Below are 909,624 nucleotides of genomic sequence, written 5' to 3' on the forward strand. Positions count from 1 at the left end.
GAGCGTGTCGACGCCCGCGTCGAGCAGCTGCTTGGCCTTGCCCGCCACATCGCCGTTGATGCCGACGGCGGCGGCGATGCGCAGCTTGCCGTTGGCGTCCACGGCCGGGGTGTAGAGCGTGGCGCGCAGGGCGCCCTTGCGGGTGAGGATGCCCGCGAGCTTGCCGTCGGCGTCGACCGCGGGGGCGTAGCGGCGGTTGTGGTGGTCGAGGGTGTTGAAGGCCTCGCGCGGGTCGAGGTCGGCGTCGATCAGCAGCAGATCGCGGGACATGACGACCTCGAGCTGTGTGAAGCGGTCCACGCCGCTCAGGTCGGCGTCGGTGACCACGCCGACCGGCTTGAAGTCGTCGTCGACGACCACACCGGCGTTGTGCGCCCGCTTGGGCAGCAGGGCGAGGGCGTCGGCGACCGTCTGGTGCGGGGCCAGCACGATGGGGGTGTCGAGGACCAGATGGCGGCCCTTGACCCAGGTGACGACCTCGGTGACGACGTCGATCGGGATGTCCTGCGGGATGACCACCAGGCCGCCACGCCGGGCCATCGTCTCCGCCATACGGCGGCCGGCGATGGCGGTCATGTTGGCGACGACGAGCGGGATCGTGGTGCCCGAGCCGTCCGGGGCGCTGAGGTCCACGCCCTGGCGGGAACCGACCGCGGAGCGGCTCGGCACCATGAAGACGTCGTCGTACGTCAGGTCGTACGGGGGCTGGATGTCATTGAGGAAACGCACGTGCTGCACATCCCAGTCGTTCAGAAGTGGCCCCCGGACAGGTCAGCCAGGGGGAAAGAGCACGTACTTCATTGTCCCATGTCGGCCGGAATGCCATACACGGTCAGTTCATCCAGGCTGGTCAGAGGCGCCTAGGAGGATCCTCCAAGGGCAAGGGCCACGGTGACGGCGGAGGCGCCCGAGAACACCTCGCGGGCGATCCCCCACTCGTCCGGCCGCACATCGGCGTACGGCTGCCAGTTCCGTACGACGATCACCGCGGTGTCCTCGGGCCACAGACCCGGATCCGAGAGAACGTCGGCCAGCGCGTCCCAGTTGCGGCCGAAGTAGTCCGGCAGTCCCAGATCCCGCAGGCACCGGTCCATCAGCCCCGCCTTGTCGGTGACCCCGGCGAGGTCCAACGTGGCCAGCACTTCCGTCATCTCAGAACCGCCAAGTCCGTAGTGAGCGCCGATGAACGAAGGGGGCGGCCACCGGGCCACCCCCTTCCTGACATACCGTCACTGTCCGTCCGGGTCGGCCCTGTTGAGCGCGGGCTTCGGGGTCGGTCCCGACGTCATCAGCACATCCGCCGCCGAGGTGTCCGTCACCAGGCTGGTGACAAGCCCCGACCGCAGCACCGCGTCGATCGCGGACGCCTTGCGCGACCCGCCCGCGATGGCGACGACCTCGGGGATACGGCGGAGCTGGTCGGCCTTGACGGTGATGCACCGCTCGCCCAGGTCCCGCCCGACCCGGCGGCCGTCGGCGTCGAAGAGGTGGGCCGACATCTCGGCGGCGACCCCGAGCGAGGCGTAGTGCGCCCGCTCCTGGTCGCTGAGCATGTCGTGCACCGTGGAGATGCCCGGCTCCCAGGAACCGATGGAGACACAGGCGACCGTGACCTTGTCGAAGTACTCGAAGGCCCGGGCGATCCCGGTCTGATTGCGCAGCGCCGCCGCGGTGGCCGCGTCCGGTAGCAGCATCGGCGCGTAGATGGGGTGCGCGTCGCCGCCCGAGACCTGGGCCGCCCGGCGCACCGCCTCCACCGAGCCGCGCTCGGCGGTCCCGGCGTCGTACACGCCGGTCAGCTGCACCACCGTGCACGGCGGCAGCCGGTCGAGCGCGGCCGCCATGTGGATGGTGGACCGGCCCCAGGCCAGGCCCAGCACATCACCCTCGTTCACCAGTTCGCCGAGCAGATCGGCTGCCACTTCTCCCAGGTTCTCCGGGTCGGGAGAGTCCTCGGCCTCCGCCGGCGACTCGACCACGACGGCGTGCCTGAGGCCGTAGCGGGCGCGCAGCGCGTCCGAGCGCTCGGCGTCCAGCTCGGCGGGGACGCGGATCTCGATACGCACGAGATCCCGTTCGAGGGCGGTCTCCAGGACCCGGGCCACCTTGAAGCGGCTGACGCCGAACTCCTCGGCGATCTGGATCTTGGACTTGCCCTCGAGGTAGAAGCGGCGGGCCATGGCCGCCGCCTGCACCAGCTCAGCGGGTCCCATCCGCATGGCTGACCGGCCCGCCGACATACCCGACACGGCGATCTCCTCACTACTGTTCACACTCTGGATTCGCCGTTCATCCTTGCAGATCCGACGCACTGGATCCGCCCTGATGGGCGCCGTTCACGTTCCCTTGGCTCAGTGGTCGCATGCCCACGCGGCGGACTTCGTCGCTCCTTCCGCCTGGGCGCGCAGCGCGCGGACCGCCTCGGCGGGGTCCGCCGCCCCGTACACCGCTGAACCGGCCACGAAGACGTCCGCGCCCGCCTCCGCACACCGCTCGATGGTGGCCGCCGAAACACCGCCGTCCACCTGAAGCCACAGCTCAAGACCGTGCTTGCTGATCAACTCGCGGGTGCGGCGAATCTTCGGGAGCATGATGTCGAGAAACGCCTGACCCCCGAAACCGGGCTCGACCGTCATGATCAGCAGCATGTCGAGCTCGGGGAGCAGGTCCTCGTACGGCTCGATCGGTGTCGCGGGCCTGAGCGCCATGGAGGCTCGCGCGCCCTTGGCCCGGATCTCGCGGGCCAGACGCACCGGAGCGGCGGCCGCCTCGACATGGAAGGTGACGGATCCGGCCCCCGCTTCTACGTACTGGGGCGCCCATCGATCGGGGGCCTCGATCATCAGATGGCAGTCCAGCGGAGTGTCCGTCGCACGGGCCAACGACTCTACGACCGGCACACCGAGCGTGAGGTTCGGGACGAAATGGTTGTCCATGACGTCGACGTGGAGCCAGTCGGCTCCTTCGACCGCCTTCGCCTCGTCCGCGAGGCGGGCGAAGTCGGCGGACAGGATGCTGGGGTTGATCTGCACGGCCATGACCCCAGACTGCCATGCCCTCCGAGGGTTTGGCGTAGCGGTCCCCTTCCTCACGCCCCTTACGGGGCGCCCGCGTGCATGGCATCCTTTCGGCCTCGGGGGTGGCCATGACTGAAAAGCGTGGGATCGCACATCTCGTCTGTGGCCGGCGGGCCAAGTGGGTCGTGCTGGTGCTGTGGCTCATCGTGCTGTTCCTTACGGCTCCGTTCGCCCAGAAACTCACCGACGCCCAGGACAACGACGCCGCCTCCTGGCTGCCCGGCTCCGCCGAGTCCACCCAAGTCCTGCAGACCTCCGAGGACTTCAGGCCCGAGCAGATCCCCGCCATCGTCATCTACGCCCGGGAGAGCGGGCTCACGGCCCAGGAGAGGGCCACGATCGACGAGGACGTGCGCGAGCTGAAGCAGCTCACCGCTCATGGCATCCGCGGTGACGAGACCCGTGGGCCCACCTTCGACCGGGAGACCGACCCGCGCGCGGCGCAGGTGTATGTGCCGATCACCATGGACGAGAAGGGCTGGGAGGAGATCGCGCCCGCGGTCGACGACATCCGGGACATCGTCGGGGAGGGCGGCGACGGGCTCGCCGTCCACATCACGGGTCCGGGCGGTACGTCGGCGGACTTCGCCGAGGCCTTCGAGGGCATCGACTCCACACTGCTGCTGTCGGCCATGGCGGTCGTCATCGTCATGCTGCTGATCACCTACCGCAGCCCGACCCTCCTGCTGGTCCCGCTGCTCGCCGTGATCGCCGCCCTGTTCACCGCGCAGGCCCTCATCTACTTCCTGGCGGAGCACGCGGGCTTGACCGTGAACGGCCAGAGCGCGGGCATTCTCACCGTGCTCGTCTTCGGTGCCGGGACGGACTATGCCCTGTTGCTCGTCGCCCGCTACCGCGAGGAGTTGCGCGGCCACGAGGACCGGCACGAGGCGATGGCACTGGCCCTGCACCGCGCGGGCCCGGCGGTGATCGCCTCCGGCGCGACCGTCGTACTGAGCATGCTGGTGCTGCTGGCCGCCGAGATGAACTCCACGCGCGGCCTCGGACCCGTTGCCGCGATCGGCGTCGCGGTCGCTCTGCTGGCCATGATGACGCTGTTCCCGGCGCTGCTGGTGATCTTCGGCCGCTGGATCTTCTGGCCGGTGATCCCGCACCTCGGCGCCCCGAACCCGCACGAGCGGGGCCTGTGGGCCCGTATGGGCCGTCGTATCGCCGCCCGGCCGCGCATGGTCTGGGCCGTCACGGCGGTGGTCCTCGCCATCTGTTCCCTCGGCCTGATCCAGCTGCGCGCCGAGGGCATCAGCAACGCGGACGCCTTCACCGGAACCCCGGACTCGATCACCGGCCAGGAGGTCTCCGAGCGCTACTTCCCGGCGGGCAGCGGCGATCCGCTCGTCATCATCAGCAACCAGGCGCAGGCCCAGGAGGTCGGCCGAGTCGTCGCGGACACCCCGGGCGTGGTCCCGGAGTCGCTGGGCCTGCCACCGGGCACGAAACCGTCCTTCGAGGGCAAGGTCCTGTTCGAGGCCACCATGTCCGACCCCGCCGACAGCGAGGCCGCCAAGGACACGGTGGAGCGCGTCCGCGACGCCGTGCACGCGGTGCCTGATGCCGACGCCCAGGTCGGCGGCGGTACGGCGGCCCTGCTGGACATGGACAAGGCGACCACGCACGACAACATAGTGATCATCCCGCTGGTGCTGGTCGTGGTGCTGCTGATCCTGTGCGCCCTGCTGCGCGCCCTGATCGCCCCGCTCCTGCTGATCGGCACGGTGATCCTGTCCTTCGCGGCGGCCCTGGGCATCAGCGCCTTCGCCTTCCGGTACCTCTTCGACTACGCGGGCGAGTCGACGGACTTCCCGCTGTTCGTCTTCGTCTTCCTGGTCGCCCTGGGCATCGACTACAACATCTTCCTGACCACCCGGATCCGCGAGGAGGCGGCCCGCCAGGGCACCCGTGCGGGCGTGGTGACCGGACTCGCCGCGACGGGCGCGGTGATCACCTCGGCCGGCCTGGTCCTGGCCGGCACCTTCGCCGCCCTCGGCACGCTCCCGATGGTCGCCTTCGCGGAGATCGGCTTCGCGGTCGCGCTGGGCGTCATCCTGGACACCTTCATCGTGCGCTCGATCCTGGTCCCGGCGCTGTTCCTGGACGTGGGCCCGAAGGTGTGGTGGCCGCACCGGCTGGCGAAGGAGGACGGCGCCGAGCCGGTGCCGGTCAGTCCTGCTGCGGCGGACACACACTCGGGTCGTCCAGCGGGACCGTGAGCCAGGCGATCATCTCCCGCAACCGGCCTCAGGCGGTCCGGCGGATCAGCGCCAGATACATCGCGTCGGTCCCGTGCAGATGCGGCCACAGCTGTACGTCGGGCCCGTCGCCCAGCTCCGGCATGCCGGGCAGCAGCGGGCGGGCATCGATCAGCTCGGCGCCCGGGTGCTGCTTAAGCACGTCGTCGACGACGGCGCGGGTCTCGGCGAGATGCGGGGAACAGGTGGCGTAACCGACGACCCCGCCGACCCGCACGGAGTCGAGCGCGGTGCGCAGCAGGCCCCGCTGGAGCGGCGCGAACCCGTCGAGGTCCTCGGGCCTGCGCCGCCACCGCGCCTCCGGCCGCCGCCGCAGGGCGCCGAGACCGGTGCACGGTACGTCCATCAGCACCCGGTCGAAGGAGCCGGGCCGCCACGGCGGCCGGGTCCCGTCGGCGGCGATGACCTGATACGGCCCGGGATTGCCGTCGAGCGCCTTGGCCACGAGCCCGGCCCGGTGCGGCTGCTTCTCGGAGGCGAGCAGCATGGCTCCGCGTCCGGCAGCGAGTGCGGCGAGAAGCGCGGCCTTGCCACCCGGCCCGGCACACCCGTCGAGCCACTTCTCGTCCGGCCCGTCGAGCGGAGCGTTGGCCAGCGCGAGAGCGACAAGCTGACTGCCCTCGTCCTGCACCCCGGCACGCCCCTCGCGTACGGCCTCGATGGCACCGGGCTCACCACCCTCGGCAAGCCTGACCGCGTACGGCGACCAGCGCCCCGGCACCGCGGCGTCCTCGTCGAGCAATTCCTCGGTGGTGGCCCGTCCAGGGCGGGCGACCAGCGTCACCTCGGGCCGTTCGTTGTCGGCCTCCAGTAGCCGCTCGATCCCGGCGCGTGTGCCGCCGAGCGAGTCCCACAGCGCGGAGACGACCCAGCGCGGATGCGAGTGCACGACGGCGAGGTGCTCCTCGGGATCGTCGTCGTAGGGCGGCGCGACCCGCTCGATCCACTCGTCGAGGTCGTGCTGGGAGACCTTCCGCAGTACGGCGTTGACGAACTTGGCCCGCCCGTCGCCGAGGACGACCCGGGCGAGCTCGACCGAGGCGGACACCGCGGCGTGCGTCGGAATGCGCGTCCCGAGCAACTGGTGCGCCCCGAGGCTCAGCACATCGAGCACCGGCGGGTCGACCTCCCGCAACGGCCGGTCGACACACGCGGCGATGACGGCGTCGTACGTCCCCTGCCGGCGCAGCGTCCCGTACACCAGCTCGGTGGCGAGAGCGGCGTCCCGCCCGTCGAAGTCACCCTGCTCCCGCGCCTTGCGCAACAGCGGCGGCAGCACGAGGTTGGCGTACGCGTCCCGCTCGTCCACGGCCCGCAGGGCCTCGAAGGCGAGAACGCGGACGGGGTCCTTCTTGGGCCGCCGGTAGGGCTTGCCGGGTTTGCGGGGCCGACGGGAGGTGTCGCTCACGAAAAGGTGCTCCGGATTGCTGGATGAAGAGTGCGTCATCGCTGGATGAAGGGTGCGCTCATCGCTGGACGGAGGATGCGCTCATCGCTGGATGATCGGTGTGTCATCGCTGGATACGTGTGCGTCCAGCGTACGTCGCACCGCGTGCCCGGTGCGCGGCCGGTCAGGCCCCGAGGCGCTCCCCGTCGGCGATCCGCGCGCCGCGTGCCCAGTCGGCCGCCCGCATCGGCTTCTTGCCCTGGGCCTGCACCCACAGCAGCTCCACGGCGTACGAACCGGTGCCGACGTGCACGCTGTTCTTGCCGACGGCGAGCGCGCCCGGGGCGAGCTCGTTGCGGTCCGGGACCGGCTGAACCTGGATGAGCTTGAGCCGCTCACCGCGGAAGACGGTCCAGGCGCCGGGCGCCGGCGTGCATCCGCGTACAACCCGGTCGACGCGCAGGGCAGGGGCGGTCCAGTCGATATGGGCGTCCTCGACATTGACCTTCGGGGCCAGGCTGATGCCCTCGCCCGGCTGCGGTACGGCCTTCAGGGAGCCGTCCTCGATGCCGTCCATGGTCGCCGCGAGCAGCCCGGCGCCGGCGAAGGCGAGCCGGGTGAGCAGGTCGCCGCTGGTGTCGGTGGGCCGGATGGTCTCGGTCACGGTGCCGTAGACGGGCCCGGAGTCGAGGCCTTCCTCGATGAGGAAGGTGGTGGCACCGGTGATCTCGTCCCCGGCCATGATGGAGTGCTGCACAGGGGCGGCACCGCGCCAGGCGGGCAGCAGGGAGAAGTGCAGGTTGACCCAGCCGTGGGCCGGGATGTCGAGGGCGACGCGCGGCAGCAGAGCCCCATAGGCAACGACAGGACAGCAATCCGGTGCGATTTCCCTGAGCCGCTCAAGGAACTCCGGATCCCGCGGCTTGACGGGCTTGAGCACCTCGATCCCGGCCTCTTCGGCCCGCTCGGCCACGGGAGAGGCAACCAGCCTCCTCCCCCGCCCGGCAGGAGCATCGGGCCGCGTGACAACGGCGGCCACCTCATGCCGCCCGGAGGCGAGAAGAGCGTCCAGAGCGGGAACGGCGACCTCGGGGGTACCGGCGAAGACAAGCTTCATGGGTGCGTGCGGGCCTCTCGGTCGGGAGTTGGACGGGCAGCACACCAGTCTATTGGGGCGAGGGGAAAGCCGCCGACGACGAGGAACCCCGCAGGAGGGTCCGGCCTCTTGACCAACCTCCACCCCGGCGCACGCATATGCCGGTACGCCCCCTCTGCGTGACCAGCGGAGCGTAAACGCGTTGGTCAAGAAAGAGTTGACCACAACGGGCCGCCGATCACGCGGCCCAATCCTTTTCAACGCCGGTTCGAGAGGCTTGTTCATGGCCGACCACGCAACCCACGACGCCCAGGCTCGGGCCAGCCTGCACTTGCTGGTGCGGGACATCGAGCGGGTCCGCCGGCAGGTGGACGCACTGCGCACGCTCACCGCCCAGTTGGGCAACGTCTACCGCCCGCGCCGCTCCGGCCCGTCCACGGGCTTCGTCGTCTACGGACGCGCTCCCGCCCCGACGGTACGTCTCGCCCAGGAACTGCGGGACAGTGTCGAGACCCTGGTGACGGCGGCCGTGGACTTCGACCGCTCACTCGGCTTCTCGTGGGACGCGGTCGGCTCCGCCCTTGGCGTGACCAAGCAGGCGGTCCACCGCCGCTACGGCTCCCGCCGCGCCGCGACCCAGGCGGCAGCCGAGGCAGAGCGCACGACCGAGCAGGCGAGCACGCGAACGGTAAGCGTCAACACGGGCCTCCCGTCAGTCCCCTCGGTCCCCGCAGCCCGCTCCATGCCCACCCAGCCCACAGCCACCACCCCCACCTTCCGAGAAGACCCCCGCCCCCCAGCCTTCCCAGCCCCCCGCAACGGCTGACACCCCAGCCCCGCGACCCCGGCCCTCCCGCGCCGACATCGGGAGGACCGGGGTCGCGGGGCGCATGCACCCGCCGCCACTGCGGGCAGTCGCGGTCGTGGGGTGCATGCACCCGCCGCCGCTGCGGGCACTCGCGCCGCTGGAGCGCTGCCCACCCGGCAGCCGCGCCGCCCAACCCGCACAGCCGCGGCCAGTCGCGCCGCTCGAGCACTGCCCACCCGGCAACCACGCCGCCCAACCCGCACAGCTACGGCCAGTCGCGCCGCTCGAGCACTGCCCACCCGGCAACCGCGCCGCCCAACCCGCACAGCTACGGCCAGTCGCGCCGCTCGAGCACTGCCCACCCGGCAACCACGCCGCCCAAACCCGCGCCGCTGCGGGCAGTCGTGCCGCTGGGGCGGCACGGGTGGGCGCAGCGGCACCCCGCAAGCGCGGGCGAGCGCACCCACACCCACGGCACCGCAACCCACGGCACCCCACCAGCGCCGAACAGACCCCCACCTCAGCCCCGCGTAGCCAAAGTCACCCAATATCCGGCGGATCAATCCGCACCCGAACCGCCGCCTCCCCACCCGCCCCACCTCGAGCCATCCGAGCAGCCTGCGCAGCCTTCAGCGCAGCGGCCAACGCCGCCCCCCTCCCCGGCGGCACCCGAATCAAGGCCCGCTCCCACCGCTCCCCCGGCGGCGGCCCCCCAACCCGCCGGGGTCGCCCGGGCGCCGTAACAGGCACAGCCACCGGCCCCAACACCTCCGCCTCCCCAGGCAGTTCCACGGCCCGCAGAAACTCCCCCACAGCCTCCGCCGTACCCGACACCTCCGCCATCCGAGACACCGGCGGAAACCCCAGCTCGGCCCGCTCCGCAAGCTCCCGCACCGCATGCCCCACGGGATCCCACCGCACGAGCGCCTGCACAGGCCGCAAGGTCGGCTCAGCCACGACCACCACGGTCCCCCCGACACCCTGCGGCCGCACCAGCGCACACGCCCCGATCCACCGCCGCAACGCATCCTCCCCGGCCCGCAGATCAGGCCGCCCCAGCATGGCCCAACCGTCCAGCAGCAGGGCCGCCGCGTAACCCCCCTCCGCCACCGGCTCAGCCCCCGGCGTACTCACCACCAGCGCAGGCGCCCCCGGCACGGTGTCCAGCACATGCTCCCGCCCGGACGTCCGCACCGGCACAGCAGGAAACGCCCGCCCCAACTCCTCCGCGGTCCGCCGAGCCCCCACCACCTGCGCCCGAAGCCGAAACCCCCCGCACTCCGCACAGTGCCAGGCGCCTTCCTCACGCCCACACCACCCACACCGCAACGCCCCGGCGTCCTGCGCCTCCAACGGCCCCGAACAGTGCCGACACCGAGCAGGCGCCCGACAGTTGGCACACGCCAACCGCGGCACATACCCCCGCCGAGGCACCTGCACCAACACCGGCCCGTGCCGCAACGCCTCCCTGACGACCTGCCAGGCGAGCGTGGGCAGCCGAGCGGCCCGCGCGGCCTCGTCCCGGGCAAGGTCAGCGTCCCCCACCGTCCGCACCAGCGGCGCCGCCCCCCGTACCTGCTCCCGCCCGGCGACCAGCGGCCGAGCCCACCCGCTCTCCACGAGCTGCGCGGCCTCGACGGTGCAGTTCCAACCCCCCAGCAGAAACGCACACTTGTCCTGCGCGGCCCGCAGCAACAACACATCGCGCGCATGCGGCTGAGGAGCATGCGGCTCACTGTGGCTGTCGTCCCCGTCGTCCCAGATGACCACCAGCCCAAGGTCCCGCACCGGTGCGAACATGGCGGCCCGAGTCCCCACGACGGCGCGCACGGACCCGCGCCGCACAGCAAGCCACTCCCGATACCGCTTCTCGGGCCCGGCATCGGCGGTGAGCACGGCATGCCGCCCGTCCCCCAACAGAGCGGTCAACGAGGCATCGACCCGCGCAACAGCCCGCCCGTCGGGCAGCACGACCAAAGCTCCACGCCCCGACGCCAGCGTCGCCGCGACAACCCGAGCGATCTCCTCGCTCCACTCAGGCCCGGGCAAGGCGCTCCACACGGCCCGAGGCGACCCACCCGAGGCCAGCGCCTGCAGAAACGCGTCCCCATGCTCGTACCGCCCCCAGGACCCCACCTCAGGCACCCCCGGCGCCGGCAACGGCTCGGGAGAGGGCCGCTGCTCGGCCCGGGCGCTGCGCGGCGGAACAGCGAGCTGAAGCACATCGGCCAGACTCCCCGCATACCGGTCCGCGACAGCCCGGGCCAACCCCAGCAGCTCCTCATCGAGCACCCGCTCCGGCGACACGACCTGAGCCAGCGCAGCCAACGGCCCCGAGTAGTCGGACTCGGCCAGCCGCTCGACAAGAAACCCGTCGATCAGCCCCCCACCCTCACGACGCCCCTCCCGCACCCGATGCCGCCCGGCCCCGAACCGCACCCGCACCCGCACCCCGGGCTGCGCATCGGCATCCAGCTCCTCCGGCACCGCATAGTCGAAGTACCGATCAAGATGCAGCACCCCCTTGTCCACCAAGACCCGGGCAACAGGCAACTCCGGAGCAAGCGCGGCCCCCCGCCAGGTCCGAGGCTTGGCCCGAGGCGTCTTGGCCTGACGCACACTCTCCCGAATAAACGCGAGCTGCTCCGGCGGCGCCCCCTCAGCCCCACCACGGACCTGCCCATCCTCGCTGCTCACACTTGCATTCTTACCAAATGCCACTGACACCCGACGCCGGAGCAGCCTGCACTCGGCCGTCCGACCCCGTCCCACGCGACCACGTACTCACTTGCCCACGCATGGCCAAAACCGCTTTCTCGACGCGACGCCCGATGTCGGCTTCCCTCCGCATGAGGAAACGGGAAACGCCACGCTGCGACGCATCGGGTACCGCAGCGTGCGTGATGCCCTGGTCGCCTGCTGGGTCGGCGTACTGCGGCCCGGTTCGGTTTCGCAGCCGACGATCCGGATGTCCATCTCTTCGCCGATCGGCTTCTCCAACTCGCTCAGGCCCACGGCAAGACCGGAGCCGCCGAGGAGATCAAACGCCGTTTCGGCCTCCACGGAGGTGACCGGTCCGAGGACGACGCCGCGGGAGACGAGGCGCCACCCGAATCCGGCGCACCACGCGAGTAACGAGCCGAGGCCCGGCACTCCCAAGGGAGTGCCGGGCCTCGTCAGCTGACAGCGGAGTCCTACAGCCCCGCCGCCGCGCGCAGCGCGTCCACACGGTCCGTGCGCTCCCAGGTGAACTCGGGGAGCTCGCGGCCGAAGTGGCCGTACGCGGCCGTCTGGGCGTAGATCGGGCGGAGCAGGTCGAGGTCGCGGATGATCGCGGCCGGGCGGAGGTCGAAGACCTCGTCGATCGCCTTCTCGATCTTCTCGGCGTCGATCTTGGCCGTGCCGAAGGTCTCGACGAACAGACCGACCGGCTCGGCCTTGCCGATGGCGTACGCCACCTGGACCTCGCAGCGGGAGGCGAGGCCCGCCGCGACGACGTTCTTGGCGACCCAGCGCATCGCGTAGGCGGCCGAGCGGTCCACCTTGGACGGGTCCTTGCCGGAGAAGGCGCCGCCGCCGTGGCGGGCCATGCCGCCGTAGGTGTCGATGATGATCTTGCGGCCGGTGAGGCCGGCGTCGCCCATCGGGCCGCCGATCTCGAAGCGGCCGGTCGGGTTGACCAGCAGGCGGTAGCCCTCGGTGTCCAGCTTGATGCCCTCGTCCAGGAGCGCCTTCAGCTCCGGCTCCACGACGAACTCGCGGATGTCGGGGGCGAGCAGCGACTCCAGGTCGATGTCGGAGGCGTGCTGCGAGGAGACGACGACCGTGTCGAGACGGACGGCCTTGTCGCCGTCGTACTCGATGGTGACCTGCGTCTTGCCGTCGGGCCGCAGGTAGGGGATGGTGCCGTTCTTGCGGACTTCGGACAGGCGCTTCGACAGACGGTGCGCCAGGAAGATCGGCAGCGGCATCAGCGTCGGCGTCTCGTCCGTCGCGTAGCCGAACATCAGGCCCTGGTCGCCCGCGCCCTGCTTGTCCAGCTCGTCCTCGTCGCCCTCGACGCGGCTCTCGTACGCCGTGTCGACGCCCTGCGCGATGTCGGGGGACTGCGCGCCGATCGACACCGAAACGCCACAGGAGGCGCCGTCGAAGCCCTTCTTCGAGGAGTCGTAGCCGATCTCGAGGATCTTGTTACGGACCAGCGTCGCGATGTCCGCGTACGTCTTGGTCGTGACCTCGCCGGCCACATGCACCAGGCCGGTGGTGATCAGCGTCTCGACGGCGACCCGGGAGGTCGGGTCCTCACGCAGAAGCGCGTCGAGAATGGTGTCGCTGATCTGGTCAGCGATCTTGTCGGGGTGACCCTCGGTCACAGACTCCGAGGTGAACAGGCGACGGGACACAACGCTCCCTGGGGTTGCAGCGGCTGCTGGCTGATCATTGGCGGACGGGCTCGGGGGCTGCGCCCGGCGACGTCCGAGAACAGTTTATCGGTCGCGCTCGGCCACAGGCCCACCTGTCTCGCCTCTCGGGAGCGCTGTGACCTGCGGCACGGGCATTCTGCCCAATCTTCCACGGCCTTGACCAGGGGCGCCACACCCCAATGTGCGGGGTTTCAGGAGGCCGTGAAGCGAATGCGGCATTCAGCTCAGGCGCCCGGCCACCAGATCCCACACGGTTTCGGCCAGGGCCTCCTTGGGACCGTACGGCACGGGCGTCTCGGTGCCGTCGGCGCCCAGCACCACGGCCTCGTTCTCCTCGGAGCCGAAGGTCTTGCGCTCCCCCACCTCGTTCACCACGAGCAGATCGCAGCCCTTGCGTGCCAGCTTGGCACGGCCGTTGGCCAACACATCGTCCGTCTCCGCGGCGAATCCGACGACCACCTGGCCGGGGCGGGCCCGGTCGGCGGAGATCTCCGCGAGGATGTCCGGATTCCGCACCAGGACGATCGGGTCCGGGTCCTGGCCGTCCTTCTTCTTGATCTTTCCGGCGGCGTACGTCTCAGGGCGGAAGTCCGCGACCGCCGCGGCCATGACGACCGCGTCGGCGTCGGCGGCCGCCTTCAGCACCGCCTCCCGCAGCTGTACGGCCGTTCCGACCTGGACGACGTCCACGCCCGCCGGGTCCGGCAGCCCGGTGTTCGCGGCGATCAGCGTGACGCGGGCACCCCGCGCGGCGGCGGTACGGGCAAGGGCGTAGCCCTGCTTGCCGGAGGAGCGGTTGCCGAGGAAGCGGACCGGGTCCAAGGGCTCGCGGGTGCCGCCGGCGCTCACGACGACGTGCCGCCCGTTGAGGTCGGGCTCGGTGACGCCCCTGGCCAGCACCCGGCGACAGACCTCGAAGATCTCCCCCGGGTCCGGCAGCCTGCCCTTGCCTGTGTCGACGCCGGTGAGGCGGCCGACGGCCGGTTCGATGACGACGGCGCCGCGGCGGCGCAGCGTCGCCACGTTCTCCTGGGTGGCCGGGTGCTCCCACATCTCCGTGTGCATGGCCGGGGCGAAGACGACCGGGCAGCGGGCGGTGAGCAGGGTGTTGGTCAGCAGGTCGTCGGCGAGGCCGTGGGCGGCCTTGGCGAGCATGTCCGCGGTGGCCGGGGCGACCACGACGAGGTCGGCGTGCTGGCCGATGCGGACGTGCGGCACCTCGTGGACGTCGTCCCACACCTCGGTCGAGACAGGGTTGCCGGACAGGGCGGACCAGGTGGCGGCGCCGACGAAGTGCAGCGCGGAGGCGGTGGGCACGACGCGGACGTCATGTCCCGACTCCGTCAGCCTTCGCAGCAGCTCACAGGCCTTGTACGCGGCGATACCGCCGCTCACACCCAGAACGACCCTCGGCTTGTCCACGGTCTCTCCCCGGCTCGGAAACGTACAACCCCCATCACACACCACAGGCCCGGCAGCATGACTGCCGGGCCTGTGGAAAAGACTGCTGCAAGCAGGAAATATTACTGCGCCGGGCCCTCAACGGCCTCGGACGTCAGCAGTCCCGCGTTGATCTCCCGCAGGGCGATCGAGAGCGGCTTCTCGTGGACGTGGGTGTCGACGAGCGGACCGACGTACTCGAGGAGGCCCTCGCCGAGCTGCGAGTAGTACGCGTTGATCTGGCGGGCCCGCTTGGCCGCGTAGATCACGAGGCTGTACTTCGAGTCGGTGGCCTCGAGGAGCTCGTCGATCGGCGGGTTGATGATGCCCTCGGGCGCGGAGATGGAAGAGGACACGCTCTACCTTCCGATGGATGGGAAAGATTAAGTCATGCGATCAGAGACGATCACACAACGTCCATCAAGGCTAGCAGCTCGCGCGCCACGTCCTCGACGGAGGTGTTGACCAAGGTCACGTCGAACTCCGGCTCGGCGGCCAGTTCGACCTTCGCCGCCGTCAGGCGACGCTCGATCACCTCGGGCGGCTCGGTGCCCCGGCCGGTGAGCCTGCGCACCAGCTCCTCCCAGGAGGGAGGAGCCAGGAACACCAGACGAGATTCCGCCATGGACTCGCGGACCTGCCGGGCACCCTGGAGGTCGATCTCCAGCAGGACGGGCTCACCCGCCTCCAGGCGCTCCAGCACGGCCGCGCGCGGCGTGCCGTAGCGGTTGCCGGCGAACTCGGCCCACTCCAGCAGCTCGCCGTTGGCGATCAGCTTGTCCATCTCCTCGTCGGTGACGAAGAAGTAGTGGACTCCATGCTTCTCGCCGGGGCGGGGCTTGCGGGTCGTCGCCGACACCGAGAGCCAGACCTCGGGGTGTTCCTTGCGCATATGGGCGACGACCGTGCTCTTACCGACCCCTGAGGGGCCGGAGAGCACGGTCAGCCGCGGACGTTCACTCATGCAGCGATTATTCCAGCAATCCCGGGGTGCCCGGGACTCCCTTCCCGGCAGTGCCCGGGATCAGGAGCCGGTGCTGCCGAACTCACGCTCCAGGGACGCGATCTGGTTGGAACCGAGGCCACGCACGCGGCGGCTCTCGGAGATGCCGAGTCGCTCCATGATCTGCTTGGCGCGGACCTTGCCCACGCCCGGCAGAGACTCAAGGAGGGCGGAGACCTTCATCTTGCCGATGACGTCGTTCTCCTGGCCCTGCTTGATGACCTCGTGAAGGGAGGCGCCGGAGTGCTTGAGTCGATTCTTGACCTCGGCCCGCTCCCGGCGAGCCGCGGCGGCCTTTTCGAGCGCGGCTGCGCGCTGTTCAGGGGTAAGGGGCGGAAGAGCCACGCCTACGTCACCTCGGATGTTGAACTGTCGGATACGGACCGGTGAGGAACCTAGTCGCCCCACACCTGGGGAGCCACGAGCAACACGCTTGCCCTTTGACTCTGCTCGGAGACTAGCGGCCAAGTCCGCCAGAGTCAGCGAGAACAGCGGAAAAGTCCTGGTCAGCCTCCGCCAGGACGGACATTTCAGACATACTGCCCCGGATTTGAGGATGTATTCAGACTCAAGTCGGCCCGCGGCCACTCATCGGAGGACTCGAACAAGCGTCTAAATAGTTACGGCTGCCCGGATCTCCTCCGCGAATCGCTCCGCCGCCGCACGCAGCGCCCCGACGTCGGGACCGTGCCGCAGCACCCCTCGGCTGACGTTCGGCACGACATTGCGCACCGCCGCCCCGAAGACCCGGGGAAGGTCCGCCGGGGTGGCCCCCTGGGCGCCGATGCCGGGCGCCAGGAGCGGACCGTTGATCCTCAGGTCGTAGGACGACAGATCGCCCAGCGTGGCGCCGACGACCGCTCCGAAGGAACCGAGCGGCTCCTCCCCCTCGTTCTCAGCGGCCAGGTGCGCCAGCATTGTCGCGCCGACGTCACGGCCGTCGCGTCGCACCGCGTGCTGGACCTCGCCGCCCTCCGGGTTGGAGGTCAGTGCCAGCACGAACAGCCCCGCGCCGCTCTCCCGCGCGAGCGCCACGGCCGGCGAGAGCGATCCGTAGCCGAGATACGGCGAGACGGTCAGCGCGTCCGAGAACAGCGGGGAGTCCTTGCGCAGGAAGGACTCGGCGTACGCGGCCATGGTCGAGCCGATGTCACCGCGCTTGGCGTCCATCACGACCAGCGCGCCGGCCGCCCGGGCCTCCTCGACCGCCTTCTCCAGGACGGCGACCCCGCGCGACCCGAAGCGCTCGTAGAACGCGCTCTGCGGCTTCAGTACGGCGACCCGGTCGGCCATCGCCTCGACGACCGTACGGCTGAACCGCTCCAGACCGGCGATGTCGTCGTTCAGGCCCCACTCCGAGAGCAGCGAGGCGTGCGGGTCGATGCCGACGCACAGCGGGCCCCGCTCGTCCATGGCACGGCGCAGCCGGGCGCCGAAGGGTTCCAGAGTCATGCGGCCTTCCTTACGTCGGCGCCGACCGCGTCGGCGAGGGTGGCGTACGGGCTGGTGCGCAGGCGGGCGGCGAGCCCCTTGTGGATCGCGCGGCCCCAGAAGGGCCCCTCGTAGATGAAGGCGCTGTACCCCTGGACCAGCGTGGCGCCGGCCAGGATGCGCTGCCAGGCGTCCTCGGCGTTCTCGATGCCGCCCACGCCCACCAGGGTGATGCGGTCGCCCACGCGCGCGTAGAGACGCCGCAGCACCTCCAGGGAGCGTGCCTTGAGCGGGGCGCCGGACAGGCCGCCGGTCTCCTGGACCAGGGCGGGTGCGGAGGTCAGACCGAGCCCCTCGCGCGCGATGGTGGTGTTGGTGGCGATGATCCCGTCCAGGCCGAGCTCGACGGCGAGGTCGGCCACGGCGTCGATGTCCTCGTCGGCGAGGTCCGGCGCGATCTTGACCAGCAGCGGGACGCGGCGCGTGGTGACGGTACGGTCGGCGGCCTCGCGCACGGCGCTCAGCAGCGGGCGCAGCGCCTCGGTGGCCTGGAGGTTGCGCAACCCGGGCGTGTTCGGCGAGGAGACGTTCACGACCAGGTAGTCGGCGTACGGCGCCAGCCGCTCGGTCGACTTCACATAGTCGCCGGTCGCCTCGGCCTCGGGCACGACCTTGGTCTTGCCGATGTTCACGCCCACGACGGTCTGGAAAACCGGTGTACGGGAGGCCAGGCGCGCGGCGACGGCCAGCGAGCCCTCGTTGTTGAAGCCCATGCGGTTGATCAGCGCGCGGTCCGGCACGAGCCGGAAGAGCCGCTTCTTGGGGTTGCCGGGCTGCGCCTCCCCGGTGACCGTGCCGATCTCGACGTGGTCGAAGCCGAGCATCGACATCCCGTCGATCGCGACGGCGTTCTTGTCGAAGCCGGCGGCGAGCCCGAACGGCCCGTGCATCCGCAGCCCGAAGGCCTCGGTGCGCAGCTCCTTGTGGCGGGGCGCGAGCGCGGCGGCGATGAAGGTGCGCAGCACCGGGATGCGTACGGCGAGCCGGATCCAGCGGAAGGCGAGGTGGTGCGCCTGCTCCGGGTCCATCCGCTTGAAGACGAGGTTGAAGAAGATCTTGTACATGGTCCTCACCAGAATTGGTGTCCTCACCAAGAGGGGGACACCGTTTCCGGTGTCCCCCTCAGGGCTGCTAGTCGCGGGCCGCGGTCAGGTGTTCCGCGTGTTCCTGGAGCGAACGGACGCCCACGTCGCCGTGGTTGAGGGCGTCGATGCCCTGCACCGCGGCGGCCAGTGCCTGCACGGTCGTCAGACACGGCACGGACCGCGCCACGGCCGCCGTACGGATCTCATAGCCGTCCAGGCGGCCACCGGTGCCGTACGGGGTGTTGACGATGAGGTTGACCTCGCCGTCGTGGATGAGCTGGACGATGGTCTTCTCGCCGTTCGGGCCGATGCCCTCGGACTGCTTGCGGACCACGGAGGCGGTGATGCCGTTCCGCTTGAGGACCTCGGCGGTGCCGGAGGTGGCCAGCAGTTCGAAGCCGTGCGCGACCAGCTCACGCGCGGGGAAGATCACCGACCGCTTGTCGCGGTTGGCCACCGAGATGAAGGCGCGGCCCTTGGTGGGCAGCGGGCCGTACGCGCCCGCCTGCGACTTGGCGTACGCCGTGCCGAAGACGGAGTCGATGCCCATGACCTCGCCGGTGGAGCGCATCTCCGGGCCGAGGACCGTGTCGACGCCGCGGCCGTGGATGTCGCGGAAGCGCGACCACGGCATGACGGCCTCCTTGACGGAGATCGGCGCGTCCAGCGGCAGCTCGCCGCCGTCCCCGGTGCGCGGCAGCAGACCTTCGGCCCGCAGCTCGGCGATGCTCGAGCCGAGCGAGATCCGGGCGGCGGCCTTGGCCAGCGGCACGGCGGTCGCCTTCGAGGTGAAGGGGACCGTACGGGACGCGCGCGGGTTGGCCTCCAGGACGTAGAGGATGTCACCCGCCATCGCGAACTGGATGTTGATCAGGCCGCGCACCCCGACGCCGCGGGCGATGGCCTCCGTGGAGGCCCTGAGCCGCTTGATGTCGAAGCCGCCCAGCGTGATCGGGGGCAGCGCGCACGCGGAGTCGCCGGAGTGGATACCGGCCTCCTCGATGTGCTCCATCACGCCGCCGAGGTAGAGCTCCTCGCCGTCGTAGAGCGCGTCCACGTCGATCTCGATCGCGTCGTCCAGGAAGCGGTCGACGAGCACCGGCCGGGAGGGGCTGATCTCGGTCGATTCGGCGATGTAGGACGACAGCCGGGTCTCGTCGTAGACGATCTCCATGCCGCGCCCGCCGAGGACGTACGACGGCCGGACGAGGACCGGGTAGCCGATCTCGTCGGCGATGGCCTTGGCCTCGGCGAAGGTGGTCGCGGTGCCGTGCTTGGGGGCCGGGAGGCCGGCCTCCTGCAGGACACGGCCGAAGGCACCGCGGTCCTCGGCGGCGTGGATCGCCTCCGGGGAGGTGCCGACGATCGGGACGCCGTTGTCCTTCAGGGCCTGCGCGAGGCCCAGCGGGGTCTGGCCGCCGAGCTGGACCACCACGCCCGCGACCGGCCCCGCCAGGGACTCCGCGTGGACGATCTCCAGCACGTCTTCCAGCGTCAGCGGCTCGAAGTACAGGCGGTCGGAGGTGTCGTAGTCCGTGGAGACGGTCTCCGGGTTGCAGTTGACCATCACGGTCTCGTACCCGGCGTCGCTCAGCGCGAAGGAGGCGTGGACACAGGAGTAGTCGAACTCGATGCCCTGGCCGATGCGGTTGGGGCCGGAGCCGAGGATGATCACCGCGGGCTTCTCGCGCGGGGCGACCTCGGTCTCCTCGTCGTAGGACGAGTAGAAGTACGGCGTCCTCGCGGCGAACTCGGCGGCGCAGGTGTCGACCGTCTTGTAGACCGGGCGGATGCCGAGGGCGTGCCGGACCTCGCGGACGACGTCCTCGCGCAGCCCGCGGATCTCGCCGATCTGCTGGTCGGAGAAGCCGTGCCGCTTGGCCTCGGAGAGCAGTTCGGGGGTCAGCTCACGGGCCTCGGCGAGCTCGTCGGCGGTCTCCTTGATGAGGAAGAGCTGGTCGACGAACCAGGGGTCGATCTTCGTGTACTCGAAGATCTCCTCGGGCGTGGCACCCGCGCGGATGGCCTGCATAACGGTGTTGATCCGGCCGTCGGTGGGACGGACGGACTCTGCGAGCAGGGAAGCCTTGTCGCCGGGCTCGCCCACGAACGTGAACTGGCTGCCCTTCTTCTCCAGCGAGCGCAGCGCCTTCTGGAACGCCTCGGTGAAGTTGCGGCCGATGGCCATCGCCTCGCCGACCGACTTCATGGTGGTCGTCAGCGTCGAGTCGGCGGACGGGAACTTCTCGAAGGCGAACCGGGGAGCCTTCACGACCACGTAGTCGAGCGTGGGCTCGAAGGAGGCCGGGGTCTCCTGGGTGATGTCGTTCGGGATCTCGTCGAGGGTGTAGCCGACGGCGAGCTTGGCCGCGATCTTGGCGATCGGGAAGCCGGTCGCCTTGGAGGCGAGCGCCGACGAACGCGACACGCGCGGGTTCATCTCGATGACGATGACCCGGCCGTCCTCGGGGTCCACCGCGAACTGGATGTTGCAGCCGCCGGTGTCGACGCCGACCTCGCGGATGACGGCGATGCCGATGTCGCGCAGGGTCTGGTACTCGCGGTCGGTCAGCGTCATCGCCGGGGCGACGGTGATGGAGTCACCGGTGTGCACGCCCATGGGGTCGAAGTTCTCGATGGAGCAGACGACCACGACGTTGTCGTGCTTGTCGCGCATCAGCTCCAGCTCGTACTCCTTCCAGCCGAGGATGGACTCCTCCAGGAGCACCTCGGTGGTCGGCGAGAGCGTGAGGCCCTGTCCGGCGATACGGCGCAGCTCCTCCTCGTCGTGCGCGAAGCCGGAGCCGGCGCCGCCCATGGTGAAGGAGGGGCGGACGACGACCGGGTAGCCGCCGAGGGTCTCGACGCCCTTGAGGACGTCGTCCATGGAGTGGCAGATGACCGAGCGGGCGGATTCGCCGTGCCCGATCTTCCGGCGGACCGCCTCGACGACCTCCTTGAAGAGGTCGCGGTCCTCGCCCTTGTTGATGGCCTCGACATTGGCGCCGATCAGCTCGACGCCGTACTTCTCCAGCGTGCCCGCCTCGTGCAGCGAGATCGCCGTGTTCAGGGCCGTCTGGCCGCCCAGGGTGGGCAGCAGGGTGTCCGGGCGCTCCTTGGCGATGATCTTCTCGACGAACTCCGGGGTGATCGGCTCGACATAGGTCGCGTCGGCGATCTCCGGGTCGGTCATGATCGTCGCCGGGTTGGAGTTGACCAGGATGACGCGCAGGCCCTCGGCCTTGAGCACCCGGCACGCCTGCGTGCCGGAGTAGTCGAACTCGGCGGCCTGGCCGATGACGATCGGGCCGGAGCCGATGACCAGGACGGACTGGATATCGGTGCGCTTAGGCACGCTGGCCCTCCATCAGGGAAACGAAGCGGTCGAACAGGTACGCGGCGTCGTGCGGGCCCGCTGCCGCTTCGGGGTGGTACTGGACGCTGAAGGCCGGGCGGTCGAGGAGCTGGAGCCCCTCCACCACGTTGTCGTTCAGGCAGACGTGGGAGACCTCGGCGCGGCCGTAGGGGGTCTCGGAGACCTTGTCGGTCGGGGCGTCGACGGCGAAGCCGTGATTGTGCGCGGTGACCTCGACCTTGCCGGTCGTACGGTCCTGCACCGGCTGGTTGATGCCGCGGTGGCCGTACTTCAGCTTGTAGGTTCCGAAGCCCAGCGCGCGGCCCAGGATCTGGTTGCCGAAGCAGATGCCGAACAGCGGGGTGCCGCGCTCCAGGACCGCCTGCATCACGGAGACGGGGTGGTCGGCGGTGGCCGGGTCACCGGGGCCGTTGGAGAAGAACACGCCGTCCGGGTTCACGGCGAAGACGTCCTCGGCGGTCGCCGTCGCGGGGAGCACGTGCACCTCGATGCCGCGCTCGGCCATCCGGTGCGGGGTCATGCCCTTGATGCCGAGGTCCACGGCGGCGACGGTGAACTTCTTCGCGCCGATCGCGGGGACGACGTACGCCTCCTTGGTCGCGACCTCGGCGGAGAGGTCGGCGCCCTTCATCTCGGGGGCCTGGCGCACCTCGGCGAGCATGGTGCCCTCGTCGGGCAGGGCGTTGCCGGAGAAGATGCCGACGCGCATGGCGCCGCGCTCCCGCAGATGGCGCGTCAACGCGCGCGTGTCGATGTTGGAGATACCGACGACACCCTGCTGGCGCAGCTCGTCGTCCAGCGAGCGCCGGGAGCGCCAGTTGGACGGCACGCGCGCGGGGTCGCGCACGACGTACCCGGCGACCCAGATCTGCTTCGACTCCGGGTCCTCGTCGTTGACGCCGGTGTTGCCGACGTGCGGGGCGGTCATCACGACGACCTGGCGGTGGTACGACGGGTCGGTGAGGGTCTCCTGGTAACCCGTCATGCCCGTGGAGAACACGGCCTCGCCGAAGGTCACCCCCACGGCCCCGTAGGCACGGCCGCGGAAGATCCGGCCGTCCTCCAGGACGAGGACGGCGGGAACCTTGGTGGCTCCCCTTGTGGAGGTCGTCATCGTGCGCCTTCCGTGTTGTTGATCATTTGGTTCAGGGTGTCGACCCACGCGGTGTGCTCGGCGGCCGTGTCCGAGCGGAAGCCGGAGTCGATCAGCCGGTCGCCGTGCGCCCAGGTCACCACGAGCAGTCCGCCCTCGGTCAGGACCTTGCCGGCGATGCCCTTGTCGAGCCGGGCCTCGCGCAGCTGTCCGGCCGGGACGAAGAAGTCGCTCGCCCCGGGGCGTACGACGTGCAGGCCCGCGTCCGTCAGCGTCAGCTCGACCCGACTGCGGGTGCCCAGGCCGTGCGCCACGATGCGGTCGAGCCACTGCCCGGCGGTGGTGGAGCCGTGGTAACGGCCGCTCATCGTCAGTGTGGCCTCGCCCGGCTCGGACGGCGCGCTGGGCAGCTCGGGCAGGTCGCCCTGGAGCGTGCCGCGCCATTTCCAGCCCTCGCGCATCAGCCAGTAGACGAGCGCGACGAAGAGGGCGAGGCCGACGAGCCACCCGATACGGGCTGCCCAGTCGGTCACCTCGGCCGACTTCTGTTCGGCGGCGATGGTCAGAAGTGGTGTCACGTGAGCTTCCCGTCGACGAGCGTGGCCTTGCCCCGGAGCCACGTGTGCGTCACACGGCCCGGCAGCTCACGCCCCTCGTACGGAGTGTTGCGGCTGCGCGAGGCGAAGCCCGCGGGGTCCACGGACCCACGGTATTCCGTGTCGACGAGCGTGAGGTTGGCGGGCTCACCAGCCGAGACGGGACGGCCGTGGCCCTTCGCCTGCCCGATCTCGGCGGGCTTGAAGGACATGCGCTCGGCGACCCCGGCCCAGGTGAGGAGCCCGGTGTCCACCATCGTCTCCTGGACCACTGACAACGCGGTCTCCAGACCGACCATGCCCATGGCGGCCGCGGCCCACTCGCAGTCCTTGTCCTCGTGCGGATGCGGGGCGTGGTCCGTGGCGACGATGTCGATCGTGCCGTCGGCGAGGGCCTCGCGCAGGGCGAGCACATCGCGCTCGGTGCGCAGCGGCGGGTTCACCTTGTAGACCGGGTTGTACGTCCGCACCAGCTCGTCGGTGAGGAGCAGGTGGTGCGGGGTGACCTCGGCGGTGACGTCGATGCCGCGGGACTTGGCCCAGCGCACGAGCTCCACGGACCCGGCGGTCGACAGGTGGCAGATGTGGACGCGGGAGCCGACGTGCTCGGCGAGCAGGACATCCCGGGCGATGATCGATTCTTCGGCCACCGCGGGCCAGCCCCCGAGACCCAGCTCGGCGGAGACGACGCCCTCGTTCATCTGGGCGCCCTCGGTCAGCCGCGGCTCCTGGGCGTGCTGGGCGACGACCCCGCCGAAGGCCTTCACGTACTCCAGCGCCCGCCGCATGATCACGGCGTCGTCGACGCACTTGCCGTCGTCGGAGAAGACGGTGACCCCGGCGGCCGACTCGTGCATGGCGCCCAGCTCGGCGAGCTTCTTGCCCTCCAGGCCGATGGTCACGGCACCGATGGGCTGCACATCGCAGTAGCCGTGCTGCTGGCCGAGCCGGTAGACCTGCTCGACCACACCGGCGGTGTCGGCGACGGGGAAGGTGTTGGCCATGGCGAACACCGCGGTGTAGCCACCGCTCGCCGCCGCGCGCGTGCCGGTCAGAACCGTCTCGGAGTCCTCGCGGCCGGGCTCGCGCAGATGGGTGTGCAGATCGACCAGGCCCGGCAGCAGCACCTTGCCTGCGGCCTCGACGACCTCGGCGCCCTCGTCGGAGAGCCCGGTGCCGACGGCCTCGATCAACGAACCGTTGATCAGCACGTCCTGCGGCTCGCCGCCGAGCACCTTCGCACCACGGATCAGGATCTTGCTCATGTGTCTTACTTCTCCTCGATACGGGTGTGGGTGACGGCGGGCTGGTTGCCGCCCAGCAGCAGATACAGAACGGCCATCCGGATGGAGACTCCGTTTGCGACCTGCTCGATGGCGGTGCAGCGCTCGGAGTCGGCGACCTCGGCGGTGATCTCCATGCCCCGGACCATCGGGCCCGGGTGCATCACGATGGCGTGCTCGGGCATCCGCGCCATGCGGTCGCCGTCGAGGCCGTAGCGCCGCGAGTACTCGCGCTCGGTGGGGAAGAACGCGGCGTTCATCCGCTCACGCTGGACCCGCAGCATCATCACCGCGTCGGACTTGGGCAGCGTGCTGTCGAGGTCGAACGAGACCTCGCAGGGCCAGGTCTCGACACCGACCGGCACCAGTGTCGGAGGGGCGACGAGGGTGACTTCGGCGCCGAGGGTGTGCAGCAGATCGACGTTGGAGCGGGCGACCCGGCTGTGCAGGACGTCGCCGACGAGCGTGATGCGCTTGCCCGCCAGGTCCTGACCGATCCCGGCGTCCCGGCCGACGAGCCGACGGCGCATGGTGAAGGCGTCCAGCAGGGCCTGGGTCGGGTGCTGGTGGGTGCCGTCACCGGCGTTGATGACGACCGCGTCGATCCAGCCGGAGTTGGCGAGCCGGTACGGCGCTCCCGAGGCGCCGTGCCGGATCACCACGGCGTCGACGCCCATGGCCTCCAGCGTCTGGGCGGTGTCCTTGAGGGACTCGCCCTTGGACACGCTGGAGCCCTTGGCGGAGAAGTTGATGACGTCCGCGGACAGCCGCTTCTCGGCGGCCTCGAAGGAGATACGCGTACGCGTGGAGTCCTCGAAGAAGAGGTTGACGATGGTGCGGCCGCGCAGGGTCGGCAGCTTCTTGATGGGGCGGTCGGCCACCCGGGCCATCTCCTCGGCGGTGTCGAGGATCTGGACGGCGTCGTCGCGGGTGAGGTCGGCGGCCGAGATGAGATGACGCTGCATCTGTCAGGCTCCGTAAGGCAGTTCAGATATCGGGAGATTCCGGGCAGACGAGCGCACACCGAAGAGGCGTACGCGATCCGTCTGCTACGAGGTCGGCTTCACACCGAGCAGCACGGTGTCGCGACCGTCCTCCTCGGTGAGCAGGACCTTGACCGTCTCCCGCAACGACGTGGGGAGGTTCTTGCCGACGTAGTCGGCGCGGATGGGCAGTTCGCGGTGGCCGCGGTCGACGAGCACGGCGAGCTGCACCGCGCGCGGGCGGCCGATGTCGTTCAGCGCGTCGAGGGCGGCGCGGATGGTGCGGCCGGAGAAGAGCACATCGTCGACGAGGACGACTAGGCGGCCGTCGAGCCCGTCACCGGGGATCTCGGTGCGGGCGAGCGCACGCGGCGGGTGCATGCGCAGGTCATCGCGGTACATGGTGATGTCGAGAGAGCCGACCGGGATCTTGCGCTCGGTGATCTCTTCGAGCTTTTCGGCCAGCCGCCGGGCGAGGAAGACGCCCCGGGTCGGAATGCCGAGGAGCACCACGTCGTCGGCGCCCTTGGCGCGCTCGACGATCTCGTGGGCGATACGGGTCAATACCCGCGCGATGTCGGGGCCTTCGAGAACGGGCCGCGCATCGGACGCTTGCGTGTCCATAGGAAAAGGACCTCCTTCTCCGCCTCACGGGACGGACCTTAAAGGACGTCGGGTTTGCGTCATCCACCGTAGCAGGCCGGGAAACGGACCCGGATCACCCCCTTGGCCCAATCGGTTGCCGCTGCCACGGAAGAGTCGGTGTGGACCATTCGGCTTGACGCAGAAGAGTCACGCTGCGTAACCTCACAGTGAGTTACCAGCCGCGCGGCAGGAAGACGGCCGGCCGCGTCGACACAGTGTCCGGGGAGCTATATGTCCAGCGAATACGCCAAACAGCTCGGGGCCAAGCTCCGGGCCATCCGCACCCAGCAGGGCCTTTCCCTCCACGGTGTCGAGGAGAAGTCCCAGGGACGCTGGAAGGCCGTGGTGGTCGGTTCGTACGAGCGCGGTGACCGCGCCGTGACCGTGCAGCGCCTTGCCGAGCTGGCGGATTTCTACGGCGTTCCGGTGCAGGAGCTGCTGCCCGGCACCACGCCGGGCGGGGCCGCCGAGCCGCCGCCGAAGCTGGTCCTTGACCTGGAGCGACTGGCCCATGTCCCGGCCGAGAAGGCGGGCCCCCTCCAGCGCTACGCCGCGACGATCCAGTCCCAGCGCGGTGACTACAACGGCAAGGTGCTCTCGATCCGCCAGGACGACCTGCGCACACTCGCCGTCATTTACGACCAGTCCCCCTCGGTCCTCACCGAGCAGCTGATCAGCTGGGGCGTGCTGGACGCCGACGCTCGCCGCGCGGTGACCCACGAGGAGAGCTGACCCTTCTGCCGACTGAGCAGAAACGTGCCTCCGGGGTGGCTGGAACTTAACGGTTCCGGCCACCCCGGCGGCTTTCTGCGGGCCTCAGGAGTCCCGTACACGCCGGAGGGCCCGCAGCAGTTGGCTGCGGGCCCTCCGGCGTTTGTCGTACCGGCTTACGCCTCGCGGCGCAGCGTCGGCTTGAGCTCCTTCAGGCGGCCGAGGAGGCCGTTGACGAACGAAGGCGACTCGTCCGTGGAGAACTCCTTGGCCAGCTGCACCATCTCGTCGAGCACGACGGCGTCCGGGGTCTCGTCCACCCAGATCAGCTCATAGGCGCCGAGCCGCAGGATGTTGCGGTCGACGACCGGCATCCGGTCGAGCGTCCAGCCGACCGAGTACTGCGCGATCAGCTCGTCGATGCGCCGCGCGTGCACCGCGTAGCCCTCGACCAGCTGCATCGTGTACTCGCTCACCGGCGGCTGCCGGGTGTCGGCCCGGGAGAGCCGTACCCAGTCCGCGAGGACCGTCAGGACATCGGCGCCGCGCTGGTCGCCCTCGAAGAGGATCTGGAAGGCGCGCTTGCGGGCCGTGTTGCGGGCAGCCACGGTTAGCTGTTCACCCGGCCGAGGTAGTCGCTGGTGCGGGTGTCGACCTTGATCTTCTCACCGGTGGTGATGAAGAGCGGGACGTTGATCTGGTGGCCGGTCTCCAGGATGGCGGGCTTGGTGCCACCGGTGGAGCGGTCGCCCTGGACGCCCGGCTCGGTCTCCTGGATGACGAGCTCGACGGCTGCCGGCAGCTCGACGAAGAGCACCTCGCCCTCGTGCTGCGCGACGGTGGCGGTGAAGCCCTCGATCAGGAAGTTGGCGGCGTCGCCGACGGCCTTGCGGTCGACCATCAGCTGGTCGTACGTCTCCATGTCCATGAAGACGAAGTATTCGCCGTCCATGTACGAGAACTGCATGTCGCGCTTGTCGACAGTGGCCGTCTCGACCTTGACACCGGCGTTGAACGTCTTGTCGACGACCTTGCCGGAGAGCACGTTCTTGAGCTTGGTGCGCACGAAGGCCGGGCCCTTGCCGGGCTTGACGTGCTGGAACTCGACGACGGACCAGAGCTGGCCGCCTTCGAGCTTGAGCACCATGCCGTTCTTGAGGTCGTTCGTGGAAGCCACGGTTGCGGAATCTCCTGGACTGACGTGGACGACCCCGGCGCACGCACTCCTACAGCGCGAGCAGCTCCTTGGTCGTGATGGTGAGTAGCTCGGGTCCGCCGTCCGCCTCGGGGCGGACGACGAGCGTGTCATCGATCCGGACGCCGCCCCGGCCCGGGAGGTGGACCCCCGGTTCGACGGTGACCGGCACGCAAGCGTCCAGTTTACCCATGGCCGCGGGAGCCAACTGCGGGTCCTCGTCGATTTCGAGTCCGACGCCATGGCCGGTGAGCGGTGGCAGGCCCTCCGCATGGCCCGCGGAGTCCAGCACCTGACGTGCCGCGCGGTCCACGTCGCGGTAGGCGGCGCCGGGTGCGAGGCTCTCCCGGCCGGCGCGCTGAGCGGCGAAGACGAGGTCGTACAGCTCGATCTGCCAGTCCGCCGGTGAGGTGCCGATGACGAAGGTTCGGCCGATCTCGCAGCGGTAGCCGCGGTAGGTGGCGCCCAGGCAGACGGAGAGGAAGTCGCCCTCCTCGACGCGTCGGTCGGTGGGCCGGTGGGCTCGTCTGCCGGAGTTCGGGCCGGTGGCGACGGACGTCGGGAACGCCGGGCCGTCGGCGCCGTGGTCGACCAGCCGGCGCTCCAGCTCCAGGGCGAGATGCCGTTCGGTGCGGCCGACGAGGATGGACTCCAGGAGCTCGCCGAGGGCCTGGTCGGCGATCTCGGCGCCGATCCGCAGACAGGAGATCTCCTCCTCGTCCTTGACCACCCTGAGCTGCTCGACGGCTCCACCCAGCTCCGCGAGGCGCAGCCGGGGCACAACGGAGCTGATGGCTCTGTACCGGGCGACGGTGAGGTGATGCTCCTCCACGGCCAGGGATTCGGCGCGTTGCGCTGCCGCGAGGTCGGCCGCGGCAACCGCCGGGTCGCCGTCGGCACCGGGGAGGTTGTGCACCCGCAGCGCCTCGTCCGGGCGGCCTTGCGTGGGGCGGTCGCCGGGCGGGCCGGTGCACACCAGCAGGTCCTCGGTACGGCCGATCAGCAGGGCTGCGCCCTTCGGGGCTGCGCCCGCCAGGTAGCGAACGTTCGCGGGGCGGGTGACCAGAGCGGATTGGCTGCCGCCGGCTTGGCAGTGGTCTCTGAGCCTTGCTCGACGAGTGGCGTACACCTCTGACATGACACGAGCGTAGGAGTCTTGTGGGTGCGGCGCCGGTTGGGAGGGCCGAGTGGGGGGTGGCTGCCGTTAGGTACGTGCCCCTAGGTCGGTTACCAGCTCGGTGGGCTTGCTATTGATCTTGCCAGTACGTCGTCCAAGACCTGTGCCGTCTGCTGCACATCCAGCTGTGAGTTGTCGATGATCGGCAGGCCCGAGCCGTACCAGCCCGCCATGCGGCCGTGGATGCGGGCCACCTCCTCGTCGGTGAGGCGGCGGTTGCCCGAGCGTTCCGCGTTGCGTTCCAGGACGATCTCCAGGCCCGGGAGGAGGACCACCGGCAACAGGCCGGGGCCCACGTGGCGCTTCCAGCCGCCGAGGCCGACCACCGGGCGGTCGGGGAAGACCGCGTCGTCGAGGATGCAGGAGATGCCGTTGGCCAGGAAGTTGCGGGCGGCGAAGCCGCAGGTGCGGCGGGCCAGGCGGTACTGGGCCTCGGAGTGGTCGTTCCAGCCGGTCTGGGGGTCGGCGAAGCCGGAGCGGACCCATTCGCGGACGTCGTCGAGGCTGATGTGGGCCGTGGGGACGCGGCGATGGTCGGCCCAGTACTTGGCGACGCTGGTCTTTCCGGCGCCCGCCGGGCCGATGAGCAGCACCGCGAGGGTCGTACCGGACGGATCGGGGGCGGCCGGGGCGGGCGGGGTGCTCGGCATGCCGACCGGGCCGCCGGGCGGCAGCGGCACATGGCCGGTGGTCTCCGGGGCCGGAGGCGGCGGAATGTGCTGGGGGGCCGGCGGAACCGAGCCGGGCGGCGGTCCGGTGAAGCCGGGTGCCGGCGGGGGCACGGGGGCGGCTCCCTGGTGGGGGCCCGGGTGCGGCGGACCCGGGTGATGTGCGGCCGGGGACCAGCCGACGGCCGGTCCGTGCCCCGGCTGGTGGGGCGGCGGCAGCGGAGAACCCACTGCGTGCTGCATCCGGTGCCACTCCATCTCGTACGGGCCATTGGCGCTGGCAGCGAGGGGCGAGCCCCGCTCCCTACCGAACGGTACCGCCCCCGGTCATCGTTTGGTGAACGGCCGGGGGCAGTCCGAAGTGCCCATGCGCACAAGGAAAATCGGGCGTACGGCGCCCCGGCGGACTTACTGGCCCACTTCTCCGTACGCGGCGAGAAGCACCGCCGGGTCCGGTCCCTCCAGGACGGTGGGCTTGGCCAGACCGTCCAGGACGATGAAGCGGAGCAGGTTGCCGCGGGACTTCTTGTCGACCTTCATGGTCTCCAGCAGCTTGGGCCACTGGTCGTAGCGGTAGTGCAGCGGAAGGCCGACCGCTTCCAGGATCGTGCGGTGCCGGTCGGCGGTCGCGTCGTCCAGGCGCCCTGCCAGACGGCCCAGCTCGGCGGCGAAGTGCATACCGACGGCCACTGCCGCGCCGTGGCGCCACTTGTAGCGCTCGTTCTTCTCGATGGCGTGGCCCAGTGTGTGGCCGTAATTGAGGATCTCGCGCAGGCCCGACTCCTTCAGGTCCGAGGAGACGACCTCGGCCTTCACCCGGATCGAGCGCTCGATCAGCTCGGCGGTGTTCGGTCCGGCCGGGGTGCGGGCGGCCTCGGGGTCGGACTCGATGAGGTCGAGGATCGCCGGGTCGGCGATGAAGCCGGCCTTGATGACCTCGGCGAGTCCGGAGACGTAGTCGTTGACGGGCAGCGAATCCAGTGCGGCCAGGTCGCACAGGACGCCCGCCGGCGGGTGGAAGGCGCCGACGAGGTTCTTGCCCTCGGCGGTGTTGATGCCGGTCTTGCCGCCGACGGCCGCGTCCACCATGGCCAGCACGGTGGTGGGGACCGCGATCCAGCGCACCCCGCGCAGCCAGGTCGCCGCCACGAACCCGGCGAGGTCGGTGGTGGCACCGCCGCCGACTCCGACGACGACATCGGTGCGGGTGAAGCCGGACTGGCCGAGCGCCTTCCAGCAGTAGGCGGCGACCTCGGCGGTCTTGGCCTCCTCCGCGTTCGGCACCTGGATGGCGACGGCGTCGAAGCCCTGCTCGACGAGGTCGCCGCGCAGCGCGTCGCCGGTCTCGGCGAGGGCCTCGGGGTGGATGACGGCGACCCGCTTGGCCTTGTCACCGATCAACCCGCCGAGTTCGCCCAGGAGCTGACGGCCCACCAGGACCTCGTACGGCTCACTGCCCGCCGTACCGCCGACCTGGATCCGCGTCACTGCCTCGCTCATGCTTCCTTCAACTCCAGTGCGTCCAGGGCGACTTGGGTGACTTCTTCGGGCGTACGGCCATCAGTGGCGACGACCGCCGTCGCGATGCCCTCGTACAAGTGCCGTCGCGCCTCCATCAGTTCGCGCCACTGCTTGCGCGGGTTGACCGCGAGCAGCGGGCGGGCGGCGTTCAGGCCGGTGCGCTTGACCGCCTCCTCGACGTCCATCGAGAGGTAGACGACCCGCTGGCCGGCCAGCAGCGCGCGGGTGTCCTCGTCGAGGATCGCGCCGCCGCCCAGGGCCAGGACACCGTCGTGCTCGGCGAGGGCCTTGTGCACCGCCCGCTTCTCGATCGCGCGGAAGGCGGGCTCGCCCTCGTCGACGAAGATCTCGGCGATGGTCCGGCCCTGCTCGACGACGATGTCGTCGTCGGTGTCCCGGTAGGAGACACCGAGCCGCTCGGCGAGCAGCTGTCCGACGGTGGACTTGCCCACGCCCATCGGGCCGACCAGGACGACGACCGGCGCAGGGCTCATCGGATGGCCAGGTTGTCGAGGTACGACTGAACATTGCGGCGGGTCTCGGGCACGCTGTCGCCGCCGAACTTCTCCGCCACCGCGTCCGCGAGGACGAGCGCCACCATGGCCTCGGCGACGATACCGGCGGCCGGGACCGCCGAGACGTCGGAGCGCTGGTGGTGCGCCTGGGTCGCCTCGCCGGTGGTCACGTCCACGGTCTGCAGCGCGCGCGGCACGGTCGCGATCGGCTTCATCGCGGCGCGGACGCGCAGCAGCTCGCCGGTGCTCAGACCGCCCTCGGTGCCGCCGGAGCGACCGGAGACCCGGCGGATGCCCTCGTCGGTCTTCACGATCTCGTCGTGCGCCTTCGAGCCCGGCACCCGCGCCAGCTCGAAGCCGTCGCCGAGCTCGACGCCCTTGATCGCCTGGATGCCCATGAGGGCACCGGCGAGCCGCGCGTCCAGCTTGCGGTCCCAGTGCACATGCGAGCCGAGGCCGACGGGAACGCCGTACGCCAGGATCTCGACCACGCCACCGAGGGTGTCGCCGTCCTTGTGGGCCTGGTCGACCTCCGCGACCATCGCCTTCGACGCGTCCGCGTCCAGGCAGCGCAGCGGGTCGGCGTCCAGCTTCTCGACGTCGGCCGGGGTCGGGTAGACGCCCTGCGGGGCCTTCACGGAGCACAGCTCCACGACGTGCGAGACGATCTCGATGCCCGCGGTCTCCTTCAGGTACGACCGCGCCACCGCCCCGAGCGCCACCCGGGCCGCCGTCTCACGCGCCGAGGCGCGCTCCAGGATCGGCCGGGCCTCGTCGAAGCCGTACTTCTGCATGCCCGCGAGGTCCGCGTGGCCGGGCCGGGGCCGGGTCAGCGGGGCGTTGCGGGCGAGTCCGGCGAGGATCTCCGGGTCGACCGGGTCGGCCGCCATGACCTGCTCCCACTTCGGCCACTCGGTGTTCCCGACCATGATGGCCACCGGGGAACCCAGGGTGAGGCCGTGCCGGACGCCGCCGAGGAAGGTGACCTCGTCGCGCTCGAACTTCATCCGCGCACCGCGGCCATAGCCGAGCCGGCGCCGGGCCAAGTGGTCCGCCACCATCTCCGTGGTGATCGGCACGCCGGCCGGAAGGCCCTCCAGCGTCGCCACGAGTGCGGGGCCGTGGGACTCCCCCGCGGTCAGCCAGCGCAACCTGCTCAACGATGCTCCTCAGTGCTCGCGCCCTGGTACTGCCCTTCGTACGCGCGTCCTCGCGTACGGCGACGGCAAGACCAGGTGCGCGGCCCCGGCCCGCCACTTCCGATCCTCCCACGTCCCGGGGCCGTCCCCGGCCGCCGGTCCATCAGTCGGACGCGAATGTGTCAGCCCGCGACGCGGCTGCGCCATCACGCGGAGCTGTCCTCCGGACGCCGCTGCGGGGCGTACGCGCCCAGGAAGTCGGCGCCGCTCGGCTGCGGCTGCGCCTGCTGAGGGGCGTAGGGGCCGAGGTAGTCGGCCCCGCTGCCCTGGTCGACCGTCGCCGGCACCGGAGCCGCCTGCGCCTGGCGCAGGGCACGGCGGTAGGCGATCTTGTTGCGCAGCTTGATGCCCCAGGTCGCCAGCACGGCCAGGATGATCAGTACGAGCACGGTGTTCTGCACCCAGTCGGGCAGGAACCACAGCAGGCTCTCGAAGATCTGGCTCTTGGCGGACGCCAGCGGCTGGCCTGTGGACATCGAACTGTTCCCCTCCCGGTCCCGCCCCCTGCGGAACCGGAAGGATCTTATCGGGCGTCGAGCGCGTGTTCGCCCGCTTTTCGCATGGCGTCCAGTGGGGCCGGGGCACGTCCCGTCATCTGCTCGACCTGGAGCACCGCCTGATGCACCAGCAGGTCGAGTCCGCTGACCACGGCCCCGCCGAACATGGACCAGCGGGCCGCGAGCGCGGTGGGCCACGGGTCGTACAGCACGTCGAACAGCGTGGTCGGCCGCTCCGGTACGGCGGCGGCGGCGAGCTCATCCGTCGTACCGGCCGGGGTGGTCGCGATGACCAGGGGCGCGCGGAGCGCGTCGGCGGCATCCGCCCAGTCCGCCGTACGCACCTCGACGTCGAGCCGCTCGCCCCACTGCCGCATCTCGGCGGCGCGCGCGGGGCTGCGGACGTATGCCACGACCTCGCCGGTGCAGACGCGGGCGAGGGCGGCCAGTGCGGAGGACGCGGTGGCGCCGGCGCCCAGGATCGCCGCCGAGTCGACCTGCTCGATGCCGCGTTCACGCAGGGCGGCGACCATGCCGGGGATATCGGTGTTGTCGCCGACGCGGCGGCCGTCCTCGGTGAACACGACGGTGTTGACCGCCTCGACCGAGCGAGCCGTCTCGCTGATCTCGTCGAGCAGCGGGATGACCGCCCGCTTCAGCGGCATGGTCAGCGACAGTCCGGCCCACTCCGGCCCGAGTTCGGCGAAGAACCCGGGCAGCGCGGCCTCGTCCACCTCGAACCGGTCGTACGTCCAGCCGGCCAGCCCCAGCTCCTCGTACGCGGCGCGGTGCAGCACCGGCGACAGGGAGTGGGCGATGGGCGAACCGAGCACGGCGGCCCGGCGGGCGTCGGTGCCCTGAACTGTCATTGTTCCTGTCCTTGAGCCGTCAGTCGTTGTTCCGCGACGCGTTGAACTGCTCGACCAGCTTCTCGTGTTCCGCGAGGGTCTTGGTGAACTTGCTGGTCTTGCCGTCCAGCGAGATGAAGTAGTACCAGCCGTCGTCCGTCGGGTTGAGCGCGCCCTTGAGCGCCTCTTCGCCGGGGTTGTCGATCGGGCCGGGCGGCAGTCCCTTGACGTAGTACGTGTTGTACGGGTTGTTGTACTGCCTGAGCTCGGCGATCGTCAGGTCGATCTTGCTCTGGTTCTTGATGTAGTTGTACGAGGAGTCGAACTCCAGACCGCCGTAGGTCTCGGGGTTGTCGGGCTTGAGGCGGTTGTAGACGACCTCGGCCATCTTGCGGAAGTCGTCGTGGCTGGTGCCCTCGGCCTGCGCCAGGCTCGCCACGGTGAGCAGCTCCCACGGTCCGTCCAGGCCCAGGTCTTCGGCCTTCTGCTCCAGACCGAGCTCCTCGTACTTCTCCGTGGCCCGGGCCACCATCTGCTTGAGGACGGCCTCGGGCTTCTGGCCCTTGGCGACCGGATAGCTGGACGGGTAGAGGAAGCCTTCCAGCGGGTCCTTGACGTTCTTGTGGTCGGTCGCCCACTCGGGGAGACCGAGGCTCTTCCACTTCTCGTCGGCGACCTTCGCCGTGGTGCCCTTGTCGAGGTCGAGACGTGTGTCGATCAGCTTGTAGACCGCGACGTTGCGGGTGCCCTCGGGGATGATCAGGTTGTTCTGGCTCTCCGGGCTGAGCATCATGTCGACCGCGCTGTCGGCCGACATCTCCTTCTCCAGCGTGTAGACGCCGGCCTGGATCGTGTTGCCCTTGGGGTTCTGCTGCTGAGCGGCGACGAAAGCGTCGACGCTCTTGACCACGCCCTGCGCCTTCAGCTCCTGGCCGATGGCATAGCCGCCGGCGCCCTTGGGGATCTCGACGGTGACCTGCTCGCCGTTGCCGCTGCCCGCGTAGTCCGGGGCGTCGCCGAAACGATCCTGGTAAAACTGGTACCCGAAATATCCGACTCCGGCGATGCCCCCGCCGAACACCAGCAGGACGACCAGACAGGCGCATCCGCTACGGCGTTTCTTGCCGCCTTTGCCGCCCCGGCCCCGCCGGTCGCCGCGACTGCGCCGGTCCCCCGGCTCGTCGTCCACGTCGTCGTCATCGCCGCCGCCCGCGAAGAAGGCGTGCTCGCCCTGGTCGGGGCCCGGGTCCCAGTCGGTACGCGGCTCCGGCTCGGCCTGGCGCCTGCTCGGCGGCTCCGGCGGCGGGTACGCCTCAGGCGTGCCGTAGTAGTCCGGCTGCTGCTCGCCATAGGCGGCGTTCTGCTGGCCGTAGGGGTCCGAGGGGTCGGTGTACTGGACATGCGTGTGCGTGCCGGTTCCCCAGCCGCCGTTGTCGTACCCCTGCTGACCCTGCCCCGGGTACTGCTGCTGGTCGTACTGCTGCTGCGGGTACTGCTGCTGCGGATGCTGCGGGTGCGGGTTCTGCGGGTGCGCCTGACCGTATCCGTCCTGCTGGCCGGTGCCCCAGTCGCCGTACTGCTGCTGTTGCTGCTGCGGCTGCTCCGGATAGTGCTGCGGCTGGCCGCCGTAGGGAGACTGCTGGCCCGGCTGGGCCTGCTGTCCCTCCCATCCACCGTCCCCGTAGTACGGGTCCTCGGGATGCCACGGTTCGGAGCCCTGGCCCCGGCCATACTCAGTCATCGATCCCCTAGAGCCGCGAGGCGGCGGTCGCGCGGCGTCCGGCCCGGCTTCCGTTCCGCCTCTCTTTGTGCGGCAGCTGTTCGAACACCGCCGCATCGCGCGGAACGTTACCGTATCGCGATCAGATGACCACTTCGACGCCCTCGCCGGGTGCTTTACCTGACACCCGTTCGGATTCCAGTGCCTGCTGGAGGATGATCACAGCGGCTGCCTGGTCAATGACCGATCTGCCCTTTTTCGACTTCACGCCCGAGGCGCGCAGTCCCTGACTGGCCGTCACCGTGGTCATCCGCTCGTCCACGAGCCGCACCGGAACCGGGGCGATGCCCTTCGCGAGCTCCTGGGCGAAGCCGCGGACCTTGACCGCGGCCGGGCCCTCGCCTCCCTTGAGGGAGCGTGGGAGCCCGACGACGACCTCGATCGGCTCGTACTCCTCGACCAGCTGCTTCAATCGGCGCTGAGCTGCGGGGACGTCCCGGCCGGGGACCGTCTCCACCGGGGTGGCGAGGATCCCGTCGGGGTCGCACGAGGCGACCCCGATACGGGCGTCCCCGACGTCGATGGCGAGCCGACGTCCTCTGCGCATTACTTGGCCGTCTCCCCGACCAGGCGCTCCACGGCGTCCACGGCGTCGCCGATGGCGGCCGGGTTCTGGCCGCCGCCCTGGGCGACGTCCGGCTTGCCGCCACCGCCGCCGCCGAGGGTCTTGGCGGCCGTACGGACCAGGTCGCCGGCCTTGAGACCGCGCTCGCGGGCGGCCTCGTTGGTGGCGATGACCGTCAGCGGCTTGCCGTTGAGCGTGGTGAAGAGGGCCACGACAGCGGCCCGGCCGCCCTGGATGCGGCCCCGCACATCAAGGACCAGCTTGCGCAGGTCGTCGGCGGTGGTGCCGTCGGGGACCTGGCCGGTCACCAGGGCGATACCGCGCACGTCCTTGGCGGACGAGGCGAGACCGGCGGCGGCCTGGAGGACCTTCTCCGCGCGGAACTTCTCGATCTCCTTCTCGGCGTCCTTCAGCTTGCCGAGCATGGCGGAGACCTTCTCCGGGAGCTCCTCCGGACGGCCCTTGATCAGCTCCTGGAGCTGGGCGACGACCGTGTGCTCACGGGCGAGGAAGTTGTAGGCGTCGACACCGACGAGGGCCTCGATACGGCGCACACCCGAGCCGATCGACGACTCGCCGAGCAGCTTGACCAGGCCGAGCTGGGCGGTGTTGTGGACGTGGGTGCCGCCGCACAGCTCCTTGGAGAAGTCGCCGATGGTCACGACGCGCACGCGCTCGCCGTACTTCTCGCCGAACTCGGCGATGGCGCCCTGCTTCTTGGCCTCGTCGATGCCCATGACGTCGGCGCGGACGTCGAGGTCGCGGGCGAGCACCTCGTTGATCTTCTGCTCGACGTCGGTCATCACGGCCGTAGGAACGGCGGACGGGGAGCCGAAGTCGAAGCGGAAGCGGCCGGGCTGGTTCTCGGAACCGGCCTGGGCGGCCGTCGGGCCGAGGGCGTCGCGCAGGGCCTGGTGGGTCAGGTGGGTGGCCGAGTGGGCTCGGGCGATGGCCTTGCGCCGGAGGTTGTCGATCAAGGCCTGGGCCTTGGCGCCGACGGTGACCTCGCCGACCTGGACGACGCCCTTGTGGACGTAGACACCAGGGACCGGCTTCTGGCAGTCGCGGACCTCGATGACGGCACCGGAGTCCACCTTGATCCGGCCGGTGTCGCCGATCTGGCCGCCGCCCTCGGCATAGAACGGGGTGCGGTCGAGGACGATCTCGACCTCGTCGCCCTCGGTGGCGGCCGGGGAGGAGACGCCGTCCACGAGGATGCCGACGATCGTCGACTCGCCCTCGGTGTCGGTGTAGCCGATGAACTCGGTCTCACCGGCGCGGTCGGCGATCTCGCGGTAGGCGCCCATGTCGGCGTGGCCGGTCTTCTTGGACTGGGCGTCGGCCTTGGCGCGCTCCCGCTGCTCCTTCATCAGGCGCCGGAAGCCGTCCTCGTCCACGGACAGCCCCTGCTCGGCGGCCATCTCCAGGGTGAGGTCGATCGGGAAGCCCCAGGTGTCGTGGAGCAGGAAGGCCTTGTCGCCGGCGAGGACGGTGCCGCCGGCCTGCTTGGTCTCGGTGACGGCGGTGTCGAGGATGTTGGTGCCGGCCTTCAGCGTCTTGAGGAAGGCGTTCTCCTCGGCGACGGCGACCTTCTCGATGCGCTCGCGGTCGGTGACCAGCTCGGGGTACTGCTGGCCCATCATCAAAATGACGGTGTCCACGAGCTCCTTGACGACCGGACCCGTGGCGCCGAGCAGCCGCATGTTGCGGATGGCGCGGCGCATGATGCGGCGCAGGACGTACCCACGGCCCTCGTTGCCCGGGGTGACGCCGTCGCCGATGAGCATCACGGCGGTGCGCATGTGGTCGGTGACCACGCGCAGGGAGACATCCGAGGAGTGGGCGTCGCCGTAGGCCACGCCGGTCAGCTCGGTGGCCTTCTTGATGACGGCCATGGAGGTGTCGATCTCGTACATGTTCTGCACGCCCTGCAGAATCATGGCGAGCCGCTCCAGGCCGAGCCCGGTGTCGATGTTCTGGCTCGGCAGGTCGCCGAGGATCTCGAAGTTGTCCTTGCCGATGCCCTCGCCCCGCTCGTACTGCATGAAGACGAGGTTCCAGATCTCCACGTACCGCTCGTCGTTGACGGCGGGGCCGCCCTCGACGCCGAACTCGGGGCCGCGGTCGTAATTGATCTCGGAGCAGGGGCCGCAGGGGCCGGGCACGCCCATGGACCAGTAGTTGTCCTTCATGCCGAGGCGCTGGATGCGCTCCTTCGGCACACCGACGACCTCGTGCCAGATGCGCTCGGCCTCGTCGTCGTCCTTGTAGACGGTGATCCAGAGCTTCTCCGGCTCCAGGCCGTAACCACCCTTGTCCTGGTGGCTGGTGAGCAGCTCCCAGGCGTACTTGATGGCGCCTTCCTTGAAGTAGTCGCCGAAGGAGAAGTTGCCGCACATCTGGAAGAACGTGCCGTGCCGGGTGGTCTTGCCGACCTCTTCGATGTCCGGCGTGCGCACGCACTTCTGCACGCTGGTGGCGCGGTCGAAGGGCGGCTTGACCTCACCCAGGAAGTAGGGCTTGAAGGGCACCATGCCGGCCGGGACGAGGAGCAGAGTCGGGTCGTCCGCGATGAGCGACGCCGAAGGCACGACGGTGTGCCCGCGCTCCTCGAAGAAGCTCAGCCAGCGGCGGCGGATCTCAGCCGACTCCATCAGTGGTCCTCATTCCGGTTGTACGAATTCGTCTTGTACGTGTACGACGTGTTGTCGATGACGTACGTCTTCGGCTCGGTGCGGTTCTCGATCGCGGCATGCCGCCGCGGCGCGGGGAGTTCGGGGTCCGCGTTGATGCCCAGCGCGTCCCCCAGCTCGGCCTCCCGCTGTGCCATGTTGTCGCGGACGTCGAGCGCGAAGCCCACCGCGCGGTCCTTGAGGCGGTTTCCTGCCTCGAGTGCCTTGTTGGCGGCCTGCGTGGCCAGGTGCTCGGGGGTCAGCTGCTTGATCTTGCGGTTGACCTTGGTGGTGGCCCACACACCGGCCGCGACACCTGTGGTGAACCAGAAGGTACGGCGGAACATCGCTGGATCAGCCCTTCTTCCGCTTGCTCCGCCGTGCCGCCGGAACCGTGCGGCCCACGATCACGGTACGTCGGGGTTCCTTGGCGGGCACGTCGTCCTTGCGGCCCGCGATCGCCCGGCGCACGCCGTAGCCGAAGGCCGCGACCTTGACCAGGGGGCCGCCGAAGGTGGAGGCCACCGTGGTCGACAGCGCGGAGGCGTTGGAGGTGACCTCCTGGACGTCGGAGGCGATGGCGTCGACCCGGTCGATCTGGGTCTGCGCCGAACGCACCGCCGAGGAGGCGTCCGCCAGGAGCGGGACGGCCTGATCGGTCACGTCCGCGACCAGCTTGGTGGTCGCCCGGAGCGTCTGGGCCAGCCTCACCAGTGCCACGGCGAGGAAGGAGACCAGGATCGCCCAGAACACGGCCACCAGGATCCCGGCCACCTCTCCACCGGACACTGTTTGCACCCGCTCCCTGAAACGTGCCTCAACATCGAAAAGTCGTGAGGTCGAGCCTATCGCGCCGGGCGCGGGGCTCCGTACCGGATTACGGCCCGCACGGCGCCCGAGTTGCGCGAAGCGATTGTACGGACTGAATACGGTTCAGTACGCTCCGTATCCCATGCGAGATGGACAGCGTGAGGACACCCCGGTGGCCGGCAATCTGCCCTTGGAGCTCGACGCGTTCGTCGGGCGTACGGCCGAACTCGCGGGGCTGGCCGAGGCGCTCGGCGGGACGCGTCTGGTGACGGTGACCGGCGTGGGCGGGGTGGGCAAGTCGCGGCTCGCGGCCCACGCGGCTGCCCGGTGCGCGCCGCCGGACGGGGTGTGGCGGGTGGAGCTGGCGCCGGTGCGCGATCCCGCGTTCGTCGAGCACGCGGTCGTGGCGGCGCTGGGACTGACCGACCACACCACGCGCCCGCCGCGCGAGACGCTCCTCGACCGGCTCGCCGAACGTCAACTCCTGCTGCTCCTGGACGGGTTCGAGCACCTGGTCGACGCCTGTGCCGAGCTGGTCACCGCGCTGCTGGGCCGGGCGCCGGGACTGAAGGTGCTCGCGGTGGGCCGCCGCCCGCTGTCGGTGCAGGGCGAGAAGCTGTTCCCGCTGGCACCGCTGTCCGAGGACGAGGCCGTCGAGCTGTTCGCCGACCGGGCCGCACTGCACGGGGTGGAGGTCGCGGGCGATGACGACGTACGGGAGCTGTGCCGTCGACTCGACGGGATCCCGCTGGCGGTGGAGCTGGCGGCCGGGCGGCTGCGGGCGCTGTCTCCCGGGCAGTTGCTGTCCCGGCTCGACGACCGGTTCCGACTGCTGACCAGGACGGGCGGGGATGCGCCGTGGCGCCATCGGACGCTGCGTACGGCGATCGGCTGGAGCCATGAACTGTGCACGCCCGAGGAGCGGTTGCTGTGGGCGCGTCTTTCGGTGTTCGCCGGACGGTTCGACCTGGAGGCCGTGGAGTACGTGTGCAGCGGGCACGGTCTGCACGCCGACGACGTCCTCGACGTGCTCTCCGAACTCCTCGCGCAGTCGGTGGTCGCCCGCGAGGAGACGGCCTCGGGCGTGCGCTACCGCATGCTGGACACGGTCCGGGCCTACGGCGCCGACTGGCTGGCGGCGACCGGTGACGCGGAGCGGCTGCGGCGCCGGCACCGCGACTGGTACCTGGGCCTTGCGACCTGGTGCGAGCTCGACTGGTTCTCACCGCGCCAGGCGGAGGTCGCCGCACGCGTGGAGGCGGAGCTGCCGAATCTGCGCAGCGCCCTGGAGCACTGTCTGTCCGAGCCCGACGAGGCACATCTGGGCCAGCTCCTCGCGGGCTCCCTGTGGTTCTACTGGGTCGGCTGCGGGCGCCTCTCGGAGGGCCGGCACTGGCTGGACCAGGCCGTCCGGCTGGACTCCGGCCATGAGCAGTCCCGGCTCAAGGCCCTGTGGGTGCTCGGCTATGTGGCGGTCCTCCAGGGCGACACCGTCGCCGCGCTGGCCGCCCTGCACGAATGCCGGGAGGAGGCCGAGCTGTCGGCGAACCCCATCGCGGCGGCCTACGCCGAGCACCGCACCGGTTGCCTTGCCCTGGTCAGCGACGACATGGCCCGTGCTGAAACGCTGCTGCGCTCGGCGCTGGCCCGCTACCAGGAGATCGGCGAGCTCAACAGCAACGTCCTCATGGGCCAGGTGGAGCTCGCGATGACCCGGGCCTTCCAGGGCGATCCGGAAGAGGCGGTGGGGCTGTGCGAGGACGTACGCCGGGTGTGCGAGGACCACGGTGAGCGCTGGGCCCGGTCGTACGCGCTGTATGTGCTGGCGTACGCGGCCTGGCGCGAGGGCGATCAGGCACACGCGCGTGAGCTGCTGACGGACTGCCTGGCCGCCGCCCACTCCTTCCACGACCTGCTCGGCTCGGTGCTCACGGTGGAGCTGCTGGCCCTGGTCACGGCGGCCGAGGGCGACCCGGCGGAGGCGGCGGTGCTGCAAGGGGCGGCCGGGCGGATGTGGCCGTCGGTGGGGCTGCCGCTGTTCGGCTCGGCGTACTACAACGCCCCGCACGAGCGGTGCGAGGCGTTGGCCCGGGAGCGGCTGGGCGACGAGCGGTACGAGGAGTGCGTACGGGCGGGTGCGCGGCTCGACCGGGAGGCGGCGGTGGCCCGGGCCCTGGGTCTTGGGCGGCCTGCGGCCAGGGCGCTGGAGGCGCTGCCCGCGCCGCGTGGGCCCGTGCGGCACACCAAAGTCGCCCTCGACATGCACGAACCCGCCGCCTCGCCCACCCGGAAGGGCGGGGAGACGGCGGGCTGAGGTGCTACGGCCTGCCGGTGATCAGCGGGCGTAGTACTCGACGACGAGCTGCTCGTCGCAGATCACCGGGATCTCCTTGCGGTTCGGCTCACGGTCCAGGCGGAACGCCAGGGCCTTGAGGTTCACCTGAAGGTAGCGCGGGGTCTCACCGTCGGGGGCGAAGCCGCCCTCGCGGGCGATGGAGAAGAGGGTCTTCTCGCGGCTGCGCTCGCGGACCATCACGACGTCGTCGGGACGGACGCGGAACGAGGGCTTGTCGACCTTCTGGCCGTTGACCTCGATGTGGCCGTGCACGACCATCTGACGGGCCTGGTAGATGGTGCGGGCGATGCCCGAACGCAGGACCAGGGCGTCGAGACGACGCTCGAGCTCGATGATCAGGGCCTCACCGGTCTTGCCCTGAACCTTCGAGGCACGCTCGTAGGCGCGGACGAGCTGGCGCTCGGACACGTCGTACTGCGCGCGCAGACGCTGCTTCTCGAGCAGACGGACCTTGTAGTCCGAGTTCTGCTTGCGGCCACGGCCGTGCTCACCCGGCGGGTAGGGACGGGCCTCGAAGTACTTGACGGCCTTCGGGGTCAGCGCGATGCCGAGGGCACGCGACTTCTTGACCTTGGGGCGGGACTGATTCGCCACTTGTTTCTCATTTCCTGGTTTTCGGCTTGTCAGGGTTGAGGGAGGTCGCATCCGCAGCCTGGGAGACCCCGCGGGTCCGGTCGGTCGGACCTGCTGGGCAGCCGCTCCCTGGTCTGGGCACATACGTGCAGCACGCGAGTGGCCCACCGACCGGTCCCGTCGTACGACGAGTGGTGGTGGGCTGCCCGCGACACCGTTCGACGGTGCGCGACGCTCCTGGAGCCGGTTCGTGAGAACCGGGTCTCCGGCTGACCGTCCCGTTCTGACTGCACGGGACACAGCACTTCAAGGGATTCTACAGGCTGCTCAGGACCGCTTGCGACCGAGGTGGATTCTGGTCCACTCCACCGCGTCCGCGTAGCGCGCCTCGGCGCCGTGCCGGGTCGGGGTGTAGTACTCGCGGTCCTTGAGGGCGTCCGGGGCGTACTGCTGCTCGGCGATGCCCTCGGACAGGTCGTGCGGATACACATACCCCTGCGCGTGCCCGAGTTTGGCGGCGCCCTTGTAGTGCCCGTCGCGCAGATGCGGAGGCACGGGCCCGGCCAGTCCCTTGCGTACGTCCTCCATGGCGGCGCCGATGGCGGTCGTGGCGGAGTTGGACTTCGGGGCCAGGGCGAGGGCGATGGTGGCGTGACTGAGGGTGAGGGCGGCCTCCGGGAAGCCGATCATGGCGACGGCCTGGGCGGCGGCGACCGCGATGGGCAGGGCGTTCGGATCGGCGAGGCCGATGTCCTCGCTGGCCGAGATCATCAGTCGGCGGGCGATGAAGCGGGGGTCCTCGCCGGCCTCGATCATCCGGGCCAGGTAGTGCAGAGCCGCGTCGACGTCGGAGCCGCGGATCGACTTGATCAGGGCGCTGGCCACGTCGTAGTGCTGGTCGCCGTCGCGGTCGTACTTCACCGCCGCCCGGTCGACGGTCTCCTCCAGGGTCTGGAGCCCGATCTCCGGCTCGCCCTTGTCGAGGGCGGCCCCGGCGGCGGCCTCCAGGGCGGTCAGGGCGCGGCGGGCGTCGCCGCCGGCGATGCGCAGGAGGTGGGCCTCGGTGTCCTCGGGGAGGGTGACGGCGTCCTTGAGGCCGCGCTCGTCGGACAGAGCCCGCCGCAGCAGACCTCTGACGTCGTCGTCGGTGAGGGGTTCGAGGGTCAGCAGCAGGGAGCGGGACAGGAGCGGGGAGATGATCGAGAAGTACGGGTTCTCGGTGGTCGCCGCGATCAAGGTCACCCAGCGGTTCTCGACCGCCGGGAGCAGGGAGTCCTGCTGGGCCTTGCTGAAGCGGTGGATCTCGTCGAGGAAGAGGACCGTCTCCTTGCCGAAGCCGCCGGTGGCGCGGCGGGCGCCCTCGATGACCGCGCGAACCTCCTTGACCCCCGCGGTGATCGCGGACAGCTCCACGAAACGCTTGTTGGTGGCCTTGGAGACGACATACGCCAGGGTCGTCTTGCCGGTGCCGGGCGGACCCCACAGGATCACCGAGGAGGGTCCGGCAGGGCCGCCGCCGGACTCGCCGACCAGTCTGCGCAGCGGTGAGCCCGGCTTGAGCAGGTGCTGCTGGCCCACCACCTCGTCGAGGGTGCGCGGGCGCATCCGGACGGCCAGGGGGCTGGCGGTCGGGTCCTTCTCCTGGCGTTCTTCGGCTGCGGCGGTGAACAGGTCGGGCTCCACGGTTGAAACCCTAATTCACGGCACTGACAATGCCCTCGGCGCTGTCAGCTGGTCCAGAAGTCCCACCAGCGGGTCATGATCAGGATGCCGATGACGCCGATGTGCAGCACCGGCAGGACCCAGGTGAACTCGCTGAAGAAGCCCTTCAGCCAGCGCGGTCCGGGCAGGAAGCCGTTGCGCACGTTGAACGAGGTCACGTACCAGAACATGATGATCGTCGCGACCCAGGCCAGGGAGCACCACAGGCACAGGGCGCCGATGCGGTACAGCGACTGGAACTGCAGCCAGGTGCAGAAGCCGATGCCGAAGAGGGTGCCGGCGTTGAAGGTGAGCCAGTACCAGCGCGGGAAGCGGGCGCGGGCGAGCAGGCTGATGCCGACGCAGATGACGACGCCGTAGGCGACGAGGCCGAGCATCGGGTTGGGGAAGCCGAAGGCCGAGGCCTGGTCGCTCTCCATGACGCTGCCGCAGGAGACGACGGGGTTCAGGCTGCAGCCGGGGACGAAGGTCTTCCCCTCGACCTTGGCCTCCAGCAGCTTGAACTTGTCGAGCGTGATGACCCACGAGGCGAGCAGTCCGGCGGCGCCGGTGATCACCAGCATCAGCGCGAACGCGCGACTGCCCCCCACCACCTGTGGCACGGCCTCCGCGCGCTCCGGCTCGGGTTCGGTGGAGACGTCCCTGACTGTCGTCTTGCTCATCACGCCGATTCCGTCACTTGAGAGTTGGACCTTCTCCGGACAGGGGTCATTGTGCCGCAAACGGACGCGTGCCCACCGTTCGCTGGAGATAAGGAACTCTTGCGGGGGACCCGGGGCGTTCGGTTCAGGACAACGGGGGCCGCGCGTTCCCGCGAAGCCCCCGTGACCCTGTGGCTCTCAGCCCAGGCGGGCTTCCAGCTCCGCCACGATCTCGTTCACGCCGATCGCCGACTGCTCGCCGGACTCCATGTCCTTGAGCTGGACGACGCCTTCGGCGAGGTCGCGTTCGCCGGCCACGATCGTGTAGCGGGCGCCGCTGCGATTGGCGTTCTTCATGGCGCCCTTGAGGCCCTTGGCGCCGTACGAGAAGTCCGCCGCGATGCCGAGCTTGCGCAACTCGGTGACCTTGGCGAACAGGATCCGGCGGGCCTCATCGCCCAGCGGGACCGCGAACACGCTGGTCATGGAGGGGAGTTCGAGCTCCACGCCCTCCGCCTCCAACGCGAGGACCGTGCGGTCGATGCCGAGGGCCCAGCCGACGGACGGCAGTGCGGGGCCGCCGATCATCTCGGACAGACCGTCGTAGCGACCGCCGCCGCCCACCGCGGACTGGGAGCCCAGACCGTCGTGGACGAACTCGAACGTCGTACGGGTGTAGTAGTCCAGCCCGCGGACCAGCTTCGGGTCGTCCTCGAAGGCGACGCCCGCCGCCGTGATCAGCTCGCGGACCTCCTCGTGGTACGCCTTGCAGGCGTCGCAGAGGTAGTCGCGCAGCAGCGGCGCGTCGCCCAGCTGCTTCTGGACCGACTCGCGCTTGTCGTCCAGGACGCGCAGCGGGTTGATCTCCGCGCGGCTCAGGGTGTCCTCGTCGAGGTCCAGGCCGCGCAGGAAGTCCTGGAGCGCGGCGCGGTAGACCGGACGGCACTCCTTGTCGCCCAGGCTGTTGAGCAGGATGCGGAAGTTGCTCAGGCCCAGCGAGCGGTACGCCTGGTCCGCCAGGATGATCAGCTCGGCGTCGAGGGCGGGGTCCTCGGCACCGATCGCCTCGGCACCGACCTGGGAGAAGTGGCGGTAACGGCCCTTCTGGGGGCGCTCGTAGCGGTAGTACGAGCCGGAGTACCAGAGCTTGACCGGGAGGTTGCCCGCCTTGTGCAGGTTGGCCTCCAGCGCGGCGCGCAGCACGGACGCCGTGCCCTCGGGGCGCAGGGCCAGCTTGTCGCCGCCCTTGGTCTCGAAGGCGTACATCTCCTTGGTCACGATGTCGGTGGACTCACCGACACCGCGCGCGAACAGCTCGACGTTCTCGAAGCCGGGCGTCTCGATGTAGCCGTAGCCGGAGTTCCGCAGCGGGGCGGCGATGGCCTCGCGGACGGCCAGGAACTTGGCGCTGTCCGGCGGGATCAGGTCGTAGGTGCCCTTGGGGGCCTTGAAGGTGCTCACGGAAGGTCTCGTCACATTCCTCGTCGGGGAGCGTCGACGCTCCCGAGGCCGGCGGCCACCTGCCGCAGATACGGGTTGGTGGCGCGCTCCTGGCCGATGGTCGTCTGGGGGCCGTGGCCGGACAGCACCACGGTCGAGTCGTCGAGCGGCAGGCACACGCGGGCCAGCGAGTCGAGGATCTCGGCCATGTCACCGCCGGGCAGGTCGGTGCGTCCGATGGAGCCGGCGAACAGCAGGTCGCCCGAGAACAGGATCGGCGGGATGTCCGCCGCCTCGGGCAGCCCGAAGGTCACCGACCCCTTGGTATGGCCCGGCGCATGGGCGACGGTGAGCTCCATCCCCGCCAGCTCCAGCTTCGCGCCGTCGGTCAGCTCCTTGACGTCGTCCGGCTCCCCGATGGTCAGCTCGCCCATCAGCGGCATCCCGATGGAACGGCCGAGCGCCTTCTCGGGGTCGCTCATCATGTACCGGTCCTCGGGGTGGATCCAGGCCGGTACGTCGTGCGCGCCGCACACGGGGACGACCGAGGCCACATGGTCGAGGTGGCCATGGGTGAGGACGACGGCAACGGGCTTGAGCCGATGCTTCTTCAGTGCTTCCTCGACTCCGGGGGCCGCCTGGTGGCCCGGGTCGATGATCACGCACTCCTCACCGGCGGCGGGGGCGACGAGATAGCAGTTCGTCCCCCAAGCCCCGGCAGGGAACCCGGCAATGAGCACGATCGTCCTTCGTTGTGTCGGTTTTGGTGACAAGTCGGTGGGCTGCGCCTGAGGTCAGAGCCTACCGGCGCTGCCGATTCCTCAGCGAACCCATATACGGTACGGGGCACATGCAGAGGGTCGGCCCACCGGACGCACTCGCACCGGTCGACGCATTCAGACGCTTGAGGAGACAACCCCGTGGTCAGCCAGGAACAGCGGCGGCGTCAGCTCGCCCGGGAGAAGTTCTTGCGGCAGCAGCAGCGGCGTACGGACGCGCGGCGCAAGTCACGCACGCGCAACGCGGTGATCGCGTCCGCGCTCGGCGTCGTCATCATCGGCAGCCTCGGGCTCTATACGGCCGGCGCCTTCGACGGGGACGACGGCAAGTCGAACGCGGGCGCCGAGGTCACCCCGAGCGCGACGCCGACCAGCAAGGCCCCGGACCCGTGCAAGAAGGCGGCCGCGGGCAAGGTCGAGACCATGAGCTGGAAGAAAGAGCCGGCCATGACCATCGACGAGTCCGCGGACTACACGATGAAGCTGGACACCACGTGCGGTGAGATCGACATAGCACTCAAGGCGTCCGCCGCCCCGCGCACCGTGAACTCGTTCAACTTCCTGCTGAACAAGGGCTACCTGGATCACACCAAGTGCCACCGGCTGACCGACAGCGGCATCTACGTGCTGCAGTGCGGCGACCCGACGGGCACCGGCACCGGCGGTCCCGGCTACACGATTCCGGACGAGAACCTCAAGGACAAGAGCGTCAAGGGCGACGTCTACCCGGCGGGCACGGTCGCGATGGCGAACCAGTTCAACGCCCAGACCGGTGAGGGCAAGGACTCCGGCGGCAGCCAGTTCTTCCTCGTCTACCAGGACAGCCCGCTGCCGGCCAACTACACACCGTTCGGCACGGTGACCGAGGCCGGAATGAAGGTCCTCACGAAGCTGGCGGCCGCCGGAGCGCAGGCCGCGGACCCCACGACGGGCAACACGGCGCCGAACGCGACCGTCGTGATCAACAAGGCAACTGTCACCAAATCCTGACCCCCCAACTGCGAAATTTCGGTCGCGCGGGATGCGGACAGGCAACCCGCCGGTCGCCTATGTTGGCCGTGACGAAACTGTGGACGATGCCCGGGGGCGCTGAGGCCCTACGCAGGCATCATGTGGAGGAGGCGCTGTGAGCAGCGACCCGTGGGGCCGCGTCGACGAGACGGGGACCGTGTACGTGCGTACGGCCGATGGCGAGCAGGTCGTCGGTTCCTGGCAGGCCGGCTCCCCCGAGGAAGCGTTGGCCTACTTCGAGCGCAAGTACGAGGGCCTGGTTGTCGAGATCGGCCTCCTCGAGAAGCGAGTCAAGACCACCGACCTGTCCGCGAAGGACGCGCAGGTCGCGATCGACCACATCCGCGAGCAGGTCGACGCGCATCACGCGGTCGGTGACCTGGACGCGCTGCGGAAGCGTCTGGACAAGCTCGTGGAGACCGTCGAGAAGCGGCGTGAGGAGCGCAAGCAGCAGCGCGCGAAGCAGTCCGACGAGGCGCGGCACGCCAAGGAGGCGCTGGTCGCGGAGGCGGAGGAGCTGGCGCAGTCCGACCAGTGGCGGGCGGCCGGTGAGCGGCTGCGGTCCCTGGTGGACACCTGGAAGGGGCTGCCGCGGCTCGACCGCAAGTCGGACGACGAGCTGTGGCACCGCTTCTCGCACGCGCGCTCGGCGTTCTCCAAGCGGCGCAAGGCGCACTTCGCGGCGCTGGACGCGCAGCGCGAGGAGGCCCGTAAGACCAAGGAGCGGCTGGTCGCCGAGGCCGAGTCGCTGTCCGGGTCGACGGACTGGGGTCCGACCGCGGCACGCTATCGCGAGCTGATGTCGGAGTGGAAGGCCGCGGGCCGTGCCCAGCGCGAGCACGAGGACGACCTGTGGAACCGCTTCCGCGGCGCCCAGGACGTGTTCTTCGCCGCGCGCAGCTCGGTCTTCGCCGAGCGCGACGCCGAGCAGTCCGAGAACCTCAAGCTCAAGGAGGAGCTGGCCCATGAGGCCGAGAAGATCCTCCCGGTGACGGATCTCAAGACCGCGCGTGCCGCGTTCCGCCAGATCAACGAGCGCTGGGAGGCCATCGGCCATGTGCCGCGGGACGCCCGGCCGAAGGTCGAGGGCCGGATGCACGCCGTCGAGCGGGCCATCCAGGAGGCCGAGGAGGCCGAGTGGCGCCGGACCAACCCGGAGGCACGCGCGCGTGCCGAGGGTCTGACCGGCCAGCTCCAGGCTGCGGTGGACAAGCTCCACAAGCAGATCGAGCAGGCGCGCGCCCAGGGCAACAACGCCAAGGCCGACAAGTTGGAGCGTGAGCTGGAGGGCCGCCAGGCGCTGCTGGACCAGGCTCTGAAGGGCTTGCAGGAGTTCGGCGGCTGACTCAGACAGCCGGCATGAGAAGGGGCTCCCCGAGGGGAGCCCCTTTTCGTTCTCCTACGGCGATTACGCCCGGCTGCGTGCCGAGGTCACCCGGTAGACGTCGTAGACGCCCTCCACGCCCCTGACCGCCTTCAGCACGTGCCCGAGGTGCTTGGGGTCGCCCATCTCGAAGGTGAAGCGGGAGGTGGCGACGCGGTCGCGGGAGGTCTGTACGGCCGCGGAGAGGATGTTGACGTGCTGGTCGGACAGGACGCGGGTGACGTCCGACAGCAGCCGGGAGCGGTCCAGGGCCTCGACCTGGATGGCGACCAGGAAGACCGAGGACTGGGTGGGCGCCCACTCGACCTCGAGGATGCGCTCCGGCTCACGGGACAGGGAATCCACGTTCACACAGTCGGTGCGGTGAACCGATACTCCACTGCCGCGGGTGACGAAGCCCATGATCGGGTCGCCGGGGACCGGCGTACAACATCGGGCGAGCTTGACCCACACGTCGTCGACGCCCTTGACCACGACACCCGGGTCCTGGCTGCTGCGCCGCTTGCGGCCGCGGCCGCGGGCCGACGGGACCGACTCGTCGATCTCCTCGGTGGCCGCCTCCTCGCCGCCGAGGGCCTGCACCAGCTTCTGTACGACGTTCTGCGCGGCCACATGGCCCTCGCCGATCGCCGCGTACAGCGAGGAGATGTCGGGGTAGCGCATCTCGTGCGCGAGGGTGACGAGGGAGTCGCCGGTGAGGATGCGCTGGATCGGCAGGTTCTGTTTGCGCATCGCGCGGGCGATGGCGTCCTTGCCCTGCTCGATCGCCTCGTCGCGGCGCTCCTTGGAGAACCAGGCCCGGATCTTGTTGCGGGCGCGCGGCGACTTCACGAAGCCGAGCCAGTCGCGGGAGGGGCCCGCGCCGGCCGCCTTGGAGGTGAAGACCTCCACCAAGTCGCCGTTGTCCAGGGTGGATTCGAGCGGGACGAGACGGCCGTTGACCCGTGCGCCTATGGTGCGATGGCCGACCTCGGTGTGGACGGCGTAGGCGAAGTCCACGGGAGTGGCACCCGCCGGGAGTGCTATGACGTCGCCCTTGGGGGTGAAGACGAAGACCTCGTTGCGGGACAGGTCGAAGCGCAGGGACTCCAGGAACTCGCCCGGGTCCTCGGTCTCCTTCTGCCAGTCCAGCAACTGGCGCAGCCACGCCATGTCGTTGAGGTGGTCGTCCTTGCCCTTGCCGGCCTTGGGCACGTCGGTGCGTACCTTCGAGGCGCCGGCGACGGCTTCCTGCTTGTACTTCCAGTGCGCGGCGATGCCGTACTCGGCGCGGCGGTGCATGTCGAAGGTGCGGATCTGCAGCTCGACCGGCTTGCCGTTGGGGCCGATGACCGTCGTGTGCAGCGACTGGTACATGTTGAACTTGGGCATCGCGATGTAGTCCTTGAACCGGCCGGGGACCGGGTTCCATCGCGCGTGCACGGTGCCGAGGGCGGCGTAGCAGTCGCGGACCGTGTCGACAAGTACACGAATACCCACCAGGTCGTAGATCTCCGCGAAGTCACGGCCGCGGACGATCATCTTCTGGTAGACGCTGTAGTAGTGCTTCGGGCGGCCGGTGACGGTGGCCTTGATGCGGGCCGCGCGCAGATCCTGCTGCACCTCGTCGGTCACTATGGCCAGATATTCGTCACGCTTGGGTGCCCTTTCGGCCACCAGCCGGACGATCTCGTCGTACATCTTGGGGTAGAGGATCGCGAAGGCGAGGTCCTCCAGCTCCCACTTGATGGTGTTCATGCCCAGGCGATGGGCGAGGGGCGCGTAGATCTCCAGGGTCTCGCGCGCCTTCTTCTCCTGCTTCTCGCGCTTGAGGTAGCGCATGGTGCGCATGTTGTGCAGACGGTCGGCGAGCTTGATGACCAGGACGCGGGGGTCCTTGGCCATCGCTACGACCATCTTGCGCACGGTCTCGGCCTGTGCGGCCTCGCCGAACTTGACCTTGTCCAGCTTGGTGACGCCGTCGACGAGCAGCGCCACGGAGTCGCCGAAGTCACGGCGGAGCTGGTCGAGGCCGTACTCGGTGTCCTCGACGGTGTCGTGCAGCAGGCCCGCCATGAGCGTGGCCGGATCCATACCCAGCTCGGCGAGGATCGTGGTGACGGCGAGCGGGTGGGTGATGTACGGGTCGCCGCTCTTGCGCTTCTGGCCGCGGTGCCAGCGCTCGGCGACCTGGTAGGCCTTCTCGATCTGCCGAAGCGTGGCGGTCTCGATCTTCGGGTCGTTGCTGCGCACTATCCGCAGCAGCGGCTCCAGCACCGGGTTGTACGGGTTGGAGCGCTGGACGCCGAGGCGGGCCAGGCGGGCGCGGACACGGTTGGAGGAGCCGGTGCGGGGCGGCTGGCCGGTGTTGGGGCGGACCGCGGGGGTGGAGGGGCGCTCGGGCGGGGCCGGCTTGGGGCGCGACTGATCGGCCGACTTGTCGACGGGCGCGGACTGGGCGTGCTCGACCGGCCCACGCGCGTCGTTCGTCGCGTTCGACGTCTTCGGCGCGGGCTTGTCCGCGGGGCCCGAGGCGGAGTCGGGCTTGGCGGCGGTCAGGTGCTGGGCCTCATCTGGCAAGAGGACTCCTCGTGCGCGATCCGGGTCCCCCGGTCAGGCTCCGGAGACCCCATGGTAGCGAGCCTGCGCCCCAGGATCGCCTTCAGGCCGATGTGAGGGCCTTATACGGAAGAAACACAAGGGGCGGATCAGGGATTCCTCGGCGGTGTCCTGCGGGTGTCCCACGGCTTTCGAGGGCCTCGCGTACGGGTGTCCCGTCGTGGTGCGCCCGGACATGCGCGCGGGGCGCACGCCTCCCTTCAGGGAAGTGTGCGCCCCGCGCGTCCATGGGTCTCGCTCAGATCTTGAGCAGGGCCTCCAGAGGGGCTCCGTCGAGGGCCGGTGCCAGCCGGGCGCGGCCGCCGAGGAAGCCGAGCTCCATCAGCACGGCAAGGCCCGCGACCTCGGCGCCCGCCCTGCGGATGAGCTGGATCGAGGCCTCGGCGGTGCCGCCGGTGGCGAGGACGTCGTCGACGACCAGCACGCGGTCCTCGGCGGTGAGGTCCTCGGCGTGCACCTCGATCTCCGCCGAGCCGTACTCCAGGTCGTAGGCCTGGCTGAGGGTGGCTCCGGGGAGCTTGCCCGCCTTGCGCACCGGGATGAAGCCGAGTCCGGCGCGGACGGCGACGGGGGCGCCGAGGATGAAGCCCCGGGCCTCCAGTCCGACGACCTTGGTGGCGCCGGCGCGCTCGGCGATCTGCGCGAGGGCGTCGGTGAGCGCCGTGAACGCGGCCGGGTCCGCGAGCAGCGGGGTGATGTCCTTGAACATCACGCCGGGCTCCGGGTAGTCGGCCACATCACGGATGCGGCTGAGCAGCAGCTCTTCGATGTCGGTCATCGGCGCTTCCCCGAGGGTCGGCCACGGCCCCGGGTGCGGGACGCGGGCTGGTTGCGGGGGCCGACGACGGCGGGCGCGGCATCGTCGTCCGGCTCGTCGTCGAGGGGCTCGTCGACGAGGTCGGCGTCCAGGGGCTCACCCTTGGCCGCGGCCTGGGCGCGCTTGGCGAGTACGCGCTTCTTCAGGGCCTTCATCTGCGGCTCGCGCTCCTTGAGGTCGGCGACGAGCGGAGTGGCGATGAAGATCGAGGAGTACGCACCGGCCGCGAGGCCGACGAACAGCGACAGCGAGATGTCGTTCAGCATGCCGGCACCGAGGAAGCCGCCACCGATGAACAGCAGGCCCGCCACCGGGAGCAGGGCGACCACCGTGGTGTTGATGGAGCGGACCAGGGTGCTGTTGATCGACCTGTTGGCGATGTCGCTGTAGGTCCAGCGGGTCTGTTTGGTGATGTCCTTGGTCTGCTCCTTGAGGCTGTCGAAGACGACGACCGTGTCGTAGAGCGAATAACCGAGGATCGTCAGCAGACCGATCACCGTACCCGGGGTGACCTCGAAGCCCACGAGGGCGTAGATGCCGACCGTGATGGTGATGTCGTGGATCAGGGCGACGAACGCGGCGACCGCCATGCGCCACTCGAAGGCGATCGCCAGATAGATCACCACAAGGACCAGGAAGATCCCGAGTCCCTGCCAGGCCTTGTTGGCGATCTGCTCACCCCAGCTGGGGCCGACCAGCTCGCCGGTGACGTCGTTCTCGTCGACCTTCAGGTCCTTGGCGAGCTCCGCGGAGACCTTGTCGGCCGCGGAGGTGTCGATGCCCGCGACCTGGATACGCAGCTTGCCGTCGCCGAGCTTCTGGACGATCGCGTCGTGGCCGGAGGCCTCTTCCGCGTACTCCTGCGCCTGGGAGACCGAGACGGAGGTCTTCGGGGTGGTGAAGACCGCTCCGCCCTGGAACTCGATGCCCATGTTCAGGCCGCGCACCGCGAGGCCCACGATCGCCGTGATGGTGATCAGGATGGACAGGCCGTACCAGAGCTTGCGGTTGCCGACGAAGTCGTAGCCGACCTCGCCACGGTGCAGTCGGGCGCCGAGGGTGCCGAGCTTCGACATCTCACGCCTCCTTCGGGTCGACGGGGCCGGCGGCGGGACGGCGGGTACGGCGCAGCGGTGGCTTGGCCCCCAGTCGCTTGGGGTCGAGGCCGGACCAGGGGTGGCCGCTCGCGAAGAACTTCCTGCGGGCCAGAAGGGTCAGCAGAGGCTTGGTGAACAGGAACACGACCACCACGTCGAGCACGGTGGTCAGGCCGAGCGTGAACGCGAAGCCCTGGACCTTGCCGACGGTGACGACGAACAGCACCGCGGCGGCCAGGAACGACACGAAGTCGGAGACCAGGATGGTGCGCCGGGCGCGCGGCCAGGCCCGCTCGACGGCGGGGCGCAGCGAGCGGCCCTCCCGGATCTCGTCCCGGACGCGTTCGAAGTACACGATGAACGAGTCCGCTGTGATGCCGATGGCGACGATGGCACCGCAGACGGCCGGCAGGTTCAGCGCGAAGCCGATGGCCGGGCCGAGCAGCGACATGATCACGTAGGTGAGCGCGGCGGAGACCAGCAGCGAGGCGATGGCGACGAGCGACAGGCCGCGGTAGTAGATCACCAGGTACAGGATGACCAGGGCGAGACCGATCGCGCCCGCGATCAGACCGGCCTTCAGCTGCTCGCCGCCGAGCGCGGCGGTCACGGTGGTGACGCTGTCCTCGCTGAAGGACAGCGGCAGTGCGCCGTACGACAGCATGTTGGCGAGGCTCTGGGCGGAATCCTGGTCGAAGTTGCCGGAGATCTCGGCGCTGCCGCCGGTCAGGGCCTGGCTGACGTACGGGTCGGAGACGACCTCGTTGTCCAGGACGATGGCGAACTGGTTCTGCGGGGACTGGTTCTGCGCGAGCTGGCCGGTGATCTCGGCGAACTTCTTGCTGCCCTCACCCGTGAACTTCATGGTCACGGTCCAGCCGGCGGCGGTCTGGGTTTGGAAGACCGCCTCGGCGCTTTTGACGTCGGTGCCGTCGACCGCGGCCGGGCCGAGGATGTACTTCTGCCACTGGCCCTGCGCGTTCTGACCGCAGGCGACGGTGGACTCCTCGGGCTTGGCGCCGTCGCCGGCCTTGGCGCGGGCCTTCTCGTCGGTGCAGTCGAGCGCGGCGTACTGCGCTTCGAGCTTGCTGGTGTCCGCGCTGCCGGAGGGGCTGGCGCTGGCGGACGGGGAGGCGCTGGAGCTGGGGCTCGCCGAACCGGTGGGGTCGGCCTTCAGGGCGTCGGAGGCCGCGCGGCCCTGGGTGGTGGAGGTCGCCGACGGCGTGCCGGTCGCCGAGGGGGACGAGGAGGAGGTCGCCTTGTCGGTCGCCTTGTCCGTGGCGCTGCCCGACGGGGTCGGGGACGGGCTGGTCGTCGCGGCGGCGCCGGTGACCTCGGTGGCGATGACCGGGCGGAAGTAGAGCTTGGCGGTGGTGCCGACCTGGTCCCGGGCTTCCTTGGAGTTCGTGCCCTTGGGGATGTTGACGATGATGTTCTTGTCGCCCTGGGTCTGGACCTCGGCCTCCGAGACACCAAGACCGTTGACACGCCGCTCCATGATCTCGACGGCGGTGTCCATGTTGGTCTTGTTGATCGCGGATTCCTGGCCGGGCTCGGCCTCCGCGCGGAGCGTGATGCTCGTACCGCCGGCCAGGTCGATGCCGAGACGCGGGGTGGTGTGCCCCGAGAGGAACATTCCCCCGGTGAGCGCCACGATGGCGATCAGAATGAGGACCAGCGAGCGCCCCGGCCTGCTCTGGGCGCTCGCGCTCCGGCCCTTCTTAGGTGCTGCCACCTTCTCGTACTCCCTCTCGGGCCGCCTCTCGCCGGGTCGGCGCCGGCGGCCATGACATGTAGTCGGGATCCCGTGCGAGAGCCGCGCGTGCCCGGGGCGCGCGGGTCACGCCCGCGCGCTCCGGGAAGCGGCTACTTCGCGTCGGACTCGCCGTCGGACTTCTTCGGCTCGCTGTCGGCCTTGGTCTCGGCGGCCGCGACGTCGTCGGAGGGCTCCTCGTCGGTGTCCGCGTCCTTCTTCCCGAGGTCGACGGACTTCTCGTCGGAGGCGGCGGCAGCGTCGTCGGACTCGGTGAGGGAGGAGGCGTCGTCCGGGACGACGTCGGTCTTCAGGTCGTGCTCGACGCCGTGGACGATGCGGTTGTACTCGTCGTCGGAGAGGACGGCACCGATGGAGTTCTTGGCGAAGAGCAGGTCCACACCCGGGCCGGCGTCAAGAAGGACGGTGTCCTCGTTGACCTCCTTGACCGTGGCATACATGCCCCCGATGGTGCGGACGCCGGAACCGGGCTGCATCTGGTTCCGCATGTCGGCGGCCGCCTGCTGCTTCTTCTTGGCCGACCGGGTCATCAGGAACATGGCCCCGATGAGCACGATGAACGGGAGGAGGGTCACGAGACTCACGGGTCGGAACTTCCTTCACACGACCGCGATGGTGAGCGGCCTGATGGTTGGGGGTATATGTGCCGCCGACAACGGCGGCATCGGCGGAGTCTAAGCGAGTCCGCGTGCAAGGAACAACGCTCAGCATGGCACCGAGGTTCCTGACCTTGCCAATGCCCGCGCCGAGCGGCCCCGCCGCAGGGCCCTCACGTCCCGAACAGGTCCCCTTGTCCGTTTCCGGCAGCCCCCGAGCGCGGCGGGGTGAGGCCGAGATGCGCCCATGCCGCGGGCGTGGCCACCCGGCCGCGGGGAGTGCGGGCCAGCAGACCCTCCCGCACCAGGAAGGGCTCGGCGACTTCCTCCACCGTCTCGCGCTCCTCCCCCACCGCGACCGCGAGGGTGGACAGGCCGACGGGGCCGCCGCCGAACAGCTTGAGCAGCGCTTCGAGTACGGCGCGGTCGAGACGGTCGAGGCCACGGGCGTCGACCTCGTAGACCTTCAGTGCCGCCGCCGCGATCTCGCGCGTGACGATGCCGTCGGCCTTGACCTGCGCATAGTCCCGTACTCGGCGCAGCAGACGGTTGGCGATGCGGGGCGTGCCGCGGGAGCGGCCGGCGATCTCGGCGGCGCCGGCCGGGTCGATCTCGACGTCGAGGAGATGCGCGGAGCGGTGGACGACGCGCTCCAGCTCGGTGGGCTCGTAGAACTCCATGTGCGCGGTGAAGCCGAAGCGGTCGCGCAGCGGGGGCGGCAGCAGTCCCGCGCGTGTGGTGGCGCCGACCAGGGTGAAGGGCGGCAGCTCAAGGGGGATGGCGGTGGCGCCGGGGCCCTTGCCGACGATCACGTCGACGCGGAAGTCCTCCATCGCCATGTAGAGCATCTCCTCGGCGGGCCGGGACATGCGGTGGATCTCGTCGAGGAAGAGGACCTCGCCCTCCTGGAGGGAGGAGAGGATCGCCGCGAGGTCGCCGGCGTGCTGGATGGCGGGCCCGGAGGTGATGCGGATCGGGGCGTCCATCTCGGCCGCGATGATCATCGACAGGGTGGTCTTGCCGAGGCCGGGGGCGCCGGAGAGCAGGACGTGGTCGGCGGTGGCGCCACGCGCGCGTGCGGCGCGCAGGACGAGGTCGAGCTGTTCGCGGACCTTCTCCTGGCCGATGAACTCGTCCAGGTCCTTGGGGCGCAGCGCCGCTTCGACGGCCTGGTCGTCACGGTCGGCGGACGCACCGACGAGCCGCTCTTCGGCGGGGGTGTCGGTCGTGTCGTCCCAGTTCACGGAAGTTCTCCTCGGTACGGGCTAGCGGGCGCGGTTCAGCGTCTGAAGGGCGGCCTTCAGCAGCTGCCCGACCTGAGGCGTGCCCTCGGCCGCCTCCGCCTGGGGCGCTACGGCAGACACGGCCTCGTCGGCCTCGCGGGTCGCGTATCCGAGGCCGATCAGCGCCGCGTGCAGCTGATCGCGCCAGCCCTGGGAGACCGGTGCGCCGACCGCGGGGGCGCCGATCGGGGCGCCGAGCCGGTCCTTGAGCTCCAGCAGAAGCTTCTGCGCGCCCTTCTTGCCGATGCCGGGGACGGCGGTGAGCGTCTTCTCGTCGCTGGTCGCGACGGCTCTGCGCAGAGCGTCGGGCGAGTGCACGGCGAGCATGGCCTGCGCGAGGCGCGGTCCGACGCCGCTCGCGGTCTGGAGCAGCTCGAAGGTCTGCCGCTCGTCGTCGTCCGCGAAGCCGTACAGCGTGAGCGAGTCCTCGCGGACCACCAGCGAGGTGTGCAGCTTGGCCGGCTGACCGAGGCGGAGGGTGGAAAGCGTGTTCGGCGTGCACTGTACGGCCATGCCGACACCGCCGACCTCGACGACGGCGGCGTCGGGGGCGAGTGCGGCGACTGTGCCGCTCACGAAGGCGATCATGCCGTACGGCCTTTCGATGCGGTTGTCTGTGCTGTGTGCAGGGCCACGGCCTGCTGGAGTCGGTTCTGGGCGGGGGCGCGCCAGATGTGGCAGATGGCGAGCGCGAGGGCGTCGGCGGCGTCCGCGGGCTTGGGCGGTGCGCTGAGCCGCAGCAGCCGGGTGACCATGGCGCCGACCTGTGCCTTGTCGGCGCGGCCGCTGCCGGTGACGGCCGCCTTGACCTCGCTGGGGGTGTGCAGGGCGACCGGGATGCCTCGGCGGGCGGCGCACAGCATGGCGACTGCGCTGGCCTGGGCGGTGCCCATCACGGTGCGGACGTTGTGCTGGCTGAACACCCGCTCCACGGCGACGAATTCAGGCCGATGTTCATCGAGCCACTGCTCGATGCCCTGCTCGACGGCGACGAGGCGCTGCCCCAACTCGGCGTCCGCGGGCGTCCGTACGACACCGACGCCGAGCATGGTGAGCGGCCGTCCGGCAACGCCCTCGACCACACCGACACCGCATCGCGTCAGCCCCGGGTCCACCCCCAGTACGCGCACCCCGCGCCCCTCCTTCGATCGCCTGTTTGTGCAGGCTATCGGGTGCCACTGACAAAGCGACGGGCCGACGGGTGTGTCCCGTCGGCCCGTTCGCAATCCGGAGCGTCGGCTCAGGCGTCGACCTTCTCCATGATCTCGTCGCTGACATCGAAGTTGGCGAAGACGTTCTGGACGTCGTCGCTGTCCTCGAGCGCGTCGATCAGCTTGAAGATCTTCTTGGCGCCCTCCTCGTCCAGCTCGACCTGCATGGTCGGGACGAAGTTGGCCTCCGCGGAGTCGTAGTCGATGCCGGCGTCCTGGAGGGCGGTGCGGACCGCGACCAGGTCGGTGGCCTCGCTGAGCACCTCGAAGGACTCACCGAGGTCGTTGACCTCCTCGGCACCCGCGTCCAGGACGGCGCCCAGGACGTCGTCCTCGGTCAGCTCGCCCTTGGGTACGATCACGACGCCCTTGCGGTTGAAGAGGTACGACACCGAGCCCGGGTCGGCCATGTTGCCGCCGTTGCGGGTCATCGCGACGCGGACGTCGGAGGCGGCGCGGTTGCGGTTGTCGGTGAGGCACTCGATGAGCACCGCGACACCGTTCGGGCCGTAACCCTCGTACATGATCGTCTCGTAGTCGGCACCGCCGGCCTCGAGACCGCCGCCGCGCTTGATCGCGGAGTCGATGTTCTTGTTCGGAACCGACGACTTCTTCGCCTTCTGCACGGCGTCGTACAGCGTCGGATTTCCCTCGAGGTCCACGCCGCCCATGCGCGCCGCGACCTCGATGTTCTTGATCAGCTTCGCGAAGAGCTTGCCGCGCTTGGCATCGATCACGGCCTTCTTGTGCTTCGTCGTGGCCCATTTAGAGTGGCCGGACATCTGCCTGTCTCCTTCGCGTAACCCGTCTATGAACGAACGCCAGAGATCCTACAAGGACTCGGCTGCCCGGTTGGCGCGCACCATGTCGACGAAGAGCCCGTGCACGCGGTGGTCGCCGGTCAGTTCCGGGTGGAACGACGTGGCGAGCGCGTTGCCCTGGCGGACCGCGACGATGTGGCCGTCGTGCTCGGCGAGCACCTCGGCCTCGGCGCCCACGGACTCCACCCAGGGGGCGCGGATGAAGACGCCCTCCACAGGATCGCCCGGGATGCCCTGCACGTCGAGTGAGGCCTCGAAGGACTCGTTCTGGCGGCCGAAGGCGTTGCGGCGCACGATCATGTCGATGCCGCCGATGGTCTCCTGGCCCGAACGCGGGTCGAGGATCTTGTCGGCCAGCATGATCATGCCTGCGCAGGTGCCGTAGACAGGCAGTCCGGCACGCACGCGTGCGCGCAGCGGCTCCATCACGCCGAACAGGACGGCGAGCTTGGAGATGGTGGTGGACTCGCCGCCGGGTATGACCAGGCCGTCGATGTCATCGAGCTCTTCGGGGCGCCGCACCGGCCTGGCCACGGCATCGGCCGCGGCCAGAGCGATGAGGTGCTCCCGTACGTCGCCCTGGAGTGCGAGCACTCCGACCACGGGAGCGGTCATTACCAGCCTCGGTTCGCGTAGCGCTCGGCCTCGGGAAGGGTGTCGCAGTTGATGCCGACCATGGCCTCGCCGAGGTTGCGGGACGCGTCCGCGATGATCTTCGGGTCGTCGTAGAAGGTGGTGGCCTTCACGATGGCGGCGGCGCGCTTGGCCGGGTCGCCGGACTTGAAGATGCCGGAGCCGACGAAGACGCCCTCGGCACCGAGCTGGCGCATCAGCGCGGCGTCGGCCGGGGTGGCGACGCCACCGGCGGAGAACAGTACGACCGGGAGCTTGCCGAGCTCGGAGACTTCCTTGACCAGCTCGTACGGGGCGCGCAGCTCCTTGGCTGCGGCGTACAGCTCGTTGTTGTCGTAGCCGCGCAGCTTGGCGATCTCGTTCTTGATCTGGCGCAGGTGGCGGACGGCCTCGACGACGTTGCCGGTGCCGGCCTCGCCCTTGGAGCGGATCATCGCGGCGCCCTCGGCGATACGGCGCAGGGCCTCGCCCAGGTTGGTGGCACCGCAGACGAAGGGGGTGGTGAACGCCCACTTGTCGGAGTGGTTGACCTCGTCGGCCGGGGTGAGGACCTCGGACTCGTCGATGTAGTCCACGCCGAGGGACTGCAGGACCTGGGCCTCGACGAAGTGGCCGATGCGGGACTTGGCCATCACCGGGATGGAGACCGCCTCGATGATGCCCTCGATCATGTCCGGGTCGGACATCCGGGCCACGCCGCCGTCCTTGCGGATGTCGGCCGGGACCCGCTCCAGGGCCATGACGGCGACGGCGCCCGCGTCCTCGGCGATCTTCGCCTGCTCCGGCGTGACGACGTCCATGATCACGCCGCCCTTGAGCTGCTCGGCCATGCCGCGCTTCACGCGGGCGGTGCCGGTTGCGGGAGCCTGGTTCTCGGTGATGGACACGGGTTGACCTCACATACGTGAAAAGAGGGTTTCTACCGCACCGAGGAAACGTGAATGGACCAGGCCACAGCAAGGGCCAATGGTGAGCCGGTGGATCCTTTTCGCGTACGGAGCCTGCTAGGTCGCCCGGTCCGTGAGTGCCGACGGCGGCTCGTCGTCCATCTCGAAGGCCAGCGGGAACGGCGCGTGTCCGGCCAGCCGGAACCAGCGCACCTTGCGGTGGCGACGCAGCGCCCGGGCGGCGCGCACGGCGTCGTTGTGGAAGCGCCGGGCCATCGGCACCCTGCGCACCGCCTCGGTCAGTTCACGGGCGGCGGCCTCTCCCCCGGGCGCCTGGCGCACCTCCTCGACCTGCTGGGTCACGGCGAACACGGCCCGCAGCGCCTGGCTGAGCTCGCTCTCGGCGACCTCCCGCTGGTCCTCCTCGGCCTGCCGGGCGGCGTGGGCGGCCTCGTAGAGGACGATCGAGGCGGCCGGGTCGAGCACCCCGGAGGTCGCGAGTTCCTGGGTCACCGAGGCCCGCCTGAGCAGTTGCGCGTCGAGCGCGGCACGGGTCGCGTCGATCCGGGCGTGCAGCCGGTCGAGCCGACCCGCGGTCCAGCTCAGGTACAGGCCGATCGCGACAAGGGCGACGAGGATCCAGATGAGGGTTGCGGTCACGGGCGGCAAGGTTACCGAGGTGCGGACCGGGCGCTACGAGCGCCCACGCGCGCGTGCGGGCTTGTACGGCCCCACGCGCGCGTGCGTCGTCGTCAGTCCCGCGCCAACCCCAACCGCGCCCGCAACCCCGGCGCCCGCTCTTCCGCCGCTGCCACCGCCGTCGTTCCGTCGGTCACCGTCTCGTACACCGACAGGATGTCCGCGCCGACCGTCGACCAGTCGAAGCGGCGGACATGGGTGCTGCCCCGCTCGCGCAGTTCGGCGAGGCGTGCCGGGTCCTCCAGCAGCCGTACCGCCGCCTCGGCGAGCGCGTCGGCGTCCTCGTTGGCGAAGAGCTCGCCCGCCGCTCCCTGGTCCAGTACCTGCGCGAAGGCGTCCAGGTCCGAGGCGAGCACCGCTGCCCCTGCCGACATCGCCTCGACCAGGATGATCCCGAAGCTCTCGCCGCCGGTGTTGGGGGCGACGTAGAGGTCGACACTGCGCAGGAAGCGGGCCTTGTCCTCGTCGCTGACCATGCCGAGGAACTCCACGCGCGAGCGCAGCTCCCGGGGCAGGTTCTCCACCGCCTCCTCCGCGTCGCCGCGCCCGGCGACCAGCAGCCTGGTCTGCGGCCGGGCGGCGAGGATCTTCGGCAGCGCCTTCATCAGCACCGGAAGGCCCTTGCGGGGCTCGTCGATACGGCCGATGAAGCCGATCGTGTCGCCCTGCCACTCCGGCTTGGGCTCGGCCTTGGCGAAGAAGTCGACGTCGACGCCGTTGGGGATGACGACCGCGTCGCCGCCCAGATGTTCCACCAGCGTGCGGCGCGCGTACTCGCTGACCGCGATCCGCGCGCTGATCTTCTCCAGGGCGGCCTGGAGGATCGAGTACGCGGCGATCATGGCCTTGGAGCGCGGGTTCGAGGTGTGGAAGGTGGCGACGAGCGGGCCCTGCGCGGCCCAGCAGGCCAGCAGGCCGAGGGAGGGCGAGGACGGCTCGTGGATGTGCACGACGTCGAACGCGCCGTCGTGCAGCCAGCGCCGCACCCGCGCCGCCGACAGGAACCCGAAGTTCAGCCGGGCCACCGAGCCGTTGTACGGCACCGGGACGGCGCGGCCTGCCGAGACGACGTACGGCGGCAGCGGGGTGTCGTCGTCGGCGGGGGCGAGCACGGACACTTCGTGGCCGAGGCGGATGAAGTACTCGGCGAGGTCGCGGATGTGGAACTGGACGCCGCCCGGCACGTCCCAGGAGTACGGGCAGACGATGCCGATCCTCACGACGAGCCCTTCTCGGGGTCGAGAGCTGGGTCGAGAGCTGGGTCGAGATCGGCCACCCACAAGCGCTGCAGCATGTGCCAGTCCTCCGGATGCTCGGCGATGCCCGTGGCGAAGGCGTCTGCCAGCGCCTGTGTCATGACAGACGTCTTCTCGGCCCGGGTACCTGTCTCGGGCACCTCGACCGGTGGATGCACCCGCCCCCGCATCACGGGCGAGTCGTCGTACCAGAGCGTCACCGGCAGCAGCAGCGCACCCGTCTGCTGGGCGAGCAGCGCCGGTCCGGCCGGCATACGGGCCGTCTCGCCGAAGAACTTGACCTCGACGCCGGAGGCGGACAGATCACGGTCGGCGACCAGGCAGACCAGGCCGCCGTCGCGCAGCCGCCGGGCCAGCGTGCCGAAGGCCGAGCCGCCGCTGTGCGGCAGGACCTCCATGCCGAGCCCCTCGCGGTAGGCGACGAACCGGTCGTACAGGGTCTCCGGCTTCAGCCGCTCGGCGACCGTCGTGAACGGCGTCTCCAGCTTGGTCGTCACCCAGGCACCGGCCAGATCCCAGTTGCCCAGGTGCGGCAGTGCCAGTACGACGCCCTTGCCGGACGCGAGTCCCTCGGTCAGGTAGTGCACGTCCTTGGGGTCGAACCCCGTCTTGACGCGTTCCGCGCTCCAGGCCGGGAGCCGGAAGGACTCCATCCAGTAGCGCAGATACGAGCGCATGCCCGCGCGGGAGAGCTCGGCGAGGCGCTGAGGGCTCGCGTCGGGCACCACGCGCGCGTAGTTGCTCTCCAGCCGCAGCACACCCTTGCCCCGCCGCTTCCAGGCGGCGTCCGCGATCGTCCGGCCGAGCCGTACCGCGACCGGCTCGGGAAGCTTCTTGACGGTGCCCCAGCCCAGGCCGTACAGCGCGTCCGTCAGCCGCTCCTGGGCGCTCATTTCGCCGCCTCGCTCCCCTGCGCGGCGTTCTCCCGCGCGGCCGCCTCGTCCGCCTCGGCGGCCTCCCGGCGCACCGTGACGACCCGCTGGATCAGCGTGACCAGGCTGCCCACGGCGACGATCCACAGCGCGACGGGCAGCAGGTACTGAATGCCGGGTACCCCGAAGTCGTGCAGGCCCGCGAGCCCGGCCGCGACCAGGGAGATCACCAGCCGCTCGGCCCGCTCGACCAGACCGTTCACGGCGACCGGAAGACCGATCGACTCACCCCGGGCCTTGGTGTACGACACCACCTGGCCGCTCGCCAGACAGAAGATCGAGACCGCGCACAGGACGAGGTCGTCGCCGCCACCGGCGTACCAGAGCGCGAAGCCGCCGAAGATCGCGCCGTCGGCGACGCGGTCGAGCGTGGAGTCCAGGAAGGCGCCCCAGCGGCTGGAGCGGCCCAGCTGGCGGGCCATGTTGCCGTCGACCAGGTCGGAGAACACGAAGAGCGTGATCACCACCGTGCCCCAGAAGAGCTCGCCCTGCGGGTAGAACACCAGCGCGCCCGCCATGACGCCGGCGGTGCCGATCAGCGTGACCGTGTCGGGGCTGACGCCCCGCCGGATCAAAAACGCGGCGAACGGTGTGAGGACACGCGTGAAGAATGCACGCGCGTACTTGTTCAGCATGGCCTTCCCGAGGTTCGGTGTGGCCGCGCGGCCCCTGCTGGCCACCGGCTGGCCCATCGTAGCCAGGCACGCGCGTGGGCGGTGGCCGGGCGCCCACTCACGCTACGCGCGGGAGCGGCGGGCGCGATCACGTCCGCCGTATGGACGCACCGTGACGGGAGTGGAAAGCTCGAAGAACCGCGGGCGTCACCGGAGCCGCCACCGCACGCGGATCCGCATGTCCGCGCCCACTGAAGACCTCACCGTGCACGGGAGGCAAGGCCATGGGCGACAAGGCGAACGCACACCCCGGAGCCGCCGGCAGGGCAACAGCGGCCGACCACCCCGCGTCCGTACGGAATGTGGTGCTGGTCGGCCACTCCGGATCGGGCAAGACGACATTGGTGGAAGCCCTCGCACTCACCGCGGGGGCAGTGAACCGGGCGGGCCGCGTGGAGGACGGCGGCACCGTCTCGGACTACGACGACATCGAGCACCGCCAGCAACGCTCGGTACAGCTCTCCCTGGTGCCCGTCGAATGGGACGGCATCAAGGTCAATGTTCTGGACACCCCCGGATACGCCGACTTCGTCGGGGAACTCAGGGCCGGTCTGCGAGCGGCGGACGCGGCCCTTTTCGTCGTCTCCGCCTCGGACGGCGTGGACGGCTCGACCCGCATGGTGTGGGAGGAGTGCGCGGCGGTCGGCATGCCGCGCGCCATCGTGGTCACGCACCTGGAGGCCGCGCGGGCGGACTACGAGGAGATGACGCGGATCTGCGCGGACGCCTTCGGCGCCGACGACCCCGACGCCGTACTCCCGCTCTATCTGCCGCTGCACGGCCCGCAGGCGCCGGACGGGCACGCGCCCGTGACCGGGCTGATCGGGCTGCTGTCGCAGAAGCTGTACGACTACTCCTCCGGGGAGCGCAAGGAGTCCGAGCCGGGCGAGGACCTGCTGCCGCAGATCGAGGAGGCGCGCAACCGGCTCATCGAGGGGATCATCGCCGAGAGCGAGGACGAGACCCTCATGGACCGCTATCTCGGCGGCGAGCAGATCGACGTCAAGACGCTCATCGAGGACCTGGAGCGCGCGGTCGCGCGCGGGGTCTTCTTCCCCGTCCTGGCCGCCGCCCCCGCGGCCGAGGGCGCCCGGCAGGGGCTCGGCACCATCGAGCTGCTGGAGCTCGTCACCGGCGGCTTCCCGACGCCGCTGGAGCGCGAGGCGCCGCGCGTCACCACGGTCGACGGCAAGCCGCGCGAGCTGAAGCTGTGCGATCCGGACGGGCCGCTGGTCGCGGAGGTCGTGAAGACGGCGTCCGACCCCTACGTCGGCCGGGTCTCGCTCGTGCGCGTCTTCTCCGGCACCCTGCGCCCCGACGCGACCGTCCATGTCTCCGGGCACGGGCTCGCCGACCGCGGGCACGAGGATCACGACGTCGACGAGCGGATCGGCGCGCTGTCCCGGCCGTTCGGCAAACAGCAGCGGGCCCTCACCCACTGCATCGCGGGCGACCTCGCGTGCGTGGCGAAGCTGAACCGCGCGGAGACCGGCGACACCCTCTCCGCCAAGGACGATCCGCTCCTGATGGAGCCCTGGGAGATGCCCGACCCGCTGCTGCCGCTGGCGATCCAGGCACACAGCAAGGCGGACGAGGACAAGCTCTCCCAGGGCCTGTCCCGGCTGGTCGCCGAGGACCCCACCATGCGCCTGGAACAGAACCAGGACACCCACCAGGTCGTCCTGTGGTGCCTCGGCGAAGCCCACGCCGACGTCGCCCTGGAACGGCTGCGCAGCCGCTACGGCGTCCAGGTCGACGTCGTACCGCACCGGGTCTCCCTTCGGGAGACGTTCGCGGACAAGTCGGCCGGGCGCGGGCGGCATGTGAAGCAGTCCGGCGGCCACGGGCAGTACGCCATCTGCGAGATCGAGGTGGAACCGCTGCCCGGCGGCTCGGGCATCGAGTTCGTGGACAAGGTCGTCGGCGGGGCGGTGCCGCGGCAGTTCATCCCGTCCGTCGAGAAGGGCGTACGCGCCCAGGCCGCCAAGGGAGTCGCGGCCGGTCATCCGCTCATCGACGTACGGATCACCCTGCTCGACGGCAAGGCGCACTCGGTGGACTCCTCCGACGCCGCCTTCCAGACGGCCGGCGCGCTGGCGCTGCGGGAGGCCGCGTCCGACGCGAAGATCCACCTCCTGGAGCCGGTCGCCGAGGTGACCGTGCTCGTCGGCGACGAGTACGTGGGCGCCGTGATGAGCGACCTGTCGGGGCGGCGCGGCCGGGTGCTCGGCACCGAACAGACCCCCGGCGGACGCACCCTGGTCCGCGCCGACGTGCCGGAGATCGAGATCGGCCGGTACGCCGTCGATCTGCGCTCCCTCTCGCACGGCACCGCCCGCTTCAACCGCTCCTACGCGCGGCACGAGCCGATGCCGCCGCAGATCGCCGAAAGGATCCGTGAAGAGACCCGGGATTCCGCGTAGTTGGCACCGGGCACAACCCAGGTGGGGTCGAACGGGCCCCACCCGAAAGGCCTTTGTGGAACGCTCCCCTCCGCGTCGGCGGACGGCTTCGGCCGTCCGCCGACGAACTGTCGGTGGCTGCGGATACGCTGATGACCTGATCAACAGGTGTGCCGGGCAAGGAAGTCGGGAAGGCCGCAGAACGACAGTGGGCGGCGATCGGGGGCGGGAATGACCGTTAACAGCGGTTACGGGGACATCTTCGGTCCCCAGGTGCCGCGCACGGGCGACGAGGGACAGACGGCGACGTTCGCGCTGGCCTCGGCGGCCTATCGCGACACCGGCGTCGAGAAGATCCTCGAAGCCAACAGCGAGTGGCACCAGTCGGCCGTCAAGGCGGGCAAGATCAAGCTGTTCAAGCCGAACCTCGGCGAGGCCTTCTCCCGCGCGGTCGTGGACCGCATGGTCGGTCCGGGGCGCAAGCCGCTCATCCAGTCCTTCGGCGCCGAACCCCAGGTCGTCGTCGAGCACTGCCTCGCCGCCAACAACATCCGCAAGGAGCGCGACAACCGCCTGACCGTCGTCATGGTCCTGTGCGGAGTGCTGTTCCTGCCCGGCCTGCTCATCTGGCTGCTCGTCTTCCAACTGCGCACCAGCATGGCCAAACGCGAGGACAAGCGGGCCGGCGCCCTCGCCACCGCCCTGCTCGTCGCGGTGGGCGCCCTCGCCGTGATCTTCCTGATCCGGATGCCGTTCACCGGCTTCTGGGCCTGGTACGCGCGCGCGGCGGTCGTCCTGCCCGTCATCGGCTGGTACCTGGCCAAGCAGATCTGCGAGCGCACCGCGAAGGACCTCCGCGAGCGCTGGGACAGCCTGCTGGCCGGCAGCAGCGTCGGCGCCAAGGTCCCCGAGGCCGTGCCCAGCAGCCCCGGCGAAACACCGGCCGAGCAACTGCGCCAGTCCCTGGCCAAGCTCAGCGCCGAGCAGCAGTCCAACTCCGTGTTCTACGCCGGGCCCAAGGGCATCCTCGGCATGGGCACCCGCTGGGGCAGCTGGCAGCTCGCCGAGGACCTGGTCCAGGCCGACCCGCACCGCGAGATCCACCCGTTCCGCAGCTGGGACGTCATACGCTCGATCCACGACCAGCTGAAGATGCTGGCCCGCGGCCCGCTGAACACCGGCGGCTTCCCGACCCCGTCCATACGGCACTGGATCGTCACGCCGATCGGCGAGAACGCCAAGGCGGTGGCCCGGCCCGGCGGCACCGACGTCGAGGCCTACCAGGTCAAGCAGCACGCCATACAGGACATCTGCAACAAGCAGCAGTTCGGCGCGGGCGACCGGCACTACCTGGGTGTGCAGTGGACGCTGTGGGACGGGCAGTTGGTGATCACCATGCTGATCACGGTCACCGTGCTGCACGAGACGCTGCGCATCGAGGTCACCGGGCATGCGCTCGGCCCGGTGCACTCCCTGTTCACGTCAAAGTCCGAGGCCCCCACGAAGGAAGTCCAGAAGTCCCTCAAGCCCTGGGAGACCCGGACGATCAAGCTGCCGCTGGTCAACGCCGACGAGGTCGTCCGGCTCGCGGCCCGGGCCCCGCTCGGCTGGTATCCCCCGCTGCTGAACTGGCTCGGCGGCACCCTGACCCTGCCCGAGCCCTTCGGCCTCCGGCACGCCTGGGCGGACAAGCCGTGGCGCCATCGCTTCATGGCCGACGACGCCCTGCGGGCGGCTACGCCGGTGCTGCGGGTGGTGCACGCGGCAGCGATAAGGGTGCTGGAGGAGAACGGCGTGAACACGGAGAAGTTCGGGTCGAGGTCCGCGTTCTTGAGTACGGCGGTGCAGGACCCGTCGCCTCGGAAGGCTGACGTGTACGACGCGTAGCCGTGTTACGCCCGCATCATGCCGTCGGCCACGACTCGGCCAGCATCTTCCTGGTGTCCGCCAACAACTGCGGCAGCACCTTCGTATGCCCCACCACCGGCATGAAGTTCGTGTCGCCTCCCCAGCGCGGGACGATGTGCTGGTGGAGGTGGGCCGCGATGCCGGCGCCGGCGACCGTGCCCTGGTTCATACCGATGTTGAAGCCGTGTGCCCCGGACGCGGTGCGCAGGGCCGTCATCGCCTGCTTGGTCAGGGCCGCCAGCTCGATGGTCTCGGGCTCGGTGAGATCGGTGTAGTCCGCGACATGCCGGTAGGGCACGACCATCAGATGGCCGCCGTTGTACGGGTACAGATTCAGCACCGCGTAGACCAGCTCGCCGCGCCGGACGATGAGCCCGTCCTCGTCGGACTTGGCCGGGATCGAGCAGAAGGGACAGCCGTCCTCGGCCCCCGGGCCGGTCGGCTTGTTCTCGCCCTGGATGTAGGCCATCCGATGGGGGGTCCACAGACGCTGGAACGCGTCCTGCGTCCCCACTCCCAACTGCTGCTCCGGCTCACTCGTCATGCCATGCAGCATATGGCGTCGCCCGTTCGAGCCGTGTCGCCGGGGTTCGCCGGAAAGCGGCTCGGGCGAAGCTGGGCCCGTGGACGAAGACGACCGTCAGGGCCGCTGGGAGCAGCGCACCGAGGTGCCGCTCGCGCTGGCGTCCTTCGCCTTCCTCACCGCGTACGCGGTCCGCGTCCTGGCCACTGGTCTCACCGGGTTCGGGCAGGATCTGACCCTGGCGGTGATGCTGGGCGCCTGGACGCTGTTCGCCGTGGATTACGCGGTCCGCTGGCACCTTGCCGGTCAGGGGCTGCGTTTCGTACGGACGCACTGGCTGGACACGCTGGTGGTGCTGCTGCCCTTGCTGCGTCCGCTGCGGATCGTCCGGCTGTACGAGGCGATCCAGCGCCGGCACGGACAGCCCCGGCTGTCGCTGTACGCGCGCGTGATCACCTACGCGGGGGTGTCGGCCGTGCTGCTCGGCTTCGCGGGCGCCCTGGCGGTGTACCAGCGGGAGCGTGGGGCGCCCGGCACGTCCATGCACACCTTCGGGGACGCCGTCTGGTGGACCTGCGCCACGCTCACCACCGTGGGCTACGGCGATGTCACCCCCGTCACCTTCTGGGGCCGGGTGATCGCCGTCGGCATGATGGCCGGCGGCCTGGCCCTGCTCGGCGCGGTCACCGGCTCGTTCTCGTCGTGGCTGATCCAGGTGTTCTCCCGGGAGGACGACGAGAGGCCCCCGGGAAGCTGAACTCCCCGAGGGCCTCACAGCGCCGGATCAGACCTGCGCCCGCTCCTCGACGACCTTCGCGATCTTCGCGATGGCCTCGTCGAAGGGGATGCCGTTCTCCTGCGAGCCGTCGCGGAAGCGGAAGGAGACGGCGTTGTTGGCCATGTCCTCGTCGCCCGCGATGACCATGAAGGGCACCTTCTGCTTCTGGGCGTTGCGGATCTTCTTCTGCATACGGTCGGAGGAGGAGTCCACCTCGACCCGCAGGCCCTTCTTCTTGGCGGCGGCGGCGAACTTCTCCAGGAAGTCCACGTGCGCGTCGCCGATCGGGATGCCGATCGCCTGGACGGGCGCGAGCCACGCCGGGAAGGCGCCCGCGTAGTGCTCGAGCAGCACCGCGAAGAACCGCTCGATGGAGCCGAACAGCGCGCGGTGGATCATGACCGGACGCTGCTTGGAGCCGTCGGCCGAGGTGTACTCCAGGTCGAAGCGCTCCGGCAGGTTGAAGTCGAGCTGGATCGTCGACATCTGCCAGGTGCGGCCGATGGCGTCCTTGGTCTGGACGGAGATCTTCGGGCCGTAGAAGGCGGCGCCGCCCGGGTCCGGGACCAGCGGCAGGCCCTGCTTCTCGGCGACCTGGCGCAGCGTCTCGGTCGCCTCCTCCCAGACCTCGTCGGAGCCGACGAACTTCTCCGGGTCCTTGGTGGACAGCTCCAGGTAGAAGTCGGTCAGACCGTAGTCCCGCAGCAGCCCGAGGACGAAGGTGAGCGTCTTGTCGAGCTCCTCCGACATCTGCTCGCGGGTGCAGTAGATGTGCGCGTCGTCCTGGGTGAAGCCACGCGCGCGGGTCAGGCCGTGCACGACGCCCGACTTCTCGTACCGGTACACGGTCCCGAACTCGAAGAGGCGCAGCGGCAGTTCACGGTACGAGCGCCCGCGCGCGTCGAAGATCAGGTTGTGCATCGGGCAGTTCATGGGCTTGAGGTAGTAGTCCACGCCCTCGTCGAGCTGCATGGGCGGGTACATGCCCTCGGCGTACCAGTCCAGGTGCCCGGACGTCTCGAAGAGCTTCCCCTTCGTGGCGTGCGGGGTGTAGACGAATTCGTAGCCCTCTTCCTCGTGGCGGCGCCGCGAGTAGTCCTCCATGACCCGGCGGATGATGCCGCCCTTGGGGTGGAAGACAGCGAGGCCGGAGCCGATCTGCTCCGGGATGGAGAACAGGTCGAGTTCGTTGCCCAGCTTGCGGTGGTCGCGCTTCTCGGCCTCGGCGAGGAAGTCCAGGTAGCCCTTGAGCTCGTCCTTGGACGGCCAGGCGGTGCCGTAGATGCGCTGCAGCATCGGGTTCTTCTCGCTGCCGCGCCAGTACGCGGCGGCGTTGCGCATCAGCTTGAACGCGGGGATCAGGCGGGTCGAGGGCAGGTGGGGACCGCGGCACAGGTCCTTCCAGCACAGCTCGCCGGTCTTGGCGTCCAGGTTGTCGTAGATCGTCAGCTCGCCGGCGCCGACCTCGACGTCCGCGCCGTCGTCGGAGGACGCGGAGCCCTTGAGGCCGATCAGCTCCAGCTTGTAGGGCTCGTTCGCGAGCTCCTCACGGGCGGCCTCGTCGGTGACCGCACGGCGGGCGAACTTCTGCCCCCGCTTCTGGATCTCCTGCATCTTCTTCTCGATGGCCTTGAGATCCTCGGGCGTGAACGGCTTCTCGACGTCGAAGTCGTAGTAGAAACCGTCCTTGACCGGCGGGCCGATGCCCAGCTTGGCCTCGGGGAACAGCTCCTGCACGGCCTGCGCCAGGACATGCGCGGTGGAGTGGCGCAGGATGTTCAGACCGTCCTCGGAGGAGATCTCGACGCCCTCGACCTCCTCGCCGTCGGCCAGGACGTACGACAGGTCCTTGAGCTCGCCGCCCACGCGCGCGGCGATGATCGAGCGCTCGCCTGCGAAGAGGTCGGCAGCCGTAGTGCCCGTCGTCACCACGCGCTCTTCCCGCTCGGAATCGCGTTGGATGATCACACGGACGTCTGACACCGGTCTCTCCTGACTGAAGGTGGATTGCGGCGCCATACCGGGAGCGCGCGCACTACGGGATCGTACCGACCCGCACCCACCCAGGGCGAAATCAGTCCCCTCCGCAGGCTTCCTCGAAGAAGTCGAGATTCTCCTGGAGCGACTTCAGCAGCCGGTCCCGCTCCGCCTCGTCGACCTGCACGGGTACGACGCCGGAGACCCCGGTGAGCTTGCGGAAGCCGCCCCGGCTCTCCAGCCGCCCGTGCACCCGCACGGGCAGTCCGACCAGGTGCGCGTGCCCGGCGATCCGGTAGGCCTCCTCGTCCAGCGTGAGCCGGACATGCGGGATCTCGGCCCCGGCCAGCACCCGCAGCCGTACGGTGCCCTCGCCGCGCGGGCCCGACCTGCGCATCCGGACCACGGCGCCGGTGATGCGCACGGACACGGACGGCTCCTCGCGCAGATAGCGGGCGCCGGCCTCGCGCAGCACCGGCAGGTCGCCCGGTGAGAACTCGACGGCCTCGGCGCCGGCCGCGCAGCCCTCGGGGACACCGGCACCAGGCGCCCATTCGACGGCGATGCGCGCGCCCTCGGTGCCCCGGACGAGGGCGATCAGGGCGTCGGTGAGCTCACGGCTGACGCCCGCCTCGACGGCGCCGTCGAAGGCGTCCATGCCGCCGGTGGCCCGCTGGTAGTCGATGGCCTCGCGGGCGGCGTACAGCGCCTGGTGCAGACGTACGGCGAGCGTGCGGCCGGTCCCGACGGGCACGAAGGCGGTCAGGCGGCGGCCTCCGGCCGGGGAGCCGACCAGGACGTTCTCCAGCATCGCTGCGGCGGGACGGCGGTGCCGGGCGCCGTAATAGCCCGCACGCGCGCGTGTGGCGAGGGCGGCGGCGAGCAGTGTCTGGCGCGCTGAGGCGCGCAGCTGCTCCTCCACGGTCCAGGGCGTCGTGCCCGCTGGCCCGGTGGGGACATCCCGCCACCAGCGGATCTCGTCGCTGGGCACGGCGAGGGAGACCAGTACCTCGCGGGCGGAGGGGGTGCCGCTGCGGGAGAGGGCGACGAGTGCCTCGCCGAGCAGGTCGTCGCTGTCTGGGAAGGCACGGTTCTCGGGCACGAGCAGGCTGGTCCCGCCGCCGCCCGGTCCTGGCGGGGTCCAGCGGCCGTAGCGTCCGGCCGCGCCGCCGCGGCGCTGCCAGCCGTGCCGGAGCAGCAGGGCGCTGAGGACGGCGGGGTCGACCTGGTCGGGCTCGGGGGGACGGTGCCAGCCGGCGGTGTCGACGGGGTGCGGCCTGACCGGCCGCAGGGGCTCCTCGATCGGGCGGTGCGTCATGGTCTGCCTCCCGTCCCGACCCGCGTCATGATCTCGCACAGCGCACGGTCGTCGAAGATGCGTGAGGTCGGGATCCGCACGGTGGTCCGGGTGCGGCCGGTGACGGCGTGACCGGCGAGGTTGACCCAGTAGCAGCAGTGCCTGAGGTCGAGCCGGTCGTGGCTGGCGCGCAGCCAGTCGTCCTGGGACCGCGGGACGAGCATCACGACGAGGATCTTGTGCACGGAGACCGGGGTGCGGGCGAGCTTGCGCAGGTGGTCGTTGTCCAGCGTGAAGGAGAAGGTGCGGCCCGGGGGGTTGGGCGGGATCTGGTAGGTGGCTTTGAGCTGCACCTTGATGGTGACCTCGTCGTCGGCCGTGTGCCCGGGTGAGCCGTGACTGACGTGCCAGTCGATGCCGTTGTCCGGAAATGGCTGCGACAGCGAGCACCCGGCCGCCGCCGCGACCGCGTGCAAGTAGCCCACCTGCAGTGTCTCCATGCAGGCGGTGGTGGCGAGTGAACCGCGATGGGGGCCCGTGCGTTCGGGCAGCAGCCCGCCCCGCTCGGGCTGCGCTATCGCCATGACCAACAGCCTTCCAAGCCAAGTGAATCCCCGTACCGGGCCGCTGAACTGCAAAGACCCGCACTCCTGTTGTGTCCTTCCGGCGTACGGCGCAAACAGCCCGGGTATCACCAAACGGGCAGAAGACGGTGCGTCAGCTGCCGTGGGTGAACGAGGGGTTGTGTAGGTATGGCGAGCTGGTATGAGGGCCCGCTGGCGGCATTCGACACGGAGACGACAGGCGTGGACGTCGAGACCGACCGGATCGTCTCGGCGGCCGTCGTGATTCAGGACGCCCCGGGAACCCGGCCACGGGTGACCCGGTGGCTGGTCAACCCGGGTGTGCCGGTGCCGGAGTCGGCGACGGCGGTGCACGGGCTGACGGAGGAGCATCTGCAGCGCAACGGCCGCTGGCCGGCGCCGGTGATGCATGAGATAGCCGAGGAACTGGCCGAACAGGCCGTCGCGGGCCGCCCGCTGGTGGTGATGAACGCGCCGTTCGATCTGACGATCCTCGATCGTGAGCTGCGCCGCCATCGGGCGTCGTCGCTCGACCACTGGTTCGAGACGAGCCCGCTGCTGGTGCTCGATCCAAGGGTCCTGGACAAGCATCTGGACCGCTATCGCAAGGGCCGGCGCACGCTCACCGACCTGTGCGCGCACTACGGGGTCACCCTGGACGGCGCGCATGACGCGGGCGCGGACGCACTGGCCGCGCTGGATGTCGTACGGGCGGTGGGGCGCCGTTTCGCGGCACGCCTTGAGCGGCTTTCACCGGCCGAACTGCACACGCTCCAGGCGGTGTGGCACGCGGCACAGGCACGCGGCCTGCAGGCGTGGTTCGCGCGCAGCGGCACGGAGGAGGCGGTGGACCCTGCGTGGCCGCTGCGTCCGGATCTTCCGGCGGCGGCATGAAGAAGGCCGGTCCGTACGGACCGGCCTTCTTTCCCGGTGGGCGATACTGGGTTCGAACCAGTGACCTCTTCGGTGTGAACGAAGCGCTCTCCCACTGAGCTAATCGCCCGGGAACGCACTGAACAATACAGGTCCCCGCGGGCTTCCTTCAAACCGCTTCCAAGTAAGCGGCGAGGCCACGCCGTCCGGCCCGCATCATCAGCCAGTGGTTGGCCCGGAAGACGGGCCGACCGGGCACGGCCAGCTTGCGCATCAGCGGCTTGCGCACCTCGACGACCTGGTCGTAGCGGGCCAGGCTGCCGGTGCCGTCCGGAGTGATGGTCCACCGCGCCCACCCCTCCAGATCGCCGGACATGGCGATCTCCAGCACCCCGGCCGCCGGATCGCGCCGCACCTCGCGCGCGGTGAAGGTCAGGTCGTACGGCAGGAGGGAGCGGATCCTGACCACGCCGCTGGAGTCGTCGAGCCGGTTCACCTCGCGCACCTGGGGCCACCAGCGGGGGTAGTCCTCGGCGCGCTCCAGGGCGTCGTAGACGGCGGCGGGCGGCGCGGGCAGGGTCCACCGGCTGCGGAATCGGTAATGGGACCAGTCCATGAGCAGAGTGTGACACCGCATCTGAGTACGTCCTGAGTATGCGCACTCATGCCGTACGGCGTGACGCGGACCACACTCCCATCCATGACGCACATCCCGTCCCCCGCCGAGGAGTTGCGGCTCCTCGACGCCGAGCTGCGACAACTGGACGCCCGCCGGTCCCAGTTGCTCGCCCGCCGTGGCTGGCTGGTCGCCGCCCTGGACGCGGCCCGGCCCGCGCCCGTCGTCGCGCCGCCGCGCCCCGAGGCCTCCCCGCCGCGCGTGCAGAACGTGCTGCTGATCCTGGGCGGCGCGCTGCTCACCATCGCCGCGATGGCCTTCACGCTGGTCGGCTGGGGGCACCTGGGCATCGTGGGGCGGTCCGTGGTGCTGGGCGCGGTCACGGTGGCGGCGCTCGCGACACCGGTGCCGCTGCTGGCGCGCGGCCTGCGCTCGACGGCGGAGGCGGTGGCGGGGCTCGGTCTGGCACTGACGGTGCTGGACGCCTACGCGTTGCACGAGGTCGCGCTGAGCGAGGTGGACGGCGTCGGCTATACGGCGGTCGCGGCGGCGGTGCTGGCGGCCGGGTGGACGGCGTACGGCCTGCTGCCGAGGACGGCCGGGCTGCGGCTGCCGCTGCCCGCCGCGCTGGTGTCGGCGCAACTCCCGCTGCTCCTGTGGGCGTTGGCGACCGACGCCGGCCTGTACTGGTTCGCCGCCGCGCTGCTGGTCACGGCCGGTTTCGACACCGCTGTGGCGCTCCGGGTGCCCACCCGTTCCGTACGGATCGCCGCCGCTGTCGGCGCGTACGGCATGGGCGCCGGGGGCGTACTGACGGCCGGGGGTCTGTCCTGGACGGCCACCGGTCCGAGCGCCGCCGCCCGTGCGGCGGCGCTCCTCCTCCTGGGCGCGGTGATCGCCCTGACGGCGGCCTGGCGCACGACCACGCTGACGGCGCCCATCGGCGGCCTGCTCCTGGTCGCGGCCCTGGGCGGCGTCCCGCGCGTGGTGCTGCCGGAGGTGTGGACGGTGCCGGTGTATCTGGCGTGCGGCGTAGCCCTGTTGGCGGCCCTGCGCGTCCAGCGCCTCCCCGACCCCGTACGAGACGGCCTGGTCCGAGCGTCGGCCGGCGTGCAGGCCCTCGCCCTGCTGTGGGCGCTGCCACTGATCGCCGTCACCCTGCTGGGCCCCCTCGCCTGGATCGACCGACCCTGGTCCGGCGCACCGTCGGACATCCGGGCCGCGGTGACGGCCGAGGTGCCGTGGCCTCCGCAGTCGGAGACGGCCCCGCTGGTGCTGGCCGCCATCGCCGCCGTACTGGCGCTCACAGCCCGCAAGGGGGCGTCGGTCCTGGCCTGGGCAACGGCACTCGCACTCCCAGCGGTGCTGGAACTGCCCTACGAGGCAGGCCTGTTGGTGGCACTGTCACTGACAGCCCTCGCCATGATCTCGGCAGCACCGACGGCCACGATCCTCGCCGTAGCGACGTCCGTCCACGCGGCCCTCCTCGCCCTGGCCACACAGTCCGCGACCCTGACCGTCCTCACCACACTGACGCTGCTCTTCGCAGCGGCCTCCTGGCGCCGCGCTCCCGTAGCCGCGCCGACAGCCCTCGCCTACGCCACCGCCCTGACCTGCGCGATCGGCGCCGCCGCGAACTGGGCACCGCAGCACACCGCGCTGCTGGTCCTGACGGTCCCGGTGGCCGCCGCCCTGCTGGCCGCACGCGACTCCGAGGCAGCCCTCCACGTAGAGGTGACAGGCGCCATCGCAGCGCTGCTGGCCATCGGCCTGGCGATCACCGACCCGCCGATGCTGGCCCTGGTACTCGCCCTGTGCGGGGTCATCACCGCAGCCACGGCGATCCGCCCCGACCGCCGCCCGGTCGCCTACGCCTCCGCCGCCCTCTTCGTCCTGGCCACCTGGGTCCGCCTGGCAGCCTGGGAGGTCGACACACCGGAGGCCTACACGCTCCCGGTGACCATCCCGGCCCTGCTGGTGGGCGCCCTGCGCAGGCGCAGCGACCCACAGACCTCGTCCTGGACGGCGTACGGCCCAGGCCTGGCCGCGACCCTGCTGCCGAGCCTGATCGCGGCCTGGGCGGACCCGCACTGGACGCGCCCCCTGCTGCTGGGCCTGGCGGCCTTGTCGCTCACCCTGCTGGGCGGCGGCCACCAGCTCCAGGCACCGCTGCTGCTCGGCGGCGCCGTGCTGGCCCTGGACGCCCTGCACGAACTCGCCCCGTACATCGTCCAGGTGACCGACGCCCTCCCCCGCTGGGCGCCTCCCGCACTCGCCGGCCTCCTGCTGCTCGCCCTGGGTGCGACGTACGAACAGCGTTTGAGGGAGGTCCGACGGGTGCGGGAGGTCCTGGGGAAGATGAACTAGCCGGTCACTACGGCATCTTGTTCCCCAGCAGTGCCAGGTTCTCGATGGCGGCGAGGCCGTACAGCGCGGTGTCGTTCGTGGACACCCAGGTGGCCTCGCTGCCGGGAACCAGCGTGACCGGCCCGCTCAGCTTCTCCGTCGTCCAGGGCGCCGACTCCTTGTACCCGTCGGAGTTGTAGAACTTCTGCCACGCGCGCGTGGCGAGCTTCTCGTCCCCGGTCTTGACGGCCGCGTACGCATCGAGCCGTGAGTGCCCCTGGAACAGCAGCAGCGTCCCGAAGTTGGAGCCGTACCGCGCCGCCTGCTCGGCCTTCGTGGCGTTGAAGTAGCGGCAGTAGTCGAAGTAGGCCTCGTTGAACTTCGGCATGTCCACCAGGTCGATGAGCTCGGCACACAGCTCGTTCAGACCGAACACGGCGGACAGATGCGAGACCCCCACCACCGGCTTCTCGGCGACGGCAAAGCGACCGGTGTCGAGGTCGTACAGCCCGGTGCCCTGCACAAAACCGTTCGGCTGCGCGGCGATTGTCTCCATCGTGGACAGCACCCGCGCCTTGGCCTTCTCCCACTTCGGCCCCTTGCGCTCCCACTCGGTCAGCCACGCGGACACCAGACCGCTCCAGTCCGTGCCGAAGCCGATCGACAGCGCGTGTCGGTCGGGAGTGTACGGCTCGGTGCGGATCTTGCGGATCGGGTCGAGGATGAGGAACGTCTCGTCGGAGTCGACGTTGGCGTGCATGAGGTCGCCGACGCGCTCGTCGCCGGTGAGGAAGTAGTAGTAGCGGCGATACGTGGTGTTGGCGATGCGCTGCTGCTTGGCACTGTCGGCATAGTGCTGGACGCCGTGCCGGGTGCCGAGGCCGGCCCATTTGCCCAGGTGGTAGACGTCGACCTCACCGGTGTGCCGGGTCATCGCCTCGGCGAAACGGAAGATGTCCGCGCGGCCGGAGCGCAGATACGCGAACCAGAGCCACAGGTCCGGCGACAGCTCGGAGTTGTCCCAGGCGTAGCCGCCGACGTCGTACCGCCACTGGTGCCGGACCGTGTCGTAGGTGTGCATGATGTCGCCGTAGTCCCAGAAGCCGTACCAACGGCGCATCTCCACCTGGTCCTTGTAATAGGTGAAGAGGAAGTCGAGGTGGTCCTCGATCTTGGCCTTGGCGGGGGTGGAGCGGTCGGGCTCGGAGTACAGGCCCGGGCCGAAAACGCCGGCCTTGATGAGCTGCTTGGGCGGCGCGGCGAGCTGCGGCAACACGCGGACGGCCTCGACCTGTTGGGCCATGGCGTCCGCCGACGGTGTCGACTCGTTGGCCCAGAAGAGGAGTTCGGAGGTACGGGCGATGCCGTACGGGGTGCCGAAGCCGGGCTCGTAGTCCTCGTAGGTGATGTTGAGGCCTTCGAGCTGCTCGGGGAAGGTGTCCTGGCCCATGCCGTCGTGGTAGAAGCGCAGGTCCATGGGCTGTGCCTCGGACGACCAGAGCCAGAGGGTGACCTCGGCCTCTTCGGTGTGGGCGTCGCGGATGTCGAGCTGGGCGGGGAACTTCTCCCAGAAGTCCCTGAGCCCGAAGGAGAATCCGCCGCTCACGCCGCCGACGTAGCCGAAGCCGTTCGCGCGGCCCCCGCCGCCCGCGCCGATCCAGCCGTGCCCCTTCTTGGTCCGCTTGCGGAGGGTGAACCCGTCGGCAGAGAGCTGGGAGAGGGTGTAGTCGCCCCACTCGGGGATGTACTGGAGGCGGGTGGTGACCCGCTGGTCCCAGGTCGCCGGGTCGGGCAGCTTCTTGCCCTCGAACTGGGCCGCCTGGACGGCCGCGCCCGGGTCGCGGCGCAGTCCGGTGATGCCCTTGACGGCCTCGCGGAGCAGGCCGGTGCCCTCGCCGCCGATGCGGATGTGGCGGTCGTAGGACTGGTCGCGCATGGGGACGGTGAACCGCACCCCGAGCCCGCGGATGAAGTCGCCGCTGGCCTTGCCCGGCTCCTGGGTGCCGTCGAAAGTGATCGTGTGCACCATACGGAAGGAGTCGGCGCCCGCGTAGAAGTAGAGCCGGATGGAGAACGGCAGCCAACTGCGGTCGCCCTTGCGGTGCTTGCCGTCGATCCGGACCACCGCGCGGACCGGGCCCTCCTGCTCGACCTCGACCTTCGCGATGGCGCCGTCGAAGCGCTCCGTCTTGACCGCGCCCTGATCCTCGTCCTCGATCTCGGGCTGGCGGATCAGGACCAGCTTGCCGTCCTTGGCGATCTCGGTGGAGCCGCGGGTGACGGACTTGATCAGCGTGGCGCCGGACTTGCCGATCTTCGCGGTGATGACGCCCGTCGATATGTCGATCGTGCCACCGCTCTTGTCGACGGTGACCTTCTTCTCGGGCGCGGCGGGCTCGCCGGCGGCGAGGGTCAGCTTGCCGGAGCCGCCCGAACTCACCGCGTGCGCGGTCCACTTGAGGGAGCCGTCGGGCCAGTAGGCGAGCGGCCAGGTCTGTACGGGCACGGCCTTGCCGTCCGCGTCCGTCAGCGCGAACGTCTGGTCCTCCTGGAAGGCACCCTTCGGCCAGGGCACGCCCAGAGTCGAGCCGGGCGCGGCGCCGAGGCCGCCGTCCTCCAGCCAGTCCAGGGTCACGGGGTCGCCGTCACCGGCCGCGGCTCTGGGCGCGGCCTGCGCGTCCTTGGCCCCTAGTGCCCAGCTGAACTGTGCGGCGGCGCCGGCGACGGCGGCCGCTTTGAGAAGGGACCTGCGAGGGATGGGGGACATGACCGTTCCTTCCGTGCGGGTGGGATGGGCAGGGGCATGACAGAGAGAGGTACGGCGCCCAGGTGGGCGCCGACCTGATACGAGGTCAGCGGCGCCGGTACCGCTCCTCCACGGCGACGGCCGCCGCCGCGACGGCCCCGACCACGGGGACCGCGAGCGGCGCGAGGAACGCGGCGGACAGGGCCACGACGGCAAGACCGGCGATGATCAGAAAGGATCCGGCGGGATCGAGCACGGTCCGCCGCCCGGCGTCCGCGAGCAGCGCCCGCCAGGAGCCGCCCGGCGTCCAGACGGCCGCCGCCCGCAGCAGGGCCACGGTGAGCCCGATCAGCGCGAACAGTCCGACGGCCCCGACGAGCGGCCCGCCGGGCAGCCCGGCCCGCGCGGCCTGGACGTCCACCCAGACCGCGGCGGCCGCGGCCCAGCCGGCGAGCCCGACCACCCACCCCCCGCGCAGGGCCGCCCGGAAGTCCGCGACGAACTCCCGCCAGCCACCTACCTCGTGGCCGGTACGCCGCCGCAGATGCCGGGCGCCGGCGGCGAAGGCCGCGGGGTAGGTGATGAACCCGAGGCAGGCCACGGCGATCCACACGCCGGTGAGCAGCGCCTCGGCGAAGACGGCGAAGCGCTCGCCGAACATGGACTCCTTGCGTGCTTTCATGCGCGCCTCGGCCATGGTCAGCCCTTCAGCCCGGAGGTCGCCATACCGTCGATCAGATAGCGCTGGAAGGCCATGAAGAAGGCGATGACCGGCACCAGCGCCACCAGCGACATCGCGATCATGCTGCCGTAGTTGGAGACGCCCTCCTGATCGCGGAACATCATCAGGCCGAGCGAGACCGTGTACTTCTCAGGGGTGTTGAGGTAGATCAACGGCCCCATGAAGTCGTTCCAGGCGTTGATGAAGGTGAAGATGGCGCTGGTGATGATCGCCGGGCGGCACAGCGGCAGCACGATGGACCAGTAGGTCCTCAAGTGCCCGCAGCCGTCGAGCTTGGCCGCCTCGTCCAGCTCGCGCGGCAGCCCGCGCATGAACTGCACCATCAGGAAGACGAAGAACGCCTCCACGGCCAGGAACTTGCCCGCGACGAGCGGCACCAGAGTGTCGACGAGCTCCAGCTTGCGGAACATCACGTATTGCGGAATGAGCAGCACGTGATACGGCAGCAGCAGGGTGCCGATCATCAGCGTGAACAGCAGGTTCCGGCCCGCGAACCCGATCTTGGCGAAGGCGTACGCAGTCAGCGAGCTGGACACCACGACACCGACCACGGCAAGACCCGCGTACATCAGCGAGTTCCAGAAGAAGCTGCCGATGGAGATGCCGGAGATACCGTCGGCGAGCCCGGAGAAGTTCGCCCAGACCGGCTCGGCGGGCAAGAGGTCGAGGCTGGCGATGATGTCCTTGCTCGGCTTGAACGAGGCGCCCACGACCCAGATCACGGGATACAGCACGACCGCGAGGACGAGCAGCGCGCCCACGTGCCAGGCGATCGATCCGGTGCGCTTGCGCTCGTTCGCGCTGCGCACGGCAGGGCTGGTGGCGGTGGTCACTTGGCGGCCTCCTCGTAGTGCACCCACTTCTTCTGCGACCAGAACAGGACCGCCGTGACCAGCGCCACCGCGACCACCAGCGTCCAGGCCATCGCGGAGGCGAAGCCCATCTGGGCCTCCTTGAAGCCCTTCTGGTAGAGGTAGCAGGTGTAGACGAGCGTGGCGTCGGCGGGCCCGCACCGGGTGTCGGAGACGACGTAGGCGGAGCCGAACACCTGGAACGCGTGGATGGACTCCAGCAGCACGTTGAAGAACAGCACCGGCGAGATCATCGGCAGCGTGATGTTCCAGAACCTGCGGAAGGGACCGGCCCCGTCCACCTCGGCGGCCTCGTACAGCTCCCGCGGGACCTGCTTGAGACCGGCCAGGAAGATGACCATCGGCGCGCCGAACTGCCAGATGCTCAGGGCCACCAGGGCGTAGAGGACATAGTCCGGGTTGCCGATCCAGCCGCCCACATCGAGACCGAAGATCTTCTGCCCACGGTCCACGATCGCGTCGTCGGAGAACAGCGCCCGCCATACGAAGCCCACGGAGACGCTGGCGCCGATGAGCGAGGGCATGTAGAACGCGGCCCGGTACAGGCCCTGTCCGCGCCGGCTCTGCGCGAGCAGCAGCGCGACGCCGAGCGCGAGCAGCAGCTTCAGCGGTGTGGCCACGACGACGTACTTCAGCGTGACCTCGACCGACTTCTGCCAGCGTGGGTCCTGGAACATCGTCGTGAAGTTGTCCAGGCCCACCCACTTCGGCGGCGTGAACAGGTTGTAGCTGGTGAACGCGTAATACAGCGACGCGATCATCGGCCCCGCCGTGAGCAGCAGGAACCCCGCGAGCCACGGCGACATGAAGAGATAGCCGGCGAGGTTCTCGCGGCGCCGCCCGCGCCGCCCGGCGGCAGGAGCGGTGGACCGCTTCTTCGCCGGGCGCACGGGCGCTTCCTTGACGAGCGTCATGGTGGTACGTCCCCTCAGCCCGCGAACGCGGCCTTGGCCTCGCTGAACAGCGCCTTGGCGGCATCGGCCGGCTTGGTCTTGCCCTGGGTGACCTCACCGCCGAGACGCAGGAACGCCGCCTCGATGATGTCGGCGCCGGAGGGGTGCGGGGTGATCTTCCCGAGCACGCCGGCCGCGGCGACCTCCTCCTCGTACGCCTTGACGCCCTTGTTGTTGTCGTCGGTGGGCGTGAACGCCTCGTACTGCTCGGTCGTGGCGAGGATGCCGCGGTCGTAGCCCATGATCTTGCCGACCTCGGGGTCATGGACCATGAAGTCGATGAACTGGGCGACTTCCTTGGGGTGCTTGGTCCCGGAGAAGGCGCTGAGCATCAGCGAACCGAGGTACTGGCCCGTCTGCTTGCCGTCCGTGGTGGGGATCGGCGCGAGCCCGTAGTCCGACTCGCCCTCGCCCTCGTAGCGGATGGAGAAGTTGTCCCAGGTGAACTCGGACGCGGCGAGCCCTGCCGAGAGCGCGGACAACGGCTTGACCTGCTCGACCTTCTTCGGGTCGGCGATGAGCCCGGACCGCACGCGCTTGTAGCCGTCCTCCCACCACTGCGTCAGATCGTCCTCGGTGAAGCCTAGATCGGAGTCGGTGAAGAAGGCCTTGCCGTTCTGACGGAGATACAGGTCGTAGAGGTACATGATGCTGCAGTAGCCGGTGTCACCGGCGATCTTCGCCTTGTCCTGGATCGTCTGGAGAGCGTCGAAGTACTCGTCCCAGGTCCAGCCCATCTTCGCCTCGACGCCCGCCTTCTTGAAGGCTTTGAGGTCGATGACGAGCGCCATGGTGTTGGCACCGACCGGGATACCGATCTGCTTGCCGTCGACCTGACCGTTCGCCAGAACGCCGTTGCGGAAGTTCTCCAGGCTCAGATTCCCGGCGTCCGCCTGCGTCTTGAGGTCCAGGAGAACCCCGCGCTTGTCGTACTTGCGAAGAAAGCCGACCGCATTCTGGAAAACGTCCGGCGGATTCCCGCCGGAGGCCTGGGTCTGGAACTTCTCCCAGAAGGCCTCGTAGTCGGTGAATTCCGGCTTGATCTTGATCTTCGGGTACTTCTTCTCGAAGAGCGCGATCGTCTTCTTGATGGCGATGGTGCGCGGCTCGCCACCCCACCACGCGTAACGGAGCGTCACAGTCCCGTCGCCGGAGCCGCTGTCGTCACCACCGCACCCCGTCGTCGCCGCCAGCCCCAGCGTGGCCGCCGAAGCACCGGCCACCTTCAGGATCGTTCGCCTCTCAACATTCCTGCTGGTTCCCATGGTTGGGCCACCTCCCCGCAGCGTCATTGCCGCCTGCATGAATCGTTTCAAGTAAGCGCTTGCTGGCACAAGTTACGGAGGGCCTCGGGGTGCGTCAATGATTCGGACAGGAATTTCTTGCGGAGGGGAGCGGCGTTCCGGGCGTCCACGGGGGCGACTAGCCACGACCGATGGGGAGTCGTCGCAGGTGGGGTGGGTGAGGTCGGTCGGCCGAACAGGATGTGGCGCGACGGACGCGGAGCCCGCTCGGCCGAAAGTCGTCTCGCCGGACGGGAGGCCGGGGCCCTCGCCGAACGACGACGGCCCGCCTGCTCTGAAGCAGACGGGCCGCTGTCCCGGGTGGGCGATACTGGGTTCGAACCAGTGACCTCTTCGGTGTGAACGAAGCGCTCTCCCACTGAGCTAATCGCCCGGGCGCAGGAAGAAGATTACCCCATGTCAGGGGGTGCCTGTGACCAGCGCGGACACCGACCGGCGGCCACCCGCACCCCCTCGACGGATCACTGGTCCTTGATCTTCCAGGGCATCACGAGCCCGAACTTCCAGAGGTAGATCCCACCCAGGACGGCCACGATCACGAGGCCGATCGAGGTCAGGATGATGTTGCGGCGGCGCACCTTGGGATCAAGGGCGCGCTGGGCGGCCTCGGTGACCTTGCGCTTGGTCCAGCGCAGCACCAGCTGGGCCCAGACGAACTCGGTCGCCCAGATCGCCATGCCGCCGAAGATCACCACCCAGCCGGGGCCGGGCAGCGGCAGCATCACGATGCCGAGTCCCACGACCGCCAGGCCGATGATGAAGACGCCCACCTGCCAGCTCAGGTGCAGCAGACGGCGCGCCTGGATGAATGCCGGCGCTCTCGAGCCGAGTCCCTGCTCGGCCTTGGCACCGTCCACTTCGGTCTCGTTCGACGCCATGGCCACCTCGCCAGGCTCGCTACTCCCCGTGTTCATACGGCCAAACCCTACCGGAGAGAAACCAGTCACCGGAATGGTCGTACCTCGCGAACGGGTCGTCGGCCGGAAGAGTTACGTAAAGACACGCAAAACACTCAGAGGGGTTTACAACGGCACCGTAGGTGGCATGTCGATTTCGCCGACGTGCGAATCCCCGAGCGCACACTGAGCGAAAGGCCCTGGCGCTTATGAACACCACGGTCAGCTGCGAGCTGCACCTGCGCCTCGTTGTGTCGAGCGAGTCCTCCCTGCCTGTCCCCGCAGGCCTGCGGTACGACACGGCCGACCCCTACGCCGTGCACGCCACCTTCCACACCGGAGCCGAGGAGACCGTCGAGTGGGTGTTCGCCCGCGACCTCCTGGCCGAGGGCCTGCACCGCCCCACCGGGACCGGCGACGTCCGAGTCTGGCCGTCGCGCAGTCATGGCCAGGGGGTCGTCTGCATCGCCCTCAGCTCCCCGGAGGGCGAGGCCCTTCTCGAGGCCCCGGCCCGGGCCCTGGAGTCCTTCCTGAAGCGAACAGACGCCGCCGTGCCCCCCGGCACGGAACACCGGCACTTCGATCTCGATCAGGAGCTCTCACACATCCTGGCGGAGAGCTGAGGCGGGGCACCACCAAGCCGCCCGGCGCCGTCGACTCGGGGAGACGGCTCGGGCACAGGTCAAACAATCGCATACGGTATGCGCCGATGCCGTCACCGTGAGTCACCTGCGGGGGCGGCATCGGCGTGCGTGGGTTCGCTCCGCCCGCGGCCTGATCCTCGCGGTCCGCGGCGCTTTTCGGTTGCCCCCGGCTACCACGCACCTGGCGCGGCCGTACCGCCGTCGGCGAAGCTACTACCATCGGCCAGCATCGGCGGGCGCCTGCGCCCGACCCTCAGGCCAGGGAGCGAAACGTGCTGATCACCCACGACACCCGGTGCGCCCTCGACGCCGTCGTGGATCTGGTGAACACCGCACCGGAGGACGACACGACGGCGGACGCGCTGCCGGATGTCGCGGCACTCGCCGATTTTGTGCGCAAGCACGAGATCAGCGATGTCGGCGTGCTCTCGGAGCTGGATCTGTCCGCGGTGCGCAAGGTCCGGGGGAAGTTCGCCCGCGTCTTCGCGGCACCGGACGCCCGGACCGCCTCCAGCCTGATCAACGAGTTGGTCGCCGCCGCCGGCACCACTCCGCGGCTCACCGATCACGACGGCTACGACTGGCATGTGCACTACTTCGCGCCCGGTGCCTCCGTCGCCGATCATCTGGCCGCCGACTGCGGCATGGCGCTGGCGTTCTTCGTGGTCGCCGGGGAGCAGGAGCGGCTACGGCGCTGCGAGGCCCCCGACTGCCGTCGCGCCTTCGTCGACCTCTCCCGCAATCGCTCCCGGCGCTACTGCGACAGCCGGACCTGCGGCAACAGGCTGCATGTGGCCGCGTACCGGGCGCGGCGCAAGGAAGCCGCGGGCTGAGCACCCCGGCCCGGGTCGGACATCGGCGTCGACGCGGGCCCCGGCGGGTGGCGCCGGGGGCCGCGGGTACGGCTCAGAGCAGCAGCAGATCGTGCAGCGCAGCCATGAGCAGCAGACACCCGATCACCGCAAGGAAGATCATCAGCGGTGGCTGGGAAAGGGCGAAGAGGCATCCGCGCGGCTCGTCCTGCGGCGGCGCGGTCTCGCTCTGTGTCGTGTCCAGCATCTCGCGGGCGATGATGGCGTAGTGAACCCTCCCGGCGCGATCAACACGCCCGGAAGTAGCGGGAGTTCGCCTTAATCCGCGATGTCCGGTCCGGGTCTTGATCGATTACGGACGGGCGGCGACCCACTGTGTCGTTTCAGCCGGCATGCGGTCGTCATATGCCGTGCTTCTAGATGCCGTGCTTCTTCAGGATGGCCTCGATGTCGCTGAAGTCCTCCTGGGGTCCCGCCGCGGGCTTGGCCGCCGGGCGGGAGCCGGAGCCCAGGGAGGGCGCCGAGGCCGCCGGGGCCACCGCGTCACGGCGAGCGGACCTGGCCTCCTTGGGCTTGCCGCCACCCCGGCGGCGCTCCACGGCGCGGGTGCTCGCGAACAGCATCCAGGAGGCACCGAGCACGCCGAAGCCTGCCCACGCGACCGGACTGAACGCGGTGTCCGCCAGCCACTCGACGACCCCGGTCATCACCAGGCCAAGGGGAACGAGCGAGTACGCGGCAAGCCGGGCGGCGGAGAGGAAACGCTTGCGGTACGCCGTGACCGCCGCGATGCCCAGGCCGGCCGCGGCGACGGCGGAACAGACGGTCTCGGCAATCATCCGGTCCTCCAGACAGGATTCGGTCAGGCGCGGGGCCTTCGTCCCTTCCATCCTGCACCTACGAGGCCCCGCCGGGCCATGCTCCCGCCGGACATCAGGGACATCTCCGGGTCGGCTCCTCCGAAGGTGCCGTTCCGGTCGTAGATCCCTGATTGGGCCGGGCGGGTTCCGGGCTGGGAGACTGGGCGCATGAGCGACTCCTCCCCCGTCCGTCCCGCCGCGCCCGTCCTCGACGTCTGGTGCGAACTCCAGTGCCCGGACTGCCGTACCGCCCTCGACGACCTGCGGGCCCTGCGCGCCCGCTACGGCGACCGGCTGGAGCTCCGGCTGCGGCACTTCCCGTTGGAGAAGCACAAGCACGCCTTCGCCGCCGCGCAGGCCGCCGAGGAGGCCCTGGAGCAGGGGCAGGGGTGGCCGTACGTGGAGGCTGTGCTGGGCCGGGTCGAGGAGCTGGACCGTAAGGGGGAACCCTTCCTGGTCGAGGTGGCCGGGGAACTCGGTCTGGACGCCGAGGAGTTCGACACCGCGCTGATCGACGGCCGGCACATCCTGATCGTGGACGCCGACCAGGCCGAGGGCAAGGCGATCGGCGTGACCGGCACCCCGACGTACGTCATCGGCGGCGAACGCCTGGACGGCGGCAAGAGCCAGGAGCGGCTGCGGGAGCGGATCGAGGAGATCGTGGACCGGCTGCTCGCCGGGGCCGGGCAGGCCTGATCTCGGCGCCGGGGCCTGTACCCAGCAGCTTCTTGTCCATCAGAGCAGGTTCTTGTACATCGAGTAGCCCACCGGCACATAGCCCAGCGACGTGTAGAGGCGCTCGGCCGGGGTGTTGTCCGCGAAGACATTGAGGCCGATGACCCGCTGCCCGGCGGCCACCGCCTGGGCCTCGGCCAGCAGCATCAGCGTGCGGCCGTGGCCCCGGCCGCGGAAGCGCGCGTCGGCCTCGACGTCGAAGACATACGCCTTGTCCCCCGCGACCGACAGCCACAGGGCGCCGACGGTCTCGCCCTCGTGCTCCAGGACGCTGATCAGCATGCCCTCGGTGTCCAGGCCCCGCGGCAGCAGCTTGGCGTGGTCGCTGACCGACTTGGCCCACGCCTGGTCCTCGGGTACCCCGCGCTCGATCCAGCTCCGCGCGTACTCCGCGTTGCCGTGCTCCACCCACGGCTCGTACTCGGCCGACGTCATGGGCCGGCCCCGGCTGCCCTCGGGCAGTTCGGGCGGGGTGGCGGCGAGCTGTTTCTCCATGCCGCGGTTGCGGTGGACGTAGCCCAGCGCGGTGGCGAGGCGGAGCGCGGGCTCGGATTCTCCCGGCACCCTGATCTCGACGCGGGTGCAGCCCCAGCCGCGGGCCACCTCCTCGGCGGCGAGCGCGGCCACGGTGCCCCGGCCGCGTCTGCGGTCCGGCTCCTCGATGCTCAGGTCGCTGATGCGCGCGACGGTCGGCCCGAACAGGGGGTCCGTCGCGAGGTGTATCGCGCCGACGGGACGGCTGTTCACGCACACCTGGAAGTGGCGCGACAGCACCCCGTCGGCGTCTCGCTGGAGCGGCTCGGTCGGCCGCAGGGTGGTGGTCATCAGAGGTGTTCTACCCCCGTCCACAGCCCATGTCAGCCCGTTGTTGCGGGCCTTTACGGATCTTGGTCGTGGCCGGACCGCTCGTCGAAGATCCGCATCGCCTTGGCGGTCACCGGGCCTGGGGCGCCCGGCAGTTCGCGCTCGTCGACGCGGTGCACGGCCTGTACGTCCCGCAGGGTCGACGTCAGGAAGATCTCGTCGGCCCGCTCGAGAACGTCCAGCGGCAGATCGGTCTCCTTGGCGCCCGTCCACTCCACGACCAACTCGCGGGTGATGCCCGCAAGACAGCCGGAGGCGACCGGCGGGGTGTGGATCTCGCCGTCCAGGACGACGAAGACGTTCGACCCGGTGCCCTCGCAGAGTTGGCCGACCGTGTTGGCGAACAGCGCCTCGGAGCCGCCGTGTTGGTGGGCGCGGGCCAGGGCGACGACGTTCTCGGCGTACGAGGTCGTCTTCAGGCCGGTGAGCGCGCCGCGTTCGTTGCGGGTCCAGGGGACCGTGATCACGGCGGTGGAGTCGGGGCGGCGGGTGGTCTCGCCGAGGGCGACGACGAGGGTCGGGCCGTGTTCGCCGCGGTCGGAGCCGAGGGGGCCGTGGCCGCCGGTGTAGGTGATGCGCAGCCGGCCGAGCGGCATCGGATTCGCTTCGAGTACGGCCGTACAGGCGCGGCGGACCTCGTCGTGGTCGGGGTCCGGCAGGCCGAGGCCGCGTGCGGAGCGGGTCAGCCGGTTCAGATGCCGGGTGAGCGCGAACGTCTTCCCGTCCGTCGCCTTCACCGTCTCGAAGATGCCGTCGCCCACGGTCAGTCCGTGGTCGAAGACGGAGACGCGGGCGGACTCGATGTCCTGCAGCCCGCCGTCGAGCCAGATCTTCACGTCAGTCCTCCACTTGCTTCGTACGCCCCCGACGCTACCGCGAGCAGCCGGGACGCCTTCAGTTCGGTCTCCTGCCACTCCCCCGCCGGGTCGGAGCCCCAGGTGATGCCGGCGCCGGTGCCGAAGCGCAGCGCGCCGTCCGCGCGGTCGATCCAGAAGGTGCGGATGCCGACCGCGAGCTCGCCGGTCCCCCGGTCCGCGTCGACCCAGCCGATGCCGCCGCAGTACGGGCCCCGGGGTGCCGTCTCCAGGGCGTCGATGATCCGCAGCGCGCTGGACTTGGGGGCGCCGGTGACCGAGCCGGGCGGGAAGGCGGCGGCGAGCAGCTCGGGCCAGCCGGCGTCGGGGCGCAGCTCGCCGCGCACGGTGGAGACGAGGTGGACCAGGCCGGGGTGCTTCTCCACGGCGCACAGGTCGGGGACGGTGACCGAGCCGGTGGCGCAGACGCGGCCCAGGTCGTTGCGGACCAGGTCGACGATCATCACGTTCTCGGCGTAGTCCTTCTCCAGCAGGTCCGCCTCGGTGCGCCCGGTGCCCTTGATCGGCCCGGACTCCACGATCCGGCCGTCCCGGCGCAGGAACAGCTCCGGGGAGGCGGTGGCGATCTCCACTCCGTGCCCCGGCAGCCGGATCGTTCCTGCATAGGGCGCCGGGTTGCCGCGGGCCAGCAGTGCGGTCAGGGCGTCCACGTCGGCGTCGGGGGCGACCGGTGCGGAGAGCACGCGGCAGAGGTTGGCCTGGTAGACCTCGCCGGCCGCGATGTGCTCGCGGATGCGGCGCACGCCCGCGGTGTACGCGGCGCGGTCGAGGGAGGAGGTCCAGTCGTCCGCCCCCGGACCGCGCCAGGCGCCCGGCACCGGGGCGGGCACGGCCGACTCCCGTACGTCCCGGAAGCGGGCGCAGGTCAGCCGGCCCTCGAAGTCCGCGGCGACGGCCCAGAAGCCGGTGGAGTCCAGGGCCGCGGGGTCGCTGGTGACGTCGAGGAGGCCGGTGGCGAGACGGTCGCCGAAGCGGGCCAGTGGAGGGAGGTCGAGCACGGTGTCGAGTCTATGGCGGGTGACTCCGGGGTGACCTGGGCATGTCCGCGCGGGGGCTCTGACCACGTCCGTCGGCAGGTCGGGCGGGGGTGAGGCGCAGCACGCTGCACAAACGCGTTTTTGTACTGGCCCAGGAATCCGCTAGAGTTCAACACGTCGCCGGGCCGCGCAAGCGAAACGGAAAGACAGGCGAACGTAGCTCAGTTGGTAGAGCGCAACCTTGCCAAGGTTGAGGTCGCGAGTTCGAACCTCGTCGTTCGCTCGGAAGAGCAAGGGGGATCATCCCGAACCCCCACACTCCTGGTGGAGTGGCCGAGAGGCGAGGCAACGGCCTGCAAAGCCGTCTACACGGGTTCAAATCCCGTCTCCACCTCCAAGGACGATTAGCTCAGCGGGAGAGCGCTTCCCTGACACGGAAGAGGTCACTGGTTCAATCCCAGTATCGTCCACTGGATCTTCATCGAGGATCCGAACCCGCGCGATTAGCTCAGCGGGAGAGCGCTTCCCTGACACGGAAGAGGTCACTGGTTCAATCCCAGTATCGCGCACGCAGCACTCGTGATCTTCGGGTCACGGTCCCGAGGACGATTAGCTCAGCGGGAGAGCGCTTCCCTGACACGGAAGAGGTCACTGGTTCAATCCCAGTATCGTCCACACACCGAAGCCCCCGGCCTTGTGGTCGGGGGCTTCTTCGTGCGCGCCGCGGGCCAGCCGGCTCAGCTGGAGAAGAGCATGTGGCCGAAGCTCTTCTGACGCTTGTGGCCGTAGTGCCCGTGGCCGCCGTGCTGCGGGGCGCCCCAGGCCGGGGCCGCGGGGGCGGGGGCCGCCGGGTAGGCCTGCGGGGCGGGCGGGGCCGGTGGGGCCGCCGGCTGGGACCACTGGGACTCCAGACGGGTCAGGGCCTCCAGCTCGCCGTAGTCCAGGAATATCCCGCGGCAGCCACTGCACTGCTCGATCTGGACGCCGTTGCGGTTGTACGTGTGCATCGGGGCACGACACTTCGGACACTGCATGGTCGGCTCAACTCCTCGCCGGTCGGTCCTGCTTCGCGTATCGCCAGGACAGACTCTGTCCGGCTGCGGTCGGTTGCACCCTACTTGGCTGATTCGTACGTCAACTCGGGCGGGGTGGACGCCATTCGGTCACAGGCGTCGATCAAGGACTGCTCGACCTCGTCGAGGGGGCGGCCGGCTGTCGCCGCCTTGGCTATGGCAGTGGCGGCGGTCTGTACGGTCAGGGCGCGGGCCGGGATGTCGAGGGTGGGCCAGGGGTCGCCGTGCGCGCTGATCGCGGGGCCGGCCGCGGCGCGGTAGGCGGTGAGGAAGCGGGTCCACTCCTCGGGGGCGAGCAGGCCGCAGGCGTACCAGGCGGCGGGGCGGGCGAGGTCCCAGGCGGGGACGCCGGTGCCGAGGTCGTCGACGTCTATGAGCCGCCAGGGGCCGTGTGGGGCGGGGTGGCGGACGAGCTGGCCGAGGTGGAAGTCGCCGTGGCAGAGGGTGCGGGTGCCGTCGTCCGGCATGGGGGTCTCGGCTCGGGCCCAGGCGGGGAGGGTGTGCCAGGCGCGGAGGACCGGCTTGGCGGCGGTGGTCGCGGCGGCCTTCAGTCGTCCTACGGCTTGGGCGGCCTTGGCGGGGCCACGCATGGTTGGCGTCCCCGCGAGGGGTGGGTGGCTGTGCAGACGGGCGAGGAGGGTGGCGGCGGCTTCCCAGGGGGCGGCGTCCGGGTCTTGCGGGTCTACGGGGGTGCCGTACGGCCAGCAGGTCACCAGGCGGCCGTGGAGGGGGGCGGGGGTGTTGGTGAGCGGGGGCAGCAGTACGTCGGGGACGGCTGCGGCGGTGGCGAGCCGGAGGGTGAGCTCGGTGAGGTCGGTGTTCGGGGGGTGGGCCTTGGCGACGGTGTCCGCGTGCCGGACGACGGTGCCGTCGGCGCGGTCGGCGAGGGTTTCGGGGGCCCCGCAGGGGCAGGCGGAACGGCGTGCGTGGGCGGTGACTGTGGCGGTACGGGTCAGGTCCGGCACGAGGGGGTGGGCTGTCACGGGGCTCCCTGCGAGGGTGGGTCTGTCGGTGAGGGTACGCAGGGGTGGGCCCGGGGTGTAGGTGGGCGCCGGCCCAGCAGCACGGTGTCCGGGGGCCGCAGGTCCCCAGGGGCGGCCCGGCAAGTTGGCGTGCCCGGGCAAAGGTAATGCCGGCGCAGCTCCCCAGCTGCGCCGGCATTTGTGCCGTCCGCCGCACCCCCGTCCCCACGGGGTTTCATGGGTGGATGTCCCCGCCCGGACCGCTCTTCCGGGCCTGGGGTCGCCGCTCAGCGCCCCAGCATCACTCCCACGGACGACGCTTGTGTGGCCACTGTCTCCCAGCCGTCGAAGACGAGGAGGATCAGGGCCGCCAGGGGAAGGGCCATCAGCGTCGCCACCAGCGGGTGGCGACGGCCCTGGCGGCGCGTCTGTGTGCGGAGCAGTGTCCGCGGTGCCGTCTGGGCCATGGTCCCTCTCCTGACCGTTCTGTTGTCCTTGGCAGCGGCGGGTGTCTGACCTCGGGGGACGAGTGCTGCACCCGCCGCTTGACCTCAAATCTACGGGCGCGGCCCCCGCCGTACGTCATGCCCTCGTACCGATTGCCTGGCCTCCCGGAGGATGAGCCATGAGCTGGGGAGTACTCCCCTGGGTGGAGACGGAGTCCTAGGTCTCGGGGTCTTCCCGGAGGGGCTGTCCGCTGCGTCCCGGTTTCTCCGAGGCGTCCTCACGCGGCACCGGCTGTTCCACCAGCGCCAGGACCCGGTTCGCCATGAAACGCGCCGTACGGACGACCGAGCCTCCCCCACTGCCTTAAGGGCGTGGGGGGACCCCCAGCGTGACTTCGCTCACTTCCACGACACCTCTGCGTACCGCCGTCTCCACCCGGCGGCCCGCCCTGCTCGCCACCACCTCGTAGGTGCGGGTCGTGTCCCCCGCGTCCACGACTATCTCCACGCGATCACCCTTCACGGGTTCAATCCCCCTTCTGTGACGGGTGGTTGGGATCACCGACCGGACGAAGTCGGCCTGTTCAGCCGGTCCCTGACCACCCCTCAAGTCTCCCACCCGGCACTGACAATCCGTCTGGACGAGAGGGCGCGGCCTCTGCGCGCAGGCGCCCGGGGAAACGTAAGCTGTGGCTCGTCACAGGACCGGGCAGCGGGGATGAACATGGCGATGATGCGCCTGAGGCGCGAGGACCCGCGCGTCGTCGGCTCGTTCAGGCTTCACAGGCGGCTCGGCGCGGGCGGGATGGGCGTCGTCTACCTGGGCTCCGACAAGAAGGGGCAGCGGGTCGCGCTGAAGGTGATCCGGCCCGATCTGGCGGAGGATCAGGAGTTCCGGTCGCGGTTCGCGCGCGAGGTCTCCGCCGCCCGTCGGATCCGCGGTGGGTGCACCGCGCGGCTCGTCGCGGCCGACCTCGAGGCCGACCGGCCCTGGTTCGCCACGCAGTACGTCCCCGGCCCCTCCCTGCACGACAAGGTCGCCGACGAGGGGTCGCTGGTCGCGGCCGAGGTCGCCTCGATCGGGGCCGCCCTCTCGGAGGGGCTGGTCGCGGTGCACGAGGCCGGGGTCGTCCACCGGGACCTCAAGCCGTCCAATATCCTGCTCTCCCCCAAGGGGCCGCGGATCATCGATTTCGGCATCGCCTGGGCCACGGGCGCCTCCACGCTCACCCACGTCGGTACGGCGGTGGGCTCGCCCGGTTTCCTCGCCCCGGAGCAGGTGCGCGGTGCCGCCGTCACGCCGGCCACGGACGTGTTCTCGCTCGGCGCGACTCTGGCGTACGCTTCGATGGGCGACTCGCCCTTCGGGCACGGCAGTTCCGAGGTGATGCTGTACCGCGTGGTGCACGAGGAGCCGCAGTTGCACGGTGTGCCCGACGCGCTGGCCCCGCTCGTGAGGGCCTGTCTCGCCAAGGCTCCCGAGGAGCGGCCGACCACGCTCCAGCTGTCGCTGCGGCTGAAGGAGATCGCGGCCCGCGAGGCGCAGGGCATCGCCGAGCTGCGTCCGCCCGCGCCGCGCAGCGGTGACGCGGACCGGCCGACGGGTCGGCTCGCGGATACGTACCCGGACCGTGTCCAGCGCCGCCCGCAAGGAACGCAGGGCATGCCGGGGGCACAGGGAGCGCAGGGAACGCCCCCGCCGCGTCCCACCGGCCCGTCCTTGCGCGGTCCCGCTCCCTCCCGAGGCGCCAGCGCCTCGCGCGGTGGTGCCGGCTCGGTGTCCGGCCGGTCCGGGTCGCGGCCCACGCCCGTCTCGCGGCACCCCGGGCGGACGGGAAGCGGCAACCGGCCCGCACCGCGCAGCGGCACCGGCCGTCCGACGGCACGGAACACGGGCACGGGCCGCCGGCCCGCCAACCCGCAGCTGCTGCGCCAGCGGCTGTTCGTGTTCGTCGTGGTGACCCTGCTGGTCGCACTCGGCATCGCCGCCGCCCAGGGCTGCCAGGGCCCGAGCAAGGGAATGGGCGAGGAGCGGGTCGTCGTACGGCAGGAGCGGTCGGCCGGGCCGGTGCCGGGTTATGAGCCGCTGAAGTCCCAGCGGTATGCGTACTAGCTACGCCCCGGGGCGGCCGGTCGCCACCGCGTAGAAGGCGACCGCGGCCGCCGCACCCACGTTGAGGGAGTCCACGCCGTGGGCCATGGGGATGCGGACCCATTCGTCCGCGGCGACCAGGGCCTGGCGGGACAGACCGTCGCCCTCGGCGCCGAGCATCAGGGCGACCCGGTCCATGCGGTGCGGGGCGGCCTCGTCGAGGGACTTGGCCTTCTCGTCCGGGGTGAGGGCGAGAAGCGTGAAGCCGGCCTCGCGGACCGAGTCCAGGCCCTTGGGCCAGGTGTCGAGACGGGCGTAGGGCACCGAGAAGACCGCGCCCATCGAGACCTTTACGCTCCGCCGGTACAGCGGGTCCGCGCAGTCGGGCGAGAGCAGGACCGCGTCCATACCGAGCGCCGCCGCCGAGCGGAAGATCGCGCCGATGTTGGTGTGGTCGTTGACCGACTCCATGATCACCACCCGGCGGGCGGTCTGGAGCAGTTCGGCCGCCGTCGGGAGGGGCTTGCGCTGCATGGAGGCGAGCGCGCCACGGTGCACGTGGTAGCCGGTGACCCGTTCGGCGAGTTCGGGGCTGACCGCGTAGACGGGGGCCGGGAGTTCGTCGATGACATCGCGCATGACGTCGACCCACTTCGCGGACAGCAGCATCGAGCGCATCTCGTAGCCGGCGTCCTTGGCCCTTCTGATGACCTTTTCGCCCTCGGCGATGAACAGGCCCTCGGCGGGTTCGCGCTTGCGGCGCAGTTCTACGTCGGTCAGGCCCGTGTAGTCGCGCAGGCGCGGGTCGTCGGGATCCTCGACGGTGATGAGATCGGCCACAGGGTGATACTGCCTTGTCGTGCGTGCGGTGCCAACGGCTCGGGAGAAGGTGAGTTACCTCGGGTTACGCCAAGGTCGCCGGGCCGACCTTCACGACCTCGCCGATGACGATCACGGCCGGCGGCTTGACCTCCTGCGCGGTGACGGCCTCGGCGGCCGTGGCGAGGGTCGCGTCGACGCGGCGCTGGGCGGCCGTGGTGCCCTCCTGGATCAGGGCGACGGGGGTGTCCGGGGACTTGCCGTGCGCGATGAGCGTCTCGGCGACCCTTCCGATGGTGCCGACGCCCATGAGGATCACCAGCGTGCCGGTCAGCTTGGCCAGGGACGGCCAGTCGACCAGGGAACGCTCGTCGTCCGGCGCGATGTGCCCGCTGACCACCGTGAACTCGTGCGCGACGCCTCGGTGGGTGACCGGAATGCCCGCGGCGCCCGGAACCGAGATCGAGCTGGAGATACCGGGCACGACCGTGCACGGGATGCCGGCCTCGGCCAGCGCCTGGACCTCCTCCATGCCCCGGCCGTAGACGAAGGGGTCGCCGCCCTTGAGGCGTACGACGGACTTGCCCTGCTTGGCGTGCTCGATCAGGGCGTTGTTGATGGCCTCCTGGGCCATGAAGCGGCCGTACGGCAGCTTCGCCGCGTCGATGACCTCGACGCTGGACGGCAGTTCCGCGAGGAGGTCGCGCGGGCCCAGGTGGTCGGTGATGACCACGTCCGCCTCGGCGAGCAGCCGACGGCCGCGGACGGTGATCAGGTCCGGGTCGCCGGGGCCGCCGCCGACGAGGGCGACGCCGGGGGTGCGGGTGCGGTGGTGGGGGGCGACGAGGGTGCCGTCGCGGAGGCCCTCGACGACCGCGTCCCGGATGGCGGCGGTGTGGCGCGGGTCGCGGGACCTGGTGTCGGTGGTGAGGATCGCGACGGTGACGCCCTCGCTGGTTCCCGTGGCCGGGGTCCAGGCGGTGGCGGCGTCGGCGTCGTCGGAGCGGACGCACCAGACGCGGTTGCGCTCCGCTTCGGTGGAGGCCGCTCGGTTGGCCTCGGGGTCGCTGGTGGCGATGAGGGCGTACCAGGCCTGCGCGAGGTCGCCTTCCTCGTACGGGCGCTTGTGCCAGGTGATCTCGGCCGCGTCTGCCATGGCCTCGACGGAGGGGGTTGCCGTGGGGGATACGAGGTGGATGTCCGCGCCCGCTGCGATCAGGGCCGGGAGGCGGCGCTGGGCGACTTGGCCGCCGCCGAGGACGACGACCCGGCGGCCGGTGAGGCGGAGGCCTACGGGGTAGGCGGGGTTTTCGGCCATGAGGGTGCGGCTCCCTTTCGCGGCGGCGGTGCGATGCCCTGACGTGCGGATTTTACGGGGCGGGTACGGAAGGCGGCGCAGGTGTCCGGTGGCTGAGAGCATCGCCGGGTGCGGGTGGGTGGGGCTGTGCCCACCCGTTCCTCCCCCAGTGCCCTGAAGGCCTGGGGGGGGGATCCCCAGCGGAACGACTGCCCACAGCCCACCGGCTGCCTGCGTTTCGCCACGCGCTACTTCTCGGTGACCCCGGCCGAGTCGAACGTCGCCACCTCGTGCATCGCTCTCGCCGTGCTCTGGACCAGGGGCAGGGCCAGGAGGGCGCCTGTGCCCTCGCCGAGGCGGAGGTCCAGGTCGACCAAGGGGCGCAGGCCCAGCTTGTTGAGGGCTGCCACGTGGCCCGGTTCCGCGCTGCGGTGGCCGGCGATGCAGGCTGCCAGGACCTCGGGGGCGATGGCTCGGGCCACCAGGGCCGCGGCGCCCGCGCTCACGCCGTCCAGGATCACCGGCGTACGCAGGGACGCGCCGCCCAGCAACAGGCCCACCATCGCCGCGTGTTCGAAGCCGCCGATCGCGGCGAGGACGCCGATGGGGTCGGCCGGGTCGGGCTGGTGGACTTCGAGGGCGCGGCGGACGACCTCGGTCTTGCGGGCGAGGGTCTCGTCGTTGATGCCGGTGCCGCGGCCGGTCACCTCGGCCGGGTCGACGCCGGTGAAGACCGAGATCAGGGCCGCCGAGGCGGTCGTATTGGCGATGCCCATCTCGCCCGTGAGCAGGGCCTTGTTGCCCGCCGCCACCAGGTCGCGGGCCGTCTCGATGCCCACCTCGATGGCCTGCTTGGCCTCTTCGCGGGTCATCGCGGGGCCGGTGGTCATGTCGGAGGTACCGGCCCTGACCTTGCGCGGGAGGAGGCCCGGCGTCGCGGGGAGGTCAGCCGCCACGCCTACGTCCACCACGCAGACCTCCGCGCCCACCTGGCCCGCGAACGCGTTGCAGACCGCGCCGCCGCCCAGGAAGTTGGCCACCATCTGGGCCGTCACCTCCTGGGGCCAGGGGGTGACGCCCTGGGCGTGCACACCGTGGTCGCCCGCGAAGATCGCGACCGCCGCGGGCTCCGGGATCGGCGGCGGGCACTGGCGGGACAGGCCGGACAGCTGGGCGGAGATGATCTCCAGCATGCCGAGCGCGCCGGCCGGCTTGGTCATGCGCTTCTGCCGCTCCCAGGCCTCGCCGAGCGCCTTGGCGTCCAGCGGACGGATCTGGGAGACGGTCTCCGCGAGCAGGTCGTGCGGGTCCTCGCCGGGCAGGGCGCGGCGGCCGTACGTCTCCTCGTGGACGACCCAGGACAGCGGGCGGCGCTTGGACCAGCCGGCCTGCATCAGCTCGGGCTCGTCCGGGAACTCGTCGACGTACCCGACGCACAGGTAGGCGACGACCTCCAGGTGGTCGGGCAGGCCGAGGGTGCGGACCATCTCGCGCTCGTCGAAGAAGCTGACCCAGCCGACGCCGAGGCCCTCGGCGCGGGCGGCGAGCCAGAGGTTCTCGACGGCGAGCGCGGAGGAGTACGGCGCCATCTGCGGCTGCGTGTGGCGGCCCAGGGTGTGCCTGCCGCCGCGGGTCGGGTCGGCCGTGACCACGATGTTCACCGGGGTGTCGAGGATCGCCTCGATCTTCAGTTCCTTGAACTGCTTCGCCCTGCCCTTGGGCAGCGACTTCGCGTACGCGTCGCGCTGCCGCATCGCCAGCTCGTGCATCGTGCGCCGGGTCTCGGCGGAACGGATGACGACGAAGTCCCAGGGCTGCGAGTGGCCGACGGACGGAGCCGTGTGGGCGGCCTCCAGGACGCGGAGCAGCACCTCGTGCGGGATGGGGTCGCCGCGGAAGCCGTTGCGGATGTCCCGGCGCTCGCGCATGACCTTCAGTACGGCCTCGCGCTCGGCGTCGTCGTAGGCGGGCGCGGCCGGGCCTGTGGACTGTCGTGCTTCTGCCACTGCGGCCGTGCTCTCTTCCTGCTCGGCGGCCCGGGTGTCCAGGTCCTCCGCGTGCTGTACCGGTTCGGGGTCGCCCGCACGCGGAGCGGGGACCGAGAGGGGCTCCTCGGCGGGGAGGACGATCGGCTGCGGCGGGGTCGGCGCGAGGTGCGGGGTGGTCGGCACCTGGCCCTCCACCGGCACGAACTGCCCCAGGGGCTGCTCCGGTTGGGATTCCATCAGCACACCGGCCTCCGGCGTCTGCATCTGGGGCCCGGCCGGGTCGGCGACGTACGGCTGGGGCGCGGGGGCCTCCGGCTCCTCGGGAGCCAAGGGCACGGGCTGCGCTTCGAGGCGCTCGGGCTGGAGGGCGGGCTCGGGGGTGATGGCAGGGGCCTCCGCGGCGGGTGCCTCCGCTACGACGGGGACGGCGGGCTCGGCCGGCGGCTCGGCGGGGGCGGCCACGAAGAGGGTGGGAGCCGCGAGGGCCTCCGGAGCGGGTTCCGGCGCGGGGGCCTCGGGCGCGAGGTCGGGTGCGGGAACCTCGGACGCGGGTACCGGTTCGACCTGCGGGGCCTCGGGCGCGGGCGGTTCCTCGACCGCGGCCGCGAGCGGCTCGGGCTCGGCGAGCACGGGGGCCTCGGCTACGACGGGGGCTGCGGGCTCGGGCTGCGGGGCGGGCTCGGGTACGGCGGCCTCGACAACCGCCGGAGCCTCCGGCGCCACAAGCTCAGTCACGGGCGGCTCCGGAACTGCGACGGGCTCCGGGTCGGGCACCACGGGGATCTGAACAGCGTCGGCGGCCTGGTCGGCCGTAGGCGCAGCCGCCTCGGCGTCCTGCGCAACCTCGGGCGCCGCCACCGGCTCGACCAACGGCACGGCTTCGGCGACCGGCTCCACGGCCTGGACGCCCTCGAAACCGGCGCCCGAGTCGCCCCCGGCCACCGGGAACTGCTCGGCGGGCACGGAAGCCTCTGCCACGATCGGAGTCACCGGAACCGGCCCGGCCTCGGCCTCCTCGGGCGCGGGAACCGGCGTCGGCTCGACCCCCTGCGGCTCCTGGGCGGAGTGACCGAGCTCCGGCCCCTCCATGGGCTGCGCGGCGTGACCGAACTCCGCCCCCTCCACGGGCTGCGCGACAGCGACGGTCTCCGTGGCGAGGCTGGCCATGGCCGCCTGGGCCGCGTCGGCAGGCTCGGGAGCCGGTGCGGGCGACGGAACAACCGTTTCGGCAGCCGACACCTCGGCGCTTTCCTGAGCGGGCGCCGGGACTCCCCAGGGCGCCGCCGGCTGGGGCCCCTGGATGTCGAGGTACTCCGGGCCTGCCGTGGGCGGCCCCGGCTGCCGTACCGGCGGTGCTCCCACCGCGCCGCGGTCGGCGAGTGAGCGGACCGGGCTGGCGGAGGCGTCGGGGGTCGGCGGGCCGAGATGCAGCGGGCGCCGCGGGGCCGTCGGCGGCACCGGCGCCGGACCGGGCATCCGGACCGCGCTGAGGTCGACCGCGCCGCTGTCCCGGCCGGACATCTCGTGCGCACCGGGTTCGTGCAGGGCCTCCACGACCGGTTCCGGCGCGGGCGGGGCGACCTCGTTGCCCCAGGCGCTCTGGGCGCCGGGCAGCAGCAACAGGTCTTCGTCCTCGGCGGTGGTCTCGGAGAGGTAGGTGTACGCACCGGGCGCGGGGACGCCCGGCTGATCCACCATGCCTGCGTTCTCCGGCAGTCCCTCGCCCGGAACCTGGCCGGTGTCGGTCATGCGTACCCCTCGCCCATCGGATTAGTGCTTCTACGACCTGCTCACCCGGAACGGCGCACCGACCGCCCCGTAGTGAAGAACGAGCGTGTGTGCCCAGCGGCACGAACGACCCGTCCACAAAGACGACAAAGCCATTTACTGGCATTGTCGCGGCCGTTCCCCCGTCACGACAGCTTCATCCGTGACGATCCCGCTGTGGACTGCGCCACGTTGCGCGTCCTCCGGTTCTGCCGTACCACACTCACCCCAAAACGGGCGTGTTTTCCGGACATTGACCGACGAAGCGTCGGGCGTCCGAGTGCGGTGCAACGATCGGCCAGCCTACCGCGCGCGGTACGACAACAGGATCACGGGGACGGGATCGGCGTCAGCCCGTACGGTCCGGCAGCAGGCCGCTGAGCAGGAACGCGACGCTCCGTTCGCGCTCCGTCCAGGCCCGCGTGTCGAGTTCGACGGACTGGAGCAGGGCGCACTCGACCCGGTAGCCGTGTTCGGTCAGGTCGCGGCCGATGAGTTCTGCCTCGTCGCGGGTGGCCGCGTGGGTGACGATGCGCTGCGGGCGGCGGTCCGCGACCGCGGAGACGACCGCCGCTCCCCCGCCGCCGACGCGTACGACGTCGGGTTCGGGCAGGTTCTCCAGAACGTGCGGGGCGGTGCCGTGTACGACCTGGAGCTGGACGCCGAGGGCGCGCGCGTTGGACTCGGTGCGCTCGCAGGCCCGTGGATCGCGGTCGACGGCGATGATGGCGGCCCCGGCCCGGGCGGCCTCGGCGGCGAAGGCACCGCTGCCGCAGCCGATGTCCCACACCAGATCCCCCACGCGCGGTCCCAGCCGGGCGAGTTGGGCCGCGCGCAACGGCTCCAGCTCGCCCTCGCCCATCAGACCGCCGTAGGTCTCGGCGGGCAGGGTCCAGCCGCGCGGGGTCGCCGACGGGTCGCGGCCCGCGATCCAGCCGCCGCCCTCCGCGACCCCGGCCGGGCCGCCGATGACGATGACGACGTTGGGGTCGCGCCAGGTGTGGTCGGCGGCCTTGTCGGAGGTGACGACGGTGACCTGTTCGCGTTCGGTGCCGAGTTCCTCGCAGATGACGAAGGTGCGGTGGACGCCCTCCAGGAGGAGTCCGAGTTCGGCGGGTCCCGCGCCCGGTGAGGTGAGGACGGCGACCTTGGTGTGGGCGCGGCACACATTCACCGCGCGTCGCAGTGTGCGGCGATGTGCGACGACTACTTGTGCGTCGTCCCAGGGCATGCCGGCGCGGGCGAAGGCGGCGGCGACCGAGGAGACGGCGGGCACGACCTCGACCTCCAGGCCGAACTCGGGCGCGCGCAGGGTCCGTACGACTCCGAAGAAGCCGGGGTCGCCGTCGGCGAGCACCACCGCGGTGCCGCGGTGGCCGGCGATCCGGCGGGCGGCGAGGGCGACACTGCCGAGGCGGATGCGCTCGGCGGCGGGGGGCACCTCGGGCAGCGCCAGGTGATGTGCGGCGCCGGCCACCAGCGTGGCGGCGCCGAGAGCGGCGCGTGCCGCGGAAGTCAGCGGCGAGCCGTCCCAGCCGATCACCGTGACCCGGTCGGCCATCGTCGTCGTCTCCAGGGGTTTACGCAGGTGGACGGGGCAGCCCGAGGGTATCCCGGCCGGGTGGGGTCAGTTCCAGTCGGAGTACGACGTGAAACCGCCGGAGTCGGCCAGCTGCTCCCCCGCGCCCTCCAGGTCCTCCGGCAGCAGGCTCCAGACGATGAAGTCGGTGCGCACATCGGTCCAGGTGCCGTCGTCGGTCCGTACGTGCGCTATGCAGGCGTTGCGCAGGACTCCCTCGCTGATGCAGCCGATCTTCTGGGCGACCTGCTGCGAGGCGGTGTTGCCGGCGGCTGTGCGCAGCTCGATGCGCTCGAACTTCTGGTCGCCGAAGAGCCATTGGGCGGTGGCGAGGGCGGCCTCGGAGGCGTAGCCCTCGCCGCGGGCCCAGGGGGCGACGATGTACGACAGCTCGGTGGAGCGGATGTGCCAGTTGGTCTTGCCGAGTTGGATGATGCCGACCAGGCGCTGAGTGAGGAACTCGGTTACGGCGAGGTCGAGACCGTGGCCCCCGGTGCGCTGGGTGGGGGCGTAGTCGGTGATCCAGGTGTGGGCGACGGCCTGGGTGAAGGGCTGCGGGACGTCGGTCCAGGCGGCGACCTGCTCGTCGTTCATCATCTCGGTCAGGGCGGGCACGTCGTCCTCGTCGAGGGGACGCAGCACCAACCGCTCCGTGCTGATGGAGATGTTGGGGAAGGTGCTCGTCATGCGCCGCTCCGTAACCTTCGAAACCGTCAGGCCTGCTGAACTGCCCAGCATGCAGCATGAAACCACCGCACCGCACCACAGGGGTCCTCCCTGTGCTGCGGTGCGGTGGTCACAAGGCTCGTGTCAGAACGAGGCGATGACGGAGCCGGCGTACTTGTCCTCGATGAACTTCTTGACCTCGGGGGAGGTCAGGAGCTTCGCGAGCTTCTTGACGCGCGGGTCGTCCTCGCTGCCTTCCTTCACGGCGAGGAAGTTGCCGTAGGGGTTGTCCGTCGCGGACTCCAGGACGAGGGCGTTCTCGGCGGGCTTCAGGTCGGCCTCGATGGCGTAGTTGCCGTTGATCACCGCGGCGTCCACGTCGTCCAGGGAGCGCGGGGTCTGGGCCGCCTCCAACTCCTTGAACTTGAGGTTCTTGGGGTTCTTGGTGATGTCGGCCGGGGTCGCTTCGTTGCCCACGCCGTCCTTGAGCGTGATGATCCCGTTGGCGTCAAGCAGCTTGAGGGCACGGGCCTCGTTGACGCTGTCGTTCGGGACGGCGATCGTGGCACCGCTCTTGAGGTCGTCGGCGCTCTTGACCTTGTTGGAGTAGAGGCCGAGCGGCTCCAGGTGGACCGTGACGACGGGCACGATGTGGGTGCCGTTCTTCTTGTTGAAGTCGTCGAGGTACGGCTGGTTCTGGAAGTAGTTGGCGCCGACCGATCCGTCCTCCGTCGCCGTGTTCGGCGTGACGTAGTCGGTGAACTCCTTGACCTCCAGGTCGAGGCCCGCGTCCTTGGCCAGGTTGTCCTTCACGTAGGTGAGGATCTCGGCGTGCGGGACGGGGCTCGCGGCGACGACCAGCGGGCCGCTGGTGTCGGCGGAGGCGGAGTCGCTGTCGGAGGAGCCGCAGGCGGTGAGCCCGAAGGTGAGGGCTCCGGCGGCGAGAACGGCGGTGGTGATCTTGGCGGTGTTACGCACGAAAAGTGCCTTTCCTGATGGGTGGAGCAACCCCGTGATGGGTGTACGGGGAGAACTAGACGGTCTTGCTGGTGGCGGTGGACGCCTTCAGCAGCCGAAGCCTGGGCGCGGGACCTGCGGTCCCGCTGCGGCGGTGCAGGGAGCGGGCCGCGTAGTCGCCGGCGAACTGGATGAGGGAGATGACCACGGCGAGGATCGCCACGGTGATCCACATCAACTCGGTCTCGAAGCGCTGGTAGCCGTAGCGGATGGCGATGTCGCCGAGGCCGCCGGCGCCGACCGTGCCGGCCATCGCGGAGTAGCCGATGAGGGCGACGATGGTGGTCGTGGTGGAGGCGATCAGCGAGGGCAGGGACTCCGGTACGAGGACCTTGCGGACGATCGTCCAGGTGTTGCCGCCCATCGACTGCACGGCCTCGACGAGCCCGCCGTCCACTTCGCGGACAGCCGTCTCGACAAGGCGCGCGAAGAAGGGGATCGCGCCGATGGCGAGCGGCACGATGGCGGCCTCACGGCCGATGGTCGTGCCGGTGATGGAGCGGGTGAACCCCATCAGCGCGACCATGAGGATGATGAACGGCATCGAGCGGGCGACGTTCACGACCTGCCCGATGACCTTGTTGGCGACGACGTTCTGGAGCAGTCCGCCCTTGTCCGTGAGGACCAGCAGGACGCCGAGCGGAAGGCCGCCGACGACGGCGATGAGCGTGGACCAGCCGACCATGTAGAGGGTGTCCCAACACGCCTGTTCCAGCAGCGGCTGCATCTCGGACCAGGTCATTACTTGGCACCTTCCGTGAGCAGAACGGGCTCCTGGCCCAGTACGTCGATCTGCAGGCCCTGTTCGCGCAGAAAGCCGATCGGCACGACGTTGTCCTCGTAGCGGCCGGGCAGTTCGATGCGCATCCGGCCGACCTGGAGGCCGCCGACGGTGTCGATGGCGGCGCCGAGGATCGAGATGTCGACGTTGTAGGTGCGGGCCAGCTGGGAGATGACGGGCTGGGTGGCGGCCTCGCCGTGGAAGGTGACGTCGACGACGGTGCGGTCGGCGTCGGTGGCGTCGCCGGTCACCGGGAACAGCGCGGAGGCCAGCTCGGAACCGGGGGTCGCGAGCAGCTCGCTGACGGTGCCGGACTCGACGATGCGGCCCTTCTCCATGAGCGCGGCCGAGTCGCAGATCGACTTCACCACGTCCATCTCATGCGTGATGAGCAGAACGGTCAGGCCCAGCTGCCGGTTCAGGTCGCGCAGCAGCTGGAGGATGGAGCGGGTGGTCTCGGGGTCGAGGGCGCTGGTGGCCTCGTCGGAGAGCAGCACCTTCGGGTCGCCGGCCAGCGCGCGGGCGATGCCGACGCGCTGCTTCTGACCGCCGGAGAGCTGGGCGGGATAGGCCCCGGCCTTGTCGGCGAGACCGACCAGGTCGAGCAGTTCGAGCGCCTTGCGGGAGCGCTCCTTGCCCGACTTGCCGAGGATCTCCAGCGGCAGCTCGACGTTGTCCTGCACGGTCCGCGAGGAGAGCAGGTTGAAGTGCTGGAAGACCATGCCGATACGGCTGCGCGCCTGCCGCAGTTCCCTGCCGGCGCGCGGTCCACGGCCGGCGAGCGCGGTGAGGTCCTGGCCGTCGACCGTCACGGTGCCGGCGGTGGGGCGCTCCAGGAGGTTGACGCAGCGGATGAGCGAGGACTTTCCGGCGCCGGACTGGCCGATGACGCCGTACACCTCGCCTTCGCGGACGTGCAGGTCGACGCCGTCGAGGGCGGTGACCTCTCGACCGCGGGTGCGGTAGACCTTGGTCAGGCCCGATGTGGTGATCACTGGGGGTTTCCATCACTGTCGAGTACGCGGGCGTGGGTGTGCCCTGGTACGGGAGGGAAGATGTGCGCGCGGCAGCCGGGTCACGTACGGCGGAAGGCGTACGGACATGCCGTGGCGGCTCGCTTCGGGGCGCGAGGCTCAGGAAGTGGTGCGGGGGCCCTCTAGAAGGCGCACATTCGACACATACAACGAGCACCGGGCGTCATGGTCGCCTCGGTCGCAAAGGTGCGGTTGCTCGTCGTGGTCATGCGATCAGTAAAGCAGACGGGGTACGCGGACCAAGAACCGCTGTCCGCAATGCGGACAGCGGTGGACGGTGGTCAGTCGCGGACGGAGATCTCGATGCCCCCGGCGGTGACCAGGGCGGACAGGGCCGAGAGGTCCTTCACCACCAGGTCGGCGTCGAGCTCGTGAGCCTGGTGGGTTGTGGCCAAGGCCACGGTGGTCATACCGGCGGCGCGGCCGGCCTGGAGACCGGCCGGGGCGTCCTCGAAGACGACGCAGCGGGCCGGGTCGACGCCCAGCTGACGGGCGGCGAGCAGATAGGGCTCGGGGTCGGGCTTGCCACGGGTGATGTCGTCGGCGCTGATCAGGGTCTTGGGGCGGATGCCGACGGCGTCGAGGCGGGCCTCGGCGAGCCGGCGGGTGGCGGAGGTGACGACGGCCCAGCGGTCGGCGGGCAGCGAGCCGAGGAAGGCCTGGGTGCCGGGCAGCAGCTCCACACCACCGTTGGGTACGTCCTCCACCTCCAGCGTCTCGATCCGTGCGACCGCCTCCGGCACGATGTCGGCGGGCAGCAGGTCGGCGGCTATCTCTACGGCCGGCCGCCCGTGCAGTTCGATACGTCCGAACTCTTCGGCGGTGATTCCGTACTCCTCTGCCCACTGCGTCCAGCAGCGGTCGACCGAGGCGAGCGAGGAGACGAGGGTGCCGTCGTTGTCGAACAGCAGGGCTTCGGCGTGGATGTGCATGCCCTCGACCCTACGGGGCCCGCAGGGGTCGGCCGCACCAGGCCTTTTGGCCCGTAATAGGGTCGCTGCATGCTTGATGCCCTGACGCTCGTGACCGGCGTCGCCGCGTTGCTGCTCGCCGCGTGGTGCGGCTTTGCCGCGTACCGCGATGAGCCGACGAAGGACTGGCACTTCATCGGGATGGCCGTGGTGACCCTGCTGGCGCTGGTCCAGCTGGTGGTCGGGATCGTGCAGTTGGCGCGCGGCGAGGACCCCGAGCAGGGGACGACGATCTTCGTCGCGTATCTGCTGGGCGCGTTCGCGTGTGTACCGGCGGCGGGGTTCATGTCGCTGGCCGAGCGGACCAAGTGGGGTTCGATCACGGTCGCGGCCGGCGCTGTGGTGCTCGCCGTGCTGGAAGTGCGGCTCTATGACATCTGGGGAGGCTGAGATGACGGCCGTGGAAGGCAAGCGGACCCGGCTCATCAGTGGGCCCGGGATGCTGCTGGTCTGGCTGTACGGCGTGATGGTCGTCGGCGCGGTGTCGCGCTCGGCGGTCCAGATCTCGACCGAGTTCGACCACGCCCCGCTCGCCTACTCGCTGTCGGCGGTGGCGGGGCTGGTCTACGGGTTCATCACGTACACGCTGGTGCGGGGCGGAGAGACGGCCCGCAAGGCGGCGCTGGTGTGCTGCGCCGCGGAGTTGTTGGGCGTGTTGGTGGTCGGCACCTGGACCCTGGCGGACCCCTCGGCGTTCCCCGACGCGACGGTCTGGTCCGACTACGGCATGGGGTACCTGTTCATCCCCGTACTGCTGCCGCTGTCGGCGATCTACTGGCTGCGCAAGGCCGGCACGGTCAAGCCGTAGCCGCGTACGTCCCCGCCGCCTTCTCCAGGACGATCATCGGCACGCCGTCCTTGCCCTCCGACGTGCCCACCGCCGTGTAGCCGACCTTGCGGTAGAGGCCGAGGCTGCTTTCGCTGCGGTGGCCGGTGTGGAGGCGGAAGCGGGTCGCGCCGCGCTCGGCGGCGAGGGCGGATTCGGCCGCTCGGAGGAGCCGGGCGCCGATGCCGTGGCCCTGGAGGCGGGGGTGGACGCAGAGCTTGCCGATGGCGGCGGCGCCGTCCTCGGTGACCGAACCGCGGACCGAGCCGACCACTTCGTCGCCGAGACGCGCCACGAAGACACAGTCCTTGGCGACTTCCTCCCGCACCGAGTCCAGCGTCTGGACGAGCGGGTCGATGCGGTAGTTGCCGTACAGGGCCGCCTCGCTCTGGAAGCAGAGGTACTGCAACTTGAAGATCTGCTCCGCGTCCTGCTCGGTCGCCGCAGAGATGGTCACGCTCATGCCCATGTGCGCACGCCTCCCGCTCACCTGATCACCTGTCGTCCCTCACTCCTATCCCCGCGCTCCGGTGGCCGCAACCTCCGGCGTCAGCAATCGCCGTAGACAACCCAGGCATCTGGAACGTTCCGGGCCAAGACTGCCCTGTGAGATACCCAACTCCCCCGCGATCTCCCGGTATGTCATGTCCCTCGGCGAGAGCAGCGCCTCGACCAGGCTGGGGCAGCGGCCGGGCAGCCGGCGGACGGCGTCGCGCAGGGCGCGGTGGCGTGCGGCCCTCAGGGCGAGGTGTTCGGGGTCGCGGTCGGACTCGTCCGCGGGTTCGGCGTCGTACGGCCGTTCGAGGCGGTTGGTGCGGCGGGCGCGGCGGACCTCGGAGCGGACGGCCGAGCGGAGCCAGCGCTCGGGGTCGGGCGGTGGGCCCTGGGCGTCGAGGAGCTCCAGGAGGCGCAGCCAGACCGCCTGTTCCAGGTCACCGGGCTCGGTTCCGGAGGCGTGCGCCTCGGCGGAGGCCTCGGCGGTGAGCAGCGGGCGCAGCGCGAGGACGTCGAGAACAAAGTCGTGTGTCATATGCAGCACGACGCGGCCGCCCGGGCGACGGGTTGCCCGGGCGGCCGCTTGTCACCCCAACCGGGGTGTGGGGCTCAGCCGTTGACGAAGTCCTCGCGGGCCAGCAGACCGGTGTCCGGCTGGTCCGTGAAGACGCCGTCGATGCCGGTGGCGAAGTACGTCTTGTACGCGCCGAAGACATCGCCGTAGGCGTCCGCGTCGGTGCCCTTGCGGAAGTCCGCGGGCAGGAACGGGTTCTCGTTGCGCAGCGTCCAGGGGTGCAGGACCAGGCCCACCTTGTGCGCGTCGGCGACCAGGGTGGTCGGCGTGGTGAGCTTGCCGCTCGCGTCCCTCGGGATGATCAGGTCGAGGGTCGGGCCGATGCCCTGGGCGTAGGAGGCGATCTCGCGCAGCCCGGCCGGCTTGACCAGATCGGCGACGGTACGCGGGTCACCGCTGTCCACGAAGTCGTACGGCCGTGTGCTCGGGCCGGACAGCAGTACCACCAGCGGGTTGTCGATGAGCTTGTGGAGGCGCTGGATGCTGGTCGGCTCGAACGACTGGACGATGACCGGCGAGTTCCACTTGTGCTTGCCGTACTTGCGCAGCACCTTGGCGATCCGCTCCTCCAGGCCGAGGCCCAGCTTGCGGAAGTAGGTGGGGTGCTTGAGTTCGGGGTAGATCCAGACCTGCTTGCCGCGCTTGCGGGTCTGCTCCTCCTGCCACCGCAGCACCTCTTCGAAGGTGGGGATCTCGAAGCGGCCGTTGTACAGGGTGTTGTGCGGGCGGTTGGCCGGGATGCGCTCGATCGCGCGGAGCGTCTTGAGCTCGGCGAGCGTGAAGTCCTCGGTGAACCAGCCGGTCACGGAGACGCCGTCGAGCAGCTTGGTGGTCTTGCGGCCGGCGAACTCGGGGTGGTCGGCGACATCGGTGGTGCCGCCGATCTCCGGCTCGTGGCGGCAGACGAGGTGGCCGTCCTTGGTGGGCACCAGGTCACCGGCCTCGACGATGTCGGCGCCCATGTCGAGGGCGAGCTGGTAGGCGGCGAGCGTGTGCTCGGGGCGGTAGCCGCTGGCACCGCGGTGCCCGATGATCGTGGGCTTGGGCAGGCTCTTCACACCACCCGCGTACCCCGCGCCGGCGGCTCTTGCCGTACCGGACAGTCCGAGCACCGCTCCGCCCGCACCCAGCACCGCCGCGCCGAGCAGTGCCCGCCGTCCGGTCCCGCGCGCCTGCTCGTCCGACTCCTGCGTTCCCATGAGCGGCCTCCTGCCCTCGGCTCTTCAGTGCGGGCCGATCGTAGGTGCCCGTCCATGACCGGCGGGAGTCCCCGGATCGAACACGCGGGTGACGCCGGATGTCGTGTGGGGACAGAGTTCTGACGGACCGTCGGCATCGGACGCATGGCGCGGGGTAGGCGTGGGGAGGACGTCCCGACGCGGGTCGGCGCGACGTCCGTCACACCGTTCCGCGCGGGTTTCCGGCAGGCGACGGCACAGCACCGCAGGTAAACCTGCGTCAACAGTGCGTAAGACCTCCGTGAACCCGATGTGCGCGACCCCGGGGACCGCGAGTATCGTCCTCACCTGCACAGACTTATATCGACCCCCTTGACACCGGAGGGCCCGTTGTCCCGCTTCGCGCTCATCAAGGCAGTGCTCGGACCGATCATGCGCCTGATGTTCCGCCCACAGGTGGAGGGCGCGGAGCACATCCCGGGCGACGGTCCGGTCATCCTGGCCGGCAACCACCTCACGTTCATCGACTCGATGATCCTTCCGCTCGTCTGCGACCGGCAGGTCTTCTTCATCGGCAAGGACGAGTACGTCACCGGCAAGGGGTTCAAGGGCCGGCTGATGGCCTGGTTCTTCACCGGCGTCGGCATGATCCCGGTGGACCGGGACGGCGGCAAGGGCGGGGTCGCGGCGCTGATGACCGGGCGCCGGATCCTGGAGGAGGGCAAGGTCTTCGGCATCTACCCCGAGGGCACGCGGTCGCCCGATGGGCGGCTGTACCGCGGGCGGACCGGTATCGCGCGGCTGACCCTGATGACAGGGGCGCCGGTGGTGCCGTTCGCGATGATCGGCACGGACAAGATTCAGCCGGGGGGTGCGGGGTTTCCCAGGCCTTCGAAGGTGACCGTTCGTTTTGGCGAGGCCATGGAGTTCTCGCGGTACGACGGGATGGGGCGGGATCGGTATGTGCTGCGGGCGGTGACCGATTCTGTGATGGCTGAGGTCATGCGGTTGTCCGGGCAGGAGTATGTGGACATGTATGCGACGAAGGCGAAGGAAGCCGCGTAAGCCCCTAACGGGGTGCTTTTCCTCCCGAGGCCGGGAAGCGCAGTACGAACGTCGAGCCCTCGCCGACTTTTGAGTGCAGGTCTATCTGGCCTCCGTGGGACTCCACGATCTGTCGGACTATCGCCAGGCCCAGGCCCGCGTGGCGGTCTCTGGTGTCGGTCAGTGTTTTTGCCCGCCAGAAGCGGTCGAAGACCCTTGCCTGGTCATCGGTCTCGATGCCGGGGCCTTCGTCCTGTACCGCTATCCACAGGCTGTCCTCCGTGCGGCCCGTGCTGACCGTGATGCGGGTGCCGGGCGGGGACAGGCGTACGGCGTTGGAGAGCAGGTTGCCGACGGCTCGGCGCAGGGCGTCGTGGTCGCCGATGACCGTGAGGCCCGGTGCCAGCCTGCGCTGAAGGGTCAGGCCGCGTTCCGCCGCCAGCGGGGCGAACTCCTCGCACGCCTCGGTGGCCGCCGTCGCGAGGTCGACATCCGCGTCGGCGAGGGCGGGCGCGCTGCGGCGGGCCGTGGCGAGCAGGTCCTCGACGAGACGCGTCATCCGGGTGGTCGCACGGTCGACGCTGCGGGCGGCGGTGCGAAGCTCCTCCTCGTCGGACTCCTCGGCGGTCAGAACGGCGTCCAGGTTGGCGCGGATGATGGCGAGCGGGCTGCGCAGTTCGTGGGAGGCGTCGTCGATGAGCTGGCGCTGGGCGCGGAACGCCTCGTCGAGGCGGTCGAGCATGGAGTCCACGGTGTCGGCGAGGTCGCGCAGCTCGTCCTTGGGGCCCTGCAGATGGATGCGCTGGGAGAGGTCCGTGGCCTGGATCTCCGCGGCGGTGCGGGAGATGGCGCGTACGGGACGTAGTACGCGGCCGGAGAGGATCCAGCCCAGGGCGAGGCTGGCGACGGCCAGGCCGCCGAGTACGGCGAAGGAGAAGCGGCGCAGGTTGGCGAGGGTCTCGTAGTTGACGGCGGCCTCGACGTCCTCGACCTTCACGCCCTCGATCTCACCGACGTACACGTCACCCACGTACTTCGACGCCGTGAACTGCTTGGTGACGGGGGCCGCCTCGCCGCTGCGTTCCACGGCGACGTAGGTGCCGGCGAGGACGAGCGCGGTGAGCAGGAAGAGGAGGCCGGAGTAGAGGACGGTGAGGCGGAAGCGGATGGTGTGGGTGAAGGCGGGCAGACGGGGCCGTTTCACGGGGACTCCTTGAGCCGGTAGCCCTGCCGTATCACCGTCTCGATGAGCGGTTCCTCGTCGCCGGTGATCTTGCGGCGGAGGGAGCCGACCGTGACGCGCACGGTGTTGGTGAACGGGTCGGCGTACTCGTCCCACACGTGTTCCAGGAGCTCCTCGGCCGGTACCACACGTCCGGGGCGGGTCATCAGGTAGTGCAGGACGGCGAACTCCTTGGGGGTGAGGGCGAGCCTGCGGTCTCCGCGGTGGGCCTCGAAGCGGGCGGTGTCGAGGCGGAGTTCGCCGACCTCGACGACCGCGGTGCCGCCGTCCTCGCGGCGCAGCAACGCCCTGATGCGGGCGAGGAGTTCGGGCAGGGCGAAGGGTTTGACGAGGTAGTCGTCGGCGCCCTCGTCCAGACCGCGGACCCGGTCGGCGAGGCGGTCCCGGGCGGTGAGCATCAGGATGCGCGGCCCGCCGGGGGTGGCGCGGACGGCTCTGCACACCGAGAATCCGTCGCGGTCGGGGAGGTTGAGGTCCAGCAGGACGAGGTCGTAGTCATTGACGGTGAGCTTCTCGGTCGCGGTGTCGGCGTCCGGGGCGACGTCGACGGCGTAACCGGCTCTCTTCAGGCCCACCTTGAGGGCGACGACCAGGTCTTCCTCGTCCTCGACCACAAGCAGTCGCATGTCCGTCAGCTCCTCAGCCTCCGTCGATGATGGTCCGGGCGGCGGCCTCGGCGTCGGTCACGGGGATGGCAAAGCCGATGCCGATGGAGCCGGCCCTCTGCTGGTCCAACGTCGCGATGGCTGTGTTGATGCCGATGACTCGTCCTTCGGCGTCGACGAGGGGGCCGCCGGAGTTGCCGGGGTTGATCGAGGCGTCGGTCTGGAGCGCGCGGCGCTGTCCGGCGCCGGTGCCCTCGCCCAGGGTGACCGAGCGGTCGAGGGCGCTGACTATGCCGGAGGTGACGGTGCCGGTGAGACCGAGGGGGGAGCCGATGGCGAGCACGGTGTCGCCCACGGCGGGGCGGGCGCCGGTCGCCAGGCGGGCCGCGCGCAGTCCGCGGGAGGTTTCCGGCTCCAGTACGGCGACGTCGTGCTCGGGGTCGTCGCCGACCACCTCGGCGCTGAGCCGACGGCCGTCCTGCAACTCGACGAAGACGCGTGAACTTCCGTCCACGACATGGGCGTTGGTGAGAATGCGGCCACGCTCGTCGAAGACGAACCCTGAGCCCTGTCCGGTCGCGGTCTCCACGGAGACGACGCTGGGGAGCACACGTGCGGCTACGGCTTCCAGGTCGCCGGGGGCAGAGGCCTGTGCCGGGGCGGCGGGGTCTTGGTCACCGAGCGCGCCGGCGGCATAACCGGCGGCTCCGCCCGCTAGGACGGTGGCGAGAAGTAGGGCGGTGAGGGGGCGGGGGGTGCGGGCGGTGTGCGCTGGGGGCAGGGGTTTGGGTGCGGTGTCGTGGGAGATTGCGGGGAGTGCGGGCGGTGTGGGGTCGGGCGGCGGGCCGGGCAGGAACGCGGGGCCGCGAGGGGTGCCGAGGCCTGGGGGTGTGCCCGGGGTGGGTGCGCTCGCCCGTGCTTGCGGGGTGCCGCCCTTGTGTGGGTCGGGAGCCTCCCCAGCGGCACGACTGCCCGCGGCTTGGGGCGGGAGCGCGGCTTGCGCGGAGGCGGTGCCGCCGCCCGCGCCGCCGCCTGGGGCGGGGGCGGCCCCGCCCGCGCCCGTGGCTTGGGGTGGCGTGCCCGCCGTTTGCGTTGTGGAGTCGTCGGAGTTGGTCATGTGCAGCGCTCCTTGGGGGCGTCAGGGCAGGCGGGAGAACCACAACAGGGACGTCGCCGCGGCGAGCAGGGCCGTGGCCAAGCCCGCTGCGATGAACCACTGCCACACCTCGCGTTCCTCCGTGCGGTGGCCGACGGAGCTGCCTATGTCCTCGTATACGGACTGGAGTTCCTCTCCCGACGCGGCCTCGTGGAAGTCGCCGCCGGTGCGGGTGGCCAGGTCTTCCAGGGCGGGGCCGTCGACGGGGACGCGGAGGATGTCGCCGGACGCCGTTTCGATGACGCCGTCCTCCGTGCCGTAGGCGATCGTGGAGACCGGGATGCGGTCCGCGGCCACCTGCTCGGCCGCCGACTCCACCGACCGTCCGACCGTGTTGGCACCGTCGGACAGGAGCACGACATGGGCGGGCGGTGGCTCTGTCTCAGCCTGTCGGTCCAGCGTGCGGATCGCGTCGCGCGCCGCCATGACCGCCTCGCCGATCGCCGTGCCCTGGCCCGGGGTGAGCTGGTCGACGGCCCGGCTGAACAGCGTCCGGTCGGTGGTCGGCGGCACCGCGACCGACGCGCTGCCGCTGAAGGGCACGAGCCCGACGTTGAACCGCTCCGGCAGCCGCTCCACGAAGGTCAGCGCGGCCCGCTTGGCCGCCTCGAACCGCGTCGGCCTGACATCCGTGGCCTCCATCGAGCCCGAGACGTCGAAGGCCACGATGATCGTGGCCCGTTCACGCGGCACCTGTACGTCCGCGGTGGGCCGGGCGAACCCCACGACCAGCAGCGCGAGCATGGCGCAGAAGGCTCCCGCGGGCACGTGCCGGCGCCAGCCCGGCCGCCTCGGCGCGACCTTGTCCAGCAGCTCCAGGTTGGTGAAGCGGACGGCGTACCGGCCGCGTCGGCGCTGCATCACGACGTAGACGGCGATCAGCGCCGCCAGCGGCACCAGAAGCAGCAGCCAGCCCGGTGAACGCACGCTCATCGCATCCCCCTCATGCGGCACCGCCTCCCGCCCGGCGCCGCTGGTCCTCGACGTAGCGCACGACGTCCCGCACCCAGTCCCGGTCGGTACGCAGCCTGAGATGCGCGGCGCCCGCGCGGCGGATCGTCTGTTTGATCAGCGCCCGCTGTTCCAGGGCGGCTTCGGCGTAGCGCTCCCGCAGTTTCCGCGCGTAGGTGGGGATTTCGCGCCGCCGTCCCGTCTCGGGGTCGACGACGGTCAGCAACCCGACCGGAGGCAGCTCCAGTTCGCGCGGATCGACGATCTCGACCGCGAGGACCTGGTGGCGCCGGGCCACTGTACGCAGGGGTTGTTCCCAGCCCGTCTCCAGGAAGTCGGAGACGACCGCCACCAGCCCGCGCGCGGGCAGCGCCCGCAGGGCGTGCAGCGCGTCGGCGAGGGTGGTCTCGGGTGCGCCCGGCTCCACGCGCGGGCGGTCCAGGGCGGCGCGCAGGATAGTGAGCAGATGTCCTCGGCCGGTGCGGGGCGGGATGCGCCGTACGCCGTGCGGCCCGGTGAGCTGTACGCCGAGCCGGTTCCCGGCCCGTTCCGTGAGGAAGGCGACGGCCGCCGCCGCGCCGACCGCGAGGTCCCGCTTCTCCATCCGCGCCGTGCCGAAGTCCATGCTGGCGGAGGCGTCGAGGACGATCCAGGTGGTGAGTTCGCGGTCGGCGAGGGTGAGGCGCACATGCGGGACGGTGGTGCGGGCGGTGGCGTTCCAGTCCATCCGGCGTACGTCGTCGCCGATGACGTAGGGACGGCTCTCCGCGACCTCGCTGCCGGGGCCCGGAAGCAGGGACGGGTGGTCGCCCTGGAGCTGCCCGTCGGGGCGGCGGGTGAAGAGCAACTCAAGGTGTTTCAGGGCCTGTTCGGGGGTGAGTTCGCGCAGCGACGTGCTCATGCGGCGGCCCCCTCCGTGGCCTGGCGTGGGCTGATCCGGGGCTGTGGGACCGCCGCGAGCACCTCGCCGACGATCTCGGCCGGTGCGACTCCGTCGGCGAGCGCGTCGAAGGAGAGGACCAACCGGTGGGCGACGACCTCGTGGGCCAGGTCGCCGATGTCCTCGGGGAGGACGTAGCCCCGTCCGCGCAGCAGCGCCAGCGCACGGCCGGCGGCGACCAGGCCGAGCGTGGCGCGCGGTCCGGCGCCGTGCGCCAACCGGCGCTCGGGGCCCGCGAGTTCGCGGGTCGCGCAGACCAGTCGTACGGCGTACTCGGCGAGCGCGTGGTGCACGAACACCTCGTCGGCGGCTCGCTGGAGGGCGACGACCCGTTCGGGGGTCAGGATGCGGCGCGGGCTGGGCGGGTCGACGCTCATCCGGTAGAGGATGGCGAGTTCCTCCAGCTCGCTGGGCGCGGGCACCTCCACCTTGAGCAGAAAGCGGTCGCGCTGGGCCTCGGGGAGCCGGTAGACGCCCTCGGACTCGATGGGGTTCTGGGTGGCGAGGACGAGGAACGGCTCCGGTACGGGGAGGGTCGTGCCGCCGATGGAGACCTGGTGCTCGCCCATCACTTCCAGCAGCGCGGACTGCACCTTGGCGGGGGCGCGGTTGATCTCGTCGGCGAGGACGACATTGGCGATCACGGGGCCCGGTTCGATGTCGAACGTCTCCTGCGAGGGCCGGTAGATCCGGGTGCCGGTGATGTCGGAGGGGACGAGGTCGGGGGTGAACTGAAGCCGGGCGAAGTCTCCGCCGACGACGTGCGCGAGCGTTTTGGCGGCGAGCGTCTTGGCCACGCCGGGCACGCCTTCGAGGAGGCAGTGGCCGCGGGCCAGGACCGCGGTGAACATGCGTTCCACCATGCGGTCCTGGCCGACGATCACCCGTTTCACCTCGAAGAGGGCGTCTTCCAGGAGCTTGGCGTCCGGGTGTGCGGCGGTCACAGTGCGGGGCCGCCGCTCTCGGGACACTCCGCCTTCTCCGTGACGACGAACCTGATCTGTTCGCGGGGTTCTTTCTCGCCGTCGGCGGCCAGCGCGGTGCTGCCTCCGGTGAGGGCTGTGGCGCAGAGGGCGGCGACGGTGACTATCAGCTTTCGTGTGCGTCGAGTCATGGCGCCCAGACCATCAGGTCGGGGCGAAAAGGGGCTTAAAGCTGTCCGCTTTCCAACCGTTGGTTCCGCAGCATGAACCATGCTGCCACCGACGCCAGCAGGAGGACCGTTGCTCCCACTCCCGCCGCCAGTGCCAGGCCGTCCACGAAGGACTGGCGGGCCGCGTCCAGCATGCTCTGCGCGGTTTCCGTCGGCATTCCCGCTGCCGCTTCCACCGCGCCACCCAGCGATTCGTGTGCGCCTTCCGGGGTGCCCGTCGGGCCCGTGAAGCCTCGGTAGACGCCCGTCACGATCGAACCCAGTACCGCGATTCCCAGGGCCGCGCCCAGTTCGTACGCCGTTTCCGATACGGCCGAGGCCGCGCCTGCCTGTTCCTTTGGTACGGAGCCCAGGATGACGTCCGCGGTCACTGTGAAGGAGAAGCCGGCGCCTATGCCGACCACCAGCAGGGCAACGCCCAGCAGGGGGTAGCCGGTCGACTGGTCCAGGACCGTCAGGGCGGCCAGGGACAGACCCACTGCCGCCAGGCCGCCGGAGACCACCGCGCGTACCGAGAAGCGGCGGGCGGCTCGGCCCGCGATCAGGCCTGCTGCCACCGCGCCGATGGCGGCGGGGAGTTCGGCGAGGCCCGCCTCGAAGGGACCGCGGCCCTGGACGAGTTGCAGGTACTGGGAGAGGAAGAACACCAGGCCGGACAGGCCGAGGATGGTCAGCAGGTCGGCCAGGACTGCGCCGCTGAAACCGCGGTTGCGGAACAGGCGCATGTCCAGCAGCGGGGCGGGAAGCGTCAGTTGGCGGCGTACGAAGCCGTACAGCGCGGCCGCTCCCAGCAGGCCCACGGCGAGCGACTCCCACGCCAGGCCGTGCGACGCGAGCTCCTTGATGGCGTAGACGACGCCGACCATGCCGACCAGCGACAGCAGCACGCTGGGCAGGTCCCAGGGGCCGGGGTTCGGGTTGCGGGACTCCGGGAGCATCTTGATGCCGACCACGACCAGGACCGCCATCACGGGCAGGTTGATGAGGAAGACCGAGCCCCACCAGAAGTGTTCGAGCAGGAAGCCGCCGACGATCGGGCCGACTGCCGTACCGGCGGACGCAGTCGCGCCCCAGATGCCCACGGCAAGGCTGCGTTCGCGCGGGTCGTGGAAGAGGTTGCGGATCAGGGCGAGCGTGGCCGGCATCAGGGTGGCACCGGCGACGCCGAGCAGCGCGCGGGCCAGGATCAACATGTCGGGAGTGGTCGCGTACGCGTTCAGCACGGATATCGCGCCGAACGCCGTCGCGCCCACGAGCAGGATCTTCTTACGGCCTATTCGGTCGCCGAGGCTGCCCATGGAGACGAGCAGACCGGCGATGACGAAGGAGTAGACGTCACCGATCCAGAGGAGCTGGGTGCCCGAGGGGTTCAGGTCCTCGCTGATGTAGGGGGTCGCGAGACCGAGGACGGTCGCGTCCACGGCCACCAGCAGCACGGCGAGCACCAGGACGGACAGCGCGAGCCAACGGCCCGGGCGCTTCACCGCCTCGGTCGGGTTCGCCGGCTGCAGGGTGCTGGTCATGATTCCTCTCTCCGTACGGCGCCGCCGAGCAGGAGCTCGGCGATCATGTGTGTGAAGTCGTTGGCCGCGACCCTGCCCTCCTGGACAGCCCAGGCGCCGGAGGCCATCAGGCCGTACAGCGCCTCGGTGAGCCAGGCCGGGGTGAGGTCGATCCGGAACTCGCCGGACTCCTGGCCGCGCCGGAACACCGCGGCGATCCGGACATCGAGCCGGGCCCAGCCCTCGTTCTGCCCCTCGCCCTCGAACAGCTGGTTCTCGGAGTAGAGGAACGCGAGGAGTCCGGCCGCGGGCTCTATCTCGCGGACGAGCCGGCGTACGGCCTCGCTCGCGCCGCCCTCGTCCAGCCGGGCCGCGTCCAGCGCGGCCTCGCACTCCGCGATACCGAGCGCCTCCAGCGCCCGGACGAGCGCGTCACGCCCCGCGAAGTGGCGGTGCAGCGTGGCCCGGCTGATCCCGGCGGCCTTGGCGACCTCGTCCATGGTGGACGTGGATTTCCGGGTGAGCAGGGCGGCTGCGCTGCGCAGCACGTGGTCACGATCGACAGCCATGAGACAACCATAGCCCATATGAGACATCTTTGTCTCACGGTGGGCACGTGTGTCTCATGACCGTCGTGCTTCGTGAGTGATCAGTGCCAGGGCAGCTGACCGCGCCGCTCCCAGTACGCCCCCGGCTCCTCCACCAGCTCCGCGAGCCGGGTCAGCTGGTTCTCGTCCAGGTCCACGACGGGTGCGTGGAGGTTGGAGGCGAGCTGGACGACGGTGGCGGCGCCGGAGAGGACTACGCCCGCCCAGGGCTGGCGCAGGACATGGGCGAGGGCCACGGCGTCGGTGCCGAGGGAGGTTTCCGCCGCTACGGCCTTCAGCGCGTCCGGGGCGAAGGGCTCCGCGAGCCTTCCGTTGGCCATGGCCTCCTTGACGATCACCGTGAGTCCGGCGTCATGGGCCTCGGCCAGGGCGGGGGCGGCGGAGGTGTCCAGGAGGTTGTAGGTCGACTGGACCGTACGGAAGAGGGGCTCGTCGTCGACCGTCACGGCGAGGGCGGCGCGGATCGCGTCCGCCTGGGCGGGGCCGCTGGTGGAGAAGCCGACGGTAAGGCCCTCGGCCGCGGCCTCGGCCAGCTTGGCGTGCAGGTCCTTGTCGGTGAGGGCGGGGCTGTCCGGGGTCACCGAGTGAATCTGGTAGAGATCGAGCCGGTCGCCGAGCAGGGCGTCGGTCTCGGCGCGCTGACGCTCGTACGCCTGGAGGCTGTGGTCCTTGACCTCGTGCGTCTCGGCGTCCGCCGACCAGCCGGCGGTGTAGGTGTAGCCCCACTTGCTGCCGATGACCACGTCGTCAATATCGGGGCGGGCGTTCAGCCAGTCGGCGAGGAACTCCTCGGAGCGGCCGTAGGAACGGGCGACGTCGAAGTAGCGGACGCCTTGGGCGTAGGCGGCGTCGAGGAGTTCGTGGGTGCGGGTGCGCAGCGTTTCGACGGTGCGGTTCTCTCCGAGGTCTTCGTCTCGGCCGAGGTTGATGTAGCCGGGGCGGCCTACGGCGGCGAGACCCAGTCCGATGTGGCAGGTGGGGGTTGTTGCTGTGGCCAGTCGGGCGAAGGGCATCGCGGGCTCCGTTCGGTCGGTTCCTTACGGCTCATGACCAACGTAACCCGCGACGACCACCGTCATACGACACTCAGCTCTCGTACGAGACCTGCTGCTTCTTGGCGTTCGCCCACTCGTGCTGCGCCGCCACGTCCGCCTTGACCTCCGCCAGCTGTACCGCCACCGCGCTCGGTGCCGTGCCCCCGCGGCCGTTGCGGGACGCCAGGGCGCCCGGGACGTTCAGGACCGTGCGGACCTCGGGGGTCAGATGCTCGGAGATCTTCGCGAACTGTTCGTCCGTCAGCTCGTCCAGTTCCTTGTCCTCCGCCTCGGCGGCCTTGACGCAGGCGCCGGCCACCTCGTGCGCCACCCGGAACGGGACACCCTGCTTGACCAGCCACTCGGCGACATCGGTGGCGAGGGAGAAGCCGGCCGGGGCCAGCTCCTCCATGCGCTCGCGGTGGACGGTGAGCGTGGCGATCATGCCGGTGAAGGCCGGGAGCAGGACGTCCAGCTGGTCGCAGGAGTCGAAGACCGGCTCCTTGTCCTCCTGGAGGTCGCGGTTGTACGCGAGCGGGAGCGCCTTGAGGGTTGCCAGCAGGCCCGTCAGGTTGCCGATCAGGCGGCCGCTCTTGCCGCGCGCCAGCTCCGCGATGTCGGGGTTCTTCTTCTGCGGCATGATCGACGAGCCCGTCGAGAACGCGTCGTGCAGGGTCACGAAGGAGAACTCCTTCGTGTTCCAGATGATGATCTCCTCGGCGATCCGGGAGAGGTTCACGCCGATCATCGCGGTGATGAAGGCGAACTCCGCGACGAAGTCACGGGAGGCCGTGCCGTCGATGGAGTTGGCGACCGACCCGTGCTCGAAGCCCAGGTCCTTCGCCACCGCCTCCGGGTCCAGGCCGAGCGAGGAGCCCGCCAGGGCACCCGAGCCGTACGGGGAGACCGCCGTACGCGCGTCCCACTGGCGCAGCCGCTCGGCATCCCGGGACAGGGACTGCACATGTGCGAGGACATGGTGGGCGAAGAGCACCGGCTGGGCGTGCTGGAGGTGAGTGCGGCCGGGCATCGCCACGTCCGGGTGGGCCTCCGCCAGGCCGATCAGGGCGTCCTGGAGGTCGGCGATGAGACCGGCGATGCCGCGCGCCTGGTCCCGCAGATACATCCGGAAGAGGGTCGCCACCTGGTCGTTCCTGGAGCGGCCCGCGCGGAGCTTGCCGCCGAGGTCGGGCCCGAGGCGCTCCAGCAGGCCCCGCTCCAGGGCGGTGTGCACGTCCTCGTCGGCGACGGTGCCGACGAAGGAGCCGTCGGCGACATCCGCGGCCAGTTGTTCGAGGCCCGCGATCATCCGCGTCAGCTCGTCGTCGGTGAGCAGGCCCGCCTTGTGCAGCACGCGCGCGTGGGCACGCGAGCCCGCGATGTCGTACGGCGCGAGCCGCCAGTCGAAGTGGACCGACGCGGACAGCCTGGCCAGGGCCTCGGCGGGTCCGTCCGCGAAACGTGCGCCCCAGAGCCGGACGTCTCCGCTGTTGCTGCTCACTTGGTGTGCTCCTCAGAGGATCTGGATGGTGCACCGCCTCCCCGTGGCGTGAACGGGGAGGCGGTTGTCAGGCGGGGGCGGGACCGGGGGCGGTCACGCCAGGTCGCGCTTGGCGGCGATCTTCGATGACAGACTGTAGATGTCGATGAAGCCCTTGGCGGCGGCTTGGTCGAAGGTGTCGCCGGTGTCGTAGGTGGCGAGGTTGAAGTCGTACAGCGACGACGGGGAGCGCCGGCCGGTCACCACCGCGCGTCCGCCGTGCAGTGTCATCCGGATGTCGCCGGTGACATGCTGGTTGGCTTCGTTGATGAAGCCGTCCAGGGCGCGCTTGAGCGGGGAGAACCACTGGCCGTCGTAGACGAGTTCGCCCCAGCGCTGTTCGACCTGGCGCTTGTAGCGGGCGAGTTCGCGTTCGACGGTGACGTTCTCCAGCTCCTGGTGGGCCGTGATCAGCGCGATCGCGCCCGGGGCCTCGTACACCTCGCGGGACTTGATGCCGACGAGTCGGTCCTCGACCATGTCGATCCGGCCGATGCCCTGGGCGCCGGCGCGCTCGTTGAGCTGCTGGATCGCCTGGAGGACCGTGACGGGCCGCCCGTCGATCGCGACCGGGACGCCCTCCTCGAAGGAGATGATCACCTCGTCGGCGTCGCGGGCGACCGCCGGGTTCTGGGTGTACTCGTAGATGTCCTCGATCGGCGCGTTCCAGATGTCCTCCAGGAAGCCCGTCTCGACCGCGCGTCCGAACGCGTTCTGGTCGATGGAGTACGGGGACTTCTTGGTGGTGGCGATCGGGAGGTTCTTCTCCTCGCAGAACGCGATGGCCTTGTCCCGCGTCATGGCGTAGTCGCGGACCGGGGCGATGCACTTGAGGTCGGGTGCGAGGGCGACGATGCCGGCCTCGAAGCGGACCTGGTCGTTGCCCTTGCCGGTGCAGCCGTGGGCGACGATGGTGGCGCCGTGCTTCTGCGCGGCGGCGACGAGGTGCTTGACGATCGTCGGCCGGGAGAGCGCGGAGACCAGCGGATAGCGGTCCATGTAGAGGGCGTTGGCCTTGATCGCCGGGAGGCAGTACTCCTCGGCGAACTCGTCCTTGGCGTCCGCGACCTCGGCCTCGACCGCGCCGCACGCGAGGGCGCGCTTGCGGATCACGTCCAGGTCCTCGCCGCCCTGACCGACGTCCACGGCTACGGCGATGACCTCGGCGCCGGTCTCCTCCGCGATCCAGCCGATGGCGACGGAGGTGTCCAGACCGCCCGAGTAGGCGAGTACGACGCGCTCGGTCATGGGTCTCTCCTTACATGCGCTCACCGACTGACATGCATGAGTATGCAGAACTCTGCATGATTCGTCAATCTGGCCGGGGTTTGAACGCGAGAAACCGCTTTCCCGTATCTCTCGCCGGACGCAGGCGCCGCGTTCGTACAGCGAGAACACAGCGAACACCCCCGACCCGAGTGAGGCTTCCGCATGTCCAGGGCTCTTCCGAAGTACAACAAGCGTCGTGTCGCACTGATCGGCGGCGCCGCCGCGCTGGCGCTGTCCGGAGCGGTGATCGTCAACTCCGCGCTCGCCGGGGAGACGCCCAAGAGCGACGCCCGCACACTGGCCGGCCCCGGCACCATCAGCTGTCCGGATGTCGCCTCGCAGCTCCCCGCCATCCCGGCCACCGCCCAGGCGGAGGTCGACCGCAACCTCGCGCTGCTCCAGACCCAGATCGACGAAGCGAACAAGCGGCTCGTCGACACCGTCGGCCAGGGCGGGCCCAACTTCGTCCAGAACGCCATCCTCGGCCCGCTGGCCAGCAAGCGGACGGCGACCATCGACCGCATCGCGATCTCCATCGGGCGCACCGCGGAGAAGCCTCAGGGGCTGAATGCTCTGGCCGCCTGCACGCTGAATGCGGAGGGGGCCGCCGACACCGGCGAGGAGACCGGCGCCGACGAGGAAGCCGAGGTCACCCCAAGCGCCACTGCCCCGGAGGAAGAGGGCAACACGGGCGTCGGCGCCATCAGCTGCCCCGACGTCGCCTCGCAGCTCCCCGCGATCCCGGCCACCGCCCAGGCGGAGGTCGACCGCAACCTCGCGCTGCTCCAGACCCAGATCGACGAGGCCAACAAGCGGCTCGTCGACACCGTCGGCCAGGGCGGGCCCAACTTCGTCCAGAACGCCATCCTCGGCCCGCTGGCCAGCAAGCGGACGGCGACCATCGACCGCATCGCGATCTCCATCGGGCGCACCGCGGAGAAGCCCCAGGGCCTGGGTGCCCTGGCCGCCTGCACGCTCAACGACTGACGTGACAGGCAGTCATGGCCGCCCCGTGGCACGCCGGCCGGGGCGGCCATGGCCGGGTGCGGAGCGAAGAATTCCTTAGACAAACGAAATACTTTCCCGCATAATCATGAAACATGGGAAAGACCTATGAGCGCATAGACGGCAGACTCCGCACCTTCATCGAGGCCCAGCCCCTCTTCTTCACGGCGACCGCGCCTCTCTCCGGGGACGGCACGGTCAACCTCTCCCCCAAGGGCCTCAAGGGCTCCTTCGCGGTCCTCGACGAACAGTCCGTGGCCTACCTGGACTTCGCCGGATCCAACGCGGAGACCATCGCGCATCTGCGGGAGAACGGCCGGATCACCCTGATGTGGTGCGCCTTCCAGGGCCCGCCCAGCATCGTCCGGGTGCACGGCCGGGGTGAGCCGGTCTTCCGTGACGACCCGCGCTTCCCCGAACTCCTCGCGCACTTCCCCGACATCGACCCGGGTCCGCACGGGCTGCGCGCGATCATCCTGGTGACCGCCGAACTCGTCCGGGACACCTGCGGCTACGCGGTGCCCTTCATGTCGTACGACGAGGAGCGCGATCTGCACCAGAAGCGGTTCGCGCGGGAGGACGACGAGTCGCTGAGCGCCTACTTCACCAAGAAGGAGCACATCGCCACCAGCCTGGATGGCCTACCCGGGCTGCCGTTGCCGCTGCCGCCGTCTACGGTCTGAGCCATGCGCCCCGGTGTCGTCGCCCTCGCCTCCGCCTCCCTCCTCGTGCTCGCTGCCGCGCCCGCCGGCGAACCGCCGCTGCCGGCGCGGATGGCGGACACGGGCGGCGGCACCCAGCTGATCACCGCCGTAGCCGCACGGACCGGCGCCACCACCGGCACGGTCACCTGGTGGGACCTGCGCGACGGCCGCTGGGTGAAGGCCGGTTCCGCTTCCGCCCGCTTCGGGGCGAACGGTCTGGTCGAAGGCTCCGCGCGCCGCCAGGGCACCAGCACCACACCCACCGGGCTGTACGACCTGCCGTACGCCTTCGGCATCAAGGCGGCGCCGGAGGGGACCGCGTACAAGTACCGCCCGGTGCACCGGGATTCATGGTGGTGCCAGGACAACGACTCGCGCTCCTACAACCGTTGGACCGAGCCCCGCCCGGCCGACTGCCGGGCCGCCGAGTCCGAGCAGCTGATCACCTACACCGCCCAGTACGCGCACGCGCTCGTCATCGGCTTCAACTACACGAAGCCGGTGCGCGGCCGGGGTGCCGGAATCTTCCTGCATGTCAACGGGCGTGGGGCGACCGCCGGTTGTGTGTCGGTGCCGGTCGAGGACATGCGGCGGATCCTGCGGTGGGCCGATCCCGCCCGAAAGCCGCACATCGCCATCGGAACGACAGGCGGACCGACTGCGGTCACGCGGTACTGAACACACCGGCCGCCCCGCACGTACCTCTGGGCCGAGGGACCATGCCACTCCCCTTGTCCGTTCCCGGAGGAACCGTGACCACCACGCTCGCAGGCGGCCGTGCCGCCCGCCGCCAGACGATGCGCCGCATCCGTCCGCGCCGCTCCCCGGCCGTCCCCTTGGTGATCGCCCTGTGGGCCGGCGCTGCGGCGGTGCTGTGGCTGTGGTGGGACAACACACCGTCCCTCGCGGACAACACCGCCAAGATCCTCGCCGCGGGCCGGATCACCGGTCTGCTCGCCGGCTATCTGATGGCGCTCGTCGTGCTCCAGATGGCCCGCGTGCCCGCCCTGGAGCGGCGGGTGGGCTCCGACCGGGTCGCCCGCTGGCACGCGATGAGCGGCCGGTACACGATCTGCCTGGTCATCGCGCACATCTTCCTCATCATGTGGGCGTACGCGCTCCAGGCGGGCAAGACGCTCGGCGACATCGTGCAGCAGACGATCGACTCGATCAACACACTGCCGGACATGGGCAAGGCGGCCATCGGCACCGGGCTGCTGTTCGTCATCGCCTTCCTGTCGATCGGGGGCGTGCGCCGCCGGGTCCCCTACGACACCTGGTACCACGTGCATCTGCTGACGTACGCGGCGGTGTACCTGACGTTCTGGCACCAGATCACCACCGGCAACGAGTTCGCCGTGGAGCCGTCCGCGAAGACCTTCTGGTACGGGCTGTACGGCATCGTGACCGCGCTGGTGGTCTGGTACCGGATCCTCACCCCGATCCGTCTCAACATGCGGCACCGGATGTACGTCGAGGCGGTCATCGAGGAGGCCCCGGGCGTCGTGTCGGTGCTGATCGGCGGGCGCAAGCTGCACCGGATGGGCGCGGAGGCGGGGCAGTTCTTCCGGTGGCGGTTCCTGTCGCCGGGCATGCGATTCAGTTCCCACCCCTACTCGCTGTCGGCGGCGCCCCGCCCCGACATGCTGCGGATCACCGTGAAGGCGATCGGCGACCACAGCGAACGGCTGCGTGAGCTGGAGCCCGGGACCAAGGTGTGGGCGGAGGGCCCGTACGGCGCGCTCACCGCCCAGCGGCGCAGCCGGGGCAAGGTACTGCTGGTGGCGGGCGGGGTCGGGATCACGCCGATGCGGGCGCTGTTCGAGACGCTGCCGGGTGCCTCCGGCGACATCACCCTCCTCTACCGGGCCAACAGCACCCAGGATCTGGCGCTGTGGGACGAGCTGGCCGCCATCGCCGAGGAGCGGGGCGCGCGGCTGATGTACGCGGTCAACAGCCCGGACGGCGAACGTCCGGACATCTCGGCCGAACGTCTGCAGCAGAAGCTGCCGGACATCGACAAGCACGACGTCTTCCTGTGCGGGCCGCCCGGCTTCGCGCAGTCCGTGTACGAAGCACTGCGCGGCGCGGGAGTGCCCGCCCGCCGCATCCATCACGAGTCGTTCGAGATGTGAGCGACGGGACTTCAGGAGCTGTAGGAGCGATGAGGAAGACTCACCCCATCCGGCGTGTCGTGCTGGCGGGCGCCGCCACCGTGTCCGGGATCGTGCTGCTGCTGTCGCTGAAGCCGGCGTCCGATCCGGCGTCCGCCTCGGCGGCGGGCGGCGCGGCACCGCAGCAGACCGCGGCGGCGCAGGAGTCGGCGCAGGGCGGCAGCGCCGCGCAGGCCGGGACCGTCACCGGTGACGCGGTGCAGACGCAGTACGGGCCCGTGCAGGTACGGCTGACCGTGAGCGCCGGCAAGGTCACCAAGGTGGAGGCCGTGCAGGCGCCCAGTGGTGGTCGCAGTACCGAGGTCACCAACACCGCGGTGCCCCGGCTGAACCAGGCGGCGCTCGCGACGCAGAGCGCGGAGATCGACGCGGTGTCGGGGGCGACGTATACGAGCAGTGGGTACAAGCAGTCGTTGCAGTCGGCGTTGGACAAGGTGGAGAAGGCCCCCGAGGCCCCCGAGGCTCCCGAGGGTTCCGGGGGCGGGGGCGAAGCTGCCGAGGCCGCCGCCCGTACGGTCACCGGGGAGACCGTGAAGACGCAGTACGGGCCCGTTCAGGTGCGGATCACCGTCGACGGCGGGAAGATCACGGCCGCGGAGGCCGTGCAGGCGCCGAGTGGTGGGCAGAGCACGCAGATCAACGGGAACGCCGTGCCGAAGCTCAACGCTGCCGCGGTCGCTGCCGGGAGTGCCGATATCGACGCCGTGTCCGGGGCGACGTACACCAGCAACGGCTACAAGCAGTCCTTGCAGTCGGCTCTGGACCAGGCCGGTGGCTGAGTCGGTGGCCGATCCCGCGCAGGCTCCCGCCGCGGTGCGTCATGTGGAGGAGGTCATGGGGACCGTCTTCTCCTTCGACGTCCGCGGCGGGGATCCGGAGGCGGTACGGGCGGCGCTGACGGAGGCGGTGGCGGGGTTGCACCGCGTCGACGAGGTGTTCAGCACGTACCGGGAGAACAGCGAGATCTCCCGCCTCGGGCGCGGGGAGCTGACGGTGCCGGAATGCGCTCCCGAGGTCGCCGAGGTACTGGCGCTGGGCGAAGAGGCCTCACGGCTCAGCGACGGATGGTTCAGCACGTCGTACGAGGGCCGCCTCGATCCCACCGGGATCGTGAAGGGCTGGGCGGTCGAGCAGGCGGCGCGTCGTCTGACTGCGGCGGGGGCGAGTGGCGTGAGCGTCAACGGCGGCGGCGATGTGCAGCTGCTGGGCGTACCCGGTCCGCAGCGCCCGTGGCGGGTGGGGGTCTCGGATCCGCTCCGGCCGGGTGGGCTTGCGGCGGTGATCTCGGCCGCGGGGACCTCGGAACTGGCGGTCGCGACATCGGGTACGGCGGAGCGGGGGGCGCACATCGTGGATCCGCGGACGGGCAAGTCGGCGGTCACGGACTTGCTGGCGGTGACGGTGGTGGCCCCGACGGTGACGTGGGCGGACTGCTGGGCGACGGCGGCGTTCGCGATGGGTTCGCGGGCGGGATTGCGGTGGCTGGAGTCGCTACCGGATGTGGAGGCGTTGCTGATCACGGCGGGCGATGAGGTGCGGTGCACGGGCGGACTGGCGGCACGCCTGGGCTGAGGCGGGGGGTGGGTCGCGAAGGCCGCGGCGACTGTTCCCACCCAGGGGCGCGGGGAACTGCGCGACCAGCCCCCACGCGCCCGCAGACGGCAGGCAACCGCCAGATGCCCCTTCAGTGGCCGTTCTGAGCCAACCGCAGCAAATGTTCCGCCAGCGCCTGACCCCCCGTCGGCTCCCGGCTGATCAACAGCAACGTGTCGTCACCCGCGATCGTCCCCAGGATGTCGTGCAGCTCCGCCTGGTCGATCGCCGACGCCAAGAACTGCGCCGCCCCCGGAGGGGTACGCAGGACCACCAGGTTCGCCGAGGCTTCCGCCGAGATCAGCAGCTCCTGGGACAGGCGCCGCATCCGTTCTTCCTTCGCCGACTCGCCCAAGGGCGCCCTGGGGGTCCGGAAACCCCCTTCACTGGGCACCGCGTAGATCAGGTCACCGTCGTTGTTGCGGATCTTCACCGCGTTCAGCTCGTCCAGGTCCCTGGACAGCGTCGCCTGCGTGACGGTCAACCCGTCGTCCGCCAGCAACTTCGCCAGTTGGCTCTGCGAACGCACCGGTTGCCGGTTGAGGATGTCCACGATCCGGCGATGACGTGCGGTCCGGGTCTGCGGCACGGCAGGCCCGGCGCCCCCCGCGTGCTCGTGATCCTGCGCCTGACTCATCGTCGTCTCATTCTCCGGCTCATCCATCCACCCCTTGGGCCTCGTCCAGAACACCGGGCAGCGCCCGGAGAAACGCGTCCACCTCGTCGTCGCCGAGATTCAGCGGCGGCATCAGCCGTACGACATCGGGGGCGGGCGCGTTCACCAGAAAGCCGGCGTCCTGAGCCGCCTGCTGCACCCGCGGTGCGAGCGGCTCGGTGAGCACGATACCCAGCAGAAGCCCCGCACCCCTGACATGGGAGACCAGCGAATGCCCGGCTGACTCGATTCCGTCCCGCAACCTCTCGCTCTGCCGCTTGACGTTCTCCAGCAATCCCTCGTTCGCGATGGTGTCCAGAACCGCGAGTCCGGCCGCGCACGCGACGGGGTTGCCGCCGAAGGTCGTCCCGTGATGGCCCGGCTGCAGCAGCTCCGCGGCGCGCCCGAAGGCGACCGTCGCACCGAGCGGCAGCCCACCGCCGAGGCCCTTGGCCAGGGTGACCACATCGGGCAGGACACCGTCGTGGGCCTGGTACTCGAACCAGTGCCCGGTCCGCCCGACGCCGGTCTGCACCTCGTCCAGGACGAGCAGCGAACCGGTCGCGGCGGTGATCGCCCGGGCGGCCTTGAGATAGCCGGCGGGCGGCACGACCACACCGTTCTCGCCCTGGATCGGCTCGATCACGACCATGGCAGTGTCCTCGGTGACCGCGGCCGCGAGCGCCTGCGCATCGCCGTAGGGGACGTGGGTGACATCGCCGGGCAGCGGCAGGAACGGTGTCTGCTTGGCGGGCTGGCCGGTCAGCGCCAGCGCGCCCATGGTCCGGCCGTGGAAGCCGCCGTGGGTGGCGACGATGTGCCCCCGCCCGGTCAGCCGCCCGATCTTGAAGGCACCCTCGTTGGCCTCGGCACCGGAGTTGCAGAAGTAGACCTTGCCGTCGCGGCCGAAGTGCTGCAGCAGCCGTTCGGCGAGCGCGACGGGCGGCTCGGCGATGAACAGGTTGGAGACATGGCCGAGGGAGGCGATCTGCCGGCTCACGGCCTCGACGATCGCGGGGTGGGCGTGGCCGAGCGCGTTGACCGCGATGCCGCCGACGAAGTCGAGGTACTGCTTGCCGTCGTCGTCCCACAGCTTGGTGCCCGCGCCGCGCTCGAGGGCCAGCTTGGGAGTGCCGTAGTTGTTCATGAGCGCGCCCTGCCAGCGGGCGGTCAGCTCCTGGTTGCTCAAGACTCCCCCTGATCGATTCCGTCGGGCACGACCATCGTGCCGATGCCCGAGTCCGTGAAGATCTCCAGCAGGATCGAGTGCTGGACCCGGCCGTCGATGACGCGGGCGGTGTGCACGCCGTTGCGGACGGCGTGCAGACAGCCCTCCATCTTCGGCACCATCCCGGAGCTCAACTCCGGCAGCAGCTTCTCCAGTTGGGAAGCGGTGAGGCGGCTGATCACCTCGTCGCTGTTGGGCCAGTCCTCGTAGAGGCCCTCGACGTCGGTGAGGACCATGAGGGTTTCGGCGCCCAGTGCCGCAGCGAGTGCCGCAGCCGCCGTATCAGCATTGACGTTGTAGACATGTCCGTCGTCCTGGCTGCGGGCGATCGACGAGACGACCGGGATCCGGCCGTCGGCGAGCAGGGCCTCGATCGCGCCCGTGTCGATCGCGGTGATCTCGCCCACCCGCCCGATATCGACCAACTCGCCGTCGATCTCGGGCTGATGCTTGGTGGCGGTGATGGTGTGCGCGTCCTCGCCGGTCAACCCGACGGCCAGCGGCCCGTGTTCGTTGAGCAGGTTCACCAGCTCGCGCTGCACGTGCCCGGCCAGCACCATCCGTACGACGTCCATGGCGTCCTCGGTGGTGACGCGGAGGCCGGCCTTGAACTCGCTGACGATGCCGTGCTTGTCGAGGGCGGCGCTGATCTGCGGGCCGCCGCCGTGCACGACGACGGGCTTGAGGCCGGCGTGGTGCAGGAACACCACGTCCTGCGCGAACGCGGCCTTCAGGTCCTCGTCGATCATGGCGTTGCCGCCGAACTTGATGACGACGGTCTTGCCGTTGTGCCGGACCAGCCAGGGCAGCGCCTCGATGAGGATCTGGGCCTTGGGCAGCGCGGTGTGCTTACGCGTCGTATTGCTCATGAGGAGTACGCGCTGTTCTCGTGGACGTAGTCGGCGGTGAGGTCGTTGGTCCAGATCGTGGCGGTCTCGGCCCCGGCCGCGAGGTCGGCGACGATGTGCACCTCGCGGTAGCGCATGTCGACCTTCTCGCGGTCCTCACCGACACCGCCGTTCTTGCAGACCCAGACGCCGTTGATGGCGACGTTGAGCCGGTCGGGCTCGAAGGCGGCCTTCGTCGTGCCGATCGCGGAGAGCACGCGGCCCCAGTTGGGGTCCTCGCCGTGGATGGCGCACTTGAGGAGGTTGTTGCGGGCGATGGAGCGGCCCACCTCGACGGCGTCGTCCTCGGTCGCGGCGTTGATCACCTCGACCTTGATGTCCTTGCTGGCGCCCTCGGCATCGCGGATGAGCTGCTGTCCGAGGTCGTCGCAGACCTGCCGTACGGCCTCGGCGAACTCGTCGTACGCGGGGGTGGCCCCCGAGGCGCCCGACGCGAGGAGCAGCACGGTGTCGTTGGTGGACATGCAGCCGTCGGAGTCGACACGGTCGAACGTCGTGCGCGTGGCCGCCCGGAGCGCCTTGTCCAGTACGTCGCTTTCGAGGTCGGCGTCGGTGGTGAGGACGACCAGCATGGTGGCGAGGCCGGGGGCGAGCATGCCGGCGCCCTTCGCCATGCCGCCCACGGTCCAGCCGTCCTTGGTCACGACGGACGTCTTGTGGACGGTGTCGGTGGTCTTGATGGCGATGGCGGCCTTCTCGCCGCCGTGCTCGGAGAGCTGGGCGGCGGCCGTCTCGATGCCCGGGAGCAGCTTGTCCATGGGGAGCAGCACACCAATGAGGCCGGTCGAGCAGACGGCGACCTCGATCGCACCCCGACCGAGCACCTCGGCCACCTTCTCGGCGGTCGCGTGCGTGTCCTGGAACCCCTTCGGCCCCGTACAGGCGTTGGCGCCACCGGAGTTGAGAACGACCGCGGAGACCTCGCCGCTCTTCAGGGTCTGCTCGGACCACAGCACCGGCGCGGCCTTCACACGGTTGGAGGTGAAGACGCCCGCGGCGGCGCGGCGCGGCCCGTTGTTGACCACGAGGGCCAGGTCGGGGTTGCCGTTCTCCTTGATCCCGGCGGCGATGCCCGCCGCCGTGAATCCCTTTGCTGCCGTCACGCTCACGGCGCAACTCCGATCGTGGTCAGCCCGGTGGTCTCGTCGAGTCCCAGGGCGATGTTCATGCTCTGGACGGCACCGCCGGCGGTGCCCTTGGTCAGGTTGTCGATGGCGCTGATCGCGATGATGCGTCCGGCGGCCTCGTCGAATGCGACCTGCACCTGAACGGCGTTGGAACCGTAGACGGACGCCGTGGCCGGCCACTGGCCCTCGGGGAGCAGATGGACGAAGGGCTCGTCGGCGAAGGCCTTCTCGTAGGCGGCGCGGACGGACTCGGCGGTGACGCCTTCCTTGGCGGCAGCGGTGCAGGTGGCGAGGATGCCGCGGGGCATCGGCGCGAGGGTCGGGGTGAAGGAGACGGAGACCCGCTCCCCCGCCGCCGCGCTGAGGTTCTGGCTCATCTCGGGCGTGTGCCGGTGGCCGCCGCCGACGCCGTACGGCGTCATGGAGCCCATGACCTCGCTGCCCAGCAGATGCGGCTTGGGGGCCTTGCCCGCACCGGAGGTGCCGGAGGCGGCGACGATCACGGCCTCGGGCTCGGCGAGTCCGGCGGCGTAGGCCGGGAAGAGGGCGAGGGAGACGGCGGTCGGGTAGCAACCGGGCACCGCGACGCGCTTGGACCCCTCCAGCGCGGCGCGGGCACCCGGAAGCTCGGGCAGACCGTACGGCCAGGTGCCGGCGTGCGGGGAGCCGTAGAACTTCTCCCAGTCGGCGGGGTCGGTGAGCCGGAAGTCGGCGCCCATGTCGACGACGAGCACATCCGGGCCGAGCTGCTCGGCGACGGCGGCGGACTGGCCGTGCGGCAGCGCGAGGAAGACGACGTCGTGCCCGGCGAGGGCCTCGGGGGTGGTCGGCTCCAGAACGCGGTCGGCCAGCGGCAGCAGGTGCGGCTGCAGCGCGCCGAGGCGCTGACCTGCGTTGGAGTTGCCGGTCAGGGCGCCGATCTCGACCTGCGGATGCGCGAGGAGCAGACGCAGGAGCTCTCCGCCCGCATATCCGCTCGCTCCGGCCACCGCCGCACGTACCGCCATGTCATCCTCCTCCTTGATGGCACGACTATACGTTTCAATGCATGTTTATGCAATCCACTGGCTTCACCGGAGGGGGCTCAGCGGTACTTGGGCGCCTCGATGAAGTAGGGGTTCGAGCCGGCCGGGCCGCCCGACGTGCCGGGGAGCACGCAGTACCCGCGGATCCGGTTGTCGACGATCCAGCTGGTGAGGAGCTCCGCCCGGCCGTCGGCGTTCAGGTCCGCGAGCCGCACGTCCGAAGCAAAGCGGTGAACGTCCGAACCCCCGGCCGGCAGATCGCAGGCGGCGCGGTCGATCGACTGGGCGCCCTTGCCGGTCAGTCGTCCGGACCCGTCTCCCATGAGCACGGCCACCCGGCCCTGGAGCTCCCGCTTGTTCACCGGGGACCAGGGAGATCCGATCGCCGCGTCGAGGTCACCGTCACCGTCGACGTCCCCGACGGCCAGGGCGGAGCCGAAGTCCCTGTCCCCGCTCCTGGCACGGACGACTGTCGCGTCGCCGCCGTCGGGGCCGGACGCGCTGCCGGGCACCACGCCCACATGGCCGTCGTCCGTGTCGTAGACGTCCCCGAACAGGACGTCGTCGATTCCGTCCCCGTCCAGGTCTCCCGTCGCGAGTGCCTGGCCGCCCCGCAGATCCTTGCCCTTGGCGTTCTCCACGGTCTTCGGCCTGGCGAGGCGGTCGGGCGTACCCCTGAGATAGAGCAGGAAGGGCGGGCCCACCAGATTGGCGTCGTAGTCCACCCATGCCGTGGCCAGGAGATCGGTGATGCCGTCGCCGTTCACGTCACCAGCCGCGAGGTCGAACGTCTCCCACTTGTCCAGTTCGTCGTCCGAGGAGTGCTCACCGGTGTCCAGAGCAAACTTGGCCGTACGCGCCGCCCCGTCCCGCCGGGTGACCGGTCCGTAGGCGACCATCCCCGCGGTTGCCAGATCCAGGTGTCCGTCCCCGTCGAAGTCGCCCGTGACCCCGGGTCCGCTGCCCACGTCGATCGCGGTACCGCCGGACAGGCCTCGCGGTCCGCCCCACAGCACCGTCCGATCGGGGCCGCGGAATTCGCCGAACGCGCTCACGACGAGGTCCGTGTAGCCGTCGCCGTCCAGGTCAGCGGTAGTCGGGTTCACGCCGAAGCTGTCGTTCTGCTCCGCCCGGTCCGGCACACCGGGCGAGTTCTGTGAGATCACCTGGGTGCGCGGCTTGTGGGCAGTCGCCGAGCCGTACACCACGCCGACGTACCCGGCGAACCGCTCGCCGTCCACAGTGCCGAACTCATTGGGGATCACGAAGTCCTCGTACCCGTCCCCGTCGAAGTCCGTCACGGGCCCCCGGGACGCGGCGGGCGAGCCCGCGGGGGCGGAAGGCCCCACCAGTGCCACCACGACCACCGTTACGGCACCCGCCACCGCCGCCCGCCGCACACGCTTCACTCGCCGACCCCCGCTCACCACGTTCCGGACACGGCGGGCGCCAGGTGAACGCCCGCCGTCCCCGGTACGACCCCCATGTGAATCATGAGGTTGTACGTGAGCGAGAACTACCTCTGCCTGATCCGCAGAAATGTGACCGAGTTCGCCGGGAAGGTGTACTCGAACTTCGCCGAGACCCCCGAGACGGTGGACGTCACCGGCGTGACCGGGGTGTTCGTCTCGGTGTTCACCGAGTCCGGGTCGCCCGCCAGGGTGGTCACCCGGGCCCTGGAGGCGACCTTCGCGCCGCCCAGGTCGATCGCGGTACGGGCCTCGGCGGCCTGGGCGTTCACGACCTTGACGATCAGGTCACCGGTCGCCGCGTCCTTGGTGACGACCTGGCGGAACGGCTCGGCCGGCTTGTCGTCGGTGAAGCTGCCCCACTCCTGGCCGTCCAGGTAGAGGGTCACCTGACGGCCCCGCACCTTGATGTCGATGTCGTAGGCGCGGCCCGTCTCGATCGAACCGGCCTTGGAGATCAGCGTGGACTTGCCGCCGTCCGAGGCCTGCTCGACGGCGGACTGGGTGTTGTTCCAGCCGCCCAGGTTCCACCAGTAGTAGTTGCCGGTGTCCTTGACGCCGAAGGCGACGAGGAAGCCCTCCTTGCCGGACTTCTTGGTGGCCTTCACATGCAGGTCGTAGTCGTGCCAGGCCGGGTCACCGGCGGTGACCAGGGTGTTCTCGGCGGCCTCGTCGGTCTGGACGTAGGCGCCGTCCTGGATGGTCCAGCTGCCCGTGCCGTTGTGCGTCCACTTCGAGGCGTCACCGGAGAAGTCGTCGCTCAGCAGCGAGGTTCCGTCCGCGGCCGTCACCTTCACATCGTCGTACGCCGCACTGGTCGCCCAGGTCGAGAGGCCGACGGCGCCGGTGATCGGGCCGCTGACGTTCGGGGTGCCGGTCGCGGTGGACGGGACGACCCGGTCGCCGACGTTGGTCATGAACAGCTTCTGGACCTCGTAGTTGGCGGAGTTCCAGGAGGCGTGGTTGTTGAACCAGATCAGGTCGGGCCGCCACTGGACGTAGTCCTCGTTGGCGAGCAGCGGGGCGTACGAGGCGAGCTTGACGATGTCGGCGTTGCGCTCGAGGCCGGTCATGAACGCGGCCTCGGAGAGGGCGTTCTTCATGGCGTTGCCCTGGGAGGCGTACTCGCCGAGGAAGACCTTGGGGCCGTTCCTGTCGTAGCTGTCGTAGCGGTCGTTGTTCTGGAGGAACCACTGCGGGCTGTTGTAGTAGTGCTCGTCGACCATGTCGACGTTCGCCTCGCGATTCATCTTCCAGAGGCTGTCGAAGGTCGAACCGGTGTCGTCGGGGCCGGAGTTGGAGACGACCGTGATGTCCGGGTACTTCGCCTCGATCGCGGTGCGGAACTTCTGGAAGCGGGCGAAGAACTCGTTCGGGAGGTTCTCCTCGTTGCCGACTCCGAGGTGGGTCAGGCCGAAGGGCCTCGGGTGGCCCATCTCGGCGCGCTTCTTGCCCCAGGTGCTGGTGACGGGGCCGTTGGCGAACTCGATGAGGTCGAGGGTGTCCTGGATGTGCCGCTGGAGCAGTGCCTCGTCGTCGGTGGCGCGGTTCTGGCCGCAGCCTGTCACGAGCGCGGGGACGACGGGCAGCGGCATGGCGCCGATGTCCTCGGAGAAGCGGAAGTACTCGTAGTAGCCGAGGCCGTAACTCTGGTTGTAGCCCCAGAAGTTGGCGTTGGTGGCGCGCTCCTCAACGGGACCGATGGTGTCCTTCCACTGGTAGGAGCGCTTGCGCTGCCAGCCGGAGGACTCGCTGTAGTCCTGCATGGAGCCGGTGTTGACCAGACAGCCGCCCGGGAAGCGGACGAACGACGGGTTCAGGGCCTCGATCTTCTCGGCGAGGTCCTTGCGCAGGCCGTTCGACTGGCCCTTGTAGGTGTCGCGCGGGAAGAGCGAGACCATGTCGAGCGCGGCGGCGCCGGAGGAGGCGACGGCGAGGCGGCCGTGGGAGCTGGTGCGGCTCGCGGTGAAGGTGGCGGTGTACTTCTTCCAGCCGCCGGAGACGGCCACCTGGCGGGCGGTCGCGAGGCTGCCCGCGCCGTCCTTCAGGGAGACGGTGAGGCTGCTGCCGCTCTCGGCCCGCGCCCACACCGAGAAGTCGTACCGCTTGCCCTGCTCGACGCGGATGCCGGTGTTGTATCCGGCGTTCGTGACGGACGAACCGGCGGCCAGGGAGAGGTAGTTGCGGTTGCGCTCGTTCAGGCGGCCGGTGTCGTTCTGGACCTGGGCCGTGCCGGAGACCGCCCAGGAGGTGAGCGGTGTGTACGAGCCGTTGTCGGCGGTGGAGTACTCGAAGGACCGGTTCTGCACGAGCTCGGCGTACAGACCGCCGTCGGCGGCCCGGTTGATGTCCTCGAAGAAGACGCCGTACATGGTGTCGTCGATCTTCGCGCCCTGGGCCGTCGGGTCGACGGTGATCGCGTAGTCGGTGACGTCCTCGGCGTGCGCGGGTGCCGGGACGAGTCCGGTGGTCGCCACCAGGAAGGCGGTGGCGCCGAGACCGAGTCTCCAGCGGGTGCGGGTGCGTGACATGGATACTCCGCGGCTCATTGTTCGACATAACGGAATGTTCGAAATATCAGACACTGATCAGCACTTCGAACGGCAAGATAGGGAGGGGGCAGGAACGCGTCAATGGGTCGCGCAGGAACGGATGGGACGGAGTCGGGGTCGCTATGGGCGAGTTCTGGCCAGTACCGGATGCGCTCGCGTATCTGACGGGCTCGTGGCAGGTGCGGCGGTCCGTGCGGGATCACGCGAGCGACGCGCGGGGCGAGTTCACCGGCACGACTGTTTTCAGCCCACTGGAGGGCGGCGGGCTACTGCACGAGGAGTCCGGCTCTTTTGTCTGGCAGGGCGTGGCACGGCCCGCCGAGCGGACCCTGCGCTTCCTGGCCGGGGACGCGCCCGGCACGGCGGACGTCCGCTTCGCCGACGGCCGCCCTTTCCACGACCTGGACCTGTCCACGGGCCATCACCTCGCGGACCATCCCTGCGCGGCCGACCTCTACCGGGGCGAGTTCACCGTCCTCGACGAGGACCGCTGGCGGACGGTGTGGCGGGTAGGCGGGCCCGCGAAGGACCTCGTCCTCACCACCGACTACACCCGGGCGCTATGCCCGTGAGGGCTCTGTCGGCGCCCCGTCGAAACGGAGGTTCCAGCGGCCCGCCCGGCCGGTGACCGTCGTTGTGGACAGGGGGCGGACGTCGAGGTTCCAGTAGGTCGCGGGCGGCGCTTTGAGGGCGTACACCAGGGCGGCGCGGATCACCGCGGGCTCGGCCACGGCGACGACCCGGCCGCCGTCGCCCACGGGACGGGTGTCGAGCCAGCCGCCGACCCGGGTGATGAAGGAGACCAGCGACTCACCGCCGTGCGGGGTGCCGCGCGGGTCCGCGAGCCAGGCGTCCACCGCCTCCGGCTCGCGAGCCATCGCCTCGCCCAGCGTCAGCCCGCGCCAACGGCCCATGTCGCAGTCCCGCAGCGCGAGTTGTACCAGCGGCGCATAGCCGAGGGCGTCGCCGGTGGCGCGGCTGCGCGGCGTGGGTGAGCAGTAGCGCAGCTCGGCCGCCGACAGCGACACCAGATCGTGGGCGACGCGCTGCACCTCGTCCCAGCCGGCCTGGTCCAGCGGACGGTCGTCCTCGAAGCGCTCCGCGAGCAGCGGGGAGCTGCGCGCGGCGGCGACGAACGTGACCCGAAGTGACATGCCGCGATGGTGATTCGGGAAAGTGCGCAGGTCAAGAGGCGTTACCTTTGAGTTACCCAGGGTGTGCGAGACCTTACTTCCAGGTCAGGATCAGCCGGACAACTCACTAGAAACCGAACGCCATCCACTGGTCGGGCCGCTCCAGCGGAGCGAACCCCAGCTTCTCGTAGACGCCGTGCGCGTCATGGGTGGCGAGCAGGATCCGCCGGATCCCGTACGGCCGCAGCTCCTCGCGGACGGTACCGACCAGCGCCGACCCGATGCCCTTGCCGCGGACCGACGGATCGACATACACATCGCAGAGCCAGGCGAAGGTGGCGCGATCCGTCACGACCCGGGCATACGCCACCTGCTCCCCCGAAACCACCTCGTACACCCCGAAGTTGAGCGACCCTTCGATCGCCCTGTCCTGCTTCTCGCGGGGCCGCTCGAGCGCCCAGTACGCGTCCGTGGACAGCCATCGGTGCACGCGCTCGACGTCGATACGGGCGGGGTCGGCGGAGATCTCGTAGCCCTCGGCGAGGCTCGGCATGTCGGTCATGCGGGGAGATTCGCAGGCCGCGGGAGCCTACGTCGAGCGGATTTCGCCGAGGCGTGACCCCCTACCCGACCTCCTCGCAGGCCGCCCGCAGCCGCCGTACTCCCTCCGTGATCTCCCCCGTCCCGGCCACCGCCGCGAAGCTCAACCGCAGGTGGGCGGCGGGGGGTTCGGCGCTGAAGTACGGGCGGCCGGGGGTGATCGCGACGCCCTTGCGCAGGGCGGCGGCGGTCAGGGCCGTCTCGTCGGTGCCGTCGGGGAGGCGGGGCCAGAGGTGGTAGCCGCCGGACGGGATGTGCGGCAGGGCGAGTTCCGGCAGCTCGCTCAGCAGCGCGGCCGTCATCGCGTCCCGGCGCAGTCGCAACTCCGAAGAGATCGCGCGCAGATGACGCGGCCAAGCGGGCGAACCGACCAATTCCAGGGCCGCCTCCTGGAGCGGCCTGGGCACGAAGAAGGTGTCCACGACCTGAATGGCGCGCAGCCGCTCCAGCACCGGGCCGCGGGCGGCCAGGGCACTCACGCGGAAGCTCGGGGAGGTCGCCTTGGTCAGGGAGCCGACGTGCACGACGACCCCGTCGGGGTCATCGGCGGCCAGCGGACGCGGCAACGGCCCCGCATCCTCGTGCACCAGCCGCCGTACGAAGTCGTCCTCGATCACGAAGGCACCGGCCTCGCGGGCGATACGCAGCACCTCGGCGCGGCGGTCGGGGGCGAGCACGGCGCCGGTCGGGTTCTGGAAGAGCGGCTGGCAGACGAAGACCCGGGCGCCGGTGGCCCGGAACGCGTCGGCGAGGAGGGCGGGGCGCACCCCGTCCGGGTCGACGGGGACCGGCACGGGGCGCAGGCCGGACGCCCGGGCGATGGCCAGCATGCCGGGGTAGGTGGGCGACTCCACCAGGACCGGCGCGCCGGGCGGGGCCAGCGCGCGCAGGGCCGTGGTCAGCGCCGACTGGCCGCCGGAGGTGATCAGGACCTCGGCCGCCGTGACCGCGCCGCCGATGCTCCGAGCGAACCATTCGCGCAGCTCCGGCAGCCCCTCCATGGGCGGCCTGCCCCAGGCGCCGGGCCGGCGTCCGGCCCGGGACAGCGCCGCCGCCATGGCCCGTTCCGGCTGGAGGGAGGGGTGCAGATAGCCGCCGTTGAACTCGATCACACCTGGCGGCGGAGCGGCGAGCGAGACCAGGACACCGGAGGCGTCCACCGAGCGCGGTACGAGTTCTGCGGCGCCGTCCGCGCTGAGGGAGACCTCCTGCCAGGAGGTGTCCCCGGCGGGCGCCGCCTCGGCGCGCGGCCCGGCGCGGAAGGCGCCGGCGCCGGGCCGGGTCACCACCAGACCCTCGGCCGCCAGCTGCGCCAGGGCACGCGAGACGGTCACGGGGCTCACCCGGAACCGCTCGACGAGCGCCCGGCTCGACGGGAGCTTTCCACCATGAGAGTAGCGGTCGAGCTCCCGTCGCAGCTGGTCTGCCAGTTCACCGACGCTGCTACGCTCTTGCATGAGAGCACAGAGTAGCGCTACTGCACCGGTCGCGATAGCGGTCGACACCGCCACCCCCCGGACGACCGGCACCATGCTCGCCGCCCTCGGCGTCACCGCCTTCTCCCTCACCTTCCCCGCGACCGCCTGGGGTCTGGAGGGCTTCGGCCCCTGGTCGCTGGTGGCCGTGCGCAGTGTCCTCGCCGCGCTGCTCGCCGGTGGCTGTCTGCTGGCGCTGCGGGTGCCGCTGCCGGACCGCAAGCACTGGGCAGGACTCGCCGTAGTGGCGGCCGGAGTCGTCGTCGGCTTCCCCCTGCTGACCACGCTCGCGCTCCAGACCTCCACCACCGCGCACGCGGCGGTCGTCGTCGGCCTGCTCCCGCTCACCACCGCGCTGCTCTCCGCCCTCCGCATGGGCACCCGCCCCTCGCGCACCTTCTGGACGGCGGCGCTGGCCGGGGCGGCCGCGGTGGTCGCCTTCACCGTGCAGCAGAGCGGCGGCGCCCTCAGCAGCGCCGATCTGTATCTGTTCGCGGCCCTGCTGGTGTGCGCGGCCGGCTACACCGAGGGCGGCCGGCTGGCCCGGGTGATGCCGGGCTGGCATGTCATCGGCTGGGCGCTGGTGCTGTGTCTGCCGGTGTCCCTGCCCGCCGCCGCGCTCGCCCTGACGCAGGAGCCCGTCCAGCTCACCGCGCACAGCGTGACCGGGGTGCTGTGGGTGGCGGCCGGCTCCCAGTTCCTCGGCCTTGTCGTCTGGTACCGGGGCATGGCGGTCATCGGCATCCCGAAGGCCAGCCAGTTGCAGTTGGCCCAGCCGCTGCTCACACTGGTGTGGTCGGTGCTGCTGCTGGGCGAGCATCTGACAGTGGCCGCCCCACTGACGGCCGCGGCGGTGCTCGTCTGCATCGCCGTCACCCAAAGGGCGCGCGGTTGAGTGGGCCGTACGACCCACTTCCCACCGCCGCCCCGGGCCGTAGACTCAAGGCCACGGACCGCTGCTCCCGCACTTGCTGAGGAGGCCTCCAGATGCGTGCAACCGTGGGCGACCAACTTGTCCAGCACGGCAGGGTGGTCGGACAGCACGACAAGGTCGGCGAGATCGTCGAAGTACTGGGCCAGGAGGGCAATCCGCCGTACCGCGTCCGCTTCGAGGACGGGCACGAGGGCCTGTGCTCCCCCGGCCCCGACACGGAGATCCGCCACAAGGACACCACCCTCGGATAGTTCAGCGCGGGGGCATCGCCGGCTGCTGGTAGTGGTCGGCGACCACCCGCGCCATGGCCCCGATCGGATCCGCCGCCACCTCCCGGGCGGCGAAGAAGACCTGCCCGCGCGCCTCCGCATGGTTGCGCGCCAGCGTGAGGTGCCGGGACAGCTCGTCCGGGTCCTGCCAGGCGGCGGACTGCGTCGGGTCGCCGGCCCGGTACAGCGCCTCGCCGACGTACAGCTTCGTCGCGGTGCCCCGGACCGCCCGCGCCCACCAGGGCAGCAGTACGGCGTAGTCGGCAGCGGTGTGGCCGATGTGCCAGTAAAGCTGCGGGCAGATGTAGTCGACCCAGTTCTTCCGGACCCATTTCCGGGTGTCCGCGTAGAGATCGTCGTACGCCTGGAGTGCCTGGGTGTCGCTGCCGAGCGGGTCGGTGCCGGCGTTGCGCCACACCCCGAAGGGGCTGATCCCGAACTGGGTGCCCGGCCGGACCTGCTTGATCCGGGCCGCCGTCTCCTCGATCAGCCGGTCGATGTTGTGGCGCCGCCAGGCGGCCCGGCCGGCGAAGCCTGCGCCGTGGCGGTCGTAGGCGACATCGTCGTCGAAGCTATGGCCCGCCAGCGGATACGGATAGAAGTAGTCGTCGAAGTGCACGCCGTCGACGGCGTACTTGCGCACCGCGTCCAGCATCGCGTCCTGCACGAAGGCGCGGACCTCGGGCAGCCCGGGGTTGTAGTAGAGCTGCCCGCCGTATCGCACGACCCAGTCGGGGTGCTTGCGGGCGGGGTGTGAGGCGACGAGCCTCGTCAGATTGGTGTGCTCGGCGATCCGGTACGGGTTGAACCAGGCGTGCAGCTCCAGCCCGCGGGCGTGCGCCTCGCGTACGGCCGTGCCGAGCGGGTCCCAGCCGGGGGCCTTGCCCTGGGTCCCGGTCAGCACGGCCGACCAGGGTTCGTGCGGCGAGGGCCACAGGGCGTCGGCCGTGGGCCGCACCTGGAAGATCACCGTGTTCAGCCGCCGCCGTACCGCCGCATCGAGGTGGGCGATCAGCTCGGCGCGCTGCGCCGCCGCGCTCAGGCCCGGCACGGAAGGCCAGTCCCGGTTGGCCACCGTCGCCAGCCACATACCCCGCATCTCGCCGGCCAGATGCCGCATGCTCGGCGCGGCCGACGCCCCCGATGCCGTCGAGAAGGTCGCCAGCGCGGCCAGTGCGAAGGCCCTGCGCGTGACTCGGCCCATCCTCTGCACCCCCAATTGCCCTGCGGATCCGCACCGTCACGGACCGTCTCCGCGCCTCAGGATGCCCGACCCCGACGATCGATCATCGATACTTGGGAGTAACGTGCACGAACGGAGCAGGCACCGGAGACAACGGCGGACCTGCCCCCAGCCGAAGATCTGCGAAAGGGACGATGTGACGGACATCGAGCGCGTCGGAGTGGTGGGCTGCGGCCAGATGGGAGCCGGCATCGCCGAGGTGTGCGCCCGGGCCGGCCTGGACGTGAAGGTCGCCGAGACCACCGGCGAGGCCCTGGAGATCGGCCGCACCCGGCTGTTCAACTCCCTGACCAAGGCCGCCGAACGCGGCAAGATCAGCGAGGACGAGCTGGCGGCGACACAGGCGCGACTCAGCTTCACCACCGACCTCGGCGAGTTCGCGGACCGCGATCTGGTGATCGAGGCCGTCGTGGAGAACGAGCAGGTCAAGACCGAGATCTTCCAGGTGCTCGACCAGGTCGTGACCCGGCCGGACGCCATCCTGGCCTCCAACACCTCCTCCATCCCGCTGGTGAAACTGGCGGTCGCCACCTCGCGGCCCGACCACGTCATCGGCATCCACTTCTTCAATCCCGCCCCGGTGCAGAAGCTGGTCGAGCTGATCCCGGCGCTCACCACCTCCGAGGGCACGCTCAGCCGCGCCCAGGGCTTCGCCGAGAAGCTGCTGGGCAAGCACGCCATCCGCGCCCAGGACCGCTCCGGCTTCGTGGTGAACGCGCTGCTGATCCCCTACCTCCTCTCCGCGATCCGGATGTTCGAGTCCGGAATCGCCAGCCGCGAGGACATCGACAACGGCATGGAGCTTGGCTGCGCCCACCCGATGGGCCCGCTGAAGCTGTCCGACCTCATCGGTCTGGACACGGTGGCGTCCGTGGCGTACTCGATGTACGAGGAGTACAAGGAGCCGCTGTACGCCGCTCCCCCGCTGCTCCAGCGCATGGTCGACGCCGGCCGCCTCGGCCGGAAGTCCGGCTCGGGCTTCTACACCTACGGCTGATTACGGACAGTGGCTTGAAAGGGCCCGGCACTCCTGCGAGTGCCGGGCCCGCGGCATTCACACACCGTGTGCACTGCGGGCCCGCATATGCCCTCCGCACACGCTCCCCACGTGTCCACCAGGGGAGTTGACTCCTGATGCGCATGCAAGGGATGTGAGACGACTACGGAAAGGAGCGGTTCGTGACCGCCGATCCCGAGCATTCCGTCGTCCAAGGAGAACTCGCAGAGTTACGACGCCGACTCGACGTGGCATACGCACGCGTCGAGGGCGGACTGGCACTGATCACCCATCGCACCGAGGAGACCGCCAAGGAACTGGACGAGTTGAACACGCGGATGGTCACTCTGGAGCACGCTCGATGGCCGCTGCCGTCGATCGCGGCCGTCACGGCCGTGGGCGCCCTGGTCGTGGCGATCTGGCAGGCGCTGGGGCGTTAGGCGTCCTGCCCGAGCCTGAGGTGGTGCAGCAGGAGTAACGCGGCCGCCATGTTGGCGGCCGGGACCTCCCCACGGGCGACCATGTCGGGGACGAGCTTGAGGGGGACCCATTCCCGGCGGTCCGATTCGAAGTCGTCCACGGGATGTCCGACGTACTCGCCCTCGTCCGCCCAGTAGATGTGGTGCCGGGCGTCGGTGAGTCCGTTGGACGGCTCCACGCTCATGAGGTGGTGCAGGGGCCCCGGCCGCCAGCCGGTCTCCTCCTCCAGCTCCCTGGCGGCGGCTACGGCGATGTCCTCGCCGTCCTCGACCACTCCGGCCGCGAGTTCCCACCCCCAGCTGTCGGTGATGAACCGGTGGCGCCACAGCAGAAGGACCTCGTTGGCCTCATTGACCACCGTGGCCACGGCGACCGGGCGCAGCCGTATCAGGAAGTGGTCCAGGTGCCGGCCGTCCGGCAGCTCGATATCCGCGAGATTGACGCTGAACCAGCGATTTGAGTACACAGTCCGTTCGTTCTGTTTCGTCCACTGCACGGTTCTGCCACCTTCCGTCGAGTAAGTGGCAATATCGCAGCAGGGACTATGTGCTGTCGGTGCTCGCGCAACGGTCTACAGCGGTACGCGCAGCGCTCCGTCGATGAGTTCGGCGGCCTCGGCGGTGCCCGCACAGCCGCTGCGCACCAGGTATTCGCGTACCGCCCGGAGTCTGTCGCGCAGTCGCTGGGACTCCATTCCCCGGGCCTGTTCGGCCATCTGCACAGCGGTGGCCACCGCCTTGTCGGCGTGGCCCTGCCGCAGTTCGATCGTACTGAGCATCGCCAGCCGGTGCACCCGGCCCCGGTCATGGGCGGGATTGTCGACGGCCGCGGCCGCGTGCTCCCCGGCCGCCGCCAGCTCGCCCAGGCTCAGCAGCGCCTCCGCCACCTGGACATTGACAAGTCCCGGCTGGACATAGCCCGTTTCATCGGGTTCGTATCCGCGCCGGATGCGCTCGGCGGCCTGCTCGGCACGCCGGATGCAGGACATGGCGCTCGTGCCGTCACCGAGGTGCGCGTACGCCTTCGCCTGCATCGCGTACAGGTCGGAGGCGAGCGCCGGGGTGATGTGCCGGCCCGCGGCGCGCAACGCGGCCTCCGCGAAGGCGACGGCCTGACGGAACTCCCGCATGTACAGGGCCTGGTTGACCAGCAGGGCGATCACATACGCGCCGAGCCCCCGGTCGCCGCTGGCCTTCGCGAGCCGCAGCGCCTGGTGGAAGTAGCGCTGGGCGAGGCCGTGCGCGTCGGAGTCGTAGGCGCAGATCCCCGCGATGGCCACCAACCCACCCGTGGCCCGGTGCAGTTGACGACCGGTGGCGTCGGTGTAGCTGCCGCGCAGCAGCGGGGCTGCCTCGGCGTTGAGGAAGCCGACGATCCGGGTGCGGGTCGCTATGCCGCCGGCCTTGCGGTACATCTGCTCGTAGTGGGTGCGGGCGGCGCGCAGCATCGTGAGGTCGGCGGGGGTGACCCGGTGTCGGCCGCCGCGCGAGACGTCCACGTCCTCGGGCGGGTTCTCCCACTCCCACACGGGCATCACGGCGGGGGTGCCGGTGACGGCGGGCGCGCCGAGGATGTGCGGGCGCTGTTGTTCGTCGGAGCGCCACAGGGCGGTGGCCCGCTCGACGAAGCCGGACAGCGAGGTGCCGTGCGGGGCGGAGGGTTCGCCGGGTACGCCGAGGCCGATGTCGTCGAGGGTGACGGGCCGTTGGAGCCGGCCTGCCAGCACCTCGCAGATCAGGTCGGGGACTTGACCGCGCGGCCGCTGCCCCTTCAACCACCGTGCCACGGCGGTGTGTTCGTATCTGAGCGCGAGCCCGCGCGCCCGTCCGGCCTGGTTCACGTGTGCCGCAAGACCCGCGTGCGAGATCCCCGCCTCGTCCAGGATCGCGTCGAGCAGAGTGTTGGGCTGCATATATGCCCCCCGGGTGGCTCGGTGCCGTCAGAGTAGTGGTTCCGCCTTCACACGGGGTGTGAACGGAGTGCTCGAATCCGGGCTGTGTGCACACTGTCGCGGAGAGTTGCCAACCGGTTGACTGAATTGCCTCGAAAGAGGCCGGCCGGGCCGCCGGCTCCCCCTCGTACAGTGCGGCGGCCCTGCCGGGACGCTGCGCCGGCTACGCCGGGTGACTGTTCGTCGTTGCGCTAAAGGTGCGTTGTCGGCTGCGGGTGCGTCGTGGCTGGTCGCGCAGTTCCTCGCGCCCCTAAGAGGTGGGTTCGATCGTTCCGCAGGATCAGCAGCGCGATGTCGTCGGCCGGTGTGCCTCCTGCATGGCGCATCAGCGCCCTGAAGACCGTGCGCAGGATCAGCTGAGGGGAGTTCGGCTGAGTGTGAACCGCGCCCACAAGCGCCGCCCGTAGGGAAAAGAATTGGCCACGCGCGTCGCGTGCGTCCTCGGCACCGTCCGTGTAGAGCACCAGCGCTTCGCCCGGCAGCACGCGACCCGCGACCGCGGCTGACAGCTCGTGCGGGAGCGGGAAGGGGCCGAGGGGCGGCAGCGGATCCGCGCGAGCCAGCAACTCGACCGTCGTACCGCTCACCAGATACGGCCATGGATGACCGCAGTTGAGAACCCGCACCTCGCCGTCCTTGCCGATCTCCAGCAGCAGGACCGTCGCGAACTCCTCCGCCGTGGGGTGTTCGTCACGGGAGCGCTCGCGCAGATGGCGGGCCAGGGCCCGGTCCAGGCGCCGCAGCACCCGGCCCAGGTCCGGTTCGTCGTGCACCGCCTCGCGGAAGCTGCCGAGGAGGGCCGCGGCCGTACCGACGGCAGTGATGCCGTGCCCGCGTACGTCGCCCATCACCACCCGTACGCCGTGCTCGGTGGCGATGACCTCGTACAGGTCCCCGCCGACACAGGCGCCGCGGTCGGCGGAGAGCTGGGCGGCGGCGATGTTCAGTCCGTCGATACGCGGCGGCAGCGGCCGCAGCAGCACGCTCTGCGCGACTCCGGCGACCCGGCGGATCTGCCGCAACTCCCGCAGCAGCGCCTGCCGTACATGGAGTATCAGCCCGGTGCCGACCGCGAAGAACACGGCACTGGTGACCACGCGCGCTCCGATGCCGTCCTGCTGGGCAAGAGGGCAGGTGAGCTTGTACGTGATCGCCATCGCGCCCCAGGCGGTGGGCAACCCCAGCGCGAGCAGCCGGCGGGGAAACACAGCCTTGATGCGGATCATGCCGATGGCCCCCCATGTAGGCCCTGTCAACACAGAATCGGACCGACCCCGAAAGGCCGGTCCGATTCTGTCGAGGCATGACCCAAGAGGGCTAGTTCACCCCAAGAAGTCACCCTATTGAGTGAGGTCAGTCCCCCACCCCTCAGGCGCACTAGCCCCGAAGCACCGCTCCCGTGCGCTCGCCCGCGAGGGCCACCGCAGCGTCCCTTGCCGCCGACGCCTCATCAACGGTCAGCGTCCGGTCGCCCGCGCGGAAGCGCAGCGCGTACGCCAGCGACTTCTTCCCATCACCCAGCTGCTCCGCGTTCTCGTACACGTCGAACAGCCGAATAGCCTCCAGCAAGGAACCCGCACCATCGCGCAGCGCAGCCTCCACGTCCGCGTGCGGCACGAACTTGTCGACCACGAGGGCGACATCCTGCGTGGCGACCGGGAACGAGGAGATGCTCGGCGCCTGCGGCACACCGTCGCCCACCTGCTCCAGCGCGTCCAGGTCCAGCTCCATCGCGCAGGTGCGCGCGGGCAGCCCCAGCGCCTTGAGCACGCGCGGGTGCAGCTCACCGGCGTGGCCGACGACCCGCTCGACACCATCGGCGGCGACGGCCAGTTCGGCGCACCGCCCCGGGTGCCACGGCCCGTACTGGCCGGACCGCACGATCAGCTCGGCGCCCGCCTCGGCGGCGATGGTCCGCGCGGCCTGCACCGCGTCGGCCCAGCCGGCCGGACGGCCCGCGCCCCACCAGCCGGCCTGCTCGCGGGCGCCCGCGAGGACGACGGCGACATGGCGCGGCTGCTCGGGCAGGACGGAGTTGAGCGCGGCGATCTCCTCGTCGGTGGGACGCCGGTCCACGGGCAGGTGGGCGGCGGTCCGCTGCTCCTCGCGCGGGAGGAAGACCAGGCCGGTCTCGAACAGGGCCAGGTCGTGCGAGCCCCGTCCGTCGTTGCGCCGCAGGGCACCCAGCAGGCCCGGCAGCAACGACGTACGGAGCGCGGGCTCCTCGTCGTTGAGCGGGTTGGTCAGCTTCACGACCCGGCGGGCCGGGTCGTCGGCGTCGAGGCCGAGCTGGTCGAAGACCTGCTCGTTGATGAACGGGTAGTTCGGCGCCTCGACGTACCCGGCACCGGCCAGGGCACGGCCGACGCGGCGGTGCAGACGCTGACGGTGGGTCAGGCCACGGCCGGACGGCGGCTTGGGCAGCGTGGAGGGCAGGTTCTCGTAGCCCTCGAGACGGATGACCTCCTCGGCGAGGTCGTTCTTCTCCAGCAGATCGGGCCGCCAGGACGGGACGGTGACGATCAGCTCGTCCTGCCCGTACACATCGCAGCCGACCTGCTGGAGGCGGCGTACGACGGTCTCCCGGCCGTAGTCGACGCCCGCGACCTTGTCGGGGTGGTTCGCCGGGACCGTGATGGTGTGCGGCGCGGACGGGGCGATGACCTCGGTGACGCCGGCCTCGGCGGTGCCGCCCGCGAGCAGCACCAGCAGGTCGACGGTGCGCTGGGCGGCCGCGGCGGCGGCCATGGGGTCGACACCGCGCTCGAAGCGGCGGGACGCCTCGGAGGACAGCTTGTGCCGGCGGGCCGTACGCGCGATCGACACGGCGTCGAAGTGCGCGGCCTCGATGACCACGTCGGTCGACGCGTTCTCGACGTCGTCGTGGTCGGCGATCTCGGTGTTGGCGCCGCCCATGACACCCGCGAGGCCGATGGGGCCGCGGTCGTCGGTGATCACCAGGTCCTCGGCGTGCAGCTTCCGCTCGGTGCCGTCGAGGGTGACGATCTTCTCGCCCTCGGCCGCGCGACGGACGCCGATGGTGCCCTGGACCAGGCCCCGGTCGTAGGCGTGCAGCGGCTGGCCGAGCTCCATCATCACGTAGTTGGTGACGTCGACGGCGAGCGAGATCGGCCGCATGCCGACCTTCTGCAGCCGGCGCTTCAGCCAGATCGGGGAGCGCGCCTCGGGGCTCAGACCGGTGACGGTACGAGCGGTGAAGCGGTCGCAGCCCATGGGCTCGGAGACCTGCACCGGGTAGCCGAAGGCGTTCGGGGCCGGGACGTCGAGCAGCGCCGGGTCGCGCAGCGGCAGACCGTAGGCGATGGCGGTCTCGCGGGCGACGCCGCGGATGGACAGACAGTCGCCGCGGTTGGCGGTGACGGCGATGTCCAGGACCTCGTCGACCAGTTCGAGGAGCTCGATGGCGTCCTTGCCGACCTCGGTCTCCGGGGGCAGCACGATGATGCCCTTGGTGCCGTCGTCGCCCATGCCCAGCTCGTCGCTGGAGCAGATCATGCCGTGGGACGTCTTGCCGTAGGTCTTGCGCGCGGCGATCGCGAAGCCGCCGGGCAGCTCGGCGCCGGGGAGCACGACCACGACCTTGTCGCCGACCTGGAAGTTCCGGGCGCCGCAGACGATCTCCTGGGGCTCACCGGTGCCTCCCCCAGAGCCGAAAGCCTGGGAGGTGCCCCCAGCGGTGCCGACGTCGACGGTGCAGAAGCGGATCGGCTTCTTGAACTCCGTCAGCTCCTCGATGGTCAGCACTTGGCCGACGACGAGCGGGCCCTTGAGGCCGTCGCCGAGCTGCTCGACCGTCTCGACCTCGAGGCCGGCCGAAATGAGCTTGGCCTGCACATCGCGGCCGGTCTCGGTGGCCGGCAGGTCGACGTACTCCCGCAGCCAAGAAAGCGGGACCCGCATCAGATCTCCATCCCGAACGGCCGGGTGAACCGGACGTCACCCTCGACCATGTCTCGCATGTCCTCGACGTTGTGGCGGAACATCAGCATCCGCTCGATGCCGAACCCGAAGGCGAAGCCGCTGTACTTCTCCGGGTCGACGCCGCAGGCGGTGAGCACCCGCGGGTTGACCATGCCGCAGCCGCCGAGCTCGATCCAGCCTTCGCTGGAGCAGGTACGGCAGGGCCGGTCGGGGTTGCCGACGGACTCGCCGCGGCAGACGTAGCACACCATGTCCATCTCGGCGGACGGCTCGGTGAAGGGGAAGAAGTTCGGCCGCAGCCGCGTCTTCATGCCCTCGCCGAACAGGGACTGGACCATGTGGTCCAGGGTGCCCTTGAGGTCCGCCATGGTGAGGCCCTCATCGACGGCGAGCAGCTCGACCTGGTGGAAGACCGGGGTGTGGGTGGCGTCCAGCTCGTCGGTGCGGTACACGCGGCCCGGGCAGATCACGTACACCGGCAGCTCGCGGTCGAGCAGCGAGCGGATCTGCACCGGCGAGGTGTGGGTGCGCAGTACGACACCGGACTCGGTGCCGCCCTGCGGGCCCTCGACGAAGAAGGTGTCCGCCTCGCCGCGGGCCGGGTGGTCCGGGCCGATGTTGAGGGCGTCGAAGTTGAACCACTCGGCCTCGACCTGGGGGCCCTCGGCGACCTCGTAGCCCATGGCCACGAAGATGTCCTCGATGCGCTCCGAGAGCGTGGTCAGCGGGTGGCGGGCGCCGGCCGGTACGCGGTCGTACGGCAGCGTGACATCCACCGCCTCCTCGACCAGCACCCGGGCGTCACGCTCGGCCTCCAGCTCGGCCTGGCGTGCCGCCAGCGCCTTGTTGACGGCGCCCCGGGCCTGGCCGACGAGCTTTCCGGCGGCGGCCTTGGCGTGCGGGGGCAGGGCGCCGATCTCGCGGTTGGCGAGGGCCAGCGGGGAGGTGCCGCCGGTGTGGGCGACCTTGGCCTCCTGGAGCGCGTCGAGGGAGTCCGCGGCGGCGAAGGCGGCGAGCGCCTCGTCCCGCATGCGCTCGATCTCTTCCGGTTTCAAGGCCTCGACCTCTACAGGGTCGTACGACTTATTCGGTGCCGACATCTCTTCCCGTGCTTCCGATTGGCTGGCGGATGGTCCCCGTCCCGACTCGGGGGACGCCTGGTCCCAAAAACGGGGACACAAAGGTGCCAAAGGCCGAGTCTAACGGGGTGGAGGTCTGCGAATGCGCCCGCGGCCGTCAGGCGAGATACGCCGGTGCGGCCACGGGCAACGTAAATCGGAACTCGGCGCCGCCGCCGGCCGCGCGGCCGACCGTGATGGTGCCGCCGTGGGCCTCGACGATGCCCTTGACGATGTAGAGCCCGAGCCCGGTGCCGCCGCGCTTGCTGCCCCGCCAGAAGCGGGTGAAGACGCGGTTCATGGACTCCTCCGGGATGCCGGACCCCTCGTCGCTCACCGTGACCGACGTGCCGGCGTCCTCGCCCTCTCGGGGGGACGCCGTGGGCGTGACGTCAATCGTGACGGTTCCCTCGCCGTGCCGCACCGCATTTTCCAGCAGGTTGCTGAGGACCTGGTCGATCTTGTCGGGGTCGGCCCACAGGTCGGGCAGCGGCTGTTCCAGGCGCAGCAGGAACCGGTCGGCGGGCTGCCCTGCGGCGACGTAGGCCTGGATGTGCCGTCCGACGGCGGCACCGATGTCGACGGGCTGGCGGCGCACCTCCAGCCTGCCGGAGTCGATCCGCGAAATGTCCAGCAGCTCGGCGATGAGCCGGGTGACCCGGTCGGCGTCGGCGTCGACGGTCTCCAGCATCAGCCGCTTCTGGTCGTCGGTGAACCGCTCCCACTTGGCCAGGAGTGTGGCCGTGAACCCCTTGACGGAGGTCAGGGGCGAGCGCAGTTCGTGGGCGACCGTGGCGATCAGCTCGGCGTGGCTGCGCTCGGTGCGGCGCCGGGCCTCGGTGTCACGGAGGGAGACGACGACGCGGCGGACCGGTCCGGTGGGTTCGGTGCGGACGTACCGCACGGAGACGAGGACTTCCCGGCCGCCCGGCAGCAGCAGATTCCGCTCGGGCTGCCGCACCCGGATGGCGAGACCGCCGTAGGGATCGGTCAGCTGCCACCAGCGCCGGCCCTCCAGATCCTCTAACGGCAGGGCCTTCTCCAGCCGTTGCCCGAGGGCTTCGGGGGCGGAGACGGCGGTGATGCGCTCGGCGGCGGCGTTGAAGCAGATGACGTGGCCGTGCTCGTCGGCGACGACCAGGCCGTCGGGGAGGTCGTCGGGGTCGATGCCGAGCTCGGCAAGATCGCCGGACCGGGGCGCGGGCGGGCGGCTCACGTCCCGTGCTCCCGGCGCGCTGCTCGTGCCGACACTCATCCCCGTACCCCACCTCTCACGACGGCTGAGGGGCCCCCGAGCTGGTCACCCTACTAGCTCTCGGTGACGGAGCGGCACCCTCCGGAGGCGCGCTGTGCACGGGCCGACGCATAGAGACATACGGCCGCGGCGGTGGCGAGGTTCAGGCTCTCGGCCTTCCCGTGGATCGGGACGCGCACGACGGCGTCCGCGAGCGCGCGGGTCTCCTCCGGGAGCCCCCAGGCCTCGTTCCCGAACACCCAGGCGGTCGGCCCGCCCATGGTCCCCTTGTCGAGCTCGTCGTCGAGATCGTCCTCACCGGCGCCGTCGGCGGCGAGGATCCGCACGCCGGCGTCCTTGAGCCCGGCCACTGCCCGCTCGACGGGCACTCCGACGGCGACAGGCAGATGGAACAGCGAGCCGACAGAGGCGCGTACGGCCTTGGGGTTGTAGAGATCGACGGACGCGTCGGTCAGTACGACGGCCTCGGCACCGGCGGCATCGGCGCACCGCAGCACGGTGCCGGCGTTCCCGGGGTCCCGCACATGGGCGAGCACGGCCACGAGCTTGGGCCGAGCGGCGAGGATCTCCTCGAAGGGGGTGTCGAGGAACCGGCAGACCCCGACTAGGCCCTGCGGGGTGACGGTCGTCGAGATCTCGGCGATGACGTCCTCGGAGGCGAGATGAACGCGTGCTCCGGCGGTACGGGCCTCACCGATGATGTCGGCGTAGCGCTCCGCTGCCTCGACCGTGGCGAACAGCTCGACCAGCGTGTCCGCATACCCGGCGGCCTCCCGCACGGCCTGCGGCCCCTCCGCGAGAAACAGTCGCTCCTTCCCCCGGAAGTTCCGCTTGGCCAGCCGCCGGGCGGCGGAGACGCGGGGGGAACGGGGGGAGATCAGCTCAGGGCTGGCGGAGGGCATGTGGCTCACTTTCGGAAACTACACAACAGGACCCGCAAGCCCAAAAGCCTGCGGGTCCCTCATGTCACGTCGGCTCAAAGCCAGCGCTTGCGTCACGCAGCCTTGGGCGCGTTGACGTCCGCCGGCAGGGCCTTCTGCGCAACCTCGACCAGCGCGGCGAACGCGGTGGCGTCGTTGACGGCCAGCTCGGCGAGGATCTTGCGGTCGACCTCGACGTTGGCGGCCTTCAGACCCTGGATGAAGCGGTTGTACGTGATGCCGTTGGCGCGGGCAGCAGCGTTGATGCGCTGGATCCACAGCTGACGGAAGTCACCCTTGCGCTTCTTGCGGTCGTTGTAGTTGTAGACCAGCGAGTGGGTGACCTGCTCCTTGGCCTTGCGGTACAGGCGCGAACGCTGACCGCGGTAGCCGGAGGCCGCCTCGAGGATCGCCCGGCGCTTCTTGTGGGCGTTGACTGCCCGCTTGACGCGTGCCACTTGTTAACTCCTTGTAGCGGGGCCGTGGGTGTCCTCACACGGCCCGAATTCGATTGGGTCCCGGTCCTGACGTACGGCGCGGACTGATCAAACGATCAAGCGCCGATGCGTCACTTGCCGAGAAGCTTCTTGATCTTCGCGGCGTCGCCCGGGGCCATCTCGGCGTTGCCCGTGAGGCGACGCGTCACGCGGGACGACTTGTGCTCGAGCAGGTGGCGCTTGCCGGCGCGCTCGCGGAGCACCTTGCCGGAGCCGGTGATCTTGAAGCGCTTGCTGGCACCGCTGTGCGACTTGTTCTTCGGCATAGCGCCGTTCTCTCCTCGTCGGTGGCGCTCCGGTGCCCGGTCGTTAAACCGGGCACGGTGGAGCGTCGTACTGGTTTCGGTTACATCCTGGGGACTGCGTCCCCCGGGATCACGCCTCGGCGGAAGCCTCGGCAGGGGCCTCGGCGTCCTCGGACTCCGCGGCGTTCTGCGACTTGCCGGGATTGGCCTTCGCTTCTGCCTTGCGGGCTTCCTGCGCCTGGCGGGCCTCGGCCATCGCCTCGGTCTTCTTCTTGTGCGGACCGAGAACCATGATCATGTTTCGGCCGTCCTGCTTCGGGTTCGATTCCACGAAACCGAGGTCCTGGACGTCCTCCGCGAGACGCTGCAGCAGTCGGTAGCCGAGTTCCGGCCTGGACTGCTCGCGACCACGGAACATGATCGTGATCTTGACCTTGTCGCCCTGCTTGAGGAACCGGACGACGTGACCCTTCTTGGTGTCATAGTCGTGCGGGTCGATCTTCGGCCGGAGCTTCATCTCCTTGATGACCGTGTGCGCCTGGTTCTTGCGCGCCTCACGGGCCTTCATGGCCGACTCGTACTTGAACTTCCCGTAGTCCATGAGCTTGCACACGGGCGGACGGGCGTTCGCCGCGACCTCGACCAGGTCCAGGTCGTACTCCTGCGCAAGCTCCAGTGCCTTCGCCAGCGGGACAATGCCCACCTGCTCGCCACTGGGACCGACAAGTCGCACCTCGGGAACGCGAATCCGGTCGTTGATGCGGGGCTCGGCGCTGATGGATCCTCCTCGGTAGCACCACACGGCGGTCTGGCGGACAGCCGCGTATGTCTCTGTTGACATAGGACCAACCATCGCGGCACATGAAAAATGCCCCGGACGGGACACAGGCGGGGCTCCTGAAATGCCGGAACACCGCCGCGGTCAACCGCGGGGCGCAATCTCGGGTGACTCCACCGTCCGTACGGAACGGTGGTGGCCACCTGACCGGTGACCCGCCGTCCCGGAGGACGGTCAGGTGGGAGTTCGGAGCCTCCACTTGTGGGCCGGACACATGTGTGTTCGGCCGGTCGTCACTAAAGGTTAGCAGCTCCCGTCGGTCAGGGCTAACCGAGGCACTGTCGGTCCCGGCCACCCCGTGCACATATCGTGGGCGTCATGAGTGACACCTCCCCCTCGGACAGCCCCGAGACGCCCGACTTCGACGAGATGACCCGCGATATCGCCGAGGTCCCCGCCGTCGAGGTGATCGTGACGGTCGCCGTGAACCTGATGAGCGCCGCCGCAGTGAAGCTCGGTCTGACCGAGGAGGGCGACAAGTACAAGGACCTCGACGAGGCCCGGAAGCTCGTGACCGCCCTCGCCGGACTGCTCGACGCGAGCACGACCGAGATCAGCTCGTTCCACGCGGCCCCGCTGAAGGACGGCCTCAAGTCGCTCCAGCTGGCGTTCCGCGAGGCCTCGCTGGTCCCGGACGAGCCGGGCCAGGGGCCGGGCGAGAAGTACACCGGACCGGTCTACGGCTAGTCCGTCACCTGACGTACAGGGGCTCGCCCGGTGGCGTCGCCTCGGCCGGCAGCAGTGCCAGGTCGAGGCCGCGTACCAGGCGGGCCCTCAGTGTTTCGTCGGCGGCGATGCGTTCGGCGACGGCGCGGGCCGCCTGGGCGGGGGCGACGGCCGGATCCAGTACGAGGGCCAGGGTGCCGTCGGCCTGACCGGGCCCGAGGTGGGCGCGGAGCACGGCCGGCTCGGCGGCAACCGCCGCGCGTACCGCCTCCACCACGGCCGGATCGGCGAGCGGATCGGCCGTCGTACGCCCCTCGGCGAGCGCGAGCAGCGCGGGGCCCGTCAGTTCGAACGGCACCGGTCCCGCCAGGTCCAGCACGACCGTGTCCGCCTTCTCGTGGGCGGCGGCCTCCAGGGCCTGGTGGAGGTGTACGGCGACGGGGCGGGCCGTCGCGTCCCAGCGGGCGAGGGAGTCGGTGGAGGTGAAGGCGGGCAGGGCCTTGCGGTCGCCGGCCCGGAGGGTCGGTACGGCCATGTCGCTGGTCTTCTCGTGGCGCAGCCCGTTCTCGTCCTCCTCGACCTCGCCGAGGACGGCCACGACGGGGACGAGCAGCCGGGCGTCCTTGAGCGCCCGGAGCACCGGTGCCACGGCGGTGCGGTCCTCGGCCCAGGCCGCGAGCGCCGCGCTCAGCCGGGGGTCGGCGGAGCCGTCGTCGTCGGGGAAGGGGGAGTCGGGAATGTTCTTGTTCGCCACGGTCACCGACCCTATAGGGGGGATGCTCCTGCGCTTGTGCGGGCCCGGAAACGCGCCCGTGACGCGGCTCACGGAGTTCTCAGATTTCCCTGACACAGATCTAACCTCCGTCTAACGGCAGCCACAGTCACCGGCCCGACCATCGCGGGCATGGAGTCCTCCAGAGCGCGCCGTGTGCCCCTGCTCTACGTCGCCCTCGCCACCGTGGCCGTCGTGGGCGGTACGGCCGCGGGGACGGTGTACGTGAAGGCGCAGGCGCACTCGACTCGGGGCGCGCAGAGCGCCGTATCGTCGTCGGCGACGCCCTCAGTGGTGGCGGCGAGCGGGGAGGCATCCGTGGAACCGGTGGCACAGCCGACGGTGGATCTGGACGGGCTGCTGGCGGACGCGATGGAGTCGGTCACCGGCGCGGACGACGCTCAGGTGTCGGTGGCGGTATTGGATCTGGACTCCGGTGAGAGCGCCTCGTACGGGGACGCCTCCTTCGATACGGCGAGCATCGTGAAGGTCGACATCCTGGCGGCGCTGCTGCTGCAGGCGCAGGACGAGGGGCGGGCGCTGACGTCGGCGGAGCGGACGTACGCCACCGCCATGATCGAGAACAGCGACAACGTCTCCGCGTCGGCACTGTGGGAGACGATCGGCAGGGCGGAGGGGCTGGGCGCCGCGAACGAGCGCTTCGGGCTGACCGACACCGAGGGCGGCGACGGGATGCTGTGGGGGCTGACGCAGACCACGGCGGCGGATCAACTCACCCTGCTTCAGCAGGTGTTCGGGGAGGATTCGGAGCTGAGTGAGGCGTCGCGGACGTATCTGCAAGGGCTGATGGGGCAGATAGCGGTGGATCAGCGGTGGGGTGTCTCGGCCGTGGCGGACGGTTCCGGGTGGGCGCTCAAGAACGGGTGGCTGCCGCGGAGCACGACCGGGCTGTGGGACATCAACAGCATCGGGCGGGTGACGGTGGACGGGCGTGACTATCTGGTGGCGGCGCTGTCCGACGGGAACGAGACGAAGGCCGACGGAGTGTCGCTGATCGAGGCGGCCGTCAAGGCGGCGGTGTCGGTGTTCGCGACGGCCTAGAAGCCGTCCTGGCGTTCGCGGCGGCCCCGCCACAGGACCACGGCCGCCACCAGCAGGACGCCTCCGGCGCTGCCGGCCAACGGGGCCGCCCAGGCTGTCGTGTCGTCGTCGGTCGTGGTGGTCTCGGGGCCCGAGCCGAAGTACTCGTTGCCGTAGGCCTTCGACCGCAGGCCCTTCGGCTTGAGGTCGGCGGCCTTCTCGATGGCGGCCGCGGGGTCCACGAAGCCGTAGCCGCGGGAGTCGTCACGGCCGTCGGCGGGGGCGTTGCGGGCCGTGTCCTCCAGGAGCTTCTTGATCTGGGCCGGGGTCAGGCCCGGGTGAGCGGCCTTGACCAGGGCCACCGCGCCGGAGACGAAGGCCGCGGCGGCGCTGGTGCCCCAGCCCTCGTAGTACTTGCGGTCGGGGTCGGCGATCACGACGTCGACGCCGGGGGCGCTGACCGTGGCGTACCAGCGGCGGGTGGAGAAGGAGGCGCGGGTGCCGAACTTGTCGACGGCGGTCACGGCGATCACGCCCGGGTAGGCGGCCGGGTAGGAGATGTGGTCGCCCTTCTCGCCGCCGTTGCCGGCCGAGGCGACGACGACGGCGCCCTTTCTCAGGGCGTACTGGACGGCCTCGTCCTCGGCGGGTTCGGGGTGGGCGGACTTGGAGTCGTCGCCCAGGGAGAGGTTGATGACGTCGGCGCCGTGGTCGGCGGCCCAGCGGATGCCGTCGGCGAGGGCGTTGCCCCGGGTGGTGCGGGCCTTGGCGCGGGCGGAGTCGCCGTCCTCGAGGATCACGCGGACGGGGAGGATCTTCGCCTCGGGGGCGATGCCCATGACGCCGTCGGAGTTGCCGTAGCCGTGGCCGTGGCCGGCGATGATGCCGGCCATCGCGGTGCCGTGGCGGGCCCAGGCGCGGTCGCCCCGCTCGGCACCGAAGCCGACCATGTCGTTGCCGGTGAGGACGTTCCCGGCGAGGTCGGGGTGTTCGTTGTCGACGCCGGTGTCGAGGACGGCGACGGTGATGCCCTTGCCCTTGGTGGTCTGCCAGGCCTCGTCGGTGTGCATGGCCTCCAGGGCCCACTGCTGGGCGCGGATGCTGTCGGCGTGCGCGGCGGTGGCCGGGACGAGGGCGAGGGAGGCGGCGAGGAGGACGCTGAGCAGGCCGGTGCGGCGGATGCGGGCGGCGGTCACGAGGCCGACTCCGTGGCGTACGGGCCGACGTGCTTGCGCAGGGCGCGTTCGACGCGGTCGGCGAGACCTTTCGCCTCGTGGCCGAGGCCGGCCTGGGCGGGGGCCGTGGTGGCGCCGGACTCCATGGCGTCCGCGGCGGGCTGCGGCTCGTCGACGCCGCGGCCGTCGGTCCAGCCGGAGACGGCGTAGACGACGACCGGGGCGTCGGTGAGGACGGAGACGGTCCAGGTGGCGCGCTGGTCGCTCGCGAAGCCCGGGCCGTACGGGCGGGGCATGAGGTCGGTACGGCGGTCCAGGCCCTCGTCGGTGAACCGCTTGGCGAGGGAGGCCATGGCGGTGGCGTCGGCCTTGGTGAAGAGCAGGCCGACGGTGGTGACGTAGGTCTGGGTGGCGTCGGTGTAGGTGGCGCGCAGGAGCCGCTGGCAGCCGACGGGGGCGAGGGCCTTGCGCAGGAGCGGGTCGAAGGCGTCCTTGCAGCCGCTGTCCGGGGCGACGGCGATTCGCGTCCAGGTGCGATCAGCACCGCCGGGCCCGGCGCCCTGACCCTTCACGCTGGGCGGAAACAGCTGATCGACGGGGATGCTGTGCCAAAGACTCCGAGCCGCGACGAAATCGTCCCGGGCCCCGGCGGCTTCGGAATCCCCGACAAGCCAACTACCGGTGACCGCACCCCCGACCAGCCCAAGCCCCAACACAAGACAGGCAGCAACAGCAACAATCCGCGCCCTGCCCCGCCTGCCGAGCATCCTCGCCCGACCGCCCCCGTCATACCCCTCAGGCTCCCCGAACGACACAACGGGCCGCCCGTCGGCGGGGGTCATGGGGGCGCTCCAGGAGAAGGCGGGGTCGGGGGTGGTGGGGGTGTCGCGGGGGGCGGGGTCGGGAGTCGCGGGGGCGTGGCGGGGGAGGCCGGGGGTCGCGGGGGCCTGGCGGGGGGCGAGGCCGGGAGTGGCGGAGGCCTCGCGGGAGGCGGGGGCGGGAGCCGCGGAGGCCTCGCGGGAGGCGAAGCCGGGAGTCGCGGAGGCCTCGCGGGAGGCGAGACCGGGAGCGGTGGAGGCTTCGCGGGAGGCGGCGGGGTCGGCGACGGGCTCGGCGGGGATGGGGCGCAGGCGCGTGGTCGTCTCCGACGGGGTCTCGGCGGGGGCGGTGGGGCGGCGCAGGTGTGGCAGCGGGCGGCGGACAGGGGCCGGGGCGGATGCGGTGAGGCGCGGGCTGGTGGGCGTGGCCGGGCTGGACGGGGTGGCGGACGGGAGCGAGGACGCGCTGCCGGAAGAGACCGAGCTGGACGGGCTCGCCGTGTGGCGGAACAGCGCGCCGCCGGACGGGTCCGGACCCGGCGGGGTGGCGGACTGGCTCGCCGCCGGGCCGGAGGACGCGCCGCTGGACGTGGCCGAGCCAGGCGGGGTGACTGGCGGAGTCCCCGCCGGACGGAACAGCGCGCCATCGGACGAGGCCGGGCCGGGCGGGCCGGAGGACGCGCCGCTGGACGTGGCCGAGCCAGGCGGGGTGACTGACGGAGTCCCCGCCGGACGGAATAGCGCGCCATCGGACGAGGCCGGGCCGGGCGGGCCGGAGAGCGCGCCGCCAGACGAGGCCGAACCAGGCGGGGTGACTGACGGAGTCGCGGCCGGACGGAACGGCGCGCCATCGGACGAGACCGGACCGGGCGGCGTCGCGGACGGGCTCGTCGCCGGGCGGGAGGGCGTGCCCGCGGCGGCCGCCGGGCGAGGCATCGCCGCGGCCGAAGCGCCCGGGCCCGGCGGGACTGCGGTCGAGGAGGCCGAGCGCGGCGCTGCACCACCGGCCGCAGTCGGGCTCGTTGCCAGGCGTGGAGGCGTGCCGTCAGGAGCAGTCGGGCTCGACATCGGACTCGGCGGCCTGCCGTCAGAGGCAGTCGGGGTCGTCGCCGGGCGCGGCGGTGTCCGACCAGACGCAGCCTGGCTCGACGTCAGGCGCGCAGACGTGGCGCCGGAAGCGGTCGGGCTCGTTGTCGGCCGTAGTGGCGTGCCGTTAGAAACAGCCGGGCTCGACGTCGCGCGCGTAGGCGTGGCACCGGAAGCGGTCGGGCTCGTTGCCGGACGCGGCGGCGTGCCGTCAGAGGCGCTCGGGCTCGTCGCCGGGCGGAGCGGTGCCCCACCAGACGCAGCCTGGCTCGACGTCGGGCGCGTAGGCGTGGCGCCGGAAGCGGTCGGGCTCGACATCGGACGTGGTGGCGTGCCGTCAGAGGCGCTCGGGGGCGTCGCCGGGCGGAGGGGTGTCCCATCAGGCGCAGCCGGGCGCGCAGGCGTGGTGGTGGGGGGCGTCGGGTGGGGGTGGGTGGTGGCCTCGCCGGGTGAGTCGGGGGACGGCGGTGGTGGGGTGTCCGGGAAGCGGGCGGATGCCTTGGGTGGGGGTGGGGTGGCCGGGGGTTCGGTGCTCGGTGTGGGGACGTGTGTCGCCGTTGGGCGTGTGCCGGCTCGGGACGTGGTCGCCGAGTCGGCCGCCGGCGGTGGGTCCTGTTGCGGCTTCGGGGGGTGCGGTGGGCGTGGGGGGATGGAGGCGCGTTGCGCTTCCGTGTTCATGCGCCCCCCGTTTCCTGTTGCCCGGGCCTGTCGTACGCGGGCCCCGTTTCGTTCGCCCGGGCCCGGTGCTTCCGGGCGACATCTACCCGCACGGGTGGACCGGCATCCCGGTCCCCACGTGCGTGCGCGTCACTCTACGGGTTGATCCCGGCGCCGCGGGAACCAGTCCACGAGCCCGGGGCTTTAGCCCGGAACGTCCCCCTACCCTGCGGTAATCCTGTCTGGCAGGCTTCGTTCATGACTGCGCGCGCCGCCGACCGGGCCCGTTACGACCGGGCCACCGCCCATCTCGACGCCCCCCTCGCGATCGTGGACCTGGAGGCCTTCGACGCCAACGCGGACGACCTCGTCCATCGCGCGGGCGGCAAGCCCATCCGCGTCGCCAGCAAGTCCGTCCGCTGCCGGGCCCTGCTCGAACGCGTCCTCGCCCGCGACGGCTTCGCGGGGATCATGTCCTTCACCCTCGCCGAGTCCCTGTGGCTGGCCCGCTCCGGCTTCGACGACATCCTGCTCGCTTACCCGTCCGCCGACCGGGCCGGATTCGCCGAGCTCACCAGCGACCCCAAGCTCGCCTCCGCCGTCACCGTGATGATCGACGACCCGGCACAGCTCCGGCTCATCGACGACGCCCGGGACGGAGGGCGTGAAGTCGTCCGGGTCTGCCTGGAGTTGGACACCTCGCTGAAGCTGCTCGGGGGCCGTGTGCGGGTCGGGGCCCGGCGTTCCCCGCTGCACTCCCCCGCCCAAGTCGCCGACATGGCCCAGATCGTCGCCCGTCGGCCGGGTTTCGAGGTCGTCGGGATCATGGCGTACGAGGGACACATCGCCGGCGTCGGTGACTCCATCGCCGGGCGCCCCCTGCGCTCGCGTGCCGTGCGGCTGATGCAGGCCACCGCGCGCCGGGAACTCGTCCAGCGGCGGGCCGAGGTGGTACGGGCGCTGCGGACCGTGGCGCCGGGGCTGAAGTTCGTCAACGGCGGCGGCACCGGCAGCGTCCAGTTCACCGCCGCCGAGGACTGCGTCACCGAGATCGGCGCCGGGTCGGGACTCTACGTACCGCGCCTGTTCGACAACTACACGTCCTTCAGCGGACGTCCGGCCGCCCTGTTCGCCCAGCCCGTCGTCCGGCGGCCCGGCGTCGGGGTCGTGACCGTCCTCGGCGGCGGCTACCCGGCCTCCGGTGTCGCAGGACCCGACCGGCTGCCGGTGCCGTACCTGCCGGAGGGGCTGCGCTACGACCCCCAGGAGGGCCCCGGCGAGGTCCAGACCCCGCTGCTCGGCTCCCCCGCCGACGATCTGCTGATCGGCGACAAGGTGTGGTTCCGTCACGCCAAGGCGGGTGAACTGTGCGAGCGCTTCGAGCAGTTGCACCTGATCGAGGGCGACACGGTGACGGCGACCGTACCGACGTACCGGGGAGAGGGCCACACCTTCCTCTAGCCCTCGCTCGGACCCACGCTGCTGCCCACTCCCCCGCCCCCGTCCGGGTCGTCGACGGACCGGATGCCCTTGGTGATGTGGTCCATGTCGGTCAGGGGCGGGCCGTCCGGGCCCGCGTCGAAGACGTAGCGGACGCAGATCGGTGACTCGGTGCCGACGCGGGACGGGAAGACCGTCGACTGGACGTAGCCGCCGGGGCCCTCGGCGGTGGTGACCCGCCAGCGCACGAAGTACCCGGCCCGGCCGGCCACCGCGACCGGGCCGGACTTGACGACCTTGTGGGACTCCATGCCGCCGTAGGGCCGTCGGCCGATCGTGTCGCGGTCGTACGCGGACTCGGCCGCCTCCTTGATGTCCTGCTCGGCCAGCGCCTCGGGGGACCGCTCGTCGTTCGAGGTGACCGTCATCGACATGACGAGGCCGTGGCGGCACAGGCCCTCGTCGCCGGGGCAGTCGTAGGTGCCGTCCGTGGTCATGACGACGTCGTCGTCCGCGACGTACTTCGGCCTGACCCAGCCGTCGGGCAACGGCAATGTGATGCCGTTGAGTTCGTCGGTCACGACGGCCGGGTCGTCGGCGGACGGCTCGCTCGGGGAAGGGGTAGGGGAAGGAGAAGGTGACTCCGGGGCCTGCGTGTAGTACGTGGGCGCCGTCTCGATCTCCGCACCGCTCTCGTCCTCCCCCTGCCCCAGCACCACCGCCCCCGTGACGATCGCCGCCACGAGCACGACCGCCGCCGTGGTGACGGCGACGGCCTTGGCCCGCCCGGAGGCCGCCACGACCGGCATCGGCGCCGTCACCTCGGGTGTGCGCCGGTGTTCGGTCCAGGCCGTGCCGTCCCACCAGCGCTCCAGATGCGGAGCTTTGGGATCGCGGTACCAGCCGGGTGGGGGCGTCATGCTCATGCGGGCACTGTAGGACGCCGCCTACAGGGGGGTGACATACGCCCCGGAAATTCCCCCGTCCACCAGGAAGTCGGTGGCGTTGACGAAGGAGGAGTCGTCGCTGGCCAGGAAGGCGACCGCGGCGGCGATCTCGTCGGCCTCGGCGAACCGGCCCAGCGGAATGTGGACGAGGCGGCGGGCGGCGCGCTCGGGGTCCTTGGCGAACAGTTCCTGCAGCAAGGGGGTGTTCACCGGGCCGGGGCAGAGGGCGTTGACGCGGATGCCCTCCCTCGCGAACTGCACACCCAGTTCGCGGGACATGGCGAGGACTCCGCCCTTGGACGCCGTGTACGAGATCTGGGACGTGGCCGCGCCCATCCGCGCCACGAACGACGCCGTGTTGATGATCGAGCCCTTGCCCTGGCGCCGCATGTACGGGATCGCGGCCTTGCAGCACAGGTAGACGGAGGTGAGGTTGACCTCCTGGACGCGCTTCCAGGCCTCAAGTCCCGTCTCCAGGATGGAGTCGTCGTCGGGCGGCGAGATCCCGGCGTTGTTGAAGGCGATGTCGACGCTGCCGTAGGTGTCGTAGGCCGTCTGGAACAGCGCCTCGACCTGCTCGGCGTCGGTGACGTCCACCTTGACGAAGGTGCCGCCGACCTCGTCCGCCGCCGCCTTTCCGCGCTGTTCGTCGACGTCGCCGCAGACCACATGGGCGCCCTCGGACGCGAGCCGGCGGGCGGTGGCGAGGCCGATGCCGCTGCCGGCTCCGGTGATGACGGCGGTACGGCCGACCAGTCGGCGGCAGACGATCTCTTCGGTTGCTGAGGTCACTGTGCGGGGCCCTCCGTGCTGATGAAGACGTTCTTGGTCTCGGTGAAGGCGGTCAGCGCGTCCGGGCCGAGCTCACGGCCGATACCGGACTGCTTGAAGCCGCCGAAGGGGGTCCAGTAGCGGACGCTGGAGTGGGAGTTGACGGACAGGTTGCCCGCGCGGACGGCCTGCGAGACGCGCAGGGCGCGGCCGACGTCCCGGGTCCAGATGGAGCCGGAGAGGCCGTAGTCGGTGGCGTTGGCGAGCGCCACGGCCTCCGCCTCGTCCTCGAAGGGGAGGACGACGGCGACTGGTCCGAAGACCTCCTCGACGGCCACGCGCGCGTGCGGGTCGACGCCGGTGAGGACGGTGGGCGGGAACCAGAAGCCGGGGCCCTCGGGGGCTTTGCCACGAATGCCCTCGAGATCGCCGGAGACGTACGAACGGACGCGTTCCAGTTGTGCCTTGGAGATCAGCGGGCCCATCTGTGTCTGCTCATCGGCGGGATCGCCCACGCGCACCGACTCGATACTCGGAGCCAGGAGGTCCAGGAACCGGTCGTAGACAGTCCGCTGGACGAGGATGCGCGTGCGGGCGCAGCAGTCCTGTCCTGAGTTGTCGAGGAAGGACATGGGCGCGGCCCGGGCGGCGGCCTCGATGTCCGCGTCGGCGAAGACGATGTTGGGGCTCTTGCCGCCGAGTTCGAGGGTGACCCGCTTGAGGAGCGCGGAGCCCTTCGCCAACACCTGTTTGCCCACGGCCGTTGACCCCGTGAAGACGACCTTCGCCACGCCCGGGTGCTCGACGAGGGCGTTGCCCGCGACGGGACCATGACCGGGTAGCACCTGGAACAGGCCCTCGGGCAGCCCGGCCTCCAGGGCGAGTTCGGCCAGGCGGAGTGCGGTCAGCGGGGTCGTCTCGGCCGGCTTCAGGATCACGGCGTTGCCCGCGGCCAGCGCCGGGGCCGTGCCCCAGGCCGCGATCGGCATCGGGAAGTTCCAGGGCGCGATGACGCCCACGACACCGAGCGGTTCGAGGATCGTGACGTCGAGGCCGCCGGGGACCGGGATCTGACGTCCGGTCAGCCGCTCCACGCCGCCCGCCGCGTAGTCGAGCAGATCACGGACGTTGCCCGCCTCCCAGCGGGCGTTGCCGACGGTGTGCCCGGCCTCGCGGACCTCCAACTGGGCGAGTTCTTCGAGGTGTTCGTCGACGGCGACGGCGAACCGGCGGAGCAGTCGGGCCCGGTCGGCGGGGGCCAGGGCCGCCCACTGGGCCTGGGCGCGGGCGGCCCGTACGACCGCCGCGTCCACGTCGGCCGCGGACGCCGCCGGGATGGTGGCGACGACCTCTTCGGTGGCCGGGTTCAGTACCTGGAGCTGGTCGGACAAGGCGGGCCTCACAGGCGTTCGAAGGAGCGGCGCAGCTCCCAGTCGGTGACCGCGGCGTCGTAGGCGTCGGTCTCGACGCGCGCCATGTTCCGGTAGTGCGCGACGACCTCGTCGCCGAAGGCGGCCTTGGCGATCGGGCTGTTCTCCCAGAGCTCGGCGGCCTCGCGCAGGGTGGTCGGGACGTGCTCGTACTCGGCGGTGTAGGCGTTGCCGGGGCAGGCCTCGGGCAGCTCCAGTTTCTGCTCGATGCCGTACAGGCCCGCGGCCACCATGCCCGCCACCGCCAGATGCGGGTTGACGTCGCCGCCGGGAAGGCGGTTCTCGAAGCGCAGGGAGCGGCCGTGGCCGACCACGCGCAGGGCGCAGGTGCGGTTGTCGTGGCCCCAGGCGACGGCGGTCGGCGCGAAGGAGCCGGGCTGGAACCGCTTGTAGGAGTTGATGTTGGGGGCGTAGAGGAGGGCGAAGTCCCGCAGAGCCGCCAGTTGTCCGGCGAGGAAGTACCGCATGACCTCGGACATTCCGTCGGGCCCGGCCATCGCGTTGTTGCCGGCCGCGTCCGCGAGCGAGAGGTGGATGTGGCAGGAGTTGCCCTCGCGCTCGTTGTACTTGGCCATGAAGGTCAGCGACATGCCCTCCTGCGCGGCGATCTCCTTGGCGCCGGTCTTGTAGACGGCGTGCTGGTCGCAGGTGACCAGGGCCTCGTCGTACCGGAAGGCGATCTCGTGCTGGCCGGGGTTGCACTCGCCCTTGGCGGACTCGACGGTGAGTCCGGCGCCGGCCATCTCGTTGCGGATGCGCCGCAGCAGGGGTTCGATCCGGCCGGTACCGAGGACGGAGTAGTCGATGTTGTACTGGTTGGCCGGGGTCAGGCCCCGGTAGTTCGCGTCCCAGGCCTGTTCGTAAGTGTCCTTGAAGACGATGAACTCCAGCTCGGTGCCGACCTGCGCGGTGAGCCCTAGTTCGGCGAGGCGCTCAAGTTGTCGGCGCAGGATCTGGCGGGGGGCGGCGACGACCGGGGAGCCGTCCTCCCAGGCGAGGTCGGCGATGACCATGGCCGTGCCGTCGTTCCAGGGGACGCGGCGCAGGGTGGACAGATCCGGGTGCATGGCGAAGTCGCCGTAGCCGCGGTCCCAGGAGGACATGGCATAGCCGTCGACGGTGTTCATCTCGGTGTCGACGGCGAGCAGGTAGTTGCAGCCCTCGGTGCCGTGGTGCAGTACCTCGTCGAGGAAGAAGCGCGCGGCGAACCGCTTGCCCTGGAGCCGTCCTTGCATGTCCGGGAAGGCCAGGACGACGGTGTCGATCTCACCGCCGGCGACGAGGGCGTGCAGCTCCTCGACGCCGAGCGGCGGTGTGCGGTCTGCCACGGGAAAGCCTCCTTAAGGCTTCTTCGGTCAGCTCCGGAGCCATAAGGTATTGCCGAGAACCTTTGCTTGGGAAGGGGGCACGGCCGGATGTCGGTGGACGCTGACCAAGGCCCGGACGCCGACCACCGCCCGGAGGACCGGCTCACCCCGGTACTGCGGCCGGTGCGGGCGGGCAACGGCTTCGAGGAGGCACTGCAGCAGATCCTCCAGGTGGTCCGGCTCGGTCTGGTGCCGGGCGGTGAGCGGCTGCCCGCGGAGCGGGAGCTGGCCGAGCGGCTCGGGATCAGCCGGGTAACTCTGCGCGAGGTGCTCAAGGTGCTCCAGGACCAGGGTCTGGTGGAGTCCCGGCGGGGGCGGTACGGCGGAACGTTCGTGCTGCCGCGCACGGACGCCGGCGGCGAGGACGAGCTGCGCCGCCGGATCGCCGAGGTGGACATCGAGGACGTGCTGCGCTTCCGTGAGGTACTGGAGGTGGGCGCGGTGGGGCTGTGCGCGGCGCACGGTCTGACGCGGGAGCAGCGGGAGCGGCTGCGGGAGGCGCTGGCCCGCACCCAGGACGCGCCGCTGGGCGACTACCGGCGCCGGGACACACTGCTGCACCTCACGCTCGCCGAGCTGTGCGGCTCGCCGACCCTGACCGCGCAGTACGCGGCGGTACGGGCGACGGTGAACGAACTGCTGGACTGCATCCCGATCCTGGTCCGGAATCTGGAGCATTCGCAGCGGCAGCACGCGGCGCTGGTGGAGGCGGTGCTGGACGCGGACGCGGACGCGGCGCGGGAGATCATGCGGGAGCACTGCGCGGGGACGGCGGCGCTGCTCAGGGGGTTCCTGGCGTGACACATAGACGGGTGCCGCAAAGGTATGAGGACGGTCCATTGAAGGGACACGGTATGCCGGGCAGGCCGTTGATCGGCGTCAGTACGTATCTGGAGGCCGGGGCGCGCTGGGGCGTGTGGGAGCTGGACGCGGCGCTGCTGCCGGCCGGGTATCCGCGGCTGGTGCAGCGGGCGGGCGGGCTCGCGGCGCTGCTGCCGCCGGACGCGCCGGAGCAGGCGGCGGCGACGGTGGCCCGCCTCGACGGGCTGGTCATCGCGGGCGGTCCGGACGTGGAGCCGGTCCGCTACGGCGCCGAGCGCCACCCGCGCACCGGGCCGCCGGCGCGGGAGCGGGACGCGTGGGAACTGGCCCTGATCGAGGCCGCGCTCACCGCCCGGCTCCCCCTGCTGGGGATCTGCCGGGGCATGCAGCTCCTCAACGTCGCCCTCGGCGGCACGCTCGTCCAGCATCTGGAGGGTCACGCCGAGGTGGTCGGCGTCTTCGGCGGCCACACCGTCAAACCGGTACCAGGCACGCTCTACGCCGGTATCGCCCCGGAGGAGACGAGTGTGCCGACGTATCACCACCAGTCCGTGGACCGCCTCGGCGAGGGGCTTGTGCCCTCGGCCCACGCGGAGGACGGCACGTTGGAGGCCGTAGAACTCCCCGGGGACCACTGGGTGTTGGGAGTGCAGTGGCATCCGGAGATGGGTGAGGACGTGCGGGTGATGAGGGCGCTGGTGGAGGCGAGCGTCGGCTAGCCGCCCCGCGTCAGATGCAGCAAGTCCCGCGCCGGTCCCACCGGCCGATGCCCCGTCGGCCACACCGCCCTCAGGTCGCGGGCCAGCGACACGTCCGCCATCGGGATGCTCACCAGCCGCCGCATCGACAGTTCCTCGCGGACCGCGAGTTCGCTCAGGACCGCCGGACCCGCGCCGCTCACGGCCGCCGCCTTCACCGCCGTGGTCGAGGAAAGTTCGATCAAGGGGCGGGCCAGACCGCCCAGGGCCGTGTCCAGGACCTGGCGGGTGCCCGAGCCCTTCTCCCGGAGGATCAGGGGGGTGACGGCCAACTCCTCGGCTGTGAGCGGGCGTCGGCGGCGGGCCCAAGGGTGGCCGGGGGCCGTCACGACGATCAGGCGGTCGTGGGCGATGACCACCGAGTCCAGGCCCGTGGGGACCGTCAGGCCCTCCACGAAGCCGAGGTCCGCCTCGTCGGAGAGGAGCCGTTCGGCCACCACCGTCGAGTTGCCCGCGAGCAGCGACACCGCCGTGTCCGGGCGGCCCGCGCGCAGCGCCAGCAGCCAGCCCGGCAGCAGATACTCGGCGATCGTCATGCTCGCCGCCACCCGCAGCCGCGAGTCCCGCCGGTCCCGCAGCGCCTGCGCGCCCACGTCGAAGGCCTCCGCCGCCTCCACGATCCGCCGCGCCCAGTCCGTCACCAGCGCACCGGCGTCCGTCAGCCGTGAGCCCCGCGGCGAGCGGTCCACCAGCGCCACCCCGAGCTGCCGTTCCATCGACCGGATCCGGCTGCTGGCCGCGGGCTGGGTGATGCCCAGCTCACGGGCGGCCCCGCCCAGGCTGCCGAGCCGCGCCACCGCCAGCAGCAGCTCCAGCCCGCCGAGGTCGGGGACTCGATGGGCCAGGGAACTCGTCACCGCACTACTCATAAAGCCAGCTTATGCCCTCATAGAGACATACTCCCTGGTGGTGGACGTCCGAGGGCGGGACCGTACGACCATGGTCACCGCCGCCCAGTCCCGCCCCCGTGCCATGGCCGTCCGTCACCTCGGACCGAACTGGTACGCCTCCGTCATGGGAACCGCCATCGTCGCCACCGCCGGCGCCGCGCTCCCCGTGCCCGTCCCCCGAGCCGTGTGCGCCGCCGTCTGGGCCCTGTCCCTGGCGCTGCTCCTCGCACTCCTCGCCGCCCGCGCCCTGCACTGGACCCACCACCGCGACCAGGCCCGCGCCCACCTCATGGACCCGGCGACGGCCCCCTTCTACGGCTGTCTCTCCATGGCCCTGCTGGCCGTCGGCGGCGGCGCTCTCACCGTCGGCCGGGACTGGATCGGCATCGAGGCGGCGGTCGCGCTCGACGTCGTGCTGTTCACCGTCGGTACGGTGATCGGACTCGCGGCCGCGGTCGCCGTCCCGTACCTGATGGCCGTACGGCACCGGGTGGAGCCGTCGCAGGCCACGCCCGTCTGGCTGCTGCCGCTCGTCGCGCCCATGGTGTCCGCCGCGCTCGGGCCGCTGCTGGTGCCGTATCTGCCCGCCGGGCAGGCCCAGGAGACGCTGCTGCTGGCCTGCTTCGCGATGTTCGGGCTGAGCCTGCTCGCGACCCTGCTGATGCTGCCGCTCGTCTTCGCCCGGCTGGTCACGGCCGGACCGCTGCCGCTCGCGCTGACGCCGACCCTGTTCCTGGTGCTGGGCCCGCTCGGCCAGTCGACCACCGCCGTAGGCAAGTTCGCGGAGTACGCGCCGGGCGTCGTCCCGGCCCCGTACAGCCAGGGCTTCGACGTGTTTGCCGTCCTGTACGGCGTGCCGGTCATGGGGTTCGCGCTGCTGTGGCTCGGGTTCGCCACCGCCCATGTCGTGCGCGCCCGGCGGCAGGGGATGCGGTTCGCGATGACCTGGTGGGCGTTCACCTTCCCGGTCGGCACCTGTGTCACCGGCGCCGAGGCACTGGCCCGGCACACCGGGCTCGTGGTCTACGAGTGGCTCGCGATCGGTCTGTACGCCGTGCTCGTCGCCGCCTGGCTCGTCGCCGCCGCGCACACCGCGCGCGGGGTGGTCAGCGGCGCGCTGCTCGCAGGGCCGCGCCCAGCACTTCCGGCGCCTCGGCCAGTGACGGTCCGTACCACGTCAGGTGCCGACCGCTGACCAGCGCGCAGGGCAGTCCGGGGAAGGCCTCCGGACCGTCGTCGGCCGTGAAGCGGTAGGGCTCGTCCGGGAGGACGACCACATCCGGGGCCGTGGCCCGCAGCTCCTCCAGGGGGATGCGCGGGTAGCGGTCCTCGTGCGTCGCGTACCGGTGGTCCACGCCGAGACGGGCCAGCACGTCACCGGCGAACGTGTCGCGGCCCAGCACCATCCAGGGCCGCCGCCAGATCGGCACCACGGCGGACGTACGGCGGTCAGGGGCCGGCAGCGCCGACCAGGTCCGCTCCGCCTCGTCCAGCCAGCGCGGCCGGGTCCCGGTCCCGCACGCGGTCAGCACCCGGTCCAGCTCCCGGAAGGCCTCCGGCACATCGCGGACCTCGGTGAGCAGCACCTCGATGCCCGCCGCCCGCAGGTCCGCGAGGTCGGGGGCGCGGTTCTCCTCCTCGTTGGCGATCACCAGGTCGGGGGCGAGGTCGACGATCCGCTCGGTCTTGGGATTCTTGGTGCCGCCGATCCGGGCCACGCCGAGGTCCGCCGGATGCGTGCACCAGTCCGTGACGCCGACCAGGACGCCGGGGGCCGAGAGAGCCACGGCCTCCGTCAGGGACGGCACCAGGGAGACGACGCGCATCAGCGCGGCCGGTCCTGGACGGCCTCGATGTGCTCGGCCACCGCGACGACCACCACCCGGGTCTCCGGCACCGTGGCCCGCCAGCGGTGGCGGACCCCGCCGGTGAGGTACAGGGTGTCGCCACGGCCGAGCCGGTAGGCGCGCCCCTCCGCCTCGATCTCGACGGCGCCGTCGGCGACGTACATCAACTGGTCGTTGCGGTACTGGAATTCACGGCCCGCGTCATGGTCCCCGGTGAACTCGGAGGCGTGCATCTGATGGTGGCCGCGCACCAGGGAACGCGTCCGCGGCTCGGGGGTCACCTCAGTGCACTCGGCGCGTACGACGTCCACGCTGCACGCGGGGTCGGCCGCTGCGAGGAGTTCGACGGCCGTGGTGCGCAGGGCGTCGGCGAGTTTCTCCAGGGAGCTTCTGCTGGGGCGGGCGCGGTCGTTCTCCACCTGGCTCAGGAAGGGCACCGACAGGCCGCTGCGCTCGGCCACGACGGCGAGGGTGAGCTCCAGCGCGCGACGCCGCCGCCGTACGGCCGCGCCCACCCGCAGGGGCTGTTCTTTGTGGTCGCCCATCGCTCCGGCTCCCTCCTTCGCTCGTCGTCCGGTGCCGAGTCTCGGCCGAGTCCTCTGATGAGTTCTCTGCACCCTACGCATGTTCGGCAAACCGTTTCATGCGCCCGTCACATCGACGACACACCGCGAGACCCACGACCTCACAGTTCGCGCCATCACCGGACCCGGCCGACGCGGGACTGCATGCCATTCCCGCCTGCGCGGGCGTGGCTCCCGTGGACGAATGGCCTGGTCGGGCCGGTGAACGACATCCCATCAGCCTAGTTGGCCGGATTTCGCACACAAAGTTCTCGCCCACAAAGAGAAGGCGGGCGTCCGGCACCGTCAGGTGTGCCGGACGCCCGCCGTATGCGGGGTTCAGGCCGCGGGGGTCATCCGGTCGACCATCTCCGGGTGCTCCTCGAGCCACGCGGCGACGGCCTCCTCCTCATGGCCCTGGCCGCGGTCCTTGATCTCCTGCTCAAGGGTGCCGAGCTCGTCCTCGCTCATCTTGAAGTTCTTGATCCACTCCGTGAGCTGCGGGTACTGCTCGGGGAAGTCCTTGTTGGAGATCGTCCGGATCGTGTTGCCCTCACCGAAGAACTTCTGCGGGTCCTTCAGCTTGGTCAGCTCGTACTCGCTGTACGCCCAGTGCGGCGACCACAGCACGACGGCGATGGGCTCCTTCTTGGCGTAGGCGCGCTTGAGCTCGGCGAGCATGGCCGGGGTGGATCCGTCGACGACCTCGTACTCGTCGTCCAGGCCGTATCCGGGCAGCACCTTGGTCTTGAGGAGGTTCATCTCGCCGGTGCCGGGCTCGATGCCGACGATCTTCCCGTCGAAGGTGTCGCCCTTGCCCTTGAGGTCCTCCAGGGAGTCGACGCCCTTCACATAGGACGGCACGGCGAGCTCCAGCGAGGTCGGTTCGTACCAGGTCCCCAGATCGTGGAGCTTGTCCTTGCTCTTGTCCCAGTAGTTCTTCTGGGCATACGGCAGCCAGGCGTCGAAGTTGAGATCGAGGTCGCCGGAGGCGAGGCCGGTGTAGACCGGGCCCACGTCCATCTGCTTGAGGTTCAGCTTGTAGCCGCGCCGCTCCAGGACGTTCTTCCACAGATAGGTGACGGCGATGTCCTCGTCCCAGGGGAACCAGGCCACGTCCAGCGGGCGCTTCGCCTCGGCCGGGGTCTCGGTGTTCTTGACCGGGGCGAGCTGGTCGACGAGACCCGGGTTGCCCTTCAGCCATGCGCGCACGGCGTCCTGCTGCCTGCCCTTGCCGGCCTTGTTGATCTCCGACTCCAGGCTGGTGAGCTGCTCCTCGGTGAGCTTGAAGTTCTTCAGCCACTCACCGACGACCGGGTTCTCCTCGGCGAAGCCCTTGCGGGACAGCGTGTGCACGCCGTCGCCCTCGCCCCAGGCGCCCTTCGGGTCCTTGAGCTTCTTCAGCTTGTAGTCGCTGTACGCCCAGTGCGGCGACCAGAGCGTGACGACGATCGGTTCCTGCTTGGCGTACGCCCGCTTGAGCTCGGCCAGCATGGCGGGCGTCGAGCTGTCGACGACCTTGAACTCCTTGTCCAGGCCGTACTCCCCCAGGACCTTGCTCTTGAGCAGGCTCATCATGCCGGCGCTGGACTCGATGCCGGTGATCTTGCCGTCGAACTGCCCGGCCTTGCCCTTGAGGTCCTCCAGAGAGTCGATGTCCTTCATGTAGGAGGGCACGCTCAGTTCGAGGGAGGTCGGGCCGTACCAGGAGCCGAGGTCGTCGAGCTGGGAGCCGTACTTCTTCCAGTACTGCTCGTGGGTGGTGGGCAGCCAGGAGTCGGTCTGGAAGTCGATGTCGCCCTGGGCGAGGGAGGTGTAGAGAGGGCCCGCGTCGAACTGCTTCGCCTCGACCTCGTAGCCGCGCTGCTCCAGGATCTCCTTCCAGAGGAAGGTGGAGGCGACGCCCTCGTCCCAGGGGATGTAGCCGATGCTGATCTTCTTGCCCTGGCCGACGTTGTCGCCGCCCGCGACCGGTTCGGTCTTGTCGGCGCCGCCGAAGACGCCCATACCGCCCGCGACGAGTGCGAGCACGACGACGCCGACCACGGCGACGGAGGCGCGGGGGCGGTACGCCCAGATCTTCAGGCCCTGGGCGGCGCGCAGCCGGGCGGCGGTGCGGCGGCCGAGCGGGGAGACCTGGGTGCCGAGCGCGCTGGTCATCCGGTCCAGGTAGATCGCGAGGATCACGATGGCGATGCCCGCCTCGGCGCCGAGGCCGATGTTGAGCTGGCCGATGGCCTCGTTGACGTCACCGCCGAGGCCGCCGGTGCCGACCATGCCGGCGATGGCAGCCATGGACAGGCCGAGCATGATGACCTGGTTGACGCCGGCCATCACGGTGGGCAGGGCCAGCGGGAGCTGGACGCGCAGCAGGGTGTCGCGCGGGGTGGTGCCGAACGCCTCGGCGGCCTCGACCAGTTCCTTGTCGACCTGGCGGATACCCAGCTCGGTCATGCGCACACCGGGGGCGAGCGCGAAGACGAGGGTGGCGACGATGCCCGCGGCGGCGCCGCTGCCGAAGAAGAGGATCGCCGGGATCAGATAGACCATCGCCGGCAGCGTCTGCATCAGGTCGAGTCCTGGCCGGACGATCGCGCTGACCCGGTTGGAGCGCGCCGCCCAGATGCCGAGCGGCACCGAGATCACCAGCGCGATGACCGTGGCGACGAGGACCAGCGACAGGGTCACCATCGCGTCCTCCCACAGGTCGAGGGAGATCACGAAGGCGAAGCCGACGAAGGTGAGAACGCCGGCGAGCGTGCCGCGCAGCCAGCACGCGATCACCGCGAAGATGCCGGTGAGCAGCAGGGGCTCGGGCGCCTGGAGGACGGCGTCGACACCTTCGTAGGCGCCGCGGAAGACCTGTTCCAGGAAGTCGAAGAGCCAGCCCATGTGGGTGGTGAGCCACTCGACCGCGTCGTTGACCCACGAACCGAACTCGATCCTAGGCACGGGCGGTCACCTTCTCTCCGCCCTTGTCGCGCGGGGAGGGGCACGGTTCCGGTTCGGCGGTCTCGTCACCGAGGAAGCCGACAAGCCGCTGCCGCGGGACGACACCGACCAGCTTCTTCTTGCCGTCCAGCACCGCGACCGGGTGGGAGAGGCGGGCGCTGAGGGCGCACAGGTCGTGGAAGGGGGTGTCGGGCGTCGCGGTCGCGCAGGCGCAGTCGGCCTCGTCGCCGCGGACGTCGCGGTTCATGACGGAGGAGGCGGTGAGCACGCGGGAGCGGTCGACGTCCTGGGTGAAGGAGGCGACGTAGTCGTCGGCGGGGCGCACCAGGATGTCCTCGGCGGTGCCGATCTGGACGATACGGCCGTCGCGCATGACGGCGATGCGGTCGCCCAGGCGCATGGCCTCGTTGAGGTCGTGGGTGATGAAGACGATGGTCTTCTTCAGCTTCGTCTGGAGCTCCAGCAGCTGGTCCTGCATATCGCGGCGGATCAGCGGGTCCAGGGCGCTGAAGGACTCGTCCATCAGCAGCAGATCGGCGTCGGTGGCGAGCGCGCGGGCGAGGCCGACGCGCTGCTGCATACCGCCGGACAGCTCGTCGGGCCAGGACTTCTCCCAGCCCTTGAGGCCGCACAGCTCCAGGGCCTCGGTGGCCCGCGCGAGGCGCTCGGCCTTGGGGACGCCCTGGACCTCCAGACCGTAGGCCGCGTTCTCGACGACGCTGCGGTGCGGGAAGAGCGCGAAGTGCTGGAAGACCATGCTGATCTTCCGGGCGCGGACCGCGCGCAGATCGCGGGGGCTGAGCGCGGTCAGGTCCTGGCCGTCGAAGCGGACCTGTCCGGCGGTCGGCTCCAGCAGACCGTTGAGCATGCGCAGCAGCGTGGACTTGCCGGAGCCGGACAAGCCCATGACGACGAAGATCTGGCCCGGTTCCACGGTGAAGGAGGCGTCGATGACGGCCGCGGTGGTGCCGTCGGCGCGCAGCTCCTCCCGGTCGGCTCCGCCGCGGAGCCGCTCCACTGCCTCGTCCTGTCGTCTGCCGAACACCTTGTAGAGATGTTCGGCTTCTAGCCTGGCTGACACGCGTACCTTCTCGTTCTCGACGGCGGTGGATCTCAATGACCGAGGAAGAACCTCAATAAAAGAGGGAGCGACGCGGCGCACGTGGCGGCATCGCTCCGAGGCGGCGCCTGCCCCCGTTCCCCGGACACAAACGCACAAGTGGCCTAGCCCACAGCGGACGCGCCTGACGCAACCTGTTGCGGCAAGGAGCCGCTGTCAGTGGCGTACGGCATGATGCGTGGCGTGACCGGACGACTGATGCTCCTCGACACCGCCTCGCTCTACTTCCGCGCCTACTTCGGCGTGCCGGACTCCGTGAAGGCCCCGGACGGCACTCCGGTGAACGCCGTGCGCGGGCTGCTGGACTTCATCGACCGCCTGGTGAAGGACCACCGCCCGGACGCCCTGGTGGCCTGCATGGACGCCGACTGGCGGCCGCAGTGGCGGGTGGATCTGATCCCCTCGTACAAGGCGCACCGGGTCGCGGAGGAGCATGAGGTCGGCCCCGACGAGGAGGTCGTGCCCGACACGCTCTCGCCGCAGGTGCCGGTCATCGAGGCGGTCCTGGACGCGCTCGGCATCGCGCGCGTGGGGGTCGAGGGGTACGAGGCGGACGATGTGATCGGCACGTTCACCGCGCGGGCGAAGGGCCCGGTGGACATCGTCACGGGGGACCGCGACCTGTACCAGCTGGTGGACGACGCGCGGGGGATCCGGGTGCTGTACCCGCTCAAGGGCGTGGGCACGCTCCAGCTCACCGACGAGGCGTGGCTGCGCGAGAAGTACGGCGTCGACGGCCGGGGATACGCGGATCTGGCGCTGCTGCGCGGCGACCCGAGCGACGGTCTGCCGGGCGTGCCCGGTATCGGCGAGAAGACGGCGGCCAAGCTGCTCACCGAGTTCGGGGACCTGGCCGGGATCATGGCGGCGGTGGACGACCCCAAGGCGAAGCTGACACCGACGCAGCGCAAGCGGCTGGACGAGTCGCGGCCGTATCTCGCGGTGGCGCCCACGGTCGTACGGGTCGCGGGCGACGTACCGCTGCCGGACGTGGACACCGCGCTGCCGCACATCCCGCACGATCAGGCTGCGCTCAAGGGGCTGGCGGAGCGGTGGGGGCTCGGGGGATCTTTGCAGCGGCTGCTGACGACGCTGGCCGTGTGAAGGGCGTTCCCCATCGAGTGAATGAGGTTCGTTGGGCAGGGAATTCGTCCCTTAAATTCTCCTTCACGCGCTTTGCCGCAGGGGCCATTCGGCGGACGAGGTGCTAACTTAGGTAAACCTAAGCTGATACGAGGGAGGCCGTCATGGCAGAACGCCCTGCCCGCAAGCCGCGGAAGCCCCACTCCGCGCAGGTCGTCCGCACCGAACGGCTGACCCCGCATATGCAGCGCGTGGTGCTCGGCGGGGAGGGCCTGGCCGACTTCTCGGCCGACACCTGCACGGACCACTATGTGAAGCTGCTCTTCGGTCCCGAGGGGGTCACCTACCCCGAGCCCTTCGACCTGGAGCGGATCCGGGAGGAGTTCCCGCGCGAGCAGTGGCCGGTGACCCGTACCTACACGGTGCGTGCCTGGGACCCCGAGCACCGCGAGCTGACGCTGGACTTCGTGATCCACGGCGACGAGGGCCTCGCGGGACCCTGGGCCCTGCGCGCCAGGCCCGGCGAGACCGTGCGGTTCATGGGCCCGGGCGGCGCCTACGCGCCCGACGCCACCGCCGACTGGCATCTCCTCGTCGGTGATGAGAGCGCCCTGCCGGCCATCGCCTGCTCCCTGGAGGCGCTGCCCGCCGGTGCCACGGCGTATGCCTTCGTGGAGATCGCGGGCCCGGAGGAGGAGCAGAAGATCGACTCCGATGTGGAGGTGATCTGGCTGCACCGCGGAGACCGCCCGGTCGGCGAGGCCGTGAGCGAGGCGGTCCGCGCGTTGTCCTTCCCCGAGGGCCGGCTGCACGCCTTCGTCCACGGCGAGGCGGCCTTCGTGAAGGACCTCCGCCGGCTGCTGCGCGTCGAGCGCCAGATCCCCCGCGAGGACCTCTCGATCTCCGGCTACTGGCGCCTCGGCCACAACGAGGACGGCTGGCAGGCCGCGAAGCGGGACTGGAACGCGCGTATCGAGGCGGAGCAGGAAGGCACCTCGGCGGCTTGAGAAGCGGGGCCCGAGCCGGGACCGGCACGGGCCCTTTCCGTCTAAGGGCACTTCTCGTCGACGGGAACGGCCTCGAACTCCACGTTCTCGTCGATGATCTCGCCGACCGCGGGGATGCTGCCGCAGACCCGCCAGTCGTTCTCGTTGTCGGTGTTACGGCCCTCCCCCGTGGCGTCCGTCGCGGTCACCTCACCGGTCAGGGCGGCCATCTGGTTCATGGCGTCCATGAGATTGCGCCCGACATAGCTGGGCATCTCATCGCCCGGCATGGCCAGGTAGCCCTCGGTGGTCGCGGGGCAGGACTCCCCCTCCTTGACGACCGAGAAGATCACCAAGGTCTCGGGGTCCAGCTCGCCGGCCTTCGGCTCCTGCGAGCACACCCGCCAGTTCCGGTCCCACACCTGCGCCCGCCCCTGCCCGGTCGCATCCTCGGAGCTCAGATTCCCGAACCCGGCGCTCTGCGCCCGGTCCTGCGCCGACTGAAGCTGCGCACCGGTGAGATCCGGCAGCTCCTTGCTCGACGAACACCCCGCGACGGCCGCGACGGCAAGCACCGCCATCACACCGCGCACCGCACGTCTGCGGGCACGCCGACTCCTGCTCATGGCCCCCCCATGATCGTTCTCTGCTGGAGAGCGTGATCTTAACCGCCCAGTGGCGGCACTCCGGCGCCGTACCCTTGATCGTGATGAGACGCAGGACCCCTCCCCCGCCTTCCCCGCTGCCGCAGCGCGACGGGGTCGATCCGGTGCGGGTGCGATTGCCGGGCGAGGGGGCCTGGGCCACCGTGCGGGAGCATCTCGTGGAGCGGCTCTCGGCGGGTGACGGCGTCGTCGACCGGATGTTTGAGGACGGCCTGTTCATCGGGGCCGACGGGCGGGCCGTCGCGGGCGACGCGGCCTATGTGCCGGGGATGTTCGTGTGGTTCCACCGGGAGCTGCCCGATGAGGTGCCCGTGCCGTTCCCGCTGGAGATCGTCCACCGCGACGAGCACATCGTCGTCGCCGACAAACCGCACTTCCTCGCCACCACCCCGCGGGGCAGCCATGTCAAGGAGACCGCGCTGGCACGGCTGCGGCGCGAGCTCGGGCTGCCGATGCTCGGGGCCGCGCACCGGCTGGACCGGCTCACCGCCGGGCTCGTGCTGTTCACCGTGCGGCCCGAGGAGCGGGGGGCGTATCAGACGCTGTTCCGCGACAAGCGGGTGCGCAAGGAGTACGAGGCTGTCGCGCCGTACGATCCCTCGCTCGGTCTACCTACGACCGTGCGCAGCCGGATCCTCAAGGAGCGCGGGGTGCTTGCCGCGCGGGAGGTGCAGGGTGAGGTCAACGCGGTGAGCCGGGTCGAGCTCGTCGAGCATCGGGGCGACGGGCTGGGACGGTACCGGCTGTTGCCCGCCACCGGGCAGACCCATCAGCTGCGGGTCCATATGAACGCGCTCGGTGTGCCGATCCTCGGCGATCCGCTCTATCCGAGGGTGGCCGACCCCGTGCCGGCCGGTGACTTCCGGCGCCCGCTGCAACTGCTCGCGCGGGCACTGGAGTTCACCGATCCGGTCACGGGGGCGGAGCACCGGTTCCGGAGCGGGCGGGTGCTCGGGGCCTGGGCGTCGTACGACACCTGGGCCGGTCGGTCGTAAGACTCCTGGGACGGTCAGTAGCCCCTCCACCAGCGGACGAAGCGGCGCCATGCGTTGGGCCTGCGCGGGGGTTCGGGGGTCGGCACGGGCTGTGGGGCCGGGGGTGCCGGCTGGGGCGTGGGCTGGAGGCGCGGGACGTTGGTGACCTGCCAGGCCGGGCGTGGTGGCGGTACCTGGTTGAGGCTCGGCTTCATCGTCACGTCCTGCTGCGGCTGCGGCTCGAAGCGGACCGGGAGGTCCACCAGGTGCCGGGAGGAGATCGACTGACGCCAGCTCAGATCCTCCTCGTCGCAGTCGAGTCGGACGTCCGGCAGCCGCATCAGCAGCGCGTCGACGCCGACGTCGGCGATGCCACGGGCGATGTCCTGGCCGGGGCACTCGTGCGGACCGCCGCCGAAGGCGAGGTGGGAGCGGTTGCCCTGCATATTGGCGGCGAGGTCGGGCCGGACCCGCGGGTCGACATTGCCCGGTGCGATACCGAAGAGCAGTCCGTCGCCCTGGCGGATGCGCTGGCCGCCCAACTCGGTGTCCTGCTTGGCGTAGTAGGCGAAGACCGTGCTGAACGGCGGCTCGTTCCACAGGGACTGCTCGACCGCCTCCGGCACCGTCATCTGGCCGCCCTTGAGCTGGGCGCGGAACCGCGGGTCGGTGAGGACCATGCGCAGCACGTTGGCGATGAGGTTGGCGGTGGCCTCGTAGGCCGCCATGAGGACGACCCAGAGGTGCTTGGTGACCTCGTCGTCGGTGAGCCGGGCCGGGTGGCTCATCAGCTGGCTGGCGAAGTCCGCGGCGGGCTCGGCGCGTCGGCGCTCGGTGAGCCGCTGCAGGGCGCCCACGACGTAGGCGTGGCTGGCGATGGCGGTCTCGGTGCCGCGCAGCATGTCGCGGGTGGCCTGCACCATCCGGTCGCTGTACTCGTCGGGCATGCCGAGGATCTCGCACATCACCGCCATCGGCAGATGCTCGGCGAACTGGCCGACCAGATCGGCCCTGCCCTGCTCGCAGAACTCGTTCACCAGGCGCTGTGTGGAGCGGTAGATGTACCGCCGGATGCCGCGGTGGTCGATGGTGGACATGGCGCCGGTGACCGCGCCGCGCAGCCTGAGGTGCTCGTCGCCCTCGGCGTAGGAGCAGATCGGCTCCCAGGCGATGTGCGGCATCAGCGGATGGTCGGGCTTGACCATGCCCTCCAGCAGCGGGTTCCAGATACGGCTGTCCCGGCAGAACTGCGAGGGGGTGCGGAGCATATGCAGGTTCTCGGCGTGGCCGAGGACCACCCACATCGGCACGTCGTCGTGCAGCAGCACCGGCGCCACCGGCCCGTGCTGGTCGCGCAGTTCCTCGTACAGCTCGTCCAGGTCCTCCGCGTCGGGACCGTAGAGCCGGCGCAGTCCCCCTGGCCCGAGGCCGTGGGCGGGGCAGCCGGGCGGCGGTCCGGACCGCGGGTCGTCCGTGCCGGTCAGGGAGTGGGATTCAGGCGTCACGTGGTCGCTCCGAAGTGGATCCGGTGTCAAGGGAGTTCGGGGTACGTCGGTCAGGTGAGCGCGCCCGTCATGGCGAGCGAGTGCAGGAAGCGCATCAGGGTCATGAGGGTGTCCCGGCTGGAGGCGCGGCGGCGGGCGTCGCACTCCACGATGGGGACATGCGGGCCGAGGTCGAGGGCCTGCCGCAGCTCCTCGATGGCGTAACGGGGAGCGTCCGGGAAGGAGTTGACGGCAACGACGAAGGGCACTCCGCGCTCCTCGAGTCGCCCCATGACATCGAAGCTGACCTCGAGGCGGCGGGTGTCGATCAGCACGACCGCGCCCAGCGCCCCCTCGAACAGGCCGTTCCACAGAAACCAGAAGCGTTCCTGGCCGGGGGTGCCGAAGAGGTAGAGGACCAGCTTCTCGGTGATGCTGATGCGGCCGAAGTCCATGGCGACGGTGGTGGCCGTCTTGGTGTCGGAGCCGAAGTTGTCGTCGACACCGATCCCGGCCTGCGTCATGGTCTCTTCGGTGGTCAGCGGTCTGATCTCGCTGACCGAGCCGACCATGGTCGTCTTGCCGACGCCGAAACCGCCGACGATGACGATCTTCACCGCGGCCTGGGCGGTCTGCGGCAGTCGGTCCTCGGTGCGTGGTCCCGGGATGGTGTCAGAGTCTTTGAAGTCCATGCATCACCGCTTCGAGGAGGGAACGGTCGGCGACCGACTGCCGCACCAGCGGCTTGTGCTGCTCGACCAGTTCGTCCGCCAGCATCTCGGTGAGCACGACGGTCACCACGCTGAACGGAAGGTGGAGATAGGCGGACAGCTCGGCCACCGAGAGCGGGGCCGTGCAGAGCCGGAGCAGCGCCGTCTGCTCGGGCGTCGCGGAAGGCGGTGGGTCGGCGCTCGCCACGATTAAGGTGACCAGGTCGAGATTGGCCCGCGCCTCACCGTCTCCGCCGACCACGAACATCCGCTCGGGGTTCTTGCGCTCACCCTCTTTGAGCGGCTGCTGCGGGGCGGGCGGTGGCTTGGGGTAGCGCCTCTGGCGTTGCGGAGGAGTCATACGGTCTGCCCGTTGCGCCGGGGCGGGCTGGTCAGGTGCGGCCCGATCCGGGCGACCAGGTCCCGCATGCGGTTGCTCATCAGGCCGGGCTCGGCGAACGTGTCGGAGAGGACCGCGAGATAGGCGTTGGGACCTGCGGCCATCAGATAGAAGTAGCCGCGGTTGATCTCGATGATGACCAGCTTCATCGTGCCGTCGCTGTTCGGGATCTCGTGCGCGACGGCACTCGCCAGGCTCTGCAGGCCCGCGCAGGCCGCGGCGACCCGGTCGGCGGCGTCGGGGTCACCGCCGTGCCGGGCGATGCGCAGGCCGTCGGCGGAGAGCACGACGATCATCTCGATGCCGGGTACACCGTCGGCAAGATCCTTGAGCATCCAGTCGAAGTTGGCTCGCTGCTGGATCACTTGAGGTCCCCCTCGTCATCGGCCGGGGCGTGGGCCGGTTCGTTGGTCGGCTGGCGGAATGCGTTGGGATCGGGGTCGCGCTTGAGGCCCTCCCAGAAGGCCTCCACCCACAGGCCGGGCGGGGTGTCGTCCTCGGGCTCCGGCTCGGGGTCGGGCTCGGACTTGATGACGTGGTTGCCCCACAGGGGCTTCTCGCCCCGCGCGATGCGCTCCCGCTCCTCGCGTTCGACCTTGGCCTGCTGGGCGATCTGCTCGTGGAGCGGCGTCTTGACCCGGCTGCGGCGCTGCGGCAGGCCGTTGGCGGTCCACTCGGTGACGACCGGGACGTCGTCCTCCAGGGAGAGCCCATCGGGGATGCGCGAGTTGGTGGGGCGGCGCGTCTTCGGCTTGCGCTTGGGGCCTTCGAGGGCGCCGGGTTCCGGCAGGGGCTTGGCGGCGGCGCCGATGCCGTGGGCATAGCCGGCCGCGGGTTCGGTGGTCATCATCTCGCGCGGCACGATGAGGACGGCGCGGACGCCGCCGTACGCCGAACTGCGCAGTGAGACCTGCATGTCGAAGGCGGTGCACAGGCGGCCCACGACGGCGAGGCCGAGGCGGGGCGTGTCGCCGAGTTCCTGGAGGTCGACGCCGGCCTTGGCGGCCTCCAGCATGCCCTCGACCTTGGCGCGGGCCTCCTCGCTGAGGCTGACGCCGGCGTCCTCGATCTCGATGGCTACGCCGGTCTGCACCTCGGTGGCGGTGACATGCACCTTGGTCTGCGGCGGCGAGTAGCGGGTGGCGTTGTCGAGGAGTTCGGCGGCCGCGTGGATGACCGGCTCGACGGAGATACCGCGGATGTTGACCTTGCAGATGTTGTCCAGCGAGATGCGCCGGTACTCCAGGATGCGGGACATCGCGCCGCGCAGCACGCTGTAGAGCGCGACGGGTTCGGGCCACTGACGGCCGGGGCGGCCGCCGCCGAGGACGGAGATGGAGTCGGCGAGACGGCCGATCAGCGCGGTGCCGTGGTCGATGCGCAGCAGGTCGTCGAAGACCTCGGGGTTGCGGCCGTGGTCCTCCTCCATTTCGAGGAGTTCCTTGTTCTGCTGGTGCACGATCGCCTGGACGCGGCGGGCGATGTTGACGAAGGAGCGCTGAGCGGAGTCCCGCAGGGCTTCCTCTTCGTCGATGATCTGCAGCACGATCTGGATCAACGCCAGCTGCGGCTCGGTGAGGTGCCGGTAGTCGGGGTTGAGCACCGGGAGGTGGCGAATCACCTCTGCGGGGGAATTGCCGCGATGCATGTAATCGATCGCGACGGGCACGATCTCCCCGGCGAGGCGCCGCATCTCGTAGTCGTGGTCGGCGATCTGGCGCTCCAGATACGCGGTGTTACGGGCGTGCTCCTCGCGCGCGCTGCGCAGGGCGCGGCCGCGGCGTACGACTTGGGCCGCGGTGGCGATCACCAGAACCGTGGCGACAGCGCCGCACCAGCCGACGGCGGCCCGGGCCGGCCCCGTCACCAGGGCGGCGGCGGCTCCGGTCGCCGCGGCCATCAGTATGGCGGGCGGCAACAGCACGCGCGCGTACGGGAGTTCACGGCGTCGGGGCTGGGAGGCGGGAGGGGGTTGAACACTCACCATGTGGGCCCTCTGAAAGGAATCGGCTGGGAGTCGGGGGACTTGCAGGGGGGTACGTCATGGAACGTTCTGAATCTTCGGGAGGTTTTGGAACAAGCGCACGAATACGCCTCAACTCGGTGCGCTGCGGGCGAGCTTAGTCCGACCGGATCATCGCCGTGTCATATTCAGCAAGCACCTGAAATCACCCCCGGGGCAGGAGTACTCTCGGCTCCATTTGCACGCTGGGGAATCATTCGCACACGGCGCGTCACGGCGTACGCCGGTGCGAAACCACTCACCGTGACGGGTGAAGATCGGCCTCCGCCGCCCGCGCGCCGCACCGCAACCGGCGCTTAAGCCCCCCTCGTCACCATCGGCTCCCCGTCAGCCGACTCGGAGGGGCAGGGTGCGATGACGAATTCGCGAGCGGACGACCGGGGCGGGGGGAGGTGGGGCCGGGCCGTCATGGCCCGGCCCCGTCTGCTGCTGCTCGTCGTCCTGGTGGTGACCGGCTGTGCGGCCGTGCTCGGCGGCGGCGCGGCGGACCGGATGAGCAGCGGCGGTTCCCAGATCCCGGGGGCGGAATCGACGTACGCCACCGGGGTGTTGGAGGAGCGCTGGCCGGCCTCGCAGCCGAACCTGCTGCTGATGGTGTCGGCGAAGGAGGGCGTGGACGATCCGGAAGTCGCGGCCGAGGCACGTGAGTTGGCCCGGCGGCTGGACGCCGAGAAGTCGGTCGGCGGAGTCGTGTCGTACTGGGACGGCAAGGAGCCGGCGCTCAGGGCGAAGGACGGCGGCGAGGCGCTGATCACCGCGCGCATCGCGGGCGACGAGGACGCGGTGGACGCCGTACTGGAGCGCATCGAGCCGTCGTACGCGGGGCGGCAGGGGCCCGTCGAGGTGGCGGTGGGCGGTCCGGCCGCCGTGCGGCATGCCTCGCAGGAGGTGATCGAGGAGGATCTGGTCCGGGCGGAGATGATCGCGCTGCCGGTCACCCTGGTCCTGTTGGTGATCGTCTTCGGCAGTGCGGTCGCCGCGCTGCTGCCGCTGCTGGTCGGCATCATGGCGATCCTGGGCACGGGGGCCGTGCTGCGCGTGCTCACCGAGTTCACCGAGGTCTCGGTGTACGCCCAGAACCTCACCACGGCCCTCGGTCTCGGACTCGCCATCGACTACGCCCTGTTCATCGTCCGGCGCTATCGCGAGGAGCTCGCCGCGGGCGCCGCGCCACCTGAGGCGGTGGCCACCTCACTGCGCACCGCCGGGCGCACGGTGCTGTTCTCGGCGCTGACCGTGGCCGTGTCGCTGGCGTCGATGTTCGCCTTCGAGCAGTACTTCCTGCGGTCGTTCGCCTACGCCGGTATCGCGGTGGTGCTGATCTCTGCGGCGGCCTCGCTGATCGCGCTGCCCGCGCTGCTGGTGCTGCTCGGGCGCCGGGTCGACGCGCTCGACGTACGCCGGCTGCTGCCGAAGCGCCGACCGGGTGGCGGGCGGGAGCCGGGGGCGGGCTGGGCGGTCCTGGCGCGACTGGTGATGCGGCGCGCCCCGGTGTTCCTCGTCGGTGTCACGGTCCTGCTCGTCGCGCTCGGACTGCCGTTCAAGGACGTGCGGTTCGGGACGGCCGACGACCGTCAGCTACCGTCGACGACGACCGCGCATGTCGTCCAGCAGCACATCCGCGATCAGTTCCCGGGCAGCCCCGGCAGCGCGCTCGCGGTCCTCGCGGAGGGCGACGGCGTCTCTCCGGACGCGCTCGGCGAGTTCAGCCGTACGGTCTCGGCGCTGCCCCATGTCGTACGGGTCTCCGGTCCCGGGGGGCTGTACGTCGACGGCGAGCGGGTGCGCCCGGCGACGCCGGTGGAGGGGGCCCAGGCAGGGAAAGGCGCAGGATACGTCACAGTTCTCCCCGATGGAGAGGCCACTTCCGCGAGTTCACTCGATCTGGTGACTGACATTCGGTCAATTCTTGTACCTTTCAAGGCTTCAGTAACCGGCCCCGCCGCCGTGCTCCACGACACCCAACAGGGAACGGCAGACCGGCTGCCCTGGGCGCTCGGCGCCATCGCGGTGACGACCCTGCTGCTGATCTTCCTGCTGACCGGCAGTCTGCTGCTGCCGCTGCTGGCGGTGGTGGTCAACGCGCTGTCCCTGACCGCCATGTTCGGGGCGGTCGTGTGGGTCTTCCAGGAGGGCCATCTGTCGGGCCCGCTCGGCTTCACCCCGACCGGGGACATCGAGACCGCGCTGCCGGTGCTGATGTTCTGCGTGGCCTTCGGACTCTCCATGGACTACGGCGTCTTCCTGGTCTCCCGGATCCAGGAGGAGTACGAGCGCTCCGGCGACCACCGCGCCGCCGTGGAGTTCGGCATCCGGCGCACCGGCGGTCTGATCACCGCCGCGGCCGTGATCCTCGGGTTCGTGATGGTGGCCATCGGGACCTCCCGGGTGACCAACATCAAGATGCTGGGCCTCGGGGTGGGGCTCGCCGTGCTGATGGACGCCATGGTCGTACGCGCACTGCTGGTCCCGGCGGTGCTACGGCTGACCGGCCGCGCCACCTGGTGGGCACCGGGACCGCTGCGCCGACTGCACGCCCGCGTGGGTCTCTCGGAGAGCCCCGCGCCGGTGCGCGGGAAGCCTGAGGCTCCGGAGCCCCGGGAAGCCGAGGAGTCGCTCATCGGTTCGCATCGCACCGAGCCCGCCTAGCGGCCGGTCTGGCTGCTTTACGGCGTCGACCTCCGGGCGACATCGAATCGGTCATATGGGGTGGATAGACTCCCGAGCTCGCGGAGGTGTGCTACTGGCGCCGGGCGGATCCTGGGGGGACGTTGATACGCATCCTGCTGGCCGAGGACGTGGGCATGGTCCGGGGCGCGCTGGTCGCGCTGCTCAATCTGGAACCCGATCTGGACGTCGTCGCGGAGGTCGCGGCGGGCGACGCCATCCTCGGCGCCGCCCTCGCGTCCCGGCCGGACGTCGCCGTGATCGACGTCCATCTGCCGCGGCTCGACGGCATCAGCGCGGCGGCCCAACTCCGGGAGGCCCTCCCCGAGTGCCGCACGGTGATCATCACCAGCCTCGGCAATCCCGGCACCCTGCGCCGGGCGCTGACCCAGAAGGTCACCGGGTTCGTCCTCAAGGACGCGCCGGCCGGACGGCTCGCCGAGGCGGTGCGTCAAGTGGCCGCCGGGCAGCGGGTGTTCGACAACGAGCTGGCGCTGGCCGCGCTGGACGACGGTGAGAGCCCGCTCACCGACCGGGAGACCGAGGTGCTGCGGCGCGCGGCGCGGGGGGCGGAGGCGTCGGAGATCGCGGACGGGCTGCATCTGTCGGTGGGGACCGTGCGGAACTATCTGACGTCGGCCGTGACGAAGCTGGGGGCACGGAATCGGCTGGACGCGGTGCGGATCGCGGAGGAGGCGGGGTGGCTGTTGTGAGGCTTGGACCGAGGGCGGGTCGGCTGCTGTGAGGTCCGGAGCCGCTACTCCGCAACCGGTGCCGAAGGGGCCTCCGCCACCACCCGGTGCCAGCCCCGCTCGTCGACGTCCACCGTAAGCCTGCCGCCCACCGCGGCCAGCCGCTCGGCGAGATTGCCGAGCCCGCCCCGGCCGCCGGGGCACGGCGCGGACTTGCCCGCACCCCCGCGCACCCCGTCGTTGGCGAGCGTGAACCGGATGAAGCCATTGCCCAAGTCCCGTACCTCGATGCAGACTTGGGTCGCCTTGCTGTGCCGGAGCACATTGGTGACGCCCTCGCGCAGCACGGTCGCCAGCACCGTGCTCACCGCGTCCGGCACCGCGCAGCGGATGTCGACGCCGGCCCGTATGTCGGCGGCGGCGAGCAGGGAGCGTGCCGACTCTGCCTCGACGGCGAAGGTCAGTTCACGCAGGCCCCGGGCCACGGAACGCACATCGGCGAGGGCCTGCTGGGCCACGTCCCGGGCGCTGTCGAGCTCGGCCAGGGCCCGGTCGGGAGCCTCGCGGACCAACCGGTGGGCGAGGTCGGTCTTCAGGGCGATCGCGGAGAGGCTGTAGCCGAGCAGATCGTGCAGGTCCCGGGCGAAGCGGCGGCGCTCCTGGGCCACGGCGCCCCAGGCGAGCCGCTCGCGCAACGCGTGGACGCGGAAGACGAGTTCGGCGAGCCGGGTGGCACCGTAGACGACGAGCCCGACGGCGGCCGTGGCAGCGCCGTCCAGCACCCATTCACGCCGTTCGAGCCCCACCAGGACCCCGGCCGCGCAGGTCGCGCCGACGACTCCGGCACCCAGCAACCGCCCGGCCGGCCCCTTGACGACAAGCGGCAGCGTGCCGGCGAGGAAGCCGAACATGCCGGGCCAGGTCAGGCCGAAGGCGGCGGCCGGAAGGACGGCGAGGCAGCCTTGGAGGGCGAGCGCCGCTAGGCCATGCCGCTCGCGCAGATGCCTCAACCCCGGTGCGGAGGAGGCGGCTTGGACGGCGAAGGCGACGAGGAGCGCCAGGATGCCCACCGACGCGGCGGCCCCGCTCCGGCTCCGGGACAGCACGGCCGCGGCCCCGAGGACCACCAGGCCGCCCATGGACAGCAGAAGCAGCCGCAGGGCACCGACTCGAACGTGTTCGACCTGGTCAGCCGCATCAGCCATCGGCCCACCCCCCGGACGGATGCTAGGCGCCACCAGGGCCGTGCGCGCTGTGTCTCCGAACAACCGCACACTGTGAGGGATTCATGAAGCAGTCGTGTCAGGAACACTTCTCTCCGTTCCGCCCTGCCTGGCATCGTCGGTGCAGCGAGGCATAAGCGGAACATAAGTGGCGCTCGACCGAGCCACGAGGAGACGGATGATGGAGATCGCCGTACTCGGCCCGCTGGCGGCACAACTGGGGGAGAAATCCGTGGTGCCGAGCGCGGCGAAGCCACGGCAGGTCCTCGCCCTGCTGGCGCTCGACTCCGGCCGGAAGGTGAGTGTCGCGGCACTGGCGGAGGAACTGTGGGGGGACCGGCCGCCGCGCAGCTCCGCGGCCACGCTGCACACCTACGTCAAGCAACTGCGCCACCTGATCGCGGCCGCGCTCGGCCCCGCTGCGGTGCCCGGACCCCGGGAGATCCTCAGCAGGCAGTACAACGGCTACGTACTGGACGCACCGCCGGACGGCACGGACGCCGTACGTTTTGAACGGCTGGCCCGGCAGGGACGGTCGGTGCTGGAGGGGGGAGACGCCGCCACGGCCTCGGACCTGCTGGAGCGGGCCCTGGGGCTGTGGCGGGGTCCCGCACTCGCCGACGTCACACCGGGACCCCTGCTGGAGGCGGAGGTACTGCGCCTGGAGGAGCTGCGACGCACCGCCCTGGAGGACCGCATCACAGCCGACCTCCGCCTCGGCCGGCACGACCTGCTCCTCGGCGAACTCACCGGCCTCACCGCCCGTTTCCCCCTCCACGAGCGCCTGCACGGCCAGCTGATGGTCGCCCTGTGCCGAAGCGGCCGCACCTGGCAGGCACTTGAGGTCTACGGCCGTCTGCGCACCGCCTGCGTCGAACGCCTCGGCCTGGAACCGTGCCCGGAACTGCGCCGCCTGCACCAGGCGGTACTCACCCAGGACCCGTCGCTGACCGAGTGGTCGGTGGCATGACCACCCCACTCCGGCTGCTCTGTTTCCCCTACGCCGGCGCGGGAGGATCGCTCTTCGCGCGCTGGCAGGGCGAACTGGCGGACCGGGGCTGCCCGGTGGAGGTGGTCCCGGTCCGACTGCCGGGCCGGGAGGGCCGGGCGAGGGAGCCTCGGTTCACGGAACTCGCGCCGTTGGTACGGGCGTTGGAAGCGGACCTGACCGAACTCCTCGACGAACCCCACCTGATGTACGGCCACAGTATGGGCGCCCTGGTCGGCTACGCCCTGACCCTGCGCCGACAGGCCGGCGGCGCGGTGCTCCCCCGGGCCCTGCTCCTGGCGGCCCACCGCGCACCGCACCTGCCCGCGCCGCACATAGCGCCGATCGACGCCCCTGACGCGGAACTCGCGGCGGCGCTCGCCCGACTGGGCGGCCTGCCGCCCCTCCTCCTGAACCACCCCGAGTGGCTGCGCGCCCTGCTCCCGATCATCCGCGACGACCTACGGGTCTGCGCGGACGCGGCCTCGCTGCACCCGCAGCCGGTACGCGTCCCCCTGCACCTGTTCGCGGGCGAGGAGGACATCCTGGTCCGCGTCCCGGAGGTACTGGCCTGGCGCCGCTACGCGGGCCTGGGCTGCGAGCTCCGCACAGTGCCGGGCGGCCACTTCTTCCCACGGACGCACGAGGGTGCGCTGCTGGATGAAGTGGCGTGTGTGGTGAAGCGAGAGGTCACGCCGCGAGGCGTGTACGGAGCAGCCTGAGGGTCGTGGCCCCGCTGAGCACACCGAGCGGGAGATTCATCCAGAACGCCTTCTCACCGAGCATGAGCCCCGCCGCGAGACCGACAAGCAGCACGCCACTCCACCCGAGCAGTGCCGCCTCCCGCCGGTCGGGCGACGGGAACGCCCGCGGCAGCAAGGTCAGCGCGACGGCGGTGAGCGCGGCGGCACCGGCGCCCTGCACCCCGCGCAGAACGAGGAAGGAGGCAGGGCTGGTGATCAGACCGAAGGCGATCACGGCAGAGGACTGGACGAACATCCACAGCCCGGCGAGCAGGACGAGGAACGGCCCGATGCGGGCACAGAGCCAACGCAGCGGCAACAGCAGCACACCGAGGGCAAGAACGTAGACGACGACGGCCCAGAGCAGTCCGGCAGCGGCGACGCACCCGCAGGCAGAGGCAACAAGAAACTGGCTGATGCTGAGAGCAACAGCAAGTGTGGCGCCCCGACAGGGGTGCGGGGCTGTGACATTTGCGGCTCCGCCGCGTGGGCGCGACAAGCCCCTCCCGGCCCGCAGATCGGTCACAACGCGGCCTGCACTTTTGCCACCCGCTCCCCCGGCCGCTGCACCTGAAAATACGCCCCGGCAAGCACACGCCGAGTAAGCCGAGGACTACTGCTCACCACCCGATAAAGCGTCCGGCGCCAAGCCGAACCCATCGCCCCGTCAAGCGTGAACAACCGCTCCTGACGAAGCTGAAGCGCACGCGAGCGCGCAACCGACCCCTCCCGAGACCGCTGAAACGCCTCCGCCGCGGCGAGCAGCGAGGCCGTGGAGCCGCCGTCGTCCGAGAAGGCGGCAGCCACCCGCGGTGCCAACGTCACGGCATCGATGATCGCGTGATTGACCCCCTGCCCAAGAATCGGGGTAAGGGTATGCGCCGCGTCACCGATCAGCGCGAGACCAGGAGCCGACCAACGCGGCACGACGGTCGTGAAAATGTCCAGCATCGAGGTGTCGGACCAACTGCGCACCTGCTCGCGCACGGTCGCCGACAGCTCTGGAGCCAGCAGATCCAGTCGTTCGTACAGCGCGGGCAGCCCCTGGCCCCGCATCTCCCGCAGCCCGCCCTTGGGGATGTTGAACCCGACGCGGACACTGTCGGGCCTGGTGGGGATGAACAGCCCGTGCTGGTCGCCGCGGATGCGCACCCGATACGTACGGTCGTCCCAGGCGTCGTACGGGAAGGGCAGCTTGAGCCAGATGACATCCCGTTCGAGGGGGACCTTGCGGTAGGCGAGGCCGGCCATGTCGCGGACCTTGCTGAAGCGTCCGTCGGCGGCCACCGTCAGGCTGGCGCGGATCTCGGTCTCGCCGTCGGGGGTGCGGGCCCGCACCCCGGCGACCGCGCCCTCGCCGTCGTACAGCAGGCCGGTCGCGGTGGCGCCCTGCAGGAGGCGGAAGCCGGGATGTCCGGCGCCGGTCTCGGCGAGCGCCGCGAGCAGGGTGGGCTGCGGCAGCTCGACAGGGAAGGGGTGCGGGTAGCGGAAATCGGCGAACTCGGCGCGGAAGACGGTGTGTCCGCTGTCGTCGATCTCCATGCGGTGCATCTGGACGTAGGACCCGTCGAGCCGGTCGAGCAGGCCGAGCCGGTCCAGCAGCCAGACGGAGTCCGGGGAGACCGACTCCCCGCGGAAGGAGCGGTTGAAGTGCCCGCTCGCTTCCAGGACGACGACGGGCACGGACCGCCGGGCCAGTTCCACGGCGAGGGTGAGCCCGGCGGGCCCGCCGCCCACCACGCACACGGACGTCTGCATCGACATGGCACTCCCCAGGCTGTAGGTGGGTGGTCCGGTCCCTCGCACTGACGCCCGATCCTCGGCACCCCCGCTTAAGCCGCCCTTGCACAAGACGCACTTAAGCCACCCTCCCCAGGCTCCCCGCCATGACCACCGACGCCCTCGACCGGCTGCGCTCGCTCCGCCGGTACGGCCCCGAAGTCCCCGCGCTGCTCGCGGAACTCGCCGCCGGACCCGACCCGTTCGGCGCGCTCCAGTCGGCCGGCCGGGCCCTCGCCCGTTTGGCACACCACCTGGAACCGGTGCAGGTCACCGTCACCGGCAGCGGCACCCTCGACGGCCTGGTCCCCTCCCTCACCGCCGAGTTCGCGCGCCACGGCCTCGGACTCGACCCGAGCATGGGCGACTTCGGGGCCTGGGAGCGCGAACTCCTGAGCACCTCAAGCCCGGCTGCCCTGCTGCTGTGCGTACTCGACGCCTCCACCGTCTTCGACGCGCTGCCCGTCCCCTGGACGGTCGCCGACGCCGCCCACGCCACGGCCGACCTGCTGGCCCGGCTCGACGCCCACGCCGCCCGGCACGCCGAGCACGCGAGCGGCCTGCTCGTCCTCAACACGCTCCCGCTGCCGTACACGGAGACCCACCAGCTCCTGGATCTGCGCGCCCGAGCCGAACTCGGCGCGCTCTGGCGGGAGTTCAACGCGGGCCTGCTGCGCCTCGCCCTGCGCCATCCGCGCGTCCAGGTCATCGACCTCGACCCCCTGCTGACCTCGGGCGGCCCCCTCCACGACCCCCGCCTCGCCGCCTACGCGAAGGCCCGCCTCGGCCCCGAGCTACTCGCCCGTTACGCCCGCGAGGTCGGCCATCTGGCCCGCGCCCTGCGCGGCCGGGCCCGGAAGGTGCTGGTGCTGGACGCGGATCAGACCCTGTGGGACGGGGTGCTCGGCGACGCCGGACCGGAGGGCATCGCGGCGGCGCACACGCTGCGCGGGGAGGCGTTCGGGCGGTTCCAGCGGGTTGCCAAACAGCTCGCTGCGCAAGGAGTGCTGCTCGCCGTGTGCTCCAAGAACGACCGCGAGCCCCTCCTCGCGGTACTGCGCGAGCACCCGGACATGCTGCTGCGGGAGCCGGACTTCGTTGCCGTGCACGCCGGTTGGGGGCCGAAGGACGTCGCCCTGCGGGAGATCGCCGAGGCGCTGAATCTCGGCGTCGACAGCCTCGTGTTCGCCGACGACTCGCCCTTCGAGCGCGGCCAGGTCGCGGGCGCCCTGCCCGCCGTACAGCTGATTGCGCTGGACGACGAACCGGCGCTGCATGTCGAACGGCTGCTGGCGGACGGGTGGTTCGACGTTCCGGAGCTGACCGATGCCGATCTGCGGCGGGCGGAGGGGTATCGCAGCGAGTCGGACCGGGCGCGGCTGCGGGAGAGCGCTCAGTCGTACGAGGAGTATCTGGCGCAGCTGGGAGTCGTCGTCGAGCTGTCGGCGCTCCGGCCGCACGAAGTGGCTCGAGTCGCCCAACTCACCCAGCGGACCAATCAGTTCAACCTTACGACGCGGCGGATGTCGGCCCCCGAGGTGCAGGCGTACTCGGATGGGCCGGGCGGGCTTGTCGTGACCGTCGGCGCGCGGGACAAGTTCGGGGACAACGGGCTCGTGGGGGCGGTCTTCGTGCGGCGCGAGCCCGAGGCCTGGCATGTGGACAACGCCCTGCTCAGCTGTCGGGTCTTCGGCCGGGGCATCGAACAGGCGGCGTTCGCCGCGCTGTTGACGGAGGCCGCCAAGACCGGCGTCGCGGCCGTGTACGGCAGCTACCGGCCCACGGCCAAGAACCACCGAGTGCGGGATCTGTACCCCTCGCTCGGCTTCGAGCCGGGAGCCGAGGGCGTCTTCCGCCATTCCCTCCGCCGGCTGCCCGAGGTACCGGCACACATAGCGCTCAGGGGGACGATTCAGTGAGCAGCACCTTCACCTCCGTGGTCCTGGAGAACACCGCCGCGCACGCGGCCAAGGACGCCCTGATCCACCTCCGCGACGACGCAGAGGAGCGCGTCAGCTACGCGGCCCTCGACAGCCGCGCCCGCCGGATCGCCGTGTGGCTGCGCGACCGGGGTGCGGTCGGCCGGCCCGTACTGCTGCTGTATCCCCCGGGCACCGGCTTCGTCGCGGCGTTCCTCGGCTGCCTGTACGCCGGAGCGGTCGCCGTGCCCGCGCCGCTGCCCACCGAGCAGGGCCGCCAACTGGCCCGTGTCTCCGGCATCCTGCGCGACGCGGAGGCGGCGGCCGTCCTGACCTCGCCCGAACTCGCCCGGACGCTGGAGGCCTGGCTGTCCGGCGAGGCGATGGCGGACGTACCGTGTCTGGGCACCGACGGCGACGGCGACTTCGCCGACCCGGCAGACTGGCGGGCGCCGGATCCCCGCCCCGACGACCTCGCGTTCCTCCAGTACACCTCGGGCTCGACCAGCGACCCCAAGGGCGTGATGGTCACCCATGCCAACCTGCTGGCCAACGAGGCGGCGATCCAGGCGTGGACCGGGACCGGACCGGACACGATCGGGGGCGGCTGGCTGCCGCACTATCACGACCTCGGGCTGATCGGGCACATCCTCCAGCCGCTGTACGCGGGCGGCACGGCGGTGCTGATGTCGCCGACGTCGTTCCTGAAGCGGCCGTACCGCTGGCTGCGGATGATCGACGACTACCGGCTGAGCGGGAGCGGCGGCCCCAACTTCGCCTTCGATCTGTGCGTGCGCCGGATCACCGACGAGCAGATGGCGAACCTGGACCTGTCCGGCTGGCGGGTCGCCCCGAACGGCGCCGAGCCGATCCGTGCGGACACCCTGCGCGCCTTCGCGGAGCGTTTCGCGCCCGCCGGTTTCCGGCCCGAGACCTTCTTCCCCTGCTACGGCATGGCGGAGACGACCCTGCTGGTGACGGGCGCCCGGCCGGAGTCGGCGCCGGTGGTGCGGACCGTGGACGCGGCGGCGCTGGAGCGGGGCGAGCTGGCGGAGCCCGTGGCGGGCGCGCGGGTGCGGACCCTGGCCGGCAGCGGGACCGTACGGGACGGCGAGATCCGTATCGCCGAGCCCGCCTCGGGGGCCGCCTGTCCGCCGGGCACGGTCGGTGAGATCTGGGTGCGGGGCCCGAGCGTGAGCCCAGGCTACTTCCGCGATCCGGCGGCCACCGCGCACAGCCGTACGCCCGACGGCTGGCTGCGCACCGGCGATCTCGGGGTCCTGGACGGCGAGGAGCTGTTCGTCACCGGCCGGTTGAAGGAGGTCATCATCCTCGCGGGCCGGAACCTGTATCCGCATGACGTGGAGCGTGCCGTGCAGTCCGCCGACCGTTCGCTCGCGGCCGGAGCGGGCGCCGCGTTCGCCGTGCAGAGCGACCAGGGGGAGCACCTGGTGGTGGTGCAGGAAGTGCGGGCGGCGGCGGTGCCGGACGGCGATCTGCGCGCGGTGGCCACGGCCGCGCAGTTGCTGATCGGCCGTCAGTTCGCGGTGGCGGCGGGCAATGTGGTGCTGGTCCGTCCGGGCACGGTCCGGCGCACCACGAGCGGGAAGGTCCAACGCACCCTGATGCGGCGGCTGTTCCTGGAGGGCGCCCTCGTCCCGCTGTACGAGGTGCTCCAGCCGCCGGTGCGGGAGCTGGTCGCCGACGCGGCGGACCGGGCGCTGGAGCGGGTGGGCCCGGCATGACCTTCGAGCACTCGCCTTACCGCCTCGCCGAAGAGCTGGAGCTGTACCTGGGCGACCCGAACGACCGGCGCGGGCCCTTCTCGTACGACACCTGCGCGCGGCTCGACGCCCGGGAGGAGTTCCCGGCGGAGATCTGCCGGCTGCTGGACGACTGGGGGCTGCCCGACTACTACGTGCCGACCTTGGCGGGCGGCCGGCTGCGCGACTACGAGCACGCGTTGCAGTTGATGCGGACGGTGGCCCGCCGGGATCTGACGGTGGCCGTGGCGCACGGCAAGACCTACCTCGGCGCCGTCTGTGTGTGGATCGCGGGCAGCGCCGAGCAGGCGGCCCGGCTGGGCGCGGACATCCGGGCCGGGGTGCCGGTGGCGCTCGGTCTGACCGAGCGGGCGCACGGCAGCGATCTGCTCGCCGGCGAGGTGGAGGCGGTGCCGGACGGCTCCGGGAACTGGCGGGTGAGCGGCGAGAAGTGGCTGATCAACAATGCCACCCGGGGCAGTGTGCTGACCCTGCTCGCCCGTACCGCCGAGGACGGCGGACCGCGTGGCTTCAGCGTGCTGCTGGCCGACAAACGCGAGCTGGAGTCGGGCAGTTACCGCCATCTCCCGAAGGTCCCCACGCACGGCATCCGCGGCGCCGACATTTCCGGTATCGCCCTCGACCGGGCCCGGCTGCCCCGCTCGACGGTCGTCGGCGGCGAGGGCGGCGGCATCGAGACGGTGCTCAAGGCGCTCCAACTGACCCGCACGATGTGCGCCTCGCTGTCCCTGGGCGCCGCCGACCACGGCCTCGCCCTGGCCCTCGACTTCGCGGAACAGCGGCGGCTGTACGGCAGGCCGCTCGCCCAACTCCCCCAGGCACGGCACGTGTTGTCCGCCGCGGCGGCCGATGTCCTCGTCCATGAGGCCCTCGCCCTGGTCGCCTCGCGGCTGGTGCATACGGCGACCGGTGAGCTGAGCGTGATGTCGGCGGTCACCAAGTACTTGGTGCCGACCGGCACGGAGGAGCTGCTGCGCGAGCTGGCCGCGCTGCTCGGCGCTCGGGCTTTCCTCACTGGTGTCGAGCGGTACGGCATGTTCGAGAAGATCGAGCGCGACCATCGCATCGTCTCCCTTTTCGACGGCAACACGCTGGTCAATCTCAACTCGCTGGTGAGTCAATTCCGTTCACTGGTACGCAACTGGCGTCGCCCGCGTCTCGACCCGGCCCCGGCCTGCGATCTGTCCGTACCGCTCCCCGACTTCGACCCGGCGGACCTGTCCCTGATGTCGCGGTACGGCAGCTCCCTGCTCAGCGCGCTCCCCGCGTGGACGGCGGCCTTGGAGGGCCACCCCGCCGCGGAAGCGGCCCGGCGGCTGCTGGCCGTCACCGAGGGCGTGATCGAGGAGATGGCGGCGCCTCGCGAGCTCGTCGGTGGAGTCCCGTACGAGGCCTTCGAGACGGCCCGCCGTCTCTGCCTGTGCTGCGCGGGCGCTGCCTGCATGGGCCTCTGGCTGCACAACCGGCTGGTCGCCACCGGAGGCGTCTGGCGCGACGGCGTCTGGCTGCGCGCGGGCCTGGACCGGCTGCTGGTACGGCTCGGCGAGCACCAGCGCGCCGCCGACCGGGAGGCGTACGACCGGCTGCTGGACGAGGCGTATGCGGCGCGGTCGGCGGGGCGGCTGTTCTCGCTGCTGCGGCTCGACCTGGCGAGGGAGACGGTATGAAACGGGCCCTGGAACTCGCCCGGCTGTTCGGCGATCCGGACGACCCCGCGAACCCGGTCGGCCGGGCGGCACTGCTCGCCGCCGACGAGCGGGGCGAACTCAGCGCCCCGGGTGAGGAGTTGCTGGACGGCTTCGGCTTCGGTGCCGAGTTCGTACCGCAGGAGCTGGGCGGGCGGTTGACCGGTCTGGACGAACTGGTGCGGGTGGCCCGGGAGGTGTTCCGGCACGATGTCGGGCTCGGCCTCGGCTACGGCGTGACCTCGTTCATGGCGGCCGTGAACGTCTGGACGGCGGGCTCCGCCGAACAGCGGGGGCAGCTGGCGGGGCTGCTCCTGGACGGCCGCAAGGTGTCGGTGGCGTACCACGAGCTGGCGCACGGCAACGACTTCCTGCGCAACGAGTTCAGCGCCCAACGAACGCCGGGCGGCTACACCCTCGACGGCGTCAAGCAGGTCATCAACAACGCCGACCGGGCGGCGGCCTGGGTGCTGTTCGCCCGCACCGACCCTGCCCCCGGCGCCCGCAGCCACTCGGTCCTGCTGACGGGGCCCGAGGACTGCACTCCGGCCTTCCTGCCCCGCTATCGCACCTCGGGTGTCCGGGGCTGCCGGATCACCGGCCTGGATTTCCGTGACTGCGAGGTCCCGGCCGGCGCCCGCGTCGGCACGGAGGGCCAGGGCGCCGAACTGGCCCTGCGTTCCTTCCAGATCACCCGCAGCGCGCTGCCCGGGATGGCGGTGGGCACGGTGGACACCTGTCTGCGCACGGTGCTGCGCTTCGCCCTCGGCCGCCGCCTGTACCGGCGCCGGGTGCTGGACCTGCCGCACGCGGCGACCGTACTGACCGACGCGTTCACCGACTTACTGCTGTGCGACGGCCTGGCGCTCGCGGCCTCGCGGGCCGTGCATCTGCTGCCCGGGCAGGCGGTCGTGACGAGCGCGGCGGTGAAGTACCTGGTCCCGAGGCTACTGACGCGCACCGCCAACGACCTGTCGGTGATCCTCGGCGCCCGCTTCTACGTCCGCGAGGGCGACCACGCGATCTTCGGCAAGCACCTGCGCGACCTGCCGGTCCTGAGCCTCGGCCACGCGGGCCCGACAGCCTGCCTGGCAACCCTGATCCCTCAACTCCCGCGCCTGGCCAGGAATCCGGGACCACCGGCACCGGATGCGCTGTTCATGCCGGACGCCCCGCTGCCGGTCCTGCCGTACGAGAGCCTTGGGCTGACGGCGGACGGGGATGCGCTGGGAGCCGTACTCACCGAGGCCACGCACCCGGACCCGTATGTACGGGCTGTGCTGGGCCAGTTGGCGGCGGAGCTGGCAGCCGTACGCCAGGCAGCGCGGAAGCTGCCGCCCCCGGAACGGACCCCGCTCGCCGGGCCCGCGGCCTTCCGACTGGCCGACCGTCACGCGCAGTTGCTGGGAGCGGCGGCGGCGCTGGGCGTGGCGCGATCGGCGCGGGACGGCTTCCTGGCCGAGCCCGAGTGGCTGGCGGCCACTCTGCACCGCACCGCCGTCCGCCTGGGCCTGCGCCCCGCCCCGCCGCCCCCGAGGACAACGGAACGGCTGCACGCCGAACTCCTGCGCCGCCACACCGAGAACCGGTCCTTCGACCTCTACGACCTTCCCCTGGACGGCTGACACCGATGGAGCGACCCATGACCGCGCCGAGCACCCATACCGAGCGGACGCTGACCGACTGGTTGGTCCACCGCGTCGCCGAGTACCTGCGCACCCCGCCGTCCGAGATCGACCCCGCCGTGCCGCTCGCGCAGTACGGCCTCGACTCGATCGCGGCGCTCAGCCTGTGCGGAGACGTCGAGGACGCCTTCGGGGTGCCCGTGGACCCGACGGCGGCCTGGGACTACCCGACCGTCCAGGCCCTCGCCGGACACCTGATGGACCGGCTGGGGATGACGCCATGACGGCGGGCGCCATCGCCGTCACGGGCATCGACTGCCGGTTTCCCGGGGCCGAAGGGCCGGGCGGCTACTGGGAGTTGCTGATGCGGGCCGGTGACGCGGTCGGCCCGGTGCCGCAGGAGCGCTGGTCGGCGAGGGACTACCCCGCCCAGGCGGGCTTCCTCTCCGACCCGGACGTCTTCGACCACGAGTTCTTCGCCCTCTCCCCGCGCGAGGCCGGCTCCATGGACCCGCAGCAACGGCTGATGCTGCACTGTGCCTGGCGGGCGTTCGAGGACGCGGGCATCGCCCCGCAGCGGCTGGCCGGGACGCCGACGGGGGTCTTCGTAGGGGTGATGGGCAGCGAGTGGGCCCAGCTGACCCTGACGGACCTGCCGGGCATCACCGCCCAGATCGGCTCCGGCAACGGCTACTGCATGATCGCCAACCGGGTCTCGTACCACCTGGACCTCAAGGGCCCGTCCCTGGCGGTGGACACGGCGTGCTCGTCCTCGCTGGTGGCGGTGCACCTGGCCGCGAACTCGCTCCTCTCGGGTGAGTGCGACTGGGCGCTGGCGGCCGGGGTGAACCTGGCGCTGACCCCGGCGCTCGGCCTGTTCTACTCCCGGGCGGGCCTCGCGGCCCCCGACGGCCGCTGCAAGCCGTTCAGCGCGGACGCGGACGGGATCGGGCGGGGCGAGGGCGTAGGGGCGGTGGTGCTGCGCCGGTACGAGGACGCGGTGGCCGACGGACAGCCCGTGTACGCACTGCTCCGCGGCACCGCCGTCAACCAGGACGGCCGCAGCAACGGCATCACCGCCCCGAGCCGCTGGTGCCAGGAGGCGGTGGTCGCGGCGGCGTACCGGCGGGCCGGGGTGGACCCGTCCGACGTGACCTTCACGGAGGGCCACGGCACGGGGACGGCGCTGGGCGACATGATCGAGACGAGGGCGCTGGGCGCACTGCACGCGGGGCGCACGAGCCCGATGTCATTGGGCTCGGTCAAGGGCAACCTGGGCCACACAGAGGGCGCCGCAGGCATCGCGGGCTTGATCAAGGTGGCACTGTCCCTCCACCACCGAACCGTCCCGGCCAGCCGCTACGCGGCCCGAGAAAACCCCGACCTGTCCCTCACGGACCAGGGCCTACGGCTCCTGAAGGCACCGTTGCGGCTGCCGCGGGCGCCGGTGGTGGCGGGCCTGAGCAGCTTCGGGTTGGGCGGGACGAATGCACATGCGGTACTGGAGTCGAGGCCGAGCCCGCGTGGCTGCGGGCAGTCGGGCCGCTGGGGCGGCTCCCGACCCACAGAAAGCGGCACCCCGCCGACGCGGGCGAGCGAAACCCACCCCGCGCCAGCCCCCACCGGCCTAGGCGCAGCAATCTTCACCCTGACCGCCCCCACAGAGGCATCCCTACGCCGCAATCTCCGGGCCCAGGCCGACACACTCACCCGCCGCCGATCACCCCTGGGACCGATCTGCTGGACCTCCCACCAGGTCAAGTCCGGCCACCCCCACCGCCACGCAATCGTCGCCACCGACCCCACCGACCTGGCCAACCGCCTACGCACCGCGGCCGAAGCCAACACGCTCCCACCACCCCCCACAGACCCCCCACAAACCGCCTGGCTCTTCACCGGCCAAGGCGCCCAATACCCCGGCATGGCAGCCCGCCTGCACCAGGAATCCCCCCTCTTCCGCCACCACCTCTCCGCAGTCGACGCCGCCCTGCTCCCCCACACAGGCACCTCCATAACCGAGTTGCTCCTCACCGCAGACCCGGCCATCCACCGCACCGCCCACGCCCAACCCGCCCTGTTCGCCATCGGCTACGCCCTGGGCGCCGCCCTCATCGAACTGGGCATCCACCCCCACCTCCTCCTCGGCCACAGCGTCGGCGAGTTCGCGGCAGCCGTACTGGCCAAGGCCCTCCCCCTGGAGGCCGCGGCCCAACTCATCGCCGCACGCGGGGTGTTGATGCAGAACCTCCCCGACGGCGGCGGCATGATCGCCGTACGTTCCCCGGCAGAACCCCTACGCACATACGTAGATGCAGAATCCTTGGTCGGCTACGCGGCCCTCAACGGCCCCCACTCCACGGTCCTCTCCGGAGACCTGACCGCCCTGCACCGCATAGCCGAGAAGGTCGAGCAACAAGGCACACGGGTACGCCAGTTGCAGGTCTCCCACGCCTTCCACTCCCCCCTCATGGAACCGGTGCTCGAGCCCTTCCGCCGCCTCGCGGAGCAGACAGGCGGCGGTGTCCCGACGACACCCCTGTACTCCACCCTCCGAGGCAAACTCCTCGACGCCGAACCCATGGACGCCGCCTACTGGACGGAACACATCACCGCCCCCGTCCTCTTCGCGGACGCGGCCGCCCAACTCCTGGACGAACGCCCCACTCACCTGCTGGAGCTGGGCCCGAAGCCCGTACTGACGACGCTGGCGGCGGAGTTGACGCGACACACCAGCACCCCCCTGCACCCCCTCCCGGGCAAGAACGCAGGCGCCCGAGAACTCGCCGAAACCCTCGCCGCACTCCACCGAGCAGGCCTGAACCCGAACTGGGAAGCCGTACACCCCCCACAGGACCGCACCCTGACCCGCCTCACCCCATACGCCTTCGCCACCGACCACCGCTTCCCGCGCCCCGGCCTGCCCACTTCGCCACAACCCCCAGAGCAAGCCCAGAAAGAACCGAAGCACCACACAACAACCGCCGCCACAGCCGTACGCGAAGCCGTCGCCGGCGTGGGCGGATACCGCGGCGACGACCTCTCCGAGGACGCCCGCCTCTACGAAGACCTGGGCCTGGACTCGGTCGCTGTCGTGGAGCTCAAGACCCGCATAGAGGAGCAGCTCCCCGCGCTCGGCGAACTCCCCGTACAGGAACTGCTGTTGCGCCTCACCACGCTCGGCGACCTCATCACCTACGTACAGGAGCGCACCCCATGACCACGACGCACCTCGCCGCCGTAGGAACCGCCCTCCCCGGCGATCCGGTCGACAACTCCGCCCTCGCCGCCACCTTCGGCGTGAACGCGGAATGGGTCGAGGCATTCATCGGCACCCGTACCCGCCACTTCGCCCGAGACCTGACCACCGGCGAGATACGCCACTCACTCGCCGACCTGTGTGCGGCGGCGGCCGGACAGGCGATGGAGCGCTGCGGGGCAGAACCCACAGACATCGAGTTCCTGATCCTCGGCACCGCGACCCCGGACCACCTGATGCCGACGACAGCCGCCCAGGTCGCCGACCTCGTCGGCCTCGACCAACTCCCCGCCTACCAACTCCAGTCGGGCTGCGCCGGCGCCGTACAAGCCCTGGACCTGGCCCGGCACCTGATCGGCAGCGGCGAGTACCGCACCGGCCTCGTCCTCGGAGGCGACGTCTGCACCAAACACCTGGACCTGCGCCGGGACATGACCGCAGCCGCCCCGAGCGACCTGGTGAACTGCGTCCTGTTCGGCGACGGCGCGGGCGCGGCCGTCGTGACGGCTGAGCCGTACGGAGAGGCGGTGGCCCTCCTGCGCACCCTCAGCCGCTGCACCGGCCTCGGTCGTGAACCCGGCCAGATCATCGACTGGTTCGGCCTTGCCGACCGCGACACCGAGCGGCAGGCGCTCACCGAGGACTACAAGGCGATCGAGGAATCCGTCCCGGTGCTCGCGGTCGAGATCCTCTGGGAGCTTCTGGACGACCTCGGCTGGCCGCCCGAGTCCCTGGACTTCCTGCTGCCACCGCAGCTCTCCGGCCGGATGACCCGCCTGATCAGCGACCGGCTCGCGGTCCCCGGCGCCCAGGAGATCTCCTGCGTCGACCGCACCGGCAACAACGGCAACGCCCTGCCGTTCCTCCAACTCGACGACCTCCTCCCGAAGATGGGCCGCGGACAGCGAGCGCTGGCCATCGCCGTCGAGTCGAGCAAGTGGATCAAGTCCGGGTTCGCCCTGGAAAAGGCCTGAGAGGAGAGCCCGCCATGACGTCCGTGGACTCCGCCGAGTTCCAGCGACTGGTCCGAGAGGACCTCCAACTGCCGCTCACAGCCGATGACTTCACGTCGGACTTCGACCAACTCCCCGACTGGGACTCCCTGCTCCTGCTCAAACTGGTCGTCCTGCTGGAGCGCGCCACCGGCCACCCGGTCCCCGTCTCCCGCCTCTTCGAGGCCCGCAGCCTCCAGGAGATCCACACCATGGTGGTGACCCCATGACCCAGATCGCCCACAGCACCCACCCGGTACGCGACCGCCGCCACACCCTCCACTTCCTGGAGTACGCCGCCACCCAGCGCCCGGTGCATCTCGACACCGACATCGACATGACCCGCGTACTGACCCATCGCGAGGGCGCCGAACGCCACTACTCGACGGTGACGTACGTCCTGCACGCGGCGGGCCGGACCATGGCCGCGCATCCGGAGGCCAACGCGATCATGTCCAGGCGCCGAGTCATCCGCTTCAAGGAGGTCACTGGCAAGCTCGCCCTGGACGCCAGGGTCCCCGGCGGCGACCGTATCGTCCTGTCGGCCCTCCTCCCCACTCTGGAGACGGCGACGCTGGACGACATCCAGGACCGCGTCGACCGCTACCGAAAGGCGCCGGACCCGACCTCGCTCCCCGAGTTCCGCGGCGCCCGCACCCTGGCCCGCCTCCCCGCCTGGCTCGGCCGCCTCGCCTTCACCGCCGCCCTGCGAGGCGCCCACCGCCGCCCGTCCGTCCTCGGCACGGTCTCGGTCAGCTCCCTGGGCCACCGCCCGGTCGACGGCTTCCACTCCACAGGCGGTACGGCGGTGACGCTGACCTGCGGCCGGACCGCGCCGCGCCCGGTCGTGCGGGACGGCGGCCGGATCGAACCGGCCCCGCTGATGCGGCTCGGACTGACCTTCGACCACCGGGTCCTGGACGGAGCGGCGGCCGCCGACGTACTGGCCGACCTCAAGGCCTCCCTGGAATCCGACTGGCACACCGCAGCCCGCCCCCGCCGTCTCCACGAGGCCATGACGCGGCAGGAGACCGACCCATGGACCGCCTGACCGAGCTGAAGGAGTACGCCCTCCTCCACGCCCGCAACCAGGGCATGACGGCGAAGCAGGCGGCCCGCGTCCTGGCCCGCATAGCCAATGACGACCCCGGCGACGAGTCCTCCTGGGCCCGCGTCTGGACCACCGAGGCCGACGCCCTGGCCGCCCGGGGCCGCCTCCTCGAAGCCTGCCGCGCCTACGCCCTGGCCCGCTTCCCGTACCCCGAGGACCCCCACCGCACCCGCGCCCAGCACGCCGGCGTGACGGCCTTCGACGACTGGCGCCGCGCCCGCCCCCGGGGCATCGACCGACTCGAACTCGACCACCCGCAAGGGCGATTGGCGTGCTGGACGGCCGGTCTGGCACCCCGCCGCCCCCTCCTGGTCATGATGGGCGGCATCGTCAGCGTCAAGGAGCAGTGGGCGCCCCTGCTGCCGAAGCTGACCCGCCTCGGCTACGCGGCGGTGGTCACGGAGATGCCCGGCGTCGGCGAGAACACCCTCCCCTACACGGCCGACTCCTGGCGTCTGCTGCCCTGGCTGATGGACGAACTGTCCGCCCGAGCGCGTACCGCCGAAACGACCCTGCTGTGCCTGAGCTTCAGCGGCCACATGGCGCTGCGCACCGCGACCGAGGACCACCGGGTCCGGCGCGTCCTGACCGTGGGCGCCCCGGTCGCGCACTTCTTCACCGACGAGGACTGGTGGGCCCGCGTCCCCTCCATCACCGTCACGACCCTGTGCCGACTGACGGGCGCCGCGGACGAGGCCGAACTGCGGTCACTGCTGAAGGAGTTCCCCCTGGAGGCGGACCGGCTCAGGACCGTACGAGCCGGGGTCCGCTACGTGGCAAGCTCCCGGGACGAGATCATCCCGCCCCGGGAACAGGCCCTGCTCCGGTCCGCCCTGCCCGACCTCCGCATCAAGACGTTCGACGATGTGCACGGCTCACCGGACCACGCCGGTGCGCTCCGGCGCTGGCTGGTACTGAACCTGCTGCGCTCAGCACGTGGTCGCGCAGCCGGTTGAGGGCCGGACCGGGCCCGATCCCGAGTTCGTCGTGCAGGGACCGGCGTACGGCCCGATAGGCGCGCAGGGCGTCGGACGGCCGCCCGGACCGATGGAGCGCGACGATGAGCTGACAGTGCAGCCGCTCCCGCAACGGATGTGCCACCGCCAACTCCATGAGCTCACCGGTGAGTTCCCGATGCCGCCCGAGCTTGAGGTCAGCGGCGATCCGCTGCTCCAGCACACAGAGCCGCTGCTCCTCCAGCCGAGTAGCGGCGGACCGCAGAATCACTCCCTGCGGAACCCCGGACAAGGCGGGCCCACTCCATAGCGCGAGGGCGTCCGCCAAGTCCCGTGAGGCGCCGGCGAAGTCCTCATCCCGCAACGCGCCCCGCCCCCGCTCGCTGAGCTCCTCGAACAGATGCAGATCCACATCGTCCCGCTCGACGTCCAGCACATACCCGGGCGCCCGACTGACCAACGGCCGCCCGACCCCACCCTCCGCGAGCGCCTTGCGCACATGGCAGATGTACACATGCAGAGTGCTGGAGGCGGTACGGGGCGGCCCATCGGCCCAGAGCTCATCGATGAGCGCCTCGCTGGACACCACCGAGCCCGCCCGCACCAACAGAGTGGCGAGAACGGCCCGAGGCTTGGCAGCGGCCGGAGTACGGGGACAGAAACGAACCGGACCCAGAACACGAAACCGCACGGGGCAGCTCCTCTCAAGGAAACTGCGCCAAGCCTCGCGACTCCGTCTGAAGAAGCACGGGAGACTCAAGGGAGCCTCGAAACGCCGACCGAACCCGTCACCCCACCGACGAGTAGGCCACAACCCCCCGCAGCAACTGATCAACCGCCTTGCGCGCAGCCTTCGCCACAGTCGACCCCTCCACAGGAGAAGCCGCTGAAATCTGCCCCAGCACATCGATCACCTGCTTGCACCACCGCACAAAGTCCCCCGCAGGCATCTCAGCCTCCCGAAGGACCTCATCCAGCCCCTTACCCGAGGCCCACATATACGCGGCCCAGGCAAACCCCAGATCAGGCTCCCGCTGCCCGACCCCCTCGGTCTGACTGATCCGGAAGTCCTCCTCAAGGGCATCGAGCCGCCCCCAGATCCGAACCATCTCCCCGAGCGCGGCCTTCGCCTTCCCGGAAGGCAGCTTCGGTGCCATCGCGTCGTCGCCGACGCGCGCCTCGTACACCAGGGCAGAGACACAGGCCGCCAGCTCAGCCGGAGCCAACCCCTCCCAGACCCCGGCCCGCAGACACTCACTGGCCAACAGATCCAGCTCGCCGTACAACCGCGCCAGCCGCTTACCGTGCTCGGTGACCTCGTCACCCCGCAGATAGTCCAGCTCGGTCAGCAGCGCCACGATCCGGTCGAAGGTCCGCGCGATGGTGTTGGTGCGCCCCTCGATCCGCCGCTCCAGCTGCGAGGTGTCCCGCAGCAGCCGGTGATACCGCTCGGCCCAACGGGCGTGGTCCTCACGGTCGTTGCACCCATGGCAGGGATGCGCGCGCAGAGCGCTGCGCAGCCGCGCGATCTCCCGGTCGTCCGCGGCCTGCGACCGCTTCTTGCGCGCCCGCTCCGGCGGAATGTGCCCCGCCTTGGTGCGCAGCGCGGAGGCGAGATCCCGACGGGACTGCGGGGAGCGCGGGTTGAAGGACTTCGGGATCCGCATTCGCTCCAGCGCCTCGACCGGCACCGGGAAGTCCATCGACGCCAGCCGCTTGACCTGCCGCTCGGCGGTGAGCACCAGCGGCCGCGGCCCGTCATGGTGCTCGAAGCCCCGGTGGCCGTTGGACCGCCCGGCGGGCAGCCCCGGATCCAGCACCAGCGCGAGCCCCGCGTACTTGCCGGTCGGGACATGGATGACATCGCCCGGCTTGAGCTTCTCCAGCGCGACGGCGGCCTCGGCGCGCCGCTGGGCCACGCCCTCCCGGGCCAGCTCGGTCTCCCGGTCCTTCAGCTCGCGACGGAGCTGCGCGTACTCCTCGAAGTCGCCGAGGTGGCAGGTCATGGAGTCCTTGTAGCCCTCGAGCCCCTCCTCGTTGCGCTGCACCTGCCGGGAGATCCCGACGACCGACTTGTCGGCCTGGAACTGCGCGAACGACGTCTCCAGCAGCTCGCGCGAGCGATGCCGCCCGAACTGCTCGACGAGGTTGACCGCCATGTTGTACGACGGCTTGAAGCTGGAGCGCAGCGGATACGTACGGGTGCCGGCGAGCCCCGCGAGATGTTCGGGGCTCATCCCCCGCTGCCACAGCACGACGGCGTGGCCCTCGACGTCGATACCGCGCCGTCCCGCACGACCGGTCAACTGCGTGTACTCACCCGGTGTGATGTCGGCGTGCTGCTCGCCGTTCCACTTGACGAGCTTCTCCAACACCACGGACCGCGCGGGCATGTTGATGCCGAGCGCGAGCGTCTCGGTGGCGAAGACGGCCTTCACCAGACCGCGGACGAACAGCTCCTCGACGACCTCCTTGAAGGTCGGCAGCATGCCCGCGTGATGGGCAGCGATCCCGCGCTCCAGGCCCTCCAGCCACTCGTAATAGCCGAGGACATGCAGATCCTCGGTCGGAATGGACGCCGTGCGCTCCTCGACCAGGGCGCGCACCTTCTCCCGCGCCTCCTCGTCGTTGAGCCGGAGTCCCGCGTACAGGCACTGCTGTACGGCGGCCTCGCAGGCGGCGCGGCTGAAGATGAAGGTGATGGCGGGCAGCAGCCCCTCGGCGTCGAGCCGTTCGATGACCTCGGGCCGGCCCGGCGTCCACACCCGCGAGCGCTGTCTGCGCTCCCGCTCCCGGTCGGCCTCGCGCATGGCGCGCCCGCGTCTGCGGTCCTGGAACGACGGCCGGGTGGCCTCCATGCGCGCCAGCCGCGTCAGATCGGGGTTGACGGCCTTCTTGTGGCCCTCGCCCTCCTCGAACAGGTCGTACATCCGGCGTCCGGCCAGCACATGCTGGAACAGCGGGACGGGACGGTGCTCGGAGACGATCACCTCCGTGTCGCCGCGGACGGTGTCCAGCCAGTCGCCGAACTCCTCGGCGTTGGACACGGTGGCCGAGAGGGACACCAGGGTCACCGACTCGGGGAGGTGGATGATCACCTCTTCCCATACGGCGCCCCGGAACCGGTCGGAGAGGTAGTGCACCTCGTCCATGACCACATAGCCCAGACCGATGAGGGTCTGCGAGCCCGCGTACAGCATGTTCCGCAGCACCTCGGTGGTCATCACGACCACCGGGGCACCGGAGTTGACGCTGTTGTCGCCGGTGAGCAGACCGACCTTGTCCGCGCCGTAACGGCGGCACAGGTCGGCGTACTTCTGGTTCGACAGCGCCTTGATGGGCGTCGTGTAGAAGCACTTCTTGCCCTGCTGCAGGGCGAGGTGGACGGCGAACTCGCCCACGATCGTCTTGCCGGAACCGGTGGGGGCGGCCACCAGCACGCCCTTTCCTTCTTCGAGTGCCTGGCAGGACTCGATCTGGAAGGGGTCGAGGCCGAAGTCGTACATCTCGCGGAAGGAGGCGAGCGCGGTGGCCTGCTCGGCAGCCCGCAGACGGGCAGCCGCATACCGCTCGGCCGGTGAGAGGTCCTCTGTCATCGTGCTTTCGAGCGTACCGGGCCCCACTGACAACAGGACGATCATTATCCGGATCCGGTTTCCGCAAACCCCGGATCCGCGCAGCTCACGGCCCTACGACCCGTACCGCGCCCGGTATACAGCGCGCGGTGAGCGGCAGCGGCCCGAGCGGCTCCCCGTCGGCGTACCCGGTGATGCCCTCGGCGGCGATCTTCACCCGCGCGGCTCGGACGACGGTGACCTTGGGATGGTCGACGTGGCCGCCCCGGTAGACGCTCGGGAACACCCTCAGCAGGGTGGCGCGGGAGCAGTCCCCGACGATCGTGATGTCGAACAGCCCGTCGGTGAGGTCGGCCCCGGGACAGATCCGCATGCCGCCGCCGTACGACGATCCGTTCCCGACCGCGACCAGCGTCGCCTCGATCTCCCGGACCTCGCCGCCGTCGAGCGTGATCCGGTACGGGAAGGGGCGGAAGGCGGCCAGCTCGGCGAGCATCGCGAGGTCGTACTTCAGGCGGCCGGTGGGCCAGCGCATGCGGTTGCCTCGGTCGTTGACCCGGGAGTCGAAGCCGGAGGCGAGGACGGTGCCGAACCAGCGGTCGTCGGCCTGTCCGAGGTCGATGTCGCGCAGCCGGGCGCCCTTGAGCGCCTCGGCGATCACCCGGCCCGCGGCGGCCGGGTCCAGCACGGGCAGGCCGAGGGCGCGGGCGAAGTCGTTGCCGGTGCCGACGGCGACCAGGCCGAGGGGTGTGCGGGTGCCGGCGACGGCCTGGAGCGCGAGGTTGGCCATGCCGTCCCCGCCGACCGCGACCAGTGCCCCGGTGCCGTCCGCGACGGCGGCACGCGCGCGTGCGAGGGCGTCCTCGGCATCCGCCCCGATGACCGTCCGTACGGTGAATCCGGCCGCGCGGAACGCGGAAGCGGCCGGCTGCGCCGCATGAGCGCCCCGGCCGCGTCCGGCGGTGGGATTGACGAAGAGAGTGATCTCGCTGCTCACGGGTCAGACCCTATGAGCTGCCCCGCGATCTTCAGGTCACGTCGTCATAACCGTTGACCCGCTCCGTGGTCGCCTGCTCGGGCAGCGCCCGGCTGGCGGAGACGGTCTCGACCTCGCCGATCTCCTCGGGGGTGAGGTCGAGGTCGGAGGCCTCGTCGTCCGCGGGGCCCAGCGCGTCACGGCGGCGCCTGCGACGGTCGTTGAGCAGCGAGACGAAGGTCGCGGCGAAGTACAGGATCCAGATGGGTCCGGCGAGCGCCAGCATGGTCAGCGGGTCGGTGCTCGGGGTCGCGAAGGCCGCGAACACGGTGATGCCCATGATCATGCCGCGCCACCAGCCGAGCATGCGCTTGCCGGTGATGGCACCGCTGAAGTTCAGCATGACCAGCAGTAGCGGCAGCTCGAAGGAGAGACCGAAGACGATCACCATGCGGGTGACGAGGTCGAGCAGATCGTCCAGGGGCAGGAGGTTGTCGACGCCGAACGGCGTGAACTCGATCAGCACCTTCGCGGTGGTGGGCAGCACCTTGTACGCGAAGAGGGCGCCCAGGAGGAAGAGCGGGAAGCCCGTGGCGACGAACCAGTACGCGTACTTCCGCTCGTGCCGGTGCAGGCCCGGGGCGACAAAGGCCCACAGCTGGTACAGCCAGATCGGCGAGGCCAGGACGACACCGGCCATCAGCGACACCTTCAGCGCCAGCGTGAAGGGGGTGAGCAGACCGTTGATGGTGATCTGCGCGCACGTCTCTTCGCTGGTGGTGTTGGCCAGCTCCTCGAAGCTCTTCGCGCAGCCGACCGACTCGAGGATCGGCTCCGTGAAGAAGCTGATGATGTCCATGTAGAAGAAGGCGGCGACGATCGTCACGGCGACGATGGCCAGCAGTGCCTTCGCGAGCCGGTTGCGGAGCTCACGAAGGTGTTCCGCGAGGGGCATCCGCCCCTCGGGATCCTTCTCCTTCTCCTTGTTGCGGGCAGGCTTCAGCAACCCACGTTCCCATCTCGTGCGGCGGGCCGGAGGTCACCGGCCCTGCGTCAGCGCTTGGTCGTGTCCGTCGGCTCGGTCACCGGGCGCGAGCTGGTCACGTCGCCGGGGGCCGCCTGGATGGTGCGCTGAGCCGGGGTCTGCTGGTCGTCGTTGGCCGGGGCCGACGGAGCGGACGCGTTGTCCTGGCCCTCGGACTTCATCGCCTTGGCCTCGCTCTTGAGGATGCGGGCGGACTTGCCGAGCGACCGAGCCATGTCCGGAAGCTTCTTCGCGCCGAACAGCAGGATGATGACGACGAGGATGAGAATGATCTCGGGAGCTCCGAGCCTTCCGAACATAAGTCTTTACCTTCTCACCGAGGCGGCTTGGGTGGGGTGCTGTCCGACCGGTCGGACAAGTGTCCGAGCGATCGTGTTGGCAGCGATCGTAACGCTCAGGGGTGAACGTGAGGCAATCCCCGTGCGTACTCCCGGTCCGCGGTCCGGGCCTCGTTCTCCGGGCCGCGACCAGCAGCGTACCTGGCACAGGCGTCCGGTTGACAGGGCGAAGTGGCCCAAAACGCATGCGGCGCAGGACTCACACCCGGTTCTCAGCCGGACTCACAGGGAGTCCACAGCCCTGGCCGTGCTCACGGCCGCCCGTTCCAGGTCCTCCGCCGCCCTGTTGATGCGCTGAGCGGAGTCCGAGACCTGCCTGCCGAGGCGCTGTGCCTCCAGGAAGACCCGCACCGCGAGCACACCGAGCACGGCGAGACCCAGGAAACCCACAGCAATCGCGAACATCGGCCAGAACATGACGCCGAGCCTAGAGGGTCGAGTGCAGCCGCAGGGTGCGGACCCCACCGCCGGTGAGCAGCTCGACGACGCGCTCCCCGGCCGGTTTGCGCACGGCCGCGCCGCACTCCGGGCAGGTGAAGGAGTAGAAGGTGGTACGGCTCGTGGCCCCGATGGCCAGCCGCAGGGCGCTCGCGGCGAGTTCGAACCGGCCCCGGCAGTCCGGACAGCCCGCCTTGAACACCACGGGGCTCACGCTTCTCATCCCGGCGAAAGCGGATGCGACGGACAGCACGGAATCACTCAAGCTCATCCACCCCTTTGATTTGGTCGATCGCCTACGGGCGCTCTGTGCCGGTGTCGAGAGACACCGGCGCGCCCTGCGGCTCACTCCCGGATGCCGTTTCCTTGCGCGCCCTGCGCCTCGATCCCGTCGTATGCCGCCAAGGCCTCTCGCGCAGCCTTGCGGGCGCTCTCCGCCAGCTCGGGGGGCGCGACGATATGGCCGTCGCGGCCGAGCCGGAGGGCGAGGCGCTTGAGCGACGCCGGGTCGGGCGTACGCAGAGAGATACGCAGCCCGCCGTCCGGCAGCTCATCCGCACTGTCGTGCGGGTAGTACTCGGCGACCCAGCGCCCGCCCGGGCCGACCTCGACGACGACTTCCGGGTCCTCGGCGGCGGGCTGCACCAGCCCCTCCGAGAGGTCCCGCAGCTCGACCTCGGGCGGCGCGGACGGCTCGTCGAGGATCTTGATCTCGGCGACCCGGTCGAGCCGGAAGGTGCGGCGCGCCTCGGAGCGGCGGCACCAGGCCTCGACGTAGGTGTGTCCGACGCTGACCAGGCGGATCGGGTCGATCTCGCGCTCGGTGAGCTCGTCCCGGGCGGGCGAGTAGTAACGGATCCACAGCCGGCGGCGCTCCGAAATCGCGCGGTCGACGTCCGCGAAGACCCCGCCCTCGGACTCGAAGGTCACCGAAAGACGGGAACTGGCGCCGGCCGTCTCGCCGGCCGCGGTCTCCACCTTCGCGGTGGCCCGCAGCAACGCCTGCCGGTCGCTCTCACGCAGACCGGGCAGCGTGGAGACGGCGCGCGCGGCGACCAGCAGCGCCGTCGCCTCGTCGGAGGCGAGCCGCAGCGGCTCGGCCACATCATCGGGGTTGTGCCACCAGATGCGCTCGCCGTCGGTGTCGATGTCGAGCAGATCGCCACCGCGGAAGCTGGTGCCGCACATGGGCAGCACATCGAGGTCCGAGACCAGCTCGTCCTCGGTGATGCCGAAGGCGCGCGCGACGTCCTCGACCCGGGCGCCGGGGCGCTCCCTGAGATAGGTCACCAGGGAGAGCATCCGCCGGGTCTGGTCGATGGCGTTCACGGGCCTGACCGGTTTGCCTGCCACTGTCCTCGTCCGCTCCCCCTCAGCCCTTGGCCACGGCACGCAGCCGGTCCATCACATCGGCCCGCAGCTCGGCGGGTTCCAGCACGACCACGTCCGGCCCGAACTCCACCAGCCAGGCGTCCAGGCCGTGCCCGTACGGAATCTCCAACTCGTCCCAGCCGTCCTCGAGTTCCCGCACCCAGGTGGCTTTCGCCCGCAAGGGGTACCCCGAGCCGGAGCGCAGCCGGATCAGCGCCGAGCGGTCGGCGGTCTCGCCCGCCCAACTGGCCACCGTCTCGCGCACGGTGACGACGTCCGGTACGGGGGCGGTGAACTTGCCGCCGCGCGAGCGCACTTTGCCGGTGATCCGGGAGAGCCGGAAGACCCGCTCGGCTCCCCGGTCGCGGTCCCAGCCCGCCAGATACCAGTGGCCGCGCCAGCACTCCAGCGCCCATGGCTCGACATGCCGGGGCTCGGGGCGGGCGGCAGTGGCCTTGCGGTAGTCGAAGGCGACCGGGCGGCGGTCGCGGCAGGCCAGCATGAGCGGCTCGAAGGCGGCCTCGTGCACGGGGATCCGCGGCTCCAGAGCGCCATGGGTCTCGTACATGTCGACGTCCTCGGGCATTCCCGCCGCGCGCAGCTTCTGCAGGGCGCCGCTGGCGGCTCCGGCGAGCCGGGCCTGCTGCCACACCTTGGCGGCAAGGCCCAGGGCGGCGGCCTCCTCGGCGTCGAGGGTGATGGGGGGCAGCCGGTTGCTGTCGCGGCGGGCCATGTAGCCGACCTCGCCGTCGAGGCTCTCCACGGTCTCGATGACCAGGCCGAGCTCGCGCAGATCGTCCTTGTCCCGCTCGAACATGCGGTTGAAGGAGTCGTCGCTCCCGGCTTCCAGATAGGCCTCGATGGACTCACGCAGCTCGCGCTTGCTCAGTGGCCGCCGCGTCCCGAGCAGACACAGCGCCAGATTCATGAGCCGCTCGGCCTTGGCAATGGCCATCGACGCCCTTCGCCTTCCCTATGGTCCTTAGACCGATGACCGTACCGCCCCCAGGTGGCGCGGCAAAAGCCGAGGGCCCATGCCCGGACAGGCATGGGCCCCAGGTGATCGGGTCCGGTCGTACGACGATCAGACCCCAAGTGATCAGACGCCGAGGAGGTCGACCACGAAGATCAGGGTCTCGCCCGGCTTGATGGCCGGCGTCGGGCTCTGGTTGCCGTAGGCGAGGTGCGCCGGGATGGTCAGCTGGCGGCGGCCGCCGACCTTCATGCCCTGCACGCCCTGGTCCCAGCCCTTGATGACGCGGCCGCCACCGAGCGGGAAGCGGAACGGCGTACCGCGGTTCCAGCTCGCGTCGAACTCCTCGCCGGTGCTGAAAGCGACGCCGACGTAGTGCACGGTGACGGTCTGGCCCGCCTCGGCCACCGCGCCGTCGCCCTCCCAGATGTCCTTGATCTCGAGGTCCGCCGGCGGCTCGCCACCCGGGAAGTCGATCTCCGGCTTGTCGATGCTCACGTGTTCAGCTCCATGCTTGTTGTGTAAAGCCAACGGTCACAGTCTTACATCCCCCGCGGGGTCACATCTTCGCCAGGATGTCGACCGAGAAGACCAGCGTGGAGTCCTTCTTGATGCCGCTGCCCTGCGGCGGGCTGTCGCCGTAACCCAGCTTCGGCGGGATGACGATGAGGACGCGGCTGCCGACCTTCTTGCCGGTCAGCCCCTGCGCCCAGCCCTTGACGACCTGCTGCAGCGAGAAGGAGACAAGCTGCTTGTTGGCGTAGCTGGAGTCGAACTCCTTGGCGCCGTCCCACAGCACGCCCTTGTACTGCACCAGCACGCTGTCCTCGGCGGCGACCTCCTCGCCGTCGCCCTCCAGGATGTAGCTCGCCACCAGCTCGGTCGGCGCGTCGGCGTCCGGGACCTCGATGGAGGGCGCCTTGCCGTCGGTGTTGGTGCCGACCTTCGGCAGGTCGATGTTGTCCTGGGCGACCTCGGTGCCCTTGGCGGAGCTCTTGGTGTTGAAGGTGCCCTGCACATCCACCACGAACACCAGTGTGTCGGTGCCCTTGATGCCCGCCTGGCTGTTGCCCTGCTCGCCGTAGCCCCAGGTCGGGGGGACGGCCATCTGGACTCGGCTGCCGACCTTCTTGCCGGCCAGGGCGTAGCGCCAGCCGTCGATGATGCTGCCCTGGGCGAGCTGGATGACCAGCGGGGTCTTGCGGTCGTAGGAGTTGTCGAAGACCTTCGCCGTGGCCCAGACCTGGCCGAGGTAGTGGGCCTGGACGTAGTCGTTCTCCGCGACGGTCGTGCCGCCCCCCGCGATCACCGTCTTCACGGCGAGGTCCTTCGACGGGTCGCCACTGCCCTTGGCGACGGTCGGCTTCTCGTCGAACTTGGTGCCCGCGGTGATCGCCGGCAGCGGGCCGTCCACGATCTTCGGCGACGGCGCGGCCGAGGTCTCGGGGGCCGAGGGCGACGGGGTGTCGCTCGCCTCGCTCGAGCCGGAATCCTCGTCCCCGCATGCGGCGAGCGTGGCGAGTCCTGCGGGTACGGCAATGAGAAGTGAGCGTCGGCGCACGGTGGGGGCCTCGTAATCGGTCGATCTTGTAGATGGAGTGCGCGCAACTCTACGGCGTGAGAAGGGCGCCGTACGGGAAACGTACGGCGCCCGTGTTGCGTTCCGGCGTTGTTGAGCCGAAACGCAGCGGTCACATACCGGCGATCAGTTTCTCCACCCGGTCGTCCACGGAACGGAACGGGTCCTTGCACAACACGGTGCGCTGGGCCTGGTCGTTGAGCTTGAGGTGGACCCAGTCGACGGTGAAGTCCCGGCGCTGTTCCTGGGCCCTGCGGATGAAGTCGCCGCGCAGCCGGGCCCGAGTGGTCTGCGGCGGAACGGACTTGCCTTCGAAGATCTTCAAGTCATTGCAGATCCGGGCTGCTTGACCCTTCTTCTCCAGCAAGTAGTACAAGCCACGACGGCGGTGGATGTCGTGGTAGGCGAGGTCTATCTGCGCGACCCGGGGGTGCGACATGGTCATGTTGTTCTTGGCGCGGTAGCGCTCGATGAGCTTGTACTTCATGACCCAGTCGATCTCGGTGCCGATGCGGTCGAGGTCCTCGGACTCGATCGAGTCCAGCGTGCGGCCCCACAGCTCCAGCACCTGCTCGACGGTGCCGGTGCGGATCCCGCGGCGCTCGCAGAAGTCCACGGCCTTCTCGTAGTACTCCCGCTGCACCTCCAGCGCGGAGGCCTCCCGGCCGCTGGCCAGACGCACCTTGCGCCGGCCGGTGATGTCATGGCTGACCTCGCGGATCGCCCGGATCGGGTTCTCCAGGGTCAGATCCCGCATCACCGTGCCCGCCTCGATCATGCGCAGCACCAGATCGGTGGCCCCGACCTTGAGCAGCATGGTCGTCTCGGACATGTTGGAGTCGCCCACGATGACATGCAGCCGGCGGTAGCGCTCGGCGTCCGCATGCGGTTCGTCGCGGGTGTTGATGATGGGCCGGGAGCGGGTCGTCGCCGAGGAGACGCCCTCCCAGATGTGCTCGGCGCGCTGGCTGACGCAGTACACGGCCCCGCGCGGGGTCTGCAGCACCTTGCCCGCACCGCACAGCAGCTGGCGCGTGACCAGGAACGGAATGAGGATGTCCGCGAGCCGGGAGAACTCCCCGTGCCGGGCCACCAGATAGTTCTCGTGGCAACCATATGAGTTGCCCGCCGAGTCGGTGTTGTTCTTGAAGAGGTAGACGTCGCCCGCGATTCCTTCCTCGTGCAGGCGTCGTTCGGCGTCTACCAGTAGCCCTTCCAGAATGCGTTCGCCGGCCTTGTCGTGGGTGACCAGTTCGATCACGTTGTCACATTCGGGTGTCGCGTATTCCGGATGTGAGCCCACGTCGAGATAGAGGCGGGCGCCGTTCCGCAGAAAGACATTGCTGCTGCGGCCCCATGACACGACACGGCGGAAGAGGTACCGCGCCACCTCGTCAGGCGACAGACGGCGCTGTCCCCTGAACGTGCACGTGACGCCGTACTCGTTCTCCAGCCCGAAAATGCGGCGGTCCATGACTGAACATTACGCCCGATCCCCTGTGCTGAAACGGGGTTCGACAGCACGGTTTGGATCATTTTCCGATGAAGCCGCAACGACCGCTGTCTGCGCGGACGCTGCGAGGACCCGCCCGGTGGCCAGCAGGACCAGCAGCGACACGCCTCCCGCGACACCCGGAACGGCGAAGCCCCACGCGGCTCCGCCGGCCTCGACGACCGGGCCGGTGAGCCCTGTTCCGACCGACGCGCCGACGGTGAACGTCGTCACAAGCCAGGAGAAAGCCTCGGTGACCGTCCCCCTCGGCGCGTGCCGGTCCACGAGCACAAACGCACAAGCGATACAGGGCGCCAGGAACACACCCGACAGCACAGCGAGCAACACCATGGCGAACGCGCCCGGCATCAGCATCAGCGGCAGGTAACACACCGCCAGAAGAGCCGTCAGAACCGTCAGTCGCCGCGCGGGCTCACCCGCCCACTGCCGCGCCCCGTACACAGTGCCGCCGATCAGGGCCCCGAGACCCAGCCCCGCCATGAGCCAGCCGTACACCGCGTCACCGCCGTGGTCGTCCGCATACGGCACCGAGGCGACCGTGATGGAGCCCAGCGCGATACCCACGAACAGGAACGCGCCCAGCAGCGCCAGCAGTCCCGGCGAGCGCAGCGCGCCCAGCCAGTGCGCCTCACGCGGCGCCGAACGCCACGCGCGCGAAGGCGGCGAGACCACTACGGAGAGAGCGCCGAGGACGCCTATGACATTCAGCACGAGCAGCGCCGCCTGCGCCGACCACAGCGCCGTGCACACCGTCACCAGCAACGGTCCGACGGTGAACATGACTTCCTGCGCCACGGCGTCCATGGCGTACGCCGTGTGCACCTGGTCCTCCCTGCGCAGCACCGACGGCCACAACGCCCGCAGACCGCCCTCCAGGGGCGGCGTGAACAGACCGGCGGCCGCGACGGCCGCGTAGGCGAGCGGCAGCGGCCCGATGCCCGCGAAGGCGAACACCGCCATCGCGAGGGCGGACACCACCGCGGAGGGCAACTGCACCCGCGGCTGCCCGCGCAGATCGACCAACCGGCCGAGCAACGGCTGTCCTACGGCATTGGCGACGCCGTAGACCGCCGCCAGCGCCCCGGCCAGGCTGTACGTGCCGCCCTCGGCGCGGACGAACAGCACGATCGCGATGGCGGCGGTGGCGTTCGGCAGCCGGCCCACCAGCGTGCCGACGAGCAGCCGCGTGGCGTGCCTCGCCCTGAGGATCTCCAGGTATCCCGCGGCCATGTTCGTTCCACTCCTCGCCGAGACGCATGAGGTTTTACGTATAACTTCCTCCGTCATACGTACCATGTGCGCTGTTCACGCGTCCAGACGAAAGCGCAGGCAGCACGGTGGCACGAGGCAGCACCCGCCCCACCAGCCGGGACGTCGCCCAGGCCGCGGGCGTCTCCCAGGCCGCCGTATCCCTCGTGCTCGGCGACAAATGGCGCGGCCGGGTCTCCGAGGCCACCGCCGAGCGCGTACGCCAGGCCGCCCGCGAACTCGGCTACCGGCCCAACCTCGCCGCCCGCAACCTCCGCCTCGGCCGCACCCGCACCGTCCTGCTGGTCGTCCCCGCCCTCACCACCGAGTTCTTCGCCGGCGTCTACACCGGCGCCGCCCGCGTCGCCGCCGCCCACGGCTTCGGCGTCGTGCTCTACCCCTCCCCCGAGGGCATCGGACCCGCCCGCGACCCCTTCGCCTCCGCCCAGGCCGCCCTGGACGGCGTCATCGCCTCCTCCATGGCCGCCGACGCCCTCACCACCATCCGCGGCGACCAGCTGCCCCTCGTGATGCTCGACAGCGACCCGGCCGGCAGCCTCGGCGCCGCCACCGTCAACCTGGACATCGCCGACGGCGTACGACAGATCGCCGACCATCTGCTCGGCCTCGGACACCGCCGCTTCCTGCACCTGGCCGCGGACGTGCCCTCCTGGACCTTCGAGGTCCGCGCCCGAGAACTGCACGCGCGCGTGGCCGCCGTTGCCGACACCACCCTGTCGACGGCACGCGCCCCGATCTCCATCGAGGGCGCCCAGCGCGCCGCCGAGACCGCGCTCTCCGCACCCGGCCCCCGCCCCACCGCCCTGATCTGCGACGACGACAAGCTCGCCGCGGGCGCCTACAAGGCCGCCCGGCGCCTGGGCCTCAGCATCCCCGAGGACCTCTCCGTCACCGGCCTGGACGACCTCGCCCTGGCCACCGCCATCGACCCGGAGCTGACGACCGTACGGCTGGACGCGGAGCTCTTCGGCGAACGCGGCATGCAGGCCCTGCTGGCCGTCCTGGAGGGCCGTACACCCGAAGCGGGCGATATCCCCGTCGAACTGGTCGTACGGGGCTCCACAGCGCCACCTGGCGCCTCCTGAAACGCCCTGCGCCCCGGCCGAGAGGTCGGCCGGGGCACAGCGGGGTGAGATGGGCGCGGTGAGATGGGCGCGGACTACTCCTCGTCGGAGCCCTCGGCGTCCTCGGCGCTCTCCGCCTCGGTCGCCGCGCCATCGGCGGCCTCCAGCAGCCGGGCGAGCTGACGGCCGACGATGCGCCTGAACTTGCGCTGCTGCGGACGCGTACGGTCCAGCACCGCGACCTCCAGACGCTCGGCGGGGATCTCCCGCTGCGTGCCGTTGGACTCACGGGACAGAGCCTGCACCGCCAGCTTCAGCGCCTCGGCGAGCGTCATGCCGTCCTGGTGACGCTGGTCCAGGTAATTGCTGATCAGCTCGGCGTTACCACCGACCGCGACCGAGCCGTGCTCGTCGACGATCGAGCCGTCGTGCGGCAGCCGGTAGATCTGGTCGCCCTCCGGCGTCTCACCGACCTCGGCGACGACCAGCTCCACCTCGTACGGCTTCTCGGCCGCGGAGGAGAAGATCGTGCCCAGCGTCTGGGCGTAGACGTTGGCCAGACCGCGGGCGGTCACATCGTCCCGGTCATAGGTGTAACCCCGCAGGTCGGCGTACCGGACGCCACCGATCCGCAGGTTCTCGTACTCGTTGTACTTACCGGCGGCCGCGAAGCCGATCCGGTCATAGATCTCGCTGAACTTGTGCAGCGCGCGGGACGGGTTCTCGCCGACGAAGACAATGCCGTCGGCGTACTGCAGCACGACCAGGCTGCGGCCGCGGGCGATGCCCTTGCGGGCGTACTCCGCCCGGTCGGCCATGGCCTGCTGGGGGGAGACATAGAACGGCGTCGACACCGGTTATCCGTCCCTTTCTGTGGAAGTCACTGCGATCACCGTGCAAGAACCAAGTCCGCCGACTACAGCAGCGCGGCCCGCGGGCCGTCGGGCTGCTCCAGACGTCGCTCCAGGATCGAACGGGCGATCTCGGAGGACTCGTCATCGGTGAGCCTGCGGAAGCCGTCATCGGTGATCACGGTGACGATGGGGTAGATCCGGCGGGCGACATCGGGACCACCGGTCGCCGAGTCGTCGTCTGCCGCGTCGTACAGGGCCTGCACCACCAGTGTCGTGGCCTCGGACTCAGTCAGGTCAGCACGGAAGAGCTTCTTCATGGCACCGCGCGCGAAGATCGAACCGGAGCCGGTGGCGGCGTAGCCCTGCTCCTCGGAACGGCCGCCGGTGACGTCGTAGGAGAAGATCCGCCCCTTCTCCCGGTCCACGTCGTACCCCGCGAAGAGCGGCACGACAGCCAGCCCCTGCATGGCCATGCCCAGATTGGACCGGATCATGGTCGACAGCCGGTTCGCCTTGCCCTCCAGCGACAGCTGAGCGCCTTCGACCTTCTCGAAGTGCTCGAGCTCCAACTGGAACAGCTTGACCATCTCGACCGCGAGCCCCGCGGTACCGGCGATACCGACGGCCGAGTACTCGTCCGCGGGGAAGACCTTCTCGATGTCCCGCTGAGCGATCACATTCCCCATGGTCGCCCGCCGGTCACCGGCCAGCACAACGCCCCCGGGGAAGGCCGCGGCCACGATGGTCGTCCCGTGCGGCGCCTCGATCACGCCCTTCGTGGGCGGGAGTTGACGGTTCCCGGGCAACATATCCGGCTGATGCTCGGACAGAAAGTCCATGAACGAGGCCGACCCAGGCGTCAGGAAGGCAGCTGGTAGACGCCCGGTGCTACGAGTGTTGGCTTCCACGCGATTCCTTCCACGTAAGCAGCAGCCCGCCTTATGACGTCGGGCCGATCCTTGAACTGCCCCAGTGCGGCATTGCAGCTGAAGCACAGTACGCCACGGACCCTACCCGTCTCATGGCAGTGATCCACATGCTCGGCGGGGGCGGCAAGGCATATACAGCAGATGCCTTGCTGCTCGGCGACCAGCGCGTCCAACTCCGCTGGTGTGAGGCCGTACTTGCGCTTGAAGTAGCTGATCCGGTTCCGTTCCGCCCGACATGCACGGCAGTAACTCGCCCAGCCGTCCGACGAGGACTTGTTGCGCTCCCACTCGGAGTGCGCCTTCACCTCTTCGCACTGCGGACACCGTTTATGCCCCGGCGGGACCGGCACCCTCTCCCGGACCTTCTTCCCTTTGGACTCCTGGCGCTGCCGGTAGTACTCGGCTGAGCACTCCCGGCAGTACGCCTGGAGGCCATCGGGCATGGCCTTGTTGCTTGCGAACGCCACACGCGGCAGGTGTTGCTGGCACCGCGAACAGCGTCTCGACGCTGACTGTTCGTCCACTCCGAACTTCCCCCGACTTCACCTTTGATTCAAAGGTGAAATCACTCGCCACCCTTCTGAACAAATGACCTCACGAAATCCTCGGCGTTCTCTTCGAGCACATCATCGATTTCGTCGAGGACGGAGTCCACGTCGTCGCTCAGCTTCTCCTGTCGCTCCTTGAGGTCCTCGGAAGCCTGCGCTTCTGCCGCCTGCTCCTCGACCTCCTCGGTGGAGCGTGTGGCCTTCTGCTGTCCGCCGCCGGTGTCCTTGGTTGCCATAACCCTCACCCCGCTCAGTTCGCCCGACATGGTCGCCAGGTCGACATTCCTGCCGATCGGTGATGATCAGACCCTACAAGCCCGGTCTGACATCGGCCCCGCACTTTCCTCAACGTGCGGGGGCCACCTCGATGATTCCCGGACGGTGGGTTTTCCACCCTGTCCGGCCCCCAGGACCCGGGTACCCCCTCACCCGCCGGACAGGACCCTGACCAGGTCTTCGGCGGTCCTACAGCGGTCCAGGAGCTCCTTGACGTGATTACGCGTTCCGCGAAGTGGTTCGAGGGTTGGGACGCGCTGGAGGGAGTCCCGGCCCGGCAGATCGAAGATCACCGAGTCCCAGGAGGCCGCCGCGACATCGTCGGCGTACTGCTCCAGGCACCGACCGCGGAAGTACGCGCGGGTGTCCTCCGGCGGCTTGGTGCGCGCCCGCTCGACCTCGGTCTCGTCCAGGAGGCGCTTGATGCGCCCGCGGGCCGCGAGACGGTTGTAGAGGCCCTTCTCGGCGCGTACGTCGGCGTACTGGAGGTCGACGAGGTGCAGCCGGGCTGCGTCCCAGTCGAGGTCGTCGCGGCGCCGGTAGCCCTCCATGAGCTCCCGCTTGGCGACCCAGTCCAGTTCGCCGGCGAGGCTCATGGGGTCGTTCTCCAGGCGGTTGAGGGTGTCCTCCCACCTGGTCAGGACGTCCTTGGTCTGGTCGTCGGCGTCGGCGCCGAAGCGCTCCTCGACGTACTTGCGGGACAGCTCGAAGTACTCCATCTGGAGCTGGACCGCGGTGAGTGTCCGACCGCTGCGGAGCGTGACCAGGCGCTTGAGTGTCGGGTCGTGGGAGACCTGGTGGAGGGTGCGGACGGGCTGGTCCACGGCCAGGTCCACGGCGATGAAGCCGTCCTCGATCATGGACAGCACCAGGGCTGTCGTGCCGAGCTTCAGGTACGTCGAGATCTCCGACAGGTTCGCGTCGCCGATGATCACGTGCAGTCGGCGGTATTTCTCCGCGTCCGCGTGCGGTTCGTCCCGTGTGTTGATGATCGGGCGCTTCAGCGTCGTCTCCAGGCCGACCTCGACCTCGAAGTAGTCCGCGCGCTGGCTGAGCTGGAAGCCGTGTTCGTGTCCGTCCTGGCCGATGCCGACGCGGCCCGCTCCGGCGAAGACCTGACGGGAGACGAAGAAGGGCGTGAGGTGGCGCACGATGTCCGAGAAGGGGGTCTCCCGCTTCATCAGGTAGTTCTCGTGCGTGCCGTAGGAGGCGCCCTTGTTGTCGGTGTTGTTCTTGTAGAGGTGGATCGGCTGGGCGCCGGGCAGCTGGGCGGCGCGTTCCGCGGCCTCGGCCATGATCCGCTCGCCTGCCTTGTCCCACAGGACGGCGTCCCGCGGGTTGGTGACCTCCGGGGCGCTGTACTCGGGGTGGGCGTGGTCGACGTAGAGGCGCGCGCCGTTGGTGAGGATGACGTTGGCCAGGCCGATGTCCTCGTCGGTGAGCTGGCTGGCGTCGGCGGCCTCGCGGGCGAGGTCGAAGCCTCGCGCGTCCCGCAGCGGGTTCTCCTCCTCGAAGTCCCAGCGGGCCCGGCGGGCCCGGTGCATCGCCGCCGCGTAGGCGTTGACGATCTGGGATGAGGTGAGCATGGCATTGGCGTTGGGGTGACCGGGGACGGAGATCCCGTACTCCGTCTCGATGCCCATTACTCGCCGTACGGTCATGCGGCCCTCCTTGCCCGGCGGCGCCCTCGGTCGGGGGCGCTGCTCAAGTACCGCTGGCGCTCCGGTGCGTGTGCGGTGCCCGTCCCCGCACTGCGCGACTCGGCGGTACGGAAGAGCCTAGAACGCCTTTGCGCTGGTGGGGAGATCATTTGCGTCATTGCCTTGCTCCGGTCGTCGCCGGAAAAACAGTCGGCTGCGGGTACCCGCTGAGGGCACCCGCAGCCGCCCTGTCTTTTACAGGTACTGACCGGTGTTCGCCACCGTGTCGATGGAGCGTCCGGTGTCCGCGCCCTGCTTTCCGGTGATCAGGGTACGGATGTACACGATCCGCTCGCCCTTCTTTCCGGAGATCCGGGCCCAGTCGTCGGGGTTGGTGGTGTTGGGCAGGTCCTCGTTCTCCTTGAACTCGTCCACGCAAGCCTGGAGGAGGTGGGAGACGCGCAGACCCTTCTGGTTGTGCTCGAGGAAGTCCTTGATCGCCATTTTCTTGGCGCGCCCGACGATGTTCTCGATCATGGCGCCGGAGTTGAAGTCCTTGAAATAGAGGACTTCCTTGTCTCCGTTGGCGTAGGTGACTTCCAGGAAGCGGTTTTCCTCGGATTCGGCGTACATTTGCTCGACGGCGGTCTGGATCATGCTCTGGACCGTCATCGACTTGTCGCCGCTGTGCTCACCGACGTCCTCGGGGTGCAGCGGGAGCCGCTCGGTGAGGTACTTCTGGAAGATGTCCTTGGCGGCCTCGGCGTCCGGACGCTCGATCTTGATCTTCACGTCGAGTCGGCCGGGGCGCAGGATGGCGGGGTCGATCATGTCCTCGCGGTTGGAGGCGCCGATCACGACCACGTTCTGCAGGCCTTCCACGCCGTCGATCTCGGCGAGCAGCTGCGGGACGATGGTGTTCTCCACGTCCGAGCTGACACCGGAGCCACGGGTGCGGAAGAGGGACTCCATCTCGTCGAAGAAGACGATGACGGGGGTGCCCTCGCTGGCCTTCTCGCGGGCACGCTGGAAGACGAGGCGGATCTGCCGCTCGGTCTCGCCGACGTACTTGTTGAGGAGTTCGGGGCCCTTGATGTTGAGGAAGAAGCTCTTGCCGGTGGCCTGGCCGGTGACCTCGGCGACCTTTTTGGCCAGCGAGTTGGCGACGGCCTTGGCGATGAGCGTCTTGCCGCATCCGGGCGGTCCGTAGAGCAGGACGCCCTTGGGCGGGCGCAGTTCGTGCTCCTTGAACAGGTCCGGGTAGAGGTAGGGGAGCTCGACCGCGTCGCGGATCATCTCGATCTGGTTGCCCAGACCGCCGATCTGCTCGTAGCCGATGTCCGGGACCTCTTCGAGGACGAGTTCCTCCACTTCGCTCTTGGGCACGATCTCGTAGACGTAGCCGGAGCGGGGTTCGAGCAGGAGGGCGTCGCCGGGGCGGATGGTGACGTCCAGCAGCGGCTCGGCGAGCCGTACCACCCGTTCCTCGTCGGTGTGCCCGAGCACCAGGGCGCGTTCGCCGTCCTCCAGGATCTCCTTGAGGGTGACGATGTCCCCGACGCGCTCGAACTCCATGGCCTCGACCACGTTGAGCGCTTCGTTGAGCATGACTTCCTGGCCGCGGCGCAGGTCGTCGAGTTCGACGCTTGGGCTGACGTTCACCCGGAGTTTGCGTCCTCCGGTGAAGATGTCGGCGGTGCCGTCCTCGATCGCCTGCAGGAAGACACCGAAGCCGGCCGGCGGCTGTGCGAGCCGGTCGACCTCTTCCTTGAGAGCCACAATCTGGTCGCGGGCCTCACGGAGCGTGTTGGCAAGTCGCTCGTTCTGGGCGGACACGCCGGCCAGGTTGGTCTGCAGCTCGACGATCCGCTCTTCGAGAATCCTCGTGTGTCGCGGAGAGTCGGCGAGCTTACGTCGCAGGACGGCGATCTCCTGCTCAAGGTAGGCAATCTGCCCGGCGGGGTCTTCGGACCCTCGTCCCGGGCGGATGCCGCGGTTCATGTCGTCGTCGTGGGCTGCCACGGTCCTCACCTCCTCCAAAGGGAGCTGGACGCTTCCAGACCCTACCTGGGTGGGTGTCGATTGAAACCCCTAGATCACAAAGACTGTCAAGGTGTGTCGTCAGCCACACCCTGAGCCGTTCTTACGCCGTGTGGATACCCACTCAACGTCTTTCGGAAGCGGCCTGTTCCAGGCCGGAGTGGTCAAACACCGTCATGTTTGGCCGGAGTTGCGGCCTTGAGGGCGCGCTGGAGCTGGTCCCGGACCGGTCGGTGCCGCATATGCCGGGGTCGAATCCGGTGGGTACGGGCGGTGACTCAGGGTGCCCGCGCGGGCGGGTTGGGTCACCGACGGGACCGAAGTCGCCGGGGGGTGCACCGGAGGTAGGGTCGAAGTCGGTCAACGGCCGTCGGTGCGGGCCGCCTCGTAGAGGGCGGGTCGGTTCGGCGCGGGAAACGGTAGGAGAGATGGACGTGGAGCTGGAGGCCGCCGTCGGCGAGGCGCTGGAGGTCTGGATCGATCAGGACCTCTGTACCGGCGACGGCATCTGCGCCCAGTACGCGCCCGAGGTGTTCGAGCTGGACATCGACGGGCTCGCCTACGTGAAGGGCGCGGAGGACGAGCTTCTGCAGGACAAGGGCGCCACGACCCCGGTACCGCTGCCGTTGCTCACGGATGTCGTGGACTCGGCCAAGGAGTGTCCCGGCGAGTGCATCCATGTGCGCCGGGTCGCGGACCGGGTCGAGGTGTACGGGCCCGACGCGCAGTGACGCGCCGGGCGCGGAGGGTCGTCAGACGCTCTGTGCTCCGGCGGGCGTGGAGCGGACGAACGCGCCGTTCTTCCACTGCCACTTCGCGTGGTCGGTGACATCGGGGCAGCAACTGGGCACGTCGGGCTTGGAGTAGCCGAGCAGGGTGGCGACGACCGCCCCGTCGCGTACGGCGAACTCGCTGACCGTTTGGCGGTCCTTCGGGTCGACGAGGGTCGCCACGACACGGGGTTGTTCGGTGTCGGCGCCCGTCGTGAGGACGTACACGCCGTCCGGCGGGGTCCCCATGGGCGCGTCGCAGTGGACGACGGCCACGGTCTCGGGGCGGCCGTCGCCGTCGAGGTCTCCCGACGCCTTCTTGACCACGATCGCCTTCACCGGGCCGCATTCGAGCGGGAAGTCGACGCCTTTGGGGTCGGGGGCCGCGACGGCGGTGGGAGCGGTCTTCGATTCCGGGCCCGGCGTCTGGGCCGCGTTGGCGGCATCCGGCTGCAGGACCGAGGAGAGCGCCACGACGCCGGCCAGGGCGGTGGCGGTCGCGAGCCAGTGGATCGGGCGGGTGTGCGTGTGTGCCAGTTCCGGGACGGCGGAGTGCTGCACTAGGAGTGTCTCCCGTGAGGGCTGTGCCGGTGGGGGTGCCAGGCATGGTGCCACACGTCACACCGCGGGGGAACGGCGGGGGTGTGCAGTTCCGGTGCCGAAGTGATGCGGCGGGTGGCGTGCCGTCAGCACAACGGCGCCGCGGTCGAGTTCCCGGTGCTTGAGGGGAACTCGACCGCGGCGCCGTTACGTTGTACGCGGCACGGGGCCGCCTCAGCGGCCGGCGCCGCCGTCGGCGTTGGGGCCGGAGTAGTCCTCGCCGTAGGCGCCCTTGGCGGGGCGGCGGCGGCGCATGGGCGGCTCGACTCCGTCCGCGAGGCGGCGGGCGGTGAGGAGGAAGCCGGTGTGGCCGATCATGCGGTGGTCGGGGCGGACGGCCAGGCCCTCGACGTGCCAGTTGCGGATCATCGTCTCCCAGGAGGTCGGCTCGTTGAAGGAGCCGATCTCGCGGATGGACTCGACGGTCCGCGCGAGCTGGGTGGTGGTGGCGACGTAGCAGCACAGGATGCCACCGGGGACGAGCGCCTTGGAGACGGCCTCCAGGCACTCCCAGGGGGCGAGCATGTCGAGGATGACGCGGTCGACGTCGGTGTCGGACAGATTGTCCTGGAGGTCGCCGACGGTGAGCTGCCAGGCGGGGTGCGGTCCGCCGAAGTAGCGCTCCACGTTCTGCTGGGCGATCTCCGCGAAGTCCTCGCGGCGCTCGTAGGAGTGCAGCATGCCCTGGTCGCCGATGGCGCGCAGCAGGAAGCTACTGAGCGAGCCGGAGCCGACGCCGGCCTCGACGACGCGGGCGCCGGGGAAGATGTCGGCGAAGGCGAGGATGTGCCCCGCGTCCTTCGGGTACACGACGGCTGCCCCGCGGGGCATGGACAGGACGTAGTCGGGGAGCAGGGGGCGCAGCGCGAGGTAGGCGACGTTCCCGGTGGTGCGGACAACGCTGCCCTCGGGAGCACCGATCAGTTCGTCGTGCGGGAAGGAACCCTTGTGGGTGTGGAAGTTCTTCCCGGCCTCGAGCGTGAACGTGTAGTGGCGGCCCTTGGGGTCGGTCAGCTGAACCTGGTCCCCGACCTTGAAGGGCCCGCGCCTGCGGGCGGCACCGGTCGGTTCGGACATGTGAACAGCCTACCGGGGTTTACGGGGGCCGCCGACCATCAGGAGGGCCTGGCCATGGCCTTTACGAAGGCCCGCTCGACGTCCGCGGCGGACAGGACGCCGTAGATCTCGCCGGTCTCCTCGACGACCAGGTACTCGGTGGCGGGGGTGGCGCGCAGGGCGTCCAGGAGGTCCTCGCCGGCCAGTTCCGCCGAGACGCGCATGCCGTCCGTCAGGTCCTGGGCGAGGCCGCTGACGGCGACCCAGGGGCGGCGGTGTTCGGGGACGCCGACGATGGCGGCCTCGCGGACGAGGGAGAGGGGGGTGCCGTCGGGGTCGACGACGACCAGGGCGCGGGCGCCGGCGGCGTTGGCGCGGCGCAGGGCCTCGGAGAGCGGGGTGTCCGTCTCCACGGGGACCGCGCGGCGGGTGAGGGTGCGGGCGCGCAGGTCCGGCAGGTGCTCGCGCAGGCGGGCCATGCGGAGGCTGTTTCCGGCGCCGGTCCAGATGATCGCGGCGAGGATCGCGGCCAGCAGGGCGTCCATGACGGTGTCCATGCCGACGTTGTCCTCGGCATTGGAACCGAGGGCTCCGGACTGGGTGAGCAGCGGGAGCCCGATGAGCACGGAGACGGCGAGCGCACGGCCGACCCAGGCGGCGGCGATGGTGCCGCTCATCGGCTTGCCGGTGATCTTCCAGATGACGGCGCGGAGCATACGGCCGCCGTCGAGGGGGAGGCCGGGCAGGAGGTTGAAGGCGGCCACGATGAGGTTGGAGATCATCAGGCCGGCCAGCAGGACGCCGGGGACGGTGCCGGGCTCGACGGCCTGCATGGCGCCGTAGAAGACGCCCGCGAGGACGAGGGAGAGCAGGGGGCCGACGAAGGCCAGGACGAACTCGCGGCCCGGGGTGTCGGACTCCTTCTCGATCTCGGAGACGCCGCCGAAGAACTGGAGCTGGATGCGGCGGACCGGGAGTTTGAAGCGGAGGGCGGCGACGGTGTGGGCGAGTTCGTGGACGAGTACGGAGGCGTAGAAGGCGACCGCGAAGAAGAGGGAGACGAGATAGCGGGCGGCGCCGAGTTCGGGCAGGACCCGGTCGAGTTGACCGCCGAACACCCAGGTGATCAGCGCGGCGACGAGGAACCAGCTGGGCGCGACGTACACGGGCACGCCGAAGGGGCGGCCCATCAGGAGTCCGCCGCGGGGCTCCGGGGGCTTGGGGGGTTTGCCGACTCCGGAGTGGGCGAGGGTGCGGTCGGCCGGGGTGGGGGCCTGGTCGCCGGTGGGCGGGGTGGCGGGGGGCTGCCGGGGGGCCTTGTCGTCTTTGTGCAGCGTCGGGGGCTCGGGGGCCGGGGCGTCCGAGGGCTCGCTCTCCGGCTTGCGGGGTGCCTCGTCCTCGGGGGGCGGGGGCGTGTCCGAGGACTCGGGGGGTGTGGGGTCTGCGGGCGGGGTCGTCGGTGTTGCGTGGTGGCTGGTCGGCTCCTCGGTGCCGGACCGCGGCTGCCCGCTCCCGCCGCTCTCGTCCACGGTGTCCCCTCGTTCGAAGCGTCTTCCGCGCCTGCCGGGCGGAAGGGTCTCGGGTCGATGGTATGCGTCCGTCGCGACGCGTTCCGCCCCGGCACCCCCTGTGTTTGCCCGACGTCGGCGGGGTGACTGTCAGTGGTGGGCCGTAAGGTCTGTGGGCATGGAGACGAGCACGGAGGACGTGGAGCCGTCGGTGGCGGGCGAGGCCACGACGACGGCGCAGGCACAGGGCGTGGCGGCGGTGGAGCGGGCCGTGCCCATCGCCATAGCGCCTGCCTCGCTGTCCCCCTCGCGTGCGGGTGACTTCATGCAGTGCCCGTTGCTGTACCGGTTCCGGGTGATCGACCGGCTGCCGGAGAAGCCCAGTGAGGCGGCGACCCGGGGCACCCTGGTGCACGCCGTGCTGGAGCGGCTCTTCGATGCCCCGGCCGCCGAGCGGACCGCGCCTCGCGCCAAGTCGCTGATCCCGGGCCAGTGGGACCGGCTGCGTGAGTCCCGGCCGGAGATCCAGGAGCTGTTCGCCGAGGATCCGGAGGGCGAGCGGCTCGCGCAGTGGCTCGGTGAGGCCGAGCAACTCGTCGAGCGGTGGTTCTCGCTGGAGGATCCGACCCGTCTCGAGCCCGCCGAGCGCGAGCTGTTCGTCGAGGCCGAGCTGGATTCGGGGCTGCGGCTGCGCGGGATCATCGACCGGGTCGACGTCGCGCCGACCGGCGAGGTGCGGATCGTCGACTACAAGACGGGCAAGGCGCCCCGCCCCGAGTACGCCGAGGGCGCGCTGTTCCAGATGAAGTTCTACGCCCTGGTGGTCTGGCGGCTGAAGAACGTCGTGCCGCGCCGGCTCCAGCTGGTCTACCTCGGCAGCGGCGACGTCCTGACGTACGACCCCGTGCTCGCCGATCTGGAGCGGGTCGAGCGCAAGTTGCTGGCGCTGTGGGAGGCGATCCGCACGGCGACCGAGACGGGCGACTGGCGGCCCAGGCCCACCAAGCTGTGCGGCTGGTGCGACCACCAGGAGCACTGCCCGGAATTCGGCGGCACTCCCCCGCCCTATCCGCTGCCGGTCAGGGCGCCGGAGTCGGTCGAGGGTGCGCAGGGCAGAATGGGGCCGGACTAGCGAAGGAGACACACGTGGCCATCCGCGTCCTACTGGTCGACGACCAGCCGCTGCTGCGTACCGGCTTCCGGATGATCCTGGAAGCGGAGCAGGACATTGCGGTCGTGGGCGAGGCCGGAGACGGCCTCCAGGCACTCGACCAGGTGCGGGCCCTGCAGCCCGATGTGGTTCTGATGGACATCCGCATGCCGCGGATGGACGGCGTGGAGGCGACCCGGCAGATCACCGGGCCGGGGCGGGACGGCCCGGCGAAGGTGCTCGTGCTGACCACCTTCGACCTCGACGAGTACGTGGTGGAGGCGCTGAAGGCGGGGGCCAGCGGCTTCCTGCTGAAGGACGCCCCCGCCAATGAGCTGGTTCAGGCCATTCGTGTGGTGGCCGCCGGTGAGGCGATGCTGGCGCCCAGCATCACGCGCCGGCTGCTCGACAAGTACGCCACGCATCTGCCGTCCGGCGACGAGCCCGTCCCGGACACCCTGCACACCCTCACCGACCGCGAGGTGGAGGTGCTGAAGCTGGTGGCGCGCGGACTGTCCAACGCCGAGATCGCCGCCGACCTGTTCGTCAGCGAGACCACCGTGAAGACGCATGTCGGGCACGTTCTCACCAAGTTGGGGCTGCGCGACCGTGTGCAGGCCGCGGTGTACGCCTACGAGAGCGGACTGGTGCGCCCCGGCGCGCAGTAAGGATCCAAGTGACAGGGCGCCCGCTTCCGGAGAAGGAAGCGGGCGCCCTGTCGCGTTGTGCGTCGGCTCAGCCCTTGCTGAGCTCCCAGAACCGGAACACCGTGGAGGCGTCGAGGCAGTACTCCAGGCCGTACACGCCGTCGTGGACGACCGCGTACTGCTTGGCCTGCCAGATGGGCAGGATGGGGAGCTCCTCGGCCACGATGTCCTGGAGCCGGCCGTAGTCGTCGTCCGTCGCGGTGCGGTCGCTCTGGGCGGCCGTGCGCGGGATCAGCGTGCCGGTGATGGAGTCGTTGCTGTAGTTGTTGTCCAGCACATTGCCCTCGCCGAAGAAGGGCGAGGTGAAGTTGTCGGCGTCCGGGTAGTCCGGGATCCAGCCCTTCACGTACACGCCGTACTTGCCGGCGGCGATGTCCTGCTCGTACTGGTCGTACTCGACGGACTTCACATCGGCGTCGAACAAGCCGCTGGCGTTGAGCTGCCCGGCGATCGCCTTCAGCTCCTGGTCGGTGGCCGGGCCGTAGCGTGACGGGGTCGACCAGAGCGTCAGCTTCACCTTGTCGGTGATGCCGTCGGCCTGCAGCGCCGCCTCGGCCTTGGCCTTGGAGGGGCGGGCACCGTAGGTGTCGAAGAAGGCGGTGTTGTGGCCGCCGATGCCCGCCGGGATGATCGAGTACAGCGGGGAGGCGGTGCCCTGGTAGACGTCCGCGATGAGGGCGTCGCGGTCGAGCAGATAGGCCATGGCCTTGCGGACCCCGAGCTTTCCGGCCACCGGGTCGTCCATGTTGAAGACGAGGTGCTGGACCTCGGCACCGGTGCCGTCGACGACCTCCGCGCCGGAGCTGGAGCTGTCGTCGGCCTTCTCGATCTCGGCGATGTCGGCGGCGCTGAGACCTCGGTAGGCGATGTCGATCTGCTCGTCGCGCAGCGCGGTCTTCAGGGCGGTGCGGTCGCCGTGGAAGAACTTCATGGTCACGCCGGAGTTCTTGACCTGGGCGGTGCCCTTGTAGTGCTCGTTGACGGAGAAGACGGCCTCGTCGTCGCTGAAGGAGTCCAGCTTGTAGGGGCCGGAGCCGACGGCCTCGCCGTCCTCGCGCAGTCCCTCCGCGTCGTACTGGCGGTGGTCGACGATGGAGCCGGCGCCGGAGGCGATCTTGCTCGGGAAGGTGGCGTCCGCGGTGTTCAGCCGGAAGACGACCGTCTTCTCGTCCGGGGCCTCGACCTTGTCGAGCATCGGGAACATGATCGCCGGACCGGCGTCGTCGTTGATCTTCAGCATGCGGTCGAAGGAGAACTTGACGTCCTCCGAGGTGAGCGAGTCACCGTTGCTGAACTTCAGTCCGTCCTTCAGGGTGCACTTGTACACCTTGGTGGAGGTGTCCGTGAACGCACAGGACTCGGCGGCGTCCGGCTCGGGGTCGGTGCCGCCCTTGGGGAAACTGAGCAGGGACTGGAAGACGTTGTTGAACAGCAGCCACGAGCCCGGGTCGTAGCCGGACGCCGGGTCGGTGGCGAGGACGTCGTCGGACATCCCCATCACCACGGAGGAGCTGTCGCTCGCGGAGTCGCCGGTCTCCGTGCCGCAGCCGGTCAGCAGGCCGGAGGCCAGCCCTGCCATCACGGGCAGGACCGGCCACTGGTTGCGCATGTTCACGTGCAGGTGCCTTGTCGTCGTGTCGGAAATCGCGGGGCCGCCGTCCCGGCGCCCCGGGCACGGGAGACGTCAGCCGCTCACGCCACGGCCGAGCTCCCACAACTGAAGGGTGGAGGACGAGTTGAGCGCGTACGCGGTACCCGTGACGTCGTCGCGCGCGGCGACGTACTGCTTGCCCTGCCACAGCGGGATCACGGGGACGTCCTCGGCCACGATGTCCTGGATGTCCGTCAGACTGCCGACCGCGGACTGCCGGTCGGCCTCCCGACGGGACTCCGGGATCAGGGAGTTGCGGATCTCGCTGTTCGCGTACGGCGAGCCGAGGAAGTTGTCCTTGTCGAGGAACGGCGCGATGTAGTTGTCGGCGTCCGGGAAGTCCGGGAACCAGCCCATGCCGTAGACCTCGTACTCGCCCTTCTGCTCGGCGGGACGGAAGGTCTCCCAGGGGGTGCCCTCGATCTTGACGTCGAACAGGCCGCTGGAGTTGAGCTGTTCCTTCAGCAGCTCGAACTCCTTCTCGGTGGCCGCGCCGTAGTGGTCGGTGGTGTAGTGCAGGGTCAGCGACACCGGGGTGCTGACGTTCGCCTTGGTCAGCAGCGCCTTGGCCTTGGCGGTGCTGGGCTCGCCGTACTTGTTGAAGAACGCGTTGGAGTGGCCGGTGAGGCTGGCCGGGACCAGCGAGTACAGCGGCTCGGCCTGGGTGCCGTACACCTTGCTGACCAGTTCGCCGCGGTTGATGACCTGGGCCATCGCCTGGCGGACGGCCTTGCTCTCGACGGCCGGGGCGTCGGTGTTGAAGGCGAGGTAGCGGATCTCCAGGCCGGACATCTCGACGAGGTCGACCTCGGTGTCGGAGGCCGTGGAGAGCCGCTGAATCTGCTCGGGCGACATGGTGCGGCTCATGAGGTGGATGTCGCCCTGCTCGATGGCGCTGCTCATGGCGTCGGCGTCGGCGAAGGAGCGCAGCTCGACCTGCTCGTTGTTCACCTCCAGAGCGCCCTGGTAGGAGGAGTTCTTGGTGAACACGGCCTTGACGAGCTTGCCGTCCTTCTCCTCGCCCTTGAAGGTGTACGGCCCCGAGCCGTCGACCTGGAAGCCGTCACGGAGCTTGCCGGCTTCGTAGTCGTCCGGGTTGACGATGCCCGCGACCGGCGTGGACAGCTTGTACGGGAAGGTGGCGTCGGCGGTGTTCAGATGGAAGATGACCTCGCGCTCGCCCTGGGTCTCGACGGTGTCGACGGTGGACAGCAGCGCGGAGACCCCGCTGTCCGCCTTGAGCTTGAGGGCGCGCTCGATGGAGTACTTCACATCGGCCGCGGTGACCGTGTCGCCGTTGGCGAACTTCAGGCCCTCGCGCAGGGTGCAGGCGTAGCGCTCGTTGCCGGTGTCGGTGAAGCCGCAGCGCTCGGCCGCGTCGGGCACCGGCTCGCCCTCGCCGCGCGGCTGGATCATCAGCGTCTGGACGGTCTGGCGGAGGATGTTCCAGGTGCCGACGTCGTAGGCGTACGCCGGGTCCAGCGGCGCGGGTGCCTCGCTCGTGGCGGTGAACTCGTCCGTGGTACCGACGACGATCGCGTCCCCGCCGTCGCTGCCGCTGTCCGATCCGCCGCAGGCGGCGAGGACCGGCGCGAGCAGACCGATGACGGCCGGCAGCACCAAAGTCTTGCGGTTCATGCTCGAGTTTCTCCAGAGCTGTTACGTCCGTGTACCCGGCATGCAGGGGTGTCGCGGCGGATCACGGGGGTTAGGGCGATGTTCTCGCGACGAGATTAGTCGGCGTCCCGAGGACGCCTCGCTGCCAGTGGAGTTGAGGCCCCATCACGCAGCGAAACCGGGTGTGGACGCACCGAAAAACCGACAGTGGAAGGATTAGTGCAGCATCCCCCCAATCGGGACACAAGGGCACGCCGATGCCGCCCGAAAGGGGGTGAACAGCACGCGATGTGCAGTCTGTCGAGACCGCACGGGGTGGCGAACGTCACACCCGCAAGATGGCACGACGGTAGTGGAATTCGGCCATCCGCCGGTGCGAATTCCCTGCTTCCGGCCCCGTTGGAATTTCCTTGTATCGCGGTTGCACGCTCGGTGAACGGCTAGCGCATTTCCGTCATCAGACCGCGCAGAAATGCCAGGTCCACCTCTTCGAGCGAGCCGACGACGGTACGCCGGTGGGCCGGGGAGATGGTGGCGACCGAGGGCACCACGACCACCTGGCAGCCGGCCGCCTCCGCCGCCGCGACACCGGTCGCGGTGTCCTCGACGACCGCGCATCTGGCCGGATCCACTCCGAGTCCGGCCGCGGCGGTCAGATACGGGTCGGGGTGCGGCTTGGTACGCGGCACCTCGTCACCGGCCACCGTCAGCGCGAAGTGCTGGGGGCCGAGCGAGGTGAGGACACGGTCGATGATGCGCCGGTGCGAGGCGGAAACCAGGGCCGTGGGGATCTCGTGCGCGGCCAGTTCGGCCAGCAGCCGGGCGGCGCCCGGCATCAGCGGCAGAGCGCGTGTGATGCGCTCTTCGAACCCCTGGTTGAGGAGCACGGTGAGTTCGGCGAGGGTGATGTCGGCGCCGGTGGCCTCGATCAGGAACCCCGCGCTGCGGCTCATGGGACCGCCGACCACGACATGGCGCCAGGAGTCGTCGAGGACATGGCCGAGGCCGGCGAAGATCTCGACCTCGACGTCCCACCAGAACCCCTCGGTGTCCACGAGGGTGCCGTCCATGTCGAGGAGTACGGCCTGCAGGGCTGAGCCTTCTGCCGTTCGGGTTACTGGCGCGGGGACCGTGCTGGTCATCCGGGCGCACCTCCTTGAGGGACGATCAGGCCGGTTCCCACGGGGGGAACCGGCCTGCGGTGGGCCGACAAGTGTACGTCGTGCGGCGATGCATTTCCTGGTTTAAACGACGTGGCCCGGGGCACACCGGAGTTCCGGTCGAGGGGCGGTGCGACCTGCGCTTCAGCGTGCGTTGAAGTACTTCGCCTCGGGGTGGTGGATCACGATGGCGTCCGTGGACTGCTCGGGGTGCAGCTGGAACTCCTCGGACAGGCGCACGCCGATGCGCTCCGGCTGGAGCAGTTCGGCGATCTTGGCGCGGTCCTCCAGGTCGGGGCAGGCGCCGTAGCCCAGCGAGAAGCGGGCGCCGCGGTACTTCAGGGCGAACATGTCCTCGATGTCGTTCGGGTCCTCGCCCGCGAAGCCCAGCTCGGAACGGACGCGCGCGTGCCAGTACTCGGCGAGGGCCTCGGCCAACTGCACGGACAGACCGTGCAGTTCGAGGTAGTCACGGTAGGAGTTGGACTCGAAGAGCTTCGCCGTCTCCTCGCCGATGCGGGAGCCGACGGTGACGACCTGGAGGCCGACGACGTCCGTCTCCCCCGATTCCTCCGGGCGGAAGAAGTCGGCCAGGCACAGCCGGCGGCCGCGGCGCTGGCGGGGGAAGGTGAAGCGGGTGCGCTCATTGCCCTGGTCGTCCAGGATGATCAGGTCGTCGTCCTTGGACACGCACGGGAAGTAGCCGTAGACGACGGCCGCTTCGAGGAGGTTCTCGGTCTGGAGCTTGTCCAGCAGGCCGCGCAGCCGCGGCTGGCCCTCGGTCTCGACGAGCTCCTCGTAGGTGGGCCCGTCACCGGTGCGGGCCTGCTTGAGGCCCCACTGCCCCTTGAACAGCGCGCCCTCGTCCAGCCAGGACGCGTACTCCTTGAGCTGGATGCCCTTGATGACCCGGGTGTCCCAGAAGGGCGGGGTGGGCACGGGGTTGTCGGTGGCGACGTCGGAGCGGACGTGCCCCTCTTCCGGGCGTTCCTCGACCGCCGTCTGGGCGGTGGCCCTGACCCGGCGCTGCTTGAGCTCGGGCAGCTTCGCGCCGGGCACGCCCCGCTTGACGCCGATGAGGGCGTCCATCAGGCGCAGTCCCTCGAACGCGTCGCGGGCGTAACGGACTTCGCCCTCGTACAGCTCGTGCAGATCCTGCTCGACGTACGCCCTGGTCAGCGCGGCGCCGCCGAGGATGACGGGGTAATCCGCCGCCATGCCACGGGAGTTGAGCTCCTCCAGGTTCTCCTTCATGATCACCGTGGACTTGACCAGGAGCCCGGACATGCCGATGACATCGGCCTTGTGCTCCTCGGCGGCTTCCAGGATCGCGGAGACCGGCTGCTTGATGCCGAGGTTGACGACGTTGTAGCCGTTGTTGGACAGGATGATGTCGACGAGGTTCTTGCCGATGTCGTGCACGTCGCCGCGGACGGTGGCCAGCACGATGGTGCCCTTGCCCTCGGCGTCGGACTTCTCCATGTGCGGTTCGAGATGGGCGACCGCGGCCTTCATGACCTCGGCGGACTGGAGCACGAAGGGCAGCTGCATCTGGCCGGAGCCGAAGAGCTCGCCGACGACCTTCATGCCGTCCAGCAGGGTCTCGTTGACGATGTCGAGGGCCTTGCGGGTCTGCAGGGCCTCGTCGAGGTCGGCCTCCAGGCCGTTCTTCTCGCCGTCGATGATGCGGCGCTTGAGGCGCTCCTCCAGCGGCAGCGCGGCCAGTTCCTCGGCCCGGCCCGCCTTGAGGGACTTGGTGGTGGCGCCCTCGAACAGGGCCATCAACTTCTGGAGCGGGTCGTAGCCCTCGGCGCGACGGTCGTAGATCAGGTCGAGGGCCGTCTGCACCTCCTCCTCGGTGAACCGGGCGATCGGCAGGATCTTCGACGCGTGCACGATCGCCGAGTCCAGGCCTGCCTTGACGCACTCGTCGAGGAAGACGGAGTTGAGCAGGACGCGGGCGGCCGGGTTCAGGCCGAAGGAGATGTTCGACAGACCCAGCGTGGTCTGTACGTCCGGGTGGCGACGCTTGAGCCGGCGGATCGCCTCGATGGTGGCGATGCCGTCTCCCCGGGACTCCTCCTGGCCGGTGCAGATGGTGAAGGTCAGGGTGTCGATGAGGATGTCGGACTCGTGGATGCCCCAGTTGCCGGTCAGGTCGTCGATCAGCCGCTCGGCGATCTCGACCTTCTTCTCGGGGGTGCGGGCCTGGCCCTCCTCGTCGATGGTCAGCGCGATCAGCGCGGCGCCGTGCTCGCGGGCGAGCTGGGTGACCTTGGCGAAGCGGGACTCGGGGCCGTCGCCGTCCTCGTAGTTGACGGAGTTGATGACCGCGCGGCCGCCGAGCTTCTCCAGGCCTGCCTGGATGACGTCGACCTCGGTGGAGTCCAGGACGATCGGCAGGGTGGAGGCGGTGGCGAAGCGTCCGGCCAGCTCCTCCATGTCGGCGACGCCGTCCCGGCCGACGTAGTCCACGCACAGGTCGAGCATGTGCGCGCCCTCGCGGATCTGCTCGCGGGCCATCTCCACGCAGTCGTCCCAGCGGGCGTCCAGCATGGCCTCGCGGAACTTCTTGGAGCCGTTGGCGTTCGTCCGCTCGCCGATCGCGAGGTAGGCGGTGTCCTGACGGAACGGGACCGTCTGGTAGAGCGAGGCGGCGCCCGGCTCGGGGCGCGGGTCGCGCTCGCCCGGGGTGAGGGTGCGGGCGCGCTCGACGACCTGGCGCAGATGCTCGGGCGTGGTGCCGCAGCAGCCGCCGATCAGGCTGAGGCCGTAGTCCAGGACGAAGTTCTCCTGGGCGTCCGCCAGGCCCTCGGGGCCGAGCGGGAAGTGGGCGCCGTCCTTGGTGAGGATCGGCAGGCCGGCGTTCGGCATGCACAGCAGCGGGATGCGGGAGTGCCGGGTGAGGTAGCGCAGGTGCTCGCTCATCTCGGCGGGGCCGGTGGAGCAGTTCAGGCCGATCATGTCGATGCCGAGCGGCTCCAGCGCGGTGAGCGCGGCGCCGATCTCGGAGCCGAGCAGCATGGTGCCGGTGGTCTCGAAGGCCATGGAGACCAGCAGGGGCACCTCGGCGCCGGTCGCCTCCATGGCGCGCCGGGCGCCCAGCACGGAGGCCTTGGTCTGGAGCAGGTCCTGGGTGGTCTCCACGATCAGGGCGTCGGCGCCGCCGGCCAGCAGGCCTTCGGCGTTCGCCTGGTAGCCGTCGCGGATCGTGCTGTAGCCGACGTGGCCGAGGGTCGGCAGCTTGGTGCCGGGGCCGACCGAGCCCAGCACCCAGCGGGTACGGCCGTCCCGGGCGGCGTACTCGTCGGCCACCTCGCGGGCGATACGGGCGCCCGCCTCGGACAGCTCGTGCACGCGCTCGGCGATCTCGTACTCCGCCGCCGCCGTGTGGTTGGCACCGAAGGTGTTGGTCTCGACGCAGTCGACGCCCACCGCGAAGTACGCGTCGTGGACGGAGCGGACGATGTCGGGCCGGGTCAGGTTCAGGATCTCGTTGCAGCCCTCGAGGTTCTCGAAGTCCTCAAGAGTGGGGTCCTGGGCCTGGAGCATGGTGCCCATGGCTCCGTCGGCTACCACCACTCGGGTGGCGAGTGCCTCGCGGAGCGCGGACACACGGGTCCGGCTGTCGGCGGAAGGGGTCTGTGGCAACGAGGCCATGAAAGGGCTCCCTGAGGTGCGACGGCTGTCGGCTTTGCGCCCTTGCGGTCGGTTCCGCGGTGGGCGCACGCCGCCAGCATAGGCGGGACCGGGACCTGATGGTCAGGGCGTCCACGGGACGGACGAGGACGACGGGCGGGTCGCGTACGCGATACGAGTGACGCAACAGATCGCTGCGGACCATTGGCGGTTGGTCGGCATGGACCGGTAGTGTTCGACATTGCCGAACAACGGCGGTTCTGCCGAACAGGGGCGGCTGCCAACAAACGGCAGCGACATCGTCGAGGTCGGCGGTCGAAGGGGACGGAGGGCAGGACGGCGATGGCACGGAACATCCAGTCGCTCGAACGGGCGGCCGCGATGCTGCGGCTGCTCGCGGGCGGCGAGCGTCGGCTCGGCCTGTCGGACATCGCCTCCTCGCTGGGGCTCGCCAAGGGCACCGCACACGGCATCCTGCGCACCCTCCAGCAGGAGGGGTTCGTCGAGCAGGACGAGGCCTCCGGGCGCTACCAGCTGGGCGCGGAGCTGCTGCGCCTGGGCACGACCTATCTGGACGTGCACGAGCTGCGGGCGCGCGCCCTGGTGTGGACCGACGATCTGGCCCGCTCCAGCGGCGAGAGCGTCTATCTGGGCGTTCTGCACCAGCAGGGCGTGCTGATCGTGCACCACGTCTTCCGGCCCGACGACAGCCGGCAGGTACTGGAGATCGGGGCCATGCAGCCGCTGCACTCCACGGCTCTGGGCAAGGTGCTGTCGGCGTACGACCCGGTCGCGCACAGCGAGGCGCTGGAGGCCGACCGCAAGGCCTTCACCGACCGCACCGTGTGCGATCTGGACGCGTTCGAGAACCTCCTCGACACCACACGCGCGCGTGGCTACGCCGCCGACGTCGAGGAGACCTGGGAGGGCGTCGCCTCCCTGGCCGCCCCCATCCACGACCGGCGGCGGATGCCGGTCGGCGCGGTCGGCATCACGGGCGCCGTGGAGCGGCTGTGCCAGGACGGCGAGGTACGCCCCGAAGTGATCGCCGCGGTACGGGACTGTGCCCGCGCGGTGTCGCGGGATCTGGGCGCCGGGCGCTTCTGACAACAGGCTGACGATCACCGGAGCGCCGTACGGCGTTCCGGACTTCGCCATATCCTGATACGGACAAATGGGGATGTTCGCGTCAACTTCCCGCCGCATATAGATAGCTCATTACGATCAATAACGATCGTGCTTTCGATAACAGAACCCTTGACTCGTGCGTAACGCCGGAGCAAGACTCCCGTCCATCGGTCGGCATTGTCGAACACCTACCGGCAATACACGCTAGAGTGTGACGACGCCAAGGGCCGGTACAGCTCTCACCCCCGAGGGCGCGAACCACCGGTGGGACCCGGGGTTCGGCTTCCCCTGGACGAAGGACAAAGGAGTCGCGGGTGTCCAGCTCCGACATCTTCATCGGCGAGACCATCGGTACCGCCATACTCATCCTGCTCGGTGGCGGCGTGGTCGCCGCCGTCGTACTGAAGGCCTCCAAGGCCCGTAACGCCGGCTGGCTCGCCATCACCTTCGGGTGGGGCTTCGCAGTGCTCACGGCGGTGTACACCTCCGCGCCGCTGTCCGGCGCCCACCTGAACCCGGCCGTGACCCTCGCGCTCGCGATCAAGGACGACGGCATCCCGTGGAGTGACGTCCCCACCTACATGGGCGGACAGCTCCTCGGCGCCATGATCGGCGCGGCTCTGGTCTGGGTCGCCTACTACGGCCAGTTCCACGCCCACCTGACCGACAAGGAGATCGTCGGCGGTCCGGGTGCCCAGGCCACCTCCGCCAAGGCGGTCGAGGCCCAGGAAGAGGGCGCGGGCCCGGTCCTCGGCGTCTTCTCCACCGGTCCGGAGATCCGGATCGCCTGGCAGAACGTGGCCACGGAGGTCATCGGCACGTTCGTGCTGGTACTCGCGGTCCTCACGCAGGGCCTGAACGCGGCCGGCGACGGCCTCGGCATCCTGGGCGGGCTCATCACCGCGCTCGTGGTGGTCGGCATCGGTCTGTCCCTCGGTGGTCCGACCGGTTACGCGATCAACCCGGCCCGTGACCTCGGCCCGAGAATCGTGCACGCCCTGCTGCCCCTGCCCAACAAGGGCGGTTCCGACTGGGGCTACGCCTGGGTCCCGGTGGTCGGCCCGCTGCTCGGCGCGGCGATCGCTGCAGGCATCTACAACGTTGCTTTCGTTTAGAGCTCGGGTAGACACGTCCCCTTAACTCTCGGAACCTTCAGGAGCACACAGTGACCGACGCCCACACCGCAGGCCCCTTCATCGCCGCGATCGACCAGGGCACCACCTCCTCCCGCTGCATCGTCTTCGACCGCGACGGCCGTATCGTCTCCGTCGACCAGAAGGAGCACGAGCAGATCTTCCCGAAGCCGGGCTGGGTCGAGCACAACGCCAACGAGATCTGGACCAACGTCCAGGAAGTCGTCGCCGGAGCCATCCAGAAGGCCGGCATCACGAGCGACGACATCAAGGCCATCGGCATCACCAACCAGCGCGAGACCACCGTGCTGTGGGACAAGAACACCGGTGAGCCCGTCCACAACGCCCTCGTCTGGCAGGACACCCGCACCGACTCGCTCTGCAAGGAGCTCGGCCGCAATGTCGGCCAGGACCGTTTCCGCCGTGAGACGGGCCTGCCGCTCGCGTCCTACTTCTCCGGTCCGAAGGCCCGCTGGCTGCTCGACAATGTCGAGGGCCTGCGGGAGCGCGCCGAGGCCGGCGACATCCTCTTCGGCACCATGGACAGCTGGGTCATCTGGAACCTGACCGGCGGTGTCAACGGCGGCAAGCACGTCACCGACGTCACCAACGCCTCCCGCACCATGCTGATGAACCTCCACACCATGGAGTGGGACGACAAGATCGCCGAGTCCATCGGCGTCCCGCTGGCGATCCTCCCGGAGATCCGCTCCTCCGCCGAGGTCTACGGCGAGGTCACCGGCGGCAAGCTGGGCGAGCTGCTCGGCGGGATCCCGGTCGCCTCCGCGCTCGGTGACCAGCAGGCGGCCCTGTTCGGCCAGACCTGCTTCTCCGAGGGCGAGACCAAGTCCACCTACGGCACCGGCACCTTCATGGTGATGAACACCGGCGACAAGATCATCAACTCCTACGCGGGCCTGCTGACCACCGTCGGCTACAAGATCGGCGACCAGCCGACGGTCTACGCGCTGGAGGGCTCGATCGCCGTCACCGGCTCCCTGGTGCAGTGGATGCGCGACCAGATGGGCCTGATCTCCACCGCGGCCGAGATCGAGACGCTCGCGCTCTCGGTCGAGGACAACGGCGGCGCCTACTTCGTGCCGGCCTTCTCCGGCCTGTTCGCCCCGCACTGGCGCTCCGACGCCCGCGGTGTGATCGCCGGTCTGACCCGGTACGTCACCAAGGCGCACCTCGCCCGTGCCGTCCTGGAGGCCACCGCCTGGCAGACGCGTGAGATCGCCGACGCCATGGTCAAGGACTCGGGCGACGAGCTCGTGACCCTCAAGGTCGACGGCGGTATGACCTCCAACAACCTGCTGATGCAGACGCTCTCGGACGTCCTGGACGCACCGGTGGTGCGCCCGATGGTCGCCGAGACCACCTGCCTCGGCGCCGCCTACGCCGCCGGCCTCGCCGTCGGCTTCTGGTCCAGCACCGACGAACTGCGCGCCAACTGGCGCCGGGCCGCCGAGTGGACCCCCCACATGGACGCGGAGACCCGCGACCGCGAGTACAAGAACTGGCTCAAGGCCGTCGACCGGACCATGGGCTGGATCGACGACGACGAAAGCTGAACCGGAGCCCGCGGGGAGCTCGGCAGCGGGCTCCCCGGCGAGCTCTGCCGCACGCTCTGATGAGGAGTAAGAACCAGAAATGACCAGTCAGTCCACCCTGCAGTCCGTGCCTGCCCTCGGGACGCGCCCGGCCTCCGGCTCGAACCCGAGCCGCGCCGAGACCCGGGAGCAGCTCTCCAAGGCGTCGTACGACCTTCTCGTGATCGGCGGCGGCATCCTGGGCATCTCCACCGCCTGGCACGCCGCGCAGTCCGGCCTCAGGGTGGCACTGGTCGACGCCGGCGACTTCGCCGGCGCCACCTCCTCCGCCTCCTCCAAGCTTCTCCACGGCGGTCTGCGCTATCTGCAGACCGGCGCGGTGAAGCTGGTGGCGGAGAACCACTTCGAGCGCCGTGCGGTCTCCCGCCAGGTGGCCCCCCACCTGGCGAACCCGCTCACCTTCTACCTCCCCGTGTACAAGGGCGGGCCGCACGGCGCGGCGAAGCTCGGCGCGGGCGTCTTCGCCTACTCCGCGCTCTCCGCGTTCGGTGACGGCGTCGGCCACCTCCTGTCCCCCGCCAAGGCGGCGCAGGACGTGCCCGAGCTGCGCACCGACAACCTCAAGGCCGTGGCCGTGTACGGCGACGACCAGATGAACGACGCCCGGATGGCGCTGATGACGGTCCGCGCGGCCGTCGAGTCGGGCGCGGTCGTCCTCAACCACGCCGAGGTCACCGGCCTGCGCTTCACCCAGGGCCGGGTGACGGGCGCGGATCTCAAGGACCGTACGACCGGCGACGAGTTCGGGGTGAACGCCCGTCTGGTGCTGAACGCCACCGGTCCCTGGGTGGACCACCTGCGCAAGATGGAGGACCCCAATGCCGCGCCGTCGATCCGCCTGTCGAAGGGCGCGCATCTGGTCCTGAAGCGGACCTCTCCCTGGAAGGCCGCGCTCGCCACCCCGATCGACAAGTACCGCATCACCTTCGCCCTGCCGTGGGAGGACATGCTCCTGCTCGGCACCACGGACGAGGAGTTCGAGGGCGACCCGGCGGATGTGTCCGTCACCGAGAAGGACATAGCCCAGATCCTGGACGAGGCCGCGTTCTCCATCCGCGACCAGCAGCTGTCCCGGGATCTGATCACATACTCCTTCGCGGGTCTGCGGGTGCTGCCGGGCGGTCCCGGTGACACCGCGAAGGCCAAGCGCGAGACCGTCGTCACCGAGGGCCGTGCCGGCATGCTGTCGGTCGCGGGCGGCAAGTGGACGACCTTCCGGCACATCGGCCGTACGATCATGAAGAAGCTGGAGGCGCTGCCGGGCCACCCGCTGGGCGACGACTTCGAGCCGATCAGCTCGCTGCCGAAGAAGCTCCCGCTGCCCGGAGTCGCCAACCCGCGCGCGGTGGCGCACCGCCTCCTGGTGGACCGTCCGGCGCCGGGCCCGCGCATGGGCGCCGACACCGCCAAGCACCTGGCCACGCACTACGGTTCGCTGGCCTTCGACATCGCGCGGCTGGCCAACGACAACCCCGAGCTCGCCGAGCGCGTCCACCCCGACGCCCCGGAGATCTGGGCCCAGGTCGTCTACGCCCGCGACACCGAGTGGGCCGAGACGACGGACGACGTCCTGCGCCGCCGTACAACGCTGACGATCCGGGGCCTGGCCACGGACGACGTGCGGGCGAAGGTGCAGGACCTGCTCGACAAGAAGTAAGCCGCACAAAGAGGGAGGGGGCGGCTCCCCGCCGACGGAGCCGCCCCCTCTCGCATGCCCGCATAATGTGCTGAGACATCGGATGTCTGAGCGCACTGGAGGCCGGTATGGCAGTCACCGACGAGGCGATCGAGAAGATCAAGGGCATGATCGTCTCCGGTGCGCTGCGCCCCGGCGACCGGCTCCCCAAGGAGAGCGAACTCGCCGCCGAGCTGGGCCTGTCCCGCAACTCCCTGCGCGAGGCGGTACGCGCCCTGTCGCTGATCCGGATCCTGGACGTACGGCAGGGCGACGGCACCTATGTGACCAGCCTCGATCCCCAACTGCTGCTGGAGGCCATGAGCTTCGTCGTCGACTTCCACCGCGACGACACCGTGCTGGAGTTCCTGGCCGTACGGCGCATCCTGGAGCCGGCGGCCACGGCGATGGCGGCGGCGCAGATCAGCGAGCGGCAACTGGACGAGCTGGCCGAACAGTTGGACAAGCTCGGCCCGTCACCCTCGGTGGAGGAACTCGTCGCCTGCGATCTGGAGTTCCATCGGGCGATCGTGCGGACCTCCGGCAACTCGGTGCTGTGCTCACTGCTGGACGGGCTGTCGGGACCCACCACCCGGGCCCGGATCTGGCGAGGGCTGACCCAGGAGGACGCGGTCAGCCGCACCCTGCACGAGCACCGCGCGATCCTCGGCGCCCTGCGCGACCGGGACGCGGAGGCGGCCCGCTCATGGGCGACGGTGCACATCGCAAGCGTGGAGCAGTGGCTGCGCTCCACGCTGTGAGGAGCACCGGACGGGGGGTGTTCCCGGGTGGCGATCGGGGCAGTGATCCGTTCACTCCCCCGTGCAAGGGGGCTGCGGGCGCCCCCGTCGCACGCCGTAAGGTTGGGTCGTCAGGCGAGGGCACGTCGGAAGGAGGCACTGGGTGATCGAGCTCGAGGGGGTTCCCGAGCTGATCGACCCGGTCATGGTGGCCGCGTTCGAGGGCTGGAACGATGCCGGCGACGCCGCCTCCACCGCGGTCGCGCATCTCGACAGGGAGTGGAAGGGCGAGGTCTTCGCGGCGCTGGACGCCGAGGACTACTACGACTTCCAGGTCAACCGCCCCACGGTATGGATGGACGCGGGCGTACGGAAGATCACCTGGCCCACGACAAGGTTGTCGGTGGTCCGGGTCGGCGGCGACAAGCCGCGTGATCTCGTGCTCGTCCGGGGTATCGAGCCGTCCATGCGCTGGCGCTCGTTCTGCAACGAGTTGCTGGGCTTCGCGCATGAATTGGGCGTGGAGCTGGTGGTCATCCTGGGCGCCCTGCTCGGCGACACCCCGCACACACGTCCGGTCCCGATCTCCGGGACCACGTCGGACCCGGATCTGGCCCGTCGTATGGATCTCGAGGAGACCAAGTACGAGGGCCCGACGGGCATCGTCGGTGTCCTTCAGGAGGCGTGCACGCACGCGGGCGTGCCGGCCGTCAGCCTCTGGGCGGCAGTACCGCACTATGTGTCGCAGCCGCCCAACCCGAAGGCGACGCTGGCCCTGCTGAACCGGCTTGAGGATCTGATCGACGTGCGCATCCCGCTGGGCGAGCTCCCCGAGGACGCGCGGGCCTGGCAGGTGGGCGTGGACCAGCTGGCCGCCGAGGACAGCGAGGTCGCCGAGTATGTGCAGTCGCTGGAGGAGGCCCGGGACACCGCGGAGCTTCCCGAGGCGTCGGGCGAGGCGATTGCCCGCGAGTTCGAGCGGTATCTGCGGCGCCGGGACGGCGGCCCGTCGGCCGGCGGACACGCGACCGAGAGCGGTGACGGCACCTATCTGCGGGACAACCCCAGCGGTCGCACCCGCCCGCCGAAGCCGCCCAAGACGGGTCCCGAGGACGACGAGTCGTCGGAGGACTGAGGCCGTGAGTGAGGGCGGTGCGCCGGTGCGCACCGCCCTCGGCCGTCACTTCGGCACGGAGATCACGGCGTACGTCGTCTCGGGCGTCGGCGTCGTGGTGAACCGCGCGTTGGGCAGGTAGAGCCGCCCCTTGTAGGCGGCCACCGTCGTCGGCACGTCGAAGGCGGGGTCGGTGATCCGGCGCCGGAAGACACCGCTGCGTCCGTCGGCGGCCAGCGTGAAGACGTCGATGGCGTTCTGCCGGTTCTGTACGACGTACAGCGTCCGCCCGATCAGCAGCAGCCCGTCGCCGTTGGTGAGCGGTGCCGCGTCGCCGAGGTCGACGAGTTCGGTGACGCCGGTGCGCGGGTTGACCCGGTGCAGGGCGCCGACCCCGGACTGCACCACGAGCAGCGCCGAGCCGTCCGGGGTGCGGGTGATGCCGTTGGCGTTGACGACCTCGCCGGGCACCTGGCTCCACGCGCCGCCGAGGGTGATCCGTACGACCTCGTCCGCGCCCGGCAGTTCACCGTGCCGGCCGAGCGGGAGGGCGTACAGGGCGGGCTGGTAGGAGTCGGTGAACCAGGCCGCGCGCGGGGTCAGGAACACGTCGTTGGCGAAGGTGGGGGTGGTGGTGGAAAGGACGTACGAGGCAAGGATCTCGCCGCTGCGGGCGTCCACGACGCGGGCGCCCTGGCCGCGTCCGGCGATGAACAGGCGTCCCCGGTCGTCGAGTTTGAGCCCGACCGAGGGCGTGCCGGGTCCGGCCGAGACGATGGAGCCCGATCCGGTGCGCAGATCGGCGCGGTAGATGGAGCCGTCGCCGAGGGAGCCGAGGTAGGCGTACGGTCCGCCGCCGATCGTGATGCCCTCCGGACGGAAGCCGTTCGGCAGGGGGATGACGGTGGGCCCGGCGGCGGCCCGGGCGGGCGCGCCGACGAGCGCGGCACCGGTCGCCACCGCGCCGACGGTCAGCAGTCTGCGGCGGGTGAGGTGATGTGCGAAGGAACCGTGAGTGGGAGCCACGGGGAGCCCTTCCGCGAGGGGGACCGGCAGTTGGCCGGTCCAGCGGTCAACTACCGCTCCACCCCATCACATGCGCCGCGTCCCCCACAGCGTCCGCCAGATGTTCGACAGCGTCTCGACAGCATCTGGCCGGATTACGGCGTGACACCTGTTTCAGGCCGGATTGCACAGGTTTCCCAATTCAACTTGTTTTCAAACCGAGTTGACGAAAATGCTCTGGACGTGCCGCCGTCGGAGTGCTTGGTTGTCCCACGAAGGCGACACCCGCGCGGACCGAAGGGAGCGGTACCCGATGACCGAGCAGGTACAGCCGGAACAGGGCCCGGGAACGTCCGGACCGGGACCCGACGGAGCGGGATTCACCTATCGAGGAGCGGAGCAGGAACTGATCGTCGTCGCCCGCCCGGAGGCCCGGCTGCGGGCTGCCCAGGCCGAGGGCGTACGGTCGGCGGCGGGCGCCGATGTGTCGGCGCTGAACATGTTCCTCGACGACGAACAGCTCGCCCTGGAACCGCTGTTCGGCAGCGAGGAGCGGCTCGCGGACGCCGAGAACGACCTCGCGCTGTTCTACCGGGTGCGCGGTGGCGAGAGCCGCGCGGCGGAGCTGCGGTCGCGGATCGCGGCGCTGCCGGGCGTGGACACGGCGTATGTGAAACCGGGCGCCGTGCCCGCGACCTTGCAGAGCGAGGAGAACCGGCGTCTGAAGGAGGGCGCGACCGTCACCCCCGATTTCAGCAGCCGCCAGGGCTACTTGCGGCCCGGGCCCGAGGGGATCGACGCCCACTGGGCCTGGCAGCGGCCCGGCGGGACGGGTCAGGGCGTGACGGTGATCGATGTGGAGGGCGCCTGGCAGCTGGGCCACGAGGACCTGGCCGCGAAGCTCGCCGGGGTGGTCGTCGGCACCCCGGTCGACGATCTCGCCTGGCGCAACCACGGCACCGCCGTGATCGGCGTGATCGGCGGCGACCAGGGCCAGTACGGCGTCCAGGGCGCCGTACCCGACACGGTGACCGCCGCCGCATCCTTCCAGGGGCTCGGCACCGCGGCCGCGATCCACGCGGCGGCGGAACGGCTCGGTCCCGGTGACATCGTGCTGGTCGAACTGCACCGTCCTGGACCGCGGTTCGAGTACGCCGAGCGCGACGACCAGCGCGGCTACATCCCGCTGGAATGGTGGCCGGACGACTTCGCGGCCGTCCGTCACGCCACCGCCAAGGGCGTGCTCGTGGTCGCCGCCGCCGGAAACGGCGCCGAGTCGCTCGACGACGCGGTCTACGAGCGCCGCCCGGACGAGTTCCCGCAGGGGTGGCGCAACCCGTTCAACCCGTCCAACCAGTCCTCCGGTGCCGTCCTGGTCGGCGCGGGCGCTCCGCCGCCCGGCACGCACGGCCGGGACCACGGCCCGGACCGGTCGAGGCTGGCGTTCTCCAACTACGGCTCACGCGTGGACGCGCAGGGCTGGGGGCGCGAGGTCACGACCACCGGCGGCTTCTGGGACCGGCCCGGCGATCTGCAGGGCGGGCCCGAGGAGATCGCCTGGTACACCGACACGTTCTCGGGGACCTCCGCCGCCTCGCCGGTGGTGGTCGGCGCGCTGGCCGCGCTGCAGGGCATGCTCAAGGCGGCCGGCCAGAGCCCGATGGCCCCCGAACGTGCCCGCGCGGTGCTGCGCGCGAGCGGTTCGCCGCAGCAGGACGCGCCGGGCCGGCCGGCCTCGCAGCGGATCGGCAGCCGGCCCGACATCAAGGCGGCGGCCACACATCTGCTGCCGCACGCGGTCGGCACCGGCCAGGCCGAACGGTACTGGGACGAACTGCTGCCGTATCCGCGTGAACTCCCGCCGAGGCTCCGGCTGTTCGTGGCCGGCGGCTGGCGGAACCTGAACCGTCCGTCCCCCGAGATCCGCCAGGCGGTGCACACCGCCTTCGCGGGGGGACGGCCCGACGTCCGGGTGTGGTTCTCGGACGACGAGATCGTCGGCCTGGTGATCACCGGCTGACGGAAAACCCATATGAGCAAACCCATACGAGCAAGGGAAGGTGACACCCGCATGAGCACCACCCCGCAGATGGGTCAACAGCAGTACCCGAGCACGTCTCCCTACCAGCAACAGCCGTACCAGCAGCAGAACTTCGGCCAGCAGCCGTTCGGCGGTACCGGCATGGGCGGCGGGACGCTGGAGCAGCTCCAGCAACTCGGCCAGCAGCAGCCGTACCAGCAGCTGCTGCAGCAGATGACGCCTCAGCAGGACCAGCAGGCCCAGCAGGCGCAACAGGCCGAGCAGCAGGTGCAGCAGCAGCTGCAGCAGGTCGCGCTGGCCGCCGTACAACAGCTGGTCCAGCACGTTCAGGCGCAGGCGCTCGCCTCCGGCGCGGCGAACGGCTTCATCGACTTCATCCACCCGCTCCAGGGGCAGCCGCACCAGATCTTCCTGCGCATCAACAACCAGTTCCGGGTCCTCAACAACCCGAACCCGCAGATCCACCAGCAGATCCAGCAGGCCTTCGCGTTCGGCCACCAGGTCGTCGGCATCTGGGACACCCAGTCGCCGAACGTGCTGCGCAGCGTCAGGATCCAGCGCCTTTGACGGGCGGCTGACGTGACCGAGGGCGCTTCCCCTGTACGGAGGAAGCGCCCTCTCCCGTGCTTACAGGGCCACGCCCAGCAGCGCGTCCACGGCACGCGATACGACGCCGGGGGCGCCCTCGTCCGTGCCGCCCCGCTCCTCCTGGAGCGCCGCCCAGCGGTCGACCGCGGCGAGCGCGGCCGGGGCGTCCAGGTCGTTCGCGAGGGCCTCGCGGATCTCCTCGACGAGCGCGTCGGCAGGGGGGCCGTCGGGCCGGGACACGGCCGCGCGCCAGCGGCCGAGGCGGGCGACGGCGTCCTCGAGCACCTGGTCGGTCCACTCCCAGTCGGCCCGGTAGTGGTGGGCGAGGAGCGCCAGCCGGATGGCGGCCGGGTCGACGCCGTCCCGGCGCAGCGTGGAGACGAAGACCAGGTTGCCCTTGGACTTGGACATCTTCTCGCCGTGCAGGGCGACCATTCCGGCGTGGACGTAGGCCTTGGCCATGGGGAACTCGCCGGTCAGCGCCTGGGCGTGCGAGGCGCCCATCTCGTGGTGCGGGAAGGCGAGGTCGGAGCCGCCGCCCTGGACGTCGAAGCCCATGCCGAGGTGGTCGAGGGCGATGGCCACGCACTCGATGTGCCAGCCGGGGCGGCCCCGGCCGAGCGAGGCGCCGTCCCAGCTCGGCTCGCCCTCGCGGGCGGCCATCCACAGCATCGGGTCGAGCGGGTTCTTCTTGCCCGGACGGTCCGGGTCGCCGCCGCGCTCGGCGGACAGCAGCCGCATCGCGGCCGCGTCGAGGCCCGAGACCTTGCCGAAGTTCGGGTCGGCCTCGACGGAGAAGTAGATGTCGCCCTCGAGTTCGTAGGCGGCGCCCGCGTCCCGCAGCCGCTCGACGAGCGGCACGATGCCGGGTATCGCCTCGACGGCGCCTATGTAGTGCCGCGGGGGCAGCATCCGCAGGGCGGTCATGTCCTCGCGGAAGAGGGCGGTCTCCTTCTCGGCGAGGGCCACCCAGTCGAGGCCGTCGCGCTCGGCCCGCTCCAGCAGCGGGTCGTCGACGTCGGTGACGTTCTGGACGTAGTGGACCTGCCGCTTGGTGTCGAGCCACACGCGCTGCACGAGGTCGAACGCGTTGTAGGTCGCCGCGTGTCCCAGGTGGGTCGCGTCGTACGGGGTGATGCCGCAGACGTAGATACGGGCGACGGGACCGGTCTCGAGGGTGACGAGTCCACCGGTCGCGGTGTCGTGGATCCGGAGGTCGCGGCCCTTGCCGGGCAGGGCGGGGACCTCAGAAGCGGGCCAGGCATACATGTCATGAGCGTAACCGGACCGTCGTTCCATATACGAACCGGACCGGGCCGGATGGCCGGTAAGGCGTTCTTGCGTGCCGCCACCGCTTGCTATACCGGCGGCCACGGGATCGTGGGCCACTCCCCGCTCGGCTCGGGGTGGATGCCCGCGGTGAGCATCGCCTCGACACGCGCGCGTGTGGCGTCGATCTCCGCCGCGGTGATCAGGGAGGCGAGCGTGGACCGCAGCGTCCCGTCCGGCTCCAGGGCCTCCCTCAGGCCCTTCAGCACCTCGACGGCCTCGCCGGTCAGGGCCTCGCCCGCCCAGCCCCACAGCAGGGTGCGCAGCTTGTTCTCGACGTTGAACGTGACGCCGTGGTCGATCCCGAAGAGCCTCTCCTCGGCGGCGGGCAGCAGATGGCCGCCCTTGCGGTCGGCGTTGTTGATCACGGCGTCCAGGACGGCGAGCCGCCGCAGCCGCTCGTCGTCGGCGTGCACCAGCAGGGCCGTCCGCCCCTCACCGACCTCGGCGAAGGCGATGGCCTTCCAGCCCGGCTCCGGCTCCTCCCGGTCCACCAGCGCGAGCAGCTCGGCGCCGGGCACGACGTCGATCCACAGCTGGCACATGCCCTCGCCGTAGGGCCCGTCGCGCAGCACGGTGGGCGGTACGAGCCCCCAGCCGGTCGCCTCGGAGACCGCGTACGCGGCGACCTCGCGCTCGGCGAGGGTGCCGTCGGGGAAGTCCCACAGCGGGCGCTCCCCGGCGATCGGCTTGTAGATGCAGGACGCCTCCTGGCCCGCGTACGCCACCGTGCAGAACAGGGCCGCGTTGGAGGCCTCACGGATGCGGCCGCGGACGGTCAGCTCACCCTCGGTGAGCAGATCCAGCGGGGTCACGCTCCGCGGCGGTATCCGTTCTGGCGCGGACATACGTGTCCCTCCGGGTCCAGGGGCAGGCTGCACAGCGGGCACGGCGGCCGCCCGGCGTTGACGACGTCCAGGGCGCGCTTGGCGAAGGCCCGGGCCTGCGCGCCGGTGAGCCGGACCCGCAGCATCGGGGGGCCGTTCTCCTCGTCCTGCAGCAGCCGCTCCTCGGCCTCGGCGAGGTCCTCCTCGGAGTCCGCCTCCAGCTCGACCAGCGCCTGCGCCTCGACGATCATGCGCTGCTCCTCGCCGTCCCAGGCGAGGGCCATGGTGCCGACCCGGAACTCCTCCTCGATCGGGGTGTCGAGGGGGGCGGTGTCGGCGACCTCGGTGGGCGCCATGGCGGGCACCGCGGCGCTGCCGCCGCTGCGCCGTACGACCTCGTCGAGCAGTTCGTCCATGCGCTCGGCGAGCGCTGCCACCTGTGTCTTCTCCAGGGCCACGCTGGTCACCCGGGAGCCGGCGGAGGCCTGGAGGAAGAACGTACGGCGTCCGGGCAGTCCGACCGTGCCGGCCACGAAACGCTCCGGCGGGTCGTAGAGGAACACCTGACGGGACACGTCCTGTCTCCATGGGAATCGTGATCGGACTCGTGATCGGCGCCGCTACCGCGACCGCTTCACCCTACTGCGCCCGACGATCACGGTGCGCCCGCACCGCCCCCGACAGGGGCGTCTGCGGCCGGCGGTTCCGCGCGCGGCGCCAGGGACGCGAAGTCACCGGTGTCACCGAGGCGGAGGAGAAACGGCCTGAGCCGGGTGTAACGGATCGCGGTGATGGAACACGGTTCGACAGCGATCCGCTGGAAGAGGTCGAGATGAAGTCCGAGTGCGTCCGCGACGAGGGACTTGATGATGTCGCCGTGCGAGCACATCAAATACACGGCGTCGGCGCCGTGATCGCGCTCCACGCGCGCGTTCCACTCGCGTACGGCCTCGGCGGCGCGCGTCTGCATCGACCGCATCGACTCACCGCCCGGGAAGGCTGCCGCCGACGGGTGTGCCTGGACGACCTCCATCAGCGGCTCGTCCTTGAGCTCGGCGAGCTTGCGGCCGGACCAGTCGCCGTAGTGGCACTCCCCGATCCGCTCGTCGGTGTGCGCGCGCAGTCCGGGCCGGGCGTCGAGGAGGGGCCGGATCGTCTCCTCGCAGCGCTGCAGCGGGCTGGTGACGACCTCGGAGATCGGCAGCTCGGCGAGGCGTGCGGGCAGGGCGGCGGCCTGCGCGGCGCCGCGTTCGTCGAGGGCGACGCCCGGCGTCCAGCCGGCGAGCAGCCCTTCGGTGTTGGCGGTGGAACGTCCGTGCCGGACCAGGATCAGCGTGGGCATGGGCCCCAGGGTAGGCGCACCGCGGGGTGCTTCCGGGGGCCGGTGGCGGGAGAATACGTTCCGTGATCGTCGACTGCGCCATCTACCGCGACGGACGCCGTACGGAGGGGCCCGCGGACTTCTCCGACGCCCTGGACGAGTGCCGTATGTCGGGGAACGCCTTCGTCTGGATCGGCCTCTACGAGCCCACCGAGAAGGAGTTCGACAAGGTCACGGAGGAGTTCGGGCTGCACCCCCTGGCCGTCGAGGACGCCCTCAACGCGCATCAGCGGCCCAAACTGGAGGTCTACGACGACTCGTTGTTCATGGTGCTCAAACCGGTGGGCTACGAACCGCACAGCGACACCGTCTCGGCCGGCGAGGTCATGATCTTCCTCGGGGACTCCTTCGTGGTGACCGTGCGGCACGGCGAGGAGTCGCCTCTGGCGGCCGTGCGGCACCGGCTGGAGGCGGAGCCGGACATGCTTCGGCACGGTCCCACGGCGGTGCTGTACTCGATCACCGACGCGGCGGTCGACCACTATCTGGAGGTGGCGGGCGAGCTGGGGACCGACCTGGAGGAGCTGGAGGCGGAGGTGTTCTCGCCGACCAGCGGGGGCTCGCGGCACACGGCGTCCCGGATCTACAACTTCAAGCGCCAGATCCTGGAGTTCCGCCGGGCCACGGGGCCGCTCGCCCAGCCCCTGACCCGGCTCGCGGGCGACGGCCTCTTCGGCGTCCGGGTGCCCTTCGTGCACGAGAAGGCGCAGCCCTTCTTCCGGGACGTCAATGACCACCTCACGCGGGTGAACGAGTCGGTGGAGGGCCTGGACCGGCTGGTGTCGGACATCCTGTCGGCGCATCTGGCGCAGATGAGCGTCCGGCAGAACGACGACATGCGGAAGATCTCCGCGTGGGCGGCCATGGCCGCGGTCCCCACGATGATCGCGGGGGTCTACGGCATGAACTTCGACCACATGCCCGAGCTGCACTGGGTGTGGTCGTATCCGGCGCTGATCGCGGGCATGGCCGCCTTGGAGGTCTTGCTGTTCCGGCTCTTCAAGAGCCGGGGTTGGTTGTAGTTACGCGAATTCGGGGGCCGAGGTCGCCGGGCCGCCCAGCGCGTCGCGCCGTTCCGGCATCTTCAGGGACACCATGCGCCGCCAGCCCGCGGCCCGCTCCCAGGCGTACACGCCGTGGATGCCGGCTGCGAGCACCGCCGACTTGGCGCGCGGCCAGCCGAGGATGCGGCCCATGTGGGCCATGACGGCAAGGCTGACGTCCCGGTAGATCCGGATCTCCGCCAGCGCGCACTCCCTGAGGGCCTGCTGGATCGCGCGGCCGTGACCGGCGTATGCGAAGCGCAGCAGCTCCTCGTGGCAGTAGGCGAGGTGGTTGTCCTCGTCGTTGGAGATCATCTTCACCGCGCGGCCGAGGTCGGGATGGTCGCCGAAGTGCTTGCGCAGCAGCTCCATCTCCTCCGAGGCGCGCTGCTCGGTGACCCTGCTGTGGGCGAGGTAGGTGACGATGTCCTGCACGGTGAGCCGCTCCTCGCCCTTGAGCTTCTCGTGGGCCAGGCCGATGCCGTGTCGCTCCAGGAGCATCGTGTAGTCGGTCTCGTGCGGGACGGGGACGGGTTCCAGGCCGCGCTTCTTCAGCAGGGCGTTGAAGATCCGCCCGTGCTTGTCCTCGTCGGCACCATGGCGGGTGATCTTGGGGGCCAGTTCGCGCTCGCCGTCCGGAACGAGCGCGGCGATGCGGGCGTTCTCCCAGCCGCCCTGGGACTCCCCGCTCGCGGCGATGGAGCAGAACAGGGCGAAGGACTCGTCGTTGTCGAGGATCTCCTGGAACAGACTCTTGGCCGAAAGCATCGTGAGCACCTCTCTGCATGCCTCCGCGGGACTCCGCAAAGAACGAGTCAAATGCGGCGCGAGGGGTGCTGCAACAGATGTGTCGGACAACTCCGCCAAAAGGAGGACCACACGCGTCACTACGGGGGCGTAACCACGCGGCCCCGGGCGCGTTGTTCTGCGTGACGGCCGTGGCGGGGAAGACCCCCGAGCCCCCACCACGGCCGCAGAAACTTCCCGCCGCTGTGACGACAGGGCCTAGGCCAGTCCGGCGCGCTCCAGGGCCTCGGTGCCGGCGCGCAGCGAGGCGAGGCGCTCGTCCAGGGTGAAGCCCGCGGGAGCGAGGGTGAGGGTCGTGACACCGGCCGCCGCGTAGGCCTTCATCCGGTCCGCGATCCGGTCGACCGAACCCAGCAGGGTGGTCTTGTCGATCAGGTCGTGCGGTACGGCGGCCGCGGCGCCCTGCTTGTCGCCGGACAGGTACTTGTCCTGGATCTCGGCGGCTTCCTTCTCGTACCCCATGCGCTGGGCGAGCTGGTTGTAGAAGTTCTGCTTGCGGCTGCCCATGCCGCCGACGTACAGAGCGGTGTAGGGGCGGAAGGTGTCGGCGAGCGCGGCGATGTTGTCGCCGAGGGCGAGCGGGAGGGTCGGGCAGACGTCGAAGCCGTCGAGCGTCTTGCCGGCCTTCTCACGGCCCGCGCGCAGGTACTTGATCGCGGTGTCCTCCAGATTCTCGGCGGAGGGGAAGATCAGCAGCGCGCCGTCGGCGATCTCACCGGTCTGCTCGAGGTTCTTCGGGCCGATGGCGGCGACGTACAGCGGGATGTGCTCGCGGGTGGGGTGCACGGTGAGCTTGATGGGCTTGCCCGGGCCGCCGGGCAGCGGCAGCGTCCAGTGCTCGCCCTCGTGGCTCAGCCGCTCGCGGCTCATGGCCTTGCGGACGATCTCCACGTACTCGCGGGTGCGGGAGAGCGGCTTGTCGAACTTGACGCCGTACCAGCCCTCGGAGACCTGCGGTCCGGAGACGCCGAGGCCGAGGCGGAAGCGGCCGCCGGAGAGCGAGTCGAGGGTGGCGGCAGTCATGGCGGTCATCGCCGGCTGCCGGGCCGGGATCTGGAAGATGGCCGAACCGACGTCGATGCGCTCGGTCTTGGCGGCGACCCAGCTGAGCACGGTGGCGGCGTCGGAGCCGTAGGCCTCGGCGGCCCAGCAGACGGCGTAGCCGAGGCGGTCGGCCTCCTGGGCGACGGCGAGGTTGTCCCCGTCCATTCCGGCACCCCAGTAGCCGAGGTTGATCCCGAGCTGCATGGCCGATTCCCCTTACTGATCAGTAACGTCCTTGTTGCCGAGACCTTAGCGCGGTGAAGGGCGTGGCGGGGAGGGTGGCGGGGTACGGCACACCCTCATGTCGTTGATGGGAAAACTGGTTATCCACAGGCCCCCACGCGACAGGTTATGGCCAGTAATCTCGGCGTCCATGGAGCAGAGGCATCTCGGCCGGACCGGCCTTCGTGTGTCCCGTATCGGACTCGGCACCCTCACCTGGGGCAGGGACACCGACGACCACGACGCCGCGGACCTCTTGAAGACGTTCTGGGAGGCCGGCGGCACGCTCGTCGACACGGCGGACGTGTACGGGGACGGAGAGGCCGAGTATCTGCTCGGACAGCTCATAGAAGGGCTGGTGCCGCGCCGGGACCTGGTCATCTCGACCAAGGCGGGCAGCGTGCCGGACCCGGACCGCCGGTTCGACGGCTCCCGCGGGCATCTGCTCTCGGCCCTGGACGCCTCGCTCGCCCGGCTCGGCACGGACTACGTCGACCTGTGGCACATCCACGCCTTCGATCCGGAGACCCCGCTGGAGGAGACCCTCCAGGCCCTGGACATCGCGGTCAGCAGCGGCCGTGCGCGGTACGCAGGCGTCTCCAACTTCTGCGGCTGGCAGCTCGCGAAGGCGGCGACCTGGCAGCTGGCGGCGCCGGGCACCCGGACCCGCCTTGCCAGTACGCAGATGGAGTACTCGCTGCTGCAGCGGGGCGTGGAGCGCGAGGTGCTGCCCGCCGCGCTGGACCTCGGCATCGGGCTGCTGCCCTCCTCGCCGCTCGGCCGCGGGGTGCTCACCGCCAAGTACCGGGACGCCACACCGCCCGACTCCCGGGGCGCCTCGGAGCACTTGGCGCCGTTCGTCGCGCCGTACCTCGACGACACGGCGAGCCGGATCGTGGACGCCGTGCAGACCGCGGCGGACGGGCTCGCGGTGACCCCGCTCCAGGTGGCGCTCGCCTGGGTCCGGGACCGGCCGGGCGTCGCCGCGCCCATCGTCGGCGCGCGCAACGCGCAGCAGCTCACGGCGGCATTGTCAGTGGAGGCCCTTAGTCTTCCTGACGAGATCTGCAGGGCGCTCGACGATGTGTCGGCGCCCGTGCACCGCTATCCCGATCACGACTGGAGCACGCTGTGAGCACGGAGCCCGAGACCACGGGGGACGCCGAACCGGGGACGCCGGGCGCGAAGGCGGCACAGGAGGACTCCGGGACCGACGAGGCCCAGGCCGCCCGGGCCGCCGCGCCGACCGAGAGGGCCGAGGGCGGCACAGGACCCGAGGACAGCGCAGGACCCGAGGACAGCGCAGGTACCGAAGGCGGCGCGGACGCGGCCAAGTTGTCCGAGGCCGAGGCCGAGTTGGCGGCGCAGCGGCTCGAGCGGGAGCGGATCGCGCGGCGCAAGGCCGAGAAGGCGGGGCCCATCGAGGCCGGGACCAAGCTCAGCGGGACGGCCGCGGATCTGTTGGCCGCCGTACGGGCCGTGGAGAGCGGTGCCAAGCCCCCGGCCACCGTGTTCGCCGAGCCCGAGCCCAGGCGGCCCGCCCCGGAGCCGGTGCGGCGGGCGCAGCCCGTGGCGGTCGAGACGCCGGTGGTGGCCGCGCCCGAGGCCGTGGAGGGCGTACGGCTGGTGCTCGCCGAGGCAGGCGCCCCGGCCACGCTCGCGGCGCAGGTCGCCGCCGTGCTCGGTGAGGGCGCTGACGACCAGTTGCGGGCGGATCCCTGGCAGTTGCTGCGGGTCGGCGGGGTGCGGCCCGAGCAGGCCGACGGGTTCGCGCGGGCGCTGCTGGGCGCCGAGTGCGGTCCGGACGACGAGCGGCGGGGGCGGGCGCTGACCGTCTGGCTGCTGGAGCAGGCGGCCCTTGCGGGGCATACGGCCCTGGAGCTGCCGACGCTCACCGCCGCGCTGGCCCGGCAGGGGGTGCCGGATCCCGATGCGGCCGTGCAGAGCAGCCTCGCGGAGGGCGATGCGCTGGCCTTCCAGGACGCCCTGGACGAGGAGCCGGTTGGTGTGGAGGAGGGCGAGGAGAGCGAGCGGCCCGTTCGCGTCCTCGTCGGGCTTGAGCGGTACGCCCTGGCCGAGGAGAGCCTCGCCGACGGTCTGGGCCGGTTGGTCAACTCCGTGCCCAAGCAGGACGGTTCGGCGCAGGCCTGGGACGAGGCCGCCGCCGCGGCCGGTGGCTCCGCGGGCGAGCTGATCCGGGCGGTCGCCGGGCATGCGCTGGTGCTGCACACCGGCGGTACGGCCTCGCTTGCCGAGCCCGCGGCACTGCTGCGCGCGGCGCGGGGCATGGGACTGCGCGCCTGGGCTGCCGCCCACAGTCCATTGGGCCAGGAACGGTTCACGGCACTGCTGGCGGAGGGGGCAGGCGACGCAGCGGCGTCCGGCGTCGTGACCGTTGCCGGGCTGCTGGCCGGGGGTGAAGGGCCCGGGCGGGACAGTGACGGGGCGTTGGATCTCGATCTGCTGGTCGTGCTGGACGCGCCTCAGCTGGACGTCGAGGTGGCCGCGCTGGTCGCCGAGTCGCTGCCGGACGGGGCTCGGCTGGTGCTGGCCGGTGATCCGGGGGTGCTGTGGTCCGTGGGGCCCGGGCGGGTGTTCGCGGATCTGCTGGGCGCTCGGGTCTGTCCGCAGGTCGCCTCCCGGCAGCCGGACCCCGGCCCGCTCGGCGAGCTGGTCTCGGGCATCGGCGTCGGCGAGTTGAACCAGGTCGAGGCGCCCGGCAAGGAGGTCGTGATCGTGCCGGTGCGGGACGCCGGCGAGGCCGTGCACCGGACCGTGCAGCTCGTCGCCGACTCGGTGCCGCGCGCGATCGGCGTCCCGCCCGAGGACACCCAGGTGATCACCCCGGGCCACGGCGGCGCGGCCGGCACCCGCACGCTCAACGCCGCGCTCAAGGAGCGCCTCAACCCCGGCCCCGGCCGCTTCGGTGGCTTCGACCCCGGTGACCGGATCGCCTACTCCCCCGCCCCCGGACGTACCCTGCCGGGCCGTGTGGTGACGGCCGACGCCGAGGGGCTGCATCTGTCCTGCGCGGGCGAGGACGTCGTCGTACCGAAGGAGCGGGTGGAGCAGTCCGTGCGGCACGGGTGGGCGCTCACCGCGCATCAGGCGGTGGGCGGCCGGTGGCCCGCGGTCGTGGTCGTACTGCCCGGGGACGCGGCGGGGGCGCTCAGCCGGCCGTGGGTGTACACGGCGTTCGGCAGGGCGGAACGGCATCTGTCCGTGGTGCACGGCGTGGAGCAGGCGCTGCCCCGGGCCGTGGCCGAGGTCCCGGCGAAGCCCCGGACGACCCGACTGCCGGTGCTCCTGGCGCCGCAGATCCCGACGGACAGCCAGTAGCGGCGTAGGCAGAGGGCGGCGGCCCCGCTCCGGGCCGCCGCCCTCCATGCCGTACTGCCGTACGGACCCGGCTCAGCGGTCCGCGTCGAGCGGCTCCAGCTCCTCGTCCCCTTCTTCCTCTTCTTCCTCTTCTTCCTCTTCGTCCTCTTCGTCCTCAAGCTCCGCCTCGTCGTCGGTGTCGTCCGCGTCGAGCTCGTCGTCGAACACCGCGCTGACGTCGAACCGGCAGACCACCCGCTGCGGATCGATCTGCTCGAACGGCGCCTCCAGCCACTCACCGGGATCGGCCGGCTCGTCGGCGGCGGTCACCCACAGCGTGGAGTCGCCCTCCTCCAGGCCGAACTCCTTGTGCCGGGAAGCGATCTCGTCCGGTTCGAACTCGCCGAACAGAAGGCCCAGCGCTCCATGGACGGTGCCGGAGGCCTCCCCGTCCGTGCCCTCGTCGTAGTCCGCCGCCTCGATCCGCTGTGCCTGGGCCAGCAGCCGCTGCGGCTCCACCACGGCGTAGTCGCGGCGGATCAGCACGCTCAGCGCGTTCGGCTCCTCGGGGCCCGTGTACGGAGGCATTTCCTCCGTGCCGGGGATCTCGAAGGGCGTGACCTCGTCGTAGCGGTCGTAGAGCAGCTCGTCGTACGCCTCTGCGGCCGTGGCCAGCTCGTTGAACGCCTCGTAGACGGCCGGGTCGTCCTCACCCGACCTGCGTTCGACCGCGGCGAGATGGCGGTCGAGCGCGGTCTTGACCGCCTCGGCGGCGGCGCGTACCTCGGCAGCGGTGGGCTGCGCAGCATCAGACATAGTGCAGACGCTATCCGTACCGAGCCCCAGCCCGCACAATAGATGCGATGCCGGAATACGAATTTGTCGACGTGTATGTACCGCGCGGGGTCTCCCGCAAGGACGCCACACGACTGCTGACGGACCATGCCGAGTACGGACACTGGGAGTTGGACCGCCTGAGCCTGCTGCGCGACGGAAGCCGCAGGGTGCGGCTGCGCCGGAGGATCATCCGCCAGGTGCGCGCCACGTGGTGAGAGCAGACGGAGACGGAGCGGGCCCCGCCAGGACGGCGGGGCCCGCTCCGTTGTGCGCGGCGCCTCAGGCCGAGGCCCGCGCCTTGCGATAGAGCACCGCGCCCGCCAGCAGTGCGCCCGCACCCATGGGGAGGGCGAGGCCCAGCGGCAGCTCACTGCCGGTGGCGGCGAGCGAGGCGAGGCCCTCGGGCTCGGTGACGGACCGGGCTCCCGGCAGGTCGGCCTGCGAGGTGCCGTCGGGTGTCACCGCACCCGGCTTGCCCGGGGCTCCGGAGCGGGACGGCCCCTCCGGATTATCGCGATCGCTCGGGTTACTCGGATTGCCCGGATGGTTTCCGGAGTCGCCGGGGTTCTCCGGACCTCCGGGATTCCCCGGGTTCTCCGGCCCGCCCGGATTTCCGGGCTGCTCCGGCGAACCCGGAGGGTTCTCGTGCCCACCCCCCGGCGGCTGGTGTCCCCCGCCCCCACCGGATCCGCCGCCGTTCGCGCAGTCGTTGTCGGTGGTGTAATTGCCGATCCCGACCACGTTCACGCTGTTGCCGCAGACATTGACCGGCGCATGCACCGGCACCTCGACATGGTTGCCGGATGCCACGCCGGGCGAATCGGAGGCGTGGCCGCCGGAGTGCGCGCCCCCGGAGCCGCCCGAGTCGCCGTAACCCCCGTGCGAGCCGCCCCCCTGATTGACGCAGGTGTTGCCGACCGCCGGGTTGAGCACCCCGACGACATTGACCGTGTTTCCGCAGGCATTGACCGGTGCGTGCACCGGCGCCTGGACCGTGTTGCCCGACAGCACTCCGGGCGAGTGCGAGGCGGAGCCGCTCGCGCCCGAGTCGGCCTGGGCGGTCCCTCCCGCGGCGGCGATCACACCGGTCGCCGCCGCCATGGTCATCAGGCCCTTGCGGGTGACCTGTCGCATTGCTGAATTCCCTGCCTTCCCCCACCTGACCAACGCGAAAAGACCGGTCGGTCCCGGAACGCATGGCAAGCGCTCCGGGACCGACGGTGTAGAACGAAACCTCAGAAAGGCAACGTCACTTGTTGACGCAGGTGTTGCCGAAGGCGGGGTTCAGCAGCCCGATCACGGAGATCGTGTTGCCGCACACGTTCACCGGGACGTGCACGGGAACCTGAACCACGTTGCCGGACAGGACACCCGGGGAGTGCACGGCGGCACCCTGGGCACCGGCGTCGGCGACGGCCAGACCCGCACCCGCGAGAACGAGACCGCCAGTGGCAGCCGCAGCGGCGACGACCTTCTTGATCATTATTCCTCCTTGTTGGCAATGCGATCCCAAGTAGCGGATCGCATCACCAGTAACGAGGAGGGGCTAATAGAGCTACGACCCTATGAGCGCATTCACTCTTCCCATTCACCCCCGTACGCGCGGGCGAATAGTGAAGTCTCGTTTCAGCGGGCGAAATCAGGACGCGTCAAGGAACCGGTCGAGCACCCGTACGCCGAACTTGAGCCCCTCCACGGGCACCCGCTCGTCCACCCCGTGGAACATGCCCGCGAAGTCCAGCTCCGGCGGCAGTTGGAGCGGCGCGAAGCCGAAGCAGCGGATGCCGAGGTCGTCGAAGGACTTGGCGTCGGTGCCGCCGGAGAGCATGTACGGCACGGCCCGCGCGATCGGGTCCTCGGCGCTCAGCGCGCGCTGCATGGCGTCGACGAGCTTGCCGTCGAAGTCGGTCTCCAGGGCCTTGTCGGCATGCACGTCCTCCCGCTTCACCCGCGGGCCGAGCAGCCGGTCGAGATCGGCGAGGAACTCCTCCTCGTAGCCCGGCAGAAAGCGTCCGTCGACGTGCGCCGTGGCCTGGCCGGGGATGACGTTGACCTTGTAGCCGGCGCCGAGCATGGTGGGCGCCGCAGAGTTCTTGAGGGTCGCGCCGACCATCTTGGCGATGCCGCCGAGCTTGGCGAGGGTCTCGTCCATGTTCTCGGGGTCGAGTTCGGTGCCGAGCGCGTCGGAGAGCTCGTCGAGGAAGGACCGTACGGTCTTCGTCACCCGCACCGGCCACTTGTGCCGCCCCAGCCGGCCCACGGCCTCGCACAGTTCGGTGATGGCGTTGTCGTCGTTGGTCATCGAGCCGTGGCCCGCCGTGCCGTCGACGGTGAGCCGCATCCAGTGCATGCCCTTCTGGGCGGTCTCCACCAGGTACAGCCGCAGGTTCTCGTTGACGGTGAAGGAGAACCCGCCGACCTCGCCGATCGCCTCGGTGACGCCCTCGAAGAGGTCCGGGTGCTTCTGGACCAGGTACTTGGCGCCGTAGGTGCCGCCCGCCTCCTCGTCGGCGAGGAACGCGAGGACGATGTCGCGCGGCGGCTTGCGGCCGCTGCGCAGCCGGTCGCGCACGACGGCCAGCGTCATGGCGTCCATGTCCTTCATGTCGACGGCACCGCGGCCCCACACACAGCCGTCCGCGATCTCGCCGGAGAAGGGGTGGTGGGTCCAGTCGGCGGCGTTGGCCGGTACGACGTCGGTGTGGCCATGGATGAGAAGCGCGGGCCGCGAGGGGTCCTCGCCCTCGATCCGGGCGACCGTGGAGGCGCGCCCCTTGTGCGACTCGATGATCCGCGGTTCGAGGCCCACCTCGGCGAGCTTCTCGGCCACGTACTCCGCGGCCTTGCGCTCGCCCGGGCCCGAGTGGTCGCCGTAGTTGCTGGTGTCGATCTGGATCAGCTCGCGGCAGAGGTCCACGACCTCGTCCTCGCCGGTGGCGCTCCTGGCCGTGTCCGTCCCGCTCACGCTGGTTCCTCCCACTGTCACTGCTGGTGGTCCCCCTCATCCTCCTCCCGCGACCGGTCCACGCCCAAGACCGCCCCCGGCCGTCACACACCGTTCACGGCAGACCAGGGGGGTGATCGGCCACTGTCCGGAGCCTGGTAATGTTTTCTCTGTCGCCGCGAGGGAAACCGCGCGGGACAAACACCTTGTCCGGGTGGCGGAATGGCAGACGCGCTAGCTTGAGGTGCTAGTGCCCTTTATCGGGCGTGGGGGTTCAAGTCCCCCCTCGGACACCAGTAGTTACAGCAGTCGAGTGCCGGCCGGGAGCGATCCCGACCGGCACTTCGCGTTTGCCTGGACGTGAACACGCACCGGAGCCGACCTGGCGCTCTCTGTGGGGCATCTCTCCCGGCCGCACAAAACGCCAGGTCACCGCCGTGGCCATGTCACCCCGCAGCCCCGAGAGGCCCGCCCCGAGTGGCAGTTGGAGGGGGCCGGACCTAGCGTCGTACTAAAATTTCCGGCTTGTTACGGAGCTGGAGACAACCCCAGGCAGACCTGCGGGCCCGCCAGCGCCCCGGAGGCTTCCGGGATCGAGACGCGAGGACCCGATGGCAGCCATACACGAGAGCAGTGCTCTCGGTCTGCTCGACGAAGAGATCCGCGAGCGGTTCGGTGATACGGCACGATTCTCCGGAGGCCCGGCGGCCTCTCCGCGCACGCTCGTCGACATTCTCGACGCGTCCGTCCGGTCGTACCCGGACGAGCTCGCCCTGGACGACGGTACGACCCGCCTGACCTACCGTGCGCTGGCCGCCGAGGTGGCGCGGGTGCGGCGGCTGCTCGCCGATGCCGGGGTCGGTCTCGGCGACCGGGTGGGTGTGCGGGTGCCGTCCGGTACCAATGACTTGTACGTGGCGATCCTGGCCGTCCTTGCCGCGGGCGCCGCATACGTTCCCGTGGACGCGGAGGACCCGGACGAGCGGGCCGAGTTGGTGTTCGGGGAGGCGGACGTACGGGCCGTCATCGGGGCCGGACACGAGATCACCGCCCACAGCAGGTCGGACATCCCCGCCGGGCGGCCCGGTGTGGAGCACGACGCCTGGATCATCTTCACCTCCGGTTCGACCGGCAAGCCCAAGGGCGTCGCCGTCACCCACGAGAGCGCCGCCGCGTTCGTGGACGCGGAGGCCGCGCTGTTCCTGACCGAGGACCCGATCGGCCCCGCTGACCGGGTCATGGCCGGACTGTCGGTCGCCTTCGACGCGTCCTGCGAGGAGATGTGGCTGGCCTGGCGATACGGGGCCTGTCTGGTGCCCGTGCCCCGGTCGCAGGTGCGCAGCGGCGCCGATCTCGGGCCGTGGCTGGTCGAGCAGGAGATCACCGTGGTCTCCACGGTGCCCACCCTGGCCGCGCTCTGGGAGCCGGACACCCTCAACGACGTACGCCTGCTGATCTTCGGCGGTGAGGCCTGCCCGCCCGAGCTGGCGCAGCGTCTGGTGACCGAGGGCCGCGAGGTCTGGAACACCTACGGGCCGACCGAGGCGACCGTGGTGGCCTGTGCCTCGCTGATGTCGGGCGAGGAGCCGATCAGGATCGGGCTGCCGCTGAACGGCTGGGAGCTGGCCGTCGTCGACGAGGCCGGGGAGCCGGTGCCGATGGGCGGCAGCGGTCAGCTGGTGATCGGCGGGGTCGGGCTCGCCCGGTACCTGGACGCCGAGAAGGACACGGAGAAGTACGCGCCGCTGGAGTCGCTGGGCTGGGAGCGGGCGTACCGCAGTGGTGACCTGGTCAAGGCGGAGCCGGAGGGGCTGATCTTCCTCGGGCGGGCCGACGAGCAGATCAAGCTCGGCGGGCGGCGGATCGAGCTGGGCGAGGTGGACGCGGCGCTCCAGGCGCTGCCCGGCGTCGCCGCCGCCGCCGCCGCGGTGCGCACCGCCCGCAGCGGCAACCAACTCCTCGTCGGATACGTCGTCACCCAGGACGGCTGGGACCACGCGGCCGCCGTCGAGAAGCTGCGCGCCGAGCTGCCGGCGGCGCTGGTGCCGCTGCTCGCGCCGGTCGAGGACCTGCCGACCCGCACCTCCGGAAAGGTCGACCGGAACGCGCTTCCCTGGCCGCTGGAGAATCTCGAAACCCCAGACGCCGCCGAGCAGCTCTACGGCACCGAGGCCTGGCTCGCCGAGCAGTGGACGGAAGTCCTCGGCATCCCGGTGACCAGCGCCCGCGACGACTTCTTCGCGATCGGCGGCAGCAGCCTGGCCGCCGCCCAGCTCACCACGAAGCTGCGCACCCGCTATCCGAGCGCGGCCGTCCTCGACATCTACCAGCAGCCGACGCTGCGAAAGCTGGCGCGGCACCTGGAGGAGTCCGCGCAGGACGACGGCTCCCAGCGGACGGTCACCCCGGTGCCGAAGCGCGCGCAGGCGGTCCAGCTCCTTGTACTGCTGCCCCTCTTCACGCTGCTCGGGCTGCGCTGGATGGTACCGCTCGCCGCGGCGGGCAATGTCCTGACCGCGTACTCCTGGCTGCCGACCGCCCCGTGGTGGCTGGTCGCGGCCGGTGCGCTGGTGTTCTTCAGCCCGCCCGGGCGGCTCGGGATCGCCGCGGGCGGGGCCCGGCTGCTGCTGCGGGGCGTGCAGCCCGGCCGGTACCGGCGCGGGGGCGGTGTCCATCTGCGGTTGTGGGCCGCCGAGCGGCTCGCGGAGTTCAGCGGGGCGACCTCGCTGACCGGGTCCTGGCTGGAGCGGTACGCCCGTGCGCTGGGCGCGAAGGTCGGGCAGGACGTCGATCTGCACTCGCTGCCGCCGGTCACCGGCATGCTCAAGCTGGGCCGGGGCGCGGCCGTCGAGTCCGAGGTGGACCTGTCCGGGTACTGGCTGGACGGCGACCGGCTGGAGATCGGCCCGGTCAAGGTGGGCGCCCATGCCGTCGTCGGCACGCGCAGCCTGCTCTTCCCGGGCGCCCGGGTCGGCAAGCGGGCCGAGGTGGCACCCGGCTCCGCGGTGACCGGGACGATTCCGACCGGTCAGCGCTGGGCGGGCGCGCCCGCGGTGAAGCTCGGCAAGGCCAAGCGGAACTGGCCGAAGGACCGGCCGCACAAGGGCACGTTCTGGCGGGGCATGTACGGCCTGAGCGGTCTCGCCCTGAGCGCGCTTCCGGTGCTGTCGGGGGCGGCGGCGCTGGCCGTGGCGTACCCCTTCGTCGACGCCGACGCGCCGCTGCGGGGTGCCCTGCTCGCGCTGGTTCCCGCGACCCTGGCCTTCGGGCTGACGTACGCGCTGCTGATCCTGATCGCCGTACGACTGCTGAGCCTGGGCCTGAGCGAGGGCACGTACGCCACGCACAGCCGGGGCGGCTGGCAGGCCTGGACGGTCACGCAGCTCATGGACCGCTCCCGGGAGACGCTGTTCCCGCTGTACGCCGGTCTGGCCACGCCGGTGTGGCTGCGGCTGCTCGGCATGCGGATCGGCAAGGGCGCCGAGGTGTCCACCGTGCTGGCGCTGCCCGGGCTCACCACGGTCGGCGAGGGCGCCTTCCTCGCCGACGACACGCTGACCGCGCCGTACGAGCTCGGCGGCGGCTGGGTGCGGATCGGGCGCGCGGAGATCGGGCGGCGGGCGTTCCTCGGCAACTCGGGGATGACGGCGCCGGGGCGGAGCGTGCCGGACGACGGTCTGGTCGGGGTGCTGTCCGCGACGCCGAAGAAGGCGAAGAAGGGCACGTCCTACCTGGGCCTGCCGCCGGTGAAGCTGCCGCGCAGTGCGAGCGACGGGGACCAGAGCCGGACGTACGACCCGCCGGCGCGGCTGCTGTGGGCGCGCGGTCTGGTGGAGCTGTGCCGGATCGTGCCGGTGTTCTGCTCGGCGGCCCTTGCCGTGCTGACGGTGGCGGCGCTGTGCGCGCTGGGTGGCTGGGCCTGGCTGCTGGGCGGGGTCGTGCTGCTCGCGGCGGGCGCCGTCGCGGGGCTGGTCTCGATCGTCGCCAAGTGGGCACTCGTCGGGCGGCACCGCAGCGGGGAGCATCCGCTGTGGAGCGGGTTCGTGTGGCGCAACGAGCTGGCCGACACCTTCGTCGAGGTGCTGGCCGTGCCGTGGCTGGCCGGTTCCGTGCCGGGTACGCCGCTGATGACGGCGTGGCTGCGCGGGATGGGCGCACGGATCGGCAAGGGCGTGTGGGTCGAGAGCTACTGGCTTCCGGAGACGGATCTGGTGACCCTGGAGGACGCGGCGACCGTGAACCGGGGCTGTGTGCTGCAGACGCACCTCTTCCACGACCGGATCTTGCGGACGGATACTGTGGTCCTCCGTGAGGGCGCGACGCTGGGTCCTGGCGGAATCGTCCTGCCCGGCAGCACGATCGGGGCCCGCACCACGCTGGGTCCCGCGTCGCTGGTGATGGCCGCGGAGTCCGTTCCCGACGACACGCGCTGGCTGGGCAACCCGATCGAGTCATGGCGGCGCTGACCGCTCGTGCGGCGTCGGGGGACGAGGCACGTCGTACGAGCACAGCGCAGGGAGCAGACGCAGCAGTGGCAGTTCAGCAGTCCGTGGGTGCGGACCCGTACTTCCCCGACAACGGTGATCCCCGTTACCGGGTGCATCGGTACGAACTCGCGCTGGACTACCGCCCGGGCCCCAACCGGCTCTCGGGGACGGCCCGGATCAACGCCATCGCGGGCCGGTCGCCGCTCGCCGAGTTCCAGCTGAACCTCGCCGACTTCCGGATCGGCCGGGTCCGGGTGGACGGGCGGCAGCCGCACTACACGCACCGCGGCGGGCGGCTGCGGGTGAAGCCGGCCAAAGCGATCCGGCCCGGTGCCGCCTTCACCGTCGAGGTCCACTGGTCCGGCAACCCCAAGCCGGTGAACAGCCCCTGGGGCGGGCTCGGCTGGGAAGAGCTGGAGGACGGGGCGCTGGTGGCGAGCCAGCCGATCGGGGCGCCGTCCTGGTACCCGTGCAACGACCGGCCCGCCGACAAGGCCTCGTACCAGATCTCGATCACCACGCCGTCCGCGTACGCGGTGGTGGCGGGCGGCCGGCTGCTCACGCGGACGACCAAGGCGTCGACGACGACCTGGGTGTACGAGCAGTCCGCACCGACCTCCAGCTATCTGGTCGGTCTGTCGATCGGCAAGTACCAGACGGTGCTGCTGGGCGACCCGGGCCCTGGCGGAGTGCCGCAGCACGGGCACATCCCGGCGCATCTACTGCCGCAGTTCTCCAGGGACTTCGCGCGCCAGCCGCAGATGATGGAGCTGTTCCAGGAGCTGTTCGGGCCGTACCCGTTCGACGAGTACGCGGTCGTGGTGACCGAGGAGGAGCTCGATGTGCCCGTCGAGGCACAGGGGTTGTCGCTGTTCGGCGCCAACCACGTGGACGGGGCGCGGGGTTCGGAGCGGCTGGTCGCGCATGAGCTGGCCCACCAGTGGTTCGGCAACAGTGTCTCGATCGCCGACTGGCGGCACATCTGGCTCAACGAGGGGTTCGCGAAGTACGCCGAGTGGCTGTGGTCGGAGCGGTCGGGCGGGCGTACGGCACAACAACTCGCCGCCGCCGCACACCGGTTGCTCGCCTCGCAGGCGCAGGATCTGAAGCTGGCCGACCCCGGCCGCAAGCTGATGTTCGACGACCGTCTCTACCAGCGCGGCGGCCTGACCGTGCACGCGCTGCGCTGCGAAATGGGCGACGACGCCTTCTTCCGTATGCTGCGCGGCTGGGCAGCGCTGCACCGGGGCGGTGCGGTGAGCACGACGACGTTCACGGCGCACGCGGCCCGGTACGCGAGCGAGCCGCTGGAGGAGCTCTTCGACGCCTGGCTGTACGGCACGGCGCTGCCGCCGCTGCCGAGCCCGGTGACGGCGTTGCCGGTGAAGCCGCCGTATCCGCCGAGCGCGGGGGCGTCGGCGTGAAGAAGTGTCCTTGCGGGCTGAGTCAGTCGTACGACGACTGCTGCGGCCGTTTCCACTCCGGTGCCACCGCCGCGCCTACGGCGGAGGCGTTGATGCGGTCCCGGTACAGCGCCTTCGTGAAGGGGAACGTCCCCTATCTGCTGCGAACTTGGCATCCTCGGACCAGGCCCGCGCAGCTCGACCTCGACCCGTCGATGAAGTGGACCGGCCTGGAGATCCTGTCGGCCACCGAGGGCTCGGCGTTCCACTCCACCGGAACCGTGACCTTCCGGGCATCCTTCCGGGGCGGTTCGCTGCATGAGCGGAGCCGGTTCGAGCGGGTGGACGGGGCTTGGGTGTACGTGGAAGGGGAGTTCCTCGACTAGGAGAACGGCTTCTCCCAGACCGACACATGCCGGGTGCTCTCGCTGGTGAAGGGCGCCCGGTTCCAGTCCTCCCAACGGTCGCGCAGCCGCAGTCCGGCGAGCCGCGCCATCAGGTCGAGCTCGGCCGGCCAGACGTACCGGAACGGCAGCGACCAGTGCTCGGCACGTCCGTCGACGATGGTGACGTAGTTGGAGCTCATGGCCTGGGTGGCGGTGTCGTAGGTGTCGAACGCCCACTGGGTCGGGGTGATGCGGAAGGGTACGGCGCTCTGACCGGGCGGGAGTCTGCGCAGCTCGGGTACGCCCACCTCGATGACGAAGCAGCCGCCGGGGGCCAGATGGGCGGCGGCGTTGCGGAAGCAGTCGACCTGGGCGTCCTGGGTCGTGAGGTTGTTGATGGTGTTGAACACGAGGTAGGCGACGGTGAATTGACCCTCCACCGTCGTCGTCGCGAAGTCGCCGATGGTCACGCCGATGCCGTCCCCGCCGGGCTTCTCCTTGAGTCGGGCGACCATGGCGCGGGACATGTCGATGCCGTGCACGGGCACACCGCGGGCGGCCAGGGGCAGGGCGATACGGCCGGTGCCGATGCCGAATTCGAGGGCCCGGCCGGTACCGGCCAGGTCGGTCAGGACGTCAACTACCGGCCCTACGACGTCCGTTCGGAACATCTCCGCCGAGTCGTCGTCGTAGCCGGACGCGATCTTCTCTCCGAAGTAGCCGTCTTCATCAAGCACGCGGGGACCGTACCGCTCTCGGTCGCGTGGGCGCCCGTGATTTTCAGGGTGCCAGGATGTCCAGTTCCTGGAGGGCGCCGACCGTGATCTCGCGAACCAGATGCTCGGCGCGGGCCGCGTCGCGGGACCGGACCGCCTCCGCGACCTGGACGTGCAGGGTGACCGCGGCGGGGTCGGGGTCCTCGAACATGACCTCGTGATGGGTGCGGCCGGCGAGGACCTCGGCGACGACGTCACCGAGACGGGCGAACATCTCGTTGCCGGAGGCGTTCAGGATGACCCGGTGGAAGGCGATGTCGTGGAAGAGGTAACCCTCCAGCTGGTGGCCGCGGGAGTTGGCGACCATGCCGAGGGCGCACTCGGTGAGTTCGGCGCACTGCTCGGCGGTGGCATGCCTCGCGGCGAGGCCCGCGGCGACCGGTTCGATCGCGGAGCGCAGGACGGTGAGGGAGCGCAGCTGGTGGGGCCGGTCGGCGCCGGCCAGGCGCCAGCGGATGACCTGGGGGTCGTAGACGTTCCACTCGGCCTTGGGGCGGACCGTCACACCCACCCGGCGGCGGGACTCGACCAGATACATGGACTCCAGCACACGCACCGCCTCGCGCATCACGGAGCGTGACACATCGAACTGCTGGGCGAGCTCATCCGTGCGCAGCACGCTGCCCGGCGGGTACTCGCCCGCGGTGATCGCGGGGCCGAGGGTTTCGAGTACATGTCCATGCAGCCCTCGGCCCGTTGTGCTCATGCACACAGCGTACGGGGGAGCTCACGGGAAGAAAAAGTCAGACTTATTTGTCACAGACTCTTGAATTCGTCGTACCTAATGAGTTTCAGTGTGGCCGACGTCAGAGGTCGACGTCGGATGTCGAGGAAGACAGCGAGGCAGTGATGCGTACCCCCCACGTGGTCGTCGTGATGGGCGTCGCCGGAACGGGCAAGACCACGATCGGTCCCCTGCTCGCGGCCCGGCTCGGCGTCCCGTACGCCGAGGGCGACGACTTCCACCCGCAGGCCAACATCGCCAAGATGTCGGCCGGCACCCCGCTCGACGACGAGGACAGGTGGCCCTGGCTCGATGCCATCGGCGCCTGGGCGGACGAGCGGACGGGTCTCGGTGGGGTGGTCAGCAGCTCCGCGCTGAAGCGGTCGTACCGCGACCGGCTCAGGGCCGCCGCTCCCGAGGTGGTCTTCGTGCATCTCGCGGGCGACCGCGAGCTGATCGAGAACCGGATGCGGCAGCGGCAGGGCCATTTCATGCCTACGGCCCTGCTGGACTCCCAGTTCGCCACGCTCCAGCCGCTCGAGGCGGACGAGACGGGCGTCGTGGTGGACGTCTCGGGCACGCCCGAGGAGATCACCGCACGCGCCACGGCCGCGCTGGACGCCCTCGACACACCGTCGGCCCCGACGCCGTAACCCCCCACGCCTCCCCCTCCCCACCCCCGTAACCGCAAGGGAAACCCCCGTGACCAGACTCAACGTTGAGCTGCTGGCAGCGGACACCGTCGAGCCCATCACCTCGGCCGGTCATGCTCAGCTGGGCATCGCCGTGCTGGCGGGCATCGCCGTCATCGTCCTGCTCATCACCAAGTTCAAGCTCCACGCCTTTCTGTCGCTCACCATCGGTTCGCTGGCGCTGGGCGCATTCGCCGGGGCGCCGCTGGACAAGGTCATCGCCAGCTTCACCACCGGGCTCGGCACCACCGTCGCCGGCGTGGGCGTGCTGATCGCCCTCGGCGCGATCCTCGGCAAGATGCTCGCCGACTCCGGCGGCGCGGACGAGATCGTCGACACGATCCTCGCCAAGGCGGGCGGCCGTTCGATGCCGTGGGCGATGGTGCTGATCGCCTCGGTGATCGGTCTGCCGCTGTTCTTCGAGGTCGGCGTGGTGCTGCTGATCCCGGTCGTGCTGATGGTCGCCAAGCGCGGCAACTACTCGCTGATGCGGATCGGCATCCCGGCGCTCGCCGGTCTGTCCGTGATGCACGGTCTGGTCCCGCCGCACCCCGGTCCGCTGATCGCGATCGACGCGGTGCAGGCCAACCTGGGTGTCACGCTGGCGCTCGGTGTCCTGGTCGCGATCCCGACGGTGATCATCGCCGGTCCGGTGTTCTCGCGCTTCGCCGCCCGCTGGGTGGATGTCCCGGCCCCCGAAAAGATGATCCCGCAGCGTGCCTCGGAGGAGCTGGAGAGGCGGCCGGGCTTCGGTGCGACTCTGACCACCATCCTGCTGCCGGTCGTCCTGATGCTCTCCAAGGCGCTCGTCGACATCATCATCGACGACCCCGAGAACGCCACGCAGCGTGTCTTCGACGTCATCGGCTCCCCGCTGATCGCGCTGCTCGCGTCCGTGCTGCTCGGCATCTTCACGCTGCTGCGCCCCGCCGGCTTCGCCAAGGAGCGGGTCTCCGGGCTGGTCGAGAAGGGCCTCGCGCCCATCGCCGGCATCCTGCTGATCGTCGGCGCGGGCGGCGGCTTCAAGCAGACGCTGATCGACTCCGGGGTCGGTCAGATGATCCTGGAGATCTCCGAGGACTGGTCGATCCCGGCGCTGCTGCTGGCCTGGCTGATCGCGGTGGCGATCCGGCTCGCGACCGGTTCGGCGACGGTCGCGACGGTCTCGGCGGCCGGACTGGTCGCCCCGCTCGCGGCGGGCATGTCCACCACGGAGACGGCCCTGCTGGTCCTCGCCATCGGCGCCGGCTCGCTCTTCTTCAGCCATGTCAACGACGCCGGTTTCTGGCTGGTGAAGGAGTACTTCGGCCTGAACGTCGGGCAGACCATCAAGACCTGGTCGGTGATGGAAACGATCATCTCGGTGGTCGCGGGCGGCATCGTGCTGCTGTTGTCCTTGGTGATATAGCGGCCGTACGACACTGCTGGGCCCGTCCTGTCCTCGACACCGAGGAGAGGGCGGGCCCAAGTGGGTTCCCCGGCAGGGGCCTTGGGCCCATCATGGGGAGACTTCCCGGGGGCCGGGCCCTCTTGGGAGCGATGACATCGGGGGAGTCATGGCGATCTCACTCAGGGTGCGTTTATCGGGGTTGCTCGTCGCGGGGGCGCTGGCTGTGGGGACGGCGGCGGCTTGCGGTGGGGGCGGCGGGGACGAGGAGCGGTCGGGGGGCTCCGGGGGCATGAGTGTCTCCGGGGGCACCTCGGGCGGCGGGACCGGCGGGCCGGAGGAGTCGGGCGGGGACATGCCGACCTGGCAGCCGGACGAGGACGGTGACGGCGGGTCCGGGAGTTCGACCAGCTCGGGTGGTTCCGGTGGTTCTGGTGGTTCCGGTGGTTCGGGCGGAAACGTTTCTGGAGGCTCCGGCGGCTCGAACGGGTCCGGCGGAAACGATTCTGGAGGCACGGGCCCGGGTCCCGTGGACCCAGTGGACCCACCCTCCTGGCTCCGGCCGGGACCGAAGTCGCCCAACCTGGAGAACTCGCCCGACCCGGAGAGCGTCTACGACGAGCTCGGGGAGAATCCCGGCAACTGCTCGAAGGTCTTGGGGACCATCGCCGCGGAGCCGGACAGCGGCAAACCCCAGTGGCAGGTACTCCGTGGCCTGGCCCACGCCTGCCTCGCCCTTCAGGGGCAGAGCGGCGGCAACTGGGACACCGCGGCCCAGGACTTCGCCGCGGCGGAAGGCCAACTCGGCACCTGCAAGGGCCTCGCAGCGCATAGGGTCCTGGGTGACGTCCTGCGCTTCCACGAGCAGCACCCGTCCGCCACAGTGCGGTTGAGGAGCTCGAAGGGCAGCGGCGGCGCGGACGTCTGCGCCTTCCGTATCGCCGAGGTGACCGCCGGCGGGCCCGGCGAGCGGATCACCATCTCGGTCAGCGGCGCCCACTTCAGCTCCGAGGACCTGCAGTCCACCCGTGTCTTCATCGACAAGAAGCAGTCGAACGGCGGACTCACCCTCGTCTCCGAGTCGGGCGACGGGTTCTCCTTCACCGCCGAGGTGCCGCCGCTGGACATCTACCCGAAGACCGTCGACGTCACCATCGATTACAGAGGCGAGACCACCAAAAAGGACGCCGTCACCATCGAGGATCCCAACCCCACCGGCTCCTCCCCCGAAGTCTCCCCGTCACCCGTCATCTCGCCCTCCCTGTGACCACGGCACCTGCGGACCCGGAGCCCCCGGAGCCGCCACCACCCGACCCCGAACCCCCCGAACCCCCAGAGCCCGAGCCCGCTCCCCCTCCCCCGCCCCCACCCCGCAACTGGTTCGAGCTCATCGGCACCGCCGGCTCCCTGCTCTCCCTCTTCACCGCCGTCCTCTTCTACTTCGGCTGGGCCAGTACCGACGCCGAGACCCGGGCACTCGGTCTGCGGGACACCCTGTTCCGGCTGTCCACCGCCGACTATCTGCTGCGCAGCGTGGACGCGCTGTACTTCCCCGTGCTCGCCCTCGCCGCCGCCGCGATGGTCGGGGCCGTCTTGCACCGCAAGGTCGAGAGTGATCCCGCCCGTGCGGAGCCGGTGCTGAAGGTGCTGCGGCATGCCTGGGTGCCCGCGCCGCTGCTCGTGCCGCTCTTCTATCTGTCGCCGGGACCCCTCTTCGATCTGCTCATCCCCCTCGCGGCGATCGTCGGCGTGCTGGTCAGCGCGTACGCCCGTACTGGTCCGCACCCGGACGGCACCGCACCCGAACCGCATCGGCCCGCACGGATCTGGGCCCCCGCCCTCCTCGTCGCCGTCGTCTCGCTGTTCTGGGCGGTGTACGCCTACGCGGGGATCATCGGCCGCGGCCGAGCGGCCGAGACGACCGCTACGGTGACCGACGAGTTCCCGGCCGTGGTCGTGTTCAGCGAGGAGGACCTGCTCATTCGCGGGGGCGGCAGCTGTGTCGCGGCCGTCGACACCGAGAACAGTCCCTATCGCTTCCGGTACGCCGGGCTGCGGCTCTTCCATGTCGCGGGTGATCGGCTCTATCTCGTACCCCGGTACTGGGCGCCTTGGGACGGAAAGCTCTACATACTCCACGAAGGAGATCCCGGGCTGCGCGTGGAATACGTCAGCGGTGCGGCCCACCGGGCGAGCGAGTGCCCGATGCCCCGCTGACCCTCACGGCCGCCACAGCGGATGCTCCCGCTCCGCCCACTCCCGGCTCACCGACCCCGTGCGCATCCCCCGCCGTGCCTCCGGGTCCGCCAGGGCCATGCCGATGTGGCCTGCCAGGACGATGCCGATCGTCAGGGCCAGCCAGTCGTGGACGAAGGTGGCGCTGGTGCGCCACATCAGGGGGGTGAGGTGGGTGAACCACATCATCAGGCCCGTGGCGAGCATGACCAGAGTCGCGCCGGCGATCCAGGACGCGTAGATCTTCTGGCCCGCGTTGAACTTCGCCGACGGCCGGGAGCCCGGGCGCCGGTCGCGGTGCAGGGCCGCGTGGAGCCAGCGGCGGTCGTGGGGGCCGAAGCGGTTCAGGTGGCCCAGGTCGGCTCGTAGGGCTCGGGAGGCCAGGCCCGCCAGGAGCGGGACCGGGAGGGCCAGGCCCGCCCACTCGTGGATACGGACCACCAGCTCGCGTCTGCCGACCAACTCCGCGAGCTGGGGGACGTACAGGCAGGCCGCCGTCACCACGCAGGTGAGCATCAGTGCGGCGGTCGTGCGGTGGACCCACCTGGTCGCCCGGCCGAAGCGGCCGAGGGTCGTGGCGGGCGGGGCCTCAGCTCGTAGGCTCATCGTCGCGTCCGTTCGAGCGGCCCACCCAGGCGTCGACGTCGTAGCCGCGCTCCTCCCAGTAGCCCGGGCGCACGTCCTCGGTGACGGTGATGCCCGAGAGCCACTTGGCGGATTTGTAGAAGTACATGGGGGCCACATAGAGGCGGACCGGGCCGCCGTGGCTGTGGCCGAGGTCCTTGTCCTGCATGCGCAGGGCGACCAGGACGTCGGAGCGGCGGGCCTGGTCGAGCGTGAGGCTCTCGGTGTAGACGCCGTCGAAGCAGGTGAAGCGCACCGCCCCGGCCGAGGGGCGCACTCCCGCAGCGTCCAGGAGCCGGGACAGGCGCACCCCTTCGAAGGGTGTGTCGGGAACCCGCCAGCCGGTGACGCACTGGACGTCGCGGACCATGCGGGTCTGCGGCAGCGCGCGCAGCTCGGCCAGGGTGTACGACATCGGGCGGTCGACCAGGCCGTCGATGGTGAGGCGGTAGTTCCCGGCGTTCTTGTGCGGCACGGAGGAGGCGACCGAGTAGTAGCGGAAGCCGCCGCCGTTCGGGAGCAGACCGGTCAGGCCCGTGGGGTCCTTTTCGGCGGCGCCGGCCAGGAAGGACTCCATGCCGCGTTGCAGGACGGGCGCGGTAACCACGCCCAGGGCGCCCAGGCCCAGGGTGCCGAGGAGGACGCGGCGGCCGATCGGCTTCCCGCGTTCCTCGGGCTGTACGGGGTCTTCGGGGTTCACATGTTCATTCGAGCACCCACGACCCACTGCCGACCAGGGGCCGCGGGTGCCCGTCAGAGTTCCGTAATCTCAGTGCGAGGTCTCCGCCGCCTTCTCCAGCTGGAACGCCTCGTTGCCCAGACCGATGCCGGCGTGCGCCTCGGGGTTGCGGGCGCGCAGGACGAGGCCCTGGGCCAGGCCGATGACCAGAGCGAGGGCGATGATGCCGGGCAGGATCCAGTTCAGGGACGAGCCCGGGCCCGAGCCGACGAGGACGTCGAAGTCCTTGACGGTGTAGACGACGATGAACAGCAGCGCGACCGTGGCGAGCCCGGCGGCGGTGAGCCGCCAGAACTGGCTGCCCGCGGCCCCGCGGCGGACGAAGAAGACCACGACGGACACCGAGGCGATCGCCATCAGGAGCGTCACGCCGAGCGCACCGACGTTGCCCATCCAGGTGAACAGGTGCAGCACCGGCGCGGTCGGGTCGCCGGTCGGCTTGTCGTCGGCGAGCGCGAAGGCGGCCACGACCACCAGGGCGATCACCGTCTGGAGCAGGGAACCGGTGCCGGGAGCGCCGCTCGCGCTGCTGGTGCGGCCGAAGGCGCTGGGCAGCAGGCCCTCGCGGCCCATGGCGAAGGCGTAGCGGGCGACGACGTTGTGGAAGCTGACCATCGCGGCGAACATGCCGGTCACGAAGAGCACGTGCAGGACGTCGGTGAAGGTCTCCCCGACCAGGCCCTCGGTGAGGAAGAACAGCATTCCGGCGCTCTGTTCCTGCGCGGTGCCGACGACGGCGTCGGGGCCGGTGGCGACGGTGATCGCCCAGCAGGTGAGGGTGTAGAAGACGGCGATGCCGCCGATGGCCAGGAACATCACACGCGGCACGAGGACATGCGGGCGGCTGGTCTCCTCGGCGTACACGGGGGCCTGCTCGAAGCCGAGGAAGGCCGCGACGCAGAAGCACAGGGCGGTGCCGATGCCGGCGCCGCTGAGCGTGTCCGGGTTGAAGGCGTGCAGCGAGAGGCCCTCGGGGCCGGGGTCGCCGAGGGCGGCCACGTCGAAGATCACGACGAGGGCCACCTCGATGAGGAGCAGAACGCCGAGCACGCGCGCGTTGAGGTCGATCTTCAGCCAGCCGAGCGCGCCGACGAAGAGCACGGCCAGCAGCGCCGGGATCCACCAGGCGAGCTCGATCTCGAGGTAGGTGGCGAACAGGCCGGAGACCTCGAAGCCGAAGATGCCGTAGATGCCGACCTGGAGGGCGTTGTAGGCGACGAGCGCGACCATGGCGGAGGCCGCGCCGGCGGTGCCGCCGAGGCCGCGGGAGATATAGGCGTAGAAGGCGCCGGCGTTGTGCACGTGCCGGCTCATCTCGGCGTACCCGACGCTGAAGAGGGCGAGCACCACGCCGAGGATCACGAAGAGGAGCGGCTGCCCGACGATGCCCATCACCCCGAAGGTCGTGGGCATGACACCCGCGACCACCATGAGGGGTGCCGTCGCGGCGAGCACGGACAGCAGCAGACCTGCCGTGCCGAGCCGATCGGCGCGCAGGGCCCGGTCCTGGCCCTTGAACGTACTGATGCCGCCGGGGGCGGGGGGACTGCTCGTTCTCGAACTGCCCGTGGTCATCGCGGAGTTGTCCTTTCGGGGGTGGCGGGGGTCGACGTGCTTCACACCGTGCCGAGCGCGTTGTCGCGGGCGGTACGGAAGGCGGGGTACGGATCGCGGTCCGGGTAGGACCAGGGCGCCGGGGTGGCGTGTTCGCCGATGCGGTGGAAGAGGGCGGCGGCCTCGGCGCCCCGGCCCTCGCAGTACTTGGCGTGGGCGAGGAAGTTCAGATCGACCAGGCGGCGCGGATGACCCTCGTGCTCCCACTCCAGCCACCAGTCGAAGGCGGCCTTCATCACCTGGCGGGCCCGGCGGCCGGCCCAGTGCCCGGAGGCGGCCGGATCGGCGGGCTCGTGCCCGGCGGCGGCCAGTACGCGGTAGCGCTCGGCGTGCGCGATGACCGGCAGGATCGCGAGCGGGGAGTCGGCGGGGGCGCGCTCGGCGGCGCCGTTGGCGAAGTCGTACACCTCGTGCAGCGGGTCCGGGCCTACGGCCGGGTGGCGCTCGGCGAGCCGGGCGACCATCAGATGGTGGGCGTGGTGGTGGTCCGCGTGCCGGCGGCGGACCTCCTCGAAGAGCTTCAGCGCCTCCTCCTCGGTGCCCGTGCCCCGGGTGAGCATGAGCAGGCCGAGCCATGGGGTGGGGTCGGCCGGGGCGTGCGCGGCCGCGGTATGGCAGGCCTCGCGGGCGCGGTCCGGCTTCTCCTTGCCGCGCAGGGCGCGCCGGACCTGGGCGAGGGCGAGCAGGACGCGGGCGTCGGCGGACTCGGGCTCGGCGAGCAGCCACTCCCGGGCCCAGGGGGCGCTGTAGGGCTCCTGGGCGAGGACACTGACGCGGTGGCCACGGCGGTCCCAGTCGTCGGCGGTGTGGGCGAGCAGCGTGCGTGCGGTCTGCCACCGGCCCTGCGCCAATGCCGCCCGCGCGGCGGCGAGCTCGAGGTCGTCGAGAGCGCCGTCCAGGGTCTGGGCCGCGCGTTTACGGCCGCGGCCGAGGGGTGGCGGGGGTGGAGACACCGCGGGAACATCCTCACGCGACGCGGGTCGTCGTCTGGTTTCGGTTTGCCATCGAGCGATCACGCACAGCCAACCCCCAGCCAAGGCTTCACGTCAAGAGTCGCCTGGGTGTTACACGCGTCAACTCGTGTGACTGATGGGGCACTTGTGAACATCTACGGCGTCCAGATACCGGGATTGGACCGTACCTGTGGCGTACGCCATGGCTTTTCCGGCCCCGAACACGGACCATGGCGGGAAGTCCATTCGCTCCCTGGGGCGCGCCGGGTCCCGGGACGCTACAGTCGGCCCTTACGCAGTACGCCCCCCGAGCCCCGGCCGAACGATCGAGGAACGTCGCGTGTCGCTTCAGGTACTGATTCTCGCCGTGAGCGCCGCCTGCTGCCTGGGCTTCGGATTCGTCCTGCAGCAGAACGCCGCCCAGAAGGCGCCCCTCAGCGACTTCCTCTCCCTCCGGATCCTGCTCGACCTGGTGAAGGTGCCGCGCTGGCTCGGCGGTATCGGGCTGATGGTGGTCGGCATGGCGCTCGGCGCCGTCGCCCTCGGCCAGGGCCAGCTGTCCCTGGTGGAGCCGCTGCTCGCGACCAACCTCCTCTTCGCGATGGCCCTGTCCCGACGCCAGACCAAGCAGTCCCTGGGCCGCCAGGGCTGGCTCGGTCTGCTGCTGCTCGCGGGCGGGGTGACCGCGTTCATCGTGGCCGGCGAACCGACCGGCGGCACCGCGCTGACGGACCCATTCCGGCAGTGGCTGATCATCGGCGTCATGGTCGGGACGGCCCTGCTGCTCACGGCGTACGCCAAGCGCTCACGGCTCAGCTCGGGCCCTGTTCTGCTCGCCACGGCCGCCGGTCTCCTCTACGGCGTCCAGGACGCCCTCACCCGGGTGACCGGCCAGCGCTACAGCGAGGGCGGCCTCGCCGAGGTGCTGACCAGCTGGCAGCCGTACGCCGTGCTGGCGCTCGGTGTCACCGGTCTGGTGCTGGTGCAGAGCGCCTTCGAGACCGCGTCGCTGCGCAAGTCGCTGCCCGCCCTGACCGCCGCCCAGCCGCTGGCCGGGATCGCCTGCGGGGTCGGCTTCCTCGGCGACCGGCTGCGCACCGACGTCGGCGCCCTGGCCTGGGAGTCCGCCGGGCTCGCCGCGATCGTCGTGGGTATCGTCCTGCTCGGACTGCACCCGGCGATGCCGTCCGGAGCGACGGTCCGGGAACCGGCGCGGAAGCTCCAGCCGGCCGGCTGACCTCTCGGCCCCTGCTTGGATGGGCCCCATGAGCGCAGCTGACGAGATCCTCGACGTCGTCGACGAGAACGACCACGTCATCGGTGAGGCCCCGCGCGGCCGGGTCTACGCCGAGGGCCTGCGACACCGATGTGTGTTCATCCAGGCCAGGGACGCCGACGGCCGCCTCTTCGTCCACCGCCGCACCTCGACGAAGCTGGTCTTCCCCTCCATGTACGACATGTTCGTCGGCGGAGTCGTCGGCGCGGGCGAGTCCTATGAGGATGCGGCCCTGCGGGAGGCCGAGGAGGAGCTGGGGGTGTCCGGGCTGCCGGAGCCGGAGTTCCTCTTCAAGTTCCTCTACGAGGACGGCGCCGGGCACAGCTGGTGGTCGGCCGTGTACGAGGTGCGCTGCGAGCTGCCGGTGAGCCCTCAGGTGGAGGAGGTGGCCTGGCACGCTTTCCTGCCGGAGTCGGAGGTGCAGGCGCGCCTCGCCGACTGGGAGTGGGTGCCGGACGGGCTCGCCGCGTACGAGCGGCTGCGGGCACACCGGGCGGCTCAGGGCTCCCGGTAGGGTCCGGGGCGTGATCGAATTCGTACGGAACGTCCGGCTGTGGTTCGCGCCCCAGGAGATCCGGCGGGAAGGCGCCACACCGGACTACCGGTTCTCGCTGGCCAACGAGCGCACCTTCCTGGCCTGGCTGCGCACCGCGCTGGCGCTGATCGGCGGCGGTTTCGCCGTGGACCAGTTCCTGCCGGACCTGCGCTGGGGCTGGCGGGTCGGACTCGCCCTCGCGCTGCTCGCGGCGGGCGTGCTGTGCTCCTTGCGCGCGGTCAATCACTGGGTGGCATGCGAGCGGGCGATGCGCCGGGGGGAGGATCTGCCGGTCTCGCGGTTCCCGGCGGTGCTGAGCACGGTGGTCGCGGTCGTGGCGCTCGCCATGGTCGTGGTGGTGCTCGTCGGGTGGGAGGGGTGACCTCGCCGTCCGCGCAGCCGACGCGGGACCCGGGGCTCCAGCCCGAGCGGACCCGGCTCGCCTGGCGCCGTACGACCTTGGCGGGCACCGTCGCCGCGGTGCTGGCCGGGAGGGCCGCACTGCACGGCGGGGTCTCGGCGCCGCGGATCCTCGGCTGCGCCCTGTGCTGCCTGCTGTGGCTGGGCTTCCTCATGGTCGCCAACCGCCGTATCCAGACCCTCGCCACGAGCCCGCGCCCGAGGCCCCTCGCACCCCGGCACGCCACCGTGGCGGCGCTGTGCACGGTGGGTCTTGCGGTGTGCGGGGCGGTGCTGATCCTCTAACCCGTCTCTTCCTTCTCCCAGTCCACCGTCACCACGATCTTGCCCCTGGTCCGCCCCTCCTCGTTGAGCCGGTAGGCGTCCGCCGCCCGCTCCAGCGGGAACGTCTCCGAGACGTGCACGGAGACCACGCCCTGTTCGGCCAGTTCGGTCAGCCGCAGGAGGTCCTCGGCGTCGGGCCGTACGAAGTAGTAGCGGCCGCCGTAGTCGAAGACCTCCGGGTCGGCGATGGACACCAGTCGCCCTTCCGGGCTCAGCACGTTCGCCGACGCCTTCAGCGCCTCGCCGCCGACGGTGTCGAGGACGGCGTCCACGCCCTCGGGGGCCAGGCCCCGTACCCGCTCGGCCAGACCCTCGCCGTACTCGACGGGCTCGCCGCCGAGGCCGCGTACGAAGTCGTGGTTGTGCGCGCTCGCCGTACCGATGACCCGGGCGCCCACATGACGGGCGAGCTGGACGGCGATGGAGCCGACCCCGCCGGCCGCCGCGTGCACCAGAACGGTCTCGCCGCGCTTCACCTGGAGCACCTTGATCAGCACCTGGTAGGCGGTGAGGCCGACGAGCGGCAGCCCGGCGGCCTCCTCGAAGGAGAGGTTGCGGGGCTTGCGGGCCAGGGTGCGCACCGGCGCGGCGGCGTACTCGGCGAAGGTGCCGCGGCACAGCAGGTCCTCGCGTACGTATCCGATGACCTCGTCGCCGACGGCGAACTCCGTGACGGAGACGCCCGGTTGGACGACGACACCCGAGACGTCCCAGCCCGGTACCACCGGGAACACGGCCTGCAGTGCGCCGTCGAGATAGCCCTCGCGGCACTTCCAGTCGACGGGATTCACGGCCGCCGCGCGCACCTTGACCAGCACCGAGTCGGGACCGACCTTGGGATCGGCCACCTCACCGTGGACGAGCACATCGGGGCCGCCGTAGCGTGAATAGCTGATGGCCTTCATGGCTCCGACCCTCCGGGGCACGCGGACGCCACGCAAGCCGAATGACCGGATATGGGCCGTTTGCGTGGCAGCCTGTCGGTCGTTCGTCATCCCCCGCACCTCCGAAGGTGAGCACCATGACCACCCTCCACCAGGAACACGCCGCCCACGCCCACGACCACGGACCCGGCTGCGGACACACCGAAGTGCCGCACGGCGACCATGTCGACTACGCGCACGGCGGGCATATGCACCGTCTGCACAGCGGACACTGGGACGAGTGCGAGCCGAGCGGGCACGCCACGCACGAGGGCCATGAGCACGAGCACGGAGAGGGTTGCGGGCACGAGAGCGTCCTGCACGGCGACCATGTCGACTACGTCCACAACGGCCACCGGCACGCGGCGCACGAGGGTCACTGGGACGACCACTGACCGAAAAAGGTCCGGCCGACGGCTCTCCGTCTCCTCCGGCGGGGAGCTGTCGGCCTATCGTGGCTCCGATCACGTTGGGCTCGCGCACTGGACGACATACCGACCGGTCGGCATCATTGGTCGGGTCTCGTTCACCTGCCCGTAGGAGCATCGATGAGCCCCGACCACCCGCCCGGACTGGATCTCGACCGGCTGCGCGCCCTGCTGGAGCGCGAGCGCCCCGGCCTGGTGCACGGTCCGCTGACCGGACGGCTGATCGAGGGTGGACGGTCGAACCTCACCTACGTCGTCTCGGACGGCACCGGCCGGTGGGTCGTACGCCGGCCTCCGCTCGGCCATGTCCTCGCCACCGCGCACGACATGAAGCGCGAGCACCGGGTGATCAGCGCGCTGCACCCGACTAACGTGCCGGTGCCGCGGCCCGTGCTGCTGTGCGAGGACGAGGAGGTCCTCGGGTCGCCGTTCTACGTCATGGAGTTCGTCGAGGGCACCCCGTACCGCACCGCCGACCAGCTGGTCCCGCTGGGTGCGGAGCGCACGCGTCAGGCGGTGCTCTCGCTCGTGGACACCCTGGTGGATCTGCACGCGGTGGACCCCGCCGAGGTGGGCCTCGCGGACTTCGGCCGCCCGGAGGGCTTCCTGGACCGCCAACTGCGCCGCTGGGGCAAGCAGTTGGTCGCCTCCCGCAACCGTGAGCTGGCCGGCATCGACGAGCTGCACGCCACCCTCGGAGGTCAACTGCCCGTCTCCCCCACGCCGACGGTGATCCACGGCGACTACCGGCTGGACAACGTCCTGATCGGGAGCGACGACGAGATCAAGGCCATCCTCGACTGGGAGATGTCCACGCTCGGCGATCCGCTCACGGACCTCGGCCTGCTGGTGATGTACAGCCTGCCGCTGGGCATGCCCGACTCCCCCGTCTCCACCACGGCCGAAGCGCCGGGACACCCGGATCCGGCCGAGCTGATCGAGCGGTACGCGGCGCGCTCGGGGCGCGACGTCTCCGCGGTCTCCTGGTACACGGCGTTCGCCTGGTTCAAGCTCGCCGTGATCCTGGAGGGCATCCACTACCGCTACACGCTGGGCCAGACGGTCGGACGCGGCTTCGACCGCATCGGCGATCTGGTCCCGGTCTTCATCGAGCACGGTCTGACCACTCTTCAGGAAGGCTGACGGGACATGGACTTCGCGTTCGACGCGCGCACGGAGGAACTGCGCGCCAAGCTGCTCGCCTTCATGGACGAGTACGTCTATCCGGCCGAGCCGGTGGCCGAGGAGCAGCGGGCCGCGCTGGCGTCGCCCTGGGACACCCCGGCCGTGGTCGAGGAGTTGAAGGCCGAGGCGCGCAGGCAGGGCCTGTGGAACCTCTTCCTTCCGGACACCGAGTACGGCGCGGGCCTCACCAACCTCCAGTACGCACCGCTGGCCGAAATCACCGGCCGCTCCCCCCACTTGGCGCCCACGGCGACGAACTGCGCGGCGCCGGACACCGGGAACATGGAGGTGCTGACCCAGTTCGGCGACGAGCAGCAGAAGAAGCAGTGGCTGGAGCCGCTGCTGGCGGGGGAGATCCGCTCGGCGTTCGCGATGACCGAGCCCGAGGTGGCCTCTTCCGACGCCACCAACATCACCACGCACATCGAGCGGGATGGCGACGAGTACGTCATCACCGGCCGCAAGTGGTACATCTCCGGGGCGATGAACCCGGACTGCAAGATCTTCATCGTGATGGGCAAGACCGACCCGGACGGCGAGGACATCCGCCGTCAGCAGTCGATGATCCTGGTCCCGCGCGACACCCCGGGCGTCACCGTCACGCGCGCGATGCAGGTCTTCGGGTACGAGGACCACTCCCACGGCGGCCATGCCGAGATGATCTTCGACCACGCGCGCGTGCCGGTCGCCAACCTGATCGGCGAGGAGGGCGGCGGCTTCGCCGTCGCGCAGGCCCGCCTCGGTCCGGGCCGTATCCACCACTGCATGCGGCTGATCGGCATGGCCGAGCGGGCGATCGAGCTGATGTGCCGCAGGGCTGTGTCCCGTCAGGCGTTCGGCAAGGCGCTGGCCCAGCAGGGCGTGGTGCACAACTGGATCGCGGACGCGCGGGTGACCGTGGAGCAGCTCCGGCTGCTGGTCCTCAAGACGGCCTGGCTGATGGACACCGTCGGCAACAAGGGCGCCCACACCGAGATCCAGGCCATCAAGATCGCCACCCCGCGCGCCGTGGTGGACATCCTCGACCGGGCGATCCAGCTGCACGGCGCGGGCGGGGTGAGCCAGGACTTCCCGCTGGCCGAGCTGTACGCGAGCGCCCGCACGCTGATGATCGCGGACGGCCCGGACGAGGTGCACCAGCGGTCGCTCGCGCGACGCGAGCTGAAGAAGTACCTGCCTTAGGGACGCAACGCCCTCAGGAGGAGGTCGGCCAGCTGGTCGGCGACCTCCTGGGGGCTCATCGGCCCGTCGGGCCGGTACCAGGTCGACAGGTGGTGGACGGAACCGAAGTGGTAGTCCACCACCAGGTCGGCCGGGGTCGCCTTGGAGAAGACCCCCGCCTCCTGGCCTTCCTCGATGAGCGCACGGAAGCGCTCGTGGTAGCGCCGGCGCTCGGCGCGCACCTGCTTGTTCTTCTCGGGGCTCAGATGGTGCATCGAGCGGAAGAAGATCGACGCGTCGTCGAGGTTCTCGATGGTGGTGACGACGACATCGGCCGCTGCGGCGCGCAGCCGCTTCTCCACCGGCTCGTCGGCGCCCGCGAAGGCGTCCAGGCGCTCCTGCTGGACGCGCAGCACGCGCGCGTACACCTCGTGCAGCAGGTCGTCCTTGGAGCCGAAGTAGTGGTACAGCGCCCCCTTGGTGACGCCGGCCGCCTCCACGATCTCCTGTACCGAGGTCCGGTCGTAGCCCTGCTCGGCGAAGAGCCGGGTGGCGGCGGCCAGCAGCCGCTGCGGGACGGGGGTGCCGTCTCCGTCCGTCGTCCTGGGCACTGTGCCGCCACCTGCCTTTCGAGTTCTTAATTGCTGTCGTGCGCGCGGGAACGGAGTTCCCGCCGGAGGATCTTCCCACTCGCCGTCTTCGGCAAGTCGGGCAGTATCTCCACCTGGCGCGGGTATTTGTAAGCGGCCAGTCTCTCCTTGCAGTACACCGCGAGTTCATCCGGGTCGGTTTCGACGCCCGGACGCAGGCTGATGTACGCCTTCACGGTCTCCCCGCGGTACCCGTCGGGCACCCCGACGACGGCCGCCTCACGCACCGCCGGATGGGTGTACAGCACGTCCTCGACCTCACGCGGCCACACCTTGAACCCGGACGCGTTGATCATGTCCTTCTTGCGGTCGACGACATACAGCCAGCCCTCGGGATCCATGAACCCGATGTCACCGGTACGCAGCTCACCGCCCGGGAAGGTCTGAGCGGTGGCGTCGGGCCGCCGCCAGTACCCGGGCACGACCTGCGGCCCGCTCACAACGATCTCGCCCTGCTCCCCGAAGGGCACCTCCGCGCCCTCCTCGTCGACGATCCGCACGACCGTGTCGGGACCGGGCACCCCCACGGCTAGCGTCCCGGAGGCCGCATCCACGGGCGCCTCCCGGCCCGGCGGTACGGCGGCGCAGGGCGCGGTGCACTCGGTGAGCCCGTAGCCGTTGCGGATGTACGGCCCGAAGCCGGCCCGGAACTTCTCCACCAGCGCGGGCGGCAGCGGGGCGCCGCCGGAGGAGATGATCCGGAAGGAGGCGAAGTGCTCGCGGGTCACGGACGAATGGGCGGCCAGCGCCATGAAGGCGGTCGACGGACCGACGGTGTAGTGCGGGTGGTGCTCGGCGAACGCGTCCAGCACGACACCGGCCTCGAAGCGGTACGCCAGCACCAGGGTGCCCGCACTGTTCAGACAGGCGCCGAACTGGCAGACCATGCCGGTGATGTGGAACAGCGGGGCCATGGCGAAGTACACCGGCGCCTCGGGCAGCGGCAGCCCGGTCCGCTGCCGCTCGGCGTTGTGCATGATGTTGCCGTGCGTGTTGGTGGCGCCCTTGGGGGTGCCGCTGGTGCCGGAGGTGTAGCTGATCAGCGCGACGTCGGAGGGCTGCGGGTCGCGTCCCTCGGGTGCCTGGTGACCGGCACGCGCCACAGCCGCCAGATCGTCGGCGTCGGCGGCCTGCGGCAGCCGCTCGAAGTTCAGCACACGCGCGTCGCCCCGAGTCTGGAAGTCCAACTCACAGCCCGTGAGCACGATCCGCACCGGCGAGTCGGCGGCGGTCTCGCGCAGATACGACTCCCAGGCGCGATCCGAGCAGATCAGCGCCGTCACGTCCCCGTCCCGCAGGACGTGCGCCATCTCCCCCGACTTGTACATCGGGTTGACCGGCACCACGGTCGCGCCCGCCTTCCAGGCGCCGAGCACGGCGACCACGAAGAGCGGGGAGTTCTGGAGCAGCACGGCCACCCGGTCACCGCGCTCAAGACCCCGCGCGGCCAGATGCCCGGCGACGGAGTCGCTCAGCTCGTCGACCTCGCGGTAGGAGAGACGGCCGTCGAAGTAGGCGAGGAAGGCACGGTCCGGGTGCTCGGCGGCGGCCCGGCGCAGGGCGTGCACCAGGGAGTCGGCGGGGTCGATCGGGGCGCGCTGGGCGTCGTCGAGGAGGGCGAGCCAGGGCTTGGCGGCATACCGGGAGTCGCTCACCGACCGGCCTCCCACTTCTGCTGGATGTGGTTCATGGTGCTCAGCCAGCGGTCCGGATCACCCGCCCGGGCCTGATAGAACCCGGCGACCTCGGGATGCGGAAGGATCAGGAACCGATCGTCTTCCATACCCTTGAACAGCGCGTCGGCCACGTCGTCCGGCTCGATGGCGGTCGGCTGAAGCACCAGGTCGCCCGCGGTCCCGGTGGCGGCGAGCATGTCGGTCCGCACCCCCTGCGGGCAGATGGCGTGCACCTTGATCCCCCGGTGCCGATAGGTCAGCGACAGCCACTCGGCGAAGGCGTACGCCCCGTGTTTGGTGACGCTGTAGGGCGCGGCCCCGATCATGGTGAGCAGCCCGGCGGCGGACACGGTGGAAACGAACCGCCCCTGCCCACGCTCCAGCCACCCCGGGATCAACTCCTGCGCGGCCCGCACGTGGGCCATGACGTTCACGTCCCAGGCGAGCGCCCAGACGTCCTCCCCCGCGGCCTCGGACCCACCGGAACCGACGCCGGCGTTGGCGCAGTAGACGTCGATGTCGCCACCGAGAGCGTCACGGGCGGCACCGACGACGGCAGAGGCGTCACCGGGCACGGCAATCCCCCCGATCTCACCGGCGACGGCTTCGGCCTTGGCAGCATCCAGATCGTTCACGACGACCCGGGCCCCGGCCCCGGCAAACCGCCGGGCGAGAGCGGCCCCGATCCCTCCACCGGCTCCGGTGACAACGACTCCGGCGTCCTCCAGGGCTTCCACCATCGTTCTCCTTCGACATGCGGCTCGATCGACACGGACAGACTAACCAGTCGGTATGTAACAAAGGAAGGGCGCGGGAGACATGCCCAGGGGCGCGGGGAACTGCGCGACAAGCCACAGACGACCGACAGCTTACGAACAACCGCACCACCCCTTACCGTGCCCTCCATGCGCTTTACGAGACGAACTCTCCTAGTCGCAACCCCAGCCCTCGCGGCCACCACAACCCCCGCAGCCGCCGCAGGCCGACGGCTGCAAACGGGCTTCGAACGCCTGGTCTCCGACGAATACTCTCCCCTCAACGGCCAGCGCGTCGGCATCGTCACCAACCCCACCGGCATCACTCGAGAAGCCCGCCACATCGTCGACGTCATGCACGAAGACGACAGGGTGGATCTCAGGGCCGTCTTCGGGCCAGAACACGGCTTCCGAGGCACCGCCCAGGCAGGCGGCTCCGAGGGCCGCTACGACGACCCCGCCACCGGCCTCCCCGTGTACGACACGTACCTCAAGAGCGGCCGGCCCCTCGCCGACATCTTCACCACGTCCGGCGTCGACACGATCGTCTTCGACATCCAGGACGTAGGCGCCCGCTTCTACACCTACATCTGGACGCTCTACGACTGCATGGAGGCAGCCCAGCTCGCAGGCAAGCGCTTCGTCGTGCTGGACCGCCCCAACCCGGTGACCGGCCGCGCAGCGAACGGCCCCATCCTGCACAAGGAGTTCGCCACCTTCGTAGGCAGGCAACCCATCTCGCAGGCGCACGGAATGACGGTCGCCGAGCTGGCCCTGCTGTTCAACGGGGAGTTCCTGACAACCCCCGTCCCCCTGGAAACCGTCACGATGACGGGCTGGCGGCGCTCTGAGTTCTACGACGCCTCGCATCTGCCCTGGGTCCCGCCGAGCCCGAACATGCCGACTCCGGACACGGCCCTGGTGTACTCGGGGACCTGTCTCTTCGAGGGCACGAACCTCTCCGAGGGCCGAGGCACCACCCGCCCCTTCGAACTCCTCGGCGCGGAGGGCATCGACGGCCGCTGGGCCGCCGAGGTCAATCGACTCGGCCTGCCGGGCGTGCACTTCAGGGAGGCGTACTTCACGCCCACCTTCTCCAAGTTCCAGGGCAAGACCGTCGGCGGCGTCCAGATCCACGTCCACGACCGGGCCGCCTACGACCCCGTCCGCACCGGAATCGCCCTCCTCGTCACCGCCAAGAAGACGTTCCCCGGCTTCACTTGGCGCTCCGACAACTGGATCGACAAGCTCACCGGCTCCACTCAGGTCCGCACGGCAATCGACGCGGGCGCGAGCACGGACGAGGTGGTGGACGGCTGGCAGGAGGAACTGGCCGCGTTCCGGAGGATTCGAAAGGAATACCTCCTCTACAGATGACCCGCGCCGTATGGCCAACTCTGCCCCGTGGCGGGACGATACGCCCACATCGCACCGCTACGGGGGACGGAGGGGCCCGTCATGGCACGACCGGCAATGAGCGTGTCTCCTTATTGGGAGCTCACCTTCGACGCGGACGGAGATCCCGACGCCCGGGCCCGGGACCGGCTGCTCGCCGGGGTGGCCCAGCACGGCGTGCATGATCTGCTCGTCTTCGCGCACGGCTGGAACAACGACCGATCCGGGGCGACACGGCTCTACGACAGCTTCTTCGCGCCGATCCCGGAGCTGGCGCCGAAGGCGAAGGTCGGGTACGTGGGCGTCGTATGGCCGTCGATGCGGTTCTCGGACGAGCCGATCCCCGACTTCCCGCGCGCCGTGGCGGCCGAGCTGCCGCCGCGGCCGGTGCTCGACAAGGACACCCGGCACGCACTGCTGGAGACGTTCCCCGGGCGGGCGACCGTGATCGACCAGCTCGCCCGGCTGCTGGAGCAGCAGTCGCGCGAGGAGGCCGAGCTGGAGGAGTTCGGGCGTCTTGTGCGGCTGTTGGTGGATCTGGTGCCGCCGGGCCCGCAGGCGCTGTTCGCGGCGGACACGCTCGCGGAGGGCGTGCCGCAGGACGAGCCGGCGATGTTCCACGGGACCGCGGCCGAGAGATGCGAGGAGTTCGCTCGGGCGCTCGCACAGCTGGAGTCGCCTGATGAGACGGCTCCGGACGCCTCCTTCGCGCTGCCGAACCCCTGGGAGGGGGCGCACGAACTGCTGCGGCAGGCGACGTACTACGCGATGAAGCGGCGTGCGGGCACGGTGGGTGAGCGGGGACTCGGGCGGGTGATCGGGCAGCTCGCGGCGCGGTCGCCCGGGGTGCGGGTGCATCTGGTCGGGCACAGTTTCGGCGGGCGGCTGGTGTCGTTCGCGCTGCGCGGGCTGCCCAAGGGGGTGCGTACGGTGAAGTCCGTGACGCTGCTCCAAGGGGCCTTCTCGCACTACGCGTTCTCGGCCCGGCTGCCGCACGACCCGCGCGCGGGAGGGGTGCTCCAGGGGCAGCACAACCGTATCGACGGACCGTTGGTGTGCTGTTTCTCGCGGCACGACGACGCCCTGGGCACGATGTACCCGCTGGCTTCCCGAATGGCGGGCCACGACCGGGAGTTCCACGGTTTCGACATCGGGCGGGCGCTGGGCGCCAAGTGGGGAGCGATGGGCTTCGACGGGGTGCAGTCGGTGCCCGGCACCAAGAATCTCAAGCTCGCCGACGCGCTGCGCGGGCCGTTGCCCGCGGCGGGGTGTGTGAACGTCGACGCGGCGGCGGTGGTCCGGCGCGGTGGTCCGCCGGTCGGGGCGCACAGCGACATCGTGCACCGGGAGCTGGCCCGGCTGGTGCTGGCGGCGGGCCGCGTGCGCTGACCCGCCGCCTGCTCCCGTGTCACCGGTGCGAGGTGAACTCCACGACCTGCTGGTAGGTCGGACGGTTCTGCCAGCTGATCCTGGCGTGGTTGATGCCGCCGAGCGGGCGCTGCACGATCGAGTCGGCACACCACTGGTCGCCCGCCGAGCAGCCGTCGTCGCCGGGATAGACCTGGGCGGCGGTCTTACCGGCCGCCGTCTTCAGGGTGCCGATGAGGCTGTCCCGGCAGGCGGTCAGGCTGCCGCCGCCGCAGTACTCACGGGCCAGCGGCCCCTCGACCGACTCACCGAGCACCGACCGCAGATCCTTGTCGACATAGCTCCACCAGCCGTACTGGAAGGAGCTGCCGGCATGGGCGCCGGTCGGGCCGTGGGCGGCCGAAGGGGCTTCGTCGACCGGCAGGTTGGCGGTGAAGGCGGTGAACAGCTCGCTGCCGAGGCCCGGTTCGAACTCGGCCTTCACCAGCAGCGGCCACCAGGCGTCCAGGACGCGGATCGCGTCGGCATGGGCGTACGTCTTCGAGCCCGCCGAGGTCTCCGTGCGCCGGGCGCCCGCCGTGACCCACGCGGACAGCTTGTCGACGGCCGCCTTCGCCGCCGTATCGGTCACCGGGGAGCTGTTCACGACCTTCAGCAGGTCCGGCAGAACGTCCTCGGCGCGCAGATCGGCGAGCCCTGCCTCGGCCATCGCCTTCACCAGCGCGGCTCGGGTGACCCCGCCCTGGGCGATCAGCTTCTTCACCCGGTCGTCGAGGAGGTTGCCGCGGTGGACCGAGCCGTCGCCCCAGGGGGCGGTGGTGTAGTCGGCGGCCTGCTTGTTGTTCCAGGAGATGTAGTAGTCCTGGTCGATGGAGTTGGGGTGGGCGGAGGGCGGGGTGTAGTCGGCGGTGTTGGTCGTCGGGTTCCAGTTGCGCCACTCGTACGACGGCTGCGCCCACACCGGGAACTCGGCGTCGACGCCGGTCGCCCGTACCGGGTTGTCGCCGCTGTTGTAGTAGGCGGTGTGCTCGGAGTCGGCGTAGAACCAGTTGAAGGTGAAGTTGATGTGCTGCACCGCCGTCTGGAAGGTCTCGGGGCTCTTGAGGTAGTCGGGGTCGTTCAGCATCTGGAAGCCGATGATCGAGTCGGCCTCGTGGAAGAAGGACGAGCGCAGGGTGGTGTAGGCGACGCGCTTGCCGTCGACGGTCGCGCGGTGCGAGACGGGTCCGTATTTCGTGCGCCAGACCCTGAGGGTGTACGAGCCCGCGGGGGTGTCGTCGGCGGTGGTCGGCTTCCAGGCGTTCTTCCGCTCGATCTTCTCCATCGCGGTGCAGGTGCCGCGGTAGAGGTAGTGGTAGTCGTCCTGGCACAGTTCGACGGCGTAGGTGTCGATGATGTCCTGGCCGGAAGTGGTCGCGCTCCATGAGTAGTCCTGGCCGCGGCCGAGTTCGACGTACATGCTCAGACCCGCGAAGGAGGCGCCGCGGGCGCTGATGCCCGGGCCCTGGATCTCCTGGAGGAGCAGGAGCTGGGGTGCGAAGTAGCCGGTCTGGGGGCCGAAGACGGCGACGGGGTGGCCGCTTGCGGTGTGCTCGCCGCTCACGACGAGGGCGTTGGACATACCGCGGCGGGCCGAGCTCATGGCCGTCTTCGTCGCCGTGGCCGAGGTGTCGGCGGCGGTGGCGGTGGCCGCGCTGCCCGTACGGTCGTACACCAGGGGCTCCGCGGTCACCGAACCGGCGGCCGGTAGCGCCGTGCCCTGCGGGTTCGCGGGCTTCTCGGCGTACGGGAAGCTCTTGTCGTGGACGGTGACGACCGCCTCGGGGTCGTTGCGCTCGCGGAAGGACTCCCAGACCTCGGTGCCCTCGGCGACGCCGTATCTCTCCTGGGCGGCCAGCAGGGACATCGCGTTGTTCACCTCGCCGCCGCCTCCGGAGCCGAACAGCGCGCCGATGACGGAGGCGAGGGCGACCAGGTCGGTGGCCTTGAAGTGCTCGATCGTGCCGGCGTTGGTGACGGAGTCCTTGTGGCCGGTCAGGACGTACTCGCCGGGGAAGTAGCGGCCGCTGTCGGAGGCGTCGATGTAGGCGTTGATGCCGGCGACATAGGCGTTGACGTCGGCGAGGGCCTGCTGTCCGCGTGCGCCGTTGTCGGCGACGGCGTTGTCGATCTGGGCCTGGAGGTCGGCCTCGGTGTAGGGCGCGTGGCGCCAGAACTCCTGCTCAAGGCCCTGGTTGGCGGGGTCGCCACCGGCGAAGGAGGTCAGCTGTCCTCGTCCGACGTGCCGGAAGACGTCCATGAGCCACAGCCGGTCCTCGGCCGCCGCATAGCCGGCGCCGAACTCCGTGCCGTATCTGGTGGTACCGGTGATGTGCGGCACACCGGTCTTCTTGTCGCGGACGATCGTCACATCACTGCGACCGGCCGGCCTGACGGTGGAGGCGACTTGATCGGCGGGGACCCCGAAGGAGGCGTCATTGAAGAAGTTGGTGATCGTGGAGTTGGTGAGGCCGGGGTAGCCGGTGGCGAGGTTGTTGTAGGGACCGAGCTGGTCGGAGGCGTGCGCGGGCATGGTGCCGAAGGCCTGGTTGAGCAGAATCTGGGCCAGGGTGGCATTGCCGTTCTCGCCGGGCGGCAGGATGTCGGAGCACTGGTTGCCGCAGTGGTCGGTCACCGCCGTTGCCCCCGCGTCCGCGTCCTCAGCGGCGACCGCCTGGGAAAGCGGGGACAAAAGACCGGCAATGAGCACGCATACGGATGCCGTCTTCAGGAACCCGGGGAATCTGCCGGGAGTTCTCTGTCTGTCGAGCGCGGTGCGGGGGATGCGCCGTGGCATGGCAGCTCCTACCGACGGGGGTGGGCCGGACGTTACCGCCGGTATCCCCGGGATTGAAGGTGAACATGCGTCACTTTCCGGTGCGTTGGGGGACGCGCGCGGCCCGGCTGATGGGGGCCATCGGAAATCGGATGGAGCCGAATCGCGTGTCGATACGTCTATTCGTCAACGTCGTACGAAGTCCGTACGACGCGACGCCGAAGTGACCGAAGTACAGGTGCAGGTGTGACGGAGGTGCAGGGCGATGGCCGGTTTCCGGAGTCTGGCGAGACAGGTACGAGACCCGCGCTGTGATCTGGCGCTGCGACGCTATTCGCTGCGCAAGTGCCTTGAGCGGTTCGCCCCTTACGGGCACAGGGCGACCTGGGACCACTTGTGCTCCCGGGCCGGGATCGGTCCGGAGGACCGGTCCCCCGATCCAGCGCGGCTCGTGGCCGCGTTGGACGAGTTGGAGGAAGCGCGTTCGGTGTGGCTCGCCTACGAGGTCGAGTTCGCCCACCGGCGCAAGAAGGAGAAGCACGACGGACTGCGCAGGCCGGGGAGTGTCGACGACTGGCACCGGCTGACCTGGGGCGGTTTCGGAGTTGCGTGGTGCGACGACCCGCGGGTCCACCCCCGTGAGCCGCTGGCCGAGGTGCTGCGCCGGCTGATCTCCGCCCTGGAGCGCGACCCGGGTGCCGAATGCCCGGTGTGCGGCGGGGAGCGGCTGACCTGGAAGTACGACCTGGCCCATGAACCCTCCTCGGGCCCGGTCTGCACCCACTGCGGGATCGTGGTCCCACGTCCCGTACTGACGCCGGAGGCCCTGGCGGCCGCACGGCGGGAGCGGCGGCTGCTGGTCTCTGCGTAAAGGCTCCGCTGGAAGCCCGGTGATGAATCCGCGGGCCGGTGGGGGCTGGTCGCGCCCACGCGGCGGTAGCCGCAGATTCAACACAGCCCCGCGCCCCTTGCGGGGCGCGACAGCGCGCCGGACTTCATCGGGGGCCGCTTGGTACGACCGGGGGTGCGCCGGGGATGCCGCACCCCCACATGCCGAGGGACCATCGGGGCATGGTGCAGGTCTGTTTGAACGGGCCCCGCGGGGCGGCCGACGGTGCGTCGGTGCCGCTCACGCCGGAGGCGATGGCCGAGTCCGCGGCCGGTGCGGTGGCAGCCGGTGCCACAGATGTGCATGTTCATCCCAAGACACCCTGCGGACAGGACAGCCTGTCCCCACGCGTCGTGGCGGCGACGCTGGAGACGATACGGGCGCGGGTGTCCGTGCCGGTCGGGGTGACGACGGGCGCGTGGGCCGAGCCGTCTCCCACGGCGCGAGTGGCTCGCATAAGGTCCTGGACGTCGCTCCCCGACCACGCCTCGGTCAACTGGCACGAGCCCGGGGCGGAGGAGGTGGCCGCCGCGCTGATCGACCTGGGAGTCGGGGTGGAGGCCGGGATCTGGTCAGGGACGGACGGGGCCGCGCGATTCGCTCGCTCACCCCTGGGGCCGCAGGTGCTGCGGGTGCTGGCGGAAGTGACGGACACATCGCCGGACACGGCCGAGGACAGTGCGCGGGGCCTGCTGGCCGAGCTGGGATCCGCCTTTGGCCGGCCCGTGCTGCTGCACGGCGAGGACGACGGGGCGTGGCCGGTACTGCGGCTGGCGGGACGGCTGGGGCTGGCGACGCGGGTTGGGCTCGAGGACATGCTGCTGCTGCCGACCGGCGAACGGGCGGCGTCCAACGCACAGTTGGTAACAGCGGGGCTGATCCAGTACGGAACGGCGGGCCGGGACGCTAGCAGGCCCTAATTGACTCGCTCCACCCCTTTCCCGTCCGGACAGTTGGAGGCGATGAAACACAGCTGACGAAAGAACCCAGGAGTCACCGATGTCGACGCTGCGCGTCACCGCCGAAGTGCTGACCGTCCATGAGCATCCCAACGCCGACTCCCTCGAACTGGCCCAGGTGGGCCTGTACCGGGCGGTCGTGGCGAAGGGCGCGTACCGCACGGGCGAGGTCGCCGTGTACATCCCCGAGCAGTCCGTCCTGCCGACCGCGCTGGTCGAGGAGCTGGGGCTGACCGGGCGGCTGGCGGGGAGCAACTCGGACCGGGTGAAGGCGGTTCGACTGCGCGGGGAGCTGTCGCAGGGGATCGTGTGCCGGCCGTCGGCGCTGGCGGGCGTGGACCTGGCGCAGGCGGCGTCGGACGGCACGGACTTCGCGGAGCGACTCGGGATCACCAAGTGGGTGCCGCCGATACCGCCGACGATGTCCGGGGACGTGGAGTCGGCGCCGGATCTGTTGCCGTGGGTGGACATCGAGAACATCCAGCGGTATCCGGGGATCTTCACGCCGGGCGAGCCGGTGGTCCTGACGGAGAAGCTGCACGGCTCGGCATGCCTGGTGACCTATGTGGCGGACGAGTCGCGGATGTACGTCTCCTCCAAGGGCTTCGGCGCGAAGTCGCTGGCGCTGAAGGAGGATCCACGGAATCTGTACTGGCGTGCCGTGCACGGGCATGGGGTCGCGGAGGTGGCAGCCCGCCTCGCGAAGCGGCTGGGGGCTCGGCGGGTCGGGATCTTCGGTGAGGTGTACGGGGCGGGGGTCCAGGACCTGACGTACGGAGCGGACGGGCGACGCGAGTCCTTGGGGTACGCGGTGTTCGACGTTTCGGCGGAGATCGACGGTTCGGTGCGGTGGCTGAACGCTGCTGAAGTGCTCGGCGATGCGCTGCCGTTGGTGCCTGAGCTGTATGCGGGCCCGTACGACAGTGAGCGGGTGCTGGAGATCGCGAGCGGACGGGAGACCGTGTCCGGGCGGGGGCTGCATCTGCGGGAGGGTGTGGTGATACGGCCGGTGGTGGAGCGGTACAGCGCGGTGACCGGGGGCCGAGCCATCGCGAAGGCGGTCAGCCCGGCGTATCTGACACGGAAGGGCGGAACGGAGTACGAGTGAGCGGTCCGCTGCCCGCGGCTACGCGGGTTTCTTCGTGGTCGTCCGCCCGCGTTCCACCATCAGCCTCGAACCCGCGCGGCGTTCGCCGAAGGCGTCGTCCGGGTTCGACAGAACGCATGTGTCCAGGGACAGGCAGCCGCAGCCGATGCAGTCCGTCAAGTGGTCCCGGAGGCGGTTCAGTTGGGTGATGCGTTCGTCCAGTTCCGCTCGCCAGGCCGCCGAGAGGCGGGCCCAGTCCTCATGGGTGGGGGTTCGCTCCTCGGGGAGTTCGGCCAGGGCCTCTCGGATGGTCGCCAGGGGGATGCCCACACGCTGCGCCGCCCTGATGAAGGCCACCCGGCGCAGCGTGTCCCTGCCGTAGCGGCGCTGGTTGCCCGCTGTGCGGCGGCTGGCGATCAGGCCCTTGGCCTCGTAGAAGTGCAGGGCGGAGACCGCGGCGCCGCTGCGCGCGGCGAGCTGGCCGACCGTGAGCTCGTGGATCTTCTCGGAAATCTTGGGCACCCCTCGAAGACTACCCATCCCGGCAGACGGCAGGTCCGTTGACAGGGAGCCTCCACCCGAGCATGCTAAGCAGTCGCTTAGACTTTTGGGAGGCCAGGGACATGGCAGAACCGAGGAGCTTCACCTCCGTCGACGACCTGAAGGCCGCGGTCGGCGAGCAGCTGGGGTACACCGACTGGCTGGAGATCGACCAGAAGCGGATCGATCTGTTCGCGGAGGCGACCGGGGATCATCAGTGGATCCACATCGATCCCGAGAAGGCCGCCACCGGCCCGTTCGGGACGACCATCGCCCACGGATACCTCACCCTGTCGCTGCTGCCCCTGTTCGGCCCGCAGCTGATCAAGGTCGAGGGCGTGAAGATGGGCGTCAACTACGGCACGAACAAGGTCCGTTTCCCGGCCCCCGTGCCGGTCGGTTCGCGCGTGCGCGCCACCGCGACGATCACCGGCGTCGACGACGTCACCGGCGGCGTCCAGGTGACGGTCGCGTTCTCCGTGGAGCGCGAGGGCGGTGACAAGCCGGTGTGCGTCGCCGAGTCCGTCTCGCGCTACTACCTGTAGGCCACGAAAGCGGGGCCTACTTCGCCCCCACCATCCGCAGCACGAGGTCGGCGTACAGCTCGCCGACCTCGTCGGGCGTCCGGGGTCCGTCCACGTTGAACCAGCGCGCCACGTCGATGCAGAGCGACAGCACGGCAAGGGTGGTGCCCTTGACGTCCGGCACCTCGAACTCGCCGGACGCGACCCCGTCCTCGATGATCCCGCGCACCTCGGCATCGACCTGCCGACGCAGCCCGAGGATCTCCGCCCGGGCCTCGGGGCCGAGCGAGTCCAGCTCGTACTGCACCACGCGGGCGGTGGTACGGCCGCCCGCGTGCCAGCGCACGAAGGAGCTCACCGCGTCGGCGAGCCGCTCGGTCGCGGTGCCCTCGCGCGAGGAAGCCGTACGCAGGATCTCCAGCGCCTTCTCGTGCCCGATCCGGCTGATCCGGTGGAGCAGCTCTTCCTTGGTCTTGTAGTGGATGTAGAGCGCCGCCGGGCTCATCCCGGCGCGGCCCGCGATGTCACGGGTCGTCGTGGCGTGATAGCCACGCTCGGCGAAGGCCTCCACCGCGGCGATCAGCAACCGCCGGGCCGCGTCGGGCGTGACCTCGCCCCACGCCGACCCCTCGCCGCCGGCCGTCTCCTCCGCCGTACTCATCGCTCGTTCGCCCCTCTCGATGACAGAGTCACCACCATACCGCCGACGGTGAGCGGGCGCTTAGTGCAGCCGCTCAGAGCTTTTCGAACGGGCCGTACGGCCGGCCCGTCGTCGCGTCCTGGCGGTCGCGGATGACCTTGGCGAGGGTGAAGGCGGAGGTGACCAGGTACAGGACGGCCACGCCGAGGAAGGCGCGGACCCAGGGGTCGGCCTCCAGCTGGTAGATGCCGATGGCGGTCGCCGCCATGGCGACGGCGAAGGAGGCGACGGACTGGCCGTAGAAGGCGGCCGTGTTCTGCTGCTTGACCGATGTGTCACTCATGGGACAAGCATCGGCGGACGTGGGCCGCGCCACATCCGCCGAAGTACTCAGGAGAGGTACTCAGAAGGCCGAGACGCCGGTCAGCGCGCGGCCTATCACCAGCTTCTGGATCTGGCTCGTGCCCTCGTAGAGGGTCATCACCCGGGCGTCCCGCAGCAGCTTGCCCGCCGGGTACTCGTCGATGTAGCCGTAGCCGCCGAAGACCTGCAGGGCGTTGTTGGCGGCGCGGACCGCGGCCTCCGAGGCGAACAGCTTGGCCTTGGAGGACTCGGTGGCGAAGGGCAGCCCGCGGTCGATGAGGTCGGCGACCCGCCAGGTCAGCAGCCGGGCGGCGTCGACGTCCACGGCGATGTCGCTGATCAGCTCCTGTACGAGCTGATGGTGGGCGATGGTCTTGCCGAACTGCTCCCGCTCCCCCGCGTACTTCACAGCCACGTCCAGGGCCGCCTGGGCGAGGCCCACACACCCCGCCGCCACCGACATCCGCCCCTTGGCCAGCGCCGACATGGCGACCGAGAAGCCCTTGCCCTCCTCGCCGAGCAGCGCGGAGGCGGGCACGCGCACGTCCTCCAGGACCAGTTCGGCGGTGGCCTGTCCGCGCAGGCCGAGCTTGCCGTGGATCGTACGGCGGGACAGGCCGGGGGTGTCCGTGGGGACCAGGAAGGCGGAGACGCCCTTGTGGCCGGGGGCGTCCGTGGAGCGGGCGAAGAGCAGCACCACATCGGCCCAGGTGCCGTTGGTGATGAACATCTTGGTGCCGTTGATGACGTAGTCGTCGCCGTCGCGGACCGCGCGGGTGGCGAGGTTGCCCGCGTCGGAGCCGGTGCCCGGCTCGGTGAGGCCGAAGCAGCCGACGTAGTCACCGGCGGTCAGGCCCGGCAGCCACCGCCGCTTCTGCTCCTCGCTCCCCCGGGACGCGATCGTCTTGGCGACGAGACCGAGGGAGACCGAGACGATGCCGCGCACCGAGGAGTCACCGCGGCCGAGCTCCTCCGTGACCAGGCAGTACGCGAGATGGTCACCGCCGGAACCGCCGTACTCCTCGTCGACCGTCAGCCCCAGGAAGCCGACCTCGCCGAGCTTCTTCACGATGCCCCGGTCGACCTCCTCGGCGCGGTCCCAGGCGACGACGTGCGGGGCGATCTCGCGGGCCACGAAGTCCCGGGCGAGCTGCCGTACGGCGGTCTGCTCCTCGCTGAGCTCCAGGTTCATACCGAGTCACCCCAATTGAATGCCGTACATTTAAATTAGCACTGCTAGTTTCCAGTTCGCAGCCCTACTATGTGCGCCATGGCCCGACCGCGCAAGCCCCTGCTCAGCACCGACCGGATCGTCGAGACGGCGCGGGTGCTCGTGGACACGGAGGGCCTCGCGGCCGTCTCCACTCGGCGGCTCGCCGCGGAGTTGGGGGTGAGCGGGCCGTCCCTCTACAACCACTTCCGCACCAAGGACCAGATCCTGGAGGCGGTCGCGGACTCGGTGAGCGCGCAGGTCGACCTGTCGATGTTCGAGGACGGACGGGACTGGCGGACGGCGTTGCACGACTGGGCGGTGTCCTATCGGGCGGCCCTGCGGGACCATCCGAACATCGTGCCTGTGCTCGCGCGCGGGCCGGGGCGACGGCCGGCCGCGCTGCGGCTCGCGGACGCGGTGTACGGGGCGATGGTGGAGGCGGGGTGGCCACCGGCGCAGGCCACGTCGATCGGGGCGCTGATGCGGTACTTCATCATGGGGTCCGCGTTGGGGTCGTTCGCGGGGGGATTTGTCGACGACGTCAGTGCGTATGACCCTGCGGACTATCCGCATTTGGGGCAGGCGCATCTTCTTGCCGAGCGGCAGGAGAAGATTGATGAGCGGGCCTTTGAGACGGGGCTTGCTGCGCTGCTCGATGGGTTGGAGCGGCAGTACGAAGGGGTTGCGCGGTCGTTGTGATCTGCGGGCCGGTGGGGGTTGGTCGCGCCCACGCGGCGGAGCCGCATATCGATACAGCCCCGCGCCCCTAGGGAAGATTTCGTTCACGACAGTTCGGCTGTCACCGAAGTATCCAGGCCCCATGCTGGATCCCATGACCGAACGCGACCCCCGCGCAGCCCACCTCGCTCAGCTCGCCTCCCTCCTCGCCGATGAGACCCGGGCCGCCTGCCTGCTCGCGCTTCTCGACGGGCGGGCCTGGACCGCTGGGGAGTTGGCTCGGCATGCGGGGGTTGCGGCGTCCACGGTCAGTGAGCATTTGGGCAAGCTTGTGGCCGGTGGGCTTCTGGTCGAGGAGCGGCAGGGGCGGCATCGATATGTGCGGTTCGCCGATGCCCGGGCCGCACAGCTCGTGGAGGATCTCGCCGCGCAGGTGGCGCCCCAGGCCGTCGTACGGCCCCGGAGTCTGCGTCAGTCCAGTGCCGGGTCGGCGATGGCGCGTGGGCGGACCTGTTACGACCATCTGGCCGGGCGGCTCGGGATCGCGGTGACCGATGCGTTCACCGCGCGGGGGCTGCTGCGGCAGGACACCGGGTTTGCGCTCACGGATGCGGGGGTGGCGTGGTTCGACTCCGCCGGGATCCGGCTGGATCGGGCGAGCCGACGGCCGTTGGCCCGGGCCTGCCTCGACTGGACCGAGCGGCGTCCGCATCTGGCGGGGGTCGCGGGGGCGGCGGTGTGCCGGCATGCGCTGGATGCGGGTTGGTGCGTGCGGATCGGGTCCGAGCGGGCGGTGAAGGTGACGGCGGCAGGTGAACAGGCGCTGGCCGAACTGCTGGGGATTGAAGTAACGACGTTGCACTAAGCGCCCCTTAAGGGGCGTGGGCGCGACCAGCCACTACGCACCCGCAGCTACAAGCCGTCCGAAACCCGCATGCTTTCAAACCGCCACTTTCCTAGCCTCAGGAGCATGATGAACGCCGCGTCCACCCGCCGTACGGAACTGCTCGCCACCGCCGCCGCCACAGTCACCGTCGTGCTCTGGGCCTCCGCCTTCGTCTCCATCCGCAGCGCAGGCTCCGCCTACTCGCCGGGCGCGCTCGCGCTGGGGCGGCTGCTGGCCGGGGCGCTGGTGCTCGGGACCATCTGTGTCGTACGAAGAGAAGGGTGGCCGCCGCGGTCGACGTGGCGTGGGATCGGGATATCCGGGCTGCTGTGGTTCGGGTTCTACATGGTCGCCCTGAACTGGGGCGAGCAGCAGGTGGACGCCGGTACGGCGGCACTCGTGGTGAACATCGGGCCGATCCTCGTCGCGCTGCTGGGCGCTCGGCTGCTCGGTGACGCCATGCCGCCGCGGCTGCTGGCGGGTATGGCGGTGTCGTTCGCGGGTGCGGTGACCGTGGGGCTTTCGATGTCCAGCGGGGGCGGGTCCTCGCTGCTCGGTGTGGTGCTGTGCATGCTGGCGGCGGTGGGGTACGCCGGAGGCGTCGTCGCGCAGAAGCCGGCGCTGGCACGGGCGAGTGCGTTGCAGGTGACGACGTTCGGGTGTCTGGTGGGCGCGGTGGCGTGTCTGCCGTTCGCCGGGCAGCTGGTTGCGGAGGCGGCCGAGGCGCCGGTGTCGGCCACGCTCAACATGGTCTACCTCGGCGTCTTTCCGACCGCGCTCGCCTTTACGACGTGGGCGTACGCGTTGGCCCGTACGACCGCCAGCCGGATGGGCGCGACGACGTACGCCGTGCCCGCGCTGGTCGTGCTGATGTCGTGGCTGGCGCTGGGTGAGGTGCCGGGGGTGCTGACGCTGGCGGGCGGGGCGCTGTGTCTGGCGGGGGTGGCCGTCTCGCGGTCCCGTTCGTCGGCCGGGGCGGGTGGTGCCGGGGACAGTGCCCCCAGCACCGCGATCGGGCCCGAACCGGCCTCGTCCTCCAACGCCGGACGGGTCGACTAGAACACCACCAGCGCCCGGCCACCCTTCCCCGCCAGCATGTTCTCGAAGGCCGCCGGAATCCCCTCAAGACCGATCCGTTCCGTCACCAGCATCCCCAGGTCCAGGCGGCCCTCGCGGACGTGTTCCGCCAGGATCGGGACGTCCCGGGACGGGTCCGTGTTGCCGTAGACGCAGCCGGAGAGCGTGCGGCCCCAGTGGAAGATCTCCAGGGCGTTGAAGGTGACCTCCTGGTCCTTGCCGCCGATGCCGACGACCGTCGTACGGCCGCCGCGGCGGGTGGAGTCCCAGGCGGTGCGGATGGTGGACGCGCGGCCCACGCACTCGATCGCCACGTCCACGCCCTGCTTGCCGGTGAGGGCGCGGATCTCGCGGGCCGTGTTCTCCGAGGCGATCACGAACTCCGTGGCGCCGGCCGCGCGGGCCAGTTCCTCCTTCGCCGGGGACACGTCCACCGCGACGATCTTCGAGGCTCCGGCGATACGGGCCGACTGGAGCGCGGCGAGGCCGACTCCGCCGACGCCGTACACGGCCACCGTCTCCCCGGAGCGCACGCGCGCCGAGTGGTGGACGGCGCCGTAGCCCGTGAGGACCGCGCAGCCCAGCAGGGCCGCCTCGGTGAGCCGGACGCCGTCGGGGGCGGGCAGGACGCAGGACGCCGAGACCACCGTCTCCTCGGCGAACGCGGCGACGTTCAGGCCGGGATGCAGGTCGGTGCCGTCGGAGGCGCGGTGGGCGTAGACATCGGCGGCGCCGTTCAGGGCGTTGGCGCACAGCCAGACCTCGCCCAGCGTGCAGGCATGGCAACTTCCGCAGGACGGGGCCCAGTTGAGGACGACCCCGGCACCCGGGGCCACGTGCGTGACGCCCTCGCCGACCGCGACCACCGTGCCCGCGCCCTCGTGGCCGAGGACGGCCGGGACCGGCACGCGCATCGTGCCGTTGGACAGGGACAGGTCGGAGTGGCAGACGCCCGCGGCGGCGAGCCGGACCCGGACCTGGCCGGGGCCCGGGTCCGGGAGGTCGATCTCGGCGATCTCCAGCGGAGCGCCCACGGCGGGCAGGACAGCGGCGCGAACCATGGGTGTGAACTCCTCTAGAACTGGAGGGACTTGGTCTGGACATACTCGGCGAGGCCATGCGTGCCGAGCTCCCGGCCGACGCCGGACTGCTTGTAACCGCCGAAGGGGGCAAGGGGGTTGAAGCGACCGCCGTTGATGTCGACCTGGCCGGTCTCCATCCGGCGCGCGAAGGCGACGGCCTCCGACTGCTCGCCCCACACCGCCCCCGCAAGGCCGTAGACCGTGCCGTTGGCGATGCGCAGGGCGTCGTCCTCGTCCTCGTACCGGAGGATCGACAGGACCGGGCCGAAGATCTCCTCCTGCGCGATGGTCATCTCGGGGGTGACGTCGGCGAAGACCGTCGGGCTGACGAAGTAGCCCTGTTCGCGCGGGGATTCGGTGCCGCCCGCGACCAGGCGGGCGCCCTCGGCGACGCCCTGGTCGATATAGCCGCGCACCCGCTCCCGCTGCCGTGCGTTCACCACCGGGCCGATGCGCTCGCCGTACTTCGCGGCGGCCGCGGTGGCGAGGGCGACGGCTTCGTCGTACTGCGAGGTGTGCACGAGCATCCGGGTCCAGGCGCTGCATGTCTGGCCGGAGTTGGACATGACGTTCGCGACGCCGACGTTCACCGCCTTGGCGAGGTCGGCGCTCGGCAGGATGACGTTGGCGGACTTGCCGCCGAGTTCGAGGGCGACCTTTTTGATCGCGGCGGCGGCCGTCGCGGCGATCTGCCTGCCTACGGCCGTGGAGCCGGTGAAGGAGACCAGGTCCACGCCCGGATGCTCGACGAGGGCCTGGCCCGCGACCGGACCGAGACCGGTGACCAGGTTGAAGACGCCCGCGGGGAGGCCGGCCTCATGGGCCGCCTCGGCGAAGAGCTGGGCGGTGAGGGGGGTGTCCTCGGCGGGCTTGAGGACGACGGTGCAGCCTGCGGCGAGGGCGGGGCCGACCTTGGCGACGATCTGGTGGAGCGGGTAGTTCCAGGGGGTGATCGCGCCGACCACGCCGATGGGCTCGTGGAACACGGTGGAGTTGCCGACCTTCTCTTCGAAGGCGTACGTGGCGGCCAGCTCGGCGTACGAGGTCGCTACCGCGATCGGTACGGAGGCGTGGACTGCCTGGGAGAAGGCGAGGGGGGAGCCGAGTTCTGCGGTTACTGTCTCGGCGATCTCGTCCTTGCGGGTGGTGAGGATGTCTCGGAGGGCGGTGAGGCGTTCTGCGCGTTCGGCGGGTGGGGTTGCGGACCAGTCCGCGAGTGCGGTGCGTGCGGCGCGTACGGCGGTGTCTACGTCCTCTGCGTTTCCCGCGGGGACCTGGCCGATGAGCTGCTCGTCGGCCGGGTTCACGACGTCGATCGTGTCCCGGCCGACTGCGGGGTGCCAGGCTCCGTCGATGTAGAAGCCGTCGTGTGCCTTCATCGGGTTCCTTCCGGGGTGCTTGCGGACCGCCCCTTAAACTAGCGCCGTTAGTTTTTTGGCACCAGGTACCGCCCGCATGGCACAGGTCACCCTGCCCGGAAGGGGCTCAGAAGTCGACCCTGGCCCGGTCGTCCACCCTCCCCACCGACTCCTGGGCGAACTCCTTCTCGTAGGCCCGGCGGATCTCCTCGATCTTCTGGTCGCTCGTCTTCGCCGCCGCGACCGGGTACAGCAGGATCAACTCGTACGACCGTTCCTTCTCGATCGTGCCGCTCGCGTCCCGCCACTGGCCGCGGCCGGTCTGGACGGTGAGGCCGTCGGGGAAGTCCGGGGTGACCTCCTCGTCGATGAAGTTCATGAACTGTTCGTCGGTGACAGCCGGTCCGCCGTCGGGGCGTTCGGTGCCGAAGAAGAGCTGGGTCTCGACATAGGGCTCGCCGCGCTGCGGGACGGTGGCGGCCTCGCCGTCGTCGAGGGTGGCGTATGCGGTGGGGGCGGCCACGGCGAGCAGGAGGCCTGCGGTCACCAGGACGGCGCGGCTGCGGGTCAGGCTCGGTGTCATGAGGTGGTTCATGCCCCATCCCTTACGGGGCCTATTCCTCCAGATCGGGCAGCCGCGCCGGGGCCGGGCAGATCCGTTCGCCGTGCTGGTCGAAGACGAACAGATGGGCGATGTCGACGAGCAGCGGCACCTGCATCCCGTGCCGGAGGTCGATGTCGGGGGTGGTCCGGACGATGAGGTCGCCGGGGAGCCGCCCCTCGGGCGGGCCGGGGTCGGTGTCCGGGGCGGGGTGGTCCTCCAGCACCACCACGGGCCCCGCCCGCAGCGCGCCCGCCCGCTCCCGGAGCCGGTCCAGGACCGTGCCGCCCTCCCGCCTGCGCCGCCGCACCCGGCGCAGCGGGCGCGGGGCCTCCAGTTCGGGTACGACGGCCGGGCGGGAGCCGGTGTTGAAGTGGACGAGCACCTCGTGACCCTGGAACTCGAGGTGCTCCACCAGACCGGTGATCAGCACCTCCCCGGGCCGGGCGGCGGCCGGCTTGGCGATCCGTACGGACTCCGAACGCAGGCCCACGATGACCTCGCGCCCCTGCTGGACCCGGAGCAACTGGTGGTCCTGGGAGAGGGGTTCGGGCAGCCGCAGATACTGCTTGCCGAGGCTGATGGTCATCGCTCCGTCGAGCGGGGCGCGGACGAGGCCGCGCAGCAGGTTGATGCGCGGGGTGCCGATGAAGGCGGCTACGAAGACATTGCGGGGCAGGGCGTAGACCTCGCGCGGGGTGCCGATCTGCTGGAGGACGCCGCCGCGCAGGACGGCGACCCGGTCGCCGAGCGACATCGCCTCGGCCTGGTCATGGGTGACGTAGACCGTGGTGACGCCCAACTCGCGGGTGAGCTTGGTGATTTCGGCGCGCAGGTGGTTGCGGAGCTTGGCGTCGAGGTTGGACAGGGGCTCGTCCATCAGGAAGGCGGAGGGATGGCGGGCGATGGCCCGGCCCATGGCGACGCGCTGGCGTTCGCCGCCGGAGAGCTGGGCGGGCAGCCGGTCGAGGAGGTCCTCGATGCCGAGCATGCGGGCGGTGGCGTCCACGCGGGGGCGGGGGTCCTCGCCGGGTGTCTCGATGCGCAGCGGGAAGCCGATGTTGTCGCGGCTGGTCATGCTCGGGTAGAGGGCGAAGTTCTGGAAGACCATCGCCATGTCCCGGCCGGACGGCGGCAGATCGTTGGCCCATTCGCCGTCGAGCCGCAGCTCGCCCTCGTCGATCTCCTCGAGTCCGGCGATCATTCTCAGCACCGTCGACTTGCCGCAGCCCGAGGGGCCGAGCAGGACGAGGAATTCGCCGGGCTCGATGTCCAACGTGAGCCGGTCCACCACGCGAACGCCCTTGGCGTAGCTCTTGCTCACGTCATGCAGAGAGATGGCGCGTGTCATGAGGGGTGCCCCCGGGGGCTACGTCGGCGGCCCTGGTGCTCCGCGGCTTGATACCCCGTCCGGGTCGTACGGGGCCTGTGGGTCACGGAAGTTAACGGAATGTGTGCGGCCGGGGGAAGGGAATGGGCGGGATCCGGGGCTGGCGTCCAGCAGGTGAGAAAGCGGACGGCCGAATTCAGCGCCGAGCGGGGGCGGTCGGGGCCTCACGGATCTTCACGAGATGGGCGAAGACCACGACATTGCCCGAATAGCCGGTCCTACGGTCGTAGTCACCGCCGCAGGTGATCAGCCGCAGTTCGGGGCGGCCCCGGGCGCCGTACACCTCGTCGTTGGGGAAGCGGTCCTTCTCGTACGACTTGACCGCGTCGACGGCGTATACCGCGGTCCGCCCGTCGGCGCGCCGGATCTCGACCAGCCGCCCGCGCCGCAGTTCCGTGAGCCCGGCGAAGACGGCGGGGCCGGAGTCTGTGTCGAGATGCCCCACGGCCACGGCGGTTCCCTGCTCCCCGGGCGACGGCCCGTCGGCGTACCAGCCGACCAGGTTCGGATCGTCGTCGGGGGGTGCGGGCAGCCGACGTTCGCGGTCGAGGCGGAGGTCCATGACCGGGGCGTCGAGGTCGAGGTAGCCGATGGAGAGACGGGTGGCACGGGAGCGCGGGAGGGGGGCGGTGGGCCTTCTGGTGGGTTTGGGGGGCGCGGCCTTTCCCGTGCGTTCGGAGCCGGGCCGCGCACTGGGCCTCCGGGTGCCGTTGGGGGTGGCCTTCGGCGGCGGTCGCTTCGGCGTGGCCCTCGGCCGGTCGACGGTCACGGGAAGTACCGGCCGGCCCCTGAGCCCGTGCGGATCCGTCCCACGGGGACCACCGGACGTCGCCCCGGCGGCCGCCGGGGCGTCCGGCAGGGCGGCCTCGACCACCCCGCCGGACTCCTCGTCCTGGCCCCACCAGAGACTGCCGCTCACCAGTGCCACGATCGCCAGCACGGTCCTGGTCAGCCGATAAGCTCGCGTCCGATACCACGGCCTGCGCCGACGCCGACCTGTCGAAGCCAACTGCGGTTCTCCAACTCCCTCAGGGGCGCAGGGCTGAGTCGATATGCGGCTCCGCCGCGGGGCGCGACCAGCCACAGCGTCGCCGCAGACGACCGACCACCCTGCTCGGCTCTGCAATAGGACCGCTTACACGCCATGCGGCCGCCGACGAACCCGGAACCACACCACCCCGGTCACGGCCGCGAGGCCCACCGCGGCGGCGCCGGCGACCGGGGCGAAGGCGTCATCGCGCGCGAGACCGCCACCACCGGCGGGCGGACCGCCGTTGGGTCCGGGCGGCGCCGTGGGCTTGGACACGGGGCAGTCGACCTTGAACGTCTTGTGCTTGCCCGCGCCGTGACCGAGGTTGGTACGCCAGGTGAGCCTGTACTGCCCGTCGGGCAGGCCGAGCGGGAGGGTGTGCGCCGTGCCGTCCGACTCGATGGTGACGGTGTTGTCGGGGTAGCTGGAGTTGGGCAGTTGGGGGCCGCCCGCGACCGGCGGATGGGTCTTGATGGTCCAGGTGACCCTCTCGCCGCGGTCGAAGTTGAAGGCGGCGAGGTAGAAGTCGCAGACCTTGGGCTCGTTGCTCTGGTCGTCGAAGGGCGTCCCCACCGCGTGGATCTTGACGTCCCCGTTGTCACCGGACGGCTGGGCGAGGGCGGCGGGCGCCCCGGCGGCCGTACCGGCGAGAGTCAGGGCCGCGAGGGCGGCGGTGCGCGCTCCGGCGCGGCGTGGCAGAGACGTGGTGGGCATGCGAGGCCTCCGAGTCAGATGATTGTCGTACAAATCGCACTGCATCTGACTCTTTGTCACATGTCCGTGGTGAAGCCCCGAAGCCGCGCCCTACGACCCGTCAGTCGTCGCTCTTACGGCTCACAGCGGCGCGGGACCGACGGGGTGCTGTGGCCTCGCGGTCGTCGCCCTTCGCCGGGCCCGGCGACCGCACGGCGACGCCCGCGGATGCCAGCAGCAGCGCCCCGAGCATCACGAACGGCGCCGCCACTCCCGCGACGCCCGCGACCAGTCCTGCCGTGGCGGGTGCGGCGACCTGGCCCAGGCGGTTGCCGGTCAGCCGCAGGGCGAGGGCGGTGGAACGGGCGCCGTCGGGAGCGCCCTGGACGACCGTCGTCATGGACAGCGGCTGGCCGACACCGAGGCAGAAGCCCAGCGCGGCAAGGATCAGGGCCAGCCCCCACACCGGCACCGGCAGCGCGACACCGGCACACAGCAGTGCCGCCAGCAGACAGGTGACCGTCAGCAGGGCGGAGCGGCTGAGCAGTCGCAGCAGCGGGGTCAGCACCAGGCGGCAGGCGATGGTGGCCGCCGCGCGCAGGCTGAGCAGCAGGCCGATCACCGAGGGCGCGATACCCCGGTGCTCACCGACCACCGGCAGATACGCGGTGAGGACGTCGGTGGCGGACAGCACGGAGAGGCTGATCAGGATGCCCGCGGGTACGCCCCGGGTGCGCAGGATGCGGTGGACGGGGACGCGGTCGCCCTGTCCGGTACGGGACTTGGGCGTCGTACGACGATCCTCAATGCGCCACAGCGAACTGAGCGCGACCGCCGCACCCGCCCCCGCGACCAGCAGGGCGAGCGCGCTGGTGCCCGCCATGTCGTGGCCGCCGATCAACGCGCCCGCCGCGATGGGGCCGATGAGCTGGCCGAGCGAGGCGCCGATGGTGAAGTGGCCGAAGTTGCGGTCCTGTTCGTGCGGGGCGGACTGGCGGGCGACCAGCGACTGGGCGCCGATGACGAAGGAGAGATGGCCGAGGCCCATCACGCCGCTCCACAGGGCCATCGCCCCCAGGGAGTTCGCAAGTCCGCTCAGCGCGCAGCCGCCGGAGATCAGGACCACGCCGACCGGCAGCAGGGGCGCGCAGCGGCCGTGGTCGGTACGGCGGCCGAGGGGCACGGCGGCGAACAGCGGGAGCAGCGCGTACACCCCGGCGATGACGCCGATCGCCCGTTCGTCGGCGCCCAGCGCGAGGGCCCGGTAGGAGACGGCGGGCCGGGCCATCGACACCGCCCCCTGCGCGAAGCTGAAGGCGATGACGAGGCGGAGCAGCCAGCCGCGGTTCCCACCGGGCGCCATGGTTCAAGTCCTCCTGGTTGTCGGTCAGATGATGCCGAAGAGGATGCCCGCCGCGAGGATGATGAGGCAGGTCGCCGCCGCCCACTTCACCACGAACTTGGTGTGGTCGCCGAACTCGACCTTGGCCATGCCGACCAGGACGTACACGGCCGGGACGAGCGGGCTCGACATGTGCAGCGGCTGGCCGACCAGCGAGGCGCGGGCCATCTCCAGCGGCGAGACCCCGTGGGCGGCACCGGCCTCGGCGAGGACCGGCAGGACGCCGAAGTAGAAGCCGTCGTTCGACATGAAGTAGGTGAGCGGGAGGCTCAGCAGTCCGGTGACCAGGGCCATGTGCGGGCCCATGCCCTCGGGGATGACGTCCACCATCCACTTGGCCATGCTGTCGACCATGCCGGTGCCCTGGAGGACGCCGGTGAAGACGGCGGCGGCGAAGACCATGCCGGAGACGTTGAGGACGTTGTCGGCGTGGGCCGCGAGCCGGGCCCGCTGGTCGGGGATGCGCGGGAAGTTGACGGTGAGGGCGAGCGCGGCGCCGAGCAGGAAGAGCACCGGGATCGGCAGCCACTCCATGATCATGGCGGTCAGCAGGGAGACCGTGAGCAGCGCGTTGAACCAGTAGAGCTTGGGGCGCAGGGTGGCCCGGTTGGGGTCGAGGCCCTGGAAATCGTCGTCGTCCTGGTCGTCCGCGTCGGTGCCGGCGCCGCCCGTGGCGGGCACGGGGGTCTTGCCGTTGCCGTCGCCCGTGCCGCCGGCGCCCACCAGGACCGTCTCTGCCTCCTGGGGCTCCAGCGCCTCGTCCAGCGTCAGCACGCCGAGCCGCTTGCGCTCGCGCAGACCGAGCACGTACGAGAGGACGAAGACGAAGAGCAGGCCGACCAGGAGCGCCGGGATCATCGGCACGAAGATGTCGCTGGCGTCGAGCTTCAGCGCGGTGGCGGCACGGGCGGTGGGGCCGCCCCAGGGCAGGGTGTTCATCACGCCGTTGGCCATGGCGGCGACACCGGTCATCACGACCAGGCTCATCTTCAGGCGCTTGTACAGGGGGTACATCGCCGAGACCGTGATCATGAAGGTGGTCGAGCCGTCGCCGTCGAGGGAGACGATCGCCGCGAGGACGGCCGTACCGACGACGATCCGCATCGGGTCGGCCTTCGCGAACTTCAGGATCCCGCGCACGATCGGGTCGAAGAGGCCGACATCGATCATCACACCGAAGTAGACGATCGCGAACATGAGCATCGCCGCCGTGGGGGCGAGGCTGGTGACGCCGTCGATGACGTAGTCACCGAGGTGGGCGCCCTTCCCGACGAAGACGCAGAACAGTGCCGGGATCAACACGAGCGCCGCGATCGGCGACATCTTCTTCATCATGATCAGGACCAGGAAGGTCGCGATCATGGCGAAGCCGAGGATGGTCAGCATGAGTGGATACCTAACGTTCGCCCTTGAACTCCCACCAGGGCCGGCGGTGCGATGACGTTAGGTCTCTTCAAGCCGCGTTAACAAGACGTTGACGTGCGAGCAATAAGCGCAAAACTCCAGGTCAGAGCTTTGCTCAGGTCAGCGATCCAGCGCACCTTCGGTGCGCGCCGGGGGCGTGGTAAATGCCGTTGCGTGCGCCGAGGTGCTTCTTGTGTGCCCTGACGTGGGCTGATGTCTGTCCGGGACGCTGGTGGGGTTCGTTCCGGCCGAAGCCGATTGCTCTGTGATGCCGGTGAGCTCGCAGGTCAGCGTGGCGCTGAGGGCCGTCCACGGGAACCGTGGAGTGTTGCTGTGAGCACGGGCGTCAGAATTCCTGTTCCACCCTGGCCCTCCCGGAACGGCGTACTGCTTGGCCATTCGGTGAGGGAGGGAGTGGGGCCGTGGACGTGCTGCACGAACGCTGCGCCGGTGTGGACATCAGCAAGAAGGACGCCAAGGCGTGCGTCCGCAGCCCAAGTACGAAACGGCGTGGCTCGTTCACCAACGAGACCACGACCTGGGGCTCGACCACGAACGCCGTGCTCGCCCTGCGGGATCACCTGCTCGCTGCCGAGGTCACACTCGTCGTGATCGAGGCGACCTCGGACTACTGGAAACCGTTCTACTACCTGCTTGCCGAGGACCTGAACGTGATCCTGGTCAACGCCCGGCAGGTCAAGAACCTGCCCGGCCGCAAGACCGACGTCTCCGACGCCGCCTGGCTGGCCCAGCTCGGCGCCCACGGCCTGGTCCGCCCCTCGTTCGTGCCACCCGCACCGGTGCGCGAACTGCGGGATCTGACCCGGGCCCGCACCCAGATGACCCGCGAGCGCGGGCAGATCGTGCAGCGACTGGAGAAGCTGCTGGAGGACACCGGGATCAAGCTGGCCGCGGTCGCCTCCGACATCATGGGCGTCTCGGGCCGGGCCATGCTGGAGGCCCTCATCGCCGGCGAACGCGACCCGCAGACGCTCGCGGACCTGGCCAAACGCAAGCTCCGCAACAAGATCCCCGAACTCACCGAGGCCCTGACCGGCCGCTTCCTCCACCACCACGCCTTCCTCACCCGGCTGCACCTGGACCACTACGACCAGCTCACCGACGCCATCGGACAGCTGGATACGCGGATCGAGGAGGCGATGGCCCCCTTTCGGCCCGCCCTGGACCTGCTCGACACCATCCCCGGCATCAACCAGGCCGTCGCCGAAGTGATCATCGCGGAGACCGGCGGCGACATGGCCCGGTTCACCACCGCCAAACACCTCGCGTCCTGGGCCGGGGTCTGCCCCGGCCACCAGGAGTCCGCCGGCCGCATCAAGAACACCAAGGTCCGCCCCGGCAACCCGTATCTCAAAGGAGCCCTCGGCCTCGCGGCGTTCGGAGCGGTGAGAACCAACAACACCTACCTGCAAGCCCGTTACAAGCGACTGACCGCCCGGCGCGGCCCGCTCAGGGCCCTGGTCGCCGTCGAGCACTCGATCATCACCGCGATCTGGCACATGCTCACCGACAACGTCCCCTACCACGAGCTCGGCGGCACCTACTTCGCCCGGCGCGACCCCGAACGAGCCACCCGCCGCGCGATCACCGCACTCAACCAGCTCGGCTACACCGTCACCCTCAACCCGATCGAGGGCGCAGCCTGACACCCAGAACCCGGACACCCGGCGACCATCACGGCCACCGGGCACCCACACCTGCCTACCCCCACCCTGACCTGCACCTATTTACGCGTCAGAGCGCTGAGCTTTTCGGCCACGGGGGCGACCTCGACGGGCACTCCGTTGAGGACCGCGTTGCCCGACAGGGGGTCCAGGAGGCTGCCGTCGAGGAGCTGGTTGACGTTGACTCCGGGGTTCTTCAGGGCGTGGCTCATCCGGGTGCCGGGCCGGTCGTGCCCCCAGCCGTGCGGCAGGCTGACGACGCCGGGACGCACGGCGTCGGTGACCTCCGCGAGCGCGGTGACCTCTCCCCCGGCCCCCTTCAGGCGTACGTCCGCCCCGTCCCGCACTCCGAGCCGCTCGGCGTCGTCGGGGTGGATGTGCAGGGTGCAGCGGTTGGTGCCGCCAGTGAGGGCGGGCACGTTGTGCATCCAGCTGTTGTTGGACCGCAGATGCCGGCGGCCGACGAGGACGAGCCCGTCCGGGCGGTGCCGCAGGGCCTCCCTGAGCCGCGGCAGATCGCCTGCGATCGGCTCGGGCAGCAGCTCGACCTTCCCGCTCCTGGTCTTGAGGGGCTGGGGCAGCCGGGGCTTGAGCGGCCCGAGATCGATGCCGTGCGGATGCGCGAGCAACTTGTCGAGGGTCAGCCCGTCGAGTCGTACGCCGAAACCGTCGCCGTAGGGGCCGAGGCGCAGCATCATGTCGAGCCGTCGCTCGGGGCCGGTGTCGCCGCCGAGCTGCGCCGCGAGTTCGCGCGGATCACGGCCATGGACCGGGGAGTGCGGCTCCTTCACCGCCTTGCCCAGGGTCTGGTCGACGACCATCTGATCGACCGCCGAGGGGTCCGCGCCGTGCATTCCGCTCGCGGCGAGGACGAGGCGGGCCATGATCTCCGTCTCCGCCATCCGCCCGGGCTCCAACGGGACGGCGGCGCGGGTGTAGCGGACCTGGTTGCGTACGGCGAGGGTGTTGAAGGCGAAGTCGTGGTGCGGGCTCTGGGAGGGCGGGGGCGGCGGCAGCACGACAGTGGCGTGGCGCGAGGTCTCGTTGAGATACGGGTCGACGCTGACCATGAAGTCCAGGGAGTCCAGCGCCTTGTCGAGCCGGTCGCCGTCGGGAGCGGAGAGCACGGGGTTGGCGCCGACCGCGATGAGCGCCCGGATCGGCTCCGCTCGGTCGGTGGCGGTGTCGATCTCCTCGGCGAGCGAGGAGAGGGGCAACTCCCCCTTGGCCTCCGGGTGCCCGCTCACCCGGGAGTGCCAGCGGCCGAGCTGGAAGCCGTGGCCGGGTCCGGCGGGCCGGGGCGTCTTGTCGGTGGCCGCCTGCGGGAAGAGGGCACCGCCGGGCCGGTCGAGATTGCCGGTGAGGATGTTGAGCACGTCCACGAGCCAACTGGCCAGGGTGCCATGGGCGACGGTACAGCTGCCGATACGGCCGTATACGGCGGCGGTGGGGGCGGCGGCGAGCTCGCGGGCGAGTTCTCGGATGACACCGGCGTCCACGTCACAGGCTTCCGCGGCTTCTTCCGGCGTGAAGTCCTTTACCGCGTCGCGGAGTTCATCGATCCCGAGGAGATGGGGAGCCAGCTCCCCGGTGTCCACGAGACCTTCCTCGAAAAGTACGGACGCCATGGCGGCGAGGAGCAGCGCGTCGGTGCCGGGCCGGATGGGGATGTGCCGGTCGGCGAGCTTGGCGGTGCGGGTGCGACGCGGGTCGATGACGGTGAGGGTGCCGCCGCGGGCCTTGAGGGCTTTGAGCCGGCCGGGGAAGTCGGGGGCGGTGCACAGACTCCCGTTGGACTCAAGGGGGTTGGCGCCGATGAGGAGCAGATGGTCGGTGCGGTCGAGATCGGGCACGGGGATGGCGTTGGCGTCGCCGTACAGCAGCCCGCTCGATACATGCTTGGGCATCTGGTCGACGGTGGACGCGGTGAAGAGGCTGTGGGTGCCGAGGGCGGCGATCAGGACGGGCGGATAGAGCGCACCGGCCATGGTGTGGACGTTGGGATTCCCGAGGACGATCCCGACGGCATGCGGCCCGTACCGCTCGACGACGGGCCGAATCCCTTCGGCAACGGCGTCGAAGGCCTCCGCCCAGGTGGCATCGCGGAGGACGCCGTCCTTACGGACGAGGGGGCCACGCAGCCGGTCCGGGTCACCGTCGACGGCACCGAAGGAGGCCCCCTTGGGACAGATGAACCCCTTGCTGAACACATCGTCGCGATCACCTCGGGCGCCGGTGACACGGGTGCCCTCGATGGTGAGCGTCAGCCCGCAGGTGGCCTCGCACAGGGGACAGATTCGCAGGGCGGTGCGGGACACGGGTCCTCCCGGGGGCGGCGACTTCGGTGACGCGCGGACGAGAGCGAGCATACCGACCGGTATGGATGGAGGGGAGGGGGTGGCGCGGCCAATCCACGGCCAATCCACTGCCAATCCTCGATGTCAGTCGAAGAGGATCGGGCCGTTGCGGGTGCCGACGATCAGTTCGCCGGCGGGGCCGGTGGTGAGGGCGGTGCAGAGGGAGGGGAGGTCGATGGTGCGGTGCATCGTGTCGTCGCGGGTGCCGAGGACGCAGAGCGTGGTGTCGCCCGCCGCCGCGTAGGTCTCGCCACCGGGGAGCAGAGCGGCGTACTCGACGCGCAGCGGCATACCGTGCTCGTGCGTGACCGGCGGTTCCGGGGCAGGACCCCGGCGCGGCAGCCATCGACGCTTGCGGAGCCGGTGGGCGGGCGGCCGTTCGCCGTCCTCGGTGAAACGCCTGCGCAAGGCGTTCCACGGCACGATCTTGGATTGCCGTACGCCGACCAGCAACAGCTCGTCGCCGCCCGGTGCGTCGAGGGCGAACACCCGGACCAGGCTGTCGTCGCGGAACCATACGGCGGCCCAGCGCCGACTGGTGGTGTCCAGGACGCGAATCACGTCGTCGGAGAGCTGGGTGAGGACCAGGAGACGACCGCCGCAGCGGACCGCGTGCAGCTCGGCCTTCTCGGTGCCCCCGTCGCCGGGCGCCGAGCACGGCTGGTCGGGCAGCGGCCCCCGGGCGATGTCGTGGATGCAGACCCGACCGTCTCCGTCCGGGTACAGGAACCGAGGGAGGTCCGAGTCCCACACCGCGACGGACAGCAGCGACTGCGCGCCGGTGTCGTCCGGCACGGCGGCCAGTTGGGCCCCGGGGTGATGGTGGGGCACGGGAGTGACCAGTGGCCGTCCCGCTGAGGCGACCGTGCCGTCGGTGCCGAAGTCCCAGTACTCCAGCAGGCCGTTCTCGCCGCGGGCGAAGAGCCGGGGCCGGACGTCCCGGCCGGGCGGGCGCCAGGCCACCGCAGCCAGCTGTCCCACCGCTCTGTCACCGACCGGGCGCAGCCGTCGGACCAGCTCGCCGCGCTCGCCGTCGCGCACCTGGAGCGATCCGTCGGCCGAGCCGACGACGACGGAGAGACCGCCGTCGTGCTCCACGGCCGCGACGGCGGACACGGGCCGCACCTCGTCCAACGCCTCCACCACGCGCCGGCCCTCGGGCGTGTCCCGCAGCCACCAGACCTGTCCGCCCTCGTCCCCGCAGAGCAGTCCGTCGTCGGTCGCGTGCAGGGAGGCCGCGGTCCTGGGCATGGGGCGCTCCCAGCCGTCGCGGTACGAGACCAGGCGGGCGTCGGCGCCGTAGCCGACGAGCCCTGTCGCGGTGTAGGCCAGCGCGCACACGTCACCCACGTGTGCGGGGCGGGGCGGGTTGCCCAGTGGTCTGCACGTCGGCAGCGTCCACTCGCGCACGGTCCCGTCGGATCCGCCGACAGCCAGCCGCCCCGAGCCGTCGGGGTGCAGGGCAAGGGCGGTGGTCCACCGCGGTGACTCGGGGAGCGGACCGTAGACGAACATCCGGCCCGCGCCGACGTCCCAGCAGACGATCCGGCCCGAGTCGGTGCCGACGACCAGCACGTCCCGGCCCCGGACGCGCCCGGTGGACAGTGCCGTGACGATGTCGGGGACGGTGAACTCCTGCTCGGCGACCGGCATTCCGCCGCGCAGGAGGAGGATCCTGACGCGTCCGCCGTGCTCGCCGGTGACAACGAAGTCCCGGCCGTCGGCCGTGCGTCCGGTGGTCGCGCAGCTGATCAGCGACACCTCCCAGGGGCCGGGGTCGAGCACCCTGCGCCGCCACAGCTCGTTGTGCCGCGTCAGGTCCCAGCAGCGGATCTGGCTGTCCTCGCCGACGCTGACGAGGACGGGGACGCCCCGCGGGCCGTGGATCTCGCCCAGGGCGAGGATGCGGCCCTCGTGCGCCGTGACCCGGACCGAGTCGGCGGCATGGGCGGTCGGCCAGAACCGCACGATCCCGTCCGAGCCGCCCACACAGACCGTGCCGCCCGCCCGGCACACGGCCGTTGCTGAATGCCGGAGCACCTGCCCGCCGAGGCGGTCCCCGGTCACCAGGTCGTACAGCTGGAGTCCGCGTGCGTTGCCCTGGACGGAGACGCAGGCGTTCGCACCCAGGTCGAAGACGGCCAGCCGGACCGAGGAGCCCGCGTCGACGCGCTGCGGCAGCCCGATCGGGCGCCCGCTGTCCAGGTCGATGCGGTGCAACTGTCCGTCGGCCGTAACCACGGCGACGATCCACTGCCGGCCGACTCGGCGCACGCCGAGCGAGGAGACGGAGAAGCCGCTGGTCAGGAGGGTGCGGACGGGAGCGCCCGTCGTGAAGGAGGACAGCCGGACGGTGTGGTCCGCGCCGGCGGTGACGAGTAGGTTGCCCTGCGGGTGGCCGGTCGCCAGGTCGATGTGGGTGACGGGGCCTTCGTGGCCTGTCACCACCGGATCCGGTAAGCCCCGGCCGAGGATCGAGAACGCCTCGACCCGGCCGTCGGCGTAGCCCATCAGCAGCGTCATGAGGGGCAGTCCAGCGGGACCGGCGCAAGCGGTGATGCGGTCTCCGGGGCCCTGTGGGGTGAGAGCGACCGGGTCCTCGGCCGTCAGTCTGTCGGCCCGCTCCTTCCACGCCTCGATCTCCCAGCTGTACAGCCGTCGGCGTTGCCGACGGCTGGGCGGAGGGTAATGGAAGGACCTGCCGAGCCGGTGGACGAGGACGTGTCCGCCGCGGAACCGCAAGGCCACCGCGCCGGGTTGGCCATCGGGGTCGGCGAGCACCACCAACTGGGCCGCCGGGTCCGGCATGCGCCGCTCGGGTTCGTAGTCCAGGGCGGAGCTCGGCGGCAGCACCCAGACCCAATTCCGGTCGGCATGCCAGACGTGGAGCAGGCGCGTGTAGTTCTTCGTCCGTATGCTGCCCCGCTCCAGGGCGACGTGCCCATCAGCCCACAAACCCGCCGCAAGGCCGGGAAGTTGGGGAGGTGCGGTCAGGGTCGAGCTGAACCAGTCGGTCGTCTTCTGCCGACGGGCGCGGCGGACGTCCCCGTCGTCCAGGTCGAACCAGGTCGCCCCTCGCGGCGAGATCAGATCGGCGTAGTGCGCACCGGTTCCGGCGGTGGGGACCACGATTCCCCCGCCGACCCCGATCGACATCCCCGGATACCGCCGCGCCCCCTCGTCCGGATTCCACGCCGCCCACCGCGCCCGCCAGGGCAACGGCTCCTCCCCCACATCACACGAGTCGGCCAGCCCCTGCGCCTTCCGGCACACCGCATGCAGCCGCAACTGGGCCCGCAGCTCGGGATTCTCTCCCCGCCCCTCCCACCACCGCAGCGACTCCTCCAGATCCCGCACCGCCTGCCCCGCCCGACGCCCCTCCGCGGTACGCAATCCGGGCAGCGCGGCGAAGAGTTGGCCGGGCTCGGCGGTCAGGACGAACCGCGCCTCCTGCACCAGCGGATCGAGTACCCCGCCCTCCCCCGCGTGCAGCGCCAAGTACCGCCGCACATAGGGATGTTCGACGTCCCGCAATACCTCCGTCACGGTCCGCTGGATGCGCTCCGCGTCCCGTCCCTCCCGCAGGTACTCGATCAGCGCCCGGTGATACACCCGGTACACCGAGCCCCCGTCCTCCACGCTCTCGACGACATACGAGCCCGCCGCCTGCCGCAACCACACGATGTCTTCGTCGCGGTAGGAGCGGCCGGTGATCGTCGAGGCCAGGCGGGGCCAGACACCCGCCCAGGGCAGGCCCGCGCCCTGGGCGTAGGCGAGCGGGAGGAGGAGGTCGTGGGCGCGGGCCGCCTCCGGTCCCAGGCGCTGGGTGAGGTCTCGTTCCATGGCCTCGCCCGGCAGCCGTGGGAGTTCGTCACGCCACTTCCGGTCGTGCGGATCGGGCGGGCACGGTTCGCGGGCGATCGTGCGGGCGGTGATGCGGGCCACCAGGAAGGAGCGGCCCGCGGCCTCGGCGACGGCTTCGGCGATGCCGTCCACCAGCCCGGGTGCGGCGGCGGAGAGGACGGAGTCCGGCGTGCACAGCAGCTTGCGGGCGTAGGCGCGGACGGCGTCGGGGTCGCCGTAGCACTCGGAGTCGAGGTCGATGCGCTGGGCGGTGGCGGGGAGCCGGTTCGCGATGTGCGGGCGGGCGCCCACCAACAGCCGTATGGGCAGGCGGCGTTCGGGGTCGGCAAGCGGGGTGAGGAGCTCGTCGACGGCCTCGTGCGGGGCGAGGGCCTCGTCCAGGGAGTCGATGAGGACGACGAGCGGGGCGGCCCGTGTCTGGAGGTGGGCGGTGAGCGCCCCGAGCGACTCGGCGGCGCAGCCCGCTGCCGCGGACAGAGCGTCGAGGAGCTGCCGGGTGGAGAGGTGACTGGCGTTGATCCGCTCGTCGACGGACCCGGGGGCGGGCAGCGCGGTCGGCAGTCCGGAGCGGGGCACGGACGCCGCGCGGGCCGGGTCGGTGAGGACCGCGAACAGCCCGAGCAGAGACGATTTCCCGGAGCCGGGGTCGCCGGTCACCACACACAGCCGCTCGTCCGCGCGCCCCGGCGACAGCCACTCCCTGACGTCCCCGATCGCCGCATGCCGCCCGGTGAAGTTCCACACGTCCTCGGTCGGTACGTCCGTCCCCCGCGCCCGGGGCAGGAAGAAGGCGCGCATGTCCTGTTCGCGGGCGCCGCGTTCGCGTGCTCCGAGTGCGACGATCCGGTCGATCTCCTCCAGTCGCAGTCCGTCCGCGTCGGGGATGTGGCGTGGGTTGGGGAGGAAGGCCGGGATGTCGCCGGTGGCGTGGGTCAGGGACCACACCGGGCGTTGGGCGCGCGGGACTTCGGGGTCGCTGCGGATGGCCGCCATGACGTGTTCGAGGCTGATGTGGGCGGGGGCATGGCCGGCGGTGGCCTGGCGGCGTACCGCGCGGTCGAAGGCTGCGGAGAGGGCGCCGGTGTACGCCTCCTCCTTGCGGCGGGAGGACGCGACGAGGACCAGTCCGGTGCTGCCGTGCTCGGTGACCGGCTCCCGGAAGCGGCGGGCCTCCAGCGCCCCGCGCAGGGCCGTGTCGGCGCCTTCCTCCGCGTAACAGGCGTCGATCAGCACCAGCAGCCGCTCGATCGCCGTGTCCTCCCACAGGTGGGCGACCAGATCCTCGGTGGGCAGGGCGGTGCCGCGCAGGTCGCGGGCGTCGCTGTCGTGCAGCAACAGGTAGTGGCTGCCGCTGTGTTCGGCCGTCACGCCGTGCGTGGCGAGGTACAGGACCACGTAGTCGTCCGGGTGGCGGTCGGGAGCTTTGGCGAACTGCCTCAGGGACTCCATGAGTTGGCTCCGTGTCGGGTCCAACCCCACCCGCGCGCCCCTGACGTAACCCAGCTCCCCGAGGAACAGCTCCTCCACCCGCTGTACGTCATCAGCCAGTTCGGGTCTCTCCGCCTCCGGATGCGCCGCTACGTCCGTGACGGCGGCGGCGATCAGGAAACGGCGCGCCTCAGTCGAGACCGCATCCATCGGTCACCGCCCGGCCGACCTGCGGGGTATTGAGGTAGCGGGTGGCATCGTGGGCCCGGCTGCCGTTGTGGACGAGGTGACAGTCGACCCGGTCACCGAAGAGCGGACGTAAGTCCTTCACCAGGGCCACGACATCGCCCTCGTCCGCGATGTTGGTCCAGGTGCCGACACCGCCGGGCCAGGCGCCCGGCTTGCGCAGCCGGTCGTAGACGAGGTTGCGGATGCCGAGCGGCGAGCCCAGCGTCAGCAGCCCGCGCACCGGCCACTCGGGGTGGGCGCACAGCGCCTCGTAGGCGACGACACTGCCGAGGGAGTGCCCGACCACGACCCGGGTGCGGTCGGTGACGGCGGCGGCGACCCTCTCCTGTACGGCCGTCTGCACAGCGGGATCGCAGAGGTACGCGCGGACTTGCTTGAGGTCGAGGACCAGGCCGCGCAGGGCGACGCCGGCGAAGAACCGGGAGCGGCTGAGGGCATTGAGCGCGCGCTGGACCGTCTGCGGGGTGCGGGCCAGGGTCCGGGCGTCGGGTGGCAGGACGGCCTCGTCGGTGCGAGCGGCCTCGGCCCAGATCGACAGGAGGAGTTCGGTCTCGAAGCCCTCGTCGACGTCAGAGGCGTCCAGGGGCGGGTCCTGGACGGCGAGGGTGCGGCCGGGCGGGCGGAACAGATCGCCGTAGAAGACACAGCGCACCTCGTCCGCGTCGAGGGCGGACACGGTCCCGGCGCGCAGCAGGCCGTCGGCGAGCGCGGGGTGCCAGGCGGTGTGCAACTGCCGTTCCCCGGCGTACTGCTGACCGATCCCGTGGATGCAGACCACCCGAGCCATGGCGTCCCCCCATAAGCGCCCCAAGGGTCTGATCACCTTAGCAACGGGAGGCCTCCTGGGCCCCGTTCAGTCCAGGACCCGTGCCAGATACGCCCGCAGCAGCTCCCGGGCCTCCGCGATGATGCGTTCGTCGCCCTCCGGGGAGACCCGGAAGGCGAGATGGACCAGGGTGTCGGCGGTTTCCACGGCGACGAGGAAGACGCGGCGCAGGTCCTCGTCGGGGGTTCGGTCGAGGTAGCCGGAGAGGAGGTCGGTGAGGCGGTCGGCCACGCGGTGGTTCGGCTCGGCCGGGCGGACGCCGACCGGTATCTGGTTGCCGAAGTCGACCAGGGAGAAGCCGGGGGCGGTCCGCTTCATCACCAGGTACTCGTCAAGTACGGCGTCCATGGCCGCCCGCCAGCCACCGCCACCGCCGACGCCCGCCAGGCGCTCGGTGACGCGCTCGGCGTAGCGGTCGAGGTTGCGCTGGGCCAGGGCGTCGGCCATCTGGCGTTTGTTGCCGAAGAAGCGGTAGACCGAGCCGATGGGGACGCCGGCGCGCTGGGCGACCGCGCGGGTGCTCAGGGCGTCGTAGCCGACCTCGTCGAGGAGGTCGGCGCAGGCGTCGAGGATCCTGGTCAGCCGTTCGGCACTGCGCCGCTGTACGGGCGCGCGGCGGAGCGAGGTCGCGTGGGGCACGGGCTTCATGATGCCTTTCCGGCGCGGTCCGGTGAACCTTGCCCTCCAGTACGGACTCCGGTGGCCCCTGCACTCACCGAGGCCGTCCGGCTCGGGCTCGCCCCCGGCGCCGCCGAACCCGCCTCCGACGCCGTGATGTCCGCCGTACTCTCGATCGGCTCCCCGTCCACCGCCCACACCGTGCCGTCGTCGGCGTACAGCCGGGCCGTGACGTGATGCGTGCCCCGGGGGACGAGCTCGGCCGGGAGCCGGTGCTCGGGGGCGCGCAGCCGGGCGATCAGGCGGCCGTCGAGATAGAGGTGCGCCAGGCCCTGTCCGGCCACCGGCATCTCCTTCGTACCGGCGGGCGAGAAGCGGAAGCCGCGGACGGTCAGGCGGACGTCCCAGCTGTCGTCGGAGTTGGGCTGCACCTCGATGCCGACCTCGGGCGCCTCGTCCTTGTCCACCTCGCGGTAGAGCCGGCCCTCCTCGTCGGCGTCGTCGAGCAGCTCACCGACCGGCGAGACCGACTCGCCGTTCCTCTGTTCCTGTGTGCCGCCCGAGCCGCAGCCCACGGATCCGGTCAGCAGCAGGACACAGACCGCGAGCGCGGCGAGCAGCGCCCGCGTCCACGACATGCCCGGGAGCGTAGAACACCGGTCCGACACTCGGATCCCCCTGAGGTCTGGTTCTGGTCGTCCGCAGTGAGGAGAAACCCGGTACGACGCGTGCACCTCTTGCGCCCATCGGGCCACAATCCTACGGTGATGCATAGGATTACGGATGGCGAGGGAGCGATCATGAGCGGGGACGCGCGGAAGACCGCGGAGGGCCTGTCGTATCTCCAGGGGTTCGGCAATGAGCACAGCTCCGAGGCGGTGCCCGGCGCCCTTCCCGAGGGCCGCAACTCACCGCAGCGCGCACCGCTCGGGCTGTACGCGGAGCAGCTCAGCGGTTCGGCGTTCACCGAGCCGCGGGCACACAACCGCCGCTCCTGGCTGTACCGGATCCGCCCCTCGGCGGCCCACCCGGCGTTCACGCGCGTGGACAACGGCCCGATCCGCACCGCGCCCTTCACGGAGTCGGTGCCCGACCCCAACCGGCTGCGTTGGAACCCGTTGCCCGAGCCCGCGCCCGGCACCGACTTCCTGGCCGGCCTGTGGACGCTCGGCGGCAACGGCGACGCGACCCAGCGCACCGGCATGGCCGTACACCTCTACAACGCCAACGCCGCCATGGACCGCGTCTTCAGCGACGCCGACGGCGAGCTGCTGATCGTCCCGGAGCGCGGCGGGCTGCTGCTGCGCACCGAGTTCGGGCTGCTGCACGCGGAGCCCGGGCATGTGGCGCTGATCCCGCGCGGGGTGCGCTTCCGGGTGGAGCTGCTGGACGCGACGGCCCGTGGTTACGTCTGCGAGAACTACGGCGCCCCCTTCCAGCTCCCCGACCTCGGCCCGATCGGCGCCAACGGCCTCGCCAACGCGCGGGACTTCAGGGCACCCGTCGCCGCCTACGAGGACATCGAGGGCCCGGTGGAGGTGGTCAACAAGTTCTGCGGCAACCTCTGGCGGGCGACGTACGACCACTCCCCGCTCGACGTGGTCGCCTGGCACGGCAACCATGTGCCGTACGTGTACGACCTGCGCCGCTTCAATGTCATCGGGACGATCTCGTACGACCACCCCGACCCGTCGATCTTCACGGTGCTGACCTCGCCGAGTGACACCCCCGGCCTCGCGGGCGTCGACTTCGTCGTGTTCGCGCCGCGCTGGCTGGTGGGCGAGGACACCTTCCGGCCGCCCTACTTCCACCGGAACGTGATGAGCGAGTACATGGGCCTGATCGAGGGCGCCTACGACGCCAAGGCGGAGGGCTTCGTGCCGGGCGGGGGCTCGCTGCACAACATGATGTCGGCGCACGGCCCGGACCGGGAGACCTTCGACCGTGCGAGCGCCGCGGAGCTGAAGCCGCAGAAGATCGACGACGGGCTGGCGTTCATGTTCGAGACACGGTGGCCGGTGACGCTGACGGGGCACGCGGCCGAGGCGGAGCAGCTGCAACAGCGTTACGACGATGTGTGGCAGGGCCTGGAGCGTCACTTCCGCCCCTTGCAGTAAAGATCCCCTACCGGTACGGATGGCCCCGTGACCTCCTTCGCCCCGGACTCCATCGTCCTCAACCGCAAGCTGCCGCTCTGGTACCAGGTGTCGCAGTCGCTGCGCGCCTCGATACTCGGCCGCCGGCCCCAGGACCCACTGCGCCTGCCCACGGAGGAGCAGTTGGCCGGGCACTACGGCGTGAGCGTGCTGACCATGCGGCAGGCACTGAAGGAGTTGGAGGACGAGGGGCTGATCACCCGGCACCGGCGGCGGGGCACGTTCATCGAGCCGCATGTGCAGCGGGGCGCGCCGGTGCGGCTGCTGGGCTCGGTGGACGCGATCGTGGCGCAGCAGTCGGGGATGACGACCCGGATGCTGGACCACGGGAAGGGTCCGGTCCCCGCCGAACTGGTCGAGTACTTCCCGGATCTGGGCGAGGTGGGGACGTATCACCGCCTGCGCAGCGACGAGAAGACGGGCGAGCCGACGAACCACGCCCGCAACTACGTCCGTCCCGAGCTCGCCACCCGGATCGATCTGGCGGACTTGGCGCGCTGGCCGATGACGAAGGTGCTGCGCGATGTCGTCGGCGCGGACATCAGCCGCATCACGGACACAGTGGAGGCGCGGCTGGCGGACCCGGAGACGGCTCGGCTGCTGGAAGTGCCGTTACTGAGCCCGATCTTGCACTACACGGGCATTACATACGATTCGGGCGGGCGTGTTCTGGATGTGGCGGTCATCAACTACAGGGGTGACCGTTTCTCCTTCACGGTGACCCTCGACGCGACGTAGACGGCCACGTCGTACCATGCCCACCGTGACGCACGACGACGCTCCGCTGCTGGCGGACCTCATGCCGTGGTCCGTCGCACCGCTTCGGCTGGGCCGGGGGTGGCCGACGGGCCCCGACGCGGCCTGTCTGAAGGCCCGCTGGGACGCCTTCGTCAAGGCGGAGGGCCCGGACCGGGAAGTGCTGCTGGAGCCGACGCGCTCACGCACCCTGCACTCGGCCGTGGGTCAACTACCGGGCCACCCGGGGGGTACGGAGAAGCTGGTCCGCGCCTCGGGCCCGTGCCCGGAACCGGTGCGCGTGCTGCACGCCCCCTTCGACGAGCAGTGGCTGATCCCCGACCACCGCCTGATCGACGCGGCCCGCCCGGAGCTGTGGCGGGTGGCGGACGAGCACCAGACGTTCCTGGTCGAGACCCCCGACCAGCTCCTCGCCACCTCCCTCCTCCCCCTCCTCCGCCCCGGCCGCATCCGCCCCCTCTTCCGCCGCCCGGGCGGCACGGAACCGAACCTGGCACCGGGCCTGTTGGAGCACCTGGCGACTCGACTGGGCCTGACCCCCGGTCCGGCGGACGTCCTTGCCTGGGCGCTGGCGACGGCCCGCCCCGACCTCACCGTCCCCCTCACCGCGGACCCCGAACTCTGGGCGAGGGGCGTGGAGTTGGGCCATCGCACCCTCTGGCTGATGCGCCGCGACGGCGACCGCCCCAAGCTCCCCGGCGGCCGCCGCCCGTACGTACGCGCACCGCTCCCCTCCCGCCCCCTGACCCTCCACTACGACCGCGAGGACGAGGCCCTGCATCTGGACGAGGGCCGAATCTCCCCGGTACCGCCTCAGGCCTGGGACTTCGAGGTGGGCGGCGTCCGGGTCCTGGAGCAGTGGTTCACGGCACGCACCGCGGATGCAGCGGAACCGGGCACGCTGGCGGCGATCCGCCCGACGACGTGGCCGCAGACGTGGACGTCGGAACTGCTGGAGCTGATCACCGTGCTCGCGCTGCTGGCGGAACTCCAGCCGTTCCAGGAGGAGTTGACGGCCCGGATCACGGCGAGCGAGCTGCGGAAGGCGGGCGTGTTCCCGGTGCCGGAGTCGGCGCGCCGGCCGGCCTCGGTACTCGACGGCCATGAAGAGGGCCCCGAGGGGCAACTCGCGCTTCTCTAGCGCAGATCGGGATCGAAGGCATCCAGGACACGTTCCAGCGCCCGGCTGAACACCGCCTCCAGATCGATCGGCCCGCTGTCCTCCATGAAGGCGGCGGCCAGTCGCGGATACGCGCCGGTGGCGACCTGGCTACCGAGGTAGGCGATGCGGACCGCGTTCTCCTCCTCCTCGGACCAAGGCATCGAGCGGGTCCGCTCGGCGGTGGCGATCTCGTTCGCGGTGTACGTCGTCACGACGCCGTTGAGCAGCGCGACGAGCTCCATCTTCACGCTGTACGGGACGTCGAGCGGTTCGAGACAGGCCAGGCAGTGCTCCAGGTAGCGCAGGGTGTGGGGACTGAAGCCGTACACCCCTGACATCAGCCGCGGCACCCAGGTGTGGCGGCGCATGATGGCGCGGGTCTCCTGCGCGTTGCGGATCATGTCGGCGCGCCAGTCGCCCGAGGGCTCCTGGATCTCGTGCTCGGCGCCCACCGCGTCGATCATCAGCTCGTGCAGGTCCTCCTTGCGGGGGACGTAGTTGTACAGCGACATGGTGCCGCAGCCCAGCTCGGCCGCCACGTGCCGCATGGACACGGCATCCAGCCCGCCGGCGTCGGCGATCCGCACTGCGGCTGCCGCGATGTCCGCACGCGTGAACGCGGGCCTGGGCCCTCGCCCGGTCCGCTCGGGTCGCGCCCAGATCACCCCGGGTTCGGCCGCCTTGCCCGCCATCGATCATCACCTCGGCCACCATCCTAGTTACGTACAGCGTACGTAGTGCGCTATGGTCCACCCATGACTTCTACGTACGCTGCACTTAGTGAAGGTCTGGAGAAGCGGTTCGGAGAGGTCCACGCGCTGCGCGGCCTTGATCTGGCCGTCGCGCAGGGGACCGTCTGCGGGCTTCTGGGGCCCAACGGGGCGGGCAAGACCACGGCGATACGGCTGCTCACCACGCTGCTGCGCCCGGACTCCGGCTCGGCCCGCGTCGCCGGGCACGACCTGCTGCGGGACCCGGGGGCGGTCCGGCGCAGCATCGGCGTCACCGGTCAGTACGCCTCGGTCGACGGCGACCTCACCGGCCGCCAGAACCTGCGTCTCTTCGCCCGGCTGCACCGGGTGCGCGGCCCGGCCGAGCGCGCCGCCGAACTCCTGGACCGGTTCGGGCTGACCGAGGCGGCAGACCGGCCGGCGGCCACGTACTCGGGCGGGATGCGCCGTCGTCTGGACCTCGCGGCGAGCCTCGTGCGCCGCCCCGAGGTGCTGTTCCTGGACGAGCCCACGACGGGCCTCGACCCCGCGAGCCGCAACCGCATCTGGGAGGCGGTACGGGAGCTGACCGAGGACGGCACGACCGTGTTGCTGACCACGCAGTACCTGGATGAGGCCGACCAACTCGCCGACGACATCGCCCTGGTGGACCGGGGGCGGGTCGCGCAATCGGGCTCGCCGGCCCAGTTCAAGGCGACCATCGGCGCACATGTCGAGGTCGTCGTCGCCGATCCGGACGTCATGGCGAAGGCGGCGGCCGTACTGGACCAACTGACCGGTACCGAGCCGTCGTTCGACCACGAGCGAGGCGCCGTCGGCGCGGTCGCCCGGGACGCCACGCTCACGCTCCCCCGCTTGGTGCGCGAACTCGACGCGGCAGGCGTGCCGTTGCTGGACGCGAGCCTCAAACCGCCGACTCTCGACGACGTGTTCCTGCGACTCACCCAGGAAGAGGAGCGTGCGGCATGAGCACTCTCGCCTACGACGGCGGCGCGATGCTGGGCCGCCAGCTGCGGCGGCTGCGCAACAACCCGGGGCTGCTGATCCTGACCCAGACCATGCCGATCACCATGCTGCTGTTCTTCGGCTACGTCTTCGGCAGCGCGCTCGCGATGCCGGGCGCGGAGTACCGGTCCTTCCTGGTGCCGGGGCTGCTGGTGGCGACCGCCGCGAACGGCATCATGACCGGGATGTTCCAGACCGCCCAGGACACCCACCGCGGCGTGATGGACCGCTTCCGTACGCTGCCGATGAGCCGGGCCGCCGTGCCGCTCGGGCAGGCGGGCGCTGATCTGGTCGTGACGGCGGTGGGCACGGTGCCGTTCCTGCTGGTCGGCCTCGCGGTGGGCTGGCGGATCGAGGGGTCCGCACTCGAAGCGGTGGGCGCCGTGGGGCTGTTGCTGCTGTTCCGGTTCGCTACGACGTGGGTCGGGATCTTCCTCGGGCTGCTCACCCGGAACGAGGAGGCCGCCGGTCAGCTGGGCGGGGCGACCTTCATCCTGCCGCTGCTGTCCAACGCGTACATTCCGACCGACGGTCTGCCGGGCTGGCTGCGCACCCTCGCCGAGTGGAACCCGATCAGCGCGGTCACCACGGCCCTGCGGGACCTCTTCGGCAACGCCCCCGTGCCGCACGACGCCGCCTGGCCGGTGGCCCACCCGATCGCCGGGTCACTGGCCTGGAGCGCGGTACTGATCGCCGTGGCCGCGCCGCTCGCCGTGCGCCGGTACACCCGTGGCGAAGGCTGACGCCCACAGGGCATGATCGCCCGCATGGAATCGCAGCCGCTGCCCCTGACCGGCATCACCGTCGTCGCGGTCGAACAGGCCGTCGCGGCCCCCTTCGCCACCCGGCAGCTCGCCGATCTCGGCGCCCGGGTGATCAAGGTCGAGCGGATCGACGGCGGCGACTTCGCGCGCGGTTACGACACCGCCGCGCGCGGACTCGCCTCGCACTTCGTGTGGTGCAACCGCGGCAAGGAGTCCATCGCCCTGGACCTGAAGGACCCGCGCGGCCTGGAGGTCGTACGGCGGCTCGTGCGCGACGCGGACGTCTTCGTGCAGAACCTCGCCCAGGGCGCCGCCGCCCGGCTCGGCCTCGACGCGGCCACGCTGTGCGCCGCGCACCCGCGGCTGATCGCCGTGGACATCTCGGGGTACGGCGCCGGTGGCCCGTACGCGGACAAGCGGGCGTACGACATGCTCGTGCAGTGCGAGGCGGGCCTGGTGTCCGTGACCGGGACGCCGGAGCAGCCGGTGAAGGCGGGGATCCCGGCGGCCGACATCGCGGCGGCCATGTACGCCTTCTCCGGGGTGCTGGCGGCGCTGGTGCGCCGGGGCACGACCGGGCGGGGCGGGCCGGTGGAGGTGTCGATGCTGGAGTCGCTGGCGGAGTGGATGGGGCATCCGCTGCACCATGCGATGCACGGCGGCACGGCACCGGCGCGCACGGGTCTTGCGCACGCCGTCATCGCGCCGTACGACGCCTATCCGACGGCGGACGGCGGGCGGGTGCTGCTGTCGGTGCAGAACGACCGGGAGTGGCGGCGGCTGGCCGAACAGGTGCTGGAGCGGCCGGAGTTGGGGACCGCACCGGCCTACGCGACGAACGCGGCGCGGGTGGTGAACCGGGAGCGCACGGACGAGTTGGTCGCGAAGGCGCTGGGCGCGCTCGGCACCGACGAGGCGCTGGCGCGGCTGGAGGGCGCGGGTCTGGCGTGCGCACGCCTGAGGGATCTGCACGAGGTGGCGGAGCATCCGCAGCTGGCGGCCCGGGAGCGGTGGCGGGAGGTGGGGTCGCCGGTGGGGCCGCTCAGGGCGCTGCTGCCGCCGATCACGCTGCCGGGAGCGGACGCGGCCCGTATGGGGGATGTGCCCGCGCTCGGGGAACACACCGAGGCGCTGCTGCGAGCCGTGGGGATGACGGACGGCGAGATCGCAGCGCTGCGCCGGGACGGCGTGGCCGCCTGAGCGCGGGCAAAGCGGCTCAGCGGCCGCCGAACAGCGAACGGCGCAGTCGGCGCAGGGGCGCGAAGAGCGAGACGCGACGGACTCGCGCACCCCGGTCGCTGTGCTGACGCACGGGCTCACGGGCGGTCAGCTCACGCATCAGTGAGGTCGCCTCGGCCGTCTTCTGCTGCGGCACGGCGGGACCCGCCAGCACCGAGAGATGGCGGTCGAGGCGCGAACTGGTCGCGCTGCTCCCGCAGGTGATCGCAGGGACCCTGGCCCTGCTGCGCACTGTTATCTGTTCCATGTCACTCCCCACCCGTACGAGTCCACCCGGCCCGGGCAGGGTAACCCTATCGCCCCCTTGGGGCACTCGTGTATTGCGGTCACAGGATTCACCTTCCCTGTAAGGGTGTTGACGATTCACCCTTGATTACTCTCCGAATCCAACCGATTTCAGGGCGAGTTGGACCACCGGCTGAGTAGTGGGCTGCGGCGAGCCACCGTCCGGCTCGACGGTCACAGCCAGTGACGTTGCGGAGGTGTCCAGGCCGGACGCGACCAAGGGCGTGTCGCCGTCGAAGAGCCCGAGGGAGCGCGGTTGCGCGTCGGGGCGCATGACCCACAGTTGGTGCACGCGGTCGCCCGGAAGGTCGTCGTATCTGCCGAGGGTGACGACCGCGCTCCCCTCCGATGCGGAAGCGATCACTCCGATACTCCGGCCCTCGGCGTCCTGCCCGGTGCTCGCGCGCGCGTCGGGAGCAGCGAGAACGTGGGCGATCTCACGCGCCTGCGCCCGCTCGGCATCCAGCTGCTCCTGCGTCTGATTCGCCTGCACGGCGAACAGCGAGGCAACCACGAGCGCAGCGGCGGCCGTGGCGGTCGCGAACGGCACGAACAGAGGCCGCCGCTCCCGCACCCGGGCCGGCGGCGCCTGCATCCCCCACACATGCGGCGGCAACTGCGGCTCCCGCGCCCGCACGGGCTCCTGAGCAGTCGTCCGTACGGCGGCCAGGACCCGTTCGCGCAGCGCGGCCGGCGGCGGGGCGGACGTGGACCAGGCCAGCCGTACCGCGTCCTCGGACAGGGTCCGTACCTCGGCGGCGCAGCGGTCGCACTTCTTCAGATGTTTCTCGAAGCGCACGCGCTCCCCCGGTTCCAGAGCGTCGAGGGCGTAGGGAGCGGCGAGGGAGTGGAGATCGCCGCGGCGGAAGAGGCTCATACGGCACCTCCCAGGCATTCGCGCAGCCGGGTCAGCCCGTCCCGCATCCGCGTCTTGACCGTGCCCAGCGGCAGGGAGAGCCGCTCGGCGACCTCACGGTAGGTGTAGCCGTCGTAGTAGGCGAGGGTGACGGACTGCCGTTGCAGGGCGGTGAGCCGGTCGAGACAGCGGCGCACCCACTCGCGCTCCAGGCCCGCCTCGACCTCCTCGGACACCTGGTCGAAGGCGGGGTGATGGGCCTTGCGTGCCTCGCGCTGCTCGCGTTCGCCGGCCGCGCGGGCGCTGCGCACCCGGTCCACGGCCCGGCGATGGGCGAGGGTGAGGATCCACGACAGGGCGCTGCCCCGGCCGGGGTCGAACCGCCCCGCTGACCGCCACATTTCCAGCAGCACCTCCTGCGCCACCTCCTCCGACTGGGCCGGGTCCCGCACGACCCGCCGCACAAGGCCGAACACCGGGCCCGACACGATCCCGTACAACTCCTCGAATGCCTTCTGGTCCCCACCCGCCACGAGCACCAGAAGCTCGTCCGCCTCCAACTCGTCTCCCCCTCCCGCGAGACCGCATCTGGGCCGTCCCGCCCCACGAGGTATTCGCAACGCACCCACCTCCGGATGGGGTTACGGATCAGAAGGTCGAAAACGCGGGTCGGCGGGCCGCCAAATCAGTTTCGGGTCGGACCAATCCGCCCCGCACCCCGCTCCGAATCCCGGTGCGTCAGGCAAGTTGAACCGAGGACGGACGGCATGACACCTATCTCCAGGAGCGGCGCGGGACGCACGAGTGTCGCGACCCTCATCTGTGGTGCGCTGGCCGCCGGGGGGCTCGCAGCCGCCGGCGTGACCGCGCTGGAACCGGGGGCGGCCTCCGCCTCCAGCCACCGGGAGGCCCCGCTGATCTCGGGGACTCCGCAGTACGACAACACGGACGTGTACGCGTTCGTCAGCCCCGACAAGCCGGACACGACGACGATCGTCGCGAACTGGATCCCCTTCGAGGAGCCGGCCGGCGGACCGAACTTCTTCACGTTCGCCGAGGACGCGCAGTACGACATCCACATCGACAACAACGGTGACGCGCAGGGTGAGCTGCTGTACCGGTTCACGTTCAAGACGCACACCAAGAACAAGAAGACGTTCCTGTACAACACCGGGCCCGTCGAGAGCCTCGACGATCCCGACCTCAACGTCACGCAGACCTACGACATCGATCTGCTGCGGCTGAAGAACCAGCACCTGGTGTCGAAGACGAAGGTCGCCAACGATGTGCCGGTGGCGCCGTCGAACGTCGGCAAGGCGTCGATGCCGGACTACGCGAAGCTCCGCTCGCAGGCTGTCCATCAACTGGCCGGTGGCGCCTCGTCGTTCGCCGGTCAGGCCGATGACCCGTTCTTCCTCGATCTGCGGGTCTTCGACCTGCTGTACGGGGGGAATCTGAGCGAGGTCGGAAACGACACGCTCAAGGGGTACAACGTCAACTCGATCGCCCTTCAGGTGCCTACGCACATGATCACGGAGTCGGCCGAGCAGCCGATCGTGGGGATCTGGTCGACCACCCAGCGGAAGAATGCGCAGGGGCACTTCGCTCAGGTCTCCCGGCTGGGGATGCCGCTCGTGAACGAGGTCGTCAATCCGATCAAGGACAAGGACAAGTTCAACGCGAGCGCGCCCTGGAACGACTCGCAGTTCCTGAAGAACGTGACCAATCCGGAGCTGCCGAAGCTCATCGAGGCGATCTACAAGATTCCGGCGCCTGCTGAGCCTCGGAACGACCTCGTCGATGTGTTCCTGAAGGGTGTGAAGGGGCTCAATCAGCCTCCGCATGTGCGGCCCGCGGAGGAGCTGCGGCTGAACACGTCCATCAAGCCGGCCGCCGAGCCGAAGCGGCTGGGTGTGCTGGACGGGGACAACTCCGGGTTTCCCAACGGGCGTCGGCTGACGGATGACGTGATCGATGCGTCGCTTCAGGTGGTCGAGGGTGAACTGGTCGGCGCCAAGAACGACTTGGGGGATGCCGTCGACAAGAACGACAAGGAGTTCGAGAAGGCGTTCCCGTATGTGGCGCTGCCGACGGAGGGGTCTCGGGGGCCGCTGGCGAAGGGGACGTCCGGGGGGAATGACGTACGGAATCAGCTCGGAGACGCGTTGTCGCCTGCCGGTTCCAGCAGTTCGTCCGACACCACGCTGATCGCGGCTTCCGCGGGTGCGGGGGCTATCGGGGTCGTTTTGATCGGGTCCGGGTTGCTCTGGTGGCGGCGGATGCGGGAGCGGGCGTACTAGGCGCCGTTGGGGTGCGGGGTTCTTCGCCCCGCGCCCCTGACCGGCACTGTCGGACCCTTTCTCGGCAAGTGATCTAGGAGTCGTCATGAACTCGCGCGTTCAACTTGGCCTGTGTGCTGGGCTGTTGGCCGTTGCGCTTACGGCAGGGGCCGTTGCTTTCGGAGGCGGGCGGGAGGTTTCGGGGCGGGGGGTCGGCGCTGTGTCGGCGGTGGCGCTGATGGCCGGTGACCTTGAGGCGCTTCAGGCCCATCTCCGGGAGCAGCCACGGGACTTCGGCGGGTGGGCCTCTCTTGGGCTCGCCTATGTCGAGCAGGCTCGTATCAACGGTGACCCCTCGCGGTATCCGCACGCCGCGCAGGCGCTGAAGCGGTCCCTCTCGCTGGAGCCCGGTAATGATCAGGCCCTTGCCGGGCAGGCCGCGCTGGCTGCCGCCCGGCATGACTTCCCGGATGCCCTCACGTACGCGGATCGGGCCCTGGACGCCAACCCCTACAACGAGCGCGCCCTGGCCACCCGTATCGACGCCCTCGTCGAGCTCGGCCGTTACGACGATGCCGCCGAGGCCGCCGACGTCGCCGATGCGCGGCGGCCGGGCGTCCCCGTCTTCACACGGTATGCGTACGTGCACGAGCTGCGCGGTGATGTGAAGACCGCGCGGCGGGTGCTGGAGCAGGCCCTGTCCTCCGCCACCTCTCCCTCGGACGTGGCGTTCGTGGCCACGCAGCTCGGTCAACTCGCCTGGAACCAGGGCGACTACGAGGAGGCGCTCGCGCAGTACGCGCGCGCTCTCGCCGCCGACGACACCTATCTGCCCGCTCTGGAGGGCCGTGCCCGTGCGCAGGCCGCCAGTGGGGAAGAGGGCGCGGCCGTGAAGGGCATGGAGGCCGTCGTCGCGCGGTCTCCGCTCCCCGGGCCGCTCGTCGTGCTCGGGGAGTTGTACGAGGCCGACGGGCAAGAGGACCGGGCCCGCGACCAGTACGCCCTCGTCGACGCCTGGACGGCGCTCGCCCGGGCCAACGGTGTCAACGCCGACCTCGACACCGCCCTGGCGGCGGCCGACCACGGCGACAAGGCCGCCGCCCTGCGCGCGGCCCGCGCCGAGTGGGACCGTCGCCGCACCGTGCACACCGCGGACGCCCTCGCCTGGGCGCTGCACGCGAGCGGGAGGGACGAGGAGGCGCTGCCCTATGCCCGCCGGGCCACGGCCACCGGCTACCGCAATGCCGCGTTCCTCTACCACCGGGGCATGATCGAGCGCGCCACGGGCGACGAGCGGGACGCCGAGAAGCACCTCACCAAAGCCCTACGCCTCAACCCCGGCTTCTCACCACTGGGCGCCCGCGAGGCCCGTGCCGCCCTCAAGGACCTGGAGGCGGGCGAGTGACCCTCCGTCGTCTGGTCGCCTCCGGCGCGGCCGTGCTCACGGCCGTCGGCGCGCTCGTGCTGGCCGCCTCCCCGCCCGCGAGCGCGCACCCGCTCGGCAACTTCACCGTCAACCGTTACGACGGTCTCGTCGCCGCGCCCGGCGCCCTGCGCGTGGACCATGTCGAGGACCTCGCCGAGATCCCGGCGACCCAGGCCGAGCCGGACATCCAGCGGCTGGGCCTCGACGAGTGGGCCGAGCGGCGGTGTTCAACCGCCGCCCGGGACAGCGCCCTCACCGTCGACGGCCGGAGCGTCACCCTCACCGTCGAGACCAGTCACGCGCGCGTGGGGCCCGGGCAGGCCGGGCTCGACACCCTGCGCGTGGAGTGTGCGCTCAGCGCTCCGTTGCCCGACGGCGACCGTCTGGCGCTCGACTTCCGTGCCGCCGGTGCGGAGTCCGGGCCCGGCTGGCGGGAGATCACCGCGCGCGGCGACCGGATGACGCTCAGCGCCTCCGACGTACCGAAGGAGTCGCTGTCCGGCGAGCTCACCGACTACCCGGAGGAGTTGCTCTCCTCCCCCGCCGACACCGCGACCGCCTCCCTGAGCGTGCGGCCCGGCGGCCCCGCGCTGGCCGATGAGGAGCGGGACGCGCCCGCCGCCTCCGTGCTGCCGCGTGGCGCCGACCGCTGGACGCGGGCCCTGGACTCGCTGGTGGCCCGCGAGGAGCTCACCGTCGGCTTCGCTGCCCTCGCCCTGTTCCTGTCGGTCGGCCTCGGCGCGCTGCACGCCATTGCCCCGGGCCACGGCAAGACGCTCATGGCGGCGGTGGCCACGGCCCGCGGCGGACAGGCCCGGATGAAGGACGTCCTGCCGCTCGCCGCCTCGGTGACGGTCACCCACACCCTGGGCGTGATCGCCCTGGGCCTGCTGGTCACGGCCGGCTCGGCCGCGGCGCCGTCCGTCATCGCCTGGCTGGGCATCGCCAGCGGCGCCCTGGTCACGGCGGCGGGCGCGACGCTCGTACGACGGGCCCGGCACCGAAGGAGCCACCAGCACTCCCACGAGCACGTACGCACGCCCGTCCTGGTCGGCGCGCACACGCATGAGCACGAGCACACCCACACGCATGAGCACACCCACACGCACACCCACGGCGGTCACACCCACACCCACTCCACCGCACCCACCGTGCGCGGCACGATCCTCCTCGGGTTCGCCGGAGGGCTCGTGCCCAGTCCCTCGGCCATCGTGGTCCTGGTCGGTGCCGCCGCGCTCGGGCACGCCTGGTTCGGGCTGCTGCTCGTCGTGGCGTACGGGGTCGGGCTGGCGCTCACCCTCACCGCGGCGGGGTTCGCCGTCGTACGGCTGGGGGCCGGGGCGAGCCGGGTGCTGGAGCGGCGTCCGCGCTGGGCCGCTCATCCACTGGCGGCTCTGGTCCGCCGTACCGCACCGCTGTTGTCCGCGTGGGTCGTCGTAGCTCTTGGGGCCGGATTGGTGCTCAAGGGGGCGGCATCCGCATTCGGTTGAGCTACTTTGTGAGGAAAAGGAGATTTCGCGCGCATGCGAATGGGGGCGCCCGTGTCCGACGCACCGGGCAGTGAACGAGTGATCGCGGGCCGCTACCGTCTCCTGTCCCCGCTCGGCGAGGGCGGCATGGGGACGGTCTGGCGCGCCCGGGACGAGGTGCTGCACCGCGAGGTCGCCGTGAAGGAGGTACGCGCCCCGCACGGTCTGCCGGCCGCCGAGGTGGAGCGGATGTACGCCCGTCTGGAGCGCGAGGCGTGGGCGGCGGCGCGGGTGGCGAACCGCAATGTGGTGACGGTGTACGACGTGGCCACGCAGGACGGCCGGCCGTGGATCGTGATGGAGCTGGTGCGCGGGATCTCGCTCGCCGAGCTCCTGGACGCCGAGGGTCCGTTGCCTCCGCAGCGCGCGGCGCACATCGGGGCCGAGGTGCTGGCGGCGCTGCGGGCCGCGCACGGGGCCGGGGTGCTGCACCGGGATGTGAAGCCGGCCAACGTCCTGCTGGCGAACGACGGCCGGGTGGTGCTGACCGACTTCGGGATCGCCATGGTGGAGGGCAGTTCCGCGCTGACGATGACCGGCGAGGTGATCGGCTCGCCCGAGTTCCTCGCCCCGGAGCGGGCGCTGGGACGCACGCCCGGTCCCGAGTCCGATCTGTGGTCGCTCGGTGTGCTGCTGTACGCGGCGGTCGAGGGGAACTCCCCCTTCCGTCAGGACACCCCGCTGAGCACCCTGCGCGCGATCGTCGACGAGGAGCTGCCGCCGCCGCACCGGGCCGGTCCGCTCGCCCCCGTCATCGAGGGACTGCTGCGCAAGGACCCCGCCGAGCGGCTGTCGGCCGAGCAGGCCGAGCAGGAGCTGCGGATCATCGGCGCGGGCGGCACACCCCGCGCGGGCACGGTCCGGGCGGCGCCCTACGCCCCGACGATCGCGGCACACCAGCAGCCGCCGACGCCGACCCCGCCGATGCCGTACGCCGGTGCGCCCACCACGCCCACCACGCCGACGACCCCCACCGGCCCCGAGCGCCCCGACCGCAACCGCCGTGCCGCCGTCGTCCTGGTCGCGGGCCTGGTCGCGCTGGCGCTCGCGCTGGCCGGTCTGACGTACGCGCTGCTGAACCGGGAGGACAACGGCGGTGAGGCCGGAGGCGGCACCACGAGCGAGCCCGAGACACGGACCACGCCGACGGAGACCGGCGAGAAGGACACCCCGACGCCGACTCCGAGCGAGAGTCCGACGAAGTCGACCCCGCCGCCGCAGTCCGTGCAGGTGTCGCTGGCCGGGGCGAACACGGAGTACGAGGGGGTCTGTCCGCCGCCGGAGGCCGAGGCTCCGGCCTTCACGGCCACGTTCACGGTGGGCCGGCTCCCCGCGGAGGTCAGCTATCGCTGGGTCTCGCGGGACGGCGATGTCATGGACCAGGGCTGGAAGACGCTGTCGTTCCCCGAGGGAGGCTCCCGCACCAAGCAGGACCGGGTGTTCGTGACGACGGGCGAGGAGAGCGGGAGCCTCGAGAACGAGATCAGCGTCGAGGTCCGGGACCCGGTCGAGTCGACGTCCAACTCGGTCCCGTTCTCGATCACTTGTGAGACGGAGACCCCGACGGACGGGGTCTCCCCTTCCCCTTCACCGAGCTACTGAAGGAACCGAGCTACTGAGAAGCGGAACCGATCAGGCCGCGCTGTTCAGGACCGGCAGATAGCCGCCGGACTGGCCGGGCGCGGTCGGGTGGTACGACTCGCCGATGTTGAGCCAGTTGACGCTGTGCAGCCAGGAGCTGCCGGAGCAGATCTCATGGCCGGTGAAGGTGGTGCGGACGTCGCCGAACGTGAAGGAGTACGCGGCGGCGCGACGGGCGACGGCGGCGTCCAGGTAGTCGGCCGCGTCGTTGATGGCCTTGCGCTTGGTCTCCGACAGGCCGAGGCACGACTGGCCGAGCTTGTAGAAGCGCGGGTAGCCGAGCACGACGACATGGGCGTTGGGCGCCTTGGCGCGGATCGCCGAGTAGACGTTGTTGAGCTGGCCGGGCAGCGTCGAGTCGACGTACGCCTTGGCGGTGTTGATGCGCGAGATGCAGGAGCTGTCGGACTGGAGCACACAGGTCGTCATGACGTCGGCGAACCCGGCGTCGTTGCCGCCGACGCTGATGGAGACCAGGGCGGTACTGGAGTTGAGCGGGCCCATCTGGTTGGCCAGAACATCACCCGTTCGGGCGCCCGAGCAGGCGGTGAAGGCGAACGACGAGGGTGAGTTGGCGGCCGCCCAGAGGTACGGGTGGGCCTTCGTGCTGCGCTTGCAGTCGCCGCTGGAGCTGATGTAGCTCCCGGCGCCGACGCCTGATGCGTAGGAGTCACCGAGCGCCACATAGGGGCCGGTGGCGGCCTGGGCCGAGCCGGCGCCGGTGAGCACGGCGCCGGCGGCGAGGAGGAGCGAGCTGACGTAAACGGCAATTCGGGAACGTCTCATGGAACCTCCCTTTAGCAGGATCTCTGCCACAACTGTGGTAGCAACTACGCGTGTTGACGGGAAGTGTTCATGCCAAAACTTTCCGGGTCGTTCCACCCTCCTTCCTGTGCGTTCACCATGCGTTCGATTACGTGCTCATGACAGATTTGTTGACAGCCCGTCAACTCCCTTGTTCTACGCCCGTAGAGCACCCACTCTTGATCCAGCCCGGAACGGGAACGCGACGCTCCGCGGCCGTGCGCGCGATCACGTGCGCACCCCCCACAGACGCGTGCCCACCCATGCGCGCGTCGCCAATGAGGAGGACTCCCTCGAATGGCACAACTGCGTAGCAAGAGAACCCGGTTCGCCGCCCTCACCGGTCTGGCGACCGCCGCCCTGCTGGGCGGGCTCACCGCACTCCCCGCCGAAGCGGCACCCGCACAGGGCAAGGTGCTCGCGGCAGGCTCCCCCACCGCGGTCAAGGGCAGCTACATCGTCACGCTGAAGGAGAGCGCCGGGCTCAAGGCGTCCTCGACGGCGGGCAAGGACCTGATCAAGGAGTACGGCGGCACCGTCAAGAAGACCTTCAGCACCGCACTGAACGGCTACACCGCGACCCTCTCCGCGACCGAGGCCGCCCGCCTCGCCGCCGACCCCGCGGTCGCCGTCGTGGAGCAGAACCAGCGGGTCCAGGCGACCGCCACGCAGTCCAGCGCCCCCTGGGGCCTCGACCGGATCGACCAGGCCGCGCTTCCGCTCTCCGGCACCTACACCTACCCGGACACCGCGGGCGCCGGTGTGAACGTGTACGTCATCGACACCGGCGTGCGCATCAGCCACACCCAGATCAGCGGCCGGGCCACCAACGGCTACGACGCCGTCGAGGGTGACACCGTGGCGCAGGACGGCAACGGCCACGGCACCCATGTGGCGACCACGATCGCGGGTTCCACCTACGGCGTCGCCAAGAAGGCGAACATCATCGCGGTGCGCGTGCTCAACAACTCCGGCTCCGGCACCACCGCGGGCGTCATAGCCGGCATCGACTGGGTCACGGCCAACCACACCGGTCCCTCGGTCGCCAACATGTCGCTGGGCGGCGGCGCCTCCACGACCCTGGACGCGGCCGTCTCCCGTTCCATCGCGAGCGGCGTGACCTACGCCATCGCGGCGGGCAACAGCAACGCCAACGCCTCCTCGTACTCCCCCGCCCGGGTCGCCGCCGCGATCACGGTCGGCGCCACCACCAGCACCGACGCCCGCGCCAGCTACTCCAACTACGGCTCGGTCGTGGACATCTTCGCCCCCGGCTCCTCCATCACGGCGGGCTGGTACACCAGCGACACCGCGACCAACACCATCTCCGGCACGTCCATGGCGACCCCGCATGTCGCGGGCGCCGCGGCGGTCTACCTCGCGGGCCACACCTCCTCCACCCCGGCGCAGGTCGCCTCGGCCCTGACCAGCGGCGCCACCACCGGCGTGGTCACCAGCCCGGGCACCGGCTCCCCGAACCGGCTCCTGCGGCTCGTCTCGTAACGCCTGAAGCCCGTCCGTAACCCCTGAACCACGGTTCCCCGGAGGTGCCCCACCGCCTCCGGGGAACAGTCGTCTGTGCGCCCTCGCCGTCTTGACGGCCACCTCGGGACTGCGCCACATTGAAGCCCGGCATCCGGCGCTTCGGGGGGCAAAGTCGCCAATGCAGACGTTAAGGCTGAAGACATCTTCAACGGACGGCACCCAGCGCGCGGGACCGGGGGACCTGGCGCCGCTGCTGGCGGGCGCCGCGACGGCCGTGGGGGCGGCCGGAGCGCTGCTCGCGCTCGCCGACAGCGACTCACCGCTGCGCGGCCCGCTCACGCTGTTCTTCCTGCTCGCGGCACCGGCCGCGGCCATCGCCGCCGCCCTGCGCGGCCTTGAACCCTTCGGCCGCACCCTCGCCTCGCTGGCGGGCGCGGTCGTCGTCAACATGCTGGTGGCCCAGGGGATGCTGGCCCTGCACAGCTGGTCGGCCACCGGCGGCATCGTGGCCGTGACCGCGCTCAGCTCCCTGATCTTCCTGCTGGTTCTGGTACGGCGGCTGCGCGGCCGTACGGAAAGAAGGCGGAATCCCTGACGTGGACATCAGCGTGTACCGTCCCGGCGAGCTGACCGCCGCCGACCGGACGGCGTGGACGGCGATGCAGTCCAAGGCCCATCTGCACGGGTCGCCCGAGCTGGCGAACCCGTTCCTGTCACCCGAGTTCACGCTCGCCGTCGGCCGCTGCCGCTCCGGCGTACGGATCGCGGTCGTACGGGAGGACGGCGAGCCCGCCGCTTACTTCCCCTACCAGAGAACGGCCACCGGTGTCGGCCGCGCGATCGGGCTCGGCGTCTCCGACGCCCAGGGCCTCGTGCACCGGCCGGGCTTCACCTGGGACGCCAGGGAGCTGCTGCGGGCCTGCGGGCTCGCGGTGTGGGAGTTCGACCACCTCGTCGAGGGCCAGCCGGCGTTCCGGTCCGGGGCCACCGGGTCCTACCCGTCCCCGGTCATGGACGTGGACCAGGGCTACGAGGTGTATCTCGGCCAACTCCGGGAGCGCTCCCCGAAGTTCACGAGGACCACGCTCGCCAAGGAGCGCAAGCTGGGCCGCGACCACCCCGGCATGCGGTATGTGCACGACGAACGGGACCCGGCCGCGCTGCGCACCCTGATGAACTGGAAGTCGGCGCAGTACCGCAGGACCGGGCGCAGCGACCGCTTCGCCCAGGAGTGGATCACCCGGCTCGTGGAGCAGCTGTTCCACACCCGCACCGAGTCGTTCGCCGGGGTCCTGTCGGTGCTCTACGCCGAGGACAAGCCGATCGCCGCGCACTTCGGGCTGCGTACCGAACGGGTGCTGGCCTGCTGGTTCCCGGCGTACGACCCGGAGTTCTCGAAGTACTCCCCCGGTCTGGTGCTGCATCTGCGGATGGCCGAGGCGGCCGCCGCCGACGGCATCGCCTATCTGGACCTCGGCCGGGGGCAGAAGGAATACAAGGACTCCCTGAAGTCACGCGAGCTCAGCGTGGCCGAGGGGTGGGTGACGCGCCGTCACCCGGTGGCGTTCGGACATCGGGCACGCCGTGCCCCGGTGCGGGCCCTGCGCAATGTCGTGGTGTCCCGGCCGGAGCTGTTCGAACCCGCCGACCGGCTGCTCAAAAGGGTGGGAAAGATCCGCTCAGGTCGGCGAGTAACGGAAAAACCATCAAAAACGTGAGGCCTCGTTCCAGGTCTTGCCATACAGGCTCAATCATCAATACCGTCGTACATCTCACCCGCATCGGACCATCATCAAGCGGACCAGGGGAGGGCTCAGGGCCGCGATGGAACCGGCGCGGGGCGCGGTAGGGGGGTGCCGCACTCGGTCGGCGTACTCAGGTACGTGGGTCCGAGGCGTGCCGCGCAATCGGCTGCCGTTTCGCGGGAGCCGATGAGTTATGCCAGTGATAACCCCCCTTTCGAACCGGACACACAGCCGGGCCGCCCCAGGGGCGGGCGGTCCACCGGACGAGAGGGACCAGACTCATGAGCTCAGTTCTGCGCCCGGCGGCCACGGGTGCCGTGCATTCCACGGCGGGCGCATATCGACCCGTCTCCTCGCATCTGGCCATCGCGCCGCCGGTGAGCGTGGTGATCCCGGCCATGAACGAGGCGGAGAATCTTCCGTACGTCTTCAAGACCCTGCCGGCCTGGATCCACGAAGTGGTGCTGGTCGACGGCAACTCCACCGACAACACCGTCGAAGTGGCCCGTTCGCTGTGGCCGGACGTGAAGGTCGTGGAGCAGCAGGGCAAGGGCAAGGGGGATGCCCTGATCACCGGGTTCGAGGCGTGCAGCGGCGACATCATCGTGATGGTCGACGCGGACGGCTCCGCCGACGGTCAGGAGATCGTCAGCTATGTCTCGGCGCTCGTCTCGGGCGCCGACTTCGCCAAGGGGTCCCGCTTCGCCAACGGCGGCGGCACCGACGACATGACCTTCATCCGCAAGCTCGGCAACTGGGCGCTGTGCACGATCGTCAACCGCAAGTTCGGCGCCCGCTACACCGACCTGTGCTACGGCTACAACGCCTTCTGGCGGCACTGCCTGGACAAGATCGACCTCGACTGCACCGGCTTCGAGGTGGAGACCTTGATGAACATCCGGGTGGTCAAGGCGGGCCTGAAGGTGCAGGAGATACCCAGTCACGAGTACCTCCGTATCCACGGCACCAGCAATCTGCGTGCGGTGCGGGACGGGTTCCGGGTGCTCAACGTGATCCTCAGGGAACGCTCCAACCGGCGGGCGCTGCGCCGCCGCGCCGAGCGCTCCCCGATGCTCGACTCGGTCCGGGGAGAGGTGTCTTGAGCGGTCCCGACATCTCCGTCGTGATCTGCGTCTACACCGAGGACCGCTGGGAGGACATCCTCGCGGCGGTCGCCTCGGTGCGGGCGCAGTCCCACCCGGCGCTGGAGACGCTGCTGGTCGTCGACCACAACGATCTCCTCAGGGAGCGCCTGGCCAAGGAGTACAAGGAGGCCACGGATGTCCGGGTGCTCGCGAATGCGGGCCCCCGCGGACTGTCCGCGGGCCGCAACACCGGTATCGCCGTTTCCTACGGCGAGGTGATCGCGTTCCTCGACGACGACGCCGTGGCCGAGCGGGACTGGCTGCGGCACTTCGCGGCGTCGTACGCCGACCCGCGGGTGATGGCGGTCGGCGGCCGTACGGAGCCGATCTGGGCCTCGGGCCGCCGTCCGGCGTGGTTCCCGGAGGAGTTCGACTGGGTGGTCGGCTGCACCTACCGCGGTCTGCCGCCCGGCCTGGTCCGGGTCCGCAACGTCCTCGGGGGCAACGCCTCCTTCCGGCGTACGGCGTTCGACGCGGCGGGCGGCTTCGCCACCGGCATCGGGCGCGACGGCGACAAGCGGCCACTGGGCGGCGAGGAGACGGAGCTGTGCATCCGGCTCACCCGGGCCAGACCCGACGCGGTCCTGCTGATCGACGACCGTGCGGTGATCCACCACCGGGTACCGGAGGCGCGCGAGCACTTCGGGTACTTTCGCACCCGCGCTTACGCCGAGGGTCTGTCGAAGGCTCTGGTGGCCCGAAGTGTCGGTGCGGACAAGGGACTTGAGTCCGAGCGCCGGTACGCCACCCGGGTGCTGCCGGCCGGGGTGGTCCGCGGGCTGCGGGACGCGGTGCTGGCCCGGCCGGGAGGTGCGGGCCGGGCGGGTGCGATCGTCGCCGGGGTGCTCACCGCGGCCGGCGGGTATGTCGTCGGGAGTGTCCGGGCGCGCCGGGGCGGTGTGACGTACTCGGTGGGGGCGATCGAGGGGGGCGGGGATGAGTGAGACGGGCGTGCCGGTGCTCATGTACCACGCGGTGTCGTCCGAGCCGAACGACGCCACCCGCACCCTGTCGGTGACACCGGAGGCGTTCGCCGAGCAGATGGCGGTCATCGCCGACCTGGGCCTCACCCCGGTCAACACCGCAGATCTGGCGGCGAGTTGGCGCTCGGGCCGTCCCTTGCCCGAGCGCCCGGTCCTGGTCACCTTCGACGACGGCTACGAGGGCGTGCACCGGCACGCCCTGCCCTTGCTCGCCAAGCACGGCTTCCCGGCCACGCTGTTCGTCTCCACCGGCTGGCTGCGCGGCCCGTACGACACCGGCGGCGCCCTGGACACCATGCTGGACTGGGACCAGGTCCGCGAACTCGCCGCCGCCGGAGTGGAGATAGGCGGCCACAGCCACACCCACCCCCAGCTCGACCAGCTCCCGGACGACAGGCTGCGCCGGGAGCTGATCCTGTGCAAGGAGATCGTCTCGGACCAACTCGGCACGGTCCCCGCCTCGTTCGCCTATCCGTACGGCTACTCCAGCCGCCGGGTGCGCGAGGCGGTACGCGAGACGGGGTACGCGCAGGCGCTGGCCGTCGGCAACGGCCTCGCCCGCCGCAAGCAGGGGCCGTACGCGCTGCGCCGGGTCACCGTCCGGCGCAGCACCGGCGCCGAGGAGTTCCAGCGGCTGGTCGAGGGCCGCGCGATCACCCGTACGTTCGCCCGGGACCTCGCCCTCACCAAGGGGTACGCCATGGTCCGCAGAGCCCGACAGGTACGCCGGAAGGCCATCCGAACCCGTGTCTGACACGACGACCACGACCGAGGCCGCGCAGCCGACCGCCGAGGCGCCCGAGCAGTCGGGGCGCGGCAGCCAGCTGTTTCGCAACGCCTACGCCCTGATGCTCAACACCGGTATCTCCGCGGTGCTCGGTCTCGGGTTCTGGCTGGCCGCGGCCCGCTACTACTCCGAGTCGGCCGTCGGCCAGGGTTCCGCCGCGATCGCCGCGATGAAGTTCCTCGCGGGCCTGACCGCGGTGACCCTGACCGGCGCGCTGGCCCGGTTCATACCGATCGCGGGCCGGGCCACCGGGCGGTTCATCTTCCGTACGTACGCGGGCAGTTCGGTGGTCGTGGCGCTGGCGGCGGGCGTCTTCCTGGTCACGCTGGACATGTGGGGGCCGTCCTACCGCTTCCTGGACGGGCCGGTCGCGGGGCTCGGGTTCGTCGTGGCCGTCGTGGCCTGGAATCTGTTGACCCTCCAGGACGGGGTGCTGACCGGGCTGCGCAGCGCGCTGTGGGTGCCGGTGGGCAACACCGCCTTCTCGGCGGTGAAGCTGGGGCTGCTGGTCGCCTTCGCGGCGGCGGTCCCGACGACCGGGGTGTTCGTCTCCTGGGTCGCGGCCATCGCCATTTCGGTACTGCCGCTGGGCTGGCTGGTGTTCCGGCGTCTGGTGCCACGGCATGAGAAGTCGACCGAGGAGCACGCGCAACCGCCCTCGCTGAGGGAGATCGGCAAGTTCCTGGCGGGCGACTACACCGGCTCGCTGTTCTCGCTCGCCGTGGTCTATCTCATCCCCGTGATCGTGGCCGCGCAGGTCAGCTCCGAGGACAACGCGTACTTCTACATCACCGCGACCATCGGCGGCACGGTCAATCTGCTCGCCATCAACATGGGCGCCTCGCTCACCGTCGAGGGCTCGCACGACCCGAGCCGGCTCGCCTCCAACACCCGGGCTGCGCTCAAGCGCATGGCGAAGATCATGATCCCGGTCGCGGCGATCCTGTTCTTCGGTGCGCCGTGGATCCTCGGTGTGTTCGGTACGGGCTACGCGGACGCGGCGACCCCGCTGCTGCGCTGGTTCGCCCTGGGCGGGCTGCTGCGGGTCGTGATGGAGACCTACTTCGCGGTGCTGCGGGCACAGAGCCGGACCGCCGGTCTTGCCTGGCTCCAGGGCCTGTTGTGCGCCCTGGTGCTCGGTCTCACCTTGCTGCTGCTCCCCCGGATGGGGCTGACGGGCGCGGGCGTCGCCGAGATCATCGCGCTGGCGGTGATCGTGGCCATCGCGGCGCCCAAGCTGTACCGGACGGTCCTGACCACACCGGCCGAGGTCCCCGAGGGCTCCGCACCCGACGGCGACCTCGCCGACCTGGGAGCGCGCGAGCCGGCCAGGCGCGGGCCCGCCTGGGCGCTGGACTCGGACACGCTCGCCCTCGGCATCCACGTCGACTTCGACCACCTGGACCGCCGGCCCGACGTCCGGCCGGGTCCGGGCACCCCGCCGGCCGGAATCCCCGCGCTGCGGAGGCCGACGTGGGCGGTGGGGCTGCCCGTCGAGAAGCGCGAGCCGGAGGTGGACGCCCCGTTCGAGGCGGAGGAGAAGGCCGTCGTACCGGAAGTGCCGGAGGCCGTACGGGAGGAACCGCGCGAAGAGCCCCCGACGCTGCTGCCCACCCGCATCGGTGTGGTCCTCGGCTGTCTGCTGACCGCCGCGCTGCTGCTCTACTGGGTGCCCGCGCTCCGGCTCGGCGAGGCCGATCTGGACGAGATGGGCGGGCTCGGGCTGGTCTCCGTGCTGCCCATGCCGACGCTGATCGGCGCCGGGCTGCTGGTCACAGCCTTTGCCTCGCTGCTCTGGCTGGGCCGCGAGCACCGGGCGCTGCTGCTGGTCACCCTGCTGGCGACCGTCGTCTCACTGCACGCCCTGCCCGCGCTGATCGAGACCGAGCCGCGCTTCGCCACGGCCTGGCAGCATCTCGGCTTCCTCGACTACATCGACCGCACCGGGTCCGCCGTACCGGACCTGGACGCGCGCTGGAGCTGGCCGGGCTTCTTCGCGGTGGCCGCTTTCGTGGCGCAGGCCTGCGGGGTCTCGGATCTCACCGAGGTCATCCGCTGGTGGCCGCTGACCATGCAACTGCTGTACCTGATCCCGATGTTCCTGCTGACCCGCTCGATGCGGGCGAGCTGGCGGGCCCGGTGGACCGGTATCTGGGTGTTCGTGCTCAGCGGCTGGGTCGGCCAGGACTACTTCTCGCCGCAGGGCTTCACCTATCTGCTGTATCTGGTGTTCGTGGCGATCCTGCTGGTGTGGTTCCGGGCGCCGCGGGTGATCTGGACGAAGGTGCGGCCGGGCGAGCTGGAGGTCGAGCCGACGGACCGGCGGCAGCGGGCGGTGCTGCTGCTGGTCGTCATGGGGCTGTTCGCGGCGAGCGTGCCGGCCCACCAGCTGACCCCGTTCGTGATGCTGGGCGTGCTGGCGGTGCTGGTGCTGGTGGGCCGCAGCGAACTGCGCGGACTGCCCGTCCTGTTCGGTGTCATGGCGGTGGCCTGGATCGGCTTCCTGGCCGAGCCGTACTGGTCGGGGCACTTCGACGAACTCTTCGGCGGCGTCGGCGGCGTCGGTTCCAATGTCTCCTCGTCGGTCTCCGGCCGGATCGAGGGCGGCAGTTCCACCCACAAGCTGGTGCTGTACACGCGCGTGCTGCTGGCCGGCGGTGTGATGGCCATGGCCTGCTGGGGCTGGTGGCGCCGCCGCGACCACAAGTACCGCGAGCGTTCCCTGCTGGTCCTCACCTTCGTCCCGTTCCTCGGCTTCGGCATGCAGAGTTACGGCGGCGAAATGGCGCTGCGTGTCTTCATGTTCGCGCTGCCCGGCGCGGCCCTGCTGATGGGCCTGGCCCTCTTCCCGCGTACCGGCGTCACCGCGAAGGAGCGCGACAAGGACCGGGTGAGCCTCGCCCCGCTCGCCGCGCTCATGGCGGGCCTGGTGCTCATGGGCGGCTTCCTGGTGGCCCGTTGGGGCAACGAGCCGTTCGAGCGGGTCAGGCCCGGCGAGGTCGCGGCCATGGAGTACGTGTACTCCCATGACGATCCGAGCGCGCGGCTGCTGTGGCTGAGCAACGACCCCGTCAACGTCGTGACGCCGTCGATGCCTTGGGGCGCGCGGGACATGGAGAAGGTCGAGTATCTGCCCACTCTGGCGCCGGTCGACCCGGTGCTGGTGTCGGGCCTGGTCAAGGCGCTGAAGGACGCGGGTCCGAACTCGTATCTGATGATCAACCGCAGTCAGGTCACCTATCTGCGGATGGACGTCGGCTACTCGAAGGCCTGGGAGTCTCGGCTCATCCAGAATCTGGACCGGCGCCAGGAGCTGAGGAAGGTCATCGTCAACGAGGACGTGACCATGTACGCGCTGCGCAAGCAGCCCGCGGGTGCGGTCCCGAAGGCCGATCCCGGTCCGATCGGACCGCAGGTGACCTGGACGCCCTGGTCGGTGGTCGGGGCGCTGGCGGCGCTCGCGCTGATCGTGCTGCTGGGTGCGCGCGAGGTGGTCCGGGTCGCGGTGCGGCCGAGCGTGCGCCAACTGCGCTGGCTGCAGAGCAGTTTCTGGTTCTCGCTGCCGCTGCTGGCGGTGCTGCTGGCCTCGCTGGTGCAGCGGTTCCTGACGATCAAGTAGCGGTCAGGTGGCTCGGCGGTCGAGCCACCTGACCTCGTAGGCCTGCAACTTGATGCGCTTGCCGTCGACGGTCGCCTCGGCGGACCGGTCCAGGGTGTTGACGACCAGGGCGGTCTTCTCGGTGGCCAGCACCTTGGCGTGCGGGGCGGTACTGAGGTCCTCGTACTCCGTGCCCGGCGGGAACTCGGCCGCGAACCGGGCCAGCAGGTCGTACAGGGGCAGCTTCTGCCCGCCGTCGGCGCCGCTGGTGGGCGTCCAGAGGCAGCCGGGGCACTCGGTGCCCTCCTCGGGCTCCGGGTTCCAGTAGAAGCCGGAGGTGGCGCCGCCCTTGGCCATGGCGATCAGTCCGGCGGCGTGGACGGCCGTGCGGCGGGTCTCGGACCAGCCGTGGCGGTTGTCGTCGCCGTCGGCGGGCTCGACGTAGTACTCGGCCCACCACAGCGGCAGCTCGTCACCGGTCTGTTCGCGTACCCACTCCCCGACGGCGGTGAATTTGTCGGTCGCCGCGAACTCGTCGGGCAGCAGCTCGTCGTCCCGGGTGTAGCTGGAGCCGTCCACGACGACGAAGTCCGCGCCCGCCTTGTGCTCGTTCCAATAGGAGAAGGCATCCAGGACCCGCCGGTCCATCGCGCCCCAACTGCCCTTGTAGGTCGGGGAGGCGTGCTCCTCGCGCGGATCGAGGCTGTCCATCACCAGATACGGCCCGCCGACCATGATCTCGGGGTTGACCTCCTTCAGCGCCTTGTAGATCAGGTTGTACAGCTGCGTGTAGCCCTCGTAGTCCCAGCGGGCCTCGGCGTCGTTCCAGAAGCCCTTGAACTCGTTCCAGACGACGAAGTGCCGTACGTCCGGATAGCGTTTGGCAACCGTCACCGCGAGCGCGGCGAAGTCGTCGAAGTGCTCGGGCTCGGGAGCGGTCTCCAGGGCGGCCTGGCTCCAGTCGGTGTTGTCGACGCCCGACTCGCCGCCCTTCATCCAGTCCGGGGCGCAGCACAGGGTGACGACCGGGGTGCCGCCCGAGGCACGGACGAAGTCGATCCGGCGGTCCATCGCCTCGAAGTCGTAACGCCCCTTCACCGGCTCGGGATTGTCGGCGCCCCAGCCCATGATGTGCTGGATCTGCGGCATCCCGTCGGGGAGCCGTTGCTCGACCCGCTCCACCGCGGCCGCGTCACCCTCGTCGGCGCTGAACTGGGTGTGCGTGAACCCCCAGCCCACCTCCGGCTTCGTGGCGTCCGGCGCCGGGGAGGCCGGGGTGCCGTGCACCTTGTCGCCCTCGCGCGAGGTGCCCTCGGTGCTCGCGCCGCCTCCGGGCAGTGTGTTGAACAGGGTCACCACCAGGGCCAGAGCGGCCACGCCCACGCCGAGCAGCGCGGTGAGCCGCCACCGCCGTGCCCCCGAATTCCACCCATGTCGTCCCATCGAGGGCAACGGTAACGGGGGTGACGGGCGCGAGGGCAGGTTTCGGCGGTGAACAGTCCCGCAGCAATTTCCGGGGGGCTACGTCCGGGGGAAATCCAGTGCACGAAGAGCGTTCGTGCCGGATCATGACGACATGTCTGCGAACCCACACGACGCTCTGCCGATCCGGCTCAACGTCGACGACAGCGACTCCCCGTCCGATGTCGTCGACGCGCTGTTCCTCGGCCGCTTCGCGACGGGCGAGCAGCCTTACTCGCACGCGGCGAACATCGACCGCGTACGGTCCGGCGCGACGCTGCTGCCGCCGGGCGCCCGGGTGCTGCGGGTGGCCCGCGACGACGACCGCAGCGCGACCCTCGCGGAGGGCGACGGCTGGACCCTGCTGGTCTCCCGCTGGAACCGCGGCGCCGATGTCACGGTCACCGCGACCACCGCCGACCTGGCCGAGAAGGTCCTCGACCAGGCCACCGACGGCGCGGCGGACGAGCCCGAACCCCAGCCGGAGAACGTGACCATGGGCTTCTGGTACGTCTCCCCCAGGCGCGGCCCGCACCGCACGACCCGCCAGATCTCCGCGGGCACCTGGGAAGAGGTCCGCGCCAACTACACGGCACCGGTGGCGGACGCGATGGACCGCCTGATGAAGACGACCCCGGAGGACATCGCGGGCCGGCTGCTCCTGCTGCACGGCCCGCCGGGCACCGGCAAGACGTCCGCGCTGCGTACGCTCGCCCGGTCCTGGCGGGACTGGTGCCAGGTGGACTGCGTGCTCGACCCGGAGCGGCTGTTCAGCGACGTCGGCTATCTGATGGACATCGCGATCGGCGAGGAGGACGGCACCGGCAAGGGGCGCTGGCGGCTGCTGCTCCTGGAGGACTGCGACGAGCTGATCCGCGGCGAGGCCAAGCACACGGCGGGCCAGGCGCTGTCCCGGCTGCTGAACCTCACGGACGGTCTGCTCGGCCAGGGCCGCAATGTCCTGGTCGGCGTCACCACCAACGAGGACCTGGAGCGCCTGCACCCGGCCGTGGTCCGCCCCGGCCGCTGTCTGGCCCGGATCGAGGTCGGCCCGCTGACCCGGTCGGAGGCGGTGGGCTGGCTGGGCGCCGAGGAGGGCGTGGGCCGCGAGGGCGCCACCCTCGCGGAGCTGTACGCACTGCGCCGGGGCACCTCCCCGACGTCGCTTCCGGAGCCACGGGGCCAGGCGGACGCGGGCCTGTATCTGTAGTGCTTTGATGGTCGTATGACCCTCTACGTCGGTACGTCGGGGTGGCAGTACCGGGACTGGCGGGACGTCCTGTACCCGTCCGGGTGCCCGATGCGGCTCTGGCTGGAGGAGTACACGGAACGCTTCGCGACGGTCGAGATCAACAACGCGTTCTACCGGCTGCCGTCGCGGGAGAACTTCGAGGCGTGGCGGGACCGGGTGCCCGGGGACTTCGTGGTGGCGGTGAAGGCGAGCCGCTATCTGACGCACATCAAGCGGCTGCGGGACCCGGAGGAGCCGGTGGAGCGCCTGATGACCCATGCTCAGGGCCTCGGCCCCCGCCTGGGCCCGGTGTTGCTCCAGCTCCCCCCGACCCTGCAAGCGGACCCCGCCCTCCTGGACGCCTGCCTGTCCTGCTTCCCGTCCGGCACGAGGGTGGCCGTGGAACCACGGCACGACTCGTGGTGGACACGGACGGTACGGGAGGTCCTTCAGTCGCGTGGCGCGGCCCTGTGCTGGGCGGACGTCGAATCCCGCCCGGTGACCCCCCTGTGGCGCACCACGGACTGGGGCTACGTCCGCTTCCACCAGGGCAGAGCCCAGCCCTGGCCCCGCTACGGCCGCCAGTCCCTGACGACGTGGGCGAGCCGCATCGCGGACACCTGGCCGGACAGCCGGGATGTGTACGCGTACTTCAACAACGACCCCGGAGGGGCGGCGGTGAGGGATGCGGTGGAGTTCGGGAGGACGGCGACTAAGGCGGGACTGACGGTGACACGGACACCGGACCGGGTACCCGCTGCCTAGTGGTCTTCTCCGTACGCGGCCCGCAGAGCATCTCGTACGGCCTCCAGGGCGTCCCCTTCGGCAAGCCCCAGCCGCCGGACACGCTCCGCGTACGCCTGAGCAGCCGCTGCGGCTTCCCGCTCCGCGGCCGAGCCGGCGGCAGCCACGAACGTGCCGTTGCGCCCCCGGGTCTCGATCACCCCGTCCGTCTCCAGCGCCCGGTACGCCTTGGCGACGGTGTTCGCCGCGAGCCCCAGCGACTCGGCGAGCCCCCGCACCGTCGGCAGCCGGTACCCCACCGGCAGCACCCCGGTCCGCGCCTGCTCGGAGATCTGCGCCCGCACCTGCTCGTACGGCGGCGCGCTGTCATCGATGTGGATCTTCAAGGTCACGGACCGATTGTCCCGTACCCGCAGGAAAATGAGAGGCACACGGGCCTGCCCCGCCCGTAACGTGCGGCCACATGACTGTCATTGTGCGCGAGATCAGGCCCGAAGTCCGAGCTGACCTGGAGGGTTTCGCCACTGTCCGGCACAGCGCCCTGCCCTTCTACCTCGTCAGCCCGGACGCCCTCGCCTACGACCTCGCCCACATCCATGCCGACGCCCGCTACCGGCCTCTCGTCGCCGAGGAGGACGGCGAGATCATCGGCACCGCTCAGGTCGGCCTGCTCCACGAGAACCCCGAGCCGCTGCAGGGTTTCGTCAACGTGTACGTGCATCCGGACCGCACCCGCAGCCGCGCCGGCACGCTCCTGGTCCGCGCCGCCGAGGAGTATCTGGCGGGCCTCGGCGCGACCCGGCTGCTCGCCTGGGTCCTGGACGAGCCCGGCAACCGCGCCTTCGCCGAGGCACACGGCTACCGCCCGGGCCGTTCCGCGCACTTCCTCCGGCTCGACCTCGCGAACGGCGCGCTTCCGCCGCTCCAGGACCCGCCGCCCGGCGTCGAACTGCGCCCCGCCTCCGACTTCGCCGACAATCCGCGCCCGGTGTTCGACCTGGACGCGGAGACGACGGCGGACGAACCCAGCGAGGCCGGCGCCGCCGAGCTCAGTGACTACGAGGCCTGGCTGGAGGAGACCTGGCGGCACCCGCTCACCGACCTCGAGCTGACCACGATCGCCCTGGTCGACGGCCGCCCCGCCGCCTTCAGCGCCGCCCGCACCGACGGCGGCACCCGGTACGGCACCGGCATGACCGGCACGGCCCGCGCCTTCCGCGGCCGGGGCCTGGCCAAGCTCGCCAAGAACGACTCCCTGCACCGGGCCCGCGCGGCCGGGTACACGGAGGCTTTCACGGGCAACGACACCGGCAACGAGCCGATGCTCGCGATCAACAAGTGGTTCGGGTACGAGATCTGTGCGACGGAGGTGCGGTATGTCCGTGAACTCGGCTGATCCGGGAACGATGGTGGACGTCGTTCTCGTCAAGAGCGGCCGTACGAAGATGCGTTACCCGGCGGAAGTCCTGGCCGACGACGGCATCCGGATCGTCGTCCGCGCACCCTTCGCGGGCGAGCAGGTCCGCGACTTCGGCTTTGTGCGCTTCGAGCCGGGTGACGTCTTCACCGAGTACTACTGGCGGGACCGCTGGTACGCCGTGATGGAGGTCCGCGATCCCTCGGGCACGCTGAAGGGCTGGTACTGCGACATCGCCCGCCCGGCCACCCTCTCCGGCACGGAGCTGGTCGTCGAGGACCTGGACCTGGACCTGTGGCGCTCGGCGGACGGCACGGACGTACGGCGGCTGGACGAGGACGAGTTCGAGGAGAGCAACCTGCTGGAGACGGACCCGGAGGCGGCGGCCGCGGCAGTGGCCGCCCTCGACACCTTGGAGAAGCTGGCCCTGGAGGGCGGCTTCGAGGCGCTGCTGGCCTAGACCCTCGCCACCACCACGTACCGCTCGTCGTCCACGGCCTTCCCCCACAGCAGCGGGTCGCCGGACAGCCGCTCCACGCGCACGTGCGAGGCGAGCGGGGCGAGGAGGCCGGTGAGCCGGTCGGCGGCTATGCCGACCGGGCTGACCGTCCCCCACACGCCCTCGACCAGGACAAGCCGCCCTTCCGGGCGCAGCAGCCCCACCCAATGCCGCAGCACGCGCGCGGGTACGGGCAGCGTCCACAGGACATGCCGTACGAGCACCACGTCGAACCGCTCCTCCCCCACCGGCGGCACCGCCGCGTCACCGACCAGGAACGCCGCGTCACGGCCCGCGAGCTTGGCGCGGGCGAGGCCGACCATGGCCGGGGAGCTGTCCACGCCGGTGACGCGGTGTCCCTGTTCGGCCGCGAGCAGCGACAGGCTGCCGGTGCCGCAGCCGAGGTCGAGCACATCGCTCGGCCGCCCGGGCAGCCAGTCGCGCAGCCGTCCGGACCAGGCCCGGCGCACGTCGGGGTCGCGCAGGCCATGGTCGGGCTCGTCGTCGAAGGAAGCCGCCGCCGCGTCCCAGTCGGTACGCGGTGCGGTCGCGTCGTCACTCTGTTTCCCCATACGCCCGAGAGTGACACGCGCCACTGACAGTCCGAATCGTGACAACGGCCACTGACAGAACCGCACCGATGAGGAAGGCTCACCGAACGGGTCTACCTCCGTGAGAACACGGAACACGGTAGGCACTGAAGGAGGCAGCCATGCGCCGCATCACCGTGCAGAAGCCCCTGAAGAAGACGGACTCGCGCCGGATGACCGGCGAGGAGGCCGAGGAACGTCCCGCGGGACGACCCGAGGTCCGCAAGGACATCGCACGAACATGGTGGCCGGACGGCTGACCGGCCCTTCAGTCCAGCCGCTTGCGGTAATGGAAACGGTCGTAGACGCCCTCGACGCGGCGTTCGACCACCTCGTAGCCGAACTTCGGATAGATCTTCTGGTTCTCCCACATCATCGCGTTGGTGTAGAGCCTGATCTCGGACAGCCCCCGCACACGCGCGTGCGCGTCCACGAACTCCAGCAACCGCCGTCCCACCCCCGTCCCCTGGGCGTCGGGGTGGACGGCGATGTTGTCGACGTACAGATGGTCCGCGTGCTCCTCGACCACCACGAGGCCGATCACCGGATCCCCCGTGACGAACACCTGCCCCGCGGCCACGTTCGCCGCGTGGTCCCTTTCCATGGGCTGCGGCACCAGGCCGATCCGCTCGATGTAGTGGTGATACGCGGCGTCGGTCACGCTCTTCACAGCCGCCACGTCAGCGGCGCTCGCGGGCCGGATCTCATCGTCTGTCATGGCCCGAACCGTACCTACCTGATCGCAGTCTGAGCACTCCCTTAAAGCGACCATAAGGATCTCCATCACCCGCCTCCAGCAGGCGATTTCGCGGTTCTCTCGGGCTAGCTTGCTGATCGCCCCCCACGGGTTCCAGCCAAGCAACCGACGACCGTTTCCCAGGAGTTCCCCATGCCCGCACGCCGCAGGGTCGCCACCGCAGCAACCGTCGCCGCCGTCGCGCCGCTCGCCCTGACCGCGCTGGCCGCCGCGCCCGCCTCCGCGCACGGTTCGATGGGGGACCCGGTCAGCCGGGTCTCGCAGTGTTACGCGGAGGGGCCCGAGAGCCCGAAGTCCGAGGCCTGCAAGGCGGCCGTCGCGGCCGGTGGCACCCAGGCGCTCTACGACTGGAACGGCATCCGGATAGGCGACGCCGGCGGACGCCACCAGGAGCTGATCGCCGACGGCAAGCTGTGCAGCGCGGGCGCCGACGAGTTCAAGGGCCTGGACCTGGCCCGCGCCGACTGGCCGGCCACCAGCGTGAACAGCGGGTCGTACACCTTCAAGTACCGCGTGACCGCCCCGCACAAGGGCACGTTCAACGTGTACATCACGAAGGAGGGTTACGACCCCGCCCAGCCGCTGGCCTGGGACGATCTGGATCTGCAGAACCCGGTGGCCACGGTCACCGACCCGGCAGCGTCCGGCGGCTTCTACACCTTCTCCGGCACCCTGCCGAAGCGTTCCGGCAAGCAGGTGCTCTACGCGGTGTGGCAGCGTTCGGACAGCCCGGAGGCGTTCTACTCCTGCTCGGACGTCGCCTTCGGGGGCGGTGGCAACACTGGTGAGAACTCCGCCGCGCCCTCCGCCTCCGCGCCCTCCGAGGAGCAGATCGAGGACGGCTCCGACGAGTCGACGGTCGAGCACCACGGTCACGGCGACCAGGACGCCGGTACATCGGCGGAGCCGGTCGCGGAGGCCACGGCAGAGCCCACGGAGGCCGCCGCCAACCAGCCCAAGGCGGCCGGTGCCACGGAGAACCTCGCCGAGACCGGTGGCGACAGCAGCACCTCGTACATCGCGATGGGCGGCGCGGCGGCGCTGGCGCTCGGCGCGGCGGCCCTGTTCATGTCGGTCCGGCGGCGCGCGGTGGGCGGTCGGCACAGCCGCTGACCTCAGGACTCCGGGGCCTGACCGGCGGCTCAGGCTGGTCAGGCCCCGGCGGAACTCAACTGAACACCGACGCACAGGTGGTGGGCGTGGCCCGCGCCGGATCGAGGGCGTTGGCCACCTCGTGGAAGGCGATCCGGTCGATCAGCCCGATCGCCACATGCTCGGACAGGTCCACCGGGCACAGGTCCTGGAGCAGGACATTGCGTACGTTCGCCCCGTCGAGGAACTGGCTGCGGTACGGCGTGACCACCTGGTCGTACTTGGTGGCGATGACCGTGTACCGGACCCCGGGGACGGTGTCCCCGCCCTCGTTCAGCTTGGTGAGGAACGCGGAACCGACGATCTGGTCGGCAAGGCCGGGCGTGGCGGCGGAGAGCAGGTCCTCGGCGCCCGGGAAGTACGGGAGCAGATTGGTCAGGCCGGACAGGTTCGTACCGTGGTTGTCCGGTGCGATGCCCACGAGGGCGTTCACCTCGGCCGCTCCACCGAGGAACTTCAGATAGTGGCGGGGCATCATGCCGCCCTGCGAGTGGCCGACGAGGTCGGTCTCGGCGGCGCCGGTCGCGGCGAGCACCTTGTCGACGAAGGCGTCCAGTTGCTCCGCCGACTTGTCGATCGGGCCGAGGCCGTAGAAGAACGGCACGCCCGGCAGTTGGCCGTAGTCGAGCGAGAAGACGCAGTAGCCGCGCTTGGTCAAATAAGGCGCGAGGCCCAGCCAGTTGTCGACGGAGTTGCCGAAGGTGCCGTGCACCAGGACGACGGGTCGGGGGTGGGCGGCGGACGGCTTGCAGGAGTAGTTGTTCCAGCCGCTGCTCGGCGCCTCGGCGGCATGAGCGCTGGTCGCGGCGGGGACAACGGCGACCACGGCGGTCAGCAGCAGCGCGGTCAGGGGTCTGAGCAGTCTCTTCCAGGGCAGCATCGGGTGATCTCCTTGCGGCTCAAGGGAGTTGCGATGGCTTTACGCCCTGTGATCCGGATCACGGGATGCTGTTCACTTGTCAAGTTACGGACGAGTAGTTCAAGGGGGAAGTTACGCGTCAGTAAAAACTTCCAGTGATAGTTGATGACTCGTCACCAGGTGGGGCGCACGGGTCCATTGGGCGCGATGCGCAGCAACTGACGCCCCAGCGCCCGCACTTCCGCCTCCCCCAGCACCGCACTCCACTCCCGCACGACGTCCGCCGCCGCCTCCTCCGCGGCCCGCGTATTGGCCCACCCGTGCTCGGTCAGCACAAGGAGCCGGGCGCGCGCGTCCCGCGGATGGGGCCGCCGCTCGACGTACCCCTTGCGCACGAGCTCGTCCACGAGCTGGCTCGCGGCCTGCTTGGTGACACCGAGATGCCCGGCGAGCTCGGTGACGGTGGCACCGCCCGCCGCGATTCGCGTGAACGCGAACCCATAGGCGGATCTCCCCTCGAAACCGCGCGCGACCACACCGTCGTTGATACGTCGCACCAGCTCACCCGCGGTGGCGAGGAGGGCGAAGGACAGGGAAAGGGCCTCGGAGTTCTGCACGGGGGCATTCAAAACACCCTTGACGATTCGGTCAAGCGGCTTGACTATAGGGGCGTACCGAATAGTCAAGCTGCTTGACCATCGCCAGGGGGAGAACCAACCCATGCCAGTGATCCGCTCGTCCGACGCCGTCACTCACGAGATCCACGGCGCCCGTTTCGTCTCGTACGCCACACCCCGCACCGGCAGCAAGGAGCTGTGCGCCTGGCGCGGCGAGGTCCCGCCGGGGACCAAGGCGCCGGCGCACACCGTCAACCGGGAGGAGATCCTCCACGTCCTCCTCGGCAATCTGCGCGTCACCCTGGACGGCCGCACCGACGACATCGGCGCGGGCGACACGCTGATCATCAACCCGGGCGCGACCCTCGCGGTCGAGAACCCGACGGATCAGACCGCGATCACCTGGGTGACCACGTCCATCGGTCTGACCGCGGACCTGGCCGACGGCACCCGTATCACTCCGCCGTGGGCCAACTGACCGACGCGAGCAGCAGTTCGGAGCGGACCAGCTCCAGCAGCCGCCCGACCCAGTTGCGTCCCCGGCCGTCGGTCCAGAAGGGCGACTCCGAGTAACCGGTGTAACTGATCCGGGCATCCCCGGTGGACAGCAGTACGTCGGCAAGCTCGGGATGCTGGCCGAACTTGGCCCGCAACAGCCCGCCCATGACACCGACCCGCAACTCGGCCCATCCGTCCCGCCGGACCGCCTTCCCGCCCAACTCCTGGGCGTCGTCGGCGGTTTCGGCGGCACGGATGCGGTCGCGGTCGGCGGGGTCGGCTGCGGACAGGGACCAGTAGCCGTGCAGGACGGAGGCGTAGGTCCGACCGCCGTAGTCGATCGACACGGGGTAGTTGTTGCGCAGCACGAAGAGGCCGGGCTCCTCGGGCCAGCCGCGGGGATAGACGACCTGGTGGGAGACGAGGGCCGACTGCCCGGGTCCGGCCGGGTCGTCGGCGTGCAGGACGGCCCGCTGTTCCTGCTCCCGCCGGACACCCTCGTCACCGCGGTCGAAGTAGGCCAGCGCGTCCCGATGCATCTCGGCGGTCGCCACCGGACCGTCCCCGTCGACGGGTTCACCGAGGTCGGTGACCAGGATCCGCAGCGGCCGGTCCTGGAGATCCATGTCCCCGAGGACGTAGATCCGCAGATGGGCCGGCACCGCCAGATAGGCCTCCCGAAGCAGAACCCGGCGAGCCTCCGAAGGCTCCCGCTGATAGCCCCGGATCGCCTCCTGAAGCCGGTCCCAGGCAGTCGGCCGACCGCTCAACTCCTCGATCTTGTCGGCAACTTCGAGGAGAAAACTCTCAGGCGTGCACGGCTCGGAATTACGGGAACGCCACTTGGGGGCATCGGCGGGACGGGCGGGAGCGTCGGGCTTCGTCGCGGAGACGCGCCCCGACCGGAGCAACTTCTCCAGCCCCTCCAGATCGGTCCGCTCCTCACAGTGCACGGCACCGTCGGCGAAGACGACCAAGTCCTCGACGAAGTACTCCTCGTTGTACGTACTCCGCCGCCAGACATGGCACCAGGTCCCGTCGATCTTCTCCCCGTCAACGACCCGGTAGGTCGGCCTGCGCCAGCTCATGAACGCACACTAACCGCTCACGCCGCCAACGCCCCAGCCGTGATCGCCCGCGGTCCGAACTTCGCCCGCACCCGATCCGCGACCTCCTCGATCCTCCGCGCCTTCTCGTCGACAGGATCGAAGCTGAGCTGATAGGAGGCCTGTTCAGCGGGATCGAGTCCCTCCGCGCGCAGCACCAACGCCCGCACCCGAGCCCGTTGCAGCCCCAGCCCCTCGTACATGCCGTACGCCACCCGGGTCAGCGCGGCCGAATGCGCGGTCGGCTCCTTCAGCGAACGACTGCGCGAAGTCGCCGACCGATCCGCATACCGCACGGTCAGCGTCAGCGTCCCGCACACCTTGTCCAGTGCCCGCAGCCGCGCCCCCAGCTCCTCCGCGGCCGAGAGCAGCGCGCGACGATGCCGGTCGGCATCCAACTCGTCGCGCTCGAAGGGCCGTTCCGTCACCAGCGACCGAGCGACCGCGTTCGGCACCACCCGCCCACGGTCCACCCCGTTCGCCTTCTCCTGCAGCTCACGCCCCGCCTTCGCCCCGACCAGCCGCTGAAGCGTGGACAGCGGCGCGGCGGCGACCCGGCCGAGGCTGTCGAGCCCGTACTCGCACAGAATGCGAGCCGTCGCCGACCCGACCCCCGGAAGCGCGGTGACAGGCTTGTCCGCGAGGAACTCCACTACGCCGTCCCGCTCTTCGGGCACGACACAGGTCACCCCCGGCCGGGCCTCCCGCAGCGCCATCCGCGCCAGCATCGTCCCCGGCCCGGCCCCGATCACACAGTCCACGCCGTACAGGGCGAGCGCCCGCACCCGGATCACGGAGGCCAGCTCCACCGCACTGCGCCCGAAGTACCGCTCGGCACCCCGCAGATCGACCAGCGCCCTGTCCGGCGGCAACGCCTCCACGACGGGCGTGAACTCCTCCAGCAACCCGAGCAGCCCGGGCAGCGCCGCCTCGTACATCGGCGGCAGTTGGAAACGTACGCAGAGAATGGTCATCCCGCACTCCCCGGACTCTGATGCCACAACTTCCGTATCTGTGAGGGCTCCTGACCCGCAGGACGCAGATCGGCCCACGGATGCATTTCGTATCCGGTCGGCATATGGATGCGCCGACCGCCGGTCGAGTCACCGCCCCCTTCGGGCACCGGCTCCGCAAGCCGCGCCGCGACCACGTCAAGGCCGCCCTCCGCACGCAGCTCGACCAGCTCGGCCAGGTTCCAGGCGGCGGAGCCCACCACGCTGAGGCTGCGCGGCCCGCGCCGCTGGACGACCCCGCGCACCAGCAGCAGCCAGGAGTGGAAGACGGTGTGCGCGCAGGCGTCGTGGGAGTCGTCGAAGAAGGCGAGGTCGACCAGGCCGGTGCCGTCGTCCAACGTAGAGAAGATGACCCTCTTGCCGGACCGGATCGGCGGTGTCTGGGTGGCCGCCTTGGCGCCCGCGACCAGCACCGTCTCACCGTGCCGCGCCTCACGCAGCCGACGCGCGCTGACCACGCCCAACTCCTCCAGGAACGCCCGGTGATCGTCCATCAGATTGCGCGAGGCATCCATGGACAGCACACCCAGCTCGGCACTGAGCTTCTCGGCGGAGGACAGGTCGGGCAGCCCGGCGGGCGCGGTCTTCCGCCCACCCGCCAGCGGGAGTTGACCACCGCCCGCACCCCGCGCTCCCCGGTGCAGCTCGGTCAAGTGCAGTTGCAGATCACGGCGGTTGGCACCGAAGGCGTCCAAGGCGCCTACCTGGGCGAGCCGTTGAGCCAGCGGCCTGCTCGGCCGTGCCCGCTCCCAGAAGTCCAGCAGCGAGGCGTACGGCTGCCCGTCCGCGACCCGCGCCGCCTCGGCCTCACTGATGCCGTGCACATCGGAGAGAGCCAGCCGCAGCCCCCACACCACAGGAGATTCAGACACCAGTTCGATACGGTGTGCGACCGCCGACCGGTTCACATCCAACGGCAGGATCGGCACCCCCCGCCGCCGCGCGTCCGCCAGCAGCAGCCGCTTCGGGTACATCCCGGGGTCGTGGGTGAGCAGCCCGGCGTAGAAGGCGGCCGGGTGGTGCGCCTTCAGCCAGGCCGACTGGTACGTCGGTACGGCGAAGGCGACCGCGTGCGCCTTGCAGAAGCCGTACGACCCGAAGGCCTCGACGATCTCCCAGGTCCGCCGGATCGTCTCCGCGTCATACCCCTTGGCCGCCGCGTGCTGCGCGAACCAGACCCGGATCCGCCCCTGCGACTCCGGGTCGGAGAGCCCGCGCCGCACCTGGTCCGCCTCGGCGCGTCCGCAGCCGGTCATGATGTCGACGATGTCGATGATCTGCTCGTGGAAGACCACGACTCCGTACGTCCCCTTCAGCGGCTCCTCCAGATCCGGGTGCGGATAGCGGACCGGCGCCCGCCCGTGCCGGGCCTCGATGAACGGCCGCACCATGTCGGCGGCGACCGGACCGGGCCTGAAGAGCGAGATGTCGACGACGAGATCATGGAAGCCGGCCGGCTGCAGCCGCCCGACCAGGTCCCGCTGCCCGGGCGACTCGATCTGGAAGCAGCCCAATGTCTCGGTGGAGCGGATGAGTTCGTACGTCGCCGGATCGCCCGGCGCCACCCCGTCCAGGTCGATCCGCTCCCCCGTCGCCCGCTCCACCTCCGCGACCGCGTGTGCCATCGCCGACTGCATCCGCACCCCGAGCACATCCAGCTTGAGCAGCCCGAGGTCCTCCACGTCGTCCTTGTCGAACTGCGACATGGGAAAGCCCTCGCCGCTGGTCGGCATGACCGGCGTACGGGCGAGCAGGGAGGCGTCGGAGAGGAGCACTCCGCAGGGGTGCATGGCGACTCCCCGCGGAAGGGCGTCCAGGGCTTCGGTCAGCTCCCAGAGCCGCCCGTATTTCTCCTTCTCCCCCGCCAGCGCGCGCAGTTCGGGCAGTTCCTCCAGCGCGGCCCGGGCGTCGCGGGCGCGGATGTGCGGGAAGGACTTGGCGATGCGGTCGATGTCGGCGGGGTCCATGGACAGGGCCGCGCCCACGTCCCGGATGGCGTGGCGGACGCGGTACGTCTCCGGCATCGCGACCGTCGCCACCCGCTCGGTGCCGAACCGGCCGATGATCGCGCGGTAGACCTCGAGCCGGCGTGCGGACTCCACATCGATGTCGATGTCGGGCAGGACCAGCCGGCGCTTGGACAGGAAGCGCTCCATCAGCAGCCCGTGCTCGACGGGGTCGGCGTGGGCGATGCCGAGAAGGTGATTGACGAGCGAGCCCGCACCGGAGCCGCGTGCGGCCACCCGGATTCCCATGTCCCGTACGTCGTCCACCACTTGAGCGACCGTCAGAAAGTAAGTGGCGAAGCCGTGGTGGGCGATGATGTCCAGCTCCCGGTGCATCCGCTCCCAGTAGGCGCGCTTGTCGGCGTACCCCTTCAGCACCATCCCCGCCGCAGCCCGGGAGGCGAGCACCCGCTGGGCGGTACGGCGGCCCGCGCCGACGAGATGCGGTTCGGGGAAGTGGACGCTGCCGATGCCGAGGTCGTCCTCGGGGTCGACCAGGCACTCGGCGGCCGTCGCCTGCGTCTGCTCCAGCAGCCGGTGGGCGGTATCGCGCCGGAAGCCCGCGGCCTCCACGATCCGCTCGGCGGCGTGCAGCATGGCGCCGGGGTCCTTGAGCCAGGCCTCTCCGGAGTCCAGTTCCTTGGTGGGGTCGATGGGGACGAGCCGGCGGGCGGCGTCCAGGACGTCGGCGACCGGGCCCTGGCCGGGGTCGGCGTAGCGGACGGCGTTGCTGAGCACCGGCCGGATCCGCTGTTCGGCGGCGAAACCGACGGTACGGGCGGCCAGCCGCAGGGAGCCGGGGCCGGTGCCTTTGCGGCCGTGCCAGACGGCTTCCAGGCGCAGCGCGTCGCCGTAGACCTCCCGCCAGGGGACCAGCAGCCGGGCCGCGCGGTCGGGGCGGCCGGCGGCGAGGGCGCGGCCGACGTCGGAGTCGGGGCCGAGCAGGACGGTCAGGCCGTCGCCGCGGTTGGCGGCCCAGGGCAGTAGCGGCGGGCCTTCGCCGGTGTGCGATGCCGTGACGATTCTGCAGAGGTCGGCCCAGCCGCGGGCGCCGTCCCGGGCGAGGAAGGCGACGCGGGGTGTCGACTCATCGATGAAGGCACCCCCGCGGACGGGAGCGCGGCGCTTTTCCTCTCGTACGGGCGCGAAGCGCTCCACCGCCAGTTCCGTGCCGAACACCGGGCGTACCCCCGCCTTCGCGCAGGCCTTGGCGAAGCGGACCGTGCCGGCGAGGGTGTCGCGGTCGGTGAGGGCGAGGGCGTCCATGCCCCGGTCGGCGGCGCGCTCGGCCAGCCGCTCCGGGTGCGAGGCGCCGTAGCGCAGGGAGAACCCGGAGACGGTGTGCAGATGCGTGAACCCAGGCATCCACACCTCCGATATCGAACATCAGTTCCCGACTGCCTCACCCCCACCATAGACCAAAACCCGAACACATGTACGACAACCGTTCGGCCCTCTCCCACCTGCGGAAACGTCCCTCGCCTCGGACTGTGAGGACATGACACGGAACAGCTTTCTCGGTGAGGTGAAGGACGCGGTCACCCCGCGTGCCACGCTGCTCGTCCTCGGCGTGGTCGCCCTCCAGCTGCTGTTCATTGCGTCCTATGTGGGGGCACTCCACAATCCGAAGCCGAAGGATGTGCCGTTCGGTGTGGTCGCGCCGCAGGCCGCGGTCGAGCAGGCGGTGGCCCGGCTGGACAGGCTGCCCGGCGAGCCGCTGGACCCGCGCGCGGTGGCCGACGAGGCGACGGCGCGGGAGCAGATCATGAACCGGGACATCGACGGCGCGCTGATCATCAACCCGGCCCGGACGACCGACACCCTCCTGGTCGCGAGCGGCGGCGGCACCGTCCTCGCCACCACCCTGGAGCAGTACCTCACCGCCCTGGAGACCTCCCAGCAGCGGACCCTCAGAACGGTGGACGTGGCCCCGGCCTCACCCGAGGACTTCGACGGCCTGTCGTCCTTCTACCTGGTCGTCGGCTGGTGCGTCGGCGGCTATCTGTGCGCCTCGATCCTGGCGATCAGCACCGGCGCCCGCCCCGCCAACCCGCGCCGCGCGGTGATCCGGCTGGTCGTGATGGCGCTGGTGGCGATCGTCGGCGGGCTCGGCGGCGCGGTGATCGTGGGTCCGATCCTGGACGCCCTGCCGGGCGGTGTGACGGCCCTGTGGGGGCTCGGCGCCCTGGTCACCTTCTCGGTGGGGGCAGCCACGCTCGCCCTCCAGGGTGTCTTCGGGATCGTCGGCATCGGCCTGGCGATCCTGCTCGTGGTGATCGCGGGCAACCCGAGCGCGGGCGGCGCCTTCCCGCTGCCGATGCTCCCGCCGTTCTGGCAGGCGATCGGCCCCGCACTGCCCCCGGGCGCCGGAACCTGGGTGGCCCGCTCGATCGCGTACTTCAAGGGCAACGACACGACCGGCGCCCTGCTGGTGCTGTCGGCATGGGCGGCGGCCGGAATCGTGATCACGCTGGCGGCGGCGGCCCTGCGTGAGAAGCGCGGGGGCGAGCCGCTGCCGACTGAGGCGCGGTAGCGCTCCAAAACAAGAAGTCCCGCCCCTCGCGCGCGGGGCGGGACTTCACGAAGCTACGAGAACCGTCAGCCGATCTCGGTACCCGTCGCCGACAGCGCCTCCGTCACCGGCTGGAAGAACGTCTCCCCGCCGGAGGTGCAGTCACCGCTGCCGCCGGACGTGAGGCCGATCGCCTTGTCGCCGGAGAACAGCGAGCCGCCGCTGTCGCCGGGCTCGGCGCAGACGTCGGTCTGGATCAGGCCGTTGACGATGTCGCCGTTGCCGTAGTTCACGGTGGCGTCGAGGCCGGTGACCGTACCGGAGTGCACCTGGGTGGTCGAACCGCTCCGCGTGACCTCCATACCGACCGTGGCGTCGGCCGCACCGGAGATCGCCTGCGAGGAACCGTCGTAGAGGTTCACCTCGCTCGGGTGCTCGACCTCGGCCGTGTACTTGACCAGGCCGTAGTCGTTGTCGGGGAAGCTGGACACCTCGTTGGTGCCGAGCTCGTTCCCGTTCGAGTCCTGCCAGTTGGTGATGCCCTCGGTGCAGTGACCCGCGGTCAGGAAGTACGGCTCGCCGCCCTTGACCACGTTGAAGCCGAGGGAGCACCGGCCGCTGCCGTCGGTGATGGCGTCACCGCCCGCGACGAAGGGCTTGAACTCCCCCTTGGTGCGCTGGAGTTCCGCCGTGGCCCCGAGCCCGTCGACGACCTTGCCGAGCGTGGCCCACTCGGCGTCCGAGACCGTACGGTCGGCCGTGACGACGATTCTGTTGGTCGTCGGGTCGGTCACCCAGGAGGTGCCCGGAATGGTGGCGTCCTGCTTGAGCGTGCCGCGCGCGCTCTTGAGCTCCGCAAGGGAGTTCGCCACGACCCGCGCCTTGGCGCCGGCCGCCTCGACGGTCTCGGCCGCGGTCTTGTCCAGCACGTTCACGATGAGGTTCTTGCTCTGCGCGTCGTAGTACGTGCCGGCCGCGTCGGTACCGAGGTCCTTGACGAGCGTCGAGGCGAGCTTTCCGGCCGCCGTGACCGACAGGGTCTCGGGCGTGGCGGTCGTCGAGGGCTCGCTGGCGTTCGCAGTCTGGAAGGTGACACCCGCGGCCACCAGTGCGGCGATGCCCGCACCTACCGCGGCGGCCCGCCGCTTGGGTATGCGTCGGTGCTTCAACTCACGTCCTCCTGTGGGGGGTCGGTCCGGAGGTTGTGGGGACCTCACAGACCGGAAGGCGTACGGAAACGGAGGCGGCGCACAACAAATGCCGCGTCCGTACCGGTTGATCGCCGCCCACTATTCCGAGGCTCACAGGGCGTACACAAGGTCGACTTCAGGACGTACACACGGTCACCACGACTCGTTCGCCCGGGCTTGGCCATGCACAGTCACCCCAGGTGCGTTCGCAGTGCAAACGCTACGCGTGAGTAACTCATATGCAGCGCGTAAGGTCTACTCCTGTCCTGAAACAGACCTTTCGGGGTCCGGATCCAAGACCGGCTCGGCGAGCGGGAGTTGCTCCGCCGTCACAGAACGCGCTTGCTGCGGAGCCGCGGGTGCGGGTTGCTGTACCGGCTGCTGTGCCCGCTCCAGGAACCTCAGCAGCTCCACCGGGAACGGCAGCACCAGCGTCGAGTTCTTCTCGGCCGCGACCGCCACCACCGTCTGCAGCAGCCGCAGTTGGAGCGCGGCAGGGGTGGCCTCCATCTGTTGCGCCGCCTCGGCGAGCTTCTTCGACGCCTGGAGTTCGGCGTCGGCGTTGATGACCCGGGCCCGCCGGTCCCGCGCGGCCTCGGCCTGCCGGGCCATCGACCGCTTCATCGTCTCGGGCAGGGAGACGTCCTTGATCTCGACCCGGTCGATCGAGACACCCCAGCCGATGGCCGGGCTGTCGAGCATCAACTCAAGACCTTGATTGAGCTTCTCACGGTTGGCGAGCAGATCGTCCAGATCGCTCTTGCCGATGATGGACCGCAGCGAGGTCTGCGCCATCTGCGAGACCGCGAACCGGTAGTCCTCGACCTGCACCAGGGCGTCGGACGCGTCCACCACCTTGAAGTACACGACCGCGTCCACCCGCACCGTGACGTTGTCCCGGGTGATGCCCTCCTGGGCCGGCACCGGCATCGTCACGATCTGCATGTTCACCTTGTGCAGCCGGTCCACGAACGGGACGACCAAGGTGAATCCGGGCCCGCGCACCTGGGACCGGAGCTTGCCGAGCCGGAAGACGACCCCGCGCTCGTACTGTTTGACGACCCGCGCCGCCGCCATCACATACACCGCTCCGACGGAGGCGAGCGCCGCTCCCGCCGCCACCAGCTCCTCGACCATCACGGCCCCCAGGGTCCGAAGTGGACGCATCAGGTTGTCAGGTGCCTACCTGGTGTCTCCTTCGACCGTAACTCCGGGCTCGGCACAAGGGCGAGCCCCCGCACGACAGTTGCGTACGGGGGCTCACTTGCTGCTGGCTGTGGAGCGGGTGTCTGTGGAACAGCCGTCTCTAGAAGACGCTCATCCCGTAGGCGTTCAGAGCCTCCACGACGGGCTGGAAGAAGGTCGTGCCGCCGGAGGAGCAGTTGCCGCTGCCGCCGGAGGTCAGACCGTACGCGGTGCCGTTGCTGCCGTAGAGCGGGCCACCGGAGTCGCCGGGCTCGGCACAGACGTTGGTCTGGATCATGCCGTAGACGATGTCGCCGCCGCCGTAGTTGACGGTCCGGTTGAGACCGGTGACGCTGCCGGTGTGGATACCGGTGGTGGAGCCGTCACGGATGACGCTGGTGCCCACGGTCGGGTTGGCCGCCCTGACGATGTCCGTGTTGCCGGCGGTGCCCGACTTGGTGATCGAGGTGTTGGTGTACCGGACGAGACCGTAGTCGTTCGTCGGGAAGCTGGAGCCGGCGGTCGGTCCGAGGACCGTCGTACGGCCGGAGTTGGAGTACCACGTGCCCGCGCCGTCGGTGCAGTGACCGGCGGTGAGGAAGTAGTAGGCTCCCGCGCTGTTGCGGACGTTGAAGCCGAGGGAACAGCGCCAGCTACTCGCATAGATGGCGTCGCCACCGGCGATGTACTTCTCGAACTTGCCCGGGGTCTTCTTGATCGTCAGCGCGTCGGCGTCGGCGCCGGCCTGCTGCTTGATCTTCGCTATCTCGGCCTTGGAGACCGTGCTGTCGACGGTGACGACGACACGGTTGGTCTTGCTGTCGACGCCCCAGGCAGTACCCGGCACGTCGGCCTTGAGCACAGAGCTGCTCGCGCTCTTCAGCTCGGCGGAGCTGAAGGTGGTGGGGGTGTCGGCAGCGTTCGCGCTGGGGATCGCGATGGCCGCCGCGGCCACGAGGCCGGTAGATACGGCGATCAGCCGGGTCCGTCTCGCTACGCCGCTGCGGGGGGTGGTGCGCTTGATCCTCACTTTTCGTTCCTCCACATGGGAAGTCGGGGGCCCTCGTGGGGTTTCGGGCCCGTGAGGCGCAGCCAGGAGCCGGTTCCATCCGGATTCCGAACACGCCGTGCCCCTGACAAGCGCTGGGGGGAGTATTCGGCGGCACGCTTGATCGACACAAGAGCGCCTTTCAGCCGTCAACTAAATGACAGGCCGGCGCAGCTGCGTGCGCTCATGACCTCCAGCGACCCCGCTCAGCAGCTGCATCCGCAATCACACCCATCGCACCCACAGCTGTCACAGCAGTTCCCGCAGCAATCGCAGCAGCTGCAGCAGTCCCCGCACCCACTGCAATCGCAATTCGCGCACAGCCCCTCCCGCCGCTGCCGCGACCAGGGGTCCTCGAATTCCCCGCAGCACATCTGGCAGGTACAGGCCAATCCCAGCCACACCGCACATCCCGCAAGCAGCCCGCGCCGATCCCGCCGGGGCGGCTCGGGAGGCAGCGGCGGGCTCCCGGGACCGCCGGGCGGAGCGTAAGGACCGGCCATGTGCGAGCACGACGCGCTGCCGAACGCCCGGTCCACCGACCGCCGCAGCTCATGCACCAACAACAGATGCACCAGCTTCGGATCGGTGAAGGACACCTCCCGCAGCGCCAGCCGTATCCCATGCACCGCGTCATCGGCGAGCCGACGGGCCTCCGTCAAGGACGTCCCCGTCGCGGTCAGCGGGTTCCACGCCCCCGACGCCGCGTCAGCTTCCTTGTCCTCCACGGCATCCAGCAGATGCGCCAGCCGCCCGAACAGCCGCCCCGCCTCGGCGAGCGGCTCGGCATTGAGCGGACGCCCCGCCAGCACCGCCGTATGCGCGAAGGCCGCCGCCGTCGCCGTCTCGGTCGGCTCGGTCACGACCAGCAGCGAGGTCCCGGGACCGGCCAGCGCCTCGATCCCGACCTGCCGCTCGACCGCATCGACCAGCAACCCGGTGTCGAACCCCACGGCGGAACCACTGCGCGCCCCCGCCGCACCCCAACTGGAAGCGACCCGGCGCGCGGCAAGCGCCACCGGCTTGCGCGCCAGCAGGCCGTCCCCGTCGGCGAGATGGTCCCGCACCTTCGCGGAGGCCAGCACCAGCGACACCGCCGCCGCCAGCCGCGCCCCCTCCCCCTGCGCCACGGACGCCGTCCGCATCCCGCGCAAGGGGCACGGCCCCGCCGTACGCCGCAGCCCCTCGTCCGCGACGGCCTGAGCCTCCGTCAGAACGGAGATCAGCAGCCCGTCGTAGTTCGTCACCACCCGCGCGAACTGGCCGTGGTCCCCGCGCAACGCCAGGCAGAGACCGCACAGATGAGCCATCCACTGACCGGCGAGCCGCTCCCCGAGCCGATGCCGACAGGGCCTGACTATTCCGAACACGACGTTCCCCCGTGGTTCGTACGACATTGAGTACGGCATTGAGTACGACATTGAGCCGCCGCATCGTATCGACCGCCCCTGTGGCCCCTTCCACGCCCTCCCGCTTCACCCGTACGCACCGCAGATCACCCATACGCCGCGAAGAATCATATTTCACTCACAGTCAGCAGCCATGTGGGGCAAGGCCCTTGGCACACCTGGGCTCTCGACGTATGCGCTGTGCACCAGTACCGTCACAAACCCCCCGCGCGGCGTCTATCCACTTGGCGCGCCGTCCGCATCATGGATGACCATAGGGATGCGGAAAGCAAGAAAGACCGCTGTGAGAGGAGGCGTCCATGGGATCGGTGCGCAAGGCGAGTGCCTGGCTGGGCCTCGTTGACGACAACGATGACGAGCGTTACTACGACGACGACTACTCCGAAGGGACCGAGTCCGGGGATGCCTGGGTCACCGACCCGCGGGTCAAGGTGGCGTCGGACGTGGCCGAGGAGAAGGGCCGCCGGATCGGCACGGTCACCCCGGACAGCTTCCGGGACGCCCGCGCCATCGGTGAGCTGTTCCGGGACGGTGTCCCGGTCATCATGAACCTCACGGCCATGGAGGCCGCCGACGCCAAGCGCGTCGTCGACTTCGCGGCAGGACTGATCTTCGGTCTTCGCGGCTCGATCGAGCGCGTGTCCACCCGGGTGTTCCTGCTGACCCCGGCCGACACGGAGATCATCAACGGCGAGCCGGCCGCGCACCGGACCGACGGTTTCTTCAACCAGAGCTGAGGCAGGGCCGCTGAAACGGCCCTGCTCCCTCGGGGTTCACCGGAAGGCGTCGAGCCCGGTGAGCGCCTTGCCCAGCACGAGCTGGTGCATCTCGACGGTGCCCTCATAGGTGAGCACCGATTCGAGGTTCGTCGCATGCCGCATGATCGGGTACTCCAGCGAGATCCCGTTGGCGCCGAGGATCGTCCGCGCCGTACGGCAGATGTCGATGGCCTCGCGGACGTTGTTGAGCTTGCCGAAGCTGACCTGCTCGGGACGCAGGCGGCCGGCGTCCATGCGCCGCCCCAGATGGTGGGCGAGCAGAATCCCCTTGTGCAGTTCGACCGCCATGTCGGCGAGCTTGGCCTGGGTGAGCTGGAAGCCACCGATCGGCCGCCCGAACTGCTCCCGCGACTTCGCGTAGTCGACCGCGGTCTCGAAGCAGGAGCGGGCCGCGCCCATGGAGCCCCAGACGATGCCGTAGCGCGCGTGCGAGAGACAACTGAGCGGTCCGCGCAGGCCGGTGACCTCGGGGAGGACGGCGTCGGCGGGCAGCCGTACCTCGTCGAGGACGAGTTCGCTGGTGACCGAGGCGCGCAGGGACAGCTTGTGCTTGATCTCGGGGGCGGAGAAGCCGGGGCTGTCGGTGGGTACGACGAAGCCGCGGATGCCGTCCTCGGTCTGCGCCCAGACGACGGCGACCCCGGCGACGGACCCGTTGGTGATCCACATCTTGCGGCCCGTCAGAACCCAGTCGCCGCCGTCGCGTTTGGCGTACGTCCGCATGTTGGCCGGGTCGGAGCCGTGGTCCGGCTCGGTGAGCCCGAAACAGCCGATGACCTCGCCGGAGGCCATGCGGGGCAGCCAGTTCTGCTTCTGCTCCTCGCTGCCGTAGCGGTGGATGGCGTACATGGCGAGGGAGCCCTGCACGGAGACCAGGGACCGGATGCCGGAGTCGGCGGCCTCCAGCTCCAGACAGGCGAGCCCGTACTGCACGGCGGAGGCCCCGGCGCAGCCGTACCCGCTCAGCGACATCCCAAGGGCGCCGATGGAGCCGAGCTCGCGGGCCAGTTCGCGGATGCCGGGCAGCTCGCCGGTCTCGTACCACTCGGCGACATACGGCAGGACGCGGTCGGCGGCCCACCGGCGGACGGTGTCGCGGACGGCGAGGTCCTCGGGCTCCAGCAGGTCGTCGATGCCGAGCGGATCGGCGGGATCGAACGGGGGCAACGGCATGGGAGACCCTCCGGCAGCTCAAAAACTAGCAGCGCTAGTCACGGGTTGAAGGCCGACGTTACGACGCAGTCTCCACCACGTCCAGGGTTCTCAGCCTCTCAGGCGGTGACCCGGGCCTGCGCGACCTCCCGCGGCGCCGGTACCTCCACCGGGGCCGTCGCCTCGCAGTTCATCGTCCGTGGCAGCCTGAGCGCCATCACCGCGCCGAGCAGCAGCAGTCCCGCGCTGACCAGCAGCGTCACATGCAGCCCGTGGACGAAGCAGTTCCGCGCCACATCGCGCAGGGTCTCCCCGGCGTCGCCGCCCAGCTGTCCGGCCACCTCGTAGGCCTCGCCCAGCGAATGCCCCGCCGCCGCGGACGCCGAGGCGGGCACGCCGGGGACGGAGGAGAGACCGGGCGTGTAGGCCGCGTTCATGACGGTGCCCAGCAGCGCGATACCGATGCCCGCGCCGAGCTGGTACGAGGTCTCACCGATCGCCGCCGCGCCGCCCGCCTGCTCCGGCGGTGCCTCGCTCAGCATCGACTCATACGCCCCGAACAGCGTGGTCTCCAGACCGAAGCCCAGCAGCACGAACCCGGACAGCATCAGCGCGGGATTGTCCGTCCCGCCCATCGCCGTCAGCAGGACCACCGCGAACGCCGTCAGACAGAACCCCGAGCACACCATCCGCCGCGGCCCGAACCGGCGCAGCATCCGCGCTCCGGCGAGCCCCGCGCCCATCGCCGCGAACGTCAGCGGCAGCAGCCGCAGCCCCGTCTCCAGCGGCGACAGACCGAGGACCAGTTGCAGATACTGCGCCGCGATCAGCTCCAGGCCGACCAGGGCGAGCATCGCCAGCACGATGCAGCCCACCGAGGTGCTGAACGCGGGGCGCGAGAACATCCGCAGGTCCACCAGGGGGTGCTCGCGGCGCCGCTGGCGTCGTACGAAAAGGACCAGCAGGGCCGCGCCCACCAGCAGGGGCAGTACGCCGGCCCCGTCGAACTCGCCGCCGCCGAGCCGCTTCACGCCCAGCACGACCCCGAACAGACCGGCCGCCGCCATCAGCGCGCCGACCACGTCCCAGGGACCGCGGCCGTCGCCCTTGGACTCGGGCAGCAGCAGCCGGCCCACCGGCAGGCTGATCAGCATCAGCGGGATGTTGACGAGGAAGACCGAGCCCCACCAGAAGTGCTCCAGCAGGAAGCCGCCGAGCAGCGGTCCGACCGCCGCGCCGACCGCTGCGACCGCGCTCCAGATGCCGATCGCGAGCGCCCGCTCACGCCGGTCGGGGAAGACCTGGCGGAGGATCGAGAGGGTGGCCGGCATGATCATCGCGCCGCCGACGCCGAGCAGTGCCCGGGCCACGATCAGCACCTGGGCGGTGTCGGCGAGGGCGGCCATCGCGGAGGCGACGCCGAACAGGCCGTATCCGAGAAGCAGGATCCGTCTGCGGCCGACCCGGTCGCCCAGCGTGCCGAAGAGGATCAGCAGCGAGGCGCAGACGAGCGGGTAGATGTCGACGATCCAGAGCAGTTCTATACCGCCGGGCCTGAGATCCTCGGTGACGGCGGGCACCGCCACATGCAGCACGGTGGCGTCGACGGCGACCAGCAGCAGGCTGGCGCACAGGACCACGAGGACGACCCAGCGGTTGGCACCGGCCCCGGCCGCCCTACGGCGCAGCAGAGCGGCCGTGGTCGTCCCGGACATGTACGTACCTCCCAGATGTTCCCTCGCGTTCGGCGGGCTCACGGGGTGGGGACTCCCCGTGACTCGGCCGGAGAGGAGCGGTGGTCTCCGGCCCGCGCAACGAAGCGAGTGACTCGTCAGAGTACGCGAGTCCGTGCCGGTGCCTAGTGGCGGACCTCTCAGACTCCGGACAGAACACGTGTGGCGTACGCCACTTTCCTCCCCTTGTCGAGCACGCCCCGGTGGGCCGCCCGGTTCCAGGGCGCACTGATAATCGAGCCCGTGACCGACCTTTCTACGCGCGTGCAACGAGCGGCACCTGCCCTCCTGGGGTACGCCGCCGTGCGCGCCCTGGGCCTGCTCGCCCTGGCCCTGTGGAGCGCGGCGCGCGACAAGAGTGCGTACACCCTGCTGACCGCCCGCTGGGACTCGCTCTGGTACACCAGGGTCGCCGAGCTGGGGTACGGCTACGAGGTGCGGCTGCCCAACGGCGACGTGCACTCGAACCTGGCCTTCTTTCCGCTGCTGCCCTGGCTGGAGCGGCTGTTCGCGGCCGTCACGCCGCTGTCGTACGCGGACGCCGGGTTCCTGGTCGCGGTGCTCGCCTCGTTCGCCGCGGCCTGGGGGATCTTCGCGGTCGCCGACCATGTGTACGGCCACCGCGTGGGGGTCTGCGCGGTGCTGCTGTGGGCGGTGCTGCCGGTCGGGATCGTGCAGTCGATGGCGTACAGCGAGTCACTGTTCACGGCGCTGGCGGCCTGGTCGCTGTACGCGATCCTGACGGGCCGCTGGGTGACCGCCGGAACGCTGGCCCTGCTGGCCGGTCTGACCCGCCCGGTCGGGCTCGCCGTCGTGGCGGCGGTATGGGCGGCCGGGATTGCCTCGTTCGTGCGGGACCGAAGCGCGGCGCCCGCCAACCGCGCGCACGACCCCGAGGGCGCCCCCTCTCCTGTGGGCGGCCCGACCCCGCCCGGCGCATCCGCCACCCGGCGCGCCCTGGGCATGCTGCTCGCGCCCCTGGGAGCCGCCGGTTACGTCCTGTGGGTCGGCCACCACACCGGCAAGGGCCCGCTCGGCTATCTCGACGTCCAGGCCGGCTGGCGCAACGGCTTCGACGGCGGCTACGCCTTCGCCCGTTTCGTCGCCGACAAGTTCACGTCGTTTCCCTCGGCGCTCGCCGGACTCGCACTGATCGTCGGCGTCGGCCTCGTGGTGTGGCTGTACGTCATCTGCGTCCGGCAGGGCCAGCCGCTCCCCCTGCTGGTGTACGCGAGTCTCGTCCTCGCGCTCGCCCTGTGCGCGTCGAGCTACTTCGGCTCGAAACCGCGCCTGCTGCTGCCCGCCTTCCCGCTGCTGCTGCCCCTCGCCCTGGCCCTGGCCCGGCTGCGAACGCGCAGGTCGGCCGAGGTGCTGGCGCTGATCGCGGTGGCGTCGGCGGTCTATGGGGCGTTCTGGCTGAACGGCTCCGGTCCGCCGTGACGGGTTCCGGTCCACCCGATGATCACCAAGAGAATTCAGGGCCAGCTTTCGGTGAACGAATTCATAAACCACATAAAACCGTGCGCTGGAATGATCAAAGGAATTGAAGGGCGCGAGCTCCTGTGATTGCGAAGTCGTAGGAAATAAGCCGCTCCCTGAGAGGAATCCCACATCACATCGTCATCACAAACCGGCGGAATCGACGGGGTTCTGAGCTCACTCGCTGTAACGTCGATTGGGTGCGTACCGAACGAAACCTCACCCGTCTGGACCGGGTGTTCGCGAGGCTGGACCGTGAGCCGGAACGGCCGGCCCACATCGATGTGCCGAAGATGAGCCGGCACAGGGTCGCGCTTTTCGCCGCGACCCTGGCCTTCTACGGGGCGATCGTGTGGGCCGTGGTCATCACTTCGTGGCTGGTCCGACTCGACTGGCAGGTCATGTTCTTCCGGCCGTACCAGCAGTGGTCGGAGATCCACGCATTCGTCGACTACTACGTGGTGCTCGGCCAGCGCGGCCCCACCGCGGTGATGATCGCGGCCTGGCTGGGCTGGCGTTCCTGGCGGCAGCACACGGTGCGCCCGCTGCTCGCGCTCGGCGTCTCGCTTCTGTTGCTGAACGTCACGGTCGGCGCCGCCAAGCTCAGCATGGGCCGCCTCGGACCGCACTACGCGACCACCGTCGGCTCCAACGAGATGTGGCTCGGCGGCGATATATTTCCCAGCGGCCACACCGCCAACGCCGTGGTGACCTGGGGAATCCTGGCCTATCTGGCCTCCACCCCGGCCGCCCGCCGCTGGCTGTCCGCGCTGTCGGCGGTGACCTCGCTGGGCGTCGGTCTGTCCACGGTCTATCTCGGTACGCACTGGCTGAGCGATGTGCTCCTCGGCTGGGCCGCGGGTCTGCTGATCCTGCTCGCGCTGCCCTGGTTCGAGCCGCTGATCGCCCGCGCCGAGTCCGGGATCTTCGATCTGCGCGACCGCTGGCGGGCCCGCCGCGCAGGTCAGGCCCCCGTACCGGCCGCTCCGGTCGAGGTCCCGGTGCTGCTCAAGCCGCGCGAGTCGGCACAGGACGTCTCCCCCACGGCCCGTTCGCCCCGGGCGCCGGTCTATCTGGCGCCCGGCCCGCACACGGCCCGCTCGGAGCGCACCCCGGTCACTCCGGTCGGCAGCCGCAGACCACCGCAGACCGACCGCGTCTCTCGCGGTACGACCTCGACGGCCCGGCCCCTGACGGGCGGCTAGCCGCCGCAGGCCGGCGGGGCTCGGTACGCACAGCCCATCCCCGCAGCGACGGCCCCGGTTCCCTTCGTGATTCCTCACGGGGAGCCGGGGCCGTCGTCGTACCGGCTCAGCCCTTCCAGGCCCGGGTCACCAGACCGTCGCGCACCTCGAAGTTCAGCCGTCCCACGCGGTACTCCATGGTGATGATCGCGCCCGGCGGCAGCGACCGTACGGTGGACCAGCCCCGTTCGCGGGCGAGCCGCTCGGCTCGGTCGGCGTCCAGACCGAGATAGCTGTCCGGCTGGTCCTGGGGTTCGGCGGGGGGTGTCGGAATCGGTGCCATGCCGCCACGCTAGGCCCTGTCGGGAGGCTTGGGCCAGAGGAGAACGGACACCCCGTCACTCATCCCCCTCCGGTCACACTTTTGTCACAGGATCACGACACGCGTTTCGCTCTAACTCCGTCACACGGACGAGCGGTTCCCTACGCCTTTCGCAGGTATTCGAACGTAATTCCCGCGTGTCGCGACGGCTCACCCAATAGCCCGACGGAAAGTGCCGGGAGAACTCCCCCCGGACTCCCTTCTTTCCCGATTCCGCGCGGCTCCGAGGGAACTGACGCCACACAGGAATTGCCTCGCCGCGGCACAGACCCCTGGTACGCCCCCTGTCGGAGCGCGCGGCGACGCGAGCATCATGGCGTGGGCTCGCGGGCACGCGCGGCGCGGGCTTCAGCGGGCCCGGGGCAGGCGAGCGAAGGGGCGAGCGAGCGATGGGCACTGAGACCGTGCAGGCGCCGGTACGACCCGTGCGGACCAAGCGGACGGGCCGGGTGATCGTCGACTGGCTGACCACCACGGACCACAAGAAGATCGGCCATCTGTATCTGATCACCTCGTTCCTGTTCTTCCTGCTCGGCGGGGTGATGGCGCTGCTGATGCGCGCCGAGCTGGCCAGGCCCGGGCTGCAGCTCATCGACAACCAGCAGTTCAACCAGCTCTTCACGCTGCACGGCACGATCATGCTGCTGCTCTTCGCGACCCCGGCGTTCGCGGGCTTCGCCAATGAGCTGATGCCGTTGCAGATCGGCTCCCCCGACGTCGCCTTCCCACGGCTGAACATGCTGTCGTACTGGTTCTATCTGTTCGGCGGCCTGATCGTGATCGGCTCGCTGCTGGTGCCGTCCGGGCCCGCCGACTTCGGCTGGTTCGCCTACGCGCCGCTCAACAGTCTGGAGCGCTCCCCGGGCATCGGGAGCGATCTGTGGATCATGGGTCTCGCGCTGGCCGGGTTCGGCACGATCCTCGGTGCGGTCAACTTCATCACCACCATCGTGGGGATGCGCGCGCCCGGCATGACGATGTTCCGGATGCCGATCTTCGTGTGGAACACGCTGTTCACGTCGATCATGATCCTGATGGCGTTCCCGGTGCTCGCGGCGGCGCTGCTGTGTCTGGAGGCGGACCGGCGCTTCGGCTCGCACATCTTCGACGCGGCCAACGGCGGGGCGCTGCTGTGGCAGCACTTGTTCTGGTTCTTCGGCCATCCCGAGGTGTACATCATCGCGCTGCCGTTCTTCGGCATCGTCAGCGAGATCATCCCGGTCTTCTCGCGCAAGCCCATGTTCGGCTATCTGACGCTGATCGCGGCGACGATGGCGATCACGGGTCTGTCGATGGTGGTGTGGGCGCACCACATGTTCGCCACCGGTGCGGTGTTGCTGCCGTTCTTCTCCTTCATGAGCTTCCTGATCGCGGTGCCGACGGGCGTGAAGTTCTTCAACTGGACCGGCACCATGCTCAAGGGCTCGCTGTCCTTCGAGACGCCGATGCTGTGGGCGGTGGGCTTCCTGGTGACGTTCCTGTTCGGCGGACTGACCGGGGTGATCCTGGCCTCGCCGCCGATGGACTTCCACGTCACCGACACCTACTTCGTCGTCGCGCACTTCCACTACGTCGTGTTCGGCACCGTGGTGTTCGCGATCTTCGCCGGGTTCTACTTCTGGTGGCCGAAGTTCACCGGGAAGATGCTCGACGAGCGGCTCGGGAAGATCCAGTTCTGGACGCTGTTCGTCGGCTTCCACACCACGTTCCTGGTGCAGCACTGGCTGGGCGCGGAGGGCATGCCCCGCCGGTACGCCGACTATCTGGCCGCCGACGGCTTCACGGCGCTCAACACGATCTCGACCATCGGCTCGTTCCTGCTCGGCATCTCGACGCTGCCGTTCCTGTACAACGTCTGGAAGACGGCGAAGTACGGCGAGAAGGTAGAGGTCGACGACCCCTGGGGCTACGGCCGTTCGCTGGAGTGGGCGACGTCCTGTCCGCCCCCGCGGCACAACTTCACCACTCTGCCCCGGATCCGCTCGGAGTCCCCGGCGTTCGATCTGCACCATCCCACGTTCGCGGAACTCGCTCCAGAGCCCGAGAAAGCCGGTCCCGAGCGGTCCTGATCGCGTCCGTCAGCTCGAGGGGCTCCAGCACCTCGAACTCGAAGCCCAGCAGCATCACATGGATCACCATCACATCGAGGCTGCCGGCCCCGGTGCGCAGCAGACAGCTGCGCGGGCCCTCGGGCTCCAGCACCCCGGCGGAGGGCGAGATGTGCTCGGCGGCCTCCCTCAGGGGCACCAGCAGCCGGATCAGGGCGTGGGTGGCGTACGCGCGCGTGGAGACGCCCTGGGACACGTAGGCCGCGAGGTCGTCGGCGGGCGGGCGGCGCGGGGTGAAGCGGGGGCCGTGCGGGGGCCTGGGCGTGATGCGGTCGACGCGGAAGGTGCGCCAGCCGTTCCGGTCGAGGTCCCAGGCGACCAGGTACCAGCGGCGCTCGGTGCACACCAGCCGGTGCGGCTCGGCTCTGCGGACGGTGAGGGTGCCGTCGTGGCCCCGGTACTCGAAGCGCAGCAGTTCGGCGTCCCGGCACAGGTGGGCCAGTTCGGTCAGGACACCGGGGTCCACGACCGAGGGCTGGTCGCGCAGCATCGGCACGGTGAACGCGTTGAGGGCGCTGACCCGGCGGCGCAGCCGGTTCGGCAGGACCTGTTCCAGCTTGGTGAGGGCCCGCACGGAGGTCTCCCCGATGCCCTCGATGCCCTGTCCGGCGGCCGTGCGCAGCCCTACGGCCACGGCGACCGCCTCGTCGTCGTCGAGGAGCAGCGGCGGCAACTCGGCGCCGGCGCCCAGCTGGTACCCGCCGCCGGTGCCGGGACTGGCGTTGACCGGGTAACCCAGCTCGCGCAGCCGCTCCACGTCCCGCCGGACCGTACGGGGGGTGACACCGAGACGCTCGGCGAGTTGAGCGCCGGACCAGTCCCGGTGGGCCTGGAGTAGCGAGAGCAGGCGCAGCAGTCGTGCCGAGGTCTCCAACATGGTGCCGAGTCTGCCAGCGCAACCGGACAGTAACGGTCCGCAATGCTCAAGTCATAGCTAGAAAGGGAAACTCCGTTGTCACGCCGGTCACATGCCCCACCACTCAGGGCGTGTAGGACAACTGCGGCACGTCGAAGCACGTGCTGCTCATATCGCCCTGGGACACCCAGCCCCGGCCGTCCTCCCAGCGAGCCACCGACAGACACGTCCGGCGGGTCTCGGGCGGCTCGGCCAGCCGCTCGAAGCGGACAGGGAGCAGCAGGCCACCTGCGGTGTAGCCCTGGCTGCGGCTCATCCAGCCGTCGACGCACGCGCGCGTGACGTCCGTGTCCGCGCAGGACCGCGCCGCCTCGGTGAACCACTGCGCGGCCGCCCACCCCTCCAACTGCCACTGCGCATGCGTCTTGAGGCCCTCCGTGGCGTCCCGGAATTCCCGTACGGCCTCGTGATCGGTGTCCTCGAAGTTACGGCTGGATCCGGTCGCCCACAGGGCGTTGCGGCAGCGCGGGGCGTCCTCGTAGTCGTCCGCGACGGTCGAGGTCCAGTTCTGTACGTTCGTCACCTTGGCGGTGAGCTCGACGCCGGCGTCGTCCATGGCCGCGCAGAGCCGGGCGTTGCCGTGGCTGTCGATGGCGTCGAAGACGAGGTCGGCGCCCTGGTCCTTCAGATCGGCCGCGACGGCACGGAAGTTGGGCAGCGCGAAGTCGACCTGCTCGGTGACCACCTTGTAGCCCTCGGCCTTCAGACCCCGCTCGACAAGCCGCGCGTAGGCGGCGGACGCGGCCTGGTTGTAGGAGACGACGGCGGCCGTACGGGCGCCGTGCTCACGCTTGAAGTAGCGGTAGACCTCGGTGCCGCCGTACAGCTTGCCGTCCCAGCCCACCGTGCCGTTACGGGGCGCGAGGCTGCCGTAGATGCCGTACAGGTGCGGCCAGGTGTCGTAGGCGGCGCCGATGGGCTGGCCGCCGATGTCGGGCACGCGCGCGCGTGAGACGCGGGAGGCGCCCGCGTAGTCGAGGGCCGTGGTGGCGACCAGGGCGACGACCCGGTCCTCGTCGATCAGCTGGTGCACACACTCGTTGTTGCCGACGCCGCTGCCGCCGTCGTCGCACAGCCGCACCTCGACCGGGCGGCCGTCGATGCCCCCGCGCGCGTTGAGCCGCTCGAAGTACGCCTTCGCCCCGTCGCGCGGGCCGGTGAAGGCGTTGCCGCCGACCGGGCTGGTGGCGCTGGTGATGATGCCGACCCGGATCGGCTCGGTCGCCCGGGAAGGCGTACCGCGGTCCTCGAAGTCGCTCTCCGGCAGGCGGCTGCCGCAGGCCGCGCTCAGGACGAGCAGCAGCACCGCGACCGCGGCCTCAGCAACCCGGGACCGGCGAGGCCGAACCATTGCCGCTCAGTTGCACCAGCGCGCACAGCGTCTTGGCGGACACCTTCCACGTGCCGTCCTGTTCGACGGCCGTCCCGGCGGCGTCGGGCAGGGCAGTCGCGCCGTTCAGGGTCAGTGTGTACGTCACGTCCGCCTCGGTCGGCGAGGTGAAGGCGACCTCACTCACCTCGGCCCCGACCTGTCCACCGCGCTCGTCGCCGCTGAACGCCTGGAGCACCGGGCCCATCTGCTCGCCGTTCTCCAGGACGGTCTGCTTCTCCTCCAGGGAGGTCTCCGGGTCGAAGAACTTCTGCCAGTTCTGCTTGATCTCCTGCTCGGCCGCCCCCACGTCGGCCGGCGCCGTCGCCGCGGGGGCGCTCGTCGTCTGCTCGACCGAAGGGCTGGGCGGGGTGGCGTCACCGCCGCCTCCTTCGTCGTCGCTGCAGGCCGCGAGGGCCGGGGCGAGGAACAGGAGCAGGGCGGCCGCCAGTGCCGTACCGCGTCCCGCGTTCCGCCGACTGAGGTCGCTCCCGAGAACCATCTGGCTCACCACCGGGTGTCGGACCGGGCCGGGTGCGCCCGGTGCTTTCAGGGTCAGCTGACAGAAGGCATAGTGCAAGCCATCGGCTGACATGGACAGACACATGACGTGTGAAGCCAGAGGAGCCAGACATGCGGACAGGCCGACTGCGGACCGTGCATCCCGTCCTGTGGGCCGGCTGGGCCGCGCTCGCCGCGGGTGCGGTCCTCTGCGTGCTCGGCTGGTACGGCGTCTCGGGCGAGCGGTTCGCCGAACGGCAGCTGCCCTACCTCGCCTCCTGCACGGTCCCCGGCGCCGCGCTGATTGTCGCCGCGGCGGTGCTGCTCACCCATGGCCGGAACGCGCTCGCCGCCGCGCGCGTGGAGGAGCTGTACGGCCTTCTCGTGGCCGCCGAACCGGCCGAGGACTCGGAGCGGACCGCGACCGCGCCGCTCGCGGTCAGCGGGGACCGGCTGATGGTGCCGGGCGGCACGCTGTTCCACCGCGCGGACTGTCCGCTGGTGGCCGGGAAGGCGGAAGCGGTGCCCGTGGACGCCAAGCTGGTGAGGAGCGGCGAACTGGGCCCGTGCCCGATCTGTGAGCCCGCCGAAGCGGACGACTGATGTCGTCCCTGACGTACGACCTCACCCTGGCCGGCCTCTCGGTCGGCAGCGCCGCCGCGCTCACCGGGATCGGTCTGGTCGTCACCTACCGCGCGACCGGCGTGCTCAACTTCGCGCACGGGTCCATCGCGATGGTGTGCGCGTATGTCCTGCGGCAGTGCGTGGTGGAGTGGGGCTGGCCGCTGTGGGCGGGGGCGACGGTGACCCTGCTGGTCCTGGCGCCCGCGATCGGGATGGCGCTGGAACGGTTCGTCTTCCGTCCGCTGTCCGTCCTCGGCGGTGATCCGGCGCAGACGCTGGTGGCGTCGATCGGGGTGTTCGTGCTGCTGGTGGGCGGGGCGGCGCTGCTGTGGGGGCAAGGGGCGCGGGACGACGCGCCGGAGCTGCTGGTGTCGGCCGACCCCTGGGGACAGCTGGCGGTGGCCCTGGTGCTGGCGGCCGCGGTCGGTTCGGTCGTGCGGTGGACGCGGTTCGGGCGGGAGCTGCGGGCCGTGGTGGACGACCGGCAGCTGTCCGTGCTCGGCGGGATCGACGCGGACCGGGTGGCCGCGGCGGGCTGGGCGTTCGGCTCGTTCACGGCGGGCCTGACGGGCGTCCTGCTGGCGCCGTACGTCCGCCTGGACCCGTACGGACTGCCGCTGCTGGTGATGGAGGTGGTGGCGGTAGCGGTGGCCGCACGTATGCGGAGCCTGCCGGTCGCGGTGGTGACGGCGCTCGGTATCGGTGTGGCGCAGAGCCAGTTGACGCGCCTGCACCCCTCGGGCTGGGGCGAACCGCTGCTCCAGGCGGTGGGCGCGAACCTCTTCGTGGTGGCCCTGCTGATCGCGGCGCTGGCCCTCCCCCGCATCGGCACCCGCGACGCGCTCCCGCGCACGGCCACCGCGCGCGTACCGACCCCTCCGGGCGCCTGGATCGTGGCGCTCGTGCTGTTCCTGCTGCCGCTGGGCTTCGCCGGTTCGGACCTGCACACGTCGGTCCAGGTACCGGCGCTGGCCGTAGTACTGCTGTCCCTGGTGGTGGTCACCGGCCGAGGCGGCCAGATCTCACTGGGCCAGGCGGCATACGCGGGCCTGGGCGCCCTCTTCACGGCCCTCCTCGCGGCAGGCCGCTTCCCGGGCCTGCCCCGCCTGCCGGAACTGGCGGCACTGGCACTGGCGGTGGTCCTGGTGGCCCCGCTGGGCCTGCTGACGGGTTGGCCGGCAATCAGCCGCAGGGGGCTGGCCCTCGCCCTGGCGACGTTCGCGGTGGGCGTCGGGGTGAGCCGCTTCGTCTTCGCCCAGCCGTACGCGACCTCGGGCCTCACCCTGGACCGCCCGGCGGGCTTCGAGGGCGACCGCGCGTACTACGTCCTGGAGCTGGCCCTCCTGGGAGCGGCCCTGCTGGCAACTCGCGCCCTCCGCACGGGCCGCACAGGCCGGGCCCTCGCGGCCATGCGCGACCACGAGGCAGGCGCGTCGGCCTCAGGTGTCCGAGTCCCCACCCTCAAGCTCCTGGCCTTCGTCTCAGGCGCAGCCCTGGCCGCCCTGGGCGGCGGCCTGCTCGGCATGGGCCTACGAGCCTTCGACCCCGCCGCCTACGACCCCGTCCGGGGCCTGCTCTGGTTCGCGGCGGTAGTGGTCCTGGGCGCGGACAGCACACTGGGCGCACTGGCAGCGGCGGCCCTGCTGGTGGGCCTGGACGCGGGGGCACGGGGCGGCGTGGCGGCGGCACTGATCGGGGTGCTGGCGGTGCTGGTGGGGCGATTCCCTGGCGGGCCGTACGAGGCGTTGCGGAGCGCGGCAATGCGCCTACGGCCGCGAGAGGGGACGCGCCTGACGGAGTTGGGGGTGACGGTACGCGGGAGACTGCGGCGGACGGAGCAGCGGGACGAAGCAGACGAACCGAGGGCTCCGAGACGGCCCGCCGCAGCCGCCGACGACGCCAAGCACCCACCAGGGCCACCCGCACCCGACCACGAAAGCCGCACAGGTGGTGCGGGTGGGAAACAAAACCCGGCCGAAGGCCGGGTGCTCACCACCCACAACCTCCAGGCCCACTACGGCGGATACAAAGCCCTCACCGACATCGACCTCGACGTACCCCCCGCCAGGATCACCGCCATCGTCGGCCCCAACGGCGCAGGCAAAAGCACCCTCTTCCACTGCCTCGCGGGCACCCTCCACCCCACCCGAGGCCAAGTCCTTTACGGCGACCGGGACATCACCGAACTCCCCGCCCACACCCGCACCCGCCTCGGCATCGCCCGCACCTTCCAGCAACTGGCCGTGTTCCCCTCCCTCACCGTGGCCGAGAACATCCGCGTAGGCGCGGAACAGGGCCACATCGACGACCCGACAGCCGTAGACCGAGCCCTCCGCCTGCTGGGCCTGGACAACGTACGAGACGCCCCCGCCGCCGACCTCCCCACCGGCACCCTCCGCAGAGTCGAACTCGCAAGAGCACTCGCCGGCAGCCCCCGCGTCCTGCTCCTGGACGAACCCGCGGCAGGCCTGGACACCGCCGAAGTCACCGCGCTGGCCCGCATCCTCAAGGCCCTGGCCGCCGACGGCACCGCCCTCCTCGTCGTGGAACACGACCTGGACCTGGTGGCCGACCTCGCTGACGTCGTGCACGTCATGACGGCGGGCCGCATCGTCGCCTCGGGCCCCCCGGCCCACGTCCTCGACACACTGGGCGCCCAGGAGACCGCCGTATGACGATCTCCCTGCGCCACGCGCGCGTGCGCTACGGCCCCCTGGAGGCCCTGCACGGCATCACCCTCGCCGCGCCCGCCCCGGGCCTCACCGTCCTCCTCGGCCGCAACGGATCAGGCCGTACGACCGCCCTGCGCGCCCTGGCCGGAACCGTCCCCCTGTCCGGCGGCGCGGTGGTGTGGGACGGCGTCGACGTGACCCGCGTACCGGCGTACGAACGGGCCCGCCGGGGCCTGTGCCTGATCCCGGAACGGCAGGCGGTCTTCGGCTCCCTGACCGTGCGCGAGAACCTGGAACTCACCGCCCCCGCCTACGATCCGGCCCTGGACGCCTACCCCAGCCTGGCGCAACTGCTCCCCCGCCGAGCCGGCACGCTCTCCGGCGGCGAGCAGCGCATGCTGGCCCTCTCCCGGGCCCTGCTGGCCCGCCCGCGCGTGGTGCTCGTGGACGAACCGGCGCAGGGTATGTCGCCGACGGTGGCGACCCGGACGTACGAACTCCTGGCCGAGCTGGACGCCTGCGTGGTCCTCGCCGAGCAGCGGCTGCCGCCCGTACTGCGCGAGCACCCGGTGCTGGTCTACGAACTGCGCCGCGGCGCGGTCGTGTTCAGCGGCGAGGCGACTGAGCTGCGGGCTTCGCCAGAGGCGGCCCGAAGAGCGCGGTGGACCGGGCCGCACCCTTCGGAATGACCAGCAGCATGCCCGGCACCACCCGGTCCGGAGAGCTGCCGACCGTCTTCTTGTTGGCCTTGTAGAGGGCCTGCCACCCACCCTTGATCCCGTACTTGCGGACGATCGACGAGAGCGTGTCACCGGATTTCACCGTGTGCATCCGCCCCTTGAGGCCGTACCGCTTCGAACACACGGGCCAGGCCCCCCACCCCTGCCAGGCCAGCACCTCCTGCGCGACCGCGATCTGCTGTGCGCGGGTGGCGAGATCCGCGCGCGGGGCGTACTTCAGACCGCCGAACTCCTCCCAGGTGGGCTGCCAGAACTGCAGTCCGCCGTAGAAGCCGTTGCCGGTGTTGATGTGCCAGCGGCCGCTGCTCTCGCAGTCGGCGATACAGCCCCAGGGCCACTGGTCCTTGGCGCAGTCGTAGGCCACGCGCGTGGCGGGCGGTCCGGGGGCCGGCGGTGGTGGTGCCGCGTGGGCGGCGCCGGGGGCGAGGGCGCAGAGCAGGGCGGCCGCGAGGGCGAGCGTGATCGGCGTGCGGAACATCGGCCCACGCTATGCAGCGCGGCGCGCGAGGCAGCCCCGGCGCGTCGGTGCGCCGAGGGGCCCCACCCGGTCGGCGCACCGACGGGCGGGGCCCCGTGCCCGGCGAGGGGGAGCGTCGCTCAGATCTCGAGGCGCTGGCCGGGCACGATCACATCGGGATCACCGCCGATGACGGCCTTGTTGGCGGCGTAGAGGCGCTGCCAGGCGGTCCCGTGCCGGGCGGCGATGCCGCTCAGGGTGTCGCCCTGGCGGACGACGTAGTCGCCGCGGGACGAGCCGCGGTCGGTGTGGCCCAAGGAGCGCTCCGGCGCCTTGGGCGGAGCCGCCTTCTGCGGGGCCGCCTTCGGCGTCACCGAGCCGGCGGCGGGCGCGCTGCCGTACGCCCCGGCGCGCGCCGAGCAGGTGGGCCAGGCGCCCCATCCCTGGGCGTTCTGCACCTTGGTGGCGACGGCGATCTGCTGGTCCTTGCTCGCCTGGTCGGCCGTCGCCGCGTAGGCCGTGCCGCCGTACGCGCGCCAGGTGCTCGCGGAGAACTGGAGTCCTCCGTAGTAGCCGTTGCCTGTGTTGATGTGCCAGTTGCCGCCGCTCTCGCACTGGGCGATGCGGTCCCACACTCCGCCGTCCGCCGCGGCGGCGTTGCCGGTCGCGGTCAGCAGTCCGAGCGGGGCGAGCAGGGCAGCCCCGGCGAGGACCGCCGTCGTACGCGTCTTACGGGCGTTGTCGCGAGTGGTATCGGCACATTCGGACATGAAGTTCCCTCCCGACTGACCCGGGGTCCCCCAAGCCGGGGCGCGTTCCGCGCACTGGGTCGCGGTGGCGCGCTCCGCCCCGTCCGCCGGTGGGGTCGTGCTGCGAGCTGGCTGTGGTGCGGCCGACGGACGTACCCGAGCGGTGCTCTGTGCACACGGCGGAGGAATCTAGGGAGGGTGGCTGCCCGGTATCAACCAACTCCTTGTCATTCCTGGCCAGTTCGCCGTTACCGCGGGTATCGGCAATTTTCGGCCACCCACTTCATTAGCCGATTTCCTGATTTGTCGACCAGCCTCCTCGGCGATCTGTGACTCACTTCACGGAACCAACTGCCTTGACTCACCATCGACTTGACCAGGAGTGCCCGATTCCGCACCCGCGGTGACCGTGCGCGACGGATGGTTCGATTCCGTTCGCCCTGGTGCGTGACTCCCGCCACAGATCACCCGTTGTCTCTTCATGAGCCCGGGACCCACCCGGTTCACGGGCCGGGAGCCACCCGGCCCCGCCACGTACCACTTCCCGAGGGAGCCACCCGTGCCGCGCATGCTCGACGTCAGCGACGAGGTACGCGCCGAGATCGGCGACGAAGAAGCCGACCGGCTGCTCGCCGGAGAGAACGCCCCCGGCAGTTACGACTGCACGTCCTGTCGCACCCAGGGCGACTCCGAACAGGAGCGCACCAGCACCGTCCTGTTCATCGGGGACGAGACCGCCGTCCTCGCCTTCGCCCACGCCACCTGCCTGCCCTCGCAGGTCGTCCAGGTCACCGAGGAACAGCTCAAGGGGGCCGTGCGCTCCATCACCGGTGACACCGTCGATCTGGAGCCGGAGAAGGTCGTACCCGAGCAGGCGGTGCTCGGCGTCACCAGCGGACTCGTCCTGATCGCGGGCGAGTTGCACCCGGCGCTCGTGGTGGAACCGACCGGTCCCATCGTCCGGCCCGGGTCCACCGCCCTCGGCGACGACTTCCTGCCGCTGCTCATCGAGCAGGGGTTCATGCCGGTGACGGCGATCGAATCGGTGCCGCCTGTGCTGCACGGGTGGTCGGTGCTGCTTGCCGTCGGCCAGCTGCATGCCGTACTGCAGCCCGGTGCCGACGGCGGTCAGCCGGTGGCCTGGTGGCAGGCGCATCAGCCGCTGCAGGTCACCGAGGGGTGGCGGGCCGCGGCCAACAAGCACCAGCAGGTGCTGATGTTCGCGGCGCCGGTGGGGACGATCGGGCGGCAGCCGCGGGAGGATCTGCTGCGGGATGCTTTGGACAAGGCCGCGGCCAATGGGAAGTTGGTTGCGTCCGCGCTGCCGCTCGCGGGGACGTGAGCGCCTCCGCGCGCCCCCAAAGGCCCGCCCGACGACCGCATCCCTTCATGTAGGCGGTCGTTTGGACATACGTGCACGCATACGATGTTTCTCCCTCGGCCACGCCGATCTACGACGCGCTCTACGCCGAGTACGTCAAGTCCTTCCGTACGCTGCCGGGTGACCGCAGCGGCGAGGAGGACCTGGGGTTCACCGCCTTCGGGAACATCCCGCACAGTACGGGCTCGTACGGCGGGCATCGGCCGGGGTCGTTCAGCAGCTCGTACAGCGCCTACAGCGCGGGCGCGCACAGCGCCCGGCAGTCGCAGTCGCAGTGGCAGCGCGTCGGACACATCGGGCCCCAGGGCACGGGACTGCAACCGGCCCTGCAGCCCGTCCCCCGCAGAGGCATCTGAGCTGTATTTTCACAAACATGAAGAGGGCGGCCCCGGTTGGGGGCCGCCCTCTTCATGTGCGTGCTTACTTCTTCTTGCCGCGCTTCTCGCGCACGCGCACCGAGATATGGATCGGCGTGCCGTCGAAGCCGAACTCCTCGCGCAGCCGGCGCTCGATGAAGCGCCGGTAGCCCGCCTCGATGAAGCCGGAGGCGAAGAGCACGAACCGCGGCGGCTTGGTGCCCGCCTGGGTGCCGAACAGGATGCGCGGCTGCTTGCCGCCCCGGATCGGGTGCGGGTGGGCGGCGACCAGCTCACCGAGGAAGGCGTTGAGACGTCCGGTCGGGACCCGGGTCTCCCAGCCCGCGAGGGCCGTCTCGATCGCCGGGACCAGCTTCTCCATGTGACGGCCGGTGCGCGCCGAGACATTGACCCGGGGCGCCCAGACGATCTGGCCGAGCTCGGTCTCGATCTCCCGCTCCAGGTAGTAGCGGCGCTCCTCGTCGAGGGTGTCCCACTTGTTGAAGGCGAGGACCATCGCGCGCCCGGCCTCGACGGCCATCGTCACGATGCGCTGGTCCTGCACGGAGATGTTCTCCGAGGCGTCGATCAGTACGACCGCCACCTCGGCCTTCTCGACGGCGGCGGCGGTGCGCAGCGAGGCGTAGTAGTCGGCGCCCTGCTGGAGGTGGACCCGCTTGCGGATACCCGCGGTGTCGACGAACTTCCAGGTGACACCGCCGAGTTCGATCAGCTCGTCGACCGGGTCACGGGTGGTGCCCGCGACCTCGTTGACGACGACGCGCTCCTCGCCCGCCACCTTGTTCAGCAGCGAGGACTTGCCGACATTCGGGCGCCCGATGAGGGCGATGCGCCGGGGGCCGCCGACGGCGGTGCCGAAGGACTGCTCGGGGGCGTCCGGCAGCACCTCCAGGACGGCGTCCAGCATGTCGCCGGTGCCGCGGCCGTGCAGGGCCGAGACCGGGTGCGGCTCACCGAGCCCGAGGGACCACAGATACGCGGCGTCCGCCTCGCCGCTCGGTCCGTCGACCTTGTTGGCGCACAGCACGACGGGCTTTCCGGCCTTGCGCAGCAGTCGCACGACCGCCTCGTCGGTGTCGGTGGCGCCGACCTTGGCGTCGACGACGAAGACCACGGCGTCGGCGGCCTCGATGGCGTACTCGGCCTGGGCGGCAACCGAGGCGTCGATGCCGAGGACGTCCTGCTCCCAGCCGCCGGTGTCGACGACCTTGAAACGACGGCCGGCCCACTCGGCCTCGTAGGTCACACGGTCACGGGTGACACCGGGCTTGTCCTCCACGACGGCCTCGCGGCGCCCGATGATGCGGTTGACGAGGGTCGACTTGCCGACATTCGGGCGGCCGACGACGGCGAGCACGGGCAGCGGACCGTGGCCCGCCTCCTCGATGGCGCCCTCGACGTCCTCCAGGTCGAAGCCCTCTACCGCGGCGAGCTCCATGAACTCCGCGTACTCGGCGTCGCCAAGTGCTCCGTGGTCGTGCGCCTCGCCCGAGCCCTCGGAGTGGATCTGGTCGTTCATGAAGTCCGTACCTCGTTCAGTGTGGTGATCGGTGGAACGCCCCGTTTCAGGTGATCCACTACTCAAGTGTCGCCTAGCGGCCGGTAAGCCGCCTGGCGTTTTCCAGGTGCTCGGTGAGCTGCTTCTGGATGCGTTCGGTCGCCTCGTCCAGCGCCGTGCGGGTGCGCCGTCCGGTGCCGTCGCCGGCCTCGAAGGGGTCGCCGAAGACGACGTCGACGCGGGAGCGCAGCGCGGGCAGCGCCTTTATCAACCGTCCGGGCCGCTCGGTGCTTCCCAGGACGGCGACCGGGACGATCGGGGCGCCGCTGCGCACCGCGAAGTACGCGAGCCCGGCCCGCAGCGCGGCGAAGTCGCCCTCGCCCCGGGTGCCCTCCGGGAAGATGCCGAGCACACCGCCGGACGCCAGCACGTCCAGCGCCTGGGTGATGGCCGTACGGTCGGCGATCGAGCGGTCCACCTTCAGCTGGCCGACAGCCCGCATGAAGGGGTCGAGCGGGCCGACGAACGCTTCCTTCTTGACCAGGAAGTGCGACGGCCGGGGCGCCACGCCGATGACCATCGGGCCGTCGATGATGTGCGAGTGGTTGACGGCGAGGATCACCGGGCCGGTCGCGGGGACCCTCCAGGCACCCAGGACACGCGGCTTCCACAGGCCGTACATCAGGCCGACGCCGATGCGCCGCCCGACCTCCGCTCCCCGCTCCGAAGGTGCCGTCACTTCCCGGCCCGCTTCTCCTCGACGAGGGTCACGACGCACTCGATGACCTGCGCGAGCGTGAGCTCGGTGGTGTCCACCTCGACCGCGTCGCCGGCCTTGGCCAGCGGCGAGGTCTTACGGCTGGAGTCGGCAGCGTCCCGCTTGATCAGGGCCTCGCGGGTGGAGTGCACGTCGGCGCCCTTCAGCTCACCGCTGCGGCGCGCGGCGCGCGCCTCCGGGGAGGCGGTGAGGAAGATCTTCAGATCGGCGTCGGGCAGCACGGTCGTACCGATGTCCCGGCCCTCGACGACGATGCCGGCCTCGGCGGAGGCCGCGATCGAACGCTGCAGCTCGGTGATCCGCGCCCGCACCTCGGGCACCGCGCTGACCGCGCTGACCTGGGAGGTGACCTCCTGGGTCCGGATCGGGGCGGCGACATCGATGCCGTCGACGGTGATCGTCGGCTTCTCCGGGTCGGTACCGGAGACGATGTCGGGCTTCCCGGCCACGGCGGCGATGGCGTGCGGATCGTCGACGTCGATGCCGTTGTTCACCATCCACCAGGTGATCGCCCGGTACTGCGCACCGGTGTCGAGGTAGCTCAGGCCGAGCTTCGCCGCGACGGCCTTGGACGTGCTCGACTTACCCGTGCCGGAGGGACCGTCGATGGCGACAATCACGGGCTGGGCGGCGCCGTTTTCCACGGGGGGACACCTTCCTGGTGCGGTGCGGTGGGATGCGGGGGCCGCGAATGTGCCCCGCACAAGGTTACTGGGTACGCATCACTCGTCCGGACGCCCGCCGCTCGGCGGCCCCGGGCACCGCCTACTGGCGGATCGCCCAGCCCCGCTCCCGCAGCGCCGCCGTCAGCACCGGCACCGCGTTCGGCTCCACCATCAGCTGCACCAGACCGGCCTGCTGCCCCGTCGCATGCTCGATGCGGACGTCCTCGATGTTGACCCCGGCCCGGCCCGCGTCGGCGAAGATCCGCGCCAGCTGTCCCGGCTGGTCGTCGATCAGGACCGCCACGACCTCGTAGACCCGCGGCGCGGAGCCGTGCTTGCCCGGAACCCGGACCTGCCCCGCGTTCCCCCGGCGCAACACGTCCTCGATGCCCGCCGTACCCTCACGGCGCTTGGCCTCGTCGGAGGACTGCAGTGCCCGCAGCGCCTGCACCGTCTCGTCCAGGTCCGCGGAGACGTCCGCGAGGAGATCGGCGACCGGCCCGGGGTTCGCGGAGAGGATGTCGATCCACATCCGGGGGTCGGAGGCCGCGATCCGCGTCACATCCCGGATGCCCTGCCCACACAGCCGTACGGCCGCCTCCTCGGCGTTCTCCAGACGCGCGGCGACCATGCTGGACACCAGGTGCGGCATGTGGGAGACCAGCGCCACCGCACGGTCGTGGGCGTCGGCGTCCATGACGACCGGCACGGCCCGGCAGTGCGAGACCAGCTCGAGGGCGAGGTTCAGGACCTCGGTGTCGGTGTCCCGGGTCGGGGTCAGCACCCAGGGCCTGCCCTCGAACAGATCGCCGGAAGCGGCCAGCGGGCCGGACTTCTCGCGGCCCGACATGGGGTGGGTGCCGATGTACTCCGACAGGTCCAGGCCCAGCGCCTGGAGCTCACGGCGCGGCCCGCCCTTGACGCTCGCCACGTCCAGGTAGCCGCGGGCCACCCCGCGCCGCATGGCGTCGGCGAGCACCCCGGCCACGTGCGCGGGCGGCGCGGCGACGATCGCGAGGTCAACGGGACCCTCGGGGGCCTCGTCCGTGCCGGCGCCGAGCGCGGCCGCCGTACGGGCCTGCTCGGGGTCGTGGTCGGCGAGGTGGACGACGACGCCGCGGCTCACGAGCGCGAGCGCGGCGGACGTACCGATGAGGCCGGTGCCGATGACGAGTGCGGTTCTCACTGGGCGATGTCCTTGCGCAGGGCGGCCGCGGCGCCGAGGTAGACATGGGCGATCTCGGCCCGGGGCAGGTCGGACTCGATGTGCGCGAGGACCCGGACCACGCGGGGCATGGCGCCCTCGATGTCCAGTTCCTGCGCGCAGATCAGGGGCACGTCGACGATGCCGAGCTTGCGGGCGGCGGCCGCGGGGAAGTCGCTGTGCAGATCGGGCGTGGCCGTGAACCAGATGCTGATCAGGTCGTCCGTGGTCAGGCCGTTGCGCTCCAGGACGGCGGTGAGCAGGGCTCCGACCTGCTCGTCCATGTGACCGGCCTCGTCCACGTCGAGTTGGACGGCGCCCCGGACCGCTCGTACCGCCACGGCTTGGCTCCCTTGCTGCTGTACGGATCGACCTGTACGGATCGACTCTGTGCCCATCCAGCCTAGTCAGCGCCTGCCGGACCGGTGCGCGACGCCCGCCCGCTGAGACGAGGGCCCCGGACGTACGCCGTGCACGTTTTGTACCATTCCCTCCCAGGTTGCTTCTTCTTCGGTGCTTTCAGTGCCAAGATGCTGTTGCTCATCTCGCTGCCCTCCGCCCCTTGCATCTTCCGCACACTCGGAGTGACGACATGACTTTCCGTCCGAAGCGGCGCACGATCCTTCTCGCCACTGGCTCGGCGGCGCTCCTCGCGGGCTGCGGCGACTCCGGCGGCGACAGTGGCGACGCCTCGACCGACCAGACCGCCGAGACCACGGAGACCGCCGGCGGCGAGGCGCTGACCACGACGGACGACATCCCGGTCGGCGGTGGCAAGATCTTCGAGGACGAGAAGGTCGTGGTGACCCAGCCTGAGGAGGGCGAGTTCAAGGCCTTCTCGGCCATCTGCACCCACCAGCAGTGCATCGTCGCGAACGTCGAGGGCGGCACCATCAACTGCACCTGCCACGGCAGCAAGTTCAGCATCGCGGACGGCGCGGTGGAGAACCCGCCGGCGACGCGGCCGCTGCCCGAGGAGGAGATCACGGTGGAGGGAAATTCCATCCGGCTGGCGTGAGGCGCCGCGTACGCTCCGGGGTCATGCACCCCGAGCACCTGGTACGCGACCACACGATCTACGCCTGCATCATGGGTTCGCGTGCCTTCGGTCTGGCGACGGACGGCAGCGACACCGACCGGCGGGGCGTGTTCCTCGCCCCCACTCCCCTGTTCTGGCGCTTCGACAAGCCGCCGACGCACATCGAGGGACCGGCCGAGGAGCAGTTCAGCTGGGAGCTGGAGCGCTTCTGCGAACTGGCGCTGCGCGCGAACCCCAACATCCTGGAGTGTCTGCACTCCCCGCTCGTGGAGCACGCCGACGACACCGGCCGTGAACTGCTCGACCTGCGCGGGGCGTTCCTGTCCCGCCAGGCCCACACCACGTTCGCGCGGTACGCCGTGGGCCAGCGCCAGAAGCTGGAGGCGGACGTCCGCAACCATGGCGCCCCGCGCTGGAAGCACGCGATGCACCTGCTGCGTCTGCTGATGAGCGCCCGCGATCTGCTGCGCACGGGCGCGCTCACCATCGACGTCGGCGACCGGCGCGAACCGCTCCTGGCGGTCAAGCGCGGCGAGCTCCCGTGGCCTGAGGTCGAGTCATGGATGACCCGGCTGGCCGAGGAGGCGGAGCAGGCCGCCGAGCACAGCCCGCTGCCCGCTGAGCCGGACCGGCGGCGCGTGGAGGACTTCCTGGTCCGCGCCCGCCGTACCTCAGCGCTCCAGCCGTATCCGGACGACGAAGTCGTGCAGGGCGTCGTAGACGGTCGCCGCGTCGGGCAGGGCTGACGCGGCCTGCGTCTCGTCCAGCAGGGCGTGCAGCCGCTCGACGTCGGCCTCCACACGCGTGTGGTCGACTTCGGCCGTGCCGTGCTCCTGCTCCGCCTTGGCCGCGATCAGCTCCGGCAGACAGTCGGGCGCCTCGGCCACTTCCCCGAGCAGCGTGGGCAGATGGGCCTGTACCTCGCCGGTGCGCATCAGGTGGATGCCGGTGAGCAGGACCCGGAAGGTGTAGAGCAGCGGCTTGAGTTCGTCGGTCTTCGTGAACAGCCGCCACTGGGTGTTGGCGAAGCCGCGGTAGTGGTGGGCGTGATGGCTCGTGACGACGCCGGGGGCGAGCGCGGCCAGCTCCCGGTGTGCGTCGGTGGTGTGCACGACGAGCGGGGACAGGAGCTGCTCCAGGACGTAGCCGTTGCGGCGGAGCATCAGCCGGACGAACTTGCGCAGGTCATGGGTGACCAGGTCCATCTCCACACCGTCCCGGTCCCACATCCGGGACCGGGTCTCGGCAGGCTCGCGCAGCCCGACGAGGTCGGCGGCGGACAGCAGGTGCACGCCCCGCAGGTCCACGTCCGAGTCACGGGACGGAAAGCCGTACAGATGGGCGCCGGAGACGGTCGCGAAGAGCACCGGGTCGGGCTGCTCGGCGACGACGGGTGCGAGGTCGAGGTCCAGGGCGTCGATCATCCGCTAAGCGTCCCAGAGCGCGCCGAGGGTGAGCAGATCGCCCCGGTACTCGATCCGGTCCGCCCACGCGCGGGGCCATGCATCGTCGCCGAGGTATGCCCCCGCGAAGGCGCCCGTCAGACAGGCGATGGAGTCCGAGTCGCCGGAGGAGCAGGCGGCCCGCCTCAGGGCCGTGACCGGCTCGTCGACGAAGAGCAGGAAGCACAGGAGCCCAGTCGCCAGCGCCTCCTCTGCGATCCAGCCCGCGCCGGTGGCCAGGCACGGGTCGGTCTCGACCGACCCCGCCCGCACGGCCTCCTGGAGCCGCTCCAGCACCCCCAGACACTCGTCCCACCCGCGCGCGATGAAGTGCTCCGGGGTCGGGTCCTGGCTGCGGGCCCACAGATCGCCGAGCCAGGTGTGGTGGTAGCGGGTGCGGTTCTCGTAGGCGTACGACCGCAGCAGGCCGACCAGTCCGGTCGGCTCGGCGCCCTGCGCGAGCAGCCGTACGGCGTGCGCGGTGAGGTCGGAGGCGGCGAGCGCCGTGGGGTGGCCGTGGGTGAGCGCGGACTGCAACTGGGCGGCGCCCGCGCGCTGTTCGTCACTCAGAGCCGGTACAAGGCCGATCGGTGCGACACGCATGTTGGCGCCGCAGCCCTTGGAGTGGATCTGGCTGGCATCCCGCCAACAGCTGACGCGCTCCAGCAACTCGCAAGCCCTGAGGCAGGTGTTGCCCGGGGCCCGGTTGTTCTCAGGGGAGCGGTTCCAGGCGATGTACTCCTGCCGTACCGGCTCCACCATCGCCTCGGGCCCGAGCACGCCGCGGTCCATGGCCGTCCGCAGCCCCTTGCCCAGCGCCAGCGTCATCTGGGTGTCGTCGGTGACGATCGCCGGCGTCGGCAGTTCCATCTCCCGCCACGGCCCGCACTTGGCGAGGATCGACGGCACGTCGTTGAACTCGGTGGGGAAGCCGAGCGCGTCCCCGAGGGCGAGGCCCAGCAGGGATCCAGTGGCGGCGCGCTTCTTCATGCGGAGGGTCCTTCCGGGGTCGGCCGGAGCAGCGGAGGGTGGAGTGCGGTGGCAGCGCCCGCGCGGTACAGCGCGGCCGGTTTGCCGCGGCCGCCGGTGAGGCGCGAGGCACCGGGGACCGGCTCGACGAAGCCCGGTGTGGCGAGCACCTTGCGCCGGAAGTTGGGCCGGTCCAGGGCGGTGCCCCACACGGCCTCGTAGACCTGCTGGAGCTCGCCGAGGGTGAACTCGGGCGGGCAGAACGCGGTGCCGAGGCAGGTGTACTCCAGCTTGGCGCCGACGCGTTCATGGGCGTCGGCCAGGATCCGGTCGTGGTCGAAGGCGAGGGTTCCGGCCTCGTCGTACGGCACCCAGCGGGCGTCCGCCGCGTCGCTGCCGCCGTGCGCCTCGGGCGCGTCGGGCAGCAGGGCGGCGAAGGCGACCGAGACGACCCGCATCCGGGGGTCGCGGTCGGGCTCGCTGTAGGTCCGCAGCTGTTCCAGATGGAGCCCGGAGACGTCCGACAGGCCGGTCTCCTCGGCGAGTTCACGCCGGGCCGCCGTCTCCGCGGACTCGTCCGGCTGCACAAAGCCACCGGGCAGCGCCCAGCATCCGGCGTACGGCTCCTGCCCGCGCTCGACGAGCAGCACATGCAGGGCGCCGGCCCGGAGCGTGAGGACGGCGAGGTCGACGGTGACGGCGAAGGGCTCGTAGGCGTGCTTGTCGTACTCCACATCCGCCTCCTTAATAGTCACTACGACTATAAAGAGGCGGACGTGAAGTGACAACCCCCGGCTAGGCGGCCCGCCGCGAGGGTGCGAACACCGACACCACCGCCCCTGCCGCAGCGACCCCCGCCGACACCCAGAGCGCGGGGCCGACCCCGTCCAGGAACTCGGCCGGTGAGCCGTAGCCGCCGTACGTCGTGAAGACCGCCGCGGCGACCGCGACGCCGAATACGCCGCCGAGTTCACGCAGGGCGTTGTTGACGCCGGCCGCGACGCCCGCCTCGGTCAGCGGCACCGAGGAGGTCACGGCGTTGGCGACGCTCGGGAAGACCATGGAGATGCCCACGCCCGCGATGATCAGCGGGACGACGAGGCTGCCGTAGCCGACGCCCGGTTCGACCTGCCGGGCCAGCAGGCCGAGGCCGAGGCCCTGGAGGGCGAGGCCGCCGAGCATGAACGGCCGGGTGCCGTACCGGTCCGCCAGCGCGCCCGCGATCGGCGCGACCAGGAGCGGCATCGCGTTCCACACAAGGATCCGCACGCCCGCCTCCAGGGGCGAGTAGCCGAGCCCGAACTGGAACAGCTGCGTGATCATGAAGAGTGCGCCCAGCAGGGAGCCGAAGAGCAGGAAGGCCGCCGCGTTCGCGGTGGAGAAACCGCGGTTGCGGAAGTGGCCGAGCGGCAGCATCGGATGCCGGGCGCCCCGCCGCTCCCAGCCCAGGAACGCGGCCGTGAACACGATCCCCGCGGCCAGCGCGATCAGCACCTCGGCACTCCCCCAGCCCGCCTCCGGCGCCCGCACCGGCGCCCAGGCGAGCCCGGTAAGACCGACGGCCGCCAACACCAGGCCGATGATGTCGAGTTGGGGCCGTGTCCCGTAGCTCTCGTGGAGCTTCTTCGCGGCGAAGGGCATCATCGCAAGGCCGATCGGTACGTTCAGCCAGAAGATCCACTGCCAGGACAGGCCCTCGGTCACGGCCCCGCCCAGCACCGGCCCGGCCGCCACACCGAGTCCGGTCACCCCGCCCCACACTCCGATCGCCACGCCCCGCTTCTCCGCCGGGAAGGCCTCGCTGATGAGGGTCAGCGTGAGCGGCAGCAGTACGGCGGCCCCGGCGCCCTGCACCAGACGCGCCCCGATGAGCTGGCCCGAGCTGCCCGCGAGGGCCGCGGCGGCGGAGGCGAGGGTGAACACCGCGAGCCCGACGACGTACATGCGCCGCCGTCCGAACCGGTCGCCGAGCGCGGCACCGGTCAGGGTGAGACAGGCGAAGGCCAGGTTGTAGGCGTTGATCGTCCATTCCAGCTCGGACAGGCTCGCCCCGAAGTCGGCGCGCAGCGCGGGCAGCGCGGTGGCGACGACCACGACGTCGAGGGAGCACAGCAGCGCCCCGAGCCCGGCGAGGATCACCGTCCACGCGCGCGGTGGTGACGTCTTGTCCGGGAGCGAGGTACTGAGGGGGGCCTTGAGGATCTCGGTCATCTCCGTGCCTTCCGTGAGTTCTTGAGGTCACTCACGGAAGGCAGACCGGGCTCACCCCGGAAAGGAATCGCGCCGCCCCAGGAAGGCCAGCAGCCGGATGTCGGGCCGCGCGCCCTCCGGCACGGCGAGCGGCGCGGCGAACCGCACCCCCCGGTCCTCCCCCACCACCACGCACCGGGCGACCGGCAGCAGCTCGGCCGCGAGGGCGGCCGGGACGGGCCGGGGCCGCCCGCTCGCCTGGGCCACGTCCCAGCCGTGCACGGCGATCTCGACGGCGCCCACGGCCGCCAGCACCCGCACGTCCATTGGCCGTTCGCCGACCCGCACCTGCCCCGGCGGCCCCGCCGCCCAGGCACCCAGCACGGCGCACGCGCGCGTACGGAAGCGGCACGCCCGGTCCTCCCGCGGTACCAGGCCGATCCGCCCACCGGTCAGCCCCTCGTACAGCGCGTCCATGGAGTCGTCGAGATGCCCGAGCAGCTCCGCCAGGTCCCACTCGGCGCACGGCGTGCCCCGCGCGAGGCTGTCCGCCCGCACCCCGGCGACGCTCCCCAGGGCATAGGCGAGCGACCGCTCCAACAGCTCCCCGGCGTTCATGCGAGCACCCCGGGCAGCCCGAACCGGCCGAACACCTCGGTGTCCAGGAACGCGGTGATACGGCCCACCGCGCCCTCCTCGACGGTGAGCACCTGCAAGGAGTGCGCCCGCAGGACGCCGTCGGTCCCGCGCACGTACATCGCGACCGCCGGCTGCCCGTTCGCGCGCGTGGGCAGCATCCGCAGGGTGCCCTTCTCGTGCGCGCGGGCCACCAGGAAGCGGTGCACCTCCTTGGCCCCGCGGAACCACTCCAGGTAGGGCGGCATCTCCAGTTCGACCCCGTCCCGCAACAGGGCGAGCAGGGCGTCCATGTCGGCGTTCTCGAACGCGGCCACGTACCGGTCGAGCACCTCGCGGTCGGCGGCGGCGGAGGGTTCCTCGACGAGGTCCTCCTCGGGCGCCAGCTCCTCCAAACGGGCACGCGCGCGTTGCAGGCTGCTCTTCACGGCCGCCGTCGAGGTTCCGAGCAGCGAGGCGACCTCCGGAGCCCGCCAGGCCAGCACGTCCCGCAGGATGAGCACGGCCCGCTGCCGAGCAGGCAGATGCTGGAGCGCGGCGACGAGTGCGAGCCGCAGACTGCCCCGGGCGGCCACGACCGATGCCGGGTCGACGAGTGTGTCGGGCAGTGGCTGGAGCCACGGAACGTCCGTCACAGGGGCTCTCAGCGGCTCCTCAGGCGCCTGGGAGGGCTCACCGAGCCCCGCGGGCAGCGGACGCCGCGCGCGGCCCTCCAGCGCCGTCAGGCACGTATTGGTGGCGATCCTGTGCAGCCAGGTCCGCAAGGACGCGCGGCCCTCGTAGCCGTCGTAGGACCGCCAGGCCCGCAGATATGTCTCCTGGACCAGGTCCTCGGCGTCATCGACCGAGCCCAGCATCCGGTAGCAGTGCGCGAGCAGCTCCCGCCGGTACGGGTCCGTCAGCCGTACGAACTCCTCGCGGTCCGTCGTCGTCGCAGCCATCCCGCTCCCTCCGTCACCGATACAGACCGGCGCGGGGGCGAAAACGAATCGGCCGGTCCCCGACGAATCCGGGACCGGCCGTAAGCGAGGGATCTTTAGAGATCGACTTCCTTCATCAGCATGCCGACCTCGGTGTTCGACAGGCGGCGCAGCCAGCCCGACTTCTGGTCGCCCAGGGTGATCGGACCGAAGGAGGTGCGCACGAGCTTCTCGACGGGGAAGCCGGCCTCGGCCAGCATCCGGCGCACGATGTGCTTGCGGCCCTCGTGCAGGGTGACCTCGACGAGGTAGTTCTTGCCGGTCTGCTCGACGACCCGGAAGTGGTCCGCACGCGCGTACCCGTCCTCCAGCTGGATGCCGCTCTTCAGCTGCTTGCCCAGGTCGCGCGGGATCGGGCCGACGATGGCCGCGAGGTAGGTCTTCTTCACGCCGTACTTGGGGTGGGTCAGCCGGTGTGCCAGCTCGCCGTGGTTGGTGAGCAGGATGACGCCCTCGGTCTCGGTGTCGAGCCGGCCGACGTGGAAGAGCCGCGTCTCACGGTTGGTGACGTAGTCACCGAGGCACTGGCGCCCGTCGGGGTCCTCCATGGTGGAGACGACACCGGCGGGCTTGTTGAGCGAGAAGAACTGGTACGACTGCGTCGCCACGGTCAGGCCGTCGACCTTGACCTCGTCGTTCTCCGGGTCGACCCGCTTGCCCTGCTCCAGGACGATCTCGCCGTTGACCTCGACCCGCGCCTGCTCGATCAGCTCCTCGCAGGCCCGGCGGGAGCCGTAGCCCGCGCGCGCGAGGACCTTCTGGAGCCGCTCGCCCTCCTGCTCGGCGCCGGGGAAGGTCTTGGGGAGCTTGACCTCCGGCTTGCCGGCGTACCGGTCGCGGTTGCGCTCCTCCGTGCGCGTCTCGTACTCGCGGGAGCGCGCCGGAGCCGTCCGGCCGCCGGAGCGCTGGCCCTGCTTGGGGCCGCCCTTGGCGCCCCCGCGGGCCGAGGGGCCGCGGCCCGACTTCGGGCCGTCCTGCGTGGCGCCGGGGCCGACGTCGTAGCGCCGCTCCTCCGGGCGCGGCTTCTTCGGACGGCCGCTGCCCGGCTTGTCGTCGCGGTTGTTGCCGGCACCGCGGAAGTTACCGCGGCCACCGCCACTCCCGCCGCGGCCGCCGCTGTTGCCACCACGGCTCCCGCCGTTGTTTCCGCTGCTGTTCCTGCCGCTGCTGCTTCGCATCAAAATTCCGTCTAGTCGTCTGCGTCGTCGGAACCCGGCGCATCGGGTGCGTCCGGATCGAACGACGGAACCCCTTCCAGCGTCTCGGCCTCGATCGCCTCCGCCTCGGGGAGGAAGGGCGCGAGCTCCGGGAGCTCGTCCAGGCCGCGCAGGCCCATCCGCTCCAGGAAGTAGTTCGTCGTCGTGTACAGGATCGCACCTGTTTCGGGTTCCGTGCCCGCCTCCTCGACCAGACCCCGCTGCAGAAGGGTGCGCATCACACCGTCACAGTTCACTCCGCGCACCGCCGAGACCCGGCTGCGGCTGACCGGCTGCCGGTACGCCACCACGGCGAGGGTCTCCAGCGCGGCCTGGGTCAGCCGGGCCTGCTGGCCGTCCAGGACGAAGCCCTCGACGGCGGCCGCGTACTCGGGCCGGGAGTAGAACCGCCAGCCGCCCGCGATCAGCCGGAGCTCGAAACCGCGGCCCTGGACGGTGTACTCGTCGGCCAGCTCGCGCAGCGCGTCGCCGATCTGCCGCCTTGGCCGCTGGAGGATCTTGGCGAGGTGCTCCTCGGTCGCGGGCTCGTCGACGACCATGAGGACGGCCTCCAGGGCCGGCTTGAGGTCGAGGTCCGCGACCGTGTGCAGCCCGCTGATCTCCTCGCTCACTTCTTCTCCTCCTTCGGCGGCTCGGGCGGCCGGTCGAACTCGTCGGTCACCATCGGCTGGGCCTCACCCTCCCCGCCGGTCCACCGCACGATCAGATCCCCGAGGGCGGTCTCCTGGTCGAGGGCCACGGCCTTCTCCCGGTACAGCTCCAGCAGCGCCAGGAACCGGGCCACGACGGTGAGGGTGTCGTCGGTGTCCTCGACGAGCGCGCGGAAGCTGGCCTCGCCGAGCTCCTTCAGCCGCGCCACCACGATCCCGGCCTGCTCCTGCACGCTGACCAGCGGCGCATGGATGTGATCGACGTACACCTGCGGCTTGGGCTTCGGCTGCATCGCCTTCACGGCGAGCTTCGCGAACCCCTCGGGGCCGATGCTGATGACCACCTCGGGCAGCAGCTCGGCGTGGTGCGGTTCGAGTCCGACGGTACGGGGGTAGCGCCGGGCCTCCTCGTCGAGGCGACGGTTGAAGATGTCGGCGATCTGTTTGTACGCGCGATACTGCAGCAGCCGCGCGAAGAGCAGGTCCCGCGCCTCGAGCAGGGCGAGATCGGCCTCGTCCTCGACCTCGGCGGCGGGCAGCAGCCGGGCCGCCTTGAGATCCAGCAGGGTCGCGGCGACCACCAGGAACTCGGTCGTCTCGTCCAGGTCCCAGTCCGGTCCCATGGCCCGGATGTACGCCATGAACTCGTCGGTCACCTTGGAGAGCGCGACCTCGGTGACGTCCAGCTTGTGCTTGGAGATCAGCTGGAGGAGCAGATCGAAGGGGCCCTCGAAGTTGGCGAGGCGGACCTTGAAGACGCCGTCCTCGGATTCCTGCGGTTCGCCGGGCTCGGGCTCTTGAGGAACGGCCTCGGGCTCAGGCTCAGGCTCTGGGGCGGGATCCGGTGCCGGTACCGGTTCGACCAGTGGGGCCCCCGGCCCCGTCCCCAGCGCACGCCTCCGCCCGCCGGAGACACCGGCACCGGGGACGGGAACGTCGTTCGAGGTCATAGCCCCCGCAGGCTACCGCTACCGCCCGCGAAGCCGTCGTACGAGGATGCTGGCGTCCCCACGGGATTCCAGATCCGCGAGCACCACGGCCACCGCCTCACGGACGATCCGCCCGCGGTCCACGGCAAGGCCGTGCTCGCCCCGGAGCACCAGACGGGCGTGCTCCAGATCCATCAGCTCCTCGGCCGAGACATACACGGTGATCTTCTCGTCGTGCCGCTCACGCCCGCTGGGCCGCCGCGAGGCGGCCCGTCCGCGCTTGCTGCGCGCTGCCGAGGCGTCGCCAGAACCTTCCTGCGCTCCTTGGCGCCGCCCGGACCGCTCCGCGGCGGCGCCCCGGCTCCGGGACTCCCCGGACTCCGCCGGGTCCGCGTCCGCCGCGACATGCTCCGCGCCCTCGCCGTCGCCGCCCTGGGCGGGCACCGACTGCGGCGCGTCCTCCGCGGCGGCGCTGTCGCTCTCCCCCGCGGGGGCGGGCACCCGTGCCTCGCCGTTGGCCCCCCGCCGGGGAGTGGACGACTGCAGCGCCATTCCCCCTGTCGTACGGAACAGTTCGTCGGCCCCCGGCAGACTCACTCGGCGTGACACCGGGCGAGCACCTCCCTGGCGAGCTGGCGGTAGGCGGCGGCGCCGACGGAGTTGGAGGCGTACGTGGTGATCGGCTCACCGGCGACCGTGGTCTCCGGGAAGCGGACCGTGCGCCCGATGACCGTGTGGTAGACGTGATCGTCGAAGGCCTCGACAACCCGCGCGAGCACCTCACGGCTGTGCACGGTGCGCGAGTCGTACATCGTGGCGAGGATGCCGTCGAGCTCCAGGTCGGGGTTGAGCCGCTCCTGGACCTTCTCGATGGTCTCCGTCAACAGCGCCACGCCACGCAGGGCGAAGAACTCGCACTCGAGCGGCACGATCACCTTGTGAGCCGCCGTCAGGGCGTTCACGGTGAGCAGGCCGAGCGAGGGCTGACAGTCGATCACGATGTAGTCGTAGTCGGCCATGAGCGGCTTCAGGGCCCGCTGCAGTGTCGACTCCCGGGCGACCTCGGAGACCAGTTGGACCTCCGCCGCCGACAAGTCGATATTGCTCGGCAGCAGGTCCATGTTGGGGACCGCGGTCTTCAGCAGGACCTCGTCGGCCGCCATGCCCCGCTCCATGAGCAGGTTGTAGACCGTGAGGTCGAGCTCCATCGGGTTGACACCGAGTCCGACCGACAGCGCGCCCTGCGGGTCGAAGTCCACGAGCAGGACCCGGCGTCCGTACTCCGCGAGCGCAGCACCCAGGTTGATGGTCGACGTCGTCTTGCCGACGCCGCCCTTCTGGTTGCACATCGCGATGATCTTCGCCGGACCGTGATCGGTCAGCGGCCCCGGGATCGGGAAGTACGGCAGCGGCCGTCCGGTCGGGCCGATGCGCTCGCGACGCTGACGGGCAGCGTCGGGCGCGAGCGTGGCCGCGTACTCGGGGTCGGGCTCGTACTCCGCGTCGGGATCGTAGAAGTGCCCCTCGGGCAGTTCGTCGTAGTCGGCGAATTGGTTGTGGGGCGCGCCACTTCCGTCGCCGGCCATGGCGTTCACGTGATGGCCATCCATGCTCTGGTGTGCTGACAGAGTCGTCCCTGTCATCTGGTGACTCTGGTGGGCTGCGAAGGTGCGCACCGCGACGGAGCCGACAGCCTCGAACCCCGCGGACGCCTGGCCCCGCGCAGGGCTTCCTGGTTGACCACCCCCGGGAGAAAATGTCGACTCATTCACAAGTCGTCTTACCTCCTTGGGGACCAGGGGACTTCTAGACAAGGTCAGCGTGGCACCATGCCGACGGTTGGCGACTCTATGGCGTGTCGGCGGTCCGCAGCAACACAATCCGCCGGACCCGGCAGGATGTGTCGGCAATGAAACATCCCTCTGTCAAGGGCGTACGGCCGTCGCACGGTAGGTTTCACCGGTGTGCGAATCGGTCGAAGGGTTACGTTCGAGGCGAGTTGACCGAGCGTCGCAAAGTGACCATACACACATCCGGCCGGACCTTGTCGGGCAAGGTCCGGCCGGGTGGGCGACGTTGACGATCTGTGTTGACGTATCGCCTTTACGAAAAGGTGACTTAGCCGCTTTGCCAGGTCGGCAGGGTCAGCCGAGCAGCGTTTCGAGCTCCACGTGCTCCAGGCCGTGCGCCTCGGCGACCTCGCGGTAAACGACCTTGCCGTCATGGGTGTTGAGGCCCTTGGCGAGCGCCGAGTCGCGGCGCAGCGCCTCCACCCAGCCCCGGTTGGCGAGTTCGACGATGTACGGCAGCGTGGCGTTGGTCAGCGCGTACGTGGAGGTGTTGGGCACGGCGCCGGGCATGTTGGCGACGCAGTAGAAGACCGAGTCGTGGACCTTGAAGGTCGGCTCGGCGTGCGTGGTCGGGTGCGAGTCCTCGAAGCAGCCGCCCTGGTCGATCGCGATGTCGACAAGGACACTTCCGGGCTTCATACGCGAGACGAGCTCGTTGGTGACCAGCTTCGGGGCCTTGGCGCCCGGGATCAGCACGGCGCCGATGACGAGGTCGGCGTCCAGGACGGCCTTCTCCAGCTCGAAGGCGTTGGACATGATCGCCCGGACCTTGGTACCGAAGACCTTGTCGGCCTCGCGCAGCTTGTTGATGTCACGGTCGAGCAGCGTGACGTGGAAGCCCATGCCGACGGCGATCTGCGTGGCGTTCCAGCCGGAGACACCGCCGCCGATGACGACGGCCTTGGCGGGCTGGGTGCCGGGGACGCCACCGGGCAGGACGCCACGGCCGCCGGCCGAGCGCATCAGGTGGTAGGCGCCGACCTGCGGGGCCAGTCGGCCCGCGACCTCGGACATCGGGGCGAGCAGCGGAAGCGCGCGGGAGGGCAGCTCGACCGTCTCGTAGGCGATGGCGGTGGTGCCGGACTCGATCAGGGCGTCCGTGCACTCCTTGGAGGCGGCCAGGTGCAGGTAGGTGAAGAGCGTCTGGTCCTTGCGGAGGCGGTGGTACTCCTCGGCGATGGGCTCCTTGACCTTCAGCAGCAGGTCAGCGGTGGCCCACACCTCGTCGGCGGTGTCCAGGATCTGGGCACCCGCGGCCACGTACTCGGCGTCAGGGATCGAGGAGCCGACGCCGGCGCCACGCTCGATGACGACCTGGTGGCCATTGCGCACCAGCTCGTGCACACCGGCGGGGGTGATGGCCACCCGGAACTCGTTGTTCTTGACCTCGCGGGGGATGCCGACCTTCACGTCGATCACGGTCCTTGGCTCAGAGGGTGTGGGGCATTACAAGACATACCCGGGCACGCACGGGCACACCGGGAGACACCGCAGGAGAAGGTGCGGCAGAGCCAGTCTAATGAAGGTGTTGCCGCTGTCTAGCCTTTCATTGCACTAATCTTCAGCGGATGTACTACGGATTTCGCAGGCGTTAGCTGCTTGTAGCGCCCTGATCTGGCTCAGGCTCCCCCTCCGGGAGCTCCTCACCCAGCATGCGCTCGGCCGCCCCGCGGTGCAGTCGAGCCGCGGCGGAGTCGCCGAGATGCTCCAGGGTGTCGGCCAGGCGCAGATGCAGCGCGGCCTGGAGCCGTACGTCCTCGGCGCGCCGCGCCCAGTCCACCGCCTCCTGGCAGGTGCGCAGCGACTCCTCGGGGCGGCCCGCGTACTCCTGGACCCGGGCGAGCTCGCTCAACGCCCGCGCGTGGGCCGCGACATCGCCGCTCTTGCGGTGCCCGGCGACGGCGGCGCGCCAGTTGAGCTGCGCCTCGCCGTAGCGGCCCGCGAAGGTGTGCGCGGCGCCGATCCGGCCGTACAGCCGGGCGGCCTCCGCGCGCTCGTCCCGGGCAAGTCGCTGGGCGAGCGCCCGGCCGAACCAGTCGGCGGCCCGGTCGTAGTCGCCGAGCTCCAGATGGGCACCGCCTACGGATTCCATCGCGCGGCCGGTCGCATACGGATCGTTTGCCTCGCGTCCGGCGTCCAGCGCGGCCCGATATCGTGCCAGCGCCTCCTGTGTCCGCCCGGTCCGGGCGTCGAGATCGCCGAGGTTCAGCAGCGCGGCGGCCTTCTCGCGGGGCAGGTTCCGGCGCTCGGCCACGTCCAGTACCAATCCATGGATGCCGTACAGGTCACCGGCCGCGGCCTGGGTGCCGAAGTGGGCGACCATCGCCCGCACCAGCTGGGACATCAGCCGCCTGGCCAGGGTGTCCAGCTCCCCGTCGGAGACGGCGAGGCGGGCCGCGGCGAGCAGGGCGGGCCTGCGGATGCGCAGCCAGTCGGCAGCAGCGCGCGGGCTGGGGAAGCGCAGTGAGCGCGGCATGCCGAGGAGCTTCTCGCGCGCCTGCGGGCTGTCGGTCTCGGTGATCGCCCGGCACGACTGGAGCAGCCGCACGGTCCGCTCCAGCATGCGGGCGCGGGCCAGCTGGAGCTCGGCGGGCCGGTCCTGGGCCTCGGTGAGCGCCCTGAGCAGGGGGTGCAGACAGCCGGGGACCTCGTACTGCGGCAGCGGCGACTCCACGACCCGCAGCAGACCGAGGGCGACGAAGTCGTCCAGGGTGGTGCGGGCGCCGTTGACCGAGCAGCCGGCCAGCGCGGAGGCGGTGTGCGGGTCGACCAGGCCGGCCGGGGCGAGGCTGAGCAGTCGCAGTATCCGGGCGGCCGCGGCGGGCAGGGCCGCGTAGGAGAGCCGGAAGACCCGGGCGAGGGGGGTGCCCGCGGAGTCCTCGTCGATCTCCGCGTGCAGATGCTTGGCGAGGTCGGCGACGGCGGCCTTGGGGCGTGCGGCGAGCCAGCCGCCGGCCAGCCTCAGCGCGGCGGGCTGCGCCTGGCACTCCTCGACGAGCCCCTCGGCGGCACGCGGGTCCACGGTGATCCGCACCGATCCCGCATACCGGGACAGCAGTTCCACCGCCGACTTGGTGTCGAGGCCGCCGAGCGTGCACGGGCGGACGTCCGCGATCCCGGTCAGCGGCCCCGCGGAGACGCCGACGACCATGCAGTCCGGGGTTTCCGGGAGCAGGGCGTCAACCTGCTCCGCGGTGGCCGCGTCGTCGAGCAGCAGCAGGACCTTGCGATCGGCGAGGGCCTCGCGCAGCGCCGCGGTGAGGTCGTCCTCGGCGGCGCCGGCCGGGGTCGGCAGGTCCAGGGCGGTGAGCAGATCGCGGGCGACGGACTCGACGGGGATGGGAGTGCCGTCGGGCTCACTGAGCCGGGCCCGCAGCACGCCGTCGCCGTAACGCTCGGCGACCTGTCGTACGAGCTCCTCGGCGAGGGCGGTGCGGCCGGAGCCGGGGCGGCCCGCGATGAGCAGCACGCGCGCGCGGGGTGCCTTCTTCCCGGAGAGAGTGTCCAGACCCGCCCGCTCGATATCGGCGAGCAGCTCCTTCAACTCCCGTGTCCGGCCCAGGAAATGACCGTCGGCCGACAGCTGAACGCCGCCTGTGTCCACCGCCTGATCCGTCACGGGCCACACTCCCGTCCCACCGCACGCGCAGAGCCCGCCGGGACTCCGGTTCGGGCGTTTCCAGAGCCTAGTTCACGCTCTGCAACGTTCCGTGAGGAGCGCGGCGGTGACGGTCAGGACTCCCCCGATCGGATCAAGGGATCATAGGACCGACGGCTCAGAGTGCCCCCTACACGTCAAACGGCCGCGCAGGCCACGGCGCCTCCGCCGGACGCAACCCGTCCACCCCGCCGGAGGCCCGCGCAGCAACGAGCGAGAGCACGCCGACGACCAGGCAGTTGTTGTGCAACTCCCCCGCGAGCACCCCTCGGACCAGCTCGCCCAGAGGCACACGCGCGTGCTCCAGGTCCGCCTCCTCGTCCTCCACCTCGAAGCGCTCACCCTCGGCCTCGGACAGATCGCGGGCCAGGAAGATCCGTACGGCCTCGTCGCAGCCGCCGGCCGTGGTGTAGACGTCGGTCAGCACCCGCCAGTCCTCGGCCTTGACGTGCGCCTCCTCGTACAGCTCGCGCTGGGCGGCGTGCAGCGGGTTCTCACCGGGGATGTCCAGCAGCCCGGCCGGGATCTCCCACAGCTTGTGGCGTACGGGGTGCCGGTACTGCTTGATGAGCAGCACCCGGTCCTCGTCGTCGATGGCCAGGACGGCGACCGAGCCCGGGTGGACCTGGTAGTCGCGGCGGACCACAGTGCCGTCGGGCATGACCACGTCGTCCGTGCGGACGGAGGTCTTGTTGCCCACGAAGGGGGTGTCCGTCGCCCGGATCTCCCACTCCTGCGGGGTGTCCTTGATCGTCATGCCCTGCCCTTCCAGACGGTACGCAAAAGAAAAAACCGGGGTGCGCGCGTCCTGAACGCGCGCACCCCGGTCACCGTAACAACCCTTGTGTCACTTGCCCGTCTTGCGCTCGACAGCCGCCTTCACCAGGCCCGCGAACAGCGGGTGGGGGCGGGTCGGGCGCGAGCGCAGCTCGGGGTGCGCCTGCGTCGCCACCAGGTAAGGGTGGACGTCGCGGGGGTACTCGACGTACTCCACGAGCTTGCCGTCCGGCGACGTGCCGGAGAACAGGATGCCCGCCTTCTTCTCCAGCTCCGCGCGGTAGGCGTTGTTCACCTCGTAGCGGTGCCGGTGCCGCTCCTCGACGTACTCCTTGCCGTCGTACACCTCACGCACGATGGAGCCCTCGGCCAGCTTGGCCGGGTACATGCCCAGGCGCATTGTTCCGCCCATGTCGCCCTCGCCGGCGACGATGTCGAGCTGCTCGGCCATCGTGGAGATGACCGGGTGGCCGGTGGCGGGGTCGAACTCGGTGGAGTTGGCGTCGGAGATGTCGGCGAGGTGGCGGGCCGCCTCGATCACGATGCACTGCAGGCCCAGGCAGAGGCCCAGCAGCGGGATCTTGTTCTCGCGGGCGAACTTGATCGCGCCGACCTTGCCGAGCACACCGCGGTCGCCGAAGCCGCCCGGGATGCAGATGCCGTCGACGTCACCGAGCTGCGCCTTGGCGCCGGCCGGGGTCTTGCAGTCGTCGGAGGTGACCCACTTGATCTTCACGCGGGCCTTGTTGGCGAAGCCGCCCGCGCGCAGCGCCTCGGTGACCGAGAGATAGGCGTCGGGCAGGTCGATGTACTTGCCGACCAGAGCGAGGGTGATCTCGTGATCGGGGTTGTGGACGCGGTCCAGCAGGTCGTCCCAGGTCGTCCAGTCCACGTCGCGGAACGGCAGGTCCAGCTTGCGGACGACATAGGCGTCCAGACCCTCACCGTGCACGGTCTTCGGGATGTCGTAGATCGACTTGGCGTCGGGACAGGCGACCACGGCGGACTCGTCGACGTCGCACATCAGCGAGATCTTGCGCTTGATCGCGGTCGGCACCTCGCGGTCGCAGCGCAGCACGATCGCGTCCGGCTGGATACCGATGTTCCGCAGGGCCGCAACCGAGTGCTGGGTCGGCTTCGTCTTCAACTCTCCCGAGGGGCCGATGTACGGCAGGAGGGAAATGTGAACGACGAAGACATTGTCCCGGCCGACCTCGTGCCGGACCTGGCGGACCGTTTCCAGGAACGGCAGCGACTCGATGTCGCCGACCGTGCCGCCGACCTCCGTGATGACGACATCGACCTCGTCCGTCGCCATCCGGCGGATGCGGTGCTTGATCTCGTTGGTGATGTGCGGGATGACCTGCACGGTGTCGCCCAGGTACTCGCCGCGCCGCTCCTTGGCGATCACCGTCGAGTAGACCTGTCCTGTAGTGACATTGGCGGAGCCGTCCAAGTCACGGTCGAGGAAGCGCTCGTAGTGTCCGATGTCCAGGTCCGTCTCGGCGCCGTCGTTGGTGACGAACACCTCACCGTGCTGGAAGGGGTTCATCGTCCCCGGGTCGACGTTCAGATACGGGTCGAGCTTCTGCATCACGACGCGCAAACCCCGCGCCTTGAGCAGCATGCCGAGGCTGGAGGCGGTGAGGCCCTTGCCGAGCGAGGAGGCGACACCCCCAGTGACGAAGATGTGCTTGGTCGTCGTGGCTGTGCTGTTTCGAAAAGCAGCGGGCGTCATGGCCAAAGGGGGGCTCCCGTGGTCGCGGTCTGGGGTGCGGAGCGGCGCTCACACCGGAGATTCCGGAGTCGCCGTCGCTGCGGTTCGGGGGTTTTTCTCCCACCGGTCCACGGGCTACCAGGGTATCAGCGCCGCGAGGCGATGGCTTCCGGCCACGCTCTGCGCACAGGCCGATACGGAGCCACACGGGCGCACCGATTTCTCACCCGTTGCTCACCCGTTCGGCCCACCCACGTTGCCCGGAGCGGCACGCAGATCATCTACGTGCGTCGTATCCTGCTCGGACACTCACTGCCGAGCCGGACCGGCACACACGGCACCACCCCCGCCCGTACCACCGGAACATCGAGAGCTCGTCAGTTCGTTGAGCAACAATTGACGTTTTGCCTCACGGCGGAGCGGCTGCTTTGCTTCACCGCTCAACGACGCATTACAACGACCCCTTGACCGCACTAGCGACCGCCCCCTTTTGCCTGGGGGGTGACGTGGCCGTTCGACTGGAGTTGCACGTGGCCGGGCGCATCGAAGACTACGCACTCATCGGAGACATGCAGACCGCAGCTCTGGTCTGCCGGGACGGCACAGTCGACTGGCTGTGCCTGCCCCGCTTCGACTCGCACGCCATCTTCGCCGGTCTGCTGGGCACCGAGGAGCACGGTTTCTGGCGGCTCGGGCCCGCGCACGCGGCGGACGCGGAGCCGCCCGTCGCCGCCCGGCGCAGCTACCGCGGGGACTCGCTGATCCTGGAATCCGAGTGGGACACCCCGCGCGGCACGGTCCGAGTGACCGATTTCATGCCCCCTCGCGACGGCGCCCCGCAGCTGATCCGGATCGTCGAGGGCGTCTCCGGCCGCGTACGCATGCGCTCGGCCCTGCGGATGCGGTTCTCCTACGGCCGGGTCGTGCCGTGGGTGCACAAGCACGAGGGCCGTACGGTGGCCGTCGCGGGCCCGGACTCGGTGTGGTTCGACACCGACCGCGAGACCTACGGCAAGGCCCTGACGACGTACTCCGACTTCACCGTCGGCCCGGGCGACCGGATCGCGTTCACCATCTCCTGGCAGCCCTCCCACCACCAGCCGCCGCCGCTGCCGGAGCCGGAGCAGTCGCTGGAGGCCACCGAGGACTTCTGGCGCGAGTGGGTCGAGCACTGTACGTACCACGGCCCCTACCGCGAGGCCGTGATCCGCTCGCTGATCACCCTCAAGGCCCTGACGTACGCCCCGACCGGAGGCATCGTCGCCGCGCCGACGACCTCGCTGCCCGAGGAGATCGGCGGCGTCCGCAACTGGGACTACCGCTACACCTGGCTGCGGGACGCGGCGATCACCCTGTCCTCGCTGCTGCGCACCGGCTACCGCGAGGAGGCCCGCGCCTGGCGCGAGTGGCTCCTGCGCGCGGTCGCGGGCGACCCCGAGAACCTGCAGATCATGTACGGCATCGCCGGGGAGCGCGAGCTCGGCGAGGCGGAGCTGGACTGGCTGCCCGGCTACGAGAGCTCCGCGCCGGTCCGGGTCGGCAACGGCGCCGCGCACCAGCTCCAGCTGGATGTGTACGGCGAGGTCACCGAGGCCCTGCACCTGGGCCATATGACGGGGCTCGCCCGCAACGACTACGCCTCCCTGCTCCAGCTGAAGCTGATCCGCTATCTGGAGGACCACTGGGACGAGCCGGACGAGGGCATCTGGGAGGTGCGCGGCCCGCGCCGCCACTTCGTGCACTCCAAGGTGATGGCCTGGGTCGCGGTCGACCGCACCATCAAGCTGATCGAGTCCGGTGACGCGGACGGCCCGCTGGAGCGCTGGCGCGAACTGCGCGACGACATCCACCGGGACGTGTGCGAGAAGGGCTACGACAAGGAGCGCAACACCTTCACCCAGTCGTACGGCTCCAAGGAGCTGGACGCCTCGCTGCTGCTGATTCCGCAGATGGGCTTCCTGCCGCCGGACGACAAGCGGGTCATCGGCACCATCGAGGCGATCCAGCGCGAGCTGTCCACCACGGACGGCTTCATCCTGCGCTATCCGACGCAGGGTGAGGACGAGGGCGTCGACGGTCTGCCCGGTGACGAGGGCGCGTTCCTCGCCTGCTCGTTCTGGATGGCGGACGACCTGGCGATGATCGGCCGCGTGGACGAGGCCCGCAAGCTGTTCGAGAAGCTGCTGTCGCTGCGCAACGACCTCGGTCTGCTGGCCGAGGAGTGGGACCCGCGCCTGCAGCGCCAGGTCGGCAACTTCCCGCAGGCCTTCAGCCACGTTCCGCTGATCGACACCGCGCTGCGTCTGACGGCTTCGGGAGCGTACGGCGGCTGAACGAGCCCGCCGGGCCGCGCCCGCCTACGCTGGAAGCGACAATTCCCCCTTTCCGGAAGGGGGGCGGCCATGGCTTCCCTCTCGAAGGCGGGCGCGGCCCTTGCCGCGTTGCGCGAGGATCTCAGCGGCGATGTGTTCGCCCCGGGGGACCTGGGTTACGACGAGGCCCGCGTCGTCTTCAACGGGATGATCGACCGGCGCCCCGCGGTGATCGCCCAGTGCGTCGACGAGGCCGATGTTGTGCGCTCGGTGCGCTTCGCCCGGGATCTGGACCTGAACATCGCGGTCCGCGGCGGCGGCCACAGTGTGGCGGGCACCGCGGTCAACGACGGCGGTCTTGTCATCGATCTGCGCCATATGCGCGCGGTCACCGTCGATCCCGCGGCCGAGGCGGTGCGGATCGCGGGCGGCGCCACGATGAGCGACCTGGACCACGCGACCCAGGTCTACGGTCTGGCCACGACCGGCGGCCGGGCCTCCACCACCGGCGTCGGCGGCTTCGTCCTCGGCGGCGGCACCGGCTGGCTGGACCGCTGCTGCGGACTCGCCGTCGACAATCTGCTCGCCGTCGAGCTGGTCACCGCCGACGGCCGTCAGGTCCACGCGAGCGCCGACGAGAACCCGGACCTGTTCTGGGCGCTGCACGGCGGCGGAGGCAACTTCGGCGTGGCCACCTCGCTCACCATGAAGCTGTACGAACTGCCGGAGTTCGCCATCGCGTTCCTGCTGTACCTGCCGGAGCACGGCCGCGAGGTCGTTCGCACCTACCGCGATGTGATCGCCGTAGCACCGAACGAGGCGGGCGGGGGTGTCCTCTATCTCACCGGCCCGCCCGAGGAGTTCTGCCCGCCGCACCTCCAGGGCACCCTGCTGTGCGCGGCGCTGCTGACCTACGCCGGGAGCGAGGCGGACATGCGCAAGGTGGCGGAGCCGCTGCTGGCGCTGCCGCACGAGGGAGGGATCGTCGGGGCGATGCCGTACGTCGATGTGCAGTGCATGATCGACGATCCGCCGGGGTTCAGGAACTACTGGTCGGCGGAGTATCTGACGGGTCTGCCCAACGACTACGTCGACGTGTTCTGCCGCGGCGCGGAGTCGATGCCCGTCCCGACCGGGACCATCCACGCGCTGATGCCGCAGGGCGGCGCCATCGCCGACGGCCCGCAGAAGTACCCCGTGCCCTACCGGGACGCGGCTTGGGTCACGCACCCCTTCGGCATGTGGGAGGACCCGGCGGACGACGAGCGAGGCATCAAGTGGGTCCACGACGTCCGCGCCGACGCGCAGCCCTGGAGCACGGGTGCGGTCTATCTCAACTTCATCGGCGCGGAGGGGCCGGAGCGGGTGATCGCCGGCCTGGGCGCGACGAACTACCGGCACTTGGAGGAGATCAAGCGGACGTACGACCCGGACAATGTGTTCCGGTTCAACCACAACATCCGGCCTAAGTGAGCGCCGCGAACGCCGTCAGCGTCCGCTCCCCTCCCGGATCCCCCGCCGTCGCCGGCACCAGCGCGATCTCGTCCAGGCCCGCCTCCGCATAGGCGTCCACGCGCGCGCGTACGGCGTCGAGGTCACCGACCAGACCCACGACGCTCACCGCTTCCGGGGGCACCGAAGGGTCCGCTCCCGTCGCCGCCCGCTGCACCGCCTCGCCGAATCCCGCCGCCGTGAACATGTCGCTGTACCCCGGCACCGTGAGATAGCCCGCGATGCTGCCCAGGACCTGGGTGAGGGCCTCCGGGTCCGGTTCGACCGCCGCGGGCAGCCACGCCGCCAGTGCGGGCGGGGTACGGCCCTCGCGTTCCGCCGCCGCGTGCAGCTTGGCCCGCAGTGCGCGGACCTGCTCCGGGGAGACGATGTCGAGGAGCATGCGGTCGGCGTGCCGGGCCGCCGTGGCGATGGCCCGGTCGCCGAACGCCGCGACGGTGAGCGGGCCGCCGGACGGCAGGTGCCGACGGCGGAAGACACTGCCGGGGACGACCGGTTCGCCGGGCGCGGTGTGCAGCAGCGCGCTCACGGCCCGCGCCGACTCCTCCAGTACGGCCGCCGGACGCACCCGGGGCCGCCCGTGCACCCCCTCCACGACCCGCTTGCTGGAGGTGCCCAGCGCCACCCCGACCCGGCGCCCGGTCACGGCCGCGCAGGAAGCGGCGCCCCGCACGATCGTGAGCGGATCACGTACCGACACCGGAACCGGCCCGGCCGTCAGCGCGACCCGCTCGGTGGCCCGCCCGATCGCCGCGGCAAGGACGAAGGAGTCCCAGGTCGGCCCCTCCCCCGCCCACACCTCCCGGTAGCCGAGCCGGTCGGCGGCCCTCGCCACCCGCAACGGCTCCTCGACCGGACTGTCGTCCTCCCGTGCCACGGCAACCACGCTGAAGTCCATGCGGGCGCAGCTACCCCGCCGCGGGCTCGCCAACCGGGGTTTCCGTGCGCTCGGCCGCGTCCTCCAGCACGATCCGGCCGATGATCGCGTAGCGCTCGGGCCGGTTGAACTTCAGGTAGAGGCCAAGGCCCAGGCCGCCGAAGAAGACCAGGCCCACGATCCACGGGATGGCCTTGAAGAAGAGCGAGTCGGCCGCCGTACCGGCCGCGGTGTCGAGGTTCGTCACCAGCAGGCCGACGACCGCGATCATGCCGAGGCCGCCGAGCAGGGGCGCGGTGAGGGTGCGGAACCAGTGGCGGTCCTCGGGGTGGTTCTTCCGGAAGTAGCCGATGACGGCGAAGGAGCACAGGGTCTGCACGATGAGGATCGCCATCGTGCCGAGGATCGCGAGCAGTGTGTACAGGTGGATGTAGGGGTCCTGGTCGGTCAGCCAGAAGGCGCCCACCAGGCCGACCGCGATGACCGACTGCACGAAGGAGGCGATGTGCGGGGAGCCGTGCTTGGCGTGGGTGCGGCCGAGCGCCGGGTGCAGGAAGCCCTCGCGGCCGATGGCGTACAGATAGCGGGCCGCGCACTGGTGGAAGGCCATGCCGCAGGCGAACGAGCCGGTGATCAGCAGCCACTGGAAGGTGTCCACGGCCCAGGCGCCGATGAAGGAGTGGGCCGGGGCGAAGAACAGGTCCAGCGGGCTGGTGCCGGAGGAGATCTCGACGGAGCCCTTGAGACCGTTGCCGGCGATGGTCATCCAGGAAACGTAGATGTAGAAGATGCCGACGCCGATGACGGAGATGAGGGTCGCGCGCGGGATGACCCGCTTGGGGTCACGGGACTCCTCGCCGTACATCGCCGTCGACTCGAAGCCGACCCACGACCAGAAGGCGAAGAACAGGCCGAGCCCGGCGGAAGTGCCGGTGAAGGCGTTGGCCGGGTTGATCGGCTCGACGGGGATGCCGTCGGGGCCGCCGCCGTTCAGGAGTACGGCGGTGGCGACCGCGAACAGCACGGCGATCTCGGCGATCAGCATCACGCCGAGCGCCTTGGCGGTGAGGTTGATGTCGAAGTACGCCAGCACGGCCGTGACGGCGAGCATGGCGACCGCGTACAGGATCCATGGCAGATCGACGCCGAGCTGGTCATGGACGGTGGTCTTCGCGAAGTAGGAGAAGACGCCGACGATGGATGCCTCGAAGACGATGTATGCCAATACGGCGAGCATTCCGGACGCCATGCCCGCGATCCGGCCGAGGCCGTGCGAGATATAGCCATAGAAAGCGCCGGCCGCAGTGATCCGGCGGGCCATGGCGACATACCCGACGGAGAAGACCGTCAGCACGAGCGTCGCGAAGAGATAGCCCGCGGGCGCGCCCGTGCCATTGCCGAAGCCGACCGCGATGGGCAGGTTGCCGGTCATCGCGGTGATCGGCGCGGCGGTCGCCACCGCCATGAACACCACGCCCACCAGACCCACGGAGTTCGCCTTGAGCCGATGGATCTCTTTCTCTGCCATTTCCGCCCCTCTCGCCCTGCCGCTGCAACGAAATCCGAAGGTCACGTGCCGGTTGCCCGCCGGATGCGCCAGTGTGGCGGTGGAGTGACGCGCGCCACAACAGACACGCGGTCATACAAATCCGGGCCGGGCGCGACGCATTGTCGGGCGCGAGGGCCGGATGATCGTTTCCGTAACCACCTGGAGATGTCCCGGAAGCACGGGCGCGGGTAGCGTCCGGCTCATGGACAGCGGATACGACACTCAGGGCGCCGGCATCACCGTGCAGCGGGCACTGGAGCTGCCCGGGCTGCGCGGCGGGCTCCCCGAGATCCTGGCGGGCGCCGACCGTCTCGGTCGCACCGTGCGCTGGGTGCACGCGGGCGAGGTGCCCAACATCGCCTCGCTGCTCAAGGGTGGCGAGCTGCTGCTGACCACCGGCTACGGCCTCGGCACCCGTCCGGCCGAACAGCGCGCGTTCGTCCGCACGCTGGCCGAGCGCGGTATCGCCGCCCTGGTGGTGGAGCTCGGCCCGCGCTTCACCCGGCTGCCCGCGGCCCTCGTCGACACGGCCCGGGCGACCGGGCTGCCACTGGTCCAACTGCACCGCGAGGTGCCGTTCGTGACGGTCACCGAGGAGATCCACACCGAGATCGTCAACGGCCACTACGCGCTCCTCCAGCGCGCCGAGGAGGTCCACCGCCGCTGCACGGAGGCCCTTCTGGGCGGCGGCGGTATCCCCCAGGTACTGGGCATCCTCGCCGACTTCAGCGGCAACCCGGTGTTCCTGGAGACGACCGACGGCCAGCTCCTGTACGCCGCCGGGGCCGGCCCGGAGAACGCCGATCCGCTCCAGGTCTGGGAAGGCCTGCGCGGCCAGCACAAGGACGCTCCGCCACCGGCGGGCTCGGTCCTGGTGGACGTGCCGGGCGGCGGCCCTGGCACGGGCTCGGTCCGTGCGCGCCTGGTCCTGCTCCCCGTGCGCGCCCCTCTCGCTCCCGTGCACCGGATCGCGGCGGAACGGGCGGCCGGCATCCTCGCCGTCGTCCTGATGCAGGCGCGGCAGGAGGAGGAACTGGCGGCCCGGGGCCGCGGTGACTTCCTGACCGACCTCGCCGAGGGCCGGATCGCCGCAGAGGACGCGCCCGCGCAGGCGCGCGTGCTGGGCTTCAAGCCGGGGGACAGCCCGCTGCTGCCGGTGGTGATGCGGCTCGGCGACGGGCTGTCCCCGGGCGGCGGGTGGGCGGTGCTGGCCCGCGCGGTCGCCGAGGAGCTGGCGTCGGTGGGGGTACCGGTGCTGCTGGGCGTACGGCCGGTGGAGGGCCGCGTGCCGCTGCTGCTGGGCCTGCGTTCGGAGTCGGAGCGGTCGGCGGTCGCGGACCGGGTCGCGGCGGCGCTGCGGGCCGGGGTGGAGCGGGCCGGGATGCAGCGGCCCGGGGCGCAGCCGCCGGTCGTGGTGGTGGGGATCGCGGGCGGCTGGGCGGCGGCCTCGGCGAGCCTTCGGCACGCGGCGGAAACCGCGACCGCGGCCCAGGGCCTGACCGACCGTCCCTGGTACGACGCCCGCCGCTTGGACATCGACCTGCTGCTGTGGCGGCTGCGCGAGCATCCCGACCTCGCGGCCTTCGTGGACCGCGCGATCGGCCCGCTGCGCGACCACGACGCCCGCTCCAAGCCCCCGCTGCTGCCCACCCTGCAGACTTATCTGGCGCACGCGGGCCGCAAGGCGGAGACGGCCCGCGAACTGCACCTGAACCGGCAGACGCTGTACAACCGCCTGGCCCGCATCGGTGAGTTGCTGGGCACGGACCTCGACGACCCGCATTCGGTACTGGCGTTGAGCCTGGCGCTGCGGGCCCGTCGGCACGTGACCTAGATCAGCGGCCGGGGCTGGGTCAACTCGTCGTAGACACTCAGCACTTGAGCGACGGTCTCGTCCTCGGTCGGCCAGGTCCCCGCCTGCCGTACCCCCCGCTCCCTGAGCAGCTCGCAGCGCTCGGGATCGCCGAGCAGGCGTACGACGGCGTTGGCGAGCGCCTCCGGATCGCCGTACGGGACGAGTTCGGCCGCGTCGCCGACGAGTTCGGGCACTCCGCCGACCTCGGTCGCGACGAGCGGCACGCGCGCGTGCAGGGCCTCCTGGGCGAGCACGGACCGTGACTCCCACCGGCTGGGCAGCAGCGCGAGATCGGCGGCGGCGAGCAGGTCCCGTACGTCGTCACGGCGCCCGATGAGCCGGACGGGCAGCCCCTCGTCCTCGATACGGCTCTGGAGTTCGCCCCGCAACTCCCCCTCGCCGGCGATGACGACGAGGGGCAAGGGGTCCATCCGGCGCCACGCGCGCGAGGCGTCCAGCAGGACGTCGTATCCACGATGCCGTTCGAGGGAGCCGACGGCCATCAGCAACGGGCGTCCGATGGCGCCGAGTTCGGCCCGCACCTTGGGCCGCAGCCGCTCGGCCTCGTCCTGCTCGCTCTCGGGGGCGCGGCGGGCTCCGGGCAGCGACACGGCGGCGAGCCGCGCGTCCCGGGCGCCGGTACGGCGGGCCCGGTCGACGAGCGCCGAGGTGGTGCCGAGGACCACGGAGGCGGCCTTGGCGACCCGCCGCTCCAGCAGGCGTACGAGATGGGCGCGGGCGCCCTCGGCGTACGCCCGGTCGTGCCAGGTGACGACGAGGGGCGTGCGCCGCCCGCTGAGCGCGAGCACGGCGCGGAAGGAGGCGTGCAGCCCGTGAGCGTGCACCAGATCGGCGTCCGCGCAGGCCGCCCGGAGCGCGGCCACGGAGCCGGGGTCGCTGCTGCGCGGCACATGCACGTGCTCGGCGCCGACCCCGCTGAAGCCGTAGAGGTGATCGGCCTCGACGGGGGCGCACACGGTGACCCGCACGCCCCTCGCGACGAGCCCCGAGGCCAGAGAGCGCACATGCACGCTGCTGCCGGCGTTGCCTCCGCCCAGCACCTGCACGGTGCGCAGCGGCGACTGGCCGTGCGGTGAGTGGCTGCTCACGGGGGTCACGTGGCCGTGCTCCTGGTTCGGGGTCGGGCGGTCACGAAGAAAGTACAGAAGGATCGAGCGGAGGGGGTGAACCGCGAGGATCCCTGCGCGTACGACGTGCACTGCCAAGGATGCCAGGACGTACGGGTGTTCCGGGAACGCCGAGGTGGCCGACGGCAGCGAGCGACACGGGCGGTGGCAGGGAGTGGGTCACCCACATGGGTGAGAGCCGGCACGGATGTGCGCGAGGCTCAGGCTCCGGGCCGCCTCGCTCACCTTGTCCCCGTACACGGTCGCGGCAACGAGCGCGGCGGCGTGGGCGGCGAGTCCGGCCCGTCCGTTGCCGGCGACGACGGCGGCGCCCAGGGCCGCGCCCAGCGCGTGTGCGCCGGTGTCGCCGATCATCGAGCGCTCGGCGACATCGTCCGGCAGTACGGCCGCGGCGGCCCCCATCGCGGCGGCGGACAACTCCCCCGCCTCACCGCCGCGCAGCAGCCCGGGCGCCCCGAGCGCGAGCACGGCGCCCACGGCCCGACCCGGCCGTACGTCCACGAGGTTGACGAAGTGCGCGGTACCGGCGATGACCACCCCGGCGAGCACCTTGTCCACTGCCCGCTCCTTGAGCAACGCCCCGGCGAGCAGCCCGGCCGCCCCGACCCCGAACAACTTGACCGCGCCACTGGTGACTTCACCATGCCGGAGGGCGGACATATGTGCCCGGAACCCACGTCGCGGATCACGGGCGCCGACGACATCGTCGTACGCCCCGCAGACTCCGGCGAGGAACAAAGCGCCCCCGACCCGACCACTACCGAGTGCGACAGCCAGGGCACTGGCGGGCCCAGCGCAGAGGTCGACGGCACGCCCGGCGTGGTTGGTCCGCTCCCAACGGTGCCGCCCGCCCGGGGTATTGGCGCGGAGGACGGACAGACCGACGCGGGTGGTCAGGGCAGTAAGGGCAGCACGGTTGATCATCCGCCCACCCAAGCAGACCTCGCGCCTACCCGTCCCCCCGGGCCGTTGCCAGCAGCTCCTCCGCGTGCGCCCGTGCCGTCTCCGAGTCCTCCTGACCCGCCAGCATCCGCGACAGTTCCCGGATCCGGTCCTCGCCCTCCAGCACCTTCACACCGGACCGCGTAACCGAACCGTCGTTGGTCTTCTCGACCAGCAACTGCCGGTCGGCGAAGGCCGCGACCTGCGGAAGATGCGTCACGACCACCACCTGAGCGGTCTTGGCGAGCCGTGCGAGCCGCCGGCCGATCTCGACCGCCGCCTTGCCGCCGACGCCCGCGTCGACCTCGTCGAAGAGATACGTCGGCACCGGGTCCGTCCCCGCGAACACGACCTCCACGGCCAGCATCACGCGGGACAGCTCACCGCCGGACGCGCCCTTGGCGATGGGCCGCGGCGGAGCCCCGGGGTGCGGCGCCAGCAACAGCTCGACCTCGTCGGCGCCGGACGGCCCGTACGCGACCGTACGCCCGCCGACCTCCACGCCCTCGGGGTCCTCGCTCTGCCGGATGTCGAAGGACACGCGCGCGTGCGGCATGGCCAGCGAGGCCAGCTCGGCGGTCACCGCCGCCGCGAACCGTTCGGCGGCCTCGGTCCGCGCATCGGTCAACGCCTGGGCGAGCCCGCCCAGTTCGGTCCGCAGCGCGTCCCGCTCGGCGGTGAGCTCGTCGATCCGCTCGTCGTCGCCGTCCAGTTCGGTGAGCCGGGCGACGCCCTCCTCGGCCCAGGTGAGCACGGCGGCGACATTCTCGCCGTACTTCCGCGTCAATGCGGTCAGCGCGGCCCGCCGCTCCTCGACAGCGGCCAGCCGCAGCGGATCCGCGTCCAGGTCATCGGCGTACCCGGCCAACTCGCCCGCCACATCGCCCAGCAGGATCCCGATCTCGCCGATCCGGTCGGCGAGCGCGGCAAGTGCCGGGTCGTGCGACCGTACGGCGTCCAGCGCCCGCTGCGCACCCGCGACCAGCGTCGCGGCGTCGATGCCCTCGGGGTCCTCGGGGTTTCCGGCGAGCGCCGCGTGTGCGGCCGTAGCGGCCGAGGCGAGCGCCTCCGCGTGCCCGAGCCGTTCGGCCTCCTCCGCGAGCTCCACGTCCTCACCGGCGCGAGGCTCGACGCCCGCGATCTCGTCGAGCCCGAAGCGCAGCATGTCGGCTTCCTGGGCCCGCTCACGCGCGCGCGTGGTGATCTCGTCGAGCTCTACGGCGACGGCGCGCAGCCGCCGGTAGGCCTCGCCGTACTTGGCGAGCGGCACCGTGACGGCGTCCCCCGCGTACCGGTCGAGCGCCTGCCGCTGCCGCGTCAGCTTCAGCAGCCCCTGCTGATCTGTCTGCCCGTGCACGGCCACCAGATCGTCGGCGAGCTCCGCGAGCAGCCCGACCGGCACACTGCGCCCACCGAGGTGGGCCCGCGAGCGCCCCTCGGCGGAAACGGTACGGCTGATCAGCAGCGCCCCGTCGTCGAGCTCGGCCCCGGCCTCCTCGGCCCGTACGGCCGCGGAGGCGCCCATGGGCACGGTGACCCGCCCCTCGACCACCGCCTTCTCGGCCCCGATCCGCACCAGCGCAGGATCCGCACGCCCTCCGAGCAGCAGCCCGAGGCTGGTGACCACCATGGTCTTGCCCGCACCCGTCTCACCTGTGACAGCGGTGAATCCCGGCGACAGCTCGACGACGGCGTCATCGATGACTCCGAGCGACCGTATCCGCATCTCTTCCAGCACGGACACGACCATACGAGGTAGGGACGCCGGGACGCGAGGCACCCTGTCACCCAGGGGAGTGGACGTAGCTAGTGCGGCGCCCCCCGCCACCCGGAAACAGGCAACGCGAACTTCGCCACAAGCCGATCCGTGAACGACGCATGATGCAGCCGAGCCAGCCGCACCGGCACAGCCCCCCGCCGCACCTCGACCCGCGCCCCCGGCGGCAGTTCCACAGTCCGGCGCCCGTCACACCACAGAACCCCGGGTTGAATATGAGGCAGCACCTCAACCGCCAACACGGAATCCGGCGAAGTGACCAACGGCTTCGCGAACAGCGCATGCGCGGAGATCGGCACCATCAGCAACGCCTCGACCTCGGGCCACACCACAGGCCCACCCGCCGAAAACGCATACGCCGTCGACCCGGTAGGCGTGGACAGCACAATCCCGTCACACCCGAACCCCGTCACCGGCCGACCGTCGATCTCCAGCACGACTTCCAGCAGCTTCTCGGCGCCGGCCTTCTGCACCGCCGCCTCGTTCAGCGCCCAGTCCGTGTGCACGATGTTGCCGTTCTGATGGACGACGACATCGACCGTCATCCGCTCCTCGACCTCGTACGCCTTGGTGACCACCCGGTCGACGACCTTGTCGAGATCGTCCCGCTCGGCCTCCGCGAGGAACCCGACCCGCCCCAGGTTCACTCCCAGCATCGGCACCCCGGACGCGCGTGCGAACTCGGCGCCGCGCAGCAGCGTCCCGTCACCGCCGAGCACGATCAGCAGCTCGCACCCGTCGAGGCACTGCGGAGTCGCCTCCTTGACCAGTTGCACCTCGGCCGGCAGCGGCAGGTCGGCCGCCTCGTACTCCAGCACCCGTACTCCGATGCCGGACCGCAGCAGCCCCTTCACCACCAGCTCGGCGCTGCGGATCGCCGCAGGCCGTCCGGTGTGGGCCAGCAGGAAAACAGTACGAGCTCGGTTCTGTGTCAACGCGGCCCCTCCGCCACTGCACGGTCAACGTCGGCCGGGTCCAGTTCCGGTGCCCCGGACCGCAGCCACAGAAAGTACTCAACATTCCCGGACGGCCCCGGCAACGGACTGGCGGTGACCCCCATCACCCCGAGTCCCAGCTCCCAGGCCCGGTGCGCCACACCCCGTACCGCCTCGGCCCGCAGTTCAGGACTGCGCACCACACCCCCGCTGCCCAGCCGCTCCTTGCCCACCTCGAACTGCGGCTTGACCATCATCACCAGGTCGGCGTCCGGCTTCACACACCGCACAAGGGCGGGCAGCACCAGTCCGAGCGGGATGAAGGACAGATCCCCCACGACAAGATCCACTGGCTCCCCATCGATCGCTTCGAGCGTCAACTCGCGTACGTTCGTACGGTCCTTGACGGTGACGCGTTCATCACTCTGAAGAGTCCAGGCGAGTTGCCCGTATCCGACGTCCACGGCGACGACATGCGCGGCCCCCGCCCGCAGCAGTACGTCCGTGAAGCCGCCGGTGGACGCCCCCGCGTCCAGCGCCCGCCGCCCCTTGACGACGAGCCCCTGCGGCACGAAGACCTCCAGCGCGCCGGCCAGCTTGTGGCCGCCCCGCGAGACGTACTCGGGATCGCTGTCGTCGGAGGTGACGACGATCGCGGCCGCGGTCTCCACCTGCGTGGCCGGCTTGGTCGCGACGGTCTTGCCGACGGTGACCCGCCCGGCGGCGATCAGCTGGCTGGCGTGCTCGCGCGAGCGCGCGAGCTTCCGCCGGACCAGCTCCGCGTCGAGACGGCGACGTGCGACTCCTGCCACGTTCGGTTCAGCTCCTACTTCCATACGCCGATGGGGGCGCCGGAGGTCCCGGGCGGGCGTCGAGCGCGGTGAGCGCGTCGCGCAGCCCCCGATGTACATCCTCGTACACCTCGACGTGTCCGTCCGTGGCGAGGTGGTCCGCGTCGGTGAGACGCTCCAGCTGGGCGTCGACGTCGGCGTTGCCGGTGGGCGTGCGAAGGACGTTCAGGGGGGCGGGAGCGGCGGGGTCGGCTTCCGGCTCCACCGCCTCCTGGAGAGTCTCCGTCTCCGGAACTGAGTCGCTCATGCCCAGACGCTACCCCGAAGCGCTGGGGTACCGTCGATCGCGATGGCCACGATCGAAGAGTGCCGCGCCGCACTTGAGAAGCTCTCGGACAACATGCAGCACGCCGAGGGGGACGTCCGCACGGCCGCCGCCCTGGACCGCTCGGTCAGCTGCCATATCACCGACCTGGACGTCACCTTTGTCGGCCGCCTCCAGGGCGGCCGGATCCATGTGCGCGACACCCTCCAGGGCCCGCCGCAGGAGAAGGCGCAGATAAGACTCGCCATGAGCGGCAACGACCTGGTCGCGCTGGTCGACGGCGAGCTGCACTTCGCCAAGGCCTGGGGTTCGGGCCGGGTGAAGGTGCACGCGGGCGTGCGCGACCTGCTCGTACTCAGGAAGATCCTTTAGCCTGCTCAGGCAGGAGTCTTCACCGTGCGCGCCTTGCGCGCGGCCGGCACCACCAGCGGTGTCCCCGTCTCCGGGTCGTCGATGATCTGGCAGCGCAGCCCGAAGACCTCCTCGACCAGCTCGGCCGTGACGATGTCGTTCGGCGCGCCCTCCGCGATGACCTCGCCGCCCTTGAGGGCGATGAGGTGGGTGGCGTACCGGGCCGCGTGGTTGAGGTCGTGCAGCACGGCGACGAGCGTGCGGCCCTGCTCCTCGTGCAGCTGAGCGCACAGGTCCAGTACGTCGATCTGGTGCTGGATGTCGAGGTAGGTGGTCGGCTCGTCGAGCAGAAGCAGCGGCGTCTGCTGGGCGAGCGCCATCGCGATCCACACGCGCTGCCGCTGGCCGCCGGAGAGTTCGTCGACATAGCGGTCGGCGAGCTCGGCGACCCCGGTCTGCCGCATCGACTCCTGGACGACCCGCTCGTCCTCGGTGGACCACTGGCGCAGGATGCCCTGGTGCGGGTAGCGGCCGCGGCCGACCAGGTCGGCGACGGTGATGCCGTCGGGCGCGATGGAGGACTGCGGCAGCAGACCGAGCGTCCGCGCGACCTTCTTCGCCGCCATCGACTGGATGACCTGTCCGTCCAGCAGCACCCGGCCCTGGCTCGGCTTGAGCATCCGGGACAGCGCCCGCAGGAGCGTGGACTTGCCGCAGGCGTTCGGGCCGACGATCACGGTGAAGGAGTTGTCGGGGATCTCCACCGACAACTGCTCGGCGATGACCCGCTGGTCGTAGGCCAGGGTGACGTTCTCGGCGGACAGGCGGTTCACAGTGCTCCTTCGGGTGTTCTTGTTCGCAGTGCCGCTCATATCCGGCCCGCCCTGCGCTCGGTGACCAGCAGCCACAGCAGATAGACGCCGCCGACCACGCCGGTGACCACACCCACGGGCATCTGGTCGGCGCCGAAGATGCGCTGCGAGACCCAGTCGGCGACGACCAGCAGGGCGGCGCCCATGCACAGGGACGGCAGCAGGTTGGGTCCCGGCGAGCGGGTCAGCCGCCGGGCCAGCTGGGGGGCGGTGAGCGCGACGAAGCTGACGGGGCCCGCTGCGGCCGTGGCGGCCGCGGTGAGCAGGACGGCGGAGATCATCAGCAGCGCCCGTACGCGCTCGACGCGCACCCCGAGCGCGTTGGAGACGTCGTCGCCCATCTCCATCATCCGCAGCCCCCGCGCGTTGCCGAGCACCAGCGGTACCAGCACGGCACACAGGGCGAGCAGCGGCCAGACCTGCGCCCAGTCCCGGCCGCTGAGGGAGCCGGTCATCCAGACGACCGAGCGGGCCGCGTCGACAATGTCGGACACGGTGAGCAGATAGCCGTTGACGGCGGTGAGGATCGCGGACATGCCGATACCGACAAGGACCAGTCGGTATCCGTGCACGCCCTGCTTCCAAGCGAGCAGATAGATGGCAAGTCCGGTCACCAGGCCGCCCACGAGCGCGCCGATCGTGACCTGGCTCGCGCTCCCGGAGAACAGCACGATCATGGTGAGCGCACCGGCCGTCGCGCCCTGTCCGAGGCCGAGGATGTCCGGGCTGCCCAGCGGATTGCGGGACACGGCCTGGAACAGTGCGCCGCCGAGCCCCAGCGAGGCCCCGACCAGCAGGGCGACCAGGACCCGCGGCAGCCGCAGCTCGTTGACGATGAACTCCTGCCCCGCATCGCCGTTCCCGGCCAGCGTCTTGATCACATCGCCCGCCGAGATGGGGAAGTCCCCGGTCCCGATCAGCACGACGCTCGCGGCGAACGCGGCAAGCAGCAGCAGGAGTACGACGGTCAGGGCACGGACGTCCAGCCGGACGGAGAGGCCGCCCGGGGTCCGCACAGCACGGTTGGTCTTCACAGCTGCGCCGTCCTCCGCCGTCGTACGAGCAGGATGAACACCGGACCGCCGATGATCGCGGTGATGATGCCGACCTGGACCTCCGAGGGCCGGGCGATGACCCGGCCGATGACATCGGCGCCCAGCAGCAGCACGGGCGACAGGATGCCCGCGTACGGCAGGATCCAGCGCAGGTCGGGTCCGGTGAAGGAGCGCACGACGTGCGGCACCATCAGGCCGACGAACACGATCGGGCCGCAGGCGGCGGTCGCAGCTCCGCACAGCACGGTGGCCGCGAGCATGGACAGCGCGCGGGTGCGGCTGAGATGGGCGCCGAGCGCCTTGGCGGTGTCGTCGCCCATGGACATGGCGTTCAACGGCCGGGCCAGCGCGAGCGCGAGGATCATGCCGATCACCAGGAACGGCAGGACCTGCTTGATGGTCGAGTCGGTCGCCGAGGACAGCGAACCCACCGTCCAGAAGCGCATCCGGCCGAGCGCCGCGTTGTCCGAGATCATCACGGCCTGGAGATAGCCGTAGAGCGCGGCGCTGATCGCGGTGCCCGCGAGCGCCAGCCGCACCGGCGTGGCCCCCCGGCTGCCGCCGAGGAACCAGACCAGCGCCCCGACGGCGGCCGCGCCGAAGAACGCGAACCAGATGTAGCCGCTCATCGAGGTCACGCCGAAAAACGTGATGGCGGTGACGACCGCGGCAGAGGCACCGGCGTTGATGCCGAGCAGTCCGGGATCGGCCAGCGGATTGCGGGTGAGAGCCTGCAGGACGGCCCCCGCGAGGCCGAGCGCGGCACCGGCGAGCAGCCCCAGTACGGTCCGGGCGACCCGCTCGTCGACGACGACGTCGCCGTACGTCCCCGTGTCCTGGAACAGGCCGTGCCAGACCTGTGCCAGGGAGAGGTCCTTCGCTCCGATCGCGATGCTCGTCAGCGCGACGAGCACCAGGATCATGGCGGAGACAAGAAGCCCAAGGGAACGTATCGCCCGGCGGGTTGGGGGCGCGGGGGCGGTTTCCGCGCGCTGTTCTGGGGGACTGTCGACCAACACGCAGTTAGGTTAGCCTACCCTCGCATCTGTTCTCGATGCCGAGTCGGCATCGAACGAGGGCTCACAAACCCAGCCGGGCCAGCGCCTTCCCCGCGTCCAGCGCGCACGAACCCTCCCCGGCCGCCGTCCAGGCCGCCGCACACAGCGCGCGCAGCCCGTCCAGCGTCTCGCCGTCACCGTCCAACTCCAGCCGGTCCGCACCGGCCGTCGCGATCCAGCCACCGCAGCGGAAGCCGTCGCCCTCCTCGGAGACCTCCGGCTGCCCGGTGAGCAACCCCCGCAGATCGGCGTCCACATACGTCGGCCGGTGCTGCGGCGGCGCCGCGAGCAACTGGGCGCCGTCGGTGACGCCGGTGAGCACCAGCAGCGAATCGACCTCGCCGTTGAACGCCCCCTCGATGTCCGTGTCCAGACGGTCCCCCACCACCAACGGCCGCTCGGCGCCGGTGCGCAGAATCGTCTCCCGGTGCATGGGAGGCAGCGGCTTGCCGGCCACCTGCGGTTCGGCACCGGTGGCGATCCGTACGACCTCCACCGCCGCGCCGTTGCCCGGCGCGATCCCGCGCGCGCTGGGAATCGTCAGGTCGGTGTTGGACGCGAACCACGGCACCCCACGCGCGATGGCGTACGACGCCTCCGCGAACCGCCCCCACGCCAAGTCCGGCCCGCCGTACCCCTGCACGACCGCCACCGGATCGTCCTCCGCCGACTCCACGGGTACGAGCCCCCGCTCCCGCAGCGCCACCCGCAGCCCCTCACCACCGATGACCAGCACCCGCGAGCCCGCAGGCACCTGCTCACTGATGAGCCGCGCGACCGCCTGCGCCGAGGTGATGACATCGTCGGCATCCGTCGGTATGCCCAGCTCGGTGAGATGCCCGGCGACGGTGTCGGGGGTCCGCAGGGCGTTGTTGGTGACGTACGCCAGATGCATCCCGCCCGCCCGAGCCGTGGCCAGCGACTCGACCGCGTGCACGATCGCGTTCCCGCCCGCGTACACCACGCCGTCCAGATCGAGCAGCGCCGTGTCGTACGCCTCGCTCAGGGCCCGGCCACTGCCCTCCGGCCTCGTCCTGACGCTCTGGCTCATTCCGCATCGCTCCTCGTTCGACGGCTTTCCCCCGATCATCGCGCATGCCACTGACACACGTACGATGCCGGGATGAACTCAGCAGGTCACTCGGAAGCAAAGGCGCGCCGAGGCCTCGAACTCACCCCGTTCAGAGGCCTTCGCTACGACCCCGACCGGGTCGGCAGTCTCGCCGCCGTGACGTCCCCGCCGTACGACGTCGTCGTCCGCCCCGACGGCCTGCACCACCTTCAGTCAGCCGACCCGCACAACATCGTCCGCCTGATCCTCCCGCAGGACGGCACCCCCAGCAGCCGCAACGAACAGGCCGCCCAGACCCTGCGCCGCTGGCTCTCCGAGGGCGTCCTGACCGCCGACGACGAACCCGGCCTGTACGTCTACGAACAGAGCGACCAAAGCGGCCTGCTCCAGCGCGGTGTCATCGGCGCCCTGCGCCTGTCGGAGCCCTCGGAACATGTGGTCCTGCCCCATGAGGACGTCATGCCGCATGTGGTCGCCGACCGAGCGGCTCTGATGCGCGCCACCTCGGCGAACCTGGAACCCCTCCTGCTCACCTATCGGGGCAACGGCTCGGCCGCCGACACCTCCGCCGTACTCGAGCGCATCATCGAGCAGCCCCCGCTGCTCGCCACCACCACCGAGGACGGCTTCCACCACCGCCTGTGGGCCATCACCGCCCCCGAGGACCTGACCCGCATCCAGTCCGACCTCGCCCGCCACCAGGCCCTCATCGCCGACGGCCACCACCGCTGGGCGACCTACCGCCGCCTGCGCGCCGAGCACGCCTCCCCGAGCCCCTGGGACTACGGCCTGGTCCTCCTGGTCGACACGGCCCGCTACCCCCTGCGCGTCCGCGCCATCCACCGCCTCCTGCACGGAGTGCCCGTGACGGACGCCGTGGCAGCCCTGGAGGGCCTCTTCCGCGTCCAGCGCCTGGAGGTCCCCCTCGCCGAGGCCCTGGACGCCTTGGCCGACGCGGCCCACGGAGGCAACGCCTTCCTGCTCGCCGGCGACGGCGCCTTCCACCTCGTCGACCAGCCGGACCCGACCCTCCTGGCCCGCACGATCCCCGCCGACCGCCCGTCGGCCTGGCGCACCCTGGACGCCACGGTCCTGCACGCCACACTCCTCGACCACGTCTGGCACATCCCCGAGGACGACCCCACCCGCATCGCCTACATCCACGACACGGCGGCCACCGTCCGCAAGGCGGAACGCGACGGCGGTACGGCCGTACTGATGCACCCGGTCCGCGAGGAGGTCGTCCGCGACCTGGCCCGCCAGGGCGTCACGATGCCCCGCAAGTCGACGTCGTTCGGCCCGAAGCCGGCCTCTGGCCTGGTCCTGCGCGCACTGGACCTGTAAACGGGAAAGGGGCGGACCCCAAACTGGGATCCGCCCCTTTTTCTTCCTTGTCCGGCCTACTCCTTGTCGGAGGCGTCCGGCGTCTCGTCCTCATCGCCAAGGGCGTCGACGAACTCGACACCGTCCAGCTCCGCGAGCCGGTCAGAGGCATTCGTGCTGCCGTCCTTGTCGGACTCCACGGCCTTCGCGAACCACTCCCGCGCCTCGCTCTCCCGCCCGGCCGCCAGCAGCGCGTCGGCATAGGCGTACCGCAACCGCGCGGTCCACGGCTGTACGGCGCTGGAGGCCAGCTCGGGGCTCTGCAGCGTCACGATGGCCGCGTCCAGCTGCCCCATGTCACGCCGGGCGCCGGCCGCGACGAGCCTCATCTCCACCTGCCCGGCCTTGTCCAGCTTGTGCACCTCGGGCGCCCCGGCCATGTCCAGCGCCTTCTCCGGCCGCCCGAGCCCACGCTCACAGTCGGCCATCAGCGGCCACAGATCCACGGTCCCGGTCATCCGCCGCGCGGCCCGGAACTCGGCAAGCGCCTCGGAGTACTTCTGGCTCGCGTACGCGGCGAACCCGGCGGCCTCTCGTACGGCGGCGACACGCGACGCGAGACGCAGGGCCACCTTGGCGTAGCCGTACGCGCCCTCGGGGTCCTCGTCGATGAGCCGCGCGACCATCACCAGGTTCTTGGCGACATCCTCGGCGAGCGTCTTGGGCAGGCTCTGCAGCTCCTGCCGTACGTCCTTGTCGATCTCGTCGCCCGTGACGTCCTCGGGGATCGGCAGCCGCTTGATCGGCTCACGGTCCCGGTCGCGGTCGTCGCGGCCACGGAAGCCGCCACGGTCGCTGTCACGGCGGTCGTACCCACCACCACGCCGGTCGTCGCGCCCGCCACGGTCATCGCGCCCACGGAACCCACCCGGACGGCCACCGCGGTCGTCCCGACGGGGGCCACGGCTGCCGCGGTCGTCACGACCACCACGGTCGTCGCGGCCACGGAAACCGCCACGGTCGTCGTCACGACGGGGGGCAGGGCGCTCGTCACGGCGGTCATCGCGGCGGAAGCCACCGCGGTCGCCGCCGCGCTCAGGGCGGTCACCACGGTCGCCGCGGTCATCGCGGCGGAAGCCACGGTCCCGGTCGCCGCCACGGAAGCCGCCACGGTCGTCGCGGCCTCGGTCGTCACGACGGAAGCCGCCGCGGTCGTCACGTCCGCGGTCATCGCGGCGGAAGCCGCCACGGTCGTCGTCACGACGGGGGGCAGGGCGCTCGTCACGGCGGTCATCACGACGGACGGCAGGGCGGTCGTCACGACGGCCATAGCCGCCGCGGTCGCGGTCATCGCCACGGCGGTCGTCACGCCGGCCGTAACCGGCACCGCGGTTGTCGTCACGGCGGAAGCCGGGGCGGTTGCCACCGTCGCCACGGTCATCGCGACGGAACGCGGGGCGGTCACCACGGTCATCACGGCGGGGTGCGGGACGGTCGCCACGGTCATCGCGGCGGAAGCCGGGGCGATCGCCACGGTCATCACGGCGGGGGGCGGGGCGGTCACCACGGTCGTCGCGGCCTCGGTAGCCGCCACGGTCGTCGCGCCCGCGGTCGTCACGGCGCGGCCCGCCCTGACGGTCGTCACGGCGGAACGGCGGACGGGGGCCGCGGTCACCCTCGCGGCGGTCATCACGGCGGCCGTAGCCACCGCCACGGTTGTCATCCCGACCGCCGCCACGGTTGTCGTCACGTCGGAAGCCGCCGCGGTCACCGCGGTCATCGCCTCGACGGTCATCACGACGGTCGTCCCGCCGGTCGTCAGGGCGGCCGTAACCAGCACGGTCACCGCCCCGGCCGCCATCACGGCGGTCGTCCCGGCGGTCATCGCGGCGGAAGCCGCCACGGTCGTCGCGGCCTCGGTAGCCGCCACGGTCTCCGCGGTCCCCACTGTCCCGTCGCCGCTGGTCGCGCTCCGGTCGGTCGTCGGGAGAGTTGGTGGACATGGGTGACTCCTGTCTTCGGTACCACAAGCATTGTAAAAACAAAAGGACCCCTGGTCCCAGCTGAACGCTGGGGACCAGGGGTCCTTCCCAAAGATTGTTCGGCGGCGACCTACTCTCCCACAGGGTCCCCCCTGCAGTACCATCGGCGCTGTGAGGCTTAGCTTCCGGGTTCGGAATGTAACCGGGCGTTTCCCTCACGCTATGACCACCGAAACCCTAATGGTTTCGAGCGAACAAGCACACTTTTCTGTTATGCGTTCTGCTCAAAGCCGACAACGGTCGTTGTCTCAGAACTAACACAGTGGACGCGAGCAACTGAGGACAAGCCCTCGGCCTATTAGTACCGGTCAACTCCACACGTTACCGTGCTTCCATATCCGGCCTATCAACCCAGTCGTCTACTGGGAGCCTTACCCTCTCAAGGAGGTGGGAATACTCATCTCGAAGCAGGCTTCCCGCTTAGATGCTTTCAGCGGTTATCCCTCCCGAACGTAGCCAACCAGCCATGCCCTTGGCAGGACAACTGGCACACCAGAGGTTCGTCCGTCCCGGTCCTCTCGTACTAGGGACAGCCCTTCTCAATATTCCTACGCGCACAGCGGATAGGGACCGAACTGTCTCACGACGTTCTAAACCCAGCTCGCGTACCGCTTTAATGGGCGAACAGCCCAACCCTTGGGACCGACTCCAGCCCCAGGATGCGACGAGCCGACATCGAGGTGCCAAACCATCCCGTCGATATGGACTCTTGGGGAAGATCAGCCTGTTATCCCCGGGGTACCTTTTATCCGTTGAGCGACGGCGCTTCCACAAGCCACCGCCGGATCACTAGTCCCGACTTTCGTCCCTGCTCGACCCGTCGGTCTCACAGTCAAGCTCCCTTGTGCACTTACACTCAACACCTGATTGCCAACCAGGCTGAGGGAACCTTTGGGCGCCTCCGTTACTCTTTAGGAGGCAACCGCCCCAGTTAAACTACCCATCAGACACTGTCCCTGATCCGGATCACGGACCCAGGTTAGACATCCAGCACGACCAGACTGGTATTTCAACGACGACTCCCCCTGAACTGGCGTCCAGAGTTCACAGTCTCCCAGCTATCCTACACAAGCCGAACCGAACACCAATATCAAACTGTAGTAAAGGTCCCGGGGTCTTTCCGTCCTGCTGCGCGAAACGAGCATCTTTACTCGTAGTGCAATTTCACCGGGCCTATGGTTGAGACAGTCGAGAAGTCGTTACGCCATTCGTGCAGGTCGGAACTTACCCGACAAGGAATTTCGCTACCTTAGGATGGTTATAGTTACCACCGCCGTTTACTGGCGCTTAAGTTCTCAGCTTCGCCACCCCGAAGAGTGACTAACCGGTCCCCTTAACGTTCCAGCACCGGGCAGGCGTCAGTCCGTATACATCGCCTTACGGCTTCGCACGGACCTGTGTTTTTAGTAAACAGTCGCTTCTCGCTGGTCTCTGCGGCCACCCCCAGCTCGAGGAGCAAGTCCTCTCACCGAGCGTGGCCCCCCTTCTCCCGAAGTTACGGGGGCATTTTGCCGAGTTCCTTAACCATAGTTCACCCGAACGCCTCGGTATTCTCTACCTGACCACCTGAGTCGGTTTAGGGTACGGGCCGCCATGAAACTCGCTAGAGGCTTTTCTCGACAGCATAGGATCATCCACTTCACCACAATCGGCTCGGCATCAGGTCTCAGCCTTGATGTGCGACGGATTTGCCTATCGCACGGCCTACACCCTTACCCCGGGACAACCACCGCCCGGGCTGGACTACCTTCCTGCGTCACCCCATCACTCACCTACTGCAAGTCTGGTCCGTCGGCTCCACCACTCCCCTTTGCCCGAAGGCTCCGGGGCGGCTTCACGGACTTAGCATCGCCTGGTTCAGTGTTTGACGCTTCACAGCGGGTACCGGAATATCAACCGGTTATCCATCGACTACGCCTGTCGGCCTCGCCTTAGGTCCCGACTTACCCTGGGCAGATCAGCTTGACCCAGGAACCCTTAGTCAATCGGCGCACACGTTTCTCACGTGTGTATCGCTACTCATGCCTGCATTCTCACTCGTGAACCGTCCACCACTGCCTTCCGGCGCGGCTTCACCCGGCACACGACGCTCCCCTACCCATCCATACAGGCGTTGGCCCTATTGTATGAATGACACGACTTCGGCGGTACGCTTGAGCCCCGCTACATTGTCGGCGCGGAATCACTAGACCAGTGAGCTATTACGCACTCTTTCAAGGGTGGCTGCTTCTAAGCCAACCTCCTGGTTGTCTGTGCGACTCCACATCCTTTCCCACTTAGCGTACGCTTAGGGGCCTTAGTCGATGCTCTGGGCTGTTTCCCTCTCGACCATGGAGCTTATCCCCCACAGTCTCACTGCCGCGCTCTCACTTACCGGCATTCGGAGTTTGGCTAAGGTCAGTAACCCGGTAGGGCCCATCGCCTATCCAGTGCTCTACCTCCGGCAAGAAACACACGACGCTGCACCTAAATGCATTTCGGGGAGAACCAGCTATCACGGAGTTTGATTGGCCTTTCACCCCTAACCACAGGTCATCCCCCAGGTTTTCAACCCTGGTGGGTTCGGTCCTCCACGAAGTCTTACCTCCGCTTCAACCTGCCCATGGCTAGATCACTCCGCTTCGGGTCTTGAGCGCGCTACTATACCGCCCTATTCGGACTCGCTTTCGCTACGGCTTCCCCACACGGGTTAACCTCGCAACACACCGCAAACTCGCAGGCTCATTCTTCAAAAGGCACGCAGTCACGAGACACCAAGCAAGCTTGATGTCCGACGCTCCCACGGCTTGTAGGCACACGGTTTCAGGTACTATTTCACTCCGCTCCCGCGGTACTTTTCACCATTCCCTCACGGTACTATCCGCTATCGGTCACCAGGGAATATTTAGGCTTAGCGGGTGGTCCCGCCAGATTCACACGGGATTTCTCGGGCCCCGTGCTACTTGGGTGTCTCTCAAGCAAGCCGCTGATGTTTCGACTACGGGGGTCTTACCCTCTACGCCGGGCCTTTCGCATGCCCTTCGCCTACATCAACGGTTTCTGACTCGCCTCACAGCCGGCAGACTGTGAAAGAGAGATCCCACAACCCCGTATGCGCAACCCCTGCCGGGTCTCACACGCATACGGTTTGGCCTCATCCGGTTTCGCTCGCCACTACTCCCGGAATCACGGTTGTTTTCTCTTCCTGCGGGTACTGAGATGTTTCACTTCCCCGCGTTCCCTCCACATACCCTATGTGTTCAGGTATGGGTGACAGCCCATGACGACTGCCGGGTTTCCCCATTCGGAAACCCCCGGATCAAAGCCTGGTTGACGACTCCCCGGGGACTATCGTGGCCTCCCACGTCCTTCATCGGTTCCTGGTGCCAAGGCATCCACCGTGCGCCCTTAAAAACTTGGCCACAGATGCTCGCGTCCACTGTGCAGTTCTCAAACAACGACCAGCCACCCATCACCCCGAACCCATACGGTCCGAGTGCACTGGGGCCGGCGACTGAGGAAAAACCATTCCCTCAGACACCCAACAACGTGCCCGGCGCACTCCCCGCTCCCCTCAACGTTCCACGCTCCGAAGAGCAGTACTAGAAGGAGAAGACGATCAAGTGTGCCGAATAGTCAACGTTCCACCCATGAGCAACCAGCATCAGACATTCGCCGATGTACTGGCCTCTGACCAACCGAAGTTGGTGAGAAGTGCTCCTTAGAAAGGAGGTGATCCAGCCGCACCTTCCGGTACGGCTACCTTGTTACGACTTCGTCCCAATCGCCAGTCCCACCTTCGACAGCTCCCTCCCACAAGGGGTTGGGCCACCGGCTTCGGGTGTTACCGACTTTCGTGACGTGACGGGCGGTGTGTACAAGGCCCGGGAACGTATTCACCGCAGCAATGCTGATCTGCGATTACTAGCAACTCCGACTTCATGGGGTCGAGTTGCAGACCCCAATCCGAACTGAGACCGGCTTTTTGAGATTCGCTCCACCTCACGGTTTCGCAGCTCATTGTACCGGCCATTGTAGCACGTGTGCAGCCCAAGACATAAGGGGCATGATGACTTGACGTCGTCCCCACCTTCCTCCGAGTTGACCCCGGCGGTCTCCTGTGAGTCCCCATCACCCCGAAGGGCATGCTGGCAACACAGGACAAGGGTTGCGCTCGTTGCGGGACTTAACCCAACATCTCACGACACGAGCTGACGACAGCCATGCACCACCTGTACACCGACCACAAGGGGGGCACTATCTCTAATGCTTTCCGGTGTATGTCAAGCCTTGGTAAGGTTCTTCGCGTTGCGTCGAATTAAGCCACATGCTCCGCTGCTTGTGCGGGCCCCCGTCAATTCCTTTGAGTTTTAGCCTTGCGGCCGTACTCCCCAGGCGGGGAACTTAATGCGTTAGCTGCGGCACCGACGACGTGGAATGTCGCCAACACCTAGTTCCCACCGTTTACGGCGTGGACTACCAGGGTATCTAATCCTGTTCGCTCCCCACGCTTTCGCTCCTCAGCGTCAGTAATGGCCCAGAGATCCGCCTTCGCCACCGGTGTTCCTCCTGATATCTGCGCATTTCACCGCTACACCAGGAATTCCGATCTCCCCTACCACACTCTAGCTAGCCCGTATCGACTGCAGACCCGGGGTTAAGCCCCGGGCTTTCACAATCGACGTGACAAGCCGCCTACGAGCTCTTTACGCCCAATAATTCCGGACAACGCTTGCGCCCTACGTATTACCGCGGCTGCTGGCACGTAGTTAGCCGGCGCTTCTTCTGCAGGTACCGTCACTTTCGCTTCTTCCCTGCTGAAAGAGGTTTACAACCCGAAGGCCGTCATCCCTCACGCGGCGTCGCTGCATCAGGCTTTCGCCCATTGTGCAATATTCCCCACTGCTGCCTCCCGTAGGAGTCTGGGCCGTGTCTCAGTCCCAGTGTGGCCGGTCGCCCTCTCAGGCCGGCTACCCGTCGTCGCCTTGGTGAGCCATTACCTCACCAACAAGCTGATAGGCCGCGGGCTCATCCTTCACCGCCGGAGCTTTTAACCCCCGCCCATGCAGGCAGGAGTGTTATCCGGTATTAGACCCCGTTTCCAGGGCTTGTCCCAGAGTGAAGGGCAGATTGCCCACGTGTTACTCACCCGTTCGCCACTAATCCCCACCGAAGTGGTTCATCGTTCGACTTGCATGTGTTAAGCACGCCGCCAGCGTTCGTCCTGAGCCAGGATCAAACTCTCCGTGAATGTTTACCGGTAATCCGGTTGACACCACGAGAGCGGTGCGAGAGGAGGAATAATCCCCTCGCACACAGCGTCCTCGCTGTGTTATTTCAAAGGAACCTCGACCATCGGAGTATTCCGACGGACGGGGTATCAACATATCTGGCGTTGACTTTTGGCACGCTGTTGAGTTCTCAAGGAACGGTCGCTTCCTTTGTACTCACCCTCGCGGGCTTTCCTCCGGGCTTCCCTTCGTTCTTGCGTTTCCGACTCTATCAGATCCTTTCGGATCCGATTCCCGGTCGGCGGGATTTGTCTTTTGGCCTCGCGGCCTTTCGACATTCACTACTTTAGCCGATTCCCTGCCCGGCTCATAATCGAGCCTCGGGCTTCCGAATTCAGACATGCAGGCACGTCGAATTCGTTCCCGCTGAGGGAAGTCGTAGGTAGTGGTTTGGCCGCTCCGGCTGCTGGCGATTGCCGTACCCGGTTCAGCGGCTCGGGCTACGTTACGCGCCTCCCCTGGGCGAGTCAACTTCGGCGGCGCCTCGGGGCATGGGCTCGATAAGGGCTCACCGTGGGGTCGTTGGCGATCCAGTAGCGCCAGGGGTGAACGTCGCCATTGCCCCCATCTCCGGACACACCGGTGCGTGGGCCGTTCCGTACCTGGTCAGAGGGGATCGGGGTGCCCGTCAGAATCCTCAGCGGAGTCTCGCCGGTGGCGCAGGCGTCCGTACCGTCCAGGGCTCGGTCCACGCCGAGGGCGGTGGCCAGGCGGGCCGGGCCTTTGGCCAGTTCCTTGTCACCTCGGGCCGAGAGTCGACGTTTGCGGGCGAGCTCCGCGCCCTCGACGATCTCGCCGGCGCGCAGCAGGACCGCGCTCGCCGTGCCGTCGGGGCCGCACACCAGGTTCATGCAGTGCCACATGCCGTAGGTGAAGTAGACGTACACGTGGCCGGGGGGACCGAACATCACGCTGTTGCGGGCCGTGCGGCCGCGATACGCGTGGGAGCCGGGGTCGTTAGGGCCGTCGTACGCCTCTACCTCTGTGAGGCGGAGGGAGATCGGACCGTCCGTGGTGGAGCGTACGAGGATGCGGCCCAGGAGGTCGGGGGCTACTTCGACTACGGGGCGGTCGAAGAAGTTCCTGGGGAGCGGCGTACGGTCGGGGGTCGCGATCATGCCGTCCGAGGGTAGTGCAGACGGGTGGCGGTCACGGGGTGGTCAGGGGCCCTTCCGCTTGCAAGGGTGAGGGCGCGGAACCGGCCACGGCCGTATCGCGTTTGTAGGGATCAAGGACGCAGTAGTAGGTAGAGGGAGAGTCATGGGGTTCAAGAAGCTGCTCGCGAGTCTGGGGGCCGGTGGGGCTTCGGTCGAGACCGTGCTGACCGAGGTCAACGTCGTTCCGGGCGGTGTGGTCCAGGGCGAGGTGCGGATCCAGGGTGGTTCCGTCAGTCAGCAGATCGAGGCGCTCTCGGTCGGGCTGCAGGCGAAGGTCGAGGTCGAGAGTGGCGAGGAGGAGTACAAGCAGGACATCGAGTTCACCAAGGTGCGGCTCGGTGGTGCCTTCGAGCTCCAGCCCAATGCCGTGCACGCGGTGCCGTTCGGTCTTGAGATCCCGTGGGAGACGCCGATCACCACGATCGACGGGCAGACCCTGCGCGGGATGAACATCGGCGTGACCACCGAGCTGGAGATCGCGCGTGCCGTGGACTCCGGTGACCTGGACCCGATCAATGTGCACCCGCTGCCGGCGCAGAAGGCGATCCTGGACGCGTTCATCCAGCTGGGCTTCCGCTTCAAGAACGCGGACATGGAGCGCGGTCACATCCGCGGTACGCGCCAGAAGCTGCCGTTCTACCAGGAGATCGAGTTCTTCCCGCCGCAGCAGTACCGCGGTATCAACCAGGTCGAGCTGAGCTTCGTGGCCGATCAGAACGCCATGGACGTCGTGCTGGAGATGGACAAGAAGCCGGGTCTGTTCAGCGAGGGCAGCGACACCTTCCGGTCCTTCCAGGTGGGTCTGAACGACTTCCAGGGCACCGACTGGGTGGCCTACCTCAACCAGTGGCTGTCCGAGGTCGGCAGCAAGCGCAACTGGTTCTAGGCTCGGACCCCACTGAACCATCCGATCAGGAGGTACCGAGGTGACCGAGCTCAAGAGGCGGCCGCTCCCCCACGACTTCCATCCGCCCCTGCCGTCGTTCACGGTCACGAGCGAGGACGTCTCGCAGGGCGCGACCCTCAAGGACGCTCAGGTCTACGCGGCCGGCAACACCTCGCCGCAACTGCGGTGGGAGGGCTTCCCGTCCGAGACCAAGAGTTTCGCCGTGACCTGCTACGACCCGGACGCCCCTACGGGCAGCGGGTTCTGGCACTGGGTTGTGTTCGACATCCCGGCCTCGGTGACCGAGCTGCCCGCGGGTGCGGGCAGCGGCAAGTTCGAGGGGCTGCCCGAGGGCGCGGTGCAAGCGCGTAACGACTACGGGTCGAAGGATTTCGGCGGGGCGGCGCCGCCCGCCGGGGACGGGCCGCACCGGTATGTGTTCACGGTGTACGCCGTGGATCAGGAGAAGCTCGGACCGGACGCGGATGCCTCGCCGGCCGTCGTCGGTTTCAATCTGCGGTTCCATGCGCTGGCGCGCGCTCAGCTCATCGGTGAGTACGAGGTGCCCGCTGAAGCCTGACGTTCATTGAACGTTTGCCCGTCTCTGGTCTTGGAAGTGATCAGGGGCGGGCATTTTTTATTTCGTTGTCCATCTCGGCGTGCCCGGCCAGAGTTGATCCCAGCCCGCCAGGGGGTGGGCCGCTGCGCATAGGAGGTGGGCTGGTCATGCGGGACACGCTGGTACTGAACGCGAGCTTCGAGCCGCTGTCGACGGTGACGTTGAACCGAGCCGTCGTTCTGGTGCTTCAGGACAAGGCCGTCGTTGAGCAGTCCCACCCCGAACTGCGCATGCGCGGAGCCGCGGTCGACATACCCGCGCCCCGGGTGATCCGCTTGTGCAGGTATGTACGGGTGCCGTTCCGAAGACGAGCGCCGTGGTCGAGGCGGGGTGTGCTGGTCAGGGACCGGCACAGGTGCGCGTACTGCGGTCGTCGGGCGACGACCGTGGACCATGTGGTGCCGCGGTCGCAGGGTGGGCAGGACACTTGGCTGAACACGGTGGCCTCGTGCGCGGAGGACAACCACCGCAAGGCGAACCGGACTCCGGACGAGGCGGGGATGCCGCTGCTGCGGCAGCCGTTCGAGCCGACGCCGGCGGATGCGATGTTGCTGTCGCTGGGGGCGGAAGACTTCTCGGCGCTGCCTGAGTGGCTGGCGCTGGATGCCGCATAAGGCCTAGGTGAGTCGGGGGCTGCCTTCTTGGAAGGCAGCCCCCGTTTTCGTACTACAGAACCCTCGTCAGTCGATGCTCGGCTTCTCTCGGCGTTCTGCGCCGCTTGTGCCGCTGTTGCCGCCGCCTGAACCGCCGCCGAAGTTGCCGAAGTTGCCCATCGCGCCGGACAGGCCCTTGAGGGCGTCGCCGATTTCGCTGGGGACGATCCAGAGCTTGTTGGCGTCGCCCTCGGCGATCTTGGGGAGCATCTGGAGGTACTGGTAGCTGAGGAGCTTCTGGTCGGGGTCGCCGGCGTGGATGGCTTCGAAGACCGTGCGGACTGCCTGGGCCTCGCCCTCGGCGCGCAGGGCCGCGGCCTTGGCCTCGCCCTCGGCGCGCAGGATCTGGGACTGCTTCTCGCCCTCGGCGGTGAGGATGGCGGCCTGACGCGTGCCTTCGGCAGTGAGGATCGCGGCGCGCTTGTCGCGGTCGGCGCGCATCTGCTTCTCCATCGAGTCCTGGATGGAGGTGGGGGGTTCGATCGCCTTCAACTCCACGCGGTTCACGCGGATGCCCCACTTGCCCGTCGCCTCGTCGAGGACTCCGCGCAGAGCCGCGTTGATCTCCTCGCGGGAGGTGAGGGTGCGCTCCAGGTCCATGCCTCCGATGATGTTGCGGAGGGTGGTGACCGTCAGTTGCTCGATCGCCTGGATGTAGCTGGCGACTTCGTAGGTGGCCGCCCGCGCGTCCGTGACCTGGTAGTAGATGACCGTGTCGATGTTCACCACCAGGTTGTCCTGGGTGATCACCGGCTGGGGCGGGAAGGGCACGACCTGTTCGCGCAGGTCGATGCGGTTGCGGATGGTGTCTATGAACGGAACGACGATGTTGAGGCCCGCGTTCAGCGTCCGCGTGTACCGGCCGAAGCGCTCGACAATGGCGGCGCTGGCCTGTGGGATGACTTGGATCGTCTTGATCAGGGCGATGAAGACCAACACCACCAGAATGATCAAGACGATGATGACCGGTTCCATCGTCGGCTCCCCGTACCCTTCTCCGCCTCGGCGCTGTCGTGGATCCTGCGGATCCTAACTGGTGCAGATCTTATGCTTGTTGAAGATCTTGCCGGTCGAGTCTGACAGACCGTCGTGTGCCCCGTGGGCTGTTCCCCCAGTTACGTCGTGCGAGGTCACATGACGATCGCCGTGGCCCCCTCGATGTCCACGACGTCCACCGCCTGACCCACTTCGTAGGCCTGACCGCCGTCGAGGGAGCGGGCCGACCAGATCTCCCCGGCGAGCTTGATCCGGCCGCCGGAGCCGTCCACGCGCTCCAGTACGACCGCCTGCTTGCCCTTCAACGCCTCGACTCCCGAGACGAGTTGGGGTCGCTGGGTGCGATGCCTGGCGGCGAGGGGGCGTACGGCGAGGGTCAACGCGACGGAGACGGCGGCGAACACGAGGACTTGGACGACGACTCCGCCGCCGAGTCCGGCCACGGCCGCGGCCGCCACGGCGCCGAGGGCGAGCATGCCGAGTTCAAGCATCGCGGTCATCACGAGCGGGATTCCGAGCGCGGCCGCGCCGATCAGCCACCACACCCATGCGTCGATGTCGTTCACATGGTCATGGTAGGACCGCACAACCTGCCGCGGACAGGGCGCAGATGCGTGGATCAGGACAGCGGGAGACCCTGGGCGGTCCAGCGCTCGCCGTTCTGCTCGACGACGAGCGGGAGGCCGAAGCAGAGGGAGAGGTTGCGGGAGGTGAGTTCGAGCTCCAGCGGTCCCGCGGCGAGGACCTTGCCCTGACGGATCATCAGGACGTGGGTGAAGCCGGGGGCGATCTCCTCGACATGGTGGGTGACCATGATCATCGAGGGGGCGATCGGGTCGCGGGCGAGGCGGCCGAGGCGGCGTACGAGGTCCTCGCGGCCTCCGAGGTCGAGGCCGGCGGCGGGCTCGTCGAGGAGCAGCAGCTCGGGGTCGGTCATCAGGGCGCGGGCGATCAGGGTGCGCTTGCGCTCGCCCTCGGAGAGGGTGCCGAACTTGCGCTCCAGGTAGTCGCTCATGCCGAGGCGGTCGAGGAAGGCGCGGGCGCGCTGCTCGTCGACCTCGTCGTAGTCCTCGTGCCAGGTCGCGGTCATGCCGTACGCGGCGGTGAGCACGGTCTCCAGCACGGTCTGGCGCTTGGGGAGCTTGTCGGCCATGGCGATGCCGGCCATGCCGATGCGGGGGCGCAGGTCGAAGACGTCGACCTTGCCGAGGGTGTCGCCGAGGATGGTGGCGGTGCCCTTGCTCGGGAAGAGGTAGCTGGAGGCGACATTGAGGAGGGTGGTCTTGCCGGCGCCGTTGGGGCCGAGGATCACCCAGCGCTCGCCCTCCTTGACCGACCAGGAGACCTGGTCCACGAGAGCCCGGCCCTCACGGACCACGGATACGTCCTGAAGCTCCAGAACATCGCTCATGAGCGCGTTGTCTCCCCTTGCAGTGTGACCGGTCTCGGCGTCTCGGTGGTCGCGCGCGGCTGTGGGCGCACCCCTCAAGGAAATCTACGCCACCGGTCGCGCGCTTCATTCCATCGGTCCGGTCCTTAGGGTGGAGGCATGCTCTCGGAACCGCGTTCAGGACGCCTTGCCGCTTGGGGAAATGCCCTATTGGCCGGATTTGTATCGCCGGATGACTCTGTGCTCGCGATCGTCGGGGACGACGCCGTGCACCGGGTGGAAGGACTGCCGGGCGAGTCCGGGCCGGTCGGACTGACCTTGGCGCTCGGGCGGTTGCGCGCGCTCGGGGTGAGCGGGCTGCGGATCGCGCTGCCGGCGCCGGGGCATCCCCTGGGGCTGAGCGGTCCGCCGGAGTTCAATGCGCGGGCGTTGGAGGCCGAGGAGGCCGTGATCTGTCACGGGTCCGCGTTCGGGCTCGTGCCCGAGGTGTACGAGGCCGGACCCGACGGTGATGTGCATGTCGAGGTCGTATGGCATGTGCTGCCGGTGCGGGAGGCGCCGCCTGCGGATGTGCCGTCGCTCGGTGAGGCGGAGCGGGAGCTCGCGGAGGCCCTTCGGGATGCGACCGAGGTGCTGTCCCGGTTGGACGTCGCCGGGTCGGGGCCGGTGGCCGAGGCGGCGATCGATGCCTACCGGGCTCGGGCCGAGCGGGGGCGGGAGGTCTTGGCGCCGGGGTATCCGCCGCGGGCGGTGCGAGTGCTGGAGCTTGCGCAGCGGGTGGGGATGCTGGTGTCGCTGGCCTCGGAGAACGGGCACGGCGGTGCGGTGACATCCGGGGAGATGGCAGCTCGGGCCGCCGCGCTGCGGCCGGTGGAGCGGACGGCTCGGCGGGCGCAGGTGGCCGCGTACAACGCGTATGTGGAGGAGCGGGAGCGGGGGGTTCGGTGAGCGTCGGTCCGTGGTGAGCCCGTCGGCGCTCACCCGCACCAGAAGGACCCCCGAGTCTTCCTTCGACTCGGGGGTCCTTCGTCGGCTGTGTGGCCGGAAGTCAGTGGTTGACGCCCAGGTTGCCGAAGGCCGGGTTCAGGACGCCGATGACGTTCACGCTGTTGCCGACCGCGTTGACCGGGATGTGCACCGGGGCCTGGACGACATTGCCCGAGCCGACGCCCGGGGAGCCCACGGCCTTGCCGTCGGCCAGCGAGCCGCCGTCCGTGGCGGAGGCCATCCCGGCCCCGGCGGCGATCAGACCGCCGGCCACCATCGTCACGGCCGCTGCCTTCTTCAGGTTCTTCACTTCTGACCCCTCCTAGCGATTGCCGCGGCAGTCGCCGCAGCACGCATGGAGAACGGCGGAGATCGACGAAGGATGCGCCATCCGGGGGGACATTCCCACGACGGTATGAATCTCAGTCCGGAGCGGAACCCTCCGTATTGCCGAGCGCTCCGCCCTTATCCGGCCACACCGTGCCGTACCGCCCACAGTGCCGCCTGTGTGCGGTCCGCCAGGTCGAGCTTCATCAGGATGTTCGACACATGCGTCTTCACCGTCTTCTCGGAGAGCACCAGCGCGCGGGCGATCTCCCGGTTGGAGCGGCCGTCCGCTATCAGGCCGAGCACCTCGCGCTCCCGTTCGGTCAGCGAACCGCCCCTGCCCTGTCCTGAGCTCGTGTCCTCCTGGGACAGCAGGGCCCCGGCGACCTCGGGCTGGAGCAGGATGTGCCCGGCGTGGACGGAGCGGATGGCGCCGGCCAGGGCGTCGGGGTCGACATCCTTGTAGACGTAACCGGCGGCACCGGCGCGCAGGGCCGGGACCACCGTGCGCTGTTCGGTGAAGCTGGTGACGATCAGCACGCGCGCGGGGTTGTCCAGCTCGCGGAGCTTGCGCAGGGCGTCGACGCCGTCCATGCCCGGCATCTTGACGTCCATCAGGACGACGTCGGGCCGCAGCTCCTCGGCACGGGCGACTCCCTCGGCCCCGTCGGCGGCCTCGCCCACGACCTCGATGTCGTCCTGTACTTCGAGGAATGTGCGCAGGCCCCGGCGGACGACCTGGTGGTCGTCGACGAGCAGCACCTTGATTGGGTCAGCCACCGGGGACCTCCATCTCGATCGTGGTGCCCTTGCCGGGCGCCGATTCCACGGTCAGTGTGCCGCCGACTCCGCTCGCCCGGTCCCGCATGGAGACCAGGCCCAGATGGCGGCCGGCGCGGCGGACGGTCTTCGGGTCGAAGCCGCCGCCGTTGTCCATGACCCGCAGCACGGTTCCGGTGCCGCAGCGGTACAGGGTCACGTCGACGGCGTCCGCGCCCGAGTGGCGCAGGGCGTTGTGCAGGGCCTCCTGGGCGACGCGCAGCAGGGCCTCCTCCTGGGCCGCGGGCAGCGCTCGCACTCCGCGGCCGTCGAAGGTCACGCGCGCGCCGTGGGCGCGGTCGAGGACCTGGATGTGGGTGCGCAGGGTGGCCACCAGGCCGTCCTCGTCGAGGGCGGCGGGGCGCAGCTCTACGACGGCGGCGCGCAGTTCGTCGGCGGCCTCCGCGGCGAGCGCGGCCACCTGCTGGAGCTCGCCCTTGGCGCGGGACGGGTCGCGGTCCACGAGGGCCGCGGCGGCCTGAGCGGTCAGGCGCAGGGAGAACAGCTTCTGGCTGACCGCGTCGTGCAGTTCATGGGCCAGGCGGGAGCGCTCCTCGGCGATGGTCAGTTCGCGGCTGCGCTCGTACAGGCGGGCGTTGGTCAGCGCGATGGCCGCATGCTGGGCCAGGATCGCGAGGAGCTCCTCGTCCTGTTCGGTGAAGCCGCACGCGCCGTCGGGCCTCGAACAGTTCTTGTTGGCCAGGAACAGCGCGCCGATGATCTCGTCGCCGTCTCGGATCGGCAGCCCCAGGAAGTCGGACATGTCCGGGTGGGCGGACGGCCAGCCCTCGAAGCGAGGGTCCTTGCGGACGTCGGCCAGGCGCTCGGGCCTGGCCTCGTGCAGCATCGCGGCCAGGATGCCGTGCTGGCGCGGGAGCGGGCCGATGGCCTTCCACTGCTCGTCGCTGACGCCGTCGACCACGAACTGGGCGAAGCCGCCGTGGTCGTCCGGTACGCCGAGGGCGGCGTACTGCGCGTCGAGCAGTTCGCGGGCCGAGGCCACGATCGTCTTGAGGACGTCGCGTACCTCCAGATGCCTGCTCATGGCCAGCAGCGCGGAGCTCACCGCGGCGAGGCCGGACCCGGGACCTTGATTCATGCCCTCACGGTACCGGCGGGGTGTGACAGCGCGGATCGGACCTGTGACCGCCGCCGCCTAGGCCGGTGGGCCTAGGACTGAGGTCCCCGGGCGCGGGCCCCACGTCAAAAGGACCCCGCCGAAGGGACCCGGTGCGATGCGGCCCGCGTCCGAGGCGGTCGGGGCGGGCCCGTTCCTAGGTTGAAGGCACATCACATCTGATGCACATCACATCTGGTGACAGGGGACGTGTCATGCCGGTAGCGATCATCACGGGTGCCTCGAAGGGGCTGGGTCGGGCGCTGGCCGAGGCGCTGGCCGCGCGGGGCTGGGATCTGGTGCTCGACGCACGCACCGAGGACGTACTGAAGGAGACGACGGCGGCCCTCTCCGTGCACGGCACGCGCGTGGAGGCGCTGCCCGGCGATGTCACGGACAGCGTGCACCGGGCCGCGCTGGTGGCGGCCGCCTGGCGGCTGGGCGGCGTCGATCTGCTGGTGCACAACGCGAGCGCCCTCGGCGCCGAGCCCCTCGTACGGCTCGAGGAGCTGCCCCTGGAGGGGCTGCGGCGGGCGCTGGAGGTGAACACGGTCGCCGCGCTGGGCCTGCTCCAGGAGGCGCTGCCGCTGCTGCGGGCCTCCTCGGTCGGCACGGTCATCACGGTCAGCTCGGACGCGGCCGCCGAGGCGTACGAGACGTGGGGCGGCTACGGGGCCTCGAAGGCGGCCCTGGACCAGCTGGCGGCGGTGCTCGGGGCCGAGGAGCCCGGGCTGCGGGTCTGGGCGGTGGACCCCGGGGACATGGCCACCGACCTGTACGCGGCGGCCGTACCGGAGGACGGCGATCCGCGGCCGGAGCCGGGCAGTGTGGTGCCGGCGTTTCTGCAGTTGCTGGACGAGCGGCCCGCGAGCGGGCGGTACGGGGCGCCGGCGCTGCTGGAGGGGCGGCGATGACGCTGGCGGTGCACGTACCGGAGGAGCTGTCGGCGCGGGTGCCGGCCGAGCAGCGTGGGCCCGGGCTCGGGCGGGACTCCGTACGACTGCTGGTGTCGCGGGGGACGGACGTGGCCCATCACGCGTTCCGGGAGCTGCCGGGGCTGTTGCGGGCCGGGGACCTACTGGTGGTGAACACCTCGCCGACGCTGGCCGCCGCGGTGGACGGGGAGCTCGGGCACGCGCGTGTGGTGGTGCACTTCTCCACGCGCGGGGACGACGGGCGGTGGGCGGTCGAGCTGCGGGATCCGGACGGGAAGGGCACCACGCGTGCGCGTGCGGGAGGGCCAGTGGGGGCGCGGGGGCGGCTGCCGGGCGGGGTGCGGCTGGTGTTCGAGGAGCCGCTGAGCCCGGACGGGGAGCGGCTGTGGTGGGCCCGTGCGTACGGTCCCGGGGTGCTCGGGATGCTGCGGGAGTACGGGCGGCCCATTCGTTACTCCTATACGGAACGCGATCAGCCGCTGTCCGCGTATCAAACGGTGTTCGCGCTGGAGTCGCCCGACGGGGCGGGCAGTGCCGAGATGCCGAGCGCGGCGCGGCCCTTCACGGCGCGGATGGTGGCGGAGCTGGTGAGCCGGGGGGTGCAGTTCGCGCCGGTCACGCTGCACACCGGGGTGGCCTCGGCGGAGGTGCACGAGCCGCCGTATCCGGAGCGGTTCGCGGTGCCGGAGGCGTCGGCTCGGCTGATCAACGCCGTGAGGGCCGGTGACGGGCGCGTGATTGCCGTAGGGACGACGGCCGTGCGGGCGGTGGAGTCGGCGACCGGTGCGGATGGGGCCGTACGCGCGCGTGCGGGATGGACGGATCTCGTGGTCACTCCGGAGCGCGGGGTGCGGGCGGTGGACGGGCTGCTGACCGGGCTGCACGAGCCTGAGGCCTCGCATCTGCTGATGCTGGAGGCGGTCGCGGGGCGGGCGGCGATCGACCGCGGGTATGAGGAGGCGCTGCGCGGGCGCTACCTGTGGCACGAGTTCGGGGATGTGCATCTCCTTCTCCCGGCGGACCACCCTCACACAGAGCATTGCGCCAGCAACTGCTGGTGAGACCGTGACCCGGCCGATGTGAGGCCGCGCATAGGACCCAGATCACGTACGAAGGGACATAGGAGATAAAGGCTCCCCACGTGAGCGGGAAAGACCTTCCTGTCTGTCCCGATTTGCCCTTCCCTGATCCACTATCGGGGATCGTACGTCACACCTTTGCCTGGCCATTTTGCGGCCGCTAAGAATGGCTGCCGTCGCTCAGCGCCGTGGGTTCCGCCCGCGGCGTTTGTGCCGGAAGCACCCGTGTCCCCCACCGGACAGCGAGCGACCTCCGCGCTATTCGAAGAGGTCCACCTGCCATGCCCAAGAACTTCCTGACTTCTGGTTATCGTCGTGCGCTGACCAGGCAGCACAAGATCGCCGTCGCCGGTGTCGCCACGCTCGGCGCCGCCGCCATCGCGCTCTCCGCGGTTCCGGGCAATGCGCAGACCACGACCACTGCCGAGCCCGCCGCTGCCCAGGTGGCGTTCAAGAACGAGCAGATCAAGGACGTCAAGGCCAGCGTCACCGACCAGCTCGCGAACGCCACCCTCAAGGCCGAGGCCATCGCGGCCAAGAAGAAGGCCGAGGCCGACGCCGCCGCGAAGAAGAAGGCCGAGGCCGCGAAGAAGGCCGCCGCCGAGGCCGCCGCGAAGAAGAAGGCCGAGCAGGCGCGCAAGGCCAAGGAGGCCGCGAGCCGGTCCACCGCCCGCGCCCAGGTCAAGCCGGTCGCCGCGAAGACCTACGCGAACAACCTGGACGGCTGGATCAAGCACGCCCTCGACATCATGGACAAGCACAACATCCCGGGCACCTACAACGGTCTGTACCGGAACATCATCCGCGAGTCCTCGGGCAACCCCAACGCCATCAACAACTGGGACATCAACGCCCAGAACGGCGTCCCGTCGATCGGTCTGCTGCAGGTCATCAAGCCGACCTTCGACGCGTACCACGTCCCCGGCACCGCCTGGAGCCAGTACGACCCGGTCGCCAACCTGACCGCTGCCGCCAACTACGCGGCCGACCGGTACGGCTCGATCGACAACGTCAACAGCGCGTACTGAGGTCGGCGCGGACCTCGGTACGGAACGCCGAAGGGCGGCACCTCCTGACGGGTGCCGCCCTTCGGGGTTGTACGGGAGTTACTTGCGCATGACCTCGGGCTCGTGGCGGCGCAGGAAGCGGGCCACGAGGAAGCCGCAGAGCACGCCGAGCACGATCAGGGCGATCATGTCGATGCTGTAGGCGCTGACCGTGTGGTCCCACAGCGGGTCGGTGTCGCCCTTCTCCTTGGGCGGGCTGATGTTGTTGAAGTCCAGCGTGGCGCCCGCGGCGGCGACCGCCCAGCGGGACGGCATCAGGTACGAGAACTCGTTGACACCGGGGCTGCCGTGCAGGGCGAACAGGCAGCCGGTGAACACGACCTGGACGATCGCGAACATCACCAGCAGCGGCATGGTCTTCTCGGCGGTCTTCACCAGCGAGGAGATGACCAGACCGAACATCATGGACGTAAAGCCGAGGCCCATGATCGGGATGGAGAGTTCCAGCAGTACGGCGGCCTTGCCCTCGCCGAGGATCAGCGCCTCGTCGGGAATCGTCCGGCTGGAGAAGCCGATGACGCCGACCATCAGGCCCTGGAACACGGTGACGGCGCCGAGCACGATCACCTTGGACATCAGGTAAGCCGAGCGGGACAGGCCGGTGGCCCGCTCCCGCTCGTAGATGACCCGTTCCTTGATCAGCTCACGCACGGAGTTGGCGGCGCCCGCGAAGCACGCGCCGACCGCCAGGATCAGCAGGACCGTGGTGGCCGTGCCGTTCGGAATCGGCAGGCCGGTCTGCGGGTTCACCGCCCTGACCAGCAGGTCCTTGTCCGGGTCGATCAGCAGGCTGACCGCGCCGAGCACGGCCGGCAGGATCACCGTCAGCGCCAGGAAGCCCTTGTCGGAGGCGATCACCGACACATAGCGGCGGACCAGGGTCAGCAGCTGTGAGCCCCAGCCCTGCGGCTTGGGCGGCTTCATCGCCTGCATCGGCGGCATCTGTACGGACTGCGGAGCGATCGCGTCGATGTCCGCGGCGTACATCTGGTAGTGCTGCGAGCCCTTCCAGCGGCCCGCCCAGTCGTAGTCGCGGTAGTTCTCGAAGGCGGAGAAGACATCGGCCCAGGTGTCGTAGCCGAAGAAGTTCAGCGCCTCCTCGGGCGGACCGAAGTACGCGACCGCACCGCCCGGCGCCATCACCAGCAGCTTGTCGCAGATCGCCAGCTCCGCCACGGAGTGGGTGACCACGAGGACCGTGCGGCCGTCGTCGGCGAGGCCGCGCAGCAGCTGCATGACATCGCGGTCCATGCCCGGGTCGAGGCCGGAGGTGGGCTCGTCCAGGAAGATCAGCGACGGCTTGGTGAGCAGCTCCAGGGCCACCGAGACACGCTTGCGCTGGCCGCCGGAGAGGGAGGTGACCTTCTTCTCCTTGTGGATGTCCAGCTTCAGTTCGCGCAGCACCTCGTCGATCCGGGCCTCGCGCTCCTGCGCCGTGGTGTCGGCGGGGAAGCGCAGCTTGGCCGCGTACTTGAGGGCCTTCTTGACGGTCAGCTCCTTGTGCAGGATGTCGTCCTGCGGGACCAGACCGATGCGCTGGCGCAGTTCGGCGAACTGCTTGTAGAGGTTCCGGTTGTCGTAGAGGACATCGCCCTGGTTGGCGGGGCGGTAGCCGGTGAGCGCCTTGAGCAGCGTCGACTTGCCGGAGCCCGACGGGCCGATGACCGCGACCAGCGACTTCTCGGGGACGCCGAAGGAGACGTCCTTGAGGATCTGCTTGCCGCCGTCGACGGTGACCGTCAAGTGGCGTGCGGAGAAGGAGACTTCACCGGTGTCGACGAACTCCTCGAGACGGTCGCCGACGATCCGGAACGTGGAGTGACCCACGCCCACGATGTCCGCGGGGCCGAGGAGTTGCGAACCGCCCTTGGCGATCGGCTGGCCGTTGACGTACGTGCCGTTGTGCGAGCCGAGGTCGCGGATCTCCATACGGCCGTCGGGCGTCGAGTGGAACTCGGCGTGGTTCCGGGAGACCTGGAGGTCGGAGACGACCAGTTCGTTCTCCAGGGCACGGCCGATGCGCATGACGCGGCCGATCGCGAACTGGTGGAACGTGGTCGGGCTGCGGTCGCCGTAGACCGGCGGCGCCCCCGCGCCGACGCCGGGGCCCTGCTGCTGGGGGATGTTGGGCGCGGCCTGCTGCGGCTGTTGCCAGCCCGCCTGCGGGGCCTGCTGCTGCGCCTGTGCCCAGCCGGCGCCCTGTGCGGCGTACGGCTGCTGCTGGGGCTGTGCCTCCGGCACGGACACGCCGGCCGCGGCGCCGGTAAGGCTCACCCGCGGTCCGTCGGTCGCGTTGCCCAGGTGCACGGACGAGCCGGGGCCGATCTCCATCTGATGGATCCGCTGGCCCTGCACGAACGTGCCGTTGGTGGAGCCATGGTCCTCAATGGCCCAACTGCGGCCGCTCCAGCTGATCGTGGCGTGCCGCCAGGAGACTCTGGCGTCGTCCAGCACGATGTCACCCTGCGGATCACGTCCGAGGGTGTATGTCCTGGACGGATCGAGCGTCCAGGTTTGTCCGTTCAATTCCAGTACGAGTTCCGGCACTCCATGCCCCACTGAGTAGTCCCCCGAGTTACCCCCATCACAGGGAGTCTAGGGATGTCGAACATCGTCGGGAACTATTTCAGGCTCAGCCCCTTGACCGAAAGTCGGGCCTTGTGAAGACCACGCGCACACGCATCGTCCGGTTCCGTTGACGGGGTTGAAACCGGCCCGGAGAGTGGTAATCCACGCGAGGGGGACATGCGCGGCGACTTCGCCGCTCGCGGATCGGGGGGTCTGCCATGAGCGCGTCCAGGAACGTCGAGAGCACGAAGGTGCCATGGGTGGACGTCCTGCTGTCCGCGGTCGCCGCGGTGAGCTGGGCGCTGATCGGTATGGCGGGCACCGCCGCGCTGGGTCTGCATCTGCTGGAGGCGGACGCGGCGGGCTCGCTGGGCCCGATGACCGCGGCGGCTGTGGCGCTCGGGGCGGGTGGTTCGGTGACGCCGTCGGGCGATGTGTCCGCGTTCGGCCTGACGGGCGCGGAGGCGACCACAGCGATCGAGATCACGCCATTGGGTGTCAGCCTGGTCGGCGCGCTGCTGCTGTCGTGGTTCTTTCTACGATCCTTGCGCGCGGCGGGAGTTGTGATCGCACCGGCCGAACTCGCCGCGCGCGCGGGCGCGGTGGTCGCGCTGTTCGTGGCGATGCTCGGCGGGCTCGCCTGGGCAGGACACGATGTGATCACGTTCGACGGGAGCGCGCTCGGGCTCGACGATCTGCCCGGCGGCGGGGGCGGGGGCGGCGTCGAGATCCCCGGACTCGGTGACGTCGGGGACATCGGCGGGCTGCTGCCCGACCAGATCGGCGACCTGATCGACGCCGAGGCGGCGGTCGGCTTCACGGTCGACACGGCGCCGACGCTGCTCGGCGGCGCCTGCTGGTCGGCCGGGATCCTGCTGATCGCGCTGCTGGCCTCGCGGCGCACTCCCCTGCCGCCCGGCTGGACGGCCCTGCACCGCGTGGTGCGGCCCGCTGTGTCCGCCCTCGTCGGGGTGCTGCTGATGGCGGTCCTCGCGGGGTTCGCTGCGGCGCTGTACGCGCTGATCGGCGACGACAACCCGAAGCGGATCGCGGGCGCCGCGCTGCTCGGGGCGCCGAACGGCGTGTGGCTGGGCATCCCGATCGGCCTGTTCGTGCCGTGGGACGGCGAGGCCGGCGGCCCACTGGCGCAGTTCCTGCCCGACCCGCTGGACGACCTGCTGGTCGACTCCGACCGCGCCGTGACGCTGGGGCGCCTTGCGGAGCTGGACGGACGCGTGTGGCTGCTGGGGGTCGCGGCGGCGATGGCGATGCTGCTGGCCGGGGTGCTGACGGCGGTGCGGACACCGGTGGAGAGCGGGACTCTCGGTTTCGCCGGACGGTGTGCGCTGCGGCTGGGGATCGTGACCGCGCTGGCGCTGCCGCTGCTGGCATGGCTGACGGAGGTGTCCGTGGACGCGTCGCTGGCGGTGCTGGGCGTCGACGCGTTCGACGCGGGCATCGAGCTGCACGGGCAGCTGGGGATGGCGCTGCTGCTCGGTGCGCTGTGGGGGGCGGGTGCGGGGGCGGCCGGTGCGCTGCTCGCGCGGGCCACGGGGGCAGCGGGGCAGCGGGCGGCGGCTTTGGCACTCGGTGACGGGGCGGTGGGGGGCGCGGGGCCTGCGCGGCAGGCGGGCGCGTTGCCTGGGCAGGCGGTCGGGTCCGGGCCGTACGCGCCGGGTTCGTCGTACCGGCCGCCGAATCCCGACACCAATCCGTATTTGCGGGTGCCCGAGGAGCTGCGGGAGCCGGAGGACGCCCGACCGCAGGTGCCCTCTTCCTCCGATGACCAGGACCTCAGCGGCGACGATGTGTACGGCGCTCCCACCGTGGTCCGGCCGATGGGCCCGCCGCCGCGGTCGTCGCGGTGGTCTCCCCGTGGGCGGCCCGGGAGCCGGTCCTCGGACGGGTCGGGCGAGGGGCCGCCGCCACCTCCGCCTCCGCCGCCGCCCGCGCCACCGCGGGGGCCCAAGGGGCGCGGTTGAGGGTGCGGGACACAGGAAACGGCCGAGACTTGATCGCCATGTAAGGCGGGCGCCATCGGGCCGACACCCAGTGTTCCCTGTCCGCTAGGCGGACCTCAGGGGCGGAAGGCACTGGGTGCCGGATACGGTGGAAGCACCATGAGCGCTTCGCAGACCTCCGACGTCCCCACCCTTCTCGTCAAGATCTTCGGGAAGGACAGGCCGGGCATCACGGCCGGACTCTTCGACACCCTCGCCGCCTACTCCGTCGACGTGGTCGACATCGAGCAGGTCGTCACCCGTGGCCGGATCGTGCTGTGCGCGCTCGTGACCGAGCCTCCCCGCGGTCTCGAAGGTGATCTGCGGGCCACCGTCCACAGCTGGGCGGAGTCCATGAAGATGCAGGCCGAGATCATCTCCGGGCTCGGCGACAACCGTCCGCGCGGGCACGGCCGTTCCCTGGTCACGGTGCTCGGGCATCCCCTCACCGCGGAGGCCACGTCCGCCATCGCCGCGAGGATCACCCACGTCGGCGGCAACATCGACCGTATCTTCCGGCTCGCCAAGTACCCCGTGACGGCCGTCGAGTTCGCGGTGTCCGGGGTGGAGACCGAGCCGCTGCGCACCGCTTTGGTGACGGACGCGGCGAAGCTCGGGGTCGATGTCGCGGTGGTCGCGGCGGGCCTGCACCGGCGGGCGCAGCGCCTGGTCGTGATGGATGTGGACTCCACGCTCATCCAGGACGAGGTGATCGAGCTCTTCGCCGCGCACGCGGGCTGCGAGGACCAGGTCGCCGAGGTGACGGCGGCGGCGATGCGCGGGGAGCTGGACTTCGAGCAGTCGCTGCACGCGCGTGTGGCGCTTCTGGAGGGGCTCGACGCCTCGGTCGTGGACAAGGTGCGCAGCGAGGTGCGGCTGACGCCGGGCGCGCGCACGCTGATCCGTACGCTGAAGCGGCTCGGCTACCAAGTCGGCGTGGTCTCCGGTGGGTTCACCCAGGTCACGGACGATCTGAAGGAGCGGCTCGGGCTGGACTTCGCCCAGGCCAACACCCTGGAGATCGTCGACGGCAGGCTGACGGGCAAGGTCACCGGCGAGATCGTGGACCGCGCGGGCAAGGCACGGCTGCTGCGCCGCTTCGCCGCCGAGGCGGGCGTACCGCTGGCGCAGACGGTGGCGATCGGTGACGGCGCCAACGATCTGGACATGCTGAACGCGGCCGGTCTCGGGGTCGCCTTCAACGCCAAGCCGGTGGTGCGGGAGGCCGCGCACACCGCGGTGAACGTGCCGTTCCTCGACACGGTGCTCTATCTGCTGGGTGTCACCCGCGAAGAGGTCGAGGCCGCCGATATGCACCACGACGAGGACTGAGCCTTCGGTACGACCAGGACCGAGCCCTCGGCACGCCGAAAAGGGGCCCGGCGTCGGGCCCCCTTTCACACGGGTGGGTCACTCCGACGGTGCCCAGTAGTCGAGCAGCTTGGCCGCGCCCGGTTCCAGGGTCTTCCAGGAGCCGGTGAAGGTCAGCACCGCGAAGGCGGCGGCCGGGAAGCCGCGGCGGTTCATCCGGGTGCGGGCGTCCTCCTCGGCGGAGCCGGACAGGACGTCGGCGAGGCCCTGCACACCGGGGTTGTGGCCGATGAGGACGGCGCTGTGCACATCGTCCGGGGTCTCGTTGAGCACGGCGATCAGCTCGCCGGGCGAGGCCTCGTAGATCCGCTCCTCGTAGACGGTTTTCGGCCGGTGCGAGAACTCATGGACGGCCAGCTTCCAGGTCTCGCGGGTGCGGGTCGCGGTGGAGCAGAGGGCCAGATCGAAGGGGACTCCGGTGTCGGCGAGCTTGCGTCCGGCGACGGCGGCGTCCATACGGCCCCGATCGGCGAGCGGCCGCTCATGGTCGGTCACCTGTGGCCAGTCGGCTTTCGCATGCCGGAAGAGGACAATCCTGCGGGATTCTGCGACGCTCATGCGTCCCAGCTTCGCATGAAACACGCCATGCGGCGCAGGTAGTTGACGGGCGGCCGCGGCGCTGCTCAGCGCGCCAGCAGCTGCTGGGCGCGCTCGAAGAGCTGGGTGATCGCGGGGTCGGCGGTCGCGGCCTGCGCCCCGGCCGGGTCGAGTATCAGCACCAGCAGGGTGACGAAGGCGAGCACGGGCAGGGCGAGCGCCCACCAGGGCAGCCGGATGTCGACGCCGCCCCGGCGTGCCGGGTGGGGCGGGGTCTGCGTAGGGGCCGACATGGGTGCCTCCGCGGGTCTTCGAGTGGGCCTGCAAGCTGCTCCGTGGTCCGCGTCTCGCGGTCACATCTCGAAGCTACGGAATCCGCGGCCCTCAACCCATCCGGTGATCCACCCAGTTGACCCTGACACTCGCCCCCTAGGGGATGGTGGGGCTAGCCCCACCCCGGGCCCTGGGAGACGCTCACGGCGAGGCGATCGTCGCGATGATTCCGATGATCACGAAGATGGCGAAGAACGAGCCGAAGACGAGGAGCATCTTCTTCTGGCCGTTCTGCGGGTTCGGGTCGAGCACTGGCGACATACGGCAAGTCTCGCATCTGCCGCCCCGGGGCGGCCCTCCGGGGGTCCGGCTCAGCGGGCCGCCTCGTCCTCGACCGTGCGGTTGCGCCCCGCGAGGACGCCCACCGCCATCTGCGGGATCATCAGGGCGGTCATCAGCGCGATGGGCAGGCCCCAGCCGCCGCTGTGCTGGTAGAGCACGCCGACCAGGAGCGGGCCCGGGATGGAGATCAGATAGCCGGTGCTCTGCGCGAAGGCCGACAGCTGGGCGACGCCCGCGCCGGTCCTGGCCCGCATCCCGACCATGGTCAGGGCGAGCGGGAAGGCGCAGTTGGAGATGCCGAGCAGCACGGCCCAGGCCCAGGCTCCGGCGGCGGGCGCGAAGTACAGGCCGGCGTATCCGGCGAGGCCGCAGACGCCGAGCGCGAGGGCGATGGGGCCCTGGTGCGGCAGCCGGGTGGCGACGCGCGGGATGACGAAGGCCAGCGGCACGCCCATCACCATGGTGACCGCCAGCAGCAGCCCGGCCGTGCCCGCGGGCACGCCCGCGTCCCGGAAGATCTGCGCCATCCAGCCCATCGTGATGTAGGCGGCGGTGGCCTGGAGCCCGAAGAACACGGCGAGCGCCCAGGCGGTACGGCTGCGCGTGATCCGCAGCGCGGGGGCATCGTCAGGTCGGCGCGCTTGCTCACGCGCGAGCCCTCCCCCACGCGCGGGCGCATCCTCGGCCGACCCCGGCGCCCGCCGGTCCCGTACGAACGGGATCCACGGCAGTACGGCCGCCGCGGCCAGGCCCGCCCACACCACGAGACCGGACTGCCAGTTCCCGCCGAGCGCATCCGTCATCGGCACCGTGACGGCCGCCGCGGTCGAGGTGCCGAGGGCGAGGGCCATCGAGTACAGGCCGGTCATGGAGCCGACGCGGTCGGGGAACCAGCGCTTGACGATGACCGGCATCAGGACATTGCTGACCGCGATGCCCATCAGGGCCAGGGCGCTGGCGGCGAGGAAGCCGGGAGTGCCGCCCGCGTAGGGGCGGATCAGCAGGCCGGTCGTGATCGCGACCATGCCCGCGCAGACGACGGCGCCGGCGCCGAAGCGGCGGGCCAGCCGGGGTGCCATGACGCCGAAGACGGCGAAGCAGAGCGGGGGCACGGAGGTGAGCAGCCCGGCCACGCTGCCGCTCATGCCGAGGCCGTCGCGGACTTCCTCCAGGAGGGCGCCGAGGCTGGTGATGGCGGGGCGGAGGTTCAGCGCGGCCAGCACGATGCCGAGGACGATCAGACGCGTCGTCCACGCGCGCGTGCCGGACACCGGGGGCGCGTCGGTCGCCTCGGCCGAGCTGCGTACGGTCGGGGGATTCGTCGTCCGGGTTTCCTCGCTCGCCATGACGCCCATCATAGAATCATGGGATGAATGGTTGTCCATCGCCCGGCTTCGTCCGGCCGCCCGTCCCGTGCGAAGGTGTGCCATGCCTCTGAGCCAGCAACACCGCTCGGCGCTGTCCGAGCAGGTCATCGCCGCGCTGCGGAATCAGATCACCTCGGGCGAGTGGCCGGTCGGCTCCCGTATCCCGACCGAGCCGGAGCTGGTGGAGCAGCTGGGCGTCGCCCGCAACACGATTCGCGAGGCCGTCCGCGCCCTCGCGCACAACGGCCTGCTGGACATCCGCCAGGGCTCGGGCACCTATGTCGTGGCGACCAGCGAGCTGGCCGGGGTGATGCACCGCCGCTTCGCCGACGCCGACCCGCGGCACATCGCCGAACTGCGCTCGACGCTGGAGTCGGGCGCCGCGAAGCTGGCCGCCGAGCGGCGCACCGAGAGGGACCTGAAGCAGCTGGACGCGCTGCTGGTGCGGCGTGAGGAGGCCTGGGCGTCGGGCGACGCGGAGGCGTTCGTGGCGGCCGACGCCACCTTCCATCTGGCGGTGGTGGCCGCGTCCCACAACGACGCGATGACGGCGATGTACGCGGACCTGGGCGAGGTGCTGCGGGACTGGCTGCGCGAGGACGTCGGCGAGGAGCTGACGCCGGAGACGTACATGGACCACGCCCGGCTGGTGGACGCGATCCGCGCGGGCGACGCGGTGACCGCCGCCGAGGAGGCGGCGAGCTATCCGTTCCAGTGCCGTCCGGGGAAGTTCACTGCTTCTGGTGGCTGACCCACACCGAGCGGACTTCCTTCCAGCAGCGCCCGGTGAGCCGTACGGTCGCCGCCGGGCCGGTGTCGACCGGGGAGCTGTCGGTGTCGAGGTCCCACCACCGGCTGCATTCGATGTGCAGCCGTACGCGGTCCGCGTCGGCGTAGGGGTTGTGACAGTAGGCGATCACATGGGAGCCCTGCACGCCCGTGCGGCACTCGGAGCCGAACGGCTCCGCCACGCGTGCGTGCGGGGTCGCCGGGTACGGCAGGGACATCACAAGAGCGACGGCGACGGTCACTGGGGCGAGGCTGCGGGGCAGACGCACAAGGGGGACCTCCTCGGCCGTGCTGGGGAGGGAACGCGTGGTGAACGCGTAATCCAGAGTGCGCAGTTGTAGTGCCGCTCCGCCCGGTCGGATAGGCCAAATGAGCGACACCCGACAAGACGCGCCGAGGGCCCCGCACCGGCCGGGTGCGGGGCCCTCAGGGTCAGCCGGGGCCGAGCGGCAGCGTCACGCGCCGATGGCGTGCAGACCGCCGTCGACGTGGATGATCTCGCCGGTGGTCTTCGGGAACCAGTCGCTCAGCAGGGCGACGACACCGCGGCCGGCCGGCTCCGGGTCCTTCAGGTCCCACTCCAGCGGAGCGCGGCTGTCCCAGACGGAGGCCAGCTCGGCGAAGCCCGGGATGGACTTGGCGGCCATCGAGCCGATCGGGCCCGCGGAGATGAGGTTGCAGCGGATGTTCTGCTTGCCGAGGTCGCGCGCCATGTAGCGGCTGGTGGCCTCGAGGGCGGCCTTGGCCGGGCCCATCCAGTCGTACTGCGGCCAGGCGTACTGCGCGTCGAAGGTGAGGCCGACGACCGAGCCGCCGTTCTGCATCAGCGGCAGACAGGCCATGGTCAGCGACTTCAGGGAGTACGCCGAGACATGCATGGCCGTGGCGACGGACTCGAACGGGGTGTTCAGGAAGTTGCCGCCGAGCGCGTCCTGCGGCGCGAAGCCGATGGAGTGCACGACGCCGTCGAGGCTGCCGAGCTCCTCGCCGACGATGTCGGCGAGCCGGCCGAGGTGCTCGTCATTGGTGACGTCGAGCTCGATGACCTTGGTGGGCTTGGGCAGCTTCCTGGCGATGCGCTCGGTCAGCGTGGGCCGCGGGAAGGCGGTGAGAATGATCTCGGCGCCCTGCTCCTGGGCCAGCTTGGCGGTGTGGAAGGCGATGGAGGACTCCATCAGCACACCGGTGATCAGGACGCGCTTGCCCTCGAGAATTCCGCTCATGGTGATCAGTGACCCATTCCCAGTCCGCCGTCAACGGGAATGACGGCTCCAGTGATGTACGAGGCGTCGTCCGAGGCGAGGAACCGCACCGTCGCGGCGATCTCCTGCGGCTGCGCGTACCGGCCGAGCGGGACCTGCGACACGATGTTCGCGCGCTGCTCGTCGGTGAGCACCTTGGTCATGTCGGTGTCCACGAAGCCGGGCGCGACGACATTGAAAGTGATGTTGCGCGAACCAAGCTCTCGGGCGAGGGAACGCGCGAAGCCGACCAGCGCGGCCTTGGAGGCGGCGTAGTTCGCCTGCCCCGCGGAGCCGAGCAGCCCGACCACGGACGAGATCAGGACGACGCGGCCCTTCTTGGCCCGCAGCATGCCCCGGTTGGCGCGCTTGACGACGCGGAAGGTGCCCGTGAGGTTGGTGTCGACGACCGAGGTGAAGTCCTCCTCGGACATACGCATCAGGAGCTGGTCCTTGGTCATGCCCGCGTTGGCGACGAGGACCTCGACCGGGCCGTGCTCGGCCTCGATCTCCTTGTAGGCCTGCTCCACCTGCTCGGTGTCGGTGATGTCGCACTTGACGGCGAGGAAGCCGGCCGGCGGCTCACCCGAGCGGTATGTGATGGCGACCTTGTCGCCGGCGTCGGCGAATGCGCGGGCGATGGCGAGGCCGATGCCCCGGTTGCCTCCGGTGACGAGAACCGAGCGGCTCAACGGATCACCCTTTCGATAGCGGTCTGACACACCCGCCCGAACACCTGGATGACAGGCGGCTTCCCCGAAAACCTATCGGTCCCGGGGCTCGCGAGGACAAGCGGGCACCGACAGTGGCGCGTGGGAGTCACTGTCGGATCCCTACAGAACCGAACCGGCCGCAGGCGGCAAACGTGTGGTCCCGGGCCCGGCCCTCGCGACATGATCGGAGCGACCACGGTAACGGCGACAGGAAGAGACCCAGGTGCCTCATACCATCGACGAGTCCTTCACGGCACTCCCCCTACGCGCCCTGGCGGACGCCGCGCTGGCACGCGCGCGTGCGCTCGGGGCCGAGCATGCGGACTTCCGGTTCGAGCGGGTACGCAGCGCCTCCTGGCGGCTCAGGGACGCCAAGCCCTCGGGCTCCTCGGACACCACGGACCTCGGGTACGCGGTGCGTGTCGTGCACGGCGGGACCTGGGGTTTCGCCTCCGGCGTCGATCTGACCATGGACGCGGCGGCGCGGGTCGCCTCGCAGGCCGTGGCGATGGCGAAGCTGTCCGCGCAGGTCATCAAGGCGGCCGGGTCGGACGAGCGGGTGGAGCTCGCCGACGAGCCCGTGCACACCGACAAGACGTGGATCTCGTCGTACGAGATCGATCCGTTCACCGTGCCCGACGAGGAGAAGGCGGGGCTGCTGGCGGAGTGGAGCTCGCGGCTGCTGGCGGCGGACGGGGTGAACCATGTCGACGCCTCCCTGCTCACCGTGCACGAGAACAAGTTCTACGCCGACACCGCCGGGACCGTGACCACCCAGCAGCGTGTCCGGCTGCACCCGCAGTTGACCGCGGTGTCGGTCGACGAGTCCAGCGGCGAGTTCGACTCGATGCGCACGATCGCGCCGCCCGTCGGACGCGGCTGGGAGTACCTGAGGGGCACCGGCTGGGACTGGGACGGCGAGCTCGAGCGGATCCCCGAGCTGCTCGCCGAGAAGATGCGCGCGCCGAGCGTCGAGGCGGGTGTGTACGACCTCGTCGTCGACCCGTCCAACCTGTGGCTGACCATCCACGAGTCCATCGGGCACGCCACCGAACTGGACCGGGCGCTCGGCTACGAGGCCGCCTACGCCGGCACCTCCTTCGCCACCTTCGACCAGATCGGCAAGCTCAAGTACGGCTCCGAGCTGATGAACGTCACCGGTGACCGCACCGCCGAGCACGGCCTGGCGACCATCGGCTACGACGACGAGGGCGTGGAGGGCCAGACCTGGGACCTGGTGAGGGACGGCACCCTGGTCGGCTATCAGCTGGACCGGCGGATCGCGAAGCTGACCGGGTTCGAGCGGTCCAACGGCTGCGCCTTCGCCGACTCCCCCGGTCATGTGCCGGTGCAGCGGATGGCCAATGTGTCGCTCCAGCCGGACCCGGCCGGGATGTCGACGGAGGATCTCATCGGCGGCGTCGACCGCGGGATCTACGTCGTCGGGGACCGGTCCTGGTCCATCGACATGCAGCGCTACAACTTCCAGTTCACCGGCCAGCGGTTCTTCAAGATCGAGAACGGCCGGATCACCGGCCAGCTGCGGGACGTCGCCTACCAGGCGACCACCACCGACTTCTGGGGCTCCATGGCAGCCGTCGGCGGCCCGGGCACCTACGTCCTGGGCGGCGCCTTCAACTGCGGCAAGGCCCAGCCGGGTCAGGTGGCGGCGGTGTCGCACGGCTGCCCGTCGGCCCTGTTCCGCAGCGTCAATATCCTCAACACCACGCAGGAGGCGGGTCGATGAGCAAGCCCTACGAGATCGTCGAGCGTGCCCTGGAGCTGTCCCGTGCGGACGGCTGTGTCGTCATCGCCGACGAGCAGTCCACCGCCAATCTGCGCTGGGCGGGCAACGCGCTGACCACCAACGGCGTCACGCGCGGGCGCACGCTCACGGTCGTCGCCACCGTCGACGGCAAGGAGGGCACGGCCTCGGGGGTCGTGTCCCGCTCCGCGGTGACCGCCGACGAGCTGGAGCCCCTGGTGCGGGCCGCCGAGGCCGCCGCGCGCGGTGCCGCACCCGCCGAGGACGCACAGCCGCTCGTCACCGACGTACCGGCGTCGCCGGACTTCACGGACGCGCCGGCCGAGACCTCCTCCGCGGTGTTCGCCGACTTCGCCCCGGCGCTCGGCGAGGCCTTCGCACGCGCGCGTGCGGGCGGACGCGAGCTCTACGGCTTCGCCAACCACGAGCTGGTCTCGTCCTACGTCGGTACGTCGACGGGCCTGCGCCTGCGCCATGACCAGCCGAACGGAACGCTGGAGCTGAACGCCAAGTCCCCGGACCGCACCCGCTCGGCCTGGGCGGGCCGGTCCACCCGCGACTTCAAGGACGTGGACCCGGCGGCGCTCGACGCAGAGCTGGCCGTGCGCCTCGGCTGGGCCGAGCGCAAGGTCGCGCTGCCCGCCGGAAGGTACGAGACGCTGCTGCCGCCGACCGCCGTGGCGGATCTGCTGATCTACCAGATGTGGTCGGCGTCGGGCCGGGACGCGGTCGAGGGCCGCACCGTGTTCTCCAAGCCGGGCGGCGGCACCCGGGTCGGCGACAAGCTGACCGAGCTGCCGCTGACCCTGCGCAGCGACCCGAACGAGCCGGGCCTGGAGGCCGCGCCCTTCGTGCTGGCGCACTCCTCCGGGGGCGACTCCTCGGTGTTCGACAACGGACTGCCGCTCACGGCCACCGAGTGGATCCGCGAGGGCGAGCTGCGGCACCTGCTGACCAGCCGGCACAGCGCGGGCCTGACCGGACTGCCGGTGGCCCCGGGCATCGACAATCTGATCCTTGACGGCGGCGGCGAGCGCTCCCTGGAGGAGATGGTGGCGGACACCGAGCGCGGGCTGCTGCTGACCTGCCTCTGGTACATCCGCGAGGTCGACCCGGCGACGCTGCTGCTCACCGGCCTGACCCGGGACGGTGTGTACCTGGTGGAGAACGGCGAGGTCACCGGCGAGGTCAACAACTTCCGGTTCAACGAGTCGCCGGTGGACCTGCTGGGCCGGGCCACCGAGGCCGGGCGCACCGAAAAGACGCTGCCCAGGGAGTGGAGCGACTGGTTCACTAGGGCTGCGATGCCGGCCCTGAGGGTGCCGGACTTCAATATGAGCTCTGTCAGTCAGGGCGTATAACCTCGTACCTGACCCAGAGCACTCTTAAGGAGATACGAGAACCGTGACGGACATCGTCGACGAGCTGAAGTGGCGCGGCCTGTGGGCCCTGTCCACTGACGAGGACGCTTTGCGCAAGGCGCTCGCGGACGGTCCCGTCACGTTCTATTGCGGTTTCGACCCGACCGCGGCCAGTCTGCACGTCGGTCACCTGGTGCAGGTCCTCACCATGCGCCGGCTCCAGCAGGCGGGCCTGCGTCCGCTGGCCCTGGTCGGCGGGGCCACCGGCCAGATCGGCGACCCGCGTCCGACGGCCGAGCGCACGCTGAACGACCCGGAGACGGTCGCGAACTGGGTGACGCGGCTGCGCGCGCAGATCGAGCCGTTCCTGTCCTTCGAGGGCGAGAACGCCGCGGTGATGGTCAACAACCTGGACTGGACGGCCGGGATGTCGGCCATCGAGTTCCTCCGGGACATCGGCAAGCACTTCCGGGTCAACAAGATGCTGACCAAGGACTCGGTCGCCCGGCGCCTGGAGTCCCAGGAGGGCATCAGCTACACGGAGTTCAGCTACCAGCTGCTGCAGGGCATGGACTTCCTCGAGCTGTACCGCCGGTACGGCTGCACCCTCCAGCAGGGCGGCAGCGACCAGTGGGGCAACCTCACGGCGGGTCTCGACCTGATCCACAAGCTGGAGCCCGAGGCCGAGGCGCACTGCCTGGCGACGCCGCTGATGGTCAAGGCGGACGGCACCAAGTTCGGCAAGACCGAGGGCGGCGCCGTCTGGCTCGACCCCGAGATGACGACGCCGTACGCGTTCTACCAGTTCTGGCTGAATGTGGATGACCGGGACATCTCGACGTACATGCGCATCCTGTCCTTCAGGTCCCGCGAGGAGCTGGAGGAGCTGGAGAAGCAGACCCAGGAGCGGCCGCAGGCCCGTGCCGCGCAGCGGGCGCTGGCCGAGGAGCTGACGACGCTGGTGCACGGCGCCGACCAGACGGCCGCCGTGATCGCCGCGAGCCGTGCCCTGTTCGGGCAGGGCGAGCTGGCGGAGCTGGACGACCGCACGCTGGCGGCGGCCCTGTCCGAGGTGCCGCACATCAAGGTCGCGGAGCTGGCTCCGGTTGTCGATCTCTTCGCCGGCGTCGAGCTGGTGGCGAGCAAGTCGGCCGCGCGGCGGACGATCAAGGAGGGCGGGGCCTACGTGAACAACGCGAAGGTCACGGCCGAGGACGCCGTACCGACGGCCGGTGATCTGCTGCACGGGCGGTGGCTGGTGCTTCGGCGCGGGAAGAAGAATCTCGCCGCGGTCGAGGTCATCGGGGCCTAGGCACACCGAAGGGGCGGCTCTCCACCGGAGGGCCGCCCCTTCGTCGTACGTGCGCTCAGGTCCGCTGTTTTCTCTTGCCCAGCGTCGCCATGTAAGCCATGTCCCCCACGCCCACGATGATGATCGCCGCGACGAGCTGGAAGGCGTGCCTGCTCCAGTCGATGCCGGAGGTCTCGTCGACGCCGGCCGCGCGGGCGATGGAGTTGCCGACGATGGCACCGAGCATGCCGAAGATGGTGGTCAGCCAGAGGGGACTGTGCTGCTTGCCGGGCAGGATCGCCTTGGCGATCAGACCCAGCACAAACCCCACGATGATCGCCCACAACCAGCCCATGGCTGCCTCCTTGTACGGCTCGACGTGAGCATTACGCCCAGTGTCGGGCCGTACCACATACGTCGCATGTCGGGTGGGGCCGTACGCGGGACGGCTGAGGACCGTCACCCCGACCGGAGGTCCCCCGGTCTCGTAGGCGACGCAGGCCAGGCGTAACGTGGAGGGTGTCCGGGCCCGGCCCCCCGATCGGGGGCGGTCCGGGTACGGGCAGGGGAGAGTCCGATGCGGGCGGATGGTGGAATGTGATGCGGAAGCAGCACGACGCGGGCAACGCCCAGGTATTCCGGATCACCGGAGCCAGGACGGGCCTCCAGGAGGATGTACGAGGGCGCCAGCGCCGGTACGTCATCTCGATGTCGGTCCGTACGCTGTCGGTGATCCTCGCCGCGACCCTGTGGAACGTCGAACGGCACGTGGCCGTCGTGGCCTTGGTGCTCGGCTTGGTCCTGCCGTACATCGCGGTGGTGGTCGCCAACGCCGGGCGGGAGAATGCGCCGTCGCTTCCTTCCACTTTCGTGGCTCCGCCGGCCCGTCCGATGATCACGGGACCGGGCCCTGACGCCCCCTTCGCGGAACCCGCACCGGAAGATGTGGTCCCCGACCCGACGCCGGGCGCGGCGGGCGAAACACATGACCGGAAATGACCTTGGCGGGGCGCTAGCAAACGGAAGCCACCTCCGCACCAAGCTCAAGAAAAGCTCAGATCAATAGTGTTGTTCCGGTGCCGGGCGGCGGGTGACCCATGACATACTTCGTAGGCGCTCCGCATCCCCCGTCGGAGCGACGGACCGACGCCGGGCAGCTCCCCCCGTGGCTGCTCGGCGTCGCCTTTTCGTGGACCCTGTGAGACGAATCCGTGAGTGACGAGACGCCGATCTGTTCCGCCAAGGGCTGCCGTGTCACCGCCGTGTGGGTGCTGGCCTGGAACAACCCGAAGATCCATACGCCGGAGCGGCGGAAGACCTGGCTGGCCTGTGAGGAGCACCGGGAGCATCTGTCCCAGTTCCTGGGGGTCCGGGGTTTCCTGAAGGACGTCGTGAAGTTCTCGGAGTGGGAAGAGCCGAGCGCGCCGTAAGGATTCAGCCGCCGATCGCCGACATCGGGCGGTCCGGCTGGACGAAGCTCGGGTCGTCCAGGCCCGCTCCCGCCTTCTTGCCCCACATCGCAAGACGCCAGATACGGGCTATCTCCTCGTCGGGGGCGCCGGAGCGCAGGGCCGCGCGCAGGTCGGTCTCCTCGCGGGCGAACAGACAGGTGCGGACCTGGCCGTCGGCGGTGAGGCGGGTGCGGTCGCAGGCCGAGCAGAACGGGCGGGTGACGGAGGCGATGACACCGACGCGGTGCGGTCCGCCGTTGACGATCCAGCGCTCCGCCGGGGCCGAGCCGCGCTCCTCGGAGCCCTCCTCGGTCAGCTCGAAGCGGGTGCGCAGGGAGGCCAGGATGTCGCCTGCGGTGATCATGCCGTCGCGCTTCCAGCCGTGCTGGGCGTCCAGGGGCATCTGCTCGATGAAGCGCAGTTCGTAGTCGTGCTCGACGGCCCAGGCCAGCAGGTCGGGGGCCTCGTCCTCGTTCAGCCCCGGCATCAGCACCGAGTTGACCTTGACCGGGGTCAGCTCCGCGTCGCGGGCCGCCTCCAGGCCCTCGATGACGTCCTTGTGCCGGTCGCGACGGGTGAGGGTCTTGAAGACGTCCGGGCGCAGGGTGTCCAGGGAGACATTGACCCGGTCCAGACCGGCCGCCTTCAGGGCCGTCGCGGTGCGCTTGAGGCCGATGCCGTTGGTGGTCAGGGACATCTGGGGGCGGGGTTCCAGGGCCGCGACGCGCTCGACGATGCCGACCAGGCCGGGGCGCAGCAGGGGCTCACCGCCGGTGAAGCGGACCTCCTCGATACCGAGGGAGGTGACCGCGATGTCGATCAGGCGGACGATCTCGTCATCGGTGAGCAGGTCGGGCTTGGCCAGCCACTGCAGGCCTTCCTCGGGCATGCAATAGCTGCAGCGCAGATTGCACCGGTCGGTCAGCGAGACTCTCAGGTCGGTGGCCACCCGGCCGTAGGTGTCAATGAGCACGTGGGCCCCCTCCCTCGTCGCGGATCAGCGCTCGTGCAGTCATTTTCCGTCACTTGCGAGCCTACGTGACTCCACTGACAACGACAGAGCCCGATCCCACGAGGTAAGACGCGGCCGCGTCGTAGGGATCTACGACGCGGCCGCTCAGTGGGCGTGCTCAGTGGGCGTGCTCAGTGCGCGCCGGTGCCGGTCAGGGACCGGACCTCCAGCTCGGCGTACTTGCCCTTGTCCGGCTCCTCCTTGGACAGGTAGGTGCCGATGATGCCCAGCAGGAAGCCGACCGGGATCGAGATGATGCCGGGATTCTCCAGCGGGAACCAGTCGAAGTTGGCGTCCGGGAACATCGAGGTGGGCTTGCCGGAGACGACCGGCGAGAACAGCACCAGGCCGACGGCGGCGGTCAGGCCGCCGTAGATCGACCACAGCGCTCCCTGAGTGGTGAACCGCTTCCAGAAGAGGCTGTAGAGGATCGTCGGGAGGTTCGCGGAGGCGGCGACCGCGAAGGCCAGCGCGACCAGGCCGGCCACGTTCAGGTCGCGGGCCAGGGCGCCGAGCGCGATGGAGACGATGCCGATGCCGACGGTCGCCCAGCGGGCGGCGCTGACCTCCTCCTTCTCGGTGGCCTCGCCCTTCCTGATGACGTTGGCGTAGATGTCGTGAGCGAAGGACGACGAGGACGCGAGCGTCAGACCCGCGACCACCGCGAGGATCGTCGCGAAGGCGACCGCGGAGATGGTGGCGAGCAGGATGGCGCCCCAGTTGGAGTCGACGCCGCCCAGATGCAGCGCGAGCAGCGGGGCCGCCGTATTGCCTGCCTTGTTGGAGGCGGTGATCTCCTCCTGGCTGATCAGCGCGGCGGCGCCGAAGCCGAGCGCGAGGGTCATCAGGTAGAAGGAGCCGATCAGGCCGATCGCCCAGATCACGGACTTACGGGCGGCCTTCGCGGTGGGCACGGTGTAGAAGCGGATCAGGATGTGCGGCAGACCGGCGGTGCCCAGGATCAGCGCGATGCCGAGCGAGATGAAGTCCAGCTTGCTGGTGCCGGTGGCGCCGTACTTCAGGCCGGGCTCCAGGAAGGCGGTGCCCTTGCCGCTCTGGTCGGCGGCGGCGCCGAGCAGGTCGGAGACGTTGAAGTCGAACTTCAGCAGGACCAGGAAGGTCAGCAGCAGGGCGCCGGTCATCAGCAGCACGGCCTTGACCATCTGGACCCAGGTGGTGCCCTTCATGCCGCCGATGGTGACGTACATGATCATCAGGACGCCGACCAGGGCGACGATGACGATCTTGCCGGCGTCGCTGGTGATGCCCATCAGCAGGGAGACCAGGACGCCCGCGCCGGCCATCTGCGCCAGCAGGTAGAAGATCGACACGACGATCGTGGAGGTACCGGCCGCCGTGCGGACCGGACGCTGGCGCATCCGGTAGGCGAGGACGTCGCCCATCGTGTAGCGGCCGGAGTTGCGCAGCGGCTCGGCGACCAGCAGCAGGGCGATGAGCCAGGCGACCAGGAAGCCGATGGAGTACAGGAATCCGTCGTAACCGAACAGGGCGATGGCGCCCGCGATACCGAGGAAGGACGCGGCGGACATGTAGTCGCCGGAGACGGCGAGGCCGTTCTGGAAGCCGGTGAACTGGCGGCCGCCCGCGTAGAAGTCGTTGGCGTCCTTGGTCTGACGGCCCGCCCACACGGTGATGACGAGGGTCGCGACGACGAAGACCGCGAACAGGCTGATGATCAGCGTGCGGTGCTCGCTCGCCGGGTCGGCCGCAAGAAACATCTGCGCGGTGCTCATGCGCCGCCCTCCATCCGGGACTTGATCGCATCAGCCTTGGGGTCGAGCTTGGCGGCGGCGTGCCGCGCGTACCACCAGGCGATGAGGAACGTGGTGACGAACTGGGCGAGGCCGAGGGCCAGGGCCACATTGATGTTGCCGAACAGCTTGGTGCCCATGAAATCGCCGGCGTAGATCGACAGCAGGACGTACAGCAGGTACCAGACGATGAAGCCGACGGTCAGCGGAAAGGCGAAGGAGCGGTAGGAGCGGCGCAGTTCACCGAACTCCGCGCTCTCCTGCACCTCGGTGAACTCCTCGGTGGTGGGGAGTCGGTGTTGCTGTTTCGAGGGGGGCGGTGCGTCGGTAGCCACGGAGTCTCCTCGCGTTGCGGGCGCTGTTGCGACAGTTGACGGGGACGGGTTCGGTACGGACATTGACGGCTCTGTTCCTAGCGGTTGCAGGGGGCTCGATCGTGCTCGTGCCCCCTGTCCAACGTCACGGCGCCACGCGAGGACCGGTTCAACCCCGGGGACTTCTTTCCGAACTCACCCGCGGTAAGTCATTGCTGGCCAGCGAGACGGGGAGATAGCTTCGCCCTGCACGCCCGTCATGTACCTGCCCGAGCACCACCTGTGCCTCGGGCAGGTTTCGTTTCCGGATGATGTGGAGATCCCATGGCTCATCTGCCTTCCAGACGCCGGCTCGCCCTGGCCGTCCCCGTGGTGCTGTCGCTGACGGCCTCGCTCGGCTTCCTGCCGACGGCCGCGACGGCCGCCCCGCCCGCGCAGACCACCGCGCAGGCCGCGGACGCGCCGAACCTGGCGTACGTCGTGAACACCTCGACGGACCGCCGGACCATCGAGTCGGTGAAGAAGGCCGTCGCCACGGCCGGGGGAACCGTCGTGGCGTCGTACGACAAGATCGGGGTGATCGTCGCCCACTCGGCCAACCCGGACTTCGGCAAGCAGCTGCGCGCCGTGCGCGGGGTCCAGTCGGCGGGTGCGACGCGTACCGCGCCGCTGACCGCCGCGGGCACCACGGACCAGGGTGCCGCGGAGTTCCTGACGGACGCTCAGGCCGCGAAGGCCGCGAGCGCCGCTGCCCCCGACAGCGAGCCCCTCGAGGCCGACCAGTGGGACCTGCGCGCGATCGGTGCCGACGAGGCCGCGAAGATCAACCCCGGTAGCAGCAAGGTGACCGTCGCCGTGATCGACACCGGCGTCGACGACACCCACCCGGACCTTGCGCCGAACTTCTCCAAGTCCCAGTCCGCCAACTGCGTCGGCGGGGTCGCGGACACCAGTGAGGGCGCCTGGCGGCCGTACACCGCGGACGACTACCACGGCACGCATGTCGCTGGCGAGATCGCCGCGGCCCGCAACGGCATCGGCGTCGCGGGGGTGGCCCCGGGCGTCAAGGTCTCCGGCATCAAGGTGAGCGACCCGGACAACGGCCTCTTCTACCCGGAGAGCGTCGTGTGCGCCTTCGTGTTCGCCGCCGACCACGGCGTCGAGATCACGAACAACAGCTACTACGTGGACCCGTGGCTGTACAACTGCATGGACGACCCGGACCAGCGGGCGATCGTCGACGCGGTCAACCGGGCGCAGCTGTATGCGCAGAAGAAGGGCACGCTCCACCTGGCCTCGGCGGGCAACTCCAACCACGACCTGGACTCGGACGCGATCGTCGACGACTCCAGCCCCGACGACTCCACGCCGGTGGAGCGCACGATCGACCCGCACGAGTGCTTCGACGTGCCCACCCAGCTGCCGGGGATCGTCACCGTCAGCGCGACGGGCGTGCAGAACCTCAAGTCGTACTACTCCTCGTACGGCAAGGGTGTCGTCGATGTCGCGGCGCCGGGCGGCGACCGGCTGTACCAGATACCCGACACGCCCTCGAAGAACGGCCGCATCCTGTCGACCATGCCGAACGGGCAGTACGCCTTCCTGCAGGGCACCTCGATGGCCTCGCCGCACGCTGCCGGTGTGGCCGCGCTGCTGAAGTCCAAGCACCCGTGGGCGACCGGCGCCCAGCTCCAGGCGATGCTCAAGGCGCAGGCGGACAACCCGGGCTGCCCCGAGTCCTACGACCAGAACGGCGACGGCACGCAGGACGCGGTGTGCGAGGGCGGCACGCGCGTGAACGGCTTCTACGGATTCGGCATCGTCAACGCGCTGCGCGCGGTCAAGTGACCCACTGACGGGAGAGACTGACACCATGACAGCGCACTTTTCGCGCTCTCGCCGTGCGCTGGCCGTCCCCGCCGGGATGGCCATGGCGACGGCCCTCGCCCTGCTGCCGAATGTGTCGGCGGCGGCCGAGGCGGACGCGACCTCGCTCAGCTATGTCGTCAACGTCCAGCCCGGGCACGGCCCTTCACCTCGAGTGGAGCGGGCCATCACCGAGGCCGGCGGCACGATCGTCACCTCGTACGACCAGATCGGCGTGATCGTCGTCCACTCGGCGAACCCCGACTTCGCCAAGGCGCTGCGCACGGTGCCCGGGGTGGCCTCGGCCGGCAACACCCGGAACGCGCCGCTGCCCGCGCAGTCGACGACGGAGGTCGGCACGCCGAAGGTGCTCAGTGCCGCGGAGGCGGCGGCCGTCGAAGCCGCCGACGGACAGGACCCCTTGCAGCCCCTCCAGTGGGACCTGCCCGCGATCAAGGCGGACAAGGCGCACGAGACGTCGCTGGGCAGCCGGGACGTCACCGTCGCGGTGATCGACACCGGCGTCGACGACACCCACCCCGACCTCGCGCCCAACTTCGACCGCGACGCGTCGGTCAACTGTGTGACGGGCAAGCCGGACACCGCCGACGGCGCCTGGCGGCCTGGGCCGACGGAGAGCGCGCACGGCACGCACGTGGCCGGTGAGATCGCCGCCGCCAAGAACGGCGTCGGCATGACCGGGGTCGCGCCCGGCGTGAAGGTCTCCGGCATCAAGGTGTCGACGACCGCCGGGTACTTCTACACGGAGGCCGTGGTGTGCGGCTTCGTGTGGGCGGCCGAGCACGGCGTCGATGTGACGAACAACAGCTATTACACCGACCCCTGGTACTTCAACTGCAAGAACGACCCGGACCAGAGGGCGCTCGTCGACGCCATCACACGGGCGTCGCGGTACGCGGAGAAGAAGGGCGCGGTCAACGTCGCGGCGGCCGGGAACGAGAACTACGACCTCGCGGCCGACGAGATCACCGACCCGGTGTCCCCGAACGACGGCACGCCGTCGGACCGGGTCGTCGACCCGTCCAAGTGCCTGGACATCCCGACCCAGTTGCCGGGTGTCGTGACGGTGGCGGCGACCGGTGCGAAGGGCATCAAGTCGTCCTTCTCCAACCACGGTCTCGGCGTGATCGACATCGCCGCACCCGGCGGCGACTCGACCCGCTTCCAGACCCCGGCCCCGCCGGCCACCAGCGGCCTGATCCTGGGCACACTCCCCGGCGGCCGCTGGGGCTACATGGCCGGTACGTCCATGGCCTCCCCGCACGTCGCGGGCGTCGCCGCCCTGATCAAGTCGACGCATCCGTACCTCCCGCCGACCGCGGTCAAGGCCCTGCTGTACGCACAGGCCGACGCCACGGCGTGCACGGACCCGTACGACATCGACGGCGACGGCAAGGTCGACGCGGTGTGCGAGGGCTCGAAGAACCTCAACGGGTTCTATGGGTGGGGTACGGCGGACGCATTGGACGCGGTGACGAAGTAACGGGCACGCGCGCGTGTGTGAAGGGCCGGATGGATCCACTGTCCGGCCCTTTCGCATGGGTACGGCAAGATCTCCGGCATGGATGTGTACGAGGATCCTTCGACTTGGGTACCTGAACCGGTCCGGCCTCGATGGCAGTTGACGTTGTGCTTCTTCGGGACCGTGCTGTTCCTGCCCGTCTTCTGCGTGTTCTGGCTTGCGGCTGCCGTCGTTCTCTCGTTCGTGGACGTGATCGCCGAGGCGATCGCCTCGACCAACACGGGCCGCACCTTCCAGCGCCTCAGCCGCCTGCCGTCCTGGTGCGTGAGCTGGCCGGAACTTCGGCACGAGGGCGACACCGAGTACTACAGGACGCGTGTCGACACGGTGGTCGCGCGCTGGACCGCCCGTGCCTCGGCCCCGCTCGAGCCCAGGAAGCCGAGATCCCCGGCCGAGTGCGCGATACCGCTGCGCGACTACCGGGGTGTGGGCGGGCGGTACGTCGCCGAGGTCGCACTCGCCCAGGGGTGGGTGCTGCGGCCGACGGACGTGCGCAAGGAAGTGCGTCTTTGGTGGTCGGCCGCATCTCATGTTGATTTGGTCAATACTGCATAGTGCAGTCATGACCGACATCAAGTACGCCTGGTCCGCGCTGGGCGGCGACCCCGCCCTGCTGTCGCGGACGTCCACCGTGGTGCGGGAGGGCGCTCTTCAGGGGCGCCTTCCCGTACGGGAGTTGGCACGCGCGTGTGTGGGGGTGTGTGCCTTGGCCGCCGCTGAGCTCGGGGCGGCGCGGGGCGGGCTTCGGGAGGTGCCGGAGGTTCGGATCGACGACGGGGCCGTTGCCACTGCGTTTGTGAGTGAGCGGCATCTGTTGATCGGTGGGCGCGCTCCGGTGAACTTTGCTCCCCTGTCTCGGTTCTGGCGGACCGGGGACGGGTGGGTGCGGACGCATGCGAACTATCCGCATCATCGGGAGCGGTTGTTAAGGGCACTCGGTCCGGCGGACTCTCTCGATGCGGCACTTGCCGAGCGGTCCGCCCTGGAGGTCGAGGAGGCCGTGTACGCGGCCGGAGGGCTCGCTGTGGCGGTGCGTACGCCCGAGGAGTGGGCGGCGCATCCGCAGGCGGTCGCAGTGGCCGAGCGGCCGTTGGTCGAGCGCGAGCGCCTCGACACGGCACGCGCGCGTGTGCTTCCGACGCTGGACGGAGCTCCCCCGGCCGCCGGCGTACGCGTTCTGGATCTGACCCGGGTCATCGCGGGCCCGGTCGCCACCCGCACCCTCGCCCTGCTGGGTGCGGACGTGCTGCGCATCGACCCTCCGGGCTACCCCGAACTGCCCGACCAGCACGCCGACACGGGGTTCGGAAAGCGGTCGGCGGTGTTGGACCTAGCGAAGGACCGGCGCGCCTTCGAGGAGTTGCTGGCGTCGGCGGACGTGGTCGTCACGGGGTACCGACCTGGCGCCCTGGACCGCTTCGGGTTGTCACCTGAAGCGCTGATGGAGCGGCGGCCGGGTCTGGTCATCGCGCAGTTGTCGGCGTGGGGCGCGTACGGGCCGTGGGGTGGGCGGCGCGGGTTCGACAGCCTGGTGCAGGCGGCCACCGGGATTGCCGTGGTGGAGGGCTCGCGGGAACAGCCGGGGGCGCTGCCCGCGCAGGCGCTCGATCATGGCACGGGGTACTTGCTGGCGGGCGCGGTACTGCGGGCGCTGACCGAGCAACTGCGGGAGGGGTACGGGCGCGTGGTGCGGCTGGCGTTGGCGCGCACTGCGGGGTGGTTGGTGAGCGGCGCGGGGGGTGCGGGCGGTGCGGGCGGTTTGCCGTACGACGGGCCGGAGCCCTGGCTCGCAGAAACCGACAGTGCGCTCGGCAAGCTGCGGTACGCCCTGCCGCCGGTGTCCTTCGCGGGCGGGCCCGGTGACTGGGCGCGGGCGCCCGGGGTCTGGGGCGCCGATTCGGCGCGCTGGGGCTGAGTTCCGTGGCGTCCGAAAACGTACTCATGGGCGGAATGCCGCACCGCCAGTTGTTTTCCTGCGCTTGCCCGGTTCTGGGACGACTGGTGAAGATCATGAGGTGACCTTGATAAGACCCACATCGGGGGCCGCCGACGCGAGCGGGCCGAAGCGGGGCCCCGATACCGGCCGAGCCGTCGCCGTCCTCGTACTGGTGGCACTGGGGGCGCTGATCCCCCTGCTCGGGCCGTCCGCCGCGCTGCACGACACCGGTGAGGCCGCAGCTCCCGGCGTCGGTGGCATCGCGCTGCTGCGGGCGGTGCTGTTCGCGGCCCTGTGCGTCCCGGTCGGCGAGCTGTTCGTGAACCGCCTGGCCCGTTCGGTGCCCGGCACTCCCCCGGCCGCGCCCCGCAGTTGGGCGCCCTACGCGGCCGGCGCCGGTTTCCTCGCCGCCCTCGGGCTCGCCTCCGTCGTCTCGACCGGCAACCTCGTGCCGGACAGCCTCTCCGACCTCGACGTCGGCGGCCTGTACGCCACCCGCGACGGCAAACTCGCGCTGCTGGAAGTCAACGCCTTCGCCGTGGCCGGGCTGTGCGCGCTCTCGCGGCGGCCCGGCACCCAGGTCTGGCCGCTGGCCGCGGTCGTCGTCGCCGAGGCACTGCGCGCCCATCCGACGACCGAGCAGTCCCCCCTCGTCGGCTCCGGTCTGACGCTGGTGCATCTGACGTGTGCGGCGCTGTGGGCGGGCGGTCTGCTGCACGCCCTGCGGAGCCTGCGGGGCGGACCGCCGACCGGTGCGGCGCTGTTGGGGCTCTACGCGCGCGTGGCGGCCGTACTGCTCGCCGCCATCACGGCGACCGGGGTGTGCAGTTCGCTGCGCCGTATGCCGCCGGAGACGGTGGTCGAGCAGCTGACGACGACGGCGTACGGGCGCGTGCTGCTCGCCAAGGTGCTGCTGGTGGCCGCCGTCGCCGGGCTCGCCCTGTGGGCGCGGATCCGGCTGAGCCGGGCCGCCGACCCGCTCACGGCCTGCACCCCCGCGCGCGTGGAGGTCGTCGCGCTGGGCGTGGTCGTGGCGGTGTCGGGGCTGCTGACGGCGCTGCCGGTGCCGATCAGATGGTGACCATCACCTTGAGCGCGATGCGCTCGTCCATCGCCTTGTAGCCCTCCGGCACGCCCTCCAGACCGACCGTCATGTCGAAGACCGGCGAGGGATCGATACGGCCCTCCAGGACGTCGGGCAGCAGCTCGGGGATGTACGCGCGGACCGGCGCGACCCCGCCGCGCAGCGCGATGTTCCGGTCGAACATGACGCCGAGGTCGAGCCCGGTGCCGCTGCCGTGCGGCACGCCGACGAAGCCGATGCCGCCGCCGTCGCGGGTGATGTTCACGGCCGTACGCATGGACTGCTCGGTGCCGACCGCCTCGACGACGGCGTGCGCGCCCTGGCCGCGGGTGAGTTCGCGGACGGCCTCGACGGCGGCCTCGCCGCGCTCGGCGACGACGTCGGTGGCGCCGAAGCGGCGCGCGATGTCGGTGCGGACCTGGTGGCGGCCGAGCGCGACGATGCGCTCGGCGCCGAGCCGCTTGGCGGCCAGCACAGCGCACAGACCGACGGCTCCGTCGCCGACGACGGCGACCGTGGCGCCGGGGCGGGCGCCCGCGGTGAGGGCGGCGTGATGGCCGGTGCCCATGACGTCGGACAGGGTCAGCAGGGCGGTCAGAAGCCGCTCGTCGGAGGCGGCGTCCTTGGGCAGCCGGACGAGGGTGCCGTCGGCGAAGGGCACGCGCACGGCCTCGCCCTGCCCGCCGTCGGAGCCGACGGAGCCCCAGAAGCCACCGTGCTCGCAGGAGGTGGTCAGACCCTCCCGGCAGTAGTCGCAGACGCCGTCGGACCACATGAAGGGCGCGACGACCAAGTCACCGGTCTGCACGCCGGAGACGTCGGAGCCGGTCTCCTCGACCACACCGAGGAACTCGTGCCCGATCCGCTGCCCGGGCTGCCGCTCCGCCTCGCCCCGGTACGCCCACAGGTCGCTGCCGCAGATGCAGGCGCGCAGCACCCGGACCACGGCGTCGGTGGGCAGCTGGACTACGGCGTCGGGTACGTCCGCCACCCGCATGTCGAACGGGGCGTGGATGGTCGTGGCGCGCATGGCGAGGTCGTCTCCTGCGAGGTCGTGAGGTGCGCTCAGAGGGTGGTCGAGCGCACCTCACCGTACGTCGCCGCCGGATACGGACGCGCTTCGAGGGCTCTGAGTGTGCCAGTGACCAGGAGGATCTGCGCCGCAATATAGGTGAGCATGATCCACAGGTCGGGCCGGGGCGGCTGGGGCCACTCGGCGACGCCGGTCGCGATGAGGGTGTCGGACAGCATGAAGAGCGCCCCGCCGAGCCCGGCGAGCAGGCCGAACCGGCTGCCCGCGCGGTAGGCCATGGCCGTGAGCAGCAGGCTGTAACCGGCGACCGGTACCCGAAGGTCGGCCGGGAGGTCGGGCCAGAGCGCGGCCACGGTGGCGGTCAGGGCGACGCCGTACCCGGCGAGCAAGAACGGCTGGTGCGCCCCGCGCCCCTTGAACAGCAGCAGGTAGCAGACGTGCCCGGCCGCGAAGGAGCCCATTCCGGCGAGGAAGGCGGGCTCGGCGTCGGACAGCAGCAGGACGTCGCCGCCCCAGCCGAACAGCAGGGCGGCGACCAGGAGCCGGGGCGCCCCGGACAGGGCGGCGTACCCGGCGAGCAGCGGCATCAGCAGCGGCTTGGCGACGAGGTGTCCGGGGTCGTAGTCGGCGGCGAGGGAGCCGAGGTCGACGAGGGCGGCCAGAGCGAAGGCCGCCAGAAGAACGCGCTTCACGCCGACACGCTCTCCCGCGCCGGTTCCGGGGCGGGCTGCCAGCCGGGTCCGCGGAAGAGATGCCCGGCCCGGTCGCGCCAACTCCGGGCCGCCTTCAGGTCCTTGGCGATGGAGAGGTACTCGTGGGTGGCGACCTTCACCGGGTTGTACGTGTTGATGTTCTTGGTCAGTCCGAAAACTGGACGCTCGGTCTCGGCGACGAAGGACCGGAACAGCCGGTCCCAGACGATGAGGATGCCGCCGAAGTTCCGGTCGAGATAGCCGCCCTGGGAGGCGTGGTGGACGCGGTGGTGGGAGGGCGTGTTGAACACGAACTCGAACCACCGGGGCATCTTGTCGATGCGCTCGGTGTGGATCCAGAACTGGTAGACGAGGTTCGCCGAGGAGCAGAAGGCGAGCGCGGCCGGGTGCACACCGCAGGCGATGAGAGGGACGTAGAACGGCCAGACGGTCAGGGAGGTCCAGGGCTGGCGCAGTGCGGTGGTGAGGTTGAACTTCTCACTGGAGTGGTGCACGACATGGCAGGCCCACAGGATGCGCACGACATGGTGGCCGCGGTGGGACCAGTAGTAGAAGAAGTCCTGCGCGAGCAGCATCAGCGGAACCGTCCACAACAGGACGGGCACCCGCAGAGGCGTCAGCTCATAGATCGCCGTATAGATCGCGACGATGGGGATCTTCCACAGGAAGTCCCAGAACAGACTGCCGAGCCCCATACCGAGGCTGGTCGCGGCGTCCTTCGTCTCATATCCCGCGGCCTCCTCGTCGGGATGGAGACGGACGCTGATCATCTCGACCACGGTGAGCAGGACGAAGGCGGGTATCGACCACAGCACGACATCGGGCAGGTTCGGCATGCTGGCACCGTAGAACCGCTGGTCGGCCAGGGCTAGACGTTGTTACTCACAAGTATTACCGGCGGTACGCGCTTACTTGTTGGCGATCTCTGCCAACGGGAGCGCAATAGGAGCCACTAAACGCCCGCCGCCCCCAGCAACGACCCCACTCCATACGTGACCGCCATCGCCAGCGCCCCGCCCGCCACGTTCCGCAGTACCGCCTGTCCCGGAGCCGCGGCTCCTAGGCGGGCGCTGCTCCAGCCCGTCAGGACCAGGGCCGCCAGGACCGAGGCGACGGTGACCGGGACCCGGGCCGCGGACGGAGGCAGGACGATCGCCAGCAACGGCAGCAGCGCCCCCGCCGTGAAGGCGAAAAAGCTGGCCCAGGCCGCGTGCCAGGGGTTCGTCAGTGCGTCGGGGTCGATGCCGAGCTCCACGCGTGCGTGCGCTTTCAGGGCGTCCCGCGCGGTGAGCTGTTCCGCGGCCTCGCGGGCCACCTCGCGGGACAGGCCGCGGCCTTCGAGGAGTTCGGTCAGTTCCTCCAGTTCCGCCTCGGGCTGTTCGCGCAACTCCCGCTTCTCCACGGCCAGGGCGGCCTTCTCCGAGTCGCGCTGGGTGGAGACGGAGACGTACTCGCCCGCCGCCATCGACATCGAGCCGGCGAGCAGCCCGGCCAGACCCGCCGTCAACAGGGCCGCGCGGTCGTCCGTGGCGCCCGCCACACCGACCACGAGACCGGCCGTGGACACGATGCCGTCGTTCGCGCCGAGCACCGCCGCCCGCAGCCAGTTCAGCCGTTCTCCGAGCGCGCCGCCGTGGGCCTCGTCATGCGCTGGTTCCGTCACACCCCGGAGGATGACACTCCGGACGGCCCCGCGCGGGAAGGAACTTGACGCGCTCCCCGCTCGGCACTCGAACGGACGGGCGCCGCAGGACACCTGACGGGGTGGCGACCCGGGACCGTGGGACGGGACTGTCAGTCCCGGCCCGTATCCTCAGTGACCATGCTCGAAGACCGTACGCCGGCAGCGTCCGCCCCCACAGCGTGGCCGACCGCGTATCCGAAGGGATACGCGGTCGTTGACGTGGAGACCACCGGACTGGCCCGGGACGACCGGATAATCTCGGCGGCCGTCTACCGGCTGGACGCACGCGGCGAGGTCGAGGACCACTGGTACACGCTGGTCAACCCGGAGCGCGACCCGGGCCCGGTGTGGATCCACGGTCTGACGAGCGACGTGCTGGAGGGCGCGCCCCTCTTCCCGGACATCGCCGAGGAGTTCTCCGCGCGCCTGGCGGACCGGGTGCTCGTGGCGCACAACGCCGTCTTCGACTGGCAGATGATCGCCCGTGAGTACGCGCGCGCGGAGCGCGAGGCGCCCGTGCGGCAGCGGCTGTGCACCATCGCGCTCTCCAAGGAGCTGGGCCTGCCGCTGCCCAACCACAAGCTGGAGTCGCTGGCCGCGCACTTCGGTGTCGTCCAGCAGCGCGCGCACCACGCGCTGGACGACGCGCGCGTGCTGGCGGAAGCGTTCCGGCCGAGCCTGAAGGCCGCGGCCGAGGGCGGCGTACGGCTTCCGCTGCACGAGTGTCTGCCGCTGACCGAGTGGACGGACCGGGCCGTGCCGCGGCAGCAGGGAAGCTACGGCGGCTACCGGCCGACGAGTTGGCGGCCTGCCCGCAAAAGACCTGCCTGCCCCTATCCCAACCCAGGTCGGTACGAAGAGGGCAAAAGGCTCAAGCAGGGCATGCGGATCGCCTTCTCCGGCGACACCTCCGTCGAGCGCGACCTCCTGGAGGACCGGGCGATCGAGGCCGGACTGCATGTCGCCACCAGCATCTCCCGGCTGACCAGCCTGCTCGTCACCAATGACCCGGACTCGGGTACGTCCAAAGTGGTCAAGGCGCGGCAGTACGGGACCCCGGTCGTCGACGAGGCGGCGTTCGGGCAGCTCCTCGGAGATGTGGAACCGGCGTCGGAGCGGTGACCGTACGGATGGGTGATTGCCGTGCGACTCGCCCGGCGCCCGCTCGCTCGCGCCGGGCCGACGGCCCACCCTGTGGCGCATGGCGAGATGCGAAGTTTGTGGCAATGACTACGGGATGACCTTCGAGATTCGTGCGCAGGGCGCTGTGCATGTCTTCGACTGCTTCGCCTGTGCGATCCACCGCATGGCCCCCATCTGCGAGCACTGCCGCGTCCAGATCATCGGGCAGGGCGTCGAGGTCGAGGGCCACTGGTACTGCGGTGCCCACTGCGCCCGCGCGGAGGGGAAGGTGGGGATCGTCGACAAGGTGTGAGCCCGCCCCGACCCGTACCCGCCTGAACACACCCCACGACCGAGTTGTACGGTCGTGGGGTGTACCGCTTCCTGTTGTCCCGGCAGTGGGTGATCCTCACGCTGGTCGCCGTCCTCCTCATCCCCACGATGATCAGGCTGGGCCTCTGGCAGATGCACCGCTACGACGAGCGCGCCGCCCGCAATCAGCTGGTCTCCGACGCGCTGTCCGCGAAGCCGGTACCCGTGGAGGAGCTGACCGCCCCCGGGCACACCGTCACCACGAACGAGCGGTACCGCACCGTCACCGCCAAGGGGCACTTCGACACCGACGACGAGGTCGTCGTCCGCCGCCGCACCAACGCCGATGACGAGGTCGGCTACCACGTCCTCACCCCGTTCGTGCTGAACGACGGCAAGGTGCTGCTGGTCAACCGGGGCTGGATCCCCGCCGACCGGGGTGCGAGCCAGAGCGCGTTCCCGAAGGTTCCCGCCCCGCCGAGCGGTGAGCTCACCGTCACCGGCCGGCTGATGCCCGACGAGACGACCGAGGCGAGCGGCATCAAGAACCTCAAGGGCCTGCCCGACCGCCAGATCATGCTGATCAACAGCGAGCACGAGGCGCAGCGCCTCGACGCCCAGGTGCTCGGCGGCTACCTGGCACAGACCGGCCCGGCACCGAAGGGCGACACCCCGCAACAGCTCGGCGAGCCCGGCGACGAGAACGCCGCGCTGAACTACGCGTACGCCATCCAGTGGTGGCTGTTCGCCGCGGGCGTCCCGATCGGCTGGGTGGTGCTGGTACGCCGCGAACTGCGCGACCGGCGCGAGCGAGAGGCCGAGGGCGCGACGACGGAGGCGGAACCCGCGGCGGTGTGAGGCGCCGGCCGACGAGTCCGCGCAGAGGCGAACCCAGCGCTGTGCACCCGCGCACGCCCCCCGCGCATCACTCCCCCGGCTCCGCCCCGGATTGCCGCCCCGTCCTCCCGGGAACCCGCACCCCGTGCACCCCCGCATCGAGGACTACGCGCTCATCGGCGACGAGCAGACCGCCGCCCTGATCGGCATGGACGGATCCGTCGACTGGCTGTGTCTGCCCCGGTTCGACTCGACCGCCTGCTTCGCCCGGCTGCTCGGCGACGAGGAGAACGGCCACTGGCGTATCGCCCCCACGGGGGCCGACCGGTGCGCCCGGCGCGCCTACCGGCCGGACACGCTCGTCCTGGACACCGAGTGGGAGACCGACGAAGGGGCGGTCCGCGTCACCGACCTGATGCCGCAACGGGACCGCGCCCCCGACATCGTCCGGATCGTCGAGGGCCTGCGCGGCGAAGTGACCGTCCGCAGCATGCTCCGGCTGCGCTTCGACTACGGCTCGATCACCCCGTGGGTGCGCCGCTCCGACGGCCACCGGGTCGCCGTGGCGGGCCCGGACTCGGTGTGGCTGCGCAGCGAACCGGACGTCCGCACCTGGGGCGAGGACGAGTGCACCTACTCGGAATTCACCGTCGCCGAGGGCGAGTCGGTGGCGTTCGTCCTCACCTGGCACCCCTCGCACGAGCCACGCCCGCCGCTGGTCGACCCATACGAGGCCCTGAACGCCAGCGTCTCCGACTGGCAGGCCTGGGCGGCCCGCTGCCGCTACGACGGACCGCAACGGGACGCCGTGGTCCGCTCCCTGATCACCCTCAAGGCGCTCACCTACTCCCCCACCGGCGGTATCGTCGCCGCCCCCACCACCTCGCTCCCCGAGGAACTGGGCGGCGTACGCAACTGGGACTACCGCTACTGCTGGCTGCGCGACTCCACCCTCACCCTCGGCGCGCTCCTGTCCGCCGGCTACCAGGAGGAGGCCGAGGCCTGGCGGAACTGGCTGCTGCGCGCGGTCGCGGGCGACCCGGCGGACCTGCAGATCATGTACGGCCTGGCCGGCGAGCGCCGGCTGCCCGAGACGGAGCTGCCCTGGCTGCCCGGCTTCGCCGCCACCGGACCCGTACGGATCGGCAACGACGCCGTGAAGCAGCTCCAGCTCGACGTGTACGGCGAGGTCATGGACTCGCTGTCGCTGGCCCGCAGTTCGGGTCTGCCGTCCGAGCCGCACATGTGGGCGCTCCAGGTCGCGCTGATGGACTTCCTGTGCACGGCGTGGCGGCAGCCCGACGAGGGGCTGTGGGAGGTGCGCGGGGGCCGCAGGCAGTTCGTCCACTCCAAGGTGATGGTGTGGGTGGCCGCGGACCGCGCGGTGCGCGCGGTGGAACGGAACCCTGACCTGGAAGGCGATGTGGACGCCTGGCGCGCGATGCGCGAGGAGGTGCACCAGGAGGTGTGCGAGCGGGGGTACGACCCCGAGCGGAACACCTTCACCCAGTACTACGGCTCGCGCGAGCTGGACGCCTCCCTGCTGCTGATCCCGCGCGTGGGCTTCCTGCCGCCGGAGGACCCACGGGTGACCGGCACCGTCGACGCGGTCCGCGACGAGCTGGGCCACGGCGGTTTCCTGCGTCGCTACAGCGCCGAGAAGACGGTCGTCGACGGACTGCCGGGCGGCGAGGGCACCTTCCTGGTGTGCTCGTTCTGGCTCGCGGACGCGCTGCACATGACGGGCCGTACGAAGGAGGCCCGGGAGCTGTTCGAACGACTCGTCGGCCTCTGCAACGACGTCGGGCTGCTGTCCGAGGAGTACGAACCCGTCGCCGGCCACCAGCTCGGCAACTTCCCGCAGGCGTTCAGCCATATCGGCCTGGTGAACACCGCCCTCGCCCTGTTCGGGGCGGACGAGGCAGGATAGAGGCCATGGATCTTGGACTGAAGGACCGGGTGTACATCGTCACCGGAGCGACGCGCGGGCTGGGCAACGCCGTGGTGCGCGAGCTCGTCGCCGACGGCGCGAAGGTGGTGCTGACCGGGAGGGACGAGGAGCGTGCCGCGGCCGCGGCTGCCGAACTCGGGCCGGATGCCGTCGGGGTGGCCGTCGCCAATGCCGACCCGGAGGCGGCGGCCCGGCTGATCGCCACCGCCCGGGAGCGGTTCGGCGGCTTCGACGGCATTCTCATCAGCGTCGGTGGACCGCCGGCGGGCTTTGTCGCCGACAACACGGACGAGCAGTGGCAGGCGGCGTTCGAGTCGGTGTTCCTCGGCGCGGTGCGCCTCGCCCGTGCGGCGGCGGCCGAGTTGGAGGCGGGCGGTGTCATCGGGTTCGTGCTGTCCGGCTCCGTGCACGAGCCGATTCCGGGGCTGACGATCTCGAACGGGCTGCGCCCCGGGCTCGCCGGGTTCGCCAAGTCCCTCGCGGATGAGCTGGGGCCGCGGGGCATCCGGGTCGTGGGGGTGCTGCCGTCGCGGATCGACACGGACCGGGTCCGTGAGCTGGACGGGATGTCCGCCGATCCGGAAGCCACCCGGGCCGCGAACGAGGCACGGATTCCGCTGCGGCGGTACGGCACGCCGGAGGAGTTCGGGCGCGTCGGGGCGTTCCTGCTGTCTCCGGCCGCTTCCTACCTGACGGGGATCATGGTGCCGGTGGACGGGGGCATGCGGCACGGCTTCTGAGCGTTTGTCAGCTCACCCGCTCCGCACGGTGCTTGGCCGCCCTCAGCCTGACCTCCGCCGGCAGTGACGCCAGCCCCGCCGACTCCCGCGCGTGGGTCAGGGCCTGGGCGGTGAGGTCGGTCAGCGCCGTGCCCGGGTCCACATGCGGTTCCAGCAGCAGCCGTACGCGGGCCTCGGGGGCGGCCCGACGGCCGGTCAGGTGGGTGTGCGCCCGTTGGACGCCGTCCATCGATGCCGCCTCGCTCGTCAGTACGGTCTCCAGGGCGCGGCCCCGCAGCAACGCGCCCTCGCCGTCGCCGGTGTCGACCAGGACCTCGGTGAGCCGACGCCGCCGTAGGACCGCTGTCAGCCACCACAGGGCGAGCAGGAGCAGCACCGCCAGCACGGCGATGACCGTCGGCCACCACCAGCCGTCGTCGCGCCAATGGGTCCGCTCGGAGTCGCTGAGCAGGACGTCGTCCTTGCCGTCGTGGATCCACCAGGACGGGGGGTTCACACCGAGGCCCACGGCGAGCACCGAGCCGCCGAGGACGACGAGGACCAGGCCGACGAGGCCGAGCAGCACACGGTTGACGACCCTGAGCACGGCGCTCACCCCTTCCGTCCGGGCCGCCGTACATGCACCGACAGCGCGGGCGGCCGGGACAGGCCAAGGCCGTGGATCGCGTCGGCGAGCGTGGCGTCCAGGTCGGCGCGTACGTCGTCCAGGTCGCGGAAGTGGGAGACCGCGCGGACGTCGGCCCGCTTGCGGCCCATGCGGACCCGGGCCGACTGCACACCGGAGATCTCCATCGCCCGGTCCCGCAGCACCAGCGCGGCGGCCTCCCGGTCGAGTCCGGCGCGTACGTCGGGGTGGGTGCGGCGCATCGGCAGCAGGGAGCGCAGTCCTGGGGTGGCGGCCAGCACGATCAGCCACAGGCCGAGGGCCGCGGCGGCGCCCGCGCCGACCAGTACCCAGATGTCGTCGAGGGGGCGTTCGGCGAGCTGTTGCGCCAGTTCGCGGCGCCAGGCCATGGCGGGCCGGTCGGCGCGCACGGCGGCGATGTCGTAGAGGAACAGGCCGACGAGGGCCAGGAGGAGCAGGGCGACGATCGCGGCCGGGACGCGGCGGGCCGACCAGAAGCGGCCGTTCGCGCCGTCGTCCCCGTCCAGGACGGGCGGTGGCGGATCGTAGGCGGCCGCCGACGCGGACTGGTCGAGTGTGTCGGTGTCGGCCGCCTTCTCGATGACCGGCAGTGGTTGTGTGGTGCCCTCGGAGCCCTGGGGCTCGCTCATCGCGTCCTCCCCTGTGCCGCGCCGTGCGCCGGATGCAGCCGTTCCACCTGGACGGCGACCTCCGGCACCTCCATGCCCACCAACGCGCCTACCCGCTCGGCGACATGGCGACGCACGGCGGCGCAGCGGGCGCCGATGTCGGTGGGGTAGTCGAGTTCGAGATGGATGCGCACACGGGCCGTTTCATGGGCTACGACGACACCCGCGTGCGGCGGCGACGCCGCACCGGGCAGCGGGCCGAGGGCCTCGCGGGCCGCCTGGGAGGCGATCTTCGCCACGACCCGGTCGGCGATCCGGGTGGCGCCGCGCTCGCCGGGCGGCACGACGGCCCGGGGTCTGCCGACCTCACCGGAGTCCGCGGTCACCTATGTCACCGCCGGTCGCGCCGGTCACGGGTGCGGAAGAAGTCGCCGAGCTCCAGATCCCCCTCCAGGAACCGGCCGACGACAAAACCGATGGCGCCCAGGGCGGCCACCAGCAGAAAGGCACCGAACCCGCCGAAGTACCCGGCGAAGCCCAGCGCCATGCCGGCGATCATGCCGACCACGGCCATGCTCATGGTGCGCTCCCCTCAGCGATGCGGTGGACGGGTCACTGGATCCGGGGCTCCAGCTCCTCTTCCTCCTCCTCGGGCAGTTTCACATCGCTCACCGCGATATTGACCTCGACCACTTCCAGGCCGGTCATTCGCTCCACCGCGGAGACGACGTTCTCCCGCACCGCCCGGGCCACGTCGGCGATGGACACGCCATAGTCGACGACGATCTCCAGGTCGAGCGCGGTCTGCACCTCGCCCACCTCGGCCTTCACCCCGCGCGTGACGGACTTCGAGGCGCCGCCCGGCACCCGGTCGCGCACCGCGCCGAAGGTACGGCTGATCCCGCTGCCCATCGCGTGCACGCCGACGACGTCCCGCGCGGCGAGGCCTGCGATCTTCTCCACCACGCCGTCGGCAATGGTGGTCCGTCCCCGGGTCGCCGGGTCACCGCCGCCGCGCCTGACGGCCTTACGGGTCTGCACGGTCGGCTCCTGCTCGACCTCGGGCTTCTGCGTCGTGTCACTCATCGCCGTACGTCCCTTTCGGTTCGTCGTCCTTCGACCACGGTAAGTGCGGTTGCGCCATCGCGCCCCGGGGATGCGGCAGGCTGGAGTAATGACGGCGGACGGATGGGCGCAGGCTGTACGGCAACAGTTGGGGCTCGGCAGGCTGCTGCCGCTGGGCGGGCCGCGTGACGGCGCGTGGATCGCGGAGGAGGCGGCCGGTTTCGCGCTGCGGCGCGCGGCGCACGACCTGCCGGGGGTACGCCTCGGCGCGCTGCGGATCGCGCTCGCCGATCCCGCGCGGGCGCGCGAGCCCGTCGTACCGGCGCCGCCGAGCGCCCTGCCGCCCGGCGCGCTGCGGGTGACGGCGGATTTCGCGGCGACGGCGGCGGAGCCGCTGCCCGCGGTGGCGGACCGGCTGCGTACGACGCTGGCGGAGGCGGCGGACCGGCGGCTGGGGCTGACGGTCGAGGAGGTGGATCTACGGGTGACGGCCCTGCTGGACGAGGGGGCGGAGCCCGCTCCGGTACGGCCGCAGGAGCCGCCGTCGGCCAGGGAGTCCTCCGACGCCGCTGAGTCCCAGGCCGCCGCGGCCGCGCTGACGGTGCCGGGCGTGGCCGGGCTGACCGGGACCCTGGGCGGCCTCGGCCGGGCGGTGCACGTCGAGGAACGGCGCGCCGAGGCCGCCCTCCCGGCGCGTCATGTCCGGGTCGAGATCGCGGTGTACGCGGACCACCGGGCCGTGGTCGTGGCCCGGGCGGTCCGCAAGAAGGTCGCGAAGGCGCTGCCGGATCACCCGACGGTGGCGGTGCTGGTCACCACCGTCGTCGGGTGAGAGCCCAGGCCCTGAGGGATCATTCGCCTACGCCCGCCAAGTCCCGCAGCCGACGTGCCTGGGCGGCGCGTTCGGCGACGCGCTGGTCGTCGTAGGTGCGGCCGGTCGCTCCGCGCAGGAGGGCCTTGGTCTCGATGACCGCGTCCCGGGGTGCGGCCAGCAGGGCGGCGGCGAGGTCGCGTACCGCGTCGTCGAGCTGGTCCGTGGGCACAGCGATGTTCGCCAGGCCGGTGCTGACGGACTCCTCGGCCGTGACGAAACGCCCGGTGGCGCAGATCTCCAGCGCCCGGGCGTAGCCGACGAGGCCCACCAGGGGGTGGGTGCCCGTCAGGTCCGGAACCAGGCCGAGGCTGGTCTCGCGCATGGCGAACTGCACATCGTCCGCGACGACGCGCAGATCACAGGCGAGCGCGAGCTGGAAGCCCGCCCCGATGGCATGGCCCTGGACAGCGGCGATGGACACGATGTCGCTGCGCCGCCACCAGGTGAACGCCTCCTGGTACTCGGCGATGGTCGCATCGAGCTCGGCGTCGCTGCCGCGCGCCAGATCGATGAACGACGGCTCGCCGTCGAAACCCTCCGGCGTGAACGCCTGCCGGTCGAGTCCGGCCGAGAAGGACTTGCCCTCGGCCCGCAGCACGACGACCCGGACGGATCCGGGCAGCAGCCGACCGGCCTCGGTCAACGCCCGCCACAGAGCGGGGCTCTGCGCGTTGCGCTTGTCCGGGTTGGCCAGCGTCACCGTGGCGACTGCGTCGTCGACGGTGAGTCGTACGCCGTCCTTGTCGAGAACCGGGTCGAGCGAAGCCATGGGGCGCCTCCGATGGGGTGCGGTCGCTTAAGTGACTGCACAGTAACCACCCGGCCGATCAGCTGACCGACCGGGTGGCCACCATCGAAGCCGATGGGCCGCCCGGGGTCAGCCCGCGGCTTTCTTGCCGCGTGTTGCCCCGCCACGCCCACGTAGCGTGACGCCCGACTCACTGAGCATCCGGTGCACGAAGCCATACGAGCGGCCGGTCTCCTCGGCCAGCGCCCGGATGCTCGCACCGGAGTCGTACTTCTTCTTCAGGTCTGCCGCGAGCTTGTCGCGCGCGGCGCCGGTTACCCGGCTGCCCTTCTTCAGAGTCTCGGCCACCCGTGCCTCCTCATGGGAAGTGCGCTCTGGTCTCCTCATGATCACCCCTCCCGGGCTTCATGGCCACCCATTCGGCAAGGTCGGTGAGACCGGGATTTGACGACAGGAGTAGGTCCACACAAGGGGAATCTGTGATTCCGCGATGGCATGTCCGTAGGGCCGAACGGGTTGTTCCGCGAAGTGCCAGGTCAGGGACGCGCGACGGCCGAGCCCTTGTCGACAAAGGGCTCGGCCGTGAAATGGATGTAGGACACACCTCGGTACGAGGAGATCTCACACAGATGATGGATCACGGATCGGCCGAATGATCCATACGCAGTGGATCAGTCATTCGATCAAGCCAGGGCGACGAGATCCGCGTAGTCCGCGCCCCACAGGTCCTCGACGCCGTCCGGCAGCAGAATGATGCGCTCCGGCTGCAGCGCCTCGACCGCGCCCTCGTCGTGGGTGACGAGAACGACCGCGCCCTTGTAGGTGCGCAGCGCCCCGAGGATCTCCTCGCGGCTGGCCGGGTCGAGGTTGTTGGTCGGCTCGTCCAGGAGCAGCACGTTGGCCGAGCTGACCACCAGGGTGGCGAGGGCGAGGCGGGTCTTCTCGCCGCCGGAGAGGACCCCGGCCGGCTTGTCGACGTCGTCGCCGGAGAACAGGAACGAACCCAGCGTCTTGCGGACCTCGACCAGGTCGAGGTCGGGGTTGGCGGAGCGCATGTTCTCCAGGACCGTGCGCTCGGGGTCGAGGGTCTCGTGCTCCTGGGCGTAGTAGCCGAGCTTGAGGCCGTGGCCCTCGACGACCTCGCCGGTGTCGGGCCGCTCGACGCCGCCGAGGAGACGCAGCAGGGTCGTCTTGCCGGCGCCGTTGAGGCCGAGGATGACGACTCGGGAGCCCTTGTCGATGGCCAGGTCGACGTCGGTGAAGATCTCCAGCGAGCCGTACGACTTCGACAGGCCCTCCGCCATCAGCGGGGTCTTGCCGCAGGGCGCGGGCTCGGGGAAGCGGAGCTTGGCGACCTTGTCGGAGGCGCGGACCGCTTCGAGCCCCGCGAGCAGCCGGTCGGCACGCTTGGCCATGTTCTGCGCGGCGACGGTCTTGGTGGCCTTGGCGCGCATCTTGTCGGCCTGCGAGTGCAGGGCGGCGGCCTTCTTCTCGGCGTTCTGCCGCTCGCGCTTGCGGCGCTTCTCGTCGGCCTCGCGCTGCTGCTGGTAGAGCTTCCAGCCCATGTTGTAAACGTCGATCTGGGCGCGGTTGGCGTCCAGATAGAAGACCTTGTTGACGACCGTCTCCACCAGGTCGACATCGTGGGAGATCACGATGAAGCCGCCGCGGTAGGTCTTGAGGTAGTCGCGCAGCCAGATGATCGAGTCGGCGTCGAGGTGGTTCGTCGGCTCGTCGAGCAGCAGGGTGTCGGCGTCCGAGAACAGGATCCGGGCCAGTTCGATACGGCGGCGCTGACCGCCCGAGAGGGTGTGCAGCGGCTGGCCGAGCACCCGGTCGGGGAGGTTCAGCGCGGCGGCGATGGTGGCGGCCTCGGCCTCGGCGGAGTACCCGCCCTTGGTGAGGAACTCCGTCTCGTGGCGCTCGTACTGCTTCAGCGCCTTCTCGCGGGTGGCTCCCTGGCCGTTGGCGATCCGCTGTTCGTTGTCACGCATCTTGCGGATCAGTACGTCGAGGCCGCGCGCGGAGAGGATGCGGTCGCGGGCGAGGACGTCGAGGTCGCCGGTGCGGGGGTCCTGCGGGAGGTACCCGACCTCTCCGGAGCGGGTGATGGTGCCGCCGGCGGGCATGCCTTGGCCGGCCAGGCACTTGGTGAGGGTGGTCTTGCCGGCGCCGTTGCGGCCGACCAGACCGATGCGGTCGCCCTTGGCGACACGGAAGGTGGCGGACTCGATGAGGACGCGGGCACCGGCGCGCAGCTCGATGCCGGAGGCGGAGATCACGGACAGACTCCAGGGCGGGGTCGTTGGCGGGATGGGCGGCTGAGGACGTTCCCGCCGTCTAATGCGCGAGGAGAATGGCCATGAGGCCAGTCTAACGGGGCCGTGCAAGCGTTTTTCTGCCGCCGGGGACCTCATTGCCGAGGGGCCTGCGGTGCGGGGTGATCCGGCCCAGGTCGTCCACCGCGATGAGCTGGGACGTCCAGGCCGCGCCCGCACAGGGCTGGGCGAGGAGCAGAACTCCGTTGTGGCGTACGGCACGCGCGGGTGCGAAGGCGCAGCCCTTGCGGGCGGGCAGCACCCAGCGCAGATCGCCGTCGGCGAGGCGGTACGCGGTGACGCGGTACGGGGTGACGACGGCGAGCATGCCGCGGCCGAGGGGGCGCAGGACGCCGGTGGCACCGAGGGCGGGGAGCCAGTCGGTGGCGGCGGGGAGGGCGCGATGCCAGCGCACCGTGTGGCCGTCGGTCGCGGTGAGGAGACCGTCGTCCCAGAGGGCGATGGCGTCCCCGCGCGTGGGCAGCACGGCGAGGGGGTGGCGGCCGTCGCGGGTGTGGCGCCACAGGAGGGTGCCGGTGGTGGGGTCGTGGGCCTCGACGGCCTTCCCCTGGGCGCGTGGCACGGTCGCGTGCGCCACGCGCGCGTGGACGGTGAGGCGGTCTGCGTAGGGGGTGGGGCGCAGTTGGTGAGCGGCAATGAGGAGGAGGGCGGCGAGGAGCAGGGTGAGGGCCGCGGGGAGGAAGCGGCGGGACGGCCGCTCGGGGCCGTGCGGGGGGCTTTCCGGCGCCGGCATCGCGTGCAGCACGGCCATGACGCTCCCTCGGCAGCGGTCTCCCACGGATCAGGCGCAGAGCGTAGCCACGCGCGGGGCGGGCGGACCGGCGGGCCGCGGGCGGCGCCGGGGGCTGTCGCCCGTTCGGACCTTCGTCCGGCGCCGACTCGGGGGGAGGGGTGAGGATGGCCGCGGGGGCGCTGAGGTGATCGGCAGGGCGTTGTCAGTGGTCGCTGGAAGACTGGCGGCAGGTGGGATTTTCCGGCACAGGGCAGGCGAGGAGTGATCGGTATGGCAGGCACGAACGGCGGGCGTCCGAGCATCTACCCCACGGTGCTGTACGCGGACGCGAAGGCGGCGATCAAGCTGCTCACGGAGGCCCTCGGCTTCACCGAGCTGACGGTGTACGAGGGCGAGGACGGCACGGTGCTGCATGCCGAGCTGACCCAGGGCAACGGCGCGGTCATGGTCGGCTCCAAGGGCCGCGGCGGGCTGTTCGACTCGCTGATGAAGGACGCGGGACCGGCCGGGGTGTACGTCGTCGTGGACGACGTCGACGCCCACCACCGGCATGCCGTGGAGCACGGCGTGGAGATCCTGATGCCCCCGACGGACCAGGACTACGGCTCACGGGACTACATGGCCCGGGACGCCGAGGGCAACATCTGGAGCTTCGGCACGTACGCCCCGGAGATAGGGGGCTAGGACTGGGCTAGGACCTGTCCTAGTTCCCGCCCGTGTGCACCTGGAAGGCGGCGCGGCGGACGGCCTTGGCCAGGGCCGGGTCGGGGTGGGCGGCCGCGAGGGCGACCAGGACCTGCACCGTGCGCGGGTGACCGACGGCGCGGACCTCGTCCAGAAGGGCGGGGACGGTCGGCTGCAGCGCGGACTCCAGGTGGCGCACGAGCATGGGCGCCTCACCGTGGTCGGCGACCGCGGCGGCGGTGTCGACCCAGAGCCAGGTGGCCTCTTCCCGGGTGAGGACCTCATGGGCGTCCTCCGGGTCGACGCCGTCGTGCTCGGCCAGCCACAGCAGGGCGTACGGCCTGAGGGCCGGCTCCTCGGCCACAGACCGTACGTCGGGCTCGGCGGGGGCGCCCACGACCCGCAGCGCCTCGAAGGCGAGGCCGCGCAGCAGGGCGTCCTCGCCGCGGGCGGCGTCGATCAGTTCGGTGACGGCGCTGCCGACCGGGCGGGCCGCCAGCCAGGCGCGGTACTCGGCGCGGGCGGCGTTGGGGCGGAGCTGGGCGCAGCCGCGGAGCATGTCCTCGGCGGCCTGCTCGATGTTCCCGGCCGGGCTCTGCGCGGCGACGCAGATCTGCTCCAGCTTGACCCAGACCGCCCAGCTGCCGAGAGGCGTGAGGGTTGCCTGGCCGTCGCCGTAGGTGAGGGCGCCCACGGAGGCGAGGGCGTACAGGGCCCAGTCGAGGAGGGGGGCGAGCGGGGTGTCCTCGGCCGCCGAGTGAACCGGTTCGAGCTGCGGGCCGTAAGGAATCTCGCAGCGCTCGGTGCGCAGTTCGGTGACGCGCTGCTCCAGCAGGTCGAGGAGTTGCGCCACCGGCACGGGTCCCGCGGACAACTGGAGGAAGGAGAGCACCTGAGGCATGGCCGAGACGACCTCGGCGACGGCGGCGGGCTCGTGGTCGACGGGCTCCGGGTAGGCGAGCGACCAGGCGTCGAAGAGGGCGACCCAGCCGCGCAGTACGGCACTGTCGTCGCGGTGCCAGGCGCGCAGGCGCCAGCCGGGGCGCGCGCTGTCGCCGTGCACCTCGATCAGCCCCGCGAGGCGGGCGGTGTCCCAGTCGGCGCGGATCTGAGCGACGGTCAGGTCCAGGTCGGCGGCGGCCCGTTCGGCGGTCTCGTCGGAGAGGGTGCCCTTGCCGTCGGGGTGGGCGCCGTCGCGGCCGGGGCGCAGGGCGGCGTCGGCCCAGTGGGCGACGCGGGCCGCCGCGGCCAGGCCGGAGCGCGCCATTCCGGCCAGCTCCGCGGGGGCCGGGGTGCCCTCGGGAGGGCGGGGTGCGGGGCGGCTGGGGCGCCGCTGGTTCACAGCTCTGGGGGCGGCGGCCAGGGGTCGCGGGCGGACGAGTCGAAGCCTGGAGTCGCGCGGGATACGGGACGTCACGGGTGCAGTCTTCCGGTTGACGGTCCGAAAACCCAAACGGAATGTCACGAGGGGCGACGGGGATGGCCAACGCACGGGGCCCGGCGGGCGGCGGGGGACCGATAACAGGCCAGTTGTACCGGGTTAAACGGAACGGGCGGGACCGGTCCGGGGGGTGCCGTCGACCGGGGTGCTCACATGAGGGGGGTCAGAAAGCGGCGCAGGGATTCCTCGTAGGCCTTGGGGTCCGCGTTCCACATGGCTCCGTGGGGAGCGCGTTTGACCGTCTTGAGGGCCACCAGGTCGGGGCGGGCGTCGGCCAGGCGGCGGGAGTGGATCCAGGGGGCGACCGTGTCGTCGGGGCCGTGGAAGATCAGGGTCGGCACGGTGAGCTGGTCCGGGGTCGCGTCGGCGGCGGCATGGTCGCCGTACAGGCCAGTGCGGCCCTGCGCGGCGCGTACCGCGAGCGGGAGCAGAGCGCCCGGGGTGCGGCGGGCGGCGGCGAGGGCGCGCAGGGTGGCCTCCCAGCTGAGGACCGGGGAGTCCAGTACGAGTCCCGAGACGCGGTCGCGGAGCCCGGAGTGGGCGGCGGCGCGCAGCGCCATCGTCGCGCCGGTGGACCAGCCGTGCAGGACGACCTGTTCGGCGCCGTAGCGCACGGCGTAGCGGATCGCCGCGTCCAGGTCGCGCCACTCGGTCTCGCCGAGGTGGTTCAGGCCGTCCGGGGAGCGGGGCGCGCCCAGGTCGCCGCGGTAGCCGAGGGCGAGGACCGGGAAGTGGCGGGCGTTCAGGAACTCCAGGACGTTCATGGAGAGTTCGCGGGTGGTGCCGAGGCCGTGCACCGTGATGATCCAGGTGGTGCGGGTGCCGGGCACGAACCATGCGGGCAGCGGGCCGAGTTCGCCGGGGATGTCGATGTCGGCGTGGTCGAGGCCGAGCGCGGCACCGGGGTCGCCGACGTAGACGTTCGGGGTGAGCCAGACGCGGTCACCGGGGGCGAAGGTGCCGTGGGTGACGCGTTCGAGGCGGCGGACGACGGTGTCGGCGGTGTGGGTCGCGGTGCCGAGGACGGGGCCTACGACCGCGTGCGATCCGTCGCCGCCGAGGCCGTAGGTGCCGGGGCGCAGGGAGGCCAGGTCGCGGGTGAGGGTGATCTGGCCCGCCGCCGTGCCGTGCACCGTGAGCCGAGGTTCGGTGGGCAGGGGCCTGCCGGGGGGCGCCTTGAGCGCGGCGTCGCTGGCGAGTCGCCCGGCGGCCACGCTTGCCGCGCCGACGGCCAGGGCCATGGTGACGGCAGCGGCCGCCGCTTTGACAGTGCGCACCCGTCCAGTGTCCTGGCGGACCCCGTCACCGGCCAGTGGGAGGGCGGATGGGGGTGACGGCGGGGCGGGTGGCGGAGGGTTCGGCACCGCCGGGAGGCGGGTGGGGGTGAGCGCCGCTGCGGCGGAGGGAGGGGGCCGGCGAATAGCGAGGAGGCGGATGTCGCGGCGCCCGGAAAGGTGGCGTCAGCCGGGCTGGCCGTACCCCCGTAGCTTCTCCCCCACCTCCGTCAGCTGTTCCCCGGACAGCAGTGACGGTGACAGGCCCGGAACCGAGGATGCCGTCAGCCACACGCGGCACATCCACTCCAGCTGTGCCGTGCGGTCGTAGGCCTGGGGCAGGGTCTTGCCGTAGGCCATCGTGCCGTGGTTCTGGAGGAGGCAGGCCGTGCGGTCGGTCAGGGCGCGGAGCATGTTCTCGGCCAACTCCTCGGTGCCGTATGTCGCATACGGGGCAACCCGGGCGGGTCCGCCCAGGTCCGCGGTGATGTAGTGGACCGCGGGGACCTCCTGGACCAGGGTCGAGACGGCCGTGGCGTGCACGGCGTGGGTGTGGACGATCGCGCGGGCGTCGGTGGCGCCGTAGACGGCGAGATGCATGGGCAGTTCGCTGGTCGGCCGCAGCGAGCCGAGGACCTGACGGCCGGACAGGTCGACGCCCGTCACGTCCCCGGGCGTGAGCCGGTCGTACGGCACGCCCGACGGTGTGACCAGGACCGTGTCCCCGACGCGCACCGAGACATTGCCGGACGTGCCCACGACCAGACCGTCGGACACCGTCCGGCGGGCTGTGGCGACGAGCTCCTCCCAGGCGCGCGCCTCCTCGGGACGCACACCTTCCGGCCACGACTCCAGCACTTCCTGTGCGCCCTCCCGCGCTTCCCCCTCGCCCCGCTGCTTGTCTCGCTGCTCAGCCATGCCGCGATCCTGCCAGTCACCGCCCCGAACGGCCGCCGGGCCGGGGCACTTTAGGCCGGAAGTCAGGCGTCCGGAAGGGCGCATATCCGGATACATCACCCTCTCCCGGTGCTTGGCCGGAGATCGACGAGCATTCCCCGACCCTCCAGTACTCTCTGGCTGATTTGTCGTGCACGTCGCCATTCCGGGGGGAAATATGGCCCGTGATCGCAAACCGTCCCGTCACCGCACCCGCGTGCTCGCGGCGTCCGTGGCGGCGCTGACCATCGGGGGAACCGCGCTGGCCGAGTCTCCGGCCGCGGCGGCCGGCCGGCCCAAGGGACATGACGTCTCGTCCCATCAGAAGAACGTCAACTGGCAGAGCGCGAAGTCCAAGGGCGCCAAGTTCGTCTACGTCAAGGCGACCGAGTCCCACACCTACCGCAACCCGTACTTCAACCAGCAGTACAACGGCTCCCGCAACGCGGGCCTGATCCGCGGGGCGTACCACTTCGCGCTGCCGAACAAGTCGTCGGGGAAGACCCAGGCCGCGCACTTCGTGCGCAACGGCGGCGGCTGGACGGCGGACGGCTGGACGTTGCCGCCCGCGCTGGACATCGAGTACAACCCGTACGACAAGGATCACAAGTGCTACGGCCTGAGCCGGTCGAAGATGGTCAACTGGATCAAGGCGTTCAGCAGCGAGGTGCAGCGGCTGACCGGACGCCGACCGGTGATCTACACGACCGCGCACTGGTGGAACACCTGCACGGGCAGCAGCCGGGCCTTCGCCTCGAATCACGCGCTGTGGGTGGCTCGCTACAACTCCTCGAGCGCGGGCACGCTGCCTGCCGGATGGTCGACGTGGACCTTCTGGCAGTTCGACAACAGCGGCAGCCTGCCGGGTGACCAGAATTACTTCAACGGGTCCATGACCCAGCTCAGGAAGTTTGCCCGAGGCTCCTAACCCTTGGGGCGCCTGGATCGTGCGGGGCGGCGCGGGTCCGACGGAAGGCGGAACCTTTCCTTCGGACACCGTGCGGCCCACCTCAGTTCATCTTCCGTTCACTCAGGTTACCTACGTTCGTCCGGCCAATGACCTCGAATGATTGCCTGGGTAAATGGAAAACTTCTCGCTGATCCTCGCGATTGTGGTGGTAACCGCACTCGCGTTCGATTTCACGAACGGTTTCCACGACACCGCCAACGCGATGGCCACGACCATCTCGACCGGTGCGCTCAAGCCCAAGGTCGCGGTGGCCATGTCCGCCGCGTTGAACCTTGTCGGCGCCTTTCTCTCCGTGGAGGTCGCCAACACGATCTCCAAAGGTCTCGTCGATGAGACCGGCATCCGTCCCGAGGTCATATTCGCCGCACTGGTCGGCGCGATCCTCTGGAACCTGCTGACCTGGCTCGTGGGCCTGCCGTCCAGCTCCTCGCACGCCCTCATGGGCGGCCTGATCGGCGCGACCATCGCCTCGGCGGGTGTCGGCGCGGTCCACGGCGATGTGCTCATCACCAAGGTGCTGATCCCGGCGATCGCCGCCCCGCTGGTCGCGGGCCTCGCGGCGCTGCTCGCCACGAGGCTGATGTACTCCCTCGGCAAGAAGGCCGAGGGCAGCAAGTCCTCCGAGAAGGGCTACCGCGCCGGGCAGATCGCCTCGGCCGGTCTGGTCTCGCTCGCCCACGGCACCAACGACGCGCAGAAGACGATGGGCATCATCACCCTCGCGCTGGTCGCCGGCGGCACCCTGGCGCCCGACTCCGACCCGCCGATGTGGGTCATCCTCTCCGCGGGTCTGGCCATCGCGCTCGGCACGTACCTCGGTGGCTGGCGGATCATCCGCACCATGGGCAAGGGGCTGACCGACCTTCAGCCGCAGCAGGGCTTCGCCGCCCAGACCAGCGCGGCGACGGTCATCCTGGCCTCCTCCCACCTCGGCTTCTCCCTCTCGACCACGCACTCGGTCTCGGGTGCGGTGATGGGCTCGGGCCTCGGCCGCAAGGGCGGCGTGGTCCGCTGGTCGACGGCGACGCGGATGTTCGTGGCGTGGGGTCTGACGCTGCCGGCGGCGGCGCTGGTCGGTGCGCTGGCGGAGTATGTGACGGGCTTCGGTTCCTGGGGTACGGCGGTGGTGGCGATCTTCCTGATCGGCTCCAGCGCGGCCATCTGGAAGCTGTCCCGTCGTGAGGTCGTCGACCACACGAACGTGAACGAGACCGACGAGCCGGCGGGTGTGGTGACGACGGCGATGGCCGCCGTGACTCCGCCGCCCCCGGCGGGCACGGTGACCGAGGACCTCACGGCGACGATCCCGGCCCCGGCCGGCGAGCAGACGCCGTCGCAGGCCACCGTCTGACCCCCGTCCGGCTACCCAAGAAAGCATCACTATGAAGATCGACTGGACGGCACTCGGCTCCGTCTTCGGCGTCAGCCTCCTGGTCACCGTGGCCCTGGTGGCCCTGTTCACCCTCGGCATCACGGGCCTCGCCCGCCGCGAGCGGGCGGCGGAACAGGGCGGGTCCGCGACGGCGGCGGTGACCGGCGCGTACGCGTGCTTTGCGGCTTGTGCGGCGGCTGTGGGGTATGGGATCTATCTGATCGTCGCCTGATCGCGGCGCTTGTTCTTGGGCCCGCTCTGTCCGCGGCAGTGTCAGCTGCTCTCCGGGCAGGGCGGGTCTTTGTGTGCGGCGGGCGGGATGTCGACGGTGTCCAGGAGGTCTTCCCAGATGTCACGGTGGTGTTCGGGCATCCGTCGGCAGAGGGTGTCGACGGTGGCTTGGCCGGTGAGATAGCCGAGGTCGTAGGTGACAGGGCCCAGAGCAGTCTCACCGTGGAGGTGTCCGCCGTCGAAGACCCACGTCTTGACGTACTCATGTGCGTTGAGCTTGATGGGATCACCGCTCCCGTCATCGTTCCAGAGCTCGTCCTCCGTCTCCGGCGTGGACAGCACCAGCCGTCCCTCGTCGTCGTAGGCCCGCACCCCGTCGGCGTCAGGGGCGATGACGACGGGCTTCTTCTCGCCCAGTCGGCACACCTGGACGCCGTTCTCGGTCGACACCGCGAGCGCGCGTCCATCCGGCCTGAACATCACAGCCCGACCTTCGTCCGCCGTCTCGACCGCATCCGGGAACTTGCAGCCGCCGATCGGCTTCGCGTTGCCCTCGCCCTGTAGCTGCCACAGCTCCGCGGTTCCATCCGCTCGCAGGACCAGAAACTCCCCCGGCTTGTTCGGACGCCCCACTGCTGTGACACACGCGCGGTCTTGCGCATCCACATCCCACGCGCACTTCACGTCTTGCAGACGGTCGAATTTCCCCTTCGCCGTGAGGTGTACCAGTCCCTTGCGGTCGAGCAACAAGAAGTCGCTGTGCCCGAAGCGTCGTAGGGATTCGATCGCCAAGTCCGTGTCGTAGGAGCCATCGCTACCCAGTGGCCTGGTGACCCCTTTCACCGGTCCGAAGCCCGCCGTCGTGCGCAGGTCCCAGTCGGCCCCGCCCCAGGCGACGAAAGTGTGCCCGTCCTCGCTGATCTCAACGGCGCCCAAGGGCCTGTCCCCTTTGACCTTGTGGCGCCTGGCCGTGCGTCCGTCCAACGCCACCACGTAATCGGCCACATCCACGTAAGAGCTGTCGCCGGTCCACAGTTCCCGCGCGGTAAGCGCCATCAAGGTGTCGTGTCCAGCCACTCGGTCCAGGTCCTCCACCTCGACGCCTGTCTGGTCGAGCGGGTACGAGGACCTGGGGCTGATCTCCAGCGACAGGACGTCGCGCTCCAGAGCGGAGTAGGCGACGAGTCCCGTGTCCGTCCTGGCCATGACCGTGTCGTCACCGCGATAGGCGATGCCGTCGGGAAGAACCAGGGCATATCGCTCCCCGGACTCCAAGTCCTGCATGACCCCCCACAGGGCGTCCCGGTCCCCGCCCACCCCGTAGTGGGCATCGTCCAACCTCAGGAACGAGCCGGTGGCATCCGTATCGAATTCCTCGGACCACTGCCCCTTGGTGTCCTCGTGGTCCCCCGCCCCCGACTGCCACCGCCAGTGCTGCTGGTTCGTCTTCATCCACGCGAACGCCCTGCCGTCAGTGGCGAACGTCATGGTGTCCTGCCTCAGCGGTCCATGGTCGATCTCGCCCGTCGAGAACCTCACCGAGTGGGCCGCCATGTCGGTGGCGTCCTCGGCAGCCAGATCGACCAGCGCGGTGAGACGATCAGGCTCCCCGGTTCGAAACGTGAGCGCGCTCAGACACTCACCAGACCGAAGCAGGTCATCGGGTGGCGCGGTCCCCGCACCCTTCTCCGAGTCTTCCTCGACCTCCATGACATGGACCCAGGGTCGCAGGCTGTCCCCCGCGCACAATCGGGGGGAATTCACCGAGTGCAACAGCCGACGAGCATCATTGGAGAAGTCCAATGTATCCGTGCCGTCCGCCTTGGGATCCGGATGCCATCTCAACGACAGAGGCTCTGCCTCCGGCTTCCCGTCGACGATGTCCCACACCCACACCTTCCCGTGCAACGCCCCCGCGACCCGCGTCCCGTCATCACTGACGGCCACCGCCTCCAACGAGCTCTGAACGCCGAGCAACGGCCAACGCTTGGGCTTCCGGCGTTCCAGCCCTGTCACGACAGACGCCTCGTGCGCCTTCAGAACCACCATCACCCGGCCGTCCGCCGACGCCGCGACGTCGTTCACCTCCCCCTCCGGGAGAATCCGGTGGGCGGAGACGAGGGACGTGAGGGGCCAGGCATGGCGCATCAAGGCTCCCTTGGCCACCGGCAGATCGCTGGTGTGGTGGGCTGCCGCCGCCAGAAGCGCCGCGCCGACCGGGTCCTCGGTCGACCGGTCGGCCGCGAGCTGGACCAGGTCCCTCGCCGCCTCATCCTTCTCCCCCTGCCCCTGGTCCCGCAGCATGGCCCACAAGCCGTACCCCAACAGCCCAGCCACCAGCGCCAGGCAGGCCACCAGCGCCACCCCCGTACGGCCCCGCCGCACCGACCGCCGTTGGTATTCCCTGCTCCGGCGAATGAACTCGCTCTCCGACGAGGACAGTTCAGCCGGTCGCAGTGCCGCCGTCGTCCTCGCCGTTGCCAACTCCTGGCCGCGCAGCAAAAGATCGTCGTGTCGAGAGCTGTCCTCCCACTCCCGCAACCGCCCCCGCAACTTCTCGTGCCACGTCAAGAACACCCGTGACTCGTCCAACCACCGCCTCAGCGTGGGCCATTGCCGCACCAGCGCCTCATGCGCCAGCGCCACCGTCTCGCGCCCCGAGCTGTCCCGGGAGATGACCAGTAGTCGCGTGCCCGCCAATGCCTGGGCCGCCGTGCGGAGTTCGGGTGGCAGGGAATCAAAGGCTCTCGCGACCCGCGCGTACTCCTTGCCCCGCACCGGCCGGGCGAGCCGTTCGAACAGGCGCCGGGCCGTGGCCTCGTCCGGGCCCTCCGGGGGTTTGCAGACCTGCGCCAACTGGTGGTCGGCGTAACGCGAGAGCGCTCCTTCCACTCCGCCGATCTCCCTGTACGCCGTATGCGTCAGACGACCATGCTCCCGCCGGTCCCAGAGTTCCGCCAAGGTGAACTCCACCAACGGCAGGGCGCCCGGTTCTCCCCCCGCCTCCGACACCAGCAGTTCCGGCAGGCCCGGTTCGAACTCCACCCCGGGGATCGCGTCGATCGGGCGGCGGACCACCTCGTCCAACTGGGACGGGGTCATCGGGGCCACCATCTGGACCGTGCCGCTCAGCGCCTCCGCCCTGCCGCCCGTGACCAGTTCCTCCAGCGATGCCGAGCGCAAGGTCGCCAGGACTCGGAGGCGGCGGCCCTCCGGGTGGGCCGCCCTCGCCATCGGCAGCAGTACGTCCAGCAGGGCTCGCGCGTCCGCCGGGCGTGCTCCTACCGTCTCCTCGAACTGGTCCAGCAGGATCACATGCCCCGCCGTCCCGGACTCCTCCAGGATTCGGGCACCCAGCAGCGTCGCCGTCTGTCGGTCCCCGCCCAACGTGCGCGCCAGGTCCCGCAGAGACGGGAACTGGCCTCCCAGCGCCTCCCCCAGCGTCCGTACCGGATCCGTCTCCGGCTGGCCGGCGAAATCCGTCACCGTGTGGCCCGAACTCCTCAGCAGCGGTAGCACTCCTGCTCGTACCAGTGACGACTTGCCTACCCCCGACGCGCCCGCCACCAGGACGAAGGGGTGCGTCCGCAACGCCTCCGCGATGCGTTCGCTGTCGGACCGGCGGGCGAAGAAGACCGTCGCGTCCTGTTCGCGGAAGGCCTCCAGGCCTCGGAAGGGGGACGGGCGTAGGCCCGGTTCCAGGCCCAGGAGGAGAGCTGCGGGGATGAGGTACGCCGTGCTCGCGCCCGTCCCCGTGTCCGCCGCCACCGTCATGCCGACGACGCCGCCCTGTTCCGTGTCCCACACCGGGCCGCCGCTGAAGCCCCGGCCGATCGTCCGTCCGCGGGGTTCCATCGACGTCCACCCCTTGCCCACCGGCGCCCGCAACCGGCCGTCCACCCAGACTCCGTGGTCGTCGGTCAGAAGGGGGAAGCCCAGGACGCGGAAGGGGTGGTCCCAGACCGCTGTGCCGCCCGCGAAACGGACCGGTGTGGTGCCGGGGACCGGGTCCAGCCTCAGCAGGGCGATGTCTCCGCCGCCGTCCCCGGACACCGGGCGCCAGTGCGTGACCGTCGCCGGCAACCGGTCGGACGGCGGAGTCAGCAGCGGGAAGTCGACGGTCACGGCACAGGAAGGAGGGTCCGTCGCCGTGTCGGGCACGCCCAGCGCGTTCGCCACTACATGGGCGCAGGTGCACAGCGTGCCCTCCGCGATCAGGAAGCCGCTTCCCGTGACCTGACCGTCATGACTCCAGAAGCGGGCGATTCCGCGCGCGAGTTCGTCGTCAGACTCGGCCGTCGGCATCGCGCTGTCCCGGAACCATCGCTTCCGACGGGTTCGTCCAGTTCATCGTCACCGTGAAGTGCGCCTCCGTGGAGCCCCGCGCGACCACCACCCCCGCCTCCGCGCTCAGCGTGATGCCGAACTCGACCGTGACCGAACCCGGTGGTCTGGGCAGGTCCCGCGCGCCTTCCAGGACCGCCCCCAGCGCCGGACGCACCCGGGCCAGCGCCTGTTGGAGGGTTTCGGCCGCCCCCGCGACCGCGCCGCCGCGCGACACGCGCTGCACCCCCGCCGGCCCGTCGCCCGCCACCTCCAGCAGTACGACCTGCCCGTCGTCCAGCACCATTTCACCCACGTACGCCACAGACCCGGCCCTCCCCCTCGCCCCACTCGATCGGTCCCCGTATTCCAGGGCGTCACGCACCGCAGTCGCAAGGCGCTTCCGCGTAGTCACCTCGTGTGGGTGAACCCCCTGGCCAAACCCGCCCCGCCGGACCCGATGTGGGCCTCAGCACACTCTCCCCTCGCAGGTCAACGGCAAGTTGACGGCCCTTCCGGGCCCGTGGTGGACTGCCGGAGCCATGTACGGCGGCAAGAGAGGAAGCCGGTGTGAGTCCGGCGCGGTCCCGCCACTGTCACCGGGGTAAGTAGCCCCGGGAGCCAGGAACTCTCACCGCCGGTCTCGTCGAACCAGGGCGTGGACACCCTGAGTGAGGACATATCGCGATGCTTGCCTGCCGATCGACATCCAGTACCAGACCCGCGTCTGACTCCGCGATCGGCTGAGCCGATGCGGGCCGATCGCGTCTTCGCGTACGGCGCCGCCGCCGGCCTCCTCGGTGATCTGCTCCTCGGCGATCCGCGCCGCGGGCATCCGGTCGCCGCGTTCGGGCGGGCCGCGGGTGCCGTGGAACGGCTGTTGTGGCGCGACGACCGTGGCCGGGGCGCACTGCACACGACCGTGTGCGCCGGTGGCGCCGTGGCTCTGGGTGCCCTCGCCGCGGGGGCCGTACGCCGCTCCCCTGCCGCCTCCGTCGCGCTCACCGGCGTAGCCACCTGGGCCGTCGTCGGCGGGACTTCGCTCGTCCGGGAGGCTCGGGTCATCGGGCAGGCGCTCCACCAGGGGGACGTCGAGGCCGCTCGGGCCCGGCTGCCGCATTTGTGCGGGCGGGATCCTCAGGCGCTGGACGCTGACGGGATCGCGCGGGCCGTTGTCGAGTCCGTCGCCGAGAACACCTCCGATGCCGTCGTGGGGGCCTTGGTGTGGGGGGCCTTGGGCGGAGTACCTGGGCTTGTCGGGTTTCGGGCCGTGAACACCCTTGACGCCATGGTCGGCCACAAGTCGGCCCGTTACCGGCGCTACGGCTGGGCTTCCGCTCGCCTCGACGACGTCGCCGGGTGGCCGGGGGCGCGCCTGACGGCCGTACTCGCCGCCGCGGCGGGAGGGAATGCCCGGGGGGCCGTACAGGCCTGGCGGGCCGATGCCTCGAAGCATCCGAGCCCCAACGCGGGGCCGGTGGAGGCGTCGTTCGCGGGGGCGCTGGGGGTGCGGCTCGGGGGGACCTTGGCGTACGGCGGGCGCATCGAGCATCGGCCGGTGTTGAACGGGGAGGGGCGTGCTGTGGAGGTCGGGGACATCGAGCGGGCCGTACGGCTGTCCCGGCGGGTGAGCCTGCTTGCGCTGGGGGTCAGTGTCGTCGCGCGCCGCGTCGTGAAGGGGAAGCGGTCATGAGCGGCGGAGGGCTCCTCGTCGCCGGTACCACCTCCGACGCCGGTAAGAGTGTGGTCACGGCCGGGATCTGTCGCTGGCTGGTCCGGCAAGGGGTCAAGGTCGCGCCCTTCAAGGCGCAGAACATGTCCCTCAATTCGTTCGTCACGCGCGAAGGCGCCGAGATCGGGCGGGCCCAGGCCATGCAGGCACAGGCGTGCCGAACAGAGCCGAGCGCGCTCATGAATCCCGTGCTGCTCAAGCCCGGTGGCGACCAGAGCAGTCAGGTCGTGCTGATGGGCAAGCCGGTGGGTGAGCTCAGTGCGCGCGGGTATCACGGGGGGCGGCAGCAGCAGTTGCTCGGGACCGTGCTCGACTGTCTCGCCGAGTTGCGGGGCACGTATGACGCGGTGATCTGCGAGGGGGCGGGCAGCCCCGCCGAGATCAATCTGCGGCGGACCGACATCGTCAACATGGGGATCGCCCGCAACGCCGGGCTGCCCGTGGTCGTGGTCGGTGACATCGACCGGGGCGGCGTCTTCGCCTCCTTCTTCGGGACCGTCGCCCTGCTCTCCGAAGAGGACCAGAAGCTGGTCGCCGGGTTCCTCGTGAACAAGTTCCGGGGGGACGTCAGCCTCCTCGAACCCGGGCTCGACATGCTCCATGGCCTCACCGGGCGGCACACCTACGGCGTCCTGCCCTTCCAGCACGGCCTCGGCATCGACGAGGAGGACGGGCTGCGCGTCTCCCTGCGGGGGACCGTGCGCGAGTCCCAGGTCTCCTCCCCCGTCGGCGAGGACGTCCTGCGCGTCGCCGTCTGTGCCGTCCCCCTCATGTCCAACTTCACCGACGTCGACGCCCTCGCCGCCGAACCCGGCGTCGTCGTACGGTTCGTGGACCGGCCCGAGGAACTGGCCGACGCCGACCTCGTCGTCGTGCCCGGTACCCGGGGGACCGTCAAGGCGCTGGAGTGGCTGCGCGAGCGGGGCCTTGCGGAGGCGCTGATCCGCAGGGCCTCGGAGCAGAAGCCCATCCTCGGCATCTGTGGCGGCTTCCAGATCCTCGGCGAGCACATCGAGGACGAGGTCGAGAGCCGCAGGGGCCATGTCGAGGGGCTCGGCATCCTGCCCGTGCGGGTGCGGTTCGCGCGCGAGAAGACCCTCACCCGGCCGACCGGGGAAGCCCTCGGCGAGCAGGTCGAGGGGTACGAGATCCATCACGGGGTCGCTTCCATAAACGGCGGTGAACCCTTCCTCGACGGCTGCCGGGTCGAACAGACCTGGGGCACGCACTGGCACGGCTCGCTGGAGTCGGACGGCTTCCGGCGGGCCTTTCTGCGCGAGGTGGCGGCCGCCGCGGGCCGCCGCTTCGTACCGGCACCGGACACAACGTTCGCCGCGCTGCGCGAGGAGCAGCTCGACCGGCTCGGCGATCTGATCGAACAACACGCGGACACCGACGCGCTCTGGCGGCTCATCGAGTCGGGCGCGCCGCAAGGACTGCCTTTCATTCCACCGGGAGCGCCCGCATGAGCACAGTGTTGTTGTTGTCCACCGCCGACACGGATCTGCTGGCGGCCAGGGCTGCGTCCGGTGCCTCCTACCGGATCGGCAATCCGACCCGCGTGGACGTCGCCGAGGAGTTGCCCGCCCTCATCGAGGGCTCCGACATCGCCGTCGTACGGCTGCTCGGTGGCAAGCGGGCCTGGGAGGACGGGCTCGCCACGCTGAAGGCGTCCGGCATCCCCACCGTGCTGCTGGGCGGCGAGACCGTCCCGGACGCCGAGTTGATGGCCGAGTCCTCGGTCCCCGCCGGTGTCGTCGCCGAGGCGCTGAAGTACCTCGTCGAGGGCGGGCCCGCCAACCTCACCGAACTCGCCCGGTTCCTCTCGGACACCGTGCTGCTGACGGGCGAGGGCTTCGTCGAGCCGCAGAAGATGCCGGAGTACGGCGTCCATGACAGCCGTGAACTCCGGCCGGGCCGCCCCACCGTCGGCGTGCTCTTCTACCGGGCCCACGAGCTCAGCGGCAACACCGCCTTCGTGGACACCCTGTGCGAAGCCATCGAGGCACGGGGCGTCAACGCCCTTCCCGTGTACTGCGGTTCGCTGCGCGGCGCGGACCCGGAGCTGTACGAGATCCTCGGCAAGGCCGATGCCCTCGTCGCCACGGTCCTCGCCGCCGGCGGTACGCACGCCTCGCAGGCGTCGGCCGGCGGTGACGAGGAGGCGTGGGACATCGGCGCTCTCGCCGACCTCAACATCCCTGTCCTGCAAGGGCTTTGTCTGACCTCGTCACGAAAAACCTGGGACGAGTCCGATGCCGCCCTCTCCCCCATGGACGCGGCCATGCAGGTCGCGATCCCGGAGTTCGACGGGCGGCTCATCACGGTGCCCTTCTCCTTCAAGGAGCAGGGGCCCGACGACGTCCCGGTGTACGTCGCCGACCCCGAGCGGGCCGCGCGCGTCGCCGGAATCGCCGTACGGCATGCGCGGTTGAAGCACAAGCCGAACGCCGAGAAGAAGCTGGCGCTCGTCTTCACCGCCTACCCGACCAAGCACTCCCGCGTCGGCAACGCGGTCGGGCTCGACACGCCCGCTTCGGCGGTGCGGGTGCTGGACGCGCTGCGAGAGGCCGGGTACTCCCTCACCGAATACCCCTCCGGCGGCGACGAGTTGATCCACCGGCTCATCGAGGCCGGTGGTCATGACGTCGAGTGGCTTACCGAGGAGCAGCTGGCCTCCGCGCCCGCACGGGTGCCGCTGGCCGACTATCAGGCGTGGTTCGACAAGCTCGACCCGGAGCTCAGGGACGCCATGCTGGAGGCGTGGGGCGAGCCGCCGGGGTCGCTGTATGTCGACGGGGACGAGATCGTGCTCGCGTCCCTCCAGTTCGGCAATGTCGTCGTGATGATCCAGCCGCCGCGCGGCTTCGGCGAGAACCCGATCGCGATCTACCACGACCCGGACATGCCGCCGTCCCACCACTACATGGCCGCCTACCGCTGGCTGGAGAACTCCTTCGGCGCCGACGCCATCGTCCACATGGGCAAGCACGGCACGATGGAGTGGCTGCCCGGCAAGGGGCTCGGGCTCAGCGGAGGCTGTGCGCCGGACGCCGTGCTCGGTGAACTCCCGCTGATCTACCCGTTCATCGTCAACGACCCCGGCGAGGGCACCCAGGCCAAGCGGCGCGGGCACGCCACGGTCGTCGACCACCTCGTACCGCCGATGGCGCGCGCCGACACCTACGGCGATCTGGCCAAGCTGGAGCAACTCCTCGACGAGTACGCGCTGGTGAGCGACCTCGATCCGACGAAGGCGCCGGCCGTCCGAGCGCAGATCTGGACGCTGGTGAAGGCGGCCGAGCTGCACCACGATCTGCATGTCGAGGACCAGCCGGACGACGACGACTTCGACTCGTTCGTCATGCACATCGACGGCTATCTGTGCGAGATCAAGGATGTGCAGATCCGCGACGGTCTGCACATCCTGGGTGGCGGTCCGGTCGGTGAGCCTCGGGTGAACCTGGTGCTCGCCGTGTTGCGCGCCTCGCAGGTGTGGGGCGGACAGGCGAACGCCCTGCCGGGGCTCCGGTCCTCGTTCGCGGCCCATTTCGGGCTCAGCGAGAAGGAGTTGCTGGCCGAGCCGGGCGCGCCGGTGAAGGTGCCGGTCGAGCTGTCCGAGCTGGTCGAGGGTCCGTCGCGGTCGGCCGCCGACGCGATCGATCTGCTGGAGCAGCTGTGCCGCCGGGTCGCGGAGGGCATGGAGGAGCGGGAGTGGCGGGCCGCCGCGGTTCCGGCGCTCGTGCGCGAGGTGGTCGGCACCGAACTGCCCGACGCCGTCGCCGTGTTGGAGTTCGCCTGCAACGAGGTCGTACCGCGTCTGGCCCGGACGACGGACGAGATCGGGCACATTCTGCGGGCCCTGGACGGCGGTTACGTCCCGGCCGGCCCCTCCGGGTCGCCGACCCGCGGCCTGGTCAACGTCCTGCCGACCGGCCGGAACTTCTACTCCGTCGACCCCAAGGCCATTCCCTCCCGGCTGAGTTGGGAGGTCGGCCAGTCCCTCGCCGACTCGCTGGTCGCCCGGTATCTGCAGGACACCGGTCAGTACCCGAAGTCCGTCGGGCTCACGGTGTGGGGCACCTCCGCCATGCGCACCCAGGGCGACGACATCGCGGAGATCCTGGCGCTGCTGGGCTGCCGTCCGGTGTGGGACGACGCCTCGCGCCGGGTCACCGGGTTCGAGGTGGTAGCTCTGGAGGAGCTGGGGCGGCCGCGCATCGACGTCACCGTCCGCATCTCCGGGTTCTTCCGGGACGCGTTCCCGCATGTGGTCGCGCTGATCGACGACGCGGTGCGGGCGGTGGCCGAGCTGGACGAGCCCGCCGAGTCCAACTTCGTACGGGCCCATGTGGACGAGGACACCGCCGAGCACGGTGACCGACGGCGGGCGACCGCCCGGGTCTTCGGCTCCAAGCCGGGCGCGTACGGCGCCGGTCTGCTGCCGCTCATCGACGCCCGCAACTGGCGCTCCGACGCCGACCTGGCCGAGGTGTACGCGGTGTGGGGCGGCTACGCCTACGGTCGCGGGCTCGACGGGCGGGCGGCGCGCGGGGACATGGAGACGGCGTTCAGGCGGATCGCGGTGGCGGCGAAGAACGTCGACACCCGCGAGCACGACCTGGTCGACGCCGACGACTACTTCCAGTACCACGGCGGCATGGTCGCCATGGTGCGCCATCTGACGGGCGCCTCCCCCGAGGCGTACGTCGGCGACTCCGCCACCCCCGACCAGGTCAAGACCCGCACGCTCGGCGAGGAGACGCACCGCGTCTTCCGGGCCCGGGTGGTCAACCCGCGCTGGATGGCGGCGATGCGCCGGCACGGCTACAAGGGCGCCTTCGAGATGGCGGCGACCGTCGACTACCTCTTCGGTTACGACGCCACCGCCGGGGTCGTGGACGACTGGATGTACGAGAAGCTCAGCGCCGAGTACGTCTTCGACCCGGAGAACCGGGACTTCATGAAGGAGTCCAACCCCTGGGCGCTGCGCGGGATCACCGAGCGGCTGCTGGAGGCGGCGGACCGTGGCCTGTGGGCCGAGCCGGACGCGGAGACGCTGGAGCGGCTGCGGGCCACATATCTGGAGCTGGAAGGCGACTTGGAGGGCGACCAGTGACCACTCCCTTCCCGTTCACGGCCGTAGTCGGCCAGGACGATCTACGGCTCGCGCTGCTGCTGAACGCCGTGTCGCCGGCCGTCGGCGGTGTACTGGTGCGCGGCGAGAAGGGCACCGCCAAGTCGACGGCGGTACGCGCCCTTTCGGCGCTGCTGCCCGAGGTGACCGTCGTCCCCGGATGCCGGTTCTCCTGCGACCCGGCTCAGCCGGACCCCGCCTGCCCGGACGGACCGCACGAGCCCGGTAACGGCACCGCACGCCCCGCCCGCATGGTCGAACTCCCCGTCGGCGCCTCCGAGGACCGGCTCGTGGGCGCCCTCGACATCGAGCGGGCGCTCGCGGAGGGCGTCAAGGCCTTCGAGCCCGGTCTGCTCGCCGACGCGCACCGCGGCATCCTCTACGTCGACGAGGTCAACCTCCTCCACGACCACCTGGTCGACCTGCTGCTCGACGCCGCCGCGATGGGTGCGTCGTACGTGGAGCGGGAGGGTGTCTCCGTACGGCACGCCGCGAAGTTCCTGCTCGTCGGCACCATGAACCCCGAGGAGGGCGAGCTCAGGCCGCAGCTCCTCGACCGGTTCGGACTGACCGTGGAGGTCACGGCCTCGCGGGAGCCCGATCAGCGGGTGGAGGTCGTACGGCGGCGGCTCGCCTACGACGACGATCCGGGCGGGTTCGCGGGCCGTTGGGCGGACGAGGAGGCGTCCGTACGTCAACGGATCGTCGCCGCACGGGAGTTGTTGCCGTCGGTGCGGCTCGGGGACGGGGCGCTTCGGCAGATCGCGGCGACCTGTGCGGCCTTCGAGGTGGACGGGATGCGCGCGGACATCGTGATGGCGCGTACCGCCACCGCGTTGGCCGCGTGGGCCGGGCGGACGGAGGTGCTGGCCGAGGACGTACGGCAGGCCGCGCTGCTCGCGCTGCCGCACCGGCGGCGGCGTAATCCCTTCGACGCGCCCGGACTTGACGAGGACAAGCTGGACCAGACGCTGGAGGAGTTCTCCGGCGAGGACGACGAGGACCCCGATCCCGACGGGCCCGGTGGGGGCGGCGGTTCGCCCGAGCCGGATGCCGGTGACTCCGGTCCGCAGGGCGGGGACACGGGTGCGCGGCCCGAGGCCGGTGAGGACGGTGAGCCGCAGCCCTCGGGAGCCGGCGAGCAGCAGCCCGTACGGGCCTCCGAGCCCTTCCGCACCAAGGTGCTGAGCGTGCCCGGGATCGGTGAGGGGGCCTCGGGTCGGCGTTCGCGGGCTCGGACCGAGCACGGTCGGACGACCGGTGCGCGGCGGCCTCGGGGGGCGCTGACCAAGCTGCACCTCGCGGCGACCGTGCAGGCGGCCGCGCCGCATCAGCGGGCCCGTGGGCGGTCCGGGCGGGGGCTTGTCGTACGGCGGGACGATCTGCGGCAGGCGACCCGGGAGGGGCGTGAGGGCAACCTCGTGCTGTTCGTGGTCGACGCGTCCGGGTCGATGGCGGCCCGGCAGCGGATGAGTGCCGTAAAGGGTGCTGTGCTCTCGCTGTTGCTGGACGCCTATCAGCGGCGGGACAAGGTGGGGTTGGTGACGTTCCGGGGCTCGGCGGCGGATGTCGCGTTGCCGCCGACGTCGTCCGTCGACGCGGCCGCGGCTCGGTTGGAGTCGTTGCCCACGGGTGGGCGTACGCCGCTCGCCGCTGGGCTGCTCAAGGCGCATGACGTGTTGCGGGTGGAGCGGCTTCGGGATCCTGCGCGGCGGGCGCTTGTCGTCGTGGTGACCGATGGGCGGGCCACCGGTGGGCCCGAGCCGGTCGCGCTGGCCGGGCGGGCGGCTCGGCTGTTCGCTGCCGAAGGGGTCGCGTCGGTTGTCGTCGACTGTGAGTCCGGGCCCGTGCGGCTGTGGCTCGCCGGGCAGTTGGCCGGCGAGCTGGGCGGTACGGCGGTGACGTTGGACGAGTTGCGGGCCGACTCGATCGCCGGTCTGGTGAAGGACGTACAGAGGAGGGCCGCGTAATGCCTCAGGGGCAGCCGAGTGTGGTTCCGGACGATGGGCTGACTACGCGTCAGCGGCGTAATCGGCCGTTGGTCGTTGTGCATACGGGCATTGGCAAGGGCAAGTCGACCGCTGCTTTTGGGCTTGCGCTGCGTGCCTGGAATCAGGGGTGGCCGATCGGGGTGTTCCAGTTCGTCAAGTCGGCGAAGTGGAAGGTCGGCGAGGAGAACGCGCTGCGGGTGCTGGGGGCCAGTGGGGAGGGCGGGTCCGTCGACTGGCACAAGATGGGTGAGGGCTGGTCCTGGGTACAGCGCGATGACCAGATGGACAATGAGGACAAGGCCCGGGAGGGCTGGGAACAGGTCAAGCGGGATCTGGCTGCCGAGACGTACAAGCTGTATGTGCTGGATGAGTTCGCCTATCCCATGCACTGGGGGTGGGTGGACACCGATGAGGTGATCTCTGTTCTTCGGGATCGGCCCGGTACCCAGCATGTCGTCATCACCGGGCGGAACGCTCCCGAGAAGCTCGTCGACTTCGCCGACCTCGTGACCGACATGTCCAAGGTCAAGCACCCCATGGACGCCGGGCAGAAGGGGCAGAGGGGCATCGAGTGGTGACTTCTTCCGTCCCTCGGCTGGTCATTGCCGCGCCTTCTTCGGGCAGTGGCAAGACCACCGTTGCCACGGGGCTGATGGCCGCGTTCGCCGCGCGGGGGCTTGTTGTGTCTCCGCACAAGGTGGGGCCGGATTACATCGATCCCGGGTATCACGCGCTCGCGACTGGGCGGGTGGGGCGGAATCTCGATGCGTATCTGTGTGGGCCGGAGTTGGTCGGGCCGTTGTTTCTTCATGGGGCGCTCGGGTGTGATCTTGCCGTCGTCGAGGGTGTGATGGGGCTGTACGACGGGGCCGCGGGGGAAGGTGAACTTGCGTCCACGGCTCAGGTGGCGAAGTTGTTGCGGGCGCCGGTTGTGCTGGTTGTGGACGCGTCTTCGCAGTCTCGGTCTGTTGCGGCGCTGGTGCATGGGTTTGTGTCGTGGGATCCGGAGGTTCGGGTCGGGGGGGTGATCTTGAACAAGGTCGCTTCCGATCGGCATGAGGTGTTGTTGCGGGAGGCGTTGGAGTCGGTCGGGGTGCCTGTGTTGGGGGTGCTTCGGCGGGTTTCTCAGGTGGATACGCCTTCTCGGCATCTGGGGTTGGTGCCGGTTGCGGAGCGGCGTTCTGCGGCCGTGGACGCGGTGGCGGCCATGGCGGCGCAGGTTGAGGCAGGGTGCGATCTGGAGGCGTTGCTGGGGCTGGCTCGAGGTGCGGGTGCGTTGTCTTGTGCGACTTGGGATGCGGCTGAGGCTGTGCGAGTTTCGCCCCCGCCGCCCCTACCCGTCCCATCCCTGGGGGCTGCGCCCCCAGACCCCCCTTCGGCCCCTAAAGGGCCTCGTCCTCAAACGCCGGACGGGCTGGTAGTTGCCGTTGCCGGTGGATCCGCCTTTACGTTCTCCTACGCCGAGCATGCCGAGTTGCTCACCGCCGCCGGTGCCGAAGTCGTTCCCTTTGATCCTCTGCGGGATGAAGAACTGCCCGATGGCACCCGGGGGTTGGTCATCGGGGGTGGGTTTCCCGAGGTCTATGCCTCTGAGTTGTCCGCAAATGAACCCCTGCGCAAGGCCATCAGCGAGCTCGCACTCGGCGGCTCTCCCGTCGCCGCCGAATGTGCCGGGCTGCTTTACCTGTGTCGGGAGCTCGATGGGCTGCCCATGTGTGGGGTTCTTGATGCCGATGCGCGGATGTCCGAGCGGCTCACTCTCGGGTATCGGGATGCCGTTGCCGTGAGTGACAGTTCGCTTGTCGGGGCCGGGGTCCGTATGCGGGGGCATGAGTTTCATCGGACCGTCGTCGAGCCGGGGGCCGGGGCGGCTCCCGCATGGGGTGTGCGTGCTCCTGTGCGGCGGGTCGAAGGTTTCGTACAACAAGGTGTGCACGCGAGTTATCTGCACACACACTGGGCGTCGCAGCCCGGTGTCGCCCGTCGGTTCGTGGAGAGGTGCCGGACGTCATGAGCAGCAGCAGGTTGATCGGAGTCGGGGTGGGTCCCGGCGATCCGGAGCTGGTGACCGTCAAGGGTGTCAATGCCTTGCGCGCGGCCGATGTCGTCGTAGTACCTGTGATGGCTGCATTTGATGGAAAAGATGGCGGCGAGCGGGGGCGGGCCGAGGCCACCGTTCTGCACTACGTCGACCAGAGCAAAATCGTCCGCGTCGTCTTCGCTCTCAATGAGCGCAGCGACCGCGCTCGGCGTGAGGCCGCCTGGGACGCCGCCGGGGAGCGCGTTGCGCAGCTGCTGCGGGAGCACTCCGTCGTTGCCTTCGCCACCATCGGCGATCCCAACGTGTACTCCACCTTCACCTATCTCGCCCTGACCATCGGGGAGCTGCTGCCGGACACCGTCATCGAGACCGTTCCCGGCATCACCGCCATGCAGGATCTCGCCGCCCGCTCCGGTGCCGTGCTCACCGAAGGCACCGAGCCGCTCACCCTCGTTCCCGTCACCGCGGGTGCCGCCGTGCTCAAGGACGCCCTCGCCGGGCCCGGGACCGTCGTCGCCTACAAGTTCGGGCGGCAGGCCGGTGAGGTCGCCGAGGCGCTCCGGGAGACCGGGCGGATCGACGATGCCGTCTGGGGGGCCGCGCTCGGGCTGGCCGAGGAGTCCATCCGGCCCGCCGCCGAGCTCGACGGGGCGCCGCTGCCGTACCTCTCCACGCTCATCGCGCCCGCCCGGCGCGAGGGCGGTCGGGGCGGGAAGTTGTGAGCGCCTCAAGACCCCGAGATTCCTACGACCAGCCAGATGAACCCGGCCCCGGCGATCGTGCACAGCAGCGTCGGTCCCGCCGGGTGTTCGTGGTGGGCCTCGGGGAGGATCTCCGCCGCCGCGAGATAGAGCAGCGCGCCGCCGAACAGGCCGAGATAGCCGCCGAGCAGGCCCTCGGGGACGGTCACGAACGTCGTACAGGCGGCGCCCAGCACGGGCGCGACCGCGTCCGCGAACAGCATGGCGAGGGCTCGGCGGCGGGCGTTCCCGTACAGGCTGGTGATCGTGTACGTGTTGAAGCCGTCCGCGAAGTCATGGGCGATGACGGCCAGGGCCACCGCCGTGCCCATGCCGCCGCCCACCTGGAAGGCGGCGCCGATCGCCACGCCGTCCATGGCGCTGTGGCCGACCATCGCCGCGGCCGCCGTCAGGCCCACCTCGGGGGCCCGGCCGTCCTTCTCCTCCGCGCCGTGCGCGGCCTGACGGGCGGCCAGCAGCCGTTCCACCAGGTGGGCCAGGAGGAAGCCGGCCACGAACAGGAGCAGCGCGGCGGGTACGCCGTAGACCTCCTCGCCCGCCGCCTCCAGCGCCTCCGGCAGCAGGTCGAGGCCGACCACGCCGAGCATCAGGCCGCCGGCCAGGCCCAGGACCAGATGGCGGCGGTCGGTCACGCGCTGTGCCGTCCAGCCGCCGACCAGCGTCATCAGGAACGCGCCGAGCGCGACGAAGACCGCCATAGGGCCTTGCTATCGGATCGGCGCGCGTCCGTGCGGGTCCGACGCCCGCGCACCCACTGACTTTTCCGCCCCGAACGCAATACCGAGAGGACCGATCCCATGGCCGATGCCCCCACCGGCAAGGTGACCATCGTCGGTGCCGGCCCCGGCGCCGCCGATCTGCTGACGTTCCGTGCCGCGCGTGCCATCGCCGAGGCCGATGTGGTGATCTGGGCGGCCAGCCTGGTCCAGGCGGAGGTCCTCCAGCATGCCCGCGAGGACGCCGAGATCCTCGACTCGGCGACCATGTCCCTCGAGGACGTCGTCGCCGTCTACGAGCGGGCCCAGGCGGAGGGCCTGCACGTCGCTCGTATTCACTCCGGTGACCCCGCCTTGTGGGGCGGTACCCAGGAGCAGCTCGACCGGTGTGCCGAGATGGGGATCGCCACCGAGGTGATCCCGGGCGTCTCCGCCTTCTCCGCCGTCGCCGCGCTCGCTCAGCGCGAGCTGACCATCCCCGAGGTGGCGCAGTCCGTCGTACTGACCCGGCTCGGTGGCGGCAAGACGCCGATGCCGCCCGGCGAGGAGGTGCGGGAGTTCGCCAAGCACGGGACCACCATGGCGATCTTCCTGTCCGCGGCCCGCAGCGGGCAGCTCGTGCGGGAGCTGCTGGAGGGCGGCTATCCGACCGACACCCCGGTCGTGGTCGCCTACCAGGCCACCTGGCCGGAGGAGCTGATCGTGAAGTGCACGATCAGCACGCTGGAGGAGACCGTCAAGGAGCACAAGCTCTGGAAGCACACGCTCTTCCTGGTCGGCCCGGCGCTCTCCGCGCACGGCACCCGCTCGCACCTGTACCACCCCGGTCACTTCCACGGCTTCCGCAAGGCCGACCCGCAGGCCCGTCGGGCGCTGCGCGAGCACGGGGCGAGCACATGATCACGGTCGTCGGTACGGGGACGGGGGCGCCGTTTCCGGGCAAGGTGCTGGACGGGGCGCGGCTCGTCGTCGGCGGGCGGCGGCATCTCAAGGCCGCGCCCGTCCCCGCCGATGCCGAGCAGGTCGTCCTCGGTCCGCTGGGGCCGGCGCTGGACGTCATCGAGCGCTATCTGGAGAAGTCGGACCGGGTGGTCGTGCTGGCCTCCGGCGACCCGGGGTTCTTCGGGATCGTGCGGGTGCTGGCCGAGCGGTTCGGGTCCGACGCGCTGGACGTGCGGCCCGGTGTCTCCTCCGTCGCCGCCGCGTTCGCGCGGGCCGGCGTGGCGTGGGACGACGCGGTCGTGGTCAGCGCGCACGGGCGGGAGTTGCGTACGGCCGTCAATGTGTGCCGGGCGCGGCCGAAGGTCGCGGTGCTGACGGGCCCCGGGTCCGGGCCTGCCGAACTGGGGGCCGCCCTCAGATGCGACGCACGGGTCCTGCTCGTCGCCTGCGCGCTCGGCACCGCCGAGGAGCGGGTCGAGCGGGTCACGCCCGCCGAGGCCGCGGCCCGCGATTGGGGTACGGCGGTGAGTGTCGTCCTGTGCCTGGACGAGACGCGGCTGCTGGGGCCGGTGCGTACGGTCGCCGGGCCGCCCGTCGGGCCCGCCGGATGGGCGCTGGACGAGGCGGAGTTCACGCACCGGGACTCGATGATCACCAAGTTCGAGGTGCGGGCCCTGGCGCTGGCCAGGCTCGGGCCCCGGCTCGGTGACATGGTCTGGGACGTCGGCGCGGGCTCGGGTTCGGTGGCCGTGGAGTGCGCACGGCTCGGCGCCGCCGTCACCGCGGTCGAGAAGACCCGGGACGGAATCGAGCGGATCCGCGCCAACGCCGCCGCACACGGGGTCGACGTACGGGCCGTGCACGGGGCGGCGCCCACGGTGCTGTCCGATCTCGACGATCCCGATGCCGTGTTCATCGGGGGCGGGGGGCAGGAGCTGCCCACCATCGTGACCGCGTGTGCGCGGCGGGCCCGGCGGACCGTGGTCGTCGCCATGGCGGCGCTCGACCGAGTGCCGGCGGCCCGGGCGGCGCTCGTGGGCGCCGGGTTCGACTGCGACGGGGTGCTGCTGCAGTCCTCGCGGCTCACGCCGCTGCCGGGGGAAGTTTCCCGGCTGGCGGCGACCAATCCTGTTTTTCTGCTGTGGGGCGTGCGGCCCCCGGCTTCTGATGAAGGAGTTGCTCAGTGATCGGCCTGATTTCCGCCACCGCGGCGGGGGCGGCTGCGCGGGACCGGCTGGCCGCGGCGTGGCCGGACCGTACGCGTGTGTACGAGGGTCCCGTGGCGGACTCCGTACGGGCCGCGTTCGCGGAGTGCGAGCAGCTCGTGTGCTTCCTGGCCACGGGGGCGGTGGTGCGGCTGGTCGCGCCGCTGCTCGGTGACAAGCGGACCGACCCTGGCGTGGTCTGCGTCGACGAGGGCGGGCGGTTCGCCGTCTCGCTGGTCGGCGGACATGGCGGCGGCGCCAATGAACTCGCCGTCGAGGTCGCGGAGTTGCTCGACGCGCAGCCCGTGGTGACGACGGCGACCGATGCCGTCGGGCTGCCCGGTCTCGACACGCTCGGCTTCCCGGTGGAGGGCGATGTCGCCGCGGTCTCCCGGGCCCTGCTGGACGGCGAACCAGTCGCTCTGGAGGCGGAGTTGGCGTGGCCCCTGCCCGCGCTGAAGGTCGCCGACGAGGGCGCCTACACCGTCCGCCTGACCGACCGGCTCGTCGAGCCCGCCGAGCGCGAGGTCGTCCTGCGCCCGCCGTCCCTCGTCGTCGGTGTCGGCGCCTCGAAGGGGGCGCCGGTGGAGGAGATCCTGGAGCTGATCCACAGCTCGCTGGAAGGGCTGTCGGTCCATTCGGTGGCCCAACTCACCACCGTGGACGCCAAGTCCGAGGAGCCCGGCATCGTCGAGGCCGCCGAACGGCTGGGAGTGCCGCTGGTGACGTACTCCGCCGAAAGGCTCGCGGCCGTCGAGGTCCCCAACCCCTCCGCGGCTCCCCTCGCCGCGGTGGGCACCCCCTCCGTCGCCGAGGCCTCGGCGCTCAGGGAGGGCGGTGAACTCCTCGTCCCCAAGCGGAAGTCGGCCATGGCGACCTGCGCGGTCGTACGACGTCCCGCACGCGGGCGGCTCGCGGTGGTCGGGCTCGGACCCGGCGCCCGGGACCTGCTCACCCCGCGTGCGAAGGCCGAGCTCCGGCGCGCTTCCGTGCTCGTCGGGCTCGATCAGTACGTCGACCAGATCCGCGATCTGCTCCGGCCCGGCACCCGGGTGCTGGAGTCGGGGCTCGGGGCCGAGGAGGAGCGGGCGCGGACGGCCGTGGCCGAGGCCCGCAAGGGGCACGCCGTCGCTCTGATCGGCAGCGGGGACGCTGGGGTGTACGCCATGGCCTCCCCGGCGCTGGCGGAGGCGAGCGACGACATCGAGGTGGTCGGCGTACCCGGGGTCACCGCCGCGCTCGCGGCCGGGGCGATCCTCGGCGCACCGCTCGGCCATGACCACGTCTCGATCAGCCTGTCCGATCTGCACACCCCGTGGGAGATCATCGAGCGGCGGGTGCGGGCGGCGGCCGAGGCGGACATCGTGGTCACCTTCTACAACCCCCGCTCCCGGGGCCGCGACTGGCAGCTCCCCAAGGCGCTGGCGATCCTCGCCGGGCACCGGGAGCCGACGACACCCGTCGGCGTCGTACGCAACGCCTCGCGGCCCGACGAGGCCGCCCGGGTGACGACACTCGGGCAACTGGACCCGGCGACGGTCGACATGATGACGGTGGTGACCGTGGGCAACACGGCGACCCGGAACATCGCGGGGCGCATGGTGACGCCGCGCGGGTACCGCTGGCAGGAAGGCCCGAAGTGAATCGCGTGGTCCACCCGATCGAGGAGGAGTCCTACCGGCGGCTGCGCGCCCGTCTGGACACCTCGCACTTCCCGCCGCTGACCCGGGCGGTCGTGGAGCGGGTCATCCATTCCGCGGCCGATCTGGAGTACGCGGACGATCTCGTCATGGCCGAGGCCGACTTGGAGAAGGCGCACGCCGCCCTGCACGCCGGCGCCCCCGTCGTCGTGGACGTCGAGATGGTGGCGGCCGGGATCACCCGCCGGGAGACCGTCTGCCGGCTCAGGGACGCCGTGGCCGGTCCCGGTCTGACGCGCTCGGCGCATGCCATCCGGCTCGCGTACGAGCAGGTCGGGCCCGGCGCCCTCTGGGTGATCGGGAACGCGCCGACCGCGCTGGAGGAGCTGCTGACCCTGGATGCCTCCCCCGTACTCGTCATCGGGCTGCCCGTCGGTTTCGTCGGCGCGGTCGAGTCCAAGGCCGCGTTGCGCGAGAGCGGGCTGCCCGCTGTCAGCAACGTGTCCGAGAAGGGCGGTTCCGCGGTCGCCTCGGCGGCGCTCAACGCCCTGCTGTACCACCCCACTTCCCACCCTCAGGAGAAATCGTGACCACCCCGCCGCCCGCCCTGCTCATCGCCGGTCATGGCACCCGGGACGATGCCGGAGCCGAGGCGTTCCGCGACTTCGTACGGGAGTTGGGGCGCCGCCACCCCGAACTGCCCGTCGCGGGCGGCTTCATCGAGCTGTCCCCGCCGCCGCTCGGCGAGGCCGTCACCGAGCTGGTCGAGCGGGGGGTACGCCGGTTCGTCGCGGTGCCGCTGATGCTGGTGTCCGCCGGACATGCCAAGGGCGACATCCCGGCGGCGCTGACCCGCGAGAAGGAGCGCCACCCCGGGATCTCCTACACATACGGCCGCCCGCTGGGCCCGCACCCCGCGCTGCTGAACGTGCTGGAGCGGCGGCTGGACGAGGCCCTGGGCGGGCGCGATCCGCAGGAGCGCAGGGACGTCACCGTGTTGCTGGTGGGGCGCGGGTCGACGGACCCGGACGCCAACGCCGAGGTGCACAAGGCGGCCCGGCTGCTGTGGGAGGGGCGCGGATACGCGGGCGTGGAGACGGCGTTCGTGTCGCTGGCGGCGCCGGATGTGCCGAGCGGGCTCGACCGGTGCGTGCAGTTGGGGGCGCGCAGGATCGTCGTCCTCCCCTACTTCCTCTTCACCGGCATCCTTCCGGACCGGGTACGGCACCAGACGGAGGGCTGGGCGGCCGCGCACCCGGAGGTCGAGGTGCGCTCGGCGGACGTCATCGGCCCGGAGCCGGAGCTGCTGGATCTGGTGATGGAGCGGTACGAGGAGGCGATCAAGGGCGATCTGCGGATGAACTGCGACTCCTGTGTGTACCGGATCGCGCTGCCGGGGTTCGAGGACAAGGTCGGCCTGCCGCAGCAGCCGCACTTCCACCCCGACGACGACGGCCACCATCACCACCACGGACACCACCACGGGGCGCACTCCCATGCGCACTGAGGACATGCGCACCGGGGGCAGCCACGACCTGCGTCACCACGGGGACGCGGAGGTCCGTGACGACGGCTCGGCGCTGGTCGACCTGGCGGTGAACGTCCGCGCGGACACCCCGCCGCTCTGGCTGCGGGACCGTATCGCCGACTCGCTCGTCTCTCTCGCTGCCTACCCGGACGGGCGGGCCGCGCGGGCGGCGGTGGCAGCGCGGCACGGGCTGCCGGTGGAGCGGGTGCTGCTGACGGCGGGCGCCGCGGAGGCGTTCGTGCTGCTGGCGCGCGCTCTGAAGGTGCGTCGGCCCGTGGTCGTGCACCCGCAGTTCACCGAGCCGGAGGCCGCGCTGCGGGACGCCGGGCACACGGTGGACCGGGTACTGCTGCGCGAGGAGGACGGCTTCCGGCTCGATGCGGCGGCCGTCCCCGAGGAGGCGGACCTGGTCGTCATCGGCAACCCGACGAACCCGACCTCGGTCCTGCACCCGGCGGACTCGATCGCCGAACTCGCCCGCCCCGGGCGGACGTTGGTGGTGGACGAGGCGTTCATGGACGCGGTCCCGGGCGAGCGCGAGGCCCTGGCGGGCCGCACGGACGTACCGGGCCTGGTCGTCCTGCGCAGCCTGACCAAGACCTGGGGCCTGGCCGGGCTGCGCATCGGCTATGTCCTCGCCGCCCCGGAGACGATCGCGGAACTGGAGCGGGCCCAGCCGCTGTGGCCGGTGTCCACCCCGGCGCTGACCGCGGCGGAAGCGTGCGTGGAGCCGCGCGCACTGGCCGAGGCGGCCCACGCGGCCCACCGCATCGCCGCCGACCGGGCCCATCTCGTCGCGGGCCTGCGGGAGTTCACCCCCGAGGGCCTCCGGGTGGTGGAACCGGCGGAGGGCCCCTTCGTCCTCGTACGACTGCCGAGGGCGGCGGCCGTACGAGGGCATCTGCGGGACCTGGGGTTCGCGGTGCGCCGGGGGGACACCTTCCCCGGCCTGGACGAGGAGTGGCTGCGTCTTGCGGTGCGGGACCGGGTGACGGTCAACTCCTTCCTCCAGGCGCTGGACCGGGCGTTGGCCCTGGCACACCGGTGAGCTGAGCGTCAGCCCGCCAGCTCCGCCGCGGTGGTCCGCACGGACTGGACCACGGAGGGCAGCACGTTGCGCGCGTCGAGGGTGTCGGCCAGGTCGGTGGTCAGCCGGACCGCCTCCTGGGTGCTGCCCTCGCCGCCCGCGGCCAGGGCGACGGCCACCTGTTCGACCTGCTGGGTCAGACCGATGTGGCCGAGGGTGTCGGCCGCGGCGCCGGGGTCGCCGTACGCCTTCTCGATCAGCGGCAGGGCCCGTTCCGGGTCGGGTACGACGGCCCTGAACTCTCGGTTGGCCGGCTGGTCGGGGTCCTCGACGAGGATCCGGCCCGGCACGGTCGCCGTACGGCTGAGGGCCGCAGCGGCGTGTACGGCCAGCGCGCTGTCGGGGAGCCGTTCCATGGCCTCGCGCAGGACGTCGTTGGCGCGGTCGAGGGCGGGTGTGCGGCCGCGGCTGCCGCCGAGGGCGAGCACCCGGCCGACCTCGTCGGTGTAGACGTCCGGGGCCAGCAGCTCCTCCTCGCGGCTCCTGGGCGGCCGGACGTCGATGCTGAGCGGCCCGGAGAGGATCTCGCCGCCGGGGCCGGTGTTCAGCATCGCGTGGATCCGGTAGCGCCCGGGTTCGGCGAGGTCGAAGCCGTTGAGCCCGGCGCTGAGGAACAGGGGCGCGTAGAGCGCTTCGCCGGGCTTGAGGACGTACGGGTCGTCCAGGTAGCAGTGGCGGGCGTACGGCACCCACTGGCGGGCCTCGCGGCCGTCGGCCGAGATGATCACGGTCAGGCGGTCGCCGAGCAGGGCGTTGCGGTCCACCACGATCGGCACGAACGAGGTGTTCTTCAGCTTCACCTCGGCGACCACGGGTTCCAGGGCCTCGAAGCGGGCGGCGGGCCTGCTGACCCGTACGGTGAGCTCCAGGGCGTTCGGCGTGGCCTGCCGGATCTGTTCGAAGGCGTGCTCGTCGAACCACGGGGCGGCGCCCTGCTTGACCACGCGTTCCGGGGCGTGGCGCAGGAAGAGGAGTTCGTTCTCGCTGAAGCCGTACCGGAAGTCGGCGAAGAACGCGGTCTCGCCGCCGGGGTAGCGGAACGGGTAGTTCATGTAGCTGAGGGCGAGGGGCTCGTCCGTCAGCGGGACCCACCGGGTGTGCTCGTCCTTGTCCCAGGAGTGGGCGAGGTTGAAGGTGTGCCCGATCTCGTGCACGGCCGTCCAGAACCGCAGCCGCTGCACGGCCTGGTCCGAGTGCGGGTCGCCCGGGCGCGGGACGGAGATGAAGGAGTTGCTGAAGACGGCGCAGCCCTGGCGCTGGGCGGTGCCGATGTCGTCGAACATGATCCCGCCGAGCCCGCTGCCCCGGATGTGCTGACCGGCGAACAGCGTCCACACCTGCCACTGCGGGGCGTCGGCCCACTTGGACCAGTGCACCTGCATGGCGTCGTGCATCTCGATGTCGGTCCAGAGGCCGTCGGTGCCCGCCTTGATGACCGGGACCACGTCGTCGCCGCCGGTCTTGGTGACGGCGATGCCGAGGCGGGTGAAGGCGTCCTGGATGGTCAGGTGGGTGTCCGGCAGATCGGCCGGGCGGTTGGGGTGCGCGTGCAGCTGGTAGTCGGTGACCGCGGTGGCGTCGCTGGCGCAGTCGTACTCGATGCCCACCTCGCGGAAGGCGGCCCGCCGGAAGACGAAGGTGCGGGTCACGGCCGCCGGTCCGCCGGTGAACGTCACGCGTGCCCTGCGCTCCCCGCCGAACGGGAAGCCGCCGAACAGCTTCACCAGTACGTCCGTGTGCGGGACGAGGGACGCCTTCCCGTCGCGGTAGAAGATCTCTCCCGTGTACCCCTGTTGTACGTCGTCCCAGGCCACCCTGGCGATCCAGGTCACCCTGCCGCCGAAGAGCTGGGTCCTGGTGCCGCTGACGGTCATGGTGGGCATCAAGCCGTCCACGTCGACGCGGAGTTCCTCGAGCACGAGCGGGCTTGCGCCCCCCGTGGCCGGGACGGTGGGGCGGGGCAGCTCCCGTCCGTAGACGCCGCTGCGGCGCGGGAACGGGACGGCATGCTCCCGCGTGCCCTCGATGTTCGTGTCCTCGATGTCGTCGATGGTCATGTGGTCCTCCCCCGAGGATGTGGACTCCGGGCCCTGGGCCCGGAGTCCTGGGTGGCCCACCCTCCTGCTGGGTCAACTGCCCGTCAATGCGCGGAAAGGACCGTTTCCTCTCAGCCCTTGCCGCGCCGGGCCAGCGCCATCGCTCCCCCGCCCGCGGCGAGCAGGACGACCGCGCCGCCCGCGAGGTACGGGGTCATCGAGTTGCCGCCGGTCTCGGCGAGGCCCGCCTCGTCGACGGGGCCGCCCTGGGGTTCCACCTCGGGTTCCTCGCTCTGGACCGTGGGTGCTTCGCAGGTGGCCTTCGCCAGCGTGACCGTGCCGGTCACCTCGGCCACGTTCAGCTTCAACGGGTTGACGGACACCGTGAGTTCGAGGCCGGTGGCGGCCGCCGTGCTCGATGTGGTCTGCGTCTTGGACAGGTCCAGGCGGACCTCGCCGACGCCGGGCACCTGGACGTCGGTCGTGCCACCCGTCGTCACCGTGACCTTCTTGCCGAGGACCGTCACCGCTCCGAGCAGATTGGAGGTGGCGGTCGGGGTCTTCCCGGCCTCGCAGCTCGCCTTCGAGGTGACGCCCTCCAGTTCGATCAGGGACAGCAGGGGCAGGCCGGGGACATGGAGCTTGGCGTGGGCGAGGTTGGTGGAGCCCTCGGCCTTCGTGTCGGTCACCGTCGCCTTCGCCGAAGCCACCTCCGCGCCCAGGACGTTGAACGGCTGTCCGCCGTCCACGCCGTCCAACTGGGCGGTGAGCGCGGTCCTCTCGGCGCTCTGCGGCGCCTGGACCTCGTTGAGGGAGACCGCGAGCGGGACGTTCACGGTCTTGTTGAGCAGGGACACATCGAGCCCGGTGCGCAGGACCACGGCGCTCGCGCGGCCCTGGTCGTCGGTGGCGTGCGCGGAACCCGCGCCGGCCAGTGCCGCTGGTCCGGCGGCGAGGGCCGTGGCCGTCGCGACGGTGGCGAAACGGCGTGCGGGCATGCGGAAGTTGTTGCCGTTCAAGGTGGGGGACCCCCAGAGAGACAGGCTTGGGACCCGGTAAGAATTGCGTGCGCGGAGGTGTTCGTCAGCAAGCTGACGAGGGTTCACTCCAACGTGACCATTCCGTGCACATCTTCGAATCCCTGGGCACGCACGTTCTCCACAGTCACCCGGTCAACTCACGACGCGGCCGTTCAGCACGATCCGCCGCGGCGCGGCCAGCACCCGTACATCGGCCCTCGGGTCCGTCTCGTACACCACCAGGTCCGCCGGCGCGCCCTCGTCGAGACCGGGGCGTCCGAGCCAGCGCCGTGCGCCCCAAGTCGTCGCCGAGAGCGCCTCCTTGGGGGGAATGCCCGCAGCGACCAGTTCCTCGACCTCCGCGGCGACCAGACCGTGCGGCAGGGTGCCGCCGGCGTCGGTGCCGACGAAGACCGGGATACCGGCGTCGTAGGCATTCCGGACGGTGTCGTAGCGGCGTTCGTGGAGCCTGCGCATATGGGCCGACCAGCGCGGGAACTTGCTCTCGCCGCCCTCGGCGAGCTTGGGGAAGGTCGCGATGTTGACCAGCGTCGGCACGATGGCGACACCGCGCTCGGCGAACAGCGGGATCAGGTCCTCGGTCAGGCCCGTGGCGTGCTCGATGCAGTCGATGCCCGCCTCCACCAGGTCCTGGAGGGAGTTCTCGGCGAAGCAGTGCGCGGTGACCCGGGCGCCCAGGCGATGGGCCTCCGCGATGGCCGCCTCGACCGCCTCCCGCGGCCAGAGGGGGGCGAGGTCGCCGAGGTCGCGGTCGATCCAGTCGCCGACCAGCTTCACCCAGCCGTCGCCGCGGCGGGCCTCCTGGGCGACGTAGGCGACGAGGTCGTCCGGCTCGATCTCGTGGGCGTAGCCGCGGATGTAGCGGCGGGTGCGGGCGATGTGACGGCCCGCCCGGACGATCTTCGGAAGGTCCTCGCGGTCGTCGATCCAGCGGGTGTCCGACGGGGAACCGGCGTCGCGGATCAGCAGGGCGCCGGCCTCGCGGTCGGTCAGCGCCTGCTTCTCCGCGATGTCCTGGTCGACGGGGCCGTGCGGCCCGAGGCCGACATGGCAGTGCGCGTCGACGAGGCCGGGCAGTGCCCAGCCGTCGACGGTACGGACATCACGGGCGCCGACGGGACGGTCGTAGGAGATCCTGCCGTCGACGACCCACAGCTCGTCCCGGATGTCATCGGGCCCGACCAGGATCCGGCCCCTCACCTGCAGCACACCGCTCATGCACTGCACCTTAGTCAGGTGCCGCCGCCCACCTGGTCCGAGGTCTCCTCCTCCACCTCGGCCATCGCCGGGTCCAGCAGGCGGGAGAGGAAGTGGCGGGTGCGTTCGTGGCGGGGGCTGCCGATGACCTGGTCCGGGATGCCGTCCTCGACGATCACTCCGCCGTCCATGAAGACGACCCGGTCGGCGACCTCGCGGGCGAAGGTCATCTCATGGGTGACGACCATCATCGTCATGCCCTCGTTCGCCAGCATGCGCATGACCGCGAGGACATCACCGACCAGCTCCGGGTCCAGGGCCGAGGTCGGCTCGTCGAAGAGCATCACCTCGGGGCCCATGGCCAGCGAACGGGCGATGGCCACACGCTGCTGCTGACCGCCGGAGAGGGAGGACGGATAGGCGTCCGCCTTCTCCGCGAGGCCCACCCGCTCCAGGTTCTCCGCGGCCACCTTCGCGGCCTCGGCCTTGCCGCGCCTGAGGACCCGGCGCTGCGGCAGCGTGAGGTTCTCGGTCACGGTCAGATGCGGGAAGAGGTTGAACTGCTGGAAGACCATGCCGATACGACGGCGTACGGCGTCGATGTCGACGTCCGGGTCGGTGAGTTCCGTACCGCCGACGAAGACCTGGCCCTTGGAGGGCTCTTCGAGGAGGTTCACGCACCGCAGCAGCGTCGACTTGCCGGAGCCGGAGGGGCCGATGACACACACGACCTCGCCGCGCTGGATCTCCAGGTCGATGCCCTTGAGGACCTCGTTGTCGCCGAAGGACTTGTGCAGGTCCTTGACGTGGATCTCGGGACGACTCACCTGATGGCCTCCTGAGCCTTCGTCTCCATGCGGCGCACGACGAAGCCGAGCGGGATCGTGACCAGCAGGTAGCACAGGCCCGCGACGAGGATCGGCGTGGAGTTGGCGGTCGTGCTGGCCAGGTCACGGCCGTACTTGGACAGCTCGCGCTCCTCCAGGGTGACACCGAGGAACAGCACCAGCGAGGAGTCCTTGAAGAGCAGGACGAGTTCGTTGGTCAGCGGCGGAAGGATGATCCGGAACGCCTGCGGGATGATGATCGAGACCATCGCACGGGCCGGGGAGAAGCCCAGCGAGCGGGCGGCCTCCATCTGCCCCTTGGGCACCGCCTGAATGCCCGCGCGGATCGTCTCCGCCATGTACGCGGCGGAGACCAGACCGAGCGCGAGCGCGACCTTGCCGTAGGTGCCGCCCGGGATCTCCGTGCCGGGGAAGGCCAGCGGTACGGCCACGCCCACGAAGATGAAGATCAGCAGGGCGGGCAGACCGCGGAAGATCTCGATGTAGATGCCGGCGAGCCAGCGGTACGGGCCCACGGACGACAGCCGCATCAGCGCGATCACCATGCCGAGGACCAGTCCGAAGACAAAGCCGGACACGGTGTACAGCACGGTGTTCTTCAGCGCCAGCGTGATGATGTCCGGGAACATCTGCTCGGCGATGTCGGCCTGCGCGAACTGGTTCTGCAGCCGGTCCCAGTCGGCCGCGACCGCGAAGGCGATCACGGCCGCGGCGAAGACCACGTACTGGATACCGCGGGACAGCTTGCGCTTCTGACGCCGGGTCAGGCCCTTTTTCTTCGGCTGGAGTTGTACGTCTGTATCGGCCATGGGGTCAGGAGGCGGACGCGCTCGGCGAGGCGGCGGACTCCTCGTACGGGCCGATCCACTTCTCGTAGATCTCCTTGTACGTGCCGTCGCCCTTGGCGTCGGCCAGCGCGTTGTTGATGGCGTTGAGGAGCTTGGTGTTGCCCTTCTTCACCGTGAAGCCGTACTGCTCACCGGTGTTGATCTGCTCGGCGACCGTGAAGGCGTCGGCGTTGGCCTTGTCCTTCAACCAGCCCTGGACGACCGGGTAGTCGATGACGACGGCCTCGACCTGACCGGTGCGCAGACCGTTGAGGACGGCGTCGGAGGACTCGAAGGAGACCGGGTCGAGGCCCTGGCCCTTGGCGTAGTCCTCGCCGGTGGTCTGCGCCTGGGCGCCGACCTTCTTGCCCTTGAGGTCGGCGAAGGACGTGATGCCGCTGTCCTTGGTGGCGAGGACGGCCTGGGTGGCCTCGAAGTACGGGTCCGAGAAGTCGACGTTCTTCTTGCGCTCCTCGGTGATGGTCATACCGGCGGCGGCGAGGTCGCACTGGCCGGCGTTGAGGGATCCGCCGGTCTTGAAGTTCTCGAAGGGCTGGTCGACGATGGCCTGCTTCACGCCCAGGTCCTCCGCGACCAGGTCGATGAGCGAGACGTCGAAGCCCTGCACCTCGCCGTCGATCTCCGACTGGAAGGGCGGGTAGGGCAGGTGGGTGCAGGTGGTGAGCTGGCCCGCCTTGACGAGCTCAACGCCACCGGCGGCGGTCTTGCTGCCGCTGCCGCCGTCGTCGTCCGAGGAACAGCCGGCCACGAGCACCAGCCCGGCCGTCGCGGTGGTTGCGGCCAGAATGCGGGTCCGGCGCCCGAAGGTCGTCTTCACGGGGGGAGCCTCCTGTACGGGAACTGTGCGTTCCGATTATAAGGAGAAGTTTGAGCAGCTCAAACCAAACCCATGGCTGTCGAGGCGTTCGGCCTAAGAAGTCGGGAGTAAGGGGGTGAGACCGCGCCGACTAGGCTCGACTCCGTCGACCCCATGACCGAGAAGAGAGCACCGCCGTGACCCACCCCTTCCTGGACCTCGCCCCGCTGAGCGCAGCGCAGTTCGCCTCGATCGAGGACCGGGTGGCACGGCTGCTGGACACCCGGCGGGACGTCGTGATCATGCAGGGCGAGGCGCTGCTGCCGCTGGAGGGTGCGATCCGTTCGGTGGCGGGCCCTGGTACGACGGCCCTGAATGTGATCACCGGCCCCTACGGCCAGACCTTCGGCGACTGGCTGCGGGACTGTGGCGCGAAGGTGATCGACCTGGCGGTCCCCTTCCACACGGCGGTCACGGCGGCGCAGATCTCCGAGGCCTTCGCCGAGCACCCGGAGATCGACTTCGTCTCCCTGGTGCACGCGGAGGCGGCGACGGGCAACACGAACCCGGTGGCGGAGATCGGTTCCGTTGTGCGCGCGCACGGGGCGCTCTTCTACCTGGACGCGGTGGCGTCGATCGGCGCGGAGCCGGTGCTGCCGGACGCGTGGGGTGTCGACCTGTGCGTTGTCGGGGCGCAGAAGGCGATGGGCGGTCCGGCGGGTGTGTCGGCGGTGTCGGTGAGCGAGCGGGCGTGGACGCGCATGGCGGCAAACGCTCAGGCCCCGCGCCGCTCGTACCTGTCCTTGCTGGACTGGAAGGAACGCTGGATCGACGGCGGCCGCCGCGCGCTGCTGCACGCTCCGGCGCAGCTGGAGATGCTGGCGCTGGACGCGTGCGTGGAGCGGATCGAGGTGGAGGGCCTGGACGCGGTGATGTCCCGGCATGCGTCGGCTGCGGCGGCGACGCGGGAGGGGGCGGTGGCGCTGGGCGGAGGCCTGGAGCCGTATGTGTACGAGGCGAGGGAGGCGGCCCCGGTCGCGACGACGCTCCGCACCCCGCCGGGCGTGGTGGCAGTGGAACTGGTGACCCGGGCGCTGTCCTGCGATCCCTCATTGCCGCTGGCGGCGGGTGGGGGTCCGCTGGCCAAGGAGATGATCCGGGTGAATCACTACGGGGCGGATGCGACGCCGGAGACGGTACGGCGGTGTCTGGCAGCGTTGGGGGCGGCGCTGGCGGAGTCGGGACTGTCGAATCCTGCGTGAGCGCATCGACGGAGTTACCGGGACCTGAATTCAGCGTAATTCCGAATTGCTTTTAGGGGGCAGCTTCCCGTTCTCTTCTGCCCGCTTTTCATCGACCTAAACGCAAAGATTTCGCGAACGCCAAGCGGAGTAATTCGGACAGGTCTCGTGCAGATTACATGGCTGTGACGCGTTACACATCACGCCCGTTTTGCACCCTATACCCGGGGCAAACAGGGCACTTCACCCCTCGCGCGGATAACATATCGGGCCCGGCCACGGAACCCCCCACCTCCATGCATTTTTGAATTTCCCTCGGTAAGTTCAATTCGCATGACTGCCGCACAAGCAGACCTGCAAATCGACCGGCCAGTGGTGGCCGACGGCGCCGCGCTGTGGCGGATCGCCAAGGACTCCAAGGCCCTCGACCTGAACTCGTCCTACAGCTATCTGCTGTGGTGCCGCGACTTCGCCGGCACCTCGGCGGTCGCGCGCGACGAGCACGGGGAGCCGGTCGGCTTCGTCACCGGCTATGTACGGCCGGACCGTCCGCACACCCTGCTCGTCTGGCAGGTGGCGGTGGACGACGCGTACCGCGGGCGCGGGATCGCCGCCGCCCTGCTCGACGGGCTCGCCGCCCGGGTCGGCGGCGAGTACGGCGTCACCCGCGTCGAGACCACCATCACACCCGGCAACACCGCCTCCGAGCGGCTGTTCGCCTCCTTCGCCGAACGGCACGGCGCCGCGATGGAGCGCGAGGTGCTGTTCGAGACGGGCCTGTTCCCCGACGGGCCGCACGACCCCGAAGTCCTTTACCGCATCGGTCCCCTCCCTCACTGACCTCCCCCACGCATCGAGGAGCGATTCGTCGTGACCATCACCCAGCCCGACCTCAGCGTCTTCCAGACCCTGGAGTCCGAGGTGCGCAGCTACTGCCGAGGCTGGCCCACCGTCTTCGACCGTGCGCGTGGCAGCCGTATGTACGACGAGGACGGCCACGAGTACCTGGACTTCTTCGCCGGCGCCGGATCACTGAACTACGGGCACAACAACCCTGTGCTGAAACGGGCGTTGATCGACTACCTGGAGCGGGACGGCGTCACGCACGGGCTCGATATGTCGACCAGTGCCAAGCGGGCCTTCCTGCAGACCTTCCAGGACCTGGTGCTGCGGCCGCGTGATCTGCCGTACAAGGTCATGTTCCCGGGGCCTACGGGGACGAACGCCGTGGAGTCCGCGCTGAAGCTCGCGCGGAAGGTGAAGGGGCGCGAGGCCATCGTGTCGTTCACCAATGCCTTCCACGGGATGTCCCTGGGCTCGCTCGCCGTCACCGGCAACGCCTTCAAGCGGGCCGGCGCCGGGATCCCGCTGGTGCACGGCACGCCCATGCCGTTCGACAACTACTTCGACGGCCAGGTCCCGGACTTCCTGTGGTTCGAGCGGCTCCTGGAGGACCAGGGCTCCGGGCTCAACAAGCCGGCCGCGGTGATCGTGGAGACCGTGCAGGGCGAGGGCGGCATCAACGTCGCGCGCCCCGAGTGGCTGCGCGCGCTCGCCGAGCTGTGCGAGCGGCAGGACATGCTGCTCATCGTCGACGACATCCAGATGGGGTGCGGGCGGACAGGCGCCTTCTTCTCGTTCGAGGAGGCCGGGATCACGCCCGACATCGTCACCGTGTCCAAGTCCATCAGCGGCTACGGACTGCCCATGGCGCTCTGCCTGTTCAAGCCCGAGCTCGACATCTGGGAGCCGGGCGAGCACAACGGCACCTTCCGCGGCAACAACCCCGCCTTCGTCACCGCCACCGCCGCCCTGGAGACGTACTGGGCCGACGGCTCGGCAATGGAGAAGCAGACCCGGGCCCGCGGTGAGCAGGTCGAGCAGGCACTCATCGCGATCTGCGAGGAGAACCTCGCCGACGTCAAGGAGTACCGCGGCCGCGGGCTCGTGTGGGGCCTGGAGTTCCACGAGAAGGCCCGTGCCGAGCGGGTCGCGCGGCGCGCCTTCGAACTCGGGCTGCTCATCGAGCCGTCCGGCCCCGAGAGCGAGGTCGTCAAGCTGCTGCCCGCCCTCACCGTCACCCCCGAGGAGCTCGACGAGGGCCTGAGCGTCCTCGCCCGTGCCGTCCGCGAAACCGTCTGAATCGACAGAGAAGAAGGAGCTGTTCAGCACGTGATCGTCCGTTCGTTCAAGGACATCGAAGGCACCGACCGGCATGTGAAGGCCGCGTCCGGCACCTGGGAGAGCAAACGCATCGTCCTCGCCAAGGAGCGGGTCGGGTTCTCGCTGCACGAGACGATCCTGTACGCGGGTACGGAGACGTCGATGTGGTACGCGAACCACATCGAGGCGGTCGTCTGCGTCGAGGGCGAGGCCGAACTGACCGATCACGAGTCCGGGCTCACCCACACGATCACGCCCGGGACCATGTACCTCCTGGACGGCCACGAGAGGCACACGCTGCGGGTCAAGGAGGACTTCCGCTGCCTGTGTGTCTTCAACCCGCCGGTGACCGGCCGGGAGGACCACGACGAGAACGGCGTCTATCCCCTGCTGACGGAGGAGGGCTGAATCATGAGCACGATCACCGATCTCTACCCGAGCCGAGGCGCCACCGAGGTGACGACGCCGCGCCGTGACCCGGTCGTCTGGTCCCCGCCCGGCGCGCCGGGACCGGTCTCGGTCCCGGACCTCCAGGCGTACGAGCGCGACGGATTCCTCCCCGTCGAGCAGCTCATCACCGACGACGAGGTCGCCGTCTACCGGCAGGAGCTGGAGCGGCTGGTCACCGACCCGGAGATCCGCGCCGACGAACGCTCGATCGTCGAGCCGCAGTCCAAGGAGATCCGCTCGGTCTTCGAGGTGCACCGGATCAGCGAGGTGTTCGCCGCGCTGGTGCGGGACGAGCGGGTCGTCCGGCGGGCCCGGCAACTGCTCGGCTCGGACGTGTACGTCCACCAGTCCCGGATCAACGTCAAGCCCGGGTTCGGGGCCAGCGGCTTCTACTGGCACTCGGACTTCGAGACCTGGCATGCCGAGGACGGGCTGCCGAACATGCGGACCGTGTCCGTCTCGATCGCGCTGACCGAGAACTACGACACCAACGGCGGCCTCATGATCATGCCGGGGTCGCACAAGACGTTCCTCGGCTGTGCGGGGGCCACGCCGAAGGACAACTACAAGAAGTCCCTGCAGATGCAGGACGCGGGCACGCCCTCGGACGAGGCGCTGACCGCGCTGGCCACCCGGCACGGCATCCGGCTGTTCACCGGCCGGGCCGGTTCGGCGACCTGGTTCGACTGCAACTGCATGCACGGCTCGGGCGACAACATCACGCCCTTCCCGCGCAGCAATGTCTTCATCGTGTTCAACAGCGTGGAGAACAAGGCGGTTGAGCCGTTCTCGGCGCCGGTACGGCGTCCTGAGTTCATCGGCGCCAGGGACTTCACCCCGGTGAAGTAGCCCGCACTGCTCTCACAGCCACGCCAGCGACGCGGCCGTCTCCAGTACGTTCCGTACGGCGGCCGCGTCGCCCGTGGCACCCCTCGGTACCTCCTCGGGCGTGCACCGTCCGCCGACGAGGAGGCAGAAGTCGACGGGATCCAGGGCGAGTTCGGCCTCCACGGGCTCGTCCCCGGAGCCCAGCACCCACTGCGCGCCGCCGCTGACCGAGAACAGCACCGGCGCCGCGTCGGGGCCGAGGGCGAGGCCCAGGATGCGGACCGCGAGCCGCACCAGCTGCTCCAGGTGCTCCTCGGCCGGCGGCGGGACCACCAGGCCGAGAGCGCGGCCGATGTCGTCGGTGTGGATCCACGCCTCGAAGCCGCGCACCACGAAATGATCGGCGACCGGCAGCCGGATCCCCATCAACAGCTCGGCCCGCGCGGCGAGTTCGACGTCGCGCGCCTCGGGCGTGGCGAGCAGCGCGTCGGCCTGCGCCGCCCAGTCGGCCACCGTCTCCTCGGGCGTACGGCCGTGCTCGTGGGCGATGACATCGGCGGTACGCCGGTTCCAGGCGTCCTCCCAGCGCATGTCCTGCGGAAGCACGGTCGCCGGGACCCGCGCGGCGATGCCGAGCCGCCCGGCCAGCGCCTCGTCGGCGGCCAGCAGATGGGCGACCGTGGCGTGCACGTCCCAGTCGTGCACCACCGGTGTGCCCCAGCGGCCGTCCGCCTCGGGCAGCAGCGCGCGCAGGCCCTGGACGGCGGCGGCGTAGGGCGCGGCGTGCACGGCGGTACGGGGTGCGGCCGGGCGCCGGGCGAGCAGGGCCGGCGGGAGACCGGCGGCGGGCCGGGCGGGCAGTCCGCCCATGGGCGGCCCGTCGAGCAGCCGTACCGTCTCGCGCAGCCGCTCCGCTTCCGCCGCGCAGCTCTCGCATCCGGCGAGGTGCGGCGGGACCCGTTCGGCGTCGGCCGGGTCCAGGGCGCCGAAGGCCCAGGCGGCCAGCAGATCGCGTACGTCGTCGTGCTCGGTCACCGGACGCCTCCTTCCCGTGGAGCCGATGCCCCTACCGCCATCATGCGCCTCTTTCCAGCGCGGGGTCCGGTGGGTCGGCCAGCGTTTCGGCCAGGGTGCGCAGGGCGGTGCGCAGTCTGGTCTTGGCCGTGCCCTCGGGGATGCCCAGTTCCACGGCGGCCTGGCGGTAGGTGCGGCCCGCGAAGTAGGCGAGGTGTACGACCTCGCGTTGGGGCTGCGGGAGTTCGGCGAGCGCGGTGTGCAGCAGCAGGGAGCGCTCCCGGTCGACCACGGTCTCGTCGGGGCCGGGACCCGGCTCCGGGATGGTGTGCAGCGCCGAGTCGTCGGCGTGGGCGTGTTTGCGGTGCCGGGCCTCGCCGCGCACCCAGTCCACGGCCCGCCGGTGGGCCAGCATGGACAGCCAGGTGCGCAGCGAGCCGCGGCGCGCGTCGAAGGCGTACGGCCTGCTCCACAGGTGGGCGAAGACCTCCTGCGCCACGTCCTCGGCGGCGGCCGGGGCGCGGGTGACCCGTACCGCGATCCGGCGCACCAGAGGTCCGTACGCCGTGTACACCTCGGCCAGCGCGGACTCGTCGCCGTACACCAGCCGCCGGTGCAACTCCGCGTCGGCGGCCGGCGCCGGCGACGTCTCGCCCGTGGACTCCACGTGCCCTTCCTAGCGTCCCGGCCGGGCCCGCGCCAGTGGTTCAGGCGGAGAGGGCGTTCAGCAGCCGGTCGACATCGGCGGTGGTGTTGTAGAGGTGGAAGGCGGCGCGCAAGTTGCCGGCGCGGTTGGAGACCTCGATGCCGGCCTCGCTCAACTCGGGCTGGCGGTGGCCGAGTTGCGGGACGGAGACGATCGCCGAGCCGGGGGACGGGATCGGGGTGTGGCCGAGGTCGGTGAGGCCCGCGCGGAAGCGGTCGGCGAGGGCTGTGTCATGGGCGTGGACGGCGTCGACGCCGAGTTCGTCGATGAGGGAGAGGGAGGCGTTCAGGCCGGCGTATGTGAAGAGGGAGGGGCTGACGTCGAACCGCCTTGCGGAGTGGGCGAGTTCCTCGACCGGGCCGTAGCAGCTCTCCCAGGGGAGTTCGCCCGCGACCCAGCCGGCGAGCAGCGGGGTGAGACCGCCGAAGTCCTCGGGGGTGACGAAGAAGGCGTTGCCGTGCGGGCCCATGAGCCACTTGAAGCCGACGGCGGCGAGGAAGTCGTAGGAACCGGCCTCCAAGGGCAGCCAGCCCGCCGCCTGGGAGGCGTCGATGTACGTCCGTGCCCCGTGCGCGCGGGCCGCCTCGCGCAGCGCGGGCAGATCGGCGAGCCGACCGTCGGCGGACTGCACGGCGCTGACCGCGACGAGCGCGGTGCCCGGCCGGACGGACTCGGCGATCCGCTCCAACGGGACGACCCGCACCTTGAGGTCGCCGCGCATATGGAAGGGGTTGACCAGGGAGGCGAAGTCGGCCTCGGCGGTGAGGACTTCGGCTCCGGCGGGCAGCGAGGCGGCGATCAGTCCGCCGTACTCGGCGACGGAGGCCCCCGTCGCGACCCGCTCGACCGGCACCCCGACCAGTCGCGCGAAGGCGGCGCGGACGCGTTCCACGCCTTCGTAGAGGGAGCCGATCGGCCGCCCTTCGGCCCGCATCCGCACGGCCTCCTGTACGGCGGCGACGGTGCGGGCCGGCAGGAGGCCGTTGCTCGCGGTGTTGAGGTAGGTGTGCTCCGGGGCGAACTCGGCACGGACGAGGCTCTCGAAGGTCTCCATGGGACCACTCTGCGACCCCTGGAACTCCCCGTCCATTGCGAATTTTTACGTGGTTTCGCTAAGCAGCCCTTATATATCGGCCCCGACCTGCGGCTTTCAGCCCTGCTGCGGCACCGCGCAGCCGTCGGGGCCGCAAGCCTCGGCCTCGCTCTGGTCGATCAGGGTCAGCGGGGAGCGCTCGCCCCAGGCCTGGGTGAGGGCCTGGGTGAAGATCTCGGCGGGCTGGGCGCCGGAGACGCCGTACTTGCGGTCGATGACGAAGAAGGGCACACCGTTGGCGCCGAGCTGGGCGGCCTCGCGCTCGTCGGCGCGGACGTCGTCGGCGTAGGCGGTGGGGTCGGCGAGCACCTTGCGGGCGCCGTCCGCGTCGAGTCCGGCGGCGACGGCCAGCTTCACGAGCCGCTCGTCGTCGCCGAAGACGGAGGTCTCCTCGGCGAAGTTCGCCTCGTACAGCGCCTGGATCAGTTCGCCCTGGCGGCCGTGCTCCTTGGCGAAGTGCAGCAGGCGGTGCATGTCGAAGGTGCTGCCGTGGTCACGGCCCTGCGTGCGGTAGGCGAGGCCCTCGGCGGCGGCCTGGGCACCGAGGTTGTCCTCGGCGGCCTGGGCCTGCGCCTCGCTCATGCCGTACTTCTTGGCCAGCATCGGGATGACCGGGCCCGTGTCGTCCTTGGGGCGATTGGGGTCCAGCTCGAAGGAGCGGTGCACGACCTCGACCGCGTCGTGGTGCGGGAAGGCCGCGAGCGCCTTCTCGAAGCGGGCCTTGCCCACGTAGCACCAGGGGCAGGCGATGTCGCTCCAGATCTCGACGCGCATGTTTCTCGGCTCCAGCTCGATACGGATACGGAGACTCCCTCCGCCGAGATAGGTGAACGTTCAAGCTGCCGGGATCATTCCCCGGTCACACCGGTTCCCTCCCCGGTGACGGAGAAGCGCAGGAAGAGATGGTGGTCGCCCTCGGCGGGCGGGTTCTCCGGGTCCGGACGCCAGCCCCGGCCCGCGTAGAAGGTCTGGGCACGCCGGTTGTCCACGTGCACGTCGAGCACGGCCGTGCGCTTGCCGTCGGCCCGCCACTCCTCCACACAGGCCGCGTGCAGGGCCGTACCCACGCCACGGCCCCAGTGGTCGGGGTCGACGTGGAACTGGAACAGCTTGACCGTTTCGGCGGGGGCGCCCTCGGGTGTACGGAAGGACGCGAGACCGACGATCGTGCCCTCCTCGACGACGCACAGCACATGCCCGTCGGGCCGCTCGACGGCGGTGCGCCAGGCGGCGGACCAGTCGGTGCCGTCGTCCGGGATGCCGTCCCGGTAGTACGTCGCCCGGGCGCGCGCGTGCAGGGCGGCGACCGTCTCGGCCTCCGCGGGCAGGACGGTACGGATCACCCGGGTCACGGTTTCTCTGACGCTGATCACGCAGCGGAGGACGTCTCTTCGGACGCCCCGGTTCCGAGCCGGCTGAACTGCGCCCGATAGGCACTCGGCGTCAGTCCCGTACGGCGCACCAGATGCCCCCGCAGCGAGTCGGCCGTGCCCAGGCCGCAGGCGCGGGCCACCTGGTCCATGGGCAGGGCGGTGGCCTCCAGCAGTTCCTTGGCGCGCTCGATGCGCTGGTGGAGCAGCCACTGGAGCGGGCTCACCCCGCTCTCGGCGTGGAAGCGTCGGGTGAGGGTGCGGACGCTGACCCCGGCGTGGCGGGCCAGGTCGGTGAGGGTGAGCGGCTTGTCGAGGTTGCGCATGGCCCAGCCGCGGGTGTCGCCGCAGGCGTTGCCGCGCTCGGGCGGCAGCGGGGTCTGGGTGAACTGGGTCTGGCCGCCGGGCCGTACCGGTGCGACGAGGGCACGGCGGGCGACCTCGTTGGCGACGGCGGCGCCGTAGTCGGTGCGGATGACGTGCAGGCACAGGTCGATGCCGGCGGCGTAGCCGGACGAGGTGACGTACGGGCCGTCCTGCACATAGAGAACGTCTCCGCGGAGGTCGACGTGCGGGTACCGGCGGCGCAGTTCCTCGGCGTGTGCCCAGTACGTGGTGGCCCGGCGCCCGTGCAGCAGGCCCGCCTCGGCGAGCTGGAAGGCGCCGGTGCACAGGGACGCGATCCGCTTGCCGTCGGCGGCCGCCTCGCGCACGGCGGTCACGATCCGCGCCTCGGGTTCGAAGGGCTCCCCGGTGCCGGCGACGAGCACGGTGTCCGCCTCCCGTACGGCGTCGAGTCCGTGCCGTACATACAGGTCGAGCCCGCCGCTGGTGGGCACCGGCCCCGGCTCGGCCGCGCAGATGACCACCTCGTAGCCGGGCCGTCCGTCGACCTCGACCTTGCCGAACAGCATCTCCGGGATGGCGAGGTTGAACATCGACACGGGCGAGGGCGCGACGACGACGATGCGGTGCGGGGCGCGCGACTGCGGCATGGCCAGAACCTCCGGGTGCATGGCATTCCGGCCACTACTGTACGACGGCGCAGATCCGCAGCATGGAGGGCATGCCAACGAACCAGACCCTCAAGGGCGATGAACTCGCCGCCGCACAGGGCGAGTTGTGGCCCAGGAAGTCCCCAGCCGCCCTCACCCTCACCGCCGGGCTCCTCGGCTTCGCGCTGGTCTGCCTCGACGCGTCCATCGTCAACGTGGCGCTGCCCGCGATCGGTTCCTCCCTCGGCGGCGGGATGTCCGGCCTTCAGTGGGTGGTTGACGCCTACACGCTGGCCTTCGCCGCGCTGATGCTGTCGACCGGGGCGTTCTCGGACCGTGCGGGCGCCACCCGGGCGTACGCGCTCGGCGCCTCGGTCTTCACGCTCGCCTCGGCGGCCTGCGGCCTGGCGCCGAATCTGCCCGCGCTGATCGGAGCGCGAGTGGTGCAGGGCGTGGCGGCGGCGGTCGTGCTGCCGGCCTCGCTGGCGCTGGTGCGGCAGGCGTACGCCGATCCGGCGCGGCGGGCCCGGGCGGTGGCCGTGTGGGCGGCGGGCGGTTCGGCGGCGGTGGCGCTGGGTCCGGTGGCGGGCGGCGTGCTGACGACGGCCTGGGACTGGCGTGGGATCTTCTTCGTCAACCTTCCGATCGGTGCACTGATCCTGGCGCTGCTGGTGCGGGCCCCGCGCTCACAGCGCCGTCCGGCACCGATGGACCTGCCCGGCCAGGTGACGGCGGTGGTGGCTCTCACGGCGCTGACGTTCGCGGTGATCGAGGGCGGCACGCAGGGCTGGGCGGCGCTGGCGGTGGCCGCGGTGGCCGCGGTGGCGTTCGTCCGGATCGAGGCACGTCAGCCGCACCCGGTCGTCCCGCTCGGCCTCTTCCGCAACCGGACCGTCGCGGTGACGGTGGCCGCGGGAGCGGCGGTCAGCGTGGCCTTCTACAGCATGGTGTTCGTCTTCTCGCTCTTCTTCCAGCAGGTGCAGGGCCGTTCCGCACTCCAGGCCGGGCTGATGTTCCTGCCGATGACGGGCCTGATCGCGGTGACGAACGTGGTGGCGGGCAAGCTCGCGAGCCGCCAAGGCCCCCGGCTGCCCATGCTGGTGGGCCAGGGCCTGGCCGTCGTAGGACTGCTCATGACGCTGTACGTCGACACGGGCACGCCTGCGGTCCTGGTGGCCCTGCTGCTCGTCCCGATGGCGCTGGGCTGCGCGCTGACGGTGCCGCCACTGACCGCGGCGATGATGGACGCCGTGCCCGCCGAGCGGGCGGGCCTTGCGGCCGGCTTGCTCAACGCGGCGCGGCAGATGGCGGGGGCGCTGGGCATCGCCGTGTTCGGGGCGCTGATCTCCGACGGTTTCGTGGCGGGGATGCGGATGAGCGTGATCGTCAGCGCGGCCCTGCTCACGGTGACGGGGCTGCTCAGCTTCCGTCTCGCAGGTCCTTCGGCCGGTTCGGCCTGAACTCCACGTGGTCGTACGTCACGACGCACCCCTCCCCCATCGGCGACTGCGTCATGAACCCGACGAGGGCGGCGTCCGCCGCCTTCTCCCCGCCCAGCGTGAACAGCCGGACGAAGATTCAGCGCTCGCCCTTCCGGGAGGCGTGGAAGGCGAAGGCCCGCCCGGTCCGGCTCACCCGCAGTCAGACCGAACTGCCCTCCACGGTGAAGGAGTTGGCGTCGTCGGAGGCGGGGTCCAAGGCCTCACCGGTGGGCGGCACGAAACGGTCCTGTCGGGGCCCGGCCCATCCGGAGAGCATGCCGGGGGTCCCGGTCAGCGGGACTGGAGGGCGTCCAGGGCCACGGCCTGGGCTATGGCGAGGCGCAGGTCGAGATCGGGGGAGGCCACATCGACCAGGTAGCGGTCGCGCAGGCCGATCTTCTTGTCGACCCTCAGCACCGGCTTGCCGCCCGACGTGAAGTCGAAGTGGTACGGCCACACGAACGGCACGACGTCGAGCGGCAGCAGCTCCCAGGCCCGGCGCAGCACGGCCACGAGCGGGTTGCGCTCCCGCCCGACGGCCGCGACCGAGCCCGGCTGGTCCAGCTCCCACGTCGAGCGCAGCAGGGAGGCACCGAACTTCTTGCGGAACGAGCCGACGGGGTTGTCCATCGCGTCCCGCACGTCGTATTGGGCGCCGACGTCGAGGATCTGGCGGGCCTTGGCGGTGAACAGGATCTGGCCCTTGGACTCGTCGGTGTAGAAGGTCATCTGTTCCCGGAGCGTCATCCGCTTCTGCTCGGCGAAGGCGAGGACCCTGCCGTCGGAGCCGTCCGGCAGCGTCTCGGTCACGACGTACCGGTTGATCATGAAGGTGGTCTTCTGCCGGATGGTGAACCGGTCGTTCTCCTGCTGTCGCGCACTGTCCACTGTTCCGCTCCCCGCGCCGGTGTTCTCTGCCGCCGGCCCCGTTCTCCGGCGGATCCATCCTCACCGCGCGTCCCGGCCCGGGGCAGTCTCCGTAAGTCGTCGTCCGCAGCGACCAAAGATGACGGTTGCGGCGGGGACCGGGTGTTCACTTTCGTCGTTCGCGGGTGCGCCGAAGGGCGGATGCGGGAGGCCGGGGGCGGCTGTCTATCGTCTGCGCGTGGACGCAGCACTGATACCCCGTACCGACCGGCCGCTCCGCTCCCGGCTCGTCGCCGCCTCCCCGTGGCCCCGTAAGCGGATCGTCGGGGAGGTCGTACTCGCCCTCGTGCTCGCCGGGGCGGCGGGCCTCGCCGACGGCGAGGCCGTATTCGGAGCGCGGGGCGTTGCCGTGGCCCTGGCCGTCGCCGTACTGTCGCCGGCCCGCCGCTCGCTGCCGGCAACGGTGCTGCTCGTCGCGTCGGCCATGGCGGGGGCGATGACCGGCTCGGCACTGCTGCTGATCTGCGCGAGCTGGTCGGCGGGCAGCCGCATCATGCGCCCCGGGCGGGCGCTGGCCGCGTACGCCGCCGGGCTCGTGCTCCACAACGTCTTCTCCGCCTGGATGGCCTCCGACAAGGAGGGGCGGGCTGTCGCTGCTCGTGACGGCCGCGCTGGCCACGGGCTCGTTCCTGACGCTGGCGGTCGTGCCGGGTCTCGCCTCCCGTTACCGCGCCCAGCGCCACCGGCTGCTCGACACCCTGCGCCGGCACAACGCCCAACTGGTGCGCGAGCAGGCGATGGTGGCGCACCAGGCCCGCCTACTCGAACGGCAGCGCATAGCCCAGGACATGCACGACAGCCTCGGCCACCAGCTCGCCCTGATCGCCGTGCACGCCGGGGCGCTGGAGGTGGACCCGGAGCTGGGCGACCGGCATCGGGAAGGGGTGGGCATCCTCCGGGAGGCCTCCCGGACCGCGATGCAGGAGCTGCGCGAGGCGGTGGGCATCCTGCGGGACGACGCCGGAGCGCCCGCCGGGCAGCGGCCGGACTCGGCCGACGCCGAGCCTCTGACGGCCCGCGTGGCGGCCGCTGTCGACGGCCTCGTCGAGTCGTCGCGGACCGCGGGCGCGACCGTGGAGCTGCACCGCTCCGGCACCGTGCGGCCCCTCGCGCCCGCCGCCGACCACGCGGCGTACCGCATCGCCCAGGAGGGCCTGACCAACGCGCACAAGCACGCGCCGGGCGCCCCGATCACCGTGGCGCTGCGCTATGAACCGGACAGCCTGGTGGTCGAGGTGGCCAACGGGCCCGTGCCCGCCTCAGCACCCTCGGGCCCGCCCGCGGTGAGCGGCGGCCAGGGCCTGGCGGGCCTGCGGGAGAGGGCCCGGCTGGTCGGCGGCATGGTGCACACGGGGCCGACCCCCGAAGGCGGTTTCCGCCTCGCGGGTGTGCTGCCCTACGGCGACGGCGAGCCCGTGCCCCGCCCCGAAGGCACGACCTCCGTCGCCTCGGACGACGACTTTCGGGGGCAGATCGGCGAAGGCGCGGCGGGCGACGGTGGAGCGGTCATCGACCGTTCCGACCCACAAGGGGAGTTCGCCGCCATCATGAGCAGCAAGAAGAAGGTCGCCCTCGGCTGTGTCGTCACCTCCGTCGTCCTCGTCGGGGGCGTTCTCGCCCTCGGGGCCTGGGGGCTGACGGCGCTGTTCGACGAGGTGGAGAGCGGCACCATATCGGCCGGCGTGTACAGGTCGGCGAAGGTCGGCGACGCCGAGAAAGACGTGAAGGCCGAGCTGCCGGAGGGCAGTTCCCTGCTCACCGACGGCCAGGAGAAGCACGGCCCGCCGCTGCCCGAGGGCGCGACGTGCCATCACTACCTGGACATCGACGACGACATCGTCTACCGGTTCTGCTTCCGCGACGGGAAGCTGATCGCGAAGGAGTCCTACAAGGACGAGATCTGAACGGCGGCAACGAGGTCGCACATCTGACCGGATCGGGCATGATGGCGGGGCTTTGCCGTCCCTTCATCACACCCACACCGCGCAGGAGGCCGCGTGATCCGGGTCCTCGTCGCCGACGACGAGCCGCTCATCAGAGCCGGCATCAGGATGATCCTCACCTCGGCCGACGACATCGACGTGGTGGCCGAGGCTGCTGACGGCCGGGAGGCGGTGGAGACCGCCCGGAGCACCGCGGTGGACGTCGCCCTGCTGGACATCCAGATGCCGGTGATGGACGGGCTGACCGCACTGGCCGAGATGGGCAGGGCCGCGCCGGGGGTACGTGTGCTGATCCTGACCACGTTCGGCGAGCGCGACAACGTCCTGCGGGCGCTCGGCCACGGCGGCGCGGGCTTCCTGCTGAAGGACTCCGCGCCGCAGGAGCTGATCCACGCGGTCCGTGCGGCGGCGGCCGGCAACGCCTATCTCTCCCCGGCCGCCACCCGGCATGTCGTGGACACCCTCGCCTCCCCCGCCACGACCGCGCGCGGCGAGGAGGCCCGCCGCCGCCTGGCCGGCCTGACCGAACGCGAACGCGACGTACTGGCCCTCCTGGGCGAGGGCCTGTCCAACGCGGACGCGGGCGCCCGTCTGCACATGAGCGAGGCCACGGTGAAGACGTACGTCAGCCGCATCCTGACCAAGCTGAACTGCGAGAACCGAGTCCAGGCGGCACTCCTGGCCCGGGACGCGGGCCTGGAGTCGAACGCGGGCTGACCGGGCCTCGTCGGCTCAGCGCTCCAGCGCGCCGTTGAACCTGCGCGGCAGGCCGAGCGGGTTGCCGTCCCGCAGCTCCGGCGGCAGCAGCGCCTCGGGCGCACCCTGGTACACCACCGGGCGCAGCCACCGCTCGATGGCCGTACCGCCGACGGACGTGGACGTGGAGGTGGTCGCCGGGTAGGGACCGCCGTGGTGCTGGGCCGGGGCCACGGCGACGCCGGTCGGCCAGCCGTTCACCAGGACGCGTCCGGCGAGCGGCGTCAGCTCCGCGAGCAGCTCGGGCCCGCGTCCCTCGCCCGCCGCCTCCTCCGACGACAGATGAACCGTCGCCGTGAGGTTTCCGGGCAGCCGCGACAGCACCGCCTTCGCCTCGGCCTCGTCCTCGTAGCGCACGACGACCGTGACGGGCCCGAAGCACTCCTCCAGCAGCAGGTCGTGCGCGCCCTCCGCCGCCAGCTTCTCGGCCGGCACGGTCAGGAAGCCCGCGCTGACGGTGTGCTCACCGCCCGCCCCCGGCGTCACGGGCGACTCCACCTCGGGCAGTTCCGTGCGCTCGGCGACGCCGGCGATGAAGTTGTCCCGCATCCGGTGGTCGAGCAGCACGCCCGCGTCGGTGTCACTGACCGCGTCCGTGAGGGACTTCAGCAGCCGGTCTCCGGAGGCCCCGGCGGGCGCCAGTACCAGACCCGGCTTCACACAGAACTGCCCGACACCCATGGTCATCGAGCCCGCGAGCCCGGTACCGATGGCCTCCGCCCGCTCGGCGGCCGCGGCCTCCGTGATGAGCACCGGGTTCAGCGATCCCAGCTCGCCGTGGAACGGGATCGGCGCCGGCCGCGCCGCAGCCGCGTCGAAGAGGGCCCGCCCGCCGCGTACCGAACCGGTGAAGCCGGCCGCGGAGACCAGCGGATGCCTGATCAGCTCGATGCCCGCCTCGAAGCCGTGGACCAGGCCGACGACGCCCTCGGGGATGCCGTGCTCGGCGGCGGCCATACGCAGGACCTTGGCGACCAGCTCGGACAGACCCGGGTGGTCCGGGTGGGCCTTGACGACGACCGGGCAGCCCGCGGCCAGCGCGCTCGCGGTGTCGCCGCCCGCGACCGAGAAGGCGAAGGGGAAGTTGGAGGCGGAGTAGACGGCGACGACGCCGAGCGGCACCTTGTAGCGGCGCAGGTCGGGGATCGGCGGGGTCGCGGTGTCGTCGGGGTGGTTGATGACGACGTCCAGGAACGCGCCCTCGTCGACGATGCCCGCGAAGGCCCGCAACTGGTAGCAGGTGCGGGCGAGTTCACCGGTCAGCCGGACGGGGCCGAGCGCGGTCTCGGCGTCGGCGGCCTCGACGAGCTGGTCCTTGGCGGCCTCGAGACGCTCCGCCGCGGTGCGCAGGAAGGCCGCGCGCACCGTCCGGTCGGTGAGGGCGCCGCGCGCCTCCTGCGCGGCGCGGACGGTGGCGTCCACCTCCTGGGCTGTGGCCTCCACCGCAACCTGCTCGCGCTGCTTCCCGGTTCGGGGGTCGACACTCCAGACTGGTGCTGCTGCCACCGCGGGTCCCTCCACACATGTATTGCCGCAGTACGGGGTCATTCACCAGGGTTGTTCGATATACTGAACGCTGTCTCTCATGGTGAACTGTTGGAGAGTATTTCCCGTCGAACGAAGGGGTCAAGGGCGATGTCGGCTGGCGAGACGGGGGGCGGGGCGCAGGTCAAGTCCGCGGTACGGACGGTTGAACTGCTCGAATACTTCGCCGGACGCCCAGGTATGCACTCCCTCGCGGCGGTCCAGGAGGCCGTCGGCTATCCCAAGTCCAGCCTGTACATGCTGCTGCGCACGCTGGTGGAACTGGGCTGGGTGGAGACCGACGCGACGGGCACGCGGTACGGCATCGGGGTGCGGGCGCTGCTGGTCGGTACGTCGTACATCGACGGCGACGAGGTGGTCGCGGCGGCGCGTCCGACGCTGGACCGGCTGTCGGACGACACGACGGAGACGATCCACCTGGCGCGTCTGGACGGCACGAACGTGGTCTACCTGGCCACCCGACAGTCCCAGCACTATCTGCGCCCCTTCACGCGCGTGGGCCGCCGGCTCCCCGCCCACTCGACGTCCCTCGGCAAGGCGCTGCTGAGCACGTACACGGACGAACAGGTCCGCAAGATGCTCCCCGAGACGCTCCCGGCGCTGACCGAGAACACGATCACGGACCGCGAGAAGCTCATCGACGAGCTCCACCAGGTCCGCGAGCAGGGCTTCGCGGTGGACCGCGAGGAGAACACCCTGGGCCTGCGCTGCTTCGGCGTCGCGATCCCCTACCGCACCCCGGCCCGCGACGCGATCAGCTGCTCGGTCCCGGTGGCCCGCCTGACCCCGGCTCACGAACAGATGGTGAAGGACGCGCTGTTCGACGCGCGGGACCGACTGACACTGGCGACACGGAGGCTCTGACCGATATGCACATCGCACTGCGCGAGGTCCACGACAGCGATCTGCCGGTCTTCTTCCGGCAGATGAACGACCCGGAGGCGCTGCACATGGCGGCCTTCACCGCGAAGGATCCGGCCGACCGGGACGCCTTCGACGCCCACTGGAAGCGGATCCGGTCCTCGGCCGGCGTCCTCAACCGTACGGTCCTGGCGGACGGTGACGTGGTGGGGCACGCGGCGGTGTACGGGGAGCCGGGCGAGCGCGAGGTCACGTATTGGATCGACCGGGCGTACTGGGGCCGCGGCATCGCTACGGCCGCGCTGCGGGCCCTTCTCACGGAGGTGCCGGAGCGCCCGCTCCATGCCCGGGCGGCGGCGGACAACGCGGGGTCGGTGCGGGTCCTGGAAAAGTGCGGCTTCCGGGTCGGCGGACACGACAGGGGGTTCGCGAACGCGCGCGGCGAGGAGATCGACGAGCTGGTGCTGACGCTGGAGGGCTGAGCGGGATCTCCCCCGTCCGGCGGAGAAGGATCGTCGCCGTGCAGGAGGTGCCCGGCGCCGCCCTCGCGAGAGCGTGGACGCATGACGCAGTCACTCCTCGCCCAGCCCGGTGGCGCTCTCGCCCCCTCCCGTCCGCGTGCGCTGCTGCGGACCGTCGCCGTCGTGTCCTGTCTGCCGTATCTCGGGCTGAAGGTCGCCTGGCTGTCGGGGAGCGAGATCGGGATCCCCGAGGGCAGCTCCCTGCTGGAGCACCGGTCCGCCGTGGCCGTCGCCAACGGCGTCACCCTGCTGATGGACGCCTGCGTGATCGTGCTCGCGCTGGTGCTGACCCGGCCCTGGGGGCTGCGGGTGCCGGCCTGGCTGCTGGCGGGACCGGTCTGGGTCGCCACCGGGCTGCTCTCGCCGATCATGACCGGGTTCCCGCTCCAGCTCCTGGTGAAGCTGTTCGGCGGCACAGTGAACTCCGACGACACCGGGGACGAACCCTTCCTCCACGACTGGGTGTTCGGGGTCGTGTACGGCGGTTTTATCGTGCAGGGGCTCGCGCTCGGGACGCTCTTCGCGCTGTACGCCCGCGACCGCTGGGGTCATCTGTGGCGGGGCCGGGTGTGGGAGCTGCCGCGTGCCTCGGCCGGCCCTGTCCAGCGCACCCTCGCGGTGGCGGCCGCCGTGGTGGCCCTGTTCCCGCTCGCCCTGCATCTGCTGTGGGCCTGCGGTGCCACCGTCGGCCTCGACGAGGGCCACACCACCGACTTCCAGGTCCTGCGAGCCCTGGACGCCCTCTTCCTCCTCGCGTCCGTCTGCGGCGCCCTGCTGCTCGCCTTCCGACGCGCCCCGGTACTGCCCGTCAAGGTCCCGCTCGCCCTGACCTGGGTCGGCTCCGGCGCCGCCGCCTGCTGGGGAGCATGGCTGACGCTGGCCTCCCTCATCGTCACCGACGACAGCCCCACGCACCTGATGAACCTCGCCTACGCTGGCCAGATGATCACCGGCATCCTGGCGGCCGCCGTAGGGGCCCACTTCCTCATGGAGCGGTCCGCCGTCCTCCCCCGGCGCCGCGTGTGAGGGAGTTCGCCCGGTTCCTTTTCGGGCGGCGGACGCGCCGACGGTGGATCCATCTGATCCTCGGCGGCGCGCTCGCCATGCCGTATGTCTTCGTCGGCCAGATCATCGTGGGACCGGCCCTCGACTCGCGCTATGTCTTCGCCGACATCCGCGCTCAGCTCCTGTCGTTCGCCGTCGGGCTGCCCCTCGCCGCCCTCACCGCCGCGCTGTTCCCGCTGACCCGCTCGCTGGAGGCGGGTGCGGTGCGCTCGCTGTGCGGGGTCGACGCGGAGCGGCTCTCCTACTCCCCCGCGCGGAGCCGGGTGGCGAAGCGGCGCTCGGCTGCCTGGTTCACGCTCCATCTCGGGTTCGGCGGGATCATCTCCGGGATGTCGCTGGCGGTGCCGCCGCTCGCCGGGGTGCTGATCGCGCTGCCCGTCGTGGCCGTGTTCAGCGACGGCCTGCTCGGACTGCCCGCGGCCTGGGACCGGCCCTGGGTGCTGGCGCTGATGCCGTTCGCGGGCGCGGCCTTTCTGGTCGCCCTCGCCGCGTGCGCGGCCGCCGCGGGCACCCTGCTCGCCCGCTGGGCCCCGACGCTGCTCGGCCCCACCCCCGAGGACCGGCTCGCGGCGGCCGAGGCGCGCGCCGCCGATCTCGCCGTACGCAACCGGCTGGCACGCGAGCTGCACGACTCCGTCGGACACGCCCTGAGCGCGGTCACCCTCCAGGCGAGTGCGGCCCGCCGAGTCCTCGACAGCGACCCGGAGTTCGTCCGGGAGGCCCTCGCTGCGATCGAGGACACCACCCGGCGGACGGTCGGTGAACTCGACGCCGTCCTCGGGGTGTTGCGGGAGGGCGACGCGCCCGGCACCGCGCCCGCGCCGACGCTTGTCGCCGATCTCGACGGTCTGCTGCGCCGTACCAAGGCCGGCGGACTGCGCGTCACCGCCTCCGTCGACGCCGACCCGGAGGCGCTGGCGCCGGTGCTGTCCCGGGAGGCGTACCGGATTGTGCAGGAGGGGCTGAGCAACGCCCTGAAGCACGCGGGCGACCAGGTGACGGTTTCCTTGCGGATCGGGATTGCGGACGGCCACCTGGAGATCACTCTGGAGAACCCCCTCACCAGCGCATCCCCCTGCCGTCCCGGCGGCGGCCACGGCCTGCGCGGCATCGCGGACCGGGCCCGGCTGCTGGGCGGCACGGTGGCGGCGGGGGCCGAGGCGGGCACCTGGCGCCTCCATGTGCGCCTCCCCATAAAGGGACCCACAAGCCCCCGATGAGCCACCGACGAGCGCCGATGAAAGGACCCGCATGACCTCCCGCCCACCCGTCCGGATCGTCCTCGCCGACGACGAGCGCATGGTCCGCACCGCCCTGCGCGCCATCCTCTCCGCCGAGCCGGACCTGACGGTCGTCGGCGAGGCGGCGACCGGCGCGGAGGCGGTGTCCGTCGTACGGGAGCAGGCCCCGGACGTCGTCCTCATGGACGTCCGAATGCCGGAGATCGACGGCATCCGCGCCACCGAGCAGATCCTCGCCACGCTCGCCGAACCGCCCCGCATCATCGTGGTCACCACCTTCGAGAACGACTCCTATGTGTACGACGCCCTGCGCGCCGGAGCCGCCGGGTTCCTGCTCAAGCGGGCCGACGCCGACGCCCTGGTGCAGGCGGTACGGCTGATCGCGCGCAGCGACACCCTGCTGTTCCCGGCGGCCGTCCGCACCCTCGCGGCCGAGCACGCGCGCGCGTACCCGACGCCGCCGCCCTGGGTGGCGAGGCTCACCGGCCGGGAGAGCGAGGTACTGCGGCTGATGGCGTGCGGGCTGACCAACGCGGAGATCGCCGAGCGCATGGCGGTCGGTCAGGCCACCGTGAAGTCGCATGTCGCGGCCGTCCTGGCGAAGACCGGGACCCGGGACCGTACCCAGGCGGTGATCGCGGCGTACGAGGCCGGTTTCATGAACACCCGATGAGAAAAGCCACGCAAGGGAACGATTCGCCCCGGCCCGCTCGTCCTGACGGGTGCGATGAACAAGACGATCAGGCGCGCTTCGGTCTTCACGCTGCTCATGGTGCTGGCCCTGCTGGTCAGGGCCACCTGGGTGCAGTTCTACGAGGGCCAGGCGCTCGCGGGCGACAACGACAATCGGCGGAACGCGATCGAGACGTACGCGGCACCGCTCGGGAACATCATCGTGGCCGGTGACTCGATCACCGGCTCGGCACGGACGAAGGGCAGCGACCTCGCGTACAAACGCACGTACACCGACGGCGAGTTGTACGCCGCGGTGACGGGCTATGCCTCGCAGGCCTATTCGGCCACCCAGCTGGAGGGCATTTACCAGGACGTCCTCAACGGCACGGATACCCAGCTGAAGACGCCCCTGGACACGGTCACCGGCAAGCGGGCGGATCCGGGCAATGTGGTCACGACGATCGACCCGGCTGTGCAGAAGGCTGCGTACGAGGCGCTCGGCGACAAGAAGGGCGCCGCGGTCGCGATCGATCCGACGACCGGGCAGATCCTGGCGGTCGTGTCGACGCCGTCGTACGACCCCTCCTCGCTCACCGACGCGAACACCGCGGGTGACGCCTGGAAGACGCTGACGAAGGACTCCGACAAGCCGCTGACCAACCGTGCGCTGCGCCAGCCGCTGCCGCCGGGGTCGACGTTCAAGCTGGTCGTGGCGGCGGCCGCGCTGGAGGACGGGCTGTACTCGTCGGTGGACGAGAAGACGGTCAGCCCGGACCCGTACACGCTGCCCGGCACGTCGACGGTGCTGCGGAACGAGAACACCTCCGCGCCCTGCGAGAACGCCACGATCCGTACGGCGCTGCAGTACTCGTGCAACAACGTCTTCGCGAAGATGGCCTACGACCTGGGCCAGGACAAGGTGAAGGCGATGGCCGAGAAGTTCGGCTTCAACGACGAGACGCAGGACGTGCCGGTGCGCGCGTACGCCAGCGTGTACCCCTCCGGCATGGACGACGCGCAGACCGCGCTGACCGGTATCGGCCAGTTCGATGTCACGGCGACGCCGTTGCAGATGGCCATGGTGTCGGCGGCCATTGCGAACGGCGGCAAGCTGGTGTCGCCGCACATGGTGTCGCAGGTGACCGATGGCGGCGGCGATGTCCTGCAGGACTATGACTCCGACGCGGACACGAAGGAGATCGTCAGCTCCTCGACGGCCGAGCAGTTGCAGTCGGCGATGGAGACGGTGGTCGAGGAGGGCACCGGGACGAACGCGCAGATCTCGGGCGCGACGGTGGGCGGCAAGACGGGCACGGCCCAGCACGGCGAGAACAACAGCAAGACGCCGTATGCCTGGTTCACGTCGTACGCGAAGTCCGACACCAACGGCAAGGAGGTGGCCGTGGCGGTGATGGTGGAGCAGTCCGACGCCGCCCGCTCCGAGGTGAGTGGTAACGGGCTGGCGGCGCCGGTGGCCAAGGCGACGATGCAGGCGGCGCTCGACTGAGCTACTTCACGCCGAGGATCTGCTCGATCGGGTCGATCGCGAAGTACACCAGGAACAGCGCCGAGGTCCCCCACAGCAGCCAGTGGACCTCCTTCGCCTTGCCCAGCACCGCCTTGATGACGACGTACGCGACGAAGCCCGCCCCGATGCCGTTCGTGATGGAGTAGGTGAACGGCATCACGGCGATCGTCAGGAACGCCGGGATGGCGATCTCGTACTTGTCCCAGTCGATGTGCTTGACCTGCGTCATCATCAGGAACCCGACGGCGACGAGGGCGGGCGCGGCGGCCTGGAGCGGGACGATGGTGAGCAGCGGAGTCAGGAACAGGGCGAGGGCGAACAGACCGCCCGTGACCAGGTTCGAGAAGCCCGTGCGCGAACCCTCGCCGACGCCCGCCGCCGACTCGATGTAGGAGGTCGCGGAGGACGAGGAGGCCGCGCCGCCCGCGACGGCGGCCGCGCCGTCGATGAGCAGGACCTTGCCGAGGTCCGGGACCTTGCCCTCCTCGTCCAGCAGACCGGCCTCCGCGCTGATGCCGACGACCGTGCCCATGGTGTCGAAGAAGTCGGAGAGCACCAGGGTGAAGACGAGCAGTACGACGGTGATGACGGTGGTCTCACCGAACGCGCCGAACAGGCTGAACTGGCCGATCAGTCCGAAGTCGGGGGTGTCGACCAGCTTGTCCGGCCACTCGGGCGTGGTCAGGCCCCAGGCCTTGATGTCGGCGATCGAGTTGATGACGAGCGCGAGCAGCGTCATGACGACGATGCTGATCAGGATCGCGCCCTTGACCTTGCGGGCGAGCAGACCGATCGTCAGCAGCACGCCCAGGCAGAAGACCAGGATCGGCCAGCCGGTGAGACTTCCGGTGCCCCCGAGCTGCACCGGAACCGTGGTGTTCGCCGCGTCCGGGATCCGGCTGACGAAGCCGGCGTCGACGAACCCGATGAAGGCGATGAACAGACCGATGCCGACGCTGATCGCCTGCTTGAGCGGCTGTGGGATGGCGTGCATGACGGCCTCGCGCAGCCCGGTGACCACCAACACGCAGATCAGCAGGCCTTCGAGGACGACCAGGCCCATCGCGTCGTCCCAGCTCATCAGCGGGGCGATCTGGAAGGCGACGACGGCGTTCAGGCCGAGCCCCGCGGCGAGCGCGAGGGGGAGGTTGCCGCCGACGCCCATGATGATCGTCATGACGGCGGCCACCAGGGCGGTGGCGGTGGTGAGTTGGACCGGGTCGAGGGTCTCGCCGAACTTGTCCTTCGCGCTGCCGAGGATGATCGGATTCAGGACAAGGATGTAGGCCATCGTGAAGAACGTGGCGAAGCCGCCGCGTATCTCACGGCCGAAGTTGGACCCCCGTTCGGAGATCTTGAAGAAGCGGTCGACACTGCTCACGGCTGGAGGCGGGCCCCCTGGCCGGTCGACGGTCTTCTGGCTCTCGGACATGACTGGTGCTCCTTGTTGCCTGAATGATCGGTGTGCGGATGCTGGCTGGATTGTTCCCGTGTTGAACCCGTCTCAGGTTTTCCCCGTGTTACGGAATCAGGCCTGCTCACGTGCGATGGGCCACACGTTGTTCGAAGCCCCGTACGAACCATGTATTCGATCACTGCTACGCTTCCGCACCTCGACCGGAAGATCGCCGGACGATCACATGTCATTCACATGCCACACTCAGGCAGGAGAGACCGCCCGTGGGCACAGTCGTCGACGACGCCGCCTCCGTGGAGTTCCATGCCTTCTTCGAGCGCCACTACGCCGAACTCTCGCGCCTGGCCCATCTGTTGACGGGCGAGGCGGACGCCGCCGACGATCTGGCGGCCGACGCTCTGCTGGCGCTGTGGCACCGCTGGGACCGGGTCCGCGCGGCCGACCATCCCGCCGCCTACGCCCGGGGCGTGGTCGCGAACCTCGCCCGCACCCGCATCCGCAGCGCCGTGCGCGAACGCCGCCGGATCGCCCTGTTCTGGTCGCAGCGCGAGGAGAAGACCGAGAACCCGGACGTGGCCGGTGTGGTCGATGTGCAGGAGGCGCTGCGTAGACTGCCGTTCCGCAAGCGGGCCTGTGTGGTGCTGCGGCACGCCTTCGACCTCTCGGAGAAGGACACCGCGCTGGCCCTGGGTGTCTCGGTGGGTACGGTGAAGAGCCAGACCTCGAAGGGGATGGCGGAGCTGCAGCGACTGCTCGGCCCCCAGCGGGCACCGCTCAGGATGCATGCGGCGATGGCGCGCACCGGCGACACCGCGGGAAGGGACCGATGACGATGCAGCGGGACGTGCACGACGAGCTGCGCGCCCGGCTGCACGAGGCGGCCGAGGCGCACGAGCCGAACCGCGAGCGCATCCTCGCCCGGATCGAGCGCGGTATGACCGAGCAGACCCGTTCCGACCACCGGGTGACCCGTCCCCCCGTGTTCGGCTGGGTGCGGGTGGTCAGTGCCACGGCCGCGGTCGCGGGGGTGCTGGCGATCGGCGGTTACGCGGTGGCGTCGGCCGTGAAGGAGGACACCCCGCAGCAGACGGTGGCCACTTCGCCGACGCCCACGCCGTCGCCGGACGCGACCAGTCGCGAGCCCCTCCCGCCGGCCCCGCCCGCGGACCCGACGCCGGAGACCTCCGAGGAGTCCCGCGAGCCGAGCTCCTCGCCCTCGACGACCCCGCCCTCGCAGTCCGCGCCGCCGCCCGCCGCGGGCGAGGAGGACGGCCCGCTGTGGTCGGACGGCTCGGTCGACCCGCACAGCAACGAGTTCTGGGCGCAGAGCAATGTGACCCTCAAGGCGGACGAGGAACTCACCGAGCTCACCGTCGAGTTGAGGGTGGCGCAGAACGGCGGAGTCACCTCGACCGGCGCCTGGCGCGCGCTGCCCGAGGACGACTTCGAGCTGACGGTCGGCGAGCGGGACGGCTTCCTCGTCTACACCTGGGTGCTCAAGGACGGCCGTACGGTCCCCAAGGGCGAGTGGGTGTTCGCGGGGCAGTACGACCATGACCGCGGCGGCCGGGACGCCCAGGACGACGGCTACGCGGCGACCGCCCGCGCCGGCGACGAACAGCTGTCCGTGGCGGGCGACTTCGCGCCGCACGAGGGCGACGACGCGGACGCCGAAGGCGACTCGTAAACCGGCGCGAGAAAATTTCTGAAGAAGCGGCAACCCTTTCCCGAACCGTGGCGACCAGGTAGCGCAAGGAACCTCTCCCCACGCAAGGAATGGGCATGACTGCACCAGCTGAACAGCGCGTCCGCCACCGCCGCAAGGTCACCAAGCGGCGGGCGGTGATCGCCGGAGCCTCGGCCCTCGGTGTCACCGCCGCGGCAATCGTCACCACGACGATGCTGTCCTCCGCGGGCGCCGCGTCCTCCTGGCCGACGGCCAAGGGCAGCCAGGCCGTGACCAGCACCATCAAGGTGTCGGGCACCTATGACGGTGGCTACAAGAAGTTCTACGGCAGCGGCGCGCTCGGCGGCGACAGCCAGGACGAGGGCCAGGACCCGGTCTTCCAGCTGGCCGACGGCGCGGTGCTGAAGAACGTGATCATCGGGACCCCGGCCGCCGACGGCGTGCACTGCATGGGCTCCTGCACGCTGCGGAACGTGTGGTGGCTGGACGTCGGCGAGGACGCGGCGACCTTCAAGGGCAAGTCCGCCAACTCCGTGTACACGGTGTACGGCGGCGGCGCGAAGAACGGCTCGGACAAGGTCCTGCAGTTCAACGGCGCGGGCAAGCTGGTCGTGAGCAAGTTCCAGGTGGCCAACTCCGGCAAGCTGGTGCGTACCTGCGGCAACTGCTCCACGCAGTACAAGCGCACGGTCATCATCAACGACGTGGATGTCACCGCGCCGATGAACTCCATCGTGGGCATCAACTCCAACTACGGGGACACGGCCGCGCTGCGCAAGGTCCGCATCCACGGCGACAGCGGCAAGAAGATCAAGACCTGCGTCCGCTTCAAGGGCAACAACACGGGCGCCGAGCCGACACAGCTCGGTGTGGGTCCGGACGGAACGTCGTGCCGCTTCACCGCGTCTGACATCACGTACCAGTAACCCCGAGGCCTGCTGGCCTGAGCCCCCCTCGGTCAGCAGAAGAAACGCCCCCGCCGGTGACGACCGGCGGGGGCGTTTCCCTGTGTTCCGTACGTCAGTTCATGGTGGCGCCGATGGTGGTGGAGCCGGTGGTCAGGAAGGTCGTCGCGGGCAGCGAACCGTCCGCCTTGCGGGCCCCGTACGCACTCGCCGCGTCCACCGACTTGAAGGCCGGCGCCGACACCCCGCTGTCCCAGTTGTTCGCGGCGGACACCGTCGACGAACCGAGCTTGGAGAGCCCGCCCTTGTTGCTCACCGCCAGATTCCGCGCGAGCCGCGCCTTGCCGGTGGCGAAGTAGAAGCCCGCCTCGGTGTTGGAGTACGCGGTGTTGCGGTTCAGGATGATCGCGCCCGGGTTGGAGTTCTCGGTGAACCCGTTGAGCGTGTTGTCCCAAGCCGCATTGTTGTTGACGGTGTGCGCGACGGTGACGCCTCCGCCGCCGAGCTTGTATCCGTTGCCGTTGCCCTCGAAGGCCGTGTCGCCCCAGCGGTTCTTGCCGTTGCCGAACGCCCAGGAGTGGTCGATGGTGATCGGCGAGGAGAACTGCCACAGGTCGAGGCCGTCATCGGAGTTGTTGTACAGCCGCGCCCCGGTGATCCGGTTGCCCGTCCCGGAGCCGAACTTCACCGCGATACCGTCGGCGTTCTGCCCGTGCCCCGCCGGGTCGTAGTTGCCGTAACTGTCCAGGTTCTGCACGAGGTTGTTCGTAGTGCCGTCGCCGCGCAGCGTGAACCCGGAGTCGCCGTTGTTCGCGGTGACGAGGTTCTTGAAGACGCCGCCCACGGACGAGGTGACGACGAAGCCCTGGGCCGGGGAGTTCTGGAAGGTGAGGTCCTGCACGGTCCAGTAGTCGCCGTAGATCCCGGCCAGCCAGGAGCCGTCGGCCAGCTTGGAGCCGTCGATCTTCACCTTCTCGGTGCCGTAGGCCTTCAGCGTGATCCGCGCCGAACCGGTGCCGTTCGCCGTCGACTTGAGCGTCGCCGAGGGCGTGTAGGTGCCGGCGCGGACCTGGATGGTGGTGCCCGCGACCGCGTTCTTCACGGCCGACTCCAGCTGGGTGGTGGAGGAGACGGTGACCGTCGTCGAGGCGGCCTCGGCACCGCCGTCCGTGAGGCCGAGGTAGACGCCGCCCGCCCCCGCGGCGACGGCCACGGCCGCGGCGATGGAGAGAGTGCGGGTCCTGCGGTGGCGTCCTGTGCTGTGACGCACGGGGCGTTCCTTTCCTAGGGGATGGGGACGCAAGACAGTCGTCACCAGACCTCGAGAGGTTGCCGGGCCTCAACGAAAACGAGCGAAACTTTCGCTCACTCTCATCCCGCTCCTACCGATTGACGTGCTGTTTCCCGCTGGTGACACTCCGAAGGCGCGCGCACCATCCAACAGAATCCCCCACACTCCCACAGGAGCGACATGCGCCCACGCCTCCTCCTCGTCGCCTGTCTCTCGCTGCTTCTGGCCCTGCTCACCGCCCCGCCAGGCACCGCCCACTCAGGAGCACCGCCCGTGAAGAACCCGAAGTACGCCGGCTATCTCTTCGCCTACTTCACCGGCGAGGGCACCGCCGACGGCGAGCAGATCCGCTACGCCCTCAGCCGGGGCAACGACGCCCTGCACTGGCGTGAACTCAACGCGGGTAAGCCGGTGCTGACCTCGACCATCGGCGAGAAGGGCCTGCGCGACCCGTTCGTGATCCGCTCCCCCGAGGGCGACAAGTTCTACATGATCGCCACCGATCTGCGCATGTACCGTAATTCCAGCGGCAGTTGGGACCAGGTCCAGCGGCACGGCAGCAAGTCCATCATGGTCTGGGAGTCCACCGACCTGGTCAACTGGACCGACCAGCGCCTGGTGAAGGTCTCCCCCGACACCGCGGGCAACACCTGGGCGCCGGAGGCGTACTGGGACGAGTCCCTCGGCGAGTACGTCGTCTTCTGGGCGTCCAAGCTGTACGCCGAGGACGACCCGGACCACACCGGCTCGACGTACAACAAGATGCTGTACGCGACGACGAAGGACTTCCGCACCTTCAGCGAGCCCAAGGTGTGGAACGACCCCGGCTATTCGGTGATCGACTCCACGGTCGTCGAGCACGAGGGCACCTACTACCGCTACACCAAGGACGAGCGGGACCCCACATCGGGAAGCCCCTGCTCGAAGTTCATCACCGGCGAGAAGTCGACATCGCTCACCTCGACGAAGTACGACTTCGTCGCCGACTGCATCGGCAACGGCGCGATGGACCGCGGCGAGGGGCCGACGGTGTTCAAGTCGAACACCGAGGAGAAGTGGTACCTGTTCATCGACGAGTACGGCGGCCGGGGCTATCTCCCCTTCGAGACCACCGACCTCGACTCCGGACAGTGGACCCCGTCCACGGACTACCAACTCCCCGCGAGCCCACGGCACGGCACGGTCATCCCGGTGACACAGCAGGAGTACGACCGGCTGCTCGCCGCCTACCCGGAGAGCCCCGCCTCGATCGTGGACGCGACCGCGCGCGGCCAGAAGGGGTACGCCCTCGTCACCGAGTCCGCGAGCAAGGTCGTCCTGCCCATGCAGCCGGACGCCGACCTGAGACACCTCGCCCCGAAGCTCTGGCTCGGCGCGGGCGCGACCGTGAGCCCGAAGTCGGGCACCCGCCGCGACTTCCGCACGCCGCAGACGTACACCGTCACCGCGCCCGACGGCACGACCCGCACCTGGACGGTGGAGGCGGTGCCGACCCGCAGCCCGGTTCTGCCGGGGCTGAACGCCGACCCTGATGTGCGGTACATGGACGGCGAGTACTGGATCTACCCGACGACCGACGGCTTCCGCGGCTGGGGCGGGACGCAGTTCAAGGCGTACTCCTCGAAGGACCTGGTCCACTGGAAGGACCACGGGGTCATCCTCGACCTGGGCCCGGATGTGTCCTGGGCGGACAAGTACGCCTGGGCGCCGGCGATCGCGGAGCGGGACGGCAAGTACTACTTCTACTTCTGTGCCGAGCAGCAGATCGGCGTGGCGGTGGCCGACTCCCCCGCGGGCCCGTTCAAGGACGCGCTCGGCAAACCCCTGGTGGCGAAGGGCGGTTCATGGAGCGGCCAGATGATCGACCCGGCCGTTTTCACGGACGACGACGGGACGTCGTATCTCTACTGGGGCAACGGACGTGGCTATGTCGTCCCTCTCAACGACGACATGGTGTCCTTCGACGCGGCACAGGTGAAGGACATCACCCCGGCGAACTTCCGTGAGGGCTCCTTCGTCGTCAAGCGCCAGGGCACGTACTACTTGATGTGGTCCGAGGACGACACCCGCAGCGAGAACTACCACGTCGCCTACGCCACCGGCCCGTCCCCGCTCGGCCCGTGGACCAAGCGGGGCACGATCCTGTCCAAGCGCCCCGAGTACGGCATCAAGGGCACCGGCCATCACTCGGTGGTGAACGCGCCCGGCACCGACGACTGGTACATCGTCTACCACCGCTTCGCCCTGAACGGCCCCGGCCTCCCCGGCGGGGACGGCACCCACCGGGAGACGACCGTCGACCGCCTGCGCTTCGCGGCCGACGGCACGATCGAACCGGTGGTGCCGACCCTGGAGTCGATCAGGCCGGTCAAGCGGTAGGTCAGTCCATCGTCGCCCCGATGGTGGTGCTTACCGTGGTCAGGAACGTGGTCACGGGCAGCGCGCCGCTCGACTGACGGGCGTTGTAGGTGCTGGAGGCGTTGGTGGAGATGAACGACGGTGTCGCCACCCCGGAGTCCCAGTTGTTCAGGTACGAGGTGACCGAGGAGCCCTTGCTCACCGAGCCGCTGCCGTTGGACACGGCCAGGTTGCGGCCGAGCTTGGCGGAACCGGAAGTAGTAGCCCCACTTGGAGTTGGCGTAGGCCGTGGTGCGGTTGATGACGATCGCCCCGGTGTTGGAGTTCTCGGTGAACCCGTTCCCGGCATTTCCCCAGGCGGCGGAGTTGTTGACGACATGCGCGACGACCTCTCCGTCGCCGCCCAGCTTGTAGCCGTTGCCGTCGCCCGCGAAGGCCGAGTCGGACCAGCGGTTGACGCCGTTGCCGAAGGCCCAGGTGTGCTCGACGGTGACGGGCGAGGAGAAGGACCAGAAGTCCAACCCGTCGTCGGAGTTGTTGTACAGACGCGCCCCGGTGATCAGATTCCCGGTGCCGGAGCCGTACTTGACGGCGATCCCGTCCGCGTTCTCCCCGTGGTTCGCGGCGTCGTAGTGGCCGTAACTGTCGATGTTCTTCACGGTGTTGTTGACCGTGCCGTCCCCGGTGAGCGTGAAGCCGGAGTCGCCGCCGTTGATGGTCTTGATGTTGTTCCAGACGGTGCCGGTGCAGGACTGGCAGACGACCGCGCTGTCCGGGGAGTTCTGGAACGTGATCCCGGAGACGTTCCAGTAGTCGGCGGTGAGCTTGAAGATCCAGTCGCCGTCCGGGAGCGAGGAGCCGTCGATCTTCACGGTCTCACTGCCGTACGGCTGGAGGTGGATCGGGGTCGAGGAGGTGCCGTTGGCCGTCGACTGGAGGGTGGCCGTCGGGTAGTAGGTGCCGCCGCGCATCTGGATGACGGTCCCGGCGGTGGCGCCCGAGAGCGCGCTGCTGAGCTCGGCGCTGGTGTCGACGACGACGGTCGCCGCCTGGGCCTGGGTGGGGAGGACAGCGAGTCCGGCGCCGAGGGCGAGGGCTGCCGTGAGGGGAAGAGCGGTACGACGAGACATGGGAGTGCGGGTCCTTTCGTCTTGTCAGCGGGGCTGCCAGTCGCCCAAGTAGGTGTGCCTGGTGTGCGACTCGGCTTCTTCTGGGCTGAGTTGGGGACGGTTCTCGGGGACGGAGATCACCGCGCCGGGCCCGGAGTTGGCGTACTCCCCGAAGCGCATGGTCTGCCAGGGGTACGCCTCCCGCATGTTGGTGTAGGGCGCGACGGGATCGATACCGGGACCGATCCAGGTGTCCCGGACGACCAGTGAGGGCCAGGCGGTGGTCTCGTACGACGGGACCCAGGGCCTCGCCAACTTGTACGCCCCGTCCTCGGCACCCGAGGTGATGCGGGAGCGGACCGCGAGGATGCCGTAGGGGTTGGCGCGGGCCGTGGAGGGGGCGAAGACCATGCCCTTGGGGGTGAAGTTCACGTCCCGTTGCAGGGTGTGGAAGTGACAGCGCTCGAAGACGGCGGTCGCCCGACCGAAGACGAAGTCGACGTCGCCTTCGATGTAGCAGCGGTGGAAGTACTGCCGGTCGAAGGCGTCCAGGGCACTCGTGTCGACGAAGAGGGTGTCCTGGTGGGCGAGCAGGCGGACGTTCTCGAAGCGCGACCGGTCCCCTGTCACATACGCCGCCACCGCCTGGGTGCCGGTGATCTCGGGGTGGTCGGCGCGCAGCCAGTCGTTGGCGAGGGTGAGATCGCGGACGGTGAGTCCGGGCGCCGCCGAGGCGAAGGTGGCGGAGCCTGCGGTGCCGTAGGTGCCGGAACCGTCCGGTTTCTGGGTGCCGTTGGCGTTGTCGTGGACGATGACGGCGTCGCGCGGGTCGCGGGTGGCGCCGCGCAGTGTCAACTCTGCTGTGCCGACAGGGACTTTGACGACTTCCCGATAGGTGCCCGGGTGCACGACGATCGTCCAGCCGGGGCCGGTGACCGCGTCCACGGCGGCCTGTACGGAGTCACCGAGGCGGACGTGCAGCACACGGCGGCCGTGGGCGAGGGCGGATCCGGATGCCGTCGCCACCAGTCCCGCCGTGAGGCCCGCCAGGACGGTGCGCCTGCGCATCTCAGCAGTCCTCCTTCCATGGCTCCCAGTCCCCGAGATACGCGGCACGGGTCGCCGACTCGGCCTGTTCGGCGGTGAGTTGGGGACGGTTCTCGGCGACCGCGATCTCCGCTCCGGGGCCGCTGTTGCGGTACTCGGCGAACCGCTGGTTCTGCCACGGGTAGGCGTCCGACATGTTGGCGTAGGGCGCGACCGCGTCGATGCCGGGGCCGAGCCAGGTCTCCCGGACGGTCAGCATGGGGCCGGCCGTGCGGTCGGAGCTGGGCACCCAGGGGCGGGCCAGCTTGTAGTAGGCGTCCGGGGCCTCGCTGGTCACCCGGCCTCTGGTGACCAGGTAACCGCGCGGGTTGGCACCCGCCGTCGAGGGCGCGAAGACGAAGCCGTACGGGGCGGAGGCCAGGTCGGTGCGGGTCAGGGTGCGGAAGTGGCAGTGCTCGAAGACGGCCGTGGCCCGGCCGAAGACGAAGTCGACGTCGCCCTCGGCGTAGCAGTGCGAGAAGTACTGCCGGGCGAAGACGGTGAGCGCGTTGGTGTCGGCGTACAGGGTGTCCTGGTGGCCGAGGAAACGGCAGTGGTGGAAGGCGGAGCGGTCGCCCATCACCTTGATGGCGACGGCCTGGGTGCCGCTGATCCCGGGGTGGTCGGCGCGCAGCCAGTCATTGGCGAAGGTGATCCGGCGGGCGGTGAAGCCGTCGGCGCGCACGGTGGTGGTGGCGGAGCCCGTGGTGCCGTAGGTGCCGGAGCCGTCGGGTTTCGGGGTGCCGGCGGCGTTGTCGTAGACGATGACGACGTCCCGTGGGTCCTCGCCCGCGCCGAGCCAGGTCATGTCGGTGCGGGTGAGGTCGACGCCGACCGTCTCCCGGTAGGTGCCGGGCGCGAGGACCAGCGTCCAGCCGCTGCCGGAGGTGGCGTTCACGGCGGCCTGGACGGTGGTGAAGTCGCCGCGGCCGTGTGGATCGACGTAGAGCGTGGTCGGGGAGAGGCGGGCGGCCGGTGAGCCGTACGGGCCGAACGGGCGGGGCCCGGCGGCGGCGCTCGCGGGGACCGACGCGAGCCCGAGGGCGGCGCCCGCACCGGCGCTCGCCATCAGGAATCCCCGTCTGGACAGGGGGAGTTGGAAGTGGGGCGAGGGCATGCGGGTGCTCCTTCACTTGGGGGCAGGGCCGGGGCCGAGCCCCGGCCCTTGGGTGGATCAGCAGATGCGGCCGGCGCCCGCGCGGTGGTCGACGATGCCCGGGACCGCCCGAGGGTGGTCGACCTTGGTCCGCAGCGTGGGCGTCCACCCCGCGCCGGACTGCAGGGTCTCGGCGGGGATCTCCGCGTTGTGGACGGCGATCAGATCGGTGAGCTTGCCGTTGACGTAGTTGTTCGCGGCGGTGAGGGGTGCCTCGTTCCACTTCTTCAGCACCTTGCCGGTACTGACCCCGGCCGCCAGCGAGAAGGCGTTGTCGGTGGCGTTGAGCTGGGAGGAGGCGCCGATGCCGAAGACGTAGCCGAACTTCTGGTCGCCGGTCACCACGAAGTGGTTGTTGTACGAGTCGACCTGCCCGAACCGGACGCGCGGCGCCCGCTCCACGATGCCCTCGAAGCGGTTGTGGTGGAGGGTGACCTTGAGCTTGCCGGAGTCGGTCGAGCCCGCGCTGTCGCTGTTGCCGATCAGCATGGTCTTGTCGTGGTCCTCGAGCGAATTCCAGGACACCGTCACGTAGTTGGCGCCGCGCACCACGTCCACCAGACCGTCGTGCTGCTGGTAGACCTTGCCGAAGTACTCCGGCAGGGAGCTGTCGGGATAGCGCCCGTCGGTGAGCGTGTTGTGGTCGATCCACACATGGGTGGAGCCGTAGACGACGACACCGTCGTACTCGGAGTTCCAGGCACCGGTCTTGTTGTCGTCGGTCGGGTCCCACTGCGGGAAGCAGTCGACCGGGGCCTCGATGGTGAGGTTCCGGACGATCACATTGTCGACGCCGCGGATCTGCAGGCTGCCGCCGCGGATCCCGGAGTCCCGGCCCACACCCACGATGGTGGTGTTGGCGGGCACACTCGCCTTGATCATCTTGTCCTGGTTGGCGGCGGAGGCGGCCCGCAGGGTCTCCTGCTCACCGCTGACCGGGGTGTCGTGCCCCCACACCGCGGGGTCGTAGTCGGCGAGGTACTGCTGGAAGTCGTACCCCTCGGCAGCAAGGGCGTCACAGCCCTCGGACACGGCGTCGATCACGCCCTTGACCTTGATGATCCTGGGCGCGGTGCCACTGACCGCGAGTGCGGCCTTGAACTCGGCCCAGGTGGACACGGTGTGGACGTTCGCCGAGTCGGCGGCCGAACCGCCGCTGGTCCCGGCGCCCTCCGAGGCCCAGCCGTCCCCGGCGGCGAGCACCTCGCGCCCGAGATCAGGGGACGACCCGGCCTGGGCGACCCCGGCACCGGTGACGCCGAGGACGAGCGAGACACAGCCGACCAGCGCGGCGGCTCTTCCTATGGCATGCCCATGCCATATCTGTGAGTTCATGATGCGGCTCTCTCTTCTCTACGCGGTAGGGGTTCGGTCAGGCGGCGGGCTGCGGCCAGGTGATCCACGACTGAGGGATCACCTCGTCCAGCCGCCGCACATCCCGCGGGCCGAGCACACGCGTACGCAGCAGCTCCCGTGCCACGAGCCGCGCCACCTCGATGGCCCCGGGCGGGTTGAAGTGCGTGTTGTCCTGCTCGGTGGCGGTCCAGTTGAAGTACTTCTTGGTCTCCTCGACCCCCAGCGACTGCCACAGGGCGAGCGACAGCGCCTGAAGGTCGAGCAGAGCGACCTGCTCCTCCTCGGCGAGCGAGCGCATCGCCGCCGGATAGTCGCCGTGACTGGGCAGAGCGTTGCCGTCACTGTCGAACCGCCGCCGCTCAACAGCGGTGGCCAGCACGGGCCTGGCGCCACGAGCCCGAGCGCCCTCGACATACAGCCGCAGATAGTCCTTGTACGTGGTCCAGGGCTCGGTATACCGAACGGGATCCGCGACCTTCTCGTCATTGTGAGCGAACTGGATCACCAGGAAATCGCCGGGCCGAATGGCCCCGAGAATGACGTCGAGCCGCCCTTCGTCGACGAAGCTCTTGGAACTCCGCCCGTTCACGGCGTGATTGGAGACAGCAAGCCCCTTCCGAACAAAGAAGGGAAGAGCCATTCCCCACCCGGTCTCGGGGGCTGCGTCGGCGTATTTCTGAGCGGCGGTGGAGTCTCCGGCGATGAAGAGAGTACGCCCACGCTGCTCACCGGCGTGAGCAGTACCGAAGGTAAGAGGCACGGCGGCCATCACAGCGCCGGCAACCTGTCTACGAGAAAGCGACATGCCTTCGCCTTTCAACAGAGGGACACTGCAACTTCCCCAGGGGCGCGGGGAACTGCGCGACCAGCCACAACGGCCCCGCAGTCCCCCACGAACAACACCCCTCGAGCTGTCAGGACTTCTGCTCGTTCCACTCCGCCTGAGCCTCATTCAGCTGCTCGGCAATCGTGTCCAGAAAGTCCTTCGCACTCATCTTCCCGAGCAGCACCTTCTGGAAGTTCGGCTCGTTGTCAGCCTTGGAAATCGTGTTCCAGTCAGGCAGGTAGTAAGGAAGCTGAACGATGGTCGTAGAACCGTCGTTCAACGCCCCAGCAGCCAGCTTCGTAGGCTCGGCCTCGTTGATCCAGGCATCCTTGGACGCCTCCGTGTTGGACGGAATCGCCCCCGCCGACTGGTTCCACTTCGAGTTCGCCTCGTGCGAGGCCGCGAACTCGATGAACTTCCAGGCCGCGTCCTTGTTCTTGGAGCTCTTGAACAGGCCGAGCCCGTCCACGGGGTTGGACACCTGGACCCGCTTGCCGGCGGAGCCAACAGGCTGCGGGATGCCCCGGAACTTCTCGACCCCGAGCGCCTTCACATGGTCCTGGTACGACCCCAGGTTGTGGTTCAGCATCCCGATGGTGCCGGAGTCCCACTGGGCCACCATCTTGGTGAAGTCGTTGTTGAGGTCGGCGGCCGGAGTGACCTTCTTGAAGAGGGCCGCGTACTTCTCCAGCGCTTCCACGTTCTTGGGGTCGTTGACCGTGGTCTTGTCACCGTTCCAGAAGGTGGTGATCCCGCTCTGCCCGTACATCGCGTCCAGGGCCTGCGCGATCGATCCGGCGCCACCGCGGATGGTGTAACCGAACTCGTTCTTGCCGGAGTTCGTGAGCTTCTCGGCGGCCTCGTAGAAGGCGTCCCAGGTCGTCGGCTCCTCCAGGCCCGCCTTCTTGAACAGGTCGGTCCGGTAGTAGAGGACACCGTTGTTGGCGGAGGTGGGGATCGAGTACATGTGCTCCTCGGAGCCGCCGGCCACCTTCACCGACTCGACCATGTCCTCGTTGAGCTTGCCGTTCAGGGCGGACCCGGAGAGCCGGTCCTCCACCGGCTCCAGCGCGTCCTGCGCGGCGATCCCGGCGAGCATCGCGGCGCCGACACCGCCGACGTCGGGCAGTCCGCCGCCCTGGATGGCGGTGTCGTACTTGGACTGCACCTCGGTCGAGGCGATCGGGACGTACTCGACCTTGATGTCGGGGTTCGCCTTCTCGAAGTCGGCGATGATCTCCTTCCAGATGTCGGTGCGCACACCGCCGTTGTTGTCCCAGAAGACGATCTCGCCCTTGCCGGAGCCCTCGGATCCCTTGTCCCCGCCGCTGCCACTGCCGTCGTCGCCGCAGGCGGTGGCGGTCAGGGCGAGCACGGAGCCCAGGGCGACGGCTATGGCAGCGCGCCTGCTTCTACGGATGCTGATCTTCATTGGTCGGCTCTCTTCTTCTGGATCCTGCGAGATATGCAGTTGTGGGGGTCAGTGACGGGCGTACGGCGCCCAGCCGTCCGTGCCCTTGAGGTAGTTCGCGACCGTGTGTGTCTTCGCGTCGGCGTCGCTCATCTGCGGCCGGTCCGGGGTGACATCCGCGCCCGGCCCGTAGGTGCGGTACTCCGTGAACCGCGCGTCCTTCCACGAGAAGCCGCTCATGTCGGTCCACGGGGAGGCCTTGATCGCGGCCGGCAGCTCGGTGTTCCGGATGAGCACCTGGGCGATGGCGTCAGGTTCACCGCCGGGGTGCCAGGGCCGGCCGAGGTGGAAGGACCCGTCCGGGGCGTCGCTGACCACCTTGGAGTCGGTGATCAGGAAGCCGTAGGGTTTGCCCTTCCAGGTCGAGGCGGCGGTGATGTAGCCGTTGTTGGTGGCCGAGCCGCGGCTCAGCGCGCGGATCACGGACCGCTCGATGACCGTGGTGGCCCGCCCGTAGATGAAGTCGACGTCGCCCTCGATGTAGGAGTCGCGGACGTAGACCCGGCTGACGGTGGTCAGCTTGGGGCTGTCGGTCATCAACGTGTCCTGGTTGCCCAGGAAGGCGGTGTCCTCGAAGACGATCCGGTCACCGGTCGTCTTCATGGCGAGGGCCTGCTCGCCGTTCAGCTCGTGCGCGGCCTCGTCGAAGTCGTTGCTGAAGGTGAGGTTGCGGGCGGTGACGTCGTTGGCGGCGATCCGCACCGTGGCACTGCCCGTCGAACCGCCGTACGCGGCGGGGGTGTCGTAGACGATGACGGTGTCGGACCGGTCCTGTCCAGTCCCCTGCAGCGTCAAGTGAGGCTTGCTCGCGGGGATGAACACCTTCTCGCGGTACGTCCCCGGCGCGACGGCGATGGTCACGGGCACGGTGTTGCCCTCGGGCACGGCGTCCACGGCGGCCTGCACGGTCGGGTAGTCGGACGGCACCCGCAGCACCACGCCGATCCGCTCCTGCGGCCCCGAGAACCGCTTCACCAGCGCGGGCACGGCGGCGGCCGGATCGAGCCGGTAGTCGTAGAACTCCCGGGGGTCGAAGGCGGCACCCCACTCCTCATGGCGCCCGGTGGTGTTCTTCAGGATCGACCCGCGCTGCACCAACTCGGCCGTGGTGTCGGCCTGGTAGGGATGCTGGACGTCCTGGTAGTAGCTGTTCTCGATGACCATCTTCGTCTTGCCACGCGACCAGTTCCCGTAGGTCCACACGGGGTCGCCCGGATCCGCTTGCGCGGTCAGGTAGTTGTTGTACAGATGCGCGTAAGCGGCGTTGTCCACGGACGGGTTGCGCTGCTTGGTGTTGTTGAACCAGTTGTGGTCGATGGTGATCTGCGTCTTGACGTTGGTGGTCCAACCGAGCCCGAACGTCTTGTTGTTGTTCTCGAACCGGTTGTAGGAGACGGTCACGTACTCGCTGTCCTTGCGGACGTCGAGCTGCCCGTCGCAGATGTTCGAGAAGCGGTTGTGGTCGACCCAGACGTGGTGGACGGTGTCCATCTGGATACCGTCGAAGTCGGTGTCCTTGCAGTCCCAGTTGCCCGCGATCGCCGAGTCGCGGATCGTCATGTTGCGGATGATCACGTTGTGGGTGCCGGGGCTGAGATGGAACTCGCCCTGCACCAGCTCACCGCTGTCCCCCACCCCGACGATGGTCTTGTCGGAGGCGACCTCGATGCTCGCGCCGAACGGCTCGGCGGTGACCGTGCCCTGGACGCGGATGATGTACGGCTCGGCCGCCGCCGCGTACTTGGCCAGCGAGGCATGATCGGTGACCGTGACGACCTTGCCGCCGGCCCCGCCGGTGGTGCCCCCATCGAGGGAGGCGAAACCGTGCGGGCGGTCATTGAAGCGGTCGACCGGACCGGGGGCGGCGTCGGCCTCCCCGACGGCCCCGAGACCGAGGGCGACGATCAGTCCCACGACGGCGGCCATGGTTCTGCCCGCACCCGGCAAGCGCTTGCCATGGAGTTGCGTCATTGCGGCTCCCAACAGGCGTACGGAGAAGGAGAGTTACGAAGGAGTGATCGTGAAGTGCGTGAAGGTTGCCGCGCCGGCGTGTCCCTGACCGGTGGGCGCGAGGGCGAACAGGCCGAGCAGGGCGCCGACCCAGCGCCAGGGGGTGGCGGCGAAGACGGGTCCTGACGACGTCCAGCCGTCTCCGACGTCGTAGAAGAAGCGACAGCGGGCGCCTGAACCGATCTCTATCCGCAGCCGGACGCGGTCCTCGGGGGCCGGGCGCGGGTGGCCGGCGTCGCGTTCCCGTTCGGCGACGGCCTCGGCGAAGCGGTGGACGAGGTGAACCGTGCCGTCGGTGCCGCGCTGGAGTCCGATCCAGCTGAAGGCGTCCCCGAGCACCGCGAGTCCGGCCCGCGCCCCCGGCTCCGCGCTGTCCAGGCGCAGTTCGACCTCGACGGCGGACGGCGTTCCGGGCAGCCGCTGGGTGAGGACGTTCGGCAGTTTGCGCAGGTCGTGTGTGTCGGCCGAGCGGACGCAGGTGAGCCGGAGCCCATCGGCGGAGTGCTGGGTGGACCAGCCCTCGCGCGGATTCGCCGTCCACTGCCACTGCCGGCCGTGCCGGCCGCCGGGGAAGTCGTCGTCGGTGGCGGGCGCGGCGGCCGACTGCGGCGGCAGGGCGGGCTTGCGGTGTACGGCGACGGGGGCGCCGTCGGCGCCGAGCACCGGCCAGCCGTCGGTGCCCCAGCGCATGGGCTGGAGGTGCACGACCCGGCCGTAGGCACCGCGCTGCTGGAAGTGGACGAACCAGTCCTCGCCGGACGGGGTGCGCACCCAGCCGCCCTGGTGGGGGCCGTTGACGTCGGTGTCCTTCTGCTCCAGGACGACCTTCTCCTCGTACGGGCCGAAGAACCCGCGCGCGCGGAAGGCGCCCTGCCAGCCGGTCTCCACTCCCCCGGCGGGGGCGAGGATCCAGAACCAGCCGTCGTGCCGGTAGAGCTTGGGGCCCTCCAGGGTGAACCAGCCGGGGATGCGATCACCGTCGATGATCACCTTGCCCTCGTCGAGGAGTTCGGTGCCGTCGGGGTGCATCCGATGGCCGGTGAGACGGTTCTTGATGCCGGAGCGGGACTTGGCCCAGGCGTGCACCAGATAGGCCTCGCCGGTCTCCTCGTCCCACAGCGGGCAGGGGTCGATCAGGCCCTTGCCGGCCTTGAGGAGGTGCGGGCGGGTCCAAGGGCCGCGGATCTCGGGGGCGTTGATCTGGTAGATGCCCTGGTCGGGGTCGCCCCAGAAGATCCAGAAGCGGTCGTTGTGGTGACGCAGGGACGGGGCCCAGACCCCGCAGTCGTGCCGTGGGGTTCTGAACTCGGCCGCCGGTTCGAGGCGTTCGAGGGCGTGGCCGACGAGGGTCCAGTTGACGAGGTCTCGGGAGTGCAGCAGCGGCAGGCCGGGGGCGCGGCCGAAGCTGGAGGCGGTCAGATAGAAGTCGTCGCCGACGCGCAGGACGTCAGGGTCGGACCAGTCGGCGTTGAGGATGGGGTTGGTGTAGGTGGTCACGGGCTCACCGCCTTGCGGATCAGGGAGGCGGCCGTGTCCCGGTCGAGGCGGCCGTCGGCGACGACGGTGACGATCCGCCGTACGACCGTGTCGCCGGGTTCGATCGGCAGGCGCTCGGTGTGGGCCAACGACGAGCCCACGCCCGGGTATTCGCCGGTCCGCACGAACCAGGGATCCCGGCGGGTCCGTTCGGTCGCCCCGGCGAAGACCAGCGTCCAGGTGGCGCCGACCAGGGCGAGCCAGTCGGCGGTGCGGCCGTGGATGTCGGCCTCGCTCTCGGCGTCCGGGGTGAGGACGTCCGGGGCGGCCGCCTCCTTGCGGGCTCGCCAGAAGAAGCCGCCGTAGGCCGCGCCGGGCCGCCCGTTGGTGGCCGGGCTGCCGATGGACAGGGTGCTCGCGGTCGCGTTGGTGAGCGAGAAGGTGAAGTCCAACGCCCAGGCGGCATCGGTGAGTTCGGTGGCGGCGACGGTACGGCGCTCGTGCAGCAGCTCGGCTCCGGCCGCCATCCAGCGCAGCTCCTCGACAAAGCCGTCGGGGTCGCGCAGTTGGAAGCCCGCGTGGCGCTGGGCGCCGTGGTTGTCCAGCTCGGTCGGGCCCCGGTCGCGGACGTAGGTGCGTCCGCCCCAGAAGTTGTGCCCCTCGACGTCGGGAACGGCTACACCGACGCCGAGGTGGTGTGTGTGGTCGGCGGGGCTGAGCTCGGTGACCGCCGTACCGGACAGGGTGGTGACCGGGTGCAGATACGGGCGCGGGGAGAGCCGGTCCGGCAGTTCGGGCCGGGTGACGTACCGGCCGACCGGGCGGCCCGCGACCCGCAGGACCGCGGTGTCGTTGGTCGTCATCATGTGCTCACCTCTTTGCGCAGGCCATGGGGAAGCGCCCAGGGGGCGCCCAGCTCGGAGTAGAGGGCAAGGGTGTCGGCGGCGGCCGCGACCAGTCCGTCGACGCCGGGCACGACCCGGCGCTGTTCGTCGGCGAGCAGATGCCAGGCCCCGGCGGGCAGCGGGGCCGGGTCGGGGGCCAGCCGGATCGCCTCGACGACCTTCATGAAGGCGCCGGTCCCGTCCGGGGTGACCAGCAGGTCGTCGCCGTCGGAGAGATGGAGTACGAGGTTCTCCAGCAGGTCGGTGCGGCCGTACTCGGACTCCTCGGGGCCGTGGTCCGCGCGCTGGAGGAGCACCCGGTCCTGCTTGTACCAGAAGGTGATCCGGCCGCTGCTGCCGTGCACCACGACATACGGCTCGTCGGGGTGCTCGGCGCACAGGGTGGCCGCGACGGTGACCCGGTGGCCCTGGGCGGTGATGACGCGGACGCAGGAGGTGTCGTCGGACTCGATGTCGTTGGCGCGCAGCAGCTCGGTCTCGACCTCGATGACGTCCTCGGCGCGGGTCGAACCGCCGAGCGCGAGGGCGGTGGCGACGGCGTGAGCGAGCGGGTTGGTGAGCGCCCCGTCGATCACGTCCACGCCGTGCAGACGGCGCTTGCCCGCCCAGGGCGCGCGCCGGTAGTAGGACTCGGGGCGGGCCCAGGCGCCGGCCCCGCCGATGCCGACGAGCTCGCCGATGGTGCCCTCGGCGATCATCCGCCGGATCGCGGGCACGGCGTGCGAGCCGAGCGACTGGAAGCCGATCTGGCAGGCGACACCGGCCTCGGCGACCCCGTCGGCCATGCGCCGGAACTCGGCGTACGAGGGCGCGGGCGGCTTCTCCAGCAGGACATGTACCTGACGGCGGGCGGCCTCGAGCGCCAGGTCCGTGTGGGTCGGGATCGGGGTGCAGATCACCGCGATACGGGCGCCCGTGGAGTCCAGGAGGGCGCCGAAGTCGGCGGACTGCTCGGGCGTGCCGAGGCCCTCGGGGAGCTCGTCCCCGGTCAGCGGGGTCAGCTCGCAGATGCCTGCCAGCCGTACGATCCCCTTGTCCTGGAGCCGGCGGATGTTGTCCAGGTGCCAGCGGCCGTGGCCGCGCGCGCCCGCCAGGACGATGTCTACGGTGCTCATGGGATCCTCCCTGCGCCCGCGCCGCGTGCCACCGCTCGGTCGGCGACTTCAGCGCTGTCGATCTTTGTGTGCAGGGTAGGTGTCCAGCCCACGTCGGCCGTGAGGTCGCGTTCGCTGCCGGAGTTGTAGGCGTTGTAGATGGGCAGCAGATCGACCGGGAAGCCGTTGAAGAGGGTGCCCTCGTCGTGCAGGGCGCTGCCGTTCCAGCTCTTGACCAGGTCGGCGACCTCGATATGGCCCGGGGTGGTGAAGGCGTTGTTCTGGACGTAGAGGGCGGACTCGGTGGAGACGCCGATCGAGTACCGGTGGCCGTCCTTCACGAGATACCGGTTGTTGTAGACGTGCACCTGCCCGAAGCGGACCCTGGGCGCCCGCTGTACGACGGACTCGAACTCGTTGTGGTGCAGGGTGACCCGGAGCTTGCCGCGGTCCCCGGTGGCGGTGTCGCCGTTGCCGATGAGCATCGCCTTGTCGTGGCCGGCGAACCGGCTCCAGGAGACGGTGACCAGGTCCGAGCCGTTGGTGATGTCCAACAGGCCGTCGTGGCGAAGGTAGTTGCGGCCGAAGTAGGTGGGTTCCGCGTCGTCCGGGTGCCCCTTGTCGCTCAACGTCACATGGTCGACCCACACATGCGTGGCGCCCCGCAGCCAGATGTTGTCGTACGCCGTCTTCCAGTCGCCGAGGCCGCCGGAGTTGGGCTGCCAGACGGGGAAGCAGTCGTAGGCGTCACGCAGGTCGAGGTTGCGGACGATGACGTTGGAGGCGTCCTCGATCTGGAGGCTGGCGCCCTTGAGTACGGCTCCCTTGAGGCCGACGATCGTGGTGTTGGAGCCCACGGCCAGCTCGACCCGCTCGGCCTGCTCGGCCGCGGAGGCCTGGCGGGCCTGCTCCTGGGGGCCGCTGGGCTTGGCGGCGCCCCAGGTGCGGGGGTCGTAGGCGGTGAGGTACTTCTCCAGGTCGTAGCCGTCGGTGGCGTAGTCGGAGCAGTCCAGGTGGTCGCCGTGGTCGTCGGTGTTGGCGTCGATCGTCCCGGCGATCCTGATGATCTTCGGGGTGTCGCTGCCGCCGTCGAGGGCACGGACGAGACCGGCGCGGTCGGTGACGGTGAAGACATGGGCGTCGTCGGCCGCCGCGCCTCCCGTGGTGCCGGAGCCGTAGGACGCCCAGCCGTCGTTCGCGGGAAGCGTGTCGCGGCTGATGTCGCGGCCCTCGGCGTGCGCGGGGAAGCTCAGCAGCCCCAACAGGGCCAGCGGCACGATGAACTGATGCCGTCTCATCCCTTCACCGCCCCGGCGCTGAAGCCGGTGATCAGCCACTTCTGGATGAAGGCGAACACGATCACCACCGGTACGGCCGCGATGATGCCGCCCGCCGCGAGCGCGCCGAGGTCGACGCTGTCCGCGCTCATCAGGGTGTTGAGACCGACGGGGATGGTCTGCTTGTCCTGGTTGTTGAGGAACATCAGGGCGAACAGGAAGTGGTTCCAGGAGTGCACGAAGGCGAAGGAGCCGACGGCGATCAACCCGGGCCTCAGCAGCGGGAGTACGACGATGCGGAAGGCGGTGAACCGCCCGCAGCCGTCCACCCAGGCGGCCTCCTCCAGGGAGTAGGGCACGTTCTTGATGAAGTTGCTGATCAGGATCATCGACAGCGGGAGCTGGAAGACGGTCTCCGCAAGGATGACGCTGACCAGCGAGTTGATCATCTGGAGCTCGGCGAAGATCTCGAACAGCGGCACCAGCAGCAGCGCGCCGGGCACGAACTGCGAGCACAGCAGGGCGAGCATGAAGGCCCGCTTGATCTTGAAGTCGAACCGGGCGAGGGCGTAGCCGCCGGCCAGGGCGACGACCGTCGTCATCAGAAGGGTGGCGACACCGACCAGGACGCTGTTCTGGAAGTAGGTGCCGAAGCTCCGGTCGTTCCAGACCTTGTCGAAGTGGTCGAAGGTCATCGGCCAGGGCACGAGCGAGGTCGATCCCGCCGGGCGGAGCGCGAAGAGCAGGATCCAGTAGAAGGGGATGAGGGTGAAGAGCAGATAGATGCCGAGCGGGAGGTAGATCTGCCAGCGCGGGGCCTCGTCCCAGGCCCGGTGCTTGCCGGACGGGCGGGGTGGCGGGGGGTTCCTCCGGGCGGCGGGCACGACCGGGGTGGCTTCCTTGATGCTCACTTGCTCTCGCCTCCGAACTTGCTCAGCCGCAGATAGACCATCGAGCAGAAGAGCAGGATCACGAACGCGACCGTGGTCAGGGCCGACGCATAGCCGAAGTTGTGGGCGTCGACGCTCGTGTTGGCGATGTACAGCGGGAGTGTCGTCGTCTCGCCCGCGGGTCCGCCGCCGGTGAGGGTGTAGAGCAGGTCGACGTTGTTGAACTCCCACACCGCGCGCAGCAGCGTGGACAGGATGATGGCGTCCTTCAGATGGGGCAGGGTGATGTGCCAGAACTGCTTGAACCGGCTGGCCCCGTCGACCTCGGCGGCCTCGTACAGATCCTTGGAGACGGACTGGAGGTCGGCGAGGATGAGGATCGCGAAGAAGGGGACACCGCGCCACAGATCGGCGATGATCGCCGCCGGGAAGACGGTGGAGGTGTCCGACAGCCAGCTGGTGCCGTAGGAGCCGATGCCCATGTCCGCGAGGTAACGGGTGATGCCCGTCTGGGAGTTGTAGAGCAGCACCCAGATCGCGGAGGTCAGCACACCGGAGACGGCCCAGGGGGAGAAGACCATCGCACGGCCCAGACCGCGGCCCACGAAGGTCTGGTTGACGATGAGGGCCAGCGCGAGTCCGAACAGCAGCTGGAGTCCGACCTCGACGAAGACCCACTTGGCGCTGAAGACCAGCGTGTCCCAGAACAGCGGGTCGTCGGTGAAGGCATGGACGAAGTTGTCGAAGCCCGCGTAGCCGTTCCGCCACGGCTTGGTGGGGTTGTAGTTCTGCAGGCTGTAGTAGAAGACGCTGATCACCGGGTAGGCGATGAAGCCCAGCATGAGCAGGGCGGCCGGGGCGATGAGCAGGTACGGGAGCCTGCGCGGGGTGGCGGAGCCACGGCGCCGCCTCGGTGGCGCGGGCGGTTTCGCCACGGCTGCGGCTTGGGCCATGACTGTTCTCCGTTCTCGGTGAAGCGCTTGCCGATCAATGTTCGGGGTCTCGACCAAAGGGAGCGGTGGCCGAGGGTGGTTCAGCCCGCGTACGGGTCCTGCACCTGGCCGGGCCTCGCGAGGAACTCGAAGTCGCAGCCGGTATCGGCCTGGGTGATCTGTTCGTTGTAGAGCGCGCCGTAGCCCCGCTCGTACCGCGCGGGCGGCGCCGTCCACTCCGCCCTCCGGCGCGCCAACTCCTCGTCGTCCACGTTGAGTTGGAGAGTGCGGGCCTCGACGTCGAGGGTGATCGAGTCCCCGGTGCGCACCAGCGCGAGCGGCCCTCCGACGTACGACTCCGGCGCTACGTGCAGCACGCACGCGCCATAGCTCGTGCCGCTCATCCGGGCGTCGGAGATCCGCACCATGTCCCGTACCCCCTGCTTGAGCAGATGGTCGGGGATGGGCAGCATCCCGTACTCGGGCATGCCCGGGCCGCCCTTGGGCCCGGCGCCCCGCAGTACCAGCACGGTGTCGGCGGTGATGTTCAGCGAGGGGTCGTTGATGGTGCGCTGCAGGGTCTTGTAGTCGTCGAAGACGACCGCGGGACCGGTGTGCTTGAGCAGTTGGGGTTCGGCGGAGATGTGCTTGATGACGGCGCCGTCCGGGCAGAGGTTGCCGCGCAGCACGGCGACCCCGCCCTCGCCGGCGACCGGGTTGTCGCGGGGCCGGATGACGTCGTCGTTGTGGACGACGGCGCCCTCGATGTGCTCGCGCAGGGTGCCGCTCACGGTCGGCCGGTCCAGGTGCAGCAGGTCGGTGATCCGGGAGAGGAAGGCGGGCAGGCCGCCGGCGAAGTGGAAGTCCTCCATGAGGTACGTCCGGCCGCCGGGACGGACATTGGCGAGCACCGGCACGGTACGCGCGATGCGGTCGAAGTCATCGAGGCTCAAGGGCACTTGGCAGCGGCCCGCCATCGCGATCAGATGGATGACCGCGTTGGTGGAGCCGCCGAGCCCGAGCACCGTGGTGACGGCGTCCTCGAAGGCCTCACGGGTGAGGATCTCGGACGGCTTGAGACCGTTCCAGGCGAGCTCCACGGCGCGGCGTCCGGAGGCGGCGGCCATCCGCTCGTGCCCGGAGTCGACGGCGGGTATCGAGGAGGCGCCCGGCAGCGTCATCCCGAGGGCTTCCGCCGCCGCGGTCATCGTGGACGCGGTCCCCATGGTCATGCAGTGACCGGGAGACCTGGCCAATCCGCCCTGGAGTTCCCTGAGTTCACAGTCGGTCAGGTTACCGGCGCGGTGCTCGTCCCAGTACTTCCACATGTCGGTACCGGACCCGAGGGTCTCACCGCGCCAGTGCCCGGGCAGCATCGGCCCCGCGGGCACGAAGATCGACGGAATGTCGGCCGAGGCCGCGCCCATGAGCAGGGCCGGCGTCGACTTGTCACAGCCGCCGAGCAGCACCGCCGCGTCGATCGGATACGACCGCAGCAGCTCCTCCGTCTCCATCGCGAGGAGGTTGCGGTAGAGCATCGGGGTCGGCTTCTGGTACGTCTCCGAGAGCGTGGCGACCGGGAACTCGAGCGGGAAGCCCCCGGCCTGCCACACTCCGCGCTTCACGGCCTCGGCGCGCTCGCGCAGATGGACGTGGCAGGGGTTGATGTCGGACCAGGTGTTGAGGACGGCGATCACCGGGCGGCCCCGGTACTCCTCCGACTCGTACCCGAGCTGGCGCATCCGGGCGTTGTGCGACCAGGTGCGCAGCTGGCCCTCGGTGCCGTACCACTGATGGCTTCTGAGTTCTTCCGGCGCCTTCATATGGACCATCCGGCGGCGATGGCGGCGACCTCGGCGCGCTCGCTCTCGGGCAGCGGCTTGCTCGGCGGGCGGACGTCGCGGCGGCACAGTCCGAGGGAGGCGAGGGCCTCCTTCACCACGGTGACGTTGTTGGCGGAGCCGTTGGCTGCGCGCAGCTCCTCGAAGCGGCGGATCTGCTCCCAGACCTTCATGGCGGCCGGGTAGTCGCCGGATCGAAGCGCTTCGATCATGTTCAGCGAAACGGCCGGGGCGACGTTCACGAGTCCCGAGGTGAAGCCGGTGGCGCCCGCGGAGAAGTAGGAGGGGGCGTACGGCTCGGCGAGCCCCGCGACCCAGACGAATCTCTCCAGACCCGCGTCCCGTGCGAACGCGGCGAACTTGGCGGCGTCCGGTACGGCGTACTTGACGCCGATGACATTGGGGCAGGCGTCGGCGAGTTCGGCCAGCCGCGCGCCGCTGAGCTGGGCGTTGCGGATGTACGGGACGACGCCCAGCTCGGGCACGGCCTCGGCGATGGCGCGGTGGTAGTCGACCCAGCCGCCCTGCGAGACGTACGGATGCACCGGCTGATGGACCATCACCATCGCCGCGCCCAGTTCACGGGCGTGCTCGGCGGAGGCGACGGCGGTGGGGACGTCGTGGCCGACACCGACGAGGATCACTGCGCGGTCGCCGGCCTCGTCGATGGTGATCTCGGTGACAAGCCGGCGTTCCTGCGGGGTGAGGGCGTAGAACTCGCCGGTGTTCCCGTTGGGGGTGAGGGTCCGGATCCCCCCGTCGAGCAGACGACGCAGCAGGGCCCGGTGGACGTCCTGGTCGACGCTGCCGTCCTCGGCGAACGGGGTCACCGGGATCGACACCACGTCGGCCAGGGCCGCCCGCTGGGTCTCGAACGTCACGCTGCTCATTCCTGGCCTTCCTGGTTGGCGGCGTCGGGGAACGCGCGCTCGACGAACGACGCGATATGGGCGTGCAGGGCGCGGGCCGCGCCGTCCGAGTCGCCGTCGAGGGCGAGCCGCAGGATCTCCCGGTGCTCACCGGCCTCCCGCTCCCAGGAGGGCGAGGCGGCCCAGGCGACGGCGGAGACCAGGGCGGCCTGGTCACGGACCTCGTCGAGCATCCGGCCGAGCAGCGGGTTACCGCAGGGCAGGTAGAGGGCGCGGTGGAACTCCCGGTTGGCGAGGGAGCGTTCGGCGGTGTCGGACGCCTGGTCCGCCCGGGTCAGCGCGTCCCGGGCGGCATCCAGCGAGGCGCCTCGCTTCACCGCCCGCTTCAGCGCCTCGGGTTCGAGGAGCAGCCGCACGTCGTAGACCTCGCGCGCCATGTCCGCGTCCACCATGCGCACCGTGACGCCCTTGTACTGGCTCATCACGACGAGCCCGGTCCCGGCGAGCGTCTTGAGCGCCTCGCGCACCGGGGTCTTGGACACCCCGAACTGCGCGGCGAGCTCGGTCTCCACCAGGGCCTGTCCGGGCGTCAACTGCCCGGTGAGGATACGGCGTTTGATCTCCTCCAGCACATATTGCGTGCGGGAGGGGATCGGCGTGGGCACAGAGGTCATGCGCGCCTCTCGGATCTCACATATCGCGTCTCATATATGACGTACGAAGTACGACGCGATGAAGGTAGGAGCGCCACTGTGTTTCGTCAATGCTTCTGACAAAGGAAGTTGAGGTTGCCCGGTCAGAGGGTGTGGGTCTCCCCCACCCGTGCGGTGGCGGTGGGCCCGCCGAAGACTGCGGCGGCACGGGCGGTTGCCGCTTCCGGGGTGAGGGTGGGCCCGACATGCGTGACGAGCAGCCGTCCGGCGCCCTCGGCGCAGGCGCCGGCGTCCTCCGGTGTGAGATGCACGCGCTGTTCGCCTTCGCGATGCGCGTCGATGTCGGCCTCGCTCAGGAACAGGTCGGCACCGCGGGCGAGTTCGGTGAGCGCCTCGCACGGTCCGCTGTCCCCGGAGTAGGCGAGCACCCGTCCCGCGCACTCGGCGCGCAGCCCGTACGCCTCGACGTCGTGCACGACCGCGCGGGCGGCGAGCCGCAGTTCGCCGTGGCGGGCGACATGCCCGTCGGACAGGGGCCGGAAGTCGAAGACGCCGCTGAGGAATTCGGTGTCCGGCCGCCCGAAGAACCCGGCGAGACGCTGGGCGCAGTCACGCGGGGCGTACACGGGGATGGGAGCGGGCGGGGTGAGCCCTCCGTAGGCGAACGCGTAGAAGGCGGCGGTCAGATCGGCGTAGTGATCGGCATGCAGATGCGAGATCCAGATGGCGTCGAGCCGCGCCGGATCCGTGTGCCGCTGCAACTCCGCGAAGGTCCCGGTACCGGCGTCCACCCACACCTCGGCGCCCCCGCCGCGCAGCAGATAGCCGGAGCAGGGGCGGTCGGGGGCGGGGTGGGGGGAGGCGGTACCGAGGACGGTGAGCGTGATCGACATGCGGGGAGGGTAGATGCCCGCCCCACTCAGCCGCCCCTTCTTATGGCTTCTGCGACCACTCCGGATCCCGGCCGCTCAACCCCACCGCCCGGTCGAGCAGGGACGCGTCCTCCGGCACCGGGACGACCGGGCCGAAGATCTCGCCACGGCTGGGGTCGTCCTTGGAGGCGAGGAGGAAGTCGTGGCAGGCCTGGAGCGCGGTCGGGTCGGGGGTGTACGGCTGACCGGTGGCCCGGGCCAGGTCCCAGCCGTGGATGACCAGTTCGTCGATGGCGACGGCACCGGCGACCGCGCCGGGGAGGTCGAAGCCGCCCGCTCGGGTCATCCCCGTCCAGGCGGCCGGGTCCCGCCACGCCTCGGCGAGTTCGTCGAGGACCTTGGGCAGCTCCTCGCGCCAGCCGGGGCCGATGTCCGGGACGAGCTCTCCGGGGTTGGTGTCGGTCGTGGGGCCCAGTAGCTTGCGCCCGGCGTCACGGAAGGCGACGGACAGCTGCAGCACATGGCCCAGCATGTGGCGTACGGCCAGCTCCGGACAGGGTGTGGGGTCTGTCAGCTGTTCGTCGCTCACGCCCTCGGCGAGACGGGCCAGGACTTGGGTCTGCGGGCCGAGGTCGATCATCGGATCCGTCATTGACTGCTCCTCATGGTTCCGGATTGGTTCCCGGGGTGCTCCTGAAGGGTGGACCATCCGCATCCCGAAAACTCATCGCCGCCACGGATTCCGGCCACCTTCCTAAGGCACCTGCCCGATCCCGCCCCCACGTCCTTAGACCCACGATGTCCAGGCATGACGACCCCCTGGCCCCTACTCCGCGACCGCACCTCCCTGCTCTGCCTCACGGGTGTGGTGATCTCCGGCTTCGGCACCTCGGCGCTCTGGCTGGTGTCGGGCGTATGGGTGAAGGACCTCACCGGCTCGGACCGGCTCGCCGCGCTCTGCATGCTCGCCATGTCGGCGCCCACCCTCGCGGGCCCACTGCTCGGCACCCTCGCCGACCGCGTCCGCCGCGCACCCCTGCTGATCGCCACGAACCTGCTGCTCGCCGTCCTCCTGCTCACCCTCTTCGCCGTGGACTCCCGGGACGGCCTGTGGCTGCTCTTCACCGTCCTTTTCGTGTACGGCGCCGCAGGCGTCGTCCATGACGCGGCGGAGTCCGCCCTCGTCGTCTCCGCCGTCCCCGGGCCCCTGCTGGGCGACTTCAACGGACTGCGCATGACGGCGGGCGAGGGCATGAAGATCCTCGCCCCACCCGCCGGTGCCGCGCTCTACGCGCTGTACGGCGGCCCGAGCGTCGCCATGGTCGACGCGGTCACCTTCGTCGCCGCCGCTTGTCTGTACGCCTGCCTGCGTGTCAAGGAGCAGAGGCCCGAACCGTCCACCGGCGACTGGCGCGCTCGGACCGCTGAAGGCGCCCGTCATGTGTGGTCGCACCCCAGCATGCGACGGCTGATCATGGCCGGCGGCACCACCATGCTGTGCGCCGGTGTCAATGGAGCCTTGATCTACCCGGTCGTCGAAGGCCTCGGCCACTCCCCCGCGTACGCCGGTGTGCTCTACGCCGTCCAGGGCGCTGGATCGGTGGTCGTGGGCCTGCTCTCCGGCCCCGCCCTCCGCCGCCTCGGCGCCCACCGCTTCGCCGCGTACGGCATCGCCCTGCTCGGCGTCGCCGTGTCCCTGCGCGCCGTCCCCTCCGACCCGGTGGCGCTGGCGTGCAGCGCGGCGATCGGCGCGGGTCTGCCCGCCGTACTGATCGCCGCGCTGACCCATGTCCAGCACCAGACTCCGGGCCCGCTGCTGGGCCGGGTCACCGCCACCGCCAACACGCTCGTGTTCACCCCGAACGTGATCGGCCTCGCCGCGGGCGCGGCACTGGTCGAACCGGTCGATCACCGGCTGCTGCTGGCCGTCCTCGGGCTCGCGCTGCTCGCGACCGCCGCGCCCCTCCTTCAGCCGCGGGCCAGCGCTGCCCGCACCGACTCCAGGTCCCCGTCGGACGCCAACCCCGCGTGATACAGCCGCAGTTCCGTGGCCCCGAGCTCACGCGCGCGTGTCACGTCCGCCGCCAGCGTGCCCGGACTTCCGCCCATCCCGGAGACCACGGTGAAGTTGGCGGCGAGCACCCCGCGCCCCTGCTCCGCGAACGGCGCCAGTGCCCCGGGGCCGCCCGTGCAGGGCACGACCACACCATCGGCGACCGACAGTATGTGCGCGGGATCCACACCGGCGTTGGCCCCGCAGTGATACGCCACCGGGTCTGCATGCAGCAGCACCTGGAAGCCGTCCGGCGCCGCGGCACGGACCGCTGCGACGGCCGCTTCCTGGAGCGTACGGGCGGTCTCGTCGCGCCACGCGCGTGTGGCGGCCGCGTTGGCCTCCCCGAGCAGCTTCTCGACGTCCGGCCACCCCTCGTCGGCGGCCACGCCCTGCCACAGCGGCTCCAGCGCGGCCCGTACGACCGCCGCCAGCTCATCGGCGTCCAGGCCCTGTGCGCCGTACCCCTGACGGCAGGCCGGGCAGAAGCAGAGGGACATCAGGTACTGCCCGGCCTCCCCGAGGCCGACCCCGCCGGTCTTGTCGTGGGCGTGCAGATGGGCCAGTCCGTACCAGCCGAGGGACTCCAGCTCGGTGCCGCGCGCCCCCGGCCGTACCGCCGCCTCGGCGGCCAGGTCGATCAGGTACGCGCGGGTGGCGGGCTGGGCGATGCACGGGGCCCACGGGTAGCGGTCGCCGTAGGCGTTGACGACGGAGGTGCTCGGGTGTTCGGCGCCGAGGCGGGAGTTGTGGGCGAGGACGACCCAGGTGTGCACGTCCAGGCCCGCGTCGGCGAGCGCGGCCGCCGCCTCGCCGTAGGCGTCGCCGGGCGCCCAGTCACCGGCCGCGTAGGGGCGCAGCTCCCGGCCCTCCCAGCGCGCGTCCGTCGGGTACAGCACGGCCGCGTGTTCGGCGGTGACGATGCGGTGGCGGGGGTGGCGGGGGGTCAACGCGCGCGTGGAGTGGTAGGCGGAGGCCAGCGTCACCTGCCGTACCCCGAGGGCGGGGATCCGCCCGGCCGCCTCCGGGTCGCCGACGACGTCCCAGGGGTAGACGAATGCCGACGCCTTCACTTGCCGTCCTCCTCCAGCAGCGCGTACCCACGCTCGATCAGCAGCGCGAGCTGCTTGACATGATCCTCGCTCGGTTCGTGCAGCGGCGGCCGGACCTCCCCCACGTCCAGCCCGCGCAGCCGGACGCCCGCCTTGACGAGCGCGACGGCGTAACCGCGGCCCTGGGCGCGCAGTTCGACGAACGGCCGGTAGAAGCCGTCCAGGAGGCGGCGGACGGTGGCGTCGTTGCCCTGGCGCAGCGCCTGGTGGAAGCTGAGGGCGATCTCGGGGGCGAAGCAGAACACGGCCGACGAGTAGAGCGTGATGCCGAGGGCGCGGTAGGCGAGCTGGGTCAGCTCGGCGGTCGGCAGTCCGTTGAAGTAGAGGAATTCGCCGGGGACTTCGGTGCGCACCGTGCTGACGATCCGCTGCATGAGGTCCAGATCGCCAAGACCGTCCTTGAACCCGATGATCCCGTCCGTGCGGGCCAGTTCGACGACCGTCTGCGGGGTGAACACGGCGTTGTCGCGCTGATAGACGATCACAGGCAGCGCGGTGGCCGCGGCCACCTCCCGGTAGTGCCGCAGCAGCCCCTCCTGCGCGGCTTGCACGAGATACGGCGGCATGGCGAGCAGCCCGTCGGCGCCGGCCGCCTCGGCGAGCCGCGCGTACCGCACGGCGAGCGCGGTGCCGTATCCGGCGCCCGCGACGACCGGCACCCGGCCCGCCGTCTCCTCCACGGCCGCCCGTACGCACTCCTGGTACTCCTCGGGCGTCAGCGCGTGGAACTCGCCGGTACCGCAGCAGGCGAAGACGGCTGCGGCCCCTGCCGCCACGCCGCGGCGCACATGCTCGCGGTAGACGTCGAGGTCGACGGCGCCGTCGGCGTCGTAGGCGGTGACGGGGAAGAACAGCGGCCCGCTGGGGATGCCGAGTCGAGCGGCGAGGTCGGCTGGCGTCACAGGCTCTCCCTAGAACGGGGTGCGGTCACAAGTGTACTGACAGCTGTGCAGGTTTCTGATCGAAGTTTATGTTTATGAACACTCGGTCCGCCACCCTTGACGGGGCAGGGCGATGATCCATAGCTTGTCCACGAATGTGAATACCGTGCAGTCACCCAGCCGTCTATCGGCCGTCCACTCAAGGAGACCCGAGGATGCCCGCGCCCCGCACCGTTCTGCTCACCGGCGCCGCCGGCGGCCTCGGCACCCTGATGCGGGACCTGCTGCCCGAGTACGGCTACACGCTGCGCCTGCTCGATCTGCGCCCCATCGAGGGCGAGCCGGACGCGATCGTCGCGGACCTCGCCGACAAGGAGGCGCTGCGCGCGGCCGTCCGGGGCGTCGACGCGATCATCCACCTCGCGGGCATCTCCCTGGAAGCCCCCTTCGAGAAGATCCTCAAGGCGAACATCGAGGGCACCTACAACCTGTACGAGGCCGCACGCGAGGAGGGCGTCGCGCGCATCGTCTTCGCCTCCTCCAACCACGCGGTCGGCTTCACCCCCAGCCCTCGGGGCGACGACCCCCTGATCCCGATCGACACCCCGCGCCGCCCGGACACCTTCTACGGCCTGTCCAAGTCCTTCGGCGAGGATCTCGCCCAGTTCTACTGGGACAAGTACGGCCTGGAGACCGTCTCGGTCCGTATCGGCTCCTGCTTCCCGGAGCCCACCAGCGTCCGCATGCTGTCGGTCTGGATGAGCCCCGCCGACGGCGCCCGCCTCTTCCACGCGGCCCTGACCGCCGAGGAGGTCGGCCACAAGGTCGTCTACGGCTCCTCCGCCAACACCCGCCTGTGGTGGGACCTCACCACGGCCCGCTCCCTCGGCTATGCCCCCCAGGACGACTCCGAGCCCTACGCCGAGAAGCTGATCGCACAGCAGGGCGAGCTGGACCCCACGAACGAGGCCCACACCCACCTGGGCGGCCACTTCGTGAACGACCCTCCGATCTGGCCGTACTGATCCGGCCGTACTGACACGGCTGGACTGATGCGGCCGGGCACGGCGGAAAACAAGCGTTCGCGGGAGCGGGCGGGCACCGAACGGGCCCGCCCGCTCCCGCATTCGGGCATCAGCGCTGCCCGCTCTCACCCCCTGGTACAAGCCTGCGCAGGTCCGAGGCGGTCACGCACAGCCCTGAACGGGCATAAACGGGCAGCATCGGATCGGCAACAGGCCTGTTCAGCTCCGCACCGCCGCTGTAGAACTTCCCCCATGGGCCCCACCGGGCCCGAACGGGCAGCTCCGGCTTGATCCCCCGCAGACGATCAAGCCACGCACCACAGCACGGAAGCGGGTGTCGACGATGACGACGGCGAAGGCAGCGAGAACCGCCGAGGAACGCCAGCGCGAGATCGTGCAGGCCGCGCGTTCCACCGGCTCGGTCGACGTCACCGCGCTCGCCGTCGAGCTGGGCGTGGCCAAGGAGACCGTGCGCCGGGACCTGCGCGTCCTGGAGGAGCACGGCCTGCTCCGCCGTACCCATGGCGGTGCCTACCCCGTGGAGAGCGCCGGTTTCGAGACGACGCTCGCCTTCCGCGCCACCAGCCATGTCCCCGAGAAGCGCCGGATCGCGGAAGCCGCGGCCGAGCTGCTCGGGGACGCCGAGACCGTCTTCGTGGACGAGGGCTTCACCCCCCAGCTCATCGCCGAGGCACTCCCCCGGGACCGGCCGCTGACCGTGGTCACCGCGTCCCTGCCGGTCGCGGGCACGCTCGCCGAGGCCGAAGCCATCTCGGTACTGCTGCTCGGCGGCCGGGTCCGCTCCGGCACGCTGGCCACCGTCGACCACTGGACGACGAAGATGCTCGCCGGCTTCGTCATCGACCTCGCCTTCATCGGCGCCAACGGCATCTCCCGCGAACACGGCCTCACCACCCCCGACCCGGCCGTCAGCGAGGTCAAGGCGCAGGCGGTCCGATCCGCGCGGCGCACGGTGTTCGCGGGCGTCCACACCAAGTTCGGGGCCGTCAGCTTCTGCCGCTTCGCGGAGGTCGGCGCCCTGGAGGCGATCGTCACCAGCACACTGCTCCCCGCGGCCGAGGCCCACCGCTACTCCCTCCTCGGTCCGCAGGTCATCCGCGTCTGACCCCCAACCGTTCCTCTCTTCAGGGCGCCGCACACCCACAACAGTCCCCTTTATCCGCATAAATCCAGGAGCACTTCATGCGAACCCAGAGCCGACGGGCGCCACGCGGTCTCATAGCCGCGGCCGCCGTAGGGACGCTGATCACCTCGCTCGCCGCCTGCTCGGGCGCCGGCGGATCCGGATCCACCGGTGGTGACTCCATCAACGTCCTGATGGTGAACAACCCGCAGATGGTGGAGCTCCAGAAGCTCACCGCCGACAACTTCACCAAGGACACCGGCATCAAGGTGAACTTCACCGTCCTGCCGGAGAACGACGTCCGCGACAAGATCAGCCAGGACTTCGCCAACCAGGCGGGCCAGTACGACGTCGCCACCCTCAGCAACTACGAGATCCCGATCTACGCCAAGAACGGCTGGCTCCACTCCCTGGACTCCTACGTCAAGGGCGACACCGCCTTCGACCAGGACGACATCCTCCCGCCGATGACCCAGGCGCTCACCGCGGAGGACGGCAAGCTCTACGGCGAGCCCTTCTACGGCGAGTCCTCCTTCCTGATGTACCGCAAGGACGTCCTGGAGAAGGCGGGCCTGACCATGCCGGCCAAGCCCACCTGGACGCAGGTCGCCGACATCGCCACCAAGGTGGACGGCGCCGAGTCCGGCATGAAGGGCATCTGTCTGCGCGGCCTGCCCGGCTGGGGCGAGGTGATGGCCCCGCTCACCACGGTCGTCAACACCTTCGGCGGCACCTGGTTCAACCAGGACTGGCAGGCACAACTGGACTCCAAGGAGTTCAAGGAGGCCACCCAGTTCTATGTCGACCTGGTCCGCGAGCACGGCGAGGCCGGCGCCGCGCAGTCCGGCTACGCCGAGTGCCTGAACAACATGACCCAGGGCAAGACGGCCATGTGGTACGACGCCACGGCCGGCGCCGGCTCACTGGAGGCGAGCGGCTCCCCGGTCAAGGGCAAGATCGGCTACGTCCCGGCCCCGGTCGAGAAGACCGAGAGCTCCGGCTGGCTCTACACCTGGGCCTGGGGCATCCAGAAGTCGTCCGACAACGCCGAGAACGCCTGGAAGTTCATCTCCTGGGCCTCCGGCAAGGACTACGAGAAGCTCGTCGGCGAGACGAACGGCTGGGCCAACGTGCCCGCCGGCAAGCGGGCTTCGACCTACGACATCCCCGAGTACCGCAAGGAAGCGGCCGCCTTCGCCGATGTCACCCGGGACGCCATCGCGAACGCCAAGCCCGAGGACCCGGGCGTGCAGCCCCGGCCCGCGCCCGGCATCCAGTTCGTCGGCATCCCCGAGTTCACCGACCTGGGCACCAAGGTCTCCCAGGAGATCAGCTCCGCCATCGCGGGCCGCCAGTCCGTGGACAGCGCGCTCAAGAAGTCCCAGGAACTCGCCGAGGCCGTAGGGAAGAAGTACGAGGGATCATGAGTGTGACCACTCCCCCCACCCGGGTCGCCGCCGCCCCCGTGCGGCCGGCGGCGACCCGGCCGCCGAACCGGATGCGCGCCTGGGCCACCCGGGCGCCCCTGCTGCCCGCGCTGGTCTTCATGATCCTCGTGACGCAGCTGCCCTTCGTGGCCACCCTGGTGATCTCGTTCTTCGACTGGAACGCGCTCTACCCGGACGACCGCCACTTCGCCGGCTTCGCCAACTACTCGGAGGTGCTGAGCACACCCGAACTGCGCGAGTCGGTGTGGACGACGGTTGTGCTGACCGCCACGGTCGTACTCGTCAGCCTGGTGCTCGGCATGGCGCTGGCGCTGCTGCTCGACCGGAAGTTCCGCGGCCGGGCCGTCGTCCGCACCATGCTCATCGCCCCCTTCCTGCTGGTACCGGTCGCCGCCGCGCTGCTGTGGAAGCACGTGCTGTTCAACCCGGAGTACGGCCTCTTCAACGGCATCCTGCACTGGATCGGCGGGGACGGGGCGGCCCAGCCGGACTGGATCTCCGAGATGCCGCTGATGGCGGTCGAGGCCTCGCTGATCTGGCAGTGGACGCCGTTCATGACGCTGATCCTGCTGGCCGGACTGCAGAGCCGTGACCCGCAGTTGCTGGAGGCGGCCCGGATGGACGGCGCGAGCGCCTGGCAGGAATTCGTCCACATCACGCTGCCGCACATGCGCCGCTACATCGAACTGAGCGTGCTGCTCGGCTCGATCTACATCGTGCAGAACTTCGACGCGGTGTACACCATCACCTCCGGCGGCCTGGGCACCGCGAACCTGCCGTACACCATCTACCAGACCTTCTACCAGGCACACGAGAACGGCCTCGCCTCGGCGGCCGGCGTCATCGTCGTCATCGGCTCGCTCATCCTCGCGACCTTCGCCCTGCGCGTGGTGTCGTCCCTGTTCCGTGCGGAGGTGTCCCGCTGATGACGACGATCACTTCCACCGCACCGCGCCGCCGGCTCCAGGGAGCAGCCCTGGGCATGGCAGCCTGGCTGGCCGGCATCGTTTTCGTGCTGCCCATCCTCTGGATGGTCCTGACGTCCTTCCACTCCGAGGCGGACGCGGCGACCAACCCGCCCTCCGTCGCCGCCTCGCTCACCCTGGACAGCTACCGCGCGTTCTTCGGCGTGGACGGCGGCGCAAGCCCCTGGCCCGCGCTGATCAACTCGATGACGGCCTCGGTCGTCTCCACCCTGCTGACCCTGGTCCTGGCACTACCGGCCGCATACGCCCTCTCCATTCGGCCGGTGAAAAAGTGGACAGACGTCATGTTCTTCTTCCTGTCCACCAAGATGCTGCCGCTGGTGGCGGGTCTGCTGCCGATCTACCTGTTCGCGAAGAACACCGGTCTGCTCGACAACATCTGGGCCCTGGTCATCCTCTACACCGCCATGAACCTGCCGATCGCGGTGTGGATGATGCAGTCCTTCCTCTCCGAGGTACCGGCCGCGATCATCGAGGCGGCGCAGATCGACGGCGCGAAACTGCCGACGATCCTGTGGCGCGTGGTGGCCCCCATCGCCCTGCCCGGCATCGCGGCCACGTCCCTGATCTGCTTCATCTTCAGCTGGAACGAGCTGCTGTTCGCGAGGGTGCTGACGGGTGTGGTCGCCGAAACAGCACCCGTCTTCCTGACCGGATTCATCACCAGCCAGGGCCTGTTCCTGGCGAAGGTGTGCGCCGCCTCGCTCGTCATCTCCCTGCCGGTGCTCGCCGCGGGGTTCGCCGCCCAGGACAAGCTGGTCCAGGGCCTGTCGTTGGGAGCCGTGAAATGAAGGCCGCCGTCATCGAGTCCGTGGGCAAGGCCGTCGTCGCCGAGGTCCCGGACCCGACGCCAGGACCGCGCGATGTCGTGGTCGAGGTCGCGGCGTGCGGCCTGTGCGGAACGGATCTGCACATCCTGCAAGGAGAGTTCGCCCCACAGCTGCCGATCGTGCCGGGGCACGAGTTCGCGGGCGAGGTGGTCGGGGTCGGCACCCGGGTCACGGAACTGTCGGTGGGCGACAGGGTGGCGGTCGACCCGTCGTTGTACTGCTACGAGTGCCGGTACTGCCGTACGGGCCACAACAACATGTGCGAACGCTGGGCCGCGATCGGCGTGACGACGGCGGGAGGCGCGGCGCGCTACGCCGTAGCCCCCGTGGCGAACTGCGTAAAACTGCCGGACCACATCCGCACCCAGGACGCGGCCCTGATCGAGCCTCTGTCGTGCGCGGTACGAGGCTACGACGTGCTGAACTCCCGCCTCGGCGCGCACGTTCTGATCTACGGCTCGGGAACGATGGGCCTGATGATGCTGGAGCTGGCGAAGCGGACGGGGGCGGCGAGCGTGGACGTGGTCGACGTGAACGCGGCCCGCCTGGAGACGGCGCGGCAGCTGGGCGTCTCCTCGACCGCGGCGAACGCGGACGAGCTGGAACGCCCGCAGGGCTGGGACGTGGTGGTGGACGCGACGGGCAACGCGGCGGCGATCCAGGACGGCCTGGACCGAGTGGCAAAGGCGGGCACCTTCCTCCAGTTCGGAGTGGCGGACTACGCGACCCGCGTGACGATCGACCCGTACCGCATCTACAACCAAGAGATCACCATCACCGGTTCCATGGCAGTCCTGCACAGCTTCGAACGAGCAGCAGAACTCTTCGCGAACGGCGTCCTGGACCCGGAGATCTTCATCAGCGACCGCATCCCCCTGGACCGGTACCCGGAGGCACTGGACCAGTTCGCGGCGGGGGTGGGCCGAAAGATAGTGGTGATCCCGTAGGGGCCTCGTCCTCAAACGCCGGAGGGGCTGAAAATCAGCCCCTCCGGCGTTTGAGGAGCGGGGGTCCAGGGGGCAGAGCCCCCTGGGATGGGACGGGTAGGGGCGGCGGGGGCGAAAAAATCCTTCGGCCCCGCGGCGCAGCCGGTCGTACGATCCCGCCATGCCCAGACCCCAAGGCTTCACCTACGCCACCCACCCCGACGGCACCGTCCGCATCACCCACGCAGGCCACCCCGCCACCACCCTCCGCGGCCCCCGAGCCCAACAGTTCCTGGACGAGGTCAAGACCACCGACCCCCAGCTCGTCATGGCCCGCTGGACCGGAAACTACAAGCGCGGCAATGAGCGAACCGCCCGCAACCACCCCCGCAACCGCCATTGACCCGATCGGTCCCCTGGTAAGGGAACGGTAAAGCGACCTCGGTCGTTCAATGGGGCATGACAGCTATGACCCCCGGCTCGAACATCCCACTCCCCGTCGCCCGCGTGACGGTGGACGTCACCGCCCCGGTGCGGCTAGACGTATCGGGCCTGCTGCTCACCGCCGACGGCAAGGTGCGCTCGGACGACGACTTCATCTTCTACAACCAGCCCACAGGGCCGGGCGTGACCTACCGCTCCGGCGGCGGCACGGCCCCGGACGCGATCACGGTCGACACCGCCGCCGTCCCCCCGGGCATTGAGAAGATCGTCGTCACCGCCAGCCCGGACGCCCCCGGCCAGACCTTCCAGGGCGTCGAACCGACGGCGACCATCCGCAGCGCCGACGACAACAACGTCCTGGCCACCTTCACCCCGCCCCAGCTCGGCACCGAGACCGCACTGGTCATCGTGGAGATCTACCTCCGCAACGGCGCCTGGAAGGCCCGAGCGGTAGGCCAGGGCTACGCCAACGGCCTGGCGGGCATCGCCACGGACTTCGGCGTAACGGTCGAGGAACCGACCCCCGCTCCGGCCGCCGCCCCCGTTGCCCCGCCCCAGCCCACCATGCAGCCCCCGGTCACCCCGCCCGCCCCGCAGATGGCCACGCCCCCGCCCCCGGCGGCACCCCCCGCCCCGGCACCGGGCGCGGGAAAGATCAACCTCGACAAGGGCCGCGTCAGCCTCCAGAAGAACCAGACCGTCTCGCTCATCAAGGGCGGCCGCCCCCTGCTCTCCCAGGTCAAGATGGGCCTCGGCTGGGAGCCGGCGTACCGCGGCAAGGACATCGACCTGGACGCCTCGGTCATCGCCTACGGCCCGCAGCGCAACCACATCGACAGCTGCTACTTCGGCAAGCTCCAGATCGTGAACGGCGCGATCCGCCACTCCGGCGACAACCTCACCGGCGAGGGCGGGGGCGACGACGAGGTCATCACCGTCGACCTCGGCCGCCTTCCCCAGGACGTCACCGGCCTGGTCTTCACCGTGAACTCCTTCTCCGGTCAGAAGTTCACGGAGGTCGCGAAGGCCTACTGCCGCCTCCTCGACGGCACCACCGGTGAGGAACTGGTCCGCTTCGACCTGACCTCCGCCGAACCCCAGACCGGCGTGATGATGGCCAAGCTGATCAAGCAGTTCTCCGGCGAGTGGGAGATGACGGCCATGGGCGACTTCGTCAAGTCCCGCACGGTCCGCGGAATGGTGAAGCCCGCGGCCCAGTCGCTGTAAGCGACCCCCGACAGCTCCGGGACGCCCCCGATCCAGGGGGCGCCCGGCGCCGTTCAGGATTCAAGCCATGGCCAATCGCCGGCGATCCCCCGCTCCAGCAGCGGCACCATCCGGAACGCCGCATCCGACAGACCGCCGAACGTATGCCGGTTCCCCTCCCCCGACGGGCCGTGGCCCGCGCGGTAGCCGGCGAGGTTCCAGGTGTAGACCGGGATGTCGGCCGGGACCTGCTCGGTCGGGCCGCCGTGGCGGTTGTGCGCGTACTGCTCGTCCGTGACGATCAGCATCCGGTCGTGCTTGCGGTAGTGCCGGCGCACCGCGTCCGTGGTGTCGGTGCCGCCCAGATCGCCGAAGCGCTCCAGCACCTTCAGCACCGACTCCCCCTTGCGGTACTTCACACGGTTGCTCGTCGTACCGAACTCGACGAGATCCGCGTCCGCCGCCCGCAGCGCGAGCGCCGTGCCGAAGATCGCCGCGGCGTCCGCCCGGTTGAGCTCCGAACGGTCCGACAGACGCGAGTAGAACATCGACCCCGAGCGGTCGACGAGCACCAGTGTCCGGCCCGGCAGCGCGGGCACGTTGGCCAGCGAGTGGCCGAGCGCCTGCTCCAGCGGGTACGACCAGCGCAGCGACGGCGCATGCTGGTACGCGGCGAGGTACCGGAACGGGAACTGCCGCGACCGTACGACCTCCGCCGGATCGCTGATCCGGGCGGCCACCTGCGCGGCGACCTCGTCCGAGACCCCGGCCTCGTCGAAGTTCCGCAGGTTCCGGACCAACGCCATCACACCCATGGACGAGATCACGGCCTCCCAGGCCGCCTTGTCCATCGGCCCCTGGAGCCAGCCCGCCAGCGCCTCCCACGTCATCCCGGCCGCCGCGAGCCGCTCGGCACCGCCGTCCGACGTCACGACCGCACGCCGCTCCTCGACGGGCAGCGCCATCAGCTCGCGGTGGGCGACGAGGGTCCGGTTCGACGCGGGCGGCACGGCGGTGTCCGGGTTGTGCCGCCGGTCGAGGGCGTACTGGAACAGCTCGCCCTGCCACGCCTTCGCCGGGTCCGGCGCCGCGTGCACGAGGTTGAGAATGTCGCCGAAGCGGTAGCCCTTGGACGCGGTGTCGTACTTCAGCAGGGACTTGCCGCTGTAGAGACGTCGTACGGCGTCGGCGACGCCCCGCTTGACGGGCTTGGGGACGTTACGGCCGTACCGCGCGGTCCAGTACGCGAGCAGCTCGCCGGGCTCGTCGGGCCGCTGGAGCACCGAGTCCACGACCCGCCGGTTCGACGGACCGTCGCTCGCGCCCGCCTCCAGGCGCGCCTTCACATACTCGGCGGCGCCCACGACGGCGGCCGTACGGAGGTTGCCCTCGCCGCGCAGCCAGCCGAGCAGTCCGGCGGTCCACTCCGGGTCGGTGACGGCGAGCTCGCGCACCAGGGTCTGGTACCGGTCGTCGCGGTCGGCGCCGGACTCGTAGAAGGTCTGCTGCGAGACGAAGTTGGAGACCGACAGAAGGAAGAGCTCGGAGCGCGTGTCTCGCTCGCGGCCCCGGCCGCCCTCGTAGGTGCGCAGGACTCGGCCGGTCGAGGTGACCCGGGAGGTCGGCTGTGCCTTTGCGGTACGGATGTTGAAGCGGGACATGCTGAATTCCCCCCGAATTCATAGCGGTTTCGGAGGGAGGCACAGCAAAAGGTGGATGCCCGAGATCAGAAGTCGGCGACGGACTTGTCAGATGCTCTACCCAATTGAGCTACACCGACCCGAAGTCGATGACGGGATTCGAACCCGCAACCCTCTGATCCCATAGAAGTAACCGTTGCCTGCGCACCGGGCACCCACCATGAGCTGCGCCTCCCGAGATCAAGTCGACTGCGGCGTGGATTCTTTGAAAGAGAAGTAGCCGCTGTCATCGCACCGGGAGGTGCGCTTGCGTTCTGATCTCACTGTAGGAGGCGCAGCTTCGGGTGGGCGAGTGAATTAATTACCGCCCCTGACGCTTCCACGGCCCCGTGATCGCGAGCATGATGCCCGGGTCCTGGATGTTGGCGTACAGGGTGCGGCCGTCAGGAGAGAAAGTGACGCCGGTGAACTCGCTGTATTCGGGCTCCTCTTCGGTGCCGATGTTGAGTTCGTTGCGGGCGATGGGGTACGTGCGGCCGCGGTCGGTGGCGCCGAAGAGGTGCTGGATGCCCTCGCCGTCCTCGGCGATGATCAGGCCGCCGTAGGGGGAGACGGTGATGTTGTCCGGGCCGTCGAAGGCGCCAACCGCCGAAGGATCAGACGGGTCGGCGTTCACGCCGAGGAGGACCTTCAGGGTGAGGGTGCGGCGCTTGGGGTCGTAGAACCAGACCTGGCCGTCGTGCGGCTTGCCGGGGCTCTCGGCGCGGGCGTAGGAGGAGACGATGTATGCGCCGCCGTCGCCCCACCACATGCCCTCCAGCTTGCGGCAGCGGGTGATCTGGCCGGTGGTGAACTGCTTGCGCACGGAGGTGGTCTTCGCGTCCCGGTCGGGGACGTCGATCCAGTCCACGCCGTACACCGTGCCGATCTTGGTGGCGCGGGAGAGGTCGTCGACGAACTGGCCGCCGGAGTCGAAGCACTTGAAGGCCTGGAGCTTGCCCGCGTTGTCGGCGAGGGTGCGGAACTTGGCGCGGCCGTGGCGGTAGCCCTCGGGCGGGGTCCAGCGGTACAGCAGACCGTTGGGGTTGGAGGCGTCCTCGGTCAGATAGGCGTGGCCCCGCTTGGGGTCGATGACGACGGCCTCGTGGGCGTAGCGGCCGAGCGCCTTGATGGGCTTGGGGTTCTTGTTGGCGCGCCGGTCGATGGGGTCGACCTCGAAGACGTAGCCGTGGTCCTTGGTCATGCCCTTGGAGCCGGCCTTGTCCTCGGTCTCCTCGCAGGTGAGCCAGGTGTCCCAAGGGGTGCTGCCGCCCGCGCAGTTGGTGGAGGTGCCGGCGATGCCGACCCACTCGGCGACCTTGCCGCCGGGGCGCACCTCGACGACCGTGCAGCCGCCGGCGGCGGCCGGGTCGTAGACGAGGCCCTCGGCGAGCGGGACCGGGTGGTCCGCGTCGGTGATGGGGCCGCCGATCTCGTGGTTGTTGACCAGCAGGGTGGTGCCGCGCGGGCCGGCGAAGGTCGCGGTGCCGTCGTGGTTGGACGGCGTGGTCTCGCCCGACTCCAGCTTGGTCTTGCCGGTGTGGGTGATGACGCGGTACGTGAATCCGGCAGGCAGTGCGAGGAGACCGTCGGGGTCGGGGAGCAGCGGCCCGTACCCGAGGCCGAGGTGCGCGTGCACCGGGTCCGCCCCCTCGGTCACGGTCTCGGTGGAGGCGAGGGCGTTCGGAGCGGTGGCGAGGGCGCCGACGCTGCCCGCCAGCGCAACCCCGGCTCCGGTGATCGCGGAAGTTCTGGCGAAGTCCCTGCGGGTGAGCGACATGCTGTCTCCTGTGACGGTGGGTGTGCCGTGGAGGGTGGCGGACCTCGGTCGGCGCCACCGTCCCGCCCGCGTCTGAACGGCAGTTGAACACCGGGCGGCCGCGGGCCCATGACTTACCTGCCTAACACCGCCACCGCCACCCCGCAGCACAGCATCAGGCCGGTCCACGGCATCGCCCTCAGCAGATGGCGGTTCTTGGCGTGCGCGATGACGCCCAACAGGCGTGCCATGTCCCAGAGTTGGGCGCAGAGCTCGCGTGGGTCGGCGGCCGGTGAGATGTCCAGGCCCATGAAGCCGAACGGGCTCGGCGGCAGTGGAACGTGCAGCCGGGGCCGGATGGCCCGCGCCAGGTGGTAGCCGGAGACCAGGAAGGTGACCGCGAACAGGGCCAGGGCGGCGTCGGTGACCGTTCCGTGCCGGTCCCGGCCGCCGTTGCCGAGGGTGGTCACGACCGCGACCACGCCCCCGGTATGCACCACGAGCATGCTGTTGATCTTCGCGTCGGCCTCCTGGACGTATCCCTGGAAGGCCGACAGCGCCCCGAGCCCCGCGGCCACGGCGATCTCCATCGCCCGCCCGCCCCCGTACTCCGACATCGACGCCCCCTGCCCCGACTTCCGTGCCACCAGGGTGCGGCGGCCGCTCACGGGAGGGGGCATCGCCCGTCAGGTGACGGGGTGGCTCCGGGGCGCGGAGGTAGAGGTGGACGCGCGTTCGGGGGCGGACGTCATACGGCCCTCCGCTACGGACGTCAGCCGGCCGCCCCCACTACGGACGTCGGCCGGCCGCCCCACTGCGGACCTCAGCCCGCCGTCCACTCCTGCATCCGGTCCCCCGGTCGGCAGGCCTCCATCACGGGCGCGCCGCCCTCGCCGTCGGCGGTGAGGCAGTCGTCCGGCCGGGCCCCGTTGTGGAGCCGGAAGGAGCCCTCGCCGCCGGGCACAGGTGCGGCCCACCAGTCCTGGGCGGGGACATCGGCGTACCCGTCGAGATATACCTCGCCGCTGCCGGTGTCGAGGGTCAGCGCGCGGTCGTCCCCGGTCGTCAGCCGCTGGCGTCCGCCGCCCACGGGGCTCCACCGCCAGGTCCGCCCGGCGCCGTCCGGGTCGGCCACGAGCCGGACCCCCGTCCCGTCGGCGGCGAGGACTCCGCCGTAGCCCACGTTGCCGACGGCACCGCGCCCGTCCTCGACGGACAGGGAGGGCCGCCCGGCCTCCGAGCGCGAGGTCGACGGCCCCGGGCGTTCGTCGGGCCAGGGGTACGCCGTCTCCGCCGCCCAGACCGAGGCGTCGACCGTCCCTGCCCCGCCGTAGGGCCAGCTGAACGGCAGCGTCCCGAGCAGGGTCGCCGCCGCCAGGGCCGCTACGGCCGGTGCCGCCAGGGAGGCCAGCACGAGCTTCGGCGTCCACTTGAACGCCTGCGAGATCTTGCGGATCTGGGGGACGACGGTTCTGTCGATACGGCGCCGCAGCCGGGCGAACATCGACAGGTCGACCGTCTTGCGCACCTCTTCCGCGGTACGGCCGGGCGCGGTGAGGAAGGCCGTCCGCTGCTTCTTGTGCTTGTCGAGGACCTGCACGGGATGGAAGCTCGCCGGGTCGACGTCGGCCGCCCAGCCGCCACGAACGGTCTGCTCGTAGACGTACTGGCTGACGACGACCACCAGCTGCTGGTCCTCGTAGTCCTCCTGGAGCAGCTTCGCCTGACGGCAGTCGACCAGCCTCTTGGCCTCGACGGCTCCCTCACCCGCGGTGCCGAGCGCGCTGGTCACGGCGAGGCCGGTGACGACCGACAGGCGGACCTGCAGCAGCTTGTGCTCCCAGTCGACGTTCTGCTTGGCGAGCGTCTCCTGGAACGCGGCGACGAACTTGGACACCACCAGGCCCATCCGGCCGCTCGGCCACCAGACGAGGAACCCGTCCCCGTCGTCCTGGAAGCCGCGGAACTCCCTGCCCAACGCCTCGGGCGCCTGTGCGAGCGCCCCCACGTACGCCCGGTACAGCGCCGCTTGCGCCTTGTGCATGTCGGGGCCTTTGAGTGAGCTGTAGTCGCCCAGATCCGCTCGGACGAATACCGCTTCGAAGACTTCATCGTCCGGCTCGTCATCGGACCCGGAAGGGTAGTCAGGCAAAGTACTGGTGCTCCTGAACAGGGAGGCGGTGCCCACGACTTGAAAACAGCAGGTAACTACCACAGCCGAACGAGCAGTCGCCACCCGACCCAGGCGCACTGACCCTACCGGCAGTTCACTCCCGCTCGGCCACCGCCCGAAGCCCCGTCAGATCCGTGACGATGACGCGCCGGTGGTGAGCGTCCACGAGATCACGCAGCTCCCTCAGCGCGCGGTACGCCGTGCTCTCCGAGACTCCGATCAGCTCGCCCCACTCCATGTGCTTGAGGTCCATCGGAAGGATTACCTCGCGACCCCGCACCGACTGCCCGAAGTCATCGGCCATCTCCACCAGAACACGGGCAAGCCGGACGGTAGGACTGCGTCGATGAAAGTCAACGCGCCGCCGAGTGGCTGCCACCAGCTTCCGGCTGACGGACTCCTGCAACCGCAGCAGCACCTCGGGATGTTCCGCCTTGACGGCCTCGAAGTCCCCCCACCCGAGCCGAAGCGCGGTAACGGGCTCACTCCCACAGGCAATGACGGAAGCACTACGGGGAGCCCCACTCATCCCGGCGAGCTCCCCGACGAGATCCCCGGACATACGTACGGCAACAAGGGTCCAACCCCCGTCGGCAAGGGAAGCGGTGACCTTGACGTAGGAGGAGAGCAACACAAAGACATCGGACCCGACGTCACCTTCGGAGATCAGCAGTGAGCCCCGCGGAAAGGAGACAAACTCCCCTCGCAGAGCAAGCGCCCCCCGAGCAGCGCTCCCCAACCCCCCGAGGAAACTAGAGGCGCGCACCCCAACTCCCTAAGGGGCGCGGGGAACTGCGCGACCAGCCACACACAACCCGCAGCCGCCAACGCACCCCCACACCCCACCCCCTCAGGCCTGCGACCGAGCCTTGAACGCCGCCTTCCGCGCTTCCTTCGCGATCCGCTTGTCCGGATGCAACCGCCCCATCGCCTCCAACACCTCCGCGGTAGCGGGATGCTCCACCCGCCAAACAGCCGCGAAGAACCCACTGTGCTGCTCGGCAAGCCCGGACACCAGAGCCCGAAGCTCCTCGGAATTCCCTTCGGCCGCCAGCTGCGCAGCAACCGTGTCGATGGTCAGCCAGTACACCATCGCCTCGGACGGCGCCGGCACCTCCGCAGCCCCCCGCTCGGTCAGCCAGACACGAGCCAGCCCACCCAGCTCGGGATCGTCCAGCACCTCCCGCAACGCGGGCTCCGCCTCATCCCCCACCAGCGAAAGGGCCTGCTGACACCGCAACCGCCGCAACGGAGCCCCGGCATCAGAACCCCGAGCCGCAGCCAGCAACTCCCGCGCCGCAGGCAGCGCCTGACGTCGAGTCAGCCACTGCTCCGTCTCCGCCTGCGCAGCACCCGGCGGAAAGACGGCCGTACCGTCGAGCAGCGCATCGGCCCCCTTGTCCGCGAGCTCCCCGACGGCCGGCGCCGTGAACCCCGCCTCCAACAGCCGCGCACGCAAGCCGTACAGCCCGAGCGGGGTCAGCCGCACCATGCCGTAGCGAGCGACGTCCGTCTCGTCGACCGGCGCGGACGGCTCCTCTTCGGCGTCCGCCATCAGCGCCTCGTCGACCGGCTGGTACTCCACGAGCCCGGCCGGCTCCAGCATCCGGAACTGGTCGTCGAGACGCATCATCGCGTCGGAGACCTGCTCCAGTACGTCGTTGGTCGGCTCGCCCATGTCGCTGGGCACGATCATCGACGCGGCGAGGGCCGGCAGCGGCACCGGAGCCTCCCCTGGCCCCTCCTCGCCGACCGTCAGCAGATACAGATTCCCGAGCACCCCGTCGAGGAACTCCGCCTCGGCCTCGGGGTCCCAGTCCAGCTGGGAGAGGTCGATCGCGCCACCGTCGCCCATGGCGTCGACCAGGTCGTCGAGGTCCGGCACCCCCGCGTCCGCGAGCACCGTCTCCAGCGCCGCCTGCCACACCGCGAGCACATCGTGCGGCGAGCCACTGGTGAGCAGCGCCAGGTCCTCGCCCGCCGCGACGGTGCCTTCCTCCTCGTCGACGATCTCGACGAGCCCGGCGTCGACCGCGACTCGCCAGGCCTCACTGGCGTAAGCGGCAGCCTCGTCCCCGGTCAGTCCGAGGACCTCGGCGGCGGCGGGGAGCTGTTCTTCTACGAGTCCGCCGCCGGCGTCGACGCGGGTGTCGGGGCCGGCCCAGCGGGCGAGTCGGGCCGCCCGGGAGAGCAGGGGCGTGGACAGCGCGTCCCGCGCCAGCTCCGCTTCGGGATGCAGGCGCACCGGCGGCAGGGGGGAGCTGTCTGACATCGGCTGGTTCTCCTAGTAGGACGCGTCGTACCACTCAGCCGCTCAGCCTAGACGGATTTGGGCCCATGCCGCCCGGTTCATCTACCCGTTGACCCGTGTACATGGCCGAAACCTTGACAAGTGGCCTGACCAGGCAGGAGATTACGCGCGTAGAAATTCATAGGACATCTGTTCACCGAAGTGGATATCCATTCACCGGAGCCGGACACCTGTGCACCGAATCTCTACGCGCGTCGCGCCGCCCCACCGGTCGCCGCGGCTCCCACATTCCACGCTCCACCCTCGTCCCGGCGCCCACGCACGTCCCCGGAGGGATCCCGTTGCCGAGCAAGTCGTCAGCGCGTATTGCCGCGCTCACCGTCGCCGCTGTCTGTTCTGCGGCGTCCACCATCGTCCTCACGTCTCCCGCGCACGCCGACTCGGTGCGCATCCATGACATCCAGGGCAGCACCCGCATATCCCCGTACGCCGGAAAGCAGGTCACGGACGTGACCGGCATCGTCACCGGTATCCGGACCTACGGCTCGTCCCGCGGCTTCTGGATCCAGGACCCGGACGCGGACGCCGACCCGGCCACCAGTGAGGGCATCTTCGTCTTCACCAGCTCCACGCCCAAGGGTGTGGCCGTCGGCGACCTGGTGACGGTCTCCGGCACGGTCTCGGAGTACGTGCCCGGCGGCACCTCCTCCGGCAACCAGGCGCTGACCGAGATCACCAAGCCGACGACCACCGTGGTCTCCAGCGGCAACGCCGTCCCGGCCGCGACCGTCATCGATGCCAAGTCGGTGCCGAGCGCCTACGCCCCGGCGGGCGACAGCGCCGCGAGCAACTCGATCAACGGCCTGCCCCTCCAGCCGTCGACGCACGCCCTGGACCTGTACGAGTCCCTGGAGGGCATGAACGTCCAGGTCTCCGACGCCCGGGTGGTCGGCGCCACCGACCCGTACACCGAGCTGTGGGTCACGGTGAAGCCGTGGGAGAACCGCAACCGCCGCGGTGGCACGGTGTACGGCTCCTACGAGTCCCAGAACACCGGCCGCATCCAGATCCAGTCGCTCGGCGCGGTCGCCGACTTCCCGAAGGCGAACGTCGGTGACACCCTCACCGGCACCACCGCGGGCCCGCTGGACTACAACCAGTTCGGTGGTTACACCCTGATCGCCACCCAGCTCGGCACTCTGGAGAGCGCCGAGCTGGAGCGGGAGACCACCGAGAAGCAGAAGCGGGGCGAGCTGGCGGTCGCGACGTACAACGTCGAGAACCTCGACCCGTCCGACGCCACCTTCGAGGAGCACGCCTCCGCGATCGTGAACAACCTCCAGTCGCCCGACATCGTGTCCCTGGAGGAGATCCAGGACAACAACGGCGCCAAGAACGACGGTACGGTCGCCGCCGACCAGACGATGCAGAAGCTGATCGACGCGATCGTCGCCGCGGGCGGCCCGACGTACGACTGGCGCTCCATCGACCCGGCCGACAAGACCGACGGCGGTGAGCCGGGCGGCAACATCCGCCAGGCGTTCCTCTTCAACCCGGAGCGGGTCTCCTTCACGGACCGCGCGGGCGGCGACGCCACCACGGCCGTCGGGGTCACCGAGGAGCGGGGCAAGGCCGCGCTGACGGTCTCCCCGGGCCGTATCGACCCGGCGAACACGGCGTTCGCCAACAGCCGCAAGCCGCTGGTCGGCGAGTTCGTCTTCCGGGGCCGCACGGTCTTCGTGATCGCCAACCACTTCAACTCCAAGGGCGGCGACCTGGGTCTGACCTCGCAGTACCAGCCGGTGCCGCGCAGCTCGGAGACCCAGCGGCACCAGCAGGCGACCCTGGTGAACGCCTTCGTCAAGGACATCCTCGACACCCAGAAGAACGCGGACGTCGTCACGCTCGGCGACATCAACGACTTCGAGTTCTCCGAGACCACCAAGATCCTGGAGAGCGACGGCGCCCTGTGGTCGGCCGTCAAGTCGCTGCCGCGCAGCGAGCGTTACTCGTACGTCTACCAGGGCAACAGCCAGGTCCTGGACCAGATCCTGGTCAGCCCGTCGATCCGGCGCGGCTGTGACTTCGAGTACGACAGCGTGCACGTCAACGCGGAGTTCAACGACCAGATCAGCGACCACGACCCGCAGGTCCTGCGCTTCAAGCCGTAACTCCCGTTCGGTCAGGGCTGGTTGAACACCTTGTTCAGCCAGCCCTGCCATTCGGTCTCGCACTCCTCGATCTCGGCGCCCGGGGTGAAGTCGTGCAGGGAGATGCCGACCGGGTAGCCCCAGTGGTTGCGCCCGAAGATCCGGGTGAGGCCCCGGTCGGTGCGCAGCCCGATGAAGTACGGGTTGCGGAAGTCGACCACGGCGTCGAACTCGTCGGGCCCGTGGACCCTCACCTGTGTACCGGCGGCCACGTCCGGGCCGACCCCGAGCGCCCGCCCTACGGCTTCGAGGGCGTCGGCGGCCTTGGAGGCCTCGGGTCCGTCGAAGGTGGCGAAGGCGGCCGGGCGGGGCGCGAAGTGGGTGAGGTACTCGCGCAGGGTGTGCAGATAGAAGTCGGTGTGCTTGGCGGCGCCGTCGTACTGGTTGTCCCAGTCGTCGACGAAGATCCCGCTGTGCACGTACCGCACCCAGGCCCGCTTGCCGTCGTCCCGCGGCTCGATGGTGTAGTCGAGCTGGTTGGCGGTCTGCTCGGAGATGCCCTCGACGTCCTCGACGCGGTTGGAGTAGCGGTAGGGCGGATCCCAGGCAGTGACCGTGGACCCGAACGGCCCCTTGCCGCCGACCCGGGGCTCCGGCGGCTCCATGGGCCACAGATACCCTCCGGTTCCGGCGGTGACGGCCTCGAAGACCTCCTCCGGAGTGGCGTCGACCTCGAACTCGCGGGCGATCTCGAATTCCTTGGGCATGGTGAGCTCCTGAAGAACTATTCCAACTCGTCTTTTTTGAGGGTGGGATGGACGGCCACGACGATCCGGTGGTCCCGTCCGCCCTCGGCGTCCGGGGCGTCGTACTTGCGGATCAGCCCCGTGACGCCCGCCGTCAACTCCTGGATGAACGCGGCTCGTTCGGCCGCCGAGGCGAACCGCACCTCGCCGTCCAGCGCATAGGTCGCAAGGCCCTTGCGGGCCTTGGCCGCACCGGTGATCAGCGAGCCCACGTCCCGCACCAGACGGGCGCCGAGCGCCAGCAGCCAGCGCGCGGAGAGCTGGTCCCGGAAGCGCTCCGGGTCCGGTTGCACGGCGGCGAGGGCGAGCGGCGAGATGACGTACGACGCGGCGGTCGCCCGCATCAGCCGCTCGGTGACATTGCCCTTGCGGCGCTCCCCGGCCAGCTCGACCAGGCCGTGCCGCTCCAGCGCCTTCAGGTGGTAGTTCACCTTCTGCCGGGGCAGCCCGACCTTGCCGGCCAGCATGGCGGCCGACGCGGGGCCGGCCGCCAGCTCGGCGAGCAGCCGGGCTCTTATGGGGTCCAGGGAGACGGCCGCCGCCTCGGGGTCCTCGATCACGGTCACGTCCAACATGAGTCCACGATCTCACCGAAAACTTTTTTTGTCCAGGCGAGTGGAATTGTCGGTCAGCCTCGGGTCAGGGCACGAGCCCCAGCGCGTGCCGGTACCGGCTGCCGGTGAACCCCTTGATGCCGGGATACGTCCGCACCCGCTCCCACTCCGGCGTCTCGGGCGCCTCGATGGCGGCGTCGTAGGACAGGTCGTTGTCCCACTCGGCGTAGTTGAGGACATGCGTGCCGTCGGTGCTCAGATGGAAGTGCGCGGAGATCAGCCCGGGGTCACCGACCGGGCCTTCCATGGTGGAGAGGAGCGTGTCCACCCAGTCGGCCCGCTTCTCGGCCGCATCCGGCTCGAAGTCGATGCGGACGGTCACGATCAGGCCCGGGACCCGGGCGTCACCGGCGGCCCGGGCGCGGCTGCGGTAGAGCCGGTAGCGGTCCAGGCGGACCCGCTCGATGCCGGGTACGGCGGTGTCGATCTCGTCGTTGCGTTCCTGGCGGAGGGTCTTGAAGTAGGCCTCGTAGCCCTGCTCGTTCCGCCACTGCGAGTAGTGCATCAGCGTGGTGCCGTCGTGGCCGGAGTAGATGTGGTAGGCGAGCAGATCCGGGCTGCCCCAGGGGCGGCCGTCCCAGGTGCGGGCGATGGCCTCGGCGGTCTCCGTCTGCCGCTGGGGGGTGCCCACGCGCCAGGTACTGAAGAAGGGCGCCCCGATCTCGGGGCGGGTCGGGTCGGGGTGGGCGTCGGTACGGCGGGTCATGGCCGGCCTCCGTTGCGTCGGTGATCGGTACGTCGACCAGCCTCTGACCTCAACCTTGCTTGAGGTCAAGTGGGAGAGGTACGGCGGCTGTTGGGCCGTACACGACGACGGGCGGTGCGGGACCGGTCACCCGGTCCCGCACCGCCCGTCGTCGTCCGCGTCGTCTCAGCGATGCCCGTTGTGGCGCCGCCGCATCGCCTCCGCGGCGACCACCGCGCCCACCACCGCCCCGGCCACCAGCACCGGCCGCGGGTGCCGCAGCCCGGCCTGTACGACGGTGCGGACGGGGCGCGGCGCGCTCTGCTCGACGACGTGACCCGCCCGGGTCGCCCCGTCCTGCACGGTGTGACCCGCCTGGGCCGCCTTGTCGTGCACGGTGTGACCCGCCTCGGCCGCCTTGTCGTGCACGGTGTGTCCTGCCTGGGCCGCGCTGCTGCGCAGTTGCACGGTCATCGCGCCCGCCCGGTCCCTGAGGTCGGCGGCGCGAGCCCGGGCCCGGCCCTTCACGTCCGTCTTGCCCGCCAGCTCCTCGACGGTGTCGCCGAGCCGGCCCCTGGTCTCCTCGATCTGCCGACGCAGTTCCTCGGGACCCTTGGCCCCGTGCCCCACGCCCTCCGCTGCCTTGTCCGTCATCGGTGTGCCCTTTCCCTGATCTCCTCGACATCGGCCCGGACGCTGCCGAGGGTCTCCTCGGGCGTGGGAGGTGCGGCGCGCTTCAGCTGGGCACGACCGGTCGCGCCCAGCACGGCAGCGACGGCGAACAGCACCGCCGTCACGATGAGCGCCGCGGCCCACACCGACAGCGTCACAGAGAGGGCGGCGACGGCCGTGCCGGCCAGGGCGAGCAGCCCGGCGTAGGCAACGGCACCGGCCGCGCCCAGCAGCCCACCGCCGCGGCCCGCGCGTCGGCCCTTCTCGGCCAGCTCCTCCTTGGCGAGGGCCAGTTCCTGTCGTACGAGCAGGGAGAGCTGCTCGGTCGCCTGCCCGACGAGTTCACCCACCGAATGGTGTGCGTCGTGTGCCGGCCTCGGGGCCGTGGTCCCGGTCACGGTGTCCGCCTCCTCTCGCTTCGGAACACCCCGGGTACCCGCACCGGCCCTCGCTACCCCTGCGGCTCGCCGCCAGGACCGCGCTCCCCGAGCCGCGCCAGCTGACTCTGGAACCAGTCCAGGCGCGCCTGCAACAGGGCGGCCTCGGCGGCGAGTTCCGGCACACCGAGTTCGCCCGCCGGTACGGAAGCGCCCTTCCCGGCGATCACCCGCAACCCCTCCCCCGCCAGCCGCGCGAACCCGGCGAGCGAGACGGACGTACGGCCGCGCAGACAGCCCGCGCAGGAGGGGGCGAGCCCCAGCCACCCCGGCCGCCCCCAGCCCGCGTCGGCCAGCGCCACGGCAACCGCACCGCACCCGCACGGCCCGACGGTGGCGGTGCGCACCCGCTGACGGGCGTAGCGGAAGCCGAGCTCGAAGCGGAGGTAGCGGCCCAGCACCGTGACCTCCAGCAGTACGGCCGCCCGGTGCTCGGCCGTGCACAGCAGCGCCTCCGCGGCCGTACGGTCGTGCACACAGTGGAAGCCGCAGTCGCAGCGCCGGTGCGGTGCCCGGTGTCTGAGGCCGTAGGCACAGGACGCGTCGGCCAGGACTCCGTACGGCAGCGCGCCGCCCAGCGACACACCGGTGAAGCCGGCCCGGGTGCCGTCGTGGGCCAGCACCGGGTGGGCGATCTTGTATCCGGTCGGCGGCTCCGTCGGGCGTTCCTCCGGAAGCCGCAGCCTCATCGGGCCGCCGGGACCTCTTCGGGGGCCTTCAGTTCCTTGATCTCCTCGATGGTCTCGGGGAGTTCGGGCTCTTCGTCGTGGATCAGCGGCCGCTCTTCAGCGACTCCGGTGGCGAGTGCTTTGCCGAGCTTCATGACGCCTCCAGGACCAGGGGTCGTTGACCGTCTGGGCCATAGTGACCCATGGCGCCCCGGTTTGGACATAGGGCCTCGACACCCCACACCACAGTGATGCTTAACGATACCTCGTAGGAAATTTAAGTGGAGCTTCAGTGTCGCGCTGCCGAGACTACTTCCATGACGACCACGAACTCCCCCTTCGGCCGCGCCCTCTGCGCCATGATCACGCCCTTCACCGACGAGGGCGCGCTCGATCTCGCCGGGGCGCAGCGGCTCGCCGAGCGGCTGGTGTCCGAGGGCTGCGACGGTCTGGTGCTGTCCGGCACCACGGGCGAGTCACCGACCACGACGGACGAGGAGAAGGCCCGGCTCGTCCGTGCGGTGCGGGAGGCGGTGGGCGAGAGGGCGTCGGTGCTGGCCGGGGTCGGCACCTTCGACACCCGGCACACCGTCGAGCTGGCGCTCGCGGCCGAAAAGGCGGGCGCGGACGGGCTGTTGGTGGTGTCGCCGTACTACAGCAGGCCGCCGCAGGACGCGCTGGAGGCGCACTTCCGGGAGATCGCCGACGCCTCGGGACTGCCGCTCGTGGTCTACGACATCCCGGGCCGCACCGGTGTCCGCATCGAGCCGGACACCATGCTCCGGCTCGCCGAGCACCCGAGGATCGTCGCGGTGAAGGACTGCTCCTACGACTTCATGGCTGCCCAGAAGGTCATCTCCCGCACGGAGTTGGCGTATTACGCGGGCTGCGAGGAGCACAACCTCGCGCTGTACGCGGTGGGCGGCGCGGGCTACATCAGTACGGTCGCCAATGCGGTTCCCGCCCAACTCCGGGCCGTCCTGGACGCGTTCGACGCGGGCGAGACGACGAAGGCGGCCCGGCTCCAGCAACGGGCCATGCCGCTCATCGAGTTGATGATGTCCGCCGGCCTGCCCGGCACGGTCACCGCGAAGGCCCTCCTCAACGAACTGGGCCTGCCCGCGGGCCCGGTCCGCGCACCGCTGCGGCCCGCCGGCCGCGAGGTGACCGACGGGCTGCTGACGGCGTACCGAAGCCTGATGGATTGATCAGCGCCGGGCGAAGACCGGCTCCCAGGTCCACTGCACGGGCTTCTGCTCGCGCAGCCCGCTGAGCCACTGCACCTTGTCGCTGCCGATCGTGACCAGCGCGAGCCGCGGCCGGTAGGGCCCCTCGCCCGCGGCCCGCTCCCAGGCGATGAGCCGCCGGTTGTCCACCCAGGCGATCAGCTCGTCCCCGCGCACCTTGGTGATCTCCTTGCCGGACTGGGGGTCCCGGATCGAGGAGTACGACTTGTCCGGCACTCCTTGGTCAGGCCGAGCGCGGCGAGCTTGCCGTCCGGGGAGAGCCGGGCGGGGACGTCGGAGCGCAGGTGCCGCTCGTCGGCGGGGGCGGCGACCGCGGCGCCTGTGAGGTCGTAGAACTTCTGCATGCCGTCCCGGCCGCCGACGATCCTCGAGTACACCAGTCGCCCGTCGCGGCTGAACTGCAGGTCCGAACGGAAGTTGAACGGTCGCCCTTCGGAGGGGAGTTCGCGCCACGGCCCCTCGGTCCCCTTGACGGGGTCGACGAGGGTGAACCCGGTTCTGGCCGTACGGCCGGAGGGCTCGTGCCAGCCGATGCCGCCGGTCTCGGCGTTGTACGTCCCCTCGCGCAGATCGGGATGCTCGTCGTACGTCGTCGCCAGGAGCTTCGTCCCGTCGTACGAGTACGCGAGCCCGCCGACGCCGTGCCGGACCGGGATCCACCGCTCGACCTCCCCCGTCGCGAGGTCGAGCAGCCCGATCCGGCGGGCGGGCAGCGTCTGCTCCAGCACGGCGGCGGTACGCATTCCCGGGGCGACGGCGACGAAGGACCACCGGGTGTCCTTCTCGTAGCGGCCGGTCCCGGGATCGAGCAGCCAGTACGTACGGCGGTCGATGGAATCGGCGCCGAGCCGCTCCTGGAGCTCCGTCGTGTAGTAGGCGGCCAGCGCCACCTCGCCCGCCCCGATCAGCTCGCGGGGCGGCGACTGGTCGGGATGCGCACTCGTCCCGCTGCCGTCGAGCAGACCCGCGGGCCGCACGTCGGCCTTCCCGGAGTCCAGCTGCGGGATGCCGACCCCGAGGGCGACGACGGCCACGGTGGCCGCGGCAGCGGCGGCGATCCTACGACGGCGACGACGCCGCCGCGTGGCCAGCACGCGGTCGGCGAGGCCGGGCCCGGCCGGAGACTGCGCCTCGGCGGTCTCCCGCAGCGCGTCACGCACGAGTTCCTCGACGTTCACGGATGTACCTCCACGGGCTGGAAGTCGGGCAGCCGCTCGGCCGCGGTGAGCGCGGCCAGCTCGGGCGCGAGGGCGCGCAGCCGGGCGAGGGAGCGATGGGTGGTGGACCGCACGGTCCCTACGGAGCAGCCGAGGATCCGGGCCACCTCGGCCTCGGGCAGGTCCTCGAAGATGGGGGTCCCCCCGCGCGAGCGAAGCCGAGCGTGGGGGAGCAGCACGAGCACGGTCCGCTGCCGTGCGGTGAGCCGGGCGAGCGCGCCGCGCATCACGAGCCGCAGCTCGGCGGCGGCGGAGTCGTCGGGCCGGGCGCCGGTGTCGGGCGGCTCGGCGACACTGACCTCGCGCCGCCACCCCTTCAGCCGCCAGCGGCTGATCTGCTGCCGGTACAGGATCTGGCGTACATAGGCCTCGGGTTCATCGATCCGGTGCCATCGCCCGGCCGCCTTGATCAGCGCGTTCTGCAGCAGATCCTCGCCGGCGTGCCGGTCCCCGCCGCTGAGCAGCACGGCGGTCCTCAGCAGCGCGGACGACCGGTTCTCCACGAACTCACGGAAACTGTCCTGCGCCTGGCCATCCATCGTCACCTTCGCTTCCCCCGGGCGAGCCCACTGCCCGCCCCTTCCACGAGGGAGGACGCGCGCCACCGCGTCCCGCTATGCCGGTCCCCCGAGAGAAAATCCCAGCTCGGCCGGTGGCCCCTCCCGTACGGTGATCAGGTGAGCCGCCCCCTGCTGTTCCTGGACGTCGACGGCCCCCTGAACCCCTGGGCCGCCCAGCCCGAGCGCCGCCCCGAGGGCTACACAACACTCAGGGTCGCCCTCCACCCCGGCCGCCCCCTCCGAGTCTGGCTGAACCCCTCCCACGGCCCCGCCCTCCTGGCCCTCGACTACGACCTGTGCTGGGCCACGACCTGGATGGACGCCGCCAACCGCTGGATCGCCCCGGTGGTGGGCCTGCCCGAGCTGCCCTACGTCGACTTCGGCACAGGCCTCTTCGCCGAACGCCCGGACGGCGTCCACTGGAAGACAGCGGCGATCGTGGAGTACGCGAAGGGCCGCCCATTCGCATGGGTGGACGACGAACAGAGCGAGGCGGACGAGAGGTACGTAGCCGAAAACCACCCGGCCCCCGCACTCCTGCTCCATGTGAACCCACGGATCGGAATGCGGGAGCCGGATTTCAGGGCCCTGGAAGAATGGGCGGCGAGGTTTCGCGCCCCTTAGGGGGAGCTAGTTGTGGCTGTGAAGAATCTCGTTCAGCCCGCCCCACACCGCATTGTTCGGCCGAGCCTCCACCGTCCCCGTAACCGAGTTGCGCCGGAACAGAATGTTGGAAGCCCCCGACAGCTCACGAGCCTTCACGATCTGCCCATCAGGCATGGTCACCCGCGTACCGGCGGTGACATACAGCCCGGCCTCGACCACGCACTCGTCACCCAGCGCGATCCCGACACCGGCCTCCGCACCGACCAGGCACCGCTCCCCGATGGAAATGATCACGTTGCCGCCACCCGACAGCGTGCCCATCGTCGACGCACCGCCACCGATGTCAGAACCGTCGCCGACGACGACACCCGCGGAGATACGGCCCTCGACCATCGACGTACCGAGCGTGCCCGCGTTGAAGTTGACGAACCCCTCGTGCATGACCGTCGTGCCCTCGGAGAGGTGCGCGCCCAGGCGGACCCGGTCGGCGTCGGCGATGCGGACGCCCTTCGGCGCCACGTAGTCCGTCATGCGCGGGAACTTGTCGATGGACGTCACCTGAAGGTGCAGCCCCTCGGCGCGGGCGTTGAGGCGGACCTTCTCGATGTCGTCGACGGCGACCGGGCCGAGCGAGGTCCAGGCAACGTTCGCGAGGAAGCCGAACATGCCGTCCAGGCTCTGGCCGTGCGGCTTGACCAGGCGGTGGGAGAGCAGGTGCAGCCGGAGGTAGACGTCGTGCGCGTCGATCGGCTTCGCGTCGAGCGAGGAGATGACCGTACGGACCGCGACGACCTCGACGCCACGCCGGGCGTCCGGGCCGATCGCCTTCGCGGCGCCCTCACCGAGCAGCGCGACGGCCTTGTCGGCGGAGAGCCGCTCCGTGCCGGACGGGCCGGGCTCGGCGGAGAGCTCGGGCGCGGGGAACCAGGTGTCGAGGACGGTGCCGTCGGCGGCGATCGTGGCGAGGCCGGCGGCAACGGCGCCGGTGGTGCGAGGTGCAGTCGTGTCGGTCATGAGGGCAACCTAACTTGGCGGGGGCCGCCGGGGCGAACCGGTGCGCCCCGTATCTCACGTGCCGGGCGCCGGTTCACCCGATGACCCTCCTCAGCACCTCCCGCGCGTACTCCTCGTCGTACGGCACGCCTGTGAGCAGCACCTGGAGACAGATCCCGTCCATCAGCGCCACCAGCGCCCGGGCGGTGACGGGATCCGTGCGGCGGCCGAGGAGCTCGGCGAGGTCCGCCGCCCATTCGGCGGCCACGGGACGCAGGGCCGGGCGGCGGAGTGCGGCCAGATACAGCTCGTACTCCAGCTCCACGCCCGTGCGGTCGCCGGCGAGCCATTCGCCGATCCAGCCCGCGAGCTCGTCCGCCAGGTCGGCCGCCGGGTCGGTGAGGGCGCCGCGCGCGGCGACGACCTTGGCGAAGCCCTCGTTGGCCTGGCGCAGGGCGGCGACCATCAGCTCGTCGAGGGTCGCGAAGTGGTACGTCGTCGAGCCGAGCGGGACATCGGCCTCGGCCGCGACCGAGCGATGGGTGAGCCCCGCGAGGCCCTTCTCGCCCACCACCCGGATCGCGGCGTCGATGATCCGCTGCCGTCGCTCCGGGTCATAGCGCCGGGCCATCAGTGCGCGCCTCCCAGGTTCAGGACGACGACCCCCGCGATTATCAGCAGGATCCCCGTGACCTTGGCGAAGGTGAGCGCCTCGCCGAAGGCCAGGAGCCCGATGACGGCGATGCTCGCGGTGCCGACGCCGGCCCAGATCGCGTAGGCGGCGCCGATACCGACGGTCTTCAGGGTCTGGGCGAGCAGCGTGAAGGAGACGACGTAACCGAGCGCGGTCAGCAGCGAGGGCCAGAGCTTGCTGAAACCGGCGCTGTACTTCATGGCGGTGGTCGCGGCCACCTCGGCGGCGATGGCACCGGCGAGCGTCAGGTATCCCATGTGTACAAGCGTACACAACGAACGTGTACGTGCGTACACAACGGCTTCTTGATCGCCAACGGTCGGGATCACCCCGTAATCGCGGCCACCGGCCCCGGTTCGCGCACCCGCGCCAGGCGGTCGAGCATCCGCCGTCTGGCGTGGGCCGCGCGCCGGAGCGCCGACACCTTTCGGTAGTGCAGGAGTTCGGCGGGGTCGGGGCGGACGGCTCCGCTGAGCGCATAGCCGTTGCGCTCCAGCCGTGTGCCCAACACGGCATCGCACAGGCGTATCTGATCAGGCGTCAGTCTCCGCTCCCAACTGCCCGTCCGTGAGACGTCCAGCGCGCCGTGGGTGCGCCGGTGCCAGGTCTTGCGGGCGGGTACGGCCATGTCGGCCATGCGGTGGGGCTCGGTCATCTCGGGGGCGTACTCCTCGCCCAAGTAAGCGCAGAGTTCGCGCAGTTGAGCCTCCGGCTCGGCAACGAGGTCCTCGAAACGGAGTTCGTGCCAGCTGTCCGGGCCCAGCCTGCGCGCGTACCGGCGCGTCACGTCCATGACCTGCGCCCAGGTCGCGACGGCCTCGTGGAAGCCGCGGTGCCACCAGGGCATCCCCAGCAGCGAGGCCACGCAGTCGCGTCCGTCGCGGACCAGATGCACGAACTGCGCGTCCGGGAAGAGCCGCAGGATCTCCGCCATGTGCAGGGCGTACGCGGGCCGTTTGTCGCCCCAGCGGACCTTGCCGTGGCGCTCGGCGTACGCCTGGAGCGGGATGCCGAGCGCCGAGCCCAGGGTCGGGGGACCGCCCGCGATCCGTTCGGCCACGGTGTCGGCGTCCAGCCCCAGCTCATGGAACCGCGTCTCCTTCCGCCCGGTGATCCAACGGGCGAGCCCGGCCCGGTTCCCCGCGTCCCGCAGATCACCGAAGCCCAGGCGCCCCTCGTAGGCGGGCAGCACGAACCGCGTCTCGGGCGGAAGCGCTATCCGGGGATGCGCGTGCAGCATGAGCTGGAGGAGGGTGGTCCCGGACCGAGGGCAGCCGAGGACGAAGACGGGACGTGCGCTGGTAACCACGCTTCCACGCTGCCGCCGACGGATGAGACGCCCCTGGGACAGCCCTGAGAAAGCGATGTGGAAAGCGCTCGCTTCAAATCACTCAAACGCCTGCTCGACCGCAACACGCTCCACTACTGTTTCACCGTTCACATACCGGGCCATCGCAGCCGCGGCCGTCCCCCACAGGTACGCCGCTGAAGGAACGCGCATGCCACACAACAAGTCCCGGCCCCCTCAGGACCGTCCCTGGGAGAGCGGCTGGGCACCGGACACCTCCCGGACACCGGGCACGCGCCGCCTCTGGCTGGCCGGAGCCCTGGCACTGGCCACGATCGCGGCGTGCGTGACGGCAATAGCCGTGACCCGCAGGCCTGCTGACGACCTCTCACACTCGGCGACCCCGTCGAACAGCGCCTCCCCACCCGGCCTGATCTCCTTCGCGAGCCCATCGGCGAGTACGGCGCATTCGACTTCCCCGGCGGCCGAGCCGACCCCGAGGACGAGCACGCCTCGCTCCACCCGGACGCCCACCCGCGCAGAACCCTCGGCGACCGCAGAACCCTCGACCGCGTCACCGGCCCCCAAGCCCACGACGACCTGGCGCTCGGTCCGCTCGGTCAACTACCCGGACCGCCACTGGCAGATGAGCGGCGACCGAGTCGTCCTCGGCTCGAATCCGTCCGCCTTCAAACTGCTCAAGGGCCTGGCCAAGCCCTCCTGCTACTCCTTCGCCACGGCGGACGGCACCTACCTGCGCCACCGCGACTTCGCCCTGCGCGCCGAACGAAACGACGGCTCCCACCTCTTTGCCCAGGACGCCACCTTCTGCCCCCGTACCGCATCCCACCCCGGCGGGATCATGCTGGAGTCGGTGAACTACCCCGGCCGCTACCTACGCCACAAGAACTTCCAACTCCGCCTGGACCCCTACCAGTCGAGCGGCCTCTACCTCGCGGACTCGGCGTTCCGGCTGGAGAACTGAGAAAGCGGCGACGCCCCCGAGGGCATCGCCGCTTTCCACGCATCAGCAGGTCTCAGACGTTGAACCCGAGCGCCCGAAGCTGCTCACGCCCATCGTCCGTGATCTTGTCGGGGCCCCACGGCGGCATCCAGACCCAGTTGATGCGCAGCTCGTTGACGAGACCGTCCGTGGCGGACTTGGCCTGGTCCTCGATGACATCCGTCAGCGGACAGGCCGCCGAGGTCAGGGTCATGTCGATGGTCGCGATGTTCGCGTCGTCGATGTGGATGCCGTAGATCAGGCCGAGGTTGACGACGTCGATGCCCAGCTCGGGGTCGACGACGTCGTACAGCGCCTCGCGGATCTCTTCTTCCGAGGCCGGCTTCATCTCAACGGTGTCGGTCATGCCGTCTTCCTTTCGGCGTCGGCTCCGCCCAGGGCCTGGGCCGTCGCGTCCTTCCACGCCATCCAGCTCAGGAGAGCGCACTTGACCCGGGCCGGGTACTTGGAGACACCGGCGAACGCGACCGCGTCCTCCAGCACCTCCTCCATCGCGTCATCGGGCTCGATCCGGCCCTTGGACTGCATCAGCTCCAGGAAGGTCTCCTGGATCTTCTGCGCGTCGGACAGGTCCTTGCCGACGAGGAGTTCATTCAGTACGGACGCGCTCGCCTGGCTGATCGAGCAGCCCTGGCCCTCGTACGAGACGTCCGCGATCTTCGTGCCGTCGTACTTCACGCGCAGGGTGATCTCGTCGCCGCACGTCGGGTTCACATGGTGCACCTCGGCATCGCCATCCCGCAGACCACGCCCATGGGGGTGCTTGTAGTGGTCCAGGATGACTTCCTGGTACATGGAGTCCAGCTTCACCGATCAGCCCTTCAGCCGAAGAAGTTCCGTACGTGCTCCAGGCCGTCCACCAGAGCGTCGATCTCGGCCGGCGTGGAGTACAGATAGAACGACGCTCGCGTGGTCGCAGGAATTCCGTACCGCAGGCAGACCGGGCGGGCGCAGTGGTGGCCCACCCGGACCGCGATGCCCTGTTCGTCCAGTACCTGGCCGACGTCGTGCGGGTGGATGTCGCCGAGCGTGAAGGAGATCGCCGCGCCCCGGTCCTCGGCCGTGGTGGGGCCGATGATCCGCAGGTCGGGGACCTCCTGCAGCCGCTGCACCGCGTACTGGGTGAGCGCGTGCTCATGGGCGAGGATCTTGTCCATGCCGATCGAGTTGAGGTAGTCGATCGCCGCGCCGAGACCGACCGCCTGCGCGATCGGGGGCGTGCCCGCCTCGAACTTGTGCGGGGCGGGAGCGTAGGTCGACGAGTGCATCGACACGGTCTCGATCATCTCGCCGCCGCCGAGGAAGGGGGGCAGGTCCTCCAGGAGTTCCTGGCGGCCCCACAGCACCCCTATGCCCGTCGGGCCGCACATCTTGTGGCCGGTGAAGGCCACGAAGTCGGCCTGGAGGGCCTGTACGTCCATCGGCATGTGCGGGGCGGCCTGGGAGGCGTCGATGCAGACGAGAGCACCGACTTCCTGAGCGCGGCGGATGATCGTCTCGACCGGGTTGACCGTGCCCAGGATGTTCGACACCAGCACGAAGGAGACGATCTTCGTCTTCTCGGTGATGATCTCGTCGATGTTGGACAGGTCGAGGCGGCCGTCGTCGGTCAGGCCGAACCACTTCAGCTTCGCGCCCGTGCGCTGCGCCAGCAGCTGCCACGGCACGATGTTGGAGTGGTGTTCCATCTCCGTGATGACGATCTCGGTCTCGTGGTCCACCCGGTAGGGCTCGTCGGCCCAGCCCAGCATGTTCGCCACGAGGTTCAGCGACTCCGAGGCGTTCTTGGTGAAGATCACCTCGTCGCGGCTGGGCGCGTTGATGAACTCGGCGACCTTGTCACGCGCGCCCTCGTACAGCGCCGTGGCCTCCTCGGCGAGCACATGCACACCGCGGTGGACGTTGGCGTTGTAGCGCTCGTAGTACTCGTTCAGGGCGTCCAGCACCTGGCGCGGCTTCTGCGAGGTCGCCGCGTTGTCCAGGTACACAAGCTTCCTGCCGTCGTGGACCTGACGGTCCAGGATCGGGAAGTCCTTGCGGATCGCCTCTGTGTCGAGGAGGCCCGGCAGCTGTGTCACTCGGATGCGCCACCCTTCGTGTAAGCCTCGTAGCCCTCGTTCTCCAGCTTGTCGGCGAGCTCGGCGCCGCCGGACTCGACGATGCGGCCGGCGGAGAAGACGTGGACGTAGTCCGGCTTGATGTAGCGCAGGATGCGCGTGTAGTGCGTGATCAGCAGGGTGCCGACCTCGCCGGTCTCGCGGACGCGGTTGACGCCCTCGGAGACGATGCGCAGGGCGTCGACGTCGAGGCCGGAGTCGGTCTCGTCGAGGATCGCGACCTTCGGCTTGAGCAGCTCCAGCTGAAGGATCTCGTGGCGCTTCTTCTCACCGCCGGAGAAGCCCTCGTTGACATTGCGCTCGGCGAAGGCGGGGTCCATGTTGAGGCGCTCCATGGCCTCCTTGACCTCCTTCACCCAGGTGCGCAGCTTGGGGGCCTCGCCGCGAATCGCGGTGGCGGAGGTACGGAGGAAGTTCGACACGGAGACGCCGGGAACCTCGACCGGGTACTGCATCGCGAGGAACAGGCCGGCGCGGGCGCGCTCGTCGACGGACATCTCCAGGACGTCCTCGCCGTCGAGGGTGACGGTGCCGCCGGTGATCGTGTACTTCGGGTGACCCGCGAGGGAGTAGGCGAGGGTCGACTTGCCGGAGCCGTTGGGGCCCATGATGGCGTGCGTCTCGCCCTGCTTCACGGTGAGGTCGACGCCCTTGAGGATCTCCTTCTCGGCGTTGTCGGCCTCGACGGTGACGTGCAGGTCTCGGATTTCAAGCGTAGCCATGGGTGCCTCAGGACTCCTGGGTGAGGGAGACGAGCACGTCGTCCCCTTCGATCTTTACGGGGTATACGGGGACGGGGCGCGTCGCGGGAAGGCCGGACGGCTTGCCGGTACGGAGGTCGAACGCGGAGCCGTGCAGCCAGCACTCGATCTGGCAGTCCTCCACCTCGCCCTCGGAGAGCGAGACGTTCGCGTGGGAGCAGATGTCGTGGATGGCGAACACCTCCCCCTCGGTACGGACGACCGAGACCGGCGTGCCGTCGAGTTCCACCCGCTTCGGGGTGTCCTCCTCCAGCTCGCTCAGCCCACAGACGCGTACGTAGGTCGTCATGCGACCGCAGCCTCCAGCTCCTCCTCGATCTTCGCGATGAGCCGCTCCTCGATGTCGTCGACACCGATCTGCTGGACCAGTTCGGCGAAGAAGCCGCGGACGACGAGACGGCGGGCGTCGTGTTCCGGGATGCCGCGGGCCATCAGGTAGAAGAGCTGCTCGTCGTCGAAGCGGCCGGTCGCGGAGGCGTGGCCGGCGCCGACGATCTCACCGGTCTCGATCTCCAGGTTCGGCACCGAGTCGACGCGGGCGCCGTCGGTGAGGACCAGGTTCCGGTTCATCTCGTAGGTGTCGGTGCCCTCGGCCTTGGCCTCGATGAGCACGTCACCGATCCACACCGCGTGGGCTTCCTCGCCCTGCAGCGCGCCCTTGTAGATGACGTTGGACTTGCAGTGCGGGACGTTGTGGTCGACCAGGAGGCGGTGCTCCTGGTGCTGGCCGGCGTCCGTGAAGTACAGGCCGATGAGCTCGGCCTCGCCGCCGGTACCGGCGTACTGGACGCGCGGGTGGAGGCGTACGACATCGCCGCCGAAGGTGACGACGACCGACTTGAGGGAGGCGTCACGGCCGATCAGCGCGTTGTGCTGGGCCACGTGCACGGCCTTGTCGTCCCAGTCCTGGACGGAGACGACGGTCAGCTTGGCGCCGTCGCCCAGGAGGAAATCGACGTTGGCGGCGAGCACGGCGTCACCGGTGTGGTCGATGACGACGACGGCCTCGGCGAACGCCCCCAGCTCGATGACCTGGTGGGCGAAGGCGACCCCGCCCTCGCCGTGCACGGCGATACGGATCGGCTCGGTGAGGACCGTCTCCTTGGGGACGGTGACGACACCGGCCTTTTCGAACGCCGAGTACGCCTGGGCGGCGATGCGGTCCACCGGGGTGCCCGCCTTGCCGAGCCGTGCGTCGTCGCGGCCGACGGTCTCGACGACGACACCCGCGGGCGCCTCGACGGTGACCTTCACGCCGTCGCCGGTGACGACGGCGGTGCCGTCGTGCAGCCCGCGCAGCCGCTCCAGCGGAGTGAACCGCCACTCTTCCTCGCGGCCGTGCGGGACCGGGAAGTCCGCGACGTCGAAGGACGGGGGTGCGCTCATGCGCGTGGCGACGGTCGACTCGGCGGCCACCGCGATCTGGCCCGCGGTGGTGGAGCCCACAGGGGTGTTCTGAGCCTCAGCCATGGCTGTCGGTCTGCTCTCTTTCCTACGTCAGATTTCGCTAGCTGCTTGTCGAAGGACCGGTCTTAACCGACCGCGCCTTCCATCTGCAGCTCGATCAGCCGGTTGAGCTCAAGGGCGTACTCCATGGGCAGCTCCTTGGCGATCGGCTCGACAAAGCCGCGCACGATCATCGCCATCGCCTCGAACTCGCTCAGACCGCGGCTCATCAGGTAGAAGAGCTGGTCCTCGGAGACCTTGGAGACGGTTGCCTCGTGGCCCATGGACACGTCGTCCTCGCGGACGTCGACGTACGGGTACGTGTCGGAGCGGGAGATGGTGTCCACCAGCAGCGCGTCGCACAGCACGTTGGACTTCGAGCCGTGGGCGCCCTCGCCGATCTCGACCAGACCGCGGTAGGACGTACGACCGCCACCACGCGCCACGGACTTCGACACGATGTTGGAGGAGGTGTTCGGCGCCATGTGGACCATCTTGGAACCGGCGTCCTGGTGCTGGCCCTCGCCCGCGAAGGCGATCGACAGGGTCTCGCCCTTGGCGTGCTCGCCCATCAGGTAGACGGCCGGGTACTTCATGGTCACCTTGGAGCCGATGTTGCCGTCGATCCACTCCATGGTCGCGCCCTCGTACGCCACGGCGCGCTTGGTGACCAGGTTGTAGACGTTGTTCGACCAGTTCTGGATGGTCGTGTAACGGCAGCGGGCGTTCTTCTTGACGATGATCTCGACGACCGCGGAGTGCAGCGAGTCCGACTTGTAGATCGGCGCGGTGCAGCCCTCGACGTAGTGCACATAGGCACCCTCGTCGACGATGATCAGGGTCCGCTCGAACTGGCCCATGTTCTCCGTGTTGATACGGAAGTAGGCCTGGAGCGGAATCTCGACGTGCACGCCCGGCGGCACGTAGATGAACGACCCACCGGACCACACGGCGGTGTTCAGCGAAGCGAACTTGTTGTCACCGACGGGGATGACGGTGCCGAAGTACTCCTTGAAGAGCTCCGGGTGCTCCTTCAGAGCCGTGTCGGTGTCGAGGAAGATGACGCCCTGCTCCTCCAGGTCCTCGCGGATCTGGTGGTAGACGACCTCCGACTCGTACTGGGCGGCGACACCGGCGACGAGGCGCTGCTTCTCGGCCTCCGGGATGCCCAGCTTGTCGTAGGTGTTCTTGATGTCCTCGGGCAGGTCCTCCCAGGACTCCGCCTGCTTCTCCGTGGAGCGTACGAAGTACTTGATGTTGTCGAAGTCGATGCCCGAAAGGTCCGAGCCCCAGTTCGGCATGGGCTTCTTGTCGAACAGGCGCAGGCCCTTGAGACGGAGCTTCGTCATCCACTCCGGCTCGGACTTCTTCGCCGAGATGTCGCGGACGACGTCCTCGTTGATGCCGCGCTTGGCAGAGGCGCCGGCCGTGTCGGAGTCGGCCCAGCCGTATTCGTACTTACCCAGTCCCTCGAGCTCGGGGTGGGCAGTCTCCGTGGGGAGAGTCATGCGGGGTTCCTCCCGGCCGTGCTTGCAGATGCGTTATCAGTGGTGTGGGAAATCTTGGGGATGAACGTCGTGCAGACGCCGTCGCCGTGCGCGATGGTCGCCAGTCGCTGGACGTGGGTGCCGAGCAGCTGGGAGAAGATCTCGGTCTCCGCCTCGCAGAGCTGCGGGAACTTTTCCGCGACGTGGGCCACCGGGCAGTGGTGCTGACACAGCTGCTCGCCGACCGGTGCGCTACGCGCCGTAGCAGCGTACCCGTCCACGCTCAGGGCCTTGGCCAGGGCTTCGGTCCGCTGCTCGGGGGCTGCCGCCTCGATGGCCTCGCGGTACGCGGTCGCCTGCTCGGCGATCCTCGCGCGCGCGAAGGCGACGACGGCCTCGTCCCCGCCGAACCGCTCCTGGATGAAGCGCAGGGCGTCCGCGGCGAGCTTGTCGTACGACTGGTCGAAGGCGTCGCGTCCGCAGTCGGTCAGCGCGAAGACCTTGGCGGGGCGGCCACGCGTGCGTGCGCCGTAGACCCGCTGCTCCCGCGCCTCCACGACATCGTCGGCGACGAGCGCGTCCAGATGCCGTCGTACGGCCGCCTGGGTGAGACCCAGCCGTCCGGCCAGCTCGGCGACGGTCGACGGGCCGTGGTCCAGGATGGACCGCGCGACCCGGTTGCGGGTGGACCGCTCACCGGTCGCGAGCTCCTCAGGGGCCTCGCCGACGTTTTTCACAACGCCATTGTTGCGTAATTCCTCAGACTCGGGCAAGCGGCGTCCGAACCCGCGGACGGTGCCCTGCGTCACTTAGGTTTACCTAATCTGACCTGCGAAAACGATCTTTGATCGATCAAAGGCGGCCACAATTCGGTGGCGCGGCGGGACCCCTTCCGGGACACTCCCGAGGCATGTCGACACCCCCTCCGACCGGCCCACTTGTCACGCTGGGCCTCCGGCGGCGGTAAGGCGGGCGGCACCTCTTTCAACCCGTCCGGTATGGGCGACTGGCGGAGGGATTTCTTCTCGACGCCGGCCGGCATCTCAGCCCGTCCGGCGTTTGAGGACGAGGCCCCTTAAGGGCCGAAAGGGGGTCTGGGGGCGCAGCCCCCAGCGGGGGTCCGGGGCAGCGCCCCGGGATGGGACGGGTAGGGGCGGCGGGGGCGACAACAGCTGGCGCCCTGCGCAGCGCGCATCCGCAGACGTCGTTCGCAGCCCTCGGGCCGCGCGCCGCGGAGGTGCTGGACGGGCACGCCCCCGACTGTCGGCTCGGTGAGCAGAGTCCGCTGGCGCGCCTTGAGGCGCTGCACGCGCGCGTACTGCTGCTCGGCGCCGGCTACGACGCCTGCACCAGCTTCCACCTGGCCGAGTACCGCATCCCCTCTCCCCTCGTGAAGGTGGGCCGCCCCGGCCCGAACGGCTGGGAGACCGTCACTGAGGTGTCGATCAGCTCGGAGCGCTTCGAAGAGCTGGGCCACGACTTCGAACGGGACCGTCCCGTCGTACGCGGCAAGGTGGGCGCGGCCGACGTACGCCTGTTCCCCGTGACGGACGCAGTGGCCTACGCGCGCCGGTGGCTGGAGATACACCGCCCCTCGGCGGAGGAGATCTGAACCCGGCGGTCCGTACGGCCCGGGCGGCTGCCTAGACTCTTGAGCCATGCGAACTGAGCCCGTGGTCCAAGTCCAGGCCCTGGTGAAGCGGTACGGCACAAAGACCGCGGTGAACGGCCTCGACCTGGTGGCCCGGGCGGGTGTGACCGCCGTACTCGGACCCAACGGCGCGGGCAAGACGACCACGGTCGAGACCTGCGAGGGGTACCGCAAGCCGGACTCCGGGACAGCGCGCGTCCTTGGCCTTGACCCGGTGCGACAGTCCGGTGAGCTCCGCCCCCGGATCGGCGTCATGCTCCAGTCCGGAGGCGTCTACTCCGGCGCCCGGGCCGACGAGATGCTCCGCCATGTGGCCAAGCTGCACGCCGACCCGCTGGACGTGGACGCCCTCATAGAGCGGCTCGGCCTCGGCAGCTGCGGGCGGACCACGTACCGGCGCCTCTCCGGCGGCCAGCAGCAGCGCCTCGCGCTGGCGATGGCCGTAGTGGGCCGCCCTGAACTGGTGTTCCTGGACGAGCCGACGGCGGGCCTCGACCCGCAGGCGCGCCGCGCGACCTGGGACCTGGTCCGGGATCTGCGTACGGACGGCGTGTCCGTGATTCTCACGACCCATTACATGGACGAGGCCGAGCAGCTCGCCGACGACGTGGCGATCATCGACGCGGGCCGGGTCATCGCCCAGGGCTCCCCCGAGGAGCTGTGCCGCGGCGGCGCCGAGAACACCCTGCGCTTCATCGGCCGCCCCGGCCTGGACGTCGGCTCCCTGCTCAAGGCCCTCCCCGCCGACTGCACGGCCGCGGAACTGACCCCGGGCTCGTACCGGGTGGGCGGCAAGGTCGACCCGCAACTGCTCGCGACGGTCACCTCCTGGTGCGCGCAGCACGGGGTGATGCCGGAGAAGATCTCGGTGGAACGGCACACCCTCGAAGACGTCTTTCTTGAGCTGACCGGCAAGGAGCTGCGCTCGTGAGTGTGGGTACGTACGCCCCGAGGCCGGGGGCCGCCCCGCTGCCCCGCATGATCATGGCGCAGGCCGCGCTGGAGACGAAGATGCTCCTGCGCAACGGTGAGCAGCTCCTGCTCACCGTGATCATCCCGACCCTGCTGCTGGTCCTGTTCAGCACCGTGGACATCGTCGATACCGGCGAGGGCGAGGCAGTCGACTTCCTCGCCCCCGGCATCCTCGCGCTCGCGGTGATGTCGACGGCGTTCACGGGCCAGGCCATCGCGACGGGCTTCGAGCGCAGGTACGGCGTCCTGAAGCGCCTCGCCTCCTCCCCGCTCCCCCGCTGGGGCCTGATGACGGCGAAGACGCTGTCGGTCCTGGTCACCGAGGTCCTGCAGGTGCTGCTGGTGACGGTGATCGCCTTCGCGCTCGGCTGGAACCCGCAGGGCAACCCGCTGGCCGTGGTCCTGCTCCTGATCCTGGGCACGGCCGCCTTCTCGGGCCTCGGCCTGCTGATGGCGGGCACCCTCAAGGCGGAGGCCACACTCGCCGCCGCCAACCTGGTCTTCCTGCTGCTGCTCATGGGCGGCGGGGTGATCGTGCCGCTCGACAAGTTCCCGGACGCGGCACAGGACGTACTCGGGCTGCTGCCGATCTCGGCGCTGTCGGACGGGCTGCGGGACGTCTTGCAGTACGGAGCCGGAATGCCGTGGGGTGACCTGGGGATTCTGGCGGTGTGGGCGGTGGCCGGTCTGGCGGCGGCCGGGAAATTCTTCCGGTGGGAGTAGTCCCCGCAGGGACCCTCTCCGGGACCCTCGTGAAAGCGTGCACAAGCCCGGGCCTACGATAGGGCGCGTGCCAAATCTGACCCGCGCCGATGCCGTAGCGGCCGTGCGCAACCCGCTCGCCTTCATCGCCGCACGCTGGACCCCGGATCCGAAGACGGTTCAGCGGGCGGCCCTCGCCGCGCTCGTCATGTCGGTGGTCATCGTGGTCACCGGCGGTGCGGTGCGGCTGACCGGCTCCGGCCTCGGCTGCCCGACCTGGCCCAAGTGCACCGACGACTCGCTGACCACCACCAGCGCCATGGGCCTGCACGGGGTCATCGAGTTCGGCAACCGCATGCTGACGTACGTGCTGTGCGCCGCCGTCGGCTGGGCGATCATCGCCGCGCGCTCCGAGAAGCCGTACCGGCGCAGCCTGACCCGTCTTGGCTGGGCGCAGTTCTGGGTGGTGATGGGCAACGCGATCCTCGGTGGGATCGTCGTGCTCGTCGGCCTGAACCCGTACACGGTCGCCGCGCACTTCCTGCTCTCCACGGCCCTGATCGCGGTCGCCACGGCGATGTGGCAGCGCACCCGGGAGGGCGACGACACGCCCCGCCCGCTGGTCGGCAAGGCCGTGCAGCAACTGGTCTGGGTCCTGGTGGTGACCACCGTGCTGCTGATCGCGGTCGGCACGGTCGTCACCGGCGCGGGCCCGCACGCGGGCGACTCCAGCGAGGTCGAGCGCATGCCGCTGGACTGGGAGAGCGTGAGCAAGCTGCACGCGGTCCTGGCCTGGATCGTGGTGACCCTGACCTTCGCCCTGTGGTTCGTCCTGAAGGCGGTCGACGCCCCCCGCGGCCCCCTCTCCCGCACCCGCGATCTGTTCCTGATCCTGCTGGCCCAGGGCGCCATCGGCTATGTCCAGTACTTCACCGACCTCCCCGAGATCCTGGTCGGCGCCCACATGTTCGGCTCCTGCCTGGTGTGGATCGCGGCGCTCCGGGTCCTGCTGTCGCTGCGGGAACGGCCGGAGACGGCACTCCCCGGCCTGCCCGCTCAGCAGCCCGACGCGATGAGCGCGTCGATGGCCGGACCCAGGTAGCCCCGCGCCAGCGAGGCCCGGCGCGCCGTCCACTCATCGGTGGGCGGCGCGGGGTCGTCGTAGCGACGGCTTCGGATGTCCTCGACGACCTCGACGGGTGCGCCCAGGCCGGGCAGCAGGTCCAGGGCCTCGCGCTTGGAGATCAGCCGGCCCTCGCGCACGGTGACGGTGGCGCGGGCGAAGGTGACCATCCCGAGGTCGACCCAGACGTCCTGCGTCCACAGCGATGCCTTGTCGACAGTGGGTCTCCAGTACTCCCGCTGTTCGCGCACCACGAAGTCGGCGAGCTCCCGGTCCGACACCGGCGGCAGCAGCCCCTCGGGCGCGCGCCCGTGCAGCACCCGCCCAAAGGCGTGCAGCTCACGCCGGGTCACCGGGGTGACCGGCCGCTTGTAGAGCTCCTCATGTGCCCAGGTCAGATGGGTGCGGGCGGTGTCGTGCAGGGTGTCCGGGGTGAGATAGGTGCAGTGCAGCTTCGCGGCGAGGGGCTCGGTGCGCAGCCGGGCGTGCAGAAGCGCGACCTTCCACAGGACGCCCGTCGTCACCGGGCCGGGCAGCACCGCGATCAGATCCAGGTCGCTGCGGCCCTCCTGGTAGTCGCCGCCGCCGAGCGAGCCGTGCGCCCAGACGGCCACAGGATCCACAGGTGTCAGGTCACGGACGAAGCGGTCGAGTAACTTCTCGGTCTGCATCCGCTCAGTCTGTACAACTCACTCCAGCCCGTACACCCGCCGGGCGTTCCCCGCCGCGATCAACCCCGCCACGCGCTGCGCGTCCGCCAGGGACCACGCGTCCTCCGCGACCCAGGTGCCGAGCACGCGGGCGAGGGCCTCGCGGAAGAGGCGGGCGCCCACGACATGGAGTTCCGGGAGTTCCTGGCCGCCGCTGGAGAAGAGGATCTTGCCGAAGGGGGCGAGTTCCAGGATCTCCGCGAGGACGGTCGCCGCGCGGGCGCCGGTGCGGAGCAGGGCGGCGCCCGAGTCGGCGTAGACGTGGGGGAAGACGCCGGCGAGGTGGGCGGCGTGGCGGTGGTACGGGTAGCTGTGCAGCAGGATCAGGTCGGTGCCGAGGCCCGCCGTGGCGCGGACGAAGTCCGTGAGCAGCACCGGGTCCGTGCGGTCGATGCGCAGGCCCGGTTCGCCGAGGCCCGCGTGCAGTTGGAGCGGCAGGCCCGAGGCGACCGCGCTCCACAGCAGATGTCGTAACAGCACCGGGTCGGTCAGCTCGCCGCCCACCCGGCGCCCGGCCAGCCAGCGGCCCGCCGCGCCCCGCACCTCGCCGGGCCCCGGCGGCTCCGGTGCCAGCGCGAGGCCGTGCCGTACGCCCGCGATCGAGGTGAAGGCGACCGCGTGCGCGGCGGCGCCGTGGACCGATTCGGCGAGGTTGGCCAGGAAGGATTCGACGGTTCCCGAGGTGTCGGCGACCTGTTCCGCGAGGAGTTCCAGCCGCACGATCTCGTGCGCCTGCGCGGCCCCGGCACTGGCCAGCTCGTCGGGGCCCGTCAGGTCGCCGGGCAGTCCCGTGTCGACCAGGTACGTGGTGATGCCGCTGCCGCGCAACAGCCGCCGGCCCGCCTCCAGTACGCCGAGTTCACGACGCCGGGCGAGATAGCGGGCGGGCGGGCAGTGCGGTTCCAGGCCGAGCAGCGGGGGGCACCAGCGCCGTACGGCGAAACCCGTCTGGGTGTCGAAGAGGGTCGTGCCGGGGGCGGGCGGGCCCTCGGTGCGGGCGAGCCGAGCCTCAAAGGTGCCGAGGCCCAGCTCCGTACGCAGCACTCCGTGGCAGTACTGGTCCACGAGGGACGGCGTTTCGATCATCCGGACTCCCGTGGGTGGACCCTTTACAGGGCTTAACGGGTGAACCGGGGTTGGGGGTGCGGCCGCCGAGCGTCAGCCGTTGCTCGGGCCGCCGAGCTGGATTCCGGCCATCCGCGTCCACTCGTACGGCCCGGTCTTCACCTTCGCCGCGAACTCGCCGTCGAACTCTTCATGAACAGTGATGCCCGCCTTCCGCACCGCCTGTTCGGCGATCGGGTACGTCGCCGCCACCAGGTTGCCCCAGTTGCCGTCCTCGCCGACGAGGGCGATCCGGGCGCCGCGCTCGCCGAGGTAGGCCACTTGGGCCTCGGCGCCGCCGTGTGCCTTGGAGAAGGCGCTGATCTGCTTGGCCAGCTTGGCCGCCCGGCGCTCGGCCTTCGCGTCAACCGCTTGCGTGTCTGCCATGGTCAAGATGCTACCGACGAGTAGATCAAACGGCGACGGGGGGACCCAGTGACGCTTACCTCAGGAAGGGGTCCACCGCGACCGCGACGAACAGCAGCGAGACATAGGTGATGGACCAGTGGAACAGCCGCATCTCCTTCAGCTTCCCGCCCGTCACCTCGGCCTTCGCCCGGTTCTGCAGGGCATGCGCCTCCCACAGCCACCAGCCGCCCGCCACCAGGGCGACCAGCGTGTAGAACCAGCCCGTGTAGCCGAGGGGGGTGAGCAGGAGCGAGACCGCCACCATCACCCAGCTGTAGAGCACGATCTGCTTGGCGACGACCTTGTTGGAGGCGACCACCGGGAGCATCGGCACGCCCACGCGCGCGTAGTCCTCCCGCACCTTCATGGACAGCGGCCAGTAGTGCGGCGGCGTCCAGAAGAACATGACGAGGAAGAGGATGACCGGCGCCCACGACAGGGAGTTGGTGACCGAGGACCAGCCGATCAGCACTGGCATACAGCCCGCGATGCCGCCCCACACGATGTTCTGCGAGGTACGGCGCTTGAGGATCATCGTGTAGACGACCACGTAGAAGAGGAGCGCACCGAGGGACAGCCAGGCCGACAGCCAGTTGACGGTCAGGCCGAACAGCAGGGTGGAGACGATCGCCAGGGAGATGCCGAACGCCAGGCACTCGCGCGGGCTGACCATGCCGGTGACCAGCGGGCGCTGCGAGGTGCGGTCCATGAGCGCGTCGATGTCGCGGTCGATGTACATGTTCAGCGCGTTGGCGCCGCCGGCGGAGAGATAGCCGCCCAGGCAGGTGAGGAGGACGAGGCCGAGATCCGGCACACCCTGCTGCGCCAGGAACATCACCGGAACGGTGGTGATCAGCAGCAGTTCGATGATCCGCGGCTTGGTCAACGCCACGAACGCCTTGACCCGGGCCCCGATCGGCCGCCGGCTCGGGCTCTGGCTCGTCCCGATAATCCCCGCTGGACGGGATTCAACGGCCGTCACGCACACCCCTGACAGAGACATCCCAGCAAGCCTCCCGGTGTGAAGTCCCGGTAAAGGCTCGCGCGTACCACGCCACTGTAGACGTTGCCCAGACCCGGACATTCGCGGGGGTCGCCTCGTGTTGGGAGGCGCCGCTGGAAGAGCCGATCGGCACTCGATTGAGCACTCGTTCGAGCGGCTTCGTATTCACTTGCCGAACGCGGTACGGACCAGTCGGGAGGCGGATACCGGCGAGTCCCGGCAGTCTGGAATGACTCGAAAAAACGCACGTACATACGGGGGTAGGCTCGACAACGGCCGGGGCGCTCCGTGCACCGGCAATTCGACATGCGTGACATGTGGAGAGGAGCCCTGACCCAGGGTGAGCACCAAGCCGACCACCACAGACCTCGAGTGGACCGAACTGGACCAGCGGGCCGTGGACACCGCCCGCGTCCTGGCCGCCGACGCCGTACAGAAGGTCGGCAACGGCCATCCCGGTACGGCGATGAGCCTTGCGCCTGCCGCGTACACCCTCTTCCAGAAGGTGATGCGGCATGACCCGGCGGACGCCGACTGGGTCGCCCGGGACCGCTTCGTGCTGTCCGCGGGCCACTCGTCCCTGACCCTCTACACCCAGCTGTACCTGGCCGGCTTCGGCCTGGAGCTGGACGACCTGAAGTCGTTCCGGACGTGGGGCTCGAAGACCCCGGGTCACCCGGAGTACGGCCACACCACGGGCGTCGAGACGACCACGGGCCCGCTGGGCCAGGGTGTCGCCAACGCGGTGGGCATGGCGATGGCCGCCCGCTACGAGCGCGGTCTGTTCGACCCGGAGGCTCCCGTCGGTGAGTCCCCGTTCGACCACTTCATCTTCTGCATCGCCGGTGACGGCTGCCTCCAGGAGGGCATCTCCGCCGAGGCCTCCTCGCTCGCCGGCCACCAGGAGCTCGGCAACCTGATCCTGCTGTGGGACGACAACCACATCTCGATCGAGGGCGACACCGAGACGGCCGTCTCCGAGGACGTGACCAAGCGGTACGAGGCGTACGGCTGGCATGTGCAGCGCGTCGAGGCGCAGGCCAACGGCGACCTCGACCCGGCCGCCATCTACGCCGCCGTCCAGAAGGCCAAGGCCGTCACGGACAAGCCGTCGTTCATCGCGATGCGCTCGATCATCGCCTGGCCGGCCCCGAACGCCCAGAACACCGAGGCCGCGCACGGCTCGGCGCTCGGCGACGACGAGGTCGCGGCCACCAAGCGCGTCCTCGGCTTCGACCCGGAGCAGAGCTTCGAGGTCTCCGACGAGGTGATCAACCACACCCGCCAGGCGCTGGAGCGCGGCCGTCAGGCCAAGGCGGAGTGGGAGAAGTCCTTCCAGGAGTGGCGCAACAACAACGCCGAGCGCGCGGCCGAGTTCGACCGTATCGCCGCGGGCGAGCTGCCCAAGGGCTGGGAGTCCGCGATTCCGGTGTTCGAGCCCGGCAAGGGCGTCGCCACCCGCGCCGCGTCCGGCAAGGTGCTCCAGGCGCTCGGCCCGGTCCTCCCGGAGCTGTGGGGCGGCTCGGCCGACCTGGCCGGCTCCAACAACACGACGATCGACAAGACGTCGTCGTTCCTCCCGGCGGACAACCCGCTGCCGGAGGCGAACCCGTACGGCCGCACGATCCACTTCGGTATCCGCGAGCACTCCATGGCCGCGGAGATGAACGGCATCACGCTGCACGGCAACACCCGTGTCTACGGCGGCACCTTCCTCGTGTTCTCCGACTACATGCGCAACGCCGTGCGTCTGTCGGCCCTGATGCACCTGCCGGCGACGTACGTGTGGACGCACGACTCCATCGGTCTCGGTGAGGACGGCCCCACCCACCAGCCGGTCGAGCACCTCGCCTCGCTGCGCGCCATCCCGGGCCTGAACGTGGTCCGCCCGGCCGACGCCAACGAGACCGCCATCGCCTGGCGCGAGATCCTCAAGCGGTACACGAAGGTCTTCGGCAAGGGCCAGCCGCACGGCCTGGCGCTGACGCGCCAGGGTGTGCCGACGTACGAGCCCAACGAGGATGCCGCCAAGGGTGGTTACGTCCTGTTCGAGGCCTCGGCGGGAACGCCCGAGGTGATCCTGATCGCCACCGGTTCCGAGGTGCACGTGGCCGTCGCGGCGCGCGAGCAGCTGGAGGCCGACGGGGTGCCGACGCGGGTCGTGTCCATGCCGTCCGTGGAGTGGTTCGAGGAGCAGGACCAGGGGTACCGGGACAGCGTTCTGCCGCCCGCGGTCAAGGCGCGTGTCGCGGTGGAGGCCGGCATCGGGCTCACCTGGCACAAGTACGTCGGGGACGCCGGTCGCATCGTTTCCCTGGAGCACTTCGGTGCTTCGGCCGACGGCAAGGTCCTTTTCCAGGAGTACGGCTTCACTGCGGAGAACGTGGCCGCCCAGGCCCGGGAATCCCTGGCCGCCGCCCGGCGCTGACGCTCACATACGACACGTAGGAGATGTAATTCCATGACAGACGCACTCAAGCGCCTCTCCGAGGAAGGCGTGGCGATCTGGCTGGACGACCTGTCGCGCAAGCGGATCACGTCCGGCAATCTCGCCGAGCTGATCGACCAGCAGCACGTCGTGGGCGTCACCACCAACCCGACCATCTTCCAGAAGGCGATCTCGTCGGGCGACGGTTACGAGCAGCAGCTCGCCGACCTCGCCGCCCGCAAGGTCACCGTCGACGAGGCGGTCCGCATGATCACCACGGCGGACGTCCGGGACGCCGCCGACATCCTGCACCCGGTCTTCGAGGCGACCGGCGGCCAGGACGGCCGGGTGTCGATCGAGGTCGACCCGCGGCTCGCGCACAACACCAAGGCGACGATCGCCGAGGCCAAGCAGCTGGCCTGGCTGGTCGACCGCCCCAACACGCTGATCAAGATCCCGGCCACCAAGGCGGGCCTGCCGGCCATCACCGAGGTGATCGGCAACGGCATCAGCGTCAACGTCACGCTGATCTTCTCGCTGGAGCGCTACCGCGAGGTCATGGACGCCTACCAGGCGGGCCTGGAGAAGGCCAAGGAGAAGGGTCTCGACCTCTCTCTGATCCACTCGGTGGCGTCCTTCTTCGTGTCCCGTGTGGACACCGAGATCGACAAGCGGATCGACGCGCTCGGCACCGACGAGGCCAAGGCCGCCCGCGGCAAGGCCGGCGTCGCCAACGCGCGCCTGGCCTACCAGGCGTACGAGGAGGTGTTCGGCACCGACCGCTGGAGCGCGCTGGAGAAGGCGGGCGCCAACAAGCAGCGTCCGCTGTGGGCCTCGACCGGCGTGAAGGACCCGGCCTACAAGCCGACCCTGTACGTCGACGAGCTGGTCGCGCCGAACACGGTGAACACCATGCCGGAGGCCACCCTGCAGGCCACCGAGGAAGGTGGCCAGATCCGCGGCAACGCCGTTGCCGGCACCTACGAGCAGTCCCGCGCCGAGCTCGACGCCGTCGAGAAGCTCGGGATCTCGTACGACGACGTGGTGCAGCTGCTGGAAGAAGAAGGCGTCGAGAAGTTCGAGGCGTCCTGGAACGACCTGCTCAAGTCGACCGAGGCGGAGCTCAACCGCCTCGCCCCCTCGGAGGGCTGACATCTTGTCAAGCAGCAACCCGCTGCGTGACCCCGCAGACCGACGGCTCCCGCGTATCGCGGGGCCGTCGGGCCTGGTCATCTTCGGCGTCACGGGCGATTTGTCACGAAAGAAGCTCATGCCCGCCGTGTACGACCTCGCGAACCGGGGTCTGCTGCCGCCGGGTTTCTCGCTGGTCGGTTTCGCCCGGCGTGAGTGGCAGAACGAGGACTTCGCCCAAGAGGTCCACGACGCGGTCAAGGAGCACGCCCGGACCCCCTTCCGCGAGGAGGTCTGGCACCAGCTCATCCAGGGCATGCGCTTCGTCCAGGGCACCTTCGACGACGACGAGGCCTTCGAGCGGCTGCGCGACACCATCGACGAGCTGGACAAGGCACAGGGCACGGGCGGCAACTTCGCCTTCTACCTCTCGGTGCCGCCGCGCTCCTTCCCGGTGGTCATCCAGCAGCTGAAGAAGCACGGTCTCGCCGACCAGACGGGCGGCTCCTGGCGCCGCGCGGTGATCGAGAAGCCGTTCGGCCACGACCTGAAGTCGGCCGAGGAGCTCAACAAGGTCGTGCACGAGGTCTTCGCCCCGGACCAGGTCTTCCGTATCGACCACTACCTGGGCAAGGAGACCGTCCAGAACATCCTGGCGCTGCGCTTCGCCAACACGATGTTCGAGCCGATCTGGAACCGGTCCTTCGTGGACCATGTGCAGATCACCATGGCCGAGGACATCGGCATCGGCGGCCGCGCCGGCTACTACGACGGCATCGGCGCCGCCCGTGACGTCATCCAGAACCACCTGCTCCAGCTGATGGCCCTGACGGCCATGGAGGAGCCCGCCTCCTTCGACGCGGACGCGCTGGCCGCGGAGAAGACCAAGGTGCTCGGTGCCGTGCGGCTGCCGAGGGACCTGGGCCGGGACACCGTGTTCGCGCAGTACTCGGCAGGCTGGCAGGGCGGCGAGAAGGCGGTCGGGTACCTCCAGGAGGAGGGCATCGACGCCAAGTCGAAGACCGACACCTACGCCGCGATCAAGCTGGAGGTCGACAACCGCCGCTGGGCGGGCGTCCCCTTCTATCTGCGCACCGGAAAGCGCCTGGGCCGCCGGGTCACCGAGATCGCGGTGGTCCTGCAGCGGGCGCCGCACTCCCCCTTCGACCACACGGCGACGGAGGAGCTGGGCAAGAACGCGATCGTGATCCGCGTTCAGCCGGACGAGGGTGTCACGGTCCGCTTCGGCTCCAAGGTGCCCGGCACCTCGATGGAGATCCGGGACGTGTCCATGGACTTCGCCTACGGCGAGTCCTTCACGGAGTCCAGTCCGGAGGCGTACGAGCGCCTCATCCTGGACGTCCTGCTCGGCGACTCGAACCTCTTCCCGCGTACCGAGGAGGTCGAGCTGTCCTGGAAGATCCTCGACCCGATCGAGGTGTACTGGGACAAGAGCGGCACTCCGGCCCAGTACCCGGCCGGTAGCTGGGGTCCCGTCGAGGCGGACGACATGCTTGAGCGAGACGGACGGAGCTGGCGCCGGCCATGAAGATAGACCTCACGGACACCACGGCCAGCAAGATCAACAAGGCCCTCGTCCAGGGCCGCCGGGCCATCGGCACCCCGGCCGTCGGCATGGTCCTCACGCTGGTCATCGTGACGGACGAGGAGAACGCGTACGACGCGCTCAAGGCCGCGAACGACGCCTCGCGCGAGCACCCCTCGCGCACGCTCGTGGTCATCAAGCGCGTCTCGCGCTCGCCCCGCGACCGTACGAAGTCCCGCCTGGACGCCGATGTGCGGGTGGGCGCGGACGCGGGCACCGGCGAGACGATCGTGCTGCGGCTGTACGGCGATGTCGTGGACCATGCCCAGTCGGTAGTCCTGCCGCTGCTGCTGCCGGACGCGCCGGTCGTGGTCTGGTGGCCGGTGAACGCACCGCTGGACCCGGCCGCCGACCCGCTGGGCGCACTGGCCCAGCGCCGGGTGACCGACACCTACGCCTCCGAGCAGCCGGTACGGGACCTGGAAGCCCGCGCCGGCACCTACACCCCCGGCGACACGGACCTGTCGTGGACCCGCATCACGCCCTGGCGCTCGATGCTGGCCGCGGCTCTGGACCAGGTCGTGTGCGAGGTCAAGGGCGTGGAGGTGGAGGGCGAGGAGTTCAACCCGAGCTGCGAGCTGCTGGCCATGTGGCTCGCGGACCGTCTCGACGTCCCGGTGAAGCGGTCGCTCTCGTCGGGCCCCGGTCTGACGGCGGTACGGATGGCCACCGACTGCGGCCCGATAGTGCTGGACCGGGCGGACGGCTCCCTTGCCACCCTGTCCATCCAGGGCCAGCCGGACCGTGCGGTGGCGCTCAAGCGGCGTGAGACGGCCGAGTTGATCGCGGAGGAACTGCGACGGCTGGACCCGGACGACACGTACGCCTCGGCGCTGCGGTTCGGGGTGGAGCGGCTCAACGCGACGGTTGAGGAGGCTCCGGCCGAGGAGCCGGTCGCCGAGGAGCCGGTCGCGGTGGAGACTCCGGTGGAGGACGCCGTGAAGGCGCCCGCCAAGAAGGCAGCGAAGAAGGCCCCGGTGAAGAGGGCGGCTGCGAAGTGAGCACTCCGCAGCTGGTCGTGCACCGCGACAAGGAGCTGATGGCACAGGCCGCGGCGGCCCGGCTGATCACGAAGATCGTGGACGCCCAGGCCTCCCGGGGCTACGCGTCCGTGGTCCTCACGGGTGGCCGCAACGGCAACGGCCTGCTGGCCGCGCTGGCCGCGGCCCCCGCCCGGGACGCCATCGACTGGGGTCGGCTCGACCTCTGGTGGGGCGACGAACGCTTCCTCCCGGAGGACGACCCGGAGCGCAATGTCACGCAGGCCCGCGAGGCCCTGCTGGACTCGGTGCCCCTGGACCCCAAGCGGGTGCACGCCATGCCCGCCTCGGACGGCCCCTACGGCACCGACGCGGACGCGGCGGCGGCCGCGTACGCCGCTGAACTGGCCCGCGCGGCAGGCCCCGAGAACCACGGCGCGGTGCCGACGTTCGATGTCCTGATGCTGGGCGTCGGACCGGACACGCATGTGGCGTCGCTGTTCCCGGAGCTTCCGGCGGTCCGCGAGACCGAGCGGACGGTGGTCGGCGTACACGGCGCGCCCAAGCCGCCGCCCACCCGGGTGACCCTCACCCTCCCGGCGATCCGGGCGGCCCGTGAGGTCTGGCTCCTGGCAGCGGGCGAGGACAAGGCCCAGGCCGCGGCGATAGCCCTCTCGGGCGCGGGCGAGGTCCAGGCACCGGCGGCGGGCGCGTACGGCAGACAGCGCACGCTGTGGCTGTTGGACGCGGCGGCGGCCTCGCAACTGCCGCGGTCGCTGTATCCGCCGGCTTCGGCGTGAGTCGGGGGCGGCGGGGGTTGTTTCGCCCCCGCCGCCCCTACCCATTCCCGTCCCCTGGGGGCTGCCGCCCCCAGACCCCCGCTTCGGCCCTGAAGGGGCCTCGTCCTCAAACGGCGGACGGGCTGGAAACGCCGGTGCCGCAAATTTCAGCCCCTCCGGCGTTTGAGGAGCGGGGTCCGGGGCGGAGCCCCGGGATGGGACGGGTAGGGGCGGCGGGGGCGAAAACCCCTACTTCACCGACCCCGCCATAACCCCCTGCACAAAGTGCCGCTGAAACGCGAAGAACACCACCACCGGCACCACCAACGACACAAACGCCCCCGGCGCCAGCACATCGATGTTGCTGCCGAACTGCCGTATCTGCGACTGGAGTTCCACAGTCAGCGGCTGAGACGAGCTGTCCGCGAAGAGCAGGGCGACCAGCATGTCGTTCCATACCCACAGGAACTGGAAGATCGCGAGGCTGGCGATCGCGGGCCGCCCCACCGGCAGCACGAGCCGCGTGAAGATCCGCCACTCCCCACCCCCGTCCATCCGCGCGGCCTCCAACATCTCCTTGGGCATCTCGGCGAAGTAGTTCCGCAGCAGAAACACCGCGAACGGCAACCCGTAGGCGACATGGAAGAGGACGACGCCGGGAATCGTCCCGAACAACCCCAACTGGCCGAAGAGTTTGGCCACCGGGAGCAGTCCGACCTGCACGGGGACCACCAACAGCGCCACCACGACCAGGAAGATCGTCTCCCGCCCGGGAAAGTCCAGCCAGGCGAAGGCATATCCGGCGAGCGCCGCGAGGACCACGACCAGCACAGTCGTCGGCACCGAAATCAGCACGGTGTTCCAGAACGCCTGCGTGATCCCCGCGTTCCCCAACAACGCCGAGTAGTTGTCGAGGGACAGCTGCCCGGGACTGGTGAACACCGTCCACCAGCCACCCGTCGCGGTGTCCTCGGCCGATCTCAGCGAGGACAACAGCAGCCCGGCGAGCGGAGTGACCCAGAGCAGACCGACCAGGACGAGAAAGACTTGCACCACACTGCTGCCGAGGGCCCGGCGGACGGCGTTCATCGCTGACTCCTTCGGAAGCGGCGGAGGTTGAAGACCATGGCCGGCACGACGAGCAGCAACAGAAGGACGCCGAGCGCGCTGCCGAGCCCCTGGTTGTTGCCGCCGCCGAACGACACCAGCCACATCTGGGTGGCGAGGACAGTCGCGTCCTCCTGCACCGGCCCCGGCGCGATGATGTAGACGAGATCGAAGACCTTCATCACATTGATCACCAGCGTCACGAAGACCACGGTCAGCACAGGCGCGAGCAGCGGCACGGTGATCTTCCGGAAGATCTGCCACTCATTGGCACCGTCCATCCGCGCCGCCTCCAACGCGTCACGCGGCAACGTGGCGAGCCCGGCGCCGATCAGCACCATCGCGAACCCGGTCCAGATCCACAGATACGCCCCGATGATCGCGGGCGTCACCAGCACCGGCCCCAGCCACGAGATCCCCTCATAAGGCGCGGCGAAGTTGGAGGCCGGCAACCGTATCTCGTAGGAACCCTGGGCCAGTTCGGGGAAGCGGAAGGAACCGTCGGACCCGGTCGTCGTCGTAGCCGCCGTACGCCCGTCGCGCACCGCCTCGACCGTGACCTCCGGCAGCCCGCTCTCCCGCCGGTCGACCTTCCCCTGCTCCCCTCCCCCACCGGGCGTGAAGTCCAGGTAGACGACGCCGCGCAGTTCACCAGGGGCGGCCGGAAGGGCGGCTGCCGCGTATGCGGGCGAGGCGTCGGCGGGCAGTTCCTTCGGCGGCACACCGACCAGCCCGAGCGTCACCGACTCCCCGGTCGAGGCGCTCGTACGATACGAGCCGTCAGCGGACTTGCTCAGCCCCTGCCCCTCCCTCCCCCGCGCGGTCGGGTACGCCGACGTGCCCTTGATGGCGTCATGGACGGAGACCACGGCGGCGTTCAGGACGCCCTTGTCCGGGTCCTCGTCGTAGGCGAGCCGGAAGATGATGCCGGCGGCGAGGAAGGACACCGCCATCGGCATGAACAGCAGGAGCTTGAACGCGGTGGCCCAGCGGACCTTCTCCACCAGAACGGCCAGGATCAGGCCGAGCCCGGTCAGCAGGGCCGGGGCCACCACCACCCAGATCGCGGTGTTGCGGACGGCCTTGAGGGTGGCCGGGTCGCGGAACATCTCGGAGTAGTTCTCGCCGCCGACGAACTCGGTGCCGGAGGCGTCGAAGAAGCTGCGGCCGACGGAGAACAGCACGGGGTAGACGACGAGCGCGCCGAGCAGGAGCAGGGCTGGGAGGACGAAGAGGAGGGCGATGATCCGCCCCCGCCGCCGCAGGCGTCTGGCACGCGAGGCGAGTGTGACGGGTGGCGGGGGGTTCGTCTCCTTGACGAGGGTCGCGGTCATGGCGCGTCAGCCCTTGTACGCCTTGGCCGCCGCGGCCTCCAGCTGCGCCGCGGTCGCCTTCGGGTCGGACGGGTCGCGCAGGAAGTCCTGGAGGATCTTCCACTCGCCGGTGCCCTTGGTGCCGCCGAAGGCCGCGGGAGCCTGGTCGGACATGTCGAAGCGGACCGAATCCCCTGCGGCGATCAGGGACTTGGCGGTCGCCCGGGTGACCCCGTCGCTGTACGCGGACGGGTCCAGCTTCTTGTTCGGCGACAGGAAACCGCCCGCCTCGGCCCACACGGCCGCGGCCTCCGGGGTCGCCAGGAACTCCACGAGCGCCTGGGCGGCCTTCTGGTTCTTGCCGTCCTTCAGTACGACGGCCGCGTCACCGCCGCTGACGACGGGTGCCTCGCCGCCGTCGACCGCCGGGAAGGGGAAGAAGTTGGCGTCGTCGCCGATGGACTTGCCGAACTGGTCCTTGGCGACGCCTGCGACGAAGTCCCCCTCGTAGACCATGCCGGCCTCCGCCTTCGGCCCGAAGACCTTCTCCACCGAGCCGGGGAAGTCGGTGTTCAGGGCGCCGTCCTGGCCGCCGGCTATCAGCTGCTCGTCCTTGAAGAGCGTGCCGAGGGTGGTGAGCGCCTCGACCACGCTGGCGTCGGTCCACTTCAGCTCGTGCGCGGCGAGCGCGTCGTACTTCTCGGGTCCGGCCTGGGAGAGATAGACGTTCTCGAACCAGTCGGTGAGCGTCCAGCCGTCCTGCCCGGCGACGGAGAAGGCGGCGAGCCCGGAGTCGGAGACCGTGCGGCCGGCCTTCAGCATCTCCTCGTACGTCCGCGGCGGCTCCACCCCGGCCTGGTCGAGGGCGTCGGGGCTGTACCAGACGGTCGACTTGTGGGCGGCCTTGAAGTAGAGGCCGTAGAAGGTGCCGTCGACGCTGCCGTAGGTCTTCCAGACCGGTGCGAAGTCGGCGTCGACGGACTGCTCGGTGGTCTTGGACAGCGGCTGGAGCCAGCCCTGTTCGGCGAACTGCTTCAGGACGCCGACCTGCGGGACCATCACGACCTCGGGGGCGTTGCCGCCCTCGATCTTGCTGCCGACGACGGTGGAGACGTTGTCGCCGGTGGACACGAACTGCGTCTTGGCGCCGGTCTTTTCGGTGAAGGCGTCCAGCACCTTCTGGAAGTTCTTCTGTTCGCTGCCGGACCAGACTCCGGCCACGGTGACCGTCTGGCCGCTGAGCTCCTGGTCGCCGCCGTCGGCCGTGACCGGGCCGCCGCCACAGGCGGTGGCGCCGAGCGCCAGGGTGAGGGCGGTGCAGCCCACAAGCAGTCGTCGCATCATCGTTGATGTCCCTTCAAGAGGTTGGGAGTTGACGGAAAATCAGAGGTCGCCGATCCACCAGGCGGCCGTGGCGCCGGGCAGGACCCCGGCCGGGCAGGGGCCGCTGGACAGCAGCGGGGTGCCGGAGACCGGCGCGGGGGCAGGGGCCGTACCGAAGTTGACGGCGCAGACGACCCCGTCGCCGCGGGTGAAGGCGAGGACGCCGGGCGGGCTGTCCAGCCAGCGCAGCTCGCCCTCGCCCAACTGGGGTAGTGAGGCGCGCAGTTGGAGGCCGTCGCGGTAGAGGTGCCAGAAGGAGCGGGTGTCGGCGAGGGCCCGGTCGGTGGCGTACTCGGCGAAGTACGACGGCTGCGGGAGCCAGGGCTTGGCGCCCTCGACCCCGGAGGTGAAGCCGAACGGCGAGGCCTGTCCCGACCAGGGCAGCGGCACCCGGCAGCCGTCGCGGATCCGGGCCCGGCTTCCGGTGCGCCGGAAGATCGGGTCGGTGAGCACATCGTCGGGCAGATCGACGACCTCGGGCAGGCCCAGCTCCTCGCCCTGGTAGATGTACGCGGCTCCGGGCAGCGCCAGCATCAGCAGCGCGGCGGCGCGGGCGCGGGCGGCGCCGAGTCCGCTGCCCTCGGTGGCCGGTTCGCCGTAGCGGGTGACGGTGCGGACCTGGTCGTGGTTGTTGAGGACCCAGGTGACCGTCGAACCCGTGCCGGCTATGTCCTGCATGGCCTCGGAGATGACCTTGCGGAAGGCGTCGGCGTCCCAGGGGGCGCCGAGCAGATCGAAGAAGAAGGCCTGGTGGAGTTCGTCCGGGCGGACATACAGGGCGTGCTCGCGTGCCGTCGGCACGGACACCTCGCCGACCAGGAGCCGCTCGCGGCCGTCGCGGCCTGTGTACTCCTCGCAGACGGCACGCCACCGGCGCCACACCTCGTGCACCTCGGGCTGGTTCCAGGCGAGCGGGTTGACCGAGTCGCGGGTGCGGGCGTCGGCCTCGGGGTCGTCCGAGTCGGGCAGGTCCGGGTGCTTGAAGAGACCGGCGGCGACGTCGATACGGAAGCCGTCGACGCCCCGGTCGAGCCAGAAGCGGAGCACCTGGTCGAACTCGGCGCCGATCTCGGGGTTGCGCCAGTTCCAGTCGGGCTGCTCGGGCGCGAACATGTGCAGGTACCACTGGCCGTCCTCGACGCGGGTCCAGGCCGGGCCGCCGAACATCGAGTGCCAGTTGTTGGGCGGCTCCGCGCCGTCCGGGCCGCGGCCGTCGGCGAAGTGGAAGCGGGCACGGGCCGCGCTGCCGGGCTCCGCGGCGAGGGCCTCGCGGAACCACGGGTGCTCGCTGGAGCAGTGGTTCGGAACGATGTCCAGCACCACCTTGACGCCGAGCCGTCGGGCGGCCGCCATCAGCAGGTCGAACTCGGCGAGGTCGCCGAAGAGGGGGTCGACGTCGCGGTAGTCGGCGACGTCGTACCCGTGGTCGTGCTGCGGCGAGGGATAGAAGGGGCTCAGCCAGATCCCGTCGACGCCGAGCTTCTTCAGATACGGCAGTCCGGCCCGGACGCCTGCGAGATCGCCGACGCCGTCGCCGGTGCTGTCCAGGAAGCTGCGGACGTACACCTGGTAGATCACCGCGTCCCGCCACCAGCGGTACTTACTCAACATGTATGCATGTTAGGTAGGCGTGTCAGAGGGGTGTCAATGAAGAGAACGAAGGCTACTGGGGAGTTGGGGTAACAAATCCGGACTTACAGGGCCACTATGAGGTCAGATGAGACATCCGCGTTACCTAACAAGTAAGTAGCGAGCTAGCGGCCGGAGACCTCGGCCAGCTCGCGCGCCAGCCTCCGTACCGCCGCCTCGGGCGTCATGCGCCCGGTCATCGCGTCCCGCACGACGGCCTGCACCACCAGGCTGACCTGGTCGTAGCGCGGGCTCTTGGGGCGCGGGGCGGCCGTGAGCACGCTCTCGCGCAGGGTCGGCAGGTACGGGAACTCCCTGATGAGCTCGGGATCCTCGTAGAGTCCGGCCCGTACCGGCGGCAGTGCGCCGCGCGTGATCACCTGGCGCTGAACGCGCTCACTGGTCAGGTACGCCATCAGACGCGCGGCGGAGTCGGGGTGCCGGGCATGCGTACTGACGGCCAGATTGGAGCCTCCGAGCACACTCGTCCCCGGCCCGTCGGGCCCCGGCAGCGGCACGGCGCCGACCTTCCCGGCGACCGGCGACCCCTCGGCGTCGGCGACGACATAGGCGTAGGGCCAGTTGCGGAGGAAGAGCAGGCGTCCGTCCTGGAAGGCCTGCTTGGACTCCTCCTCCTTGTAGGCCAGCGCCCGCTCGGGGATCCAGCCCTCGCGCACCCCGCGCGCCAGGAACCCGATGCCCTCACGGGCGGCGGCTGAGTCGACGGTGACCCGCTCGCCCTCGCCGCCGAGGATCGACCCGCCCGCCGAGTAGACGGCCTCGGCCGCGTTGACGGTGAGTCCCTCGTACGGCAGGAACTGGCCCGCGTAGCCGTCGAGTCCGTGCTTCGGCGCGACGGTCTTCGCGAGGTGCTCCAACTCGGCCCAGGTGCGCGGCGGGTCGACGCCTTCCTCGGCGAGGATGTCCTTGCGGTAGAGGAGCAGGCCCGCGTTGGTCACGTACGGGACTGCGTAGAGCCGGCCGTCGTAGGTCGCCGTGTCGACGACCGGGGGCAGGAAGGTCTCCAGCGGGAAGCGGTCCCGCGGCAGCGGTCGGATCCAGCCCGCCGCCGCGAACTCGGAGGTCCAGTTGACGTCGATATTGAGCACGTCGAACCGGCCTCGGCCGTCGTCGCGCAGGTCGGTGGCCATCTGGGCGTGGGTCTCGTCGGCGGAGTCCGGCAGCTCGACGAGGGTGACCCGCTCACCGGGGTGGGTCCGGTTCCAGCCCTCCAGGAGGGGACCTAGATAACCGGTGAGGTCACCGGCGGTGGCCAGGGTGAGCGGACCGCGCCCACCGTCGGCCGCCTGCCCGGACCGCACACCGGAGGCGGCGTAACCGGTCAGGACCACCAGCAGAACGAGGAGGCCCCTACCGGCGGCGTGTATCCACCGCATAGGTTCCTCCCTGTACACCGGCACGGGCGTCGTCGCCAGAGGCCATGTATACCTGTTAGGTATGCGCGATACTAGGGTCTGTCGCACATTACGCCTGTCGCACATGGCGAGGACCCGAGGAGGACAGCACGAGTGCGCCTGCCCCTCCTGGCACTCCTCGCGCGCGGCCCCGCCCACGGCTACGAGCTCAAGCAGGACCTTGAGCAACTGCTGGGCTCGGCGTACCCTCAGCCGAACGTCGGCCAGATCTATGTCACCCTCGGCCGCCTCGAGAAGTCGGGACTGATCGAGGGCGAGGACGTCGAACAGTCCAGCCGGCCCAACAAGAAGGTCTATCACCTCACCGACGCCGGGCGGGAGGCGCTGAGCGCCTGGTTCGAGGAGACCGAGGACGAGCCGCGGGTGCGGGACGAGTTCTTCATGAAGCTGGCCCTCGCTCCCCGGACGCATCTCGCCGACCAGATCGCCCTCATCAACAAACAGCGGCGCCAGTACCTCACCACCATGCGCAATCTCTCGAAGCTGGCCGCCGCCGAAGACCGCGACAACCGCATCGCCCATCTGCTCATCGAGGGCGCGATGCTGCATCTCCAGGCCGATCTCGACTGGCTGGAGCGCTGCCAGGAAGAGCTGGAGGAGCTGGAATGAGCGACGGTCCCGCTCCTGTGCTGCACGCCGAGGGCCTGGTCAAGACGCACTACGGCGAGGGCGCCCCGGCGCACGCGGTGCGCGGCGTCGATCTGCGCGTGGCGCCCGGCGAGTTCGTGGCGATCACCGGCCCGTCCGGCGCCGGGAAGTCGACGCTGCTGCATCTGCTGGGCGGTCTGCAACGACCGGACAGCGGCAGCATCCGCCTGGACGGTGTGCCCACGGATGCGTGGAGCGAGGGGCGCTGGGCCGTGGAGCGCAGAAAGCGGATCGGGATCGTCTTCCAGTTCTTCAACCTGGTGTCCAACCTGTCCGTCGCCGACAATGTCGAGCTGCCCGCCCTGCTCGCAGGGGTCCCGCCGCGGCGGGCGCGCGCCGAGCGCGAGGAGCTGCTGGCCGAGCTGGGCCTCGCGGGCAAGGAGCGCAGCATGCCGGGCGAGCTGTCCGGCGGCGAACAGCAGCGGGTCGCCCTGGCCCGCGCCCTGGTCAACCATCCCCCGCTGCTGCTGGCCGACGAGCCCGCGGGCAGCCTGGACAGCAAGGGCACCCGCGAGGTGATGCGGCTGCTGTCCCGCTTCCACCAGCGCGGCCAGACGATCCTGCTGGTCACCCACGACGCCCGTCTCGCGAGCGCCGCGGACCGAGTGATCAGCTTCTTCGACGGCCGCATAGCCGACGACGCGACGCTCGACGACGGCACCCCGCCGCGCCGCGCGGGCATATCGGGCGTACTGGAACTCAGGGACTGACATGCGGGCGTACGACGATCCCCGGGGGGCCTGAGCCGGATGCGAGCCACCCTGCGCTGGGCGCACTCCGATCTGCGCGCGCACCGCGGCGAGGCGCTGTTCCTCGTCCTCGCCACCGCGGGCGTCGTCGTCTCCCTGCTGCTGGCCACGGCCCTGTTCGGCTACGCCACCAACCCCTGGCAGCGCGTCTTCACCCAGTCCCGCGGCGCCCACGTCTGGCTGCACACGGGCCCGTCCGCCGACGCGGGCAGACTGAACGCCCTCGACGGCGTCGCCTCCGTCGCAGGCCCCTACCCCACCGCCTCCGCCACCCTCGCCTCCCGCGGCGCCCGCGCCTCGGTCGAACTGCGCGGCACCCCGGACCAGCCCTCCGTCGGCCGCCCGCTGCTGACCTCCGGGCACTGGCTGGACCCGGCCACCCCCGACGGCGTCGTCCTGGAATCCCGCCTCGCCCGCACCCTCCTCGCCGCCCCCGGAGACACCCTCACCCTCCCCGGCACCGCACGCACCCTCACCGTCCTCGGCGTCGCCGACAGCGCCGAGCCCCGCTACCAGCCCGGCGAACGGCCCGGCCTGGTCTGGGCCCTGCCGTCCGCCGTGCGCGACCCGAGCGGCCAGGTCACCGGCCTGCGCCTGACCGACCCCGAGGACACCGACTACGCCGTCCAGCGCGCCGTCACCGTGCTCGGCGCCGGCGCGGTCGGCGAGGTCACCACCTGGCAGCAGGCGCGCGCCGAGGAACAGGGAGACAACCGACTGCTCGGCCAAGTGCTGGGCCTGTTCGGCCTGGGCGCCCTCATCGCCGCCGGACTCGCCGTGCACGGCGCGATCGGCACGCGTATCCGCGGCCACCTCCGAGACATCTCGATCCTGAAGGCCATCGGCTTCACCCCGGGCCAGGTCGTCCGCGTCTATCTGCTCCAGCACCTCGCCTACGCCCTGCTCGGCGCCGTGTCCGCGGCCGCGCTCACCGAGGCCCTGGGCAACCGTCTCCCCGGCCGCCTCGGCGACGCGATCGGCGTGTGGCAGGGCCTGCCCGGACATGCGGTGGCCCTGTTCGCGGTCCCGGCCTGCGCGGTCCTGCTCATCGCCGCGACCACCGGCCTCGCGGCCTGGCGGGCGGGCCGGGTACCGCCGGTGCCGGTGCCCCGACCGACGGCTTCGGCGGGCGGCGGGCTGTCTGGGCCGGTCCGGCGGATGCTGGGCATACGGCTGTCCCCCGCGCTGGTACTGGGCTGGCACACCGCGTTCGCCCGCCGCCCCCGCACCCTCGCCACCGTCGCCCGGCTCGCCCTGCCGCTGCTGCTGATCGTCGTGGCGCTCAGCGCGTGGAGCACCATCGACCGCTTCCAGAGCCGCCCCGAGCAGATCGGCCTGCCCACCGCGCTCACCGTCCACACGGACTCCGGCATCGGCGCCCGGGACGCGCGCGCACTCCTGGAACACGACCCACAGGTCGCCGCGGTCTACCCCGGCGTCGAGGTCGCGGCACTGGTCCCGGGCCAGACCTCCACGATCGCGCTGCGCGGCCTGGGTACGCGGGAGGATCCCTACCCGTACGCCCTGGCGGAGGGCCGCCCCGCGAACGGCCGTGACGAGGCGGTCGCCGGGCAGGGCCTGCTGAATCTGCTGGATGTACGGGTCGGCGACTGGGTCCGCATGACGGTCGGCGACCAGCCGCAGATCCTGCACATCGTGGGCCGCAGCATCGAACCGGAGAACGCGGGACGGGTGATCTCCACGTCCCTGGACACCCTGCGAGAAAACGACCCCGCACTGGCCCCGACCCGCTACGAACTGCGCCTCCACCCGGACGCGAACGCCTCCGAGGTCGCGAACCGCCTGACCACAGCCGGCCACGGGCACGTGGACGTACACGCCGTACCCAACCCCGCCGACGGCCTCTCACCACTGCGCGGAGTCGTGGTCGGCCTGATCACCGTGCTGGCGCTCATAGGCCTGATCGAGCTCCTGACGGCGATCGGCGGCATGGTGCGAGAGGGCGAGCGCGACCTGCTGGCTCTGAAGGCAATCGGCCTCTCACCACGCCAGGTCACAGGCATCACGGTCACGGCGACCGCCTGTACGACATTGGCCGCGGTAGCGGCGGGCACGGCCCTGGGGGCACCGCTGGGCCGGTGGCTGATCGACGCACAGGGCAGGTCGAGCGGCATCGGGGCCGGAATAGCGGACGGCCCGTCGGCAGCTCTCCTGCTGGTGTTCGGGGCGACGGCGGTAGTTGGGTCGGCTGCGCTTGCCGCACTACCGGCGGCTCGGGCTGCCCGGCGCCGACTGACGGACACTCTGAGCTCGGTCGCCTGAAGCGCCCCGATAGGGGCACGGGGAACTGCGCGACCAGCCACAACGGCGCCGCGGCGAACCACTAGCTGCCGTAGGGATTTCCGTACGGATTGCCCTGAGATGGAACATACGGCGGCGGAGCCGAAGGCATCGGCGGAACCGCCGGAGGCAGCGCGTCCAACCGTATGCCGTAATACCGCTTCAGCCGCCCCATCTCCAGCACCGCGATACTCGTGACCGTCACCGGCGCACCCAGGATGAAGAGGATCCCCATAGTCAAGCTCAGCCCATGCAGGTCACCCGTGATCAGGTCCGGAATGGCCATCAGCCACGTCGTCACCGTCGCCAGCAGCGGCGGCAGACAGCGATGCACCGCCGCCGTACCGAAAAAGTTCCCGGAAACCCGGAACGCGCCCGCGGCCACGAATCCCGTCATCCACAGCGCCGCCAAGCCGAACGGCAGCATCGCGATGCCCCCGATCGCCGTGGACAACTGAAAGAGCAGCACCGTCCCGACAACCGAGCCGATGAACAGCAACAACAGCTTCAGCGAGTTCATCAACGGCTGCCGCACCAGCCGCCAACTCCCCGCACGCCGCCAGCGATAGAGCATCACGCCCACCGTCAGCGGCGTGATCACCAACAGCACCGCGCAAGCCGTCAGTGCGTTCTCCAGGATCTCATCGAAGGCGAACCCACCCTCCACGAAGGTGTAGACACCCACCGCAGCGACCGCCCCGGCGATGATCCTGACGCGCTTGAGGGCCTCGACGGACGAATCGAGCGAGGCCGGAATCCATCGCGGATGAAACATCGCCCGCGCCACACGCTGCGGCTTCAGAAAGTCCCGCACGGTCAGCGTGCCGTCGGTCCAACTCCCCTGTGGACTTGTCAACTTCCACTCCCCCGAGTGATCGTTTACTTGATCGCCGGGGGAGTCTAGTCGAAGCGGACGACTCCCCGCCGCCCGCTTCTCGGATCACCGTCCGCGCAGCTCCCTGTACTTGGCGACCAGCGCCTTGGAAGACGCGTCCAGACCCGGGACCTCGGCGCCCTCGGTGAGGGCGGGCTCGACGCGCTTGGCGAGGACCTTGCCGAGCTCCACGCCCCACTGGTCGAAGGAGTCGATGTTCCACACGGCACCCTGGACGAACACCTTGTGCTCGTAGAGGGCGATCAGCTGGCCGAGCACCGACGGGGTCAGCTCACGCGCGAGGATCGTGGTCGTCGGGTGGTTGCCCTTGAAGGTCTTGTGGGTGACCAGCTCCTCCGGCACGCCCTCCGCCCGCACCTCCTCAGGCGTCTTGCCGAAGGCCAGCGCCTGCGTCTGCGCGAAGAAGTTCGCCATCAACAGGTCGTGCTGCGCCTTGAGTTCCTCGTTCAGCTCGGCGACCGGCTCGGCGAAGCCGATGAAGTCCGCCGGGATCAGCTTGGTGCCCTGATGGATGAGCTGGTAGTAGGCGTGCTGCCCGTTGGTCCCCGGCGTGCCCCACACGACGGGCCCGGTCTGCCACTCCACGGGGCGCCCGTCCCGGCCGACGTACTTGCCGTTGGACTCCATGTCGAGCTGCTGGAGGTACGCCGTGAACTTGGACAGGTAGTGGCTGTAGGGCAGCACGGCATGCGACTGGGCGTCGTGGAAATTGCCGTACCAGATGCCCAACAGGCCCAGCAACAGCGGCACATTGGACTCGGCGGGGGCGCTCTTGAAGTGCTCGTCGACCAGCCGGAAGCCGTCGAGCATCTCACGGAAGCGGTCCGGGCCGATGGCGATCATCAGGGAGAGGCCGATCGCCGAGTCGTAGGAGTAGCGTCCGCCGACCCAGTCCCAGAACTCGAACATGTTGGCCGTGTCGATGCCGAACTCCGCCACCTTCTCGGTGTTCGTCGACAGCGCCACGAAGTGCTGGGCGACGGCTTCCTGACCGGCGTTCAGCTCCCCCAGCAGCCAGTTGCGCGCCGAGGTGGCGTTGGTGATCGTCTCGATGGTGGTGAAGGTCTTGGAGGCGATGATGAACAGCGTCTCCGCCGCGTCCAGGTCACGGGTGGCCTCGTGCAGATCCGCGCCGTCGACGTTCGACACGAAACGGACCGTCAGCTCCCGGTCGGTGAACGCGCGCAACACCTCGTACGCCATGGCGGGACCCAGGTCGGAGCCGCCGATGCCGACGTTGACGATGTTCCTGATGCGCTTGCCGGTATGGCCGGTCCACGCGCCGGAGCGGACGCGGTCGGCGAAGGCGCTCATCTTGTCGAGGACGGCGTGCACCCCCGGCACGACGTTCTCCCCGTCGACCTCGATCACCGCATCGCGCGGGGCGCGCAGCGCGGTGTGCAGGACCGCTCGGTCCTCGGTGACGTTGATCTTCTCGCCGCGGAACATGGCGTCGCGCAGCCCGAACACCTCGGTGGCGGCGGCCAGCTCACGCAGCAGGCGCAGCGTCTCGTCGGTGACGAGGTGCTTGGAGTAGTCGACGTACAGGTCGCCGACCTGGAGCGTGTAGCCGGCGCCGCGGCCGGGGTCGGCGGCGAACAGCTCGCGCAGTCCGACCTCGCCGAGCTCCTCGCGATGTTTGGCCAGTGCGGTCCACTCGGGAGTCTGGTTGAGCCTGGTACGGCCGTCTTGGTTCATCTCGGACTTCAGCCTTCTTTCGTACCTGTCCCCGCTGTTCCAACCTAGTTGATCAGCGGGTGACGTGAGCTGTCGTGCTGTCGTCGTGCGGGGCAACAACAAGTACGTCCACCTTGAGCACAGGTATCAGCGCGATGACGGACAGGACGAAGAACGCGGCCGCGAGCAGGGCCGGGCTGTTGAGTCCCCAGGCGGTGGCGACGGCTCCGCCGAGCAGCGCGCCCAGCGGTGCTCCGGCGACCCCGAGAGTCCGGAAGGCCGAGCTGACCCGGCCCAGCATGTCGGCCGGACTGCGCTGCTGCATCAGGGTCGTGGTGTTGACGTTCCACACCATGCCCATGAACCCGAACACGGCCAGGGCGAGGGCCAGGGCGGCGAGACTGCGCACCGAGCCCATCGCGACGAGCGCACCGATCTGCACGCTTCCCGCGAGCAGCACCGCCCGCACCCGCCCCACCCGGGCGACGAGCGCGCCGCCGGCCAGCCCGCCGGTGAGGCTGCCGACGGTGTAGGCGGTCATCGCAACCGCGTATCCGGTATTGCCCGCGTCCAGCCAGCCCGTCACCAGCAGCACCAAGGTGGCGATCAGGGCGCCCATGCCGATGTTGCAGAGGGCGGTAGCGGCGCACAGTCCGCGCAGGGCCCGGTCCCGCCACAAAGTGCGCAGCCCTTGGGCGATATCACCGCGCAGGGTGCTGCCCGCCGGTCTGGCCCCGCGCTCCGGCGGAGCGGTCCGCAGCGAGGCGACCAGTGCTGCCGCCACCAGGAAGGTAACCGCGTCGGCCACGAAGGGCGCCGCCGCCCCGGCCGCGAGCAGCAACGGCACGGCCGGAGCGCCCAGCAGACCGCCCGCGATCCGCTGCCCGGTCATCAAGCGGGCGTTGGCGCTGCCCAGCTCGGCGCGGTCGACCAAGGCGGGCAACAGAGCCGTCGAGGCGTTGTCGAAGAGGGTCTGCAGCGTGGTCAGGGCGAAGGCCAGGGCGATCAGCAGGGTGATGGAGGCGTGCCCCAGAGCGACGGCCACCGCGAAACAGGCGACCAGCAACCCCCGTACCGCGTCCACCATCCACATCGCGCGCCGCTGGTCCACCCGGTCGGCGACGGCGCCGCCCAGCAACCCGAAGACGAGCCAGGGCAGATATCCGCAGGCGGTCACCGCGGCGATGAGCAGCGGCCGGTCCGTCAGCGTCGCGGCGAGCAGCGGCAGCGCGGCCGTACGCAGGGCATCGCCGAAGCTGGAGAGCGCGGCGGCGCTCCACAACCGCCCGAAACCCCCGCGCCACGCTGGTGCGCGCGCATCCCCCGACTCGACCGTCGCCACGTGTCCCCCTCACGATCCGCCCGATCCACAAAGATCGATGCACAAACCGTAGAGGGCACCACTGACAATCGGCCGGGGCACAGGGGCCGGCAGGCCGCGAAACAGCTACGGCCAGGCACTGCTCGGTGCCTGGCCGGTCCTCAACTTCTAGATCTCGCCCCGCAGTTTGGCGAGCGCCTCGGCGAGGATCGCCTCGCCGTCCGCGTCGCTGCGCCGCTCCCGTACGTAGGCGAGGTGCGTCTTGTAGGGCTCGGTGCGCGGCGGGTCCGGCGGGTTGTCCCGGTCCTGCCCGGCGGGGAAGCCGCAGCGCGGGCAGTCCCAGGTGTCGGGAACCTGCGCGTCGCTGGCGAAGCTGGGCTGGGTCTCGTGCCCGTTGGAGCACCAGAAGGAGATGCGCAGCCGCGGCGCGGACTCGCCGCGCTCGGCCTCGCCCATCGGCCCCGCCCCGACCCGGCTTCCTCGGATCGCGTTGCCACTTGCCACGGTCGTAACTCCCTGCGTGATGGTGCCGCGAAGCGAGTCGGCGTTTCGCTTCGTTGCGAGCGCCTCAGTCTACGTAAGGCCCAACGCGCGTCCAGTGATTGGAGTTACAGCCCCCACATCTAGACGCAAGCCCCATGATAGGCCGCGCTCAGCTGCGCGTACCGAACATGGGGCCTTACGTACCGATTGTGCGTGCCGGTCAGTTGTTCACCTTCATCAGAAGGCCGAGCACGACAATGCACGCGAACCAGAGCAGACCGACCACGACGGTGATCCGGTCGAGGTTGCGCTCGGCGACCGAGGAGCCGCCGACGGACGACTGCATGCCGCCACCGAACATGTCGGAGAGGCCGCCGCCCTTGCCCTTGTGCATCAGCACCAGCAGCATCAGCAGACCGCTGAACACGATCAGGGCGATCGAGAACCCCATAACCACGGCTGGACCAACTTCCTCGGATCTGGATGGACGACAGGGGCACAGCCACCGGGCTGTGCCCCCGCAAGGGTACGACGGATCGCCGCTACCGCATACTTACTGGTCGCGGAAGCGCACGATCTTGACGAACTCGTCGGCGTCCAGCGAGGCACCGCCCACCAGGGCGCCGTCGATGTCGGCCTGCGCCATGATCTCGGCGACGTTGCCCGACTTGACCGAGCCGCCGTACTGGATGCGGACCTTGTCGGCCAGCTCCTGGGTGTACAGCTCGGCGAGCTTGGCGCGGATGGCGGCGCAGACCTCCTGGGCGTCCTCGGCGCCGCAGACCTTGCCGGTGCCGATGGCCCAGACGGGCTCGTAGGCGATCACGACGGTCTCGGCCTGCTCGGCCGGGAGGTCCTTCAGACCGCCCTCGACCTGGGCGAGGGTGTGCGCGACGGCGTTGCCCGCCTCACGGACGTCCAGCTCCTCGCCGACGCACATGATCGGGGTCAGGCCGTGCTTGTAGGCGGCCTTGACCTTGGCGTTGACGATCTCGTCGGTCTCGTTGTGGTACTGGCGGCGCTCGGAGTGGCCGATGGCCACGTACGTGCACTTCAGCTTGGCCAGCATCGGGCCGGAGATCTCGCCGGTGTAGGCGCCGGAGTCCTGCGCGGAGATGTCCTGGGCGCCGTACTTGATCTTCAGCTTGTCGCCGTCGACCAGGGTCTGCACGGAGCGCAGGTCGGTGAAGGGCGGCAGGACGGCGACCTCGACGGCCTCATAGTCCTTGTCGGCCAGGGCGAAGGCGAGCTTCTGGACGTGGGCGATGGCCTCGAGGTGGTTGAGGTTCATCTTCCAGTTGCCCGCCATCAGCGGCGTGCGCGTGCTCATTAAGGTCAGTCCTCCAGTGCGGCGAGGCCGGGGAGCGTCTTGCCCTCAAGGTATTCGAGGGAGGCGCCGCCGCCGGTCGAGATGTGGCCGAATGCGTTCTCGTCGAAGCCCAGGATGCGGACGGCCGCGGCGGAGTCGCCGCCGCCGACGACCGTGAAGGCCGGGGAGTCGAGGAGTGCCTGGGCGACCGCCTTGGTGCCCTCGGCGTAGTCGGGGTGCTCGAAGACGCCCATGGGGCCGTTCCAGAAGACGGTGGCCGCGTCGGCGAGCTTCGAGGCGTACAGCTTGCGGGTCTCCGGACCGATGTCCAGGCCCTCCTGGTCGGCGGGGATGGCGTCCGCGGCGACGGTAGTGGGGTTGGCCGGGGCCTTGGTCTTCAGGTCCGGGAACTCGGTGGCGACCAGGACGTCGACCGGCAGGACGATCTCGACGCCGTTCTTCTCGGCGCGCTCCATGTACTCGGTGACGACCGGGACCTGGTCCTCCTGGAGGAGGGAGATGCCGACCTCGTGGCCCTTGGCCTTGAGGAAGGTGTAGGCCATGCCGCCGCCGATGAGGATGCGGTCGGCCTTGCCGAGCAGCTGGTCGATGACGGCGAGCTTGTCGGAGACCTTGGCGCCGCCGAGCGCGACGACGTAGGGGCGCTTGACGTCCTCGGTGAGCTTCTTCAGGACGCCGACCTCGGTGGCGATGAGGTAGCCGGCGTAGTGCGGCAGCTTGCCCGGAAGGTCGTACACGGAGGCGTGCTTACGGTGCACGGCGCCGAAGCCGTCGCCGACGTAGACGTCCGCGAGGGCGGCGAGCTGGTCGGCGAAGGCGGCGCGCTCGGCGTCGTCCTTGGCGGTCTCGCCGGCGTTGAAGCGCAGGTTCTCGATGACGGCGACCCGGCCGTCGGCGAGGCCCGCGACCGTGGCCGTGGCGGACTCGCCGACCGTGTCGGTCGCGAAGGCCACGCCGGCGCCGAGGAGTTCACCGAGCCGGGCGGCGGCCGGCGCCAGGGAGAAAGCCGGGTCCGGGGCACCCTTGGGGCGGCCCAGGTGAGAGGCCACAACCACCCGGGCGCCCGCCTCGGCGAGGGCCTTGACGGTGGGCAGGACGGCGCGGATCCGGCCGTCGTCGGTGATCGTGGTGCCGTCCAGCGGCACATTGAGGTCGGCGCGGACGAAAACCCGCTTGCCGGTGACGCCTTCGGCGAGGAGTTCGTCGATCGTCTTCATTGAGAGGGCTCCCGAGAAGTATGCGTGATGCTCGTGATCCTAAGAGGGCCGGTCGGTACGTGAGACAGGGCCCGGGCAGCGCGTCCCTGCGCCGCCCGAGCCCTGCTGTCACATCGAAGTGCCTGCTCCGGAGATCAGAGCTGGTTGCCGACGAATTCCGTCAGGTCGACGAGGCGGTTGGAGTAGCCCCACTCGTTGTCGTACCAGCCGATGACCTTCACGCTGTTGCCCTCCTGGACCATGGTCAGGGAGGAGTCGAAGGTGCAGGACGCCGGGGCGTTGACGATGTCGGAGGAGACGATCTCGTCCTCCGTGTACTCGAGGATGCCCTGGAGCTGGCCCTCGGCGGCCTTCTTGAAGACCGCGTTGACCTCGTCCTTGGTGACCTCGCGGCTGAGCTCCACGACCAGGTCGGTGACCGAGCCGGTCGGGACCGGGACGCGCATGGCCATGCCGTCCAGCTTGCCCTTGAGCTGCGGGAGCACCAGGGCGGTGGCCTTGGCGGCACCGGTGGTGGTCGGGATGATGTTCTCGGCGGCGGCACGCGCGCGACGCAGGTCCTTGTGCGGGAAGTCAAGGATGCGCTGGTCGTTGGTGTAGGCGTGCACCGTGGTCATCAGACCCCGGACGATGCCGAAGTTCTCGTCGAGAACCTTCGCCATGGGCGCCACACAGTTGGTGGTGCAGGAGGCGTTGGAGATGACGTGGTGGTTCGCCGGGTCGTACTTGTCCTGGTTGACGCCCATCACGATGGTGATGTCCTCGTCCTTGGCCGGAGCCGAGATGAGGACCTTCTTGGCGCCGCCGGCGATGTGCTTCTCGGCGTCGGCCTTCTTCGTGAAGATGCCGGTCGACTCGATGACGATGTCGACGCCCAGTTCGCCCCACGGAATGTCGGCGGGGTTGCGCTCGGACAGGACCTTGATGGTGTGACCGTCGACCGTGATCGTGTCGGCGGTGTGGGTGACCTCCTGCTTGAGACGCCCCAGAATGGTGTCGTACTTCAGCAGGTGAGCGGTGGTCGCAGTGTCACCCAGGTCGTTGACAGCCACGATCTCGATGTCAGCACCCTGCTCCAGCAGTGCGCGGAAGTAGTTGCGACCGATACGACCGAAGCCGTTGATGCCTACGCGGATCGTCACGAACCGATCTCCTCGTTGGTACGCCGGCCATGCGGTGCCGGCGAGCTGTATTTGGGATGTCCCCGACCGCCTACGACCCTACCTCCCTGAGGCCCCCGAGGTGACATTGAGATGCCGCATACACGGGCAGGCGGTCCGTACCCGCCAGTAGGGGTACGGACCACCCCCGGGCTTCACCGGCCTGTCACCCGTCGATCACGGAGAGTCGAGGCCGGCTGGACCCGGTCTCAACCGTCGAGGGAGGTGAGCGCCTCGCCGATCAGGGCCGCACGGTCGGCCGGGGCGACGACGTGCTCCAGGCCGAAGCCCAGCAGCACGGTGTCGTCCGTGGTGACCGCGCCGTACGTCTGGAAGAGCTGACCCACGCGCGCCCAGTCCTTGACGACCACGGGGCTGCCCTCGGGCGGGCCCGGGACGCTCCAGGCGCCGAGCGATGTCTCGAAGCCCTCGGTGTCGACGGCGCTGCCGCCGATCACCACGGAGGCGTTGTCGACGAGGACGCCTCGGCCGCCGGAACCGGGGTCGGTGATGTAGCCGAGCGAGACCTCGACCGTCTTGCCCGCGTAGGCGGACAGGTCGAAGGAGACGTCCTGCCAGCCGGCCGACGCCCCGGTGAAGCTGTTCCAGGAGCCGCTGGTGCCGGTCGGGGTGCAGGTGCCACCGGCGAGCGTCAGATACCGCTTGAGCGCGGGGTGGGCCTGGAGGAAGAACCCGACGGAGCACTCGTCGGGCACCGCGGTGCTGGTGGCGCCGCCCTTCTCCGGCAGCGTGGTCCAGTCGTCGCCGCCCGCCGTACGTGCCTCCAGCACGGCGTGGTCGTAGCCCGGCTCGGTGCTCCACAGCATGCGGGTGCGCAGCGTGGGTGCCTGGGCGGCGGTCACCGAGGTGAGGTCGATCGTGCGGGTGAGGCGGTTCCAGGCGTAGTCGCTGTGCGTGACGGCCGCCATGGAGCTGCCCTCGTACGGGCCGTACGGGTTGACGGTGCCGGGGTAGCGGCCCGCTCCGGCGCTCGCGAACTGCGGGAACCTGTCCACGGGCAGGGTCTCGGAGGTGACGCTGTAGGAACCGGCCGCGTTCAGCGGGTTGCCCGGCGCGCCGGCCAGCGCGCCCTTGGCGCCCGCGAGTTCACCGGCGCCCTCGAAGGCGGTCGCCCCGGGCAGCGACGTACGGCTGAAGGCGCCGAGGTAGTACTGGCTGAAGTCGTTGGACAGGGTGCCGCCGCCGAGGTCGACACTGCCGCCTGCCTGCTCGCCGGCCTCGATCAGCTTGCCGCCCTCGTTGAGGAAGGCGCGCAGCTGGAGCTGGGTGGCGTTGCCGGGGATGCCGGCGCCCGTATAGTGGACGACGGTGTCGAAGTGGCCGAGCACACCGAGCGCGTCGGGCGCGCCCTGGGTGGCGACGTCCCAGACGACGGCCTTGTGGCCGTTGGCCTTGAGCGCGTCGACGTAGGTCTGCGCCTGGGTGGCGGCCGCGCCTTCCTCGGCTACCACGAGGGCGTCCGCACGCGGGCGTTCGGCCACGGTGTAGGTGAAGTGCTCGCTGGAGACGGGCTTTCCGCTCCGGGTCTCACCGGTGAACCACACCTCGACCTTGTCACCGGCATCGCCGTCGGCGACCTTGGCGCGGTACTCGTCGAAGTAGAGGTTGTCCTCACCGCCGTAGGTCTCGCCGCCCTTCCAGGGCCGCAGCGCCATGTCGTGCGTACGGCCGCCGTTGACGCGGTACTTGAGCTCCTTGTCGCGCAGCGCCTTGCGGGCGACGACGGAGACCTCCTGGTCGGCGCCGCGGGAATACGACGTGGTGAACGGGGCCGGGGTGAAGTCGGCGGCCTTCAGGCCGAGCGAGGAGGACGGCCGGTCCGGGTGGGTGGCGGACTCGGCGACGGAGAGCGCGAACGGGATGTTCTTGGCGACCTCCTGCTGGATCAGCTTCTCGTCGTCCGGGAAGTTGAAGATGGACTGGCAGTCGGCGGGGAGCCAGGCGTCGTTCGGGTCGACGTTCGAGGCGGTCTGGCAGGTCGACATCTCGGGCGTGAACATCGCCAGGCCGTTGACGTTGGAGGCGTGTCCGTCCGCCTCGCCGTTCGTCGTGTAGAGCTCCGAGGAGACCTGCGGGTGGTAGCCGGGCACCGCGGGGTTGTCGGGGGTGCCGGCGAGCGCCTTGTAGAGCACGTCGTCCGGGGTGTCGGTGGCCACCTGCCAGCCGACGCCGTAGAGGAGGAGCTCGGCGGCCGAGTGGTAGTTGATGCCGAGCTCGAAGCCGATGCGCTTCTGGAAGGCGTCCAGCGCCTTGGTCTCCGGCTCGGAGCCCGGGGCGTCACCGCGGTAGGTCTGGCTGGTGGGGTTCGGGGACGAACCCTCGTCGTCGTAGCCCCACTTGTAGGCGAAGTTGCGGTTGAGGTCGACGCCGTCGCCGGTGCTGATGGCGCCGTCGGCGTTGACGTCCCGCAGGTTCTTGCGCCACAGGCGGTCGCCCGTGTCCTCGAAGGTGTAGTCGTAGCCGTCGGGGTTGGCCGAGATCACGAACCACAGTTCGGTGGTGTCGACGATCTTCTTGATCCGCTTGTCCGTCTGGTAGTTGTCCAGGTAGTGGTGCATCAGCCGGCGCGTCATCTCCGGGGTGATCCACTCGCGCGCGTGCTGGTTGGACATGTACAGCACGGAGGGCTTGGCGCCGTCCTTGGACTGCTTGGCGTTCTTGGTGAGCTTCAGCGCCAGGATGTCCTGGCCGTTCACGGTCTTGCCGAGGGAGACGACCTTGGTGAGGCCGGGGTTCTCCTGGCCGGTCCGCAGGATCTCCTCCTTGATGCCGCCGCTGCCGCTGTAGGGCCGGTAGACGCCCTCGGCCGCCGCCTCGACGCGCTGCTCGGCCTTGGTGGACAGGGTGTGCTCGGTGAGCTCGACGCCCTGCTTCTCCAGCTTGTCGGCCTGTTTGTCGGTGAGGTAGACCTCGATCGTGGCGGTGCCCTTCTCGGGCGCCTGCTCACTGAGTTCATGGCCGTCCTGTCCGGCGGCCAGCAGCAGCGGGATCTGCTTCTTGGTGACCTCGGCGCGGAAGACCTTGACCTCGTCGGCGTCGGAGGTGTCCGAACTGCCGTGCTGTGCCTGGGCAATGGGTGCGATGCTCGCTCCGCCGATCAGGAGCGCGCCGACAGCGAGGATCGATCTCGCTCTGTGTCTCATGAACCCCCCTAGCGTGTGTTCGCCACGTCAGCGAACAGATGCCAGGCTCATGACACTTCATGATCGAGTCAAGGGTGCCTCGAGGACACGAAAACGCCGGTGGCCGTCGCCCAACTGGCGTGGCCACCGGCGTGGTGAACGGGCGTCAGCCGACGAGGTTGTCGGCCATCTCCTCGGTGATGCTGGATTCCGTGCCCGGGATGCCGAGGTCCTGGGCGCGCTTGTCGGCCATCGCCAGCAGTCGGCGGATACGGCCGGCGACGGCGTCCTTCGTCAGCGGCGGGTCGGCGAGCGCACCCAGCTCCTCCAGCGAGGCCTGCTTGTGCTCCATGCGCAGCCGCCCTGCGGCGGCGAGGTGCTCGGGGACCTCCTCGCCGAGGATCTCCAGCGCACGCTGGACCCGGGCACCGGCGGCGACGGCCGCGCGCGCGGAGCGACGCAGGTTGGCGTCGTCGAAGTTGGCGAGACGGTTCGCCGTGGCGCGGACCTCGCGGCGCATCCGCCGCTCCTCCCAGGCCAGCACCGACTCATGGGCGCCGAGCCGGGTGAGCAGGGCGCCGATCGCGTCACCGTCCCGGACGACGACCCGGTCCACGCCGCGCACCTCGCGGGCCTTCGCCGCGATCGACAGGCGGCGGGCCGCGCCGACGAGCGCGAGCGCGGCCTCGGGGCCGGGGCAGGTCACCTCCAGGGAGGAGGAGCGGCCGGGCTCGGTGAGCGAGCCGTGCGCCAGGAAGGCGCCGCGCCAGGCTGCCTCGGCGTCACAGGTGGCGCCGGAGACGACCTGCGGAGGCAGGCCGCGGATCGGGCGGCCCCGCCCGTCGACCAGGCCGGTCTGGCGGGCCAGCTGGTCACCGCCGGCGACCACCCGCACGACGTAGCGCGAGCCCCGGCGCAGTCCGCCGGGCGCCATCACGATCAGTTCGGAGCTGTGGCCGAAGATCTCCAGGATGTCCCGCTTGAGCCGGCGGGCCGCCATCGCGGTGTCCAGCTCCGCCTCGATCACGATGCGCCCGCTGACCAGATGGAGGCCGCCGGCGAACCGCAGAATGGCGGAGACCTCCGCCTTCCTGCAGCAGGTCCGGGTGACGGGGAGCCGGGAGATCTCGTCCTTCACCGCTGCCGTCATCGCCATGGGCCGATCCTTCCATGCATCCGAAAAATACGGTCGTACGCGGCGGCCAGCAGCTCCGGGTCGTGCCGCGGAGATCCGTCCCTCCGGGCGACCGGAGCCAGCTCGACCGCGGCCCCGAGCCGCTTGGCGGCCTCGGTCAGCACCTCGCGGTCGGGCACGGCAGCCTCGTCGGCCAGCACCACGTCCAGGGCGAGTTTAGGGGCGTGTCGTCCCAAAACCTCCAAATGACGCTGCGGGGAGAAGCCTTCGGTTTCTCCGGGCTGCGGAGCGAGGTTCAGCGAGAGTACCCGGCGGGCCTTGGTCTCGGTGAGCGCGTCCAGCAGCTCGGGCACCAGCAGATGCGGGATGACCGAGGAGAACCAGGACCCGGGGCCCAGCACCACCCAGTCCGCGTCCAGGACGGCCGCGACGGCCTCGGGAACGGCGGGCGGGTCGTGCGGCACCAGGTGCACGGACTGCACCTCGCCGGGGGTGAGCGCGACGGTGGCCTGTCCGCGCACGGTGTCGACGTCCTCGGGCCGCTCCGGGTCGTGCCCCTTGACCAGGGCCTGCAGCTCCAGGGGTACGGCGGACATGGGCAGCACGCGCCCGTGCGCCCCGAGCAGCTTGCCGACCAGGTCCAGGGCCTGGACATGGTCGCCGAGCTGCTCCCACAGGGCGACGATCAGCAGATTGCCGACCGCATGCTCGTGCAGGTCGCCCTGGGACTGGAAGCGGTGCTGGATCACCCGGGCCCAGGTCTGGCCCCAGTCGTCGTCGCCGCACAGCGCGGCCAGCGCCTTGCGCAGATCGCCGGGCGGCAGCACACCCAGCTCGTCGCGCAGACGCCCGCTGGAGCCGCCGTCGTCGGCGACGGTGACGACGGCGGTGAGGTCACCGGTGATCCGGCGCAGAGCGGCGAGCGAGGCGGACAGGCCCATGCCGCCGCCGAGGGCGACGACCTTGGGCTGGGTGCCCCGGCGGCGCGGTCGGCCGCCACGGGCCTCCACGGGCCGGCCGATCCGTCCTTCCGACACCACCCGGCCGACCCTGATCAGCCGCGGAGTACGTCCTGTCATTCGCGTCCCATGTCCCGGTGGACGACCACCGTCTCCACACCCTGCGCGGCGAGCCGTGCGGCGAGCTTCTCCGAGGTGGCCACCGAGCGGTGCTTGCCGCCGGTGCAGCCGACCGCGATGGTCACATAGCGCTTGCCCTCACGACGGTAGCCTGCGGCAATCAGCTGGAGCAGCTCGGTGTACCGGTCGAGGAACTCCTTGGCGCCGGGCTGGTTGAAGACGTACGCCGACACTTCCTCGTTCAGACCGGTGTACGGCCGCAGCTCCGGGACCCAGTGCGGGTTCGGCAGGAAGCGCATGTCGACGACCAGATCAGCGTCGACCGGCAGTCCGTACTTGAAGCCGAAGGACATCACGGTGGCCCTCAGCTCGGGCTCCTCCTCGCCCGCGAACTGGGCGTCCATCTTGGCGCGCAGCTCGTGCACGTTCAGGCTGGAGGTGTCGATCACCAGGTCGGCGTCGCCGCGCAGCTCGCGCAGCAGCTCGCGTTCGGCGGCGATGCCGTCGACGATCCGGCCGTCGCCCTGCAGGGGGTGCGGGCGGCGCACCGACTCGAAGCGGCGCACCAGGGCCTCGTCGGAGGACTCCAGGAAGACGATCCGCCGGGTGACGCCCCGGGTGTCGAGGTCGGCCAGCGACTCGCGGAGGTTGTCGAAGAAGCGGCGGCCACGGACGTCGACGACGACCGCGATCCGGGCGACATTGCCCTGGGAGCGGGCGCCGAGCTCCACCATGGTGGGGATCAGCGCGGGCGGCAGGTTGTCGACGACGAACCAGCCGAGGTCCTCCAGACACTTCGCGGCGGTCGAGCGGCCGGCTCCGGACATACCGGAGATGATCACCAGCTCGGGGATGGTGGCCTCGGAGGCCCCGTTCGTGTCGTTGGCCGTACTCACCTGTGCTCCGTTGTCCTGATGTGGCTCCTGTTCGGTGTGATCATCGCCCATTTCCGTGTGGGCCTGATCTCGCTCGGCTGTGGGCTGCTTTTCCTGCTCGGTCATGTCTCCTGCCCCCGTCGTTCGTCCGGGGTGCCCGCGGTCACGGGCTCCCCCGGGGTGCCCGTCGTCGTCTCGGGCGCCCCGTCTTCCATGTCTTCCATGATCTCTCCAGTCGCCGTGTTCACGGCGGGCGCGGCCGGGGCCGCCTGGGCGAAGGCCGCGGCAATGGTCTCGGCCGTTTTACGACCTATGCCCGGAACCTCACAGATCTGGTCGATTGTCGCCGATCGAAGCCTCTTCACCGAACCGAAGTGCTTGATCAGCGCCTGTTTGCGGGTCTCGCCGAGGCCCGGTACGTCATCCAGCGGACTGGACCGGAAACGCTTGGCGCGCTTGGCACGCTGGTACGTGATCGCGAAGCGGTGGGCCTCGTCACGGACCCGCTGGAGCAGATACAGCCCCTCGCTGGTGCGGGGCAGGACCACCGGGTCGTCCTCGCCGGGCAGCCAGACCTCCTCCAGGCGCTTGGCGAGGCCGCACACGGCGATGTCGTCGATGCCGAGCTCGTCCAGGGCCTTCTTGGCGGCGGCGACCTGGGGCTGACCACCGTCGACGACGACGAGCTGGGGCGGGTAGGCGAACTTCTTGGGGCGGCCGTCGTCGTCCTTGAGGCCGTTCCCGGTGACATCGAGGCCGTTCTCGGAGGCGTCCTGGGAGTCCCCGGAGACGTCCTGGGAGTCCTCGTCGACCCACTCGCCGGTCTTCTCCTTCTCGGCGATGTACCGCTTGAAGCGGCGGGAGATCACCTCGTGCATGGACCGCACGTCGTCCTGGCCGGCGAAGCCCTTGATCTGGAAGCGGCGGTACTCGCTCTTGCGCTGGAGGCCGTCCTCGAAGACGACCATGGAGGCCACGACGTCGTCGCCCTGGAGGTGCGAGATGTCGTAGCACTCGATCCTGAGCGGCGCGCTGTCGAGGGCGAGGGCGTCGGCGATCTCCTCCAGGGCACGCGAGCGCGTGGTCAGGTCGGAGGCGCGCTTGGTCTTGTGCAGGACGAGGGCCTGCTGGGCATTGCGCTCGACGGTCTCCATCAGCGCCTTCTTGTCGCCGCGCTGCGGGATGCGCAGGGAGACGTTCGACCCCCGGCGCCCGGTGAGCCACTCCTGGACGGGCTCCACCGGGTCGGGCAGGGCCGGGACGAGGACCTCCTTGGGCACGGAGTCCCCGGTCTCCTCGCCGTAGAGCTGCTGAAGGGCGTGTTCGACGAGGGCGCCGGTGGTGATCTCCTCGACCTTGTCGGTGACCCAGCCGCGCTGGCCGCGCACGCGTCCGCCGCGGACGTGGAAGATCTGCACGGCCGCCTCCAGCTCGTCCTCGGCGACGGCGATCAGATCGGCGTCGGTCGCGTCGGCGAGCACGACCGCGCTCTTCTCCATGGCCTTCTTCAGGGCCCCGATGTCGTCGCGCAGCCGGGCCGCCCGCTCGTACTCCATCTCGTCGGCCGCCTGCATCATCTGCTTCTCCAGGCGGCGCAGGTACGTGCCCGTGCGGCCCGCCATGAAGTCGCAGAACTCCTCGGCGAGTTCGCGGTGCTCCTCGGGCGAGACCCGGCCGACGCAGGGCGCGGAGCACTTGCCGATGTAGCCGAGCAGACAGGGGCGGTCGGTGCGGGCGGCGTTCTTGAACACACCGGCCGAGCAGGTGCGCACCGGGAAGACGCGCAGCAGGAGGTCCACGGTGTCGCGGATCGCCCACGCGTGGCCGTACGGCCCGAAGTAGCGCACGCCCTTCTTCTTGTGACCGCGCATCACCTGCACGCGCGGGAACTCCTCGTTCATCGTCACCGCGAGGTACGGGTAGCTCTTGTCGTCGCGGTACTTGACGTTGAACCGGGGGTCGTACTCCTTGATCCAGGAGTACTCCAGCTGGAGCGCCTCCACCTCCGTGGACACCACCGTCCACTCCACGGACGCCGCTGTGGTGACCATGGTGCGGGTACGGGGGTGCAGGCCCGCCAGGTCCTGGAAGTAGTTCGCCAGGCGCTGGCGCAGGCTCTTCGCCTTTCCGACGTAGATCACCCGGCGGTGCTCGTCGCGGAACCTGTAGACCCCGGGAGAGTCCGGGATCTGTCCCGGCCTGGGGCGGTAGCTGGAGGGGTCGGCCATGTTTCACACCCTACTGGCGAGGGGTGACAGCGCGGCGAGGCTGTGGACAACGCCGGCGGGCTACCGCGACTCCAGGAACGTGAGCACGGCGAGCACCCGCCGGTGGTCGTCCGCGTCCTCGGGGAGACGGAGCTTGCCGAGGATGCTGCGGACGTGTTTCTCGACGGTGCCCTCGGTCACCCACAGGCGGCGGCCGATGCCCGCGTTCGAGCGGCCCTCGGCCATCAGGGCGAGCACCTCGCGCTCCCGGGCGCTGAGGGGCGCCAGCGGGTCGTCGCGGCGCCGGGCGGAGAACAGCTCCTGCACCAGGGAGGGGTCGACGACCGAGCCGCCCCGGCCGATCCGGTCGAGCGCCTCGATGAACTCGTCCACGACCGTGACCCGGCTCTTGAGGAGATAGCCGATGCCGCGGCCACCGGCCAGCAGCTCCAGGGCATCCTCGACCTCGACGTAGGCGGACAGCACGAGGATGCCGGTGGCGGGGTGGCGCCCGCGTATCGCGCGGGCGGCCTCGAGGCCCTCCGTGGAGTGGTCCGGCGGCATCCTGATGTCGACGACCGCGAGGTCGGGCCGCTCGCCCGCGACCAGCTCCAGCAGCCGGGGCGCGTCGCCCGCCTGGCCCGCGACCTCGTACCCGGCGCGCTCGCACAGGCTCGCCAGGCCCTCTCTGAGCAGGATGTCGTCGTCGGCGAGCACGATGCGCCCGCGCGCGGGCGGCTGCGATCCTTCCATGGTCCCGTCCCCGTCTCTCTTGCCCCGGTCACTGGGCTGCGGTCCAACAGCCTGCCGGAGCACGGTAGTTACGGCCAGCCGGAGGCGGGCCCGGACAGTGGCAGCCGTACGGTCAGCGTCGTGCCCTTGCCCTGCGGGCTGCTGACGGTCAGCCTGCCGCCGATCGCCTCGACCCGATCGATCAGGCCGATGAGACCGGAGCCGTGTCCGGGCTCGGCGCCGCCGACTCCGTCGTCGTCGATGACGACCTCCAGGACGTCGTCGACAGTGTGCGCGGCGATCCTTACGAACTCGGCACGCGCGTGCTTGGCGGCGTTGGTGAGGCTTTCGGAGACCATGTAGTAGACGGCGACCTCGGCCCGTTCCGGGAGCCGCTCCGGGGGCAGGCGCAGGTCGAGTTCGACGGGGAGCGGGGCGCGGCGGGCCAGTGCCCGCAGGGCGGGGCCGAGGCCGCCCTGGGACAGGATCGCCGGGTGGATGCCGCGGGCGACCCGGAGCAGGTCCTCGAAGGCGTTGTCCAGGCCCTTCACGATGTGCTCCAACTGCTCGGGCAGGGCGTCGGGCTGCTCCTCCAGCAGGGCCTGGGCCGTCCTGAGGTCCAGCTGGAGGGAGACCAGCCGCTGCTGGACCCCGTCGTGCAGATCGCGTTCGATACGGCGCCGGGAGGCGTCCCCGGCGGCCACCACGCGCGCGCGTGACGCCGTGAGCTGGGCCTGGCTGTCGGCATTGGCGAGCGCGGTGGCGACCAGCTCGGTGAAGTCGGCGAGCCGGGACTCGGTGTCCGGCGGCAGCTGCCCGGGGCCCGCGGCGGCCGCGACGACGGCACCCCAGAGGCGGTCGTCGACGACGATGGGCGCCCCGACCGCGCCGCCCACCCGCGCGGGGCGCCCGGTCCGGGCCACTTCGGCCGCCGCGGGCCCTCCGGTGTCGGCGCTTCCGCGCGCGGTGCCGAGCACGGTGGCGGTGCCGTCGGACGCGTACCGCAGGACGGCGGCGGAGCCGCTGCAGAGCACTCTGCCCACCTCGTGGGCGACCTCGGTGAACACCTCGTGCGGCGGGACCCCGCGGGCGACCAGCGTGGCGACCCGGCGCAGCGCCGCCTGCTCCCGGGCCGTGCGACGGCTCTCGGTGACATCGCGCGCGGCGGCGTAGAGGAGGCCCTCGCCGAGGACGGGACGGGCGCTCCACTGGAGCCAGCACTCGGTGCCGTCGGCGCGCAGCACGCGGTTCTCGAACTCGGCGATGTCGGCGCCCTTGGCGAGCCGGGCGAAGACGGCACGCGTGCGTGGCAGGTCCTCCGGGTGCACCAACTCCGGCCACGGTCTGGCGAGCAGTTCCTCGGCGGCGTAGCCCAGGGTCTGTTCGAAGGCGGGGTTCACGCGCTTGAAGTAGCCGTCCAGACCGGCGATGCACAGCAGGTCCGGGGAGAGGTGGAAGATGCTCGCGAGTTCCCGTTCCGCCTTGTCGCGGCGCCCGTGCGCCGCCGCGAAGGACGCCATGGTGGAGTTCATGCCGCCCAGCAGCCGCGCCCACGTCCCCTGGAACGCGGCGACCTCCGCGCGGTGCCCGAGCCGGCCCGCGTCGATCGCCTCGTTCATCGCCTCGATCTCCACGGCGAGCCGCTCCGTGGTCACCCGCAGCTCCCGGAACGTGTCGGCCACGTCCCCCAGTTCGTCGCGGCCGGCATACCGGATGTCGTACGCCAGATCCCCTTCCGACAGGGCCCGGGCGCCCGCCGAGACCTCGCCCAGCGGCCGGGTGATCGACCGGCGCAGGGCCAGCGCGAGGACGGTCACGGCGACCAGCACACCCAGCGACACGCCGAGATCGCGCACTTCGCGCGCCCGCGCGGCGGCGTGGTCGCGGGCCGCGGTGCGGCCGAGCTCGGCCGCGGCCTGGTGCTGGATGCCGCGCAGGGCCTCGATGCGCCGGGTGGAGGCGGACAGCCAGCGGTCGTACGAGGGCCAGTCGGCCCGTCGGCCGCGCGGGTCGGCGAGCGTGGCGCGTACGGCGCGGACGAGGCGGCCGGGTTCCTGGAGCAGGGTGACGTAGACCTTGCTCCTGAGGGCGTCGGAGGCCGTCCGGTCGAACTCGTCGAGCCGGGACCGCTCCAGGGCGGGCCAGGGGTCGGCTGCGAGGGCGAGGGAGGCGGACGGGTCGGCGAACAGGACGGCCAGCTCGGCGCGTTCACGCTCGGCCGCCTCGATGGCGTCCAGCAGCGCGATGTGCGCGTCGGCGGCCCTGGCGGACCGCCTGGTCGAACGGCCGGACTCCAGGGTCACGGCCGTGCCGAGCAGGGCGCGCACGACGGTGTCGTAGCCGCCCGCCAGCCCCGGGGCGGTCAGGGCGGACGTACGGCTCTGGACGCGCAGCGCGTGCAGCGAGCGGCCGGCTGCGTCGAGCCGTCCCGGGACGTCCGGTCGACCCGACCAGGAGCCTGCCTCCGCGCGGGCCAGGGTCAGGGCGCGGTCGGTCGTCCGCTGGGCCATGGACCGCTCGCGCGCGCTGTCCTGACCGGGGCGCAGGCGGGCGTGCACTGCGGCGATCCGCTCCCGCGCGACGGCGTCCGTCAGCGCGGTCGTCGTGAACGACAGCCGGGTCGCCGTACTGAACTCGCGCATCCTGCGCGCCTCTTCCCACTGGGCGACGGCACCTACGACGGTGAAGGCCAGCATGCCGGTGACGGGGAGCAGTGCGAGGAGCATCAGCTTCTGTCCTACGCGCAGCCGGGCCAGGAAGGGGATGCGGGGCAGGGGCGCGTCCACGGGCTCTGCCTTCACGACCACGCGCGCGTGCCGGTCAGGGGCCGGGCTGCGGCCACGCGCGTGCCGCGCAGGGGCGGCCCCGCAGCAGCCGCGTGCGTGCCCTTCGCCGGTCGGCCCCCAGCTGCGGGCGTGCCGCGCAAAGTGCGCCTCGCCACCGTGCGCGTGTCGCGCAAGTACCGCCCCGCCACACGTGTGCCGCCCACATACCGCCCCGCCGCCACGCGCGTGCCGCTCATGAACCGCCCCGCGGGTACCCGTCATGCGCCGCCAGGTCCCTGTCGATGGCCCGGACCGCCTCGTCCAGCGCCCGCTTGACCGGTGCGCGCTCGAAGACGATCTTCGCGAAAGCCCGTGAGAAGGCCTCGGTGATGGCCGGGTACGCGGGCGTGCGCGGACGCGGGCGGGCGATGCCGGTTCGCAACTGATCGATGAACAGGTGCTCGGGGCCGCCCGGCGCGTACCGCGGGGAGAGTTTCAGGGCGCCGGCGGTGGCCGGGACGGCTCCATTGGCCGTGCTCATCCGGTGCACCTCCTCGGGCGTGAGGAGATGGGCCAGGAACTTCCAGACCGCGTCGCCGTCGGCGGCCCCCGCCGGAATGCCCCACTGCCAGGACCCCATGCCGGTGACCGTGCCGGTGCCGAAGTCGGGCAGCGGGACGATCGCGACGTCACCGGGGAACGCCCGCTCGAACTCGCCGTACACCCAGTGTCCGCACCAGCTGATCGCGCTGCGGCCCTCGACGAACGCCCGCTCGTCCTTGACCAGGTCGACGAGCCCCTCCTCGACCCAGTTCTGCATGATCGTGAGCGCCCGGACCGCCTCGGGTCCGTTCAGATGGCCGTCGGCGGTGCGCTGGTGCACGGGGTCGACGAGGTCGCCGCCCGCCGACCAGACGGCGGGGGCGAATCCGTAGGTGTTCCACTCCTCCCCGGGGCCCGAGAAGACGAGCCGCAGATCGAGCGGGGCGCGGTAGCCCTGAGTGCGCAACTCGCGCAGGATGTGGGTGAGTTCGGCGGCGGTCCAGGCATCCTCAGGGCCCTTGGGCAGGCGCACTCCGGCCTTCCTGAGGGCCGATTTGCGTACGTAGAGGCCGAGGCCGGAGTCGAAGGTGCCGAGGCCCCACAGGCGGCCCGCGTAGGTGCCCTGCTCGCGGATCGAGGGGAGCAGGTCGGCGCGCAGCCGCTCAGGGACGCAGGAGTCGATCGGCTTGAGCTTGCCGGACCAGGCGTAGCTGTAGAGGTTCGGCCCGTCGAAGTCGAGGAGGTCGGGCAGGTCGCCGTCTGCCGCGGCGGACAGCACGAGGTCGTTGTACGGGCGCCGCTCGGGAAGGGTGACCAGCTCGACCCGCACTTGTTTCTGGGCCTTGTTGAACTCCCTGACCTGGTTCCTGAGGGTGTTCAGCTCGCCGCTCGGGCCCGCGTGGAACCAGACCCTGATGTGCTCGGTGCCCTCGATCTTCCCGTCGCAGGTGGTGTCCGTCGGCGCCGCGCGGGTCCCCCGGTCGGGGCTGCCGCCGTCGCACGCGGGCAGCAGCAGGGCGGTGCACAGCAGCGCTGTGACGGCCGCGTTCCTCCGGTACGAAACCCGCATCGCGCACCCCCCGCCCGACCGCACGACACGGCCTCCCCAGGGCGCCCGTCATGCTACCCCCGGTACACGCGCGGCTCCCCTGAGCGAGCAGAGCTTTCTCCGCGTCGGATTCCGGCTAGCTGCAAGGCGCGTCCGCCTCCTGGTCGTCATGCTGGGCGCATGACCCTGCGCTGTCTCATCGTCGATGACAGCGCCCGGTTCCTGGAGGCCGCACGCGCCTTCCTGGAGCGAGGCGGAGTACGGGTCGTCGGCACGGCCCGCAGCAGTGCGCAGGCGCTCGCACGCGCGCGTGAGACGGCAGTGGACGTCGCCCTGGTCGACATCGGCCTCGGCGACGAGGACGGTTTCGAGGTGGCCCGCCTGCTGGCCGACCGGGTGCCGACGGTGCTGCTGATCTCGACCCACGCGCGGGAGGACTTCCAGGAGCTGATCGCCGCAAGCCCCGCGCGTGGGTTCCTGCCCAAGTCGGCGCTGTCCGCGCGGGCCATCAGGGAGGCGCTCGGCGACCGGGGCCCGTCGGCACCGGCCTGATGGCGACGGATCCAGGACCGGCCACGTCTGCGCGACGGTTGGGCATCAAGTGTTGTCGGGGCTTGGTCAACACGCTTCAATGCGGGGGAACTCGGGCCCGGCCTCTGCCGCCCGCGCGAACGGTCCGACCAGCCGTCGTGAACGCTGCACAGAAAGGCGCCCCCGCATGCCGCACGCCCCTCAGCACGCGCCCGTCGCCGCGGTCGCCACCGCGGAGCCGGACGTGGACAGGGCCGCGACGCCGAACTCGCAACTGGAAGCAGTGCTCAGCGGCGGCCCCTTCCACGTCGCCCTGCGTGCCGCCATCGCCGCGCGCGGGCTGCCGCTCCAGCGCGTGCAGCACCATCTGTCGCGCTACGGGGTCAAGGTCGGCGTCACCAGCCTGAGTTACTGGCAGCAAGGCGCCCGCAGGCCACAGCGCCCCGAGTCGCTGCGGGCGGTACGGGCCCTGGAGGAGATCCTCCAGCTGCCGGAGGAGTCACTGATCCGGCTGCTCGCCGAGGGCGACGAATCGCCGACGGGACGGCCCGCGACCCGCTCCTACCGCTCGCTCGTCGAGGCCGACGGCGTCCTGGAGCGGCTGCTGGCCGAGCTGGACGCCCCGGTCGACGGCGGGCTGCTCACCCTCGGCCTGCACGAGCGGGTGCGGATCGGCGCACGCCGGGAACTGACGGGCCGCGAGTCCCACCACATCGTGCGTGCCCACAAGGACGGCGTCGACCGCTTCGTGGCCGTCTACCACGGCGACCCCGGCTGCACGCCCGAGCTCATGCGTGTGCAGGCCCTGGAGAACTGCCGAACAGGCCGCGTCCGGCACCACCACGACACCGGCGTCCTCGTGGCCGAGCTGCTCTTCGACACCCGTCTGCGCTCCGGCGACACGTTCCTCTTCCGGTACGGCGTCGAGGACGGCACCGCCGGCGTGTCCCGCGAGTACGCGCGCGGGTTCGGCCTCGCGGGCGGCCAGTACGCCCTCCAGGTCCGTTTCGACGAGCACCATCTGCCGGTGCGCTGCCACCGGTTCGCCCAGCACTCGGCGGCGGCCCCGCGCAGCGGCCGTCAGGAACTCCCGCTCAGCGGACGGCACCACTCGGTCCACCTCGTCGAGCCACGGCTGCGGACGGGGATCGTGGGCATCGGGTGGGACTGGGAGTGAGCGTGCTCGGGTGAGCCTGTGCCGTGCTGCGGCTCAGGCGGTGGCGGCCGGTCCCGCCACGATCCGGCCGTTCTTGGCCTGCACCGGCAGCTCCTTCAGCGGCACGGTGGCCGGCTCGTGCAGCACCTCGCCGCTGGTGGCGTCGAACTCGCTGCCGTGGCAGGGGCAGATGAGCTTCGTCCCCTCCAGCTTGTTGATGGGGCACAACGCGTGCGTGCAGATCGTGCTGTACGCCTTCAGGGAGCCGTTCGCGTCCCGGCTGACCACCACGTTGTGATCCCGGTACAGCTTCGCGCTCCCCTTGGCGACCTCGCTCTCGGCACCGAGGTCGACCGGCTCGTTCGGCTCGGCGTCCGTCGTCTCCCCGCCCGGTGAGCAGGCGGCGAGGCCGAGCCCGGCGACGGGGGTGAGGGCCGCTCCGCGCAGGACGGTACGACGGGTCGGGGACGGGCGGCCGGGCATGCGGGTCTCCACTGGTCAGGGGGCGGGCAGGGCGACGATACCGGCCGGGGCGGGTCGGACCGGCGCCGGGGCGTGGGGACGGCGGGGAGACGTCAACGCTTACGTAAACGATGACGTAAACGCTTGCGCAAGCGTTTACGCGGGCCGCCGGATGGGATACCTTCCCGGCCAGAAGCAGGGACGGACACGGTCAGAAACCGGGAGGGACACCATGCCGACCATGGCCGACGTGGCCCGAGACGCGGGCGTCTCCGTGGCGACCGTCTCGCACGTGCTCAACGACACCCGACCGGTACTCCCCCACACCCGTCAGGCCGTCCTGGACGCCATCGAAAAGCTCGGCTACACACCGAACTCCCTCGCCCGCTCCCTGGTGACCGCGCGCACCCGGTCCATCGGCCTCGCGGTGTCGGCGATCAGCAACCCCTACTTCACGGAGATCCTCCAAGGCGTCGAGGCCGGCGCCCTGGAGCACGGCTACAGCCTGCTCATCGCCGATCCGCACGACGACCCCGGGCACGAGCGCAAGGTCGTCCAACTGCTGCACGAGCGACGCGTGGACGGCATGATCGTCGCGCCCTCCGCAGACCCGCGTGAGCTCCTGGCCTACCTGCGCCGCCACGACGTACCGACGGTGTTCCTCGACCGGTTGGTGGACGAGGGTGCCGCGCCGTACTTCGACCAGGTGTGCGCCGCGAGCGCCGAGCCGACGACCCGTCTGGTCACCCACCTCGCGGAGCTCGGCCACCGGCGGATCGGCCTGGTCGCGGGGCGCCCCGGGCTCAGCACCACCAGCGAGCGGATCACCGGCTACCGGCACGGGCTCGCGCACGCCGGTCTCGCCCACGACGAACGCCTGATCGCGCACGGCGACTCCGAGTCCGTGGGCGCCGAGCGCGCCACCGCCGCCCTGCTGTCCCTCGCCGCACCGCCCACGGCCCTGGTGACCGCCAACAACGCGATGACCATCGGTGCCCTGCGCACCCTGCGCGAGCGCGGCCTGTCCGTGCCCGACGACATCGCCCTGTGCTGCTTCGACAACTTCGCCTGGGCCGACCTGTTCGCACCCCGGCTCACCGCGATCGCCCAGCCCAGCAAGGAGATCGGCGCCCAAGCCGTACGCGTCCTGCTGGACCGGCTCGCCGAACCGGACCGGCCCGCCCGCACGGTGCGGCTCGACTGCTCCTTCGTCCACCGCACCTCGTGCGGCTGCCCCGAACAGCTCCCGAACCCCGCGAAAGGAACCGCCTCGTGATCGTCGTCGCCGGTGAGGCCCTGATCGACCTCGTGCCGCAGGGCACGGGCGCCCTCGCGAGCCTGCGGCCGGCGCTCGGCGGCGGCCCCTTCAACACGGCCGTGGCCCTCGGCCGCCTCGGCTCCCCCACGGCCTTCTGCTCCCGCACGTCCTCCGACGCCTTCGGCGAGGCCCTGCTGGACGGGCTGCGGCGGGCAGGGGTGGACGTGTCCGCCGTACAGCGCGGGACCGAACCGACCACGCTCGCGGTGGCCACCGTGGACGCGAACGGCTCGGCCGCCTACTCCTTCTACGTCGACGGCACCGCCGACCGGCTGTTCACCGTGCCCGACGCCCTGCCGGACGGCACCCGCGCGGTGTCCTTCGGGACCTGCTCGCTGGTCCTGGAGCCGGGCGCGACCGCCTACGAGGAGCTGATGCGGGCGGCGGCCGCGCAGGGCGTGTTCACGGCCCTGGACCCGAACATCCGCCCGGGGCTGATCCCCGACCCGGACGCCTACCGGGCCCGGTTCCGCGGCTGGCTGCCGTCGGTGTCGCTGCTCAAGCTGTCCGAAGAGGACGCCGAGTGGCTCGGCGGCACCCCGCGCCAATGGCTGGCCGAGGGCCCCGCAGCCGTTGTGATCACCCACGGCGGCGACGGGCTCACCGCCTTCACCCGGGACGGCGCGGAGCACTCCGTACCCGGCGAGAAGGTCGACGTCGTGGACACGATCGGCGCCGGGGACACCGTGAACGCGGCCCTGCTGCACGGCCTCGCCGCGCGGGACGCGCTGTCCCCGCAGGCCGTGGCGCGGCTCGGCGCGGACGACTGGACGGCCCTGCTGCGTTTCGCGGCACGCGCGGCGGCGATCACCTGCTCGCGCGCGGGCGCGGAACCGCCGTACGCCGCCGAACTGGCCGACGTACTCGAAGGCAGGTGAGACGCGGCGCGCCCCCGCGGAGACCTCCGCGGGGGCGCGCCACTGGGTGGGCCGGACGGGCTCAGGCCTTACGGGCCCGGGTCGTCTTCTTCGCCGGGGCAGCCTTCTTGGTGGCTCCGGCGGCCTTCTTGGTGGCCGTGTTGTTGGCGGCCTTCGTGGTCCTGGCGGTGGCCGTCTTCTTTGCCGTCGACTTGGCCGCGACCGTCCTCTTGGCCGCCGCCCCGCGCGGGGCCCGCACCGAGGACGCGTCGCTGATGCGGTCGGCGCCGAGGATCTCCCGCAGGAACTTGCCGGTGTGGCTGGCCGGGACCGCGGCGATCTCCTCGGGCGTGCCCTCGGCGACGACCAGACCGCCGCCGCCGCCGCCCTCGGGGCCCATGTCCACGACCCAGTCGGCGGTCTTGATCACATCGAGGTTGTGCTCGATGACGATGACCGTGTTGCCTTTGTCGACCAGGCCGGACAGGACCGTCAGCAGCTTGCTGATGTCCTCGAAGTGCAGACCGGTGGTCGGCTCGTCGAGGACGTAGACCGTGCGTCCGGTGGAGCGCTTCTGGAGCTCGCTGGCGAGCTTCACGCGCTGAGCCTCGCCGCCGGACAGGGTGGTCGCGGACTGGCCGAGGCGGACATAGCCGAGACCGACGTCGTTCAGCGTCCTGAGGTGGCGGTTGATCGCCGGGACGGCCTCGAAGAAGTCCATGGCTTCCTCGATCGGCATGTTCAGGACCTCGGAGATGGACTTGCCCTTGTAGTGGACCTCCAGGGTCTCCCGGTTGTACCGGGCGCCGTGGCAGACCTCGCACGGGACGTAGACGTCCGGGAGGAAGTTCATCTCGATCTTGATGGTGCCGTCGCCCGCGCAGTTCTCGCAGCGGCCGCCCTTGACGTTGAAGGAGAAGCGGCCCGGCATGTAGCCGCGGACCTTCGCCTCGGTCGTCTCGGCGAACAGCTTGCGGATGTGGTCGAAGACGCCGGTGTACGTCGCCGGGTTGGACCGCGGCGTGCGGCCGATGGGCGACTGGTCGACGTGCACGACCTTGTCGACGAGGTCGTCGCCGTCCACGCGCGTGTGCCGCCCCGGGACGTTCCGGGCGCCGTTGAGCTCGCGGGCCAGGTGCGTGTACAGGATGTCGTTGACCAGCGTCGACTTGCCGGATCCGGAGACGCCGGTGACCGCGGTGAACACGCCCAGCGGGAACGAGACGTCGATGTCCTGGAGGTTGTTCTCCCGGGCGCCGTGCACCGTGAGGTGGCGCGTCGGGTCCTGCGGACGCCGGATGTCGGGCAGCGGAATGGCCTTCTTGCCGGACAGGTACTGCCCGGTCTGCGACTCGGCGTTGGCGAGCAGCTCCTTGAGGGAGCCGCTGTGCACGACCTTGCCGCCGTGCTCGCCCGCGCCGGGGCCGATGTCGACGATCCAGTCGGCGACCTTGATGGTGTCCTCGTCGTGCTCGACGACGATGAGCGTGTTGCCCATGTCGCGCAGCCGGACCAGGGTCTCGATCAGCCGGTGGTTGTCGCGCTGGTGCAGACCGATGGACGGCTCGTCGAGGACGTACAGGACGCCGACGAGGCCGGAGCCGATCTGGGTGGCCAGGCGGATGCGCTGGGCCTCGCCGCCGGAGAGGGTGCCGGCCGCGCGGTTCAGCGAGAGGTAGTCCAGGCCGACGTCGACCAGGAACCGCAGCCGTTCGTTGACCTCCTTCAGCACGCGCTCGGCGATCTTCTTGTCGCGGGCGTTGAGCTTCAGCTTGCCCAGGAAGTCCGCGCAGTCGCTGATCGACATCGCGGCGACCTCGGCGATCGACTTCTCCATGATGGTGACCGCGAGGACGATCGGCTTCAGGCGCGTGCCCTCACAGGTGGGGCAGGGCACCTCGCGCATATAACCCTCGAAGCGCTCACGGCTGGCGTCGGACTCGGCCTCGCCGTGCCGGCGCTTGACGAAGGGGACGGCGCCCTCGAACGGCGTGGTGTACACGCGCTCGCGACCGTACCGGTTGCGGTAGCGCACCTCGATCTGCGTCTTGTGGCCGTACAGCAGGGCCTTCCTGGCGCGCTGCGGAAGACCGGCGAAGGGGATGTCGGTCCGGAATCCCAACGCGTCCGCGAGGGCGCCGATCAGCCGGCCGAAGTAGTCCTTGGTGTGGCCGTGCGACCAGGGGTGGATCGCGCCCTCGTCGAGGCTCTTGTCCTCGTCCGGGACGATCAGCTCGGGGTCGACCTCCATGCGCGTGCCGATGCCACTGCACTCGGGGCAGGCGCCGAAGGGCGAGTTGAAGGAGAAGGAGCGGGGCTCCAGCTCCTCGAAGGACAGGTCGTCGTACGCGCAGTACAGGTGCTCCGAGTACATGCGCTCGCGCTCGGGGTCGTCCGCGGGGAGGTCGACGAAGTCCAGCACGACCATGCCACCCGACAGACCCAGGGCGGTCTCGACGGAGTCGGTCAGGCGGCGCTTGGCGGAGTCCTTCACCGTGAGGCGGTCGACGACCACCTCGATGGTGTGCTTCTCCTGCTTCTTCAGCGTGGGCGGGTTGGAGAGCTGGATGGTCTCGCCGTCCACCCGCGCGCGGGAGTAGCCCTTGGTCTGGAGGTCGGCGAAGAGATCGACGAACTCCCCCTTGCGCTCGCGCACCAGCGGGGACAGCACCTGGAAGCGGCTGCCCTCCGGAAGCTCCAGGACCTTGTCGACGATGGCCTGCGGCGACTGGCGCGAGATCGGGCGGCCGCACTCGGGACAGTGCGGCTTGCCGATGCGCGCGAAGAGCAGCCGCAGATAGTCGTAGACCTCGGTGATGGTGCCGACCGTCGAGCGCGGGTTGCGCGAGGTCGACTTCTGGTCGATGGAGACCGCGGGCGACAGTCCCTCGATGAAGTCGACGTCCGGCTTGTCCATCTGGCCGAGGAACTGGCGGGCGTACGAGGACAGCGACTCCACGTAGCGCCGCTGGCCCTCCGCGAAGATGGTGTCGAAAGCCAGCGAGGACTTGCCCGACCCCGACAGGCCCGTGAAGACGATGAGCGAGTCGCGCGGCAGGTCGAGCGAGACATTCTTGAGGTTGTGCTCGCGCGCGCCACGGACGATGAGACGGTCGGCCACGCCGGTCCGCACCTTTCTTGAGAGAAGTGACAGGGGCGGGGCCCCCGTCATTTCTCAGACTAGGGGGAGCCACTGACAACGCCGGTCGGATTCCAGGATGCGTAACACTCCCCGGCCCTCCAGCATGCCCGACGCCACTTCCGACCATATAGCACGCGCATTCGATTTACGGCACTGCTTCACCACCTTCACCCAAAGGTGTGGCGGGACTAAGGTCAGCAGCATGATTGATCACGCTCATGACCTGGCGTCTGTACGTGACGCGACCGAACGGCTGCTCACCGCTGCCGGCAAGCTGGACAACGCCGCGGTCGCCGAGCCGTCACGGCTCCCCGGCTGGACCCGCGGCCATGTCCTCGCCCACCTCGCCCGCAATGCGGACGCTCTGGTGAACGTGCTCGAGGGACGTCCCATGTACGCCTCCGCCGAGGCCCGGGACGCCGACATCGAGCGGGACGCGCCGCGCGCCCTCGACGTCCAGCTCGCGGACGTCCGCGAGAGCGCGGCCCGCTTCGCCCGCGCCGGGGACGCGCCCGCGGACTGGTCGCGGACGGTGGAGCTGCGTAACGGGGTCACCGATTCCGCGTCCCGGGTGCCGTTCCGTCGGTGGGTCGAGGTGGAGCTGCATCACGTGGACCTCGGGATCGGGTACGAGCTGGAGGATCTTCCGGATGAGTTCACCCAGCGCGAGATCAACTTCCTTGCGGAACGGTTCCGGGGCAACCCCGAGGTTCCCGCCGTGATGATCGTGGAGGACGACGGGAGGCAGATCCCCACCGGCCGTCATGTGGGAGACCCGGTCACCGTCAGCGGCCGCCAGGCCGATCTGCTCGGCTGGCTCTGCGGCCGCCGCGACGGATCGGCGCTGACCGCGGTCGGCGGGCCCCTGCCGACGCTTCCCCCGCTATAGGCTGCCGCCATGACGTACAGCGGAGAGGTGACGGTCGGGGGCGCGGCGGATGTGCACGAGCTCAAGGACCTGATGATCACCAAGATCGCGGTCGGTCCGATGGACAACAACTGCTATCTGCTGCGCTGCCGGGCGACGGACGAGCAGCTGCTGATCGACGCGGCGAACGACGCGGAGTCGCTGATCGGCATGATCGGTGACGACGGCATCGCGTCCGTCGTCACCACCCACCGGCACGGCGACCACTGGCAGGCGCTCGCGCAGGTCGTCGCGGCCACGGGCGCGCGCACGTACGCGGGGCGCGACGACGCCGAGGGCATCCCCGTGCCGACCGACGTCCTGGTCGACGACGGGGACGTCATCCGCGTGGGGCACGTGGAACTCACCGCGCGCCACCTGGTCGGGCACACGCCCGGCTCGATCGCCCTGGTCTACGACGACCCGCACGGACATCCCCATGTGTTCACCGGGGACTGTCTGTTCCCGGGCGGCGTGGGCAACACCCGCAAGGACCCGAAGGCGTTCGCCAGCCTGATCCACGACGTCGAGACAAAAATCTTCGCCGTGCTGCCGGACGAGACCTGGGTCTACCCGGGCCACGGCAACGACACGACGCTGGGCGCGGAGCGGCCGCAACTGCCGGAGTGGCGCGCGCGGGGGTGGTGAAGGCGGTGGTGCACGCGGGGCGCGAACCGCAACTCGCGCGCCCCGTGTGAACTCTTCGCACGCACCCGCGCCCTGCGCGCGCTCCCGGCGTATGCCGTTGCGTAGTCAACTGGAAGCAATCCGCACAGGATGACGGCTCCTGCGCGGTACGGGCCGCCGGTCTCATTCCCCGCCCTCGACCGGCGGCCCCGGTGCGCGCCCGGACGGCGTCCCGGTAAGGGGCACACCGCCATGGACGGTGGGTATTACGCCTCGGCTTGCGACGCCGCGCCCACCAGCGCCACCACGCGCTCTACGCCGAAGACATACCCCTGCACCCCGCAACCGGCGATGACCCCGTCGGCGCGCGCCGAGACATAGGAGTGGTGCCGGAAGGACTCGCGCTGGTGGATGTTGGAGATGTGGACCTCCAACACCGGCATGCCGTCACAGGCGTTGAGGGCGTCCAGGATCGCGACGGACGTGTGGGAGTAGGCGGCCGGGTTGATCACGATCCCACAGTGGTTGAGCCGGGCCTCGTGGATCCAGTCGACCAGCTCGCCCTCGTGGTTGGACTGACGGAAGTCCACCGTCCCACCGTGCGCGGCCGCCGCCTTGGCGCACATCGCCTCGACGTCGGCGAGGGTGTCGGAGCCGTAGATCTCGGGCTGACGCTGGCCGAGCAGGTTCAGGTTGGGGCCGTTGAGGATCATGATCGGGGCGTTGGCCAGGGTGCGGGGCACGGTTCCTCCGGTCCGTTCGGTGTCGAGCGGCCCATGGAGGACCGCTGCTCAGACCCGGTTTATCACGGTGCGCGGACGACGCGGCGGCCCGTACCCTGCCCGACATGACGACGATCTCGTATCCCCCCAAGCCCTCACCGGGCGACCGCATTGCCGTCATCTCCCCCGGCAGCGGCCTTCCCGGACTCTTCCCGCGCCCCCACGAACTGGGCCTGGAGCGGCTGCGCAAGGAGTACGGCCTCGAACCGGTGGAGTACCCCGCGACCCGCAAGATGGGCTCGACACCCCAGGAGCGGGCCGAGGACATCCACGCCGCCTTCGCCGACCCGGACATCAAGGCGGTGATCGCGTCCATCGGCGGCGACGACCAGATCACCGTGCTGCCTTTCCTGGACCGGGAGTTGATCCGGGCGAACCCAAAGCCGTTCTTCGGGATGAGCGACAACACGAACCTGCTGGCGTTCCTGCGCAATGCCGGAATCGTCGGCTATCACGGCGCGACGGTGATGACCGCGCTGGGCCGCCCGGTCGCCATGAACCCGTTGACGGCAGATTCGCTGCGCGCGGCGCTGTTCACATCGGGCGAGTACGAGTTGAGCCCCGCAGAGCGCTGGAACGACATCGACCGCGACTGGGCCGACCCGGCCACCTTCGACGCGGAGCCCGAGACAAGGCCGGGCGCCGGCTGGACCTGGGAGAACGCCGACCGCGTGGTGGAGGGCCGCAGTTGGGGTGGCTGTCTGGAGATCCTCGGCTGGATGCTGATGGCCGACCGCGAGATCCCGCGCGACCTCGCGGAGTTCGACGACGGGGTGCTGCTTCTGGAGACCTCGGAGGAGATGCCGAGCGGGCTCGAGGTCTTCCGCACCCTGCGCAACATGGGCGAACGCGGACTCCTCCAGCGCTTCTCCGCGCTGCTGATGGGCCGCCCGAAGACCTGGTCCTTCGAACACCCCAACAGCCCTGAGGAAGCGGCGCGTTACGCCGAGGAACAGCGTGAGGCCGTCCTGCGCGCCATGCGGGTGTATGCCCCCCACACCACGATCGTCTTCGATGTGGATTTCGGACACACCGATCCGCAACTCGTGATCCCCTACGGCGGTCTCGTACGGGTCGACGGCCCGGCCCGGCGCATCACCGTCATGTACTGAGGCCAGGCGGGCGCGTCCGCACGCCCCCGTAACCCGCGGTCACCGTGGGTAGTTGACGCGGCATGCACGACGTACGCACCGTAAGGGCGCCCTCCATGCTGCGGCTCGCGGCCGCGTCGCTCGCCGGGACGGCCATCGAGTTCTACGACTTCTTCGTCTACGGGACCGCCGCGGCGCTGGTCCTGGGGCCGCTGTTCTTCCCCACGTTCTCGCCGCTGGCGGGGACACTGGCCGCATTCGGGACGTTCGGGGTGGGGTTCATCGCGCGGCCGCTCGGCTCCGTGCTGTTCGGGCACATCGGGGACCGGCACGGGCGGCGCCCGGTCCTCGTCGCCTCCCTGCTGCTGACCGGCGCCTCCACGGTCGCGGTCGGCTGTGTACCGACGTACGACACGATCGGGGTGGCCGCTCCCGTCCTACTGCTCGTGCTGCGCTTTCTGCAGGGTCTCGGGCTCGGCGGGGAGTGGGGCGGGGCCGTCCTGCTGACCGCGGAGCACGCGCCCGCCGAGCGGCGGGGGCTGTGGTCGAGCTTTCCGCAGGTGGGCCCGGCGGTCGGGTTTCTGCTCGCGAACGGCGTGACGCTCGCGCTGGCGGCGACCCTGTCCGAGGCGCAGTTCGCCGCATGGGGATGGCGGGTGCCGTTCTGGGCGGCGGGGGTGCTGGCCGTGGCGGGGCTGTGGCTCAGGTCCTCGCTCGCCGAGAGCCCGCAGTTCCTGGAGATCGACGACCACGCGCGCGTGCCGCTCGCCGAGGTCGTGCGCGACCATTGGCGGCTCGTCCTGCTGACGGCCGGCGCGCTGGCGGTCGGGTACGCGATCTTCTACGCGGTGACGACGTGGTCCCTCGCCTATGCGACGGAACGGCTCGGGGTGAGCCGTACGGTCATGCTGGTCTGCATCATGGCCGCGGTGCTGGTGAAGGGGTCGCTCACCCCGGTGGCGGCGCTGCTCGGGGACCGGTACGGGCGGCGGCCGATGTGTCTGGCCGGATGCGCGGCGGCCGCGGTGTGGATGTTCCCGATGGTCGCGCTGCTCGCCACCGGTGCGCCGCTGCTGATGTTCCTGGGCTTCCTGGGCGCGATGCTCGCGTTCATCACCATGTTCGCCGTCATCGCCGCCTACCTGCCCGAGCTGTACGAACCACGGGTGCGCTGCACGGGTGCCGCGGTCGGCTACAACCTCGGCGGGGTCCTGGGCGGCGCGCTCACGCCCATCGCGGCGACCGCGCTGGCCGAGCAGGGCGGCCGGGTGCCGTGGGGTGTGGGGGCGTATCTGACGGGGATCGCGCTGCTCAGCCTGGGCTGTTTCGCGCTGCTGCCGGAGACGCGTCCGGCGCGGGTGGTGGCGCCGGCGGCGGTCATGGATTGATCGCGAGTTCGAGGTAGGCCGCGAACAGCACGAGGTGCACGCCTCCTTGGAGGGGTGTGGCCCGGCCCGGTACCACTGTCAGCGAGCTCACCACGACGGTCAGGGCGAGCAGCACCATGTGGGTGGCGCCGAGGCCGAGGACGAGCGGTCCCGAGAGCCAGATCGTCGCCAGGGCGACCGCGGGGATGGTCAGGCCGATGCTGGCCATCGCCGAGCCGAGCGCGAGGTTCAGGCTGGTCTGCACCCGGTCGCGGCGGGCGGAGCGCAGCGCGGCGATCGTCTCGGGCAGCAGCACCAGCAGGGCGATGATCACACCGACGACGGCATGCGGCAGTCCCGCCGACTCCACCCCGGACTCAATGGTGGGCGACACCGCCTTGGCGAGGCCGACCACACCGATCAGTGCCAGGCCCAGCAGAGCCAGGCTGATCAATGCGGTCCGGGCGGTCGGTGCGTGGGCGTGGTCGTCCGCGGTGATCACGTCGCCCTGCCGGGTGATGGGCAGGAAGTAGTCGCGGTGGCGCACGGTCTGCGTCGCGACGAACAGGCCGTAGAGGACGAGCGAGGAGATCGCGGCGAAGGTCAGCTGGACGGTGGAGAACTCCGGGCCCGGCTTGCTGGTGGTGAAGGTCGGCAGGACCAGGCTGAGGGTGGCCAGGGTGGCGACGGTCGCCAGGGCCGCGCCGGTGCCCTCGGGGTTGAAGACCGCGGTGCCGTGGCGCAGGGAGGCGACCAGGAGGCACAGGCCGACGATGCCGTTGCAGGTGATCATCACGGCGGCGAAGACGGTGTCCCGGGCGAGGGTCGCGCTCTTGTCGCCGCCGTCCACCATCAGGGTGACGATCAGGGCGACCTCGATGATCGTGACCGCGACGGCGAGGACGAGGGAGCCGAAGGGCTCGCCCACCCGGTGGGCGACGACTTCGGCGTGGTGGACGGCGGCCAGGACGGCTCCGGCGAGCACCAGGGTCACCAGCGCGACGACCGCGCCCGGCAGGTCCCGGCCCCAGGTCAGGGCCAGCAGAACCACCGCGAGCGCCGGCACGGCGGCCGTCCACTGGGTGGTGAGCGACCTGAGCCGAGCGATCATACAGCGATCGTCGCAAAGCGGGACGGGCCCCGCATGTCGATGGTGCGGGGCCCGTTCACCGCTGCCGGAGCTACTTGAGGTCGCTCGCGTCCAGCAAATCGCAGTTGATGAAGCGGGGTTCACGGGTACACAGCGCACCCAGTTGCTCGGCCATCTTGGTCGTGTCGGGGTGCTCGCTGTTCCGCATGGCCTCCTCGTACGACTCGAACTCGATCACCGCGAGGTAACGCCCGGGCGTGTCACGGTCCTTCAGGAGGGTGCGGTGGGTGGGGCCGCCCTCCCGGCCGGCGGCGCGCTCCCGGGCGCCTTCCAGCAGCTGTTCCATTTCGTCGAGCCGCTCGGTCTCGAAGTCGATGATCTGCACGAACTTCACGGATACCTCCGCCGGCCACTGCGCCCCCGGGCCGGGGAACGCGCTCAGAACAAAGCAAGCACCGGGAGAGGTGCACGGCAATCGCCGCGCACCTCTCCCGGTGATGGTTGTTTCTACGCCCGAAGCCGTCAGGCCTCGATGCTGTCCTTCGGAGCGCCTTCGCTCTCCTTCTGCGCCGCCTCGGCCGCCGCCTGCTTCTTGGAAGCACGCAGGCTGGTGATCGTGGTGACGATCAGGACGGAGCAGATCACGCCCAGCGAGACCGGAATGCTGATCTCCGGGACATGCACCCCGGACTCGTGCAGCGCGTGCAGCACCAGCTTGACGCCGATGAAGCCGAGGATGATCGACAGGCCGTAGCTGAGGTGGACCAGCTTCTTCAGCAGGCCGCCGATCAGGAAGTACAGCTGCCGCAGACCCATCAGCGCGAAGGCGTTGGCGGTGAAGACGATGTACGGGTCCTGGGTCAGGCCGAAGATCGCGGGGATGGAGTCGAGCGCGAAGAGCACATCCGTGGAGCCGATGGCGAGCATCACGACGAGCATCGGGGTCATGACCCGCTTGCCGTTCTGCTGGATCCACAGCTTGGTGCCGTGGTAGCGGTCGGCGACACCGAAGCGGCGCTCGGCGGCCTTGAGGAGCTTGTTCTCCTCGAACTCCTCGTCCTCCTCGTCGGCCCGGGCCTCCTGGATGAGCTTCCAGGCCGTCCAGATCAGGAACGCGCCGAAGATGTAGAACACCCAGGCGAAGTTGGCGATGACGGCGGCGCCTGCCGCGATGAAGATCGCGCGCAGCACCAGGGCTATGAGCACGCCGACGAGGAGCACTCGCTGCTGGTACTGCGAGGGCACCGCGAACTTCGCCATGATCAGGACGAAGACGAAGAGGTTGTCGACGCTCAGCGACTTCTCGGTGATGAAGCCGGCGAAGAACTCACCGGCGGGCTGGCCGCCGCCGAAGACCAGCAGCCCGAGGCCGAAGAGACCGGCCAGGGCGATCCAGACGACGGTCCAGATCCCGGCTTCCTTGATGGACACGTCGTGCGGCTTGCGGCCGATGAAGAAGTCGACCGCGATGAGGGCGGCGAGGCCCACGATCGTCAGGACCCACAGGGTCAGGGAAACATCCACTGCGCCTCCGGCAGTACGTAACGGCAAATGTCAGCGTCGTCGCTGCCGGAGGTCTCTTCCACCCGCGATCGGGCCGACGCCCCGGGATCTGGCCTGATCCGTATTGACGGGTACGCCGCAGTAGACAGGGAGTACTCCCCTCCGCACGAAAGAGAGTACCCAATCACCAAGGAAAGGTAAAGAGTGAGGTAAAAGAAAGGCCAAAAGCCCAGGTCAGAGTGGCTTTACGGATGCTTGGTAAAGGTCAGATCAGGGTCACCGGTTCCAGGAGCGGCGAGCCGCGGCGACCTGGGTGAGTACCTGCTGGAGCACCTGGCTGCCAGGCGGTACGAGCGGGGGCTCGTAGGTCCAGGCGTGCCCCACCCAGGGGTCGGCGAGGTGGTCCTCCGGCACCGGGGTGAGTCGCAGCAGCGAACGCCACAGCGGGTCCAGCAACGGGCCGTAGGCGGCGGCCTCCTCGCGGTCGGCGACCATCATCAGGTGGACGCCGACGGACGGACCCTCGTCCGCGAGATAGCGCAGCTGGTTCACGGCCCGGTCGTCGAATCCGTGCGGGAAGTCATTGACGATCAGCAGCTGCTCGGAGGTGTCGAAGCCGGGCGGGAGCGACTCGGACGCACCGCCGCGCACTGCCATCTGCACCAGGTCGACGCGCTGGGTGAGCCTGCCGAGGACCTCCGTCACCCCCGCCGCCCCCACGGCGGGCGGCGCCGCGAGCACGCCGGTCTGCACCAGCGGGGCGAGCGCCTGGGCACCGGAGCCGGCCGGGTCGATCACATGGACCGTGAAGTCGCCCGCCGGATGCACGGCGAGCAGCCTCGCCGCGTGCGCCACGGCCGCCTCCAGGGCGAGCCGACTCAGGTCGTGGGAGTCGTGGAACGAGCCGTCGAGCGATCCCGACTGTCCGCTGTCGATCCACAGACCGCGCTCCAGCGGCAGCCGCACCAGCATGGGTATGCGCAGCGGGTCGCTCTCGGGCAGATACAGATCGCCCAGGCGCAGCGCCATGGGCGTCTCCATCGGCACACGGTAGGCGTGCCAGACGGGGTTGTCCCAGCGCGCGTACGCCGCCGGCAGCGCGGGCTCGACGACATCGGACTCGGCGGTGAGCTGGGCGAGGTCCCGGTCGAGGGTGGCCCTGGCCTGGTCCACGAGCTGGGCGTGCTTGGCCTGGGCCGCCTCGCGCGCGGCGTCGCCCTGGCCGCCGATCCGGCTGCGCGGGTCGGACAGGACCTGATCGAGCTCCTTCTCCATGCGCGAGTCGGCGAAATCGACGGCGCTGCGGTACGCGGCCGTCGTCCGGGCCAGGTCCTCGAACATGCCCCAGACCTGGTTGTAGAGCCGCTCGTCCATGGACCAGCCGGTGGCGTCGCCCGCGACCGGCTGCCCGGGCTGACCCGGCTGGGCCGGGGGCGCGGGCGGGGCGGGCGGCGGCGGAGCGGTGCTCTGCCGGCCCGGGTGGCTGTAGTTGATGCCTCCGCCGGCGGCGGGCGGGTCCGCAGGCGCCGGGTAGCCGGGCGCGTTCTGCGGCGGCTGCCCGCCGCTGTACGGCGGTGTGGCGGGCGACGGCGGTACGGCGCTGGAGGCGCCCTGTGTGCCGTACGGCGATGTGGGTGCGGTGCCGCCCTCGTCGGGACCCACGGCCGGGGCGGCCTGCTGCCGGGAACGGTCGCCCTGCAGGGGCGCCTGGACCGAACGGGCCACGCCCTGGGCCACCGCGTCATTGATGCCGCTGGCCAGCAGTCCCGCCTCGGGCAGGTTCTGGTCGGCGAGCAGTTCGGCGAGGCCGCCCGCGTAGCCCTGGCCGATGGCGCGCACCTTCCAGGCGCCCTGGCGGCGGTAGAGCTCCAGGGCGACGACGGCCGACTCGGCGTCCAGGCCGGTGATCGTGTAGCTGGCCACCTCGGAGCCGTCGAGGCCGGTGACCGCGACGAAGGGGGCGGCGACCGCGCCGAAGCGGACCGGGCCCCCCACGCCGGTGGGCAGGGCGAGCAGCACACTGACCCGGTGCACGGACTCCGGCACGGCGTCCAGGTCCACCGCGAGTCGATGGTCGGCGGCCGCCTGCCGGGAGACCTCCAGGCCCGGCAGGGTGGGCGCGCCCGGATGGGCCACCCACTCCGTGCCATGGACCTTGCCGTGCTCGTCACTGAGCGTGGCACCAGCCACGATCGGCGCGCCGGCCGAGACCCGGATCTCGAGACGGGCCTGGGAGAGCGGGTGGTTCTGCCCCCGCACCAGCTCGGCCGTCATCGCCTTCGTCCCCCTGTGTCGCTGTGTACTCGTGTGGTGAAGTGTGCTGTTCGCCCGGTGGACCTACAGGTGCGGCAGGATCGCCGGCATCAGGTCCTGGAAGGTACGGCCGTTGGCGGGCGTACCGATGGCCGTCATCGTCCAGCCCGGGCCGTTGCGGTGCACCTTCGCCATGATCTGGGCGGTGTAGGCGCCGCCGCCCGCGAGCGTGTAGCGGGCGAGTTCCTGGCCGTTCGTCTCGTCGACGATGCGGCAGAACGCGTTCTGGACCTCCTGGAAGGTCTGGCCCGTGAAGGAGTTCACGGTGAAGACGATCTGGTCGATGTGGACCGGGATCCGCTGCAGGTCGACGAGGATCGCCTCGTCGTCGCCGCCCTGGCCGACACCGCCGACCAGGTTGTCACCGGTGTGCCGGACCGAGCCGTCGTCGCTCACCAGGTGGCGGAAGAAGACCACATCGACCGGCTGCTTGTCGGCGAACAGGACGGCGGAGGCGTCCAGGTCGACCTCCCGGGTGCGCGAGCCGAACAGGCCACGCCGGGGGGCCGCCTGCCAGCCGAGACCCATGCGCACCGCGGTCAGGCTGCCGCCGTCGTTCTTCTGAAGGCTGATTGCCTGACCCTTGGTCATGTTGACGGTCACGCGCTGATTCCCCTCTCGAACTGTCCCCTGTTGCCGCGGAGTCCGCGGATGACGAGAACCCTACGCAGGGGCACTGACAGTGCCGTACCCAGGTCCGCACTTTGTGTCGGTCTTGCAACACTGCGCGCCCCCGCGCGGTCACCCCTGTCCCGTCAGGCCAGGCCCGCCTCCTTCATCTGGCGCAGTTCCTTCTTCATCTCGGAGACCTCGTCGCGCAGCCGGGCCGCGATCTCGAACTGGAGGTCGGCCGCGGCGGCGCGCATCCGCGCGGTCATCTCCTCGATCTGCTCGGCGAGTTCGGCCGCGGGACGGTCGGTGGGCACCGTCTCCTTGGCCTTGCCCTTCGCCCCGCCCTTGACCGCCTTGCCGCCCAGCGAGGGCACCGGGGCCTTCGCGCCCTTGCCGTCCTTGGTCTTGCGGTAGCCGGAGCCGAGCAGCTGCTCGGTGTCGACGTCCTCACGGGCGATCTGCGCGACGATGTCGTTGATCTTCTTGCGCAGCGGCTGCGGGTCGATGCCGTTCGCCTTGTTGTACGCGACCTGCTTCTCCCGGCGGCGGTTGGTCTCGTCGATGGCCTTCTCCATCGCCGCCGTGATCTTGTCCGCGTACATATGGACCTGGCCGGAAACGTTACGCGCGGCGCGGCCGATCGTCTGGATCAGCGAGGTGCCCGAGCGCAGGAAGCCCTCCTTGTCCGCGTCGAGGATCGCGACCAGGGAGACCTCGGGCAGGTCGAGGCCCTCGCGCAGGAGGTTGATGCCGACCAGCACGTCGTACTCACCGGCGCGCAGCTCGCGCAGCAGCTCCACGCGGCGCAGGGTGTCGACGTCGCTGTGCAGATAGCGCACCTGGATGCCGAGTTCCAGGAAGTAGTCGGTGAGGTCCTCGGCCATCTTCTTGGTGAGGGTCGTGACCAGGACCCGCTCGTCCTTCTCGGTGCGCTTGCGGATCTCGTGCACCAGGTCGTCGATCTGGCCCTCGGTGGGCTTGACCACGACCTCGGGGTCGACCAGGCCGGTGGGGCGGATGATCTGCTCGACGGCACCGTCGGAACGCGAGAGCTCGTACTGGCCAGGGGTCGCCGACAGATAGACCGTCTGGCCGATGCGCCCCTGGAACTCCTCCCACTTCAGCGGGCGGTTGTCGAGCGCGGAGGGCAGCCGGAAGCCGTGGTCCACGAGGGTGCGCTTGCGGGAGGCGTCGCCCTCGTACATGGCGCCGATCTGCGGGACGGTCACATGCGACTCGTCGATGACGAGCAGGAAGTCGTCCGGGAAGTAGTCGAGCAGGGTGTTCGGCGGGGAGCCGGGCAGCCGGCCGTCGAAGTGCATCGAGTAGTTCTCGACGCCCGAGCAGGAGCCGATCTGGCGGAGCATCTCGAGGTCGTACGTGGTACGCATGCGCAGGCGCTGGGCCTCCAGCAGCTTGCCCTGCTTCTCCAACTCGGCGAGTCGCTCGCCCAGCTCCTTCTCGATGTCGTTGACGGCCCGCTCCATGCGCTCGGGTCCGGCGACGTAGTGGGAGGCCGGGAAGACATATAGCTGCTCGTCGTCGCTGATGATCTCGCCGGTGACCGGGTGCAGGGTGGACAGCGCCTCGATCTCGTCGCCGAACATCTCGATGCGGACGGCCAGCTCCTCGTAGACCGGGAAGATCTCGATGGTGTCGCCGCGGACGCGGAAGGTGCCGCGGGCGAAGGCCATGTCGTTGCGCGTGTACTGGATGTCCACGAAACGGCGCAGCAGCTGGTCGCGGTCGATCTCCTCGCCGACCTTGAGGGGGACCATGCGGTCCACGTACTCCTGCGGAGTACCGAGGCCGTAGATGCAGGAGACCGAGGCGACCACGACCACATCGCGGCGGGTGAGCAGCGAGTTGGTGGCGGAGTGGCGCAGCCGCTCGACCTCCTCGTTGATCGAGGAGTCCTTCTCGATGTAGGTGTCCGACTGCGGGACGTAGGCCTCGGGCTGGTAGTAGTCGTAGTACGAGACGAAGTACTCGACGGCGTTGTTCGGGAGGAGCTCCCGGAACTCGTTCGCCAGCTGGGCGGCCAGGGTCTTGTTCGGCGCCATCACCAGGGTGGGGCGCTGGAGCTGTTCGATCATCCACGCGGTGGTGGCGGACTTGCCGGTGCCGGTCGCGCCGAGCAGGACGACGTCCTTCTCACCTGCCTGGATGCGCCGGGCGAGGTCGGCGATGGCCTGCGGCTGGTCGCCGCTGGGCTGGTAGGGGCTGACGACCTCGAAGGGCGCCACCGTGCGTTCGATGCTGGAAACGGGCCGCATGGATCCACCGTACGGCCACCCACTGACAACGGGGCCGGGTCACCGCTTCTGCGGGGTGCGGGAGCGGCGTTCGCCCAGGCTGCGGCGGGGGCGGAGCTGCGGGCGGCGGGCGGTGTGGGCGGCGGCGCTGTGGGCGGGGATGCCGGGTTTGTTGTCCACGGGGGCCAGGTCGGGCTTGCCCATGACCATCAGGGGGTCGAACATCACCACGATTCCGGCCAGCAGCAGGAAGGCGAGCGGGCCGATCATCATGGGCGCGAGCAGGGCGGCGGGCGAGTCGCCCGTCGAAGTGTCCTGGGCGCTGTGCAGATGGACGCTGAGGGCGGCCATGCCGGTGTAGTGCATCCCGCTGACGGCGAGCCCCATGACAAGGCTCGCGCCCACACTCCACAGGAAGCCCCTGACCTGCCCGGCGGCCCACAGGGCGGCGGTGGCCGCGGCCATGGCTATGGCGACCGAGGCGGCGACGGTGAAGGTGTTGTACCCCAGCTTGCCGTTGAGCTGCAGCCCCGCCATGCCCAGGTAGTGCATGGAGGCTATGCCGAGTCCTGTGATGGTGCCGCCGGTGAACAGGGCGGTGCCGCGCGCGCCCTTGTAGCCGACGATGAAGATCCCTATGCCGACCATGACGACGGCGACGGCGAGGCTCGCGAACGTCATCGATTTGTCGTAGTGGATCGGGGTCTCCTTGACCGTGAACCCCATCATGGCGACGAAGTGCATGGTCCATATGCCGGAACCGATGGCCGCCGAGCCGAGGGCGAGCCAGCCGGGGCGCCAGGAGCGGGTGACGAGCATCGCTCTGGTGGTGCAGCGCAGGCCGAGGGCGCCGCCCAGGCAGGCCATGAGGTAGGCCACCAGCGGTGTGACGAGGCCGTAGCTGAATCCGTCGACCGTGCCCTGCATACGCGGCTGTCCTTCCGCCCTCTTGTGTCCCGGAATGTGCTGATAAACGCCCCCTCCCAGGACCGCCCGAACGGTCAGGGTTGAGGCAGAGAGTATGACCCCCACCGGAATGGTCGAACGATTTTCCGACAAAGAAACACGGCCCTGCCCCAGTTGTGCGGCAGCGGTGAACGGACTTGGGCAACCCCATTCAATCCATGGCCATTCTGCAACCCCCTGATGTTGACGCTCTGCTGTCACAGTGGTGCTGTCCGTGACGTTCGTCAAAGGAGTACGCATGCACGCGCGCGCTGTTGCCGCCACGACCACCGCGCTCCTGGGGACCGCCGCCTTCCTGCTGCCGCCCTTCGACGCCCGGGCCGGGGTCACCGGTATTCCGCCGACGGTCCTCGCCCACCGGGGCGCCTCGGCCTACGCGCCCGAGAACACGCTCGCCGCCGTCGACAAGGCGGCGCAGCTCGGCATCAAGTGGGTCGAGAACGACGTCCAGCGCACCAAGGACGGCGAGCTGATCGTCCTCCACGACGACAACCTGAAGCGGACGACCGACGTCGAGGAGGTCTTCCCCGGCCGGGCCCCTTGGAAGGTGAAGGACTTCACGGCCGCGGAGATCGCCCGCCTGGACGCCGGAAGCTGGTTCGGCCCCGCGTACGCGGGCGCGCGCGTGCCGACACTGGAGCAGTACATGAGCCGCGTCGAGCGCCACCACCAGAAGCTGCTCCTGGAGATCAAGAACCCCGGCCTGTACCCGGGTATCGAGCGGCAGACCCTGAAGGTGCTCAGCAATGAAGGCTGGCTCGATCGAAGCCATCGGGCCCGGCTGATCGTGCAGAGCTTCAGCGCGGACAGTGTGCGGACCGTCCATCAGCTCAAGCCGGCGGTCAAGACCGGGTTCCTCGGCACGCCGAATGTGGGGGATCTGCCCGCGTACGCCGAATTCACCGACCAGATCAACCCGTCGTACGGCTCGATCTCCGCGGGCTACGTCGCCGCCGTGCACGCCTTCACGGGGCCGCACGGCAAGGCGCTGGAGGTCTTCACCTGGACCGTCGACAGCGCGGCCGACGCCCGGCGGGTCGCCGGGTACGGGGTCGACGGGATCATCACCAACAAGCCCGATGTGGTGCGCGAGGCGGTGCGCGGGCGCTGACCGAGGGCGTTGTCAGTGCCGGGCCGTACGGTGGATCGCATGGACAGCCAAGGGCAGTACGAGCAGCAGGTCGTGTGGAGCGTCGTCGGCACCGACATCGGTCCGCTGCTGCTGGCCGCGACCCGCGAGGGCCTGGTCAACGTCGTCTTCCACGCCACCGACGCGGTGCGCGACAAGGCCTTGGACCGGCTCGCGTCCCGGCTGGGCGGCGAGCCGGTCGAGGCGCCCGACTCCCCTGTGCTCGCCGAGGCGATACGCCAGCTGAAGGCGTACTTCGCAGGCGAGCGGCACGACTTCGAGCTGCCGCTGGACTGGTCGCTGATCTCGGGCTTCAACCGGCAGGTGCTGCGCGAGCTGGCCGCCGGCGTGCCCTACGGCTCGGTCGTCGGCTACGGCGATCTGGCCGGGCGGGTCGGCCAGCCGGGCGCCGCCCAGGCGGTGGGCACGGCGATGGGCGCCAATCCGCTGCCCGTGGTCGTGCCCTGCCACCGGGTCGTGGAGAGCGACGGCGGCATCGGCGGATTCGGGGGCGGCCTGGAGACCAAGCGCAAGCTGCTCGCCCTGGAGGGCGTGCTGCCCGAGCCACTGTTCTGAGCCGGTGGGCACCCCGTGCGGCCGTCAGTCGTAGTGCCGGGCCTCGAAGACGTTTCCGTCCGGGTCGCGGAAGTAGAAGCTGCGCTTGGCCGGGCCGCGGGCGCCGAAGGAGTCGTGGGAGATCTCCGAGATCGGCACCTCGCCCTCCGCCAGGCGGGCGAGGAGGGCGTCGAAGGCGTCCGAGGGCAGGGCGACGCAGACGTGGTTGACCGGGTGTCCGGCGCTCTTCTCGGCGCCCGGGAGCATCTTCATGCGTTCCGCCATGCTCTGCGGCATGAGGTCGATGATGGTGTCCTCGTTGAGGCGCACCGAGGGGAACGGCACCTGCCCCGCGGCGAACTCGGCGAGCCGTACGGGCAGCGTGCCGAGGGTCCTCTCGTAGAACTCGGCCGAGCCGATCGGGTCGCTCACCCAGAGGACGACATGGTCGAGTCGTGCGGTGTGGTCGGTCATGCGTCCCAGGCTGGTGTCGTCCCCCACAGGCCGCAAGTGGTTTGACCGGGCACCGGGCTCGCCAGGGATGAGTCAGGACCGACGGACAGGAGGCAGGCGCGTGGTGCTGGTGGTGTCGGAAGAGGTGCGGGACGCGATCGACGCGCGTCGACCCGTGGTGGCCCTGGAGTCCACGATCATCGCGCACGGGCTGCCGCGCCCGCGCAACCTCCAGGTGGCCCTGGAGCTGGAGGACGTCGTACGACGGGAGGGCGCCGTTCCCGCGACGATCGCTGTGCTGGACGGACGGCCCCATGTCGGCCTGGACAAGGAGCAGTTGGAGCGGGTCGCCAACGAGGACGGGATCCGCAAGCTGGGCCACCGTGATCTGCCGCTCGCGGTGGCGGCCGGCGCGAGCGGGGCGACCACGGTGTCGGCGACGGCCCTGCTGGCGGCTCTGGCGGGCGTACGGGTGTTCGCGACGGGCGGGCTCGGCGGGGTGCACCGGGAGTGGACGGTGACGCAGGACGAGTCGGCCGATCTGGGTCTGCTGGCGCGCACCCGGATCACGGTGGTCTGCGCGGGCGTGAAGTCGATCCTGGACGTGCCGGCAACGCTCCAGCGGCTGGAGACACTGGGTGTCGCGGTCGCCGGGTACGGCACGGACCGCTTCCCCGGCTTCTATCTGTCGGACTCGGGCCATCCGGTGGACTGGACGCTCCGCTCGCCCGAGGAGGTGGCGGAGGTGATGCGGGCTCAGGACGGTCTTGACGGACCCGAGTCGGCGCTGATCGTCGCCAATCCCGTACCGGAGTCCGAGCAGCTCGATCCCGCGCTGCACGCGCGTGTGCTTGCCGACGCGCTGCACGCGTGCGAGGAGGAGGGCGTCTCCGGTCAGGCGGTCACCCCGTTCCTGCTCGACTACCTGGTGCGGCACACGGACGGTGCCTCGCTCAGTGCCAATCTGGCGGCGGTGCGCGGCAACGTACGGCTGGCGGCGCGGATCGCGGCGGCCTGGGCCCGGGCGTGACGACGGCGCGAGGCGGTGCCCTGCTGGTCGTCGGCGATGTCGTCACGGACGTGATCGCCCGGCACCGGGGACCGCTCGCCTCGGGCACGGACACGGCCGCCGTGATCCGTACGGTGCCGGGCGGCGCGGGCGCCAATGTGGCCTGCTGGGCGGCGTACCACTCGGACGCGGAGGTACGGCTGCTCGGACGGGTGGGCGCGGAGGCGGCGGCCTGGCACGAGCGGGAGCTGGCCGCCTGCGGGGTACGGCCGTGTCTCGTCGTCGATCCGCGGGCGCCGACCGGCACGGTGATCTGCCTGGTGGACACGGGTGCTGCGGCCGAGCGGACGTTTCTGACCGACAGTGGCGCCTCGCTGCGGCTGGATGCCGGCGACTGGTCGGATGCGCTGCTCGACGGGGTCGCCCGGCTGCATCTGTCGGGCTACCTGCTGTTCTCCGAGCCGAGCCGCGCGCTGGTGGCGGCGGCCCTCGCGTCGGCACGCGCGCGTGGCATGCCGGTGAGTCTGGACCCGGCCTCGGCCGGATTCCTGACGGACCTGGGGGTGGACCGTTTCCTGGCGCTCGTCCAAGGCGTCGACGTTCTGCTGCCCAGCCGTGACGAGGCCTGTCTGCTGACGGGGTTGCCCGACGCGGCGGACGCGGCGGCCAAGTTGAGCCGCCATGTCCCGCTGGTGGTCGTCAAGCGGGGTGCGGCCGGTGCGCTGGTGGCGCGGAGCGGCACGGTGTGCGCCCGGGTGCCGGCGGCGCCGGCGACCCCGACGGACACTACGGGGGCGGGCGACGCCTTCACCGGCGCGTTCCTTGCCGCCCTGCTCCGGGGCGCCGAGCCGGAGGAGGCGGCCCGGGAGGGGTGCCGGGCAGGGGCACTTGCGGTGGAGCGAGTGGGCGGTCGGCCGCCGGGGGCGGACTGACAATGCGGGCCGGGGGCGGACAAGACGGTACGGGCGGGGGACGGACTGGCGGTACGGGCCAGGTACGACCCGCACCGAGACCGCCGTCAACTTCCCCTCCACGCTTACGCCTTGCGCCCCCACGCGGAGATCATCGGGGCCGTGGCCAGGTCCATGCCTCCTGAGGAGACGTTGGCCAGGTGGCGGTCGATGTCCTGATCGGTGGCGAGGCCCGCCGAGACGAGCTGGTCGCGGATCTGGCGAATCGTGGCCGACTCCAGGGCGGCGCAGGCGGGCGAGGCCACCGGGAAGTAGCCGTCGGCGTACACCCGCTGCAGCCCCGCCTCCCGCAGCAGACGCGGGATCCTGCGCCCGTAGGAGAGGTCGGCACCCCGGTCGGCGAGCAGCTTCCGGAAGCCCTGCCGCAGCCGGTTCGCCAACTGCTGGTCGGGGCCGTACTCGTCCGGGCAGACCAGGGGCTGCAGGGCGGGATCGGCGTCCTCGACCAGCAGCCGACCGCCGGGCCGCAGCGCGGCGACCATCGACCGCAACGCCCTTTCCCGGTCCGGGACATGAACGAGGACGAGCCGGGCATGCACCAGATCGAAGCCCTCCCCGGGCGGCTCCTCGGTTCCCACGTCGTGGACGCGCACCTCGACGGGCGGCCGGGCGGCCGCGGCGACCCGCGAGGTGTCGATGTCCGTTGCCACCACCCGTCCGGTCGGTCCGACCTTCTTGGCCAGCCACGACACCACCGAGGTGCCGCCGGCGCCGACTTCCCAGCAGCGCCAGCCGGACCCGATGCCGAAGGCCTCGAAGTGCCGGAAGGTGGTGGGATCGAAGAGAGCGGCGAAAGCGTCGAAGCGTTCGCCCGCTTCGCTCTGCCGGTTGTCCAGGAGATACCCGTCGGATCGCATCATGCCGCGATCATCCCAGTTATCCGTCTTGTCCGGAGTGGTCGACGCGCACCCGGGCCCCGTTCGCGGCATGGCCGAACGGACTCCGCCGACAGCGGCGCCGACCCGGCCGAACCGGCTTTGTCCACAGCCGGGAACCAAGCGGAATGCGCTGCTCCCACAGGCTTACCCGGCTCTCACGCCGAACTGGCAGACTGGCGCGACCAGCGCGGGAGAACGGCGCGAGGAGATCCACGCAAGGCACGCAAGGAGATCCAGATGTCCATGGCAGGAAATCTGCGGAAGGTCACGAGCCTCGGCAAGGTCGGCGGCCTGCGCAAGGTGGCGCGGCTGGCCCGGCGGCGCCCCCGCGTCGACCTGAGCCACCCGGCGCGCTCCCCGCTGGGCTCCTCCGTGGTGAACTGCGTGAGCTATCGCGAGGGCCTGCGGGTCCCCGCGAGCGGCGATCTGGTCGACATCGTGGAACGGGTGCGCAAGCACGGCGACGGTTTCGTCTGGCTCGGTCTGCACGAACCTACGGACCAGGAGTTCGCGGGCATCGCCGAGCTCTTCGAACTGCATCCGCTGGCCGTCGAGGACGCGATCGAGGCCCATCAGCGTCCGAAGCTGGAGCGTTACGACGAGACGCTGTTCGCGGTGTTCAAGACGGTCTGCTACGTCGAGCACGAGGAGCTCACGGCGACGAGCGAGGTCGTGAACACCGGCGAGATCATGGTCTTCACCGGCCATGACTTCGTGATCACCGTGCGGCACGGACGGCACGGCTCGCTGGGTCCGCTGCGTGAGGAGCTGGAGTCCGAGCCCGAGCAGCTCGCCAAGGGCCCGGCGGCGGTGCTGCACGCCATCGCGGACCATGTGGTCGACGAATATCTGAGCGTGGCCGACTCGGTGCAGGCGGACATCGACCAGGTGGAGACGGATGTGTTCGCGGAGGCCGGCGCCCGGGTCGACCCCGGCCGGATCTACCAGCTCAAGCGTGAACTGCTGGAGCTGAAGCGGGCGGTGGCACCGCTCACTCGGCCGCTGGAGGAGCTCACCACCCGGCCGATACGGGTGGTCGACCCGGAGATACAGGCGTACTTCCGCGACGTCACCGACCACCTGCTGCGGGTCAAGGAACAGATCGCCTCCTTCGACGAGCTGCTCAATTCGATCCTCCAGGCACACCTCGCGCAGGTCACGGTCGCCCAGAACGAGGACATGCGGAAGATCACGGCCTGGGCCGCGCTGGTCGCCGTACCGACGATGGTCTGCGGGGTCTACGGCATGAACTTCGAGCACATGCCGGAGCTGCACTGGAGGTTCGGCTACCCGCTGGTCATAGGCGTGATAGCCGTGGCGTGTCTGACGCTGTACCGCGGCTTCAGGCGCAACGGCTGGCTGTGAGGACACGCCCTCGCCCCGGCGGCGCGGGGCGAGAGGCGGGCGAGCGGGGCGGCCGGTGCGGTCAGTGCGCCCGGGTCCTGGCGTAGACGCTCTCGGCCCAGGTGCCGATCTGGTCCTCCGTCAGATGCTGGGCGAGGTCGGCCTCGCTGATCATGCCGACGAGGCGCTTGTTCTCGATGACGGGGAGCCGGCGGATCTGGTGCTCCTGCATCTCCCGGAGCACATCGCCGACGTCGGCGTCCGCCTCGATCCAGCGCGGGGTGCCCTGGGCCATCTCGCCGGCGGTGACCTTGGCCGGGTCGTGTCCCATGGCCACACAACCGACGACGATGTCGCGGTCGGTGAGGATGCCGCAGAGGCGTTCGTTGGAGTCGCTGATGGGCAGGGCTCCGACGCCGAGGTCGCGCATCATCTGGGCGGCGCGGTCCAGGGTCTCGTGCGCCGGGATCCACTGGGCTCCGCGGTGCATGATGTCTCCGGCAGTGGTCATGGGGTACCTCCCGGGGCCGGACGGCCGGCGCGGCGCAGGACGCACCGCTAGTCCCGGCGCCCTACATTCTCGCCGCGCCGGACAGCGACCGCACCTCAGAGACGGGCGGTGGCGGCTCAGGCCGAGAAGCGCACGACCTTGCGCGGGACGATCCGGACGATGACCCGGACCTCGTCGCCCTTCTCGGCCGGTGGATCGATGCCGAGGTACTTGTGCGAGAGCTCGCGCGGGAGCCGTATGTCCTCGTCCTGACACCCCGGGTCTGCCGGTCAGCCGCTCCAGGCCGGATGGCGGGGGTCGTCGGCGCGGACCAGGACGTCGGCGGTGGCGGCCGGGTCGGTCTCGTCCTCGTAGCGGGCGAAGGCGGGGAGGGTCCAGTGGTCGGGTTCGGGGGTACGGCGGCGCAGGGCGCCCGGGGAGAGGAGGACGTGGACGGTCAGGTCGAAGGGGAACCAGTGCCGCAGCAGCAGCGGGCCGTGCATCAACAGTGCGCCACCCGGCGGGAGTTGGACGTACGGACTACGGGTGGCGCGGTCGGTGACGGGATCCCACAGGTCGGGCAGGACACGGCCGTCGCCGCCGGGTTCGAGGGGGCCGAAGACCTCACGCCACAGGGCGCCGGTGTCCAGCCAGCCGTCGTAGTACGCCTCCACGTCCCGGCGGCCGTATTCCAGGCGGAGGGAGGCGGGGCGCAGGAAGCCCTCGGCGCCGACGACCAGTGAGGGGCGGCCACGGGTGCGCAGGGCTTCGGCGACGCGTTCCGCGAGGTCCCCCGGGCGGGCCGCGGGGGCGCCGTCGAAGGCGATGCGCGGCCAGGGGCTCCCGTCGGCGGGCTTCAGGTCGAGCAGCCGCTCCGCGAGGAGATCGCCGAGCCGTTCCCAGGTGATCGCTTCGAGTCGCACAGGGCCATGATGCGTCAGGGGTGGACAGAGGGGTGGTGCTGGTACGCGTCGGGGTGGACATGAGGGGTGATGTCCGTGCACGTCGGGGGGAATGAACTGCGTATGGAGCACCTGGCAACTCCCCCGCACCGCGGCGGACTTCTCGTCATCCAGCCGATCGGACGGCGGCACTGCGCGGAGTGCCGGGGCGGGCCGCTGTCGCTGCTTGTGCTGGAGGACGGGGCGCCCCGGTGTCTCGACTGCGCGGACCTCGGGCATCTGGTCTTCCTCCCGCGCGGGGACACCGCGCTGACCCGCCGGGCCCGGGAGGAGAGCGCGCTGTCGGCGGTGGTGGTGCGGTTCAACCGGCGCAAGGGGCGCTACGAGCGGCAGGGCGTCCTCGTGGAGGAGGCGGGGCTGGCCCGGGCCGAGCAGCGGTGCCTCGCGGACGCCGAGGCGAGGCGGCGCAGGCGGCTGCGGGACGCGCGGCGCAGGGCGGCCGAGGACGCGCGGTTCACGGAGGCGTTCGCGGCGGAGATACGGCGGCTGTTTCCGGGGTGCCCGGCGGACCGGGCGGCCGCGACAGCCGCGCATGCCTCGGTGCGGGGCAGCGGACGGGTGGGCCGGAGCGCGGCGGGGCGGGCGCTGTCCGAGGGGGCGGTGATCTCGGCGGTCGTGGCGTCGGTACGGCATATGGACACGCCGTACGACCAGTTGCTGATGAGCGGGGTGCCGCGGCACGAGGCCCGGCGGAGGATCGCGGCGGCGGTGGAGACGGTGCTGAGGCAGTGGCGGGAGCCGGAAGCGAAGGCGGGGTGACCGCGCCACACCCACCGGGAGCACCCTGGACTCTCGCTTATGCCTCCGCGGCGCTCGGCCATGGGATACCGCCACGCAGGGGATTTCACTTGTGGTGACGGGTGGTGCCGGGGAAGATCTCGGCGGGACTTGGGAGTTGACGTCGTCATGATCGATGGGCCGTACTTCGTACTGACCGTGCTGGGTGTGCTGGGGACCGGTCTGGTGGCCGGGGTGTTCTGCGCGTTCTCCACCTTCGTGATGAAGGGGCTCGCCGCGCTGCCGCCCGCGCAGGGCGTCGCGGCGATGCAGGCGATCAACGTGGCCGCGCTGACCCCCGCCTTCATGCTCGTGTTCATCGGCTCGGCGGTGCTGTGCGCCGTGCTCGCCGTGGTGACCTTCGTGCTGTGGCCGGACGAGGGGACCGTGGAGCTGCTGCTGGGCAGCGCGCTGTATCTGTTCGGTTCGTTCGGGGTGACCATGGTCGCCAATGTGCCGCGCAACGACGCTCTGATGAAGATGGAGGCGGGCACCCGCGAGGCGGCCGCGTACTGGACGACGTATGTGCGCGAGTGGACGGCCTGGAACCACGTCCGGATGGTCGCCTCGGCCGCTGCCGCGATCTCCTATGTGCTGGCCCTCACGTGAGCGAAAGCGCAAGGGGAGGATGAGACGTATCGTGGCCGGAAGAGTGCCGCCCGATGATGTACGGCCCCGCTCCGCACGCGAGGGAGACGGACATGGCCGATCCCAAGGGATTCATGACCACGCCCCGCCAGGAATGGCCCCGCCGGCCCGTCGAGGAGCGGGTCCGGGACTGGGACGAGGTGTACGTCCCCGGGGCGCTGCTGCCCATCGTCAGCAAGCAGGCCGACCGGTGCATGGACTGCGGCATCCCGTTCTGCCATGAGGCCTGTCCGCTCGGCAATCTGATCCCCGAGTGGAACGACCTGGTGTCCCGGGAGGACTGGCGGGCCGCCGCCGACCGGCTGCACGCCACCAACAACTTCCCCGAGTTCACCGGGCGGTTGTGCCCGGCGCCGTGCGAGGCGGGGTGCGTGCTCGCCATCAACCAGCCCGCGGTCACCATCAAGAACGTCGAGTGCGCCATCGCCGACCGGGCCTGGGAGCTGGGGTTCGCGCCGCCCAAGCCACCGGACCGGCTGTCGGGGCGTACGGTCGCGGTGATCGGCTCGGGGCCCACGGGGCTCGCGGCGGCCCAACAGCTGACCCGGGCCGGGCACACGGTCGCCGTGTACGAGAAGGACGACCGGATCGGCGGGCTGATGCGGTACGGCATCCCCGAGTTCAAGATGGAGAAGGTCCAACTGGAGCGGCGTATCGAGCAGATGCGGGCCGAGGGGACCAAGTTCCGTACGTCCACGGCGGTCGGGCGAGACCTCGGGGCGGAGGAGCTGCGGTCGCGCTACGACGCCGTGGTGATCGCCACCGGGGCGACCGCGTGGCGTGAACTGGACGTGCCGGGGCGGGAGCTGGCCGGGATCCAGCAGGCCATGGAGTATCTGCCGCTGGCCAACCGGGTGTGCGAGGGCGATATCGAGACATCCCCGATGTCCGCCGCCGGGAAGCACGTCGCCATCGTCGGCGGCGGGGACACCGGCGCCGACTGTCTGGGCACGGCGGTGCGGGAGGGCGCCGCGTCCGTGACCCAGCTCGACATCTACGCCCAGCCCGGCGCCGAGCGCGACGAGGACGCCGAGCCCTGGCCGACGTACCCCAAGATCTACCGGCTCTCGGCGGCGCACGAGGAGGCCCGGGAGCTGCGGACGGCCCCCGCTGCGGACGCGGACGCACGGCTGTTCGCGGCGTCGACGCTCCGCTTCACGGGGGACGCGCAAGGGCATGTACGGTCGCTGCACCTGGTCGAGGTCGACTCGAACCGTCGGCCGCTGCCGGGGACCGGGCGGGCCATTCCGGCCGATCTCGTGCTGCTCGCGCTCGGCTTCTCCGGGCCCGACCAGGAGGACGGGCTGATCGGGCAGCTGGGGCTGACGCTGGAGCCGCGAGGGACGATCGCGCGGGACGCCGGCTTCGCCACGAACGTCCCGGGCGTGTTCGCCGCGGGGGACGCCGCCCGGGGACAGTCGCTGATCGTGTGGGCGATCGCGGAGGGGCGGGCGGTGGCCGCGGCGGTCGACCGCCGTCTGACCGGCAGCTCACGGCTGCCGGCGCCGATATCGCCGTACGACCGGCCGATGGCTGTCTGAACCCCATAGGCAGCCCTACCGCTCGTCCGTCCCCGCCACCTTCCCCGTCGACAGTGCCACGCGGTTCCACGTGTTGATCGTGAAGATCAGGGCCAGCACCTTGGCCAGCTCCTCCTCGTCGAAGTGGGCCGCGGCCTCGGCGTAGACGGCGTCCGGGACGCCGCCGTCGGAGATCAGCGTGACCGCCTCCGTCAGGGCCAGCGCCGCCTGCTCGCGCTCGGTGAAGAAGTGGCGGGCCTCCCGCCAGACCGCCACCATGTGCAGCCGGTCCTCGGTCTCGCCCGCCTTGCGGGCGTCGTTGGTGTGCATGTGCAGGCAGTACGCGCAGTTGTTGAGGAGCGAGGCGCGGATCTGGACCAGTTCGACCAGCGTGGGGTCCAGGCCCTCGCGGGCGGCGGCGTCGAAGCCGATGAGGGCACGGAAGACCTTCGGGGCGGTCTTGGCGAAGTTCATCCGGGGCGTCTCGGCGTTGACCAGCGTGTTCGTCGTCATGCCTCATAACTTACGGCCTGGAAAGACCCCCTGTAGGGTGCATTTTTGTGTCCGAAACATGGGTCAATTCCGCGGAGCGGATCGGCGCCGATCTGCATCTGGAGCTGTCGGGACCTGGCGGCAGACGGGCCGCCCTCATCCGTGCGCTGCGCGACGCCGTACGCGGCGGCCGACTCGCCCCCGGCACCCGGCTGCCGCCGTACCGCTCGCTCGCCGCCGACCTGGGCGTCGCCCGGAACACGGTGGCCGACGCTTACGCGGAGCTCGTCGCCGAGGGTTGGCTCACCGCCCGCCAGGGCTCGGGCACCCGAGTCGCCGACCGCGCCGAGCCGCTGCGACACGCCGGGAACCCGCCCGGAACGGCCCCTCCACGCGCGCATGGCCCGCGCCACGACCTGCGGCAGGGCACCCCGGACGTGTCGGGCTTCCCGCGCGCGGACTGGCTCGCTTCCTACCGGCGAGCCCTGCACCAGGCGCCCAACGAGGTGTTCGGGCCCGGCGATCCAGCGGGGCGGGTGGAGCTTCGGGAGGCGCTGGCGGAGTACCTCGCACGCGCGCGTGGCGTCCGCTGCACACCGGACCGGATCGTGATCTGCTCCGGTTTCGCCCACGCGCTGCGGCTGCTCTTCGAGGGGCACGTGCTGCGCGGACCGCTGGCCGTGGAGGCGTACGGGCTGCCCTTCCACCGGGAGCTGCTCACCGGCGCCGGCGTGCGGACCGTGCCGCTGCCCCTCGACGAGCACGGCGCCCGGGTCGACCGGCTCACTCGCGAGCGGGGCGTGCTGCTCACGCCCGCGCACCAGTTCCCGACCGGTGGCCCGCTGCACGCCGGCCGTCGCGCCGCGGTGATCGACTGGGCACGCGCGCGTGGGGCGGTGATCGTGGAGGACGACTACGACGGGGAGTTCCGTTACGACCGCAAGCCGGTCGGGGCGGTGCAGGGTCTCGACCCGGAGCGGGTGATCTTCATCGGCTCGGTCAGCAAGAGCCTGTCCCCGGCGGTCCGGCTGGGCTGGATGGTCCTGCCCGAGGAGTACGTCGGGGGCGTGCTCGCAGCCAAGGGCGAGCGGGAGGCCTGGGCGAGCGTGCTCGACCAGCTCTGCCTCGCCGACTTCATCGCGCGTGGGTCGTACGACCGGCATGTGCGGCGTATGCGGCAGCGGTACCGCGGTCGCCGGGACCGGCTGGTCGCGGCGCTCGCCGAGCGGGCGCCGCACATCGAGGTCACCGGGGTGGCGGCCGGGCTGCACGCGGTGCTGCGGCTGCCGCCGGGGACCGAGGCGGCCACCGTCGAGCGGGCGGGGCGGCTCGGCGTTGCCCTCGACGGGCTCGCCGCGTTCCGGCATCCGGAGGCCGCGCAGGCGGCCGTACCCGCCCATGACGGCCTGGTCGTCGGCTATGCGACCCCCTCCGAGCACGCCTACGCGGCGGCCCTCGACGCCCTCTGTGCAACTTTTCCGGATCCGTAAATCTTCTCCGGAGTGTCCGAAAAGTGGCTTCCGGGCTACATGGATCGGAACAGCAGTGGGATCATCGGAACAGGAGGCGTACCGCTGTCGTGTCCACACGGTTCGGCGGTGGTTCGTCCCATCCTTCGTTCCGCCGTCAGGCGCAGGGTCCACCCCGCGCGTCCCCCCTGTTGGCGGTCGGTCCTGGAGGGTGTTCGATGACGACGCTCGATGAACGTCACGGAGAGGGTGCGCGCGACGGGGACGAGCCCCGGGGCGAGGTGGCCCTCGGTCTGGTGGAGACGTACGGCCCGGCCACCGTCCCGCTGGAGCAGCCCCTTGCCGCCGTTCCGGCCCGCGCCGGGTCCAAGGCCGCGAATCTCGCCCGCGCGGCCGGCGCCGGGCTGCCGGTACTCCCCGGCTTTGTGATCCCGTACAGGGCAGAGGGCGATCCGGGTTCCCTGCGCCGCGCGTGGGAAACCCTGTCCGACGGCGGCGGTCGCCCGCTGGTCGTGCGGTCCTCGTCGCCGCAGGAGGACACGGAGGAGTCCTCGCTCGCCGGCCAGTTCGCCTCGGTGCTCGATGTACGCGGCTGGCGGGACTTCCGTACCGCCGTACGGACAGTGCTCGACTCGGCGCGTATGCCGGACGGGTCCAGCGCGCCGATGGCGGTCCTCGTCCAGCCGATGCTCACCGCCCGGGTCGGCGGCGTGATATTCGGTGCCGACCCCGTCGAGGGGCGGGCGGACCGGATGCTGGTGAGCGCCGTGCGCGGCGGTCCGGACAGTCTGGTCAGCGGCGCGCAGGCGGGGACCAACTACTGGCTGAGCGGACGCGGGCGGGTGCTGCGCACCGAGCCCGCGGAGACGGACGCGCTGCTCACCCGGGGCGAGCTGTTCCGTCTTGCCCGGCTCGCGCGGCGGGCCCGGCGGGTGTTCGGCGGTCCGCAGGACATCGAGTTCGGGTTCGACGCGGAGGGACGGCTGTGGCTGTTCCAGAGCCGCCCGATCACGGCGATGGCGGTACGGCCGACCCGCGGGGCCCGGCTGCTGGGGCCGGGGCCGGTCGCCGAGACGCTTCCGGACCAGCTCCAGCCGCTCGAGGAGGACCTGTGGGTGGCACCGATGGCCCGCGGTCTCGCCGCCGCGCTGGACATCGGCGGCACCGCGCCGCGCCAGCTGCTGCGCACGGCGCCCGTGGTCACGACGGTCGGTGGGCGCGCCGCCGGTGATCTGCGGCTGCTCGGCGCCGTGCCGCCGAAGCATCGGTGGCTGGCGCTGCTCAACCCGGCGCCTGGGGCGCGCAGGCTCGCGGCGGCCTGGCGGGTGGGGCGCCTCGGCGCCGCGCTGCCCGGCCTGGCCACGGACCTCGTCGCGGACATCGACCGCAGGCTGGCCGAGGTGCCGGCGCCGAGCGGCCTCTCGGCGACCGCCCTGGCCGACGAACTGCGCTGGACGCGCCGGGCACTGATGTCGCTGCACGCCCAGGAAGCCCTGGCGGGCGCGCTGCTGCGCGAGGAGCCGACGGGACGCACGGCAGCGGGGACGGCGTTGGCCGCGCTGGCGGCGGCACGCGCGCGTGGCGTCCCGGACGACCAGGTCATCGCGACGGATCCGGTGGTGCTTGCCCTGACGGCACCCAGCTTGCGGGGACGGGTGCGCCTGCCGAAGCCATCGCCGACTGCGATACCGGGCCAGGACGGCACGGGCGCGGAGGCGAACGGACTCCCGGTCGGCCGTAGCGCCGGCACGGAAGCGGATCGACTTCCGACGGGCCGCAGCACCCCACCCCACCCCGCCCAAGCCTCCCCCGCCTCCCTCCCGCCCCGAGAGGCCCTCCGCCTCCGCATCCGCTGGGTGCAGGAGCTCCAGATCCGGCTGGTCCGGGACGTGGCCAGGCGGGCCGGGGTCGACCCCGAGCGCGTCGCTCTCCTGCGCTGGCCGGAGCTCGTCACGGTGCTGCACGGCGAGGGACTCCCCGCCGACCTCCACCGGCGCGTACCGCCCACCGCCACACCCCCGCTCCCCGACGCCTTCCGCCTGGCGGACGGCGGAGTCGTCGTCGCCGAGCGGACCCGCGGCCGGGGCGACGGGATGCGCGGAGTCTCCGGTGGGCGGGCGGTCGGTACGGCCTGGGACGGTATGGGTCCGCGGCCGCCGGACGCCGTGCTCGTCGTACGCACCCTGGACCCGGCCCTCGCCCCGCTGCTGCCGGCGCTGACCGGACTGGTCGCCCAGACCGGCAGCCCGCTCTCCCATCTGGCCGTGCTGGCAAGGGAGTTCCACCTGCCCGCGGTCGTCGGCGCGGCGGACGCGGTGCGCCGGTTCCCGGTCGGGGCCCGCCTCACCGTCGACGGGACGGCGGGTGACGTACAGCTGGGGGACGAGCCATGAGGAAGATCGCGTATGTCTTCGGAGGGATCGCCGCCGCCGGGGCGGGCACCTACCTCGTGATCTATCTGTACCGGTGGCAGTGGCAGCGGGCCATGATCTGCGGGGTGTTGCTGCTGGTGATCGAGGTGATGCTGTTCGGTCTGGTGCTGCTGGGACGCCTGGCGCGGATCGAGGAGCGGCTGCGCGACTCCGACCGCAGACAGCGCGAGCTGGCCGCACGGCAGGACGACGCCCTCGCCCGGCTGCGCTCGGCGCCCGAGCCGGAGCACAGCGGCGACGGCCGGTTCCGCTGGCTGGACGAGCCGGCCGAGCGGACGTATGTCTTCGTGCCGGTGCTCATGGTCGCCGGGGTGGCCCTGTCCGGGATCGCCTGGGTCGTCCAGCGGATCGCGTCGGCCACGGCGAAACCCGCCGAGCGGCACCTCGCCGGGCGGCTGGCCGTGCTCACCGCGCCCGATCCGGCGGCGCCCGGCGATCTGGAGGACCTGCCGTCGATCGGCGCCCCGCCCGACCGGGGCCGTACCGCACGGACCCTGGTCGCCGGCGTGGTGGGCGCCGCGCTGCTCGCGGCGATGATCGTGGCGCTCGCCGACCTCACCCAAACCCGGGAGGAGCGGGCGGACGCGAGCGAGGCGACCTCGGTCCTCGTCCAGGTCGATCTGCGGGGCCCGGACCTGACCGAGTCACGCAGGTCGCTGGCGGCGCAGCAGGTCTGGGAGCGCTGCCGGGACTCCACGTCCGTGCCGCTGCGCCACGCGTCACTGGGGGATCTGGGGGACGGTCTGTACGCCGGGGTGGTGCGGCCGGCGCTCACCGATCACGACCGGATGCGGCTGCGCGGCTGCCTGGAGGACGCGACGCTGGAGCGCGCCAACCTCACCGTCGTGGGCATCGGGGACGCGGAACCGGACAGGGATTGAGACGGCTACGACCACTGCGACCAGCGGTCATGACAAATGAGAGATAGCGCACAAAACGGACGTAAACCGTAGACGATCACTAACCCGGGGTACGCTGCCTAAGCGCCCACCGTCCCCTAGCCCCCCGGGTCGCCCATGGCTGTTCTCACCGCAACTCTGCCCCGCCCTGCCCTCCGCAAGCGCCCGCTGCCACAGCGCGCCATGCGAGCCCTCGCTGGCATCGTCATCGGTTACCTCGTTCTGTGGGCCGTCGGCGCGGGAGGCATTCTCGGTCTTTCCTTCTGGGCCAAGGCAGAGACCCCGGCGCCCGCCGGTACCCGCACCGTCCAGGGAGTCCACAACTTCCAGCCCGTCAGCACCGACGGCAAGCTGTGGCGGGGCGCCGCCCCCTCCCCCACCGGATACCGCGAGCTGGCCACCATGGGCTTCGCCACCGTCGTCGACCTGCGCGCCGAGGATCTGAGCGCGAAGCAGCTCACCGAAGCCGGCAAGGCCGGTCTCGAATACGTACGGCTGCCCATCCGGGACGGCCAGACGCCGACGCCGCACCAGGTCCAGCAGCTGATGGACGTGGTCAAGAACGCGTCCGGTCCGGTGTTCGTGCACTGCGGTGCGGGAGTCGGCCGTACGGGCACGATGGCCGCGGCCTATCTCGTACAGACCGGTGAGGAGTCGTCCGCCCAGGCGGTGCGGCGCAACCTCGCGGTCGGGCCGCCGTCGATCGAGCAGATCTACTACGGGCTGAACCTCAGCCCCAGCAAGGCCGAGCAGCCGCCGATTCCGGTGGTCGTCGTCAGCCGTGTGGTGGACGCCCCGCGCCGGATCATGTCCTGGTTCTGAGACCTGCTCAAGTAGGCCCCCACCAGCGGTCGTTCATCAACTCAGTGTCGTAGCAAGGTCATTGAAAAGTGCATCAGGAGAGCAGGAAGTCCGCCTCCCCCGCCTTGGCGCCTTCGATGAAGGCCGTCATCTCGTCGGTGGTGTAGATCAGCGCCGGCCCGTCCGGGTCGGTCGACTGACGGACGGCGATCCTTCCGTCGGCAAGCTTCATCGCCTCCAGGCAGTTGCCGCCATTGCCGCCGCTCCACGGCTTGTGCCAGCCCTCGCTGCCCAACTCCCGCGCGGGCATGCCGTTGTAGACGTGTATGCGCGGCTTGATGCGATCCATTCACAACTCCTTGCGGAGATCCCGGAGGATCTCCTTCGTGCGATGTGCCGTAGCGGCCTGCGCCGCCATGCGGTCCATGACCTCCAGGTGGGTCGCCACCTCGGGGCGCGCGTCGAGATAGACGGCGCCGGTCAGGTACTCGCTGTAGACCATGTCCGGCAGTTCTGACATGGCAAATCGGAACAGCACGAAGGGCCCGTACGTGCCGGGATGCGGTCCGCTCTCGAACGGGGCGACCTGCAACGTCACATTGGGCAGCTTCGTGAGCTCGAGCAGCCGGTCGATCTGGGCACGCATCACCTCCGGGCCGCCGACATGGCGGTGCAGCGCGGTCTCCTCCATGACGACCCACATACGGGGGGCGTCGGGCCGGGTGAGCAGGTCCTGGCGTTGCATGCGCAGCGCCACATGGCGCTCGATGTCGTCGGGCTTGGTCTGGCCGATGGCGCCCGATCTGAGCACTCCGCGCGCGTAGTCCTCGGTCTGCATCAGGCCGGGCACGAAGTGGGGTTCGTAGGACCGGATGAGGCTCGCGGCCCCCTCCAGGCTGACGTACATCGAGAACCAGCCCGGCAGGATGTCGTGGAACCGCTGCCACCAGCCGGGCTTGTTGGCGTCCTCGGCCAGTTGCACAAAGGCCGCGGACTCCTCGTCACCGACCCCGTATGCCTTCAACAGCAGTTGGAGATACGGGATCTTGAGGGCGACCTCGGCCATCTCCATCCGGCGGACGGTGGCGGGGGCGACACGCAGGACGCGGGCGGCCTCCTCGCGCTTGAGCCCGGCGCGTTCCCGCAGGTCCAGCAGGCGCCGGCCGAGGACGACCTGGCCGACCGTCGGCGCGGACCGCGGCTCGCTCACCCTCCCACCTCCACCGATGAATCCTGACAGCCCTACGGCGCCATTCGAAGACCTATTCGAAGACCTGGGCAGACCTCCGGCGATCCCAATTGGCGCCGCTCGACATGCTGTTGCGAGCAGTGTGCCACGGCCATCCACCGCGTCACACAGCACTCTGCAATTTTCAGAGTGACACTTGCCAAGTGTTCACGGCGGGGCGATAGTGGCAAGCGTGATTCCGTCCGCGCCCTTAGGAACAGACGCCGCCGCAGGCCTGCTCGGCCTCGGTGCCGCCACGGCGGTAGGCCCTCAGCGGGGTCCCGCCGAGCGCCGGTTCCGCTTCGAGCTGGCCGCACATCCGGGTTCCCCCGCACAGGCCAGACGGCTGACGAGGGCCCGACTGACCGGCTGGTCGGTCTGCGAGGACACCTGCGACACGGCGGCCCTGGTGGTCTCCGAACTCGTCACCAACGCCATCGTGCACACGGCGAGCAGGCACATCGTCTGCGAGCTGCACGACGGCGACGACCTGGTGCGCATAGCCGTGCGCGACCAAGGGTGCGCACCGGGTGAGCCCCACCCCGCCGCGCAGCGCGCCGACGAGGAGCATGGGAGGGGATTGCTCCTGGTCGACGCCCTCTGTCACTCCTGGGGCGCCCATGAGCACGGGCCCGGACTGCTGGTCTGGGCGGAACTGCCGCGCAAGGCGGACACGCCTCGCGAGGACACCGGGCCGCGCAACGACCTGGGCTGGGGGGCACGGCCGAAGCCCGGTGGCCCGGCCGGGGGCTCCGACGGCGACGACGAAGACGGGGGCCCTGCGTGAGCGTTACGTCCGCCGGCGGTCAGATATTGAGCCTGGACACACTGGTCCGAATTCGCCGCGGGTTCGCTCCGCGGGTTGAGCCGTCGAAGTTGGCGGTGCCGGAGGGTATGACTGCGCCGCTGGGGTTTGATGCGGTGGCTGTACCTGCTCGTCTTGGGGCGCTGATTCTGCCTCGGTTGCCTCAGGTGGGGTGTGTGTACGCCGATGACGCGTACTGGTGGTGGATCGTTCCGGCTGACTCCGATTACGCGCTGGAGTGGCCCGAGCCTTGTCGGTATGCGACGGGTGCGGTGGTGCCGGAAGAGGTTCGGCTGATTCATCGGCCGGAGGGGGCGGTGCCTTATACGCCGCCGATTCCGTTGTATTTGGCGTTGTGTCGGCTTACGGGGGCTACGCCGCCCTGGTCTCGGCAGGTCAGTGCGTAGCGCTCCGCGGGCTGCGCCGTAGATCATCTGCGGGCCGGTGGGGCCTCGCGCCCCTTTGGGGGCGCCCCTGTACCCCATGTTTGCGCCCTGGCCCGGAGCCTTCCCGGCCGCCATAGTGACCCTCGGCGATCGGGGGAGGCTACGTGGGTGAGGTGTCCGAGTCCGAGCGACTGCTCTTCGGTGGGCCCCTGCGGTACGACATGGGCTGGAGTCAGCACCGTGACGCGTTCCTGGAGTTGAACTTCCGGTCCATGGTGACGCGGCTGCCGGGGCTGTTGGCCTCCAGTTTCCGGCTTGCCTGGCAGGCCGATCGGGGCGCCGCGCGGACCGTGCTCGCGGCCGAGGTCGGCCGGGGGTTGTCACAGGCCGTCGGCCTGCTCGCCGTGAACAGCGTGCTGGGGCGGCTGATCGGCGACGGGGCGATCGAGGACCGGCTGCGGGATGCCGTACCGGCGCTGGTGACCATGGCCGCCGTGATGCTGATCGGCGCACTGCTGCGGGCCGCGTCGACGTATGCCACCGGGCGGCTGGAGCCGAAGGTGGAGCGCGTAGCCACCGAGCTCTATCTGGAGCGGGCCGCCGCCGTGGAGCTGGCCGCGATCGAGGACCACGCCTTTCACAAGCTGCTGGACACCGCGCAGTACGGCGCCTCCTCGGCCCGGCGCATGATCTCCTACAGCGCCCGTGTGGTGAACGCGATGATCTCGCTGATCGCGGCCGCCGGTGTACTGACCGTGCTGCACCCCGCCCTGCTCCCGCTGCTGGCCACGATGACGCTGCCCAGCGCCTGGAGCGCCCTGACGAACGCCCGGCGCCGCTACGAGTCGTTCCACACCTGGGTGCAGCACGCCCGCGCCGGCCAGCTGATCAGCGGGCTGCTCACCGAACCGGCCGCCGCCCCGGAGATCCGGGTGCACGGCGTCGGCCCGTTCCTGCTGCGCCACTTCCGGGCCATGTCGGAGACCGCGGAGGCGGAACAGGCGCGGCTGGCCCGGCTCGCGGCCCGTACCGGACTGATCGCGGCGGCCTTCACGGGCCTCGCCACGGTGGCGACGTACGCGACGCTCGGCTGGCTGCTGCTGGCCGGCGCGATGGCGCTGTCCGTGGCGGGCACCGCGGTGATCGCCATCCGGACCGGCTCGGCCAGCCTGGACAGTCTGGTGCTGGAGATCAACCAGTTGCACGAGGAGGCCCTGTTCGTGGGCGATCTGCAACGGCTGTACGTCGAGGCGGCCGAGCGGGCGATCCCGGTCGGCGGTGAGCCGCTGCCGGAGGACCCGCGGGAGATCCGGTTCGAGAACGTCACCTTCAACTACCCGGGTGAGTCCACCCGCCCGGCCCTGGACGATGTCACGCTCACCCTGCCGCTGGGCCGGATCGTGGCGCTGGTCGGCGAGAACGGCTCGGGCAAGACCACCCTGGTGAAGCTGCTCGCGGGCCTGTACACCCCGGACCGGGGCCGGATCCTGTGGGACGACGTCGACGCGGCCGGAGCCGACCGGCACCAACTCGCCGAGCGCATCGCGATGGTGGCCCAGGACTTCAAGCGGTGGCCGTTCACCGCGCGGGTCAATGTCGCCGTAGGACGGTCGGCGGCGCCGCTGACCGAGGAGCGTCTTGCGGACGCGGTGGCCGCGGCCGGGGCCGAGGAGGTGGTGGCCGATCTGCCGCGCGGTCTGGACACGCTGCTGGCCCGGCAGTTCAACGGCGGACATGAGCTGTCCGGCGGGCAGTGGCAGCGGCTGGGGATCGCCCGGGCCGCCTATCGGCGCGGCCGGATTCTGATCGTGGACGAGCCGACGGCTGCCCTGGACGCCCGGGCCGAGCTGGAGGTCTTCGACAAGATCCGCGCCCTGGCCTCGGCCGGGCAGACGGTCGTGCTGATCACCCACCGGCTGGCGTCCGTACGCCATGCCGATCTGGTGCATGTCCTCGACCAGGGCCGGCTGGTGGAGTCCGGCACACCCGACGAGCTGCTGGCCGACGGCGGTCTCTACGCGGAGCTGTACGCGCTCCAGGCGGAGCAGTTCACGCTGCGGGTGCCCGCCCCGAAGGCGGGCTGACCTCAGGACCTCAGCACCTCATGCGGCCGCGTCGACGACCACGTCACTGCGCACGATCACCAGAAAGGTGTCCGTCGCCAGATCCATCACTACCTCGGCGTCCAGGCCCTCCCGACGCCGCGCCTGCGCGAACTCCTCCGCCGGCCACGAACCTCGCGGACCGCCGGCAGGAAAGCGCTCGAGCACCGTTCGCCTGTTCACCCTGCACCTCCATCTAGCGCTGTACTCGAAGAGTTAAACGCCAACGGGCGGGTGAACGCCTCTCTAAGTGACGGGACTGAGACATAGTTGACACTTGTCCACGGCAAAATGTGAGCCGCATCTCACCTGCTGTTACGTTCCGCTTCAGTCCTCGTACTCGTCGTGACACCGGACGCGTTCACTGCCCGCGGGCGCCCCCAGCTCCGACGCGCGTCCCTTCGGCTCCTCCCACTCCTCCTGTCGGCCCAGCGCGGTCAGATCCAGAAAGCTGCTGGTCGAACCGAGGCCGTCGAGTCCGCGCTCGTATGTCGAGTAGGTGTGGAACACCCGGTCGCGGTCCCTGAGGAAGCAGCTCACGCCGGGCCGCTCGACGAGTTCCCCCTCGTGCTCCCGGGTCACCTCGAAGTCGCGGTTGAAGTCATTGCCGTACGACGAGAACCAGGGCACCGTCCAGCCCATCCGTGCCTTGAACGGCAGGATCCTGGTGTACGGCGCCCTGGAGACGGCCACGAACGAGGTGTCGCGGGCCCGCAGATGGGCGAGATGGCCGACCTGGTCCAGGAAGGCCGAGCAGCTGCGGCAGCCGGCCTCCCACTCGGGCGCGAACATGAAGTGGTAGACGACGAGTTGGTGCCGTCCCTCGAAGAGGTCGAGCAGGGTGGCCTTGCCGTCGCCGCCCTCGAAGACGTACTCCGTGTCGATCTCGACCATGGGCAGCCGGCGCCGCTCGGCGTTGAGCGCGTCACGCGCGCGCGTGGCCGCCTTCTCCCTGCGCAGTAACTCCTCACGCGCCGCGCGCCATTCGGCACGCGAGACGATCTCCGGAAGCGACATGGGGCCCCTCCTGTGCGACGGTCCGTTCTGGGTGGTGACCGACGGGAGGGGCGGAACTCATCGCTGGGTCACAAGATTTTTATCGCTGCGTCACAAGATTTTTTCCGTACGTCACCTCAAGGGCAACGAGCCCCCGGGCACGCAGGGAGGGACGCCACCGTACGTCGGTCTCGGCGAGCGCGAGTCGAGGGAACCGTTCGAGGAGCGCGGCCAGGGCGATCTCGGTCTCGGCGCGGGCCAGCGGGGCGCCGAGGCAGTAGTGGATGCCGTGTCCCAGGGCGAGATGGCCGGAGGCGTCGCGGCCGAGGTCGAGGCGGTCGGGGTCCGGGAAGCGGGCGGGGTCGCGGTTGGCGGCGGCCAGGGAGAGCAGCACGGTCTCACCGGCGGGGACGGTGACGCCCCCGAGGGTGACGTCCTCCGTCGCGAACCGCCGGATGGCGAGCAGGGCGGGACCTTCGTAACGGACGAACTCCTCGACGGCGGAGGGGATGCGGGAGGGGTCCTCGCGGAGTGCGGCGAGCTGCTCGGGGTGGCGCAGGAGTCCGAGTACCGCGTTGCCGATGAGCTGCACGGTGTTCTCGTAGCCGGCGAAGAGGATGAGGAAGGCGAGCGACATCAGCTCGTCCTCGGTGAGCCGGTCGCCCTCGTCGCGCACCGCGATCAGGTCGGAGAGCAGATCGTCGGCGGGCTGTTTGCGCTTGTCCGCGAGGAGCCCGGTGAAGAAGGCGAGCATCGCCGCCACCGCTTCCTTCGCGGCGTGCGGGCGGGCCGGGTCCGGGGCGACGAGAGTGTCGGTCCAGGTCCTGAAGTCACGCCGCTGTCCGTCCGGGACGCCGAGGAGGTCGCAGATGACGGTGATGGGGAGCGGGGCGGCGTAGGAGGCGATGAGGTCGGTGGTGCCGTGCTCACCCAGGGCGTCCAGGAGCCGGTCGGCCGTCTGCCTGATGGGTGCCCGGAGTTGCTCGACTCGGCGTGCGGTGAAGGCTCGGACGACCAGTCGGCGGATGCGGGTGTGGTCCGGCGGGTCCATGTTGAGGAGGTTGGCGTCGAGGGCCGGCGGCAGCGCGAAACCCCGGTAATTCCCAGGCGCCGCATGCCTCTTGTCCAGCGACAGACGAGGATCGGCGAGCGCCGCGCGGACGTCCTCGTACCGGGTGACGATCCAGGCGGGGTTCCCGTCGGTCCCCGCGATCCGGTGCGCCGGCGCGCTTTCGCGCAGGCGCCGGTATACGTCGTAGGGCTGCTCGATGAGGCCGTCGGCGAGGTCGGTCATGGAGATCAGCCTATGTGTCGTAATCCTGGATCCGCTTGCCGTGACTCCGGTCGAGGAGGCCGGGCAGGCGTTCCGTCAACTCCCCTACCACGGCGGCGATATCGAGGGTGAGCAGCTCGCGATTGCGCATCAGGATGCGGCCGTCGACGATCGTGGTGCGTACGTCGGAGGAGCGGGCGCTGTGGACGAGGGTCGCGGCGAGGTCGTGGACGGGTTGGGTGTGCGGGCCTGTGAGGTCGACGAGGATGATGTCGGCCCGTCGTCCGGGGGCGATACTGCCGATGCGGTCACCGAGCCCTACGGCCCCCGCACTTTGGAGTGTTGCGTGGTGCAGGGCTTGACGGGACGTCAGCCAGCGGGGATCGCCCGTCGTCGACTTCTGGATGAGCGCGGTGAGGGCCATCGACTCCCAGACGTCCAGGGAGTTGTTGGAGGCGGCGCCGTCCGTGGCGAGTCCGACGGGGATGCCGATCTCGCGCAGGGCGCGCACCGGTGTGGTGGTGGGCCAGCCGAACTTGAGGTAGCCGCGGGGGGCGGTGGCGACGGCCGTACGACCGGAGGCGTTCTGCAGCACCGGCAGATCGCGGTCGAGGATCCCGGTGCCATGGGCGATGAGGACGTCGGTGTCGAGGATCCCGGTGCGCTGGAGGACGCCAATGGGCGTGACGCCGTGCCGGGCGAGGCTCGCCTCGGTCTGGTCGCGGTTCTCGGAGGCGTGGAGGTGGACGGGGAGGCCGTGCTCGCGGGCGAGTTCGGCGGTGACGGTGAGGTCGGCGTCGGTGACCGTGTAGGGGGCGTGGGGTGCGAGGGCGGTGGTGATACGGCCGCCGCGGCGGCTGAGCGCGAACTCCAGTGACCGCTCCCGGCCTTGGGGACCCTGGGAGGAGAAGAAGGCCTCGCCGAGATGAGCCCGCATCCCGCACTCGTCGACGACAGCGGCGACCGCCTCCATGGAGAAGTAGTGATCGGCGAAGCAGGTGACCCCCGCGCGGATCATCTCGGCGCAGGCGAGCCGCGCCCCCAACTCCACATCCTTCTCCGTGAGGTTGGACTCGATGGGCCAGACGACGTCGTTGAACCACTCCTCGGTGGGCAGATCCTCGGCGACCCCGCGCAGCGCGACCATCGGCGCATGCGTATGGCAGTTGACGAGCCCGGGCAGGGCGACCTGGCCACGGGCGTCGAGGCGCTCCACGGCAGGCCGGTCCACCACCTCGGCGGCACCCTTGACGGCCTCGACCGCGCCGTCCCGTACGACGATCGCGGCGTCCTCCCGGAACCCGATCCGCTCTTGATCGTCGTGCACGAGGACGGTGCATCCGGTGATGATGAGGTCGGCGACGGTCGGCGTCATACGGCCAACGTACGACGGCGTACCGGCGTCGTGTGAGCCGAACCGCGCATGTCGTCGTCGCCCTGTCGCGGCCCCGGTCGAACGAGCACTCTGGCCTCACCACAACGGCTTCCGGAAAGGGCCCGGCATGCTCCTCGGCACCTGGAACCTGGAGAACCTCTTTCTGCCCGGCGGCCCGTCGGGCCCCAAGGACAAGGCCGCCTACGAGACCAAACTGGCCGCCCTGGCCGCCGTGATCACGGAGCTCCACCCGACGCTGCTCGGCGTCCAGGAGGTCGGCGATCCGGCGGCACTGCGGGACCTGGTCGAGATGGTGGGCGGCGACTGGCACACGGCGCTCTCGTCCCATCCCGACGGCCGGGAGATACGGGTCGGGTTCATCAGCAGGGTGCCGCTGCGGGTGCTGGCCGACACGACGGCGTTCCCGCCGAAGCTGCGGGCGGTCCAGGTGGACGACACGGGCGGGGAGACGCGGGAGGCGGGCCGGGGCTTCCTGGCGGTGGAGGCGGGGTCCTTGCGCGTAGCGGTCTGCCATCTGAAGTCGAAGCTGCTGACCTATCCCGGGGACCGTTTCCAGCCGCGGGACGAGGGCGAGCGGGCCCGTTTCGGGGCGTACGCGCTCTACCGGCGGGCGGCGGAGGCGACGGCGCTGCGCGCACTCGCGGACGAGCTGCTGGCGGGCGAGGGCCAGGAGCGGGACGTGGCGGTCCTCGGCGACCTGAACGACGAGGTCCAGGCGGCCACGACCCAGATCCTGCTGGGCCCGCCCGGCTCGGAGATCGGCACCCCGGGCTTCGAGAACCCGGACAAGGGTGACGCGGCGCGTCTGTGGAACATCGCGCCCCTGATCCCCGCCGAGCAGCGCTTCTCCCGCATCAATTCCGGCCGACGCGAGCTGATCGACCACGTGCTGCTGAGCCACCGCCTGGTCCACCGCGTGACGGAGGCCGGCACGGGCCTGCCCGGCGTGGACGCCCCGCACCTGCCGTCGATCGGCGCGGATCCGGCGGAACGCCGCGGGGAGCCGGGGTCGGATCACGCACCGGTGTGGGTGCGGGTCAGCTAGCGCGTCGCAGTACGGCGAGCTCATCCAGCGCCCCGGCGAGCTGCTGGGCGTACCGGGGTGTGAGCCGGCCCGAGTCGTCGAGGTGGACGGCGCAGGCGGTGGTGGTGTCGACGAGCCGTTCGAGTGCACCGGCCACCTTTTCCGTGCCCTCCGAGTGCCGGGCGAGCGGCGGGAGTTCGGCGGCGGCGAGGGCGATGGCGGCACGGGCTTCGGCGAGCGTGCGGTAGGCCTCTCGGCGGAGGGTCCAGCGGGTGGAGCGGGTGTCGGAGCCGCGACTGTCGGAGCCACGGCTCTCGGTCTCGCGGCTGTCGGTCTCGCGCAGCACATGCGCGAGATACGCCCGCGCCGCACTCTCCGCAGCCCCCAGCCGTGCCCGCACTCCCCCACCCCGCTGCCCGGGCATCGGCAGATGTCCTACGACGAGCACGATCGCGCAGGCCAGCAGCGTCTCCCCGATCCGTCCGGCGGAGGCCTGCGGCTCACCGCCCACCATGACCAGCGCCAGGACGAGGAGCGTGACGACGGCGGTCTGCGCGGCGAAGTGCCGCGTGGCGACGGGAATGAGCGCACCGCAGACGGCGACCAGCACGATGAGCCCCTCCGGCCGGGGCAGCACCGCGGCGAACCCGGCGAAGAGCAGGGCCCCGAGCACGGTCCCGGCGGCCCGGCACAGCACCCTGGACACCAGCGGCCCGAGATCGGGCTTGACGAGGAAGACGGCGGTGGCGGGCAGCCAGTACCAGTGCGTGTGCTGCCCGTACCAGTGGGAGTGGTACAAGGCCTGCGCCACGGCGGAGCTGGCGCCGAAGCAGAGGGCGACCCGAAGCCCGTACTCCCGCCCTCCGGCACCGAAGACGGTCCGGAGCAGCGACGAGACGGACCGCTGCCGGGTGTGCAGATCGTCCCCGCCCTCGGTCCGGTCGAAGGCCTCGGCGGCATGCAGCAGGGCGTCGTCCAGGGCACGCAGAGCGGGCGCGCTCCGAGACGGCGCGGGCAGCGGCCCGGTGGGCGTGTTGGCGCGTACGGCGGAGGCGAGCCGCCGCGGCCCTTGCGCGGCCCGCTCCGGTACGGCCTCCCCCACCCAGGCGAGCGCGGTGGCCGCCTCGGCGAGGGGAAGCGCGGCGGCGTACTGCGCATGCAGCCGCCGCTCGGCGGACGAGGAGGCAAACCGCCGCAGCCGGGGCCCGGCGAGGGCGTCCTGAGCATGATCGAGCGCGGCGGTGAGGGCGACCCGCCGAGCGCCGGCACCGTCGGTCCCCGCGGCGTCGAGCAGGCCGGCGATGGCGTCATAGACAGCCGCGACGGCGTCCCGCTCCCCGTCGAACCGGAAGTCACCGACGAAGGACCCGGGACTCGGCAGCACGAGCCGCAGCACCAACAGCCACCCGGCCCCACCCAGAAAGGCGAGCGCCCGCTGCCACCCCGCCTCCGGCAAGGGCATCCCGGCGCCGATCGCAGAAGCGACGAGCAACTGAGTACCGGCACCGGAGGCGACGGGCCCGACGGCACTGACACTCCCGGCGAACAGCCCGACGAGAGTGAGCAGCAGAGTAATCCCGACGGCCCCCAGGCCCTCCCCACCGTAGGTCCCGACCAACAACCCCCCGGCCCCCGCAACCGCAGGCACCCCCATTCGCCGGACGGCCGCCCGCCGACTGCCGGGCCGGTCATTGATCCCGGCGAGCATGGCGGCGATGGCGGCCACCACCCCGACGGAAGCGTGACCGGCAAGAACGGCACCAAGCAGGAGAACGCCCGCCGACAGCCCACCCCGCACCACGGCACTCCACGGAACGGGCCCTCGCTGAGCGCGAAGAGCATGAGCAAGCCAGGGCGGCAGTACGAACGCGGGGCGCGACACGGGGCTCCTGTCGGAACGAGGGCGGGGTATGCCTTCGGGCGACGGTGGCCGGGCTTCGGGGTGGGTTCGACCGTAGATCGCGAACTTGGAGATTGCGGAACGGGCGTATTACCCCCGCGTGACAATGCTTGGTAACGCCACGTTCTTTATGAACGCAATGATGTCGCGGCCTCCATCGCCCGCTCGAACAGCCGCCCCGCTTCGGCAGCCACCCGGCTCAACGGCTCACGCCCCGCTGCCAAGACCCCGATGACGTCGTCGACGCCCCGCAGCCCCGCGCGCTCCAACAGCCGCTTCTCGTTGGTCACCCACTCCCCGCGCGCCGCCAGCACCGCGTGTCCGGTCTGCGCGGCGGCGGTGGCGACGGCACCCGCGAGCTCGGTACGACGGCCCGCCCCGACATGGTTGGCCTCGGCGTAGGCGAGCGTGGCCCGGGCGGTGCCGTACCAGCGCTCGCTCGCCGTGGGCCGGAGCTTTTCCGGGTACTCGCTCGGCTGGGGCAGCTCCCCCCGTAGCACCCGGTTGATCGCCAGTTCCGCGACCACCAAGTAACTCGGGATCCCGGCCAGATGGAACAGCAGTGGCTCCACCCGGAAGCGCCCCTGTTCCGCCTCCGCGAGTTCATGTTCGACTACGTCGAGATCGCGGTAGTGGACGTCCACTCGGTGGCCGTCGATCGTCAGCCAGGCGCCTCCGTTGAAGACGCCGCCGCCCCAGTCGCCGATCTCGGAGACCTCCCCGTCCCAGCCCACCGCGCGCAGGTCGGCCGGGGCGAAGGGGCCTCGGTAGTAGATCGCCAAGTCCCAGTCGCTGTCCGGTCGTTCCGTGCCCTGAGCGCGGGAGCCGCCGAGGGCTACCGCGTGCACCGTGGGGAGGGCGGCCAGGCGGTCAGCCGTCGATTCGAGAAAGTCGGGCATGTCGCTCAGGCCTCCCAGAGGTCGCGGTGGCGGTGCCGGGTCGGTGGGTGGTCCAGGGTTTCGGCCGCTGTGGCAAGGGGGGCGGCTGCCCGTAGGTGCTTGAGGGCCGTTGTACGGAAGGACCGGAGCGCCGCTCTCGCCATCGACTCGTACTGGCTCGTCCAGCGGTTGCCCAGGCCCCGGGGGTATGTGTACGCGGCGAAGCTCGGTGTCACCGGCTTCGGTCGGGGGCGACGGCCCTCGCGCGCGGCCTTCGACAACTCCTCGTGCGAATAACGGAGTTCAGCGAGAAAGTGGGCCGTGCAGGGGCCCGCCGTGCCGTGCGGCCAGTAGGGCGGGCCGGTGCGGTGGCGGTTCGGGACGTGGTGGACGGTGCGTGACATGGCTGGGATACAGGCTTGCGGGACAAGGCACACGTGTCGAATGGTTATCCGTCGGAACGGAAAATCGGATGCGGTGCCGGTTCCCGCCCCCGAAGATCGGTGGGTTGTCCGCCGTTCGCCGTATCGCCCCGGGAGCCGCCGTGATCAAGCGCGTCACCAACCCCGCCCTCTTCCCTCCCCCGACCTACTCCCACGCCTCCGTCGTCGAGGCCGGTACCAGGCTCGCCTTCCTCGCCGGTTCCGTACCGCTCGACGCCGAGGGGAAGATCGTCGGCGAGGGGGATCCCGTACGGCAGGCCCAGCAGGTGATCGCCAATCTCGAAGAGCAACTGAAAGCCGTCGGGAGCGACTTGGCGCACGTACTGTCCACCGACGTGTACGTCGTCAGCAGCGAGACCTCCGTACTGTCCTCCGTATGGGAGGTCGTCGAGGCGTCCGGCCTCAGCACCGGGCCGCACTCCTCCACCCTCATCGGCGTCGCCTGCCTCGGCTATACCGGGCAGCTGGTGGAGATCACGGCCACGGCGGTCGTACCGGAGGAAGCCCGGTGATCACCCTGCGCAGAGCCACTGCCCACGACGCCCGCGCCGTCGCCGACGTCTGGCTGCGCTCCTTCAACGCCGCGCTGCCGACCGTCGTACGACCGCGCTCGGACGACGAAGTCCGCGACTACTTCCGCGAGTTCGTCGTCCCCCGCCAGGACACGTGGGTGGCTGACGCCGACGGCGCACTCGTCGGCGTCATGGTTCTCCACGGCGAGCTGCTCTCCCAGCTCTACCTCGAACCCGACTGGCGCGGCCGCGGCCTCGGCGACCGGTTCGTCCAACTCGCCAAGGAGCGCAGCCCGCAGGGGCTGAACCTGTGGACCTTCCAGATCAACAAGCCCGCCCACCGCTTCTACGAACGCCACGGCTTCGTCGCCGTCGAGTACACCGACGGCAGCGACAACGAGGAGCGCGAGCCGGACGTCCGGTATGTGTGGAAGCCATAGCTACGACCGCCCCCACTCCCTCCTCTTCCGCAGCGGCCTCCCGTACGCCCCCACCCTGCTCGTCCTCAACCCCAACCCCACCAGCGACTCCGCCAGCCGCACCCCCGCCCCCACCCCGTCCACCACCGGCACCCCCAGCTTCTCCCCCACCGCCCGCTGCAGCCCCGTCATCCCCGCACACCCCAGCACCAGCACCTCGGCCCCCGCCTCCCGCACCCGCTCGGCCGCCGCGAGAAACGCCGCCTCCGTGCGCTCTGCGTCCCCCAACTCCAGGACCCCCAGCCCGGTCCCGACCACGCCCACACAGTTCCGCCCCACGCCCGCCAGCTCCAGGCTGTCCTCGATCTGGCCGCACGACCGCTCCAGCGTGGTGACCACCCCGTACCGCCGCCCCAGCAGACACGCCAGATGCGCCGCCGCCTCGGTGATGTCCACGACGGGGACGTCGACCAACTCCCGCACGCCTTCCCGCCCGTGCTCACCGAACCCGGCCATGACCACGGCGTCGTAAGGGCCCTCGTACGTCCGCAGCGCGTCCAGGACCGCCGCCGCCGACAGGTAGCTGTCCAGCCAGCCCTCCGCCGACTCCGGTCCCCAGGACGGGGTCAGTCCGGTCACGGTGGTGCCCGGGCCTGCGGCGGCCCGGGCACCTCGTACGATCTCCTCGGTCATCTCCTGCGTGGTGTTGCAGTTGGTGACGACGATCCGCACCCGCTCAGCCCTCCACCCGCGCCCGCTCATCGCGGCACAGCACCAGATACAGTCCCGCCGCCAGCGCCGTACCGATGAACCACGAGTACGGCGCCACATCGCTGAACGTCTTCACCAGCGCCAGCACCGCCGCGACCCCCGCGGCCGGCAGGAACGCCCACAGCGCCTTGGGGTTGACGCCCTTGCGGTAGTAGTAGCGGGAGCCGGGCTCGGCGGAGAACAGCGCGTCCACGTCCACGCGGCCACGCTTGACCAGGTAGTAGTCGACCATGATCACGCCGAACAGCGGGCCCAGGAAGGCGCCGAGGCCGCCCAGGAAGTAGTTCACGACCGTCGGGTTCGAGAAGAGGTTCCAGGGGGTCACGAGCAGCGCCGCGACCGTGCTGATCAGGCCGCCGACCTTGAAGGTGATCTTCTGGGGCCAGACGTTGGCCAGGTCGTACGCCGGTGAGACGAAGTTGGCGACGATGTTGACGCCCATCGTGGCAATGGCGAAGGTCAGGGCCGCCAGCACCAGCACCCAGGTGTTGCCCACCTTCGCCACCAGCTCCGCCGGATCCGTGATCGCCTCGCCGAACACCTCCAGCGAACCGGCCGTCACGATCACCGAAACCACCACGAACGCCGTGGAGTTGATGGGCAGGCCCCAGAAATTGCCGCGCCGGACGGTGCGGTAGTCCGGTGAGAAGCGGGAGAAGTCGCAGAAGTTGAGCATCAGCGTGCCGTACGTGGCGAGGATCAGGCCGATCGCGCCGAACCACTGCCGCCACTGCTCGCCGACGGAGACCGGGTGCGGGGTGGTGGTGAGGGAGATGGTCCAGCCGGCCTTCCACAACACCCATACCGCCAGCGCGATCATCACCAGCCAGATCGCGGGACCGCAGAAGTCCTGGAACTTCCGTACGGACTCCATCCCCTGACTGATGATCAGCGCCTGGATCAGCCAGAGGGAGACGAAGGAGACCCAGCCGAGCGCGTCCAGGCCGAGGAAGGAGCTGTGGGTCCAGGACTCCAGGCCCGGCCAGGCGGCGAGCAGCATGACGTTGACCGCGACCGACGCGAGGTAGGTCTGGATGCCGTACCACATGATGGCGATCACGGCCCTGATCAGCGCCGGGATGTTGGCGCCCCAGACGCCGAAGCTGATCCGGCTGACGACGGGGAAGGGCACGCCGTGGCGCTGGCCGATCTTCCCCATCCAGTTCATGCCGACGTAGATGAGCACGAAGCCGACGAGCAGGGACGTGAAGACCTGCCATACATTCATGCCGAGGACCAACAGGCCTGCGGCGAAGGTGTAGTTGCCCAGGTTGTGGACGTCCGACATCCACAGGGCGAAGAGGTCGAAGACCTTCCAGTTGCGCTTGCCCGCGGGGGCGAGGTCTTCGTTGGTGAGCCGGGGATCGGGGACGAACGCTGCTGTGCCGGTGGCTTCGGCACGGTCGGCGAGGGACACGGGGCCTCCAGGAAGGGGGACGGAGGACTGCTTTGCAAGCGTGTTTGGTATACCAAACTGCTGACATGGTCCCTCCGTCAACCGTTCCGACAGATATCCCTGCTGTTAACGCTCCGTAAAAGACCCCCGGAGTCGGCGAAGATGGGCCCATGACGAAGATCGAACCCCTCGGCGCGGTACGCGAACGCGTCCTTGCCACGCTGCGGCAGGAGATCATCGCGGGTCGGCTACGGCCCGGCGACCGGCTGGTGGAGCGCGAGCTTGCCGAGCGGTTCGGGGTGTCCAGGGTGCCGGTCCGGGAGGCGATCCGGGCCCTGGTCGCCGAGGGCTTCGTCCTCTTCGAGTCCGCGCGCCGCACGGTCGTACGCCGGCTGACCCCGACCGACGTCAAGGAACTCTTCGAGCTGCGCGAGGCGTTGGAGGTGTACGCGGCGGGCCTGGCCGCGGACCGGGCCACCCCGGAGGCCCTGGCCGAGTTGCGGAAGCTGCTGGAGAGCGCTGCCGCCGCCACCGAGGCCGGGGACGCCGAGACGATCACCGACGTCAACACCCGTTTCCACGACCGCATCCTCGCCCTGGCCGGCAACAGCCTGCTGATCTCGATCATGGAACCGGTCGACGGCCGCCTGCGCTGGCTCACCCGGCGCAACGAGGAATGGCCGCAACTCCTCACCGAACACCGCGAGTTGTACGAGGCCATCGCCTCCGGCGACCCGGACCGCGCCCGGGCGCACGCGCTGAGCCACGTTCGGGCCAACTACGAGTCGACGGTCCGGCATCTGTTCGGCGAGGACACCGAGAGCCCCGCCTCCTGAGCCGCCGTCCGCAGCACCTCCCGCAGCATCGCGGGCGTGAGCCGGCCGGTGAAGGTGTTGCGCTGGCTGACGTGGAAGCAGCCGAAGAGGCCGAGGCCGTCGAGCGGCACCCGCACCCCGTGCCCGAAGACCGGCCTCGGCCGGGGCACCGTCCAGCCCGCCTCCGCCAGCGCGGGCAGCGTCGCCTGCCAGCCGAACGCGCCGAGCACCACGACCGACCGCAGCGTCGGCCGCAGCAGCCGCAGCTCCTGCAGCAGCCAGGGCCGACAGGTGTCGCGCTCCTCGGGCGTGGGCTTGTTGGCGGGCGGGGCGCAGTGCACGGGTGAGGTCACGCGGACGCCGTACAGCTCCAGTCCGTCGTCGGCCGCGACCGCTGTGGGCTGCGACGCGAGGCCCACGTCGTACAGCGCCTGGTACAGCACGTCCCCGGAGCGGTCGCCGGTGAACATCCGCCCGGTGCGATTTCCGCCGTGCGCGGCCGGGGCGAGCCCGACGATCAGCAGCCGGGCTTCCGACGGGCCGAATCCCGGTACCGGGCGCCCCCAGTACGTCTGGCCGGCGAAGGCCGCCCGCTTGGTCCGGGCCACCTCCTCCCGCCAGGCCACCAGCCGAGGACAGGCCCGGCAGCCCGCGATCCGCCGGTCCAGTGCGACGAGGGCGTCCATGCCTCCACCGTAAGCCCGCCGAAAAGGCCAGGTCGGCCGTCCGGCTCAGCGACTAAGGTCGAAGACATGGCTTCCGAAGGTGACGAGGACAAGGCTAGCGGCCCCGCTGAGGAGACCGCCGCGGCCGCAGCCGAGGCCGCCGCCGTGGCCGCCGGGCCGCAGTCCGGTGAGAGCGTGCGCGTCGACAGCTGGATCTGGGCGGTGCGGCTGATCAAGACGCGTTCGGCGGGCGCCGCCGCCTGCAAGGGCGGCCATGTGCGGGTGAACGGCGAGCGGGTCAAGCCCGCTCACTCGGTGCGCGTCGGCGACGAGGTGCGGCTGCGGCACGAGGGCCGGGAGCGGATCGTCGTGGTCAAGCGTCTGATCCGCAAGCGGGTCGGCGCCCCGGTCGCGGTCCAGTGCTACGTCGACAACTCCCCGCCGCCACCGCCCCGCGAGGCCGTCGCCCCGGCCGGGATCCGCGACCGCGGCGCCGGCCGCCCCACCAAGCGGGACCGCCGCGAGCTGGAACGTCTGCGCGCGCTGGAGCAGGGCAGCAGCCCCAAGGTGCGCTGACGGGGACGGACGTACGGCAGCGGCCGCGTCCGAGCCGGGCCCGGGGCCCGTCGGACGCAGCCGTCACCGTACGTACGCGGCGCGTCACACCCGCCGCACCAGCCGGAGCAGCTCCGCGTTGTGGCCGCGCCGCGCCCAGGCGATGAGGGCGAGCGGAATGATCAGGATGAGCGGCGTGGCCGCGTTCTCCCCGTCGAAGGCGGTGAGCGTGACGACGAACGCGCCGACCATCAGCCCGCTCAGCGCGATCCCCGCCACCGACTGCAGCACCGGGATCAACAGGGCGACGGCTCCGGCGAGTTCGAGGGCGCCGATGGTGTACATGCCCGCGCTGCCCCAGCCCAGCTCGTCGAAGGCCTCGACGGCCGTGGAGTGTGCGATCAGCTTCGGCAGGGCGCTCGCGAAGGCGAAGAACAGCGCGAGCAGGATCTGCAGCCCGCGCAGGGCGATCCGGGCGCGGCGCCCACGGGCGGTCGCGGACTCGGCAATGACGGGGACGGGAGCGGTGGTCTCGGACATCGGGGTCTCCTGTGTACGGCGGTCGGTGTCGCTGTCACAGAGATAGACCGCGGGATGCTCCGAAACTCATCGGCCCCCGGCGGAAGTTGGGCCCTCAATCGGGAACCAGCCGTGCCCGATGTACCAGTGACCGCCCGCCCGCAGATGGTCCCCCACCGCCCGCTCCACCGCCGTCCGCCGCGGCAGCCCCTCGACCGGCAGATCGGGGTCGCCGAACACGAACTGCACCGGCTCGGTATCGGCCTCCTCGGAGTCGTCACCGCTGATCCGGAACCGCTCCTGGAAGCGCACGATGTTGGAATCGGCCGGCAGATACCGCTTGAGCTGCGCATCGAGCAACCAGGAGTGGCACATCGCGGCCGAGTACGGCTCCTCGGGAAAGTGCCGGGCGAAGAACTCCCGGGCCAGCGCCAGGGAGCGGTCGCAGGCGGCCGGGGTCAACGGCCCGTGGAAGTCGGGGATGTGAAGGTTGAGACAGGGCGTGTCCGGCTCCAGACCGTCCGCGGCGAACATCTGCCCGGTACGCGTCCGCTCGAACTGGAGCCGCCCCAGCTGGTACAGCTCCCCACGGAAGTGATGGGTGAGCCATCTCGGGGCCTGCACGCCCGCCCGGCCGTACCGGCGGCGGTGGACGGCCATGTTCCGGCCCAGGTCGGCGAGGGTGCGCCGGGTCACCTCGGCGGGGATTCCGCGTTCGCGGTGGTACGCACGCGTGCAGGGCAGCGCCGCGACGAAGACGTACGCGGGGAAGCAGCGCTGCAAAGGCCCGGCGGGCCAGTCCAGCTCGGGCAGTTCGACCCGCGCGCCGATCGTCCCCATGTCCCGGACCAGCTCCTCGACCGACGCCTCCAGAAACCGTCTGAGCTCGGGATCGTCGGTGACCCTTCGGCGCATCCGGACCAGGACGCCGATGTCCTCGTGGGGTACGGCGAGATCGATCAGCGTCTCGGGCAGCTCGTCGGCATCCGGCAGCGGCACGACACACACCCCCTCTTTGTGAACGGCCCTTCGAAGAGTACGTTCCGAAGGAGGAGTAGTGATCCGGATGCGTACGGGCAGTGAACCCACGACCGCGCGCAGTGCGCTGCGCACGCGGTTCTGGCTGAGTGTGTGGGGGCTGGTCTGGGCGGTCTTCGGTACGGCCGCCTTCGCGCTGGCGGACCGTACCGGCTGGGCCGTGGCCTGCGGGGTCCTGGCGCTGGTCGTCGCCGTGGACATGTTCTTCATCGTCCGGCACATCCGCCAGGGCCCGCACTACCAGCCGGGCCGGGACGTCCCGCCGTACAACCCGCCGGGCAGCCGCTGACGCTCAGGACTCGAACCGCGCCGCCTTGATGTACTGCGGGTTGGGGTCCAGCGCCGCCGCCAGCCGGAAGTGGCGCTTGGCCTGGTCGTGCCGGGCCTGCCGCTCGTAGGTGCGGGCGAGCGCGAAGTGCGCGAACGCGTTGTCCGGCTCACGCTCCAGGACGATGGTGAACTCCAGCTCGGCGGGCCGCAGTTGCGCGGCCGCGAAGAAGGCACGCGCGCGCAGCAGCCGTGCGGCGGTGTTCTCGGGGTGCGCGGCGATGACACCGTCGAGCAGTTTCACCGCGCCCCGCGGATCCCGCGCGGCGAGCAGATGCTCGGCGGCACGGAAATCGATGACATGCGTCTCCGGAGTACGTCCGGTCGATCCGCTGGTCTCGGGCACGGCAGAGTCCTTCCCTCACTGAAGGGCTTCAACGCCCCGCCGAGGGCTCGCTATTCCTGAGGCGCGTGGGCCCTGTGCTTCAGCTCGTCCCATACGTCCCGCACCCGTTGCTGGAGCTCTTCCAGTGGTACGTCGTTGTCGATGACGATGTCGGCGATCTCCCGGCGCTTCTCCCGCGTCGCCTGGGCGGCCATCCGGGCGCGGGCGTCCTCCTCGGTCATCCCGCGCAGCCTCACCAGCCGGTCGAGCTGGGTTTCCGGACTGGCGTCGACGACGACCACGAGGTCGTACAGCGGCGCCAGACCGTTCTCCGTCAGCAGCGGCACATCGTGGACCACGACGGCGTCCTCGGCGGCGGCCTGCTCCAACTCGCGGGAGCGGGCGCCGACCAGGGGGTGCACGATCGAGTTCAGTACGGCGAGCTTGTCGGGGTCGGCGAAGACGATGGAGCCCAGCTTGGGGCGGTCCAGGCTCCCGTCCTCGGCCAACACGTCCTCGCCGAAGGCCTCGACGATCGCGGCGAGCCCGGGTGTCCCCGGTGCCACGACCTCCCGCGCGATGCGATCCGCGTCGATCAGCACGGCACCGCAGGCCACGAGCAGCCGTGACACCTCGCTCTTGCCGGCACCGATGCCGCCGGTCAGGCCAACTTTCAACATGCGGCCAAGCTTAGAACCTGTCAGTTGTCGCCTTCGCGCTCGGCCAGAAACCGCTCGAACTCGCGCCCGATCTCGTCCGCCGAGGGGATTTCCACGGGCTCGGCGAGCATGTTGCCCCGGGTCTCGGCCCCCGCCGCCGCGTCGTACTGGTGCTCAAGTCCCTGGACCAGCGCCACCAGTTCCTCGTCGCCCTCCTGGATCTGGCGGTCGATCTCGGTCTGGGTGCGGTGGGCGTCCGTGCGCAGGGCGTGCGCGATGCCCGGGAGGACCAGGCCGGTCGCGGCCGTGATGGACTCCAGGACGGTCAGGGCGGCGTCCGGGTACGGGGAACGCGCGATGTAGTGCGGCACGTGCGCGGCGACGCCGAGGACCTCGTGGCCGGCCTCCATCAGGCGGTACTCCAGCAGCGACTCGGCGCTGCCCGGCACCTGCGCCTCCTCGAAGGGGCTGCGGTGGCCCGGGACGAGGTCGGTGCGGTTGCCGTGCGGGGTGAGGCCGACGGGGCGGGTGTGCGGGACGCCCATGGGGATCCCGTGGAAGTTCACGGACAGCCGGACTCCGAGCCGCTCCACGATCTGCTGCACGGCGGCGGCGAAGCGCTCCCACTCCACGTCCGGCTCGGGACCGGACAGCAGCAGGAAGGGCGCTCCGGTGGCGTCCTGGACGAGTCGTACCTCGATGGCCGGGACCTCGTAGTCGGCCCAGCGGTCGCGCTTGAACGTCAGCAACGGGCGGCGGGCGCGGTAGTCCACGAGCCGGTCGTGGTCGAACCGGGCCACGAGTTGGTGGGGCAGCGAGTCGAGCAGCCGGTCGACGATCTGGTCGCCGGTCTCGCCCGCGTCGATGTATCCGTCGAAGTGGTAGAGCATGACAAGGCCCGCCGATTCCTGTGCCAGCGCCATGTCGACGACAGCCAGGCCCTTCGGCTCCCATGCGTACAAACCCTGCGGATCAAGCACAGTGACCGCTCCTCCTCGTGTTCACCCTGCACAACGCCCCACGGGACAAGGGCATTCCCGCCAGCTCCCGACCCCTTGACGCACCCTCAGCTGGTCCGTACCTTCTCGAACCATCTGGTGTTCACACACCTGCCCACTGTTCATGTACGTGAACCGTACGACAGGAAGGCACCCCATGCGCACGCTCACCCCCCTGCTGGCCGCGACCACCGCCACGGGCGGCCTGCTCCTGGCCGCCGCGGTCACTCCCCCGGCCGCCGCCACGACCGCCGCGGTCATCGAGGTCTCCACCGCCGCCCAGTTGAAGACGGCGCTCAGCACGGCGCAGGCCGGCGACACGATCCGCCTCGCCGACGGCACGTACACCGGCAACTTCAAGACGACGGTCGCGGCCACGTCCGGCGCCCGCATCACGCTCGCCGGCTCATCGAGGGCGATCCTCAAGGCGGGCGGCGGCTACGGTCTCCACCTCAACGGCGCGTCCTACTGGACGGTCAGCGGGCTGACCGTGTCCGGCGGCCAGAAGGGCATCATGATCGACTCGGCGAGGAGCGTCGTGGTGGACGGTGTCACGGTCCACGACCTCGACATGGAGGGCGTCCACTTCCGCAACTCCAGCACGGACGGCGTGATCAAGAACTCGAGGATCCACGACACCGGCAACGACGGCCGGGGCATGGGCGAGGGCGTGTACGTGGGGACCGCGAACACGCTGTCCGACAAGAGCGACCGCGTCCAGATCATCGGCAACACCATCGGCCCCGATGTCGGCGGCGAGAACATCGACATCAAGGAAGGCACCACGGGCGCGCAGATCATCGGCAACACCTTCGACGGCAGCGGCCTGACCGGCGCCAACTACGACGACTCCTGGGTCGACGTAAAGGGCAACAACGTCCTCGTCCAGAACAACACCGGCAAGAACACCACGAACGACGGCTACCAGGTCCGCACCCAGCAGTCCGGCTGGGGCTGCGGAACGGTGTTCCGGGACAACCAATCGACTCTGACGGGCGCAACCGGCTCGACCCAGCTGGCCATCAACGTCACGAACTACAGCGGAAGCTGCAAGACGACGGTGTACAGCAGCAACACGCGAACGGGCGGCAGGGCCCTGACGAACATCACCGTCACGCCCTAGGCATGACCAAGGGGCCGTACCCCGAAAGGTACGGCCCCTCAAATCACTTGCTAGCCAGCTCCAGAGCTGAGGTCAGCTCTGGCCGCCCGCGAGCTTCTCGCGCAGCGCGGCAAGCGCCTCGTCCGAGGCAAGCGCGCCGGAGTTGTCCGGGCCCTCGGAGGAGTACGAACCACCGCCGCCACCGGCCGCGGCCGGAGCCGCACCCGCAGCGTCGCCACCCTCGGCGGCAGCGGCAGCGTCGGCCTCGCGGCTCTTGATGACCTGCTGCTGGTGCTGCTCGAAGCGGGTCTGCGCCTCGGCGTACTGGCGCTCCCACTCCTCACGCTGCTTCTCGTAGCCCTCGAGCCAGTCGTTGGTCTCGGGGTCGAAGCCCTCGGGGTAGATGTAGTTGCCCTGGTCGTCGTACGAGGCAGCCATGCCGTACAGAGTCGGGTCGAACTCGACCGACGCCGGGTCGGCACCGAAGGACTCGTTGGCCTGCTTCAGGGACAGCGAGATCCGGCGACGCTCGAGGTCGATGTCGATGACCTTGACGAAGATCTCGTCGTTGACCTGGACGACCTGCTCCGGGATCTCCACGTGGCGCTCGGCCAGCTCGGAGATGTGGACCAGACCCTCGATGCCCTCGTCCACGCGGACGAACGCACCGAACGGAACCAGCTTCGTGACCTTGCCGGGCACGACCTGGCCGATCTGGTGGGTGCGGGCGAACTGCTGCCACGGGTCTTCCTGGGTCGCCTTCAGCGACAGGGAGACACGCTCGCGGTCCATGTCGACGTCGAGAACCTCGACGGTGACTTCCTGGCCGACCTCGACAACCTCGGACGGGTGGTCGATGTGCTTCCAGGAGAGCTCGGAGACGTGGACCAGACCGTCGACGCCACCCAGGTCCACGAAGGCACCGAAGTTGACGATCGAGGAGACGACGCCGGAACGGACCTGACCCTTCTGGAGGGTCGTGAGGAAGGTCTGGCGGACCTCGGACTGGGTCTGCTCCAGCCAGGCACGGCGGGACAGGACCACGTTGTTGCGGTTCTTGTCCAGCTCGATGATCTTCGCCTCGAGCTCCTTGCCCACGTAGGGCTGGAGGTCGCGGACGCGACGCATCTCGACGAGAGAGGCCGGCAGGAAGCCACGGAGGCCGATGTCGAGGATGAGACCACCCTTGACGACCTCGATGACGGTACCGGTGACGATCCCGTCCTCTTCCTTGATCTTCTCGATCGTGCCCCAGGCACGCTCGTACTGAGCGCGCTTCTTGGACAGGATGAGGCGACCTTCCTTGTCCTCCTTCTGGAGGACCAGGGCCTCGATCTCATCGCCCACGGCGACGACCTCATTGGGGTCGACGTCGTGCTTGATGGAGAGCTCGCGGCTCGGGATAACGCCTTCGGTCTTGTAACCGATGTCGAGCAGGACCTCGTCCCGGTCGACCTTCACGATGACGCCGTCGACGATGTCGCCGTCGTTGAAGTACTTGATCGTCTCGTCGATCGCGGCGAGGAAGGCTTCCTCGTTACCGATGTCGTTGACCGCTACCTGCGGGGTGGTTGCGGTGGTCTCGGTGCTGCTCGTCATGTGGGAAAGGGCTCCGGTGCGGACATTGAAGTCGTAGGTACTGCTACGCCGGGAGCCCGTATCGCTCTGAAGAAGCCGGACAGCCAAGGAAGCGCCCCACCAGGAAACTGGTGATGGCGCCTCGAAAACCGAGGGGACATACAACAGATGCGAGCGCAGCCTGCTACGTCTGAGGTGCGCAGGCCCGCAGCGCAACTTGTAGCATACGGGGGCAGCCGGGCAGGGTCAATGCGCGAAGGCGCACACCCGGGGCGGATCGCCGCATACCCGGCACAAAACCTGTCTCCCGAGGCCACGCAGGGCCCACGACGCCCCTTTCGTGACACCGCCGGGGACGGGTTTGGACGGAAGAGTACGACGAGGGAGCCGATCATCCAAGAGCCTGTATCCAACGAGGCCGCGTCCGGGTCGGAAGCCGAGCCGGAGGCCACTCGGCGTGCCGCCGACGTCGCGGAGAGTTCCCGGGCCAACCGGGGCTGGTGGGACCGCAACGCGGACGAGTACCAGGTCGAGCACGGCACCTTCCTCGGCGACGACCGCTTCGTCTGGGGCCCCGAGGGCCTGGACGAGGTGGAGGCGGAGCTGCTCGGCCCACCGGAGGAACTGAAGGGCAAGGACGTCCTGGAGATCGGGGCCGGCGCGGCCCAGTGCTCGCGCTGGCTGGCCGCGCAGGGCGCCCGCCCGGTCGCCCTGGACCTCTCCCACCGCCAGCTCCAGCACGCGCTGCGGATCGGCGGCTCCTTCCCCCTGGTCTGCGCCGACGCGGGCGCCCTCCCCTTCGCCGACGCCACCTTCGACCTGGCCTGCTCGGCGTACGGGGCGCTGCCCTTCGTCGCCGACCCGGTACTGGTGCTGCGTGAGGTGCGCCGGGTGCTGCGCCCGGGCGGCCGTTTCGTCTTCTCCGTCACCCACCCCATCCGCTGGGCGTTCCCCGACGAGCCCGGCCCCGAGGGCCTCTCGATCTCCGCCTCCTACTTCGACCGCACGCCGTACGTCGAGCAGGACGAGGAGGGCCGCGCGGTGTACGTCGAGCACCACCGCACGATCGGCGACCGCGTCCGGGACATCGTGGCGGCGGACCTGCGCCTGGTCGACCTGGTGGAGCCGGAGTGGCCGGCCTGGAACACCGCGGAGTGGGGCGGCTGGTCCCCGCTGCGCGGAAACCTGATCCCGGGCACGGCGATCTTCGTCTGCGTACGAGACTGAGTGCGTGATCCGTTACGACGCCCTGGACGCCCTTCCCGTACGCGGTGCCCTGCCCTCTCTGACCGACGCCCTGGAGGCGCACGGCACCGCCGTCCTCGTCGCCCCGCCCGGCACCGGCAAGACGACCCTCGTCCCGCTGGCGCTGGCGGGGCTGCTCGGGGAAGGGCCCGCCCGGCGGGTCGTCGTCGCGGAGCCGCGCCGTATCGCCGCCCGCGCCGCCGCCCGGCGGATGGCGTGGCTGCTCGGCGAGAAGGTGGGCGAGAGCGTCGGCTACACCGTGCGCGGGGAGCGGGTCGTCGGACGGCACGCACGCGTGGAGGTCGTCACGACGGGTGTGCTCTTGCAGCGCCTCCAGCGCGACCAGGAGCTCGCGGGTGTGGACGTCGTGGTCCTGGACGAGTGCCACGAGCGGCATCTGGACGCGGACACGACGGCGGCCTTCCTGTGGGACGTACGGCAGGCGCTGCGGCCGGAGCTGCGGCTGGTGGCCGCGTCGGCGACGACGGACGCGGAGGGCTGGGCCCGGCTGCTGGGCGGCGCGCCGGTGGTCGAGGCGGAGGGCGTCTCGTATCCGGTGGAGGTGGTGTGGGCGCCGCCTGCCCGTCCGGTACGGCCGCCGCACGGGATGCGCGTCGACCCGGCGCTGCTGACGCATGTGGCGTCGGTGGTGCGGCGGGCGCTGGCCGAGCGGGAGGGGGACGTGCTGTGTTTCCTGCCCGGTGTAGGGGAGATCGCGAGGGTGGCCGGACAGCTCGGCGACCTGGGCGGTGTGGAGGTGCTCCAGGTGCACGGTCGCGCCCCGGCGGCGGTGCAGGACGCGGTGCTGGCTCCTGCGGAGGGGCGCCGGGTGGTCCTGGCAACCTCCGTGGCCGAGTCCTCTCTTACGGTCCCCGGGGTCCGGGTGGTGGTCGACTCCGGGTTGGCGCGGGAACCGCGCGTCGACCACGCGCGCGGGCTGAGCGCGCTGACGACGGTACGAGCCTCGCAGGCGGCGGGCCGTCAGCGGGCGGGCCGGGCCGGGCGGGAGGCGCCGGGTGCGGTGTACCGCTGCTGGGCGGAGGCGGAGGACACGCGGCTGCCGCGCTTCCCCTCACCGGAGATCAAGGTGGCGGATCTGACGGCGTTCGCGTTGCAGACGGCGTGCTGGGGAGATCCGTCAGCCGCCGGTCTTGCGCTGCTGGATCCACCGCCCGCGGGCGCGATGGCGGCAGCACGTGCGGTGCTGTCGGCGATCGGGGCGGTCGACGCGTCCGGGCACGCCACCGAGCGGGGAGTGCGGCTGGCCGGACTCGGACTCCACCCCCGCCTGGGACGGGCGCTGCTCGACACCTCCGGCGCCGGAGCCGAGGTGGTGGCGCTGCTGTCCGAGGAGGCACCGCGGGAGTACGGGGACGACCTGGCGGCTGCTCTGCGGGCCGCCCGGCGTGGGGGTGACGCCTACTCGGGGCGATGGCGGGCGGAGGTACAGCGGCTCAGGAGTGTCGGCGGGGAGTCGGGCGCCGGAGAGGGGGATGACGCCCTGGCCGGAGCCGTGGCCGCGCTCGCCTTCCCCGAGCGTGTGGGCAAGGTCGAGGGCGGATCGGTGCTCATGGCGTCCGGTACCCGGGCCGAGCTGCGCGAGGGCTCTCCGTTGCGCGGGGCGCCCTGGCTCGCGGTGGCAGTGGCGGACCGTCCGGTGGGCAAGGGCCACGCGCGTGTGCAGCTCGCCGCGGTGGTCGACGAGGAGACAGCTCGCTCGGCCGCCGCTCCTCTGTATACGGAGGGCGAGGAGGTCCATTGGGCCGACGGGGACGTGGTCGCGCGCCGGGTGGAACGCCTGGGCGCGATCGAACTGACGGTACGGCCCTTGCGCGACGCCGACCCCGCCCTCGTACGCGAGGCCCTTGTGGACGGACTGCGACAGGAGGGGCTCGGCGTGCTGCGGTGGTCGCCGGACGCGCTCGTCCTACGACAGCGGCTGGCGTTTCTCCATCTGCACCTGGGCGACCCATGGCCCGACGTCTCCGACGATGCTCTGCACGCGCGCGTGGAGGAGTGGCTGGAGCCGGAGCTGAGCCGCGCGAGGCGGCGGAGCGATCTCGGACGGATCAGTGCCGGGGAGGGTCTTGGCCGGCTGCTGCCGTGGGCCTCGGGTGAGGCTGCACGCCTGGACGAGCTGGCGCCCGAGCGTCTCGCCGTGCCGAGTGGGTCCAGAATCCGGATCGACTACACGAACCCCGAACAGCCCGTCCTCGCCGTGAAGTTGCAGGAGATGTTCGGCCTGCACGAGTCGCCGTCCCTCGCCGGGGTGCCCGTCCTCGTCCACCTGCTCTCCCCCGCCGGCCGGCCCGCCGCCGTCACCGCCGACCTCGCCTCCTTCTGGAAGGCCGGCTACAAGGGCGTACGAGCGGAGTTGCGCGGCCGTTATCCGAAGCATCCGTGGCCCGAGGACCCCGCCACCGCCGAGCCGACCCGGTACACGACCGCGCGGCTCAGGCGTTGACCGGCTCCGGTTCGACCGTCTCCTCCGGGGCCGGATCCGCCGGGCGGCGGCTGCGGGCCTCCAAGTAGAGGGAGAGGGACAGCAGGAGGATGCCGAGGGTCAGGAAGCCCCACGGGAGGTACGACGTCATCAGCAGGACCAGGGTGCGGTTGGACTTGACCAGGTCGACCGTGTAGTCGATGTAGTCCTCGCGCATCTTGACGTGCCCGGCGAACGCCGTGACCTTGTCGCGGTCGCCCAGGAGGGTGCCGCCGCGCAGCTCCTCCTTGTGGATCTCCTCGCCGTAGACGGGGGCGCCGGTGAGGGGCTCGATCCAGAACTTGCGGACCGTGGTGTACCAGCGGGTGGTGCCGGTCTCGTCGAGGGACTCCGCCGTCACACCGCCGACGGGCAGCTTCTTGGGGTACGGCACTTTCGTCCACGGGATGGTCTGCTCGAAGTAGTAGACCTCGACGCCACGGAAGTCCTCGGTGCCCTTGTAGTGGATGGGCGCGGAGGTGCGGGTCTGGGCGTCGAAGTACTCGTAGGACCGTTTCTCCGTCAGGAACGGCCACTTGAACTCGATGCCCTCGCGGCGCACGGGGTCGCCGTCGACCATCTCGCCCGTGGCGTGGACGGGTTCCTGGGTGTGGGCGTCGAAGATATAGCGCTCGGGGATCTGGGAGACCATCTTGCCGTCGGGGCCCTGCACATAGGAGAGGCCGTCCCAGACGACCACGTCCCGGCCCGCCGTCTTCTCGATCTTCTCGGAGGCCTCCACATTGCCCTTCAGGGTCTGCACGATGGTGACCTTGGAGACCTTCTTCGCCTTCATCGTGCCGTAGTCGAGAAGGGTGGCGTCCTTCGCCTCCAGGACCATGTCCTGGTACTGGTTCGCGGGGATCTTGGCCAGGCGCGGGAAGGCGTACCAGCGCAGCATCGGGGACAGCGCGGCGAAGAACACGGCGAAGGCGAGCAGGATCAGACTGGCCTTGCGGCGCATCTCGGCCTCCCTCCCGGGCGGTTACGGGTGTGATGGCACCGTCGTCAGCAGCGGCTCGGGGGAGGTCTCACCGGCCGGGGAGCCGAGCGCGGTGAGCGTGAAGACCAGGGCGAGCGCGACGGCGAGACCGGTCGCGGCGGCGATCAGGGCGCGCACGGTGCCTCCCCACGGAGCTGATACTTCGTCAGGTCCGGCACCGTAGCAACGGGCGGGCGAGATGAGAACACGTTGCACACGACGACGGCGCCCCTCCGCACTGGAGGGACGCCGCCTGGGCCGTACTTATGCGCTGGGGCTCGCCGACGGGGTGGGCGACGACGACTCGGCCGCCGCCACGGTCAGTTCGACCGTCAGCGTCGCGCCGCCCGCGGTGTTGATACGGAGCAGGAAGGTGCCGGTGGTGTCGTCGGCGTACAGCTTCGGCAGCTTCAGCAGGCCGTCGGCGTCCGTCTCCAGGCCGGTCAGGGTGCGTACGGGCTTGCCCTCGGCGTCCTTGAAGTAGGGGCCCTTGTCGTTCTCGGCCGGGTCGTCCGCCGACTTGATCAGGGTGGCGGTGGCCGCGACTCCATCGGCGACGGCGCCCTTGTAGGTGGCCTTCACCTCCACCTGGTCGGCGAACTCGCCGCCCGGGATGCAGGTCAGGGCCGCCTCGCCGGTCCGGGCGAGGGTGTCGGCGGCGCGTTCGGTGACCGTGGCCGTGTAGTCGAGGCCGGGCACCGAGCGGCCCACTACGGTCGCCCGGACGATGAACTCGCCGGTCTCCTCGCCCGCCTGGAGCGCGGGAGCCACGGCCGTACCGCTGCTGTTGGTGAGGGCGGTGGCGTACTTCTCGCCGCCGGTGAAGGTGGTGTCGGTGTCGCCGACGATGGTGAAGCGGATCCGCACCTTGCCGACGCCCTTGCCGGCCGAGGTCTCGGCACGGGTGCTGATCTTCTCCCCGAAGGCGTCGCCCGCCATCGCCGTGAGCTTGGCGGTCTCGGCGTCCTCCAGGCGGTCCACCGTGTCGGTGGGCGTCTGTGGAGTCGTCGGAGGCGTCGTGGGCGGGGGTGTGGAAGGCGGCGTGCTCGGCGGCGGCGTCGTCTGCGGGGACGTGGTGGGCGGCGTCGTGCTCGGCGGCTGGGAGGCCGGGGGCGACGGCTGGGTCCGGGCGCCGTCGCCGTCGTCGCTGCGGTCCTCGGGGACGGTGCCGGTGCCGTCGGGGATCTCGTCGACGCCCTTGCGGTAGTGCTCCAGCCACGCCAGGACGGTGTTCAGGTAGTCCGTCGAGTTGTTGTAGCTGAGTATCGCGCTCTTGAGGTCCGACGGGTCGGACAGGTCCCAGTCGAAGCGGCACAGGTAGTGGCCCGCGGAGAGCGCGGCGTCGTAGACGTTGTTGGGGTCCTTCTCGCCGTCGCCGTTGCCGTCGCGGCCCGCCCACTCCCAGGTGGACGGGATGAACTGCATCGGCCCCACAGCACGGTCGTACGAGCTGTCCCCGTCGTAGGCGCCGCCGTCGGTGTCGCTGATGTTCGCGAAGCCGACGCCGTTGAGTTGCGGGCCGAGGATCGGGGAGGTCGTGGTGCCGTCGGCGTTCACCCGGCCGCCGCGCGCGTGGCCGGACTCGACGTGGCCGATGGCGGCGAGCAGCTCCCAGGGGAGGTTGCAGCCGGGCTTGGAGTCCTGGAGCGAGGCGGCGGCCTGCTTGTAGGCGTCCAGAACGGTCGCGGGTATCCCGGACTCGGAGTCCGTGGTGTCCGTTCCGCCCGCGCTCGGCGAGGGCTTGGGGCTGTCGAGGGGCGGCAGGTCCGTGTAGTACGGCGAGTTGCCGGTCGCGCTGTCGTCGGCGGCGTCGGGTGTGGGCTGGGCGTCGGAGGTGCTCCGTCTGCCCTGGTCGTCGACCGTCACTCCGGGAGCCTGGGAGCCGGACAGCGCCGCGACCGCGAGTGCGGCCACGGCGGCGGTGGCCGCACCCTTGTACAGCCTCCTGCCGAATTGCGCCGACATAGAGTGAACCCCTCCCGTGGACGCCCGAGCGCCCGTCTCTGTCTGTCCCGTCGCCCTGTTGTGACGAACGACCCGCCGTGGCGGTTGCGCTCGTGCGCCCGTTCGGTGACGGGCCCGCGAGCATCCGTCCGTTTTTGTTCGTACGTCGACCGCGCTCCCCGCGCGCCAACCCAAGTGACCCTACGACAACTTCCGCGCCTCGGGCACCCGTTCGCGTCCGATATTCACCAGTTGGCCATGCGTGATACTGGGCGGGTCGATCACAGCCCCAGCGAGGAGCGTCGGTGCCGTTCACCCTGAGCCATGCGGCGGCCGTGCTGCCCGCCGTGCGCACCGACGGAACGGGCCGGGGCCGGCTGGTACCGGTCGTCCTCGTGGCGGGGTCGTTCGGTCCCGACATGACCTACTACGCGGCCAGCGCCGTGCCCGGCGCGATGGAGTTCGGTGACGTCACGCACTCCTTCGCGGGCGTATTCACGGTGGATGTGGCCATCACCTGGGCGTTGGTGGGGCTGTGGCTGCTGGTGCGCGAGCCGTTGGTGGCGCTGTTGCCGCCCGCTCGGCAGGGCCGTATGTCCGCGCTGCTGCGCTGCGGTGCGCCACGCGCGCGTGTGCGGGCGGATCTGCTGCTGTGGTGGTACGTCTCCGCGGTCCTCGGTGCGCTCACCCATGTCGTGTGGGACGCGTTCACGCATCTCGACCGGTGGGGGATGCGGCTGTTCCCCGTCCTCGGGGAGTCGTTCGCGGGGTCCCCCTTGTACTGGTATCTGCAGTACGGCGGTTCGGCGGTGGCGGCGGTCGCCATCGCGGGGTTCTTGGTGGTCGCGCTACGGCGGATTCCGGTGGGGGTCTCGCCGGTCGGGGTGCCGGTGCTGTCCTCGCGGGACCGGTGGGTGGCGTGGGCCGTGCTCTTCGGTTGCGCGACGGTGTTCGCGGTGCTGCGGGCGGTGCGGTGGTGGGCGTACTGGGGGTCTCGTGCGAAGCCCTGGGAGCTGATTCCGACCCTGTGTTTCGGGGCGGGGGCCGGGCTGGTGCTGGGGGTGCTGGTGTACGCCGTGGGGGTCAGGGTGTGGCGTCCTGTGCCGGGGTCGCTGTCCGCGTCGGTGTCGGCCTCCGGCGAGGAACCCGTATTGCGGTGAGCTCCGCCCATAGGAGGAGGGTTGCCGTCCGGTCGGTGGGGATGCGGGGGGTGCTGGCGTTTGCCGCGTGTGCCGTCCGGCGGTGGCGTATGTGTATGCCCATGCCCGCATCCTGACGGGCGCGGGTGGGTGGCGGCGTCTTTGCAGGGGCCACGCGAGTGATGGTTCCTTCGCGTCTGCCTGGTTGCTGTTGTTCTGGGGGCGCGGGTTCTCGGTGGCTGGTCGCGCCCACGCGGCGAAGCCGCATATCGACACAGTCCCGCGCCCCAGGTGTGCTGCAGTTCTGGAGTCCTAATGCGCCGCGGACTCCCAGTCCGCGCCCGATCCCACCGAGACGCCCAGAGGTACGTCCAAGGTGACCGCGTTGGACATCTGCTCTCGGACCAAGGTCTCCGCCTGTTCCCGCTCTCCCGGGGCGATCTCCAGGACGATTTCGTCGTGGACCTGGAGGAGCATGCGGGACTTGAGGTCGGCCTCGCGCAGGGCCTCGTCGACCTTGAGCATGGCGATCTTGACGATGTCGGCCGCCGTGCCCTGGATCGGGGCGTTGAGGGCCATGCGCTCGGCTGCCTCGCGGCGCTGGCGGTTGTCGCTGTTGAGGTCGGGGAGGTAGCGGCGGCGGCCGAAGATCGTCGCCGTGTAGCCCGTCGCCCTCGCCTCGTCGACCGCTCGGCGCAGATAGTCCCGTACCCCGCCGAAGCGCTCGAAGTAGGCGTCCATCAGGGCGCGGGCCTCGCCGGCCTCGATGTTCAGCTGCTGGGAGAGGCCGAAGGCGGAGAGGCCGTAGGCGAGGCCGTAGGACATCGCCTTGATCTTGCGGCGCATCTCCGCGTCCACCGCGGCGGGCTCGACGGCGAAGACCTGGGAGGCGGCCGTGGTGTGCAGGTCCTCCCCCGAGGTGAACGCCTCGATCAGGCCCTCGTCCGCGGACAGGTGGGCCATCACCCGGAGCTCGATCTGGCTGTAGTCCGCCGTCATCAGGGACTCGAAGCCCTCGCCGACCACGAAGCCACGGCGGATCGCCCGGCCCTCGTCGGTGCGAACCGGGATGTTCTGCAGGTTCGGGTCCGTGGACGACAGCCGGCCCGTCGCCGCGACCGTCTGGTTGAAGGTGGTGTGGATACGGCCGTCCGCCGCGATCGTCTTGATCAGGCCCTCGACCGTGACCCGCAGCTTCGCCTGCTCACGGTGACGGAGCATGATCACCGGGAGTTCGTTGTCCGTCTGGGCCGCGAGCCAGGCCAGGGCGTCGGCGTCGGTGGTGTAGCCGGTCTTGGTCTTCTTGGTCTTGGGCAGGCCCAGCTCGCCGAAGAGGACCTCCTGGAGCTGCTTGGGCGAGCCGAGGTTGAACTCGTGTCCGGCGGCCGCGTGCGCCTCCTTCACCGCCTGCTGCACGGCGCCTGCGAACATCTGTTCCATGGCTTCCAGGTGGGCCCGGTCGGCGGCGATGCCGTGCCGCTCCATACGGGCCAGCAGCGCGGAGGTGGGCAGCTCCATGTCGCGCAGCAGATCGGCCGCGCCGACCTCCTGGAGCCGGCCCTCGAAGGCCTCGCCCAGGTCGAGGATGGCGCGGGCCTGGACCATGAGCGCCTCGGCCTCGGCACTGTCGTCCGCGCCGAAGGCGAGCTGGCCGTCTGCCGCGGCGGCGGGGGCCAGTTCGCGGTGCAGGTACTCCAGGGACAGCGCGTCCAGGTCGAAGGAGCGGCGGCCGGGCTTGACCAGGTAGGCGGCGAGCGCGGTGTCCATGGTCACGCCGTCCACGGTCCAGCCGTGCTCGGCGAAGACCCGCATCGCGCCCTTGGCGTTGTGGAAGATCTTCGGGCGGTCGGCGTCGGCCAGCCAGCCCGCGAACGCCGTCTCGTCGGCCTCGTCGAGCTGGGACGGGTCGAACCAGGCCGCCGGACCGCCGGCCGTCGCCAGCGCGACCTCGGCCACCGAGCCGGTGCCGAGCGCCCAGGTGTCGACGGTGGCGACACCGAGGGGCGCGGTGCCGTGCTCGGCCAGCCACGGGGCCAGCTCGCCGGTGCCCAGCACCTTGCCGTCCAGCTCCACGCCGTCCGCGACGACCGGGGTCTCCTCCGCCTCCTCGGCGCCCGGGTCGACCGCCAGCAGCCGCTCACGGAGGGACGGGTTACGGATCTCCAGGGTGTCCAGGACCATCGCGACGGCCTTGCGGTCGTAGGGCGCGCGCTGGAGGTCGGCGACCGTCTTGTCCAGCTCCACCTGCCGCTCCAGCTCGGTGAGCCGACGGTTGAGCTTGACCGCCTCCAGGTGGTCGCGGAGGTTCTGGCCCGCCTTGCCCTTGACCTCGTCGACGCGCTCGACGAGGTCCGCGAACGAGCCGAACTGGTTGATCCACTTCGCGGCGGTCTTCTCACCGACGCCCGGGATACCCGGCAGGTTGTCGGACGGGTCGCCGCGCAGCGCCGCGAAGTCGGGGTACTGCGCGGGCGTCAACCCGTACTTCTCGAAGACCTTCTCCGGGGTGAACCGGGTCAGCTCGGAGACGCCCTTGGTCGGGTAGAGCACCGTCGTGTGCTCGCTGACCAGCTGGAAGGAGTCCCGGTCGCCGGTGACGATCAGCACCTCGAAGCCCTCGGCCTCGGCCTGGGTGGCGAGCGTGGCGATCACGTCGTCGGCCTCGAAGCCGTCGATCGCGAAGCGGGGGGCATGCATCGCGTCGAGCAGCTCGCCGATCAGCTCGACCTGGCCCTTGAACTCGTCCGGGGTCTTGGAGCGGTTCGCCTTGTACTCCGTGAACTCCTCGGAGCGCCAGGTCTTGCGGGACACGTCGAAGGCGACCGCGAAGTGGGTGGGCGCCTCGTCGCGCAGGGTGTTGGCCAGCATCGACGCGAAGCCGTAGATCGCGTTCGTCGGCTGGCCCGTCGCCGTCGTGAAGTTCTCCGCGGGCAGCGCGAAGAACGCGCGGTAGGCCAGGGAATGCCCGTCCATGAGCATCAGGCGCGGGCGGTTGCCGCCGGGGGTCGTCTCGGTCTTCTTCGATGCTGTCTCTGCCACGTCCCCGATCCTGCCACGCCGCACTGACAGTCGGGACACGGCCGGATCGACGGTGCCCGAGCGGCTGCCGCAAACAGTGCTCCTGCCCCACGGCGAACCCGGGCTCGGGCGATGTCACTGACACGTGCGAGGATCGGAGACGTACCTCACATACGCAGTCGTAAGGAGAGCGTGCGATGGCGACGAAGCCCCCCAAGGGTGATCCGGTTCAGGACGCGCCGCAGGTCGCCGAGCCGAAGCACGCGGCCGCGGGGCTGCCCGCCATCGGGCACACCCTGCGCATGGCCCAGCAGCAGATGGGCGTGAAGCGGACCGCGCTGACGCTGCTGCGGGTCAATCAGAAGGACGGCTTCGACTGCCCGGGCTGCGCCTGGCCGGAGCCGGAGCACCGGCACACCGCGGAGTTCTGCGAGAACGGCGCGAAGGCGGTCGCCGAGGAGGCCACCCTGCGCCGGGTGACCCCGGAGTTCTTCGCCGCGCACTCCGTCGCGGACCTGGCGACCCGCAGCGGCTACTGGCTGGGCCAGCAGGGGCGGCTGACCCACCCCATGTATCTCCCCGAGGGCGGCGACCACTACGAGCCGGTCACCTGGGAGCGCGCCTTCGACATCGTCGCCGAGGAGCTGGCGGCCCTCGGCTCCCCGGACGAGGCCCTCTTCTACACCTCGGGGCGCACGAGCAATGAGGCGGCGTTCCTCTATCAACTGTTCGCCCGCGAGTTCGGCACCAACAATCTGCCGGACTGCTCGAACATGTGCCACGAGTCGTCGGGCTCCGCGCTGAACGAGACCATCGGCGTCGGCAAGGGCAGTGTCCTGCTGGAGGACCTCTACCAGGCCGACCTGATCATCGTGGCCGGTCAGAACCCCGGCACGAACCACCCGCGGATGCTCTCCGCCCTGGAGAAGGCCAAGGCCAACGGCGCGAAGATCATCAGCGTCAACCCGCTGCCCGAGGCCGGCCTGGAGCGGTTCAAGAACCCGCAGACCCCGCAGGGCATGCTCAAGGGCGCCGCGCTGACCGATCTGTTCCTGCAGATCCGCATCGGCGGCGACCAGGCACTGTTCCGGCTGCTCAACAAGCTGATCCTGGACACTGACGGCGCGGTCGACGAGGAGTTCGTACGCGAACACACCCACGGTTACGAGGAGTTCGCAGCCGCCGCGCGGGCCGCCGACTGGGACAAGACGCTGGCGGCGACCGGCCTCACCCGCCCGGACATCGAGCGGGCGCTGGGCATGATCCTCGCCTCCGAGCGGACGATCGTCTGCTGGGCGATGGGGCTCACCCAGCACAAGCACGCCGTGCAGACCATCCGCGAGGTGGTCAACTTCCTTCTTCTGCGCGGCAACATCGGGCGCCCGGGCGCGGGTGTGTGCCCGGTGCGCGGTCACTCCAATGTGCAGGGCGACCGCACGATGGGCATCTTCGAGCGGCCCGCCCCGGCCTTCCTGGACGCCCTGGAGAAGGAGTTCGGGTTCGCGCCGCCGCGGGAGCACGGCTATGACGTCGTACGGGCCATCCGCGCGATGCGGGACGACAAGGCGAAGGTCTTCTTCGCGATGGGCGGCAACTTCGTGTCGGCGTCGCCCGACACCGAGGTGACCGAGGCGGCGATGCGGCGGGCGCGCCTGACGGTGCATGTGTCGACCAAGCTGAACCGTTCGCATGCGGTCACGGGAGCGCGGGCGCTGATTCTGCCCACGCTCGGGCGCACCGAGCGTGATCTTCAGGGCAGTGGCGAGCAGTTCGTGACCGTCGAGGACTCCATGGGCATGGTGCATGCCTCGCGCGGGCGGCTGGAGCCGGCGAGTGCGCAGCTGCTGTCGGAAACGGCGATCGTCTGCAGGCTGGCACGGCGGGTGCTCGGCTCGGACAGCCGGGTGCCGTGGGAGGAGTTCGAGAAGGACTACGCGACGATCCGTGATCGCATCGCGCGGGTCATCCCGGGGTTCGAGGACTTCAACGCGCGCGTGGCGCATCCCGGTGGGTTCGCCCTGCCGCACGCTCCGCGTGACGAGCGGCGGTTCCCGACGGCGACGGGCAAGGCGAACTTCACCGCGGCGCCGGTCGAGTACCCGGAGCTGCCCGAGGGGCGGCTGCTGTTGCAGACGCTGCGGTCGCACGACCAGTACAACACCACGATCTACGGGCTCGACGACCGTTATAGGGGGATCAAGAACGGCCGGCGGGTGGTGCTGGTGCATCCCGAGGACGCGTCGGCGCTCGGGGTCGCGGACGGTTCGTACGTCGATCTGGTCAGTGAGTGGAAGGACGGGGTCGAGCGGAGGGCTCCCGGGTTCCGGGTCGTGGTCTATCCGACGGCTCGGGGGTGTGCGGCGGCGTACTACCCCGAGACCAATGTGCTGGTGCCGCTGGATGCCACCGCGGACACCAGTAACACCCCGGCCAGCAAGTCCGTCGTGGTGCGTCTGGAACAATCGGCGACCGACTGAGCGTTTGCTCAGGTGCCGGCGAACGCTGGACCGGATCGACGACGAACGGAGTCTGGCCCCATGGGCGAGCAGCAGCAGGTGAAGTTCCCGCAAGAGGTCATCGACGAGTACGCCGCGCTCGGGGTGGATCTGCCGGCACTGTTCTCGGCGGGGCACCTGGGGACGCGGATGGGGGTGCAGATCCTGGAGGCGTCGGCGGAGCGGGTGGTCGGGACGATGCCGGTGGAGGGGAACACGCAGCCGTACGGGCTGCTGCACGGGGGTGCGTCCGCGGTGCTGGCGGAGACTCTGGGGTCTGTGGGGTCGATGTTGCACGGGGGGTCTTCGAAGATCGCCGTGGGTGTCGATCTGAACTGCACGCATCATCGGGGGGCGCGGTCGGGTCTGGTGACCGGGGTGGCCTCGCCGGTGCATCGGGGGCGGTCCACGGCGACGTACGAGATCGTGATCAGTGACGAGGACGGCAAGCGGGTGTGTACGGCTCGGCTGACCTGCCTGCTGCGGGATGTGCGGCCGGGCGACGGCGAGCATGTGGGTGCCGCCGGTTGATCAGGTGACCCTGCGCCGGGGCTGAGCGGGGGTGCATCGCGCAGCCCGGCGCTTATGGGTGCCGCCCTGCGGCACGACTGCACGCAGCGGCGGCGCCAGGTGCGGGGTACCGTTCACTCATGACCGGCACCGGCCCCGTCGAGCCCGTCAACCCCCCTGATGCCGACGAGAGTTACGAGGTCATCGGGGTCGATACGCCGCGTCTCGCCGACCGGCTCGCGGCGCGGTGGGCCGGCCTCTCCACCCGTACGCGCGCAGCCGTGCTCGCCACAGGACTCGCCGGGCTCGCCGCCGCCGGAGCCCTTCTCCTGTCGCCCGATGACCCCGAACCCCGGGATCCCCTCGACCTCTCCGCCTGGCCCGTCAACGTCACCAGGTGGGATTACCTCGGCACCGGCAGCACCGCCAACTCCCCCGCCACCAGCGGACGTTACCGGTTCGCCGTGTCGGTGCTGCGGGGGCCCGACGTCACCCTGCGAGTCACAGGGGCCGCCTTCGACGGGATCAGGGCCCAGACGGTCCCCCGGCCAGAGTTCACCGTGCCGGGCGGCACAACTCGGCGTATCACGGTGGAGATTTCCGTATCCGACTGTTCGGAACTGCCCCTGGATGCGGGATTTCACTATCTCGACGTAACGCTGCGTAACACTCACGCAATACAGCGCCACAGTTTCATCTTCGGTGGCGCATTCTCGCGGGACGTTTCCGAGCTCCTCCACGCGGCCTGCGACGCCGTACCCGCGCGACCGGGGCCACGCCCAACCGGAAGTGCAAGTTCTCAGAATGCGGACTGAGTGGATATTCCGCCAAAACGGCTGAGAGCGCCCTCACCCGATCCCCGCCCTCCACCACGTCATAACAAGAAAGTCACAAGGAAGCTCGCCCCGATGCCCATCCGCACATACCGGGCTTAGAGTCACGGCCAGTCACCGCTCCATCGGGAGTTCGGTACCAGCGCGGCACCCGCCGCCCCTACCCGGGCGGGCGTGACTGCGGAAAGGACTGATTGTGCGACGTTCCTTGGTGATACTTACCTCCGTCCTTGCGACCGGAGCTCTGACGCTCACCGCCTGCGGCTCCCGAGACGACAACGGCGGCAGCGACAACAGCGGCGGGGACACCACCACCCTGACCATCGGCGTGGACGCCCCGCTGTCCGGTGAGAACTCCACCACCGGCCTCGGTATCCAGTACGGCGCCCAGATCGCTGTCGACGACGCCAACAAGAACAAGCTCGTCCCGGGCGTGACCTTCAAGCTCAAGGCCTACGACGACAAGGCGCAGCCGGCCACCGGCCAGACGAACGCCACCGCGATCACCGGCGACAAGACCGCCGTCGGCGCCGTCGGCCCGCTGAACTCCGGCGTCGCCCAGACGATGCAGCAGGTCTTCGCCTCGGCCAAGATGGTGCAGATCTCCCCGTCCAACACCGCCCCGGAGCTGACCCAGGGCAAGGACTGGCAGAGCGAGAAGAAGCGGCCGTTCGACACCTACTTCCGCACCGCCACCACCGACGAGCTGCAGGGCAGCTTCGCCGCCGACTACGCGTACAACGGCCTCAAGAAGAAGAAGGCCTTCGTCGTCGACGACAAGCAGACCTACGGCGCCGGCCTGGCCAAGATCTTCAACGAGCAGTTCAAGAAGCTGGGTGGCCAGGTCGTCCAGACCGACCACGTCAACACCGGTGACAAGGACTTCGGTTCGCTGGTCACCAAGATCAAGAACTCCGGCGCCGACCTGCTCTACTACGGCGGCCAGTACGACGAGTCCGCGCTGCTCACCAAGCAGATGAAGGACGCCGGGGTGAAGATCCCGCTGTTCGGCGGTGACGGCATGTTCGCCACCACCTACATCGAGGCCGGCGGCGCCGCCACCGAGGGCGACCTCGCCACCGCGATCGGTGTCCCCGCGGACACCCTGCCCGCCGCGAAGACGTTCATCGAGACCTACAAGTCCAAGGGCTACAAGGGTGACTACGGCGCCTACGGCGCGTACGCCTACGACGCCACCACCGCCATCATCAAGGCCGTGAAGGCGGCCGTCGACGCCAACGACGGCAAGGTCCCGAGCGACATCAACGCCCTGCGGTCCACGGTCGTCGAGGAAGTCCAGAAGTCGGACTTCGAGGGCCTGTCCGGCAAGGTCGCGTTCGACGAGTACGGCGACACCACCAACAAGCAGCTGACGGTTTACCAGGTCGAAAAGGGTGCGTGGAAGCCTGTGAAGACCGGCACCGCCGACCTCGGCTGACCCAGGCAGCCCACCAGTAACCCACGGGCCGCGCGGGAGGGGACCCCGACCGCGCGGCCCGTTCTCACACCCACACACGTTCAGTGCGACCACGACCTTGCACGCGACCAGTGCACACGACATCCAGCGACATGGAGGCCATGCGGTGAACACCCTGCCGCAGCAGCTGGCCAACGGGCTGCTTCTAGGCTCGATGTACGGGCTGATCGCCATCGGCTACACGATGGTGTACGGCATCGTCCAGCTCATCAACTTCGCGCACGGCGAGATCTTCATGACCGGGGCCTTCGGCGCCTTCACGGTCTACTTCTACATCCTCCCCGACGGCACGGCGATGGCCGTCGCCGTCCCGCTGATGCTGATAGGCGGTGGCCTCGTGGCCATCCTCATCGCCGTCGGCGCGGAACGGTTCGCCTACCGACCACTGCGCGGAGCACCACGCCTGGCACCGCTCATCACCGCCATCGGCCTCTCCCTGGCACTCCAGGAGGTCGTCCGGAACTTCTACCCCGGCGCCGACCGCGCCATCGCGTTCCCGGGCCTGGACGCCACCCATGAGATCGGCTCCGTCACCATCAAGGACGCCGACATCTTCCTGATCGTCTCCGCGATCGTGTGCATGGCGGCCCTGGCGTACTTCGTCCGCAAGAGCCGCACCGGCCGCGCCATGCAGGCCACCGCACAGGACCCGGACACCGCCCAGCTGATGGGCATCGACACCAACCGCATCATCGTGATCGCCTTCGCGATCGGTGGCTTCTTCGCCGCCGTCGCCGCCGTCGCCTACGGCCTGAAGTACGGCAACATCGACTACCGCATGGGCTTCCTGATGGGCCTCAAGGCGTTCACCGCGGCCGTCCTCGGCGGCATCGGCAACATCTACGGCGCCATGCTCGGCGGTCTGGTCCTCGGTATCGCCGAGACCCTGGCCTCCGCGTACATCGACGAGATCCCCGGCATGCAGCAGCTCGGCGGTCAGAGCTGGGCCAACGTCTGGGCCTTCTGCCTCCTCATCCTCGTACTCCTGGTCAGGCCACAGGGCCTGCTCGGCGAGCGCGTCGCGGACAGGGCGTGATCACGTGACCGAGATCGAGAAGACCACTGAGGCCACGCCGGCCGCCCCCATCCCGGCCACGCGCGGCCTGCTCCCGCTGCCGCTCGCCGCGGCCCGCGCGCTCCTGCTGGCCGGCGGTATCGCCACCGCCGCCTCGGCCTTCCTCGCCTGGACCTGGACCTCCGAGTTCCCCGGCGACCTCACCATCACCGGCTACCCGGGCGGCCTGCAGTGGCTGACCTTCATCGCCGGTGCGCTCACCGCACTGTTCGCGCTGTCCTCGTACGGCATCCCCGGCCTCGGCTGGCTGATACCGGCGGGGAACAACGCCCCCCTGGCGCTCACCGCGCTCGGCGGCTTCGCCACCACCTGGTTCACCGTCATCGCCATCTGCGCGGAACTCGGCGGTGTGGTCAACCTGGAGCCCGGCGGCTGGATCGCGGCAATCGCCTCCCTGCTGCCCGTGCTCGGCGCCCTCGCCCTGCCCGAGCAACTCGGTGACGACCTCAAGGAGAACCTGAAGGCGTACGTCGCCAAGCCCGACCGGATCCCCGCCCCGAAGACGCTCGCGCCCTGGATCGAGCGGGCCGTCATCACCGCCGTCACCGTGATCGGCCTGGCCGTCTTCACCTACGGCATCGACACGGAGTACGGCGAGCTCTTCGTCGGCTACCTGATCCTGATCTCCTTCTCGCTGTGGGCCCTGCACACAGCGGGTCTGCTGGACCGCTTCTCCCGGATCGTCTCCCACAACCGCAGCTTCACGCTGGCCATGGGCTTCGTCGCCGCGATCGCGTTCCCCTTCACCCAGACCGACGACCACTACGCCAACATCGGCGTAAACATCCTGATCTTCGGAACCGTCGCCCTCGGTCTGAACATCGTCGTCGGCCTCGCCGGCCTGCTGGACCTCGGCTACGTCGCCTTCCTCGGCGTCGGCGCCTACACCGCCGCGCTGGTCTCGGGCTCCGAGTTCTCCCGGTTCTCCGGCGTGCAGTTCCCGTTCTGGGCCTCGGCATTGACGGGCGCCGCCGCCTCGCTCCTGTTCGGTGTGCTCATCGGTGCCCCGACACTGCGCCTGCGCGGCGACTACCTCGCCATCGTCACCCTGGGCTTCGGTGAGATCTTCCGTATCGCCGTGAACAACATGGACGGCGACTCCGGTCCGGACATCACCAACGGCCCCAACGGCATCCCGTCCATCCCGGACCTGAGCTTCTTCGGGTTCAACCTGGGCGAGTCGCACGACATCGGCGGCTTCACCCTCGGCCGGTTCGCCAACTACTACCTGCTGATGGTCCTAATCATGGCCATCGTCGTCCTCGTCTACACACGCGCCGCGGACTCCCGCATCGGCCGCTCCTGGATCGCCATCCGGGAGGACGAGACCGCCGCGACCGCCATGGGCATCAACGGCTTCCGGGTCAAGCTCGTCGCCTTCGCCCTCGGCGCGGCCCTCGCAGGCCTGGCCGGAACCGTCAGCGCCCACGTCACCTACTCCGTGGTGCCGACGCCGTACCAGTTCGCCGGTTCCACGCCGCCCAACTCGGCGTTCCTGCTGGCCGCCGTCGTCCTCGGCGGCATGGGCACGGTCGCAGGCCCGCTGCTGGGTGCGGCGCTGCTCTACCTGCTCCCGGAGAAGCTCAACTTCCTCCAGGACAAGTCGCTGCTGGCCTTCGGTATCGCACTGGTGCTGCTGATGCGCTTCCGCCCGGAAGGCATCATCGCCAACCGCCGCCGCCAGCTCGAATTCCACGAGACCGGCCAACTCGACGTACCAGAACAAGCGACGCTGACCGACGAACCGGCCGTCACCAAGGCAGGGGCGTAACGAACCATGACGACACCTGTACTCGAAGCCCGCGACGTCACCATGCGCTTCGGCGGCCTCACCGCCGTCCGCTCGGTGGACTTCACAGTCAACGCCGGCGAGATCGTCGGCCTGATCGGCCCCAACGGCGCCGGCAAGACGACCTTCTTCAACTGCCTGACAGGCCTGTACGTCCCCACCGAGGGCACGGTCTCCTACAAGGGCACCGTGCTGCCGCCCAAGCCGCACCTCGTGACACAGGCAGGCATCGCCCGTACGTTCCAGAACATCCGCCTCTTCGCCAACATGACAGTGCTGGAGAACGTCCTCGTCGGCCGTCACACACGGACGAAGGAAGGCCTGTGGTCGGCGCTGCTGCGCGGCCCCGGCTTCAAGAAGGCGGAACGGGACAGCGAAGAACGGGCCATGGAACTCCTGGAGTTCATCGGCCTCGCCCACAAGCGCGACCACCTCGCCCGTAACCTCCCCTACGGCGAGCAGCGCAAGCTGGAGATCGCGCGCGCCCTCGCCTCCGAGCCGGGACTGCTGCTCCTGGACGAGCCGACGGCCGGCATGAACCCGCAGGAGACACGGGCGACCGAGGACCTGGTCTTCGCGATCCGCGACAAGGGCATCGCCGTTCTCCTCATCGAGCACGACATGCGCTTCGTCTTCAACCTGAGCGACCGCGTCGCCGTCCTGGTCCAGGGCGAGAAGCTGGTCGAAGGCACCTCCGAGGTCGTCCAGGCCGACGAGCGGGTCATCGCCGCCTACCTCGGTGAGCCCTTCGAGGGCGAGCCCGGTGAGGCGGAGGCCGCCGAGGTCGCGGCGGCCGAGGCACAGAGCACCACGGAAGGGGCCGACCAGTGACCGCACTGCTTGAGGTCGAGGACCTCAGGGTCGCGTACGGCAAGATCGAGGCCGTCAAGGGCATCTCGTTCAAGGTCGACGCGGGCGAGGTCGTCACCCTGATCGGCACCAACGGCGCCGGCAAGACCACGACCCTGCGCACCCTGTCGGGCCTGCTGAAGCCCTCCTCCGGGAAGATCGTCTTCGACGGCCAGCCGCTCACCGGTATCGCCGCCCACAAGATCGTCGCGCTGGGCCTGGCCCACTCCCCCGAGGGCCGGCACATCTTCCCGCGCCTGACCATCTTCGAGAACCTCCAGCTCGGCGCCTTCCTCAGGAAGGACAAGGAAGGCATCGAGAAGGACATCCAGAAGGCGTACGACCTGTTCCCCATCCTCGGAGAGCGCCGCAACCAGGCGGCCGGCACCCTCTCCGGCGGTGAGCAGCAGATGCTGGCGATGGGCCGCGCCCTGATGTCCCGGCCGAAGCTGCTGATGCTCGACGAGCCCTCCATGGGTCTGTCGCCGATCATGATGCAGAAGATCATGGCGACGATCGCCGAGCTGAAGTCGCAGGGCACCACGATCCTGCTGGTCGAGCAGAACGCCCAGGCGGCGCTCTCGCTCGCCGACCAGGGCCACGTCATGGAGGTCGGCAACATCGTCCTGTCGGGCAGCGGCCAGGACCTGCTGCACGACGAGTCGGTCCGCAAGGCCTACCTCGGCGAAGACTGATCCGCTACGACGAAGGCCCGCACCCCTCGCCAGGGGTGCGGGCCTTCGTCGTACCGCCCTGGGGCTCAGCCCTTGGCGGCCTTCTTCTCGTCGGCGTCCTGAATGACGGCCTCGGCGACCTGCTGCATCGACATGCGCCGGTCCATCGACGTCTTCTGGATCCACCGGAAGGCGGCCGGCTCGGTCAGGCCGTACTCGGTCTGAAGGATCGACTTGGCGCGGTCGACGAGCTTGCGGGTCTCCAAGCGCTGGGTGAGGTCGGCGACCTCCTTCTCCAGCTCCTTCAACTCGGTGAACCGCGAGACGGCCATCTCGATCGCCGGTACGACATCGCTCTTGCTGAACGGCTTGACCAGGTACGCCATCGCGCCGGCGTCCCGGGCCCGCTCCACCAGGTCGCGCTGCGAGAACGCGGTGAGCATGAGGACCGGCGCGATGCTCTCCTCGGCGATCTTCTCGGCGGCGGAGATACCGTCCAGCTTGGGCATCTTCACATCGAGGATGACGAGGTCGGGCCGGTGCTCCCGGGCCAGTTCGATGGCCTGCTCACCGTCGCCCGCCTCACCGACGACGGAGTACCCCTCTTCTTCGAGCATCTCTTTGAGGTCGAGCCGGATGAGCGCTTCGTCCTCGGCAATGACGACGCGGGTCGTCAGCGGAGGCACGTGCGACTTGTCGTCGTCGGGCGCGTCTACGGGCTGGGGCGACTCGGGGGCGGTCACGGGGGCTCCTCGTTCAGGGGCAGGGGTGCTGCTGACAAGAGCCTACCTAGCTGCGGTAAGGTGGGGGCACGGCGGGTGACCGCTGACCTTCCTTTTGAAGGGGCCCCGGTAGCCCAGCGGTAGAGGCCATGGATTCAAAACCCATACAGCGTCGGTTCGAATCCGACTCGGGGCACTTTTCCTTGGTTTCCAAGGTCGCCGCAAGAAAGCGGATGTCCACGTTCTCGTGAACATCCGCTTTTTGCTGCGTGTCGCCGCGATCACTCTCACAGGGTGTTCGCATGTACGACGTCAGCACTCGTAAGCGAGCCCTCGCGCTGGTTGCACAGGGGCGCAGCCTGAATTCGGTCAGCCGCGAGACGGGTATCTCCCGAGCCGCAATCCGCTCCTGGCGACACCGCCTTGAGCCGCTTCCCCGCATTGCGGCTCCGGACCCGGGACCACCCGCGGATGAAAGCGCGTACGCGTACCTGCTGGGCCTCTATCTCGGCGACGGCTGCATCAGCGCCCATCGGCGCAGCGGTTACTACCTGCGCATCGCGTGCGCCGACGCGTGGCCGGGACTCATGCAACAGTGCCGCGAGGCCATCTCCGAGGTGCGTCCCGGCATCGGTGTCTACACCCTTCAGAAACAGGGATACGCGATGGTGACCAGCTACTCCCGGCACTGGCCCCGGCTTTTCCCTCAGCACGGTCCCGGCAAGAAGTACGAGCGCACCATCGCCCTTGAACCCTGGCAGCAGGAGATTGTCGACGCCCACCCCTGGGAGTTCATCCGCGGCCTCATCCACTCCGACGGCTGCCGCATCACCAACTGGACGACCCGCCTCATCGCAGGCGAGCAGAAGCGCTACGAATACCCCCGGTACTTCTTCACCAACCTGTCGAGGGACATCATCCGCCTCTTCACCGAGGCACTGGATCGCGTGGGCGTCGAATGGCGATATGCGAACGCCCGCAACATCTCCATCGCCCGCAAAGTCTCCGTAGCCCTCATGGACACCCACGTGGGCCCGAAGTACTGAGCAGCTGAGGCTACTTGGGGCTGTCGTCCTCGCCGATGTGGTGCACGCGCACCAGGTTCGTCGAGCCCGACACTCCCGGAGGCGAGCCGGCCGTGATGACGACGGTGTCGCCCTTCTGGCAGCGGCCGTACTTCAGCAGCAGTTCGTCGACCTGGTCGACCATCGCGTCCGTGGAGTCCACATGCGGGCCCAGAAACGTCTCCACACCCCACGTCAGATTCAGCTGCGAGCGCGTGGCCGGCTCCGGGGTGAAGGCCAGCAGTGGGATCGGTGAGCGGTAGCGGGAGAGGCGGCGGGCGGTGTCTCCGGATTGGGTGAATGCGACCAGGTACTTGGCGCCGAGGAAGTCGCCCATCTCGGCGGCGGCGCGGGCGACGGCTCCGCCCTGGGTGCGGGGCTTGTTGCGTTCGGTCAGGGGCGGGAGGCCCTTGGCGAGGAGGTCTTCTTCCGCTGCCTCGACGATCTTCGCCATCGTACGGACCGTCCCGATGGCGTACTTGCCGACGCTGGTCTCGCCGGAGAGCATCACCGCGTCGGTGCCGTCGATGACCGCGTTGGCGACGTCGCTCGCTTCCGCCCTCGTCGGACGCGAGTTCTCGATCATGGAGTCGAGCATCTGCGTTGCCACGATGACCGGTTTGGCGTTCCGTTTCGCCAGCTTGATCGCGCGCTTCTGGACGATCGGGACCTGTTCCAAGGGCATTTCGACGCCCAGGTCCCCTCGCGCCACCATGATGCCGTCGAACGCGGCGACGATGTCGTCGATGTTCTCGACGGCCTGCGGCTTCTCCACCTTGGCGATCACCGGGAGGCGGCGGCCCTCCTCGTCCATGATGCGATGGACGTCCATGATGTCTCGTCCGCTGCGCACGAAGGACAGGGCGATGACGTCGAAGCCGGTGCGCAGGGCCCAGCGCAGGTCGTCCTCGTCCTTCTTGGAGAGGGCGGGCACCGAGACGGCGACGCCGGGCAGGTTCAGGCCCTTGTTGTCGGAGACCATGCCGCCCTCGACCACTGTGGTGCGGACACACGGGCCGTCTACGGCGGTGACCTCCAGGCAGACCTTGCCGTCGTCGACGAGGATGCGCTCGCCCGGGGTGACATCGCCGGCGAGTCCGGCGTAGGTGGTGCCGCACTGTTCGCGGTCGCCTTCGGCGCCTTCCTCCACGGTGATGGTGAAGGAGTCGCCGCGTTCAAGGAGTACGGGTCCTTCGGTGAAGCGGCCGAGGCGGATCTTCGGGCCTTGAAGGTCGGCGAGCAGGCCGACGCTGCGGCCGGTCTCGTCGGAGGCCTTTCGCACGCGCTGGTAGCGCTCCTCGTGTTCGGCGTATCCGCCGTGGCTGAGGTTGAATCGGGCCACGTCCATTCCGGCCTCGACCAGTTCCTTGATCTGGTCGTACGTGTCGGTGGCGGGCCCCAGAGTACAAACGATCTTTGCTCGGCGCATACTTCGAGCCTAGGCCTTACCGGCGGGTAGCGAATTGGCCGCGCATGACTACTCAACAACCTTTGCGTGAAGGAGTATTGACAAGTGTTGAATTGTGCGGCGGGCCGCTCCGATGAGCGGAATTCGGAGAATTGAACTACAGCTGCGGCGGCCTCATGGTGAATCGTGCATTCACCTCGGCATAGACGTGCTGGCGCTGGGGTTCGAGATCGAGGGCGGCCACGGTGTCCTCGGCGGCCTCCGCGAAGGCCATGGAGCGCATACGGCCGGCCGCCATCGGGCGGTGGCCGCCGTCCTCGGCGCCGATGTCGGCGATCTCCACCAGGGCCGCCAGTGAGGTGCCCAGCGCCTCGGCGTACTCGCGGGCCCGCTGGACCGCCTCGTGCACGGCCTGCTCACGGGCCCGGCGGTGGGCGGGCGAGGCGGGGCGCAGATCCCACCAGGGGCCGTCGACCCGGGTGAGCTCCAAGTCGGCCAGCCGCGTGGCGAGTTCACCTAGAGCGGTGAAGTCGGTGAGTTCGGCGGTCAGATGGACCGTGCCTTGGTAGGTGCGCACGCGTTCGCCGCGCCCGTGCTTGGTGAGCTCGGGCCGCACGGAGAAGGCGCCGGTCTCCAGCCGTTCCACGGCGTCGCCGTACGACTTGACCAGGTCGAGGGCGGTGGCGTTGCGGCGGGTGAGGTCCTCCAGGGCGGAGCGGCGGTCCTTGCCGCGGGAGGCGACCGTGATGCCGATCCGGCCGATCTCGGGGTCGACTTCGATGTGGGCCTCGCCGCGGACGGCGATGCGCGGGGCGTCGGGGGTGCCGTAGGGGACGGCGGGCGTGGTCATGTGCCCCACTGTGTCACTTCTTGACGGGGTACGGACTGGTCAACTCACAGCTTTGGACATCAGATCGCAACCTGCGGGGGCTATTGCCGGTCGCCATGTCCGGGACAGAATCTACGCGCGTCATTGACCATCCCGAGGAGAACCGAGACATGCCCCTGAACCGTCGGAAGTTCCTGAAGAAGTCGGCCGTGACCGGAGCGGGGGTCGCCATGGCCGGCGCGGCGGCGGCTCCGGCGGCCGAGGCCGCCGAGGCCGCGAAGCGTCCGAAGCCCGCCAAGCGGTACTCCCTGACGGTGATGGGCACGACCGATCTGCACGGCAACATCTTCAACTGGGACTACTTCAAGGACGCGGAGTACACCGACGCCAAGGGCAATGCGAAGGGCCTCGCCCGGATCGCCACCCTGGTCGAGCAGGTCCGCGAGGAGAAGGGCCGCTGCAACACGCTGCTGCTGGACGCCGGCGACACCATTCAGGGCACCCCGCTGACGTACTACTACGCCAAGGTCGAGCCGATCACCGCCGAGGGCGGTCCGGTGCACCCGATGGCGCAGGCGATGAACGCCATCGGGTACGACGCGGTGGCGCTCGGCAACCACGAGTTCAACTACGGCATCGAGACGCTGCGCAAGTTCGAGGAGCAGTGCGACTTCCCGCTGCTCGGCGCGAACGCGCTGGATGCGAAGACCCTCAAGCCCGCCTTCCCGCCGTACTTCATGAAGACGTTCCGCGTGAAGGGCGCGCCGCCGGTCAAGGTCGCGGTCCTCGGGCTCACCAACCCCGGCATCGCGATCTGGGACAAGGCCTATGTCCAGGGCAGGATGACCTTCCCCGGTCTGGAGGAGCAGGCGGCGAAGTGGGTGCCGAAGCTGCGGTCGATGGGCGCGGACGTCGTGGTGGTCTCGGCGCACTCCGGCTCCTCGGGCACCTCGTCCTACGGTGACCAGCTGCCGTACATCGAGAACTCGGCCGCGCTGGTCGCCCAGCAGGTGCCGGGCATCGACGCGATCCTGGTGGGCCACGCGCACACGGAAATCGTCGAGCTGAAGGTGACGAACGAGAAGACCGGCAAGACGGTCGTGCTGTCGGAGCCGCTCTGCTACGCGCAGCGGCTGTCGCTGTTCGACATCGAGCTGGTGTTCAGCAAGGGCCGCTGGACGGTCGAGTCGGTGGCGGCGACGGTGCGTGACTCCAAGACGGTCGCGGACGACCCGGAGATCACCAAGCTGCTCGACGACGAGCACGAGAAGGTCGTCGCGTACGTCAATCAGGTCGTCGGTACCGCCACCGAGACGCTGACCACGGTGGACGCCCGGTACAAGGACGCCCCGATCATCGACCTGATCACCAAGGTCCAGGAGGACGTGGTCAAGGCGGCTCTGGCGGGCACCGAGTACGCCTCCCTGCCGGTGATCGCGCAGGCCTCGCCGTTCTCCCGCACTTCGGCGATCCCGGCGGGCAACGTGACCATCCGGGACCTGTCGAGCCTGTACGTGTACGACAACACGCTGGTCGCCAAGTTGATGACGGGCGCGCAGCTCAAGGCATACCTGGAGTACTCGGCGGAGTACTTCGTGCAGACGGCGGCCGGTACGGCCGTGGACGTGGAGAAGCTGACCAACGCGAACGGCCGCCCGGACTACAACTACGACTACGTGTCCGGTCTTTCGTACGACATCGACATCGCCCAGGCGGTGGGTTCGCGGATCAAGAACCTGACCTACGACGGTGCCGCGCTGGACGACGCGCAGCAGTTCGTGTTCGCGGTGAACAACTACCGTGCCAACGGCGGCGGCGCGTTCCCGCATGTCGCCTCGGCGCAGGAGCTGTGGGCGGAGTCGACGGAGATCCGCACCCGGATCGCCGAGTGGGTCACCGCGAAGGGTGTGCTGGACCCGAAGGACTTCGCCTCGGTGGACTGGAAGCTCACGCGGGACGGCACGCCGGTGTTCTAGCGGCTTGTTGATGCAGCCTCAGATCCCGTCCAGGAGCGGTGTCAGTGCCTTCGGCCTGCGCGCGGGCGGGATCTGGGGCTTTTGTGTTTCCAGGCCGAAGGTGGTGAAGGCCGTGCGGGTGGGGAGGGGGTAGGGCTCCTTCTCCGTCACGGAGTTGAGGATCGTTGCGCTGCGCCAGGCGGCGAGGCCGAGGTCGGGGGTGCCGACGCCGTGGGTGTGGCGTTCGGCGTTCTGGACGTAGACGTTGCAGCCCGAGCCGGTGACGGAGGGGTCGAGGACGAGTCGGAAGTGTTCGTCCACGCGCGGGCGTTCGCGGCTGTCGCGGCGCAGATAGGGGTCGAGGCCGGCGAGGATGCGGTCGAGGGGGCGTTCGCGGTAGCCGGTGGCGAGGACGACGGCGTCGGTGGTGAGGCGGTCGCGGGTGTTCTGCTGGATGTGTTCCAGGTGCAGTTCGACCTTGGTGGTCGCGACCCGGCCCGCGGTGCGGACGCGGACGCCCGGGGTGAGGACGGTGTCCGGCCAACCGCCGTTCAGCGTACGGCGGTAGAGCTCGTCGTGGATGGCGGCGAGGGTGTCGGTGTCGATGCCCTTGTGGAGCTGCCACTGGGAGGTGACGAGGCGGTCGCGGACGGGTTCGGCGAGGGCGTGGAAGTAGCGGGTGTAGTCGGGGGTGAAGTGCTCCAGGCCGAGCTTGGAGTACTCCATGGGCGCGAAGGCCTCGGTACGGCCGATCCAGTGCAGCCGCTCGCGGCCTGCGGGGCGGGCGCGGAGCAGGTCGAGGAAGATCTCGGCGCCGGACTGTCCTGAGCCGACGATCGTGATGTGCTCGGCGGACAGCAGTTCCGCGCGGTGGTCGAGGTAGTCGGCGGCGTGGAACACGGGTACGCCGGGGGCCTCCACGAGGGGCCTGAGCGGATCGGGGACATACGGCTCGGTGCCGATGCCGAGGACGATGTTCCGGGTGTACGTACGGCCCAGCGCCTCGGCCTCCCCTTCGGGGTCGAGCTGGGTGAAGTCGACCTCGAACACATCCCGTTCGGGGTTGAAGCGCACGGCGTCGACCTGGTGGCCGAAGTGCAGCGCGGGGAGGTTCTCGGACACCCAGCGGCAGTAGGCGTCGTATTCGGCGCGCTGGATGTGGAAGCGCTCGGCGAAGTAGAAGGGGAAGAGCCGGTCCCGGCTTTTGAGGTGGTTGAGGAACGACCAGGGGCTCGCGGGGTCGACGAGGGTGACCAGGTCGGCGAGGAAGGGGACCTGGATGGTGGCGCCCTCGATCAGCAGGCCCGGGTGCCAGGCGAAGGCGGGGCGCTGGTCGTAGAAGACGGTGTCGAGTTCGGCGAGCGGGTGGGCGAGGGCGGCGAGGGAGAGGTTGAACGGGCCGATGCCGATGCCGACCAGGTCGCGGGGGGTGTCGGGGGTGGGGCTCATCGGGGGGTGGTTCCTTCCACGAGGTTCAGGAGGGCGGCCAGGTCGTCCGGGCGGGTGTGGGGGTTGAGGAGGGTGACCTTCAGCCACAGCCGGCCGTCGAGCCTTGCCCGGCCGATGACTGCGCGGCCGTCGGTGATGAGCCTTCGGCGTACGGCGGCGACCGTGTCGTCGGGCGCGGTGCGGGGGCGGAAGACGACCGTGCTGATGGTGGGGCGGTCGTAGAGCTCGAAGCGGGGGCTTTTGTCGACGAGGTCCGCGAACTCCGCCGCCCGCTCGCAGACTTGGTCGACGAGTCGTCCGATGCCCTTGCGGCCGAGCGTCCTGAGGGTGACCGCGATCTTCAGGATGTCCGGGCGGCGCGTGGTGCGCAGGGAGCGGGCGAGGAGGTCGGGGAGACCGGCCTCGGTGTCGTCGTCGGCGTTGAGGTAGTCGGCGTGCTGGTGGAGGGCGGTGAGGTCGTGCGGGTTCCGGACGGTGAGCAGTCCGGCGGCGACCGGCTGCCAGCCGAGCTTGTGCAGGTCGAGGGTGACGGTCGCGGCTGCGTCCAGGCCGGCGAGCTTGTGGCGGTGCCGGTCGCTGAAGAGGAGTCCGCCGCCGTAGGCCGCGTCGATGTGGAGGCGGGCGCCGTGTCGGGCGCAGAGTGCGGCGATCTCTGGGAGGGGGTCGATGAGGCCTGCGTCCGTGGTCCCCGCGGTGGCGGCTACGAGGTGCGGTCCCGGGAGGCGGGTGAGGGCCTCGTCCAGGGCTGCGGGGGCGGGGGTGCCGGAGGGGGCGGGGACGACCACGGGGTCGGGGAGGCCGAGGAGCCAGGCGGCTCGAGGGAGGGAGTGGTGGGCGTTGGCGGCGTGGATGAGGCGGATGCCTGGGTGGGTTTCTCGGGCCAGGAGGAGGGCTAGTTGGTTGGATTCGGTGCCGCCCGTGGTGACGAGGGCGTCCGGTGGGGTGCCGCCCCCGCCCGCAGCCAGCTCGGCAAGTTCGCGAGCTACCAGAACCTCCAGCTCCGATGCCGCCGGAGCCTGGTCCCAGGAGTCCAGGGAAGGGTTCAGGGCGCTTGCGGCCAGGTCGGCGGCTGTGGCTACCGCCAACGGTGGGCAGTGGAGGTGGGCCGCGCACAGAGGGTGTGCTGGGTCGGCCGAGCCTTCCGCCACGGCCCGGACCAGGGCGTACAGGGCGTCCGGGTCGCCCTCCTCCGGTAGTGGGTCGCCCAGGGCCGCCCGTACCCGTGCCGCTACCGTCTCCGGGCCGCCCGTCGGCAGCGGGCCCCCGCGGGCCCTGGTGCCGTCGCTCAGGGCGGTCAGGACCGTTTCGAGCAACGGGCCCAGGGCGGGTGGGCCTTCGGGTCCCGAGGCGAGGGGCGGCATGCTCATGGGGTCCAGCTTGTACGCCCATGAAGCGACGTGTCCGAAAAGCCCGGGGTTCGGAACCCGAAAGGGGGTACTTCCGTGCGGGGAAAACGTGTCGGAGGAGCTGAACGTGTCGGAGGCTGAACGTGTCGGAGGCTAAAGCTCCCGCACCCGCAACGCCCTCCCCAGATCGTCCAGTTGATCCACCAGCTTCCGGCGCAGCGCCGGGATCGGGTCCGCGTCGCGCAGACAGGTCTCGCCCAGGCTCAGGGTCTCGCCGTCCACCGCGTACGCCGGGAACGCCCAGCGCCCGACCGCGTCCGCGATCGCCGGGCCCCGGCGGGCCGCGACGGCGACCGCGTCCTCGTAGAAGCGCGGCACGTACTGCCGTACGAGATCGGCCTGTTCGGGCTGCCAGAAGCCCTGGGCCGTGGCGGTGAAGAGGTAGTTGGAGAGGTCGTCCGTGGCGAACATCGCGTCCCACGCGCGAGACTTCGCCTCCGCGTCCGGCAGCGCCGCCCGGCAACGCGCCGCGCCCTCCTGGCCCGTGGCGCTCGGGTCGCGCTCCAGCTCGGCGGCGATGGCGGCCTCGTCGGTCGCGCCGAGGACCGCGAGCCGGGACAGGATCCGCCAGCGCAGCTCGGGGTCGAGCTCGGGGCCGCCGGGCACCGTGCCGTCGGCGAGCCAGGCCGCGATGGACTCGGGGTGCGCGGTGACGTCGATGAGGTGGCGTACGGCGATCAGGCGCAGGCCGGGGTGGGAGCCGTCCTCGGTGCGGCGGATGAGGTCGCGGCACAGGGAGGAAAGAGTGGCCAGGGCCGCGGGGCGTTCCTCGGGGGCGAGGTAGCGGTCGGCGACCTGCGCCGCGGCGAAGCTCAGGACGCCCTGGACGAGGGCGAGGTCCGTCTCGTGCGGGAGGTGGGTGCGGGCCGTCTCCAGGTAGGCGGCGGCGGGGAGTTCGCCGTCCCGGACGGCGTCCCTGAGGGCGTTCCACACCACCGCGCGGGTCAGCGGCTCGGGCAGCCCGGACAGGGCCGTACGGACGCCCTCGAAGGACTCGGGGTCGAAGCGGACCTTGGCGTAGGAGAGGTCCCCGTCGTTGAGCAGGAGCAGCGTCGGACGCTTGCCGATGGGCTGCGGCTCGGCCCCCGGGACATCGAGATCCAGGCGCTCGCGCAGGACGAGGCGGCGGCCCTCGTCGGCGACGTCGAGGTCGTAGAGGCCGACGGCGATGCGGTGCGGGCGGCTGCCGGTGCGCTCGACCCGCAAGGTGTATGTGCCGTCGTCGCCGGGCGTCACGCGCGGGGTGAGGGTGTCGACGCCCGTGGTGCGCAGCCAGGCGTCCGCCCACGCGTGGACGTCGCGGTCGGTGTGGGCGGCGAGGGAGTCGATGAAGTCCGCGAGGGTGGCGTTGGCGAACTTGTGCCGGGTGAAGTGGGTGTTGATACCGGCGAGGAAGTCCTTCTCGCCGAGCCAGGCGACCAGTTGGCGCAGCGCGGAGGCGCCCTTGGCGTAGGAGATGCCGTCGAAGTTGAGCAGCGCGGAGGCCGTGTCGTGGACGGCCTCGGGGGCGACGGGGTGGGTGGACGGGCGCTGGTCGGCGTCGTAGCCCCAGCCCTTGCGGATGACTCCGAAGTCGGTCCAGGTGTCGGAGAAGCGGGTCGCCTCGGTGAGGGTCTGGTAGCCCATGTACTCGGCGAAGGACTCGTTCAGCCAGATGTCGTCCCACCAGCGCAGGGTGACGAGGTCGCCGAACCACATGTGGGCCATCTCGTGGGCGATGACCATGGCGCGGGTCTGCCGCTCGGCGTCGGTGACGGCGGAGCGGTAGACGAACTCGTCGCGGAAGGTGACGAGGCCCGGGTTCTCCATGGCGCCGGCGTTGAACTCCGGGACGAATGCCTGGTCGTAGGAGTCGAAGGGGTACGGCTCGTCGAACTTCTCGTGGTAGCGGTCGTAGCACTGCTTGGTGATCTCGAAGAGCTCGTCGGCCTCCGCGTCCAGGTGCGGGGCGAGTGAGCGGCGGCAGTGGATGCCGAAGGGCAGTCCGCGGTGTTCGATGGTGACCGAGTGCCAGGGTCCGGCGGCGACGGCCACGAGGTAGGTGGAGATCAACGGGGTCGGCGCGGCCTTCCAGACGCCGTCGGTGTGCTCGGTGATGCCGTTGGCGAGGACGGTCCAGCCCTCGGGGGCCGTGACGGAGAGCTCGAAGACGGACTTCAGGTCGGGCTGGTCGAAGGCCGTGAAGACGCGCTGCACGTCGTCCATGAACAGCTGGGTGTAGACGTACGTCTCGCCGTCGGTGGGGTCGGTGAAGCGGTGCATGCCCTCGCCGGTGCGCGAGTAGCGCATGGCGGCCTCGACGCGCAGTTCGTGCTCTCCGGCGGTGAGGTTCTTCAGGGGCAGCCGGTTGCCGTCCAGGGTCTCCGGGTCCAGGGGCTGTCCGTCGAGCGTGACCGAGCGCAGTTCCGCGGGCTTGACCTCGACGAAGGTGTCCGCGTCTGCGCGCGTAGCGAACCGGATGACGGTCCGGGAGTCGAAGGTCTCGTCCCCGGTGGTCAGGTCGAGTTCGATGGTGTAGCTGCGGACGTCGAGGAGCTGGGCACGGGTCTGCGCTTCGTCGCGCGTCAGTACGGACATGCAGGACATGCTGCCTGATGGCACTGACAACGCACAGAGGCGGATCGGTACGCGGCCTATGTCCGGTCCTGCGCCGGTCGGGCGCCGAAGGTGTCGCGCTGCGGCGGGACACGGGGTTCGGGATGCGGCAGCACGGGCTCACGGGTCTCGGGCTGACCCTTGACCAGGGCTCGCAGTTCGCGGACCTCCTGTTCCAGGGCGCGGTGGCGGCGGTGGGCGTCGTAGAGGTAGCGGACCTTGGTGCGTAACGCCCAGGGGTCGATGGGTTTCATCACGAGGTCGGCGACCCCCAATCCGAAGGCGGTGGAGGTCAGTTCCTGGTCCGGACCGAAGCCGGTCAGTAAAACGACCGGAATGTGCTGGGTCTGTTCCACGCGGCGCATGTAGCGCACCACGTCCAGTCCGCTGACGCCGGGCATGCGCACATCGAGCAGGAGGAGCCCGACCTTTCCGCGGAGCACCTGCTTGAGCGCCTCGTCGCCGGTGGTGGCGCGACTGAGCTGGTAGCCCAGGGGGGCCAGGGCGCTCTCCAGCGCGTACAGGGTGTCCTCATGGTCGTCGACGATGAGGATCTTGGCATCCGACGGCATGGCCCGACGTCCCTCCCGCGTGGGACAACCAGCTTATGTCCGTGACGCTGACGGGGTGTGCCCGTCGGCTGACAAGGAGTGCACAGCGCAGCATGCCCCGCGCGGGGCGCCGTGTCACCCCCGGGAGGGCGGGAGGTGGTCAGTTCGCCGTGGGCGCAGCGCCGTTGACGGCATCCTCGGCGATGCTCTCGTGGTGTCTGATCACCTCGGCGATGATGAAGTTCAGGAACTTCTCGGCGAAGGCCGGGTCGAGCTTGGCGTTCTCGGCGAGGGTGCGCAGCCGGGCGATCTGCCGGGCCTCGCGGTCCTGGTCGGCGGGCGGCAGCTGGTGGGCGGCCTTGAGGTGGCCGACCTGCTGGGTGCACTTGAAGCGCTCGGCGAGCATATGGACGACGGCCGCGTCGATGTTGTCGATGCTGTCGCGCAGCCGGGCGAGCTCCTCGCGGACGGCGGGGTCGACGTCACCGGTTCCGGTGTTGCTGGTGGTCATGGGCGACCACCCTACAAAGCCCGGGGTCGTTCGATCATCGGTGGATCGTCCGGGTCCGGGACGCGGTCGCTCCAGCCGCCGGGGACGGTGCGGCCCTGCTGGGCGCGGAAGCGGACGGGGGGCAGGCCGACGCGGCGGGTGAACAGGCGGGAGAAATAGGCCGGATCGTCGTATCCGACGCGACGGGCGACGGCCGCGACGGGCAGCTCGGTGCCGGCGAGGAGTTCCTTGGCGCGGCCCAGGCGGATGCCGAGCAGATAGTCCTTGGGGCTGCATCCGGCGCCGCGGCGGACGGCGGTGCGCAGTTCGGCGAGGGTCATACCGTGCCGGGCGGCGTGCTCGGCGACCGTCATCGGGGTGCAGGCGTCCCGCGCGAGGGCCTTGAGGACCTGGTCGCCGTCGGGGGCGAGGTCGGCGCGGGCGCGGCGCAGGGCGACGAGGAGTTCATGGACGGCGGCCGCGGTCTCGACCTCCAGCAGCGGGTTGTCGCGGCGGGCGGCACGCGCGATCCGGGCGATGACCCCGCGTGGGGCGGCGGCGTCCGAAAGGGGCACCACAGGGCGGTCCGGTTCGATGTAGCCGAGTTCGGTGTACGTCGTGGTCGCGGGCCCGGTGAAGTCGACGAACCCCTCGTCCCAGCCGGTGGCGGGGTCGGGGGCGTAGTGGTGCGGGACGCCGGGGGTGAGCCACAGCAGGGCGGGCGCGGTGACGGCGGTACGGCGGCCGTCGGGGCCGCGGTACCAGCCGCCGCCGGCGCTGATGACGACGGCGACATGGTGGTCGAGGGTGCGCGGGCCGACGGTGGGCAGGGCACCGTACTGGAGGCCGACGCCGAGGCAGACCAGGCCCAGACGGTGATGGACGGGGCCGGGCGTGAAGAAGCGCATCCAGGTGTGGTACATCGGCGCTCTCCCGCGTTCACTTACGTCCAATCAGCGCCGATCTTTGTCCATGGAGCTGATCGCCGCCAGGGGGTGAGGGTGGCGGCATGAACGACTTCACCGTGGGGGACACCGAGTTTCTGCTGGACGGGCGGCCGGTACGGCTACTGTCCGGCGCGCTGCACTACTTCCGGGTGCACGAGGCCCAGTGGGGCCACCGTCTGGCGATGCTGCGGGCGATGGGCCTCAACTGCGTCGAGACGTACGTGCCGTGGAATCTGCACGAGCCCCGGCCGGGCGAGTTCCGGGACGTGGCCGCGCTCGGCCGCTTCCTGGACGCGGCCCGGGAGGCGGGGCTGTGGGCGATCGTGCGGCCGGGCCCGTACATCTGCGCCGAGTGGGAGAACGGCGGGCTGCCGCACTGGGTGCCCGGCCACGCACGCACGCGTGACGAGCGTTTTCTCCGCCCCGTGCAGGACTGGTTCCGTCAACTGCTGCCCGGCATCGTGTCCCGGCAGGTGGACCGGGGCGGCCCGGTGATCATGGTCCAGGTCGAGAACGAGTACGGCAGCTACGGCTCGGACGCGACGTACCTGCGGTGGCTGGCCGAGCTGCTGCGCGCGGAGGGCGTCACGGTCCCGCTGTTCACCTCGGACGGCCCGGAGGACCACATGCTGACCGGCGGCTCGGTCCCGGGGGTTCTGGCCACCGTGAACTTCGGCTCCGACGCGCGGGAGGCGTTCCGGACGCTGCGGCGGCACCAGCCGGGGGGTCCGCTGATGTGCATGGAGTTCTGGTGCGGCTGGTTCGACCACTGGGGCGCCGAACACGTCGTACGGGACCCTGAGGACGCCGCCGCGGTCCTGCGGGAGATCCTGGAGTGCGGGGCCTCGGTCAACGTGTACATGGCGCACGGCGGCACCAGTTTCGCCGGCTGGGCGGGTGCCAACCGGGGCGGCGGCGAGCTGCACGACGGGCCGCTGGAGCCCGACGTGACGTCCTACGACTACGACGCGCCGATCGACGAGGCCGGGCGGCCCACGGCGAAGTTCTGGGCCCTCCGCGAGGTCCTCGCCGAGTACACCGAGGGACCGCTCCCCGAGCCCCCTCCCCCGCCGGCCTCGCTGGCCGCCCCGGCCGAGGCCCGCCTGACCGGCTGGACGCCCCTGGACGCCGTACTGGAGGCGCGTGGGGGTGCGGAGGTGTCCGGGCCCGTCCCGCCGACATTCGAGGAGCTGGGCGTCGACCGGGGCGTGGTGCGGTACGAGGTGACCGTGCCGGGGCCGCGGCAGCCGTATCCGCTGATCGCGCGCGGGCTGCGGGACATCGCGGTGGTGTACGTCGACGGGGAGCGGGCCGGGGTGCTCACCGAGGAGGACGAGCGGCTCAAGGAGCCCGTCGCCGGGCACGCGCGTGTGGAGCTGTGGGTGGAGTCCCTGGGGCGGGTCAACTACGGGCCGCGCTGCGGGGAGGCCAAGGGGATCACCGGGGGGATCCTGCACGAGCGGCAGTATCTGCACGACGTACGCGCGCGTGGGCTGCGGCTCGACGACCTGGACGACGTGTCGGACGTGCCGTTCCAGGGGCTCGACGGCGGGACGGGGGCGCCGGGGCTGTACCGGGGCTCGGTGACCGTCCGGGGTGCCGGGGACGCGCTGCTGGAACTGCCCGGCTGGACACGGGGGTTCGTGTGGGTGAACGGCTTCGATCTCGGCCGGTACTGGTCGGCGGGACCGCAGCGGGCGCTGTTCGTGCCGGGTCCTGTGCTGCGCGAGGGGGAGAACGAGGTGTGGGTGCTGGAGTTCGAGAACGCTGCGGCTCAGGCGCCCGTCCTGAGAAGCGCCTGAAGTGAGCCGCACGCCCTCCCTGACGGTGAGGGCGTGCGGCTCACGCCGTGCACGGCCGCGTGCCTACAGGGCCGACGCGGCCCGGGCTATGTCGGCGGCGAACGTGTTCACCTGGGTGTAGACGCCGGGCACACCCGCGCGGGCGCAGCCGTCGCCCCAGCTGACGATGCCGACCTGGATCCACTTGCCGGCGTCGTCCTTGCGGAACATCGGGCCGCCGGAGTCACCCTGGCAGGTGTCGACGGCGCCGCGCGTCCAGCCGGCGCACAGCTCCTCCTTGGCCACCAGACGGTTGCCGTAGTGACGCTTGCACACGCGGTCGGCGACGAACGGCACGGTGGCCTTCCGCAGCTTGGTGGTGCCGGTGCCGGCGCCCTCGCGGGTGTCGCCCCAGCCCGCGATCGTGAACATGCCGCGGTTGTAGCGTTCGGTGGTGGCGATCTTGATCGTGGGCTTGTCGATCGGCTTGGCGAGCTTGATCAGCGCCCAGTCCTTGCCGGTGCCGTCGTAGCCCGGGGCCATCTTGACCTTGGTCGACTTGACCTTGATCGCCGCGGAGGAGTTGAGGTCATTGACCCCCGCGGTGACGGTGATGCTCGTGTTGTTGCCGGAGCCGTCCATGCAGTGGGCGGCGGTCAGGACGATGTCCTTCTTGTAGAGCGCCCCGCCGCAGCCCATCGAGAGGTGGACCATGAAGGGGAACTCGTTCTGCGCCGCGGGCGTTCCACCGACGACGCGGGTGTCCGCGGCCTGGGCGGAGCTCAGGGGCTGGAGGGAGGCGACCGCGAGGGCGACGGCACTGAGCGCCGCGGCTCTCTTGACCAGGGTCAGGCCGCCGCTTCTCTTGGGCATGTTATGGGTCAACGCATGTCCTTTCGTGGGGGGTTGGGCGGCCCGCAGTATGAAGATCAAGGAGGGGGCATGACAAGGACGGATCTCACGTACCCGGGATGGAACCCGAGCGGGGAAATATCCCTCACATCCCCGTAGAGTGGATTCGGGTTCAGGCGTCTTGGGGGTTCGGACGTGGCGAACGGCGGACCGGTCGAGCACGGCTACCCACACCTGGAGACGGTGCGGGCGGCGATCACCGCGCTGTACAAGCGGTTGTCGTACGACACGATTCAGACGTTCGCGAGCAGTGTCGTCCCCGCGGATGTGGCCTTCTGCGACACCGATGATCTGTATCTAGGGACGCAGCGGGTGGCTCGGGAGCTGGTGCGGCACTATCGGCTGCCGGACGCGCGGATCATCGTGAGCTTTCGTGAGATGACGCATGCGGCGAATGTCGAACTCGCCGCGGGGCCCGAGTACTTCGTGGAGCTGAACGACCGGTTCCGGACGCATCGGCGGGATATCGGGGCGGCGCTGGCGCACGAGATCATGCATGTGTATCTGCACCGGCTGGATCTGTCGTTTCCGGGCACGCGGGACAACGAGATCCTCACGGACACGGCGACGACGTATCTGGGCGCCGGGTGGTTGCTGCTGGACGCGTACCGGGAGGACGGGGCGTCTTCGCAGAAGCTGGGATATCTGACGCCGGAGGAGTTCGGGTATGTCCTCGCCAAGCGGGCGCTGGTCTTCGGGGAGGATCCCTCGGTGTGGTTCACCAGTCCGCAGGCGTACACGGCATACGGCAAGGGGATGGTGGAGGCTCGGCGGGACGAGCAGCAGCCGCCGTTGACTGCGGCGGGGTGGGCTGGGCGGCGGCGGTATGCACGGGATCGGCGGCATGGGGGTGGGGGGCCGGGGCCGGGGGCGCCGTACACGTTCAGTCCGGATGGTGGGGGGCTGCGGGTGTCGTTTCCTTGCCCTACGTGTCATCAGCGGATTCGGGTGCCGGTCAAGGGGCGGGTGCGGGCGCGGTGTGGGTTGTGCCGGACGGTGCTGGAATGCGACACGTAGGGTTTTCGCCCCCGCCGCCCCTACCCGTCCCATCCCTGGGGGCTGCCGCCCCCAGACCCCCGCTTCGGCCTGAACGGCCTCGTCCTCAAACGCCGGACGGGCTGAAAAGCCGGGCCTTGTCCTCAAGCGCCCGACGGGCTAAGAGCCGTACACCGGCCCCGGCTCCTCCGACTCCCCCAGCAGCTTCAGCGCCGTCTCTCCCGCCTCGCCCGCACCCCACCGCGCCCCCTTGTCCGCGCTCGGGCCCCTTCTCCAGCCCTGCATCACCGTGATGCGGCCGGCCTCTGCCTCGAAGACACGTCCGGTCACTCCCGTGCTCGCCGCTGAGCCCAGCCAGACGACCAGTGGGGAGACGTTCTCCGGGGCCATCGCGTCGAAGCCGGACTTCGGGGCTGCCATGGTGGTGGCGAAGGTCTGCTCCGTCATCCTCGTCCTGGCCGCCGGGGCAACCGCGTTGACCTGGACTCCGTAGCGGGACAGTTCGGCCGCCGCCACCAGTGTCAGCGCCACGATTCCCGCCTTCGCCGCGCTGTAGTTGCCCTGACCGACCGCACCCAACAGGCCTGCGCCGCTGCTGGTGTTGACGATCCTGGCCGTCGGGGTGCGGCCCGCCTTCGTCTCCGTGCGCCAGTGGGCCGCCGCATGCTTCAGGGGGAGGAAGTGGCCCTTCAAGTGGACGCGCATCACGGCGTCCCACTCGTCCTCGGAGAGGTTCACCAGCATCCGGTCCCGAAGGAACCCGGCATTGTTGACCAGCGTGTCCAGACGGCCGTACGCCTCCAAGGCCGTACGGATCAGTGACGCCGCGCCCTCCGTCGTCGCTACGTCACCGCCGTGGGCCACCGCCTCGCCGCCCGCCGAGCAGATCTCCTCGACGACGCGTGCCGCCGGGCTGTCGGGGTCCGCCGTGCCGTCGAGGCCGACGCCGAGGTCGTTCACCACCACCCTCGCCCCCTCCGCCGCGAAGGCAAGCGCGTGGGCACGGCCGAGGCCCCGGCCCGCACCGGTGACGACGACGACCCGTCCGTCGCAGATTCCGGTCATCTCAGCCCTCCCTGTTGGCAGTTGCCGCGCTCATCTCACGCCTCCTTGTTGACAGTTGCCGCATCCAGAAACGCAGGCCGCTCCCCACCGCCATGCACCTGCAGGCTCGCCCCGGTGACATACGCGGCCGCGTCCGAGGCCAAGAAGACCGCCGCCGCGCCCACATCCGCGGGCTCGGCCAGGCGGCCCAGCGGGACCGTCCTCGACACCGCCGCGACACCCTCCTCGCCGCCGTAGTGCAGGTGCGCCAACTCGGTGCGGACCATCCCGACCACCAGCGTGTTGACGCGGACCTCCGGCGCCCACTCCACCGCCATCGAGCGGGCCAGGCTCTCCAGTCCCGCCTTCGCCGCCCCGTACGCCGCCGAACCCGGCGAGGGCCGGCCGCCGCTCACGCTGCCGATCATCACCACGCTCCCCCGGGCCCGCCGCAGCAGCCCGTACGCGGCGAGCGAGACCATCAACGGCGCGGTCAGGTTCAGTTCCAGCACGCGCGCGTGCCGCTCCGCGTCCGCCTCGGTCAGGAGCCGGTACGGGGTGCCGCCCGCGTTGTTCACGAGGACGTCGAGACGGGGGAGGCCGGAGAAGAAGCGGCTCACCGATGCCGGGTCCCGTACATCCAGAGACCTGAACTCGGCGCCCTCGCACGGCACTTCCGGCGCCCGACGCGCCCCCACCACCACCTCCGCCCCCGCCTCCACGAAGGCCCGGGCGATCCCGGCGCCGACGCCCCGCGTGCCGCCGGTGACGACGGCGAGCTTCCCGTTCAGCTCCATCCGCTGCTACCTTCCACCTAACAAACGTTAGGTGGAAGGTAGCTGATGCGCCCATGAGTGTCTCCACCTCGTCCCCGGAAAAGGGGATCCGCGTCGTCACGGTCGACCACCCGCCCGTCAACGCCCTCCCGGTGACCGGCTGGTTCGCGCTGGCCGACGCCGTCCGCACGGCCGGACGCGATCCGGAGGTGCGGTGTGTGGTGCTGGCCGCCGAGGGGCGCGGCTTCAACGCGGGCGTGGACATCAAGGAAATCCAGGGCCGCGGGCGGGCCGCGCTCATCGGTGCCAACCGCGGCTGTTTCGAGGCCTTTTCGGCCGTGTACGAGTGCGAGGTCCCCGTGGTGGCGGCGGTGCAGGGTTTCTGTCTCGGAGGCGGCATCGGTCTGGTCGGGAACGCCGACGCGATCGTCGCGAGCGAGGACGCCACCTTCGGGCTCCCCGAGCTGGACCGGGGAGCCCTGGGGGCCGCCACCCACCTCGCCCGGCTCGTCCCCCAACACCTCATGCGCGCCCTGTACTTCACCTCGCGCACAGCCACCGCCGCCGAACTGCACACGCACGGCTCAGTGTGGCGGGTGGTGCCGCGGGAGCAACTCCAGGAGGCCGCTCTGGAGTTGGCCGGGGATGTCGCCGCCAAGGACGGGGAGCTGCTCCGCCTCGCCAAAGCGGCCATCAACGGCATCGATCCCGTGGACGTCCGCCGCAGCTACCGCTTCGAGCAGGGCTTCACCTACGAGGCGAGCGTGAGCGGTGTCGGCGACCGGGTCCGGGACACCTTCGGCGCCCCGAGCCAGGACGGTGACTGATGTGACCGACAAGACGATGACCCCCGAAGAAGCCGTCTCCCGGCTCACCAGCGGCATGACCGTCGGCATCGGCGGCTGGGGCTCCCGCCGTAAACCGATGGCCCTCGTGCGAGCACTGCTCCGTTCCGAGATCACCGATCTCACGATCGTCTCCTTCGGCGGCCCCGACGTCGGCATGCTCGCCGCCGCCGGACGTGTCCGAAAGCTCGTCGCCCCCTTCGTCACCCTCGACTCCATCCCCCTCGAACCCCACTACCGCGCGGCCCGCGAGCGCGGCGCCCTCGAACTCACCGAGATCGACGAGGCGATGTTCCTGTGGGGCCTGCGCGCCGCCGCCAACCGGCTGCCCTTCCTCCCGGTGCGCGCCGGACTCGGCTCGGACGTGATGCGGGTCAACCCCGGACTGCGCACCGTGACTTCGCCGTACGACGACGGCGAGACGTTCGTCGCCATGCCCGCGCTGCGGCTCGACGCGGCCCTGGTGCACGTCAATCGCGCGGACCGGCGGGGCAACGGCCAGTATCTGGGCCCCGACCCGTACTTCGACGACCTCTTCTGCGAGGCGGCCGACACCGCGTATGTCTCCTGCGAGCGCATCGTCGACACCGCCGAGCTGACCAAGGAGGGCCCGCCCCAGACGCTGCTGATCAAACGGCACACCGTCACCGGCGTGATCGAGGCCCCGAACGGCGCCCACTTCACCTCCTGCGCCCCGGACTACGGCCGCGACGAGGCCGTACAGCGGGAGTACGCGACCACGCCCTGGCCGGAGTTCGCCGAGCGGTATCTCAAGGACGGGAGGACGGCATGACCGCCACCCGCGCCGAGTACTGCGTCATCGCCTGTGCCGAGGCCTGGCGCGGTGCGGGCGAGGTCCTCGCGAGCCCCATGGGCCTGATCCCCTCCGTCGGCGCCCGACTCGCCCGGCTGACGTTCGCCCCCGACCTGCTGCTCACCGACGGCGAGGCGATGCTCGTCCGCCCGGACGGCACGGTGGAGGGCTGGCTGCCGTACCGGCAGCACCTCACGCTGGTCACGGGCGGGAAGCGGCACGTGATGATGGGCGCGAGCCAGATCGACCGTTTCGGCAACCAGAACATCTCCTGCATCGGGGACTGGGCCAGGCCCAATCGGCAGCTTCTCGGCGTGCGGGGCGCGCCGGTCAACACCCTCAACAACCCGACCAGTTACTGGATCCCCCGGCACTCCCGACGCGTCTTCGTCGAGCGCGTCGACATGGTCTGCGGAGTGGGCTACGACCATGCCGCCGGCGCCCGGTACCACCACATCCCCCGTGTCGTCTCCGACCTCGGCGTCTTCGACTTCGACACCCCCGACCGCTCGATGCGGCTGGTCTCGCTGCATCCCGGGGTGAGCGTCGAGGAGGTCCAGGAGGCGACCGGCTTCACGCTGACGGTCGCGGACGACGTGCCGTACACCCGCGACCCCACCCCCGAGGAACTGCGCCTGATCCGCGAGGAGATCGATCCGGAGAACACCCGCGCGCGGGAGGTGGACCGCTGATGCAGACCGCGCTGACCCGGCTGGTCGGGGTCCGGTACCCGCTCGTGCAGACCGGGATGGGCTGGGTGGCCGGCCCCCGCCTGGTCTCCGCGACGGCGAACGCGGGCGCGCTCGGCATCCTGGCCTCCGCCACGATGACCGTCGACCGGCTGCGCGAGGCGATCCGCGAGGTCAAGTCCCGTACGGACGCCCCGTTCGGGGTCAATCTCCGCGCGGACGCGACGGACGCGGGCGACCGCGTACAGCTGATCATCGACGAAGGCGTACGCGTCGCCTCCTTCGCCCTTGCGCCGTCCCCCGAGCTGATCGCCGAGCTGAAAGAAGCGGGCGTGGTCGTGATCCCGACCGTCGGCGCCCGGCGGCATGCCGAGAAGGTCGCGGGCTGGGGCGCGGACGCGGTGATCGTGCAGGGTGGGGAGGGCGGCGGGCACACCGGCGAGGTGGCTACGACGGTGCTGTTGCCGCAGGTGGTGGATGCGGTACGGATCCCGGTGGTGGCAGCGGGCGGCTTCTTCGACGGACGCGGACTGGTCGCCGCTCTGGCCTACGGGGCGGCGGGCATCGCCATGGGCACCCGCTTCCTGCTGACCTCGGACTCGACGGTCCCGGACACGGTGAAGGCACGGTATCTGGCGGCGACGGTCCGGGACGTCACGGTCACCACGGCGGTCGACGGCCTGCCGCACCGCATGCTCCGTACGGAACTGGTGGAGTCCCTGGAGCGCTCCGGTCGTACGAAGGCCCTGTTCCAGGCCGTACAACGGGCCGCGGGCTTCCGGCGCCTGTCGGGGCTGACCTGGCGCCGGATGCTCCAGGACGGCCGGGCGCTCCGCCACGGCAAGAACCTCACCTGGAGCCAGCTCCTGCTCGCCGCGAACACCCCGATGCTGCTCAAGGCGTCGATGGTGGACGGGCGTACGGATCTGGGGGTGATGGCGTCCGGGCAGGTCGCCGGGGTGATCGACGACCTGCCGGCGTGCGAGGACTTGGTGGAACGGATCATGAAGGAGGCCGAGGAGGCGTGCCGGCGTCTCACAGCCTCTCAATGATCGTCACGTTGGCCTGCCCCCCGCCCTCGCACATCGTCTGGAGCCCGAACCGGCCGCCGGTGCGCTCCAATTCGTGCAGCAGGGTCGTCATGAGCCGCACACCTGTGGCCCCCAGCGGATGACCCAGGGCGATGGCGCCGCCGTTCACGTTGACCCTCTCGGAGTCCGCGCCGGTTTCCTTCAGCCAGGCCAGGACCACCGGCGCGAAGGCCTCGTTGATCTCCACGAGGTCGATGGCGTCGATCGACAGGCCGGTCTTCTTCAGGGCGTGCGCGGTGGCCGGTATGGGCGCGGTGAGCATCCGGATGGGGTCCTCGCCGCGCACCGAGAGATGGTGCACGCGCGCGCGTGGCGTGAGCCCGTGCTCGCGCACCGCCCGCTCCGAGGCGAGCAGCATGGCCGCCGCACCGTCGGAGACCTGGGAGGAGCAGGCGGCGGTGATCGTGCCGCCGTCCACGACCGGCTTCAGCGCGGCCATCTTCTCCAGCGAGGTGTCCCGGCGCGGCCCCTCGTCGGCCACGACATCGCCGTAGGCCACCAGCTCGCGCTCGAAGCGCCCCTCGTCGATCGCCCGGACCGCCCGCTCGTGCGAGCGCAGCGCGAACTCCTCCTGGTCGCGCCTGCTGATCCCCCACTTCGCGGCGATCATCTCGGCGCCGACGAACTGGTTCACCGGCTTCGTCCCGTACCGCGCCCGCCAGCCCTCGCTGCCCGCGAAGGGGCCCTGGGTCAGCCCGAGCGGCTCGGCGGCCTGCCGGGTGGCGTAGGCGATCGGGATCATCGACATGTTCTGCACCCCGCCGGCCACGACCAGGTCCTGGGTACCCGAGAGCACGGCCTGGGCGGCGAAGTGCACAGCCTGCTGGGAGGAGCCGCACTGGCGGTCCACGGTCACCCCGGGCACCTCCTCCGGCAGTCCCGCCGCCAGCCAGCAGGTCCGCGCGATGTCCCCGGCCTGCGGCCCGACCGCGTCCAGGCACCCGAACACGACGTCCTCGACGGCCGCCGGATCGACGCCCGTACGAGCCACCAGCTCCTTCAGCACCCGCGCGCCGAGGTCGGCCGGATGCACCTGGCCGAGCCCTCCCCCGCGCCGCCCCACGGGCGTACGGACCGCTTCGACGATATAGGCCTCGGCCATGGCAACTCCCCAGACTCCCCATTGAGTTACATGCGTACGGCGATCCCGTCCAGCACCATCGACAGGTACTGCCGGGCGATCTCCTCCGGGCTGTGGTGTCCGCCGGGCCGGTACCAGGACGCGGCGACCCACACCGTGTCCCGGACGAACCGGTAGGTGAGCCGGACGTCGAGGTCGGCCCGGAACACCTCGGCCGCAACTCCGCGCTCCAGCGTGGACAGCCACGCCTTCTCGAATCTGCGCTGGGACTCGGCGAGGAACGCGAACCGCTCCTGCGCCACCAGCTGTCTGCTCTCCTTCTGGTAGATCGCGACGGCGGCGCGGTGCCGGTCGATCTCCCGGAACGACTCGATGACCAGCGCTTCCAGGGTCTCCCGCGGCCCCAGCTCGGCGCCGAGAACGGTGTCGTAGCCGTCCCACAGCTCGTCGAGGAAGGTGCGCAGGATCTCCTCCAGCATCGACTCCTTGGAGTCGAAGTGGTAGTAGAGGCTGCCCGCGAGCATGCCCGCGTGGTCCGCGATCTTGCGTACGGTGGTGGCGTTGTAGCCCTGCTCGGCGAAGACCTCGGCGGCGGTGTCGAGGAGTTCGCGGCGCCTGGCGGGGGCGGCGGTCACCTGGGGCTTCTTCTTGGTCGGCACGGATCCATTCTCGTCCTACGCGTGCTGGCTGCTGACGGAGACGACCTCTCCGGTCAGGTACGAGGAGTAGCCGGACGCCAGGAACACGATCACGTTGGCCACCTCCCAGGGCTCGGCGTACCGCCCCAAGGCCTCCCGCGCGGTGAGCTCCTCCAGGAGTTCGGGGGAGGTCACCTTCGCCAGGTGCGGATGCATGGCGAGGCTCGGTGCCACGGCGTTGACCCGCACCCCGTACTCGACGGCCTCGATCGCCGCGCATCGGGTCAGCGCCATCACCCCCGCCTTCGCGGCGGCGTAGTGCGCCTGCCCGGCCTGTGCGCGCCAGCCCAGCACGGAGGCGTTGTTGACGATCACCCCGCCGCTCTCCCGCATCCGGCGCAGGGCGGCCCGGGTGCACCGGAAGGTGCCGTTGAGCGTCACGTCGAGCACCCTCGACCACTGCTCGTCGGTCATGTCGACGAGGGCCGAAGTCCCGCCGAGCCCGGCGTTGTTGACGACCACGTCCAGCCGCCCGTGCTCCTGAACGGCCGTGTCGAAGAGGGCCGTCACCTGGGCCTCCTCGGTGACGTCACAGGCGAGGGCCGTCACCGCTCCCGGGAACTCCCGGCCCAGCTCGGCCTCGCACTCCTTGAGCCGCCGCGCGTGCGCATCGCTGATCAGCACCCGCGCGCCCTCCTCCAGGAACCGGCGCGCGGTGGCCCCGCCGATCCCGGCGCCCGCGGCAGCCGTGATGACGGCGGTACGGCCCTTCAGCATCCCGTGCCCCGGTACGTACGCCGGGCTCTCGACGCCTGTCATAGGGGCACGCTAACCTACCAAACACTTGTTAGGGAAGGAGCGGCGGCCGATGGATCTCACGTTCACCGAGGAAGAGACGGCGCTGCGCGCGGAGGCACGGGCCTGGCTGCACGCGCATGTGCCGGCCGATCCGCTGCCGTCCCTGGAGACGGAGGAGGGCTTCGCGGCGCACCGCGCGTGGGAGGCCGAATTGGCCGGGGACCGCTGGTCGGTGGTCAACTGGCCGAGGGAGTACGGCGGTCGGGGGGCCTCCCTCATCCAGTGGCTGCTGTTCGAGGAGGAGTACTACGCGGCGGGTGCGCCGGGCCGGGTCGGCCAGAATGGTATCCATCTGCTCGCTCCGACCCTGTTCGACTACGGCACCGAGGAACAGCGCGCGCGGGTGCTGCCGCCGATGGCCTCCGGAGAGGTGGTGTGGGCGCAGGCCTGGTCGGAGCCGGAGGCGGGGTCGGATCTGGCGTCCCTGCGATCGAGGGCCACGCGCACGCGTGGCGGCTGGCTGCTGTCCGGTCAGAAGACCTGGTCGTCCCGGGCCGCCTTCGCGGACCGCGCGTTCGGCCTGTTCCGCAGCGAACCGGACACCGAGAAGCCCTACCAGGGGCTGACATACCTGATGTTCGACCTGCACGCACCCGGCGTCACGGTCCGCCCGATCCGCCGACTGGACGCGAAACCCGCCTTCGCCGAACTGTTCCTGGACGAGGTGTTCGTGCCGGACGAGGACATGATCGGCGAGCCGGGGCAGGGCTGGCGGATCGCGATGTCGACGGCAGGGAACGAACGGGGGCTGATGCTGCGTTCGCCGGGACGGTTCCTGGCGAGCGCGGAGCGACTGCGTCGGCTGTGGGCCGAAAAGGGCAGCCCGGAAAGCACAAAGGCCCACGTCGCCGACGCCCTCATCGGCGCCCGCGCCTACCAGCTCTTCACCTACGCCGCCGCCTCCCGCTTCCTCGACGGCGAGCGGATCGGCCCCGAGTCCAGCCTGAACAAGGTCTTCTGGTCGCAGTACGACATCGCACTGCACGAGACGGCGCTCGATCTCCTCGGGGAGGAGGGCGAGTTGGCGGACACGGACTGGGCCGAGCGCTATGTCTTCGCCCTCGCGGGTCCGATCTACGCCGGTACGAACGAGATCCAGCGGGACATCATCGCCGAACGGCTGCTGGGCCTGCCGAAGGGACGGCGCTGATGCGGTTCCTGCTCGACATCGAACAGCGGGCGTTCAGAGACTCCCTGGACGCGATGCTGGGCGCCGCGGACACTCCGGCCGTCGTACGGGACTGGAGCCGGGGCGAGCACGCGCGCGGGCGTGCGCTGTGGGGCCGTATCGCCGAGGCGGGGGTGTTCGGACTCGCGGTGCCGGAGGCGTACGGCGGATTCGGTCTCCGGCCTGTCGAACTCGCCCTCGCCTTCGTGGAGTTGGGCCGCCATGCCGTCCCCGGCCCGCTCGTCGAGACCGTCACGGCGGCCGTCCTGCTCATGGAGCCCAAGGAGCTGGTCTCCGGCGAGACCATGGCGACGGTGGCCTACGGCAGCCCCTACGCCCTCGACGGCGACGCGGCCACCGTCCGCCTCACCCTCACCCCCGACGGCCTGTTCCGCTCCCCCGGACACGGCCCCGTGCGCCCGTCGATCGATCCCGCTCGCCGCCTCACCGCCCTGGAGAAAGGGGAACTCCTCACCTCCGCCCCGCCCATCGAACGCGCCCTGGCCCTGGCCCGTCTCACCACCGCCGCCCAAGCGCTCGGCGTAGGGCTGACCCTGCTCGACAAGACCGTCGCCCACGTCAAGCAGCGCACTCAGTTCGGCGCCCCCATAGGCTCGTTCCAAGCCGTCAAGCATCAACTCGCCGACGCGAAGATCGCCCTGGAGTTCGCCCGCCCCCTCGTCCTCGGCGCCGCCCTCACTCTGGCCCCTGAGGACATCGCCGCCGCCAAGGTGGCGGCCTGTGAGGCGGCGTACGCCACCGCGCGTACCGCACTCCAACTGCACGGCGCGATCGGCTACACGGCGGAGTGCGATCTGTCGCTCTGGCTGACCAAGGCCCGTGCCCTGCGCACCGCCTGGGGCGGCCCGGACGAGTGCCGGGCCGTTGTGCTCAGTGGTGGTGATCGCCGCTGGTGAGCTCTCGGTACTCCTCGGCCGTCGGCTTCGGGATCTGGGTGTCGGGCCCGAACATGGCCCGGGACAGCCGGGCCCGCAGCCGCTCCGAATGCTTCACCCGGCGCCGCACACCGCCCGCGTCGACGACCGGACCGAGCTCGTACGGCGGGTTCTGCTCGTGCTGGGTGAGCGTGAACAGCTCCATCTGCGTGATGGGTTCGTGGACCTCGGTGAACTCGCCGTTGTGCTGCCGTTTGATGGTGCCGGTCTCCCTGCCGTGCAGCACCTTGTTCCGGTCGCGGTGCTGGAGACCGATACAGATCCGCTTGGTGATGCTGAACGCGACGACCGGCACCACGAAGGCGGCGATCCGTACGAACCACGTGATGTCGTTGATGGACAGATGCAGATGCGTGGCCACGATGTCGTTGCCGCCGCCGATCAGCAGCACCATGTACAGGCTGAGCCAGGCCACGCCGAGTCCGGTGCGCACGGGTACGTTGCGCGGCCGGTCCAGGATGTGGTGCTCGCGCTTGTCGCCGGTGATCCACGCCTCGATGAAGGGATACACGCCGATGGCGAGCATGACCAGCGGGAACAGCGAGAAGGGAATGAACACGCCCAGCACCAGGGTGTGACCCCAGGCGTTGATCTCCCATCCCGGCATCACCCGGATCAGCCCCTCGGAGAAGCCCAGGTACCAGTCGGGTTGCGCACCGGTGGTCACCAGGTCCGGGCGGTACGGCCCGAAGGCCCATACGGGATTGATGCTGGCGATGCCGCCCAGGAGGGTCAGCACCCCGAACACAAGGAAGAAGAAGCCGCCCGCCTTGGCCATGTAGACCGGCAGCAGGGGCATGCCGACCACCGACTTGTTGTCCCTGCCGGGCCCCGGATACTGCGTGTGCTTGTGGTAGAAGACCAGCGTCAGATGGACGACGACCAGCCCCAGCATGATCCCGGGCAGCAGCAGGACGTGGATCGGGTAAAGCCTCGAGATGATGTCATGGCCCGGGAACTCCCCGCCGAAGAGGAAGAACGCCAGATACGTCCCGACGATCGGGACGGACAGGATCGCGCCCTGGGCGAAGCGGAGGCCGGTGCCGGACAGCAGGTCGTCGGGGAGTGAGTAGCCGGTCAGGCCGGTGATGATGGCGAGCATCAGCAGCGTCCAGCCGAACACCCAGTTGAGTTCGCGCGGCTTGCGGAACGCGCCGGTGAAGAACACCCGCATCATGTGCACGAACATGCCGGCGACGAAGACCAGCGCCGCCCAGTGGTGGATCTGCCGGACCAGCAGCCCGCCGCGCACATCGAAGCTGATGTCGAGGGTGGACTCGTAGGCCCTGGTCATGAGGACGCCGTTGAGGGGCTCGTAGGAGCCGTGGTAGACGACCTCGACGCCGCTCGGCTCGAAGAACAGGGTGAGATAGACGCCTGTGAGGATCAGGACGATGAAGCTGTAGAGGGCGATCTCGCCCAGCAGGAAGGACGGGTGGTCCGGGAAGAGCTTGCGCATGTTGGCCTTGGCCAGCCCGTAGAGCCCGAGCCGCCCGTCGGCCCAGTCGGCGAGCTTCTCGCCCTTGCCGGGAGCCTTCCTGCGGGAGCGGGCGGGCCGGGCCGCCGCGTCCACCGATCGTGCGCCGTCCATGCGTCGTCGCCTCCCCGTCGGATCTCACTCAGCGTGGCACGGCGGTCAGGGCTGGGCCATAGGTGCGAGCAGACGGGTGAGCGTTTCGGTCACCGAGGAGCGGTTCAAGCGCGCGGCGCGACGATCCCCTGCGCCCGCGCCGCCACCAGCCACTTCGGGAACTCCGCCACCAGGCGGTCGTAGAGCTCCGCGTCGGAGACCTTGCGCGGGTCCGAACCCGCGTGGAAGAAACCGGCGTTGTCGACGACCCGCTTGTCCGGCACGGACAGCTCGTCCAGCTTGCGCAGATAGTCGAACTGCTTGCTGGAGGCGTCCCCGAAGCCGATGAACTGCCAGAACAGCGGCAGCCGGGCCGCCTTGCACAGATACCGTTCCGCGGCGAGCTTGTTGATCGGGCCGCCGTCCGTCTGGAAGACCACGAGGGCGGGTTCGCGGGAGCCGCTGTCGAGGTAGTGGTCGATGACCGCGTCCATGGCGAGGTGGTAGCTGGTCTTGCCCATGTGCCCGAGCCCGGCCACGATCCGCTCGATCCGCCCCTGGTGGTCGGCGAGGGCGATATCGGTCTCGGCGTCGACGTCCGTGGAGAAGAACACCACCGGCACCCGGCCGTCGTCGTCGAGATGCGCGGAGAGCCCGAGCACCCGGTCGGCGAGCGCCTGCACACTGCCGTCCTTGTAGTACGGCTTCATCGAACCGGAGTAGTCGACCACCAGATAGACCGCGGCCCGCAGTCCGTCGAGACCGTGCTTGGTGAGTGACACCCCGGCGCTCTTGTACAGGCTGACCAGCGCGGGCGCGGTCTCCTCCACCTTGCTGAGACTGATCGCCGCCATTCGGCTCCCCCTTGACTCGACCGACTGGCTGCCGAGATTACGTCACACCTGACCCGCCTCTCTCGGCATCCACAGGCGTTCGCTATTTTGTTCGCCGCCGTCCCCACCGGCTCACCGACCGCCCCATTGCCTTTCGAGGAGCCGGCTTGGAACCCGAGTCCACCGTCACGACCTGCTACCGCCATCCCGCGGTGGAGTCGTACGTCCGCTGCACCCGCTGCGAGCGGTACATCTGCCCGGACTGCATGCGCGACGCGGCCGTCGGCCACCAGTGCGTCGAGTGCGTACGGGAGGGCGCGAAGTCGATGCGGCAGGCACGCACGGTCGTCGGCGGCCGGATCTCACGGACGCCGGTGGTGACGTATGCCCTGATCGCACTCAACGCGCTGGCGTATCTGGCCGAGGTGGTGCGGCCCGAGATCGTCGAGCGGTTCTCCCTGGTCGGGGCCCGGCTGCTGGGGCCGGACGGCGCTTATTACGTGTACCAGTCCGGGTATCCGGCCGGCTACGAGGCCGAGGGGCTGGTCGCCGGGGAGTGGGAGCGGCTGATCACCAGCGCGTTTCTGCATCTGGAGCCGACCGAGGGCACGTTCGGGCTGCTGCATGTGGTGATGAACATGTTCTCGCTGTGGACGCTCGGCCGGGTGGTGGAGCCCATGCTCGGGCGCTGGCGCTATCTGGCGCTGTACCTCCTCTCCGCGCTCGGCGGTTCGGTCTTCGCCCTGCTGCTGGACGACCCCGGGTACTCCACGCTGGGCGCCTCCGGCGCGATCTTCGGTCTGGGCGCCGCGTACTACGTCGTGGCCCGCCGGATCGGCGCCGACATGCGCGCCGTCAACCGCTTCATCGGCTTCCTGCTCCTCTGGCTCCTGGTCTCCGCGGGCCTGACGTCCTGGCAGGGCCACCTCGGCGGCCTCCTCACCGGCGGGCTGGTGGCGCTGGCGTACGCCTATGTGCCGCGCGGGCCGCGCCGGACCCTGATCCAGACGGTGGCCTGCGTGGCGGTGCTGGCGCTGTTGGTGCTGGTGGCCGTGGTCCGGGTCGCGGGCCTCGAGTAGGCCTCGCTGAGCGGGCATCAAGTACCCCACTTCTCCCGCAGCACCTCCTCCGCCGGCTTCCCGTGCGGCGTGTACGCCAGCCTCGCCGGTGTCTCCGCGCTGTCCGGCCAGTCGTCCCACATCCACCAGCAGACGCCGGCCCACCAGCGGCGGCCGGTGAAGGTGTCCAGCAACGCCCGGTAGGCGGCGGCCTGTTCGGCGTCGCCCGGGCGGGTGCTGACCGTCCAGTCGTACGGGGCTGTAGTCGTCCCGCGCTGGCTGACGTAACCCGCCTCGGTGAACAGGATGCGGCGGCCCTGCTCGCGGGAGTAGGCGGCGAGCCGTTCGCCGATCGGCTCCCAGGCCTTGCGGAGCCGGTCGCCGGACTGGGTCGGGCGTTTCGAGAGCGGCCAGTACGCGTCGATGCCGATCAGGTCGAGCTGCTTCCAGAAGCCCACCTTCCGGTACTCGTCGTAGTTCGCGGCGTACGTGAGCGTCCCGTCGTAGCGCTCGCGCACCGCGTCGACGACCTCGCTCCATTCCGTGCGATGCCCGGAGACGCCCGCGAGTTCGGTGCCGACGGCGAACTGCTCGGCGTCCGTCGCCGCGGCGAGGTCGGCGTAGTGGGTGATGAAGCGCCGGTACGAGGTGAACCATGCGGCGCGGTCGCGGGGGCGGATCTCGGCGCGGTCACCGTCGCCGGGCAGATCGACATGGGGTTTGATCATCACCTTCAGGCCGTGCGCGTGCGCCCGCCGCACGATTCGCCTCAGGCCCGCGTCGCTCGCCGTCTCCTCGGTGGGCCGCAGCACCGAGTCGCTCCTGCGCTGCTGGTACCAGGTGGGGGTGAAGGTGACCCAGCCCGCCCCGGTGGCCCTGATGTCCCGCAGATAGCGGTCGGCGGCGGGGCTGTCGTAGTCGGTGCGGTACCAGGAGGGCAGGGTGATGCCCCGGATCACGGGCGCCTCCTCGCGCTCCGGTGTACAGCCGCCGACGGCGAGGAGGACCGCCGTCAGTGCGACGGCGGTCCTCCCCCTCACTGCGGCCTCACAGGCTCGCGGGGCTGACGAAGGTGTAGCCCAGGGCCTTGATGCCCTCCACCGTCTCCCGCAACGGCTGGACCGGGAAGTACGGGTGGTAGAAGAAGCTGGCGAAGCCGTCCCGTACCGCGAGATTGGCCTTGGCCGAGGCGATCAGATCGGCCGGCAGGCGTGGCGGATGATTGTTGTATTCCTCCGGCTCGTAATTCCCGATGTTTTCGGGAATCACCTTCGTCCCGTACACATCACGCACCACATACGGGAAGAACTGCCCGATGAAACGGTTCGGATCCGAGGAGACCCCGCTGAGGGTTCCGGCGAAATACAGTGAACGTTCGAGTCGGGCTGAGAAATTCGAGCTGAAGACCTGGTAGTCGGTGGCCGAGCCCGCGTAGTGCGGGGTCGTCCACAGCGTCGGCCTCGGCAGCCCCGCCGCCGCGAACTCGGCGAGCGCGCTGTCGATCCGGCCCTGCGCCCAGGCGGCGGAGTCCCCGGGGATCGGACCGTCGTAGATCACGCTGTTCGCGGAGTCCACATGCGCCCGGTAGAACTCGAAGTCGTCGCCGCTGACGCCGTTGTAGGGGTTGGCGGCATTGCCGTACTGATGGGTGTAGCCGTGGTTCATCAGCACCGCGCCCCTGGCCAGCATGTACTTCAGCGTGTTGACCAGCTGGGGCCGATCGGTCAGCTCGACCGTCTCCGGGACACCGTTGTTGTAGGTGCCGTTCGGATCCGTGTAGACGGGGATCACATTGATGCCGTACGGGATCTGCTGCGCGTACAAGTAGTCGGCGATGGCCCGCAGTTCGGCCGGTTCGGAGTTGGGGCTGATGTCCTCGAGCCGTACGACCGCACGGTGCCGCTCGGCGGTGGCCGGTGCGAGGGCGTCGAAGAGCAGGTCCTCGAGGACGATGATCCGGTCGCTCTCGGAGACGTAGGCGAAGGGGATCTCGCCGATGTACGTGAGGTTGGACGAGCGGACCGCCCAGCCGAAGGTGTGTCCGTTGGAGCTGTCGAGGCCCTCGGCGAGCCGGGTGACCTGCGGATATCCGGCGCCTGTCAGGACGTTGGGGCGCAGCACCCCGCCGTCCTGCCCGGCCGGGATCTTCCGGGTGAGCGTCTGGCCCTTGTACGTCACCTGCGTGACGGTGCCGACGGAGCCGCCGTCCTCGTAGTACGACGTCGTGGGGTCCCAGCCGTACTTCTGCGAGAACTGGGTGATACCCACGGCGTTGGCCATGTTCCAGATGTTGGCGCCCATCCAGGTCACGGGCTTGGTGGTGGTCAGCGCGTCCTGGTAGAAGGCGGCCGGGACCGCGTCCGGGACATCGCAGCAGTAGTAGGTCGACCCGATGTAGATCGTGGCCGTGTACGACTCGACCAGGCCCGCGGTGTACTGCGAGACCGGCTTCGCCGTGACGGTGCCGAAGTGCCCGGCCAGGTTGGCCGTGGCCATGGCGTACAGCTCGCCGAGGTGCCCGTAGGGACCTGCGGTGTCGTAGAGGACGAGGGTGGTCGGTTCGGCGGCGGGGCCGACCTCGGCCGGGGAGATCAGCTCCGCCTGGCGGCTCACGGCGGAGGCGAGTGCGGATGCGGTGGCGCTCGCCGGGGTGACGGCGGCGGCCGGTTCGGACGCGCGCGCCCGGTCGTGGCGCGCCCTGTCGGCCTTGAGCTGGGCCTTCGCCCAGGACTTGAGATCGACCCGGTTGAGTCCGGACCGGGTTCCGTTCGATTCGCCGTGGTGCCGGTCCGGGTTGCCGGCCGCGGTGGCTCCGGCGGCCAGGAAGGTGCCGCTGAACAGCGCGGCGACGAGTAACAGGACCAGAGAAAGCCTCGAAAATCCCCGTCTCCGAGGCCGGTTGAGTGGTCTCACGATCATTCCCCCCACTTTGCCAAGCTTTTGGCAAAGAGTTTTTCCGGCAAGAAGCCACTGATTGTTCTTGGCGATCAAGAAGGGTGTCAATGGGCCGACGGATGAATTCCTGTAGCACCAGTTGACCCCATCGGAAGATCGACCCTGCCCTTTTTCCTAATACCCTTCTGAGGCGGCCCGGCCGTCTGCTACGTTCACCATCGCGCGTTGGGGACGCGCTGTGAAATGTGGGGGGACAATGTACGGACGACCCGCGCTGGGGGCACTGTTGCCCCTGGCAGGGGCCATGGCCGCGCCGGAAGCGATACCCGGGCTGCCATTGGCCAAAGCTCTGCAGGCCACGGCAGGAGCCGGATTCCTGCTCTACCTGCTGACCGCCTGTCTCATACTCGGGGCCCGCACGCGACTGCGCAGACAAGCACGAAAAGCGCAGGTCAGCGTCGGGAGCGGCCATGATCATTGAGCTGCTGCTGTGGGCCAGCGTCAGTCTGATCGTGCTGGCCGGCTGTTACAACACGAGCCTTTTCCTGCTCTCCCGACGCAGAATTCGCCGGGTCCGCACCGAGCGGAGAGAACGGTTCTATGTATTTCTGCTCGCCTGTCTCAACGAGGAGAGTGTGCTTTCCGAAAGCCTGGCGCGTATCACCTCACTGCCCGCCGGGAATTTCATGGCGCTGGTCATCGACGACGGCTCCGACGACCGCACCGCCGAGGTTGCTCTGGCCGCGGACCCCGACCGGGTCCGGGTGCACCGGCGCACACTGCCGAACGCACGCCGGGGCAAAGGCGCCGCGCTCAATGACGGAGTGCGCCACCTCAGACACTCCGGTCTGCTCGCCGGCCGCGACCCCGCCGACATCGTCCTTTGCGTGGTGGACGCCGACGGCCGCCTCGATCCGCATGTCGTGCAGTCGGTCGACCCCTACTTCGACGACCCTCGTACGGGCGCGGTTCAGGTCTGCGTCCGTATGTACAACCGTCGCCAGGGGCTGCTTGCCCGGATGCAGGACATGGAGTTCGTCGTCTACGGCGACGTCTTCCAGAGCGCGCGCCGCTTCATCGGCAGCGTGGGCATGGGCGGCAACGGACAGTTCATGCGGCTGTCCGCGCTCAACACCCTGGGCGGGGACGGCCCGTGGAGCGACAGCCTCACCGAAGATCTCGACCTCGGCGTCCGGCTGATCGCCAAGGGCTGGACCAACCAGCACTGCACCACCGCCTCCGTGTCCCAGCAGGCCGTGCTCAGTCTGCGGCGGCTGATCCGGCAGCGCTCGCGCTGGTTCCAGGGACATCTGCAGTCGGCGGGGCTCGTGCCGCTCATCCTGCGGGACGTGCCGACCCGTCCGGCGCTGGACCTCCTCTACCACCTGTCCAGCCCGGTGCTGATCCTGCTCACCTCGCTGCTCCCGCTGTCCTTCCTGGTCGCCCTGGGCGCCACCACCGTGGCCTCGGTCCAGCAGGGACAGCCGCTGGTGTCGCCCATGTGGCTGCTCGGCCCGTATCTGCTCTCGTTCACGGCCGCCTACGCGTACGGCTTTGTGTACGCCAGGCGTGAGCGGGACCTCGGCCTGGTGCGTTCGGTACTGCTCGCGCATGTCTTCGTCTTCTACGGCTACATCTGGTTCTTCGCCGGCTGGTGGGGCTTCTGGCGGATGCTCACCGGCAAGCGGACCTGGCTGAAGACGGCGCGCACCTGACGTCACCGCCCACCGGCCATCTGATCTCTCATCCTCGCGCGGCCCTGCGACCGCGCGCGCCCAAGGGGGGCTTGCCATGTCCACACCTCCATCCGTCATGCCCGTACGCGCCATGCTGGTGCTCGGCACCCGGCCGGAAGCCATCAAACTGGCGCCGGTGGCCCGCTCCATGGCCGCCGCCTCCTCGTTCGAACCGATCGTCGTCACCACCGGCCAGCACCGCGAAATGCTCCACCAGATGCTCGGCCTGCTCGGCGTCACCAGCCGGATCGCGCTCGACGTGATGCGCAGCCGCCAGCAGTTGTCCGACCTGACCGCCCGCCTGGTCGCCGAACTCGGAAACGTCATGCGGTTACAGCGACCGGATCTGGTTCTGGTCCAGGGCGACACCACGACCGCGCTGGCCGGCGCCCTGGCCGCCTTCTACGAGAAGATCCCGGTCGCCCATGTCGAGGCCGGGCTGCGTACGGGCGTGCTGGACAACCCGTTTCCGGAGGAGCTCAACCGCATTCTGATCGGCCGTATGGCCCGCTGGCACTTCGCCCCGACCTCGCGCGCGGGCCGGCATCTCACCGACGAGGGGGTGCCGAAGGAGCAGGTGTTCGTCACCGGCAACACGGTCATCGACAACCTGCTGTGGGTGCTCGCCGAGGGCAGCGGCAGCTCCGCGTTCCGCACTCCGGCCCGGCGGATCCTGGTGACCCTGCACCGGCGGGAGAACCAGGGCGAGCGGATGCGCGGCATGGGGCGGGCGCTGCGCCGGCTCGCCGGGCGGGGGGACGTGGAGATCGTGCTGCCGCTGCACAAGAGCCCTGCCGTACGGGAGGTGCTGCTGCCCGAACTCGACGGCCACGACGGTATCTCGCTGGTAGAGCCGCTCGACTATCTCGACTTCGCGGCGACCCTCGCCGAGTGCGATCTGGTCCTCACCGACTCCGGCGGCGTCCAAGAGGAGGCCCCGAGCCTGGGCAAGCCGGCGCTGGTCCTGCGGACCACCACCGAGCGCCCGGAGGCGGTGGAGGCGGGCGCGGCCCGGCTGATCGGCACCGATCCGGACGTGATCGTGCAGTCCGCGACGGAACTGCTCGACGATCCGGTGCTGTACCGGCGGATGGCGGGCGCCGGCAATCCGTTCGGCGACGGCCGGGCCGCGGACCGGGTACTGGCGCAACTGGCCGAGGACTTCGCGGCGGATGTGCCTGTGGACGCAACCGTCCGAGGGCCATACTCGACGGCATGACTCGCTCACTCCTGCGTGGCGTCCTCCTGGCGGTGGCGCTCGCAGGAGTGCTGGTGATCACCTTGAGCCAGTGTGGTTCTGACGATACGTCACCGCCGCCGACCCCCTGGGCCGACGGTTCCACGCACGGCCGTTGGCTGTCGGTGTTCAACGGCCACGGCACCAACTCCGGCGACGACGACTCGCTGACGCTGTCGCCGATGCCCGCGGAGGATCCGGGGACCACACATGCGGGACTCGTGGTGAGTACGGCGTCGTACACCGACGTCCGTTTCCAGGCACGGATGCGGACGGTCGAGCAGTTGCGCGAACCGGACCCGAATCCCTGGGAGGTGCCGTGGCTGGTGTGGGCGTACACCGATCCGGAGCACTTCTACTACGTCACCTTGAAACCCAACGGCTGGGAGCTCGGCAAGCGTGATCCGGCCTACCCGGGCGGACAGCGGTTCCTGGCCACCGGGCACGAGAAGTACGAGGTGGGTGACTGGCACGACGTGCTGGTGGAGCAGCGCGGGGCCTCGGTCACCGTCGCGGTGGACGGAGAGCCGCTGGTGAAGTTCACCGACGCCGAACGCCCTTACCCGGGAGGGAAGGTGGGCGCGTACACCGAGGACGCCACGGTGCGGTTCGAGGGGCTGAAGGCCCGGTAAGTGCGACGGCGCCTGCCCAATCGTCCGGTCGGGGACAAGGGGCAGGCGCCATCTGTGTTCCGTACGCCTTTGTACGGGACGTCTCTTGAACGGACCTCGACGGTCCGTCAGACCATCAGGGCCCGGTCGGTCGGGCGGATCGGGGCCGGCAGATCGCTGGCGCCGGTCAGGAAGCGGTCCACGCCACGGGCGGCCGAGCGGCCCTCGGCGATGGCCCACACGATCAGCGACTGGCCACGGCCCGCGTCACCGGCGACGAACACGCCCGGCACATTGGTCTGGAAGTCGGCGTCACGGGCGATGTTGCCGCGCTCGTCGAGGTCCAGGGCGAACTGGTCCACCAGGCCGTTCTCGCGGTCCGTACCGGTGAAGCCCATCGCCAGTGTCACCAGCTGCGCGGGGATCTTCCGCTCGGTGCCCGGCTTCGGGGTCAGCTTGCCGTCGATGAACTCCACCTCGGTCAGGTGCAGCCACTGGACGTTGCCGTCCTCGTCGCCCTCGAAGTGGGTCGTCGAGACGGAGTAAACCCGCTCGCCGCCCTCCTCGTGCGCGGAGGTGACCTTGTAGAGCATCGGGAAGGTCGGCCACGGCTGGGCGACGTTGTTCCGCTCGTCGTTCGGGCGGGGCATGATCTCCAGCTGCGTCACCGAGGCCGCGCCCTGACGGTGGGCGGTGCCCACGCAGTCGGCGCCGGTGTCGCCACCGCCGATGACGACGACGTGCTTGCCCTCGGCCGAGATCGGAGTGGTGACGTAGTCGCCCTCCTGCACCTTGTTGGCCAGGGGCAGGTACTCCATGGCCTGGTAGATGCCCTTCAACTCCCGCCCGGGGACGGGGAGATCACGGGCGGTGGTGGCACCGGCGGCGATGACGACGGCGTCGTACCGCTTCTTCAGGTCGGTGGCCTTGAGGTCGCGGCCGATCTCGATACCGGTCCGGAAGCGGGTGCCCTCCGCGCGCATCTGCTCGATACGGCGGTTGATGTGCCGCTTCTCCATCTTGAACTCGGGGATGCCGTAGCGGAGAAGGCCGCCGATACGGTCCGCGCGCTCGTAGACGGCGACGGTGTGACCGGCCCGGGTGAGCTGCTGGGCGGCGGCCAGGCCGGCCGGGCCCGAGCCGATGACGGCGACCGTCTTGCCGGACAGGCGCTCGGGCGCCTGCGGGGCGACGTCACCGGTCTCCCACGCCTTGTCGATGATGGAGACTTCGACGTTCTTGATGGTGACGGCCGGCTGGTTGATGCCGAGCACACACGCCGACTCACAGGGCGCCGGGCAGAGGCGACCGGTGAACTCCGGGAAGTTGTTGGTCGCGTGCAGTCGCTCCTGTGCGGCCGACCAGTCCTCGCGGTAGGCGTAGTCGTTCCACTCCGGGATCAGGTTCCCGAGCGGACAGCCGTTGTGGCAGAACGGGATGCCGCAGTCCATGCAGCGGCTGGCCTGCTTGCTGATGATCGGCAGCAGGGAGCCGGGGACGTAGACCTCGTTCCAGTCCTTCAGCCGTACGTCGACGGGGCGCGACTTGGCGACCTCGCGCCCGTGGTTGAGGAAGCCCTTCGGGTCAGCCATTGATCGCCGCCTCCATCATCTTCTCGGTGATCTCGGTCTCGGAGAGACCGGCCTGCTCGGCGGCGGCCTTGGCGGCGAGCACTGCCTTGTACGTGCTGGGGATGATCTTGCTGAAGCGCTCCACGTTGGCGTCCCAGTCGGCGAGCAGCTTCTCGGCGACCGTCGAACCGGTCTCCTCGGCGTGCCGGCGCACCACGTCGTGCAGCCACTTGCGGTCGTCGTCCGAGAGCGCCTCGATCGCGTCGAGGTTGCCGACGTTGACGTTGTCGCGGTCGAGGTCGATGACGTAGGCGACACCGCCCGACATACCGGCCGCGAAGTTACGGCCCGTCTCACCGAGCACCACCGCGTGACCGCCGGTCATGTACTCGCAGCCGTGGTCGCCCACGCCCTCGGAGACCACGGTCGCGCCGGAGTTGCGGACACAGAACCGCTCACCGGTACGACCGCGCAGGAACAGCTCGCCGCCGGTCGCGCCGTAGGCGATGGTGTTGCCCGCGATGGTCGAGTACTCGGCGAGGTGGTCGGCGTTCCGGTCGGGCCGGACGATGACCCGGCCGCCGGAGAGGCCCTTGCCGACGTAGTCGTTGGCGTCGCCCTCCAGGCGCAGCGTGACACCGCGCGGGAGGAAGGCGCCGAAGGACTGGCCGGCGGAACCCGTGAAGGTGATGTCGATGGTGTCGTCGGGCAGGCCCGCGCCACCGAACTTCTTCGTCACCTCGTGGCCGAGCATGGTGCCGACCGTGCGGTTGATGTTGCGGATGGCGACCTGGGCGCGCACCGGCTGGGCGTCGGTGGCGGAGTCCGCGGCGAGGGCGTCGGCGGCGAGCTTGATCAGCTCGTTGTCGAGCGCCTTCTCCAGACCGTGGTCCTGCTCGATCAGCTGGTGGCGGACCGCGCCCTCGGGCAGGGCGGGCACATGGAACAGCGGCTCCAGGTTCAGGCCCTGCGCCTTCCAGTGGTCGACCGCGCGGGTCACATCGAGCGCCTCGGCGTGGCCGACGGCCTCCTCGATGGACCGGAAGCCGAGCTCGGCGAGGATCTCGCGGACCTCTTCGGCGATGAACTGGAAGAAGTTCACGACGTATTCGGCCTTGCCGGAGAACCGGTCGCGCAGCGTCGGGTTCTGGGTGGCGATGCCGACCGGGCAGGTGTCCAGGTGGCAGACGCGCATCATGACGCAGCCGGAGACGACGAGCGGCGCGGTCGCGAAACCGAACTCCTCGGCGCCGAGCAGCGCGGCGATGACGACGTCACGGCCGGTCTTCAGCTGACCGTCGGTCTGCACGACGATGCGGTCGCGCAGGCCGTTGAGCAGCAGGGTCTGCTGGGTCTCGGCGAGACCCAGCTCCCAGGGACCGCCGGCGTGCTTGAGCGAGGTGAGCGGCGAGGCGCCCGTACCACCGTCGTGACCGGAGATCAGGACGACGTCCGCGTGCGCCTTGGACACACCCGCGGCGACCGTGCCGACGCCGACCTCGGAGACCAGCTTGACGTGAATCCGCGCCTGAGGGTTCGCGTTCTTCAGGTCGTGGATCAGCTGGGCCAGGTCTTCGATGGAGTAGATGTCGTGGTGCGGCGGCGGGGAGATCAGGCCCACGCCCGGCGTCGAGTGACGCGTCTTGGCGACCCACGGGTAGACCTTGTGGCCGGGCAGCTGGCCGCCCTCACCGGGCTTGGCGCCCTGGGCCATCTTGATCTGGATGTCGTCGGCGTTGACCAGGTACTCCGAGGTCACACCGAAGCGGCCGGAGGCGACCTGCTTGATCGACGAACGCCGCGCCGGGTCGTACAGCCGGTCCGCGTCCTCGCCGCCCTCACCGGTGTTGGACTTGCCGCCCAGCTGGTTCATGGCGATGGCGAGCGTCTCGTGGGCTTCCTTGGAGATGGAGCCGTACGACATGGCGCCCGTCGAGAACCGCTTGACGATCTCGGAGACCGGCTCGACCTCGTCGATCGAGATCGGCTGACGGTCCGAGGTGAAGCCGAAGAGCCCGCGGAGCGTCATCAGGCGCTCGGACTGCTCGTTCACGCGGTCCGTGTACTTCTTGAAGATGTCGTAGCGCCCGGTGCGGGTCGAGTGCTGGAGGCGGAACACCGTCTCCGGGTCGAACAGGTGCGGCTCGCCCTCGCGGCGCCACTGGTACTCGCCGCCGATGTCCAGCGCGCGGTGCGCCGGGGCGATGCCGGAGGCCGGGTACGCCTTGGCGTGGCGGGCGGCGACCTCCTTGGCGATGACGTCGATGCCGACGCCGCCGATCTTGGTGGCGGTGCCGTTGAAGTACTTCTCCACGAAGGCCTGGTCGAGACCGACGGCCTCGAAGACCTGGGCGCCGCGGTAGGAGGCGACGGTGGAGATGCCCATCTTCGACATGACCTTCAGAACACCCTTGCCCAGGGCGTAGATCAGGTTGCGGATGGCCTGCTCGGGCTCCATGCCGGGGAGGAACGTACCGGCGCGGACCAGGTCCTCGACCGACTCCATCGCCAGGTACGGGTTGACCGCCGCGGCGCCGAAGCCGATGAGCAGGGCGACATGGTGGACCTCGCGGACGTCACCGGCCTCGACCAGCAGGCCCACCTGGGTGCGCTGCTTGGTGCGGATGAGGTGGTGGTGGACGGCCGCGGTGAGCAGCAGCGAGGGGATCGGCGCGTGCTCGGCGTCGGAGTGACGGTCCGACAGGACGATCAGACGGGCGCCGTTCTCGATGGCGGCGTCGGCCTCGGCGCAGATCTCCTCGATGCGCGCGGCGAGGGAGTCACCGCCGCCGGAGACCCGGTACAGACCGGACAGGGTCGCGGCCTTGAAGCCGGGCATGTCGCCGTCGGCGTTGATGTGGATGAGCTTGGCCAGCTCGTCGTTGTCGATCACCGGGAACGGCAGCGTGACGCTACGACAGGACGCGGCCGTCGGCTCCAGCAGGTTGCTCGCGGGGCCGAGGGACGAACGCAGCGAGGTGACGAGCTCCTCGCGGATGGCGTCCAGCGGCGGGTTGGTGACCTGCGCGAACAGCTGGGTGAAGTAGTCGAAGAGCAGGCGCGGACGCTCGCTCAGCGCGGCGATCGGCGAGTCGGTGCCCATCGAACCGATCGGCTCGGCGGCGGCCTTGGCCATCGGCGCCAGGATGATCCGCAGCTCTTCCTCGGTGTAACCGAAGGTCTGCTGGCGGCGGGTGACCGAGGCGTGGGTGTGCACGATGTGCTCGCGCTCGGGCAGGTCGGACAGCTCGATCTCGCCGGCCTCCAGCCACTCCGCGTAGGGCTTCTCCGCGGCGAGCTGGGCCTTGATCTCGTCGTCCTCGATGATGCGGTGCTCGACGGTGTCGACGAGGAACATCCTGCCGGGCTGCAGCCGGCCCTTGCGGACGACCTTGGAGGGGTCGATGTCGAGGACGCCGACCTCGGAGCCGAGGACGACCAGGCCCTCGTCGGTGACCCAGTAGCGGCCGGGGCGAAGGCCGTTGCGGTCCAGGACCGCGCCGACCTGCTTGCCGTCGGTGAAGGTGACACAGGCCGGGCCGTCCCAGGGCTCCATCATCGTGGCGTGGAACTGGTAGAAGGCGCGCCGGGCCGGGTCCATGGAGTCGTGGTTCTCCCACGCCTCCGGGATCATCATCAGCACGGAGTGCGGCAGCGAACGGCCGCCGAGGTGCAGGAGTTCGAGGACCTCGTCGAAGGACGCGGAGTCGGAGGCGTCGGGGGTGCAGATCGGGAAGATCCGCTCCAGCTTCTCCGTACCGAAGAGCTCGGAGACGAGCTGCGACTCGCGGGCGACCATCCAGTTGCGGTTGCCCTTGACGGTGTTGATCTCACCGTTGTGCGCGACGAAGCGGTACGGGTGGGCGAGCGGCCACGACGGGAAGGTGTTCGTGGAGAACCGGGAGTGCACGAGCGCGATCGCGGAGGCGAAGCGGCGGTCGGACAGGTCCGGGAAGAAGGGCTCCAGCTGGCCGGTGGTCAGCATGCCCTTGTACACGATCGTGCGGGCGGACAGCGACGGGAAGTAGACGCCGGCCTCGCGCTCGGCGCGCTTGCGCAGCACAAAGGCCTTGCGGTCGAGGTCGATGTCCGCCGAGACGCCGTCGGTGACGAAGATCTGCCGGAAGGCGGGCATCGTCGAACGGGCGGTGGCGCCGAGCAGTTCGGGCGCGACGGGAACCTCACGCCAGCCGAGGACGGTGAGGCCCTCCTCAGCGGCGACCGTCTCGATCTGTGAGACGGCGTCCTCGGTGCCGTTCTCCGGCAGGAAGGCGATACCGACGGCGTACGCACCGGCCGCGGGCAGCTCGAATCCGGCTACCTCGCGGAAGAAGGCGTCCGGCACCTGGGAGAGGATGCCGGCGCCGTCACCCGAGTCGGGCTCGGAGCCGGTGGCGCCGCGGTGCTCCAGGTTGCGCAGAACCGTGAGCGCCTGCTCGACCAGCGCGTGGCTCGCCTCGCCGGTGAGGGTGGCCACGAAGCCGACGCCACAGGCGTCGTGCTCGTTGCGGGGGTCGTACATACCCTGCGCAGCAGGGCGAGCATCCATGAAGGACCAGTTCTGGCCATTCGCGGAATGCTGGGACGGCTGGCGCGGCGTACGCATCGGCTCTCCCGTCGTCGTCAGTGGCATTTAGCAGGTGCCGAGGGACGACGTTGGCCCTCTGCGAGTGATCTGCGCTGGGAACTGCGCTGAGATCAAAATTTCGTGCAGGTTACATGATGGAGCGGTTCTCGGGAACCGGATACTCCGTTCCAACATGCGGACGCCGCGGGGTGACGGCGAGGCCGCGCGCAGCGGCCGAAAGTGATGGGGGACCGACAGGGACAAGATCGGTCAGATCGGTGCCTGTCGGACGGTGGCGAGGGGAGCGTCGTCGCCCACCTCGCACAGGTGCGCGGCAGGCACCATTGCCCACAGCGCTTACGGCTCATGCCCGGTGGTTAAGCATTCGAAACCAGCGAGTAACGGCTACTTATGCGGCCCAACGCATAAGTTCCAGTCGCGCTATCCTACGGCCGTTCCGAACAGGCTGCCCAGGGCGTACGTCACACCGGCCGCGGCACCACCCAGGGCAAGTTGCCGCAAACCGCTGTACCACCAGGTCCGCGCGGTCACCTTGGCCACGACGGCACCGCAGGCGAAGAGCCCGAACAACGCGAGCAGCACGGCGGGCCACAGCGCGGTCGCACCGAGCAGATACGGCAGTACGGGGAGCAGGGCGCCCAGCGCGAAGGAGCCGAAGGAGGAAACGGCGGCGACGGTGGGCGAGGGCAGGTCGCCAGGATCGATCCCGAGCTCCTCGCGGGCGTGTATTTCAAGCGCCTGCTCGGGATCCCGGGAGAGCTGCCGGGCAACTTCGTCAGCAAGGTGACTGTCAACCCCACGCGCCCGATAGAGAGCCGCCAGCTCCGCCTCCTCATCCTGCGGATGCTTACGCAGCTCCCGCCGCTCGACATCCAGCTCGGCCTCGACGAGCTCGCGCTGCGAGGCGACGGAGGTGTACTCGCCGGCGGCCATGGAGAAGGCACCGGCGGCGAGACCGGCGAGCCCGGTCAGCACCACGGTCTGATGACTGACCTGCCCACCGGCGACACCGGTCATCAGGGCGAGGTTGGAGACGAGCCCGTCCATGGCACCGAAGACGGCCGGGCGCAGCCAGCCGCCGTTCACATCGCGGTGGGTGTGGTTGTCACGGTGGGCCTCATGGAGTGAGGCCTCGGTCTCGATGATGGCCATGTAGCTGGTCCCCCTCGAACTAAGGAAAGGCTCAGTTTGGACGAGTTCTATTCTTCGACAACCCCCAATCTATGCCGCGCATTCCACCGTCGCCAGCAAGGAAAGGCTGGGCTAACCTGCAGGTTTGCATCTTTGCGCTCATTCGATAGATAGGCCGCACAGATGTCGACCGGGTGACGCTGGGGCGCGTGAGGCTCTCCCGCCTCCCTCCCGTGGGACACATCCGCAAAGGGCTCCGCGCCCTGAGAGCCCCCGGAGGAGAGGCCGCGTATGGCATCGATCGCCTGCATCCCCTCGGTCCCGGCGCCGGGGGACGCCGCCGAACTCCGCGACCGGGCGCGCGGCGCGCTTCTGGGCCTGGCGGTGGGCGACGCGCTGGGCGCCCCGGCGGAGAACATGAAGCCGTCGGAGATCCGAGCGCGCTGGGGCCGCATCACGGGCTACGTCGTCGACACCCCCTCCGGCACTGACGACACGGAGTACGCGATCTTCTCGGGCCTGCTGCTGGCCCGCCACGGCTCGGCGCTCACACCGGCGCATGTGGAAGCGGCGTGGCACGAGTGGATCGCCGACCGCGAAGAGGGCCCGTTCCGAGGCGCCGGCTTCAGCGAGCGCGGCACCCTGGAGAACCTCCGCCGAGGCCTGGCCGCCCCCATCTCGGCCCAGCACCGCCACGCCTGGAGCGACGGCCTGGCCATGCGCGCGGCCCCCTTCGGCGTCTTCGCGGCGGGCCGCCCGGCGGAGGCGGCCCGCCTGGTGGCGATCGACGGCTCGGTGAGCCATGACGGGGAGGGCATCTACGGCGGCCAGGCGGTGGCGGCAGGAGTGGCGGCGGCGATGGCGGGCGCCCCCACGATCGCGGTGGTGGCATCGGCCCTGGCGGTGGTCCCCGACGACTCCTGGACGGCCCGCTCCCTGCGCCGAGCGGTAGCGGTGGCCCACCGAGGCGAACGAGCGGTCCGCTCCGCAGTGGTCATCGGCGGCTACCCCTGGACCGACCTGGCCCCCGAGGCAGTGGCCCTGGCCTTCGGCGCCTACGCGGCGGCGGACGGCGACTTCGTCCACTCGGTCCTGACAGCGGTGAACATGGGCCGCGACGCGGACACGACGGCAGCGGTGGCGGGCGCCCTGGCAGGAGCAACGGAGGGCGCGTCCTCAATCCCAACGGACTGGGCAACAGCAATCGGCCCGGCCCGCGGCACCTGCCTCCCAGCGATGCGCGGCCACCACGTACTGGACGTGGCGGACTTGCTGACGCCGGGGGACTACGTACTGGCGGCGGAGGGGGAGCAATGACACTCAGGCCAGGCATTCCAGCCCGTCCGGCGTTTGAGGACGAGGCCCCTTCAGGGCCGACGGGGGTCCAGGGGGCGGAGCCCCCTGGCGGGGTCGAAGGGGCAGCGCCCCTGGGGAAGGGACGGGTAGGGGCGGCGGGGGCGACAAACCCCCGAAGAACCGAAGGTCTCCTGCTGGGCCTGGCCGCAGGCGACGCCGCCGGCTGGCCCGCCGCCCGCCACCGAGCCGCCCGCATGCCGGAATGGACCCGCCGCCTCACCCGAGAACTCGACACCTTCGCCGAGCAGAACGCCACCACCACCCTCCCCGTCCCCATCGCCCTCAACCAACCCCCCGAACCCCTCCGCCTCGGTCCCTCGGACGACGCGGAATGGGCAGCCTTCGCCGCAGAAGCCGTACTGAGAGCAGGCGACGACACCGCCCTCGGCGACCTCAGCCGCCACCGCCGCATGCGCGCAGCCATCGACCTCACCTGGAACGCCGTAGCCAGCGAGGTAGCCGCCGCAGCAGACCGCGCCCCGGAAATCGAATCCGCCGTCCTCCCCCTCCGCGCCCGCATCTCCGTCCGCGCAGGCCTGGGCAACCTGGCCACCGGCCTACGCCCACCCGCCACCGGCCACGACAACCCCCACTACTTCGACGACGCGGCCTGCATCCGAGCCTGCGTCCTGGCAGTGGCCCACCCCGGAGACCCCCAACTGGCCGCGGAACTCGCCGAGTTCGACGCCCGCTACACCCAGGACGGCGACGGAGTACACGGCGCCCGAGCCATGGCGGCGGCCCTCTCCCTGGCCCTGTCCGGCGCCGACCCGACCACCTGCGTCACAGCCGCCCTCGAAGAACTCCCACCCGAGACCGAGATCGGCCGCAACGCCCGCCACGCCCTCACCCTCGCCCAAGACGCCGACAGCGCCTTCGCACTCATCCCCCACCTGGAACACCAAATCGTCGACCACGTCTACAGCTACGGCATCGCAGCCGCCGAAACCGTGCCGGTAGCCCTCGCCCTCACCACCGCCGCGAACGGCCGCATCGCCGAAGCCGTCCCCGCCGCCGCCTGCCTCTCCCGAGTCGCCGACTCCGCCCCCGCCCTCGTCGGCGCCCTCACCGGCGCCCTCGGCGGCGGCGCCGCGATCCCCGCGTCCTGGCGCGACAGCTGCCGCACCCTCTCCGGCTGCGCCCTCCCCCGCCTCACCGGCACGGACCTCGTGGAACTCGCCGAACTCCTCGAAGCCACGCAACCGGCCGAGGCAGGAGGATGATTCGGCTCATGAAGCCCAAAGCACCAGAAACCAACAAAGAGGCGAGCCTGGACGACCGGATCACCGGAGCACTCGTCGGAGCCGCCGTCGGCGACGCCCTGGGCGGCCCGGTCGAGGGCTACTCCCCCGAGCAGATCGTCGAACGCCACGGCGGCCGGGTGCACGGCATCGTCGGCCCCTGGAACGGCGACGCCTGGCGCACGGCCCGCCCCATCGCGCCGTACCACAAGGGCGACGGCCACATCACCGACGACACCTTGATGACCCACGCCCTGATCAGGGTCTACGCGAAGGTCCGCGACCACCTCGACGCCTACGCCGTCGCCGACCACCTGGTCCCGGACCTGATGACCAACCCGCGCTGGATCCCCGAACTCGAATCCGAGGCCCTCCCCCTCCACCGCATCTTCCTCGCCGAGAAATGGCTGGTGACCCGACTCCACTACGGCCATACAGACCCCCGCGAGGCAGGCACCGGCAACATCGTGAACTGCGGCGCCGCGATGTACATGGCCCCCGTGGGCCTGGTCAACGCGGCCAACCCACCCGCCGCCTACGCCGAGGCCCTCGACATCGCCGGCGCCCACCAGTCGTCGTACGGCCGCGAGGCGGCAGGAGTCTTCGCAGCGGCGGTCTCGGCGGCCTGCACCCCCGGGGCAACCCCGGAGTCGGTGATCGCCACGTGCCTGTCCCTGGCGAAGGACGGCACGCACGAGGCGATCGAGAAGGTCTGCGAAGAAGCCGCCCACCACAGCGAGTTCGAATCGGCCCTGACGCCGCTGCGCAAGGCAGTGGCCCCGTACGACACGGTGGGCCCCGACTACCGCTCCCCCTCCCTGGGCGCCCGCCGCCCCTCCCGCCTGCACGCGATCGAGGAACTCCCCATCGCCCTGGGCATGTTGCTGCTGGCGTCGGGCGACTACCGCCAAGCAGTCCTCGGCTCGGTGAACTACGGCCGCGACTGCGACTCCATCGCCACGATGGCAGGCGCCCTGTCCGGCGCCCTGGGCCACCCGGTCCCCGAGGACTGGTCGAAACAGGTAGCCGACGCCAGCCGCCTGGACCTGTGGGAACCGGCACGCACGCTGACCGAGGTAACCCGCGAGATCTTCGAACAGGACGTACGCCGCCGCCGCGCCCACGAACAGGCACTCACCCAACTCGGAGCCCCGACATGCTCCGCCTGACGTGGGTCCAACCGGAGGACCTGATCGGCCACGAGCTGCGCCAGGCGGCCCAGGACGGCCGAGAACCCTCGAGAATCGCGGCCCGCTGGAAGGCGGCGGGCGGCTTGGAAGCCCCCCTGAGGGCAGGCGCGTCCCCCGACCCGGCGTCGCGCTACCTCCGCCTACTGGCAGAGGACCTGTTGGACGAACTGGCGGACCTGCCGAGCAAGTTGCAGGATCACGAGCCAACTGACCTGGAGAAGATCAAGTCCCGGTGCCCGAACTGGCCGAGCGATCCCACCCCCACAGCACCCCCCACCGAGGCAGGGCTGGAAGCCGCCTGGCTGGGCAGAGCAGTCGGATGCCTGCTGGGCAAACCCGTAGAAAAACTCCCCCTCAAGACCATCCGCAACCTCGCCAAGCCCACCGGCAACTGGCCCCCCACCACCTACTTCACTGCCAAGGGCGTCCCAGCAGACCTCCTCGCCAAACACCCCTGGAACCGCCGCTCGGCATCCACCTCCCTCGCCGAGAACATCGACGGCATGCCCGAGGACGACGACCTCAACTACCCCCTCCTCAACCTGCTCCTCCTCCAACGCCACGGCAAAGACTTCACCACCACGGACGTGGCAACGCTCTGGCTGGACGAACTCCCCGCCGGCCGCACCTTCACCGCGGAGCGCATCGCCTACCGCAACCTCCTCACCGGCCTCGCACCCCCACGCACAGCCGCCCACCGCAACCCCTTCCGCGAATGGATCGGCGCCCTGATCCGCGCCGACATGCACGGCTGGACCAACCCGGGAAACCCGGCGGCAGCCGCGGAACAGGCCCACAGGGACGCCACCCTCACCCACACCGCCAACGGCGTCTACGCGGCGATGTTCATCGCGGCCACCATCGCCCAGGCAGCAACCGGCACCGGCAACATCCACACCTGCCTGGCCACCGGCCTCACGGTCGTCCCCCCGGCCTCCCGCCTCGCCCAGGCCATCGACCACGCCGTACAACTCGCTGAAAAGCACCAGGACTTCGACGCGGTCGTCGACGAACTCCACGCCACCCACACCGAAACCCACTGGGTCCACGCCATCCCCAACACCGCCCTGATCACCGCCGCCCTCACCCACGCCGACGGCGACTTCACCGGCTCCGTCTCCCGTGCGGTGTCCGGCGGTTGGGACACCGACTCCAACGGCGCCACAGCCGGCAGCATCGCCGGACTCCTCGCAGGACACCCCGATGCCCTCCCCGACCACTGGACGACCCCGCTCAAGAACCGTCTGTCCACCTCCGTCGGCGACTTCAACGGCACCGGCTTCGACACCCTGGCCCATCTGACCCACCGGGAGGCAGCCCGCCCATGACCCATATCGCCGTACTCGGCAGCACGAACATGGACCTCGTCGCCTTCGTCGAGAAGGCCCCCCAGCGCGGAGAGACGGTCACCGGCCGCGAGTTCCGTACGATCCCCGGCGGCAAGGGCGCCAACCAGGCCATGGCCGCGGCCCGCGCGGGCGCCACCGTCTCGATGATCGGCGCGGTCGGCAACGACTCCTTCGGCACCCGCCTGCGCTCCACCCTCGAACACTCCGGCGTCGACACCGACCATCTGCGCACCACGGAAGGCCCCTCCGGCACGGCCCACATCGTCGTCGACGACCACGGCGGCAACGCGATCGTGGTGATCCCCGCCGCCAACGGCACCGTCGACCACCTCGCCCCCGGCGACGAGGGCCTCATCGCCTCCGCCGACGCGCTCCTGCTCCAGCTGGAGATCCCGCTCGACGCCGTCCTCGCGGGCGCCCTGGCCGCCCGCGCCCACGGAGTCCGTACGATCCTCACCCCGGCCCCCGCTCAGCCGCTGCCCCTCGAACTCCTCAACGCCACCGACCTGTTGCTCCCCAACGAGCACGAGGCCGCCACCCTCACCGGCCGCACCGACCCGCGCACCGCGGCCCTCGCCCTGCTCGACGAGGTCCCGGAGGTCGTCGTCACCCTGGGCGCGGCGGGCAGCCTGTACGCGGCCCGCGGCGCCGAACCGCTCACGGTCCCCGCGCCCCAGGTCACCGCCGTGGACACCACCGGCGCCGGTGACACCTTCGCCGGAACGCTCGCGGTGGCCCTCGCCGAGGGCCGCCCGATGCCCGACGCGCTGGCCTGGGCGGCCGCCGCGTCGGCGCTGTCGGTGCAGCGGGCCGGGGCCTCGGAGTCGATGCCGTACCGCCCCGAGATCGAGGCGCAGTACGCGTCATGAGCCAAACACCCCTCCACGGTCTGCGCGTCCTCGACCTCGCCACCCTCTTCGCCGGACCCCTCGCCGCCACGACGCTCGGCGACTTCGGCGCGGAGGTCATCAAGGTCGAGCACCCCACCAAGCCCGACCCGTCCCGCGGCCACGGCCCCGCCAAGGACGGCATCGGCCTGTGGTGGAAACACCTGGGCCGCAACAAACGCACGATCACCCTGAATCTCTCCACCCCCGGTGGCCGCACCACCCTCCTCCGCCTCGCCGCCACAGCCGACGTCATCATCGAGAACTTCCGCCCCGGCACCCTGGAGAAATGGGACCTCGGCTGGCCCGAGCTGTCGGCGGCCAACCCCCGTCTGGTCCTCACCCGCGTCACCGGCTTCGGCCAGTTCGGCCCGTATGCGCACCGCCCCGGCTTCGGCACCCTCGCCGAGGCGATGAGCGGCTTCGCCGCGCTCACCGGCGAACCGGACGCGCCCCCGACGCTCCCGCCGTTCGGCCTCGCCGACTCGATCGCGGGCCTGGCGACGGCGTACGCCGTGCTCACCGCCCTCGCCGCCCGCGAGCGCACCGGCGAGGGCCAGGTCGTCGACCTCGCCCTCATCGAGCCGATGCTGTCGGTCCTCGGCCCCCAGCCCACCTGGTACGACCAGCTCGGCTACGTCCAGCAGCGCACCGGCAACCGCTCCGCGAACAACGCCCCGCGCAACACCTACCGCACCGCGGACGGCAGTTGGGTCGCCGTCTCCACCTCGGCCCAGTCGGTGGCGGAACGTGTGATGCGCCTGGTGGGGCGGCCCGATCTCATCGACGAACCCTGGTTCGCGACCGGCGCCGACCGGGCCCGTCACGCCGACGTCCTCGACCGGGCGGTCGGCGACTGGATCGCCGAACGCACCCGGGACGAGGTGATCGCGGCCTTCGAGAAGGCGGAAGCGGCGGTCGCCCCCATCCAGGACGTACGGGAGGTGATGACGGACCCGCAGTACCAGGCCCTCGACACCATCACCACGGTCGACGACCCCGACCTCGGCCCCCTGCGCATGCAGAACGTCCTCTTCCGCCTCTCCGACACCCCCGGCGCGATCCGCTGGACCGGCCGCCCGCACGGCGCCGACACGGACGAGGTCCTCACCGAACTGGGCCTGACCCCGGCGGAGGTAGCGGCCCTGCGTACGGAGGGCGCCGTATGACGACGCCCCTGACCTGGCTGTACGTCCCCGGCGACCGCCCGCACATCGTGGCCAAGGCCCTGCTGTCCGGCGCCGACGTGGTGGTGATCGACCTGGAGGACGCGGTGGCCCCCGACCGCAAGGACTACGCCCGAGCCGCCACGGCCGAACTCCTCTCCGACCCGCAACCACTCCCGGTCCACGTCAGAGTGAACGCCCTGAACGGCCCCCAGGCAGCAGCGGACCTCAAAGCTCTGACCCACCTCCCCGGCGTATCGGCCCTGCGCCTCCCCAAGGTCACGTCCCCCGACCAGATCCGCCGGGTGGCGCGGTCGGCTCCCCACCCCCTGTACGCCCTGCTGGAATCAGCCCTGGGCATCGAGAACGCCTACGCCATCGCCCAGGCCGACCCCGCCCTCCACGGCATCGCCCTGGGCGAGGCGGACTTGAAAGCCGACCTGGGTGTACGGGACGACATGGCCCTGAACTGGTCCCGCTCCCGAGTGATCGTCGCGGCAAGAGCGGCGGCCCTCCCGCCCCCACCCCAGTCGGTCCACCCGGACATCCGGGACCTGGAGGGCCTGGCAGCGACCTGCGCCCACGGCCGCGCTCTGGGCTTCCTGGGCCGGGCGGCCATCCATCCCCGCCAACTCCCGGTCATCGAGAGGGCCTACCTCCCCACAGAGGAGGAACTGGAGCAAGCCGAAACCATCATCAAGGCGGCGACAACCCAAAAGGGAGCCCTGGCCCTCCCGGACGGCCAGTTCATCGACGCAGCCGTGGTGGCGGCAGCGCAGCGCACCCTGTCCATCGCGGCCCGCCGCAGCTGACAACGACAAAGGGCGCCCGGAATCTCCGAGCGCCCTCGATGTCGTACGACCAACCGGTCAGCTCTTCTTCGCCGACCCGGCCCCGTCGGTGGCGTCGTCCTTCACGTCGGAGGAGGACTCGGACTCGGCGTCGGAGGACTCGGCCTCGGCCTTCTCCTCCGAGGACTCCTCGTCGGCGTCAGCCGAAGCGGAGGAGTCCACCGCCCCCGGCTCCACGACGGCTTCCCGCCCGGGCCGCTTCTTCGCGGAGAGCACGAAGTAGAGCACCGCCAGCAGGAACACAAGCAGCGCGGTCCAGTTGTTCAGCCGCAGGCCCAGGATTTCGTGGGCCTCGTCGACGCGCATGTACTCGATCCAGAACCGGCCCACGCAGTACGCCGCGACATACAGCGCGAACGCACGCCCGTGTCCCAGCGTGAACCGGCGGTCGGCCCAGATGACGAGCAGCGCGACGCCGATGCACCACAGCGACTCGTACAGGAAGGTCGGGTGGTACGTCCCCGGCACCCGGCCGTCCGAGGAGGACGTGATCTCCACGGCCCAGGGCAGATCCGTGGCCTTGCCGTACAGCTCCTGGTTGAACCAGTTGCCCCAGCGGCCGATGGCCTGGGCAAGGGCAATACCGGGGGCGACGGCGTCGGCGTATGCGGGCATCGGGATGCCCCGGCGCCGGCAGCCGATCCAGGCGCCCAGACCGCCGAAGGCGATGGCGCCCCAGATGCCGAGGCCGCCCTCCCAGATCTTGAAGGCGTCCACCCAGTCACGGCCCTCGCTGAAGTACAGCTGATAGTCCGTGATCACGTGGTAGAGGCGCCCGCCGACCAGGCCGAAGGGGACGGCCCACACCGCGATGTCGGCCACCGTGCCGGCCCGGCCGCCGCGGGCGATCCAGCGCCTGTTGCCGAGCCAGACGGCGACGAAGACGCCGATGATGATGCAGAACGCGTAGCCTCGCAGCGGAATGGGGCCGAGGTGGATCACTCCGCGCGACGGGCTGGGAATGTAGGCAAGTTCCATGGCAAGGTCGACGCTACCCTGCCGAGCGGGGCACGCGTCAGGCAGCCCGGCTACGGCTCCATAACAGGCGGGCCCTCGCGCCTCATCCCTTGGCCGCCTCCTGCACCTGCTGCTTCAGCTTCTCGGGCGTCATCGACTGGTCCTGGTAGATGTTCTTGCCGTCGAGCAGGACGGTCGGCGTGCCGGTGAAGCCGCCGCTGCGGAAGGCGTCGTTCGACTTCTCGACCCAGCTGTCGTGGGTGCCGTCCTCCACACAGGTGCGGAACGCGGGCGAGTCCAGGCCGTCGACCTTGGCCGCCAGCTCGAACAGCTTGGCATTCTCGGAGAAGGCGTCGTCGGTCTCGGCCGGCTGGTTCTGGTAGAGCACGTCGTGGTAGTCGACGAACTTCCCGGCGCCCTGGGCGCAGGCCGCGGCGTTGGCGGCGTTACCGGAGCCGCTGCCGCCCAGATTGCCGTCGATGATCGTCGCGAGGTGGTACTCCACTCTGAGCTGGCCCGCGTCGGTCAGTTCGTGGATCGTCGAGCGGTAGGTGTCCTCGAAGGACTTACAGGCCGGGCAGCGGAAGTCCTCCCAGACGACCAGGGTCGACGGGGCGTTGTCCTTGCCGACCGGGATCGCCAGGCCGTCCTCGCCCTGGGCGCCCGAGGGCGCGACGACGGGCCCTGCGGAGTCGCCGTCGTCGTCCTTGCCTGCATTGGCGGCGATCACGCCGATCACCGCCGCGAGCGCCAGCACGCAGACGACGCTCGCGCCGACGATCAGCGTGCGCCTTCGCTTCTCCGCGGCCTTCTGCTTGTCTCGCTCTGCCGCCATCCGCTCCCGGGCGGTGCGCTTTCCCTCACGGTTCTTCTCGCTCACACCCCGGAAACGAACCGGGGAGGCGCCCAGCGCCTCCCCGGTCCCAGGTCCACCCGTTCGAGTGACCCAGACGAAATGTCCCGTCTGATGGCGAGATCTACGCCTGTCCGCGCACGCCCTTCGCCAGGTCACCGGCGAGCGCCCGGACGCCCTCGATGCCGGCCGCGTGGTCCGGGGCGTCCAGCATCCGCTTCACGAAGGCCGAGCCGACGATCACCCCGTCGGCGAATCCGGCCACCTCGGCCGCCTGCGCGGCGTTGGAGACGCCGAGCCCGACGCAGACCGGCAGCTCGGTGCCGGTGCCCCGGGTCCGCTCGACCAGGTCCTGCGCCTGCGCGCCGACCGACTCGCGGGTACCGGTGACGCCCATCAGCGAGGCGGCGTAGACGAAGCCGCTGCCCGCCGCGGTGATCTGCGCGAGCCGCTCGTCCTTGCTGCTCGGCGCCACGACGAACACGGTCGCGAGCCCGTGCTTCTCGGCGTGCTCCCTCCACAGCGCCGACTCCTGCACCGGCAGGTCGGGCAGGATGCACCCGGCGCCGCCCGCCTCCGCGAGCTCGGCGGTGAACCGCTCGACGCCGTAGCGGTCGATCGGATTCCAGTACGTCATCACGAGCACCGGCTTCCCGGTCGCCTCGAAGGTCTCGCGGACCGTACGCATGACGTCCGCGATCCTGACCCCGCCGCGCAGGGCGATGTCGTCGGCGGTCTGGATGACAGGACCGTCGAGGACCGGGTCGCTGTGCGGCAGACCGACCTCCACGACATCCGCGCCGCCGTCGAAGGCGGCCTTGATCGCCTCGATACCGCCGTCCACGGTCGGGAATCCGGCCGGGAGGTAGGCGATGAGCGCCGAGCGCCCCTCCGCCTTGGCGGCGGCGAGGGTGTCGGACAGCAGCTGAATGTTCCCGCTCACTTGGCGTCCCCCTCGATCTCGGCGGTGTCGGCGGCGTTCGCCGCGACCTCGGCGTCGGTGTCGTACAGGCCGAAGTAGCGGGCGGCCGTGTCCATGTCCTTGTCGCCACGGCCGGACAGGTTGACCACGATCAGCCCGTCCTTGCCCAGCTCACGGCCGACCTCCAGGGCACCGGCCAGCGCGTGGGCGCTCTCGATGGCCGGGATGATGCCCTCGGTCCGCGACAGCAGACGCAGCGCCTGCATGGCGGCGTCGTCGGTGACCGCGCGGTACTCGGCGCGGCCGCTGTCCTTGAGGTAGGAGTGCTCGGGCCCGATGCCCGGGTAGTCCAGACCGGCCGAGATCGAGTACGGCTCGGTGATCTGACCCTCGTCGTCCTGGAGGACGTACGACCGCGAACCGTGCAGGATGCCCGGCTCACCCGCGGTCAGCGTGGCCGCGTGCTCGCCGGTCTCGACGCCGTGCCCGGCGGGCTCGCAGCCGATGAGGCGTACGTCCGTGTCGGGGATGAAGGCGTGGAAGAGGCCGATGGCGTTGGAGCCGCCGCCGACGCAGGCGATGGCGGCGTCGGGAAGCCGTCCGGCGCGCTCCAGGAGCTGGCGGCGGGTCTCCACGCCGATGACGCGGTGGAAGTCGCGGACCATGGCGGGGAACGGGTGCGGGCCGGCGACCGTACCGAAGAGGTAGTGGGTGTGGTCGACGTTGGCGACCCAGTCGCGGAAGGCCTCGTTGATGGCGTCCTTCAGCGTGCGGCTGCCGGACTTCACGGCGATGACCTCGGCGCCGAGCATGCGCATCCGGGCCACGTTGAGCGCCTGGCGCTGGGTGTCGATCTCGCCCATGTAGATCGTGCAGTCGAGGCCGAACAGCGCGCAGGCCGTCGCCGTCGCGACGCCGTGCTGGCCGGCGCCGGTCTCGGCGATGACGCGGGTCTTGCCCATGCGCTTGGTGAGCAGGGCCTGGCCGAGCACGTTGTTGATCTTGTGCGAGCCGGTGTGGTTGAGGTCTTCGCGCTTGAGGAAGATCCTTGCGCCGCCCGCGTGTTCCGCGAAGCGGGGGATCTCGGTGAGCGCCGACGGGCGGCCCGTGTAGTTGACGAGCAGGTCGTCCAGTTCGCGGGCGAACTCGGGGTCGTGCTTGGCCTTGTCGTACTCGACGGCGACCTCGTCCACGGCGGCGACGAGGGCCTCCGGGATGAACTTGCCGCCGAATGCGCCGAAGTAGCCTTCGGTGCTGGGTACTTGACCCTGGGGGTCAGGGATGAAGAACTCGCTGGGCATGCGTTTACCTCACGGTGAGTGCCGGTGAAAAAACACTATTCGCCGTGGGGGCGGAGATGGTCAGTTGGCTGCGGGACCGTTGTGGCTGGTCGCGCCCGCGCGGCGGTAGCCGCAAATCAACAGAGCCCCGCGCCCCTATCGGGGCGCTGCCATCGACGGCCGTTCACCTGCCCGGGTTCGTCTCCGATGACGTACCGCACGCGACGGCCGTGCACCCTGCGTGCGGGCGCGCGGCAACCACGGGGGCGGCAGCCGCGCGCGAGGCGGGCGTACCTGTCCGTGGTTGTCGTCGTGAGAGTCATCGCGCCAAAGCCTATCGAAAGATCAGCTGCGCCCGTGCCGCAATGCCGGGTGCTCGCCCGCTGCCACCAGGTCGGCCACCGCCGACTTGGGGTCGCGGCCGGTGACCAGGGACTCGCCGACCAGGACCGCGTCGGCGCCGGCGTTGGCGTAGGCGATGAGGTCGTGCGGGCCACGGACGCCGGACTCGGCGATCTTTACGAGGCCGGACGGGATCTCGGGCGCGATGCGCTCGAACGTCCCGCGGTCGACCTCGAGGGTCTTGAGGTTGCGCGCGTTGACGCCGATGATCTTGGCGCCCGCGTCCACGGCGCGTTCGACCTCGTCCTCGTCGTGCACCTCGACCAGCGGGGTCAGGCCGATGGACACCGCGCGCTCGATCAGCGACTCCAGGGCCGACTGGTCGAGGGCCGCGACGATCAGCAGCGCGAGGTCGGCGCCGTACGCGCGGGCCTCCCACAGCTGGTACGACGTGACGATGAAGTCCTTGCGGAGGACCGGGATGTCCACGCGTGCGCGGACGGCCTCCAGGTCGGCCAGTGAGCCGCCGAAGCGCCGCTGCTCGGTCAGCACGGAGATGACGGCCGCGCCGCCCGCCTCGTAGTCCGCGGCGAGTCCGGCCGGGTCGGCGATCGCGGCCAGCGCGCCCTTGGAGGGGCTGGAGCGCTTGACCTCGCAGATCACCTTGACGCCTTCGCCCTTGAGCGCGGCGACCCCGTCCTTGGCCGCGGGAGCCTTCGCCGCGCGCTCCTTGAGCTCGTCGAGGCTGACGCGCGCCTGCCGCTCCGCGAGGTCGGCACGGACTCCGTCGATGATCTCGTCGAGCACACTCACGCGAGCGGCCCCCTTCCCGATGCGATGACGAAAACCGGTGGTCACTGCGATGGTATCCGGAGGAAGGCGTAGGCCTCGCATCCGGTTGACGGCGGTCCCACTACCTGGACGTTCGCCAATTGATCAAGGATGCAGCCAGCCACCGAAGGGCAGGTTCCGGACAACCGTGAAGACCAGCAGCAACGCGCCCGCCGTCCACAGCCCGACGGGGCCGGGATCGAGGCGCAGCGGTCGCCCGCGCGCCGCGCGGACCACCCAGACGGTCCACAGCACGGCGAAGGCCAGATAGCCCAGCACGGCCACCGCGTTGTTCTGGAGCGCCGCCGCGAGGTCCCCGTGCACGAAGGCGTGGGCGCTGCGCAGTCCGCCGCAGCCGGGGCAGTACAGGCCGGTCAGCTGGAGCAGGGGGCAGGCCGGGTAGTGACCGGGCTCGTGGGGGTCGACTGTGCCGACGTAGACGAAAGCCCCTACGACGGCCGCGAGCACCCCGGCGGGTACGGCGAGCCGCGCTGCGGTGCTCTGGTGCGTCACCCTCCGGCTGTCGGCGTTCACGCCTCGCATTCTGCCCCCAAAACGCCTGAGGGGCGGCTCCGGGCCGCCCCTCAGAAAGTCGTACGCGTCAGCCCTCGACGCCGGCAGGCTCGCCACGCTTCTCGAAGTGCGGCTTGCCCTCCTCCTTCGGCATGCCGAGGCCCATGATCTTCATGATCCAGCCGACGATGCCACCGAGGACCACGACGCCCATGCCGGCCCAGAAGCCCGCCGGGTTGGCCAGCACCATGAAGGCGCCCGCGACGCAGAAACCGATGAAGGCGATTGTGACACCGGTCCAGGCGGCCGGGGTGTGACCGTGGCTGCTGCCCGCCATGACTTGCTCCTCGTTGCTGTGTGTAAGTCTCTGAGCCGGACGCTCAACAGCATTCTCCCGCACGCGCACGCGTGCAGTGTTCCGGGGGTCCTTCGCGAGTCACGCCCCTGTGGGGTCCTCACCCCGGTCCAGCGCCTTCCACAGGTCCTCGGGCCGGTCAGGATCGACCACCGGAGCCTTACGAGGCCGGGGCGCTCCCGAACGCTCGTACCGGCTCGACATCGCCGGCCACACCGACGCGTACCGCAGCGCCAGCAACCCGGCGATCAGCATCAGCACCCCACCGGCAGCCGCGACATACGGCCACGCGGTATGGCTGAGGGAAGCCACCGCCGCAGCAGTGTCCCCCGTGGCCTGCGCCGCCTTCTCGTCCAGCGCGGAACTGTCACCCGCGCCGATCAGCGACGCGGCAACCGTCCCGGCGCCCGACAGCGCGAGCAGCCCCGCGACGAACACGCGACCAAGTTTGCGGACGGCGAAGACGGCGACCAGCGCGGCGAGGCCCACTATGGCGAGCGACGCGGGCACGCCCGTGACGTCACTTCCGCTCGCGGTGAGGGGGAAGTCGCCGCCCGCCACGGTCGCGGTGCCCTCCGACCACCGCTGACGGGTGGCCAGCAGCGCCACGGCCGCGCCGAGCGCGCCGGACAGCAGGGCCACGGCGAGGCTGAGGCGGCCGGCCCGGGCGGACCCTGGGGCTTCGGAACGGGGGTGAGGAACAGCAGTCACGTACTCCACTATCGCCTGAACCCCGGGCGAACCATCACCCGGGGTTCATATGAGAAGCGCCCTATTTCTTCAGACGGTTCGCCGTGTGCACCGCGCGCAGGACCGCCGCCGCCTTGTTGCGGCACTCCGTGTCCTCCGCGACCGGGTCGGAGTCGGCGACGATTCCGGCGCCCGCCTGGACGTAGGCGGTGCCGTCGCGCAGCAGCGCCGTACGGATGGCGATGGCGGTGTCGGAGTCGCCCGCGAAGTCGAGGTAGCCGACGCAGCCGCCGTACAACCCGCGCCGGGACGGCTCGAGTTCGTCGATGATCTGCATCGCGCGGGGCTTCGGGGCGCCGGAGAGGGTGCCTGCCGGGAAGCAGGCCGTCAGGACGTCGAAGGCGGTGCGGCCCTCGGCGACCTTGCCGGTCACCGTGGAGACGATGTGCATCACATGCGAGTAGCGCTCGATGGACATGAAGTCGACGACCTCCACGGAGCCCGGCTCGCAGACCCGGCCGAGGTCGTTGCGGCCGAGGTCGACGAGCATGAGGTGCTCGGCGCGCTCCTTGGGGTCGGCGAGCAGGTCGTCGGCGAGGGCCTGGTCCTCCTGCGGGGTGGCCCCGCGCCACCGGGTGCCGGCGATCGGGTGGACCATGGCCCGTCCGTCCTCGACCTTCACCAGCGCCTCCGGGGAGGAGCCGACGACGTCGAAGCCGTCGAAGCGGAAGAGGTACATGTACGGCGACGGGTTGGTCGCCCGCAGGACCCGGTAGACGTCCAACGCGCTTGCCGTGCACGGCGTTTCGAAGCGCTGGGAGGGGACGACCTGGAAGGCCTCGCCGGCCCGGATGCGCTCCTTGATGTCCTCGACGGCCGCCTGGAAGTCCTCGCCGCCCCACAGGGCGGTGTACTCGGGCAGTTCGGAGGGCGGGAGGACGGCCGGGGGCTGGGCGACCGCGCGGGAGAGGTCGGCCTCCATGGCGTCCAGGCGGGCGACCGCGTCCGCGTAGGCCTCGTCGACGCCGGTGTCGAGGTCGTTGTGGTTGATCGCGTTGGCGATCAGCAGGACCGAGCCCTCCCAGTGGTCCATGACCGCGAGGTCGCTGGTCAGGAGCATGGTCAGCTCGGGGAGCTTCAGGTCGTCGCGCTCACCGGGGCCGATCTTCTCCAGGCGGCGCACGATGTCGTAGCCGAGGTAGCCGACCATGCCGCCGGTGAAGGGCGGCATGCCCTCCTGGTGGGGGGTGTGCAGGGCCTCGATGGTGGCGCGCAGGGCGGCGAGCGGGTCGCCGTCGGTGGGGACGCCGACGGGCGGGGCGCCGAGCCAGTGCGCCTGGCCGTCGCGCGCCGTCAACGTCGCCGCCGAGCGGACGCCCACGAAGGAGTACCGGGACCAGGAGCGGCCGTTCTCCGCGGACTCCAGCAGGAAGGTGCCGGGGCGCTCGGCGGCAAGCTTGCGGTAGAGCGCGACCGGGGTGTCGCCGTCGGCGAGGAGCTTGCGCGTGACCGGGATGACGCGCCGGTCGGTGGCGAGCTTGCGGAAGGTCTCGAGGTCCATGGCCGGTGACCTTACTGATCTCCGGCGGGTACGCCGGAATCCTTGAGCAGGACGTCGGTGTCGAAGCAGGTGCGGGCGCCGGTGTGGCAGGCGGCGCCGACCTGGTCGACCTGGACGAGGACGGTGTCGGCGTCGCAGTCGAGGGCGACGGACTTGACCCATTGGAAGTGGCCGGAGGTGTCGCCCTTGACCCAGTACTCCTGGCGGCTGCGCGACCAGTAAGTGCAGCGGCCTGTGGTCAGGGTGCGATGCAGCGCCTCGTCGTCCATCCAGCCGAGCATGAGCACCTCACCGGTGTCGTACTGCTGGGCGATGGCGGGGAGGAGCCCGTCGGCGCTGCGCTTGAGGCGCGCGGCGATCTCGGGGTCCAACTGGCTGGGCTGACGGGGCGTGCTGGTGGTCATGGGTGCAATTGTGCCAAGCGGCACTGACAGTGACTGTCCCGTGTCCACTGGGCGGACCCGAAGGGTGGTCGTAGGCTGACGGCATGTCGACTTTCGCCAAGCGTGAACGACTTCTGCTGGCCGACCTCCTGGAGGCCGAGGGCCCGGACGCCCCGACCTTGTGCGAGGGCTGGACCACCCGCGACCTCGCCGCGCACATCGTGGTCCGCGAGCGCCGCCCCGATGCCGCCGGCGGCATCCTGATCAAGCCGCTCGCCGCCCGCCTGGAGCGGGTGATGGCGGAGTTCGCGGACAAGCCGTACGAGGAACTGATCCAGCTGATCCGGACCGGCCCGCCGCGTTTCTCGCCGTTCTCGTTGAAGCAGGTCGAGGAGATGTCCAACACGGTGGAGTTCTACGTCCACACCGAGGACGTCCGCCGGGCCCGCCCGGACTGGACGCCCCGCGAGCTGGACCCGGTCTTCCAGGACGCCCTGTGGTCCCGTCTGGAGCGCACCGCCCGCCTGATGGGCCGCGGCACCCCGACCGGCCTGGTGCTGCGCCGCCCGGACGGCCAGACGGCGGTCGCCCAGCGCGGTACACCGGTGGTGACGGCGACCGGCCAGCCGTCGGAGCTGCTGCTCTTCCTCTACGGCCGGCAGAACGCGGCCGAGGTGGAGCTGGAGGGCGACAAGGACGCGATCACGAAGCTGGGCGAGGGCAAGCAGCTGGGGATCTGAGGATCACTTCGGGAGCTCGGCACGGCGCAGGTCGCGTACGGACAGCGCGATCACCCCGCCGAGCCCGCACAACGCCGCGCTGACCACGAAGACCGGTCCGGTGCCCCAGACGCCGATCGCGGCGGCGGACAGCGGCATGCTCAGCGGGGCGAACCCGAGGCTGACCAGCGAGGACACGGCCGTGACCCGGCCCAGGCAGGCCGGCTCCGACTGGGTCTGGAGCAGCGCCCCGCACATGGCGCCGCTCAGCCCCGCGAGCAGCCCGACGAGCAGGGCGACCCCGACGGCCGCGCCCACCGTGGGCACGTAGGCCAGCGCACCGATCGCGACCGACCCGGCGATGATCGCGTACCCCGCCACCTGCCCGGCGTGCGGCAGCCGCCCGCGCACGGTCAGCAGCAGGGAGGCGGCCCCGGCGCCGACGCCGAACCCGGCGAGCACCCAGCCCATCCCGGAGGCGCCCCAGCCCCGCTCGTCGGCGAGCAGCGCCAGACCGACGTTGAGCGGGCCGACGAACCCGAGGTCGCCGAGGGCGATGGCGAGCATCAGCGGGGCGAGCACCCGGTGGCGGCGGATGTAGCGGAGTCCGGCCACCAGATCGCGCCAGGCGGTGTCCCCACGCGCGGGCGCCTTGTCGTCGGCGGGCAGCTCTCGCACCCGTACGGCCATCAGCAGCGGCACCGACACCGCGATCAGCAGCCCGGCGAGCCCGAACGCGGCCGCGGCCCCGCCGACGGCCACCCCTAGCCCGCCCAGCGGACCGCCGACCACGCTCGCGAAACGGATCGCAAGCCCCCGCATGCCTTGCACGCGCGCGAGTTGGTCGCGTGTCGTCACGCGCGCGGGGAGGGCGCCCACGGCCGGCATGAACACGGCGTCGACGGTGCCGAAGACCAGCCCGAGCACGGCCAGCGGCCACAGCCCTGGACTGGTGAGGAAGAGCAGCGCCGCCACCGCGAGCACGGCCGCGCAGCGCACGATGTCGCTGCCGATCACGACCTTGCGTGGCCCGAGCCGATCGGCGAGCACTCCCCCGCCGAGCAACAACAGGGCCCGCGGCACGGCGCTCACCGCCATGACCACTCCGGCCTGCGAGGGCGAGCCCGCCTGGACGGCCGCCCAGGACAGGGCGATGTAGTAGACGCTGTCGCCGATCATCGAGGAGGTGTAGGCGGCGAGCCAGCGCAGGACGTTGCCGTCGCGGTGGGCGACAGCGGGTGGGGCTATGAGCGTGGCGGTCACGGGAGGGTGCCCTCTCAGACGCGGAACGGGAAGCCGTACATGTGCAGGGCGATGTGTTCGCGCCCCTCGCTCTCACCGGCGGCCTCACGGGCGCGCCCTTGCTCGTCGTACTTCTTCAGCACCTCCAGCAAGTCCTCTGCCAGGTCGGCCAGTTCACCGGCCGTCAGCCTCAGCAGCGACTCCGAGTCGATGACGGCCCCGTTCCACTCCGTGCCCCAATGGGCGCGCTCGTCGAGGTAGGTGCGGTACATGTCGGCACGCTGCTCCTGGAAGAGCCGGGAGGCTGCCACATGGGCCGCGACCTTCTCCGGCGCGTCCCGGAAGTCCGTGCTGCGGACGGAGACGCCGTCCGAGGCGGGCTGCCACCACCGCTCCCGCGCGTCCCCGCTGCCCGCGTCGGCCTCCTCGATCAGCCCGTGCGACACCGCTCCGCTGGGAGGCAGAAGCGAGGCGTACCCGGAGCAGGCCCATGGGCGTCCATCTTCATGAAGCTGGGCAAAGAAGGGCCCGGCCACGCACTGGCCGGGCCCTTCCCCAAGTCCACCCAAAGCTGCGGGATCCGCATGCCAGGAACCCGGCTGAGCTCAGTGCGGCCTCACCGAACCGGATGCCCCGCCTCCCGCAGCGCCTGCTTCACCTCGCCGATCCGCAGGTCGCCGAAGTGGAACACCGACGCCGCGAGTACCGCGTCCGCGCCCGCCTCGATCGCCGGGGCGAAGTCGCCGAGCTTTCCGGCGCCGCCGGAAGCGATCACCGGGACCGATACGTGCTTGCGCACCGCCTCGATCATCTCGATGTCGTAGCCGTCCTTCGTGCCGTCCGCGTCCATCGAGTTGAGCAGGATCTCGCCCGCGCCCAGCTCCGCGGCCCGGTGCGCCCACTCGACCGCGTCGATGCCGGTGCCCTTGCGGCCGCCGTGGGTCGTCACCTCGAAGCCGCCGGAGGGGGTGCGCCGGGCGTCCACCGACAGGACCAGCACCTGTCGCCCGAACCGCTCCGCGATCTCACGGATCAGGTCGGGACGGGCGATGGCGGCCGTGTTGACGCCCACCTTGTCCGCGCCCGCGCGCAGCAGCTTGTCCACGTCCTCGGCCGTACGGACGCCGCCGCCGACCGTGAGCGGGATGAACACCTGCTCGGCGGTGCGGCGCACCACGTCGTACGTCGTCTCGCGGTTGCCGGACGACGCGGTGATGTCCAGGAACGTCAGCTCGTCGGCGCCCTCGGCGTCGTAGACCTTGGCCATTTCGACGGGGTCGCCCGCGTCGCGCAGGTTCTGGAAGTTGACGCCCTTGACGACCCGGCCGTTGTCCACGTCCAGGCAGGGGATGACTCGGACCGCCAGGGTCATGAATCCACGGCTCCTCTGAATGCTTCTATTTCCACTTCGACCAGGATGCGCGAGTCCACGAAGCCCTCCACCACGAGCAGCGTCGAGACCGGGCGCACCTCGTCGAAGAGTTCCTTGTGGGCCCGGCCCACCGCGTCCACGTCCCGCGCATGGGTCAGGTACATCCGCGTACGGACCACCGAACCGACCCCGAGCCCGAACTCGCCGATCGCCTCGATCGCGCTGGTGAAGGCCATCTTGGCCTGTTCGTACGGGTCGCCCTCGCCGTACAGCACATCGCCCTTCAAGGACGTCGTGCCGGCCACCAGCACACGGTCCCCCGCCGCGACGGCGCGTGCAAAACCGAAGGACTCTTCCCAGGGACTCCCGCTCTGCACACGCCGTACGGCATCGCTCATGACGACACAGCCTCCAAGGCCTCTTCCAGGGTGAACGCCTTCGCGTACAGGGCCTTCCCGACGATGGAGCCCTCGACACCGAGGGGTACCAGCTCGGCGATGGCACGCAGGTCGTCCAGCGACGACACGCCGCCGGAAGCCACCACCGGGCGGTCGGTCGCGGCACACACATTGCGCAGCAGCTCCAGGTTGGGGCCCTGCAGCGTGCCGTCCTTGGCGATGTCCGTGACGACGTAGCGCGCGCAGCCCTCGCTGTTGAGGCGCTCCAGCGTCTCGTAGAGGTCGCCGCCGTCGCGGGTCCAGCCGCGGCCGCGGAGCGTGGTGCCCCGTACGTCCAGACCCACCGCGATCTTGTCGCCGTGCTCGGCGATGACCTTGGCGACCCACTCCGGGGTCTCCAGGGCGGCCGTGCCGAGGTTCACGCGTGTGCAGCCCGTGGCGAGCGCGGCGGCCAGGGAGGCGTCGTCGCGGATGCCGCCGGACAGCTCGACCTTGATGTCCATCGCCCCGGCGACCTCGGCGATCAGCTCGCGGTTGTCGCCGGTGCCGAAGGCGGCGTCCAGGTCGACCAGGTGCAGCCACTCGGCGCCGGAGCGCTGCCAGGCGAGGGCGGCCTCCAGCGGGGAGCCGTACGAGGTCTCCGTGCCGGACTCGCCGTGCACCAGGCGGACCGCCTGGCCGTCACGGACGTCAACGGCCGGGAGGAGTTCGAGCTTCGAAGCCATCAGAGGGTTCCGATCCAGTTGTTCAGCAGCTGCGCTCCGGCGTCGCCGGACTTCTCGGGGTGGAACTGCGTGGCCCACAGGGCGCCGTTCTCCACGGCGGCCACGAAGGGCTTGCCGTGCGTCGACCAGGTGACGAGCGGTGCGCGCAGCGCCGGGTTCGCGGTCTCCAAGGTCCAGTCGTGGACGGCGTAGGAGTGCACGAAGTAGAAGCGGGCGTCCGTGTCCAGGCCGGCGAACAGCTCGGAGCCGACCGGGGCATCCACGGTGTTCCAGCCCATGTGGGGCACGATGTCGGCCTGGAGCGGCTCGACCGAGCCGGGCCACTCGTCGAGGCCCTCGGTCTCCACTCCGTGCTCGATGCCCCGCGCGAAGAGGATCTGCATACCGACGCAGATGCCCATCACCGGGCGCCCCCCGGACAGCCGGCGGTCGATGATCCAGTCGCCGCGGGCCTCCTTCAGGCCCTTCATACAGGCGGCGAACGCACCGACGCCGGGCACCAGCAGTCCGTCGGCGTTCATGGCCCTGTCGAAGTCACGCGTTATCTCGACCTCGGCGCCGGTGCGGGCGAGGGCGCGCTCGGCGGACCTCACATTGCCGAAGCCGTAGTCGAAGACGACGACCTTCTTCGAGGTTGCGCTCAATTCCACACCTCCAGCCTCATGACACCGGCGACGAGACACATCGCGGCGCCGACGGAGAGCAGGACGACGAGGTTCTTCGGCATCCCCTGCTTGACGAAGGAGTAGATACCGCCGACCAGGAAGAGACCGACGACGATCAGGACCGTGGAGAGGCCGTTCACAGCGCGCCCTTCGTCGACGGGAGGATGCCGGCCGCGCGCGGGTCGCGCTCGGAGGCGTAGCGCAGGGCCCGGGCCAGCGCCTTGAACTGGCACTCCACGATGTGGTGCGCGTTGCGCCCGTAGGGCACGTGCACGTGCAGCGCGATCTGCGCCTGGGCGACGAAGGACTCCAGGATGTGCCGGGTCATGGTGGTGTCGTACTCACCGATCATCGGCGCCATGTTCTCGGGCTCGGTGTGCACGAGGTACGGGCGGCCGGACAGGTCGACGGTCACCTGGGCGAGGGACTCGTCCAGCGGGACCGTGCAGTTGCCGAATCGATAAATCCCCACCTTGTCGCCGAGGGCCTGCTTGAAGGCGGCGCCCAGCGCGAGGGCGGTGTCCTCGATGGTGTGGTGCGAGTCGATGTGAAGGTCGCCCTCGGTCTTCACGGTCAGGTCGAACAGACCGTGCCGGCCGAGCTGGTCGAGCATGTGGTCGTAGAAGCCGACGCCTGTCGACACATCGACCTTGCCGGACCCGTCGAGATCGATCTCGACGAGCACCGAGGTCTCCTTCGTCACTCGCTCCACGCGTCCTACGCGGTTCATGCGCTCTGCTCCTTCTTCAGTTCACGTACCGCGTCGAGGAACGCGTCGTTTTCGGCGGGGGTTCCCGCGGACACCCGCAGCCACCCGGGGATGCCGTTGTCCCGGACCAGCACACCCCGGTCGAGGATCTTCTGCCAGGTGGTGTGGGAGTCCTCGAACAGTCCGAACTGCACGAAGTTCGCGTCGGACTCCACCACCTCGTAGCCCAGGGCCCGCAGCTCGGAGACCAGCCGGTCCCGCTCGGCCTTCAGCTGCTCGACATAGCCGAGCAGCGTGTCGGTGTGCTCCAGGGCGGCCAGCGCGGTCGCCTGGGTGACGGCCGACAGGTGGTAGGGCAGCCGTACGAGCTGGACGGCGTCGACGACGGCCGGGTGCGCGGCGAGATAGCCGAGGCGCAGGCCGGCCGCGCCGAAGGCCTTCGACATGGTGCGCGAGACGACGAGATTCGGCCGCCCTTCGAGCAGCGGCAGCAGCGAGTCGCCGTGGCTGAACTCGATGTACGCCTCGTCGACCACGACCATCGACGGCTTCGCCGCCTGCGCGGCCTCGTACAGCGCGAGGACCGTCTCGGGCGGGACCGCGTTGCCCGTGGGGTTGTTGGGGGTGGTGATGAAGACGACGTCCGGCCGGTTCTCGGCGATGGCCTGCTCGGCGGCGGCCAGGTCGATGGTGAAGTCCTCGTTGCGGGGACCGGAGATCCAGCCCGTGCCCGTGCCGCGCGAGATGAGGGCGTGCATCGAGTACGACGGCTCGAAGCCGATGGCCGTACGGCCGGGTCCGCCGAAGGTCTGCAGCAGCTGCTGGATGACCTCGTTGGAGCCGTTGGCGGCCCACACATTGGCCAGGCCGACCTCGTAACCGGACGTGTCCGTCAGGTACTTGGCGAGCTGCGTCCGCAGTTCTACGGCGTCCCGGTCCGGGTAGCGGTTGAGGTTCCGGGCCGCCTCGCGCACCCGCTCGGCGATCCGCTCGACCAGCGGCTCGGGCAGCGGGTAGGGGTTCTCGTTCGTGTTCAGCCGTACGGGCACGTCCAACTGGGGCGCGCCGTAAGGGGACTTGCCGCGCAGCTCGTCCCGTACGGGGAGATCGTCGATGCCAGTCACTTGCCCTCAGGAACCTTCCAACCGAACCTTGCCTTGATCGCCGCGCCGTGCGCCGGCAGATCCTCCGCCTCCGCCAGCGTCACCACGTGATGCGCCACGTCCGCCAGCGCGTCCTTCGTGTAGTCGACGATGTGGATGCCGCGCAGGAAGGACTGGACCGACAGGCCCGAGGAGTGGCAGGCGCAGCCGCCGGTGGGCAGGACGTGGTTGGACCCGGCGGCGTAGTCGCCGAGCGATACCGGAGCCCAGGGCCCGATGAAGATCGCGCCGGCGTTGCGGACCCGGTCGGCCACCGCGGTCGCCTCGGCCGTCTGGATCTCCAGGTGCTCGGCGCCATACGCGTCAACGACCTTGAGGCCCTCGTCGACACCGTCGACCAGGACGATCGCGGACTGCTTGCCCTTCAGGGCCGGGACGATCCGGTCGTCGATGTGCTTGGTGGCCGCGACCTGCGGCTCCAGCTCCTTCTCCACCGCGTCCGCGAGCTCCACGGAGTCGGTGACGAGGACGGCGGCGGCCAGCGGGTCGTGCTCGGCCTGGCTGATCAGGTCGGAGGCGACGTGCACCGGGTCGGCGGTGGAATCGGCGAGGATCGCGATCTCGGTCGGGCCCGCCTCGGCGTCGATGCCGATCTTGCCGGTGAAGTAGCGCTTGGCGGCGGCGACCCAGATGTTGCCGGGCCCGGTGACCATGTTGGCGGGCGGGCAGGACTCGGTGCCGTACGCGAACATCGCGACGGCCGTGGCGCCACCGGCGGCGTACACCTCGTCGACGCCGAGCAGGGCGCAGGCGGCGAGGATCGTCGGGTGCGGGAGGCCGTCGAACTCGGCCTGGGCGGGCGAGGCGAGGGCGATCGACTCGACGCCGGCCTCCTGTGCGGGCACGACGTTCATGATCACGGAGGACGGGTAGACGGACCGCCCGCCGGGCGCGTAGAGCCCGACCCGGTCCACGGGCACCCACTTCTCGGTGACCGAGCCGCCGGGCACGACCTGGGTCGTGTGGGTCGTACGACGCTGCTCGCGGTGGACGAGACGGGCGCGGCGGATGGACTCCTCGAGGGCGGCGCGCACGGCCGGTTCGAGTTCGGCCAACGCGCGCGTGAGGGCCTCCGCGGGCACCCGCACCCGGTCGAGCCTCACCCCGTCGAACTTCTCCGCGAAGTCGATCAGCGCCGCGTCGCCACGATGATGCACGGCCTCGCAGATCGGACGCACCTTCTCCAGGGCGGCCGAGACGTCGAAGTCGGCTCGGGGCAGCAGGTCGCGCAGGGCGGGTCCCTCGGGAAGGGCGTCGCCGCGCAGATCGATTCGGGAGATCACGACGCCAATTCTCTCAGACCGGGATCGGGCGTCGTCCGCGCGTATCAATGGCTGATACAGAACATGGAAGATCGCGTTCACCGCTAGCGTTCCGTCCGTCACTGAGCGGGCATGAACGGTTGTACGAAACCCATGAGTAGCCGGGGAGGAAGGGAACACCGTGACCGAGGGGGCCGGCATCCGCGACGGAGAGCTGCCGGACGATCTGACCGCCGCCGAGGCCGGGATGTGGCAGGCCTTCCGCAACGGCAGCGTGTACGACCTGAGCAGCGGAGACACCGTCGTCGACGATCCGCACGGCGGGCATCCGTGGGGGCCCGAGCGGACCGTGCGGGCCCGCATCGTGTGCTGGCTGCTGCTCGACGGACCGCCCGCATTGGCCGGCCGGGTGTCGTCCCTGAAACTCGTCGGGGTGCAGATCAGCGGCTCCCTGGACCTCGCGGGCGGCACGGTGGTGCCGTACGTCGAGATGCGCGGCTGCCGCTTCGAGCGGGACGTGCTGCTGCCGGAGGCCCGGTTCACCACCGTGCGGCTGGTGGACTGCTCGGTGCCGCGGCTCGAGGCGGCCCGGGTGCACACCGAGGGCGATCTACATCTGCCGCGCTGCCGCTTCCACAACGGCATCCGGCTCACCGACGCCCAGATCGGCACCGATCTGCTGCTCAACCAGGCCATCGTGTACCGCGACCGCAGCGGCCGTTCCATCGCCGGGGACGGGATGACGGTCGGGCAGGACCTCCAGGCCGAGCTGCTGGAGTCGCACGGCGAGCTGAGCCTGCGCAGCGCGAAGATCGGGGTCTCGCTGAGCCTGCGGGGCGCGCGGCTGGTCAACCCGTACACGCGGCTGGCGCTGAACGCCCCCCAGCTGACCGTGGAGCGCTCCCTGTACCTGACCCCGGCGGGCGTCGGGAACCCGCTGCTCAGCGGTACTACCCCGGCCCGCGGGACCCGGATCCAGCGGTTCGCGTGCGAGGGCGGGGTGCGGCTCGACGACGGGCGGTTCGGGGACGCGGTCGACATGGAGCGGGCCCGGTTCACCTTCACCGACGAGCAGGAGCTGTCGCTGCGCCGGATCCATACACCGGAACTGCGCTTCCTCGGGGAGCGGCCGGCGCGCGGCACGGTCGTGCTGTCGGGGGCGCGGATCGTCAACCTGATGGACCGCGCGGACGCCTGGCCGGGCCCCGGGCGGCTGCACATGGGCGGCTTCTCCTACGAGAACCTGGTGCCGCGCGGGCCGTTCCCGCTGGCCGAGCGGCTGGACTGGGTGGCCGCGGCGACCGCCGAGTACAACCCGGAGCCGTACGAACGGCTGGCCACGGTGCTGCGGGCGGGCGGTGAGGACGAGGACGCCCGTGAGGTGCTCCTCGCCAAGCAGCGCCGACGCCGCGAGAGCCTGCCCATCGCCGCCAAGTTCTTGGGGTACGTGCAGGACTGGACGGTGGCCTACGGGTACCGGCCCGGCCGGGCCGCGGTGTGGATGGCGGTGCTGTGGGCGGCGGGCTCGGTGGCGTTCGCGCAGGCCGGTCATCCGCCGATCAAGCGGGGCGAGCATCCGGAGTGGAACCCGACGCTGTTCGCCCTGGACCTGCTGCTTCCGGTCATCGATCTGGGCCAGGTCGGGTTCTGGCAGATGAAGGGCGGCTGGCAGTGGCTGGCCACGGCGATGATCCTGCTGGGCTGGATCCTGGCGACGACGGTGGCGGCGGGGGCGACCCGGCTGCTGCGCAGGAACTGAACCTTTTTACCGGCCCTTGACCCATGGCCGTACAACTTTCCACCAGTTTCCCGGAGCCTCTGGCGCCGTTTCGACCAGCGGCTTTTCAATGGTTCACACCATGGCTCTGCTGCTGCCGTTCATCCGCGGGCCGCGGATGACAAGGACCTCGTCCCCCGTCGCCGGTGCCCGCGCCGATGACGAGGTACTGCTGGACGTGCCCGACGCACGGCTGGGTCCCGCGCTGGTCGCGGCCGCGCAGGGCGACCACGGGCCGGCCGCCGCGCTCCTCGCCGCCACCCGCGCGGCCGGCGAGTGGGAACACCGCGACCGGTACACGGCCCGGCTCGCCGCCTTCGCCCAGGCCCGCCCCGAGTGGTTCGAAGCCTGGCGCGCAGCCGCCCCGCACGACCCCGACGGCCTGATGGTCGACGCCCAGCTGAGGGTGGACCGCGCCTGGCGGTCACCGGCCCGGGCCGAGCTGCTGCGCGAGGTGAGCCCGCTGGTCACGGCCGCGGCACACGGCGACGACCGCGACCCGGTGCCCTGGCGGATCGCCCTGGACCACGCGCGCGGCGCGCAGACCGGACCGCGGTACGTCGAGGAGCTGTGGGAGGCGGCGATGCGCCGCGCCCCGCATCACTACGGCTGCCATGTGGCGGCCCTGCGCTATCTGGCGTCCTCCTGGCACGGCTCGCACCGCGAGTGCCTGGCCTTCGCCGACCGCGCCGCGCAGGACGCCCCGCCCGACTCCCTGGTGCAGGCGCTGCCGGCGCGGGCGGCGTTCGCGTATCTCACCGACGGCTGCGGCCCCGAGGTACCGCGGGCCCAGCTGGACGAGGCGGCGGACCGGGCGATGGAACTGTCGACAGGCCTCCCCCCGGCGGATCCATGGCCGGCGGAGATGCGCAACCTGCTGACCTACGTCCTGGTACGGCTGGACCGCCTGGCGGACGCCCTGGAGCAGGTGCGGCTGACCGGCCCGTACGCGACATCGTTCCCCTGGGACCGGTTCTCGGACGACCCGCTGGGCCACTGCCTGCGGGTACGGGACGAGCTCCGGGCCCCTTCCGGCCGTCCGATGACCGGGCACGCCGGACGCACACGCTCCGACGACCATTAGGCTCTTGCGTCGTGACCACCGTCCGGCTTCCGCTCTTTCCCCTGAACTCGGTGTTGTTCCCGGGGTTGGTGCTGCCTCTGAACATCTTCGAGGAGCGCTATCGCGCCATGATGCGCGATCTGTTGAAGACCCCCGACGAGGAACCGCGCCGGTTCGCCGTCGTGGCGATCCGCGACGGCCACGAGGTGGCACCGACCGCGCCCGGCATGCCCGACCCCACGGCGTTGCCCCAGCGCGGGCCCGCGGCGGGCTTCGGCCCCGAGCCCGTCAAGTCCTTCCACTCGACGGCCTGTGTGGCGGACGCGGCGACGATCCGGGAGCGGGCGGACGGCACGTTCGAGGTACTGGCGACGGGTACGACGCGGGTACGGCTGCTGTCGGTGGACGCGACGGGCCCGTTCCTGACGGCGGAGCTGGAGGAGTTGCCGGAGGACCAGGGCGACGAGGCGGGCGCGCTGGCCGAAGGAGTGCTCCGCGCCTTCCGCCAGTACCAGAAGCGCCTGGCCGGGGCGAGGGAACGCTCGCTGGCGACGGGGGCGGACCTCCCCGACGAGCCGTCGGTGGTCTCCTACCTGGTGGCGGCGGCGATGATGCTCGACATCCCCACCAAGCAACGCCTGCTCCAGGCCCCCGACACGGCCTCCCGTCTGCGGGACGAGCTGAAACTCCTTCGCGCGGAGACGTCGATCATCCGTAGCCTGCCGTCGTTGCCGGCGGCGGACCTGACGCGTGCGCCGACGAGTCTGAACTGAGGCGAGCGATGGCGAAGAAGCGGCAGTCGGCGGGTACGCCGGCGACGGTGGCCCTGACCACAGCGGGCGTGACGTTCACGACCCATGCCTATGAACACGACCCGTCCCACCCGTCCTACGGCGAGGAGGCGACCGAGGCGATGGGCGTCTCCCCCGACCGGGTCTTCAAGACGCTGGTGGCGGAAGTGGACGGCAAGCTGACGGTGGCCGTGGTCCCGGTGGCGGGCCAACTGGACCTGAAGGCGCTGGCGACCGCGGTGGGCGGCAAGAAGGCGACGATGGCCGACCCCACCCTGGCGGAACGCACCACGGGCTACGTCCGGGGCGGCATCTCCCCCTTGGGCCAGCGCAAGAAGCTCCCCACGGTCCTGGACGCCTCAGCAACGACCCACGCCACGATCTGCGTCTCAGCGGGCCGCAGGGGCCTGGAGATCGAACTCTCCCCCAGCGACCTGGCAACCCTCACGTCGGCAACCCTGGCCCCCATCGGCCGCGTTTAGCCCCTCGACGGACGCCCTCTCCTCGGTTAAGCAGAGAGGACATGTCGAAGAAAACGCGGAAACGCAAATGGCGCATGAAAAAGGGCCGAGCAAACCACGGCAGGCGCCCGGCGTAGGGGATTCCTTCTCATGGGACGGGTAGGGGCGGCGGGGGCGAAGGAAAACGCGCTACGCCTGCGGCGCCCCGTACCCGTCCCGAGCCCGATCCTGCTGCTCATACGGATCCGGATCCCGAGGCCCGAACAAGGCCGTCAACCCCAGATGCACCACAAGCGCCGCCACGGACCACACCAGCAACGCCCCCTTCGCATCAAGCTCCAACGGCGCCGAGAACGCGACCCCCTTACCCACATCCTTGGCATGCGCGATGACATCCTGCGCAGGCCCGAGCCACACCCCGACCCGCCAGGCCAGCAACGACCCCAACAGCCCCCCGACGGCCAGCGCGACCACCAACGGCACACCCCCACGCCGCCGGACCAGAAACACCCCGAGCGCACTCACCGCACCGAACGCCAGCGCCAACAACGTGAACGTCCCGTCGACGCCCACCGCCTGCTCCCCCTCGGTGTCCTTGAGATAGACGACCCAGCCCCCGTCGACCACGTCCCCCACCAACGGCACCCGAGGCGCCAGCCACCACCACAGCACCCCGAGCAACGCCCCGGCCACCGCCACGGCCACCGTGATCACGGCGGCCTCCCGCACCTCGGTCTTCATCCCGGGCCCGTCCTCTTCGTGCGAGGAGGGCAGCCCGTACGCAAAAGGCCCGTGCCCGCCGTCAGGCACAGGCGGCTGCTGCCACGCACTGTTGGCAGAGTGGTCACGCGGCGGCGGTGGTGGAGTCAGCGGTGCGGTCACCCTGACATCGTGCCAGGCCCGCCTGTGCGGCGCGTCACCGGACGGCCGCCCGACGGTACGCCCAGGTCGCCGCGGCCAGGGACACCACGCCCACCACCCCGCACACGGCGAGATCGCCGAGCACGAAGGCCCAGTCGGGACTCTCCCCGAAGGTCCGCGCGAAGGCCTCCACGCCGTACGTCGAAGGCAGCAGATCCCGAGCGAACCGCACCACCTCAGGCATCCGCTCGGCAGGCAGCACCCCCAGCAACAGCGCGGCGGACATACCCAACTGCCCCAGCACGGTCGCCAGTTCAGGCCGAGGCGCCAGCAGCCCCAGCGCGGCTCCCAGCCCCGCCAGCGCCGCCCCCGCCAGCGGAATCACCGCGATCAGCACCCACAGATGCGTCAGCGGCAACCCGAACAGCACACACCCGAACACGGCGGTGACCACGGTCCCGGGCACGGTGAAGGAGGCGTACGCCCCCGCTGCCCCGAGCACCACCGCCGCGGGCGGCACCGGCAGCGTCGCGTAATGATCGAGCCCCCCACTGGCCCGCAACTGCCCGAAGTACTGAGCGAGCAGGTTCAGCGCGACGAAGGCGACGACCAGCACCGACGACCCGGCCACCACGGCCCGCGCCTCGTCCCCGCCGTCCACGACCCCCCGCATCAGGATCATGATCCCGACGGACTGGAAGGTCGCCACGAACAGCAGCGGAATCCGCGCGACCCGCGCACGGGACAGCTGCGCCCGGTACACGGCGCACAGCGAAGGCCACAGCCGAGCCCGCGGCGCGAGCTCGGCCGCGCCGGTGGCGGGCGTCTCGTCCGCGGCCAGTGCGCCGGCCGGCAGAACCTCGGCGGGTACGACACTCACGTGGCGCTGCTCCTCTTCGCTCCGGCAGTGGTCCCGTTCCGTACGGATGCGACGTCCGCAGTATTCAAGGCCGTCCTACTCAACCCCGACCCAGTCGCGCTCAAGCCTTCACCAACCCCTGCTGCGCGGCCCCGCCGAGCGCCAGATAGACGTCCTCCAGGCTGGGCGTGGCGAGGGTGAAGTCGTCGAGGGCGGAGAAGGCGGCCCCGCCGGTGACGGTGGCGACCACCGCGCGGGCCTCCTCGGGGGCGAGCCGCAGCGTCCAGCGGCGGCCCGACTCCACGACCCGGTCCTGCAGCGCGGCGACCTCGGGAACGTGCAGCGGCGCCGCGTCCCGCCACACGAGGTCGACCCGGACCTCCCCGGCGACCTGTTCCTTGAGCCCGACCGGGGTGTCACAGGCGATCACCCGCCCCCGGTCGAGCACGGCGACCCGGTCCAGCACGGTCTCGGCCTCGATGACGTTGTGGGTGACGAGCAGCACGGTCGTCCCCTGCTCGGCGCGCCGCCGGTCGACGGCGGACCAGACCGCCCGCCGTGCCACGGGATCCATCCCGGTGGTCGGCTCGTCGAGCACGAGCAGCGGCCGCGCGCCGACCAGCGCGGCGGCGAAACAGGCGAGCCGCCGCTGCCCCCCGGACAGCTTCTTGAGCGGCCGCCCGGCAAGCTCGGTAAGGCCCAGCTCTTCCAGTACGGCGTCCCGCTCGGCCCGCGCCACATGCACGTCGAGTCCGCGCAGCCGCCCGGTGGTCTCTGCGGCGAGCGAGACGGTCAGTTCATCGAGGGCGGTCGACTCCTGGCCGAGGTAGGCGAGGATCCGCGCGGCCCGCTCCGGGTGCCGCACGATGTCGTGCCCGAGGATCTCCACACTGCCGCGATCGGGCCGCATCAGCCCGGTGAGCTGCCGTACGAGCGTGGTCTTGCCGGCGCCGTTCGGCCCGAGCAGCCCGAAGATCTCACCGCGCCGGATGTCCAGCCGTACGTCATCGGTGGCCCGCACCTCGGGGGTCGCGGGTGTCCCACGCCGTCCCCGTACGGCCGGATAGGTCTTGGTCAGCCCGCGCACGGCGCACACGACATCACCACTGGGCCGAAGTGCCTGTGCCGCGCGCGTACTCACAAGGGATGAGCCTACGGGGTCGGGAAGCCGGGCCCGTCCCCGGGTGGCCCGATCGTCACAAATCCGTCCCTATCGAAACGTCCGGATCGAAAGTCCGCGCTACTCCCCCGCGGGCGCGTGTTCCGCCGCGGTCCGCACATCGATCTCCCGCCAGAACCCGGCCCGGATCGCGTACCGGTCGTGCTCGTCGATCTGGTCGTCCTTGTGCGCGAGCAGCCCGAACCGCGCCGCGTACCGCAGCAGCTCCCCGTCGATCCGATGCGGAATCCGTGGGTACATCCCCGACAGTTTCTGGAAGTGGCTCTGGTCGCCCAGCCGCCCCATCCATCGGCGCGCGAACACCTGTCCGACCTCGTACGGATCCCCGCCGACGGTCGTGATGTCCTCCTCCCGGTCGGCCCACCGCTGCTCCGCCGTGGTCAGCTGGGCCAGCGTCGGCATGGAGGCGACCTCGGGCGGCTCGGCGGTGGCGCCGGGCCGGTCGACCCAGCCCTTGTCGGAGGACCACCGCAGCGTCGCGCTCGCGGGAGGCGCGGCGGGCTGCACGCCCGGGGCCCGCAACGCGGCCAGATCCTTCGGCGTGGGCACACCCTTCGGCGCCGGCACCCGCTCCTGCGTACCGTTCTCCGCCGCGGCGGGCGCCCGGTGCTCCCGCTCCTCGGTGGGCCGCTCGGCCCCGGCGAGCGCGGAGTCGGGCAGCGGCGCGGAGAGGATCGCGGCGATCTCGGGCCGCGGCACGGGCGGCGGCGCGCAGATCCCGCCGAGCTCCTTGGCGCGTACGGCCTTGGTGATCCACGTACGGTCGAGCACGCGCCGCTCGTCGGCCTCGGCGACCAGGTCCTCGGACTGGTTGTAGTCGCCGTCGGCGGCCTGCACGGCCCACAGATGGACGGCGACCCCGTGTTCCTTGGCGGCCATCATGCCCGGCAGCAGATCGCCGTCGCCGGTGACGAGCACGACGTCGGAGCAGGCGCGGTTGCGGGCCAGCTCGGTGAGCTCGGCGTGCATGGCGGCGTCCACGCCCTTCTGGGCCCAGCGTCCGTCGCTGCGGGTCAGTGCGCCCAGCCGTACGGTCACTCGGGGCATCACGCGCAGCCTGCGGTGCTCGGGCTGCGGGACGCGGTCGGGGGCGCCGTCGAACCAGTAGATGCGCAGCAGTGGGCGTTCCGTATCCGATTCCGCGCGTTCACGCAGGCCCTGGATGAGGGCGGTGTGATCGACGGTGATCCGGGAGCGGGAAGGTTCTCCGGCGAGGAGAGAGGCGGCGGCCCCCAGCAGATACCCGGCGTCCACCAGGACGATGCAGCGGTCCACGCGATCCACCCTCTTTCCGGGAGGTTTGCTTCGGGCTTCCTTCGAGTCTGCCCGACCGCGCGAAGGTTAACGGCCGGAACTCGATCTTCGGCGTGGCGTTTCGGGGTGACCGGCTCGAACGAGCGCCGTCACGGACGGTAATTGCCCGAAATGCGGTCTTTCGTAGCCTATGTGAATCTGGTCGCGGCCCTGGCCCCTAGATCCCCCACAGGAGGCATCACCATGGCCAAGAACAAGAAGAGTGACCGAAAGCAGCCGCAGTCCGAGCGCGGCCAGCAGCAGGCCCAGCAGTCCTCGATGGAGGCGCAGGCCGAGCAGCGGATGTCCCAGGTGACGCCGAGCGACATCGCGCGCAAGGGCAAGCAGAAGAAGTTCGGTCACAACTGACATCTTCATAATGGGCCGTTGAAGCCCAGGCACATGACGAGGGGCGCACCCGACTCGCGGATGCGCCCCTCTCCCATGTCTACGGCTCAGCCGGCCAGACAGGACGGTCCGAGCAGCACCTTCAGGTCGCCGAAGAGCGCCGGATCCGGCTTCACCCGGTGCCGGTCCAGGCGCAGCACCGTGGTCTTGGTCGGGCCCTGAAGCCTGATGCGGACCTCGCTCTCGCCCCGGTGGTGGCTGAGGATCTCGCCGAGGCGGCTGACCATCGGCGGGGTGACCCTGGTGGCCGGGATGGTGAGAATCACGGGTGCGTTGGTACCGGCGTTCGACAGGTCGGGGACCTGGAGCTCCATCGCGACCAGACGCGGCACGTCCTCGCGCTTGTCGAGGCGGCCCTTGACGAACACCACCGCGTCCTCGACGAGCTGGGTCGACACCAGCTGGTAGGTCGCCGGGAAGAACATGCACTCGATGGAACCGGCCAGGTCCTCGACGGTGGCGATGGCCCAGGCGTTGCCCTGCTTGGTCATCTTGCGCTGGAGGCCCGAGATGATGCCGCCGATGGTGACGACCGCGCCGTCCGCGTGCTCACCTCCGGTGAGCTGGGCGATGCCCGCGTCGGCCTTGTCCGACAGCACATGCTCCAGGCCGAAGAGCGGGTGGTCGGAGACGTACAGACCGAGCATCTCCCGCTCCTGGGCGAGCAGATACGCCTTGTCCCACTCATCGGTGGTGAACTCCACGTCGAGTCCAAAGCCGGGCTCGTCGCTCTCCTCCTCGCCCATACCGCCGAAGAGGTCGAACTGGCCCTCGGCCTCCTTGCGCTTGACCGCGACCACGTTGTCGATCATCGGCTCGAACTGCGCGGTCAGGCCTTTGCGGGTGTGCCCCATCGTGTCGAAGGCGCCCGCCTTGATCAGCGATTCGGTGGTGCGCTTGTTGCAGGCGACGGCCTCGACCTTGTCGAGGTAGTCGGGGAAGGAGGCGTACTTGCCCTTGGCCTTGCGGCTCCTGATGATCGACTCGACGACGTTCGTACCGACGTTCCGCACGGCCTCCAGGCCGAAGAGGATCACATCGTCGCCCTGGGCGGCGAAGTTGTGCACCGACTCGTTGACGTTCGGCGGGAGCACCTTGATGCCCATACGACGGCATTCGTTGAGGTAGATCGCCGACTTGTCCTTGTCGTCCTTGACGGACGTCAGCAGCGCGGCCATGTACTCGGCGGGGTGGTTCGCCTTGAGGAAGGCGGTCCAGTACGAGACCAGTCCGTACGCGGCCGAGTGGGCCTTGTTGAAGGCGTAGCCGGCGAAGGGGACCAGCACGTCCCACAGGGCCTGGATGGCCTCGTCGCTGTAGCCGTTCTTGCGGGCGCCGGCCTGGAAGATGGTGAAGTTCTTCGCCAGTTCGTCGGGCTTCTTCTTGCCCATGACGCGGCGGAGGATGTCGGCCTCGCCGAGCGAGTACCCGGCGATGATCTGGGCGGCCTTCTGCACCTGCTCCTGGTAGACGATCAGGCCGTAGGTGACGGCCAGGACCTCTTCGAGGGGCTCCTCCAGCTCCTTGTGGATCGGAGTGATCTCCTGGAGCTTGTTCTTGCGGAGCGCGTAGTTCGTGTGCGAGTCCATGCCCATCGGGCCGGGACGGTAGAGCGCCGAGACGGCGGAGATGTCCTCGAAGTTGTCGGGCTTCATCAGGCGCAGCAGCGAGCGCATGGGGCCGCCGTCGAACTGGAAGACGCCGAGGGTCTCACCGCGCTGGAGCAGCTCGAAGGTCGTCGGATCGTCCAGCGGAAGGGCGAGCAGGTCGAGTTCGATGCCCTTGTTGGACTTCACCATCTTGACGGCGTCGTCCATGATCGTCAGGTTGCGCAGGCCGAGGAAGTCCATCTTCAGCAGGCCGAGCGACTCGCACTGCGGGTAGTCCCACTGCGTGATGGTCACGCCGTCCGTGTGCCGTACCCAGATCGGGGCGTGGTCGACGATGGGCTCGCTGGACATGATGACGCCGGCGGCGTGCACGCCCATCTGCCGGACCAGGCCCTCGACGCCCTTGGCGGTGTCGATGACCTTCTTCACGTCCGGCTCGTTCTCGTACATCGCGCGGATCTCGCCGGCCTCGCTGTAGCGCGGGTGCGAGGGGTCGGTGATGCCGTTGAGGTCGATGCCCTTGCCGAGGACGTCGGCGGGCATCGCCTTGGTGAGGCGGTCGCCCATGGCGTACGGGTAGCCCAGCACGCGCGCGGAGTCCTTGATGGCGTTCTTCGCCTTGATCTTGCCGTAGGTGCCGATCATGGCGACCTTGTCGGCGCCGTACTTCTCGGTCACGTACCTGATCACTTCGACGCGCCTGCGCTCGTCGAAGTCGATGTCGACGTCGGGCATCGAGACGCGCTCGGGGTTCAGGAACCGCTCGAAGATCAGGCCGTGCGGGATCGGGTCGAGGTCGGTGATGCCCATGGCGTACGCGACGATCGAACCGGCCGCCGAACCACGGCCCGGACCGACCGCGATGCCCTGGCTCTTGGCCCACATGATGAAGTCGGCGACAACGAGGAAGTAGCCCGGGAACCCCATCTGGATGATGACGTCCATCTCGTAGTCGACCTGCTTCTGCCGGTCCTCGGGGATGCCGCCCGGGAAGCGGCGCTCCATGCCGCGGCGGACCTCCTCCTTGAACCAGGTGACCTCGGTGTAGCCCTCGGGGATGTCGAACTTGGGCATGAGGTCGCGCTTCTCGAACATGCCCGTGGTGTCGACCTGCTCGGCCACCAGGAGCGTGTTGCGGCAGCCCTCCTGCCAGGCGTCCGAGGAGTCGATGGCGTACATCTCGTCCGTGGACTTCAGGTAGTAGCCGGTGCCGTCGAACTTGAAGCGGTCGGGGTCGGAGAGGTTCTTGCCGGTCTGGATGCACAGCAGGGCGTCGTGCGCGCCCGCCTCGTGCGCGTAGGTGTAGTGCGAGTCGTTCGTCACCAGGGGCGGGATGCCGAGCTTCTTGCCGATCTCCAGCAGACCGTCGCGGACGCGGCGCTCGATCTCGATGCCGTGGTCCATCAGCTCCAGGAAGTAGCGGTCCTTGCCGAAGATGTCCTGGTAGTCGGCAGCGGCCTTCAGCGCCTCGTCGTACTGGCCGAGGCGCAGCCGGGTCTGGAGCTCGCCGGAGGGGCAGCCGGTGGAGGCGATGAGCCCCTCGGACCACTGGGAGATGGTCTCCTTGTCCATCCGCGGCCACTTCTGGAGCCAGCCCTCGGCGTAGGCGTCCGAGGAGAGCTTGAAGAGGTTGTGCAGACCGGTCGCGTTCGCCGCCCAGATCGTCTTGTGGGTGTAACCACCCGAACCGGAGACGTCGTCCCGCTTCTGGTGCGGCTGGCCCCACTGGATCTTGCGCTTGTTGCGCCGGGACTCGGGGGCGACATACGCCTCGATCCCGATGATCGGGGTGACTCCGGCATTCTTCGCGGAGTGGAAGAAGTCGTACGCGCCGTGGAGGTTGCCGTGGTCGGACATCGCGATGTGGGTCATGCCCATCTCGTTGCACGCGTTGAACATGTCCTTCAGCCGCGCGGCACCGTCCAGCAGCGAGTACTGGGTGTGGACGTGCAGGTGCGTGAACGGCGGCTTTGACACGGTGCGGCCTCCAGGGGAAACACTCGGCGACGGGCTGGCGGACAGTTCTGGGGTCAGCGTCGAAGTCTATGCCGCGGCACTGACACTCGGTGGGCACTCCGACGTACCGTCGTGCGTTGGAGACGGCAGAGACGCTGTCGTACATGCACTGCACCAGGAGGCACCAGCGATGTCGGTCCCGAAGCTCAGCGACGAGCAGCGCGGCGAGGAGATCCTCGCCGTCTTCGACACCGCGTTCGGCGAGCTCCTGGCCGCCGACCCGGCCGCGTTCCGCGTGAAGTTCCGCAAGATGGCGGCCTCGGCGTTCGCGTTCTACCGGGGGACGGCGTGCCTCTTCTACCACGATCTTGATCCGGAGAAGCGGGGCGGCCCGTTCCTGGACGAGCGCACCTCGCGCGTGTGGATCCACGGCGATCTGCACGCGGAGAACTTCGGCACGTACATGGACTCCACCGGCCGGCTGATCTTCAACGTCAACGACTTCGACGAGGCCTACGTCGGCCCCTTCACCTGGGACCTCAAGCGCTTCGCCGCCTCCGTGGCGCTCGTCGGGTACGCGAAGGCGCTCAGCGACGAGCAGATCACCGAGCTGGTCGAGGTGTACGCGGGCGCGTACCGCGAGCGGATCCACGCGCTGGCGACCGGCGCCAAGAGCGACGAGGTGCCGCCGTTCACCCTGGACTCCGCCGAGGGCCCGCTGCTGGACGCCCTGCGCGACGCCCGCGCGCTGACCCGGTTCGGGCTGCTGGACTCGATGACCGAGATCCGGGACTTCGAGCGCCGCTTCGCCCCGGGCGGCGGCTCCATCGAGCTGGACGCGGCCACCCGCTACAAGGTGCTCGCCGCCTTCGACGGCTATCTGGAGACGCTGCCGGAGTCCTCCCTGACCCGCCCGGACTCCTACCGTGTGAAGGACGTCGTGGGCCGCCGCGGCATCGGCATCGGCTCGGCCGGTCTGCCGTCGTACAACATCCTTCTGGAGGGCAACAGCGACGCCCTGGAGAACGATGTCGTGATCTACATCAAGCAGGCCCAGACCCCGGCCGTCTCCCGGCACATCACCGACCCGGCGATCCGGGACTACTTCCAGCACGAGGGGCACCGCACGGTGATCTCCCAGCGCGCCCTCCAGGCGCACGCCGACCCGTGGCTGGGCTGGACCGAGCTGGGCGGCGCGGGCCAGCTGGTCGCGGAGGTCTCGCCGTACGCCGTGGACCTGGACTGGGGCGACATCGACGACCCGGAGGAGATCGCGGCGGTCGTCGCCGACCTCGGCCGGGCCACGGCCTCGATGCACTCGGCGGCCGACGACACCTCCGGAGAGTCCCTGGTGCCGTTCTCCACCGAGCGGGCCATCGACGCGGCCATCGCGGCCGACGAGGACGGCTTCGCGGAGGTCCTGGTGAGTTTCGCGCACGACTACGGCGCACGCGCGCGTGCCGACCACCAGATCTTCGTGGACCTGTTCCGCAACGGCCGCATTCCTGGCCTGTGACCGAAGGGTCGCTCACAGGAACCCTTTAGGGGTCCCTTACAGCCCTCCGTGACAGACTCTCTGGCGCTATGGACATATCCGGAACCCAGCTACGAGCGCTCCGCGCGGCGCTGTTCACGGCACTCGTCGTGACGCTCAGCACCGCGTCGCACGTACTGCTGTCCCGGGTTCCGCTGCCGCTGAACACGGTGGCCCTGGTCGCCGCCACCGTGTTCGTGGTCGCCTACGCACTGGCCGGGCGCGAGCGCGGCTTCGGGCGGATCGCCGCCCTGCTGATCCCGCTGGAGCTGGCCGCCGACACCGTCTTCACCACCGGCCAGCACGTCTGTTACGGCGCCGCGGGCGGCCCGGTCGCGGGCCCGTTGCGCTCGTTCGGACTGGACGTGCTGTGCGGTGACGGCACCCGGGTCGGCACCGCGCTGACCGCGGTGACCGAGAAGACCGGCACCGACCGGCTCGCCACCCTCCTCGCGCACGCCGACCCTCAGACCGCCTGGCTGCTGCTCGGCGCTCATGTCTCGGTCGGCCTGCTCGCCGCCGCCTGGCTGCGCCGCGGTGAGCGCGCGCTGGCCCAGTTGCTGGCGGCGGTCGCGGCCACCACCTTCCGGCCGCTGCTGCTGGCGGTAGCCGCCGTGACGGTACGGCCGGCCCGGTCCGTCCGGCGCCTGCCGCGCCTCGACCGCCGTACCACCTCCGCCCGTGAGCGGATCCTCGTGCACTCCTTGGGACGGCGTGGACCGCCGTGCTCGGCCGCCTTCGCCTGAGCACCAGCAGTCCACCCCTACGTATTGCGCACACACGACGTGTGCGCCTCCCATGGAGAGAACCCATATGAGCAAGCGGAACAGCCAGGCGGCGAAGTCGGCGGCGCGCGAGCGGCTGCGCGTCGAGCGTGAGCGCGAGGCGAAGCGGGCCAAGGTCAAGCGGCAGATAGTCGTGGCCTGTTCGGTCGTCGGCGTGCTCGCCGCGGCCGGCGGCATCGGCTACGCCGTCGTCCAGTCCAACAAGCCCGGCCACTGGGAGGCCGTGCAGGACGAGAGGGTCGTCACTCCGGCCAACACCACGGGCACCAACGGCACGACCGTCGTCATCGGCAAGGACAGCGCCAAGAAGACCCTCAAGGTCTTCGAGGACCCGCGCTGCCCGATCTGCGCCACGTTCGAGCAGACGGTCGGCTCGACCGTCGAGAAGGACCTGGAGGCCGGCAAGTACAAGATCCAGTTCGTCGGCGGCACCTTCCTCGACGGCGACCAGCTCGGCGACGGCGAGATCGGCAGCAACGGCGAGGGCTCCAAGAACGCGATGAGCGCCCTCGGCGCCGCGCTCAACGTCAGCGGCGACGCCTTCCTCCAGTACAAGACGGCGCTGTACTCGGCGAAGTGGCACCCGGAGGAGTCGGACGACAAGTTCAAGGACGACGACTACCTGATCGAGATCGCGAACACCGTCGACGCCCTGAAGAACAACACCAAGTTCCAGAACGCGGTGAAGAACGGCACCTACGACGCCTGGGCGCTGGCCATGTCGAAGACCTTCGACACCAACAAGGACAATGTCACCGGCACCCCGAGCTTCGTGATGGACGGCAAGAACCTCACCACGGACCAGGGCAATCCCCCGCTGACGGTGGAGGAGTTCAACACGCTGGTGGACGGGGCCCTGAAGGGCTGACCCGACCTACCAAAAGACGAAGAGCGGGCGAACTTTTACGAGTTCGCCCGCCCTCGTTCATACTGGTCAGTAACCTGATCGCTCGTGACCAGTCGATACAGATCAACCGAATCGCTCAACACCCTTACCCCGCGCCGCCGTACGGTCGTCAAGGCCGCGGCGGCCACTGCTGTCCTGGCCGGACCGCTCGCCGCCGCGATACCCGCGAAGGCCGCCACCGACGCCCCTGCCTTCCTGCACGGCGTGGCCTCCGGCGACCCGCTCCCGGACGGCGTCCTGCTGTGGACGCGCGTGACCCCGACCCCTGAGGCGATACCCGGTTCCGGGCTCGGCCCGGACACCGAGGTCAGCTGGACCGTCGCCACGGACAAGGCGTTCACGAACGTCGTCGCCAAGGGCTCCACCAAGGCCACCGCCGCCTCCGACCACACGGTCAAGGCGGACATCCGCGGCCTCGCTCCCGCCACCGACTACTGGTTCCGCTTCTCCGCGGGCGGCACCGACTCCCCGGCGGCGCGCACCCGCACCGCGCCGGCGACGGACGCGGCCGTGACCAACCTCCGCTTCGGCGTGGTCTCCTGCGCCAACTGGGAGGCCGGCTACTTCTCGGCGTACCGCCATCTCGCGGCCCGCGGCGACCTGGACGCCTGGCTGCACCTCGGCGACTACATCTACGAGTACGGCACCGGCGAGTACGGCACCCGCGACACGGTCGTACGGCAGCACGCGCCGGCGCACGAGATCCTCACGCTCGCCGACTACCGCACCCGGCACGGGCGTTACAAGACCGACCCGGACCTCCAGGCCCTGCACGCGACCGCGCCCTGCGTGGCGATCTGGGACGACCACGAGATCGCCAACGACGCCTGGTCCGGCGGCGCCGAGAACCACACCGAGGGCGCCGAGGGCAGCTATGCCGCGCGCCAGGCCGCCGCCAAGCAGGCCTACTTCGAGTGGATGCCGGTCCGCCCGGCGATCGCCGGCACCACCTACCGACGGCTGCGCTTCGGCAAGCTCGTCGACCTCTCACTGCTGGATCTGCGCTCCTTCCGCTCGCAGCAGGCCTCCGTCGGCAACGGCGACGTCGACGACCCGGAGCGCACCCTCACCGGCCGCGCCCAGCTCGACTGGCTGAAGGCGGGTCTGAAGTCCTCCGACACCGCCTGGCGGCTGGTCGGCAACTCGGTGATGATCTCGCCGTTCGCGATCGGCTCGCTCTCCGCCGAGCTCCTCAAGCCGCTCGCCGAGCTGCTCGGGCTGCCGAAGGAGGGCCTCGCCCTCAACACCGACCAGTGGGACGGCTACACGGACGACCGCCGTGAACTCCTCGCCCACCTGCGCTCCAACGCCATCCGCAACACCGTGTTCCTGACCGGTGACATTCACATGGCGTGGGCCAACGACGTTCCGGTGAACGCCGGTACGTATCCGCTGTCCGCCTCGGCCGCCACGGAGTTCGTGGTCACCTCGGTGACCTCCGACAACCTCGACGACATCGTGAAGGTCCCCGAGGGCACGGTCTCCGCGCTCGCCTCGCCGATCATCAAGGCCGCCAACCGGCACGTCCACTGGGTCGACACCGACCGCCACGGCTTCGGCGTCCTGGACATCACGGCCGACCGCGCGCAGATGGACTACTACGTCCTGTCCGACCGTACGAAGGCCGACGCGACGGCGTCCTGGGCCCGTTCGTACCGCACCCGCAACGGCACGCAGAAGGTCGAGCGGACGTACGACCCCGTGTAAAACCCGCGTTTCAGAGTCGATTTCCAGCCACCGGCGGGTGGTGCGGTCCGCGATGCAAATCCGGCCACATCACCCGCCGGGCCCCGGTCACCATCGCGCCGGAGGCCTGCATTCACCCCCGTTTGTTCGAGATCTCGATTGGCCGAAACGTTTCTCTGCCGACCTAGGCATGTACACGTAATCTCCGGGCGGCGGCCAGGAAGACCCCTGTGTCCGTCCTCCCCAACGCATCAGCCAGGAGTCCGCATGCGTGCGCTTGCCCGGATAACCCCCTCTACGCGCAGACGCCTTCTCAGCACGGCCGTCGTGGCCGGAACCTTGCTGCTCACTCCCCTGTCGGCCCCCACCGGAGTCGCGGCGGCCCAGGCCCCGGCCGCGGACTGCGCCGAGACGGACACCCACGCCGCGGCCCGCGAGGCCCACCCCGGGCACGCCGGCGAGGGCGTCGCCGAGCCCAACGAGATCAGCGCGGCCAAGGCCCAGGCGATGGACGCGGATCTGAAGAAGAAGCTCGACAAGCTGCCCGCCTCGGGCAACCGCAGCCTCGCCGCCGCCGCGTCGACGACGATCCCGGTGTACTTCCACGTCATCCACAACGGCACCACTGGCAAGCTCAGCTCGGCCGACATCACCGGCCAGATGAACGTCCTGAACGCCGCGTTCGCCGGCCAGGGCAGCGGAAACACCGACTCCGGCTACCAGTTCACGCTGGCCGGCACCGACTACACCGACAACGCGGCCTGGTACAACGTCGGTTACGGCTCGGCGGAGGAGAAGGCGATGAAGTCCGCCCTGCGCGAGGGCGGCGCGAACGCGCTCAACGTCTACACCGCCAACCTCGGCGGCGGACTGCTCGGCTGGGCGACCTTCCCGAGCTCCTACAACTCCAGCCCGTCGATGGACGGCGTGGTCCTGCTGGACACCTCACTGCCCGGCGGCTCGGCCACCAACTACAACGAGGGCGACACCGGCACCCACGAGGTCGGCCACTGGATGGGGCTGTACCACACCTTCCAGGGCGGCTGTAACGGCAACGGCGACTACGTCGAGGACACCCCCGCCGAGAAGAGCGCCGCCTACGAGTGCCCCGAGGGCCGGGACACCTGCACCCGCAAGGCGGGCGTCGACCCGATCCACAACTTCATGGACTACACGTACGACGCCTGCATGTACCAGTTCACCGCGGGTCAGGTGACGCGCATGCAGCAGAACTGGGCCGCCTACCGCGCCGCGGGCTGAGCCTAGAGCGAGTCCAGGAAGCCGAGCGCCACCCGCCAAGTGGCCTCGGCGGCCTCGGCGTCGTAGTCCGGCAGGTCGGGGTCGGTGTAGAGGTGGCCGGCCCCGGCGTACCGGTAGATCTCCACATCGGCTCCGGCCCGGCCCATCTGCAGATACCAGGCGCTCAGCCAGTCGTCGGTCTCGAAGGGGTCCGGCTCGGCGACATGCAGCTGCACCGGCAGCTCGTCCACCGAGGCGCTCGGCGCGATGTCGGAGGTGCCGTGCAGCAGCAGCAGACCGCGCGCCTTGTCGTCGCCGAGGGCGAGGGTCTGCGCGATGGAGGCGCCGAGCGAGAACCCGGCGTACACCAGGCCCCGTTCGGAATAGGGGGCGGCGGCCAGCACGGCCCGCTTGAGAAGTTCGTCCTTGCCGATCTCGTCCGTGAACGCCATGGCCTCCTCGACGGTGTCGAACGTACGGCCCTCGAAGAGATCCGGCGTCCACACCTCGTGTCCGGCCTCGCGCAGCCGGTCAGCGGCCTGTCGCACCGCGGGGCGCGGGCCGTAGGTCGAGTGAAAGAGCATGATGTTCATGAGGCCATGGTGCCAGCCGGGTACGACAGTGCCGTGCGCGGCGTCTCACGAGGCCGCATGTTCATCACCCCCTCGGGGCGGTTACGTTCGAGGGCATGGAGAACGTACTCCGCCCTCTGATCGTGATCGGTGGCTCGGTCGTCCTCACCCTGTTCATCGGGTGGGTCACCGACCTGCTGCTGAGCAAGGCCGACCGCCGGCATTCCGAGACGCCCCTGTGGGGCCTGCTGCGCCGGGCCCGTATCCCCTACCAGCTGGTGCTGTGCGCGGCCCTGCTCAGAGGGTCGTACGACTCGGCGCAGCTGCTGGAGGAGCACCGGGTCGGGATCGGCCAGGTGCTGACGCTGGTGCTGATCGGCTCGGCGGCCTGGCTGGTGATCCGGATCGCGGCGGCGGTCGTCGAGACGACGTACACCCGCTACGCGCGCGTCCATCGCGATCCGGCCCGGGTCCGGCGGGTACGGACCCAGGTGACGCTCATCACGCGCGTGGTGGCGGCGGTGGTCGGTGTGGTGGCGGTTGCCGCCATGCTGCTGACCTTCCCCGCGATGCGGGCCGCCGGAGCCTCGCTGCTGGCCTCGGCGGGCATCCTCGGCATCGTCGCGGGCGTGGCCGCCCAGTCCACGCTGAGCAATATGTTCGCCGGGCTGCAGATCGCCTTCGGGGACATGGTGCGCATAGGGGACACGGTCGTGGTGGACGGCGAGTGGGGCACGGTCGAGGAGATCACGCTGACCTTCCTCACGGTCCGCACCTGGGACGAGCGCCGCATCACGATGCCGGTGTCGTACTTCACCTCCAAGCCCTTCGAGAACTGGTCCCGGGGCGGCGCCCAGATGACCGGCATCGTCTACTGGCATCTCGACCACTCGGCACCGGTGGACCTGATGCGCGAGAAGCTCCGCGACATCCTGCGCGAATGCCCGGCCTGGGACGGCCGCGCCTGCGATCTGTCGGTCACGGACTCCACCCCGAGCACGATGGAGGTACGTGCGCTGGTGACGGCGAAGGACGCGGACGACATCTGGACGGTACGGGTGGCCGTCCGCGAACAGATGATCAGCTGGCTGTCCACGGCCCACCCGCACGCCCTTCCCCGGGTCAACACGGCGGACGCGGTACTGCCACCGGGCTTTCCCACCCCGACCCGCTCACCGGACGGTTCGCCCCGACGAGCACATGAGCCGCCCAGGACGGGCCGCTGAGGCAGCACAGGTCACCGCAGGCTGCGCACGTCCAGATGCCGCAGCACGCGATCCACCACCTCCGGATCCGCCCCCGGCTCGCTCCGCGCCGCCAGCACCTCGTGCCGGGCGGCGCTGAGCATCTCCCCCTGGATCCGCCGTACCCGCTTCAGCCGCCGCACCCGCTGCTCATGGGCCTCCCGCCGCTCCTCCTCCCCCAGGTCGGGACTGATCCGCGCGCCGATGTCGAAGGCCCGCCGCAGCATCTGCTCGGACAACTCCTCCGGCAGCTCCTCCACCGACTCGATCTCCCGGAGCCGCCGCTTCGCCGCCTTGGCCGCCCGTACGGCGAGGGCCTTCTCGAACTCCTTCTCCCGTGCCGTGTCCGCCCGCACCCCGAGCCGCTTCACCAGCCACGGCAGGGTCAGCCCCTGCAACACCAGCGTCCCCATGATCACCCCGAACGCGATGAACACGATCTCGTCCCGGTCGGGAAACGCGGACCCGTCGTCGACTGTCAGAGGGATCGCCAGCGCCAACGCCACCGAGGCCACCCCGCGCATCCCCGACCACCACATCACGACGGTCTCCCGCCAGCTCATCGGGATGTCCTCGTCATGGTCCCGCCGGGCGTGCAACCGCTTGGTCAGCCAGGTGGCCGGCAGCAGCCACAACAGCCGTACGAACACCACGACCCCCACGATCGCCGCCGCCCACCCCAGCAGCTCGCCCCACCGCCCGGACGCCGTGCGCACGGCGTTGTGCAGCTCAAGACCGATCAGCCCGAATGCCACCCCGGTGACGAGCGTGTCGACGACGTCCCAGACCGTGTGCCCGGCGAGCCGGGTCATCACATCGTCCGCGTCGGTGGCGTACTCGGCGAGGAACAGCGCGGTGGTGAGGACGGCCAGCACACCGGACCCGTGCAGCTCCTCGGCCAGCACATACGCGGCGTACGGCACGAGCAGCGTCAGCCCGATCTGGAGCGTGGCATCCCCGAGCAGGCCCATCAGCCGGTTCGCGCCCCAGCCCAGGGCGAGCCCGACGATCAGCGCCACCACCGCGGAGAGCACCAGATCGAGCCCGGCCTGCCAGAACGAGAACGTCCCGCTGACGACGGCCGCGATGGCCACGTGGTACAGCACGATCGCGGTGACGTCGTTGAAGAGCCCCTCGCCCTCCAGGATTGACACCAGCCGACGCGGCAGCCCGAGTTGCCCCGCGACGGCGGTGGCGGCGACGGGGTCGGGCGGCGCGACCAAGGCGCCGAGCGCGACGGCGGCGGCGATCGGCAGCCCGGGAATGATCGCGTCGGCCACGACGGCCACGCACACCGTCGTCACGAACACCAGAGCCACGGCCAGCAGAAAGATGGGCCGCACATTGGCGGCGAACTGCCGCCAGGAGGTCCGCCGCACCGCGGCATACAGCAACGGCGGCAACAGCAGCGGCAGGATCAGCTCGGGCGGCACCTCGACATTGGGCACGAAGTCGAGCAGGGCCAGCACGATCCCGAGCAAGGTCATCAGCACCGGCGCCGGCAATCCGAGCCGGTCCCCCACCGGGACACTCACCACGGCCCCGAGCAACAGCACGAACAACAGGGCCAACTGATCCACGGTCAGCGCTCCGGCGAGATCGGCGTCCACAGGACAGACCTCAAGCCTGCCACGGTACGGCCCTCACCAGCGCTTTCGGCTACACAGCGCGCCGCATCGCCCGATGCGGAATCCCCGCGTCAGGGAACTCGGGGCCGTACGCCTCGTACCCCAACCGCTCGTAGAACCCCAGCGCCTGAGTCTGCGCATGCAGATCCACCGCCCTGAGCCCACGCGCGCGTGCCGCGTCCTCGACGGCCCGCACCAGCGCCGCACCGACCCCAAGTCCACGCGCCGCCTTGGCCACCGCAAGACGCCCGAGCGAGCCCACGGTCAGGTCGCCGTCAACCTTCTCGGCCGCCGCCCCGCCGTACAGCAGGCGCCCGGCACCGAGCGGCACCCCGTCCTCCCGCACGGCCAGCACATGCACCGCTACGGAGTCGTAGGCGTCGTACTCCAGCTCCTCGGGCACACCCTGCTCGACGACGAAGACCTCCCGGCGCACCGCGAAGCACGCCTCACGGTCGGCATCCTGCGACGCGACCCGCACGACATAGGACTCGGCGGTCATGCGTAGGTCTCCTCGCGCACCTGGTCCAGGGCCTGCTGAAGGTCGTCCGGGTACTCGCAGGAGAACTCCGCCCACTGCCCGTCCCCGGGGTGCTCGAAGCCGAGCCGGACGGCGTGCAGCCACTGCCGGGTCAGCCGCAGGCGCTTGGCGAGGGTCGGATCGGCGCCGTAGGTCAGGTCACCGACGCAGGGGTGCCGGTGCGCGGCCATGTGGACGCGGATCTGGTGGGTGCGGCCGGTCTCCAGCTTCACATCGAGCAGGGAGGCCGCACGGAACGCCTCGATGAGGTCGTAGTGCGTGACGGACGGCTTGCCGTCAGCCGTGACCGCCCACTTGTAGTCGTGATGGGGGTGCCGGCCGATGGGCGCGTCGATGGTGCCGCTGGTCGGATCGGGGTGCCCCTGGACCAGCGTGTGGTAGCGCTTGTCGACCGTGCGCTCCTTGAACTGGCGCTTCAGCGACGTGTACGCGCGCTCGGACTTGGCGACGACCATCAGACCCGACGTACCGACGTCGAGCCGGTGCACGATGCCCTGCCGCTCGGCGGCACCGGACGTGGAGATCCGGTACCCCGCGGCCGCGAGCCCACCGATCACCGTCGGCCCGCTCCAGCCCGGCGACGGGTGCGCGGCGACCCCGACCGGCTTGACGATCACGACCACGTCATCGTCGTCGTGCACGATCTCCATGCCCTCGACGGGCTCGGCCACGACCTGCACGGGCGCGGGCGCCTGCGGCATCTCGACCTCGAGCCAGGCGCCTCCGCTCACCCGCTCGGACTTCCCGACCACCGACCCGTCGACCGTGACCTTCCCCGCCGCGGCGAGCTCGGCCGCCTTGGTACGGGAGAAGCCGAACATGCGGGAGATGGCGGCGTCGACGCGCTCGCCCTCCAAGCCGTCGGGCACGGGCAGGGTTCGGATCTCGGGAATGGTGCTCACCCGTCGAGTATGCCGGACGGGTGAGACAGTCCCGACCGCGCGCTCAGTCCTTGTGGACGGTGCCGTCGGGGTCGAGGCCCTTGAACGACAGCAGCACGATCAGGATGCCGCCGCACACGATCGCCGAGTCCGCGAGGTTGAACACGGCGAAGTGCTTGGGCGCGATGAAGTCCACGACCGCGCCCTCGAAGACGCCCGGCGAGCGGAAGATCCGGTCGGTGAGATTGCCGAGCGCACCGCCCAGCAGCAGACCCAGCGCGATGGCCCAGGGCAGGCTGTAGAGCTTGCGGGCGAGCCGGGCGATCACCACGATCACCGCCGCCGCGATCACCGTGAAGATCACCGTGAAGGCCTCGCCGAAGCCGAAGGCCGCGCCGGCGTTCCGGATCGCCTCGAACTTCAGCCAGTCCCCGATGATCTCGATGGGCTCGTGGTGCTCCAGCTTGGCCACCACGAGCATCTTGCTGATCAGGTCGAGGGCGTACGCGAAGGCGGCGACCGCGAACAGCACGGCGATCCGCCGCTTCCCCTTGGGCCGCGCCTCGCCGCCCTCCTGTCCCTGCGGACCGGATGACTGCTCCGGCTCGGCCTCAGCCCCGTCCGGGGATTCCGGCGTACCGATGATGCGCTCCGCCTCTGCCACGTGAGTCCCTCAACCTAGGTACCTGACTGAGCACGAGGGTACGGCACGCCCGACCGGGCCCTCAGTACCGGCGTTCCTGCTTCTGCTTGCACTCGACGCACAGCGTCGCGCGCGGGAAGGCCTGCATACGGGCCTTGCCGATCGGTTTCCCGCAGTTCTCGCACAGCCCGTAGGTACCCGAGTCGAGCCGCTCCAGGGCGCGCTCGGTCTGGGTGAGCATCTCCCGCGCGTTGGCGGCGAGCGCCAGCTCGTGCTCCCGCGTGATGTTCTTCGTTCCGGTGTCGGCCTGGTCGTCACCGGCGCCGTCCCCCGAGTCCCGCATCAGACCGGCGAGCGCCCGCTCGGAGGAGCTGAGCTCGTTCCTCAGCCGCTCCCCCTCGGACATCAGCTCGGCGCGCGCCTCCTCGACCTCCTCGGGGGTCCAGGGGTCCTCACCGGGGCGCACCGCGAGCTCGCCCGGCTCCACCGCCGCGGCGACCCGTGCCTTGGGAACGGCGGTCTTCGCCGCCGTGGCCGTGCCAGGAGTCTTCTTCGCAACCACCGTCGTGGCTCCCGTCTGCTCCGCGGCCTCGGCCGCGCCCGCCTTCTTGGCCGTACTTTTCTTGGCCGCGCTCTTCTTGGAGGTGCTCTTCTTGGCCACGGCCTTCCTGGCCGGTGCCTTCTTGGCCGGTGCCTTCTCGGCCACGGCCTCCTCGGCCGCGGTCTTCTTCGCTACGGCCTTCTTCGCTACGGCCTTCTTGGCGGCCGTCTTCTTCCCGGCCGCCTTCTTGGCCGCCGGTCTCCCCGCCGCCTCCTCCTCGGCCGCATTCTTCGCAGGAGCCGCTTGCGAAGCCGTCGCCTTCTTGGCAGCGGTCTTCTTGGTGGCCGTCTTCTTCGCGGCCGCTTTCTTGGCGACGGTCTTCTTCGCGACCGCCTTCTTCGCCGCCTTCGCCTTCCCCGCGCCGGTGCCGTCCCCCCGCACCGTCTTCACCGGCTTGGCGGCCTCCCCCGACCGCCCCGCCGACCCTCCGTGCGTGCTCTTCTTCCCGCTCGGATCCTTGGCCGCACCGCCGGAGGCTTTCGTGGACCTGCCGGACGCCGACTGCTGTACGGCGGTCTTCTTCGCCACCATGGCCGCGGCCCCTTCACATATTGTGATCTTGCTCGCGAATCGTGCTGGGACGATAAATCGACTTGAGTCCCGCGGCAATGGGGCACACCGCCCGATTCGCCCGCCTCGCGGATGCCGCGCGACCGGCCTGCATGCGTATTGCCCAGCTCCCCGCCGGGTAATCCGCCGGGCCCGGCGTCCCAGAATCCGAACACCCGTACCGCGCCATTCGGGTCACCCCAGGCCGCACCCGGCCGTCGCCCCCGGACGCCGGAAAACCGGTCGGCCGCTGTCCCCGCGGCGCCGTACACTGGGCGGAGCGAGAAGCGTGGATGGGGACGAGTAGCGGCGTACGCAGCCAAGAGCGACCCGGGGACGGTGGAAGCCCGGGGGCGAGCGCGACGTGAAGATCACCCCGGAGCCGCCGGAAGAAACCCCGCAAGGGGAGGTAGACCCGGCATCGCGACCCCAATGAGGGGGCTCACCGAAGCACACGGAGCGTCGGCGGGCCAAGGAGGGTGGTACCGCGGGAGCGCGCCGAAAACGGCGTAACGAAAGACGTAGCTCTCGTCCCTCCGGACGGAAGGCAGCAAGTCCGCCGGAGGAAGCTCGCAGATGACAACGCCGACGTACCGCCAGGTACCCGCCCAGGTCGACCTGCCCGCCCTTGAGCACGCGGTGCTCGATTTCTGGCGCGAGCAGAAGATCTTCGCCAAGAGCCTGGAGCAGTCCGAGGGCCGCCCCGAGTGGGTGTTCTACGAGGGCCCGCCCACCGCCAACGGCATGCCCGGCGCCCACCACATCGAGGCCCGCGTCTTCAAGGACGTCTTCCCCCGCTTCCGCACCATGCGCGGCTACCACGTGGCCCGCAAGGCGGGCTGGGACTGCCATGGCCTCCCGGTGGAGCTGGCGGTCGAGAAGGAGCTCGGCTTCAGCGGCAAGAAGGACATCGAGGCGTACGGCATCGCCGAGTTCAACGCCAAGTGCCGTGACTCCGTGCTGCGTCACACCGACGCCTTCTCCGAGCTGACGACCCGCATGGGCTACTGGGTCGACCTCGAAGAGGCCTACGTCACGATGGACCCCGAGTACATCGAGTCGGTCTGGTGGTCGCTGAAGGAGATCTTCAACAAGGGCCTGCTGGTCCAGGACCACCGCGTCGCCCCCTGGTGCCCGCGCTGCGGCACCGGCCTGTCCGACCACGAGCTGGCGCAGGGCTACGAGACGGTCGTCGACCCGTCCGTGTACGTCCGTTTCCCGCTCACCTCCGGTCCGCTGGCCGGCCAGGCCGCGCTCCTGGTCTGGACGACGACTCCCTGGACGCTGGTCTCCAACACGGCGGTCGCCGCCCACCCCGAGGTCACCTACGTCGTCGCGACCAACGGCGAGGAGAAGCTCGTCGTCGCCGAGCCGCTCGTCGCCAAGGCCCTCGGCGAGGGCTGGGAGACCACCGGCCAGTCCTTCACCGGCGCCGAGATGGAGCGCTGGACCTACCAACGCCCCTTCGAGCTGGTCGAGTTCCCGGAGACCGAGGGCGGCACCCACTACGTGGTCAACGCCGAGTACGTCACCACCGAGGACGGTACGGGTCTGGTCCACCAGTCCCCCGCCTTCGGTGAGGACGACCTCAAGGTCTGCCGCTCCTACGGTCTGCCGGTCGTCAACCCCGTCCGCCCGGACGGCGCCTTCGAGGAGGACGTCCCCCTCGTCGGCGGCGTCTTCTTCAAGAAGGCGGACGAAAAGCTCACCGAGGACCTCCAGCAGCGCGGCCTGCTCTTCAGGCACATCCCGTACGAGCACAGCTACCCGCACTGTTGGCGCTGCCACACCGCGCTCCTCTACTACGCGCAGCCGTCCTGGTACATCCGCACCACCGCCATCAAGGACCGCCTCCTCCAGGAGAACGAGAACACCAACTGGTTCCCGGACACGGTCAAGCAAGGCCGGTACGGCGACTGGCTGAACAACAACATCGACTGGGCCCTGTCCCGCAACCGCTACTGGGGCACCCCGCTGCCCATCTGGCGCTGCGAGGACGACCACCTCACGGTCGTCGGCTCCCGCGCGGAGCTCACCGAGCTGACCGGCACGGACCAGTCGAGCCTGGACCCGCACCGCCCGTTCATCGACGACGTCACCTTCGACTGCCCGCAGTGCGCCAAGACGGCCACGCGCGTGCCGGAGGTCATCGACGCCTGGTACGACTCGGGTTCGATGCCGTTCGCGCAGTGGGGCTACCCGTACAAGAACAAGGAACTGTTCGAGTCCCGCTACCCGGCGCAGTTCATCTCCGAGGCCATCGACCAGACCCGCGGCTGGTTCTACACGCTGATGGCGGTCGGCACCCTGGTCTTCGACAAGTCGTCGTACGAGAACGTCGTCTGCCTCGGCCACATCCTCGCCGAGGACGGCCGCAAGATGTCCAAGCACCTGGGCAACATCCTGCAGCCGATCCCGCTGATGGATCAGCACGGCGCGGACGCGGTCCGCTGGTTCATGGCGGCCGGCGGCTCCCCGTGGGCGGCCCGCCGGGTCGGCCACGGCACCATCCAGGAGGTCGTCCGCAAGACGCTCCTCACATACTGGAACACGGTCGCCTTCCAGGCCCTGTACGCCCGTACGTCGAACTGGGCGCCCTCCGCGGCCGACCCGGCCCCGGCCGACCGCCCGGTCCTGGACCGCTGGCTGCTGTCCGAACTGCACGCGCTGACCGACCAGGTGACCCAGTCGCTGGAGGCGTACGACACCCAGCGCGCCGGCAAGCTGCTCTCGGCGTTCGTCGACGATCTGTCCAACTGGTACGTACGCCGCTCCCGTCGCCGCTTCTGGCAGGGCGACAAGGCGGCGCTGCGCACCCTGCACGAGGTCGTCGAGACGGTCACCAAGCTGATGGCCCCGCTGACCCCGTTCATCACCGAGCGGGTCTGGCAGGACCTGATCGTCCCGGTCACGCCCGGCGCCCCGGAGTCCGTGCACCTGGCGTCCTGGCCGGAGGCGGACCTCACCGCCATCGACCCGGAGCTGTCGAAGCAGATGGTCCTGGTCCGCCGGCTCGTGGAGCTCGGCCGTGCCACGCGCGCGGAGTCGGGTGTGAAGACGCGCCAGCCGCTGAGGCGGGCGCTGGTCGCGGCGACCGGCTTCGGCTCCCTCAACCCCGAGCTGCACACGCAGATCACCGAGGAGCTGAACGTCGAGTCGCTGGCGTCGCTCTCCGAGGTGGGCGGCAGCCTGGTGGACACCACCGCCAAGGCCAACTTCCGCGCCCTGGGCAAGCGGTTCGGCAAGCGCGTCCAGGATGTGGCGAAGGCCGTCGCGAACGCCGACGCGGCCGCGCTGTCCCTGGCCCTGCGCGAGGGCACGGCGTCGGTCGAGGTCGACGGTGAGACGATCACCCTCGCCCCGGACGAGGTGATCATCACCGAGACCCCGCGCGAGGGCTGGTCGGTGGCGTCCGACTCGGGTGCGACGGTCGCGCTGGACCTGGAGATCACCGAGGAGCTGCGCCGCGCGGGCCTGGCCCGTGACGCGATCCGCCTGATCCAGGAGGCCCGCAAGAACAGCGGCCTCGACGTGGCCGACCGCATCGCGCTGCGCTGGACGGCGACGGACCCGGCGACGATCGCGGCCCTGTCGGAGCACGCGGGACTCATCGCCGACGAGGTCCTGTCGACGGACTTCGCCCAGGGCGAGGCGGACGACAGCTACGGGACTCCGTTCACGGACGAGGGACTGTCCCTGACGTTCCGCCTGCGCAAGGCGTAAGCACGCAGGAGTCACAAGGGCCCGGTCTCCAAGTCGGAGGCCGGGCCCTTTTCCTTTCACAGTCAACGCGTGTAAAAGGGGCGGGCCCCGGATCGAAATCCGGGGCCCGCCCCTGAACGCTGCCGACGCCTACGGCGTACTACTCACTGTCAGTTGTCGTCCTCGTCGATCAGGAACCCGCGCATCGGCGAGGGAGCCTGACCCATCGGGGACGGACCCTGCGGACGCACCGGCGCCATCGGCTGGGTCATCGCCGGGGACATCTGCTGCTGACCGCCGTAGGAGGGGCCGGCCGGAGCCGGGCCGCCGCCCATGCCCTGGTTGCCGCCGTAGGACGGGGCACCGGCAGGAGCCATCGACGGCGCCGGGGACGGCGGCAGCGAGGCGGTGGCCGGAGTGCGCGGCGGGGCCAGCGAGTCGTCGGCCTGGGTCTCCAGCTGACGCAGCTGCGACTCCAGGTAGGACTTCAGACGCGTGCGGTACTCGCGCTCGAAGCCGCGCAGGTCCTCGACCTTGCGCTCCAGCGTGGCGCGAGCGGACTCCAGGGAGCCCATCGCGACGCGGTGCTTCTCCTGCGCGTCCCGCTCAAGGGCGTCGGCCTTGGCACGAGCGTCACGCTCGAGACCCTCGGCACGCGAACGCGCCTCGCCCACGATCTTGTTGGCTTCGGAACGGGCCTCGGCGATCGCCTGGTCGGCGGTCTGCTGGGCCAGCGAGAGGACACGGGCGGCGCTGTCGCCACCGGGGCCCTGACCGGGGCCGCCCATCGGACCGCCCATGGGGCCGCCCATCGGACCGCCCATCTGCTGCTGCATCGGGGGCTGACCCATCGGACCCTGGCCCATCGGACCGGGACCCTGCGGGCCACCCTGACCGCCGGGACCGGCGGGCAGCTGCGGAGCACCGCTAGGCAGCTGGGGCGGGCCACCCATGGGGCCACCCATCTGCTGCTGCGGCGGGCCCGATATGCCGGCCGGCACCGGGGCGCCCGGGCCCCGCATGCCCTGCTGCGGCATTCCACCCTGCTGAGGCATGCCACCCTGCTGGGGCATACCGCCCTGCTGAGGCATACCGCCCTGCTGGGGCATACCCTGCTGCTGATCCTGCTGCTCCGGAGGCTTGCGCATGTTCTGCTGGTTCTGGGCAGCAGCGCGCGTGGCCGCGGCCAGCTTGGCGCGCAGGTCCTCGTTCTCGCGGAGCAGGCGGGTCAGTTCGGCTTCGACCTCATCGAGGAAGGCATCGACCTCGTCCTCGTCATAGCCTTCTCGGAGGCGGACGGTCGTGAACTGCTTGTTCCGCACGTCCTCGGGGGTCAACGGCATCTCTTCACCTCAACGTAGTCGTCGGCATTCGGCAAGACGGTAGTTCACATCGCTCACAGCCGGCTCACGATCGAGATCAGGATGTAGACGATGATCATCAGTACGAAGAAGGACAGGTCGAGCGCCACGCCCCCGAGACGCAGCGGCGGAATGAACCGCCGCAGAAGCTTGAGCGGTGGATCAGTGACAGTGTAGGTGGCCTCCAGAACGACCACCATCGCCTTGCCGGGTTGCCACGAGCGGGCGAACTGGAAGACATAGTCCATGACCAACCGGAAGATCAGCACGATGAGGAAGCACATCAGCGCGATGTAGACGACATCCAGGACCACGCTCATGACCCTTGCTTCCCTCTCCCCATGTTCCGTGCTGTTGCGTACTGCGTTGTGTTGCTTTTGTACTGCTGTTTCCGGTCCTGCGTCTCAGCTCTGGTTGAAGAACCCGCCCTCTGCGATACGGGCCTTGTCCTCCGCCGTGACATCGACGTTAGCAGGCGACAACAGGAACACCTTCTGCGTCACCCGCTCGATGCTGCCGTGAAGACCAAACACCAAACCGGCCGCAAAGTCGACAAGTCGCTTGGCGTCTGTGTCATCCATCTCAGTCAGATTCATGATCACCGGAGTGCCCTCACGGAAGTGTTCCCCGATGGTACGGGCTTCGTTGTAGGTCCGCGGGTGAAGCGTGGTGATCCGGTACGGCTCTCGTTCCGACACGACCTTGGGCATGATCACCGGCGCGTTCTTCTCCAGGCTTTGACGTTCTTGTGTGATGGATGCCACGGGCGCGATACGCGCCGGGCGCCCGGATTCCGCGGCGAGCGAAGCGGCGTGGGACACCGGGTCGCGCGACACCGACGGCTGCACCACTCGTACCGATTCGTCCCTTTGGGACTGATGTGAACCGTGCGCCTGGTGTGACAGCTCGTGCCGTCGATGGTCCCGCTCGGGCTCGGGGTCGAGTTCGGGTTCGAAGTCGTCGTCGGGGTCGAAACCGCGGCCGTCGTACCCATCGTCCTCCACGAGGCCGAGGTAGACCGCCATCTTGCGCATCGCGCCGGCCATGCTCTGAGTCCTCCGCTCTGTGGTGGATCGGCTGACGACTGCCAAGTGCCCGCGATCCACGAGGTCGTTACGCCCGCTGTTCAGCGGTAATGACCATATTTTCTGCTGTGGTCCGACTTCCTGGCGACGTTACCCGAGCCTCGGGCGGACTCCGAGTACCGCAGTGCCGACGCGCACATGTGTCGCTCCGGCCGCCACGGCCTGTTCGAGGTCCGCACTCATTCCTGCCGAGACCATGTTCGCAGCCGGATGAGCTCTGCGCAGGTCGGTCGACAAATCCATCAACCGCTCGAACGCCGCCAGTTCACGTCCCGCGTACTCTCCGGTCAAGGGTGCGACTGTCATCAATCCGTCGATCCGCAGTCCCGGAGCCTCGGCGATCAGATCGGCCAACTCCTCGATTCCGCCCGGCGCCACGCCACCGCGCTCCCCTCGCTCGCGTTCACCGGCATCGAGCGCGACCTGGATGAGACAGCCCACCTCGCGCTCCGCCCGCACGGCCTCCTTGGAGAGAGCCGTCACCAGCTTGGAACGATCGACGGACTGCACGAGATCCGCGTAACCGACCACGGATCGCACCTTGTTGGTCTGCAACTGACCGACAAAGTGCCAAGTAAGGGGCAGATCCGAGCATTCCGCGGCCTTCGGTGCCGCGTCCTGGTCCTTGTTCTCGGCGACATGACGCACACCGAGTTCCGACAGGATCCGCACATCGCTCGCGGGGTAGGTCTTGGTGACCACGATCAGGGCCACCTCCTCGCGCTTGCGCCCGGCGGCCGCGCACGCCGCGGCGATGCGCTCTTCCACTTTCGCCAGGTTTCCGGCGAGTTCGTCCTTACGTTCCGTCATGCCCCATCAGTCCAGCCAGACATAGCCCGCGAGCCGGCCCGTGGTCCGGTCGCGGCGGTACGAGAAGTGGTCGCCCGACTCCCGGGTGCACACCGGCGACTGCTCCCGGTCGCGCACCCCGAGCCGGTCGAGCTGCGCGTGCACTCCGGCGGTCACATCGACCGCCGGTGTACCCCAGCTCGTCTCGGCGTACGCCGCCGGCTCGACGGCGGACACCTCGGCGCGCATCTCCTCCGGCACCTCGTAGCACCGGCCGCAGACGGCGGGTCCGGTGCGGGCGACGATCCGGGACGGCTCGGCGCCCAGTTCCATCATCGCGCGTAGCGCCGCGGGGACGACTCCGGCGACCATTCCGGGCCGGCCCGCGTGGGCCGCGGCGACGACGCCGGCGACGGGGTCGGCGAGCAGCACGGGTGTGCAGTCGGCGGTGAGGACGGCGAGGGCGAGACCCCGCTCGGCGGTGACGACCGCGTCGACCCGTGGCACCGGGCGTTCCCAGGGCCGGTCGACGACCATGACGTCGTTGCCGTGCACCTGGTTCATCCAGACGACCCGGTCGGCGTCGAGCCCGAGCGACTTGGCGGCCAGCTCGCGATTGGTTCGTACGGCGTCGGGGTCGTCGTCGACCGCCGCGCCGAGGTTGAGCTCCTCGTACGGAACGGCGCTCACCCCGCCCCACCTGTCGGTGAAGGCGAAGTGCGCGCCGCTCACGGTGTCGCGCTGTCCTATCACTTCAGGAAGTCCGGCACGTCCAGCTCCTCGGCCGCGCTGTCCGAGTAGGACCGGGACGGCGGGACCGGCGGGGCGACCGGGAGGTCGGCGGCCGGCTCGGGAGCGGGCGCCGGGTCTTCCTTCGGCGTGACGCTGCCGAGCGAGCCGAAGGACGGGCGGCTCTCGGTCTGCCGTACCGGAGTGGGCTCCTCGCGCTTGGCCGAGGAGGAGCCGAGGATGTTGTCCCGCTTGGCGGGCGGCTGGCCGCCGTCGAAGCCGGCCGCGATCACCGTGACCCGGACCTCGTCGCCGAGGGCGTCGTCGATGACCGCGCCGAAGATGATGTTGGCCTCGGGGTGGGCGGCCTCGCTGACCAGCTGGGCGGCCTCGTTGATCTCGAACAGGCCGAGGTCCGAGCCGCCGGAGATGGAGAGCAGTACGCCCCGGGCGCCGTCGATGGAGGCTTCGAGGAGCGGCGAGGAGATCGCCATCTCGGCCGCGGCCACCGCGCGGTCGTCGCCGCGGGCCGAGCCGATGCCCATGAGGGCCGAACCGGCCTCGGACATGACCGACTTGACGTCGGCGAAGTCGAGGTTGATCAGACCGGGCGTGGTGATGAGGTCGGTGATGCCCTGGACACCGGAGAGCAGGACCTGGTCGGCCGACTTGAAGGCGTCGAGCACCGAGACCTGGCGGTCCGAGATGGACAGCAGCCGGTCGTTCGGGATGACGATGAGGGTGTCGACCTCTTCGCGGAGTTCGGCGATGCCGTCCTCGGCCTGGTTGGCGCGGCGCCGCCCCTCGAAGGTGAACGGGCGGGTGACCACGCCGATGGTGAGGGCACCGAGCGAGCGGGCGATGTTGGCCACGACGGGCGCGCCGCCGGTGCCGGTGCCGCCGCCTTCACCGGCCGTCACGAAGACCATGTCGGCCCCCTTGAGGACCTCCTCGATCTCCTCGCGGTGGTCCTCGGCGGCCTTGCGGCCGACGGCCGGGTTGGCTCCGGCGCCGAGTCCGCGGGTGAGTTCACGGCCGACGTCGAGCTTGACGTCGGCGTCGCTCATCAACAGCGCCTGTGCGTCAGTGTTGATGGCGATGAACTCGACGCCCTTGAGACCGACCTCGATCATCCGGTTGATGGCATTGACACCACCGCCGCCGACACCGATGACTTTGATGACTGCGAGGTAGTTCTGCGGTGCTGCCACGTCGAAGGCCTCTCGCCTCGAGTTACGTGTCGTCGAACCGGAGAAGCACTGCTGCCTCGCGATCCGAACGACTGATGCCGAATGGGACGGTCCGTTTCGCCGACCCGAACCCTAACCCTGAAGTTTAGGGTTACCAGTGTGTCCGTTCCTTGGAGTCTTCTGAACAGGACACTAAGTCGACAAGTGGCGCCCGTTCAACGAACACGCCGAACCTCCCGTTTTTCTTTTCACCCTATGTGATCAGCCGTAGCAGTGCCCAACCAGGGTGCTGGCCTGCGCGGATGTGCGTCAACTCCCCGATGACGCAGGGGCGGTGGGAACGCCGACGTCGAAGTGCCGGGCATCCGGCGAGGCTTTCATCAGAGCGAGGAGTGTGCGAGCCTTCGCCGCGCCCTTCTCGGCGCTGCCCCAGTCGACGGTCCGGCCGTCGGCCAACTCCAGTGAGATGTAGTCGTAGGAACGGACCTTGACGCTCCTGGTGTCCCGCGCGACGGCGGCCGGAATGGCATCGGCGACCTTGACCGCCTCCCGCACCAGTCGGTCCTCGCCGAAGCGGCGCAGGCTCGCGGCGGCGGAGCCGGACGGGGAGAGCGTCAATTCCAGTGCGGGAACGCCTTTCGGGGCCTCGGAAACCGTGGCGAATCGGACACCTTCATCGTCCACTTCGATGAAGTTTTTGCCCTTTTGCACAATCAGAACCGGGGTTCGCTCGGTCACTTTCAGCCCGATTCCATGCGGCCAGGAACGGCCCACGTCCACCACGTCAATTCGCGGCAGTTTCCGCCTCAGTCGCGCCTCGATGGCATCGGTGTCGACGGAAACCAACGGCGATCCGACCGGCACCTCGGCGGCCTCACGCACCTGCTCGGGCGTCAGCACCCGGGTCCCCGACACCGTCACACGCTCCACGCGCAGCCAGCTCGACCCGTACAACACCCAGACGCCGCCTGCCCCGAGAAGGACGAGCGCGACGGCGAGGATGATGATCGTACGAAGCCGCGGGGGCTTCAGCCGCCGGGCGGGGGGCGGGCCGGACGACTCCTGCTGGCGTGCACCGCGTTCAGCGGTCGTCGATCCGGCCACGCTTCCTGCCCTCCGTCATACGGTCCTAGCGTCGGTGCGAGGCGATCGCCTCGTACACCATGCCGACGAGCAGGTCGTCGGCGTCCCGGCGGCCGAACTCGCCTGCGGCGCGGGACATCTCGTACAGCCGGTGCGGGTCGGCGAGCACGGGCAGGACGTTCTGCTGCACCCACTGCGGGGTGAGTTCCGCGTCGTCGACCAGCAGTCCGCCGCCGGCCTTGACCACCGGCTGAGCGTTCAGCCGCTGTTCGCCGTTGCCGATGGGCAGCGGGACATAGGCGGCCGGGAGTCCGACGGCGGAGAGTTCGGCGACGGTCATCGCGCCCGCGCGGCAGAGCATCATGTCGGCCGCGGCGTACGCGAGGTCCATCCGGTCCAGGTAACTTACCGGGATGTATGGGGGCATTCCCGGCATCTGGTGCACCTGCGGCAGTTCGTTCTTCGGACCGACCGCGTGCAGGATCTGGATGCCGGCCTGCTGCAGCCAGGGCGCGACCTGCTGGACGACCTCGTTGAGGCGGCGGGCGCCCTGGGAGCCGCCGGAGACCAGCAGCGTGGGCAGGTTGGGGTCGAGCCCGAACATCGCGCGGGCCTCGGGACGCATGGCGGCCCGGTCCAGGGTGGCGATGGAGCGGCGCAGCGGGATGCCGATGTAGCGGGCGTCCCGCAGCTTGCTGTCCGGGGTGGAGACGGCGACCCGGGCGGCGTACCGCGAGCCGATCTTGTTGGCGAGGCCCGGGCGGGCGTTGGCCTCGTGGATCACGATCGGCACACCGAGGCGCTTGGCGGCGAGGTAGCCCGGCAGCGCCACATAGCCGCCGAAGCCGACGACGGCGTCCGCCTTGGTGCGCTCCAGGATCTGCTCGGCGGCCTTGATCGTGCCGCGCAGCCGGCCCGGGACGGTGATCAGCTCGGGGGTCGGCTTGCGCGGCAGCGGCACGGCCGGGATCAGCGCCAGCTCGTAACCGCGCTGCGGGACGAGCTGGGTCTCAAGGCCCCGCTCCGTGCCCAGGGCCGTGATCCCCACGGTCGGGTCCTGCCTGCGCAGGGCGTCCGCGAGGGCGAGCGCGGGCTCGATGTGGCCCGCGGTTCCTCCGCCGGCGAGTACGACATGCACCGAAATTCACCGCTCTCCGGACGAACGCGCCACCGAGGCACGCCGTCGCATCGTGTTCCATCTCCGAGGCTCCCTGGTCGCAGCAGAGCCCCCAGCCCCCCGCTTTCTACCAAAGCGGGGTTGCCGCATCGAAAGCGCCGCCCGCGCAGCGGGCTCGTCGCGTGCGAAGGCGATCAGAAGCCCGATGGCGAACATGGTCGGCAGCAGGGCGGACCCTCCGTAGGAGAACAGCGGGAGCGGGACTCCGGCGATCGGCAGCAGACCGAGCACCGCACCGATGTTGATCACTGCCTGAGCGGTGATCCAGGTGGTCACGCCTCCCGCGGCATACCTCACGAAGGGGTCCTCCGTGCGTCCGGCCACGCGGATACCCGCATAGCCTAGAGCCGCGAAGAGGGCGAGCACCGACAGCGTCCCCGCCAGGCCCAGTTCCTCACCGGTGACGGCGAAGATGAAGTCGGTGTGGGCTTCGGGGAGTTGCCCCCATTTCTCCACGCTGGCACCGAGTCCGGATCCGAAGATTCCGCCGGACGCGAGCGCGTAGATCCCGTGCACCGCCTGCCAGCAGGTGTCACCGGGGCCCGGGTCGGTGGCGCCGATGCACTGCAGGCGGGCCATCCGGTTCGGGCTGGTCTTGATCAGGATCAGGCCGATCAGGGCGGCTACCGCGAGCACCCCGGCGAACAGCCGGGTCGGCGCTCCCGCCAGCCAGAGCAGGCCGAACAGGATCGCCGTCAGGATGATCGCCGTACCCATGTCGCCGCCGAGCATGATCAGCCCGAGCAGCATGAAGGCGACCGGGACCAGCGGCACCAGCATGTGCTTCCACTGGGTCAGCAGCTTCTTGTCCTGCTTGCGGGCCAGCAGATCCGCGCCCCACAGCACCAGCGCCAGCTTGCCGAACTCGCTGGGCTGGAGCAGGAAGGGGCCGCCGACGGAGATCCAGTTCTGGTTGCCGTTGACCGAGACCCCTATCCCCGGCACCTGCACCAGTGCCATCAGGAAGACGGCGCCCGCGATGATCGGATAGGCCAGCGCCCGGTGCAGCTTGACCGGCATCCGGGAGGCGGCGAACAGGAGCCCTGCGCCGATGAGCGCGGCCAGCAGCTGCTTGCGGAAGAAGTACGAGCCTGGCAGCGACATCTGCAGCGCCTTGATCTGGGAGGCCGAGTAGACCATCACCAGACCCAGCACCGTGATCAGCAGACTGCCGCCGAGGATCAGGTAGTACGCGGTCAGCGGCCGGTCCCAGGCCTTCTTCGCGCGCGTGTAGAGCCGCAGCAGGGGATTCTCGCGCGGGGGCCGGGGAGCGGCGGGGCTGCGGACGGCTCGCTGGGCCGGGGGGCGGCCCGTACGGCTACTGGACATCACCGGCTCCTCGCACGCACCCATCGAACCCGAGCCACATCCGAGTCACCCGTCCCTCCAAAGGGTCCCGAAGCACCCTAGGGCCGAGACCCGCCGTCAGGCGTCGGCGCCGAGTTCGCGGACCGCCTCCGCGAACGCGTCGCCGCGCTTGTTGTAGTTGGCGAACATGTCCATCGAGGCGCAGGCCGGGGCCAGCAGCACCGTGTCGCCCGCGGTGGCGAGCCGCCGGGCCTCCTGGACAGCCGCGAGCATCGCCCCAGTGTCGGTCCGGTCGAGGTCCACGACCGGTACTTCCGGGGCGTGTCGCGCGAGGGCTTCGCGGATCAGCGCCCGGTCGGCGCCGATCAGGACGACCCCGCGAAGTCGCTTTGCCGACTTGGTGACCAGCTCGTCGAAGGTGGCGCCCTTCGCAAGGCCGCCCGCGATCCACACGATCGACTCGTAGGCCGCCAACGAGGCTTCCGCCGCATGGGTGTTGGTGGCCTTGGAGTCGTCGATGTAGGCGACCCCGTCGAAGTCCCCCACCAGCGCGATGCGATGAGCGTCCGGAGTGAAGGCCCTGAGGCCGTCGCGTACGGCCTTGGCGGGCACCCCGAAGGCGCGTGCGAGGGCCGCCGCCGCCAGGGCGTTGGCGATGTTGTGCGGGGCCGGCGGGTTGACGTCGGAGACCTCGGCGAGCTCCTGGGCGTTCTCCTGCCGGTTCTCCACGAAGGCGCGGTCGACCAGGATGCCCTCCACGACGCCGAGTTGGGAGGGACCCGGGGTGCCCAGGGTGAAGCCGATGGCCCGGCAGCCCTCCTCGACGTCCGCCTCGCGCACCAGGTCCTCGGTCGCCTTGTCGGCGACGTTGTAGACACAGGCGACGCGATTGCCCTCGTAGATACGGCCCTTGTCGGCGGCGTACGCCTCCATGGAGCCGTGCCAGTCGAGGTGGTCGGGGGCGAGGTTGAGGACGGCGGCGGAGTGGGCGCGCAGGGAGGGCGCCCAGTGGAGCTGGTAGCTGGACAACTCCACGGCGAGGACGTCGTACTCCTCGTCTCCGAGGACCGCGTCCAGCAGGGAGACGCCGATGTTGCCGACGGCGGCCGTGCGCAGGCCCGCCGCCTTCAGGATCGCGGCGAGCATCTGCACGGTCGTCGTCTTGCCGTTGGTGCCGGTGACGGCGAGCCAGGGCGGGGCGTCGGGGCCGCGCAGGCGCCAGGCCAGTTCGACATCGCCCCAGATCTCCAGGCCGGCCGCGCGGGCCGCCTCGAAGAGCGGCTTGTCCGGCTTCCAGCCGGGCGCGGTGACGATGAGTTCGGTGCCCTCGGGCAGGGTCGCGCCGTCGCCGAGACGCACGGTGATGCCCAGCGCCTCCAGTTCCGCGGCCTGTTCACGCGCGCGTGCGTCGTCGCCGTCGTTGACGACGGTGACCCGCGCGCCCAGGCCGTGCAGCACCTTGGCCGCCGGGATGCCGGAGACGCCGAGCCCGGCGACGGTGACGTGCTTGCCCTGCCAGTCGAAAGGCTCCGAGGAGGTCACTTTTCCGCTGCCCATCCCGCGTAGAAGAGGCCCAGTCCGACGATCACACAGATGCCCTGGATGATCCAGAAGCGGACCACCACAAGGACTTCGGACCAGCCCTTGAGTTCGAAGTGGTGCTGGAGTGGCGCCATCCGGAAGACGCGCTTCCCGGTGAGCCGGAAGGAGCCGACCTGGATGACCACCGACATGGTGATCAGGACGAACAGGCCGCCCATGACGGCCACCAGCAGCTCCGTCCGGGAGCAGATGGCCAGGCCGGTCAGGACACCGCCGAGCGCGAGCGAACCGGTGTCGCCCATGAAGATCTTGGCCGGCGACGTGTTCCACCACAGGAAGCCGAGGCAGGCGCCCATCAACGCCGCGGAGATGACGGCGAGATCGAGCGGATCACGCACTTCGTAGCAGGCGTTGGGGCTGGGCAGGATCTGCGCGTTGGCACAGGACTCCTGGAACTGCCAGACGCCGATGAAGGTGTAGGCGCCGAAGACGAGGACGGAGGCGCCGGTGGCCAGACCGTCCAGACCGTCCGTCAGGTTCACGCCGTTCGACATCGCGAGGATCATGAACAGCGCCCAGACGACGAACAGCACCGGTCCGATCGTCCAGCCGAAGTCGGTGATGAACGACAGTTTCGTGGAGGCCGGGGTGTTGCCGCGGGCGTCCTCGAACTGCAGCGCGAGCACCGCGAAGGAGATACCGACGAGCAGCTGACCGGCCATCTTCGCCTTGGCCCGCAGACCCAGCGAACGCCGCTTGACGATCTTGATGTAGTCGTCCAGGAAGCCGACCAGGCCCATGCCGACCATCAGGCCGAGCACCAGCACACCGGAGTAGGTCGGCGGCTTGCCCGTGATGAGCTTCGACAGGAAGTACGCGGCAACCGTCGCCAGGATGAAGGCGATACCGCCCATGGTCGGCGTACCGCGCTTGCTGCCGTGCGTGCGCGGGCCGTCGTCGCGGATGTACTGGCCGTAGCCCTTGCGCGCGAGGAGCTTGATCAGCAGCGGGGTGCCGATCAGGGTCAGGAAGAGGCCAATGACTCCTGCGAACAGGATCTGCTTCATCATCGGGCGGCAACCTCACCCTCGGCACCGGTCTCGACGAGCGCCTGCGCCACGCTCTCGAGGCCGACCGAACGGGACGCCTTCACGAGTACGACGTCCCCTGGGCGCAACTCGCTGCGCAACAGGTCGACCGCCGCCTGTGCGTCGGACACGTGCACCGACTCCTCACCCCACGAACCCTCGTTATATGCGCCCAGTTGCAGCCAGGACGCTTCCCTGCCCCCGACCGCGACGAGCTTGCTGACGTTGAGCCGGACGGCGAGCCGTCCGACCGCGTCGTGCTCGGCGAGCGCCTCGTCCCCGAGCTCGGCCATCTTGCCGAGCACCGCCCACGTACGACGTCCCTTGCCCATTGCCGCGAGCGCGCGCAGGGCGGCTCGCATGGACTCGGGGTTCGCGTTGTAGGCGTCGTTGACGACCGTCACGCCGTCCGGGCGCTCGGTGACCTCCATCCGCCAGCGGGAGAGGGAGCCCGCCTCGGAGAGCGCGGTGGCGATCTCTTCCGCGGACATGCCCAGCTCGTGGGCGACGGCGGCCGCGGCGAGCGCGTTCGACACGTGGTGCTCACCGTACAGGCGCATGGTCACTTCGCTTGCACCGGAGGGTGTGTGAAGCATGAAGGCAGGCTGTCCGCTGTCCGTGAGTCGCACGTTCTCGGCGCGTACGTCCGCTTCGGCCGACTCTCCGAAAAGGATCACCTTCGCCTTGGTACGGGAGGCCATGGACCGGACCAACGGGTCGTCCGCGTTGAGAATCGCGGCCCCGTCCTCCGGAAGCGCTTCTACGAGTTCACCCTTGGCCTGCGCGATCTGCTCCCGGCCGCCGAACTCGCCGATGTGGGCGGTGCCGACGTTGAGCACGAGGCCGATGTTCGGGGGCGTGAGCTCGGTGAGGTAGCGGATGTGGCCGATGCCCCGGGCGCCCATCTCCAGCACGAGGAACTTGGTCTCCTCGGTGGCGGACAGGGCGGTCAGCGGCAGCCCGATCTCGTTGTTGAGCGAGCCGGGCGTGAACACCGTCGGCGCCTTGCGCCGCAGCACCTGGGCGATCAGGTCCTTGGTGCTGGTCTTGCCCGCCGAGCCGGTCAGCGCCACGAGGGGGGTGCCGAGCTTCCGTACGACGTGCCGGGCGAGGGCGCCGAGGGCCGTCTGGACGTCGTCCACGACGATCGCGGGCACGCCGACGGGCCGCGAGGCCAGCACGGCCGCCGCGCCCGCCTCGACGACCTGCGCCGCGAAGTCATGGCCGTCGACACGCTCGCCGACGAAGGCGACGAAGAGGCTGCCGGGCGCCACCTCACGGGAGTCCCGGACAACCGGTCCGGTGACCCGTACCGACGGATCCGGTATGTCGTACGTCTGCCCGCCGACGACTTCAGCGATCTCGGCGAGAGAGAGGGCGATCACAAGTTCATCCCTGGGTCTTCTGGATAGCTTCGCGAAGCACCTGGCGGTCGTCGAAGGGACGCACCACCCCGGCGATGTCCTGGCCCTGCTCATGGCCCTTGCCCGCGACCAGCACGGTGTCCCCGGGCTCGGCCCGGGCGACGGCGGCGGCGATCGCGGCGGCCCGGTCCTCGAAGACCTGGACCTCGCCGCGCTCGTGGGAGGGCACGGACGCCGCGCCCTGGAGCATGGTCGCGAGGATCGCGAGGGGGTCCTCGGAGCGGGGGTTGTCGGAGGTCAGTACGGCGATGTCGGCGAGACGGGCCGCGGCGGCGCCCATCGGCTCCCGCTTGGTCCGGTCCCGGTCGCCGCCGCAGCCGAGCACGATGTGCAGGCGACCGCTGGTCACTTTGCGCAGGGCCCGCAGCACGGATTCGACGGCGTCGGTCTTGTGGGCGTAGTCGACGACCGCGAGATAGGGCTGGCCCGCGTCCACCCGCTCCAGGCGGCCGGGCACCCCGGGGACGGCGGCGATGCCGTCGGCGGCGGACTGCGGGTCGAGGCCCGCGACGGCCAGGGAGACGATCGCGGCGAGGGTGTTGGCCACGTTGAACGGGCCGGCCAGCGGCGAGCGGGCGCTGATCCGCTCACCCTGCGGGCCGATCACCGTGAACGTCGAGTCCATGGGCCCGACCTGGACGTCCTCGGCCCGCCAGTCGGCGTCGGGGTGGCCCTCGGCGGAGAAGGTGACGACGGGGACCGTGGCTTCCTTGGTGAGTCGGCGGCCGTACTCGTCGTCAAGGTTGATCACACCGAGTCTGCTGCGTTTCGGCGTGAACAGCTGCGCCTTGGCCCGGAAGTAGTCCTCCATGTCGGAGTGGAACTCCATGTGCTCCGGGCTGAGGTTGTTGAAGACCGCGATGTCGAAGACGCAGCCGTCGACCCGGCCGAGGACCAGCGCATGGCTGGAGACCTCCATGGCGACCGCTTCCACACCGCGCTCGCGCATGACGGCGAACAGGGCCTGGAGGTCGGTGGCTTCGGGAGTGGTGCGCTCGGACTTGATGCGCTCGTCGCCGATGCGCATCTCCACGGTGCCGATCAGGCCGGTCGAGCGGACGGTCTTCAGGCCGCCCTCGACGAGATAGGCGGTGGTGGTCTTGCCGGAGGTGCCGGTGATGCCGATCTGGAGGAGATCGCGGCCGGGGTGGCCGTAGATCGTGGCCGCCAGTTCGCCCATCTGTCCGCGCGGGTCGTCCACGACCAGCACGGGCAGGCCCGTGGCGGCGGCGCGTTCGGCGCCGGTCGGGTCGGTGAGCACGGCGACCGCGCCGAGGCCCGCGGCCTGGGTGACGAAGTCGGCGCCGTGCAGCCGGGCGCCCGGCAGAGCGGCGTACAGATCGCCGGGACGGACGGCGCGCGAGTCATGGGTGATGCCCGTGACCTCCGCGTCCTGACCCGGCCTTGCGGCACCCAGCTGGCCGGCGAGCTCCGCGAGGGGTGTGGCGGAGACCTGGACCGGCCTGGGCGGCCCGGGATATGTCACGGGTGCGCCCTTCTGGGTGGTTTGGGACTGATCAGCGTGTGGCACGGCGGTGAGCGTACCGGGCCCACCCGCCTCGGAGCGAAGCGAGGCGGCGGACGTTCCTTGGTTCCCGGAATCCGGGGTGATCGTTGTCACGAGGTGGTTCCTGGCTGCTCGGGGCTGATCAGGGTGTGAAGGTGACCGGGAGCTTGGCGGCCGGGGCCCCGGTCGGCGGGACCTGGAGGGTCTTCAGCGCGAACTCCATGACTTTCTTGTAGACGGGGCCGCAGATCTGGCCGCCGAAATAGTTGCCCTTGGTGGCGTTCTGGATGGCGCAGTAGACGGTGATCCGCGGCTGGTCGGCGGGCGCGAATCCGGCGAACGACGAGGTGTAGCCGCGGTACTTGCCGGTGGCCGGATCCACGCGGTTGGCCGTACCCGTCTTGCCCGCGACCCGGTAGCCGGGGATGCGGGCCTTGGTTCCGGTGCCTTCCTCGTCGTCTACGACCGACTCCAGCATCTGGGCCAGGGTCTTCGCCGTCTTCGCGCTCACGACCCGCTTCTTCTCGGGCTTCGGGGCGGGAGTGAAGCGTCCGTCGGGTCCCTCGGTGCCGCGTACCAGGGTGGGTTCCACGCGTACGCCGCCATTGGCGATCGTCGAGTAGACGGAGGCGGCCTGCATCGCGGTGACGGAGACGCCCTGGCCGAAAGGAATCGTGTACTGCTGCGAGGTCGACCACTGGTCCGGCGGCGCGAGGATGCCCTTGGTCTCGCCGGGGAAGCCGAGCCCGGTGTAGCTGCCGAGGCCGAATTTGCGGAGATAGGAGTAGAGGACCTGGTTGGACTCCTTCTGCGTCTTGCCCAGCTGCCCGGTGGCCAGGATGGTGCCGATGTTGCTGGACTTGGCGAGCACGCCGTTGAGCGTGAGGTACCAGGTGGGGTGGTTGATGTCGTCCTTGAAGAGACGGTCGCCGCGGTGCAGCCGGTTGGGCACCACGACATGGGTGTCGGGGGTGGCCGCGCCCTCTTCCAGTACGGCGGCCATCGACAGCACCTTCGCCGTGGAGCCGGGCTCGTAGGCGTCCTCCAGGCTCCAGTTGTGCAGGGAGTTCGCGTCGGCCTCGGAGAGGTCGTTGGGGTCGAAGCCGGGCGAGTTGGCCATGGCGAGGATCTCGCCGGTCTTCGTGTCCTGCACGATCACATAGCCGCGGTCGGCCTTGGACTCCGCCACCTGTTCGCTGATCGCGTTCTGCGCGGCCCACTGGATGTCGCGGTCGATGGTGAGCTCGACATCGCTGCCGGGCACGGCTGGCGTCTCGGTGGAGCCGGCGGTGGGCACCTGGCGGCCGCCGGACTGGGCGTAGCGGATCTTGCCGTCCTCGCCGGCGAGCTCCTCCTCGAGCTGCTGCTCGACTCCGCCGCCGCCCTTGCCGTCGTAGTTGACCCAGCCCAGTATCCCGGCGGCGAGGTCGCCGTTGGGGTACACGCGCTTGCTGCTGGCGACCGAGAAGACGCCCGCGAGGACGTTGACGGTGCTCGGGTCGGTCTCCGCCTTGGTGGCGAGCGCGCTCTTGAGGTCCTTGATCTGCTTCCAGACCTGCGGGGTCTGCCGGCGGGAGAGCAGGACGTACTGGCCCTTGGTCCTGAGCTTCTTGGTCAGGGCGGCCTGGTCCTGGCCGAGGATCGGGGCGAGCAGCGCGGCCGCCTGCTCGGGCCCGTCGCCGACCTTCAGGGACTTGCGCGTGAACAGCGTGGGGTCGGCGGTGATGTCGTACGCGTCCACGCTGGCGGCGAGGGCCACGCCGTTGCGGTCGGTGATGCCGCCGCGCTCGGCGGCCAGGGTGTAGCCGACGTACCGGTTCTTCTCGGCCTTGGCGGCATATGTGCTGGCGTCGACGGCCTGGACCTGGAGGAGGCGTACGACGAAGGCGATCAGGACGAGGGTCAGCGCCAGGCTCACCATGCGCAGCCGGGGACGGGGGCTGCCCAGCTTCAGGGCGGCGGGGGCCGCGGGGCGAGGCCGCGGCGGCGCCGGGCGGCGGGCCGGGCGGGCGCCGGGGCCCGGGGCGCGCCGGCCGCCGGGGCGGTCGGCCCGTGCGGGTCCGGGCACGCGGCGGCGCGGCGGTTGCTTGCCTGAGTCGGCCACTTCCGTCACCTGCCGGGGGTCGTGAGGGTCGAAGGCGTGGTCGTGAACGCCTCGGGGGCCAGGACGAGCGGGTTGTACACGGCGGTCTGGTGAGCGGCGGCGGGGGCCGGTGAGGGTACGCCCTTGACCGTGCCGTCGGGGTCGAGGAAGGCGGGGTCGCCGCCCGGCACCATGCCGAGCTCACGGGCCCGGCGCTGGAGGGCGTCGGGGGCCGAGTAGGCGTCGACGTCCCGCTGGAGCGCCTGTTCCTCGTCGGTGAGGCTCTTGGTCTCCTTCTGGAGGTCGTCGAGCCGGAACGCACCCTCGCTCAGGGCGGAGTTCAGCACCAGCAGTCCGATCAGACCGCCGCCGAGGAGCAGGACGACAAGGAGGACGAAGGGGGTGCGGGCGGCCTGGCCCCGTCCCGTCGGGAAGAGCCGCGCGAGCCGCGCGGCCCTGCCCCTCAGTTCGGGTTTCCTACTCACTCGCCCTCCCCCGGATTCGGTTGTCCAACCTGTACGACCGGAGCCGCGTCCAGGTTTCAAACCCACGCGCCCGCCCGTCCGGATGGCTCACTCGACGTCCTCCCTGATGCGCTCCGCCCCGCGCAGTCGCGCCGGTGCCGCCCGCTTGTTCTCGGCGACCTCTTCCTCGGTGGGAAGTTCGGCACCGCGCGTGAGCAGCTTGAGCCGCGGCTGGTACTGCTCGGGGACGACGGGCAGCCCGGGCGGCGCGGTGGTGGCGGCCCCGGCCGCGAAGACCTGCTTCACCAGCCGGTCCTCCAGCGAGTGGTACGACAGCACGGCGATCCGTCCGCCCACGGCGAGGGCCTTCACGGCGGCCGGGATGGCCCGCTCCAGCACGGACAGCTCGCCGTTGACCTCGATGCGCAGCGCCTGGAAGGTGCGCTTGGCCGGGTTGCCGCCGGTGCGCTTGGCGGCCTGGGGCAGCGAGTCCCGGATCAGCTCCACGAGCCGCGCACTGTTGGAGAAGGGCTCCTTCTCCCGCTCGCGGACGATGGCGGACACGATCCGCTTGGCCTGCTTCTCCTCGCCGTACGCGCGCAGGATCCGGACGAGCTCGCCGGGCGGGTAGGTGTTGAGGACCTCGGCGGCGCTGATGCCGGTCGTCTGGTCCATGCGCATGTCCAGGGGGGCGTCCTGGGCGTAGGCGAAGCCGCGGTCGGCCTCGTCGAGCTGCATGGAGGAGACACCGAGGTCGAACAGAACGCCCTGCACGCGCGCGAGGCCGAGCCGGTCCAACACGTCGGGCAGCTCGTCGTACACGGCATGCACCAGGGTGGCCCGCTCGCCGAAGGGGGCGAGCCGCTCGCCGGACAGGCGCAGCGCCTCCTTGTCCCGGTCCAGGGCGACAAGCCTGGCCTCGGGGAACCGCTGGAGGAGGGCCTCGCTGTGGCCGCCGAGCCCGAGGGTGCAGTCGACGACGACCGCTCCGGGGGCCTGGAGGGCGGGGGCCAACATGTCCAGGCACCGCTGGAGCATCACCGGGACATGTCGACTGTTGCTCAAGGGGCCCTCTCAGGTCCGGCGGGCGGTACGCACTGCCGGGTCCCCGCCCTTCCCCCAGTGAAGGGGAGGCCTGCCGGCGCCAAAAGCGTCAGCCGGCCGGGAGCGGGAGGAGGCCGAGCCGTACGTACGCGCCGCGCACGTGGGGAGATCTCCGGCGGGCGCGCCGGGTCCTACGGGAAGTTCAGTCCAGCAGGGAGACCTCGCCTCCCGCTTCGCGTCACTTTAGTCCACCCTGTCTCGCGGTCAATCAACCGGCCTGCGCGTCGCGGCCCGGGGTCGGCGCGAAGCCCGGCGCCGGGGAAATTCACTCCTACAGGCGCACTCGTGCCACCCTTGTGGGTTAGCTCACAACAGGACTCAATGACGTTCTTTGTCCCCTCTCACATCCTGCTCGGAACGGACGTGACCAGTACCGTCATAGCTATGACGACATCTGCATCGGTTCCCGCGGGTCCCCAAGGCGCCATAGCCGATGGCGGCACGGTCACCGACCGTCTCGTCGAGGCGAACGAGCGGTACGCCGCCGCGTTCTCCGACCCGGGTATGGACGCCCGCCCCGTCCTGCACGTCGCCGTCGTGGCCTGCATGGACGCGCGGCTCGACCTGCACAAGGCGCTGGGCCTCGAGCTCGGCGACTGCCACACCATCCGCAACGCGGGCGGCGTGGTCACCGACGACGTGATCCGCTCGCTCACGATCAGCCAGCGCGCGCTCGGCACCCGCAGCGTCGTGCTCATCCACCACACCGGCTGCGGTCTGGAGACGCTCACCGAGGAGTTCCGGCACGATCTGGAGATGGAGGTCGGCCAGCGCCCGGCCTGGGCCGTGGAGGCCTTCCGGGACGTCGACCAGGACGTTCGGCAGTCCATGCAGCGCGTGCGGACCTCGCCGTTCCTGGTGCACACCGACGACATCCGCGGCTTTGTCTTCGACGTGAAGACGGGCCTGCTGCGCGAGATCGACCCCGCGTAACCTCCCGTCGAAGCTGTCGTTTCGCTGTTGATTTCCTGCTCCGGGGTGCCCAAAAGGCGGTAAGACCCGACATATCGCAGGCAGTTGTCCACAGGCGAGTGACACGAATCGGTAACGGCAGCAAGAATGCGGGTGTGGCGTCACACGGAACTTTTCACGTGTGGTGTCCGTGTTTCGGGGTGGGCCGGTCCGCATCGCAGAGCGTCGGCCCGGAAAGAACGGGCCGAGGAGGGCCGGGTGACGACCTATGACGATCGAGCGAGCCTCACTGATCTGACCGCCACCGTCGAGCGAGTCCGCAGTTCGGTGGAGGGAGTGATCGAGGGCAAGCCCGAGGTCGTACGGCTTTCGCTGACCGTGCTGCTCGCCGAGGGACATCTTCTGATCGAGGATGTTCCCGGCGTGGGCAAGACAATGCTGGCCAAGGCGCTGGCACGGTCGATCGACTGTTCAGTGCGGCGTATCCAATTCACCCCCGACCTGCTGCCCTCGGACATCACCGGTGTGTCCATCTGGGACCAGCAGCGCCGGGACTTCGAGTTCAAGCCGGGCGCGATCTTCGCGCAGATCGTGATCGGCGACGAGATCAACCGCGCCTCGCCCAAGACCCAGTCCGCGCTGCTGGAGTCCATGGAGGAGCGGCAGGTCACCATCGACGGGCAGACCTACGAGCTGCCCAGCCCCTTCATGGTGGTGGCCACCCAGAACCCGGTCGAGATGGAGGGCACCTACCCGCTGCCGGAGGCCCAGCGCGACCGCTTCATGGCCCGGGTCTCCATCGGCTACCCGAGCGCGGAGGCCGAGCTGCAGATGCTCGACATCCACGGCGGGGTGAACCCGCTGGACGACCTCCAGCCGGTGGCCCATGCGCACGAGATCGTGAAGCTGATCGACGCCGTCCGCGGTGTCCATGTCGCCGAACCGGTCCGGCGCTACGCCGTGGACCTGGTCGCCGCCACGCGTACCCACCCCGACCTCAGACTCGGCGCCTCCCCGCGCGCGACGCTGCATCTGTTGCGCGCGGCGAAGGCGTCCGCCGCGCTGAGCGGTAGGGAGTACGCGCTGCCGGACGATGTGCAGGCCCTCGCCGTGGCCGTCCTGGCCCACCGGCTGCTGCCCACCGCCCAGGCCCAGCTCAACCGCCGGACGGCGGAGCAGGTCGTCCAGGAGATCCTGCAGCGCACCCCGGTGCCCGCCGCGCCGCAGCAGCAGAGCGGCTTCGGGGGCCTCGGCCGCGGCGCCCCGGCGTATCCCCAGCAGCCGCCGCGGAGGCTGTGATGAGCACCGGGGGGACGGGGCACGCGGAGGCCGACCGGGGCGAGCAGGGCGGGGTGCGCACCGCGCTGGCGGGTCTGACCACCCGCGGCCGCTCCTTCCTGGCCGCCGGTGTGGCGGCCGCGATCTGCGCATACGTCCTCGGGCAGAGCGATCTGCTGCGCGTGGGTCTGCTGCTCGCGGTGCTGCCCCTGGTCTGCGCGACCGTGCTCTACCGCACGCGCTACCGGGTCGCCGGCAGCCGCCGGCTCTCCCCCGCGCGCGTGCCAGCCGGCAGCGAGGCCCGGGTCCATCTGCGGATGGACAACGTCTCCCGGCTGCCCACCGGCCTGCTGATGCTCCAGGACCGGGTCCCGTACGTCCTCGGCCCGCGCCCCCGCTTCGTACTGGACCGGGTGGAGGCGGGCGGCCGCCGCGAGGTGTCCTACCGGGTCCGCTCCGACCTGCGCGGCCGCTACCCGCTGGGCCCGCTCCAGCTGCGCCTGAGCGACCCCTTCGGCATGTGCGAGCTGACCCGGTCCTTCTCCACGTACGACACCCTGACGGTGATCCCGCGCGTGGAGCCGCTGCCACCGGTGCGCCTGACCGGCGAGGCCAAGGGGTACGGCGACGGACGGCAGCGCTCGCTGGCGCTGGCCGGCGAGGACGACGTGATCCCGCGCGGCTACCGCTACGGCGACGATCTGCGCCGCGTGCACTGGCGCCTGACCGCGCGCTACGGCGAGCTGATGGTGCGCCGGGAGGAGCAGCCGCAGCGCTCCCGCTGCACGGTGCTGCTGGACACCCGGGGCCTGGCCTTCCAGGGCGCGGGCCCGGACTCGGCCTTCGAGTGGGCCGTGTCGGGCGCCGCCTCCGCCCTCGTACACATGCTGGAGCGGGGCTTCTCGGTACGGCTGCTGACGGACACCGGCAGCTCCGTGCCCGGTGAGGGCGCCGACGGATTCGCCGGTGCCAGCCAGGAGTCGGCGGACGCGGCCGGGCTGATGATGGACACCCTCGCCGTGATCGACCACTCCGACGGCACCGGCCTGTCCCGGTCGTACGACGTGCTGCGCGGCGGGAACGAGGGGCTGCTCGTGGCGTTCTTCGGCGACCTCGACGAGGAGCAGGCCGCGGTGGCCGCCAAGATGCGCCAGCGCAGCGGGGGCGCGGTCGCCTTCCTGCTGGACAGCGAGACCTGGGTGCGGGAACCGACCGACGTGGCCGGGCCGTTGGACGGGAGCGAGGAGCGGCTGCGGATGCTGCGGGAGGCGGGCTGGACGGCCCTGAGCGTGCCGCGGGGCGCTTCCTTGGAGGAGCTGTGGCGCCAGGCGGACCGTGAGCGCGCGGGCGTCGTCGCCGCGAGTGGTGGGGAGGGACCGGGATGAGCGGACGGGCACGACTGGCGCTGTGCGCCGCCGTGGCCACACTGGCCGCGGCCTGCGCCCTGCTGCCGCTCGTCGAGGAGGCCACCTGGCTCTTCCAGGCGGTCTTCCTGCTGGCCGTGCAGACCGGCGTGGGCATGGCGGCCCGCCGGGTGCCGCTGGCCCGGGCGCTGACCGTGGCGGCGCAGGCGCTGGTCACGCTGATGCTGCTGACCCTGACCTTCGCCCGGGAGCAGGCGCTGCTCGGGCTGATTCCGGGGCCCGAGGCCATCACCCACCTCGGCGACCTGCTCCGGACGGGCACGGACGACGTCGGCAGATACGCCATTCCGGCGCCGCTGTCCGACGGCATCCGGCTGATGCTCGTCGGCGGAGTGCTGATCATCGGTCTCGCGGTGGACACCCTCGCGGTGACCTTCCGCAGCGCGGCCCCGGCCGGGCTGCCGCTGCTCGCCCTGTACTCGGTCGCCGCGGGTCTCTCCGACGGCGGCGCCGACTGGCTGTGGTTCCTGGTCGCGGCGGCCGGCTATCTGATGCTGCTGCTGGCCGAGGGCCGGGACCGGCTCTCGCAGTGGGGCCGGGTCTTCGGCGGCGCCCCGCGCGCCCCGAGCGGTGAGCCCAGTGGCGCGGTGGCACCGGTGCGCACCGGGCGGCGGATCGGCGTGGTCGCGCTGGGCATCGCCCTGGTGGTGCCGCTCGGGCTGCCCGCGATGAACGGCGGTCTGCTGGACGGCACCGGCACCGGAGTGGGCTCCGGATCCGGCGGTGGCGGCACGATCTCCGCGGTGAACCCGCTGGTGTCGCTGCGCGACAGCCTGAACGTGGACGAGGACCGCCAGGTCCTCTCCCTGCGCACCACCACCGACGATCTGTCCAACATGTATCTGCGGATCGTGTCCCTGGACGACTTCGACGGCACCACGTGGAAGCCGGCCAAGCGGAACATCACCTCGGTGCCGCAGGAGTTCCCCACCCCCATCGGCCTCGGCCCCGACATCAAGCGCGCGGAGGTGGAGACCCGGGTCTCGGCCGCGAACTGGTACGCCCAGGACTGGCTGCCGATGCCATATCCGCCGAGCGGCGTGGACATCGAGGGCAACTGGCGTTACGAACCGCTCGGCATGACCCTCGTCGGCGACCACGGCCAGAACACCCGCGGTCTGACGTACACGGTGCGCAGCCTCGATGTGCAGCCGACCGCGGATCAGCTCGCCGACGCTCCGGAGCCGTCGGCGGCCATCAAGCGGGAGTTCACCAAGCTGCCGTCGTCGCTGCCGGAGGAGGTGGCCCGGACCGCGCGCGAGGTCACCGAGGGCGCGAACAGCCACTACGAGCAGGCGGTCAAGCTCCAGGAGTACTTCGCCGTCACCGGAGGCTTCCAGTACGACACCGAGGTGCAGGTCGGCAGCGGCTCGCAGGCGATCGTCCGGTTCCTGCGGGACAAGCAGGGCTTCTGTGTCCACTTCTCCTTCTCGATGGCGGCGATGGCCCGCTCGCTGGGCATACCGGCCCGGGTGGCGGTGGGCTTCGCGCCCGGCACCCCGCAGGGCGACGAGTCGGTGTCGGTGGGCCTGAAGGACGCCCACGCCTGGCCGGAGCTGTACTTCGAGGGCGTCGGCTGGACCCGCTTCGAGCCGACCCCGACCCGGGGCTCGGTGCCGTCGTACACGCAGACGGACGCGCCCGGCAGCAGCCTGCCGGATGTTGGGCGGCCGACCCAGTCGGCGAGCTCGGCCCCCAGCGCGGCGCCCTCTGAGAGCGAGAGCTGTGCGGCGGGCGGCAACCCGGAGCTGTGCGCGAGCGAGTCCCCGCAGGCCGCGCTGGCCAAGGACGACGACGGCCCGAAGTGGTACGTCGTCCTGGCCTGGTCCCTGGCCGGACTCGCGGCCCTGCTGATCCCGCTGTCGCCGATGCTGTGGCGGCTGCGCGCCCGGGCGGTTCGGCTCGGGGCGCACGGCCGCGGTGAGGCCGATGTGGCGCCGCACATCCTGGCGGTCTGGCAGGAGCTGACCGACACGGCATGGGACTTCGGGATCGCGCCGGACGAGTCACAGACCCCGCGCAAGGCGGCGGCCCGGATCGTACGGCTGGGGCATCTGGACCCGGAGGCCGCTGCCTCGGTGCACCGGGTGGCGGACGCCGTGGAGCAGGTGCTGTACGCCCCCCGGCCGCGTCCCACGGCGGGGCTGGCCGAGGACGTCCGCCGGGTGGTCGCCGGCCTGCGGAGCACGCTCAGCCGGGGCACGCGACTTCGAGCGCTGTTCATGCCGCGCTCGACCGTGCGTGTGGTGTGGGCGGCCTCGGCGTGGTGGAGCGGGGTCAAGAAGCGGGTGTCCGCGACCCGGCCGCCGGTGCGCAAGCCCTCGGGGCAGCAGAGCTGAGACCGGGGACGACAAGGCCCGGGCGGGATCTCCCGCCCGGGCCTCTTTGTATGCCTCGCTGTGTGGACTGCTGTATGCGCCGACCCAAGGGCGTGAACGCGTGCGTGAGGGGGCGACCACCCCGGGTGGTCGCCCCCTCACCTATGTCCAGGAGCTGCGGCTCGTTGCGCTAGTGGCCCTGTTCGTCGCGGCGCCGCTGCCAGCGCTGCTCGATACGGTCCATCATGGAGCGCTTGGTCCGGCCCTGACGGCTGGCCTGCTGACCGCCTGCGGGCTGTTCACCCGGCTTGGGGGCCTTGCGCCAGCCGGTCACGGCGAGTACCGCACAGCCCAGCATGACGAGGAATCCCACCACGCTGAGCCAGACCTGCTTGGCGACCATTCCAGCCATGAGGAGCGCGATACCCACGAGGAAGCCGGCGACCGCCTGGTACACCCGGCGACGGGTGTACGTGCGCAGCCCGCTTCCCTCAAGCGCTGTCGCGAACTTGGGATCTTCGGCGTACAGCGCTCGCTCCATCTGCTCGAGCATGCGCTGCTCGTGCTCCGAGAGCGGCACGGAGTCCTCCTCATCGTGCAGTCGCCGGGGCGACCCGGGGGGTCCCTTCAGGATAGGCAGGGAATCGCCCCCGTGAAACCCGCCCCTCTACGCCAATTGCCAACCGGGATCCGTCATGGACGTGTCGGCTCGCTGAGATCTGCATTCCCCAGCAGCCGACCCGTCATGCCGAGCGGTCTCCCTCGATCATACGGCGCTGCGCGCCCGATCGGGGGGCCTGTGGCGTACTCCATGTGCAGCCAAGTCCCTGATCAGCGGCGCGCCTCAGGAGGCGGCTCAGGCTCCGGGGGTCCCCTGCGTCTCACCGAGCACATGGAGCTGTGTGGCAACGGAGTGGAAGGCGGGCAGCTCGGCCGCCGCCTCCTCCAGCTTCAGCAGCGCCTCCAGGGCGCCGGGCTCGGTGTCCACCAGGACGCCGGGCACCAGGTCGGCGAAGACCCGGACGCCGTGCACGGCGCCGACGCGCAGGCCCGCACCCTCGACCAGGGCGGTGAGCTGCTCGGCGGTGAAGCGGTGCGGCACGGGGTCACCGGCACCCCAGCGGCCGTTCGGGTCCTCCAGGGCCTGCTTGGCCTCCTTGAAGTGACCGGCGAGGGCGCGGGCCAGCACCGCGCCGCCGAGGCCGGCCGCGAGCAGGCTGAGGACACCCTCGGGGCGCAGCGCGGCCACCGCGTTGCGGACGCCCTCGGCCGGGTCGTCCACGTACTCCAGGACGCCGTGGCACAGCACCGCGTCGTAGGCGCCGCGCTCGACCACGTCGAACAGTCCGTGGGCGTCGCCCTGGACGCCCTGGACCCGGTCGGCGACGCCGGCCTCGGCGGCGCGGCGCTCCAGCGCGAACAGGGCGTTGGGGCTGGGATCGACCACGGTGACGCGGTGGCCGAGACCGGCGACCTGCACGGCGAACTTGCCGCTGCCGCCTCCGGCGTCGAGGACGTCCAGCGCCTCCCGGCCCGTGGCCTTCACCTGGCGGTCGAGGGCCTCCTGGAGGACCTCCCAGACCACGGCGGTACGGAGAGAGGCGCGGGGGCGGCTCGGGTCCGACACGGCAGTTGACTCCTCGGCGCGGCACCGCCTCTGGTACGGCGGAGCGAACGGGGTGCCGACCGGCCCGGAGTACCGGAGCGGGACGGCTTCAGGCGTGTCCCACCCTATTGCCTCCGGTGCCGGTCCAGGTCACCGCGGTGTCGTCAGCCCGTCTCCGGGAAACCTTGGCCCTCCTCCCCCGCGTCGGTGTCCTGGCGGGGCTGCGGCAGGACCGGCTGGAGGACCAGCATCCGCTCGACGAGGCGCAGGAACATCGCCACGTCGCGTATCAGGTCGTCGGCGTCCCGGCGAGTGGCCGCGCCCTGGATGCCCGCCTCGGCCCGGGCGCGGCGCCGGGCCCCCGAGGCGAACAGCGCGCTCCACTCGGTGAGCTCGGGCGCGATCTCGGGGAGCACTTCCCAGGCGCTCCGGATGCGGGCCCGTCGTCGGGGATTGGGCTCGGGACGCCCCCGCGCGGCGAGCACGGCGGCGGCGGTGCGCAGAGCGGCGAGGTGGGCTGTCGCATAGCGCTCGTTCGGAGTCTCCAGGACGGCGGCCTCGTCGAGTCCGGCGCGGGCCTGGGCGAGCAGGTCGAGGGCGGCGGGCGGGGCCGTGGCCCGGCGCAGCACGGGGTGCACATCGCTCGCCGGGCCGGTCAGTGAGGGGGCAGGGCCGGTGGCGCGGCGCCGGCGGGCGGCGGCTGCGTGGTAGCTGGCCATGACGAACCTCCTGTCGTCTGTGTGACGGCACGGGTGCCGTATGTGCCCATCGTGAGGTATGGCACTGACAATCCGTTCTGACCTGCGCTTTTGCTTCGATCGACAGTTCGGGTTAGTTTTTGCACTGACCAGTCAGTTCAAATCAGGGGATGGGGGAGCCGTGGTGGCCGGAATCGGCGTCACGGCCCGGGGCCTCGGTCTCGAAGGGCCCCGCGGATGGGCGTTCCGCGGGGTTTCCTTCGAGGCCGAGCCGGGCTCACTGATCGCGGTGCAGGGACCGTCCGGATCCGGGCGCACCTGTCTGCTGCTCGCACTCACCGGACGGATGAAGCCCACCGAGGGCACGGCCACCGTGGGCGAGGCCGGGCTGCCGAAGCAGCTCTCGGCGGCCCGGCTTATCAGCGCCCTCGCCCATGTCCCGGGCGTCACCGATCTCGACCCGGCGCTCACCGTCGCCGAGCATCTGCACGAACGGGCGCTGCTCCAGCGGAGGTTCGGCGGTTCCCTGCGCGGTCTGCTCCGCCCGCGCGCGGAGCGCGTGACGGAGGCCCGGCTGCGGATCGACCGCGCCCTGGCCGCCGCCGGACTCGACCGGGAGGCCCTGCCCAAGGGCTCCAGGACCGCCGTACGCGATCTGGAGCGGGTGGAGGCGCTGCGGCTGTCCGTGGCGCTGGCGTTGATCGGCGAGCCGGGGCTGCTGGGCGTCGACGACACCGACCTGAAGCTCTCCGAGGCGGAACGGGCCGAAGTCTGGGCGCTGCTGAGGTCGATCGCCGAGGCCGGAACGACGGTGGTGGCGGTGTGCAGCGAGGCGCCGGAAGGTGCCGTGGCCGTGTCGACCGTCTCCCAGTCGTCCGCACAGTCGAGCGTCTCCCAGGACGACACGAAGGAGGTGGCCGCCGATGCGCTCGCCGAAGCTGGCCGCGCTTGAGATCCGGCGCTTCGGGCGGGGGAAGCTGCCGCGCGCCGCCCTGGTGGCGCTGCTGGTGCTGCCCCTGCTGTACGGCGCCCTGTATCTGTGGTCCTTCTGGGACCCGTACAGCCGTCTGGACCGGATTCCCGTGGCGCTGGTGAACGACGACACGGGCGCGAAGGCCGGCGGGAAGAAGATCGCGGCGGGCGACGACATCGTGTCGGGCCTGCGTGAGAGTGAGGTCTTCGACTGGCACGAGGTGAGCGCCGACGAGGCACGCGCGGGCGTGGAGGACGGCAGGTACTACCTGTCGCTGACCATGCCGGCCGACTTCAGCCGGAGGATCGCCTCCAGTTCGGGCGACTCCCCGGAGACCGGCGCCCTCCAGGTGCGCACCAACGACGCCAACAACTACATCGTCGGGCAGATCTCCCGGACGGTCTTCAGCGAGGTGCGTGACGCCGCGTCCACGAAGGCCTCGCGGTCCTTCCTGGACCGGATCTTCATCAACTTCTCGGACATCCACGGCGCGACGGTGCAGGCCGCCAAGGGCGCCGACAAGCTGGAGAGCGGCATCGGGAAGGCCGAGAAGGGCTCGCGGGACCTCGCCGACGGGCTGAAGGACGCCAAGAGCGGCAGCGGCAAGCTGGCCAAGGGGCTGACGAAGCTCGACAAGGGCGCGGGCGACCTGGAGGACGGCTCGAAGAAGGTCGCCGAGGGCACACAGACACTCGCCGACAAGGTCAACGCAACCGCCGAGAAGGTCGGTCCGTTCCTGAAGGGCAACGAGAAGACGATCGGCGACACCGCCCAGCTGGTCGCCGACGCCTCCGGGGCGATCCGCGACAACCTCGACGCCCTGGTGGAGCGGGCGCCGACCGCCGCCGAGAACGCCCGCAAGGCCTCCGACGACCTGAGCGGCGTCTACAAGGCGCGCTGCGAGGACGCCGTACTGCCCGATACCGCCTGCGCCGACCTGAAGACGGCCAAGGACGCCGCCGCGGACGTGGCCGTCATCGCCGACGACGTCAACACGCTGATCAGCAACCAGGACGGCAGCCTGGACAAGCTCGACAAGCACCTGGCCACCCTGGAGAAGCAGGCCCAGGCCCTCGCCGACCGCGCGCCCCACCTCTCCGAGGACCTCGACGACGCCGTCACCAAGATCAACGACCTGAACGAGGGCGCAGCCAAGGTCGCCGCCGGTGCCAAGAAGCTCCACACCGGACTCGGCACGGCCAAGACCGGCGCCACGGACCTGGACAAGGGCGTCGGCGACCTCAAGACCGGCGCCAAGGACCTCAAGACGGGCCTGTACAAGCTCGTCGACGGCTCCGGGGACCTCTCGGACGGTCTGCACGACGGCGCCGAGCAGATCCCCGACTACGACAAGCGGGACCGCGACGAGCGCACCGAGGTGATGTCCGACCCGGTCCGGCTGGTGGCCGAGGACCTGCACAAGGCGCCCAACTACGGCACCGGATTCGCCCCGTACTTCATCCCGCTGTCCCTGTGGGTGGGCGCGATGGTGGCGTACATGCTGATCGCGCCGATGAACCGGCGCGCGCTCGCGGCGGGCGCCTCGGCGTGGCGGATCGCGCTGGCGGGCTGGCTGCCGGTGGTGGCGATCGGGGTGCTCCAGACGGTGGCCCTGATGTCGGTGCTGCACTGGGCGGTCGGTCTCCAGATGGCCCGCGCGGCCGGGACGGTGGGCTTCCTGTTCCTGGTGACGGCGTGCTTCGCATCCCTCGTGCAGTGGCTGAACGCCCGCTTCGGGGCGGCGGGCCGGATCCTCGTCCTCGCCCTGCTGATGCTCCAGCTGACGTCCGCGGGCGGCACCTACCCCGTACAGACCAGTCCGGGCTTCTTCAACGCGCTGCACCCCTTCCTGCCGATGAGCTACGTCGTCGAGGCCCTCAGAAGGCTCATCACGGGCGGCGGCCTCGGACCGGTCTGGCACGCGTGCGTGGTGCTCGTCGCCTTCACCGCGGGCGCCCTCGCGCTGACCGCGCTGTCGGCGCGCCGCCGCCAGGTGTGGACCCTCGACCGGCTGCACCCGGAGCTGACCCTGTGACCGCGCGCGGGACAATCATGGCCATGGAAAGCAGCAGCGCCGCGTCGGGCGGCAGCACCCGCCGTGAGGCCACCCGGCAGAAGCTCTACGAGGCCGCCGTCACGCTCATCGCCGAGCAGGGTTTCTCCGCCACCACGGTGGACGAGATCGCCGAACGGGCCGGGGTCGCGAAGGGCACGGTCTACTACAACTTCGCGAGCAAGTCGGTCCTCTTCGAGGAGCTGCTGCGACACGGCGTGGGCCTGCTCAGGGCCTCCCTCCAGGAGGCGGCCGAGCGCACGGACCGCGACGGCGGCAGCAAGGTCGACGCCCTGGACGCGATGATCCGCGCGGGGCTCGGCTTCATCGCCGCCTATCCGTCCTTCACCCAGCTGTACGTGGCCGAGCTGTGGCGCACCAACCGGGCCTGGCAGTCCACGCTCATGGTGGTCCGGCAGGACGTGGTCGCCGTGGTGGAGGGCGTGCTGCGCGATGGCGTGGCGAACGGCGAGTTCAGCGACGAGATCGACATCCAGCTGACCGCCGCCGCACTGGTCGGCATGGTCCTGGTGGCCGCCCTGGACTGGCAGTCCTTCCAGCCGGAGCGCTCCCTGGACGACGTGCACGCGGCGCTGTCGCGGCTGCTCCAGGGTCGGGTCAGCGGCCGGGGCTGAGGCTTCGCGCACAGACGAAAGCGCCGGTCCGAGATGGCCACGTCCCCCACGGGCCACCGCGAACCGGCGCTTCCTTCGTGCTCCCCCGTTCCCCCGTTGGTCCCCCGTCCGGTCGTTCCCCCGGGTTCCCCGTGTCTCGCTTCCGCCGACGCGCGGCCGGCGGAAGGAGCGGATCCAGGGCGGCTCCGTTCCGGCGCCCCGTGTCGCCGGTGCCGGAGCCGTGCCCCTTCTCCGTGCCTCCACTCTCCCGTTCACACAGGTCGGGGCCCATCCGCGCGCGTACTCATCTCACGGCCTGAGTACACGTACTCAGCCATGCGCACGCAGGCCCAGGCCGTGACTGTCAGTGGCGGCCGATAAAGTCCCTGACATGGCACGGATTGCGGTGATCGGCGCCGGGATGGGCGCGATGGCGGCCGGGGCCCGGCTGGCCGTCGCGGGCAACCGGGTGGCGGTGTACGAGCGGACGGAGACGTACGGCGGAGCGGTGCGCCGCTTCGAGCGGGACGGCTTCTCCTTCGACACCGGCCCCGGTCTGCTGACGCTGCCCGCCGTCTGGCGCGATCTGTTCGTCAAGACCGGCAAGGAGCCCCTGGAGGACCGCGTCGAGCTGGTCCAGGTCGACCCGTCCTCGCGGCATGTCTTCGCGGACGGCACCGAGGTCGCGCTGCCGAACGCCTCACGCGCGGGCGTCGTCGCGGCCCTGGACCAGGCGCTCGGCGCGGGCGCGGGCGGACGCTGGGGCGACTTCCTGGTCCGGGCCCGCGAGGCCTGGGACCGCAGCCGCAGACCGCTCCTGGAGGAGCCCCTGTGGCCCAACTGGCAGGTGCTGGCCGAGCGCGAGCCCTATCCGGCGGTCCCGCACAAGCGCCTGCTGCGCACCCGCCGGGCCACCACCCTCGCCGAGATCGGCGCCTGGGAGCTGCGCGACCCCCGGCTGACCGCCCTGCTGGAGAGCCACGCGCTTGCGTACGGTCTGGATCCGCAGGCCACTCCGGCGAGCGCGGCCGTCCTGCCGTACCTGGAGCACGCGTTCGGCACCTGGTATGTGCGGGGCGGCATGCGGGAGCTGGCGCGTGCGGTGTACGAGCGGTGTCTGGCCCGGAAGGTGGAGTTTCACTTCGGCGCCGAGGTGACCGGGGTGCTGGAGAAGGACGGCAGGGCGGCGGGCCTTGAGCTCGCGGACGGGGCGGTGGCCGAGGCGGACTTCGTGGTCGGTACGCGGCCGTGGGGCCTGACCGGTCATGAGCTGTACGGCACCGAGCAGGTCGCGCCGCGCCCCGAGAGGGCAGCAGCGGGCCGGGTCGTGGTCTGCCTGGCGCTGCGCGGTGCGCGCGAAGCGGGTGCCGCGCACCGGACGGTGGTGCACGCCCCGGACCGGGAAGCCGAGTTGGGCGCCTTCGGGCTCGGTGAGCCTCCCACCCGGCCGACGGTCCGCGTCGACCGCCCCGACGACCCCGCCCTCAGGCCCGACGAGGAGCACGAGTCGGTGGTCCTCACGGCGACGGTGCCCTCCCGGACGCGGTACGACTGGACCGCGCCCGGCGCCGCCGACTCCTTCGCGGACCGGATGATCGAGGCAGCCGAGCGCGCGCTACCGGGACTGCGCGAGCGGACGCTGTGGCGTGAGGTCCGTACGCCGGTGCACACCGAGGCGGAGACGGGCGCCGAGGGCGGCGCAGTGCCCGCGCCCGCGCTGGCCGCGGCGGAGGGGACCTTCCTGTACCCGGCCAACAGCACACGGATACCGGGCCTGTTCAGCGTCGGCGGCTGGTCGCACCCGGGGGGCGGTCTCCCCCACGCGGGCATGTCGGGCGCGCTGGTCGCCGGACTGATCGTGGAGGGACCGGACTTCCAGGGCTCGCAGTGACCGGGCCCCGGCAGTGATCAGAAGCGGTACTGCTCGTCGTACCCGCCGCCCTGCTGCCCCTGGCCGCCCTGGTAGGGGTACTGCTGCTCCGGCGGGAGTTCACCGCCGTAGGGGTCGTCGGTGCTGCGCTGCTGCGGGACCCACACCCCGCCGGGCGGGGTCGTCTCGCCGGTGTAGGTGCCGGTGACGTACTGGTCCTGGGCGTAGCCCTGCTGGCCGTACTGCTGGCCATAGCTCGCGTCGTACGAGCCGCCGCCGTAGGTCTGGGTGCCGATGTACGGGTCGGAGTAGGCGGCGTACTGCTGCTGTCCGGTCGTGTCGTAGCCGTACTGCTGCTGGTCGTACCCGGTGTAGCCGTCGTAGCCGTAGCCCTGGTCGGTGCCCTGGGACGCGGCCGCGTACTGGTCCTGCGGCTGCTGGGCCGCCGCCGCGTAGGAGGGGTCCGGGTTGGTGCCGTAGATGCCGTAGGAGCCGGTGTCGTCCGGCAGGGGCTGCGGCTCGTAGATCGCCGTGGTCTCGGCGGCCGAGGGGCCCGCCGCGCGCGAGGGCGTGAAGACGTCGTCGCGGTCGTAGGCGTCGTCCTGGCCGTAGCCGGCGCTGTCGCGGCCGTAGCGGCCCTCGTCGCCGTAGTGGGCCTCGCCCGCTTCGAGGTCGGAGACCTCCAGCGTCGGGTCCTGGTGCTCCGGCTCGCCGCGGCGACGCTTGGAACCGCCCAGCGCCGGAGCGTTCACCGCCCAGCCGGACGCGAAGCCGCGGCGGAAGGACAGCGTGACGTAGGTCTGGCCGATCGCGAAGGCCGCCGCGCCCAGCCCGATGACGATCACGGACGGGATCAGCACCCCGAGCACCACACCGAGGAAGCCGACGAAGGCGAGCAGCCGCCAGCGCAGGCGTGCCTTGTACTGCAGCAGCACCTCACCGAGCAGCCACAGCGCGACGATTCCGAACGCGATGTAGAGGACCGTCCAGCCCATGTACGCCCCTCTCCCAGTGGCCGTTACGCAGTGTGTCGTACAGCGGTGCGGCCGGTCTAGGCCTGCGGGGGATGGTGCAGGCCCAGGTTCTCGTAGATCTCCAGGGTCGCCGTGGAGTTGTTGAGCGTGATGAAGTGCAGTCCGGGCACTCCCTCGGCCAGCAGCCGCGCGCAGAACTCCGTGGCGAACTCGATGCCCATGGAGCGTACAGCGGCCGGATCGTCTTTTGCTGTGAGGATCCGCTCTTTCAGAGCCGCCGGGAAGGCCGCGTTGGTCAGGGACGGGATGCGGTCCAACGTCTTCACACTGGCAATCGGCATGATCTCGGGGATGATCGGGGTCGTGCAGCCGGCCGCGTCGACCCGGTCACGCAGCCGCAGATAGTCCTCCGGCTCGAAGAACATCTGGGTGATCGCGTAGTCCGCGCCGGCCCGGCACTTGTCGACGAAGTGCCGGACGTCCGTCTCCCACTCCGCGGAGCGCGGGTGCATCGCGGGGAAGGCCGCGACGCCCACACAGAAGTCGCCGGACGCCTTGATCAGTTCGACGAGCTCGGCGGCGTAGGTCAGGCCCTGCGGGTGCGGCACCCAGTCGCCCATGGGGTCGCCGGGCGGGTCGCCGCGCAGCGCGAGCATGTTGCGGATCCCGGCGTCGGCGTACTGCCCGATGATGTTGCGCAGGTCGGCCACCGAGTGGTCGACCGCGGTGAGGTGGGCGATCGGGGTGAGCGTGGTGTCGGAGGCGATGGCCTCGGTCGCCTTGACCGTGCCGGCGCGGGTGGTGCCGCCCGCGCCGTAGGTCACGGAGACGAAGTCGGGCGCCACGGCCTCGACCCGGCGCAGCGCGTTCCACAGGTTCCGCTCGCCCTTCGGGGTCTTCGGGGCGTAGAACTCGAACGAGTACGTCGTCTTGCCGGTCGCGAGCATGTCGCGCACGGTACGAGCGTGGTCCGACCTGGTGGATGCGGTGCCGAGGGCCATACCCGCAGGTTAGTCAGGGGGCGACGGTCCCCCAACCGGATGCCGGATATTTGCCCGAATTGTCGGGTTGTTGTCCAGCCCTTGGACAAAAGGCGCCTCTTGAGAGCTGCTACGCCTGCCGCAACCGCTTCGCGAACTCCGCCGCCGCGGCCCCGGGGTCGTCCGCCTCCGTGATCGCCCGTACGACGACGACCCGGCGGGCGCCCGCTTCGAGCACCTCGTCGAGGTTGCCGAGGTCGATGCCGCCGATGGCGAACCAGGGGCGGTCGGTGCCGAGGGCGGCGGTGTGCCGGACCAGGTCCAGGCCGGGGGCATGGCGGCCGGGCTTGGTCGGGGTGGGCCAGCAGGGGCCGGTGCAGAAGTAGTCCACGCCCTCCTGGTCGGCGGCCGCCTCGGCCTCGGACTCCGCGTGCGTGGAGCGGCCTATGAGGACGTCGTCGCCGAGGATCGCCCGGGCGACGGACACCGGGAGGTCGCCCTGGCCGAGGTGCAGGACGTCGACGCCCGCGGCGTGCGCGACGTCCGCGCGGTCGTTGACCGCGAGGAGCTTGCCGTGCCGCGCGCAGGCGTCGGCGAAGACCGCCAGGTGCTCCAGCTCCTCGGCGGCCTCCATGCCCTTGTCGCGCAGCTGCACGATGTCGACACCGCCCGCCAGAGCCGCGTCCAGGAACTCGGCGAGGTCGCCCTGGCGCTTGCGGGCGTCCGTGCACAGGTAGAGCCGGGCGTCGCTGAAGCGGTCGCGTGCGGTGTCGGGCATACGTGTTCCCCCGTGATCGGTGGTGTACGGGCCGCGGGCGCGCCGTGACCCGTACACCGGGACTGTTGATCAGTTCAGACGGCGAGCGCCTGGGCGCGGCGCTTCACCTCCGTGCCGCGATTCTCGCTCAAGGCCTGCGCGGGGGTGCCGGGCAGGCTGTCGTCGGGGGTGAAGAGCCACTCCAGCATCTCTTCGTCGGTGAAGCCGTCGTCCCGCAGCAGCGTCAGGGTCCCGGACAGGCCCTTGACCACCTTCTGCTCGGCCCCGTCGATGAAGGCGGCGGGGACGTGCAGCGCGCGGTTCTCACCACGGCGTACGGCGATGAGCTGGCCGTCCTTGACCAGCTGCCGCACACGCGTCACCTCGACGCCGAGCTGTTCGGCGATGTCGGGGAGGGTGAGCCAGGCGGGGACGAGAGCATCGATCTTTGCGTCAATCTCGGTCACAGGACAAGCCTGCCATCTGGCACTGACAACAGGAAGCCAGGCCGGTCCGACCAGGCACGACGTTCGCTATGCCAGCGCCGCCTTCAGCGGCCTCGCCGGATCCGCCAGCAACTCCGGATCCATCCGCGCGCCCGCCTCGATCAGCCGCCGCCCCTGGGCCAGATCCCGGGGCCGACCCACCGCCAACAGGGCGACCAGGCGGCCCTCATGCAGCCAGCAGACCGTCCAGGCGGGGCCGGTCGGGTCGCCGCGCCACAGGGTGGTGTCGGCCGCCACGTGGTGGCCGGCGTACTGGACGAAGCGGCCGAACTGCTCGGACCAGAAGTACGGGACCGGGTCGTAGGCCACGGGGGCCTCGCCGATGATGTCGGCGGCGACCGTGCGCGGGCCCTGGAGGGCGTTGTCCCAGTGGTGGACCAGGAGGCGCTCGCCGTACCGGGCGGAGGGGAAGGAGGCGCAGTCGCCGACCGCGTAGACGTCGGGCACGGAGGTGCGCAGATGGTCGTCGGCCACCACCTCGCCCTGCGCGCCGAGCTCGATGCCGGAGCCGGCCAGCCAGGCGGTGGCCGGACGGGCGCCGATGCCGACGACGACGGCGCCCGCGGGCAGTCGCGAGCCGTCGTCGAGGATCACCGCGCCGGGCTCGACGTGCGCCACGCGCGCGTGGGTGCGCAGTTCGGCCCCGCTGTCGGCGTACCAGGCGGCCATCGGCGCGGCCACCTCGGCGGGCAGCGCACCCGCGAGCGGCCGGTCCGCGGCCTCGACGACCGTCACCGAGCAGCCCGCCTCGCGCGCGGCGGTGGCGAACTCGGCGCCGATCCAGCCCGCGCCGACGACCACGATGTCGTGCTGCCGGACAAGCACCGGCCGCAGCCGCTCGGCATCGTCCAGGGTGCGCAGCAGATGCACCCCGGGGACGCCCTCGGCGCCCGGCAGCTGAATCGGTTCGGCACCGGTGGCGAGGACGAGGACGTCGTACGGGACCGGTCCCTCGGCGGTGTCCAGCTCATGGTCGGCCGGGCGCACGCCCAGCACCTCGCGGCCGAGGCCGAGTTCGATGCCGAGCGCCTCGAAGTCCACGTCGAAGGCGGATCCCTCGGCCTTGCCGAGCAGGACGGCCTTGGACAGCGGGGGGCGGTCGTAGGGCTGGTGGGGTTCGGCGCCGATCACTCGTACCGTGCCCGTGAAGCCCTGTTCCCGAAGGGCGACCGCGGTCTGGACGCCGGCCATGCCCGCGCCGACCACCACCACCCGCCGCTGCGACGTCGTCGTCTGCTCGCTCACCTGATCACCATAGACAACTGACAATTTGTCAGTCAGCCGTCGTGCCGCGTGACCTGCTCCACAACGCTGGTCCCCGAGCCCGGCCGGGACTCCCACTCCCAGGTCTCCTCCAGGCGCACCCGCCCGTCGGGCAGCTCCACGACCGCCGACACACAGTGCCCGGACGACGTGGTCCCGTCGTGCCCCAGCTGCACATACCGGAAGTCCAGCCGGTCACCCACACGCGTACCCACCAGATGCCCGCGTACGACATCGCCGCCCGCGTACTCGGCCCAGATCGCGCCGTCCTTCTCGTGGTAGGTGAACCGGGTCCGCGTACCCACCTGACCTGCGGCCTGGTCGGCGACGGGGGCGAGGACGAGGCCGTCGAGCGAGCGGGGCATGGGACAAGGCTCCCTTACAGAGGCGCGGAACCACGGGCTAGGGTGGCCAACGTAAAGCACTCGCGGGAGCCCGGACGCACCGGGCTGAGAGGGAGGCTGGCGGCCTCCGACCGTACGAACCTGATCCGGGTCATGCCGGCGAAGGGAGGGGCTGGACGCCCATGTCGCCTACGCGTACGTCAGACGTCCTCGTCTTGGGGGGCGGAATCATCGGCCTGGTCACGGCGTGGCGGGCCGCACAGCGCGGGTTCGCCACGGCCGTGGTGGACCCCGAACCGGGCGGCGGCGCCGCCCAGGTGGCGGCCGGCATGCTGGCCGCCGTCACGGAACTGCACTACGGCGAGCAGACGCTGCTCGGCCTGAATCTGGCCTCGGCCCGCCGCTACCCCGAGTTCGCGGCCGAGCTCACCGAGCTCACCGGACAGGACCTCGGGTACCGGCAGTGCGGCACGCTCGCGGTCGCGCTGGATGCCGACGACCGCGCGCATCTGCGTGAACTGCACGCCCTGCAGCGGGAGTCGGGGCTCGACTCCGAGTGGCTGTCCGGGCGGGACTGCCGGCGGCTGGAGCCGATGCTCGCGCCGAGTGTGCGCGGTGGGCTCCGGGTGGACGGCGACCACCAGATCGACCCACGGCGCCTGGCACGCGCGCTGGTGACCGCTTGCGAGCGGGCGGGCGTGGTCTTCCACCGGTCGTGGGCGTCCCGGCTCTCCGTCGTCCAGGGGCGCGCGGCGGGGTGCGTGACCGACGACGGCACCGCCCTCGGCGCCGGGCAGGTGGTCCTGGCGGCCGGCAGCCTCAGCGGGCGGCTCGCGGGCGTCCCGGAGGACGTACTGCCTCCCGTACGGCCCGTGAAGGGACAGGTGCTGCGGCTGACCGTGCCGAAGCGGCAGGCGCCGTTCCTGAGCCGGACCGTACGAGCGGTGGTGCGCGGCAGCCAGGTCTATCTGGTGCCGCGGGAGAACGGCGAGCTGGTCGTCGGGGCGACCAGCGAGGAAATGGGCTGGGACACGACGGTGACCGCGGGGGGCGTGTACGAGCTGCTGCGCGACGCGCACGAGCTGATGCCGGGCATCACCGAACTGCCGCTGACGGAGACCCGCGCGGGGCTGCGTCCCGGGTCCCCCGACAACGCGCCGCTGCTGGGCCCGACCGGACTCGACGGGCTGCTGCTGGCGACCGGGCACTACCGCAACGGCGTGCTGCTCACCCCGGTCACCGGGGACGCCCTCGCGCACGCCCTGGCCACCGGTGAACTCCCGGACGAGGCACGTCCGTTCAGCCCGAAGCGGTTCGCACTCACGGAGCAGCCCGTATGAACATCTCGGTCAACGGCGAGCGTCGGCGGATCGAGCCGGGCACGGCTCTCGACACGCTCGTGAAGTCCCTCACCGCGGCGCCCTCCGGAGTGGCCGCCGCGCTCAACGAAACCGTCGTCCCGCGCGCGCAGTGGTCCTCGACGTCCCTCTCCGAGGGGGACCGGGTCGAGGTCCTCACCGCCGTCCAAGGAGGCTGACCCATGGCCGACGATCCCTTTGTCCTCGGCGGTTCGTCCTTCTCGTCCCGGCTGATCATGGGTACGGGCGGTGCGCCCTCCCTGGAGGTCCTGGAGCGGGCGCTGGTCGCGTCCGGGACGGAGCTGACGACGGTCGCGATGCGGCGGGTGGACGCCTCGGTGCACGGCTCGGTGCTGTCGGTGCTGGAGAAGCTGGGCATCCGGGTGCTGCCGAACACGGCGGGGTGTTTCACCGCGGGGGAGGCCGTCCTGACGGCCCGCCTCGCGCGCGAAGCCCTCGGCACGGATCTGATCAAGCTGGAGGTCATCGCCGACGAGCGGACGCTGCTGCCGGATCCGATCGAGTTGCTGGACGCGGCGGAGACGCTGGTGGACGACGGCTTCACGGTGCTGCCGTACACCAACGACGACCCGGTGCTGGCCCGCAAGCTGGAGGACGTCGGCTGCGCGGCGATCATGCCGCTCGGCTCCCCCATCGGCTCCGGGCTCGGGATCCGCAACCCGCACAACTTCCAGCTGATCGTGGAGCACGCGCGTGTGCCGGTGATTCTGGACGCGGGTGCCGGTACGGCCTCGGACGCGGCGCTGGCGATGGAGCTGGGGTGCGCGGGTGTGATGCTCGCCTCGGCGGTGACGCGGGCCAAGGAGCCGGTGCTCATGGCCGACGCGATGCGGCACGCGGTGGAGGCGGGACGACTGGCGTACCGGGCGGGCCGGATTCCACGGCGGCACTTCGCGCAGGCGTCGTCTCCGGCGGAGGGCAGGGCGGCGTTGGACCCCGAACGTCCCGCATTCTGAACGGCCCGGTGGGTTGCGTCACAGGTCGGCTTCAGTCCCGCTCCTAAATCGGGCGGGACGGCAGTCGTGTCAGTCGCTGCTCGTACACTCGCCTGCGTGGATACGACCCTTCAGGACCCGCTGGTCGGGCAGGTGCTCGACGGACGTTATCGCGTCGAGGCGCGGATCGCCGTCGGGGGGATGGCCACGGTCTACCGGGCCGTGGACACCCGGCTCGACCGTGTGCTCGCGCTGAAGGTGATGCACCCCGGGCTCGCCGCCGACGGGACCTTCGTGGAGCGGTTCATCCGGGAGGCGAAGTCGGTCGCCCGGCTCGCGCATCCCAATGTCGTGCAGGTCTTCGACCAGGGGACCGACGGGTCGTACGTCTATCTCGCCATGGAGTACATCGCCGGCTGCACCCTGCGTGATGTGCTGCGCGACCGCGGGGCGCTCCAGCCCCGTGCCGCCCTGGACATCCTGGAGCCGGTGCTCGCCGCGCTCGGCGCCGCGCACCGCGCCGGGTTCGTGCACCGGGACATGAAGCCGGAGAACGTCCTCATCGGGGACGACGGCCGGGTCAAGGTCGCCGACTTCGGCCTCGTGCGTTCCGTGGACTCCGTCACCAGCACCACCGGTGCCGTCCTCGGCACCGTCTCCTACCTCGCGCCCGAGCAGATAGAGCAGCCCGGCGCCGCCGACGCCCGCGTCGACGTGTACGCGTGCGGTGTCGTCCTGTACGAGATGCTCACCGGCGACAAGCCGCACGACGGGGACTCCCCGGCGATCGTGCTCTACAAGCATCTGCACGAGGACGTCCCGCCGCCCTCCGCCGCCGTGCCCGGGCTGCCGTACGAGCTCGACGCGCTGGTCGCCTCGGCCACCGCCCGCACCCCGGACATCCGCCCGCACGACGCGGTCGCGCTGCTCGCGGAGGCCCGTGAGACACGTGCCGCGCTCAGCGCGGACCAGTTGGACGCGATGCCCCCGCAGGCGCTCTCCGCCGAGCACGACAGCGCCGAGGACCGCACCAGCGTGATCCCGCGTTCGCTGACGGTGCCGCGCCCGCTGCCGGTCAACGAGGACGAGGACCGCTTCAGCCACACGAGCCGCCTGGAGTCCCCGGCCCCGCTCCCGCCGACGAGACGCAGGACGCCCAGGCGCGGCCCCCTGGCCCTCGTCGTCGCCGTCCTGCTCGTCCTCGGTGTCGGCGCGGGCGTCTGGTACATCAACTCCGGGCAGTTCACCCGGGTCCCGGCGCTGCTCACCCAGACCGAGGCGCAGGCCGAGGACCGTCTTGAGGAGGCCGGTCTTGAGGTCGGCAAGGTCGAGCAGGCATTCAGTGACACCGTCAAGCGCGGCCGGGTGATCAGCACCGACCCGTCCGTCGGCAGCCGTATCCGGCACAACGACTCGGTGAACCTGGTCGTCTCCAAGGGCCCGGAGGTCGTGAAGGTCCCCGATCTGGAGGGCCACCGCCTGGACAAGGCACGGGCCCTGCTCAAGACCGAGGGTCTGGAGCCGGGCATGGTGACCCGGGAGTTCAGCGACTCCGTCCCCAAGGGCTTCGTGATCTCGACGAACCCCGGGGCCGGTACCGAGCGCCGCTCGGGCTCCGCCGTCGCGCTCGTCGTGAGCAAGGGCATCCCCGTCGACGTCCCGGACGTCACCGGAGAGAGCCTGGAGGGCGCCAAGGCCGATCTGGAGGAGGCCGGCCTGAAGGTGCGGGTCGCCTCGGAGGAGGTCACGTCGTCCGAGTTCGACAAGGGCGAGGTCGCTCTGCAGACGCCGGAGGCCGACACCCAGGCCGTCGCGGGCGACACGGTGACGCTGACGATGTCCAAGGGCCCCGAAATGGTCGAGGTCCCGGACGTGGTGGGCGACAAGGTCGACGACGCCAAGGCCGAGCTGGAGGCCGCGGGCTTCGAGGTCGACGAGGACCGCGGGCTGCTGGGGCTGTTCGGCGACACGGTCGAGAGCCAGTCCGTGGAGGGCGGCGACACCGCGCCCAAGGGCTCGACGATCACCATCGAGATCCGCTGACGGGACGCGCACGCAGATGACCGTTCAGCAGCTTCGCAACCCCGTCGGCGGCCATGTCCCCGTGGCCGGCGGCCTGAACTCCGTGGGCCTGGCCTACGCCCGTGACCTCAAGGCCGAGACCGTGCAGGTCTTCGTCGCCAACCCGCGCGGCTGGGCCACCCCGGTCGGAAACCCGCGGCAGGACGAAGAGTTCCGCGCGGCCTGCGCGGAGGAGTCGATCCCGGCGTACGTCCATGCCCCGTACCTGATCAACTTCGGCTCGCACACCGAGGCGACCGTCGAGAAGTCGGTGGAGTCGCTGCGCCACTCGCTGCGGCGCGGGCGGGAGATCGGGGCCCTGGGCGTGGTCGTGCACACCGGCAGCGCGACCGGCGGCCGGGACCGCTCGGTGGCGCTGAAGCAGGTACGGGAGTACCTGCTGCCGCTGCTGGACGAGCTGACCCACGACGACGACCCGTTCCTGCTGCTGGAGTCGACGGCGGGCCAGGGCTTCTCGCTGTGCTCCCGCACCTGGGACTTCGGGCCCTACTTCGAGGCGCTGGACGCCCATCCGAAGCTCGGCGTGTGCCTGGACACCTGCCATATCTTCGCCGCCGGACACGATCTGACCGGCCCGAACGGCATGCACCAGACCTTGGATCTGCTGGTGGACACGGTGGGTGAGGGACGGCTGAAGCTGATCCACGCCAACGATTCCAAGGATGTGGTCGGCGCACACAAGGACCGGCACGAGAACATTGGCTCCGGCCATATCGGCGAGGACCCGTTCCGGGCGCTGATGACCCACCCGGCCACCGAGGGCGTACCGCTGATCATCGAGACGCCCGGCGGCAAGGAGGGGCACGCAGCGGACGTGGAGCGCCTGAAGAAGCTCAGAGAGAGCCAGAGCTAGAGCTCGGGCCCGTCCCCCGGCCCCTCCTGGTACGAGTACCGCTGTTCCTTCCACGGGTCACCGATGTTGTGGTACCCGCGCTCCTCCCAGAAACCGCGCCGGTCGGCGGTCATGTACTCCACGCCCCGGACCCACTTGGGGCCCTTCCAGGCGTACAGATGAGGCACCACGAGCCGGAGCGGGAAGCCGTGTTCCGCGGTGAGCAGTTCGCCGTCCTTGTGAGTGGCGAAGATGGTCCGCTCGGCGGCGAAGTCCTCGAGGCGCAGATTCGAGCTGAAGCCGTACTCCGCCCACACCATCACATGGGTGACGGCATCGGCGGGCGGGGCGAGCTCCAGGATGGTCCGGGCGGGGATCCCACCCCACTCGGCGCCGAGCATGCTGAACTTGGTGACGCAGTGCAGATCGGCCACGACGGTGGTGTACGGCAGGGCCGCGAACTCCTCATGGGTCCAGCAGTGCTTCTCACCGTCGGCGGTAGCGCCGAAGACCCTGAACTCCCAGCGCTCGGGGCGGAACTTGGGGACCGGTCCGTAGTGGGTGACCGGCCAGCCGCGTTGCAGACGCTGCCCCGGCGGGAGCTCCGGCTGTACCGCTCCTCCAGATTCGCTCTCCACCGGCTGACCCATGTCTCCATCCTGACAGACCCGGGGCAGTGCACTTGACCAGCGGCACCCCAAAGCGGGCAAATCGAACTAAGCCTGTACTTACTTACTAAGCGAAGACTTACTGGACGATCTTCGAGACCGGTGCAAGGATGCGGCGCAACCTGCCAGTTCCCCCGTTCTCTTGGAAGGAGCCTCTGCGATGCAGGGCGACCCCGAGGTCATCGAATTCCTGAACGAGCAGCTCACCGGCGAGCTGACGGCGATCAATCAGTACTGGCTGCATTACCGGATCCAGGACAACAAGGGCTGGACCAAGCTCGCCAAGTACACGCGTGAAGAATCCATCGACGAGATGAAGCACGCGGACAAGATCACCGAGCGCATCCTCATGCTGGACGGCCTGCCCAACTACCAGCGGCTGTTCCATGTGCGGGTCGGCCAGACGGTCACCGAGATGTTCCAGGCGGACCGGCAGGTGGAGGTGGAGGCGATCGACCGCCTCAAGCGCGGGATCGAGGTGATGCGCACCAAGGGCGACATCACGTCCGCAAACATCTTCGAGTCGATCCTGGAGGACGAGGAGCACCACATCGACTATCTGGACACCCAGCTGGAGCTCATCGACAAGCTCGGCGAGGCGCTCTACCTCGCGCAGCAGATCGAGCAGCCGAGCTGAGCGCAGCCGCTAGGCGGCTTCTTCGAGCTCTTCCAGCTCTTCCAGCTCGGCAAGGACCGGTCGGCCCTGGTCGGCCAGCTCACGGCGGGGGCAAGCGCCCCGGCCCAGCAGCGCCTGGATCCGGCGTACACACGAACCGCAGTCGGTGCCCGCCTTGGAGGCGGAGGCTATCTGGCGGGGGGTGCAGGCGCCGCTCTCCGCGTGCTTCTTCACCTGCTGCTCGGTGATGCCGAAGCAACTGCAGACGTACACGCGGTTCACCTCCCGCCGGGATCGATAAGTGGTGCCGTACCGATGTACCGAATGCCCGTTGATCGGTGAGGCTAACCTAACCTTACCCGGCACACAGGAGCCTTAAAAGTGGCGTGGGGCGTGGATCGTATGTGATCCACGCCCCACTTCACTTGCAGGTAACAGGCGAACCCGTCACTGGTCCCTGTACATCTCCGCGACCAGGAAGGCCAGGTCAAGGGACTGGCTGCGGTTCAGGCGGGGGTCGCAGGCCGTCTCGTAGCGCTGGTGCAGATCGTCGACGAAGATCTCGTCGCCGCCGCCCACGCACTCGGTGACATCGTCACCGGTGAGCTCGACATGGATGCCGCCCGGGTGGGTGCCCAGCGACTTGTGGACCTCGAAGAAGCCCTTGACCTCGTCGAGCACATCGTCGAAGCGGCGGGTCTTGTGGCCGGAGGCCGCCTCGAAGGTGTTGCCGTGCATCGGGTCGGTCACCCAGGCAACCGTGGCGCCCGAGGCGGTGACCTTCTCGATCAGCTCCGGGAGCTTGTCGCGGACCTTGTCGGCGCCCATGCGGACGATGAAGGTCAGCCGGCCCGGCTCGCGGTCCGGGTCCAGGCGCTCGATGTACTGCAGCGCCTCCTCGGCCGTAGTCGTCGGGCCGAGCTTGATGCCGATCGGGTTACGGATCTTCGAGGCGAACTCGATGTGCGCGTGGTCCAGCTGCCGGGTGCGCTCACCGATCCACACCATGTGCGCGGAGACGTCGTAGAGCCGGCCGGTGCGCGAGTCGACCCGGGTCAGGGCGGACTCGTAGTCGAGCAGCAGCGCCTCGTGCGAGGAGTAGAACTCGACCGTCTTGAACTCCTCCGGGTCGGCCCCGCAGGCGTGCATGAAGTTCAGCGCCTGGTCGATCTCGCGGGCGAGCTGCTCGTAGCGCTGGCCGGAGGGGGACGACTTGACGAAGTCCTGGTTCCAGGCGTGCACCTGGCGCAGGTCGGCGTAGCCGCCGGTGGTGAAGGCGCGCACCAGGTTGAGCGTGGAGGCGGAGGCGTTGTACATCCGCTTCAGGCGCTCGGGGTCCGGGATCCGGGCGGCCTCGGTGAAGTCGAAGCCGTTGACGGAGTCGCCGCGGTAGGTCGGCAGGGTCACGCCGTCGCGGGTCTCGGTCGGCTTGGAGCGCGGCTTGGAGTACTGACCGGCGATGCGGCCGACCTTCACGACCGGCACCGAGGCGGCGTAGGTCAGCACGGCGCCCATCTGGAGCAGGGTCTTGAGCTTGTTGCGGATCTGGTCGGCGGACACCGCGTCGAATGCCTCGGCGCAGTCGCCGCCCTGGAGGAGGAACGCCTCTCCCTTGGCGACGGCCGCCATCCGGGCGCGCAGCTGGTCGCACTCGCCCGCGAAGACGAGCGGCGGATACGACTCGAGGTCCGCGATCACTGCGCGCAGAGCCTCGGTGTCGGGGTACTCGGGCTGCTGCGCCGCGGGCAGGTCTCGCCAGGTGTTGCCAGCGCTTGCGCTGGTCTTAGCGTTCACGGTCACGACGTCAACATTACGGGGTTGTGTCCGTCGCCCATTCCCTGGCTCACCAATTGAGACGCCCCGGGAGCTTTCAGGGCGAGCCGTCGATGGGTGCGGCGGAGCATCAGCCGGGCCATGAAGGGGTGGGCGTGTCGGACCACTGACCAGTACAGACGGCCGCGTCGATTGTGGATCCGGACCACCGAGCCGAGGGTCACCGTCCGGGCTTTCACGTCCACCAGGAGCGAGGCGCGGTAGTCGAGGTGGCCGGCGTCCTCGCCGAGCAGCACCTCCTCCGGCGAGCGGCCGACGACCCGGGCGCCCCGGAGCACGCCCTCCCAGGCCGCCGGATCGGTCGGCATGCCGGGGCGCAGTTCCAGGGCGTAGGCGTCGGTGTAGTCGGCGGTGGGGAAGGCGGCGCGCAGGAGAACGGCGCCCTCGGGCAGCTCCACGGTCTCCGGACGGTCCCAGGTGAGCCGCTGAAGCAGGCGGACGTACCGGCTTCGGCGCACGGGGCGGGCCAGGGAGCCGGTGGCGGCCCGCTCGGCGTTGTCGAACAGTTCCTCGATGACCGTGCCGTGCACCGCGCGCACCGCGAGCAGCCAGCCGAGTCGCTCCCCGAGCGGCTGGGGCTGCTCCAGGAGGTGCCGGATGCGGCAGCGGTCCGGGCCGAGCGGCTCGACCGAGAGTTCGTGGAAGCCGGCGCCGGGCGGGTCGAAGGCGAAGCGGATACGGCGGCCGGGTTCGTACTCGGCGACCGAGTAGCGCACCGGGCCGTGGCCGCCGGCGGCGCCTACGGCGAGCGGCCGGTCGAAGCGGATCGGGGCCCAGGCGGGGCTCGGGAAGAGCGGGTCGTCGGGGGCGGCGAGCCGGTCGAGGAGGGCGCCGACCTGCTCGGCGGGCGCGGCCAGGATGCGGTCGTGAACGTTGCGTACAGTGCCCATCGGAGCACCTCCATACGGTGGCGTATGGTCCACCGTACGGTACCGTACGGTCATGGTGCAACGCCTCCCTCGCAAGTCCCCGGGCAAGGCCCGGCTGAGCGCCCAGGACTGGGCCGACGCCGCGCTCGTCGCGATGAGCGAGGGAGGGCTGGCGGCCGTCGCCGTGGAGCCGTTGGCCGCTCGGCTCGGCACCACCAAGGGCAGCTTCTACTGGCACTTCGCGAACCGGGACGCGCTGATCGAGGCCGCGCTGGAGCGCTGGGCCGAGACCGAGACCGAGGGGATCATCACCGAGCTGGAGCAGGAGCCCGACCCGGAGCGGCGGCTGCGGCTGCTCTTCGCCGAGGCCATCCGGTCCTCGGCGGACGACCCGCTGGAGGTCTCGCTGCTGGCCACCGCCGCCGACCCACGCGTCGCCACCGTGCTCGCCCGCGTCACCGAGCGCCGGGTCTCCTATGTGGCACAGCTCTTCGCCGAGGCCGGTTTCCCCGAGCCGGAAGCACGACGGCGGGGGCTGCTCGCGTACAGCGTGTACCTGGGCCACACCCAGCTCGGCCACGCCGTCCCGGCCACGCTCCCCGAGGGCGAGGAGCTGACGCGCTATCTGGACGGCGCCCTCGATCTGCTGCTCATGCGCTAGCGCCTGCCCGGCGGATCAGGCCGGCTGCAAGAAGCGGCACTAGGCCCCGCGCCGCTGGCATGATCCGCCGGGCAGGCGCTAGGGTCGGGGCATGTTCGCGCACTCGACCCAGAACCAGAACTGGTGGTGGACCGCATCTCCGGCGGCCCACTGACTGCGCGTACCCAAGACTTCGCGAAGGCCGCCCGAGGGGCGGCCTTCGGTGTTTCCGGGGTCCGTTCCTCGCAAGTGAACTCCCAGCGAGCTCCCCAGCCGAGAAGGAAACGGACCCCATGCAGCTGCTCGATCTGCTCGACGATCCCCGCCCGTTCGCCCTGCTGCGCCGCCGCACGCCGGGCCACGACGAGAACACCGTGGAGGTGTTCCTCGGCCCGGTCCGCTCCTACGACCGTCTCGCCGACCTCCCCGACCAGGGCCTCGCCCTCGTCCCCTTCCGTCAGATCCGCGAGCGCGGCTTCGACGTCCGCGACGACGGGACGCCACTGACGGTGCTGATCCCCGAGGAGACCTGCGACATCCCTCTCGCCCAGGCGCTGGAACAACTCCCCGCCCATGACGTGCGCGTCGAGGCCGGCGGCTTCGACGTCGGCGACGAGGAGTACGCCAAGATCGTCGGGCGCGTGCTGCGCGAGGAGATCGGGCGGGGCGAGGGCGCGAACTTCGTGATCCGGCGGACGTACGAGGGGGAGATCCCCGGCTTCTCCAGGGCCGACGCCCTCGCGCTGTTCCGGCGGCTCCTCGAAGGCGAGCGGGGCGCGTACTGGACGTTCGTCGTGCACACCGGGGAGCGGACACTGGTCGGGGCGAGCCCCGAGGTGCACGTGAGGATGTCCGGCGGCACCGTCGTCATGAACCCGATCAGTGGGACGTACCGCTATCCCGCCGAGGGCCCCACCCCCGAGCATCTGCTCGGCTTCCTCGCCGACGGCAAGGAGATCGAGGAGCTGTCGATGGTCGTCGACGAGGAGCTCAAGATGATGTGCACCGTCGGGGACATGGGCGGGGTCGTGGTCGGGCCCCGGCTGAAGGAGATGGCCCATCTCGCGCACACGGAGTACGAGTTGCGCGGAAAGTCCTCGCTGGACGTGCGGGAGGTCCTGAAGGAGACCATGTTCGCGGCCACCGTCACCGGCTCGCCCGTGCAGAACGCCTGCCGGGTCATCGAGCGGCACGAAGTCGGCGGACGCGGCTATTACGCGGGGGCGCTGGCGCTGCTGGGCCGCGACTCCGGCGGCGCCCAGACCCTCGACTCCCCCATCCTCATCCGCACCGCCGACATCTCCTCCGACGGCCACCTGCGCGTGCCGGTCGGCGCGACCCTCGTCCGGGGCTCGGACCCGGAGAGCGAGGTCGCGGAGACCCACGCCAAGGCGGCGGGTGTGCTGGCGGCTTTGGGCGTACGTCCGTCACGGCCGCGTGAGGAGCACGCGCGCGTACACCTCGCCGACGACCCACGCGTGCGTGCCGCACTCGACGGGCGCCGGGCTTCCCTCGCGCCCTTCTGGCTGCGGATGCAGGACCGGGCCGAGGAGCTGACCGGGCATGCCCTGGTCGTGGACGGCGAGGACACCTTCACGGCGATGCTCGCGCACGTCCTGCGCTCCAGTGGCCTTGATGTCACCGTCCGGCGCTACGACGAGCCGCTCCTCAAAGAAGCCGTCCTCGCGCACGAGGGACCGCTCGTCCTCGGCCCCGGTCCCGGCGACCCCTCCGACCTGAACGACCCGAAGATGCGGTTCCTGCGGGACCTGACCGCCGAGGTGATCCGGAACCACCGGCACGGCGTCCTCGGCGTCTGCCTCGGACACGAGCTGATCGCGGCCGAGCTGGGTCTGGAGATCGTACGCAAGGAGGTCCCGTACCAAGGCGCGCAGACGACCGTCGATCTGTTCGGGCGTCCGGAGACCGTCGGCTTCTACAACAGCTTCGTGGCCCGCTGCGACGACGAGGCCGCCGCGGAACTGGCCGCGCACGGCGTCGAGGTCAGCCGGAGTCCGTCGTACGAGGTGCACGCGCTGCGCGCACAGGGATTCGCCGGGGTGCAGTTCCACCCGGAGTCCGTCCTGACGCTGAACGGCGCCGCGATCGTCCGGGAGCTGGTGGGTCAGCTGCGGGGCACCAGCACGTTCTCCGAGCGGCGGCCCTCCTTGTAGTCCAGGACGTTCTGCACCGTGGCGTCGACGATCTGACCGACGGCGTCCACGGTGTAGTACGCCTGGTGGGAAGTGACCAGGACGTTCGGGAAGGTGACCAGGCGGGCCAGGGTGTCGTCCTCGATCGCCTCCATGGACTTGTCGAGGAAGAACAGGCCCGCCTCCGCCTCGTAGACATCGAGGCCGACGCCGGTGAAGCGGCCGGCGCGCAGTTCGGTGACGAGGGCCGCGGTGTCGATCAAGCCGCCGCGGCTGGAGTTGACCAGAATCGCGTCGTCCCGCATCGCCTTCAGGGCGTCGGCGTCGATCAGGTGCCGGGTCTCGGGCATCAGCGGGACATGCAGGCTGACCAGGTCGGACTCGGCGAGGAGCTGCTCCTTGGGGACGTACCTCATGCCGAGTTCCATACAGGTCGGGTTCTCGGCGATGTCCCAGCCGAGCAGTCTCATGCCGAAGCCGTGAGCGATCCGGGCGAACGCCTCGCCGATCTTTCCGGTGCCGAGGACGCCGGCGGTACGGCCGTACATGTCGCGGCCCATCAGCCCGTCGAGCCGGAAGTCGAAGTCCCGGGTGCGGGTGGAGGCGCGCACGATACGGCGGTTGACCGCCATGGCGAGGGCCCAGGCGAACTCGGCGACCGAGTAGGGCGAGTAGTACGACACCCTGGCGACCGTCATGCCGAGCCGCTCGGCCACGTCCAGGTCGATGTTGTTGAAGCCGGTGGAGCGCTGGGCGACCATCCGCGTGCCGCCGGCCGCGAGGATCTCCAGGACACGCGCGCCGAGGTCGGCGTTGACGCTGGTGGAGACGGTCTCGTAGCCGGCCGCGATGGGAGCGGTGTCCTCGTTCAGGAAGACATCCAGACAGCGGACGTCGTAGTGGCCGGCGAACGCCTGCTCGAGCAGGGGTTTCTCGTCGGCCTGGACCCCGAAGGCCAGAATCTCCACGACTACTCCCGTTCTGCTCGGCTATGGGCCGAATATACGGCCCATAGCCGGGTGCCGCCGGGTCAGCCGAAGAACACTCCGACCTCCTCGTACAGCTTCGGATCCACCGTCTTCAGCTTGGCCGTCGCCTCCGCGATCGGGACGCGGACGATGTCCGTGGAGCGCAGGGCGACCATCTTGCCGAAGTCGCCGTCGCGGACGGCCTCGATGGCGTGCAGGCCGAAGCGGGTGGCGAGCCAGCGGTCGAAGGCGCTCGGGGTGCCGCCGCGCTGGACATGCCCGAGGACGGTCGTACGGGCCTCCTTGCCGGTGCGCTTCTCGATCTCCTTCGCCAGCCACTCGCCGACGCCGGAGAGCCGGACATGTCCGAAGGAGTCCAGCGACTGGTCCTTGAGCACCATGTCGCCGTCCTTCGGCATCGCGCCCTCCGCGACGACCACGATGGGGGCGTACGACGCCTTGAAGCGGGAGGTCACCCAGGCGCACACCTTCTCGATGTCGAAGCGCTGTTCGGGAATGAGGATGACGTTGGCGCCGCCCGCGAGGCCGGAGTGGATGGCGATCCAGCCGGCGTGACGGCCCATCACCTCCACGACGAGGACGCGCATATGGGACTCGGCGGTGGTGTGGAGGCGGTCGATGGCCTCCGTCGCGATGCCTACGGCGGTGTCGAAGCCGAAGGTGTAGTCGGTGGCGGAGAGGTCGTTGTCGATGGTCTTGGGGACGCCGACGCAGGGAACGCCGTACTCGTCCGACAGCCGTGCGGCCACCCCGAGGGTGTCCTCGCCGCCGATCGTGATGAGCGCGTCGACCTCCTGCTTGGCGAGGTTCTCCTTGATCCGCCGGATACCGTCCTCCTGCTTGAGGGGGTTGGTGCGCGAGGAGCCGAGGATGGTGCCGCCGCGGGGCAGGATGCCGCGCACGGCCGGGATGTCGAGCCGCACGGTGTCGCCGTCGAGCGGACCGCGCCAGCCGTCCCGGAAGCCGGTGAAGTCGTAGCCGTACTCCTGAACGCCCTTGCGGACGATGGCCCGGATGACGGCGTTGAGACCGGGGCAGTCGCCGCCTCCGGTCAGTACTCCGACCCGCATGGAAATGTCCCTTCGCCGCGGTTGCCTGGTGAGGCCACGCTAATAGTGATCCAGGTCACTCAGGGATGGGTCGGAGGCGCAATTCCGGTGAATCCTCGGGCGGTTGGTTTACTCGTCGTCAAGCCCGCGCTCTATCGCGTACCGCACGAGTTCGACGCGATTGTGCAGTTGGAGCTTGCCGAGGGTGTTCTGGACGTGGTTCTGGACAGTGCGGTGGGAGATGACGAGGCGTTCGGCTATCTGCTTGTAGCTCAGGCCCTTGGCTACCAGACGCAGCACCTCGGTCTCCCGCTCGGTGAGCTGCGGCGCGCCCGGCTGGTCGGCGTCCCGGTCGGCGGGCGCGGGCTCGGAGGCGAGGCGGCGGTACTCGCCGAGGACAAGTCCGGCCAGTCCCGGGGTGAACACCGGGTCGCCGACGGCGGTACGGCGGACCGCGTCCAGGAGTTCCTCCGTGGACGCCGACTTGAGCAGATAGCCGGTGGCACCGGACTTCACGGCCTCCAGTACGTCGGCGTGCTCGCCGCTCGCGGAGAGGACCAGGACGCGCAGGGCCGGGTTGTGGCCGACGAGTTCCTTGCAGACCTGGACGCCGGGCTTGGCGGGCAGGTTGAGGTCGAGGACGAGGACGTCGGGGCCCGCGGCCTTGGCGCGGCGCACGGCCTGTTCGCCGTCGCCCGCGGTGGCGACCACCTCGAACCCGGACTCGGCCAGGTCGCGGGCGACGGCATCGCGCCACATGGGGTGGTCGTCGACCACCATGACCTTGATCGGGCCGCTCTGCTGCTCACTCATCGGATCCCCCGGGACAACTGCTTCGGTACCTTCAGTTCGACTTCCGTGCCCTGCCCGGGCACCGAGATCAGCTCCGCGCTGCCCCCGATGTCCCGCAGCCGCCCCCGGATCGACAGGGCGACCCCGAGCCGCCCCTCGCCCTCCGCCTGCGCGAGCCGCCCCTCGGGGATGCCCGGTCCGTCGTCCCGGACGGTCACGATGACGGAGTCCGGGTCGTCCTCCACGAGGATCCACGCGCGCGCGTGCTCGCCCGCGTGCTTGCGGACATTGTCCAGGGCGGCCCCGACGGCCGAGGCCAGCTCCCGCGCGGAGGCCGGCGGCAGCACCACGGGCGCCCCGGGCTCGGCGAGGCTGACCCGGGACCCGGCGTAGGGAGCGAGCAGCGCGCGCAGGTCCAACGGCCCGTCGTCGTCCGCCTCTTCCTCCACGGCTCGTGCGACCGCGTCCTGCGACACCCGCGGCACGGGCGTCAGACCGCCGGAGACCAGCGTGCGCAGCGCCACCTCCTGCTCACCGGCGAGGCGCCCCAGCTCGGCCGCCTCACCGCCGATGACGGCACCGCGCCGCTGCACCATGGCGAGCACCTGGAGCACGCTGTCGTGGATGTCCCGGGCGAGCCGCTCGCGTTCCCTGGTCGCGGCCTCGATCTCCAGGGCGCGGGCGAGGGTGCGCTCGGAGGCGCGGGCGACCTCGACGACGTAGCCGATGGCGATGGAGGCGACCCAGACGAGGATCACCGCGTGGACGGTGTCGCGGGCCGGGGTGCCGCGGTGGACGAGGTTGGCGACGGCGACCAGCGTGGAGGCGAAGGCCGCCCAGCGCCAGCCGCCCTTGATGGCGAACGCCAGCACCGAGCCGGCCGTCCATATCGACGGCAGCGTCGGACTGCCCGACTCGATGTGCGCGGCCGAGTCGGCGACCCGCGTGAGGAGGATGCCGACGAGCGCGATGGTCAGATCTGCGGTGAGGAAACGCTTGGTGCAGGCGGCCGCGTTGGCGATCTTGGGCAGGGTCGCAAAGGTCCACACGGTCAGTACGGCGAAGTAGACGACGGCGACCCAGGGGCGGGCGAACTCGTCGTAGGCGCTGACGAACAGACCGATCGCGTACAGCAGGGTGAGGATCCGGTAGCCCATGAGCGCACGCCACAGCGGCTGCTCGACCGACATCCTCAGGACTTTCTCGCCCTTGGCCAACTCCCCCACCCCCCGAACCAGGCTGCCGTGTCTAGGACTCGGACTTTTCCTTTTCCGTCTGATCCTTCTCGGCCTTCGCGAGGGCGGCCTTGGCGGCCTTCTCCGCTTCCTTCTCGGCCTTCGCCGCGTCCGCGATCTGACGCTTGGCGGCGGTGGCGTACATGTCGACGTACTCCTGGCCGGAGAGCTTCATGATCTCGTACATGACCTCGTCGGTCACGGCGCGCAGGACGAAGCGGTCGTGCTCCATGCCCTGGTACCGGCTGAAGTCCAGGGGCTTGCCGATCCGGATACCCGGGCGCATCAGTTTGGGCATGACCTTGCCCGGCGGCTGGATCTTCTCTGTGTCGATCATCGCGACCGGAATGACCGGCGCGCCGGTGGCGAGCGCCACGCGCGCGAGGCCGCCGGGCTTGCCCCGGTAAAGCCGGCCGTCGGGCGAGCGCGTGCCCTCCGGATAGATGCCGAACAGCTCACCGCGCTCCAGGACCTCTATGCCGCTCTTGATGGCCGCCTCGCCCGCGCCGCGCGCTCCGGAGCGGTCCACGGGGAGCTGGCCGACGCCCTTGAAGAACGCGGCCGTCAGCCGGCCCTTGAGGCCCGGGGTCGTGAAGTACTCGGCCTTCGCGATGAAGGTGACCTTGCGGTCGAGGACCGCGGGAAGGAAGAACGAGTCCGAGAAAGAGAGGTGGTTGCTCGCCAGGATCGCGGGGCCCTCGGCGGGAACGTTCTCCAGGCCTTCCACCCAGGGCCTGAAGGCGAGCTTCAGCGGCCCCCCGATGGATACCTTCATCGCGCCGTACAACAACCGAGTGCCTCCTGTGTCTGTCGATCAGACCTTAACCCGGAGCGCCGTCAAAGACCCCGACGACCCTGGTCGGTGTCAGTGCGGTCGCGTACGGTGAAGTACCTGCAACCGACCTCATGAACAGGAGACCGAAGGTGCCGGTCCTTCCTGGAGCCGAGCCGTACCGCCATGAGGGCGGGGAGATCTCCGTTCTCCTCTGCCACGGCTTCACCGGTTCCCCGCAGTCGCTGCGCCCCTGGGCGGAGTATCTCGCCGAGCGCGGTCTGACCGTCTCGCTGCCGCTGCTGCCCGGGCACGGCACCCGCTGGGAGGACCTCCAGCTCACCGGCTGGCAGGACTGGTACGCGGAGGTGGACCGCGAGCTGCGCGCGCTGCGGGAGCGCTCCACGCACGTGTTCGTGGCCGGTCTGTCCATGGGCGGCGCCCTGGCGCTCAGGCTGGCGGCCAAGCACGGGACCGCGATCGACGGCGTGGTCGTCGTCAACCCCGCCAACAAGGTGCACGGCCTGGCCGCGCACGCCCTGCCGGTGGCCCGGCACCTCGTCCGCACGACGAAGGGCATCGCCAGCGACATCGCCAAGGAGGGCAGTCAGGAGCTCGGCTACGCCCGGGTGCCGCTGCACGCGGCGCACTCCCTGCGGAACTTCTTCCGGCTGGTCGACGGCGAGCTGCCGCAGGTCACCCAGCCGCTGCTGCTTCTGCACAGCCCGCAGGACCATGTGGTGCCGCCGGCCGACTCGGCCCGCGTCCTTGGCCGGGTCTCGTCGGCGGACGTGACGGAGATCGTGCTGGAACAGAGCTACCACGTCGCGACGTTGGACCATGACGCGGACCGGATCTTCGAGGAGAGCCACGCGTTCATGACCCGGATCGCACCCAGTCTCGGCAAGGAAGGGACGGCCGTAGGTGGCTGAGCACGACTCCGACCGTGAGGATCGCGAGCCGGACGACCAGGGTGCCCGTTTCGACGAGGACGCCGCCTGGGCGGCCATCGTCGCCGGGTTCGGCGAGGAGCCGCCGGACCCGCCGGGCGCCAAGCCGTTCAAGTCCGTCGAGGATCTGGCGCTGCTGGAGGCCGAGGCCAACGACGACGAGCCCGACAAGGCGGACACGTCCGAGGGCGACACCAAGACCGAGCCGGTCAAGCCGCTGGGCGGCTCCGTCGCCTTCGCGCCCGGGGTCGGCCCGCGCGACTACTCGGCGCCCGAGCCGACGGAAGAGGACTTCGACGAGGACGACGAGGGCCACTTCGTACCGCCGGAGCCGCCGCCGCTGCCCGCGGCGGACGCCACGGCGAAGTTCGCGTGGCTGGCGGTCCTCGGCGGGCCGATACTGCTTCTGCTCGCGGTGCTGCTGGGCTGGGACATGACCTGGTGGCTCACCACGCTGGGGATCGGCGGGTTCCTGGGCGGTTTCGCCACGCTGGTGATGCGGATGCGGTCGGATGACGAGGACGACGACGATCCGGGGCGCGGAGCGGTCGTCTGACATACGTGTGCGAGGGCCCGCCCGGAGTTTCTCCGGGCGGGCCCTCTCGCGTCCGGGCACAAAGGGAACCCGATCCCGCCGAACGGCGAAGAAGAGGTGAACTACCCGAACAAGCCCAAGCCTTCGAGGCGTTCAGACGAACGAAAGGAGCCCCGATGACCGTCGGACCACCGGGCGTCGGCACCCGCGACGAGGATCGCGAGGACAGTGATGCCCGCGTGATCGCGCGGTCCCGGGACGAGCCCGAGCTGTTCGCCGTGCTCTACGACCGATACGCCGACGCCGTGCACCGTTATGCGGCCCGGCGGCTCGGTCCCGAGGCGGCGGAGGATCTGATGGCGGAGACCTTCATCACCGCATTCCAGCGGCGCCACACCTACGACCTGGGTCGGGACGACGCCCGTCCCTGGTTGTTCGGCATAGCGACGAACCTCGTGGGCCGGCACCGCCGGGCCGAGGCGCGCCGGTTCAAGGCGCTCGCGCGACTGCCGGAGCCGGTGGAGCACGAGGAGCCCGTCGCGGAGCGGGCGGTTTCCAGGGCCGGTGCCACGGGGGTGCGCCGGGAACTGGCAGCTGCGCTGGCCGGGCTGTCCGCCCGGCACCGCGATGTGGTGCTGCTCGTGGCCTGGGCCGGCCTCGAATACGACGAGGCGGCCCAGGCCCTCGGCGTGCCGGTCGGCACCGTCAGATCCCGGCTGCACCGGGCTCGCAGCAGATTGCGCGAAGCACTGGGCGGATCCGATCCGACAGCTTTCCGAGAGGCAGACGCCCATGCGTGACACCGACGAACTACGCGCACTGAGGGACTTCGAGGCGGGGGAACCCCCGCTCGACGACGACACCCGGCGCCGGGTGCGAGCACGCCTGTTCCAGGCGATGAACGGGCCCGCTCCGGCCGCCGTACGGCCCCGGCGCCCCGTCCTGCGTATCGCCCTGACCGGGGTGGTCACCGCCGCGGTCGTCGCGGGTGTGCTGGTCGCCGTACAGCACGACGACGGCACGGCGCCCGGTGGTACGGCGAAGCGGCCGGCCACCGGGGCGCCGTCGACGACCGCGCCCGCCATGCGGAACGTGAGCGCGCAGACGGTGCTCAACGGGGCCGCCGCGTACGAGCGCAAGCACGAGCAAGTGGTCAGCCCGCGCGATGACCAGTTCATCTACACCAAGGAGATCATCAAGGAGACCGAGCAGAAGACCGGCGCCACCAAGAGCCACGTCGACGAGACCTGGCGGTCGGTGGACGGTTCGCAGCGGTCCTGGATCATGGAGATCGGCAAGGGCTGGTGGTCGGAGCCGCTCAAGGAGGACGAGAGCATGTGGCCGCCCCAGGACTGGGGCACGCTCAAGAAGCTGCCCACCGATCCGGAGAAGCTGATCCTCGCGATCCAGGGCGAATTCGGGGCGAAGGCCCGCTCGCTGGACGACATCGACGACCAGGAGTGGTCGCACATCCACTTCAGCCTCGCCGGGCTGCTCAAGCTGGTCCCCGTGATGCCGGAGGGGCTGCGCCCGGCGGCGTACGAGGCGCTCGGCATGGTGCCCGGCGTGAAGGCGGTCCCGAATCAGCAGGACGCCAAGGGACGGACCGGGGTGGCCATCACGTACGACGATCCGACGCTGCCGGAGGGCGCCACGGGCTTCGGGGGCTACTTCATCTTCGACCCGGAGACGTACCGGTTCCTCGGCTTCCGTGACACCCGTACCTCGGGGGACGGCGCGGAGATGAAGACGTACACCCAGCTCTCGTATCTGGACAGCTGGGCGGTCGTCGACAAGGCCAAACAGCGGCCGTAGCCAGGACGTGGGGATCTTGAGGGCGGCCAGGACCGGCAGATGGTCCGTGGCCGCCCTCAGGGCAGTGCCTCTCAACGTGGTTCAGGCCGCGGGCACGCGAAGTGCCGCCAGCACGGGCAAGTGATCCGTCGCCCTCATGAGGTCGGCCTCGGCCACCCCGGGGTGCCCCAGCGGGACGCCGCAGCTCAGCACCTCGACGCCTTTGGTGGCGAAGATCGCGTCGATACGGCCGTGGGGCTCGGACCGCGTCCAGGTGTGCTCGCCGCCCTCGGGTGCCGTCGCCCAGCAGTCCTGGAGGGTGTCGGACAGCCGGGTGAAGGTGCGGCCGCCCGGGCCTTCGTTGAGGTCACCGCCCGCGACGGCATGGTCCACGCCCATTCCGGCCAGGCGGTCGAGGAGCATCCCGGCCTGCTCGTAGCGCTCCTCCTTGTGGAGGCTCAGGTGACAGCTCAGCACCCCGAGGCGGGCGCCGCCGAGCCGGACTACGGCGGTGGCGAAGCCGCGGCGGTGGAGGCCGGGGGTGAGAGGGAGAAGGACGTCCTCGGTGCGCTCGACCTTGGTGCGCAGGTCGCACAGGATCGCGGGTCCTGCGGCTGTGGCGCCGCCGGTGAGGATGACGAGGTCGGATGCCCTGGCCAGGCGGGCGAGTTTCTTGCGCCAGCGGAAGAAGCGGGGGGCTTCTTGGATGAGGACCAGGTCGGGGTTGCAGGCGCGGATGACGCGGGCGAGGGCGCCTGTGTCGTCGCGCATCGAGCGGATGTTGTAGCTCAGGACTCGGACGAGGGCTGAACCGTCTGACATGCGGATCAATGTACGCCCAATGACTCGGGGCGCGAGGGGGGATACGCCTCGCGCCCCGTCAGGGATTTACATGATCGGGTCCGGCTCCCGCGCCAAGTCCGCCGCCCCCACCAGCCCCGCCTTGTTGCCCAGCTGGGCCGCGATCACATCGGCCACCGGGCGCCAGTTGCCGCCCACCAGCCAGCGCTTGTAGGACTTGCGGATCGGGTCGAGGACCAGTTCGCCCTCGTCGGAGAGGCCGCCGCCGACGATGAAGGCGGAGGGGTCGAAGAGGGAGGCCAGGTCGGCGAGGCCCGCGCCGGCCCAGCGGGCGAGCTCGCGGTAGGAGTCGACCGCGACCGGGTCGCCCTGACGCGCGGCGACGGAGATGTGCTTGCCCTCGATGCCGTCGGGGGTGCCGTTGCCCAGGGCGAGGAGCACCTCGGCGTTCTCGGGGGTGGCGTTGGCACGCTGCTTGGCGTACCGGACGAGGGCGCGCCCGGAGGCGTACTGCTCCCAGCAGCCCTGCGAGCCGCAGCCGCACAGGAGGCCGTCCGGGACCATGCGGATGTGGCCGAACTCGGCGGCGACGCCGAAGTGGCCGCGGCGCAGCTTGTTGCCGATGATGATGCCGCCGCCGAGGCCGGTGCCGAGCGTGATGCAGATGACGTTGCGGTGGCCCTTGCCGGCGCCGAACTTGTACTCGCCCCAGGCCGCGGCGTTGGCGTCGTTCTCCACGACGACCGGGAGGCCCACGCGGGCCTCGACCTTCTCCTTCAGCGGCTCCTGGCGCCAGTCGATGTTCGGCGCGAAGTAGACCGTCGAGCGCTGACGGTTGACGTAACCAGCCGCACCGATGCCCACGCCGACGATCTCGTGCCCGGCGCGTGCGCCCTCGACGGCGGAGGCGATGGCGTCCACGATGCCCTCGGGCGTGCCCGGGGTCGGCACCTTGTGGGTCGAGAGGATGTTGCCTTCCTCGTCGACCACGCCGGCCGCGATCTTCGTGCCGCCGATGTCGACGCCGATGGTGAGTCCCATGAATCCCTCAGTTTCGGTCGAGCCCCGCTATGGCCAACCGTACCCGAGGGGGCTTTAGTCCAAGTCGATGCGTTCACCGGGACCGGAGTCGTCGCCGCGGTCGCGGCGCTCCTCCAGGTCGTGGTCGTCGCCGGTGGTCCAGCGGCGCTCCTGGGCCTGGACGGCGGAGCGGTAGGCGGCGAGCAGTTCGTTTCCGGCCGCCGCCAGGTGGTCGAAGACGTCCGGGTTGCGCTCGATGACGGGCTCGACGGCGGCCTTCGCCTGCTCGACGACCTGCTTGACCACCTGCTGGGCGGCGGGTCCGGCGACCGCGCCGAGCAGCGGGGACTGGAGCGAGGACAACTTGTCGCTGACGGCGTCGACGAACTTGCGCAGTTCCTCGGCGGCCGAGCCCGGGGGCGGGCCGTACTGGGCGCGGCGGCGGGCCTGCTCCGCGGCGAGGTCCTCGGCACACGCCGTCGCCCATGCGTCGGCGTCGGTGGCCCGTACCTCGTCGAGCGCTTCCTTGCCGGCGGCGTCGGACGGCGGGAGCTCTTCGCTCATGACGGACTCCTGACTACGGTTCGTCTCTCCGACGTTACCCGAACGGGCGTACCGGCTTCACCGGGTCCCGGGCCACAAATGCGGGTCGGGCGCGAACCGGATCTGCAGCACCCCGTCCCGCAGCGCTGCCCCGTCGACGGTGCAGCGGCGCAGGGCGGACGGCAGCGGGACGATACGGCGGAACGGCCCTGCGGTGACGACGAGTTCGTCCCCGCGCCGGACGAGGTCGAGGTCGTCGCGTACGGCGCCGGGGAGCGGGATGTTCCAGACGAGCACTCCGTCGTCGGCGAGCCGGTCGGTGACGGGCCACTCGACGGTGGAGGGCCGGGCGTTGACGGGGACGTCGAGCGCCGCGAGGTCGTCGCCGCCGCGCGGGTCGAGTCCGAGGTGGGGGACGACCTGGACGTCGTACGACTCCCGCCACTCCTCCAGGATCTTGCGCTGCTGGGCGACGAACCCCGCGGGCCAGTCCTCCGGCGCGACCCGGTTGGCGACCAGCAGGTCGGGGCGCAGCCCGCGCAGGGCGAGGGCGAGGGTCGCGCCGTGCACGGCATCGGCACCGGCGGGTCCGGGCTCGGCGACGAGTCGTACGGCGGTGCGCTTGTCGGCGACGACGGCTTCCGCGGCGGCCAGCTCGACGTCCCACCGAGCCGCGGTCTCGTACAGCCACTCCGCGGGCATGGGAACCCCGGCGAGCCGCCCGAGAACAGGGCGCAGGGCACGGGCCGCCTGCCGCTCGGGCGGAAGCAGCCGTCGCAGGTAGCGGCGCAGTTCCTCGGGGAGGGCGAGGAGCGCGAGGGCGTGCGGGGTGGCGGGAAGGTCTACGACGAGCAGATCGTGCCGCTCGGAGAGGGCCGCGTCGCGCAGTGCGCGGAGCAGGGTGAGCTCCTCGGCACCGGGGAGTGGGGTGACCTCCTCGGGGTCCAGCCGGGAGGCGCCGAGGAGGTCGAGGGCGGAGGTGGCACGTTCCTGAAAGGCGGCGAGATCGTCCCGGAAACCGGCGGCGGCATCGGGCCGCCAGGCGGTGAGTCTCTCGCCCACTTCCACCGGCGAGGGCCCGGTCGCCGTACCGAGCACGGCACCGAGGGTGTCGGAACG

The 909,624-nt window shown here is 70.4% G+C and carries 828 protein-coding genes, 9 tRNA genes, 3 rRNA genes, 10 pseudogenes and 2 riboswitches (2 of these 852 only partly in view); of the genes and pseudogenes, 323 read left to right on the forward strand and 527 right to left on the reverse strand.

The features are described 5' to 3' along the window. The 4 genes from OHT76_RS07745 to rpe form a co-directional block, all read right to left on the reverse strand. Positions 1 to 729, reverse strand: partial view of a GuaB1 family IMP dehydrogenase-related protein gene (locus OHT76_RS07745; protein ID WP_328876479.1) — the 5' portion only. 714 nt of this gene lie to the left of the window's left edge; the window shows 729 of its 1,443 coding nt (coding positions 1-729); the start codon lies at positions 727 to 729; its stop codon lies beyond the left edge, outside the window. A gap of 131 nt (positions 730 to 860) precedes the next feature. After that, positions 861 to 1,151: a barstar family protein gene (locus OHT76_RS07750; RefSeq protein ID WP_328870004.1), complete on the reverse strand. Its 291-nt coding sequence runs from the start codon at positions 1,149 to 1,151 to the stop codon at positions 861 to 863. A 78-nt stretch (positions 1,152 to 1,229) separates the two neighbouring features. Further along, positions 1,230 to 2,273 (reverse strand): sugar-binding transcriptional regulator, encoded by a 1,044-nt coding sequence (locus tag OHT76_RS07755; protein WP_328870005.1) that lies wholly within the window; start codon positions 2,271 to 2,273, stop codon positions 1,230 to 1,232. Positions 2,274 to 2,351: 78 nt separating this feature from the next. Beyond that, complete coding sequence (rpe, locus tag OHT76_RS07760; RefSeq protein ID WP_328870006.1) at positions 2,352 to 3,038, reverse strand: ribulose-phosphate 3-epimerase; 687 nt, start codon at positions 3,036 to 3,038, stop codon at positions 2,352 to 2,354. Positions 3,039 to 3,145: 107 nt separating this feature from the next. On the opposite strand from rpe, the gene OHT76_RS07765 reads away from it, so the two are divergent. Continuing rightward, a complete protein-coding gene (locus tag OHT76_RS07765; RefSeq protein WP_328870007.1) occupies positions 3,146 to 5,305 on the forward strand; it encodes an MMPL family transporter in 2,160 nt (719 codons plus the stop codon). 28 nt (positions 5,306 to 5,333) lie between these two features. Here the strand turns inward: OHT76_RS07765 and OHT76_RS07770 are convergent, their stop codons facing one another. Both OHT76_RS07770 and fmt read right to left on the reverse strand, forming a co-directional pair. Continuing rightward, the gene (locus OHT76_RS07770) at positions 5,334 to 6,752 is read right to left on the reverse strand and encodes an RsmB/NOP family class I SAM-dependent RNA methyltransferase (protein WP_328870008.1); all 1,419 of its coding nucleotides are present in this window, start codon (positions 6,750 to 6,752) and stop codon (positions 5,334 to 5,336) included. Between the two features lie 163 nt (positions 6,753 to 6,915). After that, on the reverse strand, positions 6,916 to 7,848 hold the full coding sequence (fmt, locus tag OHT76_RS07775; RefSeq protein ID WP_328870009.1) for a methionyl-tRNA formyltransferase: 933 nt from the start codon (positions 7,846 to 7,848) through the stop codon (positions 6,916 to 6,918). Positions 7,849 to 8,110: 262 nt separating this feature from the next. Between fmt and OHT76_RS07780 the strand changes: the two genes are divergently transcribed. Continuing rightward, the gene (locus tag OHT76_RS07780) at positions 8,111 to 8,653 is read left to right on the forward strand and encodes a hypothetical protein (protein ID WP_328870010.1); all 543 of its coding nucleotides are present in this window, start codon (positions 8,111 to 8,113) and stop codon (positions 8,651 to 8,653) included. Between the two features lie 522 nt (positions 8,654 to 9,175). Here the strand turns inward: OHT76_RS07780 and OHT76_RS07785 are convergent. The 15 genes from OHT76_RS07785 to pyrR form a co-directional block, all read right to left on the reverse strand. Continuing rightward, a complete protein-coding gene (locus tag OHT76_RS07785) occupies positions 9,176 to 11,332 on the reverse strand; it encodes a primosomal protein N' (RefSeq protein ID WP_328870011.1) in 2,157 nt (718 codons plus the stop codon). A gap of 87 nt (positions 11,333 to 11,419) precedes the next feature. Then, on the reverse strand, positions 11,420 to 11,698 hold the full coding sequence (locus OHT76_RS07790) for a hypothetical protein (protein ID WP_328870012.1): 279 nt from the start codon (positions 11,696 to 11,698) through the stop codon (positions 11,420 to 11,422). Between the two features lie 131 nt (positions 11,699 to 11,829). Then, positions 11,830 to 13,038, reverse strand: coding sequence for a methionine adenosyltransferase (gene metK, locus OHT76_RS07795; RefSeq protein ID WP_315884637.1), 1,209 nt, complete (start codon positions 13,036 to 13,038; stop codon positions 11,830 to 11,832). 240 nt (positions 13,039 to 13,278) lie between these two features. Continuing rightward, positions 13,279 to 14,481: a bifunctional phosphopantothenoylcysteine decarboxylase/phosphopantothenate--cysteine ligase CoaBC gene (gene coaBC / locus OHT76_RS07800; protein WP_328870013.1), complete on the reverse strand. Its 1,203-nt coding sequence runs from the start codon at positions 14,479 to 14,481 to the stop codon at positions 13,279 to 13,281. Positions 14,482 to 14,582: 101 nt separating this feature from the next. After that, positions 14,583 to 14,855 (reverse strand): DNA-directed RNA polymerase subunit omega, encoded by a 273-nt coding sequence (rpoZ, locus tag OHT76_RS07805; protein WP_003988945.1) that lies wholly within the window; start codon positions 14,853 to 14,855, stop codon positions 14,583 to 14,585. Positions 14,856 to 14,905: 50 nt separating this feature from the next. Further along, on the reverse strand, positions 14,906 to 15,463 hold the full coding sequence (gene gmk / locus OHT76_RS07810; protein ID WP_328870014.1) for a guanylate kinase: 558 nt from the start codon (positions 15,461 to 15,463) through the stop codon (positions 14,906 to 14,908). Positions 15,464 to 15,523: 60 nt separating this feature from the next. Then, positions 15,524 to 15,847, reverse strand: a complete 324-nt coding sequence (locus tag OHT76_RS07815; protein WP_003977346.1) for an integration host factor — start codon at positions 15,845 to 15,847, stop codon at positions 15,524 to 15,526. 267 nt (positions 15,848 to 16,114) lie between these two features. After that, positions 16,115 to 16,954 carry an orotidine-5'-phosphate decarboxylase gene (pyrF, locus tag OHT76_RS07820; protein WP_328870015.1) on the reverse strand — a complete coding sequence of 280 codons (840 nt, stop codon included), beginning with the start codon at positions 16,952 to 16,954 and terminating at the stop codon, positions 16,115 to 16,117. After that, positions 16,951 to 18,057 carry a quinone-dependent dihydroorotate dehydrogenase gene (locus OHT76_RS07825; RefSeq protein WP_328876480.1) on the reverse strand — a complete coding sequence of 369 codons (1,107 nt, stop codon included), beginning with the start codon at positions 18,055 to 18,057 and terminating at the stop codon, positions 16,951 to 16,953. The genes pyrF and OHT76_RS07825 overlap by 4 nt, the downstream gene beginning before the upstream one ends. 67 nt (positions 18,058 to 18,124) lie before the next feature. Beyond that, positions 18,125 to 21,433: a carbamoyl-phosphate synthase large subunit gene (gene carB, locus OHT76_RS07830; protein ID WP_328870016.1), complete on the reverse strand. Its 3,309-nt coding sequence runs from the start codon at positions 21,431 to 21,433 to the stop codon at positions 18,125 to 18,127. Then, positions 21,426 to 22,568, reverse strand: a complete 1,143-nt coding sequence (gene carA / locus OHT76_RS07835) for a glutamine-hydrolyzing carbamoyl-phosphate synthase small subunit (protein ID WP_328870017.1) — start codon at positions 22,566 to 22,568, stop codon at positions 21,426 to 21,428. Before carA ends, carB begins: the two co-directional genes overlap by 8 nt. Further along, on the reverse strand, positions 22,565 to 23,125 hold the full coding sequence (locus OHT76_RS07840; protein ID WP_328870018.1) for a PH-like domain-containing protein: 561 nt from the start codon (positions 23,123 to 23,125) through the stop codon (positions 22,565 to 22,567). The genes carA and OHT76_RS07840 overlap by 4 nt, the downstream gene beginning before the upstream one ends. Next, complete coding sequence (locus OHT76_RS07845; protein WP_328870019.1) at positions 23,122 to 24,408, reverse strand: dihydroorotase; 1,287 nt, start codon at positions 24,406 to 24,408, stop codon at positions 23,122 to 23,124. The genes OHT76_RS07840 and OHT76_RS07845 overlap by 4 nt, the downstream gene beginning before the upstream one ends. 5 nt (positions 24,409 to 24,413) lie before the next feature. Beyond that, a complete protein-coding gene (locus OHT76_RS07850) occupies positions 24,414 to 25,391 on the reverse strand; it encodes an aspartate carbamoyltransferase catalytic subunit (protein ID WP_328870020.1) in 978 nt (325 codons plus the stop codon). An 84-nt stretch (positions 25,392 to 25,475) separates the two neighbouring features. Next, entirely contained in the window at positions 25,476 to 26,033 is a 558-nt protein-coding gene (gene pyrR, locus OHT76_RS07855; RefSeq protein ID WP_328870021.1) for a bifunctional pyr operon transcriptional regulator/uracil phosphoribosyltransferase PyrR, read from the reverse strand. Positions 26,034 to 26,285: 252 nt separating this feature from the next. Between pyrR and bldD the strand changes: the two genes are divergently transcribed. After that, on the forward strand, positions 26,286 to 26,786 hold the full coding sequence (gene bldD / locus OHT76_RS07860) for a transcriptional regulator BldD (protein WP_153483851.1): 501 nt from the start codon (positions 26,286 to 26,288) through the stop codon (positions 26,784 to 26,786). Between the two features lie 155 nt (positions 26,787 to 26,941). Here bldD and nusB read toward each other — a convergent pair whose 3' ends face one another. From nusB to OHT76_RS07930, 14 genes are all read right to left on the reverse strand, one after another. Then, positions 26,942 to 27,373 carry a transcription antitermination factor NusB gene (nusB, locus tag OHT76_RS07865; protein WP_328870022.1) on the reverse strand — a complete coding sequence of 144 codons (432 nt, stop codon included), beginning with the start codon at positions 27,371 to 27,373 and terminating at the stop codon, positions 26,942 to 26,944. 2 nt (positions 27,374 to 27,375) lie between these two features. After that, positions 27,376 to 27,942, reverse strand: a complete 567-nt coding sequence (efp, locus tag OHT76_RS07870; protein WP_328870023.1) for an elongation factor P — start codon at positions 27,940 to 27,942, stop codon at positions 27,376 to 27,378. 49 nt (positions 27,943 to 27,991) lie between these two features. Next, complete coding sequence (locus OHT76_RS07875; RefSeq protein WP_328870024.1) at positions 27,992 to 29,098, reverse strand: aminopeptidase P family protein; 1,107 nt, start codon at positions 29,096 to 29,098, stop codon at positions 27,992 to 27,994. A gap of 89 nt (positions 29,099 to 29,187) precedes the next feature. Further along, positions 29,188 to 30,048 (reverse strand): Pro-rich N-terminal domain-containing protein, encoded by an 861-nt coding sequence (locus OHT76_RS07880; RefSeq protein ID WP_328870025.1) that lies wholly within the window; start codon positions 30,046 to 30,048, stop codon positions 29,188 to 29,190. A gap of 165 nt (positions 30,049 to 30,213) precedes the next feature. Continuing rightward, positions 30,214 to 31,305 (reverse strand): 3-dehydroquinate synthase, encoded by a 1,092-nt coding sequence (gene aroB, locus OHT76_RS07885; RefSeq protein ID WP_328870026.1) that lies wholly within the window; start codon positions 31,303 to 31,305, stop codon positions 30,214 to 30,216. Beyond that, on the reverse strand, positions 31,302 to 31,820 hold the full coding sequence (locus OHT76_RS07890) for a shikimate kinase (RefSeq protein ID WP_328870027.1): 519 nt from the start codon (positions 31,818 to 31,820) through the stop codon (positions 31,302 to 31,304). Before OHT76_RS07890 ends, aroB begins: the two co-directional genes overlap by 4 nt. Next, positions 31,817 to 33,001, reverse strand: coding sequence for a chorismate synthase (gene aroC, locus OHT76_RS07895; RefSeq protein ID WP_328870028.1), 1,185 nt, complete (start codon positions 32,999 to 33,001; stop codon positions 31,817 to 31,819). The genes OHT76_RS07890 and aroC overlap by 4 nt, the downstream gene beginning before the upstream one ends. A gap of 185 nt (positions 33,002 to 33,186) precedes the next feature. Further along, positions 33,187 to 33,516: a hypothetical protein gene (locus tag OHT76_RS07900; RefSeq protein ID WP_328870029.1), complete on the reverse strand. Its 330-nt coding sequence runs from the start codon at positions 33,514 to 33,516 to the stop codon at positions 33,187 to 33,189. A 47-nt stretch (positions 33,517 to 33,563) separates the two neighbouring features. Then, complete coding sequence (locus OHT76_RS07905) at positions 33,564 to 34,406, reverse strand: shikimate dehydrogenase (RefSeq protein ID WP_328870030.1); 843 nt, start codon at positions 34,404 to 34,406, stop codon at positions 33,564 to 33,566. Positions 34,407 to 34,425: 19 nt separating this feature from the next. Further along, positions 34,426 to 36,126 (reverse strand): endolytic transglycosylase MltG, encoded by a 1,701-nt coding sequence (mltG, locus tag OHT76_RS07910; protein ID WP_328870031.1) that lies wholly within the window; start codon positions 36,124 to 36,126, stop codon positions 34,426 to 34,428. Positions 36,127 to 36,247: 121 nt separating this feature from the next. Then, positions 36,248 to 36,712 (reverse strand): Holliday junction resolvase RuvX, encoded by a 465-nt coding sequence (gene ruvX / locus OHT76_RS07915; RefSeq protein ID WP_015661798.1) that lies wholly within the window; start codon positions 36,710 to 36,712, stop codon positions 36,248 to 36,250. Next, positions 36,712 to 39,384: an alanine--tRNA ligase gene (alaS, locus tag OHT76_RS07920; protein WP_328870032.1), complete on the reverse strand. Its 2,673-nt coding sequence runs from the start codon at positions 39,382 to 39,384 to the stop codon at positions 36,712 to 36,714. Before alaS ends, ruvX begins: the two co-directional genes overlap by 1 nt. Then, positions 39,384 to 39,749: a hypothetical protein gene (locus OHT76_RS07925; protein WP_328870033.1), complete on the reverse strand. Its 366-nt coding sequence runs from the start codon at positions 39,747 to 39,749 to the stop codon at positions 39,384 to 39,386. The genes alaS and OHT76_RS07925 overlap by 1 nt, the downstream gene beginning before the upstream one ends. Positions 39,750 to 39,756: 7 nt before the next feature. Further along, positions 39,757 to 40,200, reverse strand: a complete 444-nt coding sequence (locus OHT76_RS07930; RefSeq protein ID WP_328870034.1) for a DUF948 domain-containing protein — start codon at positions 40,198 to 40,200, stop codon at positions 39,757 to 39,759. Between the two features lie 154 nt (positions 40,201 to 40,354). On the opposite strand from OHT76_RS07930, the gene OHT76_RS07935 reads away from it, so the two are divergent. Next, positions 40,355 to 42,526 (forward strand): ATP-binding protein, encoded by a 2,172-nt coding sequence (locus tag OHT76_RS07935; protein ID WP_328870035.1) that lies wholly within the window; start codon positions 40,355 to 40,357, stop codon positions 42,524 to 42,526. 21 nt (positions 42,527 to 42,547) lie between these two features. On the opposite strand, the gene rpsD is transcribed toward OHT76_RS07935, so the two are convergent. The 5 genes from rpsD to OHT76_RS07960 all read right to left on the reverse strand — a co-directional run bounded on the left by rpsD (position 42,548) and on the right by OHT76_RS07960 (position 47,684). Beyond that, positions 42,548 to 43,162, reverse strand: a complete 615-nt coding sequence (gene rpsD / locus OHT76_RS07940) for a 30S ribosomal protein S4 (protein ID WP_129796831.1) — start codon at positions 43,160 to 43,162, stop codon at positions 42,548 to 42,550. A gap of 306 nt (positions 43,163 to 43,468) precedes the next feature. Beyond that, a complete protein-coding gene (locus OHT76_RS07945; RefSeq protein WP_328870036.1) occupies positions 43,469 to 44,824 on the reverse strand; it encodes a replication-associated recombination protein A in 1,356 nt (451 codons plus the stop codon). A gap of 44 nt (positions 44,825 to 44,868) precedes the next feature. After that, positions 44,869 to 45,525 carry a vitamin K epoxide reductase family protein gene (locus tag OHT76_RS07950; RefSeq protein ID WP_328870037.1) on the reverse strand — a complete coding sequence of 219 codons (657 nt, stop codon included), beginning with the start codon at positions 45,523 to 45,525 and terminating at the stop codon, positions 44,869 to 44,871. Between the two features lie 177 nt (positions 45,526 to 45,702). Continuing rightward, entirely contained in the window at positions 45,703 to 46,965 is a 1,263-nt protein-coding gene (hisS, locus tag OHT76_RS07955) for a histidine--tRNA ligase (protein ID WP_328870038.1), read from the reverse strand. A gap of 11 nt (positions 46,966 to 46,976) precedes the next feature. After that, the gene (locus tag OHT76_RS07960) at positions 46,977 to 47,684 is read right to left on the reverse strand and encodes an MBL fold metallo-hydrolase (protein WP_328870039.1); all 708 of its coding nucleotides are present in this window, start codon (positions 47,682 to 47,684) and stop codon (positions 46,977 to 46,979) included. Positions 47,685 to 47,864: 180 nt separating this feature from the next. On the opposite strand from OHT76_RS07960, the gene OHT76_RS07965 reads away from it, so the two are divergent. Further along, positions 47,865 to 48,713 (forward strand): peptidylprolyl isomerase, encoded by an 849-nt coding sequence (locus OHT76_RS07965; RefSeq protein ID WP_328870040.1) that lies wholly within the window; start codon positions 47,865 to 47,867, stop codon positions 48,711 to 48,713. Between the two features lie 136 nt (positions 48,714 to 48,849). After that, positions 48,850 to 50,079, forward strand: coding sequence for a DUF349 domain-containing protein (locus tag OHT76_RS07970; RefSeq protein ID WP_328870041.1), 1,230 nt, complete (start codon positions 48,850 to 48,852; stop codon positions 50,077 to 50,079). A gap of 63 nt (positions 50,080 to 50,142) precedes the next feature. Here the strand turns inward: OHT76_RS07970 and OHT76_RS07975 are convergent, their stop codons facing one another. The 15 genes from OHT76_RS07975 to pgsA form a co-directional block, all read right to left on the reverse strand. Continuing rightward, entirely contained in the window at positions 50,143 to 52,677 is a 2,535-nt protein-coding gene (locus tag OHT76_RS07975) for a RelA/SpoT family protein (protein WP_328870042.1), read from the reverse strand. 277 nt (positions 52,678 to 52,954) lie between these two features. Further along, positions 52,955 to 53,494 carry an adenine phosphoribosyltransferase gene (locus OHT76_RS07980; protein WP_328870043.1) on the reverse strand — a complete coding sequence of 180 codons (540 nt, stop codon included), beginning with the start codon at positions 53,492 to 53,494 and terminating at the stop codon, positions 52,955 to 52,957. After that, on the reverse strand, positions 53,491 to 54,609 hold the full coding sequence (gene secF, locus OHT76_RS07985) for a protein translocase subunit SecF (RefSeq protein WP_328870044.1): 1,119 nt from the start codon (positions 54,607 to 54,609) through the stop codon (positions 53,491 to 53,493). The genes OHT76_RS07980 and secF overlap by 4 nt, the downstream gene beginning before the upstream one ends. Position 54,610: 1 nt before the next feature. Beyond that, positions 54,611 to 56,365, reverse strand: coding sequence for a protein translocase subunit SecD (secD, locus tag OHT76_RS07990; protein WP_328870045.1), 1,755 nt, complete (start codon positions 56,363 to 56,365; stop codon positions 54,611 to 54,613). 131 nt (positions 56,366 to 56,496) lie between these two features. After that, positions 56,497 to 56,988: a preprotein translocase subunit YajC gene (gene yajC / locus OHT76_RS07995; protein WP_328870046.1), complete on the reverse strand. Its 492-nt coding sequence runs from the start codon at positions 56,986 to 56,988 to the stop codon at positions 56,497 to 56,499. Between the two features lie 185 nt (positions 56,989 to 57,173). Then, positions 57,174 to 58,244 carry a Holliday junction branch migration DNA helicase RuvB gene (gene ruvB / locus OHT76_RS08000; RefSeq protein ID WP_328870047.1) on the reverse strand — a complete coding sequence of 357 codons (1,071 nt, stop codon included), beginning with the start codon at positions 58,242 to 58,244 and terminating at the stop codon, positions 57,174 to 57,176. Positions 58,245 to 58,265: 21 nt separating this feature from the next. Further along, positions 58,266 to 58,871, reverse strand: a complete 606-nt coding sequence (gene ruvA, locus OHT76_RS08005; RefSeq protein WP_328870048.1) for a Holliday junction branch migration protein RuvA — start codon at positions 58,869 to 58,871, stop codon at positions 58,266 to 58,268. Continuing rightward, positions 58,868 to 59,413 (reverse strand): crossover junction endodeoxyribonuclease RuvC, encoded by a 546-nt coding sequence (gene ruvC, locus OHT76_RS08010; RefSeq protein WP_328870049.1) that lies wholly within the window; start codon positions 59,411 to 59,413, stop codon positions 58,868 to 58,870. The genes ruvA and ruvC overlap by 4 nt, the downstream gene beginning before the upstream one ends. A gap of 110 nt (positions 59,414 to 59,523) precedes the next feature. Next, positions 59,524 to 60,276: a YebC/PmpR family DNA-binding transcriptional regulator gene (locus tag OHT76_RS08015; protein ID WP_328870050.1), complete on the reverse strand. Its 753-nt coding sequence runs from the start codon at positions 60,274 to 60,276 to the stop codon at positions 59,524 to 59,526. A 48-nt stretch (positions 60,277 to 60,324) separates the two neighbouring features. Continuing rightward, complete coding sequence (gene pdxT / locus OHT76_RS08020) at positions 60,325 to 60,930, reverse strand: pyridoxal 5'-phosphate synthase glutaminase subunit PdxT (protein WP_328870051.1); 606 nt, start codon at positions 60,928 to 60,930, stop codon at positions 60,325 to 60,327. After that, complete coding sequence (gene pdxS / locus OHT76_RS08025) at positions 60,930 to 61,835, reverse strand: pyridoxal 5'-phosphate synthase lyase subunit PdxS (protein WP_328870052.1); 906 nt, start codon at positions 61,833 to 61,835, stop codon at positions 60,930 to 60,932. The genes pdxT and pdxS overlap by 1 nt, the downstream gene beginning before the upstream one ends. A gap of 117 nt (positions 61,836 to 61,952) precedes the next feature. Beyond that, a complete protein-coding gene (locus OHT76_RS08030) occupies positions 61,953 to 62,495 on the reverse strand; it encodes a hypothetical protein (RefSeq protein ID WP_328870053.1) in 543 nt (180 codons plus the stop codon). Positions 62,496 to 62,587: 92 nt separating this feature from the next. Beyond that, positions 62,588 to 63,754, reverse strand: coding sequence for a glycosyltransferase family 4 protein (locus OHT76_RS08035; RefSeq protein ID WP_328870054.1), 1,167 nt, complete (start codon positions 63,752 to 63,754; stop codon positions 62,588 to 62,590). Next, complete coding sequence (locus OHT76_RS08040; protein ID WP_328870055.1) at positions 63,751 to 64,683, reverse strand: phosphatidylinositol mannoside acyltransferase; 933 nt, start codon at positions 64,681 to 64,683, stop codon at positions 63,751 to 63,753. The genes OHT76_RS08035 and OHT76_RS08040 overlap by 4 nt, the downstream gene beginning before the upstream one ends. Further along, positions 64,680 to 65,414, reverse strand: a complete 735-nt coding sequence (pgsA, locus tag OHT76_RS08045) for a phosphatidylinositol phosphate synthase (protein WP_328870056.1) — start codon at positions 65,412 to 65,414, stop codon at positions 64,680 to 64,682. The genes OHT76_RS08040 and pgsA overlap by 4 nt, the downstream gene beginning before the upstream one ends. 206 nt (positions 65,415 to 65,620) lie before the next feature. Here pgsA and OHT76_RS08050 point away from each other — a divergent pair, with 206 nt between their 5' ends. Together OHT76_RS08050 and OHT76_RS08055 are read left to right on the forward strand one after the other, a co-directional pair. After that, positions 65,621 to 67,819: an elongation factor G-like protein EF-G2 gene (locus OHT76_RS08050; protein WP_328870057.1), complete on the forward strand. Its 2,199-nt coding sequence runs from the start codon at positions 65,621 to 65,623 to the stop codon at positions 67,817 to 67,819. Positions 67,820 to 68,029: 210 nt separating this feature from the next. Further along, positions 68,030 to 69,685 (forward strand): hypothetical protein, encoded by a 1,656-nt coding sequence (locus tag OHT76_RS08055; protein WP_328870058.1) that lies wholly within the window; start codon positions 68,030 to 68,032, stop codon positions 69,683 to 69,685. 16 nt (positions 69,686 to 69,701) lie between these two features. On the opposite strand, the gene OHT76_RS08060 is transcribed toward OHT76_RS08055, so the two are convergent. Continuing rightward, positions 69,702 to 70,262 (reverse strand): HIT family protein, encoded by a 561-nt coding sequence (locus tag OHT76_RS08060; RefSeq protein WP_328870059.1) that lies wholly within the window; start codon positions 70,260 to 70,262, stop codon positions 69,702 to 69,704. 67 nt (positions 70,263 to 70,329) lie between these two features. Here OHT76_RS08060 and OHT76_RS08065 point away from each other — a divergent pair, with 67 nt between their 5' ends. Continuing rightward, positions 70,330 to 70,986, forward strand: a complete 657-nt coding sequence (locus tag OHT76_RS08065; RefSeq protein WP_328870060.1) for a potassium channel family protein — start codon at positions 70,330 to 70,332, stop codon at positions 70,984 to 70,986. A gap of 27 nt (positions 70,987 to 71,013) precedes the next feature. Here the strand turns inward: OHT76_RS08065 and thrS are convergent, their stop codons facing one another. The 3 genes from thrS to OHT76_RS08080 form a co-directional block, all read right to left on the reverse strand. Next, positions 71,014 to 72,990, reverse strand: a complete 1,977-nt coding sequence (thrS, locus tag OHT76_RS08070) for a threonine--tRNA ligase (RefSeq protein ID WP_328870061.1) — start codon at positions 72,988 to 72,990, stop codon at positions 71,014 to 71,016. 91 nt (positions 72,991 to 73,081) lie between these two features. Then, positions 73,082 to 74,302, reverse strand: coding sequence for a hypothetical protein (locus OHT76_RS08075; RefSeq protein ID WP_328870062.1), 1,221 nt, complete (start codon positions 74,300 to 74,302; stop codon positions 73,082 to 73,084). Continuing rightward, the gene (locus OHT76_RS08080; RefSeq protein ID WP_328870063.1) at positions 74,299 to 74,865 is read right to left on the reverse strand and encodes a DUF4365 domain-containing protein; all 567 of its coding nucleotides are present in this window, start codon (positions 74,863 to 74,865) and stop codon (positions 74,299 to 74,301) included. Before OHT76_RS08080 ends, OHT76_RS08075 begins: the two co-directional genes overlap by 4 nt. A 168-nt stretch (positions 74,866 to 75,033) precedes the next feature. On the opposite strand from OHT76_RS08080, the gene OHT76_RS08085 reads away from it, so the two are divergent. Beyond that, on the forward strand, positions 75,034 to 75,759 hold the full coding sequence (locus tag OHT76_RS08085; RefSeq protein WP_328870064.1) for a 3'-5' exonuclease: 726 nt from the start codon (positions 75,034 to 75,036) through the stop codon (positions 75,757 to 75,759). A 37-nt stretch (positions 75,760 to 75,796) separates the two neighbouring features. On the opposite strand, the gene OHT76_RS08090 is transcribed toward OHT76_RS08085, so the two are convergent. Further along, positions 75,797 to 75,868: transfer RNA gene (locus OHT76_RS08090), tRNA-Val, on the reverse strand. Positions 75,869 to 75,907: 39 nt separating this feature from the next. Beyond that, positions 75,908 to 76,354 (reverse strand): SRPBCC family protein, encoded by a 447-nt coding sequence (locus OHT76_RS08095; RefSeq protein ID WP_328870065.1) that lies wholly within the window; start codon positions 76,352 to 76,354, stop codon positions 75,908 to 75,910. An 84-nt stretch (positions 76,355 to 76,438) separates the two neighbouring features. Between OHT76_RS08095 and OHT76_RS08100 the strand changes: the two genes are divergently transcribed. Then, the gene (locus tag OHT76_RS08100) at positions 76,439 to 78,721 is read left to right on the forward strand and encodes an SCO7613 C-terminal domain-containing membrane protein (RefSeq protein WP_328870066.1); all 2,283 of its coding nucleotides are present in this window, start codon (positions 76,439 to 76,441) and stop codon (positions 78,719 to 78,721) included. Positions 78,722 to 78,728: 7 nt separating this feature from the next. Here the strand turns inward: OHT76_RS08100 and OHT76_RS08105 are convergent, their stop codons facing one another. The 7 genes from OHT76_RS08105 to OHT76_RS08135 form a co-directional block, all read right to left on the reverse strand. Then, complete coding sequence (locus tag OHT76_RS08105; RefSeq protein WP_328870067.1) at positions 78,729 to 81,467, reverse strand: exo-rhamnogalacturonan lyase family protein; 2,739 nt, start codon at positions 81,465 to 81,467, stop codon at positions 78,729 to 78,731. A gap of 85 nt (positions 81,468 to 81,552) precedes the next feature. Continuing rightward, positions 81,553 to 82,143 (reverse strand): hypothetical protein, encoded by a 591-nt coding sequence (locus OHT76_RS08110; protein WP_328870068.1) that lies wholly within the window; start codon positions 82,141 to 82,143, stop codon positions 81,553 to 81,555. A 2-nt stretch (positions 82,144 to 82,145) separates the two neighbouring features. Continuing rightward, positions 82,146 to 83,021 (reverse strand): carbohydrate ABC transporter permease, encoded by an 876-nt coding sequence (locus OHT76_RS08115; RefSeq protein ID WP_328870069.1) that lies wholly within the window; start codon positions 83,019 to 83,021, stop codon positions 82,146 to 82,148. Then, positions 83,018 to 83,974 (reverse strand): carbohydrate ABC transporter permease, encoded by a 957-nt coding sequence (locus tag OHT76_RS08120; protein ID WP_328870070.1) that lies wholly within the window; start codon positions 83,972 to 83,974, stop codon positions 83,018 to 83,020. Before OHT76_RS08120 ends, OHT76_RS08115 begins: the two co-directional genes overlap by 4 nt. A gap of 14 nt (positions 83,975 to 83,988) precedes the next feature. After that, positions 83,989 to 85,278, reverse strand: coding sequence for an ABC transporter substrate-binding protein (locus OHT76_RS08125; RefSeq protein ID WP_328870071.1), 1,290 nt, complete (start codon positions 85,276 to 85,278; stop codon positions 83,989 to 83,991). Between the two features lie 340 nt (positions 85,279 to 85,618). Continuing rightward, positions 85,619 to 85,690, reverse strand: a tRNA-Val gene (locus OHT76_RS08130). Positions 85,691 to 85,778: 88 nt separating this feature from the next. Continuing rightward, positions 85,779 to 86,231: a TIGR02611 family protein gene (locus tag OHT76_RS08135; protein ID WP_328870072.1), complete on the reverse strand. Its 453-nt coding sequence runs from the start codon at positions 86,229 to 86,231 to the stop codon at positions 85,779 to 85,781. Between the two features lie 191 nt (positions 86,232 to 86,422). Between OHT76_RS08135 and OHT76_RS08140 the strand changes: the two genes are divergently transcribed. After that, positions 86,423 to 86,836 carry an SsgA family sporulation/cell division regulator gene (locus tag OHT76_RS08140; RefSeq protein WP_004002642.1) on the forward strand — a complete coding sequence of 138 codons (414 nt, stop codon included), beginning with the start codon at positions 86,423 to 86,425 and terminating at the stop codon, positions 86,834 to 86,836. Positions 86,837 to 87,129: 293 nt separating this feature from the next. Beyond that, a complete protein-coding gene (locus OHT76_RS08145) occupies positions 87,130 to 87,690 on the forward strand; it encodes a CGNR zinc finger domain-containing protein (protein WP_328870073.1) in 561 nt (186 codons plus the stop codon). Positions 87,691 to 87,763: 73 nt separating this feature from the next. Here OHT76_RS08145 and OHT76_RS08150 read toward each other — a convergent pair whose 3' ends face one another. Together OHT76_RS08150 and OHT76_RS08155 are read right to left on the reverse strand one after the other, a co-directional pair. Next, positions 87,764 to 87,916 carry a hypothetical protein gene (locus tag OHT76_RS08150; RefSeq protein WP_176711650.1) on the reverse strand — a complete coding sequence of 51 codons (153 nt, stop codon included), beginning with the start codon at positions 87,914 to 87,916 and terminating at the stop codon, positions 87,764 to 87,766. 169 nt (positions 87,917 to 88,085) lie between these two features. Next, entirely contained in the window at positions 88,086 to 88,559 is a 474-nt protein-coding gene (locus OHT76_RS08155; RefSeq protein WP_328870074.1) for a hypothetical protein, read from the reverse strand. A 138-nt stretch (positions 88,560 to 88,697) separates the two neighbouring features. On the opposite strand from OHT76_RS08155, the gene OHT76_RS08160 reads away from it, so the two are divergent. Further along, complete coding sequence (locus OHT76_RS08160; protein ID WP_328870075.1) at positions 88,698 to 89,225, forward strand: DsbA family protein; 528 nt, start codon at positions 88,698 to 88,700, stop codon at positions 89,223 to 89,225. A 39-nt stretch (positions 89,226 to 89,264) separates the two neighbouring features. Here OHT76_RS08160 and OHT76_RS08165 read toward each other — a convergent pair whose 3' ends face one another. Genes OHT76_RS08165 through OHT76_RS08175 form a run of 3 tightly spaced genes read right to left on the reverse strand, consistent with a single transcriptional unit; the run spans position 89,265 to position 92,001 of the window. Then, positions 89,265 to 90,089: a GNAT family N-acetyltransferase gene (locus tag OHT76_RS08165; RefSeq protein ID WP_328870076.1), complete on the reverse strand. Its 825-nt coding sequence runs from the start codon at positions 90,087 to 90,089 to the stop codon at positions 89,265 to 89,267. Between the two features lie 53 nt (positions 90,090 to 90,142). Next, positions 90,143 to 90,964: an aminotransferase class IV gene (locus OHT76_RS08170; RefSeq protein WP_328870077.1), complete on the reverse strand. Its 822-nt coding sequence runs from the start codon at positions 90,962 to 90,964 to the stop codon at positions 90,143 to 90,145. Further along, positions 90,961 to 92,001: a chorismate-binding protein gene (locus OHT76_RS08175; protein ID WP_328870078.1), complete on the reverse strand. Its 1,041-nt coding sequence runs from the start codon at positions 91,999 to 92,001 to the stop codon at positions 90,961 to 90,963. Before OHT76_RS08175 ends, OHT76_RS08170 begins: the two co-directional genes overlap by 4 nt. 189 nt (positions 92,002 to 92,190) lie before the next feature. On the opposite strand from OHT76_RS08175, the gene OHT76_RS08180 reads away from it, so the two are divergent. The 5 genes from OHT76_RS08180 (at position 92,191) to OHT76_RS08200 (ending at position 92,655) form a co-directional block, all read left to right on the forward strand. Next, positions 92,191 to 92,263: transfer RNA gene (locus tag OHT76_RS08180), tRNA-Gly, on the forward strand. A gap of 40 nt (positions 92,264 to 92,303) precedes the next feature. Beyond that, positions 92,304 to 92,377, forward strand: a tRNA-Cys gene (locus OHT76_RS08185). A 1-nt stretch (position 92,378) separates the two neighbouring features. After that, a tRNA-Val gene (locus OHT76_RS08190) sits at positions 92,379 to 92,450 on the forward strand. 27 nt (positions 92,451 to 92,477) lie between these two features. Beyond that, positions 92,478 to 92,549: transfer RNA gene (locus OHT76_RS08195), tRNA-Val, on the forward strand. 34 nt (positions 92,550 to 92,583) lie between these two features. Beyond that, positions 92,584 to 92,655 (forward strand) — tRNA-Val (locus OHT76_RS08200). Positions 92,656 to 92,717: 62 nt separating this feature from the next. Here OHT76_RS08200 and OHT76_RS08205 read toward each other — a convergent pair. The 4 genes and pseudogenes from OHT76_RS08205 to OHT76_RS08220 form a co-directional block, all read right to left on the reverse strand. Then, positions 92,718 to 93,014: a TFIIB-type zinc ribbon-containing protein gene (locus tag OHT76_RS08205; protein WP_328870079.1), complete on the reverse strand. Its 297-nt coding sequence runs from the start codon at positions 93,012 to 93,014 to the stop codon at positions 92,718 to 92,720. A gap of 80 nt (positions 93,015 to 93,094) precedes the next feature. Next, a complete protein-coding gene (locus OHT76_RS08210) occupies positions 93,095 to 94,036 on the reverse strand; it encodes a phosphotransferase family protein (RefSeq protein ID WP_328870080.1) in 942 nt (313 codons plus the stop codon). Positions 94,037 to 94,302: 266 nt separating this feature from the next. Next, positions 94,303 to 94,482, reverse strand: coding sequence for a hypothetical protein (locus OHT76_RS08215; protein ID WP_328870081.1), 180 nt, complete (start codon positions 94,480 to 94,482; stop codon positions 94,303 to 94,305). A gap of 196 nt (positions 94,483 to 94,678) precedes the next feature. Next, positions 94,679 to 94,984: pseudogene (locus OHT76_RS08220) on the reverse strand (hypothetical protein). Positions 94,985 to 95,179: 195 nt separating this feature from the next. Here OHT76_RS08220 and OHT76_RS08225 point away from each other — a divergent pair. Next, positions 95,180 to 96,574 (forward strand): serine/threonine-protein kinase, encoded by a 1,395-nt coding sequence (locus OHT76_RS08225; RefSeq protein WP_328870082.1) that lies wholly within the window; start codon positions 95,180 to 95,182, stop codon positions 96,572 to 96,574. On the opposite strand, the gene OHT76_RS08230 is transcribed toward OHT76_RS08225, so the two are convergent. The 9 genes from OHT76_RS08230 to OHT76_RS08270 all read right to left on the reverse strand — a co-directional run bounded on the left by OHT76_RS08230 (position 96,575) and on the right by OHT76_RS08270 (position 108,433). After that, positions 96,575 to 97,393 carry a TrmH family RNA methyltransferase gene (locus OHT76_RS08230; RefSeq protein WP_328870083.1) on the reverse strand — a complete coding sequence of 273 codons (819 nt, stop codon included), beginning with the start codon at positions 97,391 to 97,393 and terminating at the stop codon, positions 96,575 to 96,577. Positions 97,394 to 97,457: 64 nt separating this feature from the next. Continuing rightward, complete coding sequence (gene cobA / locus OHT76_RS08235) at positions 97,458 to 98,690, reverse strand: uroporphyrinogen-III C-methyltransferase (RefSeq protein WP_328870084.1); 1,233 nt, start codon at positions 98,688 to 98,690, stop codon at positions 97,458 to 97,460. 227 nt (positions 98,691 to 98,917) lie between these two features. Then, on the reverse strand, positions 98,918 to 102,406 hold the full coding sequence (gene cobT, locus OHT76_RS08240) for a nicotinate-nucleotide--dimethylbenzimidazole phosphoribosyltransferase (RefSeq protein WP_328870085.1): 3,489 nt from the start codon (positions 102,404 to 102,406) through the stop codon (positions 98,918 to 98,920). Positions 102,407 to 102,773: 367 nt separating this feature from the next. Continuing rightward, complete coding sequence (gene cbiE, locus OHT76_RS08245; protein ID WP_328870086.1) at positions 102,774 to 103,985, reverse strand: precorrin-6y C5,15-methyltransferase (decarboxylating) subunit CbiE; 1,212 nt, start codon at positions 103,983 to 103,985, stop codon at positions 102,774 to 102,776. Positions 103,986 to 104,051: 66 nt separating this feature from the next. Next, positions 104,052 to 104,690 carry a GNAT family N-acetyltransferase gene (locus tag OHT76_RS08250; protein ID WP_328870087.1) on the reverse strand — a complete coding sequence of 213 codons (639 nt, stop codon included), beginning with the start codon at positions 104,688 to 104,690 and terminating at the stop codon, positions 104,052 to 104,054. 123 nt (positions 104,691 to 104,813) lie between these two features. Beyond that, positions 104,814 to 105,647, reverse strand: coding sequence for a MetQ/NlpA family ABC transporter substrate-binding protein (locus OHT76_RS08255; RefSeq protein WP_328870088.1), 834 nt, complete (start codon positions 105,645 to 105,647; stop codon positions 104,814 to 104,816). Positions 105,648 to 105,702: 55 nt separating this feature from the next. Further along, entirely contained in the window at positions 105,703 to 106,428 is a 726-nt protein-coding gene (locus OHT76_RS08260; RefSeq protein WP_328870089.1) for a methionine ABC transporter permease, read from the reverse strand. Further along, complete coding sequence (locus OHT76_RS08265) at positions 106,428 to 107,462, reverse strand: methionine ABC transporter ATP-binding protein (protein WP_328870090.1); 1,035 nt, start codon at positions 107,460 to 107,462, stop codon at positions 106,428 to 106,430. The genes OHT76_RS08260 and OHT76_RS08265 overlap by 1 nt, the downstream gene beginning before the upstream one ends. 320 nt (positions 107,463 to 107,782) lie before the next feature. Beyond that, positions 107,783 to 108,433 (reverse strand): HAD family hydrolase, encoded by a 651-nt coding sequence (locus OHT76_RS08270; protein ID WP_328870091.1) that lies wholly within the window; start codon positions 108,431 to 108,433, stop codon positions 107,783 to 107,785. A 69-nt stretch (positions 108,434 to 108,502) separates the two neighbouring features. Between OHT76_RS08270 and OHT76_RS08275 the strand changes: the two genes are divergently transcribed. After that, positions 108,503 to 108,862, forward strand: coding sequence for a hypothetical protein (locus tag OHT76_RS08275; protein WP_328870092.1), 360 nt, complete (start codon positions 108,503 to 108,505; stop codon positions 108,860 to 108,862). A 1-nt stretch (position 108,863) separates the two neighbouring features. Beyond that, positions 108,864 to 109,280 (forward strand): hypothetical protein, encoded by a 417-nt coding sequence (locus OHT76_RS08280; RefSeq protein ID WP_328870093.1) that lies wholly within the window; start codon positions 108,864 to 108,866, stop codon positions 109,278 to 109,280. Here the strand turns inward: OHT76_RS08280 and OHT76_RS08285 are convergent. The 3 genes from OHT76_RS08285 to OHT76_RS08295 all read right to left on the reverse strand — a co-directional run bounded on the left by OHT76_RS08285 (position 109,270) and on the right by OHT76_RS08295 (position 111,566). Next, positions 109,270 to 109,767: a GNAT family N-acetyltransferase gene (locus OHT76_RS08285; RefSeq protein ID WP_328876481.1), complete on the reverse strand. Its 498-nt coding sequence runs from the start codon at positions 109,765 to 109,767 to the stop codon at positions 109,270 to 109,272. The two genes, OHT76_RS08280 and OHT76_RS08285, sit on opposite strands and share 11 nt — an antisense overlap. Before the next feature lie 45 nt (positions 109,768 to 109,812). Continuing rightward, positions 109,813 to 110,328, reverse strand: coding sequence for a sigma-70 family RNA polymerase sigma factor (locus tag OHT76_RS08290; protein ID WP_328870094.1), 516 nt, complete (start codon positions 110,326 to 110,328; stop codon positions 109,813 to 109,815). A 74-nt stretch (positions 110,329 to 110,402) separates the two neighbouring features. Then, on the reverse strand, positions 110,403 to 111,566 hold the full coding sequence (locus tag OHT76_RS08295; RefSeq protein WP_328870095.1) for a glycerophosphodiester phosphodiesterase: 1,164 nt from the start codon (positions 111,564 to 111,566) through the stop codon (positions 110,403 to 110,405). A gap of 369 nt (positions 111,567 to 111,935) precedes the next feature. Between OHT76_RS08295 and OHT76_RS08300 the strand changes: the two genes are divergently transcribed. Continuing rightward, on the forward strand, positions 111,936 to 112,610 hold the full coding sequence (locus tag OHT76_RS08300; RefSeq protein WP_328870096.1) for a lysophospholipid acyltransferase family protein: 675 nt from the start codon (positions 111,936 to 111,938) through the stop codon (positions 112,608 to 112,610). 4 nt (positions 112,611 to 112,614) lie between these two features. Here OHT76_RS08300 and OHT76_RS08305 read toward each other — a convergent pair whose 3' ends face one another. From OHT76_RS08305 to OHT76_RS08360, 12 genes are all read right to left on the reverse strand, one after another. Further along, the gene (locus OHT76_RS08305) at positions 112,615 to 113,793 is read right to left on the reverse strand and encodes a sensor histidine kinase (protein ID WP_328870097.1); all 1,179 of its coding nucleotides are present in this window, start codon (positions 113,791 to 113,793) and stop codon (positions 112,615 to 112,617) included. Then, positions 113,790 to 114,458: a response regulator transcription factor gene (locus tag OHT76_RS08310; protein WP_328870098.1), complete on the reverse strand. Its 669-nt coding sequence runs from the start codon at positions 114,456 to 114,458 to the stop codon at positions 113,790 to 113,792. The genes OHT76_RS08305 and OHT76_RS08310 overlap by 4 nt, the downstream gene beginning before the upstream one ends. 13 nt (positions 114,459 to 114,471) lie before the next feature. Next, positions 114,472 to 115,554 carry a S1C family serine protease gene (locus tag OHT76_RS08315; RefSeq protein WP_328870099.1) on the reverse strand — a complete coding sequence of 361 codons (1,083 nt, stop codon included), beginning with the start codon at positions 115,552 to 115,554 and terminating at the stop codon, positions 114,472 to 114,474. Positions 115,555 to 115,575: 21 nt separating this feature from the next. Next, entirely contained in the window at positions 115,576 to 116,526 is a 951-nt protein-coding gene (locus OHT76_RS08320; RefSeq protein ID WP_328870100.1) for a VWA domain-containing protein, read from the reverse strand. A gap of 10 nt (positions 116,527 to 116,536) precedes the next feature. Next, positions 116,537 to 117,445, reverse strand: a complete 909-nt coding sequence (locus OHT76_RS08325) for a DUF58 domain-containing protein (RefSeq protein WP_328870101.1) — start codon at positions 117,443 to 117,445, stop codon at positions 116,537 to 116,539. Continuing rightward, complete coding sequence (locus OHT76_RS08330; protein WP_328870102.1) at positions 117,442 to 118,428, reverse strand: AAA family ATPase; 987 nt, start codon at positions 118,426 to 118,428, stop codon at positions 117,442 to 117,444. Before OHT76_RS08330 ends, OHT76_RS08325 begins: the two co-directional genes overlap by 4 nt. Beyond that, positions 118,425 to 118,598 carry a hypothetical protein gene (locus tag OHT76_RS08335; RefSeq protein WP_328870103.1) on the reverse strand — a complete coding sequence of 58 codons (174 nt, stop codon included), beginning with the start codon at positions 118,596 to 118,598 and terminating at the stop codon, positions 118,425 to 118,427. Before OHT76_RS08335 ends, OHT76_RS08330 begins: the two co-directional genes overlap by 4 nt. Positions 118,599 to 118,633: 35 nt before the next feature. Further along, positions 118,634 to 120,160, reverse strand: a complete 1,527-nt coding sequence (locus OHT76_RS08340; RefSeq protein WP_328870104.1) for an MFS transporter — start codon at positions 120,158 to 120,160, stop codon at positions 118,634 to 118,636. After that, a complete protein-coding gene (locus tag OHT76_RS08345) occupies positions 120,157 to 120,708 on the reverse strand; it encodes a TetR/AcrR family transcriptional regulator (RefSeq protein WP_328870105.1) in 552 nt (183 codons plus the stop codon). The genes OHT76_RS08340 and OHT76_RS08345 overlap by 4 nt, the downstream gene beginning before the upstream one ends. Before the next feature lie 80 nt (positions 120,709 to 120,788). Next, positions 120,789 to 121,760, reverse strand: a complete 972-nt coding sequence (locus tag OHT76_RS08350) for an aldo/keto reductase (RefSeq protein ID WP_328870106.1) — start codon at positions 121,758 to 121,760, stop codon at positions 120,789 to 120,791. Between the two features lie 73 nt (positions 121,761 to 121,833). Next, positions 121,834 to 123,282, reverse strand: a complete 1,449-nt coding sequence (argH, locus tag OHT76_RS08355; protein ID WP_328870107.1) for an argininosuccinate lyase — start codon at positions 123,280 to 123,282, stop codon at positions 121,834 to 121,836. Positions 123,283 to 123,375: 93 nt separating this feature from the next. After that, entirely contained in the window at positions 123,376 to 124,569 is a 1,194-nt protein-coding gene (locus tag OHT76_RS08360) for an argininosuccinate synthase (RefSeq protein WP_328870108.1), read from the reverse strand. A 183-nt stretch (positions 124,570 to 124,752) separates the two neighbouring features. Between OHT76_RS08360 and OHT76_RS08365 the strand changes: the two genes are divergently transcribed. The 6 genes from OHT76_RS08365 (at position 124,753) to OHT76_RS08390 (ending at position 130,045) form a co-directional block, all read left to right on the forward strand. Beyond that, entirely contained in the window at positions 124,753 to 125,577 is an 825-nt protein-coding gene (locus OHT76_RS08365; protein ID WP_328870109.1) for a hypothetical protein, read from the forward strand. A gap of 113 nt (positions 125,578 to 125,690) precedes the next feature. Beyond that, on the forward strand, positions 125,691 to 126,278 hold the full coding sequence (locus OHT76_RS08370) for a pyridoxamine 5'-phosphate oxidase family protein (RefSeq protein WP_328870110.1): 588 nt from the start codon (positions 125,691 to 125,693) through the stop codon (positions 126,276 to 126,278). 3 nt (positions 126,279 to 126,281) lie between these two features. Beyond that, the gene (locus OHT76_RS08375) at positions 126,282 to 126,977 is read left to right on the forward strand and encodes a L,D-transpeptidase family protein (protein ID WP_328870111.1); all 696 of its coding nucleotides are present in this window, start codon (positions 126,282 to 126,284) and stop codon (positions 126,975 to 126,977) included. Between the two features lie 74 nt (positions 126,978 to 127,051). Then, positions 127,052 to 128,434: a ferredoxin reductase family protein gene (locus tag OHT76_RS08380; RefSeq protein WP_328870112.1), complete on the forward strand. Its 1,383-nt coding sequence runs from the start codon at positions 127,052 to 127,054 to the stop codon at positions 128,432 to 128,434. Positions 128,435 to 128,463: 29 nt separating this feature from the next. Beyond that, positions 128,464 to 129,252 (forward strand): FMN-binding protein, encoded by a 789-nt coding sequence (locus tag OHT76_RS08385; RefSeq protein WP_328870113.1) that lies wholly within the window; start codon positions 128,464 to 128,466, stop codon positions 129,250 to 129,252. After that, positions 129,245 to 130,045, forward strand: coding sequence for an FAD:protein FMN transferase (locus OHT76_RS08390; protein WP_328870114.1), 801 nt, complete (start codon positions 129,245 to 129,247; stop codon positions 130,043 to 130,045). The genes OHT76_RS08385 and OHT76_RS08390 overlap by 8 nt, the downstream gene beginning before the upstream one ends. Before the next feature lie 112 nt (positions 130,046 to 130,157). On the opposite strand, the gene OHT76_RS08395 is transcribed toward OHT76_RS08390, so the two are convergent. The 7 genes from OHT76_RS08395 to OHT76_RS08425 form a co-directional block, all read right to left on the reverse strand. Then, complete coding sequence (locus OHT76_RS08395) at positions 130,158 to 130,703, reverse strand: arginine repressor (protein ID WP_328870115.1); 546 nt, start codon at positions 130,701 to 130,703, stop codon at positions 130,158 to 130,160. Positions 130,704 to 130,722: 19 nt separating this feature from the next. Beyond that, positions 130,723 to 131,910, reverse strand: coding sequence for an acetylornithine transaminase (locus tag OHT76_RS08400; RefSeq protein WP_328870116.1), 1,188 nt, complete (start codon positions 131,908 to 131,910; stop codon positions 130,723 to 130,725). After that, positions 131,907 to 132,818, reverse strand: coding sequence for an acetylglutamate kinase (argB, locus tag OHT76_RS08405; RefSeq protein WP_328870117.1), 912 nt, complete (start codon positions 132,816 to 132,818; stop codon positions 131,907 to 131,909). The genes OHT76_RS08400 and argB overlap by 4 nt, the downstream gene beginning before the upstream one ends. Beyond that, a complete protein-coding gene (gene argJ / locus OHT76_RS08410; RefSeq protein WP_328870118.1) occupies positions 132,815 to 133,966 on the reverse strand; it encodes a bifunctional glutamate N-acetyltransferase/amino-acid acetyltransferase ArgJ in 1,152 nt (383 codons plus the stop codon). Before argJ ends, argB begins: the two co-directional genes overlap by 4 nt. Beyond that, positions 133,963 to 134,991: an N-acetyl-gamma-glutamyl-phosphate reductase gene (gene argC, locus OHT76_RS08415; protein ID WP_328870119.1), complete on the reverse strand. Its 1,029-nt coding sequence runs from the start codon at positions 134,989 to 134,991 to the stop codon at positions 133,963 to 133,965. Before argC ends, argJ begins: the two co-directional genes overlap by 4 nt. A gap of 77 nt (positions 134,992 to 135,068) precedes the next feature. Further along, on the reverse strand, positions 135,069 to 136,418 hold the full coding sequence (locus OHT76_RS08420) for an FG-GAP repeat domain-containing protein (protein WP_328870120.1): 1,350 nt from the start codon (positions 136,416 to 136,418) through the stop codon (positions 135,069 to 135,071). A 107-nt stretch (positions 136,419 to 136,525) separates the two neighbouring features. Beyond that, positions 136,526 to 139,009, reverse strand: a complete 2,484-nt coding sequence (locus OHT76_RS08425; RefSeq protein WP_328870121.1) for an alpha-L-arabinofuranosidase C-terminal domain-containing protein — start codon at positions 139,007 to 139,009, stop codon at positions 136,526 to 136,528. A 143-nt stretch (positions 139,010 to 139,152) separates the two neighbouring features. On the opposite strand from OHT76_RS08425, the gene OHT76_RS08430 reads away from it, so the two are divergent. Continuing rightward, positions 139,153 to 139,602: a DUF6314 family protein gene (locus OHT76_RS08430; protein ID WP_328870122.1), complete on the forward strand. Its 450-nt coding sequence runs from the start codon at positions 139,153 to 139,155 to the stop codon at positions 139,600 to 139,602. On the opposite strand, the gene OHT76_RS08435 is transcribed toward OHT76_RS08430, so the two are convergent. The 3 genes from OHT76_RS08435 to OHT76_RS08445 form a co-directional block, all read right to left on the reverse strand. Further along, a complete protein-coding gene (locus OHT76_RS08435) occupies positions 139,591 to 140,184 on the reverse strand; it encodes a histidine phosphatase family protein (RefSeq protein WP_328870123.1) in 594 nt (197 codons plus the stop codon). The two genes, OHT76_RS08430 and OHT76_RS08435, sit on opposite strands and share 12 nt — an antisense overlap. A 106-nt stretch (positions 140,185 to 140,290) precedes the next feature. Next, positions 140,291 to 140,725: a GNAT family N-acetyltransferase gene (locus OHT76_RS08440; protein WP_328870124.1), complete on the reverse strand. Its 435-nt coding sequence runs from the start codon at positions 140,723 to 140,725 to the stop codon at positions 140,291 to 140,293. 61 nt (positions 140,726 to 140,786) lie between these two features. Further along, a complete protein-coding gene (locus OHT76_RS08445; protein ID WP_328870125.1) occupies positions 140,787 to 142,220 on the reverse strand; it encodes an aminotransferase-like domain-containing protein in 1,434 nt (477 codons plus the stop codon). Between OHT76_RS08445 and OHT76_RS08450 the strand changes: the two genes are divergently transcribed. After that, entirely contained in the window at positions 142,219 to 143,133 is a 915-nt protein-coding gene (locus OHT76_RS08450) for a DMT family transporter (protein ID WP_328870126.1), read from the forward strand. The two genes, OHT76_RS08445 and OHT76_RS08450, sit on opposite strands and share 2 nt — an antisense overlap. A 92-nt stretch (positions 143,134 to 143,225) precedes the next feature. Continuing rightward, positions 143,226 to 143,423, forward strand: coding sequence for a DUF1918 domain-containing protein (locus OHT76_RS08455; protein WP_328870127.1), 198 nt, complete (start codon positions 143,226 to 143,228; stop codon positions 143,421 to 143,423). A 1-nt stretch (position 143,424) separates the two neighbouring features. Here the strand turns inward: OHT76_RS08455 and OHT76_RS08460 are convergent, their stop codons facing one another. Next, positions 143,425 to 144,645: a glycoside hydrolase family 10 protein gene (locus tag OHT76_RS08460; protein ID WP_328870128.1), complete on the reverse strand. Its 1,221-nt coding sequence runs from the start codon at positions 144,643 to 144,645 to the stop codon at positions 143,425 to 143,427. 175 nt (positions 144,646 to 144,820) lie between these two features. Here OHT76_RS08460 and OHT76_RS08465 point away from each other — a divergent pair, with 175 nt between their 5' ends. Continuing rightward, the gene (locus OHT76_RS08465) at positions 144,821 to 145,681 is read left to right on the forward strand and encodes a 3-hydroxybutyryl-CoA dehydrogenase (RefSeq protein WP_328870129.1); all 861 of its coding nucleotides are present in this window, start codon (positions 144,821 to 144,823) and stop codon (positions 145,679 to 145,681) included. A gap of 182 nt (positions 145,682 to 145,863) precedes the next feature. Continuing rightward, the gene (locus OHT76_RS08470) at positions 145,864 to 146,121 is read left to right on the forward strand and encodes a hypothetical protein (protein ID WP_328870130.1); all 258 of its coding nucleotides are present in this window, start codon (positions 145,864 to 145,866) and stop codon (positions 146,119 to 146,121) included. On the opposite strand, the gene OHT76_RS08475 is transcribed toward OHT76_RS08470, so the two are convergent. The 10 genes from OHT76_RS08475 to infC all read right to left on the reverse strand — a co-directional run bounded on the left by OHT76_RS08475 (position 146,118) and on the right by infC (position 156,930). Continuing rightward, entirely contained in the window at positions 146,118 to 146,657 is a 540-nt protein-coding gene (locus OHT76_RS08475; protein WP_328870131.1) for an NUDIX hydrolase, read from the reverse strand. The genes OHT76_RS08470 and OHT76_RS08475 overlap by 4 nt on opposite strands. Positions 146,658 to 146,732: 75 nt before the next feature. After that, on the reverse strand, positions 146,733 to 148,073 hold the full coding sequence (locus OHT76_RS08480; RefSeq protein ID WP_328870132.1) for a transcriptional regulator: 1,341 nt from the start codon (positions 148,071 to 148,073) through the stop codon (positions 146,733 to 146,735). A 230-nt stretch (positions 148,074 to 148,303) separates the two neighbouring features. Continuing rightward, positions 148,304 to 149,338 (reverse strand): PP2C family protein-serine/threonine phosphatase, encoded by a 1,035-nt coding sequence (locus OHT76_RS08485; RefSeq protein ID WP_328870133.1) that lies wholly within the window; start codon positions 149,336 to 149,338, stop codon positions 148,304 to 148,306. 151 nt (positions 149,339 to 149,489) lie between these two features. Then, a complete protein-coding gene (pheT, locus tag OHT76_RS08490; protein WP_328870134.1) occupies positions 149,490 to 152,033 on the reverse strand; it encodes a phenylalanine--tRNA ligase subunit beta in 2,544 nt (847 codons plus the stop codon). Continuing rightward, positions 152,033 to 153,154: a phenylalanine--tRNA ligase subunit alpha gene (pheS, locus tag OHT76_RS08495; RefSeq protein ID WP_328870135.1), complete on the reverse strand. Its 1,122-nt coding sequence runs from the start codon at positions 153,152 to 153,154 to the stop codon at positions 152,033 to 152,035. The genes pheT and pheS overlap by 1 nt, the downstream gene beginning before the upstream one ends. Positions 153,155 to 153,290: 136 nt before the next feature. After that, a complete protein-coding gene (locus OHT76_RS08500; protein WP_328870136.1) occupies positions 153,291 to 154,427 on the reverse strand; it encodes a sensor histidine kinase in 1,137 nt (378 codons plus the stop codon). A gap of 53 nt (positions 154,428 to 154,480) precedes the next feature. Next, positions 154,481 to 155,329, reverse strand: coding sequence for a TrmH family RNA methyltransferase (locus tag OHT76_RS08505; RefSeq protein WP_328870137.1), 849 nt, complete (start codon positions 155,327 to 155,329; stop codon positions 154,481 to 154,483). A 92-nt stretch (positions 155,330 to 155,421) separates the two neighbouring features. After that, the gene (gene rplT, locus OHT76_RS08510; protein WP_232654097.1) at positions 155,422 to 155,805 is read right to left on the reverse strand and encodes a 50S ribosomal protein L20; all 384 of its coding nucleotides are present in this window, start codon (positions 155,803 to 155,805) and stop codon (positions 155,422 to 155,424) included. Positions 155,806 to 155,915: 110 nt separating this feature from the next. After that, positions 155,916 to 156,110, reverse strand: coding sequence for a 50S ribosomal protein L35 (rpmI, locus tag OHT76_RS08515; RefSeq protein WP_003977225.1), 195 nt, complete (start codon positions 156,108 to 156,110; stop codon positions 155,916 to 155,918). A 109-nt stretch (positions 156,111 to 156,219) separates the two neighbouring features. Further along, positions 156,220 to 156,930, reverse strand: coding sequence for a translation initiation factor IF-3 (gene infC / locus OHT76_RS08520; RefSeq protein WP_328870138.1), 711 nt, complete (start codon positions 156,928 to 156,930; stop codon positions 156,220 to 156,222). A 315-nt stretch (positions 156,931 to 157,245) separates the two neighbouring features. Between infC and OHT76_RS08525 the strand changes: the two genes are divergently transcribed. Continuing rightward, positions 157,246 to 157,614, forward strand: a complete 369-nt coding sequence (locus OHT76_RS08525) for a DUF1844 domain-containing protein (RefSeq protein ID WP_315884597.1) — start codon at positions 157,246 to 157,248, stop codon at positions 157,612 to 157,614. A gap of 4 nt (positions 157,615 to 157,618) precedes the next feature. Here the strand turns inward: OHT76_RS08525 and OHT76_RS08530 are convergent, their stop codons facing one another. Next, positions 157,619 to 158,347 (reverse strand): SseB family protein, encoded by a 729-nt coding sequence (locus tag OHT76_RS08530; RefSeq protein ID WP_328870139.1) that lies wholly within the window; start codon positions 158,345 to 158,347, stop codon positions 157,619 to 157,621. 150 nt (positions 158,348 to 158,497) lie between these two features. Between OHT76_RS08530 and OHT76_RS08535 the strand changes: the two genes are divergently transcribed. After that, positions 158,498 to 159,427: a serine hydrolase gene (locus OHT76_RS08535; RefSeq protein ID WP_328870140.1), complete on the forward strand. Its 930-nt coding sequence runs from the start codon at positions 158,498 to 158,500 to the stop codon at positions 159,425 to 159,427. Here the strand turns inward: OHT76_RS08535 and mycP are convergent. Together mycP and OHT76_RS08545 are read right to left on the reverse strand one after the other, a co-directional pair. Next, positions 159,424 to 160,602, reverse strand: a complete 1,179-nt coding sequence (mycP, locus tag OHT76_RS08540) for a type VII secretion-associated serine protease mycosin (RefSeq protein ID WP_328870141.1) — start codon at positions 160,600 to 160,602, stop codon at positions 159,424 to 159,426. The two genes, OHT76_RS08535 and mycP, sit on opposite strands and share 4 nt — an antisense overlap. Further along, positions 160,599 to 162,335 carry a hypothetical protein gene (locus tag OHT76_RS08545; RefSeq protein ID WP_328870142.1) on the reverse strand — a complete coding sequence of 579 codons (1,737 nt, stop codon included), beginning with the start codon at positions 162,333 to 162,335 and terminating at the stop codon, positions 160,599 to 160,601. The genes mycP and OHT76_RS08545 overlap by 4 nt, the downstream gene beginning before the upstream one ends. A gap of 1,065 nt (positions 162,336 to 163,400) precedes the next feature. Here OHT76_RS08545 and OHT76_RS08550 point away from each other — a divergent pair. Further along, positions 163,401 to 164,603, forward strand: coding sequence for an amino acid deaminase/aldolase (locus tag OHT76_RS08550; protein WP_328870143.1), 1,203 nt, complete (start codon positions 163,401 to 163,403; stop codon positions 164,601 to 164,603). Here the strand turns inward: OHT76_RS08550 and OHT76_RS08555 are convergent. From OHT76_RS08555 to OHT76_RS08570, 4 genes are read right to left on the reverse strand one after another with little or no spacing between them, the layout of a single operon-like run. Next, complete coding sequence (locus tag OHT76_RS08555) at positions 164,600 to 165,502, reverse strand: DUF2510 domain-containing protein (protein ID WP_328876482.1); 903 nt, start codon at positions 165,500 to 165,502, stop codon at positions 164,600 to 164,602. The genes OHT76_RS08550 and OHT76_RS08555 overlap by 4 nt on opposite strands. A 27-nt stretch (positions 165,503 to 165,529) precedes the next feature. Further along, positions 165,530 to 166,321 carry a 3-oxoacyl-ACP reductase gene (locus OHT76_RS08560; RefSeq protein ID WP_328870144.1) on the reverse strand — a complete coding sequence of 264 codons (792 nt, stop codon included), beginning with the start codon at positions 166,319 to 166,321 and terminating at the stop codon, positions 165,530 to 165,532. Next, positions 166,318 to 167,691: an aldehyde dehydrogenase family protein gene (locus tag OHT76_RS08565; RefSeq protein WP_328870145.1), complete on the reverse strand. Its 1,374-nt coding sequence runs from the start codon at positions 167,689 to 167,691 to the stop codon at positions 166,318 to 166,320. The genes OHT76_RS08560 and OHT76_RS08565 overlap by 4 nt, the downstream gene beginning before the upstream one ends. Positions 167,692 to 167,699: 8 nt before the next feature. Next, positions 167,700 to 169,058, reverse strand: a complete 1,359-nt coding sequence (locus tag OHT76_RS08570) for a glutamine synthetase family protein (protein WP_328870146.1) — start codon at positions 169,056 to 169,058, stop codon at positions 167,700 to 167,702. A gap of 87 nt (positions 169,059 to 169,145) precedes the next feature. On the opposite strand from OHT76_RS08570, the gene OHT76_RS08575 reads away from it, so the two are divergent. Next, complete coding sequence (locus OHT76_RS08575) at positions 169,146 to 169,898, forward strand: FadR/GntR family transcriptional regulator (protein WP_328870147.1); 753 nt, start codon at positions 169,146 to 169,148, stop codon at positions 169,896 to 169,898. 53 nt (positions 169,899 to 169,951) lie between these two features. Then, entirely contained in the window at positions 169,952 to 170,638 is a 687-nt protein-coding gene (locus OHT76_RS08580; RefSeq protein WP_328870148.1) for a gamma-glutamyl-gamma-aminobutyrate hydrolase family protein, read from the forward strand. On the opposite strand, the gene OHT76_RS08585 is transcribed toward OHT76_RS08580, so the two are convergent. Continuing rightward, positions 170,635 to 171,546, reverse strand: a complete 912-nt coding sequence (locus OHT76_RS08585; RefSeq protein WP_328870149.1) for a LysR family transcriptional regulator — start codon at positions 171,544 to 171,546, stop codon at positions 170,635 to 170,637. The genes OHT76_RS08580 and OHT76_RS08585 overlap by 4 nt on opposite strands. Positions 171,547 to 171,616: 70 nt before the next feature. On the opposite strand from OHT76_RS08585, the gene OHT76_RS08590 reads away from it, so the two are divergent. Continuing rightward, a complete protein-coding gene (locus tag OHT76_RS08590; RefSeq protein WP_328876483.1) occupies positions 171,617 to 172,762 on the forward strand; it encodes a TDT family transporter in 1,146 nt (381 codons plus the stop codon). On the opposite strand, the gene OHT76_RS08595 is transcribed toward OHT76_RS08590, so the two are convergent. From OHT76_RS08595 to OHT76_RS08610, 4 genes are all read right to left on the reverse strand, one after another. Then, positions 172,674 to 173,393: a helical backbone metal receptor gene (locus OHT76_RS08595; protein ID WP_328870150.1), complete on the reverse strand. Its 720-nt coding sequence runs from the start codon at positions 173,391 to 173,393 to the stop codon at positions 172,674 to 172,676. The genes OHT76_RS08590 and OHT76_RS08595 overlap by 89 nt on opposite strands. After that, positions 173,393 to 173,959, reverse strand: coding sequence for a helix-turn-helix domain-containing protein (locus OHT76_RS08600; RefSeq protein ID WP_328870151.1), 567 nt, complete (start codon positions 173,957 to 173,959; stop codon positions 173,393 to 173,395). The genes OHT76_RS08595 and OHT76_RS08600 overlap by 1 nt, the downstream gene beginning before the upstream one ends. Positions 173,960 to 174,316: 357 nt before the next feature. After that, positions 174,317 to 176,929 carry an ABC transporter permease/substrate binding protein gene (locus tag OHT76_RS08605; protein WP_328870152.1) on the reverse strand — a complete coding sequence of 871 codons (2,613 nt, stop codon included), beginning with the start codon at positions 176,927 to 176,929 and terminating at the stop codon, positions 174,317 to 174,319. Beyond that, entirely contained in the window at positions 176,922 to 178,010 is a 1,089-nt protein-coding gene (locus tag OHT76_RS08610) for a quaternary amine ABC transporter ATP-binding protein (RefSeq protein WP_328870153.1), read from the reverse strand. The genes OHT76_RS08605 and OHT76_RS08610 overlap by 8 nt, the downstream gene beginning before the upstream one ends. A 213-nt stretch (positions 178,011 to 178,223) precedes the next feature. Between OHT76_RS08610 and OHT76_RS08615 the strand changes: the two genes are divergently transcribed. Both OHT76_RS08615 and OHT76_RS08620 read left to right on the forward strand, forming a co-directional pair. Then, positions 178,224 to 179,153, forward strand: a complete 930-nt coding sequence (locus OHT76_RS08615) for a 5'-3' exonuclease (protein WP_328876484.1) — start codon at positions 178,224 to 178,226, stop codon at positions 179,151 to 179,153. Between the two features lie 143 nt (positions 179,154 to 179,296). Continuing rightward, positions 179,297 to 180,139 (forward strand): siderophore-interacting protein, encoded by an 843-nt coding sequence (locus OHT76_RS08620; RefSeq protein ID WP_328870154.1) that lies wholly within the window; start codon positions 179,297 to 179,299, stop codon positions 180,137 to 180,139. 41 nt (positions 180,140 to 180,180) lie between these two features. Here OHT76_RS08620 and OHT76_RS08625 read toward each other — a convergent pair whose 3' ends face one another. Continuing rightward, positions 180,181 to 180,744 (reverse strand): hypothetical protein, encoded by a 564-nt coding sequence (locus OHT76_RS08625; RefSeq protein WP_328870155.1) that lies wholly within the window; start codon positions 180,742 to 180,744, stop codon positions 180,181 to 180,183. Between the two features lie 83 nt (positions 180,745 to 180,827). Here OHT76_RS08625 and OHT76_RS08630 point away from each other — a divergent pair, with 83 nt between their 5' ends. Continuing rightward, complete coding sequence (locus tag OHT76_RS08630; RefSeq protein ID WP_328870156.1) at positions 180,828 to 181,778, forward strand: RluA family pseudouridine synthase; 951 nt, start codon at positions 180,828 to 180,830, stop codon at positions 181,776 to 181,778. Between the two features lie 14 nt (positions 181,779 to 181,792). Here OHT76_RS08630 and OHT76_RS08635 read toward each other — a convergent pair whose 3' ends face one another. From OHT76_RS08635 to OHT76_RS08655, 5 genes are read right to left on the reverse strand one after another with little or no spacing between them, the layout of a single operon-like run. Further along, the gene (locus tag OHT76_RS08635) at positions 181,793 to 183,262 is read right to left on the reverse strand and encodes a cytochrome P450 (protein WP_328870157.1); all 1,470 of its coding nucleotides are present in this window, start codon (positions 183,260 to 183,262) and stop codon (positions 181,793 to 181,795) included. Between the two features lie 50 nt (positions 183,263 to 183,312). Beyond that, the gene (locus OHT76_RS08640; RefSeq protein WP_328870158.1) at positions 183,313 to 183,933 is read right to left on the reverse strand and encodes a GTP-binding protein; all 621 of its coding nucleotides are present in this window, start codon (positions 183,931 to 183,933) and stop codon (positions 183,313 to 183,315) included. Beyond that, on the reverse strand, positions 183,914 to 184,312 hold the full coding sequence (locus OHT76_RS08645; protein ID WP_328870159.1) for a DUF742 domain-containing protein: 399 nt from the start codon (positions 184,310 to 184,312) through the stop codon (positions 183,914 to 183,916). The genes OHT76_RS08640 and OHT76_RS08645 overlap by 20 nt, the downstream gene beginning before the upstream one ends. Continuing rightward, a complete protein-coding gene (locus OHT76_RS08650; RefSeq protein ID WP_328870160.1) occupies positions 184,309 to 184,716 on the reverse strand; it encodes a roadblock/LC7 domain-containing protein in 408 nt (135 codons plus the stop codon). Before OHT76_RS08650 ends, OHT76_RS08645 begins: the two co-directional genes overlap by 4 nt. After that, positions 184,713 to 186,338 carry a sensor histidine kinase gene (locus tag OHT76_RS08655; RefSeq protein ID WP_328870161.1) on the reverse strand — a complete coding sequence of 542 codons (1,626 nt, stop codon included), beginning with the start codon at positions 186,336 to 186,338 and terminating at the stop codon, positions 184,713 to 184,715. The genes OHT76_RS08650 and OHT76_RS08655 overlap by 4 nt, the downstream gene beginning before the upstream one ends. A 390-nt stretch (positions 186,339 to 186,728) precedes the next feature. Between OHT76_RS08655 and OHT76_RS08660 the strand changes: the two genes are divergently transcribed. Together OHT76_RS08660 and OHT76_RS08665 are read left to right on the forward strand one after the other, a co-directional pair. Then, entirely contained in the window at positions 186,729 to 189,023 is a 2,295-nt protein-coding gene (locus tag OHT76_RS08660; RefSeq protein ID WP_328870162.1) for an MMPL family transporter, read from the forward strand. Between the two features lie 122 nt (positions 189,024 to 189,145). Further along, on the forward strand, positions 189,146 to 189,754 hold the full coding sequence (locus OHT76_RS08665) for a response regulator transcription factor (RefSeq protein WP_328870163.1): 609 nt from the start codon (positions 189,146 to 189,148) through the stop codon (positions 189,752 to 189,754). Positions 189,755 to 189,798: 44 nt separating this feature from the next. Here OHT76_RS08665 and OHT76_RS08670 read toward each other — a convergent pair whose 3' ends face one another. Next, positions 189,799 to 190,938, reverse strand: coding sequence for a sensor histidine kinase (locus OHT76_RS08670; RefSeq protein ID WP_328870164.1), 1,140 nt, complete (start codon positions 190,936 to 190,938; stop codon positions 189,799 to 189,801). 199 nt (positions 190,939 to 191,137) lie between these two features. Between OHT76_RS08670 and OHT76_RS08675 the strand changes: the two genes are divergently transcribed. Then, positions 191,138 to 191,926: an AfsR/SARP family transcriptional regulator gene (locus OHT76_RS08675; protein WP_328870165.1), complete on the forward strand. Its 789-nt coding sequence runs from the start codon at positions 191,138 to 191,140 to the stop codon at positions 191,924 to 191,926. Continuing rightward, a complete protein-coding gene (locus OHT76_RS08680; RefSeq protein ID WP_328870166.1) occupies positions 191,923 to 192,666 on the forward strand; it encodes a thioesterase II family protein in 744 nt (247 codons plus the stop codon). The genes OHT76_RS08675 and OHT76_RS08680 overlap by 4 nt, the downstream gene beginning before the upstream one ends. On the opposite strand, the gene OHT76_RS08685 is transcribed toward OHT76_RS08680, so the two are convergent. Then, entirely contained in the window at positions 192,635 to 193,015 is a 381-nt protein-coding gene (locus OHT76_RS08685) for a hypothetical protein (RefSeq protein ID WP_328870167.1), read from the reverse strand. The genes OHT76_RS08680 and OHT76_RS08685 overlap by 32 nt on opposite strands. A 194-nt stretch (positions 193,016 to 193,209) precedes the next feature. Then, positions 193,210 to 194,451: an FAD-dependent oxidoreductase gene (locus OHT76_RS08690; RefSeq protein ID WP_328870168.1), complete on the reverse strand. Its 1,242-nt coding sequence runs from the start codon at positions 194,449 to 194,451 to the stop codon at positions 193,210 to 193,212. Between the two features lie 122 nt (positions 194,452 to 194,573). Between OHT76_RS08690 and OHT76_RS08695 the strand changes: the two genes are divergently transcribed. Genes OHT76_RS08695 through OHT76_RS08740 form a run of 10 tightly spaced genes read left to right on the forward strand, consistent with a single transcriptional unit; the run spans position 194,574 to position 207,794 of the window. Continuing rightward, positions 194,574 to 196,385, forward strand: a complete 1,812-nt coding sequence (locus tag OHT76_RS08695; protein WP_328870169.1) for an HAD-IIIC family phosphatase — start codon at positions 194,574 to 194,576, stop codon at positions 196,383 to 196,385. Then, positions 196,382 to 198,130: a fatty acyl-AMP ligase gene (locus OHT76_RS08700; RefSeq protein WP_328870170.1), complete on the forward strand. Its 1,749-nt coding sequence runs from the start codon at positions 196,382 to 196,384 to the stop codon at positions 198,128 to 198,130. The genes OHT76_RS08695 and OHT76_RS08700 overlap by 4 nt, the downstream gene beginning before the upstream one ends. Beyond that, positions 198,127 to 199,836 (forward strand): acyl-CoA dehydrogenase family protein, encoded by a 1,710-nt coding sequence (locus tag OHT76_RS08705; protein WP_328870171.1) that lies wholly within the window; start codon positions 198,127 to 198,129, stop codon positions 199,834 to 199,836. Before OHT76_RS08700 ends, OHT76_RS08705 begins: the two co-directional genes overlap by 4 nt. Beyond that, entirely contained in the window at positions 199,833 to 201,479 is a 1,647-nt protein-coding gene (locus OHT76_RS08710; RefSeq protein WP_328870172.1) for an acyl-CoA dehydrogenase, read from the forward strand. The genes OHT76_RS08705 and OHT76_RS08710 overlap by 4 nt, the downstream gene beginning before the upstream one ends. 17 nt (positions 201,480 to 201,496) lie before the next feature. Next, positions 201,497 to 201,763 (forward strand): acyl carrier protein, encoded by a 267-nt coding sequence (locus OHT76_RS08715; protein WP_328870173.1) that lies wholly within the window; start codon positions 201,497 to 201,499, stop codon positions 201,761 to 201,763. Continuing rightward, on the forward strand, positions 201,760 to 204,696 hold the full coding sequence (locus OHT76_RS08720) for a type I polyketide synthase (protein ID WP_328870174.1): 2,937 nt from the start codon (positions 201,760 to 201,762) through the stop codon (positions 204,694 to 204,696). The genes OHT76_RS08715 and OHT76_RS08720 overlap by 4 nt, the downstream gene beginning before the upstream one ends. Beyond that, positions 204,693 to 205,709 (forward strand): 3-oxoacyl-ACP synthase III family protein, encoded by a 1,017-nt coding sequence (locus OHT76_RS08725; RefSeq protein WP_328870175.1) that lies wholly within the window; start codon positions 204,693 to 204,695, stop codon positions 205,707 to 205,709. The genes OHT76_RS08720 and OHT76_RS08725 overlap by 4 nt, the downstream gene beginning before the upstream one ends. Positions 205,710 to 205,723: 14 nt before the next feature. Then, the gene (locus OHT76_RS08730) at positions 205,724 to 205,957 is read left to right on the forward strand and encodes a phosphopantetheine-binding protein (protein ID WP_328870176.1); all 234 of its coding nucleotides are present in this window, start codon (positions 205,724 to 205,726) and stop codon (positions 205,955 to 205,957) included. Beyond that, positions 205,954 to 206,778 (forward strand): 2-oxo acid dehydrogenase subunit E2, encoded by an 825-nt coding sequence (locus OHT76_RS08735; RefSeq protein WP_328870177.1) that lies wholly within the window; start codon positions 205,954 to 205,956, stop codon positions 206,776 to 206,778. Before OHT76_RS08730 ends, OHT76_RS08735 begins: the two co-directional genes overlap by 4 nt. Beyond that, positions 206,766 to 207,794 (forward strand): alpha/beta hydrolase, encoded by a 1,029-nt coding sequence (locus tag OHT76_RS08740; RefSeq protein ID WP_328870178.1) that lies wholly within the window; start codon positions 206,766 to 206,768, stop codon positions 207,792 to 207,794. The genes OHT76_RS08735 and OHT76_RS08740 overlap by 13 nt, the downstream gene beginning before the upstream one ends. Here the strand turns inward: OHT76_RS08740 and OHT76_RS08745 are convergent. The 13 genes from OHT76_RS08745 to OHT76_RS08805 all read right to left on the reverse strand — a co-directional run bounded on the left by OHT76_RS08745 (position 207,688) and on the right by OHT76_RS08805 (position 220,832). Next, positions 207,688 to 208,485, reverse strand: a complete 798-nt coding sequence (locus OHT76_RS08745) for an AfsR/SARP family transcriptional regulator (protein WP_328870179.1) — start codon at positions 208,483 to 208,485, stop codon at positions 207,688 to 207,690. The genes OHT76_RS08740 and OHT76_RS08745 overlap by 107 nt on opposite strands. Before the next feature lie 97 nt (positions 208,486 to 208,582). Beyond that, positions 208,583 to 211,435 (reverse strand): DEAD/DEAH box helicase, encoded by a 2,853-nt coding sequence (locus OHT76_RS08750; protein WP_328870180.1) that lies wholly within the window; start codon positions 211,433 to 211,435, stop codon positions 208,583 to 208,585. A gap of 40 nt (positions 211,436 to 211,475) precedes the next feature. After that, positions 211,476 to 212,366 (reverse strand): diacylglycerol kinase, encoded by an 891-nt coding sequence (locus OHT76_RS08755; protein ID WP_328870181.1) that lies wholly within the window; start codon positions 212,364 to 212,366, stop codon positions 211,476 to 211,478. 31 nt (positions 212,367 to 212,397) lie between these two features. Beyond that, a complete protein-coding gene (gene tatC, locus OHT76_RS08760) occupies positions 212,398 to 213,351 on the reverse strand; it encodes a twin-arginine translocase subunit TatC (protein ID WP_328870182.1) in 954 nt (317 codons plus the stop codon). A 47-nt stretch (positions 213,352 to 213,398) separates the two neighbouring features. Further along, positions 213,399 to 213,689 carry a Sec-independent protein translocase subunit TatA gene (tatA, locus tag OHT76_RS08765; protein WP_328870183.1) on the reverse strand — a complete coding sequence of 97 codons (291 nt, stop codon included), beginning with the start codon at positions 213,687 to 213,689 and terminating at the stop codon, positions 213,399 to 213,401. Between the two features lie 261 nt (positions 213,690 to 213,950). Then, a complete protein-coding gene (locus OHT76_RS08770) occupies positions 213,951 to 214,145 on the reverse strand; it encodes a hypothetical protein (RefSeq protein ID WP_328870184.1) in 195 nt (64 codons plus the stop codon). Positions 214,146 to 214,155: 10 nt separating this feature from the next. Further along, entirely contained in the window at positions 214,156 to 214,437 is a 282-nt protein-coding gene (locus OHT76_RS08775) for a hypothetical protein (protein WP_328870185.1), read from the reverse strand. 74 nt (positions 214,438 to 214,511) lie between these two features. Beyond that, entirely contained in the window at positions 214,512 to 215,519 is a 1,008-nt protein-coding gene (locus OHT76_RS08780) for a helix-turn-helix transcriptional regulator (protein ID WP_328870186.1), read from the reverse strand. A 19-nt stretch (positions 215,520 to 215,538) separates the two neighbouring features. Continuing rightward, a complete protein-coding gene (locus OHT76_RS08785) occupies positions 215,539 to 216,492 on the reverse strand; it encodes a helix-turn-helix transcriptional regulator (protein WP_328870187.1) in 954 nt (317 codons plus the stop codon). Between the two features lie 144 nt (positions 216,493 to 216,636). Next, on the reverse strand, positions 216,637 to 217,008 hold the full coding sequence (locus tag OHT76_RS08790; RefSeq protein ID WP_328870188.1) for an FKBP-type peptidyl-prolyl cis-trans isomerase: 372 nt from the start codon (positions 217,006 to 217,008) through the stop codon (positions 216,637 to 216,639). A gap of 61 nt (positions 217,009 to 217,069) precedes the next feature. Next, positions 217,070 to 218,071: an FKBP-type peptidyl-prolyl cis-trans isomerase gene (locus tag OHT76_RS08795; protein ID WP_328870189.1), complete on the reverse strand. Its 1,002-nt coding sequence runs from the start codon at positions 218,069 to 218,071 to the stop codon at positions 217,070 to 217,072. A 130-nt stretch (positions 218,072 to 218,201) separates the two neighbouring features. Beyond that, positions 218,202 to 219,563, reverse strand: a complete 1,362-nt coding sequence (gene pafA / locus OHT76_RS08800; protein WP_328870190.1) for a Pup--protein ligase — start codon at positions 219,561 to 219,563, stop codon at positions 218,202 to 218,204. Positions 219,564 to 219,572: 9 nt separating this feature from the next. Next, positions 219,573 to 220,832, reverse strand: a complete 1,260-nt coding sequence (locus tag OHT76_RS08805; protein WP_328870191.1) for an MFS transporter — start codon at positions 220,830 to 220,832, stop codon at positions 219,573 to 219,575. A 107-nt stretch (positions 220,833 to 220,939) separates the two neighbouring features. On the opposite strand from OHT76_RS08805, the gene OHT76_RS08810 reads away from it, so the two are divergent. Then, positions 220,940 to 221,956 (forward strand): LacI family DNA-binding transcriptional regulator, encoded by a 1,017-nt coding sequence (locus OHT76_RS08810; RefSeq protein ID WP_328870192.1) that lies wholly within the window; start codon positions 220,940 to 220,942, stop codon positions 221,954 to 221,956. Positions 221,957 to 222,030: 74 nt separating this feature from the next. On the opposite strand, the gene prcA is transcribed toward OHT76_RS08810, so the two are convergent. The 6 genes from prcA to arc all read right to left on the reverse strand — a co-directional run bounded on the left by prcA (position 222,031) and on the right by arc (position 228,204). Next, a complete protein-coding gene (prcA, locus tag OHT76_RS08815) occupies positions 222,031 to 222,789 on the reverse strand; it encodes a proteasome subunit alpha (RefSeq protein ID WP_328870193.1) in 759 nt (252 codons plus the stop codon). A gap of 62 nt (positions 222,790 to 222,851) precedes the next feature. Next, positions 222,852 to 223,697 carry a proteasome subunit beta gene (gene prcB / locus OHT76_RS08820; protein ID WP_328870194.1) on the reverse strand — a complete coding sequence of 282 codons (846 nt, stop codon included), beginning with the start codon at positions 223,695 to 223,697 and terminating at the stop codon, positions 222,852 to 222,854. Continuing rightward, on the reverse strand, positions 223,649 to 224,185 hold the full coding sequence (locus tag OHT76_RS08825) for an endonuclease VII domain-containing protein (protein WP_328870195.1): 537 nt from the start codon (positions 224,183 to 224,185) through the stop codon (positions 223,649 to 223,651). The genes prcB and OHT76_RS08825 overlap by 49 nt, the downstream gene beginning before the upstream one ends. Positions 224,186 to 224,283: 98 nt before the next feature. Beyond that, complete coding sequence (locus tag OHT76_RS08830) at positions 224,284 to 224,502, reverse strand: ubiquitin-like protein Pup (protein WP_037760434.1); 219 nt, start codon at positions 224,500 to 224,502, stop codon at positions 224,284 to 224,286. Between the two features lie 189 nt (positions 224,503 to 224,691). Next, positions 224,692 to 226,203 carry a depupylase/deamidase Dop gene (gene dop / locus OHT76_RS08835; RefSeq protein ID WP_443049743.1) on the reverse strand — a complete coding sequence of 504 codons (1,512 nt, stop codon included), beginning with the start codon at positions 226,201 to 226,203 and terminating at the stop codon, positions 224,692 to 224,694. A gap of 234 nt (positions 226,204 to 226,437) precedes the next feature. Beyond that, positions 226,438 to 228,204: a proteasome ATPase gene (gene arc / locus OHT76_RS08840; RefSeq protein ID WP_328870196.1), complete on the reverse strand. Its 1,767-nt coding sequence runs from the start codon at positions 228,202 to 228,204 to the stop codon at positions 226,438 to 226,440. Between the two features lie 446 nt (positions 228,205 to 228,650). Here arc and OHT76_RS08845 point away from each other — a divergent pair, with 446 nt between their 5' ends. Continuing rightward, positions 228,651 to 228,953 (forward strand): ferredoxin, encoded by a 303-nt coding sequence (locus OHT76_RS08845; RefSeq protein WP_328870197.1) that lies wholly within the window; start codon positions 228,651 to 228,653, stop codon positions 228,951 to 228,953. Positions 228,954 to 228,974: 21 nt separating this feature from the next. Here the strand turns inward: OHT76_RS08845 and OHT76_RS08850 are convergent, their stop codons facing one another. From OHT76_RS08850 to OHT76_RS08860, 3 genes are all read right to left on the reverse strand, one after another. Continuing rightward, positions 228,975 to 229,553, reverse strand: coding sequence for a hypothetical protein (locus tag OHT76_RS08850; RefSeq protein WP_328870198.1), 579 nt, complete (start codon positions 229,551 to 229,553; stop codon positions 228,975 to 228,977). A gap of 213 nt (positions 229,554 to 229,766) precedes the next feature. Next, the gene (locus tag OHT76_RS08855) at positions 229,767 to 230,669 is read right to left on the reverse strand and encodes a tRNA (adenine-N1)-methyltransferase (protein ID WP_328870199.1); all 903 of its coding nucleotides are present in this window, start codon (positions 230,667 to 230,669) and stop codon (positions 229,767 to 229,769) included. 38 nt (positions 230,670 to 230,707) lie between these two features. Continuing rightward, positions 230,708 to 232,177 carry a site-2 protease family protein gene (locus tag OHT76_RS08860; RefSeq protein WP_328870200.1) on the reverse strand — a complete coding sequence of 490 codons (1,470 nt, stop codon included), beginning with the start codon at positions 232,175 to 232,177 and terminating at the stop codon, positions 230,708 to 230,710. Positions 232,178 to 232,334: 157 nt separating this feature from the next. Here OHT76_RS08860 and OHT76_RS08865 point away from each other — a divergent pair, with 157 nt between their 5' ends. Together OHT76_RS08865 and OHT76_RS08870 are read left to right on the forward strand one after the other, a co-directional pair. Further along, positions 232,335 to 233,288: a RecB family exonuclease gene (locus OHT76_RS08865; RefSeq protein WP_328870201.1), complete on the forward strand. Its 954-nt coding sequence runs from the start codon at positions 232,335 to 232,337 to the stop codon at positions 233,286 to 233,288. A 14-nt stretch (positions 233,289 to 233,302) separates the two neighbouring features. Beyond that, the gene (locus tag OHT76_RS08870) at positions 233,303 to 233,974 is read left to right on the forward strand and encodes a response regulator (RefSeq protein ID WP_062722719.1); all 672 of its coding nucleotides are present in this window, start codon (positions 233,303 to 233,305) and stop codon (positions 233,972 to 233,974) included. Positions 233,975 to 234,041: 67 nt separating this feature from the next. On the opposite strand, the gene OHT76_RS08875 is transcribed toward OHT76_RS08870, so the two are convergent. The 4 genes from OHT76_RS08875 to metH form a co-directional block, all read right to left on the reverse strand. After that, positions 234,042 to 235,628 (reverse strand): ABC transporter substrate-binding protein, encoded by a 1,587-nt coding sequence (locus OHT76_RS08875; protein ID WP_328870202.1) that lies wholly within the window; start codon positions 235,626 to 235,628, stop codon positions 234,042 to 234,044. A gap of 69 nt (positions 235,629 to 235,697) precedes the next feature. After that, on the reverse strand, positions 235,698 to 237,302 hold the full coding sequence (locus OHT76_RS08880; protein WP_328870203.1) for an ABC transporter substrate-binding protein: 1,605 nt from the start codon (positions 237,300 to 237,302) through the stop codon (positions 235,698 to 235,700). A 419-nt stretch (positions 237,303 to 237,721) separates the two neighbouring features. After that, on the reverse strand, positions 237,722 to 238,423 hold the full coding sequence (locus tag OHT76_RS08885) for an HAD family hydrolase (RefSeq protein ID WP_328870204.1): 702 nt from the start codon (positions 238,421 to 238,423) through the stop codon (positions 237,722 to 237,724). A gap of 162 nt (positions 238,424 to 238,585) precedes the next feature. After that, on the reverse strand, positions 238,586 to 242,101 hold the full coding sequence (metH, locus tag OHT76_RS08890) for a methionine synthase (RefSeq protein WP_328870205.1): 3,516 nt from the start codon (positions 242,099 to 242,101) through the stop codon (positions 238,586 to 238,588). Positions 242,102 to 242,422: 321 nt separating this feature from the next. On the opposite strand from metH, the gene OHT76_RS08895 reads away from it, so the two are divergent. The 6 genes from OHT76_RS08895 to OHT76_RS08920 all read left to right on the forward strand — a co-directional run bounded on the left by OHT76_RS08895 (position 242,423) and on the right by OHT76_RS08920 (position 249,504). Beyond that, positions 242,423 to 243,187, forward strand: a complete 765-nt coding sequence (locus OHT76_RS08895) for an IclR family transcriptional regulator (RefSeq protein ID WP_328870206.1) — start codon at positions 242,423 to 242,425, stop codon at positions 243,185 to 243,187. A gap of 335 nt (positions 243,188 to 243,522) precedes the next feature. Then, positions 243,523 to 244,323 (forward strand): MIP/aquaporin family protein, encoded by an 801-nt coding sequence (locus OHT76_RS08900; RefSeq protein WP_328870207.1) that lies wholly within the window; start codon positions 243,523 to 243,525, stop codon positions 244,321 to 244,323. A 50-nt stretch (positions 244,324 to 244,373) separates the two neighbouring features. Continuing rightward, positions 244,374 to 245,915: a glycerol kinase GlpK gene (gene glpK, locus OHT76_RS08905; protein WP_328870208.1), complete on the forward strand. Its 1,542-nt coding sequence runs from the start codon at positions 244,374 to 244,376 to the stop codon at positions 245,913 to 245,915. Between the two features lie 79 nt (positions 245,916 to 245,994). Continuing rightward, positions 245,995 to 247,611: a glycerol-3-phosphate dehydrogenase/oxidase gene (locus OHT76_RS08910; RefSeq protein WP_328870209.1), complete on the forward strand. Its 1,617-nt coding sequence runs from the start codon at positions 245,995 to 245,997 to the stop codon at positions 247,609 to 247,611. Between the two features lie 107 nt (positions 247,612 to 247,718). Then, positions 247,719 to 248,390 (forward strand): FadR/GntR family transcriptional regulator, encoded by a 672-nt coding sequence (locus tag OHT76_RS08915; RefSeq protein WP_328870210.1) that lies wholly within the window; start codon positions 247,719 to 247,721, stop codon positions 248,388 to 248,390. Positions 248,391 to 248,532: 142 nt separating this feature from the next. Next, complete coding sequence (locus tag OHT76_RS08920; protein WP_328870211.1) at positions 248,533 to 249,504, forward strand: PAC2 family protein; 972 nt, start codon at positions 248,533 to 248,535, stop codon at positions 249,502 to 249,504. A gap of 45 nt (positions 249,505 to 249,549) precedes the next feature. Here OHT76_RS08920 and OHT76_RS08925 read toward each other — a convergent pair whose 3' ends face one another. Next, positions 249,550 to 250,509, reverse strand: coding sequence for an SMP-30/gluconolactonase/LRE family protein (locus OHT76_RS08925; protein ID WP_328870212.1), 960 nt, complete (start codon positions 250,507 to 250,509; stop codon positions 249,550 to 249,552). A 292-nt stretch (positions 250,510 to 250,801) separates the two neighbouring features. Here OHT76_RS08925 and OHT76_RS08930 point away from each other — a divergent pair, with 292 nt between their 5' ends. Both OHT76_RS08930 and OHT76_RS08935 read left to right on the forward strand, forming a co-directional pair. Then, a complete protein-coding gene (locus OHT76_RS08930; protein ID WP_328870213.1) occupies positions 250,802 to 252,508 on the forward strand; it encodes a S8 family peptidase in 1,707 nt (568 codons plus the stop codon). A 51-nt stretch (positions 252,509 to 252,559) separates the two neighbouring features. Continuing rightward, a complete protein-coding gene (locus OHT76_RS08935) occupies positions 252,560 to 253,096 on the forward strand; it encodes a hypothetical protein (RefSeq protein ID WP_328870214.1) in 537 nt (178 codons plus the stop codon). Positions 253,097 to 253,156: 60 nt separating this feature from the next. Here the strand turns inward: OHT76_RS08935 and mshC are convergent, their stop codons facing one another. The 4 genes from mshC to OHT76_RS08955 all read right to left on the reverse strand — a co-directional run bounded on the left by mshC (position 253,157) and on the right by OHT76_RS08955 (position 256,615). After that, positions 253,157 to 254,386 carry a cysteine--1-D-myo-inosityl 2-amino-2-deoxy-alpha-D-glucopyranoside ligase gene (gene mshC / locus OHT76_RS08940; protein WP_328870215.1) on the reverse strand — a complete coding sequence of 410 codons (1,230 nt, stop codon included), beginning with the start codon at positions 254,384 to 254,386 and terminating at the stop codon, positions 253,157 to 253,159. Between the two features lie 89 nt (positions 254,387 to 254,475). Further along, complete coding sequence (locus OHT76_RS08945) at positions 254,476 to 255,294, reverse strand: SCO1664 family protein (protein ID WP_328870216.1); 819 nt, start codon at positions 255,292 to 255,294, stop codon at positions 254,476 to 254,478. Then, on the reverse strand, positions 255,258 to 255,848 hold the full coding sequence (locus tag OHT76_RS08950; RefSeq protein ID WP_186283288.1) for a DUF3090 domain-containing protein: 591 nt from the start codon (positions 255,846 to 255,848) through the stop codon (positions 255,258 to 255,260). The genes OHT76_RS08945 and OHT76_RS08950 overlap by 37 nt, the downstream gene beginning before the upstream one ends. 80 nt (positions 255,849 to 255,928) lie before the next feature. Continuing rightward, positions 255,929 to 256,615 carry a histidine phosphatase family protein gene (locus OHT76_RS08955; protein ID WP_328870217.1) on the reverse strand — a complete coding sequence of 229 codons (687 nt, stop codon included), beginning with the start codon at positions 256,613 to 256,615 and terminating at the stop codon, positions 255,929 to 255,931. 62 nt (positions 256,616 to 256,677) lie between these two features. Here OHT76_RS08955 and corA (OHT76_RS08960) point away from each other — a divergent pair, with 62 nt between their 5' ends. Then, the gene (gene corA, locus OHT76_RS08960; protein WP_328870218.1) at positions 256,678 to 257,676 is read left to right on the forward strand and encodes a magnesium/cobalt transporter CorA; all 999 of its coding nucleotides are present in this window, start codon (positions 256,678 to 256,680) and stop codon (positions 257,674 to 257,676) included. Here the strand turns inward: corA (OHT76_RS08960) and OHT76_RS08965 are convergent, their stop codons facing one another. Both OHT76_RS08965 and OHT76_RS08970 read right to left on the reverse strand, forming a co-directional pair. Next, positions 257,677 to 258,465: a ferritin-like domain-containing protein gene (locus tag OHT76_RS08965; RefSeq protein WP_328870219.1), complete on the reverse strand. Its 789-nt coding sequence runs from the start codon at positions 258,463 to 258,465 to the stop codon at positions 257,677 to 257,679. A 237-nt stretch (positions 258,466 to 258,702) separates the two neighbouring features. Then, positions 258,703 to 259,752: an LLM class F420-dependent oxidoreductase gene (locus OHT76_RS08970; protein WP_328870220.1), complete on the reverse strand. Its 1,050-nt coding sequence runs from the start codon at positions 259,750 to 259,752 to the stop codon at positions 258,703 to 258,705. 169 nt (positions 259,753 to 259,921) lie between these two features. Here OHT76_RS08970 and OHT76_RS08975 point away from each other — a divergent pair, with 169 nt between their 5' ends. Both OHT76_RS08975 and OHT76_RS08980 read left to right on the forward strand, forming a co-directional pair. Then, positions 259,922 to 260,905 carry an aldo/keto reductase gene (locus OHT76_RS08975; protein WP_328870221.1) on the forward strand — a complete coding sequence of 328 codons (984 nt, stop codon included), beginning with the start codon at positions 259,922 to 259,924 and terminating at the stop codon, positions 260,903 to 260,905. Further along, on the forward strand, positions 260,902 to 263,109 hold the full coding sequence (locus OHT76_RS08980) for a helix-hairpin-helix domain-containing protein (protein WP_328870222.1): 2,208 nt from the start codon (positions 260,902 to 260,904) through the stop codon (positions 263,107 to 263,109). Before OHT76_RS08975 ends, OHT76_RS08980 begins: the two co-directional genes overlap by 4 nt. A gap of 72 nt (positions 263,110 to 263,181) precedes the next feature. On the opposite strand, the gene OHT76_RS08985 is transcribed toward OHT76_RS08980, so the two are convergent. After that, the gene (locus OHT76_RS08985) at positions 263,182 to 263,904 is read right to left on the reverse strand and encodes a hypothetical protein (RefSeq protein WP_328870223.1); all 723 of its coding nucleotides are present in this window, start codon (positions 263,902 to 263,904) and stop codon (positions 263,182 to 263,184) included. A gap of 47 nt (positions 263,905 to 263,951) precedes the next feature. Here OHT76_RS08985 and OHT76_RS08990 point away from each other — a divergent pair, with 47 nt between their 5' ends. After that, positions 263,952 to 264,140 carry a DUF5703 family protein gene (locus OHT76_RS08990; RefSeq protein WP_005485166.1) on the forward strand — a complete coding sequence of 63 codons (189 nt, stop codon included), beginning with the start codon at positions 263,952 to 263,954 and terminating at the stop codon, positions 264,138 to 264,140. Positions 264,141 to 264,204: 64 nt separating this feature from the next. On the opposite strand, the gene OHT76_RS08995 is transcribed toward OHT76_RS08990, so the two are convergent. The 3 genes from OHT76_RS08995 to OHT76_RS09005 form a co-directional block, all read right to left on the reverse strand. Beyond that, entirely contained in the window at positions 264,205 to 265,059 is an 855-nt protein-coding gene (locus OHT76_RS08995) for a chaplin (RefSeq protein ID WP_328870224.1), read from the reverse strand. A 115-nt stretch (positions 265,060 to 265,174) separates the two neighbouring features. Beyond that, positions 265,175 to 265,408, reverse strand: coding sequence for a chaplin ChpH (gene chpH, locus OHT76_RS09000; RefSeq protein ID WP_328870225.1), 234 nt, complete (start codon positions 265,406 to 265,408; stop codon positions 265,175 to 265,177). A 156-nt stretch (positions 265,409 to 265,564) separates the two neighbouring features. After that, complete coding sequence (locus OHT76_RS09005) at positions 265,565 to 266,890, reverse strand: M20/M25/M40 family metallo-hydrolase (protein WP_328870226.1); 1,326 nt, start codon at positions 266,888 to 266,890, stop codon at positions 265,565 to 265,567. Positions 266,891 to 267,077: 187 nt separating this feature from the next. Here OHT76_RS09005 and OHT76_RS09010 point away from each other — a divergent pair. The 4 genes from OHT76_RS09010 (at position 267,078) to OHT76_RS09025 (ending at position 273,145) form a co-directional block, all read left to right on the forward strand. Continuing rightward, positions 267,078 to 267,165 (forward strand) — tRNA-Leu (locus OHT76_RS09010). A gap of 315 nt (positions 267,166 to 267,480) precedes the next feature. Continuing rightward, positions 267,481 to 271,335, forward strand: coding sequence for a Pls/PosA family non-ribosomal peptide synthetase (locus OHT76_RS09015; protein ID WP_328870227.1), 3,855 nt, complete (start codon positions 267,481 to 267,483; stop codon positions 271,333 to 271,335). Between the two features lie 65 nt (positions 271,336 to 271,400). After that, positions 271,401 to 272,780: a M1 family metallopeptidase gene (locus OHT76_RS09020; protein ID WP_328870228.1), complete on the forward strand. Its 1,380-nt coding sequence runs from the start codon at positions 271,401 to 271,403 to the stop codon at positions 272,778 to 272,780. Next, positions 272,777 to 273,145: a YchJ family protein gene (locus tag OHT76_RS09025; protein WP_328870229.1), complete on the forward strand. Its 369-nt coding sequence runs from the start codon at positions 272,777 to 272,779 to the stop codon at positions 273,143 to 273,145. The genes OHT76_RS09020 and OHT76_RS09025 overlap by 4 nt, the downstream gene beginning before the upstream one ends. Here OHT76_RS09025 and OHT76_RS09030 read toward each other — a convergent pair. Together OHT76_RS09030 and OHT76_RS09035 are read right to left on the reverse strand one after the other, a co-directional pair. Further along, positions 273,142 to 273,882 (reverse strand): class I SAM-dependent DNA methyltransferase, encoded by a 741-nt coding sequence (locus OHT76_RS09030; RefSeq protein ID WP_328870230.1) that lies wholly within the window; start codon positions 273,880 to 273,882, stop codon positions 273,142 to 273,144. The two genes, OHT76_RS09025 and OHT76_RS09030, sit on opposite strands and share 4 nt — an antisense overlap. 43 nt (positions 273,883 to 273,925) lie before the next feature. Beyond that, a complete protein-coding gene (locus tag OHT76_RS09035; RefSeq protein WP_328870231.1) occupies positions 273,926 to 274,627 on the reverse strand; it encodes a FadR/GntR family transcriptional regulator in 702 nt (233 codons plus the stop codon). Positions 274,628 to 274,770: 143 nt separating this feature from the next. Between OHT76_RS09035 and OHT76_RS09040 the strand changes: the two genes are divergently transcribed. From OHT76_RS09040 to OHT76_RS09055, 4 genes are all read left to right on the forward strand, one after another. Next, on the forward strand, positions 274,771 to 275,298 hold the full coding sequence (locus OHT76_RS09040) for a gluconokinase (protein ID WP_328870232.1): 528 nt from the start codon (positions 274,771 to 274,773) through the stop codon (positions 275,296 to 275,298). A 49-nt stretch (positions 275,299 to 275,347) separates the two neighbouring features. Next, positions 275,348 to 276,745: a GntT/GntP/DsdX family permease gene (locus tag OHT76_RS09045; protein ID WP_328870233.1), complete on the forward strand. Its 1,398-nt coding sequence runs from the start codon at positions 275,348 to 275,350 to the stop codon at positions 276,743 to 276,745. A gap of 517 nt (positions 276,746 to 277,262) precedes the next feature. Next, a complete protein-coding gene (locus OHT76_RS09050; protein WP_328870234.1) occupies positions 277,263 to 277,991 on the forward strand; it encodes a hypothetical protein in 729 nt (242 codons plus the stop codon). Then, positions 277,988 to 278,941 carry a hypothetical protein gene (locus OHT76_RS09055; protein WP_328870235.1) on the forward strand — a complete coding sequence of 318 codons (954 nt, stop codon included), beginning with the start codon at positions 277,988 to 277,990 and terminating at the stop codon, positions 278,939 to 278,941. Before OHT76_RS09050 ends, OHT76_RS09055 begins: the two co-directional genes overlap by 4 nt. Positions 278,942 to 278,944: 3 nt before the next feature. On the opposite strand, the gene OHT76_RS09060 is transcribed toward OHT76_RS09055, so the two are convergent. The 4 genes from OHT76_RS09060 to OHT76_RS09075 form a co-directional block, all read right to left on the reverse strand. Further along, on the reverse strand, positions 278,945 to 279,565 hold the full coding sequence (locus OHT76_RS09060; protein WP_328870236.1) for a cytochrome b/b6 domain-containing protein: 621 nt from the start codon (positions 279,563 to 279,565) through the stop codon (positions 278,945 to 278,947). Beyond that, the gene (locus OHT76_RS09065; protein ID WP_328870237.1) at positions 279,549 to 280,283 is read right to left on the reverse strand and encodes a molybdopterin-dependent oxidoreductase; all 735 of its coding nucleotides are present in this window, start codon (positions 280,281 to 280,283) and stop codon (positions 279,549 to 279,551) included. The genes OHT76_RS09060 and OHT76_RS09065 overlap by 17 nt, the downstream gene beginning before the upstream one ends. Positions 280,284 to 280,352: 69 nt before the next feature. Next, complete coding sequence (locus OHT76_RS09070) at positions 280,353 to 281,897, reverse strand: APC family permease (RefSeq protein ID WP_328870238.1); 1,545 nt, start codon at positions 281,895 to 281,897, stop codon at positions 280,353 to 280,355. Positions 281,898 to 281,938: 41 nt separating this feature from the next. Continuing rightward, on the reverse strand, positions 281,939 to 282,889 hold the full coding sequence (locus OHT76_RS09075) for a hypothetical protein (RefSeq protein WP_328870239.1): 951 nt from the start codon (positions 282,887 to 282,889) through the stop codon (positions 281,939 to 281,941). A gap of 340 nt (positions 282,890 to 283,229) precedes the next feature. Here OHT76_RS09075 and OHT76_RS09080 point away from each other — a divergent pair, with 340 nt between their 5' ends. The 4 genes from OHT76_RS09080 to OHT76_RS09095 are packed head-to-tail and all read left to right on the forward strand — an operon-like array spanning position 283,230 to position 285,405. Beyond that, positions 283,230 to 284,126, forward strand: a complete 897-nt coding sequence (locus OHT76_RS09080) for a DMT family transporter (protein ID WP_328870240.1) — start codon at positions 283,230 to 283,232, stop codon at positions 284,124 to 284,126. 28 nt (positions 284,127 to 284,154) lie between these two features. After that, entirely contained in the window at positions 284,155 to 284,679 is a 525-nt protein-coding gene (locus tag OHT76_RS09085; RefSeq protein ID WP_328870241.1) for an NUDIX hydrolase, read from the forward strand. A gap of 10 nt (positions 284,680 to 284,689) precedes the next feature. Continuing rightward, positions 284,690 to 285,082, forward strand: a complete 393-nt coding sequence (locus OHT76_RS09090) for a YidH family protein (protein WP_328870242.1) — start codon at positions 284,690 to 284,692, stop codon at positions 285,080 to 285,082. Beyond that, positions 285,079 to 285,405 carry a DUF202 domain-containing protein gene (locus tag OHT76_RS09095; protein ID WP_328870243.1) on the forward strand — a complete coding sequence of 109 codons (327 nt, stop codon included), beginning with the start codon at positions 285,079 to 285,081 and terminating at the stop codon, positions 285,403 to 285,405. Before OHT76_RS09090 ends, OHT76_RS09095 begins: the two co-directional genes overlap by 4 nt. Here OHT76_RS09095 and OHT76_RS09100 read toward each other — a convergent pair. After that, complete coding sequence (locus OHT76_RS09100) at positions 285,402 to 286,349, reverse strand: NADP-dependent oxidoreductase (RefSeq protein WP_328870244.1); 948 nt, start codon at positions 286,347 to 286,349, stop codon at positions 285,402 to 285,404. The two genes, OHT76_RS09095 and OHT76_RS09100, sit on opposite strands and share 4 nt — an antisense overlap. 116 nt (positions 286,350 to 286,465) lie before the next feature. Between OHT76_RS09100 and OHT76_RS09105 the strand changes: the two genes are divergently transcribed. The 3 genes from OHT76_RS09105 (at position 286,466) to OHT76_RS09115 (ending at position 289,162) form a co-directional block, all read left to right on the forward strand. Beyond that, a complete protein-coding gene (locus tag OHT76_RS09105; protein WP_328870245.1) occupies positions 286,466 to 286,762 on the forward strand; it encodes a hypothetical protein in 297 nt (98 codons plus the stop codon). A 153-nt stretch (positions 286,763 to 286,915) separates the two neighbouring features. Further along, positions 286,916 to 287,938 (forward strand): phosphotransferase family protein, encoded by a 1,023-nt coding sequence (locus tag OHT76_RS09110; RefSeq protein WP_328870246.1) that lies wholly within the window; start codon positions 286,916 to 286,918, stop codon positions 287,936 to 287,938. 6 nt (positions 287,939 to 287,944) lie between these two features. Continuing rightward, a complete protein-coding gene (locus OHT76_RS09115) occupies positions 287,945 to 289,162 on the forward strand; it encodes an acyl-CoA dehydrogenase family protein (protein WP_328870247.1) in 1,218 nt (405 codons plus the stop codon). On the opposite strand, the gene OHT76_RS09120 is transcribed toward OHT76_RS09115, so the two are convergent. Genes OHT76_RS09120 through OHT76_RS09130 form a run of 3 tightly spaced genes read right to left on the reverse strand, consistent with a single transcriptional unit; the run spans position 289,159 to position 292,207 of the window. Continuing rightward, the gene (locus OHT76_RS09120) at positions 289,159 to 289,752 is read right to left on the reverse strand and encodes a TetR/AcrR family transcriptional regulator (RefSeq protein ID WP_328870248.1); all 594 of its coding nucleotides are present in this window, start codon (positions 289,750 to 289,752) and stop codon (positions 289,159 to 289,161) included. The two genes, OHT76_RS09115 and OHT76_RS09120, sit on opposite strands and share 4 nt — an antisense overlap. A gap of 26 nt (positions 289,753 to 289,778) precedes the next feature. Next, complete coding sequence (locus OHT76_RS09125) at positions 289,779 to 291,446, reverse strand: class I adenylate-forming enzyme family protein (protein WP_328870249.1); 1,668 nt, start codon at positions 291,444 to 291,446, stop codon at positions 289,779 to 289,781. Then, positions 291,443 to 292,207: an SDR family oxidoreductase gene (locus OHT76_RS09130; protein WP_328870250.1), complete on the reverse strand. Its 765-nt coding sequence runs from the start codon at positions 292,205 to 292,207 to the stop codon at positions 291,443 to 291,445. Before OHT76_RS09130 ends, OHT76_RS09125 begins: the two co-directional genes overlap by 4 nt. A gap of 165 nt (positions 292,208 to 292,372) precedes the next feature. On the opposite strand from OHT76_RS09130, the gene OHT76_RS09135 reads away from it, so the two are divergent. Continuing rightward, positions 292,373 to 293,599: an exo-beta-N-acetylmuramidase NamZ family protein gene (locus OHT76_RS09135; RefSeq protein ID WP_328870251.1), complete on the forward strand. Its 1,227-nt coding sequence runs from the start codon at positions 292,373 to 292,375 to the stop codon at positions 293,597 to 293,599. Positions 293,600 to 293,680: 81 nt separating this feature from the next. After that, complete coding sequence (locus OHT76_RS09140; RefSeq protein ID WP_328870252.1) at positions 293,681 to 295,006, forward strand: serine-threonine protein kinase; 1,326 nt, start codon at positions 293,681 to 293,683, stop codon at positions 295,004 to 295,006. Positions 295,007 to 295,025: 19 nt separating this feature from the next. Here OHT76_RS09140 and OHT76_RS09145 read toward each other — a convergent pair whose 3' ends face one another. Next, a complete protein-coding gene (locus OHT76_RS09145; RefSeq protein WP_328870253.1) occupies positions 295,026 to 297,821 on the reverse strand; it encodes a penicillin acylase family protein in 2,796 nt (931 codons plus the stop codon). A 244-nt stretch (positions 297,822 to 298,065) separates the two neighbouring features. On the opposite strand from OHT76_RS09145, the gene OHT76_RS09150 reads away from it, so the two are divergent. From OHT76_RS09150 to OHT76_RS09160, 3 genes are all read left to right on the forward strand, one after another. After that, on the forward strand, positions 298,066 to 298,671 hold the full coding sequence (locus OHT76_RS09150) for a hypothetical protein (protein WP_328870254.1): 606 nt from the start codon (positions 298,066 to 298,068) through the stop codon (positions 298,669 to 298,671). Positions 298,672 to 298,871: 200 nt separating this feature from the next. After that, a complete protein-coding gene (locus OHT76_RS09155; protein WP_328870255.1) occupies positions 298,872 to 299,609 on the forward strand; it encodes a 3-keto-5-aminohexanoate cleavage protein in 738 nt (245 codons plus the stop codon). Between the two features lie 79 nt (positions 299,610 to 299,688). Continuing rightward, positions 299,689 to 300,756 carry an RNA ligase (ATP) gene (locus tag OHT76_RS09160; RefSeq protein WP_328870256.1) on the forward strand — a complete coding sequence of 356 codons (1,068 nt, stop codon included), beginning with the start codon at positions 299,689 to 299,691 and terminating at the stop codon, positions 300,754 to 300,756. Between the two features lie 18 nt (positions 300,757 to 300,774). Here the strand turns inward: OHT76_RS09160 and soxR are convergent, their stop codons facing one another. After that, positions 300,775 to 301,257, reverse strand: a complete 483-nt coding sequence (gene soxR, locus OHT76_RS09165) for a redox-sensitive transcriptional activator SoxR (protein WP_328870257.1) — start codon at positions 301,255 to 301,257, stop codon at positions 300,775 to 300,777. Positions 301,258 to 301,358: 101 nt separating this feature from the next. On the opposite strand from soxR, the gene OHT76_RS09170 reads away from it, so the two are divergent. After that, the gene (locus tag OHT76_RS09170; protein ID WP_328870258.1) at positions 301,359 to 301,820 is read left to right on the forward strand and encodes a MaoC family dehydratase; all 462 of its coding nucleotides are present in this window, start codon (positions 301,359 to 301,361) and stop codon (positions 301,818 to 301,820) included. A gap of 16 nt (positions 301,821 to 301,836) precedes the next feature. On the opposite strand, the gene OHT76_RS09175 is transcribed toward OHT76_RS09170, so the two are convergent. From OHT76_RS09175 to OHT76_RS09185, 3 genes are all read right to left on the reverse strand, one after another. Further along, positions 301,837 to 302,460, reverse strand: coding sequence for a TetR/AcrR family transcriptional regulator (locus OHT76_RS09175; protein ID WP_328870259.1), 624 nt, complete (start codon positions 302,458 to 302,460; stop codon positions 301,837 to 301,839). A gap of 73 nt (positions 302,461 to 302,533) precedes the next feature. Then, positions 302,534 to 302,782 carry a YiaA/YiaB family inner membrane protein gene (locus OHT76_RS09180; protein WP_328870260.1) on the reverse strand — a complete coding sequence of 83 codons (249 nt, stop codon included), beginning with the start codon at positions 302,780 to 302,782 and terminating at the stop codon, positions 302,534 to 302,536. A 60-nt stretch (positions 302,783 to 302,842) separates the two neighbouring features. After that, the gene (locus OHT76_RS09185) at positions 302,843 to 303,994 is read right to left on the reverse strand and encodes an acyl-CoA dehydrogenase family protein (RefSeq protein ID WP_328870261.1); all 1,152 of its coding nucleotides are present in this window, start codon (positions 303,992 to 303,994) and stop codon (positions 302,843 to 302,845) included. Between the two features lie 78 nt (positions 303,995 to 304,072). Between OHT76_RS09185 and OHT76_RS09190 the strand changes: the two genes are divergently transcribed. From OHT76_RS09190 to OHT76_RS09200, 3 genes are all read left to right on the forward strand, one after another. Then, positions 304,073 to 304,714: a TetR/AcrR family transcriptional regulator gene (locus OHT76_RS09190; protein WP_328870262.1), complete on the forward strand. Its 642-nt coding sequence runs from the start codon at positions 304,073 to 304,075 to the stop codon at positions 304,712 to 304,714. A gap of 133 nt (positions 304,715 to 304,847) precedes the next feature. Beyond that, complete coding sequence (locus OHT76_RS09195) at positions 304,848 to 305,558, forward strand: ArsR/SmtB family transcription factor (RefSeq protein WP_328870263.1); 711 nt, start codon at positions 304,848 to 304,850, stop codon at positions 305,556 to 305,558. 108 nt (positions 305,559 to 305,666) lie between these two features. Next, positions 305,667 to 306,638: a DMT family transporter gene (locus OHT76_RS09200; protein WP_443049910.1), complete on the forward strand. Its 972-nt coding sequence runs from the start codon at positions 305,667 to 305,669 to the stop codon at positions 306,636 to 306,638. Here the strand turns inward: OHT76_RS09200 and OHT76_RS09205 are convergent. The 8 genes from OHT76_RS09205 to OHT76_RS09240 all read right to left on the reverse strand — a co-directional run bounded on the left by OHT76_RS09205 (position 306,635) and on the right by OHT76_RS09240 (position 315,598). Continuing rightward, a complete protein-coding gene (locus tag OHT76_RS09205; RefSeq protein WP_328870265.1) occupies positions 306,635 to 307,717 on the reverse strand; it encodes a Zn-dependent alcohol dehydrogenase in 1,083 nt (360 codons plus the stop codon). The genes OHT76_RS09200 and OHT76_RS09205 overlap by 4 nt on opposite strands. Before the next feature lie 14 nt (positions 307,718 to 307,731). Beyond that, the gene (locus OHT76_RS09210) at positions 307,732 to 309,117 is read right to left on the reverse strand and encodes an aldehyde dehydrogenase family protein (protein WP_328870266.1); all 1,386 of its coding nucleotides are present in this window, start codon (positions 309,115 to 309,117) and stop codon (positions 307,732 to 307,734) included. Positions 309,118 to 309,223: 106 nt separating this feature from the next. Then, positions 309,224 to 309,679, reverse strand: coding sequence for a DUF3574 domain-containing protein (locus OHT76_RS09215; RefSeq protein ID WP_328876486.1), 456 nt, complete (start codon positions 309,677 to 309,679; stop codon positions 309,224 to 309,226). Between the two features lie 31 nt (positions 309,680 to 309,710). Further along, positions 309,711 to 311,048, reverse strand: coding sequence for an ABC transporter ATP-binding protein (locus OHT76_RS09220; RefSeq protein WP_328870267.1), 1,338 nt, complete (start codon positions 311,046 to 311,048; stop codon positions 309,711 to 309,713). 175 nt (positions 311,049 to 311,223) lie between these two features. Continuing rightward, the gene (locus tag OHT76_RS09225) at positions 311,224 to 312,006 is read right to left on the reverse strand and encodes a class F sortase (protein ID WP_328870268.1); all 783 of its coding nucleotides are present in this window, start codon (positions 312,004 to 312,006) and stop codon (positions 311,224 to 311,226) included. Between the two features lie 216 nt (positions 312,007 to 312,222). Continuing rightward, positions 312,223 to 312,831, reverse strand: a complete 609-nt coding sequence (locus OHT76_RS09230; protein ID WP_328870269.1) for a hypothetical protein — start codon at positions 312,829 to 312,831, stop codon at positions 312,223 to 312,225. 100 nt (positions 312,832 to 312,931) lie between these two features. Next, positions 312,932 to 314,173: an MFS transporter gene (locus OHT76_RS09235; protein WP_328870270.1), complete on the reverse strand. Its 1,242-nt coding sequence runs from the start codon at positions 314,171 to 314,173 to the stop codon at positions 312,932 to 312,934. Between the two features lie 24 nt (positions 314,174 to 314,197). Beyond that, positions 314,198 to 315,598 (reverse strand): CitMHS family transporter, encoded by a 1,401-nt coding sequence (locus tag OHT76_RS09240; RefSeq protein WP_328870271.1) that lies wholly within the window; start codon positions 315,596 to 315,598, stop codon positions 314,198 to 314,200. 440 nt (positions 315,599 to 316,038) lie between these two features. Here OHT76_RS09240 and OHT76_RS09245 point away from each other — a divergent pair, with 440 nt between their 5' ends. Continuing rightward, on the forward strand, positions 316,039 to 317,283 hold the full coding sequence (locus tag OHT76_RS09245; RefSeq protein WP_328870272.1) for an IS110 family transposase: 1,245 nt from the start codon (positions 316,039 to 316,041) through the stop codon (positions 317,281 to 317,283). A 77-nt stretch (positions 317,284 to 317,360) separates the two neighbouring features. Here the strand turns inward: OHT76_RS09245 and OHT76_RS09250 are convergent, their stop codons facing one another. The 5 genes from OHT76_RS09250 to OHT76_RS09270 all read right to left on the reverse strand — a co-directional run bounded on the left by OHT76_RS09250 (position 317,361) and on the right by OHT76_RS09270 (position 327,281). Continuing rightward, on the reverse strand, positions 317,361 to 319,619 hold the full coding sequence (locus OHT76_RS09250; RefSeq protein ID WP_328870273.1) for a molybdopterin oxidoreductase family protein: 2,259 nt from the start codon (positions 319,617 to 319,619) through the stop codon (positions 317,361 to 317,363). Between the two features lie 123 nt (positions 319,620 to 319,742). Next, a complete protein-coding gene (locus OHT76_RS09255; RefSeq protein WP_328870274.1) occupies positions 319,743 to 325,160 on the reverse strand; it encodes a caspase family protein in 5,418 nt (1,805 codons plus the stop codon). Further along, positions 325,141 to 325,986: an alpha/beta fold hydrolase gene (locus OHT76_RS09260; protein ID WP_328870275.1), complete on the reverse strand. Its 846-nt coding sequence runs from the start codon at positions 325,984 to 325,986 to the stop codon at positions 325,141 to 325,143. Before OHT76_RS09260 ends, OHT76_RS09255 begins: the two co-directional genes overlap by 20 nt. 66 nt (positions 325,987 to 326,052) lie before the next feature. After that, positions 326,053 to 326,673 (reverse strand): TetR/AcrR family transcriptional regulator, encoded by a 621-nt coding sequence (locus OHT76_RS09265; RefSeq protein WP_328870276.1) that lies wholly within the window; start codon positions 326,671 to 326,673, stop codon positions 326,053 to 326,055. Beyond that, positions 326,670 to 327,281, reverse strand: coding sequence for a hypothetical protein (locus OHT76_RS09270; protein ID WP_328870277.1), 612 nt, complete (start codon positions 327,279 to 327,281; stop codon positions 326,670 to 326,672). The genes OHT76_RS09265 and OHT76_RS09270 overlap by 4 nt, the downstream gene beginning before the upstream one ends. A gap of 162 nt (positions 327,282 to 327,443) precedes the next feature. On the opposite strand from OHT76_RS09270, the gene hmgA reads away from it, so the two are divergent. Genes hmgA through OHT76_RS09285 form a run of 3 tightly spaced genes read left to right on the forward strand, consistent with a single transcriptional unit; the run spans position 327,444 to position 330,696 of the window. Further along, positions 327,444 to 328,760: a homogentisate 1,2-dioxygenase gene (hmgA, locus tag OHT76_RS09275; RefSeq protein ID WP_328870278.1), complete on the forward strand. Its 1,317-nt coding sequence runs from the start codon at positions 327,444 to 327,446 to the stop codon at positions 328,758 to 328,760. Between the two features lie 27 nt (positions 328,761 to 328,787). Beyond that, on the forward strand, positions 328,788 to 329,537 hold the full coding sequence (locus OHT76_RS09280) for a GntR family transcriptional regulator (protein WP_328870279.1): 750 nt from the start codon (positions 328,788 to 328,790) through the stop codon (positions 329,535 to 329,537). 16 nt (positions 329,538 to 329,553) lie between these two features. Then, the gene (locus OHT76_RS09285; RefSeq protein ID WP_328870280.1) at positions 329,554 to 330,696 is read left to right on the forward strand and encodes a type ISP restriction/modification enzyme; all 1,143 of its coding nucleotides are present in this window, start codon (positions 329,554 to 329,556) and stop codon (positions 330,694 to 330,696) included. Here OHT76_RS09285 and OHT76_RS09290 read toward each other — a convergent pair. Further along, positions 330,693 to 331,409 (reverse strand): TetR/AcrR family transcriptional regulator C-terminal domain-containing protein, encoded by a 717-nt coding sequence (locus OHT76_RS09290; RefSeq protein ID WP_328870281.1) that lies wholly within the window; start codon positions 331,407 to 331,409, stop codon positions 330,693 to 330,695. The genes OHT76_RS09285 and OHT76_RS09290 overlap by 4 nt on opposite strands. Positions 331,410 to 331,472: 63 nt before the next feature. Here OHT76_RS09290 and OHT76_RS09295 point away from each other — a divergent pair, with 63 nt between their 5' ends. From OHT76_RS09295 to OHT76_RS09305, 3 genes are read left to right on the forward strand one after another with little or no spacing between them, the layout of a single operon-like run. Then, on the forward strand, positions 331,473 to 332,417 hold the full coding sequence (locus OHT76_RS09295) for an ATP-binding cassette domain-containing protein (RefSeq protein ID WP_328870282.1): 945 nt from the start codon (positions 331,473 to 331,475) through the stop codon (positions 332,415 to 332,417). Then, a complete protein-coding gene (locus OHT76_RS09300; RefSeq protein ID WP_328870283.1) occupies positions 332,414 to 333,196 on the forward strand; it encodes an ABC transporter permease in 783 nt (260 codons plus the stop codon). The genes OHT76_RS09295 and OHT76_RS09300 overlap by 4 nt, the downstream gene beginning before the upstream one ends. 24 nt (positions 333,197 to 333,220) lie before the next feature. Continuing rightward, positions 333,221 to 334,417 carry a CaiB/BaiF CoA transferase family protein gene (locus OHT76_RS09305; protein ID WP_328870284.1) on the forward strand — a complete coding sequence of 399 codons (1,197 nt, stop codon included), beginning with the start codon at positions 333,221 to 333,223 and terminating at the stop codon, positions 334,415 to 334,417. A 16-nt stretch (positions 334,418 to 334,433) separates the two neighbouring features. Here OHT76_RS09305 and OHT76_RS09310 read toward each other — a convergent pair whose 3' ends face one another. The 3 genes from OHT76_RS09310 to OHT76_RS09320 all read right to left on the reverse strand — a co-directional run bounded on the left by OHT76_RS09310 (position 334,434) and on the right by OHT76_RS09320 (position 336,157). Beyond that, the gene (locus OHT76_RS09310; RefSeq protein ID WP_328870285.1) at positions 334,434 to 334,703 is read right to left on the reverse strand and encodes a hypothetical protein; all 270 of its coding nucleotides are present in this window, start codon (positions 334,701 to 334,703) and stop codon (positions 334,434 to 334,436) included. A gap of 126 nt (positions 334,704 to 334,829) precedes the next feature. After that, a complete protein-coding gene (locus tag OHT76_RS09315; RefSeq protein ID WP_328870286.1) occupies positions 334,830 to 335,618 on the reverse strand; it encodes an anti-sigma factor in 789 nt (262 codons plus the stop codon). Further along, positions 335,615 to 336,157 carry a sigma-70 family RNA polymerase sigma factor gene (locus OHT76_RS09320; RefSeq protein ID WP_328870287.1) on the reverse strand — a complete coding sequence of 181 codons (543 nt, stop codon included), beginning with the start codon at positions 336,155 to 336,157 and terminating at the stop codon, positions 335,615 to 335,617. Before OHT76_RS09320 ends, OHT76_RS09315 begins: the two co-directional genes overlap by 4 nt. Positions 336,158 to 336,364: 207 nt before the next feature. Here OHT76_RS09320 and OHT76_RS09325 point away from each other — a divergent pair, with 207 nt between their 5' ends. From OHT76_RS09325 to OHT76_RS09340, 4 genes are all read left to right on the forward strand, one after another. Then, complete coding sequence (locus OHT76_RS09325) at positions 336,365 to 337,897, forward strand: DUF4331 domain-containing protein (protein WP_328870288.1); 1,533 nt, start codon at positions 336,365 to 336,367, stop codon at positions 337,895 to 337,897. 217 nt (positions 337,898 to 338,114) lie between these two features. Further along, the gene (locus tag OHT76_RS09330) at positions 338,115 to 339,281 is read left to right on the forward strand and encodes a tetratricopeptide repeat protein (protein ID WP_328870289.1); all 1,167 of its coding nucleotides are present in this window, start codon (positions 338,115 to 338,117) and stop codon (positions 339,279 to 339,281) included. Continuing rightward, on the forward strand, positions 339,278 to 340,792 hold the full coding sequence (locus OHT76_RS09335) for a nickel/cobalt transporter (protein ID WP_328870290.1): 1,515 nt from the start codon (positions 339,278 to 339,280) through the stop codon (positions 340,790 to 340,792). Before OHT76_RS09330 ends, OHT76_RS09335 begins: the two co-directional genes overlap by 4 nt. Before the next feature lie 33 nt (positions 340,793 to 340,825). Next, positions 340,826 to 342,433 (forward strand): serine/threonine-protein kinase, encoded by a 1,608-nt coding sequence (locus OHT76_RS09340; protein ID WP_328870291.1) that lies wholly within the window; start codon positions 340,826 to 340,828, stop codon positions 342,431 to 342,433. A 30-nt stretch (positions 342,434 to 342,463) separates the two neighbouring features. On the opposite strand, the gene OHT76_RS09345 is transcribed toward OHT76_RS09340, so the two are convergent. Beyond that, the gene (locus OHT76_RS09345) at positions 342,464 to 343,258 is read right to left on the reverse strand and encodes an SGNH/GDSL hydrolase family protein (protein ID WP_328870292.1); all 795 of its coding nucleotides are present in this window, start codon (positions 343,256 to 343,258) and stop codon (positions 342,464 to 342,466) included. Positions 343,259 to 343,573: 315 nt separating this feature from the next. Here OHT76_RS09345 and OHT76_RS09350 point away from each other — a divergent pair, with 315 nt between their 5' ends. The 7 genes from OHT76_RS09350 to OHT76_RS09380 all read left to right on the forward strand — a co-directional run bounded on the left by OHT76_RS09350 (position 343,574) and on the right by OHT76_RS09380 (position 353,040). Beyond that, a complete protein-coding gene (locus OHT76_RS09350) occupies positions 343,574 to 344,779 on the forward strand; it encodes a S8 family peptidase (RefSeq protein WP_328870293.1) in 1,206 nt (401 codons plus the stop codon). Positions 344,780 to 344,939: 160 nt separating this feature from the next. Then, positions 344,940 to 345,356, forward strand: a complete 417-nt coding sequence (locus OHT76_RS09355; RefSeq protein WP_328870294.1) for a hypothetical protein — start codon at positions 344,940 to 344,942, stop codon at positions 345,354 to 345,356. Position 345,357: 1 nt separating this feature from the next. Beyond that, the gene (locus OHT76_RS09360; RefSeq protein WP_328870295.1) at positions 345,358 to 346,479 is read left to right on the forward strand and encodes a GNAT family N-acetyltransferase; all 1,122 of its coding nucleotides are present in this window, start codon (positions 345,358 to 345,360) and stop codon (positions 346,477 to 346,479) included. Positions 346,480 to 346,787: 308 nt separating this feature from the next. Further along, a complete protein-coding gene (locus OHT76_RS09365; protein ID WP_328870296.1) occupies positions 346,788 to 347,609 on the forward strand; it encodes a glycosyltransferase family 2 protein in 822 nt (273 codons plus the stop codon). Further along, a complete protein-coding gene (locus tag OHT76_RS09370; protein WP_328870297.1) occupies positions 347,606 to 348,595 on the forward strand; it encodes a glycosyltransferase in 990 nt (329 codons plus the stop codon). The genes OHT76_RS09365 and OHT76_RS09370 overlap by 4 nt, the downstream gene beginning before the upstream one ends. Then, a complete protein-coding gene (locus tag OHT76_RS09375) occupies positions 348,588 to 349,388 on the forward strand; it encodes a polysaccharide deacetylase family protein (RefSeq protein ID WP_328870298.1) in 801 nt (266 codons plus the stop codon). Before OHT76_RS09370 ends, OHT76_RS09375 begins: the two co-directional genes overlap by 8 nt. After that, complete coding sequence (locus OHT76_RS09380; protein WP_328870299.1) at positions 349,381 to 353,040, forward strand: lipopolysaccharide biosynthesis protein; 3,660 nt, start codon at positions 349,381 to 349,383, stop codon at positions 353,038 to 353,040. The genes OHT76_RS09375 and OHT76_RS09380 overlap by 8 nt, the downstream gene beginning before the upstream one ends. Positions 353,041 to 353,043: 3 nt before the next feature. Here OHT76_RS09380 and OHT76_RS09385 read toward each other — a convergent pair whose 3' ends face one another. After that, positions 353,044 to 354,462 (reverse strand): GH39 family glycosyl hydrolase, encoded by a 1,419-nt coding sequence (locus tag OHT76_RS09385; RefSeq protein WP_328870300.1) that lies wholly within the window; start codon positions 354,460 to 354,462, stop codon positions 353,044 to 353,046. Positions 354,463 to 354,595: 133 nt separating this feature from the next. On the opposite strand from OHT76_RS09385, the gene OHT76_RS09390 reads away from it, so the two are divergent. Both OHT76_RS09390 and OHT76_RS09395 read left to right on the forward strand, forming a co-directional pair. Next, positions 354,596 to 355,690 carry a DUF5925 domain-containing protein gene (locus tag OHT76_RS09390; protein WP_328870301.1) on the forward strand — a complete coding sequence of 365 codons (1,095 nt, stop codon included), beginning with the start codon at positions 354,596 to 354,598 and terminating at the stop codon, positions 355,688 to 355,690. Positions 355,691 to 355,705: 15 nt separating this feature from the next. After that, positions 355,706 to 356,476 carry a DUF72 domain-containing protein gene (locus OHT76_RS09395; RefSeq protein WP_328870302.1) on the forward strand — a complete coding sequence of 257 codons (771 nt, stop codon included), beginning with the start codon at positions 355,706 to 355,708 and terminating at the stop codon, positions 356,474 to 356,476. On the opposite strand, the gene OHT76_RS09400 is transcribed toward OHT76_RS09395, so the two are convergent. Beyond that, on the reverse strand, positions 356,473 to 356,847 hold the full coding sequence (locus OHT76_RS09400; RefSeq protein WP_328870303.1) for a GntR family transcriptional regulator: 375 nt from the start codon (positions 356,845 to 356,847) through the stop codon (positions 356,473 to 356,475). The two genes, OHT76_RS09395 and OHT76_RS09400, sit on opposite strands and share 4 nt — an antisense overlap. Before the next feature lie 71 nt (positions 356,848 to 356,918). Between OHT76_RS09400 and OHT76_RS09405 the strand changes: the two genes are divergently transcribed. Together OHT76_RS09405 and OHT76_RS09410 are read left to right on the forward strand one after the other, a co-directional pair. Next, positions 356,919 to 357,851, forward strand: coding sequence for a GNAT family N-acetyltransferase (locus OHT76_RS09405; RefSeq protein WP_328870304.1), 933 nt, complete (start codon positions 356,919 to 356,921; stop codon positions 357,849 to 357,851). Next, a complete protein-coding gene (locus OHT76_RS09410; protein ID WP_328870305.1) occupies positions 357,832 to 358,332 on the forward strand; it encodes a DUF402 domain-containing protein in 501 nt (166 codons plus the stop codon). The genes OHT76_RS09405 and OHT76_RS09410 overlap by 20 nt, the downstream gene beginning before the upstream one ends. Here the strand turns inward: OHT76_RS09410 and OHT76_RS09415 are convergent. Next, positions 358,329 to 358,943 (reverse strand): class I SAM-dependent methyltransferase, encoded by a 615-nt coding sequence (locus OHT76_RS09415; protein ID WP_328870306.1) that lies wholly within the window; start codon positions 358,941 to 358,943, stop codon positions 358,329 to 358,331. The two genes, OHT76_RS09410 and OHT76_RS09415, sit on opposite strands and share 4 nt — an antisense overlap. Before the next feature lie 140 nt (positions 358,944 to 359,083). Here OHT76_RS09415 and OHT76_RS09420 point away from each other — a divergent pair, with 140 nt between their 5' ends. Then, positions 359,084 to 359,221, forward strand: a complete 138-nt coding sequence (locus tag OHT76_RS09420) for a hypothetical protein (protein ID WP_328870307.1) — start codon at positions 359,084 to 359,086, stop codon at positions 359,219 to 359,221. An 8-nt stretch (positions 359,222 to 359,229) separates the two neighbouring features. Here OHT76_RS09420 and OHT76_RS09425 read toward each other — a convergent pair whose 3' ends face one another. Continuing rightward, positions 359,230 to 359,679: a GNAT family N-acetyltransferase gene (locus tag OHT76_RS09425; RefSeq protein WP_328870308.1), complete on the reverse strand. Its 450-nt coding sequence runs from the start codon at positions 359,677 to 359,679 to the stop codon at positions 359,230 to 359,232. Between the two features lie 171 nt (positions 359,680 to 359,850). Here OHT76_RS09425 and OHT76_RS09430 point away from each other — a divergent pair, with 171 nt between their 5' ends. Continuing rightward, positions 359,851 to 360,831 carry a lytic polysaccharide monooxygenase auxiliary activity family 9 protein gene (locus OHT76_RS09430; RefSeq protein ID WP_328870309.1) on the forward strand — a complete coding sequence of 327 codons (981 nt, stop codon included), beginning with the start codon at positions 359,851 to 359,853 and terminating at the stop codon, positions 360,829 to 360,831. A 55-nt stretch (positions 360,832 to 360,886) separates the two neighbouring features. On the opposite strand, the gene OHT76_RS09435 is transcribed toward OHT76_RS09430, so the two are convergent. After that, positions 360,887 to 361,750: an esterase/lipase family protein gene (locus OHT76_RS09435; protein WP_328870310.1), complete on the reverse strand. Its 864-nt coding sequence runs from the start codon at positions 361,748 to 361,750 to the stop codon at positions 360,887 to 360,889. A gap of 152 nt (positions 361,751 to 361,902) precedes the next feature. Further along, the gene (locus tag OHT76_RS09440; protein ID WP_328870311.1) at positions 361,903 to 362,346 is read right to left on the reverse strand and encodes a MarR family winged helix-turn-helix transcriptional regulator; all 444 of its coding nucleotides are present in this window, start codon (positions 362,344 to 362,346) and stop codon (positions 361,903 to 361,905) included. Between the two features lie 103 nt (positions 362,347 to 362,449). Here OHT76_RS09440 and OHT76_RS09445 point away from each other — a divergent pair, with 103 nt between their 5' ends. Next, positions 362,450 to 362,824: a cupin domain-containing protein gene (locus OHT76_RS09445; protein WP_328870312.1), complete on the forward strand. Its 375-nt coding sequence runs from the start codon at positions 362,450 to 362,452 to the stop codon at positions 362,822 to 362,824. Here OHT76_RS09445 and OHT76_RS09450 read toward each other — a convergent pair. The 3 genes from OHT76_RS09450 to OHT76_RS09460 are packed head-to-tail and all read right to left on the reverse strand — an operon-like array spanning position 362,802 to position 368,334. After that, positions 362,802 to 363,932: an NADAR family protein gene (locus OHT76_RS09450; protein ID WP_328870313.1), complete on the reverse strand. Its 1,131-nt coding sequence runs from the start codon at positions 363,930 to 363,932 to the stop codon at positions 362,802 to 362,804. The two genes, OHT76_RS09445 and OHT76_RS09450, sit on opposite strands and share 23 nt — an antisense overlap. Positions 363,933 to 363,949: 17 nt before the next feature. After that, positions 363,950 to 364,924: a DNA polymerase Y family protein gene (locus OHT76_RS09455; protein ID WP_328870314.1), complete on the reverse strand. Its 975-nt coding sequence runs from the start codon at positions 364,922 to 364,924 to the stop codon at positions 363,950 to 363,952. Beyond that, positions 364,921 to 368,334, reverse strand: a complete 3,414-nt coding sequence (locus OHT76_RS09460) for a DNA polymerase III subunit alpha (protein WP_328870315.1) — start codon at positions 368,332 to 368,334, stop codon at positions 364,921 to 364,923. Before OHT76_RS09460 ends, OHT76_RS09455 begins: the two co-directional genes overlap by 4 nt. 133 nt (positions 368,335 to 368,467) lie before the next feature. Here OHT76_RS09460 and OHT76_RS09465 point away from each other — a divergent pair, with 133 nt between their 5' ends. Next, positions 368,468 to 369,502 carry a DUF3533 domain-containing protein gene (locus OHT76_RS09465; RefSeq protein WP_328870316.1) on the forward strand — a complete coding sequence of 345 codons (1,035 nt, stop codon included), beginning with the start codon at positions 368,468 to 368,470 and terminating at the stop codon, positions 369,500 to 369,502. 65 nt (positions 369,503 to 369,567) lie between these two features. On the opposite strand, the gene OHT76_RS09470 is transcribed toward OHT76_RS09465, so the two are convergent. From OHT76_RS09470 to OHT76_RS09485, 4 genes are all read right to left on the reverse strand, one after another. Continuing rightward, on the reverse strand, positions 369,568 to 370,650 hold the full coding sequence (locus OHT76_RS09470) for a S1 family peptidase (protein ID WP_328870317.1): 1,083 nt from the start codon (positions 370,648 to 370,650) through the stop codon (positions 369,568 to 369,570). A gap of 276 nt (positions 370,651 to 370,926) precedes the next feature. Further along, positions 370,927 to 371,808 carry a slipin family protein gene (locus OHT76_RS09475; protein WP_328876487.1) on the reverse strand — a complete coding sequence of 294 codons (882 nt, stop codon included), beginning with the start codon at positions 371,806 to 371,808 and terminating at the stop codon, positions 370,927 to 370,929. A 169-nt stretch (positions 371,809 to 371,977) separates the two neighbouring features. After that, positions 371,978 to 372,886, reverse strand: coding sequence for a S1 family peptidase (locus OHT76_RS09480; RefSeq protein WP_328870318.1), 909 nt, complete (start codon positions 372,884 to 372,886; stop codon positions 371,978 to 371,980). A gap of 224 nt (positions 372,887 to 373,110) precedes the next feature. Further along, positions 373,111 to 374,274, reverse strand: a complete 1,164-nt coding sequence (locus OHT76_RS09485; RefSeq protein WP_328870319.1) for a DUF5685 family protein — start codon at positions 374,272 to 374,274, stop codon at positions 373,111 to 373,113. A 338-nt stretch (positions 374,275 to 374,612) separates the two neighbouring features. Between OHT76_RS09485 and OHT76_RS09490 the strand changes: the two genes are divergently transcribed. Then, on the forward strand, positions 374,613 to 375,050 hold the full coding sequence (locus tag OHT76_RS09490) for a cell division protein SepF (protein ID WP_315883366.1): 438 nt from the start codon (positions 374,613 to 374,615) through the stop codon (positions 375,048 to 375,050). Between the two features lie 36 nt (positions 375,051 to 375,086). Here the strand turns inward: OHT76_RS09490 and OHT76_RS09495 are convergent, their stop codons facing one another. Together OHT76_RS09495 and OHT76_RS09500 are read right to left on the reverse strand one after the other, a co-directional pair. Next, the gene (locus tag OHT76_RS09495; RefSeq protein ID WP_328870320.1) at positions 375,087 to 376,265 is read right to left on the reverse strand and encodes an acyl-CoA dehydrogenase family protein; all 1,179 of its coding nucleotides are present in this window, start codon (positions 376,263 to 376,265) and stop codon (positions 375,087 to 375,089) included. Between the two features lie 98 nt (positions 376,266 to 376,363). Beyond that, positions 376,364 to 377,959, reverse strand: a complete 1,596-nt coding sequence (locus tag OHT76_RS09500) for an MFS transporter (RefSeq protein WP_328870321.1) — start codon at positions 377,957 to 377,959, stop codon at positions 376,364 to 376,366. A 261-nt stretch (positions 377,960 to 378,220) separates the two neighbouring features. On the opposite strand from OHT76_RS09500, the gene OHT76_RS09505 reads away from it, so the two are divergent. Continuing rightward, on the forward strand, positions 378,221 to 379,417 hold the full coding sequence (locus tag OHT76_RS09505; RefSeq protein WP_328870322.1) for a hypothetical protein: 1,197 nt from the start codon (positions 378,221 to 378,223) through the stop codon (positions 379,415 to 379,417). Between the two features lie 239 nt (positions 379,418 to 379,656). Further along, positions 379,657 to 380,661: a phosphatase PAP2 family protein gene (locus OHT76_RS09510; RefSeq protein ID WP_328870323.1), complete on the forward strand. Its 1,005-nt coding sequence runs from the start codon at positions 379,657 to 379,659 to the stop codon at positions 380,659 to 380,661. Between the two features lie 106 nt (positions 380,662 to 380,767). On the opposite strand, the gene OHT76_RS09515 is transcribed toward OHT76_RS09510, so the two are convergent. Next, positions 380,768 to 380,983 carry an I78 family peptidase inhibitor gene (locus tag OHT76_RS09515; RefSeq protein WP_315883361.1) on the reverse strand — a complete coding sequence of 72 codons (216 nt, stop codon included), beginning with the start codon at positions 380,981 to 380,983 and terminating at the stop codon, positions 380,768 to 380,770. A gap of 428 nt (positions 380,984 to 381,411) precedes the next feature. On the opposite strand from OHT76_RS09515, the gene ctaD reads away from it, so the two are divergent. Further along, positions 381,412 to 383,091 (forward strand): aa3-type cytochrome oxidase subunit I, encoded by a 1,680-nt coding sequence (ctaD, locus tag OHT76_RS09520; RefSeq protein WP_328870324.1) that lies wholly within the window; start codon positions 381,412 to 381,414, stop codon positions 383,089 to 383,091. On the opposite strand, the gene OHT76_RS09525 is transcribed toward ctaD, so the two are convergent. The 3 genes from OHT76_RS09525 to OHT76_RS09535 form a co-directional block, all read right to left on the reverse strand. Continuing rightward, positions 382,982 to 384,007 (reverse strand): helix-turn-helix transcriptional regulator, encoded by a 1,026-nt coding sequence (locus OHT76_RS09525; protein WP_328870325.1) that lies wholly within the window; start codon positions 384,005 to 384,007, stop codon positions 382,982 to 382,984. The two genes, ctaD and OHT76_RS09525, sit on opposite strands and share 110 nt — an antisense overlap. A gap of 103 nt (positions 384,008 to 384,110) precedes the next feature. Continuing rightward, positions 384,111 to 385,397: an ABC transporter substrate-binding protein gene (locus OHT76_RS09530; protein WP_328870326.1), complete on the reverse strand. Its 1,287-nt coding sequence runs from the start codon at positions 385,395 to 385,397 to the stop codon at positions 384,111 to 384,113. Further along, positions 385,366 to 385,917 (reverse strand): hypothetical protein, encoded by a 552-nt coding sequence (locus OHT76_RS09535; RefSeq protein ID WP_328870327.1) that lies wholly within the window; start codon positions 385,915 to 385,917, stop codon positions 385,366 to 385,368. Before OHT76_RS09535 ends, OHT76_RS09530 begins: the two co-directional genes overlap by 32 nt. A 131-nt stretch (positions 385,918 to 386,048) precedes the next feature. On the opposite strand from OHT76_RS09535, the gene OHT76_RS09540 reads away from it, so the two are divergent. The 3 genes from OHT76_RS09540 to OHT76_RS09550 are packed head-to-tail and all read left to right on the forward strand — an operon-like array spanning position 386,049 to position 389,901. Further along, positions 386,049 to 386,519 (forward strand): hypothetical protein, encoded by a 471-nt coding sequence (locus tag OHT76_RS09540; protein WP_328870328.1) that lies wholly within the window; start codon positions 386,049 to 386,051, stop codon positions 386,517 to 386,519. Continuing rightward, on the forward strand, positions 386,519 to 389,215 hold the full coding sequence (locus tag OHT76_RS09545) for an ABC transporter permease subunit (RefSeq protein WP_328870329.1): 2,697 nt from the start codon (positions 386,519 to 386,521) through the stop codon (positions 389,213 to 389,215). Before OHT76_RS09540 ends, OHT76_RS09545 begins: the two co-directional genes overlap by 1 nt. Then, positions 389,212 to 389,901 (forward strand): ABC transporter ATP-binding protein, encoded by a 690-nt coding sequence (locus OHT76_RS09550; RefSeq protein ID WP_328870330.1) that lies wholly within the window; start codon positions 389,212 to 389,214, stop codon positions 389,899 to 389,901. Before OHT76_RS09545 ends, OHT76_RS09550 begins: the two co-directional genes overlap by 4 nt. Here the strand turns inward: OHT76_RS09550 and OHT76_RS09555 are convergent. Next, positions 389,819 to 390,430, reverse strand: coding sequence for a LysM peptidoglycan-binding domain-containing protein (locus OHT76_RS09555; protein WP_328870331.1), 612 nt, complete (start codon positions 390,428 to 390,430; stop codon positions 389,819 to 389,821). The two genes, OHT76_RS09550 and OHT76_RS09555, sit on opposite strands and share 83 nt — an antisense overlap. 119 nt (positions 390,431 to 390,549) lie before the next feature. Continuing rightward, positions 390,550 to 391,179, reverse strand: coding sequence for a LysM peptidoglycan-binding domain-containing protein (locus OHT76_RS09560; protein WP_328870332.1), 630 nt, complete (start codon positions 391,177 to 391,179; stop codon positions 390,550 to 390,552). Positions 391,180 to 391,717: 538 nt separating this feature from the next. On the opposite strand from OHT76_RS09560, the gene OHT76_RS09565 reads away from it, so the two are divergent. Next, positions 391,718 to 392,500: a hypothetical protein gene (locus OHT76_RS09565; RefSeq protein WP_328870333.1), complete on the forward strand. Its 783-nt coding sequence runs from the start codon at positions 391,718 to 391,720 to the stop codon at positions 392,498 to 392,500. 71 nt (positions 392,501 to 392,571) lie between these two features. Next, positions 392,572 to 392,895, forward strand: coding sequence for a hypothetical protein (locus tag OHT76_RS09570; RefSeq protein ID WP_328870334.1), 324 nt, complete (start codon positions 392,572 to 392,574; stop codon positions 392,893 to 392,895). A 64-nt stretch (positions 392,896 to 392,959) separates the two neighbouring features. On the opposite strand, the gene der is transcribed toward OHT76_RS09570, so the two are convergent. The 5 genes from der to aroH form a co-directional block, all read right to left on the reverse strand. Next, on the reverse strand, positions 392,960 to 394,435 hold the full coding sequence (gene der / locus OHT76_RS09575) for a ribosome biogenesis GTPase Der (RefSeq protein WP_328870335.1): 1,476 nt from the start codon (positions 394,433 to 394,435) through the stop codon (positions 392,960 to 392,962). Positions 394,436 to 394,508: 73 nt separating this feature from the next. After that, positions 394,509 to 395,096, reverse strand: coding sequence for a lysophospholipid acyltransferase family protein (locus OHT76_RS09580; RefSeq protein WP_328876488.1), 588 nt, complete (start codon positions 395,094 to 395,096; stop codon positions 394,509 to 394,511). A gap of 53 nt (positions 395,097 to 395,149) precedes the next feature. After that, positions 395,150 to 395,836 (reverse strand): (d)CMP kinase, encoded by a 687-nt coding sequence (cmk, locus tag OHT76_RS09585; RefSeq protein WP_328870336.1) that lies wholly within the window; start codon positions 395,834 to 395,836, stop codon positions 395,150 to 395,152. Between the two features lie 121 nt (positions 395,837 to 395,957). After that, positions 395,958 to 397,043: a prephenate dehydrogenase gene (locus tag OHT76_RS09590; protein WP_328870337.1), complete on the reverse strand. Its 1,086-nt coding sequence runs from the start codon at positions 397,041 to 397,043 to the stop codon at positions 395,958 to 395,960. Continuing rightward, positions 397,040 to 397,402, reverse strand: a complete 363-nt coding sequence (aroH, locus tag OHT76_RS09595) for a chorismate mutase (RefSeq protein ID WP_328870338.1) — start codon at positions 397,400 to 397,402, stop codon at positions 397,040 to 397,042. Before aroH ends, OHT76_RS09590 begins: the two co-directional genes overlap by 4 nt. A 111-nt stretch (positions 397,403 to 397,513) precedes the next feature. Here aroH and OHT76_RS09600 point away from each other — a divergent pair. The 3 genes and pseudogenes from OHT76_RS09600 to OHT76_RS09610 all read left to right on the forward strand — a co-directional run. Next, positions 397,514 to 397,657, forward strand: a pseudogene (locus OHT76_RS09600) (DUF6529 family protein); the annotation flags it as partial. Beyond that, entirely contained in the window at positions 397,654 to 398,079 is a 426-nt protein-coding gene (locus OHT76_RS09605) for a Rieske (2Fe-2S) protein (protein ID WP_328870339.1), read from the forward strand. The pseudogene OHT76_RS09600 and the gene OHT76_RS09605, both read left to right, overlap by 4 nt. 23 nt (positions 398,080 to 398,102) lie before the next feature. Next, positions 398,103 to 398,846 (forward strand): nucleotidyltransferase domain-containing protein, encoded by a 744-nt coding sequence (locus OHT76_RS09610; RefSeq protein ID WP_328870340.1) that lies wholly within the window; start codon positions 398,103 to 398,105, stop codon positions 398,844 to 398,846. Here the strand turns inward: OHT76_RS09610 and OHT76_RS09615 are convergent. The 15 genes and pseudogenes from OHT76_RS09615 to OHT76_RS09685 form a co-directional block, all read right to left on the reverse strand. Further along, positions 398,772 to 399,524, reverse strand: a complete 753-nt coding sequence (locus OHT76_RS09615; protein WP_328870341.1) for a nucleotidyltransferase domain-containing protein — start codon at positions 399,522 to 399,524, stop codon at positions 398,772 to 398,774. The genes OHT76_RS09610 and OHT76_RS09615 overlap by 75 nt on opposite strands. Positions 399,525 to 399,527: 3 nt before the next feature. Then, complete coding sequence (locus tag OHT76_RS09620; RefSeq protein ID WP_328870342.1) at positions 399,528 to 400,532, reverse strand: ADP-ribosylglycohydrolase family protein; 1,005 nt, start codon at positions 400,530 to 400,532, stop codon at positions 399,528 to 399,530. Then, positions 400,529 to 401,245, reverse strand: coding sequence for an NUDIX hydrolase (locus OHT76_RS09625; RefSeq protein ID WP_328870343.1), 717 nt, complete (start codon positions 401,243 to 401,245; stop codon positions 400,529 to 400,531). The genes OHT76_RS09620 and OHT76_RS09625 overlap by 4 nt, the downstream gene beginning before the upstream one ends. Positions 401,246 to 401,306: 61 nt before the next feature. Then, positions 401,307 to 402,722, reverse strand: a complete 1,416-nt coding sequence (locus tag OHT76_RS09630) for an MFS transporter (RefSeq protein WP_328870344.1) — start codon at positions 402,720 to 402,722, stop codon at positions 401,307 to 401,309. A 51-nt stretch (positions 402,723 to 402,773) separates the two neighbouring features. Beyond that, positions 402,774 to 403,319, reverse strand: coding sequence for a TIGR03086 family metal-binding protein (locus OHT76_RS09635; protein WP_328870345.1), 546 nt, complete (start codon positions 403,317 to 403,319; stop codon positions 402,774 to 402,776). Next, positions 403,316 to 404,278 carry a sigma-70 family RNA polymerase sigma factor gene (locus OHT76_RS09640; protein ID WP_328870346.1) on the reverse strand — a complete coding sequence of 321 codons (963 nt, stop codon included), beginning with the start codon at positions 404,276 to 404,278 and terminating at the stop codon, positions 403,316 to 403,318. Before OHT76_RS09640 ends, OHT76_RS09635 begins: the two co-directional genes overlap by 4 nt. Positions 404,279 to 404,373: 95 nt before the next feature. Then, complete coding sequence (locus OHT76_RS09645) at positions 404,374 to 405,495, reverse strand: pseudouridine synthase (protein ID WP_328870347.1); 1,122 nt, start codon at positions 405,493 to 405,495, stop codon at positions 404,374 to 404,376. 11 nt (positions 405,496 to 405,506) lie between these two features. After that, complete coding sequence (gene scpB / locus OHT76_RS09650; RefSeq protein ID WP_443049911.1) at positions 405,507 to 406,073, reverse strand: SMC-Scp complex subunit ScpB; 567 nt, start codon at positions 406,071 to 406,073, stop codon at positions 405,507 to 405,509. A gap of 68 nt (positions 406,074 to 406,141) precedes the next feature. Then, the gene (locus OHT76_RS09655; protein WP_328870349.1) at positions 406,142 to 407,134 is read right to left on the reverse strand and encodes a segregation and condensation protein A; all 993 of its coding nucleotides are present in this window, start codon (positions 407,132 to 407,134) and stop codon (positions 406,142 to 406,144) included. Positions 407,135 to 407,152: 18 nt separating this feature from the next. After that, positions 407,153 to 407,722, reverse strand: coding sequence for a hypothetical protein (locus OHT76_RS09660; RefSeq protein WP_328870350.1), 570 nt, complete (start codon positions 407,720 to 407,722; stop codon positions 407,153 to 407,155). Next, a complete protein-coding gene (locus OHT76_RS09665; RefSeq protein ID WP_443049750.1) occupies positions 407,707 to 408,756 on the reverse strand; it encodes a ParA family protein in 1,050 nt (349 codons plus the stop codon). The genes OHT76_RS09660 and OHT76_RS09665 overlap by 16 nt, the downstream gene beginning before the upstream one ends. A gap of 501 nt (positions 408,757 to 409,257) precedes the next feature. Continuing rightward, the gene (gene ald / locus OHT76_RS09670) at positions 409,258 to 410,382 is read right to left on the reverse strand and encodes an alanine dehydrogenase (protein WP_328870352.1); all 1,125 of its coding nucleotides are present in this window, start codon (positions 410,380 to 410,382) and stop codon (positions 409,258 to 409,260) included. Positions 410,383 to 410,517: 135 nt separating this feature from the next. Further along, positions 410,518 to 412,582: pseudogene (locus tag OHT76_RS09675) on the reverse strand (tetratricopeptide repeat protein). Between the two features lie 169 nt (positions 412,583 to 412,751). Continuing rightward, a complete protein-coding gene (locus OHT76_RS09680; protein WP_328870353.1) occupies positions 412,752 to 413,378 on the reverse strand; it encodes an NUDIX hydrolase in 627 nt (208 codons plus the stop codon). Positions 413,379 to 413,468: 90 nt separating this feature from the next. Continuing rightward, the gene (locus tag OHT76_RS09685; protein WP_328870354.1) at positions 413,469 to 415,136 is read right to left on the reverse strand and encodes a CTP synthase; all 1,668 of its coding nucleotides are present in this window, start codon (positions 415,134 to 415,136) and stop codon (positions 413,469 to 413,471) included. Between the two features lie 509 nt (positions 415,137 to 415,645). Between OHT76_RS09685 and OHT76_RS09690 the strand changes: the two genes are divergently transcribed. After that, positions 415,646 to 417,448, forward strand: a complete 1,803-nt coding sequence (locus OHT76_RS09690) for a glycoside hydrolase family 15 protein (RefSeq protein WP_328876489.1) — start codon at positions 415,646 to 415,648, stop codon at positions 417,446 to 417,448. Between the two features lie 69 nt (positions 417,449 to 417,517). Further along, positions 417,518 to 418,900, forward strand: coding sequence for an FAD-binding oxidoreductase (locus OHT76_RS09695; RefSeq protein WP_328870355.1), 1,383 nt, complete (start codon positions 417,518 to 417,520; stop codon positions 418,898 to 418,900). Here OHT76_RS09695 and OHT76_RS09700 read toward each other — a convergent pair. After that, positions 418,893 to 419,837 carry an LLM class F420-dependent oxidoreductase gene (locus tag OHT76_RS09700; RefSeq protein WP_328870356.1) on the reverse strand — a complete coding sequence of 315 codons (945 nt, stop codon included), beginning with the start codon at positions 419,835 to 419,837 and terminating at the stop codon, positions 418,893 to 418,895. The two genes, OHT76_RS09695 and OHT76_RS09700, sit on opposite strands and share 8 nt — an antisense overlap. A gap of 10 nt (positions 419,838 to 419,847) precedes the next feature. After that, entirely contained in the window at positions 419,848 to 421,344 is a 1,497-nt protein-coding gene (locus OHT76_RS09705; protein WP_328870357.1) for an APC family permease, read from the reverse strand. A gap of 223 nt (positions 421,345 to 421,567) precedes the next feature. On the opposite strand from OHT76_RS09705, the gene OHT76_RS09710 reads away from it, so the two are divergent. Continuing rightward, positions 421,568 to 423,199, forward strand: coding sequence for a PucR family transcriptional regulator (locus OHT76_RS09710; RefSeq protein WP_328870358.1), 1,632 nt, complete (start codon positions 421,568 to 421,570; stop codon positions 423,197 to 423,199). Here OHT76_RS09710 and OHT76_RS09715 read toward each other — a convergent pair. The 6 genes from OHT76_RS09715 to OHT76_RS09740 form a co-directional block, all read right to left on the reverse strand. Beyond that, positions 423,196 to 424,338: a glycosyltransferase family 4 protein gene (locus OHT76_RS09715; protein WP_328870359.1), complete on the reverse strand. Its 1,143-nt coding sequence runs from the start codon at positions 424,336 to 424,338 to the stop codon at positions 423,196 to 423,198. The genes OHT76_RS09710 and OHT76_RS09715 overlap by 4 nt on opposite strands. A gap of 189 nt (positions 424,339 to 424,527) precedes the next feature. Further along, positions 424,528 to 425,292: a hypothetical protein gene (locus OHT76_RS09720; RefSeq protein ID WP_328870360.1), complete on the reverse strand. Its 765-nt coding sequence runs from the start codon at positions 425,290 to 425,292 to the stop codon at positions 424,528 to 424,530. Between the two features lie 25 nt (positions 425,293 to 425,317). Then, on the reverse strand, positions 425,318 to 427,060 hold the full coding sequence (gene recN / locus OHT76_RS09725) for a DNA repair protein RecN (RefSeq protein ID WP_328870361.1): 1,743 nt from the start codon (positions 427,058 to 427,060) through the stop codon (positions 425,318 to 425,320). Between the two features lie 56 nt (positions 427,061 to 427,116). Beyond that, on the reverse strand, positions 427,117 to 428,022 hold the full coding sequence (locus OHT76_RS09730; RefSeq protein ID WP_328870362.1) for an NAD kinase: 906 nt from the start codon (positions 428,020 to 428,022) through the stop codon (positions 427,117 to 427,119). Beyond that, the gene (locus tag OHT76_RS09735; RefSeq protein ID WP_328870363.1) at positions 428,019 to 428,834 is read right to left on the reverse strand and encodes a TlyA family RNA methyltransferase; all 816 of its coding nucleotides are present in this window, start codon (positions 428,832 to 428,834) and stop codon (positions 428,019 to 428,021) included. Before OHT76_RS09735 ends, OHT76_RS09730 begins: the two co-directional genes overlap by 4 nt. A 7-nt stretch (positions 428,835 to 428,841) precedes the next feature. Continuing rightward, a complete protein-coding gene (locus tag OHT76_RS09740) occupies positions 428,842 to 429,120 on the reverse strand; it encodes a hypothetical protein (protein WP_328870364.1) in 279 nt (92 codons plus the stop codon). A gap of 42 nt (positions 429,121 to 429,162) precedes the next feature. On the opposite strand from OHT76_RS09740, the gene OHT76_RS09745 reads away from it, so the two are divergent. Beyond that, complete coding sequence (locus tag OHT76_RS09745; RefSeq protein ID WP_328870365.1) at positions 429,163 to 429,510, forward strand: SCP2 sterol-binding domain-containing protein; 348 nt, start codon at positions 429,163 to 429,165, stop codon at positions 429,508 to 429,510. Positions 429,511 to 429,515: 5 nt separating this feature from the next. Here OHT76_RS09745 and OHT76_RS09750 read toward each other — a convergent pair whose 3' ends face one another. The 4 genes from OHT76_RS09750 to OHT76_RS09765 form a co-directional block, all read right to left on the reverse strand. Then, entirely contained in the window at positions 429,516 to 430,361 is an 846-nt protein-coding gene (locus OHT76_RS09750; protein ID WP_328870366.1) for an ABC transporter ATP-binding protein, read from the reverse strand. Next, on the reverse strand, positions 430,358 to 431,395 hold the full coding sequence (locus OHT76_RS09755) for a FecCD family ABC transporter permease (protein WP_328870367.1): 1,038 nt from the start codon (positions 431,393 to 431,395) through the stop codon (positions 430,358 to 430,360). The genes OHT76_RS09750 and OHT76_RS09755 overlap by 4 nt, the downstream gene beginning before the upstream one ends. Then, on the reverse strand, positions 431,392 to 432,435 hold the full coding sequence (locus OHT76_RS09760; RefSeq protein ID WP_328870368.1) for a FecCD family ABC transporter permease: 1,044 nt from the start codon (positions 432,433 to 432,435) through the stop codon (positions 431,392 to 431,394). Before OHT76_RS09760 ends, OHT76_RS09755 begins: the two co-directional genes overlap by 4 nt. Before the next feature lie 61 nt (positions 432,436 to 432,496). Next, a complete protein-coding gene (locus OHT76_RS09765) occupies positions 432,497 to 433,525 on the reverse strand; it encodes an HAD hydrolase-like protein (RefSeq protein ID WP_328870369.1) in 1,029 nt (342 codons plus the stop codon). A gap of 72 nt (positions 433,526 to 433,597) precedes the next feature. On the opposite strand from OHT76_RS09765, the gene OHT76_RS09770 reads away from it, so the two are divergent. Then, on the forward strand, positions 433,598 to 434,890 hold the full coding sequence (locus tag OHT76_RS09770) for a DUF1015 domain-containing protein (protein ID WP_328870370.1): 1,293 nt from the start codon (positions 433,598 to 433,600) through the stop codon (positions 434,888 to 434,890). Between the two features lie 56 nt (positions 434,891 to 434,946). Here the strand turns inward: OHT76_RS09770 and OHT76_RS09775 are convergent, their stop codons facing one another. The 5 genes from OHT76_RS09775 to OHT76_RS09795 all read right to left on the reverse strand — a co-directional run bounded on the left by OHT76_RS09775 (position 434,947) and on the right by OHT76_RS09795 (position 443,299). Next, on the reverse strand, positions 434,947 to 435,663 hold the full coding sequence (locus OHT76_RS09775; RefSeq protein WP_328876490.1) for a tetratricopeptide repeat protein: 717 nt from the start codon (positions 435,661 to 435,663) through the stop codon (positions 434,947 to 434,949). Positions 435,664 to 436,968: 1,305 nt separating this feature from the next. Further along, positions 436,969 to 437,085 (reverse strand): 5S ribosomal RNA (gene rrf, locus OHT76_RS09780). Between the two features lie 104 nt (positions 437,086 to 437,189). After that, a 23S ribosomal RNA gene (locus tag OHT76_RS09785) occupies positions 437,190 to 440,312 on the reverse strand. A 303-nt stretch (positions 440,313 to 440,615) separates the two neighbouring features. Continuing rightward, positions 440,616 to 442,141, reverse strand: a 16S ribosomal RNA gene (locus OHT76_RS09790). Together the 16S, 23S and 5S rRNA genes form the textbook arrangement of a ribosomal RNA operon. Before the next feature lie 507 nt (positions 442,142 to 442,648). Then, the gene (locus OHT76_RS09795) at positions 442,649 to 443,299 is read right to left on the reverse strand and encodes a DNA-3-methyladenine glycosylase (RefSeq protein ID WP_328870371.1); all 651 of its coding nucleotides are present in this window, start codon (positions 443,297 to 443,299) and stop codon (positions 442,649 to 442,651) included. 142 nt (positions 443,300 to 443,441) lie between these two features. On the opposite strand from OHT76_RS09795, the gene OHT76_RS09800 reads away from it, so the two are divergent. From OHT76_RS09800 to OHT76_RS09810, 3 genes are all read left to right on the forward strand, one after another. Further along, on the forward strand, positions 443,442 to 444,224 hold the full coding sequence (locus tag OHT76_RS09800; RefSeq protein WP_328870372.1) for a sporulation protein: 783 nt from the start codon (positions 443,442 to 443,444) through the stop codon (positions 444,222 to 444,224). A gap of 40 nt (positions 444,225 to 444,264) precedes the next feature. Further along, positions 444,265 to 444,804, forward strand: a complete 540-nt coding sequence (locus tag OHT76_RS09805) for a YbhB/YbcL family Raf kinase inhibitor-like protein (RefSeq protein ID WP_328870373.1) — start codon at positions 444,265 to 444,267, stop codon at positions 444,802 to 444,804. A gap of 146 nt (positions 444,805 to 444,950) precedes the next feature. Continuing rightward, complete coding sequence (locus OHT76_RS09810) at positions 444,951 to 445,457, forward strand: HNH endonuclease (protein ID WP_328870374.1); 507 nt, start codon at positions 444,951 to 444,953, stop codon at positions 445,455 to 445,457. Positions 445,458 to 445,523: 66 nt separating this feature from the next. On the opposite strand, the gene OHT76_RS09815 is transcribed toward OHT76_RS09810, so the two are convergent. The 3 genes from OHT76_RS09815 to OHT76_RS09825 all read right to left on the reverse strand — a co-directional run bounded on the left by OHT76_RS09815 (position 445,524) and on the right by OHT76_RS09825 (position 447,903). Then, entirely contained in the window at positions 445,524 to 446,471 is a 948-nt protein-coding gene (locus OHT76_RS09815) for an SPFH domain-containing protein (RefSeq protein ID WP_328870375.1), read from the reverse strand. Positions 446,472 to 446,626: 155 nt separating this feature from the next. Next, positions 446,627 to 447,058, reverse strand: a complete 432-nt coding sequence (locus tag OHT76_RS09820) for an NfeD family protein (protein ID WP_328870376.1) — start codon at positions 447,056 to 447,058, stop codon at positions 446,627 to 446,629. A 53-nt stretch (positions 447,059 to 447,111) separates the two neighbouring features. Further along, positions 447,112 to 447,903: an ABC transporter ATP-binding protein gene (locus OHT76_RS09825; protein ID WP_328870377.1), complete on the reverse strand. Its 792-nt coding sequence runs from the start codon at positions 447,901 to 447,903 to the stop codon at positions 447,112 to 447,114. A gap of 138 nt (positions 447,904 to 448,041) precedes the next feature. Between OHT76_RS09825 and OHT76_RS09830 the strand changes: the two genes are divergently transcribed. Next, positions 448,042 to 448,830 (forward strand): hypothetical protein, encoded by a 789-nt coding sequence (locus tag OHT76_RS09830; RefSeq protein ID WP_328870378.1) that lies wholly within the window; start codon positions 448,042 to 448,044, stop codon positions 448,828 to 448,830. Between the two features lie 100 nt (positions 448,831 to 448,930). On the opposite strand, the gene chpE is transcribed toward OHT76_RS09830, so the two are convergent. From chpE to OHT76_RS09845, 3 genes are all read right to left on the reverse strand, one after another. Then, positions 448,931 to 449,179 carry a chaplin ChpE gene (gene chpE, locus OHT76_RS09835; protein WP_315888526.1) on the reverse strand — a complete coding sequence of 83 codons (249 nt, stop codon included), beginning with the start codon at positions 449,177 to 449,179 and terminating at the stop codon, positions 448,931 to 448,933. 155 nt (positions 449,180 to 449,334) lie between these two features. Further along, the gene (locus OHT76_RS09840; RefSeq protein WP_328870379.1) at positions 449,335 to 449,976 is read right to left on the reverse strand and encodes a response regulator transcription factor; all 642 of its coding nucleotides are present in this window, start codon (positions 449,974 to 449,976) and stop codon (positions 449,335 to 449,337) included. Next, positions 449,969 to 451,114: a GAF domain-containing sensor histidine kinase gene (locus OHT76_RS09845; RefSeq protein WP_328870380.1), complete on the reverse strand. Its 1,146-nt coding sequence runs from the start codon at positions 451,112 to 451,114 to the stop codon at positions 449,969 to 449,971. The genes OHT76_RS09840 and OHT76_RS09845 overlap by 8 nt, the downstream gene beginning before the upstream one ends. 233 nt (positions 451,115 to 451,347) lie before the next feature. Between OHT76_RS09845 and OHT76_RS09850 the strand changes: the two genes are divergently transcribed. From OHT76_RS09850 to OHT76_RS09860, 3 genes are all read left to right on the forward strand, one after another. Next, positions 451,348 to 452,046, forward strand: a complete 699-nt coding sequence (locus OHT76_RS09850) for an SDR family NAD(P)-dependent oxidoreductase (RefSeq protein WP_328870381.1) — start codon at positions 451,348 to 451,350, stop codon at positions 452,044 to 452,046. Further along, on the forward strand, positions 452,043 to 453,128 hold the full coding sequence (locus OHT76_RS09855) for an S-adenosylmethionine:tRNA ribosyltransferase-isomerase (RefSeq protein ID WP_328870382.1): 1,086 nt from the start codon (positions 452,043 to 452,045) through the stop codon (positions 453,126 to 453,128). Before OHT76_RS09850 ends, OHT76_RS09855 begins: the two co-directional genes overlap by 4 nt. A gap of 299 nt (positions 453,129 to 453,427) precedes the next feature. Next, entirely contained in the window at positions 453,428 to 454,174 is a 747-nt protein-coding gene (locus OHT76_RS09860) for a transglycosylase SLT domain-containing protein (RefSeq protein ID WP_328870383.1), read from the forward strand. 78 nt (positions 454,175 to 454,252) lie between these two features. On the opposite strand, the gene OHT76_RS09865 is transcribed toward OHT76_RS09860, so the two are convergent. Continuing rightward, the gene (locus OHT76_RS09865; RefSeq protein ID WP_328870384.1) at positions 454,253 to 456,760 is read right to left on the reverse strand and encodes an ABC transporter ATP-binding protein/permease; all 2,508 of its coding nucleotides are present in this window, start codon (positions 456,758 to 456,760) and stop codon (positions 454,253 to 454,255) included. A gap of 239 nt (positions 456,761 to 456,999) precedes the next feature. Here OHT76_RS09865 and OHT76_RS09870 point away from each other — a divergent pair, with 239 nt between their 5' ends. Further along, positions 457,000 to 458,763, forward strand: a complete 1,764-nt coding sequence (locus tag OHT76_RS09870; protein WP_328870385.1) for a streptophobe family protein — start codon at positions 457,000 to 457,002, stop codon at positions 458,761 to 458,763. A gap of 138 nt (positions 458,764 to 458,901) precedes the next feature. After that, on the forward strand, positions 458,902 to 460,113 hold the full coding sequence (gene serB / locus OHT76_RS09875; protein WP_328870386.1) for a phosphoserine phosphatase SerB: 1,212 nt from the start codon (positions 458,902 to 458,904) through the stop codon (positions 460,111 to 460,113). 78 nt (positions 460,114 to 460,191) lie between these two features. On the opposite strand, the gene OHT76_RS09880 is transcribed toward serB, so the two are convergent. From OHT76_RS09880 to OHT76_RS09895, 4 genes are all read right to left on the reverse strand, one after another. Next, a complete protein-coding gene (locus tag OHT76_RS09880; RefSeq protein ID WP_328870387.1) occupies positions 460,192 to 460,710 on the reverse strand; it encodes a SixA phosphatase family protein in 519 nt (172 codons plus the stop codon). Positions 460,711 to 460,775: 65 nt separating this feature from the next. Next, positions 460,776 to 460,982, reverse strand: coding sequence for a hypothetical protein (locus OHT76_RS09885; RefSeq protein ID WP_328870388.1), 207 nt, complete (start codon positions 460,980 to 460,982; stop codon positions 460,776 to 460,778). A 181-nt stretch (positions 460,983 to 461,163) separates the two neighbouring features. After that, positions 461,164 to 461,283, reverse strand: a complete 120-nt coding sequence (locus OHT76_RS09890; protein ID WP_328870389.1) for an SGM_5486 family transporter-associated protein — start codon at positions 461,281 to 461,283, stop codon at positions 461,164 to 461,166. Between the two features lie 50 nt (positions 461,284 to 461,333). Beyond that, positions 461,334 to 462,650 (reverse strand): CynX/NimT family MFS transporter, encoded by a 1,317-nt coding sequence (locus OHT76_RS09895; RefSeq protein WP_443049755.1) that lies wholly within the window; start codon positions 462,648 to 462,650, stop codon positions 461,334 to 461,336. A gap of 82 nt (positions 462,651 to 462,732) precedes the next feature. Between OHT76_RS09895 and OHT76_RS09900 the strand changes: the two genes are divergently transcribed. Further along, positions 462,733 to 463,422, forward strand: coding sequence for a FadR/GntR family transcriptional regulator (locus tag OHT76_RS09900; protein ID WP_328870391.1), 690 nt, complete (start codon positions 462,733 to 462,735; stop codon positions 463,420 to 463,422). Here OHT76_RS09900 and OHT76_RS09905 read toward each other — a convergent pair. The 3 genes from OHT76_RS09905 to fabG all read right to left on the reverse strand — a co-directional run bounded on the left by OHT76_RS09905 (position 463,403) and on the right by fabG (position 465,393). After that, entirely contained in the window at positions 463,403 to 463,729 is a 327-nt protein-coding gene (locus OHT76_RS09905) for a hypothetical protein (protein ID WP_328870392.1), read from the reverse strand. The genes OHT76_RS09900 and OHT76_RS09905 overlap by 20 nt on opposite strands. Before the next feature lie 186 nt (positions 463,730 to 463,915). Continuing rightward, positions 463,916 to 464,683 (reverse strand): enoyl-ACP reductase FabI, encoded by a 768-nt coding sequence (gene fabI / locus OHT76_RS09910; protein ID WP_328870393.1) that lies wholly within the window; start codon positions 464,681 to 464,683, stop codon positions 463,916 to 463,918. Between the two features lie 5 nt (positions 464,684 to 464,688). Continuing rightward, on the reverse strand, positions 464,689 to 465,393 hold the full coding sequence (fabG, locus tag OHT76_RS09915; RefSeq protein WP_328870394.1) for a 3-oxoacyl-[acyl-carrier-protein] reductase: 705 nt from the start codon (positions 465,391 to 465,393) through the stop codon (positions 464,689 to 464,691). Between the two features lie 244 nt (positions 465,394 to 465,637). Between fabG and OHT76_RS09920 the strand changes: the two genes are divergently transcribed. Genes OHT76_RS09920 through tyrS form a run of 3 tightly spaced genes read left to right on the forward strand, consistent with a single transcriptional unit; the run spans position 465,638 to position 469,852 of the window. Next, positions 465,638 to 467,161, forward strand: coding sequence for a TldD/PmbA family protein (locus OHT76_RS09920; protein WP_328870395.1), 1,524 nt, complete (start codon positions 465,638 to 465,640; stop codon positions 467,159 to 467,161). Continuing rightward, on the forward strand, positions 467,158 to 468,540 hold the full coding sequence (locus tag OHT76_RS09925; protein WP_328870396.1) for a metallopeptidase TldD-related protein: 1,383 nt from the start codon (positions 467,158 to 467,160) through the stop codon (positions 468,538 to 468,540). Before OHT76_RS09920 ends, OHT76_RS09925 begins: the two co-directional genes overlap by 4 nt. Positions 468,541 to 468,583: 43 nt before the next feature. After that, a complete protein-coding gene (tyrS, locus tag OHT76_RS09930; RefSeq protein ID WP_328870397.1) occupies positions 468,584 to 469,852 on the forward strand; it encodes a tyrosine--tRNA ligase in 1,269 nt (422 codons plus the stop codon). Positions 469,853 to 469,907: 55 nt separating this feature from the next. Here tyrS and OHT76_RS09935 read toward each other — a convergent pair whose 3' ends face one another. Then, positions 469,908 to 470,186 carry a GlsB/YeaQ/YmgE family stress response membrane protein gene (locus OHT76_RS09935; RefSeq protein WP_315883305.1) on the reverse strand — a complete coding sequence of 93 codons (279 nt, stop codon included), beginning with the start codon at positions 470,184 to 470,186 and terminating at the stop codon, positions 469,908 to 469,910. Positions 470,187 to 470,431: 245 nt separating this feature from the next. Between OHT76_RS09935 and OHT76_RS09940 the strand changes: the two genes are divergently transcribed. Beyond that, positions 470,432 to 470,830, forward strand: coding sequence for a DUF3099 domain-containing protein (locus OHT76_RS09940; RefSeq protein WP_328870398.1), 399 nt, complete (start codon positions 470,432 to 470,434; stop codon positions 470,828 to 470,830). Positions 470,831 to 471,042: 212 nt separating this feature from the next. Beyond that, positions 471,043 to 471,261, forward strand: a complete 219-nt coding sequence (locus OHT76_RS09945; protein WP_328870399.1) for a hypothetical protein — start codon at positions 471,043 to 471,045, stop codon at positions 471,259 to 471,261. 4 nt (positions 471,262 to 471,265) lie between these two features. Here the strand turns inward: OHT76_RS09945 and moaA are convergent, their stop codons facing one another. From moaA to OHT76_RS09960, 3 genes are all read right to left on the reverse strand, one after another. Next, positions 471,266 to 472,255, reverse strand: coding sequence for a GTP 3',8-cyclase MoaA (moaA, locus tag OHT76_RS09950; RefSeq protein ID WP_328870400.1), 990 nt, complete (start codon positions 472,253 to 472,255; stop codon positions 471,266 to 471,268). Between the two features lie 170 nt (positions 472,256 to 472,425). Further along, positions 472,426 to 474,048 carry a solute symporter family protein gene (locus OHT76_RS09955; protein ID WP_328870401.1) on the reverse strand — a complete coding sequence of 541 codons (1,623 nt, stop codon included), beginning with the start codon at positions 474,046 to 474,048 and terminating at the stop codon, positions 472,426 to 472,428. After that, the gene (locus OHT76_RS09960; RefSeq protein WP_328870402.1) at positions 474,045 to 474,401 is read right to left on the reverse strand and encodes a DUF485 domain-containing protein; all 357 of its coding nucleotides are present in this window, start codon (positions 474,399 to 474,401) and stop codon (positions 474,045 to 474,047) included. The genes OHT76_RS09955 and OHT76_RS09960 overlap by 4 nt, the downstream gene beginning before the upstream one ends. 303 nt (positions 474,402 to 474,704) lie before the next feature. Here OHT76_RS09960 and OHT76_RS09965 point away from each other — a divergent pair, with 303 nt between their 5' ends. The 5 genes from OHT76_RS09965 to OHT76_RS09985 all read left to right on the forward strand — a co-directional run bounded on the left by OHT76_RS09965 (position 474,705) and on the right by OHT76_RS09985 (position 480,806). After that, positions 474,705 to 476,228, forward strand: a complete 1,524-nt coding sequence (locus OHT76_RS09965; RefSeq protein WP_328870403.1) for a S8 family peptidase — start codon at positions 474,705 to 474,707, stop codon at positions 476,226 to 476,228. A gap of 25 nt (positions 476,229 to 476,253) precedes the next feature. After that, positions 476,254 to 477,750, forward strand: coding sequence for a S8 family peptidase (locus OHT76_RS09970; protein WP_328870404.1), 1,497 nt, complete (start codon positions 476,254 to 476,256; stop codon positions 477,748 to 477,750). Positions 477,751 to 477,912: 162 nt separating this feature from the next. After that, positions 477,913 to 478,344: a hypothetical protein gene (locus OHT76_RS09975; RefSeq protein WP_328870405.1), complete on the forward strand. Its 432-nt coding sequence runs from the start codon at positions 477,913 to 477,915 to the stop codon at positions 478,342 to 478,344. 7 nt (positions 478,345 to 478,351) lie between these two features. Next, on the forward strand, positions 478,352 to 479,704 hold the full coding sequence (locus tag OHT76_RS09980; protein ID WP_328870406.1) for a CoA transferase: 1,353 nt from the start codon (positions 478,352 to 478,354) through the stop codon (positions 479,702 to 479,704). 100 nt (positions 479,705 to 479,804) lie between these two features. Continuing rightward, positions 479,805 to 480,806 (forward strand): CopD family protein, encoded by a 1,002-nt coding sequence (locus OHT76_RS09985; protein ID WP_443049756.1) that lies wholly within the window; start codon positions 479,805 to 479,807, stop codon positions 480,804 to 480,806. Here OHT76_RS09985 and OHT76_RS09990 read toward each other — a convergent pair. The 4 genes from OHT76_RS09990 to OHT76_RS10005 all read right to left on the reverse strand — a co-directional run bounded on the left by OHT76_RS09990 (position 480,796) and on the right by OHT76_RS10005 (position 484,218). Continuing rightward, complete coding sequence (locus tag OHT76_RS09990) at positions 480,796 to 481,839, reverse strand: zinc-dependent alcohol dehydrogenase family protein (RefSeq protein WP_328870407.1); 1,044 nt, start codon at positions 481,837 to 481,839, stop codon at positions 480,796 to 480,798. The genes OHT76_RS09985 and OHT76_RS09990 overlap by 11 nt on opposite strands. A gap of 35 nt (positions 481,840 to 481,874) precedes the next feature. Beyond that, positions 481,875 to 482,534, reverse strand: coding sequence for a lysoplasmalogenase (locus OHT76_RS09995; RefSeq protein WP_328870408.1), 660 nt, complete (start codon positions 482,532 to 482,534; stop codon positions 481,875 to 481,877). Beyond that, positions 482,531 to 483,391 (reverse strand): sterol desaturase family protein, encoded by an 861-nt coding sequence (locus OHT76_RS10000; RefSeq protein WP_328870409.1) that lies wholly within the window; start codon positions 483,389 to 483,391, stop codon positions 482,531 to 482,533. Before OHT76_RS10000 ends, OHT76_RS09995 begins: the two co-directional genes overlap by 4 nt. A gap of 116 nt (positions 483,392 to 483,507) precedes the next feature. Further along, positions 483,508 to 484,218 carry a VIT1/CCC1 transporter family protein gene (locus tag OHT76_RS10005; RefSeq protein ID WP_328870410.1) on the reverse strand — a complete coding sequence of 237 codons (711 nt, stop codon included), beginning with the start codon at positions 484,216 to 484,218 and terminating at the stop codon, positions 483,508 to 483,510. A gap of 159 nt (positions 484,219 to 484,377) precedes the next feature. Here OHT76_RS10005 and OHT76_RS10010 point away from each other — a divergent pair, with 159 nt between their 5' ends. The 5 genes from OHT76_RS10010 to OHT76_RS10030 all read left to right on the forward strand — a co-directional run bounded on the left by OHT76_RS10010 (position 484,378) and on the right by OHT76_RS10030 (position 489,201). Next, positions 484,378 to 485,361 carry a DEDDh family exonuclease gene (locus OHT76_RS10010; protein WP_328870411.1) on the forward strand — a complete coding sequence of 328 codons (984 nt, stop codon included), beginning with the start codon at positions 484,378 to 484,380 and terminating at the stop codon, positions 485,359 to 485,361. A 79-nt stretch (positions 485,362 to 485,440) separates the two neighbouring features. After that, positions 485,441 to 485,674 (forward strand): hypothetical protein, encoded by a 234-nt coding sequence (locus OHT76_RS10015; protein WP_315883292.1) that lies wholly within the window; start codon positions 485,441 to 485,443, stop codon positions 485,672 to 485,674. Between the two features lie 59 nt (positions 485,675 to 485,733). After that, positions 485,734 to 486,531 carry an SURF1 family cytochrome oxidase biogenesis protein gene (locus OHT76_RS10020; protein ID WP_328870412.1) on the forward strand — a complete coding sequence of 266 codons (798 nt, stop codon included), beginning with the start codon at positions 485,734 to 485,736 and terminating at the stop codon, positions 486,529 to 486,531. Positions 486,532 to 486,655: 124 nt separating this feature from the next. Further along, entirely contained in the window at positions 486,656 to 488,440 is a 1,785-nt protein-coding gene (locus OHT76_RS10025) for a glycoside hydrolase family 15 protein (RefSeq protein ID WP_328870413.1), read from the forward strand. A 5-nt stretch (positions 488,441 to 488,445) separates the two neighbouring features. Further along, a complete protein-coding gene (locus OHT76_RS10030; RefSeq protein WP_328870414.1) occupies positions 488,446 to 489,201 on the forward strand; it encodes an SDR family oxidoreductase in 756 nt (251 codons plus the stop codon). Between the two features lie 7 nt (positions 489,202 to 489,208). Here the strand turns inward: OHT76_RS10030 and amaP are convergent, their stop codons facing one another. Genes amaP through OHT76_RS10055 form a run of 5 tightly spaced genes read right to left on the reverse strand, consistent with a single transcriptional unit; the run spans position 489,209 to position 491,541 of the window. Beyond that, positions 489,209 to 489,796: an alkaline shock response membrane anchor protein AmaP gene (gene amaP / locus OHT76_RS10035; RefSeq protein ID WP_328870415.1), complete on the reverse strand. Its 588-nt coding sequence runs from the start codon at positions 489,794 to 489,796 to the stop codon at positions 489,209 to 489,211. Then, positions 489,793 to 490,476, reverse strand: a complete 684-nt coding sequence (locus tag OHT76_RS10040; protein ID WP_328870416.1) for a DUF6286 domain-containing protein — start codon at positions 490,474 to 490,476, stop codon at positions 489,793 to 489,795. The genes amaP and OHT76_RS10040 overlap by 4 nt, the downstream gene beginning before the upstream one ends. Beyond that, positions 490,473 to 490,841, reverse strand: coding sequence for an Asp23/Gls24 family envelope stress response protein (locus OHT76_RS10045; protein ID WP_328870417.1), 369 nt, complete (start codon positions 490,839 to 490,841; stop codon positions 490,473 to 490,475). The genes OHT76_RS10040 and OHT76_RS10045 overlap by 4 nt, the downstream gene beginning before the upstream one ends. Before the next feature lie 5 nt (positions 490,842 to 490,846). Further along, the gene (locus OHT76_RS10050) at positions 490,847 to 491,035 is read right to left on the reverse strand and encodes a hypothetical protein (protein WP_328870418.1); all 189 of its coding nucleotides are present in this window, start codon (positions 491,033 to 491,035) and stop codon (positions 490,847 to 490,849) included. 32 nt (positions 491,036 to 491,067) lie between these two features. Continuing rightward, positions 491,068 to 491,541 (reverse strand): Asp23/Gls24 family envelope stress response protein, encoded by a 474-nt coding sequence (locus tag OHT76_RS10055; RefSeq protein ID WP_328870419.1) that lies wholly within the window; start codon positions 491,539 to 491,541, stop codon positions 491,068 to 491,070. A gap of 88 nt (positions 491,542 to 491,629) precedes the next feature. On the opposite strand from OHT76_RS10055, the gene OHT76_RS10060 reads away from it, so the two are divergent. Further along, complete coding sequence (locus OHT76_RS10060) at positions 491,630 to 492,352, forward strand: nucleopolyhedrovirus P10 family protein (protein ID WP_328870420.1); 723 nt, start codon at positions 491,630 to 491,632, stop codon at positions 492,350 to 492,352. Between the two features lie 19 nt (positions 492,353 to 492,371). Here the strand turns inward: OHT76_RS10060 and OHT76_RS10065 are convergent, their stop codons facing one another. From OHT76_RS10065 to OHT76_RS10080, 4 genes are all read right to left on the reverse strand, one after another. Further along, positions 492,372 to 493,163: an enoyl-CoA hydratase/isomerase family protein gene (locus OHT76_RS10065; RefSeq protein ID WP_328870421.1), complete on the reverse strand. Its 792-nt coding sequence runs from the start codon at positions 493,161 to 493,163 to the stop codon at positions 492,372 to 492,374. A 108-nt stretch (positions 493,164 to 493,271) separates the two neighbouring features. After that, positions 493,272 to 493,490: a helix-turn-helix domain-containing protein gene (locus tag OHT76_RS10070; RefSeq protein ID WP_019758351.1), complete on the reverse strand. Its 219-nt coding sequence runs from the start codon at positions 493,488 to 493,490 to the stop codon at positions 493,272 to 493,274. A 335-nt stretch (positions 493,491 to 493,825) separates the two neighbouring features. Continuing rightward, positions 493,826 to 495,424: an ABC-F family ATP-binding cassette domain-containing protein gene (locus tag OHT76_RS10075; RefSeq protein ID WP_328870422.1), complete on the reverse strand. Its 1,599-nt coding sequence runs from the start codon at positions 495,422 to 495,424 to the stop codon at positions 493,826 to 493,828. Positions 495,425 to 495,515: 91 nt separating this feature from the next. Next, entirely contained in the window at positions 495,516 to 496,232 is a 717-nt protein-coding gene (locus OHT76_RS10080) for a hypothetical protein (RefSeq protein ID WP_328870423.1), read from the reverse strand. A gap of 252 nt (positions 496,233 to 496,484) precedes the next feature. On the opposite strand from OHT76_RS10080, the gene OHT76_RS10085 reads away from it, so the two are divergent. After that, a complete protein-coding gene (locus tag OHT76_RS10085; protein WP_328870424.1) occupies positions 496,485 to 496,898 on the forward strand; it encodes a VOC family protein in 414 nt (137 codons plus the stop codon). 19 nt (positions 496,899 to 496,917) lie between these two features. Here the strand turns inward: OHT76_RS10085 and OHT76_RS10090 are convergent, their stop codons facing one another. From OHT76_RS10090 to OHT76_RS10100, 3 genes are all read right to left on the reverse strand, one after another. After that, positions 496,918 to 498,315, reverse strand: coding sequence for a hypothetical protein (locus OHT76_RS10090; protein WP_328870425.1), 1,398 nt, complete (start codon positions 498,313 to 498,315; stop codon positions 496,918 to 496,920). 173 nt (positions 498,316 to 498,488) lie between these two features. Beyond that, complete coding sequence (locus OHT76_RS10095; protein WP_328870426.1) at positions 498,489 to 499,616, reverse strand: alpha/beta hydrolase family protein; 1,128 nt, start codon at positions 499,614 to 499,616, stop codon at positions 498,489 to 498,491. A gap of 183 nt (positions 499,617 to 499,799) precedes the next feature. Then, entirely contained in the window at positions 499,800 to 500,531 is a 732-nt protein-coding gene (locus tag OHT76_RS10100) for a class II aldolase/adducin family protein (protein ID WP_328870427.1), read from the reverse strand. Between the two features lie 196 nt (positions 500,532 to 500,727). Between OHT76_RS10100 and OHT76_RS10105 the strand changes: the two genes are divergently transcribed. The 3 genes from OHT76_RS10105 to OHT76_RS10115 all read left to right on the forward strand — a co-directional run bounded on the left by OHT76_RS10105 (position 500,728) and on the right by OHT76_RS10115 (position 503,123). After that, positions 500,728 to 501,477 (forward strand): lysozyme, encoded by a 750-nt coding sequence (locus tag OHT76_RS10105; protein ID WP_328870428.1) that lies wholly within the window; start codon positions 500,728 to 500,730, stop codon positions 501,475 to 501,477. A 154-nt stretch (positions 501,478 to 501,631) separates the two neighbouring features. After that, positions 501,632 to 502,870 (forward strand): inorganic phosphate transporter, encoded by a 1,239-nt coding sequence (locus OHT76_RS10110; protein WP_328870429.1) that lies wholly within the window; start codon positions 501,632 to 501,634, stop codon positions 502,868 to 502,870. 31 nt (positions 502,871 to 502,901) lie between these two features. Beyond that, on the forward strand, positions 502,902 to 503,123 hold the full coding sequence (locus OHT76_RS10115; RefSeq protein ID WP_328870430.1) for a hypothetical protein: 222 nt from the start codon (positions 502,902 to 502,904) through the stop codon (positions 503,121 to 503,123). A gap of 41 nt (positions 503,124 to 503,164) precedes the next feature. On the opposite strand, the gene OHT76_RS10120 is transcribed toward OHT76_RS10115, so the two are convergent. Continuing rightward, positions 503,165 to 507,427 (reverse strand): nSTAND1 domain-containing NTPase, encoded by a 4,263-nt coding sequence (locus tag OHT76_RS10120; RefSeq protein ID WP_328870431.1) that lies wholly within the window; start codon positions 507,425 to 507,427, stop codon positions 503,165 to 503,167. After that, positions 507,408 to 507,770 (reverse strand): CU044_2847 family protein, encoded by a 363-nt coding sequence (locus OHT76_RS10125; protein ID WP_328870432.1) that lies wholly within the window; start codon positions 507,768 to 507,770, stop codon positions 507,408 to 507,410. Before OHT76_RS10125 ends, OHT76_RS10120 begins: the two co-directional genes overlap by 20 nt. A 185-nt stretch (positions 507,771 to 507,955) precedes the next feature. Further along, a riboswitch (cobalamin riboswitch) is annotated at positions 507,956 to 508,095 on the forward strand. A 101-nt stretch (positions 508,096 to 508,196) separates the two neighbouring features. Here OHT76_RS10125 and OHT76_RS10130 point away from each other — a divergent pair. The 7 genes from OHT76_RS10130 to cobI are packed head-to-tail and all read left to right on the forward strand — an operon-like array spanning position 508,197 to position 519,068. After that, complete coding sequence (locus OHT76_RS10130) at positions 508,197 to 509,138, forward strand: cobalamin biosynthesis protein (RefSeq protein WP_328870433.1); 942 nt, start codon at positions 508,197 to 508,199, stop codon at positions 509,136 to 509,138. Beyond that, positions 509,135 to 510,646, forward strand: coding sequence for a cobyric acid synthase (locus OHT76_RS10135; protein ID WP_328870434.1), 1,512 nt, complete (start codon positions 509,135 to 509,137; stop codon positions 510,644 to 510,646). Before OHT76_RS10130 ends, OHT76_RS10135 begins: the two co-directional genes overlap by 4 nt. Further along, a complete protein-coding gene (cobN, locus tag OHT76_RS10140) occupies positions 510,643 to 514,296 on the forward strand; it encodes a cobaltochelatase subunit CobN (RefSeq protein WP_328870435.1) in 3,654 nt (1,217 codons plus the stop codon). The genes OHT76_RS10135 and cobN overlap by 4 nt, the downstream gene beginning before the upstream one ends. Beyond that, positions 514,293 to 516,284, forward strand: coding sequence for a putative cobaltochelatase (locus OHT76_RS10145; protein ID WP_328870436.1), 1,992 nt, complete (start codon positions 514,293 to 514,295; stop codon positions 516,282 to 516,284). The genes cobN and OHT76_RS10145 overlap by 4 nt, the downstream gene beginning before the upstream one ends. After that, positions 516,284 to 516,883: a cob(I)yrinic acid a,c-diamide adenosyltransferase gene (gene cobO / locus OHT76_RS10150; RefSeq protein ID WP_328870437.1), complete on the forward strand. Its 600-nt coding sequence runs from the start codon at positions 516,284 to 516,286 to the stop codon at positions 516,881 to 516,883. Before OHT76_RS10145 ends, cobO begins: the two co-directional genes overlap by 1 nt. After that, positions 516,880 to 518,319, forward strand: a complete 1,440-nt coding sequence (locus OHT76_RS10155; protein ID WP_443049757.1) for a cobyrinate a,c-diamide synthase — start codon at positions 516,880 to 516,882, stop codon at positions 518,317 to 518,319. Before cobO ends, OHT76_RS10155 begins: the two co-directional genes overlap by 4 nt. Next, the gene (gene cobI, locus OHT76_RS10160) at positions 518,304 to 519,068 is read left to right on the forward strand and encodes a precorrin-2 C(20)-methyltransferase (protein ID WP_328870439.1); all 765 of its coding nucleotides are present in this window, start codon (positions 518,304 to 518,306) and stop codon (positions 519,066 to 519,068) included. Before OHT76_RS10155 ends, cobI begins: the two co-directional genes overlap by 16 nt. Before the next feature lie 5 nt (positions 519,069 to 519,073). On the opposite strand, the gene OHT76_RS10165 is transcribed toward cobI, so the two are convergent. Further along, complete coding sequence (locus OHT76_RS10165; protein WP_328870440.1) at positions 519,074 to 519,805, reverse strand: ZIP family metal transporter; 732 nt, start codon at positions 519,803 to 519,805, stop codon at positions 519,074 to 519,076. A gap of 99 nt (positions 519,806 to 519,904) precedes the next feature. On the opposite strand from OHT76_RS10165, the gene cobM reads away from it, so the two are divergent. Genes cobM through cobC form a run of 6 tightly spaced genes read left to right on the forward strand, consistent with a single transcriptional unit; the run spans position 519,905 to position 526,186 of the window. Continuing rightward, on the forward strand, positions 519,905 to 520,723 hold the full coding sequence (gene cobM, locus OHT76_RS10170) for a precorrin-4 C(11)-methyltransferase (RefSeq protein ID WP_328870441.1): 819 nt from the start codon (positions 519,905 to 519,907) through the stop codon (positions 520,721 to 520,723). Further along, on the forward strand, positions 520,720 to 521,952 hold the full coding sequence (gene cbiE, locus OHT76_RS10175; RefSeq protein ID WP_328870442.1) for a precorrin-6y C5,15-methyltransferase (decarboxylating) subunit CbiE: 1,233 nt from the start codon (positions 520,720 to 520,722) through the stop codon (positions 521,950 to 521,952). Before cobM ends, cbiE (OHT76_RS10175) begins: the two co-directional genes overlap by 4 nt. Then, complete coding sequence (gene cobJ, locus OHT76_RS10180; protein WP_328870443.1) at positions 521,949 to 523,613, forward strand: precorrin-3B C(17)-methyltransferase; 1,665 nt, start codon at positions 521,949 to 521,951, stop codon at positions 523,611 to 523,613. Before cbiE (OHT76_RS10175) ends, cobJ begins: the two co-directional genes overlap by 4 nt. Then, a complete protein-coding gene (locus OHT76_RS10185) occupies positions 523,610 to 524,200 on the forward strand; it encodes a precorrin-8X methylmutase (protein ID WP_328870444.1) in 591 nt (196 codons plus the stop codon). Before cobJ ends, OHT76_RS10185 begins: the two co-directional genes overlap by 4 nt. Then, positions 524,197 to 525,117 (forward strand): sirohydrochlorin chelatase, encoded by a 921-nt coding sequence (locus tag OHT76_RS10190; RefSeq protein ID WP_328870445.1) that lies wholly within the window; start codon positions 524,197 to 524,199, stop codon positions 525,115 to 525,117. Before OHT76_RS10185 ends, OHT76_RS10190 begins: the two co-directional genes overlap by 4 nt. 4 nt (positions 525,118 to 525,121) lie before the next feature. Continuing rightward, entirely contained in the window at positions 525,122 to 526,186 is a 1,065-nt protein-coding gene (gene cobC, locus OHT76_RS10195) for an Rv2231c family pyridoxal phosphate-dependent protein CobC (protein WP_328876492.1), read from the forward strand. Positions 526,187 to 526,194: 8 nt separating this feature from the next. Here the strand turns inward: cobC and OHT76_RS10200 are convergent, their stop codons facing one another. The 6 genes from OHT76_RS10200 to OHT76_RS10225 form a co-directional block, all read right to left on the reverse strand. After that, positions 526,195 to 528,282, reverse strand: coding sequence for a hypothetical protein (locus OHT76_RS10200; protein WP_328870446.1), 2,088 nt, complete (start codon positions 528,280 to 528,282; stop codon positions 526,195 to 526,197). A gap of 110 nt (positions 528,283 to 528,392) precedes the next feature. Then, entirely contained in the window at positions 528,393 to 529,280 is an 888-nt protein-coding gene (locus OHT76_RS10205; RefSeq protein WP_328870447.1) for an SCO1860 family LAETG-anchored protein, read from the reverse strand. Positions 529,281 to 529,433: 153 nt separating this feature from the next. Further along, entirely contained in the window at positions 529,434 to 530,519 is a 1,086-nt protein-coding gene (locus OHT76_RS10210; protein WP_328870448.1) for an amidohydrolase family protein, read from the reverse strand. A 14-nt stretch (positions 530,520 to 530,533) separates the two neighbouring features. Then, positions 530,534 to 531,325: an amino acid ABC transporter ATP-binding protein gene (locus OHT76_RS10215; RefSeq protein WP_328870449.1), complete on the reverse strand. Its 792-nt coding sequence runs from the start codon at positions 531,323 to 531,325 to the stop codon at positions 530,534 to 530,536. Continuing rightward, complete coding sequence (locus OHT76_RS10220; protein ID WP_328870450.1) at positions 531,322 to 532,155, reverse strand: amino acid ABC transporter permease; 834 nt, start codon at positions 532,153 to 532,155, stop codon at positions 531,322 to 531,324. Before OHT76_RS10220 ends, OHT76_RS10215 begins: the two co-directional genes overlap by 4 nt. Before the next feature lie 4 nt (positions 532,156 to 532,159). After that, positions 532,160 to 533,011, reverse strand: coding sequence for a transporter substrate-binding domain-containing protein (locus OHT76_RS10225; RefSeq protein ID WP_328870451.1), 852 nt, complete (start codon positions 533,009 to 533,011; stop codon positions 532,160 to 532,162). Between the two features lie 176 nt (positions 533,012 to 533,187). Here OHT76_RS10225 and OHT76_RS10230 point away from each other — a divergent pair, with 176 nt between their 5' ends. The 5 genes from OHT76_RS10230 (at position 533,188) to thpD (ending at position 537,693) form a co-directional block, all read left to right on the forward strand. Beyond that, positions 533,188 to 534,252, forward strand: coding sequence for a pyridoxal-phosphate-dependent aminotransferase family protein (locus OHT76_RS10230; protein WP_328870452.1), 1,065 nt, complete (start codon positions 533,188 to 533,190; stop codon positions 534,250 to 534,252). Between the two features lie 312 nt (positions 534,253 to 534,564). Then, entirely contained in the window at positions 534,565 to 535,071 is a 507-nt protein-coding gene (gene ectA / locus OHT76_RS10235; RefSeq protein WP_328870453.1) for a diaminobutyrate acetyltransferase, read from the forward strand. Between the two features lie 30 nt (positions 535,072 to 535,101). Continuing rightward, positions 535,102 to 536,373 carry a diaminobutyrate--2-oxoglutarate transaminase gene (gene ectB, locus OHT76_RS10240; RefSeq protein WP_328870454.1) on the forward strand — a complete coding sequence of 424 codons (1,272 nt, stop codon included), beginning with the start codon at positions 535,102 to 535,104 and terminating at the stop codon, positions 536,371 to 536,373. A gap of 30 nt (positions 536,374 to 536,403) precedes the next feature. Then, positions 536,404 to 536,802 carry an ectoine synthase gene (locus OHT76_RS10245; RefSeq protein WP_328870455.1) on the forward strand — a complete coding sequence of 133 codons (399 nt, stop codon included), beginning with the start codon at positions 536,404 to 536,406 and terminating at the stop codon, positions 536,800 to 536,802. A 3-nt stretch (positions 536,803 to 536,805) separates the two neighbouring features. Then, a complete protein-coding gene (thpD, locus tag OHT76_RS10250) occupies positions 536,806 to 537,693 on the forward strand; it encodes an ectoine hydroxylase (protein ID WP_328870456.1) in 888 nt (295 codons plus the stop codon). A gap of 12 nt (positions 537,694 to 537,705) precedes the next feature. On the opposite strand, the gene OHT76_RS10255 is transcribed toward thpD, so the two are convergent. The 6 genes from OHT76_RS10255 to OHT76_RS10280 all read right to left on the reverse strand — a co-directional run bounded on the left by OHT76_RS10255 (position 537,706) and on the right by OHT76_RS10280 (position 542,850). Then, the gene (locus tag OHT76_RS10255) at positions 537,706 to 538,707 is read right to left on the reverse strand and encodes a maleylpyruvate isomerase family mycothiol-dependent enzyme (RefSeq protein ID WP_328870457.1); all 1,002 of its coding nucleotides are present in this window, start codon (positions 538,705 to 538,707) and stop codon (positions 537,706 to 537,708) included. Between the two features lie 40 nt (positions 538,708 to 538,747). Beyond that, the gene (locus OHT76_RS10260) at positions 538,748 to 539,353 is read right to left on the reverse strand and encodes an RNA polymerase sigma factor (RefSeq protein ID WP_328870458.1); all 606 of its coding nucleotides are present in this window, start codon (positions 539,351 to 539,353) and stop codon (positions 538,748 to 538,750) included. Between the two features lie 40 nt (positions 539,354 to 539,393). Next, positions 539,394 to 540,446, reverse strand: coding sequence for an aminotransferase class V-fold PLP-dependent enzyme (locus tag OHT76_RS10265; protein ID WP_328870459.1), 1,053 nt, complete (start codon positions 540,444 to 540,446; stop codon positions 539,394 to 539,396). A gap of 96 nt (positions 540,447 to 540,542) precedes the next feature. Continuing rightward, entirely contained in the window at positions 540,543 to 541,259 is a 717-nt protein-coding gene (locus OHT76_RS10270; RefSeq protein ID WP_328870460.1) for a DsbA family oxidoreductase, read from the reverse strand. Between the two features lie 74 nt (positions 541,260 to 541,333). Then, complete coding sequence (locus OHT76_RS10275) at positions 541,334 to 541,828, reverse strand: GNAT family N-acetyltransferase (RefSeq protein WP_328870461.1); 495 nt, start codon at positions 541,826 to 541,828, stop codon at positions 541,334 to 541,336. A gap of 26 nt (positions 541,829 to 541,854) precedes the next feature. Beyond that, a complete protein-coding gene (locus OHT76_RS10280) occupies positions 541,855 to 542,850 on the reverse strand; it encodes a GlxA family transcriptional regulator (RefSeq protein ID WP_328870462.1) in 996 nt (331 codons plus the stop codon). Between the two features lie 71 nt (positions 542,851 to 542,921). Here OHT76_RS10280 and OHT76_RS10285 point away from each other — a divergent pair, with 71 nt between their 5' ends. Then, positions 542,922 to 544,310: an MFS transporter gene (locus OHT76_RS10285; protein WP_328870463.1), complete on the forward strand. Its 1,389-nt coding sequence runs from the start codon at positions 542,922 to 542,924 to the stop codon at positions 544,308 to 544,310. Here the strand turns inward: OHT76_RS10285 and OHT76_RS10290 are convergent. Together OHT76_RS10290 and OHT76_RS10295 are read right to left on the reverse strand one after the other, a co-directional pair. Next, positions 544,270 to 544,626: pseudogene (locus tag OHT76_RS10290) on the reverse strand (DUF1349 domain-containing protein). The gene OHT76_RS10285 and the pseudogene OHT76_RS10290 sit on opposite strands and share 41 nt — an antisense overlap. Continuing rightward, positions 544,623 to 545,219: a hypothetical protein gene (locus OHT76_RS10295; protein WP_328870464.1), complete on the reverse strand. Its 597-nt coding sequence runs from the start codon at positions 545,217 to 545,219 to the stop codon at positions 544,623 to 544,625. Before OHT76_RS10295 ends, OHT76_RS10290 begins: the two are co-directional and overlap by 4 nt. 217 nt (positions 545,220 to 545,436) lie before the next feature. Between OHT76_RS10295 and OHT76_RS10305 the strand changes: the two are divergent. Continuing rightward, positions 545,437 to 547,162, forward strand: a pseudogene (locus tag OHT76_RS10305) (sensor histidine kinase). Between the two features lie 93 nt (positions 547,163 to 547,255). Further along, entirely contained in the window at positions 547,256 to 547,918 is a 663-nt protein-coding gene (locus OHT76_RS10310) for a response regulator transcription factor (RefSeq protein WP_328870467.1), read from the forward strand. 15 nt (positions 547,919 to 547,933) lie between these two features. Here the strand turns inward: OHT76_RS10310 and OHT76_RS10315 are convergent, their stop codons facing one another. Further along, positions 547,934 to 549,463, reverse strand: a complete 1,530-nt coding sequence (locus OHT76_RS10315) for an aldehyde dehydrogenase (NADP(+)) (protein ID WP_328870468.1) — start codon at positions 549,461 to 549,463, stop codon at positions 547,934 to 547,936. Between the two features lie 129 nt (positions 549,464 to 549,592). Between OHT76_RS10315 and OHT76_RS10320 the strand changes: the two genes are divergently transcribed. The 6 genes from OHT76_RS10320 (at position 549,593) to OHT76_RS10345 (ending at position 555,372) form a co-directional block, all read left to right on the forward strand. Then, the gene (locus OHT76_RS10320) at positions 549,593 to 550,366 is read left to right on the forward strand and encodes an IclR family transcriptional regulator (RefSeq protein WP_328870469.1); all 774 of its coding nucleotides are present in this window, start codon (positions 549,593 to 549,595) and stop codon (positions 550,364 to 550,366) included. Between the two features lie 5 nt (positions 550,367 to 550,371). Further along, positions 550,372 to 550,845 carry a GNAT family N-acetyltransferase gene (locus OHT76_RS10325; RefSeq protein ID WP_328870470.1) on the forward strand — a complete coding sequence of 158 codons (474 nt, stop codon included), beginning with the start codon at positions 550,372 to 550,374 and terminating at the stop codon, positions 550,843 to 550,845. Positions 550,846 to 550,926: 81 nt separating this feature from the next. After that, positions 550,927 to 551,910, forward strand: a complete 984-nt coding sequence (locus tag OHT76_RS10330) for a hypothetical protein (RefSeq protein WP_328870471.1) — start codon at positions 550,927 to 550,929, stop codon at positions 551,908 to 551,910. Then, positions 551,907 to 553,169, forward strand: a complete 1,263-nt coding sequence (locus OHT76_RS10335; protein WP_328870472.1) for a sensor histidine kinase — start codon at positions 551,907 to 551,909, stop codon at positions 553,167 to 553,169. The genes OHT76_RS10330 and OHT76_RS10335 overlap by 4 nt, the downstream gene beginning before the upstream one ends. Before the next feature lie 31 nt (positions 553,170 to 553,200). Further along, a complete protein-coding gene (locus OHT76_RS10340; protein WP_328870473.1) occupies positions 553,201 to 553,863 on the forward strand; it encodes a response regulator transcription factor in 663 nt (220 codons plus the stop codon). A gap of 54 nt (positions 553,864 to 553,917) precedes the next feature. After that, on the forward strand, positions 553,918 to 555,372 hold the full coding sequence (locus OHT76_RS10345) for a peptidoglycan D,D-transpeptidase FtsI family protein (protein WP_328870474.1): 1,455 nt from the start codon (positions 553,918 to 553,920) through the stop codon (positions 555,370 to 555,372). Position 555,373: 1 nt separating this feature from the next. Here OHT76_RS10345 and OHT76_RS10350 read toward each other — a convergent pair whose 3' ends face one another. After that, a complete protein-coding gene (locus tag OHT76_RS10350; RefSeq protein WP_328870475.1) occupies positions 555,374 to 556,825 on the reverse strand; it encodes an NCS2 family permease in 1,452 nt (483 codons plus the stop codon). Positions 556,826 to 557,073: 248 nt separating this feature from the next. On the opposite strand from OHT76_RS10350, the gene OHT76_RS10355 reads away from it, so the two are divergent. The 3 genes from OHT76_RS10355 to OHT76_RS10365 all read left to right on the forward strand — a co-directional run bounded on the left by OHT76_RS10355 (position 557,074) and on the right by OHT76_RS10365 (position 559,423). Next, positions 557,074 to 557,640, forward strand: coding sequence for a SigE family RNA polymerase sigma factor (locus OHT76_RS10355; RefSeq protein WP_328870476.1), 567 nt, complete (start codon positions 557,074 to 557,076; stop codon positions 557,638 to 557,640). After that, positions 557,637 to 558,497: a hypothetical protein gene (locus OHT76_RS10360; protein ID WP_328870477.1), complete on the forward strand. Its 861-nt coding sequence runs from the start codon at positions 557,637 to 557,639 to the stop codon at positions 558,495 to 558,497. Before OHT76_RS10355 ends, OHT76_RS10360 begins: the two co-directional genes overlap by 4 nt. A 95-nt stretch (positions 558,498 to 558,592) precedes the next feature. Continuing rightward, entirely contained in the window at positions 558,593 to 559,423 is an 831-nt protein-coding gene (locus OHT76_RS10365) for a pectate lyase (protein WP_328870478.1), read from the forward strand. 94 nt (positions 559,424 to 559,517) lie between these two features. On the opposite strand, the gene OHT76_RS10370 is transcribed toward OHT76_RS10365, so the two are convergent. Next, the gene (locus OHT76_RS10370; RefSeq protein ID WP_328870479.1) at positions 559,518 to 560,672 is read right to left on the reverse strand and encodes a right-handed parallel beta-helix repeat-containing protein; all 1,155 of its coding nucleotides are present in this window, start codon (positions 560,670 to 560,672) and stop codon (positions 559,518 to 559,520) included. Between the two features lie 201 nt (positions 560,673 to 560,873). On the opposite strand from OHT76_RS10370, the gene OHT76_RS10375 reads away from it, so the two are divergent. Beyond that, entirely contained in the window at positions 560,874 to 563,072 is a 2,199-nt protein-coding gene (locus tag OHT76_RS10375) for a family 43 glycosylhydrolase (protein ID WP_328870480.1), read from the forward strand. A 1-nt stretch (position 563,073) separates the two neighbouring features. Here OHT76_RS10375 and OHT76_RS10380 read toward each other — a convergent pair. The 18 genes and pseudogenes from OHT76_RS10380 to OHT76_RS10465 form a co-directional block, all read right to left on the reverse strand. After that, positions 563,074 to 564,181 (reverse strand): annotated as a pseudogene (locus tag OHT76_RS10380) (right-handed parallel beta-helix repeat-containing protein). 24 nt (positions 564,182 to 564,205) lie between these two features. Continuing rightward, a complete protein-coding gene (locus OHT76_RS10385; protein WP_328870481.1) occupies positions 564,206 to 565,228 on the reverse strand; it encodes a pectinesterase family protein in 1,023 nt (340 codons plus the stop codon). Between the two features lies 1 nt (position 565,229). After that, complete coding sequence (locus tag OHT76_RS10390) at positions 565,230 to 566,363, reverse strand: pectinesterase family protein (RefSeq protein ID WP_328870482.1); 1,134 nt, start codon at positions 566,361 to 566,363, stop codon at positions 565,230 to 565,232. A gap of 57 nt (positions 566,364 to 566,420) precedes the next feature. Next, positions 566,421 to 567,737 (reverse strand): pectate lyase family protein, encoded by a 1,317-nt coding sequence (locus OHT76_RS10395; protein WP_328870483.1) that lies wholly within the window; start codon positions 567,735 to 567,737, stop codon positions 566,421 to 566,423. A gap of 37 nt (positions 567,738 to 567,774) precedes the next feature. Next, entirely contained in the window at positions 567,775 to 568,563 is a 789-nt protein-coding gene (locus tag OHT76_RS10400) for a rhamnogalacturonan acetylesterase (RefSeq protein WP_328876493.1), read from the reverse strand. A gap of 109 nt (positions 568,564 to 568,672) precedes the next feature. Continuing rightward, the gene (locus OHT76_RS10405; RefSeq protein ID WP_328870484.1) at positions 568,673 to 570,016 is read right to left on the reverse strand and encodes an ABC transporter substrate-binding protein; all 1,344 of its coding nucleotides are present in this window, start codon (positions 570,014 to 570,016) and stop codon (positions 568,673 to 568,675) included. A 48-nt stretch (positions 570,017 to 570,064) separates the two neighbouring features. After that, positions 570,065 to 572,026: a pectinesterase family protein gene (locus tag OHT76_RS10410; RefSeq protein WP_443049760.1), complete on the reverse strand. Its 1,962-nt coding sequence runs from the start codon at positions 572,024 to 572,026 to the stop codon at positions 570,065 to 570,067. A 33-nt stretch (positions 572,027 to 572,059) separates the two neighbouring features. Next, complete coding sequence (locus OHT76_RS10415; RefSeq protein WP_328870486.1) at positions 572,060 to 573,562, reverse strand: glycoside hydrolase family 43 protein; 1,503 nt, start codon at positions 573,560 to 573,562, stop codon at positions 572,060 to 572,062. After that, on the reverse strand, positions 573,559 to 574,404 hold the full coding sequence (locus OHT76_RS10420) for a PmoA family protein (RefSeq protein ID WP_328876494.1): 846 nt from the start codon (positions 574,402 to 574,404) through the stop codon (positions 573,559 to 573,561). The genes OHT76_RS10415 and OHT76_RS10420 overlap by 4 nt, the downstream gene beginning before the upstream one ends. Beyond that, positions 574,404 to 575,561, reverse strand: coding sequence for a Gfo/Idh/MocA family protein (locus OHT76_RS10425; protein WP_328870487.1), 1,158 nt, complete (start codon positions 575,559 to 575,561; stop codon positions 574,404 to 574,406). Before OHT76_RS10425 ends, OHT76_RS10420 begins: the two co-directional genes overlap by 1 nt. Next, entirely contained in the window at positions 575,558 to 576,838 is a 1,281-nt protein-coding gene (locus OHT76_RS10430) for a pectate lyase family protein (RefSeq protein WP_328870488.1), read from the reverse strand. Before OHT76_RS10430 ends, OHT76_RS10425 begins: the two co-directional genes overlap by 4 nt. Beyond that, complete coding sequence (locus tag OHT76_RS10435) at positions 576,835 to 577,728, reverse strand: carbohydrate ABC transporter permease (protein WP_443049761.1); 894 nt, start codon at positions 577,726 to 577,728, stop codon at positions 576,835 to 576,837. The genes OHT76_RS10430 and OHT76_RS10435 overlap by 4 nt, the downstream gene beginning before the upstream one ends. After that, positions 577,725 to 578,660, reverse strand: a complete 936-nt coding sequence (locus OHT76_RS10440; protein ID WP_328870489.1) for a carbohydrate ABC transporter permease — start codon at positions 578,658 to 578,660, stop codon at positions 577,725 to 577,727. The genes OHT76_RS10435 and OHT76_RS10440 overlap by 4 nt, the downstream gene beginning before the upstream one ends. An 80-nt stretch (positions 578,661 to 578,740) precedes the next feature. After that, the gene (araD, locus tag OHT76_RS10445) at positions 578,741 to 580,471 is read right to left on the reverse strand and encodes an L-arabinonate dehydratase (protein ID WP_328870490.1); all 1,731 of its coding nucleotides are present in this window, start codon (positions 580,469 to 580,471) and stop codon (positions 578,741 to 578,743) included. Then, positions 580,459 to 581,370 (reverse strand): dihydrodipicolinate synthase family protein, encoded by a 912-nt coding sequence (locus tag OHT76_RS10450; protein ID WP_328870491.1) that lies wholly within the window; start codon positions 581,368 to 581,370, stop codon positions 580,459 to 580,461. The genes araD and OHT76_RS10450 overlap by 13 nt, the downstream gene beginning before the upstream one ends. After that, positions 581,367 to 582,023: a GntR family transcriptional regulator gene (locus tag OHT76_RS10455; RefSeq protein ID WP_328870492.1), complete on the reverse strand. Its 657-nt coding sequence runs from the start codon at positions 582,021 to 582,023 to the stop codon at positions 581,367 to 581,369. The genes OHT76_RS10450 and OHT76_RS10455 overlap by 4 nt, the downstream gene beginning before the upstream one ends. 122 nt (positions 582,024 to 582,145) lie before the next feature. Continuing rightward, positions 582,146 to 582,895 carry an MBL fold metallo-hydrolase gene (locus tag OHT76_RS10460; RefSeq protein ID WP_328870493.1) on the reverse strand — a complete coding sequence of 250 codons (750 nt, stop codon included), beginning with the start codon at positions 582,893 to 582,895 and terminating at the stop codon, positions 582,146 to 582,148. Positions 582,896 to 582,935: 40 nt separating this feature from the next. Next, the gene (locus OHT76_RS10465) at positions 582,936 to 583,526 is read right to left on the reverse strand and encodes a TIGR03086 family metal-binding protein (protein WP_328870494.1); all 591 of its coding nucleotides are present in this window, start codon (positions 583,524 to 583,526) and stop codon (positions 582,936 to 582,938) included. Between the two features lie 156 nt (positions 583,527 to 583,682). On the opposite strand from OHT76_RS10465, the gene OHT76_RS10470 reads away from it, so the two are divergent. Then, positions 583,683 to 584,906 carry an MFS transporter gene (locus OHT76_RS10470; RefSeq protein WP_328870495.1) on the forward strand — a complete coding sequence of 408 codons (1,224 nt, stop codon included), beginning with the start codon at positions 583,683 to 583,685 and terminating at the stop codon, positions 584,904 to 584,906. On the opposite strand, the gene OHT76_RS10475 is transcribed toward OHT76_RS10470, so the two are convergent. Continuing rightward, complete coding sequence (locus OHT76_RS10475) at positions 584,843 to 586,000, reverse strand: hypothetical protein (protein WP_328870496.1); 1,158 nt, start codon at positions 585,998 to 586,000, stop codon at positions 584,843 to 584,845. The genes OHT76_RS10470 and OHT76_RS10475 overlap by 64 nt on opposite strands. Beyond that, positions 585,997 to 586,941: a 5-dehydro-4-deoxyglucarate dehydratase gene (locus tag OHT76_RS10480; protein ID WP_328870497.1), complete on the reverse strand. Its 945-nt coding sequence runs from the start codon at positions 586,939 to 586,941 to the stop codon at positions 585,997 to 585,999. The genes OHT76_RS10475 and OHT76_RS10480 overlap by 4 nt, the downstream gene beginning before the upstream one ends. A 194-nt stretch (positions 586,942 to 587,135) precedes the next feature. Here OHT76_RS10480 and OHT76_RS10485 point away from each other — a divergent pair, with 194 nt between their 5' ends. The 8 genes from OHT76_RS10485 (at position 587,136) to OHT76_RS10520 (ending at position 594,950) form a co-directional block, all read left to right on the forward strand. Next, on the forward strand, positions 587,136 to 587,945 hold the full coding sequence (locus OHT76_RS10485) for an NAD-dependent epimerase/dehydratase family protein (RefSeq protein WP_328870498.1): 810 nt from the start codon (positions 587,136 to 587,138) through the stop codon (positions 587,943 to 587,945). A 343-nt stretch (positions 587,946 to 588,288) separates the two neighbouring features. Then, positions 588,289 to 589,071 carry a DeoR/GlpR family DNA-binding transcription regulator gene (locus tag OHT76_RS10490; RefSeq protein ID WP_328870499.1) on the forward strand — a complete coding sequence of 261 codons (783 nt, stop codon included), beginning with the start codon at positions 588,289 to 588,291 and terminating at the stop codon, positions 589,069 to 589,071. A 77-nt stretch (positions 589,072 to 589,148) separates the two neighbouring features. Then, positions 589,149 to 590,516 (forward strand): ABC transporter substrate-binding protein, encoded by a 1,368-nt coding sequence (locus tag OHT76_RS10495; protein WP_328870500.1) that lies wholly within the window; start codon positions 589,149 to 589,151, stop codon positions 590,514 to 590,516. After that, positions 590,513 to 591,463 carry a carbohydrate ABC transporter permease gene (locus OHT76_RS10500; protein ID WP_443049763.1) on the forward strand — a complete coding sequence of 317 codons (951 nt, stop codon included), beginning with the start codon at positions 590,513 to 590,515 and terminating at the stop codon, positions 591,461 to 591,463. The genes OHT76_RS10495 and OHT76_RS10500 overlap by 4 nt, the downstream gene beginning before the upstream one ends. Further along, on the forward strand, positions 591,463 to 592,314 hold the full coding sequence (locus tag OHT76_RS10505; protein ID WP_328870501.1) for a carbohydrate ABC transporter permease: 852 nt from the start codon (positions 591,463 to 591,465) through the stop codon (positions 592,312 to 592,314). Before OHT76_RS10500 ends, OHT76_RS10505 begins: the two co-directional genes overlap by 1 nt. Beyond that, positions 592,311 to 593,300, forward strand: coding sequence for a zinc-dependent alcohol dehydrogenase family protein (locus OHT76_RS10510; RefSeq protein WP_328870502.1), 990 nt, complete (start codon positions 592,311 to 592,313; stop codon positions 593,298 to 593,300). The genes OHT76_RS10505 and OHT76_RS10510 overlap by 4 nt, the downstream gene beginning before the upstream one ends. Positions 593,301 to 593,460: 160 nt before the next feature. Next, entirely contained in the window at positions 593,461 to 593,682 is a 222-nt protein-coding gene (locus tag OHT76_RS10515; RefSeq protein WP_328870503.1) for a hypothetical protein, read from the forward strand. Positions 593,683 to 593,747: 65 nt separating this feature from the next. Continuing rightward, on the forward strand, positions 593,748 to 594,950 hold the full coding sequence (locus tag OHT76_RS10520; protein WP_328876497.1) for a TerD family protein: 1,203 nt from the start codon (positions 593,748 to 593,750) through the stop codon (positions 594,948 to 594,950). 53 nt (positions 594,951 to 595,003) lie between these two features. Here OHT76_RS10520 and OHT76_RS10525 read toward each other — a convergent pair whose 3' ends face one another. The 6 genes from OHT76_RS10525 to OHT76_RS10550 all read right to left on the reverse strand — a co-directional run bounded on the left by OHT76_RS10525 (position 595,004) and on the right by OHT76_RS10550 (position 602,812). Next, positions 595,004 to 596,590, reverse strand: coding sequence for a TROVE domain-containing protein (locus OHT76_RS10525; RefSeq protein WP_328870504.1), 1,587 nt, complete (start codon positions 596,588 to 596,590; stop codon positions 595,004 to 595,006). A 340-nt stretch (positions 596,591 to 596,930) separates the two neighbouring features. After that, positions 596,931 to 598,388 carry an alkaline phosphatase PhoX gene (locus OHT76_RS10530; RefSeq protein ID WP_328870505.1) on the reverse strand — a complete coding sequence of 486 codons (1,458 nt, stop codon included), beginning with the start codon at positions 598,386 to 598,388 and terminating at the stop codon, positions 596,931 to 596,933. A gap of 113 nt (positions 598,389 to 598,501) precedes the next feature. Further along, positions 598,502 to 599,047 (reverse strand): hypothetical protein, encoded by a 546-nt coding sequence (locus OHT76_RS10535; protein ID WP_328870506.1) that lies wholly within the window; start codon positions 599,045 to 599,047, stop codon positions 598,502 to 598,504. A 143-nt stretch (positions 599,048 to 599,190) separates the two neighbouring features. After that, positions 599,191 to 600,519, reverse strand: coding sequence for an RICIN domain-containing protein (locus OHT76_RS10540; protein ID WP_328870507.1), 1,329 nt, complete (start codon positions 600,517 to 600,519; stop codon positions 599,191 to 599,193). 115 nt (positions 600,520 to 600,634) lie between these two features. Beyond that, entirely contained in the window at positions 600,635 to 601,306 is a 672-nt protein-coding gene (locus OHT76_RS10545) for a Crp/Fnr family transcriptional regulator (RefSeq protein WP_328870508.1), read from the reverse strand. 84 nt (positions 601,307 to 601,390) lie between these two features. Beyond that, positions 601,391 to 602,812: a hypothetical protein gene (locus OHT76_RS10550; protein ID WP_328870509.1), complete on the reverse strand. Its 1,422-nt coding sequence runs from the start codon at positions 602,810 to 602,812 to the stop codon at positions 601,391 to 601,393. Between the two features lie 320 nt (positions 602,813 to 603,132). Between OHT76_RS10550 and OHT76_RS10555 the strand changes: the two genes are divergently transcribed. Further along, positions 603,133 to 604,962: an endonuclease/exonuclease/phosphatase family protein gene (locus tag OHT76_RS10555; protein WP_328870510.1), complete on the forward strand. Its 1,830-nt coding sequence runs from the start codon at positions 603,133 to 603,135 to the stop codon at positions 604,960 to 604,962. Positions 604,963 to 604,973: 11 nt separating this feature from the next. On the opposite strand, the gene OHT76_RS10560 is transcribed toward OHT76_RS10555, so the two are convergent. The 7 genes from OHT76_RS10560 to OHT76_RS10590 form a co-directional block, all read right to left on the reverse strand. Then, entirely contained in the window at positions 604,974 to 605,708 is a 735-nt protein-coding gene (locus OHT76_RS10560; protein ID WP_328870511.1) for an SRPBCC domain-containing protein, read from the reverse strand. A gap of 17 nt (positions 605,709 to 605,725) precedes the next feature. Beyond that, positions 605,726 to 606,322: an ArsR/SmtB family transcription factor gene (locus OHT76_RS10565; RefSeq protein ID WP_328870512.1), complete on the reverse strand. Its 597-nt coding sequence runs from the start codon at positions 606,320 to 606,322 to the stop codon at positions 605,726 to 605,728. Positions 606,323 to 606,386: 64 nt separating this feature from the next. Beyond that, positions 606,387 to 607,067: a hypothetical protein gene (locus OHT76_RS10570; protein WP_328870513.1), complete on the reverse strand. Its 681-nt coding sequence runs from the start codon at positions 607,065 to 607,067 to the stop codon at positions 606,387 to 606,389. A 165-nt stretch (positions 607,068 to 607,232) separates the two neighbouring features. Beyond that, positions 607,233 to 607,700: a DUF3618 domain-containing protein gene (locus tag OHT76_RS10575; protein ID WP_328870514.1), complete on the reverse strand. Its 468-nt coding sequence runs from the start codon at positions 607,698 to 607,700 to the stop codon at positions 607,233 to 607,235. Then, the gene (locus tag OHT76_RS10580; RefSeq protein WP_328870515.1) at positions 607,697 to 608,116 is read right to left on the reverse strand and encodes a phage holin family protein; all 420 of its coding nucleotides are present in this window, start codon (positions 608,114 to 608,116) and stop codon (positions 607,697 to 607,699) included. The genes OHT76_RS10575 and OHT76_RS10580 overlap by 4 nt, the downstream gene beginning before the upstream one ends. Positions 608,117 to 608,169: 53 nt before the next feature. Continuing rightward, the gene (locus OHT76_RS10585) at positions 608,170 to 608,844 is read right to left on the reverse strand and encodes a hypothetical protein (protein ID WP_328870516.1); all 675 of its coding nucleotides are present in this window, start codon (positions 608,842 to 608,844) and stop codon (positions 608,170 to 608,172) included. Continuing rightward, on the reverse strand, positions 608,841 to 608,978 hold the full coding sequence (locus OHT76_RS10590; protein WP_328870517.1) for a hypothetical protein: 138 nt from the start codon (positions 608,976 to 608,978) through the stop codon (positions 608,841 to 608,843). The genes OHT76_RS10585 and OHT76_RS10590 overlap by 4 nt, the downstream gene beginning before the upstream one ends. A 162-nt stretch (positions 608,979 to 609,140) precedes the next feature. Between OHT76_RS10590 and dapA the strand changes: the two genes are divergently transcribed. After that, complete coding sequence (gene dapA / locus OHT76_RS10595; protein ID WP_328870518.1) at positions 609,141 to 610,031, forward strand: 4-hydroxy-tetrahydrodipicolinate synthase; 891 nt, start codon at positions 609,141 to 609,143, stop codon at positions 610,029 to 610,031. Here the strand turns inward: dapA and OHT76_RS10600 are convergent. Further along, positions 610,032 to 611,248 (reverse strand): annotated as a pseudogene (locus OHT76_RS10600) (WD40 repeat domain-containing protein). It lies immediately after the preceding gene. Continuing rightward, positions 611,245 to 611,826, reverse strand: coding sequence for a SigE family RNA polymerase sigma factor (locus OHT76_RS10605; RefSeq protein ID WP_328876498.1), 582 nt, complete (start codon positions 611,824 to 611,826; stop codon positions 611,245 to 611,247). Before OHT76_RS10605 ends, OHT76_RS10600 begins: the two are co-directional and overlap by 4 nt. A 138-nt stretch (positions 611,827 to 611,964) precedes the next feature. Between OHT76_RS10605 and OHT76_RS10610 the strand changes: the two genes are divergently transcribed. Continuing rightward, positions 611,965 to 612,471, forward strand: coding sequence for an HAD domain-containing protein (locus OHT76_RS10610; protein WP_328870519.1), 507 nt, complete (start codon positions 611,965 to 611,967; stop codon positions 612,469 to 612,471). A gap of 6 nt (positions 612,472 to 612,477) precedes the next feature. On the opposite strand, the gene dapD is transcribed toward OHT76_RS10610, so the two are convergent. The 4 genes from dapD to OHT76_RS10630 form a co-directional block, all read right to left on the reverse strand. Beyond that, positions 612,478 to 613,467, reverse strand: a complete 990-nt coding sequence (gene dapD / locus OHT76_RS10615; RefSeq protein ID WP_328870520.1) for a 2,3,4,5-tetrahydropyridine-2,6-dicarboxylate N-succinyltransferase — start codon at positions 613,465 to 613,467, stop codon at positions 612,478 to 612,480. Positions 613,468 to 613,540: 73 nt separating this feature from the next. Continuing rightward, positions 613,541 to 614,077, reverse strand: a complete 537-nt coding sequence (locus tag OHT76_RS10620) for a TetR/AcrR family transcriptional regulator (RefSeq protein WP_328870521.1) — start codon at positions 614,075 to 614,077, stop codon at positions 613,541 to 613,543. Then, positions 614,077 to 614,397, reverse strand: a complete 321-nt coding sequence (locus OHT76_RS10625) for a DMT family transporter (protein ID WP_328870522.1) — start codon at positions 614,395 to 614,397, stop codon at positions 614,077 to 614,079. Before OHT76_RS10625 ends, OHT76_RS10620 begins: the two co-directional genes overlap by 1 nt. 68 nt (positions 614,398 to 614,465) lie before the next feature. Continuing rightward, complete coding sequence (locus tag OHT76_RS10630; RefSeq protein ID WP_328870523.1) at positions 614,466 to 615,449, reverse strand: sulfotransferase family protein; 984 nt, start codon at positions 615,447 to 615,449, stop codon at positions 614,466 to 614,468. A 190-nt stretch (positions 615,450 to 615,639) separates the two neighbouring features. On the opposite strand from OHT76_RS10630, the gene OHT76_RS10635 reads away from it, so the two are divergent. Beyond that, positions 615,640 to 616,413: an AbfB domain-containing protein gene (locus tag OHT76_RS10635; protein WP_328870524.1), complete on the forward strand. Its 774-nt coding sequence runs from the start codon at positions 615,640 to 615,642 to the stop codon at positions 616,411 to 616,413. A 52-nt stretch (positions 616,414 to 616,465) separates the two neighbouring features. Here the strand turns inward: OHT76_RS10635 and OHT76_RS10640 are convergent, their stop codons facing one another. From OHT76_RS10640 to OHT76_RS44105, 9 genes and pseudogenes are all read right to left on the reverse strand, one after another. After that, positions 616,466 to 616,798 carry a metal-sulfur cluster assembly factor gene (locus tag OHT76_RS10640; protein WP_269658583.1) on the reverse strand — a complete coding sequence of 111 codons (333 nt, stop codon included), beginning with the start codon at positions 616,796 to 616,798 and terminating at the stop codon, positions 616,466 to 616,468. Then, complete coding sequence (sufU, locus tag OHT76_RS10645) at positions 616,795 to 617,262, reverse strand: Fe-S cluster assembly sulfur transfer protein SufU (RefSeq protein ID WP_328870525.1); 468 nt, start codon at positions 617,260 to 617,262, stop codon at positions 616,795 to 616,797. The genes OHT76_RS10640 and sufU overlap by 4 nt, the downstream gene beginning before the upstream one ends. Before the next feature lie 11 nt (positions 617,263 to 617,273). Continuing rightward, positions 617,274 to 618,530 (reverse strand): cysteine desulfurase, encoded by a 1,257-nt coding sequence (locus tag OHT76_RS10650; protein ID WP_328870526.1) that lies wholly within the window; start codon positions 618,528 to 618,530, stop codon positions 617,274 to 617,276. After that, positions 618,527 to 619,291: a Fe-S cluster assembly ATPase SufC gene (gene sufC / locus OHT76_RS10655; RefSeq protein WP_328870527.1), complete on the reverse strand. Its 765-nt coding sequence runs from the start codon at positions 619,289 to 619,291 to the stop codon at positions 618,527 to 618,529. Before sufC ends, OHT76_RS10650 begins: the two co-directional genes overlap by 4 nt. A 7-nt stretch (positions 619,292 to 619,298) precedes the next feature. Next, a complete protein-coding gene (locus OHT76_RS10660) occupies positions 619,299 to 619,619 on the reverse strand; it encodes a non-heme iron oxygenase ferredoxin subunit (protein ID WP_328870528.1) in 321 nt (106 codons plus the stop codon). After that, entirely contained in the window at positions 619,616 to 620,800 is a 1,185-nt protein-coding gene (gene sufD, locus OHT76_RS10665; RefSeq protein ID WP_328870529.1) for a Fe-S cluster assembly protein SufD, read from the reverse strand. Before sufD ends, OHT76_RS10660 begins: the two co-directional genes overlap by 4 nt. Positions 620,801 to 620,862: 62 nt before the next feature. Beyond that, a complete protein-coding gene (sufB, locus tag OHT76_RS10670) occupies positions 620,863 to 622,284 on the reverse strand; it encodes a Fe-S cluster assembly protein SufB (protein WP_328870530.1) in 1,422 nt (473 codons plus the stop codon). Next, on the reverse strand, positions 622,281 to 623,000 hold the full coding sequence (locus OHT76_RS10675) for a helix-turn-helix transcriptional regulator (RefSeq protein WP_328870531.1): 720 nt from the start codon (positions 622,998 to 623,000) through the stop codon (positions 622,281 to 622,283). The genes sufB and OHT76_RS10675 overlap by 4 nt, the downstream gene beginning before the upstream one ends. A 292-nt stretch (positions 623,001 to 623,292) precedes the next feature. Next, positions 623,293 to 623,486 (reverse strand): annotated as a pseudogene (locus OHT76_RS44105) (hypothetical protein); the annotation flags it as partial. Between OHT76_RS44105 and OHT76_RS10680 the strand changes: the two are divergent. The 4 genes and pseudogenes from OHT76_RS10680 to OHT76_RS10695 all read left to right on the forward strand — a co-directional run. After that, positions 623,429 to 623,875 (forward strand): annotated as a pseudogene (locus OHT76_RS10680) (AAC(3) family N-acetyltransferase); the annotation flags it as partial. The pseudogenes OHT76_RS44105 and OHT76_RS10680 sit on opposite strands and share 58 nt — an antisense overlap. Before the next feature lie 46 nt (positions 623,876 to 623,921). Next, positions 623,922 to 624,845 carry an ABC transporter ATP-binding protein gene (locus OHT76_RS10685; RefSeq protein WP_328870532.1) on the forward strand — a complete coding sequence of 308 codons (924 nt, stop codon included), beginning with the start codon at positions 623,922 to 623,924 and terminating at the stop codon, positions 624,843 to 624,845. 47 nt (positions 624,846 to 624,892) lie between these two features. Next, entirely contained in the window at positions 624,893 to 625,609 is a 717-nt protein-coding gene (locus tag OHT76_RS10690; protein ID WP_328876499.1) for an ABC transporter permease, read from the forward strand. Between the two features lie 67 nt (positions 625,610 to 625,676). Further along, entirely contained in the window at positions 625,677 to 626,690 is a 1,014-nt protein-coding gene (locus OHT76_RS10695) for a COX15/CtaA family protein (protein ID WP_443049765.1), read from the forward strand. Here the strand turns inward: OHT76_RS10695 and OHT76_RS10700 are convergent. From OHT76_RS10700 to OHT76_RS10715, 4 genes are all read right to left on the reverse strand, one after another. Further along, on the reverse strand, positions 626,645 to 627,382 hold the full coding sequence (locus OHT76_RS10700) for a nucleotidyltransferase domain-containing protein (protein WP_328870533.1): 738 nt from the start codon (positions 627,380 to 627,382) through the stop codon (positions 626,645 to 626,647). The genes OHT76_RS10695 and OHT76_RS10700 overlap by 46 nt on opposite strands. Positions 627,383 to 627,400: 18 nt before the next feature. Next, positions 627,401 to 628,507, reverse strand: coding sequence for an amidohydrolase family protein (locus OHT76_RS10705; RefSeq protein WP_328870534.1), 1,107 nt, complete (start codon positions 628,505 to 628,507; stop codon positions 627,401 to 627,403). 72 nt (positions 628,508 to 628,579) lie between these two features. Beyond that, positions 628,580 to 628,912 (reverse strand): hypothetical protein, encoded by a 333-nt coding sequence (locus OHT76_RS10710; protein ID WP_328870535.1) that lies wholly within the window; start codon positions 628,910 to 628,912, stop codon positions 628,580 to 628,582. A 55-nt stretch (positions 628,913 to 628,967) separates the two neighbouring features. Further along, positions 628,968 to 629,936, reverse strand: coding sequence for a heme o synthase (locus OHT76_RS10715; protein ID WP_443049766.1), 969 nt, complete (start codon positions 629,934 to 629,936; stop codon positions 628,968 to 628,970). 340 nt (positions 629,937 to 630,276) lie between these two features. Here OHT76_RS10715 and tkt point away from each other — a divergent pair, with 340 nt between their 5' ends. The 5 genes from tkt to pgl are packed head-to-tail and all read left to right on the forward strand — an operon-like array spanning position 630,277 to position 636,881. After that, positions 630,277 to 632,364: a transketolase gene (tkt, locus tag OHT76_RS10720; RefSeq protein ID WP_328870536.1), complete on the forward strand. Its 2,088-nt coding sequence runs from the start codon at positions 630,277 to 630,279 to the stop codon at positions 632,362 to 632,364. Between the two features lie 33 nt (positions 632,365 to 632,397). After that, positions 632,398 to 633,516, forward strand: coding sequence for a transaldolase (tal, locus tag OHT76_RS10725; protein WP_328870537.1), 1,119 nt, complete (start codon positions 632,398 to 632,400; stop codon positions 633,514 to 633,516). Positions 633,517 to 633,520: 4 nt separating this feature from the next. Continuing rightward, the gene (gene zwf / locus OHT76_RS10730) at positions 633,521 to 635,044 is read left to right on the forward strand and encodes a glucose-6-phosphate dehydrogenase (RefSeq protein WP_443049768.1); all 1,524 of its coding nucleotides are present in this window, start codon (positions 633,521 to 633,523) and stop codon (positions 635,042 to 635,044) included. Beyond that, on the forward strand, positions 635,041 to 636,102 hold the full coding sequence (gene opcA, locus OHT76_RS10735; protein ID WP_328870538.1) for a glucose-6-phosphate dehydrogenase assembly protein OpcA: 1,062 nt from the start codon (positions 635,041 to 635,043) through the stop codon (positions 636,100 to 636,102). Before zwf ends, opcA begins: the two co-directional genes overlap by 4 nt. Further along, the gene (gene pgl / locus OHT76_RS10740; protein ID WP_328870539.1) at positions 636,099 to 636,881 is read left to right on the forward strand and encodes a 6-phosphogluconolactonase; all 783 of its coding nucleotides are present in this window, start codon (positions 636,099 to 636,101) and stop codon (positions 636,879 to 636,881) included. Before opcA ends, pgl begins: the two co-directional genes overlap by 4 nt. A gap of 228 nt (positions 636,882 to 637,109) precedes the next feature. On the opposite strand, the gene OHT76_RS10745 is transcribed toward pgl, so the two are convergent. The 5 genes from OHT76_RS10745 to OHT76_RS10765 form a co-directional block, all read right to left on the reverse strand. Beyond that, entirely contained in the window at positions 637,110 to 637,949 is an 840-nt protein-coding gene (locus OHT76_RS10745; RefSeq protein ID WP_328870540.1) for a carbohydrate ABC transporter permease, read from the reverse strand. Further along, positions 637,946 to 639,301, reverse strand: coding sequence for a carbohydrate ABC transporter permease (locus OHT76_RS10750; RefSeq protein WP_328870541.1), 1,356 nt, complete (start codon positions 639,299 to 639,301; stop codon positions 637,946 to 637,948). Before OHT76_RS10750 ends, OHT76_RS10745 begins: the two co-directional genes overlap by 4 nt. 6 nt (positions 639,302 to 639,307) lie before the next feature. Further along, positions 639,308 to 640,624 carry an ABC transporter substrate-binding protein gene (locus OHT76_RS10755; protein WP_328870542.1) on the reverse strand — a complete coding sequence of 439 codons (1,317 nt, stop codon included), beginning with the start codon at positions 640,622 to 640,624 and terminating at the stop codon, positions 639,308 to 639,310. Between the two features lie 39 nt (positions 640,625 to 640,663). Continuing rightward, complete coding sequence (locus OHT76_RS10760) at positions 640,664 to 642,274, reverse strand: glycoside hydrolase family 13 protein (RefSeq protein WP_328870543.1); 1,611 nt, start codon at positions 642,272 to 642,274, stop codon at positions 640,664 to 640,666. A 143-nt stretch (positions 642,275 to 642,417) separates the two neighbouring features. Continuing rightward, positions 642,418 to 643,689: an ABC transporter substrate-binding protein gene (locus OHT76_RS10765; RefSeq protein WP_328870544.1), complete on the reverse strand. Its 1,272-nt coding sequence runs from the start codon at positions 643,687 to 643,689 to the stop codon at positions 642,418 to 642,420. A 132-nt stretch (positions 643,690 to 643,821) separates the two neighbouring features. Here OHT76_RS10765 and OHT76_RS10770 point away from each other — a divergent pair, with 132 nt between their 5' ends. The 3 genes from OHT76_RS10770 to OHT76_RS10780 are packed head-to-tail and all read left to right on the forward strand — an operon-like array spanning position 643,822 to position 647,408. Beyond that, the gene (locus OHT76_RS10770) at positions 643,822 to 644,337 is read left to right on the forward strand and encodes a PadR family transcriptional regulator (RefSeq protein ID WP_328870545.1); all 516 of its coding nucleotides are present in this window, start codon (positions 643,822 to 643,824) and stop codon (positions 644,335 to 644,337) included. Continuing rightward, positions 644,334 to 645,086, forward strand: a complete 753-nt coding sequence (locus OHT76_RS10775) for an ABC transporter ATP-binding protein (RefSeq protein WP_328870546.1) — start codon at positions 644,334 to 644,336, stop codon at positions 645,084 to 645,086. The genes OHT76_RS10770 and OHT76_RS10775 overlap by 4 nt, the downstream gene beginning before the upstream one ends. A gap of 39 nt (positions 645,087 to 645,125) precedes the next feature. After that, positions 645,126 to 647,408, forward strand: coding sequence for an ABC transporter permease (locus tag OHT76_RS10780; RefSeq protein ID WP_328870547.1), 2,283 nt, complete (start codon positions 645,126 to 645,128; stop codon positions 647,406 to 647,408). 61 nt (positions 647,409 to 647,469) lie between these two features. Here the strand turns inward: OHT76_RS10780 and OHT76_RS10785 are convergent, their stop codons facing one another. The 16 genes from OHT76_RS10785 to OHT76_RS10860 all read right to left on the reverse strand — a co-directional run bounded on the left by OHT76_RS10785 (position 647,470) and on the right by OHT76_RS10860 (position 669,057). Continuing rightward, positions 647,470 to 648,282, reverse strand: coding sequence for a hypothetical protein (locus tag OHT76_RS10785; protein WP_328870548.1), 813 nt, complete (start codon positions 648,280 to 648,282; stop codon positions 647,470 to 647,472). A gap of 84 nt (positions 648,283 to 648,366) precedes the next feature. Continuing rightward, on the reverse strand, positions 648,367 to 650,019 hold the full coding sequence (gene pgi, locus OHT76_RS10790; RefSeq protein WP_328870549.1) for a glucose-6-phosphate isomerase: 1,653 nt from the start codon (positions 650,017 to 650,019) through the stop codon (positions 648,367 to 648,369). A gap of 52 nt (positions 650,020 to 650,071) precedes the next feature. Continuing rightward, positions 650,072 to 651,340, reverse strand: coding sequence for an MFS transporter (locus tag OHT76_RS10795; RefSeq protein ID WP_328870550.1), 1,269 nt, complete (start codon positions 651,338 to 651,340; stop codon positions 650,072 to 650,074). 147 nt (positions 651,341 to 651,487) lie between these two features. Beyond that, positions 651,488 to 651,823, reverse strand: coding sequence for an RNA polymerase-binding protein RbpA (locus OHT76_RS10800; RefSeq protein ID WP_003957010.1), 336 nt, complete (start codon positions 651,821 to 651,823; stop codon positions 651,488 to 651,490). 199 nt (positions 651,824 to 652,022) lie between these two features. Continuing rightward, a complete protein-coding gene (gene secG / locus OHT76_RS10805) occupies positions 652,023 to 652,253 on the reverse strand; it encodes a preprotein translocase subunit SecG (protein ID WP_015661252.1) in 231 nt (76 codons plus the stop codon). Positions 652,254 to 652,355: 102 nt separating this feature from the next. After that, the gene (gene tpiA / locus OHT76_RS10810) at positions 652,356 to 653,132 is read right to left on the reverse strand and encodes a triose-phosphate isomerase (RefSeq protein WP_328870551.1); all 777 of its coding nucleotides are present in this window, start codon (positions 653,130 to 653,132) and stop codon (positions 652,356 to 652,358) included. Positions 653,133 to 653,137: 5 nt separating this feature from the next. Further along, positions 653,138 to 654,349 carry a phosphoglycerate kinase gene (locus OHT76_RS10815; protein WP_328870552.1) on the reverse strand — a complete coding sequence of 404 codons (1,212 nt, stop codon included), beginning with the start codon at positions 654,347 to 654,349 and terminating at the stop codon, positions 653,138 to 653,140. A 134-nt stretch (positions 654,350 to 654,483) separates the two neighbouring features. Further along, positions 654,484 to 655,491, reverse strand: coding sequence for a type I glyceraldehyde-3-phosphate dehydrogenase (gene gap, locus OHT76_RS10820; protein ID WP_328870553.1), 1,008 nt, complete (start codon positions 655,489 to 655,491; stop codon positions 654,484 to 654,486). Between the two features lie 227 nt (positions 655,492 to 655,718). After that, positions 655,719 to 658,673, reverse strand: a complete 2,955-nt coding sequence (locus OHT76_RS10825; protein ID WP_328870554.1) for a M14 family metallopeptidase — start codon at positions 658,671 to 658,673, stop codon at positions 655,719 to 655,721. Positions 658,674 to 658,818: 145 nt separating this feature from the next. Then, positions 658,819 to 659,808 (reverse strand): DNA-binding protein WhiA, encoded by a 990-nt coding sequence (gene whiA, locus OHT76_RS10830; RefSeq protein WP_250070529.1) that lies wholly within the window; start codon positions 659,806 to 659,808, stop codon positions 658,819 to 658,821. Beyond that, a complete protein-coding gene (locus OHT76_RS10835) occupies positions 659,799 to 660,866 on the reverse strand; it encodes a gluconeogenesis factor YvcK family protein (RefSeq protein WP_328870555.1) in 1,068 nt (355 codons plus the stop codon). Before OHT76_RS10835 ends, whiA begins: the two co-directional genes overlap by 10 nt. Then, positions 660,863 to 661,867, reverse strand: a complete 1,005-nt coding sequence (gene rapZ / locus OHT76_RS10840; protein WP_328870556.1) for an RNase adapter RapZ — start codon at positions 661,865 to 661,867, stop codon at positions 660,863 to 660,865. Before rapZ ends, OHT76_RS10835 begins: the two co-directional genes overlap by 4 nt. Then, positions 661,864 to 663,969, reverse strand: a complete 2,106-nt coding sequence (gene uvrC, locus OHT76_RS10845; protein WP_328870557.1) for an excinuclease ABC subunit UvrC — start codon at positions 663,967 to 663,969, stop codon at positions 661,864 to 661,866. The genes rapZ and uvrC overlap by 4 nt, the downstream gene beginning before the upstream one ends. A 60-nt stretch (positions 663,970 to 664,029) precedes the next feature. Then, complete coding sequence (locus OHT76_RS10850; RefSeq protein ID WP_328870558.1) at positions 664,030 to 664,701, reverse strand: response regulator transcription factor; 672 nt, start codon at positions 664,699 to 664,701, stop codon at positions 664,030 to 664,032. Positions 664,702 to 664,769: 68 nt separating this feature from the next. Then, complete coding sequence (locus OHT76_RS10855) at positions 664,770 to 667,466, reverse strand: PAS domain S-box protein (RefSeq protein WP_328870559.1); 2,697 nt, start codon at positions 667,464 to 667,466, stop codon at positions 664,770 to 664,772. 232 nt (positions 667,467 to 667,698) lie between these two features. Beyond that, entirely contained in the window at positions 667,699 to 669,057 is a 1,359-nt protein-coding gene (locus OHT76_RS10860; protein ID WP_328870560.1) for an ABC transporter substrate-binding protein, read from the reverse strand. A 159-nt stretch (positions 669,058 to 669,216) separates the two neighbouring features. Here OHT76_RS10860 and OHT76_RS10865 point away from each other — a divergent pair, with 159 nt between their 5' ends. Together OHT76_RS10865 and OHT76_RS10870 are read left to right on the forward strand one after the other, a co-directional pair. Continuing rightward, complete coding sequence (locus OHT76_RS10865; protein ID WP_328870561.1) at positions 669,217 to 669,588, forward strand: response regulator; 372 nt, start codon at positions 669,217 to 669,219, stop codon at positions 669,586 to 669,588. A gap of 166 nt (positions 669,589 to 669,754) precedes the next feature. Continuing rightward, positions 669,755 to 670,744 carry a hypothetical protein gene (locus OHT76_RS10870; RefSeq protein ID WP_328870562.1) on the forward strand — a complete coding sequence of 330 codons (990 nt, stop codon included), beginning with the start codon at positions 669,755 to 669,757 and terminating at the stop codon, positions 670,742 to 670,744. 33 nt (positions 670,745 to 670,777) lie between these two features. Here OHT76_RS10870 and OHT76_RS10875 read toward each other — a convergent pair whose 3' ends face one another. After that, positions 670,778 to 671,206 carry a Rieske (2Fe-2S) protein gene (locus tag OHT76_RS10875; protein ID WP_328870563.1) on the reverse strand — a complete coding sequence of 143 codons (429 nt, stop codon included), beginning with the start codon at positions 671,204 to 671,206 and terminating at the stop codon, positions 670,778 to 670,780. A gap of 211 nt (positions 671,207 to 671,417) precedes the next feature. Between OHT76_RS10875 and OHT76_RS10880 the strand changes: the two genes are divergently transcribed. After that, the gene (locus OHT76_RS10880; protein WP_328870564.1) at positions 671,418 to 672,461 is read left to right on the forward strand and encodes a LacI family DNA-binding transcriptional regulator; all 1,044 of its coding nucleotides are present in this window, start codon (positions 671,418 to 671,420) and stop codon (positions 672,459 to 672,461) included. Continuing rightward, positions 672,458 to 673,381 (forward strand): carbohydrate kinase family protein, encoded by a 924-nt coding sequence (locus OHT76_RS10885; protein WP_328870565.1) that lies wholly within the window; start codon positions 672,458 to 672,460, stop codon positions 673,379 to 673,381. Before OHT76_RS10880 ends, OHT76_RS10885 begins: the two co-directional genes overlap by 4 nt. 61 nt (positions 673,382 to 673,442) lie before the next feature. On the opposite strand, the gene uvrA is transcribed toward OHT76_RS10885, so the two are convergent. Then, positions 673,443 to 676,481: an excinuclease ABC subunit UvrA gene (uvrA, locus tag OHT76_RS10890; protein ID WP_328870566.1), complete on the reverse strand. Its 3,039-nt coding sequence runs from the start codon at positions 676,479 to 676,481 to the stop codon at positions 673,443 to 673,445. A 223-nt stretch (positions 676,482 to 676,704) separates the two neighbouring features. Between uvrA and OHT76_RS10895 the strand changes: the two genes are divergently transcribed. After that, complete coding sequence (locus OHT76_RS10895; RefSeq protein WP_328870567.1) at positions 676,705 to 677,391, forward strand: maleylpyruvate isomerase family mycothiol-dependent enzyme; 687 nt, start codon at positions 676,705 to 676,707, stop codon at positions 677,389 to 677,391. Positions 677,392 to 677,400: 9 nt separating this feature from the next. Beyond that, positions 677,401 to 678,057, forward strand: a complete 657-nt coding sequence (locus OHT76_RS10900; RefSeq protein WP_328870568.1) for an MBL fold metallo-hydrolase — start codon at positions 677,401 to 677,403, stop codon at positions 678,055 to 678,057. Positions 678,058 to 678,302: 245 nt separating this feature from the next. Here OHT76_RS10900 and aroQ read toward each other — a convergent pair whose 3' ends face one another. After that, positions 678,303 to 678,779 carry a type II 3-dehydroquinate dehydratase gene (gene aroQ, locus OHT76_RS10905; RefSeq protein WP_328870569.1) on the reverse strand — a complete coding sequence of 159 codons (477 nt, stop codon included), beginning with the start codon at positions 678,777 to 678,779 and terminating at the stop codon, positions 678,303 to 678,305. A gap of 104 nt (positions 678,780 to 678,883) precedes the next feature. Between aroQ and OHT76_RS10910 the strand changes: the two genes are divergently transcribed. Together OHT76_RS10910 and OHT76_RS10915 are read left to right on the forward strand one after the other, a co-directional pair. Continuing rightward, on the forward strand, positions 678,884 to 679,930 hold the full coding sequence (locus tag OHT76_RS10910; RefSeq protein WP_328870570.1) for a S66 family peptidase: 1,047 nt from the start codon (positions 678,884 to 678,886) through the stop codon (positions 679,928 to 679,930). Between the two features lie 62 nt (positions 679,931 to 679,992). Continuing rightward, positions 679,993 to 681,297 (forward strand): MFS transporter, encoded by a 1,305-nt coding sequence (locus tag OHT76_RS10915; protein WP_328870571.1) that lies wholly within the window; start codon positions 679,993 to 679,995, stop codon positions 681,295 to 681,297. On the opposite strand, the gene OHT76_RS10920 is transcribed toward OHT76_RS10915, so the two are convergent. From OHT76_RS10920 to OHT76_RS10950, 7 genes are all read right to left on the reverse strand, one after another. Beyond that, a complete protein-coding gene (locus tag OHT76_RS10920; RefSeq protein WP_328870572.1) occupies positions 681,287 to 682,387 on the reverse strand; it encodes a calcium:proton antiporter in 1,101 nt (366 codons plus the stop codon). The two genes, OHT76_RS10915 and OHT76_RS10920, sit on opposite strands and share 11 nt — an antisense overlap. 70 nt (positions 682,388 to 682,457) lie before the next feature. Continuing rightward, complete coding sequence (locus OHT76_RS10925) at positions 682,458 to 682,760, reverse strand: hypothetical protein (protein WP_328870573.1); 303 nt, start codon at positions 682,758 to 682,760, stop codon at positions 682,458 to 682,460. A 128-nt stretch (positions 682,761 to 682,888) separates the two neighbouring features. Next, a complete protein-coding gene (locus OHT76_RS10930; RefSeq protein ID WP_328870574.1) occupies positions 682,889 to 683,890 on the reverse strand; it encodes a TerC family protein in 1,002 nt (333 codons plus the stop codon). Between the two features lie 255 nt (positions 683,891 to 684,145). Continuing rightward, complete coding sequence (locus tag OHT76_RS10935) at positions 684,146 to 686,143, reverse strand: TerD family protein (RefSeq protein ID WP_328870575.1); 1,998 nt, start codon at positions 686,141 to 686,143, stop codon at positions 684,146 to 684,148. A 63-nt stretch (positions 686,144 to 686,206) separates the two neighbouring features. Next, the gene (locus tag OHT76_RS10940) at positions 686,207 to 686,785 is read right to left on the reverse strand and encodes a TerD family protein (protein WP_250070511.1); all 579 of its coding nucleotides are present in this window, start codon (positions 686,783 to 686,785) and stop codon (positions 686,207 to 686,209) included. Positions 686,786 to 686,937: 152 nt separating this feature from the next. After that, complete coding sequence (uvrB, locus tag OHT76_RS10945) at positions 686,938 to 689,070, reverse strand: excinuclease ABC subunit UvrB (RefSeq protein WP_328870576.1); 2,133 nt, start codon at positions 689,068 to 689,070, stop codon at positions 686,938 to 686,940. A 39-nt stretch (positions 689,071 to 689,109) separates the two neighbouring features. After that, positions 689,110 to 689,976 (reverse strand): MHYT domain-containing protein, encoded by an 867-nt coding sequence (locus OHT76_RS10950; protein WP_328870577.1) that lies wholly within the window; start codon positions 689,974 to 689,976, stop codon positions 689,110 to 689,112. A gap of 277 nt (positions 689,977 to 690,253) precedes the next feature. Between OHT76_RS10950 and OHT76_RS10955 the strand changes: the two genes are divergently transcribed. Beyond that, on the forward strand, positions 690,254 to 691,126 hold the full coding sequence (locus tag OHT76_RS10955) for a glycerophosphodiester phosphodiesterase (protein WP_328870578.1): 873 nt from the start codon (positions 690,254 to 690,256) through the stop codon (positions 691,124 to 691,126). Between the two features lie 39 nt (positions 691,127 to 691,165). Then, on the forward strand, positions 691,166 to 691,720 hold the full coding sequence (locus OHT76_RS10960; protein WP_328870579.1) for a methylated-DNA--[protein]-cysteine S-methyltransferase: 555 nt from the start codon (positions 691,166 to 691,168) through the stop codon (positions 691,718 to 691,720). Positions 691,721 to 691,744: 24 nt separating this feature from the next. Here the strand turns inward: OHT76_RS10960 and OHT76_RS10965 are convergent, their stop codons facing one another. Next, positions 691,745 to 692,173, reverse strand: a complete 429-nt coding sequence (locus tag OHT76_RS10965) for a VOC family protein (protein ID WP_328870580.1) — start codon at positions 692,171 to 692,173, stop codon at positions 691,745 to 691,747. Positions 692,174 to 692,276: 103 nt separating this feature from the next. On the opposite strand from OHT76_RS10965, the gene OHT76_RS10970 reads away from it, so the two are divergent. Together OHT76_RS10970 and OHT76_RS10975 are read left to right on the forward strand one after the other, a co-directional pair. Further along, positions 692,277 to 693,182 carry a pseudouridine-5'-phosphate glycosidase gene (locus OHT76_RS10970; protein ID WP_328876503.1) on the forward strand — a complete coding sequence of 302 codons (906 nt, stop codon included), beginning with the start codon at positions 692,277 to 692,279 and terminating at the stop codon, positions 693,180 to 693,182. Further along, positions 693,179 to 694,093: a carbohydrate kinase family protein gene (locus OHT76_RS10975; RefSeq protein WP_328870581.1), complete on the forward strand. Its 915-nt coding sequence runs from the start codon at positions 693,179 to 693,181 to the stop codon at positions 694,091 to 694,093. The genes OHT76_RS10970 and OHT76_RS10975 overlap by 4 nt, the downstream gene beginning before the upstream one ends. Positions 694,094 to 694,197: 104 nt before the next feature. On the opposite strand, the gene OHT76_RS10980 is transcribed toward OHT76_RS10975, so the two are convergent. After that, positions 694,198 to 694,992: a methyltransferase gene (locus OHT76_RS10980; protein WP_328870582.1), complete on the reverse strand. Its 795-nt coding sequence runs from the start codon at positions 694,990 to 694,992 to the stop codon at positions 694,198 to 694,200. Between the two features lie 255 nt (positions 694,993 to 695,247). Between OHT76_RS10980 and corA (OHT76_RS10985) the strand changes: the two genes are divergently transcribed. Then, a complete protein-coding gene (corA, locus tag OHT76_RS10985; protein ID WP_328870583.1) occupies positions 695,248 to 696,375 on the forward strand; it encodes a magnesium/cobalt transporter CorA in 1,128 nt (375 codons plus the stop codon). Between the two features lie 61 nt (positions 696,376 to 696,436). Here corA (OHT76_RS10985) and OHT76_RS10990 read toward each other — a convergent pair whose 3' ends face one another. Further along, positions 696,437 to 696,865 (reverse strand): CBS domain-containing protein, encoded by a 429-nt coding sequence (locus OHT76_RS10990; protein WP_328870584.1) that lies wholly within the window; start codon positions 696,863 to 696,865, stop codon positions 696,437 to 696,439. A 269-nt stretch (positions 696,866 to 697,134) separates the two neighbouring features. Next, entirely contained in the window at positions 697,135 to 697,767 is a 633-nt protein-coding gene (locus tag OHT76_RS10995) for a uridine kinase (protein ID WP_328870585.1), read from the reverse strand. Positions 697,768 to 697,869: 102 nt separating this feature from the next. Here OHT76_RS10995 and OHT76_RS11000 point away from each other — a divergent pair, with 102 nt between their 5' ends. From OHT76_RS11000 to OHT76_RS11010, 3 genes are all read left to right on the forward strand, one after another. Next, positions 697,870 to 698,565 carry a DUF2293 domain-containing protein gene (locus OHT76_RS11000; RefSeq protein ID WP_328870586.1) on the forward strand — a complete coding sequence of 232 codons (696 nt, stop codon included), beginning with the start codon at positions 697,870 to 697,872 and terminating at the stop codon, positions 698,563 to 698,565. A 147-nt stretch (positions 698,566 to 698,712) separates the two neighbouring features. Further along, positions 698,713 to 699,192, forward strand: a complete 480-nt coding sequence (locus OHT76_RS11005; protein ID WP_328870587.1) for an anthrone oxygenase family protein — start codon at positions 698,713 to 698,715, stop codon at positions 699,190 to 699,192. Between the two features lie 92 nt (positions 699,193 to 699,284). After that, positions 699,285 to 700,772, forward strand: a complete 1,488-nt coding sequence (locus tag OHT76_RS11010; protein WP_328870588.1) for a glutamate synthase subunit beta — start codon at positions 699,285 to 699,287, stop codon at positions 700,770 to 700,772. A 15-nt stretch (positions 700,773 to 700,787) separates the two neighbouring features. On the opposite strand, the gene OHT76_RS11015 is transcribed toward OHT76_RS11010, so the two are convergent. Further along, on the reverse strand, positions 700,788 to 701,264 hold the full coding sequence (locus OHT76_RS11015) for a carboxymuconolactone decarboxylase family protein (RefSeq protein ID WP_328870589.1): 477 nt from the start codon (positions 701,262 to 701,264) through the stop codon (positions 700,788 to 700,790). Between the two features lie 47 nt (positions 701,265 to 701,311). Between OHT76_RS11015 and pdxR the strand changes: the two genes are divergently transcribed. The 4 genes from pdxR to OHT76_RS11035 all read left to right on the forward strand — a co-directional run bounded on the left by pdxR (position 701,312) and on the right by OHT76_RS11035 (position 706,865). Then, positions 701,312 to 702,733 carry a MocR-like pyridoxine biosynthesis transcription factor PdxR gene (pdxR, locus tag OHT76_RS11020; RefSeq protein WP_328870590.1) on the forward strand — a complete coding sequence of 474 codons (1,422 nt, stop codon included), beginning with the start codon at positions 701,312 to 701,314 and terminating at the stop codon, positions 702,731 to 702,733. Positions 702,734 to 702,930: 197 nt separating this feature from the next. Then, on the forward strand, positions 702,931 to 705,105 hold the full coding sequence (locus OHT76_RS11025) for a PEP/pyruvate-binding domain-containing protein (RefSeq protein WP_328870591.1): 2,175 nt from the start codon (positions 702,931 to 702,933) through the stop codon (positions 705,103 to 705,105). Beyond that, positions 705,102 to 706,025, forward strand: a complete 924-nt coding sequence (locus OHT76_RS11030) for a hypothetical protein (protein WP_328870592.1) — start codon at positions 705,102 to 705,104, stop codon at positions 706,023 to 706,025. The genes OHT76_RS11025 and OHT76_RS11030 overlap by 4 nt, the downstream gene beginning before the upstream one ends. Positions 706,026 to 706,226: 201 nt before the next feature. Beyond that, a complete protein-coding gene (locus tag OHT76_RS11035; RefSeq protein WP_328870593.1) occupies positions 706,227 to 706,865 on the forward strand; it encodes a protein-tyrosine phosphatase family protein in 639 nt (212 codons plus the stop codon). Between the two features lie 73 nt (positions 706,866 to 706,938). Here the strand turns inward: OHT76_RS11035 and OHT76_RS11040 are convergent, their stop codons facing one another. Further along, positions 706,939 to 707,193 (reverse strand): DUF397 domain-containing protein, encoded by a 255-nt coding sequence (locus OHT76_RS11040; RefSeq protein WP_328870594.1) that lies wholly within the window; start codon positions 707,191 to 707,193, stop codon positions 706,939 to 706,941. Then, entirely contained in the window at positions 707,194 to 708,054 is an 861-nt protein-coding gene (locus OHT76_RS11045; RefSeq protein ID WP_328870595.1) for a helix-turn-helix domain-containing protein, read from the reverse strand. It lies immediately after the preceding gene. A gap of 202 nt (positions 708,055 to 708,256) precedes the next feature. Here OHT76_RS11045 and OHT76_RS11050 point away from each other — a divergent pair, with 202 nt between their 5' ends. The 3 genes from OHT76_RS11050 (at position 708,257) to OHT76_RS11060 (ending at position 711,347) form a co-directional block, all read left to right on the forward strand. Beyond that, entirely contained in the window at positions 708,257 to 708,859 is a 603-nt protein-coding gene (locus OHT76_RS11050) for an ATP-binding protein (RefSeq protein WP_328870596.1), read from the forward strand. Further along, positions 708,856 to 709,284, forward strand: coding sequence for a hypothetical protein (locus OHT76_RS11055; RefSeq protein WP_328870597.1), 429 nt, complete (start codon positions 708,856 to 708,858; stop codon positions 709,282 to 709,284). The genes OHT76_RS11050 and OHT76_RS11055 overlap by 4 nt, the downstream gene beginning before the upstream one ends. Before the next feature lie 200 nt (positions 709,285 to 709,484). Next, positions 709,485 to 711,347: an ABC transporter ATP-binding protein gene (locus OHT76_RS11060; RefSeq protein WP_328876504.1), complete on the forward strand. Its 1,863-nt coding sequence runs from the start codon at positions 709,485 to 709,487 to the stop codon at positions 711,345 to 711,347. Positions 711,348 to 711,365: 18 nt separating this feature from the next. On the opposite strand, the gene OHT76_RS11065 is transcribed toward OHT76_RS11060, so the two are convergent. The 4 genes from OHT76_RS11065 to OHT76_RS11080 form a co-directional block, all read right to left on the reverse strand. Beyond that, a complete protein-coding gene (locus tag OHT76_RS11065) occupies positions 711,366 to 711,548 on the reverse strand; it encodes a hypothetical protein (protein WP_328870598.1) in 183 nt (60 codons plus the stop codon). 144 nt (positions 711,549 to 711,692) lie between these two features. Further along, positions 711,693 to 712,382 carry a DUF899 domain-containing protein gene (locus OHT76_RS11070; protein ID WP_328870599.1) on the reverse strand — a complete coding sequence of 230 codons (690 nt, stop codon included), beginning with the start codon at positions 712,380 to 712,382 and terminating at the stop codon, positions 711,693 to 711,695. A gap of 79 nt (positions 712,383 to 712,461) precedes the next feature. Beyond that, the gene (locus OHT76_RS11075; RefSeq protein WP_328870600.1) at positions 712,462 to 713,655 is read right to left on the reverse strand and encodes a cytochrome P450 family protein; all 1,194 of its coding nucleotides are present in this window, start codon (positions 713,653 to 713,655) and stop codon (positions 712,462 to 712,464) included. 10 nt (positions 713,656 to 713,665) lie between these two features. Next, on the reverse strand, positions 713,666 to 715,009 hold the full coding sequence (locus tag OHT76_RS11080) for an amidohydrolase (protein WP_328870601.1): 1,344 nt from the start codon (positions 715,007 to 715,009) through the stop codon (positions 713,666 to 713,668). A gap of 127 nt (positions 715,010 to 715,136) precedes the next feature. On the opposite strand from OHT76_RS11080, the gene OHT76_RS11085 reads away from it, so the two are divergent. Next, on the forward strand, positions 715,137 to 716,075 hold the full coding sequence (locus OHT76_RS11085; RefSeq protein WP_328870602.1) for an endonuclease/exonuclease/phosphatase family protein: 939 nt from the start codon (positions 715,137 to 715,139) through the stop codon (positions 716,073 to 716,075). Here OHT76_RS11085 and OHT76_RS11090 read toward each other — a convergent pair. From OHT76_RS11090 to OHT76_RS11100, 3 genes are all read right to left on the reverse strand, one after another. Then, positions 716,068 to 717,936 (reverse strand): FUSC family protein, encoded by a 1,869-nt coding sequence (locus tag OHT76_RS11090; protein ID WP_328870603.1) that lies wholly within the window; start codon positions 717,934 to 717,936, stop codon positions 716,068 to 716,070. The two genes, OHT76_RS11085 and OHT76_RS11090, sit on opposite strands and share 8 nt — an antisense overlap. Positions 717,937 to 718,082: 146 nt before the next feature. Beyond that, entirely contained in the window at positions 718,083 to 718,853 is a 771-nt protein-coding gene (locus OHT76_RS11095; protein WP_328870604.1) for a nucleotidyltransferase domain-containing protein, read from the reverse strand. Between the two features lie 5 nt (positions 718,854 to 718,858). After that, the gene (locus OHT76_RS11100; RefSeq protein ID WP_328870605.1) at positions 718,859 to 719,236 is read right to left on the reverse strand and encodes a hypothetical protein; all 378 of its coding nucleotides are present in this window, start codon (positions 719,234 to 719,236) and stop codon (positions 718,859 to 718,861) included. A gap of 140 nt (positions 719,237 to 719,376) precedes the next feature. Here OHT76_RS11100 and OHT76_RS11105 point away from each other — a divergent pair, with 140 nt between their 5' ends. Further along, positions 719,377 to 719,787 (forward strand): RidA family protein, encoded by a 411-nt coding sequence (locus tag OHT76_RS11105; protein WP_328876505.1) that lies wholly within the window; start codon positions 719,377 to 719,379, stop codon positions 719,785 to 719,787. After that, positions 719,784 to 720,227 (forward strand): GNAT family N-acetyltransferase, encoded by a 444-nt coding sequence (locus OHT76_RS11110; RefSeq protein WP_328870606.1) that lies wholly within the window; start codon positions 719,784 to 719,786, stop codon positions 720,225 to 720,227. Before OHT76_RS11105 ends, OHT76_RS11110 begins: the two co-directional genes overlap by 4 nt. On the opposite strand, the gene OHT76_RS11115 is transcribed toward OHT76_RS11110, so the two are convergent. Both OHT76_RS11115 and OHT76_RS11120 read right to left on the reverse strand, forming a co-directional pair. Continuing rightward, positions 720,228 to 720,938: an aspartate/glutamate racemase family protein gene (locus OHT76_RS11115; RefSeq protein WP_328870607.1), complete on the reverse strand. Its 711-nt coding sequence runs from the start codon at positions 720,936 to 720,938 to the stop codon at positions 720,228 to 720,230. 4 nt (positions 720,939 to 720,942) lie between these two features. Then, positions 720,943 to 722,394 carry an NCS1 family nucleobase:cation symporter-1 gene (locus OHT76_RS11120; protein ID WP_328870608.1) on the reverse strand — a complete coding sequence of 484 codons (1,452 nt, stop codon included), beginning with the start codon at positions 722,392 to 722,394 and terminating at the stop codon, positions 720,943 to 720,945. 149 nt (positions 722,395 to 722,543) lie between these two features. On the opposite strand from OHT76_RS11120, the gene OHT76_RS11125 reads away from it, so the two are divergent. Then, a complete protein-coding gene (locus OHT76_RS11125) occupies positions 722,544 to 723,209 on the forward strand; it encodes a GntR family transcriptional regulator (protein WP_328870609.1) in 666 nt (221 codons plus the stop codon). Here the strand turns inward: OHT76_RS11125 and OHT76_RS11130 are convergent. Then, entirely contained in the window at positions 723,152 to 723,874 is a 723-nt protein-coding gene (locus OHT76_RS11130) for a uracil-DNA glycosylase (RefSeq protein WP_328870610.1), read from the reverse strand. The genes OHT76_RS11125 and OHT76_RS11130 overlap by 58 nt on opposite strands. A gap of 66 nt (positions 723,875 to 723,940) precedes the next feature. Between OHT76_RS11130 and OHT76_RS11135 the strand changes: the two genes are divergently transcribed. Next, entirely contained in the window at positions 723,941 to 724,429 is a 489-nt protein-coding gene (locus OHT76_RS11135) for an RNA-binding S4 domain-containing protein (RefSeq protein ID WP_328870611.1), read from the forward strand. A gap of 84 nt (positions 724,430 to 724,513) precedes the next feature. Here the strand turns inward: OHT76_RS11135 and OHT76_RS11140 are convergent, their stop codons facing one another. Together OHT76_RS11140 and OHT76_RS11145 are read right to left on the reverse strand one after the other, a co-directional pair. After that, positions 724,514 to 724,948, reverse strand: coding sequence for a DoxX family protein (locus OHT76_RS11140; RefSeq protein ID WP_328870612.1), 435 nt, complete (start codon positions 724,946 to 724,948; stop codon positions 724,514 to 724,516). Positions 724,949 to 725,014: 66 nt separating this feature from the next. Then, positions 725,015 to 725,926, reverse strand: a complete 912-nt coding sequence (locus tag OHT76_RS11145; protein WP_328870613.1) for an acyltransferase domain-containing protein — start codon at positions 725,924 to 725,926, stop codon at positions 725,015 to 725,017. A 67-nt stretch (positions 725,927 to 725,993) separates the two neighbouring features. On the opposite strand from OHT76_RS11145, the gene OHT76_RS11150 reads away from it, so the two are divergent. Continuing rightward, positions 725,994 to 726,254, forward strand: coding sequence for a DUF6343 family protein (locus OHT76_RS11150; RefSeq protein WP_328870614.1), 261 nt, complete (start codon positions 725,994 to 725,996; stop codon positions 726,252 to 726,254). A gap of 3 nt (positions 726,255 to 726,257) precedes the next feature. Here OHT76_RS11150 and OHT76_RS11155 read toward each other — a convergent pair whose 3' ends face one another. Genes OHT76_RS11155 through OHT76_RS11165 form a run of 3 tightly spaced genes read right to left on the reverse strand, consistent with a single transcriptional unit; the run spans position 726,258 to position 728,256 of the window. Continuing rightward, positions 726,258 to 726,638: a tetratricopeptide repeat protein gene (locus tag OHT76_RS11155; protein ID WP_328870615.1), complete on the reverse strand. Its 381-nt coding sequence runs from the start codon at positions 726,636 to 726,638 to the stop codon at positions 726,258 to 726,260. A gap of 50 nt (positions 726,639 to 726,688) precedes the next feature. After that, on the reverse strand, positions 726,689 to 727,297 hold the full coding sequence (gene coaE / locus OHT76_RS11160; RefSeq protein ID WP_328870616.1) for a dephospho-CoA kinase: 609 nt from the start codon (positions 727,295 to 727,297) through the stop codon (positions 726,689 to 726,691). 20 nt (positions 727,298 to 727,317) lie between these two features. Then, positions 727,318 to 728,256, reverse strand: coding sequence for a PAC2 family protein (locus OHT76_RS11165; RefSeq protein ID WP_328870617.1), 939 nt, complete (start codon positions 728,254 to 728,256; stop codon positions 727,318 to 727,320). A 175-nt stretch (positions 728,257 to 728,431) separates the two neighbouring features. On the opposite strand from OHT76_RS11165, the gene OHT76_RS11170 reads away from it, so the two are divergent. Further along, complete coding sequence (locus tag OHT76_RS11170) at positions 728,432 to 729,397, forward strand: right-handed parallel beta-helix repeat-containing protein (protein ID WP_328870618.1); 966 nt, start codon at positions 728,432 to 728,434, stop codon at positions 729,395 to 729,397. A 72-nt stretch (positions 729,398 to 729,469) separates the two neighbouring features. Here the strand turns inward: OHT76_RS11170 and rpsA are convergent, their stop codons facing one another. After that, complete coding sequence (rpsA, locus tag OHT76_RS11175) at positions 729,470 to 730,975, reverse strand: 30S ribosomal protein S1 (RefSeq protein WP_328870619.1); 1,506 nt, start codon at positions 730,973 to 730,975, stop codon at positions 729,470 to 729,472. Between the two features lie 228 nt (positions 730,976 to 731,203). Here rpsA and OHT76_RS11180 point away from each other — a divergent pair, with 228 nt between their 5' ends. Continuing rightward, positions 731,204 to 732,181, forward strand: a complete 978-nt coding sequence (locus OHT76_RS11180) for a class I SAM-dependent methyltransferase (protein ID WP_328870620.1) — start codon at positions 731,204 to 731,206, stop codon at positions 732,179 to 732,181. A gap of 4 nt (positions 732,182 to 732,185) precedes the next feature. After that, positions 732,186 to 734,663, forward strand: coding sequence for an ATP-dependent helicase HrpB (gene hrpB / locus OHT76_RS11185; protein ID WP_328870621.1), 2,478 nt, complete (start codon positions 732,186 to 732,188; stop codon positions 734,661 to 734,663). Here the strand turns inward: hrpB and OHT76_RS11190 are convergent. The 3 genes from OHT76_RS11190 to OHT76_RS11200 all read right to left on the reverse strand — a co-directional run bounded on the left by OHT76_RS11190 (position 734,653) and on the right by OHT76_RS11200 (position 737,628). Beyond that, positions 734,653 to 735,645 carry a DUF3068 domain-containing protein gene (locus OHT76_RS11190; RefSeq protein ID WP_328870622.1) on the reverse strand — a complete coding sequence of 331 codons (993 nt, stop codon included), beginning with the start codon at positions 735,643 to 735,645 and terminating at the stop codon, positions 734,653 to 734,655. The genes hrpB and OHT76_RS11190 overlap by 11 nt on opposite strands. A gap of 21 nt (positions 735,646 to 735,666) precedes the next feature. After that, complete coding sequence (locus OHT76_RS11195) at positions 735,667 to 735,801, reverse strand: SPW_0924 family protein (protein WP_328870623.1); 135 nt, start codon at positions 735,799 to 735,801, stop codon at positions 735,667 to 735,669. Between the two features lie 126 nt (positions 735,802 to 735,927). Next, positions 735,928 to 737,628, reverse strand: a complete 1,701-nt coding sequence (locus OHT76_RS11200) for a lytic transglycosylase domain-containing protein (protein WP_328870624.1) — start codon at positions 737,626 to 737,628, stop codon at positions 735,928 to 735,930. Positions 737,629 to 737,912: 284 nt separating this feature from the next. Between OHT76_RS11200 and OHT76_RS11205 the strand changes: the two genes are divergently transcribed. Then, on the forward strand, positions 737,913 to 738,767 hold the full coding sequence (locus OHT76_RS11205; RefSeq protein WP_328870625.1) for a DUF4184 family protein: 855 nt from the start codon (positions 737,913 to 737,915) through the stop codon (positions 738,765 to 738,767). Between the two features lie 291 nt (positions 738,768 to 739,058). Here the strand turns inward: OHT76_RS11205 and polA are convergent, their stop codons facing one another. Then, the gene (gene polA, locus OHT76_RS11210; protein ID WP_328870626.1) at positions 739,059 to 741,785 is read right to left on the reverse strand and encodes a DNA polymerase I; all 2,727 of its coding nucleotides are present in this window, start codon (positions 741,783 to 741,785) and stop codon (positions 739,059 to 739,061) included. 176 nt (positions 741,786 to 741,961) lie between these two features. Here polA and OHT76_RS11215 point away from each other — a divergent pair, with 176 nt between their 5' ends. The 8 genes from OHT76_RS11215 to OHT76_RS11250 all read left to right on the forward strand — a co-directional run bounded on the left by OHT76_RS11215 (position 741,962) and on the right by OHT76_RS11250 (position 751,487). Then, the gene (locus tag OHT76_RS11215; protein WP_328870627.1) at positions 741,962 to 744,241 is read left to right on the forward strand and encodes an FdhF/YdeP family oxidoreductase; all 2,280 of its coding nucleotides are present in this window, start codon (positions 741,962 to 741,964) and stop codon (positions 744,239 to 744,241) included. A 60-nt stretch (positions 744,242 to 744,301) separates the two neighbouring features. Further along, positions 744,302 to 744,790, forward strand: a complete 489-nt coding sequence (locus OHT76_RS11220; RefSeq protein ID WP_328870628.1) for a PaaI family thioesterase — start codon at positions 744,302 to 744,304, stop codon at positions 744,788 to 744,790. 119 nt (positions 744,791 to 744,909) lie between these two features. After that, a complete protein-coding gene (locus OHT76_RS11225; RefSeq protein ID WP_328870629.1) occupies positions 744,910 to 745,584 on the forward strand; it encodes a hypothetical protein in 675 nt (224 codons plus the stop codon). 226 nt (positions 745,585 to 745,810) lie between these two features. Beyond that, positions 745,811 to 747,040: a branched-chain amino acid ABC transporter substrate-binding protein gene (locus tag OHT76_RS11230; RefSeq protein WP_328870630.1), complete on the forward strand. Its 1,230-nt coding sequence runs from the start codon at positions 745,811 to 745,813 to the stop codon at positions 747,038 to 747,040. Positions 747,041 to 747,185: 145 nt separating this feature from the next. Beyond that, a complete protein-coding gene (locus tag OHT76_RS11235; RefSeq protein WP_328870631.1) occupies positions 747,186 to 748,115 on the forward strand; it encodes a branched-chain amino acid ABC transporter permease in 930 nt (309 codons plus the stop codon). Positions 748,116 to 748,128: 13 nt separating this feature from the next. Continuing rightward, a complete protein-coding gene (locus OHT76_RS11240; RefSeq protein WP_328876506.1) occupies positions 748,129 to 749,925 on the forward strand; it encodes a branched-chain amino acid ABC transporter permease in 1,797 nt (598 codons plus the stop codon). A gap of 6 nt (positions 749,926 to 749,931) precedes the next feature. Then, on the forward strand, positions 749,932 to 750,774 hold the full coding sequence (locus tag OHT76_RS11245) for an ABC transporter ATP-binding protein (RefSeq protein ID WP_328870632.1): 843 nt from the start codon (positions 749,932 to 749,934) through the stop codon (positions 750,772 to 750,774). After that, on the forward strand, positions 750,771 to 751,487 hold the full coding sequence (locus OHT76_RS11250) for an ABC transporter ATP-binding protein (protein ID WP_328870633.1): 717 nt from the start codon (positions 750,771 to 750,773) through the stop codon (positions 751,485 to 751,487). The genes OHT76_RS11245 and OHT76_RS11250 overlap by 4 nt, the downstream gene beginning before the upstream one ends. A 65-nt stretch (positions 751,488 to 751,552) precedes the next feature. On the opposite strand, the gene OHT76_RS11255 is transcribed toward OHT76_RS11250, so the two are convergent. Beyond that, complete coding sequence (locus OHT76_RS11255; protein ID WP_328870634.1) at positions 751,553 to 752,209, reverse strand: ANTAR domain-containing response regulator; 657 nt, start codon at positions 752,207 to 752,209, stop codon at positions 751,553 to 751,555. 102 nt (positions 752,210 to 752,311) lie between these two features. On the opposite strand from OHT76_RS11255, the gene OHT76_RS11260 reads away from it, so the two are divergent. Further along, positions 752,312 to 752,384: transfer RNA gene (locus OHT76_RS11260), tRNA-Leu, on the forward strand. Positions 752,385 to 752,490: 106 nt separating this feature from the next. Beyond that, on the forward strand, positions 752,491 to 753,234 hold the full coding sequence (locus tag OHT76_RS11265) for a helix-turn-helix domain-containing protein (RefSeq protein ID WP_328870635.1): 744 nt from the start codon (positions 752,491 to 752,493) through the stop codon (positions 753,232 to 753,234). Positions 753,235 to 753,244: 10 nt separating this feature from the next. Here OHT76_RS11265 and pyk read toward each other — a convergent pair whose 3' ends face one another. Further along, a complete protein-coding gene (gene pyk / locus OHT76_RS11270) occupies positions 753,245 to 754,681 on the reverse strand; it encodes a pyruvate kinase (protein ID WP_328870636.1) in 1,437 nt (478 codons plus the stop codon). Between the two features lie 136 nt (positions 754,682 to 754,817). Beyond that, positions 754,818 to 755,510: an SIMPL domain-containing protein gene (locus OHT76_RS11275; protein WP_328870637.1), complete on the reverse strand. Its 693-nt coding sequence runs from the start codon at positions 755,508 to 755,510 to the stop codon at positions 754,818 to 754,820. Positions 755,511 to 755,659: 149 nt separating this feature from the next. Between OHT76_RS11275 and OHT76_RS11280 the strand changes: the two genes are divergently transcribed. After that, a complete protein-coding gene (locus OHT76_RS11280) occupies positions 755,660 to 757,465 on the forward strand; it encodes a bifunctional metallophosphatase/5'-nucleotidase (RefSeq protein ID WP_328870638.1) in 1,806 nt (601 codons plus the stop codon). An 18-nt stretch (positions 757,466 to 757,483) separates the two neighbouring features. On the opposite strand, the gene OHT76_RS11285 is transcribed toward OHT76_RS11280, so the two are convergent. From OHT76_RS11285 to OHT76_RS11310, 6 genes are all read right to left on the reverse strand, one after another. Then, the gene (locus OHT76_RS11285) at positions 757,484 to 758,893 is read right to left on the reverse strand and encodes a lysine N(6)-hydroxylase/L-ornithine N(5)-oxygenase family protein (protein ID WP_328870639.1); all 1,410 of its coding nucleotides are present in this window, start codon (positions 758,891 to 758,893) and stop codon (positions 757,484 to 757,486) included. Beyond that, positions 758,890 to 760,260, reverse strand: coding sequence for a pyridoxal phosphate-dependent decarboxylase family protein (locus tag OHT76_RS11290; RefSeq protein WP_328870640.1), 1,371 nt, complete (start codon positions 760,258 to 760,260; stop codon positions 758,890 to 758,892). Before OHT76_RS11290 ends, OHT76_RS11285 begins: the two co-directional genes overlap by 4 nt. A 132-nt stretch (positions 760,261 to 760,392) precedes the next feature. Further along, positions 760,393 to 762,876: an aminopeptidase N gene (gene pepN, locus OHT76_RS11295; RefSeq protein WP_328870641.1), complete on the reverse strand. Its 2,484-nt coding sequence runs from the start codon at positions 762,874 to 762,876 to the stop codon at positions 760,393 to 760,395. Positions 762,877 to 762,932: 56 nt separating this feature from the next. Further along, positions 762,933 to 763,466 (reverse strand): response regulator, encoded by a 534-nt coding sequence (locus OHT76_RS11300; protein ID WP_328870642.1) that lies wholly within the window; start codon positions 763,464 to 763,466, stop codon positions 762,933 to 762,935. Between the two features lie 139 nt (positions 763,467 to 763,605). Beyond that, positions 763,606 to 763,956 (reverse strand): chorismate mutase, encoded by a 351-nt coding sequence (locus tag OHT76_RS11305; protein WP_328870643.1) that lies wholly within the window; start codon positions 763,954 to 763,956, stop codon positions 763,606 to 763,608. Between the two features lie 11 nt (positions 763,957 to 763,967). Further along, positions 763,968 to 764,858 (reverse strand): helix-turn-helix domain-containing protein, encoded by an 891-nt coding sequence (locus OHT76_RS11310; protein ID WP_328870644.1) that lies wholly within the window; start codon positions 764,856 to 764,858, stop codon positions 763,968 to 763,970. 86 nt (positions 764,859 to 764,944) lie between these two features. Between OHT76_RS11310 and OHT76_RS11315 the strand changes: the two genes are divergently transcribed. Further along, positions 764,945 to 766,684 (forward strand): glycoside hydrolase family 35 protein, encoded by a 1,740-nt coding sequence (locus tag OHT76_RS11315; protein WP_328870645.1) that lies wholly within the window; start codon positions 764,945 to 764,947, stop codon positions 766,682 to 766,684. Positions 766,685 to 766,747: 63 nt separating this feature from the next. Here OHT76_RS11315 and OHT76_RS11320 read toward each other — a convergent pair whose 3' ends face one another. Then, positions 766,748 to 767,536, reverse strand: a complete 789-nt coding sequence (locus OHT76_RS11320) for a S1 family peptidase (protein ID WP_328870646.1) — start codon at positions 767,534 to 767,536, stop codon at positions 766,748 to 766,750. A gap of 174 nt (positions 767,537 to 767,710) precedes the next feature. Here OHT76_RS11320 and OHT76_RS11325 point away from each other — a divergent pair, with 174 nt between their 5' ends. After that, positions 767,711 to 768,592 carry a hypothetical protein gene (locus tag OHT76_RS11325; protein ID WP_328870647.1) on the forward strand — a complete coding sequence of 294 codons (882 nt, stop codon included), beginning with the start codon at positions 767,711 to 767,713 and terminating at the stop codon, positions 768,590 to 768,592. 138 nt (positions 768,593 to 768,730) lie between these two features. Here OHT76_RS11325 and OHT76_RS11330 read toward each other — a convergent pair whose 3' ends face one another. Both OHT76_RS11330 and OHT76_RS11335 read right to left on the reverse strand, forming a co-directional pair. Continuing rightward, the gene (locus OHT76_RS11330; RefSeq protein ID WP_328870648.1) at positions 768,731 to 769,636 is read right to left on the reverse strand and encodes an SDR family oxidoreductase; all 906 of its coding nucleotides are present in this window, start codon (positions 769,634 to 769,636) and stop codon (positions 768,731 to 768,733) included. Positions 769,637 to 769,671: 35 nt separating this feature from the next. Next, positions 769,672 to 770,412 carry an SDR family oxidoreductase gene (locus OHT76_RS11335; protein ID WP_328870649.1) on the reverse strand — a complete coding sequence of 247 codons (741 nt, stop codon included), beginning with the start codon at positions 770,410 to 770,412 and terminating at the stop codon, positions 769,672 to 769,674. A gap of 53 nt (positions 770,413 to 770,465) precedes the next feature. Here OHT76_RS11335 and OHT76_RS11340 point away from each other — a divergent pair, with 53 nt between their 5' ends. The 4 genes from OHT76_RS11340 to OHT76_RS11355 are packed head-to-tail and all read left to right on the forward strand — an operon-like array spanning position 770,466 to position 773,791. Beyond that, the gene (locus tag OHT76_RS11340; RefSeq protein ID WP_328870650.1) at positions 770,466 to 771,218 is read left to right on the forward strand and encodes an enoyl-CoA hydratase family protein; all 753 of its coding nucleotides are present in this window, start codon (positions 770,466 to 770,468) and stop codon (positions 771,216 to 771,218) included. A gap of 1 nt (position 771,219) precedes the next feature. After that, entirely contained in the window at positions 771,220 to 772,029 is an 810-nt protein-coding gene (locus OHT76_RS11345; protein ID WP_328870651.1) for a CoA transferase subunit A, read from the forward strand. Continuing rightward, positions 772,026 to 772,742 (forward strand): CoA-transferase subunit beta, encoded by a 717-nt coding sequence (locus OHT76_RS11350; RefSeq protein ID WP_328870652.1) that lies wholly within the window; start codon positions 772,026 to 772,028, stop codon positions 772,740 to 772,742. The genes OHT76_RS11345 and OHT76_RS11350 overlap by 4 nt, the downstream gene beginning before the upstream one ends. Next, entirely contained in the window at positions 772,742 to 773,791 is a 1,050-nt protein-coding gene (locus OHT76_RS11355) for an NAD(P)H-dependent flavin oxidoreductase (protein ID WP_328870653.1), read from the forward strand. Before OHT76_RS11350 ends, OHT76_RS11355 begins: the two co-directional genes overlap by 1 nt. On the opposite strand, the gene OHT76_RS11360 is transcribed toward OHT76_RS11355, so the two are convergent. Genes OHT76_RS11360 through OHT76_RS11370 form a run of 3 tightly spaced genes read right to left on the reverse strand, consistent with a single transcriptional unit; the run spans position 773,775 to position 776,368 of the window. Continuing rightward, positions 773,775 to 774,932: an acetyl-CoA C-acetyltransferase gene (locus OHT76_RS11360; protein WP_328870654.1), complete on the reverse strand. Its 1,158-nt coding sequence runs from the start codon at positions 774,930 to 774,932 to the stop codon at positions 773,775 to 773,777. The two genes, OHT76_RS11355 and OHT76_RS11360, sit on opposite strands and share 17 nt — an antisense overlap. Positions 774,933 to 774,958: 26 nt before the next feature. Continuing rightward, on the reverse strand, positions 774,959 to 775,570 hold the full coding sequence (locus OHT76_RS11365) for a TetR/AcrR family transcriptional regulator (protein ID WP_328870655.1): 612 nt from the start codon (positions 775,568 to 775,570) through the stop codon (positions 774,959 to 774,961). A gap of 15 nt (positions 775,571 to 775,585) precedes the next feature. Next, a complete protein-coding gene (locus OHT76_RS11370; protein WP_328870656.1) occupies positions 775,586 to 776,368 on the reverse strand; it encodes an SDR family oxidoreductase in 783 nt (260 codons plus the stop codon). 49 nt (positions 776,369 to 776,417) lie between these two features. On the opposite strand from OHT76_RS11370, the gene OHT76_RS11375 reads away from it, so the two are divergent. Then, complete coding sequence (locus tag OHT76_RS11375; protein WP_328870657.1) at positions 776,418 to 777,557, forward strand: acyl-CoA dehydrogenase family protein; 1,140 nt, start codon at positions 776,418 to 776,420, stop codon at positions 777,555 to 777,557. Then, on the forward strand, positions 777,557 to 778,492 hold the full coding sequence (locus OHT76_RS11380; RefSeq protein ID WP_328870658.1) for an acyl-CoA dehydrogenase family protein: 936 nt from the start codon (positions 777,557 to 777,559) through the stop codon (positions 778,490 to 778,492). The genes OHT76_RS11375 and OHT76_RS11380 overlap by 1 nt, the downstream gene beginning before the upstream one ends. Here the strand turns inward: OHT76_RS11380 and qcrB are convergent. Next, on the reverse strand, positions 778,467 to 780,122 hold the full coding sequence (gene qcrB, locus OHT76_RS11385; RefSeq protein WP_328870659.1) for a cytochrome bc1 complex cytochrome b subunit: 1,656 nt from the start codon (positions 780,120 to 780,122) through the stop codon (positions 778,467 to 778,469). The genes OHT76_RS11380 and qcrB overlap by 26 nt on opposite strands. Positions 780,123 to 780,226: 104 nt before the next feature. Further along, the gene (locus OHT76_RS11390; RefSeq protein ID WP_328870660.1) at positions 780,227 to 780,955 is read right to left on the reverse strand and encodes a vWA domain-containing protein; all 729 of its coding nucleotides are present in this window, start codon (positions 780,953 to 780,955) and stop codon (positions 780,227 to 780,229) included. 146 nt (positions 780,956 to 781,101) lie between these two features. Between OHT76_RS11390 and OHT76_RS11395 the strand changes: the two genes are divergently transcribed. Continuing rightward, positions 781,102 to 782,013: a rhomboid family intramembrane serine protease gene (locus OHT76_RS11395; protein WP_328870661.1), complete on the forward strand. Its 912-nt coding sequence runs from the start codon at positions 781,102 to 781,104 to the stop codon at positions 782,011 to 782,013. A 17-nt stretch (positions 782,014 to 782,030) separates the two neighbouring features. On the opposite strand, the gene OHT76_RS11400 is transcribed toward OHT76_RS11395, so the two are convergent. Continuing rightward, a complete protein-coding gene (locus tag OHT76_RS11400) occupies positions 782,031 to 783,032 on the reverse strand; it encodes a glycoside hydrolase family 113 (RefSeq protein ID WP_328870662.1) in 1,002 nt (333 codons plus the stop codon). A 7-nt stretch (positions 783,033 to 783,039) separates the two neighbouring features. Continuing rightward, complete coding sequence (locus OHT76_RS11405) at positions 783,040 to 784,911, reverse strand: polysaccharide deacetylase family protein (RefSeq protein WP_328870663.1); 1,872 nt, start codon at positions 784,909 to 784,911, stop codon at positions 783,040 to 783,042. Between the two features lie 446 nt (positions 784,912 to 785,357). Between OHT76_RS11405 and OHT76_RS11410 the strand changes: the two genes are divergently transcribed. The 3 genes from OHT76_RS11410 to OHT76_RS11420 all read left to right on the forward strand — a co-directional run bounded on the left by OHT76_RS11410 (position 785,358) and on the right by OHT76_RS11420 (position 788,492). After that, complete coding sequence (locus OHT76_RS11410) at positions 785,358 to 786,602, forward strand: glycosyltransferase family 2 protein (protein ID WP_328870664.1); 1,245 nt, start codon at positions 785,358 to 785,360, stop codon at positions 786,600 to 786,602. Between the two features lie 76 nt (positions 786,603 to 786,678). Continuing rightward, on the forward strand, positions 786,679 to 787,842 hold the full coding sequence (wecB, locus tag OHT76_RS11415; protein WP_328870665.1) for a non-hydrolyzing UDP-N-acetylglucosamine 2-epimerase: 1,164 nt from the start codon (positions 786,679 to 786,681) through the stop codon (positions 787,840 to 787,842). Beyond that, the gene (locus OHT76_RS11420; RefSeq protein WP_328870666.1) at positions 787,839 to 788,492 is read left to right on the forward strand and encodes a family 16 glycoside hydrolase; all 654 of its coding nucleotides are present in this window, start codon (positions 787,839 to 787,841) and stop codon (positions 788,490 to 788,492) included. The genes wecB and OHT76_RS11420 overlap by 4 nt, the downstream gene beginning before the upstream one ends. Before the next feature lie 107 nt (positions 788,493 to 788,599). Here OHT76_RS11420 and OHT76_RS11425 read toward each other — a convergent pair whose 3' ends face one another. From OHT76_RS11425 to OHT76_RS11435, 3 genes are all read right to left on the reverse strand, one after another. Then, positions 788,600 to 790,063, reverse strand: a complete 1,464-nt coding sequence (locus OHT76_RS11425) for a glutamate synthase subunit beta (RefSeq protein ID WP_328870667.1) — start codon at positions 790,061 to 790,063, stop codon at positions 788,600 to 788,602. Beyond that, positions 790,056 to 794,648, reverse strand: coding sequence for a glutamate synthase large subunit (gene gltB / locus OHT76_RS11430; protein ID WP_328870668.1), 4,593 nt, complete (start codon positions 794,646 to 794,648; stop codon positions 790,056 to 790,058). Before gltB ends, OHT76_RS11425 begins: the two co-directional genes overlap by 8 nt. A gap of 402 nt (positions 794,649 to 795,050) precedes the next feature. Then, positions 795,051 to 795,782, reverse strand: coding sequence for a VIT1/CCC1 transporter family protein (locus tag OHT76_RS11435; protein ID WP_328870669.1), 732 nt, complete (start codon positions 795,780 to 795,782; stop codon positions 795,051 to 795,053). Between the two features lie 270 nt (positions 795,783 to 796,052). On the opposite strand from OHT76_RS11435, the gene OHT76_RS11440 reads away from it, so the two are divergent. From OHT76_RS11440 to OHT76_RS11470, 7 genes are read left to right on the forward strand one after another with little or no spacing between them, the layout of a single operon-like run. Continuing rightward, on the forward strand, positions 796,053 to 797,078 hold the full coding sequence (locus OHT76_RS11440; protein ID WP_328870670.1) for an ADP-ribosylglycohydrolase family protein: 1,026 nt from the start codon (positions 796,053 to 796,055) through the stop codon (positions 797,076 to 797,078). Then, complete coding sequence (locus OHT76_RS11445; RefSeq protein ID WP_328870671.1) at positions 797,075 to 798,340, forward strand: ADP-ribosylglycohydrolase family protein; 1,266 nt, start codon at positions 797,075 to 797,077, stop codon at positions 798,338 to 798,340. Before OHT76_RS11440 ends, OHT76_RS11445 begins: the two co-directional genes overlap by 4 nt. An 8-nt stretch (positions 798,341 to 798,348) precedes the next feature. Beyond that, the gene (locus tag OHT76_RS11450; RefSeq protein ID WP_328870672.1) at positions 798,349 to 799,527 is read left to right on the forward strand and encodes an ADP-ribosylglycohydrolase family protein; all 1,179 of its coding nucleotides are present in this window, start codon (positions 798,349 to 798,351) and stop codon (positions 799,525 to 799,527) included. After that, positions 799,515 to 800,876 carry an ADP-ribosylglycohydrolase family protein gene (locus OHT76_RS11455; RefSeq protein ID WP_328870673.1) on the forward strand — a complete coding sequence of 454 codons (1,362 nt, stop codon included), beginning with the start codon at positions 799,515 to 799,517 and terminating at the stop codon, positions 800,874 to 800,876. The genes OHT76_RS11450 and OHT76_RS11455 overlap by 13 nt, the downstream gene beginning before the upstream one ends. After that, positions 800,873 to 801,766, forward strand: coding sequence for a ribokinase (rbsK, locus tag OHT76_RS11460; RefSeq protein ID WP_328870674.1), 894 nt, complete (start codon positions 800,873 to 800,875; stop codon positions 801,764 to 801,766). Before OHT76_RS11455 ends, rbsK begins: the two co-directional genes overlap by 4 nt. After that, a complete protein-coding gene (locus OHT76_RS11465) occupies positions 801,763 to 802,953 on the forward strand; it encodes a CaiB/BaiF CoA transferase family protein (protein ID WP_328870675.1) in 1,191 nt (396 codons plus the stop codon). The genes rbsK and OHT76_RS11465 overlap by 4 nt, the downstream gene beginning before the upstream one ends. Further along, the gene (locus tag OHT76_RS11470) at positions 802,950 to 803,762 is read left to right on the forward strand and encodes an HpcH/HpaI aldolase/citrate lyase family protein (protein WP_328870676.1); all 813 of its coding nucleotides are present in this window, start codon (positions 802,950 to 802,952) and stop codon (positions 803,760 to 803,762) included. Before OHT76_RS11465 ends, OHT76_RS11470 begins: the two co-directional genes overlap by 4 nt. A gap of 57 nt (positions 803,763 to 803,819) precedes the next feature. Here OHT76_RS11470 and lgt read toward each other — a convergent pair whose 3' ends face one another. The 11 genes from lgt to hisI all read right to left on the reverse strand — a co-directional run bounded on the left by lgt (position 803,820) and on the right by hisI (position 812,509). Continuing rightward, complete coding sequence (lgt, locus tag OHT76_RS11475) at positions 803,820 to 804,779, reverse strand: prolipoprotein diacylglyceryl transferase (protein ID WP_328870677.1); 960 nt, start codon at positions 804,777 to 804,779, stop codon at positions 803,820 to 803,822. Between the two features lie 82 nt (positions 804,780 to 804,861). Next, complete coding sequence (locus OHT76_RS11480) at positions 804,862 to 805,638, reverse strand: DsbA family protein (protein WP_328870678.1); 777 nt, start codon at positions 805,636 to 805,638, stop codon at positions 804,862 to 804,864. 97 nt (positions 805,639 to 805,735) lie between these two features. Further along, positions 805,736 to 806,554: a tryptophan synthase subunit alpha gene (gene trpA / locus OHT76_RS11485; protein ID WP_328870679.1), complete on the reverse strand. Its 819-nt coding sequence runs from the start codon at positions 806,552 to 806,554 to the stop codon at positions 805,736 to 805,738. After that, a complete protein-coding gene (trpB, locus tag OHT76_RS11490; RefSeq protein ID WP_328870680.1) occupies positions 806,551 to 807,834 on the reverse strand; it encodes a tryptophan synthase subunit beta in 1,284 nt (427 codons plus the stop codon). The genes trpA and trpB overlap by 4 nt, the downstream gene beginning before the upstream one ends. A 116-nt stretch (positions 807,835 to 807,950) precedes the next feature. Then, positions 807,951 to 808,136 (reverse strand): tryptophan biosynthesis modulator TrpM, encoded by a 186-nt coding sequence (gene trpM, locus OHT76_RS44110; protein ID WP_443049773.1) that lies wholly within the window; start codon positions 808,134 to 808,136, stop codon positions 807,951 to 807,953. A 22-nt stretch (positions 808,137 to 808,158) separates the two neighbouring features. Further along, positions 808,159 to 808,968, reverse strand: coding sequence for an indole-3-glycerol phosphate synthase TrpC (gene trpC, locus OHT76_RS11495; RefSeq protein ID WP_328870681.1), 810 nt, complete (start codon positions 808,966 to 808,968; stop codon positions 808,159 to 808,161). A gap of 123 nt (positions 808,969 to 809,091) precedes the next feature. Then, positions 809,092 to 809,529 (reverse strand): DUF2752 domain-containing protein, encoded by a 438-nt coding sequence (locus OHT76_RS11500; RefSeq protein ID WP_328870682.1) that lies wholly within the window; start codon positions 809,527 to 809,529, stop codon positions 809,092 to 809,094. 58 nt (positions 809,530 to 809,587) lie between these two features. Beyond that, positions 809,588 to 809,836: an HGxxPAAW family protein gene (locus OHT76_RS11505; RefSeq protein WP_328870683.1), complete on the reverse strand. Its 249-nt coding sequence runs from the start codon at positions 809,834 to 809,836 to the stop codon at positions 809,588 to 809,590. 99 nt (positions 809,837 to 809,935) lie between these two features. Then, a complete protein-coding gene (locus OHT76_RS11510; RefSeq protein ID WP_328870684.1) occupies positions 809,936 to 810,574 on the reverse strand; it encodes a TIGR02234 family membrane protein in 639 nt (212 codons plus the stop codon). A 52-nt stretch (positions 810,575 to 810,626) separates the two neighbouring features. After that, a complete protein-coding gene (locus tag OHT76_RS11515; RefSeq protein WP_328870685.1) occupies positions 810,627 to 812,105 on the reverse strand; it encodes an anthranilate synthase component I in 1,479 nt (492 codons plus the stop codon). A gap of 11 nt (positions 812,106 to 812,116) precedes the next feature. Then, complete coding sequence (gene hisI / locus OHT76_RS11520) at positions 812,117 to 812,509, reverse strand: phosphoribosyl-AMP cyclohydrolase (RefSeq protein WP_328870686.1); 393 nt, start codon at positions 812,507 to 812,509, stop codon at positions 812,117 to 812,119. 83 nt (positions 812,510 to 812,592) lie between these two features. Between hisI and OHT76_RS11525 the strand changes: the two genes are divergently transcribed. After that, a complete protein-coding gene (locus OHT76_RS11525) occupies positions 812,593 to 813,228 on the forward strand; it encodes a TIGR03085 family metal-binding protein (protein WP_328870687.1) in 636 nt (211 codons plus the stop codon). 3 nt (positions 813,229 to 813,231) lie between these two features. Here the strand turns inward: OHT76_RS11525 and OHT76_RS11530 are convergent, their stop codons facing one another. From OHT76_RS11530 to hisD, 10 genes and pseudogenes are all read right to left on the reverse strand, one after another. Next, positions 813,232 to 814,470, reverse strand: a complete 1,239-nt coding sequence (locus OHT76_RS11530; protein WP_328870688.1) for an MFS transporter — start codon at positions 814,468 to 814,470, stop codon at positions 813,232 to 813,234. A 14-nt stretch (positions 814,471 to 814,484) separates the two neighbouring features. After that, positions 814,485 to 814,889 (reverse strand): annotated as a pseudogene (locus OHT76_RS11535) (transcriptional regulator); the annotation flags it as partial. Positions 814,890 to 815,065: 176 nt separating this feature from the next. Then, positions 815,066 to 815,821 (reverse strand): imidazole glycerol phosphate synthase subunit HisF, encoded by a 756-nt coding sequence (gene hisF, locus OHT76_RS11540; RefSeq protein ID WP_328870689.1) that lies wholly within the window; start codon positions 815,819 to 815,821, stop codon positions 815,066 to 815,068. Next, complete coding sequence (locus OHT76_RS11545; RefSeq protein ID WP_328870690.1) at positions 815,818 to 816,219, reverse strand: RidA family protein; 402 nt, start codon at positions 816,217 to 816,219, stop codon at positions 815,818 to 815,820. The genes hisF and OHT76_RS11545 overlap by 4 nt, the downstream gene beginning before the upstream one ends. Then, complete coding sequence (priA, locus tag OHT76_RS11550; protein WP_328870691.1) at positions 816,216 to 816,944, reverse strand: bifunctional 1-(5-phosphoribosyl)-5-((5-phosphoribosylamino)methylideneamino)imidazole-4-carboxamide isomerase/phosphoribosylanthranilate isomerase PriA; 729 nt, start codon at positions 816,942 to 816,944, stop codon at positions 816,216 to 816,218. Before priA ends, OHT76_RS11545 begins: the two co-directional genes overlap by 4 nt. Then, positions 816,944 to 817,594 carry an imidazole glycerol phosphate synthase subunit HisH gene (gene hisH / locus OHT76_RS11555; RefSeq protein ID WP_328870692.1) on the reverse strand — a complete coding sequence of 217 codons (651 nt, stop codon included), beginning with the start codon at positions 817,592 to 817,594 and terminating at the stop codon, positions 816,944 to 816,946. Before hisH ends, priA begins: the two co-directional genes overlap by 1 nt. Beyond that, positions 817,585 to 817,749, reverse strand: a complete 165-nt coding sequence (locus OHT76_RS11560; RefSeq protein WP_328870693.1) for a hypothetical protein — start codon at positions 817,747 to 817,749, stop codon at positions 817,585 to 817,587. The genes hisH and OHT76_RS11560 overlap by 10 nt, the downstream gene beginning before the upstream one ends. After that, positions 817,746 to 818,339, reverse strand: a complete 594-nt coding sequence (gene hisB / locus OHT76_RS11565) for an imidazoleglycerol-phosphate dehydratase HisB (RefSeq protein WP_015661105.1) — start codon at positions 818,337 to 818,339, stop codon at positions 817,746 to 817,748. Before hisB ends, OHT76_RS11560 begins: the two co-directional genes overlap by 4 nt. Next, the gene (locus OHT76_RS11570) at positions 818,336 to 819,442 is read right to left on the reverse strand and encodes a histidinol-phosphate transaminase (RefSeq protein WP_328870694.1); all 1,107 of its coding nucleotides are present in this window, start codon (positions 819,440 to 819,442) and stop codon (positions 818,336 to 818,338) included. Before OHT76_RS11570 ends, hisB begins: the two co-directional genes overlap by 4 nt. After that, positions 819,439 to 820,764: a histidinol dehydrogenase gene (gene hisD, locus OHT76_RS11575; protein WP_328870695.1), complete on the reverse strand. Its 1,326-nt coding sequence runs from the start codon at positions 820,762 to 820,764 to the stop codon at positions 819,439 to 819,441. The genes OHT76_RS11570 and hisD overlap by 4 nt, the downstream gene beginning before the upstream one ends. Before the next feature lie 160 nt (positions 820,765 to 820,924). Here hisD and OHT76_RS11580 point away from each other — a divergent pair, with 160 nt between their 5' ends. From OHT76_RS11580 to ybaK, 4 genes are all read left to right on the forward strand, one after another. After that, on the forward strand, positions 820,925 to 822,502 hold the full coding sequence (locus OHT76_RS11580; protein ID WP_328870696.1) for an oxidoreductase: 1,578 nt from the start codon (positions 820,925 to 820,927) through the stop codon (positions 822,500 to 822,502). Positions 822,503 to 822,590: 88 nt separating this feature from the next. After that, complete coding sequence (locus OHT76_RS11585) at positions 822,591 to 823,604, forward strand: hypothetical protein (protein ID WP_328870697.1); 1,014 nt, start codon at positions 822,591 to 822,593, stop codon at positions 823,602 to 823,604. An 11-nt stretch (positions 823,605 to 823,615) separates the two neighbouring features. Next, on the forward strand, positions 823,616 to 824,356 hold the full coding sequence (locus OHT76_RS11590) for an LON peptidase substrate-binding domain-containing protein (protein WP_328870698.1): 741 nt from the start codon (positions 823,616 to 823,618) through the stop codon (positions 824,354 to 824,356). Between the two features lie 8 nt (positions 824,357 to 824,364). Further along, positions 824,365 to 824,856, forward strand: coding sequence for a Cys-tRNA(Pro) deacylase (gene ybaK, locus OHT76_RS11595; RefSeq protein ID WP_328870699.1), 492 nt, complete (start codon positions 824,365 to 824,367; stop codon positions 824,854 to 824,856). 168 nt (positions 824,857 to 825,024) lie between these two features. On the opposite strand, the gene OHT76_RS11600 is transcribed toward ybaK, so the two are convergent. From OHT76_RS11600 to OHT76_RS11615, 4 genes are all read right to left on the reverse strand, one after another. Then, on the reverse strand, positions 825,025 to 825,717 hold the full coding sequence (locus tag OHT76_RS11600; protein WP_328870700.1) for a hypothetical protein: 693 nt from the start codon (positions 825,715 to 825,717) through the stop codon (positions 825,025 to 825,027). A gap of 34 nt (positions 825,718 to 825,751) precedes the next feature. Then, positions 825,752 to 826,576: an ABC transporter permease gene (locus OHT76_RS11605; protein WP_328870701.1), complete on the reverse strand. Its 825-nt coding sequence runs from the start codon at positions 826,574 to 826,576 to the stop codon at positions 825,752 to 825,754. A gap of 100 nt (positions 826,577 to 826,676) precedes the next feature. Further along, positions 826,677 to 827,651, reverse strand: a complete 975-nt coding sequence (locus OHT76_RS11610) for an ABC transporter ATP-binding protein (RefSeq protein ID WP_328876507.1) — start codon at positions 827,649 to 827,651, stop codon at positions 826,677 to 826,679. 144 nt (positions 827,652 to 827,795) lie between these two features. Next, positions 827,796 to 829,010, reverse strand: a complete 1,215-nt coding sequence (locus OHT76_RS11615; protein WP_328870702.1) for an NYN domain-containing protein — start codon at positions 829,008 to 829,010, stop codon at positions 827,796 to 827,798. A gap of 222 nt (positions 829,011 to 829,232) precedes the next feature. Here OHT76_RS11615 and OHT76_RS11620 point away from each other — a divergent pair, with 222 nt between their 5' ends. Then, positions 829,233 to 829,397 carry a hypothetical protein gene (locus OHT76_RS11620; RefSeq protein WP_328870703.1) on the forward strand — a complete coding sequence of 55 codons (165 nt, stop codon included), beginning with the start codon at positions 829,233 to 829,235 and terminating at the stop codon, positions 829,395 to 829,397. An 86-nt stretch (positions 829,398 to 829,483) separates the two neighbouring features. Here the strand turns inward: OHT76_RS11620 and dnaE are convergent, their stop codons facing one another. Beyond that, positions 829,484 to 833,023, reverse strand: a complete 3,540-nt coding sequence (dnaE, locus tag OHT76_RS11625) for a DNA polymerase III subunit alpha (RefSeq protein ID WP_328870704.1) — start codon at positions 833,021 to 833,023, stop codon at positions 829,484 to 829,486. 169 nt (positions 833,024 to 833,192) lie between these two features. On the opposite strand from dnaE, the gene OHT76_RS11630 reads away from it, so the two are divergent. The 5 genes from OHT76_RS11630 to OHT76_RS11650 all read left to right on the forward strand — a co-directional run bounded on the left by OHT76_RS11630 (position 833,193) and on the right by OHT76_RS11650 (position 839,174). After that, positions 833,193 to 834,518, forward strand: a complete 1,326-nt coding sequence (locus OHT76_RS11630; protein ID WP_328870705.1) for a DUF2252 domain-containing protein — start codon at positions 833,193 to 833,195, stop codon at positions 834,516 to 834,518. A gap of 68 nt (positions 834,519 to 834,586) precedes the next feature. After that, positions 834,587 to 835,282: a hypothetical protein gene (locus OHT76_RS11635; RefSeq protein ID WP_328870706.1), complete on the forward strand. Its 696-nt coding sequence runs from the start codon at positions 834,587 to 834,589 to the stop codon at positions 835,280 to 835,282. A 67-nt stretch (positions 835,283 to 835,349) separates the two neighbouring features. Then, positions 835,350 to 836,189 (forward strand): thioredoxin domain-containing protein, encoded by an 840-nt coding sequence (locus OHT76_RS11640; RefSeq protein ID WP_328870707.1) that lies wholly within the window; start codon positions 835,350 to 835,352, stop codon positions 836,187 to 836,189. An 84-nt stretch (positions 836,190 to 836,273) separates the two neighbouring features. Next, complete coding sequence (locus tag OHT76_RS11645; protein WP_328870708.1) at positions 836,274 to 837,935, forward strand: alkaline phosphatase D family protein; 1,662 nt, start codon at positions 836,274 to 836,276, stop codon at positions 837,933 to 837,935. Positions 837,936 to 838,181: 246 nt separating this feature from the next. After that, a complete protein-coding gene (locus OHT76_RS11650; protein WP_328870709.1) occupies positions 838,182 to 839,174 on the forward strand; it encodes a zinc metalloprotease in 993 nt (330 codons plus the stop codon). A 2-nt stretch (positions 839,175 to 839,176) separates the two neighbouring features. Here the strand turns inward: OHT76_RS11650 and OHT76_RS11655 are convergent, their stop codons facing one another. Then, the gene (locus OHT76_RS11655) at positions 839,177 to 839,746 is read right to left on the reverse strand and encodes a dienelactone hydrolase family protein (RefSeq protein ID WP_328870710.1); all 570 of its coding nucleotides are present in this window, start codon (positions 839,744 to 839,746) and stop codon (positions 839,177 to 839,179) included. Between the two features lie 95 nt (positions 839,747 to 839,841). Between OHT76_RS11655 and OHT76_RS11660 the strand changes: the two genes are divergently transcribed. Further along, positions 839,842 to 840,951 (forward strand): mechanosensitive ion channel family protein, encoded by a 1,110-nt coding sequence (locus OHT76_RS11660; protein ID WP_328870711.1) that lies wholly within the window; start codon positions 839,842 to 839,844, stop codon positions 840,949 to 840,951. Positions 840,952 to 840,962: 11 nt separating this feature from the next. Here OHT76_RS11660 and OHT76_RS11665 read toward each other — a convergent pair whose 3' ends face one another. The 5 genes from OHT76_RS11665 to OHT76_RS11685 all read right to left on the reverse strand — a co-directional run bounded on the left by OHT76_RS11665 (position 840,963) and on the right by OHT76_RS11685 (position 845,794). After that, positions 840,963 to 842,549 (reverse strand): Na+/H+ antiporter, encoded by a 1,587-nt coding sequence (locus tag OHT76_RS11665; RefSeq protein WP_328876508.1) that lies wholly within the window; start codon positions 842,547 to 842,549, stop codon positions 840,963 to 840,965. Positions 842,550 to 842,628: 79 nt separating this feature from the next. Further along, on the reverse strand, positions 842,629 to 843,099 hold the full coding sequence (locus tag OHT76_RS11670) for a GNAT family N-acetyltransferase (RefSeq protein WP_328870712.1): 471 nt from the start codon (positions 843,097 to 843,099) through the stop codon (positions 842,629 to 842,631). Beyond that, positions 843,096 to 844,040: an RluA family pseudouridine synthase gene (locus OHT76_RS11675; protein WP_328870713.1), complete on the reverse strand. Its 945-nt coding sequence runs from the start codon at positions 844,038 to 844,040 to the stop codon at positions 843,096 to 843,098. The genes OHT76_RS11670 and OHT76_RS11675 overlap by 4 nt, the downstream gene beginning before the upstream one ends. A 43-nt stretch (positions 844,041 to 844,083) precedes the next feature. Further along, positions 844,084 to 844,683 carry a signal peptidase II gene (gene lspA / locus OHT76_RS11680; protein ID WP_328870714.1) on the reverse strand — a complete coding sequence of 200 codons (600 nt, stop codon included), beginning with the start codon at positions 844,681 to 844,683 and terminating at the stop codon, positions 844,084 to 844,086. Positions 844,684 to 844,744: 61 nt separating this feature from the next. Next, positions 844,745 to 845,794 (reverse strand): TraR/DksA family transcriptional regulator, encoded by a 1,050-nt coding sequence (locus OHT76_RS11685; protein WP_328870715.1) that lies wholly within the window; start codon positions 845,792 to 845,794, stop codon positions 844,745 to 844,747. 594 nt (positions 845,795 to 846,388) lie between these two features. Here OHT76_RS11685 and ileS point away from each other — a divergent pair. Beyond that, positions 846,389 to 849,535 carry an isoleucine--tRNA ligase gene (ileS, locus tag OHT76_RS11690; RefSeq protein ID WP_328870716.1) on the forward strand — a complete coding sequence of 1,049 codons (3,147 nt, stop codon included), beginning with the start codon at positions 846,389 to 846,391 and terminating at the stop codon, positions 849,533 to 849,535. A 149-nt stretch (positions 849,536 to 849,684) separates the two neighbouring features. Here ileS and OHT76_RS11695 read toward each other — a convergent pair whose 3' ends face one another. The 16 genes from OHT76_RS11695 to rsmH form a co-directional block, all read right to left on the reverse strand. Then, a complete protein-coding gene (locus OHT76_RS11695; protein WP_328870717.1) occupies positions 849,685 to 850,857 on the reverse strand; it encodes a DivIVA domain-containing protein in 1,173 nt (390 codons plus the stop codon). 53 nt (positions 850,858 to 850,910) lie between these two features. Then, positions 850,911 to 851,195 (reverse strand): YggT family protein, encoded by a 285-nt coding sequence (locus OHT76_RS11700; RefSeq protein ID WP_007448661.1) that lies wholly within the window; start codon positions 851,193 to 851,195, stop codon positions 850,911 to 850,913. A gap of 84 nt (positions 851,196 to 851,279) precedes the next feature. Then, positions 851,280 to 851,921, reverse strand: coding sequence for a cell division protein SepF (locus tag OHT76_RS11705; protein WP_328870718.1), 642 nt, complete (start codon positions 851,919 to 851,921; stop codon positions 851,280 to 851,282). Between the two features lie 129 nt (positions 851,922 to 852,050). Continuing rightward, entirely contained in the window at positions 852,051 to 852,770 is a 720-nt protein-coding gene (locus tag OHT76_RS11710; RefSeq protein WP_328870719.1) for a YggS family pyridoxal phosphate-dependent enzyme, read from the reverse strand. A gap of 6 nt (positions 852,771 to 852,776) precedes the next feature. Beyond that, the gene (gene pgeF / locus OHT76_RS11715) at positions 852,777 to 853,502 is read right to left on the reverse strand and encodes a peptidoglycan editing factor PgeF (protein WP_328870720.1); all 726 of its coding nucleotides are present in this window, start codon (positions 853,500 to 853,502) and stop codon (positions 852,777 to 852,779) included. Further along, positions 853,499 to 854,689 (reverse strand): cell division protein FtsZ, encoded by a 1,191-nt coding sequence (ftsZ, locus tag OHT76_RS11720; protein WP_328870721.1) that lies wholly within the window; start codon positions 854,687 to 854,689, stop codon positions 853,499 to 853,501. The genes pgeF and ftsZ overlap by 4 nt, the downstream gene beginning before the upstream one ends. A 288-nt stretch (positions 854,690 to 854,977) precedes the next feature. Beyond that, a complete protein-coding gene (gene ftsQ, locus OHT76_RS11725) occupies positions 854,978 to 855,772 on the reverse strand; it encodes a cell division protein FtsQ (RefSeq protein ID WP_328870722.1) in 795 nt (264 codons plus the stop codon). A 25-nt stretch (positions 855,773 to 855,797) separates the two neighbouring features. Further along, on the reverse strand, positions 855,798 to 856,889 hold the full coding sequence (gene murG / locus OHT76_RS11730; protein WP_328870723.1) for an undecaprenyldiphospho-muramoylpentapeptide beta-N-acetylglucosaminyltransferase: 1,092 nt from the start codon (positions 856,887 to 856,889) through the stop codon (positions 855,798 to 855,800). A 6-nt stretch (positions 856,890 to 856,895) separates the two neighbouring features. Then, positions 856,896 to 858,257 carry a putative lipid II flippase FtsW gene (gene ftsW / locus OHT76_RS11735; protein WP_328870724.1) on the reverse strand — a complete coding sequence of 454 codons (1,362 nt, stop codon included), beginning with the start codon at positions 858,255 to 858,257 and terminating at the stop codon, positions 856,896 to 856,898. Between the two features lie 96 nt (positions 858,258 to 858,353). Then, entirely contained in the window at positions 858,354 to 859,793 is a 1,440-nt protein-coding gene (gene murD / locus OHT76_RS11740; RefSeq protein WP_328870725.1) for a UDP-N-acetylmuramoyl-L-alanine--D-glutamate ligase, read from the reverse strand. Continuing rightward, positions 859,775 to 860,848, reverse strand: coding sequence for a phospho-N-acetylmuramoyl-pentapeptide-transferase (gene mraY, locus OHT76_RS11745; protein ID WP_328870726.1), 1,074 nt, complete (start codon positions 860,846 to 860,848; stop codon positions 859,775 to 859,777). Before mraY ends, murD begins: the two co-directional genes overlap by 19 nt. Beyond that, complete coding sequence (locus OHT76_RS11750; protein ID WP_328870727.1) at positions 860,845 to 862,251, reverse strand: UDP-N-acetylmuramoyl-tripeptide--D-alanyl-D-alanine ligase; 1,407 nt, start codon at positions 862,249 to 862,251, stop codon at positions 860,845 to 860,847. Before OHT76_RS11750 ends, mraY begins: the two co-directional genes overlap by 4 nt. A gap of 4 nt (positions 862,252 to 862,255) precedes the next feature. Further along, the gene (locus OHT76_RS11755; RefSeq protein WP_328870728.1) at positions 862,256 to 863,776 is read right to left on the reverse strand and encodes a UDP-N-acetylmuramoyl-L-alanyl-D-glutamate--2,6-diaminopimelate ligase; all 1,521 of its coding nucleotides are present in this window, start codon (positions 863,774 to 863,776) and stop codon (positions 862,256 to 862,258) included. Between the two features lie 163 nt (positions 863,777 to 863,939). After that, the gene (locus OHT76_RS11760) at positions 863,940 to 865,901 is read right to left on the reverse strand and encodes a peptidoglycan D,D-transpeptidase FtsI family protein (protein WP_328870729.1); all 1,962 of its coding nucleotides are present in this window, start codon (positions 865,899 to 865,901) and stop codon (positions 863,940 to 863,942) included. A 5-nt stretch (positions 865,902 to 865,906) separates the two neighbouring features. Beyond that, a complete protein-coding gene (locus OHT76_RS11765; protein ID WP_328870730.1) occupies positions 865,907 to 866,365 on the reverse strand; it encodes a septum formation initiator family protein in 459 nt (152 codons plus the stop codon). 87 nt (positions 866,366 to 866,452) lie between these two features. Continuing rightward, positions 866,453 to 867,409 (reverse strand): 16S rRNA (cytosine(1402)-N(4))-methyltransferase RsmH, encoded by a 957-nt coding sequence (gene rsmH, locus OHT76_RS11770; RefSeq protein ID WP_328870731.1) that lies wholly within the window; start codon positions 867,407 to 867,409, stop codon positions 866,453 to 866,455. 423 nt (positions 867,410 to 867,832) lie between these two features. Between rsmH and OHT76_RS11775 the strand changes: the two genes are divergently transcribed. The 4 genes from OHT76_RS11775 (at position 867,833) to OHT76_RS11790 (ending at position 873,401) form a co-directional block, all read left to right on the forward strand. Further along, complete coding sequence (locus tag OHT76_RS11775) at positions 867,833 to 868,381, forward strand: beta-class carbonic anhydrase (RefSeq protein WP_328870732.1); 549 nt, start codon at positions 867,833 to 867,835, stop codon at positions 868,379 to 868,381. Between the two features lie 237 nt (positions 868,382 to 868,618). Beyond that, positions 868,619 to 869,659 (forward strand): AAA family ATPase, encoded by a 1,041-nt coding sequence (locus tag OHT76_RS11780; protein WP_328870733.1) that lies wholly within the window; start codon positions 868,619 to 868,621, stop codon positions 869,657 to 869,659. Further along, a complete protein-coding gene (locus OHT76_RS11785; RefSeq protein ID WP_328870734.1) occupies positions 869,659 to 871,023 on the forward strand; it encodes a DUF58 domain-containing protein in 1,365 nt (454 codons plus the stop codon). The genes OHT76_RS11780 and OHT76_RS11785 overlap by 1 nt, the downstream gene beginning before the upstream one ends. Beyond that, positions 871,020 to 873,401, forward strand: a complete 2,382-nt coding sequence (locus tag OHT76_RS11790) for a transglutaminase TgpA family protein (protein WP_328870735.1) — start codon at positions 871,020 to 871,022, stop codon at positions 873,399 to 873,401. Before OHT76_RS11785 ends, OHT76_RS11790 begins: the two co-directional genes overlap by 4 nt. Before the next feature lie 169 nt (positions 873,402 to 873,570). Here the strand turns inward: OHT76_RS11790 and OHT76_RS11795 are convergent, their stop codons facing one another. From OHT76_RS11795 to OHT76_RS11805, 3 genes are all read right to left on the reverse strand, one after another. Further along, positions 873,571 to 873,960: a DUF3040 domain-containing protein gene (locus OHT76_RS11795; RefSeq protein WP_015661060.1), complete on the reverse strand. Its 390-nt coding sequence runs from the start codon at positions 873,958 to 873,960 to the stop codon at positions 873,571 to 873,573. Positions 873,961 to 874,236: 276 nt separating this feature from the next. Then, positions 874,237 to 875,007 carry a methyltransferase gene (locus OHT76_RS11800; protein WP_328870736.1) on the reverse strand — a complete coding sequence of 257 codons (771 nt, stop codon included), beginning with the start codon at positions 875,005 to 875,007 and terminating at the stop codon, positions 874,237 to 874,239. A 143-nt stretch (positions 875,008 to 875,150) separates the two neighbouring features. Then, positions 875,151 to 875,705: an SAV_6107 family HEPN domain-containing protein gene (locus tag OHT76_RS11805; RefSeq protein ID WP_328870737.1), complete on the reverse strand. Its 555-nt coding sequence runs from the start codon at positions 875,703 to 875,705 to the stop codon at positions 875,151 to 875,153. A 163-nt stretch (positions 875,706 to 875,868) separates the two neighbouring features. Here OHT76_RS11805 and OHT76_RS11810 point away from each other — a divergent pair, with 163 nt between their 5' ends. The 4 genes from OHT76_RS11810 (at position 875,869) to OHT76_RS11825 (ending at position 881,215) form a co-directional block, all read left to right on the forward strand. Further along, complete coding sequence (locus OHT76_RS11810) at positions 875,869 to 876,636, forward strand: ATP-binding cassette domain-containing protein (RefSeq protein ID WP_328870738.1); 768 nt, start codon at positions 875,869 to 875,871, stop codon at positions 876,634 to 876,636. After that, the gene (locus OHT76_RS11815; RefSeq protein WP_328870739.1) at positions 876,608 to 878,692 is read left to right on the forward strand and encodes a YhgE/Pip domain-containing protein; all 2,085 of its coding nucleotides are present in this window, start codon (positions 876,608 to 876,610) and stop codon (positions 878,690 to 878,692) included. Before OHT76_RS11810 ends, OHT76_RS11815 begins: the two co-directional genes overlap by 29 nt. 23 nt (positions 878,693 to 878,715) lie before the next feature. Continuing rightward, on the forward strand, positions 878,716 to 879,345 hold the full coding sequence (locus tag OHT76_RS11820; protein ID WP_328870740.1) for a TetR/AcrR family transcriptional regulator: 630 nt from the start codon (positions 878,716 to 878,718) through the stop codon (positions 879,343 to 879,345). Between the two features lie 370 nt (positions 879,346 to 879,715). Further along, positions 879,716 to 881,215: a phytoene desaturase family protein gene (locus tag OHT76_RS11825; protein ID WP_328870741.1), complete on the forward strand. Its 1,500-nt coding sequence runs from the start codon at positions 879,716 to 879,718 to the stop codon at positions 881,213 to 881,215. A 17-nt stretch (positions 881,216 to 881,232) separates the two neighbouring features. On the opposite strand, the gene OHT76_RS11830 is transcribed toward OHT76_RS11825, so the two are convergent. The 6 genes from OHT76_RS11830 to OHT76_RS11855 form a co-directional block, all read right to left on the reverse strand. Further along, the gene (locus OHT76_RS11830; protein WP_328870742.1) at positions 881,233 to 882,189 is read right to left on the reverse strand and encodes an SCO2102 family sporulation regulator; all 957 of its coding nucleotides are present in this window, start codon (positions 882,187 to 882,189) and stop codon (positions 881,233 to 881,235) included. 56 nt (positions 882,190 to 882,245) lie between these two features. After that, positions 882,246 to 883,169, reverse strand: a complete 924-nt coding sequence (gene metF / locus OHT76_RS11835) for a methylenetetrahydrofolate reductase [NAD(P)H] (protein WP_328870743.1) — start codon at positions 883,167 to 883,169, stop codon at positions 882,246 to 882,248. A 109-nt stretch (positions 883,170 to 883,278) separates the two neighbouring features. Next, complete coding sequence (gene thiE, locus OHT76_RS11840) at positions 883,279 to 883,926, reverse strand: thiamine phosphate synthase (RefSeq protein ID WP_328870744.1); 648 nt, start codon at positions 883,924 to 883,926, stop codon at positions 883,279 to 883,281. A gap of 74 nt (positions 883,927 to 884,000) precedes the next feature. Next, positions 884,001 to 884,372 (reverse strand): Rv2175c family DNA-binding protein, encoded by a 372-nt coding sequence (locus OHT76_RS11845; RefSeq protein ID WP_328870745.1) that lies wholly within the window; start codon positions 884,370 to 884,372, stop codon positions 884,001 to 884,003. A gap of 66 nt (positions 884,373 to 884,438) precedes the next feature. Further along, positions 884,439 to 885,602, reverse strand: a complete 1,164-nt coding sequence (locus tag OHT76_RS11850) for an NAD(P)/FAD-dependent oxidoreductase (RefSeq protein WP_328876509.1) — start codon at positions 885,600 to 885,602, stop codon at positions 884,439 to 884,441. Between the two features lie 86 nt (positions 885,603 to 885,688). Next, on the reverse strand, positions 885,689 to 886,039 hold the full coding sequence (locus OHT76_RS11855) for a hypothetical protein (protein ID WP_328870746.1): 351 nt from the start codon (positions 886,037 to 886,039) through the stop codon (positions 885,689 to 885,691). Positions 886,040 to 886,091: 52 nt separating this feature from the next. Further along, positions 886,092 to 886,203: riboswitch (TPP riboswitch) on the forward strand. On the opposite strand from OHT76_RS11855, the gene thiO reads away from it, so the two are divergent. From thiO to OHT76_RS11880, 5 genes are all read left to right on the forward strand, one after another. After that, positions 886,201 to 887,358, forward strand: a complete 1,158-nt coding sequence (gene thiO / locus OHT76_RS11860; RefSeq protein ID WP_328870747.1) for a glycine oxidase ThiO — start codon at positions 886,201 to 886,203, stop codon at positions 887,356 to 887,358. It overlaps the preceding riboswitch by 3 nt. Further along, entirely contained in the window at positions 887,355 to 887,555 is a 201-nt protein-coding gene (gene thiS, locus OHT76_RS11865; protein WP_250070350.1) for a sulfur carrier protein ThiS, read from the forward strand. Before thiO ends, thiS begins: the two co-directional genes overlap by 4 nt. A 3-nt stretch (positions 887,556 to 887,558) precedes the next feature. Beyond that, positions 887,559 to 888,353, forward strand: coding sequence for a thiazole synthase (locus OHT76_RS11870; protein WP_328870748.1), 795 nt, complete (start codon positions 887,559 to 887,561; stop codon positions 888,351 to 888,353). A gap of 96 nt (positions 888,354 to 888,449) precedes the next feature. After that, positions 888,450 to 890,375: a Stk1 family PASTA domain-containing Ser/Thr kinase gene (gene pknB, locus OHT76_RS11875; RefSeq protein ID WP_328870749.1), complete on the forward strand. Its 1,926-nt coding sequence runs from the start codon at positions 888,450 to 888,452 to the stop codon at positions 890,373 to 890,375. A 16-nt stretch (positions 890,376 to 890,391) separates the two neighbouring features. Further along, positions 890,392 to 891,267 (forward strand): deoxyribonuclease IV, encoded by an 876-nt coding sequence (locus tag OHT76_RS11880; RefSeq protein WP_328870750.1) that lies wholly within the window; start codon positions 890,392 to 890,394, stop codon positions 891,265 to 891,267. Here the strand turns inward: OHT76_RS11880 and OHT76_RS11885 are convergent. Continuing rightward, on the reverse strand, positions 891,264 to 891,896 hold the full coding sequence (locus OHT76_RS11885; RefSeq protein ID WP_328870751.1) for a sulfite oxidase-like oxidoreductase: 633 nt from the start codon (positions 891,894 to 891,896) through the stop codon (positions 891,264 to 891,266). The genes OHT76_RS11880 and OHT76_RS11885 overlap by 4 nt on opposite strands. 178 nt (positions 891,897 to 892,074) lie before the next feature. Here OHT76_RS11885 and bfr point away from each other — a divergent pair, with 178 nt between their 5' ends. Continuing rightward, positions 892,075 to 892,551 carry a bacterioferritin gene (bfr, locus tag OHT76_RS11890; protein ID WP_015661040.1) on the forward strand — a complete coding sequence of 159 codons (477 nt, stop codon included), beginning with the start codon at positions 892,075 to 892,077 and terminating at the stop codon, positions 892,549 to 892,551. Positions 892,552 to 892,560: 9 nt separating this feature from the next. Here bfr and OHT76_RS11895 read toward each other — a convergent pair whose 3' ends face one another. From OHT76_RS11895 to OHT76_RS11905, 3 genes are all read right to left on the reverse strand, one after another. Further along, complete coding sequence (locus tag OHT76_RS11895; protein WP_328870752.1) at positions 892,561 to 892,812, reverse strand: (2Fe-2S)-binding protein; 252 nt, start codon at positions 892,810 to 892,812, stop codon at positions 892,561 to 892,563. A gap of 165 nt (positions 892,813 to 892,977) precedes the next feature. After that, complete coding sequence (locus OHT76_RS11900; protein WP_328870753.1) at positions 892,978 to 894,330, reverse strand: class II 3-deoxy-7-phosphoheptulonate synthase; 1,353 nt, start codon at positions 894,328 to 894,330, stop codon at positions 892,978 to 892,980. Further along, positions 894,327 to 895,253, reverse strand: coding sequence for a DUF2867 domain-containing protein (locus tag OHT76_RS11905; RefSeq protein ID WP_328870754.1), 927 nt, complete (start codon positions 895,251 to 895,253; stop codon positions 894,327 to 894,329). Before OHT76_RS11905 ends, OHT76_RS11900 begins: the two co-directional genes overlap by 4 nt. A gap of 52 nt (positions 895,254 to 895,305) precedes the next feature. Here OHT76_RS11905 and OHT76_RS11910 point away from each other — a divergent pair, with 52 nt between their 5' ends. The 3 genes from OHT76_RS11910 to OHT76_RS11915 all read left to right on the forward strand — a co-directional run bounded on the left by OHT76_RS11910 (position 895,306) and on the right by OHT76_RS11915 (position 898,046). Beyond that, positions 895,306 to 895,893 (forward strand): TetR/AcrR family transcriptional regulator, encoded by a 588-nt coding sequence (locus OHT76_RS11910; protein WP_328870755.1) that lies wholly within the window; start codon positions 895,306 to 895,308, stop codon positions 895,891 to 895,893. A 91-nt stretch (positions 895,894 to 895,984) separates the two neighbouring features. Beyond that, the gene (locus OHT76_RS44115) at positions 895,985 to 896,047 is read left to right on the forward strand and encodes a trp operon leader peptide (RefSeq protein ID WP_376395695.1); all 63 of its coding nucleotides are present in this window, start codon (positions 895,985 to 895,987) and stop codon (positions 896,045 to 896,047) included. 118 nt (positions 896,048 to 896,165) lie between these two features. Next, positions 896,166 to 898,046, forward strand: coding sequence for an anthranilate synthase family protein (locus OHT76_RS11915; protein WP_328870756.1), 1,881 nt, complete (start codon positions 896,166 to 896,168; stop codon positions 898,044 to 898,046). Here OHT76_RS11915 and OHT76_RS11920 read toward each other — a convergent pair. The 5 genes from OHT76_RS11920 to OHT76_RS11940 all read right to left on the reverse strand — a co-directional run bounded on the left by OHT76_RS11920 (position 897,998) and on the right by OHT76_RS11940 (position 902,865). After that, positions 897,998 to 898,993 carry a 2-hydroxyacid dehydrogenase gene (locus OHT76_RS11920; protein WP_328870757.1) on the reverse strand — a complete coding sequence of 332 codons (996 nt, stop codon included), beginning with the start codon at positions 898,991 to 898,993 and terminating at the stop codon, positions 897,998 to 898,000. The genes OHT76_RS11915 and OHT76_RS11920 overlap by 49 nt on opposite strands. A gap of 62 nt (positions 898,994 to 899,055) precedes the next feature. Then, positions 899,056 to 900,084 (reverse strand): 6-phosphofructokinase, encoded by a 1,029-nt coding sequence (locus OHT76_RS11925; RefSeq protein ID WP_328870758.1) that lies wholly within the window; start codon positions 900,082 to 900,084, stop codon positions 899,056 to 899,058. A 108-nt stretch (positions 900,085 to 900,192) separates the two neighbouring features. Next, positions 900,193 to 900,876: a response regulator transcription factor gene (locus tag OHT76_RS11930; protein ID WP_315881808.1), complete on the reverse strand. Its 684-nt coding sequence runs from the start codon at positions 900,874 to 900,876 to the stop codon at positions 900,193 to 900,195. After that, positions 900,873 to 902,045, reverse strand: coding sequence for a MacS family sensor histidine kinase (gene macS, locus OHT76_RS11935; protein WP_443049774.1), 1,173 nt, complete (start codon positions 902,043 to 902,045; stop codon positions 900,873 to 900,875). Before macS ends, OHT76_RS11930 begins: the two co-directional genes overlap by 4 nt. A 58-nt stretch (positions 902,046 to 902,103) precedes the next feature. Next, entirely contained in the window at positions 902,104 to 902,865 is a 762-nt protein-coding gene (locus OHT76_RS11940; RefSeq protein ID WP_328870760.1) for a lysophospholipid acyltransferase family protein, read from the reverse strand. 149 nt (positions 902,866 to 903,014) lie between these two features. On the opposite strand from OHT76_RS11940, the gene OHT76_RS11945 reads away from it, so the two are divergent. From OHT76_RS11945 to OHT76_RS11960, 4 genes are all read left to right on the forward strand, one after another. Beyond that, entirely contained in the window at positions 903,015 to 903,794 is a 780-nt protein-coding gene (locus OHT76_RS11945) for an alpha/beta hydrolase (protein WP_328870761.1), read from the forward strand. Next, the gene (locus OHT76_RS11950; protein WP_328870762.1) at positions 903,787 to 904,368 is read left to right on the forward strand and encodes a hypothetical protein; all 582 of its coding nucleotides are present in this window, start codon (positions 903,787 to 903,789) and stop codon (positions 904,366 to 904,368) included. The genes OHT76_RS11945 and OHT76_RS11950 overlap by 8 nt, the downstream gene beginning before the upstream one ends. A 155-nt stretch (positions 904,369 to 904,523) precedes the next feature. Further along, positions 904,524 to 905,147, forward strand: coding sequence for an RNA polymerase sigma factor (locus OHT76_RS11955; protein WP_328870763.1), 624 nt, complete (start codon positions 904,524 to 904,526; stop codon positions 905,145 to 905,147). After that, positions 905,140 to 906,162: a CU044_5270 family protein gene (locus OHT76_RS11960; protein ID WP_328870764.1), complete on the forward strand. Its 1,023-nt coding sequence runs from the start codon at positions 905,140 to 905,142 to the stop codon at positions 906,160 to 906,162. Before OHT76_RS11955 ends, OHT76_RS11960 begins: the two co-directional genes overlap by 8 nt. 81 nt (positions 906,163 to 906,243) lie before the next feature. On the opposite strand, the gene OHT76_RS11965 is transcribed toward OHT76_RS11960, so the two are convergent. The 4 genes from OHT76_RS11965 to OHT76_RS11980 form a co-directional block, all read right to left on the reverse strand. Beyond that, positions 906,244 to 906,963: an endonuclease/exonuclease/phosphatase family protein gene (locus OHT76_RS11965; RefSeq protein ID WP_328870765.1), complete on the reverse strand. Its 720-nt coding sequence runs from the start codon at positions 906,961 to 906,963 to the stop codon at positions 906,244 to 906,246. Positions 906,964 to 907,029: 66 nt separating this feature from the next. Then, positions 907,030 to 907,983 carry an ROK family glucokinase gene (locus OHT76_RS11970; protein ID WP_328870766.1) on the reverse strand — a complete coding sequence of 318 codons (954 nt, stop codon included), beginning with the start codon at positions 907,981 to 907,983 and terminating at the stop codon, positions 907,030 to 907,032. A gap of 54 nt (positions 907,984 to 908,037) precedes the next feature. Further along, positions 908,038 to 908,526: a DUF5304 domain-containing protein gene (locus OHT76_RS11975; RefSeq protein ID WP_328870767.1), complete on the reverse strand. Its 489-nt coding sequence runs from the start codon at positions 908,524 to 908,526 to the stop codon at positions 908,038 to 908,040. Between the two features lie 57 nt (positions 908,527 to 908,583). Then, positions 908,584 to 909,624, reverse strand: the 3' portion of a protein-coding gene (locus OHT76_RS11980; RefSeq protein WP_328870768.1) for an ArsA family ATPase. Its footprint extends 114 nt past the window's final position; the window shows 1,041 of its 1,155 coding nt (coding positions 115-1,155); its start codon lies beyond the right edge, outside the window; its stop codon occupies positions 908,584 to 908,586.

Source organism: Streptomyces sp. NBC_00287 (assembly GCF_036173105.1).
Lineage (GTDB): Bacteria > Actinomycetota > Actinomycetes > Streptomycetales > Streptomycetaceae > Streptomyces.

Excerpts from the sequence above, each read along its gene's own strand:
- secG (WP_015661252.1), bottom strand. The coding sequence starts at position 652,253 with ATGGGGTTCTCGATCGCCCTGATCGTGTTCAGCGGTCTGCTGATGCTG.
- ectA (WP_328870453.1), top strand. The coding sequence starts at position 534,565 with ATGACTGCCGCACAAGCAGACCTGCAAATCGACCGGCCAGTGGTGGCC.
- OHT76_RS10570 (WP_328870513.1), bottom strand. The coding sequence starts at position 607,067 with ATGACCCGCCGTACCGACGCCCACCCCGACCCGACCCGCCCCGAGATC.
- OHT76_RS10460 (WP_328870493.1), bottom strand. The coding sequence starts at position 582,895 with ATGTCGATCACGCTCACCGTCCTCGGTACCGCCTCCCCCCACCCCGCC.
- OHT76_RS09340 (WP_328870291.1), top strand. The coding sequence starts at position 340,826 with ATGCGAATGGGGGCGCCCGTGTCCGACGCACCGGGCAGTGAACGAGTG.
- mltG (WP_328870031.1), bottom strand. The coding sequence starts at position 36,126 with ATGACTGAGTATGGCCGGGGCCAGGGCTCCGAACCGTGGCATCCCGAG.
- OHT76_RS11635 (WP_328870706.1), top strand. The coding sequence starts at position 834,587 with ATGGACATATCCGGAACCCAGCTACGAGCGCTCCGCGCGGCGCTGTTC.
- OHT76_RS08965 (WP_328870219.1), bottom strand. The coding sequence starts at position 258,465 with ATGCTTTCGGCCAAGAGTCTGTTCCAGGAGATCCTCGACAACGACGAG.
- OHT76_RS09060 (WP_328870236.1), bottom strand. The coding sequence starts at position 279,565 with ATGAGCCTACGAGCTGAGGCCCCGCCCGCCACGACCCTCGGCCGCTTC.
- OHT76_RS08375 (WP_328870111.1), top strand. The coding sequence starts at position 126,282 with ATGCGCCCCGGTGTCGTCGCCCTCGCCTCCGCCTCCCTCCTCGTGCTC.
- OHT76_RS10100 (WP_328870427.1), bottom strand. The coding sequence starts at position 500,531 with ATGGCTGAGCAGCGAGACAAGCAGCGGGGCGAGGGGGAAGCGCGGGAG.
- OHT76_RS08600 (WP_328870151.1), bottom strand. The coding sequence starts at position 173,959 with ATGGGCGACCACAAAGAACAGCCCCTGCGGGTGGGCGCGGCCGTACGG.
- OHT76_RS08735 (WP_328870177.1), top strand. The coding sequence starts at position 205,954 with ATGACCCAGATCGCCCACAGCACCCACCCGGTACGCGACCGCCGCCAC.
- OHT76_RS11930 (WP_315881808.1), bottom strand. The coding sequence starts at position 900,876 with ATGAGTGAGCAGCAGAGCGGCCCGATCAAGGTCATGGTGGTCGACGAC.
- OHT76_RS08995 (WP_328870224.1), bottom strand. The coding sequence starts at position 265,059 with ATGCGACAGGTCACCCGCAAGGGCCTGATGACCATGGCGGCGGCGACC.
- OHT76_RS09700 (WP_328870356.1), bottom strand. The coding sequence starts at position 419,837 with ATGGACTTCAGCGTGGTTGCCGTGGCACGGGAGGACGACAGTCCGGTC.
- OHT76_RS11870 (WP_328870748.1), top strand. The coding sequence starts at position 887,559 with ATGGCCGACGATCCCTTTGTCCTCGGCGGTTCGTCCTTCTCGTCCCGG.
- OHT76_RS11925 (WP_328870758.1), bottom strand. The coding sequence starts at position 900,084 with ATGCGGGTCGGAGTACTGACCGGAGGCGGCGACTGCCCCGGTCTCAAC.
- OHT76_RS08320 (WP_328870100.1), bottom strand. The coding sequence starts at position 116,526 with ATGAGCGTGCGTTCACCGGGCTGGCTGCTGCTTCTGGTGCCGCTGGCG.
- OHT76_RS08500 (WP_328870136.1), bottom strand. The coding sequence starts at position 154,427 with ATGAGTGTCGGCACGAGCAGCGCGCCGGGAGCACGGGACGTGAGCCGC.
- OHT76_RS11515 (WP_328870685.1), bottom strand. The coding sequence starts at position 812,105 with ATGGACCTCGAGACCTTCCGCAAGCTCGCCACCGACCGGCGCGTCATC.
- OHT76_RS08750 (WP_328870180.1), bottom strand. The coding sequence starts at position 211,435 with ATGATCGTCCTGTTGTCAGTGGGGCCCGGTACGCTCGAAAGCACGATG.
- trpM (WP_443049773.1), bottom strand. The coding sequence starts at position 808,136 with ATGACTCTCACGACGACAACCACGGACAGGTACGCCCGCCTCGCGCGC.
- OHT76_RS10410 (WP_443049760.1), bottom strand. The coding sequence starts at position 572,026 with ATGACGCAACTCCATGGCAAGCGCTTGCCGGGTGCGGGCAGAACCATG.
- OHT76_RS09395 (WP_328870302.1), top strand. The coding sequence starts at position 355,706 with ATGACCCTCTACGTCGGTACGTCGGGGTGGCAGTACCGGGACTGGCGG.
- OHT76_RS11130 (WP_328870610.1), bottom strand. The coding sequence starts at position 723,874 with ATGGACGCCCTCGTCGCACTGGACCGGCGGATCGCGGGCTGCCGGGCC.
- OHT76_RS08310 (WP_328870098.1), bottom strand. The coding sequence starts at position 114,458 with ATGCGACTGCTTGTGGTCGAGGACGAGGAAGACCTGGTCGTCGCCCTC.
- OHT76_RS11965 (WP_328870765.1), bottom strand. The coding sequence starts at position 906,963 with ATGTCAGACGGTTCAGCCCTCGTCCGAGTCCTGAGCTACAACATCCGC.
- OHT76_RS07925 (WP_328870033.1), bottom strand. The coding sequence starts at position 39,749 with ATGTTCCGCCGTACCTTCTGGTTCACCACAGGTGTCGCGGCCGGTGTG.
- OHT76_RS09705 (WP_328870357.1), bottom strand. The coding sequence starts at position 421,344 with ATGGCAGAGAAAGAGATCCATCGGCTCAAGGCGAACTCCGTGGGTCTG.
- OHT76_RS09850 (WP_328870381.1), top strand. The coding sequence starts at position 451,348 with ATGCCGGTAGCGATCATCACGGGTGCCTCGAAGGGGCTGGGTCGGGCG.
- OHT76_RS10520 (WP_328876497.1), top strand. The coding sequence starts at position 593,748 with ATGACCCCCGGCTCGAACATCCCACTCCCCGTCGCCCGCGTGACGGTG.
- OHT76_RS08865 (WP_328870201.1), top strand. The coding sequence starts at position 232,335 with ATGGAGACGAGCACGGAGGACGTGGAGCCGTCGGTGGCGGGCGAGGCC.
- pdxT (WP_328870051.1), bottom strand. The coding sequence starts at position 60,930 with ATGACCGCTCCCGTGGTCGGAGTGCTCGCACTCCAGGGCGACGTACGG.
- OHT76_RS08575 (WP_328870147.1), top strand. The coding sequence starts at position 169,146 with ATGTCGGTGGACGCTGACCAAGGCCCGGACGCCGACCACCGCCCGGAG.
- OHT76_RS08015 (WP_328870050.1), bottom strand. The coding sequence starts at position 60,276 with ATGTCCGGCCACTCTAAATGGGCCACGACGAAGCACAAGAAGGCCGTG.
- OHT76_RS09620 (WP_328870342.1), bottom strand. The coding sequence starts at position 400,532 with ATGAAGAAGCGCGCCGCCACTGGATCCCTGCTGGGCCTCGCCCTCGGG.
- OHT76_RS09955 (WP_328870401.1), bottom strand. The coding sequence starts at position 474,048 with ATGAGCACCGCGCAGATGTTTCTTGCGGCCGACCCGGCGAGCGAGCAC.
- OHT76_RS11525 (WP_328870687.1), top strand. The coding sequence starts at position 812,593 with ATGTCGACTTTCGCCAAGCGTGAACGACTTCTGCTGGCCGACCTCCTG.
- OHT76_RS08280 (WP_328870093.1), top strand. The coding sequence starts at position 108,864 with ATGACGGCCGTGGAAGGCAAGCGGACCCGGCTCATCAGTGGGCCCGGG.
- OHT76_RS11060 (WP_328876504.1), top strand. The coding sequence starts at position 709,485 with ATGGGCTGGAGTCAGCACCGTGACGCGTTCCTGGAGTTGAACTTCCGG.
- OHT76_RS09765 (WP_328870369.1), bottom strand. The coding sequence starts at position 433,525 with ATGAGCCAGAGCGTCAGGACGAGGCCGGAGGGCAGTGGCCGGGCCCTG.
- OHT76_RS11380 (WP_328870658.1), top strand. The coding sequence starts at position 777,557 with ATGCGGTTCCTGCTCGACATCGAACAGCGGGCGTTCAGAGACTCCCTG.
- OHT76_RS08625 (WP_328870155.1), bottom strand. The coding sequence starts at position 180,744 with ATGAGCAGGAGTCGGCGTGCCCGCAGACGTGCGGTGCGCGGTGTGATG.
- dapA (WP_328870518.1), top strand. The coding sequence starts at position 609,141 with ATGACGACCACGAACTCCCCCTTCGGCCGCGCCCTCTGCGCCATGATC.
- OHT76_RS09645 (WP_328870347.1), bottom strand. The coding sequence starts at position 405,495 with ATGCGAAGCAGCAGCGGCAGGAACAGCAGCGGAAACAACGGCGGGAGC.
- OHT76_RS11180 (WP_328870620.1), top strand. The coding sequence starts at position 731,204 with ATGCGCGAAGGCGCACACCCGGGGCGGATCGCCGCATACCCGGCACAA.
- thpD (WP_328870456.1), top strand. The coding sequence starts at position 536,806 with ATGAGCACGATCACCGATCTCTACCCGAGCCGAGGCGCCACCGAGGTG.
- dapD (WP_328870520.1), bottom strand. The coding sequence starts at position 613,467 with ATGACCGACACGACTGCACCTCGCACCACCGGCGCCGTTGCCGCCGGC.
- chpH (WP_328870225.1), bottom strand. The coding sequence starts at position 265,408 with ATGATCAAGAAGGTCGTCGCCGCTGCGGCTGCCACTGGCGGTCTCGTT.
- OHT76_RS11135 (WP_328870611.1), top strand. The coding sequence starts at position 723,941 with ATGGCTTCCGAAGGTGACGAGGACAAGGCTAGCGGCCCCGCTGAGGAG.
- OHT76_RS08715 (WP_328870173.1), top strand. The coding sequence starts at position 201,497 with ATGACCGCGCCGAGCACCCATACCGAGCGGACGCTGACCGACTGGTTG.
- OHT76_RS08325 (WP_328870101.1), bottom strand. The coding sequence starts at position 117,445 with ATGAGCACGTCGCTGCGCGAACTCACCCCCGAACAGGCCCTGAAACAC.
- OHT76_RS08975 (WP_328870221.1), top strand. The coding sequence starts at position 259,922 with ATGGAGCAGAGGCATCTCGGCCGGACCGGCCTTCGTGTGTCCCGTATC.
- OHT76_RS09605 (WP_328870339.1), top strand. The coding sequence starts at position 397,654 with ATGACTTTCCGTCCGAAGCGGCGCACGATCCTTCTCGCCACTGGCTCG.
- OHT76_RS10705 (WP_328870534.1), bottom strand. The coding sequence starts at position 628,507 with ATGATCGAAACGCCGTCCCTCGTGGACCAGTACTGCCACGGAGTGCTG.
- OHT76_RS08095 (WP_328870065.1), bottom strand. The coding sequence starts at position 76,354 with ATGGACTGGTCCCATTACCGATTCCGCAGCCGGTGGACCCTGCCCGCG.
- OHT76_RS08640 (WP_328870158.1), bottom strand. The coding sequence starts at position 183,933 with ATGGACTTCAAAGACTCTGACACCATCCCGGGACCACGCACCGAGGAC.
- OHT76_RS08360 (WP_328870108.1), bottom strand. The coding sequence starts at position 124,569 with ATGACCGAGCGCGTCGTACTCGCCTACTCGGGCGGTCTGGACACCTCC.
- ctaD (WP_328870324.1), top strand. The coding sequence starts at position 381,412 with ATGGGCACTGAGACCGTGCAGGCGCCGGTACGACCCGTGCGGACCAAG.
- ybaK (WP_328870699.1), top strand. The coding sequence starts at position 824,365 with ATGGCGAAGAAGCGGCAGTCGGCGGGTACGCCGGCGACGGTGGCCCTG.
- scpB (WP_443049911.1), bottom strand. The coding sequence starts at position 406,073 with ATGGTCGTCGACGAGCCCGCGACCGAGGAGCACCTCGCCAAGATCCTC.
- OHT76_RS10200 (WP_328870446.1), bottom strand. The coding sequence starts at position 528,282 with ATGACCATCGACGACATCGAGGACACGAACATCGAGGGCACGCGGGAG.
- OHT76_RS08690 (WP_328870168.1), bottom strand. The coding sequence starts at position 194,451 with ATGTCGATGCAGACGTCCGTGTGCGTGGTGGGCGGCGGGCCCGCCGGG.
- OHT76_RS09350 (WP_328870293.1), top strand. The coding sequence starts at position 343,574 with ATGGCACAACTGCGTAGCAAGAGAACCCGGTTCGCCGCCCTCACCGGT.
- OHT76_RS08100 (WP_328870066.1), top strand. The coding sequence starts at position 76,439 with ATGACGCACATCCCGTCCCCCGCCGAGGAGTTGCGGCTCCTCGACGCC.
- OHT76_RS11445 (WP_328870671.1), top strand. The coding sequence starts at position 797,075 with ATGACACTCAGGCCAGGCATTCCAGCCCGTCCGGCGTTTGAGGACGAG.
- tal (WP_328870537.1), top strand. The coding sequence starts at position 632,398 with ATGACAGACGCACTCAAGCGCCTCTCCGAGGAAGGCGTGGCGATCTGG.
- OHT76_RS09195 (WP_328870263.1), top strand. The coding sequence starts at position 304,848 with ATGACCGAACGCGACCCCCGCGCAGCCCACCTCGCTCAGCTCGCCTCC.
- OHT76_RS09100 (WP_328870244.1), bottom strand. The coding sequence starts at position 286,349 with ATGAAGGCCATCAGCTATTCACGCTACGGCGGCCCCGATGTGCTCGTC.
- OHT76_RS08535 (WP_328870140.1), top strand. The coding sequence starts at position 158,498 with ATGGAGTCCTCCAGAGCGCGCCGTGTGCCCCTGCTCTACGTCGCCCTC.
- thiS (WP_250070350.1), top strand. The coding sequence starts at position 887,355 with ATGAACATCTCGGTCAACGGCGAGCGTCGGCGGATCGAGCCGGGCACG.
- OHT76_RS09405 (WP_328870304.1), top strand. The coding sequence starts at position 356,919 with ATGACTGTCATTGTGCGCGAGATCAGGCCCGAAGTCCGAGCTGACCTG.
- OHT76_RS08930 (WP_328870213.1), top strand. The coding sequence starts at position 250,802 with ATGACCGAGCAGGTACAGCCGGAACAGGGCCCGGGAACGTCCGGACCG.
- OHT76_RS08365 (WP_328870109.1), top strand. The coding sequence starts at position 124,753 with ATGTCCAGGGCTCTTCCGAAGTACAACAAGCGTCGTGTCGCACTGATC.
- OHT76_RS11305 (WP_328870643.1), bottom strand. The coding sequence starts at position 763,956 with ATGACCACCAGCAACACCGGAACCGGTGACGTCGACCCCGCCGTCCGC.
- OHT76_RS08985 (WP_328870223.1), bottom strand. The coding sequence starts at position 263,904 with ATGTCTGATGCTGCGCAGCCCACCGCTGCCGAGGTACGCGCCGCCGCC.
- OHT76_RS10110 (WP_328870429.1), top strand. The coding sequence starts at position 501,632 with ATGGAAAACTTCTCGCTGATCCTCGCGATTGTGGTGGTAACCGCACTC.
- OHT76_RS10010 (WP_328870411.1), top strand. The coding sequence starts at position 484,378 with ATGCTCGAAGACCGTACGCCGGCAGCGTCCGCCCCCACAGCGTGGCCG.
- OHT76_RS09215 (WP_328876486.1), bottom strand. The coding sequence starts at position 309,679 with ATGACACCGAGCCTGACCCGCAGCCGCGCCGTCCTGGTGACCGCAGGC.
- OHT76_RS10455 (WP_328870492.1), bottom strand. The coding sequence starts at position 582,023 with ATGACCTCTGTGCCCACGCCGATCCCCTCCCGCACGCAATATGTGCTG.
- OHT76_RS08505 (WP_328870137.1), bottom strand. The coding sequence starts at position 155,329 with ATGCCCTCCGCCAGCCCTGAGCTGATCTCCCCCCGTTCCCCCCGCGTC.
- OHT76_RS10525 (WP_328870504.1), bottom strand. The coding sequence starts at position 596,590 with ATGTCCCGCTTCAACATCCGTACCGCAAAGGCACAGCCGACCTCCCGG.
- OHT76_RS10360 (WP_328870477.1), top strand. The coding sequence starts at position 557,637 with ATGACGATGCAGCGGGACGTGCACGACGAGCTGCGCGCCCGGCTGCAC.
- alaS (WP_328870032.1), bottom strand. The coding sequence starts at position 39,384 with ATGGAGTCGGCTGAGATCCGCCGCCGCTGGCTGAGCTTCTTCGAGGAG.
- serB (WP_328870386.1), top strand. The coding sequence starts at position 458,902 with ATGAGCGCTTCGCAGACCTCCGACGTCCCCACCCTTCTCGTCAAGATC.
- OHT76_RS09540 (WP_328870328.1), top strand. The coding sequence starts at position 386,049 with ATGCGGACAGGCCGACTGCGGACCGTGCATCCCGTCCTGTGGGCCGGC.
- OHT76_RS08160 (WP_328870075.1), top strand. The coding sequence starts at position 88,698 with ATGAGCGACTCCTCCCCCGTCCGTCCCGCCGCGCCCGTCCTCGACGTC.
- OHT76_RS11170 (WP_328870618.1), top strand. The coding sequence starts at position 728,432 with ATGCGCACGCTCACCCCCCTGCTGGCCGCGACCACCGCCACGGGCGGC.
- OHT76_RS11470 (WP_328870676.1), top strand. The coding sequence starts at position 802,950 with ATGACGACGCCCCTGACCTGGCTGTACGTCCCCGGCGACCGCCCGCAC.
- OHT76_RS11275 (WP_328870637.1), bottom strand. The coding sequence starts at position 755,510 with ATGACCACGCCCGCCGTCCCCTACGGCACCCCCGACGCCCCGCGCATC.
- OHT76_RS11000 (WP_328870586.1), top strand. The coding sequence starts at position 697,870 with ATGGAGCACCTGGCAACTCCCCCGCACCGCGGCGGACTTCTCGTCATC.
- OHT76_RS08620 (WP_328870154.1), top strand. The coding sequence starts at position 179,297 with ATGGCAGAACGCCCTGCCCGCAAGCCGCGGAAGCCCCACTCCGCGCAG.
- OHT76_RS08595 (WP_328870150.1), bottom strand. The coding sequence starts at position 173,393 with ATGCGCGTCGTCTCCCTGGTGCCGTCCCTGACGGAGGCCGTGGCTCTC.
- OHT76_RS11355 (WP_328870653.1), top strand. The coding sequence starts at position 772,742 with ATGCAGACCGCGCTGACCCGGCTGGTCGGGGTCCGGTACCCGCTCGTG.
- OHT76_RS09260 (WP_328870275.1), bottom strand. The coding sequence starts at position 325,986 with ATGGCTCGGGTGGTCTGCATCCACGGGATCGGTCAGCAGTACGCCGGG.
- OHT76_RS09825 (WP_328870377.1), bottom strand. The coding sequence starts at position 447,903 with ATGAGCGATGTTCTGGAGCTTCAGGACGTATCCGTGGTCCGTGAGGGC.
- OHT76_RS08435 (WP_328870123.1), bottom strand. The coding sequence starts at position 140,184 with ATGTCACTTCGGGTCACGTTCGTCGCCGCCGCGCGCAGCTCCCCGCTG.
- OHT76_RS11005 (WP_328870587.1), top strand. The coding sequence starts at position 698,713 with ATGATCGATGGGCCGTACTTCGTACTGACCGTGCTGGGTGTGCTGGGG.
- lgt (WP_328870677.1), bottom strand. The coding sequence starts at position 804,779 with ATGGAACTTGCCTACATTCCCAGCCCGTCGCGCGGAGTGATCCACCTC.
- OHT76_RS08060 (WP_328870059.1), bottom strand. The coding sequence starts at position 70,262 with ATGCTGCATGGCATGACGAGTGAGCCGGAGCAGCAGTTGGGAGTGGGG.
- OHT76_RS11015 (WP_328870589.1), bottom strand. The coding sequence starts at position 701,264 with ATGACGACGAACACGCTGGTCAACGCCGAGACGCCCCGGATGAACTTC.
- OHT76_RS10850 (WP_328870558.1), bottom strand. The coding sequence starts at position 664,701 with ATGGAAGGATCGCAGCCGCCCGCGCGCGGGCGCATCGTGCTCGCCGAC.
- OHT76_RS10325 (WP_328870470.1), top strand. The coding sequence starts at position 550,372 with ATGCACATCGCACTGCGCGAGGTCCACGACAGCGATCTGCCGGTCTTC.
- OHT76_RS09465 (WP_328870316.1), top strand. The coding sequence starts at position 368,468 with ATGACACGGAACAGCTTTCTCGGTGAGGTGAAGGACGCGGTCACCCCG.
- OHT76_RS09535 (WP_328870327.1), bottom strand. The coding sequence starts at position 385,917 with ATGGTTCTCGGGAGCGACCTCAGTCGGCGGAACGCGGGACGCGGTACG.
- OHT76_RS11440 (WP_328870670.1), top strand. The coding sequence starts at position 796,053 with ATGGCATCGATCGCCTGCATCCCCTCGGTCCCGGCGCCGGGGGACGCC.
- OHT76_RS10330 (WP_328870471.1), top strand. The coding sequence starts at position 550,927 with ATGACGCAGTCACTCCTCGCCCAGCCCGGTGGCGCTCTCGCCCCCTCC.
- OHT76_RS11880 (WP_328870750.1), top strand. The coding sequence starts at position 890,392 with ATGACCGTTCAGCAGCTTCGCAACCCCGTCGGCGGCCATGTCCCCGTG.
- OHT76_RS08655 (WP_328870161.1), bottom strand. The coding sequence starts at position 186,338 with ATGGTGAGTGTTCAACCCCCTCCCGCCTCCCAGCCCCGACGCCGTGAA.
- OHT76_RS09290 (WP_328870281.1), bottom strand. The coding sequence starts at position 331,409 with ATGGCGGGCAAGGCGGCCGAACCCGGGGTGATCTGGGCGCGACCCGAG.
- OHT76_RS10635 (WP_328870524.1), top strand. The coding sequence starts at position 615,640 with ATGCCACACAACAAGTCCCGGCCCCCTCAGGACCGTCCCTGGGAGAGC.
- OHT76_RS09635 (WP_328870345.1), bottom strand. The coding sequence starts at position 403,319 with ATGAACGCCGGGGAGCTGTTGGAGCGGTCGCTCGCCTATGCCCTGGGG.
- OHT76_RS10825 (WP_328870554.1), bottom strand. The coding sequence starts at position 658,673 with ATGAGACACAGAGCGAGATCGATCCTCGCTGTCGGCGCGCTCCTGATC.
- OHT76_RS10550 (WP_328870509.1), bottom strand. The coding sequence starts at position 602,812 with ATGTCAGACAGCTCCCCCCTGCCGCCGGTGCGCCTGCATCCCGAAGCG.
- OHT76_RS09185 (WP_328870261.1), bottom strand. The coding sequence starts at position 303,994 with ATGAACCTGGAGCTCAGCGAGGAGCAGACCGCCGTACGGCAGCTCGCC.
- OHT76_RS08725 (WP_328870175.1), top strand. The coding sequence starts at position 204,693 with ATGACCACGACGCACCTCGCCGCCGTAGGAACCGCCCTCCCCGGCGAT.
- OHT76_RS10165 (WP_328870440.1), bottom strand. The coding sequence starts at position 519,805 with ATGGCGGTCTTCGTCGCGCTCGGCGCGTTCCTGATGACGCTGGTCGGC.
- OHT76_RS09430 (WP_328870309.1), top strand. The coding sequence starts at position 359,851 with ATGCCCGCACGCCGCAGGGTCGCCACCGCAGCAACCGTCGCCGCCGTC.
- OHT76_RS09265 (WP_328870276.1), bottom strand. The coding sequence starts at position 326,673 with ATGAAGCCCGTGCCCCACGCGACCTCGCTCCGCCGCGCGCCCGTACAG.
- OHT76_RS10385 (WP_328870481.1), bottom strand. The coding sequence starts at position 565,228 with ATGCGCAGGCGCACCGTCCTGGCGGGCCTCACGGCGGGACTGGTGGCG.
- OHT76_RS08630 (WP_328870156.1), top strand. The coding sequence starts at position 180,828 with ATGAGACGCAGGACCCCTCCCCCGCCTTCCCCGCTGCCGCAGCGCGAC.
- OHT76_RS08775 (WP_328870185.1), bottom strand. The coding sequence starts at position 214,437 with ATGAGCTTGAGTGATTCCGTGCTGTCCGTCGCATCCGCTTTCGCCGGG.
- OHT76_RS09495 (WP_328870320.1), bottom strand. The coding sequence starts at position 376,265 with ATGCCGTTGCCCCCGTTCGATCCCGCCGATCCGCTCGGCATCGACGAC.
- OHT76_RS08660 (WP_328870162.1), top strand. The coding sequence starts at position 186,729 with ATGACGAATTCGCGAGCGGACGACCGGGGCGGGGGGAGGTGGGGCCGG.
- OHT76_RS11375 (WP_328870657.1), top strand. The coding sequence starts at position 776,418 with ATGGATCTCACGTTCACCGAGGAAGAGACGGCGCTGCGCGCGGAGGCA.
- OHT76_RS10465 (WP_328870494.1), bottom strand. The coding sequence starts at position 583,526 with ATGACGGATCCGATGATCGACCTCGGCCCGCAGACCCAAGTCCTGGCC.
- OHT76_RS09070 (WP_328870238.1), bottom strand. The coding sequence starts at position 281,897 with ATGACCACGGGCAGTTCGAGAACGAGCAGTCCCCCCGCCCCCGGCGGC.
- OHT76_RS08545 (WP_328870142.1), bottom strand. The coding sequence starts at position 162,335 with ATGCCTCGCCCGGCGGCCGCCGCGGGCACGCCCTCCCGCCCGGCGACG.
- OHT76_RS08165 (WP_328870076.1), bottom strand. The coding sequence starts at position 90,089 with ATGACCACCACCCTGCGGCCGACCGAGCCGCTCCAGCGAGACGCCGAC.
- OHT76_RS11970 (WP_328870766.1), bottom strand. The coding sequence starts at position 907,983 with ATGGGACTCACCATCGGCGTCGACATCGGCGGCACGAAGATCGCGGCC.
- OHT76_RS09525 (WP_328870325.1), bottom strand. The coding sequence starts at position 384,007 with ATGTTGGAGACCTCGGCACGACTGCTGCGCCTGCTCTCGCTACTCCAG.
- OHT76_RS08830 (WP_037760434.1), bottom strand. The coding sequence starts at position 224,502 with ATGGCAACCAAGGACACCGGCGGCGGACAGCAGAAGGCCACACGCTCC.
- OHT76_RS11320 (WP_328870646.1), bottom strand. The coding sequence starts at position 767,536 with ATGCCCAAGAGAAGCGGCGGCCTGACCCTGGTCAAGAGAGCCGCGGCG.
- OHT76_RS11075 (WP_328870600.1), bottom strand. The coding sequence starts at position 713,655 with ATGACCGACCTCGCCGACGGCCTCATCGAGCAGCCCTACGACGTATAC.
- OHT76_RS10425 (WP_328870487.1), bottom strand. The coding sequence starts at position 575,561 with ATGAGCACCGTAGACATCGTCCTGGCGGGCGCGCGCGGCCACGGCCGC.
- OHT76_RS11705 (WP_328870718.1), bottom strand. The coding sequence starts at position 851,921 with ATGGCCGGCGCGATGCGCAAGATGGCGGTCTACCTCGGCCTCGTGGAG.
- OHT76_RS10500 (WP_443049763.1), top strand. The coding sequence starts at position 590,513 with ATGAGTGTGACCACTCCCCCCACCCGGGTCGCCGCCGCCCCCGTGCGG.
- OHT76_RS11465 (WP_328870675.1), top strand. The coding sequence starts at position 801,763 with ATGAGCCAAACACCCCTCCACGGTCTGCGCGTCCTCGACCTCGCCACC.
- OHT76_RS09110 (WP_328870246.1), top strand. The coding sequence starts at position 286,916 with ATGAGCCCCGACCACCCGCCCGGACTGGATCTCGACCGGCTGCGCGCC.
- OHT76_RS10710 (WP_328870535.1), bottom strand. The coding sequence starts at position 628,912 with ATGGCAGACACGCAAGCGGTTGACGCGAAGGCCGAGCGCCGGGCGGCC.
- fabI (WP_328870393.1), bottom strand. The coding sequence starts at position 464,683 with ATGAGCGGAATTCTCGAGGGCAAGCGCGTCCTGATCACCGGTGTGCTG.
- OHT76_RS11850 (WP_328876509.1), bottom strand. The coding sequence starts at position 885,602 with ATGGCCGGCGTCCAGACCGCGGTCGCCCTTCGGGAACAGGGCTTCACG.
- OHT76_RS09830 (WP_328870378.1), top strand. The coding sequence starts at position 448,042 with ATGCTCTCGGAACCGCGTTCAGGACGCCTTGCCGCTTGGGGAAATGCC.
- OHT76_RS08970 (WP_328870220.1), bottom strand. The coding sequence starts at position 259,752 with ATGCAGCTCGGGATCAACCTCGGCTACTGGGGTGCCGGAATGGACGGG.
- OHT76_RS09300 (WP_328870283.1), top strand. The coding sequence starts at position 332,414 with ATGAGCACTCTCGCCTACGACGGCGGCGCGATGCTGGGCCGCCAGCTG.
- OHT76_RS07935 (WP_328870035.1), top strand. The coding sequence starts at position 40,355 with ATGCGAGATGGACAGCGTGAGGACACCCCGGTGGCCGGCAATCTGCCC.
- hisF (WP_328870689.1), bottom strand. The coding sequence starts at position 815,821 with ATGACCCTGGCGGTCCGAGTCATCCCCTGCCTGGACGTGGACAACGGC.
- OHT76_RS11040 (WP_328870594.1), bottom strand. The coding sequence starts at position 707,193 with ATGGATCGCATCAAGCCGCGCATACACGTCTACAACGGCATGCCCGCG.
- recN (WP_328870361.1), bottom strand. The coding sequence starts at position 427,060 with ATGGTCGTGTCCGTGCTGGAAGAGATGCGGATACGGTCGCTCGGAGTC.
- OHT76_RS09435 (WP_328870310.1), bottom strand. The coding sequence starts at position 361,750 with ATGCTGCCCTGGAAGAGACTGCTCAGACCCCTGACCGCGCTGCTGCTG.
- OHT76_RS09710 (WP_328870358.1), top strand. The coding sequence starts at position 421,568 with ATGGACAGCGGATACGACACTCAGGGCGCCGGCATCACCGTGCAGCGG.
- OHT76_RS08615 (WP_328876484.1), top strand. The coding sequence starts at position 178,224 with ATGCGTGGCGTGACCGGACGACTGATGCTCCTCGACACCGCCTCGCTC.
- OHT76_RS09810 (WP_328870374.1), top strand. The coding sequence starts at position 444,951 with ATGCGGGACACGCTGGTACTGAACGCGAGCTTCGAGCCGCTGTCGACG.
- OHT76_RS11215 (WP_328870627.1), top strand. The coding sequence starts at position 741,962 with ATGGCGACGAAGCCCCCCAAGGGTGATCCGGTTCAGGACGCGCCGCAG.
- OHT76_RS11910 (WP_328870755.1), top strand. The coding sequence starts at position 895,306 with ATGGTGCAACGCCTCCCTCGCAAGTCCCCGGGCAAGGCCCGGCTGAGC.
- OHT76_RS10895 (WP_328870567.1), top strand. The coding sequence starts at position 676,705 with ATGATTGATCACGCTCATGACCTGGCGTCTGTACGTGACGCGACCGAA.
- OHT76_RS11710 (WP_328870719.1), bottom strand. The coding sequence starts at position 852,770 with ATGACGGAACGTAAGGACGAACTCGCCGGAAACCTGGCGAAAGTGGAA.
- OHT76_RS10050 (WP_328870418.1), bottom strand. The coding sequence starts at position 491,035 with ATGAGCATGGCCGTGGTCGGCATGATCGCCGGCATGGCGCTGGGCTTC.
- OHT76_RS10285 (WP_328870463.1), top strand. The coding sequence starts at position 542,922 with ATGCCAACGAACCAGACCCTCAAGGGCGATGAACTCGCCGCCGCACAG.
- OHT76_RS09035 (WP_328870231.1), bottom strand. The coding sequence starts at position 274,627 with ATGAGCACAACGGGCCGAGGGCTGCATGGACATGTACTCGAAACCCTC.
- OHT76_RS09475 (WP_328876487.1), bottom strand. The coding sequence starts at position 371,808 with ATGGTCGAGGAGCTGGTGGCGGCGGGAGCGGCGCTCGCCTCCGTCGGA.
- OHT76_RS09640 (WP_328870346.1), bottom strand. The coding sequence starts at position 404,278 with ATGGCTGCGACGACGACGGACCGCGAGGAGTTCGTACGGCTGACGGAC.
- sufB (WP_328870530.1), bottom strand. The coding sequence starts at position 622,284 with ATGACTCTCCCCACGGAGACTGCCCACCCCGAGCTCGAGGGACTGGGT.
- OHT76_RS08430 (WP_328870122.1), top strand. The coding sequence starts at position 139,153 with ATGGGCGAGTTCTGGCCAGTACCGGATGCGCTCGCGTATCTGACGGGC.
- OHT76_RS08250 (WP_328870087.1), bottom strand. The coding sequence starts at position 104,690 with ATGACGAGCACCTTCCCCAACATCTCCATCAGCACGGAGCGGTTGGTG.
- cobO (WP_328870437.1), top strand. The coding sequence starts at position 516,284 with ATGCCTCAGGGGCAGCCGAGTGTGGTTCCGGACGATGGGCTGACTACG.
- OHT76_RS08455 (WP_328870127.1), top strand. The coding sequence starts at position 143,226 with ATGCGTGCAACCGTGGGCGACCAACTTGTCCAGCACGGCAGGGTGGTC.
- OHT76_RS10935 (WP_328870575.1), bottom strand. The coding sequence starts at position 686,143 with ATGACGGCCGAGCTGGTGCGGGGGCAGAACCACCCGCTCTCCCAGGCC.
- OHT76_RS08440 (WP_328870124.1), bottom strand. The coding sequence starts at position 140,725 with ATGACCGACATGCCGAGCCTCGCCGAGGGCTACGAGATCTCCGCCGAC.
- pheT (WP_328870134.1), bottom strand. The coding sequence starts at position 152,033 with ATGCGGGTCCCGCTTTCTTGGCTGCGGGAGTACGTCGACCTGCCGGCC.
- OHT76_RS09515 (WP_315883361.1), bottom strand. The coding sequence starts at position 380,983 with ATGGCACCGATTCCGACACCCCCCGCCGAACCCCAGGACCAGCCGGAC.
- OHT76_RS09630 (WP_328870344.1), bottom strand. The coding sequence starts at position 402,722 with ATGACCGAGATCCTCAAGGCCCCCCTCAGTACCTCGCTCCCGGACAAG.
- OHT76_RS08150 (WP_176711650.1), bottom strand. The coding sequence starts at position 87,916 with ATGCTGGACACGACACAGAGCGAGACCGCGCCGCCGCAGGACGAGCCG.
- OHT76_RS09445 (WP_328870312.1), top strand. The coding sequence starts at position 362,450 with ATGCCAGTGATCCGCTCGTCCGACGCCGTCACTCACGAGATCCACGGC.
- OHT76_RS09365 (WP_328870296.1), top strand. The coding sequence starts at position 346,788 with ATGAGCTCAGTTCTGCGCCCGGCGGCCACGGGTGCCGTGCATTCCACG.
- OHT76_RS07900 (WP_328870029.1), bottom strand. The coding sequence starts at position 33,516 with ATGTCCACAGGCCAGCCGCTGGCGTCCGCCAAGAGCCAGATCTTCGAG.
- OHT76_RS09145 (WP_328870253.1), bottom strand. The coding sequence starts at position 297,821 with ATGCCACGGCGCATCCCCCGCACCGCGCTCGACAGACAGAGAACTCCC.
- rpmI (WP_003977225.1), bottom strand. The coding sequence starts at position 156,110 with ATGCCGAAGAACAAGTCGCACAGCGGTGCCAGCAAGCGCTTCAAGATC.
- OHT76_RS11905 (WP_328870754.1), bottom strand. The coding sequence starts at position 895,253 with ATGGGCACTGTACGCAACGTTCACGACCGCATCCTGGCCGCGCCCGCC.
- tatA (WP_328870183.1), bottom strand. The coding sequence starts at position 213,689 with ATGTTCGGAAGGCTCGGAGCTCCCGAGATCATTCTCATCCTCGTCGTC.
- sufC (WP_328870527.1), bottom strand. The coding sequence starts at position 619,291 with ATGGCTACGCTTGAAATCCGAGACCTGCACGTCACCGTCGAGGCCGAC.
- OHT76_RS11190 (WP_328870622.1), bottom strand. The coding sequence starts at position 735,645 with ATGCGCCGCAAGGCCAGTCTGATCCTGCTCGCCTTCGCCGTGTTCTTC.
- OHT76_RS07850 (WP_328870020.1), bottom strand. The coding sequence starts at position 25,391 with ATGCAGCGTCATCTCATCTCGGCCGCCGACCTCACCCGCGACGACGCC.
- OHT76_RS09970 (WP_328870404.1), top strand. The coding sequence starts at position 476,254 with ATGACAGCGCACTTTTCGCGCTCTCGCCGTGCGCTGGCCGTCCCCGCC.
- OHT76_RS10950 (WP_328870577.1), bottom strand. The coding sequence starts at position 689,976 with ATGCAGGGCACGGTCGACGGATTCAGCTACGGCCTCGTCACACCGCTG.
- OHT76_RS07780 (WP_328870010.1), top strand. The coding sequence starts at position 8,111 with ATGGCCGACCACGCAACCCACGACGCCCAGGCTCGGGCCAGCCTGCAC.
- OHT76_RS11775 (WP_328870732.1), top strand. The coding sequence starts at position 867,833 with ATGACGACATCTGCATCGGTTCCCGCGGGTCCCCAAGGCGCCATAGCC.
- OHT76_RS09870 (WP_328870385.1), top strand. The coding sequence starts at position 457,000 with ATGAGCGCGTCCAGGAACGTCGAGAGCACGAAGGTGCCATGGGTGGAC.
- OHT76_RS10130 (WP_328870433.1), top strand. The coding sequence starts at position 508,197 with ATGCGGGCCGATCGCGTCTTCGCGTACGGCGCCGCCGCCGGCCTCCTC.
- OHT76_RS10755 (WP_328870542.1), bottom strand. The coding sequence starts at position 640,624 with ATGATGCGACGACTGCTTGTGGGCTGCACCGCCCTCACCCTGGCGCTC.
- OHT76_RS10955 (WP_328870578.1), top strand. The coding sequence starts at position 690,254 with ATGCACGCGCGCGCTGTTGCCGCCACGACCACCGCGCTCCTGGGGACC.
- OHT76_RS09390 (WP_328870301.1), top strand. The coding sequence starts at position 354,596 with ATGTCTGCGAACCCACACGACGCTCTGCCGATCCGGCTCAACGTCGAC.
- ftsW (WP_328870724.1), bottom strand. The coding sequence starts at position 858,257 with ATGTCCAGTAGCCGTACGGGCCGCCCCCCGGCCCAGCGAGCCGTCCGC.
- OHT76_RS09315 (WP_328870286.1), bottom strand. The coding sequence starts at position 335,618 with ATGAGCCTCTTCCGCCGCGGCGATCTCCACTCCCTCGCCGCTCCCTAC.
- OHT76_RS11290 (WP_328870640.1), bottom strand. The coding sequence starts at position 760,260 with ATGAGCATGCCGCCCCTCGCCTCGGGACCCGAAGGCCCACCCGCCCTG.
- OHT76_RS09940 (WP_328870398.1), top strand. The coding sequence starts at position 470,432 with ATGCGGAAGCAGCACGACGCGGGCAACGCCCAGGTATTCCGGATCACC.
- OHT76_RS11410 (WP_328870664.1), top strand. The coding sequence starts at position 785,358 with ATGATCATTGAGCTGCTGCTGTGGGCCAGCGTCAGTCTGATCGTGCTG.
- OHT76_RS10835 (WP_328870555.1), bottom strand. The coding sequence starts at position 660,866 with ATGACAGGACGTACTCCGCGGCTGATCAGGGTCGGCCGGGTGGTGTCG.
- OHT76_RS10660 (WP_328870528.1), bottom strand. The coding sequence starts at position 619,619 with ATGACGACCTACGTACGCGTCTGTGGGCTGAGCGAGCTGGAGGAGGAC.
- OHT76_RS10345 (WP_328870474.1), top strand. The coding sequence starts at position 553,918 with ATGAACAAGACGATCAGGCGCGCTTCGGTCTTCACGCTGCTCATGGTG.
- OHT76_RS11225 (WP_328870629.1), top strand. The coding sequence starts at position 744,910 with ATGACCGGCACCGGCCCCGTCGAGCCCGTCAACCCCCCTGATGCCGAC.
- OHT76_RS08740 (WP_328870178.1), top strand. The coding sequence starts at position 206,766 with ATGGACCGCCTGACCGAGCTGAAGGAGTACGCCCTCCTCCACGCCCGC.
- secF (WP_328870044.1), bottom strand. The coding sequence starts at position 54,609 with ATGTCGAAGCTCGGCACCCTCGGCGCCCGACTGCACCGTGGCGAGGTC.
- priA (WP_328870691.1), bottom strand. The coding sequence starts at position 816,944 with ATGGCTTCGAAGCTCGAACTCCTCCCGGCCGTTGACGTCCGTGACGGC.
- OHT76_RS11095 (WP_328870604.1), bottom strand. The coding sequence starts at position 718,853 with ATGCCCGACTTTCTCGAATCGACGGCTGACCGCCTGGCCGCCCTCCCC.
- OHT76_RS08955 (WP_328870217.1), bottom strand. The coding sequence starts at position 256,615 with ATGCCCACGCTGATCCTGGTCCGGCACGGACGTTCCACCGCCAACACC.
- OHT76_RS11280 (WP_328870638.1), top strand. The coding sequence starts at position 755,660 with ATGCCCCTGAACCGTCGGAAGTTCCTGAAGAAGTCGGCCGTGACCGGA.
- OHT76_RS09420 (WP_328870307.1), top strand. The coding sequence starts at position 359,084 with ATGCGCCGCATCACCGTGCAGAAGCCCCTGAAGAAGACGGACTCGCGC.
- OHT76_RS11620 (WP_328870703.1), top strand. The coding sequence starts at position 829,233 with ATGGCCAAGAACAAGAAGAGTGACCGAAAGCAGCCGCAGTCCGAGCGC.
- OHT76_RS08880 (WP_328870203.1), bottom strand. The coding sequence starts at position 237,302 with ATGAACCGCAAGACTTTGGTGCTGCCGGCCGTCATCGGTCTGCTCGCG.
- aroB (WP_328870026.1), bottom strand. The coding sequence starts at position 31,305 with ATGAGCGAGGCAGTGACGCGGATCCAGGTCGGCGGTACGGCGGGCAGT.
- OHT76_RS10105 (WP_328870428.1), top strand. The coding sequence starts at position 500,728 with ATGGCCCGTGATCGCAAACCGTCCCGTCACCGCACCCGCGTGCTCGCG.
- OHT76_RS10065 (WP_328870421.1), bottom strand. The coding sequence starts at position 493,163 with ATGGCTTCGCTCGACCCGGTTCTCGACAAGGACGGCGTACGACTCACC.
- OHT76_RS11350 (WP_328870652.1), top strand. The coding sequence starts at position 772,026 with ATGACCGCCACCCGCGCCGAGTACTGCGTCATCGCCTGTGCCGAGGCC.
- OHT76_RS08040 (WP_328870055.1), bottom strand. The coding sequence starts at position 64,683 with ATGAGCGCCCAGGAGCGGCTGACGGACGCGCTGTACGGCCTGGGCTGG.
- argC (WP_328870119.1), bottom strand. The coding sequence starts at position 134,991 with ATGGCGGTACGTGCGGCGGTGGCCGGAGCGAGCGGATATGCGGGCGGA.
- OHT76_RS08555 (WP_328876482.1), bottom strand. The coding sequence starts at position 165,502 with ATGACGCCCCCACCCGGCTGGTACCGCGATCCCAAAGCTCCGCATCTG.
- OHT76_RS09860 (WP_328870383.1), top strand. The coding sequence starts at position 453,428 with ATGCCCAAGAACTTCCTGACTTCTGGTTATCGTCGTGCGCTGACCAGG.
- OHT76_RS11265 (WP_328870635.1), top strand. The coding sequence starts at position 752,491 with ATGTACGACGTCAGCACTCGTAAGCGAGCCCTCGCGCTGGTTGCACAG.
- OHT76_RS08550 (WP_328870143.1), top strand. The coding sequence starts at position 163,401 with ATGACTGCGCGCGCCGCCGACCGGGCCCGTTACGACCGGGCCACCGCC.
- OHT76_RS09455 (WP_328870314.1), bottom strand. The coding sequence starts at position 364,924 with ATGACCATTCTCTGCGTACGTTTCCAACTGCCGCCGATGTACGAGGCG.
- OHT76_RS11585 (WP_328870697.1), top strand. The coding sequence starts at position 822,591 with ATGGTTCACACCATGGCTCTGCTGCTGCCGTTCATCCGCGGGCCGCGG.
- tpiA (WP_328870551.1), bottom strand. The coding sequence starts at position 653,132 with ATGAGCACGCGCACGCCGCTGATGGCGGGCAACTGGAAGATGAACCTC.
- OHT76_RS10690 (WP_328876499.1), top strand. The coding sequence starts at position 624,893 with ATGATCATGGCGCAGGCCGCGCTGGAGACGAAGATGCTCCTGCGCAAC.
- carA (WP_328870017.1), bottom strand. The coding sequence starts at position 22,568 with ATGACGACCTCCACAAGGGGAGCCACCAAGGTTCCCGCCGTCCTCGTC.
- OHT76_RS10990 (WP_328870584.1), bottom strand. The coding sequence starts at position 696,865 with ATGACCACTGCCGGAGACATCATGCACCGCGGAGCCCAGTGGATCCCG.
- OHT76_RS09345 (WP_328870292.1), bottom strand. The coding sequence starts at position 343,258 with ATGAGACGTTCCCGAATTGCCGTTTACGTCAGCTCGCTCCTCCTCGCC.
- OHT76_RS10495 (WP_328870500.1), top strand. The coding sequence starts at position 589,149 with ATGCGAACCCAGAGCCGACGGGCGCCACGCGGTCTCATAGCCGCGGCC.
- infC (WP_328870138.1), bottom strand. The coding sequence starts at position 156,930 with ATGTCAACAGAGACATACGCGGCTGTCCGCCAGACCGCCGTGTGGTGC.
- OHT76_RS08855 (WP_328870199.1), bottom strand. The coding sequence starts at position 230,669 with ATGTCCGAACCGACCGGTGCCGCCCGCAGGCGCGGGCCCTTCAAGGTC.
- OHT76_RS09745 (WP_328870365.1), top strand. The coding sequence starts at position 429,163 with ATGGCCACGATCGAAGAGTGCCGCGCCGCACTTGAGAAGCTCTCGGAC.
- OHT76_RS08645 (WP_328870159.1), bottom strand. The coding sequence starts at position 184,312 with ATGACTCCTCCGCAACGCCAGAGGCGCTACCCCAAGCCACCGCCCGCC.
- OHT76_RS08445 (WP_328870125.1), bottom strand. The coding sequence starts at position 142,220 with ATGCAAGAGCGTAGCAGCGTCGGTGAACTGGCAGACCAGCTGCGACGG.
- OHT76_RS11940 (WP_328870760.1), bottom strand. The coding sequence starts at position 902,865 with ATGAAGGTATCCATCGGGGGGCCGCTGAAGCTCGCCTTCAGGCCCTGG.
- argB (WP_328870117.1), bottom strand. The coding sequence starts at position 132,818 with ATGAGCAATACGACGCGTAAGCACACCGCGCTGCCCAAGGCCCAGATC.
- OHT76_RS09150 (WP_328870254.1), top strand. The coding sequence starts at position 298,066 with ATGGCCGGTTTCCGGAGTCTGGCGAGACAGGTACGAGACCCGCGCTGT.
- OHT76_RS08845 (WP_328870197.1), top strand. The coding sequence starts at position 228,651 with ATGGACGTGGAGCTGGAGGCCGCCGTCGGCGAGGCGCTGGAGGTCTGG.
- OHT76_RS09550 (WP_328870330.1), top strand. The coding sequence starts at position 389,212 with ATGACGATCTCCCTGCGCCACGCGCGCGTGCGCTACGGCCCCCTGGAG.
- OHT76_RS07980 (WP_328870043.1), bottom strand. The coding sequence starts at position 53,494 with ATGACCGACATCGAAGAGCTGCTGCTCAGCCGCATCCGTGATGTGGCC.
- OHT76_RS11285 (WP_328870639.1), bottom strand. The coding sequence starts at position 758,893 with ATGAGCCCCACCCCCGACACCCCCCGCGACCTGGTCGGCATCGGCATC.
- OHT76_RS10115 (WP_328870430.1), top strand. The coding sequence starts at position 502,902 with ATGAAGATCGACTGGACGGCACTCGGCTCCGTCTTCGGCGTCAGCCTC.
- ileS (WP_328870716.1), top strand. The coding sequence starts at position 846,389 with ATGACAACGCCGACGTACCGCCAGGTACCCGCCCAGGTCGACCTGCCC.
- cbiE (WP_328870086.1), bottom strand. The coding sequence starts at position 103,985 with ATGGCCGACCGGGTCACGGTGATCGGCTGGGACGGCTCGCCGCTGACT.
- OHT76_RS10030 (WP_328870414.1), top strand. The coding sequence starts at position 488,446 with ATGGATCTTGGACTGAAGGACCGGGTGTACATCGTCACCGGAGCGACG.
- OHT76_RS08580 (WP_328870148.1), top strand. The coding sequence starts at position 169,952 with ATGCCGGGCAGGCCGTTGATCGGCGTCAGTACGTATCTGGAGGCCGGG.
- pafA (WP_328870190.1), bottom strand. The coding sequence starts at position 219,563 with ATGGACCGCCGCATTTTCGGGCTGGAGAACGAGTACGGCGTCACGTGC.
- thiE (WP_328870744.1), bottom strand. The coding sequence starts at position 883,926 with ATGCCCGACACCGCACGCGACCGCTTCAGCGACGCCCGGCTCTACCTG.
- metH (WP_328870205.1), bottom strand. The coding sequence starts at position 242,101 with ATGGCCTCGTTGCCACAGACCCCTTCCGCCGACAGCCGGACCCGTGTG.
- OHT76_RS11390 (WP_328870660.1), bottom strand. The coding sequence starts at position 780,955 with ATGGCGGCGATCAGTCTCAGCAAGGTGGAGGAGACCGCGCCCGCGCTG.
- OHT76_RS08585 (WP_328870149.1), bottom strand. The coding sequence starts at position 171,546 with ATGAGTAGTGCGGTGACGAGTTCCCTGGCCCATCGAGTCCCCGACCTC.
- OHT76_RS09180 (WP_328870260.1), bottom strand. The coding sequence starts at position 302,782 with ATGAGTGACACATCGGTCAAGCAGCAGAACACGGCCGCCTTCTACGGC.
- cobT (WP_328870085.1), bottom strand. The coding sequence starts at position 102,406 with ATGACCGACACCGGCCAGGTTCCGGGCGAGGGACTGCCGGAGAACGCA.
- OHT76_RS11335 (WP_328870649.1), bottom strand. The coding sequence starts at position 770,412 with ATGGAGCTGAACGGGAAGCTCGCCGTCGTCACCGGCGGCACGCGGGGC.
- OHT76_RS11220 (WP_328870628.1), top strand. The coding sequence starts at position 744,302 with ATGGGCGAGCAGCAGCAGGTGAAGTTCCCGCAAGAGGTCATCGACGAG.
- pheS (WP_328870135.1), bottom strand. The coding sequence starts at position 153,154 with ATGTCGGCACCGAATAAGTCGTACGACCCTGTAGAGGTCGAGGCCTTG.
- OHT76_RS09665 (WP_443049750.1), bottom strand. The coding sequence starts at position 408,756 with ATGACAGGGACGACTCTGTCAGCACACCAGAGCATGGATGGCCATCAC.
- OHT76_RS08425 (WP_328870121.1), bottom strand. The coding sequence starts at position 139,009 with ATGTCACGCACCCGCACCCGCTGGAGACTCGGTCTCGGCGCCACCGCC.
- OHT76_RS09685 (WP_328870354.1), bottom strand. The coding sequence starts at position 415,136 with ATGACGCCCGCTGCTTTTCGAAACAGCACAGCCACGACGACCAAGCAC.
- OHT76_RS08140 (WP_004002642.1), top strand. The coding sequence starts at position 86,423 with ATGAACACCACGGTCAGCTGCGAGCTGCACCTGCGCCTCGTTGTGTCG.
- OHT76_RS09160 (WP_328870256.1), top strand. The coding sequence starts at position 299,689 with ATGTCGACGCTGCGCGTCACCGCCGAAGTGCTGACCGTCCATGAGCAT.
- OHT76_RS08385 (WP_328870113.1), top strand. The coding sequence starts at position 128,464 with ATGAGGAAGACTCACCCCATCCGGCGTGTCGTGCTGGCGGGCGCCGCC.
- OHT76_RS11825 (WP_328870741.1), top strand. The coding sequence starts at position 879,716 with ATGGCACGGATTGCGGTGATCGGCGCCGGGATGGGCGCGATGGCGGCC.
- OHT76_RS10490 (WP_328870499.1), top strand. The coding sequence starts at position 588,289 with ATGACGACGGCGAAGGCAGCGAGAACCGCCGAGGAACGCCAGCGCGAG.
- OHT76_RS08590 (WP_328876483.1), top strand. The coding sequence starts at position 171,617 with ATGGTCACCGCCGCCCAGTCCCGCCCCCGTGCCATGGCCGTCCGTCAC.
- OHT76_RS09325 (WP_328870288.1), top strand. The coding sequence starts at position 336,365 with ATGACACCTATCTCCAGGAGCGGCGCGGGACGCACGAGTGTCGCGACC.
- gmk (WP_328870014.1), bottom strand. The coding sequence starts at position 15,463 with ATGAGTGAACGTCCGCGGCTGACCGTGCTCTCCGGCCCCTCAGGGGTC.
- bfr (WP_015661040.1), top strand. The coding sequence starts at position 892,075 with ATGCAGGGCGACCCCGAGGTCATCGAATTCCTGAACGAGCAGCTCACC.
- OHT76_RS11010 (WP_328870588.1), top strand. The coding sequence starts at position 699,285 with ATGGCCGATCCCAAGGGATTCATGACCACGCCCCGCCAGGAATGGCCC.
- OHT76_RS11405 (WP_328870663.1), bottom strand. The coding sequence starts at position 784,911 with ATGATCGTGAGACCACTCAACCGGCCTCGGAGACGGGGATTTTCGAGG.
- OHT76_RS10350 (WP_328870475.1), bottom strand. The coding sequence starts at position 556,825 with ATGTCCGAGAGCCAGAAGACCGTCGACCGGCCAGGGGGCCCGCCTCCA.
- OHT76_RS11500 (WP_328870682.1), bottom strand. The coding sequence starts at position 809,529 with ATGCGAGGCGTGAACGCCGACAGCCGGAGGGTGACGCACCAGAGCACC.
- OHT76_RS11700 (WP_007448661.1), bottom strand. The coding sequence starts at position 851,195 with ATGAGCGTGGTCCTGGATGTCGTCTACATCGCGCTGATGTGCTTCCTC.
- OHT76_RS08085 (WP_328870064.1), top strand. The coding sequence starts at position 75,034 with ATGGCGAGCTGGTATGAGGGCCCGCTGGCGGCATTCGACACGGAGACG.
- OHT76_RS11650 (WP_328870709.1), top strand. The coding sequence starts at position 838,182 with ATGCGTGCGCTTGCCCGGATAACCCCCTCTACGCGCAGACGCCTTCTC.
- OHT76_RS11855 (WP_328870746.1), bottom strand. The coding sequence starts at position 886,039 with ATGCCCCGCTCGCTCGACGGCCTCGTCCTCGCCCCCGTCGCCGACCAG.
- OHT76_RS09770 (WP_328870370.1), top strand. The coding sequence starts at position 433,598 with ATGAACTCAGCAGGTCACTCGGAAGCAAAGGCGCGCCGAGGCCTCGAA.
- OHT76_RS11425 (WP_328870667.1), bottom strand. The coding sequence starts at position 790,063 with ATGGCTGACCCGAAGGGCTTCCTCAACCACGGGCGCGAGGTCGCCAAG.
- coaE (WP_328870616.1), bottom strand. The coding sequence starts at position 727,297 with ATGTTGAAAGTTGGCCTGACCGGCGGCATCGGTGCCGGCAAGAGCGAG.
- OHT76_RS09855 (WP_328870382.1), top strand. The coding sequence starts at position 452,043 with ATGACGCTGGCGGTGCACGTACCGGAGGAGCTGTCGGCGCGGGTGCCG.
- OHT76_RS11450 (WP_328870672.1), top strand. The coding sequence starts at position 798,349 with ATGAAGCCCAAAGCACCAGAAACCAACAAAGAGGCGAGCCTGGACGAC.
- OHT76_RS11315 (WP_328870645.1), top strand. The coding sequence starts at position 764,945 with ATGAACGACTTCACCGTGGGGGACACCGAGTTTCTGCTGGACGGGCGG.
- OHT76_RS09500 (WP_328870321.1), bottom strand. The coding sequence starts at position 377,959 with ATGTCCGGGACGACCACGGCCGCTCTGCTGCGCCGTAGGGCGGCCGGG.
- OHT76_RS10560 (WP_328870511.1), bottom strand. The coding sequence starts at position 605,708 with ATGCCCAAGGAATTCGAGATCGCCCGCGAGTTCGAGGTCGACGCCACT.
- OHT76_RS10775 (WP_328870546.1), top strand. The coding sequence starts at position 644,334 with ATGAGCGACGGTCCCGCTCCTGTGCTGCACGCCGAGGGCCTGGTCAAG.
- OHT76_RS10510 (WP_328870502.1), top strand. The coding sequence starts at position 592,311 with ATGAAGGCCGCCGTCATCGAGTCCGTGGGCAAGGCCGTCGTCGCCGAG.
- OHT76_RS09965 (WP_328870403.1), top strand. The coding sequence starts at position 474,705 with ATGGCTCATCTGCCTTCCAGACGCCGGCTCGCCCTGGCCGTCCCCGTG.
- cobA (WP_328870084.1), bottom strand. The coding sequence starts at position 98,690 with ATGGCCGAAAACCCCGCCTACCCCGTAGGCCTCCGCCTCACCGGCCGC.
- OHT76_RS08335 (WP_328870103.1), bottom strand. The coding sequence starts at position 118,598 with ATGACTCGACGCACACGAAAGCTGATAGTCACCGTCGCCGCCCTCTGC.
- OHT76_RS08990 (WP_005485166.1), top strand. The coding sequence starts at position 263,952 with ATGCCGGAATACGAATTTGTCGACGTGTATGTACCGCGCGGGGTCTCC.
- OHT76_RS09880 (WP_328870387.1), bottom strand. The coding sequence starts at position 460,710 with ATGAGCGTCGCAGAATCCCGCAGGATTGTCCTCTTCCGGCATGCGAAA.
- OHT76_RS08670 (WP_328870164.1), bottom strand. The coding sequence starts at position 190,938 with ATGGCTGATGCGGCTGACCAGGTCGAACACGTTCGAGTCGGTGCCCTG.
- OHT76_RS10620 (WP_328870521.1), bottom strand. The coding sequence starts at position 614,077 with ATGGCCCGGCGCTATGACCCGGAGCGACGGCAGCGGATCATCGACGCC.
- OHT76_RS11035 (WP_328870593.1), top strand. The coding sequence starts at position 706,227 with ATGCGAGCCCTCGCTGGCATCGTCATCGGTTACCTCGTTCTGTGGGCC.
- OHT76_RS10965 (WP_328870580.1), bottom strand. The coding sequence starts at position 692,173 with ATGACCGACCACACCGCACGACTCGACCATGTCGTCCTCTGGGTGAGC.
- OHT76_RS09115 (WP_328870247.1), top strand. The coding sequence starts at position 287,945 with ATGGACTTCGCGTTCGACGCGCGCACGGAGGAACTGCGCGCCAAGCTG.
- OHT76_RS10015 (WP_315883292.1), top strand. The coding sequence starts at position 485,441 with ATGGCGAGATGCGAAGTTTGTGGCAATGACTACGGGATGACCTTCGAG.
- OHT76_RS07765 (WP_328870007.1), top strand. The coding sequence starts at position 3,146 with ATGACTGAAAAGCGTGGGATCGCACATCTCGTCTGTGGCCGGCGGGCC.
- OHT76_RS08205 (WP_328870079.1), bottom strand. The coding sequence starts at position 93,014 with ATGCAGTGTCCGAAGTGTCGTGCCCCGATGCACACGTACAACCGCAAC.
- OHT76_RS11655 (WP_328870710.1), bottom strand. The coding sequence starts at position 839,746 with ATGAACATCATGCTCTTTCACTCGACCTACGGCCCGCGCCCCGCGGTG.
- OHT76_RS11245 (WP_328870632.1), top strand. The coding sequence starts at position 749,932 with ATGACGACACCTGTACTCGAAGCCCGCGACGTCACCATGCGCTTCGGC.
- OHT76_RS11150 (WP_328870614.1), top strand. The coding sequence starts at position 725,994 with ATGCGTACGGGCAGTGAACCCACGACCGCGCGCAGTGCGCTGCGCACG.
- OHT76_RS10400 (WP_328876493.1), bottom strand. The coding sequence starts at position 568,563 with ATGTCGCTTTCTCGTAGACAGGTTGCCGGCGCTGTGATGGCCGCCGTG.
- OHT76_RS09210 (WP_328870266.1), bottom strand. The coding sequence starts at position 309,117 with ATGAAGGCACACGACGGCTTCTACATCGACGGAGCCTGGCACCCCGCA.
- OHT76_RS11805 (WP_328870737.1), bottom strand. The coding sequence starts at position 875,705 with ATGGCCAGCTACCACGCAGCCGCCGCCCGCCGGCGCCGCGCCACCGGC.
- OHT76_RS10980 (WP_328870582.1), bottom strand. The coding sequence starts at position 694,992 with ATGATGCGATCCGACGGGTATCTCCTGGACAACCGGCAGAGCGAAGCG.
- OHT76_RS11070 (WP_328870599.1), bottom strand. The coding sequence starts at position 712,382 with ATGTCGCTTCCGGAGATCGTCTCGCGTGCCGAATGGCGCGCGGCGCGT.
- cobN (WP_328870435.1), top strand. The coding sequence starts at position 510,643 with ATGAGCACAGTGTTGTTGTTGTCCACCGCCGACACGGATCTGCTGGCG.
- OHT76_RS08135 (WP_328870072.1), bottom strand. The coding sequence starts at position 86,231 with ATGAACACGGGGAGTAGCGAGCCTGGCGAGGTGGCCATGGCGTCGAAC.
- OHT76_RS09085 (WP_328870241.1), top strand. The coding sequence starts at position 284,155 with ATGAGCGCAGCTGACGAGATCCTCGACGTCGTCGACGAGAACGACCAC.
- OHT76_RS10910 (WP_328870570.1), top strand. The coding sequence starts at position 678,884 with ATGACGACGATCTCGTATCCCCCCAAGCCCTCACCGGGCGACCGCATT.
- OHT76_RS09135 (WP_328870251.1), top strand. The coding sequence starts at position 292,373 with ATGCGCTTTACGAGACGAACTCTCCTAGTCGCAACCCCAGCCCTCGCG.
- OHT76_RS08050 (WP_328870057.1), top strand. The coding sequence starts at position 65,621 with ATGGGCGACAAGGCGAACGCACACCCCGGAGCCGCCGGCAGGGCAACA.
- wecB (WP_328870665.1), top strand. The coding sequence starts at position 786,679 with ATGTCCACACCTCCATCCGTCATGCCCGTACGCGCCATGCTGGTGCTC.
- OHT76_RS09255 (WP_328870274.1), bottom strand. The coding sequence starts at position 325,160 with ATGGATGCGGTCTCGACTGAGGCGCGCCGTTTCCTGATCGCCGCCGCC.
- OHT76_RS09980 (WP_328870406.1), top strand. The coding sequence starts at position 478,352 with ATGACCGACATCAAGTACGCCTGGTCCGCGCTGGGCGGCGACCCCGCC.
- OHT76_RS11025 (WP_328870591.1), top strand. The coding sequence starts at position 702,931 with ATGACGACGCTCGATGAACGTCACGGAGAGGGTGCGCGCGACGGGGAC.
- corA (WP_328870583.1), top strand. The coding sequence starts at position 695,248 with ATGTCCATGGCAGGAAATCTGCGGAAGGTCACGAGCCTCGGCAAGGTC.
- OHT76_RS11200 (WP_328870624.1), bottom strand. The coding sequence starts at position 737,628 with ATGTCGGCGCAATTCGGCAGGAGGCTGTACAAGGGTGCGGCCACCGCC.
- OHT76_RS11340 (WP_328870650.1), top strand. The coding sequence starts at position 770,466 with ATGAGTGTCTCCACCTCGTCCCCGGAAAAGGGGATCCGCGTCGTCACG.
- OHT76_RS08295 (WP_328870095.1), bottom strand. The coding sequence starts at position 111,566 with ATGGGAACGCAGGAGTCGGACGAGCAGGCGCGCGGGACCGGACGGCGG.
- OHT76_RS10060 (WP_328870420.1), top strand. The coding sequence starts at position 491,630 with ATGACGGCGGACGGATGGGCGCAGGCTGTACGGCAACAGTTGGGGCTC.
- dop (WP_443049743.1), bottom strand. The coding sequence starts at position 226,203 with ATGACCGTACGGCGAGTAATGGGCATCGAGACGGAGTACGGGATCTCC.
- OHT76_RS09140 (WP_328870252.1), top strand. The coding sequence starts at position 293,681 with ATGGCACGACCGGCAATGAGCGTGTCTCCTTATTGGGAGCTCACCTTC.
- OHT76_RS10505 (WP_328870501.1), top strand. The coding sequence starts at position 591,463 with ATGACGACGATCACTTCCACCGCACCGCGCCGCCGGCTCCAGGGAGCA.
- OHT76_RS09355 (WP_328870294.1), top strand. The coding sequence starts at position 344,940 with ATGCAGACGTTAAGGCTGAAGACATCTTCAACGGACGGCACCCAGCGC.
- OHT76_RS09295 (WP_328870282.1), top strand. The coding sequence starts at position 331,473 with ATGACTTCTACGTACGCTGCACTTAGTGAAGGTCTGGAGAAGCGGTTC.
- OHT76_RS08885 (WP_328870204.1), bottom strand. The coding sequence starts at position 238,423 with ATGACCAGCACGGTCCCCGCGCCAGTAACCCGAACGGCAGAAGGCTCA.
- OHT76_RS10280 (WP_328870462.1), bottom strand. The coding sequence starts at position 542,850 with ATGCCGCAGTCGCGCGCCCCGCACCGCATCGTCGTCGTCGCGCCCTCG.
- mshC (WP_328870215.1), bottom strand. The coding sequence starts at position 254,386 with ATGTATGCCTGGCCCGCTTCTGAGGTCCCCGCCCTGCCCGGCAAGGGC.
- OHT76_RS08345 (WP_328870105.1), bottom strand. The coding sequence starts at position 120,708 with ATGGCTGTCGATCGTGACCACGTGCTGCGCAGCGCAGCCGCCCTGCTC.
- OHT76_RS09800 (WP_328870372.1), top strand. The coding sequence starts at position 443,442 with ATGGGGTTCAAGAAGCTGCTCGCGAGTCTGGGGGCCGGTGGGGCTTCG.
- OHT76_RS08055 (WP_328870058.1), top strand. The coding sequence starts at position 68,030 with ATGACCGTTAACAGCGGTTACGGGGACATCTTCGGTCCCCAGGTGCCG.
- qcrB (WP_328870659.1), bottom strand. The coding sequence starts at position 780,122 with ATGGACGGCGCACGATCGGTGGACGCGGCGGCCCGGCCCGCCCGCTCC.
- OHT76_RS09900 (WP_328870391.1), top strand. The coding sequence starts at position 462,733 with ATGCCTCTGAGCCAGCAACACCGCTCGGCGCTGTCCGAGCAGGTCATC.
- OHT76_RS11505 (WP_328870683.1), bottom strand. The coding sequence starts at position 809,836 with ATGGCGGGCAGCAGCCACGGTCACACCCCGGCCGCCTGGACCGGTGTC.
- OHT76_RS09175 (WP_328870259.1), bottom strand. The coding sequence starts at position 302,460 with ATGAGTACGGCGGAGGAGACGGCCGGCGGCGAGGGGTCGGCGTGGGGC.
- bldD (WP_153483851.1), top strand. The coding sequence starts at position 26,286 with ATGTCCAGCGAATACGCCAAACAGCTCGGGGCCAAGCTCCGGGCCATC.
- OHT76_RS09130 (WP_328870250.1), bottom strand. The coding sequence starts at position 292,207 with ATGGTGGAAGCCCTGGAGGACGCCGGAGTCGTTGTCACCGGAGCCGGT.
- OHT76_RS09410 (WP_328870305.1), top strand. The coding sequence starts at position 357,832 with ATGTCCGTGAACTCGGCTGATCCGGGAACGATGGTGGACGTCGTTCTC.
- OHT76_RS10430 (WP_328870488.1), bottom strand. The coding sequence starts at position 576,838 with ATGAGACGGCATCAGTTCATCGTGCCGCTGGCCCTGTTGGGGCTGCTG.
- OHT76_RS10405 (WP_328870484.1), bottom strand. The coding sequence starts at position 570,016 with ATGAAGATCAGCATCCGTAGAAGCAGGCGCGCTGCCATAGCCGTCGCC.
- OHT76_RS11100 (WP_328870605.1), bottom strand. The coding sequence starts at position 719,236 with ATGTCACGCACCGTCCACCACGTCCCGAACCGCCACCGCACCGGCCCG.
- OHT76_RS10470 (WP_328870495.1), top strand. The coding sequence starts at position 583,683 with ATGACGACCCCCTGGCCCCTACTCCGCGACCGCACCTCCCTGCTCTGC.
- OHT76_RS11080 (WP_328870601.1), bottom strand. The coding sequence starts at position 715,009 with ATGACGCCGACCGTCGCCGACCTCATCATCACCGGATGCACCGTCCTC.
- OHT76_RS11085 (WP_328870602.1), top strand. The coding sequence starts at position 715,137 with ATGCTCCTCGGCACCTGGAACCTGGAGAACCTCTTTCTGCCCGGCGGC.
- OHT76_RS11960 (WP_328870764.1), top strand. The coding sequence starts at position 905,140 with ATGCGTGACACCGACGAACTACGCGCACTGAGGGACTTCGAGGCGGGG.
- OHT76_RS10860 (WP_328870560.1), bottom strand. The coding sequence starts at position 669,057 with ATGCGGGTTTCGTACCGGAGGAACGCGGCCGTCACAGCGCTGCTGTGC.
- OHT76_RS11790 (WP_328870735.1), top strand. The coding sequence starts at position 871,020 with ATGAGCGGACGGGCACGACTGGCGCTGTGCGCCGCCGTGGCCACACTG.
- OHT76_RS11885 (WP_328870751.1), bottom strand. The coding sequence starts at position 891,896 with ATGGGTCAGCCGGTGGAGAGCGAATCTGGAGGAGCGGTACAGCCGGAG.
- OHT76_RS09545 (WP_328870329.1), top strand. The coding sequence starts at position 386,519 with ATGTCGTCCCTGACGTACGACCTCACCCTGGCCGGCCTCTCGGTCGGC.
- OHT76_RS09200 (WP_443049910.1), top strand. The coding sequence starts at position 305,667 with ATGAACGCCGCGTCCACCCGCCGTACGGAACTGCTCGCCACCGCCGCC.
- OHT76_RS10685 (WP_328870532.1), top strand. The coding sequence starts at position 623,922 with ATGCGAACTGAGCCCGTGGTCCAAGTCCAGGCCCTGGTGAAGCGGTAC.
- OHT76_RS08120 (WP_328870070.1), bottom strand. The coding sequence starts at position 83,974 with ATGACGCTCGTCAAGGAAGCGCCCGTGCGCCCGGCGAAGAAGCGGTCC.
- OHT76_RS10920 (WP_328870572.1), bottom strand. The coding sequence starts at position 682,387 with ATGATCGCTCGGCTCAGGTCGCTCACCACCCAGTGGACGGCCGCCGTG.
- OHT76_RS10000 (WP_328870409.1), bottom strand. The coding sequence starts at position 483,391 with ATGCCGAACCTGCCCGATGTCGTGCTGTGGTCGATACCCGCCTTCGTC.
- OHT76_RS08075 (WP_328870062.1), bottom strand. The coding sequence starts at position 74,302 with ATGACGCACCGCCCGATCGAGGAGCCCCTGCGGCCGGTCAGGCCGCAC.
- OHT76_RS08270 (WP_328870091.1), bottom strand. The coding sequence starts at position 108,433 with ATGCACATCCACGCCGAAGCCCTGCTGTTCGACAACGACGGCACCCTC.
- OHT76_RS09205 (WP_328870265.1), bottom strand. The coding sequence starts at position 307,717 with ATGGTTCGCGCCGCTGTCCTGCCCGCCGTGGGCGCTCCGCTGGAGATC.
- OHT76_RS08395 (WP_328870115.1), bottom strand. The coding sequence starts at position 130,703 with ATGAGTCAGGCGCAGGATCACGAGCACGCGGGGGGCGCCGGGCCTGCC.
- OHT76_RS08730 (WP_328870176.1), top strand. The coding sequence starts at position 205,724 with ATGACGTCCGTGGACTCCGCCGAGTTCCAGCGACTGGTCCGAGAGGAC.
- OHT76_RS09885 (WP_328870388.1), bottom strand. The coding sequence starts at position 460,982 with ATGTCGGCCCCTACGCAGACCCCGCCCCACCCGGCACGCCGGGGCGGC.
- OHT76_RS10765 (WP_328870544.1), bottom strand. The coding sequence starts at position 643,689 with ATGCGGTGGATACACGCCGCCGGTAGGGGCCTCCTCGTTCTGCTGGTG.
- OHT76_RS11815 (WP_328870739.1), top strand. The coding sequence starts at position 876,608 with ATGCGCTCGCCGAAGCTGGCCGCGCTTGAGATCCGGCGCTTCGGGCGG.
- OHT76_RS08110 (WP_328870068.1), bottom strand. The coding sequence starts at position 82,143 with ATGGCCGAGGCGCGCATGAAAGCACGCAAGGAGTCCATGTTCGGCGAG.
- rapZ (WP_328870556.1), bottom strand. The coding sequence starts at position 661,867 with ATGACCGAGCAGGAAAAGCAGCCCACAGCCGAGCGAGATCAGGCCCAC.
- OHT76_RS11360 (WP_328870654.1), bottom strand. The coding sequence starts at position 774,932 with ATGGCCGAGGCCTATATCGTCGAAGCGGTCCGTACGCCCGTGGGGCGG.
- OHT76_RS08805 (WP_328870191.1), bottom strand. The coding sequence starts at position 220,832 with ATGGCCGCGGGATACCTGGAGATCCTCAGGGCGAGGCACGCCACGCGG.
- OHT76_RS09155 (WP_328870255.1), top strand. The coding sequence starts at position 298,872 with ATGGTGCAGGTCTGTTTGAACGGGCCCCGCGGGGCGGCCGACGGTGCG.
- OHT76_RS08945 (WP_328870216.1), bottom strand. The coding sequence starts at position 255,294 with ATGTCCGCGCCAGAACGGATACCGCCGCGGAGCGTGACCCCGCTGGAT.
- pyrR (WP_328870021.1), bottom strand. The coding sequence starts at position 26,033 with ATGGACACGCAAGCGTCCGATGCGCGGCCCGTTCTCGAAGGCCCCGAC.
- OHT76_RS08675 (WP_328870165.1), top strand. The coding sequence starts at position 191,138 with ATGGAGATCGCCGTACTCGGCCCGCTGGCGGCACAACTGGGGGAGAAA.
- OHT76_RS10585 (WP_328870516.1), bottom strand. The coding sequence starts at position 608,844 with ATGAGGCTGCGGCTTCCGGAGGAACGCCCGACGGAGCCGCCGACCGGA.
- OHT76_RS08105 (WP_328870067.1), bottom strand. The coding sequence starts at position 81,467 with ATGTCCCCCATCCCTCGCAGGTCCCTTCTCAAAGCGGCCGCCGTCGCC.
- OHT76_RS10085 (WP_328870424.1), top strand. The coding sequence starts at position 496,485 with ATGGCAGGCACGAACGGCGGGCGTCCGAGCATCTACCCCACGGTGCTG.
- OHT76_RS10605 (WP_328876498.1), bottom strand. The coding sequence starts at position 611,826 with ATGGATGGCCAGGCGCAGGACAGTTTCCGTGAGTTCGTGGAGAACCGG.
- OHT76_RS10870 (WP_328870562.1), top strand. The coding sequence starts at position 669,755 with ATGCCGCACGCCCCTCAGCACGCGCCCGTCGCCGCGGTCGCCACCGCG.
- OHT76_RS10270 (WP_328870460.1), bottom strand. The coding sequence starts at position 541,259 with ATGCGCGTCGAGATCTGGAGCGACATCGCCTGCCCCTGGTGCTACGTG.
- trpB (WP_328870680.1), bottom strand. The coding sequence starts at position 807,834 with ATGCCCAGCGAGTTCTTCATCCCTGACCCCCAGGGTCAAGTACCCAGC.
- OHT76_RS08705 (WP_328870171.1), top strand. The coding sequence starts at position 198,127 with ATGACCTTCGAGCACTCGCCTTACCGCCTCGCCGAAGAGCTGGAGCTG.
- OHT76_RS10715 (WP_443049766.1), bottom strand. The coding sequence starts at position 629,936 with ATGTCTCTGTCAGGGGTGTGCGTGACGGCCGTTGAATCCCGTCCAGCG.
- pgsA (WP_328870056.1), bottom strand. The coding sequence starts at position 65,414 with ATGGGCCAGCCGGTGGCCAGCAGGGGCCGCGCGGCCACACCGAACCTC.
- OHT76_RS10640 (WP_269658583.1), bottom strand. The coding sequence starts at position 616,798 with ATGACCGACACCGTTGAGATGAAGCCGGCCTCGGAAGAAGAGATCCGC.
- der (WP_328870335.1), bottom strand. The coding sequence starts at position 394,435 with ATGAACGACCAGATCCACTCCGAGGGCTCGGGCGAGGCGCACGACCAC.
- hisB (WP_015661105.1), bottom strand. The coding sequence starts at position 818,339 with ATGAACCGCGTAGGACGCGTGGAGCGAGTGACGAAGGAGACCTCGGTG.
- OHT76_RS09220 (WP_328870267.1), bottom strand. The coding sequence starts at position 311,048 with ATGACACGCGCCATCTCTCTGCATGACGTGAGCAAGAGCTACGCCAAG.
- OHT76_RS10420 (WP_328876494.1), bottom strand. The coding sequence starts at position 574,404 with ATGACGACCAACGACACCGCGGTCCTGCGGGTCGCGGGCCGCCCGGTC.
- OHT76_RS10515 (WP_328870503.1), top strand. The coding sequence starts at position 593,461 with ATGCCCAGACCCCAAGGCTTCACCTACGCCACCCACCCCGACGGCACC.
- rpe (WP_328870006.1), bottom strand. The coding sequence starts at position 3,038 with ATGGCCGTGCAGATCAACCCCAGCATCCTGTCCGCCGACTTCGCCCGC.
- rpsA (WP_328870619.1), bottom strand. The coding sequence starts at position 730,975 with ATGACGAGCAGCACCGAGACCACCGCAACCACCCCGCAGGTAGCGGTC.
- OHT76_RS09580 (WP_328876488.1), bottom strand. The coding sequence starts at position 395,096 with ATGTACGGCCTGTGGAAGCCGCGTGTCCTGGGTGCCTGGAGGGTCCCC.
- OHT76_RS07875 (WP_328870024.1), bottom strand. The coding sequence starts at position 29,098 with ATGTCAGAGGTGTACGCCACTCGTCGAGCAAGGCTCAGAGACCACTGC.
- OHT76_RS08285 (WP_328876481.1), bottom strand. The coding sequence starts at position 109,767 with ATGGGCATGAGCGTGACCATCTCTGCGGCGACCGAGCAGGACGCGGAG.
- OHT76_RS09795 (WP_328870371.1), bottom strand. The coding sequence starts at position 443,299 with ATGATCGCGACCCCCGACCGTACGCCGCTCCCCAGGAACTTCTTCGAC.
- ruvA (WP_328870048.1), bottom strand. The coding sequence starts at position 58,871 with ATGATCGCCTTCGTGAGCGGCACAGTCGCCGCACTCGCCCCCGACGCC.
- OHT76_RS11140 (WP_328870612.1), bottom strand. The coding sequence starts at position 724,948 with ATGTCCGAGACCACCGCTCCCGTCCCCGTCATTGCCGAGTCCGCGACC.
- OHT76_RS10760 (WP_328870543.1), bottom strand. The coding sequence starts at position 642,274 with ATGTTGAGTAAGTACCGCTGGTGGCGGGACGCGGTGATCTACCAGGTG.
- uvrC (WP_328870557.1), bottom strand. The coding sequence starts at position 663,969 with ATGGCCGACCCCTCCAGCTACCGCCCCAGGCCGGGACAGATCCCGGAC.
- OHT76_RS11955 (WP_328870763.1), top strand. The coding sequence starts at position 904,524 with ATGACCGTCGGACCACCGGGCGTCGGCACCCGCGACGAGGATCGCGAG.
- OHT76_RS11685 (WP_328870715.1), bottom strand. The coding sequence starts at position 845,794 with ATGGTGGCGAAGAAGACCGCCGTACAGCAGTCGGCGTCCGGCAGGTCC.
- OHT76_RS09240 (WP_328870271.1), bottom strand. The coding sequence starts at position 315,598 with ATGCTGACCATCCTCGGCTTCGCCATGATCGCGACCTTCCTGGTCCTG.
- OHT76_RS09750 (WP_328870366.1), bottom strand. The coding sequence starts at position 430,361 with ATGAGCGGCACTGCGAACAAGAACACCCGAAGGAGCACTGTGAACCGC.
- OHT76_RS07845 (WP_328870019.1), bottom strand. The coding sequence starts at position 24,408 with ATGAGCAAGATCCTGATCCGTGGTGCGAAGGTGCTCGGCGGCGAGCCG.
- OHT76_RS09560 (WP_328870332.1), bottom strand. The coding sequence starts at position 391,179 with ATGTCCGAATGTGCCGATACCACTCGCGACAACGCCCGTAAGACGCGT.
- OHT76_RS09305 (WP_328870284.1), top strand. The coding sequence starts at position 333,221 with ATGGAATCGCAGCCGCTGCCCCTGACCGGCATCACCGTCGTCGCGGTC.
- OHT76_RS10210 (WP_328870448.1), bottom strand. The coding sequence starts at position 530,519 with ATGAGCGGTGTGCTGCAGGTGAGGGGCCGGATCCTGGTCGGGCCCGAT.
- OHT76_RS09385 (WP_328870300.1), bottom strand. The coding sequence starts at position 354,462 with ATGGGACGACATGGGTGGAATTCGGGGGCACGGCGGTGGCGGCTCACC.
- OHT76_RS08225 (WP_328870082.1), top strand. The coding sequence starts at position 95,180 with ATGAACATGGCGATGATGCGCCTGAGGCGCGAGGACCCGCGCGTCGTC.
- OHT76_RS10590 (WP_328870517.1), bottom strand. The coding sequence starts at position 608,978 with ATGAAGCTCGGCAAAGCACTCGCCACCGGAGTCGCTGAAGAGCGGCCG.
- OHT76_RS09530 (WP_328870326.1), bottom strand. The coding sequence starts at position 385,397 with ATGGTTCGGCCTCGCCGGTCCCGGGTTGCTGAGGCCGCGGTCGCGGTG.
- OHT76_RS10960 (WP_328870579.1), top strand. The coding sequence starts at position 691,166 with ATGGACAGCCAAGGGCAGTACGAGCAGCAGGTCGTGTGGAGCGTCGTC.
- OHT76_RS10055 (WP_328870419.1), bottom strand. The coding sequence starts at position 491,541 with ATGAGTGACACGACGCAGAAGCCCGAGGTCGAGCAGGAGCCGACCGTG.
- OHT76_RS08720 (WP_328870174.1), top strand. The coding sequence starts at position 201,760 with ATGACGGCGGGCGCCATCGCCGTCACGGGCATCGACTGCCGGTTTCCC.
- OHT76_RS10875 (WP_328870563.1), bottom strand. The coding sequence starts at position 671,206 with ATGCCCGGCCGCCCGTCCCCGACCCGTCGTACCGTCCTGCGCGGAGCG.
- OHT76_RS09460 (WP_328870315.1), bottom strand. The coding sequence starts at position 368,334 with ATGCCTGGGTTCACGCATCTGCACACCGTCTCCGGGTTCTCCCTGCGC.
- OHT76_RS09425 (WP_328870308.1), bottom strand. The coding sequence starts at position 359,679 with ATGACAGACGATGAGATCCGGCCCGCGAGCGCCGCTGACGTGGCGGCT.
- OHT76_RS10575 (WP_328870514.1), bottom strand. The coding sequence starts at position 607,700 with ATGACGGACAAGGCAGCGGAGGGCGTGGGGCACGGGGCCAAGGGTCCC.
- OHT76_RS09375 (WP_328870298.1), top strand. The coding sequence starts at position 348,588 with ATGAGTGAGACGGGCGTGCCGGTGCTCATGTACCACGCGGTGTCGTCC.
- cobC (WP_328876492.1), top strand. The coding sequence starts at position 525,122 with ATGCGCACCGGGGGCAGCCACGACCTGCGTCACCACGGGGACGCGGAG.
- OHT76_RS09890 (WP_328870389.1), bottom strand. The coding sequence starts at position 461,283 with ATGTCGCCAGTGCTCGACCCGAACCCGCAGAACGGCCAGAAGAAGATG.
- OHT76_RS09105 (WP_328870245.1), top strand. The coding sequence starts at position 286,466 with ATGACCACCCTCCACCAGGAACACGCCGCCCACGCCCACGACCACGGA.
- OHT76_RS11695 (WP_328870717.1), bottom strand. The coding sequence starts at position 850,857 with ATGCCGTTGACCCCCGAGGACGTGCGGAACAAGCAGTTCACGACCGTC.
- pyk (WP_328870636.1), bottom strand. The coding sequence starts at position 754,681 with ATGCGCCGAGCAAAGATCGTTTGTACTCTGGGGCCCGCCACCGACACG.
- OHT76_RS08910 (WP_328870209.1), top strand. The coding sequence starts at position 245,995 with ATGACCAGTCAGTCCACCCTGCAGTCCGTGCCTGCCCTCGGGACGCGC.
- OHT76_RS09490 (WP_315883366.1), top strand. The coding sequence starts at position 374,613 with ATGGGATCGGTGCGCAAGGCGAGTGCCTGGCTGGGCCTCGTTGACGAC.
- pgi (WP_328870549.1), bottom strand. The coding sequence starts at position 650,019 with ATGAACCAAGACGGCCGTACCAGGCTCAACCAGACTCCCGAGTGGACC.
- mraY (WP_328870726.1), bottom strand. The coding sequence starts at position 860,848 with ATGATGAAGCAGATCCTGTTCGCAGGAGTCATTGGCCTCTTCCTGACC.
- OHT76_RS08480 (WP_328870132.1), bottom strand. The coding sequence starts at position 148,073 with ATGCAGCCCAACACTCTGCTCGACGCGATCCTGGACGAGGCGGGGATC.
- OHT76_RS08315 (WP_328870099.1), bottom strand. The coding sequence starts at position 115,554 with ATGACCAACTCCGACGACTCCACAACGCAAACGGCGGGCACGCCACCC.
- OHT76_RS10625 (WP_328870522.1), bottom strand. The coding sequence starts at position 614,397 with ATGGGATACCTGACGCTCGCCGGTGCCATCGCCGCCGAGGTGGCCGCG.
- metF (WP_328870743.1), bottom strand. The coding sequence starts at position 883,169 with ATGGCCCTCGGCACCGCATCCACCAGGTCGGACCACGCTCGTACCGTG.
- OHT76_RS11785 (WP_328870734.1), top strand. The coding sequence starts at position 869,659 with ATGAGCACCGGGGGGACGGGGCACGCGGAGGCCGACCGGGGCGAGCAG.
- OHT76_RS09615 (WP_328870341.1), bottom strand. The coding sequence starts at position 399,524 with ATGATCGACGCCCTGGACCTCGACCTCGCACCCGTCGTCGCCGAGCAG.
- OHT76_RS09925 (WP_328870396.1), top strand. The coding sequence starts at position 467,158 with ATGAGCAAGCCCTACGAGATCGTCGAGCGTGCCCTGGAGCTGTCCCGT.
- OHT76_RS10220 (WP_328870450.1), bottom strand. The coding sequence starts at position 532,155 with ATGGCCGATACAGACGTACAACTCCAGCCGAAGAAAAAGGGCCTGACC.
- OHT76_RS09740 (WP_328870364.1), bottom strand. The coding sequence starts at position 429,120 with ATGAGCGACTCAGTTCCGGAGACGGAGACTCTCCAGGAGGCGGTGGAG.
- OHT76_RS09450 (WP_328870313.1), bottom strand. The coding sequence starts at position 363,932 with ATGAGCTGGCGCAGGCCGACCTACCGGGTCGTTGACGGGGAGAAGATC.
- OHT76_RS11030 (WP_328870592.1), top strand. The coding sequence starts at position 705,102 with ATGAGGAAGATCGCGTATGTCTTCGGAGGGATCGCCGCCGCCGGGGCG.
- OHT76_RS11420 (WP_328870666.1), top strand. The coding sequence starts at position 787,839 with ATGACTCGCTCACTCCTGCGTGGCGTCCTCCTGGCGGTGGCGCTCGCA.
- OHT76_RS08275 (WP_328870092.1), top strand. The coding sequence starts at position 108,503 with ATGCTTGATGCCCTGACGCTCGTGACCGGCGTCGCCGCGTTGCTGCTC.
- OHT76_RS11670 (WP_328870712.1), bottom strand. The coding sequence starts at position 843,099 with ATGACCGCCGAGTCCTATGTCGTGCGGGTCGCGTCGCAGGATGCCGAC.
- OHT76_RS10390 (WP_328870482.1), bottom strand. The coding sequence starts at position 566,363 with ATGCCCTCGCCCCACTTCCAACTCCCCCTGTCCAGACGGGGATTCCTG.
- OHT76_RS07825 (WP_328876480.1), bottom strand. The coding sequence starts at position 18,057 with ATGTACAAGATCTTCTTCAACCTCGTCTTCAAGCGGATGGACCCGGAG.
- OHT76_RS10440 (WP_328870489.1), bottom strand. The coding sequence starts at position 578,660 with ATGGCCCAAGCCGCAGCCGTGGCGAAACCGCCCGCGCCACCGAGGCGG.
- rbsK (WP_328870674.1), top strand. The coding sequence starts at position 800,873 with ATGACCCATATCGCCGTACTCGGCAGCACGAACATGGACCTCGTCGCC.
- gltB (WP_328870668.1), bottom strand. The coding sequence starts at position 794,648 with ATGCGTACGCCGCGCCAGCCGTCCCAGCATTCCGCGAATGGCCAGAAC.
- OHT76_RS11370 (WP_328870656.1), bottom strand. The coding sequence starts at position 776,368 with ATGACAGGCGTCGAGAGCCCGGCGTACGTACCGGGGCACGGGATGCTG.
- OHT76_RS08770 (WP_328870184.1), bottom strand. The coding sequence starts at position 214,145 with ATGTTCTGGCCGATGTTCGCGATTGCTGTGGGTTTCCTGGGTCTCGCC.
- OHT76_RS10780 (WP_328870547.1), top strand. The coding sequence starts at position 645,126 with ATGCGAGCCACCCTGCGCTGGGCGCACTCCGATCTGCGCGCGCACCGC.
- OHT76_RS08680 (WP_328870166.1), top strand. The coding sequence starts at position 191,923 with ATGACCACCCCACTCCGGCTGCTCTGTTTCCCCTACGCCGGCGCGGGA.
- OHT76_RS11545 (WP_328870690.1), bottom strand. The coding sequence starts at position 816,219 with ATGAGCGATGCCGTACGGCGTGTGCAGAGCGGGAGTCCCTGGGAAGAG.
- OHT76_RS11330 (WP_328870648.1), bottom strand. The coding sequence starts at position 769,636 with ATGACCGGAATCTGCGACGGACGGGTCGTCGTCGTCACCGGTGCGGGC.
- OHT76_RS08155 (WP_328870074.1), bottom strand. The coding sequence starts at position 88,559 with ATGGAAGGGACGAAGGCCCCGCGCCTGACCGAATCCTGTCTGGAGGAC.
- OHT76_RS10375 (WP_328870480.1), top strand. The coding sequence starts at position 560,874 with ATGCGCCCACGCCTCCTCCTCGTCGCCTGTCTCTCGCTGCTTCTGGCC.
- OHT76_RS08460 (WP_328870128.1), bottom strand. The coding sequence starts at position 144,645 with ATGGGCCGAGTCACGCGCAGGGCCTTCGCACTGGCCGCGCTGGCGACC.
- OHT76_RS10395 (WP_328870483.1), bottom strand. The coding sequence starts at position 567,737 with ATGAACTCACAGATATGGCATGGGCATGCCATAGGAAGAGCCGCCGCG.
- OHT76_RS07880 (WP_328870025.1), bottom strand. The coding sequence starts at position 30,048 with ATGCAGCACGCAGTGGGTTCTCCGCTGCCGCCGCCCCACCAGCCGGGG.
- OHT76_RS08290 (WP_328870094.1), bottom strand. The coding sequence starts at position 110,328 with ATGACACACGACTTTGTTCTCGACGTCCTCGCGCTGCGCCCGCTGCTC.
- OHT76_RS10565 (WP_328870512.1), bottom strand. The coding sequence starts at position 606,322 with ATGTTGGACGTGACCGTGATCGAGGACCCCGAGGCGGCGGCCGTCTCC.
- OHT76_RS09695 (WP_328870355.1), top strand. The coding sequence starts at position 417,518 with ATGGCTTCCCTCTCGAAGGCGGGCGCGGCCCTTGCCGCGTTGCGCGAG.
- OHT76_RS08935 (WP_328870214.1), top strand. The coding sequence starts at position 252,560 with ATGAGCACCACCCCGCAGATGGGTCAACAGCAGTACCCGAGCACGTCT.
- sufD (WP_328870529.1), bottom strand. The coding sequence starts at position 620,800 with ATGGCTGAGGCTCAGAACACCCCTGTGGGCTCCACCACCGCGGGCCAG.
- OHT76_RS09415 (WP_328870306.1), bottom strand. The coding sequence starts at position 358,943 with ATGGGGAAACAGAGTGACGACGCGACCGCACCGCGTACCGACTGGGAC.
- thiO (WP_328870747.1), top strand. The coding sequence starts at position 886,201 with ATGTCGCCTACGCGTACGTCAGACGTCCTCGTCTTGGGGGGCGGAATC.
- cobM (WP_328870441.1), top strand. The coding sequence starts at position 519,905 with ATGGCCGATGCCCCCACCGGCAAGGTGACCATCGTCGGTGCCGGCCCC.
- OHT76_RS09610 (WP_328870340.1), top strand. The coding sequence starts at position 398,103 with ATGCACCCCGAGCACCTGGTACGCGACCACACGATCTACGCCTGCATC.
- OHT76_RS08340 (WP_328870104.1), bottom strand. The coding sequence starts at position 120,160 with ATGACCAGCACCCTGCAGCCGGCGAACCCGACCGAGGCGGTGAAGCGC.
- OHT76_RS08485 (WP_328870133.1), bottom strand. The coding sequence starts at position 149,338 with ATGATCCGCATCAAGGCTGTGTTTCCCCGCCGGCTGCTCGCGCTGGGG.
- OHT76_RS09815 (WP_328870375.1), bottom strand. The coding sequence starts at position 446,471 with ATGGAACCGGTCATCATCGTCTTGATCATTCTGGTGGTGTTGGTCTTC.
- OHT76_RS08125 (WP_328870071.1), bottom strand. The coding sequence starts at position 85,278 with ATGGGAACCAGCAGGAATGTTGAGAGGCGAACGATCCTGAAGGTGGCC.
- OHT76_RS11820 (WP_328870740.1), top strand. The coding sequence starts at position 878,716 with ATGGAAAGCAGCAGCGCCGCGTCGGGCGGCAGCACCCGCCGTGAGGCC.
- OHT76_RS09235 (WP_328870270.1), bottom strand. The coding sequence starts at position 314,173 with ATGGCGCCCGGTGGGAACCGCGGCTGGCTGCTCCGCCTCGTCATCGCC.
- OHT76_RS08350 (WP_328870106.1), bottom strand. The coding sequence starts at position 121,760 with ATGCCCTTCGCCCGACTGGCCACAGCAACAACCCCCACCTGCCACATC.
- OHT76_RS08525 (WP_315884597.1), top strand. The coding sequence starts at position 157,246 with ATGAGTGACACCTCCCCCTCGGACAGCCCCGAGACGCCCGACTTCGAC.
- OHT76_RS11640 (WP_328870707.1), top strand. The coding sequence starts at position 835,350 with ATGAGCAAGCGGAACAGCCAGGCGGCGAAGTCGGCGGCGCGCGAGCGG.
- OHT76_RS11915 (WP_328870756.1), top strand. The coding sequence starts at position 896,166 with ATGCAGCTGCTCGATCTGCTCGACGATCCCCGCCCGTTCGCCCTGCTG.
- OHT76_RS10265 (WP_328870459.1), bottom strand. The coding sequence starts at position 540,446 with ATGGAGACCTTCGAGAGCCTCGTCCGTGCCGAGTTCGCCCCGGAGCAC.
- OHT76_RS10040 (WP_328870416.1), bottom strand. The coding sequence starts at position 490,476 with ATGAGCGAGCCCCAGGGCTCCGAGGGCACCACACAACCACTGCCGGTC.
- macS (WP_443049774.1), bottom strand. The coding sequence starts at position 902,045 with ATGTCGGTCGAGCAGCCGCTGTGGCGTGCGCTCATGGGCTACCGGATC.
- opcA (WP_328870538.1), top strand. The coding sequence starts at position 635,041 with ATGAAGATAGACCTCACGGACACCACGGCCAGCAAGATCAACAAGGCC.
- OHT76_RS10450 (WP_328870491.1), bottom strand. The coding sequence starts at position 581,370 with ATGAGCAGCGTGACGTTCGAGACCCAGCGGGCGGCCCTGGCCGACGTG.
- OHT76_RS10915 (WP_328870571.1), top strand. The coding sequence starts at position 679,993 with ATGCACGACGTACGCACCGTAAGGGCGCCCTCCATGCTGCGGCTCGCG.
- OHT76_RS09285 (WP_328870280.1), top strand. The coding sequence starts at position 329,554 with ATGCCCACCGTGACGCACGACGACGCTCCGCTGCTGGCGGACCTCATG.
- pyrF (WP_328870015.1), bottom strand. The coding sequence starts at position 16,954 with ATGACTCTGGAACCCTTCGGCGCCCGGCTGCGCCGTGCCATGGACGAG.
- OHT76_RS08915 (WP_328870210.1), top strand. The coding sequence starts at position 247,719 with ATGGCAGTCACCGACGAGGCGATCGAGAAGATCAAGGGCATGATCGTC.
- OHT76_RS10745 (WP_328870540.1), bottom strand. The coding sequence starts at position 637,949 with ATGAACGCCGTCCGCCGGGCCCTCGGCAGCAGTGTGGTGCAAGTCTTT.
- pepN (WP_328870641.1), bottom strand. The coding sequence starts at position 762,876 with ATGTCCGTACTGACGCGCGACGAAGCGCAGACCCGTGCCCAGCTCCTC.
- OHT76_RS09330 (WP_328870289.1), top strand. The coding sequence starts at position 338,115 with ATGGCCGGTGACCTTGAGGCGCTTCAGGCCCATCTCCGGGAGCAGCCA.
- OHT76_RS10485 (WP_328870498.1), top strand. The coding sequence starts at position 587,136 with ATGCCCGCGCCCCGCACCGTTCTGCTCACCGGCGCCGCCGGCGGCCTC.
- OHT76_RS09230 (WP_328870269.1), bottom strand. The coding sequence starts at position 312,831 with ATGCCCACCACGTCTCTGCCACGCCGCGCCGGAGCGCGCACCGCCGCC.
- OHT76_RS10535 (WP_328870506.1), bottom strand. The coding sequence starts at position 599,047 with ATGCCCCCTCCCGTGAGCGGCCGCCGCACCCTGGTGGCACGGAAGTCG.
- uvrB (WP_328870576.1), bottom strand. The coding sequence starts at position 689,070 with ATGCGGCCCGTTTCCAGCATCGAACGCACGGTGGCGCCCTTCGAGGTC.
- OHT76_RS07950 (WP_328870037.1), bottom strand. The coding sequence starts at position 45,525 with ATGAGCAAGACGACAGTCAGGGACGTCTCCACCGAACCCGAGCCGGAG.
- murD (WP_328870725.1), bottom strand. The coding sequence starts at position 859,793 with ATGGGCAGCGGAAAAGTGACCTCCTCGGAGCCTTTCGACTGGCAGGGC.
- OHT76_RS08450 (WP_328870126.1), top strand. The coding sequence starts at position 142,219 with ATGAGAGCACAGAGTAGCGCTACTGCACCGGTCGCGATAGCGGTCGAC.
- OHT76_RS11830 (WP_328870742.1), bottom strand. The coding sequence starts at position 882,189 with ATGGGCTGGACGGTCCTCTACATCGCGTTCGGAATCGTCGCGCTGTGG.
- OHT76_RS09170 (WP_328870258.1), top strand. The coding sequence starts at position 301,359 with ATGGCAGAACCGAGGAGCTTCACCTCCGTCGACGACCTGAAGGCCGCG.
- OHT76_RS07750 (WP_328870004.1), bottom strand. The coding sequence starts at position 1,151 with ATGACGGAAGTGCTGGCCACGTTGGACCTCGCCGGGGTCACCGACAAG.
- OHT76_RS10340 (WP_328870473.1), top strand. The coding sequence starts at position 553,201 with ATGACCTCCCGCCCACCCGTCCGGATCGTCCTCGCCGACGACGAGCGC.
- OHT76_RS11455 (WP_328870673.1), top strand. The coding sequence starts at position 799,515 with ATGCTCCGCCTGACGTGGGTCCAACCGGAGGACCTGATCGGCCACGAG.
- OHT76_RS07890 (WP_328870027.1), bottom strand. The coding sequence starts at position 31,820 with ATGAGCCCTGCGCCGGTCGTCGTCCTGGTCGGCCCGATGGGCGTGGGC.
- OHT76_RS09190 (WP_328870262.1), top strand. The coding sequence starts at position 304,073 with ATGGCCCGACCGCGCAAGCCCCTGCTCAGCACCGACCGGATCGTCGAG.
- OHT76_RS09015 (WP_328870227.1), top strand. The coding sequence starts at position 267,481 with ATGGCAGCCATACACGAGAGCAGTGCTCTCGGTCTGCTCGACGAAGAG.
- OHT76_RS09935 (WP_315883305.1), bottom strand. The coding sequence starts at position 470,186 with ATGGGCTGGTTGTGGGCGATCATCGTGGGGTTTGTGCTGGGTCTGATC.
- OHT76_RS09270 (WP_328870277.1), bottom strand. The coding sequence starts at position 327,281 with ATGTCGTGGACGCGGGCGCTGCTCGCCGCGCTCGCGGTCTGTGTCCTG.
- ruvX (WP_015661798.1), bottom strand. The coding sequence starts at position 36,712 with ATGCGCAGAGGACGTCGGCTCGCCATCGACGTCGGGGACGCCCGTATC.
- OHT76_RS10080 (WP_328870423.1), bottom strand. The coding sequence starts at position 496,232 with ATGGCCGTGCTGCACGCGATGCCGGCGCCGGAAAGCCCCCCGCACGGC.
- cbiE (WP_328870442.1), top strand. The coding sequence starts at position 520,720 with ATGATCACGGTCGTCGGTACGGGGACGGGGGCGCCGTTTCCGGGCAAG.
- OHT76_RS09895 (WP_443049755.1), bottom strand. The coding sequence starts at position 462,650 with ATGGCGAGCGAGGAAACCCGGACGACGAATCCCCCGACCGTACGCAGC.
- OHT76_RS11310 (WP_328870644.1), bottom strand. The coding sequence starts at position 764,858 with ATGTACCACACCTGGATGCGCTTCTTCACGCCCGGCCCCGTCCATCAC.
- OHT76_RS10815 (WP_328870552.1), bottom strand. The coding sequence starts at position 654,349 with ATGAAGACGATCGACGAACTCCTCGCCGAAGGCGTCACCGGCAAGCGG.
- OHT76_RS09310 (WP_328870285.1), bottom strand. The coding sequence starts at position 334,703 with ATGGAACAGATAACAGTGCGCAGCAGGGCCAGGGTCCCTGCGATCACC.
- OHT76_RS10750 (WP_328870541.1), bottom strand. The coding sequence starts at position 639,301 with ATGACCGCGACCCTCGTCAAGGAGACGAACCCCCCGCCACCCGTCACA.
- hisI (WP_328870686.1), bottom strand. The coding sequence starts at position 812,509 with ATGACCACCAGCACGCCCCGTCAGCCCAGCCAGTTGGACCCCGAGATC.
- OHT76_RS11125 (WP_328870609.1), top strand. The coding sequence starts at position 722,544 with ATGACGAAGATCGAACCCCTCGGCGCGGTACGCGAACGCGTCCTTGCC.
- OHT76_RS08710 (WP_328870172.1), top strand. The coding sequence starts at position 199,833 with ATGAAACGGGCCCTGGAACTCGCCCGGCTGTTCGGCGATCCGGACGAC.
- fmt (WP_328870009.1), bottom strand. The coding sequence starts at position 7,848 with ATGAAGCTTGTCTTCGCCGGTACCCCCGAGGTCGCCGTTCCCGCTCTG.
- OHT76_RS09720 (WP_328870360.1), bottom strand. The coding sequence starts at position 425,292 with ATGATCAACCGTGCTGCCCTTACTGCCCTGACCACCCGCGTCGGTCTG.
- OHT76_RS11300 (WP_328870642.1), bottom strand. The coding sequence starts at position 763,466 with ATGCCGTCGGATGCCAAGATCCTCATCGTCGACGACCATGAGGACACC.
- OHT76_RS10880 (WP_328870564.1), top strand. The coding sequence starts at position 671,418 with ATGCCGACCATGGCCGACGTGGCCCGAGACGCGGGCGTCTCCGTGGCG.
- OHT76_RS10700 (WP_328870533.1), bottom strand. The coding sequence starts at position 627,382 with ATGCAGACCGAGAAGTTACTCGACCGCTTCGTCCGTGACCTGACACCT.
- OHT76_RS08370 (WP_328870110.1), top strand. The coding sequence starts at position 125,691 with ATGGGAAAGACCTATGAGCGCATAGACGGCAGACTCCGCACCTTCATC.
- OHT76_RS08215 (WP_328870081.1), bottom strand. The coding sequence starts at position 94,482 with ATGGCCCAGACGGCACCGCGGACACTGCTCCGCACACAGACGCGCCGC.
- OHT76_RS10900 (WP_328870568.1), top strand. The coding sequence starts at position 677,401 with ATGACGTACAGCGGAGAGGTGACGGTCGGGGGCGCGGCGGATGTGCAC.
- hmgA (WP_328870278.1), top strand. The coding sequence starts at position 327,444 with ATGAGCGGGGACGCGCGGAAGACCGCGGAGGGCCTGTCGTATCTCCAG.
- OHT76_RS10135 (WP_328870434.1), top strand. The coding sequence starts at position 509,135 with ATGAGCGGCGGAGGGCTCCTCGTCGCCGGTACCACCTCCGACGCCGGT.
- araD (WP_328870490.1), bottom strand. The coding sequence starts at position 580,471 with ATGGTCCATATGAAGGCGCCGGAAGAACTCAGAAGCCATCAGTGGTAC.
- OHT76_RS10865 (WP_328870561.1), top strand. The coding sequence starts at position 669,217 with ATGACCCTGCGCTGTCTCATCGTCGATGACAGCGCCCGGTTCCTGGAG.
- OHT76_RS10365 (WP_328870478.1), top strand. The coding sequence starts at position 558,593 with ATGACTGCACCAGCTGAACAGCGCGTCCGCCACCGCCGCAAGGTCACC.
- OHT76_RS09680 (WP_328870353.1), bottom strand. The coding sequence starts at position 413,378 with ATGACGATCAAGGACACCCCGCAGGAGTGGGAGATCCGGGCGACGGAC.
- OHT76_RS09555 (WP_328870331.1), bottom strand. The coding sequence starts at position 390,430 with ATGTTCCGCACGCCGATCACGCTCGCCCTCGCGGCCGCCCTGCTCTGC.
- OHT76_RS10120 (WP_328870431.1), bottom strand. The coding sequence starts at position 507,427 with ATGCCGACGGCCGAGTCTGACGACGAACTCGCGCGCGGAATCGCCCGC.
- OHT76_RS11630 (WP_328870705.1), top strand. The coding sequence starts at position 833,193 with ATGTCGGTCCCGAAGCTCAGCGACGAGCAGCGCGGCGAGGAGATCCTC.
- OHT76_RS08785 (WP_328870187.1), bottom strand. The coding sequence starts at position 216,492 with ATGGCCATTGCCAAGGCCGAGCGGCTCATGAATCTGGCGCTGTGTCTG.
- OHT76_RS07905 (WP_328870030.1), bottom strand. The coding sequence starts at position 34,406 with ATGACAGTTCAGGGCACCGACGCCCGCCGGGCCGCCGTGCTCGGTTCG.
- OHT76_RS08895 (WP_328870206.1), top strand. The coding sequence starts at position 242,423 with ATGGCACGGAACATCCAGTCGCTCGAACGGGCGGCCGCGATGCTGCGG.
- OHT76_RS11660 (WP_328870711.1), top strand. The coding sequence starts at position 839,842 with ATGGAGAACGTACTCCGCCCTCTGATCGTGATCGGTGGCTCGGTCGTC.
- OHT76_RS08695 (WP_328870169.1), top strand. The coding sequence starts at position 194,574 with ATGACCACCGACGCCCTCGACCGGCTGCGCTCGCTCCGCCGGTACGGC.
- OHT76_RS11435 (WP_328870669.1), bottom strand. The coding sequence starts at position 795,782 with ATGGCCATCATCGAGACCGAGGCCTCACTCCATGAGGCCCACCGTGAC.
- OHT76_RS11975 (WP_328870767.1), bottom strand. The coding sequence starts at position 908,526 with ATGAGCGAAGAGCTCCCGCCGTCCGACGCCGCCGGCAAGGAAGCGCTC.
- OHT76_RS10320 (WP_328870469.1), top strand. The coding sequence starts at position 549,593 with ATGTCGGCTGGCGAGACGGGGGGCGGGGCGCAGGTCAAGTCCGCGGTA.
- OHT76_RS10530 (WP_328870505.1), bottom strand. The coding sequence starts at position 598,388 with ATGTCGCTCACCCGCAGGGACTTCGCCAGAACTTCCGCGATCACCGGA.
- OHT76_RS08080 (WP_328870063.1), bottom strand. The coding sequence starts at position 74,865 with ATGGCGATAGCGCAGCCCGAGCGGGGCGGGCTGCTGCCCGAACGCACG.
- OHT76_RS09040 (WP_328870232.1), top strand. The coding sequence starts at position 274,771 with ATGCGTACCCCCCACGTGGTCGTCGTGATGGGCGTCGCCGGAACGGGC.
- whiA (WP_250070529.1), bottom strand. The coding sequence starts at position 659,808 with ATGGCGATGACGGCAGCGGTGAAGGACGAGATCTCCCGGCTCCCCGTC.
- OHT76_RS09845 (WP_328870380.1), bottom strand. The coding sequence starts at position 451,114 with ATGAATCAAGGTCCCGGGTCCGGCCTCGCCGCGGTGAGCTCCGCGCTG.
- OHT76_RS09990 (WP_328870407.1), bottom strand. The coding sequence starts at position 481,839 with ATGCGCGCCACGACCATCCACGCCCCGTTCGACATGCGGGTGGCGGAC.
- OHT76_RS08260 (WP_328870089.1), bottom strand. The coding sequence starts at position 106,428 with ATGACCTGGTCCGAGATGCAGCCGCTGCTGGAACAGGCGTGTTGGGAC.
- OHT76_RS09655 (WP_328870349.1), bottom strand. The coding sequence starts at position 407,134 with ATGACCTCGAACGACGTTCCCGTCCCCGGTGCCGGTGTCTCCGGCGGG.